Consider the following 922,746-nt stretch of genomic DNA (forward strand, 5'->3'; position numbering starts at 1 on the left):
CTGTGCGCGGGAGACCTTCGGGTCTGCCGGGTTCCAAGTTCCCGGTTCGCCAACCTGCGTACAGCTGCCACCCATTGTTTGGCGACAGTGCGTGGTGGTTCCAACCTAACTTGGAGTCTCATGCATGACCATCACACGTCTGTACAGGATCCTCGCATCCGCTCTCCGCCGCCCAACCCGTGCGGCCACCCCATCCCCAACCTTCTACCCGATCGACAGCCAGTCCCTTGCCGAGCGCGCCAATCGCGAGGTGCCCCATGACTGACCGTGACCGCATGTCTACCCTGCAAAGCTACGTCTGGACCCTCGAACTGCTAGGCGAGGCCCTGGTCCAGCATGACGAGGTGCTTGAGTGCGAGCACAACCCGCAACTGAGCTTCCGCAACACGGCGGGCATTCACCAGGCGATCCGGATCATCAGCCGCTTGGCCAGCGAGCAGTTCGGCAAGCTGGAGGTGATGAAAGAAGAGGGTGTTTCTACAGGCTGATGCTGCGCATCATCGGGGCCGCTTTGCGGCCCTATTGCGGGGTGTGTCCTGGGCGGACTCCACTTGAACCATCGCGTCTTGCAAGAGAGTGCCCTGTCAGCAACGCATCGTTCGCCCGGTGCTTCATCATCCCCGAATCAGCGAACTACCAGAACCACCCACCCCGAGCCAGTTCCTGCTCACAACTCCGATACTGCGCCCCAAACACCGACGCCCGCGCCTGCACCTTCTGCGACACGTTCTTCAGCCACGGCTTGGCGTCGTAGCTGCGGTTGCGGTAGCCGCCCCAGCCTTCGTGGTAATTCAGGTACTGGCCATAGGCGTCCCACTTGGACGTGCCATTCACCCGTTGGCTCTTCTGCATGTACCAGCCCATGAAGTCGAGGGCGTCGGCGAAGTCGTCGCGGGCGGCGCCCCAGCCGCCGGCTTCGCGCTTGTAGTCGGCCCAGGTCTCGTCCTTGGCCTGGGCATAGCCGTAGGCGGTGCTGACCCGGCCCCAGGGGATGAAGCCGAGGAAGTAATAGCGCGGCGGCAGGGCATCGTGCTTGAACGACGACTCCTGGTACATCATCGCCATCGGCACCTGCACCGGGGCGCCCCAGCGCGCCTGCATCTTCAACGCCGCCTCGTGCCACTTCGGCTTCTCGCGGAAGATCTCGCAGAGGTTCTCGGGGTTGGCGGGGGGCTTGGTGGCACAGCCGGCTACAGCCAGGAGCAGGGCCGGCAGGGTGAGCCGAAGCATGGAGGGGGGTTCCTTGTACGGACGTCGGGGTCGCAGGGCGCTGACGCTTTATACATTCTTTTGAGACGCAGATGAATCAGCGGGCGATCACTCGATGTCTGGAACATGGCTGGCATCAACCGTTAAACCCAGACGTCTACCCAATTTACGTCATCATCCATTTCAACAGTTTCTAAAGCCGCTGAATTGAGTGCCGAGCCTTGCCGCTCTACCTCAAGATCCGCCCAGAACCCATCAGTCGCGAAGACCAATCGTTTCCCCGCTTCGACCTTGAGAGAAACAAAGTCTGGGCGTGGAGCTTCGGCGCGGCCAAGTTACAGAAGATTGTCTTACTGTTGGGATGCGGGATGTATCTCGCGCCCTCATAGCACCCTCATCGTGCCCTTGAGAGCGCCAGGGCTTTCGCCTTTGAAAGGCTTGATTTACTCGGTCAATCGTTCGGCCGCTTTGCGGTAAACCTGATCTCGCTCACGTTTATCCACGGCGACCACAAACACCACGATTTGATGATCGATGACCTGATAGACCAATCGATATCCGCTGCTGCGCAGCTTGATCTTGTAGCAGTCCGGGAAACCGTGCAGACGGTTCGCTTCGATCCTCGGGTTGAGCAATACGGTTGCCAGCTTCTTCTTGAGCTGTTGGCGAATGGTATCGCCGAGCTTCTGCCATTCCTTGAGTGCGCGCGCATCGAAATCGAGGTTATAGGTCATCCAGCGTTACCCTCACCCTTTGCGGGGCGGCCAGACGCTCGCGTACCGTGGCGAGCAGTGCTTCGTCCTCTTCGGTCAGTAACACGGGTTTAAAAGGCAGTTGCCCTCGCTCAGCAACATATTGCAGCGCTTGGCGCATCAGCTCGGAGGGGGTTACACCCAGCTTTTCCAGCTCACGGTAGGCGCGCACCTTGAGGTCGTCGTCGATACGTACATTGATGGACGCCATGTTTGCAGTCTCTTTGTAATGACATTGGTCTGTACAATGAGGCAAAGCAGTTTGTTGGGCAAGGGTAGTAACGAGATTACCGACAAGCGTATTACTCGTTGAACTCCGCAGCGACGTCAGGCTGCCGGGAGGGCGATCTCGAGGTGGCCGCTTCGAACCACACCGGCCATGAACTGCGCTGCCGGTTCTCCACCTGCACACAGGGGATCAGCCGCTCACGCAACACCTCGGTCCTGCCCACGCTCACCGCCAGCCGATACTTGGCGCTGTGCACGCATTCCCGATCGCCAAACTCGCAACGGTCCAGGCGGGTGCCGCCGCACGGCCCGTTGGCCAGCCCCTTGGGGCAGGTCTCGGGGCAGATATACAGCGTGTCCTCCAGCCGGCAACTGCCACAGGTATCGCAGCCCACCATCGGCCGTTTGATACGCCGCTCCAGCTGATGCAGCCACTGCGCCGCCGTGGGGTTGGCCCACAGTGGCCGGGTCACGGCCCAGCCGAAGGCCTTGCTCAAGGCGGTGGTGCGGCTGAACAGCTGGTGGTGCATTGCCGACAGCAGGTGATAGCGAACCTTTTCCTTGTTGGAGGCGGTGATCTGCCGTTGCCCGAGGCGCCAGGCGTGCCCGGGTGGATGGAAGGTGACCGGCTCAAGGTCCGCTTCCTGCCAGGCCGCTTCCCAGGCCGGGGTCCAGTCTTCCAGTGAGGTGAACTGCGGTTGCAGTGCGCTGATGGCCTGCTCCAGCGCCTCGAACTGCGCCACCTCGTGGATACCGGACAAGTGCACCCCGGCATAACCCATCAACTTCAGGCCGATCACCTGCAAGGCCAGGCGCTGGTTGGCGCGCTCCTTGGCGTAGGTCTTGGAAACCGCTGCCTCGGCGGCCAGCAGTGCGCGCATCGATGGCGTGACGGTCACCCCGGCAACGTGATCGAGCATCCCGGCACGGCCCTCGGTGAGCGCCATGATGCAGGCCATCAACGGCTTGGGGCGGGGCTGGCGCTGCATCCAGTCGAAGGCTTCCTGATACTTATCGATATCGAAACCGAGCTGCAGGATGAACAGGTCGGCTCCGGCGGCGAGTTTCTTTTCGGCCTTGCTGTACTGCGCGCCGCCTTCGGCCTCCTGATACTTGAACGGATTCAGTGCGGCGGCCAGCAGCCAGTGCGGGCGGGCCTGGCGAACGATCTGCAGGGCGGCGACGGATTCCAGGTAGCGCACCGGGCGCTGGCCCGGGATGTGGCCGGGCAGGCGGTCGCCGGTGAGCAGCAGGAGCTGGTCGAGGCCGGCGGCGTCCATGCGTTGCAATTGCGCCAGCAGTTCGCGGCGCTCGCGGTCCTTGCCTGAGAAGTGCAGCAGGGCAGGGACGGGCTCGGCCAGGCTGTTGAAGGCGTCCAGCGGCGACATGTCCAGGGCGCTGCCGACGCGGTCGCCGATGGCCACGGTCAGCGGCCAGCCGCACAGCTGGGTGCGGGCCATGAGGGTGTCGAGGGTGGCAAAACGCTCGGCGCTGGGCTTGGGCACGAACTCCAGGATGCAGGCGAAGGCGTTGGCGTCCAGGGTTGTTTTCAGCAGGCTCATGGGGTGTGGGCTACCGGGTTGGGGCAGGGTGGCAGTGTGCGACAGGTGGGCGGCGTTGGCATGTCTGATTGCGCGGGTGAGTGTGTTGATTGAGACATTTGGGTCACCTGGGGCGACGTCATCGCGGGGCAAGCCCGCTCCCACGAAGCCTGCAACAACTTCGATGGCTGTAATGGCTCATCACAGGAATTTGCACTATGAACAAATCTTGAGTTCATCTCAAATTTAATGAGTTTGTCTCACATTAAACCGCAGCCCAGAATATCCCTCATTCATTTTAAAAAGATCGAGGGACCACGACATGGCACTGGCACACAACCTGGGTTTCCCACGTATCGGCCGCGACCGTGAGTTGAAGAAAGCCCAGGAAGCGTTCTGGAAGGGCGAGCTGAACGAAGCCGGCTTGCGCGCCGTGGGCCGTGAGCTGCGTGCCGCCCACTGGCAGGTGCAGAAGGATGCCGGCATCGACCTGCTGCCGGTCGGCGACTTCGCCTGGTACGACCAGGTGCTGACCCACTCGCTGACCTTTGGCGTGATCCCCGAACGCTTCCGTGCCAAGGACGCTGCCAAGCCGACCCTGCAGACCCTGTTCGCCATGGCCCGAGGCGCCGTGGCGCCGGACCGAAGCGATAGCTGCTGCGGTGGTGCCCACGCCCAGGAGATGACCAAGTGGTTCGACACCAACTACCACTACCTGGTCCCCGAGTTCAGCGCCGACCAGCAATTCGCCCTGAGCTGGGAGCAGCTGTTCGAGGAGGTCGAGGAGGCCAGGGCCTTGGGCCATGCGGTCAAGCCGGTGGTGATCGGCCCGCTGACCTACCTGTGGCTGGGCAAGGCCAAGGGCGCCGACTTCGACAAGCTCGACCTGCTCGACCGCCTGCTGCCGCTGTATGACCAGATCTTCAACCGCCTGGCGGTGCAGGGCGTGGAGTGGGTGCAGATCGACGAGCCGATCCTCGCCCTCGACCTGCCGCAGGACTGGAAGAACGCCTACGAGCGGGTCTACAACATCCTCCAGCGCGCCCCGCTGAAAAAACTGATCGCCACCTACTTCGGCGGCCTCGAAGACAACCTCGGCCTGGCCGCCAACCTGCCGGTCGATGGCCTGCACATCGACCTGGTGCGTGCCCCGGACCAGTACCCGACCATCCTCGACCGCCTGCCGGCCTACAAAGTTTTGTCGCTGGGTGTGGTCAACGGCCGCAACGTTTGGCGCTGCGACCTGGACAAGGCGCTGGAGGTGTTGCGCCATGCCCATGAGCGCTTGGGCGACCGCCTGTGGGTGGCGCCGTCGTGCTCGCTGCTGCACAGCCCGGTGGACCTGGACCGTGAAGACCAGCTCGATGACGAACTGAAAAGCTGGCTGGCCTTCGCCGTGCAGAAGTGCCGCGAAGTGACGTTGCTGGCCAAGGCACTGAACCAGCCCGAAGCCGACGAGGTACTGGCGGCGCTGGCGCAGAGCCGCGCCGTGCAGCGCAGCCGCGCCACCTCGCCACGGATTCACAAGCCGGCGGTGCAGGCCCGTGTCGCCGCGATCAAGCCAACCGACAGCCAGCGCGCCAGCGCTTTCGAGCAGCGCATCGCCAAGCAGCGCGCCGGGCTCAACCTGCCGGCGTTTCCGACCACCACCATCGGGTCGTTCCCGCAGACCGCGGCCATCCGCCTGGCGCGCCAGGCGTTCAAGCAGGGCACGCTGACCGAGGCCGACTACATCGAGGCCATGCACAGCGAGATCCGTCATGCGGTGCAGATCCAGGAGAACCTCGGCCTGGACGTGCTGGTGCACGGCGAGGCCGAGCGCAACGACATGGTCGAGTACTTCGCCGAACAGCTGGACGGCTACGCGTTCACCCGTTTCGGCTGGGTGCAGAGCTACGGTTCGCGCTGCGTGAAGCCAGCGGTTATCTTCGGTGACCTGAGCCGCCCGAAGGCGATGACCGTGGACTGGATCACGTACGCCCAGGGCCTGACCCGCAAGGTGATGAAGGGCATGCTGACGGGCCCGGTGACCATGCTGATGTGGTCGTTCCCACGCGAGGACGTGAGCCGCGAGGTGCAGGCACAGCAGCTGGCGCTGGCGCTGCGTGACGAGGTGTTGGACCTGGAGGCCGCCGGCATCAAGATCGTGCAGATCGACGAAGCCGCTTTCCGTGAGGGCCTGCCGCTGCGCCGCAGTGCCTGGCCGCGCTACCTGGAGTGGGCCACCGAGGCGTTCCGCCTGTGTGCCTCGGGTGTGCGGGACGAGACGCAGATCCACACCCACATGTGCTACAGCGAGTTCAACGATGTGATCGAGTCGATCGCGGCAATGGACGCGGATGTGATCACCATCGAGACCTCGCGCTCGGACATGGAGTTGCTGGAGGCGTTCGAGCGTTTCGCCTACCCGAACGAGATCGGACCGGGCGTGTACGACATCCACTCGCCGCGAGTGCCGAGCAAGGAGGAGATGGTCAAGCTGCTGCGCAAGGCCGCCCAGCGGATTCCGGCCGGGCGGCTGTGGGTGAACCCTGATTGCGGCTTGAAGACCCGTGGTTGGCCGGAAACCGAGGCGGCGTTGGTGAACATGGTCGCCGCTGCCCGCGAGTTGCGCGCTTCGGCCTGATCCCATCGCGGGGCATGTTCCCCGGACTTCGGCTAGAGTGCCCGGACATCCCTGCCGAAGCCCTGCCATGAAGCCCATCCACCTCACCCTGATCTGCCACGCCCGCACCGCGGCGCAAAGGGTGGGGCGCTTCGCCCTGGATGGCGAGTCATTACTGGATATGCCCTCGCTTGTGCCTGAACCGGCGGTGCGCTACCTCAGCGCACCGGAGCTGCGCGCCCGGCAGACGGCCGAGGGCCTGAGGGCGACGGTTGATGAGGGGCTGCGCGACTGCGACCTGGGCACCTGGAAAGGTCAGCCGCTCAAGCAACTGGATGAGGCCGCGTTGCAGGCGTGGCTGAGCGACCCCCATGCCACGCCTCACGGCGGCGAATCGCTGGCCGCCCTGTGCGAGCGTGTTGCCCGTTGGATGGACAGCGCCCTGGGCGAGGGTGAATGGATCGCCGTGACCCACCCCTTCGTCATCCGCGCCGCAATGCTGCATGCGCTGGGCGCGCCTGTGCAATCCTTCCACCGCATAGATGTGCAGCCCCTGGCCAATGTGCGTTTCAGCCATTACGGTCAGTGGCGGGTGCGACTGGGCTGAGCATTGTGGGGCCGCTCCGCGCCCCATTCGCCGGCAAGCCGGCTCCCACAGGGATGGCACTTGGCTTGAGAGCAGAGCGGTCGGGGTGGGAGCCGGCTTGCCGGCGAAAGGGGCGCGAAGCGGCCCCGACGACATCAGCTTGAATGATCGGCTCGTACCAAACTCGGCACAACACGAACGTAGACCAGTTCGCTGACCAGCTCCACCAGCGTCTGGGTAATCACCGCCGCTGCCGCCAACGCCCGGATCGACTCAGGCAGCGCCAACGCCAACGGCAGCACCACCAACGAATTACGCGTGGCGGCGCTGAAGGTCACCGCCCGGGCCTCGCCTGTGGACAACTTGAACAGCCGCGCCGCAAACCATCCGAGCAGCGGCGCCAGCAAAGCGAAGCCGACATACACCGGCACTACCGGCAGCAGGTCGTCCAGCCGGCTGGCGACCACGCCGATCTGCGAGCCGATCACCGCGATCAGCACCAGGGCCATGGCCGGCACCGGCAGCCAGGTCCAGGCATCGTTCCACTTCGAAACCAGCGCAGAGCGCCGGGCCCCGGCGCTGGTGGCGACGGCCAGCAGCAGGGGCAGCGCGATCAGCAGCACGAAGGCTTCGACGAATGGCGCCACGGAAATCTCCACATGGCCGGCGCCACCCAGCATCAACGCCAGGTACAGCGGCAGCAGCGCCAGTTGCACCAGCAACAGCACCGGCGTGGCGGCCAGGGTCAGGCGCGCGTCGCCCTTGCCGAGGTGGGTGAACACCACCACATAGTCGATGCACGGCGTCAGCAGCACCAGCAGGGCGCCGACCAGCACGGCGGGGTGTTCGACCAGCCCGCGGGTTCCAGCCCAGACCAGCAGCGGCACCAGCACGAAGTTGGCCAGCAGCAGCGCGCCCATGAAGCGCCGATTGCCAAGCCCCGCGCGCAGGTCGAGGAACGGGATCTGCAGGAACATCGCGTACATCAGCACGGCAATGGCCGGGGTCACCAGCGCTTCGAGCGCGCCGGCGGCGCCGGGTGCGAGCAGGCCGAGCACGGCGGCCAGCGCTACGGCGATGAAGTACAGGGGGATCTGGTTTTGCTCGAGTTGCGCTCTGTCCACGGGCGGCCTGGCATTTCCGACTGGATTACTGGGGCAGGCAGGGTACTATCCGGCGCAGTCCATAGGGAGTGATTCGATGAGAATTCTGGTGGTCGGTGCAAGCAAGGGATTGGGCCAGGCGCTGGTGCAGGGCCTGGGTGGGCATGGCGATACGCTGATCGGTGTGTCGCGCAGCAGGCCGGTGGCGTTGCCGGGCGCGGCGCAGTGGATCGAAGCCGACCTCGGCCAGCCGCGCCAGGCCGCGGCGATCATCCATGAGGCGGTGGCCGACGGTGGGCTGGACGTGCTGGTGTACAACGTCGGCATCTGGGAGGCGCGGGCCTTCGAGGAAGGCTACAGCTTCCTCGATGATGACGAGGCGCAGATCGAGCGCATGGTCGACACCAACATCACCGCGCCATTGCTGCTGATCAAGCGCCTGTTGCCGCTGCTGCTGCAGAGTGCCCGACCACGGATCATCCTCACCGGTTCCACCTCCGGCCTGCCGGGCAGTGGTCGTCCGGAGGTGACCTTTGGTGCCAGCAAGTTCGGCTTGCGCGGCATCGCCGAAAGCCTGCGCGAAGGTTTTCGCGAACAGGGCCTGGGGGTGAGTTGCCTGAACCTGGGCTACCTGAACACCGAGGATGGCCTGGACGTGCCGCTGGCCGAGGCCGAACGGCGGGGCGAGGGCGCGCTGATCCCGCTGCATGATGTGGTGCAGGTGTGCCGGATGATGTTGAATCTGTCCTCGGCCAGCTATGTGCGCGACATCACCTTGCCGGCGCTGCGCGACGAGCGCTTCTGAGCTGCGAGGGCGCGCACTGATGCTGAAAAGGCCCGACAGGAGAACCCGTCGGGCCTGGGCGAAGGTCTCAGCTGACCAGGCAGATCGCCCGCAGTTTTGAGCCTTCGCGCACTTGCGTGGTGGTATCGCCGAGCCATTGCTGGGTATCGGTCTTCTGCTGTTTGGAGAACACGTCTTTGACGTTGTTCCAGCTTTCCACCGACAGCTGGTAGATCGCCTGGGACAAGGTATAAGACGATTGGAAGGTGATGGTGCCCTTGTGACTGGACGCCTTGATGGTGAATTCGCTGGCGTACAGCATGAAGTTCACCGAGCCGCTGTCGCCGGTTTGCAGGATGTTCTGGTTGAAGTTCGACTGGCGCTCGGTCTGCTCGGAATAGGACAGTGCCGCATTCACCAGGCTGCTCAGGGACTGTTTGATCTGCTCGACATCCTGGTTCTTCAGGCCGATGAAGCCTTTGACGAATGAGTCGACCAGCGCGTTGGCGTCATGGCTTTTTTGCTGGATCTGCGTGACTTGCGCTGCCAGCAGGGAAAGGAACGGGATTTCCGCGATCTGCTGGGTGAAGGCGATGAAGTGCTCACGGTCACCGGCGGACTTCGGCTTCTGGTCGGTCGGCTGGTCCAGTGGGTTGTAGCCGGAGCGTCGGCGGGCAATGTCGATGGCCGTCTGCAGGCCTTCGTAGATGCTCACTGGTGCGCTGCCGGGGCTGACGTTGGCGTCCGCATCCTTGGCATAGCTGCCGGTCGCCGTGCCCTTGGCCGGGCTGAAGAAGGGGTTGATGGCATCCGCGCCGCTGCGCATGGATTGGCCAGTCGCCGTGAGCAGTTGGCGGTTGTAATCCTGCGCGAAAATGTTGCCGCGCAGCGCAGTGGATTTTGCATTCGCCTTGGTTTCCGTCAGCCAGGCGTGGGCACTTTCTTTTTCCGATGGAATTGCTCCTGGAGCGTGCATGTCAAATCCCTTTAGCAGATTTATTTATAGGGTCGATTGCGTTTGAACTTAAGCAGTTCAGGGAGTGCCTGTCACAGGTTAGAGGGCGCCTTGAAAGTGTCAAAGAGTTGTTTTGGTGGCAGTCGGAAAGTAGGGGGCGCTGGTGAGAGTATTCGAATTAATGGCGCAGCTGCTTATCGTGAGGGGTTAAGTTGATGAGACGTTAAGTGTTCATTTGAATATGTTTGTTTCTTTCATGAGCTCTTTAAAGCTGCACTATTAATTACAACTAGTGCTTCTGGATGGCGATTGTTCAGGGTGGGCAACAGGTCTTCGGGGCCGCTTCTGCGATCCATCGCCAGCGGGCCGGCTCCCACCGAAACAGCGCATGGCTATCGGGCAGTGCGAAAGGGGTGGGAGTCGGCTTGCCGACGATGGGCTGCAAAGCAGCCCCAAAAGCCGTCAGGTCAGCGCTCGATTGCCAGGGCCACGCCTTGGCCGCCGCCGATGCATAGCGTCGCCAACCCTTTCTTCGCATCGCGCTTGATCATCTCGTGCAGCAGGGTCACCAGCACCCGGCAGCCCGACGCGCCGATCGGGTGGCCCAGGGCAATGGCGCCGCCATTGACGTTGACCTTCGCCGCATCCCATTCCAGCTGCTTGCCCACCGCCAGCGCCTGGGCGGCGAAGGCCTCGTTGGCTTCGATCAGGTCCAGGTCGGCGAGTTGCCAGCCGGCCTTGTCCAGGCAGCGCTGGGTTGCCGACACCGGGCCGATGCCCATGATCGCCGGGTCCACGCCCGCGCTGGCGTAGGCCGCGATCTTCGCCAGCACCGGCAGGCCCAGGGCCTTGGCCTTGGCGGCGCTCATCAGCAGCACGGCGGCGGCGCCGTCGTTGAGGCTGGAGGCGTTGCCGGCGGTGACACTGCCGTCCTTCTTGAACGCGGCGCGCAGTTTGCCCAGGGACTCGGCGGTGGTGCCGGGGCGTGGCTGCTCGTCGGTGTCGAACACCAGCGGCTCGCCTTTTTTCTGCGGGATGTGGATCGGGGTGATCTCGTCCTTGAAGCGGCCGGCCTCGATGGCGGCCACGGCCTTGCGCTGCGACTCGGCGGCGAAGGCGTCCTGCTGCTCGCGGGTCAGGCCGTACTTGTCCACCAGGTTCTCGGCGGTGATGCCCATGTGGTAATCGTTGAAGGCATCCCACAGGCCGTCGCTGATCATGCTGTCGACCAACTGGCCGTGGCCCATGCGCTGGCCAGTGCGTGCCGAGGGCATCACATAGGGCGCCAGGCTCATGCTCTCCTGGCCACCGGCGATCACCACCTCGGTGTCGCCGCAGCGGATGGCCTGGGCGGCCAGGTGCAGGGCCTTGAGGCCCGAGCCGCAGACCTTGTTCAGGGTCAGGGCAGGTACTTCGTAAGGCAGGCCGGCCTTGACGGCGGCCTGGCGGGCGGGGTTCTGCCCGGCGCCGGCGGTGAGCACCTGGCCGAGGATCACTTCGTCGACCTGGGCCGGGTCCAGCTTGGTCTGGGCCAGCAGCTGGCGGATCACCGCGGCGCCCAGTTCCACGGCGGACACGTTGGCCAGGGCCCCCTGGAAGCTGCCGATGGCAGTGCGGGTGGCGGCGACGATGACGACTTCGTTCATTGTTGTTCTCCAGGATACGAGCGTGATCGTCACAGCATCCGCGCCCGGGGCTTATTTGAGAAGTTTGTTTTTCTTTGCCATTGATCCGAAATTCAAATGAATGATCTGGGTCGCGGCATGCCTTCATTCGGTCAGGGCCAGGTTTGGCCGCTCCCGTGAGCCTGGGGCCGCATGGCGGCCCTTTGCCGTTCAGCGCACGGTGCTGGCCTGGATCGCGGTCAAGGCGATGGTGTGCACGATGTCGTCCACCTGCGCCCCGCGCGGCAGGTCGTTGACCGGCTTGCGCAGCCCTTGCAGCATCGGCCCGAGGCTGACGCAGTCGGCGCTGCGCTGCACCGCCTTGTGCGTGGTGTTGCCGGTGTTCAGGTCGGGGAACACGAACACTGTGGCCCGCCCGGCCACCGGGCTGGCGGGCGCCAGCTGTCGGGCGATCTCGGGGTTGGCGGCGGCGTCGTACTGCAACGGGCCGTCGATCAGCAGGTCGTGCTCGGCCTGCTGCGCCAGGCGCGTGGCTTCGCGGACCTTCTCCACCTCCTCGTCGCTGGCCGCCGAGTCGCTGGAGTAGCTGAGCATCGCCACCCGTGGCGCGATGCCAAACGATTCGGCCGACTCTGCGCTCTGCCGGGCGATCTCGGCCAGCTCGGCGGCGCTGGGGTGCGGGTTCATCACGCAGTCGCCATAGACCAGCACCTGGTCGGGGAACAGCATGAAGAACACCGAGGACACCAGGCTGCTGCCCGGCGCGGTCTTGATCAGTTGCAAGGCCGGCCGGATGGTGTTGGCGGTGGAATGCACCAGGCCCGAGACCAGGCCGTCGACTTCACCGAGTGCCAGCATCATGGTGCCGATCACCACCGGGTCTTCCAGCTGCTGCTCGGCCATCGGCGCATTGAGGTTCTTGCTCTTGCGCAGGTTCACCATGGGTTCGACATAGCGGCCACGGATCACCTCGGGGTCGAGCACCTCCAGGTCCGGCGGCAGGCTGATGCCCTGGGCGCGGGCCACGGCCTGCACTTCCTCGGGCTTGGCCAGCAGCACGCAACGGGCGATGCCCCGGGCCTGGCACAAGGCCGCGGCCTGCACCAGCAAGGGCTCGGCGCCCTCGGGCAGGACGATGCGCTTGTTGGCCTGCTGGGCACGCTGGATCAACTGGTAGCGGAACACCGCCGGTGACAGGCGCAGCTCGCGTGGCGTGCCGCAGCGCTGGTGCAGCCAGGCGGCGTCCAGGTGGCTGGCGACGAAGTCGGTGATGAACTCGGCGCGCTCGCGGTCGTCCACCGGGATCTCGCGGTTCAGCGAGTTGAGCTGGTTGGCGGTGTCGTAGGAGCCGCTGCTCACCGACAGGATCGGCAGGCCGGCCTGCAGGGCGCCGCGGCACAACTCGAGGATGCGCGGGTCGGGCTTGCTGTCGCTGGTCAGCAGCAGGCCGGCCAGGGGCACGCCGTTGATCGCCGCCATGCACACGGCGAGGATGATGTCGTCGCGGTCGCCCGGTGTCACCACCAGGGTGCCGGAGGTCAGCAGCGGCACGGTGTTGGCCACGGTGCGCGCGCAGATGATGATCTTGCTCATGCGCCGCTGGTCATAGTCGCCGGGGTTGAGCACCTGGGCGCCGAGCAGCTCGGCCACGTCGCGGGTGCGCGGGGCGTTGAGCTCGGCCTGGTAGGGGATGCAGCCGAGCAGGCGGAAGTCGTTGCCGCGCAGCAGCGGCGAATGCTCGCGCAGGCGCATGGCGAAATCGGCCATGCTTTCGTCGGTGCGCACCTTGTTGAGGATCACCCCCAGCACCTTCGGGTCGCGCGGGCCGCCGAACAGCTGGGCCTGCAGCTCGACGCGGCCGGACAGCTCGCTGAGCACTTCGTTTTCCGGCGCCGACACCAGGATCACCTCGGCGTCCAGGCTCTTGGCCAGGTGCAGGTTGACCCGGGCGGCATAGCTGGCGTGACGGGTTGGCACCATGCCCTCGACCACCACCACGTCCTTGCCGACGCAGGCCTGCTGGTACAGGCGGATGATCTGTTCGAGCAGTTCGTCGAGCTGGCCGTCACCGAGCATGCGTTCGACATGGCCCAGGCTCAGGGGCGTCGGCGGCTTGATGCCATGGGTGCGGGCGACCAGTTCGCTGGAGCGCTCCGGGCCGGTGTCGCCGGGGTGCGGCTGGGCGATCGGCTTGAAGAAGCCGACTTTCAGCCCGGCGCGCTCCAGGGTGCGCACCAGGCCCAGGCTGATGGAGGTCAGGCCGACACCGAAGTCGGTCGGCGCGATGAAAAATGTCTGCATGCGTGCTTCTCGGAATAAGCGGTGCAAGGAGTTCAGCGGCCAAGGGTAGCGCTAACGGCACCTTGAGCGCACCAGCCGCAGGCGAATGCCTGGCCGATGCGCCGGGCGCGTTCGTTGGCATCGAGCACCCAGGGCCGGGCCTGCCACGGCGGCTGGTGGCGCAGATGCTGGGTGTGGCCGCAGGACAGCTCGACCACCCAGTGCCGCTCTTCGTCGAGGTGGAAGCCGGTGATCCGACTGATGGGCTGCTGTTGGTCCGCGCCGGGTTCGCAATCGGCCGATGCGTTGGTTACACTTGTTCGTTCTATATTCTTTTGCAAAAGGTCTTGCCCCATGCTGATCGCCGCCAACAAGGCTGTCTCCATCGACTATACCCTCACCAACGACGCAGGTGAGGTCATCGACAGCTCCGCCGGTGGTGCGCCGCTGGTCTACCTGCACGGTGCCGGCAACATCATCCCGGGCCTGGAAAAAGCCCTGGAAGGCAAGCAGGCTGGTGAGGAACTGACCGTTGCCATCGAACCCGAAGAAGCCTACGGCGAGTACTCCGCCGAGCTGGTCAGCACCCTGAGCAGCAAGATGTTCGAAGGCGTCGACCAACTGGAAGTCGGCATGCAGTTCCACGCCTCGGCGCCGGACGGCCAGATGCAGATCGTCACCATCCGCGACATCGACGGCGACGACGTGACCGTCGACGGCAACCACCCGCTGGCTGGCCAGCGCCTGAACTTCAAGGTCAAGGTTGTCGACGTGCGTGACGCCAGCGAAGAAGAAATCGCTCACCGTCACATCCACGGTGAAGGTGGCCATCACCACTGATTTTCTGCGCTAAGCTCAGAGAGTCGCCAGGCGCTCGGGCAAGCCGGACTTGCCCTCCTCGGGAGGGTGGACGGTTTGGCCGCGCGCCTTTTTCGTGGGCGGGATTCGCCCCTGCGGCAATCGGAACCTGAGAGGGGATTTCATCATGAGTGCATTTCACGACCTGACGTTGAAGGCGCTGAACGGCGAGGACCTGCCCCTTGCACCGTTCAAGGGCCAGGTGGTGCTGGTTGTCAATGTCGCCTCCAAGTGCGGCCTGACGCCGCAATACGCTTCGCTGGAAAAGCTGCACCAGCAGTACAAGGGCCAGGGTTTCAACGTGCTCGGCCTGCCGTGCAACCAGTTCGCGGGCCAGGAGCCTGGCAGCGAGAAGGAAATCCAGGACTTCTGCAGCCTCAACTACGGCGTGAGCTTCCCGCTGGGGGCCAAGCTCGAGGTCAACGGCGCGCAACGTCATTCGCTGTACCGCCTGCTGGCGGGCGAAGGCGCCGAGTTCCCCGGTGACATCACCTGGAACTTCGAGAAGTTCCTGGTCGGCAAGGATGGCCGGGTGCTGGCACGCTTCGCCCCGCGTACCGCGCCAGACGATCCGACCGTGTTGCAGGCGATCGAGAAAGCGCTGGCCTGATCACGGGTTGCCCAGCGCCGGCTCGCCGGCGCTGGGCAACACAGCCCCGGGCAACCTAGAACGCCACGGAAGTCTGCACGTACAGCGTGCGCGGTTCACCCACGTACTTGCCCTTGTTGTTGTCGTCGAACGAACGGGTGTAGTACTCGCGGTTGAACAGGTTCTTCACCCCCACCGCCACCTTCAGGTTCGAAAGCGCAGGGCCGAAGTCATAGCCGGCGCGGGTGCTGACCAGCATGTAGCCGGGGATCCGCCCGGTGCTGCCGTCGGCACTCTCGCTGGCGGTGTTGGCGTTGTCGGCGTACTGGCTGCTCTGGAAGCTGCTGTCCAGGTTCAACTGCCACGGGCCTTCGGTATAGCCGATGCCCAGCGTGCCCTTGTGGCGCGACGAGAACGGCACCTGGTTGCCCTTGTTCGGGCCGTCTTCACGGATGGTGGCGTCGACGAAGGCGTAGCCGGCATGCACATCGAAACCGGCCAGGGCCGGGCTCAGGCCGTCGAGGGCGTAGCGCACGCTGGTCTCGATGCCCTGGTGGCGGGTTTCGCCACGGGCGATCACCGAGTCGTTGGTCTGGTTGCTTTCGTACTGGTTGTCGAAATTGATCAGGAACGCGCCGATCTCTGCCTGCAGGTCGCCATTGTCGTAGCGGGTGCCGACTTCCCAGGTGCGCGCCTTCTCCGGTTTCACCTCGCCACTGCTGACCCGGTTGGGCATCTGGCTGTACTGCACGCTGCCGAACGAACCTTCTGTGTTGGCGTACAGGTTCCAGTCGTCGGTGAGGTGGTACATCACGTTCAGTGCGGGCAAGGCGGTGTTGTAGCTGCCCTGGTACTGCTGGCCGTTGAGCTTGTTGCTCTGCCGCGAGTCGATCATCTCGTAGCGGATGCCCGGGGTGATGGTCCAGCGGCCGATGTCGATGCGGTCGTCCAGGTAGATCGCGTGGGCTTCGGTACTGCCGCGGGTGTCGCGGTCATTGCGGCTGGCCGTGGTCGGCAGGGCGCCGTTGACCGGCTCGCGGTAACGCAGTTCATGGCCGGCTTCGTTGACGTAGCGGTAGCCGACGCCCAGCTCGTGCCAGCTGTCGCCCAGGGCCAGGCCCTGCGAGAAACGCGTTTCGATACCGCGCACCCAGTACTCGCGCGGCGACAGCGAGACGAAGCTGCCCTGGTCCAGGTAGCCGCTGCGCAGGGTCTTGGTGAAGAAGCTGTTGACGCTGAACTGACGGTCGTCCTGCTTGTAGTCGTAACCGAAGTTGAACAGGGTGCGACGGCCCCAGAACTTGTCCTTCAGGCGCGTCGACTGGTACGGATCGGCGTCGAAGTCCGCCGTGCTGAGGCCGCCGGGCATCTCGGCCTCGCCCTCGTAGTACTGGGCCATGGCGTGCAGGCTGTTGGCGTCGTCCAGTTGCAGCTTGCCCTTGAGCATCAGGTCGTCGATCTGCGTGTCACTGTGCTCGCGCCAGTCACTGCCACGGGTGCCGGAGTAGAGCAGGGCGCCGCCCAGGCCGTTGGCGTTGGTGCCGCCGATCAGCAGGTTGGCGCTGTTCTTCAGGCCATCCTGGCTGGACGACGGGCTGAGCTGGTTCTGCATCGCCGCCTTGAAGGTGGCCTCTTCGGGAATGGCGCGGGTGACGAAGTTGACGATGCCGCCGACGTTCTGCGGCCCGTAGCGTACCGCGCCGCCGCCGCGCACCACGTCCACGGCGTCCATGTTGCCCAGGCTGATCGGCGCCAGCGACAGCTGCGGCTGGCCGTAGGGGGCGAAGGGCACCGGGATGCCGTCCATCAGCACGGTGGAGCGCGAGGCCAGGCGCGGATTGAGGCCGCGGATGCCGAAGTTCAGCGCCAGGTCGTGGCTGCCGGTGCCGTTGTTTTCCGGGGCGTTGACGCCGGGGATGCGGTTGAGCACTTCGCGGGCACTGCTGGCGCCGCTGCGTTCGAATTCATCGCGACGCACCACGTCGCGGGCACCAGGGTGCTCGAAGACGTTGTCCTGGCGGGCCTCGGCCAGCCAATCGCCGACCACGGTCGAGGCGCCCAGCTCCACGGCCGCGCTGCCGGTGCTGGCTGGCTGCGGTTGCAGGCTGTAGGCGTTGTCGGTCTCCTGGCGAGCCTGCAGGCCACTGCCACGCAGCAGGGCGTCGAGGCCCTGGCCGACCTCGTACTGGCCATCCAGGCCGGGGCTGTTCAGACCTTGGGTGAGGCCGGGGTTGAACGAGATCAGCGCGCCGCTTTCGCGACCGAACTGGTTCAGGGCCTGTTCCAGTGTGCCGGGCGCGATGTGGTAGTCGCGGGGCTCGCCGGCCAGGGCGAACGGGGCGGCGAGGATCAGGGCGTAGGCGAGGGGACTGAGGCGCAGGGGCATGTGACGGAGGTCCTGTGACAAGGGGTTCTGCCTTCTCTGTCACGCGAGGTTCGGGAAATGGCTCAACGGATATGAAATAAATGTGCGCTGGAGCCGCTCTTCGTGGGAGCGGGCTTGCCCCGCGATGGCCATGTGTTGCCCTCGCTTGCCTCTCAGCCGGTTTTCGCAGCCTCCAGCGACACCCAGTACCGGGTGAACCGCCGCACCTTCACCGGGAGTGTCACCTCCAGCATTTCCAGAATCCGTTCACTGTCGGCCAGTGGATACGACCCGGAAATCCGCAGGTCGGCGACGCTTTCGCTGCAACCCAGCTGGCCGAGCCGATAACGCCCAAGCTCGGCGAGAAAGTCGCCCAGGCGCATCTGCGACACCACCAGCATGCCGTCTACCCAGGCCGCGCGGTTGGGGTCGAGCGGTGCGATCGCCTGCCAGCCGCCCACGGCAAACCGCGCCTGGTGGCCGGCCAGCAACGGTGTGCCGGCTACGCTGGCGCTGCCGCTGAACACCGAGACCAGGCTGAAACCATCGAACTGGCGCACATCGAAGCGCCCGCTTTCCAGACGCAGCTCGCCCTGGGCCGTGGCCAGGCGCAGTGGACGGGGATCGTTTTGCACCTCGAGCAACAACTCGCCCTCCTGCAATCGCACCCGGCGCTGCTGGCCGTCGAAACGCACATCGGCGGCGCTGCGGGTGTTCAGGTGCAACTGGCTGCCGTCGTCGAGGGTCAGGCGGCGGCGCTGGCCGACCGGGCTGCGGTAGTCGGCCATCAGCCCGGGCAGCGGATTGTGCTGCTGCAGGCCCAGCCCGGCGGCACTGGCCACGCCGGCCAGCAGCAAGACCTTGAGGGCGCGGCGCCGGGCGGGTGAGGGTGGTGCCTGCAGGGTGGCGTGGACCACTGGCGCGGTCACGACGCGCAGGCGCTGGTTGACCTGCTGGATATGCGCCCAGGCGCGCTGATGCTCGCTGTCTGCCTGCAGCCAATGCTGCAGGGCCTGGTGCTGGTCGAAATCGGCACTCTGCGACTCGATCAGCCAGTGCACCGCCTGTTCGGCGATCTGCGCCGAGAACGTGCCGTTCACAGGGCGAAGTAGCAGCGCAGGGCTGCCTTGTGCAGGTAGCGCTTGACCGTGGCCAGGGAGATGCCCAGCTCACGGGCGATCTCGCCCTGGCCCAGGCCATCGACCTGGGCCAGCAGGAAGGCGCGCTTGACCAGTGCCGGCAGGCCGTCCAGCAGGCGGTCGAGCTCCAGCAGGGTATCGAAGATAAGGGCTTTGTCTTCCTCGCTCGGTGCCACCTGTTCGGGCACCTGGGCCAGGGCCTCAAGGTAGGCGCGCTCCAGTTCCTGGCGGCGGAAATGGTTGCACAGCACACGCTTGGCCACGGTGGTGAGGAACGCACGAGGCTCGATCAGTTGCGGCGCTTCGCGGGCCTGGAGCAAGCGTACGTAGGTGTCCTGTGCCAGGTCGGCGGCACTCTGCGGGCAGCCCAGGCGCCGTCGCAGCCAACCGGTCAGCCAACTGTGGTGGGCGAGGTAGAGGCCTTCGACGGTGGAAGAGAGGGCGCTGGGCACCGATGCGACTCCGGCGCCGGATAGCGCAACTGGAAGTAAGAATTGTTCGCATTGTATTCATGCCGCTGGTGTTCGGCAATCGCTGCCGACGCAAGGCATGCGACCGCTCGCACCGCCATGTTTTGCTTATGAGAATTGAAATCATTAGTATTGCAGCCCCAATTCCCGGACCCTCGCCATGAAGAGTAAAGCCGCCGGCCTTCCCCTGAGCTACCGCCTGGCCGTGACCTCACGCAGCCTGGCCGCGCTGCTGGGTGGCTACCTGCTGGCGTCGATGGCCAGTGTCTGCATCACCCTGCTTGCGCCGATGACCCAGGCCGACGCGACGATGACCGGGATGATGCTGTCATTCGTCTTCTACCTGATCGCCTTCATCTGGTGCTTCGCCTGCCGCAGCGCCTGGCGCGCCTGGCTGGGCATGCTGCTGCCAAGCCTGGTGCTGGGGCTGATCAACGCACTGGCCTACTGGATGAACCTGCCATGAAAGAAGGCTTCCGCCAGGCCATGGCCTGGCTGCACACCTGGACCGGCCTGATCTTCGGTTGGCTGCTGTTCGCCATCTTCCTCACCGGGACGCTGTCGTACTTCAAGGACGAGATCAGCCACTGGACCCAGCCCGAGGTGCAGAGCCATCCGCTCGACCCGGTAACCAGTCTCGGCCTGGCCCAGCGTTACCTCGAAAGCAATGCCGGCCATGCCAGCACCTGGTTCATCCGTTTGCCCAGCGAGCGCGAGGCGGCGCTGAGCGTCAGCTGGCGCGACCCGAACGGTGGTGGGCGTCGTGGCTTCACCGACAAGGAGCTCGATGCGCGCACCGGCGAGGCGGTCGAGGCCCGCGACAGCCGTGGTGGCGAGTTCTTCTACCGCTTCCACTTCCAACTGCAGATGCCGCACCCCTGGGGGCGCTGGCTGTCGACCTTCTGCGCCTTCATCATGTTGCTGGGGTTGGTCACCGGGATCATCACCCACAAGAAGATCTTCAAGGAGTTCTTCACCTTCCGCCCGGGCAAGGGCCAGCGGTCCTGGCTCGACGGCCACAACGCCATCGGTGTGCTGGTGCTGCCGTTCCACCTGATGATCAGCTACAGCAGCCTGGTGATCTTCATGTACATGGTCATGCCGGCCAGCATCCTGGCCAGCTACGGCGACAGCAGCGGCTACTTCAACGATGTGTTCGGCCGCGACGAGGTGCCCGAGGCGGTTGCCCAGGCCGCGCCGCTGGCGCCGTTGACCGATCTGTATGCCAAGGTCCAGGAACAGGCGCCGGGGGCGCGCATGGGCTACATCCAGGTGCACAACCCCGGTGACCGCAACGCCCGGGTCACCTTTACCCGCGCCTCGGCCGACAGTGTCGCCTACCAGCGCAGCGCCATCTGGACCTTCGATGGCGTCAGTGGCGAGCTGCTGCGCCGCGGCGCGCCGGAAAGCGCGGCGATGACCACCTCGTTCACCTTCGTCGGCCTGCACATGGGCAACTTCGCCGGGCCTTGGCTGCGCTGGCTGTACTTCGCCTTCGGCGTGGCCGGCACCGCGGTGATCGGCACCGGGCTGGTGATGTGGCTGGGCAAGCGCCAGCTCAAGCATGCCAAGAGCGCACGCATGCCCGGCGAGCTGCGCCTGGTCGAAGTGCTGAACATCGCCAGCATGAGCGGCCTGTTGCTGGGCGTGGCGGCGTTCTTCTGGGCCAATCGCCTGCTGCCGGCAACGCTGGAAGGGCGGGCCGACTGGGAAATCAACGGTTTCTTCCTGGCCTGGGGCGCGTCATTGCTCCACGCCATGCTGAGGAGCGGGCGCCGCGCCTGGGGCGAGCAACTGACGCTGGGCGCGCTTGCGTTCGCCTTGCTGCCGTTGCTCAACGCGCTGACCTCCGACAAGGGGCTGGATCACTCCATCGCCGCCGGTGACTGGGCCATGGCCGGTTTCGACCTGACGGCCCTGGCCACCGGCCTGTTCCTGGCCTGGGCCGCCGGCAAGATGCTGCGCGCGCCCAAGCCGGCCGCCAAGCGTGCGCCCCGCGCCGCCAAGACCGTGGAGGCGAGCTGATGCTGGCAGTTGCGCTGATGGGCTTCGCCGGTTTTGCCGGCCTGTGCCTGGCCATGGACAAGCACTTCAACGAGCTGCTCGGGCGCAAGCCCACGGCCAGCCAGCAGCGTGCCATGCGCGTCGGGGGCTGGGCATTGCTGCTGTTGTCGTTGGCCCTCGCCGTGCAACTGCGCGGTTGGGCCTTGGGCCTGGTGGAGTGGATCGCCGTGCTGATGGCCGGCGTGACGCTGTGGGTATTCGGCTTGCCCTACGTGCCGCGCCTGCTGCTCGGCCTGGCCGCCGCCAGCCTGGTGCTCGGGCCACTGCTGGCCGTGCTGGCGGTCTAGGCCCTTGAGCGACTCCGAGGCCGGCGGCGGGCGGGCACGCTTCCTCCAGGTGTTCCTCGCCCAGCGTGCGCGCATGGAGGCGCTGGTCAGCCGCCGCGTCGGCTGCCGCGCCACGGCGTCGGACCTGGTGCAGGACTTGTTCCTGCGCTTCTGGCGGCGCCCCGAGGTGAAGGTCGAGGCGCTCGACACCTACCTGCTGCGCAGCGCCAGCAACCTGGCCATTGACTACCTGCGCAGCGAGGGCAGCCGCGACCGCGCTGCCGAGGGTTTGCACGACCCCGACGAAGCCCACTGCGCCCAGGCGCCCGAGCAGGCCCTGGAGGTCGACCACGACCTGCAACGCATCGAGGCTGCCCTGCGGGCATTGCCCGAACGCACCCGGCAGATCTTCCTGCTCAGCCGCATCCATGGCTGCACCTACGGCGAGATCGCCAAGGCCATGCAACTGTCCCAGAGCGCGGTGGAAAAGCATATGATGCGCGCCCTCGAAGCGTGCAAGGCGAGTGTTGCCGAACCCGCGTCCCCATTGCGCCGGCCAGGGAGCGCCCGTCGATGAGTGTTGAACAGCCGATCACTGCCGCCCAGTCCCAGGCCGCCCTGCGTTGGCTGGGGCGCATCCAGCAGCAGCCGGCGCAGGCCGAGGGCGCGGCGTTCAAGCGCTGGTTGCTGGAGAGCCCCGCCCACCGCCAGGCCTATGCCGAGGCCCAGGCGCTTTGGCGCCTGAGCGGGGCGCCGGCGGCGCGGCTGGCGGCCGAGGAACACCAAGGTCTGCAAGCGTACCTGGAGGCCATGCGCCGGCCCGAGCGCAAGCGACCGTGGCGCGGCCTGGCGGTGGCGGCGAGCCTGGTACTGGCGCTGGGATTCGCGGCAGGCTGGCAGCCACAGTTCTGGCTGCAGGACCTGCGTGCCGACTACACCAGCGGGGCGCAGGTGCGGCAGGTGACCCTGGCCGATCGTTCGCAACTGACCCTGGATGCCGGCACCGCCGTGGCGGTGGACTTCGCCCATGGGCAGCGGCGTGTGCGGTTGCTGCGCGGCGCCGCATTCTTCGAGGTGACCCATACCGGCGAACCGTTCCTGGTGGATGCGCAGGGCGGCGAAGTGCGGGTGCTGGGGACCCAGTTCGAGGTGCGCGGGCAGGGTGACGGCGCGCAGGTCACGGTGCGCAGCGGGCGGGTGGCGGTGACGGCGGCCGAAGGGCAACCGGCCCGCGAACTGACAGCCAACCAGCAGCTGGCCTATGCCGGTGGTGTGGCCGCTGGGGTCGAGGCGGTGGACAGCGACAGCCGCCTGGCTTGGCGCCAGGGTTGGCTGAACTACTACCAGGTGCCGTTGGCGCAGGTGATCGAGGACCTGGGGCGTTACTACCCGGGGCGGATCCTGCTGCTCGACGGTGAGCTGGCGCAGCGCAAGGTCAGTGGCAGTTTCCCGGTGGCGGAACCGCTGGCCGCGCTGGATTCGCTGGGCAAGGTGATGGGGTTCGAGCGGCAGACGCTGCTGGGCCGGTTGACCGTTTTGCGTTGACCTGAGCCGACGTCATCGCGGGGCAAGCCCGCTCCCACGAGTCCGTTCCCATGAGCCATTGCGTGGGAGCGGGCTTGCCCCGCGATAGCGTCGGAACAGCAAAATATTTCCATCAGGTGATGAGGTACCCCACGCCGGCATCCGTGTAGTGAGTGGAAGTGCGATTCATTCGCATACGATCATCCCGCCCACAGGTCCGCGTCCATGAAGTTCACCCCGCGTTGCGTCTCGCTCTGGTTCGGCCTCTGCAGCTTGTCCGCCGTGGCCGTCGCGCCCCCTGCCGTGGCCGCCCAGCAGAGCCAGGTCTATGCCTTCGCCCAGCCCAGCCAGCCGCTGGCCCAGGCACTCAACGCCTTCAGCCGTACCACCGGGCAGAGCGTGGTCTATACCCTGACGCTACCGGACCTGCGGGCCCCGGCGCTGAACGGCACCTTCGACGCCGACCAGGCGCTGCAGCAGTTGCTCGGCAACTCGGGCCTGGCCTGGCGCCGCCTCGACGCCCGCACCCTGACCCTGGAGCCGGTCGACACCTCCGGCGCGCTGAACCTGCAGGCCACCACCATCAACTCGCAACTGGACGACTACAGCTACCAGCCGCCGGCCAGCGCCTCGATCATGCGCGGCCAGGGCGCGACCCTGGATATCCCGCAGGCCGTGAACGTGGTTCCGGCCCAGGTGATCCGCGACCAGGCACCGCGCAACCTGGACGATGCGTTGTACAACGTCAGCGGCATCACCCAGGGCAACAACTTCGGCGGTACCGCCGACACCGTGATGAAGCGTGGCTTCGGCGACAACCGTGACGGCTCGATCATGCGCGACGGCATGCCGATCGTGCAGGGCCGCGCGCTCAATGCCAGTACCGAACGGGTCGAGGTGCTCAAGGGCCCGGCCTCGCTGTTGTACGGCATCCAGGACCCGGGCGGGGTGATCAACGTGGTCAGCAAGCGCCCGCAACTTGCGCAGTACAACACCCTGACCCTGCGCGGCTCGACCTACGGCAGCGGCAAGAACGGCAGCGGCGGCGGCCTGGACAGCACCGGTGCGCTGGGGGAGAGCAACCTGGCCTATCGCCTGATCGTCGATCACGAGGATGAGGACTACTGGCGCAACTTCGGCGTGCACCGCGAATCGCTGGTGGCGCCGTCGCTGGCCTGGTATGGCGAGGACACCCAGGTGGTGCTGGCCTATGAGCACCGCGAGTTTCGCTACCCGTTCGACCGCGGTACCGCCTTCGGCAGCGACGGCCATCCACTGAATATTCCTGCCACCCGCCGCCTGGACGAGCCGTTCAACGATATGGAAGGGCGCTCCGACCTGTACCGCCTGGAGGTCGATCATCAGTTGGACGATGCGTGGAAGCTGCACGTCGGCTACAGCTTCAACCGCGAGACCTACGACGCCAGCCAGGTGCGCGTGACCGGCGTGGATGAAAGCCAGGGCACGTTGTCGCGCAGCATCGACGGCACCCGGGGCGCCCTGAGCCGCGACCAGTTCGCCACCTTCAGCCTCAACGGCAGCGTCGAGCTGGCGGGCATGCGCCACGACCTGGTGGTCGGTGTCGATCACGAGGACCGCAAGGTCTACCGCGCCGACCTGATCCGCCAGAACAGCCGCTCGACCTTCAGCTACCTGAACCCGGTCTATGGCCGCGAAGTGGAAGGCACCAGCGTGCGCGCCAGCGACAGCGACCAGACCGACAAGCTGCGCACCGATTCGCTGTTCCTGCAGGACGCCTGGCACCTGGACGAGCACTGGATCCTGGTGGCCGGCGGGCGTTTCCAGCAGTACGACCAGTACGCCGGCCGTGGCCGGCCGTTCAATGTCAACACCGACACCCGCGACCAGACCTGGGTGCCCCATGCGGGCGTGGTGTACAAGGTCGATGACCAGCTGTCGTTCTATGGCAGCTACAGCGAGTCGTTCAAGCCCAACTCGACCATCGCACCGCTGAGCATCGGCGGTGGCCGCACCCTGACCCTGGACTCTGGGATCGCGCCGGAGAAGGGCAAGTCCTGGGAGCTGGGGGCCAAGCTCGACGTGCCGGGCGCGGTGAGCGGTACCCTGGCGCTGTTCGACATCACCAAGCGCAACGTGCTGGTGGCCGATGGCGACACCCAGCCGGGGACCATTCTCTACAGCAACGCAGGGGAAGTCCGCTCACGGGGTGTCGAGCTGGACCTGACCGGCCAACTCAGCGAGCGCTGGAGCCTGATCGGCGCCTATGCCTTCACCGACGCCGAGGTCACCAAGGACCCACAGCTCAAGGGCAACCGCCTGCAGAACGTCGCGCGTCACAGTGGCTCGCTTTCGGCGGTATACGACTACGGCAGCCTGTTCGGCGGTGATCGCCTGCGCCTGGGGGCAGGTGCGCGCTACGTGGGTGAGCGTGCGGGCAACGCGACAAACGACTTCGACATGCCGGCCTACACCGTGGCCGATGCCTTCGCCAGCTACGAAACCAAGCTGGACGAGCACAAGGTGCGCTTGCAGTTGAACGTGAAGAACCTGTTCGACAAGGTGTACTACAGCTCGGCGGTGAACCGTTACTTCGTCGCCGTGGGGGATGCGCGGCAAGTCAGCCTGTCGAGCACCTTCGAGTTCTGACGCCAACCGATGATGGGCGGCGTGGGAGCGGGCTGGCCCCGCGATAGCGCCCGGCAGTCAGGCGCAGAACGCCGCCCGATACTCCCCCGGCGTCGCTCCCAACGCCTGGCGAAACCGGTTGCTGAAGTGACTGGCACTGGCAAACCCGCACAGCAGCGCCACTTCGCCCAGGGGCAGCGTGCCCATGCGCAGCAGGTGACACGCCTTTTGCAGCCGTCGGGCCAGCAGGTACTGATGCGGCGGCAGACCGAAGCTTGCGCGGAACATCCGCGCGAAGTGGTATTCGGACAGGTTGCAGCGCAGCGCCAGCTCGCCCAGCGTCAGCGCCTGGTCCAGGTGGGCCTCGATAAAGTCCACCAGTTGTCGGCGCTGGTGCGGCGCCAAGCCGCCCTTGAGTTTGAGCCCTTGGCGCAGGCCGGCCTGATTGAGCACGGCGTGGTCGATGATGTCATGGGCCAGGCTGCTGGCCAGCAGGCGCTCGCCGGGTTCGGCCCAGTCCAGGCCGATCAGCTGGCGAAAGCGTGCGGCCTGTTGCGGGTCGTCGAGGAAGGTCGCCTCGTGCAGCTGCATTTCACGCGGCTCGCGGTCCAGCAGGCGGGTGCAGCCAAGGGCGAACTGCTGTTCGCTGATGTACAGGTGGGCCAGGCGGATCGTGCCGTTGACCACCCAGTTGGACTCATGGCCGGCCGGCATGATGCATAGCTTGCCCGGCGCGCCCTTGTCGGCCGGGCGCTGGCGGCGGAAGGTACCGGTGCCGTCGGCGATGTAGCACGACAACGTGTGGTGGCTGGGCGCCTGGTAGTCGCGGGCGTCGTCGCGGTTGCTCCACAACGCCGCCGCCAGCCCGTCGCCCAGGTGCGCGCTCAGCTCCAGCCGGGCGTGGGGCGAGGCATGCATGGCGTTGAAGACTTGCAGGTGGTCGAGTGCGGGCATGGGAGACTCCTCTGAAGGCCATCGTACTGCGGCGCGGGCGGGAAGGCAGCTGGCCGAAGAGGAAAAGCGCAAGTTTATGCAAGCGTGGGAATCAGGGCGCGGTAAACACTCGTAGTCCTGGCGAGGGCTGCGCCCTCGAATCGCTGGCAAGCCAGCTCCCACAAGGTAAAGGCATGTGCTGTTCCTGTGGGAGCTGGCTTGCCAGCGATGGGCCGCGAAGCGGCCCCAAGTCGACTGTCTGGAGGAATGCCCGTGAACCTGTCGCTCTACCTGCTCACCGTCCTGATCTGGGGCACCACCTGGATCGCCCTGAAATTGCAACTGGGGGTAGTCGCCATCCCGGTGTCGATTGTCTACCGCTTCGCCCTGGCCGGGTTGATCCTGTTCGTCTTGCTGCTGCTCACCCGCCGCCTGCAGCCGATGAACCGCCGGGGCCATCTGGTGTGCCTGGCCCAGGGCCTGTGCCTGTTCTGCGTCAACTTCATGTGTTTCCTCACCGCCAGCCAGTGGGTCGCCAGCGGCCTGATCGCCGTGGTGTTCTCCACCGCCACCCTGTGGAACGCGATCAATGCACGGATCTTCTTCGGCCAGAGGATCGCCGCCAATGTGCTTGGCGGCGGGGCCATGGGGCTGCTGGGCTTGGGGCTGCTGTTCTGGCCGGAGCTTTCCCATCATGCCGCCAGCCGCGAAACCCTTTATGGCCTGGGCTTGGCGCTGCTTGGCACGTTGTGTTTCTCCGCAGGCAACATGCTTTCCAGCGTGCAGCAGAAGGCCGGGCTCAAACCCATGACCACCAATGCCTGGGGCATGGTTTACGGCGCGTCAATGCTGGCGGGGTATTGCCTGCTCAGGGGGATCCCCTTCGATATGGAGTGGAACACGCGTTACATAGGCTCGCTGCTGTATCTGGTGATCCCGGGCTCGGTGATCGGTTTTACCGCCTACCTCACCCTGGTCGGGCGCATGGGGCCGGAGCGGGCCGCCTACTGCACTGTGCTGTTCCCGCTGGTGGCGCTGAACGTGTCGGCGTTTGCAGAAGGCTATGAGTGGACTGCACCAGCCCTGCTGGGACTGGTCGCGGTGATGGCGGGAAATGTGCTGGTGTTTCGCAAGCCGTCGCAACGTACGCAGAGTGCCCTGGCCAGAAGCTAGTCCGGCACAACTGATATTTTTAGCAGGTGCGGCCAGCCAGCGGGTGACTAGACTAGCCCAGGGGCGACAGACTGGGGAGCGCAATGGCCGTTTCGGCAATCTTGGATCATCGACTGTCTCGCAGGGACGTTTGGCTGTTGTGTCTCATGGCGATCGGGCTGCACGTCCTGCCCCTGGTGCTGGCAGACCTGGCCTACATCGACGATGTCTGGCGATCTCAATTGGCGGGGCAGTTGCAAGACCCGGGTGATTCCTGGACGGGTCAGGGCCGGGTGTTGGCTGACGTGCTGCATGGTGGGCTGGGGTTCGGCAATGCGACGCCGAACCTTTACCCACTGCCGTTGCTGCTGGCAATGGTGGTGGCCGCCAAGGCATTGTCGGATTTGGCATTCCACTACTTCGAGGCACCCACAGGTACGGCACTGCTAGTGGTCTTGCCCCTTTGGTACAACCCCTTCTTCCTGCAGAACCTGTCCTACCAGTACGACGGGGCCGTGATGGCGCTGGCCCTTGCCGCGAGTGTCATGGCCATCACGCAAGGGACACGGCACCGGTGGGGCGCAGGCCTGGCGATGGTGCTGATTGCGGCGGCGGCCAGCCTTTATCAGGTCAGTGTCAATGTCTTCGCGGGGTTGTGTTGCATCGAAGTCATTCGTCAGGTCGCCGCGCATGCACCCCTGAAGCAGGTGGTACGGCAGTTGGCGCAGCGTACGGTTCAGTTGCTGGGTGGCGTCCTGCTGTACTTGCTCACGGGATATCGACTCATTGATGTTCCTCGCTCGGCGCTGCTCCCCCTGGACCACGCATGGCCGGGAACCCTGGCGCGTCGCCTGCAGATGGCCTTCGAGCATGTGGGGTTGTTGGCAACGGCCGGCACGGCCTGGCTGTTCCTCATGCTCGGCGGCCTGGCTGGCGCGACGCTGGTGCTGTGCTCCTGTCAGGTGCTACGCAGTGCGCGCCCGGTGATGTCGAGGGTGGCGCTGTTGACGTTGATTTGGTTCTCTGTCGTGGCGCTTATGCTACTGGTGCCGGGCATGTCGCTGCTGTTCGACCATTACAACCAAGGCGCGCGATTGTTGATGGGGGTGGGGCCCGCCATGGTGCTGGTGATGTTGCTGGCACATGAGCGGCTTGCTGGCCTGCATGCACGACTGGCCTGGGTCACCGCCATGCCCCTGGTGTTCATGCTGTCTTTTTCTTATGCCTATGGGCGGCTGCTGGTGGCGCAAAAGGAAGTGGAGCGGGTGATGACCTTCAGTATCGCGCAAGCCATCCAGTCCAACCCCGCGTTGTATGGCGCCAAGCGTTTCTACATCCTTGGCCATGACAGCCGTCAAGTGTGGTTGCCCGCCGGCAGTGGTTCGTTCCAGGCCATGCCGGCCTTGAGGTATGTGTTCGCCATTGGTTACCAGGTGCTTCCCGAAATGATGCCGAGAGTGGGCATGACGACTTTCGGCAGCCACCCGCCCCTGCAAAGAGCGCAAGTATTGGTGTCCAGCCCTCAGCCCCAAGTGGATGGAAAGTTCTTTGCCATTCATCGGGTAGAGGACGTCGGCTACGTGTTGATGAAGCCGATTCTCGACGCAGAGGCCTTCCATAAATGAGCCTGGTACGTTTCAACCGTTACGCGCTGATTGGCGTCGGCAACACGCTGATCCATTGGCTGACCTTCCTGCTCCTCCACCTGCTTGTGGGCTTGTCGCAAGGGGCGAGCAACCTGCTGGCGTTTCTGTTGGCGGCGAGCGTGTCCTACTTCATGAATGCCCACTACACCTTTGCCGTCAGAGCTCGCACGAGACGCTACCTGATGTTCCTTTCTGGCATGAGCTGCCTGAGCCTGGCTCTGGGTGCGTTTTCTGACTTTGCCCGTCTGTCTCCATGGTTGACCTTGGTGACCTTTTCGATGGTCAGCCTTATTGTCGGGTATGCCTTTTCACACACCGTGGTGTTCAAGAGGAGGGACCTGTGAACATTACCTTGGTGGTGCCGTTGTTCAACGAACAGGAAACCCTGGAGCGCTTCTACCAGACGGTGCGGAGCGAACCTTCGTTGCAGGGTAAGACCGTGGAGATCGTCTTCGTCAACGACGGCAGCACCGACGACACCGAAGCCATCTGCGCCGAGCTGGCGGCTAGGGACGAGTGGGTCACGTCGATCACCTTCTCGCGCAACTTCGGCAAGGAGTCGGCGTTGTTCGCGGGGCTGGAGCATGCCGAAGGCGACGCGGTGGTGCCAATCGATGTCGACCTGCAAGACCCCATTGAGGTTGTCGCGCAGATGATCGAGCGCTGGCAGGGCGGCGCCGACGTGGTGCTGGCCAAGCGCCGCAGCCGGCTGGCCGATACGCGGTTCAAACGGTGGACGGCGGGGCTCTACTATCGTCTGCACAACGCCATCGCTGCGTTGCCGATCGAAGAGAACGTCGGCGATTTCCGCCTGCTCGACCGCAAGGTGGTCGCTGCCATCCGGCAGATGCCGGAGCAGCAGTTGTTCATGAAGGGCGTGCTGTCGTGGGTGGGGTTCCGTACCGAGATCATCGAGTACGACCGCCAGGAGCGGGCGGCGGGCAATAGCAAGTTTGGCTTCTGGCGCCTGTGGAACCTGGCACTGGACGGTATTACCTCGTTCAGCACGGTGCCGCTGCGGCTATGGACCTACATCGGTGGCGGTGTGTCGTTGTTCGCCCTGCTGTACGCGGCATTTCTGGTGCTGGACAAGTTGCTGTTCGGCAACGACTTGCCGGGGTACCCGTCACTGATGACGGCGATTCTGTTCCTTGGCGGGGTGCAGTTGATCGGGATTGGCATCCTGGGCGAGTACATCGGGCGGATCTACCAGGAAACCAAGCACCGGCCCCGCTATGTTGTACGCAAGGTACTGGGGCGGCGTAGCCAACCCCAGTAGGCTCTATCGCGGGGCAAACCCGCTTGCACAAACCTCGTGATTGGGCTTTCAGCTTTGCCACACCTGCGGATTCACCAGGTCCTGCGGTCGCTCGCCCAGCAAGGCCGAGCGCAGGTTGTCGATGGCCCGGTTGGCCATGGCTTCGCGAGTCTCGGCAGTGGCCGAGCCGATGTGCGGCAGGGTCAGGGCGTTGGGCAGCTTGAACAGCGGCGAATCGCCGAGCGGTTCTTTCTCGTACACGTCCAGGCCGGCGCCGCGAATGGTCCCTTCCTGCAGTGCCTCGACCAGTGCCGCTTCGTCCACCACCGGGCCACGGGCGATGTTGACCAGGAACGCGCTGGGTTTCATCAGCTTCAGCTCGCGGGCGCCGATCAGCTTGCGGGTGGCGTCGGACAGCGGCACCACCAGGCAGACGAAATCGGCTTCTGCCAACAGCTCATCCAGGCTGCGGAACTGCGCGCCCAACTCCTGTTCCAGCGCGGCCTTGCGGCTGTTGCCGGTGTACAGCACCTGCATGTTGAAACCGAAACGGCCACGCCGGGCGATGGCCGCGCCGATGTTGCCCAGGCCGACGATGCCCAGTTTCTTGCCGTGCACATCGCTGCCGAACTGCGCCGGGCCGACGGTGGCCTGCCAGTGGCCCGCCTTGGTCCAGGCGTCCAGCTCGGCGGTGCGCCGGGCACAACCCATGATCAGGGCGAAGCCCAGGTCGGCGGTGCTTTCGGTGAGCACGTCGGGGGTGTTGGTCAGGGCGATGCCGCGCTCGTTGAAGTAGTCCAGGTCGTAGTTGTCGTAGCCGACCGAGACGCTGGACACCACCTCCAGCTTGCCCGCGCCTTCGAGCTGCGCCCGGCCCAGCTTGCGGCCAACGCCGATCAGGCCGTGGGCCTCGGGCAGCGCTTCGTTGAACTGGGCGGCGATGTCGCCCAGCTTGGGGTTGGGCACGATCACGTTGAAGTCGTGTTGCAGGCGCTCGGCCATGGCCGGGGTGATGCGGCTGAAGGCCAGGACGGTCTTTTTCATCGGGCTGCTTCTCTGCAAGGTGCAAGGACGGGGTCTGCGCAGAGGGGGCCGCGTTGCGGCCCATCGCGGATAAATCCGCTCCTACAGGAAACTCATGACCCTGTAGGAGCGGATTTATCCGCGATAGAGGGCCAAGCCCTCTCATGAACCTCTCTGCCAGACGCTGAAATCAATGGTTAGCAACCTACCATTGTCCCCCGCCCGAATGCACCGGCTTTTTCAGTTGGCGATCAGCAGCTCGTGGGTTTTCAGGTCGGCCTCGTGGGCGGCGAGGATTTCCGGCAGCGAGTTGCGCAGGTACTCGACCCAGGTCTTGATCTTCGCATCGAGGTACTGGCGCGACGGGTAGATCGCATACAGGTTCAGCTCCTGCAGGCGGTACTGCGGCAGGATCCGCACCAGGCTGCCGTCACGCAGGCCATCGATGGCGGTGTAGATCGGCAGCACGCCCACGCCCATGCCGCTGCGGATCGCGGTCTTCATCGCATCGGCGGAGTTCACCTGGAACGGTGAGGTGGTGATATTGACCACCTCCTGTCCCTCGGGGCCGTCGAACAGCCATTTCTCCAGCGGGATCACCGGGCTGACCATGCGCAGGCAGGCATGCTTGAGCAGGTCGGCGGGCTTGTGCGCGAACCCGTGGCGCGCCACGTAGTCGGGCGATGCGCAGACGATGCTGTAGGTGATGCCCAGGCGCTGGGAGACGAACCCCGAGTCGGGCAGCTCGCTGGCCAGCACGATCGACACGTCGTAGCCCTCATCAAGCAGGTCGGGCACGCGGTTGGCCATGGTCAGGTCGAAGGTCACGTCCGGGTGCGACTCGCGGTAGCGGGCGATGGCGTCGACCACGAAATGCTGGCCGACACCGGTCATCGAATGCACCTTCAGCTGCCCGGCGGGACGGGCATGGGCATCGCTGGCCTCGGCCTCGGCTTCTTCCACGTAGGTAAGAATCTGTTCACAGCGCATCAGGTAGCGCTTGCCGGCCTCGGTCAGCGCGATGCGCCGGGTGGTGCGGTTGAGCAGGCGGGTTTGCAGATGGGCTTCCAGGTTGGAGACCGCCCGCGACACGTTCGCGGTGGTCGTGTCCAGTTGCGCCGCGGCAGCGGTGAAGCTGCCGAGCTGGGCCACGCAACTGAAAGCACGCATGTTTTGCAGGGTGTCCATGGGTCACTCTCGGTTTAGAGGACAAAATTGTGACATGAAGTAACGCTATTTCGCTTCCGACTAAAGCCGGATTATCGCTGTTTTGGTAACAAAGATTCGCAGGAATATACGCTTATCGCCAATGAAACCCGCCCCTAGAATTGCCCGGCCCCTCCACCTCTTCCTCGGGAAATCGCAGCTGTGCCGCGTCGCAACATCAGAGCGCTTAGCGCGCTCAGTGCCTGTGCCCTTTGTCTCACCTTGAGCGGCTGTATCGGAACCTGGGGCATCGCCCCGCAAAGCAAGACACTCCAAGCCAACCAACTGACCACTGACGACGCCATCCGTGAGGCTGCGCGTGACGCCCACTGGCCGGCCCAGCAATGGTGGCGCGCCTATGGCGACCCGCAACTCGACGCCTGGATCATCCAGGCCGTGGCCGGCAGCCCGAGCCTGGCGATGGCCGCTGCACGCGTGCGCCAAGCCAAGGCCATGGCGGGCGTGGTCGAGTCGGCGGAAAAGCTGCAGGTCAACGGCACTGCCACGCTCAAGCGCCATAACTGGCCGGAGGATCAGTTCTACGGCCCTGGCGCGTTGTCCGGCGCCAACACCTGGGACAACAACGCCGGCATCGGCTTGAGCTACGCGCTGGACCTGTGGGGCCGTGAACGCAATGCCAGCGAGCAGGCCGTGGACCAGGCGCACATGAGCGTCGCCGAGGCGCGCCAGGCCCAGCTGGAGCTGGAGAACAACGTGGTGCGCGCCTACATCCAGCTCAGCCTGCATTACGCCCGGCGCGATATCGTGCTGGCCGAGCTTGCGCAGCAGGAGCAGATCGTCGCCCTGGCCAAGCGCCGCCTGGACGGTGGCATCGGTACCCATTTCGAAGTCAGCCAGGCCGAGGCGCCGCTGCCGGAAACCCACCGCCAGATCGACAGCCTCAACGAAGAGATCGCCCTGACCCGCAACCAGCTGGCAGCCCTGGCCGGCAAGGGGCCGGGGGAGGGCGCGGCACTGCAACGCCCGACCCTGACCCTCGGCGCGCCGCTGAAACTGCCCTCGAACCTGCCCGCCGAGCTGGTCGGCCAGCGCCCCGACGTGGTCGCCAGCCGCTGGCAGGTGGCGGCCCAGGCCCGTGGCATCGACGTGGCCCACGCCGGGTTCTTCCCCAATGTCGACCTGGTCGGCGGCCTGGGCTTCATGGCCACCGGGGGCGGCCCGCTGGAATTTATCACCGGGCGTAAATTCAACTACAACGTCGGGCCGGCCATCAGCCTGCCGATCTTCGATGGTGGGCGCCTGCGCTCGCAGCTGGGCGTGGCCTCGGCGGGCTATGACGTGGCCGTGGCGCACTACAACCAGACGGTGATCGGCGCGTTGAAGAACATCTCCGACCAACTGATCCGACGTGAGTCGATGAAGGAGCAGGCGCATTTCGCCGCCGAATCCGTGGCCGCCGCGCAGAAGACCTACGACATCGCCACCGTCGCCTTCCAGCGCGGGCTCACCGACTACCTCAACGTGCTCAACGCCCAGACCTTGCTGTTCCGCCAGCAGCAGGTGCAGCAGCAGGTACAGGCCGCGCGTTTGGTGGCCCATGCCGAACTGGTCACGGCCCTGGGCGGCGGGCTGGAGGCGGGCAAGGACGTGCCGGACGAAGAGCGCCAGACCGCACCGAAAACGCCGGCCACCCTGGCCATCTTCGACACGCCGGATTACGCCGAATGAGCACATCGAGCTTGCCCTTGCGCTGGCTGCGGAGCCTGGAATGGCGCCGGGGTTTCTTTGCCTGGGCGCGGACCGACGGCGTCACCTGGGTCTACATCTTCAAAGTCCTGGCCGCCGCCTTCATCACCTTGTGGCTGGCCATGCGCCTGGAGCTGCCGCAGCCGCGCACGGCGATGATCACTGTGTTCATCGTCATGCAGCCGCAGAGCGGCCATGTGTTCGCCAAGAGTTTCTACCGGGTGCTCGGCACCCTGGCCGGCTCGGCGATGATGGTCGCGCTGATCGCGATCTTCCCGCAGAACACCGAGCTGTTCCTGCCCAGCCTGGCCCTGTGGGTCGGCCTGTGCTCGGCGGGCGCCATGCGCTATCGCACCTTCCGCGCCTATGGTTTCGTGCTGGCCGGCTACACCGCGGCGATGATCGGCCTGCCGGTGCTGCAGCACCCCGACCAGGCGTTCATGGCGGCGGTGTGGCGGGTGCTGGAGATTGCCCTGGGGATTCTGGTTTCGACTTTCGTCAGCGCTGCGATCCTGCCGCAATCGGCCAGTGCCGCCATGCGCAACGCCCTCTACCAGCGCTTCGGTGTATTCGCCGGGGTGGTGGTCGAGGCCCTGCGCGGCGACAGCCAGCGCGACCGCTTCGAGACCAGCAACGTGCGCTTTGTCGCCGAGGCGGTGGGCCTGGAGAGCCTGCGCAACGTCACCGCCTTCGAAGACCCGCACATGCGCCGGCGCTCAGGTCGGCTGGTACGCATGAACAGCGAGTTCATGGCCATCACCACGCGTTTCAACGCCCTGCACCGGTTGCTCGAGCGCCTGCGCGCCCGTGGCCCGTTGCAGATCGTCGGCGCCATCGAACCCGGGCTGGCCACCCTGGCCGAGCTGCTGCAGCCCTACGTCGGCCGGGCACTGACCGACGCCGACGCCTTGCGCCTGGCCCTGGAGCTGGGCACCTACAAGGAAGGCCTGCAGGCCCAGGTGCGTGGTCTGCGCGCCGAGTATCTGCAGACCCGTCCCAGCGAGGCCGACCTGCTCGACTTCCATACCGCCTTCGAGCTGCTGTACCGCTTCGTCGACGAGATGTACAGCTACGCCGAGACCCACGCCTCGCTGGCCGTGCACAAGCACGAACGCGAACAGTGGGACGAACCCTATGTGGCCCAGACCAGCTGGCTGGTATCGCTCGCCGCTGGGGTGCGCGCTTCGGCGGTGCTGTTGCTGCTGGGCAGCTACTGGCTGCTCAGCGATTGGCCCAGTGGCGGCATGATGACGCTGATCGCCACGGTCACGGTGGGCCTGTCGGCGGCTTCGCCGAATCCCAAGCGCATGGCGTTCCAGATGGCCTGCGGCACGGCGATCGGCGCCTTCGTCGGCTTCTTCGAAACCTTCTTCGTGTTTCCCTGGATCGACGGCTTCGCGCTGCTGTGCATGGTCCTGGCGCCGGTGTTCGTGTTCGGCGCGTTCCTTGCCTCGCGCCCGGCCTATGCCGGTTACGGCCTGGGCCTGCTGGTGTTCTTTGCCATCGGTTCGGTGCCCAACAACCTGACGATCTACAACCCCTACACCTTCATCAACGACTACATCGGCATGGTCATCGGCATGTTCGTCTGCGCCGCGGCCGGGGCGATCATCCTGCCGCCCAACAGCCGCTGGTTGTGGAGCCGCCTGGAGCAGGAGCTGCGCGAGCAGGTGCTGTTCGCCATCAGCGGGCGCCTGCGCGGGCTGGGCTCGGCTTTCGAGAGCCGTACCCGCGACCTGCTGCACCAGGCCTACGGCCTGGCCGCCGGCAAGCCGCAGGTGCAGAGCCAGCTGATGGGCTGGATGTTCACGGTGCTGGAGATCGGCCACGCCATTATCGAGCTGCGCAAGGAGCAGGCTCGCGCCCCGGTGCACCCGGCCTACGCCGACTCGCAGCCGTGGCGCCAGGCCATCCGCGTCATGGGCCGGGCCCTGGCGCGGTTGTTCCTGCAACCCAGCGCCAGCAACCACGAACGCGCCCTGGTGGCGGTGGACCATGCCATCAGCCGCGTGCAGGCCACCGATGAACCTTTCGCCCGGCACTTCGACACCTCGGTGCTGCGCCGGGCGCAGAGCTACCTGCATTTCATCCGTTCTTCCCTGCTCGACCCACAGTCGCCGCTGGCACCGGCGAAAGGACTGCACGATGCTCCGTGAAACCATGCCCCGCGAGATCGCCTTCCATGGCGTGTACATGCCCACCATGACCTTGATGTTCCTGTTCGCCCTGGGCCTGGCCTGGGGCCTGGACCGGTTCATCGCCAGCCATGATGGCTACCGCTTCTTCTGGCACCCGGCGCTGCTGCGCCTGAGCCTGTTCGTCTGCCTGTTCGGCGCCCTTGCGCTGTCGCTCTACTGGTGAGAATCCTGCAATGAAAAAGTTCTTCAGCCTGATCGCCACCCTGCTGGTGCTGACCGCTGCCGTGGTGATCGGCCGCCAGTTGTGGCTGCACTACATGACCACGCCGTGGACCCGCGACGGCCGGGTGCGCGCGGATATCATCAACGTTGCCGCCGACGTGCCGGGCTATGTGGTGGATGTGCCGGTCAAGGATAACCAGCGGGTGAAGAAGGGCGACGTGCTGATCCGCATCGATCCCGAGCACTATCAGTTGGCGCTGGACCAGGCCAAGGCGCTGGTGGCCTCGCGCAAGGCCACCTGGGAAATGCGCAAGGTCAACGCCAGGCGCCGCGCCGACATGGACAACCTGGTCATCTCGAAAGAGAACCGCGACGACGCCAGCAACATCGCCAGCTCCGCCCTGGCCGACTACCAGCACGCCCAGGCTCAGTTGGCCGCCGCCGAACTGAACCTCAAGCGCACGCAGATCGTTGCCACCGTCGATGGCTATGTGACCAACCTGAACATCCACAAGGGCGATTACGCCCGCACCGGCGAGGCAGTGATGGCGGTGGTGGATGAGCAGTCGTTCTGGGTGTACGGCTTCTTCGAGGAAACCAAGCTGCCCCACGTCAAGGTAGGAGATGTGGCCGAACTGCAGATGATGAGCGGCGAGCGCATCAAAGGGCATGTGGAGAGCATCGCCCGGGGGATCTACGACCGTGACAACCCACAAAGCCGCGAGCTGATCGCCGATGTGAACCCGACCTTCAACTGGGTGCGCCTGGCGCAGCGGGTGCCGGTGCGGATCCATATCGATGAAGTGCCGGAAGGGTTCCTGCTGGCGGCGGGGACCACGTGTACCGTGGTGGTCAAGCCGAACGAGGGCTGATCCCGTTCTCGCATTGACGCCATCGATGCATTGGCAGGCAGGTGTCAGCGCTTGAGGGTGGCGTTGAATCGGGCTGTTGCCGCAGCAGCTTCCTGCAACAGCTGATCCCAGTCGTCAGGCGGGTGTCCGTTACCCAGCATTCGGCGGAACACTCGATAGGCGTCGTCGCTGCTCTCGTAAGCGCGTTTGCTGTCGTCATCGTCCACCCACGCCAGCACGATGATCTTGCTGGATGCGTGATAACGGAAAAACAAGCGATATTGCTGGAAGAACTTGGCACGGAACCAGTGCTTGTGTTCCGCGCCCAGTGTGCCACCCATGCGATGGTCCGGGTTGCCGGGTGCCTGGGCAATGACGTCGAAGGCCAAGCCTCTGATGGCCTTCAATCGTTTCGCCGCATTTTTCTTCACGTACCCGACCGGGTCCTTCCTCTGAAGCACTTCGACTTTATCGATGAGCGCCTCGAGCTTGTCGAGAAAGAGGGGGTGGGCGAACACACTCCAGCCATGCACGCATAGAGGTTTGCGCCTCGTTTCAGTCATTCATCGTCCGCCGATAGAGGTTGATCGAGATCGATTTCAACGTCGCCAACCAGTGCATCCAGGCGAGCGAAAAACTCTGCATCGACAACCTTCAAACGTTGCGGGTTCGTGGCGATTTCCCGCTCCAGGAATTCGAGGAACTGCCCCACGGCAGGGTCTTCCTCGGCTGTCTCTGCGCGGGTGAGTATCACTGCTCCGTCAGGGCGGATCGAGTAGTGAATCTTGTCACGCTTTTTCAGGCCCAACGCGCGGCGAACGGTTTCGGGGACCGTTGTCTGGTAGCGCTCGGTCAGAGTCGATTCCGCTTCGAAGGTAGTAGCCATGGTCGTCAGTCCGCGAGGGGTAATATCGGCCACGGTAATGCGAGTGCATTACCTGGCCAATGCAGTTGCATTACCTCGTGTGTACTGGCTGATCAACGGTTTTCCTGGCTCAAGCTGCCCCGACCAGCACGGGCACCTTCACCCGGTCGATCACCTTGGCGCTGATCGACGGATCCAGCAGCCTGCCTAGCCGTGTCAGGTGGCGGTGGCCGATGATGACCAGTTCGCACTCCAGCTCCCGGGCTTTGGCGACGATCGCCTCCACCGGCTGGCCGGCGACCATGCAGCCCAGGCTGTCGAAGCCGGCTTCGCGCAGCATGCTTACGGCGCTGTTCACGGCGTGCTCGGCCAGTTGCTGTTCGTCGCAGGCGGCGGGGTATTCCTCCAGCTCCTGCTCGGTGTAGGCCGTGCGGTTGTCGTGCACGGCGAAGGTCGAGTCGATGGCCAGCAGCACATGCAGGGTGTGCTCGCCGGGGCGGCAGTAGCGCTGGGCGAGGGTGAGCAGGCTGGTGGCTGCCGGGGAGGCGTCGATGGCGATCAGAACCGGGTGGGGCATGGGCAATCCTTTGGAGAATGGATGGCAGTGCTGCGCTCATCGCCGGCAAGTGGCAACGGCGAACCGCGGCGCCCACAGGGAGATGCGCTGCCTGTAGGCGCTGCGGTTCGCTGCCGCGGCTTACCGGCGGTGAGGCCACACCATTGTCGATTCAATAACCTCTACGGATAAATGGTCCCCCACGCACGGCGCCATTGCGTCAGACGCAATCGGCCAACCTGTTACCATCGCGTTTCCCACAGCTGTCACGGAAAACGGCCATGCAACTCCCGGACATGAACCTGCTCGTCGCCCTCGATGTGCTGCTCGACGAAGGCAGTGTGGTGGGCGCCGCCCAGCGCATGAACCTGAGCCCGGCGGCGATGAGCCGGACCCTCGGGCGAATCCGCGAGGCCATGGGCGACCCGATCCTGGTGCGTGCCGGCCGTGGCCTGGTGCCGACCCCGCGAGCGTTGGCCCTGCGCGAACAGGTGCATGGCTTGGTGGAGCAGGCTGGCCTGGTGTTTCGCAGCCGCGATGCCGTCGACCTGGTCAACCTCGACCGCGCCTTCAACATCCGCACCAACGACTTGTTCATTGCCCTGTATGGCGCACAGTTGCTGCGCATGATGCTGGCCCAGGCGCCGCGCACGGTGCTGCGTTTCGTGCCCGAGGGCAGTGGCGATGACGATGCGGTGCTGCGCAACGGGCAGATCGACCTGATCATCAGCTCGGCCATCGAGCTGGGGCCGGAGATCAAGGTGCAGAGCCTGTTCAACACCTACTTTGTCGGTCTGGCCCGTGAGGATCACCCGATCTTCGATGCCGTGATCACTCCCGAGCGTTTTGCCGCCTACCCGCAGATCAGCGTGTCCCGGCGTGGTCGCGCCAACGGGCCGATCGACGTGTCGCTGGCCAACTGCAAGGTGGAGCGGCGAGTGGCGCTGATCACCACCAGCTTCCATTCGGCGATGTTTTCGCTGCCGGATTCGGACCTGATCCTGCCGATACCGGCCAATATCCTCAACAGCGTGCAGCGCTTGAAGCTGCCCTTGCGTTCGTTCGAGATCCCGGTGCCGCTGGAGAAGGTCAACGTGATGCAGGCCTGGCATCCGCGCTTCGACAATGACCCGGCGCACCGCTGGTTGCGGCAGACGTTGAAGGCCTGCGGCAGCATCGATCCTTGATGAGGACCGCTGCGCGGTCCATCGCCGGCAAGCCGGCTCCCACCCCGACCGCGCCGCCCTCAGGCCAAGCGCGATCCTTGTGGGAGCTGGCTTGCCAGCGATGAGGCCATTACAAGCAACACAAGACAGTTGCTCCCAAAGGAGGAGATGCTAGCTTGCAGCATTTAGCCTGGATTGCGTCTGGCGCAACATAAAGCTGCCGACAAGTCAGTTTTCGTCAGCATTCGACCTTCTTAGACTTCCCCCAGCCCTTAAAATGTTGCTGGAGATGTCTATCCATGAGTTCCCTGACCGCGCCTTCCGCCGCGCTGGCCGCCGCCCCTGCGCCGGCCGCCCCTGCGCAGACGGCGTTCGGCCTGCGGGTGGTGGTCGGGCTGTTCGGCGTGTTGCTGGCGGTGCTGTGCGCCGGGCTCAACGAGGCGGTGACCAAGATTTCCCTGAGCGACATCCGTGGCGCCATGGGCATCGGTGCCGACGAAGGCGCCTGGTTGCTGGCGGTGTACAGCGCCGCCTCGGTCTCGGCCATGGCCTTCGCGCCTTGGCTGGCGACCACCTTCTCGCTGCGCCGCTTCACCATGACCGCCGTCGGCCTGTTTGCCGTGCTCGGCCTGATCCAACCCTTCGCTCCCAACCTGCACAGCCTGATGTTGCTGCGTGTGCTGCAGGGCTTCGCCTCGGGCGCCTTGCCGCCGATGCTGATGAGCGTGGCGCTGCGCTTCCTGCCACCGGGCATCAAGATATATGGCCTGGCCTGCTATGCCCTGACCGCCACCTTCGGGCCCAACCTCGGCACGCCGCTGGCCGGGCTGTGGACCGAGTACGTCGGTTGGCAGTGGGCGTTCTGGCAGATCATCCTGCCGTCGCTGCTGGCAATCGCCTGTGTCGGCTGGGGCCTGCCCCAGGATCCGCTGCGCCTGGAGCGCTTCAGGCAATTGGACTGGCGCGGGGTGCTGCTTGGCCTGCCGGCGATCAGTTGCATCGTCCTTGGCCTGTCGCTGGGCGACCGCTGGGGCTGGTTCGACTCGCCGCTGATCTGCTGGCTGCTCGGTGGCGGCCTGCTGTTGCTGGTGCTGTTCATGTACAACGAGTGGTCCGAGCCATTGCCGTTCTTCCAGTTGCGCATGCTCTCGCGGCGCAACCTGAGCTTCGCCCTGGTGACCCTGGCCGGTGTGCTGGTGGTGTTGTCCGGGGTGGGCAGCATTCCTTCGGCGTACCTGGCGCAGATCCAGGGCTACCGCCCGGCGCAAACCAGCCCGCTGATGCTGCTGGTGGCCATGCCGCAGTTGCTCGCCCTGCCGCTCACCGCAGCGCTGTGCAACATCCGCGCGGTGGACTGCCGTTGGGTGCTGGCCGTGGGCCTGGCGATGCTGGCGGCGTCGTGTGTGGGTAGCAGCCTGCTGACCTCGCAGTGGATTCGCGGCGACTTCTACCCCTTCTACCTGCTGCAGGTGTTCGGCCAGCCGATGGCGGTGCTGCCCTTGCTGATGCTCTCCACCAATGGCATGACCCCGCAGGAAGGGCCGTTCGCTTCCGCCTGGTTCAACACGGTCAAAGGATTGTCCGCGGTGATCGCCGGCGGCCTGCTCGACGCCCTTGGCACCCTGCGCCGGCATTTTCATTCCAACCACCTGGTCGACAGCCTGGGCAACGCGCCGCTGATCGACGACAACGCCGCTGGCCTGGCCAAGCGCATCCATGAACAGGCCCTGGTGCTGACCTCGGCCGACCTGTACCTGGTGATGGCGGGTATCGCCGTCGCCATGATCTGCCTGATCCCCTTCGTGCCTACCCGGATCTTCCCGCCGCGTGCGGTGGCCTGAAGCCGGGGCTGAATTCGAGATAGAAAGATGACCAACAACCGCAAGACGCTCTTCATCGGCTCGGCACTCGCCGTGGCCGTGCTCGCCGCCCTGGTCGGCCCCTGGATGTTCGGCAGCGATCATCGCCAGCGCACCAACGACGCCTACGTGACCGCCGACTACACGGTAGTGGCGCCGAAGGTGGCGGGCTTCATCAAGGAGGTGCTGGTGGAGGACAACCAGCAGGTGAGTGCCGGCCAGTTGCTGGCGACCATCGACCCGCGCGACTACCAGGCCGCGCTCGACGCCGCGCAGGCCCAGCTGTTGGTGGCCAGGGCGCAGAGCCTGGATGCCCGCGCCACCCTCGAACGCCAGGCCTCGTTGATCGCCCAGGCCGAGGCGGCGGTGAAGGCGGCCCAGGCCGAGGCGGCCTTCGCCGACCACGAGGTGACCCGCTACAGCCGCTTGGCCGAGCAGGGCGCCGGCACCGTGCAGAATGCCCAGCAGGCGCGCAGCGGCGTCGACCAGGCCCGTGCGCGGTTGGCCAACAGCCAGGCGGCGCTGCTGGCCACGCGCAAGCAGGTGGACATCCTCAGCGCCCAGGTGGCCAGCGCCGATGGCCAGCTCAAGCGTGCCGAAGCCGGGCTGGAAAAAGCCCGGCTGGACCTGTCCTACACCCGCATCACCGCGCCGGTCGACGGCATGGTCGGTGAGCGCGCCCTGCGCATCGGGGCCTACGTCAATCCGGGGGCGCGGCTGCTGTCGGTGGTGCCGCTGGAGCGCGCCTATATTGTCGGCAACTTCCAGGAGACCCAACTGACCCATGTGCAACCGGGGCAACCGGTGAGTATCAGCGTCGATACCTTCTCCGGTGAACAACTCCACGGCCGTGTCGAGAGCATCGCCCCGGCCACCGGGGTGACCTTCGCTGCCGTGAAGCCGGACAACGCCACCGGCAACTTCACCAAGGTGGTGCAGCGCATTCCGGTGAAGATCGTCTTCGATGACGGCCAGCCGCTGTTGGCGCGCCTGCGCGTGGGCATGTCGGTGGAAGCGACCATCGATACCCACGGCGACACGCTGGCCGGCAAAGAGGTGACTGCGCGATGAGACGCCTGAGCCCTCTGCTGCTGGCCATGCTGCTGGCCGGCTGCACCCTCGGCCCGGACTTCCGGCGCCCGGACAGCGAGGCGCCCAAGGACTGGGCCCAGCTGCAAGGCGCTGCCGCGCCCAGCCAGCCGGTGGCCGAACCGCTGGAACTGCGCTGGTGGGACAGCTTCCATGACCCGCGCCTGAGCGCGCTGATCCAGAAGGTCACCGAACGCAACCTCGACCTGCGCATGGCCAGTGCCCGCCTGTTGCAAAGCCGCGCCTTGCGCAGCAGCGTGGCGGCGGACGAGCTGCCGGCGGTGGACGTGAACGCCGGGTACAGCCGTGCGCGCAACAGCGCCGAGGGGCTGAACGACCCGTCCGGCAAGTCCGGCAAGTCGGCGTACAACCTCTGGCAAGGCGACCTGGTGGCCGGCTGGGAGCTTGACTTGTGGGGGCGTGTGCGCCGCCAGGTCGAGGCCGCCGACGCGAGCGTGGCGGTGGCGGAGAACGACCGCCGGGGCGTGCTGCTGGCCTTGCTTGCGGAAACCGCCGGCAACTACATCCAGTTGCGTGCCGTGCAGCACACCCTGGACATCACCCAGGACAACCTCAAGGTTGCCCGCCACAGCCTGAAGTTGTCCGAAGGTCGTCAGGCTGAAGGGGTCGCTACCCGTCTCGACGTAGCCCAGGCCAGCGCCCTGGTTGCTTCGATCGAGGCGCGCCTGCCGACCCTGCAAGCCCGTCGCGACGACCTGATCAATGCCCTCGGCTTGCTCGCTGCCGAACCACCACGCAGCCTGCAGCGTGAGCTGCTGCAAGGTGGCGAGCTGCCCGCGCCGCAGCAGCGCTTCGCCATCGGCGTGCCTTCGGAGCTGGCCGAGCGCCGGCCGGACATTCGCCAGGCCGAGGCCCGCCTGCATGCCGCCACCGCCAGCATCGGCGTGGCCAAGGCGGACTTCTACCCGAGCATCCGCTTGTCCGGGAGTGTCGGTTTCCAGGCCATGCAACTGTCCGATTTCGGCGGCTGGGATTCGCGCCGGTTCGCCTTCGGCCCGCAGCTGTCGCTGCCGATCTTCGAGGGCGGGCGGCTCAAGGGCGCCCTGGAGCTGCGCGAGGCCCAGCAGCAGGAGGCGGCGCTGAACTACCGCAAGGTGGTGCTCGGTGCCTGGCACGAGATCGACGACGTGCTGCGCCTGTACAACGCCAGCCAGCTACGTCGTGATCACCTGGCCGAGGCGGTGCGGCAGAACCGCATCGCCCTGGAGACCGCGCAGCGCCAGTACGTGGAAGGGGCGGTGGACTTTCTCAACGTGCTGACGGTGCAGTCGGCGCTGCTGGCCAGCGAGGAACAGTGGATCGACAGCTCGGCGGCGGTGTCGCAGGCGCTGGTCGGGCTATACAAGGCGCTGGGCGGCGGCTGGCAGGCGTTCGATCAGGTTTGAAACGCATCGCGGGGCAAGCCCGCTCCCACGATGCCTTGTGTCGTCAGCGTGGGAGTGGGCTTGCCCCGCGATGACCTCAGAGCGGTCGCAACAGCCCGAAACGCTTGCGCAACACCCAATCCAACAGCCTCTGCGGCAGGACCCGGGCCATCAACGGCAACGCTGTGCTGCCATTGCCGATACGCACCAGCGCCGGCACTGGCGACTTGCGCGTGGCGGCCAGCAGGCGCTGGGCAAACACCGCCGCCGAAGTCGGTCGGTCCTGCGAGGCTCGCGCCCGGGCCTGTACCTGTTCGCGCAACGGCCACCATGGGGAATCGCTCGCCAGTACCTGCTCGGCCTGTTGCTGGGCATTGCTGGCGAACTGCGAGGCGATCGCCCCCGGCTGCACTTCCATCACCCGAATGCCGAACGGCGCCAGCTCCAGGCGCAAGGTATCGGTCAGCCCGTGCACGGCGGCCTTCGACGCGCAGTACGCACCGGCGAATGGGGTGACCAGCACGCCCGAGACACTGCCGATGTTCACCACCAGCCCACGCGAGCGGCGCAGCAGCGGGAACAGCGCGCGGGTCACGCCGACCAGGGCGAAGACATTGGTTTCGAACTGTTGGCGCATGGCCTCGACACCGCCGTCGAGCAGCGGGCCCATGGCGCCGTAGCCGGCGTTGTTGATGAGGATATCAAGGCCGCCGTGGCGGTCTTCCAGCTCGTCGGCCAGGCGGGTCAGTGCCTCGCCGTCATTTACATCCAGTTGGCGTGCGGCAAAGCCGGCGGCGAGCAGGGCGTCGACGTCGTCGGGCTTGCGGGCGGTGGCCCAGACTTCGTGGCCGGCATCGCGAAAGGCGTCGGCCAGGGCGCGGCCGATGCCGCTGGAACAACCGGTGATGAGGACGGTGGGCATGGGGTAGGCCTTAGGTGTGGGAGGGTCGTAATGCCTGCCCCGGCCCTATCGCTGGCAAGCCAGCTCCCACAGGGATCACCGAAGCCCCTGTGGGAGCTGGCTTGCCAGCGATAGGGCCGGTACAGGCAATGAATCAATTGGCGAATGTACCTTGCAGATGCTCGGCACGAAACTCCAGGGTCTGCGGCCGATACCCCGAGCGCAGCGGCGGCACCGGCAGGCAATCACTCCACTCGACGCCCGGCTGCAATTCGCCGGGACCGCGATAGCGGGGTGCTGCATAGGTATTCTCGGCAAGGTTCACGGTATCGCCGGGGGCATAGGCGGCCACGCGCCAGCGCAGTTCGGTCAGCGGCGCCTTGTTGCCGTTCTTCATGCGCACCTGCAGGGCGCGGTCGGCGGGGCACTGGTCGGGGGCGTAGGTCAGGCGAATGTCCAGGCGCGCCAGCTGCGAGGCCTCGCGGGTGTCCTGCCAGACCACCGCTAGCGCCACCAGGCCCAGGCCGCACACGGCGGCCAGGGAAATCGGCAGGGCCTTGGCCGGGTAACGCAGCAGCAGGACCAGCCAGGTGAGGATGAGCAGGGCGCCGATGATCATGGTGGGGCAGGCCTTGGTGGCGGGGGTTTGATCATCGTAGCGGGAAATGGGTATTGGCTCAAAAGCGGGAGGGCCTCGCCCTCCTTTCGCCGCTGCCCATCGCCGGCAAGCCGGCTCCCACAGGAATGTACAAAGCCTGTGGGAGCCGGCTTGCCGGCGATGGGCCGCAAAGCGGCCCCGGGGCTTACTGCGCGATGGTCTTCACCGAAACCCCACGCTCCACCGGCGTCGAGGTGCGCCCATACACATCCTCGAAGCGCTCGATGTCATCCTCGCCCAGGTAGCTGCCGGACTGCACCTCGATGATCTCCAGCGGGATCTTGCCTGGGTTGCGCAGGCGGTGCACCGAGGCGATGGGGATATAGGTGGACTGGTTCTCGGTCAGCAGGAACACGTTCTCGTCGCAGGTCACCTCAGCGGTGCCGGACACCACGATCCAGTGCTCGGCGCGGTGGTGGTGCATCTGCAGCGACAGGCTGGCGCCCGGCTTGACGGTGATGTGCTTGACCTGGAACCGCCCGCCCATGTCCACCGAGTCGTACGAGCCCCAGGGGCGGTAGACTTCCAGGTGGTTCTGGGTTTCGCTGCGGCCCTGGGCGTCCAGCGTGTTGACCAGTTGCTTGACCCCCTGAACCTTGTCCTTGTGGGCGATCATCATGGCGTCCTTGGTTTCGACCACCACGATGTTCTCCAGGCCAATCACCGACACCAGCTTGCCATTGCCGTGAATCATGCAGTTGTGGCTGTCCTGCACCACCACGTCGCCCTTCGTCACGTTGCCGTTGTCGTCCTTCTCGTGCACATCCCACAGCGACGACCAGCAGCCTACGTCGCTCCAGCCGGCCGACAGCGGCACCACGCAGGCGCGCTGGGTCTTCTCCATCACCGCGTAGTCGATGGAGTTGTCCGGGCAGCAGGCAAAGGTGGCTTCGTCGATGCTCAGCACATCGGCGTCTTCGTCGCTGCGCTCCAGCGCCAGCAGGCAGGTGTCGTAGATATCCGGATCGTGCTTTTTCAGCTCCTCGAGGAAGCGGCTGGCGCGGAACAGGAACATGCCGCTGTTCCAGAAGTAGCCGCCGGCGCGGACGAACTCGTTGGCGCGCTTCTCGTCGGGTTTCTCGACGAACTGCGCGACCCGTGCCACGCCCTCGGGCAGCAGCGCGTCCTGGCTGGAGCGGATATAGCCGTAGCCGGTCTCGGGCTTGGTCGCCGGCACGCCGAACAGCACCATCTCGCCGCGCTCGGCGGCCACGGTGGCCAGGGCCAGGGCCCGCTGCAGGGCCTTCTGGTCCTCGATCACGTGGTCGGCCGGGAGCACCAGCATCAGTTCGTCACGCCCTTCGTTGACCAGCTTCATCGCGGTCATGGCCACTGCCGGCGCGGTGTTGCGGCCGAACGGCTCCATGAGGATGGCCTGGGTTTCCAGCTTCAGCGCACCTAGCTGCTCCTGGACGATGAACTTGTGGTCCTTGTTGCAGACCACGATGGGGGTGTCCATGCCATCGAATACCAGGCGCTCGATGGTCTGCTGGAACAGCGTGTGTTCGCCGGTCAGGGCCAGGAACTGCTTGGGGAACTGCTTGCGCGACAGAGGCCACAGACGCGAACCGCTACCACCAGAAAGAATTACCGGGATCATCATGTTTCTCCAATAGTCGTTTAGAGGCAGGGGGATCAGTTGCTAGCCACGGGGCGAGTTACCCACACCGGCGACAGGCTGTTGCCGGAACCGGTGACATACAGCACGGCCGCTTCGCCGCGCTCCAGGGCGACGGGCTTGACGTCGCCGACTTTCTTGTCGCCTGCATACAGGGCAAGGTTGACCTTGACCGGATTGATTTCACGTTCGCCACGGCCCTTGGCCGCCACCGGCTTGACCACTTCGGTCTTGCCGTCGGCGGTCTTCAGGGTCAGTTGCTGGTCGCTGAGGTTCTGCACCCGCACCAGGGCTTTCTGCTTGTTCTTGAACGGTGGCTCCTCGATCAGCTGCGGGTTGCCGCCGCTGTTGTTGACCAGGGTGTAGTACTTGTCGGCGGCCAGCTTGACCGGCACGCTCTTGCCGCCGACCTGGGCGGTGTAGTCGCCGCCGGGCAGGAAGCTGAAGTCGCTGCTGGCCTGGGCGCCGACCTGCTTGATCTGGGTGTTGCCGACGCTGGCGGCGGTGGGGCTGCTGGCGGCGTTGTACAGGCGCACGAAGGTCGAGCCTTTCGGCGCGCTCGGGCCATAGAGGGCGGCGTCGGCGCCAGCGAAGGCCTGCATCGAGGCCAGGGTCAGGCCGGCGGCGAGGGTGAGGGCTTTGGCAATGGAAGTCTTGGTGGTCATGTGCGTGTTCCTCTCTATCTTCAGTGGTCCGTCCGGTTGGACGACAGGGCCAGGTTTTCTTCGGATTTGCGGGAGTTCTTCAGCTGCGCGATCCACTGCGGATCGAAAGCGCTGAGGTCGTTCTTCATTGGCAGATACCGTTCGGGGAATTCCCACACCACGACCTGTGGCGGGGCGTTTTTGAAAGCATCGCTTTGCAGGTACTTGAGCATTGGCAGCAACGGCCCGTGGCCGTCTTCGGCGTAGTTGGCGACGTCGCTGCGCAGGGCCTGTTGCAAGGCGCCGAGGAAGTTCCAGTGCGGGTTGGCGCTGTAGCTGGTGCCTACCAGCGCCACCGGGATACGACTGTCGTCGAACAGCGCGTCGCCACCTTCGACGCCCTCGGCCTGCACCGGGTGGGTCTTGCGTTGTTGCAGGGTGTCGGGAGTGGGCAGCAGGTTGCTGAACAGTGGGTCCAACGGCAGGAAGTTGGTCAGGTCACCCTTGTACGGCGCGCTGGCGCCGGCCTCGGTGATGTACGCCTGTGGCTCGCCGGTGAGCAACTGCTGGCGGTCGACGGCTTCAGCCAACGATTGCGCAACCACTTCGGCGCCCATCGGCGTCCAGTGGGTGTCGGTGCGCAGGAATACCTGGCCGCGGGCCTTGGCCTGCTCCAGCGGCGCCAGCAGGTCGGGGGCGAACACATTGGCCTGGCGCGCCTGGGCGTGGAACTGGTTGAACAGGTCGTCGTGCAGGCTGGCCGGCGTCTCCTTGCCGATGTATTCGGAATAGAGGCGGGCCTTGGCCGGGACGATCGCCAGTACCAGTTGCACGCCCTGGCGTTGCAGTGCGTCGCGCACCCCACGCACCAGGGCCAGGTTGTCCTGCATCTGTTGCTGCGCGCCGACGGTGGGGTTGAATTCCTCGTCGGTGAACAGCCACTGGTCGCGGCCCAGCACCACGCCGGGGCGGCCTTCGTTGAACAGCTTGAAGTCCAGCGCGGCCCACAGGTTGGTGCCGACGCGCTTGATCGGGAACTGCTCGTCGTAGTGGGTTTCGGCGGCCTTGGCCAGCTTGCCGTCGAGCAGGGTCATCTGCCCGGTGCGGTTGAAACTTTCCAGCCCGCCGACCGACCATGCGCCCAACCCGACCAGCAGGCCCATGAACGACAGCGAATAGGTGATACGAAGTGTCCGGTTCATGATCGGGGCCTCAGAACTGGAAGTAGAGGAAAGGCGAGTAGCTCTGCGCCGAGAGCTTGAGCACCGAGGCGACGAACAGCAGCAGGACCAGGGCGCGGGTCATGATCCGCGTCCAGTCCAGCCCCACCGACCCGTCGGCGTTGATTTGCACGGGCGTTGCCTTTGGCGTTGGCTTGGCGTTGCGGTAGAAATCACGCAGGCCGAAGAACGCCAGGCTGAGGTAGGCGACGACCAGCGTCGCGACCTGCAGGCCGGTGAGCTGGGCGCTGTTGATTTCCGACAGCTGCCAGTCGCCGAAGCTGAACATGGCGCCGTACATGCGGGCGGCCACGTGCAGGTTCTCGGCGCGGAAGATCACCCAGCCGACCACCACCAGCAGGAAGGTGAAGGCCCATTTCACCGGGTTGAAACGCTGTGGATTGGTGTCCAGACCCAGCGCGCGCTCGATGGCCAGCCACAGGCCGTGCCAGGCGCCCCAGATGATGTAGGTGAAGTTGGCGCCGTGCCACAGCCCGCCCAGCAGCATGGTCAGGAACAGGTTGCGGTAGGTGTTGAAGGTGCCTTTGCGGTTGCCGCCCAGGGTGATGTAAAGGTAGTCGCGCAGCCAGGTCGACAGGCTGATGTGCCAGCGCCGCCAGAATTCGGTGATCGACTGGCTGATGTAGGGCTGCTTGAAGTTTTCCATGAAGCGGAAGCCCATCATCAGGCCCAGGCCGATGGCCATGTCGCTGTAGCCGGAAAAGTCGAAGTACAGCTGCGCGGTGTAGGCCAGGGCGCCGAGCCAGGCATCACCGGTGGTGGGGTTCTGCAGGGCGAAGCAGTGGTCGGCGACCACCGCCAGGGTGTCGGCGATGAACACCTTCTTGATGAAACCCTGCATGAAGCGGGTGCAGCCTTCGGAGAACTTGTCCAGGGTGTGGGTGCGGTTGTTGAACTGGTCGACCAGGTCCTTGAAGCGCAGCACGGGGCCGGCGATCAGGTGCGGGAAGATCGCCACGAATGCCGCGAAGTCGATCAGGTTGCGCGTGGCCGGGGTGTCGCCGCGGTACACGTCGATGATGTAGCTGATCGACTCGAAGATGTAGAACGAGATGCCGATCGGCAGCAGCACGTGGGTGAGGATGAACGGCTCCAGCCCCATCGAGGTCATGATCGCGTTGAGGCTGTCGACCCCGAAATTGGCGTACTTGAAGTAGCCGAGGATGCACAGGTCGACGCCCACGCCGAGCAGCAGCCAGCGCTGCGCGGGCTTGGTGCGCACGCCGGCGGCGCCGACTTTCAGGCCGATCCAGTAGTTCCACAGGGTGACCCCGGCGAACAGGGCGAGGAAGTCCACCCGCCACCAGGCGTAGAAGATGTAGCTGGCAACCAGCAGCAGCAGGTTGCGATAGCGATTCCCGCTCACGTAGTACAAGCCGAGGAAAACCGGCAGGAACAGGAACAGGAACACGTTGGACGAGAAGACCATCCCGGTTCTCCTAGTTATGCACAGCACCTGGGGCACAGCGCCCCCCAAACCCCCCAACAAAAAGCTGGAAGGCAACCTAGTCCCCTGTGGGAGCCGGCTTGCCGGCGATGGGCCGCATGGCGGCCCCGGCCATCGCAGGGCAAGGCTTTGCCTTGCATCGCCGGCAAGCCGGCTCCCACAGGGATTGCGTTACTTTTTCTGTTCCGCGCTCGGGTCGTAGACCCGCGTCACATCGCCCCCCAGCCGGAAACTGTTGAACGGTTGCATGTCATGCTTGCGCTCGAGGGTGTCGCCGACGCACTGGTACAGCGCGCACCACGGTTCGAGCCAGGCGTACTTGCTGTCGATCTTCAGGTCCTTGAGGTCCTGTTTCACGCCGGCGCGAGTGTTGAAATGAACAGGGTCGCGGGCACCGGCCAGCACGCCTTCGCCGAGACGCTGCAGAGCGAAGTTGTTTTCCTTACGCAGGTCCACGCCGTTGGCCTGGGCGAAGCTGGCGATCATCGCCAGCGGCGGCAGGGCGTAGTTGTGGTAGGCCAGGGCGCGTTGCTTGCGCTTGACCTCGTTGGGCAGAAAGCCCTGCTCGTCGACCTGGTTGACGCCGACCTTGTATTCCTTCACCGCCCAGTCGAACAGCTCTTGCTGGTCGGTGGCGACGGCGGTGGCCATCACCGACCAGGCCGCCCAGTAGCTGTGGTTGTTGATCTTGTCCAGCGGCAGGTCGCTCCAGTCGCGCACGGTCTGGCGTGCCAGGCGCACAAACCATTTCTCGATCTGCTCGGCCTCGGCGCGGTGCGCCGCCAGTGGCTGCGAGTTGGAGAACTTCAGGCGCAGCCACGAGCCGCTCATGCTGCCCAAGGCCCATTTGCGCATGGACTTGCCGGTATGGTTGTAATCGGTGGACATCAACGCATCGGCCCGTGCCCAGGTGTCGAGCCAGGTCAGGGCGCAGTCCAGTTGCGCCGGGCGGCCATCGCGCATGTACTGGCCGACCATCTTGCTGACACCTTTCTCGAGGGTGGTGATGTCCTCGGTGGATTTGCGGAAGGCTTTTTCCGAGGCGACATTGAGCGTCGCCCGGGCCTTGTCCGAACCTTCGTACTTGCTGCGGAACTGCAGCGCGCCGGTATAGGGCTTGGGCGCCGCTTCGCAGCGGAAATTGCCGTCGCCGGTCTTGAGCTTCTCGATGCCCTCGTAGTAACCCTGGGGCGGCACCAGCGCGGCCTGCGCCCCGCCGCCGAACAGGGCGAGGGCGAGCAGGGCGGGTGCGGTCTTGCTGCTTATGGTGGTCATGGTCGCCTCACTGGCCAGCTTGCGCGGTGTGCTGCGCGGGGCTGGCGAAGTTGTTGCGTTTGCAGAGTTTGGCTTCGACTTTCTGCGTACCGCTTTCTGGCCCTTGTACCTCCAGGGCGAGCAGGTTCTGGCCTGCCCAGTCTTCGTCCTCGCGCATCTGGAAGACAAAGCGCCCGTCGGTGTCGGAGGTCTCGGGCTTCTCGATCTTGATGTCCTCGTGGCGGCCGTTGAGGTACCACAGGGTGGCCTGCAACACCTTCACCGAGGTGTCCTCGAACTTGATGTCGAGCTGGTGGTTGCGGTTGACCAGGTCCTTGATCACGCCGTTCTTGCCATTGACCATCAGCTCGTTCTTGCCGGGCTTGAGGGTGGCGCTGGCGCTCATCTGCGCGGGACGGTCGTCGCAGCCGTCGTCGAGCAGGCCGAGGATCTGCCGCCAGATGGTTTCCTGGTCGAGGCGGTAGAGCGGGGAGAACTCCCAGACCAGGATCTTCGGCGGGTTGTTCTGGAATTCCTCGCTGCCCAGGTACTGGATCATCGAGCCTTCCAGGCCGCCCCCGGGGAAGGCGACGTTGAGCACATCGGCGCCGATGTACTGCTCGAGGAAGCCCGAGAAGTTGTAGTTCTTGCCGCTGTGGCTGGTGCCCACCAGGGTGATCTGCGCGTTGCCCGAATCGCCGAACAGGTCGTCGCCGCCGGCGGCGCCCTTTGGTTCGGTGGCGAACTGGTCCATGTACTGCACCGCATAGCTGGTGCCGCACAGCTGGCCGGCGACGTTGTGCAGGGTGCCGGTCTTGCCCATGCGCCCGGACTTCCTGGTCTCGAACTCCTTGCGCGGGATGCCTTCGAAGGCCGGCATCTTGTGCACCGTGTCGGCCACGATCTTCGCCGCGCGCTCGGCGCCGTAGGGCGTCCAGTGCTGGTCGCCGCGGAAGTAGAAGTCCTTGCCCTGGTCGGCGGCGGCCAGTTGCTCGTTGGTCAGCGGCGACAGGTCGGGCACGTTGTAGCCCATCCTGGCGAAGCGCTGCAGCATGGCCTGGTAGTTGCGCAGCGCCTTCTGGTAATCGAAGGCGGCCTTTTCCTCGGGGTTGAGCATGTTGCGGTTCACCAGGCCGCGGGTCGGCTGGTACACCACCACCAGCTCGACACCACGCTTCTTGAAGGCGTCGTGCACCTGCTGCAGGCGCTTGTAGCCGCCTGGGGTGGTGTCGAACTCGGTGCGCAGGTCCTCACGGGTACGGAACAGCCAGTCGCCCTGGGCTTGCACCAGGGTGGTGAAGTTCTGCTGGTAGCGCGTGGTGTAGCGGCTGGCGTCGTGAGCCTCGGGGCATAGCTGGCAGCACGGTTCGGCGCTGAAGGTCGGTGCCTTGACGTCTTCGGCGCGCACGCCCTGGCTGATGGCCAGGAGGGCGGCGGACAGGCCCAGCAGTTTCATCAGGTGTGGAGTCATGGTCTGGGCTTCCTTAGTCGATCATTTCGGTCTGGCGTTCGACCGGGTCGATCAGCACGGCCTTCTGCTGGCGCACCAGCAGGTCGAGGATTTCGTCCTGGCGCTCGCCAAGCACGCCGTTGAAGCTGATGCCGTTGGCCTTGCGCGGCATCAGCATCGACACCTTGTACAGCTCCACCGACAGCGGCGAATCGATCGACAGCGGGCCCGAGCCGTTGGCCGCCAGCTCGCCGCCGACCACGATCAGCGACACCTTGGTGTCGAACGGGTCGAGGGCGATGTCGCGGTCGGTGTCGGACAGGTCCTTGATGTGGCCGTACACGCCCACCAGGCCGTTGGCCATGGCGACGTTCTCGTACAGGCGGATGTTCACGCTGTTGCGCACGCGGATGCCGTGGCGGCGGTTGTTGATCAGCTTGTTGCCCCAGATCAGGTTGTCACCGCTCTCGTACAGGGTGATGCCGTCGGTGTGGTTGCGGTAGATCTCGTTGTAGGCGATCAGGTTGTTGACGCTGTTACGGTCGATCACCACCCCCGAGAGCTTGTTGTCGTAGCTCTTGTTGTTGATGATCCAGCTGTCGTTGACCTCACGGGAGACGATGATCCCGTGCTTCTTCTTGGTGCCGTACACGGTGTTGCCGGCGATGATCAGGCGGTGCGAGCGGTCGTGGGGGTCGATGCCGTAGACGATGTTGTCGCGGTAGGTGCTGTCCTTGACCACGAAGTCGCTGGTCTCGTAGCAGTAGAAGCCGTACCACATGTCGCTGAACTCGGAACCGATGATCCAGCCGGTGGGTTCCGGGCGGCCCATCTGCTTGGCCATGTTCGGCGTGTACTGCGAGATGCTCACGCCATAGGACTTGGATTTGGCGTAGCCGAAGCTGGCCATCTTGCTGTTGACGATGTAGGTCTCGGTGCCGCCCCAGCTGAGCAGGAATGGGCGGAATTCGTCGGGCTTGCGGAAGGTCGCCGGGCCATTGGCCTGCTCGCGCCATCCAGTGACCTGGGTATCGCTGACGAACAGCTTGCCGTCGTTGACGATGAACGAACCGCCTTCTTCGGACAGGCGCAGTTCCTTGACCTTGCCGTCGATCTCCAGCACGCCCTTGCGCCCGACCACGATCGGCAGGCGCGCCAGGTATACGCCCGGCGCGGTTTCACGCAGGTACTGGCTGGGGACTTTCTTGCTCAGCTCCACCAGGTCGACGTGGCCGTCATCGACGAAGATCGCCTGGGGAATGCCGTGCTGGCGGCGGACCCATTCGGCGCCCTTGTTGTCGCCGCCGATGAACTCCTTGAGGGTGTCCTCCTGGAGCATGCGGCGCACGCTGACCTTGCCCTTGTGCCGGCGGTCGATCTTCTGCTGCACGGCCTGTGCGGTGTAGCCGGACAGGTCGGGCAGCTTGGGCGGGTCCATCTTCAGCGGCTCGATCGGCGCGCTGGAGACGGTATAGGTCTTGGCCTGTTGCAGCCCTTTGGCCATTTCGGGCTCGGCGGCCTGGGCAAGGCCGCCGGCCAGCAGCAGGGCGCTGGCGAGCAGGCTGTGGCGAAGGTTCGGGTGCAGGTTCATGGCTATCCTCTCCCGGCCTCAGTAGCGCCAGATCACGTCGACGAAGGCGCGGTGCATGTACGAGTCGGCTTCTTTGCCGTAGGCGTCGCCCGGCTTGAACACACCGGCGCGCAGGCGCACCAGGGCCGACGGTTCGTCGATCGACTGGCTGATCGAGGCCGGCAGCAGGCCCTGCTTGAAGTACTTGGTCACGACCACGTCCATTTCCTGGCCGAGGTCTTTTTCGCCCTGCACCAGCGGGCGGCTGATGCCACCGTCGTCGACCACCGCGTTGATGCCGCTGGAGCCGATGTTCTGCTTGCCGTCGACGCGCCAGAACTTGTGGTAGATGAAGCTGGCGTCGTAGTCGTCGCGCAGCTGCCAGGAGGCGAACAGGGTGGCCGCCTGCAGGTTGCCCAACTCGCCGCGGAACGCCTCGCCGAAGCGGTGCACGCGCGAGCGGGTGCCGGTGAAGTTGGAGCGGTTGCTCTCAAGGCCGGTCTGCTCGAAGTTGTTCGAGCCGTCGCTGCCACCGCCGCCGCTGCCCCGGGCGTAGGCCGCGCCGACCTGCCACTGCGGGTCGAGGCGCAGGCGGATGCCGAGGTCGGTGGCCCAGGCGTTGACGTCGCCGCTCTGCTTGCCGGTGGCGACCTGATCGTTGCCGACTGCCTGGCTGCTGAGGGTGTCGCGGTCGCCGGTCAGCCAGGTGACGCTGCCCCAGTAGTTGACGGTGTGGTCGTTGCGCCAGTTGTAGGCGTCGCTGTTGGCCTCCAGACCCAGCCAGGTGAGGTCGCCGGTGCGGGTCTTGTCGAGGGCGTCGACGGTTTCGCCGGGGCGCTTCAGGCTGCCGCCGTCATGGCTGTGGTGGGCACGCAGGCCAACCCAGTGGCCGGGTGTCCATTGCGTGGCAACGTTGCCGTAGACATGGGTGCGGTCCTTGTCTTCGGGGGCCAGCTCGGTGAGGTCGGTGCGGTATTCGCTGAAGCGCTGGGCAACGCCGAGGTCGGCCTTGAGCAGGGTGGTGTCGAAGGTCCAGTTCAGCGCCTCGATATTGGTGTCGCGCCACATGCCGTCGTCGCTGCGCAGGCGCTGGCGGCCGAAGCGCAGCTGCTCGCCGGGGTAGGGGGTCAGGCCGCTGTAGCCGATCCAGAATTCGCGCATGGCCAGGTAGCTCTTGTCCGGCTTGCGGCTGTCGTCGCCGTTGTCGCTGGTGGTGCCGTCGTCGTTCTGGCGCAGGGTGTCGGTCTCGATGATGTCGGTGGCGGCCACCGCCTGGCCCATGGCGAAGGCGCTCCAGTTGCCGCGCTCGCCGTACACCCAGGGACGCAGGTCAAGGCCGAGGCCGTTGACATCGCCGCCGGAGCGGGTGCCGAGGTCGCGGTCGTCCTCGGACTGGCCGGTGATCTTCACGTCGAGGCCGAAGTTCTTCTGCGCGGTCTCGGCGGCCAGGGTCGGCATCGACCACAGCAGGGCGAAGCCCAGGCCGATGCCGGCTTTCACGAAGGGGTTGAGCGTCATAGCGAGTCCTCGGCGTCTACTTCTTCTTTCTCGTCCTGCAGCGCTTCGATGGCCAGGGTGCTGTTGGCGCCCTGGGCCATGCTGCCGCGCGCCTGCTTTTCCTGCGCCAGCAGGGTTTGCGCCTGGCTGCGCTGGTCGGGCGTGAGCTGCTGGTCGAGCTGTTGCAGCAGTTCGGCCGACTGTGGGGTCGGGTTGGCCTGGGAGAGCTGCGCGAACACCCAGGCATTGGTCGGCGCCGGGCGGATACCGTGGCCTTCGCTGAACAGCTGGGCCAGGGCGTAGTCGGCGCTGTTCTGGCCACCACGGGCGGCGGCGAGCAGGTGGTCGACGGCCTTTTGTGGCTCGACCTGGCCCAGGTAGCCACGGCGGTACAGCTGGCCGAGGTAGTAGTCGGCGCTGACCTCGCCGGCGTCGGCGGCAGCCTGCAGGTGCTCCTGTGCCTTGGCCGCATCGGCCGGCACGGTCTTGCCTTCGTAGTACAGGCGGCCCAGCAGCAGTTCGGCGCGTGGCTGCTCGGCTTCGCGGCCCTTGTCGATGTAGGCCAGCAACTGGTCGGTGTCGCCCAGTTCGGGGAAGTCGTAGAGCAGCTGCGCCAGGCTCACCCAGGATGCCGGGTTGGCCGGTGCGACCTGCTCGAGCAGGTCCTTGGCGGTCTTCTCGTCGGTCTGGCCCAGGCTGCGGTCGGCCAGCACGCGGGCGACGCTGTCGACCCGGGTGGCCGGCACGGTGCCGCGGGCATGGGCGGCCTTGAGCTGCTCAAGCAGGGCGGCCTGCTGCTCGGGCTGGGCGCGTTTCTGGTAGACGGTGGCCAGTTCCACGTAGCAGATGTCGGTAGTCGACAGCGCGGCCTTGCAGATCTTCTCCACCTCGCCCAGGTGCTGGTCGTAGGTGCCCTGGGTGCGGTACAGCAGCACCTGGGCCAGGCCGGCTTCGGGATTGCCGGCGGCGCGCCACTGGTCGATCTGTTGCTGGGCGTTGACCTTGGGGAAGCTCTGCGGGTATTGCAGGTAGAGCATCGCCAGCGGGATCAGGGTGTTCGTCTCACCTTGTCGCGCCGCGAGCTTGAGCAGGGTCTCGGCCTCTTCGCGCTCGGCCTGGGTGCTGTCGGGCTTGGCCACCAGCAGGCGGCCGAGGCGCGCCTGGGCACGGGGCGAGGTGGCGGCGGCGGCGCGGTAGGTGGCCTCGGCTTGCTTGAGCATGGCCGGGTCGCGGGTGCCGACCTGGATATCGGCCAGGCCGACCTGGGCGTCGCTGTAGCCGAGGTCGGCGAGGGCCTTGTAGTTGCGTTCGGCGGTGGCGGTGTCGCCGCGCTTGAGCGCTTCGTTGGCCAGGCGCTGGTCGGGCAGGCCGGCGCAGCCGGCCAGGGTAATGGCGGCGGCCAGGGCGCATGCCCCCAGGCGCAAGCTGTCCCTGTGGGAGCCGGCTTGCCGGCGAGAGGCCAGTGCAGGCGCTGCATCCGCTGGGCGAGTGCTGCGCACTCGATCGCCGGCAAGCCGGTTCCCACAGATATCGGGGTGTCTGCTGGTCATTATCCGATCCTCTTACAGCCCGCGGGCCACGGCCTTGTCGATCAGCCAGTTCAGCGACGGGCCACGGTCGCTGTTGACCGAGGCCGGGCGGCCGGCGAGTTCGGCCGGCAGGCCGCCGTCGGGCTTGATCTGCACGCGGATATCGGAGGCCAGGTTGTCGGTGTCCAGGCTCGAGCTGCCGGTGATCCGGCCGCTGCGTACTTCATCCTCGCCGGCGATCTGGAAGTTGACCCGGGTGCCCGGCTTCACTTCATCGAACTGGCGATAGCTGAAGCGCGCCTCGATGGTCGGGGTGCTGGTACGCGGGATCAGCGCGAACACCGGCTGGCCCTTGCTGGCGTACTGGCCGTCATCCACCAGCTGGCGCGAGACCACACAGTCGCACGGGCTGGTAAGGGTTCCGGAGAGTTGCTTGCCGAACAGCTCCTCGACCTTGGCCGGCTCCAGTTGCGAGTCGTCCAGGTGGCCCTTGAGCAAATCGAGCATGCTGGTGTTGAAGGTTGCCAATGGCGCGCCCTTGGCCACGCTCGCGCCGTTTTCCACCAGGCTCTGCACGCTGCCATCGCGGGGCATGGTGACATTGGTGGTGGGCACCGCGACCACGCCGGCCTCGGCATGGCTGACGAAGTACAGGCCATACAGCGACTTGGCGACGAAGCCGAAGGCCACCAGGCCGACCACGAACACCCCGGCGGTGACGGTGACCGCGCGCAGGCGGCCGAAGGCGGACAAGCCCGAGCCCCCGTCCTTCTGCTTGCGCGCCTTGGTGAAATTGTCGCGCTGCAGGGTGCTGAGCACGTCGCCGACGCTGATCAGCTCGCCGGACAGGTGGCTGGTGATGATATGGCGCAGGGTGGCGATGTCGCGTGGCTCCAGGTTCTGGAACTCGGTGCCGGTGCGGCCGGTGTCGCGGCTGCTGGTGCGTACCAGCAGCTCGACGTCCATCGACAGGCCGAGGTTGTCGACCACGAACTGCAGGCGGCCGCGCAGCACTTCGCCTTCGGCCAGGGGCTTTGGCGCATGGAAGGACAGGCCCCCGGCGGACAGGTCGTCAACCTTCACCTCGTGCGGCTCGCGGTTGCCATCCAGGTAGCGCAGTTTGGCGGGAATGCGCACCCGGGCATGCTGGCGCTGCGCTTCGGATTCATGCACGACGTTGACGTTCACGGCGGTATTCATGGCGATATTCGTTCCTGTTATCCGATCCGGGGGCTCACACGACCATGAACAGCACGGCGACGAAGATGCTCGCGGCCGAGAAGGTCATGGTCCGCGAGGACCAGGTGTTGAACCATTGTTGAAAACTTGCGAGGTCGCGCTTGAGGGCAGTGGGCTGGCGGGTCCAGGACTGCTTGTCGAGGCGGAAGAACACGTAGATCTTCATCACCGCGCCGACGATCTGGTTGTAATAGAGAATCAGCGGGTAGGCGGGGCCTACGTTGTGCCCCGAGCACAGCAGCATGATGGTGAGGATCAGGCGGGTGATGCCGATCCACAGCAGGTACACCAGCAGGAACTGCAGGCCGAACTTGAAGCTGGCGATCACCGCCACGGTCAGGCCCAGCAGGCTGGTCCACATCGACACGCGCTGGTCGAGCAGGACGATGCTGGTGAACAGCCCCAGGCGCTTGAGGCCCAGGCCCAGGGCGCGGGAGTTCTGCCGCAGGTTGTTGCCGTACCAGCGGTACATCAGCTTGCGGCTGGCCTTGACGAAGCTTTTCTCCGGCGGGTGCTCCACCGTGTTGATCGCCGCGTCAGGCACGTAGAAGGTGTCGTAGCCCAGGCGCATCAGGCTGAACCAGCTGGACTTGTCGTCGCCGGTAAGGAACTTGAAGCGGCCCAGGCGCCAGTGCATCAGCGAGTCGCTTTCGACGTCGGCGATGAACTCGGGGTTGGTCACCACGCTGGCGCGGAACATCGACATGCGTCCGGTCATGGTCAGCACGCGCTTGCTCAGGGCCATGGAGCACATGTTGATGTGGCGCTGGGCGAAGCGCAGCTTGTGCCATTCGCTCATGATGTAGCCGCCGCGCACTTCGCAGAACTCGTTGGTGGTCAGGCCGCCGACGTTGGGGTAGAGCTTGAACCACGGCACGGTCTTGCGTACCACGCCTTCGGCCAGCACGGTGTCGCCGTCGATCACCGCCACCACGGCGTTGTCGTCCGGGAGCATCCGCGAGATGGCGCGAAAGCCATAGGCCAGGCCATCGCGCTTGCCAGTGCCGGCGATGCGCACGATGTCCAGGGTGACGTGTCCGGGCGGGTTGTACTTGGCCCACAGACTCTTGACCAGCAACTCGTCGGACTTCTCCACCAGCGAGCAGACCACCGTGGTGGGGAAGCCGCAGTCGATCGCCTCGCGGATCACTGAGCTGTACACCTGGGCAGTGGTCAGTGCATCGATGCGAAAGCTGGTGACCATCAGGTACACATGCGACGGGTCGGCGGCCTTGCCGAGCTTCTGCACCTTGCGGCGCAGGTATGGGTAGACCAGGTAGAGGAAGATCATGCCGCGGATGAAATGGGTGGCGCCCATGGAGTAGCGCCAGATGCCGACAGCGCCGACCAGGAAGATGAAGTGCTTCGACTGCGAATCGAAGATATCGCTGGGCAGGGCCAGGGCGATCAGCATGAGCAGGCTCATGTAGAGCAGCCAGCCGGCGCACTGCAACAGCACTGTCTGGAACCTTTGCATGTTCGGCATCCGTCGAGAATTCGGGGTGGGGAGGGCGGCGCGCTGGGGAGGGACGCGCCGCCCGACCGGGTTTACCAGCAGATGCCTTCGGTGCGGCTGGTGGTGCAGGTCGGCTTGCTCATGAAGCCGACCAGGTCGATCACTTGCTTGCCGGCCGGTGCCTGTTGGGCCAGGGCGCGGAACTTCTCATCACGGTTGCCCAGCACGATGATGTCGGCGTCGTTCACCACCTGCTCGAAGTTGGCGTTGAGCAAGGAGGACACATGCGGAATCTTCGATTCGATGTATTCCTTGTTGGCGCCGTGCACCCGGGCGTACTCGACGTTCTGGTCGTAGATGTCCAGCTGGTAGCCCTTGCCGATCAGGCGTTCGGCCAGCTCCACCAGTGGGCTTTCGCGCAGGTCGTCGGTACCGGCCTTGAACGACAGGCCGAGCAGGGCGACCTTGCGCTTGTCGTGGCTTTCGATGATGTCGAAGGCGTTCTGCACCTGGGACTCGTTGCTGCGCATCAGCGAGTCGAGCAGCGGCGCCTTCACGTCCAGGCTCGAGGCGCGGTAGGTGAGGGCGCGCACGTCCTTGGGCAGGCACGAGCCACCGAAGGCGAAGCCGGGGCGCATGTAGTACTGCGACAGGTTGAGCACCTTGTCCTGGCAGACCACGTCCATCACATCGCGACCATCGACGCCGACCGCCTTGGCGATGTTGCCGATCTCGTTGGCGAAGGTGACCTTGGTCGCGTGCCAGACGTTGCAGGTGTACTTGATCATCTCGGCCACTTCGATCGGCTTGCGGATCACCGGGGCATCGAGTTCTTCGTACAGGGCTTGCAGGACGTCGCCGCTGGCGCTGTCCAGTTCGCCGATGACGGTCATTGGTGGGTGGTCGTAGTCCTTGATCGCGGTGCTTTCGCGCAGGAACTCGGGGTTGACCGCCACGCCGAAATCGACACCGGCCTTCTTGCCCGAGCAGTCCTCGAGGATCGGGATCACCACGTTCTTGACGGTGCCCGGCAGCACGGTGCTGCGTACCACGATGGTGTGACGGCGGTCGGTGTCGCGCAGCACGTAGCCGATCTCGCGGCACACCGACTCGATATACTCCAGGCCCAGGTCGCCGTTCTTCTTGCTCGGCGTGCCGACGCAGATCATCGACACATCGCTGGCGCGGATGGCTTCGGCGAAGTCGGTGGTGCCACGCAGGCGGCCTTTGGCGATGCCTTGCTGCAGCAAAGCTTCCAGGCCCGGCTCGACAATGGGCGACTTGCCCTGGTTGATCAGGTCGATCTTGGTGCTGGACACGTCCACCCCAATCACGTCATGGCCTCGTGCCGACAGGCAACCGGCACAGACTGCACCCACATAACCCAAACCAAAGATGCTGATACGCATCGCATTCACCTCGTGTGTTTATCACGCCAGCCCTTCAGCGAAGAGCCGACCGGGTTGATTGACCAGCAGTATTCGGGCGTACGGATCCGTGGCGAATTGACACTTCACCGAACGCAGGCATGAATAAATCCGGAGCGCAAAAAGTTATGCACTCAAAGTTGGCAGTCAAAGGCCAATATTTAAAAGGCGTGCCCTGAAATGCAGCCGTCTTTATTGCAAATCGCCATTCGCGAATTGCTGTGCTTGTTCTTTCAAGTGGATAAATCCTTTGAAATCAACCACTAGGACGAATTTTAGGGGCGCTTCTCTCCTGCATGGATAATGGCTTCAGGCACTTCCTGTACCGCCGTTGAAGTTGTGGGGCCGATTGTGAATAGCGGCCCTTTGTCATCTGTAAGTCATTTCTCACGCTCAGCGCTTGAAACTCGTTACGGGTGCTATGAGCCATTGGGCGTAGCAGAAGTTCCTGGGGCGGTTCCGCCACGGTGAAAGATTTCTAAATATTTTTTCAGAGGGAAATACTTTCAATGTGATGGCACGCCACAGTTTCATCCCCGTATATAAAGGGCGAAATCGCAGGGGGATGGTTATATGCCAGCATGCGAAAATATTTTTCAAAAATCGTCAAAAAACTACGAACGGTCTTATGGCGTTTTGCGATAAGGATGTGGCTGATGATTTATTGACGCTGGAATTTTGGCTGATGGCGTTTTGCAGCGTGCCCTGTTGCAGGGCTGATGGGCTCATCGCGGGCTTGCCCCGCGATGAGCTGCAAAGCGGCGCTGAAAAAATCAGCCCTCAGCGTGATCGCGCAGGAATACCAGGTGGTCGGGTTTGGACTGCTCCGCGCTGTAGTAGTAGCCCTGCGCATCGAAGCGCTTGAGCTGCTCCGGGTCGTTGACCCGCTCCTGGATCACGAAGCGGCTCATCATCCCGCGGGCTTTCTTGGCATAGAAACTGATGATCTTGTACTGGCCGTTCTTCAGGTCCTTGAAGTCGACGTCGATCACCCGTGCCTTCAGGGCGCTTTTCTTCACCGCGCTGAAGTACTCGTTGCTGGCCAGGTTCAGCAGCACGTCGTCGCCCTGGTCGGCCAGCGCCTGGTTCAGCCACTCGCTGATGCGCGTGCCCCAGAAGGCATACAGGTCCTTGCCGCGGGCGTTGGCCAGCTTGGTACCCATTTCCAGGCGGTAGGGTTGCATCAGGTCCAGCGGGCGCAGCAGGCCGTACAGGCCCGAGAGCATGCGCAGGTGATCCTGGGCATAGCTGAAATCGTCCTCGCCCAGGCTTTCGGCATCGAGCCCGGTGTAGACGTCGCCCTTGAACGCCAGCAGCGCCTGCTTGGCGTTGGCCGGGGTGAAGTCGGGGGTCCAGCTGCCGAAACGCGCGGCGTTGAGGCCGGCGAGCTTGTCGGAGAGGTGCATCAGCTCGGCGATCTGCGCCGGCGACAGCTCGCGCAGTTGCACGATCAGTTCCTGGGAATCGTCCAGGTACTGGGGCAGGGTGTGGCGCTGGGTCACCGGCGGGGTGTCGTAGTCGAGGGTCTTGGCGGGGGAAATCACCGTCAGCATCGGGTCGGCTCCTGGAATCGTCGGGCGAATTCTACGGGGCTGCCGGCGCAACGCCAAACTATGGCGACGATAGTCAGCGAACATCGCCACAGGCAAGCGGCGGGCGTCGCGTTATAGTGCGCGGCATGCCTTCAAGGAGAATGCACATCGTGCGTATCGCGTTTGCCCTGTTCGCTGGGCTGCTGAGCCTGGGTGCGCAGGCGGCCCCGGCGAATTTCGTCAGTTTCGACCGTGACCTGTGGCCCGAGCAGCTGAACAGCCCGACGTTGTTCGATGTTGCGTCGCGGGCGGAAATCCTGTCGTTTGCCCGGGTGCTGCACGAAAGCGAGATGCTCGACGAGCCGGCGTTGAAGAGCCGCCTTGGCCTGCGCCAGGTCAACCTGAGCGTCGTGCGGGCCGTGCGCGCTCGTCTGTGGCAGCGCCTGTGGACCAGTTATCAACAGGCGCAGCAGAGCTGCGAGCAGGATGCCTCGTTCTGCTACCCGGTTGAGTCCATGGCGGATCTACGCACGCAGGCGGCCGTTTTCGCCGATGATGTCGGCTCGTTCTACACCGAGTGGGTAGAGCCCAGTCATCAGTTCCATACCCGTTACCTGGATGAGCAACTGCGCAAGGCCGCGCTGTTCCCGCAGACCACTAGTGAAGTGGCGAAGCTCTCCGATCGTGAGCGCAATGGCGAGGAACTCAATGACCGGATGTTCCTGCTGACCTTCGTCAGCGGCCCTGCCCCTCAGGGCGGTAGCACCGATGCGCTGGCTGACTACCTGCGTCGGCAGAAGCTCGACGGGATTTTCTTCGTGCTCGGCAATCGCCTGCAGCAACGCCGCGATGCCGGCCCGCTGGGCGATCTGTATGCCGGCCAGTGCGTGGGTATCCAGGGCTGGGAATACCGCTCTCATGCCCAGTGGCAGGATTGGCAGGACTCACTGCGACGCAGCCAGGCGCGGGTGCAGGCCGACTTGGCCGAACAGTATGTACCGTTGTTCCGTCCGCCCTATGGCCAGCGACGCGCCGATGGCGAAGCGTTCCTGGACAGCCAGCAACTGCGGGTTTCTCTGTGGGACATCGATGCCCAGGATGACGGGCCGCTGACCGCCGAGGCCTCGGCGCAGCGGGTGCTGACGCTGATGCTGTTGTGGCGCAAGGGGGTTATCCAGTTCCGTGACGGCTTGCCCAAGGCCCAGCCGGCGCTGGAGTGGTTGTTGCAGCACACGGCCCAGAGCGGGATCGGTTGGGAAGGGTGTCGGGAGTATGCACGGCGGGGGTAGGCAGGGGCCGGGCGCTCAAGGCACGCTGGCTGTACACTGCGCCTCACGCTGCATCGACTCCAGGTTGCGTTCGATGGTCTCGCAGATCGTGTCCATCGGGATCTGATGCTCGCTGATGCGGAACGGGCTCTGCAGGTCCGTGCCGATCCGTTCGATCGCCAGCAGCATGAAGCCGACCACGGTCGAGGCCAGCGGCGTGAACCAGCCCAGCGATTCCACCAGCCCCACCGGCACGATCAGGCAGAACAGCGTGATGAACAGCCGTGGGAAGTACACATAAGGGTAGGGCAGCGGCGTATTGGCGATCCGCTCCATCCCGCCCTGGGCGTTGGACAGGTCCACCAGCGTCGACTCCAGGCGCGCCAGACGAATGCTGTCCAGCCGCCCGGCCTGGTATTCCTGGGCCAGCAGTGCCGCCGAACCGCTGAGGATGTCGTTGGCAAAGTTGTTGGAGCGATTGCGCCGCTCGAACTCGCCGGGCGGTATGAAGGCCATCAGCTCGTCCGGGCATTTCTCGTTCTTGAGGTGGGCGGCCAGGCAGTTCACATAGGCGATGTGCCGGCGCAGCAAGGTCGCCTTCACCGGGTTCGGCCCGTCAGCCGGGTCGTCGACCAGGGTCAGCACCTGCCGGGCGAAACTGCGTGAACTGTTCACCAGCGCCCCCCACAAGGTGCGTGCCTCCCACCAGCGGTTGTAGGCACTGCTGTTGCGAAAGCTCACCAGCACCACCAGCGCCGAGCCCAGCAGGGTGAGCGGGATCAGCGGCAGGCTGAACTTGCTGTTGAAGAACAGCATGAAGTCGATGGTGACCAGCACGTCCCAGATCAGCAGCCAGAACAGCGACCAGCCGATGTAGCCGAAGGTCTTGACCACCAGGCGGTACTTGCGGGCGAGGAGGGCTTTCACGTTGGGGGAACCTCGAGACGGGGGATGCAGGTTCCGACGTCTCGGGAGGGGATAAGGTTCGCTGGGATTCGTGGGCAGGGTGTAACGTGGCTTTTCTGTTCAGCACTTAAGAAGAGGCCTACATCAAGTGGTAAGGCTTCTCTCGCGGCGATGGTTTAGGCTCATGACCCATTCACTTTGAGGAAGTCGAGCATGACCAGTGAACTGACGTCATTCAAGATTGCAGATCTACTGGATTCAGAGGCAGCGATTCAGGAATACCTGTCACAGGTACTGGCCGAAGGTGACGCAGATGAAATCATGCGAGCCCAGTCCCATGTCCAGGCTGCACGCTTGCGCAATACAGGTGGCTAGTCCAGCCAGACTCCCTGCACCCGGTCCTTTGTACTGCACTGTCGCACGGGTGCGCAGAGTTGCGAGCATCGTCAGCGTGGGAGCGGGCTTGCCCCGCGATGGCTGCAACGCAGCCTCAATCCAGGCCACTCCGCACACCCGTAAACCATATCAGTCTCAGCCCAACACCTGCTTCATCTGCACCAGCGCCACCCGGCCTCCATCCGGCGCCCGCCGCTCCTCGATCCCGAACGGTACAAAACCCAGCTGTGGATACAGCAGCAACCCTGCGGTGTTGTGATTGAAACACGACACCCAGACCTCCCGCGCGGCGAACTCTTCGCGGGCCAGGGCGATCATGTATTGCACAAGGTAGCGCGCCACCCCCTGACCCCGAGCAGCCGGCGCCACCACCACATTACCCAGCGCGCAGACACCGCCGTGATCAGCCTTGTAGAAATTGGCGAAGCCAACGATCCCCCCGTCAATTTCGACCACCGTCGAACCGCTGCGCTGGGCGATGGCTTCGCTCAACTGTGCGGGGGTAAGCGGGTAGCTGGCTTTGGGGAACATATAGAAAAGTTCGTCCGCGCTCTGAGGGAAGTTGCAGAGCGTGGCGATGTCGGCAGGGAGGACGGAGCGATGGCTCAGTGGCATAGATGATGTTCCGCTGTGTAGAGAGGTTAGCAACCCTGTGTGGCTCGGAAGTGCTGTGTCAATGTGGAACCGGCAATTCACTACCTTACATCAGGAACCTCTGATCGCCAGCGCCAGCATCCGTGGGGTCCAGGGATAAGCAAAGCTCACCGAACAACTGCTCGACGGCCTCCACCACATAGCTCCAGAATGCTGGGTTCTCGATAGTCTGCGACACCACTTGCAAGGGAAGAAAGCGGCGCATCTCCGCCTGGAAGTCGCGCTGCGTCTGCGCCTGCGTCAAACAGGCGACCCGTGCCGTGCCTTGCTGCAATAGCCAGTCGACAGTAATCGCGTGGTCCCCAAGCTTGCGCCTGGCCAGTGAGAAAGCCGGTATCACGGCGCGCTGCTTGAGCCAGGCCAGGTCCCAGAGGTCGCGATTCTTGATGCGTCCCCGGCGCAGGGCGAAAGCCAGCAGCTTGTCGATGAAGATCTCTTCGAGACTCTGTGCGTTGACGATCAACCCTTCGGTTCCCATATCGACCCCGTAGGGGTTCAGCAAGGTCATGGGTTTGCATTGATAGGACGGGACCGCGCAGATATCGATATGGATTCTCTGCGCGGGCAGGTTGCGAGCTTCGGGTCGGGTCTGCACGCACAGCTTCCAGGTGTCCACATTGCCAGGTGTGTGCAGCGGCTCGCTCACATCGACCTGCAATCCGTATTTTTCACTCAGCCTTGCGATCAGGCTTTCCTTAAGTGCCGAAAAGTCTTCCCGTTTGAAATCCGCGCCACCGGTGAAGTCGAGATCTTCACTCAGGTGCCTCGAACCGTAGCAGGTTCGCAGGCAGGTGCCGCCGATGAAGCAGAGCCTCTGCAGCAAGCCAGACTCGCTGAGTATCCGCATGATGTCATGATGCAGCAGCTCCTTCTCCACCACCACTTGCAGTGAAGCGAGCTCAGGTGTGTTGCCCAGGGCGTGCTGGACAAGTTGATCAAACAAGTTCATTGGCCGTTTTCCAGTCGATCAGCTCCAGATTGCGTCTGGTCCGCTTCATGTCGGCCAAGGCCAGCGAGGCTTTGGCGCGCCATAGGCGGCAGCGGTCGTCGTAGTCGAGTTGGCCGTTGAGTTCGAGAGCGGTTCGGGTGGTATGGACGAACTCGACCGTGCCGAAGGCTGCACAACTTATGGTCTGGCTTCGCCCTGACGACATGATAGTCAGCCAGTTCTGTGGTACTTGAGAGATCACTCCGATATCGCTGAGAGCGCACTCGAGGCTGATGTAGTTGAGGTTGTCAGCTCGCAGGCGGGCTGCAGTGTGATAGAGCACGAGCCCAGGGTTGGGCTTGGCCGGAGTGAAGAGATAAAGCCCCCTGCATACCCTTATCAGGATGCTGTCGCTGGACGCCCTGCTCAGCAGTGAGCGATAGGCACCGCCGGACAAGCCAGGCACCAGGGCACGCATATCCGCAGGCGTGAACAGATAGCGCTGGGGTGTGGCTAGGTGATGCAGGCCTCGGTAGAGGCGCTGGAGCGGCTGGGCAGGCATGGGATTGATCAACAGAAAGTCACGATTTGTGAAACTTAGTGTAGAACGGCGGCTGTGGCTATACAGTAAGTTGCACTATGTGTGATTTTCTGTGCAGTCACCAGCTTGGCTCGAAAGACATAAACGCAACTACTAACGGGCAGGCCCACTCTGAACTGGCCTAATGATTTTGGACACCTTCGTCGGGCGCTCGGTCGGTCAAAAAAAACGCGCCAAAAAGCCCCTGAAAGGGATGACCCTAAAGGCAGATTGAAGAAACCTGGCACGAGTTAACCGAAATTTCTGGATGAGGTGCTGGTTTACTTCAGCGCGGGGCAAGCCAGCTCCCATGCGTGTGACGGGCAGCAAAACGACAGACACAAAAAAACCGACCATAAGGTCGGTTTTTTCTGGATCTTGGTGCCCCGAGGGAGACTCGAACTCCCACTCCTTTCGAAAACGGATTTTGAATCCGCCGCGTCTACCAATTCCGCCATCAGGGCTTGTGGCGCCGCAGTATAGAGAGGTCGCCCAAGGCGGTCAATCGGCTTTCATGGTCAATTTTCACGCATTGGGCTAAACTTCCCGGCCCTGTCGAACCCGAACATCATCATGCGCGTCGCCGATTTTTCCTTCGAACTCCCCGATTCCCTGATTGCCCGCCATCCACTGGCCGAGCGTCATGGCAGCCGCCTGCTGGTGCTCGATGGCCCCAGCGGCGAGCTGGCCCACAAGCAGTTCACCGATCTGCTCGACTATCTGCGCCCCGGCGACCTGATGGTGTTCAACAACACCCGGGTGATCCCGGCGCGGCTGTTCGGCCAGAAAGCCTCCGGCGGCAAGCTGGAAGTGCTGGTCGAGCGCGTGCTCGACAGCCACCGCGTGCTGGCCCATGTGCGTGCCAGCAAGGCGCCTAAAGAAGGCGCGCAGATCCTCATCGACGGCGGTGGCGAGGCCGAGATGGTCGCCCGCCACGACACGCTGTTCGAGCTGCGTTTCAGCGAAGAGGTGCTGCCGCTGCTCGAGCGCGTCGGCCATATGCCGCTGCCGCCGTACATTGACCGCCCCGACGAGGGCGCCGACCGCGAGCGCTACCAGACCGTCTACGCTCAGCGCGCCGGCGCCGTGGCCGCGCCCACCGCCGGCCTGCACTTCGACGAGGCGCTGCTGGAAAAGATCGCCGCCAAAGGCGTTGAACGCGCCTTCGTCACCCTGCACGTAGGGGCGGGCACCTTCCAGCCGGTGCGGGTCGACAAGATCGAAGACCACACCATGCATAAAGAGTGGCTCGAAGTGGGCCAGGATGTGGTCGATGCCGTGCAGGCCTGCCGCGCCCGTGGCGGGCGGGTGATCGCCGTGGGCACCACCAGCGTGCGTTCGCTGGAGAGCGCGGCGCGCGATGGCGAGCTCAAGGCGTTCAGCGGCGACACCGACATCTTCATCTTCCCGGGCCGGCCGTTCCATGTCGTCGATTGCCTGGTCACCAACTTCCACCTGCCGGAGTCCACGCTGCTGATGCTGGTCTCGGCCTTCGCCGGTTACCCCGAGACCATGGCCGCCTACGCGGCGGCGGTCGCGAACGGTTACCGCTTCTTCAGTTACGGTGATGCCATGTTCATCACCCGCAATCCGGCGCCACGCGGCCCAGAGGATCAAGCATGAGTCGCACCTGTCGAATGTCGTTCGAACTGCTGGCCACCGACGGCAAGGCCCGTCGCGGCCGGCTCACCTTCCCCCGTGGCACGGTCGAAACCCCGGCCTTCATGCCGGTGGGCACCTATGGCACGGTCAAGGGCATGCTGCCGCGTGACATCGAGGCCATCGGCGCCGAGATCATCCTTGGCAACACCTTCCACCTGTGGCTGCGCCCGGGCACCGAGGTCATCAAGAAACACAACGGCCTGCACGATTTCATGCAATGGAAAGGCCCTATCCTCACTGATTCCGGTGGTTTCCAGGTGTTCAGCCTGGGCGCCATGCGCAAGATCAAGGAGGAAGGCGTGACCTTCGCATCGCCAGTGGACGGTTCCAAGGTGTTCATGGGGCCGGAAGAGTCCATGCAGGTCCAGCGCGACCTGGGCTCGGACATCGTGATGATCTTCGACGAGTGCACGCCGTACCCGGCCGAGCACGACGTGGCGCGCACCTCGATGGAGCTGTCGCTGCGCTGGGCCCAGCGCTCGAAGAACGCCCATGGCGACAACACCGCTGCGCTGTTCGGTATCGTCCAGGGTGGGATGTACCAGGACCTGCGCATGCGCTCGCTGGAAGCACTGGTCAACATCGACTTCGACGGCCTGGCCATCGGCGGCCTGTCGGTGGGCGAACCCAAGCACGAGATGATCAAGGTGCTGGACTACCTGCCCGCGCAGATGCCGGCTGACAAACCTCGTTACCTTATGGGGGTAGGCAAGCCGGAAGATCTTGTAGAGGGTGTGCGCCGCGGCGTCGACATGTTCGACTGCGTGATGCCCACGCGCAACGCGCGCAACGGCCATCTGTTCGTCGATACCGGGGTGATCAAGATCCGCAACGCGTTCCATCGCCACGATGAATCGCCGCTGGATCCGACCTGCGATTGCTACACCTGCACCAACTTCTCCCGCGCCTACCTGCACCACCTGGACAAGTGCGGCGAAATGTTGAGCAGCATGCTGAATACCATCCACAACTTGCGCCATTACCAGCGCTTGATGGCCGGTTTACGCGAGGCTATTCAACAGGGTAAATTGGCCGCCTTTGTCGACGCCTTCTACGCCAAGCGCGGGCTTCCCGTTCCGCCTTTGGACTGACTGTTTGCAATCATTATTAGAAAATTCCATTAGGAGAGCCCAATGAGCTTCTTTATCCCCGCCGCCTACGCGGACGCAGCAGCCCCCGCCGCCGGCCCAGCCGGTACCGGCTTCGAGTGGATCTTCCTGGTCGGTTTCCTGGTCATCTTCTACCTGATGATCTGGCGCCCGCAGGCCAAGCGTGCCAAAGAGCAGAAGAACCTGCTGAGCAACCTGCAAAAAGGTGACGAAGTTGTCACCAACGGCGGCATCGCCGGCAAGATCGTAAAGGTTGCCGATGACTTCGTGGTCCTGGAAGTGTCCGACAATGTCGAGCTGAAGTTCCAGAAGGGCGCCATTGCCGCGACCCTGCCAAAAGGTACGCTCAAGGCTATCTGAGTTACCGGTTTCATTTTTCCAGTCGGGGCGCGCAAAGCGCCCCGCGTCTTGAACGGGCGGCGTGATGCTGAACAAATACCCTTTGTGGAAATACCTGCTGATCGTGATGGTACTGGCGGTCGGCTTCATTTATTCCGCACCCAACCTCTACCCGGATGATCCGGCGGTGCAGATCAGCGGCGCCAGTTCCGCCCTGCATGTCAGCCAGGCCGACCTCGATCGCGTCACCAAGGCGCTGACCAATGCCGGCATCACCGTCAAAGGCGGCAGCCTGGGCGAGAAGGGCAGTGCCCTGGTGCGCCTGACCAACCAGGAAGACCAACTGCCGGCCAAGGATGTGGCGCGCAAGGCCCTCGGCGATGACTATGTCGTGGCCCTGAACCTGGCCCAGACCACTCCGCAGTGGCTGCGCAACCTGGGTGCCAGCCCGATGAAGCTCGGCCTGGACCTGTCCGGTGGTGTGCACTTCCTGCTGGAAGTGGACATGGACAAGGCCATGACCGCGCGCATGAAAGTCTACGAAGGCGAGGTCAAGACCTTGCTGCGCAAAGAGCGCGTCCGCTACCGCAGCCTGCCGCAGCAGGACGGCGGCATCATGCTGGGCTTCGCCGACGATGCCACCCGCGAACAGGCCCGCAGCCTGATCCGCAAGAATTTCAATGATTTCGACCTGACCACCACCGAGCGCAACGAACTCGCCGTGCTGCGCCTGGCACTGACCCAGGCCAAGGTCGCCGAGATCCGCGAATACTCCATCAAGCAGAACCTGACCACCGTCCGCAACCGTGTGAACGAGCTGGGCGTGGCCGAGCCGCTGGTGCAGCGCCAGGGCGCCAACCGCATCGTGGTCGAGCTGCCAGGCGTGCAGGACACTGCCGAAGCCAAGCGTATCCTCGGCAAGACCGCCAACCTGGAGTTCCGCTTCGGTGCCGAGCCGGGCGCCTCCAAGGCCACCACCGAGGTGTTCGAGTTCCGCGAAGGCGGCCGCTCCGCTCCGGTCGAGCGCGGCCTGATCATCACCGGTGACCAGGTCACCGACGCCCAGGCCAGCTTCGACGAGCACGGTCGCCCGCAGGTGAACATTCGCCTCGACGGCCACGGCGGCGAGCTGATGAGCCGCGCCACGCGCAGCAACGTCGGCCGCAGCATGGCGGTGATCTTCATCGAGCAGAAGCCGGTGACCCGCTACCAGAAGCAGGTGGTCGACGGCGTCGAGAAAGAAGTCGCGGTGCAGACCTTCCAGGAAGAGAAGAAGATCATCAGCCTGGCGACCATCCAGTCGCCGCTGGGCAGCCAGTTCCGCATCACCGGGCTGAACGGCCAGGGCGAGTCCTCCGAGCTGGCCCTGCTGCTGCGGGCCGGTGGTCTGGCCGCGCCGATGTACTTCGCCGAAGAACGCACCATCGGCCCGAGCCTGGGTGCCGACAACATCACCAAGGGTATCGATGCCTCGCTGTGGGGCATGCTGTTCGTCTCGCTGTTCATCATCGCCATCTACCGTGCCTTCGGCGTGCTGGCGACCATCGCTCTGGCGGGCAACATGGTCCTGCTGCTGGCGCTGATGTCGCTGCTGGGTGCCACGCTGACCCTGCCGGGCATCGCCGGTATCGTGTTGACCATGGGTATGGCGGTGGACGCCAACGTGCTGATCTTCTCGCGTATCCGTGAAGAGATCGCCGCCGGCATGTCGGTGCAGCGCGCCATCCACGAAGGCTTCAACCGGGCCTACTCGGCGATCGTCGACGCCAACCTGACCACCTTGCTGGTCGGCGGCATCCTGTTCGCCATGGGCACCGGCCCGGTCAAGGGCTTCGCGGTCACCATGTCCCTCGGGATTTTCACCTCGATGTTCACCGCCGTCATGGTGACCCGCGCACTGGTCAACCTGACCTGTGGCGGGCGTGACATCAAGAAGCTGTGGGTTTGAGGGAGCTGCGATGAAAACCATCAACTTCATGGGCGTGCGCAATGTCGCGTTCGCCATCACCGTCCTCCTTACCGTGCTGGCGCTGTTCAGCTGGTGGCAAAAGGGCCTGAACTTCGGCCTGGACTTCACCGGCGGCACGCTGATCGAGCTCACCTACGAGCGCCCGGCGGACCTGGAGAAGGTGCGTGCCGAGCTGGTTGGCTCCGGCTTCCACGATGCCGTGGTGCAGAGCTTCGGCGCCACCACCGACCTGCTGGTGCGCATGCCGGGCGATGACCCACAGTTGGGCAACCGTGTGGCCGAGGCGTTGCAGAAGATCGGTGGCGATAACCCGGCCACGGTCAAGCGCGTCGAGTTCGTCGGCCCTCAGGTGGGCGAAGAGCTGCGTGACCAGGGCGGCCTCGGCATGCTCCTGGCCCTGGGCGGCATCCTCATCTACCTGGCCTTCCGCTTCCAGTGGAAGTTCGCGGTCGGTGCGATCGTCTCGCTGATCCACGACGTGGTGGTGACCCTGGGTATCCTGTCGTTCTTCCAGATCACCTTCGACCTGACGGTGCTGGCGGCAGTGCTGGCGATCATCGGCTATTCGCTCAACGACACCATCGTCGTGTTCGACCGGGTGCGCGAGAACTTCCGCGTGATGCGCAAGGCCTCGCTGATCGAGAACATCAACATCTCGACTACCCAGACCCTGCTGCGGACCGTCGCCACCTCGGTATCGACCTTGCTGGCCATCGCCGCGCTGCTGTTCTTCGGCGGTGACAACCTGTTCGGCTTCTCCCTGGCGCTGTTCATCGGCGTCATGGCGGGTACCTACTCGTCGATCTACATCGCCAACGTGGTGCTGATCTGGCTGAACCTGAGCAGCGAAGACCTGATCCCGCCGGTCAAGGCCGAGGGTGTGGACGAGCGCCCGTAGGGCTTCGCCCCACGCCGTCTGGCGTAAAGAGAGGCGCGAGTGTTGAACTCGCGCCTTTTTTTTTGCTCCAAGGCTGGGAGAAGGCGGGCCCTATGCCCGCGGGTACGATCAGGAGGTTCACGTGAACAAATCAATGCTGGTGGGTGCGGTTCTGGGTGCTGTCGGTGTGACTGCCGGAGGTGCTGTGGCGACCTACAGCTTGGTGAACAAGGGGCCTGAGTACGCCCAGGTCACCGACGTGCAGCCGATCAAGCAGCAGGTGAAGACGCCGCGCGAGGTCTGCAAGGATGTCACCGTGACGCGCCAGGCGCCGGTCAAGGACCAGCACCAGATCGCCGGTACGGTGGTCGGCGCCATCGCTGGTGGCCTGTTGGGTAACCAGATCGGCGGCGGTACTGGCAAGAAGATTGCCACCGTGGCCGGTGCGGTCGGCGGCGGCTATGCCGGCAACAAGGTGCAGGAAGGCATGCAAGAGCGTGACACCTACACCACCACGCAAACCCGTTGCAACACGGTCAATGACATCAGCGACAAGGTCGTGGGCTACAACGTGACCTATTCCATCGGTGATCAGGTCGGCAAGGTGAAGATGGATCATGAGCCGGGCTCGACCATCCCGCTGGACAAGAACGGCAAGCTGATCCTGAGTCAGAACCAGCCGGGGCAGTGAGCCTTTTGCGGATTCATCTCATGGAACTGTTCGCACTGTGCTGATTTAGCAGGAACAGCGTGGGAGCGGGCTTGCCCCGCGATGCGGTGTATGGCACCGGCTTTGCCGGTGATCGCGGGTCAAGCCCGCTCCCACGCTGGTGATTTACTAAAAACGGCGGCACAAAAAAAGCACCTCGAGAGGTGCTTTTTTTGTGCTCGCAATCGGCGCTTAGCGCTTCATGTGTTCCGGCAGGTGCGGCTGGATGGCAGTCAGCACGGCCTTGAAGCACTTGATGTTGCCCGCGACGATGTGGCCTTTCTCGAGGAATTCGTGGCCACCGTTGAAGTCGCTGACCAGGCCGCCCGCTTCCTGGATCAGCAGCACGCCTGCGGCCATGTCCCACTCGGACAGGCCCGACTCCCAGAAGGCGTCGAAGCGGCCGGCGGCGACATAGGCCAGGTCCAGGCTGGCGGAACCGGCGCGGCGGATGCCGGCGGTCTGGCCAGTCAGGGCGCGGAACATGCCCAGGTAGTTGTCCAGGTCGGCCATCTGGCTGTCACGGAACGGGAAACCGGTACCCAGCAGGGCGCCTTCCAGGCTGGTGCGCGAGCTGACGCGCAGGCGACGGCCATTGATCTGGGCGCCACGGCCACGGCTGGCGGTGAATTCTTCCTGGCGAACCGGATCGACGATCACGGCGTGCTCGAGGCGGCCGCGGTATTTGCAGGCGATGCTGACAGCGAAGTGCGGCACGCCACGCAGGAAGTTGGTGGTGCCGTCCAGCGGATCGATGATCCACAGATAGTCCTTGCCTTCCTCGCCAGTGCCGGCGTGCAGGCCAGTTTCTTCGCCCTGGATGGAGTGGTTCGGGTAGGCCTTGCGCAGGGCTTCGACGATGACCTTCTCGGCGGCGCGATCAACCTCGGACACGTAGTCCTTGGCCTGCTTTTCGTCGACTTTGATGCTGTCCAGGCGTTCGATGGAGCGGAAAATCAGTTCACTGGCGCTGCGAGCGGCGCGCAGGGCGATATTCAGCATAGGCTGCATGGGAAGGTCACCTGGAGATGTTAAAGAGGAAAGCCGGCCATTCTAGCAGAAATCTTTGACGACAGAAGTGTCACATTTGCTTTCATGGCGTTACGCTGGTCGGTTCTGTAAGATCGAACCCTCCTTTTTCTGCATCCGAGAGCACGACACCTTGCTGCAAAATATTCGTGTTGTCCTGGTCAATACCAGCCACCCCGGCAACATCGGCGGCGCTGCGCGTGCCATGAAGAACATGGGCTTGTCGCGCCTGGTGCTGGTGCAGCCGAAAGAATTCCCGGCCGCCGATGCCTCGGCGCGCGCCTCGGGTGCCGACGACGTGCTGGCCGGCGCCCAGGTGGTCGACAGCCTCGAGCAGGCGCTGGTCGGCTGCAGCCTGGTCATGGGCACCAGCGCGCGCGAGCGCAGCATTCCCTGGCCGCTGATCGGTCCCCGTGAGTGCGGCACCAAGGCGGTGGAGCACGCCCTGGCCGGCGAAGAAATCGCCTTGGTGTTCGGTCGCGAACACGCCGGCCTGACCAACGAAGAACTGCAGCGATGTCACTTCCACGTGCACATTCCCTCCAATCCCGACTTCAGCTCGCTGAATCTGGCCGCCGCGGTCCAGGTGCTCGCCTACGAGGTGCGCATGGCCTCGTTGGCGGTGCCGGACGCGGCGCCCAAGGTCGAGAAGGCGGACGCCAATGAACTGGCGACCATGGACGAAATGGAGCTGTTTTATGACCACCTGGAAAAAACCCTGGTGGACATCGGCTTCCTCGACCCTGCCAAGCCCAAGCACCTGATGCCGCGCATGCGTCGGCTGTATGGGCGCAGCTCGGTCGAGCGTACGGAAATGAGCATTTTGCGCGGCATCCTCACCGAGACCCAGAAAGTTGTCCGGGGCGAGCCGCATAAACGGAAGGACTGAACGATGTTCGAGCGTCTGCGTGAAGATATTCAAAGTGTTTTCCATCGTGACCCCGCCGCGCGCAATGCCTTCGAGGTGTTGACCTGCTACCCGGGCATGCACGCCATCTGGCTGCACCGCCTGGGCAATGCCCTGTGGAAGCGCGATTTCAAGTGGCTGGCGCGCCTGGTGTCGAACTTCGGCCGCTGGCTGACCGGTATCGAAATCCACCCGGGCGCGACCATCGGCCGGCGCTTCTTCATCGACCATGGCATGGGCATCGTCATTGGCGAAACCGCCGAGATCGGCGACGACGTGACCCTCTACCAGGGTGTCACCCTCGGTGGCACCAGCTGGAACAAGGGCAAGCGTCACCCGACCCTGGAAAACGGCGTCGTGGTCGGTGCCGGGGCCAAGGTGCTGGGCCCGTTCACCGTGGGCGCCGGGGCCAAGATCGGCTCCAACGCGGTGGTTACCAAGGCGGTGCCGGCCGGCGCCACGGCGGTAGGCATCCCGGGGCGGATCATCGTCAAGACCGAGGATGACGCCGTCGAGGCCAAGCGCAAGGCCATGGCCGAGAAGATCGGCTTCGACGCCTATGGCGTCAGTGGCGACATGCCGGACCCGGTGGCGCGCGCCATCGGCCAGATGCTCGACCACCTGCAGGCCGTCGACGAGCGCCTGGAGGGCATGTGTGGCGCGCTGACCCGGATGGGCAGTGACTACTGCGCCAAGGAGCTGCCGGCACTGCCCGACGACGACTTCGCCGAGGCCTGCGTCGAGCTGAAGCAGGGCGACACTCGGTCGCATTGATTGCGCCGGCCCGATACAAGGGGCGTGTGCTCGCGCCCCTTGTCTGCTACACTCGCGGCCGCCTCCCGCATGCATACCCGACTAAAGCACTAGGTCTTATAGTTGACTTAAATGCTCGGGAATCGCATACTCGCACACATCCTGTAACTCCCGTGGTACCCATACGCCATGCGACTGACTACCAAAGGCCGATACGCCGTGACCGCCATGCTTGACCTGGCGTTGCACGCGCAGCAGGGGCCGGTGTCTTTGGCCGATATTTCCGAGCGCCAGGGCATTTCCCTCTCTTATCTGGAGCAGCTGTTCGCCAAGCTGCGCCGCAGCAGCCTGGTATCCAGCGTTCGCGGCCCAGGCGGCGGCTACCAGCTGTCACGAGGCATGGAAACCATCCAGGTGGCCCAGGTCATCGACGCGGTCAACGAATCGGTCGATGCCACCCGTTGCCAGGGCCTGGGGGACTGCCACGCCGGTGATACCTGCCTGACTCACCACCTGTGGTGTGACCTGAGCCAGCAGATCCATGAATTCCTCAGTGGCATCAGCCTGGCCGACCTCGTCATGCGCCGCGAGGTGCAGGAAGTCGCCCAGCGCCAGGACCTGCGCCGTGTCGCAGGCCGAACTGCCCAGCTGGACAAGATTGAGACGTCCGCCGTCGACTGAAATTGCAGCGACGAGCGACGCCACCGCCTGATAGGAGATACTCAATGAAGTTGCCGATCTACCTCGATTACTCCGCGACCACGCCGGTCGATCCCCGTGTCGCCCAGAAGATGGCCGAGTGCCTGCTGGTTGACGGGAACTTCGGTAACCCGGCCTCGCGCTCCCACGTGTTCGGCTGGAAAGCCGAGGAAGCAGTCGAGAACGGCCGCCGCCAGGTCGCCGAGCTGATCAACGCCGATCCGCGCGAGATCGTCTGGACCAGCGGTGCCACCGAGTCCGACAACCTCGCCCTCAAAGGCGTGGCGCACTTCTATCAGACCAAGGGCAAACACATCATCACCTCCAAGATCGAGCACAAGGCGGTCCTGGATACTGCTCGCCAGCTCGAGCGTGAAGGTTTCGAGGTCACCTACCTCGAGCCGGGTGAAGACGGCATCGTCACCCCGGCGATGGTCGAAGCCGTCCTGCGCGACGACACCATCCTGGTCTCGCTGATGCACGTGAACAACGAAGTCGGCTCGATCAACGACATCGCCGCCATCGGCGAACTGACCCGTTCGCGCGGTGTACTGTTCCATGTCGACGCCGCGCAGTCGGCCGGCAAGGTCGAGATCGACGTGCAAAAGCTCAAGGTCGACCTGATGTCGTTCTCCGCGCACAAGGTCTACGGCCCCAAAGGCATCGGCGCGCTGTACGTCAGCCGCAAGCCGCGTGTGCGCCTGGAAGCCATCATCCACGGCGGTGGCCATGAGCGCGGCATGCGTTCGGGCACCCTGCCGACCCACCAGATCGTCGGCATGGGCGAAGCCTTCGCCATCGCCAAGCAGGAAATGGCCGCTGAAAACGTGCGCATCAAGGCCCTGAGCGACCGCTTCTTCAAGCAGGTCTCGGACCTCGAAGAGCTGTACGTCAACGGCAGCCAGACCCAGCGCGTGCCGCACAACCTGAACCTGAGCTTCAACTACGTCGAAGGCGAGTCGCTGCTGATGTCGCTTAAGGACATCGCTGTTTCGTCCGGTTCGGCCTGCACCTCCGCTTCGCTCGAGCCGTCCTACGTCCTGCGCGCCCTGGGCCGCAACGACGAGCTGGCGCACAGCTCGATCCGCTTCTCCTTCGGTCGCTTCACCACCGAGGAAGAAGTCGACTACGCCGCGCAGAAAGTCTGCGAGGCCGTGAACAAGCTGCGCGAATTGTCGCCGCTGTGGGACATGTACAAAGACGGCGTCGACATCTCCAAGATCGAGTGGGCCGCCCACTAAGCAGTCGCCGGCAAGAGCGGCTCCCTGATGAGGAAGGAATTGCACCATGGCATACAGTGAAAAGGTCATCGACCACTACGAAAACCCGCGCAACGTCGGCAAGATGAACGCCGACGATCCGGATGTCGGTACCGGCATGGTCGGCGCCCCGGCCTGCGGTGACGTGATGCGCCTGCAGATCAAGGTCAACGAGCAGGGCGTCATCGAAGACGCCAAGTTCAAGACCTACGGTTGCGGTTCGGCCATCGCCTCCAGCTCCCTCGCCACCGAGTGGATGAAGGGCAAGACCCTGGACGAGGCCGAGACCATCAAGAACACCCAGCTGGCTGAAGAGCTGGCATTGCCGCCGGTCAAGATCCACTGCTCCGTGCTCGCCGAAGATGCCATCAAGGCCGCTGTTCGCGATTACAAGCAGAAGAAAGGCTTGGTCTAAGTCGACTGCGAGGTAAGGAGTTCCGATGGCTATCAGCATGACAGAAGCCGCCGCCAACCACATTCGCCGCTCCCTCGACGGGCGCGGCAAGGGTGAGGGCATTCGCCTGGGCGTGCGCACCACCGGCTGCTCGGGCCTGGCCTACGTGCTGGAGTTCGTCGACGAGCTCGCCGCCGAAGACCAGGTGTTCGAGAACCATGGCGTGAAGGTCATCATCGACCCGAAAAGCCTGGTGTACCTCGATGGCACCGAGCTGGACTTCGTCAAGGAAGGGTTGAACGAAGGTTTCAAGTTCAACAACCCCAACGTGCGCGGTGAGTGTGGCTGCGGCGAAAGCTTCAACGTTTGAGGCTGGCTGTGGGTACTCTTTGCCATTTCGCCCTGTTCGACCTGCAACCGGCTTTCTGCCTGGACCTCGACAAACTGGCCGTTCGCTATCGCGAGTTGGCCCGTGAGGTCCACCCTGACCGCTTCGCCGACGCTTCCGAGCGTGAGCAGCGTGTCGCCCTGGAAAAGTCCGCAGCATTGAACGACGCCTACCAGACCTTGCGCAGCGCGCCGCGTCGCGCCCGTTACCTGCTGGCCATCGGTGGCCACGAAGTGCCTCAGGAAGTCACGGTGCATGACCCGGACTTCCTGTTGCAGCAGATGCAGTGGCGCGAAGAGCTCGAAGAGTTGCAGGACGAAGCCGATCTTGACGGTGTTGGTGTGTTCAAGAAGCGCCTCAAGGGTGCCCAGGACGCACTGAATAATGACTTCGCCGACTGTTGGGACGATGCAGCCCAGCGCGACAAGGCCGAGCGCCTGATGCGCCGCATGCAGTTCCTCGACAAGCTCGCCCAAGAAGTGCGCCAACTCGAAGAGCGCCTCGACGATTAACCCCGGCGTCGCCCGTGATGACGCCTAAGGTACTCAGATAAGCATGGCCCTACTGCAGATCGCCGAACCCGGTCAGAGCCCTCAACCGCACCAGCGCCGCCTGGCGGTGGGCATTGACCTGGGCACCACCAATTCTCTCGTCGCCGCCGTGCGCAGCGGGCGCAGCGAGCCGCTGCCCGATGACCAGGGCCAGGTGATCCTGCCCTCGGCCGTGCGTTATCTCGAAGGCCGCAATGAAGTGGGCCAGGCTGCCCGCGATGCCGCCTCCAGCGACCCATTGAACACCATCCTGTCGGTCAAGCGCCTGATGGGGCGCGGCCTGGCCGACGTCAAGCAGCTGGGCGAGCAACTGCCGTACCGTTTCGTCGGTGGCGAGTCGCACATGCCATTCATCGACACCGTCCAGGGCCCGAAGAGCCCGGTGGAAGTGTCCGCCGATATCCTCAAGGTGTTGCGCCAGCGCGCCGAGGAAACCCTTGGCGGCGAGCTGGTGGGTGCGGTGATCACCGTGCCGGCATACTTCGACGATGCCCAGCGCCAGGCGACCAAGGATGCCGCCAAGCTGGCCGGCCTCAACGTCCTGCGCCTGCTCAACGAGCCCACTGCGGCGGCCGTGGCCTATGGCCTGGACCAGAATGCCGAAGGCCTGGTGGCGATCTACGACCTGGGCGGCGGTACCTTCGATATTTCCATCCTGCGCCTGACCGGCGGTGTCTTCGAGGTGCTGGCCACCGGTGGCGATACCGCCCTGGGCGGCGATGATTTCGACCACGCCATCGCCGGCTGGATCATCGAGCAGGCGGGACTCTCCTCCGACCTCGACCCGGCCACCCAGCGCCAGCTGCTGCAGGCTGCCTGCGCGGCCAAGGAAGCCCTGACCGACGCCGATGTGGTCGGTGTCAGCCACGGCGCCTGGCAGGGCGAGCTGAGCCGGGTGGCTTTCGACGCCATGATCGAGCCATTGGTCGCCCGCAGCCTCAAGGCCTGCCGTCGTGCCGTGCGTGACAGCGGCGTCGAGCTCGAAGAAGTCGGCGCGGTGGTCATGGTCGGCGGTTCGACCCGCGTGCCACGTGTGCGCGAGGCGGTCGGCGCACTGTTTGGCCGTACCCCGCTGACCTCGATCGACCCGGACCAGGTGGTGGCCATTGGTGCCGCGATCCAAGCTGATACCCTGGCTGGCAACCGTCGCGAAGGCGGCGAGCTGTTGCTGCTGGACGTCATTCCGCTGTCGCTCGGCCTCGAGACCATGGGCGGGCTGATGGAGAAGGTGATCCCGCGCAACACCACCATCCCGGTGGCCCGCGCCCAGGAGTTCACCACCTACAAGGATGGCCAGTCGGCCATGATGATCCACGTGCTGCAGGGTGAGCGCGAGCTGATCAGCGATTGCCGCTCGCTGGCACGCTTCGAGCTGCGCGGCATCCCGGCGATGGTGGCCGGTGCGGCGAAGATCCGTGTGACCTTCCAGGTCGACGCCGACGGCCTGCTCAGCGTCGCGGCCCGCGAGCTGGGTTCGGGCGTGGAATCGAGCATTCAGGTCAAGCCATCGTATGGCCTGACCGACGGCGAGATCGCCCGCATGCTCAAGGACTCGTTCGAGCATGCCGGCTCCGACAAGCACGCGCGCCAACTGCGCGAGCACCAGGTCGACGCCGAGCGCCTGCTCGAGGCGGTGCAGGGCGCCCTGGACGCCGATGGCGAACGCTTGCTCAGCAGCGACGAGCGCGAAGCGATCGAATTCCAGATGCAGGAACTACGTGATTTGCTGAGCGGCACCGATGGCGCTGCCATCGAGCAACAGACCAAGCGTCTGTCGCAGGTGACCGATGCATTTGCCGCCCGTCGCCTTGATTCGACGGTCAAAGCCGCACTGGCCGGGCGCAACCTGAATGAGATCGAGGAGTAATCGATGCCGCTGGTGACATTCCTGCCGCATGAGAAGTTCTGCCCCGAAGGGCTGACCGTGGAAGTGCCGTCCGGGACCAATATCCTGGAACTGGCCCACGACCATCACATCGAGATGGAAAGCGCCTGCGGCGGCGTCAAGGCCTGCACCACCTGCCATTGCATCATCCGCAAGGGCTTCGACTCCCTTGAGGAGGCCGATGAGCTGGAGGAAGACATGCTGGACAAGGCCTGGGGCCTGGAGGCGCAGTCGCGCCTGGGTTGCCAGGTGGTCGTCGGCGATGAGGACCTCGCCATCGAGATCCCCAAGTATTCGCTCAACCACGCCGCAGAAGCGCCGCACTGAGGTTTTGTACATGAGTCTGAAATGGGTTGATGTACTTGAGATCGCCATCCAGCTTGCGGAAAGCAAGCCCGAGGTCGATCCTCATTACGTGAATTTCGTCGATCTGCGTGCCTGGGTAATGGCGCTACCTGAATTCGATGACGATCCATCGCGTTGCGGTGAGAAGGTTCTCGAGGCCATCCAGGCGGCCTGGATCGAAGAAGCCGACTGAGCGCACGCTGCAGGTTAGGCAATCCCCTGGAACCCGCGTATAATTCGCGGGTTTAATTTTTCGCAACACTCAATATTCTGGAGTTTTCCATGGCTGTTCAACGTACTTTCTCCATCATCAAGCCTGACGCCGTTGCCAAGAACGTCATCGGCGAGATCACCACTCGCTTCGAGAAAGCCGGCCTGCGCGTCGTCGCTTCGAAAATGAAGCAGCTGTCCAAAGCCGAAGCCGAAGGCTTCTACGCTGAGCACAAAGAGCGCGGCTTCTTCGGTGACCTGGTTGCCTTCATGACTTCGGGCCCTGTTGTTGTGCAGGTTCTGGAAGGCGAAAACGCCATTCTGGCCAACCGTGAGCTGATGGGCGCCACCAACCCTAAAGAAGCTGCTGCCGGCACCATCCGTGCTGACTTCGCCGAGTCGATCGACGCCAACGCTGTTCACGGTTCGGACTCCGAAGCCGCTGCCGCTCGCGAAATCGCTTACTTCTTCGCTGCTACCGAGGTAACCACTCGCTAAGCGAAGGCTTACGAGTGAGGGTGAATCCATGACGACATCGACTGACAAGATCAACCTGCTGGGGCTTACCCTGGCGGAAATGGAACAGTTCTTCGACTCAATCGGGGAGAAGCGCTTCCGTGCCGGTCAGGTGATGAAATGGATTCACCACTTTGGCGTCGATGATTTCGCCGCCATGACGAACGTCGGCAAGGTCTTGCGCGAAAAGCTCGAGGCCGTTGCCGAAATTCGGGGCCCGGAAGTGGTCAGCGAAGACATTTCCGCCGACGGCACCCGCAAGTGGGTGATCCGCGTTGCCTCCGGCAGCTGCGTCGAGACCGTCTACATCCCCACCGACGATCGCGGCACGCTGTGCGTGTCGTCGCAAGCCGGCTGCGCCCTGGACTGCAGTTTCTGCTCCACCGGCAAGCAAGGCTTCAACAGCAACCTCACCGCCGCCGAAGTGATCGGCCAGGTGTGGCTTGCGAACAAATCCTTCGGGACCGTCCCGGCCAAGATCGACCGCGCGATTACCAACGTGGTCATGATGGGCATGGGCGAGCCCTTGCTGAATTTCGACAATGTCATCGCCGCCATGAAGATCATGATGGAAGATCTGGGCTATGGCATTTCCAAGCGGCGCGTCACCCTGTCCACCTCGGGCGTGGTGCCGATGATCGACGAGCTGGCCAAGCACATCGATGTGTCCCTGGCCCTGTCGCTGCACGCGCCGAATGATGAGCTGCGCAACAAGCTGGTGCCGATCAACAAGAAGTACCCGCTGAAGATGCTGCTGGAGTCGTGCATGGGCTATATGTCCACCCTCGGCGGCAAGCGCGTGCTCACCATCGAGTACACCCTGCTCAAGGACGTCAACGACCAGCCCGAGCACGCCGCGCAGATGATCGAACTGCTGCGCGATGTGCCGTGCAAGATCAACCTGATCCCGTTCAACCCGTTCCCGCATTCCGGCTATGAGCGGCCGAGCAACAATGCCATCCGCCGCTTCCAGGACCTGTTGCACCACGGCGGCTTCAACGTGACCACGCGCACTACCCGCGGTGACGACATCGACGCCGCGTGCGGTCAGCTGGTGGGCCAGGTCAACGACCGCACTCGCCGCAGCGAGCGCTACATCGCGGTGCGCCAGTTGGCCGCCGACGAGCCGCAAGACAGCGCCGCGCGCCCCTGACGAGCATCTGCCCCATGAGCCTGCGCATCGCGCTGTCGATCCTGACGCTTTCGCTGCTGGCCGGCTGCGTGTCCGGAGGCGCGGGCGACCCCCTGGCCAACCGCCAGGGGCGCGAGGCGGCGGGGCAGGCCTATGTACAGTTGGGCTTGGGTTATTTGCAACAAGGTTTGACCGAACGCGCCAAGGCCCCTCTGGCCAAGGCCCTGGCCCTCGACGCCCGCGACGCCGATGCCCATGCCGCGCTCGCCCTGGTGTTCCAGGCCGAGGATGAGCCCGCCCTGGCCGGCGAACATTTCGACAAAGCCCTGGCCATCCGCCCGGATGACTCGCGAATCCGTAACAACTACGGCAGTTTCCTATATGCTCAGGGCCGTTTCGACGAAGCCCACGCGATGTTCCTCCAGGCCGCCGCCGATACCCTGTATCCTGAGCGTTCGCGCGTCTACGAGAACCTCGGGCTCACCGCCTTGAAGCGGGGGCAGGGCGATCAGGCCCGCGAATACCTGGAAAAGGCCCTTCGGCTGAATCAGCGGCAACCGAAGGCTTTGCTCGAAATGGCTGAGTTGTCCTACGAAAACAGGCATTATGTGCCGGCCCGGAATTACTACGATCGATTCAGCCAGCTGAGCGACCAGAATGCCCGCAGCTTGCTGCTGGGCCATCGCCTGGCACTTGCCCTTGACGAGCAGGGCACCGCGGCCCGCTTGGGCCAGCAATTACAACGACTTTATCCCGGTACGCCGGAATATCAGCAATACCTGTCGGAGCAACGATGAAAGCCGCGCACACTGAAGTAGCAGCAGCGACTCGCCAGAACCCCGGTGACGTCTTGCGCCAGGCCCGCGAAAAACGCGAATGGAGCCAGGCCGAGGTCGCTCGCAAGCTCAACCTCACGGTATCTTCGCTGAACAACCTGGAAAACGGCGCCTTCGACAAGCTGCCCGGGCATACCTTCGCCCGTGGCTACATCCGCGCCTACGCCAAGCTGATGGACATGGACCAGGCGCCCCTGGTCGAGGCCTTCGACCAGATCACCGGGACCCATGCCAAAGGCAGTGAGGTGCACGCGCTCGGCCGTATCGAAGAGCCGGTGCGCCTGTCGCACAACATCCTGCGCGTGGTCAGCCTGTTGCTGCTGGTCGCCGTGGTCGGCGGCGGTTTCTTCTGGTGGCAGGACCAGAGCAACCTGCGCGGCAAGGACCTGGCCAAGATCGCCCTGGAGCACGTCGAGGTCGAGAGCGCCGACGGTACCACGCAGATTCACCCGCTGGACGAGCCGGAAGACCAGGCCGTGAGCGAGGGCCAGCAGGCCGAAGGCCAGGCCCTGCCGCTGGAACCGAACAGCGCCGAGCAGACACCGGTCGCCGAGGCCCAGGCGCCAGTCGCCTCCGTGGCACCTGCAACGCCAGCCACCAGCGCCGCGCCGACTGCCGCCGCGCCTGTGGCACCGGTTGTCGCGCCAGCCGCGCCTGCCGTGGTCATCCCCGCCGCGCCTGCCGCCGCCGCGCCAACCACAGCCGTCGCGGCCACCGCTGCGGTCGCACCGGCTGCGCCCGCTGAAGCCACGCCGGCCCCGGCCGGCAGCGCCAAGGTTCGTATCCAATTCACCGCCGATTGCTGGACCCAGGTCACCGACGGCAACGGCAAGGTGCTGTTCAGCGCCATCAAGCGCAAGGGCGACAGCCTGGAACTGACCGGCAAGCCACCGTTCGCGGTGCGCCTGGGCTTCGCCCGTGGCGCCCAGGTGAGCTACAACGGCCAGGCGGTCGATGTCGCCCCGTTCACCAGTGGCGAAACCGCTCGCCTGAAGTTGGGACAGTAAGTCATGCACGGCGAATCTCCGATCAAACGTCGCGAATCCCGCAAGATCTGGGTCGGCAATGTGCCGGTGGGTGGTGATGCGCCCATCGCGGTGCAGAGCATGACCAACACCGACACCAACGATGTCGCCGCCACCGTGGCGCAGATCCAGCGCCTGGTCGATGCCGGCGTGGACATCGTCCGTGTCTCGGTACCGGACATGGACGCCGCCGAGGCGTTCGGCAAAATCAAGAAACTGGTCAGCGTGCCATTGGTCGCCGACATCCATTTCGACTACAAGATCGCTCTGCGCGTGGCCGAACTGGGCGTCGACTGCCTGCGCATCAACCCGGGCAATATCGGCCGTGAAGACCGTGTGCGCGCCGTGGTCGATGCCGCCCGCGACCGTGGCATCCCGATCCGCATTGGCGTCAACGCAGGCTCCCTGGAAAAGGACCTGCAGAAGAAGTACGGCGAGCCGACCCCGGCGGCGCTGGTCGAGTCGGCCCTGCGCCATGTCGAGCACCTTGACCGCCTGGATTTCCAGGACTTCAAGGTCAGCGTCAAGGCCTCCGACGTGTTCATGGCCGTCGAAGCCTACCGCCTGCTGGCCAGGCAGATCATCCAGCCGCTGCACTTAGGCATCACCGAAGCCGGCGGCCTGCGCTCGGGGACGGTGAAATCCGCCGTCGGCCTAGGTATGCTGCTGGCCGAAGGCATCGGTGACACCATCCGCATTTCCCTGGCGGCCGATCCGGTCGAGGAAGTGAAGGTCGGCTACGACATCCTCAAGTCGCTGCACCTGCGTTCCCGTGGCATCAACTTCATCGCCTGCCCGAGCTGCTCGCGGCAGAACTTCGATGTGGTCAAGACCATGAACGAACTGGAAGGGCGCCTGGAGGACCTGCTGGTGCCGCTGGACGTGGCGGTGATCGGTTGCGTGGTCAACGGCCCGGGCGAGGCCAAGGAGTCGCACGTGGGCCTGACCGGCGGCACGCCGAACCTGGTGTATATCGACGGCAAGCCATCGCAGAAGCTGAACAACGACAACCTGGTCGACGAGCTGGAAAAGCTCATCCGCCAGAAAGCGGCCGAGAAGGCCGAGGCCGACGCGGCGCTGATCGCCCGCGGCTGATACACAGATTCGTAAGGACTATTCGTGAGCAAATCGCTGCAAGCCATCCGTGGCATGAACGACATCCTGCCCGACCAGTCGCCGCTGTGGCGCTACTTCGAGGGCACCGTGGCCGGCTTGCTGGACAGCTACGGCTACAGCCAGATCCGCACGCCGATCGTCGAGTTCACCGAGCTGTTCAAGCGCTCTATCGGTGAAGTCACCGATATCGTCGAGAAGGAGATGTACACCTTCGAGGACCGCAACGGCGACTCGCTCACCCTGCGCCCCGAAGGCACCGCCGCCTGCGTGCGTGCCGTGCTCGAGCACGGCATTACCGGCAACGGCCAGGTGCAGAAGCTCTGGTACATCGGCCAGATGTTCCGCCACGAGCGGCCGCAGAAGGGCCGCTACCGCCAGTTCCACCAGATCGGCGTGGAGGTGTTCAACCTCGACGGCCCGGACGTCGACGCCGAACTCATCATGCTGACGTGGCGCCTGTGGGGCTTGCTGGGTATCCAGGATGCGGTCGAACTGCAGCTCAACAGCCTGGGCACCAGCGCAGCCCGCGCGCGTTACCGCGATGCGCTGGTCGAGTACCTGTCGGCCCGCCTCGAACAACTGGACGAAGACAGCCAGCGCCGCCTGAAGAGCAACCCGCTGCGCATCCTCGACAGCAAGGACCAGAACACCCAGGCGGTACTGGTTGGCGCACCGAAGCTCGAAGACTACCTGGACGAAGAGTCCCGCGTGCACTTCGAGGGCCTGAAGGCCCGCCTGGACGCCGCCGGCATTCCGTTCGTGATCAACACCAAGCTGGTCCGCGGCTTGGACTACTACAGCAAGACCGTGTTCGAGTGGGTCACCGACAAGCTCGGCGCCCAGGGCACCGTCTGCGCCGGTGGCCGTTATGACGGCCTGGTCGAGCAGATGGGCGGCAAGCCCACCCCGGGCGTCGGTTTTGCCATGGGCATCGAGCGTCTGATCCTGCTGCTGGAGACCCTGGGCAAGGTGCCCGAGTCGATCAGCCGTACCATCGACGTCTACCTGTGCGCCTTTGGCGAACAGGCGGAGTTGGCCGGCCTGCGCCTGAGCGAAAGCCTGCGCGACCTCCAGCCGAACCTGCGCCTGGCGGTCAATGCCGGTGGCGGCAGCTTCAAGAGCCAGTTCAAGAAGGCCGACAAGAGCGGCGCGCTGTTCGCCCTGATCCTCGGCGACGACGAGCTGGCCAAGCAAGAGATTGGCGTGAAGCCCCTGCGCGGCCAGGGCGAACAACAGAACATTGCCTGGGATGCGCTTGCTGCGCACCTGGAAACCGCGATCGCCCAGGCGTGACGCGGTCCGACAACGAATAGGCGAATAGGAGTATTGGGGTGTCGAGTACCGATGATGAAGGCCTGGCAGCGGCCAAGGACTGGTGGAACCGCAACGGCAAGCCACTGCTGACCGGCGCCCTGCTGGCCGGTGTGGTGGTGATGGGCTGGCAGACCTGGCACAAGTACCAGGCCAACCAGTCGCAAGGCGCTTCGGCGCTGTATCAGGCCCTGCTGGAAACTTCGCTGACGCCAGATGGCAAGCCTGACGCGAGCAAGGTGGCGGAGCTTTCCGGCAAGCTCAAGAGCGAGTTCGGCGGCACCGCCTACGCCCAGTACGGCAGCCTGTTCGTCGCCAAGGTGGCGGTCGAGAGCGGCAAGCTGGACGACGCGGCGAGCGAACTCAAAAGCGTGATGGACAAGCCGGCCGACGCCACCCTGAGCGAGATTTCGCGCCAGCGCCTGGCCCGCGTGCTCGCGGCCCAGGACAAGGCCGAGGACGCCCTCAAGCTACTCGACGGCGACACCGACAAGGCCTTCCTGGCCAGCCGTGAAGAACTCAAGGGCGACCTGCTGGTGCAGCTGGGCCGCGCCGACGACGCGCACGGCGCCTACGAAAAAGCCAAGGCCGCGCTGTCCGACGACGCCGCGATCGGTGGCCTGCAACTGAAGCTGGATGACCTGGCCAAAGGGGACGCCTGAAGTGAAGGGTTGGAAACAAGCAGCAGTGCTCACCCTCGCCGTCCTGGCGGCGGGTTGCAGCAGCAACAGCAAGAAGGAACTGCCCCCGGCCGAGCTGACCAAGTTCACCGAGGAAGTGGTGCTGAAGAAGCAGTGGAGCCGTTCGATCGGTGACGGCCAGGGTGAGACCTACAACACCCTGGTGCCAGCCATCGAGAACGACCGCATCTACGCTTCCGATGTCAACGGCGAGGTCTTCGCGCTGAACCGCATCACCGGTGACGTGGTGTGGAAGAAGGACCTCGAGCTGCCGGTTTCCGGCGCCGTGGGCGTGGGCTATGGCCTGGTCATGCTGGGTACCCTCAAGGGCGAGGTCATTGCCCTGGACTCCAGCACCGGCGAGGAGCGCTGGCGCTCCCGCGTCTCCAGTGAAGTGCTGGCTCCGCCCGCCAACAATGGCGATGTGGTGGTGGTGCAGACCCAGGACGACCGCCTGGTCGGCTTCGACGCCGCCACGGGCGACCGTCGCTGGATCTACGAGAACAGCCCGGCCGTGCTGACCCTGCGCGGTACCGGCGCGCCGGTGGTGACCAACCGCCTGGCCGTTGCCGGCCTCTCAACCGGCAAGGTGGTGGCGGTCGACATCAGCAACGGCGTTCCAGTGTGGGAAAGCCGCGTGGCCGTTCCGCAGGGCCGTTCCGAGCTGGACCGCGTGGTGGACATCGACGGCGGCCTGCTGCTGTCCGGTGGCACCCTGTACGTCAGCACCTACCAGGGCCGCGTCGCCGGCCTGGACCTGGAAAGCGGCCGCGTGCTGTGGCAACGCGATGCTTCCAGCTACGTGGGTGTCGCCCAGGGCTTCGGCAACGTCTACGTGAGCGAAGCGTCGGGCACCGTGCAGAGCGTCGACGAGCGTTCCTCCAGCTCGCTGTGGAGCAACGACTCCATGGCCCGTCGTCAGTTGTCGGCGCCGGAAGTGTTCTCCAGCTATGTGGCTGTCGGTGACTTCGAAGGTTACCTGCACCTGCTCAGCCAGGTCGATGGCCGTTTCGTCGGCCGTGAGCGTATCGACAGCGATGGCCTGCGCGCCCGCCCACTCGTGGTCGGCGACACCATCTACGTCTTTGGCAACAGCGGCAAGCTCGAGGCACTGACCATCCGCTGAAGCTATGCTTGAGCCCGTTCGCGGGCTCAGGTTGCGGCGTAGGAAACGCCGCCCGAACTCCGGCCGCTGCCTTGCAGCGGCCTTTGCATTTTCAAGAATTCAAGAGTGGAGAGCCGCATGGTTCCCGTAATCGCCCTGGTGGGCCGCCCCAACGTCGGCAAATCCACCATGTTCAACCGCCTGACCAAGACCCGCGATGCCATCGTCGGTGACCTGTCGGGCCTGACCCGTGACCGCCAGTATGGTGATGCCAGCTGGCAGGGTCGCTCGTTCATCCTGATCGACACCGGTGGTATCACCGGCGACGAAGTAGGCATGGACGAGAAGATGGCCGAGCAGTCGCTGATGGCCATCGAGGAAGCCGACTACGTCTTGTTCCTGGTCGACGCCCGTGCCGGCATGACCGCCGCCGACCAGATGATTGCCGACCACCTGCGCAAGCGGAACAAGTCGGCTGTGCTGGTGGCGAACAAGATCGACAACATCGACCCCGACATCGCCCGCGCCGAGTTCTCGCCGCTGGGCATGGGCAACGCCATCCCGGTGGCCGGCTCCCAGGGCCGTGGTATCAACGCCCTGATGGAGTCGGTGCTCGGCCACATTCCGCGTGACGCCGAAGAAGAAGCCCTCGACCAGGACGTCGCCGAAGGCGAAGAGGCCGTGCGCATTCCCGGCCCGAGCGAAAAGGACGGTATCAAGATTGCCATCATCGGCCGCCCGAACGTGGGCAAGTCGACGCTGGTCAACCGCATGCTTGGTGAAGAGCGTGTGGTGGTGTACGACGAACCTGGCACCACCCGCGACAGTATCTACATCCCGTTCGAGCGCGATGGCGAGAAGTACACCTTCATCGACACCGCCGGCGTGCGCAAGCGCGGCAAGATCCACGAGGAAGTCGAAAAGTTCTCGGTGGTGAAGACCCTGCAGGCGATCAAGGACGCCAACGTGGTGATCTTCGTCATGGACGCTCGCGAAGGCGTGGTCGACCACGACCTCAACCTGCTGGGCTTTGCCCTCGACGCAGGCCGGGCAATCGTCATCGCACTGAACAAGTGGGACGGCATGGAGCCGGGCGAGCGCGACTATGTGAAAACCGAGCTTGAGCGCCGGCTGTTCTTCGTCGACTTCTGCGACATCCACTTCATCTCCGCCTTGCACGGCACCGGCGTTGGCCACCTGTACAAGTCGGTGCAGGCCGCGTTCAAGTCGGCGGTTACCCGCTGGCCGACCAGCCGCCTGACGCAGATCCTCGAAGACGCCATCAGCGAGCACCAACCGCCGCTGGTCAACGGCCGCCGCATCAAGCTGCGCTATGCCCACCTTGGTGGCGCCAACCCGCCGCTGATCGTGATCCACGGCAACCAGACCGAGAAGGTGCCCAAGTCCTACTCGCGTTACCTGGAGAACACCTACCGCCGCGTGCTCAAGCTGGTCGGCACGCCGATCCGCATCGAGTACAAGGGCGGTGAGAACCCGTACGAGGGCAACAAGAACACCCTCACCGATCGCCAGGTCAACAAGAAGCGCCGCCTGATGTCGCACCACAAGAAGGCCGAGAAGAAGCGCCGCGACAAGCGCTGATTCCGTGCTGGCTTCATCGCCGGCAGGCCGGCTCCCACAGCGTATGCACAAGCCACAATACCTGTGGGAGCCGGCTTGCCGGCGATAGGGCCCTTTGATCCATCGCAATCCCCCTATTGTTTCAACCTTTTTCCTGACCGCTCGTTCCGCTATGCTCGGATCCACCCCCGTGCCGGACAAACCCCAGGAAAGAGGGCTCCATGATCCGCAGCAAACTGCCGAACGTCGGCACGACCATCTTTACCACCATGTCGCAACTGGCCATGCAGACCGGTGCGCTCAACCTGTCCCAGGGCTTCCCTGACTTCAACGGCCCCCCGGCCTTGCTCGATGCCGTTGGCCGCCATGTGGCAGCCGGGCATAACCAGTATTCGCCGATGACCGGCCTGCCAGCCCTGCGCCAGCAGGTTGCAGCCAAGATCGCCCGGCTGTATGGCGTGGCAGTGGATGCCGACCAGGAAGTGACCATCACCCCGGGCGCCACAGAGGCGATCTTCTGCGCGATCCAGGCGGTGATCCATCCCGGTGACGAGGTGATCGTCTTCGACCCCAGCTACGACAGCTACGAGCCGTCGGTGGAGCTGGCCGGTGGCCGCTGCGTGCATGTGCCGCTGCGCGACGGCAGCTTCAGCATCGACTGGCAGAAGTTCAGCGACGCCCTGAGCCCGCGCACGCGCATGGTCATCCTCAATTCGCCGCACAACCCAAGCGGCGCCTTGATCAGCCGCGACGACCTGGACCAGTTGGCTGCGTTGATCGGCGACCGCGATATCTACCTGGTCAGCGACGAAGTCTACGAGCACCTGATTTACGACGGCGTGCGCCACGCCAGCGTGCTGGCCCACGCGCAGCTGTACAGCAAAGCCTTCGTCATCAGCTCGTTTGGCAAGACCTATCACGTCACCGGCTGGAAAACCGGCTACGTGGTCGCGCCACCGGCGCTCAGCGCCGAATTGCGCAAGGTGCACCAGTACGTCAACTTCTGTGGCGTCACGCCCTTGCAGTGCGCCCTGGCCGACTTCATGGCCGAGCACCCTGAGCATATCGACGAACTGCCGGGCTTCTACCAGGCCAAGCGCGACCTGTTCTGCGACCTGCTGCAAGGCTCGCGCTTCAGCTTCACCCGTACCCCAGGCACCTATTTCCAACTGGTGGACTACTCGCAGATCCGCCCCGACCTGAACGACGTCGACATGGCTCTGTGGCTGACCCAGGAGCATGGCGTGGCCAGCATTCCGGTGTCGGTGTTCTACCAGCAACCCATCCCCGAGCAACGCCTGGTACGCCTGTGCTTTGCCAAACGCGAGGAGACGCTGCGCCAGGCAGCGGAAAGACTATGCGCGATCTGAGCCAACTGCCGAACCTTAAAATCGCCTTGGTGCAGACCACCCTGGCCTGGCACGACCGCGAGGCGAACTACGCGCACTTCGAGGAGCTGATCACCCAGGCCGGCGAGGTGGACCTGGTGGTCCTGCCGGAAATGTTCACCACCGGCTTTTCGATGGAGTCCGAAAGCCTGGCCGAGCCGGAAAACGGTCCTACCTACAAATGGCTCAAGGCCCAGGCGAAGAAAGCCAACGCCGTGATCACTGGCAGCGTGATCATCCAGGCCGCCGACGGCAGCCATCGCAACCGGTTGCTGTGGGCGCGGCCCGATGGCGAGATCCTGCATTACGACAAGCGCCACCTGTTCCGCATGGCCGGCGAGCACAAGCACTACACCCCGGGCGAGCGCCAGGTGCAGTTCGAGCTCAAGGGCTGGCGGATTCGCCCGCTGATCTGCTACGACCTGCGTTTCCCGGTGTGGAGCCGCGATGCGCAGGACACCGACCTGCTGCTGTACACCGCCAACTGGCCAGCGGCGCGGCGCTTGCACTGGAACCGGCTGCTGCCGGCACGGGGCATCGAGAACCTGTGCTTCGTGGCAGCGGTGAACCGGATCGGCACCGATGGCAAGGGCTTCGCCTACTCCGGCGACAGCCAGGTGCTGGACTTCCAGGGTGAGAGCCTGCTCAGCGCGGGCGAGGCCGACGGTGTGTTCACCGTGGTGTTGCGGGCGGCGGAGCTGGCCGCGTATCGGGCGCGGTTCCCGGCCAATATGGATGCCGATACCTTCGAACTGCATTGATTGCTGCGCGGGCCTCATCGCTGGCAAGTCGCGGCGGCGAACCGCAGCTCCCACAGGGACGGCGCTTGGCTTGAGGGCGGCGCGGTCGGAGTGGGAGCCGGCTTGCCGGCGATGAGGCCGGCATTGCTGACCTGACTGTCTGATCAGTACACATCCCGGCGATAGCGCCCATCCTCGATCAGCCGCTGCACCCGCTCCTCGCCCAGGATTCCCTGCAACGCCGAATCCACCCCGGCTGCCATCCCTTGCAGGCTGCCGCAGACATACACGCAAGCGCCATCCTCGACCCAGCGCTTGAACTCGGCGGCCTGCTGCAACAGCACATCCTGCACGTAGATCTTCTGCGCCTGGTCCCGCGAGAAAGCCAGGTCCAGCCGTTGCAGGTCGCCGCTTGCCACCCAGCCTTGCAGTTCCTCACCGCACAGCAGATCGTGCGCCCGGTTGCGCTCACCGAACAGCAGCCAGTTGCGCTGCTCTCCCGCCGCGATGCGCGCCTTGAGCAGGCTGCGCAGGCCAGCCAGGCCGGTGCCGTTACCGATCAGCACCAGAGGGGCCGATCCGCCGGGCAGGTGGAAGCCGCTGTTGCGACGCAGGCGTGCGCTGACGCTGCCATCGAGTGGCAGATACTCGGTCAGCCAGCCGGAACCCAGGCCCAGGCTGCCATCGGCGTGGCGCTCCTGGCGCACGATCAGCTCCAGCACGCCGTCGCTGGCGATGGAGGCAATCGAGTATTCGCGAGCGGCCAGCGGGATCAGGGCATCGACCAGCGCCTGGGCATGCAGGCCGACCAGGTGTTCGCGGCCGACCGGCAGTTGGCGGCTGGCCAGGGCCTGCGCCAGGCTTTCCTGCAGGCCGTCGAGCTGCACCGGGCAGCCAGGGTCGAGGCCCAGGCCTGCCAGGAAGGCATCGACACGGGGCTGGCCATTGCGCGGCACGATCTCGATCAGGTCGCCTGCTTCCCAGGTTGCGGGCATTTGCGCCTGCAGTCCCAGCAGGTAGACCGGCGCGCCCTGGCTACCTGGGTTGAGCAGTTCACGGCGCAGCAGACGCCAGTTGCCGAAGCTCGGCGGCTGCCAGGCGGCGATCGGTCGGGCGCCGGTCAGTTGCGTCAGTTCCTGTTGCCACAGTTGAAGCGCGGTGGGGTCGGCATTGTCCACTTCCACCGGGCTGAAGGCGCAGGTGGCGCCACGCTCGCCAAGCCAGGCCTGGAGGCGGCGGGCGAAGCTGCAAAAGTGCGGATACTGGCGGTCACCCAGGGCCAGCAGGGCGTAGTCCAGATGCTCGAGTGCCCAAGGTTGGCCGAGCACCTTGCGCTCGAAGCCGCGGGCGCTGTCCGGGGCTTCGCCGTCGCCGAAGGTGCTGACCACGAACAGGGCACGGCTGGCCTGGCGCAATTGGGCTTCGCCCAGCTCGGCCAGCGGGCGTACCTGCACCGGCAAGCCGGCGGCTTGCAGCTGGCCGGCGCTCTGCCAGGCCAGTTGTTCGGCGAAACCGCTCTGGCTGGCGAAGCCGATCAGCCAGCTGTCGCCAGCGTTGCCCCGGTCGGCCACTGCGCCACGGGCAGCGCGTACCTGGCGTTTCTTGCGCCGACGGTCGAGGTACAGCAGCCAGCCGGTGACGAAGAACAGTGGCATGGTCAGGCTGGCGAGGGTGACGATGATGCGCCCCGGCAGACCGAAGTACTCGCCGACGTGCAGGGCATAGACGCTTTGCAGCAGTTGCGCCTTGAACGACTTGTCGGCATAGCGTTCGTGACGCTTGACCTGGCCGCTGGCCGGGTCGAGGGTCAGGGTGTTGAAGGCCCGCTCGTGCTCGGCGCCTTGCAGCAGGTAGAACAGCGTCGCGGGCTGGCCGCCGGCCGGCGGCAGGCGCAGGTTGTAGGTGGCCAGGTCCGGGCCTGCGGCTGTCTTGAGGTTGGCCCAGATGGCGTCATAGTCCACCACCCGTGGCGGGGCGTTCTTGTCCACTTTGGGCGGACCATGACGACCGCCACGGCCTTCGCCGCGTTTCTGCTCGCCCGCCGCGGGCTGGTCGGCCAGCAGGCGGTTGAGGCCTTCGCGGTACCACTCGTAGGACCAGAACAGCCCGGTCAGGGCGAACAGCAGGTAGAACAGCAGGCACCAGGTGCCGAACACCGCATGCAGGTCCCAGTTGAAGGCACGGCCTTTCCTGGCCCAGTCGAGGGTCAGCCAGGTCCGCCAGTTCAGGGCCTTGCGCGGCCAGCGCAGGTACAGCCCCGAGAGGCAGAAGAAGATCAGCATCAGGGTGCAGGCGCCGGTGATCTGCCGGCCAGTGTCGCCCATGGCCAGGAACCGGTGCAGGTTGAGCATGAGGTTGAAGAAGCCAAGGCCTGCGACTTCACCCTTGAGCTCGCCGGTGTACGGATCGGCGTAGCGCAGCGCGCCGCGCCGCTCGCCGGGGGCCGGGGTGAAGAAGATCCGCGCCGCGTTGCCGTCGCGGGTATCGACCCAGAGCATGGAGACCTGGTCGCCTTGCGCGGCCTCGACCCGGCGCACCAGCTCGGCCGGCGGCAACACGCCTTCCTGGCGTACCTCGACCTTGAGCACCTCGGCGTTGAACGCGCGCAGCAGTTCTTCCTGGAACGACCAGATTGCGCCGGTGATGCCCATCAGCGCCAGCACCAGGCCGGCGCTGATGCCAAAGAACCAGTGCAATTGGAACAGCGTCTTCTTCACCACATCGATCACCTTGTCTTGCCGCCAGCAACTGCGCGGCGTGCATTATGCCTTGATACGCAAAAGCCCCGTTCAATCGATTGAACGGGGCCTGGGGTGCGGCTTTTAGAAGTGGACGCTGGTGGTCAGCAATGCCGTGCGTCCCGCCGCCTGGTTGGCGAAGTGGGTGGAGTAGGCCTTGTCGTAGTAGACCTCGTTGGTGAGGTTCTGCACGTTCAACTGCAGGTCGATGTTCTTGGTCAGCTTGTAGGCCGCCATGGCGTCGTAGCGCACGTAGCTGTCGACCATGGTGGTGTTGGCCACGCTGCCGTACACGTCGTCTACATAGAAGGCGCCGCCACCGACCGTCAACTTCGGCGTCAGCTGGTAGGTGGTCCACAGGCTGGCGCTGTTGTTCGGCGTGTTGGGCAGCTGGTTGCCGTCGTTCGCCTTGCCCAGCGGGCCACCGTCGATCTGGCGGGCCTGCATGTAGGTGTAGCCGGCGAACACCTGCCACTTGTCGGTCAGCTTGCCGCTGGCCGACAGCTCGATGCCTTGCACACGGGTTTCACCGACGTTCTCGTAGGTGTTGGTGTTGACCTGCACCCGGGCGTTTTCCTTCTCGGTGCGGAACAGCGCCGCTGCCAGGGACAGGCGCTGGTCGAGCAGGTCCCACTTGGTGCCGATTTCGTAGTTGGTGGTTTCTTCCGGCTCCATGTCACTGTTGAGCAGGTTGCCGGAGCGGTCGGTGGTGTTGCCCAGCGGGTTGCCTTCGGTGCCCTCGCCGAGCATGGCGCCAGGCGGTGTGGCTGAGGTGGCGTAGGACACATAGATGCTGCCGTTGTCGGCCGGCTTCCACACCAGGCCCAGCTGGCCGGTGATGAATTCGCTGGTGTCCTGGCCCTTGGCGGGTACGCCTTTGGTGCTCACTGCGGTACTGCCGTCGGCATTGTAGCCACGGTAGTCGGTGTCGAAGTGGTCATAGCGCAGGCCCATGTTGAGCAGCCACTGCGGGGTCAGCTCCAGGGTGTCGAACACATAGAGTGCGCGGGTCTTGCTGCTGGTCTTGGTGCCGGCGTAGTTGCGCGCGACGGTGCCGACCCAGGCATCGTCCGGGTTCGGGTTGTCCAGCGAGGTGCAGCTGCCGCCGCTGCCCGGCCCGGTGCAGGTGAGCTTGCTGTTGGGGGTGACGGTGTAGCTCTGGCGGTCGGACTCTTCCTTGGTGAACTCGACGCCGGTGGAGAAGCTGTTCTTCAGGCCGCCCAGGTAGAATTCGCCGAACAGGTCGGTCTGGTTGGTGGTGGTGGCGGTGTTGCCCACACGGGTGTTGGCGCGACGCCAGACGCCGTTGTTGTTGACGTTGCCGGCACTGTCGTCGGGCTGGGTCAGCACGTAGTCCTGCATGCTGTTGCCGTGGCGCAGGGTGTTCTTGAGGGTCAGCGTGTCGGACAGGTCGTGCTCGATGGCGAAGGTCGCGATATCGACACGGGTCTTGCGGAAGTCGCGGCCGGTCAGGCCGTAGAAGTTGTCGCTGTCGCCGCCGTCCACCGGTTTGTCCGGATGGGCAGAGGTACGGGCTCCGCTGCCTGCCAATGGCACGCTGTAGGGGATGCCGGAGTCCGGCAGGTCGTCGCTTTCCAGGTGGTAGTAGTCGAGGTTGACGCGGGTCGGCGTGCCCAGGCCGAACGCCAGCGACGGGGCGATGCCCCAGCGGTCGTAGTTGACCTTGTCGCGGCCGGCGACGTTACTCTCGTGGGTCATCAGGTTCAGGCGCCCGGCGACGCTGTCGCTGAACTGGTAGTTGCCATCGAAGGTGTAACGCTGGGTCTGGTCGCTGCCCCAGGTCCAGGCGCCGTCCAGCGAGTTGCCCAGGTGCGCGCGCTTGCTCACCAGGTTGATGGTGCCGCCGGCCGCACCGCGACCACCAATGGCCGAGTTCGGTCCCTTGGCCACTTCGACAGACTCGATGGCGAAGATTTCGCGGGTCTGGGCGCCGGTGTCACGCACGCCGTCCAGGTAGGTGTCGCCCTGGGCGTCGAAGCCACGGATGAATGGGCGATCGCCTTGCGGGTTGCCGCCTTCGCCGGCACCGAAGGTGATCCCGGGTACCGTGCGCAGGGCGTCCTGCAGGGACATGGCGTTGGTGTCCTTGATCACCTGCTGGGGAATCACCGTGATCGAGCGCGGCGTGTCCACCAATGGCGCGGTGTACTTCTGCGACGAGGCCTTGTCGACCTTGTACTCGGTGCTTGCCTGTTCGGCCTTGCCATTGACGCTGGTGGCGTCGAGGGTGATGGCGTTGCTGGCGGCCGGGTCGGCGGCATAGGCCGAGGTGGCGGTGATCGCCATGCCGATGGCGGAGGCGAGCAGACGTGGTGAACTCACAGCAGATGGCACGTGACGCATTGTTGTAGACCTTCCCCAAGGTATGAAGGCCGCGGATGTTAATGTAAGCGAATGTAAGGAACAATTGAGAAGCGTTACCATTCGCCAGGAATTTACATTCTTTACAATTTTGCCTTACGGTTTTTACGGTCTCATCCGTCGCGCTCTGGAGAAAGGGGCTTGTGGTAGGTAAAAGGTAATCAATATCATTGACGCCCCTTTCGCTCTCGGTGCCGTCGCCATGCTGCTTCACATCCCAGGCCTGTTCGAGGCCGACGAAATCCTGCGCATTCGCGAAGCCCTGGAGCAGGCCGACTGGGCCGACGGCAAAATCACCGCCGGATACCAGTCGGCCAAGGCCAAGCACAACCTGCAGTTGCCCGAGGGGCATGCGCTGGCCAAGGAAATCGGCAGTGCGTTGATCGAGCGGCTGTGGCGCAACCCGTTGTTCATGTCCGCGGCGCTGCCGCACAAGGTGTTCCCGCCACTGATCAACTGCTATCGCGAGGGCGGCAGTTTCGATTTCCATATCGACAATGCCTTGCGCCAGCCCAAGGGCAGCCCGGAGCGCGTGCGTACCGACCTGTCCTCGACGCTGTTTCTCAGCGACCCGGACAGCTATGACGGCGGCGAGCTGGTGATCCAGGACACCTATGGCGTGCGGCAGGTCAAGCTGGCCGCCGGCGACCTGGTTCTGTACCCCGGCACCAGCCTGCACAAGGTCAACCCGGTCACCCGCGGGGCGCGCTATGCGGCGTTCTTCTGGACCCAGAGCCTGGTGCGCGAGGACAGCCAGCGCACCTTGCTGTTCGAGATGGACAATGCCATCCGTCAGCTCGGCGCCGATGTGCCGGAGCACCCGTCGCTGCTGCAACTGACGGGCACCTACCACAACCTGCTGCGCCGCTGGGCCGAGGTCTGAGCCGTGTCTTATCAATTGCGTCGTGAGGAAGTGGTGGATGTGGCCGGGCTGAAGGCGATGCTCAAGCACAGCCCGGGACAGGCCGCGCAGGCGATCCTGACGGCGGCGGGGCAAGGGGCGGTCGAGGCGCAGCTGTTGCTTGGGCAGATCCTGCTCGATGGGCGCGGTATCGAAGAGGATGCCAACGTGGCCCGGCGTTGGTTCGCCATTGCCGCCCAGGGTGGCAGTGCCATGGCCCACAACATGCTTGGCCGTTGCCTCGAGCACGGCTGGGGTGGCGAGGTGGATCTCGCCCAGGCGGCCATTCACTATGCCCGGGCGGCCGACGCCGGGCTGGACTGGGGGATGTACAACCTGGCCAATCTGCTGGCCACCGGTCGTGGGGTGGCGGCCAACCAGTCCCAGGCGTTGATGTGCTACGAGAAAGCCGCGCAGCTGGGGCATGCCAAGTCGATGAACCTGTATGGGCGGTATCTGGAGCAGGGCATTGCCACCGCTGCGAGCCCGGTGCGGGCCATGCGCTGGTATCGCCGTTCAGCCGAGGCGGGGGATTTCCGCGGGATGTTCAGCCTGGCGCTGGTGCTGGTCGAGCGGGGGCAGATAGCCGAGGCCGGGCCCTGGCTGGACCGGGCCAGGGTCGAAGGCAACCTGAATTTCCTGCGCAGTGCGCTGGTGACGTTGCAGGGGGCGGGGCCAGCATTGATGGCCTTTGCGGCGCGTTATGCCGAGGAGATCGAACGGCGGGAAGACTGAGCCTGATCGTGCGGGCCTCTGCGCGAGACCGCTGCCACGAGCAAGTAGGGGCCGCCTTGCGGCCCATCGCCGGCAAGCCGGCTCCCACAGGTTCAGCGCAGGTCTCAGAACTGCGCGATCCCTGTGGGAGCCGGCTTGCCGGCGATGGGCTGCGTAGCAGCCGCAAGTGACGCCTCGAGTTACAGGTAGTAAGCCTTCAGCGGCGGGAAGCCGTTGAACTCCACCGCGCTGTAGCTGGTGGTGTAGGCACCGGTCGACAGCCAGTACAGGCGGTCACCGATGGCCAGGTTCAGCGGCAGGCCGTACTTGTAGTTTTCGTACATGATGTCGGCGCTGTCGCAGGTCGGGCCGGCGATGACGACTTCTTCGGTTTCGCCTTTCTTTTCGGTCCAGATCGGGAACTTGATGGCTTCGTCCATGGTTTCGATCAGGCCGGAGAACTTGCCCACGTCGGTGTAGATCCAGCGCTCGACGGCAGTACGAGACTTGCGCGCCACCAGCACCACTTCACTGACCAGGATGCCGGCGTTGGCGATCAGCGAACGGCCAGGCTCGAGGATGATTTCCGGCAGGTCGTCACCGAAGTCTTCCTTGAGGAAGCGGATGATCTCTTCGGCGTAGGTCTCGAGGCTGTTGGTGCGGGTGATGTAGTTGGCCGGGAAGCCGCCGCCCATGTTGATCAGCTTCAGCTCGATGCCGTCTTCTTCCTTGAGGCGCTCGAAGATCACCTTGACCTTGGCGATGGCTGCGTCCCACACGCTGATGTCGCGCTGTTGCGAGCCGACGTGGAAGGAGATGCCGTAGGGCACCAGGCCCAGGTCGCGGGCGAGGATCAGCAGGTCCATGGCCATGTCGGTCTGGCAGCCGAACTTGCGCGACAGTGGCCAGTCGGCGGTGGTGGAGCCTTCGGTGAGAATACGCACATAGACTTTCGAGCCCGGCGCGGCCTTGGCGATGTTGCGCAGGTCGGCCTCGGAGTCGGTGGCGTACAGGCGCACGCCTTTCTCGTAGAAGTAGCGGATGTCCTTGGACTTCTTGATGGTGTTGCCGTAGCTGATACGGTCGGCGCTGACGCCGCGGCCGAGCACCTTGTCCAGTTCATAGATCGAGGCGATGTCGAAGCTCGAGCCCTTTTCCTTCAGCAGGTCGATGATCTCGACCGCCGGGTTGGCCTTGACCGCGTAGTAGACCTTGGCGAATTCGAACCCGGCGCGCAGGTCGTCATAGGCCTGGCTGATCATCTGGGTATCGATGAGAACGAACGGGGTTTCCTGCTTGTCGGCGAACGCCTTCATTTTCTGGAAGGTGTCACGCGCAAAGTAGTCTTCGACCTGGATCGACATGCTCAGGGGCTCCATGGGCAAACTGAAAAGATAAGTGGCAGCAACTGAACGTCCTCCGTATCCCCACTTTGGTTCGCCTACTTCCCAAGGCATGTCGCCGAAAGCAAAAAGGTCAGCCGTGCCGGGAAAAGGCGGGTGACCTTGCTGTCTCGTCGTCAGTACTTGAGCCGGATGGATCGTTTCCAGCATGGACGTTCGGCGCGCACTTTAGGGTGTGAAAACGCCAATATCAACAGGCAATCCGAGGGCATTCGTCGTGTGCCGGCGGCCTGCCGTTGCGATAACCGACCGATGTGAACCAGGTAGGTTCAGGAAATGACCATGAGCGTAAAAAATTGTGGAATAGGTGGCGATCTGGCTGCGATCGGTTGATAGCTTCATTCTTTGCATGATGGCTCTGGTTTCGCTGCGAAAGGGCGGAGGAACCTGTTGGTGACCGTTTGTCGGTGGCTGAGGCAGGAGGGCGAATGAACACAGGGTGTTCAAATTTATGGCCACATGCTCAGCCTGGTCTTTACCGCGAAATTGGCCATAAATTTTTTGTTACGCAGAGCCTATCTGGGCCATTGGTCGTGCAAGGGACATGTCGATTGCCGTCCTTGATGAGAAATATTACTATTCGCGACCTCATCTGCCTCCCTGACGACCCCGACCGTGTCCGGACCCAAAGGCTTCCTCGACCATTACCAAGAGCTGATCGGCACCTGGACGCGCAAACTGCGCAGTCGACAGCAGGCCGAGGACCTCACCCACGATGCCTTTGTGCGGGTGCTGGAAAACCCGCGCGAGCAGGTCGAACAGCCACGCGCCTATCTGCACCAGACCGCCCGCAACATCGCCGTCGACGGCTTTCGCCGCGAGGACCGGCGCCAGGCCCTGGAGCTTGAGGCCTTCACAGGTGATATGGCCGCAGGGGACGACCCGGAAGCGTATGTGCACGCCCTGGAACTGGCCGACAGCGTCGAGCGTGCGCTGGCCGAGCTGCCGCTGAATTGCCGCAGGGTGTTCATCTGGCAGAAGCTCGAAGGCCTGACCCAGGCCGAGATCGCCGAGCGCATGGGTTTGACCAAGAACATGGTCGAAAAGTATATGATCCGCACGCTCCGGCATCTGCGTGAGCACCTGGATGTGTCGGCCAGATGAGTCAGGAGACCCCTTCGATGAAACAGCACGCGCCCGATCCCGTGGGCGAGCAGGCGGCCAGCTGGTTCGCCCGGGCCCAGGACGCGCCGCACGACAATGCCGTGCAGTCGGCGTTGCAGGCGTGGCTGACGCAGCACCCGCGGCACCGGCAAGAGTACGAGCGCCTGGCGCAACTGTGGCGCGCCGCCGACTTCATCCCCCGGCAGCGCCTCGAGGCGCTTTGCCAGCCCGAGCCGGTACGTCAGTTGCCGCGCCGACGCCTGCTGCGCCAGGCATTGGCGGCCGGGGTGGCGATGGTGGCGCTCGGGCTTGGCTGGACGGGCTGGCAGTATCAACAGCTCAATCACCAGGACATGCTGGGCACGGGCTTGGGTGAGCGACGTCAGGTCGAGTTGCCGGACGGTTCACGGTTGGAGCTCAACAGTGCCACACAGGTCCAGGTGATGTTTTCCCCGGGGCAGCGCCATGTGCGCCTGGACGCGGGCGAGGCGATGTTCATCGTCGCCCACGACAGTGGCCGACCCTTTGTGGTCAGCACTGCCCAGGGCAATGTCACCGTCACCGGCACCCGCTTCGATGTACGCCAGGATCCGAACCGGACTCGCGTGGCGGTGGAGCAGGGGGCGGTGAAGGTACAGGGCGCAGCCGAGTCGCTGGCGCTGCTCACTGCCGGCCAGGGTTCGCATATCGATGCGCAGGGCAAGGTCGCCGCGCCCTATGCCATCGATGCCAAGGCGCTGACCGCCTGGCGCCAGGGCAAGCTGGTCTTCGACAACGCGCCGCTGAGCGACGTAGTGGCGGAGGTTTCGCGCTACCGCGCCCGACCTTTGCATGTGGCGTCCGGCAAGGCCGCTGCTCTGCGCCTGTCGAGCACCTTCAGCACCGACGACCCGGACGCCCTGTTGCGGGCCTTGCCGAGCATACTGCCGGTGCGCGTGAAGAACCTTGCAGACGGCTCCAGCGAAATTGTTCTGAAATAGATTCAGGTTTTTTTCCGTTCGTTCGTCTTCCCCGCCAGCTGCAACTGCCAAGCATTTCCATTTGCATGCGGTTGGCGTTTATCCCGACTCTCAGGACCCATCGAAGACGTGAACAACAATAATCCCCTTCTCCAGCTGCGCCGCCTGGCGCTGGCCCTGGCGGTCAGCGCCGCCGCCGGCAACAGCTACGCCGATACCATCCAGATCCAGGCCCAGCCATTGGCGGGCGCACTCAAGCAGTTGGGCCAGCAGACCAACCTGCAACTGTTCTTCAGCCCCGAGCTGGTGGACGGCAAGCAGGCCCCGGCGGTGTCCGGCAACCTGGCGCCGGAGCAGGCCCTGCAGCAACTGCTGCAAGGTAGCGGGCTGACCTTCGAGCAGTCCGCGGACACCGTGGTGGTCAAGCCGGCCCAGGCCGCCGGTACCCTGACCACCGGCAGCCTGGAGCTGGCGCCCACCGATATCAAGGTGGTCGGGGACTGGCTGGGTGACGCCGACCAGAGCGTGGTGCAGAACCACCCGGGCGCGCGCACCGTGGTACGCCGTGAAGCGATGGTGGAGAAGGGCACGATGAACGTGCGTGACGCCCTGCGCGGTATCCCGGGCGTGCAGGTGCAGGATTCCAACGGCACCGGTGGCAGCGACCTGTCGCTGAACGTCGGCGTGCGTGGCCTGACGTCGCGCCTGTCACCGCGCTCGACCGTGCTGATCGATGGCATCCCGGCGGCCTTCGCCCCCTACGGCCAGCCACAGCTGTCGATGGCGCCGATCTCCTCGGGCAACCTCGACAGCATCGATGTGGTCCGCGGTGCAGGCTCGGTCCGCTATGGCCCGCAGAACGTCGGTGGGGTAATCAACTTCGTCACCCGGGCGATACCCGAGAAGGCCAGCGGCGAGCTGTCCACCACCCTCGAGACCTCGCGCGATGGCGGCTGGAAGCACACCGAGTCGGCCTTCGTCGGCGGCACTGCCGACAACGGCATGGGCGTGGCGTTGCTGTATACCGGCGTGAATGGCGATGGCTATCGCGAAAGCAACAACGACAACGATATCGACGACGTGATGCTCAAGACCCACTGGGCACCGACCGATGTCGACGAGTTCTGGCTCAATTTCCACTACTACGACGGCCGCGCCGACATGCCGGGTGGCCTGACCCAGGCGCAGTACGATCACAACCCCTACCAGTCGGTGCGCGACTACGACTACTTCAGCGGCCGCCGCAAGGACGTCTCGTTCAAGTGGCAGCGGCAGATCGACGACGCCACCCAGTTCGAGGTGCTGACCTACTACACCGACAGCTTCCGTGGCAGCGCCATCGCCGCCCGCGACCAGAAGACCCTGTCGTCGTACCCGCGCAACTACCACACCTTCGCCATCGAGCCACGTCTGTCGCGGATCTTCTTCGTCGGCCCGACCACCCAGGAAGTCAGCGTCGGCTATCGCTATCTGAAGGAAGCGATGCGCGAGCAGTCCACCCGCCTGGCGCTGGTCGACAACGTGCCGACCGTGACCCCGACCTCCGACGGCCATGTGTTCCAGGACCGCAGCGGTGGCACCGAGGCCAGCGCCTACTACATCGACGACAAGATCGACGTCGGCAACTGGACCATCACCCCGGGCATCCGCTTCGAGCACATCAACACCGACTGGCGCGACCGCCCGGTTATGGACGCCAACTATCGCCCAGTGCCGGAGAAGAACCGCAGCATCACCAGCAACGAACCGCTGCCAGCGCTGAGCGTGATGTACCACCTGTCCGATGCGTGGAAGCTGTTCGCCAACTACGAGACCTCGTTCGGCAGCCTGCAGTACTTCCAGCTGGGCCAGGGCGGCGTCGGCGACAGCACGGCAAACGGCCTGGAGCCGGAGAAGGCCAAGACCTACGAAATTGGTACGCGCTATGACAACGGCAACTGGGCCGGTGAGCTGACAGCCTTCTACATCGACTTCGACGATGAGCTGCAGTACATCAGCAACGATGTCGGCTGGACCAACCTGGGGGCGACCAAGCACCAGGGCATCGAGGCCTCGGCGCGCTACGACCTGTCCGGCCTGGACCCACGCCTGCAGGGGCTGTCGGTGAATGCTGGCTACACCTACACCCGTGCCACCTACGAGGGCGAGATCCCTGGTTTCAAGGGGCGTGACCTGCCGTTCTATTCGCGCCAGGTGGCCACCGCCGGCGTGCGCTACGAGGTCAACCGCTGGACCTGGAACCTGGATGCCTACGCCCAGTCGAAGCAGCGCGCGCCGGGTACCGGGATGAACGCCGATGGCAGCTTCAACGGCAACTACATCACCCAGCCGAGCGCCGACGGGCAGTATGGCGACATTCCGGGCTACGTCACCTGGCATGCCCGGGGTGGCTATGCGTTCGGGCCGCAGCTGTCGAACCTGAAGCTGGCCGCCGGGGTGAAGAACCTGTTCGACAAGCAGTATTTCACCCGCTCCAGCGACAACAACGCGGGGATCTATGTGGGTGAGCCGCGCACGTTCTATGTGCAGGCCAGTGTAGGGTTCTGATCCAAGATTGCGGGGGCTGCTTTGCAGCCTTTTCGCCGCAGTTCGTCGCCACGACAAGCCGGCTCCCACAGTAGTAGCTGCGGCCAATACCTTGTGGGAGCCGGCTTGCCGGCGAAAAGGGGCGCAAAGCGCCCCCGGCTTTCTATCAGGAGGTCACTGCCTGCGCCGGCGACACGATCGAGGTCTTCGCCCCGCGCGAGCGCCCAGAACTCAGGTACGCCGCAATCGACTCCTGTGTCACCTCTCCCAGGAACACCTGTTCGGCATCCAGCACCGGCAACCACGCCCGATTGAACTCGTACATGCGCGACAGCAGGATGCGCAGGTGCTCATCGTGCGCCGCCGTGGCATTGAACGGACGCAGGAAATCCGCGCACGTCCCCTGCTGGCGGTGCATGTCGCGGCGGCGCACATAGCCCAGCGCGCGATTCTGCGCATCGGTCACCACCACGTAACGGCGGTCATGCTCGTCCAGCAGTTCCAGCGCATCGCTCACCGGTGTTTCCGGACTCACCGATGGTGCGTTGTCCGCGGCATCCTCGGCACGCACCAGCAGCAGGCGCTTGAGCGTGCTGTCCTGACCGACGAAGTTGCTGACGAAATCGTCCACCGGGTGTGCCAGCAGGGTGTCCGGGTGATCCAGCTGCAACAGCTTGCCGGCGCGGAAGATGGCGATCTTGTCGCCCAGCTTGATGGCCTCGTCGATGTCATGGCTGACCATGATCACCGTCTTGTTCAGGGCCCGCTGCATCTCGAAGAACTCGTTCTGGATCATCTCGCGGTTGATCGGGTCGACCGCGCCGAACGGCTCGTCCATCAGCAGCACCGGGGCCTCGGCGGCCAGGGCGCGGATCACGCCGATGCGTTGCTGCTGGCCACCGGACAGTTCACGCGGGTAGCGCTGCAGGTACTGCTTGGGCTCGAGCTTGATCATGCTCATCAGCTCGCGGGCGCGATCGTGGCAGCGCTGCTTGTCCCAGCCGAGCAAGCGCGGGACCACGGTGATGTTCTCCTCGATGGTCATGTTGGGGAACAGGCCGATCTGCTGGATCACGTAGCCGATGTGCCGGCGCAGGGTCACCTCGTCCAGGCCGGTGGTGTCCTCGCCATTGATGAACACTTGCCCTGAGGTCGGGGTGATCAGGCGGTTGATCATCTTCAGCGTGGTGCTCTTGCCGCAGCCGGAGGGGCCGAGGAACACGCAGATTTCGCCTTCGTTGACGGTGAGGCTTACCGCGTCTACGGCTTTGACGTCCTTGCCGTTGACGTTGAAGGTCTTGCTGAGGTTCTTCAGTTCGATCATGAGCGCAGTCCTTCTGGAGTCAGGGCACGTTGCAGGGCTTGCAGGATCAGGTCGGCGATGATCGCCAGCAGGCTGACCAGCACCGCGCCGACCAGCAGCATCGACATGTCGCTGCGGCTGATGGAGGTAAGAATGAGCACGCCCAGGCCGCCGGCGCCGATGGTCGCGGCGATGGTCATCACGCCGATGTTCATCACCACGGCGGTGCGCACGCCGGCGAGGATCACCGGCACGGCGATGGGCAACTCGACCATGCGCAGGCGCTGGCCGAAGGTCATGCCGATGCCGCGTGCGGCTTCACGGATACCGGGCTCGACGTTGGTCAGGGCCAGGTAGGTGTTGCGCAGGATCGGCAGCAGTGAATAAAGGAACACTGCAGTGATCGCCGGCAGTGGCCCCAGGCCCTGGCCGAACTTCGAGTAGAACGGCAGCAGCAAGCCGAACAGGGCGATCGAGGGGATGGTCAGCAGCACGGTGGCGCTGGCCTGCAGCGGGCCGGCGAACACCGGGAAGCGGGTCATCAGGATGCCCAGCGGCACGCCGACAAGGATCGCCAGGCCCACCGCGATGCCGACCAGCATGATGTGCTGCCAGGTCAGTTGCAGGACCTGTGCCCAGTCGAGGTGGACGAAGGTGTCGAGCAGGTTCATGGCTGTACCTCGCTGAGTGGGTGCTCACGCAGGAACGCGGCGGCCACCACCGTCGGGCTCTGGTGCTCGACATCGACCTTGGCGTTGAGCTGGCGCATGGTCTCGTCGTCCAGCTGTTCGGCCAGCGGCTTGAGCAGGGTGGCCAGCTGAGGATGTGCGTCGAGCACGGCCTGGCGCAGCACCGGGGCGGCGGTGTAGTCGGGGAAATAGTGCTTGTCGTCTTCCAGCAGCTTGAGGTCGAACGCGTTCAGGCGCCCGTCGGTGGTGTAGACCAGGCCGGCGAACACCTGGTTGTTGCGCATGGCGGTGTACACCAGGCCACCGTCCATCTGGCGGATGTTGCGCCGGTCCAGCGGCAGCTCGTACAGCTCGCGCAGGCCGACCAGGCCATCCGGGCGGTTGGCGAACTCGGTGTCCAGCGCCACCAGGTGGTTGCGGTCGGCTTCGTCATGCAGCACCTGGTTGAGGTCGCTGATCGAGTTGATCTGCGGGTAGGCCGCGGCGACTGCCTTTGGCAGGCCCAGGGCGTAGGTGTTGCTGAACTTCGACGGAGTCAGCCAGACCAGGCCCTTTTTCGCGTCGAGCTCTTTCACTCGCGCATAGGTGGTTGCGGCGTCGGGCATGCGCTCGTCGATATGGTTGTACGAGACCAGCGATACGCCGGTGTATTCCCACATCAGGTCGAGCTGGCCGGTTTCCTGGGCCTGGCGGGCGATGTTGCTGCCCAGGCCGGTGGTCACCCGCACCTCGAAGCCGTTGGCGCGCAGGTGCTGGGCGGTGATCTCGGCGAGCACGGTCTGTTCGGTGAACACCCGGGCGCCGATGCGGATCTGTGGTTTTTCCGCGGCCTGGGCAACGCCTGCGCAAAGCAGGGCCGCGCCCAGGAACAAGGCGATTGTCTTCTTCATGCTTTGCCTCTTCTTATTGGGCCAGGCCACGTTCCAGCCAGCGCTTGCTGGAGAAACTCACCAACGCATCGAGCGCCAGGGCCAGCAACGCCGTGCAGGCGGCGCCGAGCAGCAGCTGCGGCTGGTTGTTCAGGGCGATGCCGGGGAAGATCAGGCTGCCCAGGCTGTTGGCGCCGATCAGGAACGCCAGGGGCGCGGTGCCCACGTTCAGTGCCAGGGCCACGCGCACGCCGCCGACGATGATCGGCACGGCGTTTGGCAGCTCTACCTGCCAGAGTTGCTGGCGCGGGGTCATGCCGATACCGGTGGCGGCTTCCTTGAGCGAGGCGGGGACGTTTTTCAGGCCCTCGTAGGTGTTGCGCACGATGGGCAGGAGGGAGGCGAGGAACAGTGCGAAGATCGCAGGACCTGCGCCGATGCCCAGGATACTCAGGGCGATGGCCAGAACGGCCAGGGGAGGAATGGTGTTGCCAACGTTGAACAACTGCATGAAGCGCTCGGCCTTGTCGACCCGGTGCGGTCGACTCAAGGCAATGCCGGCGGGGATGCCCACGGCCAGCGCCGCCGCCATCGAAGCCAGCACCAGGACCAGGTGCGCTTGCAGGTAGAACCCAAGATCGTCGCGGTAGCGGGCGATCGTGTCGATGCCGATCCAGTGGATCAGCAGGGCCAGGATGACGAGCACGGCGGCCCATCCCAACAGCCCTTTTCCGTAGCGTGCAGCCACAGGCGGACTCCTTTTTTATAGTCGGCGATCACACCCCCGTGCGGCCGGCCATTCCTGGCGGCGGGCAGCGTGGTCGCGAGTAGCAGCCCGATGCGCGGCATCAGGCCATGAGCCGAACCCCGTCGGGCTCGTGAAGCAGGTGAAACCAGCCCTGAAGCGAAGCGGCTTGCAGGGGAGTGGACGTCTCCGTGGGCGTAAAGGTTCCCATCTGGGGCGGCATTTGGCCAGTGTTAATCACTGGGGTGTAGGAAATTTCGCGCGATAAAACAGCGTAAATATTACGTGGAGGCGTTGAAATTCCTGCTATCGAGGCGTTTGTCGGCACGATCAAGATCGCGCAGGGAAATTCGTTCAAAGAGGAGAAAATCGTGAAGACACTCGAAGAAGTCATGGCCAGTCTGTCGCCGGAACGCAGAGCGAAAGCGGAAGCGCGAGGCCGCGAGCTGATACAGGAGGAGATTTTGAGTAATCAAATCGTGATTTCAGCTTCGACACGCTCGCAAGTGTGTGATGGCCGCAAGGTGCATTTTTGATATTGAGTACGGACGGCCAGGTGTAGGGCGAGAAATTAGCGGTGTTCTCAAGATCGAGCGCCGCCCGCGCGGCGCATCGCTGGCAAGCCAGCTCCCACATCTGTTTCGGGCCAGTCGCTCCTGGCCTATCTCCACTGTCCGCCTTGTTGGCATGACGCGGTTTCGAGGTGGGCATTGCTGACCTCTCGCAAGACTTGAGGCATGCACCAAGGCGGGCAGCGGTACCTTCACAGGAATAATTGGCCCGAAACAGATGTGGGAGCTGGCTTGCCAGCGATGCGCCGCGCGGGCGGCGCTCGATCTCAAAGGCGCCACAAGATTTCCGCCATGCACCAGCAGATTTTGGCCCCTGCCCCGACTTCAGGTATGATATCGCCCCTTTTTGAATCCCCAGTCAGGCGATTTCCCATGACCAACCAGGCCGCCGAAGTCGCGAAGCGCCGCACTTTCGCAATCATTTCCCACCCCGACGCCGGTAAGACCACCATCACCGAGAAGCTCCTGCTGATGGGCAAGGCCATTGCCGTCGCCGGTACCGTGAAGTCGCGCAAGTCCGACCGCCACGCCACCTCCGACTGGATGGAAATGGAGAAGCAGCGCGGCATCTCCATCACTACCTCGGTGATGCAGTTCCCCTACCGCGAGCATATGATCAACCTGCTCGACACCCCCGGCCACGAAGACTTCTCGGAAGACACCTATCGCACCCTGACCGCGGTGGACTCGGCGCTGATGGTGCTCGACGGCGGTAAAGGCGTCGAGCCGCGCACCATTGCCCTGATGGACGTGTGCCGCCTGCGCGATACGCCGATCGTCAGCTTCATCAACAAACTCGACCGGGACATCCGCGACCCGATCGAACTGCTCGACGAAATCGAGGCGGTGCTGAAGATCAAGGCCGCGCCGATCACCTGGCCGATCGGTTGCTACCGTGATTTCAAGGGCGTGTATCACCTGGCCGGCGACTACATCATCGTCTACACGCCGGGGCATGGCCACGAGCGCACCGAAGCGAAGATCATCGAGAAGCTCGACTCCGATGAAGCCCGCGCCCACCTGGGTGATGAATACGACCGTTTCCTCGAACAACTCGAGTTGGTGCAGGGCGCCTGCCACGAGTTCGACCAGGACGCGTTCATCAATGGCCAGCTGACCCCGGTGTTCTTCGGTACCGCATTGGGCAACTTCGGTGTCGACCATGTGCTCGACGCGGTTGTCGACTGGGCGCCGCGCCCACTGGCCCGTGTCGCCCACGAGCGCACCGTGGAACCGGTGGAAGAGAAATTCACCGGCTTCGTGTTCAAGATCCAGGCGAACATGGACCCGAAACACCGTGACCGTATCGCCTTCATGCGTATCTGCTCGGGCAAGTACGAGAAGGGCATGAAGATGCGCCACGTGCGCACTGGCAAGGACGTGCGCATCGGTGATGCCCTGACCTTCTTCTCCTCCGAGCGCGAGCAACTGGAGGAGGCCTATGCCGGCGACATCATCGGCCTGCACAACCACGGCACCATCCAGATCGGCGACACCTTCACCGAAGGCGAGGCGCTGGGCTTCACCGGTATTCCGCACTTCGCCCCGGAGCTGTTCCGCCGCGTGCGTCTGAAGGACCCGCTGAAATCCAAGCAGCTGCGCCAGGGCCTGCAGCAGCTGGCCGAAGAGGGCGCGACCCAGGTGTTCTTCCCCGAGCGCAGCAACGACATCATCCTCGGCGCGGTCGGTGTGCTGCAGTTCGACGTGGTCGCCAGCCGCCTGAAGGAAGAGTACAAGGTCGAGTGCGCCTATGAGCCGATCACCGTCTGGTCGGCGCGCTGGATCAGCTGCGACGACAAGAAGAAGCTCGAGGAATTCCAGAACAAGGCGGTGGAGAACCTGGCCATCGACGGCGGTGGTCACCTGACCTACCTGGCCCCGACCCGGGTCAACCTGGCGCTGATGGAAGAGCGCTGGCCGGATGTGAAATTCCGCGCGACTCGCGAGCACCACTAAGAGCAGCTGCAAGCTGCGAGCTTCAAGAAGAGGCGGGCCTGGAAAGGCCCGCCTTTTTCTTGTCGCTTGCAGCTTCAAGCGTGTAACTGACGAATGTCAGTTGCCGGCTTTTATGCTGGTCCAGATCCGCGTTCTGATGCGGTCGATCTTCGCCGGCATCGCTTCCAGCGCGTACAACTTGCCCATCACGTCGTCACTCGGGTAGATCATCGTGTTGCCCTTCAGCGCCGGGTCCACCAGCGCATCCGCCTGCTGGTTGCCATTGGCGTACTGCACGAAGTTGCTGATGTTGGCCATCACCTCCGGCTGCAACAGGTAGTTCATGTACGCATATCCGGCTTTCTCGTCAGGCGCATCGGCCGGCATGGCCACCATGTCGAACCACATCGGCGCGCCTTCCTTCGGGATCGAGTAGCCCACCTTCACCCCGTTCTTCGCCTCCTCGGCACGGTTCTTCGCCTGCAGCACGTCGCCCGAGAAACCCACCACCAGGCACACGTCGCCATTGGCCAGGTCGCCGGTGTACTTCGAGGAGTGGAAGTAGCTGATGTACGGGCGCACCTTCATCAGCAACGCCTTGGCCTTGTCGTAGTCCGCCGTGTTCTGGCTATGGTGCGGCAGGCCCAGGTAGTGCAGGGCGATCGGCAGCAGCTCGGGGCCGTTGTCCAGCACCGCCACGCCGCAACTCTTGAGCTTGGCGAGGTATTCGGGCTTGAAGAACAGGTCCCACGAATCGATGGGCGCATTGTCGCCGAGCACCGCCTTGACCTTGTCGATGTTGTAGCCGATGCCGGTGCTGCCCCACAGGTACGGGAAGCCGTACTGGTTGCCCGGGTCGTTGACCTCCAGGGCCTTGAGCAACACCGGGTTGAGGTTCTTCCAGTTGGGCAACTGCGACTTGTCCAGCTGCTTCAGGGCTTTGCCCTGGATCTGCCGGGCCATGAAGTGGTTGGAGGGGAACACCACATCGTAGCCGGAGTTGCCGGTCATCAGCTTGCCGTCGAGGGTCTCGTTGCTGTCGAACACGTCGTAGGTGGGATTGATGCCGGTGGTCTGCTGGAAGTGCTTCAGCGTGTCCGGGGCGATGTAGCTCGACCAGTTGTAGATCTTCACCGAGTCGGCGGCACTGGCAACGCTGGTGGCCAGCATCAGAGGAGCGAGAAGGAGGGTGCGCATGTCGGGGTTACCTTGCTTTGTCTGTTGTTATCGAAGGCAGGCGATCAGCGGATCAGAAAATGAGGACGTAGGTCTTGCGCACGGTCTCCTGGATATCCCAGGTGCCGAGGCTGTTGGCCGGTAGCATCAGGGCGTCTCCGGCTTCTATGACCAGGGGCTCGCCGCCGTCGGGAGTGAAGGTGCAGCGGCCCTTGATGAAATGGCAGAACTCCTGCTGCACGATCTGCCGCCGCCAGCGCCCCGGGGTGCATTCCCAGATGCCGGTCTCGACGCCGTCGCTGCGCTCGACGCAGGTGACCGAGGTGACTGCGACCGGCTCGCCAAGGGGCACGGCGACCGGAGTGCTGATGTCCAGGATGACGCTGTCGGTGTGTTTGAACTGGGTGATGCTCATGACCGGTGGATCCTGTGTGGTGGTGAGGGGAAGTCAGTGCATGAAGCCTTCCATGAAATCGGCCAACCCACTGGCCAGGCGCCGCCGCCAGGGGGCGCTGGTCGGGTTGGCGAGGGTCCGGTCCTCGTGGACGAAACTCTGGATGATCGCGTTGTAGCCCAGCCAGCGGCACGGCTCGGGCGGCCAGCTGGCCAAGCTCGACAGCGGGCGGTTGTCGTGCACCCAGGGCTGCGCGGTCAGTTCGTTGTGCTGGCCGAGGATCAGCGCGGCCAGGGTACGTCCACCGAGGTTGGTGGCGCCGACGCCCTCGCCGCCATAACCGCCGGCCAGGGCGATACCGCGCTGGCGGTCGCAGAGCATGTGCGGGCGGAAGCGCCGGGCCATGCCGAGGTTGCCGCCCCAGGAGTGGGTGATGCGTACGTGCTTGAGCTGTGGGAACAGTTCGCCGAACAGGTAGCGGCGCAGCTCCACCTCGTCGGTGGTCAGGGTGAAGTCCTCGCGCAGGCGGCCACCGAAGCGGTAGCCGCCGCGGGCACCGAACACCAGGCGGTTGTCGGCGCTGCGCTGGCCATAGGTGACCTGGCGGCTGTTTTCGCTGAAGGCCTGGCCCTGGCTCAGGCCGATCTGCTCCCATGTCGACTCCGGCAGCGGCTCGGTGGCCACCAGCAGGCTCTGTACCGGCAGCTGGTGCCGCCCGAGCGGTGGCAGGCTGGCGGCGTAGCCTTCCACGGCCGGCACCACCCAGTGGCTGCGGATACGTGCCAACGGGGTGCGCACTTCGCCGGTCTGCCAGTCAATGGCTGGCGTGTTCTCGTAGATCGGCACGCCCATGGCCTCGACCGTCCGTGCCAGGCCACGCACCAGCCTGGCCGGTTGAATCGTGGCGACGTGCGGGCTGTAGAGGGCGCCGTAGGGGTTGCTTACCTTCAGCTGGGCATCCAGTTGTTCGGGGCGCAGCCAGCGGTAATCGTCTTCATTCATGCCCTGGCGGTAGAGGTCGTCGAGCCAGGCGCGCAGGCTGCGTTCCTGTTCCGGGTAGCGGGCGGCGCAGTAGAGCACTCCGCCTTTGCGGTAGTCGCAGGCGATGCCTTCGCGCAGGAGTACGTCGTGGACTTCGTCGGGGATGCCGTGCAGCAGGTCGATGCTTTCACGCCGTTGCTGCGGCGAGAGCGTGGCCAGCAGGCGGTCCTCGCCCAGCAGGTTGCCCATCAGCCAGCCGCCATTGCGTCCGGAGGCGCCGAAGCCGGCGATGTTGGCCTCGATCACCGCGATGTTCAGCTGCGGCGCCTGGCGCTTGAGGTAGTAGGCCGTCCACAGCCCGGTATAGCCGGCACCGATGATGCACACGTCGAGGTCCAGGTCCTGGCGCAGGGCCGGGCGCGCGCACAACGGCTCGTCGAGCTGGTCCATCCACAGGCTGATCGTGCGCAAAGGTTGCATCGGGTCGTGCTCCACATCCACTGAGGGTCTGTGGCGATCCTAGTGAAGCGTGGCGTGGGCTGTCTTACGTGCGTGCACGCAGGGAAATTTGCTTGAGGTAAGCCTTGGGCGACAGGCCGGTATGCTCGCGAAAGCACTTGTAGAACGCCGACAGCGAATTGAAGCCGGCGTTGAACGCCAGTTCATCGACGGGCGCCGCGACGCAGCTATTGTCCAGGCTGCTCATCAGGTGTTGCAGGCGTGCCTGGTTGACGTAGCGGTAGAAGCTTTGGCCAAGCACCTGGTTAAGCAGGTAGGAAATCTGGTTGCGGCTGTAGCCGCTTTCGTCGGCGACCCGTTGCAGGTCCAGCTCGGGGTCCAGGTACGGGCGCTGGGCCTGGAAATAATGCTCCAGGTCCTGGGCCATGGTCGATAGCTGGCGGGGAGACAGGCCGAGCCGACTGGTGGCTGGGCGCGGCCCGCTGGAGCGCAGGCCCTTTCCGTTGCCATGGACCAGCGTGGCGTACTCGTTGACCCGCCAGATCAGTCCGTCCAGCACGGTGATCGCCTCGCTGGACTGGAACGCCACCAGCCCGTCGCCACCCTGCACCGTGACCTGGTACTGGATGAACGCGGTGCAGCCATCGACGCGGATGCGGTCGCTGTGGACGATGTCCTCGCCGGCTTCATGGGGCAAGCTTGCGCGCACGTAGTCGCGCAGCTCGTCGAAACCGAGCACGCGGTTCTGGAAGAAGTCGTGGTACTGGATATCCGGGTGGTACAGGGCCATCACCCCGTCCAGGTCGCGATGCTTCCAGCACAGGTGGTAGCGCATGACGGTGGCGGCGGTGAGCGGGGTTTGCCCGGGGCCGTCGGGGACGGTGGCGATAGACATGCCGTGGATGGTGCCTCGTCATGTCCCGGTCTGACAAGAACCCGCCCGTGCGCACAGGCCGCATCCCGGGTTGCAGAAGGCCCTGCCGTTTCCGCACCGATCTGGCATTTTGCATGATGCTCAGACGTTGCCTACAAGCCAACCGCCTGATTTTTAAGGAAGTCATGTTTTGACACAAAGTGGCACAGCCCCTGCACGGCCTTACCTGAGAACGGACCTCCTCCTCAGATAAAGGCGTCGAATCATGATTACACCTGCCGACTACCCCACCAACGACCCCAATCGCTCCGGAGTTTCCTGGGCCGCGATCTTCGCAGGCGCAGCAGCGGCGGCGGCCTTGTCCCTGATCCTGGTGGTACTGGGGACAGGATTGGGCCTGGCCGCTACCTCGCCTTGGGCCGACGAAGGCGCCAGCGCCAAGGCGCTTGGGATTTCGACCATCATCTGGCTATTGATCACACAAATATTGGCCTCGGGCCTAGGTGGTTACATCGCCGGTCGCCTGCGGGTGAAATGGGCCAACCTGCACGGTGACGAAGTGTATTTCCGGGACACTGCCCATGGCTTCCTGGCCTGGGCGGTTGCCACGCTAGTGGCCGCCATGCTGGTGCTGGGTACCGCTGGCAACTTGCTGGGTGCCGGCGCTACCGCTGTGTCCGGGGTGGCTACAACTGCCGCTGCGGGCGTGGCTGGCAGCGACAGACAGGGCAAAGACCCGATGGGTTACTTCGTCGATAGCCTGTTCCGTGGTCAAGGCCCGGTGGCAGTAAGTGACGATGCGGCAAATGGTGTGGCAGCCCGCATTCTGACCCGCTCGCTGGCCCAGGGCGGCGCGCTCTCGCCGGAGGACCGGACCTACCTGGCCCAGGTAGTGGCCCAGCGCACTCGCCTGACACAGCCCGAGGCCGAAGCACGCGTTGATCAGGTCTATGCACAACTGCAGCAGGCCAAGGTCGAGGCCAAGCAAGCCGCGGACGCTGCGACCAAGGCCGCCGCCTGGACGGCGTTGTGGACTTTCGTCGCCCTGCTTTGCGGCGCCTTCTTCGCCAGCCTGGCGGCACTGTTCGGCGGCCGGCAGCGTGATCGGGTGCAGTGGCTCGAAGCCAGTCCGGCGGACTACAACCCGCGCCACGCCTCTGCACCGATCCGATAACCCGCACAGGAACAAGGAGAATTGTCATGCGCTCATTATTGCTGTGGATGCTCGGGGTCCCTATTCCGGTGATCATCCTGATTGCATTGTTCATGCACTGAGAAATGAAAACGCCGCCCGAAAGGGCGGCGTTTTCATTGGCGCATACAGCTACAGGAACTGCTCGGCGTAGTGGCACGCCACCTGCCGCGTACTCACTTGGCGCAACGCCGGTACTTCCTTGGCGCATCGCTCGGTCGCGTACGGGCAACGTTTGTGGAACGCGCAACCGTCCGGCGGATTCAACGGGTTGGGCAACTCACCGGCAATGCGGATCTTCGGCTTCAGCGGGTCCGGGTGGATCGCCGGGGTGGCCGATAGCAGCGCCTGGGTATACGGGTGCAGCGGCTTGTCGTAGATGTCCTGCTTGGGCCCCATTTCCGCCGGCCGGCCGAGGTACATCACCAGCACCTGGTCCGCCACATGGCGCACTACCGCCAGGTTGTGGGAGATGAACACGTAGGCGGTGTTGAATTCCTTCTGCAGGTCCATGAACAGGTTCAGCACCTGGGCCTGGATCGACACGTCCAGCGCAGAGGTGGGTTCGTCGGCCACCAGTACCTTGGGTTGCAGCATCATCGCCCGGGCCAGGGCGATACGCTGGCGCTGGCCGCCGGAGAACATGTGCGGATAACGCTGGTAGTGCTCGGGGCGCAGGCCCACCTGCTCCATCATCTTCTGCACTTTCTCGCGGCGTTCGGTCTTGCTCAGCGAGGTGTTGATCAACAGCGGTTCGGCGAGCTGGTCGCCGATCTTCTGCCGCGGGTTGAGCGAGGCGTAGGGGCTCTGGAACACCATCTGCACGTCACGGCGCAGCTGTTTGCGCTGGTCCTTGCTGGCGCCCTTGACCTCGTGGCCGGCGATTTGCAGCGAACCTGAGGACGGCTCCTCGATCAGGGTCAGGGCACGCGCCAGGGTCGACTTGCCGCAGCCGGATTCACCGACCACGGCCAGGGTCTTGCCGGCCTCCAGTTCGAACGACACGCCGTTGAGCGCCCGCACCAGCGCATGGCCCTTGAACAGGCCGCGGGAGACTTCGTAGTGGCGGGTCAGCTCACGAGCGGAAAGTACGACGGCCATCACGCCACCTCCTGGTTCAGCGGATAGAAGCAACGCACCAGGCTGTGGGCCTGGGGATCAAGGGCCGGGCGCTGCCGGCGGCAGTTTTCCTGCACATAGGGGCAGCGTGGCGACAGCAGGCAACCCTGCGGGCGGTCATAGCGCCCCGGGACGATGCCGGGCAGGGTGGCCAGGCGTTCGGCGCCGATGCTGTGCTCGGGAATGGCCGCCAGCAGCGCTTCGCTGTACGGGTGGGCGGGGATGTCGAACAGCTCCGGCACCTGGCCGACTTCGACTGCTTGCCCTGCGTACATCACGCACACGCGCTTGGCGGTTTCGGCGACCACGGCCAGGTCGTGGGTGATGAGAATGAGCGCCATGTTGCGCTCTTTTTGCAGGTTGACCAGCAGCTCCATGATCTGCGCCTGGATGGTCACGTCCAGCGCGGTGGTCGGTTCGTCGGCGATCAGCAGTTTTGGCTCGCCGGCGATGGCCATGGCGATGGCCACGCGCTGGCTCATGCCGCCGGACAGCTGGTGCGGGTAGGCGTCGAGGCGGCTTTCGGCGGCCGGGATCTCGACCTTCTTCAGCAGCTCCAGCGCACGCTGACGCGCTGCCTTGCCCTTGAGGCCCAGGTGCTGGCGCAGCACTTCCTCGATCTGGTAGCCCACGGTATAGCTGGGGTTGAGCGCGGTCATCGGGTCCTGGAAGACCATGGCGATGTCCTTGCCCACCACCTTGCGGCGCTGGCGGCCGCTGAGCTTGAGCATGTTGGTGCCGGCGAAGTCGAGCACGTCCGCGGTGATGCGCCCGGGGGCTTCGATCAGCCCCATCAGGGCCATCATGGTCACCGACTTGCCCGAGCCCGACTCGCCGACGATGGCGAGGATCTCGCCGGCATCCACGCTCAGGTCGAGGCCGTCCACCACGGGCACGGCATTGGCGTCGCCGAAGCGCACGTTCAGGTTGTTGATCTGCAACAGTGACATGGCGATCTCCTCAGGCGGCGTTCTTGAGTTTCGGGTCCAGCGCGTCGCGCAGGCCGTCGCCCATCAGGTTGATTGCCAGCACACTGAGCAAAATGGTCAGGCCGGGCAGGCTCACCACCCACCAGGCGCGTTCGATGTAGTCGCGGGCCGAGGCCAGCATGGTGCCCCACTCGGGGGTTGGCGGCTGCACGCCGAGGCCGAGGAAGCCCAGGGCCGCAGCGTCGAGGATTGCCGAGGAGAAGCTCAGGGTGGCCTGCACGATCAGCGGCGCCATGCAGTTGGGCAGCACGGTGACGAACATCAGCCGCGGCAGCCCGGCACCGGCCAGGCGCGCGGCGGTGACGTAGTCGCGGTTCAGTTCGCCCATCACCGCGGCGCGGGTCAGGCGCACGTAGGACGGCAGCGAGACGATGGCGATGGCGATCACGGTGTTGATCAGGCCTGGGCCGAGGATGGCGACGATGGCCACGGCCAGCAGCAGCGAGGGCAGCGCCAGCATCACGTCCATCAGGCGCATGATCGAGGGGCCGAGGATCTGCGGGAAGAATCCGGCCAGCAGGCCCAGCAGGATGCCTGGGATCAGCGACATCACCACCGACGACAGGCCGATCAACAGCGACAGTCGGGCGCCCTGGATCAGCCGCGAGAGCAGGTCGCGGCCCAGTTCGTCGGTACCGAGGATGAACTGCCAGGTACCGCCTTCGAGCCATACCGGCGGTGTGAGCAGGAAGTCGCGGTATTGCTCGCTGGGGTTGTGCGGCGCCACCCAGGGGGCGAACAGGGCGCAGAACACCACCAGGCACATGAACGCCAGGCCGGCCACCGCGCCCTTGTTGCGCGAGAAGGCCTGCCAGAATTCTTTGTACGGCGAGGGGTAGAGCAAGCTTTGGTCGACCACGCTGGGCGGGGTGACGGATTTTGGAATCGGGCTGGTCATGGCGTAGTCCTCAGCGCTGATGACGGATGCGTGGGTTGGCCAGGCCGTAGAGGATATCCACGACGAAGTTGACCAGAATCACCAGGCAGGCGATCAACAGGATGCCGTTCTGGACCACGGGGTAGTCACGGGCACCGATGGCCTCGATCAGCCATTTGCCGATGCCCGGCCAGGAAAAGATGGTTTCGGTGAGCACGGCGCCGGCCAGCAGTGTGCCGACCTGCAGGCCGAACACGGTGAGTACCGGGATCAGCGCGTTGCGCAGGCCGTGGATGAACACCACGCGCGACGGCGACAGGCCCTTGGCGCGGGCGGTACGGATGTAGTCCTCACGCAGCACCTCAAGCATCGACGAACGGGTCATGCGGGCGATTACCGCCAGCGGAATGGTGCCCAGCACGATGGCCGGCAGGATCAGGTGCATCACCGCGTCCTTGAACGCGCCTTCCTCGTCGCTGAGCAGGGTGTCGATGAGCATGAAGCCGGTCTTCGGCTCGATGTCGTAGAGCAGGTCGATGCGCCCGGAGACTGGCGTCCAGCCCAGGCTCACCGAGAAGAACATGATCAGGATCAGGCCCCACCAGAAGATCGGCATCGAGTAGCCGGCCAGGGAGATGCCCATCACCCCGTGGTCGAACAGCGAGCCGCGCTTGAGCGCGGCGATCACCCCGGCCAGCAGGCCGATGACCCCGGCGAACAGCAGGGCGGCCATGGCCAGCTCCAGGGTGGCCGGGAACAGGGTGAGGAATTCGTTCCATACGCTTTCACGGGTGCGCAGGGATTCGCCCAGATCGCCCTGGGCGAGCTTGCCGACATAGTCCAGGTACTGGGCCGGCAGCGGCTTGTTCAGGCCCAGGCGTTCCATGGCCTGGGCATGCATTTCGGGGTCGACCCGGCGTTCGCCCATCATCACTTCGACGGGGTCGCCGGGGATCAGGCGTATGAGCGCGAAGGTCAGCAGGGTGATACCGAAGAAGGTCGGAATCAGCAGACCCAGGCGTCGGGCAATAAAACTCAACATTGTCAGGGGTACCTCATCAGCCGGAAACGGCGCGCCGCCGGGGCCTCTTGCACAAGGTCCGGCGGCTGTTGTTGTTCTACTTCACCTTGGTGGTGGCGAAGTTGTTGTTGGTCAGTGGGTTGATCACATAGCCTTCGACGTTCTCGCGCATGGCGGTGAACATTTTCGGGTGGGCCATGCTGATCCACGGCTGGTCTTCATCGTACACCGCCAAGGCCTCGTTATAGAGCCTGGCGCGTTCATCGTTGTCGATCACTTCGCGGGCGCGGGTGATCAGGTCCTGGAACTTCTGGTTGCACCAGCGGGCATAGTTCTCGCCGCTTTTCACCGCGTCACAGCTGAGCATCGGCGTGAGGAAGTTGTCCGGGTCGCCGTTGTCGCCGGCCCAGCCCGCCGACACCAGGTCGGCCTCGCCCTTCTTGGCGCGCCGCAGCATCTCGGCCCACTCCATCACACGGATGTCGAGCTTGATGCCGATCTTGGCCAGGTCCGACTGCAGCATTTCGGCGGACAGGCGCGGGTTGGGGTTGGTCGGGCCGCCGCCGTTGCGGGTGAACAGGGTGATCACCGTGCCCTCCGGCACACCGGCTTCCTTGAGCAGGGCGCGGGCCTTGTCGAGGTCGTGGGGCGGGTTCTTGTTGTCGGTGTTGTAGCCGATCATGGTCGGCGGATACGGGTTGACCCCAACCAGGGCGTTGCCCTTGCCGAACAGCTGGTCGACGTGGGTCTGGCGGTCGAAGGCCATGTCGATCGCCTTGCGCACGCGCACATCGCTCAGGTACTTGTGCTGGGTGTTCATCGAGATGTAGCCGGTAACCAGCGCCTCGATCTCGGCGACCTTGAGTTTCGGGTCGGTCTTGATCCCCGGCACGTCGTCAGGCTTGGGATACAAGGCGATCTGGCATTCGTTGGCGCGCAGTTTCTGCAGGCGCACGTTGCTGTCGGTGGCGATGGCGAAGATCAGCGCGTCGGCGGGCGGCTTGCCACGGAAGTAGTCCGGGTTGGCCTTGTAGCGGACGTTGGCGTCCTTGTTGTAGCGCTGGAACACGAACGGGCCGGTGCCGACCGGCTTGCTGTTGAGGTCGCCGGTCTTGCCGGCCTTGAGCAGCTGGTCGCCGTACTCGGCGGAGTAGATCGAGGTGAAGGCCATGGCCAGGTCCCGCAGGAAAGGCGCTTCCGGGCGGGTCAGGGTGATCACCACGGTGTGATCGTCGGTCTTCTCGACCGACTTGAGCAGGTCCTTGAAGGCCATGCTCTCGAAGTAGGGGTAGCCGACGCTGGTCTTGTCGTGCCACGGATGGTCTTTCTTCAGCTGACGGTTCAGGCTCCACAGCACGTCATCGGCATTGAAGTCGCGGGTGGGCTTGAAGTAGTCGGTGGTGTGGAACTTGACGCCTTCGCGCAGGTGGAAGGTGTAGACCAGGCCGTCGGGGCTGACGTCCCAACTGGTGGCCAGGGCCGGCTGGATCTCGGTGGTGCCGGGCTTGAAGTCGACCAGGCGGTTGAAGATGGCCTCGGCCGTGGCGTCGGCGGTGACGGCGGTGGTGTACTGGACGATGTCGAAGCCTTCCGGGCTGGCTTCGGTGCACACCACCAGCGGCTTGGCCGCCAGATTCGATGCGGCGCCCAGGATGACGGCTGCCAGGGCAGCGCGTAGCGGTAGCGATTTCATGGAACCTCCCTGCAGTGCTAGTTCCAGCGTAGCCGCCACGGCCCGTGGGGAGGCGGGCCGTGGCGCCAACGGTCAGAGGATGTTGAACGGAATGGTGGTGACGACACGGAACTCGTCGAGACTGCCGTCGCTCTGCGCCTTGCTGGCACGGTGGGCGGTATAGGTGGCGCGGATGGTGGTGTCCTTCAGCATGCCGCTCTGCACCGCGTAGCTGGTGCCGATGCCCCACTCGTAGTGGTTCTCGCCGTCCTGGCCCCGGACGTCATAGGCGGTGCCCTTGTAGTGGGTACCGTCGATATCCCAGCCGCGGGCGTTGTAGACGTTGAACTTCAGGCCTGGCACGCCATAGGGCGCCATGTTCAGCACATAGCTGATCTGCAGCGATTTCTCGTTCGGGCCGTTGAAGTCCGACAGCAGGGAGTTGGCCAGGTAGATGCCGTTGGTCTCATGCAGGTAGTCGAAGTACTCGTTGCCGTTGACCTGCTGCCAGGAGGCGGTGAGGGTGTGGGCCTGGTGGGTCAGGCCGAACGACAGGCTGTAGGTGTCGTTGTCGATCTCGCCCATCTTCTTGCTGCCTTCGTCCACGGTCTTGTAGTAGTTCAGACCGGTGGTCAGGCTCAGCACCGCGCTGTCGCCCAGCACGTGGTTGGCGCCGAAGTAGTACTGGTTCCAGAAGTCGTCGACCTTGGTCGCGTAGAGGCTGGTGGTCAGGCTCTTGAGCGGCTGGTAGTTGATGCCGACGGTGCTGGCTCGGTCGGTCTCGACCCCGGCGGCGCCGTACTCGCTGCGGAACTTGCTCAGGCTCTGCTCGGTACGTGGCGAAACGCGGTCGAAGGTACCCACGTCGAACGACAGGTTCTCGAACTCGGCGCTGTGCAGGAACGCGCCCTGGAAGCTCGATGGCAAGGCACGGTTACCGATGTAGGCGATCATCGGCGTGTCGACCGACTGGCGACCGACGGTCAGCGTGGTGTTGGAGATGCGCGCCTTGACGTTGCCCAGGCCCATCTTGCTCCACTGGCCGATCGGGTCGCCGTCGCTGTGGGTCAGGGTACGGTTGTTCGGGCCGGCCACGGCGGCGCGGCCCTGCTCGAGGGCGATGGCATTGTAGGCGGCGGCCTCCACCGCAAAGCCGACGGTGCCTTCGGTGAAGCCCGAGCTGTAGTTGAGGATGGTGCCCTGCAGCCAGTTGTCGCGGCTGTGGGTGTCGTGGCGGGTGCCGTCGCCCTTGGTGTACTTCCACAGCGGCGCGCGGGTGGCGCGTTCGCGGGCATACCAGTTGCGGGTGCTGCCGGACAGGCTCTGGCCATCGATGAAGCCTTTGGCTTCGGCCTGTTCGCTGCTGGACTTGAGCGCGAACGGCACGAAGTCCTGGCTTGCGGGTTCGGCCTGGGCGAGGGCGCAGAAGGCGCCGACGGACAAGGCCAGTGCGGTGGTTGTGGTACGAATCAACATGAAAGCTCCCTGATATTTTTCTAGTTATCACCCGGCCTTGTGAGCCGGGCTTGTCACGGTGACGCGGTACTGCAGTGTCTGCCTGGGGGTTGCCAGGCAAATCCGGGCTGCACGCTGGCGCGGGAGTGGGTCGCACTCCCGTCCGGACGTTGCAGGGTCAATCGATGCTGACGCCGGAGAAAACGTTGCGTCCGAAGGGGCTGACCTTGAAGTCTTTCACGCTGATGCTCAGCGGCTGGTTGACCGTGGAGTGCGCGACCGGGGTGATCGGCACCTGTTGCTTGAGACGTTGCTGGGCTTGTTCGTAGAGGCTGGTGCGCTGGTCTCGGTCGGTGACCTGCTTGGCTTTTTTCACCAGCGCGTCGTATTGCGAATCGCACCACAAGGAGTAGTTGTTGCTGCCGATGGCGTCGCAGCTGAACAGGGTGCCGAGCCAGTTGTCCGGGTCACCGTTGTCGCCGGTCCAGCCGATCAGGGCGATGTCATGCTCGCCGCTCTTCATGCGCTTGAGGTATTCGCCCCATTCGTAGCTGACGATGCGCACCTTGAAACCGAGCTTGCTCCAGTCGGACTGGAGCATTTCGGCCATCAACTTGGCGTTGGGGTTGTAGGGGCGCTGTACCGGCATGGCCCACAGGGTGATCTCTGTGTCTTCCTTGACCCCGGCCTGCTTGAGCAGCTGCTTGGCTTTTTCCGGGTCGAAGGGGGCGTCCTTGATCGATTTGTCGTAGGACCACTGGGTTGGCGGCATGGCGTTGACGGCTGTCTGGCCGGCATCCTGGTAGACCGCCTGGATGATCGCCTGCTTGTTCACCGCCATGTCCATGGCCTGGCGCACTTCCAGCCGGTCGAAGGGGGGGTGCTGGGTGTTGTAGGCGATGTAGCCAAGGTTGAAACCGGGTTGCGTCATTACCTGCAGCTTGCCGTCTTCCTTGAGCGCGGGCAGGTCGGCCGGGCGTGGATGCAGGGTGATCTGGCACTCGTTGCGGCGCAGCTTCTGGATGCGCACCGACGGGTCGACGTTGATCGAGAACACCAGGTTGTCGATCTTCACCCGGTCAGGTGCCCAGTAGTCCTTGTTGCCCTTGAAGCGGATCTGCGAATCCTTCTGGTAGCGCTGGAACACGAAGGGGCCGGTGCCGATCGGCTTCTGGTTGATATCGCTGGCCTTGCCGCCGGCCAGCAGGTGGTCGGCGTACTCGGCGGAGAGAATCGAGGCGAAGGCCATGGCGATGTTCTGCAGGAACGCGGCGTCGACCTTGTTGAGGGTGAAGACCACGGTGAGCGGATCGGTCTTCTCGACCTTGGCGATGTTCTTGTCCAGCCCCATGCTGATGAAGTACGGGAATTCGGTGGGGTAGGCCTTGCGGAAGGGGTGGTCCTTGTCGAGCATGCGGTTGAAGGTGAACAGCACGTCGTCGGCGTTGAAGTCGCGGCTGGGCTTGAAGTCCTTGTTGCCATGGAACTTCACCCCGGGTCGCAGGTGGAAGGTGTACTTCAGGCCGTCCTCGGACACCTGCCAGTCGGTGGCCAGGCCCGGCTGCACGGCGGTGCCGCCACGCTCGAACTCGACCAGGCGGTTGTAGATCGGTTCGGCGGCGTCGTTGTCGGTGGCCGCGGTGTACTGGGCGGTGTCGAAGCCCGCCGGGCTGCCTTCGGAGCAGAACACCAGGTTGTTGGCGAGGCTCGCGGGAGCCTGGCTCAGCAGGCCGAGGGCAAGCAGGGTGGAGCTCAGTGTGGTCAGGCGCATGGCAGGTCCTTTGTCCGTGTTTTCAGGCAGCGGCAGGCAAAACGCGGCTGCTGCATCCCGGTCCTGACGATAGATGCGCCAGAATGCGGGAACCAGGGTTCGCTACTGATTTGGGTGCGGGAGCGTTCCGGCGAACACTAGGGAATTGCCCTGCGTATCGCCCGATCATGTCACCGCCCCGCCGCCAAACGCTGGCGGGGCGGTCACGACCGTTACTTGTCCACGCTGACCCCGTAGAAGGAGTTCAGGCCGAAGGGGCTGATCTTGAAGTCCTTCACTTTCGCGCTCATGGGCTGATACACGGTGGAGTGGGCGATCGGGGTGATCGGCACCTGCTCCTTGAGGATATGTTGCGCCTGCTTGTACAGCTCGGTGCGCTTGGCCTGGTCCGAGGTCGCCTTGGCTTGCTTGATCAGGTCGTCGTAGGGCTTGTAGCACCACTTGGAGAAGTTGTTGCCGTCCATGGCATCGCAGCCATAGAGCGTGCCCAGCCAGTTGTCCGGGTCACCATTGTCGCCGCTCCAGCCAATCAGCATGGCGCCCTGCTCGCCGCCCTTGGAACGCTTGATGTACTCGCCCCATTCGTAGCTGACGATCTTGGCCTTGATGCCGATCTTGGCCCAGTCGGACTGGAGCATCTCGGCCATCAGCTTGGCGTTGGGGTTGTAGGGGCGCTGCACCGGCATGGCCCACAGGGTGATCTCGGTACCCTCCTTGATGCCGGCTTCCTTGAGCAGTTGCTTGGCCTTCTCTGGGTCGTACGCGGCGTCCTTGATGGTGTCGTCATAGGACCATTGGGTCGGCGGCATGGCGTTGACCGCCAGCTGGCCGGCACCCTGATACACCGATTCGATGATCTGCTGCTTGTTGACCGCCATGTCCAGGGCTTGGCGGACCTTGAGTTGGGACAGGGGATTCGCTTCGTTGCTGCCCTTGATCTTGTCCATCACGTTGTAGGCGATATAGCCGAGGTTGAAGCCGGCCTGGTCGGGCATCTGCAGCTTCTTGTCTTCCTGCAGCGGCTTGATATCGGCCGGACGCGGGAACAGCGTCACCTGGCACTCGTTCTTCTTGAGTTTCTGCATGCGCACCGAGGCGTCGGTGCTGATGGCGAAGATCAGGTTGTCGATCTTCACTTCTTCAGGATTCCAGTAGCTCTTGTTGCCAGTGAAGCGAATGTTCGAGTCTTTCTGGTAGCTCTTGAACACGAACGGCCCGGTGCCGATGGGCTTCTGGTTGATGTCGGCGGGCTTGCCCTGCTTGAGCAACTGGTCGGCGTATTCGGCTGACTGGATCGAGGCGAAGTGCATGGCCATGTTCTGGATGAACGCGGCGTCGACCTGGGCGAGGGTGAACTTCACCGTGTGGTCGTCGAGTTTTTCCACCTTGGCGATGTTCTTGTCCATGCCCATGTCGGTGAAGTACGGGAACTCGGTGGGGTAGGCCTTGCGGAAGGGCTGGTCCTTGTCGAGCATGCGGTTGAAGGTGAACAGCACGTCGTCGGCGTTGAAGTCGCGGGTCGGCTTGAAGTAATCGGTGGTATGGAACTTGACGCCTTCACGCAGGTGGAAGGTGTAGGTCTTGCCGTCATCGGAGACGTCCCAGCTGGTGGCCAAGCCCGGAATGACCTTGGTGCCGCCGCGTTCGAATTGCGTCAGGCGGTTGAAGATGGTCTCGGCGGAGGCGTCAAAGTCGGTTCCGGTAGTGTATTGCCCCGGGTCGAACCCGGCCGGGCTGCCTTCGGAGCAGAACACCAGGTTGGATGCGGCGAGGGCGGAGGGAGCGCCGGCTAGCAAGCCTGCACCTACCAGGAACGGAATGACTGCGTGTTTGAGCATGGTGGCCTCATTGTTGTCATTTTTCGAATTGAGGCGGCCTCGTGAGCCGACCTGCGGATACTTATGCAGGGGGTATTCCCAATGCAACACTCAGCAGGATGGTTGACGGCAAAAACGTGGTACGGACGTACATGGATGTCGCATCCATATAACTTTGGCGAATGTTGATCGTTTGCGAGGGGGAAAAGGGCGAAAATTTCAGGATATTTCGCACTTTATGTGACAAGCAGACGCACCCGTTTGGTGCGTAGGAAAGGTCTGAAACTGCTGTCAGAGACGGTTTTGACCGCCTCTGACATCCGGTTGAGTGGGTCAGGGCACCTGGACTTCGATCAGGCCATCGGCACTCATGCTCACTTCGCTGGTTCCGGCTTCGATATCCGGCGCCGGCGCGGATTCATCGGCGGCGCCCTTGGCCATCATCGCCATTGGCGCGTTACGCAGGTAAGGGCGCGGGTAACCGCTGCTGTTGAGGTTCAGGCTGACCACCTTGTAGCCTTTGCCGCCCAGGGCATCGGTGGCCAGTTGGGCACGCGCCTTGAAGGCGGCGACGGCATCCTTGAGCAACTCGTCTTCATTGGACTTGCGTGTGGCCGGGGCAATGGAGAAGTCCATGCCGCCCATCTTCAGGTCTTGCAGCAGGTCACCGGTGAGCTTGGACAGGGCCGGGAAGTCGGCGCTTTCCAGGCGCAGTTCGGCGCGTTCGCGCCAGCCGGTGATCTTCTGGCCCTTGGTGTCGTAGATCGGGTAGCTGTTGCGGCTGCCCTGGCTGATCTTCACGTCCTTGACCTGGCGGGCCTGCTGCACGGCCTTGTTCATGGTTTCGGTGATCTCCTTGGCCAACTTGCCCGGGTCGGTGTTCTGCGCTTCGCTGTACAGCGTCACGACCATCAGGTCACGCGCCACTTCCTTGCTGACTTCGGCACGCAGCGACACCTGGTTGTAGCGTGGCTCGTCGGCCGCCAGGGTCGGCAGGCTGGCGAGCATGCCGCAGGACAGGGCAACGGCGGCGGCGCCGCGACGGGTAATGTGCATGTGGAACTCCTTGGCAGGGTAAGGCGTGGGTGAGCAGATCCGTTCCACGCATGGCCGATCAGACCGGTGACAGTGTAGAGGGTTCAAAAGTGCCATCATGAATCTATGACAAAGTGTGGCGCTTTGCCGCATCGCTGCAGTGGAGCGCCCGGCTTCGGTATACTCCAGCCGATTTTCCTGGAGCACTCAATTGGGAGAGCTCATGCTCGCCGTCGCACATCCGTTGTCCGCCACACGCCAGAACCTCTGGCGCCTGACCTTCATCCGCATTCTCGTCCTGGCGGCCCAGGCCGGCTCGGTAGGCGTGGCCTACTGGACCGAGCTGCTGCCGCTGCCGTGGTTCTCGCTGGCAGTCACGCTGGCCCTGTCGTCGCTCCTGTGCGCGTTCACCGCCCTGCGCCTGCGCCTGTCGCTGCCGGTCACCGAACTCGAGTACGCCCTGCAACTGGCCTGCGACCTGCTGATCCACAGTGCCCTGCTTTATTACTCGGGCGGTTCGACCAACCCCTTCGTCTCCTATTACCTGGTGCCGTTGGCCATCGCCGCGGTCACCCTGCCGTGGATCTACTCGTTGGTGCTCTCGGGTATCGCCCTGGTCGCCTACAGCCTGTTGCTGGTGCAGTACTACCCGCTGGAAACGCTGCCGCTGGCGCGCGATACCATGCAGGTCTACGGCATGTGGCTGAGCATCGCCCTGGCCGCCGGGGTGATCACCTTCTTCGCCGCGCGCATGGCCGAGGAGTTGCGCCAGCAAGAGAACCTGCGCGCCGAGCGTCGGGAAGAAAGCCTGCGCGACGAGCAGTTGCTGGCCGTGGCCACCCAGGCCGCCGGCGCCGCCCACGAACTGGGCACGCCGCTGGCGACCATGAGCGTGCTGCTCAACGAAATGCGCCAGGACCACGCCGACCCGCTGTTGCAGGAAGACCTGCAGATCCTTCAGGACCAGGTCAAGCTGTGCAAGGAAACCTTGCAGCAACTGGTGCGCGCTGCCGAGGCCAACCGGCGCCTGGCGATCGTTGAGCAGGATGTCACCGCCTGGCTCGACGAGGCGCTCAACCGCTGGCACCTGATGCGCCCGGAAGCCAGCTACCGCTTCCAGCGCCTGCGCGACGGCGTGGTGCCGCGGCTGACGCCGCCGCCGGACCTGACCCAAGCCCTGCTGAACCTGTTGAACAATGCCGCCGATGCCTGCCCGGACGACCTGGAGGTGCGCCTGGATTGGGACGCCCAGGACATCGTCATCAGCATCCGCGACCATGGCCCCGGCGTGCCGCCGGCCATCGCCGAAGCGATCGGCAAACCTTTCATTACCACCAAGGGCAAAGGCTTCGGCCTGGGCCTGTTCTTGAGCAAGGCCAGCGTGACGCGTGCGGGCGGTTCGGTGAAACTCTATAGTCATGAGCAGGGTGGCACCCTGACCGAATTGCGCCTGCCCCATGGCAAGCGAGGAGATGCATGATGAGCGAAGAAAACCAGGTCGAAGGCGAAGAGCTGCCGCACCTGCTGCTGGTGGATGACGACGCCACCTTCACCCGGGTGATGGCCCGGGCGATGTCGCGTCGTGGGTTCCGTGTGAGCACCGCGGGTTCCGCCGAGGAAGGCTTGAAACTGGCCGAGCAGGACCTGCCCGACTACGCCACGCTGGACCTGAAGATGGAGGGCGACTCGGGCCTGGTGCTGTTGCCCAAGCTGCTGGAGCTGGACCCGGAGATGCGCGTGGTGATCCTGACCGGTTACTCGAGCATCGCCACGGCGGTCGAGGCAGTCAAGCGCGGGGCCTGCAACTACCTGTGCAAACCGGCCGACGCCGACGATGTGCTGGCGGCGCTGCTCTCGGAGCATACCGACCTGGACACGCTGGTGCCGGAAAACCCGATGTCGGTGGACCGCCTGCAGTGGGAGCACATCCAGCGCGTGCTGGGCGAGCACGAGGGCAATATCTCCGCCACGGCGCGGGCGCTGGGCATGCACCGGCGCACCTTGCAGCGCAAGCTGCAGAAACGTCCGGTCCGACGCTGAAGTCCACTGGGGGCGCTGCGCGCCCATCGCCGGCAAGCCGGCTCCCACAAGGATCATCGATGCCCTGTGGGAGCCGGCTTGTCGTGGCGACGAACCGCGACGAAAGGGCCACGTAGTGGCCCCCTGCGTTTTGTCAGGCTTTTTCTCCCGAGCGGTCAACCCGTACCGCCAGCTGTCCTGCTCCCGATGGTGCCTCGAACGCCACCTGTCCGCCTGCCGGCACTTTCGCCCGGCCAATCACCTTGCCATCACGCAGCAATTCCAGCGGCATGCCTTCCATCGACTGGCCCGAAGCCAGTTCCAGTTTGACCTTGATATTCATCGGTGACCTCCTTGTCACGCGTTGCGATCGATATAGAGAGTGGTCTTGCCGTCCAGGCTGGCAATCAGCTCCGGTGAACCTCCGCGGAACTGGCGGAACAGGTTGCGCCCGCGTTGCTTGCCGTCCGCCGGCACCTGCACGCTCGGGTGGAACTGGTCGGTGAGCTCGGCATAGCCGCTCCAAGGGCCAATGTACGACTCGTTGAGGTGGTCGGTGATGCTGAAGGCATAGCGCACCGCATTGCCCCGTTGCCAGTTCAGGCCATCGGGTTCACGACGCTCCCAGCCGGTGATTACCGGCGAGGTGGCAGGGGCATCGATGAAGCCGGTGGGCTTGTTCGGCTTGTAGTCCTTGAGCAGCAGGTAGGTACTCCAGCCCCACCAGTCGCCGATGCGGTTGCGGTCGTTGAGGTCGTTGACGTCCTTGCGCCGCAGCACCGCCTTGCCGTCCTGGAAGTACAGCGGGGCGAAGTTGCCGGGCACCAGGTCCTGTTCGGCGGCGTGCAGGTCGGGCGCCAGGCGCAGGGCCGAAAAGTCCTTGGCCTGGGGTACGTGGCCCTCGGCGAAAGCCTGGAACACTTCATCGGCCGAGCGCTGCACGGCGCGCGCCACTTGACGACGGTTGGCCACATCGACGCTGTCGAAGTAGCGCTTGTCGCCGTAGGCGCGCCATTGCTCGCCCTCGGCATTGCGCACGGCCAGGCCGTACTTGCTGTCCTCGTCGTGCATGAAGCGCGAGATCAGCGAGCCGACGTCGCTCGGCGTGACGGTGTCGGCCAGGGCCTTGCGCGGTACCCGCAGGTGGCCGGCGGAGAACAGGTCGGTGAGGAAGTGGTCGGCGAAGGCGTTCATCGCATAGGCCAGTTGCAGGTCGCGTTCGGCGCCGCTGGCGCGGGCTTTCAGCGCCTGTTGCAAGGCCGCGGCGTGGCCGGCCTGGTAGGCCAGCAGCGCCCAGGGGCCGAAGTGGTCCCAGTTGCTGGCGGCCAGCTTCAGGTAGCGGCCCAAGGGGAACAGGTCGGAGGCGAAGCTGCCGCCGCCGGTGATGCGGTTCCAGCGTGCCGACAGGCTGTCGCCCAGTGCGTCATAGGCTTCATGGGGCTGACGGCCGTCCTTGATGGCCTGGTTGGCTGCGCGGATTTCTTCCTGCATGACCGCGAGGATCTGTTCGGCTTCCGCCTTGGCCGCCGGCAGGCGCGCCAGGGAGTCGAACGCCTGGATGAAGCGCTCGACTCGTTCGGCGTCGTTGCCGCCATCGGCAATCGGGCGCTCGGGCACCCCATAGAAGTCGCCGCCCAGGGCGATTACCTGGCCATAGGTCAGGTTCAGGCCGTTGGGCAGCGGCAATGGTGACTGATGGGCGGGGGTGCCTGGTTGGCCTGTCTCGTAACGCAACAGGGTGTTGTCGCCGATGGCGGTGTGTTCTGCGCCTTCGAAGAATAGCTCCGGGCCGCGCTGCGCAGCGTTGCCGCCAGCCGACGGTGGCGCAGGGCGGTGATACTTGAGGGTGTGGTGGCCGTGCATGACCAGCACCAGATGGCTGTCGGGGCCGGGCAGGGCGATGCCGTGCTCATCGAACAACTGGTCGAGGTCAGCGACCACCAGCGTGGCCTGGGCTTTCATGGCCGCAGGCGCTGTTTGCATTCCTGACATGATTTGCTCCTTGCAATGTCTGGATAATCCATTTTTATACTGTATGCATATACAGTAATATGCATCATATGCAGGAAATTTCCTACGTCAAGCCCCCTTTGTGCTGGCATCTGGCAGCTGTGGCGGGCGCAAGCCCCCGGCTCTCACGTATGATTGCCCTCCTAACCGCATTTCCCGGGACCACGTTGCATGCTCGCCCTTCTCATCCAGACACTGAACATCACGGCACCTGTATTCGCCATGCTGTTCATGGGCGTGCTGCTCAAGCGCATCCGCTTGATCGACGACAACTTCAACCGGGTCGCCTCCAAGCTGGTGTTCAACGTGTGCATGCCGGCGCTGCTGTTCCTCGGCATCTACCACGCCGACCTGGCGTCGGCGGTAAAACCAGGGGTGATGCTCTACTTCGTCGGCGCGACGCTGGCATGCTTCGGCCTGGCCTGGGGCCTGGCGATCTGGCGCTGCCCGCGGGCCGACCGCGGCGTCTACACGCAAGGCGCGTTTCGCGGCAACAACGGCGTGATCGGCCTGGCACTGGCGGCCAGCCTGTATGGCGACTACGGTATATCCCTCGGCGCGGTGCTGGCCGGGCTGGTGATCCTCATGTACAACTCGCTGTCGGCGGTGGTACTGGCGGTGTACAGCCCGGACCTGAAGTCCGACCCGTGGAGCATCTGCAAGAGCATCTTCAGCAACCCGTTGATCCTCAGCGTGCTGGTGGCAACACCCATGGCCTACGGCCAGGTGCCGCTGCCCAACTGGCTGCTGACCTCCGGTGACTACCTGGCCCAGATGACCCTGCCGCTGGCGCTGATCTGCATCGGCGGCACCCTGTCGCTGGCGGCCCTGCGCGACAGCGGCAGGCTGGCCGTCGATGTCAGCCTGGTGAAGATGGTCTGGCTGCCGCTGCTGGGCACCCTGGGTGCCTGGCTGTGCGGGTTCCGTGGTGCCGAACTGGGCATCCTGTTCCTCTACATCGCCAGCCCCACTGCGGCGGCCAGCTATGTGATGGCGCGGGAGGCCAACGGCAACCATGAACTGGCGGCGTCAATCATCGTGATCACTACACTGATGGCCGCCGTCACCACGAACATCGGGATTTTCTTCTTGCAATGGGGTGGATGGATCTAGTGTGGTGTTTCACAAATAACGACCATAACTCGAGGCTTTTTATTGGTCGTATTTGCAAAACACCACACCAGCTCAGTTGCAAGCAAAACCAATAACACTGCCTCACCTAAAGGACACTTCATGCAAGACCAGAGCACGCCCGAGCGCTTGCAGCGCGGGCTGAAGAATCGTCATATCCAGCTGATCGCGCTGGGCGGGGCCATCGGCACCGGGCTGTTCCTGGGCATCGCCCAGACCATCCAGCTGGCCGGCCCGTCGGTGCTGCTGGGCTACGCCATCGCCGGCCTGATGGCCTTCCTGATCATGCGCCAGCTGGGCGAGATGGTGGTCGAGGAGCCGGTTGCCGGTAGCTTCAGCCACTTCGCGCACCAGTACTGGAGCGAGTTCGCCGGTTTCGTCTCGGGCTGGAACTACTGGGTGGTGTATGTGCTGGTCGGCATGGCCGAGCTCACCGCCGTGGGGATCTATGTGCAGTACTGGTGGCCGGACTTCCCGACCTGGGCCACTGCGGCGATCTTCTTCGTGGTGATCAACGCCATCAACCTGACCCAGGTGAAGGTATATGGCGAAATGGAGTTCTGGTTCGCCCTGGTCAAGGTGGTGGCCATCGTCAGCATGATCGGCTTCGGCGCCTGGCTGCTGAGCAGCGGCCACGGCGGGCCGGATGCCAGCGTCGCCAACCTGTGGCAGTACGGCGGCTTCTTCCCCAATGGCGTCACCGGGCTGATCATGGCCCTGGCGGTGATCATGTTCTCCTTTGGTGGGCTGGAGCTGGTGGGTATCACCGCCGCCGAAGCGGCCAACCCGCGTGAGAGCATCCCGAAGGCGACCAACCAGGTGGTCTATCGCATCCTGATCTTCTACATCGGCGCGCTGGCCGTGCTGTTGTCGCTGTACCCCTGGCAGAAGGTGGTGCAGGGCGGCAGCCCGTTCGTGATGATCTTCCATGAACTGGACAGCGACCTGGTGGCGACCATCCTCAACATCGTGGTGCTGACCGCCGCGCTGTCGGTCTACAACAGCTGCGTGTACGCCAACAGCCGCATGCTGTTCGGCCTGGCCACGCAGGGTGACGCGCCGCGCCAGCTGCTCAAGGTCAGCCGCCGTGGCGTGCCGCTCACCGCGCTGGGTGTATCGGCGTTCGCCACCGGCCTGTGTGTGCTGATCAACTACCTGATGCCGGGCGAGGCCTTTGGCCTGCTGATGGCCCTGGCGGTGTCGGCGCTGGTGATCAACTGGGCGAGCATCAGCATCACCCACCTGAAGTTCCGCAAGGCCAAGCTGGCGGCCGGCATCACGCCATTCTACAAGAGCCTGTGGCACCCGCTGAGCAACTACCTGTGCCTGGCGTTCATCGTGCTGATCCTGGTGGTGATGTACCTCACCCCGCCAATCCGTATCTCGGTGATGCTGATCCCAGCGTGGATCGCCGTGCTGTGGGTGGCCTTCCGGATGAAGAAGGCACGTCAGGCCTGATTTGGCCTGTTGCGGTTTCAGGGGCATCTCTTTTACGGCCTTGGATGCGAGGATTGTTGACCGCATCAGGGCCACCAGGTGTCCGCCGCGAGCTTTGCAGTGCCTATGAGATCGAGCGCCGCCCGCGCGGCGCATCGCTGGCAAGCCAGCTCCCACATTTGTTTCGGGCCAGTTATGCCTGCGCCGCCGCGGCTGTACGCCTTGTGGGTACGACGCGGTTTCAGCGTGGGCACTATTGATGTCCCACCTGTCTCAAGGCACGCGTCAAGGCGGGCAGCGACGACTTCACAGGACAGACTGGCCCGAAACAGATGTGGGAGCTGGCTTGCCAGCGATGCGCCGCGCGGGCGGCGCTCGATCTCATAGGCGCTGCAAGAGTTACGGCGGGCACCTGGCGGCCGTGATGCGCTCAACAACCTTTGCGCCCGAAAGACCTTGGAAGGGATGGGCTTCAAGGTGCTGTCACAAGGCCCCCTGAAGCCAATAAGACAACAACCGCACCTTGCTCCCTGTTTACCAACCCGCTATCGTCAAGCAATTCATCCGATGACTGGACGTAAACCCCCCGTGACCCCGCTCATCAAACGCAGCCTGGTAGAACAAGCCGTAGACCAGCTCCGCGCGCGCATCGCCCAGGGCACCTGGTCAGTAGGCCAGCGCCTGCCCACCGAACCAGAGCTGGCCAGCGACCTGGGCATAAGCCGCAACACCGTGCGTGAGGCCATGCGCGTTCTGGCTTTCAGCGGCCTGGTGGAAATCCGCCAGGGCGACGGCAGCTACCTGCGCACCGCCGTGGACCCGCTGCAGGCCGTGCAGGTGATGTCGCGCTGCGCCGTCGAACACGCCCGCGAAACCCGCCATATCCTTGAAACACAAGCCATCGGCCTGGCCGCGTTGCGCCGCACCGAAGCCGACCTGCAGGCACTGCGCGAAGCCCTGCAACACAGTGCGCAGCACTACCACGGCGATGTGGATGCCTATGTCGAATGCGACCTGGTCTTCCACCAGCGCCTGGTGGATGCCGCCCACAACCCGGCCTTGAGCGAGCTGTACCGCTATTTCTCCGGCGTGGTCGGCGCGGCCCTGCAGCACAACATGACGACCGTCCCCCGTTGCCAGGCCGTGTTCGACCTGCACGGGCAGATCCTCGACGCCCTCGAACAACGCGATCCGGAGCGGGCCAAGCACCTGAGCCGGACCCTTATCGAATCCTGACCACGAGAAGGCCATGGCCGAACAACTGACCCGCAACACCGCACACCGCGAGGCGGACCTCGAAGAACTGCTGATCGACGCCGAGGCCGACGATGAGCAAGTCCAGCAACAGCCCGTGGTGCTGCGCCGGCCCTGGCTGTTGCTGCTGGGCCTGGTACTGGTGGCGCTGAACCTGCGCCCGGCGCTGTCGAGCATGTCGCCCGTACTCGGGCAGGTGTCCGAAGGGCTGGGGCTCAGCGCATCGCAGGCGGGGCTGCTGACCACCTTGCCGGTGCTGTGCCTGGGGCTTTTCGCGCCGCTGGCACCGATCCTGGCACGACGCTTCGGCAGCGAACGGGTCATCCTCGGCATCTTGCTGACCCTGGCGCTGGGCATCCTGGTGCGCAGTGCCCTGGGCGCCACCGGCGTGTTCCTCGGCAGCCTGATGGCGGGTGCGAGCATCGGCATCATCGGCGTGCTGTTGCCCGGCATCGTCAAACGCGATTTCCCACAACATGCAGGCACCCTGACCGGCGTCTACACCATGGCGCTGTGCCTGGGCGCGGCAATGGCCGCGGGTGCCACGGTGCCCTTGACCCGCCACTTCGATGACAGCTGGGCGCTGGGGCTGGGCTTCTGGGTGCTGCCGGCGTTGCTGGCGATGCTGGTGTGGCTACCCCAATCCCACCAGGGGCATGGCGTGCACAAGGTGGCCTACCGGGTGCAGGGCCTGTGGCGTGACCCGCTGGCATGGCAGGTGACCCTGTACATGGGCCTGCAGTCGTCGCTGGCCTACATCGTGTTCGGCTGGTTGCCGTCGATCCTGATCGGCCGTGGGCTGAGCCCGACCGAGGCGGGGCTGGTGCTGTCCGGCTCGGTGATCGTGCAACTGGTCAGTTCGCTGAGCGCGCCATGGCTGGCGACGCGCGGCAAGGATCAGCGCCTGGCCATCGTGGTGGTGATGCTGGTGACCCTGGGCGGGCTGTTCGGCTGCCTGTACGCGCCGCTGGAAGGGCTGTGGGGCTGGGCGATCCTGTTGGGGCTGGGCCAGGGCGGCACCTTTGCCCTGGCGTTGACCTTGATCGTGCTGCGCTCCAAGGACGCCCATGTGGCGGCCAACCTGTCGAGCATGGCCCAGGGCGTGGGCTACACCCTGGCCTCGATGGGGCCGTTCGCGGTGGGGCTGGTGCATGACCTGACCGGGGGCTGGGGCGCGGTGGGCTGGATCTTCGCGGTACTGGGGATCGGTGCCATTGTGTTCGGCTTGGGTGCCGGGCGTGCGTTGCATGTGGGGGTGGTCAGCGAGCGGGTCTGAGGTCTGCTGGCAGCTGGTTCGGGCTTCGGCACCATTCATGGCGCAAATGGCTGTGGCGCCAAAGCCGGGCCCGGACTATCTTGCGCTTCTCGAGCCCAAGCATGGATAACCGCCAATGAGCGATGCCAACAGCGCCCTGATCACCCGTTTCTACCAGGCCTTCCAGCGCCTGGACGCCGAGGCCATGGTGGCCTGCTACAGCGACGACATCGTTTTCAGCGATCCGGTCTTCGGCACCTTGCGCGGGCAGGATGCCGGGGACATGTGGCGCATGCTCACCCGCCGCGCCAAGGATTTCACCCTGACCTTCGACAACGTGCGCAGTGACGAACGCGGCGGCGGCGCGCATTGGGTGGCAACCTATCTGTTCAGCCAGACCGGGCGGGTGGTGGTCAACGATATCCAGGCGCGCTTCGTGATTCGTGACGGGCTGATCTGCCAGCACGACGACAGTTTCGACCTGTGGCGCTGGACGCGTCAGGCCCTGGGCATGCCGGGCGTGCTGCTGGGCTGGTCGCCGATGTTGCAGAACAAGGTGCGCCAGCAGGCGTTCAAGGGGCTTCGCGCATTCCAGCAGGCGCGCTGAGGCGTTAAGCTGGCGGCCTTCTTCCGTTGCACCGAACCGAGCCGTGAGCGAAACAGCGCCTTCCCCCGACTGCAAACCCTGGTACGTCTATCTGGTGCGTGCCGCCAATGGCTCGCTGTACTGCGGTATCAGCGACGATCCGCAGCGGCGCTTCATCAAGCACCAGAAAGGGCAGGGCGCGCGGTATTTCAAGACCAGCCCGGCGCAGGCGCTGGTGTATGTGGAGCAGTGGCCGGACAAAGGCGAGGCGCTGCGCCAGGAGCGTTTGGTGAAGAAGCTGCGCAAGGCGGCGAAGGAGGCGTTGGTGGCCTCCTATATTGGTGTCGCCACGGCCCCATGACACGTTGCGGGGCCTTGGCCATGCATCCCCTGGCGCCGCATAGCCCCGCGATCTTTCTAGTGCTTCATGCCGAGTTCGGCATCATCCATCAGCGCCTTGGCCAGGGCGCTCAGGTAATACGACGCCCAGAGCAGCTGGGGCTTTTCTTCCATGATCCCGGTGATGGTCAGGTCGCGTACGCAGCGCATCAGTTCCGAGGCCTGGTCGCGGGCGTGCTGGCAGGGGATGCCGGGCTCGATGCAGAACAGCGGGTCGGTCATGCCTTCGCCCTGGTAGAACTTGGTCTTGCCGGCGGTGGTCGGGGTGTTGTCTGTGGTCATGGTTGTTCTCCCTGAAATGGTCGGTGCCTGTGCGGGCGCCATCGCGGGGCAAGTCGCAGCGATTGGGCTTAATGCAACGTTGGCGCTTGCGCCGGCATCTGCACCTGGATCAACGCCGCTTCGAGCAACACACGCAGCGACTCCATCTCATGCATCGACGCCATCATCAGCACGGCAGCCGGCGACCTGGGTTTGAGCTGCACGGCATGATGGGCCACGGTCAAGGCGCACAGGGCGTACTCGGTGGCCTGGATGAGGGTGTCTTCAAGGGAATGAGGGTTGTGGGGTGGATCGGGGACAATCTTAAGCATTGGCTTGGCTCTCTCAGAAGGGCCACCACCAACTGCTGTCAAACAAGTGGGTGGCAGCTATGCGTGGGTTGACAGACCGGTGAGAGAACCTGACCCGGCGCACACGAAGTGCCCCACGCACAACCGCCATAGAGCGAGCCATGCGGAAGGTTCTCAGCGGCCTGTCAAAGCCGGTCGCTGAATGTGCAGCGACCGTCCGAGACTAGAGGCCAACCCAGGGCACCGCAATGGCTTGAAAGGGGTTGGAAGTATGTTTGGGAAATGGACTACAGGGAATGGGGAAAGTCTTATAAACAGGCGATCTGTTCCAGCTCGCCGGAGGGCGCAATACGCCCCCGACCCTGTCAGTCCTTGCGCCGTTTCAACTGATCGATCAGCTGGGTCGGCAGGCCTTTGATGACCAGCGTCCCGGCTTCTTCGTCATACTCGACCTTCGAGCCGAGCAGGTGCGCCTCGAAGCTGATCGACAACCCCTCGGCACGCCCGGTGAAGCGGCGGAACTGGTTGAGGGTGCGTTTGTCGGCCGGGATCTCCGGCGACAGCCCATAGTCGCTGTTGCGGATATGGTCAAAGAACGCCTCGGGGCGGTCTTCGTCGATCAGGCTGGAGAGCTCTTCCAGCGTTACCGGCTCGCCCAGCTTGGTCTGGGTGGTGGCGTAGTCGACCAGGGTCTGGGTCTTCTCGCGGGCGGATTCTTCCGGCAGGTCCTCTTTCTCGACAAAGTCGCTGAAGGCCTTGAGCAGGGTGCGGGTCTCGCCCGGGCCATCCACGCCTTCCTGGCAGCCGATGAAATCGCGGAAGTAATCCGAGACTTTCTTGCCGTTCTTGCCCTTGATGAACGAGATGTACTGCTTGGAGTTCTGGTTGTTCTTCCACTCGGACAGGTTGACCCGCGCCGCCAGGTGCAACTGCCCCAGGTCCAGGTGGCGCGAGGGCGTCACGTCGAGCTCGGCGTTGACCGCCACGCCTTCACTATGGTGCAGCAGGGCGATGGCCAGGTATTCGGTCATGCCTTGCTGGTAGTGGGCGAACAGCACGTGGCCGCCGGTGGACAGGTTGGACTCTTCCATCAGCTTCTGCAGGTGCTTGACGGCCACGCGGCTGAAGGTGGCGAAGTCTTTCTCCTCGTCCTGGTACTGCTTGAGCCAGCCGCTGAACGGATAGGCCCCGGACTCGCCGTGGAAGAAGCCCCAGGCTTTGCCTTGCTTGGCGTTGTAGCTGTCGTTGAGGTCGGCCAGCAGGTTCTCGATGGCGTCGGAGGCCGCCAGTTCGCTGTCGCGAGCATGGAGCACGGCGGGGCTGCCATCGGGCTTCTTGTCGATCAGGTGAACGATGCAATGACGGATTGGCATGGAATTCTCGGTGATAGGAGCGGTGAAAAGCCGCGCTGCAAAAGGCGTTCAGTTTAACCCAGGGCGAGGGTGGTGCAGTGGCCAGATGTTGGCGTATATGTCGGTTGTTCGTTTTTTGTTCAAATATTTGCGATTTTTCTGAAAACCCCCGAAAAACCTGAACAAAAACGCGGTCGGCAGCGGATATTTATCGATTCCTGTGGTAGCTTTGCGCGGTCTTGCGCCCCTTGGGTGGCGCATTGCTGGCAGATCGCTTGCGCGGTGTCGAACCAAACGCCGATTTACGTATCTACATACGCGATCGACGCGGCCTCTGGATTGTCCCGGGCTGGCCCGACCACCGACCAAGCACGCTGCACAACCACTGAATTTGATAGGGAAGGAACACCACCATGGCACTGACCAAAGACCAACTGATTGCCGATATCGCTGAAGCCATCGACGCGCCGAAAACCACCGCGCGTAACGCCCTGGAGCAACTGGGCCAGATCGTCGCCGACCAACTGGAAAACGGCGCCGAAATCACCCTGCCAGGCATCGGCAAACTGAAAGTCACCGAGCGTCCTGCCCGTACCGGCCGCAACCCTTCGACTGGCGCGGCCATCGAAATCGCTGCCAAGAAAGTCGTCAAGTTCGTTCCAGCCAAAGTGCTGACCGACTCGATCAACAAGTAATTGTTGATTTGACGAAACCGCGCCCGGCGTGCCCGGGCGCGGTTTTTTCATGCCCGTGATTTGCGCAGGGCGTGCCATTGCTGGCGTGTGCCATCGTCCTGAAAGCTCCAGGCGACCATGCGGCTCTGCTTCTGCCCCTGGCCCATCTCGACGATGCGCAGGGCCTTCACCCCGGCCTTTTTCAAGGCTGCCTCGATACCCGGCAGGTTGCTGGCCTTGGACACCAGGCTGGTGAACCACAGCACCTGGGCGGCGTACTGCGCGCTTTCGGCGACCAACTGGGAGACGAAGCGGATCTCGCCACCTTCGCACCACAGCTCATTGTTCTGCCCGCCGAAATTCAGCACCGGCAGCTTGCGCTTGGGGTCCTGCTTGCCGAGGTTCTTCCATTTGCGCTGGCTGCCGCGCGTGGCTTCCTCGCGCGAGGCGTGGAAGGGCGGGTTGCACAGGGTCAGGTCGAAGCGCTCGTCGGCCTGCAGCAGGCCGCTGAGGATGTGCTTGCGATCCGCTTGCAGGCGCAGGCCGATGGCCTTGTCGAGCTTGTTGGCCTGGACGATGGCCTTGGCCGAGGCCAGTGCCACGCTGTCGATGTCGGAGCCGGTGAAGCGCCAGCGGTAGTCGCTGTGCCCGAGCAGGGGGTAGATGCAGTTGGCGCCGACGCCGATATCCAGGGCGTGCACCTGGGCGCCGCGGGGGATTTCGCCGCCGTTGTCTTCGCCCAGCAGGTCGGCCAGCACATGGATGTAGTCGGCGCGGCCGGGAATCGGCGGGCACAGGTAGTCGGCGGGGATGTCCCAGTGCTGGATGCCGTACTGGGCCTTGAGCAGGGCGCGGTTGAACACCCGCACGGCTTCAGGGTTGGCGAAGTCGATGCTGGGTTTGCCGTAGGGATTGGTGATGGTGAAGCGGGCCAGGTCCGGATGCGCCTTGATCAGGGCGGGGAAGTCGTAGCGGCCCTGGTGGCGGTTGCGCGGGTGCAGGGTGGGTTTCTGGGTCATGGTGGGGTCCTGAAAAAGCATCGCCGGCAAGCCGGCTCCCACAGGATAGTGCAGTACCTGTGGGAGCCGGCTTGCCGGCGATGGGCTGCGAAGCAGCCCCCTATGGCTTCACGTTTGAATTACAGCGCAGCAATCCGCGCATGCTGTTCGGTGAAGTTGGCCAGGGCCTGCTCCGATTCGGCCAGCTTGGCGCGTTCCTTCTCGATCACCGCAGGCGGGGCCTTGTCGACGAAGGCGGCGTTGGACAGCTTGCCGCCGACGCGCTGGACTTCACCTTGCAAGCGCTGGATCTCCTTGCTCAGGCGCGCAAGCTCGGCGTCTTTGTCGATCAGGCCGGCCATCGGCACCAGCACTTGCAGGTCACCCACCAGGGCGGTGGCCGACAGCGGTGCTTCGTCCTGCTCGCCGAGCACGGTGAACGACTCGACCTTGGCCAGCTTCTTGAGCAGGGCTTCGTTTTCCTGCAGGCGACGCTGGTCGTCGGCGTTGGCGTTTTTCAGGAACAGCGGCAGCGGCTTGCCCGGGCCGATGTTCATCTCGGCGCGGATGTTGCGCAGGCCGACCATCAGTTCCTTGAGCCACTCGATGTCGCCTTCGGCGGCGGCGTCGATGCGGCTCTCGTTCGCTTCAGGCCATGGCTGCAGCATGATGGTCTTGCCGTCGATGCCGGCCAGCGGCGCGATGCGCTGCCAGATCTCTTCGGTGATGAACGGCATGAACGGGTGGGCCAGGCGCAGCGCCACTTCCAGCACGCGCACCAGGGTGCGGCGGGTGCCACGGGCGCGCTCGACCGGGGCGTTCTCGTCCCACAATACCGGCTTGGACAGCTCCAGGTACCAGTCGCAGTACTGGTTCCAGATGAACTCGTACAGGGCCTGGCTGGCCAGGTCGAAGCGGAACTGCTCGAGCTGGCGGGTGACCTCGGCTTCGGTACGCTGCAGCTGCGAGATGATCCAGCGGTCAGCCAGCGACAGCTCGTAGGCCTCGCCGTTCTGGCCGCAGTCCTCGCCCTTGTCCAGCACGTAGCGGGCGGCGTTCCAGATCTTGTTGCAGAAGTTGCGGTAGCCTTCGACGCGGCCCATGTCGAACTTGATGTCACGGCCGGTGGAGGCCAGCGAGCAGAAGGTGAAGCGCAGGGCGTCGGTGCCGTAGCTGGCGATGCCTTCGGGGAACTCGGCCTTGGTCTGCTTGGCGATCTTCTCGGCGAGCTTGGGCTGCATCATGCCGCTGGTGCGTTTTTCCAGCAGGGCGTCGAGGGTGATGCCGTCGACGATGTCCAGCGGGTCGAGGACGTTGCCCTTGGACTTGGACATCTTCTGGCCCTGGCCATCACGCACCAGGCCGTGCACATAGACGGTCTTGAACGGTACCTGCGGGGTGCCGTCCTCGTTCTTGATCAGGTGCATGGTCAGCATGATCATCCGGGCGACCCAGAAGAAGATGATGTCAAAGCCTGTGACCAGCACGTCGGTGGAGTGGAACTTCTTCAGGAACTCGGTCTGTTCCGGCCAGCCCAGGGTGGAGAAGGTCCACAGGCCCGAGCTGAACCAGGTGTCGAGCACGTCGTCGTCCTGGCGCAGCTTCACATCGCTGCCCAGGTTGTGCTTGGCGCGCACTTCGGCCTCGTCGCGGCCGACATAGACCTGGCCGGCCTCGTCGTACCAGGCTGGGATGCGGTGGCCCCACCACAGTTGGCGGCTGATGCACCAGTCCTGGATGTCGCGCATCCAGGAGAAGTACATGTTCTCGTACTGCTTGGGCACGAACTGGATGCGGCCGTCTTCGACGGCGGCGATGGCAGGCTCGGCCAGCGGCTTGGTAGAGACGTACCACTGGTCGGTCAGCCATGGCTCGATGACGGTGCCGGAGCGGTCGCCTTTCGGCACCTTCAGGGCGTGGTCGTCGATGCTGACCAGCAGGCCTTGGGCGTCCAGGTCGGCAACCATCTGCTTGCGCGCGACGAAGCGGTCGAGGCCGGCGTACTGGGCTGGCAGCGAGGTGTCGAGCTGCTCGTTGACGCTGCCGTCGAGGTTGAACGCCTGCACCGCGGCCAGCACGGTGGCGTTCTTGTCGAAGATGTTCAGCAGCGGCAGGTTGTGGCGCTTGCCGACTTCGTAGTCGTTGAAATCGTGGGCCGGGGTGATCTTCACACAGCCGGTGCCGAATTCGGGGTCGCAGTAGTCGTCGGCGACGATCGGGATCAGACGGCCGACCAGCGGCAGTTTGACGAACTTGCCGATCAGGGCCTTGTAGCGCTCGTCGGTCGGGTTGACGGCAACGGCGACGTCACCGAGCAGGGTTTCCGGACGGGTGGTGGCGACCACCAGGTGGTCCTTGCCGTCGGCGGTCTTGGCGCCGTCGGCCAGCGGATAGCGCAGGTTCCACAGGTGGCCCTTCTCGTCGTGGTTTTCCACTTCGAGGTCGGAGATCGCCGTGTGCAGCTTGGTGTCCCAGTTGACCAGGCGCTTGCCGCGGTAGATCAGGCCGTCTTCGTGCAGGCGCACGAAGGCTTCCTTGACCGCCTCGGACAGGCCGTCGTCCATGGTGAAGCGCTCGCGGCTCCAGTCCACCGACGAGCCCAGGCGGCGGATCTGGCGGCTGATGTTGCCGCCCGACTGGTCCTTCCACTCCCAGACTTTCTCCAGGAATTGCTCACGACCCAGGTCGTGGCGGTTCTGGCCCTTGGCCTCGAGCTGGCGCTCGACCAGCATCTGGGTGGCGATACCGGCGTGGTCGGTGCCCGGCTGCCACAGGGTGTCGCGCCCTTGCATGCGGCGGAAACGGATCAGGGCGTCCATGATCGCGTTGTTGAAGCCGTGGCCCATGTGCAGGCTGCCGGTCACGTTCGGCGGCGGGATCATGATGGTGTAGGACTCGCCTGCACCTTGTGGGGCGAAATAGTTCTCGGACTCCCAGGTGTTGTACCAGGAAGTTTCGATGGCGTGCGGCTGGTAGGTCTTATCCATGCGCGGCGGGACCCTTAGGCATTAATTCGGGAAAGCCGGGAAGTATAACCAAGCTGCGCGTTTCAAGACAGGTGTAGCGGGCAAGCCCGCTGGTGGGAGCGGGCTTGCCCCGCGATGCGGACGAAGGGTTACTCGGAACGCTTGAGCAACCGCTCCAGCCGCGCGTCGAGGCGGCGCTTGATCTCGGTCTCGATGTGCGGGGTGAAGTCGTTGATCACGTCTTGCATGATCGACTGCGCCGCGGCGCGCAGTTCGGCGTCCAGGTGCAGCAAGGTGTCCTGGCGGCGGGTCTGGGCATCCTCTTCAGGTGCCGGAGTCGGTGCCGGTGCCGGTGCTGCGGCAGGCGCTGCGGCGCTCGGCTCGTCGAGCAAAAGGGGAATCTGCTCCACGGTTTCGGTGAGCAGGGGCGGTTGCAGGTCGGCGTCGCCCAGCAGCTCGCGGATCGACTCGAGGTCGTCGAGCAGGTGGGCGGAATGGGTGAGGGAGTTCAGCTGCTTGTCCATCGTCGTCAGAGTCGCTGTAAGCGGTGGTCTTGCAGAGCATAGCCCTGTTCGCGGTAGAAACGGAATCGCTCGCGAGCGGCCAGGCGGATGGCCGGCTCCTCGACGACGATTTCGGCGACCCGTTCGAACTGGCCGACGAAGGCCGGAACCTCGCTTCCCAGGTTGATCAGCAGGTCGCGGTGTTGGCCAGCATCGTTGCCGACACCCAGCGCGACAACGGCGTCCGGGTGCTGTTCGGCATGGTCGTGGGGCAAGAAGGCCTCGCCCTTGAACTGCCACAGGCGCAGGTCGAGTTCGCTGCGCTGCGCCTCGTCCTGGCAGTGCAGATAGACCCGGTGGCCGAGGCGCCAGGCCTTTTCGCACAGCTTGCAGGCGAAATCCAGGCGCACCGACAGCGAGTCGCTGGGCAGGATGTAGAAGTCGACTTTGCTCATGGTTGTTCAGTGCCAGCCGGTGGCGCGTGGGCGCCACCGGCTGCGCGCCATCAGGCGCCGGCGCGGTCCAGCAGGTACTGGGTGAGCAGCGGTACCGGGCGGCCCGAGGCGCCCTTGTCCTTGCCGCCGCTGATCCAGGCGGTGCCGGCGATGTCCAGGTGCGCCCAATGGTAGGCCTTGGCGAAGCGCGACAGGAAGCAGCCGGCGGTGATGGTGCCGGCCTTCGGGCCACCGATGTTGGCGATGTCGGCGAACGGGCTGTCCAGCTGCTCCTGGTACTCATCGAACAGCGGCAGTTGCCAGGCGCGATCGTCGGCGCGCTTGCCTGCATCGAGCAGTTGGCCGACCAGCGCGTCGTCATTGCCCATCAGGCCGGAGGTGTGGCTGCCCAGGGCGACGATGCAGGCGCCGGTCAGGGTGGCGATGTCGATCACCGCCTGCGGCTTGAAGCGTTCGGCGTAGGTGAGGGTGTCGCACAGCACCAGACGGCCTTCGGCGTCGGTATTGAGGATCTCGACGGTCTGCCCGCTCATGGTGGTGACGATGTCGCCCGGGCGGGTGGCGCCGCCGCTCGGCATGTTCTCGGCGCAGGCCAGCAGGCACACCAGGTTGATCGGCAACTGCAGCTCGAGTACGGCGCGCAGGGTGCCGAACACGCTGGCGGCGCCGCACATGTCGTACTTCATCTCGTCCATGCCGGCACCGGGCTTGAGGCTGATGCCGCCGGTGTCGAAGGTGATGCCCTTGCCGACCAGCACGAACGGTTTTTCGCTCTTCTTGCCGCCCTGGTAGTTGAGCACGATCAGCCGCGGTGGCTGGTCGCTGCCCTGGCCCACGGCGTAGAACGCGCCCATGCCCAGGTCCTTGATCTTCTTCTCGTCCAGCACCTCGACCTTGAGGCCCTTGTGCGCCTTGCCCAGGTCCTTGGCCTGTTCGGCGAGGAAGCTCGGGTGGCAGACATTCGGTGGCAGGTTGCCCAGGTCGCGGGTGAAGGCCATGCCGGTGGCGATGGCGCTGGCATGCTTGACGGCGCGCTCGGCCTCGGGCTGGCCGGCCTTGGCGGTGAGCAGGGTGACTTTCTTCAGGGCGCGCGGTTCGGCCTTCTGGCTCTTGTAACGGTCGAACACGTAGTTGCCGTCGAGCAGGGTCTCGGCCAGCAGGCGGTATTTGCCGTAGTGGCCATCGCGGCCGGTAACGGCGATGTCGTCCAGGGCCAGCACGGCGTCGCCGCCACCCAGGCCTTTGAGCACGCCGGCGACGCTGGCCACCAGCTTGCGCCAGGCGCGGTCGCCGAGGGCTTCGTCCTTGCCGCTGCCGACCAGCAGCACGCGCTCGGCCTTCAGGCCCGGCAGGCTGTGCAGCAGCAGGGTCTGGCCCGGCTTGCCGGCCAGGTCGCCGCGCTTGAGCAGCGCGCTGATGGCGCCTTCGGTGGCCTGGTCGACGGCCTTGGCGGTGGCGCCGAGCTTGCGGCCTTCACCGACGGGTACGACCAACGTCGCGGTCTTGACGGATACAGCGGCTACGCTTTTTACAACCAATTCCATGTCTGGGGTCCCCGAATGATCTGTCTGTCAGTGGGCGCTGTCTTTCGCAGGCGCTCGGAATTCGCGGCTGACGGGCGCTGCCTGCCAGCGGAAAAGCTGCCAGTTTGAGCCCGCCGCGACCACGATGACAACCCCGATATGTGCCATGCTGCGCGGCCAAGTGACAGGCGCCGTCAATCACAGGATAATGCGCGCACTTTTACATGGAGGTTCGCCTTGGCGAACCGGCATTGGTCTTGGCTGTCCGAATCGTTCGTCTGGCTTTGAGCCCCTGACAACCCAGGAGTGTCTGGTTTGATCGTCTTTCGTTATCTGTCCCGCGAGGTCCTTGTGACCTTGAGCGCCGTCAGCGCTGTGCTGCTGGTGATCATCATGAGCGGGCGCTTCATCAAGTACCTGGCCCAGGCGGCCCAAGGCATGCTCGACCCGGGCGTGCTGTTCATGATCATGGGGTTCCGCCTGCCGGGCTTCCTGCAACTGATCCTGCCGCTGGGGCTGTTCCTCGGTATTCTGCTTGCCTATGGCCGGTTGTATCTCGAAAGCGAGATGACCGTGCTCTCGGCCACTGGCATGAGCCAGCAGCGCCTGCTGGCCGTGACCATGGTGCCGGCGGCACTGGTCGCCTTGCTGGTGGCCTGGCTGAGCCTGAGCCTGGCCCCCCTGGGGGTTGCCCAGGTGCAGAAGATCATCGCCCAGCAAGACACCCTGACCGAGTTCGACACCCTGGTGCCGGGCCGTTTCCAGACCCTGCGCGATGGCTCGCGGGTGACCTACACCGAGCAGCTGTCCGATGACCGTATCAACCTGGCGGGCGTGTTCATCTCCGAGAAGCGCTTCAACCAGGACAAGACCAAGGACCGCGCGCCTTCGGTCCTGGTCGCCGAGAAGGGCCACCAGGAAGTGCAGGCCGACGGCAACCGTTACCTGGTGCTGCAGAACGGTTACCGCTACGACGGCAATCCCGGCCAGGCCGACTACCGTGCGATCAAGTACGACACCTATGGCGTGCTGCTGCCAAAGCCGGAGGTCGCCGAGGAGGTGACCGAGCGCGAGGCCATCCCGACCTCCGACCTGTTCGGGCATCAGGGGCTGCGTGAGCGTGCCGAGCTGCAATGGCGCCTGTCGTTGCCGCTGCTGGTGTTCGTGGTCACCTTGCTGGCGGTGCCGCTGTCCCGCGTCAACCCGCGCCAGGGCCGCTTCCTCAAGCTGCTGCCGGCGATTCTCCTGTACATGGCCTATCTGACAATGCTGATTTCCGTGCGTGGCGCCCTGGAGAAGGGCAAGTTGCCTCTCTCGCTGGGTATCTGGTGGGTCCATGGCCTGTTCCTGCTCATCGGCCTGGCGCTGATGTACTGGGAGCCGCTGCGTCTCAAGCGCGCCGCTCGCCGTGCGGAGGTGGCCCGTGGTTAAACTCGATCGCTACATCGGCCAGAGCGTGCTGCTGGCCATTCTCGCCGTGCTGGGCATCATCCTCGGCCTGGCCTCGTTGTTCGCCTTCATCGATGAGATGGGCGACCTGAGCGACACCTACACGGTCATGGACGCCAGCAGCTTCGTGCTGCTCACCGCGCCGCGCCGGCTCTACGACATGCTGCCTATGGCGGCGCTGATCGGCTGCCTGATCGGCCTGGGCAGCCTGGCCAGCAGCAGCGAGCTGACCATCATGCGCGCCGCCGGCGTGTCCATCGGTCGCATCGTCTGGGCGGTGATGAAGCCGATGCTGGTGCTGATGCTGGTCGGCTTGCTGATCGGCGAATACGTGGCCCCGGTGACCGAGAACAAGGCCCAGGCTGACCGTTCGCTGGCCCAGGGCGGAGGCGAGGCGCAAAGCTCCAAGCGCGGCATGTGGCACCGCCAGGGCGAGGAATTCGTGCACATCAACTCGGTGCAGCCCAATGGCCTGCTGCTGGGTGTGACCCGCTACCGGTTCGACAGCGAGCGCAAGATCCAAACCTCCAGCTTCGCCCGCCGGGCGCAGTACGTCGATGGCAAATGGATGCTCAACGACGTGGCCACCACCTACTTCCGCGGTGACCATACCGAAGTGGTCAAGAGCCCCGAAGAGGTGTGGGACGTGTCGGTGACCCCTGAGCTGCTCAACACCGTGGTGCTGGCACCGGAGTCGCTGTCGATCACCGGGCTGTGGGACTACATCCACTACCTGTCCGATCAGGGGCTGAACAACGCGCGCTACTGGCTGGCGTTCTGGACCAAGGTCCTGCAGCCGGTGGTCACCGCGGCACTGGTGCTGATGGCGATTTCGTTCATCTTCGGTCCGCTGCGTTCGGTCACCCTGGGCCAGCGCGTGTTCACCGGTGTGCTGGTGGGCTTCGTGTTCCGCATTGCCGGGGAGCTGTTGGGCCCATCGAGCCAGGTGTTTGGCTTCCCGCCGCTGCTGGCGGTGGTGATCCCGGCCGGCATCTGTGCGCTGGCGGGCTTGTGGTTGATGCGCCGGGCGGGTTGATGGCCTGAGCTGCACAACGAAGCCGACCCTTGGGTCGGCTTTTTTGCGGGTGCTTTTCGCAGGCCTGATGCCCGCGCAGCTCATTTCTTGCGTTTGGGCAGGCGTACCAGCTGGGTCTCGGAATAGATGTCGTGCCAGCTGCGTTTACGTTTGTCGAACAACGACCAGATGAAACCCAGCCCCAGGCACAGCCATGAGGCGATCGACACCACGAAACGCAGCAACGCCTGCCAGAGACTGATGGCGCTGCCATCGGCGTTCTGCACGCGCATGCCCCACACCTGCATGCCGAGGGTCTGGCCGCCGTGGGTCCAGAACTTGGCGAAGAAGCCGAACAGGGCGAACAGCAGGATCGTCGACAGCAGCGGGTCGCCGTCCAGGGCACCGGCCTCGGTGAGCTCGCGCATGCGCGCCTCGCCGATGATCGCCATCTGGATCATCTTGTAGGCGCCGGCAGTCACGATCAGCAGGGCAGTGCACAGCAGGAAGTCGTAGAACATCGCGGCCAGGCGACGGCCCAGGCCGACCGGCGGGAAATCACCCTGGGGGTTGAGCAGTGGCTTGGACATGCATGACAGCTCCAGATGGCAAAGGCCCATTCTATGGAATTGCGCGCACAAAAAAGCCCCTGTGCGTCAACACAGGGGCTTTTTTCAGGAAGTCACGCTTCTGGAATGACTTCGTCAGCTTGCATGCCTTTCTGGCCTTGCACAGCGATGAAGGTCACTTTCTGGCCTTCCTTGAGGCTCTTGAAGCCGTTGCCTTGAATGGCACGGAAGTGAACAAACAGATCAGCACCGCTTTCTGGGGTGATGAAGCCGTAACCTTTTTCGTCATTGAACCACTTGACGGTACCGTTCTGACGCTCAGCCATTGTCTTATTTCCTATGAAGCTTAAATATTGATGACAGTTTCTTTCACACTTTTTGTAAGTGAAAGATTACTGGGCTGGGTTGCAGGAAAGTAAGAGACGTCGAACGGGTTGTAGCAGATTGCGGCTACTGGCCCAGGTCACGAACTGTTGCGACCCATGCAAACACAGTGCAGTGACTCTACGCCAACTGCCGAGCGAAAAACAAGCCCTCGCGACGAGCGAAAATCAGGCTTTTTCCGATCACCGAACGATTTGTCGGAAACGCCGTGGCGCCTGGCCTGGCGCTATGTTCAGAAGTTATTGGGCAGGTTCGAAAACGAATATGTCGAGCCTGCCCAAACCACTCATTCAGCCACGGTAGTAACGTTGTGTCACGAAAGGCATTTTGCTGACTTTCATGGCAACTTGCTTGCCGCGCACCATTGCAAACAGCGGGGTGTCCAGCGTGGCGTGTTCGTTATCGACATAACCCATTGTGACCGGCGCACCGAGCGTCGGGCCGAAGCCGCCGCTGCACACCTCACCGACCACTTCGCCTGCCGCGTCGACGATCTGCGCGCCTTCACGCACCGGGGTGCGCTCCTGGGGCAGCAGGCCGACACGCTTGCGTGCCACGCCTGCCTGTTGCTGGGCAAACACGGTCTCGGCGCCCGGGAAACCACCGGCACGCGCGCCGTCGGCCCGACGCACCTTGGAAATGGCCCACAGCAGGTTGGCCTCGATCGGCGTGGTGGTGGTGTCCATGTCGTGACCGTACAGGCACAGGCCGGCTTCCAGGCGCAGTGAGTCGCGTGCGCCAAGGCCGATTGGCTGTACCTCTGGCTCGGCCAGCAGACTGCGCGCCAGCGCTTCGGCCTTGTCGGCCGGCACAGAGATCTCGAATCCGTCCTCACCGGTGTAGCCCGAGCGGCTGATATAGCAGTCGGCGCCGAGCAGTTGAACAGGTTGGAACTGCATGAACGTCATCTTCGCCACCTCAGGTGCCAGGCGCTCCAGCACCTTGACCGCCGCCGGGCCTTGCAGGGCGAGCAGGGCGCGCTCCTCGAACAGCGGTTGAATCTCGCAACGGCCAGCGATGTGCTGGCGCAGGTGGGCCAGGTCTTGGTCCTTGCAGGCGGCGTTCACCACCAGGAACAGGGTGTCGTTGCCGAGGTTGGCGACCATCAGGTCGTCGAGAATGCCGCCCTCGGCATTGGTGAACATGGCATAGCGCTGCATGCCTACCGGCAGGTCGATGATGTCCACCGGCACCAGGGTTTCCAGGGCCTTGGCGGCGTCGTTGCCGCGCAGGATGATCTGGCCCATGTGCGAAACGTCGAACAGGCCGGCCTGCTCGCGGGTGTGCAGGTGCTCCTTGAGCACGCCCAAGGGGTATTGCACGGGCATGTCGTAGCCGGCGAACGGCACCATGCGCGCGCCCAGTTCCAGGTGCAGGGCGTGCAGCGGGGTCTTGTGCAGTGTTTCGGACATCGGTGACTCCTCGGTTTTTATTCGGGTCAACATTCGATGATGTTGACGGCCAGACCGCCGCGGGCGGTCTCTTTGTATTTGCTTTTCATGTCGGCGCCGGTCTGGCGCATGGTGCGGATGACCTTGTCGAGGGAAACGTAGTGCTGCCCGTCGCCGCGCAGGGCCATGCGCACCGCGTTGATCGCTTTCACCGAGCCCATGGCGTTGCGCTCGATGCAGGGCACCTGGACCAGCCCGCCAATGGGGTCGCAGGTCAGGCCCAGGTTGTGTTCCATGCCGATCTCGGCGGCGTTCTCCACTTGCTGCGGGGTACCGCCCATCACTTCGCACAAGGCGCCTGCGGCCATGGAGCAGGCCACGCCGACCTCGCCCTGGCAGCCTACCTCGGCCCCGGAGATCGACGCGTTCTCCTTGTAGAGAATGCCGATCGCCGCGGCAGTGAGCAGGAAGCGCACCACCCCGTCTTCGCTGGCGCCGGGCACGAAGCGCATGTAGTAGTGCAGCACCGCGGGGACAATGCCGGCCGCGCCATTGGTCGGTGCCGTGACCACGCGACCGCCGTAGGCGTTTTCCTCGTTCACCGCCAGGGCGTAGAGGTTGACCCAGTCGAGCACCGACAGCGCATCACGCAGGCTGGCTTCCGGATGCCGGCTGAGCTGGCGGTACAACGCCGGAGCCCGGCGCTTTACCTTCAGCCCGCCAGGCAGGATGCCTTCGTGCCGGCAACCGGCCTCGACACAGTCCTGCATCACCTGCCAGATGCGCAGCAAGCCGGCACGGGTCTCGGTTTCGGGGCGCCAGGCGGCCTCGTTGGCCAGCATCACCTGGCTGAACGGCAGGTGCTGCGCGGTGCAGTGGCCGAGCAGTTCCTTGCCGGTCTTGAAAGGGTAGGGCAGCACGGTGCTGTCCTCGACGATGCGGTCATGGCCCGCCGCATCCTCGTCGACCACGAAGCCACCGCCCACCGAGTAGTACTCGCGGCTGCGGATCTGCAGGCCGGCGGCATCGAAGGCGCGGAAGATCATGCCGTTGGGGTGGTAGGCCAGCGGTTTGCGGATCATCGCCAGGTGCTGCTTTTCGACGAAGGCGATATCGTGTTCACCGAGCAGGCTGAGCCGACCGCTTTCACGAATGGCTTGCAAACGGGCGGGGATGGCTTCGGTATCGACGGTGTCCGGATGCTCGCCTTCCAGGCCAAGCAGCACGGCCTTGTCGCTGCCATGGCCCTTGCCGGTGGCACCGAGCGAGCCGTACAGCTCGGCCTTGACCGTGGCTGTGCTGGCCAGCAGGCCATCACGGCGCAAGCCTTCAGCGAAACGCGCGGCGGCGCGCATCGGCCCGACCGTGTGCGAGCTGGAGGGGCCGATGCCGATCTTGAACAGGTCGAAGACGCTCAAAGACATGCTGCTTCCTCCTGATGATGGCCAGTAAGCCCATTGGCGGCTGCTACGCAGCCCATCGCCGGCAAGCCGGCTCCCACAGATTAGCGCTGGACCTGTGGGAGCCGGTTTGCTGGCGATGGGGCGCGCAGCGGCCCCACCCGATCAGACGTCCTGATAGCTCTCGATCGACGGGCAGGCGCAGACCAGGTTGCGGTCGCCGAACACGTTGTCGACCCGGCCGACCGGCGGCCAGTACTTGCCTTCCACCAGGCTCGGCAGTGGGTACACCGCCTGCTCGCGGCTGTAGCCGTGGACCCATTCGCCGGCCAGCTCCGCCGCGGTGTGCGGGGCGTTCTTCAGCGGGTTGTCGTCCTTGTCCAGGCTGCCGTTCTCGACCGCGCGAATCTCTTCACGGATCTGGATCATGGCGTTGCAGAAGCGATCCAGTTCCTCTTTCGACTCGCTTTCGGTCGGTTCGATCATCAGCGTGCCGGCCACCGGGAAGGACATGGTCGGGGCGTGGAAGCCGAAGTCGATCAGGCGCTTGGCGACGTCGTCGACACTGATGCCGCTGGTGTCCTTGAGCGGACGCAGGTCGAGGATGCACTCGTGCGCCACCAGGCCGTTGCCGCCGGTGTACAGCACAGGATAGTGCTCTTCCAGGCGACGGGCGATGTAGTTGGCGTTGAGAATCGCCATCTGCGAGGCGCGCTTGAGGCCTGCGCCACCCATCATGCGAATGTACATCCAGGTGATCGGCAGGATGCTGGCGCTGCCGAACGGTGCGGCGCATACCGCGCCCTGGGTGTTTTCCAGCTGGGCATGGCCCGGCAGGAACGGCGCCAGGTGCGCCTTGACGCCGATCGGGCCGACGCCCGGGCCGCCACCGCCGTGGGGGATGCAGAAGGTCTTGTGCAGGTTCAGGTGCGAGACGTCGCCGCCGAACTTGCCGGGGGCGCACAGGCCGACCATGGCGTTCATGTTGGCGCCGTCGATGTACACCTGGCCGCCGTTGTCGTGGATGATCGCGCAGATCTCGCCGATGGCTTCCTCGAACACGCCGTGGGTCGACGGGTAGGTGATCATGATCGCTGCCAGGCGTTCGCGGTGTTCGATGGCCTTGGCGCGCAGGTCGTCGATATCGACGTTGCCGCGTGCGTCGCAGGCGGTCACCACCACGCGCATGCCGGCCATGTGCGCGGTGGCCGGGTTGGTGCCGTGGGCCGAGGACGGGATCAGGCAGATGTCGCGGTGGCTGTCGCCACGGCTGCGGTGGTAGGCGCGGATCGCCAGGAGGCCTGCGTACTCGCCTTGGGAACCGGCGTTGGGCTGCAGCGACACGGCGTCATAGCCGGTGGCGGCGCAGAGCATGGCTTCCAGCTCGCTGGTCATCTGCAGGTAGCCCTGGCTTTGCGCGGCCGGGGCGAACGGGTGCAGGTTGCCGAACTCGGCCCAGGTCACCGGGATCATCTCGCTGGCGGCGTTGAGCTTCATGGTGCACGAGCCCAGCGGGATCATGCTGCGATCCAGGGCCAGGTCCTTGTCGGCCAGGCGGCGCAGGTAGCGCATCAGCTCGGTTTCGCTGTGGTAGCGGTTGAACACCGGGTGCTCGAGGATCGCCGACTGGCGCAGCAGGCCGGCCGGCAGGCGCACGGCGACCGTGTTGGCCAGGGCGGTGAAGTCAGGGCTGGCCTGGCCGTTGGCGAACAGCTGCCACAGGGCCTCGACATCGGCCTGGGTGCTGGTTTCGTCCAGCGACAGGCCCAGCTGGGCGGCGTCGACCTGGCGCAGGTTGATGCCCTGGGCGCGGGCCTTGTCGTGCAGCGCGCCGGTGCTGTCACCGGTGGCCAGGGTCAGGGTGTCGAAGAAATCACCGGTGACGACCTTGATGCCCAGCTTGATCAGGCCGGTAGCGAGGATCGCGGTCAGCGCATGGGTGCGCTCGGCAATGCGCTTGAGGCCGGCAGGGCCGTGGTACACGGCGTACATGCTGGCGATGTTGGCCAACAGCACCTGGGCGGTGCAGATGTTGCTGGTGGCCTTCTCGCGGCGGATGTGCTGCTCGCGGGTCTGCATGGCCAAGCGCAGGGCTGGCTTGCCGAAGCGGTCGATCGATACCCCGACCAGACGGCCCGGCATGTCGCGCTTGAAGGCGTCGCGGGTGGCGAAGTAGGCCGCGTGCGGGCCACCGAAGCCCAGGGGCACGCCGAAGCGCTGAGCGCTGCCGATGGCCACGTCGGCGTCGAACTCGCCCGGTGGGGTGAGCAGGGTCAGGGCCAGCAGGTCGGCGGCCACGGCCACCAGGGCGCCTGCGCCGTGCAAGCGCTGCACCACCTCGCGGTAGTCGAACACGTCACCGTTGCTGGCCGGGTACTGCAGCAGGGCGCCAAAGAAGGCGCTGACGTCGCCCAGTTCGCGCTCGTCGCCCACCACCACCTCGATGCCCAGGGGTTCTGCGCGGGTGCGCAGCACGTCGAGGGTCTGCGGGTGGCAGTGCACGGAGGCGAAGAAGGCATGGCTGGCCTTGTTCTTCGACAGGCGCTTGCAGAAGGTCATGGCTTCTGCGGCGGCGGTGGCCTCGTCGAGCAGGGAGGCGTTGGCGATCGGCAGGCCGGTGAGGTCGCTGATCAGGGTCTGGAAGTTCAGCAGCGCTTCCAGGCGGCCCTGGGAAATCTCCGGTTGGTACGGGGTGTAGGCGGTGTACCAGGCCGGGTTCTCCAGCAGGTTGCGCAGGATCGGTGCCGGGGTGTGGGTGTTGTAGTACCCCTGGCCGATGTAGCTCTTGAACAGCTGGTTCTTGCCGGCGATGGCTTTCAATGCGGCGAGGGCATCGGCCTCGCTCTGCCCGTCGTGGCTGCCGAGCACGCTGGTGCCCTTGATGCTGTCGGGGATGACCGCGGCGGTCATGGCTTCCAGCGAGTCGAAGCCCAGGGTCGTGAGCATGGCCTGCTCGTCAGCGGCGCGTGGGCCGATGTGGCGGGCGATGAATTCGTTGGCGGTGCCGAGGTTGATGGTCATGGTGATTCCTCAGGCGTCGTCGTTGGCTTTGAGCAGGCGGTCGTAGGCATTCTGGTCGAGCAGGGCTTCGACTTCAGCCATGTCGGCAGGCTTGAAGCGGAAGAACCAGCCTTCGCCCAGCGGGTCTTCGTTGACCAGTTCGGGGCTGTCGTTGAGATCTTCGTTGACCGCGACCACTTCACCGGTCAGTGGCATGTACACGCCGCTGGCGGCCTTGACCGACTCCACGGTGGAGGCTTCGGCGCCCTTGTCGTACTGCTGCAGCTCCGGCAGTTGCACATAGACCACATCACCCAAGGCGTTCTGGGCATAGGCGGTGATGCCCACGGTGACGCTGCCATCGGCTTCGACGCGCAGCCATTCGTGATCTTCGGTGAAACGCAACTCGCTCATGGGAATTCCTCGGGAAGCAGGGGCGTTGGGCGCGGTAGGCTCCGCGCTCTTAAGGTTGGAATTCCCTTAGCAATAATGCGGCCAGTCTTAAAAAGGCTTACAAATCAAATAGTTAGTTTATGAATGCAATCGATTTGTCATTTTTGTGGAATGAAATCGATACAGGAGGAGGGTGATTCAAAAGCATTGTGGGATCAAACCCTTGTGCACAGGCACCCAGATGGATGTGTAGCGAATTCGGTACGATGTAATGATTTCAATACGGCCTGCTTCCGGGGGCAAGACTGGTCCGGCGAAGCGGCATCAGGCCTTGTTTGGAATACCGTACTTGCGCAAGCGCTGGGCTATCGCGGTATGCGAGGTTTGCAAGCGCCCCGCCAACTGCCGCGTCGAGGGATAGCTGGCATACAGGCGTTGCAGCAACTCCCGCTCGAAATCCCCCACTGCCTGTTCCAGGCTCGCTACCTCGCCATCCTGCCCCCGCGCGACCGAGGTGCCGGCGATGTCCAGATCGCCGATATCCACCACATTGCTTTCACAGATGGCCGCGGCGCGGAAGATCACGTTCTGCAACTGGCGCACGTTGCCAGGCCAAGGGTTGGCCAGTAATGCCGGGTGTGTAGCGGGTGCGAGCCGGCAGGGCGGGCGCTGGATCTGGGTGCAGGCCTGCTGCATGAAAAATTGCGCCAGCGACAGGATGTCCTGGCCGCGCTCGCGCAGTGGCGGCACCTGCAGGTTGAGCACGTTGAGGCGGTAGAACAGGTCTTCACGGAAGGTGCCCTCGGCGACCATGCGCTCGAGGTCGCGGTGGGTGGCGCTGATGATGCGCACATCCACCTTCACCTCGCGGTCGCCGCCGACGCGGCGGAAGCTGCCGTCGCTGAGGAAACGCAGCAGTTTGGCCTGCAGGTACGGCGACATCTCGCCGATCTCGTCGAGGAACACCGTGCCCTGGTTGGCCAGCTCCATCAGCCCGGGCTTGCCGCCGCGCTGCGCGCCGGTGAAGGCGCCCGGGGCGTAGCCGAACAGCTCGCTCTCGGCCAGGCTCTCGGGCAGTGCCGCACAGTTGAGGGCGAGGAACGGCGCGGCATGGCGGCTGCTGATGGCGTGGCAGGCGCGCGCCACCAGCTCTTTGCCAGTGCCGGTTTCGCCATTGACCAGCAGCGGCGCGTCGAGGGCCGCCACGCGCAGGGCGCGGGCCTTGAGGGTGCGAATCGTCGGGGAGTCGCCGAGCATGGCGTCGAAGCCTTCGGCGTGGTCGTGGTGCAGGGCCGACAGGCGCTCGCCCATACGGTTGGGCGGGTACAGCGTCAGTAGGCCGCCGGCATGGGTGATTGGCGTGGCGTCGAGCAGCAGGCTCTGGCCGTTCAACTGCATTTCGCGCATGGGCAGGTGGAAATTGTTGTCCAGCAGGGCCTGGAGCAGGTCGGGGTCGCCGAACAGCTCGCCCACCGAACGCCCGGCGGACTCACGTCCGCACAGGGCGATCAGCGCCGGGTTGGCCAGCAGCACCTTGCCGGCACTGTCCACCGCCAGCACCGGGTCGCTCATGGCGGCGAGCAGGGCGTCGAGTTGCAGGTGCCGGCGTTGGCCGGGGAGGATGTCGACCACTTCCACCGATTGCACGCCGCGTACCTCGAACAGCGCGTCGTGCAGTTCTTCGAGCACGGCGGGGCTCAGGGTAGGGGCATCGATGTAGACGTTCGGCGGGACCATCTCCACGGCATCGAGGTTGAGGTTGCGGGCGCCGAGCAGGGCCAGGACTTCCTGGGTGATGCCGACGCGGTCGATGAAGCTGACGTGGATGCGCATGGGGAGATCGGGGCAGTGGCCAAGCGAGTGCGCCAGTATGCCTTGGGAAGGGCGCTAAACCCAATCGCGGGGCAAGCCCGCTGCCACGAAGCCCCGCGATTGGACTCAGCCCAGATGCTCAGGCTTGATCGAATCGCCTGATTTCACATCGAGCTTCTGGCGAATGTCTTCGAACATGTAGTCGTAGAGCTTGTGCGGCGAACCGAGACTCTCGAACTTCTTCGGCGCTGGCAGGTACGACTGGGCCTTGCGGCTCAACTGCATCAGAAAGCTCGGCAGCACCTGGTCCTTGGCCAGGAAGAACTTCTCATCGACGGCCTTGCCCTCGATGTGGCCATGCATGCGGAACTGGATGCCGCGGCCTTCGCTGGGATCCGACACGGCCTCGTAGTCGATGCACAGGTCGTAGCTGTGGTCGTTGGTGTTCAGCGCGGTGCGCTCGATATGCACGTGACCGGGTTGATACTGGGCCATGGCGAGGTCCTCCGGAAGGTTGAAAACGGCCGGTGCCAGGCACCGGCCAACTGCGTTCAACGGTAGCTGATTCCCGGCTTGGCGGTGGAAACGCGGGTACCGGCGGTGCCTTTGACGATGTCCTCGATGTTCTCCAGCGAGCTGATGACCGCGACCTTGCCGGTATGCCGGGCGAAATCGCAGGCGGCCTGCACCTTCGGCCCCATGGAGCCGGCGGCAAAGCCCAGCTTCTCGAGCTCGTCGGGGTGCGCCTGGGCGATGGCCTTCTGGGTCGGCTTGCCGAAATCGATGTACGCCGCATCGACGTCGGTGGCGATGATCAGCAGGTCGGCTTCCAGCTGTTCGGCCAGCAGCGCCGAGCACAGGTCCTTGTCTATCACCGCCTCGATGCCCTTGAGCTTGCGGTTTTCGTCGTACATGGTGGGGATGCCGCCGCCGCCGGCGCAAATCACGATGCTGCTTTTTTCCAGCAGCCACTTGATCGGGCGGATCTCGAAGATGCGCTTGGGTTTCGGACTGGCCACCACCCGGCGGTACTTGTCGCCGTCGGGCTTGACCACCCAGCCTTTGTCCTTGGCCAGGCGCTCGGCCTCGTCCTTGGCGTACACGGGGCCGATGAACTTGGTCGGGTCCTTGAATGCCGGGTCGTTGGCGTCCACTTCAACCTGGGTGAGCAGCGTGGCGAACGGCACCTCGAAGTCCAGCAGGTTGCCCAGTTCCTGTTCGATCATGTAGCCGATCATGCCTTCGGTCTCGGCACCGAGGACGTCCAGCGGGTAGGCTTCGTCTGGCTTGTACGACAGCCCTTGCAACGACAGCAGGCCGACCTGCGGCCCGTTGCCGTGGGCAATGACCAGTTCGTTGCCGGGATGGATCTTGGCGATCTGTTCGGTGGCGGTGCGGATATTGGCGCGCTGGTTGTCGGCGGTCATCGGTTCGCCGCGGCGCAGCAGGGCGTTGCCGCCCAATGCAACAACGATACGCATGGGGAATGTCCTTCAGAAAGACTATGGGGCGGACCCGTGGGAGCGGCGCACCGCCGCTCCCACAAAAGCCCTTGGTCGGGGGTTACAGATCAGCCAGGGTCGACACCAGGATCGCCTTGATCGTATGCATGCGGTTTTCCGCCTGCTCGAAGGCGATGCACGCCGGCGACTCGAACACGTCATCGGTCACTTCGATGCCGTTGGCCAGGTGCGGGTACTGTTCGGCGATCTGCTTGCCGACCTTGGTGTCGGAGTTGTGGAACGCCGGCAGGCAGTGCATGAACTTGGTGCGCGGGTTGCCGGTGGACTTCATCAGCTCCTTGTTCACCTGGTAGGGCAGCAGTTGCTGGATACGCTCGCCCCAGGCCTCGACCGGCTCACCCATCGATACCCACACGTCGGTGTGGACAAAGTCGACACCCTTGACCGCGGCTTTCGGGTCTTCAGTCAGGGTGATGCGCGCGCCGCTTTCTTCTGCGTACTTTTTGCAACGCTCGACCAGGTCGTCATGCGGCCACAGCGCCTTGGGCGCGGCGATGCGCACGTCCATGCCGAGCTTGGCGCCGATCAGCAGCAGCGAGTTGCCCATGTTGTTGCGGGCATCGCCCAGGTAGGCGTAGCTGATGTCGTGCAGTGGCTTGTCGCTGTTTTCGCGCATGGTCAGCACGTCGGCGATCATCTGGGTCGGGTGATACTCGTCGGTCAGGCCGTTGAATACCGGCACGCCGGCGAACTTGGCCAGTTCCTCGACGATCTCCTGCTTGAAGCCGCGATACTCGATGGCGTCGTACATGCGCCCGAGCACGCGGGCGGTGTCCTTCATGCTCTCCTTGTGGCCGATCTGCGAGGAGTTGGGGTCGATGTAGGTAACGTTGGCGCCCTGGTCGTAGGCGGCGACTTCGAAGGCGCAACGGGTGCGGGTCGAGGTCTTCTCGAAGATCAGGGCGATGTTGTTGCCCTTCAGGTGCTGCTGCTCGGTGCCGGTGTACTTGGCGCGCTTGAGGTCGCGGGACAGGTCCAGCAGGTAACGCAGCTCGCGGGTGGTGTGGTGTTCGAGGCTGAGCAGGTTACGGTTGTGGATGTTGAACGCCATGATGATTCTCCTTGAGTTCGGTAATCCCCCGGCCGCCGCTGGGTGAGCACGGCCGGGGTGATGGACGTTTAGTAGTCGATAGGGTCGCGCACGATCGGGCAGGTCATGCAGTGACCGCCGCCGCGGCCCCGGCCCAGTTCGCCGGCGCTGATGGTTATGACTTCGACCCCGGCCTTGCGCAGCAGGGTGTTGGTGTAGGTGTTGCGGTCATAGCCGATGACCACGCCGGGCTCCACGGCCACCACGTTGTTGCCGTCATCCCATTGTTCGCGCTCGGCGGCGAAGCTGTTGCCGCCGGTCTCGACCACGCGCAGTTTCTTGAGGTTGAGCGATTCGGCCACCACTTCGATGAACGATTTGTTCTCGCGGCGCACGTCCATGCCGTAAGGCTTGCTGCTATCCGGACGAATCACGAACGGCACGATTTCCTTGACCACTTCGGGGAAGACGGTGACCAGGTCGCGGTCGCAGAAGCTGAACACGGTGTCCAGGTGCATGGCGGCGCGGGATTTCGGCAGCCCGGCGACCACCACCTTCTCCACCGCGCCCTTGGCGAACAGCGATTGCGCCAGTTGGCCGATTGCCTGGCGCGAGCTGCGCTCACCCATGCCGATCAGCACGACACCGTTGCCGATCGGCATCACATCGCCACCTTCAAGGGTGGCCTTGCCATGGTCCTTGTCCGGGTCGCCGTACCAGACTTCGAAGTCGGCATGGGTGAACTCTGGGTGGAACTTGTAGATGGCGCTGGTCAGCAGCGTTTCCTGGCGTCGCGCCGGCCAGTACATCGGGTTGAGGGTGACGCCACCATAGATCCAGCAAGTGGTGTCACGCGTGAACTGGGTATTGGGCAGCGGATCGAGCAGGAAACTGGAGTGGCCGAGGTAGTCGCGGTACATCTTGATCACGCTCGCGCCTTCGCTGTCGGGCAGGTCTTCGCCTGCCACGCCGCCGATCAGATACTCGGCCAGCTTGCGTGGCTCAAGCCCTTCGAGCCAGCTGCGCACTTCGTTCTTCAGGCCGATGCCAACAGTGTCGTCGGTGATCTTGCGGTCGAGGATCCATTTCAGCGCTTCGGGGTTCTGCACGGTCTCGGTCAGCAGGTTGTGCATTTCCAGGACCTCGATGCCGCGTTCACGCATCTTGGTGACGAAGTCGAAATGGTCGCGCTTGGCCTGGTTGACCCAGATGACGTCGTCGAACAGCAGCTCGTCGCAATTGCTTGGGGTCAGCCGTTGGTGCGCCAGGCCCGGGCTGCAGACCATCACTTTGCGCAGCTTGCCGGCTTCGGAATGTACGCCGTATTTCTGTTTCTCAGTGGACATGGTGAATCCTCCTGTAATGCGAAGACATGGGTTCAGAGCGTCAGGAAACCGTCATACAAGCCGTAGGCAGCCACCAGGGCGCCCGCGACCACGGCGGCGAAGATCAGTTTTTCCACGCTGGTGAAGATTGGCTGGCCGACCTCGCGTTTGGCCTTGGCGAACAGGATCGCGCCAGGGGCATAGAGCAGCGCCGAGAGCAGCAGGTACTTGACGCCACCGGCGTACAGCAGCCAGATCGCGTAGAGCAGGGCGATGCCGCCGATGATCAGGTCTTTCTTGCGTTCGGCCAGGGCCTGTTCGTAGGTTTCGTTGCGCCAGGCGAGCAGGAAGGCATAGGCCGCCGACCACAGGTAAGGCACCAGGATCATCGAGGTGGCGAGGTAGATCAGCGACAGGTAGGTGCTGTTGGAGAACAGGGTGATGACCAGGAAGATCTGCACCATGGCGTTGGTCAGCCACAGGGCGTTGGCCGGTACATGGTTGGCGTTCTCGCGGCGCAGGAACTCCGGCATGGTGTGGTCCTTGGCGGCGGCGAACATGATCTCGGCGCACAGCAGCACCCACGACAGCAGGGCACCGAGCAGCGAGATGATCAGGCCGACGCTGATCAGCACCGCGCCCCAGTGGCCCACCACATGTTCAAGCACGGCGGCCATCGACGGGTTCTGCAGTTTGGCCAGCTCGGGTTGGGTCATCACGCCCAGCGACAGCACGTTGACCAGCACCAGGAACAGCAGCACGGTGACGAAGCCGATGACCGTGGCCTTGCCGACGTCGGAGCGTTTTTCCGCACGGGACGAGAAGATGCTCGCGCCCTCGATGCCGATGAACACCCACACGGTGACCAGCATCATGTTGCGCACCTGGTTCATCACGCTGCCCAGCTCCGGCGTGCCGACGGCCCAGATATCCGCGGTGAACACATCGAGCTTGAAGGCGAAAAGGCAGATCAGGGCGAACAGGGCCAGCGGCACGACCTTGGCCACGGTGGTGACCAGGTTGATGAACGCGGCTTCCTTGATGCCGCGCAGCACCAGGAAGTGCACGGCCCACAGCAGGACCGAGGCGCCGATCACTGCCGCCGGGGTGTTGCCCTCGCCGAAGATTGGGAAGAAATAGCCCAGGGTGCTGAACAGCAGCACGAAGTAGCCGACGTTGCCCAGCCAGGCGCTGATCCAGTAGCCCCAGGCCGAGGAAAAGCCCATGTAGTCACCGAAACCGGCCTTGGCGTAGGCGTACACACCGCCGTCGAGGTCGGGTTTGCGGTTGGCCAGGGTCTGGAACACGAAGGCGAGGGTGAGCATGCCCACCGCGGTGATGGCCCAGCCGATCAGCACGGCGCCGACACCGGCGCTGGCGGCCATGTTTTGCGGTAACGAGAAGATCCCGCCACCGATCATCGAACCCACTACTAGTGCAACAAGCGCACCCAGTTTTAGTTTTCCGGGAGAATCAGACATTTATCGACTCCGTACCAGGAGAAAGTTGACCTCAGAATAAATCTGACGCCTGGATCATTCGCTGACTTAGATCAGTTCATGCCAGCATGAAGGTAAGAAAATTCCCTCATGCGTCTCCTGGAGGATGCCGACAGCTTCGTTGCAGGCCTTGTGCGCTGGCACCTCCATGTCCTTCTGGAGCAAACGCCCCGTTCTGCCTGCGAACCATGAAGTTAGTCTCTTTTGGGGGTTTCGCAAATTTTTCACAGTAAATAGCGACGCATTTAGGTGAGGGTTGAGATAGTTCGTAACTGCCACTTTTATCGGTCGCGGGCTATAGACAGTCCGGTTATGAGTGCTATAGCTTTAATGGCTCGATTCAATAAGAAACTTGTAACATTCATGTTGCCAAATACGTTTACGCGCACGCGCGCACGAGGAGCCCCATGAGCGAACCGGGACAGAAGCTGCGCCTTGGCGCGCTGATCGCACTGGTGGTCGGTTCGATGATCGGCGGGGGGATCTTTTCGTTGCCGCAGAACATGGCGGCGCGCGCCGATGTCGGGGCGGTGCTGATCGGCTGGGGCATCACCGCAGTGGGCATGCTGGCGCTGGCCTTCGTGTTCCAGACCCTGGCCAACCGCAAGCCGGAGCTGGACTCGGGGGTGTATGCCTACGCCAAGGCTGGTTTCGGCGACTACATGGGCTTTTCCTCGGCCTGGGGCTACTGGATCAGTGCCTGGTTGGGCAATGTCGGCTACTTCGTGCTGCTGTTCAGTACCCTTGGCTTCTACTTCCCGGTGTTCGGCCAGGGCAACACGCCTGTGGCCATCGGCTGCGCCTCGTTGCTGCTGTGGGCGGTGCACTTCCTGGTGCTGCGCGGCATCAAGGAGGCGGCGTTCATCAACCAGGTGACCACCGTGGCCAAGGTGGTGCCGTTGCTGATGTTCATCGTCATCGCCGCGTTCGCCTTTCGCGCCGATATCTTCACCCGCGACATCTGGGGGCTGAGCAACCCGCAGTTTGGCAGCGTGCTGGAGCAGGTACGCAACATGATGCTGGTCACAGTGTTCGTGTTCATCGGCATCGAGGGGGCGAGTGTCTATTCGGGGCGAGCGCTGCACCGTTCGGACGTGGGCAAGGCCACGGTGATCGGTTTTCTCGGTGTGCTGGCGCTGCTGGTGCTGGTCAACGTGTTGTCGTTGGGGGTGATGACCCAGCCGGAGCTGGCCGGCTTGCAGAACCCCTCTTTGGCCTCGGTGCTGGAGCATATCGTCGGGCCCTGGGGCGCCTTGCTGATCAGCATCGGCCTGGCGGTGTCGCTGATCGGGGCGTTGCTGTCGTGGGCGCTGCTGTGTGCCGAGATCCTCTTCGCCACCGCCCGCGACAAGACCATGCCGCGGTTCCTGGCGCGGGAAAACGCCAACCATGTGCCGGCCAACGCACTGTGGCTGACCAATGTGATGATCCAGGGCTTCCTGCTGATCACCCTGTTCTCGGCCGGGACCTATACCAGCCTGATCTACCTGGCGTCGTCGATGATCCTGGTGCCTTACTTCTGGTCGGCAGCCTATGCGGTGTTGCTGACCGTGCGTGGCGAGAGCTACCAGGGGCAGGCGGGGCTGCGGCGCAAGGACATGCTGGTCGCAGTGATCGCGCTGTTGTATGCGGTGTGGTTGCTGTATGCCGGTGGGCTCAAGTACATCCTGCTGTCGGCGTTGCTCTACGCGCCTGGGGTGGTCCTGTTCGCCCGGGCCAAGCGTGAGCAGGGGCAGGTGCTGTTCACCACATGGGAGAAGCTGATTTTCGCGGCGGTGCTGGTGGGCGCCGGGCTGGCGGCGTATGCGCTGTATTCGGGGTTGCTTAGCCTCTGACGGCTCATGTCGGGCGCGATTGAATCAATTTTGCAGTTCGACGCTGCCTTGAGGAATAGGCCGTTCCGGGCGCGACCAGATCCACAGGTTGCCCAGCGCCATGCCGCCGATGGCGAGGAACACGGGCCAGTGGTGCTCCAGGACGATCAGCATGAGGCTCGCGCACAGCAGCATGCTGAGGGTGGCGCTGACCTTGGCGCGGCGCTGGATCACCTTGCCGTTGCGCCAGTTGAAAAGGATCGGGCCGAACAGCCGGTGGTTCTCCAGCCAGGCGGACAGGCGCGGCGAGCTGCGGGTGGCGGCCCAGGCGGCGAGGAGGACGAACTCGGTGGTGGGCAGCCCGGGAATGACGATGGCCACCAGGCCAATCCCCAGGCTGACGTAGGCCAGGATCGCGTAGAGCAGGCGGGATACTTTGGAGCGGGCGATTCGGGTCATGGTCTCACTGCAACGGTGCGGCCGCCCGCAGGCGGCCGGGTAAAGCGTGTCAGGCCAGCGCCGCGTCGGCGGCATAGGCATGCTTGAGCAGCTCGGTGAAGCGTTCGAAGGCGGCGACCGCGCCACGTTCGGCGGCGGCGTCTTCCTCGGGCGACAGGTCCAGGCTGTCGAGAATGCGGGTGAACTGTTTCCAGCCTTCGGCGCGACCACCCGCCGGTTCGCCCAGGTGACGGGCGCCGAAGGTTTCGGACAGTTCCAGGGCCACGGCGCGCTTGATCAGGAACGCGGCGCCCAGTTTGGAGCCTTCGGAGACGAAGATCCAGCCCAGGGCTTCGCCCAGGCTTGGCTTGCCCAGGGCGCCGGCGAAGGGCGCGGGCACTTCGGTGTCGAGGTCGGCCAGGTCCAGGCGGGCCTGCTCGGCGCGGCAGCGCTCGGCCAGATCCGGCACGATGGCGATCAGTTGCGGGTCGGTGTACAGCGCCTGCAGCTCGGACTGGAACAGGTACTGGGCGACCACGAAGCGGGCGAAGCTCTCGCGGCTGTCGAACGGCTTGTGCGACTTGACCAGGGCGTCCAGCTCGGTGTGCGGGGCGTGGGTGACCTGGTTCAGGCGCTGGGAGCGCAGGTTGACGCGTTCGGTGGAAGGGGCGGTCATGGGGGCATCCTTGGAAAATGGGGCTGTCTAGTGACAAGACGAAGGAGAAGACGCGGGACAGTAAAAAAACCTCACCTGCGAAGTGAAATCATTCGCACAGGGCTCGACACAGTGCCGGGCAAGTCCGTTCCCACAGACGACCTGGGGGAATGGGCTTGCCCGGCGATGGCGATCTCGCCCCGTCAGATGTCCCACACCAGGTTGATGGCGAAGTTGCGGCCCGGCATGGTCAGGCGGTCGAGATTGGCCGGCTGGGTCACTCCCGCTTCGCCAAGCGCGTCGTAGCCACGTACGTCATCCCACTGCCAGTACTTCTTGTCAGTCAGGTTGTAGAGGCCTGCGTTGACGGTGATGTCGTCCGTCACCTTGTAGTAGCCGGTCAGGTCCAGCACGCCGTAACCAGGGGTGCGGAACTGCTTGCTGGCGCCATCGGGGGCGAAGAAGGTGGAGTCGTCGACGCGGTCCTTGCGCTTGACCAGGGTCCAGCTCAGCAGGCCCCCATAGTTCTGTTGCTCGTAGCCCAGGCCGAGGACCGCAGTCAGCGGGTTGACGCTGTTCAGTGGCTGACCGTTGTCGTCGTTGCGACCGCGGGCATAGGCCAGCGAGCCTTGGGTGTACAGGCCCTGGGCAGCGCCGAAGAGGTCGAGGTTCAGGCGGCCCTTGAACTCCGCGCCCTTGATGGTGGCGTGCTTGATGTTGTTGGCCTGGAAGGTCGAACCCAGGTTGGCCGACTGCACGGCGTCTTCGTTGATGAAGTCGCGGTACTTGTTGTAGAACACCGCGACATCGAAGTTGCCGGCCTCGAAGTTGCCGCGCAGGCCGGTTTCGTAGCTTTTGCTCTTCTCTGGCTCGAGGTCCGGGTTGGGTTGGACGCTGTAGCCCAGGGTCGGGTTGTCGAAGCGGCCGAACATGGCCTTGGCGGTCGGGGTACGGAAGCCCTCGGCGTACTGACCGTACCAGGTGTAGTGGTCGTCGAAGGCATAGGTCACGCCGAACTTCGGCGATACGCGGTGCCACTTCTTGTCAGCGTCGTCGATGGCCCCCGGCGCCGCACCGTTGCCCTGGACCCCGCGCAGGAACTCGCTGGTCATCTTCGGTTCCATGCGGGTGTAGTCGTACCGCGCGCCCGGCAGGAAGGTCCAGTTGTTCCAGCGGATTTCGTCCTGGGCGAACAGGCTGTAGGTGTTGACCGTCGGGTCGGGGAAGTCGCTGACCCTTACCTGGCCGTCGCCGGGGCTGTTCTGGCCGATCGCCGTACAGCTGCCGCCGACGTTGAGGCAGGTGCCGGTACCGCTGCGTGAACCGGTGATCTTTTCATGCTTGAGCGTCGTGCCGTAGGTCAGCAGGTGGTCGGTGGCACCGAGGCTGAAAGCCTTGTCCAGCTGGGCGTCGAATACCCACTGGCGGTCCTTGTAGGTGGTCTGGCGATCGCGGAACACCTGGCGGCCACTGGCGAAATAAAGCTCATCGGTGCGTTGGTCGGTCTTGGCGATCTGGTAGTTCAGGCTCCATTTCACGTGGTCGGCGACCAGGCTTTCGAGGCCGAATTCATGGTTGATGCCGAAGCGCTCGCGGGTAACGGTGTCGTCGCCCTGGCGCATCCGATACATGTTCGAGGCGCCGCGGCCCGGAATGAAGGGGCCTCCGACAGCGCTCAGGATGTTCTGGTCGCGGTCGTCCTTGTAGTGCTCGTAGGTGAAGCCGAAGCGGGTATCGTCGGCGTAGTTCCAGCCAAGCTTGGCCAGGACGTTGGTGGTGCGTACGTCCTCCGGGTTGGCCTTGCTGCGGTTCAGGCCGGTGCCGCCGTGTTCGCCATACGATTCAGTTTCATGACCGTTGCGTTGGCTCAGGTGCAGCAGGCCATCGAAGTCGCCCTGGCGACCGGCGACGGTGGCCGAGGTCAGCCAGCTTTCGTCAGCAGAGCTGTAGCCGGTCTTCAGACGCGCGCCGACATCCTTGCCCGGCTTGATGATGTCCTCGGGATCGAGGGTGTAGTAACTCACCGCGCCACCGATGGCATTGCTGCCATACAGCACCGAGGCCGGGCCGCGGAGGATCTCGACGCGCTTGACGATTTCCGGGTCGACATAGTTGCGTTGGGTCTGGGCGTAGGGGCCATAGAAGAAACTGTCGGGGATCGACACGCCGTCGACCTGGGTCAAGATGCGTTCACCGTCGATGCCGCGAATGTTGTAGCCATTCAAGCCGCTGCGCTGGCCGACGCCACCGACGGAAACACCCGGCTCGTAACGTACTAGCTGCTTGATGTCGTTGACGTTCTGCCGGTCCAGTTGCTCGCGGGTCTGCACGCTGACGGTGCTCGGCACCTGGCTGACGTCCTGAGCGCTACGGGTGGCGCTGACGGTCACCTGCTGCAGGGCGATGGCGTTGCCAGCGGCCTGGCGTTCGAGCACCACGTTGCCGTTGCCGATCTTGCGGTAGCCCAGGCCGGTGCCGCGTAGCAGGCGCTGCAGCGCCGCTTCCGGGGCCAGCGAGCCCTGTACGCCCGGCGAGGCCACGCCGTCGGCCAGCTCGGCGCTGAAGCCGACCTGCCAGCCGGTGACCTGGCTGAAGGCATTGATGGCCTCGACCAGCGGTTGCTGGGCGATGGCGAAGCGGTAGTCGCCCATGCGCGGGCTGCTCGCCTGGGCCGGTTCCACGGCCAGCGCGGGCAGGCTGCAGGCGCCGCTGGCGAGCAGGGCCAAGGTCAACAGGGACAATTGCCCGCGGCGGCGGGAAGAAGAGGACGGGCGGGTTTGACCTGTGGGCATCGAAAGCGCTCCCTGTCGCGCGTAAGTCATAGACAGTGTTTGTTCTCGTTTTCGAACGAGAATCAATCGTATTAGCTATAACGAGACGGGCGAGGCAGGGGGATCGCGTAAAAAAAATACAAGGTCAGTTGAGGATTACCACGGCAGGGTACTCATGCAGTTGCGCCGAGGTGATATGGGCCAGGGCACGTAGCGTTTCCAGCGGCTGGTCGAGGCGGTAGTTGCCGGTGACCGCGACCTGCTCCAGGTGCGAGTTGCGGTTGATGATCCATCCCGGGTAGTAGCGGCGGACCTCGGCGAGCACCTGGCTCAGTGGGCAGTTCTCGAACACCAGGCGGCCTTCGATCCAGGCCAGGTCCTTGCTCATGTCGGGGCGCTGGCGCTGACCGAAGCCCGTGGGGCCGACGCTGATGCTGTCGCCGGCACTCAGGCGGATGCGCTGGTCGCTCGCGGCCTGCAGGTCGACGTCGCCGCGCTGCACCCGCACCTGGGCTTCGCCATCGAGGTAGCGCACGGCGAAATCGGTGTCGCGCACGCTGGCGCGCAGTGGGCCGGCCTGGACTTCAAGCGGCGGCTGGCTGGCGTTGGACACCTGGAAATACGCCTCGCCCTGCAACAGGCGGGCAACCTTGCGGCCATCGCGTTCGTCGCTGGCAAAGGCCGAATTGGTGTTGAGCAGCACCTTGGCGCCGTGGTCCAGCTCCAGGCGCTGGCGCTCGCCGACCACGGTCAGGTGGTCGGCCTGCAGGCGCACCGGCAGGTTGCCGAAAGTGAACAACCCGACCAGCAGCACCGCGGCGGTGGCCAACGGTTTCCAGTGGCTGCGCAGGCGCCCGGCAAGCGAGCGCTTGCGCCTGTGCTGCAACTGGCCGGCGGCCTGGCGCAGCGAGGCGCCGTTCCACAGCGCTTCGGCCTCGACATAGGCCTCGGCGTTTTCCGGCTCGGCGCCCAGCCAGTGCTCGAACGCGCGGGTGTCGTCTTCGCTGGCGCATTGCAGGCGGATCAACCAGTCCAGCGCCTCTTCGCGGGCACGGGCGCGGGCATCAGGCTCGGCGGGTGACGGGCGAGGGGTGGTGTGGTCGGTCACGGGGGATCCTTGCATCGGGCATTTTTTGCGCATGATCAGTGCAGACCTTGCCCATGGCAAGGGCTTTGCGCTGACCCGCGGCGAGCGGTCGCGTCACTGGTGACGATCGGCCACGCCCATGCAGATGGCCATGATCAGTTTCAGCTCCTTCTGCACGGTGCTGGCCGAGATGCTCAACTGCTCGGCGATTTCCAGGTAGCTGGCGCCGTGCAGGCGGCTGAGGATGAAGATGCGTTGCTGGCGTTCGCTCAACTGGCCGAGGCTGACGCTCAGGTGCTTGAGCAGTTGCTCGGCGTGGGCGGCGTCCTCGCTGCTCGCGGCAGGCGCCGCGACGTTATGCAGGACTTGCTCGGGCACGTCGTCCACCAGCGTGCGCGCCTGCACCCGGCGCGTGCGCAGGTGGTCCAGGGCAAGGTTGCGGGCGGTCTGGAACACGAAAGGTTCCAGGTGCTCGATCGGGCGCTCGCCCAGGGCGCGGGTGACCCGCAGGTAGGTTTCCTGCAGCAGGTCCTCGGCGGTGCTGGGGTTGCCCACCATGCGCTGCAGCGTGCGCAGTAGAGTGAGACGCTGAGTGAGGAACACTGAGTTGAACCGGGACTGACTCACGGGGGAACCTGGGCGCTTTGGGGTTAATGATAATGCTTATCATCACTGGCCAAGGTCAAGCATGGAAATGTCATGAAAGAGTAAAGCTTGTGGGAGCAGGGGGCCCGCTCCCACACAAGTCGAATGCCGCCTGGGCGTGTTCCCTGCCTCAGCGTGCGTTGAACAACGCCAGGCAGTTATCCAGCATGCGGTTGGAGAAACCCCACTCATTGTCGTACCAGGCCAGTACCTTGAGCATCCGCCCATTGGCACGGGTGTGGTTGGCGTCGAAGATCGACGACAGCGGGTTGTGGTTGAAGTCGCACGACACCAACGGCAGGGCGTTATAGCCCAGCACCCGGGAATGACGGCTGGCCTCGAGGAATAGCTGGTTGACTTCCTCGGCGCTGGTTTCGCGCTGCAGGTTGACGGTGAGGTCGACCAGCGACACGTTGATCACCGGCACTCGTACGGCCATGCCTGTGAGCTTGCCAGCCAGTTCCGGCAGTACCAGGCCGACGGCCTCGGCGGCGCCAGTCTTGCTCGGGATCATCGACTGGGTGGCCGAGCGGGCGCGGTACGGGTCGCTATGGTAGACGTCGGTGAGCACCTGGTCGTTGGTGTAGGCGTGGATGGTGGTCATCAGGCCTTGCTCGATGCCGAACTCGCGGTGCAGCACCTGGGCGATCGGTGCCAGGCAGTTGGTGGTGCACGAGGCGTTGGAGATGATCTGGTGCGAGGCGCGCAGCACATCGTGGTTGACCCCGTATACCACGGTGGCGTCGACACCCTTGGCCGGGGCGCTGACAATCACCTTGCCGGCCCCGGCGCTCAGGTGCGCGGCGGCCTTGGCACGTTCGGTGAACAGCCCGGTGCATTCGAACACCACATCGATGGCCAAGGTCTTCCAGGGCAGCTCGGCAGGGTTGCGGATGGCGCTGACGGCGATGCGGTCGCCATTGACGGTGAGGCTTTCGTGGTCGGCCTCGACAGTGGCGTCAAAGGTGCCGTGGACGCTGTCGTACTTGAGCAGGTGGGCGTTCATCGCGCTGTCGCCCAGGTCGTTGATGGCGACGACCTGCAGGTCCTGGCGGTAGCCCTGCGTGTACAGTGCGCGCAGGACGTTGCGTCCGATGCGGCCGAATCCGTTGATGGCGATGCGTAGGGTCATGGTATTACCTCTGGCAGTCGGGTGAAGCCTGTGGCACAAAGGACAGCTTCACTGAAACGGTTTTGTTGTTGGAATTACAAGATTATTCACCGAGAGATAGAAAACAAGCCTTTTTGCTGGCAGTATTTTGTTTAAACATACAACGAGTGGTTGGGTTATCCCCCTGTCGAGCGGTCCATGCGCCTTTTCCTAGAGACTAGGTCGCAATCGTTTGGAGGGAAAATGCCCCAGTAAAGCCGCCCCACAGTTAGCCTGGAGTCCAGTACATGCATTCGCGCATCCTTGAGGTCACCGAACGGCTGATCGCCCGCAGCCGCCGTACCCGTGAACGCTACCTTGAGCTGATCCGTGGGGCGGCCAGTGACGGACCCATGCGCGCCCAGTTGCAGTGCGCCAACTTCGCCCATGGCGTGGCCGGCTGCGGTGGGGACGACAAGCAGACCCTGCGGCTGATGAACGCGGCCAACGTGGCCATTGTCTCGGCCTACAACGACATGCTCTCGGCGCACCAGCCGTACCAGCACTTCCCCGAACAGATCAAACAGGCGCTGCGCGAAGTCGGTTCGGTCGGCCAGTTCGCCGGCGGCGTGCCGGCAATGTGCGACGGCGTCACCCAGGGTGAGCCGGGCATGGAGCTGGCCATCGCCAGCCGTGAAGTGATCGCCATGTCCACCGCCATCGCCCTGTCGCACAACATGTTCGATGCCGCGCTGATGCTGGGCATCTGCGACAAGATCGTCCCCGGGCTGATGATGGGCGCCTTGCGTTTCGGCCACCTGCCGACGATCTTCGTGCCGGGCGGGCCGATGGTCTCGGGCATTTCCAACAAGGAAAAGGCCGATGTGCGCCAGCGCTACGCCGAGGGCAAGGCCACCCGCGAGCAACTGCTCGAATCGGAAATGAAGAGCTACCACGGCCCCGGCACCTGCACTTTCTACGGCACCGCCAACACCAACCAGCTGGTGATGGAGGTCATGGGCCTGCACCTGCCGGGCGCTTCGTTCGTCAACCCCTACACGCCGCTACGCGATGCCCTCACAGCCGAGGCCGCGCGCCAGGTCACGCGCATGACCAAGGCCAGTGGCAGCTTCATGCCCATTGGCCAGATCGTCGACGAAAAGGCGCTGGTCAACTCGATCGTCGCCCTGCACGCCACCGGCGGCTCGACCAACCACACCCTGCATATCCCGGCCATCGCCCAGGCCGCCGGCATCCAGCTGACCTGGCAGGACATGGCCGATCTGTCCGATGTGGTGCCGACGCTGTCCCACGTCTATCCCAACGGCAAGGCCGACATCAACCACTTCCAGGCCTCCGGCGGCATGGCCTTCCTCATTCGCGAGCTGCTCGACGCGGGCCTGCTGCACGAGGACGTCAATACCGTGGCCGGGCATGGCCTGCGCCGCTACACCCAGGAGCCGTTCCTGGAGGATGGCCGCCTGGTCTGGCGCGAGGGGCCGAAGGACAGTCTCGACGAAAGCATCCTGCGCCCGGTGGCGCGGCCGTTCTCCGCCGAGGGCGGTTTGCGGGTGATGGAAGGCAACCTTGGCCGTGGCGTGATGAAGGTTTCCGCCGTGGCGCCCGAGCACCGGGTGGTCGAGGCGCCTGCCCGGGTGTTCCACGACCAGCAGTCTCTGGCCGATGCATTCAAGGCCGGCGAGCTGGAGCGGGACTTCGTCGCCGTGGTGCGCTTCCAGGGGCCGCGCTGCAACGGCATGCCCGAGTTGCACAAGCTGACGCCGTTCCTCGGCGTGCTGCAGGATCGCGGCTTCAAGGTGGCGCTGGTCACCGACGGGCGCATGTCCGGTGCCTCGGGCAAGATCCCGGCGGCCATCCACGTCTGCCCGGAGGCTTTTGATGGTGGCCCGCTGGCGCGGGTGCGCGATGGTGATATCGTGCGCGTCGATGGTGCCGAAGGCACGCTGCGGATCATGGTCTCGGCCGAGGAACTGGCCGACCGTGCACTGCCTGCGCCACCCAAGGGCAACGACCTGGGGTGCGGGCGTGAGCTGTTCGGCTTCATGCGTGTGGCGTTCAGTTCCGCCGAGCAAGGCGCGAGCGCCTTCACCTCGGCCCTGGAGAACCTCGAATGAAGGCCTTGCTGGTCGGCGACATCGGTGGCACCAACGCGCGTTTTGCCGTGTGGCGCGACAATGAACTGCAGGCGGTGCAGGTGCTGGCCACCGCCGACTACACCAGCCCTGAACAGGCCATCGAGGCCTATCTGGCCGACCAGAGCATCGCCCGTGGCGCCCTGGCGGCGGTGTGTCTGGCGGTGGCAGGCCCCGTGGACGGCGACGAATTCCGCTTTACCAACAACCACTGGCGCCTGAGCCGCAGCGCGTTCTGCCAGACGCTGCAGGTCGATCGCCTGTTGCTGATCAACGACTTTTCCGCGATGGCGCTGGGCATGACCCGCCTGCGCGCAGGCGAATTTCGTGAAGTCTGCGCAGGCCTCGCCGATCCATCGCGCCCGGCGCTGGTGATCGGCCCCGGCACAGGCCTGGGCGTGGGCAGCCTGCTGCGCCACGGTGAGCACTGGCTGGCACTGCCGGGGGAGGGCGGGCATGTCGACCTGCCGGTGGGCAATGCCCGCGAAGCGGCGATTCATCAGGAAATCCATCGGCAGATCGGCCATGTCAGTGCCGAGACCGTGCTCAGTGGCGGTGGGCTGGTGCGCCTGTACCAGGCCATCTGTGCGCTCGATGGTGCTGCGCCGACGCACAAGACCCCGGCGCAGATCACCGACGCGGCGCTGGCCAACGAGCCACGGGCGCTAGCGGTGGTCGAGCAGTTCTGCCGGTTCCTCGGCCGGGTGGCGGGCAACAATGTGCTCACCCTCGGGGCGCGCGGTGGCGTCTACATTGTCGGTGGCGTGATTCCCCGTTTCGCCGAATTGTTCCTGCGCAGCGGCTTTGCCGCGAGCTTCGCCGACAAGGGCTGCATGAGCGGCTACTTCGCCGGGGTGCCGGTATGGCTGGTGACGGCGGAGTTTTCCGGGTTGCTGGGGGCGGGGGTGGCGCTGCAGCAAGCGCTGGATCGGTGATCGTTGGGGCCGCAAAGCGGCCCCAAACAGCAGACACAAAGATCTGCGCATAACAAGAGGACTGACCATTGTGACCACTGCCGGCAAATCGATCCTGATGGTCGACGACGACCAGGACATCCGCGAACTGCTGCAGACCTACCTCGCCCGCTGCGGCCTGCAGGTGCACGCCGAACCTGACGGCCAGGGCTTTCGCCGCGCCCTGGACGCCAACCCCTACGACCTGGTGATCCTCGACGTGATGCTGCCCGACGAAGACGGCTTCAGCCTGTGTCGCTGGGTTCGCCAGCACCCGCGCCAGGCGCGGGTGCCGATCATCATGCTCACCGCCAGTTCCGATGAAGCCGATCGGGTCATCGGCCTGGAGCTGGGCGCCGACGACTACCTCGGCAAACCCTTCAGCCCGCGAGAGCTGCAGGCACGGATCAAGGCCTTGTTGCGCCGTGCCGATTTCGGCCAGGCGACGCTGGCCAGTGCGGTGCTGGCCTTCGATGACTGGCGCCTGGACACGATCAGCCACCGTCTGTTCCACCGCGACGGCGAAGAAGTGATCCTCTCCGGCGCCGACTTCGCCCTGCTCAAACTGTTTCTCGATCACCCGCAGCAGATCCTCGACCGCGACACCATCGGCAACGCCACCCGTGGTCGCGAACCGATGCCGCTGGACCGTATCGTCGACATGGCGGTCAGTCGCCTGCGCCAGCGCCTGCGCGACACGGAAAAACCACCCCGGCTGATCCGCACCGTGCGTGGCAGCGGCTACCTGCTGGCGGCCAATGTCTGCCCGGCCTGACGAGCGTCGCTGGCGCCTGCTGCCGCGCTCGCTGTTGGGGCGCATGCTGCTGCTTACCTTGCTGGTGGTATTGCTGGCTCAGGGCCTGTCCAGCGTGATCTGGGTTGCGCAATTGCGCGCCAGCCAGCTGCAGGGCTTGCGCGCCAGCGCCAGCAGCCTCGCGCACTCGATGAGTGCCAGTGTCAGCTACTTCCGCTCGCTGCCGGTGGCCTACCGGCCCATGGTATTGGATCAGTTGCGCAGCATGGGCGGCACGCGCTTCTTCGTCTCGCTCAACGTCAAGCCTCTGGAAATGCCGGTGTTGCCGATCACCCCGCGCAAGCAGGCGGTGATCGACGTGTTCCAGGAGGTACTGCACGAGCGTCTTGGCCAGCAGATGGAGATCTCCGTGGAGTTCGTCAGCCCCGACGATCTGCGCATTTTCAACAGCGGCCTGAAACTCGATGAGCTGCCCCGCTCGTGGGCGCACTATTCGTTGACCCTCGAGCCGCTCAATCCGCCGGTGCTGGTGACCCAGATCCGCCTCGGCGAAGGCGAATGGCTGTACATCGCCTCGCTGCTGCCCGAGCCCTACACCAGCCTTGAGGCCGAACGCTTGCCGCGTCAGCAGATCGGCTTCATTGCCCTGACCACCGTGCTGTTGCTGCTGTTCATCGGCCTGCTGGTGCACTGGCAGAGCCGGCCGCTCAAACGCCTGGCACGGGCAGCGCGGGAAATGTCGCTGGGGGCGGACGTGGCCCCGGTGGCCGAAGGCGGAGGCAGCGAAGTGGTCGAGGTGGGGCGGGCGTTCAACAACATGCGTGATCGGATAAGCCGTTACCTGACCGAGCGTTCCCAGCTGTTCAGCGCCATTTCCCATGACCTGCGCACACCGATCACGCGCCTGCGCCTGCGAGTGGAGCTGCTCGAGGACGAGAAGCTGCAGGCCAAGTTCAGCCGCGATCTCGATGAACTGGAGCTGCTGGTCAAGGGTGCGCTGCAATGTGTCAAGGACACCGATATCCACGAAAATATCGAGCCGATCGACCTCAATCAGGTGCTGGAGCTGCTGGCCGAGCCTTATCTCGGCGATGGGCGCATCACCGTGGAGGGGCAGGCGTTGGCACCGTACCCCGGCAAATCGCTGGCCTTGCGCCGCTGCATCGGCAACCTGATCGACAACGCCATCAAGTATGGCGAGCGGGCGCAGCTGCGCATCATCGATACCGCCGAGAGCTTCGTGCTGCAGGTGGACGACCAGGGCCCGGGGGTGCCGGAGCAACGTCTGGAGCAGGTGTTCGAGCCGCACTTCCGCCTGGCCGGGCAGCAGCAGGGGTATGGGCTGGGGCTGGGCATCGCGCGCAACATCGCCCATAGCCATGGCGGCGAGGTAAGCCTGGTGAACCTGCGCGAGGGTGGACTGCGGGTGACCTTGTACCTGCCGCGTACAGCCGAATGAGCCCTTGCCCCGCGATAAGCGCTTGGATGTAACGATGCGGTGACAATCGAGCCGGGCTTCGTGACATGCCAGCCAGGATGGCTGACTAGAATCGGCTGACAACAACAAGGAAGGTGCACCATGGCCATCAGCTGGCTCGACTCCCCGACACACCATGCCTGGCTCGACGCCGAGGCCCTGCGCCTGCTCTCCTTCGCCAGGGCTTCGCGCCTGCCCCAGGGGTTCGGCAACCTCGATGACGAAGGCCGCCTGCCCCGTTGCGCCCTGGCCGAGACCATGAATACCGCGCGCATGACCCACAGTTTCGCCTTGGCGCATATCCAGGGCGTTCCGGGTTGCCGCGAGCTGGTCGAGCATGGCGTCGGCGCCCTGCAAGGCCCGTTGCGCGACCAGGAACATGACGGCTGGTACGCGCAGCCCGAAGGTCATGGCGACACCGGCAAGGCCGCCTACCTGCACGCCTTCGTCGCCCTCGCCGCCAGCTCGGCGGTGGTGGCGGGCATCAGCCAGGCGTCGGCGTTGCTGGAGGCGGTAACCCAGGTCATCGCGCAGCGCTTCTGGTGCGAAGAGGAGGGCGCCCTGCGCGAGTCGTTCTCCCGCGACTGGCGGCAGGCGGAGGCCTACCGGGGCGCCAACAGCAACATGCACGGCGTCGAAGCCTTCCTCGCCGTGGCTGACGTGACCGGCGACACACAGTGGTTGCTGCGCGCCCAACGGATCGTCGAGCGCTTGATCCTGACCCACGCCGCCGCCGACGGTATGCGCGTCACGGAACATTTCGATGCGCAGTGGCAGGCGCTCCCCGACTACAACCGCGACAACCCCGCCGATGGCTTCCGTCCTTACGGGACCACGCCCGGCCACGCCTTCGAATGGGCGCGCCTGGTGCTGCACCTCGAGGCGGCCCTGCAAAGGGCGCAACTGCCTGCGCCCGAGTCCTTGCTGCCCGCCGCCCAGGGCCTGTTCGACAGCGCCTGTCGCCACGCCTGGCAGGCAGACGGCGCGCCGGGGCTGGTCTACACCCTGGACTGGCACGACCGCCCGGTGGTGCGCGAGCGCCTGCACTGGGTGCATGCCGAGGCCTGTGCCACTGCCGCGGCGCTGTTGCAACGTACCGGTGAAGCCCAGTACGAACACTGGTACCGCTGCTTCTGGGACTTCATCGCCAGCCACTTCATCGACCGCGCCCATGGCAGCTGGCACCACGAGCTCGACCCGGCACTGCTGCCCAGTGCGCGCATCTGGGGCGGCAAGCCTGACCTCTACCACGCCTACCAGGCCCTGCTGCTGCCACGCCTGCCGCTGGCGCCGAGCCTTGCCACGGCCCTGGCTTTGTAACCAGACGATGACATTCGCGCATCCGTTCGTTACCTGGCGCCGGGCGCGACCTCCCTACACTCCATGCCATGCAAGCGACAGTCTTGCCTCGCATAACAACAAGAAAGGTAATCCCATGCATCCGACGCTTCGTCTCGCCGCCGCGATCTCCTTCGCCTCCCTGTTCTCCCTCAGTGCCCAGGCCGCCGACTCCAAAGGCAGCGTGGAAGTCGTCCATTGGTGGACCTCCGGCGGCGAGAAGGCCGCGGTCGACGTGCTCAAGGCGCAGGTCGAGAAGGACGGCTTCACCTGGAAGGACGGCGCCGTGGCTGGCGGTGGTGGCGCCACCGCCATGACCGTGCTCAAGAGCCGCGCCGTGGCTGGCAACCCGCCCGGGGTCGCGCAGATCAAGGGCCCGGATATCCAGGAGTGGGCATCAACCGGTTTGCTGGATACCGATGTGCTCAAGGACGTGGCCAAGGAAGAGAAATGGGACGGCCTGCTCGACAAGAAGATCGCCGATACTGTGAAGTACAAGGACAAGGAATCCAAGGAACCACCTAGTTACGTTGCCGTCCCAGTAAACATCCACCGTATCAACTGGCTGTGGATCAACCCGGAAGTGTTCAAGAAGGCCGGTATCGACAAGGCCCCGACTACCCTCGATGAATTCTACGCCGCCGCCGACAAGCTCAAGGCCGCCGGTTTCATCCCGCTGGCCCACGGTGGCCAGCCGTGGCAGGACAGCACCGTGTTCGAGAGCGTGGTGCTCTCGGTGATGGGCGTCGAGGGTTACAAGAAGGCCCTGGTCGAGCTGGACGAAAAGGCCCTGACCGGCCCCGAGATGGTCAAGGCGCTCACCGAACTGAAGAAAGTCGCCACCTACATGGACCCTGACGGCAAGGGCCAGGACTGGAACCTGGAGGCGGCCAAGGTCATCAACGGCAAGGCCGGCATGCAGATCATGGGCGACTGGGCCAAGAGCGAATGGACCCTGGCGAAGAAAACCGCTGGCAAGGACTACCAGTGCGTGGCCTTCCCCGGCACCGACCAGGCGTTCCTCTACAACATCGACTCGCTGGTGGTGTTCAAGCAGAAGGACAAGGGTACCGCGGCAGGCCAGCAGGACATCGCCCGCAAGGTGCTGGGCGAAGACTTCCAGAAGGTCTTCAGCATCAACAAGGGCTCGATCCCGGTGCGTAACGACATGCTTGCCGACATGGGCAAGTACGGCTTCGACAGTTGCGCCCAGACGGCGGCCCAGGACTTCCTGGCCGATGCCAAAAACGGCGGCCTGCAACCGAGCATGGCGCACAACATGGCCACCACCCTGGCGGTACAGGGGGCGTTCTTCGATGTGGTGACCAACTACATCAACGATCCCAAGGCCGATCCGGCCGATGCGGCGAAGAAGCTGAACGCAGCTGTCAAAGCGGCCAAGTAAGGGGCTGACGGCCCTATCGCCGGCAAGTCGCGGCGGCGAACCGCGGCTCCCACAGGTACAGCGATCAGCCTGAGCACACCTGTACCTGTGGGAGCTGGCTTGCCAGCGATAAGGCCCGCGCAGGCAATCTCGTATCGGGAACCCAGATCATGACTACAGCAACCGCCCGCCTGCGGGCCTCCCCCCTGGACGCGCTGCAGCGCTGGCTGCCGAAACTGGTGCTGGCGCCGAGCATGCTCATCGTCCTGGTGGGCTTCTACGGCTACATCCTGTGGACCTTCGTCCTCTCGTTCACCACCTCTACTTTCCTGCCCACCTACAAGTGGGCGGGCCTGGCCCAGTACGCCCGGCTGTTCGACAACGACCGCTGGTGGGTGGCGAGCAAGAACCTGCTGCTGTTCGGCGGGCTGTTCATCGGCATCACCCTGGCCATCGGCGTGTTCCTTGCCGTGCTGCTCGACCAGCGCATCCGCCGCGAAGGCTTCATCCGCACCATCTACCTGTACCCCATGGCGCTGTCGATGATCGTCACCGGTACCGCCTGGAAGTGGCTGCTCAACCCAGGCATGGGCCTGGACAAGCTGCTGCGTGACTGGGGCTGGGAAGGCTTTCGCCTGGACTGGCTGATCGACCCCGACCGGGTGGTCTACTGCCTGGTGATCGCTGCCGTGTGGCAGGCCTCGGGCTTCATCATGGCGATGTTCCTCGCCGGCCTGCGCGGCGTCGACCAGTCGATCATCCGCGCCGCACAGCTCGATGGCGCCAGCCTGCCGCGCATCTACTGGACCGTGGTGCTGCCCAGTCTGCGCCCGGTGTTCTTCAGCTCGCTGATGATCCTCGCGCACATCGCGATCAAAAGCTTCGACCTGGTGGCGGCGATGACCGCGGGGGGGCCGGGCTACTCCTCGGACCTGCCGGCAATGTTCATGTACTCGTTCACCTTCAGCCGTGGGCAGATGGGCATGGGCTCGGCCAGCGCGATCCTCATGCTGGGCGCGATCCTGGCGATCATCGTCCCCTACCTGTACTCCGAACTGCGGGGCAAACGCCATGACTAGTCCTGTCGACAAACCCGCGCTGAACCTCAGCCGCATCGCCATCCACGCGGTGCTGCTGCTGGCGGTGTTGCTGTACCTGGTGCCACTGGTGGTCATGCTGCTGACCAGCTTCAAGACCCCCGAGGACATCAGCACCGGCAACCTGCTGAGCTGGCCTGCGGTGTTCACCGGCATTGGCTGGGCCAAGGCCTGGGCCACGGTCAATGGCTATTTTCTCAACTCGATCCTGATCACCGTGCCGGCGGTGCTGATCTCCACGGCCATTGGCGCGCTCAACGGCTACGTGCTGTCTATGTGGCGCTTCCGTGGCTCGCAGCTGTTCTTCGGCCTGCTGCTGTTCGGCTGCTTCCTGCCGTTCCAGACCGTGCTGCTGCCGGCCTCGTTCACCCTCGGCAAGCTGGGCCTGGCCAGCACCACCAGCGGCCTGGTGCTGGTGCATGTGGTGTACGGCCTGGCCTTCACCACATTGTTCTTCCGCAACTACTACGTGAGCATCCCCGAGGCGCTGGTCAAGGCCGCGCGTCTGGACGGCGCCGGGTTCTTCACCATCTTCGGGCGGATCATCCTGCCGATGTCGACGCCGATCATCATGGTCTGCCTGATCTGGCAGTTCACCCAGATCTGGAACGACTTCCTGTTCGGCGTGGTGTTCTCCAGCGGCGACTCGCAACCGATCACCGTGGCCCTGAACAACCTGGTCAACACCAGCACCGGGGCCAAGGAATACAACGTCGACATGGCCGCGGCGATGATCGCCGGGCTGCCGACGCTGCTGGTCTACGTGATTGCGGGCAAGTATTTCGTGCGCGGGCTGACCGCCGGCGCGGTCAAGGGGTAAGTCATGGCAACACTCGAACTTCGCAATGTGCACAAGACCTATGGCGCGGGCCTGCCGGATACGCTCAAGGACATCCAGCTGGCGATCAAGGACGGTGAGTTCCTGATCCTGGTCGGGCCCTCGGGCTGCGGCAAGTCGACGCTGATGAACTGCATCGCCGGCCTGGAAAGCATCAGCGGCGGGGCGATCCTCATCGACGACGAGGATGTCAGCGGCATGAGCCCCAAGGATCGCGACATCGCCATGGTGTTCCAGTCCTACGCGCTGTACCCGACCATGAACGTGCGCGACAACATCGCCTTTGGCCTGAAGATCCGCAAGATGTCCCAGGCCGCCATCGACGAGGAGGTGGCGCGGGTGGCCAAGCTGCTGCAGATCGAGCACCTGCTGGGGCGCAAGCCCGGCCAGCTGTCCGGCGGCCAGCAGCAGCGCGTGGCCATGGGCCGGGCGCTGGCGCGGCGGCCGAAGATCTACCTGTTCGACGAACCGCTGTCGAACCTCGACGCCAAGCTGCGGGTGGAGATGCGCACCGAGATCAAGCTGATGCACCAGCGCCTGAAGACCACCACGGTGTATGTCACCCATGACCAGATCGAGGCCATGACCCTGGGCGACAAGGTGGCGGTGATGAAGGACGGCATCATTCAGCAGTTCGGCACCCCGCAACAGATCTACAACGACCCGGCCAACCTGTTCGTCGCCAGTTTCATCGGCTCGCCGCCGATGAATTTCATTCCCGTGCGCCTGATGAAGCAGGACGGGCGGGTGCTGGCGCTGCTCGACAGCGGCCAGGCGCGCTGCGAGCTGCCGCTGGGCGTGGCGGCGGACGAGCTGGAAGGGCGCGAGATTATCCTCGGCGTGCGCCCTGAACAAATCTCGCTGGGGGCCGCCGAGGGTAACGGCATGCCCGCGATCCGCGCCGAAGTGCAGGTCACCGAGCCCACCGGCCCGGACCTGCTGGTGTTCGTCACCCTCAACCAGACCAAGGTCTGCTGCCGCCTGGCGCCGGATGTGCCGTGCCGGGTGGGCGACAGCCTCAACCTGCAGTTCGACCCGGCGCGGGTGCTGCTGTTCGACGCCGGCAGCGGCGAACGTCTCGACCTCGCCGCCAGCGGCACTGCCATCAAGGACAACGTGACTCGCTTCAAAGGCCGTTGAATCGTCTAGAACAATGCATAACAAGAAAAGAGGACGCAAAGGGATGGAACATCGCAATCGCATCAAGACCCTGGGATCGCTCGCCTTGCTGGCGCTGATCGGCAGCAGCGGGGCCCAGGCCGCCGAGGCTTTCTCGTCGGAATCGAAATGGATGACCGGCGACTGGGGCGGCACCCGTACCGAGCTGCTGGAGAAGGGCTACGACTTCACCCTCGACTACGTTGGCGAAGTGGCCGGCAACCTGCACGGTGGCTACAACGACGACAAGACCGCGCGCTACAGCGACCAGTTCGCCCTGGGCGCGCACCTGGACCTGGAGAAGATCTTCGGCTGGAAGGACACCGAGTTCAAGCTGGCGATCACCGAGCGTAGCGGCCGCAACCTGTCCAACGACCGCATCAGCGACCCGCGTGCCGGGCAGTTCAGCTCGGTGCAGGAGGTTTGGGGGCGCGGCCAGACCTGGCGCCTGACGCAGATGTGGGTCAAGCAGAAGTACTTCGACGGCGCGCTGGACGTGAAATTCGGCCGCTTCGGCGAGGGCGAGGACTTCAACAGCTTCCCCTGCGACTTCCAGAACCTGGCCTTCTGCGGCTCGCAAGTGGGCAACTGGGTCGGCGGCATCTGGTACAACTGGCCGGTCAGCCAGTGGGCGCTGCGGGTCAAGTACAACATCACCCCGGAATTCTTCGTCCAGGTCGGCGCCTACGAGCAGAACCCGTCGAACCTGGAGACCGGCAACGGCTTCAAACTCAGCGGCAGCGGCACCAAGGGTGCGATCCTGCCGGTGGAGGCGGTCTGGTCGCCGAAGGTCAACGGCCTGCCGGGCGAGTACCGCCTGGGCTACTACTACAGCACCGCCAAGGCCGACGACGTGTACGACGACATCAACGGCAACCCGCAGGCGCTGACCGGCGCGGCGTTCAAGTCGCACTCCAGCAAGCACGGCTGGTGGGTCGTGGCCCAGCAGCAGGTCACCGCCCATGCCGGCGACGTCAACCGCGGCCTGAGCCTGTTCGCCAACTTCACCGTGCACGACAAGGCCACCAACGTGGTCGACAACTACCAGCAGGTCGGCCTGGTCTACAAGGGCGCCTTCGATGCCCGGCCCAAGGACGACATCGGCTTCGGCATCGCCCGCATCCACGTCAATGACGATGTGAAGAAGCGTGCCGAGCTGCTCAATGCCCAGTCCGGCATCAACGACTATGACAACCCAGGCTTCGCGCCGCTGCAGCGCACCGAGTACAACGCCGAGCTCTACTACGGCTTCCACGTCACCAACTGGCTGACCGTGCGCCCGAACCTGCAGTACATCAAGAGCCCGGGCGGTGTGGATGAAGTGGACAACGCGCTGGTCGCGGGGTTGAAGATTCAGTCGTCATTCTGAGAAAAATTGTTGTAAATTTACGCCATCCATTTCGGCCTTCCCGCTAACCACTGGTCTGCAGTGGTTAGCGGGCACGGGCTGAGACAGCGCTATCTCGAACAACAAAAGAGCTTGGAACCATGCCCGAACATCCGCTACATCGCTTCTTCACCTCGCAACGGCCCAGGCCGACCTTCGAGTGGGAGCGTTACCAGCAGCGCGATGTGCTGATCATCGACCACCCTTGCTGCCAGGCAGTGTTCAGCCGCCAGGGCGGGCAGCTCCTGCACTTTCAACCCGCCGGTGAGAAACCCTGGTTGTGGTGCGCCGAGCAGTGGCCGCAGGTAGGGGCTATCCGCGGAGGCGTGCCGGTGTGCTGGCCCTGGTATGGCCGCCATCCCAGCGAGGACCTGTGGCCGGCCCATGGCTGGGCGCGCCTGCTGGACTGGAAGCTGGTGGACAGCCGCGAGGACGAGGAGGGGGTGACCCTGAAATGGCGCCTGGACCTGTGCGACTGGCAGGTCGACCTGCATGCCCGGCTTGGAGCGAGCATGGAACTGAGCCTGAGCACCGAGCACCAGGACAGTGAACCGTGCCAGCTGAGCCATGCGCTGCTGGCCTACTGGCGGATCAGCGACGTGTCGAAGATAGCGCTGTCTGGGCTGGAGGATATCGACGGCTACGACCGTCTCAATCGCCAGGCCTGCCGCGAAGACGGCGCGCTGACCCTCAAGGGCGGTTGCCAGCGGGTCTATCCCGGTACGCCGCGGGTGCAATTGCAGGACCCGGCCTGGCAGCGCGAACTGTGCATCGACACCGGCGACAGCGACGACACTGTGGTCTGGCACCCTGGCAACCGGCCGTTGATGGGCGTGAGCGGGCGCGAGTGCCAAGGCTTCGTCTGCGTCGAGGCGGCCAGCGGCAGTGGCGAGGGTCTGAGCCTGGCGCCGGGCGAGCGGGCGCACCTGCGTTTGCAGGCGCACCGGCTCAGTTGAGGTCGTCGTCCTCGATCGGGTAGCGACTGGCGTTGAGGCTTTCCTTGATCTTGCGCAGGTGCGGCTGGAAGTCCACGCCACGGCGCAGGGTCATGCCGGTGGCGAGCACATCGAGCACGGTGAGCTGGATTATCCGCGAGGTCATCGGCATGTAGATGTCGGTGTCTTCCGGCAGCGGGATATGCAGGCTCAGGCTGCAGGCCTGGGCCAGGGGCGAGCCGGCGGCGGTCAGGCCGAGCACCGAGGCGCCGTTTTCCCGCGCCAGGCGCGCCACCTCGACCAGTTCGCGGGTGCGCCCGGTGTAGGAAATGATCACGAACAGGTCGCCGGTGTGGGCCACCGAAGCCAGCATGCGCTGCATCAGCACATCGGCGTGGGCCGACACGGCGAGATTGAAGCGGAAGAACTTGTGCTGCGCATCGAGGGCCACCGGGGCCGAGGCGCCGAGGCCGAAGAAGTGGATCTGTCGGGCTTGGATCATCATGTCCACGGCGCGGCTGACCTGCTGCGGGTCGAGCGCCTGGCAGGCGCTGTCGAGCGAGGCAATGGCGCTGCCGAAGATCTTCTGGGTGTAGGCGGCCGGATCGTCGTCGGCCTCCACCGCGCGGCTGACATAGGCGGCGCCGCTGGCCAGGCTCTGCGCCAGTTGCAGCTTGAGCTCGGGGTAGCCGCTGACGCCGAACGAGCGGCAGAAGCGGTTGACCGTCGGTTCGCTGACACTGGCCGCCTGGGCCAGGGCGGCAATGCTGAAGCGGGTGGCTTGCTGCGGGTTGAGCATGATGACTTCGGCGACCTTGCGTTCGGCCTTGTTCAGCTCGTCGAGGCGGCCCTGGATCTGTTCCAGGAGGTTTCGCACGCGGTCCATGGTGTGTCCTTGGGTCGGGAAGCAGGCTTTTTGCGCTGGTGTGTATCCTACTGTCGGTAAGATTGTCACACCACTTGTCTGTAATAGCTGTATTGAATGTTGTGGTTTTTACTACATTACCCCTTGAAAAGCAGGGTTGAAACCGGTATTCCTAGTCCAACATTTATAAAAGAACCAACATTATGGCCGCGATCAGTGTCGAACCCTGCACCTTCGCCCTCTTTGGCGCCCTAGGCGACCTGGCATTGCGCAAGCTGTTCCCCGCGCTCTACCAGCTCGACCGCGCCGACCTCCTGCACCCCGACACCCGCCTGCTGGCCTTGGCCCGCGAGCCGGGCAGCGTGCAGGAACACCTGAACAACATCGAAGCCCATCTGCGCCGCCACGTGCCGGAGGCCGAGATCGATGCCGCTTCCCTGGGGCGTTTCCTCGGGCGCCTGAGCTACCTGCACCTGGACTTCGTCGAGCCCGAGGGCTACCAGGCCTTGGCCGAACAGGCACCGGGCGGGCAGCCGCTGATCGCCTACTTCGCCACGGCGGCAGCGGTGTACGGCGCGATCTGCGAGAACCTCGACAAGGCCGGCCTGGCGTCGCGTACCCGGGTGGTGCTGGAAAAGCCCATCGGCCACGACCTGGAGTCGTCGCGCCGGGTCAACGACGCCGTGGCGCGGTTCTTCCCCGAGAGCCGGGTCTACCGTATCGACCACTACCTGGGCAAGGAGACGGTGCAGAACCTGATCGCCCTGCGCTTCGCCAACAGCCTGTTCGAAACCCAGTGGAACCAGAACTCCATCTCCCATGTGGAGATCACCGTCGCGGAGAAAGTCGGCATCGAGGGCCGCTGGGGCTACTTCGACAAGGCCGGCCAGCTGCGCGACATGATCCAGAACCACCTGTTGCAGCTGCTCTGCCTGATCGCCATGGACCCGCCCAGCGACCTCTCGGCCGACAGCATCCGCGACGAGAAGGTCAAGGTGCTCAAGGCACTGGCGCCGATCACCGGCGAGGGCTTGAGCACCCATGTGGTGCGTGGCCAGTACATCGCTGGTTTCAGTGACGGCAAGCCGGTGCCGGGTTACCTCGAAGAGGACAACGCCAACGCCCAGAGCGACACCGAGACCTTCGTCGCCCTGCGTGCGGATATCCGCAACTGGCGCTGGTCGGGTGTGCCGTTCTACCTGCGCACCGGCAAGCGCATGCCGCAGAAGCTGTCGCAGATCGTCATCCATTTCAAGGAAACCCCGCACTACATCTTCGCCCCGGAACAGCGTTTGCAGATCGGCAACAAGCTGATCATTCGCCTGCAGCCGGACGAGGGCATTTCGCTGCGGGTGATGACCAAGGAGCAGGGCCTGGACAAGGGCATGCAACTGCGCAGCGGCCCGCTGCAGCTGAATTTCTCCGACACCTGGCGCAGCGCGCGGATCCCGGATGCCTATGAGCGGTTGTTGCTGGAAGTGATGCGCGGCAACCAGAACCTGTTCGTGCGCAAGGACGAGATCGAATACGCCTGGAAGTGGTGCGACCAGCTGATTGCAGGCTGGAAGACCAGCGGTGACGCGCCAAAGCCCTATGCGGCCGGATCCTGGGGGCCGATGAGCTCGATTGCATTGATTACACGTGATGGGAGGGCCTGGTATGGCGATATCTGAACTGCAACTGCCGGCGACCGTGAAGGTTCATCAGCTGGCCGATCCGAAAACCTTGGCGGCGACCCAGGCCCATGGTGTGGCCGAGCGCCTGCGCCAGGCGATCGCCAGCAAGGGGCAGGCTTGCCTGGTGCTGTCTGGCGGGCGTAGCCCGGTGCCCTTCCTCGAGAAGCTGGCTGGCGAGGCGCTGGACTGGTCCCGGGTCACCGTGAGCCTGGCCGATGAGCGCTGGGTGCCGGTGGCGCACGACGACAGCAACGCCGGCCTGCTGGCTCGTCACCTGTTCAAGGGGCCGGCGGCCAAGGCGCGCTTTATCGGGCTCTACCAACCCGCCGCTACCCTCGAAGCCGCTGCCGAGCAGGCCGACCAGGTGCTGGCCGACCTGCCACCGATCGATGTGCTGGTGCTGGGCATGGGCGACGATGGCCATACAGCCTCGCTGTTCCCGGCCAGCCCCAACCTGCGCCAGGGCCTGGCCAAGGTCGGTGAGCGCCGCTGCCTGCCGATGTTGGCGCCCAGCGTGCCGCACCAGCGCCTGAGCATGACCCGCGCGCTGCTGGCCACTGCCGGCCTGACCCTGTTGTCGGTGCAGGGCGCGGGCAAGCTTGCCACCCTGCGCACCGCGCTGGCGGCCGAAGACCCAACCGAAATGCCGATTCGCGCCTTTCTTCACGACCCCCTGGACATCTACTGGTGCCCATGAGCCAAGGATCCATTGTCATGACCACCCTCGAACGCCCACAGCCTTTGCTCTCGATGGCCGACAAAGCCGCGCGGATCGACGCGATCTGCAACAAGGCGCGCATCCTGCCGGTGATCACCATCGCCCGTGAGGAAGACATCCTGCCCCTGGCCGATGCCCTGGCCGCTGGCGGCATCCGCACCTTGGAGGTGACCCTGCGCTCGCAACACGGCCTGAAGGCCATCCAGGTGCTGCGCGAGCAGCGCCCTGAGCTGTGCGTCGGCGCCGGTACCGTGCTCGACCGCGGCATGTTCGCCGCCGTCGAGGCGGCGGGCGCGCAGTTCGTCGTTACCCCGGGCATCACCCAGGACATTCTCGAAGCGGGCGTGGACAGCGATATTCCGCTGTTGCCGGGCATCAGCACGCCGTCGGAGATCATGATGGGCTACGCCCTGGGCTACCGCCGCTTCAAGCTGTTCCCCGCCGAGATCAGTGGCGGCGTGGCGGCGATCAAGGCATTCGGCGGCCCGTTCGGCGACATTCGCTTCTGCCCTACCGGCGGGGTCAACCCGGCCAACGTGCGCAACTACATGGCCCTGCCCAATGTGATGTGCGTGGGCGGCACCTGGATGCTCGACAGCAGCTGGATCAAGAACGGTGACTGGGCGCGGATCGAAGCGTGCAGCGCCGAGGCGATGGCGCTGCTGGACTGACAGATTTCGTTGTGTGCTACACGGCTTGTGGGGCGCTTGGTCGGCGCCCCTTTTTTTGCCTGTGATATGGGTACAACCGGTTCTGGCCCTATCGCGGGGCAAGCCCGCTCCCACGAGCCCGCGATAGCGTCGGAAAACCAACAAAAAAGCCCGCATCGAGGATGCGGGCTTCGGTCATCAGCGATGGCTTACGCCGCCTTGGCCTGCTGCTGGCTCAGCGACCGGTTCAGTGCGCTGAACAGCGCCTTGAAGCTGGCGGTGGTGATGTTCTCGTCGATGCCCACGCCGTGCACCGGACGCCCGCCGGCCACGCGCAGCTCGATGTAGGCCGCGGCCTTGGCATTGGTGCCGGCGCCGATGGCGTGTTCGTTGTAGTCCATGATCTCCACGGCGATCGGCAGGCCGGCCACCAGTGCCTCGAGGGCGCCGTTGCCCTTGCCGTGCCAGTGCAGGGTGGTTTCGCCTTCACCGGAGACTTCCACTTGCACGTGGCTGCTGCCGTTTTCTTCCTGCAGGCGGTGGCTGACCAGGGCATATGGCGCGTTGGCCTGGAGGTATTCCTTCTGCAGCAGCTTGTAGATCTGCTCGGCGGTCATTTCCAGGCCGAGACGGTCGGTCTCGCCCTGTACCACTTGGCTGAACTCGATCTGCATGCGGCGCGGCAGGCTGATGCCATATTCCTGCTCGAGCAGGTAGGTGATGCCGCCCTTGCCCGACTGGCTGTTGACGCGGATCACCGCCTCGTAGCTACGGCCGATGTCGGCCGGGTCGATCGGCAGGTATGGCACTTCCCACAGCTCGCCGTCCTGCTGCTTGGCGAAGCCTTTGCGAATGGCGTCCTGGTGCGAGCCGGAGAAGGCGGTGTGTACCAGGTCGCCGACGTACGGGTGACGTGGGTGCACCGGCAGCTGGTTGCATTCCTCGACGACCTTGCGCACGCCGTCGATATCGGAGAAGTCGAGCTGCGGGTCGATGCCCTGGGTGTAGAGGTTCAGTGCCAGGGTCACCAGGTCGACGTTGCCGGTGCGCTCGCCGTTGCCGAACAGGCAGCCTTCGGCACGGTCGGCGCCAGCCATCAGGCCCAGCTCGGTGGCGGCGATGCCGGTGCCACGGTCGTTGTGGGTGTGCAGGCTGATGATCACGCTGTCGCGGCGGTTGACGTTACGGCAGAACCACTCGATCTGGTCGGCGTAGACGTTCGGCGTGGCGACTTCGACGGTGGCCGGCAGGTTGAGGATGATCTTGTGCTCGGGGGTCGGGTTCCACACCTCGATTACCGCGTCGCACACTTCCTTGGCGAATTCCAGCTCGGTGGCGCTGAAGGTCTCCGGCGAGTACTGGAAGGTCCACTGGGTTTGCGGCTGCTGCGCCGCGTACTTGACGAACAGCTTGGCGGCATTGACCGCGATGTCCTTGACGCCCTGCTTGTCCTGGTTGAAGACGATGCGGCGGAACGACGGGCAGGTGGCGTTGTACAGGTGAACGATGGCCTTCTTGGCGCCGCGCAGGGATTCGAAGGTACGCGCGATCAGGTCTTCACGGGCCTGGGTGAGCACCTGGATGGTGGTGTCGTCCGGGATGTGGCCGTCTTCGATCAGGGTGCGCACGAAGTCGAAGTCGGTCTGTGATGCCGACGGGAACGACGCTTCGATTTCCTTCACGCCCACCTGCACCAGGGTCTTCCAGAAACGCAGCTTCTTCTCGGCATCCATCGGCTCGATCAGCGACTGGTTGCCATCACGCAGGTCGGAGCTGCACCAGATCGGCGCCTGGGTGATGGTCTTCGACGGCCAGGTACGGTCAGGCAGGTCGATGGTCGGGAAGGCGCGGTACTTCTTCGATGGGTCTTTGAGCATGGTCATGGAAGCAATCCTTTTATGTGCGGCCGTGATCGGGCCTGCCGAACGTGTACGAGATGAAAAGGCGAGGCGACGCGATTCACCCTGGTAGTCGGGCGCTGACCAGGCAGAGGCTGCGGTGTTGTTGGAGGAGGGTGCTGAAGATGTTCATATGCTCAACCCTAACCAGTGGGTTGGGGGATGGCAAGCATTGCGGGAAAATTGAGAGGAATGCTTAAAAAAACGAGTTTACAGAGTTTTCATGGCCATTAATTTCGGTTTGTTGAGATTTTATTGCTTTAAGCTTTTTCATTGCGCAAATCGCGGGGCCAGCGTTGGCTGCGTGGGAGCGGGCTTGCCCCGCGATTGCGATTTCAGGGCTGGAACGCGCCGATGAAGATCGCCGGATCCACCCGCGCATCGTTCAGGCTGACGTTCCAGTGCATGTGCGGCCCGGTGGCCCGGCCAGTCGAACCTACGCGGCCCACCACCTCGCCACGGCGCAGCGCCTGGCCCGGCTTCACGTCGATCTTCGACATGTGGCAGAACATGCTGATGAAGCCTTGCCCATGGTCGACGAACACCGTGCGGCCATTGAAGAAGTAGTCGCCCACCAGGATCACCTTGCCATTGGCCGGGGTCTTGATCGGCGTGCCGGCGGGCACGGCGAAGTCCAGCCCGGCATGGGGGTTGCGCTCCTCGCCATTGAAGAAGCGGCGCACGCCGAACTTGCTCGACAGCGGGCCGTTGACCGGCTTGTCGAGGATCAGGTTGCTCGGAAGCGCAGGGCTGAAACTGCGGTAGGCCTTTATCTGCTCGGCCAGTTCGCGGTCGATGCGCTTGAGGTCCTGCGGCTCAGGGTTGACCTGGCGCTTGTTCTTCAAGGTGATGTGCTGCTCGGGGTACTTCTTGCTGCCGACACTGAAAGGAATGTTGCGCCCACCCTGGGTCAGCACGGCACTGCCAGGCTTTTGCGTAAGCGGAATGCCGACGATGGCCAGCCAGTTGTCCTGCTCCCTGACCACCAATACCGGTTTGCCATCGAAGCGCGCGGTCGGGGCGCTGGCGCCCGGGCCCAGGTCGACCACCGCCACGCCGCCGGGCACGGGCTTGTTGAGGGCGCGGGTAATGTAGCTGGCGTGGGCGGCCGTGACCGGCAGCAGCAGGGCGAGGGCAAGCAGGGGCGCGAACAGGCGTGGCATGTGTCAGTCCAGTAGCGAGAGGGTGACCGGGGTCTGGTGGTTGTCCTCGACCCGCACCTTGAGCTCGCCTTCGTTGAGGCGGGCGGTCAGGCGTTGGCCGTTGTGGGTTTGCGCGGCGCTGCGGATGGCCTGGCCGCGCTCATCCAGGAGGATGCTGTAGCCGCGGGCGAGGGTGGCCAGCGGGCTGACCACCTGCAGGGTCTGTAGTTGTGCCTGGAAGCGCTGGCGGCGGTCCTTGAGCACCTCGCGCATGGCCCGCGGCAGGCGCTCGGCGAGGCTGTCCAGGCGCTGTTTGAGCAGTTTCAGGCTGCGTCCCGGATGTTGCGCGGCCAGGCGCGTGTCGAGGCGGCCGAGGCGTTGCTGGCGCTGGTTCATGTCGAGCATGAAGGCGCGACGCAGGCGCATGTCCAGATCGTCCAGGCGCTGGGCCTGCTGGCGCAGGCGTTCGCCGGGGTGGCGCAGGCGTCGGGCCAGCCCGTCGAGGCGCAGGCGGTCGTGGGCCAGGCGGTTCTGCATGCGCAGCAGCAGGCGCCGTTGCAGGCTGTCGAGGCGCTGCTGCAGGCCGCTGCTGTCGGGGGCGAGCAGCTCGGCGGCGGCCGACGGCGTGGGTGCGCGTACATCGGCGACGAAGTCGCTGATCGACACGTCGGTCTCATGGCCCACGGCGCTGACAATAGGCGTGACGCAGGCGGCCACGGCGCGGGCCACGGCCTCTTCGTTGAAGCACCAGAGGTCTTCCAGCGAGCCGCCGCCACGGGCCAGGATCAGCGCGTCGAAGCCTTGCCGATCGGCCATCTGCAGGGCGCGGACGATCTGGTTGATCGCCTCGCGGCCCTGCACCGCGGTGGGGATCAGGTTCAACTCGACCTGCGGCGCACGGCGGCCGAACACACTGATGATGTCGCGAATCACCGCGCCGGTGGGCGAGGTGATGATGCCGATGCGTTGCGGGTGCGCTGGCAGCGGCTTCTTGCGTTCGGTGCTGAACAGCCCCTCGGCGCCGAGCTTTTCCTTCAGCGCCTCGAACGCCAGGCGCAGGGCACCGTCGCCGGCCGGCTCGACCGTATCGAGGATCAGCTGGTAGTCGCCACGCCCTTCGAACAGCGAGACCTTGCCGCGCACCCGTACCGCCAGGCCGTCACGCAGGGCCTGGCGCACCCGGGCGGCGTTCTGCCGGAACAGCGCACAGCGGATCTGCGCGCCGCTGTCCTTGAGGGTGAAGTACATATGGCCGGAGGCCGGGCGGGCGAGGTTGGAAATCTCGCCTTCCACCCAGACGCTGCGGAACACGTCCTCGAGCAGCACGCGGGCGCGGCCGTTGAGCTGGCTGACGGTGAGGACCTCGCGGTCCAGGCCGAGTCGTTCGAAAGGGTCTCTGATCATGGCGGCATCATAAAGGAGCCGTCGCGCGGATGCACTGTGCCGGCTGCTGGTACGCCCAACCTTGGGAGTATTTCCGGCTGCCGGCCCCGACACCCGGCGATGCAGTCTGGGCGCTTGATTCCATGAGGAGATTCGCCATGTATCCCATAGACGCCCACACTTACCGCTCCAAGGCTTTCAACCGACGGGTGCGATTCCTGGTGCTGCATTACACAGCCATCAATTTCAACGGCTCGATCAATGCGCTGGTCAACGGTACCCAGGTCAGCGCCCACTACCTGGTGCCCGACCCGTCCGATCCGAGCTTCGCGAGTGCAGGTTTTGATGCGATGCGCACCTTCAACCTCGTTGACGAGAACGAGCGCGCCTGGCATGCGGGGGTCAGCGGCTGGGCAGGACGCAGCAACCTGAACGATACGTCGATCGGCATCGAGATCGGCAACCAGGCGTCGGTGAGCAACGGCCAGTTCATGTTCCCGCCCTATCACCCCCAGCAGGTAGAAGCCTTGATCCAGCTGGGCCAGGCGATCCTGCAGCGCTATCCGGAGATCACGCCGACCCAGGTGGTCGGCCATAGCGACATCGCCATTGGCCGCAAGAGCGACCCGGGCGCCGCTTTTCCCTGGCAGGCCCTGCACCAGGCCGGTATCGGCGCCTGGTATGACGAGGCGCGCAAGGCGCACTACGAGCAGCGGTTCGCGGGTTGCCTGCCGCAGCTCAAGGTCGTCCTCGACAAGCTGCGTACCTACGGTTACAGCTTCCCGCCCCGCCCCGATCCGGCCCAGGTGCGCGCGTTGCTCAGGGCGTTCCAGCTGCATTTCAGGCCAGGCAACTATGACGGTGTGCTGGATGCCGAGACCGCGGCGATCGTCTTTGCGCTGGTGGAGCGCTACATGCCCTGATCGCCCTGTGGCGAGCGCAGGCTGTCCAGCAGCTTTCTCGACAGCGCTGCTGCGTCGCGTCGGCAGGCCAGGGCCACGGTGCTCTGGCAAGCCTCGGCCAGCGGCACGAAGGTGACAGAGGGCGGGGCGATCTCGCGCATGCTCAGGGGCAGCAACGCCACACCGAACCCGGCCTGGATCAGTTGCAGCTGGGTGGTCTTGCGCGACACCACCTGCGCCGCCCGGGGAAAGAACCCTTCGTTCATGCATAACGACGCCGACAGGTAGCTCAGCCCGCCGCGCTGGCGGTGGGGTATGGAAATGAAGCGCTCCTCGCGCAGGTGCCCCAACCGAACACTGGCTGCCGCGGCCAGTGGGTGGTTCGCCGCCACAGCCAGCAGCAGGGGCTCATCGAACAACGCATGCAGCTCAACGCCCTCATGCTGGCGCAGCACCGGCAGGCGCAGCAGGCCAATTTCCAGGCGGCCTTGTGCGATATCCTCCAGTTGTGCTTCCGACGATTGCTGGGCGATCTCCAGGGAAACGCCGGGGTTGTCCTCGAGGTAGCCGCCGAGGCGCTGCAGGAGCTGCCCGGTCAGTGGCACGGTGCTGGAGTGGTTCAGTCGCAGGCTGCCACGCAAGCCCTGGCCAATCTCGTGGGCCAGGCGCTCGGCTTTGTCCAGGTCAACCAGCAGGCATCGGGCGCGCTCGAGAAAGGCCTGACCGGCCACGGTCAGGCGTGGCAGGCGCGCAGTGCGTTCGAACAGGGCGGTGCCCAGCTGAAGCTCAAGCTCCTTGATCTGCCGGCTGAGGGCCGACTGGGCAATGTACAACCGCTCGGCGGCGGCGCTGAAGCTGCCGACCTCGGCGATTTCGACGAAGTAGCGCAGTTGGCGGATAGAAGTCATGTCATGCCTTTTCGAGATGTCTTACGGCGAAAAGACATATTAGTCGGCATGGCTTGTGGCTGGCTAATCTTCAGTGGACTTCCAAGGAACTGCCGCGATGCTCGCTCAATTGTCGTTTTCCACGTCCGACTGGCTGCCCATCCTGCTGGGAGTGGGGGTGGCTTACATCGTCTTCGGCATCGCCGGTTTCGGCACCGCGCTGGTCGCCGGCCCCGTGCTGATCCATTTCATGCCGTTGTCGCGGATCATCCCGCTGCTGGTGCTGCTGGACTTCGTCGCCGCCTTCGGCAACCTGCTGCCTTCGCGGCGCGATGTGGTGCGCGGCGAGTTGCTGCGCCTGCTGCCGTTCATGGCCGTGGGTTGCACCCTGGGCGTGGTGTTCCTGCTACGGCTCAAGTCCGATCTGCTGCTGTTGCTGATGGGCATCTTCGTGACCGCCTATGCGGTCTATGGCCTGGCGGTCAAGGTGCGCCCGGCTAGCCTGTCGGGCGCCTGGGCGGTGCCCATGGGCACGGTGGGCGGATTGTTCGGCGCCTTGTTCGGCAGTGGTGGTTTCCTCTACGCGATCTACCTCAGCGCCCGCCTGGAGGCCAAGGAACAGGTGCGTGCGACCCAGGTCGCCCTGATCAGTTGCAGCACGGTGGTGCGCCTGTCGCTGTTCCTGATCGCCGGGGTGTATGCCGATAGCAGCTTGCTGCTGCTCGCCGCCTGCCTGTTGCCGGTGATGTTCGTCGGCACCTGGCTGGGGCGGCGACTGACCTTGAAACTGTCCCGCGAGGCCTTCATCCGCCTGGTCACCTGGTTGGTCCTGGCTAGCGGCCTGGCGCTTATCGGCCGCTACCTGAGCGCCTGAGCAGGCGCTAGAATTGCGCCATTACCGCAGTCCCCAGGCCCGCCTCACGCATGAATACCCAGAGCATCATCGTCCCCAAACTGTCCACCGTGCCCGTCCATGAGGCCCGCGCCCGCGCCATCCTGCGCTGGCTGGTGCGCGAAAAAATCGTCGAGGAACAGTTGAGCACCTGTGGGCGCACCGGCAACCGCATGGGCCATGCCCTGGCGGAGGGGGCGCGCAAGGTGGCCCTGCATCCCGAGAGGTTGCCGTTCGGCGAGCAGGTCAACGGCCTGGAAGTGATGCTCAAACGCTGCATCTACACCCCCACCGACGGTTTTCTCGAAGAAGCCGGTTGCCCGGAGTGCCGGCGCGAGGTCGGCGAGCCGCTGTTCGAGAGCCTCGAGGAGTGGATGCCGGGGGTGAGCGACAACTTCACCTGCCCGTTGTGCGGCTTCGAAGACGACATCAATGGCTTTCTCTATTTGCAGCCGTGTGCCTTTTCCAACCTGGGGTTCATCTTCAATAACTGGGGCGAGGCCGGGTTTACCCAGGCCTTCCTCGACAGCTTCGCCGACTGGCTGGACCAGTCGGTGGCGGTGGTGCAGGTAAAACTGCCGCAAGGCTGACCGAAGGCCCTTATTTTGCATTGAGCGGCGCGCCATGGATGGGTATAATGGCGCGCTTCCATTTTTCCCTCCCGGGAGCCCCCGCGATGCTGCGTATCAGCCAAGAAGCCCTGACCTTCGACGATATCCTCCTTGTACCTGGCTACTCCGAGGTACTGCCCAATGAAGTCAGTCTCAAGACCCGTTTGACTCGTGGCATCGAGCTGAACATTCCCCTGGTCTCCGCCGCCATGGATACCGTGACCGAAGCGCGCCTGGCCATCGCCATGGCCCAGGAAGGCGGCATCGGCATCATCCACAAGAACATGACCATCGAGCAGCAGGCCGGCGAAGTACGCAAGGTCAAGAAGTTCGAGGCTGGCGTGGTCAAGGACCCGATCACCATCGACGCCGACGCCACCGTGCGCGACCTGTTCGACCTGACCCGTCTGAACAACATCTCCGGTGTTCCGGTGCTGGAAAACGGTGACCTGGTCGGCATCGTCACCTCCCGCGACGTGCGCTTCGAAACCCGCCTGGACGCCAAGGTCCGCGACGTGATGACCCCCAAAGAGCGTCTGGTCACCGTCCGCGAAGGCGCCGACAAGAACGAAGTCCGCGAGCTGCTGCACAAGCACCGCCTGGAAAAAGTCCTGATCGTCGACGACAAGTTCGCCCTCAAGGGCATGATGACCGTCAAGGACATCGAGAAGGCCAAGGCCTACCCGCTGGCCAGCAAGGACGACCAGGGTCGCCTGCGTGTCGGCGCCGCGGTCGGCACCGGCAAGGACACCGGCGAGCGCGTTGCCGCCCTGGTAGCCGCCGGCGTTGACGTGGTGGTGGTCGACACCGCCCACGGTCACTCCAAAGGCGTGATCGACCGCGTGCGTTGGGTGAAAGAAACCTACCCGCAAGTGCAGGTGATCGGCGGCAACATCGCCAGCGGCGCCGCCGCCAAGGCCCTGGCAGAAGCCGGCGCCGACGCGGTCAAGGTCGGTATCGGCCCAGGCTCGATCTGCACCACCCGTATCGTCGCCGGTGTCGGCGTGCCGCAGATCAGCGCCATCGCCAACGTCGCCGCCGCACTGGAAGGCACTGGCGTGCCACTGATCGCCGACGGCGGCATCCGTTTCTCGGGTGACCTGTCCAAGGCCATCGTCGCCGGTGCGTCCTGCGTGATGATGGGCTCGATGTTCGCCGGTACCGAAGAAGCGCCGGGTGAAGTCGAACTGTTCCAGGGCCGTTCCTACAAGGCCTACCGTGGCATGGGCTCGCTGGGCGCCATGGCACAGGCGCAAGGCTCGTCCGACCGTTACTTCCAGGACTCCTCGGCCGGCGCCGAGAAGCTGGTGCCGGAAGGTATCGAAGGCCGCGTGCCGTACAAGGGCGCCCTGGCCGCGATCATCCACCAGCTGATGGGCGGCCTGCGTTCGTCCATGGGCTACACCGGCAGCGCGACCATCGAAGAGATGCGTACCAAGCCGGAGTTCGTGCGCATCACCGGTGCCGGCATGGCCGAGTCCCACGTGCATGACGTTCAGATCACCAAGGAAGCCCCTAACTACCGCGTAGGCTAAGGCTTCCAGCAATTACCGAACGGGGCTGTCATACACAGCCCCGCGTCGTTTCCGATTTCCACTGACGAGATTGAGTCATGGCCCTCGACATTCACGCTCACCGCATCCTGATCCTCGATTTCGGTTCCCAGTACACCCAGCTGATCGCCCGCCGCGTGCGTGAGATCGGTGTGTATTGCGAGCTGCACCCGTTCGACATGGACGATGAAGCGATCCGCGAATTCAACCCGCGCGGCATCATCCTGGCCGGTGGCCCCGAGTCGGTCCACGAAGCCAACAGCCCACGCGCGCCGCAGGCCGTGTTCGACCTGAAAGTACCCGTGCTGGGCATCTGCTACGGCATGCAGACCATGGCCGAGCAGATGGGCGGCAAGGTCGAAGGTTCCGACCTGCGCGAGTTCGGTTACGCCCGCGTCGACGTGGTCGGCAAGAGCCGCCTGCTCGATGGCATCGAAGACCATGTCGACGATGACGGCGTGCTGGGCCTGGACGTGTGGATGAGCCATGGCGACAAGGTCACCCAGATGCCAGGCAACTTCAGCGTGCTGGCCAGCACTCCGAGCTGCCCGATCGCCGGCATGTACGACGATGCCCTGGGCTACTACGGCGTGCAGTTCCACCCGGAAGTGACCCACACCAAGCAAGGCGGTCGCATCCTGTCGCGCTTCGTCCAGGACATCTGCGGCTGTGAAGCGCTGTGGACTGCCTCGAACATCGTCGAGGACGCTATCGCCCAGGTCCGTGCACAGGTCGGTTCGGCCAACGTCCTGCTGGGCCTGTCCGGCGGCGTCGACAGCTCGGTTGTTGCCGCGCTGCTGCATCGCGCCATCGGCGACCAGCTGACCTGCGTGTTCGTCGACAACGGCCTGCTGCGCCTGCACGAAGGCGACCAGGTGATGGCCATGTTCAAGGAGAACATGGGCGTCAAGGTGATCCGCGCCGATGCCGAGAAGCAGTTCCTCGACAATCTGGAAGGCGAAGCCGACCCGGAGAAGAAGCGCAAGATCATCGGCCGCACCTTCATCGACGTGTTCGATGCCGAGGCCAGCAAGCTGGAGAACATCCAGTTCCTCGCCCAGGGCACCATCTACCCCGACGTGATCGAGTCGGCCGGCGCCAAGAGCGGCAAGGCCCACGTGATCAAGTCGCACCACAACGTCGGCGGCCTGCCGGAGGAAATGAACCTCAAGCTGGTCGAGCCCCTGCGTGAGCTGTTCAAGGACGAAGTGCGCAAGATCGGCCTGGAACTGGGCCTGCCGTACGACATGGTCTACCGCCACCCGTTCCCGGGCCCGGGCCTGGGTGTGCGCATCCTCGGTGAAGTGAAGAAGGAATATGCCGACATCCTGCGTCGCGCCGACCACATCTTCATCGAAGAGCTGCGCAAGGCCGACTGGTACCACAAGACCAGCCAGGCGTTCGTGGTGTTCCAGCCGGTCAAGTCGGTCGGCGTCGTCGGTGACGGCCGTCGCTACGCCTGGGTCGTGGCCCTGCGTGCCGTCGAGACCGTGGACTTCATGACCGCGCGCTGGGCGCACCTGCCGTACGAACTGCTGGAAACCGTCAGTGGTCGTATCATCAACGAAATCGACGGCATCTCCCGCGTCACCTACGACGTGTCGAGCAAGCCGCCGGCCACTATCGAGTGGGAATGATCTCGCGCCCGGCGTAGACCGGAAGCAAATGGCAAGAAACACCCCTAAAGCCCGCGTAACTGCGGGCTTTTGGCATTCAGTCGGGCAGGTGAAATAGCCAGACGCTTATGGGCTTCACCCTCAGCCCCAAACAACAAAACCCGCCAATGCGGGTTTTGTTGTTTGAAGCGCAGACGTTGGTCAGAAGTCGTAACGCACGTTGGCAGTGAAGGTGTCGGCGTTGAAACCACTGCTGGCCAGGTAGTTGTACATCCCTCCCACGCTCCAGGCGCCTACCCGGTAGTTGACACCCAGTCCCAGCTCGTAGCTGTCGCGCGCGGGGGTGGCGCCTTGGGTGGTGAAGGGGGTACCGCCGAGCACGAAGGTCGAGGTGGTGCTGGCCTTGTCGCCGATGAAATCGTGCCAGGCCATCAGCTTGGCTTCCGGCTCCAGGCTGCCCACGCCGACGTCAAAAGCGGCCGCCAGACGGGCGCCCAGGCCCATTTCGCCAATTTCATAGCGCTGGCTGCCAACGTTGAGGGCGGCTGAGCTGCCTTTCTCATGGTACGAATCAATCGAAACCTTGGCATAACGCGCACCGACCTGTGGCTCCAGCAGCCAATGCTTGTCTAGCCGGAACGTGTAGCCTGCAAGTGCTTTGACGCCGAAGATTGCACTGTCGTAATCGGCCTTGGCGCGGGTGCCGGCGATGTAGCGTCTGGACTCGTTGTCGTTCCAGCCATAGGTCAGCGAGGTGTCGACAAAGAAGTTGTCACGGGCCCAGTTGCCGTACAGCGTCAGTGCATGGCCGTTGACGTCGGTCTTGTTGCCAAGGTCCGACTTGACGTCGCTGGTCAGGTAGCTGTACGCCAGGCCCACGGTGGTATTGGGGTTGAGCTTGCCGTCGGCACCCAAGGCGATGCCTTGGGTGTTGGCGTCAAAGCCGCCGATACCGTGGCGGCTATCCTGGTTGGCATCGCTGGACAGCGCTTGCAGCCATACCCCTTGTTCTGCCAGGACGTCGCCCGACGACAGGCCGCTGCGTACTTTGCTGGCGCGGTGCTCGATGGCACCTGCGACCAGGTTTTGACTGTTGGTGGCGGCGTTGATGACTCCACGGCTGACGTCCGGGGCCAAGGTTTCGGCAAGTTTCGCCAGATCTTCGGAGGTGGCGGCGTTGGCAAAATGCTGGAATACCGGGTCGCTTTCGTCCATCTGGCCCAGGACTGTGTTCTTGAGCGGCTGGATGGCGTTCACCGCATTGCGCGAACCATGGGCGCCCAGCAGGTCTTGCGTTACTGCCTCATCACTGCGGGTCGCAACCGTTGCTTTTACATCCTGGCCTTCAATGCCAAAGCTTTTCACTTCAAGCAGCGCCGAGGACGAAACCACGGAGAGGTTCTGTGGATCTTCCCACGTGCCGGAATTGATGAGGGTGTAGCGGTTGCCCTGGGCCGAGGTGCGGAAATCGTCGGAGCGAGCCTGCAGTTCGACCTGGCTGCCTGGAGAGAAGTAGGTATCGCCGGTGACTGTCAGGATCGGCGTGTTGGGCAGTGTGTTGTTATCCAGCAGCAGGCGCAAGCGAGCAGTTTCGCTATCCAGGTCGAGGTTGCCGACAATCGTGGTCTGTGGGCGAAGCAGCGTCAGGCGGCCACCGTCGATATCGACGTAACCGGCACGGATGGTCGAGCCGTCGAATTGTGCATCCCCTTGCACCAGTACCCCACTCAGGCCCAGCAGGTCACCCTTGACCTGGCCACCCTCCCAGTAGAAATAAGAAGGGGAGGAATGGTCATCCGCCAGAATTGCCGCGGTGCCGCCTTCGATCAGGCCACCGGTCTGCCTGATGGAGAAGATGCTGAAGCCGGCGGAGGGGTCGAGGTTGACCAAGTGGATACCGACGCCCTCGGCGGAGATAGTCCCGCTGTTGTTGATATCACTCTTGAAAGGGTCGCCTGTGTTTTTACCGGTGAAGCTGGCGTTTTCTATCTCGATACCTGCAGAGCCGACGCCGCTGGCAGTGATGGTGCCCGAGTTATTGATGCGAGCCTGGGCCGAGGTGATCATCATGCCATTGGCATCTTCGCCTGTTACCCTGATGTTGCCGTTGTTGCTGACTTCACCGGCGATTTTCGCCAGATACAGGTCCAGCCCCATAGCAGTGGTGCCGCTCACCGTTATATCGCCCTGATTGACCAGACTGCCAGCGACGGTGGAGTTGAGGGTCATGGAGATGCCGGACGGGACGTCACTGGGTGTTGCGGCCGTCAGGTTGATCTTGCCCTGATTGATCAAGCTGCCCGCCAGCGTCACATTGGTCAGCGTCACACCTGCGTTTTGTGACGTTCCGGTAAAGGTGGCGTTATTGAAACCACCGCCGGAGCTGATGTATGCCCCTGTGCCCAGGTCGTGGTTGAGGTCGGGTGCGGCATGGACTGTGGCAGCCGTGACGGACAGCGCCAACAACGAGCGGCGCAGGTGGGAGATGTTCAAGACCGTATCCTTACAGGGTAGAAACTGACAGGGGCAACGCGCGCGTCAGCGTCTGTTTTCGGCATCCCTGTCAGCTTGTCAGTGAAGTGCTGTTTCAAGCGCGCCGAATCTACACGATGCGGGTGAGGATATTCATCATGAAAACAACTAATGGCGAAAAAAATAAATGCGCCGTTTCAGTTGTTTTCCCAAGCCGTGGCCGTCCTGGTTCAAGGATGTTCATGTGCCAATGGAGTCTTGGCCCATCGGCTCCATGCTGCTTCCCAGCCACTGTCGTGGCTCGCTTCAGGGACATGAATACACTGGGATAATGGTGAGCCAAGTGCCTGTTGATACCTGGCAGCCAAATCACTCGGAATGATCGAGTCAGCGTCTCCAATGAAATGACGCTGAGGTAACAAGGAGAGTCGATCTCGGTAGTCCAGCGGTTCCAAGGATCCGTGGAGTGGCGACAGTCCTTTCATCGTCGCCCACATACGCGGGCTAAGGTTGCCGGCCAGGGTTTGCACCTGGGTAATATCATTGCGCTGCGCCGCTAACAATAATGCCAGTGCGGCGCCACCCGAATATCCCACGAGTTCGAATTCACTGTTGCCATATCGTTGTTTCAGTTGGTCTAGCGCCTGGTTGAGGCGGTCGATCACTTCCTGGGCGTAGCGTCGATGGGTCCAGAGTGCGGTCTGACACGCTGCAGCCATGACGAACTGGCAGGGACGCGCGAGATACACGTTCGGCGTCGGATCGTTGACCGCCAGCCGTGGCACCAACAGATTGTGCGGGCTCGGATCCAGGCTGGGTTGAGTGGCCGTCGACCAGGAATGCCCATCGCCTTCCAGGTAGACACGCAGGCGAGTCATTTTTTCTGCGGTGCGCGGCGCAAGGATGATGAGAGGGAAGTCTTGTCCCGACAGGACCTCCCATTGTCGGCCGTGTTCTTGAGCCAGTTGTTGCAGTGCCTCGCGCGGCGATTGGCAGGCGATGAGAAGTGCGCTGATTATCAGCACACACGCCATAGGGAAGCTGGTCACTGTCCGACGACTGGGAAAATCTCTACTTATCATATGTGCAGTGTACGATCACGTCGCTTCGGCAACCTACAGCCCTGCGACAAGACTTCACTTAATCTTTCGCAAATGCAGGTGTATCGTATTCGCCCTTCATCGTCGGCCCTGCCGGCAGGCTGATCGCGCAGAAACGAGGTACCCGCACCGATGTCCTTTACCCGTCGACAAATGCTCAAGGGCCTGACCGGCCTTGTGGTGGTAGGCCTGGGCGCCGGTGGCGCGGCGCGTTACTGGCTGGGCAAGGTCGAGGACGACAACGCCGGGCACGACTACGAGCTGATCGCCGCACCGCTGGACGTCGAGCTGGTGCCGGGGTTCAAGACCGAGGCCTGGGCCTTCGGCCCGTCGGCGCCGGGGACCGAGCTGCGGGTGCGCCAGGGTACGTGGCTGCGGGTGCGCTTCATCAACCATCTACCCGTCGAGACCACCATCCACTGGCACGGCATCCGCCTGCCGCTGGAAATGGACGGCGTGCCGTACGTGTCGCAATTGCCGGTCAAGCCCGGCGAATATTTCGACTACAAGTTCCGTGTACCGGATGCCGGCAGCTACTGGTACCACCCCCACGTGAGCAGCTCCGAGGAACTGGGGCGCGGGCTGGTTGGCCCGCTGATCGTCGAAGAGCGCGAACCGACCGGTTTCAAGCACGAACGCACGCTGAGCCTGAAGAACTGGCACGTGGACGAGCAGGGCGCCTGGCTGCCGTTCAGCATCCCCCGCGAGGCGGCGCGCAACGGCACTGCCGGGCGGTTGATCACCATCAATGGCCAGGCCGAGTCGGTTACGGAGCTGCCGGCGGGGCAGGTGGTGCGGGTGCGCTTGCTGAACCTGGACAACACCTGGACCTACCGCCTGAACCTCAAAGGCAACTGCGAGGCGATGATCTACGCCCTCGATGGCAACCCGATCACCCCGCGCCCGCTGGACGAGGAGTACTGGCTTGGCCCCGGCATGCGCATCTGCCTGGCGATCCGCATTCCCGAGGCGGGCGAGGAGGTCTCGTTGCGTGACGGCTTCGTGCGCCTGGGGACCTTGCGCTCGGTGGCCAGCAGCGACGCTCCCGGTGACTGGCCCAAGGCGCTGCCGCCGAACCCCGTTGCCGAGCCGGACCTGGAGAATGCCGAGAAGCTCAACTTCAATTTCGAATGGGTCGGCAAGGTTTCGGTGAATACCGAGAACGGCAAGCCGCCGAGTCTGTGGCAGATCAACGGCCAGGCCTGGGACATCACCGACAAGACCTGTGCCGACCGGCCGATCGCCACGCTGCAGAAGGGCAAGAGCTATATCCTCGAGCTGAAGAACATGACCCAGTACCAGCACCCGATCCACCTGCACGGCATGAGTTTCAAGGTGATCGCCTCCAATCGGCGCAAGATCGTCGAGCCGTGGTTCACCGATACCTACCTGCTGGGCAAGAACGAGCGGGCGCAGGTGGCGCTGGTGGCGGATAACCCAGGCACCTGGATGTTCCATTGCCATGTCATCGACCACATGGAAACCGGCCTGATGGCCGCGATCGCGGTGGTTTGATGCGCCCGCAGATCATCGATCGCAGCCGCGATCAGGAATTCATGCGCCTGGCCCTGGAACTGGCGGCCCAGGGCGCGGCCCTGGGCGAGGTGCCGGTGGGCGCGGTGCTGGTGCAGCACGGCCAGGTGCTCGGCCAGGGCTTCAACCGGCCGATCCTCGACAGCGACCCCAGCGCCCATGCCGAGATGGTGGCGATCCGCGCTGCGGCCAAGTCCGCCAGCAACTACCGCCTGCCGGGCAGCACCCTGTACGTGACACTGGAACCGTGCAGCATGTGCGCGGGGCTGATCGTCCATTCGCGGGTGGCGCGGGTGGTCTACGGCGCGCTGGAGCCCAAGGCAGGGATCGTGCAGAGCCAGGGGCAGTTCTTCACCCAGGGTTTTCTCAACCATCGGGTGATGTACGAGGGGGGAGTGCTGGCCGAGGAATGCGGCGCGATCCTCAGCGAGTTTTTCAAGGCTCGGCGGGCCAAGGGCTAACCCGCGCCGGCCTCATCGCTGGCAAGCCAGCTCCCACAGGATGGCGCTCGGCTTTAGAAGGGCGATTGGGGGAGCTGGCTTGCCGGTGAAGTGGCCTTGAAGACTCACATCGGCGCCGCTTGCTCCGCTGGCTTGTCCTTGTTCACCGCCGGCACATGCAGGTTGCCCTCGGCCACCTGGCCTTCGAGCTGCGGCTGCGTGACCCAGGTGAGGATGTCGTAGTAACGACGGATGTTGGCGACGAAATGCACCGGCTCGCCGCCCCGGGCATAACCGTACTTGGTCTTGCTGTACCACTGCTTCTGCGACAGGCGCGGCAGCATCTTCTTCACGTCCAGCCACTTGTTCGGGTTCAGGCCTTCGCGCCTGGCCAGGGTGCGGGCGTCTTCGAGGTGGCCGCTGCCAACGTTGTAGGCCGCCAGGGCGAACCAGGTGCGGTCCGGCTCCTTGATGCTGTCGTCGAGCTGGTCCTTGACCAGCATGAAGTACTTGGCGCCGCCCTGGATGCTCTGCCGGGGGTCCAGGCGGTTGGACACGCCCATGGCCTGGGCGGTGCGCTGGGTCAGCATCATCAGGCCGCGCACACCGGTCTTGGAGGTGACTTCCGGCTGCCACATCGATTCCTGGTAGCCGATCGCGGCCAGCAGCCGCCAGTCCACCTGTTCGACCTTGGAGCTGGTCTTGAAGTGTTTCTCGTACTTGGGCAGGCGTTGCTGCAGGTGCTGGGCGAAGGTGTAGGCACCGACGTAGCCCAGCACATCGACATGGCCGTAGTAACGGTCCTTCAGGCGTTGAAGCGTGCCGTTCTTCTGCGACTTGTCGAGAAACTCGTTGATCTCGTTGAGCAGGCTGTTGTCTTCGCCGGCGGCCACCGCCCAGCGCTGGTCACGGGTGTCGCCCAGGTCGAAGGCCACGCGCACGTTGGGGAAGTAGACCTGGTTCATGGCCAGTTCGTTGGAGTCGACCAGGGTCAGGTCGATCTGGCCTTCGTCGACCATGCGCAGCAGGTCGACCACTTCGACGGCGTCGGATTCTTCGTATTCCAGCCCCGGATTCTGCTTTTTCAGCTCGGCCAGCTGGTCGGCGTGGCTGCTGCCCTTGAGCACCATGATCTTTTTGCCCACCAGGCCCTTGGCATTGGTGGGGCGCGAGCGGCCGTTGCGGTAGATGACCTGCGGGGTCACCTCGAGATACGGGTGGGAGAACTTCGCCTGGCTGGCGCGGCGCTCGCTGCTGACCAGGCCGGCGGCGGCCAGTACCGGGCCGGAGGGCTTGCCCAACTGGTCGAACAATTGGTCGAGGTTGTCGGCGGTCTCGATCTCGAGCTTCACCCCCAGGTCATCGGCGAAGCGCTTGACCAGTTCGTACTCGAAACCGGTTTCGCCGTTGCGGTCCTGGAAGTAGGTCGCCGGGCTGTTGCGGGTAATCACGCGCAATACGCCATCCTCCTTGACGCGCTCGAGGGTGCTGGGTTTTTCAACGCAGGCACCGAGCATCAGGAAGAGTCCGGTTGCGAAGAGCCATTTGGCGCAACGCTGGCGCAAAGCAGTGTGGGCGAACATAGGGTGCAGTATACGCAAAGGACTGCCGGCGCCATATCTCGACAATGGTTGGCAGGTCTGCTAGCACGTCACTGTGCCTGCGACAGGGCGGAGCAGGTCGTGGGAGCGGGCTTGCCCCGCGATTCGCCCGCTCAGGCAGTCTCTTTGCCGGTAGGTGTCATCGCGGGGCAAGCCCGCTCCCACGATGAAATACCCGCGATTTTTTTGACCCGCAAGTCCGGTTCCACCGCCCGGCAGCATTGGCTTAGAGCGGGTGCCGAAAGCCTGCGAATTAGGCTAGAATGCACGGCCTCTAAGCACACCCCTTCCTGAGGCTGTCCCGACGATGTTGATCCTGCGCGGCGCTCCTGCCCTTTCTGCCTTTCGCCACGGTAAATTACTCGAGCAACTGAGCCAGAAAGTCCCCGCTGTTACTGGTTTGTATGCCGAATTCGCCCACTTCGCCGACGTCGACGGCGAGCTGGCCGCCGACCAGCAGCAGGTGCTGGGCCTTCTGCTCAAGTACGGCCCGAGCGTGCCGGTACAGGAGCCGAGCGGCCGCCTGTTCCTGGTCGTGCCGCGCCTGGGCACCATCTCGCCCTGGGCATCCAAGGCCAGCGACATCGCCCACAACTGCGGCCTGCAGTCGATCCAGCGCCTGGAGCGCGGCATCGCCTACTACGTCGCCGGCAACATCAATGACGCCGACGCCCAGGCCATCGCCGCCGAGCTGCACGACCGCATGACCCAGCGCGTGCTGGGCAAGCTGGAAGACGCCGCCGACCTGTTCAGCCACGCCCAGCCCAAGCCGATGACCTCGGTCGACATCCTGGCCGGTGGCCGCGCCGCCCTGGCCCAGGCCAACATCGACCTGGGCCTGGCCCTGGCCGAAGACGAGATCGACTACCTGGTCGCCGCCTTCCAGGGCCTTGCGCGCAACCCGAACGACATCGAACTGATGATGTTCGCCCAGGCCAACTCCGAGCACTGCCGCCACAAGATCTTCAACGCCAGCTGGGACATCGACGGCCAGGCGCAAGAGAAGAGCCTGTTCGGCATGATCAAGAACACCTACCAGATGCACAACGAAGGCGTGCTGTCGGCCTACAAGGACAACGCCTCGGTGATCGTCGGTTCGGTGGCCGGGCGCTTCTTCCCGAACCCTGAGACCCGCCAGTACGGCGCGGTGCAGGAGCCGGTGCACATCCTGATGAAGGTCGAGACGCACAACCACCCGACCGCCATCGCCCCGTTCTCCGGCGCCTCCACCGGCTCCGGCGGCGAAATCCGCGACGAAGGCGCCACCGGCCGTGGTGCCAAGCCCAAGGCCGGCCTGACCGGTTTCACCGTCTCCAACCTGCGCATCCCCGGTTTCGAGCAGCCTTGGGAAAAGCCGTACGGCAAGCCCGAGCGCATCGTCGACGCCCTCGACATCATGATCGAAGGCCCGCTGGGCGGCGCCGCGTTCAACAACGAATTCGGTCGCCCGGCCCTGACCGGCTACTTCCGTACCTTCGAGCAGGGCATCAACACCCCGCACGGCGAGGAAGTCCGTGGCTACCACAAGCCGATCATGCTGGCCGGCGGCATGGGCAACATCCGTGAAGACCACGTGCAGAAGGGAGAGATCACCGTCGGCGCCAAGCTGATCGTGCTTGGCGGCCCGGCCATGCTGATCGGCCTGGGTGGCGGCGCCGCTTCGTCGGTTGCCACCGGCGCCAGCTCCGCCGACCTGGACTTCGCCTCGGTGCAGCGCGAGAACCCGGAAATGGAGCGTCGTTGCCAGGAGGTCATCGACCGCTGCTGGCAGCTGGGTGACAAGAACCCCATCGCCTTTATCCACGACGTCGGCGCTGGTGGCATTTCCAACGCCTTCCCCGAGCTGGTCAACGACGGTGGCCGTGGTGGTCGCTTCGAGCTGCGCAACGTGCCCAACGACGAGCCGGGCATGGCCCCGCACGAAATCTGGTCCAACGAATCGCAGGAGCGCTACGTGCTGGCGGTCAGCGCCGAGGACTTCGAGCGCTTCCAGGCCATCTGCGAGCGCGAGCGTTGCCCGTTCGCAGTGGTCGGCGAGGCCACCGAAGAGCAACACCTGACCGTTACCGACAGCCACTTCGACAACACCCCGGTGGACATGCCGCTGGACGTGCTGCTGGGCAAGCCGCCGCGCATGCACCGTTCGGTCACTCGCGAAGCGGAGCTGGGCGATGAGTTCGACCCGAGCACGCTGGACCTGACCGACTCGGTCGAGCGCGTGCTGCGTCACCCGGCCGTGGCCAGCAAGAGCTTCCTGATCACCATCGGCGACCGCACCATCACCGGCCTCGTGGCCCGCGACCAGATGGTCGGCCCGTGGCAGGTACCGGTGGCCGACTGCGCCGTCACCGCCACCAGCTTCGACGTCTACACCGGCGAAGCCATGGCCATGGGCGAGCGTACCCCGCTGGCCCTGCTCGATGCCCCGGCGTCCGGGCGCATGGCAATTGGCGAAACCCTGACCAACCTGGCTGCCTCGCGCATCGAGAAGCTGTCCGACATCAAACTGTCGGCCAACTGGATGTCCGCCGCCGGCCACCCGGGCGAAGACGCCCGCCTGTACGACACCGTCAAGGCCGTCGGCATGGAGCTGTGCCCGGAACTGGGCATCACCATCCCGGTCGGTAAAGACTCGATGTCGATGAAGACCCAGTGGAGCGAAGCGGGCGAGCAGAAGAGCGTTACCTCGCCGATGTCGCTGATCATCACCGGCTTCGCCCCGGTCACCGACATCCGCAAGACCCTGACCCCGCAGCTGCGCATGGACAAGGGCGAGACCGACCTGATCCTGATCGACCTGGGCCGCGGCAAGAACCGCATGGGCGCCTCGATCCTGGCGCAGACCCACGGCAAGCTGGCCGCCCAGGCGCCGGATGTCGACGACGCCGAGGACCTCAAGGCGTTCTTCGCGGTGATCCAGGGCCTCAACGAAGACGGCCACCTGCTGGCCTACCACGACCGTTCCGACGGCGGCCTGCTGACCACCGTGCTGGAGATGGCCTTCGCCGGCCACTGCGGCCTGGATGTGGAGCTGGGCACCCTGACCAGCAAGCGCGAGAAAGTTGCGGCCATCCTCTTCAACGAAGAGCTGGGCGCGGTGATCCAGGTCCGTCAGGACGCCACGCCGGATGTGCTGGCGCAGTTCAGCGCCGCAGGCCTGGGCGAGGATTGCGTCGCGGTGATCGGCCAGCCGATCAACAACGGTGAAGTGCTGATCAAGTTCGAAGGCGAAGAGCTGTTCAAGGGCGACCGTCGCCTGCTGCAGCGCCAGTGGGCCGAGACCAGCTACCAGGTCCAGCGCCTGCGCGACAACGCCGACTGCGCCGACCAGGAGTTCGACGCGCTGCTCGAGGAAGACAACCCAGGCCTGTCGGTCAAGCTCGGCTACGACGTCAACGAAGACATCGCCGCGCCGTACATCAAGAAAGGCGTGCGCCCGCAAGTGGCGATCCTGCGCGAGCAGGGCGTCAATGGCCAGGTCGAGATGGCCGCGGCCTTCGACCGCGCCGGCTTCGCCGCCGTCGACGTGCACATGAGCGACATCCTGTCTGGTCGTGTCGATTTCGAAGCGTTCAAGGGCTTGGTGGCCTGCGGCGGCTTCTCCTACGGCGACGTGCTCGGTGCCGGTGAGGGCTGGGCCAAGTCTGCACTGTTCAACGCCCGTGCCCGCGATGCCTTCCAGGCCTTCTTCGAGCGTACCGACAGCTTCGCCCTGGGCGTGTGCAACGGTTGCCAGATGATGTCCAACCTGCACGAGCTGATCCCGGGCACCGAGTACTGGCCGCACTTCGTGCGCAACCGCTCGGAGCAGTTCGAAGCCCGTGTGGCCATGGTCGAGGTGCAGAAGTCCAACTCGATCTTCCTGCAGGGCATGGCTGGTTCGCGCATGCCGATCGCCATCGCCCACGGTGAAGGCCATGCCGAGTTCGCCAGCGAAGAGGCACTGCTGGAAGCCGACCTGTCCGGTTGCGTGGCCCTGCGCTACGTCGACAACCACGGCAAGGTCACCGAAGCCTACCCGGCCAACCCGAACGGCTCGCCGCGCGGGATCACCGGCCTGACCAGCCGCGACGGCCGCGTGACCATCATGATGCCGCACCCGGAGCGTATGTTCCGTGCCGTGCAGAACTCCTGGCGCCCGGATGAGTGGCAGGAAGACGCGGCCCTGATGCGCATGTTCCGCAACGCGCGGGTGTGGGTGAACTAAGGCGTGTACAAGCTCGCCTTCTTCGTCCCCGACAGCCATGTCGAAGTGGTCAAGGCCGCCGTGTTCGCCGCTGGAGGCGGGCGCATTGGCGACTATGACCACTGCGCCTGGCAGACCCTCGGCCAGGGCCAGTTCCGCCCGTTGCACGGCAGCCAGCCGTACCTCGGGCAGACCGGTCAGGTCGAGGTGGTCGAGGAATGGAAGGTGGAGCTGGTGGTGGCTGATGCGCTGATCGCCCAGGTGGTCGCTGCGCTCAAGCAGAGCCACCCGTATGAAACACCTGCCTATGAGGTCTGGCCGCTGGCCGATTTCTAGGGCAGCGTCGAATCACATCGCGGGGCAAGTCGCATCGGCGCACCGCCGCTCTCACGAAGCAAATTCGTGGGAGCGGCGGTGCGCCGATGCGACTTGCCCCGCGATGCTTTTCAGCCTTGCAAGGCGGCGCCCAGCGCAGGCGCCTTGCCACCTACCAGCAGATGCCACACGCCGCCTGCCTGCGGACTCACTCCCAGGCATCCCAAGGCGGCCAGGTGATCCTGTTCCACCTTGCTCTCATCCCTGACTTGCACCCGCACCCGGCTCGAGGCCACGCACTGCGCTTCCAGCAGATTGTCGCGCCCGCCCAGGGCCTGCAGCCATTCATCCACGACGACCGCCTCGGTGACCACGGCGGTCTTCTCGGCCACCGGTGCCGTCACCCGCGCATGGGGTAGCTCACCACGGATCTCATCGGCCAGCGCATCAGCCATCGGCCCCACCACCACTTGGAGGCTGCCGCCGCTGCCAGGCCGTACCACCGCCATGGCGCCGAGGGCTTTCAAGGCCTGGTCCTGGGCCAGGCCGCGATCGGCCAGTACCAGACGCAGGCGCGTGGTGCAGGCATCAACGCCTTGCAGGTTGGCGGCGCCGCCCAGTGCGTCGATAAAGCGCCGCGCCCTGGGCGCATCCGCGCCGGCCGCCGCTTCGTTGCCGGGTTGCTCCTCGCGCCCTGGTGTCTTGAGGTCGAAGCGGCGGATACAGAAGTCGAACACGAAGTAGTAGACCACCGCATACAGCAGGCCTACAGGGAACACCAGCCAACCGTTGCTGGAGCGCCCCCAGCCCAGGGCCATGTCGATGGCGCCGCCGGAGAAGGTGAAGCCCAGGCGGATGCCCAGCAGGTCGCAGACCGCCATGGACACTCCGGTGAGCAGCGCGTGGATCAGGTACAGCAGCGGCGCGAGGAACATGAAGGCGAACTCGATCGGCTCGGTCACCCCGGTCAGCGCCGAGGTCAGTGCCATCGACAACAGCACGCCACCGATCAGCTTGCGCCGGGCCGGCAGGGTGTGGCGGTACATGGCCAGGCACGCGGCGGGCAGGCCGAAGATCATCACCGGGAACATGCCGGCCATGAACTGCCCGGCGTTCGGGTCACCGGCGAAGAAGCGCGCCAGGTCGCCGGTCACCACCTGGCCGCTGGCCGCCTGGAAGCTGCCGAAGACGAACCACACCAGGTTGTTGAGGATGTGGTGCAGGCCGGTGATGATCAGCAGGCGGTTGAGCACACCGAAGAAGAACGCGCCGATGCTGCCGCTCTCCAGCATCAGTTGGCCAAGGTCGTTGATGCCATGCTGGATCGGTGGCCAGATAAGTCCGAACAGCAGTCCGAGGAACACCGCCGACACCCCGGTGGCAATCGGCACGAAGCGCCGGCCGCCGAAGAACGCCAGGTAGTCCGGCAGCTGGATGTCCTTGAAGCGGTTGTACAGGCCACCGCCGAGCAGACCGCAGATGATCCCGGCGAGCATGCCCATGTCGATCTTCGCATCGATCACCTTCAGTGTCGCCACCAGCACCAGGTAGCCGATGGCCCCGGCCAGGCCGGCGGTGCCGTTGTTGTCGCGGGCGAAGCCCACGGCGATGCCGACGGCGAAGATCAGCGCCAGGTTGGCGAAGATCGCTTGCCCTGCGTCGTGCACCAGGGCGATGTCGAGCAGGTCGGTGTCGCCCAGGCGCAGCAGCAGGCCGGCGATGGGCAGGATGGCGATGGGCAGCATCAAGGCGCGGCCGAGCCGTTGCAGGCCCTGGATGAAGTGCTGGTACATGGTGCGCTCCGATTATTGTTGTAGGGCCGCGGCGGCGGCCGGTTGGGCGTGGGACTGGGCGGTGAAGTCGCGGCAGGCCTGGCGCACCGCGGCGGCGCTGGACAAGCCCAGCAGGCCTTGGCTGAAGCGGCGGCAGGCGGTGGCATCGAGCTGGCGCACCTGCGCCTTGATCTCGCCGATCTGCGGCGCGCTGACCGACAGCTCGGCCACCCCAAGCCCGACCAGCACCGGCGTGGCCAGCGGGTCGGAGGCCAGCGCGCCGCACACGCCGACCCAGCGCCCGTGCTTCGCCGCGCCCTGGCAGGTCAGCTCGATCAGGCGCAGCAGGGCGGGGTGCAAGGCATCCACCCGCGCAGCCAGGCCGGCGTGGTCGCGGTCCATGGCCAAGGTGTACTGGGACAGATCGTTGGTGCCGATGGAGAAGAAGTCCGCGTGTTCGGCGAGGCGCTCGGCGAGCAGCGCCGCGGCGGGGACTTCGATCATCACCCCCAGCTCGGCGCGTTGCGCGATGCCCAGCTCGCCGGCCAGCCGGTCCAGGCGCTGGCGGATGGCGATCAGCTCGTCGACTTCGGTCACCATCGGCAGCATGATCCGGCAACGCTGTTGCGGGCTGACTTGCAGCAGCGCGCGCAACTGCTGGTCAAGCAACTCCGGGCGCACCTGGCCCAGGCGGATGCCGCGCAGGCCCAGCACCGGGTTGGCCTCGGCCGGCAGGGGCAGGTAGTCGAGCTGCTTGTCGCCGCCTACATCAATGGTACGGATGATCACCGGACGCTCGCCCATGGCATCAAGCACGGCCTGGTAGGCGCTGCGCTGCTCCGTCTCGTCCGGCGCGGTGGGGCGGTCGATGAACAGGAACTCGCTGCGCAGCAGGCCGATGCCGTCGGCACCTTGGGCCAGGGCCTCGGCGGCTTCCTCGGCACTGGCGACATTGGCAGCGACCTCGATCAGTTGGCCATCACGGGTGCGGGCGCTTTGCTGGGCGGCGGCCTGCTGGCGCTGGCGGGTTTCGCTGCGCTGCTGCACATGTTGCCGCACCTCGGCCAGGCGCTGTGCATCAGCCTCGGTTTCCAGGCGGCCCAAGTCGGCGTCCAGCACCAGCGGCGTGCCGGTGGGCAGTTCCAGCAGCGCTTCGCCTACGGCCACCAGGCACGGCAGGCCGCGGGCGCGGGCAAGGATGGCGACGTGCGAGGTGGCGCCGCCGGCGGCCATGCACAGCCCGGCGACCTCATGGCGGGCCAGTAGCAGCAGGTCGGAGGGCGTCAGTTCATGGGCGACGACAATGGCCGAGGGCGGCAGGCGCAGTTGCCGGGTTTCACCAAGCAAGGCCCGCAGAACACGCTGCTGCAGGTCGTACAGGTCGTTGGCGCGCTCGGCCAGCAACGGGTTGCCCAGGCTACGCAGGATCTGGCATTGGGCATCGATGGCACGGCTCCAGGCATGGCTGGCGGCGACGCCGTCGGCGATATGCTGGCGGGCGTCGCCGAGCAGGGCCGGATCGTCGAGCAAGGCCAGGTGGGCCTCGAGGATCGCCGCCGCGTCCTCCTGGCCGCGCGGCAGGTGGCGCCAGTCGCGGTCGATGGCGTGGCGCACTTCGGCCAAGGCCGTGTTCAACGCCTGGTGCTGTGCGGCGGGGTCGTTGTCGCCGTTGTCGGGCGGCAGGCTGACCCCGTCCAGCCGGGCCAGTGGCCCTTGGGCCAGGCCGGGGGCGGCGCAGACACCGGTAAGCATGCCGGGCCCGGCAGCGGGCTTGGCCATGGTGGTGCTGGTTGGCGCATGCGCGGCATGGCGCTCACCGACCGAGGCCGTCTGCACGGCGGCGATCAACGCCTGCAGCGCGGCCTGGCTGTCCGGCCCGGTGCAGATCAGTTCGACTTCGGCACCTTCGCCAACACCCAGGCCCATGACCGCCACCAGGCTGTCGAGGTCGGCCTCGCGCTCGGCGAAGCGCAGCATGGCTCGGCTCTGGAAACCTTGCGCAGTCTGGCGCAGCAAGGCGGCGGGGCGGGCGTGCAGGCCACCGTGATGAGCGATCCGGGCATGACCGCGCGCGCTTTCATGGCTGACCGGCCGGGCATTCGCTTCACGACCCGTGGCGTCGACCTCCAGCAGCGCCGCGCCAAGTTGCGCATTGCCTGCCTCCAGTCGCTTCAGGCCAAAGCCTGGGCCATTGCTGATCAGCATCACCGTAACCAGGCTGACACAGTGCTGCGCCACTTGGTCCATGTCGAAGCGCACCAGCGGCTGGCCTTGGCTGACCTGGTCGCCCAGCGCCACCAACGGCGAGAAACCACAGCCCTGCAGTTGCACGGTGTCGACACCGATATGCAGGAGGATTTCCGCGCCGTTGGTTGCGCGCAGGGTCAGCGCGTGGCCGGTGCGGGCCAGTTGCACCACCTCGCCGGCACACGGGGCGTGCAGCACGTTGTTGAGTGGGTCAATGGCGACGCCGTCACCGAGGGTGGCGCTGCTGAACACCGGGTCCGGCACTTGCTCCAGCGGCACCAGCGGTCCGGCGAGTGGGGCATGGAGGATGATCTTGTTATTGTCGGGCATGCGTTGTTCCTCGCGGCTTCACTGCGTGCAGGTCACTTTGCTCAGGTGGCGCGGCTGGTCGGGGTCGAGGCCACGGGCCTCGGCCAGGGCCGCGGCCATGACGTAGAAGCTCTGGATCGCCAGCAGCGGGTCCAGGGCCGGGTGTTCGGCGCAGCTCAGGGTGAGGTCGCGCCCGGCGATATCGGCCGGCGCCGCCAGCAGCACATGAGCGCCGCGCTGGCGCATGTCGGCGGCCAGTTGCAGCAGGCCGGCCTGCTCGACGCCGCGCGGGGCGAACACCAGCAGCGGGTATTGGGCGTCGATCAGCGCCATGGGGCCGTGACGCACCTCGGCGCTGCTGAAGGCCTCGGCCTGGATCACCGAGGTTTCCTTGAGCTTGAGCGCCGCTTCCTGGGCGATGGCAAAGCCGGCGCCACGGCCGATCACCATCAGCCGTTCGGCATCGCGCAAGGTGGCGAGGGCCGGGCTCCAGTCCTGGGCGGCGGCTTCACGCAATTGCGCGGGCAGGGCAAGGCCGGCTGCCAGCAGGACGCGGTCCTGGCCCCAATGGGCGACCAGGCGGGCGCTGGCGCTCAGGGTGGCGACGAAGCTCTTGGTCGCCGCCACCGACAGCTCGGGGCCGGCGCCCAGCGGCAGGTGGTGCTGGCAGGCCTGCTCCAGCGGCGAGCCCTCGGCATTGACCAGCGACACGGTGGTCGCGCCGCACTGGTTCAGGCGACGCAGGCTGTCGACCAGGTCCGGGCTCTGCCCCGACTGCGAGAAGCCCAGCGCCACCTGGCCGCGCACCCGCAGCGGCGCCTGCTGCAAGGTCACCACCGACATCGGCAGCGAGGCCACTGGCAGGCCGAGTTGCTGCATGGCGACATAGGCGAAGTAACTGGCGGCGTGATCCGAACTGCCGCGGGCCACGGTCAGCGCCACCTGCGGGTCGAGCCGGCGCAGCTGTTCGCTCAGGGTTTCCAGGCGCGGGTCCAGCGCCTGGTTCTGTCGTTCGACGACATCGGCGCAGCTGCGGGCTTCTTCGAGCATCCTTGAGCTCATGCGGTTTCTCCTTCGACCATCACGGCGGTCAGGTTCAGTTGGCGATCGAGCAGCACCGCGTCGGCCCAGGCGCCCGGTTGCAGGCGGCCACGGTCGGCGATACCGAGGTAATCGGCGGGGTAGCGGGACAGGCGCGCGGAGGCCTCGGCCAGGGGCAGGCCGATCTTCACCAGGTTGCGCAGGGCCTGGTCCATGGTCAGGGTGCTGCCGGCCAGGGTGCCGTCGGGCAGGCGCACGCCGCCCAGGCACTTGGTCACGGTGTGGCTGCCCAGGCGGTATTCGCCGTCGGGCATGCCGGCGGCGGCAGTGGAGTCGGTGACGCAGTACAGGCACGGGATCGCGCGCAGGGCCACCTTGATCGCCCCGGGGTGCACGTGCAGCAGGTCGGGGATCAGCTCGGCGTAGCGGGCGTGGGCCAGGGCCGCGCCGACGATGCCCGGCTCGCGGTGGTGCAGCGGGCTCATGGCGTTGTACAGGTGGGTGAAGCTGCTGGCGCCGGCTTCCAGCGCCGCCACGCCTTCCTCGTAGCTGCCCAGGGTGTGGCCGATCTGCAGTCGGATGCCGCGCTGGCTCAAGGCCTGGATCAGCGGCAGGTGCCCGGCGATTTCCGGGGCGATGGTGATGACCTTGATCGGTGCCAGGGCCAGGTATTCCTCGACCTCGTCGAGTAGCGCCTGGTGGGCGAAGTTCGGCTGTGCGCCGAGCTTGCCGGGATTGATGTACGGGCCTTCCAGATGCACGCCGAGAATGCGCGCGCCCTGGCGCGGTTGCTTGAGGTGCGCGCCCAGTTCGCCCAGCACGCGGGCCAGTTCCTCGCGTGGTGCGGTCATGGTAGTGGCCAGCAGCGAGGTGGTGCCGAAGCGCCGATGGGTGCGGGCGATGGTGGCGAAGGCCTCACCGCCTTGCATGATGTCGCTGCCACCGCCGCCGTGCACATGCAGGTCGATGAAACCGGGCAACAGGTAGGGCAGGTTGTTGGTCAGCGGGTCGCACGGCGTGCCCTCGATGGCCTGTATGCGGCCGTTTTCGAGGTGCAGTTGTCCGCGCACCCAGCCGTCGGGGGTGAGGATGTTGGCGATGTCCATGGGGGCTCCGGTCAGCGTCGCAGTTCGGCGACGAAGTCGTAGTAGTCGTTGCGGCAGTAGGTGTCGGTCAGCTCGATGGCGGTGTTGTCGTCGAGGTAGCCGATGCGGGTCATCAGCAGCATGGCGGTGCCGGGGGCGATGCCCACCTGGGCGGCCAGTTCGTCGCTGGCGTTGATCGCGCGGATATGTTGCAGGGCGCGGACCACCGGGCGGCCGAGTTGGTCGAGGTGCTGGTACAGCGAATCGCCGATGGCCTGCGGGTCGCCGAGCAGGCGGGCGGGCAGGGTGCTGACCTCCACCGCCATGACGATGTCGTCGGCCTTGCGCAGGCGCTTGAGGTGGGCCACCTGGTCGGTGGGCGACAGGCCGAGGCGGATCAGTTCGTCGCTGCTCGGCGTGCCGATGCTGCGCTCCAGCCACTGCGAGCTGGGCACGAAGCCTTTCATGCGCAGCATTTCGCTGAAGCTCGACAGGCGTGACAGGGGTTGTTCGAGGCGTGGCGTGATGAAGGTACCGGAGCCCTGGATGCGCTGGATCAGGCCTTGTTCGAGCAGGACTTCCAGGGCCTTGCGCGCGGTGACCCGGGAGATGTCCAGGGTTTCGCTGAGGGTGCGCTCCGAGGGCAGGGCCTGGTCGGCGGTCCACTGGCCGGCGTGGATGGCCTGCTCCAGGTTGCGTGCCAGCTGCAGGTAGAGCGGGGTGGCGCTGGTGTCGTCGGGGCGCAGGGCGGTTAGAGGACGCATGGGCGGTGTCCGATATTGTTGTGGGATGAAAATTAATACCACTTTAATACCAGGTCAATACCACTGGTCTGGATTGGTGTGTCGATAGGGATGTATGTCGATAGATATTTGGCGCCTATGAGATCGAGCGCCGCCCGCGCGGCGCATCGCGGATGAATCCGCTCCTACATTTGTTGCAACGTGCCGAACCTGTCAGGCCATGGTTGCCAGCCTTGGCGCAAGGCTTGAGACAGGTGGGGCGGCAGCAATGCCCGCCGAAACATCGCGTCCAGCGCACAAGGCTTACAACCATGGCCTATCAGGCGTGGCCACGTTGCAACAAATGTAGGAGCGGATTCATCCGCGATGCGCCGCGCGGGCGGCGCTCGGTCTCACAGGCGTAGCCCTCCTATCGATGAACGCCCCGTCCCCCCAATCTCCTGTCGGACATTTCCGAACTTGAAACCAAATGCTTCAGCCAGAAATGCTTGGGAACTATCCTACGTGCTTGCCGGAAGCTGCTGCGTTGTCGGGGAAAGACCCCAGGGATAACTTCACCTGGTCGCCAGATATGGTGACCAGGATGTGAGAATCCTGGAGTACAGGTTTTTCGGCAGTCCCTTCATGGCAGCCGTGCACGGGCAGACTTCGGTCTGACCGGGTTTCTTGTGCCCCGGATTCTCACCCCGTTCATGGCTGCCACCTTAATCGGGCGTGAGAGTCCGTATAACGAAGATCGCTGCTCTGCCATGGCAGCCGTAGGCGGGCAGGCCTTGCCTGATCGGTTTTCTTCGTGACCGGTTCTCACTCCGTGTACGGCTGCCACCCGACCAAGTAATGGCTCCTGCCTTTTACTCCGCCCGGCGCACCAACCCACACGCCAGCAACCCCACCTCGAACAGCACCCACATCGGCACCGCCAGCATGGTCTGGGAAAACACATCCGGCGGCGTCAGGATCATCCCCACCACGAAGCAGCCGACGATCACATAAGGCCGGCTGCGCCGCAGCGTGGCCACGTCGGTCAGCCCCGCCCAGACCACGATGAAGGTCGCCACCGGGATCTCGAAGGCCAGGCCGAACGCCAAAAACAGCGCCAGGATGAAGTCCAGGTACAGGCCGATGTCGGTCATCATCGCCACCCCGTCCGGGGTCACGCTGGCGAAGAAACCGAACATCATCGGGAACACCAGGAAGAACGCGAACGCCATGCCGCCGTAGAACAGCACGATGCTCGACACCAGCAGGGGCAGGGCGATGCGCCGTTCGCGGCGGTACAGCCCCGGGGCGATGAAGCCCCAGGCCTGGTGCAGCAGCAGCGGCATGGCGACGAACAGCGCGCACATCGCCGTCAGCTTGAACGGCGCAAGAAACGGCGAGGTGACGCTGGTGGCGATCATGCTGGCGCCTTCGGGGAGGTAACGGCGCAGCGGTTCGGAAATGTGCGTGTACAGCGTCTGGGCAAAGGGGAACAGCCCGCAGAACACCAGCGCGATCACCAGCAGGCAGCGCACCAGGCGCTTGCGCAGGTCGCGCAGGTGATCGGTCAGTGGCATGCGCGTCGCCTGGTCGAGAGCGAGGGACATCAAGCGCTCTCCTTGGCATGGGCGACTGGTGTCGGGTCATTGGCCGGCGTCGCGTCGAGCTGGATGCCCTGGCGCAGCTCCTGCTCCAGGCGCTGCAACGGCGCGGCATCCAGGGCGGGCATGTCGATCTCCCGTTCCACCTGCGCCTTCAACGCATTCAGTGCCCGACGGGCCTGGCCCAGCCCACGGCCCAGGGTCCGCGCCGCCACCGGCAGGCGCTCGGGGCCGAGCACCAGCAGCGCGACGATGCCCACCAACAGCAGTTCGGTGAAGCCGATCTCGAACATCAGGCCTGACGATCCGTTTGCGTCTGCTGCAACGGCTGATTGTTCAGCACCTGCGGCTGTTGCTCGACAGTGTTGTCGGCAGTGCCGCCCATGGACTTGCGAAAGCCCTGGATCGCCTCGCCGACATCACCGCCCAGCCCCTTGAGACGCTTGGTGCCGAACAGCAGGAAGACGATCAACAGCACGATCACCAATTGCCAGATTCCAATGCCACCCATGTAAGACCACTCCTGTCAGGTCAAAGAAAAAGAAAGGCCAATCCTGCCCTGTGCAGATGACGGGCACATGACTGCCATCTGCCTGCAACAACTGGCGTGTTGACTGGCGCTTTTCAGCGGCCACGGGAAGACAGGGATGGGGCGCAGGCGACAACAGGGCGCGGCACTGCTGATGGTGCTGGTGGTACTGGCGATGCTCGCAGCGGGGCTGGCCTGGCTGGTGGAGGATGGCCGGCGCCAGGTGGACGCGGTGCGGCTGCTGCACCAGCGGGTGCAGGTGCGGGCCATGGAGCAGGCGGGGCTGGCCTACGCCTCCCAGGCCCTGCGTGATCCGGCCTGGCGCGCCAGCCCGCTGTTCTGGCAGGCCCTGCGTGGGCAGCCGCTGGCCTATGATTTTGGTGCCGGCAAGGCACAGTTGCGGGTGATCGACCAGCACAGCTGCTTCAACGTCAACGCCCTGCTGGGGGAGGATGGCCCACGGGCCGAGCGCCAGTTGCGCCAGCTGTTGGGCGATGACATGGCTGCAGAACGGCTGGTCGATGCCCTGGCCGACTGGCTGGATGCCGACAGCGATGCCCGCCTGCAGGGCGCCGAGAGCGCCCAGTACCTGCGCCAGCAACCACCGCGACTGGCGGCCAACCAGCCGATGCTCGACACCAGTGAGCTCAACCTGCTGCTGGAGCCGGACAGTGGTCGGCAAGGCCGCTATCGAATGCTCTGCGCGCTGCCGTCGACCAGCGGCTGGCGGCTCAATGCCAATGCCCTGGGGTTGGAGCATCTGCCGTTGCTGGAGGCGATGTACGAAGGACGGTTTTCCCGTTCGATGCTCAGCCGTGTGATCAGTGGCCGCCCGGCGGCCGGGTATGTCGATGCCGCGGCCTTGCGCCAGGCGCTGGGGGCGGTGGATGACGAGACCTTCGCCCGGCTAAGCGAAGGGTTGCTGCTCAACAGCGGCCATTTCGTCCTGCAGCTGTCGTTCGAGGAAGAGGGGCGCACGCTGCGCAGCCAGTTCCAGATCGAGGCGCTGGGCGTGGTGCAATGGCATGCGCGGGTGCCGGCGCAGCAGGTGCGGGTCAGGGGCAGGGAGGCGGTGGCCTGGTAGAAAAAATCGCGGGACAAGTCGCATCGGCGTACCGATGCGACTTGTCCCGCGATTGAGGTGAAAGCTGATCGATCAGACGGTGCCGATCTCCCCGCCATCATTACGCTGGATCACCACCGTCGAAGCCCGTGGCCGCACCGAGGTGCCGGCCGGCGTGACGTCGGTGGCCTTGTCGGTGCTTGGCCAGTTGTCCGGGTGCTGGATGTTGACGAACATGGTCTTGTTGTCCGGGGTGAAGGCAATCCCCGTCACCTCGCAGCCATTCGGCCCGACGAAGAAGCGGCGCAGGTCCACCTGGTTGGTGGCGTTGACCGGGACCTGCTTGCCGTTGGCGTCCACCAGGTCGGTGGGGATCACTGCCAGCACCTGGTCGTTGGTGTAGCTGGTCAGGGTGGCTTCGCCGTTGTCGGTCTCGAACCACAGTACGCCGCGGCTATCGAAGCTCATGCCGTCGGGGCTGGCGAACTGGTTCAGTTCGGTCAGGCCCGAGCGGTTGATGTCTGGCGCACCGGCGGCGTTGGCGCCGAACACGAAGATGTCCCAGGTGAAGGTCTTGTGGTCGTCGCTGTCGTGCCAGCGGATGATGTGGCCGTGGCGGTTCGGCCCGCGCGGGTTGGCCGCGTCGACCTTGGCCGCGGTGCGCGCGCTGTTGTTGGTCAGGGTCAGGTAGACATCGCCGTTGAGCGGGTTGACGGCGGTCCACTCGGGGCGGTCCATGGGCGTGGCGCCCACGGCGTCGGCAGCGCCACGGGTGTTGAGGATGATGCCCGGCAGGTCGCCGAACTGCGCGCCCAGGGTACTGCCGGCGGTGGTCGGGGTGGCCACGTCGAGCAGCAGCCAGGCGCCGGTGCCGTTGGCATCGAAGCGGGCGACATACAGCTTGCCCTTGTCCATGTACTTGGCGCCGGTGGCCAGGCGGTCGGCCGGGTTGGCGTCGGCCGGGTCCCACAGCGCGTCGGAGACGAACTTGTACAGGTACTCGTTGTTGGAGTCGTCGCCGGTGTACCAGACCAGCGGCTTGCCGGCCACCGGCAGGCCCGGGCAGCAGCCTTCGTGGCGGAAGCGACCCAGGGCGGTGCGCTTCACCGCCAGGGTGTTGTTGCTGTACGGGTCGATCTCGACGATGTAGCCATAGGTGCTGGCTTCGTTGCGGAAGTCGTCGGTGGCGCTGGCGCCGCTGGGGGTGATGTCGAAGCGGGCGAATTCGCCGGCCACTTCGCTGGCATCACCCGCCGCGGTTTCCCACTTGTACTGGCCGCTGCTCGAAGAGACGCCGATGCGCACCTGGTCGGCCGGGCGCACACCCTTGTTGACGAAGATGCCGGGCCAGTTCTCCTCGCAGGTCAGGTAGGTGCCCCACGGGGTGTAGCCGTTGCCGCAGTTGTTGTTGGTGCCGCGGCACTGGGTGCCGGTGGGCGAGAACTTGGTCTTGACGTGGTCGGTGCCGCGCATCGGGCCTGCGATATCCATCAGCGAGACGGTGGTGAAGCGGCGGTTGAGTGGGTCGTTGTCGACCACCTGCCAGCGCCCGGCGACCTTGCTGATGCGCACCACGCCGGCGCCGTGGGCGTTGATCTCCTTGCGCACCTCTTCGACCGGGCGCTTGCCGGCGACGGTGGTGGGGCCGGCCGGGTGCAGGGCGGCGGTGTCGATGTATTCGAAGTTGATCGCCAGCAGGCCATCGCTGGAGCTGCCGTTGATGGGGAAGAAGTGCATGCCGTCGTGGTGCATGCCCATGGCGTTGGCCTGGTCGGTGGAGGTGTTGCTGCCGTCGGCCTTCCATGGGTTGGCGGTGGCGTTCAGCGGCGTGCCCCAAGGGGCCAGCACGTAGGCGCTGTAGCCGGCGGCGACCACGCAGGCGTCGGTGCGCGAGCCGGCGATGGAGTTGAAGCCCAGCTTGAGTTTGGGTTTCTCCGGCTGCGGCGCTGGATCGTCGTGATCCGAGCCGCCGCCGCTGTCGAAGCAACCGGTCAGGCCGGCACCGGCGATCATGGCGATGGCCGCGCCGAGGCTGCCGCGCACCACGGAGCGACGGCTCAGGTAAGTGTCCATGACACTGGCCATCGGCAGGTTGCCGCTCTGGTTGCGGTCCAGGTTATCGCCGGTATCTCGACTCATCAGGGTGTCCTTTTTTGGCTGAGTTGAAGGAAACCGCGACTGTAGAGGGCAAGTATGATGATTGATTGTCAGATTTGTTAAAGAGCCTTTAAAACTCACCGCTATTACTAAAGCGTTAACCTGCGCTGTTTTGGAATTAACGTCGGTTTTCTGCCATCAAACTGTCACGCAAGCGCCGCAATATCCGGAGCCCTACGTGAACAGGGATGGCGGAGTCGATGGCGAGCAGGCGCGAAGTGATCAGCTGGATGGGTGTCGGTGCATTGGCACCGTTGCTCGGCGCCTGCTCGGCCTTTCCCCTTCCACGTGGCGGGGGCGACCGCGCGCTGGACCTGCTGTATGTCGCCGATACCCTGGACGCTCGCCAGCCGGGCCAGGCCGTGGTACCGGCCACGCGCCTCGGCCCGGTCAGCCACCTGGGGCGAGCCCCATGGATGAGCGGGCCGAATGCGAGTGCCGGGCAGCTTGAGCTAGCGCCGTTGCTCGATGCCGGCCGGGCCGGCCAGGCCCAGACTGGAGGCTATGCAGTATTGGCCGCGCTGCTCGAACAACTGCGGCGCGAGGCCGGCAGCGAACAATGCCTGACCCTGGAGAACGGCCAATGCTGGAACGGCAGCGGCCTGGCCTACCTCACCCAGGGCGAAAGTGGTGTGCAGGGCAGCCAACTGCTGGGCAGCGAGGTGCGGGTCAGCAGCGATGAGCGTGTGCTGTGGCCGCAGCGCAGTGCCGGGCTCTATCGCCAGTCATCTTCTATTACCCTTGGTGCCGGTCTGGCCGATGCCCAGGCCAAGGCGCTGGGCGTCAAGGGGCTGCAGGTGTTCCAGCGTGGTGGTGTGCGCATCGCCGTGGTCGGGGTCACCGACCCTTATGCACAGGATCAGAAAGCCTCCCTTAAACAGTGGTACCAATCCTTGCAACCGAGCTTCCAGCAAGCCCGGCGCGAGGCCGACCTGGTGGTGGCGCTGGCGGATGTCGGCACCGGCCCGGGCTTGTGGTTGGCCGAGCGCATACCCGAGGTGGATGTGCTGCTGTGTGCCCGTGGCCAGGACCTGTGGCCGGCGCCGGTGCTGGCCACCCAAGCCAGCGGCCGCCGGGTACCGGTGCTGTTCGCCGGTTGCCGGGCCAGTGGCGCGTTTCGCCTGCGCTGCCGCCAGGCAGGTGGCCAATGGCAGTTCGAGGCGCGGTTCTTCCCGGCCTTCGAGCACAGCCTCGCACCGCAGGCCCTGGCCCGTGCCAGCCAATTGCGCAGCGAACTGCAACGCCAGCGCAGCGGTCATGCCGCCTGGCTTGACCAGCCGCTGGCGCGTGCCCCTGAAGCATTGTGGCGCCGCGATACCCGTGGCGGCAGCTGGGACCGCCTGTTGCACCATGCCCTGGCCGATGATTCGAGCATGCCGGTGCTGCTGCCCGGCCTGCGCTACGACTACCCGCTGACAGCGGGCGAGTCGATCACCCGTGAGCACCTCATAAGCCTGACCGGTGGTTACGCCGCACCGGTGGTCGAGGCCCCGGCGCGCCAGGTCGAGCAGGTGCTGGAGAACGCCGCCGAGCAGCTGTTCGGCGACCCGTTGCTGCTGGACAACAGCCAGGACCTGCCGCGCTGGCAGAGCCAGGACTGGCAGGTCAGCTACAGCCCTAACGGCAAGCGCATCATCGGCCTGCAACCCGTCGAGGGCCTGTGCCGCACCTTTGGCCTGCACTTCGATGCCCAGGCCGGCGCGCCCTTGTGGCAGACCCTCGAAGCCTGGCTGACCCGCCAGGCGCCGGGCTGGGCCCTGGCTCCCTTGCAACTGCCGGCCGTGCGCTACGTGCAGGGCCACCCTGGCTGGCACCCGCACCAGGTGGCCGCGTGATCTCGCGTCTTTTCAGCTTCGCGTTGCTGACCCTCACCGGCTGGCTGGCGGCGCAGTGCGTGCTGCTGCTCAGCCGCCAGCCGCAACCGGCCAATGCGCCGGTGCCGGCGCCGGCACCGTTGCCAGGCTTGTTGGCCGAGCACTGGCAGACGCCTGTCGATGACGGGCGCATCCCGCTCACCCGCCTGCCCCTGGCCTACCTGGGCGGGCTCAAGGCCCAGCCGCTGTCGGCCAGCGTGGTGGTACTGCGCCATGGCCAACAAGTGCGCACCCTCGGCCGTGGCCAGCGCCTGGCGCCGGGCATCGTGCTGCAGGACATCGACGCCGATGGCCTGATCTTCGACAACAACGGGCGGCGCGAGCGCCTGCCCTGGCCACCACGCCCCGCCGTGACCGGCTTCAAGCGCCAAGGATGAATGATGATCGCAAGGTACTGTCTGGCCGGGCTGCTGATGCTCGGCATGTCCCTGGCCCGGGCCGAAGAGGCGGAAGTCTTCGCCGACGACGGCACGCCGCTGTACGAGGTGAACTTCGTCGATACCGAGCTCGGTGAGTTCATCGACAGCGTGTCGCGCATCACCGGCACCACCTTCATCGTCGACCCCCGGGTGCAGGGCAAGGTCACCGTGCGCACGGTCGATCGCCACGACGCCGACGCCATCTACGACATCTTCCTTGCCCAGCTGCGCGCCCAGGGCTTCGCGGCCGTGGACCTGCCCAACGGCAGCGTGAAGATCGTGCCCGACCAGGCCGCGCGCCTGGAGCCGGTGCCGGTGGAAACCTCGGGCAAGAAGGCCGAAGGCAGCGACGGCGTGGCCACCCGCGTGTTCAATGTGCGCAACGCCGCCAGTGAGCAGATGCTCGGCATTCTCAAGCCGCTGATCGACCCACGGGTCGGGGTGATCACCCCGTATCCGGCGGCCAACCTGCTGGTGGTCACCGACTGGCGCAGTAACCTGGAGCGCATCGACAGCCTGCTGCGCCAGCTCGACCAGGTCAGCGACGAGCCGTTGCAGGTGATGCCGCTCAAGCATGCCAGCGCTGCCGACACCGCTGGCCTGGTGACCCGCCTGCTGGCCCGCGAGCAGGGCGCCGACAGCGCCCAGGTGGTTGCCGACCCGCGCAGCAATGCGCTGCTGGTGCGTGGCAGCGCCGACAGCCGGGAGCGGGTGCGGGCGCTGCTGGTGCAGCTCGACCGGCCCAGCGACAGTCTGCGCAGCAGCAACACCCAGGTCATCTATCTGCGCCACGCCAATGCCGCCGAAGTGGTCAAGGTGCTGCGCGGCCTGAGCCAGGCTGGCACGGTGCCGGCGGCGGAAGGCGAGGGCAAGGATGCGCCGGTGCCGGCGGCCAGCGACTCGGGCATTCGCCTGGAGTACGAGGAGGGCACCAACGCCGTGGTGATGGTCGGCCCGGACAGCGAACTGGCCGCCTACCGCAGTATCGTCGAGAAGTTGGACATTCGCCGGGCGCAGGTGGTGGTCGAGGCGATCATCGCCGAGGTCTCCGACAGCAGCGCCCAGGAACTGGGCGTGCAGTGGCTGTTCGCCGACGAGAAGTTCGGCGCCGGCATCGTCAATTTCGGCGGCAACGGGGTGAACATCGCCAGCATCGCCGGGGCCGCCAGCAGCGGCGACAACGAGAAACTCGGCAAGCTGCTTTCGGCCACCACCGGCGCCACCGCCGGCATCGGCCATATCGGTGGTGGCTTCAACTTCGCCATGCTGGTCAACGCACTCAAGGGCAAGAGCGGTTTCAACCTGCTGTCCACGCCGACCCTGCTGACCCTGGACAATGCCGAGGCGTCGATCCTGGTGGGCCAGGAGGTGCCGTTCGTCACCGGCTCCGTCACCCAGAACAACGCCAACCCCTACCAGACCATCGAGCGCAAGGAAGTCGGGGTGAAGCTGCGCATCAAGCCGCAGATCAGCATCGACGACAGCGTGCGCCTGGACATCGTCCAGGAGGTGTCGTCGATCGCCGACTCCAGCGCCGCCAGTGACGTGATCACCAACAAGCGCGAGATCAAGACCAAGGTCATGGTCGAGGACAACGGCCTGGTGATCCTCGGCGGGCTGATCAGCGACGAAATGGCCACCAGCAATCAGCGCGTGCCGCTGCTCGGCGATATTCCCTACCTGGGCCGGTTGTTCCGTTCCGACGCCAGCAAGAACACCAAGCAGAACCTGATGGTGTTCATCCGCCCGCGCATCCTGCGTGACGGCGAGAGCCTGGCCGGACTGAGCCAGCAGAAGTACCAGAGCCTTCAGCAAAACACTCCGCTCAAGCTGCCGGCGCTGGCCGAGGGCCTGCCGTTGCTGCAAGTGTTCCCCGCCAGCCGGGCACGTCTGGAAGGCGGTGACTGGTGATGCTGCCCTATCGCCTGGCACGGCAGAGCGGGGTGGCAATGGCACCGGCTGAAAACGGCTGGCAGTTGTGGTTGCGCGGCGACGCCGACAGTGACCAATTGCAGGAACTGCTGCGCGTGCATGGCCAGCCGGTGGGCGTCGAGCAGCTCGACAGTGCGAGCTTCGACGAGCGCCTCGGCCAGCTTTACCAGGCTGGCGAGGCGGCGAACCAGGCCTTGATCGAAGGCATCGGCGAGCAAGTCGACCTGGACAGCCTGATGAGCGAGATGCCGCGCATCGAGGACCTGCTGGAAAGCGATGACGAAGCACCGGTGATCCGCCTGATCAACGGCCTGTTCGGCCAGGCCCTGCGTCTGCGCGCCTCTGACATCCATATCGAGACCTTCGAGCAGAGCCTGGTGGTGCGTCTGCGCATCGACGGCCACCTGCGCGAGGTGCTGCGCCCGCCACGGGCGTTGTCGGCGATGCTGGTGTCGCGGATCAAGGTCATGGCGCGGCTCGATATCGCCGAGAAGCGCCAGCCCCAGGATGGCCGCATCACCCTGCGCGCCGCCGGGCGCGAGGTGGATGTGCGGGTCTCGACCTTGCCCGGTATCCATGGTGAGCGGGTGGTGATGCGCGTGCTCGACAAGCAGGCCAGCCTGCTGGCGCTGGACAACCTGGGCATGCCTGCCGCCGTGCTGCGCGGCTTGCGTGGTTGCCTGGCACGGCCCAATGGCATTGTGCTGTCCACCGGCCCCACCGGCTCGGGCAAGACCACCACGCTGTACGCCAGCCTCAACAGCCTGAATGACGGCAGCCGCAATATCCTCACCGTCGAGGACCCGGTGGAATACGCCATCGCCGGCATCGGCCAGACCGCCATCAACCCGCGTGCCGGGCTGACCTTCGCCAGTGGCTTGCGCGCCATCCTGCGCCAGGACCCGGACGTGATCATGCTGGGCGAGATCCGCGACCAGGAGACTGCGCAGATCGCCGTGCAGGCCAGCCTCACCGGGCATCTGGTACTGTCGACCCTGCACACCAACAGTGCCGTCGGTGCGGTGACCCGCCTGCGCGACATGGGCATCGAGCCGTTCCTGATTGCCTCGTGCCTGCGTGGCGTGCTGGCCCAGCGCCTGGTGCGGCGCCTGTGCACCTGCGCGGTGGCGCAGCCGCTGCAAAGCGCCGAGCGTGAACTGTGGCCGGAGCTGGGCAGCCTGCGCGAAAGCTATCACCCGGTCGGCTGCGAGCACTGCCAGGGCAGCGGCTATGTCGGCCGGCAGGGGCTGTACGAGTTCATCGAGTTGGACGCCGGGCTGGTTGCCTTGCTCTACGACGGCGAGAGCGAACTGGCCATGCAGGCCTACCTGGATGGACGCCGGCAAAGCCTGGTGGCTGAGGCCCGCGATTGCCTGGCCCGGGGCGAGACCAGCCTGGCCGAAGTGCTGCGCGTGGTGCAGGGTTAGCCATGCCGACCTATCGCTACCAGGCCGTGGATCTTGCCGGCAAGGCGCACAAGGCCAGCGTGCAGGCCGACAGCGAGCGCCATGCGCGGCAATTGCTGCGCGAGCAGGGCCTGTTCGCCCGGCACTTGCAACGCCACGATAGCGCACAGCCCGGTCGTCAGCGCCTGACCCGTGGCCAACTGTGCGAGCTGACCCGCCAACTGGCGACCTTGGTTGGCGCTGGCATCCCCCTGGTCGATGCCCTTGCCACACTGGAGCGGCAGCTACGCCAGCCGGCCTTGCACGCGGTGCTGGTGGCCTTGCGCGGCTCCCTCGCCGAGGGCCTGGGGCTGGCGCGTAGCCTGGCGCGACAGGGCGCGCCGTTCACCGGTTTGTATTGCGCGCTGGTCGAGGCCGGCGAGCGCTCCGGACGCCTTGGCCAGGTGCTGAGCCGTCTGGCCGACCACCTCGAACAGGTCCAGCGCCAGCGCCACAAGGCGCGCACCGCGCTGATCTACCCGGCGGTGCTGATGGGCGTGTCGCTGGCCGTGGTGGTCGGCCTGATGACCTTCGTGGTGCCCAAGCTCACCGAGCAGTTCGCCCACTCCGGGCAGAGCCTGCCGTTCATCACGTCGCTACTGATCGGCTTGAGCCAGGGGCTGGTGCAGGCCGGCCCCTATCTGCTGGCACTGGCGATCCTGGCCGCGCTGTTGGGCGGCTGGCTGCTGCGCAAGCCGCACTGGTGCCTGCGCCGCGACGACCTGCTGCTGCGCCTGCCGCGTATCGGTGTGCTGCTGCAAGTGCTGGAGAGCGCGCGCCTGGCACGCAGCCTGGCGATCCTCTGCGGCAGCGGCGTGGCCCTGCTCGAAGCCCTGCAGGTGGCCACCGAGACAGTCGGCAACCGGCGAATCCGCGCAGCCATGGAGCAGGTACGCCAGCAGGTACAGGGCGGCACCAGCCTGCACCGGGCGCTGGACAACGCCGGGGAGTTTCCGCCGCTGCTGGTAAACATGGTCGGCAGCGGCGAGGCCAGCGGCACCCTGGCCGACATGCTCGAGCGGGTGGCCGACGACCAGGAGCGCGGCTTCGCCCGCCAGGTGGACACCGCCATGGCGCTGTTCGAACCGCTGATGATCCTGGTAATGGGCGCCGTGGTGCTGTTCATCGTGCTGGCGGTGCTGCTGCCGATCATGCAGCTCAACCAGGGATTGCAACTGTGACAAGGAGAACTTCGATGCCGCAACGACGTAACCGCCAGCGGGGCTTCACGCTGATGGAAATCATGGTGGTGATCTTCATCATCGGCCTGCTGATCGCCGTGGTCGCGCCCAGCGTGCTGGGCAACCAGGACAAGGCCATGAAGCAGAAAGTCATGGCCGACCTCGCGACCTTGGAGCAGGCGCTGGACATGTACCGCCTGGATAACCTGCGCTTCCCCAGCACCGAACAGGGCCTGGCGGCGCTGGCGAAGAAGCCGACCCAGGAACCGCTGCCGCGCAGCTGGCGCAGTGACGGCTATATCCGCCGCCTGCCGCAAGACCCGTGGGGCACCCCGTACCAGTACCGCATGCCCGGCGAGCATGGCCGGGTTGATGTCTATTCGCTGGGCGCCGATGGCGTGCCGGGCGGCGAAGGGCTGGATGCCGACCTGGGCAACTGGGCGCTTTGAGGTGATGGGTCGAGGGGAGCGCTCCCACGCTGTCCCGATCCAACAGCGTGGTTTCAGCCTGCTCGAACTGCTGGTGGTGCTTGCCATTGCCGCCTTGATGACCAGCCTGGCCGTGGCCTGGCTCGACAGCGGCAGAAGCAGCATCGACCAGGCGCTCGATCGCCTGGCCGCCGCCACCGTGGCCCAGGCCGACCTGGCGCGCCATGCCGGGCAGTTGCGCGGGCTGCGCTGGAACGGTCAACGCCCCGAGTTCGTCCGTCGGCAAGGCGAGCACTGGCAGGTGGAAACCGTGGCGCTCGGCGATTGGCCCAAAGGCCTGCGCCCGGACTGGCCAGCCAGCCAGGCGCCAGCGCTGCTGTTTACCCCCGATGGCTGGTCACGTCCGGGCACTGTGCGCTGGCGCTGGGCCGAGGGCGGTCAGCGCTGGGACTGGGACCGCGGCGGGCAATTGCGCGTGAGCGCGATGCCATGAAGCGCCGGCAACGCGGCTTCACCCTGTTGGAGGTGAGCGTGGCCCTGGGCATCGCCGCCGTCCTGGCGGTGATCACCAGCCAGGTCCTGCGCCAGCGCCTGGCGGTGCAGGACACCGTGCAGCAGCATCGCCTGGGCCTGCTGTGCGCCCGTGAGCTGCAGGCACGCTTCGTGGTCGAGCAGTATTGGCCGGTGACCAACCAGGACTACGGTGTGCTGGTGGAGGGCGGGCAGGCCTGTCATTGGCAGTTGCAACTGCGCCGCACCGGTGTGCGCGACCTGCGCCGTGGCGAACTGCTATTGCATGCCGATCGTGACCAGCGCCTGCCGCTGGGGCAGTTCACTGTGTTCCTGGAGCGGCCATGAAACGGCGCCAGGCGGGCATGACCCTGATCGAACTGCTGGTGGCCCTGGCCCTCACGGCCTTGCTCGGGGTGATGCTGTCGGCGCTGGTCAACGGCTGGCTGAAGGTGCGCGAGCGGCTCGATGAACAGGTGAGCGAAACCGGCGTAGTGGATTTTTGCCTGGCCCTGGAGCGGCGTTTCGACAGCCCGGTGCTGCGCCGCCTGTACGAGCAGCGTTTGCCGTTGGCGGCGCGCTGGCTCGACTGGCAGCCCGACCGTCAGCAACTGCTGTGGGTGGCCGCCGCCGCCTGGCCGCAGGCCGAAGGGGGATCGCGCCTGCAGCGCCAGCGCCTGCGCTTCGAGCCGCGTGAACAACGGCTGCTGCTGGAAACCTCGGCCGACCTGTACGCCGCCGCGGCCCCGGTTTGGGTGCTACGCGAACGGCTGGAGCGGGTCAGCGCGATGAATGTTCTCTACCACCAGACCGGCCGTTGGCTGGCCTGGCCTTCCGATCAACCGGCGCACCCCGGTAGGGGCGTGCGCGTGGAGCTAGTGCGTGATGGAGCACCTTATACCTGTACTTTCGTTCTGCCCTGGGGGCGCGCATGAAGCTTGAATGGCGCCGGCGGGCGCCGGCACAACCCTGGTTGCTGCTGCGCCCCGGCGAGGTCTGGGAGTGGCTGCTGGTCACCCAAGGCTGCCCGTTGCGCCAAGGCCGGGGCGAGCCACCGCCCGGGCTCGGGGCGCGGGTTGCCCTGATTGTCCCTGGTGAACATTGCAGTCATTTCCTGCTGCCCGCTCCGCCTGGGCTGAAACGCGAGGAATGGCCTTTGCTGCTCGAGGACCGCTTGCTGCAAGGCGACGATGACGTGCTGTGTGCCTGTATCGGGCGCCACGCAGGGCAGTTGCGTCTGCTGGTGGTGGCGCGGGGCAGGCTCAACGCGTGGCGGGGGCAGTGCGCCAGCTGGGGGCTGACCGTGGAACGTTGCTGGGCTGAGTTCCAGCTGCTGCCAGACTGTGCGGCAGAAGTGGCTTGGCACTGGCGACGAGGAGCGATGAGCCTGTACAAGGGCCAGGCCCACTGGCTGGCCTGGCCGCAGGGGCTTGGCACGCCGCCCGCGCTTGCCTGGCTGCCTGGCGAGGTCGAGTGCATCGACGGCGACTGGCCCGATGTGCTGGCCCCGCTCGATGGCTTGCCCGGCTTGTTCGAGGCCCGCCGGCCACGCCAAGTTCTGCGCCTGGCAAAGGGGCAGGCGCGCCTGGCACTTGCCTGCCTGGCGTTGATGTTGGCGTGGGGCGGGTTGTGGAGCGCGCAACATTGGCGCCAGGCCCAGCTCTATCGCGCCCAGGTGCAGGCCGTTACCGGCGTCCAGCCGACGCCTCGCCAGGCGGCGCGGGTGTTGACGCAACTGCAGGACGAGGCGCGTGAAAGCCAGGTGCGCCTGCGCCAGCTCGAGGCATTGCAGACGCAAGTCCATGGATGGTTGAACGATCATCCCGGCTGGCACCTGCGGGTAGTGCGCTTCGATGGCCAGCGTTGGCACCTTGAGTTGGTCGGTGAGGGCGTAGCTGCGCCCTGGCAGGAGATGGCCACGGCGGCCGGCGTGCAGGTCCAGGTGGAAGACGAAGCGCATCGCGTGGTGTTCGACCTGGGGAGCGCCGCATGAGCCGTGAATGGGTGCGACAGCATCGGCTATCGCTGGCCTGGGCCGTCGTCGCGCTGTTGCTGGGGTTGCTGGCGCTGCGCGAGGGCGTGGCCTTCTGGCAGGAACAGCGGCAATGGCAGGCATTGGCCGAATCGCTGGCGGCACAGCCACGCCAGCCCGCGCTGACCCTTGAAGCGCTGCACCAATCGGCCCAGGCCCGGCACATCGAATTGGCCGAGGTGCAGTCCGAGGACGAGGGCTGGCTGTTGCGCGGCAAGGTAGTCGATGCGCAAACCCTGCAGGGCTGGTTGCAGACCCTGCGCGATAACGGCGCGCAGCCGTTGCAATGGGGGCTGGAGCGAGATACCGAGGGGTTGCGTTTCACTGTGCGGCTTCGACCATGAGGCGGCTGGCGTACCTTTGGCTGGGCCTGGTGTTCTGCCTGACCCTGATGGCCGAACTGCCGGCGCGTTGGTTGGTGGCGGGGTTCGGGTTACCGGCGGAGGGGGTGGACGGCAGCCTGTGGCAAGGGCAGTTTGCCCGGCTGGGACCGGTGGGACCCGTGCAATGGACATGGCGTCCATGGCAGCGCGACCTGCAGGTGCGCCTGGGCTTCCAGGAGCAGGGCTGGCAAGGCCGCCTGAGTGGTTGGCCGTGGCGTTGGCAGGCGGACCTCCAGGCATTGGGCGCACAGCCAAGCGTCGGCGGTGACTATCGCCTGGCCGGGCAATGGCAGGGCAGCATCAAGCTGCAAGGCTCGGGGCAACATTGTCGGGCCGCCGCAGGCAGCATCACCGTCGCCGACCTGGCTTTGAGCGCGCCCTGGTCGCTGGTGCTGGGACAGGGCTCGCTGGCGATGGACTGCCGTCAGGGCTGGCGGTTGAGCGCTGGCCTGGTTCGCCAGGGCCAGCACCAGATGAGCCTGGAGGCCGACCTGGCGGCCCGGCAAGCGCAGGTCGATTTCGTGTTGCAGGCCGATGCCGGTTTGACGCCCGTGCTGCGCGGCGTGCAATGGCTGGGGCCCGAGGACACGGTCGGGCAGCGCCGGCTCAGGTGGTAGCCCACATGCCGGTCAGAGGGCGAGGGACCATTGCGCGACCCAGAAGCCTTGCTCCAGTGATTTGCGCGGGCGATCGCTGGCGTGCAGTGCGCGTTGGTAGTCCAGGCGCAACGTGCTGTGCGGCAGGTTCAGTTCGACCCCTGCCGAGGCACCGACCAGGCGCTGCGACGGGCTGGTGCGCGCATAGCGGGCCCAGCCCAGGTCCACGCCGAAGGACGGGCGTAATGGTACCGGCAGGGGTAGCGGCTGGCTGAGGGTGTTGCGCCATGCCCCGGCGCTGGCGCCTGCGACATTGTGCTTGCGGAATCCGCGCACGGCCGAGTGATCGCTCAATTGCAGTTGCTCGACGGCGGGCAGCACATGGGCGCTGTATTGCAGGGCCAGTTCGCTTTGCCAGCGCCAGGGCCATTGAGCCTGGCCCTGGCGCAGGTGCAGCAAGTTGGCGCGGTACTTGGTGAAGTCCGGACGTGGCGCCTGCTTGTGGGCGAACGGTCGGTCGGCGCCGAACCAGCGTACCCCTTGGCTTACGCCCAGATAAGCGTTCCACAGTCCACCTTCGAGCCACAGCAGGTTCAGGCCAGCTTCGAGGGTGGCCAGGGTCGGGCTCTGCAGCGCCAGTACGGCGGGGCCGAAGCGGTTGAGCAATTGCTTGCGGTCCAGCCGGGCGCTGGCGCTGAGCATGCCTTGCTGGTTGCGCCACAGCACGCGCTCGGCGCCGACGCCGTAGAACTCGCTGCGGCCACTGCTGGCGTAGCGGGTGTTTGGGATCGGCGCTCGGTAGCGCATCTGGCTGGCATTCAGGGTGAAGGTCCAGCGGCCATGGGGAATGCTGTAGTACAGGCTGACGCCTTCGCTTTGGCCAGGCGCGTCGAACACCACCGAACTTAGCGACAGGCGCAGGTCGTCGTTCAGGCCCAGCGGGCTGTCCAGGCCAAGCCCCAGGTTGAGACGGTGGCGGCCGGTCAGTTCCCCGCCGCGGTTGTCGAGCAGGGCGTCCAGGTGGGCGCGTGAAGCGACGCGCCGGGGTTCGAGCACGACGCGGGTTCCGCCTTGCATCTCGCCCGGCAGCAAGGCCATTTGCAGGTCATAGGCACGCAGCCGGTTGAGTTGGTCCAGGCCTTGCTCGAGATCCGGCAGGTGCAGGGGAAGGCCGAGCATGCCCGGAAATGCGCCTTGCAGCGACAGCGGCAGGTCGGCGCCAGCCAGTTCGATCGATTCGATGAAGCCTTCGACGATGACGATGTCCAGCGGGGCGCCGTGCTCAGGGGCGCGGGCCACATAGGGGCGGCTGGTGGGATATCCGGCTTGCACGTAGTGCCGGGTCAGTTGTTTGAGTAGCTGGTCAATTTCGGCGACCCCCATGCAAGTGGACGACAGCGCACGCACGATCGGCTGCAGTTGCCGGGTATCGAGCATGCGGTTGCCGGCCAGGCGTACCCCACTGATCGCCCAGCAGTGCTGGTCGGGGTCGAGCATTGCAGTATCGCTGTCTTCAGTGGCGTTGGCAGGTTGCCTGCGCTGCCAGCGTTCGAGCCGCTGCTGCTGCTCCAGTTGCCGCACGGCTTGTTGCTGATCCCGCAACTGCTGGCTGGCCGGGTCGACCGTGGCGATGGCGTTGGCCGATAGCGTCATGATGAGGCAAGCCAGCAGGACAGTGGCGATGTGGCGTATGCCTGCGCTTGATGGGCGGAAAGTATGGGAGGAAAAGATCGGTGCGTTCATGGGGTTCGGTCCGATGCCCCTGTGGGAACGGGTGTGCCCGCTCCCGCAGAATCCGTGTGGGAGGCGCAGCGACCCACAGGCCGCTGCCTGGCAAGCGTCAGCGCTGGCGGCTCTCCTTTATCTGCGAGACATACTCGCTAGTGCGGTCGTGACCGGTGTTGCTGTACGCCTTGTGGTCGTCAGCCTTGTCGGTGCTGCCGGTGATCAGGTTCGAGAGGTACGAATAGGCGGTACTGGCAAGGCCAGCCGTGGACAAATCGACGTCGACCTTCACATCCTTGGCGTAGTCCCGACCGCTCAGGTTGTCGCGGGAGACCGCGCCGCCACCGAGTTCGACCTGGCCATCGGCCGCCTGCAGCGTGGCGCCGACCAGGCGGGTGTCGCCAGCTACCTGCAGATCGATGCCCTGCGTGCCGGACAGGAGCGTCTGCTGGCTGACGGTGTCGTTGTCGCGCTTGGCGTATTCCATCTTGACCGACGGGGTAAATTTCGCGGTGACTTTGTTCCACAGCGCCCCGGCGATTTCCGTGATGTTGCCGCCCTCGAAAACGCTCGCCAGCGAGGCCGGGGTTTCAGTCTCGGATGCTGCCGGTTGCTTCTGGGCGAGACTGGCGTCGACCTCTAGCTTTACGCTGTCGACCTGGTCCTGACGGCTGGCCACCCGCAGGTTGCCGTCGATCTTGCCTTCGATTGCCTGCGCCTCAAGCTGTGCGCCTTCGATGCGGGTATCGCCCTGGCTGCGCAAGTCGATCAGGTCGGCGCGCAGCTTGCTGTCATGCCAGGTGGTGTTGTCGCGTTTATCCAGGCCGACCTTGACCTGGGCGTTGATGCCCCCAATGTCCATGGCATTGACCTTCAGGCCGCCACCAATGGTAACGTCGAGGTTGTCGTGGCGCTCGGTGTTGCTGGCTGCCTCGACCAGCAGGCCACCATTGCGGGCGTCCAGGCCTATCCGTTTGGCGTTGGCTTGCAGCCCTTGTACCTGCAGCGCGGTATCGTCATGGGCGAAGCTGGTAATCTGCACCGAGCCCTTGCTGTCGAACTGCGCACCAATGGCTGTGCTGGCCTGCTCATTGACCCAGCCGAAGGTGCCTTTGCCACCCAAGCCACCACCGGTAGTGCTGCCGTCGACATTCAGCTTGCCGCCCCAGGTCTTGCCCAGGCTCTGGCGGGTATCGCTGGCGGCTGTCACGCTCAGCCTGCCTTCGCTGTGCAGGGTAATGTCGCCGGTGCCCGCACGGCTGCCTATGCGCGTGCCTTCAAGGCGCATATCACCGCCACTGGTCAGTTCCACGGCACCTTTGCCATCGATTTGTGCGACCCGTGCCTGGCTGTGCTGCGTTTCCAGGCTGTGGCGCTTGAGATTACCGTCCAGGCCGCCGTTGGGGCCTAGCAGGCCGGTGCCGGCCTTGACCGCCAATCCGGCGTCCAGCGTGGTGGTGTGTTCAGTGTTGTGATCATGGGCTGCTGCGAGTGTCAGGTCGCCGCCACTGCGCAGGCTGACCGCGCCGTTGCCGCCGTCGAAGCGGGCACCCTCATAGTGACCACTACGTTCGAGTTCTGCCTGGACCCCCTGGCTGCCCTGCAAACTGCCGACGCGGGCTGTCGTGGTCTGTTTCAGCTGGCTCAGGGAGTCGCCATGACCTTCAAGCCTTGCGTTGACATCCGTTCCGGTGGTGGTGCTCACACGCAGGCTGCCGCCACCCGTGGTGTTGCGTATTTCGCTGCTGCTCTGATCCCGGGCGGCCAGCATCTGGTGTTCTCCAGCCTCGATGCGCAGGCTCCCAGCCCTGGCTTTGTAGGCGCTACCTTCATCCATGAGCTGATCGGCCCGAATGGAGATGTTGCCACCGTCGAAGTTCGTGACCTGCGCGGTGCTGTTGGTGTCCTTGTGCACGCGCGAGGTGTGCTGGAGCGAGAGTTGAGCGCCAGCGTTTGGTGAGGCCGCTTCGTCTTCGGCTTTCTTGCCAGTGAACAAGTGCTTGACGTGATCGCTGAGGTACTTGTAGTCGATGCCGACGCTCAGGCCGCCGTCCCATTTGGTGAGCGTGGTTTCACGGACCTTGGTGTCGGCTGCCGCACGGTTGTCGATGCGCTCGGCGTCCACTTTCAAGGTGCGTCCCGCATTCAGCTGAGCAGCGGTGGTGGTGAGTTGCGCGGTGTCGATGTGCAGATCGCCGCTTGCTGACAGATGGCTTCGTCGAGTCGTGGTTTCGCGTTCGAGCACGGCGGCCGGGCCATGATAGCCGTCGATGCCAAGGCCTACACGGTCGGAACCGCCGGTGACACTCAGCGCGGCAGCTGTACGGGTATCGAGGGTATGCCTGGCCTGGGTGTCGTGGGCTGCCGCCAATTCGACTTCGCTGGCGGCCAGCATGAGGTCTTTCCTTGCCTGCACGTTCGAAGCACTGAGCGTCAGTTTACGATCACTGCGCAGCGAGACGGAGCCCGCGCTGATGCTGCTGGCGACCTGGCGTGTCGCAGTGGTCTGCTCGTCGCTCTGCAGTTTTTCGTAGCCGAACTTGGCCGTGTACTGCTGCGAGTCCGGCGCGTCCTTGCCGGCGCTGGCCACGAACGCACGCTTGCCCGTGGTGAGCCGGGCATGGTCATTTTCCACGGCGCTTTCAATCTGCAGAGCGCCTTTGGCGTCGAGTTCGACCTGCTTGCGCGCCTCGAGGCGGGCGCCGGAGATCTGCATGTCGGCCCCGGCGCTGGCGATGAGAGTGCTGCCCTTGAGGGTGCTGGCCTTGACCTGCTCGGTGTGTGCCTGGCTGTCGATATCGGTGCGGTCCAGGTAGCGCCTGTGGGTGGACTGCTCGGCGATATCGAGCGTGTCCACGCCAGCGTCGATCGTCATCTTTCCACCGCTGCGCAGTTGCAGGGCGTTGTCCGCTTCCAGGTGCGCGGCCGTAAGGTGCAGGTCGCTGCCGGCCGACAGGTTCAGGCTGTCCTCGGCCACCAGGCGGCTACTCAGTTGCTGGCGACTGGTTTGCGTGGTCTTGCCGTTATGGCTTTCGGTGGGGATGAACAGCCATTGCTTCGACCAGTTGACCGGATCGTCCGTCACCTTTTCGCGGGTGGCGGTATCCAGGGTCAGTTTTTTACCGGCGTGTACCTCGATCTGCCTGGCCTTGCCATGAGCATGGGTAAGCTGCAGGTCGCCATCGGCTTTCAGGTCCAGCTTGCCGGTCTTGCTTACGAGGCTGGCCTGGCGTTTGTCATTGCCCTGTACTTTAAGGTCGCCCGCGGAGTGGATGATCAAGTCGCGATCTGCGCGCAGCTCCTTGTCGCCGACCTGCACACCGGCGCCTTCGGCGGTGCTGACGATGCGGATGCGCCCGGCCTGCATGGCGCCAAGCAGGTTGGCATCGATGGAGGTGGCGGCGGGGAGCTGTTCGAGCACCTCGCGACTGCTGGCGTTGACAAGGTTGTGGCCGATGGTCATGTTCAGCTGCCCTTTGGCGAACAGGTGCCCAGTGGTGTCGATACGCGGCGCGATGAGGTCCAGGGCGCCTGCGCCGTTGCTCTGGCCGCGGCCCAACACATTCAGCGTGCCGCTGGCGTCACGGCTGTCGAGGTGTCTGATCTGCCCGTCGTGAATGTCCGCCTTGCCGACCAGGAAGCCGGCGCGGGTGGTATTGATGAAGCTGCCGCCGTTGAGGGTGATGCCGTTGGGGTTGGCGAGCAGGTAATCGGCTTTCTGGCCGAAGATCTCCTGAGCCCCTTCGATCCGCGAGGCGTTCTGGCCGACTACCTCGTTGAGGATGGTCGAGGCGGCGTGGCCCTGGAATTGCGAGTTGGCGCCCAACTGGCCGGCCAGCTGCGACTGCCCGGCCTGCAGGGCATTGTTCAGCACCAGGCCTGGCTTGCCGACGTTGTAGTCGAGGAACTGGTTGTGTGACAGGCCGCTGGCATTGGGCGCGACGATGTCGATGACCGGGACGCCATGGCTGTTGTCGATGATCGGGGTGCCGCCAGGGCCCGGTGTCGGTGTCAGGGCGCCTTGCGCCTGAACCTGGGTGCTGCCCAGCAGGGCAAGGAAGACAGCCCAGCGCAGGGGGTCGGGTCTGGTCTTGGAGACAGGATTTTGCATGAAAACCTCGCAAGTGATGTACGAAATCGTGAAATCAGCTGCGGGAATTCTAAGAATGTCAGTGATGGCATTTATGTGGCTCAACGCCACTATGCCGCAGGGAATGAGCCGATCCTAACTGTAGGAAAAGGGAGCGGTGGTGTGGCGAAAGGGGTCGGGCACTAAAAAAGAAAGGCCTGTCACGCGTGAGCAGGACAGGCCTTTGGTGCCACCGGTGAGCGCTCAGGGGCGGATTTCGATCAGCGTGCCGTCCTTGACCATGCTCCATACTTCGCGCATGTCGTCATTGCGCATGGCGATGCAGCCCTCGGTCCAGTCGAGGGTATGGAAATACCACTCGGGGTACTCCTCGTTGATCGGCGTGCCGTGGATCATGATCATGCTGCCAGCGGCAACACCTTCGCTGCGCGCCTTGGCGGCATCGGTGATATTCGGGTAGGAGATGTGCATGGCCAGGTTGTAGCGGTCGCTGACCTTGCGCCAGTCGAGCCAGTACAGGCCTTCCGGGGTTTTCTTGTCGCCTTCGCGGGCCTTGGCCCCCTTGGGTTGCTTGCCCAGGGAGATGCGGTAGGTCTTGAGCGGCTCGCCACGGCTGATCAGTTGCAGGCGGCGCTCGGACTTGATCACCAGCACCTTGTCGATCAGCCGCTCTTGCTGGGTGCCAGTGGTGGCGGGTTGGACCGGCGACGGCGCGGCCGACGGCGTCTTGCGGATGATAGTCTCGGTGAAGGCGGCTTGCGACACCGAGGCGACACTGAGGCAGAAGAGGGCAAGCAGCCAGCGCATGAAACCGTATCCCTGAAAACTTAGGTGGTGGACGACGTGACGTTCATCGGCGGCAGGTATTCATGGCCAATCGGATAGTGCTGCCTGACGCGGTCGCGATAATAGCATTCTAGTGTGCGTGTGACGGTGCGGAAAGCCAGCTCGCGCCAGGGGATCTCGTGCTCTTCGAACAAGCGTACTTCAAGGCTCTCGATGCCCACTGCAAAGTCCAGATCGGCCAGTTCGGCGCGGAAAAAACACGTGCACCTGGTTGATGTGCGGCAGGTCGAACAACTGGTACAGGCAGGTTTCTCCGACCCGCGCGCACGCTTCCTCGACGGTTTCGCGACGGGCGGCGGCATCGAGGGTCTCGCCGTTTTCCATGAAGCCGGCGGGCAGCGTCCAGAACCCTCGGCGCGGTTCTATCGCCCGGCGGCACAGCAGTACCTGGGAGCCCCAGGTAGGCAAGACCCCTGCGACGATATTGGGGTTCTGGTAGTGGATCGTCTGGCAATGATCGCAGACATACCGCAGGCGGCTGTCGCCTTCGGGGATCCGCTGGGTGACCGGTTGGCCGCACGCGCTGCAGAATTTCATGCTTTCATTCATTCCAGTGGGGTCGGGCTATCTTGGCGCGCCCGGCCCGCTTATCGCAAGCGGCCTGCGGGCGGGGCTTGGGTGCCTCGCGGCTTTGGTGCATCATGCAGGGCAGGCCTTGGACACGAGAGTGCGTAATGCTGGACGAGCTTCTTCGCCGAATGAGCAACCATACCCCCGCATCACCGGAGACGGACCGCCGTTTCCCCGAAGCGGCGGTGTTGCTGCCCATTACCCGCAGCGAGGAGCCGGAGCTGGTGCTGACCCTGCGCGCCAAGGGCCTGTCCACCCATGGTGGTGAAGTCGCCTTCCCGGGCGGGCGGCGCGACCCTGAGGACCCAGACCTGGTGTTCACGGCCCTGCGCGAAGCCGAGGAGGAAATCGGCCTGCCGCCCGGGCTGGTCGAAGTCATCGGCCCGCTCAGCCCGCTGATCTCGCTGCACGGCCTGAAGGTGACGCCGTTCGTCGGTTTGATCCCGGACTATGTCGAGTACCGCGCCAACGACGCGGAAATCGCCGCCGTGTTCAGTGTGCCGCTGGCGTTTTTCCGCCAGGACCCCCGCGAGCACACCCACCGCATCGACTACCAGGGCCGCAGCTGGTACGTGCCCAGCTACCGCTACGGCGACTACAAGATCTGGGGGCTCTCGGCGATCATGATCGTCGAACTGGTCAACCTGCTGTTCGATGCGGGCATCAGCTTGCACCAGCCCCCCGAGCGTTTCATCGAGAACTGAGCGGGGCACACCCCGCCACTGGCGTTCAACCGTGAGGAGCGACACATGAAATACCGCCTGGGCGACCTGCGCGTCGAAGCGCATCCCGAGAGCTGGGCCGCGCCCACTGCCACGCTGATCGGCAAGGTGCGCCTGCAGGCCCGGGCCAGCGTGTGGTTCGGCGCGGTGCTGCGCGGCGACAACGAGTTGATCGACATCGGCGAGGACAGCAACGTCCAGGACGGCACGGTGATGCACACCGACATGGGCTCGCCGCTGACCCTCGGTCGCGGCGTGACCATCGGCCACAACGCCATGTTGCATGGCTGCTCGGTCGGCGACTACAGCCTGGTCGGCATCAATGCGGTGATCCTCAACGGGGCGCGTATCGGCAAGCACTGCATCATCGGCGCCAACGCCCTGATCCCCGAGGGCAAGGAGATTCCCGACGGCTCGCTGGTGATGGGGTCGCCGGGCAAGGTGGTGCGCGAGTTGACCGAGCAGCAGAAACGCATGCTCGAGGCCAGCGCCGCCCATTATGTGCACAATGCCCAGCGCTATGCCCGTGACCTGGTGAGCGACGATGAGTGACGAGCGGCCCGTGGCCTCGCCCTGTGTCAATGTCTGCGCGCTGGACGAGCAGGATATCTGCACCGGGTGCCAGCGTACGGTGAGCGAGATCACTCGTTGGGGGCGCATGGACAATGCCGAGCGGCGCGAGGTGTTGCAGCGCTGCCATGAGCGGGCGCTGGCGGCCGGGTTGATCATCGGTCTGTAGCACCTGTCGAACAGCCGTGGGAGCGGGCTTGCCCCGCGAAGGGGGCGACGCTAATCTGTCCGGCTTGCCCAATCCGAACACCCATCATGTTCTATCTCATCGCCTACATCAGCAGCGTGGTGCTGATCAACTTCGCCTTCTCCAGTGCGCCGCACCTGGACGTGATCTGGTCCGCCTGGGGCGGGTTGGTGTTCATCCTGCGCGACATGGTGCAGACCCGCTACGGCCATGGCGCGTTGTTGGCCATGCTGGTGGCGCTGGTGCTGTCCTATATCACCTCCGAGCCTGCCATCGCCCTGGCCAGCGCGACCGCGTTCTTCGTCTCCGAACTGATCGACTGGCTGGTGTTCAGCGTTACCCGGCGCCCCCTGCGCGACCGCCTGTGGCTGAGCTCGGCGCTGAGCATCCCGGTGGACACCTTCATCTTCTTCGGCATGATCGGTGCCTTGACGCCTGCAGTGATCGGCACGGCGATGGCCTCGAAGTTCGCCGGGGTCACCGCGGTGTGGTTGATCATGGCCTGGCGGGCACGGCGCGCGGTGGCCACATCCTGATGTAGAATACCGGTCCATTTTTCAGCGGGCGGCAGCCAGCGTGGCGCGGCCCCGGACGCCTTCGAGGACCTGAAATGACCCGTATCGGAACCCCACTGTCGCCCACCGCGACCCGTGTATTGCTGTGCGGCTGCGGCGAGCTGGGCAAGGAAGTGGTGATCGAGCTGCAGCGCCTGGGCGTCGAAGTGATCGCCGTGGACCGCTACGCCAATGCGCCGGCGATGCAGGTCGCGCACCGCAGCCATGTGATCAACATGCTCGATGGCGTGGCCCTGCGCGCAGTGATCGAGGCGGAAAAACCGCATTACATCGTCCCCGAGATCGAAGCCATTGCCACCGCCACGCTGGTCGAGCTCGAGAGCGAAGGCTTCAACGTCGTCCCCACCGCCCGCGCCACCCAGCTGACCATGAACCGCGAAGGCATTCGTCGCCTGGCTGCCGAAGAGCTGGACCTGCCGACCTCGCCGTACCATTTCGCCGACACCTTCGAGGATTACAGCAAGGCGGTGGCCGACCTGGGCTACCCGTGCGTGGTCAAGCCGGTGATGAGCTCGTCCGGCAAGGGCCAGAGCCTGCTGCGTAGCGCCGATGACCTGCAGAAAGCCTGGGACTATGCCCAGGAAGGCGGCCGTGCCGGCAAGGGGCGGGTGATCATCGAAGGCTTCATCGACTTCGAATACGAGATCACCCTGCTCACTGTGCGCCATGTCGATGGCACGACCTTCCTCGCGCCGGTCGGCCACCGACAGGAAAAGGGCGACTATCAGGAGTCCTGGCAGCCCCAGGCCATGAGCCCGAAGGCGTTGGCCGAGTCGCAGCGTGTAGCCCAGGCGGTCACCGACGCGCTGGGCGGCCGTGGCCTGTTCGGTGTGGAACTGTTCGTCAAGGGCGACCAGGTGTGGTTCAGCGAAGTGTCGCCACGCCCGCACGACACGGGCCTTGTGACCCTGATTTCCCAGGACTTGTCGCAGTTCGCCCTGCACGCGCGGGCCATCCTCGGCCTGCCCATCCCGGTGGTGCGCCAGTTCGGCCCGTCGGCGTCGGCGGTGATCCTGCCTGAAGGCCAGTCGCAGCAGACCAGCTTCGCCAACCTGGGCGCGGCGCTGAGCGAGCCGGATACCGCCATCCGCCTGTTCGGCAAGCCAGAGATCAATGGTACTCGGCGCATGGGCGTGTGCCTGGCGCGTGACGAATCGGTCGAGGCGGCGCGGGCCAAGGCGACCCGGGCTTCGCAGGCGGTCAAGGTCGAGTTCTGATCTGAAACGATCGCGGGGCGAGCGCGCTACCACGCCAGTATCAGTCTGGCGTGGTAGCGGGCTCGCCCCGCGATTGATTCAAAGCTCGGTATTGCGCGTCTCTTTCAGGCACAGCACGGCAATCAGACTGATCAGCGCCGCCGCCGACACATAGCCTCCCACCCAGCTCAATCCCCCCATGCTCACCAGCTTCTGGGCAAAGAACGGTGCCGCCGAGGCGCCGACGATGCCGCCCAGGTTGTAGGCCGCCGAAGCGCCGGTGTAGCGCACATGGGTCGGGAACAGCTCCGGCAGCAGCGCGCCCATCGGGGCGAAGGTCACACCCATCAGGAACAGTTCGATGGCCAGGAACAGCGCCACGCCTGCGGTCGAGCCCGAGGTCAGCAGCGGTTCCATGGCAAAGCCCGAGGCAATGGCCAGCAGCGCGCCGGCGATCAGCACCGGCTTGCGCCCATGACGGTCACTCAACCAGGCCGACAGGGGCGTGGCCAGGGCCATGAACACCACGGCGAAGCACAGCAGGCCGAGGAAGGTTTCACGGCTGTAGCCCAGTGTGGACACGCCATAGCTCAACGAGAACACCGTGGAGATGTAGAACAGCGCGTAGCACACCACCATCGCCGCAGCCCCCAGCAGGGTCGGCAGCCAGTACTGGGAAAACAGCTCGAGCACAGGCATCTTGACCCGCTCCTGGCGGGCCACGGCCTTGGCGAACACCGGGCTTTCCTCGAGTTTCAGGCGCACATAGAGACCGACCAGCACCAATGCGGCGCTGAGCAGGAACGGAATGCGCCAGCCCCATTCGCGGAACTGCTCGTCGCTGAGCACCAGGGCCAGGGTAAGGAACAGGCCGTTGGCGGCGAGGAAGCCGATCGACGGGCCCAACTGCGGGAACATGCCGAACCACGCGCGTTTGCCCTCAGGGGCGTTTTCAGTGGCCAGCAATGCCGCGCCGCCCCATTCGCCGCCCAGCCCCAGGCCTTGCCCGAAGCGCAGCACACAGAGCATGATCGGTGCCCATACGCCGATGCTGTCATACCCGGGCAGCACGCCGATCAGGGTAGTCGAGACGCCCATCAGCAGCAGCGAGGCGACCAGCGTCGACTTGCGCCCGATGCGGTCGCCGAAGTGGCCGAACAGCGCCGATCCCAGTGGCCGGGCGAGGAAGGCGATACCGAAGGTAAGGAAGGCCGCCAGCATTTGCGCGGTGCCGGAACCGGACGGGAAGAACACCGGCCCGATCACCAGTGCGGCGGCGGTGGCGTAGACGTAGAAATCGTAGAACTCGATGGCGGTGCCGATGAAGCTGGCAGTGGCCACCCGGGCAGGCGAGTTGACCGGGGCCGCCGAGGCAGGTTCGGCGTAGGTGGTGCTGGTAGTCATGCGAAGGTCCCTGACAGTCATGCTCCATGGGGCACGGCCCATGTGGCGGGCACACGGGAGCCGGAGCGTATTGTTGTTGGTCGCCGACTGACGATAGCCCAGGGGATAGGCGGTGAGCGGTGGCTGATCGGGGTGCTGAGCAGGACCGCGGGGCGTGTCAGTGGGGCGGACTGGCCGTCGGGCGCCGGGTGCGGGTAGCGGGCGGGACGGCAGGGCTGGGTAAGCGTGACCCGAGTATAGCTATCGAGCCAGTGTCCAGACCAGTACCTTGCTTGCGCAATTGTCCTCGGTTTCGAGGATTTCCAGCCGATATCTGCCAATTTTCAGGCAGACAGCGCTTTCTGGAATGCTTTCAAGTGCTTCGGTGACCAGGCCGTTCAGGGTTTTCGGCCCACCGTCGCAGGGCAGGTGCCAGCCCAGGGTACGGTTGATCTCGCGCAGCGAAGCCGTCCCTTCGATGACGAAGCGGCCATCAGGCTGAGGGTGGACATGCGGGTTGTCCAGGTTCTGCTCGTCCTCGAACTCGCCAACGATCTCTTCGAGGATGTCTTCCAAAGTGACGATACCCAGTACTTCGCCATACTCGTCCACCACCACGCCCATGCGCCGCTGCTGCTTGTGGAAGTTCAGCAACTGCATCTGCAGCGGTGTGCTCTCGGGCACGAAGTAGGGCTCGTAGCAGGCGGCCTGGAGCTTCTCCTGGGTGAGCTCTGCCCGCGGCAGCAGGTGGCTGATCAGCTTGGTGTTGAGGACGGCTTCTACCTGGTTGATGTCGTTGTGATAGACCGGCAGGCGCGTGTGGCGGCTGATGATCAGTTGCTCGATGATCTGCTCGATGGGATCGTCGAGGTTGATGCCGTCTACTTCGTTGCGCGGTACCAAGATGTCGTTGACGGTGATCTTGTCCAGCGCCTGCAGGCCCTCCAGCAGGCCGTGCTGGCTGGTCTCGGCAGGTTCGTCTTCGTCGAATGCGTCGCCCTGCTGCGGGTGCAGTGCCACCGCAGTGGGTTGCACGCGGAACGGGCGCAGGATCACTTTGGCGCAGCCATCGAGCAGGCAGCCCAGCGGCTGCAGCAACGTCAGCGGCAATTTCAGCAGGTTGCCGCCCAGGTCCAGGAAGGCTTGCGGGTTGCGGCGTGCCAGGCGGCGCGGCAGGTAGTCGGCGAGCACCAGCAGGGTGAAACTGGCGCCAAGGCCGGCCAGCCAGAAGCCGTGTTCACCGCTGTAGCGCTGGCCAATCAGGCAGGCCAGGCCCAGTACCAGCAACTTGCCGAGGCTGGCGCCGAGCACCAGGCCCTGGGCGGGCAGGGTGGGGGCGCCGTGGCCATTGAGCTGCTGGCGGGCGCAGTCTACCGCGGTGAACAGCGCCGACCACAGCAGGGCCAGTGTGATGATGCCGAGCAGCGGGGCGTACGGCAGAGTGTCCATGGGCGGCCGTCAGATGTGCAGGATGAATTCGCGGACCAGCTTGCTGCCGAAGTAGGCCAGCATCAGCAGGCAGAAACCGGCCAGGGTCCAGCGGATCGCCTTGTGACCGCGCCAGCCGAGGCGGGTGCGGCCCCACAGCAGCACGCTGAAGACGATCCAGGCGACACAGGCCAGCAGCGTCTTGTGCACCAGGTGCTGGGCGAACAGGTTGTCGAGGAACAGCCAGCCGGATATCAGCGACAGCGACAGCAGCCCCCAGCCGGCCCAGAGGAAGCCGAACAGCAGGCTTTCCATGGTCTGCAGCGGCGGGAAGTTGCGGATCAGTCCGGACGGGTGCTTGTGCTTGAGTTGGTGGTCCTGCAGCAACAGCAGCAGGGCCTGGAACACGGCGATGGTGAACAGGCCGTAGGCCAGGATCGACAGCAGGATATGGGCGAGGATGCCTGGCTCTTCGTTGATCAGCGGCACCGTGCCGGGGGGCGCGAACTGGGCCAGCAGCGCGGTCACCGCACCGAGCGGGAACAGCAGCACCAGCAGGTTCTCCACGGGAATGCTCAGGCAGGCTAGCAGGGTCAAGCCGATCACCGCCACGGCGATCAGGCTGGCGGCGCTGAAGAAGTCGAGGCTCAGGCCCAGGGGCGTGATCAGCTGGAAGAACAGGGCGCCGCCCTGGGCGATGACCGCCAGGGTGCCGAGCAGGCCAAGCAGCCGTTTGTCGGCACGGGCGCCACGGGCCAGGCCGGTGGCCTGGTAGACGGTCGCGGCCAGATAAAGGAAGGCGGCGAGCAGGTTGGGGATGAGGCTGGGTGAAGAGAACATAAGTCCTGGCGTGCAAGCCCTAAAGGGACGGAGTTTGGCATAGAACGCGGTAGGCAAGGAAGACTGCGTATCAATCGCGGGGCAAGCCCGATACCACGGGGCCATGGCCAGGGATAGCCAGCGCATCTGGCCGGTGGTCCCGAGCAAGGTGTGCGCGCAAGGCAGTCTCCGCTATAATCGCCGCCTTGTTGTGCCCAGCGCGTGTGCATTTCCACCTGGGCGCCTGAAAAACCTCGGCTTCACTGGGCCTGAAAGGATCACCATGTTCGAAAACCTGACCGACCGCCTGTCACAGACGCTGCGCCATGTCACCGGCAAGGCCAAGCTGACCGAAGACAACATCAAGGACACGCTGCGCGAAGTGCGCATGGCCCTGCTCGAAGCCGACGTCGCCCTGCCGGTGGTCAAGGATTTTGTCAACAGCATCAAGGAGCGTGCGGTCGGCACCGAAGTGTCGCGCAGCCTGACCCCGGGCCAGGCGTTCGTGAAGATCGTCCAGGCCGAGCTGGAAAGCCTCATGGGGGCGGCCAACGAAGAGCTGACCCTCAACGCCGCCCCGCCGGCCGTGGTGCTGATGGCCGGCCTGCAGGGCGCGGGCAAGACCACCACCGCCGGCAAGCTGGCGCGCCACCTGAAAGAACGCAAGAAGAAGAGCGTGATGGTGGTGTCCGCCGACGTCTACCGTCCGGCGGCGATCAAGCAGCTCGAGACGCTGGCCAATGATATCGGCGTGACCTTCTTCCCGTCCGACATCAGTCAGAAGCCGGTGGCCATCGCCGAAGCGGCGATCCGCGAGGCCAAGCTCAAGTTCATCGACGTGGTGATCGTCGATACTGCGGGTCGTCTGCACGTCGACGCCGACATGATGGACGAGATCAAGGCCCTGCACGCCGCGGTCAAGCCGATCGAAACCCTGTTCGTGGTCGACGCCATGACCGGCCAGGATGCCGCCAGCACGGCCAAGGCCTTTGGCGATGCGCTGCCGCTGACCGGCGTGGTGCTGACCAAGGTCGACGGTGACGCCCGTGGCGGTGCCGCCCTGTCGGTGCGCGCCATTACCGGCAAGCCGATCAAGTTCATCGGTATGGGCGAGAAGACCGAAGCCCTCGAGCCGTTCCACCCCGACCGGATCGCTTCGCGCATCCTTGGCATGGGTGACGTGCTTAGCCTGATCGAGCAGGCCGAGCAGAACATCGACAAGGAAAAGGCCGACAAACTGGCCAAGAAGTTGAAGAAGGGCAAGGGCTTCGACCTCGAAGACTTCCGCGATCAACTGCAACAGATGAAGAACATGGGCGGCCTTGGCGGCCTCATGGACAAACTGCCGAGCATCGGTGGCGTCAACCTGTCGCAGATGGGCAACGCCCAGGGCGCGGCCGAGAAGCAGTTCAAGCAGATGGAAGCGATCATCAATTCCATGACCCCTGCCGAACGCCGCGACCCTGACCTGATCAGCGGTTCGCGCAAGCGCCGCATTGCCCTCGGTTCCGGCACCCAGGTGCAGGACATCGGCCGGCTGATCAAGCAGCACAAGCAGATGCAGAAGATGATGAAGAAATTCTCCGCCAAGGGCGGCATGGCCAAGATGATGCGCGGCCTTGGTGGGATGCTGCCGGGTGGCGGCATGCCCAAGATGTAAGCGAATCCGGGCGGCGGTCTTTAATATGAAGACCGCCGCCCAGCCCCCGCTTCGGCGGGAACAGTGCCGCCAAATGGCGGCTTAACCGGCAGATCTGAACGGTGGGTCAAGCGCTCGCCGAAAAAGGCATTTGCAAATGTCCGTGTATTCCCCGAGAATATGCGGCCTTTTGGGCACCCGTGTGCCCATTGGGCATTCAGTTTTGCAGCACCGACTATAGGAACGATGTTCACATGGTAACCATTCGTCTGGCCCGTGGCGGCTCGAAAAAGCGCCCATTCTACCACCTGACCGTGACCAACTCGCGTAACGCCCGTGACGGCCGTTTCGTTGAGCGCGTTGGCTTCTTCAACCCGATCGCATCGGGCGCCGAAGTCAAGCTGTCGGTCAACCAAGAGCGCGTCACCTACTGGCTGAGCCAGGGCGCACAGCCGTCTGAGCGTGTTGCTCAGCTGCTGAAGGAAGCTGCCAAGGCTGCAGCCTGAGCAGTATGAACGCGACGCCAGAAAAGGCTGATGACCTCATCGTCGTTGGCAAGATTTTTTCGGTTCACGGCGTTCGCGGCGAGGTGAAGGTGTACTCCTTTACCGATCCGATTGAAAACCTGTTGGATTATCCGCGCTGGACGCTTAGGCACGAAGGCAAGGTAAAGCAGGTCGAGCTGGTCAGCGGTCGTGGCTCCCAAAAGGGCCTGGTCGTGAAATTGAAAGGCCTCGAGGATCGTGACGAAGCCCGTCTTCTGAGCGGTTACGAAATCTGCATCGCGCGGAGCCTTTTGCCCAACCTGGCAGCCGACGAGTACTACTGGTACCAGTTGGAAGGCCTGAAGGTCATCAATCAGGACGAACAGCTGTTCGGCACGATCGATCACCTGTTGGAGACCGGTGCGAACGATGTAATGGTGGTCAAGCCTTGCACAGGCAGCCTGGATGATCGCGAGCGTCTGTTGCCCTATACGGAGCAATGTGTGCTGGCAATCGACCTGCAGGCCGGTGTGATGCGAGTCGAATGGGACGCGGATTTCTAGACGATGGGCAGCCTTCGCGTAGAAGTCATCACGTTGTTCCCCGAGATGTTCTCGGCCATCACGGAGTACGGCATTACCAGCCGTGCGGTGAAACAGGGGTTGCTGCAAGTGACCTGCTGGAACCCGCGGGACTACACCACAGATCGCCACCACACCGTGGATGATCGGCCGTTTGGCGGTGGTCCGGGCATGGTGATGAAGATCAAGCCTCTGGAAGACGCCCTGGTTAGCGCCAGGCAGGCGACTGGAGCTGCGGCAAAGGTGATCTACCTTTCGCCACAAGGCCGCAAGCTGACCCAGCAGGCGGTCAAAGGCTTGGCCGAACAGGAATCGTTGATCCTGATCGCCGGCCGTTATGAAGGCATCGACGAGCGCTTTATCGAGGCTCATGTCGATGAGGAGTGGTCGATTGGCGACTATGTGCTTTCCGGTGGCGAGCTGCCGGCCATGGTGCTGATCGATGCGGTTACGCGGCTGCTGCCCGGAGCTTTAGGGCATGTGGACTCGGCGGAGGAAGACTCTTTCACCGACGGTCTGCTGGATTGCCCGCACTACACCCGACCCGAGGTGTATGCGGATCAGCGTGTACCCGACGTGTTGCTTAGTGGCAACCATGCACATATCCGGCGATGGCGGATGAAGCAGTCCCTTGGTAGGACCTTCGAACGACGCGCCGATCTTCTGGAAAGTCGCTCGCTTTCTGGAGAAGAGAAGAAGCTGCTCGAGGAATACCTCCGCGAGCGGGACGATAGTTAAACGTATCGATGGTGGATCGCGTTATCCATCTTAGGAGCACAGCATGACCAACAAGATCATCCAGCAGCTCGAAGCCGAGCAGATGAGCAAAGAGATCCCGACCTTCGCACCAGGCGACACCATTGTCGTCCAGGTCAAAGTGAAGGAAGGCGACCGCTCGCGTCTGCAGGCGTTCGAAGGCGTCGTTATCGCCAAGCGTAACCGCGGTCTGAACAGCGCCTTCACCGTGCGCAAGATCTCCAGCGGCGTTGGCGTAGAGCGTACCTTCCAGACCTACAGCCCGCAGATCGACAGCCTGGCCGTGAAACGTCGTGGTGACGTGCGTAAAGCCAAGCTGTACTACCTGCGTGACCTGTCCGGTAAAGCAGCTCGCATCAAGGAAAAACTGTCCTGAGTGCAGTTTGTCCGGTGGCCTAGGCCCCGTGCGAGAAAAAGCAGCCTTCGGGCTGCTTTTTTGCGTCTTGAATCTTGCCTTTGCGATGTGACTCCGAGATGACAACCCGAGACCAGGAAATCCAGCGCCGTACCGAACTGTCGGTGACCCGCGTGACCAAGGCGGTGTTCCCCAGCACCACCAACCACCACAACACCCTGTTCGGTGGCACGGCCCTGGCGTGGATGGACGAAGTTTCGTTCATCGCCGCCACCCGTTTCTGCCGGCTGCCGCTGGTGACCGTGTCCACCGACCGCATCGACTTCAAGCACCCGATCCCGGCAGGCTCGATCGTCGAGCTGGTGGGGACGGTGATCAAGGTTGGTAACACCAGTCTGCAGGTGCAGGTGGATGTGTTCGTCGAGAACATGTACCTCGATGGGCGCGAGCGGGCGATCCATGGCGTGTTCAGCTTCGTCGCCATCGACGAGGACAAGCGTCCGGTGCCGGTGCTGCCGTTGGCCTGATGCCATCGCGCTGATTTGACGCGTCCCTGTAGGAGCGGCTTCAGCCGCGATCACCCGCAACGCGGGTGCCAGGCACTGCGACGCATTCATCGCGGCTAAGGCCGCTCCTACAGGTCAATGTGCCACAGGCTGCTCGGTCAGCTCCGGCTCCACCAGTGCCACCAGTGTCCACCCAGGCTGCGGCTTGAGCGGATTATCCGGGCTGGCCACATGTACCCAGCCTTGCCCGTCCCGGGCGAACAGCAGTGTCGCCCGTGGGCCATGCAACTGCTGGTAGTCGCTCCAGCTGAATGCCTCGGTCAACGTGGTGCTGTACAGCTCGGCGCCCTGGTGCAGCAGTTTGGCCAGTTGCCCATAGGTCATCGGCCTCGCCCCCAGCAACTGCCCGCGGTGTTCCTCGCTGGCCCGGTGCTTGTCGCTGCGCTGTTTCTCCAGGCCGCTGGCCAGCACGAACAACCTCGCCTGGCCGAACTCATGGCGAAAGCGCGCGCAGGCCAGGGCATTGAGCTCGCCGGCCGGCGACAGCCCCAGCAAGTGGCCAAGCCCGACCAGGTCGAGGTGGGCGTCGGCGTGCTGTGACGCGGGGTTGCCAAAATAAGTCGGTAGGTTGTCCATGCGAGCAGCGCGGATGTTCTCCCAGCTTGAATCGGTCAGCAGCACCCGGCAGCCCAGTTGTTGCAGCGCCTTGGCGATGGCGCGCGCAGGTGGGTTGGCGCCGACCAGGAGAAACCCGCTCGGCGCCGGTTCTGCCACCTTCAGCAGGCGTGCCAAGGGCCTTGCGGTGGCGCTTTGCAGGACCACGGTACCGATGATCACGGCAAAGGTCAGTGGCACCAGCAGCAGCGCGCCCTCATGCCCGGCCTGGTCCAGGCGAATGGCGAAGATGGCCGATACCGCCGCGGCGACGATGCCCCGCGGCGCGATCCAGGCCAGCAGCGCCCGTTCCCGCCAACTCAGCGGCGACCCCAGGGTCGACAGCAACACGTTCAGCGGCCTGGCCAGCAACTGGATTACCAGCAGCAGTGCCAGCACCGCAGGGCCCAAGGCGAGCAGGGCGTGCAGGTCGAGCCGCGCCGCCAGAAGGATGAACAGGCCGGAGATCAGCAGCACGCTGAGGTTCTCCTTGAAGTGCAGGATCTGCCGCACATCCACGCCGGGCATGTTGGCCAGCCACATGCCCATGACCGTGACCGCCAACAGGCCCGATTCATGGACGATCTGGTTGGCGGCGATGAAGATGCCCAGCACCGCGGCCAGCGACGCCAGGTTGTGCAGATACTCCGGCAGCCATTGCTCGCGCATGATCTGCCCGAGCAGCCAGCCTCCAGCGGCGCCGAGCGCGCTGCCGCAGAAAATCACCCCGGCGAAGGTCGCCAGGCTGTGGCTTAGGCCTTCGCCGGCGGCGCTGGCGATGATGAAGCTGTAGACCACCACCGCCAGCAGTGCGCCGATCGGGTCGATGACAATGCCTTCCCAGCGCAGGATATTGGCGATCGCCGCCTTCGGCCGCACCACCCGCAGCATGGGTACGATGACCGTGGGGCCGGTGACCAGGGTCAAGGTACCGAACAGGATCGCCAGGGGCCAGTCGAAGCCCAGCAGCCAGTGGGTGGCCAGGGCGATCACCAGCCAGGTGCTCAGCGCGCCGACGGTGACCAGGCGATGCACCACACTGCCGATCTCGCGCCATTGCGACAAATGCAGTGTGAGGCTGCCTTCGAACAGGATCAGCGCCACCGCCAGCGATACCAGTGGCATCAGCAACGGGCCGAACAATGCCTGCGGTTGCAGCCAGCCCAGCACTGGCCCGGCGAGGATGCCGCACAGCAGCAGGAACAGGATCGCCGGCAGTTTCAGGCGCCAGGCCAGCCATTGGCAGAGCAGGGCCGCCGCGCCGATGCCGCCGACACTCAAAAGAATCTGCTGTTCGTTCATGCGGGCTCCCTCTGCATGCCATGTTGTGAAAGACTAAGCGTCATTTCGTCGTTTGCCACCGAGTTTTCATGCCAGCACTGGACCACCCGCTGATCGACCAGTTCCTCGATGCCTTGTGGCTGGAAAAGGGGCTTTCCGACAACACCCGCGCTTCCTACCGCAGTGACCTGGCCTTGTTCAACGGCTGGCTGCAGGAAAAGCACGTGCTGTTGCCCGATGCCGGCCGCGAACTGATCCTCGATCACCTGGCCTGGCGCTTCGACCAAGGCTACAAGCCTCGCTCCACCGCGCGCTTCCTGTCCGGGGTGCGCGGCTTTTTCCGTTACTTGCTGCGCGAGCGGTTGATCGCCGTCGATCCGACCTTGCAGGTGGACATGCCGCAACTGGGCCGGCCACTGCCCAAGTCGCTGTCGGAGGCCGATGTCGAAGCCTTGCTGCAGGCCCCGGATCGCGGTGAGGCGATCGGCCAGCGCGACCGCGCCATGCTCGAAGTGCTCTATGCCTGCGGTTTGCGAGTGACCGAACTGGTCAGCCTGACCTTGGACCAGGTCAACCTGCGCCAGGGCGTGCTGCGGGTCATGGGCAAGGGCAGCAAGGAGCGCCTGGTGCCGATGGGCGAGGAAGCGGTGGTGTGGATCGAGCGCTACCTGCGCGATGGCCGCGCCGAGTTGCTGGGCGGCCGCCCCAGCGACGTGCTGTTCCCCAGCCAGCGCGGCGAGCAGATGACCCGCCAGACCTTCTGGCACCGTATCAAGCATCACGCGCGGGTGGCCGGGATCGACAAGCCGCTGTCCCCGCACACGCTGCGCCACGCCTTTGCCACGCACCTGCTCAACCATGGCGCCGACCTGCGTGTGGTGCAGATGCTGCTGGGGCACAGCGACCTGTCCACCACGCAGATCTACACCCATGTCGCCAAGGCCCGCCTGCAACAGCTGCATGCCGAACACCACCCCCGTGGATGAATGATGTTCATGTTCCGCCGACTGGTGCCTGAGTACCCCTACTGCGCCAGTCTGTTGTGGTAGGCTTGGACGGTTTGTTGCAAGGGCCGACCGTTCGCCGCCCGCCAGGGCTGGGCGACGTCCCCACGGCCCCGTCCGCCTTCAGGAGTACCCCATGCGCGTGACCCAGATTTTCGCCGCCGCCGCCTTGGCGCTGGCCAGTACCTTTGCCGTTGCCGCGGCTACCGATGGCAATGCCGGTGCCGAGCAGGCGATCCGCAAATCGTTGCAGAACCTCCAGTTGGAGGTGCCGATCGAAAGCGTTGCCAGCAGTCCGCTCAACGGCCTGTACGAGGTCAAGCTGCAAGGCGGCCGCGTGCTGTACGCCAGCGCCGACGGCCAGTTCGTCATGCAGGGCTACCTGTTCCAGATCCAGGACGGCAAGCCGGTCAACCTTACCGAGAAGACCGAGCGCCAGGGCATCGCCAAATTGATCAACGGTATTCCGGCCGGCGAGATGGTGGTCTACCCGGCCAAGGGCGATACCAAGTCGCACATCACCGTGTTCACCGACACCACCTGCCCGTACTGCCACAAGCTGCACGCCGAGGTGCCGGAGCTCAACCGCCGCGGTATCGAAGTGCGTTACGTCGCCTTCCCGCGCCAGGGCCTGGGTTCGCCGGGCGACGAGCAGTTGCAGGCCGTCTGGTGCTCCAGCGACCGTCGCGCGGCGCTGGACAAGATGGTCGATGGCAAAGAGATCAAGGCTGCCAAGTGCGCCAACCCGGTCAGCAAGCAGTTCCAGCTGGGCCAGTCGATTGGTGTAAATGGCACGCCGGCGATCGTTCTACAGAATGGCCAGGTGATTCCGGGCTATCAGCCGGCACCGCAAGTGGCCAAGCTGGCCCTGGCCGAGAGCAAGTAATCAATTCAGTACGCCGTCGTCATGGGGTGACGGCATGTTTCACGGTCGGCGCAGATGCCGGCCGTTCTATGGGGAGTTCACAGTGAAACCGGTCAAAGTAGGCATCTGTGGGTTGGGGACCGTCGGTGGCGGAACCTTCAATGTACTTCAGCGCAACGCCGAGGAGATCGCCCGCCGTGCCGGGCGCGGTATTGAAGTGGCACAGATTGCCATGCGCTCGCAGAACCCGAACTGCCAGATTACCGGTACCCCCATTACCGCTGATGTGTTCGAAGTCGCGAGCAACCCCGAGATCGATATCGTCATCGAGCTGATCGGCGGCTACACCATAGCCCGCGACCTGGTGCTCAAGGCCATTGAAAACGGCAAGCACGTGGTCACCGCCAACAAGGCGCTGATCGCCGTGCACGGCAACGAGATCTTTGCCAAGGCCCGCGAGAAGGGCGTCATCGTCGCCTTCGAGGCTGCCGTGGCCGGTGGCATCCCGGTGATCAAGGCGATCCGCGAGGGCCTGTCGGCCAACCGCATCAACTGGCTGGCCGGGATCATCAACGGTACCGGCAACTTCATCCTCACCGAAATGCGCGACAAGGGCCGTGCCTTCCCCGATGTGCTGGCCGAAGCGCAGGCGCTGGGCTACGCCGAGGCCGACCCGACCTTCGACGTCGAAGGCATCGACGCCGCGCACAAGCTGACCATCCTGGCGTCCATCGCCTTCGGTATCCCGCTGCAGTTCGACAAGGCCTACACCGAAGGCATCACCCAGCTGACCACTGCTGACGTGAACTATGCCGAGGCCCTGGGCTATCGCATCAAGCACCTGGGCGTGGCCCGTCGCACCGCCGACGGCATCGAGCTGCGTGTGCACCCGACGCTGATCCCCAACGATCGCCTGATCGCCAACGTCAATGGCGTGATGAACGCGGTGATGGTCAATGGCGACGCCGCCGGCTCCACCTTGTACTACGGCGCCGGTGCCGGCATGGAGCCGACTGCCTCGTCGGTGGTCGCCGACCTGGTCGATGTGGTTCGCGCCATGACCTCCGACCCGGAGAACCGTGTACCGCACCTGGCCTTCCAGCCAGATGCGCTGTCGGCCCATCCGATCCTGCCGATCGAAGCCTGCGAAAGCGCCTACTACCTGCGTATCCAGGCCAAGGACCACCCGGGCGTGCTGGCGCAGGTCGCCAGTATCCTCTCGGAGCGCGGTATCAACATCGAGTCGATCATGCAGAAGGAAGCCGAGGAGCAGGATGGCCTGGTACCGATGATCCTGCTGACCCACCGTGTGGTCGAGCAGCGCATCGACGACGCCATCGTCGCCCTGGAAGCGCTCCAGGACGTGGTCGGCAAGGTCGTGCGTATCCGCGTCGAACAGCTCAACTAAGCGGCAAGCTTCAAGCTGCAAGCTGCAAGTAAAGGCAGTGCGGTGTTGGGGCTTGAATAGAATACATTCGCGGCAAGGTGAGACGCAGAGCACGAGTGCAACGCCAATCGGCTTTAACTTGTAGCTTGCAGCTCGAAGCTTGCCGCTCAAACCAAAGGTTTGCACCCATGCGCTATATCAGTACCCGCGGCCAGGCTCCGGCCCTGAACTTCGAAGACGTCCTGCTGGCTGGCCTGGCCAGCGACGGCGGGCTGTACGTTCCCGAGAACCTGCCACGCTTCACCCAGGAAGAGATTGCCTCCTGGGCTGGCCTGCCGTATCACGAGCTGGCCTTCCGGGTGATGCGCCCGTTCGTCGAAGGCAGCATCGCCGACGCCGATTTCAAGAAGATTCTCGAAGAGACCTACGGCAACTTCGCCCATGCTGCGGTCGCCCCGCTGCGCCAGCTCAACGGCAACGAGTGGGTGATGGAGCTGTTCCACGGCCCGACCCTGGCCTTCAAGGACTTCGCCCTGCAACTGCTCGGCCGCCTGCTCGACCACGTGCTGGTCAAGCGCGGCGAGCGCGTGGTGATCGTCGGTGCCACCAGCGGTGACACCGGCTCGGCCGCCATCGAAGGCTGCCGCCGTTGCGACAACGTCGACATCTTCATCCTGCACCCGCACCAGCGCGTGTCGGAAGTGCAGCGCCGGCAGATGACCACCATCCTTGGCGACAACATCCACAACATTGCCATCGAAGGCAACTTCGACGACTGCCAGGAGATGGTCAAGGCCAGCTTCGCCGATCAGTCCTTCCTCAAGGGCACACGTCTGGTGGCGGTCAACTCGATCAACTGGGCACGGATCATGGCCCAGATCGTCTACTATTTCCACGCCGCGCTGCAGCTCGGCGGCCCGGCGCGTTCGGTGGCGTTCTCGGTGCCGACCGGCAACTTCGGCGACATCTTCGCCGGTTACCTGGCGCGCAACATGGGCCTGCCAATCAGCCAACTGGTGGTGGCGACCAACCGCAACGACATCCTGCACCGTTTCATGAGCGGCAATCAGTATGTCAAGGACGCCCTGCACCCGACCCTGTCGCCGTCGATGGACATCATGGTCTCGTCCAACTTCGAGCGTCTGCTGTTCGACCTGCATGGGCGTAACGGCGCGGCCGTTGCCCAGCTGATGGACACCTTCAGGCAGGGTGGCGGCTTCAGCGTCGAGCAGGACCGCTGGACTGAGGCGCGCAAGCTGTTCGACTCGCTGGCAGTGACCGATGAACAGACCTGCGAGACCATCGCCGAGGTCTTCCAGAGCACCGGTGAAGTCCTCGACCCGCACACCGCGATCGGCGTCAAGGCTGCCCGTGAATGCCGCCGCAGCCTGGACACCCCGATGGTGGTGCTGGGTACCGCGCATCCGGTCAAGTTCCCCGAGGCGGTGGAGAAGGCCGGTGTCGACAAGGCCCTGGAGCTGCCGGCGCACCTGAGCGACCTGTTCGGCCGTGAGGAGCGTTGCACCGTGCTGGCCAACGACCTGAAGGTCGTGCAGGCCTTTGTCAGCCAGCATGGCAATCGCGGCAAGCCGCTGTAAGCTGACACCGTCCACAGGAAAGCCCGTCTTGCACGGGCTTTTTTGTGGGCGCAAGACGCACGGCAGCGGATTTCAGATTTTTCCCATGTAGTTCGATGGATACCCTTACTAGAGTGGCGCTCTGACCAAGCAGACACGGCTCCAGGGGGAGGCTCATGCATCAGCTCAATGTCCTTATCCACCAGGCTCGGCCCTACTATCAGATGCTCTTGCATCAGGCCTTCAATGCCCAGGGTGTGTACAACGTACGGCTCACCGATGACGTGCCGGCAGCCACGGCCAACATCACACAAGGGCAGCGGCCCGTTGATGTGCTGGTGCTCGACCAGGGGATGCCAAGCCGTCATGCCCGACGCCTGTTCAAGTACCTGGTGCAGGCTTCCTGCGCGGGTGGGTTGCTGTTTGTCGGCTATGGCGACGCGGGGGGCATCGACCTGGCGCTCGAGGCCCGCAAACAGGGCTTGAATGTCCTGGCCGAGCTGCCCTGGCCGATGTCAATGGTGGGCCTGGAGCAGGCGCTCGGGCGCCTGTAGCCTGACCTTCGGCAAGCAAAGGGTGGGCGGAGCATCGAAACTGTCATGTTGGTCGCGGATGCTCGTGATGACGGGCCTGGCGAACTTTCCGCCGGCCCCGATGGTCAGTTTTCTTACCCTAGCCAGCGAGTGATCCGGATGGAAAGAATCTGCAGACTGCTCAACGATGCCCTGACCCCTTACCAGGCCGAGCTTGGACCGACCGATAACCGTGGCCGCCGTCACCTGAGTGTTCACGATGAGCACGGTTTGCCGATTTTGCGGCGTACCGTTTGTGAGCGAGAGCTGATAGAACAGCAATTGCTGGTCGATCTGGTCGATGGCCTGCACCGTGACCTGCAGATTGCCGAAGGCCGTCTGCAACCCTGTGTGATCGCCGCCTTGCAGCATCAGAGGCAAATGCAGGGAACCTTTGCCTGACCGGCCCGTCAGACTCAGCAAGGGCAACCTGACGGTGCTTTGCTCCGGTGCCATCCAGGCTGTCACTGGAAGTCCCAGGGACTTTCGCTTGACCCCGGTCGTCTTCCCCAGCGGCCGGGGTTTCTTTTGCCTTGAATTCACCTGCACCCTGTCAGGTGCCACTGCTGATCTGTACGGGTCAGTTCAGCGCACCGGCGCTTCGCCCTGCTCGAAAAAATGCCGGGCCTGGCCCAGATAATCTTCCTGCAGCTCCGGATCCAGCCAGCGGGCATACAGGCCTGGCAACGTATCGCGGCGCAGCATCGGCAGCAGCTGGTCGATATTGGCGATCGCCTCGCGTCCCAAGGCGGTGTCCGAGCAGCCTACATGGAGGAACTGGTAGCGGTTGACGCCACGGATGGGATAGAAGCGGTAATCGTCCAGCGAGCCATTCTGCTGCTGGATCAGGTAGCGAACCTCTGGCCAGTAGCCGAGCACCAGTTGCAGGCGCCCCAATTGTTGCATCTCCAGCAGGCTGGCGGTGGCATCGTTGCCGTAGTGGCGGCTGAAGGCGCTGTCAGGCAACTGCTTCAGGACATCATCGACCTGCATGCTGTAGCTGCGCTCTGCGACGATGCCGAGCTTGAGCCGGGTCTGGGTCAGCAGCCGCTGAAGATCCACCTGTTGTCCGTCCAGATAAGGCTCCAGCAGCGCCTGGTCGTGCTTGCGAACCACCAGGCCACTGCTCAGTACGCCCAGCGATGGCTGGGAGAAATGCACGTACCTGGCACGTTCGGGCGTCCAGAGCAGGGTCGGGTCGCAAGTGAAACTGTGCTCCTGGAGCATCTGGATGCCGCGGGCGCGATTGACTCGGACTATCTGGTGGTCGTACTTGGGCATCTGCGCGATCAGCTTGGGCAACAATTGGTCGATCACGCCCTGGCCTTTGGCCGGCCCTTCGAAAATGGTGAACGGCGGCAGGTCACGGACCAGCCACAGCAGGCGCTCTCTGGCCTCGGCCGATTGTGCCGCGAGCGCGCTGAATACCAGGCAGAGCAGCAGGGGCAGGTGGCGGATGCGCATGGGCCGCGGATCAGACCGTACCGGCCGCGCGCAGGCGGGCAATGGCGGCTGCGTCGTAGCCCAGGCTGGCCAGTAGCGGCGTCGTATGTTCACCCAGGGCCGGTCCGACCCATTCGGCGCTGCCGGGGGTGTCGGACAGCTTGGGCACGATACCCGGCATCTTGAACGGCTTGCCGTCCGGCAGTCGGGCCTGGAGGAACATCTCGCGGGCGAGGAATTGCGGGTCGCCCAGCATGTCCTCGGCGGAGTAGATCCGGCTGGCCGGTACCTCGGCGTCGTTGAGCGCCTGCATCACTTTGTCTAGCGGCAGGCCGTTGGCCCAGCGGTCGATGACGCCGTACAGCTCGTCGCGGCGGGCATCGCGGCCATCGTTGGTGGCCAGGGCGGCATCGTTGGCCAGGTCGTCGCGGCCGATGGCCTGCATGAAGCGCTTGAAGATCGCATCGCCATTGGCGCCGATCTGTACGTGCCGGCCATCGGCGGTGGTATGGATGCAGGAAGGGGTGATACCCGGCATGATGTTGCCGGTGCGCTCGCGGATAAAGCCGAACACGTCGAACTCCGGCACCATGCTCTCCATCATGGCGAAGATGGCTTCGTACAGCGCCACATCCACGACTTGGCCGTCGCCACCGTTGACTTCGCGATGACGCAAGGCCATCAGCGCGCCGATTACGCCCCAAAGGGCGGCAATGGAGTCGCCGATGGAAATCCCCGTGCGCACCGGTGGGCGATCCTCGAAGCCGGTGATGTAGCGCAACCCGCCCATGGATTCGCCAACCGCGCCGAAGCCCGGCTGGTCCTTCATCGGGCCGGTCTGGCCAAACCCCGACAGGCGCACCATCACCAGGCGTGGGTTGAGGGCGTGCAGCACGTCCCAGCCCAGGCCGAGCTTTTCCAGCACACCGGGGCGGAAGTTCTCGATCAGGATGTCGGCCTCGGCCAGCAGGCGCTTGAGCACTTCGCGGCCTTCAGGATGCTTGAGGTTGAGGGTCAGTGATTGCTTGTTGCGCGCCTGGACGAACCACCACAGTGACGTGCCCTCGTACAGCTTGCGCCATTTGCGCAGCGGGTCGCCGCCATCGGGCGACTCGACCTTGATTACCTCTGCACCGAATTCGGCGCAGATCCGCGAGGCGAACGGGCCGGCGATCAAGGTGCCGAGCTCGATGACTTTCAGGCCGGCGAGAGGTTTGCTGGGCATTGTCATGGGGCATCCGTGGAGGCTGGGCGTGAGCGCAGGTTGTATCACAGCTCGGCGGCGGCAGGTATATCGGCGTTGTCTGATCCGGCGCTGGCGCCCGGGATCAGTTAGACTGTGCGACTTTCCCCCGCAAGAAGCCTATCGCCCATGGCCCAGCCGTCCACAACCTACAAGTTCGAACTGAATCTGACCGACCTCGACCGCGGCGTGTACGAGAACGTTCGCCAGACCATCGCCCGCCACCCTTCGGAAACCGAAGAGCGCATGGCCGTGCGCCTGCTGGGCTATGCCCTCTGGTACAACGAGCAGCTGTCCTTCGGTCGCGGCTTGTCGGACGTCGATGAGGCGGCCCTGTGGGAAAAAAGCCTGGACGATCGCATCCTGCACTGGATCGAAGTCGGCCAGCCCGACGCCGACCGCCTGACCTGGTGCTCGCGGCGTACCGAGCGCACCAGCCTGCTGGCCTACGGCAGCTTGCGGGTGTGGGAGACCAAGGTGCTCGGCGCGGTCAAGGGCCTGAAGAACCTGAGCATTGCCGCCGTCCCGCAAGAGGTGCTGGAAACCCTCGCCACCGACATGCCGCGTACCATCAAGTGGGACGTGATGATCAGCGAAGGCACGGTGTTCGTCACCGACGACCGTGGCCAGCACGAAGTGCAGTTGCAATGGTTGCTTGGCGAGCGCGGCTGACCTGAACCAAAGCGGAATTGCGAAGACCCCATGCGTATCGAACCACGTCCCCTGCCGTCGCCCCTGCCTTTGCTGGGCAACCTGCCACCCTTGTTGACCCGTCTCTATGCCGCCCGTGGCGTGCAGTCCGAAGCCGAACTGGACAAGGGCCTGGCCCGCCTGTTGCCGTACCAGCAACTCAAGGGCATCGAGGCGGCGGTGGAGCTGCTGGTCGAGGCGCTCGACCAGCGCCAGCGCATTCTCATTGTCGGCGATTTCGACGCCGACGGTGCCACCGCCAGCACGGTCGGTGTGCTGGGTTTGCGCTTGCTGGGCGCGGCCCATGTCGACTACCTGGTGCCCAACCGCTTCGAATATGGCTATGGCCTGACCCCGGAGATCGTAGCGGTCGCGCTCGAGCGCCAGCCGCAATTGCTGATCACTGTGGACAACGGTATTTCCAGCGTCGATGGCGTGGCCGCAGCCAAGGCCGCCGGGCTCAAGGTGCTGGTCACCGACCACCACCTGCCGGGCGAGCAGTTGCCGGCCGCCGATGCCATCGTCAATCCCAACCAGCCGGGTTGTGCGTTCCCCAGCAAGTCACTGGCCGGTGTCGGCGTGATCTTCTACGTGCTGATGGCCCTGCGTGCGCGGTTGCGCAGCCTGGGGCGCTACGAAACGCAGCCGCAGCCGAATATCGGCGAATTGCTCGACCTGGTGGCATTGGGCAGCGTCGCCGACGTGGTGCCGCTGGATGCCAATAACCGCATCCTGGTGCATCAGGGGCTGGAGCGTATTCGCGCCGGCCGCGCCCGCCCCGGGCTGAAGGCGATTCTCGAGGTGGCACGGCGTGACCACAAGCGCATCACTTCCACCGACCTTGGCTTCATCCTTGGCCCTCGGCTCAATGCTGCCGGGCGCCTGGACGACATGAGTCTGGGCATCGAATGCCTGTTGTGCGAAGACGCGACCCTGGCGCTGGACATGGCCCAACAGCTGGATGGCCTGAATCAGGATCGCAAGTCCATTGAGCAGGGCATGCAGCGCGAGGCCCTGGCCCAGCTCAAGGACCTGCCGGTCGAGTCCATGCCTTATGGCTTGTGCCTGTTCGACGCCGACTGGCACCAGGGGGTGATCGGCATCCTCGCCTCGCGCCTGAAAGAGCGTTACCACCGCCCGACCATCGCCTTTGCCGATGCGGGGGAAGGGGTGTTGAAGGGCTCGGCGCGTTCGGTGCCGGGGTTCCATATCCGTGACGCACTGGACGCCGTGGCGGCGCGGCATCCGAGCTTGATCAGCAAGTTCGGCGGGCATGCCATGGCGGCGGGGCTGTCCTTGCCGGCCGACAATTTCCCGGCGTTTGCCGAGGCGTTCGACGATGAGGTGCGGCGGCAGTTGCGTGAGGAAGACCTGACCGGGCGGTTGTTGTCGGATGGCACCCTGGCGGTGGAGGAGTTCCACCTGGATCTGGCGCGGGCATTGCGCAACGCCGGGCCCTGGGGGCAGCACTTTCCCGAGCCGTTGTTCCACGGGGTGTTCCAGCTGGTCGAGCAGCGGGTCGTCGGGGAGCGGCATCTGAAAGTGGTGCTCAAGAGCGAGTGTGGGGCGGTGCGGTTGGATGGGATTGCCTTTGGGATTGACCGGGACGTTTGGCCGAATCCTACTGTGCGGTGGGTGGAGTTGGCTTACAAGTTGGATGTGAATGAGTTTCGGGGGAATGAGAGTGTGCAGTTGATGATTGCGCATATGGAAGCGCGGTGATCTTTTGTTGGGGTTTTTGGGTTTTGGGTTTTGGTTGTTTTGACGTTGTATGCGTATTCATTTGCGATGTCGACGCACAGTCACCTTTCCGCCCTTACGGCGGCTTACTTTGGTCGTAACTCGCCGTCCGCGGCCAAAGTAAGCAAAGCCGTGGCGCTCCATTCATCCGGCCCTCCGCTTCGCTCCGGGTTCCCTCACTCCGGCCTTGCTCCCGGGAGGACCGCGCTGAACGCCCCATCCTGGGGCGCAGCGCTTGACGGGCATCCATGCCCGTCACCTCCCTCCGCAAGACCTCCGTTCGGCCTCCTGAAGTCGCGAAGTTACGGGCGGCGCCTGCACTAACGCAGCTAGTCGCTAGTTGCCATCGTGGGAACTCTAGATCAACATCGCGGGGCAAGCCCGCTCCCACGATAGTTTAAATACTTCATTCAACGTGGGAGCGGGCTTGCCCCGCGATAGCGTAATGAAGAACAACATAACAGCCACTAACAAAACCAACATTTTTGCTCTTGATCTGCTCTTGATCTGCTCTTGATCTGCTCTTGATCTTGCTTCTAAATGCGCGATAGTTCAGGCGCCGCCAATTGCGACTTCAGGAGGCCGAGTGGAGTTCTTGCGTAGTGGGGCGACGGCCATGGATGGCCGTCGAGCGCTGCGCCCCAGGATGGGGCGTACAGCGCGGTACCCACGGGAGCAAGAACGGAGCGAGGGAACCCCGGAGCGAAGCGTAGGGGCCGTATGAACGGAGCCGAACGGTTTTGCCGACTTTTGCCACGACAAAAGTCGGCCGCCGTAAAGGCGGAAAGGTGCCGAAATGTCGACATCGCCTACGAATGAGCATAAAAAATTCAAAAAAATGGCTTCCGAACCCGAACCCGAACCCGAACCCTTACACCCGAAACGCCCGAATAAAAACCCCCACCGCCTCCCGCACATGCGCCTCAGCCTCATCCCCCTCCAGCGCCGGCGAGCACCCCAGCAGCAACCGATAATCCGGCGCCCCCTTCACCAGGCAGAAGAAATGCTCCGCCGCCTGCCACGGGTTGTCGATCCGCAACAGCCCCCGCTGGTCGACACAACGCAGCAGCGCTTCCATCCCGCTCATCACCCGCTTGGGCCCCGCCGCGTAGAAGTACTGGCCAAACCCCGGGTCCTGGCTGCCCAAGGCAAAGATCAGGCGGCTCAGCTGGACGGCCTCGTCACTGCTGATCAACGCCTGGAAGCCTCGGGCAATGTTCAGCAGCACGTCTTCCACCGCCGCGCCTTCGGGGTATTCGAACATCAGGTCAGGCAACTGGTTCTGGCAGGTGGCCATGACCGCCGCGCCGAACAGGGTCTGCTTGTCGGTGAAATGGCTGTACACGGTGAGTTTTGAAACACCTGCCGCCGCAGCGACCGCATCCATGCTGGTGTTGGCATAGCCAAGGCTGAGAAACAGGCGCTTGGCGGCTTCGAGGATGGCCTCGCGCTTGGCAAGGTCCTTGGGCCGGCCGGGGCCGATGGGTGCGTCGTTGGACATGAGGGACCGCATTCTCTGTGAAAGGGGCACATCTTACCGGGTCCAGGGGCGGTCGGCTGCAGCGTACGTCGCACCACTAAATATCGATTTTCTCTGAAGCGCCTGCTTCCCCGGCTCGATTCGCTGACTTAATATACTCGCCAGTATAAATATTCGATGCGCCCTCTGCCAAAGGTCATTCATCATGTTGCGTCGTGCGTTGTCCCTCGCCCTGCCGGCCGTTGCCGTGCTGCTGCTCACCGCCTGCGGCCAGGAGGCCGCGCCACCTGCCGCACCGCGCCCGGCGCTGGTGGTCCAACCCCAGCCGGCCGGCGCATCCGCCGACAGTTACCCGGGCGAGGTGCGGGCGCGCTTCGAGCCTGAACTGGCGTTCCGCATCGGAGGCAAGGTCAGCAAACGCCTGGTGGAGGAGGGGCAGCGGGTCAAGGCCGAGCAGCCGCTGGCCGAACTAGACCCGCAGGACGTGCGCCTGCAACTGGAGGCTAACCGCGCCCAGCTGGCCGCGGCCGAAGCCAACCTGGCGCTGGTGCGCGCCGAGCGCGACCGCTACCAAAAACTGCTGGATCGGCAGATGGTCAGCCATTCCCAGTTCGATAATGCCGAGAACCTTTACCGCGCTGGCATGGCCCGCCTGAAGCAGGCCAAGGCCGAGTACGAAGTGGCCGGTAACCAGGCTGAGTACGCCGTGTTGCGCGCGCCCCAGGCCGGCGTGATCGCCAAGCGTCAGGTCGAGGTGGGCCAGGTGGTGGCAGCGGGGCAGACGGTGTTCACGCTGGCCGCCGATGGTGAGCGCGAAGTGGTCATAGGCCTGCCGGAGCAACAGTTCGCCCGCTTTGCTGTCGGGCATACAGTCAGCGTGGAACTGTGGTCGCACCCGAACCGGCTTTTCGAAGGCCGGATTCGCGAGCTTTCCCCTGCGGCGGACCCGCGTTCGCGCACATTTGCCGCGCGCATCGCCTTTATCTCCAACGCCACCCCTGCCGAGCTGGGCCAGAGCGCGCGGGTGTTCATCGATCATGCCGAACGTTCGCCGCTGGCAGTCCCGCTGTCGGCAGTGACCGCCGAGGCGGGGCAGGCCTATGTCTGGCGGGTTGGCAAGGACAACCGCCTGCAGCGCGCCGCTGTGCGTCTGGGTGCCTATGGCGCAGACAGCGTGCCGGTGCTCGAAGGCCTGGAGGCCGGCGACTGGGTGGTGGCTGCGGGCGGCCATGTGCTGCGCGAGGGGCAACAGGTGCGGCCTGTGGACCGCAGCAACCGTGAAGTGAACCTGGCGGCCAAGGAGTAAGTCCCTATGGGTTTCAACCTTTCCGCCTGGGCGCTGCGCAACCGCCAGATCGTACTGTTCCTGATGATCCTGTTGGCGGCCGTAGGCGCCATGTCCTACACCAAGCTGGGGCAGAGCGAGGATCCACCCTTCACCTTCAAGGCCATGGTCATCCGTACCCTGTGGCCAGGCGCGACCGCCGAGGAGGTGTCGCGCCAGGTCACCGAACGTATCGAGAAGAAACTGATGGAGACCGGCGAGTACGAGAAGATCGTCTCGTTCTCCCGGCCCGGTGAGTCCCAGGTCACGTTCATGGCCCGTGACGCGATGCATTCCAAGGATATCCCCGAGCTGTGGTACCAGATCCGCAAGAAGGTCGCGGACATCAAGCACACCCTGCCCCCCGAAGCGCAGGGGCCATTCTTCAACGACGAGTTCGGCACCACCTTCGGCAATATCTACGCCCTGACCGGCGCCGGCTTCGACTACGCGGTGCTCAAGGACTACGCCGACCGTATCCAGATCCAGCTGCAGCGGGTCAAGGACGTGGGCAAGGTGGAGCTCATCGGCCTGCAGGACGAGAAGATCTGGATCGAACTGTCCAACGTCAAGCTGGCCACCCTCGGGGTGCCGCTCGCCGCCGTGCAGCAGGCGCTGCGCGAACAGAACGCGGTGAGTACCGCGGGTTTCTTCGAAACCTCGAGCGAGCGCCTGCAACTGAGGGTCAGCGGGCGCTTTGACAGCGTCGAGCAGATTCGCCAGTTCCCTATCCGCATTGGTGATCGCACCTTCCGCATCGGTGACGTCGCCGAGGTGCAGCGCGGTTTTAACGACCCACCCGCGCCGCGCATGCGCTTCATGGGCGAGGACGCCATCGGGCTGGCGGTGTCGATGAAGGACGGCGGCGACATCCTGGTGCTTGGCAAGGCCCTGGAAGGTGAGTTCGCCCGCCTGGCGCAGAGCCTGCCGGCAGGCATGGAACTGCGCAAGGTGTCCGACCAGCCGGCAGCGGTGAAGGCCGGGGTCGGTGAGTTCGTGCAGGTGCTGGTCGAGGCCCTGGCCATCGTCCTGCTGGTGAGCTTCTTCTCGCTGGGCCTGCGCACCGGCCTGGTGGTGGCGCTGGCGATCCCGCTGGTGCTGGCCATGACCTTTGCCGCCATGCACTACTTCGGCATCGGCCTGCACAAGATCTCGCTGGGGGCGCTGGTGCTGGCCCTGGGCCTGCTGGTCGACGATGCGATCATCGCGGTGGAGATGATGGCAATCAAGATGGAACAGGGCTACGACCGGCTCAAGGCTGCGAGCTACGCCTGGACCAGCACGGCGTTCCCGATGCTCACCGGTACCCTGATCACCGCAGCGGGCTTCCTGCCGATCGCCACGGCGGCTTCGAGTACTGGGGAATACACCCGTTCGATCTTCCAGGTGGTGACCATTGCCTTGCTCACGTCCTGGGTGGCGGCGGTGGTGTTCGTGCCCTACCTGGGCGAGCGCCTGCTGCCGGACCTGGCCAAGCTTCACGCCGCTCGCCACGGCGCCGACGGGCACGCCCCCGACCCCTATGCAACACCGTTCTACCAACGAGTCCGGCGCGTGGTCGAGTGGTGCGTGCGGCGACGCAAGACAGTGATCGTGCTGACCATCGCCGCGTTCGTCGGCAGCATCCTGTTGTTCCGCTTCGTGCCGCAGCAGTTCTTCCCGGCTTCCGGGCGGCCGGAGCTGATGGTCGATCTGAAGCTGACCGAAGGCGCTTCGCTGAACAACACCGCCGAGCGGGTCAAGCAATTGGAGGCGCTGCTCAAGCAGCAGGACGGTATCGCCAACTACGTCGCCTATGTCGGCACCGGTTCGCCGCGTTTCTACCTGCCGCTGGACCAGCAACTGCCTGCGGCGAGCTTTGCCCAGTTCGTGGTGCTGGCCAAGTCGCTGGAGGACCGTGAACGCCTGCGCAGCTGGCTGATCGGCACCCTGGACCAGCAGTTCCCCGACCTGCGCTCGCGGGTGACGCGCCTGGAAAACGGCCCGCCCGTAGGTTATCCGGTGCAGTTCCGGGTCACCGGCGAGCACATCGAGAAGGTCCGCGCCCTGGCCCGCGAGGTGGCGGCCAAGGTGCGCGAGAACCCGCATGTGGTCAACGTGCACCTGGACTGGGAAGAACCGAGCAAGGCGGTGTACCTGGATATCGACCAGGACCGTGCCCGGGCGCTGGGCGTGAGCACCGCGCACCTGTCGAGCTTCCTGCAGAGTTCACTGACCGGCAGCAACGTCAGCCAGTACCGCGAAGACAACGAGCTGATCGAGATTCTCCTGCGCGGTACGCCAGAGGAGCGCCGTGAGCTGGGCAACCTGGGCAGCCTGGCGGTGCCCACCGACAACGGCCAGAGCGTGGCCCTGTCGCAGGTGGCGACCCTTGAGTACGGCTTCGAGGAAGGCATCATCTGGCACCGCAACCGCCTGCCCACGGTCACCGTGCGCGCCGATATCTACGACAAGGAACAGCCGGCGACCTTGATCAAGCAGATCCAGCCGACGCTGGCGCAGATCAAGGACGAGCTGCCTGATGGCTACCTGCTTGAAGTGGGCGGCACGGTGGAAGACTCCGAGCGTGGCCAGCGTTCGGTGAACGCCGGCATGCCGCTGTTCATCGTGGTGGTGCTGAGCCTGCTGATGATCCAGCTGCGCAGTTTCTCGCGGATGTTCATGGTGTTCCTCACCGCGCCCCTGGGGCTGATTGGTGTGACTCTGTTCCTGCTGGTGTTCCGCCAGCCGTTCGGTTTCGTCGCCATGCTCGGGACCATCGCCCTGGCGGGCATGATCATGCGCAATTCGGTGATCCTGGTGGACCAGATCGAACAGGATATCGCCGCAGGGATGGAGCGTTGGCAGGCGATCATCGAGGCCACGGTGCGGCGCTTCCGGCCGATCGTGCTGACCGCGCTGGCGGCGGTGCTGGCGATGATTCCGTTGTCGAGGAGTGTGTTCTACGGACCGATGGCGGTGGCGATCATGGGTGGGTTGATCGTCGCCACGGTGCTGACCCTGCTGTTCCTGCCGGCGCTGTATGCGGCGTGGTTCAGGGTCAAGAAAAACTGAGGAACGAGCGGGAGGGCTTTGCCCTCCTATCGCCGGCAAGCCGGCTCCCACACGAGTTGCGCAGTACCTGTGGGAGCTGGCTTGCCAGCGATAGGGCTGCACGGCAGCCCCACTGGTTTTCAGCTCGACATCACAGCGCGCCGAACACCTTCTTGGCCAGGCTGGTGGCCGCACCGGCCGGGTTCTGGCGAATGCTTTCTTCCTGCTTGCCGATCATCTCGAACAAGCCGTCCAGCGCCTTCTCGGTCACATAGTTCTCGATATTGGCGTCATCCTTGATCAGGCCAAGGCCCTTGGCCTGCCCGGCAAAGCTGTTGTACTGCTGGGCCAGGCCGACCTTGTCGGTGGCCTGCTTGACGATCGGCAGGAACTTGGCGCGGATCTGCTCACGGCTGCTCTTGTTCAGGTACTGGGTGGCCGAATCCTGGCCACCGCTGAGGATGCCCTTGGCATCGGTCACGGTCATCTTCTTCACCGCGTCCACCAGGATCGCCTGGGCTTGCGGCACGGCAGCCTCGGCGGCCTTGTTCATGCTGGTTTCCAGGGCATCGACCTGGTCGCCTTTGCCGAACATCTTCATGGCCTTGGCCGCTTTGCCGAGGTTGCCTGGCAGCTCGATACGCACATCCGGGTTGTTGCTGAAACCACCGGGGGTGCTCAGTTGCTTGACGGCGATCTGCGCGCCTTGGGTGAGGGCGTCCTTCAGGCCGCCGGAGGCGTCGCTCTGGGACAGGTCGCCAAGCGACAGGGCCAGGGCGCTGGCCGACAACAGCAGGCCGGCGCACAGGGTGGTGAAGCGCAGGGAGGAGCGGATCATGGGGCTTTCCTTATGGGCAGAATGGAACAGGTTCAGCGTATCGTTCAGGCCGTGATCGGGCCAGTCAGGCAAGCGCGGCAGGTTCCGGTGTTTCATCGCGGTGCAAGGCCACCTGGCGGATCGACAGGCGCAGCTCCGCCGACAGCACGCGCTTGGCCACGCCTTCGGCCAGTTCGGCGAGCTTGTCGTGGTAGCCCAGCTTGCCGGTGCTGTCGGGTCGCAAGACCCCTTCGCGTACCAGCGTCTGGATGAAGTGGCGGAACAGAGTCTTGTCGAAGAACTCGGGCGCATTCAAGCCATGCAGGATCGACAGGCGCTGGGCCATCATCACGCACAGCTCCTCCAGTTCCTCGGCGCTCAGCGTGTGCTGGCCGCTGTTGAGCAGCAGCGAAGTGGCCATGTAGAAGCGCTGCAGGGTCTGGGTGATGGTGCGCGCCAGCAGCGTCAGCAGCACGAACTGCCGCGAGCTGGGCGCGGGGCGCATGTAGATGTCTTGCTCCTTGCGCAGCAGCCCCTGTTCGACCAGCGCCGCCAGCCACTGGTCGATCACCTCGTCCAGTTGCTCGGGCGTCCAGCGCAGGAACAGTTCGGCCTGCAGGTACGGATACAGCGCTCGCACGTACTGGCCCAGCAGTTCGCGGCTCATGCGCGAGCTGCTGAGGAAGAAGCTCGCCAGCAGCCCCGGCAGGGCGAAGATGTGCAGTACGTTGTTGCGGTAGTAGGTCATCAGTACCGCGTTGGCTTCGTCCAGGTAGAGGATGCGACCCAGCGCATCCTTCTGCTCGGCCAGCAGGTCCATGCCCAGTACGTGCTCGATAAGTGCCTTGCCGTCACCCTCGGGCAGGGTGGTGTGCGGCGAGTAGGGCACCTGGCGCAGCAGGGCCAGGTACAGGTCGAGCACGCGGGTCAGGGCTCGTTCGTCCAGGGCCAGGCGGCTGGTCGACAACAGGGCCAGCGCCACCAGGTTGACCGGGTTGATTGCCGCAGCCTCGTTGAGGTGGCGGGCAACCGTTTCGCCCAGGCGGGTGGTGGTTTCGTTGAGCCAGTCCGGGCGGAACTGCGGGCCCAGCGCCTGTTCGCGCCAGCCGGGTTGCTGCTGGTCGAGGAAGCTGTTCAGGCGGATCGGCTCGCCGAAGTTGACGTATACCTGGCCGAAGCGCTGCTTGAGCGCGCCGATGACCTTGAAGATGTCGAAGATCGATTCCTTCTTCTTGCTGGCGCCGCGCAGCTCGCCCAGGTAGGTGCGGCCTTCGAGCACCCGCTCGTAGCCGATGTACACCGGCACGAAGACGATCGGCGTGCGCGAGGAGCGCAGGAAGCTGCGCAGGGTGATTGCCAGCATGCCGGTGCGCGGCTGCAGCATGCGCCCGGTGCGCGAACGCCCGCCTTCGACGAAGTACTCCACCGGGAAGCCCTTGGTGAACAGGGTGTGCAGGTATTCGTTGAACACGGCGGTGTACAGCGGGTTGCCCTTGAACGTGCGGCGCATGAAGAACGCCCCGCCGCGGCGCAGCAGGCCGCCGATCACCGGCATGTTGAGGTTGATGCCGGCAGCGATGTGCGGCGGCGTCAGGCCGTTGCGGAACAGCAGGTAGGACAGCAGCAGGTAGTCGATGTGGCTGCGGTGGCAGGGCACGTAGATCACTTCGTGGCCGGGGGCGATGCCCTGCACCTGCTCGATGTGGTTTACCTTGATGCCGTCGTAGATCTTGTTCCAGAACCAGCTCAGCACCACTTCAAGGAAGCGGATCGCGGTGTAGGTATAGTCCGAGGCGATCTCATTGCCATAGTGCAGCGCCTTGGCCTCGGCCTTGGCGTAGGGGATTTTCTCGCGGTCGGCCTCGTCGCTGATCGCCTGGCGCACCAACGGGTCGTGCACCAGCCCTTTGACCAGGTTGCGACGGTGCGAGATGTCCGGCCCGATGACCGCGGTCTTCAGGTTGCGAAAATGCACGCGCATCATGCGTTGGGCCATGCGCACGGTGCGCTCGTGGCCCTTGTTGTGCTGCACCAGCTCGCGCAGGTGGATTGGCGCGGAGAACTGCACCCGGGTCTTGCGCCCGAGGATCAGCACGCTGAGCAGCCGGCGCAGGCGGCCGGTGACCGCCCAGCTGTCGGCGAACAGCAGTTTCCACGGGCTCGACTCGCTGGCCGGGGTCTGGCCCCAGAACACGCTGACCGGAATGATCTGCGCGTCTTCCTCGGCGTGCTGGCTGATCGCCGCGACCAGGCGTTCGAGGGTGGGCGGCGCGCCACGCTTGTCCTGGCGGCCGAGCCAGTCGGGGTCGGGGGTCAGGTAGAAGAACGCCGCGGGCTCCTGCAAGGGGCCGACGGCCACCGGCAGCACCGGGCGTGGCAGCCCTGCCTTGGTGCATTCGTGGTCAACCACGGCCAGGTCGGTCAGCGAAGGCGAGGAGAGGGCGTAGAACACCGGTCGGCTGCGGTCGAGCTTGAGTGTCAGCGAGGACTGGTTGATGGTTTCGGAGCGCACCCACAGGTAGAGAACGCGACGCAGGGCGCCGAAGATGAGGCGGCGCAGGGGAGAACGGGTCATGGGGTGGGCCCTGGGTGGAAGTTGCAGTGTCTTTTCAGCACGTTAGTCTGCCGTATCTGCGTAAGTTCAGCAAAATTCCGCCAAAAATGACCCTGTCATGAATTTTTTTTGTTCCCTGTCATATACTCGGCCTGCCGCTTGCAGGATATTCGCGCAAGCTGCGTCGGCACGGGCGGTGAGCCCATGCCAGCAAGGCGATCTTCAAAATAAAAATCCGGAGTAGTTCAGATGTCGTCTCGTGAGACTGGGAATGTGAAGTGGTTCAACGATGCCAAGGGTTATGGCTTCATTCAGCGCGAAGGTGGTGCGGACGTGTTCGTCCACTATCGGGCTATCCGCGGTGAGGGGCATCGCACCCTGGTCGAGGGACAGCAGGTGGAGTACGCACTCGTGCAGGGCCAGAAAGGCCTGCAGGCAGAGGATGTAGTCGGGCTCTGAGTCTTCCGGCTGCACGCTCAAGCTGCAAGTTGTCCGTGGAACTTGCAGCCTGATGCGAACGGCCTCAGCTGGTACGCCAGGTGATTTCCTCTTCACCGTCGGCGCTGATGCGGATCCAGCGATCGGCATCTTCTTCCCCGTCTTCTTCCGCCCAGCTACCTGGCGCGCAACGCACTTCGACGTTCAGCGCGGCGAATGCCGCACGCGCGCAGGCGATGTCGTCGACCCAGGGGGTCTGGTCACTTTCCAGGTACAGGCTGTTCCATTTCCCCACAGCCTTTGGCAACCAGGTAACCGGGATGTTACCGGCTGTGCACTTGAAGGTCTGGCCTTTCTGCTTCCATTCGCTGCACGGGCCCAGGGCCTGGGTCAGCCAGTCGGCGATCTGCTTGTGATCGACCTCGGCGTCCTTGAGGTAGATCTCGATATCGGGTTGACGCATGGGTGGCTCCAGTGTGCTCAGTCTTGGCGCACGAAATAGTCATAACGCATGGAAACGGTGACCACGAAAGGTTCGGGTTGGTCGATCACTTGTGCGCGCTTCTCGGCGCTGGCCCGCCAGCCGTGCGGGGTCATCGCCAGCAGATCGGCGCGGGCCTTGGCCTCGACCAGGCTCAGGCGGAACTCGAGGACCTCGCTGTGGGCGTGGGTCATGCCTTCAGGGACCAGGGCAAGGTGCTTGTCGTCGGCGTAGGGACGCACTTCATCGTAGAGCACCTCGCGCAGCTCCATCAGGTGACCGCTGGTCGGGCCGACCCGCATCAGCCCGCCGCCCGGGGCGAGCAGGCGCCTGGCCTCCTGCCAGTCGAGCGGGCTGAACACGCTGGCGATGAAGCCACAACTGGCATCGGCCATGGGAACGCGGGCCATGCTGGCCACCATCCAGGTCACTCCAGGGGCTCGGCGGCAGGCGCGCTTCACCGCTTCGCGGGAGATGTCCAGGGCGTAGCCGTCGGCCGCAGGCAGCGCCTGGGCAATCTGCGCGGTGTAGTAGCCTTCGCCGCAGCCGATGTCCAGCCAGGCCTGCGGCTGGCGCTCGGCAGCCAGTTGCGCCAGGCGACTCGCCACCGGGGCGTAGTGCCCGGCGTCGAGGAAGTCACGACGGGCTTCGACCATGGCCTGGTTGTCACCCGGGTCGCGGCTGTTCTTGTGTTGCACCGGCAGCAGGTTCAGGTAGCCCTGGCGGGCGCGGTCGAAGCGGTGGCCGGCGGGGCAGGCCACGCCGTTGTCGAGCTGCGCCAGGGGCGCCTGGCAGAGAGGGCAGGCGAGCATCAGGCGAGCAACCGTACCAGGGTCTGATAGTAGATCTCGGTCAGCAGGTCGAGGTCGCTGGCCAGGATACGCTCGTCCACCTGGTGGATGGTGGCGTTGACCGGGCCGAGCTCGACCACCTGGGTACCCATGGTGGCGATGAAACGGCCATCGGAGGTACCGCCGCTGGTGGATGGGCGGGTCTCGCGACCAGTGACGGCCTTGATGCTCGACGACACCGCATCGAGCAGTTCGCCCGGCTCGGTGAGGAACGGCAGGCCCGACAGCGCCCAATCGATGCTCCATTCCAGCTGGTGCTTGTCGAGGATCGCCGCGACGCGTTGCTGCAGGCCCTCGACCGTCGATTCGGTGGAGAAACGGAAGTTGAACAGCGCGGTCAGCTCGCCCGGTACCACGTTGGTGGCGCCAGTGCCGGAGTTGAGGTTGGAAATCTGGAAGCTGGTCGGCGGGAAGAACGCATTGCCTTCGTCCCAGTGCTCGGCCGCAAGTTCCGCCAGGGCCGGCGCGGCCAGGTGGATAGGGTTGCGCGCCAAGTGCGGGTAGGCCACGTGGCCCTGCTTGCCGCGCACGGTCAGCTTGGCGCCGAGCGAGCCGCGACGGCCATTCTTGACCACGTCACCGAGCAGGGTGGTGCTGGACGGCTCGCCGACGATGCACCAGTCCAGGCGCTCGTTGCGCGCCTTCAGACGCTCGACCACGGCCTTGGTGCCATGGTGGGCCGGGCCTTCCTCGTCGCTGGTGATCAGGAACGCGACCTTGCCGCGGTGGTTCGGGTAGTCGTGCACGAAGCGTTCGCTGGCCACCACCATCGACGCCAGGCTGCCCTTCATGTCGGCGGCGCCACGGCCGCAGAGCATGCCGTCGGCATCGATCAGCGCTTCGAACGGCTCATGCTGCCACTGCTGCACCGGGCCGGTGGGCACCACGTCGGTGTGGCCGGCGAAGCACAGCACAGGTCCGTCCTGGGAGCCATGGCTGGCCCAGAAGTTGTCTACGTCTTCGATGCGCATCGGCTCGAGCTGGAAGCCGACGGCGCCCAGGCGGTTCATCATCTGGGTCTGGCAGTCGGCATCGACCGGGGTGACCGACGGGCGGCGGATCAGGTCGCAGGCCAGTTGCAGGGTAGGCGAAAGCTCGGCAGGGGCCGTCATTGCAAGACTCCGGGGGCAAGGCAGGGCAGGAAACTGGGCGTTATCTTATATCAAATGATGTTTGCGGACACGATGTGCTTGGCGGGAGCGGCGTACCGCCGCTCCCACGCCGCATCAAACGACTTGTGCTTCGCTGACCTTGTCCGCCGGCTTGGGCAGCGACGACAGCAGCGCCATCACCAACGCCGCCAGGTATGGCAACGACTGCACCAGCAGCATCGCCACCCAGAAGCGCATGTCCGAACTCGGCAGCCCCTGAACCAGATAGATCCCTAGCGCCGCGCCCCACAGCATCAGCATGATGAACAGCTCTTCGCGGGCCTCGGCAATCGCCACCAGCAGCCCATGGCTATCAGCATTCTTTGGCGTGCGGAAGAACGGCATGCTGCTGGTGAAGAAACCGTACAGCACCGCCTTGGCGATGGTATGCGACAGCGCCAGCCCTGCCAGGGCGGCGGCGAAGGCGTCCTTCAGGTCGACACCCACCGCGCGGCGATAGAGGAACAGGATCTTGCCGACCTTGAAGAAGAACAGCGCCAGCGGCGGGATGGCGAACATCATCAGCGGCGGATCGACCCGATGCGGCACGATGATCATCGCCGCCGACCACAGCAGCGCGCCGACGGTGAAGAAGATGTTCATGCCATCGGCGATCCATGGCAGCCAGCCGGCCAGGAAGTGGTAGCGCTGGCCGCGGGTCAGCTCGCTGCCCTTGCCGCGCAGCAGGGCGCCGGCGTGGTGCTTGATGATCTGGATGGCGCCGTAGGCCCAGCGGAAGCGCTGCTTCTTGAAGTCGATGAAGGTGTCGGGCATCAGGCCCTTGCCGTAGCTGTTGTGGGCGTAGGCCGCCGACAGGCCTTTTTCGAACACTCGCAAGCCCAGTTCGGCGTCTTCGCAGATGCACCATTCGGCCCAGCCGAGCTCCTCGAGCACGCTGCGCCTGGTCATGGTCATGGTGCCGTGCTGGATGATCGCGTCACGGTCGTTGCGGGTGACCATACCGATATGGAAGAAGCCCTTGTACTCGCTGTAGCACAGCTTCTTGAAGGCGCTCTCGTGCTGGTCGCGGTAGTCCTGCGGCGACTGCACCACGGCGATCTTCGGGTCGGAGAAGTGCGGCACCATGTGTTTTAGCCAATTACGGTCGACGCAGTAGTCCGAGTCGATCACCGCGATCACCTCGGCGTCCTTGGCGGTGTGCGGGATCAGGTAGTTCAGCGCCCCGCCCTTGAAGCCGGCCAGGGGCGCGACGTGGAAGAACTTGAAGCGCGTGCCGAGCTTCTCGCAGTGGGCCTTGAGCGGCTCCCACACGGCCGGGTCCTTGGTGTTGTTGTCGATCACCAGCACTTCGTAATCCGGGTAGTCCAGCGCGGCGAGGGCGTCTAGGGTCTGCTTGACCATCTCCGGCGGCTCGTTGTAGCACGGCACATGCACCGAGACTTTGGGGCGATAGGCGCTGCCGCCCTGCACGGGCAGGAATTCGCGTCGGCGTTTGTGGATCCACACCGCCTCGGCCAGTTCGTGGGCCTCGGTCAGCAGCACGATGAAAACGCCGAGGGCACCGAGCGCCAGCAGCACGCCCACGGTGAGGCTGAACCAGGTGCTGTACTGCTGGCTGTAGTCGTAGGCGATCCATACCAGCACCGACCCGCACAGGAAGGTGATGAAGGTGAGGAAGGTACGCCCGCGCTGGCGCAGGGCCGAGCCGTCGATCAGCAGGACGGCCAGGGCGATCATCGCCAGCACCACCGAGGCCACGGCCAAGGCGCGCCATTGCGGGATCGCCACGATCGGCCCCTCGAAGTTGAACTTCTGCTGGCGCTCGGCGTTGTACACACCCCAGTAGGCGCCAACCGAACCTTCGTCGCTGGCCTTCCACGGCTGGTCGTAGGCCTCGATGACGAAGTAGTTGTAGCCACGGCGGTTGAGGGTGTTGACCAGGGTACGCAGGTAGATGGCCTGGTCGGCCTGGGTGGCGTCGGCGCCGCCGCGCATACGGCCATTGCTGGGCCAGCCAACCTCCGAGAGCAGCAGGGGCTTGCGTGGGAACTGCTTGCGCAGCTCGCGGGCACGGTCGAGGACGAACTGCACCGAGTCCTTCATGGGCACGAATTCCCAATAGGGCAGGATGTGCGCGGCGATCAGGTCGACGTGTTTCGCCAGCTCCGGGTGTTCCTTCCAGATGTGCCACTGCTCGCTGGTGGTCACCGGCACCTTCACCGCGGCGCGCACCCGGTCGAGGTAACCGATCAACTGTTCGGCGGTGACTTCCTCGCGAAACAACGCTTCGTTGCCGACCACCACCCGCACCACGCTGCGCGAGGTATTGGCCAGGCCGATGGCCTTTTCGATCTCGCGCTCGTTGCGCTCCTGGTCGTTGCTGATCCAGATGCCCAGGGTCACGCGCAGGCCGAGCTCTTCGGCCAGGCGCGGTACCTCGGCCTGGGTGCCTTCAACGGTGTAGATGCGCACGTTGTCGGTCAGCTTGTTCAGTTGCTCGAGGTCCTGGCGGATCTCGTCCTCACTGGGGTACTGGCCTTTCTGCGGGCTTTGCCCCAGGCGGAAGGGCGAATAGGAAAACCCGGAGATCTGTTCCGGCCAGGCGGGGGCGGAAACCGGGCGGTTGATCAAGGCCCAGAACCCGGTGAACAGCGCGGCGATCGCCAGGACCACCACCAGGTTGAGACCGAATTTACGTGATGACATAGGTGTTCGAGGTTCCGAAGAGGGGAGCGAGGGTCGCTGTCGCAGGCCGTGGGTCCTACAAGTGCCGGAGAAGGTAATCTGTTGGATTATCGACAAGGAATGTAGTTCTGAGGCCGCTCGCTTGTCGTCCAGATATATTTGCTTGATAGGACATTAAAGCAGGCTCGGTAGGTTTTGTTCCAACCCCGGGCCGCTCTGCCACGCCCTTGCGGCGTGTTCACGCGCTGTGCTCCCCCTGGAGCGCATGCCTTGGCATATAATGCGCGCCGGTTTTTTCGAGGTACCCACATGAGCACAGAAGATCCACGCTTCGCCGGCGTCGCCCGGCTCTACGGCGACGACGGCCTGCAACGCCTGCGCCAGGCCCATGTGGCCATCGTCGGTATCGGCGGGGTCGGCTCGTGGGCAGCCGAGGCCCTGGCGCGCAGTGGCGTGGGCGAGATCAGCCTGTTCGACCTCGACGATGTCTGCGTGAGCAACACCAACCGCCAGGCCCACGCCCTCGAAGGGCAGGTGGGCCGCCTCAAGGTCGAGGTGATGGCCGAGCGTCTGCGGGCGATCAACCCGGCTTGCACGGTGCACGCGGTGGCCGATTTCGTCACCCGCGAGACCATGGCCGAGTACATCACCGAGCAGATGGACTGCGTGATCGACTGCATCGACAGCGTGATGGCCAAGGCCGCGCTGATCGCCTGGTGTCGCCGGCGCAAGATCGCCATCGTCACCACCGGTGGCGCCGGCGGGCAGATCGACCCGAGCCAGATCCAGATCGGCGACCTTAACAAGACCTTCAACGACCCGCTGGCTTCACGGGTGCGCTCGACCTTGCGCCGTGACTACAACTTCTCGCGCAACACCAGCCGCAACTATGGCGTGCCGTGCGTGTTCTCCAGCGAACAGCTGCGCTACCCCAAGGGAGACGGCAGTGTGTGCCTGCAGAAGAGCTTTGTCGGTGAAGGCGTACGCCTGGACTGCGCAGGTGGTTTCGGCGCGGTGATGATGGTGACCGCGACCTTCGGCATGGTGGCGGCGAGCAAGGCCGTTGAAAAACTGGTGGCCGGAGCGCGGCGACCTTCGGAGCGGGTCAAGGCTGAATAGGCTATCGCGGGGCAAGTCGGGTAGCCGCGATGGCCTTAGTCTCCTGAGGCCAGATCGGCCATGCGCTGCAACACGGCATGCAAGCCGTTGCTGCGCGACGGTGAAAGTTGCCTCTCCAACCCCAACTGGGCAAACCAGTCAGGGACATCCAGCCTGCCCAGCTGTGCACTGTCCATTCCTTGAACCCTTACCAGCAACAACGCCAGCAACCCCCGCAGCATCCGCGCATCGCTGCCTGCCTTGAACCGCCAGTGGCCGTCGTCCTGCACCGCAACCAGCCACACCAGGCTCTCGCAGCCATGCACCCGGTTGGCTTCGGTCTTGTCGCTGTCACCCAGCGGTTCCAGGCGGTCGCCCCACTGCATCAGCAACCGCGCCCGTTGTTCCCAGCCACGCGCCTGTTCGAAAGCTTCCAGCGCTTGGCTGGCCTCTGGCGAAAGGTTCATCGCAACAGCTCCAGGCCTTTGTCGAGCGCCGCGAAGAAGCGCTGCAGGTCGTCACTGTCGGAGTACAGCCCCAGCGAAACGCGGATCGCGCCATCGAGCCCCAGGTGCCTGAGCAGTGGCATGGCGCAATGGTGCCCGGCGCGCACGGCGATGCCCTGTTCGGTCAGCAGGTGGGCGATATCGGCGTTGTGCACGCCATCGATGACGAAACTGGCCAAAGCCGCCTCGGGTGAGCCGAGCAGGCGAACCCCCTCGCGATCGGCCAGGCCCCGTACCAGATACTGGTGCAGGCTGCTTTCATGCGCGGCCACGGCATTGGCGTCGAGGCTGGCCAGGTGGTCCAGGGTGGCCCCCAGGCCGATAACCCCGGCAATCGGCGGGGTGCCGGCTTCGAAACCCAGTGGCGCGTGGCGGAAGCTGGCGCTCTGGTAGTCCGCCATCTGCACCATTTCTCCGCCGTATTGCCAGTGATGCAGCAACGCCAGCGCATCCTGGCGGCCGTAAAGTACGCCCACTCCGTCCGGACCATAGAGTTTGTGGCTGGAGAACACATAGAAGTCGCACGCCAGTTGCTGCACGTCATGCCGGCCATGAACCACGCCTTGGGCGCCATCGACAACGCTCAGCGCGCCCTGGGCGCGGGCATGTGCCAGCAAAGGCGCCAGCGGTTGCCAGGTACCCAGCACGTTGGACAGTTGGCTGATCGCCAGCAGGCGAGTGCGCGGGCCGATCAGTTGCAGGGCCTGCTCCAGGTCGACATGCCCCTGGTCAGTGACCGGGAGGACCACCAGTCGCAGGTTGCGGCGGTGCGCCAGTTGTTGCCAGGGCAGCAGGTTGGCGTGGTGCTCCAGGCCGCTGACGGCGATTTCGTCGCCTGCCTCGAAGCGATGTTCCAGGCCATAGGCCAGCAGGTTCAATGCAGAGGTAGCGCCGTGGGTGAAGACGATCTGGCGCGCATCGGCTGCATTGAGCCAGGCGGCGACCTTGTCCCGTGTGCCCTCGAAGGCCTGTGTCGCCAAGGCGCCGGGCAGGTGCTGGGCGCGGTGCACATTGGCTGCACCATGCCCGTAGTAATGGCTCAGGGCATCAAGCAAGGCCTGGGGTTTCTGCGCGGTGGCGGCGCTGTCCAGATAGGTCTGGTGCTGCCGTTGCAGGGCGGCGATGGCCGGGAAGTCGGTACGCCAGGGGGAGGGCTGGAACATGTTCGCGGGGCCTGGAATGAAAAATCGGGTCTGCCCGTAGGAGCAGACCCGATCTTATCACCTCAAACCCAGGCAGAGCCTCAGTTGTGAGCGTGCAATGCCTCGTTCAGCTCGATGGCCGACTTGTGGGTCTTGCACTCCACGGCGCCATTGAGCGAGTTGCGGCGGAACAGCAAGTCGGTCTGTCCGGCCAGATCGCGTGCCTTGACCACCTTGACCAGCTGGTTGTTCTCGTCCAGCAGGTTCACCTTGGTACCGGCGGTGATGTACAGGCCGGCTTCGACGGTGTTGCGGTCGCCCAGCGGGATGCCGATACCGGCGTTGGCGCCGATCAGGCAGCCTTCGCCGACCTTGATGACGATGTTGCCACCGCCGGACAGGGTGCCCATGGTCGAGCAGCCGCCGCCCAGGTCGGAGCCCTTGCCGACGAACACGCCTGCGGAGACGCGGCCTTCGATCATGCCCGGGCCTTCGGTGCCGGCGTTAAAGTTGACGAAGCCTTCGTGCATGATGGTGGTGCCTTCGCCGATGTAGGCGCCCAGGCGCACACGGGCGGTGTCGGCGATGCGCACGCCGGCGGGCACCACGTAGTCGGTCATCTTCGGGAACTTGTCCACCGAGAATACTTCCAGCAGTTCGCCTTTCAGGCGCGCTTCCAGTTGCAGCTCGGCCAGCTCGGCCAGGTCGACCGCGCCCTGGTTGGTCCAGGCGACGTTGGGCAGCAGCGGGAAGATGCCGGCCAGCGACACACCGTGCGGCTTGACCAGGCGGTGCGACAGCAGGTGCAGCTTGAGGTAGGCCTCGGGGGTGGAGGTCAGGGCGCCGTCTTCGGCCAGCAGGGTGGCGACCAGCGGCTTGTGGCTTTCGGCCAGGCGGGTCAGCAGGGCGGCCTGGGCGGCGTCGATGCCCTTGAGCGCGTCGGCCAGCTGGGCGGCCTGGGCAGTGCTGAAGGCGATGGCCTGGTTGCCCCCTTCATAACCGAGGACCGGTGCGATGGCCGCGACCAGTTCGGCGGACGGCTTGAGCACAGGCTGTGCGTAGAAGACTTCCAGCCAGGCGCCCTGGCGGTTCTGGGTGCCGACGCCGAAGGCCAGGCTGAACAGCGATTGAGACATGCGATTACCTCATGCGAAAAGGGGATGGAGCGTAATGCGTGATCAGGCCAGCGCCGCCGCGTACAGGTCGGGCTTGAAGCCGACCAGCGTGCGTTCGCCGAGGTCGAGCAGCGGGCGCTTGATCATCGACGGTTGGGCGACCATCAGTTCGACGGCCTTGGCCTGGTCGAGGTCGGCCTTGCTGGCGTCGTCGAGCTTGCGGAAGGTGGTCCCGGCACGGTTCAGCACGACTTCCCAGCCATGCTCGTCGCACCAGCGGTTCAGGCTGTCGCGGTCGATGCCCTGGGTCTTGTAGTCGTGGAAGTCGTAGCCAATGGCCTTTTCTTCAAGCCAGGTACGGGCTTTTTTCATGGTGTCGCAGGCTTTGATGCCGTAGAGAGTGTAAGCCATTGAAATGCCTGGGGCTGCCGGCTGGGGGCTGGCGTCCCCGATACTCCTTGAAGATTGGGTGGGAGCGATTATGCGGTATCGATGGGGTTGGCGCCACGGCTGCGGGCCCGAAGGTACGGGGGGATGTATGTCACATCGTCTCAAGTAGCATTGTGTTACATATTCGGCGGTGGGTTGCGACTAACGTGCAGCGGTCCACAATAGAAGGTCCTCGCTAACATATTGTTTCAATGGCGATGTTTCGCTGTCGTTTCTCCGATCACACAGGAAGCTTGCCCATGCAGTCAGCCTATACCGTTCTTATCCTGCTGATGCTGGTGAGCGTGTCGAAACTGGTGGGGCGGGTGTTGCCGCTGCCGCTGCCGCTGGTGCAGATCTGTGCCGGTGCCTTGCTGGCCTGGCCAACCCTGGGCCTGCACGTGGCGCTGGACCCGGAGTTGTTCCTGTTCCTGTTCCTGCCGCCGTTGCTGTTCGCCGATGGCTGGCGTATGCCCAAGCGCGAGCTGTGGCGTATCCGCGGGCCGGTGGTGGCTCTGGCCGTGGGGCTGGTGCTGTTCACCGTGGTCGGTGCCGGGTACTTCATCCACTGGCTGCTGCCGAGCATTCCCCTGCCGGTGGCCTTCGCCCTGGCGGCGGTGCTGTCGCCCACCGATGCGGTGGCGGTCTCGGCCATCACCCAGGACCGCCTGCCCACGCCCCTGATGCACATGCTCCAGGGCGAGGCATTGATGAACGACGCCTCGGGCCTGGTAACCTTCAAGTTCGCCCTGGCCGCCGCCATCACCGGCGTGTTCTCGCTGACCGAGGCCAGCCTGACCTTCGTGCTCGTCGCCCTTGGCGGCCTGGCGGTGGGCGTGGCGCTGAGCTGGCTGGTGGGGCGCCTGCGCATGTGGATGATCACCCGCGGTTGGGACGATCCGGCCACCCACGTGGTGTTCATGCTGCTGCTGCCGTTCGCCGCCTACGTGCTGGCCGAGCGCCTGGGCGTGTCGGGCATCCTCTCGGCGGTGGCCGCGGGCATGATGCAGAGCTGGCTCGACCTGCTGCCGCGTCAGACCAGCACCCGCCTGCTCAACCGCAGTGTCTGGTCGTTGCTGGAGTTCGCTTTCAACGGCCTGATCTTCCTGCTGCTCGGCCTGCAGTTGCCGGACATCATCAAGGCGGTGGTCACCGACGAGGCGACGGTGTGGCCGACCCTGGCCTGGCGCTGCCTGGACGTGGTGGCGATCTTCGCCGCGCTGGTGCTGCTGCGTTTTGTCTGGGTGCAGAGCATCTGGCGGGCGATCGGCGTGGTGCGGCGCTGGCGCGGCAAGCCGGCGCTGGTGCTGATGCCGACCGCGCGCTCCTGCTGGCTGCTGACCTTTGGCGGCGTGCGCGGGGCGGTGACCCTGGCGGGCGTGATGTCGGTGCCGTTGCTGATGGGGGCGGGCAAAGCCTTCCCCGAGCGCGACCTGCTGATCTTCATTGCCGCCGGGGTGATCCTGCTGTCGCTGGTCAGCGCGGTGATTGCCCTGCCGATCCTGCTGCGTGGCGTGACCAAGAGCCCTGACGAACGCTTGCACCAGGAGGTGCAGGAGGCCTGGCGGCGCACCGCCGAAGCGGCTATCCATGCCCTGGAAGCCGAGGAGGTGATCGATGCCAATGCGCCCCAGGACGCCGCCCAGGCCACCCTGGCCACCGAGCTGAAAGCGCGGCTGATGGCCGAATACCGGGATGAACTGGACAGCTACAACGACACCGCCGAGGCCCGTGCGCTGGCCGAGCAGATGGACCAGTTGGAGCGCCGCCTGAGGCTCCGTGCGCTGCGGGCGCAGCGCTTGGAGCTATATGAGTTGCATCGCCAGCACCGGGTGGGCGATGAAGTGGTGCGCCAGGTGCTGGGCGAGTTGGACATGAGTGAGGCGAACCTGGGGCTGGTTCGTTAGCAGCGCAACTGACAGGGGTGGGGATAGACCAGGCGCATGAAGCGTTTGTCTTTTTCACTGATTACCTGGTTTCGCCTTGCCTTCCAGTTACCGACTGTGTGCGTCTGCCTGACCTGATAATGCATGATTGACTGCCTGTCGTAGGGCAGCAGCAATCGGGTGCCATCGTCAGGCACCGGAAGAAACTGGGTGGCGAGCTCGTCCTCGATCGCATCGTCGAGCGCCTCCTGGTCGTCCACTTCCTTGGCGAGGATTTCTCTCAACAGCGGACGCAGTGCCGCGAGGTCCCAGGGAATGTTGGCGTGGGGATGCTGATGCTCGTGATCCATGCCCAGCGCATGGCCGAACTCATGCAGGACGATTGCTTCGAAGCGCGGGTCTGACAGCTTGGCGCCAATGGCCATGCTCTCGTCCGCCTCATTCAGCGACTGGTTGCCCAGGACGCTGTAGTTGATGTCTTCGGCGACATCGGTACGAATGCGGATTTCGGCCTGGCTGTCACCATCGTTGACAAGCTTGAAATGCAGGTTGGCGTACCTGAGCCAATGGCACGCAGTGGCGACGATCGCCTGCTTGTGCCAGGGGCAGGTGCCGTTCAGGAACGAGATCCTGAGTGTCTGGCCGGCAGACCAGAATACCGAGGTTACGCCTACCGAGCGCTTACGGCGTGTGTGCTGCGCATGGGCTGAGTACAGCTTCTTGCGCAGGCGATAGGTGGATGAGGCAAGGAGGGAATCGACCATTTGTTGTCACCGTCTGGTTGGAGAGGGTGGCAAGTATCTGGGATGCGGGCAGGCCATGAGCTGTGCATATTGCTGGGGCGACGCCCCTCCGAAGAGGGGCGTTATGACATTAACGGCTCAGGAATGCGCGAATACGCTCTGCGGCTTCGATGCACTCGGCCAGCGGAGCAACCAGCGCCATGCGCACGCGGCCGGCGCCTGGGTTTACGCCGTTCACCTCGCGGGACAGGTACGACCCCGGCACCACAGTGACATGCTCTGCCTCGAACAAGTCGCGGGTGAATTCTGCGTCGCTGCCCGGTACCTTGGCCCACAGGTAGAAGCTGCCATCCGGGCGCTGTACATCCATTACCGGCTGCAGGATGTCGAGCACCGCGTCGTACTTGGCGCGGTACTGGTCGCGGTTCTCGCGCACGTGGGCCTCGTCCTGCCAGGCGGCGATGCTGGCCAGCTGGGTTTGCACCGGCATTGCGCAACCGTGGTAGGTCCGGTACAGCAGGAATGGTTTGATGATCTCGGCGTCGCCAGCCACGAAGCCCGAACGCAGGCCGGGCAGGTTGGAGCGCTTGGACAGGCTGTGGAACACCACGCAGCGCTTGAAGTCACTGCGACCAAGCGCAGCGCATGCGCTCAGCAGGCCCGGTGGCGGCACGTCCTCGTCGAAGTACAGCTCGCTGTAGCACTCGTCGGCGGCGATCACGAAGTCGTGCTTGTCGGCGAGGGCGATCAGCTTCTTCAGGGTATCCATCGGCACCAGGGCGCCGGTGGGGTTGCCCGGGGAGCACAGGAACAGGACCTGGCAGCGTTCCCAGGTCTCGTCCGGCACGGCGTCAAAGTCGGGGTTGAAGCCGTTGCTTTCCAGGCATGGCAGGTAGTGCGGGGTGGCGCCGGCCAGCAGGGCCGCACCTTCGTAGATTTGGTAGAACGGGTTGGGGCTGACCACCAGGCCGTCATCGGCGCGGTTGACCACGGCCTGGGTGAAGGCGAACAGTGCTTCGCGGGTGCCATTGACCGGCAGGATGTGACGGTCGGCGTCCAGCCAGCCCGTTGGCACGCCGAAGCGCCGTTCGCACCACTGGCCGATGGCCTGGCGCAGGGCCGGGAGGCCGATGGTGCTGGGGTATACCGCCAGCTTGTCGAGGTTGTCGGCCATGGCCCTGGCGACGAACGCCGGCGATTCATGTTTCGGCTCACCGATCGACAAGGCGATGGCGCGCTTGTCGGCTGCCGGTTTCACGGTGCCCAGCAGGGCGCGCAGTTTCTCGAACGGGTAGGGCTGGAGCTGGGTCAGGGCGTGGTTCATCGGCGCAAGGTCTCGTTAGCGTCAAAAGGTCATGCGGGTAGGGCTGGCGTCGCTGGCCTGGCCGGCCTGCAACTGCTGGACGATGGCTTCCTGCAGGCGGCTGCACAGCTGCGGGTCGGACAGCGGCTGGTTGTCGGCGTCGGTGATGAAGAACACGTCTTCCACGCGCTCGCCGAGAGTGGCGATCTTGGCGTTTTGCAGTGAGATGTCGAACTCGAGGAAGATCCGCCCGATCCTGGCCAGCAGGCCGGGGCGGTCGGGCGCGGTGATCTCGAGGATGGTCACCGGGCGCTGGGCGTCGTTGAGGATGGTCACCTGCGGCGGGAAATCGAAGTGCTTGAGCTGGCGTGGCACCCGGCGCTGGATGATCGCCGGGTAGTCCTCGGGATTGCGCAGCGCCTCGGTCAGGCCGTCGCGGATCTGCCTGACCCGCTGTGGATTGTCACCGATCGAGCCGCCGTCGTTGTCGAGCACGATATAGGTGTCGAGGGTGAACTGGCTGCTCGAGGTGATGATCCGGGCATCGTGGATGTTCAGGTTGAGCTGGGCCATGGCGGCCACGGTCACGGCGAAGAAATCGTGCTGGTCGGGGGCGTAGATGAAGATCTGCGTGCCGCCCTCGAATTCGCGCTGGGTGGTCTCCTTGATCAGCACCAGCGGGCCGCCATCGGCCGGTTGCTGGAGGATCGCATCACTGTGCCAGGCCACATCGGCGGCAGTGTGCTTGAGAAAGTAGTCGTCGCCCAGTTGCGACCAGAGCTGCTCGACGTCATCCGGGTCGGTGCCCTCGCGCACCAGGATGTCCAGCGCCGCGCTTTGCGTCTGGCGGATCTGCTCTTCGCGGTCCAGCGGGTTTTCCAGGCCACGGCGCAGGGCGCGCTTGGTTTCGGTATAGAGCTGGCGCAGCAGGCTCGCTCGCCAGGAGTTCCACAGGCTGGGGTTGGTGGCATTGATGTCGGCCACGGTCAGCACGTAGAGGTAATCCAGGCGCGTCTCGTCACCGACATGCAGCGCGAAATCGTTGATCACCTGTGGGTCGGAGAGGTCCTTGCGCTGGGCGGTGGTGGACATTACCAGGTGGTTCAGCACCAGCCAGACAATCAGGCGGCTGTCCCAGGCCGGCAACTGGTGGCGCTGGCAGAACGCTTGCGCGTCGACGGCGCCCAGTTCGGAGTGGTCACCCTGGCGACCCTTGCCTATGTCATGGTAAAGCCCTGCCAGGTAAATCAGCTCGGGCTTGGGCAGGCGGCCCATGAGCTTGCTGGCCAGCGGGAACTTCTCCGAGACCGGCGTGTATTGCAGTTTGCGCAGGTGCTTGATCAGGTTGAGGGTGTGGGCATCGACCGTGTAGATGTGGAACAGGTCGTGCTGCATCTGCCCGACGATCAGGCCGAACTCCGGCAGGTAGCGGCCGAGGATGCCGTAGCGGTTCATTCGCCGCAGGTTGCGGTGGATGCCGATCTCGCACTTGAACAGCTCGATGAACAGGCTGGTGTTGCGGATATCGTGGCGGAACTTGTCGTCGATCAGGTGGCGATGTTCGCGCAGCAAGCGCACGGTGTCGGCGCGCACGCCCTTGATTTCGGGGTGCTGGGCCATCAGCACGAAGATTTCCAGCATGGCGAACGGGGTGCGCCGGAAAACGTTCGGGTTGACCGCTTCTATATAGCCATCGTGCAGGCGGAACCGCGCATTGACCGGCTGCGTGGCGCCGCTGTCATCGGCCAGGATCACCTCTTCAAAATGCTGGATGATCAGGTCGCACAGCTGGCTGATGCTCATCACCACCCGGTAGTACTGCTGCATGAATTGTTCGATGGCGCGCTTGGGGTTCTCGTCGGTGTAGCCCAGCAGCGCGGCGATGCTGCGCTGGTGGTCGAACAGCAGGCGGTCTTCGGCGCGCCCGGCCAGCATGTGCAGGGCGTAACGCACACGCCAGAGGAAGGCCTGGGACGAGGCCAGCAGCTCGTTTTCGCTCTCCAGCAGGAAGTCTTCACCGGCCAGCGCGTGCAGGTTCAGCGTGCCGTACTGGCGCCTGGCTACCCAGAGCACGGTCTGGATGTCGCGCAGGCCGCCCGGGCCGCCCTTTACGTTGGGTTCGAGGTTGTACTCGGTATCGTTGTACTTGTGATGGCGGGCCTTGAGTTCGGCACGTTTGGCCAGGAAGAACTCCTTGCTGGGCCACATGTGCGCGGTGCTGGTGGCGTCGAGCATGCGCTGGCGCAGGGGCTCGGGGCCGGCGATGGTGCGGCTTTCCATCAGGTTGGTGATGACCGTGAGGTCGGCCCGGGCCTGCTCGGCGCACTCGTCGACGGTGCGCACGCTCTGGCCGACCTCCAGGCCAATGTCCCAGAGCAGGGTGAGGAAGCGCTCGATGGCATCGCGGTACTGCTCGTGCTCGGCGGCGTCGAGCAGGATCAGCAGATCGATGTCCGAATACGGATGCAGCTCGCCACGGCCGTAGCCGCCAACCGCCACCAGGGCGATGCCGTCTGGCGTGCCCCAGCTGAACTGGTGCCAGGCCTGTTGCAGGATGTTGTCGACGAACCAGGCGCGGTCCTCGATCAGCCGACGGATCTCGCGGCCTTCGCGAAAACGCTTGTCGAGCACCTCGCTGGCCATGCGGATGGCCTTCTTGAAAGCGGCGATGGGGCTTGCCTTGAGGGCCAGTTCCGCCTGGAACTGGCCGCGGTCGAACAGTTCGGGATCCACCTGGGGCATCGAGTCGCGTTCCTGTGGTTCAGTATCAGGCCGAGGTGCGCGGGATGGTGTCGTCCTTGCGCAGGGTGAAGATCTCGTAGCCGGTGGCGGTCACCACCAGGGTGTGTTCCCACTGGGCCGAGAGCTTGCGGTCCTTGGTGATGGCGGTCCAGCCGTCGCCCAGCACCTTGGTGTCGGCCTTGCCCTGGTTGATCATCGGTTCGATGGTGAAGGTCATGCCTTCCTTGAGCTCCATGCCGGTGCCGGCGCGGCCGTAGTGGACGATCTGTGGCTCTTCGTGGAACACCTTGCCGATGCCGTGGCCGCAGAACTCGCGGACCACCGAGAAACCGTTCTTTTCGGCATGCTTCTGGATCACCTCGCCGATGTCGCCCAGGCGGCAGCCGGGCTTGACCAGTTCGATGGCCTTGTACAGGCACTCCTGGGTGACCTTGGACAGGCGTTCGGCCCACGGCGCGACGGTGCCGACATGGAACATCCGGCTAGTGTCGCCGTGGTAGCCGTCCTTGATCACGGTCACATCGATGTTGATGGTGTCGCCATCCTTGAGTGCCTTGTCATTGGGGATGCCATGGCAGACCACGTGGTTGATCGAGGTGCAGATCGACTTGGGGAAGCCTTTGTAGTTCAGTGGCGCCGGGATGGCCTTCTGCTCGTTGACGATGTAGTCGTGGCAGAGGCGGTCGAGCTCCTCGGTGGTGATACCGGGCTTGACGTGTGGCTCGATCATTTCCAGCACTTCGGCGGCCAGGCGGCCGGCGATGCGCATCTTCTCGATGTCTTCTGCGGTCTTGATGGTGACGGTCATTACAGGCTCTCTACGGCGCCGCGGGCGGCGCGAACAAACGGGAAAGGCCGGATTCTACCAGAGCGCGGCGTCGATCTGTCGGGATAGTCCAGCAGATCCGGTGGTCTATTGAGGGCATTCTGGCCCCAAAAGGCGGGGGCTGCAAAAGCCGCTGACGGACGAAGCATCATCCGGGTTCCGTTCGCTCGCCGGCTGTGGTATAAAATGCGCCGCTTTCGGGGGATGTCCTCCGTCAGCTCAAACCCACACACGTGTCGACACGATGGCCTGGGTGCCCGGTTTCCCTGGAAACACGGGTTGGCCATTGGGATACGTGGAGGCCCAACCCGACTTATCAAGGAACTATCATGTCCCAAGTCAACATGCGCGATATGCTGAAGGCCGGTGTGCACTTCGGCCACCAGACCCGTTACTGGAACCCGAAAATGGGCAAGTACATTTTCGGCGCGCGCAACAAGATCCACATCATCAACCTGGAAAAAACCCTGCCGATGTTCAACGAGGCTCTGTCCTTCGTAGAACGCCTGGCCCAGGGCAAGAACAAGATCATGTTCGTCGGCACCAAGCGTTCCGCCGGCAAGATCGTCGCCGAGCAAGCTGCTCGTTGCGGTTCGCCATACGTTGATCACCGTTGGTTGGGCGGCATGCTGACCAACTACAAGACCATCCGCGCTTCGATCAAGCGTCTGCGTGACCTGGAAACCCAGGCCGAAGATGGTACTTTCACCAAGCTGACCAAGAAAGAAGCCCTGATGCGTTCGCGCGATCTGGAGAAACTGGACCGCAGCCTGGGTGGTATCAAGGACATGGGCGGCCTGCCTGATGCCCTGTTCGTGATCGACGTCGACCACGAGCGCATTGCCATCACCGAAGCCAACAAGCTGGGCATTCCGGTTATCGGCGTTGTCGATACCAACAGCAGCCCTGAAGGTGTTGACTACATCATCCCAGGTAACGATGACGCCATCCGCGCTATCGAGCTGTACATGACTTCGATGGCCGACGCCGTCATCCGCGGCCGCAACAACGTTGCCGGCGGCACTGAAGTCTATGTTGAAGAAGCGGCTGCACCTGCTGCCGAGTAATTGACGCTTAGCGTCTACTTGGCACGCAAAAAGGGGGCTTTGCCCCCTTTTTGCCACCTTGAAATCCTGCTGTCAGCGAAGGCCCCGCATCATGGGCCGGCTGAGGTAAAAACAGCGGATTTGCAGAATTTAACGCCCGTGACGAACGGGTGGAATGGTTGAAAAACTTTCCAAGAGGATTTTGAAATGGCAGCAATTACTGCAGCGCTGGTCAAAGAACTGCGCGAGCGTACCGGCGAAGGCATGATGGATTGCAAGAAGGCCCTGGAAAAGGCCGGCGGCGACATCGAGAAAGCCATTGACGACATGCGTGCCTCGGGCGCCATCAAGGCCGCCAAGAAGGCTGGCAACGTTGCCGCCGAAGGCGCCATCGCCGTCAAGACCGACGGTAAATCCGCCGTTCTGCTGGAAGTGAACTCGCAGACCGACTTCCTGGCCCTGCAAGACGACTTCAAGAACTTCGTCGCCGAAAGCATCGAGCAGGCCTTCGCCGAGAAGCTGACCGACGCCGCTCCGCTGATCGCTTCGCGTGAAGCCGCTCGTGAAGCCCTGGTCGCCAAGTGCGGTGAGAACGTCAACATCCGTCGCCTGGTGCGCGTTGAAGGTGACGTTGTCGGTGCCTACCTGCACGGTAACAAGATCGGTGCAGTTGTTGTCCTGAAAGGCGGTGACGTCGATCTGGCCAAGAACATTGCCATGCACGTTGCCGCTTCGAACCCAGAGTTCCTGGATGCGTCGGAAATCTCTGCCGAGGCCATCGAGCGTGAGAAGAACGTCTTCCTGCAGCTGAACGCTGACAAGATCGCCGGCAAGCCGGAAAACATCGTTGAAAACATGATCAACGGTCGTATCTCCAAGTTCAAAGCCGAAGCCTCGCTGAAAGAGCAAGCCTTCGTGATGGACCCGGAAGTCAAAGTCGGCGCGCTGGCCAAGAAAGCCGGTGCCGAAATCGTTTCCTTCACCTACTTCAAGGTTGGCGAAGGCATCGAGAAGCCGGTTGACGACTTCGCTGCCGAAGTTGCCGCACAGGTAGCTGCCGCCAAGCAGTAAGACGGACTCGTCTGTCGCCCCAAAGAGGCTGCCCGCTCACGCGCGCAGCCTCTTTGTCAAAGCGGGAGTGGTTTACGAGGCCGCTGCTCGCTGACGCAGTAGCTGCGTCACGCTAGAGTTACGCGCAGGCTGAAGCAGCCCGCCAGATTTTTACAAACGCCGCAGGAGAGATTCGCAATGGCTCAGCAGGGCAGTGGTCATCAGGCTCGCTATAAACGCATTCTACTCAAACTTAGCGGCGAGGCCCTGATGGGCTCGGAAGAGTTCGGGATCGACCCCAAGGTCCTGGATCGCATGGCGCTGGAAGTCGGCCAACTGGTCGGCATCGGCGTCCAGGTCGGCCTGGTGATCGGTGGTGGCAACCTGTTCCGTGGTGCGGCGCTCAGCGCGGCCGGCATGGATCGGGTCACTGGCGACCACATGGGCATGCTGGCCACCGTGATGAACGCACTGGCCATGCGCGACGCGCTGGAGCGGGCGAACATCACCGCGATCGTCATGTCGGCCATCTCCATGGTCGGCGTCACCGATCACTATGATCGCCGCAAGGCCATGCGCCACCTGAACTCGAAAGAAGTCGTGATCTTCGCTGCCGGTACCGGCAACCCGTTCTTCACCACCGACTCCGCCGCTTGCCTGCGCGCCATCGAAATCGATGCCGACGTGGTATTGAAGGCAACCAAGGTCGATGGTGTATACACTGCAGATCCATTCAAGGACCCGCATGCCGAGAAGTTCGATCATCTGTCCTACGATGAAGTGCTGGATCGCAAGCTGGGTGTAATGGACCTGACGGCAATCTGCCTGTGCCGCGATCACAAGATGCCGTTGCGCGTCTTCAACATGAACAAACCCGGCGCCCTGCTGAACATCGTGCATGGCGGCGCGGAAGGAACTCTGATCGAGGAAGTTCAAAAATGATCAACGAAATCAAGAAAGACGCCCAGGCGCGCATGCAAAAGTCGCTGGAGTCGCTGATCCACGCATTTGGCCAGATCCGCACTGGCAAGGCGCACCCGAGCGTCCTGGGTAGCGTGATGGTGCCTTACTATGGCACCGACACCCCGCTGACCAGCGTGGCCAACGTGACCGTGAAAGACAACCAGACCCTGCAAGTGGTGCCTTTCGAGCGCAACATGCTGGGCGCCATCGACAAGGCCATCGGCAGTGCCGGCTTGAACCTCAACCCGACCAACCTGGGTGAGTTGCTGCTGGTCAACATGCCCCCGCTGACCGAAGAAACCCGCAAGGGCTTCACCAAGCAGGCACGTGCCGCAGCCGAAGATGCCCGCGTTGCCGTGCGCAACATTCGTCGTGACGCCATGGGTGACCTGAAGAAGCTGTCCAAGGACAAGGAAATCAGTGAAGACGAAGAGCGTCGTGCCAGTGCCGACATCGACAAGCTGATCAAGGATTTCGAGGCGCAGATCGCCAAGGCCACCGAAGCAAAAGAAAAGGACCTGATGGCCATCTAAGGGTCAGGACGCCTTCATGGAAAAGACCAAGCAGACTGTGCCCTCCGTGGTGCCGCGTCACGTGGCGATCATCATGGATGGGAATAATCGCTGGGCGAAGAAGCGCTTCATGCCCGGCGTTGCCGGGCATAAAGCGGGTGTCGATGCGGTGCGCGCCGTAATTGAAGTGTGCGCCGAGGCCAAGGTCGAGGTGCTCACGCTTTTTGCGTTCTCCAGTGAGAACTGGCAGCGACCGGCGGACGAAGTCAGTGCCCTCATGGACCTGTTCTTCAAGGCGCTGCGCCGAGAGGCCAAGCGCCTGAACGACAATAACATCAGCCTGCGCATCATCGGCGACCGCTCACGCTTCCACCCTGAACTCCAGGCTGCTATGCGCGAGGCTGAGGCTGCGACCGCCGGCAGCAACCGCTTCATCCTGCAGATCGCCGCCAACTACGGTGGCCAGTGGGATATTGCCCAGGCTGCCCAGCGCCTGGCGCGTGAAGTGCAGGCCGGCCATCTGCGGCCGGAGGACATCACGCCGGATCTGTTGCAGACCTGCCTGGTGACGGGTGACCTGCCATTGCCTGACCTGTGCATCCGCACCGGTGGCGAGCACCGCATCAGCAATTTCCTCTTGTGGCAGCTGGCCTACGCCGAGCTGTACTTCTCCGACCTCTATTGGCCGGACTTCAAACACGAGGCCATGCGCAATGCGCTGGCCGATTTCGCTTCGCGCCAGCGCCGCTTCGGTAAGACCAGCGAGCAGGTCGAAGCCGGAGCCCGTGCTTAATGCTTAAACAACGCATCATTACCGCGCTGATCCTGCTGCCGATCGCGGTGGGTGGTTTCTTCCTGCTCAATGGTGGGGATTTCGCCCTCTTCATCGGTTTCGTGGTGACGCTCGGTGCCTGGGAGTGGGCGCGCCTGGCCGGCCTGGTGGCGCAACCGTTGCGCATCGCCTATGCCGCCGTGGTCGCGGGCGGGCTGATGCTGCTCTACCTGATGCCGGATCTCGCGCCCTGGGTGCTGGGCGCTTCGGTGATCTGGTGGGCGCTGGCCACGTGGCTGGTGCTGACCTATCCGCGCAGCGGCGAGCTGTGGAGCAGTGCCGCCTGCCGCCTGCTGATCGGCCTGCTGGTGTTGCTGCCCGCCTGGCAGGGTCTGGTGCTGCTCAAGCACTGGCCGCTGGGCAACTGGCTGATCCTGGCGGTCATGGTGCTGGTCTGGGCGGCCGACATCGGTGCCTATTTCTCCGGCCGTGCCTTCGGCAAGCGCAAGCTGGCGCCACAGGTCAGCCCGGGCAAGAGCTGGGAGGGCGTGTATGGCGGCCTCGCGGTCAGCCTGCTGATCACCCTGGGCGTGGGCATTGCCCGTGACTGGAGTGTCGGCCAGGTGCTGCTGGGCTTGCTGGGCGCCGTGGTGGTGGTGATGTCTTCGGTGGTCGGCGACCTGACCGAAAGCATGTTCAAGCGCCGTGAAGGCATCAAGGACAGCAGCAACCTGCTGCCGGGCCATGGCGGCGTGCTTGATCGCATCGACAGCCTGACCGCGGCGATTCCGATGTTTGCCGTATTGTTGTGGGCGGCTGAGTGGGGTGTGATGTGAGTCGCGTGCAACGCATTACCGTGCTGGGGGCCACCGGCTCCATTGGCTTGAGCACGTTGGACGTCATCGCTCGCCATCCTGACCGTTACCAGGTGTTCGCCTTGAGCGGCTATTCGCGCATCGACGAGCTGCTGGCCCTGTGCGAGCGCCATCTCCCGGCGTACGCCGTGGTGCCGAGTGCCGAGGCGGCCGGGCGGCTGCGCGCGGGGCTGGCCAGGAGCGGATGTGCCACCGAGGTGCTGGAAGGTGAGGCCGGGCTGTGCCAGGTCGCCTCCGCATCGGAGGTTGATACCGTGATGGCCGCCATCGTTGGTGCTGCCGGCCTGCGTCCAACCCTGGCCGCGGTCGAGGCGGGCAAGAAGGTACTGTTGGCCAACAAGGAAGCCCTGGTGATGTCCGGGGCCCTGTTCATGCAGGCGGTGCAGCGTAGCGGCGCGGTGCTGCTGCCGATCGACAGCGAGCACAACGCGATATTCCAGTGCATGCCCGGCGACTACGCCCGGGGCCTGGGCGCTGTCGGCGTGCGCCGCATCCTGCTGACGGCCTCCGGCGGCCCGTTCCGCGAAACCCCGGCTGAAGCCTTGCTGGATGTCACGCCGGAACAGGCCTGCGCTCACCCGAATTGGTCCATGGGGCGCAAGATCTCGGTCGACTCGGCGAGCATGCTGAACAAAGGCCTGGAGCTGATCGAGGCCTGCTGGCTGTTCGATGCCAAGCCTTCGCAGGTCGAAGTGGTGGTGCACCCGCAGAGTGTCATCCACTCGTTGGTGGACTATGTCGATGGCTCGGTGCTCGCCCAGTTGGGCAACCCCGACATGCGCACGCCGATCTCCAATGCCCTGGCCTGGCCGGAGCGCATCGATTCGGGCGTGGCGCCGCTGGACCTGTTCGCCATCGCCCGTCTGGATTTCCAGGCCCCCGACGAACAGCGCTTCCCATGCCTGCGCCTGGCGCGTCAGGCTGCCGAGGCGGGCAACAGTGCGCCGGCGGTGCTTAATGCCGCCAACGAAGTGGCTGTCGAAGCGTTTCTCCAGCGGCGTATCCGCTTCCCGGAGATCGCGGGTATGATCGAACAAGTGCTCGACCAGGAGCCTGTGGTGGCATTGCCCACGCTCGACGCGGTATTCGCCGCCGACCAGCGTGCCCGGGAGCTGTCCCGGGAATGGTTGCGACGCCACGGCCGCTGAAGCCTGCGGCCGGCTCCGCCGAATGTCATCCGGAGATAGGACATGACTGCGCTCTACATGATTGTCGGCACGCTGATTGCGCTCGGCGTGCTGGTCACCTTCCACGAGTTCGGCCACTTCTGGGTGGCGCGGCGCTGCGGGGTCAAGGTCCTGCGCTTCTCGGTGGGCTTCGGTACGCCGTTGCTGCGCTGGCACGATCGCCAGGGCACCGAGTTCGTCGTTGCCGCGATTCCCCTGGGCGGCTACGTCAAGATGCTCGACGAGCGCGAGGGCGAGGTGCCGCCGGCGCTGGTCGAACAATCGTTCAACCGTAAATCGGTGCGCCAGCGCATCGCTATCGTGGCGGCCGGTCCGGTCGCCAACTTCCTCCTCGCGATCCTGTTCTTCTGGGTGCTGGCCATGCTCGGCTCGCAGCAGGTGCGCCCGGTCATCGGCGCGGTCGAGGCGGGCAGCCTGGCGGCCAGCGCCGGTCTGGGCGTCGGCCAGGAAATCGTTTCCATCGATGGCAAACCGACCAACGGCTGGTCGGCGGTCAATCTGCAGCTGGTGCGTCGCCTCGGGGAGAGCGGCACGCTGCGAGTAGGTGTGCTCGATGAAGGGGCAACGGTCGAGCGCCAGCTCGACATTACCCTGAACAATTGGCTCAAGGGCGCCGATGAGCCTGATCCGATCCAGTCCCTGGGCCTGCGTCCCTGGCGACCGGCGATGGTTCCGGTGCTGGCGGAGATCGATCCGAAAGGGCCGGCCGCTGCCGCCGGGCTCAAGACCGGTGACAAGCTGCTGGCGCTCGACGGTATGGCGCTGGGCGACTGGCAGCAGGTGGTCGACGCGGTCCGCGCCCGCCCCGAGCGCACGGTGAACCTGCGTATCGAGCGCGACGGCGCAGCCCTTGAGGTACCGGTTACCCTGGCACGCAAGGGCGAAGGCCAGGCGTCTGGTGGATATCTGGGCGCCGGGGTCAAGGCGAGCGAATGGCCGGCGAAGATGCTTCGCGAGGTCAGTTACGGGCCGCTGGAGGCGGTGGGCGAGGGCTTGTCCCGCACTTGGAACATGAGTGTCCTGACCCTCGAATCGCTGAAGAAAATGCTGTTCGGAGAGCTCTCGGTAAAAAACTTGAGCGGACCGATAACCATTGCTAAAGTGGCGGGCGCTTCAGCCCAGTCGGGCGTTGGGGATTTCCTGAATTTCCTGGCCTACCTGAGCATAAGCCTGGGGGTTCTGAACCTGCTGCCCATCCCGGTACTGGATGGGGGGCATTTGCTGTTCTACCTGATCGAGTGGGCGCGCGGTCGTCCGCTCTCGGATCGGGTGCAAGGTTGGGGGGTCCAGATCGGTATCAGTTTGGTCGTCGGGGTGATGTTGCTCGCCCTGATCAACGATCTGGGTCGACTATAAAAGCTTCGCTCAATCGCGAAACCTGCCGCTTTCTCGCGGCGGGTTGTTTATTGCCAGTTGGAATAAAAGGACTTCATGAAACGTCTGCTGCTAACTGCGGTGCTCTCCGCACTGATGATCGCTGAAGTTCACGCCGAGTCCTTCACCATCTCCGATATTCGTGTCAACGGCCTGCAGCGGGTTTCCGCCGGCAGCGTGTTCGGCGCGTTGCCGCTGAACGTCGGTGACCAGGTCGACGACCGCCGTCTGGTCGAGTCCACCCGCTCGCTGTTCAAGACCGGCTTCTTCCAGGACATCCAGCTGAACCGCGACGGCAATGTCCTGATCATCAACGTGGTCGAGCGCCCTTCGGTGTCGAGCATCGAGATCGAAGGCAACAAGGCGATCAGCACCGAAGACCTGATGAAGGGCCTGAAGCAGTCGGGCCTGGCCGAAGGCGAGATCTTCCAGCGCGCGACGCTCGAAGGCGTGCGTAACGAGCTGCAGCGCCAGTACGTGGCCCAGGGCCGCTACTCCGCCGAAGTCGACGCCGAAGTCGTGCCGCAGCCGCGCAACCGCGTCGGCCTGAAGATCAAGATCAACGAAGGCACCGTGGCCGCGATCCAGCACATCAACGTGGTGGGTAACACGGTCTTCGACGACGAGACCCTAGGCCAGCTGTTCGAGCTCAAGACCACCAACTGGCTGTCGTTCTTCAAGAACGACGACAAGTACGCCCGCGAAAAACTGTCCGGTGACCTGGAGCGCCTGCGTTCCTACTACCTGGACCGCGGCTACATCAACATGGACATCGCGTCCACCCAGGTGTCGATCACCCCGGACAAGAAGCATGTCTACATCACCGTCAACATCAACGAGGGCGAGAAGTACACCGTCCGCGACGTGAAGTTGTCCGGTGACCTGAAAGTGCCGGAAGACCAGGTCAAGTCGCTGCTGCTGGTGCAGCCGGGCCAGGTGTTCTCGCGCAAGGTGATGACCACCACCTCTGACCTGATCACCCGTCGCCTGGGTAACGAAGGCTATACCTTCGCCAACGTCAACGGCGTGCCACAGCCGAACGACCAGGATCACACCGTCGACATCATGTTCGTCGTCGATCCGGGCAAGCGTGCCTACGTCAACCGCATCAACTACCGCGGCAACACCAAGACCGAAGACGAAGTGCTGCGCCGCGAAATGCGCCAGATGGAAGGCGGCTGGGCTTCGACCTACCTCATCGACCAATCCAAGACCCGCCTCGAGCGCCTGGGCTTCTTCAAGGAAGTCAACGTCGAGACGCCGCCGGTGCCGGGCACCGACGACCAGGTCGACGTCAACTACAGCGTCGAAGAGCAAGCCTCCGGCTCGATCACCGCCAGCGTCGGTTTCGCCCAGAGCGCGGGCCTGATCCTGGGTGGCTCGATCAGCCAGAACAACTTCCTGGGTACCGGTAACAAGGTCTCCATCGGCCTGACCCGTTCCGAATACCAGACCCGCTACAACTTCGGCTACGTTGATCCCTACTTCACCCCCGACGGTGTGAGCCTGGGTTACAACGCCTTCTACCGCAGCACCGACTACGACGACCTCGACGTCGACGTGGCCAGCTATGCGGTGGACAGCCTGGGTGCCGGCGTCAGCCTCGGCTACCCGATCAGCGAGACTTCGCGCCTGACCTACGGCCTGACCGTGCAGCAGGACAAGCTGAAGACCGGCCGCTACACCGTCGATGAGATCTTCAAGTTCATCCAGGACGAAGGCGACAACTTCCTCAACTTCAAGGCGTCGATCGGCTGGTCCGAGTCGACCCTTAACAAGGGCGTGCTGGCCACCCGTGGTCACTCGCAGAGCCTGACCCTCGAGACCACCGTGCCGGGCAGCGACCTGTCGTTCTACAAGCTCGACTACCGTGGCCAGCTGTTCAAGCCGATCAACAACGACTACACCCTGCGCCTGCACACCGAGCTGGGCTACGGTGACGGTTTTGGCGGCACTTCGGGGCTGCCGTTCTACGAGAACTACTACGCGGGCGGCTTCAACTCCGTGCGCGGCTTCAAGGACAGCACCCTGGGCCCACGCAGCACGCCTAGTAGCGGCAAGAACCCGGGCACCATCGCCGACCCGGACCAGGATCCGCTGCCGTTCGGTGGCAACGTCCTCGTCCAGGGCGGTGTGGAGCTGCTGTTCCCGCTGCCGTTCGTCAAGGACCAGCGTTCGCTGCGCACCTCCGTGTTCTGGGACGTGGGTAACGTGTTCGACACCAACTGCGGTTCCAAGCCGGACTGCACCAAGGTCGGTTTCTCGGACATGGCCAGTTCCGTCGGTCTGGGCGTAACCTGGATCACCGCGCTGGGCCCGCTGAGCTTCAGCCTGGCGATGCCGATCAAGAAGCCGGACGACGCCGACACGCAAGTGTTCCAATTCTCTCTGGGCCAGACCTTCTGAGGTCGGCCCTTGCATAACGACAACGGATTATCCAGGAGTGCATCGTGCGTAAGTTGACTCAACTGGCCCTTGTGGCCGCGGCGCTGGTCGCCACCCCGGCTTTCGCCGAAATGAAGGTTGCCGTGCTGAACTATCAGATGGCCCTGCTGGAATCCGACGCGGCCAAGAAATACGCCGTTGACGCCGAGAAGAAGTTCGGCCCGCAACTGACCAAGCTCAAGGGCCTGGAAAGCAGCGCCAAGGGCATCCAGGATCGCCTGATCAAGGGCGGCGACAAGATGCCTCAGCCAGAGCGCGAGCGCCTCGAGCTCGAGTTCAAGCAAAAGGCCCGCGACTTCCAGTTCCAGTCCAAGGAGCTCAACGAAGCCAAGGCCGTGGCGGATCGCGACATGCTCAAGCAGCTCAAGCCCAAGCTTGATGGCGCCGTCGAGGAAGTGATCAAGAAGGGCGGCTTCGACCTGGTGCTCGAGCGTGGCGCGGTCATCGATGTCAAGCCGCAGTACGACATCACCCGCCAGGTCATCGAGCGCATGAACCAAGCCCGTTGATATGACCGTAACCATGACACTCGGCCAGCTGGCCGAAGCCCTCGGCGCCGAGCTCAAAGGCCCCGAGGCGCTGGAAATCACCGGGTTGGCCACCTTGCAGGAGGCCGTTTCCGGGCAGCTGAGTTTCCTCGCCAACAAGCAGTACCGCAAGTTTCTGGACGATTCCACGGCCAGCGCGGTATTGCTCAAGGCCGAGGACGCCGAAGGTTTCGCCGGCAATGCCTTGATCGTGGCCGACCCGTATTTGGCTTACGCGCGCATCTCGCACCTGTTCGATCCGAAGCCCAAGGCTGTGGCGGGAATTCATCCCAGCGCCGTGGTTGCCGAGGATGCCCAGGTGGATGCCAGCGCCAGCATCGGTCCGTTCGCGGTGGTCGAAAGCGGCGCGCGAATCGACGCCAACGTGACGGTCGGCGCGCACTGTTTCATCGGTGCCCGTTGCGTCATCGGCGAGGGTGGCTGGTTGGCACCCCGTGTCACGCTGTATCACGACGTGACCATTGGCAAGCGCGTGGTCATCCAGTCCGGCGCGGTGATCGGTGGCGAGGGCTTTGGCTTTGCCAACGAGAAAGGCATCTGGCGCAAGATCGCGCAGATCGGCGGCGTCACCCTGGGCGACGATGTCGAGATTGGCGTGAACACCGCGGTGGACCGCGGCGCCCTGTCGGACACGCGCATCGGTGATGGCGTCAAGCTCGACAACCAGATCCAGATCGCCCATAACGTGCAGGTCGGTGACCACACGGCGATGGCGGCCTGCGTCGGTATCTCGGGCAGCACCCGTATCGGCAAGCACTGCATGATTGCCGGTGGTGTCGGGATGGTCGGTCACATCGACGTCTGCGACAATGTTTTCGTCTCCGGCATGACCATGGTGACCCGTTCGATTACCGAACCGGGTGGCTACTCTTCCGGAACTGCCATGCAACCTTTGGCCGAATGGCGCAAGAGCGCCGCTCGCATTCGCCAGCTGGACGAGATGTCCAAGCGTCTCCAGCAGCTGGAAAAGCGTGTCGACACCGTGACCTCAGGTGGCCAGCCGACATCAGAAGGCTGATACCATTTACTGAGCGAGCGTTACAGTCGCTAGCTGGCTCCTCTTTGGATCTGCAAAAGGAGCGTGTGGTCAGCACCTGCGCTCCCTATTCTTATACAGGCTTCCCCCCGAAATGATGGACATCAACGAGATTCGCGAATACCTGCCTCACCGTTACCCGTTCCTGCTGGTGGACCGGGTGACGGAGCTGGACTTCGAGGCCCAAAGCATTCGTGCCTACAAGAATGTCAGCATCAACGAGCCGTTCTTCAATGGCCACTTCCCGGCGCATCCGATCATGCCGGGCGTGCTGATCATCGAGGCGATGGCCCAGGCGGCCGGGATTCTCGGATTCAAGATGCTCGACGCCAAGCCGGCTGACGGCACGCTTTACTACTTTGTCGGCTCCGACAAGCTGCGTTTCCGCCAACCGGTACTGCCGGGCGACCAACTGGTCCTGGAAGCGAAGTTCCTCAGCCGCAAGAGCATGATCTGGAAGTTCGAATGCCGTGCCCTGGTGGACGGCAAGCCAGTCTGCTCGGCCGAGATCACCTGTGCGGAACGCTCCCTATGAGTTCGATTGATCCACGGGCGATCATCGATCCCTCGGCCAAGCTGGCCGAGGGCGTCGAGGTTGGCCCCTGGTCGATCGTAGGCCCCGATGTGGAAATCGGGGAGGGCACCGTCATTGGCCCGCACGTCGTGCTTAAAGGGCCGACTCGTATTGGCAAGCACAACCGCATCTACCAGTTCTCCTCGATCGGTGAAGACACCCCTGACCTGAAGTACAAGGGTGAGCCGACGCGCCTGGTGATCGGTGACCACAATGTGATCCGCGAGGGTGTCACCATCCATCGCGGCACCGTGCAGGACCGTTCGGAAACGACGCTGGGCGATCACAACCTGATCATGGCCTATGCCCACATCGGCCATGACAGCGTCATCGGCAACCACTGCATCCTGGTCAACAACACCGCGTTGGCCGGGCACGTGCACGTGGGCGACTGGGCGATCCTGTCGGGCTACACACTGGTGCACCAGTACTGCCATATCGGCGCGCATGCCTTTTCCGGCATGGGTACCGCGATCGGCAAGGACGTGCCGGCTTATGTGACGGTGTTCGGCAGCCCGGCCGAGGCGCGCAGCATGAACTTCGAAGGCCTGCGCCGTCGTGGTTTCAGCGATGAGGTGCTGCATGCACTGCGCCGCGCCTACAAGGTTGTCTATCGCCAGGGCCTGACCGTCGAAGAGGCGCTCAAGGAGCTGGACGAGCTGGTGAGCCAGTTCCCGGAAGTCGACCTGTTCCGTCAATCGATCGCCAACTCCGCCCGCGGCATCACGCGCTGACATGGCCCAACTTTGCGTGGCGCTGGTCGCGGGCGAGGCCAGCGGCGACATCCTCGGTTCCGGCTTGATGCGTGCCATCAAGGCGCGCCACCCCGATGTGCGATTCATCGGCGTCGGCGGGCCATTGATGGAGGCCGAAGGCATGACCTCCTACTTCCCGATGGAACGCCTGGCCGTCATGGGCCTGGTCGAGGTGCTTGGGCGTCTGCGCGAGCTGCTCAAGCGGCGCAAGCTGTTGATCGAGACACTGATCGGTGAAAAGCCTGACGTGTTCATCGGTATCGATGCACCTGATTTCACCCTGAATATCGAACTCAAGCTGCGCCAGGCCGGGATCAAGACAGTGCACTATGTCAGCCCGTCGGTCTGGGCCTGGCGGCAGAAACGTGTGTTGAAGATCCGCGAGGGGTGCGACCTGATGCTCACCCTGCTGCCGTTCGAGGCGCGCTTCTATGAAGAGCAGGGTGTGCCGGTGCGCTTCGTCGGCCACCCGTTGGCGGACACCATTCCCCTCGAGGCTGACCGTGGCGCGGCGCGTGCCGAGCTGGGCCTGGGTGATGGCCCGGTGATCGCCCTGATGCCCGGCAGCCGCGGCGGCGAAGTGGGGCGCCTGGGCGCCTTGTTCCTTGATGCGGCCCAGCGCCTGCGCGAGCTGGTGCCTGGTGCACGTTTCGTGCTGCCGTGCGCCAATGCCGCGCGCCGCGCCCAGGTCGAGCAGATGCTCGAAGGGCGCGAGCTGCCGCTGACCTTGCTCGACGGCCAGTCGCACAAGGCTCTGGCGGCGTGCGACGCGGTGCTGATCGCCTCGGGTACCGCCACCCTGGAAGCGATGCTGTACAAGCGGCCGATGGTGGTGGCCTATCGCCTGGCACCGTTGACATACTGGATCCTCAAACGCATGGTCAAGAGCCCCTACGTGTCGCTGCCCAACTTGCTTGCCCAGCGGCTGTTGGTACCCGAGCTGCTGCAGGACGCCGCCACCAGCGAGGCCTTGGCGCAAACCCTGGCACCGCTGGTCAAGGATGGCGCGCAGCAGACCGACAGCTTCGACCAGATTCACCGCACCCTGCGCCGCGACGCCTCCAACCAGGCGGCCGACGCGGTGCTTGCCCTGTTGAAGGACCGCTGACATGCAGATTGGACTGGATTTCAACCTGGTCGAGGAACTGGTGGCAGGTGTAGACGAAGTGGGGCGGGGTCCGCTGTGCGGCGCGGTGGTAACCGCAGCGGTTATTCTCGACCCGCGCCGGCCGATCCTCGGTCTGAACGACTCGAAGAAACTCACCGAGGCCAAGCGCGATGCGCTGTTCGACGAGATCTGCGAAAAGGCGCTGAGTTTCTGCATCGCTCGCGCCGAGGTCGAGGAAATCGACCGACTGAACATCCTCCATGCGACCATGCTGGCCATGCAGCGTGCGGTCGAAGGGCTGCACGTCACGCCGAAACTGGCGCTGATCGATGGCAACCGCTGTCCGAAGCTTTCGGTACCGGCGGCTCCGGTGGTCAAGGGTGATTCGCAGGTGCCGGCAATCGCCGCCGCCTCGATTCTGGCCAAGGTCACCCGTGACCGCGAGATGAGCGCGTTCGAGCTGATCTACCCGGGTTATGGGATCGGCGGGCACAAGGGGTATCCGACCCCAGTGCACCTTGAGGCCCTGGCCCGTCTAGGGCCGACGCCCATTCATCGGCGTTCGTTCGCGCCTGTTCGAGCTGCCTGGGAAGCTCGTGAGGGCGTTTCCACTTTTCTGATCTGATTATCGCCATGCATCGCGGGGCAAGCCCGCTCCCACGCAGCCGATTCCATTGCAGGCTTGGCGTGGGAGCGGGCTTGCCCCGCGATGCATTCTGCAATCAACCGCTGACCTGCAGGCGAGGCAAGCGCAGAGCAATACGCTACAATCCCGCCCTTGTCGTTCAGCACTGCTACAGGATCCTCCATGTCGGTCTCCTTCGTTCACCTTCGCGTGCACTCCGAATTCTCCCTGGTCGACGGCCTGGTGCGGATCAAGCCGCTGGCCAAGGCCCTGGCCGGGATGAACATGCCGGCGGTGGCGATCACCGACCAGAGCAACATGTGCTCGCTGGTGAAGTTCTACAAGACCGCCATGGGCGCCGGCATCAAGCCGATCTGCGGCGCCGACCTGTGGCTGGCTGGGGTTGACCCGGAGGCGCCACTGTCGCGCATCTGTTTCCTGGCCATGAACCCCAAGGGTTACCGCAATCTCACCGAGCTGATCTCGCGCGGTTGGACCGATGGCCAGCGCAATGGGCTGGTGATCATCCAGCGCGACTGGATCGCCCCGGCCAGCGAGGGGCTGATTGCCCTGTCCGCGGGCAAGGAAGGCGACATCGGCATGGCGCTGATGGCCAATCGTCAGGACGAAGCCCAGGTACTGCTCGCTGACTGGATGAGCATGTTCCCCGAGCGCTTCTACGTCGAGGTGCAGCGTACCAACCGCGCTGGTGACGAGGAATACGTGCACGCTGCCGTGGCCTTGGCCGACAAGCTCGGCGCGCCACTGGTGGCGACCAACGACGTGCGTTTCGTCAAGCAGTCGGACTTCGACGCCCACGAGACCCGCGTGTGCATCGGCGAGGGTTGGACCCTGGACGACCCGCGCCGCCCGCGTGGCTACAGCGACCAGCAGTACCTAAAGTCCGCCGAAGAGATGGCCGAGCTGTTCAGTGACCTGCCGGACGCCATTGCCAACACCGTTGAGATCGCCAAGCGCTGCAACATCACCGTGCAGCTGGGCAAGTACTTCCTCCCCGACTTCCCGACGCCCAACGGCATGGGCATCGACGACTACCTGCGGCATGTCTCCCACGAAGGCCTCGAAGAGCGCCTGGCGGTGCTTTGGCCGAAGGAGACCACGCCCAACTACGAAGAGAAGCGCCAGGTCTACCTGGACCGCCTGAAGTTCGAGCTGGATATCATTATCCAGATGGGCTTCCCCGGTTACTTCCTGATCGTTATGGACTTCATCAAGTGGGCGAAGAACAACGACGTGCCGGTCGGCCCGGGCCGGGGGTCGGGTGCCGGTTCCTTGGTGGCCTACGTGCTGAAGATCACCGACCTCGACCCGTTGGCCTACGACCTGCTGTTCGAGCGCTTCCTCAACCCTGAACGTATTTCCATGCCCGACTTCGACGTCGACTTCTGCATGGATGGCCGCGACCGGGTGATCGACTACGTGGCCGAAGCCTATGGGCGCAATGCGGTGAGCCAGATCATCACCTTCGGCACCATGGCCGCCAAGGCGGTGGTGCGTGACGTGGCGCGGGTGCAGGGCAAGTCCTACGGCCTGGCCGACCGCCTGTCGAAGATGATCCCGTTCGAAGTGGGCATGACCCTGGAGAAGGCCTACGAGCAGGAAGAGATCCTGCGCGACTTCCTCAAGGGCGACGAGGATGCCCGCGAAATCTGGGACATGGCCCTCAAGCTCGAAGGTGTCACCCGCGGTACCGGCAAGCACGCCGGTGGCGTGGTGATCGCCCCGACCAAGCTTACCGACTTTTCGCCGATCGCCTGTGATGAAGAAGGCGGCGGCCTGGTGACCCAGTTCGACAAGGACGACGTCGAGGCCGCGGGCCTGGTGAAGTTCGACTTCCTCGGCCTGCGTACGCTGACGATCATCAAGTGGGCGATGGAAATCATCAACCGCGAGCAGGCCAAGAAGAACCTGCCCGACGTCAACATCGACTTCATTCCGCTGGACGACCGCAAGACCTACGAGTTGCTGCAGAAGGCTGAAACCACCGCAGTGTTCCAGCTCGAATCGCGCGGCATGAAAGAGCTGATCAAGAAGCTCAAGCCTGACTGCCTGGAAGACCTTATCGCACTGGTGGCGCTGTTCCGCCCCGGTCCGCTGCAGTCGGGCATGGTGGACGACTTCATCAACCGCAAACACGGCCGCGCCGAGTTGGCCTACCCGCATGCGGACTACCAGTACGAAGGCCTCAAGCCCGTTCTTGCGCCGACCTACGGCATCATCCTGTACCAGGAACAGGTGATGCAGATCGCCCAGGTGATGGCCGGCTATACCCTCGGCGGCGCCGACATGCTGCGCCGGGCCATGGGTAAGAAAAAGCCCGAGGAAATGGCCAAGCAGCGTGGCGGTTTCATCGAAGGCTGCGTGGCCAACAACATTGATGCGGATCTGGCTGGTAACATCTTCGATCTGGTAGAGAAATTCGCCGGTTACGGGTTCAACAAATCTCACTCTGCGGCCTATGGCCTGGTCTCTTACCAGACAGCGTGGTTGAAGACCCACTACCCGGCGCCGTTCATGGCCGCGGTCCTGTCGGCGGATATGCACAACACCGACAAGGTAGTGGTGCTGGTCGAGGAAGTACGCAGCATGAAGCTGCGCCTCGACGCGCCGGACGTGAACTTCTCCGACTTCAAGTTCACCGTCAACAACGATGGCCGCATCGTCTATGGCCTGGGGGCGATCAAGGGGGTGGGCGAGGGGCCGGTGGAGGCGATCGTCGAGGCGCGTGCCCAGGGCGGCCCGTTCAAGGACCTGTTCGATTTCTGCGAGCGCATCGACCTCAAGCGCGTCAACAAACGTACCCTCGATGCGTTGATCCGCAGTGGCGCGCTGGATCGTCTCGGCCCGCACTTCCATGACGAGATCAAGGCCTACCAGGCCAACATCGACATCAACCGCGCGACCCTGCTCTCGGCGCTGGGTGAGGCCGTCAAGGCTGCCGAACAGGCGGCCCATACCGCCGACAGTGGCCATGTCGACCTGTTCGGCGGCATGTTCGACGAGGCGGATGTCGACGTCTACGCCAACCACCGCAAGGTGAGGGAGTTGACGCTCAAAGAGCGCCTGAAAGGCGAAAAGGACACGCTCGGCCTGTACCTCACCGGGCATCCGATTGATGAGTACGAGACCGAGATCCGCCGTTTCGCCCGCCAGCGTATTGTCGACTTGAAGCCCGCGCGGGATACCCAGACCATCGCCGGGATGATCATTGCCCTGCGCGTGATGAAGAACAAGAAGGGCGACAAGATGGGCTTCGTCACCCTCGACGACCGTTCCGGGCGCATCGAGGCCTCGTTGTTCGCCGATGCCTTCATGGGCGCCCAGGCCTTGCTGCAGACCGACGCCATGGTGGTGGTGGAGGGGGAGGTCAGTAACGACGATTTCTCCGGTGGCCTGCGCCTGCGGGTCAAGACGGTGATGACCATGGAGGATGCCCGTACCAAGCTGGCCGAAAGCCTGCGCCTGAAGGTCGCCCACGACGCGCTCAAGGGGGACCGCCTGAACTGGCTGGGCGAGCTGATCACCCGCCACCGTGGTGGCTGCCCGATCACCCTGGAGTACACCGGCAGCGACGCCAAGGCCATGCTGCAATTCGGCGACCAGTGGTCCATCGACCCGGCCGACGGCCTGATTCAGGCACTGCGTGACCAGTTCGGACGTGAGAACGTCTTCCTGCAATACCGTTGAAACGACGAATTTTAATCTCGACCTATATGCGCCTGATCCCTTAAGGTAGGGCGCCAAACGGATCAACCGGCCGGCCGCCTGGCCGTAGACCCAAGACGGAAGCCTATGAACCCGAATTTCCTCGATTTCGAACAGCCGATTGCCGACCTGCAAGCCAAGATCGAAGAGCTGCGCCTGGTGGGTAACGACAACTCGCTGAACATCAGCGATGAAATTGCCCGTCTGCAGGACAAGAGCAGCACCCTGACCGAGAGCATCTTCGGCAACCTGACCAGCTGGCAGATCGCCCGTCTGGCCCGTCACCCGCGCCGCCCCTACACCCTCGACTATATCGACCACCTCTTCACCGAGTTCGAAGAGCTGCACGGCGACCGTCACTTCTCCGACGACGCCGCCATCGTCGGTGGCACCGCGCGCCTGGACGACAAGCCGGTCATGGTCATCGGCCACCAGAAGGGCCGCGAGGTGCGTGAGAAGGTGCGCCGCAACTTCGGCATGCCGCGTCCCGAAGGCTATCGCAAGGCCTGTCGCCTGATGGAAATGGCCGAGCGTTTCAAGATGCCGATCCTGACCTTCATCGACACCCCGGGTGCCTATCCGGGCATCGACGCAGAAGAGCGCAACCAGAGCGAGGCCATTGCCTGGAACCTGCGCGTCATGGCGCGTCTGAAGACGCCGATCATCGCCACCGTGATTGGTGAGGGTGGTTCCGGCGGCGCACTGGCCATCGGCGTGTGCGACCAGCTGAACATGTTGCAGTACTCCACCTACTCGGTGATCTCGCCGGAAGGCTGCGCCTCGATCCTGTGGAAGACCGCCGACAAGGCCGCCGACGCCGCCGAGGCCATGGGCATCACCGCCGAGCGCCTGAAGAGCCTGAACATCGTCGACAAGGTCATCCAGGAGCCGCTGGGCGGCGCCCACCGTGATCCGGCCAAGATGTCCGCGAGCATCCGCGCCGACCTGATCGAACAGCTGGACATGCTCGGCAAGCTCGACAACGACGCGCTGCTCAAGCGCCGTTACGACCGCCTGATGAGCTACGGTCTCTGATGGATTCCAGGGGCCGCTTTGCGGCCCTTTCGCCGGCAAGCCGGCTCCCACAAGGGAATGCATATTTCTGTGGGAGCCGGCTTGCCGGCGAAAGGGGCGTGAAACGCCCCCCCCCCCCCCCCGCGATCTCCATCACGGTGAGGCCCAGATGATCAACCTCACCCGCCAGTTTGCCCGTTGGCTCGATGCCCCCGCCTGGCACGTCGCCTTCTCCGGCGGCCTCGACTCCACCGTTCTCCTGTACCTGCTGGCCGATTACGCCCGCAATCACCCCGTGCCCCCCTTGCGTGCCATCCATGTCCATCACGGCCTGCAAGCCGCCGCCGATGCCTGGCCCGATCACTGCCGAGCGGTGTGTGCCGCCCTGGGTGTCGAACTCGATGTGGTCCCTGTCCAGGTCGCCCCTGGCGCCAGCCTCGAACAGTCGGCCCGCAACGCCCGCTACGACGCCTTCGAAAAACGGCTGGGCGTAGGCGAAGTGCTGTTCACCGGCCAGCACCGTGACGATCAGGCCGAAACCTTGCTGTTTCGTCTGCTGCGCGGCGCCGGCTTGCGTGGTCTGTCGGCCATGCCCGAGGCGCGCTCGTTGGGGCAGGGCAGGCTCGTGCGCCCGCTGCTGAAGGTTTCGCGTGAGCGCTTGCACGCTTATGCCCAGAGCAGGGGGTTGGTGTGGGTTGACGATCCCTCAAATACCGACACCACCTTCGCCCGCAACTTCCTGCGCGCAGAGGTCTTCCCGCTGCTGCGCGGTCGCTGGCCCCAGGCTGAGGGCAACCTGGCGCGCAGCGCCGAGCACCTGGGCGAGGCCCTCGGCCTGCTTGACGAGCTGGCCGCCACTGACCTGGCTCCGGCGTGCGACAATGCGCCGCTGCCCTGGCTCGGTCTTGCCTCCCTCGACCTCGCCGTACTCGAGGCGCTGTCACCGGCGCGCCAGCGCAATGCCCTGCAATGCTGGCTCGGTCGCCGCACCCGCCTGCCTGACAGTCGCCACTGGGCCGGTTGGGATGACCTGCGTGGCGCGGCAGGCGATGCCTGCCCGATCTGGCGCCTGACCGACGGTCAGTTGCAGCGCAGCCACGGGCGCATCTGGTGGCTGGACGGGCAATGGCTCCAAGCTCCGACGGGTGAATGGGCGTGGCCGAACCCGTCCACGCCCCTGGCGCTGCCGGGCAACGGCCAGGTGTGGCTGGAAGGCTGCATGGACAACACAGGCCTGCGCATCGCCTACCGTCAAGGCAGCGAAATGCTGGAGGTCAGTGGCCGTGGCCGGCGTGACCTCAAGCGTCTTCTCAACGAGCTGCAGGTCCCGCACTTCGTGCGCTCGCGCCTGCCACTGCTGTACCGGGGCGAGCAATTGCTGGCGGTGGCCAATCTGCCCGGACTCGCTCAGGCCGAATGTCAACTGCACTGGCAACCGCCGACGAACGTGCAAGGTTTGAGCTGAAGGGTACATTCCGGTAGACTACCCTCCCTTCTTGATACAACTTCTGTGGGTTCCGCGAAAACACAGCAGTTGCCGATTACCAAGCAGTTTTTTGCTGGGCTGATTTCTTAAAATGACGAGCGAGCTCCATGCCGGGGACACCCCTGGTCTGTACAGACGCGGCAGTTTTTCGAGATGCACTGTGATTGACGCAGGTGATCGGGGGCTTCGGCCTTCCTTCGCTTTCTCCGGCGGCGCTGGCCGCCTTAACGCAGACTTCTAGGGTTTTTCATGACGCGCTACATATTCGTCACGGGCGGTGTTGTTTCTTCATTGGGGAAAGGCATTGCCTCGGCTTCCCTGGCGGCCATCCTGGAAGCGCGGGGGCTTAAAGTCACCATGCTCAAGCTGGACCCGTACATCAACGTCGACCCGGGCACCATGAGCCCGTTCCAGCACGGTGAAGTGTTCGTCACCCACGACGGCGCCGAGACCGACCTCGACCTGGGCCACTACGAGCGGTTCATCCGCACCACGATGACCCAGAACAACAACTTCACCACCGGCCGTATCTACGAGCACGTGCTGCGCAAGGAGCGCCGTGGTGATTATCTGGGCGCGACCATCCAGGTCATCCCGCACATCACCGACGAAATCAAGCGCCGCATCATCAAGGGTGCCGGCGATGCCGACGTCGCGCTGGTCGAGATCGGCGGCACCGTGGGCGACATCGAGTCGCAGCCGTTCCTCGAGGCCATCCGCCAGCTGCGCGTCGAAGTGGGCTCCAAGCGCGCCATGCTGATGCACCTGACCTTGGTCCCCTACATCGCCACCGCCGGCGAGACCAAGACCAAGCCGACCCAGCACTCGGTCAAGGAACTGCGCTCCATCGGTCTGCAGCCTGACGTGCTGATCTGCCGCTCCGACCACCCGGTCGACGCCTCGTCGCGCCGCAAGATCGCGCTGTTCACCAACGTCGAAGAGCGTGCGGTGATTTCGCTGGAAGACGTCGACACCATCTACAAGATCCCAGGCGTGCTGCATGCCCAGGGCCTGGACGACTTCGTCGTCGAGCGCTTCGGCCTGCAGTGCAACAGCGCCGACCTGTCCGAGTGGGACAAGGTCGTCGACGCCAAGCTCAACCCTGAGCAGGAAGTGACCATCGCCATGGTCGGCAAGTACATGGAGCTGCTGGACGCGTACAAGTCGCTGATCGAAGCGATGAGCCACGCCGGCATCACCAACCGCACCAAGGTCAACCTGCGCTACATCGACTCCGAAGACATCGAGAACCAGGGCACCAGCCTGCTCGAAGGCGCCGATGCCATCCTGGTCCCGGGCGGTTTCGGCCTGCGTGGTGTTGAAGGCAAGATCACCGCGGTGCAGTACGCCCGTGAGAACAAGGTCCCGTACCTGGGCATCTGCCTCGGCATGCAGGTTGCCGTGATCGAATTCGCCCGTAACGTGATGGGCTGGAAAGACGCCAACTCCACCGAGTTCGACCGCAACAGCGGCCACCCGGTCGTTGGTCTGATCACCGAGTGGGCCGATGCCACCGGCGCGGTCGAGACCCGTACCGAAGCGTCCGACCTGGGCGGCACCATGCGCCTGGGCGCTCAGGACTGCCAACTGGCTGCCGGTTCCAAGGTGCACGACTGCTACGGCAAGGACATCATCACCGAGCGTCACCGCCACCGCTACGAAGTCAACAACAACCTGCTGCCGCAGCTGGTCGAAGCTGGCCTGCAGGTGTCCGGTCGCTCCGAAGACGGCGCGCTGGTTGAAGTGGTCGAGTCCAAGGATCACCCATGGTTCGTCGCCTGCCAGTTCCACCCGGAGTTCACCTCGACGCCACGTGACGGTCATCCGCTGTTCAGCGGTTTCGTCAAGGCTGCCCTGGCACAGAAGAACAAGGCCTGATCCATGACTCAGAAGATCATTCGCGTCGGTAACATCGAGATCGCCAACGACAAGCCGTTCGTCCTTTTCGGCGGCATGAACGTCCTGGAGTCCCGTGACCTGGCCCTGAAGGTCTGCGAGGAGTACGTGCGGGTTACCGAGAAGCTCGGTATCCCGTATGTGTTCAAGGCCAGCTTCGACAAGGCCAACCGTTCGTCGGTCAACTCGTACCGCGGCCCGGGCATGGAAGAGGGCCTGAAGATCTTCGAGGAGATCAAGCAGACCTTCAACGTGCCGGTGATCACCGACGTGCACGAACCCTACCAGTGCGAACCGGTGGCCAAGGTGTGCGACATCATCCAGCTGCCGGCCTTCCTGTCGCGCCAGACCGACCTGGTCGTGGCGATGGCCAAGACCGGTGCGGTGATCAACATCAAGAAGGCGCAGTTCCTGGCGCCCCACGAGATGAAGCACATCCTCGCCAAGTGCGTCGAGGCCGGCAACGACCAGCTCATCCTCTGTGAGCGCGGCTCGAGCTTCGGCTACAACAACCTCGTTGTGGACATGCTCGGCTTCGGCATCATGAAGCAGTTCGAGTACCCGGTGTTCTTCGACGTGACCCACTCGTTGCAGACCCCGGGCGGTCGCGCCGACTCCGCCGGTGGCCGCCGCGCCCAGGTAACCGACCTGGCCAAGGCTGGCATGAGCCAGGGCCTGGCCGGCCTGTTCCTCGAAGCGCATCCGGACCCGGACAACGCCAAGTGCGATGGCCCGTGCGCCCTGCGCCTGGACAAGCTTGAGCCGTTCCTGGCACAGCTCAAGCAGCTGGACGACCTGGTGAAAAGTTTTCCGACGGTAGAAACCGCGTAAAGCTCATTTCTCGGGTAAAGTACCGCCCGTTCCACCCCTGACCTTTCGGTCAGGGGCTCCCTTCGCCAGGCCTGCCCGTGCCATGTCGCCTGGTGAACGGCAAGAATTCCCAAAAGCTGCGTTGTTTTCGTCAATTCTGGAGTGCTTACAACAATGGCAAAGATCGTCGACATCAAAGGTCGTGAAGTTCTCGATTCGCGTGGCAACCCCACCGTGGAAGCCGATGTACTGCTCGACAACGGCATCATCGGCAGCGCCTGCGCGCCGTCGGGTGCTTCCACTGGCTCGCGCGAAGCGCTGGAGCTGCGTGATGGCGACAAGAGCCGTTACCTGGGCAAGGGCGTGCTGAAGGCCGTCGCCAACATCAACGGCCCGATCCGTGACCTGCTGCTGGGCAAGGACCCATCGGACCAGAAAGCCCTGGACCGCGCGATGATCGAGCTGGACGGCACCGAGAACAAGGCCAAGCTGGGCGCCAACGCCATCCTCGCCGTGTCCCTGGCTGCCGCCAAGGCCGCCGCCCAGGACCAGGACCTGCCACTGTACGCGCACATCGCCAACCTCAACGGCACGCCGGGCCAGTACTCCATGCCGGTGCCGATGATGAACATCATCAACGGCGGCGAGCACGCCGACAACAACGTCGACATCCAGGAGTTCATGGTCCAGCCGGTTGGCGCCAAGACCTTCTCCGACGGTCTGCGCATGGGCACCGAGATCTTCCACCACCTCAAGGCCGTGCTCAAGGCCCGTGGCCTGAACACCGCCGTCGGTGACGAAGGTGGCTTCGCCCCGAACCTGGCTTCCAACGAAGACGCCCTGGCCGCCATCGCCGAAGCTGTCGAGAAAGCCGGCTACAAGCTGGGCACCGACGTGACCCTGGCCCTGGACTGCGCCGCTTCCGAGTTCTATGAAGACGGCAAGTACAACCTGTCTGGCGAAGGCAAGTCGTTCGACGCCGAAGGTTTCGCCGAGTACCTGAAGGGCCTGACCGAGCGTTTCCCGATCATCTCGATCGAAGACGGCCTGGACGAGTCCGACTGGGCTGGCTGGAAGATCCTCACCGACAAGATCGGCGAGAAAGTCCAGCTGGTTGGCGACGACCTGTTCGTGACCAACACCAAGATCCTGAAGGAAGGTATCGAGAAGGGCATCGGCAACTCGATCCTGATCAAGTTCAACCAGATCGGCTCGCTGACCGAAACCCTCGAAGCCATCCAGATGGCCAAGGCCGCTGGCTACACCGCGGTGATCTCGCACCGTTCCGGTGAAACCGAGGACTCGACCATCGCCGACCTGGCCGTGGGCACTGCTGCTGGCCAGATCAAGACCGGCTCGCTGTGCCGCTCCGACCGCGTCAGCAAGTACAACCAACTGCTGCGCATCGAAGAGCAACTGGGCGCCAAAGCCGTGTATCGCGGCCGTGCCGAGTTTCGCGGCTGAGCAAGAGATGGTAAAAAGGCAGCAGCCGGGGCCTGCTGAACGTTCGTACTGATCGTTCGGTTGCCTCCACGGGTTTCTGTCGACGAAGCCTGGCCTCGGCCAGGCTTCGTGCTATCGGAAGCTCGCTGCGGCGGCCTTTTTTACCCTGGATATCTTCATGCGCAGTCCCTATTGGTTGTTCCTCGTCCTGCTCCTGCTGCTCGGCGGCCTGCAATATCGCCTTTGGGTAGGTAATGGCAGCCTGGCGCAAGTGACCGAACTCAAGCAGCAGATCGCCGACCAGCATGCGGAAAACGAACGCCTGCTGGAACGCAATCGCGTGCTGGATGCCGAGGTCCTGGAGTTGAAGAAAGGTATGGAGACCGTGGAAGAACGGGCTCGTCATGAACTGGGGATGGTCAAGGAGGGCGAAACCCTCTACCAGCTGCCACAGAAATGACAAACAAACTGCCGGCCTTCTGGGCCGTGATTCCCGCCGCGGGCATTGGCGCCCGCATGGCTGCCGACCGTCCCAAGCAGTATCTGCAACTGGGCGGTCAGACCATTCTCGAGCATAGCCTCGACTGTTTCCTCGACCATTCCATGCTCAAGGGCGTGGTGGTCAGCATTGCCGAACACGACCCTTATTGGCCCGGCCTGCGCTGTGCCAGCGATCCGCGTATCCAGCGTGCCCCGGGTGGTGACGAGCGCGCTGACTCGGTGCTCAATGCGCTATTGCTGCTGCACGCCCAGGGCGCGTCGGATGACGACTGGGTGCTGGTGCACGACGCCGCGCGGCCGAATCTGGCGCGTGGCGATCTGGACAAGTTGCTGTCAGCCCTGGCTGAAGATCCCGTCGGTGGATTGCTCGCCGTACCCGCTCGGGACACGCTCAAGCGTGCCGACGGCGAGGGCAGGGTGGCGGCGACGGTCGATCGCAGCACCGTCTGGCAAGCCTACACCCCGCAGATGTTCCGCCTCGGCATGTTGCACCGGGCGCTGGCCGAGTGCCTGGTGTCCGATGTAGCAGTCACCGATGAGTCGTCCGCCATCGAGTGGGCCGGGTATGCGCCGCGCCTGGTCGAAGGGCGCAGCGACAATATCAAGGTGACCCGGCCAGAGGACTTGGAGTGGTTGCGCCAGCGCTGGGCTGGGCGTCGCTGAGCGATGGTCTGACGCCGTATCTGTAGGAGCGGCTTCAGCCGCGATCACTCGCGCAACGGGTGCCTGACTGCGTTGCCTGCATCGCGGCTAAGGCCGCTCCTGCAAAGGCGTGGTGCGATACTCCGGCAACTGCGCCAACCCTTCCTTGAGATAGTCCACCAACCGCCGCACCTTCGGCGACAGATGCCGTTGTTGCGGATACAACGCCCATACCGCTGTATTCGGCGGTTGGTGCCCCTCCAGCAACGACACCAGCGCCCCGCTATGCAGGTGCTCGAGCACGTAGTAATCCGGCAACTGGCAGAGGCCCATCCCCTGCAGCGCCGCATCCAGCACCGCCTGGCCGCTGTTGCAGCGCCAGTTGCCCTGTACCCGCTGGCTGATCTCGCGACCCTCCTGCTGCAGCGCCCACAGGTCGGAGCTGCCGACCAGGCAATTGTGCCGCGCCAACTCCGACACGCTGTGCGGCCGCCCATAGCGTGCCAGGTAGGCCGGTGATGCGCACAGGTACATGCGTCGCGGCGCCAGGCGCGTGGCCACCAGCCGGGAATCCTGCAGGCGGCCCAGGCGGATCGCCAGGTCCATGCCCTCATGCAGCAGGTCGAGGGTGCGGTTGCTCAACTCCACCTCCACCCGCAACTGCGGGTACAGCGCCATGAAGCGCGTCACCAGCGGCACGATGAAGCGCTCGCCATAGGCTACCGCGCAGGTCAGGCGCAGCAGGCCTTTGGGTTCGCTGGCCAGGTCGCCCATGGCGCGCAACGCTTCCTCGCGGCCATCCTGCAGGCGCTGGCAGTGCTGGAGGAAGGTCTGCCCGGCTTCGCTGAGGGTCACCCGCCGCGTGCTGCGGTACAGCAGGCGGGTCTGCAAGCGTTCCTCCAGGCGGGCGATCTGCCGACTGATGTGCGACGAAGACACTCCGAGGCGTTCGGCGGCGGCGGTGAACTGGCCCATTTCTGCCACGGCGACGAATTCGTCGATGCCTTCCCAGCGGCTGCTCAATGGATTATCCCTGTGTGGCAATAATGTTTTGTGAATGGCCGGATTATTCATCAAAAGGCAGTGAATTACACTGCTTGCCTGCAATCGACACTCTTGTCTGGAGACCTTTGATGATCAAGTCCCGCGCTGCTGTAGCCTTCGAGGCCAAGAAACCCCTGGAAATCGTCGAAGTGGACGTGGCCATGCCCAAGGCCGGCGAAGTGCTGCTGCGCGTCGTCGCCTCGGGTGTCTGCCATACCGACGCCTATACCCTGTCTGGCGCTGACCCGGAAGGCATCTTCCCGTCGATTCTCGGCCATGAGGGCGGGGCGATCGTCGAGGCGGTTGGCGAGGGCGTGACCTCGGTGGCGGTCGGCGACCACGTGATCCCGCTGTACACCCCGGAATGCGGCAAGTGCAAATTCTGCCTGTCGGGCAAGACCAACCTGTGCCAGGCCATCCGCGCCACGCAGGGCAAGGGCCTGATGCCCGACGGCACCACCCGCTTCAGCTACAAGGGCCAGCAGCTGTTCCACTACATGGGCACCTCGACCTTCTCCGAGTACACCGTGCTGCCGGAAATCTCCGTGGCCAAGATCCAGAAAGAGGCCCCGCTGGAAAAGGTCTGCCTGCTCGGCTGCGGCGTGACCACCGGTATCGGCGCGGTGCTCAACACCGCCAAGGTCAAGCCGGGTGACACTGTGGCCATCTTCGGCCTCGGCGGCATCGGTCTGTCGGCAGTGATCGGCGCGGTCAAGGCCAAGGCTTCGCGCATCATCGCCATCGACATCAACCCGGCCAAGTTCGAGATCGCCCGCCAGCTGGGCGCCACCGACTGCATCAACCCGAAAGACTACGACCGCCCGATCCAGGAAGTGATCGTCGATCTCACCGACGGCGGCGTGGACTTTTCCTTCGAGTGCATCGGCAATGTGCAACTGATGCGCGCGGCGCTGGAATGCTGCCACAAGGGCTGGGGCGAGTCGGTGATCATTGGCGTGGCCGGTGCCGGCCAGGAAATCGCCACCCGTCCGTTCCAGCTGGTCACCGGTCGCGTCTGGCGCGGTTCGGCCTTCGGCGGCGTGCGTGGCCGCAGTGAGCTGCCGAGCTACGTGGAAATGTCCGAGAAAGGCGAGATCCCGCTGGACACCTTCATTACCCATACCATGGGCCTGGAGGACATCAACAAAGCTTTCGACCTGATGCACGAAGGCAAGAGCATCCGCAGCGTAATCCACTTCTGAGGCCCTCGCCATGACGCTGGAAAACATCTCTTGCCAGAAAAGCTTTGGCGGCTGGCACAAGCGTTACCGGCACAGCTCCAAGGTGCTTGCCTGCGACATGGTGTTCGCGGTGTACCTGCCGCCCCAGGCCGAGCAGGGCGAAAAGCTGCCGGTGCTGTACTGGCTCAGCGGCCTGACCTGCACCGACGAGAACTTCATGCAGAAGGCCGGCGCCCAGCGCCTGGCCGCGGAGCTTGGGCTGATCATCGTCGCCCCGGACACCAGCCCGCGTGGCGAGCAGGTGCCGGGTGATCCGGACGGTGCCTGGGACTTCGGCCTCGGCGCGGGGTTCTACCTCAATGCCACCCAGCAGCCCTGGGCGCGCAACTACCAGATGCACGACTACGTGGTGCACGAGTTGCCGGAGTTGATCGAGGAGCATTTCCCGGCGTCAAGCCAGCGCAGTATCAGTGGCCACTCGATGGGCGGGCATGGCGCGTTGGTCTGCGCCTTGCGCAACCCGGGGCGCTACCGCTCGGTGTCGGCGTTCTCACCGATCAGCAATCCAATGGATTGCCCTTGGGGTGAGAAGGCCTTCAGCCGCTACCTGGGCGAAGACCGGGCGCAGTGGCGCGAGTGGGATGCCAGTGTGCTGCTGGCCGAGGCGGATGAATGCCCGCCGCTGCTGGTGGACCAGGGGGATCGCGATGACTTCCTTGAAAAGCAGCTCAAGCCAGAGGCGCTGGAGCAGGCGGCCCGTAAGGGCGGCCATGGGCTGACCCTGCGCCTGCAGCCAGGCTACGACCATAGCTACTACTTCATCGCCAGCTTCATCGATGAACACCTGCGCCATCATGCGGTGGCACTGGGCAGGGTCTGAGCCGCAGGGCCGTGAAGCAGCCCCAATACCGCAAAAGCAGGTAGAATCACGCCCTGACTCAATCAGGGCGTTCTTCTATGCGTATTGGCCACGGCTACGATGTCCATCGTTTCTGCGACGGTGATTTCATTACCTTGGGCGGGGTGCGTATCCCCCACAAGTTCGGCCTGCTGGCCCACTCCGACGGCGACGTGCTGCTGCACGCCCTGAGCGATGCCTTGCTGGGTGCCGCGGCGCTGGGCGACATCGGCAAGCATTTCCCCGACACCGACCCGCAGTTCAAGGGCGCCGACAGCCGGGTGCTGCTGCGCCACGTGGTCGCTGTCGTGCGTGACAAGGGCTGGAAGGTCGGCAATGTCGACGCCACCATCGTCGCCCAGGCACCAAAGATGGCCCCGCACATCGAGACCATGCGCCAGCACATCGCCGCAGACCTGCAGGTCGAGCTCGACCAGGTCAACGTCAAGGCCACCACTGAAGAAAAGCTGGGCTTCACCGGCCGCGAGGAGGGCATCGCCGTGCATGCGGTCGCCCTGCTGCTGCCAGCATGACCGAACTGGAACTGCTAGGCCCTCGGGCCTCGGGCGATGTCTTGGGCACCGCGGTGCTCAAGGCGGTGGCTGAAGACTTCCAGGTCGATGAAGTCCTCGATATCCCGCTGTCCGGCCAGGGCGAGCACCTGTGGCTGTGGGTCGAGAAGCGTGACCTCAACACCGAGGAGGCGGCTCGCCGCCTGGCCCGCGCCGCCGGCGTGCCGGTGCGTGCCATCAGCTATGCCGGCCTCAAGGACCGCCAGGCCCTGACCCGCCAGTGGTTCAGCCTGCACCTGCCGGGCAAGGCCGACCCAGACCTGTCCCGTGCCGAGGACGACACCCTGCGCGTGCTCAAGCAGGTGCGCCACCAGCGCAAGCTGCAGCGTGGCGCGCATTCGGCCAATGGCTTCACCTTGCGCCTGACCGCGCTGCAGGCCGACCACCAGGCCCTTGATGCCCGCCTGGAGCAACTCAAGCAGCAGGGCGTGCCCAACTACTTCGGCAGCCAGCGCTTCGGCCATGCCGGTGGCAACGTGCACGACGCACAGGGCTGGGCCGCTCGCCAGGCGCTGCCCGAGCAGCGCAACCTGCGTTCGCGGCTGCTGTCGGCCGGGCGCAGCTACCTGTTCAACCAGGTGCTGGCCGCCCGTGTCGCCGATGGCAGCTGGCAGCGCGCCCAGGTCGGCGACCTGCTGGCCTTCACCGACAAGCGCAGCTTCTTCATGGCCGGCGAGGTCGAGTGCAACGACCCGCGCCTGGCCATTCTCGACCTGCACCCGACGGGCCCGCTGTGGGGCGCCGGTGCGGCACCGAGCCAGGGCGCGACCCTCGACCTCGAGTCCACGGTCGCCGGACGTCATCCGGCGCTGTGCGATTGGCTGGCGCGAGCGGGCATGGATCACGAACGGCGCATCCTGCGGCTCCCTATTGGGCGGCTGACGTGGCATTATCCCGAGCCTGATATCCTGCAACTGGAATTCGTCCTTCCGGCCGGATGCTTCGCCACCGTGGTGGTGCGCGAACTCGTCGATCTGGTGCCGGCAGGGCAGACGGACAGCCCATGCGTATTCTGATTTCGAATGACGACGGTGTTACCGCACCCGGCCTCGCCGCGCTGCATGAAGCGTTGGTGGACTATGCCGAGTGCGTGGTGATTGCCCCGGATCAAGACAAGAGCGGTGCCGGCAGCTCGCTGACACTGGACCGGCCGCTGCATCCGCAGACGCTGGCCAACGGCTTCATCAGCCTCAACGGCACGCCGACCGACTGCGTGCACCTGGGGCTCAACGGCCTGTTGCCGGAAACCCCGGACATGGTGGTGTCCGGCATCAACCTGGGCGCCAACCTGGGGGATGACGTGCTCTATTCGGGCACGGTGGCTGCGGCGTTGGAGGGGCGCTTCCTCGGCGGCACCTCGCTGGCCTTCTCGCTGCTGTCGCGCCTGCCCGACAACTTGCCGACCGCCGCCTACATCGCCCGGCGCCTGGTCGAGGCGCAGTCGCGCCTGGAGCTGCCGCCGCGCACCGTGCTCAACGTCAATATCCCCAACCTGCCGCTGGAGCATATACGTGGCATCCAGCTTACCCGCCTGGGGCACCGCGCGCGTGCCGCGGCACCGACCAAGGTGGTCAACCCGCGGGGCAAGGAAGGCTACTGGATCGCCGTGGCCGGCGATGCCGAAGATGGCGGCCCGGGCACCGACTTCCATGCCGTGATGCAGGGTTACGTGTCGATCACCCCGCTGCAACTGGACCGCACCTTCAACGATGCCTTCGAGCGCCTCGACGGTTGGCTGGAGGGCCTGCTCTGATGCGCGAACAGGACGATCTGCAGCGCCGCGGCATCGGCATGACCTCCCAGCGTACCCGGGAGCGGCTGATCCAGCGGCTCTATGAAGAAGGCGTGTCGAACGCCAAGGTACTCGAGGCCATTCGTCGCACCCCGCGCCACCTGTTCGTCGATGAAGCCCTGGCCCATCGCGCCTATGAAGACACGGCGCTGCCGATCGGCCACAACCAGACGATCTCCCAGCCGTTCATGGTCGCGCACATGAGCGAGCTGTTGCTGGAGGCAGGCCCCCTGGACAAGGTGCTGGAGATCGGCACCGGCTCGGGCTACCAGACCGCGATCCTGGCCCAGCTGGTCGAGCGGGTGTTCTCGGTGGAGCGCATCAAGGTGCTGCAGGACCGGGCCAAGGAGCGCCTGGTCGAGCTCAACCTGCGCAACGTGGTGTTCCGTTGGGGCGACGGCTGCGAAGGTTGGCCGGCGTTGGCGCCTTACAACGGCATCATCGTCACCGCAGTCGCGCCTGAAGTGCCGCAGGCACTGCTCGATCAGCTGGCGCCGGGCGGACGCATGGTGATCCCGGTCGGGCCGGCGGGGGAGACCCAGCAACTGATGCTGATCGTGCGCGAAGAGCATGGCTTCTCGCGGCGGGTACTCGGCGCCGTGCGCTTCGTGCCGCTGCTCAATGGCCCACTGGCCTGAGCGGTGTAACGGAATATTTGCGGCGACGACGAATTCTTGCGCCTGGGCCCTGTCTATCTGGCGTGGCGCTTTTCGTACTGGATCAGGCCAACAGCGAGTCACCCCAAGCAGGGTGGCTCGGTTATAATTGAAACAATATTGCATTTTTGTATCGTCATTTTTTGACAGCATGAGGGGAGCGCGGGTGGGTCACACAGGCATGCGGCAGCGCAAGGATCGGTCGGTTTTGAAGCTTCTGGTGATCGCGCTGGCCATGGGGACCCTGCTGGCTGGCTGTTCCAGCACCAGCTCGAACGGCGCCCGCGTGGTCGACCGCAACAACGCCGCGCCCAAGCGCCCGACCGTCACCTCGGGGCAGTACATCGTCAAACCCGGCGACACGCTGTTCTCCATTGCCTTCCGCTACGGTTGGGACTACAAGGAGCTGGCGGCACGCAACAATATTCCCGCCCCCTACACCATCCGCCCGGGCCAGCCGATCCGTTTCAGCAGCGGCGCGGGGGGCAGCACGACGGTCGTCGGCAGCGCTTCTTCATCGAGCCGGACCACCGTGATCCGCCGGCCGGTTGCCACTACGGCGCCGGCAACCAGCAATGGCAAAAGTGCCACAACTGCCCCTTCCACCACCTCGCAAACGGTTGCCCAGGTGCCCGCCGCAGAGCGCGCGGTTGGCGGTTGGACGTGGCCGGCGAATGGCGTGCTGATTGGAAAATTCGCTTCAAACGGTAGTTTGAATAAAGGCATTGATATCGCCGGTGATTTGGGACAGCCTGTTTTTGCTGCGTCTGATGGAGCGGTGGTCTACGCCGGCAGTGGCTTGAGGGGCTATGGCGAGCTCATCATCATCAAACACAGCGATACCTACGTCAGTGCCTACGGTCACAACCGCAGGCTTTTGGTTCGGGAGGGGCAGCAGGTCAAGGCAGGGCAGACGATCGCAGAAATGGGGTCCACGGGCACTGATCGGGTGAAGCTGCATTTCGAGATTCGCCGCCAGGGCAAACCCGTCGATCCTCTCCAGTTCCTGCCACGCCGTTGATCATTGTCCCGGCCTGTTCCTTGGATGTAGAGGGGACAGGCTCCAGCGCTGCCATGGAAGGGTGACGCTCGAGTCTGAGTTCGAACTCAGCAAAGGACTATAACAATGGCTCTCAGTAAAGAAGTGCCGGAGTTTGACATCGACGATGACCTGCTTCTGATGGAGACGGGCATCGTTTTGGAAACGGATGTGGTGTCAGACGAACCTGCTGTACCTTCGGTTCGGACCAAGTCGAAACAGGGCGCGTCGCTCAAGCAGCACAAGTACATCGACTACAGTCGGGCACTTGACGCGACCCAACTGTATCTCAACGAAATCGGCTTCTCGCCTCTGCTTTCGCCAGAGGAAGAAGTGCATTTCGCGCGCCTGTCGCAAAAAGGCGACCCTGCCGGGCGCAAGCGCATGATCGAGAGCAACCTGCGCCTGGTGGTCAAGATTGCCCGCCGTTACGTCAATCGTGGCCTGTCGCTGCTCGACCTGATCGAGGAAGGCAACCTGGGCCTGATCCGTGCGGTGGAGAAGTTCGACCCCGAACGCGGTTTCCGCTTCTCGACCTACGCGACCTGGTGGATCCGCCAGACCATCGAGCGGGCGATCATGAACCAGACCCGCACCATCCGCCTGCCCATTCACGTGGTCAAGGAACTCAACGTCTACCTGCGCGCCGCCCGCGAGCTTACGCAAAAGCTCGACCACGAGCCGTCGCCTGAGGAGATCGCCAGCCTGCTGGAGAAGCCAGTGGCCGAGGTCAAGCGCATGCTCGGCCTGAACGAGCGGGTGTCCTCGGTGGATGTTTCGCTGGGGCCCGACTCTGACAAGACGCTGCTCGACACCCTCACCGATGACCGTCCCACCGACCCATGCGAACTGCTGCAGGATGATGACCTGTCGCAGAGCATCGACCAGTGGCTGGGCGAGTTGACCGACAAGCAGCGTGAGGTGGTGGTTCGGCGTTTCGGCCTGCGTGGGCATGAAAGCAGTACCCTGGAGGATGTCGGGCTGGAGATCGGCCTGACCCGTGAGCGGGTGCGGCAGATCCAGGTCGAAGGCCTGAAGCGCCTGCGCGAGATTCTCGAGAAGAATGGCTTGTCCAGCGAGTCGCTGTTCCAGTAGTCACTGACGTGCGCCAGGCAAACGCCCCGACATGTTCGGGGCGTTTGCTTGAGTGGCTTGCATGATCGACAGGAATGAAAAAGCCCCGCCATCAAGGCGGGGCTTTCCGTTCAGATGGCAAGCGTTACTGGATCTGGCTGACCGAGCGTGGTGCAACTGGCTGGTTGTCGTTGGAGATGGTCACTTCCACACGACGGTTCTGCGCACGGCCCGAGTTGCTGCCGTTGTCCGCTACCGGATACTCCTTGCCATAGCCCTGGGCGACGATGCGCGCAGGGTCCACGCCGGCACGCACCAGTGCCATGCGCACCGCGGCGGCGCGACGTTCGGAGAGGGTCTGGTTGTAGTTGGCCGAACCGACGCTGTCGGTGTAGCCCTCGACGATCACCTTGCGCTCAGGATTTTCCTGGAGGAACTGCGCCAGTTTGGTGACGTTCGGGTAGGCGCTGCTCTTGAGCTCGGCCTTGTTGAAGTCGAACAGCACATCGCCGAAGGTCACCAGGGTGCCACGGTCGGTCTGCTTGGCGTTGAGGCTGTCCTGCAGTTTCTTGATCTGCGCATCGCGGGCGTCAAGTTTGGCCTGGGCGCGTTGTGCCGCGGCGTTTTTCAGTTCACCTTCCGCGGTGCGCAGCGCGATGGTCTGCTTGGCCACTTCGACGCGTTGATTGGTGAGGTAGGCGAGCTGGTCGACCTTCTTCTCATCCTCGCGATCCATGTAGGCCTTGTCGGCCTTGTTCAGCCAGTCCTGGGCGTCCTTGGTCTCGAGCGCGGCCACCTTGCTCGACTGCGGATCGCTCTGCAGGGCGGAGAAATTGGTGCGGGCCGACTCGAGGTTGGCGTTCGGGTCGTGGGAGCAGGCGGCAAGGCCGACGCTCAGGGCCAGCAGGGCGGGAATCATGACGTAGTTGCGCATAGTGTTCATCCTTTGATCTTTAAACGAAGGCTATAGAGGCAGGGCAGGCTTACTCAGCGCTGCGCAGGCCTTCCTCACGTACGTCCCGGACGCCCTGGCGGGCATCCTGCACGGCCTTCTGGGCCTTGGCAGCCTGGGCTTTGCGCTCGGCAAGGCGGGCGTCCCATTCGGCCTGCTCGGCCAGCAGCTTGGCCTCGTCATACTTCTTGTCGTGCATGGCGATTTCGGCCTTCTTGAACTTGTCCTGGGCAGCCTTCATTTCCACTGCTGCGAACTCGGTGCCACCGGCGCTGACCGCCGAGTTGACCGCCGATTGGGTCACGGCGTACTGCTCGGTAGGCGGCTTGCCCGCGCAGCCGGCCAGCACCAGGCTGCTGCCCAGGGCCAGCGCGGCCAGCTTGAGCCCGCGCAGATGAGTGGAGGAAGGTTGTGCGATGCGGGTCTTCATGGTGGTCAACTCCATTGGGTCACTCCTGTTAAACGACGATGCCACGCAGTGACAATCGCTGTTCCCCTGTTGCCAGCGTCGGGCGCAAAGGCCCGTGTTTACAGGGTTTTGCCGTGATGGCTATTGGCTGTGACCGAAGCGGTTTTTGAATAGTTCAGAAAAATTTGCACGCTAAAGGTATTTTTTTCTGACTAATCAGTCAGCGGATTTCGCCTGGAACTTCCGCTGCAAATGACGGTATGCCGGGCGATGCCCGGCACCCGCAAGGGCTCAGTGCGAGGGGGCTTTCCGTACCCGGCCAAGGGCCTGCAGATGGCGCCTGGATAGGGCCAGGAAGCGCGGCGTAGGGCCGATGTCCTCGTACAACGGGTCGCCTTCCTCGTCGGTGGCGATCACCTGCTGGCCCTTGACGTAGGGGAAGCTGGCCTCGAGCTCTTCCAGTGCCGCCGCCACCAGCTCGCCCAGGAGTTCCTCGGGGCTGCGCTTGGGGTACATGTCGATCAGCGCGGCCAGGCGCGCTTCTGCTTCCATGTCCAGGTGCAGGACATGGCCGGTGGGGCTCAGGCGGCCGGCGGCGTTCTGTTCCCAGTGCTGGGCGAGTTGGCGAATTTTCATGATGACCTCTGTCAAAGCCTGGAGTGGCATTGCTTCGGATGACCTGTGTTTACTTTAGTTGCTTTGGCGGCTCGCGGCTTGCCAGGGGCGGGCGCGAGTGGGCACTCTTGGGCGCATGCGGTTTCCTGGAGTGGAGAAGGCTGATGAGTGATATCGATCTGCGCTTGCGCGAGGATGTGCACCTTTTGGGAGAACTGCTTGGCGAGACCATCCGCCAGCAGCATGGCGAGGCGTTCCTGCAGAAGATCGAGGACATCCGCCACAGTGCCAAGGCCGACCGGCGCGAGGCGGGCGAGCAACTGAGCTCGACCCTGGGCGATCTGGCCGAGGAGGACCTGCTGCCGGTGGCGCGGGCGTTCAACCAGTTCCTCAACCTGGCCAACATCGCCGAGCAGTACCAGCTGATCCGCCGCCGTGACGCCGGCCAGCCCGAACCGTTCGAGGCCCGCGTGCTCCCCGAATTGCTGGCGCGCCTGAAGGCGGCTGGCCATGGCAACGATGAGCTGGCCCGGCAACTGGGCAAGTTGCACATCGAGCTGGTGCTTACCGCGCACCCCACCGAGGTGGCCCGGCGTACGTTGATCCAGAAGTACGACGCCATTGCCGCGCAGCTGGCCGCGCAGGACCACCGCGACCTCATCCCCGCCGAGCGCCAGCAGGTGCGCGAGCGCCTGCGCCGGTTGATCGCCGAGTCCTGGCACACCGAGGAAATCCGCAGGACCCGGCCGACGCCGGTGGACGAGGCCAAGTGGGGCTTCGCGGTGATCGAGCATTCATTGTGGCAGGCGGTGCCCAACCACCTGCGCAAGGTCGACACGGCACTGTTCGAGGCGACCGGGCTGCACCTGCCACTGGAGGCGGCGCCGGTTCGCTTTGCTTCCTGGATGGGCGGTGATCGTGACGGCAACCCCAATGTCACGGCGGCGGTAACCCGCGAAGTGCTGCTGCTGGCGCGCTGGATGGCCGCCGACCTGTTCCTGCGTGATATCGACTACCTGGCCGCCGAGCTGTCCATGCAGCAGGCCAGCGCCGCACTCAAGGAAAAGGTCGGGGACAGCGCCGAACCTTACCGGGCGCTGCTCAAGCAGTTGCGCGACCGCCTGCGTGCCACCCGCGCCTGGGCCCACGCCTCGTTGGCCGCGACGCAGCCGGCCAGCGCGGCGGTGCTGGTGGACAATCGCGACCTTATCGCGCCGTTGGAGCTGTGCTACCAGTCGCTGCATGAGTGCGGCATGGGCGTGATTGCCGACGGTCCGTTGCTCGACTGCCTGCGCCGGGCGGTGACGTTTGGTCTGTTCCTGGTGCGCCTGGATGTGCGTCAGGACGCTGCCCGCCATCGCGATGCGCTGTCGGAAATCACCGACTACCTCGGGCTCGGCCGCTATGCCGAGTGGGACGAAGAGCGACGCATCACCTTCCTCCAGACCGAGCTGAAGAATCGCCGCCCGTTGCTGCCGGCGCACTTCCAGCCCCAGGCCGATACCGCCGAAGTACTCGCCACCTGCCGCGAAATCGCCGCGGCCCCGGCGGCGTCGCTGGGTTCGTACGTGATATCCATGGCCGGCGCGGCGTCCGACGTGCTGGCGGTGCAGCTGTTGCTCAAAGAGGCCGGGTTGACCCGGTCGATGCGCGTGGTACCCCTGTTCGAGACCCTGGCCGACCTGGACAACGCAGGCCCGGTCATGGAGCGCCTGCTCGGGCTGCCGGGCTATCGCGCCGGGCTGCAGGGCCCGCAAGAGGTGATGATCGGCTATTCCGACTCGGCCAAGGATGCCGGCACCACGGCGGCGGCCTGGGCCCAGTACCGTGCTCAGGAAAACCTGGTGCGCATCTGCCGTGAACACCAGGTCGAGCTGCTGCTGTTCCATGGCCGCGGTGGCACGGTGGGACGTGGCGGTGGCCCTGCTCACGCGGCGATCCTGTCGCAGCCGCCGGGCTCGGTGGGCGGGCGTTTTCGCACCACCGAACAGGGCGAGATGATCCGTTTCAAGTTCGGTCTGCCGGGCATCGCCGAACAGAACCTCAATCTCTACCTGGCCGCGGTGCTGGAGGCGACCCTGTTGCCACCGCCGCCGCCTGAGCCGGCCTGGCGCGCACTGATGGACCAGCTGGCCGCCGACGGCGTCAAGGCCTACCGCGCCGTGGTGCGCGAGAATCCGGACTTCGTCGAGTACTTCCGCCAGTCCACCCCCGAGCAGGAGCTTGGCCGGCTGCCGCTGGGCAGCCGCCCGGCCAAGCGCCGCGCCGGCGGCATCGAAAGCCTGAGGGCGATCCCTTGGATCTTCGGCTGGACCCAGACACGGCTGATGCTGCCGGCCTGGCTCGGCTGGGAGACCGCGCTGAACAATGCCCTGGCACGCGGGCAGGGGACGCTGCTGGCGCAGATGCGCGAACAATGGCCGTTCTTCCGTACCCGCATCGACATGCTGGAGATGGTCCTGGCCAAGGCCGATGCGCAGATCGCCGAGGCCTACGACGAACGTCTGGTGCAACCCGAACTGCTGCCGTTGGGCGCGCACCTGCGCGACCTATTGTCGCAGTCGTGCCAAGTGGTACTGGGTCTGACCGGGCAGTCGGTGCTACTGGCGCACAGCCCGGAAACCCTGGAATTCATCCGCCTGCGCAACACCTACCTGGACCCGTTGCACCGCCTGCAAGCCGAGTTGCTGGCACGCTCGCGCAGCCGTGAAGCCGCTCTGGACAGCCCGTTGGAACAGGCCTTGCTGGTGACGGTGGCCGGGATCGCGGCCGGCTTGCGCAACACCGGCTGAGTTAGGCCGAGGGTAGGCGCGGTGAGTGGCAGGGCTGGCCGTGGCCGCTCCTTCCATGGCCGGTTGCGCCCGGCGCAACCTGTCCCCCGGCAAGCTGCAAGTGGCGCATTCCTGCCACTTTGGGACGCTTGTCGGGGGGGCGGGCGCTGTGTATCTTGAGCAGCCTTTTGACCGATTTTGCGGTCTCGACCGATTTTTCCGGAGTTGGCCTTGTGCGCCGAATCCGTTGATTTGCATAAAAAATATGAGGAGCACAAGATGCGCGTAATTCTGCTGGGAGCTCCCGGGGCCGGTAAAGGTACTCAGGCAAAGTTCATCACCGAGAAGTTCGGTATTCCCCAGATCTCCACCGGTGACATGCTGCGTGCCGCCGTCAAGGCCGGTACCCCACTGGGCCTGGAGCTGAAAAAGGTCATGGATGCCGGCCAGCTGGTCTCCGACGAGCTGATCATCAGCCTGGTCAAGGAGCGCATCGCGCAGGCTGACTGCGCCAACGGCTGCCTGTTCGACGGCTTCCCGCGCACCATCCCGCAGGCTGAAGCCATGGTCGCTGCTGGCGTCGACATCGACGCCGTGGTCGAAATCGCCGTGGACGACGAAGAAATCGTCGGCCGCATGGCTGGCCGCCGCGTGCACCTGGCATCCGGCCGCACCTACCACATCCAGTACAACCCACCGAAGGTGGAAGGCAAGGACGACGTCACCGGCGAAGACCTGATCCAGCGCGATGACGACAAGGAAGAAACCGTGCGTCACCGCCTGTCGGTCTACCACAGCCAGACCAAGCCGCTGGTGGACTTCTACCAGAAGCTGTCGGCCGCCAACGCCGGCAAGCCGAAGTACAGCCACATCGAAGGCGTCGGTTCGGTCGAATCGATCACCGCCAAGGTACTGGCAGCCCTGAGCTGATCCGTCACCGTGCGTCACGACGGCCCGCTTGCGGGCCGTTGTCGTTTATACTGCCGCTCTTTTCCCCTGTCGCCTGGATACCTCGCTCGATGACCACCCTGCTGGCCCTGGATACCGCTACCGAAGCCTGTTCCGTCGCCCTGTTGCATGACGGCAAGGTGACCAGCCATTACGAGGTCATCCCGCGCATGCACGCGCAGAAACTGCTGCCGATGATCAAGCAGTTGCTGGCCGAATCGGGCGTGGCGCTGAGCGCGCTGGATGCCATCGCCTTTGGCCGTGGCCCGGGCGCTTTCACTGGCGTGCGTATCGCCATCGGCGTGGTCCAGGGCCTGGCTTTCGCCCTCGAACGCCCGGTACTGCCAACGTCCAACCTGGCGGCCCTGGCGCAGGGCGCCTTGCGTGAGCGTGGCGTGCAGCAGGTGGCCGCGGCCATCGACGCGCGCATGGACGAGGTGTACTGGGGTTGTTACCGCGCCGAACAGGGCGAGATGCGCCTGATCGGCCAGGAGGCGGTACTGCCGCCAGAGCGCGTGGCCCTGCCGCAAGGCCCGGGCGAGGCATGGTTCGGTGCCGGTACCGGCTGGGGCTACGCCGAGCGCCTGGCCGTGCAGGTTTCTGCCAGCGATGCGGCCGCGTTGCCTAGCGCCCTGGATATCCTCACCCTGGCCGGCTTCGCCTGGGCACGGGGCGAGGCGGTGGTCGCCGAACAGGCGCAACCGGTCTACCTGCGCGATAATGTGGCTACGCCCAAGGCGCGTTGAAGGCATTTCGTCGGCTATCGCCGTTCACGATAAAACCTTTTGCGCGAACTGTGGTCCAGTTATCAGTTCGGGCATTAGCGAAGGATTCCTGATGCTGCTAAATTGCCATCATTGATCCTGAGTGCCTTTGTCATGCGTATCGACGGCTTCTCCTCACAGAGCTACCCCATCAAGCGTGCGCCACGCAAGGCGCCAGCGCGTGACGAAGCCATCGACGAAGCCGATGCCGAGATCATCGAGGACATCGACGCGCAGATCAGCCGCGCCAGCCGTCGCGGCGAGAACCTGCCCGCCCGGCAGCAGGACCTGATCTTCCCCCGCGCCCGCAACCGCCGAACCTCCACCGCCCTGGCCAGCTACCTGACCACCGCCGGCTTCACCGACTGGGAGATGGAAGTGCTGGGGCTGGACCTGTACATTTGATGGATGACGCCATCACCCCTCCCTTATTTCCTCGGTTGCCCGTCCTGGGCTGAAAACGCCTGGCGCGAGTACCTCTATCCCGCCGACGCCCGTAGCGGCGAGTTCCTCGGGCTCTACAGCCAGGTATTCAACGCCGTTGAAGGCAATACCACCTTCTATGCCCGTCCCGCGCCGGCGACCGTCGAGCGTTGGGCGCAGATCATGCCGTCGGGGTTTCGCTTCACGGCCAAGTTTCCGGGCGATGTAAGCCATGCCGGCGATCTGCGCGAACAACTCGATGCGGCCGTTGATTTCACCCGGCTGATGGCGCCCCTGGGCGAGCGCGTTGCGCCGTACTGGCTGCAGTTGCCGGCAATGTTCGGCCCGTTGCGCCTGGGCGAGCTGGCGTATTTTCTTGATGAGATCGGCGTGCCCCTGGCGGTGGAGGTGCGCAACGATGCCTTCTTCGCCCGGGGCGAGGAGGAGCGTCAGCTCAATCGCCTGCTGCATGAACGTGGAGTCGAGCGTATCTGCCTGGATCCGCGTGCGTTGTTCAGTTGCACCTCTCGCGAGCCCGCGGTGCTCCATGCCCAGGCCAAGAAGCCCAAGGTGCCGCCGCGCCCAGCGGCCTTCAGCCAGTCTCCGCAGGTGCGTTTCATCGGTCACCCGCAGCTCGAGGCCAACGAGACCTTCCTCACTCCTTGGATCGACAAGGTCGCTGCATGGATCGAAGAGGGCCGCAGCCCCTACGTGTTCCTGCATACTTCCGACAATCGCCTGGCGGCGGCGCTGGCCCAGCGTTTTCACCAGCGGCTGATGGCTCGCCTGCCGGGCATTGCAGCGCTGCCTGAATTGCCCCGCGCCCCTGAGGTCGAACAACTGGGGTTACTTTGATCTGATTGCCGGGAGGTTGAACCATGGATGTGCAAACCCTGCGAGCCGAAGCCTTCAAGGCGCTGCATGAGCAAGATGGCGCGTTCGTCATCCCCAACCCGTGGGATGCCGGCTCCGCCCGGCTGTTGGCCAGCCTGGGATATGAAGCGCTGGCCACGACCAGCGCGGGGCTGGCGTTCAGCCTGGGGCGGCCGGATGCCGAGGGCGCGCTGACGCTCGAGGAAACCCTGGGCAACGCCCAGGCGATCGTCGATGCCACCCCATTGCCGGTGGCGGCGGACCTGGAAAACGGCTTCGGCGATTTGCCCGAGGACTGCGCACAGACCATTCTGCGCGCAGCCGAGGCGGGGCTGGTGGGTGGTTCGATCGAAGATGCCAGCGGCCGCGCCGAAGCGCCGATCTACGACTTCGACCTGTCCGTGGTGCGTGTACGCGCCGCCGTGCAGGCTGCCCGCAGCCTGCCGTTCCCCTTCACCCTTTGCGCGCGCGCCGAGAACCTGCTGCACGGGCGTCTCGACCTGGATGACACCATTCGCAGGCTGCAAGCCTATGCCGAGGCCGGCGCCGATGTGCTGTATGCCCCGGGGCTGCGCAGCGTCGATGAGATCCGTGCGGTGGTGCAGGCCGTGGCGCCAAGGCCGGTGAACGTGCTGATGGGCATGGCGGGCGTGCCCTTGAGCGTGAATCAGTTGCAAGACCTGGGCGTCAAGCGCATCAGTGTCGGCTCATCGCTGGCGCGTGCCGCCCTGGGCGCTTTGCAGCGGGCCGCGCTGGAGATCCATGAGCAGGGTACTTTCAGTTATGGCGAGCAGGCGTTGCCATTCGCTCAGCTCAATGACCTCTTCCGTCGCTGAGGCCGCATGGGCAAGACGTTGACCGTACTGGCCAGTCTGCTGCTGGCCGTGCTTGTTGCATGGTGGCTCGGTTGGCGCCCAGCGGATGCCTGGAACCCGTGGGCTGTGCTGGATGTGCGGCAGCCGCCGAACCTGCTGACACCCTACAAGCTATCGCGCCTGCGCGCCGACCCCGAGCTGTGCCGTCAGGCGTTGCAGACCTCGTCATTGCGCTATCGGCAGCAAAGCGACAGCCCGGTGACGGCCAACTGCCCGTTGCGCAACGTCTGGCGCGTCGAAGGCGGTCAGGCGCGGCTCAGCAGCAGCTTCCTCGCCAGTTGCCCGTTGGCCGTGGCCTATGCGCTGTTCGAGGTGCATGGGTTGCAACCGGCGGCGCAGCGGGTGTTTGGCCAGCCAGTGACCCAGGTTGATCACCTGGGCAGCTTTGCCTGCCGCAACGTCTACCATCGCAAGCAAGGGCGGCTCAGCCAGCATGCCAGCGCCAATGCCCTGGATATCAGTGGTTTTCGCCTGCAGGACGGCCAGCGCATCGTGTTGGCGCGGGACTGGCAGGGAGATGGGCGCAAGGCGGACTTCCTGCGCCAGGTGCAGGAGGCGGCGTGCGCAAGCTTCAGCACGGTGCTGGGGCCGGACTACAACGCCGCCCACCACAATCACTTCCATGCGGACATGGGCTTCTGGCAGATCTGCCGCTGAGGTTCAGGCGTGCAGGCGCACGTTGTTCAGCACCACCGGGCGGGCCCAGTGGATATCGAACTCCAGGTCGTTCTGCTGTTTGGCCAGCGTGCTGTCGTCGAAGGGCTCGGGCGCAGGGTCGAGCAGGCCGGTCTCGAACTCGGCGATGGGCAGGAACAGCGGGCGTGGCGTTGGGCCAGGGCCGGGCTCGGCGATGGGGTGGCCCTGGCTCATGACCACTGGACGCACCCAGCTGTTGTCGATGTCGAGCTGGCGTTGCTGCTCGATCAACTCGACGGTGTCGAAGGGCTCGGGGGCAGGGGGCAGCAGTTTGGCCTCGAGTTCCGCCTTGGGCAGGAACAGCGGCTCGGGTGGTGCCACCTCGGTGTCGTGAACCGGCAGGGCGCGCTGGGCATCGATCAGGGCCAGGGCACGGGCGCCGCCGATCGGTTCGCCGCTCTCCTGGTCGCACTGCATCAGCGCCTGGCTGAAACCGTCGACTTCGCCTTCCTGTTGCTCTGCCATGGCGCGGGCAAAGAAATCCTGCCACAGGTGGCTGACGCCACCCAGTGCCTGGGTATTCTGTCGACCGTAGTTGCCGACGGGCGACAAGTAGGTCAAGCCAATGGGAAGAGTGTCTGACATGGCAGTCGCGGGCGTTGTGCTCTGGCAGAATAGCGGGATATTGCCTGTATCGGCTCTGGCCGGGGTTACATTAATTTTTTTCGAGTGCGCGAATCGATGTTAGAGCAACAACAGGCGGCGGGTATCAGGGTCGAGGCGTTGGCCGCGCAATTCCAGGCGCAGGCCGAGGCATGGGCGCAGCGACTGGGCTTGCCGCTGGTTGACGAGGCGGCGGAGTTCGCCGTGCAACTGGGCGCCGAGGGCTTGCAGATCCAGCAACTGGGGCCGCAGGCGCCCGGGCCTGTGCGGGTGGATTTCGTCGAGGGGCAGGCAGCGCATCGACGGTTGTACGGCGGTGGCAACGGGCAGATGATCGCCAAGGCGGTCGGCATCGCCCAAGGCGTGCGGCCGCGGGTGCTCGATGCCACGGCGGGGCTGGGCAAGGACGCGTTCGTGCTGGCCAGCCTGGGCTGCGAGATGACCCTGATCGAGCGCCAGCCGTTGATTGCCGCGCTGCTGGAGGACGGTTTGGCGCGGGCGCGGGGGGATGCCGAAATCGGCCCGATCGTCGCGCGCATGCAACTGCTGACGGGCAATGCCATCGAGCGCATGCGTGCGTGGGAGGGGGAGGCGCCGCAGGTGATCTACCTCGATCCGATGTTCCCGCATCGCGACAAGAGCGCGCTGGTGAAGAAGGAGATGCGGGTGTTCCGGCCGCTGGTCGGCGATGACCTCGATGCGCCTGCCCTGCTCGAGGCTGCCCTGGCGCTGGCCACCCACCGGGTGGTGGTCAAGCGGCCGCGCAAGGCGCCGATCATAGAGGGGGGCAAGCCTTCTCACAGCCTTGAGGGCAAATCCAGCCGGTACGATATCTATCCGAAGAAGGCGCTGAAGGGGTGAATGTCGCTCGTTGATTCAATCTGTGGGGGTGGCGACCCCTGCGCCCGGCGATACCGCCCGGCGGGTCTGCCGCCGTGGCGCAGACTCGGTTATACTCGCGGGCTTTTCACCGAATTCGCACGAGAGCTGCCCGCCCATGGAAATCCAACCGATCCTGAACACCATCAAGGACCTCACCGAGCGTTCCCAGTCCATTCGGGGGTATCTTTGACTACGATCACAAACATGATCGTCTGGTCGAAGTAAACCGCGAGCTGGAAGACGCCGCCGTCTGGAACAAGCCCGAGTACGCCCAGGCCCTGGGCCGTGAGCGCGCGATGCTGGCGCAGGTGGTCGAGACGCTCGATAAGCTGGCCAACGGTCTGGCCGACTGCAAGGACCTGCTCGACATGGCTGTCGAGGAGGGCGATGAAAGCGCTGTCGGCGATGTCGAGACCGAGCTGCAAGGGCTGGAGGAATCCCTCGCCCAGCTCGAGTTCCGTCGCATGTTCAGCGGCGAGATGGACATGAACAACGCCTACCTGGATATCCAGGCCGGCTCCGGCGGCACCGAGGCTCAGGACTGGGCCAACATCCTGCTGCGCATGTACCTGCGCTGGGCCGACAAGCGCGGCTTCGACGCCACCATCATCGAACTGTCCGAAGGTGAGGTCGCCGGCATCAAGGGCGCCACCGTGCACATCAAGGGCGAGTACGCCTTCGGCTGGCTGCGCACCGAGATCGGCGTGCACCGCCTGGTGCGCAAGAGCCCGTTCGACTCCGGCGCCCGTCGCCACACCTCGTTCTCGGCGGTATTCGTCTCGCCCGAGATCGACGACAAGGTCGAGATCGAGATCAACCCGTCCGACCTGCGCATCGACACCTACCGCTCCTCGGGTGCCGGTGGTCAGCACGTCAACACCACCGACTCGGCGGTGCGTATCACCCACGTGCCGACCAACACCGTGGTGGCCTGCCAGAACGAACGTTCCCAGCACGCCAACAAGGACACCGCCATGAAAATGCTGCGGGCCAAGTTGTACGAGCTGGAGATGCAGAAGCGCAACGCCGCCTCGCAGGCGCTGGAAGACAGCAAGTCGGACATCGGTTGGGGTCACCAGATCCGTTCCTACGTGCTTGACGACTCGCGCATCAAGGACCTGCGTACCGGCGTCGAGCGCAGCGACTGCCAGAAGGTCCTGGACGGCGACCTCGACCAGTACCTGGAAGCGAGCCTCAAGCAGGGGCTGTAAGCATCACCGCCGTGGCGGGCCCGTGGGAGCGGGCTTGCCCCGCGATCCCTCACCCGCGAGGGCAACGAATACCTGATGGAAAGAATGACGACATGAGCGACCTCAAGACCGAAGCGCAAGACCTGCAACAGGAAGAAAACACCCTGATCGCGCTGCGCAAGGAAAAACTTGCCGCCGAGCGCGCCAAGGGCAACGCCTTCCCCAACGACTTCCGTCGCGACAGCTACTGCAACGACCTGCAGAAACAGTACGCGGACAAGACCAAGGAAGAGCTGGAAGCAGCCGCCATCCCGGTCAAGGTTGCTGGTCGCATCATGCTCAACCGTGGCTCGTTCATGGTCATCCAGGATATGACCGGCCGCATCCAGGTCTACGTCAACCGCAAGACCCTGCCGGAAGAGACCCTGGCCGCGGTCAAGACCTGGGACCTGGGCGACATCATCAGCGCCGAAGGCACCCTGGCCCGTTCCGGCAAGGGCGACCTGTACGTCGAGATGACCAACGTGCGCCTGCTGACCAAGTCGCTGCGCCCGCTGCCGGACAAGCACCACGGCCTGACCGACACCGAGCAGCGCTACCGCCAGCGCTACGTCGACCTGATGGTCAACGAGGAAACCCGCCACACCTTCCGTGTGCGTTCGCAGGTGATCTCGCACATCCGCAAGTTCCTCATCGAGCGCGACTTCCTCGAAGTGGAAACCCCGATGCTGCAGACCATCCCCGGCGGCGCCGCGGCCAAGCCGTTCGAAACCCACCACAACGCGCTGGACATGGCCATGTTCCTGCGCATCGCCCCGGAGCTGTACCTCAAGCGCCTGGTGGTCGGTGGTTTCGAGAAAGTGTTCGAGATCAACCGCAACTTCCGTAACGAAGGCGTTTCGACTCGTCACAACCCAGAATTCACCATGCTCGAGTTCTACCAGGCCTACGCCGACTACCGCGACAACATGGACCTCACCGAGGAACTGTTCCGCGAACTGGCGCAGCTGGTGCTGGGCAGCACCGACGTGCCGTACGGCGACAAGGTGTTCCATTTCGGCGAGCCATTCGTGCGCCTGTCGGTGTTCGACTCGATCCTCAAGTACAACCCGGAGCTCACCGCTGCCGATCTGCAGGACGTCGATCGTGCCCGTGAGATCGCCAAGAAGGCCGGCGCCAAGGTGCTGGGCCACGAAGGCCTGGGCAAGCTGCAGGTGATGATTTTCGAAGAGCTGGTCGAGCACAAGCTGGAGCAGCCGCACTTCATTACCGAGTACCCGTTCGAAGTCTCGCCGCTGGCGCGTCGCAACGACGACAATCCGGCCGTGACCGACCGCTTCGAGCTGTTCATCGGTGGCCGCGAGATCGCCAACGCCTACTCCGAGCTCAACGATGCCGAAGACCAGGCCGAGCGCTTCCTGGCCCAGGTGGCCGAAAAGGACGCCGGTGACGACGAAGCCATGCACTACGACGCCGATTTCGTCCGTGCCCTGGAGTACGGCATGCCGCCGACCGCCGGTGAAGGCATCGGCATCGACCGCCTGGTGATGCTGCTGACCAACTCGCCGTCGATCCGCGACGTGATCCTGTTCCCGCACATGCGTCCACAGGCCTGAGTGATCTGAACAAGCCGCCTTTCGAGGCGGCTTTTTCTTGCCTGAAGCTTTATGTTGTTTGTACCGGCCTCATCGCGGGGCAAGCCCGCTCCCACGCTACATCGCAAGTTTCAAGCTTTGTGGTGCAACCGTGGGAGCGGGCTTGCCCCGCGATGAGGCCGGTACAGGCAACCCACTGTTCGTGAGGTAAACCCGAGTGACCCCCGCCATGCCCCACCAGGGCGCCGCCGGCATCGCCACCGCCGTCGCCGAAAGCGTGCAGTACCAAGGTCGCAAGACCGCCCGACAGGGCAGCGAGCAACGCCGCCAGCAGATCCTCGACGCCGCCATGCGCATCGTCGTGCGCGATGGCGTGCGCGGCGTGCGCCACCGCGCCGTGGCCGCCGAGGCCGGCGTGCCGTTGTCGGCCACCACCTACTATTTCAAGGATATCCAGGACCTGCTGGCCGACACCTTCGCCCAGTACGTCGAGCGCAGCGCGGCCTACATGGCCAAGCTCTGGACCAACACCGAAGGCGTGCTGCGCCAGTTGCTGGCCCAGGGCGACGGCAGCCACGAGGCCCGGGCGCACCTGGCCGATGAAGTGGCGCGAATGCTGGCCGACTACGTGCTGCGCCAACTGAACAACCGCCGCGACTTCCTCATGGCCGAGCAGGCCTTCCGCCAGGAGGCGCTGCTGTGCCCGCGGCTGGCCGAACTGGTGCAGGCCCACGAGCAGATCCTGCTGCATGGCGCGCGCCAGATACTGCAGGTGGTCGGCTCGCGCCAACCGGAACAGGATGCCCAGATGTTGACGGCGATTATCGAGCAGATGGAATATCAGGGCCTGCTCAAGGATGCGAATGCGCAGTCCGATGGGCAGATGCTCGCTATCCTTGTCCGATACCTGCAGATGGTGCTGGCCTCGGCCTGAGTGGCGAACGATTTTTCAAGGAGAACCTGATGAAAGCCTGGCGTGTGGTGTTGTTGACCTTGTCATTCCTCCTGCTGGGCGGTTGTCTGGTGACCTTCGACGAACCGCTGCCGGCCAACCAGGCGGCGCCTAAAGCCTTGCTCGGCCAGTGGAGCAGCAAGGATGCCTGGGGCCAGCCACTCAAGCTGAGTATCAGCCGCGCCGGTGGCAATACCTACAAGGCAGTGGCCCGTGCCCAGGGCAAGGCGCCCGAGGAGTACGTCTTCACCGTGGCCCGGCACGGCAACCGCTGGTACCTGTCGGCTGGCGTGCCCAAGCGGCTGGGCGGCAACTTCCTGATTGGCGGCTTCGAGGTGATCGACGGCAAGCAGCTGGTGGTCTACAACCTCGATGTCGAGCAGGTCCAGCAGGCAGTTGACGAGAAGGAGCTGAGCGGGCGCGGCACCCAGGTGCCCGAGGACAATGGCCCCGGCGTGCTGATCGACAGCCCGACGGAGCGTGTGCTGGCCTATCTGGACGACCCGGCCAACTCCGACTTGTTCGTCGAAGTAGCGCGCTTCCAGCGTTCCGGTAAGTAGCGTGGACTGCGTTGGCTTCATCGCCGGCAAGCCGGCTCCCACATGTTGAGCAGCGTTTTCTGTGGGAGCCGGCTTGCCGGCGAAAGGGCCGCAAGGCGGCCCCGGCTACGTTAGTTGCAAGGCATTTCGATTCAAGGAGTCCCCGGTGGACGAATACCAGCAAACTATCCGCAGCCTGTCCGATCGCATTGTCGCCACGCAGACGCCGATTCGCGTGCTCGACGCGGTGAAATGGGACGACGGCATCCGCCAGGGCTTCCTCAAGGCCAAGGGCAAGGAGCCGCCTGCGGTAGATCGCGCCTATTACCAGAACCGGCCGTTGTCGTTCGACTCCAGTGCGGTGAAAGCCGAGTTCCAGAGCATCGAGCGCGACATCACCCGACAACTGGGCCAGTTCAACCCGGTCGGGCAGATCATGCGGCGCATGTGCAAGGAGTACCGCATGGTGGTGCGCATGCTTGAGGCGCGAGGCACCGAGGATTTCGGCCTGATTTCCCAAGAGCTCTACGGCGCCGCCTCCGATGCCTTCCACGCCGGTGACCCGACCCTGGCCGACCTGGGCCTGATGCTCTCGGACTACCTGAACAACATCGACGGCCGCGGCGACTTGAAGGACGAGCCGAAGAACCTCACCGCCAAGGAAGCGGTGGAGATTCTCCAGCGTCGCCTGAACAAGGTGTTCGGCGAAGCCGAGGAAACCATCCGCGTGTTCGAGTCCGACGGTATCGTCGCCGACGCCGCGGCCGGCGCCGACTACATCAAGGTGCGCGCCGACGCCATGTTCAACAGCCGCGACGTGCGGGCTCTGGAGGTCCACGAAGGGCTGGTGCATGTCGGCACCACCCTCAATGGCCTGAACCAGCCGATCTGCACCTTCCTGGCCAAAGGGCCGCCCTCGTCGACGGTGACCCAGGAGGGCCTGGCGATTCTCATGGAAGTGATCGCCTTCGCCTCCTACCCCAGCCGCCTGCGCAAGCTCACCAACCGCACCCGTGCCATCCACATGGTCGAGGAAGGGGCGGACTTCCTGCAGGTCTTCGAGTTCTTCCGTGGCCAGGGCTTCGAGATGGGCCAGAGCTACAGCAACGCCAGCCGGGTGTTCCGTGGTTCGGTGCCCAACGGCCTGCCGTTCACCAAGGACTTGTCCTACCTCAAGGGCTTCATCATGGTTTACAACTACATTCAGTTGGCCGTGAAGAAGGGCAAGCTCGAGCAGATCCCGCTGCTGTTCTGCGGCAAGACCACCCTGGAAGACATGCGCACGCTGCGTCAGCTGGTCGAGGAAGGGCTGGTGGAGCCGCCCAAGTACCTACCTGAACAGTTCCGCGACCTCAACGCGCTGTCGGCCTGGATGTGCTTCTCCAACTTCCTCAACCACCTGAGCCTGGACCGTATTGAAGCCGACTACGCGAACATTCTCTGACGCCTGCCGTCACCTCGTCTTCGGCCTCGGCTTGCTGCTGCTGGGGGGGTGCAGCAGCCTGCTGTTCTATCCCGAGCCCGGCCAGCCGTTCACCCCGGCACAGGCACATTTGCAGTATCAGGACGTGAGCCTCACCGCCGCCGACGGCACGCGCCTGCACGGCTGGTGGATTCCGGTCCCGCAGGGTGTCGAGGTCAAGGGCACCGTGCTGCACCTGCATGGCAACGGCGGCAACCTGGCCTGGCATCTGGGCGGCAGCTACTGGCTGCCGAAAGAGGGCTACCAGGTGCTGATGCTCGACTATCGCGGGTACGGCCTGTCCCAGGGCAAGCCGACCCTGCCCGAGGTGTATGGCGACATCGGCGCGGCGCTGGACTGGCTGCGCGCCGCTCCCCAGGTGCAAGGCAAGCCGCTGGTGCTGCTGGGCCAGAGCCTCGGCGGGGCGATGGCCATTCACTACCTCGCACAGTACCCTGAGCAGCGTCGCCGTTTCAGCGCTCTGGTGTTCGACGGTGTGCCGGCCAGCTACCGGGCCGTGGGACGTTACGCCCTGAGTACCTCGTGGATGACCTGGCCGTTGCAGGTACCGCTGTCGTGGCTGGTGCCCGACGGCGACAGCGCGATCCACTCGATCGAGCGCCTGGACAGTCCGCCAAAGCTGTTCTTCCACAGCATCGACGACAACCTGGTGCCGCTGGACAACGGCCTGCGCCTGTACCGGCATGCACCGCCGCCGCGGGTGCTGCAATTGACCCGTGGCGATCATGTGCAGACCTTCGCCGACCCGACCTGGCGCCAGGTGATGCTGCGCTTTTTGGACGATCCCGCGCACTTCAACGGCCTGCGCCGTCTGGCCGAAGTCCCCAACTACCCTGACGAGAAGAACAAGCAATGAGTGAAGAACGCAACGCCATCCCGCTGATCCTGACCGGTGTCGGCAGCATCATCGTGACGGTGGGAGCCCTTTGGTACTACGGCTACCTGCATTTCGCCAAGCCTGAGGACGCCCTGTTGCTGCAGGACTTCACCATGCTCAAGACCATTCCCGGCGAGGACTACAAGCTTTCGCTGACCCCGGCGCCGCAGGTGGCGCAATGCATCGACGGCGTGCTGGTGCTGTTCGATACCCAGCAGAAAGGGCTGACCGGCGTGCTGGTGGACAACCGCAAGCGCGCGGTGCGCTGCGCCGGACAGGAGACGCCGCAGCAGGAGCTGCAGTAACAGAAGGTACAGTAGCGGCACCCCTGGCAACGGGCTTGCCCGCTGCCACAGGCCCGGCCGGCGTCATTCGTCGTCGGCAGTGCCGTCGGCCCGCCAGTAGGCGGCAGCCTTGAGGGCGTCTTCCTGCACGCCCTTTTCCAGCAGCAGCGCCTTGGCCTGCCGGGTCAGTGCCTTCTCCAGCGCCACCCAGCCATACAGCCGGCCCTGGGGCAGCGCCAGGTGCTTGACCTGCTCCAGCAGGTCTTCTGCATGCCGGCGCACCCAGATCACCTCGACCTGCGCCTTGCTGGCCAGTGCCTGGCGCTCGTGCTCATCCTCGATCTGGATCACCGCCAGCACCTGGCGCCCCGCCGGCAATTCTTCAAGGCGCCGGGCGATGGCCGGGATTGCGGTTTCGTCACCGATCAGCAGGTAGCTGTCGAAGATGTCCGGTACTACCATCGAGGCGCGTGGGCCGGCGATGTCCAGGGTCTGCCCTGGCGCCGCCTGCGCGGCCCAGGTGGAGGCGGGGCCGTCGCCATGCAGGACGAAGTCGATATCCAGTTCAAGGTTCGCCAGGTCGATGCGCCGTGGCGTGTACTCGCGCATGGTCGGTCGGGCGCCGCCGCCGCGACCGAGGTTGCGGGCGTCGATGGCCTGCTGTTCTTCGGGCGTGCAGGCGAACAGCAGCTTGATGTGGTCGTCGCTGCCGACGCTGGCGAAGCCCGCCAGCTCCGCGCCCCCCAGGGTGATGCGGCGCATGCGCGGGGTCAGGTCGGTGACCCGCAGCACGTCGAGGCGGCGTTGGCGGATCTCGTGGTTGACGCGGTGGATGGTGTCGCTCATGGGGTGTTCTCCGTAACAGGGATGGCCGGCCCGGAGGCGATGGCCTTGGCGGTGTCGTTGAGCAGGTTGCGCACCCGCTCGATCTCTTCGGCGCTCCAGCGGCCGCTGTGCATGTGCAGGGCATGGCGCAGGTTGCCGACGGCTTCATGGATTTCTGCGGGGCGGTCATGGCCGCGCAAGGCACGCTTGCTCACCTCGATGCGCATGCGCACGCCGTCGAGGGCGACGGTCTGTTCTGCCAGGGCGCTGCGACCTGCGTCGGTGATGGCGTAAAGGCGCTTGCTGCCCTGGATGGCGCCGGTGACCAGCTCGGCTTCCTCGAGGTAGCTGAGGGTCGGGTAGATCACCCCGGGGCTGGGGCTGTAGCTGCCGTCGAAGAGGCTCTCGATCTGACGGATCAGGTCGTAGCCGTGCCCCGGTTGCTCGGCCAGCATCGACAGCATCAGCAGTTTCAGGTCGCCCGGGGCGAATACCCGTGGGCCACGTTCGCCGCGGCCGGGGCGGCGTTCGAAGGGATCATGGTCACGCATGGAGAGGGCTCCGTCTGTTTAGATATATCGCAAGATATTACTCAAGATATATCTTAAGGCAAGCCTTCAAATGCAGATGATTATCATCTAATTTTTTGATGATTCACGACTGGCCCGCCACCTGTGGCGCCTTGCAGGCGGTTGGGTTGCCTGGTTCCAGGTACGGCATGAGGATCGGCGCCATGCCCTTGAGCACCTGCACCGGCAGTGCCGAGGTGAAGGTGAAGGCCTCGGCCGTGCGCCCCGGAACGAACGCGGTGAGGGTGCCGAAGTGGTTGTCGCCGAGGAAGAACACGAAGGTGGCGGTGCGGTTCAGCGAGCGCGAGCCGATCAGCCGGCCACCGGCGCCGAAGCTTTCGATGCGGTTGTCGCCGGTGCCTGTCTTGCCACCCATCACCAGTGGCGTGCCGTCGTGCAGTTTGAAGCTGCCGGAGATACGACGCGCGGTGCCGGCATCGACCACTTGCGACATCGCGCCCTTGAGCGCCCGGGCGACCTCGACGGGCAAGATCCGCTGACCGCGGTCCGGGTCGCTGATCAGTTGCGTTTCGTACGGGGTGTTCTGGGCGAAGTGCAAGGTGTCGATGCGCAGGGTCGGCAGGCGCACGCCATCGTTCTGGATGATCCCGACCAGTTCGGAGAGGGCGGCCGGCCGGTCGCCGGAGCTGCCGATGGCAGTGGCCAGCGACGGTACCAGGTGGTCGAACGGATAACCCACGCGCTTCCAGCGCTGGTGGATGTCGGTGAACGCCTCGATCTCGACCATGGTGCGGATGCGGCTGTCGCGGGCGCCCTGGTGGCGGCTCTTGAACAGCCAGCTGTAGACCTCCTGGCGTTCGAAGCGGCTGGCGTTGAGGGCGTCCTTGAGCGAGGCGCCCGGGTTTTTCAGCAGGTAGCCGAGCAGCCACAGGTCCAACGGGTGGACCTTGGCGATGTAGCCCTGGTCGGGCAGGTCGTACTTGCCCGGGCCATAGGCCTCGTACATCTCCACCAGACGGCCATCGGTGAGCTTGGCCATGGCCTTCTTGTCGTCCTTGCTGTGGGCGCGGACGAAGGCGTTGAAGGTTTCCTGGCCGGCCTCGGGGAACAGGTAGCGGTGCACCGCGGCCAGGCGCTGCGGGGTCACGCGCATGCTGTCGAGGAAGGTGTCCAGGCGCTGCTGCGAGGTCTTGCGCTGGTATTTCTTCCAGAAGCGCATGGTGTAGTTGGAGCCTTCGCGGTCGGCGAAACGCGCCAGGTATTCCTGGCGGCGCGGGTCGCTGTCGTCCCTTAGCAGCGGTTCGCGGTTGAACGGCTGCTGGTAGGTGACGTAGCGCACGATGTCGCGCATCAGGCGGATGAACGGCAGGTTGATCGATTCGCGCAGGGCGTCCTTTAGGGTCGGGTTACGGTTGTTGTCTTCCTTGCGGAAGTTGTTGAACACATGCATGCCGCCACCGGTGAAGAAGGCTTCGCCGGTGTTGGCTGAGTACTTGCGCTCAAGGGCTGCGTCGAGCATGGCGTCCAGGCTCTGGTTCTTGCCGTTCTGCATCAGCCATTCCAGTGACCACTGGCTGATGCGGTCGAGTTCGGCCACCGGGACTTTCTTCAGTTCGGCGGCGGGTTTGCCGGCGTACTTGTCGTGCAGCTCGGCAACGATTTCCAGGTAGGTGGTAAGCACCCGCAGCTTGGCGGTGGAGCCCAGTTCGAGCTTGCTGCCTTCGTTGATGTCGAAGGGCTGGTTGGTGCTGTCGGTCTGCACCCGCACCCGCGAGCCGTCGGCGGTGCGTTCGAAAAGGGTGAAGCTGTAGCTGACCTGGTCGGTGGTCTTGCTGGTCAGCAGGCGTTCGCCGATCAGGCCGAGCTGTGCGGCGAACGCCGGGTCGGCGAGGTTCTTCAGGTACTGGCTGACCTGCACCTGCAGGTCGGCCTGCAGGGTGCTGGTGGCCGACAGGTCGAGGCGGTCGAGGTCGTACAGCGGCCGGTTGAGCATCGCCGCCAGGCGGTTGCGGGCCAGGCTGATGCCCTTGTTGGTGATGATCGGCACGATGGTCGGTTGGGCCACCCAGTCGCGGTACATCGCCTTGCTGGCCAGGGCGGCGTCGGCCAGTGGACGGTCGATGACAGCGTTGGCGGCGAGTACCCGGATGTGCGAATCGGTCAGTTCCGCCAGTTCGATGCGGCCCTTGGACAGGTAATGCGAAGGGCGGCGCTGGGCGATCATCAGCGATAGCACCTGGCGCAGGGCCAGGCCGCGCTCGGCCATGCTCTTGTCATCGGTGGCCGTGGAGGTGAGCGCCTGGTTGACCTGATCGAAGTCGGCGCCGTACCACACCCGCAAGCCTTCGGCCATGCCGTGCACCTCACCGTGGCCGGGGACCGCCGACAGCGGCACGCTGTTGAGGTAGTCGCGCACGATGCGTTCGCGGGCCTCGGTGGTGTCGGGGCCACCCTGGTAGGCGCGCACGCTGGCGGAGATCATCTGGCGGATCTTCTCGGCGCCGGAGACGGTCAGCCCGTCCGGCGAGTGGCGATACTTCTCAAGCTGGGTGGCCAGGGTGCTGCCACCGGCCGACTGGCCGGGCAGGGCCAGGTACTTGGCAATCTGGCTGTAGGCCGCCTTGGCGAAGCGTGGCCAGTCCACCGCCGGGTTGTTTTGCGGGTCCTTCGGGTCGAGCAGGTCGCGGTTCTCGATGAACAGCAGGCTGTTGACCATCACCGGCGGGATCGCTGCGAAGTTCGGGTACAGGTGCTGCGGGTAGTTGTACTGGTAGAGCATGTCGCCGCGGCAGTCGGTGATCGACAGGCCGGCCTGGATTTTTTCCACGTATGGCACGAACAGGCCGTGATCGACGTAGTTCATCAACGCCGGGGAAAAGCGCACCTGCTGGTTGATCAGGTAGTCGCGCTTGAGCAGCCGTGGCAGGAACTCGCCCAGGGCGCTGTAGCCCAGGCGTTTGTCGAACGGGCCGTCGCCCGGGTAGACGATGGCATCGCTCGGGCCGGGCTCCAGGGCATAGGTCAGGGTACCGGCCAGACGGCTGAATTCACGGGACTGCAGGCGCGAGGTCTGGAATTCGTCGTAGGCGGCCATACCTATCGCCACCAGTGCCACCAGCAGGATAAGCAGGATCAGGCGCCACCACAGACGGCGCTGACGTGGGGTCTTGGACAAGGGGGCTTCAGCCTGAGCTTCTTTGGGTGCTTCCGTTCTGGTTGGTTCCGATTGCCACAGTGCGCCCATAGTCTTGAGTCCGGCCAGGTGTTTTCGCGTTGCTTGTCTGAAGCTTAGACGGTGGCCGAGTTTGGTGAAAATTTTGTAAGAAGCTTCGGGGAATCACGCATGAACATGCGCCTTTGGTGCGGCTTCCATTCTTCGGCAATGTTGCTAAGGTAGCTGCCCCATTCCTGTGCATGGGCGGAGCGAGGCTAGGATGCCCCTCCGGTAAAGGCTATCTGGCCGAGAATTCTCGCCAAATTTCCTGCTGTATATAGTGAAAAGCCCTGCAAGCGGCTTCCTATACTGCTCGCCCCCTTCGACCCGTCGGCGCCCTTGGCCCCGGTGGACAGGCCGGTCCACAAGGCCGCCTGGCAAGACGACGCCCCGCCTATCGGCAGGGCCGGTGCTGCACGAAGGTCAAATCCAATAACAAAATGAGGTTGTATTGCTATGCCAGTCGGCAACCACCCTGCCCAAGGCGAGTCCGCCCAGGGCGGCCCGCTCAAGCGCGAGCTGGGCGAACGGCACATCCGTCTGATGGCCCTCGGCGCCTGTATCGGCGTCGGCCTGTTCCTCGGTTCGGCCAAGGCCATCGAAATGGCCGGCCCCGCCATCATGCTCTCCTACATCATCGGTGGCCTGGCCATCCTGGTGATCATGCGCGCCCTTGGCGAGATGGCCGTGCACAACCCGGTCGCCGGGTCGTTCAGCCGCTACGCCCAAGACTACCTCGGCCCGCTGGCGGGCTTTCTGACCGGCTGGAACTACTGGTTCCTGTGGCTGGTGACCTGCGTCGCCGAGATCACCGCGGTGGCCATCTACATGGGCATCTGGTTCCCCGATGTGCCACGTTGGATCTGGGCGTTGATGGCCCTGGGCAGCATGGGCGCGATCAACCTGATCGCGGTCAAGGCGTTTGGCGAGTTCGAGTTCTGGTTCGCCCTGATCAAGATCGTCACCATCATCGCCATGGTGCTCGGCGGCATCGGCATCATCGCCTTCGGCTTCGGCAACGACGGTGTGGCCATGGGCGTCTCCAACCTGTGGAGCAACGGCGGTTTCATGCCCAACGGCGTGACTGGCGTGCTGATGTCGCTGCAGATGGTGATGTTCGCCTACCTGGGCGTGGAGATGATCGGCCTGACCGCCGGCGAAGCGCGCAACCCGCAGAAGACCATCCCCCAGGCCATCGGCTCGGTGTTCTGGCGCATCCTGCTGTTCTACGTGGGCGCGCTGTTCGTGATCCTGTCGATCTACCCGTGGAACGAGATCGGCAGCCAGGGCAGCCCGTTCGTGATGACCTTCGAGCGCCTCGGCATCAAGACTGCCGCCGGCATCATCAACTTCGTGGTGATCACCGCCGCGCTGTCGTCGTGCAACGGCGGCATCTTCAGCACCGGGCGCATGCTCTACAGCCTGGCGCAGAACGGCCAGGCCCCGGCCACCTTCGCCCGCACGTCGAAGAACGGCGTGCCGCGCAATGCGCTCCTGCTGTCCATCGCCGCGCTGCTGCTGGGTGTCCTGGCCAACTACCTGGTGCCGGAGAAAGTGTTCGTCTGGGTGACCTCCATCGCCACCTTCGGCGCGATCTGGACCTGGGTGATGATCCTCTTGGCGCAGTTGAAGTTCCGCGCCGGGCTCACCACCGCCGAGCGTAATGCGCTGAAGTACCGCATGTGGCTGTGGCCGCTGAGCTCGTACCTGGCGCTGGCGTTCCTGGTGCTTGTGGTGGGCCTGATGGCGTACTTCCCGGACACCCGCGTGGCCCTGTACATCGGCCCGGCGTTCCTGGTGCTGCTGACGGCGCTGTACTACACCTTCCGCCTGGCGCCTAAAGAGGCGCAGGGTGCGGTGAGTACCGCCTCCTGATGAACGAAGCCCCGGCCAGTGCCGGGGCTTTGTTTTTGCGGTGGAGTCATCGTGGCGCAACCACGGATTCACTTGCATCGGCATTCATTCGGCCAAGATCCAACCGTCTACTGGCATTTTTGTCAGTAGCTGATCTTCCATGCCCGGCCTAAGGTAGCAGCAGGGCGATGCGAAAGAGCATGGTCGACTCGCAGCCGGACAGCTTTCCTCACGGACTATCGCTTTCTTTTTTTGCCAACTTCCGGTGTGCGTTCAATGCATGCATCGCGCTCGCCCTCGGGCGTTCGTCAAGTACCCGATAATGTTCAAGGAAGACGCATGACCGTTTCGCGACGCTGGCCTGATGCGGGAACAAGGACCTTGGTGGTCCTGGCAATTTTGCTGATCAGCACAGCGTTGCGGCTGCACCATGTCACGCTGCCCGTCATCTGGCTGGATGAAGCATTCAGTGCGTTAATCAGCCGCTTGCCACCTGAGCAGATCCTGTTTCACACCGCCCGGGATGTTCACCCGCCTCTGTATTACCTGATCCTGCATTACTGGATGCAAGGGTTCGGCGATGCTCCCCTGGCGCTGCGCAGTTTCAGCGTTTGCGCGGGAGTTGCCACCGTCGGTATTGGCATGTTGTTGGCGCGACAGTTGGCGTCATGGCGAGCCGCAGTGATAGCAGGGTTGTTACTGGCGTTTTTTCCCATCGGTATACGCTACAGCCAGGAAGTGCGGATGTATGCGTTACTGGGGCTGTTGCTCATGACGGCCCTGTACACACTTTGGCAATGGGTCAATAGGCAAAACATCATCTATTTGATGGCCTACTGTCTGTTGATGGTTGCCGCCATGTATACCCATTATTTATCGATCTTATGCGTGATGGCCAACTGGCTCTACCTGTCGTTGACCAAAGACACGCACGGCAGGCTGCATGTGCTGTCTCGCGCATGGTGGGTCGGGCACCTGGTCATGATCATTATCTACCTGCCTTGGCTGCCGATGCTGTATCAGCAGATGGGGCATCGCGAACTGGTCGGTTGGATTGCCAACTTCCCCACTTCCCTCATGAGTATTGCGCAATCGTTCTGGAGAGCTTTTACACTAAGTGTCGTCTCCCGCTATTCAGATGTTCTGAGCCTATTGCTGGCGCTTTTCATTGCGATGGCTTCATTGCGTGTACTACGACGTGTCGTGAAACCAAGCCAGCCGAGCGTCCTGCTGCTCAGCTACTGCTTTGTCCCCATACTCGTGCTTTGGCTAGCTTCGTACGGCATGCCGCTGTATATCAATCGTTATCTATATTTCGCGTTCTTGGGACTACCGCTTGTCCTGGCGATCGCCATGGACACTCTGCGAAAGCGGGCGTTGCTCCTATCGGTCGCCGCTTGCCTGTCCCTCGAACTGGTCGGCTTGGCTGTTTTTTACGATTATCAGGCCAAGCCAGGCGGTGATCTGGGCACCGTTATGGCGCACGTGAATGAACAGTGGCGACCGGGGGATGCACTGCTGGGTGATCGCAGGAGGTCATACTTGTCGATCGAGTACTACAATGCCACCGGCCGTCCGGCATTTTTCTACACGAAGATTCAACCCGATACGAGCGGCCAGGCAGCAAAGACCTACGGTACATTGACGCTGTTCTACCAACGGTCGAATGAACTCTACGTCGCCACGCCACAGGTGCTTGCCAAGCGCTACAAGCGGCTGTGGCGGGTGACCGAGCCATCCTCGGTGTACACACCCGACATGCCGACCGATGGCTGGGTAAAAGTAGATGAGTTCACCGAAGGCTCGTTCAAGGCAGTGCTTTATACGGTGCCTTGACCAGCCAGTCGGTGGTGTGGTGTTGCTGAAAGACCATTGAAAATCGGGTGGCCGGCTTCAGGCCGCTTGTGGCTCGAAACTGTCCGCTCGTGCCATCTGCCACATCCGCGAATAGAACTGCCCGTTCACCTCGCCGGTGAGCAACTCACCCGGCTTGAGGAACACATGCATCTGCGAGAACAGCTTGATCTCGGTAGCCGAGATGCGCCGCACCAGGTGCTTGGCCTCCAGTTGCGCGGGGTGTTCCAGCCCTGCGGCGGCGAGCATTTCGGCCAGGGCGCGCAGGGTGTTGTGATGGAAGTTGAACACCCGCTGGGCCTTGTCCGGCACCACCAATGCGCGCTGGCGCAGGGTGTCCTGGGTAGCCACGCCGGTCGGGCACTTGTTGGTGTGGCAGCTTTGCGACTGGATGCAGCCGATGGCGAACATGAAGCCGCGCGCCGAGTTGGCCCAGTCGGCACCGATGGCCAGCACGCTGGCGATGTCGAAGGCGCTGACGATCTTGCCGCTGGCGCCGAGCTTGATCTTGTCGCGCAGCTTCAGGCCCACCAGGGTGTTGTGCACGAACAGCAGGCCTTCGCGCAGCGGCACGCCGATATGGTCGGTGAACTCCACCGGGGCGGCGCCGGTGCCGCCTTCCTTGCCGTCGACGACGATGAAGTCGGGCAGGATGCCGGTTTCCAGCATGGCCTTGGCAATGCCCATGAACTCCCACGGGTGGCCGAGGCAGAACTTGAAGCCCACCGGCTTGCCACCGGACAGTTCACGCAACTGGGCGATGAACTGCATCATTTCGACCGGCGTGGAAAAGGCGCTGTGACGCGACGGCGAAATGCAGTCCTCGCCCATGAGGATGCCGCGGGTCTCGGCGATCTCCTGGGTCACCTTGTGCTTGGGCAGGATGCCGCCGTGGCCGGGCTTGGCGCCCTGGCTCATCTTGATCTCGATCATCCGTACCTGCGGGCTCTGCGCCTGGGCGGCGAAGCGCTCGGGGTCGAAACGGCCATCCGCGGTGCGGCAGCCGAAGTAGCCACTGCCCAGCTCCCAGACCAGGTCGCCGCCGTGTTCGCGGTGGTAGGGGCTGATGCTGCCTTCGCCGGTGTCGTGGTGGAAGTTGCCCAGCTTGGCGCCCTGGTTCAGGGCCCGGATGGCGTTGGCGCTGAGCGAGCCGAAGCTCATGGCCGAGATGTTGAAGATCGACGCGGAGTACGGCTGGGTGCATTGCGGGCCGCCGACCACGACGCGAAAGGCGGCCGGGTCGGCCAGCGGCGCGGGGCGCATGGAATGGCCGATGAACTCGAAGCCCGACTCGTACACATCGATCAAGGTACCGAAGGGTTTGTCCGAGGCCTCGTTCTTGGCCCGGGCATACACCAGCGAGCGCTGGGCCCGGGAGAAAGGCAGCGCATCGCTGTCGGACTCCAGCAGGTACTGGCGGATCTCCGGGCGGATGCCCTCGACCAGGTAGCGGATATTGCCGAGGATCGGATAGTTGCGGCGTACCGCGTGGCGTTGCTGCAGCAGGTCGAACACGCCGATCAGGCTCAGTGCGCCGGTGGTCAGGGCGAACGGCCACAGCCAGTCGTGGGCGAGGAAGGGCAGGCTGGCGAAGGTGAACAGCACGCAGGCGGCGAAGAAGGCGTAACGGCTGAGAAGTGACAGGCTCATACGGGGTCCTTGCGGATGGCTCGGTCAGGCTCAGGGGCCTGGGCAAAGGCCGACCATAGCCCGGTTGGGCGGCGTTTTGCCAGCGCACCGGGCTGCACAAAAATGAAAATTCAGGTATCGAAAATCATTCGCATTATGATATGTTATAAAGTATCCAATGTGCTTCGCAGGAGATTGCGTCATGAAAGCTGGCATTCATCCCGATTATCGCCCGGTGCTGTTCCACGACACGGCTGCCGATGTGTACTTCCTGATCGGCTCTACGGTGGATACCAACCGCACCCAGGTGCACAGCGATGGCCAGATCTACCCGTACGTCGCGCTGGATGTGTCCAGCGCTTCGCATCCGGTGTACACCGGGCAGCAGCGCAAGACCACGGTGGAAGGACGGGTGGCCGGGTTCAACAAGCGCTTCGCCGGTTTTCAGGCCAAGGGCTGAACCGGCGGGAGCGGCGGCACGCACACCGCCGCTCCCTAGGTTGCTGCATCGCGCAACAGAAGCTGGTGCCAATGGTCCTGTTCGCTGGCCGATGCTTCGACCGCAAACAGGTACTTCCCTGCCACGCGACTGGCGACTGGCACCCCATCGCGGTACAGCAGCCGATTGCCCGCCACTGCCGGCACTTTCGTTCCCGGCAGCAGTGTGCCGACCAGGTTAAGAGGGTCGCAGCCGCTGACCACCACCAGTTCCCCGCCCAGCGCGCGGTTGCGCACCTGGCGCAGCAACCCAACCGCTTCGGGCAAGGCGAACTGCTCGCCCGCCAACCCGGCAATGAAGCGCCCCCCGCGGATCTCGCCACGCGCCTCGAGACGCTGATAGCAGCGCAGCAGTGCGCGCCACGCGGGCAGCACATCGCTCTCGCGCTCCAGCAAGCGCCAGCACACCACGCCATAGCGGCGCAGCAGGCTGCGGGCCACGTGTTCCAGGCGCTGGTCGCTGTCGACCGTGGCGGCCGAGCGGCGCAGCAAGGCCCAGCGTCCGGCATGGGCCATGCTGCTCGACAGTGCTGGGTGCCCGCGCCGGCTGGTGCGGGGCCTGCGCCTGGCCGCCGGGCTGATGAGGCTGCGCAGGCCGCTGAAACCGTCGGCGCTGGCCAGGCCCGAGCCCACCAGTTCCTGCAGCGCCGACTCTAGCTCGCTGGGCAACAGGCGGGCTTCATGGACCAGTTCGTCGAAGAACAGCGCGCCTTGCTCCTGCAAGGCTTGCAGGACTCGCTGCGCGCGGGCGCCCAGCTGTTCGAGGTCGGGCGCCGGGGTGAGGCTGCGCCACAACCCCAGGTGCTCGCGCGGCAGCAGTACCAGGGGCGTGCTGGCCAGGGTGCTGGCCGCCAGCGTCGCCGCCAGCCGACTCCAGGCCCACTGGCCGCTGCGACAGGCGTCATCGAGCCAGTGGGGGCTGTAGTCCTTGATCCGCGCCGGCAGCAGGTCGCTTTCCCAGGCCCCGGCGGCGGCGGGAAAGCCTTGCAACTGGGCGAGCACCTCGGGCACCGCCTGCGGCCCACGCAGGCGGGCTTCGCCGCTCACGTGCTGCCAGTCGAACAGGAAGCGCAGGTAGTCCTGCAGGCTGACCGGTTCGATCTCCTGGCGCAGGCGTTTGACCGTGTAGCGATGAATGCGCGCCAGCAGGTGCCGTTCGCACCATTGCAGGCGCGTCTGGCCGGGGCTGAAATGGCCACGCATCACGAGGCCCTGGCCCTCCAGGCGGGCCAGGGCCTGTTCGCAGTCGCCAGCCTTCAGCGCCAGAGGTGTTGTGATCTGCTCCAGCGTCATCGGGCCAAAGCCATCGAGGCGACAGCGCAGCAGTTCCGTGAGGGCGGTATCGCTATCGACGAGGGCGTCATAGCCCGGCAATAGCGGCATGTCCGGTTCCAGGCGAGCATCCGGGTACAGCGTCAACAGGGCCTGCTGGCGCTCGCGGGCCAGCCACAGACGGTGTTCGCCCGTATCCAGCTGACAAGCCCGGCCCGCCTTGGCCAATTGCTGCAACAGGTCGCGCCAGGCGTCATTGGCATCTACTTCGTCCTCGGTCACGCCCCCCAGGCTCATCAGCGCCTCATGCATTTCGTCGGCGTTGCCGGCACGCGGCCAGGCTTCGGCCCGCACCGCGGCAATAGCGTCGGCGTCCAGCGCGCCCAGGTCGTCGGCGTTGCGTACGTCGCTCCAGCGTCGGTTGAGCACCGCCTGGGTGCGCCTTTCTTCCAGCGGCGCATCGTCGAGGAAGGTGTAGGGGCGGGCATTGAGAATCGCCGAGGCCAGCGGCGACGGGGCTGGCAGGTCGCGGCTGAGCAGGTCTACTTCTCCGCGCTCCATGCGCCGCAGCAGCGCCAGCCAGCCTTCGCTGTCCATGGCCTCGTGCAGGCAGTCGTCGAGGGTCTGCTCGACCAATGGATGATCGGGGATCTGCCGCTCGCCGACGATGTTCTCCAGGCAGGCGAGCTGGTCGGGGAACACCGAGGCCACCAGGTCCTCGCTTTTCATGCGCTGGATCTGCGGCGCCACCTTGCGACCGCCCACGTAACGCGGCAGGGCCATGGCCACGGCGGCATTCCAGCGCCAGCGCACGCCGAACAGCGGGGCGTCGAGCAATGCCTGGATCAGGATCGCTTCGGCACTGCGGCTGTTCAGGTAGCGCCACACCTCGTCCAGGTCGAAACTGTGGCTGGTGGACAGTGACAGCACTATGGCGTCCTCGCTGGCCGCCGCCTGCAGTTCGAAGTTGAAGGTGCGGCAGAAGCGCTTGCGCAGGGCCAGCCCCCAGGCGCGGTTGATACGGCTGCCAAAGGGTGAGTGGATGATCAGTTGGGTACCGCCGGACTCGTCGAAAAAGCGCTCCATCACCAGCGTCTGCTGCGAGGGCAGGGCGCCGAGCACCTGCCAGGTGCGGCCGAGGTAGTCCAGCAGTTGGCTGGCGCAGGCTTCGTCCAGTTCATATGTTGCCTGGAGCCAGGCCAGCACCTGTTGAGCGTCGCCGGCCTGCAATTGCTGGTCGATGCGCTGCTGCAGCCGGGCCACCGCGGCGGACAGCTCGTCGCTGCGCCCGGGCGCCTCGCCGAGCCAGAACGGGATGGTCGGCGGCAAGCCGTGGGCATCCTCGACCCGCACCCGCCCAGGCTCGACGCGCAGGATGCGGTACGACGCGTTGCCCAGCTGGAAGATATCGCCGGCAATGCTCTCGACGGCGAAATCCTCGTTAACGCTGCCGATGTTCAACGCCTGGGGTTCGAGCAGCACGGTGTAGTCGGCGGTTTCGGGGATGGTGCCGCCGCTGGTCAGCGCGGTCAGCTGGCTGCCGCGACGCCCACGCAGGGTGCCGTTCACCGCATCGCGGTGCAGGTAGGCGCTGCGCACCCCCTGGCGGCCGTTGTAGCCCTCGGCGAGCATGCGCAGCAAGGCCAGGTAATGGCTCTCGTCCAGCTCGGTATAAGGAGTGGCCTGGCGCAGCAGGTCGAACAAGGCGCGCTCGGCCCAAGGCTGGTTGCTGACTTCGGCGACGATCTGCTGGGCCAGCACGTCCAGTGGCGCGTGGGGAATGTGCAGGGCGTCCAGCTCGCCCTTGCGCACGCAGTCGAGCAACGCCACGCCTTCGATCAGGTCATCCCGCGAGGTGGGGAACAGGCGGCCTTTGGGGATGCCCTCGACCTGGTGGCCGGAGCGTCCGACCCGCTGCAGGAACGCGGCAATCGAGCCGGGCGAGGCGATCTGGCAGACCAGGTCGACATCGCCGATATCGATGCCCAGCTCCAACGACGCGGTGGCCACCAGCACCTGCAGTTCGCCGGCCTTGAGCCGCTGCTCGGCAGCCAGGCGATGCTCCTTGGCCAGGCTGCCGTGATGGGCGGCGACCGCGTCGTTGCCCAGGCGTTCACCCAGGTGGCGCGTCAGGCGCTCGGCCAGGCGTCGGGTGTTGACGAACACCAGCGTGGTGCGGTGCTCGCGGGCGAGGACCGCGAGGCGGTCGTGGACCAGGCTCCAGACATCGGTGGCCATCACCGCGCCCAGTGGCACGGGCGGCACTTCGAGAGCCAGGTCGCGTTTGCGGACATGGCCGATATCGACAATGGCGCAGGGCCGTTCGTGGCCAACTAGAAACTGCGCCACGCGCTCCACAGGCCGCTGGGTCGCCGACAGGCCGATACGTCTCAAAGGTCGGCCAGCGAGGGCTTGCAGGCGTTCCAGGGTCAGCGCCAGGTGGCAGCCACGCTTGTTGCCGGCCAGGGCGTGGATCTCGTCGACGATCACCGTGTGCACACTGGCCAGCCCCTGGCGGCCGGAGGCCGAGCCCATCAGCACATACAGTGATTCCGGCGTGGTCACCAGGATGTGCGGTGCCAGCTTGCGCATGGCGGCGCGGTCTTTCTGGGGCGTGTCACCGGTGCGCACGGCGGTGGTGATGCGCGGGGCCTCGAGACCGAGCTGTGCGAACTGGTGGCCAATGCCCGTGAGCGGGGCGTCGAGGTTGAGGCGAATGTCATTGGACAGCGCCTTGAGCGGCGACACATAGACCACCTGGGTTTGCGCGGGTAGCGCGCCGCCGTGTTCCAACCCTTGGCGGAACAACTCGTCGAGCACCGCGAGGAAGGCGCTGAGGGTCTTGCCCGAGCCGGTCGGCGCGGCCAGCAGCATCGACTGGCCGGCATGGATCAGCGGCCAGGCGCCGGCCTGGGCCTCGGTGACCGTGGCAAAGCGCTGGCGGAACCAGGTGGCGACGGCGGGGTGGAACAGGTCGAGCACCGGGTGGAGCTGTGCGGGCAGGTTCATGGGTTGGTTATGGCGGGTAAGCAGAGAAATGACAAGGGGCCGTTCGTCTGCCTGTTCTGGCCCTGTGGAGTACTCGTGGGAGCGGCGGTTCGCCGCTGCGACTTGCCCCGCGACAGGGCCCTGTCAGGTATCCTGCGCAACCTCAGTAAACCGAGTGTCCAGCATGCCCAAGACCATCCGAATCGCCGCCGCCCTGCTCATCGACCCCCAAGGGCGGACGCTGCTGGTACGCAAGCGCGACACCCTGGCCTTCATGCAGCCGGGTGGCAAGATCGACCCGGGCGAGTCGCCGGCGCAGGCGCTGGTGCGTGAGTTGCACGAGGAACTGGGGTTGCATGTCGATCCCGCCCAGGCCCTCCACCTGGGCCGCTTCAGCGCCCCGGCCGCCAACGAACCGGGATTTGAGGTCCAGGCCGAACTGTTCCGTGTCGAGTGCCGCGAGGCGGTGGCTCCGGCGGCGGAAATCGAAGAGGTCATCTGGCTGGCCCTAGACCAGGCGAACACGCTGAACCTGGCGCCGCTGACCCGCGACCTGATCCTGCCGCTGTGGCGCGCAGGGCTCAACGCACCGCGCTGACCCCGTCGAGGGTGGCGAACGAGGTGTCCTTGGCGGTCAGCAGGAAGTCACGCATGTACGGCGCATCGAGCATGTCGGTGCGCACCGCTGCATAAAGCGTGGCAAACAACCCTTTGTCGCCCAGTCGCTTGCCCTTCACATAACCCCGCGAGCTGTACTCGTGCAGGGCCCAGTGCGGCATGCCGCATACGCCACGACCGCTGGCCACCAGTTGCATCATCATCACCGTCAGCTCCGAGGTGCGCACCGCGGCCGGCTCGATGTCGGCCGGCTCCAGGAAGCGGGTGAAGATGTCCAGGCGGTCGCGTTCCACCGGGTAGGTGATCAGGGTCTGGTCGAGCAGGTCCTCGGGCACGATGTATGGCTTGCCGGCCAACGGGTGCTGGTTGGCCACGGCGAGCATGGCTTCGTAGGTGAACAATGGCACGTAGGTGATGCCGGCCAGGTCCACCGGATCGGACGTCACCACCAGGTCGAGGTCGCCACGGGCCAGGGCCGGCAACGGGGCGAAAGCAAAGCCCGAGGCCAGGTCCAGCTCCACTTCCGGCCAGGCGTCGCGGAACTGGTCGATGGTCGGCATCAGCCACTGGAAGCAGCTGTGGCACTCGATGGCCATGTGCAGGCGCCCGGCGGTGCCGCCGGCCAGGCGGGCGATATCACGCTCGGCGCCACGTAGCAGGGGCAGGGTGGCGTCGGCCAGTTGCAGCAGGCGCAGGCCGGCGCTGGTGAAGCGGATCGGCTTGGTCTTGCGCGCGAACAGGGGCAGGCCGAGGCGCTCCTCCAGTTCCTTGAACTGGTGGGAGAGCGCCGATTGCGTCAGGTGCAACCGTTCAGCGGCCTCCACCAGACTGTCAGCTTCGCGCAGGGCGTGAAGGGTTTTCAAGTGACGTATTTCCAGCACGGTGAAACTCCAACGATATTCGGGCGCAGACTGCTCAGAAATGTTGAGTTTCCCTCATGTTGATGGTGTCTGTCGATGTATGGCGCGAGGGGCCTGGGCCGGGCCCCTCGCGGTCGATCAGAACAATGCCGTGAAGTGCTTGCGAGCGATGACACGCGTCAGTTCACCGCGCCAGATCTGCTCGACGTGGCTGTCCTGCCATTCCCGCCCAAGGCGCCGTTGAGGGACGGTCTTCAAGTGCGCCTTGACGAAATCGTCGAAGGAGGGATTGGCCTTGTTGAAATGGAAGTGGGCATACCACAGTGGACGTGGCGGGGTTTCACGGGTATCGAGTACCACGAACTCCTGCAGGAAGTCCCTGCGGCCCTCGCTGGTCCTTCGCAGCTCTACCAGTGCGCCCTCCTTCTCGATCCGGACCAGGCCCGCTTCGTGCAAATAATCAAGCTGCCCGCCATTCGGTTGGTGAGTACCCATGATGTAGCTGACGCGCAGTGCCTTGCCATGCCGCGTCGACTCCCGTGCCATGTCGCGCAACCGTTGCACCAGGCTGTCGTCGCTCGCCTGGTCAGCGATTCGCGAGGCCAGGTTTTCCAGGTCGGTAGCCTTGAACTGCATGAGATCGTCAAGAGTCGCACCTTCCATGCCTTGATTGGCGTACTGCTGCACCTTGCCTCGATACGCTTGCAGTTCGTCCAGCTGACGCCTGGCCTCGGTACGCAGCTCCTTCAGGGATACGGTACGGCCAACGCTGGGAGCGGTGTCCGGGTTGGTCAGGGTGAATTTTCCCGAGCGATCCTGAAGATAGATTTCGGTCCGCCCGTTGACCCCGGTGATGCGGTACACGTTGGGGCTATGCTGGTCTGGCTCACCGACCAGCAGGCGGTTGTCGGTGGTCTCGAAGACGCGGGGCTGTTGGGTACCTTTCTTGCTGGACAGCGGCGCTGGCTTGGTTTTATTGAGCAGCAGCCCTTTGAAATGCGCTTCATAGGCCGTCAATGATGTCTCCAGGCGCTGCGCGGCAGCGGGTTCGATACACGGAGCATAGCTATCGAGCCAATATTTCAACTGATGACGAAAACGTTCGGAGTGCTGTAGCGACGTCGTCATGATGGCGACACGTTGTACGGCGGAGGCTTTTGTTTCACCCAGCTGATGCAGGGCATACAGTGCGCGGTCCAGTGTTGCTCGCGGTTCTTTCATCAACAATTGCAGATGGATGCCGGCGCCGCTCAAGGCCTGGCCCGGTTTGACCAACAACGCAGTCAGTTGGCCGACAGCCATGTAGTTCAGGACAGGATCGGTGAAAGCGCTCAGGGTGCCGTCGATGGTGTTCAGCATGTCCCGATGTTCGCCCACCTGTCGTACTTGCTTGCGCCAGGTTCGTAGATGGGTGACTTGCTCGCGGATATCGTCTACAGCTGCCAGTGCGTTTAGTCGGGCCTGGTTCATGTTGACCCTCAGCGAGGACAACTGCTGGGCGATGATCAGGAACTGCTCGTCGTCGAGGTCCGTCGCGAGTTTGTCGGATTTTTGCTGAAGACGTAGCTTGAGATTATCTACTTCATCCATCGCGAGGGTGAGTTGGGTACCGGCTTCTCTGCTGAGGCGTTGACGACCATTGCAAATGAGTATGGCCAGGTCGTTCGCCTGATCTTGCGCCCTTTTGCGAATCCGCCCGGCGGCAACCTGCTGGAATGCCTGGCAATCACGGTGAATGCGTTCTGCGTCGGCGAGGGTGCTTTTCAGCGAAGCCTTCAGTGGCGCGTCGAGCTTTCCTTGTTGTTCCAAGGCGCGCTTCATTTGCTGATTGAGCTCGTTGGCACGAGGTTGCAGTAACACTAGGTCACGGCTAATGCTGTCGCGCAAACGGTTGTGCTGGCGATAGGCGTGGTCTCGCCACCAGCGTGGCAAGCGTTCGCGTATCGCCGCGGGCCAGAGTGGTTCGAGCGTATCGGCGACACGCACTAGGGCTTGTCCGCCACCGCTGCCTGCCCCCTGGCGGTGTACACCATAGAGCGCGAAGTGCGTATCCCACTGGCCGTGCTCGTCTTGAGCAATGGCGCGTTTCCACTTGTGGCGGGTGTTGCCATCCAACTGCCAGGTGTGGGCGGTCGTGTCCCAGCTCACTTTGTAGGTTTGCTTGCCGACCAGGATGAAGTTGCCTTCGGTATGCCGATAGATGCCTCGGTATTTGCCATGGGTGGCCGGTTGCAGTCCCTCCAGTGACAGTGGCTGCTCATACTCCAGCCCGGTGAAGCGGTCGAGGCTGCGTTGGGGCGATGAATCCTGGCGCAGGTGTACGGTCCCTTCACCCTGTCCATGGATACGACGCATCCTGGCCGCTCGACGCAGGGATGCGGTATTGAGGCCAATACCGACACCGAGAGCGTCCATTGCGACATCGACCAGCGAGACGATCAAGTCGTTGATAGCTTGCAGGACGTCACTGGACGAGCCTTTGGAAAGTGCTTTCACCACCTCGGTGGCACTGACGAATGCGTCGTAGGCGCTGATCGGCAGCCCCAGGAACGGGATCGCCCCCAGGGCGATCTTGAACCCTATCAGCACGCCAGCGCTCTGCCCGGCCAAGTGCTCGAAGAACAGGTCCAGGTTGGAGCGCGACGTCGCGCGATGCTCCATCACCAGGCGCCCTCGATGGGCCTCGAGCAGGTGGGCGGCCAGTGAGGTGGTGGCGGGCCAGGCGGTACCTACACCTATCATGCGGTCGAAATGGCGAATGCGCGCTTCGCGCAGCCGTGTGCGATGGGCGCCAGGGTTTCCGCTCAGTGCCCGGCTGACGAGGTAGTCGTCGCGTTCATCGAACAGCGCCAGCCGCGCTTGTTCGAGACTGTCGTACTGGCGCAGCCCGTGGGTCGGGTGATCGGGACGATAGAGCAAGGTGACCTTGCTGGCGCGGTCCTCGATGAACGTCACCCCCGACAGTGTCGTGGATTGCTCGTCGGTATCCTTGCCGCCAGCCGTCAACTGGGCGGGCAACAATTGAATGTCATGGCCGTCGGCCTGGAAGGCTGATCGGCTGTCGGCATCGATTGCCACGCAAAGGATCGCGTGACCGACGCTATCCAAGTCCCCTCGCTGGTGATACAGCAGGTTTTGCAACTTCAGCATCAAACGGTGAGGGGCGATCAGGCACTCTCGGCGGTAGGCATGGGCATATTCCGACTCAGTGGGGTCGCTGAATGCGGCATGGAGCGCCGATTCGTAGCGCCCAGCGAGGTCCAGGCGGTGTGCCAGGCCTTGCAAGTATTTGCGATCGAGGCCTTTCTCGATGGACTGCCCTGGCGGCTGCCCATCGGCGCGCTTGGGTTTGACGAAATTCAGGCGTTCCAGCATGGTGCTGTCGATGTTTTGCAACAGCAGGCTTTCCAGCGTGACCTCCTCGGTCGCAAGGCTTGCGGTCAGCACTGGCCGGGTCGGTGTTCCTGGAGCGCCACTGCCGACGACCGGATGATTGCGCCAGCTTGTCGATAGCGGGAGTTGCAGAAGAATCCGGCCACCGTCGAAACCATCGAAATCCTGTATCAGGGTTTTCGACACCCATTTCTGGCAGAACGCCTCGCGCTCCGGCAGGTCGCGATCCATCAGCGCCTGGCTGTCGCGCAAGGCTGCCAAGTAGTCATTGGCCATGGTCTTGAAAGAGGTGCGCACCTCTTCGGTCATCTTGGCGAAGGCGGTGGGTGAGCTGCCTAACCTGCTTGTAAGCTGTTGCTCCTCTTTCAGGTGGGAGAGCGCCGCCTCCCGCGTGCCCTGCCAGGACACCTGCAGGTGTTGGCCCAGGGACTGTCTTGCCTGCGGTAGTTCAGCGGCCGCGGCGTCGAGCCCTTTCTCGTTCTGCAGTGTCTGCCAGGCTTGGCGCGCATGCGTCAGTTGCGTGTCGAGTGCGTAGGCAAGGCTGTCGCCGACGATAGGCTCGAAGCGAAGCGACAGCTCTGTGCCATGTTGGAACAGATAACGAGCGAGTACGCCCTGGTCGTTGCACTGCAACAGCCCTCCGTGCCCACCGAGCCAGTAAATGGCGAAGGGTTGGCGGGTATCGGGAGTGTCCAGGAGCGTGCGCCTGGCGATGACAACAACGTCGTGCAGCACCTGTTCGCGAGGGCTGCCTGACGGGGCTCTTGGGGCCGAGCGCAATACGGGTGAAGCCGTCAGCGCGCTGTCGTCCTGCGGGTTGAACAGTGATTCAACCAACGCGAGTACGTCAGGCGCCAGTTCGCCCAGCAACCGTTTCATTCGGGCATGGGCCAGCAGGGCTTGGCCGTGAGCCGCCAACAAAGCGGGTGGGGCTGTGACCGGGCGAGCGTCGGAGTGCCATTTCGCCGAGGCCAGGATGGCCTCTATCTGGGGCTGGGCGGCCTCACGCGCCTTGAGCAGAACACCTTGTTGGCGCTGGTATTCCTCAAGGTCTTGCTGGGAAAGCTCTGCCAACTTTTCCAGTTGTAGAGCGACCAACTGCACGCGCCTTGACCATTGTGCCTCAATGCCAAAGGGGGCCAGCTCGAACAGTGAGTGGTCGCAGGGATCGTCGTCCTCTGCGGATTCAAGGGCAAACGGCATGGCGAAAACCGTTGGATGGCGCCAGTCGCTATACAGTTGATCAGCCAGCGCCAATGCTGTGGCTGCGTTGCCAAGGCTTTCGCCGGGGTCGTGGTCGAGCGTTGCCAGCAGGCGGCTCTCCAGATTATCGAAGAGGGTATCGAAACCTTTGTCGATCGAGTCCAGTGCGTTGTAGGTGGTATGCCCGAGCTTGGACTCCAGAGCCTGGCGTGACACGTGGTAACTGAGGGTTTCGCTGCTACCGGGGGAGTAGACGGTCAGCGCCGCTTCGCCTTCGATGCTGAAGATCAGCGCTCCTGGCTCGCAGGCGGGTGTTTCGATAAACAGTTGGCGATGATCGATCCGCAGCCACTGCGGATTGTCCATGGCACCTAGCACTGGACGGAGCGCCGCCGCCGAGGGATCAATGGCGAACGCGATATCGACGGTGGACTCGAAATGGCGTCGGTACTGTGCGCGTGCCTGTTCCTTTCGACTCATGGGCGTTCCCGCAGCCCGTTCCCCCCAGTAGCGGCTCCAGCACTGCCGAACGAGGCTGGGGAGATTCAGAGTTGCCAGATGTGCCACTAATTTGCTGGGTGGCCGGGGCAGCGCTCCAAGGTTACCGGTGATGCGTGCGCAACGGTCAATCGTGGGATGTATGGCGTGATGTCGGGCCCAGGCAGTCAACGCAACGAGATTGATACTTTGTGGTTGCTGCGCACTTTCAAGCACCAGGTCGACTTGCCCGGGGGCGATGGACAGTGTTTCTTTCAACCAAGTGCCAATGATCTGGCGAACGCCGGGCGCCTGGCGCAGCAGTGTATCGAATGTCCGTCGCTGGTCTTCGCACGCTTTACGTGCTCGATGAACAACCGGGACGTCCGGCGGCACGGCGTCCAGTGGCAGGGGCTTAAGGGCAAAGGGAGGGAGGGGGCGTGTCAGCTCGTGCATCGGTCGATCCTTCTTGAGAGTTGCCGGATACGGCAACGCCATTGAAGGAAAGGGGGGCGCTTGCTGGGTCGTAGTTAATTATCGTATCTCGCCATTCGGCAGGATTCATCAAACTGTCACTGTTTTGTGGCAGCGCGCTGGCAAGAGATTTATCAGACTCGCGCTCAATTGGGGATCTGCATTCTGGTGTTTCTTTCATGCGGGCGTTTTTATTTTTCTTCTTTTTACTGGTCGTGCCGGCGAGCTTTGCCGAGAGCCGTTGTGACGTCCATGTGCCTGTGCAACGGGCCGAGCTGGGTGAGTTGAGCCTGGTCTACCAGAGTGTCGGTGCGCCCCGCGATCCTGTGCTTCTGTTGGTGATGGGCCTGGGCGGGCAATTGATCCACTGGCCGGATGATGTGGTCGAGGCCTTGTGTCGCCAGGGCTTTCGGGTGATCCGCTACGACAACCGCGATGTCGGCCTGTCGCGCTGGAACCAAATGCCGGCTTCGGCGAGCCTGACCCTCGAATTGCTGCGCTACAAGCTGGGGTTGCCGGTTTCTGCACCCTACAGCCTGTCGGACATGGCCAATGATGGCGTACGTCTCATGGATGCGCTCGAGGTTCGCCAGTTTCACGTGCTGGGGGTGAGCATGGGCGGCATGATCGCCCAGCATATAGCCGCGATGGCGCCGCAGCGGGTACGCAGCCTGACACTGGTTATGTCCAGTTCGGGCGCCGTTGGCCTGCCAGCCCCGGCCCCGGCACTGGTACAACTGCTGGCGCGGCGCAGTGCACCGAGTCGTGAGGTGGCCATCGAGCAGCAAGCCGACTTGCTGGCGGCGTTAGGCAGCCCCGAGGTCCATGATGACCGCGCTGCCCTGATCGAGCAGGCCGCCTTGGCCTATGACCGGGCGTTCAATCCGGAGGGTGTGAAACGCCAGATCATGGCGATCCTCGCCGAACCCAGCAGGGTCGAGTTGCTCAACCAACTGCGGGTGCCGACATTGGTGGTGCATGGAACGGCCGACCCGTTGTTGCCGGTGATGCATGGGGTGCATCTGGCGGCGCACATCCAGGGTAGCCAATTGCGGCTGATTCCGGGGCTGGCGCACCGGTTCCAGGAGCCGTTCAAGGCGCCGCTGCTGGGGGCGGTACTGCCTTACCTGCAGTCGAACCGGCAGGATACGCATATCGCCGGGCTTTAGAGCGAATCACGATGGCTTCAGTGCATCCGCACCCACAGGGTCACCAGCACGGTGGCCGCTACTAGCCAGGCCACCGTGGCCAAGGCCAGCGAGGCCTCCAGGCGCATGCGCTCGACCAGCAGGTACAGCGTGGCCAGGTACACGAAATAGGGAATGATCGACCACATCCCGAACAGGATGGTGGTCTTCAGGTCCGCCAGTGAGCGGCCCTTGCCGACGATGTAGTGGGCAATCAGGGCGAAGGTGGGGAACAGCGGCACCAGTCCGGCGATATAGTAGTTACGGGTTTTCGACAGAATCGCCAGGAGCACCACCACGCCGGCGCCAAGGCCCGCTTTGAATACCAAGTCCACGTTGTCTTTCCAGGTTCGGGTTGCAGGTCAGCCGAGGCCGTATTTCTTCACTTTGTCGAACAGCGTGGTCTTGGCCATGCCCAGCTCCTGGCTGGCCTGGCTGAGGTTGCCGCCTGTACGTTGCAGAGCATCGCTGAGCAGGTTGCGCTCGAATGCCTCCACCGCTTCGGCGAAGCCAAGCCCCTGGCTGGCGCCAGCACTGGTGCCCTTCTTGAACGCGGGCAGGCCCAGGGCATGGCGCTCGGCGACGTTGCGCAACTCGCGCACGTTGCCTGGCCAGTCATGGGCCATGAGCTGCGACAGGGTCTGGCTGTCGAGGGTCGGTGCTTCGCGGTCGAAGCGTAAGGCCGACTGCTGCAGGAAGTGTTCGAACAGCTGCAGGATGTCTTCGCGACGCTCGCGCAGCGGTGGCAGCTCGAGGGTGACGACGTTGAGGCGGTAGTACAGGTCGCTGCGGAACTGGCCGCTCTGGCCCAGAGTGGCGAGGTCGGCCTTGGTCGCGGCGATCACCCGGCAGTCCACCGGGATGCTCTGGTTCGAGCCCAGGCGCTCCAGGGTGCGCTCCTGCAGCACGCGCAGCAGCTTGATCTGCAGGTTGATCGGCATGCTCTCGACCTCGTCGAGGAACAGCGTCCCCCCGTTGGCGTGCTCGATCTTGCCGATGCGGCGCTTGCCCGCGCCAGTGAAGGCGTTGGCTTCGTGGCCGAAGATCTCGCTTTCAAACAGGTTCTCCGGCAGGCCGCCGCAGTTCAACGCCACGAAGGGTTGGCCCTGGCGTCGGCTGAAGTCGTGCAGGCAACGGGCGACCAGTTCCTTGCCGGTGCCGGTTTCACCTTCGATCAGCACGTTGGCCGAGGTATCGCCGACGTTGGCGATCAGCTCGCGCAGATGTTCCATGGCCGGCGAGCGGCCGATGATGCGACCTTCCAGGCTGCTCTGTTCGGCCAGCTGGCGGCGCAGCGCGAACACCTCGCGGGACAACCCGCGTTGCTCCAGGGCGCGGCGCACCACATCGACCAGGCGCTCCGGCGAGAAGGGCTTTTCCATGAAATCGTAGGCGCCGTTGCGCATGGCGCCGACCGCCATGTCGATATCGCCGTGGCCGGTGATCAGCACCACCGGCAGGCTGCGGTCGCGGGCCTTGAGGCGGTTTAGCAGCTCCAGGCCATCGATGCCCGGCAGGCGGATATCGCTGACGACGATGCCGGCGAAGTCGTCGCCGATGCGCTCGAGGGCCTGTTCGGCGCTGCCGACGCCTTCACAGGCGATATCTTCCAGGGCCAGCGCCTGCTGGCAGCCGAGCAGCACGTGCGGGTCGTCTTCGACGATCAGGACGGTGAGAGGTGCTTGATTCATAGAGGCTCAGCCAATTCGCTAGGGGGCGTGACCAGGGGCAGGGCAAGGACGAACGCGGTGCCGCCACCGCTGGGGTGTTCGACGCTCAGTGTACCCTTGGCCGCGGTGGCAAGGCTTGCCGACAAGGTCAGGCCCAGGCCCAGACCATGCTCGCCCGGTTTGGTGGTGAAGAAGGGTTCGAACAGGTGCTTGCGCGCCTCGGCGTCGATGCCGTGGCCATTGTCGAGCACCCGCAGGCGGTACTTGTCGCCCTGTGTTTCGCCTTCGAGCCACAGTTGCGGCAAGGGCTGGGTGGCCATGGCGTCGAGGGCGTTGCCGATCAGGTTGACCAGGATCTGTTCCAGGCGGGTCTGGTCGATGGCCAGCAGCGGGTCGTCGAACTGGCGGTGCAGTTGCAGGTGGCAGGCACTGATGCGGTTGGCCAGCACTTGCAACGTGGCTTCCACGGCCTTTTCCAGAGACGCCTGGCCGCTGTCGTCGCCGCGTCGGGCGAACGAGCGCAGGCTCGCGGTGATGCGGCCCATGCGATCGATCAGGTCGTTCATGGTGCGCAGGTTGGTGCTGGCGGTTTCCAGCGCGCCACGCTCGAGGAAGCGTACCGTGTTGCCGGACAGGGTGCGCAACGCCGCCAGCGGCTGGTTGAGTTCGTGGGCGATGCTGGTGGACATCTGGCCGATGGCCGCCAGCTTGCCGGCCTGGACCAGCTCGTCCTGGGCGTGGCGCAAGGTCTGTTCGGCATGGCGGCGCTCACGGATCTGGCCCTTGAGGCGTTCGTTGCTGGCGCGCAGGTCGGCAGTGCGCTCGGTGATCTTGCGCTCCAGCTGGCTGTTGGCCTCTTCCAGTGCCTCGCGGGCCGCCAGGCGGGTGGCGATCACCTTGCGTCGCTCATTCCAGGCGATGGCCAGGATCGCCAGCAGGGCGAAAGCCACCCCGACCAGGATGCCCTGCACCATCGACTCGCGGCGCAGGTCCTGCAGGGGGGTGAGCAGGGTGAAGTGCCAGGGCGTGTCGGCCAGGCGGCGGGTCTGGGCCAGGTAGGAGACGTCGCGCTGCTTGCCGTGCTCGGTCTCGCTGTTGGCCGGAAAGGTCAGCTTCTCCACGCCATCGGCGAGGGTTTCCCGGGCCAGCGGCTGCAGCTCGTTGAGCGGCCACCAGTAGTACTGCAGGCTGCGCGCCAGGCGCTCCTTGATCTGTGGGTTAAGCGGGCGCACCGATTTCAAGCGCCGGGACGGGTCGCTGGAAAGGATGATGATGCCGTTCTCGTCGCTGACAAAAGCCTCCAGGCGGGCACGCTGCCAGCGCTCCTCGAGGGTGTCGAGGCGCACCTTGATCACGGCCACGCCGATGATCTTGCCGTGTTCCTCCAGGCCGTGGGCCAGGTAGTAGCCGGCCTCGCCGGTGGTGCTGCCGATACCGTAGAACCGCCCGGGTTCGCCGCGCACGGCGACCTGGAAGTAGGCGCGGAATGCCAGGTCCTCGCCGAGGAAAGAGTCGGCGTCGCGCCAGTTGCTGGTGGCCTGGACCCGGCCATTGGTATCGAGGACGAAGATCGCCCGGCTGCGGCTGCGCCGGTTCAGACCTTCGAGGTATTCGTTGACGGCCTGGCGGTCACCGGCATCGGGGTCGGTGAGCAGGCGCGAGACACTGTCTTCCAGCTCGAGCAGGCTGGGCAGGTAGGTGTACTTGCTTATTTCGCTTTCGACGGTGCGCGCATGCAGCTCCAGCTGGCGCTCGCCGTTTTCACTGAGCGTGCGGATACCGTTGCTTTCGCTGATCAGGAAGCCAGCCATCCCTAAACCGACCATCAACAGGATGACCAGGGGGGGGACGAGCAATTGGCGAATCAGGCGGGTTTTCACGGTGGGCTGGGCGGGGCGAAGGAGCGAAGGGTCGCATTTCATCACAGTGGCCTTGTCACGACCAGCTTCCGCTGCCCGGCAGGTGGCCGGGCAGCGTCACTGTGGCCGACTTAGTGTTGCAGGATCTTGCTGAGGAAGTGCTGGGTACGCTCGTGGCGGCCTTCGGGGTTGCCGAAGAAGTCTTCCTTCTGGCAGTCCTCGATGATGTTGCCCTTGTCCATGAAGATCACCCGGTTGGCGACCTTGCGGGCGAAGCCCATCTCGTGGGTCACGCACATCATGGTCATGCCTTCGTGGGCCAGTTCGACCATCACGTCCAGCACTTCGTTGACCATTTCCGGGTCCAGTGCCGAGGTCGGTTCGTCGAACAGCATGACGATCGGGTCCATCGACAGGGCGCGGGCGATCGCCACGCGCTGCTGCTGGCCGCCGGACAGCTGGCCGGGGTGTTTCTTGGCGTGGGCGCCGAGGCCGACGCGGTCGAGCAGGGCAAGGCCCTTCTTGGTGGCTTCCGCCTCACTACGACCGAGCACCTTGCGCTGGGCGATGGTCAGGTTCTCGGTGATCGACAGGTGCGGGAACAGCTCGAAGTGCTGGAACACCATGCCCACCCGCGAGCGCAGCTTGGGCAGGTTGGTCTTCGGGTCTGCGATGGAGGTGCCGTCGACCACGATGTCGCCCTTCTGGAACGGTTCCAGTGCGTTGACGCACTTGATCAGCGTCGACTTGCCCGAGCCGGACGGGCCGCACACAACCACCACTTCACCTTTCTTGACCTCGGTGCTGCAGTCGGTCAGTACCTGGAAGTCCCCGTACCACTTGTTGACGTTCTTGATGGAAATCATACGGCGATCCTTTTTTGCAGGCGCTTGACCAGCCAGGAAGCGGAGAAGCTGATGAGGAAGTAGACGACACCGGCGAAGATCAGGAACTCGTGGGAGCGCCCGATGATGTCGCCGTTGGCGCGGGCCGAGTTGAGGAAGTCGATCAGGCCGACGGTGTAGACCAGCGAGGTGTCCTGGAACAGGATGATGCTCTGTTGCAGCAGCAGCGGGGTCATCTTGCGAAACGCCTGGGGCAGGATGATCAGGCGCATGCACTGGCCGTAGCTCATGCCCAGCGCTTGCGCGGCGCCCATCTGGCCCTTGGAGATCGACTGCACGCCGGCACGCACGATTTCGCAGAAGTACGCCGCCTCGAACATCATGAACGCCACCACGCAAGAGGTGAACGCGCCCACGGGGGTGTCTTCACCGGTAATCCAGCGCAGCACGAAAGGCACCGCCAGGTAGAACCAGGTGATCACCAGCAGCAGCGGGATGGAGCGGAAGTAGTTGACGTAGGCGCCGGCGACGTTGGCCAGCAGCTTGCTCGACGACAGCCGCATCAGGGCCAGGACGGTACCCAGGGCGATACCGCCAACCACGCCCATGACCATCAGTTGCAGGGTCAGCAGCATGCCGTCCCACAGAGCGGGCAGCGCGGGGATGATTTCGCTGAAATCCATTTCCATTTACTTGCCCCCCACGGAAATCAGGCCAGGCACGGCGACTTTTTTCTCGACCATGCGCATGAGCAGCATCAGGCCCATGTTCAGGGTGAAGTAGATCAGCGTAGCCAGGGTGAACGCCTCGAACAGGTTGGCGGAAAACTCGGCGGTCTGCTTGGTCTGCGCCAGCAGCTCCATCAGGCCGATCAGCGAGGCCACCGAGGAGTTCTTGAATACGTTCAGGAATTCCGAAGTGAGCGGTGGAATGATGATCCGGTAGGCCTGGGGCAGCAGCACGTTCATGTAGATTTGCGGCAGGCTGAAGCCCATCGCGCGCCCGGCCGACTCCTGGCCGCGGGGCAGCGCCTGGATGCCGGTACGCACCTGCTCGCAGACACGGGCGGCGGTGAACAGGCCCAGGCAGATGACCACGCTGATCAGCGCCGAGGTGGTCGGGTTGAGGTCCTGCTTGAACCACTCCTGCAAGCCTTCGGGCAGCAGGTCCGGCACCAGGAAGTACCAGATGAACAGCTGCACCAGCAGCGGCACATTGCGGAACAGCTCGACGTAGGCGGTGGCGATCCCTGACACCAGACGATTGGGTACGGTACGCATCACGCCGAGCAGCGAGCCCAGCAGCAAGGCGATGATCCAGGCGGTGATGGCGATGGTGATGGTCCAGCCCAGGCCGGTGATGTACCAGTCCAGATAGGTTTCGCTGCCCACGCCGGTGGACTTGAAGAACACGCCCCAGTCCCAGTTGTAATTCATCGGGATTTCCCCTCAGACGGTTGTTTCACGGGCACCTCGATACATCCGGGGGCGTTCGACGCCCTCGGATGTAAAGGTTAGACACTAACTAAGTGGCCTGTCGGATGGATTCGCGCGGATGCGCTTCAGGCCACTATTTGCCGGAGATCAGGACTTCTTCTCGTCCGCTGCCTTGTCGGTCGGCTCGGCGATCAGCTTCTTCAGCTCGTCGCTCATCGGGAACTGCAGGTTCAGGCCCTTTGGCGGAATTGGCTGCTGGAACCACTTGTCGTAGCTCTTGTTGACTTCACCCGACTTGAAGTAGGCGACGATGGCTTCGTCGACCGCTTTCTTGAACGCAGCATCCTCCTTGCGCACCATGCAGCCGTAGATTTCGTACGACTGTGGCGTGCCGGTGATGACCCAGTCGCCAGGTTTCTTGGCCTTGGCCATTTCACCGGCCAGCAGGGCGTCGTCCATCATGAAGGCCACGGCGCGGCCGCCTTCGAGCATGTTGAAGGCTTCGCCGTGGTCCTTGGCGGAGATCACGTTCATCTTCATCTGCTTGTCGGCGTTCATCGCCTTGAGGATGCGCTCGGAGGTGGTCCCGGCGGTGGTCACCACGTTCTTGCCGGCCAGGTCCGGGAAGTCTTTATAGGACGGTTGACCATCCTTGACCTTGGTCAGCAGGCGTGTGCCGACTTCGAAGATGCCTACCGAGAAGCCGACTTGCTGCTGGCGCTCGACGTTGTTGGTGGTGGAGCCGCACTCAAGGTCCACGGTGCCGTTCTGCACCAGCGGGATGCGGGTTTGCGAGGTTACCAGGTTGTACTTGACCTTGATGTCGGTGCCCAGTTGCTTTTTCAGGGCTTCGACGACGGCCAGCTGGATGTCGTGGGAGTAACCGACCGGTGTGGTGCTGCCGGCCAGGTAGGAGAACGGAATGGAAGAGTCACGGTGGCCCAGGGTGATGGTGCCCGAATCCTTGATCTTCTTCAGAGTACCGGTCAGCTCTTCAGCCATGACCGGCGATGCGATGACTGCAGCCGCGATGGCGGCGCCCAGCAATTGACGAACGATACGCATCAAATTTTCCTCGACGTGTTTGTTTTTTTTATGGAGCCGTTGGCGGACTCTTTCGTTCAACGAATACAGCATGAAGCGGTGTGCATTCGGCTTCCAAGTGTAGAGCATGACTCGTGCCAAGCCATGCTGTCGACCTTAAACCACGTGTATTGCTCGCGCTTGACAGTCTAGAGATCCCAGTAGCGTTCGTTTGGCCGAATGAATGCTGCTTTCCCGTTCGGTTGTCCGAACGCATTGCGCTACAACACCTTGCGTGTGTGCATGCGGTAACTAGGCAGTGCCCGGTACGTGCTTGGGCGTAGTGAGCTGTCCTCTTTGCCTGGAGAGCTCCGCAGATGTCACCGCACCAGCCGCCGAAAGGCTCCATCGATAGCCTGATTGCCCAGAACCTGCCCCGATGGCTAGTCGACCACGCGCAACCGGAAAGGCTCGATGCGTTACGTAACGCCCTGCGCCGACAGGCGAACTGCAATGCTCGGCTTGGCCCGATCCTCCAGGCCATCCCTTCTCTGCAGGCCTACACAGCAGCGTTGCTCACAACGAAACTGCGCAACAGCGGCATCAGCAACCCGGATGTGAACAGCTGCAAGGTGCGGATCTCGAAGCGGTTGTTGCTGCCCAGCGCTTCGCCTGTTCTGCTGCGGCCAACCTATGTTCGTCGCTCCGGGCGATCTTTGCTGGCGGCGGCGCTGCATAACTATCATCGCAAGGAAACGCGCCCCGGGCACATGCTCAAGGGTGAACTGGTCGATGGCGACGGCAAACGCCTGCCAATGAGCTTCCATGCGTTTGCCTCGGCGTGTCGTGAAATAGATGCCGGTGGCAAGTATCAGGCGTTGCTCACCCACCACCTGCAGCCTGAGGATGGCCCCCAGGATGAGCCGGGCCAGGCCATCGCTCGCTTGCACGGGCAGTTCGAGGGGAGTTTCAGGGCCAATTTCGAGGTGGCGATGCGGGTTGCTGCGTTCAAAGGCGAAATTGACGAGCGCACGTATTGGTTGCTGTTGCCGCTTATCGCCGAAAAAACGGTGGTGCCTGTGCTGGTTGGCGCTGTTGTACCCCGACAGTTGTACCTGCTGGGCCGCCCCATTCAAGGTGTACTGACGCTGGAAATGCGCCCTTCGGCGGATGGCGCAGTAGAGTCGGTGGTGCTTTGGATACCCGGTGACCCACTTGAGCCTGTCTCCCAACACGTCAGCTGGGACGCACTCGACACCTACCTCGGAAAACGTTTTCGCAAGCCGGCATATCGGCGCTTTTTCGCACGCTTCATTACCGAGCGAGAGCGGGTCAATTTCTATCGCGTATTGAACGAACGGGTCGCACAGGCGCATGCGGCCGGGGTTGAACTTGACGCTCGTTCTGCAACGATCACTGATGCGCCGTTCGCACACCTGCGCCGGCAATTCATCGCCAAGGTCAGGGACGACGCCAAAGTGCTCGCCGTGCCCACCGATGTCGAGGATGATGAAGACCGCGAAGCGCGCATGCGGGGCTACAAAGAACTGGGTATGGACTTGCTGAACGTGGCGGGGTTCTTCGTGCCAGTGCTGGGTGAAGTGTTGCTGGTAGCCAATGCGGTACAGCTGGCTGATGAAGTGTATGAAGGGTACCAAGATTGGCGCATCGGGGATCGCGAAGGGGCGTTGAACCACCTGTTCAACGTTGCCGAAAACGTTGTGGTAGGCGGGATGATCGCCGCCGGCAGCCACATCGCCCTGCGCGCCCTGGAGCGTGTGGCCTTCGTGGATGACCTGGCGCCGGTGCGCCACGCTGCTGGCAAGGTCAAGCTCATGGCCACGGATCTGTCAGGTTACGATGCCCAACCGTTGCGTGGCGTCGGCGCGCAGGAATGGCTCTGGCACCTTGATGAGGGGGGTTACAGGGTGATGGAGGATCCGCACGATGGCCGCTCCAGGATCCTGCACCCTCGCCGTCCCAGTGCCTACCGGCCGGTGATCGAACAGAACGGAGCCGGCGGCTGGCGTCATGAACTCGAAGCTCCCCAGGGCTGGGAAGGGCGGGCCAATCTGGTCCGCCGCTTGAGTACACCGCTGGCAGAGCTACCGGCGCAGGCTTGTGATTACCTGCTGCAGGTGACAGGGCTGAGTGAAGCACAGGTTCGCCGTTTGCATGTCGAACACACCGGCGCACCTGCACGGTTGCTCGATGCCCTGGAGCTTTATCAGGCACATGAGCGCCACCCGGACTACAGCGCACCACAACTGGCGCAACACGTTGCTGCCCGGCAAGTACGGCCCAACGGCATCGAGCGGCTGTTGCAGCGCACTTTCCCAGGCCTGTCGGCACGCTGTACGCATGAGCTGCTGCAGCACTGCAGCGGGGCGCAGCTCGATACTCTCAGCGCCATGCAGCGGATTCCTTTGGCGGTGGCCGAGCGTGCACGGTGGTCACTGCGCGAGAGCCGTCTGGACAGGGCATGCGCTGGCTTGCGTCTGCCGCGTTGCGTCAATCCCGACACTGAACGCCTGGCCTTGGGCTTACTGAAGCGTCAAGTGAATTGGCCGGACGACTTACGCATCGAAGTGCGCGACGCTAGCCCTGGTGGGCGATACTTGGCCGGCATGGGCGCCGAGGCTGCGCAGGACGTACGGTGTATCGTACGCCGCAGCGACGGCTACCACTATGCCGGCCAAAACACGACCGGTTCATATCTTGCGGCGTTGTTGGCTGCTCTGGATGAGACGCAGACAGCCGATCTTGGCGACGCAGCTGCCAGTCCTGACGCTTTGGGCACGTTGCTGATCGAGGCCGCTGCCAGCGACCGTACCCAGGCGGCCGAGCTCTGTGGCATGCCCCGACTGGGCGTTGGCCTGCGCCCCCCCAGCCGTTTGGGGGATGGGCGTATCGGTTATGTCTTGAGTGGGCGAGGTGAAAGCAGCCGACGTGCCATTGGCCGGGGTATTCACCAAGTGTTTCCGACAATGACTGACGGGGAACTGCAAGCCTACCTGCTCGACCTCATGGAACGGCGGGTCGGGTTGTGGGAGCACTATAGCCAGCTCATGGATCAGCTCACGCGCCTGCGTGAAGGCCTGCGTCAGTGGCGTAGGGACGCCAGTAACCCGCTGGACGCTCTACGCCGCCGCCGGGTCGCTACCGCCATAAGGCGCAGTTGGCGGCGCAAGATAACCGACGAGGCCGGGGACCACGCGCTGATCATCACCGGGGAGCGTATCGGTAGCCTGCCCCATTTACCGGAGGGGGTGAGCTTTGTTCATGTGCGACGGCTGATCCTCAGCGACCTGGGCCTTGGTGAAATCAATCAGGATTTTCTTCGGCGCTTTCCCAATCTGGTTGAGCTCGACCTGTCCGGCAATCGCTTGACTGGTGTTCCTCAGGGCATTGAACGGTTGTCCCATCTGCGCCATTTGAACCTGAGCCGCAACAGGCTGGTGATGGACGAGGCCGGTGAATTGCGTCTGGCCGGGAGTGCCGCCCTGCGGCACCTGGACCTGAGCCACAACCCGCTGGGAAGGGCGCCGGTCCTCACTCGCCTCGGCAATCTGCGTGAAGTCAACCTGCGCGCTGCGAGCCTGGAGGCGTTGCCTGAGCGGATTTCGTTTCGTGCCCATGTGGACTTGCGCAACAACAACATCCGCGCACTGCGCCAGGAGTTGCACCAGTTGCGCTTGCAGGTGAACCATTTGTCCTTGCATGACAATCCACTGAGCGAAGCTGACAGATTACTGCTGGATGAGGCGCGCGGTGTGACGCCGGGAAGTTGGGGGTCAGCGTCCGCGCGCCACCGTGCAATCGACAGCGATCTGTTCGACAACTGGGCCAACCGTGCAGGCGACAGAGAACGTGATCGCCAGCAGGCAATATGGACAGCGCTGCGCGGGGAACCGGAGTCGGGAGGGTTGTTCCAGTTTTTGGCGGACTTCGCCATTACCCAGGACTTCGAACAGCACCCTGGGCATTATCGCAGCCGGATCTGGCGGATTCTGGAAGCATGCGAACAGCACGAACGGTTGCGCCAACAGTTGTTTCTCGAGGCCTCTGGCCCACGCGGCTGTGTAGACCAGTTGCTGATGCTGCTGGAGCAGATGGAACTTGGGGTTTTGGTACTGCGTGCCGTCGAAGATGCCCATGGCAACCAGATAGAAGCCCGGTTGCTGAACTTGGGGCGTGACTTGTTCAGGCTGGACGAGGTCGACCGCCTCGCTACCCTGCACGTGCAACGCTTGCATGCCGAGCACGCCCCTATTATCGATGAAATTGAGACCAGGCTCTTCTACAGGCAGCGGCTTGCGCGTCCGTTGGGCTTGCCTGTCGAGATCGACGAAATGCATTTCCCGAGTTTTGCGAACGTAACCACCAGTGATCTGCTGCGGGCCCAGGACACGGTCTTGCAGCACGAGTCGGCGGATGCTCTGATTGCCTCGTTGGCACAGCGGCCTTTCTGGGAACGATACGCGCGGGACTTTCATGCCCAGCGATTTGAAGAGCTGGTTCAACCACTGCACCAGCGCATGGAGGCCCTACAGGCTCAGGTAGATGAGCAAGTGATCAACGAAAGCGAGTTTCTGCAACGCTGTGAAGCACTGAAGACTGATTACGATCGCAGCGAGCGGGCATTGCTGTTGCGGTTGGCGCGCGAAGCCCATGAGCGCTGGCCGGGTAAGCCCTCTTGACCCATCAAGAGGGCTTCATGGTCACTGTCAGGCTGCGCGGCTATTGGCGCGCAGCTTGCGGGCTTGCTGCAAGTACGCCTCCAGAGCCATCTGCTCCTGCGCGGTCAGCGACAGGCCCAGCTTGGTACGACGCCAGAGGATATCAGCGGCTTGCACGGCCCATTCTTCCTTCAGCAGGTAATCTACCTCGCGGGTGAACAGCCCGGCCCCGATAGCCTGTCCCAACCCCTCGGGCCCATCAATGCCATCGAGCAGCCGCCACACCCGGCTGCCGTAGGTGAGCACCCAGCGTTTGGCGATGTCGGCAGGCAGCCAGCCACAACGTGCCAGTACGGCATCGATCAGCGCCGGCACCGTGGTCATCCCCTCGGCGCCTGGCAGTGGCGCGTCGGCAGTCCAGCTGCCGCGCATCTGGGTAAAGAAGGGCTTCAGTTCAGCCATGGCCGATTCGGCCAGCTTGCGGTAGGTGGTGAGCTTGCCGCCGAACACTGACAGGAGCGGCGCCTGGCCTGTTTGTGCGGAGAGGGCGAGGGTGTAGTCGCGGGTCACTGCCGAAGGGTTGTCCGACTCATCGTTGCACAACGGCCGCACCCCGGAGTAGGTATGCAGGATGTCGGCTTGGCTCAGTTGATGGTTGAAGTGCTCGTTGACGACCTTCAGCAGGTAGTCGGTTTCCTGCTCGGTGATCGCTACCTTGGCAGGGTCGCCGCTGTACTCGCGGTCAGTGGTGCCTATCAGGGTGAAGCGGTCCAGGTAAGGGATGCAGAAGACGATGCGCTGGTCTTCGTTCTGCAGGATGTAGGCGTGGTCGCCTTCGTACAGGCGCGGCACGATGAGGTGGCTGCCCTGGATCAGGCGAATGCCGTACGGCGCGTCGAGCTTGAGGTCGTCCTTGATGAAGCTGGCGACCCATGGGCCGGCGGCGTTGACCAGGGCGCGCGCACGAATGGTCTGCAGGCTGCCATCGGCGTGTTGCAAGTCTACCTGCCAGATGCCATCGACACGTTCGGCCCGCAAGCAGCGGGTGCGGGTGAGAATGTCCGCACCCAGTTCGCGCGCGGCCATGGCGTTGAGCACGACCAGGCGGGCGTCATCGACGGCGCAGTCGGCATATTCGAAGCCGCGGGTAATGGTGGATTTTAGCGGGTAGCCAGGGCCGAAGCGCAGGCTGCGCGAAGCGCCCAGGCGCTTGCGCTTGCCGAGGTGATCGTAAAGGAACAAACCGGCGCGGATCATCCAGGCCGGGCGCAGGTGCGGGCGATGAGGCAGCACAAAACGCATGGGTTTGACGATGTGCGGTGCCTTGGCCAGCAGCACTTCGCGTTCGGCCAGCGCTTCGCGCACCAGGCGGAACTCGTAGTGCTCCAGATAGCGCAGGCCGCCGTGGATCAGTTTGCTGCTGGCCGAGGAGGTGTGCTGGGCCAAGTCGTCCTTTTCGCAAAGGAACACCTTGAGGCCGCGCCCGGCGGCATCGGCAGCAATGCCCACGCCATTGATGCCACCGCCGATAACGGCGAGGTCGTAGCAGTCTTGGAGGGGTGGCTGGGACGAAACGGGCTGGGACACGGGCAAGGCCTCCTGGGGCTGTTCACATCGAATGTGAACATCAATGTTCGTTTCCGAAAATAGTAGCGTAATGAACAGGCGGCTGCCAGTCAGTCTTCATAGAAAAAACTGATCGGATGACAGGGAAATGAACATTTGCGAAAAGGCAGGGTGTCGATTTGCAAGGCAGAGATCAAGTGCCGCCGGGACGGTACTCGACCCAGCGGTACACAAGGGGGCGGGGCGAGCCCTTGGACTCAAACCACGTCGAGGCGGATCTTGTACTGGTTGAGCAGCTGGGTCAGGGCCGGGGAAGGCGCCTGGTCGGTCACCAGGCAGTCGACCAGGCTGATCGAGCCCAGGCGAACCATGGCATTGCGGCCGAACTTGCTAGAGTCCGCGGCCAGTAGCACCTGGCGAGCATTGGCGATGATTGCCTGGGATACCCGTACTTCCTGGTAGTCGAAGTCCAGCAGGCTGCCGTCCTCATCGATGCCGCTGATGCCGACCACGGCGAAATCGACCTTGAACTGGTTGATGAAGTCGACGCTCGCCTGGCCGACCACGCCACCGTCGCGGCGTACCGTGCCGCCGGCCACCAGCACTTCGAAGTCGTCCTTGGCCGCCAGGATCGCCGCCACGTGCAGGTTGTTGGTGATGACTTTCAGGTGATTGTGGTTGAGCAGGGCGCGGGCGATGGATTCGGTGGTGGTGCCGATGTTGATGAACAGCGAGGCATGGTCGGGAATCTGCCGGGCCACGGCGTCGGCGATACGTTGCTTCTCGTCGCGCATCTGGTCGGCGCGCATGGCGTAGGCGGTGTTTTCGATGCTCGAGTCGTAGGCGGCGCCACCATGGTAGCGGCGTAACAGGTTGGCTTCGGCGAGCTGGTTGATATCGCGGCGGATGGTCTGTGGGGTGACGACGAACAGCTGCGCCATTTCCTCGATGCTGACATAGCCGCGTTCGCGGACCAGCTCGAGGATTTGTTGTTGGCGTGGAGGCAGATTCATGGGCGGTCCTTTGGGGCAGCCGGACAAATTCTGCAATGATGCCGTAGGTCGTGGTGTAGGACCAGTCTGGTTTATGCGTAAAGGCTTACCGCGGGGCAAGTCGCATCGGCGGTACGCCGCTGCGACTTGCCCCGCGATGCTTGCGGGATCAGTCGTCGTGATCTTCCCAGTCGCGGGTGCGATCGACAGCCTTGCGCCAGCCCTTGTACAGCTTCTCTTTGGCCGTTTCGTCCAGTTGCGGGCTGAACTCGCGCTCGATGATCGCCTTGTCGCGCAGCTCGTCCAGGCCGCTCCAGAAACCGCAGGCCAGGCCCGCCAGGTAGGCCGCGCCCAGCGCTGTGGTTTCGCGCATTTTCGGACGCTCGACGCAGGTGCCGAGAATGTCGGCCTGGAACTGCATGAGGAAGTTGTTGGCCACCGCGCCACCGTCCACACGCAGTTCGGACAGGCGCTGGCCGCAGTCCTGCTGCATGGCGTCGAGCACGTCGCGGGTCTGGTAGGCGATCGACTCCAGGGCGGCACGGATGATGTGATCGACCTTGACGCCACGGGTCAGGCCGAACAGCGCCCCTCGGGCATACGGGTCCCAGTAGGGCGCGCCCAGGCCGGTGAAGGCCGGCACCAGGTAAACGCCGTTGCTGTCCTTGACCTTGCTGGCGAAGTATTCGGTGTCGTAGGCGTCGTTGACGATCTTCAGTTCGTCGCGCAGCCACTGCACGGTGGAGCCACCGTTGAAGACCGCGCCTTCGAGGGCGTAGGCCACTTCGCCACGCGGGCCGCAGGCGATGGTGGTGAGCAGGCCATGGGACGACTGCACCGCCTTGTCGCCGGTGTTCATCAGCAGGAAGCACCCGGTACCGTAGGTGTTCTTGGCCTGGCCGGGCTCCACGCACATCTGGCCGAACAGGGCCGATTGCTGGTCGCCGGCGATACCGGCGATGGCGATGCCGCTCTTGGTATGGCCGTAGACTTCGGACGACGGACGAACCTGGGGCAGCATCTGGCTTGGGATGCCGAGGATATCGAGGAGCTTGTCGTCCCATTGCAGGCTGTGGATGTTGAACATCAGCGTGCGCGAGGCGTTGGTGTAGTCGGTGACATGCACCTTGCCGCCGGAGAACTTCCAGATCAGCCAGGTATCGATGGTGCCGAACAGCAGCTCGCCACGCTCGGCGCGTTCACGCACGCCCTCGACGTTATCGAGGATCCACTTGAGCTTGGTGCCGGAGAAGTACGGGTCGGTGACCAGGCCAGTGGCCTCGCGGATGTACTGCTCATGGCCGTCACGCTTGAGCTGGGCGCAGATCTCGGTGCTGCGCCGGCATTGCCAGACGATGGCGTTGTACACCGGGCGCCCGGTTTCCTTGTCCCAGACGACGGTGGTTTCGCGCTGGTTGGTGATGCCGATGGCTGCGACCTGGGCGTGGCTGATGCCGGCCTGGGCCAGGGCCTCGACCATGGTCGCGCTCTGGGTGGCGAAGATTTCCATCGGGTCGTGCTCGACCCAGCCCGCTTGTGGGTAGTGCTGGGCGAACTCACGCTGCGAGGTGCCCACCACGTTGGCGTCGCGATCGAAGATGATGGCGCGCGAACTGGTGGTGCCCTGGTCCAGGGCGATGATGTAGTTCTTGTCCAGGGTATCGGTCATGTCGGTGGCCTTGCACGAATATGGGAGTAGGTCAGGGCGTGGCGGGCGCCGGACTTGCGGTCCGGGCCCGGCGCTGGCATCAGGAAACCTGGGTGTCGCCCTGAGGATTATCGTCTGTCTGCTGGGTCACGGCTTGTGTCGTCGGCAAGTTGCGGGCGATCAGCCCGCGGTACAGGGCCGCGCCCAGGCTGGCACCGAGGATCGGCGCGAACACCGGTACCAGGAAATACGGAATATCGCGCCCGCCGGTGAAGGCGATTTCGCCCCAGCCGGCCAGGAAGGTCATGAGTTTAGGCCCGAAATCGCGCGCCGGGTTCATCGCAAAGCCGGTCAGCGGGCCCATCGCGCTACCGATCACGGCGATCAGCAGGCCGATCAGCAGGGGGGCGGTGGCGCCGCGGGGCAGGCCATTGTTGTCGTCGGTCAGGGCCATGATCACCGCCATCAGGATGGCGGTAATGATCACTTCGACCAGGAAGGCCTGCCCGGTGGACAGCGCCGGATGCGGGTAGGTGGAGAACACCGAGGCCAGCTCGAGACTGGCCTGGCTGCCACGCAGCATGGCGTGGCTTTGTTCGAAATCGAAGAACAGGTTGCTGTACAGGAAGTACACCAACGCGGCGCCGCAGAATGCGCCGCACACCTGGGCGAGCATGTAGAACGGCAGCTTGCGCTTGTCGAAGCCGGCGAACACGGCGAGCGCAATGCTGACCGCCGGGTTCAGGTGCGCGCCGGACACGCCTGCGGTGAGGTAGATCGCCATGCTCACCCCGACCCCCCAGATGATGCTTATCTCCCACAGGCCAAAGCTGGCACCGGCGACCTTGAGCGCGGCGACACAGCCGGTACCGAAGAAGATGAGCAGGGCAGTGCCGAGGAATTCGGCCAGGCACTGGGCAGATAGCGTGGGTTGTCGTAGAGCAGTCGTCATGTATGACCTCGGTTCTTGTTGTTGTGAGGCGCTGGGCGCTCGACAGCAAAAAGCCCGGAGTCGATCCCCATTGACGCCGGGCAGGTACAGGAAGCGCACCTTATAGGTGCACCATTTATTCATAAACGAAAAAATATAGACAAGAAACGCTGATGTCAAAGGTCGAAAATGAACGTATGGCCACATTCTGACTGCCATGCCGCGCCGTGAATCCCTGGCCGCTGCTCTAGCCTGGGTCGTGCACTGGCTGCCCCGGCGGATTTACCCTAAAGTACCGAGCGACTTATGATCGCATGGAGCCGTTGATGACCCCCGCCCTGGACCTGCTGAAAAAGGCGCGTGCCGAGCACCGCGTGCACAGCTACGAACATGATCCGAAATCTGCGTCGTACGGCCTGGAAGCGGCGGAAAAGCTCGGCCTTGACCCATTGCGGGTGTTCAAGACGCTGCTTGCCAGCAGCGAAAAAGGCGAGCTGCTGGTGGCGGTGGTGCCGGTGGGCGGGACGCTCGATCTGAAGGCGTTGGCCCATGCGGCTGGCGTGAAGAAGTGCGAGATGGCCGACCCGCAGGCTGCCCAGCGTGCCACGGGCTACCTGGTTGGCGGGATCAGCCCGCTGGGGCAGAAGAAGCGCCTGCGCACTTTTATCGACCAAACCGCGCAACAACATGAAACGATTCATGTGAGCGCTGGCCGCCGTGGCCTCGAAGTGGAGCTGGCGGCAACGGTGCTCGCTACCCACACCCAGGCACAGTTCGCCGAGATCGGCCGCGGTTAACATCTGTACTGATTGAAAATCCACGACGCTGTCACTGTCGGCCGCTGGCGGCATGTCGCATGCTCGGGCGATTGACAGCCCAATACAGGAGTCGTGGCATGCAGTTGCATTATCATCAGGTGGACGCCTTCAGCGATCGCCCTTTTGCCGGCAACCCGGCCATCGTCTACTGCCTGGAACAGTGGCTTGACGGCAGGCTGATGCAGCAGATCGCCGCCGAGCACAACCTCGCCGAAACCGCGTTCGTGGTAGCTGAAGGCGCGGGGTATCGGATCCGCTGGTTCACTCCTGGCACCGAGGTGCCCTTGTGCGGCCACGCCACCCTGGCCAGTGCCCACGTGCTGTTCGAGGTCTATGGCGTAGACGCATCGCACCTGGATTTTCACTGCCAATCCGGCCGGTTGGGCGTCAGCCGTGAGGGCGGGCGCCTGTGGCTGGACTTCCCACGCGTCGATCCGCAGCCGCTGGCCGAGCCGGTCGCGGTGGCCGAAGCGCTGGGCTGTGAGGTTCGGGAGGTTTACCAGGCCCGCGAGCTGCTGGTGGTGCTCGGCTCGGAGCAGGCGGTGCGCGCCTGCAGGCCGGACATGGCGGCGCTGGCCCGCTTGCCGGGGCCGGGGGTGATCGTGACGGCGCCGGGCGAAGAGCATGATTTCGTGTCGCGCTATTTTGCGCCGGGTATCGGTATCCCTGAGGATCCGGTCACCGGTTCAATCCACTGCTCGCTCATTCCTTACTGGGCGGCACGCCTGGGCAAACCGCAGTTGCACGCGTTCCAGCGCTCGACACGCGGTGGCGAGCTGTTCTGCCGGCTGGAAGGGGAGCGGGTGAAGATCGGTGGACAGGCCCGCCTGGTGGCCTCTGGTACTTTGAGGGTGTGATGCAAAGCGATCAGGGCAAGCGCGCCCACGCCTGCGACAGGGCGCGGGAGCGGGCTTGCCCCGCGAGCTGTCGAACCTCAGAGCGCCGAGCTGATGCGACGCACGCCGTTCTCCTGGCGCGGTAGCTGCGCAGCAACGCTACCGGGGACCGGGAACAGCACGAGATGATCGGCGGCCACGGCGATGCCGACGTCCTGGCCGAGCGAGTGGTCGTTGTGGCTGGGGAAGATCGCTTCTAGCTGGCTGCCGGTGGGAAGCTGCAGGCGATACAAGGTCGAAGCGCCGAGGAAGCTTTTGCCGATGACCTGTGCCCGTAGCGTGCTGTCGGGGGCATGGATGATATCGTCGGGGCGCAACAACACGTCCACCGAGCTTCCGGGCGCCATGGTATAGGCCCGGTTGCCGCGCAGCTCGCCGAGTTCGGTGGTCACTGCCTCGTGGCTGCTCATCTGGCCGCGAATGAAGTAACCCTGGCCGATGAAGCTGGCGACGAACGGCGTTTGCGGCTCGTGGTAGAGGTTGTAGGGCGTGTCCCACTGCTCCAGGCGCCCCTCCTTGAACACCCCCACGTGGTCGCTGACGGCAAAGGCTTCTTCCTGGTCGTGGGTGACCAGGATGGCGCTGGTGCCGCGGCTCTTGAGGATGTCGCGGACCTCATGGCTCAAGCGTCGGCGCAGCTCCACGTCGAGGTTGGAGAAGGGTTCGTCAAGCAACAGCAGCTGTGGCTTCGGTGCAAGCGCCCGGGCCAGGGCCACGCGTTGCTGCTGGCCGCCCGACAGCTCGTGCGGGTAACGGCCGCCGAGGCCAGCCAGCTTGACCAGTTCGAGCATCTCCTCGATCACCATGGCCTGGTGCGGGTGCTTGCCGATGCCGAAGGCGATGTTCTGCGCGACGGTCAGGTGGGGGAACAGCGCGTAGTCCTGGAACACCATGCCGATCCGGCGTTTCTCCGGCGCCAGGGTGAACCCGGCGCGGGAGATGACCTCGCCGCCCAGCTGGATCTCGCCTTCGTGCACCGGCTCGAACCCGGCGATGGCGCGCAGCGTGGTGGTCTTGCCGCAACCGGAGGACCCTAGCAGGCAACCGATGTCGCCCGCGTTGAGGTGCAGGTTGAGGTTCTGGACGATGCGCTGGTCGCCATAGCCGCAGGCCAGGTTGCGCAGGTTGAGCAGTAGCTGTTGACTCATGCGTGGTGGTAAGCCGGTTCTACAAGGAATTCCAGAAGGGCCTTCTGCGCATGCAGGCGGTTCTCAGCTTCGTCCCAGGCGACCGAACGGGGGTCGTCGAGCAGGTCCTGGCTGATCTCCTCGCCACGGTGGGCGGGCAGGCAATGCATGAACAGGGCGTCGGGTGCCGCCAGGTCGAGCAGTTCGCGGGTGACCTGGTAAGGCGCGAAATGCGCCAGGCGCCGTGCAGTTTCCTCTTCCTGGCCCATGGAAGTCCAGACATCCGTGGTCACCAGGTGGGCGCCGCGAACAGCTTCCTTCGGGTCGCGGACGATCTGCACGCGGTCGCCACCCAGTTGCAGGAAGCGCGGATCGGGCTCATAGCCTTCGGGGCAGGCGATGCGTAGCTGGAAATCGAACTGGATGGCCGCCTCGATATACGAGTTGCACATGTTGAAGCCATCGCCGACCCACGCCACGGTCTTGCCCTGGATTGTGCCGCGGTGTTCGAGGAAGGTCTGCATGTCGGCCAGCAACTGGCAGGGGTGTGATTCGTCGGACAGGCCATTGATCACAGGTACCTTCGAATGGGCGGCGAACTCGGTGAGGGTGCTGTGGGCGTGGGTACGGATCATCACCGCGTCGACCATGCTCGACAGTACGATGGCGCTGTCGGCGATCGGCTCGCCGCGGCCCAGTTGGGTGTCGCGCGGCGACAGGAAGATCGCCTGGCCGCCAAGCTGGATCATGCCCGCTTCGAAGGACACTCGGGTACGGGTCGAGGATTTCTCGAAGATCATCCCCAGCACGCGGTTCTTCAACGGCTCGAACAGCACGCCTCGTTTACGCAGGTCCTTCAGCTCGATGCCGCGACGGATCACGCCGAGCAATTCGTCAGCGGTGAAATCCAGCAGGGAGAGAAAGTGCCTAGCGCTCATGATTGACTACCTTATCTGCAACGTTTTGCAGGTCGACCGTATGGGTTTTGTTGACAACGGGAGTGACCTGCGGCGTAAGCCGCACGGGGCGGACGGAATAGGGAACGGCGCAATACTATAATTAAATGTCGCCTGAAACCAAGAGGGGAAACAGCGCCTCTGTGTCAAAGGGTGTCGTAAGCCTTTGGCGAGTAGCTGTTTTTTATTTGCTACAGAGGTTGTACACGGCTTACCTCGATTTTGGCAAATTCGTCGTCGCGAATCGTCGGCCTGATGTCTCCCGATTCATGCCGCGAAGCGCGCTGGCATGCCCGTTAGGTGCGGCGCATAGTCGAACCTTGCGAACAACAAGGCAGAGGCGGCCATGACCAAGACCCTGCATCACCGAGCCTGTCACCTGTGCGAGGCCATTTGTGGCCTGAACATCGAAGTTACCCATGGGGCGGAAGGGCCGCCGCGGATCAGCTCGATCAAGGGCGATCCGCAGGATCTGTTCAGCCGCGGCCATATCTGCCCGAAGGCGGTCGCCCTGCAGGACATCCAGGAAGACCCTGACCGCTTGCGCCAGCCTCATCGGCGCATCGGTGACCAGTGGCAGGCGATTGGCTGGGATGAGGCCTTCGCCTTCGCCGCAGAGCGGCTGTGGGCGGTGCAGCAGGCCCATGGGCGCAATGCTGTTGCGGTCTACCAGGGCAACCCCAGCGTGCACAACTATGGCTTGATGACCCACAGCAATTACTTCCTCGGCCTGCTCAAGACCCGCAACCGCTTCTCGGCCACGTCGGTGGACCAGCTGCCGCAGCACCTGACCAGCCACCTGATGTACGGCCATGGTCTGTTGCTGCCTATCCCGGACATCGACCACACGCAGTTCATGCTGATCCTTGGCGGCAACCCCCTGGCTTCCAATGGCAGCATCATGACCGTCCCCGACGTGGAAAAGCGCCTGAAGGCGCTCAAGGCCAGGGGCGGGCAGCTGGTGGTGGTGGATCCGCGGCGCAGCGAGACGGCGTTACTGGCCGACCGGCACCTGTTTATCCGCCCCGGCGGCGACGCAGCGTTGCTGTGTGGGCTGTTGCATACCCTGTTCGTCGAGGGCCTGGCCCGTGGCTCGCACTTGCCGATCAATGGCTTGGAGCAGGTGCGCGAGGCGATCCTGCCGTTCGATGCCGCCAGCATGAGCGCGTTGTGCGGCATCCCGGCCGAGGACATCCGCCGATTGGCGCGGGACTTCGGCGCTGCCGACAAGGCCGTGTGCTACGGCCGGATGGGGGTATCGACCCAGGCCTTCGGTTCGTTGTGCCACTGGTTGGTGCAATTGATCAACCTGGTCACCGGCAACCTTGATCGAGTGGGTGGTGCGTTGTGCACCGAGCCGGCTGTCGATCTGGTCGCCAGCACATCGGGTGGCCACTTCGACCAATGGCGCAGTCGTGTCTCGGGATTGCCCGAATATGCTGGCGAGCTGCCGGTCTCGGCCTTGGCCGAGGAGATCCTCGAGCCCGGTGACGGGCAAGTACGGGCGTTGGTGACCGTGGCCGGCAACCCGGTGTTGTCCACGCCCAACGGGCGGCGCCTGGACCAGGCGCTGGCCGGCCTGGAGTTCATGCTCAGCATCGACCTCTACATCAACGAGACCACGCGTCATGCCGACCTGATCCTGCCCTCCACCTCGGCGCTGGAGAATGATCACTACGATTCCACCTTCAACCTGCTGGCGGTGCGCAATGTCACCCGTTTCAACCGGGCGATCCTGCCCAAGCCGGAGGGGGCACTGCATGACTGGGAGATTTTCGTGGGCCTGGCCGAAGCCTTTGCCCAGCGTGCGCAGGCCGAGCTCAAGGCCACCCTGCCACCGGCACGGATGATCGACTTTGCCTTGCGCAGGGGCCCTTATGGTGACGAGTCGTCCTGGAAGCTTTCCCTGCAGAGGCTCGATGAACATCCCCACGGCCTGGATCTAGGACCACTGGCGGCCAACCTTGCGCCGCGCTTGCGCACGACCAGCCGCAAAGTCGAAGCCGCACCGGCGGTGCTGCTCGGTGATCTGCAACGCCTGGCCCGGCAGGCAGCGCCGACGGTGGGCCAGTTGTTGCTGATCGGCCGCCGCCATGTGCGCAGCAACAATTCGTGGATGCACAACTATCATCGGCTGGTCAAAGGCAAACCGCGGCATCATCTGTTGATGCATCCGGATGATCTGCGCCACCGTCAGCTGGTGGATGGGCAGATGGTGCGAATCCGCTCACGCACCGGCGTGATCGAAGTGCCTGTCCAAGCCAGCGAGGAGATGATGCCAGGAGTGGTCAGCCTGCCCCATGGCTACGGTCACGGGCGCCAGGGCGCGCGCTTGCAGGTAGCCAGTGCACAGCCAGGAGTGAGCGCCAATGACCTGACCGACGAGCACTTGCGTGATGGCGTATCCGGCAACGCCGCCCTCAATGGCGTACCTGTGCAAGTGGAGGCCGCCTGAGCATCGGCAAGGCCGAGCACGCCGCTCGGCTTTCCGATACAATGCGTCACCGTGCCGACGACCCAGTCGGAAAGTTCAGCCGAGGTGCTTCATGGATATCATCGATACAATCAAAGAGCAGATCGCCAACAACACCATTCTGCTTTACATGAAAGGTTCGCCGAATGCCCCGCAGTGCGGTTTCTCGGCCAAGGCTTCGCAGGCCGTGATGGGGTGTGGCGAGAAGTTCGCTTATGTCGACATCCTGCAGAACCCGGAAATCCGCGCCAACCTGCCCAAGTACGCCAACTGGCCTACCTTCCCGCAACTGTGGGTGGCGGGTGAGCTGGTCGGCGGCAGCGACATCATGATCGAGATGTTCGAAAAGGGTGAGCTGCAGGCGCTGATCAAGGATGCGGCCGCCAAGGCCAAGGCTTCCGAAGCCTGATTCCGGCGTTCTTCGCCAGCATGCAAAAGCCCCGCAATAGCGGGGCTTTTTGTTGTCGTCGATCGAGCAGTTACTCTTCGCCCATCTGCGACTGCAGGTAGTTCTCGATAGTGATCTTGTCGATCAGGCCCAGCTGAGTTTCCAGCCAGTCGATGTGCTCTTCCTGGTCTTCGAGGATGTCCTCGAGCACGTCACGCGAACCGAAATCGCCAGCGGTTTCGCAGTGGGCGATGGCGGCTTTCAGGTCGGCGTGGGCCTTTTTCTCAAGCTTCAGGTCGCAGTCGAGCATTTCCTTGGTGTGCTCGCCAATCATGAGCTTGCCCAGGTCCTGGACGTTGGGGATGCCTTCGAGGAAGAGGATGCGCTTGATCAGCTTGTCAGCATCCTTCATCGCCTGGATGGACTCTTTGTACTCGAGTTTGCCGATCTTGTTCAGGCCCCAATCTTCGTACATGCGCGCATGCAGGAAGTACTGGTTGATTGCGACCAGCTCGTTTCCGAGGACCTTGTTGAGATGCTGGATGACGCTTACGTCGCCTTTCATGATGGGGTCTGCCCTGTAGAAGTTGAGCCAATGCAAACAAGTTTGAGCCTCGCAACTATCTATGTCAAACCTAAGTTATTGAATAATAAATGAAAATTAATCGGAATAAGAATGTTTGTGAACTGCGTTCGAACGCTAACTTATTGAATTGCAGGCATAAAAAAACCGGACACTAGGTCCGGTTCTTCAAATTTGGGGACGTTACGCCGCGTTGAATTCAACGGGGTAGGGCAGGGCGGCCTGCTGGCTCAGTTGCAGCTCGGTGAGGGTTTCGCGCACCACCTGCTTGGCGAGGCAGGCGCACTTGCCGCACTGGCTGGCGACATTGGTGGCGGCTCGAACTTCCTTGTAGCTGCAGCATCCTTCGTAGATCGCATCGCGGATCTGTCCGTCGGTGACACCGACACAAAGACACACATACATAAAGGCTGACCATCGCGGGTTGATTCGATGGATTGGAGAGTAATGGTAATGAGAATGCTTGTCAAAACACATTGTGTAAGGTGCGTTCCAGAGCGACCGGCGGTTGAGATTCGGCCTGTCACGCAAAGCTGTGTATGATGGTCGGCCTTTGCTGGATCCGGGGGACGCGTTCCGCCCGGGCAAGGTTTTTCACCCCTCATCAGGAGAGATCGAATGAGCGTACTCGTTGGCAAAAAAGCCCCGGACTTCACCGTTCCAGCTGTGCTGGGCAACGGCGAGATCGTCGACAGCTTCAACCTGGCCTCGGCCATCAAGGGCAAGTACGGCCTGGTATTCTTCTACCCGCTGGACTTCACCTTCGTCTGCCCGTCCGAGCTGATTGCCCTGGACAACCGCATCCCTGACTTCCAGGCGCGCAACGTGGAAGTGATCGGCGTGTCGATCGACTCGCACTTCACTCACAACGCCTGGCGCAACACCCCGGTCAACAATGGCGGCATCGGCCAGGTCAAGTACACCCTGGCAGCCGACATGACCCACGAAATCTGCAAGGCCTACGACGTCGAGTCCGAAGGCGGCGTGGCCTTCCGTGGTGCCTTCCTGATCGACACCAACGGTGTTGTCCGCTCGCAGATCGTCAACGACCTGCCGCTGGGCCGCAACATGGACGAGCTGCTGCGCCTGGTCGACGCCCTGCAATTCCACGAAGAGCACGGCGAAGTCTGCCCGGCCAACTGGAAGAAAGGCGACAAGGGCATGAACGCTTCGCCGGAAGGTGTCGCGGCTTACCTGAGCGAGAACGCTGGCAAGCTGTAATTTGCCAAGCGCATGAAAAAACCGGCCCTGGTGGCCGGTTTTTTTATGCTTCAAGCTACAAGCGTGTGATCAGTCGTTGAAGTCGCGCCAGCCGCCCATCTCTTTCCAGCGATTGACGATGCCGCAGAACAGCTCGGCGGTCTTCTCGGTGTCGTAACGCGCCGAATGCGCCTCACGGCCGTCGAAGTCGATGTCTGCGCTCTGGCAGGCTCGGGCCAGCACGGTCTGGCCGTAGGCAAGGCCAGCGAGGGTGGCGGTATCGAAGCTGGAGAACGGGTGGAACGGGTTGCGCTTGATATCGTTGCGCGCCACCGCAGCATTGAGGAAACCCAGGTCGAAGCTGCTGTTATGCCCCACCAGGATCGCCCGCTTGCAGCCATTGGCCTTCAGCGCCTTGCGCACGCCGCGGAAAATATCGGTCAGCGCGCTTTCCTCGCTCACCGCCATGCGCAGCGGGTGATCGAGCTTGATGCCGGTGAACTCCAGCGCGGCGGCCTCGATATTGGCGCCCTCGAACGGTTCGACCCGATGGAAGTAGGTGTGCTCGGGGAACAGGAAGCCCTTTTCATCCATGCCGATGGTGACGGCGGCAATCTCCAGCAGCGCGTCGGTGGCGCTGTTGAAGCCACCAGTCTCGACATCCACCACCACGGGCAGGTAGCCGCGGAAACGCTCGGCCATCGGATGGCGCGAGCCGCTGCTGACCTGGCTGTCCTGGTCGTCTTCGTACAGATCTTCGCTCACGCGTTGTCCTCCTGCAGGCGCCAGCGCAGTGTTTCACCAGCGCGCAGGGGAATGACGGTGGTGTCACCGAAGGGCAGGCTGTCCGGCGCTGTCCATTGCTCTCGCACCAGGGTGATGGTGTCGGTATTGCGCGGCAGGCCGTAGAAGTCAGGGCCATGCTTGCTGGCGAAGCCTTCGAGCTTGTCCAGCGCGTTGCGCTGCTCGAACGCCTCGGCATACAACTCGATGGCGGCGTAGGCGGTGTAGCAGCCGGCGCAGCCGCAGGCGGCTTCCTTGGCATGCTTGGCGTGAGGCGCCGAGTCGGTACCGAGGAAGAACTTCGAGTTGCCGCTGGTCGCGGCATCCAGCAACGCAACCTGGTGGGTGTTGCGCTTGAGGATCGGCAGGCAATAGAAGTGCGGGCGGATACCGCCGACCAGCATGTGGTTGCGGTTGTACAGCAGGTGCTGGGCGGTGATGGTGGCACCGACGTTGGCCGGCGCCTCGGTGACGAACTGCGCGGCGTCGGCGGTGGTGATGTGCTCGAACACCACTTTCAGGGTCGGGAAGCGCTCGACCAGGCGGCGCATGTGCTCGTCGATGAAGCGCTTCTCGCGGTCGAACACGTCGATTTCACTGCGCGTGACCTCACCATGCACCAGCAGGGGCATGCCGGTTTCGGCCAGGGCCTCGATTGCCGGGAAAATGTTGTCGATGCTGGTCACGCCCGAATCGGAGTTGGTGGTGGCGCCGGCCGGGTAGAGCTTGGCGGCGAACACGATCCCACTGGCCTTGGCGGCGCGGATGTCTTCCGGGCTGGTGCGGTCGGTAAGATACAGCACCATCAGTGGCTCGAAACGGCTGCCGGCGGGGCGTGCGGCAAGGATGCGGGCGCGGTAGGCATCGGCCTCGACGGCGTTGCGCACCGGCGGAACCAGGTTGGGCATGATGATGGCGCGGGCGAAGGTACGCGCCACGTCACCGACGGTGTGAGGCAGGACGGCACCATCGCGCAGATGGATGTGCCAGTCGTCGGGGCGCAGGAGGGTCAGGCGATCGGACATTGGAGATTCCAGGCGGGTCGAACTCAGAAGCCAATGCTACCGGAAAACCCCTGTTCGAGCACGGCTATCAAGTTTTCCGACGGGCGTCCGATAGCATTCAGGTAAGCCGTCAGAATCAGTGGAGCCGACCGTGCGCCAGCGTTACCTAGCCCTGTTCACCCTTGTCGCCAGCCTGCCGGCCGGGGCCATGACCTTCCAGACCCGCGTGGAGAACGTCGCCTGGAAAGTCGAGGGTGATCAGTTCGAATGTCGCTTGATCCAGCCGATCGACGGTTTCGGCAGCGGCGAGTTCGTGCGCCGTGCCGGCGAACAACCGACGTTCCAGCTGCGTTCGGACAGCAACGTCCTCGGCGCCGGTTCCGCCACCTTGCTGGCCGCCGCAGCCCCCTGGCAGCCAGGGCGGGGCGATATCAACCTTGGTGCGGTGCACATGGCCCGCACTGGCGTGCTGTTCACCTCCAGCCAGGGGCAGGCCAGCCGCCTGATCAATGGCCTGCTCGATGGCCGTAGCACGGTGGTGCGCAACTACCGGGGCGAGGGTGGCCGGCCGATGCAAGTGCAGGTGATGCCAGTCAGCTTCGCCAAGGCCTACAGCGACTACCAACTGTGTGCTGCCAAGCTGCTGCCGATGAACTATGACCAGATCCGTCAGACCCAGGTCGGCTTCCCCGGTGGCGGTATCGAGCTGGACAGCTCGGCGCGCGCTCGCCTGGATGTGCTGCTCGATTATCTGAAGGCCGATCCGACGGTCAACCGCATCGAGCTCAACGGCCATTCCGACAACAGCGGCAACCGTCTGACCAACCGTGACACCTCGCGTCGACGGGCACTGGCGGTTGCCGACTACCTCAAGGCCCATGGCGTGCCGGAAGAGCAGATCACCGTGCGGTTCCACGGCGAGCGCTATCCACTGGCGAAGAACAACTCTGCCGCCAACCGGGCGCGAAACCGCCGGGTGAACATCCAGCTCGAGCGTGTGACACCGGTCGAGAAACCGCTGGAGAAGCCGGCGCCACCGGTTGCGCCGGCGGCTCCGGCACCCGCGGCTACCGCACCTGCGCCTGCGACGCCTGCGGCCGCTGCCACCCAGCCCGCGCCTGCGAAATCCTGAGTGCGACAGCGGGTCGCGCTCTCGACAATTCCTGTCGCTTTGTCGTCACAAGCTGTCGCCCCATTGTAAATTTTTCGGCAAGGCCGGTAGAATCATCGGCTTTCCGTACAACCCCGTGGAGTGATGGCATGGCGGACGTAAAAAAGGTCGTATTGGCGTATTCCGGCGGCCTTGATACTTCGGTGATTCTCAAGTGGCTGCAGGACACCTACAACTGTGAAGTGGTGACCTTCACCGCTGACCTCGGCCAGGGCGAGGAGGTCGAGCCGGCCCGCGCCAAGGCCCAGGCGATGGGCGTGAAAGAAATCTACATCGACGACCTGCGCGAAGAGTTCGTGCGTGATTTCGTCTTCCCGATGTTCCGCGCCAACACCGTCTACGAAGGCGAGTACCTGCTGGGTACTTCCATCGCCCGCCCGCTGATCGCCAAGCGCCTGATCGAAATCGCCAACGAAACCGGCGCCGACGCCATTTCCCACGGTGCCACCGGCAAGGGTAACGACCAGGTGCGTTTCGAGCTCGGTGCCTATGCGCTCAAGCCGGGCGTCAAGGTCATCGCGCCATGGCGTGAGTGGGACCTGCTGTCCCGCGAGAAGCTGATGGACTATGCCGAGAAGCACGGTATCCCGATCGAGCGCCACGGCAAGAAGAAGTCGCCGTACTCGATGGACGCCAACCTGTTGCACATTTCCTACGAAGGCGGTGTCCTGGAAGATACCTGGACCGAGCACGAGGAAGACATGTGGAAATGGAGCGTCTCTCCGGAAAGCGCCCCGGACCAGGCCACCTACATCGAGCTGACCTACCGCAACGGTGACATCGTCGCCATCGACGGTGTCGAGAAGACCCCGGCCACCGTGCTGGCCGAGCTCAACCGCATTGGTGGTGCCAACGGCATCGGCCGCCTGGACATCGTCGAGAACCGCTATGTCGGCATGAAGTCGCGCGGTTGCTACGAGACCCCAGGCGGCACCATCATGCTCAAGGCTCACCGCGCCATCGAGTCGATCACCCTGGACCGCGAAGTCGCTCACCTGAAGGATGAGCTGATGCCCAAGTACGCCAGCCTGATCTACACCGGCTACTGGTGGAGCCCGGAGCGTCTGATGCTGCAGCAGATGATCGACGCCTCGCAGCTCAACGTGAATGGCGTTGTTCGCCTGAAGCTGTACAAGGGCAATGTCACCGTCGTGGGGCGCAAGTCGGACGATTCTCTGTTCGATGCCAACATTGCGACCTTCGAGGAAGACGGCGGGGCTTACAACCAAGCCGATGCCGCGGGCTTCATCAAGCTCAATGCATTGCGTATGCGTATCGCGGCCAACAAAGGCCGTTCGCTGCTGTAAGCAGCCACGAGCCTACGAAAAACCCGGCCTTGGCCGGGTTTTTTCATGCCTGGGTTTCTGCTTCGGTGGCGGTCGCGGCCTCGTCATCCTGCATGGGCACGGCTGAGAGATGGATACAGGTGCGCGTATCCAGGTTGTACAGCACCCAGCGTCGTTGTCGCCCGTGGGGGCGATCGATCATTCGCAGTACATGGTTTTCGATGATCTTCTGACTGTCGGCTCCGGAAATGGCGATGATCATCGCGCCTTTGCTCCCTGAGACAGGTGTGCGTAAAGGCTTGCGGGCGCTGCGGGCATTGCTGTCAGGTGCAAACAGCGAGCGAGTGTTGAAGTTGAGGGTAAGAAAGAACAGTACCGTGAGGAAGAACGGGAAGCCCACCAGGAACCAGGTGTACAGGGTCTGGCTGTCTTCGCTGAGGAACGGGAGTGATGCCAGGGCAGACGCTTCGATCACGCCGGCAAAGACAGCGATAAGGGTCAACGGACTGATGGGGTCGCGGTTCATGATGAGGGCCTGGTGATGCTTTGCCCATCTGTAGCGTGTTTTCCCCACTGTAATTAAGCGTGCCTCGTTTCCCTCCCTGGCCAAGTCGCCGCGCTCGACGCCTACCTTTATCCAGTGTGTACAGTCGAATTTTCCCGCGTGAAGTGTGACTCAATGGCACTTGGATCCAATTCTTCCGGCTGTTACTTTCTGAATCGTTGCGACGAACCTGTATCTATTACATTTTGTGAAAGGGGTAGTGCGTAGGAAGAGTCTCTATTAATTGTAGGCCGCTTCTTTCGGTGAATTTACCAGGGAAACCGCTGCATAAATAATCGTTATGCTCGGGTGTGGTGGTCTATCGAACTAAAAATAACGTATCAATGGGAATCGCATGAATAAAGTGCTGATCGTGGATGATCACCCGGTCATTCGCCTGGCCGTACGCATGCTGATGGAACGGCATGGCTACGAAGTGGTGGCGGAGAGTGACAATGGTGTGGATGCCCTGCAACTGACGCGGGAGTATCTGCCGGATATTGTCATTCTGGATATCGGGATCCCCAAACTGGATGGGCTGGAAGTGATTGCGCGGATGACGCTGGCGAGCCCGGCGAGCAAGGTGTTGGTACTGACTTCCCAGGCCCCGGGGCACTTCTCGATGCGCTGCATGCAAGCGGGAGCGGCAGGTTATGTCTGCAAGCAACAGGAGTTGACCGAGCTGCTCAGTGCCATCAAGGCCGTGATGTCCGGCTACAGCTATTTCCCCAACCAGGCATTGCACAAGGGGCGCTCGGGCACGGGAGGCGCCACGGAAATGGAGATGGTCGAGCGGCTTTCCGGCCGGGAGATGATGGTGCTCCAGCAACTGGCCCGGGGCAAGAGCAACAAGGAGATCGCCGACAGCATGTTCCTCAGCAACAAGACAGTCAGTACCTACAAGACTCGCCTGCTGCTCAAGTTGAATGCCCGCTCGTTGGTGGACCTGATCGAACTCGCCCAGCGCCATGGGCTGGCCTGAGCCCTATTGAAAAGCCTCCGTTCAGGAGGCTTTTGCATGTCTGCGTTACAGATCGTAGTCGAAGTCGGCCAGCTGTTTCTGCAGGCGTCGCTCCTCGAGCATGTTGTCGATGGTGCGGCGCTTGCTGAGGTTGGTCTTGGCCGGTTCGGCCTGCGGCTCCACGTCGTCGTCCGTACTTTGGAAGTCGTCATCGTTTGCCAAGTCTTCTTTATCGGTGCTCATGCGTCACTCCAAGCCAAAGGGCCATTGGCCGTCCTTATAACGGGAATCGCAGAGCGGGTAAAAAAGATTTTTTCAATCGCCTTGTGCTGTTGTCAGCTATTGCTTCAATCGTCCGAGGTCTTGAACTTGTATTCGCACAGGTCCTCGATTCGGCAGCTGCCACAGCGCGGTTTCCGAGCCTGGCAGACATAACGGCCATGCAGGATCAGCCAATGGTGGGCGTCGAGCAGAAAGTCCTTGGGCACGAACTTGAGCAATTTCTTTTCGACGTCTAGAACGGTCTTGCCCGGCGCGATACCGGTGCGGTTGCTGACTCGGAAGATATGCGTATCGACGGCCATGGCCAGTTGGCGAAAGGCAGTGTTGAGCACTACGTTGGCGGTCTTGCGCCCAACGCCGGGCAGGGCTTCCAGCGCTTCGCGGCTCTGCGGGACTTCACCTGCGTGCAGTTCGACCAGCAGGCGACAGGTCTCGATGACATTCCTGGCCTTGCTGTTGTACAGCCCGATGGTCTTGATGTACTCGCTCAGGCCTTCGACACCCAGGGCGTGGATGGCCTGCGGCGTGTTGGCGACCGGGAACAGGCGCGCGGTAGCCTTGTTGACGCCGACGTCCGTCGCCTGGGCCGAAAGGATCACGGCGATCAGTAGTTCGAAGGGGGTGGAGTAGGCCAGTTCGGTCTTGGGTTCGGGATTGTCTTCATGCAGCCTGCGAAAGATCTCCAGGCGTTTGGCGGCATTCATGGGGTCAACGGCTTCCTTGACGGCTAGGGGAGGTGGTCGATGGGCGCAGGTGATTGTACAAGCCCAGCAGCAGGCCGAGCAGTATCAAGGCGCCTGGGGCTAGCGTGGCAATGTGCAGGCCGAGATCGTCGGCGAGCACTTGTCGACAGGCACCCAGGGCAAGGCCGGCCACCAGGAGCCCGCCCAGGCCGCGACACAGTTGGCGATAGCGGTACTGCTGTGGCAGCAACTGTTCGCAGGCCAGGCAGGGCAGGGCCAGTAACAGAGGGTAGGGGGCAAGCTCCTCGGCCAGGGGCAGGGTCCACGCCCGCAGCCCGAGGTGCAGACAGGTTACCAAGCTGGCCGTCATCACAGCGCTCGCCCACAGGCTGGCGCCCTGAGCAAGGTGGCGACGCAGTGGTGCCATCAGCGCCTGATGCAGGCCTGTCAGCAGGCAAGCGCAAAGGCTGATGGAGATCGCCTGGACAATGGTCCGGGTTGCGCCGAGCAGCGGTACCAGGCTGATCATCAGTAGCCAGAACCTGCTCATGGGCGCGCCTCGCCGAGCAGTGCGGGGCGGTGGTCGTCGAAATAGCGCAGCGCATCCTGGATCGCCGCGATGACTGCTCGAGAGGTTACCGTTGCCCCGGCCAGTTGATCGAACGCGCCCTGGTCACGTTTGATCGCCCAGGCCTGCTCGGGTGTATTTTCCTGTGCCCGGCCGATGAACTGGTCGAGCCATTGACGCGCCGGGTCTGCCAGTTGGTCGCCCAGGCCTGGGCTTTCCTGTTGCTCGAGTACACGCATGCCGACCAGGCGGCCCTGGGTGTTGATGGCGATGACCATTTCGATGGCGCCGCCATAGCCCTGGAACCTGTTGTGCAGCAGGATGGCGGTTGGGGCTCCCGCCAGCGTGGCGCGATAAGCGGCCAACAGGTGGCTATGGCGCAGGCTGGTATCTGCCAGGGCCAAGGCTGTTTGCAAGGGCTGGTTGTCATAGCTACCTGGCGGCAGCACTGTCAGCCACTGCTGTTCATGCCACTGGCGCTGGGCCTGCGCAATAGGTTTGGCAGTGAAGCGTTGCCAGGCCAAAGTCGTGACAACGGCCAGCACTGCCAGCAGTGACAGGCACGCGGCGCTGCGCCAGCGGGCACTCACGGGCAGGCCTGCTGGCGACGCTCCGCCCAGCGATCCAGGGACGGTGCGGCAAGGTTCATCAGCAGAATGGCGAATGCCGTGCCATCGACAAAGCTGCCCCACGTACGGATCAGGTAGATCAGCAGGCCGGCGCTGGCACCGAACAGCAGACGGGCCAGTGGCTGCCTGCAACCAGATACCGGTTCGGTGGCGATGAAGAACGCGGCCAGCATGGTCGAGCCTGACAGCAGGTGCAGCAATGGTGAGCCATTGGAGTCGGAGCCTGAGCCGTTCCAGCCCAGCAGGCTGAACAGAAACAAGGCGCCGAGCAAGCCGATGGGCGCGTGCCAGGTGAAGACCTTGCGTTGCATCAGAAATAGCCCGCCGAGCAGGAAGGCGAGGTTGACCCATTCGCTGGCGCTCCCACCGATATGGCCAAAGGCCGAATGGCTGGCAAACAGTTCGTCGATGGTCAGGCTGCGGTTATGGCGCAGCACGTCGAGTACCGTGGGGCTGGCCCAGGCATCGATGCGATCGCCGGTACCCAGGCTCAGGTTCAGGCTGTCCAGCAACCCGGCGGTCTGGCCAGGCCAGTGGTTCATCTGCAAGGGGAAGCTCAGCAGGACGAACGCATAGCCCACCATGGCCGGGTTGAACAGGTTGCGTCCCACTCCCCCGAAGGCTTGTTTGCCCAGACCAATGGCAACACAGGCTGCCATCAGCGGCAGCCACCAAGGGGCGTGGATGGGCAGGGCGGCGGCCAGCAGGACGGCGGTGACCAGCGCGCTGCCATCGCCCAGGGCCGAGACCACCGGCAGCTTGCGCCAGCTCAGCAGCAAGGCCTCGGTGGCCAGCGCCGCGCAACTGCTCAGCAGCAGGTTGATCAGCACGCCCCAGCCATGCAGCCAGAACAGCGCCAGCAGGCCAGGGGTGCAGGCCAGCAGCACCAGTTGCATGGCGCTGCGCAGGCGCGGATCAGGTGGCGGCATGGGCCTGCAGCTCCTCGAGGTATTGCCGGGCAATGTTTTGCAGGGCCGGCAGCAAGACGTCGATGTGTAGAGACAGATTCATTGGGTGAACAGTCCGTTGAGTCCCGAAAACGCCATGGCCATCACCCCGGCACCGATCAGTTGAATAGGCAGGCCGCGTAACGCTGCGGGTACCTCGGCTTGGCGGCTGCGCATATCTAGGTCCGCATACAGCACCAGCGCGAGCCAGAAGCCCAAAGCGGCAACGAGGGGCCACGCCAGCAGGCGCCAGCCGCGCATGTCGTCATGGGACAGTTGCACCAGCAAGCCTAGCACCACGGCATTTGCGCTCAGCAGGCCCGACAGGCCTTGTGTGGGCCAGTCCGGGCGCAGGCGCTGGAGCAGGTTCGGCAGCGCCCAGGCCAATGCCGCCAGCAACGGCAGGAAGACCAACAGCTGAAGGTCCTGCAACTGCAATGGCACGAGCAGTTGTTGGCACAGCCAGGCGCCGATTGGCAGTGCCATGAGGATCAGCAGGGCGGAGCACAGGCCCAGCGCATGCAGGCGCACACGCTCGACCGGCTCTGCCTGCAGGACCAGGTGATTGACCAGCGCGGCGCTGACCAGGACCAGAACGTAGTCACTCATGGAGGTGCCGACGGCGGGACGATGGCGCCATTATCCGGCAGCGGACGGCAGATGCAAATGCCCCGGCCAGGGGGCCGGGGCATATTGGTTGCCTGATTTGGTTACTTGATGCGCTGGCCTGGCTTGGCACCGCTGTCGGGGCTGAGCAGGTAGATCTCCTCGCCGCCCGGGCCGGCTGCCATGACCATGCCCTCGGAAACACCGAAGCGCATCTTCCGTGGCTTGAGGTTGGCCACCATCATGGTCAGGCGGCCTTCCAGCTGGGATGGATCCGGGTAGGCCGACTTGATGCCCGAGAACACATTGCGACGCTCATCACCGATGTCCAGGGTCAATTGCAGCAGCTTGTCGGCACCCGGCACGGCTTCGGCCTTGACGATCAATGCCACGCGCAGGTCGACTGCGGCGAAGGTGTCGAACTCGATCTCGGCCGACAGCGGGTCTTTGGCCAGCTCGCCATTGCCCGCCGGGGCGGTGTTGGCCTCGGCGGCCAGCAGGTCTTCCTTGCTGGCGGCAATCATTGCTTCGACCTTGGCCGGTTCGATGCGGCTCATCAGCGCCTTGAACGGCTTGAGCTGGTGATTTTCCAGGCGCGACTGGTGGTCGTTCCAGGTCAACGGCGCGACATTGAGGAAGGCCTCGGCGTCGCTGGCCAGCACCGGCAGGACCGGCTTGAGGTAGATCACCAGCTGGCGGAACAGGTTGACGCCCTGGGCGCAGATGGCCTGTACCTCGTCCTGCTTGCCTTCCTGCTTGGCCAGCGACCACGGGGCCTTGTCGGCGATCCAGGCGTTGGCGCGATCGGCCAGGGCCATGATCTCGCGCATCGCGCGCCCGAAATCGCGGGCTTCATAGGCCTCGGCAATCGACGGGGCGGCCGCGAGGAAGGCTTCGGTCAGCTCCGGCGCGGCATCACCGGCGACCATCACGCCGTCATTGCCCTTGTGGATGAAGCCGGCGCAGCGGCTGGCGATGTTGACCACCTTGCCGACCAGGTCGGAGTTGACCTTCTGCACGAAATCCTCGAGGTTCAGGTCGAGGTCGTCGACGCCGCGGCCCAGCTTGGCGGCGTAGTAGTAACGCAGGTATTCCGGCTGCAGATGATCGAGGTAGGTGCGCGCCTTGATGAAGGTGCCGCGCGACTTGGACATCTTCGCGCCATTGACGGTCAGGTAGCCGTGCACGTTGACCGCGGTCGGCTTGCGCAGGCCCGCGCCTTCGAGCATGGCCGGCCAGAACAGGGCGTGGAAGTTGACGATGTCCTTGCCAATGAAGTGGTAAAGCTCGGCCGTGGAGTCTTCTTTCCAGAAGGCGTCGAAGTCCAGTTCCGGCCGGCGCGCGCAAAGGTTCTTGAAGCTGGCCATGTAGCCGATCGGCGCGTCCAGCCAGACGTAGAAGTACTTGCCAGGCTCGCCCGGGATCTCGAAACCGAAGTACGGGGCGTCGCGGGAGATGTCCCATTCCTGCAGGCCAGAGTCCAGCCACTCGGCGAGCTTGTTGGCCACGGCGTCCTGCAGGGTGCCGCTGCGGGTCCACTGCTGCAGCATGGCCTGGAAGTCGGGCAGCTTGAAGAAGAAGTGCTGGGAGTCACGCAGCACCGGGGTGGCGCCGGAGATTGCCGACTTGGGGTTCTTCAGCTCGGTCGGGGCGTAGGTGGCGCCGCATTTCTCGCAGTTGTCACCATACTGGTCCTCGGCCGCGCACTTGGGGCAGGTGCCCTTGATGAAGCGGTCGGCGAGGAACATGCCCTTTTCAGGATCGAAGTACTGGGTGACCGAACGGGTGGCGATATGCCCGGCATCGCGCAGGCGCGTGTAGATCAGGCTCGACAGTTCGCGGTTCTCCTCGCTGTGCGTGGAGTGGTAGTTGTCGAAGTCGACCAGGAAGTCGGCAAAGTCGGCGCTGTGCTCGGCCTGGACGTTGGCGATCAACTGTTCGGGCGTGATGCCTTCCTTTTCAGCGCGCAGCATGATGGCCGAGCCGTGGGCGTCGTCGGCGCAGACATAGATGCACTGGTTACCGCGCAGTTTCTGGTAGCGCACCCACATGTCCGTCTGGATGTACTCGAGCATGTGACCAAGGTGGATCGATCCATTGGCATAGGGCAGGGCGCTGGTGACGAGAATCTGACGTGGCTCGGACATGGTGGCTCGGCTACTTATCTGGCTACGGGGTAAAAATGAGGGTGATCGGCCACTATAAAGGGCTGGCGAATATATTTCACCCCAACAACGCATCCGCTGACGATTGACGGGTTAGCATAGGCACCTGTTTCGTATTCAGTTTGCCAATGGGAGCCTCCATGAGTGCCGTTACCCGTGCCGCCGTCGAAGGCGTGCTTCGCCAGTACACCGACCCCTACCTGAACCAGGATCCGGTCAGCGCCGGTTGCGTGCGCGCCATCGATATCCAGGGCGGGCAGGTCAATGTGCAGTTGCAGTTGGGTTATGCCGCCGGGCTGTTCAAGGGGGGCTGGGCGCAGGTGCTGCAAACTGCCATCGAGAACCTCGACGGCGTGAGCTCGGCCTCGGTCGGCATTGACTGTGTGATCGCCACCCACAAGGCCCAGGCTCAGGTGCCGGCCATGGCCAGCGTCAAGAACATCGTCGCCGTGGCCTCGGGCAAGGGTGGGGTCGGCAAGTCGACTACTGCCGCCAACCTGGCCCTGGCCCTGGCCCGCGAGGGTGCCCGGGTGGGGATACTCGACGCCGACATCTATGGCCCCAGCCAGGGTGTGATGTTCGGCATCCCCGAGGGCACCCGCCCGCAGGTGCGCGAGCAGAAGTGGTTCGTGCCGATCAAGGCCCATGGCGTCGAGGTCATGTCCATGGCCTTCCTCACCGATGACAACACGCCCATGGTCTGGCGTGGCCCGATGGTCTCGGGCGCGTTGCTGCAGCTGGTGACCCAGACCGCCTGGGACGACCTCGACTACCTGGTGATCGACATGCCGCCAGGCACCGGCGATATCCAGCTGACCCTGGCGCAGAAGGTGCCGGTGGCGGGCTCTGTCATCGTCACCACCCCGCAGGATCTGGCGCTGCTGGATGCCAAGAAGGGCGTGGAGATGTTCCGCAAGGTCAACATCCCGGTGCTGGGTGTGGTGGAGAACATGGCGGTGCACATCTGCTCCAACTGCGGCCATGCCGAGCACCTGTTCGGCGAAGGTGGCGGCGAGAAGCTGGCGGCCCAGTACGGTGTCGAACTGCTGGCGTCGTTGCCGCTGTCGATGCTTATCCGCGAGCAGGCCGACAGTGGCAAGCCGACCGCGATTGCCGAGCCGGAGAGCCAGATCGCCATGGTCTACCAGGAGCTGGCGCGGCAGGTGGGGGCACGAATAGTGTTGCAGGAAGCGGCGGCGCCGGCGATTCCGAGCATCACCATCAGCGAGGACTGAGGTTCAGGCGATCATGTGGGGGCGGGCCAGCTCGCTTCCACGATGGGTACGGGCGATTGACTCAGGCACAAAAAAACCCGCCAATGGCGGGTTTTTTTTGAAAGCTAGGAAGCGAGATCGACTTAGGCGATCTGAACTTCTTCAGCCTGCATGCCTTTCTGGCCGCGGGTAGCGACGAAAGTAACAGCCTGGCCTTCTTTCAGGGTTTTGAAGCCGTCAGCTTGGATGGCTTTGAAGTGCACGAACAGGTCGTCACCCGACTGAGGGGTGATGAAGCCGTAGCCTTTCTCATCGTTGAACCACTTAACGGTACCGTTTTGACGGTTGGACATGTTTCTGTCTCCTTGGACAAAGTTGATTACGGTCAGGAAGTACCCTGCCCGGGACTGAGTGCAAAGAGAGCAGAAAATTCAGCGATGGGCCGATGATAATCGTGCATCAAACTAGAGATTCTCGGTGTCACGTGCAGCACAGTGGCGCCACCTTAACCCACTTTCCACGACCTGCCAATGGTCAAGGAGCGCTTTGATGAATTTCGGATCGGCGGCCGGTGCAGGCCCCGTCTGGCGCGGGATGGGCAAGGAAACTTTAACCCGCGCGCCGGGACCGGTAAGATGCGCATCTCGTTTTTCACCTTGCACTCTTCAGGACACCCCGCCATGAGCATCAAATCGGACAAGTGGATTCGCCGCATGGCGCAGGAACACGGCATGATCGAACCGTTCGTCGAGCGCCAGGTGCGCGGCGAGCACGACAGCCGGGTCATCTCCTTCGGCGTCTCCAGCTACGGCTACGACGTGCGTTGCGCCGACGAATTCAAGGTGTTCACCAACATCAACTCGGCCACCGTCGACCCGAAGAACTTCGATGCCGGCAGCTTCGTCGACATCAAGAGCGACGTGTGCATCATCCCGCCGAACTCCTTTGCCCTGGCCCGTACCGTCGAGTACTTCCGTATTCCGCGTGACGTGCTGACCATCTGCCTGGGCAAGAGCACCTACGCGCGCTGCGGCATCATCGTCAACGTCACTCCTCTCGAGCCCGAGTGGGAAGGCCATGTGACGCTGGAGTTTTCCAACACCACCACGCTGCCGGCGAAGATCTACGCCAACGAAGGCGTGGCGCAGATGCTGTTCCTGCAGTCCGACGAGGAGTGCGAAGTGTCGTACAAGGACCGCGGCGGCAAGTATCAGGGCCAGCGCGGCGTCACCTTGCCGCGCACCTGAGCCGACAAAGCGCGGGAATTGTTTCCGCGCCCGGCACTCCAACGAGTGAACAGTTCCGGCGCGCATGACGTGCGCCGGCTCTCGTCAGGAGCCCCCCCATGAAAATCGATCCCGCAATCAGTGCCAAGCTGGCCGTCCTGCAGCCGAACCAGATCGGATTGCTAGCCTGGTCGCTGCTGGCCCATCCGCCGACACACACGCCACTGCCCATGCGCGCAGGCGGAGTGCCTCACCAGCCTGATCCCGACACGCCCCAGCCGCCGCAGCCTGGCGAGCAGCCACCGATGGAGCCGGGCGAGCCGACCCTGCCCGATGAGCCGCCTCCCGCTCCTGTGGCCTGACGTCGCTCAGTTGCCCAGCAGGTAACCGCTGCGGCAAACCTGCTCGCCTGCCACATGGGCGACCACCATGCCCGCGGTGGCCATGCGCCTGATGCTGCGGGCATAGAGCAGCCCGGCCTGGCTATTGCGCAAGGGCGTTACCCGGTCGCTGAGCGGGTCGATGACCTCGGCGATCAGCGCTCCGGCTTGCAGGTACTGCCCGGGGCTGGCATGGAACACCAGCAACCCGCCAAGCGGTGCCATGACCGGTTCCACCGCCGCCAGCGGCGTGGCCGGATGGCGCAAAGCGGGCAAGGGCGCCGGTTGGCCTTCGATGACGCCGGCGTGGGTCAGGAAGTCGAGGATCGCCTGGCAGTCCTGGGTGGCCAGGGCGTGGCTGACATCGGCCTGGCCGCGCAACTCGATGGTCACCGAAAAACTGCCCAGGGGGATCGGGAAGCGTTTGCCGAAGCGCTGCTGCAACTGCCACCACACCAGGCTGAAACACTCATCGAACGATTGCCCGCCCGAGTCGGTGGCCAGCAGGCTGGCCTGGACGCCCAGGTAGCGGGCCAGCGGTTCGACCTCGGGCCAGGCCTCGGGCGTGGTGTACAGGTGCTCGACGGCTTCGAAGTCGCAATGCAGGTCGAGCACCATGTCGGCGTCGCAGGCCAGGCGCTGCAGGGTCAGGCGCTGGGACTGCAGCGGCGTGTGCGCGGGGTGGGCATCCAGGCCCCGGCGCAGGTATTCACGGATCAGCGCGAGGTTGTGGGCCGGGTCCTGGGAGAGGTGGCCTTCGATCTGGTCGCCGATGCTGTCCGACAGGTCGACGAACCTGCGGTTGAAGTTCTCGCCGCTTTGCAGCTCGAAGCGCCCCAGGGGCGCGTCCAGCAACACCTGCTCGAGGCCGACCGGGTTGGCCACCGGTACCAGGATGATCTCCTTGCGCAACCGGCCCTGCTGCTCCATGTCCCCAAGCCGCTGCTTGAGATGCCAGGCCACCAGCATGCCCGGCAGCTCGTCGGCATGCAGCGAGGCCTGGATGTACACCTTGCCGGCGCCACGTGGGCCGAAATGGAAGCTGTGCAACTGGCGGGCGATACCCGGGACAGGGGAGAGCAGGTCGTGGGTCGAGTGGTGCATGGTGGTCCTGATGTCAGCGTTGTAGGGCAAAGGCTGGGATCAAGGATAGAAGCATAACTTCGGGGGCGGCGCACTATTCACATAGGAGAGCGCAAGAGGATGGGGGCAGTGACCATGGGATCGAGCACCGCGCGCGGCGCTCGATTTTGCTGGCTCTGGTCTCTGAGACCTATTTGCCAGGCACCAGCGTCAACCGCTGGCTGCCGTAGGCCCGGGCAAAGTTCTGCGGTTGCAGCGGCAGGCTGGTGAAGCGGCCCTTGAACCAGGCATCGAGCCCATCGCTGTAATGGCGGCTGGCCGGATTGCCGGACTGGCCGTTGCTGGTCAGCAGCTGCAGCGGTTCGGTCTGCCCGAAATCAACGATCATCCGCGCCGAGGCCGGCAGTTGGGTGTCGAAGCTGCTCCCCCAGGCATAAGGCGTCAGGGCCAGGGTGCTGAAGTCGCCACCCGCCGCCAGGGGCGCGCGCTCGAGCTTGTCGCCCAGGCCGTGATAGGCCGGTGCCGGCCAGCGGTACTGATGCAGCTTGCCCCACTGCCAGGCGCGGCGGTCGGCGCCGAGTTGTGTGGTGCCGGCATCCACCGCCGCAGCCAGGCTGCGGGCGAGGATGGTGGGCTTGTCTTCTTTTTGCGGCGTGCCGCGATCGTCCCAGAACGGGCTGTCCTCGCGTCCCAGCAGGTGGTCGGCCTGGGCGGAGTAGGAAAGCTTGGCATTGCCGATGAACGCTTGCCATGTCGGGCTGGATTCCGGGCCCAGTTCATCGAGGAAAGTCTGGCGAGTGACCGCCTGGAGGAACAGTTCGTACAGCGCGGCATCGGCCGACACCGGGCTTAGCCGGCCATCGAAGGCCTTCAGCCGCGCCAGGGCGTCGCGAGCCTTGTCGCGCTGGGCGCCAGGCAGGGCGTCGATGGCCTGCTTGAGCGGCTGGGCCATGCCGGGGGCGTCGAACATCTGCTTGAGCTTGTCGGCTAGCAGGGTCACCTGATCGTTCTGCAGAGCCATCAGGCTGCGGCTGTCGTGGCGACCGTTGCCGGCCAGTTGGGCCATGCGCTCGGCGCGCTCGGGGTAATACCAGCTGCTCGACAGCTGCATGCCATAGCCCTTGGGCAGGCTGCGCTGGTTGGCGTGGCCGATGAAGCCGGCGGGCGGGTCCTGATCGTAGGGGTGCAGCATTGCATCGGCGTAACCATCCCAGTCATAGCGCCCGTCCCAGCCCGGCGAGGGCAGCAGGCCCTGGCCTTCACGGCGGTTGGGATAGCGTCCGCTGACCTGCCAACCGATATGCTGGGGCTCGGCGAACACGAAGTTCAGCGCTGCCGCACCGACCTCGCGGGTGCTGTCGAAGGCACGCTCGATGTTTTGCGCGCGGGTCAGGTCGAACAGCGCATCGAGGCTGCGATCATCCTTGAGCAGCGGTAGATGCAGGGTCAGGGCCAGGCTGCCATGCCCCGGCAACAGGGTGCCGTGGCGGGTGTCGTACATCACCTCGCGCTGGGGGCGCTGGCCGCGAACGAAGAAGGTCTCGTTGCGGGCACGCGCCGGTTGCCACTTGCCGTCGGCGAGGTAGGTCAGCTGGGTGCCCTGGCGGCGCACCTGCTCGAGGAACAGGTCCTGGTTGTCAGCCATCACCGCGCTGCTGCTCCAGGCCAGCTTGCCGTTGTAGCCGGCCAGCACGATCGGCAGCCCTGGCAGCGACAGGCCGGCGACCTGATACTTGCCGGTGTGGATCTGCACCGGGCTCAGTGCCCAGGCGGCGCGGCTGTCGCTGGCCAGCAGGCTCTTGCCGGCACGGCTGCGCTGGGGCGACAGCGCCAGGTTGCTCGAGCCGGGGGCACCCAGCAGGCCGAGGTCGGCCAATTGCTGGCCAGTGGCGGTGAGCGCGCCCAGGCCCGGCAGCTGGCTGGCCAGGTTCAGGCCCTTGAGTTTGTCGACTTCGCTGTCGGCCAGGGGTTCGTCCGGAGCGCCGGGCAGCAGCCAGACCAGCTTGTCGGCACCCACCTTCTGCGCCAGGGTCAATGCCGACAGTTCCTCCTGCAGGTTCACCGACTGGCTGAAGGCGTAGAGGCTGAAGATCAGCGCCGAATCCTCGGGTTTCCAGTATTCCGGGCGATAACCGCTGCGAGCGAGTTCGCCCGGCAACTTGTCGCGATAGCGGAACAGGTAGGCGTTGACCCCGCGGGCATAGACTTCGAAGAAGCGCTTCAGGCGCGGCGAGGCATCGGCATAGAGCTGACCGGCACTCTGCTTGAGATTGGCCGCGCGCATCAGCCGGTCGATCGCCAGGGCGTCGGCTCCAGCCAGTTCGGCCAGGCGCCCCTGGGCCAACAGGCGCATGGCGACCATCTGCTCGATGCGATCCCCGGCATGCAGGTAGCCCAGGCTGAACAGCGCATCATGGAAGTTGCCGCTTTCGATCAGCGGCGCGCCCATTGCGTTACGCCGTACCGAGACGTTCTGCGCCAGACCCCTGAGCGGTTGCACGCCGCTGTTGGGCAGGACGCTGTCCTGGTAGCCACCCATCTGGCAGCCGCCCAGCGCGAGCAGGCCAAGCAACGCGGCAGCACTGCCGAGGCGGAGAGGGAAGGGTGGAAGGGCGGGGGCGGCCATGGCTGGATTCCTGCAGGGCGTGGCGGGGTTCTGAAAGGCGCTAAGGTAGTGAGCGCGCAGTCGCCGTGCAAGGTGCCGGGGAGCTTTATTTACCAGTGGTCATGCTGGAGCGGGTTGATCATGGGCCAAGCCCGTTCCCGCGACGATTTGCCTGGGAGTGGGCTTGGCCCTGAACACGTGCGCTGACGTTGATCAGGCGCCGTGGCACTTCTTGAATTTCTTCTCGCTGCCGCACGGGCAAGGGTCGTTGCGGCCGACGTCCTTCAGGGCGTTGCGCACTGGCTCCTGATGGCCGTGGTTGCAGTGCGGGCCATGCACATGGCCGTGGTCGTGGTGATGGTCGTGACCGTGATCGTGATCGCAGTCGGGGCCATGGACATGGGGTTGTTGGGTCATTGCAGCGTTACTCCGGTTTAAGATCGCCGGGGATTATCTCACCCCTTTGCCTCAAGTGCAGGTCCCGATGCACGATCAGCCCGGTGGCCAGTTCGCCGCGTAGTTGATACTGCACGGGTTGTCCGCTTTTGAGCAGCTTTGCCAGAGGCTTGAGGTGCTGCCAGAGATTGGTCCGCACGGTGACCTTGAAGGTGCGCCGGGCATGGCCGCCAACGCTGCGCCACAGGCTGGCCTCGTCTTCGGCCAGCAACAGGTCGCCGAGGCGTACAGAATAGGCCAGGTGGCGGATGAACAGGCGGCTGTCGTTGGGGTTGTCGACGCGCAGGTGCAGAACGAACTCCTGCTGGTGCAGGCGCACCTTCACCGGTTCCACCTCGAGCAGGTGCAACTGTGGTTCGCGCCAGGTATCAGCGCCCCAGCTGGCGCAGCCCGCCAATCCGCCCAGCAGCAGGCTGAGCGAGAGCAGGCGAGCCAGGGTGCGCATGCTCAACTACCGAAGTAACTGGCGCAGCATTTCTTGAACTTCTGCCCGCTGGCGCAGGGGCAGGGGTCGTTGCGTCCGGCCTTGAGGGGCGCGGTCGGGTCGATGAAATACCAGCGTCCGGCATGCTGGACGAATGCCGAGCGCTCGCGGTGCTGGTGATCGCCCTCAAGGTCGTGCCAGCGCGCGGTGAACGTGACGAAGGCATGCTCGGGCTGTCCGCCCAGCACCTCGGCGCCCTCTACCTCCAGGCCCAGCCAGGTGCTCTGCGCGCTCCAGGCCGCCATGGCGGCGCGGTCCAGGCCTGGGCGCTGGGCCGGCAGGGTGGTAGCCACCAGGTAATCCACCAGGCCCAGCACATAGGCGCTGTAGCGTGAACGCATCAGCGTCTGGGCATCCGGCGCTGGTGTTCCACTGTGATAGTGCCCGCAGCAGGTATCGAGCAGGTTGCCACTGCCGCAGGGGCAGATCGAGACACTCATTCGGTCACCACCAGTACTTGCCGAAGTTTTCGGGGTTGGCCCAGAACTTGGCATTGAGCCAGTCCGGGACTTGTTTGTAGTCATGCAGATCATAGGTGAACAGGCTCAATACCTGTTCATCGCGCTGGAACTGCTCGCTGGCCGAGAGCGCCAGCGAGTAGAAATCGGTGGGCTGCCAGCCGCAGGCGGTCAGGTCGGCCAGCACTGCGACGCGGCTGGCGTTGAGGTTGCGGATGCCGCCCAGCAGCTCCAGGCCGGTGCGCTTGGGCAGGTGCTCCAGGCAATCGACCAGTACCGCCAGGTCGAAGCGCCGGGCTGCCTGTTCGGCAGGCAGCGGGCCGGGTGCGGCAACTTCGATGCGGGTATCGGGATGGGCGGCGGCGAAGGCTTCCAGGGCAGGGAAGCGGCTGCCCACCAGCAGCAAGTGGCGCGGGGTGAAGCGTTCCAGCAGGGCGGCCAGTGCCTGCTGGGGCGTGCGTTGGGAGAAAGCGTCGGTCATTGCCATTCCTCGTTCAGGTCGCTCAAGACTAACGGTCCCAGGCCAGCGGGCAAAGGGGCGCGCGGCTGCGGCGTGGCTTATTGCTGGCAGAGCGGGAAGCGCCGGTCTTTACTCCCAGAGCATCGGTTTTCTACCGATTCCCCCTAGGAGAAGCAACAAGATGAGCATAGTACGCACAGCGATACCCCTGGTTCTGCTCACCAGTGTGTTGACTGGTTGTGCAGGTTTGCAGAAAACCGACTGGCCGAAGTGTGCTGCCGTCGGGGGCGTGGGCGGCGCGGCCCTGGGCGCGATCGAGAGCTCCAGCTGGGCCGGCTGGGGCGCCTTGCTCGGTGGCGGCCTGGCGGCGGGTTACTGCTGGGCCCATGGCGACGGTGATGAAGACGGCGACGGCGTACCGGACAGCCGCGACAAGTGCCCGGGCACCCCGCGCGGCGTGCAGGTCGACGCCAATGGCTGCCCGCCGGAGCCGGCGCCGGTGGTCGAGGAAGTCGTGGTACAGAAGGAAGAAGTCATCGTCATCCGTGACGTGCATTTCGAGTTTGACTCGGCACGCCTGACGGCCACCGACAAGGAGCGCCTGAACACCATCGCCACGCGGCTCAAGCAGGAAGCCCCGAGCGCGCGCCTGAGCGTTTCCGGCCACACCGACAGCGTCGGTTCCGACAGCTACAACCAGAAGCTCTCCGAGCGCCGCGCCCAGTCGGTGACCAACTACCTGGTCGAAAGCGGTGTGCCACGTGCCAGCTTCGTCTCGGTGGTGGGGGCGGGTGAAACGCAGCCGGTCGCCGACAACGCCACAGCCGACGGGCGTGCCATGAACCGTCGAACCGAGATCAAGATCCAGCGTTGATGGCGACGTGCCCGCGCCTTGAGAAGTGGCGTGGGCACGTCTTTACTCCTGTGTGACCGGTAGCGGCCGGTGACACAGGAGCATTCACCATGCGTGTTTTGTCGAAAGCGGCACTGCCGTTGGTGGTGGCCACGAGCCTGCTGGCAGGTTGCGCCACCCACAGCGATGGCAGCGCGCCCCTCAATCAAAGGACCTGGCCCATCTGCAGCCTGCTTGGCGGCCTGGTCGGTGGCGGCCTGGGCGCCATCGAAAGTTCCAGCTGGGCGGCTGGTGCCGGCGTTGCCGGTGCGATTGCCGGTGGCCTGATCTGTTATGCCCAGGATGGCGACGAGGATGGCGATGGCGTTTTCGACCGCCGCGACCGCTGCCCGGATACTCCGGCCGGTACCCAGGTCAACCATATGGGCTGCCCATTGCCGCAGTATCCAGCCGCCGCACCGCAGCCGGAGCCTGCGGCGACCTCGGAGGTGATCACCCTCGATGATCAGGGCCAGGTGCTGTTCGCCTTCGATTCCGCCGAACTCACCCAAGGTGCACAGCAGCGCCTGCAGGGCTTGCTGCCCAAGCTCAACGACCCCAGTGTGGCCAGTGTCAAGGTGATCGGTTTCACTGACAGCGTGGGCTCCGACAGTTACAACCAGCGCCTGTCCGAGCGCCGTGCCAGCGGTGTTGCCGAGTACCTGATCAGCCAGGGCCTGGCGCCGAACAAGGTGACCAGCCAGGGCCGTGGCGAGAGTGAGCCGGTGGCCGACAATGACACCGATGAAGGCCGCTCACGCAACCGACGGGTGGAACTGCACCTGAACTGACTCCTCTGGCGCATGCCCCGGCAGTAGGGTTACTGTTGCCGGCGCGGTCCGCTCGAACGGACCGTGCCGGCATAACAAAAATCATGGGGGCGGGGTATGAAGTTCATCCTGGGCCTGGGCAAGGCTCTGACAGTGGCGTTCTGGGGTGTGGTGCTGTTCAACCTGTTCATGCCACAGCCATTGCCGCTCAATCTGCTGATCAATGCCGCAGGTATCGTCCTGCTGTCGCTGCATGTGCTCGAGGTGCTGTTCTTCAATGGCAGCTTGCGTGGGCGCAGTCACCGCTGGTTCGACCGCTTGCAGATTCTGTTGACCGGCATCTTCCATGTCATGTCCATCCCCCGGTCGCAGGAGGCGCCGAGCCATGCGTAAACTGATTTTGCTGGCCGTACTGGCCACACCCTTGGCCCAGGCCGAGAGCCTGGAGGTTGCTGCCCATTCGATGCTGCGCCTGCCGAACAAGGCGGCCAGCGTGCACCTGGAGCACCTGCGAGTGGCCGACTCGGCGACCTTGTTGCTACCGGCCAGCCTTACCGAGCTGAAGATCGACCGGCTCGAACTGGGGCGCGATGCGCGCATCGCCATCGCGCCGGCCGAGCGCGACCTGAGCATCGAGGCGTTGACGGCTCGGCTGGGCGAGGGTAGCGAATTCAGTGCGCCAGGGGCGCCCGGAAGCTACGAGCGGCCCGCGCGGCCGGGGCGTAACCTGGATCTGCGGTTGCAGGCGCTGGAAGCGGACCGGCTATCGATCGACGCCCGGGGCGGGGCTGGGGCGCCGGGGTATGTCGGGCTCGACGGCGCCAATGGCAAGCCGGGGGGCTGCACCTGGGGGCAGGCCAGTCGTGGGGCCAATGGTGATGATGGTGGCAACGGGCATGATGGGGCCCCCGGTGGGCGAGTTCGTCTGGCGGTGCCTGAAGGGTTTGCGCAGGAGCGGATTATGGTGCGACTTGATGGTGGTGCGCCTGGTAAGGCGGGGGCTGCCGGGAAGGCTGGGGCAGGTGGGGCTAGTAAGGGGTGTCTGGTTTATCGGACCGATGCTGGGGGGAATGGGCGGCCTGGGCAGGCCGGGCAGCCTGGGTTGGCTGGGGCCTCGGGGGAGTTGATTCTTCAGCGGCTTTGAGTTTTTTTGGTAGCGTTGTTTGGTTGTTTGGTTGTTTGGTTGTTTGGTTAGTTGGTGTTGAAAGTTGTATGCGCATTCATTTGCGATGTCGACGCTTATTCACCTTTCCGCCCTTACGGCGGGTCCCTTTTTGAAGGATCAAAAAGGAACCAAAAAATCCTCGCTCCATTCATCCGGCCCTCCGCTTCGCTCCGGGTTCCCTCACTCCGGCCTTGCTCCCGGGAGGACCGCGCTGAACGCCCCATCCTGGGGCGCAGCGCTTGACGGGCATCCATGCCCGTCACCTCCCTGCGCAAGACCTGCGTTCGGCCTCCTGAAGTCGCGAAGTTACGGGCGGCGCCTGGACTAACGCAGCTAGTCGCTAGTTGCCAGCGTGGGAACTCTAGATCAACATCGCGGGGCAAGCCCGCTCCCACCATAGTTTGACTACGTGATTCAACGTGGGAGCGGGCTTGCCCCGCGATAGCGTAATGAAGAACAACATAACAGCCACTAACAAAACCAACATATCTGCTCTTGATCTGCTCTTGATCTGCTCTTGATCTGCTCTTGATCTGCTCTTGATCTTGCTTCTAAGTGCGCGATAGTTCAGGCGACACAAATTGCGACTTCAGGAGGCCGAGTGGAGTTCTTGCGTAGTGGGGCGACGGCCATGGATGGCCGTCGAGCGCTGCGCCCCAGGATGGGGCGTACAGCGCGGTACCCACGGGAGCAAGAACGGAGCGAGGGAACCCCGGAGCGAAGCGTAGGGGCCGTATGAACGGAGCCGAACGGTTTTGCCTACTTTTGTCAAGAAAAAAGTAGGTCGCCGTAAAGGCGAAAGGGTGACTAAGTGTCGACATCTTCTACGAATGTGCTTACAACTACCAAAAAAATCTCTCAATCCGAACCCGAAGCTGAACCCGACCCCCTCAAACCAAAACCCGCGAACTCGCCACTCCCACCACCACAACGCCAATCAACAAATTAACCCCAACCAACCGCCGAATCCGCCCCAGCACCCCAGCCCCCGAAGCCCAATCCCCTGCCTCCACCGCCGCACGCAACTCAGGCAACAACAACCCCTGAACCCGCATGAACAACGCAAACATGACAATCCCCCCGCCAATCATCACCTGCACATAACGAGGCGCGGTCTCGAACCCGGCAAACCGCAGGTGAATCATCCCGACCCCGCTGACAGCCAACACCGCCACCGCCAGCCAGACCCATCTGAAGAACCGCTGGAAAACCTCCACCCACAAACGCAGCCGCGCAGGCCCTTCCAGCGCTGCAACCGTGGCCGGCCGCAGCACCAGCCAGGCGAAGAACATCCCGCCGACCCAGACGAGGGCGGCCAGGACATGCAAGGTGTAGGGCAAGGCAAAGGCAAGCATCGGGATCTCCATGCGGCACAAAGGGCAATAGCGGGGTATGATAGCCGGCCCATGCGAAACACTGAAAATATATCCAGCCCTCCGGGCGCCTGCAGACCATGATCAGCAACGAACTCAAAGCCACCATCCAGGGCGCCTACTCGCGTTTCCTCGAAGCCAAAAGCCTCAAGCCGCGTTACGGCCAGCGCCTGATGATCGCCGAAGTGGCCAAGGTGCTCGGCGACATCGCCTGCGACGATGAAGGCCGCCGTGCCGGCGAGCCTGCGGTGGTTGCCGTCGAGGCCGGTACCGGTACCGGCAAGACCGTCGCCTACAGCCTGGCCGCGATCCCCGCCGCCAAGGCCGCCGGCAAGCGCCTGGTGATCGCCACCGCGACCGTGGCGCTGCAGGAGCAGATCGTCTTCAAGGACCTGCCCGACCTGATGCGCAACAGCGGGCTGAACTTCAGCTTCGCCCTGGCCAAGGGCCGTGGCCGTTACCTGTGCCTGTCCAAACTGGACGTCCTGTTGCAGGAAGGCCACGCCCAGTCGGCCACCGCTCAGCTGTTCGAGGAGGAGGGCTTTCGCATCGAGGTCGACGAGCGCAGCCAGAAACTGTTCAACAGCATGATCGAAAAGCTCGCCGGCAACCGCTGGGACGGCGACCGCGACAGCTGGTCGGAGGCCGTCGAGGACCAGGACTGGGCGCGCCTGACCACCGATCACAGCCAATGCACCGGTCGGCACTGCCCCAACTTCCAGCAGTGCGTGTTCTACAAGGCCCGTGAAGGCATGGGCAAGGTCGACGTGATCGTCACCAACCACGACATGGTCCTGGCCGACCTGGCGCTCGGCGGTGGCGCCGTGCTCCCCGATCCACGCGACACAATGTACGTGTTCGACGAAGGCCACCACTTGCCGGACAAGGCCATTGGCCATTTTGCTCATTATTCGCGGCTGCGCTCCACGGCCGACTGGCTGGAGCAGACTGCCAAGAACCTGACCAAGCTGCTGGCCCAGCATCCGTTGCCGGGCGACCTTGGCAAGTACATCGAGCAGGTGCCGGAGCTGGCCCGCGAGGTGCGTACCCAGCAGCAGTTCATGTTCACCCTGTGCGAGCAGGTGGCGGACTTCCGCGCCGGCGAGGACATGGAAGGCCGCGACCGCCCGCGCTATCGCTTCGAGGGCGGCGTGGTGCCGGAGCAGATCCGCGAAGTAGGCATCGAGCTCAAGAAAGGCTTCGCTCGTCTCAACGACCTGTTCACCCGCCTGGCCGACCTGCTCAAGGAAGGCATGGACGGCGAAAACAACATCGGTATCGCCAGCCACCAGGCCGAGGAGTGGTACCCGCTGTTCGGCAGCCTGGTGACCAGGGCCCAGGGCAACTGGGAGCTGTGGACCGCCTTTACCGCGGAAGACCCCGAAGACAACCCGCCCATGGCCCGTTGGCTGACCCTTGCCGAAAGCGGCGCGCTGTTCGATATCGAGGTCAACGCCAGCCCCATCCTGGCTGCCGAGATGCTGCGCAAGAGCCTGTGGAACGTCGCCCATGGCGCCCTGGTGACTTCGGCGACGCTCACCGCGTTGGGCAAGTTCGACCGCTTTCGCATGCGTTCGGGCTTGCCACGCGACGCGGTGCAGTGCGTGGTGCCCAGCCCGTTCGTGCATGGTGACGCCGGACTGCTGCGCGTGCCCGACCTGGGCGCCGACCCCCGTGACGCCGCGGCGCATACCGCGGCTATCATCCGTGAACTGCCAGCCATCGTCGAGGACGCCCGCGGCGCGCTGGTGCTGTTCTCCTCGCGCAAACAGATGCAGGACGTGTTCGACGGCCTGGACCGCGACTGGCGCAAGCTGGTGCTGATCCAGGGCAATCTGTCCAAGCAGGAAACCCTGAACAAGCACAAGGCGCGGGTCGACGACGGCCAGCACAGCGTGCTGTTCGGCCTGGCCAGCTTCGCCGAGGGTGTCGACCTGCCGGGCGCCTATTGCGAGCATGTGGTGATCGCCAAGATCCCCTTCGCGGTGCCGGACGATCCGGTCGAGGCCGCGCTGGCCGAATGGATCGAAGCCCGTGGCGGCAATCCGTTCATGGAGATTGCCGTGCCCGACGCCTCGCTGCGCCTCATCCAGGCCTGCGGCCGGCTGCTGCGTACCGAGCAGGACCGTGGTGTGATTACCTTGCTTGACCGCCGTCTGGTCACGCAACGCTATGGCAAGGCTATTCTCAACGCGCTGCCACCTTTCCGACGGGAAATCGGCTGACTGCCGGAGCAACACGCACAACCCGTTGTCCATTACTCGATTGCGAGCCCATGACGGGCTCCGAAGGAGAGCCACCGCCCCATGATCCGCCGCGCCTTGCCTGTCGTGTTCTCCGTGTTGTTCAGTGCGCCTTTGCTGGCCGGGCAGCAGACTCTGTTCAGCTTCGTGCGCCCGGCCTCGGTGGTGAATGTCATCACCCAGGACACCAGCCTGCCGCAGTACAACGCGGAACAGACAGCCGAAGGCGAGGTGCTGCGGCGAGTGGTGTTCAACCCGGTGGCGCAGCCGACACTGCGGCTCGCGCCGCAGAGCGGGGCGTGGGACTGGTCTGCCGGCCAGGCGCTGACCCTGCGCCTGCAGAGCGGCATGGATTGGGCGCTGACCGTTGATGTGGTGGTGCAAAGCAGCGACGGACGCACGCTCACCAGCCGCATCGACCTGCCGGCCGGGCCTGCGCAGACCGTGATGATTCCGCTCAAGGCCAGTTCACCACTGAGTCAGGGCATGCGTGCCGGGCCGCCGATGCCTTGGACCTACGAAGGCCAGCGCCTGTTGCTGACTAGCAGCGAAGGAGGAGCTGACCTGGCGCAGGTCACTTCGGTCAGCTTGAGCATCCCCGGCCCCAAGGTGGCGCAGAGCCTGTTGATCGAGAAGGTCGGCCTGCAGGATGACGATCAGGCGTTCAAGGCCGCCTACGCCGAGCTGATCGATGGCTATGGGCAATCGACCCGTGGCCGCTGGCCGGAAAAAATCGTCAACGACGAGCAGCTCAAGGCTGCCGACAGCCGTGAACAGGCACAGCTCAAGGGCTGGCTGGCCGAGCGCGACAAGCTCAAACTGGACACCTATGGCGGCCTGCTGGAGGGGCCTGCGTTCGAAGCCAAGGGTTTCTTCCGTACCGAGAAACGCGACGGACGCTGGTACCTGGTGACGCCGGAAGGGCATCCGTTCTATTCGCTCGGCGTCAATGCCGTCGCCGCAGATGGCGGGCGCACCTATGTCGCCGGCCGTGAGGGCATGTTCAAAGCCTTGCCGGGAGAAGGCGACACCCTGAGTGCCTTCTATGGCGAAGGCAACAACGATGACGGCAATGCGTCGTCCCAAGGCCGTGGTTTCAAGCAGGGACGCTGGTTCGACTTCTACGCGGCCAATCTTCAGCGCACCTATGGCAAGCCTTGCCCGCAGGGAGAGGTGGCGTGCCCGGTGGCGGTGCTGGATGCCCAGCGCTGGCAGGCCCATACTCTGGATCGCCTGCAGGCCTGGGGCTTCAACACCCTAGGTAACTGGAGCGATGCGTCGCTCGGGCAAGCCAAGCGCTTGCCGTACACCTTGCCGCTGTCGATCGTCGGAGACTACGCCAGCATCAGCACCGGCATGGACTGGTGGGGGCGCATGCCCGACCCGTTCGACCCGCGTTTCGCCATGGCCACCGAGCGTGCCGTGGCCATTGCTGCCCGGGATCACCGTGATGATCCCTGGCTGATCGGTTACTTCGCCGACAACGAACTGGCCTGGGCCGCGCCGGGGGACGACCCCAAGGCGCGCTATGGCCTTGCCTATGGCACCTTGCGGCTGACCACTGATGTGCCGGCCAAGCGCGCTTTCCTCAAGCAACTGCGCGACAAGTACCGCAACCAGCAGGGGCTGTCGAAGGCCTGGGGTATTGAGCTGACCGCTTGGGAGCTGATGGAAGACCCGGGGTTCGAGGCGCCTTTGCCCAACCCGGAGCATCCGGAAATCGAGCGTGACTACCAGTACTTCCAGCAGGTGTTTGCCGAAACCTATTTCAAGACCATTTCCGATGCGCTGAAATGGCATGCGCCCAACCATCTGCTGCTCGGTGGCCGCTACGCGGTCAGCACTCCCGAGGCGGTGAAGGCCTGCGCCGAGTTCTGCGATGTGCTGAGCTTCAACCTCTATACCTTGAAGCCTGACGACGGCTACGACTTTGCCCGCCTGGCCGAGCTCGACAAGCCGGTGCTGGTCTCGGAGTTCCAGTTCGGCTCGCGCGACCGCGGCCCGTTTTGGCCCGGCCCGCTGGAAGTGCCCCGCGAGGAAGACCGTGGCCCGGCGTATGCCAACTTCCTCAAGGCCGCCATGAATCAGCCGATGATCGTCGGTGCGCACTGGTTCCAGTACCTCGATCAACCCGCCAGCGGGCGCCTGCTCGATGGTGAGAACGGCCATCTTGGCCTGGTCGCTGTCACCGATGTGCCCTATGCGGGGTTCATCGAGGCGGTGCGCCGCAGCAACCTTCAAGCTCTTGGGCATTTGCGCACAGCGTTGGACAAGCCGTAGTTCCTGATAACCACCCAGCCATCTTAAGTAGGCAAATCGCCCAACTACTGAAACAATGCACCCCTTTGCAAGCCAGGCAGTAAAGAGAGGTAGTCGGGTGCAGATCCAGGGTCACTATGAGCTGAAGTTCGAGGCGGTGCGCGACGCTTTCGCCGCGTTGTTCGAAGATCCCCAGGAACGTGGTGCCGCGTTGTGCATCCAGGTCGGCGGAGAAACCGTGGTCGATCTGTGGGCCGGCAGTGCCGACAAGGATGGCCGCGAGGCCTGGCACAGCGACACCATCGCCAACCTGTTCTCCTGCACCAAGACCTTTACCGCCGTCACCGCCTTGCAACTGGTGGGCGAGGGCAAGCTCGCACTCGACGCTCCGGTGGCGCGCTACTGGCCGGAGTTCGCCCAGGCCGGCAAGGACCAGGTCACCCTGCGCCAACTGCTCAGCCACCGTGCCGGCCTGCCGGCCATCCGCGAGCTGCTGCCGGCCGAAGCCCTGTATGACTGGCAGGCCATGGTCGATGCCCTCGCCGCTGAAACGCCCTGGTGGACGCCCGGCAGCGAGCACGGGTACGCGGCGATCACCTACGGCTGGCTGATTGGCGAATTGATCCGCCGTGCCGATGGCCGTGGTCCGGGCGACTCCATCGTCGCCCGCACCGCCAAGCCGCTGGGCCTGGACTTCCACGTCGGCCTGGCGGATGAAGAATTCCACCGCGTGGCGCATATCGCCCGCGGCAAGGGCAACCCTGGCGATGCCGCCGCCCAGCGCCTGCTGCAGGTGACGATGCGCGAGCCCGAGGCCTTGTCCACTCGGGCCTTCACCAACCCGCCGGCGATCCTCACCAGCACCAACAAGCCTGAATGGCGGCGCATGCAGCAGCCGGCGGCCAATGGCCATGGCAATGCCCGCAGCCTGGCGGGCTTCTATGCCGGCCTGCTCGATGGCAGCCTGCTTGAGTCCGAACTGCTCGACGAGCTGACCCGCGAGCACAGCCTCGGCCAGGACCGCACCCTGCTCACCCAGACCCGTTTCGGCCTGGGTTGCATGCTTGACCAGCCAGACGTGGCCAACGCCACCTTCGGCCTTGGCGCGCGTGCCTTCGGTCACCCCGGCGCCGGCGGCTCTGTCGGTTTCGCCGACCCCGAACATGACGTGGCCTTCGGCTTCGTCACCAATACCCTCGGCCCTTACGTGCTGATGGACCCCCGCGCACAGAATCTGGTGCGGGTGCTTGGCAGTTGCCTTTGATCGGGTAACGCGGGTATTGCCACGTCCCTTTGACTATCCTCAATGCCAACGCCTGAAGCGTATGGGCAAAATTTCTTTCTATTTCATGGTGTATCGCTGATGTCTTCACATAAAACCTTAGCACTCGCCCTGTGCCTGGCCATGACCGGTTGTGCCAGCCACTCCCCGGACGCCGCAAAGGACGGTGGCCTGAACTGGTGGCCATTTGGTTCGGACAAGGTCGCTGACAAGGAAGTGAAGGAGGCTGTCGTCGAGAACGTGGCCAAGGCCGACGCCAAGTCCGAAAGCGGCAGCCGCTGGTGGTGGCCGTTTGGCAGCGATGAGAAGAAGGACAAGGTCGCGGCGGTGCCGAAGATCGACCATAAGGCCACGCAGGCCTGGCTTGACCAGTACGAGCCGAAGGTCCGCGAAGCGATCAAGGGCAGCAAGTTCGAGCTGGAGCGCCGCGAGGATTTGCTGGCGGTGACCATCCCGGTCGACAGCTCCTACAACCCTGATCGCCCGAACATGCTGCTGCCCGCGACCCTTGGCCCGATCACCCAGGTTGCCAAGGTCATCGAGACCGATACCAAGACCGCTGTGCTGATCCTCGGCCACGCCGACACCAGCGGCGCCATGGCCGCCAACCAGAAACTCAGCCTCGAGCGCGCCGCTTCGGTGTCGGCGATCTTCCGTCTCAGCGGCCTGCAGCGCGACCGCCTGATGCTCAAGGGTATGGGCGCGGTGATGCCGCGTGCCGCCAACGACAGCGCTGAAGGCCGTGCCTTGAACCGCCGAGTCGAGCTGCTGCTGACCCCGCAGAACACCATGGTCGCGCTGCTGGCCAAGTACCAGCAGGCTGCCCCGTCGCCGGCTCCGGCGGCGATGGTTGCCACCCAGGACGCCAAGGCCCCGGCCGCCAAGCCTGTCGTCAAGGCCGCCGCCAAGCCGGCTGCGAAAAAGCCTGCCACCAAAGCCAAGGCGCCAGCCAAGGCCAGCACCGTCGCCAAGAAGAAAGCCGCTCCGGCCAAGCCAGCCGCGAAGAAGGCCGCCACCGACAAGAAAGTCGCCGCCAACAGCCCTGCGAAGACCAACTGATCGTCAAGGAAACGCAGCATGACCCAATCCCTGGCCGATATGCGCCGCGACTACACCCGTGATGGCCTGGCCGAAGCCCAGGCTCCCGGGGAGCCGTTCGCGCTGTTCCACCACTGGTTCGCCGATGCGGTGAAGACCGAGCAGCTACCGGTGGAAGCCAACGCCATGACCCTGGCCACTGTTGATGCCGAGGGGCGTCCGCATTGCCGGGTGTTGCTGCTCAAGGCGCTGGATGCACGCGGATTCACCTTTTTCACCAACTATGAAAGTGCCAAGGGCCAGCACATTGCGGCCAACCCTTATGCGGCGATGACCTTCTTCTGGCCGGCGCTGGAGCGCCAGGTGCGGATCGAGGGACGGGTGGAGAAGGTCACGGCCAAGGAGTCGGACGACTACTACCAGGTGCGCCCGCTGGGCAGCCGGCTAGGTGCCTGGGCGTCGCCGCAGAGCCGGGTAATTGCCGATCGAGAGGAGCTGGAAGGCCTGGTCAAGGCCACCGAGGCGCGCTTTTCCGACAGCCAGCCGCATTGCCCGGAGCATTGGGGCGGTTACCGCTTGCTGCCCGAGCGCATCGAGTTCTGGCAGGGGCGTGCGAGCCGCTTGCATGACCGCCTGAACTACCGCCTGGTCGATGGCCAGTGGGCGCGCGAGCGTCTGGCGCCCTGACAAGAATGGGGCCGCGACGCGGCCCCATCATCAACGAGACCCCGTCGCTTCCCGCTCCAGCCACGCCGCCAACTCCTTGCGCCGCACCTTCTCCACCCGCGCCCGCTCCAGCAACTTGAGCATTAAGACCTGCTTCGCCGGATCCTCCCCGGCCAGCGACAGCGCCAGGTCTCGGTCCATCCAACGGCGCATGCGCACATACAGCCACCCGTGAAAATACAGCCCGGCGACCGTCACGACGACGACGATGAAGTAATCCATGGCTATCCTTGGTCTCATCTGTAGGCCCGCATTTCAGCCAGCAACGGCTGTACCTGAGCTGAATGAAAACAATTTTATAACGTTTGCGCCGTGACACTTGTCAAGGCGCGGAGTCTAATGGACACCTGTCTTATGGAGATTGTCCCATGCGTAAATCCGCTTTGCTGCTGGCCAGCTTCACCACCGTGTCGCTGCTGCTGGGCGGCTGCCAATCGTCGCTGACCGGCGACAGCTACTCCCGTGATGAGGCCCGCCGCGTGCAGACCGTGCGCATGGGTACCATCGAATCCCTGCGTCCGGTGAAGATCGAAGGCACCAAGACGCCAATCGGTGGCGGCGCTGGCGCCATTGTCGGTGGTGTCGCCGGCAGTGCCGTCGGTGGTGGCCGTGGCAGCATCGTCGCGGCGGTGATCGGTGCCGTGGCCGGTGGCCTTGCGGGTTCCGCTGCCGAAGAAGGCCTGACCCGCACCCAGGGTGTCGAGATCACCGTGCGTGAAGACGACGGCAGCATGCGTGCCTACGTGCAACAAGTGCAGCAGAACGAGATCTTCCGTGTGGGTGAGCGTGTACGCATCATGACTGTCGACGGCACCAGCCGCGTCACTCACTGACAGCACGCTTGAAAAGAAAACCCCGACCGGCTTGGCCGTGTCGGGGTTTCTTTTTGTCTGCGAAAGACGATCGGGTTAGTCGTTCAACCCGAGGATATCCCGTGCCACCGCTTCGGCGATTCGAATCCCGTCGACGCCGGCGGACAGGATGCCGCCCGCGTAGCCTGCGCCTTCACCTGCCGGGAACAGGCCCTTGAGGTTGAGGCTCTGGAAGCTGGCGTCACGGGTGATGCGCAGCGGCGATGAGGTGCGGGTTTCGATGCCGGTCAGCACTGCGTCGTGCAGGTTGTAGCCCTTGATCTGGCGGTCGAAGGCCGGCAGCGCTTCACGGATCGCCTCGATGGCGAAGTCTGGCAGGCTCGGTGCCAGGTCGCCCAGGGTCACGCCCGGTTTGTAGGAGGGCTCGACGCTGCCCAGCGCGGTGGATGGGCGCCCGGCGACGAAGTCACCAACCAGCTGCGCCGGTGCCTGGTAGTTGCTGCCGCCCATCACGTAGGCATGGGCTTCCAGGCGCTCCTGCAGCTCGATACCGGCCAGCGGGCCACCTGGATAGTCGCGCTCGGGGTCGATACCGACGACGATGCCGGAGTTGGCGTTACGTTCATTGCGCGAGTATTGGCTCATGCCATTGGTGACCACGCGGCCAGGTTCGCTGGTGGCGGCGACCACGGTACCGCCCGGGCACATGCAGAAGCTGTATACCGAGCGGCCGTTCTTGGCGTGGTGCACCAGCTTGTAGTCGGCGGCGCCGAGTTTCGGGTGGCCGGCGTACTTGCCCAGGCGCGCCTTGTCGATCAGCGACTGCGGGTGCTCGATGCGGAAACCGACCGAGAACGGCTTGGCCTCCATGAACACACCCTTGGCGTGGAGCATGCGGAAGGTGTCGCGGGCGCTGTGCCCCAAGGCCAGCACCACATGGCGCGAGTGCAGCTGTTCACCGCTCTGCAGCACCACGCCCGTGAGCTGCTCGCCATCCACCAGCAGGTCGGTGACCTTCTGCTCGAAGCGCACCTCACCGCCCAGGGTGATGATTTCCTCGCGCATCTTCTCGACCATGCTGGTCAGGCGGAAGGTACCGATATGCGGCTTGTTGATGTAGAGGATCTCGTCGGGTGCACCGGCCTTGACGAACTCTTCCAGCACCTTGCGGCCGTGGTGGTTCGGGTCCTTGATCTGGCTGTACAGCTTGCCGTCGGAGAAGGTGCCGGCGCCGCCTTCGCCGAACTGTACGTTGGATTCGGGGTTGAGCACGCTCTTGCGCCACAGGCCCCAGGTGTCCTTGGTACGCTGGCGCACCTCTTTGCCGCGCTCGAGCACGATCGGCTTGAAGCCCATCTGCGCCAGCAGCAGCCCGGCGAAGATGCCGCAGGGGCCGAAGCCGACCACGACCGGGCGCGCAGGCAGCTCGGCCGGGGCCTGGCCGACGAACTTGTAGCTGACGTCCGGGGCCACGCCGATCTTGGCGTCGCCTTCGAAGCGGCGCAGCAGTTCGTCTTCGTTGCTGGTTTCAAGGTCGATGGTGTAGATGAACAGCAGCTCGCTGTTCTTCTTGCGCGCATCGTAGCTGCGCTTGAACAGGGTGAAGCCGAGCAGTTGCTCATCGCTGATGCCCAGGCGCTGGACGATGGCGGCGCGCAACTCGTCGTCGGAGTGGTCCAGGGGCAGCTTCAGTTCGGTGATTCGTAGCATGGCAGGGTCCAGTATCCCGGCCATGGGCGGCCGGCGGCTTTACACAAACCGCCAAGTATAAGCTGTTAGCCGCCCCGACTGGCAGGATAAAAGCACCCGGTGATCAGAGGTCGCGGGCGCCGCCGTAGTAGGCGCAGCCTTGCAGGGTCTTGCCGTCGATGCGCAGCTCGGCCTTGAGGTGGCGGATGGCGCCGGTGGCGCCGTCGACGCAGCGCTGTGGCGCGACCCACAGTTCGACACGCTGGCCGTTGGCCTCGCTGGACAGGCTCAGGCCGCCGCCGGGCAGCGCTTCTTCCAGGTAAGGCAGTGGCAACGGCTCCTGGCCGATGCGGTTGAGCACCATGCCCTTGCCGCTGGCCTTGATGTCCCAGTCCGGCTCGTGGCCGCCGGCGCGGAGGGTCAACTGCTTGAAGTTGGGGTCTTCGCAGCCACGGTATTCGGAGGTGTCGAGGCGGTACAGGCGGGTCACGTCGAGCTGGCCGTCGCTGCCTGCCTGCTTGCTGCCGGCCATGCGCGCACGGACATCGGCGAACAGCTTGTCACCGGCGTCGTCGGCCAGGGTGGCGGCTTCTTGCAGGATGCCGGTGCCAGCAGCGTCGTTGACGATGAAGCGGCGGCTTTCGTTACAGGGTTTGAACAGCAGATGGCCGCCGGCCGCGCTCAGTTCGCCTTGCAGGCGGGTAGTGCCCAGGTTCGGGTCGACCGGTTTTTCGGCCAGCATCTGGCAGCCTGCGAACAGCGGCAGCAGGGCAGTGAGCAGCAGGGAAGGGGTGAGGCGCATCAGGCGGGCTCCGGTATTCGGGCAAAAAGTGCCGGTCACGTTACCGAGCCTGCGGGGCCTCTACAAGAGGCACGGCCTCATCGCGGCGCAAGAAAAAAGGGCCCGAAGGCCCTTTGATCATTCAACCCCCGAGGTACGCATCGCGTACCTTCGGGTCGGTCAGCAATGCTTCACCGGTACCCTGCATCACCACCTTGCCGTTCTCCAGCACATACGCCCGATCGGCGACCTTCAGTGCCTGGTTGGCGTTCTGCTCCACCAGGAACACGGTCACGCCATCGCGGCGCAGCTGTTCGATGATGTCGAAGATCTGCTGGATGATGATCGGCGCAAGGCCCAGCGATGGTTCGTCCAGCAACAGCAGCTTGGGCTTGCTCATCAGTGCCCGGCCGATGGCCAGCATCTGCTGCTCGCCACCGGACATGGTGCCGCCACGTTGGATGTAACGCTCCTTCAGGCGCGGGAACAACTGCAGGACCTTGTCCAACTGCTCCTGGTAGTCGCCCTTGTTGGTGAAGAAGCCACCGATGGCCAGGTTTTCCTCGACGGTCAGGCGGGCGAACACACGGCGGCCTTCCGGCACCACCGCGATGCTCTTGCGCATGATGTGCGAGGACGGCTGGCCGACCAGTTCCTCACCCAGGTACTTGATGCTACCGCTGCTCGCCTGGGGCGAGCCGCACAGGGTCATCAGCAAGGTGGACTTGCCGGCGCCGTTGGCGCCGATCAGGGTGACGATCTCGCCCTGGTTGATCTCGACGTTGACGCTGTGCAGCGCCTGGATCTTGCCGTAGAAGGTGGAAACGTTCTCGAACTTCAGCATTTACGCCTCCCCCAGGTAGGCCTTGATCACATCAGGGTTGCCGCGGATCTCTTCCGGCGTACCGTCGGCCAGGGGCGTGCCCTGGTTGATCACCACGATGTGGTCGGAAATGCTCATCACCAGCTTCATGTCGTGCTCGATCAGCAGCACGGTCACGTTGTGCGATTCGCGTAGGTAGGCGATGAGGGCCTTGAGGTCCTCGGTCTCCTTGGGGTTCAGGCCGGCGGCCGGTTCGTCGAGCATGATGATCCGCGGTTGGGTCATCATGCAGCGGGCGATTTCCAGGCGCCGTTGCTGGCCGTAGGCCAGGGTGCCGGCGGTACGGTTGGCGAACTCGGTCAGGTTGACCTTCTCCAGCCAATACTGCGCGCGCTCCATGGCCTCTTTTTCGCTGCGGCGGAAGCTCGGGGTCTTGAACAGGCCGGCGAAGAAGTTGGTGTTCAGGTGACGGTGCTGGGCGATCAGCAGGTTTTCCAGCGCGGTCATTTCCTTGAACAGGCGCACGTTCTGGAAGGTCCGCACCACGCCCTTGCGGGCGATCTGATGGCCGGCCAGGCCCTGGATCGGCTGGCCGTCGAGCAGGATGGTGCCGCCGCTGGGCTTGTAGAAGCCGGTGAGGCAGTTGAACACGGTGGTCTTGCCGGCGCCGTTCGGGCCGATCAATGCCACCACCTGTTTTTCCTTGACGGTCAGGCCCACGCCGTTGACCGCCAACAAGCCGCCGAAGCGCATGCTCAGGCCGCTGACTTGCAGAATTTCGCGGCTCATCGCGGCAGCTCCATGTGCGGACGTTGCATGGGCAGCAGGCCCTGCGGACGCCAGATCATCATCAACACCATCAGCGCACCGAACATCAGCATCCGGTATTCGCTGAACTCACGCATCATCTCCGGCAGCAGGATCATCACGATGGCCGCGAGAATCACGCCCAGCTGCGAACCCATGCCCCCCAGCACGACGATGGCGAGGATGATCGCCGACTCGATGAAGGTGAACGACTCTGGTGTCACCAGGCCCTGGCGGGCGGCGAAGAAGCTGCCGGCGAAACCGGCGAAGCAGGCACCCAGGGTGAACGCCGAGAGCTTGATCACGGTGGGGTTCAGGCCCAGCGCGCGGCAGGCGATCTCGTCTTCACGCAGCGCTTCCCAGGCACGGCCGATCGGCATGCGCAGCAGGCGGTTGATCACGAACAGCGCCAGCAGGGCCAGCAGCAGGGCGACCAGGTAGAGGAAGATGACCTTGTTGATCGAGTTGTATTCCAGCCCGAAGAACTCGTGGAAGGTCTGCATCCCCTCAGCGGCGCGGCGTTCGAAGGTCAAGCCGAAGAACTCCGGCTTGGGGATGTTGCTGATGCCGTTGGGGCCGCCGGTCCAGTCGGTGAGGTTACGCAGGAACAGGCGGATGATCTCGCCAAAGCCCAAGGTCACGATCGCCAGGTAGTCACCGCGCAGGCGCAGCACCGGGAAGCCGAGCAGGAAGCCGAAGGTGGCGGCCATCAGGCCGGCGATCGGCAGGCAGACCCAGAAGCTCCAGCCCAGGTAGTGGGAGAGCATGGCGTAGCTGTAGGCGCCGACGGCATAGAAGCCGACGTAACCCAGGTCGAGCAGGCCCGCCAGGCCGACCACGATGTTCAGGCCCAGGCCCAGCAACACGTAGATCAGGATCAGCGTGGCGATGTCGACCGCGCCGCGGGAGCCGAAGAACGGCCAGATCAGGGCGACGACGATCAGGCCCATGATCACCCAGCGCTGGGTTTTCGGCAGGGTCAGGAAGTTACTCACCGACGACGGTACCAGTTTGCGGTCGGAGCGGCGGCCCATCACCGAGCTCCACTGCTTGTCGAACAGCACGCGCAGGAACATCAGCACCGAGCACGCGGCGATGATGCCGATGGTGAACGAACCCTGGCTATGCACCACCAGGCTGATGCCATCGATGCTGAGTTTCAGGCCCAGCACCGGGAAGGCCACGGCCCAGACCAGCAAGGCGCTGAAGAACGCCTGTTTGAGATTTCTGTTCATACTTTTTCAACCTCCGGGCGGCCCAGGATGCCGGTCGGCCGGAACAGCAGGACAAGAACCAAAAGACCGAATGCCACCACGTCCTTGTACTGGTCGCCGAAGATGTCGGCGCCGAACGCTTCGGCCACGCCCAGCACCAGCCCGCCGAGCATGGCGCCCGGGATGCTGCCGATGCCGCCCAGTACCGCTGCGGTGAAGGCCTTCAGGCCCACCAGGAAACCGGCGTTGGGGTTGATCACCCCGTACTGCATGCTCAGCAGCACGGCCGCCACCGCCGCCAGCGCGGCACCGATGACGAAGGTCAGGGCAATGATGTTGTTGGTGTTGATGCCCAGCAGGTTGGCCATCTTGATGTCCTCGGCGCAGGCGCGGCAGGCGCGCCCCAGGCGGGAACGGGAGATGAACAGGGTGAGGCAGGTCATGGCGACGAGAGTTACCACGAACACCAGGATCTGCATGTACGAGACCAGCACTTCCTCTGCGCCCCCCGGGCCGAACGAGAAGCTGCCGGGGATCAGGTTGGGGATGGACTTGTCTTTCGAGTCCTGCGAGAGCAGGACGGTGTTCTGCAGGAAGATCGACATGCCGATGGCGGAGATCAGCGGGATCAGCCGGTTGCTGTTGCGCAGCGGCCGGTAGGCGACCCGTTCGATGCTGTAGCCGTAGGCACTGGTGACGAAGATCGTGGCGACGAAGGCCACGGTCATCAGGATCGGCAACGAGTGGATACCCATCATGGCCAGCCCGGCGAGGGCGATGAAGGCCACGTAGGAACCGATCATGTACACCTCGCCGTGGGCGAAGTTGATCATGCCGATGATGCCGTACACCATCGTGTAACCGATGGCGATCAGCGCGTAGGTACTGCCGATGGTCAATCCGTTAACCAGTTGTTGTAGGAAATGGTAGATCTCAGGCATTACAGCGCTCCTAAAAACCTGATTTGCATTTCTCTGGCGGGGGATGACCCCGGCCCATGTTCTCGTGTTCTACGCCACGTGATCTTGTGCGGGCACAACCAGGAAACCGCGGGTGACGGTTTTAAGATTTTCAGGTGAACCGGCTCCCGGATCACGGGAATCAGGTTCATGAACCTCGTAAAACAAAGCCCACTGCTCGCACAGTGGGCTTCTCGGTCAGCTATTAGTCACGCAGTTACTGAGGGGAGACTTCGGTCTTCGGCTTGCCGAAGTGCCATTCGTAGACCACGAACTTGAAGTCTTTCAGGTCGCCTTTCTCGTCATAGGACAGTTCGCCGGTCGGGGTCTTGAACTTGCCAGCGTGGATGGCGGCGGCCACCTTGTCGGTGTCTTCGGACTTGGCAGCCTTGATGCCTTCGGCGATCAGCTGGACAGCCGAGTAGGCCGGGAACACGAACGGACCGCTCGGATCCTTGCCGTCGGCCTTGATGGCGTCGACGATGGCCTTGTTCGCAGGGTCGGCGTCGAACGACTTCGGCAGGGTGACCAGCAGGCCTTCGGAGGCGCCCTGGGCGATCTGCGAGATGGAGTCGTTACCCACGCCTTCCGGACCCATGAACTTGGCTTTCAGGCCTTTCTCTTGCGCCTGGCGCAGGATCAGGCCCAGCTCCGGGTGGTAGCCGCCGTAGTAGACGAAGTCGACGTTGTTCTGCTTGAGTTTCTGGATGATCGAGGAGAAGTCCTTGTCACCGGCGTTCAGGCCCTCGAAGACGGCAACCTTGGTGCCCTTGCCTTCCAGGGTGGTCTTGACCGCGGTGGCGATGCCTTCGCCGTACTGCTGCTTGTCGTGCAGGACCGCAACGACCTTCGGCTTGACGTGGTCGGCGATGTAGTTGCCGGCGGCCGGGCCCTGGGCGCTGTCCAGGCCGATGGTGCGGAAGATCAGCTTGTAGCCACGGCTGGTGATGTCCGGGGAAGTGGCGGCGGGGGTGATCATGATCACGCCTTCGTCTTCGTAGATGTCGGACGCAGGCTGGGTGGAGCTGGAGCACAGGTGGCCGATCACGTACTTGACGCCATCGTTGACCACTTTGTTGGCGACGGCCACGGCCTGTTTAGGGTCGCATGCGTCGTCGTATTCCTTGGCTTCGAGCATCTTGCCATCGACGCCGCCCTTGGCGTTGATGTCCTTGATGGCCTGTTTGGCGCCGACGAACTGCATGTCGCCGTACTGGGTCACCGGCCCGGTCTTGGGACCGGCGATGCCGATCTTGATGGTGTCGGCGGCAAACGAATGGCTGGCGACTCCGGCCAGAACCATCGCGGCAAACAGCTTGGAAATCTTGATCATAGTGCTCCACTCATTCTGTTGTAATTCTTATAGTCCTGAGGCCAGGGCTACAGACCGGGCGGGATTCGCGGCCTGGCTACGCCAATGCCGTAAGCCCACCTTCCCCCGGAACATGTCCCGGAACTGTACCGGTACAGTGTAGAGCGCTGTCCGAGCGCTTGAAAAGCGGGCGAAAAGCGTCTGTCTCAAGGGGTGTCGCGTGATCGACATAAAGATACAGAAAAGCGCCATCACTTTGCCTGTATTCCCGGCCCGCCCCCACAAGTTCGGGCCTGATCGACCAAATTACGTATTTGAAACCGGGTTTTTCTGCAAAAATGCCGGCCTTTTTGTTGGCCGATCTTTGCGCAGGTAAACCCATGACTGATCAAGTAAGCACCCTCTATGCCAAACTGCTCGGCGAGACTGCCGTCATCGAGTGGAAAGCTCTGGAGCGTTTCTGGGCCAAGGGTGACCTGATTTGGGTCGACCCCAGCCTCGACCTGATCGCTGTTGCCGAGGCGATGGCCGAGAATCGCGGCGAGATCTTCGCCAAGTGGCGCAATGATGGCACTGTCGGGCCGGTCTCTGCCGAGCAGGCGCTCGACCTGCAAACCCGCGATCCAGAGATCTGGGCGGTGGTGGTTTCGCCGTTCATCGTGATCCAGGCGAAGAAAGCGGAATAAGCGCGGGCTTTTTTAGTGCGTGAAAACGCGCAAACGCTCCGCAATGGTGCGCATTGACGCTCACGTAAGGTAGAAGTTGGTAACAGTGGCGGGGTGATTCGGCGGGGCGGTAACAGTTTACGGGATGCGTAAATGGGGCCGCTTTGCGGCCCCCACTGGATCAGTAATCCACGCGCCCGGTATGGCTGTTCAGCGAAATCACCCGGGTCTTGCCGATGCGGTGCCTGAAGATCTCGCGCAGGTACTTCACCGCCTTCTTCACGCACTCGCGCGACAGGCGGATGTCGTTGATCGAGACGAAACGGCTCTTGTCGTTGATCAGCTCGCGGTACTTCTTCTCGTACATCGGCTTGATCGCGTACCAGTTGGTGTCGAGGATCTTCGCCGGGTTCTCGAACTCGTTGAGCAGGTCGTCGATGCTGTCTTCATCGAAGTGCTCGCTGGTGATGAACTCGAGGATCGCATTGTCCATGGTGTCGTCGAAACGGTACGGGTTGCGCGCGAAGCAACGCTTGATGAACGCCACGATCAGCGTGAGGAAATCGTCCGACAGGCACGGGCTCTTGGCGATCAGGGTGGTCAGCGACAGGTTGGCCGAGGCGCCGATCACCAGCGCATAGCGCTTGAGCGTGGTGTTGGGGAACAGGCTGTTGAGGTGGGTCTTGAGCCGGTTCAGGTCCATGTACGACAGTTTGTAATCCTTGGGCAGCGACACGATCGACACCACCGACGAGCAGTTCTTGAAGAAATGCAGGTCGTGCAGCGCCGCGGCGTCGTAGCCCGAGGCCTGGTACTGCTCCAGCGCGGCGCGGTAGCGACGCGACTCGATCGGCAGCAGGCTGATGCCTTCGATGGCCTGGGTCTGCTTGTTGAAGTGCGGCAGGTCGATGGAGCGGAAGAACAGGTCGTCGATGTCCAGGCGCGGCTGCTCGCGCTCGAACACCTTGAACTTGTCCGAGCCAGCCGGCGGCACTTCCGGCACCACCGACTCGGCATAGGCGATGGCCACTGGGCCGGCCAGGCTCATGAACAGGTCGTTGGCGTCCAGGCGGATGGTCTCGCCAATGTCGATGCCGGCGCGGCGGAAGTAGTTCTGGTCGTAGTCGGTGGTCACCGCCTGGGCGGTGAGGATGTTGAAGATCTGCTGGGAGATGTACTGGTTGGCGTGCTTCTCCATGGCATTGACGTCGATGTTCTGGATCGTGCCGTCGTCGCTCTCCTCGGCGTAGCGCATGATGTCGTTGGAGATCAGCATCATCGCGTTCCACGGGCGGATGCGGCCCATGACGCTGGCTTCGCTGCTGTCTTCATTGTCGAAGTTGTACGAGAAGTCCCATTCCTCCGACAGGTATTTGCACAGCAGGCGCCCGGCGTTGATGTGCAGAGCCTCGGACATTTCACTGCGGTGATCGGACGCATTGGGCAGCACGCAGATGCCGCTGGTGAAGATCGGCTCGAACACGAACGAATGCCCGCTCTTGCCGTCGTTCTCGTCGGCCGGTTTGGTATCGAATGTCTTGTTCATGTACGAGTACTGCTGGGCCAGGCCGAATTCCGAGGCCATGCCCGAGCCGGTGCCGCCGCCGGCGCTGAAGATGTAGAAGTACAGGCGCGACTGGTTGGCCTTGATGCCGCAGGAGTCGATCAGGTACGAGTGGATCAGCTTCCAGTCGGCGCTGGAAAAGCGCTGGGTGTCCTTGTTGAGGATGATCTTGGCCAGGTACTGGCCGAGGATCGGCGCGTTGCCGGCGCCACCGGCATGCACCTCGGACAGGTCCATGATCTTCATCTTGCTGTAGTCGCGCAAAAAGCCGCCGCGCTCGCCCTTGCGCGAGAAGCGGATGCGCCCGGCGATGTCCTTGTCCAGGTCGCCGAGCATCACCAGCGGCTCGACCAGGAACACCGGCTTGGCCGCCTTGTTCTGTACCAGGCGCAGGTTCTGGCGGATCCAGCGCGCCGGGCTGTAGCCCGCTTCGCCTTTGAAACGGTCCTCGTTGTTGTACTCATTGAGGAAGAAGGTGCGGGCGTTGTACACCAGTTCCGCCACGTCCAGGGCGATGTTCGAGCCGCAGCGGCCCAGGCCGATCAGGCACACCGACGGGAACTGCTGCTCCAGACGCAACTGGTCCTCGTCCTCGACATGCAGGTTGGGCGGAAACACCAGGTCGCGCAGGCCGTCGAGGTTGTCGAGGATGCGTTGGATGTCCTGTTCGGTGAAGTACAGGTACTGTTGCGCCGGCATGCTGCGCGCCGCGGGCAGGTCTCGAGCACTGCCGGCAGTCAGCGAGGTGGTGCTGAGGGAGGGCTCGGGAGCCGCATTGGCAGAAGTGATCGTAGAGGTCATAGTGCGCCATTTGCCTGGAGTGGTTGGCTTCCCGGTGATGCATATCATCTAGCCATCACGGAGAAATTTCGCGACTTTATCAGTGCGTCTTTTTCTTATGCGATAGGGGGTTTCCTTAGTCGTTCTAAGGTTTTTCCCTTCTCACCCGCATTGCATCGTCCGTTTGTCACGCTTCTTTAATCTGGAGTTGCTCATGAGTACTGCATTGCCTTCGTTGGGGTTTGCCGGGATCGGCCTGATGGGCCTGCCGATGTGCCGTCGGCTGCTGGCCGCGGGGTATCCGCTGACCGTGTGGAACCGCAGCCCGGACAAATGCGCCGAACTGGTTGCCGCCGGCGCCCAGCTGGCCGGTAGCCCTGCCGAGCTGTGCCAGGCGGCGGACATGGTGCTGCTGTGCCTTGCCGACACGGCGGTGGTGCGCGAGGTGGTGTTCGGTGAGCAGGGCATCGCCCGTGGCGGGCGCAGCGGTCAGCTGCTGGTGGACTTCTCCAGCCTCGAGCCGACCGCCACCCGCGAGATGGCGGCGGAGCTGGCGGCCCTGTGCGGCATGGCCTGGCTCGATGCCCCGGTGTCCGGCGGCACGCCGGGGGCCGAGGCCGGCACCCTGGCGATCATGGTCGGGGGCGAGGCGAGCGATCTGCAGCGGGCGCGGCCAGTGCTGTTGACCCTGGGCCAAAGGGTGACGCACATGGGCGCGGTGGGGGCCGGCCAGGTGACCAAGGCGTGCAACCAGATGATCGTGGCCTGCAACGCGCTGGTGATTGCCGAGGTGGTGGCGCTGGCCGAGCAGTCAGGGGTCGATGCGCGGCTGATCGCCGAAGCGCTTGCCGGCGGGTTTGCCGACTCGAAACCCTTGCAGATCCTCGCCCCGCAAATGGCCGAAAGCCGCTTCGAGCCGGTCAAGTGGCACGTGCGCACCTTGCTCAAGGACCTCGATAGCGCGGTGAAATTCTCCCGCGAGCAGGGCTCGGCGACGCCGCTCAGTGGCCTCGCCGCGCAACTGATGCGCCTGCACGGCAGCCAGGGTTATCTGCAAAAAGATCCCGCGACCCTGGTAGCGCTGTATCGCAGCAAGGACTGAGCTCGCCCGGCTGGCGGTCGAGCCGTTCGAGGATCGGCCGCAACTCGGCCAGTGGCACCGGCCGGCTGAGCAGGTAGCCCTGGAGGTAGTCGCAGCCGTGGCTGGCGAGGAATTCGTGCTGCTCGACAGTCTCGACGCCCTCGGTGACCACTTTCAGGTGCAGGGTATGGGCCATGATGATGATCGCCTGGACGATCTCGCGGTCTTTCTGGCTGCCGGGCACGTCCTGGATGAACGAGCGGTCGATCTTCAGCACGTCCAGCGGCAGGCGCTTGAGGTAGGCCAGCGATGAATAGCCGGTGCCGAAATCATCGATCGACAACGCCACACCCAGGGCACGGATGCGCTTGAGCAGGCTGATGGTGTGGTGGATGTCACCCATCAGGGCGTTTTCGGTGACCTCCAGCTCCAGCTGGCGCGGCGCCAGGCCGGCCTGGAACAAGGCCATTTCCACCTCGGTGGCCAGCTCCTCGCGGCCAAGGGTGAGGGCCGAGCAGTTCACCGTGACCTTGAGATCGCCATAGCCATGACGATTGAGCTGGGCCAGGTCCTCACAGGCCCGGCGCAGCACCCACAGGTCCAGCTCGGCGATCAGGCCGTTGGCTTCGGCAATACAGATGAAACGGTCGGGGCTGAGCAGGCCATGCTGTGGGTGTTGCCAGCGCACCAGCGCCTCGAGCTTGGCCACCTGGCCGCTGCGCAGGTCGAAGATCGGTTGGTAGTGCACGCACAGGCCACGCTCTTCGAACAGCGCCACGCGCAGTTCTTCTTCCAGTTGCAGCTCCAGGGTGGCGCGGGTCTTCAGGCCGTTGTTGAAGAAGTTCAGGCTGTTGCGCCCGCAGCCTTTGGACTGGTAAAGCGCCAGGTCGGCGTTCTTCAGCAACTCCTCGGTGCTCTGGCCGTCGTCGGGGAAGATGCTGATGCCGATGCTGGTGGTCATCACCATGCGCCGGCCGGCCAGATCGATCGGCTCCTTCATGCGCTGCATGATGCGCTGGGCCAGGTGGCGTGCCTCGTCACGGCTGTTGAGGCTGGTGACGATGCAGAACTCGTCGCCGCCGAAGCGGGCCACCAGGTCCTGGCCACGGGTGGCGGCCTTGATGTGATCGGCGATCACCTTGAGCAACTCGTCGCCGGCGGCATGCCCGAGGCTGTCGTTGATCCGCTTGAAGTGGTCGATGTCGAGGAACATCACCGCCAGCATACCGTCATGGGCAGCCTGCTCGGCCAGGCGCTCGGCGAAGACCTGGTTGAAGCCGCGGCGGTTGACCAGGTTGGTCAGGGCGTCGTAGTGGGCGGCCTGCTGCAGCGAGGCGCGGGCCTGGTCGAGCTGGCTGAGCAGTACATTGACCCGGCGCAGGTCGTGCTCCTTGCTCTGCAGCTTCTTGTCGGCCAGCGCCGCGCTGATGCTGCCAGCGCTGATCAACAGGGTGATGACGGCAATGGTCAGCGCCAGTTGCAGGCTGTTGTCGGCCGAAGGCAGTCGCAGCGCGGTCTCGCTGGGGATCACCAGGGTCATCGCCGCCATGCCGGTAAAATGGGTCAGGACGATACCTGCGGCCATCAGCAGGCTGGCGCCGTACTTGAGCAGCAGGTGCAGGGTGCCGCTGCCCTTGTTGAAATAGCGCGCCATCAGCAGCGCCACCAGGCTGGCGAGCACGGCGATGCCGACGGAGGCAAACAGCAGGCCGGTCTGGTAGTACTGCAGGGCGCTGGTCTGCAGGGCGGCCATGCCGGTGTAGTGCATGACACTGATGCCCAGGCCGATGAACAGCGCGGTCTGCAGGTAGTGGCGCAGGCGCATCTGGCTGCGGTTGAGGCTGTTCATCGCCAGCCAGGCGGCCAATAGGGCCACCAGCAGCGACAGGCCGGTCAGTGGGGCATCGAAGTGGATTTCCAGGGGCGCCTGGAAGGCCAGCATGCTGATGAAATGCATGGCCCAGATGCCCCCGGCCAGGCAGCAGGCACCGAGCACGCGCCATTGCCGGCGGGCGAAGCGGTCTTCGCATTGGCTCTGGCGTTCGCTCATGTCCAGGGTGGCGAAACAGGCGGCGCTCGCCACGATGAAGGCAAGCAGCACCAGGAAGGGGTTGTGTCGGCAGTCGAGGATGATCTGTCCGGTCGCCGGCAGCTCAGCGAACAATTGCAGTCCCAGCCACTCCATTGCAGGCCTCTTCGTCGAGTCTTCACTCGTCCCCAAAAAGCACGGATGGAGACTGTTCCTGCTGGAGTATAGGAACCTGTACCTAAGCCTTCCTGATTAATGGCAATTTGATTTCTACCATTTGGATATGAAAGCAATAGCCAGACGGTCTAAATGGATGTCTTGCAGAACGAAACGAGCGCGGGGCAAGCCCGCTCCCACCAATCCCGAGCCGGAATTGTGGGAGCGAGCTTGCCCCGCGATGGCCTCTATGGTGATCAACCGGCGACGAGCACCCGGATCGCCTCGAGGCGCAGTGCCGCTTTTTCCAGCGCCGCCAAACCCTCTTCGCGCTGCTTGCGCAGGGCGTCGATCTCGCTGTCGCGCACGCTCGGGTTCACGGCTTTCAACGCGGTCAGGCGCGCCAGCTCCTCGTCGGCTTCGGCGGTGAGGCGCTGCCGGGCCTGGGCCACGCGCTCGTCGTGGGTTGGCAGGACCTTGGCCTCGCCTGCGGCGATGCGCTTGGCCAGCACGTCGCGCTGGGCCTGGACGAACTTGTTGGCGCTGGCCTTGGGCACGCTTTCGAGCTGGTCGTTGAGGGTTTCGAAGGCCACCCGCGGGCCAAGGTCGTTGCCGTTGGTATCGAGCAGGCAGCGCAGCGCGGCCGGTGGCAGGTAGCGCCCCAGCTGCAGGCTGCGCGGTGCCACCACTTCGCTGACGTAGAGCAGTTCGAGCAGCACGGTGCCGGGCTTGAGCGCCTTGTTCTTGATCAGCGCCACGGCGGTGTTGCCCATCGAGCCGGACAGCACCAGGTCCATGCCACCCTGGACCATCGGGTGCTCCCAGGTGAGGAACTGCATGTCTTCGCGCGACAGCGCCTGGCCACGGTCGTAGGTGATGGTCACGCCTTCGTCGTCACCCAGCGGGAAGCTGGCGTCGAGCATCTTCTCGCTCGGCTTGAGGATCAGGGCATTTTCCGAGTGGTCCTCGCTGTCGATACCGAAGGCGTCGAACAGGGTTTCCATGTAGATCGGCAGGGCGAACTGGTCGTCCTGCTCGAGGATTGCCTCGACCAGCGCCTGGCCTTCGCCGGCGCCACCGGAGTTGAGTTCCAGCAGGCGGTCGCGACCGGTGTGCAGCTCGGCCTCCAGGCGCTCGCGCTCGGCTCGGGCCTCGCCGACCAGCTGGGTCCAGCCCTTGTCGTCGCCACCGGCCAGCAGTTGCAGCAGGCGCGGGCCGAACTGATGCTGCAGGGCGTTGCCGGTCGGGCAGGTGTTGAGGAAGGCGTTGAGGCCTTCGTGGTACCACTGGAACAGGCGTTCCTGCGGGCTGTCCTGCAGGTACGGGATGTGCAGTTGGATCGTGTGCTTCTGGCCGATCCGGTCGAGGCGGCCAATGCGTTGCTCGAGCAGGTCCGGGTGTGCCGGCAGGTCGAACATCACCAGGTGATGGGCGAACTGGAAGTTGCGGCCTTCGCTGCCGATCTCGGAACACACCAGCACCTGGGCGCCGAACTCTTCGTCGGCGAAGTAGGCGGCGGCGCGGTCACGCTCGAGGATGCTCATGCCTTCGTGGAACACCGAGGCCGGGATGCCGGAACGCACGCGCAGGGCGTCTTCCAGGTCCATGGCGGTCTCGGCGTGGGCGCAGATCACCAGGACCTTGGTGCGCTTGAGCATCTTCAGGGTGTCGACCAGCCAATCGACCCGTGGGTCGAAACGCCACCAGCGCTCTTCGTCACTGTTATCGCCCAGGGCCTGGAAGGCCACTTCCGGGTACAGCTCGGCGCGCTCGCCCGAAGGCAGGTCGGCGTAGGCCTCGGGGTTGGCCAGCGGGTAGGGGTGCAGCTGGCGTTCGGGGAAGCCCTGGATTGCCGCCCGGGTGTTGCGGAACAGCACGCGGCCGGTGCCGTGGCGGTCGAGCAGTTCGCGGATCAGGCGCGCGCTGGCCTGGCTGTCGCCGTCGCTGACCGCGGCCAGCAGCGCTTCGCCTTCGGCGCCGAGGAAGCCCTGGATGGTGGCGTGGGCTTTCGGCGACAGGCGACCCTCGTCGAGCAGCTCCTGTACGGCTTCGGCCACCGGGCGATAGTGCTCGCTTTCGGCGCGGAAGGCAGCCAGGTCGTGGAAGCGGTTGGGGTCGAGCAGGCGCAGGCGGGCGAAGTGGCTGTCCTGGCCGAGCTGTTCAGGTGTGGCGGTGAGCAGCAGCACGCCGGGAATCACCTGGGCCAGCTGCTCGACCAGCGAGTATTCGGGGCTGGCCTGCTCTTCGTGCCAGACCAGGTGGTGGGCCTCGTCGACCACCATCAGGTCCCAGCCGGCGGCGAACAGCGCGTCCTGGGCCTTCTCGTCCTCGACCAGCCACTCCAGCGCGACCAGCGCCAGTTGGGCATCTTCGAACGGGTTGCTGGCGTCGCTTTCGATGAAGCGCTCGGCGTCGAACAGTGCAACCTGCAGGTTGAAGCGCCGGCGCATTTCCACCAGCCACTGGTGCTGGAGGTTTTCCGGCACCAGGATCAGTACACGGTTGGCACGCCCGGACAGCACTTGGCGGTGGATGACCAGGCCGGCCTCGATGGTCTTGCCCAGGCCAACTTCGTCGGCCAGCAATACGCGCGGGGCGATGCGATCGGCGACTTCACGGGCGATGTGCAACTGGTGGGCGATGGGTTGGGCGCGCACGCCACCCAGGCCCCAGAGCGTGGAGAGCATCTGCTTGCTGGTGTGCTGCAGGGTGTTGTAGCGCAGCGAGAACCACGACAGCGGGTCGATCTGTCCGGCGAACAGGCGGTCGCTGGCCAGGCGGAACTGGATGAAGTTGGACAGCTGCGTCTCGGGCAGCGTGCGTGGCTGGTTCTGCGGGTCGATGCCGTGATAGACCATCAGGCCGTCGATGTCCTCGACCTCCTGCACGGTCAGCTTCCAGCCTTCGAAATGGGTGATCAGATCGCCTGGCGAGAAGCGCACGCGGGTCAGCGGCGCATTGCGTAGCGAGTACTGGCGCGTGTCGCCCGTGGCCGGGTAGAGCACGGTCAGCAGGCGGCCATCCTGCGCCAGGATGGTCCCAAGACCGAGCTCGGCCTCGCTGTCGCTGATCCAGCGTTGCCCCGGTTGATACTGCTGCGCCATACTGCCAAAACTCCCGCGGTGAAAAAGCTGGCCATGTTACCGGATCGGCTGCGCCAGACCAAAGAATCTCAGTGAGTCTAGCGTGTTCATCGACGAACACCCGTCACGAGGGCCATGCGCCAACATGTTTGCCAAGCACCGCTGGTTGAACGTCACCTTGGGCCTGGGCAGCCTGGCGCTGCTGGCCGCCTGTGAACAGAAAAGCTTCGAGATCCTGCCGCCGATCCCGGTCGAGCAACTGGAAGTGCTCGGCGTGCAGACGCCGATCAAGAGCGTGCATTTCCATGACCGCGAGGGCGAGGGCCTGCTGGTGCTGAGCCGGGTCGACGGCCAGGCCACCGACCCTGATACCGAGGAGGAAGTCGACAAGGTGGTGCTCAAGGCCACCCTGTATGGCCGCGCCGCCAGTGCCGATGTCTTCAAGGCGCGCTGGCAGATCGAGCAGGAGACCACCTGCGCCGGCCTGGACCTGGACGTCGACTTCTACACCGATGTCAGTGATGTCGGCGACCTGAACAAGGACGGTGTCGCTGAAGTGACAGTGGCCAGCCATGCCTTCTGCGGTGGCGGTATCGACCCCCACGACATCGCCATCGAGATGCGTGAAGGCCAGGCGATCTACACCATCACCGGCCAGTCGCTGATCAGCCCGCCAGGTGAAGACCCGTTCGGCGGCGAGCGCGAAGACAGCGCCTCGTTGAAGAACGCCCCGCCAGGGGTGCGCGAACATATGGATGCGGTCTGGCAGCAGGTCTACAAGCGGCCATGGAGCGAGTCGAGCCCTTCACCCGACGATCCGGACGAAGACGCCGAGTAGGCCCGCGCTATACTCCAGCGCAATGCGGCGTTGTGACACGCCGCACACCTTCGACCGCAGGCATTCAAGGCGGCGCGCCATCAGCCGACAACAAGGCTACAGGAGACCTCCCATGCTGCCGCCGATCATCCCGCTCAGTGCCGCCCCCGTGACCTCGCAAAACGACCCGGTCAAACCGCCGCCGACCATTCCACCGGTGGTGCCCACGCAGCCGACCTCCAGCGATGGCACCATCGACCTGAAGAATCATCGTGATCCCGAAGAGCAGGCCTTGCTGTTGCGTGACGAGCAACGCCGCCAGCAAAAAAGGCGCAAGCAGGCTGAGGGCGATCGTTACGAGGCGGTTCCGGGCGAGGAACTCAATGCCGACAACACCGTGCCGGTGGCGCCGCTGGGCGAGCGCACGCGCCAGGGGCTGCTGGTGGATATCGAAGTCTGACTAGTCAGCGCCCAGGCAAGCCTTCATCATTAAGGCCTCTGCTGTCCGTCGAGCCCACCATGAGCCAAGACAAACTGATCGACTTCGGCGCCGAACGCGCCAAACGTATCCACGACCTCAATGACAAGCGTCTGGACGACATGCGCCAGGCCTTCGAGCAGGCCTTGCCGCTGGGGCAGGGCAAGAAGAAAAAGCCCAAGGGCAAATCGAAGAAGCGCTGAAACTTGATGCAGGTCAAACCTGCACCCGCCTCCCGCGCCCGGCCCCGGGCGCCATTGACTCCGGTCAATTTTCCCCCTCCTCGCATTGGTTACCTTGCACCCATCGGATGACGGCACATCAAGGGAGGAGCCGACATGTTCTTCGACAACGTGGTTATCGCCGGGGTGGTAACAGTCGGGTTGATGTTGGCCTTCTTCGCCGGTCTGGGCATTTTCATCTGGAAGGACTCGAAAAAGCGCAACCAGCGCTGATCCTTCCCGATACACGAGCACGCAAGGCATTTAGGGCGACTTCGGTCGCCCATTTTTTTGCCTGCGAAAATCTGCCTGCGATTACTTAGATGATTAGCTAGCTAATTAATCGTTTCCGCTTTATCCTTCCTCCCGTTGTCTATCTTTCTTCCTATTACCCCAGCGCGCCCAAGGTCCGTTTCGTGCCCATCACCTTCCAGGCCCTGTTTGCCCCCAGCAGCCTCGCCCTCAAGTTCGCCATCAAGACCTTGCTTGGTGGCGGCCTGGCTTTGTGGTTGGCGATGCGCTGGGGCCTGGAGCAACCGGCGTGGGCGCTGATGACTGCCTTCATCGTCGCCCAGCCGTTGTCGGGGATGGTGGTGCAGAAGGGCCTGGCGCGGTTGGCCGGCACCCTGGTCGGCACTTGCATGTCGGTGGTGTTCATCGGCCTGTTCGCCCAGACCCCATGGCTGTTCCTGCTGACCCTGGCCTTGTGGCTGGCCCTGTGCACCGCCGCCTCGACCCAGTTGCGCAGCGCCTGGGCCTACGCGTTCGTGCTGGCCGGCTACACCGTGGCGATCATCGCCCTGCCGGCGGTCGACCACCCGCTGCAGGTCTTCGACCAGGCCGTGGCGCGCTGCACCGAGATCTGCCTGGGCATCGTCTGCGCCACCGTCACCAGCGCGCTGCTCTGGCCCATGCGCGTGGAGCAGCAACTGGCCGACCAAGCCCGCCAGGCCTGGCAGAACGGCCTGCAGGCGGCCAACGCCATGCTTGGCGGCGAAGACGAGGCACGCGGCGGCCTGCTCGACAGCCTAGGGCGCATCGTCGCCATCGATGCCCAGCGCGAACATGCCTGGTTCGAAGGCAGTCGTGGCCGCCAGCGCGCCCGGGCGATCAGCGGCCTGAGCCAGACACTGATGGTGCTTTTGCGCATCTCACGCTCGGTGCGCAGGCAGTGGCGCCAGCTTGACGAGGGTGAAGCCAGGCATCTGGCGCCATGGCTGGACGAGGTTCGCGCTCACCTGGCCAGCCCCGAGCAGCCCAGCTTGCTGGTGTTGCGCCAGCGTGTCTGGGACGCTGCCCACGACGAGCGGATCAGCCCCGCCGAGCATTACTGTCTGGCGCGCCTGACCTTGCTGCTGGACTACACGATGGCTTGCGCCCAGGCCCTCGACGACGTCGAGCAGGGGCGGGCGCCGAGGCAGGCGACGCAGAGCCTGGCAACCCATCGCGACTTGTCCCTTGCCCTGCTGTTCGGTTCGCGCAGCGCCCTGGCCTTCCTGGCCATGAGCAGTTTCTGGCTGGCCACGGCCTGGCCATCGGCGCCAGGCGGCCTGGTGCTCACCTGTGTGGTCTGCAGCCTGTTCGCCAGCCGCGAGAATGGCGCGCAGATCGGCCTGAGTTTCCTGCGCGGCATCCTCCTGGCCATCCCGGTGGCGTTCCTGGTGGGGCAGATCCTGCTGCCGCAATGGAGCAGCTTCGCCATGCTCTGCCTGGGCATGGGTGTGCCGTTGTTCTTTGGCGCCCTGGGCATGGCCCACCCGCGTACCGGGGCGACCGCCACGTCCTATTGCCTGCACTTCATCGTCCTGGTCGCGCCGCTCAATGCCATGCATTTCGATGTGGCGACCATGCTCAACAGCGCCCAGGCCATGCTGCTGGGCGTGGGCGCCGCGGTAATGGCGTTCCGCTTGCTGGTGCTGCGTCACCCGGCCTGGCTTGGCCGGCGCCTGCGCGCCGCCACGCAAGGCGATCTGGTGCGCCTGACCCGGCGCGACCTGCGCGGCGCCGACAGCTGGTTTGGCGGGCGCATGGCCGACCGCCTGATGCAACTGGCGCGGCATGCCAGCGAATTGCCCGAGGCCGAGCGCAAGCGCTGGGACGACGGCCTGCACGGCCTGGATATCGGTGACGAACTGGTGCACCTGCGCATGTGCCTGGCCGTGGCCAAGGCGCCGCTGGGCAATGCCGAGCGCCAGTACCTGCAGCAGTTGCAGGCGGTCCTTGCCAGCGGCCCGGCGCCGGGGCGTGGCCAGCGCCTGGACGCTGCCAGTGAACAGTTCATCGAGGCCCTGCGCCGCCAGCCGCCCAGTGACCCGCTGCGCCTGGCCATCGGCGCGGTGCTGCAATTGCGCAAGAGCTGGGGCAAGTGGTGCCGCTGGCAGGAGGAAACCCATGGGGTTGCGTGAGTGGGCACTGGGCGGCGTGCTGCTCAGCCCGTTTCTGATCTATGTGCTGCTGGCGCTGGTGCTCACCGGGCTGTTGCGTTTCATCGTGCAGGCCACCCCCCTGGGGCGATGGATCTGGCACGAGGCTTTGTTCGACGCTGCGCTGTTCGTCTGTGTGCTGTATGGGGTGGTGCGCCTGTCAGGCCCTTTGTAAGGAGTAAGTCCATGCGTACAGTCGTACGTACCCTGGTCACCCTGTGTGTGGTGATCCTTGCTGTTTTTGCTGGCTATCAACTGTGGCAGTACTACATGCTCACGCCTTGGACCCGGGATGCCCGGGTGCGTGCCGACGTGGTGGTGATCGCCCCAGACGTGTCGGGCTGGGTCAGCGCGTTGAAGGTGCATGACAACCAGCAGGTGAAGGCCGGCGACCTGCTGATGAGCATCGACCGCGAACGCTTCCAGGCCGCCTTCGACCAGGCCACCGCCGTGGTCGAGACGCGTACCCAGCAGTTGCGCCTGCGCGAGCGCGAGGCCGCCCGGCGCACCGCGCTGGGGCCGGAGGCGATCAGTGCCGAACTGCGCGAGAACGCCCAGATCAACGCCGCTGTCGCCCGTGGCGAACTGCACGAGGCCGAGGCTCAGTTGCAAGTGGCGAAGATCAACCTGGCCCGCAGCGAAGTACGCGCCCCGCGGGGCGGGCATATCACCAATCTGCGGCTGGCCGAGGGCAATTTCGTCAACACCGGGCAGTCGGTGATGGCGCTGGTGGACGATGCCACTTTCTATATCCAGGCGTATTTCGAAGAAACCAAGCTGCCGCGGATTCGCGTCGGTGACCCGGTCAAGGTCTGGCTCATGGGCGCCGGCGACGCGATGCAAGGGCAGGTAGAAAGCATCAGCCGGGGGATCACCGACCGCAACTCGACGCCGGATGGGCAGTTGCTGCCAGAGGTGGAGCCGACGTTCAACTGGGTGCGGCTGGCGCAGCGCATACCCGTGCGCATCCGCCTGGACCAGGTGCCGGAGGGCGTGACCCTGAGCGCCGGTATGACGGCCAGCGTGCAGGTGCACGAAGCGCCTTGAAGGGGCAGGCCAGCTCCCCCTGGGATTGCACATGACTTGAAGCCGGCGCGGTCGGTGTGGGAGCCGCCTGGCCGGCGAAAGGGGCGTATGGCGCCCCCAGTACTCAGCCTCAAGGCTGCTGGGCGGTCGCTGCCAGCACGATCTCGCGAATGCATACCTGCTGCGGCTGCTGGTAGGCCCAGACGATTGCCCCGGCGACATCTTCCGCCGACAGCACCACGCCGCCCATGTCATTGGCCTTCCAGGCCTCGTAGTCGCGCTTGATGCCCGCGTCGGTGGTATGCCCGAGCAGCTCGGTCTCCACTGCGCCCGGCGCGATGGTCACCACTCGCACATTGTGTGGCGCCAGCTCCTCGCGCAGGTTCTCCGACAATCCGTGCACGGCGAACTTGCTGCCTACGTAGGCCACATGGTTGGGGAAGGTCTTGCGTCCGGCCACCGAGCTGACGTTGATCAGGGTGCCATGGCGCCGCTCGACCATCCCGCCGACCAACGCGTGCACGCCGTTGAGCAGGCCTTTGACGTTGATGTCGAACATGCGCTCCCATTGTTCCGGGTCCTGTTCGTGCATTTGCCCCAGCAGCATCACCCCGGCATTGTTCACCAAGGCATCGGCGGGCCCGTACACGGCTTCGGCCTCGGTCACGGCGGCGACCAGTGCTGCGCGGTCGCGGATATCCACGGCGCGGCACAGGCAATCGGGCAACGCCAGCGCCTCCAGGCGATCCAGGCGGCGGGCGACCAGCAACAGCGGATGGCCCGCGGCGGAAAAGCGTTGGGCGGTGGCGGCGCCTATGCCGGAGCTGGCGCCGGTGATGATGATCAGGGGTTTGTTCATGGTTGCCTCCCAGGCATAATCGCTTTCGATGGCCAGGATTCTAGATAGCCCTTTCGGCCATGAAAAACGGCTTATTTCTCTGGCTGGCATCGGTTCTATCTATGGATATCCGTCATCTCAAGGCATTTATCGCGGTCTTCGAAGCGCGCAACATCACTGTAGCCGCCCAGCGCCTGTGCGTGGCGCAACCGACCTTGTCGGTGACCATCCGCCAGCTGGAGGACGACCTGGGCGCCGAGCTGTTCCTGCGTCAGGCCCGTGGGGTCGAAGTCAGCGAGCAGGCGCGTGAGCTGTATCCCCAGGCCTGCCGCATGGTGGCCGAGGCCGACGCGCTGCGCCTGCGCTTTCGCCAGGGGCAGGAGCGGGTGCCTTTGGCCCTGGGCATCGAGGCGGACATCGCGCCGGCCCAGGTCGAGGCTTGCGTGCGCCTGGCCAGCCAGGCGGTTGCGGGCCTGCAATTGACCTTGCTGGCGGGGTGCGACGGGGATGCGCGGCTGGCCGACGAGGCCCAGCGCTGCGAGGACGAACTGTTCCTGCCGTTGTGGGAGGAGGCCTTCGTGCTGGTAATGGCGACCGGCAGCCAGCCGGACGGGCGCTGGATCACCTGTCCGCAGCATCCTTCACACCAGCGCCTGATGGGGTTGTACGGCGAAGGCGAGCAGGTTGGCCAGGCCGGTTCGTTGCAACTGGCGCTGGCCATGGTCGCCGCCGGGCTGGGCGCGGCATGGTTGCCGCAGTCCCTGGCCGAGCGCTGTCCCGGGGTCTACTGGCGGCCCGGCAGCGGCCTGGCACTGCGGCGCCGGGTCGGCCTGTGCATCACCTATGAGGCTTTGTCACTTCCTGCCGTCGCTGCGCTGCACCAGGCCTTGAACCGAGCTTGAGCGCATTGCGCAGCGTGCTCCTCAGAGGAACATGCCCCCCGACACCTCCAGCCGCTGCCCGTTGATCCAGCCATTGCCATCTTCCAGCAACAAGGCGATGGCCGCGCCGATATCGTCGGGCAGGCCGACCCGGCCCAGCGCGGTATTGCCGGCGATGTAGTCATTGACCTGCTGGTTGTCACGCACCACGCCCCCGCCGAAATCGGTCTCGATGGCGCCCGGCGCGAGAATGTTCACACGGATGCCGAGCGCGCCCAGCTCCTTGGCCTGGTAGCGGGTCAATACTTCCATGGCGCCCTTCATGGCTGCATAGGCGGCATAGCCGGGCAGGGCGAAGCGGGTCAGGCCGGTGGAGATGTTGACGATGCGCCCGCCATCGGCCAGCAGCGGCAGAAGGTGCTGGGTAAGGAAGAACGGGCCTTTGAGCTGGATGTTCAGCAACTGGTCGAACTGCGCCTCGCTGGTCTCGCTGAATGGCACGTTCAGGCCGATGCCGGCGTTGTTTACAAGGAAGTCCAGCTGACGGCGCCCGAACTGCTGTTCAAGCGTGTCGCCCAGGCGTTCGGCGAAGCCTGCGAAGCTGGCGCTGTCGCTGACATCCAATTGCAACATGGCGGCGCGCCCGCCGGCCTGCTCCAGCGTGGCCGCCACGGCGCGGGCTTCGTCGGCCTTGCTATGGTAGGTGCCGATGATGTCGATGCCACGGGCGGCCAGGTGTTCGGCGGTGTTCCTGCCCAGGCCGCGGCTGGCGCCGGTGATCAGTGCGATCTTGCGAGTCATGTCGGTTACCTTTGGTGGGTGGCTGTGGCTGACAGGTTATTGGTCGGACAGGTGCTGTTAAATCCAGGAGATCCGGAAATACTGTTCGCGCCAATTGGACAATTAGGGGCCGTATGAACAAGTTGGAGCTGCTGCGTACCTTTGTCAGGGTCAGCGAGCTGAGCAGTTTCACCCTGGCCGGCGAAAGCCTGGGCCTGCCGCGCTCGACCGTTTCCGAACAGGTGCGGGCGCTGGAAAACCTGCTCGGCACGCGCCTGCTCAACCGCACCACGCGCCGGGTGCGCACGACCCAGGACGGCGCCTTGCTGTACGAGCGCAGCAAGGACCTGTTGTCGGGCATGGACGAGATCGAGAGCCTGTTCAGCGCCGACGACGCCGAGCTGGCCGGGCGTCTGCGCATCGACCTGCCGACCATGATGGCGCGGCGGGTCATCGTGCCGGCGCTGCCGCGTTTTCTCGAGCGTTTCCCGCGCCTGGATGTAGAGATCAGCTGCACCGACCGCCAGGTCGACCTGTTGCGCGAAGGCTTCGATTGCGTGATGCGCATCGGCGCGCTCAGCGACCTTGACGTGGTGGCGCGCCCGGTCGGGCGCCTGAGCATGCGCAATTGCGCCAGCCCCGCCTATCTCGAACGCCACGGTGTGCCGCGCCGCCTGGAGGACCTGGATAGCCACCGGCTGGTCCACTACGTACGCAACCTCGGCGCGCGCAGTGCCGGGTTTGAATACGAGCAGGGCGGCGAACTGCGCTTCCAGGCCATGGCCGGCGTGGTCACGGTGAACAACGCCGAGGCCTATTCCGCCGCCTGCCTGGCTGGGCTAGGCCTGATCCAGGTGCCGGCGGTAGGTGTCGATGAACACCTGCGCGCGGGTGAACTGGTGTCGCTGCTCGAGCCCTGGCAGGCGCGGGCCATGCCGGTGTCGCTGTTGTATGCGCGGCAGCGCCATGTGCCGCGCCGGGTCCAGGCGTTCATGAACTGGCTGGCGGTGCTCCTGGAGTCCCAGGTCGATCCTTCGGTAGGCGAAAACTGAACAGGGTGCCGCCCTCGGCACTGGAGGTCACCTCCATGCGGCCGCCGTGGGCGAGGGCGATCTGCTTGGCAATGTACAGCCCCAGGCCCAGGCCGGGCTGGGGCGCGCCAGAGATCGGCCGGCTGAAAGGTTCGAACAGCAAGGGCAGGGTTTGCGGGGCGATCGGCGTGCCCTGGTTGTGCACGCTCAGGTCGAACGTACTGTCGCTGAGGCTGGCGCGCACGGTCACCGGGCCTTGTGGGTCGCCATGAAGGAGGGCATTGGCGATCAGGTTGGACAACAGTTGCATGATTCGCTCGCGGTCACACAGCAGGCCGCCGACCTGGCCAATGTCGAGGATGATGCGCCGCTGCGGGTGGACACGCTGCAGCTCGGAGGCCACATGGCCGAGGGCGTCCGGCAGATCGTGGCAGGGTTGCAGGTTCAAGGGGATCCCGGCACCAAGGCGGCCACGGGCGAAATCCAGCATGTCGCGCACCAGCTCGGTGGCCCGCTGGCCACAGGTGAGGATATGCAGGGCGATGGCCCGCTGCTTGTCGTGCGTCAGGCGCTGGCTGAGCAGTTCGGCACCGGCGGTGATGGCGAACAGCGGGTTGCGCAGGTCGTGGCCGAGCACGGCAATGAATTGCTCGCGGACCTCGGCCATGGCCCGCTCTTTGTGCAGGGCGAGCTCGGTGCGCTGGGCGTTTTCCTCGCTTTCGATCTGAATGGCCAGCAGGCGAGCGAACGATTCCATCATTGGCTGTATCGCCGTGCCCTTGAGCGGCGTTGGCTTGGCGTCCAGGGCGCAGATGGTACCGAAGAAGCTGCCGTCGGTACGTAGCACCGGAACTGAAATGTAGCTTTCGAAGCGGTACTGGCGCGGGGCGTGGTGACGGCAGTACTGCTCGTCCTCGCTGGCCTTGTCGATCACGATGGTACGGCGTGTGCTGCGGATTTCGTGGCACAGTGTGGTGGCGACCTCGAGTTCGCCGCCAACCTCGAGGCCGAATCCCAGGGTGTCGAGCACCGCGCAGGCCGTCCAGTTGCTCTCGGTCACCCGGGCCACGGCGGCAAAGCGCAGGCCAGTGGTCTCGCAGATGACCTGGAGGATGGCCGGCACGGCGTTGATGCGACCAATAATGGCAATGTCGGCGGTGACGGCCTGGGTCATGAGGGGCGGATCCGATAACAACGAAGGGGCTCGAAAATCCAGTCTAGCGGGCCTTGGCGCGAGGGGCGAAAAACCTTGGCGAACGGTCTGGCACTTGGGTTAGGCTGGCACTTGCGCGTTGCCCGCCAGAGGCGACCGCCCCCTCTGCGTGCGTCACTTCCGAATTCTTTGCGAGGTTACGCCATGGCCATCACATCCCAGGACATCTGCATCGCCGCCGACCAGCTCAAGGGCTTCGTCGGCTTTCACGGCAAGCGCGGCACCCATATCGTGCGGTTTTCAGAGGACGCGTTCGGCATGGACGTGGCCGACGACAGCATCACCCCCTGCAGCGAGTTCGTCTGGCGGCCCGAGGCCGATGCGCGCATGGCGCTGTGCCGGGAGCGCCTGGCGTTGCTGCTGGAGCAGCATGTGGACGATCGCTTGAACATCGGCGAGCCCTTGCGCATCTACCTCAACCGTACCGACCTGCCCGAAATCGTGGCTGAGCGCAGCCTGCGCTGAATCCCGTGGCAGCGCGTTCAGGACGCATCCTGGCGAACTTCCCGGTTCGCCAGCAGCGCCTCGAACCCTGCCCGGTCCACGGGCTTGCTCAGGTAGTAGCCCTGCACCTCGTGGCACTGCTCCTTGTCCAGCGCCTTCAATTGCTGCTCGGTCTCCACGCCCTCGGCGGTCACCGTCAGCCCCATGGCCTTGCCCAGGTTGATGATCGCCTGGACCACGGCCCGGTCGTTGCCGCTCTGGCTGCTCAACCCGGCGATGAAGCGCTTGTCGATCTTGATGCTGTCGAAGGGGTAGGTACGCAGGTAGCCCAGTGACGAGTAGCCGGTGCCGAAGTCATCCATGTTCAGGCGCACGCCCAGTTCCTTGAGCGCGAGCATGGTGCCCAGGGCGCCTTCGATGTCGTTGAGCATCACGTTCTCGGTGATTTCCAGCTCCAGGCGCTGGGCCGGGAAGCCGGTGTCCAGCAACACCTGGCGCACATCGGCGACCACATCGCTGCGGGAGAATTGCGCAGGCGACAGGTTGACCGAGACCAGCAACTCTTCGGGCCAGTCACGGGCATTGCGGCAGGCTTCTTCGAGTACCCAGCGACCCAGCGGGACGATCAGGTCGCTCTGTTCGGCCAGTGGGATGAAGGTGTCTGGCCCTATCAGCCCTTCTTGCGGATGCTCCCAGCGCAACAGGGCTTCCACCGAGACGATGCGCAGGTCGTCCAGGCGATAGCGTGGCTGGTAGTGCAGCACGAACTCGTGCTGCTTGATCGCCCGGCGCAGGTCGTTTTCCAGCTGGCGGCGGTACTGGATCTGCTGGTTCATTTCCGGCGAGAAGTAGCGCCAGGTGTTCTTGCCGTCGGCCTTGGCCTGGTACAGGGCGATGTCGGCGCAGCGGATCAGTTCGCCGGCATCGTAACCCTGGGCCCGGGTCTGGGCGATGCCGATGCTGGCGCCGATGTGCAACTGGTGTTCCTCGAAGCCAATGGGCTGCTGCAAAAGGTCGAGCAGGCGCGCGCAGAAACGGTCGATTTCACTGCGGTTGTCCAGGCCGTGCAAGACCAGGACGAACTCGTCGCCGCCCAGGCGAGCGACCAGGTCATTGTCGCGGGTGGTGTCGCGCAGACGGCCGGCCACCTCCTGTAGTACTGCGTCGCCGGCCGGATGGCCGAGGGAATCGTTGATCGGCTTGAAACTGTCCAGGTCCAGCAGCAGCAGGGTCAACGGTGGTGAATCGCTGCCGCGCAACAACGCCTGCTCGAGGTGGCGCGACAGTTTGTTGCGGTTGGCGAGGCCCGTCAGGGCATCGTGCATCGACAAGTGCTGGATGCGGGCATGGGCGGCGACCTCGTCGGTGATGTCGCTGGCGGTGCCGCGAAAGCCGGCGAGCTTGCCCTCGTAGACGATCGAGCGCGCCGAGACGCGGCAGTAGCGGTTCTGGCCGCTGGCGTCATCGTAGTTGCAGCGCAGGTTGGCCAGTTGCTGCGGGTTGTCGTCGGCCTGGCTGTCGAGCCACGGCAGCAGGGGCGTGGTGTCGCAGGCCAGCAACTGGTTGAGCGGCTGGCCGAGCCAGTCCTCGATGCGGTAGCCGGTGACGCTGACGAAGCGCTGCGACAGGTAGGTCAGACGGTGATGGCGGTCGGTTTCCCAGATCCAGTCGGAGGCGGCTTCGGCCACTGCGCGAAAGCGCTGCTCGCTGGCTTCCAGGGCGCGATTGCTCTGCTGCAATCGCAGCAGGCTTTCATCTATTGCCTGGGAACTGCGCAGGGCGTGGCGGAACAGGTAGAGCAGCACCAGGCCAAGTACCAGCAGTACTGCCAGCAGCGGCGGCAGAAAGGCATGAAGCAGTTGGCGGCCCGGCAACGGTGTGTTCCAGACCAGGTGATAACCGGTTTCGCCGAGGGCGATATGCGGTTGCCCGGCCTGGGCAACAGCGTTTTTTTCCAGGCGCATGCCAGTCAAACCCGCGCCTTTGCCCAGCACTGCGAGCTTGGCTTCGGTCAGCTGGTCGACGAACACCATCACCGGCGCCTGTTTTACATCAGCCTCGGTCACTTCCTTGTCCGGGCGTACTGCCGCGGCGCTGAGTACTGCGGGCCAGCCGTTGAAACGTACGAAATGGGTTACCTGCTCGCGGGCCGGGGCCGCCCTGCGCGCGGCGGCGATGATCGCTGCCAGGGGGCTGTCGATATGGGCGCTAGCCGGCGAATCGGTGGGTTTGCCCTTGAACAGGGCGTAGGTGGTGTGGCCATCCTCAACCACGAACACGCCTTCGTAGCCGCTGGCGCTGTACAGCGACTCACCGACGTTCTTCTCGTCATACGCCCACTGCCAGTCGACCTTGCCTACCAGATGTTCGTAGGCGACGTCCCAGACGGCGTAGCTGGAGAGGAACTGACGCGAGGCCACCAGCCGCTGCTCCAGCGCCTGGGTGGCCTGGAAGGTGCTTTGCTCCAGCGCCTGGCGGTCCAGCGTGGCGGCGATGTTGAACAGCGCCACCAGGGTGAACACGCAAGCGAGCCCGAACAGCGCGCAGAAACCGCCGACCAGTCGGCGCACCTGCAGGCGCGAGGTGGGGCTGGAGGGTGAAAGGTCGACGTTCCTGTCCATGTACGGGCGACTCCTTCAACTGCTGTCTTGCGCCCGAGGCCTGGGCGAAGGTTCAGTCAGGATAGGCCAGCCTGAGCGTGGCGGCCTCGCCGCGAGCGAAATTGACCTGGTCGCGACCCTGGCGCTTGGCGGCATACAGAGCCTTGTCGGCCTGTTCCAGCCAATGCTCGGGCGAGGCGAGGTCGGGTTGAAAGTCCGCCAGGCCGATGCTCAGGCTGATGCGCAAGCCCGGCAAGTGCGGGTTGCGGTAGGCGGCCACGCGTTCGCGCAGGCGCTCCATGGCCTGGCAGGCCTGGGCTTCGTGGGTGCCGGGGAGGATCACGCAGAACTCGTCGCCGCCATAGCGCCCGGCCAGGTCGTCCTCGCGCAGGGTGCGCTTGAGCTCCTGGCTGAGCTGGCGCAACACGCAGTCGCCGACCACATGGCCGTAGGTATCATTGATGGTCTTGAAGTGGTCGATGTCGATCAGCGCGATGACCGCTGGCAGCCGCTGCTGCTGGCAGATCTGGAACTTGAGCAGCAGCAGGTCTTTCCACGAGCCATGGTTGAGCAGTCCGGTGAGGCTGTCGGTACGGCTCAGGGCGCTGAGGCGGCGCTTGTGTTCGGTCAGCTTGATCGCCAACTGGTAGCACACCCAGCCCAGGGCCAGGGGGTAGAGGGTCAGCATCGGCAGGCAGGCGAGGACCTGCAACTGCGTGGCCTGTGTCTGTAGGCCGGTGCCGAGCAGCGTGGTGGCCAAGAGCATGCCGCACAGCTGCGCCAACAGGCCGCGCAGCAGCACGCGTTTGCCACCGGCGGCGACGTTGTTCATGGTCATCATCGACAGGATGGTGACGCTGGGTAGCGGGTTGAAGTGGATAGCTGCGGCCCAGAAACCGCCCATCAGCGAATCCAGCAGGATGTTGCGCTGCTCGGCCTGGTACGGGGAGGCCGAGCGCAGGGCCCACTGGTAGGCCACGTGTGGCCAGGCCAGGCCATTGAACAGCAGCAGGGCCCAGGCCCAGGGCGGTGGGGTCAGCGGGGCGATGGCAGCCATCACGCTGAACAGGCCGATTCCCAGGCCGATGATGCGCGGCAGGTAGATGCGCCTGACGAAAGAGAGCCCCTTGCCGCTGCGATTGTCGATCATGGTTGTCGTTCTTCTGTGGAGCGCCGTTTATCGCATAAGTAATGTGAATATTGTTGAACAATCGTTCATCGGCGAAAAATGACCTTACAAGCCATTTCACGGTTGATCCGACCCTGTGGAGTAATATGAAGGCTTTCCTCTTTTGCGGAGTGCTGTTGCTCATGGTCTCCATGGCTACCCCCGCCGGCGAGCCGGCTCCGTATCGGGACGGGCGCTTTCACAACCAGGTCGAACTGCCCAAGGACGGCGTGCTCAAGAAGTTGCGCATCGGCGTCAAGTACCTGCTGCTGCGCAAGCCACCAAAGACCCGGCCAGACGCAGCGCTCAGCCTGCAGCCGATGACGCGCCAGCAGGTGGCTGACGCACCGGATCACAGCTTGTGGCGCCTCGGCCATTCCACTGTGCTGCTCAAGTTGCGCGGGCGCTTCTTCATTACCGACCCGGTGTTCGCCGAGCGCGCCTCGCCGGTGCAGTGGGCCGGGCCGTTGCGCTTCCATGCGCCGCCGCTGGCGCTGAGCGACCTGCCGCCACTGACCGCGGTGATTCTCTCCCACGACCATTTCGACCATCTGGATGAGCAGGCCATCCGCCAGCTGGCACCGCGCACCGAGCATTTCCTCGCGCCGTTGGGCGTGGGGGACCTGCTCGTCGAGTGGGGCGTGCCGCCGGCCAAGGTGCGGCAACTGGACTGGTGGCAGGAAACCGAAGTCGAAGGCGTGCGCTTCGTCGCTACGCCTGCCCAGCACTTTTCCGGGCGCGGGCTGTTCGACAGCAACCGCAGGCTCTGGGCGTCCTGGGTGATGATCGACGAAGGGCTGCGGCTATTCTTCAGCGGCGATACTGGCTATTTCGACGGTTTCCGTGAAATCGGCGAGCAGTATGGGCCGTTCGACCTGACCCTGATGGAGACTGGCGCCTATAACGTTGCCTGGCCCAATGTGTACATGCAGCCGGAACAGACCCTGCAGGCGCATCTGGACTTGCAAGGCCGCTGGTTGTTGCCGATTCATAACGGCACCTTCGACCTGTCCATCCACGGTTGGCAGGAGCCCTTCGAGCGTATCCTGGCCCTGACCAACGCCGCCCAGGTGCAATTGAGCACGCCGCAGATGGGCGAGCGGGTCAGCCTCGACTCGCCGCACCCCGGGCAGAACTGGTGGCGGCCACGGCCATTGCCGCAGCGGGGCAGGGGAGTCGAGCGGGCGGTTGCGGCGCGCTAGTCCTTTTTCGGCTTTTCATCCTTGAGCAATTGCGAGGGGGGCTTGCCGCTGTCGCTGCGAACCTGGGCGTGGCTGATCAGGGCAAAAATGAAGCTGCCGCCGATGATGTTGCCCGCCAGGGTGGGTAGTGCGAAGTCCAGCCAGAACGCCTGCCAGGTTTCATCGCCGGCCCAGACAAGGTACGACACTTCCACCGAGCCCACGACAATGTGGGTGAAGTCGCCCAGGGCCATCAGGTAGGTGATCACCAGGATGATCCAGATCTTGGCGTGCTCCATGGAGGGGATCATCCAGACCATGGTGGCGATCATCCACCCGGAGACGATGCCTTTGGCGAACATCTGGCTGATGTCGTTGGTCATCACCTTGCGGCCCACCTCAAGGAAGGCGATGTCGGTCTTGCTGTCGAAGATTGGCAGTTCGAGCATCACCCAGGCCACCAGCAGCGTGCCGGCCAGGTTGCCGAGCAGCACGACGCTCCACAGGCGCAACAGCCGGCCGAGGTTGCTCAGGGTGGGCGCGGTCATAACTGGTAGCACGGCGGTCAGGGTGTTCTCGGTGAACAGTTGCTGGCGGGCCAGGATCACTGCCAGGAACCCCGCGCTGTAGCCCAGGCTGGCGATCACCTGGGCGCTGTCGCCTTCCGGCAGGCGGGCATAGAACAGCCCCATGGCCATCAATGACAGGCCCATGGTCAGGCCTGCCGCCAGTGCCGACCACCACAAGGCGGCGAGGGTGCGCTCCAGTTCCTGGTCACCCTGGTAGCGGATGATCTCGTGCAACACTGCCGCCCGCGGCGGCTGGTTGTGGCTGACTTCCTGCTCTTCGTCCGCCGACAGCCCCGGGGTCTTCTCATTCTGTGCATCGCTCATGGCAAAGCCGCTCCGCTTGCGTGTTTCTCTACAGAGCGGCAACCGTGGCGAATAGTTGCCGACGTGCCGCTGGATGGTGATCGAAAGTTTTTTCAGATCAAGGTGTTGACTCTGAAATCAAACCGCGTATTATTCGCCTCCTCGCAGCGTTGAACGCCACGAGGCAAGCGGTAAGTTGTTGAGGTAGAAGGTGTTTTGCAAAAAGCGACTTCTGAAAAACTTCAAAATAAACGCTTGACAGCAAATGAGGAAAGCGTAGAATGCGCGCCTCGGTTGAGATGAAAAGCTCTTGGCCAAACGCTCTTTAACAAATTGAATCAAGCAATTCGTGTGGGTGCTTGTGAGTACGGACTGATAGTCGCCAAGATTATCAGCATCACAAGTGGCCATGCGAGAAATCACATAGTCATTTGAGATTGCTGAGCCAAGTTTAGGGTTTCTTAAAAACCCAAGCAGTATTGAACTGAAGAGTTTGATCATGGCTCAGATTGAACGCTGGCGGCAGGCCTAACACATGCAAGTCGAGCGGATGACGGGAGCTTGCTCCTTGATTCAGCGGCGGACGGGTGAGTAATGCCTAGGAATCTGCCTGGTAGTGGGGGACAACGTTTCGAAAGGAACGCTAATACCGCATACGTCCTACGGGAGAAAGCAGGGGACCTTCGGGCCTTGCGCTATCAGATGAGCCTAGGTCGGATTAGCTAGTAGGTGAGGTAATGGCTCACCTAGGCGACGATCCGTAACTGGTCTGAGAGGATGATCAGTCACACTGGAACTGAGACACGGTCCAGACTCCTACGGGAGGCAGCAGTGGGGAATATTGGACAATGGGCGAAAGCCTGATCCAGCCATGCCGCGTGTGTGAAGAAGGTCTTCGGATTGTAAAGCACTTTAAGTTGGGAGGAAGGGCAGTAAGTTAATATCTTGCTGTTTTGACGTTACCGACAGAATAAGCACCGGCTAACTCTGTGCCAGCAGCCGCGGTAATACAGAGGGTGCAAGCGTTAATCGGAATTACTGGGCGTAAAGCGCGCGTAGGTGGTTCGTTAAGTTGGATGTGAAAGCCCCGGGCTCAACCTGGGAACTGCATCCAAAACTGGCGAGCTAGAGTATGGTAGAGGGTGGTGGAATTTCCTGTGTAGCGGTGAAATGCGTAGATATAGGAAGGAACACCAGTGGCGAAGGCGACCACCTGGACTGATACTGACACTGAGGTGCGAAAGCGTGGGGAGCAAACAGGATTAGATACCCTGGTAGTCCACGCCGTAAACGATGTCAACTAGCCGTTGGAATCCTTGAGATTTTAGTGGCGCAGCTAACGCATTAAGTTGACCGCCTGGGGAGTACGGCCGCAAGGTTAAAACTCAAATGAATTGACGGGGGCCCGCACAAGCGGTGGAGCATGTGGTTTAATTCGAAGCAACGCGAAGAACCTTACCAGGCCTTGACATGCAGAGAACTTTCCAGAGATGGATTGGTGCCTTCGGGAACTCTGACACAGGTGCTGCATGGCTGTCGTCAGCTCGTGTCGTGAGATGTTGGGTTAAGTCCCGTAACGAGCGCAACCCTTGTCCTTAGTTACCAGCACGTTATGGTGGGCACTCTAAGGAGACTGCCGGTGACAAACCGGAGGAAGGTGGGGATGACGTCAAGTCATCATGGCCCTTACGGCCTGGGCTACACACGTGCTACAATGGTCGGTACAGAGGGTTGCCAAGCCGCGAGGTGGAGCTAATCTCACAAAACCGATCGTAGTCCGGATCGCAGTCTGCAACTCGACTGCGTGAAGTCGGAATCGCTAGTAATCGCAAATCAGAATGTTGCGGTGAATACGTTCCCGGGCCTTGTACACACCGCCCGTCACACCATGGGAGTGGGTTGCACCAGAAGTAGCTAGTCTAACCTTCGGGAGGACGGTTACCACGGTGTGATTCATGACTGGGGTGAAGTCGTAACAAGGTAGCCGTAGGGGAACCTGCGGCTGGATCACCTCCTTAATCGAAGACATCAGCCTGCTGATGAGCTCCCACACGAATTGCTTGATTCATTGTGTAAAGACGATGCTGTAACGCGACCCTGTTATAGGTCTGTAGCTCAGTTGGTTAGAGCGCACCCCTGATAAGGGTGAGGTCGGCAGTTCAAATCTGCCCAGACCTACCAATTACTTGGTGCGGCTGGTCAAATGGGGCCATAGCTCAGCTGGGAGAGCGCCTGCCTTGCACGCAGGAGGTCAGCGGTTCGATCCCGCTTGGCTCCACCACTCTTTCAGGTTTCGCAGCACTGCTCAGAACTTAGAAATGAACATTCGGCGATGAATGTTGATTTCTGACTTTTGTCAGATCGTTCTTTAAAAATTCGGATATGTGATAGAAATAGACTGAACACCCGTTTCACTGCGGGTGGATCAGGCTAAGGTAAAATTTGTGAGTTCTGCTCGAAAGAGCGACGTGCGAATTTTCGGCGAATGTCGTCTTCACAGTATAACCAGATTGCTTGGGGTTATATGGTCAAGTGAAGAAGCGCATACGGTGGATGCCTTGGCAGTCAGAGGCGATGAAAGACGTGGTAGCCTGCGATAAGCTTTGGGGAGTCGGCAAACAGACTGTGATCCAGAGATCTCTGAATGGGGGAACCCAGCCAGCATAAGCTGGTTATCTTGTACTGAATACATAGGTGCAAGAGGCGAACCAGGGGAACTGAAACATCTAAGTACCCTGAGGAAAAGAAATCAACCGAGATTCCCTTAGTAGTGGCGAGCGAACGGGGACCAGCCCTTAAGCTGGTTTGAGATTAGTGGAACGCTCTGGAAAGTGCGGCCATAGTGGGTGATAGCCCCGTACACGAAAATCTCTTGCCAGTGAAATCGAGTAGGACGGAGCACGAGAAACTTTGTCTGAACATGGGGGGACCATCCTCCAAGGCTAAATACTACTGACTGACCGATAGTGAACCAGTACCGTGAGGGAAAGGCGAAAAGAACCCCGGAGAGGGGAGTGAAATAGAACCTGAAACCGTATGCGTACAAGCAGTGGGAGCCTACTTTGTTAGGTGACTGCGTACCTTTTGTATAATGGGTCAGCGACTTATATTCAGTGGCGAGCTTAACCGAATAGGGGAGGCGTAGCGAAAGCGAGTCTTAATAGGGCGCTTTAGTCGCTGGGTATAGACCCGAAACCGGGCGATCTATCCATGGGCAGGTTGAAGGTTAGGTAACACTGACTGGAGGACCGAACCGACTACCGTTGAAAAGTTAGCGGATGACCTGTGGATCGGAGTGAAAGGCTAATCAAGCTCGGAGATAGCTGGTTCTCCTCGAAAGCTATTTAGGTAGCGCCTCATGTATCACTGTAGGGGGTAGAGCACTGTTTCGGCTAGGGGGTCATCCCGACTTACCAAACCGATGCAAACTCCGAATACCTACAAGTGCCGAGCATGGGAGACACACGGCGGGTGCTAACGTCCGTCGTGAAAAGGGAAACAACCCAGACCGTCAGCTAAGGTCCCAAAGTCATGGTTAAGTGGGAAACGATGTGGGAAGGCTTAGACAGCTAGGAGGTTGGCTTAGAAGCAGCCACCCTTTAAAGAAAGCGTAATAGCTCACTAGTCGAGTCGGCCTGCGCGGAAGATGTAACGGGGCTCAAACCATGCACCGAAGCTACGGGTATCACCTTTTGGTGATGCGGTAGAGGAGCGTTCTGTAAGCCTGTGAAGGTGAGTTGAGAAGCTTGCTGGAGGTATCAGAAGTGCGAATGCTGACATGAGTAACGACAATGCGAGTGAAAAACTCGCACGCCGAAAGACCAAGGTTTCCTGCGCAACGTTAATCGACGCAGGGTTAGTCGGTCCCTAAGGCGAGGCTGAAAAGCGTAGTCGATGGAAAACAGGTTAATATTCCTGTACTTCCAGTTATTGCGATGGAGGGACGGAGAAGGCTAGGCCAGCTTGGCGTTGGTTGTCCAAGTTTAAGGTGGTAGGCTGAGATCTTAGGCAAATCCGGGATTTCAAGGCCGAGAGCTGATGACGAGTGCTCATTAGAGCGCGAAGTGGTTGATGCCATGCTTCCAAGAAAAGCTCCTAAGCTTCAGATAACTGGGAACCGTACCCCAAACCGACACAGGTGGTTAGGTAGAGAATACCAAGGCGCTTGAGAGAACTCGGGTGAAGGAACTAGGCAAAATGGCACCGTAACTTCGGGAGAAGGTGCGCCGGTGAGGGTGAAGCACTTGCTGCGTAAGCCCACGCCGGTCGAAGATACCAGGCCGCTGCGACTGTTTATTAAAAACACAGCACTCTGCAAACACGAAAGTGGACGTATAGGGTGTGACGCCTGCCCGGTGCCGGAAGGTTAATTGATGGGGTTAGCGCAAGCGAAGCTCTTGATCGAAGCCCCGGTAAACGGCGGCCGTAACTATAACGGTCCTAAGGTAGCGAAATTCCTTGTCGGGTAAGTTCCGACCTGCACGAATGGCGTAACGATGGCGGCGCTGTCTCCACCCGAGACTCAGTGAAATTGAAATCGCTGTGAAGATGCAGTGTATCCGCGGCTAGACGGAAAGACCCCGTGAACCTTTACTATAGCTTTGCACTGGACTTTGAGCTTGCTTGTGTAGGATAGGTGGGAGGCTTTGAAGTGGGGACGCCAGTTCTCATGGAGCCATCCTTGAAATACCACCCTGGCAACCTTGAGGTTCTAACTCAGGTCCGTTATCCGGATCGAGGACAGTGTATGGTGGGTAGTTTGACTGGGGCGGTCTCCTCCCAAAGAGTAACGGAGGAGTACGAAGGTGCGCTCAGACCGGTCGGAAATCGGTCGTAGAGTATAAAGGCAAAAGCGCGCTTGACTGCGAGACACACACGTCGAGCAGGTACGAAAGTAGGTCTTAGTGATCCGGTGGTTCTGTATGGAAGGGCCATCGCTCAACGGATAAAAGGTACTCCGGGGATAACAGGCTGATACCGCCCAAGAGTTCATATCGACGGCGGTGTTTGGCACCTCGATGTCGGCTCATCACATCCTGGGGCTGAAGCCGGTCCCAAGGGTATGGCTGTTCGCCATTTAAAGTGGTACGCGAGCTGGGTTTAGAACGTCGTGAGACAGTTCGGTCCCTATCTGCCGTGGACGTTTGAGATTTGAGAGGGGCTGCTCCTAGTACGAGAGGACCGGAGTGGACGAACCTCTGGTGTTCCGGTTGTCACGCCAGTGGCATTGCCGGGTAGCTATGTTCGGAAGAGATAACCGCTGAAAGCATCTAAGCGGGAAACTTGCCTCAAGATGAGATCTCACTGGAGCCTTGAGCTCCCTGAAGGGCCGTCGAAGACTACGACGTTGATAGGTTGGGTGTGTAAGCGCTGTGAGGCGTTGAGCTAACCAATACTAATTGCCCGTGAGGCTTGACCATATAACACCCAAGCAATTTGCTAACGCAGATTGCGGTGGTGAAGACGAAACGAACCGAAAGTTCGCGACGAACCACAAATATCGCATATCCGAATTGGCTGGCATGTCTGCAAAGACGTACTGGCAACCGAATTTCTTGACGACCATAGAGCATTGGAACCACCTGATCCCATCCCGAACTCAGTAGTGAAACGATGCATCGCCGATGGTAGTGTGGGGTTTCCCCATGTGAGAGTAGGTCATCGTCAAGATTCATTTCGCAAAACCCCTATCTGCGCGAGCAGGTAGGGGTTTTGTCTTTTGTGCGTTCCGACAAGCCCGCTCCCACGGTATTCTGTTCCTACACGGGATCCGTTTGCTGACAATCACGCAAAAATCCTTTGCTCGTCGGCTACCTCACATCGCCGCGTCACAGGTGCGACAATATTGCCGTCACATTAAGTGACTTCCCCGTACCTACCCTGCGTCAAGGCTTAGGTTCGGGGCAATCCTGGCACCCGGACCGAGCGATGCCAGCGTACCGTGCTGCGCATTTCTGGACTTTCACCGTCCTATTACTTGAGGTTAGAAGCAAGATGGCCAAGGCCGCCGATGTCGTTGTGCAATGCCTGGAAAACGAAGGTGTCGAGTATGTGTTCGGCATTCCCGGTGAGGAAAACCTCGACCTGCTCGAGTCCCTGCGCAAGTCGAAGATCAAGCTGGTACTGACCCGCCACGAGCAATCCGCGGGCTTCATGGCCGCCACCTACGGCCGCCTGACCGGCAAGACCGGCGTCAGCCTGTCGACCCTCGGCCCTGGTGCGACCAACCTGGTGACCGCCAGCGCCTACGCCTACCTGGGCGGCATGCCGATGATGATGATCACCGGCCAGAAACCGATCAAGAAGTCCAAGCAAGGCCGTTTCCAGATCATCGACGTGTGCGGCATGATGGACCCCATCACCAAGTACACTCACCAGTTCGCCTCGGCCGACAACATTCCTGCGCGCATGCGTGAAGCCTTCCGCCTGGCGGAAGAAGAGAAGCCGGGCGCCGTGCACCTGGAATTGCCGGAAGACATCGCCGCCGAGCAGACCGACGCCCTGCCGATTCCGCGCAGCCTGCACCGTCGCCCGCTGGCCGAGCACGTGGCCATCGAAGCCGCCGTGCAGAAACTGCAGAACGCCCGCAACCCGATCCTGGTGATCGGTGCCGGCGCCAACCGCAAGATGACCGCCAAGGTCCTCAAGCAACTGATCGACAAGACCGGCATCCCGTTCATCACCACCCAGATGGGTAAAGGTGTGGTCGACGAGCGTCACCCGCGCTTCCTGGGTAACGCTGCGCTGTCCTCCGGTGACTTCGTTCACCGCGCCGTCGAAGCTGCCGACCTGATTGTCAACATCGGCCACGACGTGATCGAGAAGCCACCGTTCTTCATGGTTCGTGGCGGCACCGAAGTGATCCACGTGAGCTTCCGCTCGGCTGAAGTCGATGCCGTGTACTTCCCGCAAGTAGAAGTGATCGGCGACATTGCCAACGCCGTATGGCAGATCAGCGAAGCGCTGACCGATACCAGCCACTGGGACTTCACCCGCCTGATGGCCATCCGCGAAGCGAACGAAGCACAGATCGCCGAAGGCGCCGACGACGACCGCTTCCCGGTCTATCCGCAGCGCATGGTTGCCGACATCCGTCGCGCCCTGCCGTCTGAAGGCATCGTCGCCCTGGACAACGGTATCTACAAGATCTGGTTCGCCCGCAACTACAAGGCCCACAAGCCCAACACCGTGCTGCTGGACAACGCCCTGGCGACCATGGGCGCCGGCCTGCCATCGGCCATGGCCTCGCACCTGGTGTACCCGGATCGCCCGGTCATCTCGGTCTGCGGCGACGGCGGCTTCATGATGAACAGCCAGGAGCTGGAAACGGCAGTTCGCTTAGGGATGCACATCACCGTGGTGATCCTGCGTGACGACGGCTACGGCATGATCCGCTGGAAGCAGGCCAACATGGGCTTCACCGATTTCGGCCTGGACTACGGCAACCCGGACTTCGTCAAATACGCCGAAGCCTACGGTGCCAATGGCCACCGTGTGGAAAGCGCCGAAGCCTTCCTGCCGCTGCTCGAGCACTGCATCAAGACCCCTGGCGTGCACGTGATCGACTGCCCGGTCGACTACAGCGAGAACGACCGCATCCTCAACAGCGAGCTTCGTGAGCGCGCGCTGGCGGTCTAAACCGTAGCACCCTCATCGCGGGGCAAGCCCGCTCCCACGCCATCCGCAACCACAGAGCTAATACAGGGCTTGTGGGAACGGGTAGCGTGGGAGCGGGCTTGCCCCGCGATTGCGTCTGTTCTGGCAACGACGCACTCAGCACCGCGATATCCATCTACCACTCACCATCTCCCTGCTCTCGGCATGCTCAGGCCCCCATCGACCTTGAGAACCCGAGACCATGACCATTGGTTCAACGTACAACCATCCCGCCGACCTGGCCGTCGAGCCGCACTCTCCAGTGCTGCCATGGGCCGCACGCTTCCCGAACCCGCCTGACCTGTGTTTCGACTACCGACGCCTCGTCGAACAACAGGACGGTATTGCCCAGGCTTCCCGTCCTGCACATCGCATCTGCATTGTCGGTGCTGGTGTCACCGGCCTTACCGTCGCACGTGAACTGCTGCGCTGTGGTTTTACCCATATCACCCTGGTCGAGCAGGCTCGGCGTATCGGGGGACGTCATCTCACCGTGTCGACCCCAGCTGGCAAGCCGCCGGGATGCACCGCTCCCTTCGAGATGGGCGCCATGCGCATGCCGTTCTTCAACCGAACCGGCGAGCCGCCCAAGGCAGGCCGTTCATTGATGGCTTACTACGCCAACCTGTTTGACCTGCGTCTTTCCGCTTTCCCTAACCCTGGCACGCAGTGGGTCAATGCAACGGGTATCTACCTGCGTGAAGGCCAGCTTGAAGGGGAGGGCGATCCGAAGCTGCTGATCTGGAAGAATCCCGAAGGTCACACTCCACCACCTACCGCGGTACTACAGAGGATTCATGGCAAGTGGCGGCGCTTTGCCGAGCGTTTCGCCGAACAGGTGGCCGCCATTTACGGCACAGAAGGCTGGCTGGCGATGTGGTCGGCAATCGTCGAGCGATATCACAGGCTGTCGTTCCGTGAACTGGTATTGCTGTCGAGCCAGGAGGTTTGGGACCCTGGCAACCCAGGTGATTTCGGCGGCGTTGGCATGGACCGTGACGAATCGGCGATCTTCTATGCAATCGGTATCGGTGATGGCAGTTGGGGCGCCTTCTACGACGTGTGTTGCCTCTATCCGTTGCGTACTGCCATTTTCGGTTTCAGCAGCCATCTGCAGCTTGTGCATGGGCGTGTAGATGAAAGGGGGCGAGTGCTTGCCGCGCCGTATCAGGGTATCGAGACCGTGCCCGACAGCAAAGGCCTGCATTTCCAGGCACCTGCCTATCTGGGGATCGCCGCGTTGGATGAGGCCCTGCTGTTCATGGATATTGCTGGCTTGGGCGAATCCTTGTACAGCCAATGCGTGACGCGTAAGGATGGCCTGCTGACGGACAGCTCTGTTCATGGCCTGGACAAATTGGCCGATGGCCGCATCCGCGTCGATTACCGTTGGCGGCACAGTGATGAAGCCAAGGCTCAGCCGATGAGTGAGGTGTTCGACAGCGTGGTGCTTACCACGCCGTCCTGGTTGATCGAAACAGGGATGCGCCTGGAGGGGTTCTCCCGGAACATGCTGCCACCGGACATTATCGAGGCCTGGAAGCACGCCCATTGGGAGACCAGCTGCAAGGTTTATGCGCCGCTGCGTAAAAGCTTTCTCGACCAGCATCCCCATCTGCCGCAGATCCTGGTCACCGACAGCTTCGTGCACGATGTCTATGCCTACCGTTACAACGATCAGCACAGCCGCGATTGCATCCTGCTCAGCTACACCTGGGAGGACGATGCCACCAAGCTGGCGGCGTATTCAGACGCCGAGTTGGTGGAAAAATGCGTAGCGGAACTCGATCGGATTCTGTTGCGTTGCGCCAACATCGGCGAGCCCATCTCGCCGCACATTGATCTTGGAAATACTCGCATACAAAGATGGATGACAGACAGGAATGCACTTGGCTGTGCGAAATTGTACCGGCCGGGTGCCTATTACGACGCGGTAAGCCTGATGAAGTACAACCGCGAACTGAGTGCCCATTCAGGGCTCTACCTCGCCGGAGAGTCTTTCTCTGTCGATGCAGGCTGGACCGAGCCGTGTCTGCGCACCGCCATCGACACCGTGATCAACCTCTGCAACAACACCGACGCACGTTTCAAGGATGGCTTCAACCTCGAGCACTATCCGCATTATCAGGTGCCTCTACAGGTGCTTTGAAACAACTTTGTAGGAGTGCTCCTCCCCGTATTTTCGCACTCTCCCGCAGTTCCAGAGGATCCTGCTGACTGTCGCTCCACCTGCCATGCCCGTTCTACTGGCGGCCTTCCATAACAACCAGAAAAGGAAGCCGCCATGCAGGAACACACCACCCCAGTCAGCCCCGTACGCATTGCCGTCATCCAGTACGACCCGCAGGTCGGCCTGGACCATTGTGATGGCAACCTGAGCCGTGGTTTGGCCCTGGCCCGCCGCGCCGTGCGTGAAGGGGCGAACCTGATCGTGCTGCCGGAGCTGGCCAACACTGGCTACACCTTCAACTCCCGCGCCGAGGCCTATGCCCACGCCGAGTCGCTGGAGGATGGACGATGCCTGCAGGCCTGGGCGGAGTTCGCCCGTGAGCAGCAGGTGTATCTGGCTGCAGGCTTCGCCGAGCGTGACGGCCTCAAGCTCTTCGACAGCGCCGTGCTGTTCGGCCCGCTGGGGCTGCTCGGGCATTACCGCAAGGCGCACTTGTGGAACCAGGAAAAGCTCTGGTTTACCCCCGGCGACCTGGGCTTCCCGGTTTTTGAAACGCCCATCGGCCGCATCGGCCTGCTGATCTGCTGGGACATCTGGTTCCCGGAGGTGCCACGGCTCATGGCAGCGCAGGGCGCCGACATCATCTGCAGCCTGAACAACTGGGTCTGGACACCGCCGCCGCTGTTCGACGAGGCCGGACGCTGCATGGCCTCGTATCTGACGATAACCGCAGCCCACGTCAACAATGTCTATATCGCCGCCGCCAATCGCATCGGTCGGGAACGGGGCGGGCGCTTCCTCGGTTGTTCGCTGATTGCCGGCACCAACGGCTGGCCCATCGGCGAGGTGGCCGGTGCCGAGGAGGAGTGCATCCTGTATGCCGACGTCGACCTCAGCGCCGCCCGCTCGGCGCCTATCTGGAACAGCCTCAATGACCTGCCGCGTGACCGCCGCACCGACCTCTACGACGCCACCTTGGGTTATCGGCTGCATGCGCCGATGCCACGTTGAGGAGGCGCCATGGAACAGCACCTTTCTTTACCGCGACAACGGTCGTCGTCGCTGATACTCCTGGGCCTCGCGCTGCTTTGCGTTGCCAGCCTGATGTTGGGTGGATGGCCCGATTATGCGCAACTCGTCGCAACCCTCGACCAGCCGCTGAGCAGGCTGCGCTGGATGGTCGGCGATATCAGTGAGGTCGCCTTCTACAAGCACGAGTTGCCGGCACTGGGGCTGCTGCTGGGGGCGAGCCTTGCGCATTGGGCCCAGCAGCGTGGGCATCGCTGGCAGGGCTTCGCCATCTGCTACGGCACTGGGCTGTGGCCCTGGCTGATTATCAGCTCGCTGCTCGGCCTACTGCTCAGCCATGCGTTGTGGGGCTGGACGCTGGACGGTGGTACCTGGCAGCCGACCTTCGTCGCCTTCGTCTCGCTGCCGGCGGCCATGGTCCTGCTGTTTGGCGGCGGTTGGCGCGTCGCGATCAATGGCGCGCTGCTCGGTGCCGTGCTGGTGACGCCGGCCAGCCTGCTGCTGGTCAACTACCTGTGCTACCCGCTGCAGTTGCCGGTGGTGATCGGCAATGTCAGTGGCATGGCCCTGGCCAGTGTGCTGGCGTTCCTGCTGTGCAAACGCTTCCCGGTGCTGGTTCGCGATGGACAGCGCCCTGCGCTCGTAGCGACAGCCAGCCAGCCGGACTATGGCGTGGCCTGGACCCTGCGTCGGGTACTGGCCGATTTCAGCGAAGCGCCGTTCTTTGGCAATGAACTGGCCAGCCTCGGCTTGCTGCTGGGCGTATTGCTGGCTTATGTATTGGCCCCGGCGGCACCGGCCTACGGATCGCAACTGGTGCTGCAGATGGTGGCCGGGCAGGGGTTGGCATCGCTGGTCGGTGTGCTGTTCTGGCGACGGCAATGGAAGGAGCGGGGCTGGTATCCGACCTATATTCCCATCGTGTCGATCGTGCCCGCCGCCGTGCTGACACTGGGTGGCAGCTGGCAGGTGATCATCGCCAGCGCAGTGCTCGGCGCGCTGATCGCGCCACCGCTTGCCGTGGCAATCAGCCAGCGCCTGCCAAGCTACATGCACGGTTATATCGGCAATGTCCTGTCCATGGCCATCAGCACCCTGGGTATCGTGCCCCTGGTTGGTCTGCTTGCGGGAGGTAACCCATGACAGCACCACGTGTTTCCATCGGCAGCCTGGGCGGTACGGTCAGCATGCAATCCGGGGCGCCGGGGCAGGGTGTGACACCCCGGCTCGACTGTGCCGCGCTGTTGAGTGCCCTGCCTCAGTTGCAGCAACTGGCGCAGATCAGCACCGCCACGTTGTGCCTGGTGCCGAGCGCCTCCCTGGCATTCACCGACATGCTGGATGCGCTGGCCTGGGCAAACGCACAAGTGCAAGCCGGGGCCCAGGCCGTGGTGCTTACCCAGGGCACCGATACGCTGGAGGAGACCGCATATTTCCTCGATCTGCTTTGGCCCCATGACATTCCGCTGATCATGACCGGCGCCATGCGCTCGGCCTGCCAGCCGGGCGCAGATGGTCCGGCGAACCTGCTGGCGGCAGTGCAGGTTGCGATAGCCGATGGCAGCCGGGGGCGTGGCGTGCTGGTGGTGATCAACGACCAGATTCACTCGGCCGCCCGGGTACGCAAGACTGCCAGCCTGGCAATGGCGGCCTTCGAATCGCCCGGCGCAGGGGCGTTAGGGGAAGTGGTGGAGGGCTGTCCCATCTATCGTCAGGCTGCCGCGCCACGCTGGGTGTTGCCCCTGCCGGCGCAGGTCGGTCACCAGGTCGTGCTGCTGGAAACCTGCCTCGATGCCGATACGCGGCTGCTGCGAGCCCTTGGTGGCATGGGCTATTCAGGGCTGGTGGTTGCCGGCTTTGGCGCAGGCCATGTCTGCGAAGCCTGGGCCGAGGCTTTGGAGGACGTCGCAGACACCATGCCAGTGATTATCGCCACCCGCACCGGCAATGGCCCGACAGCCCGGGGAACCTACGGGTTCGTCGGTGGCGAGATCGACCTGCAGGCCCGCGGCCTGCACATGGCCGGCTGGCTTTGCCCGCGCAAATGTCGGCTCTTGTTGTGGCTGCTGGCCGGTAGCGGGCGGCAGGCCGAGCTGGCGCAGTGGCTGCAGCAATAGCCCAATGCCCGTTCCCATGAAGGGAGCGGGCAGGCGTTGCCTATGCTAGGGTGCACGCACATTTACCCAGGACACCCACCCCATGCTCCCCGCGCTCAGCGAAAAAGAACTCGACCGCCTCGAAGACCTGCTGATTACCTACGGCAACGATTATTCGGTACTCAACCTCGCCGAGCTCAACGGTTTCTTCACTGCGCTGGCCAGCTCCCCCAACACGGTCAACCCTGAGCAATGGCTGCCCTCTGTCGCCGGTGGCAAGGTGCCCAAGTTCAAGAAGCCTGCCCATGAAGAAGCGTATACCGCGCTGATGCTGCGTTATGCCAGCCAGGTGGCCGAAGAGTTGGCCACGGACCTCGAGGACTTCGAGCCGATGTTCGAAGAGGGCGAGAGCGAAGAGGGCCCGACGATCATTCTCGAGGAGTGGTGCTTCGGCTACATGCGCGGCACGCAAGTGGCTGAGTGGAGCGAGCTGCCGCCGGAGCAGGATCGTCTGCTCAAGGCCATTTCGCTGCATGGTCTGGAGGACAACTTCGAGTTGCTCGACTCGATGAGCTTCGATGAGCGCCAGGCCTGTGTACCGCTGGTGGTCGAGGCGGCGCGGGGGTTGTACCAGTACCAGAAACAGCACCGGCATTGAGATCGCAACCGCGGGCGCGTGGGAGCGGCGATGCGGCGACCCGACTTGCCCCGCGATTGTAATTATTCCACTTGCCGAAATACTGGATTGCTTCCAGCACGGATTCTGCTGCCAGCCGATCCCGTGCAGCATGTCCTCCAGCAGCGCCACTCCCGGCGCTGACCTGGAGCCCCGCACATGCCAAGCCCGATCAAGCTCTACAACTTCCCCAAGTCCGGCCACGCCCACCGTATCGAGCTGATGCTGTCACTGCTCGAACTGCCTACCGAGCTGGTCTTCGTCGACCTGGCCAAGGGTGAGCACAAGCAACCCGGGTTCCTGGCCATCAACCCCTTCGGCCAGGTGCCGGTGATCGATGACAACGGTATCGTCATCGCCGACTCCAACGCCATCCTCGTCTATCTGGCCAAGGCCTATGGCGGCGAGCGTTGGTTGCCCGAAGATCCGGTCGGCGCCGCCCGTGTGCAGCGCTGGTTGTCGGTGGCGGCAGGCCCTTTGGCCTTCGGCCCGGCCGCGGCACGTCTGGTGACCGTATTCGGCGCCTCGTTCAACACCGACGAAGTGATTGGCCGCGCCCATACCTTGCTCAAGGTGATCGACGCCGAATTGGCCAAGGGCCCGTTCCTGGTAGGTGACCAAGCGACCATCGCTGATATTGCCAACTACTCGTACATCGCCCACGCCCCCGAGGGCAATGTGTCGCTGGAGCCGTACGCCAATGTGCGCGCCTGGCTGGCCCGGATCGAGGCGCTGCCGGGCTTCGTGCCGATGCCACGCACTGTCATCGGTTTGCAGACCACGCTCTGAACCCAGAGGAATGCCGCCATGCGATCGCCCTGGCATGCAGGTGAAAAACGGCTGCAGGAGCAAGTCGGTGTTGCAGAGCGCATGGAGGTATTCGGCCAGAAGGTCATCCGCGACTTCATGCCCGACCAGCATCGCGCGTTCTACCAGCAATTGCCGTTCCTGGTGGCCGGTGCCGTGGATGCTGCTGGCACCCCTTGGGCGACGCTGCTCGAAGGCCCGGAAGGCTTCGTCAGCTCGCCCGATCCCCGGCAACTGCTGATCGGCACCGCGCCTGCCGCTGATGACCCGGCCATGCCGGGCCTGGTGGATGGCGGTGCCATTGGCTTGCTGGGGATCGAGCTGCACACGCGGCGGCGCAATCGCCTCAATGGCCTGATCCGCCGGGCTGGCCCCGGCCAGCTGGAGGTGGTGGTCGAGCAATCGTTCGGCAACTGCCCGCAGTACATCCAGCTGCGCGAGTACACCCGCGTCGACGAGCCGCCGCAGGGGCGCCGGGACTCAGTGGCACTCGATACCGAGTCCCGCGTCATGATCGAACACGCCGATACCTTCTTCGTCGCCAGTTACGTTGAGCAGGAAAATGGCCAACGTGCCGTGGACGTGTCCCACCGCGGTGGCCGGCCCGGTTTCGTCAGGGTCGAAGGCAATCGCCTGACCATACCCGACTACGCCGGCAACCTGCATTTCAACACCCTCGGCAATCTGCTGGTGAACCCGGTCGCTGGCCTGTTGTTCGTCGACTTCACCACGGGGGATGTGCTGCAGGTTTCCGGGCATACCGAGGTCATTCTCGACAGCCCGCTGATCAGCGCTTTCGAGGGGGCCGAGCGGCTCTGGAACCTGGACATCGAGCAGGTGGTGGTCCGCCCGGCCGCCGTGTCATTGCGCTGGGCCTTTCAGGAGTACGCCCCCACCAGCCTGATGACCGGTACCTGGAGTGAAGCCCAAGAGCGCCTGCAACAGCGTGAGCGCCAGCGCCAATGGCTGACCTGGCGCGTGCTGCGTATCGAGCAGGAAAGCCGCGATATCCGTTCGTTCTACCTGCAACCCGAGGAGGGTACGGCGGTGCCCTTCGTGCCCGGCCAGCATATTCCGGTGCGCTTGCAGGTTGATGGAGAGGCACCGCTGATCCGCACCTACAGCCTGTCCAGTGCGCCGTCCGATGGCCACCTGCGCATCAGCGTCAAGGCGCAGGGGCCGGCGTCACGCTATCTGCACCAGCAACTGAAGGTGGGCGACCCTTTACAGGTGCGCCTGCCCATGGGCAGTTTCACCCTGGATCACACCAGCGACCGGCCCCTCGTGCTGGTCGGTGCTGGTGTCGGTATCACCCCGTTGATCGCCATGCTCCGCGAGCAACTGGCCTTGGGGCTGGGGCGGCGCATCTACCTGTTCCACGGTGGCCGTACGTTGGCCGACCTGCCGTTCCAGCACGAGCTTGCCGAACTCCAGCAACACGCCGGTGGCCTGCTGAGCATTCACCGCGCCCTGAGCCTGCCCGAACCCCAAGCCGTGCAGGGCCGCGACTATGTGTTCGCCAACCGCCTGGGCATCGAGCAGATCAAGGCCACGCTGCCGCTGGACGACTACGACTTCTATCTCTGTGGCCCGGCCAGTTTCACCCAGGACCTTTACGAAGGCCTGCGCACGGTGCATGTACCGGATACCCGCATCCATGCCGAAGCCTTCGGCCCTTCGATACTGCGCCGCCATACCGACGACAACCAGTCCACCCTGCAACAACCGCCGCCCGCCAGCGAACCGGTACCGGTGTACTTTGCCAGCTCAGCCAAGGAAGCGCGCTGGGCGCCTGGTGGCGGTACTTTGCTGGAACTGGCGGAGAGCCGCGGCCTGTCGCCGGACTTCAGTTGCCGCGGTGGCTCCTGCGGCACCTGCAAGACCAAGCTGGTCAGCGGCCAGGTCCACTACCCGAATCCGCCCGCCGAACTGCCCGAAGCCGGTAGCGTGCTGATCTGCTGCGCGATTCCGGCCCAGGCCGAGGAAGGCGTGCAGCCCCTGGTACTGGAGCTCTAGCGTGACCACGGCGATAATCGCTCGACGACAACGCGTGGGGCGCGGCATGGACCAGATCCACCTGATGAAAGTGTTCGTGGCCGTGGGCGAGCTGGAAAGTTTCGCCGCCGCCGCTCGCCGCCTGGCCATCTCGCCGGCGGCGGTGACCCGCGCCGTCAGCGCCCTGGAGGAACAGCTCGGGGTCAAGCTGCTGCTGCGCACCACCCGCAGCGTGCGCCTGACCGAGGCCGGCGGGCGCTATCTGGAAGACACCCGGCACATCCTCGCCAGCATTATCGAAGCCAACGAAGCCGCCGCCGGCATCAACGCCGCGCCCAAGGGCGACCTGGCGGTGACCGCGCCGATCCTGTTCGGCAAGAAGTTCGTCATGCCCTGCATCGTGCGCTACCTGCAGCAGTACCCCGAGGTGGACGTCTCGGCGTTCTTCCTCGACCGCGTGGTGAACCTGGTGGAGGAGGGCATGGACGTGGCCGTGCGCATCGGCCAGTTGCCCGACTCGGGCCTCAAGGCGCTGCGGGTGGGCAAGATGCGCCGGCTGCTGTGTGCCTCGCCCGAATACCTGGAACGCCATGGCACGCCGCGCCATCCCTCGGAGTTGCAGAAGCACGAGGTCATTGCCGCCGGGACGCTGTCACCTCGCACGGACTGGCGCTTCGGCGCCATCGACGACCCGACGCTGATTCGCATGAAGCCGCGCCTGACCGTGACCAGCAACGACGCCGCCATCGCCGCGGCCAGTGCCGGGCTGGGGATCGCCCGGCTGCTGTCGTACCAGGTGGCGGACGAAGTGGCGGCCGGGCGCTTGCAGGTGATTCTGGCCGAATACGAGGAGGCGCCGTGGCCGATCCATATCCTGCATCGCGAGAGCAAATATGGTTCGACCAAGGTGCGGACCTTTATCGATATGTTGGCTGAGCACTTGCGTAGCCAGGCGCATCTGGCGTGATTCCGGAACCTGGGGCTGCTGCGCAGCGGCCCCAAGTACCTCAAGCTCAATCAAGGCCTTGAAAGGCCAGCGCACTCCGCCAGCACCCTCAACCCGCCCATCACCTGCGGCGTAATCACCCGCCCCAGGCACACCCGCAACCCAGTGCCACATTCCCCATCGGCAAAGAACATCCCGCTGGCGCCCACATTGCAGCCACGCTCCGCGGCAAGCCGTTGCAGCGCCAGCATGTCTGTCCCTCCCGGTAATTCGACCCAGTGGATGAAGCCGCCCCGAGGCGCCACATAGCGCGTCCCCGCCGGAAATACCGAGCGCACCAGCGTCTCCACCACTCCGGCCTGCGCCGCCAGCCGCCCACGCAGTTTCGCGCAGTGCTCGTCCATGTACCCCCGCCCGATGAATTCATCCAGCACCCGCTGCGCCAGGCTCGATACCGCCAGGTTGCGCGAAAACATCTGGGCCAGGATCGCCTCCCGGTACCGTCCGGCCACGCACCAGCCCACCCGGTATCCCGGCGCCACGGTCTTGGAGAACGACGAGCAATAGATCGTCTGCCCGGTCACGTCGTAGTGCTTGATCGCCCTGGGGCGCTGCGCCTCGTCCACCAGGTCGAAGAAGATGTCGTCCTCGATGATCGGCACATCCGCCGCCTGCGCCAGCTGTGAGAGCCGTGCTCGCGCCGTGTCGGGCATGATGAAGCCCCGGGGGTTCTGCAGCGTCGGGTTGAGGAACACCACATCGACCTTCCCGCGCTTCAGGGCCCACTCCAGGTGCTCGAGGTCCATGCCGCTGTCGGCGTGGGTGCGAATGGGCAGGGCGCGCATCCCCAGGCGTTCGATGGTCTGCAGGATGCCGTAGTAGGTGGGTGTCTCGATGGCCACCGTGGCGCCCGGCCGGGCGACGGCTTCGAGGGCCAGTTCCAGCGCCACGGTGTCGCCTGAGGTCACCAGGATATCGTCCGGCCCGCAGGCCACGCCGCGTTGCAGCATCAGCCCGGCGATACGCCGGCGCAGCGAGGCCAGGCCGGGTGGCGCGATCAGCCCGGCCAGCGCCAGATCAGCCTTGCTCGCCAGTGATGCCAGGCATCTGCTCAGCAGCACCTGGGGGGCAAGTTCGTCATGCAGCACTGCCGAGCTCAGCGAAAGCGTGGTGTTGCTGGCCGCCTGGGCGAGCATGGCGACCACCGCGTGGTCGACGTTGACGGTGACGCTGGCCAGGTCGAACCCCTGCACCTGGGCCGTGCCCTTGGCGACGAAATAGCCTACCCGTGGCCTGGCCTGCACATAGGCATTGGCCTCCAGCTCCGCCAGGGCCCGTTGCACGGTGGCGATGCTGCTGTCGAACAGCCGCGCCAGCTCGCGCACCGAGGGCAATTGCATGCCGCTGGGCCATTCACCGCTGTCGATCTGGCGCAGCAGCCAGGCGTTGACGGTGTGCCAGCGCTTGTCGGGCTTGGGAATGCGGTCCATGGGGGCTCTTTGTGGCGTCAGGTTCAGGCCCCCGAAAGGTAGAGCAAAACCACGCCGGTTGCAGCCACGATGACAATGTTCAGCACGACCAGGGCAAAACCGAAGCGGATCAGCCCGTGCTCCTCGTCGCGGTTGGCACCGGCCAGCCCGATGATCAGCGCCAGGATCGACAACGAGCCCAGCGCGCCGTGCCCGGCGGCACTGTTGGCCATGGCGGCCAGCCACGCACCATGGCTGTCGGACAATGCCGCGATGGCGGGCATCACCAAGGTGGTACCGCCGACATTGGAACTGGTGACATAGCCGGCCAGCCCTGCCAGCAACGACACCGTCGCGGCCAGCGATACGCCGGACAGCGACTGCAAGGCCCGTTGCGCCTCGACCAGGAAGCCCGCCTTGACCATCACCTGGGAGAGCAGCAGGAACAGGAAGATCGTCGCCACCGGAAACCGTGCGCGGGTGAACAGTGCCCGCCACGGGAAGCCGCCGCCCTGGCGTGCGGCCATCGCCAGCACCACCAGCAGCAGCGCCAGCCCCGGCGAGGCCAGTGGCTTCCACGCCACATTGGCGCCGTGCACCACCCACCCGCCGTCCCAGCCCGAGACCAGGAACAGCCCACGCGAGGCGACGATCACCCCCAGCAACGCCAGGTACGGCCACGCTGCCCGTGGCCAGTGCACCAAGGTTCCTCGCCGCGCCCAGGACAGCGCCAGGCCCGTGCAGGCCACCGCCAGCCCGGCCAGCACCCCCGACGCCTCGGGCCCGATCCAGCGGTTGGCCGTATACAGCACTGTGCTGAACAGCAGCGAGATCGCCGCCAGCCCTAGCCATGCCTTGAGGCGGCGGATCCCCGCCAAGGCCAGTGCCACGGCGGCCAGGCAGAGAAACACCGGTGCGCTGACCAGCGCCGAATGGCTGCCCAGTTCCTGCGCCGGTACATGGGCCAGCAGCGCGCCGATCACCGTGGCCAGCCCAAGGGTGCCCCACGGCATCACCGCCATCCCCGCCAACGCCATCTTCATGCCCGTCTGGCGCGAAAACAGCCCCATCAGCAATGGCACGGTAGCGATCAGCGACACCCCGAACCCGGTCATCGCTTCCAGCAGCGGCGCCAGGCCCAGGACGATGAAGATCACCTGCATCGGTGGCGTCCAGCCCAGCTCCCGTACCCAGGCCCCGATAGCCTGCGGGGCGCCGGCGCGCTCGACCAGAATGGCAAAGGCCAGGCCCGGGACGATCACGCCGGCGGTGCTGAGAAACAGGATCAGCGTGTCTTGCAGGATCGCGCCGGACACCGCGGTCGACAGCGGCTGCGCGACGCCCAGGCCCCACAGCAGCAGGACACCGGCCACGCCGGCCAGCGCGGCCTGCACGGGGGGCGGCGCAGCAGCAGGATCAGGGTGATCACCAGGCCTATGGGGGACATTTGCAGCAGCAGGGCAGCCATGATGCGGGTTCCTTTAGCCATCCGGGGGAGTGTGGGAGGGATGGTGGAGGGAAGGGAGAGACGGCAATAGATACAGGGGGTGGGGGTTTTTCAATACAGACCCAGGGCTTGTGGCGTTGGAGCCACCTGTTTGCACCTCCTCTCACGCCAATGCCTGGATTTCTGGGCACTGACTGCGATATTGGCCGTTAATGCCTGTAATTCGAGGCATTGGGTGGATCGGGCATTCTGGTTACATTCCGCACGGGTTTTGACCGTACTGCTTATACGCAGCGTGGTTATCTGGCCAAACCTGCCAGCACCTTCTCCAGTTTCACCATCGCCTCCCTCATCTCTGCGGGCGTCAGTGCCGCAAACCCCATCAGCAAGCCGGCATCGTTCCTCGGCTGCGCATACAAGCTGCCCAGCCCCAGCAGATCGATCCCCGCCCCGCGTGCCGCCCTGACCACAGCGTCTTCCGCCAAGTCCTGAACGAAATGGCAGGGCATCTGCAGCCCACCCACCGGCACTTGCGGGCGCAGGAACGCCCCCAGGTGCCGCTGCACCAGGTCCGCCAGTACGTCGCGTCGCTCGGCATAGAGGCTGCGCATGGCCCGCACATGGGCGTTGAAGTGGCCGTCTTCCATGAACCGGGCCAGGGTCAGCTGGGCGACGGACGCGTTGTGGCCATCCTGCAGCGTTCGCGCGGCGGTCATCGGCGTGACGAGCTGGGGCGGCAGCAGCAGGTAGCCGATGCGCAGCCCGGCGCCCAGCGACTTGGTGAAGGTGCCGATGTACAGCGTGCGCGCGTGCGAATCCAGGCCCTGCACGCAGGCGGTGGGGCGGCCGGCGTAGTGGAATTCGCTGTCGTAGTCGTCCTCGATGATCCACGCCTGCTGCTGGCGCGCCCAGTCGATGGCCCGCAGGCGCCGGTCCAGCGACAGGGTGGCGCCGGTCGGGTATTGGTGCGAAGGCGTGAGGAACAGCGCCCGGGCATCCGGCGCTAGCTGGGCCATGCCATCCACCTGCAAGCCGTGCGCGTCCACCGGCACCGGCACGCCTTGCAGCCCGGCGGCGCTGATGGCCTTGCGGGTGCCCTGGTACAGCGGGTCCTCGACCAGTACCCGGTCGCCTGTGTCCATAAGTACCTGGGCGCACAGGCCCAGGGCCTGCTGCGAGCTGGTGAGGATCAGGATGCGGTCGGCGGATGCCTGCGCGCCGCGTTCGAGGTTGAGGTAGTCGGCGATTGCGCTGCGCAAGGCGAGCATGCCCTGTGGCTCGCTGTGTTCCAGGGCACGGGTGCCGTATTCCTTGTACACCTGCCGCTCCAGCTTCTCCCAGACGGCCAGGGGGAAATGCCGGGTTTCCGCCACGCCCGGGGCGAAGGGGCGGGGTGATTGGAAGTTGTGAACGCCACCGCTGTGCAATAGCGCTTCACCTCGGCGGCTCAACTGCACCGGGGCCTCGCTGTGTGCCGGTCGCTGGCGCTTGCGCGACGGCAGGCAGCGGGCCCGTTGCGACACGAAGCTGCCGCTGCCCACGCGCCGCTCGATAAAGCCCTCGGCGTGCAACTGGCTGTAGGCCGACTCCACGGTATCCCTTGAAACCCCCAGCGAACTGGCCAGCGACCGCGATGCCGGCAGCGGCTTGCCGACCGGCAGGGCACCCTCAAGGATCAATTGGCGGATGGCCCGCTGGATGCGCACGTGCCGCGCCAGTGCGCCATGGGCGGGATCCGTTAGCCAGGCTTTTACCGATTCCAGCTGGGCGTGTTTGAACATTGACCTGGGTCCTTGGCGGGTAGATTTGACAGATGCCAGCCAATCCTGGGGCCGGATCACGCCCCTAAAAATGGTCTGGTAACTACCGAATAATTGGCAGGTAAAAACCAGCCATTTATCCGCTATAAAACCCAGGTCCGCAAGCAATCACCAAGGAAGGCAAGCGCTGCGGACAGGCCGGCCCCCTCACTCATTCAGCTGTGTTGTCCAAAAGGGGTTTGAACAATGACCACCATCCAACTGCCCGTTTTCGTACGCCAAGTGAAGCAAGCCGACCTGCAGCCATGGTCCGAATACTGGGCGCAATACCAGGCTTTCTATCAAGTCGACCTGGGCCCAGCCATCACCGAGCGCACCTGGGCGCGCTTCTTCGACCCGGCCGAGCCCATGCACTGCGCCGTGGCCACGGACGGCGAGCAAATCTTCGGCTTCGTTCACTACGTGTTCCACCGCTCGACCTGGGGGCGCAATGATTTCTGCTACCTGGAAGACCTGTTCGTGTCGCCGAGTGCGCGGGGGAGGATGATCGGCAAGCGGCTGATCGAGTTCGTCCAGGACCAGGCCCGGCAGCAGCGGTGCGACCGGTTGTACTGGCATACCCAGGAGACCAACAAGACGGCGCAGCGGTTGTATGACTGGATTGCCGAGAAGCCGGGAGTGATTGAGTACCGGATGCCGTTGGAGGTTGCTCACTAAGTCCAATCTGAGCTGATTAGGGCGTGAGAGCAGGCTTGCCCCGCGAAGATGGCACCGGCTGCGGGGTGTAAGCCCCTGTAGCGCCGCTCCCACGCCCCAGTCATCAGAAATCTTCCTTCGAAATCTGCCCTGCGTCTTAAGGTACTGTCAGACTATTCAGGAAGAAGAACCCCTCCCTTGCAGAGGAATTCTTAAACCAATCTCGCACGACAGTCGGGATGGGTTGAAGGGGCAATTACTACGCTGGCTTCATGCTTCCAGTACTTTGCTCACATATGCATCCAGGAACCAATCCGGCATTTCATCCTGATGGAATTCGAGTGCCGTGCCATCGGTTATCTCAGCCAAAAAAATCGATTCGTCACCGGTGTTATCGAAAATGTAGGCTCGGTTGGTGGCCGCAATGGCTTCTGGCAGCAGTGCCAAGGTACGAGCGTAGCGCTGGACGATTTTGTCCTTAGGTACGTCGTGTCCGCCGTCTTCGACCCTGTTAGCCACCCTCAGGATATTGATCTGGGGTGAGTTGGTTGCGACGAAGTACAGGTAGGTTCGATAACCCAGTTGTCGGGCCTCATTCATGAACCTCACCTTTTCGGCCGACGACATGACGGTCTCGAAGGTGAAACTGGCTCTACGCTCGAGTAGTTCATGCCGGATGAAGTCCGCAATGACCGAGGCGTAGTAGGAGTTCATGGTGATAGCGCGAAGGTCTATGCACTGCCCACTAAGCTCTACTGTCGCTACGGTGTGCTGTAGCTGCGCCTTGATCAGCAAGGGGTGATTAGCCAGGAAGGTAGTCAGCTTCTGGAGGGGCGGGCTGATATCGAATTCGGCCAGATTGATGCAGCCGGTTGCACGCGCAGCTTTTTCCAAGTCATCTGCATTGATGTAGGTATTTATCAGGCCTGCCGGGATCTGATCCTTGATGGTGCTTTTGCCGGAGCCGTTGGGCCCGGCAAAAACCCGCAGTTTAGGCGCGCCCATCGATCTTGCGAACAGTAAGGACCTGGCCTTTCTGGACCTTGCGACGTGGCCTGGATTCGACCAACACCTCAACCTGCCCGTCAGCGTGGGTTGCTACGATTCGATCCTGTTCGACGGTGACCACGGTGTGCCCTGCTGCGACAGCGCGGAAGTAGGCAAGGCGCGTCGCAGCAGCTGCCATTTCTGGAATCTGGCTTTCCAAATTTTCGAGGGCTGCGTCGCTGAGCTGCTTTTTCTGAACGGTTGCCATGGGTTCTCCTGGGCCAGTCAGGTGCGAATACGCGATGCGTGCCATTGTAGCGCTGCCAAGCGTTACCAAACAGGGGCGCGAGGTGTCTTCTTGGCAAAAACTATGAGCGCATCGCTCTGCATCGGATCGTTGCGGTTGCGCATGCCTTCGATGTCGCAAGACTCATGATCCGCTCTAAACTCATCAATGGTCTTGCCCTCGACCACGTGACTGGCCTGTTCCAGTCCGGCACATCGATGCCCTTTGTGGCGAGGGCAAGCCCTTTCTTCTGCCATTACCGCTGTGTGTGGGAGCGGGTTTACCCGCGAAGGGCCGCAGAGCGGCCCCAGGGATCTTCAATCCCCCACCCCATGCAACCGCAACGCCCGCTGCGCACATTCCTTCCAGCTCAGCTTGCGCCGCTCGGGCACAACCACGGGCCTTTCTGCCGCCATCACCACCGGCATATCCCGCATCCTTACCCAAGGCTCACTCTGCCAATACAACAGACTCGCCGTATGCCCACCCGGCCAGCACATCCTGCCCAGGCGCGGCAGGTCTTCCAGCGCCGAGTCCTGCCCATCGCGCAACACCGCCACTACCTCATGGGTCAGCCAGTGCCGCAGGTGGCGGTTTTCCGGGATGTGATGATGGGCGAGCAGGGTGTAGGCCCCGGACTCGCTGACCATGGTGGTTTCGCCGTACTGGCCATAGCGCAGCAGCTGCACGGTGCGATGCTGGTCCGGGTCGAGCTTGCGAATGCAGTGTTCGTCGAAGAAGCGCCCGGTCATCCGGCCGATTTCTTGGGCGCAGAACCAGGCTTGGGATTCGAGCCAGAGGGTGTGGAGCGGGCGGTTGTGGCGGGTGAAGAGGGTGGAGTCGTGGAGGTCAGTCATGGCTGGCCTCCTTGGTCCTGAGGGAGTGGAACAGGCGGGACGCATGTGCGAAAGGCCTGCGAATGCTAGTCTCGATAGGCATTTCCTTTACCTCTGTCTGTGAACAGCTTTCTTAGGGCTGGGTGTCGGGAGCTAAGAAACCTTACACAGAAGGCCGGACGTATTCCCCTCGCAGGTCTTGTATTAGCCCACTCCCGACGTAACAGAGTGTTTCATGCGCGCAGTAGTAAACCACAGGCACAAAAATGCCGCATCTGTCGGGAGCGGGTGGACCGCTGTGTAAGGCGTTTCTTAGGCGCCCAGCTATTCAATATTGCTTGTATGTGCCAGTCAATCCTGAATTGCGTAAGAGATTTCCCAAAATTGAATGAAATTACAAACTAGGATAGCTGGACAGGATGGTGGCCAAAAGCTATTGTCAATTTTTGTCATGGATACAGAGGATGTATGCGCAAAAAATTACAGGTGTTTATCTCTAGTACTTATACCGACTTAATTGAAGAGCGACAGGCTGCAGTTAGTGCGGTTTTAAAAGCAGGTCATATACCGGCGGGTATGGAATTGTTTACTGCTGGTGATAAATCTCAGATGGATACTATTACTGCTTGGATTGACGAGTCAGATGTTTATATGCTTATTCTGGGTGGGCGATATGGCTCGGTAGAGGAGTCGACAAATTTAAGTTACACCGAGCTTGAATTTGATTATGCTGTTTCTCAAAATAAACCGATGTTTTCCGTCGTCATAAAAGAAACCGCACTTGACGCGAAAGTTATGGCGTGCGGTCCAGATTTTATGGAGCGTAAAAATCCTAAGGAGTTAGAATTATTTCGCGCAAAAGTTTTGTCTAAGGTTTCTTCTTTTTATGAAGATCCTAAGGATATCAAATTATCGGTATACGAGAGCATGTCAGATTTCTCCAATAAGCGTGAGCTTAAGGGGTGGATCTCTGGTGGGGAAGTTATCGATACACAGCCTTTGCTTAGTGAAATTACAAATATCTCCTCTGAAAACGAATCGCTGAGAGAACGTATCAAAGAGCTGGAGATGCAGCTAAGCAAGGAGCGTAGTATCGAAAAAGGAGGGTCGAGAAAATTTGATGATTTAAGGTCGGTTTTAAGTAAAATAAAAATTACAGTGCCGGCCAAAGTTTATCAGCAGAGCGAAGATGTAGAGACGGATTTGTTGAATATTTTTTACTATAATAAAGAGGCGTTGGTGCGTGGTGTTGTGAATTCTGCATCTGGCATTACAGATTATAGAAGATTCTTGTACTTTAATATTTGTCCTAAGTTGCAAATTCATGGTTTGGTAGACAATGAAAAGGTAGCGGGTGTTAAGTATAGAAGGTCGTATGTGACATCTCAGGGTATGGCATTCCTAGCTTATCTTGAGAAAGAGGAGTTGAGTGCCGTTTGATGTAAAAGGGCTGCCATTGGCAGCCCTTTTTTTATCAATCCCAGCTCAACGCTCCACCAGTCTGATACTCGATAACCCGAGTCTCAAAGAAGTTCTTCTCCTTCTTCAAGTCCATGATCTCGCTCATCCAAGGGAACGGGTTAGTCGTCCCCGGATACTCTTCCTTCAACCCAATCTGGGTCAGTCGACGGTTGGCAATGAACTTGAGGTAATCCTCCATCATCGCCGCGTTCATGCCCAGCACGCCGCGTGGCATGGTGTCACGGGCGTATTCGATCTCCAGCTGGGTACCCTGCAGGATCATCTGGGTAGCCTCTTCCTTCATCGCGGCATCCCACAGGTGCGGGTTTTCGATCTTGATCTGGTTGATCACGTCGATGCCGAAGTTCAGGTGCATGGATTCGTCACGCAGGATGTACTGGAACTGCTCGGCGACGCCGGTCATCTTGTTGCGGCGGCCCATGGACAGGATCTGGGTGAAGCCGCAGTAGAAGAAGATGCCTTCCAATACGCAGTAGTAGGCGATCAGGTTGCGCAGCAGCTCTTTGTCGGTTTCGACGGTGCCGGTGTTGAACTCCGGGTCCGAGATGGCGCGGGTGTACTTCAGGCCCCAGGCCGCCTTCTTAGCGACCGACGGGATCTCGTGGTACATGTTGAAGATCTCGCCTTCATCCATGCCCAGCGACTCGATGCAGTACTGGTAGGCGTGGGTGTGGATCGCCTCTTCGAAGGCCTGGCGCAGGATGTACTGGCGGCACTCGGGGTTGGTGATCAGGCGGTACACGGCCAGGGCCAGGTTGTTGGCAACCAGCGAGTCGGCGGTGGAGAAGAAGCCGAGGTTGCGCATCACGATGCGGCGCTCGTCTTCGGTCAGGCCGTCCATGCTCTTCCACAGGGCGATGTCGGCGGTCATGTTGACCTCTTGCGGCATCCAGTGGTTGGCGCAGCCGTCGAGGTACTTCTGCCAGGCCCAGTCGTACTTGAACGGGACCAGCTGGTTGAGGTCGGCGCGGCAGTTGATCATGCGCTTTTCGTCAACGGCGACGCGGGCCGAGGAACCTTCCAGCTCGGCCAGGCCTTCGGCGATGTCCAGGGCGTCCAGGGCTGCCTTGGCGCGCTTGACGGCGTCGGAGTCCGAGGCGGTGGCGGCGCGGGCTTCCAGGGCGGCGGCACCGCCGGCGCTGTCGAGCTTGTCGAGGGTGGTGGTGGCAGCGGCCTGTGCGGCGGTGTTGCCCTTGGCGGCGACTTCGCCGTCTTCTTTGTCGAATTCGTCCCAGCTCAGCATGGTGAGATCTCCTGCTTGAGGGCCATCAATGAGTATGGCCGGTGGATCTTGGTTGCGGTGCGGTGCACGCAAATCTGGAATGCCCGGGGGAGGGCTGACCGGGGCGTTGGGCCCCGGCTTGTTATGTCTGGCTGTGGGGAGGTGCTGGCAGTGCCGGCCTCATCGCTGGCAAGCCAGCTCCCACAGGGTTCTGCGCCGTGGCGCAGAAAAGAGGCTACCCGGGGGTAGCCTCTGCGCAGCCCTTATTGGCAGGCTTCGCAATCCGGCTCGTCGATGGCGCAGGCCTTCGGTACCGGGGCTGGGCCCGCGGCCTGGACCGGGGCGCTGTCGCCGCCGCTCGACACGGCGTTGAGCTTGCCGGTGTTGATGGTCGACTTCTCGGTGCTGGTCGCGGCCAGGGCACGGAGGTAGTAGGTGGTCTTCAGACCACGGTACCAGGCCATGCGGTAGGTCACGTCGAGCTTCTTGCCCGAAGCGCCGGCGATGTACAGGTTCAGCGACTGGGCCTGGTCGATCCACTTCTGGCGACGGGAGGCTGCATCGACGATCCACTTGGTCTCGACTTCGAACGCGGTGGCGTACAGGTCTTTCAGCTCTTGCGGGATACGCTCGATCTGCTGCACGGAACCATCGTAGTACTTCAGGTCGTTGATCATCACCGAGTCCCACAGGCCGCGGGCCTTCAGGTCGCGGACCAGGTACGGGTTGATCACGGTGAACTCGCCCGACAGGTTCGATTTCACGTACAGGTTCTGGTAGGTCGGCTCGATGGACTGCGACACGCCGGTGATGTTGGCGATGGTCGCGGTCGGCGCGATGGCCATGATGTTCGAGTTACGAATACCTTTTTGTACACGCTCGCGCACCGGTGCCCAGTCCAGGCTCTCGGTCAGGTCGACGTCGATGTACTTCTGGCCACGGGCCTCGATCAGGATCTGCTGGCTGTCCAGCGGCAGGATGCCCTTGGACCACAGCGAACCCTGGAAGGTCTCGTAGGCGCCGCGCTCGTCGGCCAGGTCGCAGGAAGCCTGGATCGCGTAGTAGCTGACCGCTTCCATCGACTTGTCGGCGAACTCGACGGCAGCATCGGAGCCGTACGGGATGTGCTGCAGGTACAGCGCGTCCTGGAAGCCCATGATGCCCAGGCCGACAGGGCGGTGCTTGAAGTTCGAGTTACGCGCTTGCGGCACCGAGTAGTAGTTGATGTCGATCACGTTGTCGAGCATGCGCACGGCGGTGTTCACGGTGCGTTGCAGCTTGGCGGTATCCAGCTTGCCATCGACGATGTGGTTCGGCAGGTTGATCGAGCCCAGGTTGCAGACCGCGATCTCATCCTTGTTGGTGTTCAGGGTGATCTCGGTGCACAGGTTCGAGCTGTGGACCACGCCCACGTGCTGCTGCGGGCTGCGCAGGTTGCACGGGTCCTTGAAGGTCAGCCACGGGTGGCCGGTCTCGAACAGCATCGACAGCATCTTGCGCCACAGGTCTTTGGCCTGGATGGTCTTGAACACCTTGATCTTGTTGTACTCGGTCAGGGCTTCGTAGTACTCGTAGCGCTCTTCGAAGGCCTTGCCGGTCAGGTCGTGCAGATCAGGCACTTCCGATGGCGAGAACAGGGTCCACTTGCCGTCATCGAAGACGCGCTTCATGAACAGGTCAGGGATCCAGTTGGCGGTGTTCATGTCGTGGGTACGACGACGGTCATCACCGGTGTTCTTGCGCAGCTCGATGAATTCTTCGATGTCGAGGTGCCAGGTTTCCAGGTAGGCACACACGGCGCCCTTGCGCTTGCCACCCTGGTTCACGGCGACGGCGGTGTCGTTGACCACTTTCAGGAACGGCACGACGCCTTGCGACTTGCCGTTGGTGCCCTTGATGTACGAGCCCAGTGCACGCACCGGAGTCCAGTCGTTGCCCAGGCCACCGGCGAATTTCGACAGCATGGCGTTGTCGTGGATCGCGTGGTAGATGCCCGACAGGTCGTCCGGCACGGTGGTCAGGTAGCAGCTCGACAGCTGCGGGCGCAGGGTGCCGGCATTGAACAGGGTCGGGGTCGAGGCCATGTAGTCGAAGGACGACAACAGGTTGTAGAACTCGATCGCACGGGCTTCTTTGTCTTTCTCTTCCAGCGCCAGGCCCATGGCCACGCGCATGAAGAACACCTGCGGCAGCTCGAAGCGCACGCCATCCTTGTGGATGAAGTAGCGGTCGTACAGGGTCTGCAGGCCCAGGTAGGTGAACTGCTGGTCGCGCTCGTGGTTGATCGCCTTGCCCATGCGCTCCAGGTCGTAGCCTTTCAGGGCTGGGTCGAGCAGTTCGAACTCGACGCCTTTCTCGACGTAGGCCGGCAGGGCCTTGGCGTACAGGTCGGCCATCTCGTGGTGGGTGGCGCTGTCGGCGACGTTCAGGAAGCCCAGGCCTTCGGCGCGCAGGGTGTCCATCAGCAGGCGGGCGGTGACGAACGAGTAGTTCGGCTCACGCTCGACCAGGGTACGGGCGGTCATCACCAGGGCGGTGTTGACGTCTTTCAGGGCGACGCCGTCGTACAGGTTCTTCAGGGTTTCGCGCTGGATCAGCTCGCCATCGACTTCGGCCAGGCCTTCGCAGGCTTCGCTGATGATGGTGTTCAGGCGCGCCATGTCCAGCGGCGCCAGGCTGCCGTCGGCCAGGGTGATGCGGATGCTTGGGTGCGGCTCGACCACGGCGTCGGCGTTGCTGCGGGTGGCGCGCTCTTTTGCACGCTGGTCGCGGTAGATCACGTAGTCGCGGGCGACTTTCTGCTCGCCGGCGCGCATCAGGGCCAGTTCGACCTGGTCCTGGATTTCTTCGATGTGGATGGTGCCACCCGATGGCATGCGACGCTTGAACGTGGCGGTGACCTGCTCGGTCAGGCGCGCGACGGTGTCGTGGATGCGCGACGAGGCGGCGGCGGTGCCGCCTTCAACTGCGAGGAACGCCTTGGTGATGGCAACGGTGATCTTGTCGTCGGTGTAGGGGACGACAGTGCCGTTACGCTTGATCACGCGCAGTTGGCCAGGGGCGGTGGCGGCCAGATCCTGGTTCGAATCGGCGGCCTGAGGCGCCTTGGCCTGCGGGTTCTCGCGAGTTGTGTCGGTTTGCATGGGTGGGTGTCTCCACAGTTTCTAGTTTGTTCAGGCGCCGTTGTCGGGCGCCACCGTTCCGTCCACTTGCTCGATGGCCCGGGCGGGGATGCGCGTGAAGCACACGCATCCGCCCGCTCGGGCTTACCGACTTCGGGACAGACTCAGGAATTAGGGGCAGTAACCTGCCGCTCCCTGGCCGAAGTCAAAGGTTCTGGGCGTACCCAAAATCTGTTGCTGATGAGTGCGGGCCTTGCCTGCAACACTCATACCCGAACAAGGCCGTCTGCGGCTTGCCTCGGTCGCCCTCCGCAGGAGCGGTTTGGCTGTTGAAATCACCTTAAGTTCAGCCAGAAAATTCGCTTGAATTTGCCTGTTGACTTGTGTTTGTGATTTTGCGCAAAACCCAATATCTAGTGGTTCGTTGCGATAGGGATACAAGATAATGCGGTCCAGGGGGCTTTGCAAGGTCGGCGCCTGTGGATAACTTGTGGGTACTTTGTGAGTCATCCGTGGGTATTCGCTGTAGGCCTTGCCCCAAGAGGTTTGCACTATTTTTTCTGGCTGCTACGCCCCGACGCATAATTTTGCGGGCGCGCACCCTATCACAAAAAACGGTTCAGTCGAGGGCTGTTTGCGGTAGTTGGCAGGGGTGGGGGCGGGACGTAGTATCCGGGGCTGATGTTGCGCTTTGGTGAAAGGGAATACCCGTAGGATCAGGCATTTACATTGCCTGCACCGGCCTCATCGCCGGCAAGCCGGCTCCCACAGCTACGGCGCGGCTTTTGTGGGAGCCGGCTTGCCGGCGATGAGGCCGCTGCGGACAACGCAAAACAACAATAAAAGACCAGCACACAAGGGGGAGGCCATGGACCAGCCAATCAACCGCATCCTGATCGTCGAGGACGACCAGCGCCTGGCCGAACTGACTGCCGAATACCTCCAGGCCAACGGCTTCGAAGTGGCGGTGGAGGGCGACGGTGGCCGCGCCGCGCGGCGTATCATCGACAGCCAGCCGGACCTGGTGATCCTCGACCTGATGCTGCCCGGCGAAGACGGCCTGAGCATCTGCCGCCGCGTGCGCGGCCAGTACGCCGGCCCCATCCTCATGCTCACCGCCCGCAGCGACGAGCTCGACCAGGTCCAGGGCCTGGACCTGGGCGCCGACGACTACGTATGCAAACCGGTGCGCCCGCGCGTGCTGCTGGCGCGTATCAACGCCCTGCTGCGCCGCAGCGACGCCCCGGAGCGCCGCCAGGACCTGACCTTCGGCCCCCTGCATATAGACAGCCGCCAGCGCGAGGCGCGCCTGCATGGCCAGTTGGTCGAGCTGACCGGCGCCGAATTCGACCTGCTCTGGCTGCTGGCAAGCAACGCCGGGCGCGTGCTGTCCCGCGAGGAGATCTTCACCTCGCTGCGCGGCGTCGGCTACGACGGCCAGGACCGCTCCATCGATGTGCGCATCTCCAAGATCCGCCCCAAGATCGGCGACGACCCGATCACCCCGCGGCTGATCAAGACCCTGCGCAGCAAGGGCTACCTGTTCGTCGGCGAGGCGCCATGAACTCGATCTTCCTGCGTATCTACGGCGGTATGCTCGCGGTGCTGGTGCTGGTGGCCGTGCTCGGTGTGCTGAGCCTGCACCTGCTCAACGAGATCCGCGCCGGCCAGCACCGCGAGCGCCTGGCCCAGGGCACCTTCAGCCTGATGGCCGACAACCTGGCGCAGCAGAACGCGGTGGAGCGCACCCGTTCGCTGGTGATCTGGGAGCGCCTGCTTGGCGTGCCGCTGGACCTGCAGCCGCTGTCGGCGTTCACCCTCGACGGTGGGCAGCGGGCGCGCCTGTACCGCGACCTGGTGGTGGTGGAGAAAACCGGCCCGCATGCTGCCCGGGTGCTGCGCCGGGTCGGCCACGAGGATCTGCTGCTGGTGGCCGAGGTCAAGCAGATCAGCGAGCAGCTGGCCCGCGCCACCCTTTACCTGTTGGCCGACGAGCTGGTGCGCTACCCGGTGACCGAGCAGCAGGCGCGCCTGGCGCAGCTGCGCCAGAGCAAGGGCTTCGGTTTCGACATCGCCCTGCAGCGCATCGAGCGCGCCGCCCTGGACGACGACCAGCGTCGCCGGGTGGAGGAGGGCGACACGGTGATGGCCCTGGGCAGGGATGGCGATTCGATCCGCGTGTTCTCGGGGCTGTCCGGCTCGCCCTGGGTGCTGGAGATCGGCCCTCTGTATCAGCTCAACCCCTATCCGCCGCAGTTGCTGATCCTGATCGCCTTTCTCGGCTTGTGCCTGATCGGCCTGGTGGTCTACCTGCTGGTGCGCCAGCTGGAGCGGCGTGTGTCGGGCCTGGAGGTGGCGGCCACGCGCATCGCCCAGGGCAGCCTCGATACCCGGGTGCCGGCCGGCGATGCCGACTCGGTGGGGCGCCTGGCCGAGGCCTTCAATGGCATGGCCGAGCATCTGCAACGTTCATTGACCATGCAGCGCGAGCTGGTGCGGGCGGTGTCCCACGAGTTGCGCACGCCGGTGGCGCGGCTGCGCTTCGGCCTGGAGATGATCGAGAGCGCCAGCACCGACGCTGCCCGGGCCAAGCACCTGGCGGGGATGGACGGCGATATCCAGGACCTGGACAAGCTGGTCGACGAAATGCTGACCTACGCCCGCCTGGAGCAGGGCGCGCCGGCCCTGCATTTCCAGGTGGTGGACCTGGACGAGCTGCTGGCGCGAGTGATCGAGGAACTGGCGCCTCTGCGCGCCGAGGTGCGGGTAGTGCGCGGCGAATGCCACGGGCTCGACGGCGGCGACGCCCGGGTCGAGGCCGAGCCGCGCTACCTGCACCGGGCCCTGCAGAACCTGGTGCGCAATGCCATGCGCCATGCGGAATCCGAAGTGCGCGTGAGCTATCACCTGGGACAGCAGCGTTGCCGCATCGATGTGGAGGACGACGGCCCCGGGATTCCCGAGGGCGTGTGGCACCGCATCTTCACCCCCTTCACCCGCCTCGACGACAGCCGCACCCGGGCCTCGGGCGGGCATGGCCTGGGGCTGTCGATCGTGCGGCGGATCATCTACTGGCATGGCGGCCGCGCCCTGGTCGGGCACAGCGAGCAGCTGGGCGGGGCGTGTTTCAGCCTGAGCTGGCCGCGGGAGCAGCCACGCGATTAAACGCTGATCAGGCTGAGCAGGTGGCCGTCCTGCAGGCAGAACTGGCCATCGAGTTCGACACCGTGGCGCCACTCGGCCGACAGGTCGGTGAGCAAGCGCAGGCGGGCGTGGCCGTCGCTGGACCATTCCAGCAGTTCGGCATGCTCGAAATAGAAGCGCTTTTTCGTCAGCGGGTAGAGCGTCTTGAACAGGCTTTCCTTGAGCGAGAAGGTCAGGGTCACGGCCAGGGCCTGTTGGCTGCGGTCCAGGCGTTCCAGCTCCGCGGGGGTGAGGATCTCCCCGGCCAGGCGTTCGGCGCGGTCTTCGCCGAGCAGGGTTTCCTGGTCCAGCCCCAGGCCGCGGCATTGGCCGTCGGTAGCCACCACGGCGGCGGCCCAGCCCTGGCCGTGGGTAATCGAGCCGTGGATGCCGGCGGGCCAGACTGGCGAGCGGTCTTCGTGGGCAGCGGGCGCGTAGTCGCGGCCATCCAGGTGTTGCAGGGCAGCACGGGCGCAGACTCGGCCGGCCAGGTACTCGGCCTGGCGCTTGGCCACCGAGCGTTGCAGGCTGGCGGTCTGTTCGATGCCGGCGCGTTGGTAGTCATCGGGCGCGAGCTTGGCCGGGTCGAAGGCACAACTGACCAGCACCGCGCCGGGGACCGGGCGCGGCAGGGGCCAATGGTGCTGGAGCGGGGCGCAGCAGGTGGGGAGTCTGTTCATGGCGGGTATTGTGCCAGCCTGGTGGCTGGTGGTGGAGCACAGATTTTGGGGCTGCTGCGCAGCCCTTTCGCCGGCGAGCCGGCTCCTACAGGGGGCGTCGCCATCTTTTGTGGGAGCCGGCTTGCCGGCGAAAGGGCCGCAAAGCGGCCCCGGCGATCATCAGTCGAGCGCATCCTTCAGGAACGCCTGCATATCCTTCCACGAGCTCTCGTCAGCCGCCTTGGCATAGCCGATATCCGGCCCGCCATGCCCGCCATGGCTCAACCGGTCGGCATCCGGGTTGGTGAAGCCATGCTTGGCCCCCGGGATCCCGACGAACTTGTAGTCCGCCTTGGCCGCATCCATCTCCGCCTTGAACGCCGCCACCTGCTCCGGGGTGACCATGCTGTCGGCCTCGCCATGCTCTACCAGGATCCTGGCCCGGACCACCCCCGGCTTGGCCGGCGTCTGGGTCACCAGCGCGCCATGGAAGCTCACCACGCCGTCGAGCTTCTCACCGCGGCGCGCCGCGTCCAGCACCACCTTGCCGCCAAAGCAGTAGCCGATGGCCGCCAGCTGGTGCTTGTTGGTGTTGGGCTGGATCTTCAGCAGCTCCAGCCCGGCATCGAAGCGCCGGGCGGCGGCCGCTGGGTCCTTCATTGCCGCGGCCATGAACGCCTGCGCATCGGCGGGGTGCTCGGTGTTCTTGCCATCGCCGTACATGTCGATGGCCAGGGCGTTGTAGCCCAGCGCCGCGAGGTCGCGGGCGCGGCGCTTGGCGTAGTCGTTCAGCCCCCACCATTCATGCACCACCACCACGCCCGGGCGTTTGCCCTCGACGGCGTCGTCGTAGGCGTAATAGCCGATCAGACGATTGCCGTCAGTATCCTGGTAGGGGATCTCGCGGGTCTGCACCGCCGCCTGGGCGAGGGTGGCGCCGCACAACAGGGCCAGTGCAAGCAGGGTACGCATGGTCGAGCTCCTTGTTCGGTTCGTTCAGCCCAGGTTCAGGCCGGGTTCAGCAGGGGTTCAGGGCGCCCTCCCTACTCTAGTCCCCAGACAGAAACAACGCATCCAACCCGGAGTACCTGAACCATGAAAACGCTCAATACCCTGATCGCCGCCATGGCGGTTTGCGCCGCCGGCCTCACCACCGCCGCCCAGGCCGATGACAACTTCGCCAGCCTGACCTACGGCCAGACCAGCGACAAAGTGCGCAAGTCCGGCCTGCTGCAACGCAACACCGACAACCTGAACGCCGACGGCATCATCGGCAAGGACAGCACCTGGGGCGTGCGCCTGGGCAAGATCAACGACCAGGGCCGCTACTACATGACCTACGACAACGTCTCGGGTGACCACAGCGGCGTCAAGCTACGCCAGGAAAACCTGCTCGGTAGCTACGACCTGTTCCTGCCGGTGGGCGATACCACCAAGCTGTTCGGCGGCGGCACCCTGGGCATGACCAAGCTGACCCAGGACTCGCCGGGCGCCAGCCGCGACACCGACTACGGCTATGCCGTGGGCCTGCAGGCCGGCGTGATCCAGGAAATCACCGACAAGGCCTCGGTGGAGATGGGCTACCGTTACCTGCGCAGCAACGCCGCCACCGAGATCGGCGCCCACGGCGGGCCGAAGGACGGCACCCTGCGCCTGACCAGCAGCGCGCAGACCTACCTGGCGGCGAGCTACAAGTTCTGAGGTCGCTGTTATCCTGTACCGGCCTCATCGCGAGGAGTGCATGACCCGTGGGAGCGGGCTTGCCCCGCGATGAGGCCGGTACAGGCATTCGCTATTCAAAGGAGAACTGCATGAAATTGCTGGTGGTCGAGGACGAGGCGCTGCTGCGTCATCACCTGTTCACCCGCCTCGGCGAAGGCGGCCATGTGGTGCAGGCAGTGGCCAACGCCGAGGAAGCCTTGTACCAGGCCGAGCAGTACAACCACGACCTGGCAGTGATCGACCTGGGCCTGCCGGGCATGAGCGGACTGGACCTGATCCGCCAGCTGCGCAACCTTGGCCAGACCTTCCCGATCCTGATCCTCACCGCCCGCGGCAACTGGCAGGACAAGGTCGAAGGCCTGGCCGCCGGCGCCGACGACTATGTGGTCAAGCCGTTCCAGTTCGAAGAGCTGGAGGCGCGCCTCAACGCCTTGCTGCGCCGCTCCAGCGGCTTCACCCAGTCGACCATCGCCGCCGGCCCGCTGGTGCTCGACCTCAACCGCAAGCAGGCGACCCTGGACGAGCAACCGCTGGCGCTGACCGCCTACGAATACCGCATCCTCGAGTACCTCATGCGCCATCACCAGCAGGTGGTGGCCAAGGACCGGTTGATGGAACAGCTGTACCCGGACGACGAGGAGCGCGACCCGAATGTCATCGAGGTGCTGGTCGGCCGCCTGCGTCGCAAGCTCGAGGGCGACAACGGCTTCAAGCCGATCGATACCGTGCGTGGCCTGGGCTACCTGTTCACCGAGCGCTGCCGATGATCCGTTCGCTGCGGGTGCGCCTGATGCTGGCGGCGGCGTTGCTGGCGCTGCTGTTCATGCTGGCGTTGCTGCCGGCGCTGCAGAAGGCCTTCAGCCTGGCGTTGCAGGAGTCCATCGAGCAGCGCCTGGCCTCGGACGTGACCACGCTGATTTCCGCCGCGCGCATCGAGCATGGCCAGTTGCAGATGCCGGCGCTGCTGCCGGACGAGCGTTTCAACCTGCCGTATACAGGCTTGCTCGGCTACATCTTCGACCGCCAGGGCAAGCTGGTGTGGCAGTCGCGGGCCACGCGCAACCGCAACATCAACTACCACCCGCGCTATGACGGGCGTGGCAACGAATTCGCCCGTATTCACCAGGACGACGGCGAGGAGTTCTTCGTCTATGACGTCGAGGTCAGGCTGCTTGGCGGCAAGAGCGCGGCGTTCAGCATCGTCGCCCTGCAACCGGTCCGCGAATACCAGGACACCCTCAATGGCCTGCGCGAGAAACTCTACTTCGGCTTCGGCGCGGCGCTGCTGGCGCTGATGGTGCTGCTCTGGGCCGGCCTGACCTGGGGCCTGCGCTCGCTGCGTCGGCTCAGCTCCGAGCTGGACGACGTGGAGAGCGGCGCCAGGGATGGACTGAGTCGCGAGCACCCACGCGAACTGCTGCGCCTGACCGGCTCGCTCAACCGCCTGCTGCGCAGCGAGCGCGAGCAGCGCCAGCGCTACCGCGACTCGCTCGACGACCTGGCCCACAGCCTGAAGACCCCGCTGGCAGTGCTGCAGGGCGTGGGCGAGAGCATGGAGCAGGGCGACCGCGAGCAGGCGCGGGTGCTGCAGAGCCAGATCGAGCGCATGAGCCAACAGATCGACTACCAATTGCAGCGCGCCAGCCTGCGCAAGAGTGGCCTGGTAAAGCACCAGGTCGAGCTCAAGCCGTTGCTCGACAGCCTGTGCAGCACCTTGGCCAAGGTCTATCGCGACAAACGCGTCGAGGTCGGTTTCGATCTCCCGGCCGATGCCCGGGTGCCGATGGAACAGGGGGCCTTGCTTGAACTGCTCGGCAACCTGCTGGAGAACGCCTACCGGTTGTGCCTGGGGCAGGTGCGGGTCAGCCTGCGCGAAGCGCCGGGGCAACTGGAACTGTGGATCGAGGACGACGGCCCGGGCGTGCCGCCCGACCAGCGTGAGCGTATTCTCGAACGCGGCGAGCGCCTGGACCGCCAGCACCCCGGGCAGGGGATCGGCCTGGCGGTGGTCAAGGACATCATCGACAGCTATGACGCCGAGTTGAGCCTGGGCGATTCGCCGTTGGGCGGGGCTGCGTTCCGTATCGCTTTCCGACTCGATTGATTCTGCCTTTCCAGTGCAGGGGGCGGTGCGTGGGAGCGGGCTAGCCCCGCGATACCGGCGAAGCCGGTGCCATCCGGAGCGGTCCTCATCGCGGGGCAAGCCCGCTCCCACCGGGAAGTCCCACTGAATACCTCTGAGGCGGATTCCCGCCAACCCGCCCTGTACGATTTCCGCCATCGGGCGGAAATCCGCCATTTCCTACCGGCTACTGCGCCCCGTCCCGGGGCATTCACACCCTGTAATCATTGGCTGTGCACCTCAAGCGGGCACTTTGGCATCGCCCTTGCTATTCACCTGGCAGAGGCCTGCCCAGGCGCTCGAACACAACGACAAATCCCTCCGGGTACAGGAGGGTTCGCGATTCAGGTGCCCCGACATCCTGGGAAGGATGCGCCGGCCCACTTGAGGAAAAATTAGCCATGACGACTCGTCAGCCGCTGTACAAATCGCTGTATGTCCAGGTGATCGTCGCGATCACCATCGGTATCCTGCTCGGCCACTACTACCCGGAGACCGGCGTAGCCCTCAAACCCCTGGGTGACGGCTTCGTCAAGCTGATCAAGATGGTCATCGCGCCGATCATCTTCTGTACCGTGGTCAGCGGCATCGCGGGCATGCAAAGCATGAAGTCGGTCGGCAAGACCGGCGGTTACGCGCTGCTGTACTTCGAGATCGTCTCCACCATCGCCCTGATCATCGGCCTGGTGGTAGTCAACGTGGTGCAGCCGGGCGCCGGCATGCACGTCGACGTCAGCACCCTCAACGCCAGCAGCGTGGCTGCCTATGCCGCCGCCGGCGCGCAGCAGACCACCGTCGGCTTCCTGCTCAATGTCATCCCCAACACCGTGGTCGGCGCCTTCGCCAACGGCGACATCCTGCAAGTGCTGATGTTCTCGGTGCTGTTCGGTTTCGCCTTGCACCGCCTGGGCAGCTACGGCAAGCCGGTGCTGGACCTGATCGATCGCTTCGCCCATGTCATGTTCAACATCATCAACATGATCATGAAGCTGGCCCCGATCGGCGCCTTCGGCGCCATGGCCTTCACCATCGGCCAATACGGCGTGGGTTCGCTGGTGCAGCTGGGCTACCTGATGGCCTGCTTCTACATCACTTGCCTGCTGTTCATCCTGGTGGTACTGGGCGGTATCTGCCGCGCCCATGGCTTCAGCGTCATCAAGCTGATCCGCTACATCCGTGAAGAGCTGCTGATCGTGCTGGGCACCTCGTCCTCCGAGTCGGCCCTGCCGCGCATGCTGGCCAAGATGGAGCGCCTGGGCGCGAAGAAATCCGTGGTTGGCCTGGTGATCCCGACCGGTTACTCGTTCAACCTGGACGGTACCTCGATCTACCTGACCATGGCCGCGGTGTTCATCGCCCAGGCCACCGACACCACCATGGACATCACCCACCAGATCACCCTGCTGCTGGTGCTGCTGGTGGCCTCCAAGGGGGCCGCAGGCGTCACAGGTTCGGGCTTCATCGTCCTGGCCGCCACCCTGTCGGCCGTCGGCCACCTGCCGGTTGCCGGCCTGGCGCTGATCCTGGGTATCGACCGTTTCATGTCCGAAGCCCGCGCCCTGACCAACCTGATCGGCAACGCCGTGGCCACCGTGGTCGTGGCCAAGTGGGTCAAGGAGCTGGATACCGATACCCTGCAGGCTGAGCTGGCGTCCGGCGGTTCGCCGCTGGTCGACACCCGGCCGACCGACGACCTGGGCGTGGCCGAAGGCCCGGCGCGTTGACCACCTCGCGGTAAGTGCAAAAGCCCATCTTCGGATGGGTTTTTTTATTTCTGGTGTCGCTGCGGCCTGGGTGAACGTTCATGGAGGAGGTGGTAGATGGTTATCTACGGTTGTGATCCTGCGGCGGGTAGATTGGATTTCGCTGGGGGGCGCACGGCTTGGCCTGACAGGCACCCCAGGTATGCGTATTCCAACCGAAGAAGGAAATCATCCGATGGGCAAACCCAATGATATGCAACCCACTCCCACGATCACCTTGCGAGGAGGCTGCGGTGATGACGTATTGGATGGAGGAAATGGAAATGATGTGATTGCCGGGGGCAAGGGGCGCGATGTGCTTGAGGGTGGCAAGGGCGACGACTGCCTGATCGGTGGCAAAGGCGACGATGTGCTGGATGGTGGCATGGGCGCCGACCGTCTGTATGGCGGCAGGGGTCATGATGTGCTGATTGGTGACAGCGGCAGGGATGTGCTCAGGGGCGGCAAGGGTAACGATTTTCTCGAAGGGGGCCTGGGCACCGATATCCTGGGCGGTGGCCAGGGTGCGGATGTGTTCGTGTTCTCGAAGCTCGCTGACATGGGCGTGGGCAAGCGGCGAGATATCGTCACCGATTTCAATGGTGCTGCCGGCGATCGTATTGACTTGCGTGGCCTGGCGAAATCCGAGGGACTGGACAGTCTGGTCTTTGTCGGGGATGCCGCCTTCACCGGTACCGGACAACTGCGTTTTGAGCGTGAGATCCTGTCTGGCAACGTACGCGGTACCCTCAAGCCGGACTTCGAGATCAAGTTGGCTGGCGTGACGACTTTCAAGGCTGAATATCTGATGCTTTGAACCCCGCGCTTGCGTGTTTGTCCATCAGCTGCCACGCCACGCCACGCGCGCGGGGTACATCATTCGACCCGGGTCTCGCCGCTATACACCAGGATCTCCCGGCAGCGCCGGCACAGGTAGCGCCGCCCCTGGCGCACCAGCTTGTGGCGCTGGGCGGTGAACGGGAAATCGCTCTCCGGGCACGGACAACGGTAGATGTAGCGTGTCGCCACGCGCCGCTGCACCTCGTAGTTGTGGCAGCGGTTCGGTGGCAGCTCGTACACCCCGCGCATGATCAACTGCCATTCCTCGCCATGGGCCTGGATGCGCTCGCCGAATAGTTGGTGGGCGATCAGGTGGGCGACTTCGTGGGCCACGGTCTGGCGCAGGAAGTCTTCGGCGTTCTCGCGGTACAGCTGCAGGTTGAAGCGCAGCAGGTTTTCGTGCAGGTGGGCGACGCCGGCCTTCTGTCCGCGCAGCTTGAAGCTGACCTGCGGGCGCGGGAAGGGGCGTTTGAAGAAGGTTTCGGCTTGCTGGTAACAGGTTTCGACGCGTTGTCTGAGCAGCTCGGGCATGGCGGGGTAGTTCTCCTGACCGGGCATTATGCCGCAGGCAATGGGCGGCTGCCGAGCCGTCGGTCAGGCACACGAAGCGAGGCCGCCTTGCGGCGGCCTCGGTGATGCCCCAGTGTTGGTTGGATCTGGTTGGTATGCGTTCAGTTGGTGTAGACGGGCCCCACGCCCAGTCCCCAGATGATCACGGTCGCGGCCATGATCGCCACCAGAACCACGAGGCCCACCGCCAGCACGGAGCTGGAGAACAGGAAGCCTTCATCCGACGGTATGTTCATGAAGGTCGGCAAGCCGACATACAGCAGGTACACGGTGTAGCAGATCGCCGCCGTGCCGATCAGCATGCCCAGCCACAGGTGCGGGTACAGCGCCGCGAGGCCGCCGATGAACAGCGGGGTGGCGGTGTAGGTGGCAAAGGCGATGCACTGCGCCATGCTCGGGTTGGCGTCGTAGGTGCGCGCCATCCAGTGGATGAAGGCGCCCATCACCGCGACCCCGGCGAGCATCGCCAGGTAGGACATGATGCTCATCCACAACGCGCTTTCCATGGTCAGCATCACGGCTGGCCGCTCGCCGATCACCCAGCCGACCTGGGTGGTGCCGATGAACGCCGACACGGCGGGAATCGCCGCCAGGATCAGCGTGTGTGTCAGGTACATGTGGCTGATGCTTTCGTCCTCGCCACGAATCTCCCGCCACTCCTGGTCGGGGTGGGTGAACAGCCCAACAACGTGATGAATCATACGGGTCACTCCTATCGTCGTTGCCAAACGCCCCCCGGATGGAGCGCCTATGGCCCGAGGCCAGGACACCAGGTGCTGCGCCAATGTGGCCTTATGTCGCAGTATAGGAAGCCGTTCCCCACAGAAAACCGGCTTTTTAGAGCAAATCGCGCTGTCAGGACCGGTGCTGATTCCCTTGAAGTCTTTATCGGATTCACCTACTGCGCCGCCCGGTTTGTGCGTAAAATAGCCGGCTTTTGTCACACCTCGCGGATTCAAGCGCTATGGGCACCCTCTCGGTCAACCAGAACAAACTGCAAAAACGCCTGCGTCGCCTCGCCGGCGAAGCCATCACCGACTTCAACATGATCGAGGATGGCGACAAGGTCATGGTCTGCCTGTCCGGCGGCAAGGACAGCTACACCATGCTCGACGTTCTGTTGCACCTGCAGAAGGTGGCGCCGATCAAGTTCGAGATCGTCGCGGTGAACATGGACCAGAAGCAGCCGGGCTTCCCCGAGCACGTGCTGCCGGCCTACCTCAAGGAACTGGGCGTCGAGTACCACATCGTCGAGAAGGATACCTACTCGGTGGTCAAGGAACTGGTGCCCGAGGGCAAGACTACCTGCTCGCTGTGCTCGCGCCTGCGTCGCGGCACCTTGTACACCTTCGCCGACGAGATCGGCGCGACCAAGATGGCCCTGGGGCACCACCGCGACGACATCGTCGAGACCTTCTTCCTCAACATGTTCTTCAACGGCGCGCTCAAGGGCATGCCGCCGAAGCTGCGCGCCGACGACGGCCGCAACGTGGTGATCCGCCCGCTGGCCTACTGCAGCGAGAAGGACATCCAGGCCTACTCGGACATGAAGGAATTCCCGATCATCCCGTGCAACTTGTGCGGCTCGCAGGAAAACCTGCAGCGCCAGGTGGTCAAGGACATGCTGGTGGAGTGGGAGCGCAAGCACCCGGGCCGTACCGAGAGCATCTTCCGCGCCCTGCAGAACGTCGCGCCGTCGCAGCTGGCCGACCGCAACCTGTTCGACTTCACCAGCCTGAAGATCGACGAGAGCGCCACCCCGCGCTTCCTCGACGTGCTGAACATCTGACCTTATGCGCGATTACCAGTGGTTGCATGAGTACTGCCTGAACCGCTTCGGTTCGGCCCAGGCGCTGGAAGCCTTCCTGCCGCAGCCGCGCACACCCGCGCAGCTGCGCGACATCACCGACGACCGCTACCTGTCGACCCTGGCCCTGCGCGTGTTCCGCGCCGGGCTCAAGCACAGCCTGGTGGATGCCAAGTGGCCGGCGTTCGAGCAGGTGTTCTTTGGCTTCGACCCGGAGAAAGTGGTGCTGATGGGCGCCGAGCACCTGGAGCGGCTGATGCAGGACGAGCGCATCATCCGCCACCTGGGCAAGCTCAAGAGCGTGCCGCGCAATGCGCAGATGATCCTCGACGTGGCGAAGGAGAAGGGCAGTTTCGGCGCGTTCATCGCCGACTGGCCCGAGGCCGATATCGTCGGGCTGTGGAAGTACCTGGCCAAGCATGGCAACCAGCTGGGCGGACTATCGGCTCCGCGTTTCCTGCGCATGGTCGGCAAGGACACCTTCATCCCCACCGACGACATGGCCGCCGCGTTGATCGCCCAGAAGATCATCGACAAGCCGCCGACCAGCCTGCGTGACCTGGCACTGGTGCAGCAGGCGTTCAATCAGTGGCATGCCGAAAGCGGGCGGCCACTATGCCAGTTGTCGGTGATGCTGGCGCATACCGTCAACCATTGAGATCGCCGGGGCCGCGTTGCAGCCCCAATGCATTCAGGCGCCTTCGCCCGCCATGCGCCGCTCGATCTGAAACTTCCAGCGCACATACAGCAGCCCGGCCACGAACAACCCCAGGCTCACCAGCACCTCGATCCAGCCAAATACCGCCCGCGCCGGGTCGAACGCGGCCAGCACGCCCTTGATGAAGTAGATATTGACCACGAAGCAGGTCCAGGCATGCGCCCGGGCGCTGCCTATCAGCATGCCCGGCAGCAGCAGCAGCAGGGGGATCAGCTCGATGGCCAGGATCACTTCGACCCGCGCCCCGTGCAGGTTGGCGAACCACAGGTTGTTCACCACCAGCAGGGCGATCAGGCCGAAGAAGCAAGCCAGGCTCAGGGCGCGGGTCAGCCGTACGCGTGGGGCGAGCCACTCCAGCGGCGGCAGCACCTTGGGTTTTCTAGCCACGCTGGCCACCCAGGGCCTTGGCCGTATTGGCCAGGCGTTGGCCGAGGGCTCGGCACAGGGTGATCTCGTGCTGGTCCAGCTCGCGCTTGCCGTCGGCGCCGGCATGGTGGCTGGCCCCATACGGGGTGCCGCCGCCGCGGGTATCGAGCAGCGCCGACTCGCTGTAGGGCAGGCCGGTGACCAGCATGCCGTGGTGCATCAGCGGCAGCAGCATCGACAGCAGGGTGGTTTCCTGGCCGCCGTGCAGGCTGGCGGTGGAAGTGAACACCGCCGCTGGCTTGCCCACCAGCTCGCCGCCCAGCCACAGGCTGCTGGTGCCGTCGAGGAAGTACTTGAGCGGTGCGGCCATGTTGCCGAAGCGGGTCGGGCTGCCCATGGCCAGGCCCGCGCAGTGGCGCAGGTCGTCGAGCGTGGCGTACAGCGCGCCGCTGGCCGGGATGTCCGGGGCCACGGCTTCGCACTCGGTGGAGATAGCCGGCACCGTGCGCAGGCGCGCCTCCAGGCCGGCCATCTCGACGCCGCGGGCAATGTGCCGGGCCATCTCGCTGGTCGAGCCGTGGCGGCTGTAGTACAGCACCAGGATGTAGGGTTCGCTCACGGCAGGATCTCCAGGACCTTCTCGGGTGGGCGTCCGATCACGGCCTTGTCGCCTGCGACCAGGATCGGGCGTTCGATCAGCTTGGGATGTTGCGCCATGGCGTCGATCAGCTGGGCGTCGGTCAGGGCCGGGTTGCCCAGGTCGAGCGCCTTGTATTCGTCTTCGCCGGTGCGCAGCAGTTGCCGCGCGCCGATCCCCAGCTTGGCCAGCAGTTGCTTGAGCGCGGTGGCGTCCGGCGGGGTCTCGAGGTAGCGCACGATGGTCGGCGCCAGGCCGCGTGTCTCGAGCAGTTCCAGGGCGCCGCGGGATTTCGAGCAGCGCGGGTTATGATAGAGGGTCAGATCGGTCATGACGGGTCGCATCCAGCTGGGTGTGGCGGCTATTCTAACCGCAGCGACCGACTTCAATGCTTGAAAACTTCGAGAAGGATTGACCCATGGCAAGGCGTTTGGCAGCTGCACTGGCCATCACCGCGAGCCTGCTGCTCGGCGGCTGCGGTGCGGACTACGGCGTGGACCAGCACGGCAATACGGTGAAGGCCGAACAGGTCGACGGGCACTGGTTGGTGCTCAATTACTGGGCCGAATGGTGCGGCCCGTGCCGTACCGAAATACCTGAACTCAATGCTGCTGCCAAGCAGTGGGAAAGCCAGGGTATCCGGGTGCTGGGGGTGAACTTCGATGGTTTGCAGGGTGCCGACCTCAAGGCCGCCGCCGAGACCCTCGGCATCGGCTTCACCGTGCTCGCGCAAGACCCGGCCGAGCGTTACGAACTGCCGCGCAGCGAGGCGCTGCCGGTGACCTACATCATCGACGATAAGGGCAAGGTGCGTGAGCAGCTGATGGGCGAGCAGACGCTTGAAGGGCTGCAGGCGAAGATAAGGGCACTCCAGGGCGGCGCCTGAGTTCCAGCATCGCGGAGCAAGCCCGCCCCCACGTGCGGGCTTGCTCCGCGATGGTTTCAGCCTTCCTCAGGCCAGAACCGCAGCGGCTTGCCCTCGGCCGGCCAGAAGCGGATCTGCTCGATTGGCGACACGTCCCAGCGCTGCACCGTCTCCAGCGCCTGCAGGAAGCGTTTCTCCTGCTCCATCAGCGCTGGCGCGCACAGCTTGCGGGTCTTGCCGACCTTGCCGAAGCTCAAGTGCTCGCCGTCCAGCGTGTAGGGCGCGAACCAGTGGTTACAGCCGGCATTGCCATAGGCACGGCCATCGCTGGCCAGGGTCAGGGTCAGGTGGCTGTAGTCGATCAGCGGGCGTTCACCAATCCACTCCAGCAGGTAGCTTTGCTCCTGGTGCAGCTTCGAAGGTTGCGACGCGCAGCCCATCAGGCCGGTGGCGATCAGCACGCCGGTCAGCAGCTGTTTCACTCAGGCGCGCTCCTGGCACTGCGGGCACAGGTGCTTGTCGCCCTGGCTGGCCCAGCCCAGCTCCTGGACACGGGCGGTGGCTGCCGGGGCGTGGCCTTTCTTGCCGAGCTTGGCTTCGGCGGCGAACTCGAAGTCCAGCACCGCGTCGCAGCCGTCGCACTTGACTTGCCACTCGTGGATTTCCAGTTCGTTGAATACTGGCCCCTGGGCCACGGCCACCCACTGCCCGGTGGGGTTGATCAGGTGGCGCACGCTGTCCACGGTCAGGCGCATGGACAGGGTTTTGCTGCCTTTGAGCGAAACCAGCAGTGCGTCGCCTTTCTGGATCGAGCCGCCGTTGCCGGTGACCTGGTAGCGGCCCGGCACCAGCGCGCGGCACTCGATCAGGGTGTGTTGCGGGTTGAAAAGGGTGTAGCGGAAATCGTGTTCGACCATGGGTCCTCCAAAAGTGCCGCGTATCTTAGTGTGGTGCTTCACAAATAACGACCCTAATTCGCGGCGCTTTTTGCGCTCATGCTGCGTTGTCGCTCCTCGCCGTAGCCGGGCTACGACTCGTCGCGACGCCTTGCTTGAGCACAAAAATCACGCGCGACTTATGGGGCGTATTTGCAAAGCACCACACTAGCATCCACCGTTTACAAGATTCTGCGGATTGCCTGCCGCCCAGCGGGAGATGTTGTCCAGGGTGGTGGCCGCGATGGCATCCAGGGCCTCGCGGGTAAGGAACGCCTGGTGGGCGGTGACGATCACGTTGGGGAAGGTCAGCAGCCGTGCCAGCACGTCGTCCTGCAGCGGCAAGTCGGAGCGGTCCTCGAAGAACAGCTGCGCTTCCTCTTCATAGACATCCAGCCCCAGGTAGCCAAGCTGGCCACTCTTGAGCGCATCGATCAGTGCCGGGGTGTCGACCAGGGCGCCGCGGCCGGTGTTGATCAGCATGGCGCCGGGCTGCAGTTGGGCCAGGCTCTGGGCGTTGATCAGGTGGCGGGTGTGCTCGGTGAGCGGGCAGTGCAGGCTGATGATGCGTGCCTGGCGCAGCAGCTCGGGCAGTTCCAGGTAGCGGGCGCCGAGGGCGACCAGCTCAGGGTTGGGGTAGGGGTCGTAGGCCAGCAGCTGGCAGCCGAAGCCGGCCATGATGCGGGCGAAGGCCGCGCCGATCTGGCCGGTGCCGACCACGCCGACGGTCTTGCCGTGCAGGTCGAAGCCGGTCAGCCCGTGCAGGGTGAAATCGCCTTCGCGGGTGCGGTTGTAGGCCCGGTGCAGGCGGCGGTTGAGGGCCAGGATCAGGGCCACGGCATGTTCGGCGACGGCGTGCGGTGAATAAGCCGGGACGCGCACCACGCTGACCCCGAGACTCTGCGCGGCGGCCAGGTCGACGTGGTTGTAGCCGGCCGAGCGCAGGGCGATCAGGCGTGTGCCGCCGGCGGCCAGGCGCTGCAGGACCTGGGCGTCGAGTTCATCGTTGATGAAGGCGCAGACCACCTCGAAGCCCTGGGCGAGGGCTGCGGTGTCCAGGGTCAGGCGGGCGGGCTGGTAGTGCAGCTCCAGGGCGCCCGCGCTGGCGGCGCGAGTGAAGCTTTCCTGGTCGTAGTGCTGGCTGCTGAACAACAGGGCGCGCATGGGGGGCTTCCTTCTGTGAGTCGGCAACAGTCTAGGCCGTCAGAGAGATCGGGTATTGATCTGTGACGGCCCTGTCGCGGGGCAAGATGCACCGCCGCTCCCACGACTCTTGCAAAGCCTATTCAGGCGCTTTCGCGCGCCTGCTCGGCCAGTCGGCTGATGGCTTGGTCCAGTTCGTCCAGGGCCTGCAACGCCTGGGGGCTGTCCTGCTTGAGCAAGGTCTCGCTGCGCTGACAGGCCGCCCGCAACTGCGGTACGCCGCAATAACGCGAGGCGCCGTTGAGTCGGTGTACCCGTTCGATCATGGCATTGCGATCGGCCGCGTCGCGAGCGGCCTGGATGGCCTCGCGGTCAGAATCCAGCGATGCCAGGAGCATGGCCAGCATATCCGCCGCCAGGTCCGGCTTGCCGGCAGCCAGACGCAGGCCTTCCTCCGGGTCGAGCACCTTCAGCTCGCTGCTGTCGGGCAGGCGTTCGCTGGTGCGCTCCTGTTGCGGTGCGCCCAGGTTCAGGCCGGTCCACTTCATCACGACCTGGGCCAGCTGGCGCTCGCTGATCGGTTTGGTCAGGTAGTCGTCCATGCCGCTGTGCAGCAGGGCGCGCTTTTCGTTGGCCATGGCGTGGGCGGTGAGGGCCACGATGGGTAGGGGCGGGCCGCTCTGGCTGGCTTCCCATTGGCGGATCTGTTCGGTGCAGGCACGGCCATCCATGCCGGGCATCTGCACATCCATCAGCACCAGGTCGAAGGGCTCGTCCTGCACGGCCTGCATCGCCGCATAGCCGTTGTTGACCGCCAGCACCTCCGCGCCCATCCCTTCGAGCAGGGTCTGTACCAGCAACAGGTTGGCCGGGTTGTCGTCGACGCAGAGGAGCTTGGGCATGCGCTGGCCGTCGTTGCTGCGCTGCTCGCATACTGGGCGGCGGGGTTGTACCAGTTCCAGCAGCAGGCGGCGCAACTTGCGCGTGCAGGTGGGCTTGGCCAGCAATTGGCCGTGGGCGTTGGGCAGGTAAGGATGGTAGAGCGGTTGCTCGGTGGTGGGGCACAGCACCACGCACTGGCAACCCAGGCGCTCGAGCTGTTGGTGGTACTGCCCCAATTGTTCCGGCGCCAGGCTGCCGAGGTTGACCCCGAGCACGGCGAACTCGAACGGCTGCCCGGCCTGGCTTGCCGCCTGCACGCCGTGCAGCAGCTGGTCGCAGGAGGCGAACACGCTGACCGCCAGGCCGCAGTCCTCCAGCTGGTGCTCCAACGCCTGGCGGGCCAGGTCGTGCCCGTCGACGATGGCCACGCTACGGCCGACCAGGGCCTGGGCGGGTTGCTCCTCGGTGTCGTCGTGGGCCTTGGGCAGGTTGAGGCTGATCCAGAACTGCGAGCCTTCACCCGGCGTGCTGTCGACGCCGATTTCGCCACCCATCTGTTCGATCAGGCGCTTGGAGATCACCAGGCCCAGGCCGGTACCGCCGGGCTGGCGCGACAGCGAGTTGTCGGCCTGGCTGAAGGCCTGGAACAGGGTGCGCACATCCTGCGGCGACAGGCCGATGCCGGTGTCTTGGACGCTGATGCGCAGTTGCACGCTGTCTTCCTGCTCGTCCTCGAGCATGGCGCGCACGACGATGGTGCCTTCGCGGGTGAACTTGATGGCATTGCTCACCAGGTTGGTGAGGATCTGCTTGAGCCGCAACGGGTCGCCTACCAGCGACAACGGGGTGTCGCGGTAGACCAGGCTGAGCAGCTCCAGCTGTTTGGCGTGGGCGGCCGGGGCAAGGATGGTCAGGGTGTCCTGGATCAGGTCGCGCAGGTTGAGCGGGATGCTGTCGAGCACCAGCTTGCCGGCCTCGATCTTGGAGAAGTCGAGGATCTCGTTGATGATCCCCAGCAGGTTGTCGGCGGATTTCTCGATGGTGCCGAGGTAGTCGAGCTGGCGTGGGCTCAGCTCGCTCTTTTGCAACAGGTGGGTGAAGCCGAGGATGCCGTTGAGCGGGGTGCGGATCTCATGGCTCATGTTGGCGAGGAACTCGGACTTGATGCGGCTGGCCTCCAGGGCCTCCTTGCGCGCCATGTCCAGCTCGATGTTCTGGATCTCGATGGTTTCGAGGTTCTGGCGCACGTCCTCGGTGGCCTGGTCGATGCTGTGCTGCAGCTCTTCGTGGGCGCTGTGCAGGGTCTCGGCCATGCGGTTGATGCCGGCGGCCAGTTCGTCGAGCTCGTGGCTGCCCATGGCCGGCAGGCGTTCGTCGAGGTGGCCGTCCTTGAGCTGGTTGACCGCGTGCTTGATGCGGTTGATCGGGTCGTTGATGGTGCGGCTCATGCGCAGGGCGAGCAGCGCGGTCAGGCTCAGGCAGGCGAGGATCAGCAGCAGGCTGGTGAACAGGTTGCGGTAGCCGCGCAGCAGTGTGCCGTCGTGGGACAGCTCGATTTCTACCCAACCGAGCAGGCGCTCGGCCTCGGCGGGCACGGCGTCGGTGGCCAGGTCGCGGTGATGGCCGAACACCGGCATCAGGTAGCGGGTGGCATCATTGCCGGTGCGCTGCAGCAGTTGCGTGCCGGTACCGCCGCTGGGCGGCTGGTTGAGCATGCTGGGGCCGGCGTGGGCCAGGCGCGTGCGGTCGGCGGCGAGGAACGCCACGGCGCGCACGTCGACCTGCTCCAGGGCCTGGGCCGCGATGCGCTCCAGTTGCGCCGGGGACTGGCGGGCCAGGGCCGGCGCCGCCAGGGGCGCCAACTGCTCGGCGATCATCTTGCCGCGTTGCAGCAGCTGCGTGCGCAGGTCGCTCTGTTGCAGCCAGGTGAAGTAACTGCCCAGCACCAGGGCCATCAGGCTGGCGGGGAGCAAGGCCAGCAGCAGGACGCGGCTGCGGATTCCCAAACGGTCGAGCACACCTGTCTCCTGTCATGTGCCTTTAAAAGCGCTGTTCGCGCATCAGCGGGAACGTTACTCCGCACCGGGGGCATTTGTAAGGCTTTTTGTTTGCCAAGTGAGGCTGGTCCCTCGATGGTGCGTCAGTCGGGCAATGGTTGCCTTGCCAGGAGCGCTTGCCCAATAATCACGCAACTGAGAATCGATGGCAGTTGCCAATGCATCCTGAAGCTATTCGCGCGACCAATATCCTGGCCATCGAGGACGACCCCGTGCTGGGTGCCTACCTGCACGAAGAACTGCGCCGCGGTGGTTTCCGAGTGACCTGGTGTCGCAGTGGCCTGGAAGGCCTCGAGGCGGCGGGGCGACAGGTCTTCGACTTGGTTCTGCTGGATATCCTGCTGCCTGGCCTCAATGGCCTGGATGCCCTGGCCAGCCTGCGCCGACGCAGCGCCACGCCTGTCATCCTGATGTCCGCGCTGGGGGCCGAGGCCGACCGTATCAGCGGTTTCGAGCGGGGAGCGGACGACTACCTGCCGAAGCCTTTCAGTTTCGCCGAGCTGCGGGTGCGCATCGAGGCGATCCTGCGCCGGGTGGCCTTCGAGCGGCGTGCGCTGGTGCCAGGCGAGGCGGCGGCGGGGCAGTTGCGCTTCGATGAGCAGGCGGCCGATGTCTGCCTCGCTGGCGCCTGGGCCGGCCTGACCCCTAGTGAGTACCGCCTGCTCGACACCCTGCATCGCAGCCAGGATGAGGTGCTGAGCAAGCCGTTCCTTTATCAGCAGGTGCTGCAGCGTGGCTATTCGCGGCATGACCGCAGTCTGGACATGCATGTCAGCCAGATCCGCCGCAAGCTCAAGGCCATCGGCTATCACGAGCGGCAGGTCCGCACCGTCTGGGGCAAGGGCTATGTGTTCGGCGTGGGCGAGGCCGACTGAACCGTGCTCGATCGCCATTCGCTGTTCTGGAAACTGACCGTCCTGCTGGTGGGCTTCTGTCTGCTCATGATCGGCCTCAGCTACAGCTGGGGTCGCCATATGGAGACCCAGGACGCCTTCCTTTCCGAACCTGCGCGTCAAGTGCTGCGGGGTTACGCGGCCGAGGCGGAGCAGGCCTGGCGCAGCGGCGGCGCTGACGGTGTCGACGCCTGGCTGGCCGGGATGCGTGGGCGCGAGCAAGGCTGGGTGGGGGTACTCGATGGCGACCTGCAGCCGTTGGGCAGTGCCGACCTGACCGCCGGGCAGGCCCAGCGCCTGACCCGTCTGCGCGGCGTCGATTGGCCGATGAGCCGGCGCAGTATCGGCCAGCCCTGGTTGCGCCTGCCGTTCCCCGGCGCGCCGGAGCAGGGCATGCTGGTGATCGAGCTGCCGGAACGCTTCAACCCGGGCCAGTACCGGTTGTTCTGGCGCATCGTCACCAACGGCATCATCCCTGGACTGTTTACCTTGCTGTTGTGTGTGGGCCTGTACCGCATGCTGATCGTGCCGCTCAATCAATTGCGGGAACAGGCCAGCGCGTGGCGCGCCGACCAGCTGGCGGCGCGCCTGGATTCGCGAACCACCCGGCGCAAGGACGAGTTGGGCGAACTGGCCCGTGCCTTTGATCAGATGGCCGAGCGCCTGCAGGGTACCGTGGCCTTGCAGCAGCAGTTGCTGCGCGACCTGTCCCACGAGCTGCGCACGCCGCTCAGCCGCCTGCGCGTGGCCTGCGACGGCGAGACCGACCTGCAGCGCCTGCGCGAACGCCTGCACCGCGAGGTGGACGGCATGCAGCAGCTGGTCGAAGACACCTTGCAGCTGGCCTGGCAGGACGCCGAGCGCACCCCGCTGAACCTGGAGCCGATCCAGGTGCCGGCGCTGTGGGACGTGCTCAGCGAAAATGCCTGTTACGAAAGCGGCTGGGCACCTGGGCGGTTGCGCTGTGCGTTGCCGGCGGACTGCTGGGTGCGGGGCAGCCTCAACGACCTTGCCCAGGCGCTGGAGAACATGCTGCGCAACGCCATTCGGCACTCGCCCGAGGCGGGGGTGGTGCGTCTGGGCGGCTGGCGTGAAGGCGGGTATTGGCGTATCGACCTGGAGGACGACGGCGGTGGCGTGGCCGAGGAAGACCTCGAGCGGATCTTCGCGCCGTTTTCCAGGTTGGATGGGGCACGGCCCGGGGACGGTGGCTTCGGCTTGGGCTTGAGCATTGCCCGCAATGCGATCCGCCGCCAGGGTGGGCTGGTGTGGGCGGTCAATGGCGAGCGTGGCCTGCGCCTGTGCATGCGCCTGCCTGCCCATGAAGCGGGGCCATCGGTTGGTCCGGCGCGGGCAAGCCCGCTGCCAGGAAGCCACTCCTTATAGCTAGCCGCTATAACCACCGACAATTGCGTGATATGGCCGCGCCGGGTTTGCCGGTATGATAGGCGCCCCTGCCGTCCGGATTGCGAAAACGCCCATGACCCTGCAGTACCCAACCATCGCCGACTGCGTCGGCCATACGCCGCTGGTTCGCCTGCAGCGCATCGCCGGGAACACCAGCAATACCTTGCTGCTCAAGCTCGAAGGCAACAACCCGGCAGGTTCGGTCAAGGACCGCCCGGCGTTGTCGATGATCACCCGTGCCGAACTGCGTGGCCAGATCAAGCCTGGCGACACCCTCATCGAAGCCACCTCCGGCAATACCGGCATCGCCCTGGCCATGGCAGCGGCGATCAAGGGCTACAAGATGATCCTGATCATGCCGGACAACTCCACCGCCGAACGCAAGGCGGCCATGACCGCCTATGGCGCCGAGCTGATCCTGGTGACCAAGGAAGAGGGCATGGAAGGGGCTCGCGATCTCGCGGAAAAACTGCAGGCCGAAGGCCGTGGGCTGGTGCTTGACCAGTTCGCCAACGGCGACAACCCGATCGCGCACTACAACAGCACGGGCCCGGAGATCTGGCAGCAGACCCAGGGCACGATCACCCACTTCGTCAGCTCCATGGGCACGACCGGCACCATCATGGGCTGTTCGCAGTACCTCAAGGAGCAGAACCCGGCGGTGCAGATCATTGGCCTGCAGCCGATGGAAGGCTCGGCCATTCCGGGCATTCGCCGTTGGCCCCACGAGTACCTGCCGAAGATCTTCGACGCCACCCGGGTCGACCGCGTGGTCGACATGTCCCAGCAGGAGGCCGAGGAAACCACCCGTCGCCTGGCCCGCGAAGAGGGCATTTTCTGTGGCGTATCCTCCGGCGGGGCGGTGGCGGCGATGCTGCGCCTGTCCCGTGAAGTCGAGAACGCGGTGATGGTCGCCATCATCTGCGACCGCGGCGACCGTTACCTTTCCACCGGCCTGTTCGATCCGACCTGATGTCCAGAAAGAAAAGCAACACCGGCCTGCGCTTCCAGCCGGCCGGCGGCAACCGCGCCGCACAAGTGCCGGTGGGCAAGAAGCAGCGCCTGCTGATCGAGCGCGTGGCCGGTGACGGCCGCGGCATCGCCTTCAGCGAGGGGCGCACCTGGTTCGTCAGCGGCGCGCTGGGTGGCGAGGACGTCGAGGCGCGGGTACTTGCCGCGCGCGGCAAGGTGGTCGAGGCGCGCCTGGAGCGGGTGTTCCAGGCCAGCCCCGAGCGCCGTGAAGCGCCTTGCCGGCATTACGCCCGCTGTGGTGGCTGCAACCTCCAGCACCTGCCCCATGACAGCCAGCTGGCGCTCAAGCAGCGCCTGCTCGCCGAGCAGTTGCAGCGGGTGGCCGGCGTGCAGCCCGAAGAGTGGGCTGTTCCCTTGTGCGGACCGGAATTCGGCTACCGCCGCCGGGCGCGAGTAGCGGTACGCTGGGATACCAAGGCGCGTCAGCTGGAGGTCGGTTTCCGCGCCGAGGCCAGCCAGGACATCGTTGCCATCGACGACTGCGCGGTGCTGGTACAGCCCTTGCAGGCGATCATGCGCCACCTGCCGACCGTGTTGCGCAGCTTGAGCAAGCCGCAGGCGCTGGGGCATGTGGAGCTGTTCAGCGGTACCGCCGAGGCGGTGTTGGTACGGCATGTGGCGCCATTGCCAAGTGAAGACCTGGCGCGGCTCGAGGCATTCTGCCGCGAAGCCGGCGCCCAGTTGTGGCTACAAGGCGAGGGCGAGCCGGCACCGGTGGAGGCCACGGCGCAACTGGGCTTTGCCCTGGAGCCCTGGGGCTTGGAGCTGGCCTGGCGACCGGGCGACTTCGTCCAGGTCAATGCCCAGGTCAATACCTTGATGATCCAGCAGGCTTTGGCCTGGCTGGCGCCCCAGGCGCATGAGCGGGTGCTGGACCTGTTCTGCGGCCTGGGCAACTTTGCCTTGCCCCTGGCGCGTCAGGCGCGCGAGGTGGTGGCGGTGGAAGGCGTGCAGGCGATGGTCAGCCGTGCCGAGGCCAACGCCCACGCCAACAATGTGCATAACGCACGGTTTTTTCAGACCGATTTATCGCAGCCTTTGGCGGGCGCCGGATGGGCTGCCGAGGGCTTTTCTGCGGTACTCTTGGATCCACCGCGCGACGGGGCTTTCGAGGTGGTGCAGGGCATCGCCCGGCTGGGTGCGAAACGGCTGGTCTACGTATCGTGCAATCCGGCCACGCTGGCGCGTGACGCGCAAGTGCTGGTCGGGCAGGGGTACCGGTTAAAAAGGGCCGGGATTCTCGACATGTTTCCTCAGACGGCGCATGTCGAGGCCATGGCGTTATTCGAAGTGGGCTAGCCGGGCTGGCCCTCTTGGTGCGGCCTTCAGGGAGTGAGGGGCGCACAGGTGATAGCCAGTGCACCCGCGTGGTGCGCTGTATGGAAAGGTAAAGCAAAGATGGTACAGGTGAGAGTGCACCAGCCGGTCAACAACGACGGCAGTATCAATCTCGAAGCATGGCTCGATCATGTGGTGAGCGTCGATTCGCAACTCGATCGCCCGGGGTTGAAAGAGGCCTGCGAGTTTGCCCACGAGGTCGAGAAGAAAGGCAACCCGGCCAAGCATTCCTGGGCCGATGGCACGTCCAGTTTCCAGGCGGGGCTCGAGATCGCCGAAATCCTCGCCGACCTCAAGCTCGACCAGGATTCCCTGGTGGCGGCGGTCATCTACCGTTCGGTGCGCGAAGGCAAGGTGACCTTGGCCGAGGTCGGCCAGCGCTTCGGGCCGGTGGTGTCCAAGCTGATCGACGGCGTGCTGCGCATGGCGGCCATCAGTGCCAGCCTCAGCCCGCGCCAGTCGCTGGTGCTCGGCTCCCAGGCGCAGGTCGAGAACCTGCGCAAGATGCTCGTGGCGATGGTCGACGACGTGCGCGTGGCGCTGATCAAGCTGGCCGAACGCACCTGCGCCATCCGGGCGGTGAAGTCCGCCGATGACGAGAAACGCCTGCGCGTGGCCCGCGAGGTGTTCGACATCTATGCGCCGCTGGCGCACCGCCTGGGTATCGGCCATATCAAGTGGGAACTCGAGGACCTGTCGTTCCGCTACCTCGAGCCCGACCAGTACAAGCAGATCGCCAAGTTGCTGCACGAGCGCCGGCTGGACCGCGAGCGTTTCATCAGCGATGTGATGAACCAGTTGCAGAACGAGCTGCTGGCCACCGGTGTCAACGCCGATATCAGTGGCCGGGCGAAACACATCTATTCGATCTGGCGCAAGATGCAGCGCAAGGGCCTGGAGTTCAGCCAGATCTACGACGTGCGTGCGGTACGCGTGCTGGTGCCGGAAGTGCGCGACTGCTACACCGCGCTGGGCATCGTCCACACCCTGTGGCGGCACATTCCGAAAGAGTTCGACGATTACATCGCCAACCCCAAGGAAAACGGCTATCGCTCCCTGCACACCGCGGTGATCGGCCCCGAGGGCAAGGTGCTCGAGGTACAGATCCGCACCCATGGCATGCACGAGGAAGCCGAGCTGGGCGTCTGCGCCCACTGGCGCTACAAGGGTACCGACGTCAAGCCCAGCTCGAACCACTACGAAGAGAAGATCTCCTGGTTGCGCCAGGTGCTGGAGTGGCATGAGGAACTGGGCGATATCGGCGGCCTGGCCGAACAGCTACGCGTCGATATCGAGCCGGACCGCGTCTACGTGTTCACCCCCGACGGCCACGCGATCGACCTGCCCAAGGGTTCCACGCCGCTGGACTTCGCCTACCGGGTGCACACCGAGATCGGCCACAACTGCCGTGGCGCCAAGATCAACGGGCGCATCGTGCCGCTGAACTACAGCCTGCAGACCGGCGAGCAGGTGGAGATCATCACCAGCAAGCACGGCAGCCCGAGCCGCGACTGGCTGAACTCCAACCTGGGCTACGTGACCACCTCACGGGCCCGGGCCAAGATCGTCCATTGGTTCAAGCTGCAGGCCCGCGACCAGAACGTCGCCGCCGGCAAGACCCTGCTCGAGCGTGAGCTGTCGCGTCTGGGCCTGCCGCAGGTGGACTTCGAGCGCCTGGCCGAGAAGGCCAACGTCAAGACCGCCGAGGACATGTTCGCCGCCCTCGGTGCCGGCGACCTGCGCCTGGCGCATATGGTCAACGCCGCCCAGCAGTTGCTCGAACCCGAGCGCCTGGAGCCGGTCGAGCTGATCCCGCGCCAGGCGCGGGGCATCCGTTCGGGCAAGCGCAACGACATCCAGATCCAGGGCGTCGGCAACCTGCTCACGCAGATGGCCGGCTGCTGCCAGCCGCTGCCGGGCGATGCCATCGTCGGCTACATCACCCAGGGTCGTGGCGTGAGCATTCACCGCCAGGACTGCGCTTCGGTGCTGCAGTTGGCGGGCAAGGAGCCGGAGCGCATGATCCAGGTCAGCTGGGGGCCGATCCCGGTGCAGACCTACCCGGTCGACATCATCATCCGTGCCTACGACCGCCCGGGTTTGCTGCGCGACGTGTCGCAGGTGCTGCTCAACGAGAAGATCAACGTGCTGGCGGTCAACACCCGCTCGAACAAGGAAGACAACACCGCCTTGATGTCGCTGACCATCGAGATCCCTGGGCTGGACGCCCTCGGGCGCCTGCTTGGCAGGATCTCGCAGTTGCCCAACATCATCGAGACGCGGCGTAACCGTACCCCTTGAGACAGAACGGGGCCGCTGTGCGGCCCATCGCTGGCAAGCCAGCTCCCACAGGTACGGCATAACCCTGTGGGAGCCGGCTTGTCGGCGATCGAGGGCAAGGCCCTCGCTGAGGAAAAGATATTCATGACCTACACCCTCGACGACCTGCTGCACCTGATGGCCCGCCTGCGCGACCCGCAATACGGTTGCCCCTGGGACCTCAAGCAGGACTACGCCAGCATCGTCCCGCACACGATCGAAGAGGCCTATGAAGTGGCCGACACCATCGAGCGCGGCGACTTCGAGCACCTGCAGGGCGAGCTGGGCGACCTGCTGTTCCAGGTGGTCTACTACAGCCAGCTGGCACGGGAAGAAGGGCGTTTCGAGTTCGACGGCGTGGTCGATGCGATCACCCGCAAGCTGATCCGCCGCCACCCCCATGTATTCCCCACCGGCGAGCTCTATGCGCCGCTGGACACCCCCATGCTGGACGAGGCCCAGGTCAAGTCGCGCTGGGAAGAGATCAAGGCCGAGGAGCGCGCCGAGAAGAGCGAGCCTGAACAGCTCTCGCTGCTCGACGATGTGCCGGCGGCCTTGCCTGCGCTGTCACGGGCGGCCAAGCTGCAGAAGCGCGCCGCCACGGTCGGCTTCGACTGGCCGGACGCGCTGCCGGTGCTGGACAAGGTGCGCGAGGAGCTCGACGAAGTGCTGCAGGCCATGGCCGATGGCGACAGCGATGCGCTTGAAGATGAGCTGGGCGACCTGCTGTTCGCCACCGTCAACCTGGCCCGCCATCTGCGCCACGACCCGGAAAACGCCTTGCGCCGCGCCAATCGCAAATTCGAGCGGCGCTTCCGATTCATCGAACAGGCATTGCGCGAGCAGGGCCTGAACATCCAAGATCGTACCCTCGACGAGCTGGACGCCCTGTGGGGCGAGGCCAAGCGTCAGGAAAAGAACCTGCCCAGCTGCGGCTGAGCTGATGCATAAGTGAGTGAACTTCCATGAGCCTTTCCCTTCGCGACCAATTGCTCAAAGCCGGTCTGGTCAACCAGAAACAGGTTTCTCAGACCAACAAGGCCGAGAAAAAACAGAAACGCCTGGAGCACAAGGGCCAGGCCGAGGTGGACGACAGCCAGCAGCGCCTGGCCAAGGAAGCCCTGGCCGAGAAAGCCCGAAAAGACCAGGAGCTGAACCGCCAGGTCCAGGAAAAAGCCGAGCAGAAGGCCCGTGCCGCGCAGATCAAGCAATTGATCGAGGCGACCCGCCTGCCCAAGCTGAATACCGAGGACTACTACAACTTCGTCGATGACAAGAAGGTCAAGCGCATCGCCGTCAACGCGCTGATGCGCAGCAAACTGAGCAACGGCGCACTGGCCGTCGTCGCCCATGGCGGTGGCTACGAAGTGATTCCACGCGAGGCGGCGGTGAAGATCCAGGAGCGCGACCCCAATCGCATCCTGCTGCTCAACACCCATGTCGAGGAGGCGGACGAGGACGACCCGTACGCAGCCTACAAGATCCCTGACGATCTGATGTGGTAAGCATGAAAAACCCCGCCTAGGCGGGGTTTTTCGTTTGAAGGGGGTGTTATTGCGACGGTCGCTGGTTCTCTAGGTATTCCAGCTCCATGCGGTACTGCTGGGCTTGCTGCTCATCATGGAACATACCGACCAGTTGGCCCTGTTGATGCACATCCCAGATCCGCACACCAGCGGCCAGGCCTTCGTGGGACATTTTCGATTCGTCGCGTTCGGTTACTTGGACTGTCATCGTTAAACTCCACTGCTTCAGTTGGCTGCGACAGCGTGTCGCACACCCTCTTTATAGAGTTTGTTAGCAGGCTAAGTAAATAAAACAGCGATGAAACAAGTTTCATGAATGGGCCAATCGCGGGGCAAGCCCGCTCCCACGAATCGAGCACAAATACGTGGGAGCGGGCTTGCCCCGCGATTGGGCGATACAGGCACTCACCAAAAAAGAAGCCCCGCACAAGGCGGGGCTTCGGGTATTGCAGGCAGCGCTATCAGTTGCCTTTGACCGCCTTGCCGTCCACCGTGCCATCCTGCAGCACGATCACGTATTCCTTGCCATCGGTCTCGACCTGGCGCAGTTGCACCAGCAGGTAGTCCCAGTCCTTGGCGAACCACAGCTCGGTGATGCGCTTGCTCTGGCTAGGGTCGCGCACGCGCTCGACCTTGACCGCGTCGACCTGGCCAGTCTTGGTGGCCACTTTCTCGGTGCCCAGCACGCGGAAGTCGTAGGTGTCGATCTCATCACCGTCGACCACCTGGTAGGTCATGCTCTTCTTGCCGGCGGCCACGTCATGCTGCAGTGCCAGTTGATAGGACGACTTGTCCAGCACGCCACGGTTGAGCGGCAGGCTGATCGCGTCGCCACGGTCGCTGCCAGTCACCTTCTTGCCGGTCCAGTCGAAGGTGAGGTCGACTTTCTTCGCCTTGCCCAGGCCGCCGCGTTCGAAGTGGTACTTCTGCGGCAGCAAGGTGTCGTTGTCGAGCTTGAGGGTGCTTTGCTCGGTCAGGCTGGCGATCATCATGGAGGCCTTGAAATTAAGGTCCCAAGTACCGTTGGCGTTCTTCACCAGGCTGCGCTCGGCAGTGCCGCTCATGGGCAGCTGCTTCCAGTCAGCCGTATAGCTGGCTGCGAAAGGCTTCAGATCAGCTGCCTGGAGGGGCAGGGCGAGCACGGCGAGAGCCAAGAGCAGGGCGCGACGCATAAATTCTCCTAGGATCGAATCAAGTGACCGCTGGCCGCCAGCGGCTGGCCATCCAGTAATGCACCGTGCTCGCCCAGACGCAAGCGTCCTTCGGCGAACCAGCGCACCGCCAGCGGGTAGATCTGGTGTTCCTGCAGGTGCACGCGCTGGGCAAGCGTCTGCGCGCTGTCATCCGCTGCCACAGGCACCACAGCCTGTACGACCAGAGGCCCGCCATCGAGTTCCTCGGTGACGAAGTGCACGCTGCAGCCGTGCTCCGCATCACCGGCTTCCAGGGCGCGCTGGTGAGTGTGCAAGCCTTTGTACTTGGGCAACAGTGACGGATGTATGTTGAGCAGCCGGCCTTGATAGTGGCGCACGAAGCCGCCACTCAAGATGCGCATGAAGCCAGCCAGCACCACAAGGTCAGGCGCGAAGCCGTCGATCAGCGCCATCAGCGCCGCATCGAAGGCTTCGCGGCCGTCGAAGCCCTGGTGCTCCAGCAGCGCGGTGTCGATGCCGGCTGCCTTGGCGCGTTCCAGGCCGTAGGCATCGGCACGGTTGGAAATCACCGCGCGGATGCGTACTGGGCCGTTGCTGGCGCTGTTGCTGTCGATCAGCGCTTGCAGGTTGCTGCCGGAGCCCGACAGCAGTACCACGACGTTGCAGGTCTTGCCCGGCATCAGTGTGCCTTGAGGTTCTTGAGCTCGACCTGGGCGGCGCCTTCGGCGGCCTCGGCGATCTGGCCGATGACCCACGGCTGCTCGCCGGCGGCGCGCAGCACGTTCAGGGCGTTGTCGACCTGGTCCTGGGCGACGCAGATGACCATGCCCACGCCGCAGTTCAGCACGCGGTGCATTTCATGTTCGTCGACGTTGCCTTTTTCCTGCAGGAAGTCGAACACCACCGGGCGCTGCCAGCTGGCCACGTCGACCACGGCCTGGGCGCCTTTTGGCAGCACGCGCGGGATGTTGTCCAGCAGGCCGCCGCCGGTGATGTGAGCCATGGCCTTGACCGCGCCGGTCTGTTTGATCAGCTGCAGCAGGGGCTTGACGTAGATGCGGGTCGGCGCCATCAGCAGGTCGGCCAGCGGCTTGCCGTCGAGCTGGGTGTTGTCGATGTCGGTGCCGGACACTTCGAGGATCTTGCGGATCAGCGAGTAGCCGTTGGAGTGCGGGCCGGAGGACGGCAGGGCGATCAGGGCGTCACCGGTGACCACTTTCGAGCCGTCGATGATCTCGGCCTTTTCCACCACGCCGACGCAGAAACCGGCCAGGTCGTAGTCTTCACCTTCGTACATGCCTGGCATCTCGGCGGTTTCACCACCGACCAGCGAGCAGCCGGCCAGTTCGCAACCGGCGCCGATGCCGGTGACCACGGTGGCGGCCACGTCGACGTTGAGCTTGCCGGTGGCGTAGTAGTCGAGGAAGAACAGCGGCTCGGCGCCGCACACCACCAGGTCGTTGACGCACATGGCGACCAGGTCCTGGCCGATGCTGTCGTGCTTGTTCAGGTTCAGCGCCAGGCGCAGCTTGGTGCCGACGCCGTCGGTGCCGGAGACCAGCACCGGCTGCTTGTAGCCGGCCGGGATCTCGCAGAGGGCGCCGAAGCCGCCCAGGCCACCCATGACTTCAGGGCGTGCGGTGCGCTTGGCGACGCCCTTGATGCGTTCGACCAGTGCTTCGCCGGCGTCGATGTCTACACCGGCGTCTTTGTAGCTCAGGGAGGGTTGCTTGCTCATTGATCCAGGCCTTTAGGAGGGAGGGATTCAGAAAAACGACCGGGACGGCCAAGGCCACTTTCAGAAACGGTGGCTGCCTGTACGTCACTGGTCTGCGAAGGCGCGCGATTTTATCAGGGTTGCCCCAAGGCGGCCATCCTCAGGCCGACGGGCAGGCGGGAAATCTGGGCAAAAAACGCTGTTTCACCCTGTGCGACTGGTTGCCGCGTCGGCGCCTGTATAAGGTATAGGCATGGCGACGTGCGCAAAGGCGCGGCACGGCGGAGCATTTTCCGGCGTGGCGCGGTCTCAGCCCACAGGCAAGGGCGCGTCGCCCCAAGGTCATCTGGACAGGAATCCTCAATGCGTCTTCTCAATTTCCTTGCTGGCGCCTGCCTCGCTGTGGCCGGCACCCTCGCGCAGGCCGAAACCGTCTCGGGCCTGTATCAGGTTCGCGAGCCCGTCGAAGGGCAGGGCAGCGAGGCCCGCGCCCAGGCGACCGGCAAGGCGCTCGATACCCTGGTGCTGCGCCTGACCGGCGACCCCAAGGCCGCGCAGAATCCGGCGCTGGCCGCGCTGCGCAAGGACCCGCAACAGATCATCAACCAGGTCGGCACCGAGGCAGGCCCACCGGAGTCGGTGCTGGTCGAGTTCGACCCCGGCAGCACCGAGCGCGCCCTGCGCCAGGCCGGGCTGGCATTGTGGGGCAGCAACCGACCGTCGGTCCTGGGCTGGTGGCTGAACGACAGTGTCGAGGGCAGCAGCTTGGTCGGCGATGGCCAGGGCGCCGCCGAGCCATTGCGTCGGGCAGCCCAGCATCGCGGCCTGCCCCTGCGCCTGCCATTGGCCGATCTGCAGGAGCAACTGGTGGCCAATGCCAAGCTGCTCGAGGGTAACGACCCCGCGCCCCTGCGCGAGGCGTCCGAGCGCTATGGCGCCGATGCCTTGCTGGCGGTGCACGCCCATGAGGCCGACGGCAAGTGGCAGGGCAAGTGGCAGTTGTGGCTGGGCGACCAGCGTGAACAGGGCAATGCCGAGGGCAGCGATCAGGCGGCCCTGGCCGATGCGGTGCTGCTGGCGGTGAGCAACCGCCTGGCGCCGCGTTATGTCACGCGGCCAGGCGCCAGCAGCGACCTGCAGGTACAGGTGCAGGGGATGAACCTGCAGCGGTACGCCGAACTGAGCCGGGTACTGGAGCCTTATGGCGCCCGCTTGCAGATGGCAGAAGGCGGCACCTTGACCTACCGGGTCAGCGGCAATCGCGAGCAATTGCGCGCCCAGCTGGGCCTGGCCAAGCTGCAGGAGCTGCCTGCCGAACCTGCAGCCGCCACGCCTGCGCCGAGCGCGCAGGGCGATACCGGCACAACACCGCCCACCACTGCCGCAACGCCGTTCGACGGCCTGCGCTTTCGCTGGTAAGGAGTGGCGCGAATGACTGACATGCGTCGTTGGGTCTGGGTGGGCGCGGCCTTGGTGATCGCCGTGCTGCTGTACTTCCTGCACAACATCCTCTCACCGTTCCTGGTGGGCATCCTGCTGGCCTACCTCGCCGACCCGCTGGTCGATCGCCTGGAGCGGCTCGGGCTGTCGCGCACTTGGGGCGTGGTGGTGGTGTTCAGCCTGTTCACCCTGATCTTCCTGGCCTTGTTGCTGGTGCTGGTGCCGATGCTGGCCAAGCAGTTGCTGCGCCTGTACGAGCTGGCGCCGCAGATGCTCGACTGGCTGCAGCACGTGGCGCTGCCGTGGGTGCAGAGCCGCCTGGGCTTGGCCGACGGCTTCTGGAAGTTCGACAAGATCAAGGCCGCGATCGGCGAGCACATGGGCCAGACCACCGACATCGTCGGCGTGCTGCTGTCCCAGGCCACCGCCTCGAGCCTGGCGCTGATCGGCTGGCTGGCCAACCTGGTGCTGATCCCGGTGGTGGGCTTCTACCTGCTGCGTGACTGGGACCTGATGATGGCCAAGCTGCGCAGCCTGCTGCCGCGCCAGCGCGAGCCGCAGGTGGTGGGGCTGGCCGGCGAGTGCCACGAGGTGCTGGGGGCGTTCGTGCGCGGGCAACTGCTGGTGATGCTGGCGTTGGGCGTCATCTATTCCTCGGGGCTGATGCTGGTGGGCCTGGAGCTGGGCCTGCTGATCGGCATGCTGGCGGGGCTGGCGGCGATCGTGCCATACATGGGCTTCATCATCGGCATCGGCGCGGCGCTGGTCGCCGGGTTGTTCCAGTTCGGCGGCGACCTCTATCCCATGCTCGGTATCGTCGCGGTGTTCATGGTCGGGCAGGCGCTGGAGGGCATGGTGCTGACGCCGCTGCTGGTGGGCGACCGCATCGGCCTGCATCCGGTGGCGGTGATCTTCGCGATCCTGGCTGGCGGCGAGTTGTTCGGCTTTACCGGGGTGCTGCTGGCGCTGCCGGTGGCGGCGGTGATCATGGTGTTGCTGCGCCATGTCCATGACCTGTACAAGGAATCGGACATGTACGCCGGGGAAGTAGACCCGGATCTGTGAGCGATCGCGGGGCAAGCCCGCTCCCATGCCCGGAGTCTTGAGCACCCGGCGGGGGGCGGGCTTGCCCCGCGATGTGCTTACATTAAACGCAACTGCTTGATTTTACTTGTGCTATTCCCCTGCCGGATTGTGCCGTCCGCGTTGCGGGTATAGACTTTGCACACTGTTCATCAAAGGCCCCCTGTGGTCCCCGCGACCGCCCGCGAGCATGAAACCGATCCAGTTGCCCTTGGGTGTGCGTCTGCGCGACGACGCCACCTTCATCAACTACTACCCCGGCGCCAATGCCGCGGCACTGGGCTATGTCGAGCGGCTCTGCGAAGCCGACGCCGGCTGGACCGAAAGCCTCATCTACCTGTGGGGCAAGCAGGGCGTGGGCCGTACCCATCTGTTGCAGGCCGCCACCCACCGTTTCCAGCAACTGGGCGAGCCCGCCGTGTACCTGCCCCTGGCGCAATTGCTCGAGCGTGGCGTCGAACTGCTCGACCATCTCGAGCAATACGAGCTGGTATGCATCGATGACCTGCACGTGATCGCGGGCAAGGCCGACTGGGAAGAGGCCATGTTCCACCTGTTCAACCGCTTGCGCGACAGTGGCCGGCGCCTGCTGCTGGCAGCCTCCAGCTCGCCGCGGGAGCTGCCAATCAAGCTGGCCGACCTCAAGTCGCGGCTGACCCTGGCGCTGATCTTCCAGATGCGCGGGATGTCCGACGAGGACAAGCTGCGCGCCCTGCAACTGCGCGCTTCGCGCCGCGGCCTGCACCTGACCGACGAAGTCGGCCACTTCATCCTCACCCGTGGCACGCGCAGCATGAGCGCGCTGTTCGACCTGCTCGAACGTCTCGACCAGGCTTCCTTGCAGGCCCAGCGCAAGCTGACCATTCCCTTCCTCAAGGAAACCCTCGGCTGGTAGCGCTGAAAACACGGTGCCAGAGCGTCGAATCGGAAAAGTCACATGTTTTTCGATAAAATTTGCAAATGGGTCCGATAGAAGGCATAGTTTCCCCCTTCTAAAGGACTACAGACACGGTCGTGCCCATGCTGAAGCGCTTCGCACCCCTCGTGCCACTTGCACTTGTCACCCTTCTTTACGGCTGTGCCTCCACCGGCCCGGTCGCGCCTTCGCAGGATCAACGCATGGCCAACGAGCAATCGGTCAAGGCCAAGGCTTCCGCTTCTTCCGTATTCACCGAGGAAGAGCTGGCCAGCGAAGATGACCTCGAGGCATTTTCCAGCAACAGCAAGCCGTACCAGTTGCCCGTGCTGGCCGACAGTATTCTCGAACGCGGCATGGCGCTGATCGGTACCCGCTACCGCTTCGGTGGCACCTCCGAGAAGTCCGGCTTCGACTGCAGCGGTTTCATCGGCTACCTGTTCCGCGAAGAGGCCGGCATGAACCTGCCGCGTTCGACCCGCGAGATGATCAACGTCGACGCGCCGAAAGTTGCGCGCAACAAGCTCAAGCCCGGCGACCTGCTGTTCTTCAGCACCAACGGTCGTGGTCGCGTCAGCCACGCCGGCATCTACCTGGGTGACAACCAGTTCATCCATTCCAGCAGCCGCCGCAGCGGTGGCGTGCGCATCGACAGCCTCGGCGATCGCTACTGGAGCAAGACCTTCATCGAGGCCAAACGCGCGCTCGCCATGGCGCCGACCACGATCTCGCGCAATTGAATTGATATCAAAATGCTGTACCCTGCCACGGCGGCGTAGCTGAAAAGCTCGCCGCCGTGCGCATTTACAGAAAGCGTCTAATCTAATTTCTCAACTCTTTTTACCTTCGGCCATGGCCGGGGGCTTCCCGACAGGACGTTTACATCATGGCGATGTTGGCGCGCTTCGCATTCTTCTCCCTCGTGGCCCTGCTCGCGGCCTGCTCCAGCCGTGCACCCGCTCCGGCACCGATGGCCAAGGCCCCAATGGTGTTCAACCCATCGCCCTCGTCGCCCGCGGCGGACGATGTGCTGTTCCGCGCCATCGGCCTGGTGGGCACGCCCTATCGCTGGGGTGGCAATACCCCGGACTCGGGCTTTGATTGCAGCGGCCTGATTGGCTACGTGTACCGTGACGCCGCCGGCATCAGCCTGCCGCGCACCACCCGCGACATGATCGTCATGCGTGCGCCGAACGTGGACCTCGATGCGCTGCAGTCCGGCGACCTGGTGTTCTTCGCCACCAGTGGCGGCTCGCAGGTCAGCCATGCCGGGATCTATGTGGGTGAGGGGCGCTTCGTGCATGCACCGTCCACCGGTGGCACCGTGCGCCTCGACTACTTGTCGAACAGCTACTGGGCCAAGGCCTACCTCCAGGCCAAGCGAGTACTGCCGCCGGGGCATCTGGCGCAAAATCCCTGACGCCATGGTCGCCGCCGGGCCAGGCTAGACCTATCTAACGCCCGCTTTTTGCGGTGCCGATGACCTCGTCCGATTCCAATGATCCAGGAATCGGTTGCTGGTTGGTGATGTGCTGGTCAATTCGGATATGGCTTCGAGGACTGAAGCGCGCCTCAGGCCTGCTTGAGCAGCAAGGCCACCCCCGGAAAGTACTGCCCCAGCTCGTTGTGCAGCTTGCGATAGGCATAAGGAAAGTACCAGGCGATTGCACAGGCGGTGTGTTTCTGCAGGTCATCGACCAGGTCTTGCAGCTCCTCGGGGCTGGCGTGCTGGCCGGCCTTCCACGGGGTGACGAACAACGCCCCGGCCTTGAGCTGGCTGGCATAGGCGATCGCCTTGGCCTGGATGGCGCTTTCCTGCAGCGCCGGCGCCAGGTCGAGGCGGGCGAGGCGCGGCCAGCGCTGGCTGCAGTGCAAGTGGATCGATTCCTCGGCGCTGCTGATGGCCAGGTCGCCACGGGCTTCGCGTTCGCCTTCGTCGCGCTGTTTCTTGCTCGTGTACTGCTGCAGCGCCACCAGCTCGGCCTGCCAGGCCGCAGCCGCGAGCAGCCCGGCATTGGCGGCTGCACCGTGCCAGTAAGGGGCTTCGTTGTCGCCCTGGAACTGGTTGAAGCGGTCGATGCAGTCGACCCAGCGTTCCAGGGCCGGGCGCAGGAATTCCAGGCGCGGGTTATTGATGATCAGGCCTTGCATGCTGCGCTCCTTGTATTTGTGATCGAGGTCAGTCGAAATGGTGGCTATGTGATATCACTGCTTTGAGTGTGGCACAAGCTGGCGAATCGGCCATTGATCCAGGCCGGATCGGTCCTCGTTCGATTGACGCTCCCGGTGCAACCCTCTAACCTTCGCGGCGTGTTTCAGGTGCCCGGCGAACCGAGGTTCGGCAGGGTGAAACTGGGAAGCCGGTGGGCGCCAGCAGGCGCGAATCCGGCGCTGCCCCCGCAACGGTAGGTGAGTCGAAGACGGCGCATGGCCACTGGGTACAGGTATCCGGGAAGGCGCGTCGTCCGGGCATGGCCCGCTCACGAGCCCGGAGACCGGCCTGTCACTGCCAACGGCATCACGGAGGGTGATGTGCGGTGCGATGTGGCCTGGGGCCACGGCCCCTGCGCGTTCTCCGTCTGCCCGCCTTTTCCCTGTCGCCAACCGGCGACAGCCTGCGGAGACCCCTGATGAGCGAATCCACCGAACGCGACGAACGTCACCTGGCGCGCATGCTGCGCAAGAAGGCGATCATCGACGAGCGCATCGCCAATTCCCCCAACGAATGCGGCCTGCTGCTGGTACTGACCGGCAATGGCAAGGGCAAGAGCAGCTCGGCTTTCGGCATGCTCGCCCGGGCCCTGGGCCATGGCATGCAGTGCGGCGTGGTGCAGTTCATCAAGGGCCGCAACAGCACCGGTGAAGAGCTGTTCTTCCGCCGCTTCCCCGAGCAGGTGCGCTATCACGTGATGGGCGAGGGCTTCACCTGGGAGACCCAGGACCGCCAGCGCGACATCGCCGCTGCCGAAGCGGCCTGGGCGGTATCGCGCCAGTTGCTGCAGGATCCGTCGATCCAGTTCGTGGTGCTCGATGAGCTGAACATCGCCCTCAAGCATGGCTACCTCGACCTCGACCAGGTGCTATCGGACATCCAGGCCCGCCCACCGATGCAGCATGTGATCGTCACCGGCCGTGCGGCCAAGCCCGAAATGATCGAACTGGCCGACACCGTCACCGAGATGGGCATGCTCAAGCACGCCTTCCAGGCCGGTATCCGCGCACAGAAGGGCGTCGAGCTGTGAGTGACTCACGCCAATGCCCCGCCGTGCTGATCGCTGCCCCGGCCTCGGGCCAGGGCAAGACCACGGTGACCGCCGCTCTGGCCCGCCTGCACCGCAACCTCGGGCGCAAGGTGCGGGTGTTCAAGTGTGGGCCTGACTTTCTCGACCCGATGATCCTCGAGCGCGCCAGCGGTGCGCCGGTCTACCAGCTGGACTTGTGGATGATCGGTGCCGAGGAGAGTCGTCGCCTGCTGTGGGAAGCGGCGGGCGAGGCCGACCTGATCCTGATCGAAGGCGTGATGGGGCTGTTCGACGGCACGCCGTCGAGCGCCGACCTGGCCCGCCATTTCGGCGTGCCGGTGCTGGCGGTGATCGATGGCACGGCCATGGCCCAGACCTTCGGCGCCCTGGCACTGGGCCTGGCGCGCTACCAGCCCGACCTGCCGTTCGCCGGAGTGCTGGCCAACCGGGTTGGCAGCCTGCGCCATGCGCAGTTGCTCGAAGGCAGTCTCACCGAAGGCCTGCGCTGGTACGGCGGGTTGTCCCGCGAGCGTGGCATCGAGCTGCCCAGCCGCCACCTGGGCCTGGTCCAGGCCAGTGAACTCAACGACCTGGACGCGCGCCTGGATGCCGCCGCCGAAGCGCTCGGTGCCAGCTGCGATGCCGCATTGCCGCCACCGGTCGGTTTTGCCCGGCCTGAGCCGCTGGGCGTAACCACGCCGCTTGCCGGGGTGCGCATCGGGGTGGCCCACGACGAAGCCTTCGCCTTCACCTATGGCGCTAACCTGGACCTGCTGCGCAGCCTCGGCGCGCAGCTCGAATTCTTCTCGCCGTTGCATGATCGGGAGTTGCCTGATGTAGACAGCCTGTACCTGCCAGGCGGCTACCCGGAGTTGCACCATCAGGCCCTGGCCGCCAACGCTCCCATGCTGGGGGCGATCCGTGGCCACCACGCCGAGGGCAAGCCGCTGCTGGCCGAATGTGGCGGCATGCTCTACCTGCTCGACGCACTGACCGATGTGGCCGGTGTGCGTGCATCGCTGGCAGGCCTGCTGCCGGGCGAGGCAACCATGCAGAAGCGCCTGGCGGCCCTGGCCCTGCAGGCCGTCGAGTTGCCCGAAGGCACCCTGCGCGGCCACACCTATCACCATTCGCTGACCAGCACCGAGCTGGAACCGATTGCCCGTGGCCTGAGCCCCAATGGCGGACGCGGCAACGAGGCGGTCTACCGCCTTGGGCGGCTGACCGCTTCCTACGTACACTTCTATTTTCCGTCCAACCCCGACGCGGCGGCGGCGCTGTTGCGACCATGAGCGAACACGCGTACAGCGCCGTTGAGCGCGCGGCGATCTACCGGGCCATCGGCGAGCGCCGCGACATGCGCCATTTTGCCGGCGGCGAGGTGGCGCCCGAGTTGCTGGGGCGTCTGCTGGCCGCCGCTCACCAGGCCCCCAGCGTGGGCCTGATGCAGCCCTGGCGCTTCATTCGTATCAGCCAGCGTGATTTGCGCGAACGTATCCAGGCTTTGGTGGAGGAGGAGCGGGTGCGCACCGCCGAAGCCCTGGGCGAACGCTCCGATGAGTTCATGAAGCTCAAGGTCGATGGCATCAACGACTGCGCCGAGGTGCTGGTGGCTGCGCTGATGGACAAGCGCGAGGCGCATGTTTTCGGCCGCCGCACCCTGCCGGAGATGGACCTGGCTTCGCTGGCCTGCGCCATCCAGAACCTGTGGCTGGCGGCGCGGGCCGAAGGGCTCGGCATGGGCTGGGTGTCGTTGTTCGAGCCGCAGGCCCTGGCCGATCTGCTGGGCATGCCCGCAGGCGCCAAGCCCGTGGCGGTGCTGTGCCTGGGGCCGGTGACCGAATTCTATCCGGCGCCGATGCTGGTGCTGGAAGACTGGGCCGAGCAACGGCCGTTGAGTGACATGCTGTACGAGAACCAATGGGGGGAATGCCCATGAGCGTGGCCTTGCTGACCGTGGCCGGCGTGGCCCTGGATGCACTGCTGGGCGAACCGCGGCGGCGCCATCCCTTGGTCGGTTTCGGCAACCTTGCCGCGCGCCTTGAGCAGCGCTTCAACGCCGGTGGCCGGGGCTGGCGCAGCCACGGTGTCACGGCCTGGTTCCTGGCGGTGGTGCCGCTGACCTTGCTGGCGCTGATCCTTTCCTGGCTGCCCGCTATCGGCTGGCTGGTGGACGTGCTGGCGCTGTACTGCGCCCTGGGCCTGCGCAGCCTCGGCGAGCATGTGCTGCCGGTGGCCCAGGCACTGCGTCAGGGCGACCTGGAGGAGGCGCGGCGGCGCGTCGGTTACCTGGTCAGTCGCGAGACCCGCGAACTGGACGAACCTGCCGTGGCCCGGGCGGCTACCGAGTCGGTGCTGGAGAACGGCAGCGATGCGGTATTCGCCGCGCTGTTCTGGTTCGTCGTGGCCGGGGCGCCTGGGGTGGTGCTGTATCGCCTGAGCAATACCCTGGATGCCATGTGGGGCTATCGCAACGACCGTTTCGAGCGCTTCGGCTGGTGCGCGGCGCGCATCGACGATGGGCTGAATTATATTCCCGCCAGGCTGGTGGCGCTGACCTATGCGCTGCTGGGCAAGACTCGGTTGGCCCTGGCCTGCTGGCGCAAGCAGGCGCCGCTGTGGGACAGCCCCAACGCCGGCCCGGTGATGGCGGCGGGGGCCGGAGCCCTGGGGGTGGAGCTGGGTGGCCCGGCGGTGTATCACGGCGAGCTGCACGAACGCCCGCGCCTGGGCGAGGGGCCGATGGCCGACGCCGACGCCATCGAGCGTGGCTGGAGCCTGGTGCAGCGCGGCGTGTGGCTGTGGGTGCTATTGATCTGCGTGGGAGCCTACCTGAATGCTTGAGCACGGTGGCCGCCTGCTACGGGCGGTGAAACAGTATGCGATCCCTCGGCAACAGTGGCTCGACCTGTCCAGTGGTATCGCCCCCTGGCCTTACCCGATACCGCCGATTCCCATGGACGCCTGGGCTCGACTGCCCGAGACCGAGGACGGCCTGGAAGCGGCGGCGCGGCGTTACTATGGCGCGCAGCCGCTGCTGGCGGTAGCTGGCTCCCAGGCGGCGATCCAGGCCTTGCCGTACCTGCGCCCGACCGGTCGGGTCGGGGTGCTGACGCCATGCTATGCCGAACATCCGCATGCCTGGGAGCGGGCGGGGCATGCGCTGGTCGAACTGGATGAGGCCCAGGTCGAGGACGCACTCGACAGCCTGGATGTCCTGGTACTGGTCAACCCCAACAACCCCACCGGTCGCCGTGTGCCCCGCGAACGCCTGCTGGCCTGGCATGCGCGTCTGGCTGCGCGGGGTGGCTGGTTGTTGGTGGACGAAGCCTTCATGGACAACACGCCCGCACACAGTGTGGTCGATCAGGCCGGACAACCCGGGCTGATCGTGCTGCGCTCGTTCGGCAAGTTCTTCGGCTTGGCCGGCGTGCGGCTGGGCTTCGTCGTCGCCGAGGCGGATGTGTTGCGGCAACTGGCCGAGGCGCTCGGGCCCTGGACCGTCAGTGGCCCGACCCGCGTACTGGGGCAGGCGTGCTTCGCCGACGAGGCGACGCACCTGGCGCAGATTGCCCGGTGCGCCCTGGCCAGCCAGCGCCTGGCCAGGTTGCTCGAAGGCGCAGGCTTGCCACCCAGCGGCGGTTGCGACCTGTTCCAGTACGTGCGTGACGAACGCGCCACGCACCTGCACGACTACCTCGCCCGCCGGGGCATCCTGGTGCGGCTGTTCGAGCGACCGTGCGCGCTGCGCTTCGGCCTGCCCGCCACGGCGGCTGACGAACAACGCCTGGCCCAGGCCCTGGCGGACTACCACAAGGAATCGGCATGACCACCCTCATGGTGCAAGGCACCACCTCCGATGCCGGCAAGAGCACGCTGGTCACCGCCCTGTGCCGCTGGCTGCTGCGCCAGGGCATCGCCGTGGTGCCGTTCAAGCCACAGAACATGGCGCTCAACAGCGCCGTGACCGCCGACGGCGGCGAGATCGGTCGCGCCCAGGCGGTGCAGGCCCAGGCCTGCCGGCTGGCGCCGCACACCGACATGAACCCGGTGCTGCTCAAGCCCAACAGCGACACCGGCGCCCAGGTGATCGTCCATGGCCGGGCGGTGACCAGCATGAACGCCGTGGCCTATCACGACTACAAGACCATCGCCATGCAGGCGGTGTTGGCCTCCCACGAGCGCCTGAGCGAAGCCTATCCGGTGGTGATGGTCGAAGGTGCTGGTTCCCCGGCGGAGATCAACCTGCGGGCCGGCGATATCGCCAACATGGGCTTCGCCGAGGCGGTCGACTGCCCGGTGATCCTGGTGGCCGATATCAACCGGGGCGGCGTGTTCGCCCACCTGGTCGGCACCCTGGAGTTGCTGTCGGCGAGCGAGCAGGCGCGGGTCAAGGGCTTCGTCATCAACCGTTTCCGTGGTGACATCGCCTTGTTGCAACCTGGCCTGGACTGGCTGGAGCAGCGCACCGGCAAGCCGGTGCTGGGCGTGCTGCCCTACGTCACCGACCTGCACCTGGAGGCCGAGGATGGTATCGATACGCGCCAGGGCGAAAAGGGTGAGCGCCTGCTGAAGGTGATCGTCCCGGTGTTGCCGCGCATCAGCAACCACACCGACTTCGACCCGCTGCGCCTGCACCCTCAGGTGGATCTGCAGTTCATCGGCCCGGGCCAGCCGATTCCGCCTGCCGACCTGATCATCCTGCCCGGCTCCAAGAGCGTACGCGGCGACCTGGCGCAATTGCGCGAGCGCGGCTGGGACACGGCCATCGCTCGGCACCTGCGTTATGGCGGTAAGCTCATCGGCATCTGCGGTGGCCTGCAGATGCTCGGCGAGCAGGTGCATGATCCCCTGGGTCTTGAGGGGCCGGCCGGCTCCAGTGATGGCCTGGGCCTGCTGGCGTACAGCACCGTGCTGGAATCCGAGAAGCAGTTGCGTAATGTGGCGGGCACGCTCGATCTCGAGCAGGCCCCGGTGGCGGGGTATGAGATCCATGCCGGCGTCACCAGCGGGTTGGCGCTGGAGCGCCCCGCAGTGCAACTGGCCGATGGCCGTGCCGATGGCGCCATCAGCGCCGACGGGCAGATCCTCGCCACCTACCTGCATGGCCTGTTCGAGGGTAGCCAGTCGTGCGCCGCGCTGCTGCGCTGGGCCGGGCTGGCCGATGCGCAGACCATCGACTACGAGGCCCTGCGCGAGCGCGATATCGAGCGCCTGGCCGATCTGGTCGAGCAGCACCTGGACACCGCGCGTCTGCGCGAACTGTGTGGAGTCACCTGAAATGCACAGCCTGATCCTCGGCGGCGCCCGTTCGGGCAAGAGCCGCCTGGCCGAGCAACTGGCCGAAGCCAGCGGCCTGCCGGTGACCTATATCGCCACCAGCCAGCCGCTGGACGGCGAGATGAATGAACGCGTGCGCTTGCACCGCGAACGGCGTCCGTCCCATTGGGGGCTGGTGGAGGAGCCCGTGGCGCTGGCCGCCGTGCTGCACGCCGAAGCCGCCCAAGGGCGCTGCCTGCTGGTGGACTGCCTGACGCTGTGGCTGACCAACCTGCTGATGCTCGAAGATGATCAGCGCCTGGCGCAGGAGCGCGACGCGCTGCTCGCCAGCCTGGCGCAACTGCCGGGTACGATCATCCTGGTCAGCAACGAAACCGGCCTGGGCGTGGTGCCCATGGGCGAACTGACCCGCCGTTATGTCGACCTGGCAGGCACGTTGCACCAGGCCGTGGCCGAACGCTGCCAGCGCGTGGTGCTGACTGTCGCCGGCCTTCCTCTCATGCTCAAAGGACCAGCCTTATGACCCCGATGTGGTGGCGTGACGCCTGCCAACCCCTCGACAGCGCCGCCATGGACCAGGCCCGCGCCCGTCAGCAACAGCTGACCAAGCCGGCCGGCTCCCTCGGCCAGCTCGAAGGCCTGGCGGTACGCCTGGCCGGCCTGCAAGGGCGCGAGCGTCCCAGCCTGGAGCGGGTCGCCATCACGATCTTCGCCGGCGACCATGGCGTGGTGGAGGAGGGCATCTCCGCCTATCCGCAGGCGGTGACCGGGCAAATGCTGCGCAACTTCGTCGGCGGTGGCGCGGCGATCAGCGTACTGGCGCGCGAGCTGGACGCCGAGCTGCAGGTGGTCGACCTCGGCACTATCGACGCGGACCTGCACCTGCCAGGCGTGCACCACCTGCGCCTGGGCGCCGGTACCGCCAACTTCGCCCGCCAGCCGGCGATGACCGACGCGCAGCTGGCGGAGGCGTTGCAGGCCGGCCGCGACAGTGCCTTGCGCGCGCTCGACAACGGCGCCCAGCTGTTCATCGGCGGTGAAATGGGCATTGGCAACACCACTGCCGCGGCCGCCCTGGCCAGTACCTTGCTGGGCTGCCCGGCGCGTGAGCTGAGCGGCCCGGGCACCGGCCTGGACAGCGCCGGCGTGCGCCACAAGGCCGAGGTGATCGAGCGCGCCCTGGTGCTGCACGGCCTGCGTGCTGACCAACCGCTGCGGGCATTGGCCTGTGTCGGCGGCTTTGAAATCGCCGCGCTGGCAGGTGCCTACATGGCTTGCGCCCAGCATGGCGTGGCGGTGCTGGTCGACGGCTTCATCTGCAGTGTCGCCGCCTTGGTGGCGGTGCGCCTCAACCCGCAATGCCGCCCGTGGCTGCTGTTTGCCCACCAGGGCGCCGAGCCAGGCCACAAGGCCCTGCTGGCTGCGCTGGAGGCCGAGCCGCTGCTGGCCCTGGGCCTGCGCCTGGGCGAGGGCAGCGGCGCGGCGCTGGCGGTGCCGCTGATTCGCCTGGCTTGCGCCCTGCATGGGCAGATGGCGACCTTTGCCGAGGCCGCGGTGGCGGATCGCCCGGTATGATTCTCGAGCTGCTGCGTCATGGCGAGACCGAGCTCGGCGGCGGCCTGCGCGGCAGCCTCGACGATGCCCTGACCGAAAGTGGTTGGGCACAGATGCGTCATGCTGTCGCCGATGCCGGCCCCTGGGACGTGCTGGTCAGCTCACCGTTGCAGCGTTGCGCGTCGTTTGCCGAAGAGCTGGGGGCACGGGTCAACTTGCCGGTGCAGCGTGAGACCGGTGTGCGTGAGCTGCATTTCGGCGGCTGGGAAGGGCAGAGCGCCGCCCAGATCATGCAGGCCGATGCTGATGCCCTGGGGCTGTTCTGGAGTGATCCGTATGCGTTCACTCCGCCTGCGGGCGAGCCGGTGCTGGCCTTTGCCGAACGGGTGCTGGCTGCGGTCGAGCGGCTGCATCGCGAGCATGCCGGCAAACGGGTGTTGGTGGTGACCCATGGCGGGGTGATGCGCTTGCTACTGGCGCGTGCGCGCGGGCTGCCGCGCGAGCAACTGTTGCAGGTCGAGGTCGGACATGGCGCGCTGGTGCGCCTGGCCGTGGCTGAGGACGGCCAGTTGCACGAGGTGCGCTGAGATGCTGCCGTTCTGGATTGCCCTGCAGTTTCTCAGCAGCCTGCCGGTGCGCCTGCCGGGCATGCCGGCGCCACAGGAAATGGGGCGTTCGCTGCTGTTCTATCCCGTGGTGGGGCTGCTGTTCGGTGTGCTGCTGTGGCTGGCCAGCCATCTGCTGCATGGCGTGGCGGCCCCTCTGCACGCGGCCTTGCTGCTGGCGTTGTGGGTGTTGCTCAGTGGCGCGCTGCACCTGGACGGCCTGGCCGACAGCGCCGATGCCTGGCTGGGTGGGTTCGGCGACCGCGAGCGCACCTTGCAGATCATGAAGGACCCGCGCAGCGGGCCGATCGCCGTGGTCACCCTGGTACTGGTGTTGTTGCTCAAGTTCTGTGCCCTGTGGGTACTGGTCGAGCGGGGGGGTGGTGGCCTGCTGGTGCTGGCGCCGGTGGTGGGGCGTGCGGCGCTGCTGGGTTTGTTCCTCGGTACGCCCTATGTGCGCCCCGGTGGGCTCGGGTCGGCACTGGCCGAGCATCTGCCGCGGCGCGGCGCCGCGTGGGTGTTGCTGGGCAGCGCGGCACTCTGCGTCACCTTGGGCGGCTGGCCGGTGCTATGGGTGTTGCTGCTGACGGCAGTGGCGTTCGCCTGGTTGCGACGGGTGATGTGCAAGCGCCTGGGAGGGACCACCGGGGATACCGCCGGGGCACTGCTCGAGTTGCTGGAACTGGTGGTGGTGCTTGGCCTGGCGTTGCAGTAGGTCGCGTCTGAAAAATCCTGCGGGGAAAACGGAAAACCATACCAAGCACTTGTTCTATCCTCGTTCGCTCGCCAACCACCAGGAATGCCTCGCATGCACCACTGGATCCTCGCCGGCCTGCTTGTGCTTGCCGGCATGCCCGCCAACGCCGCCGACCTGATCGACTTCTGGGATACACCTCGTCATGGCGGCAACAGCTTCAATCGCCTGCCCCCGGACCAGGCCTACTTCGATGCCTTGAAAAGCTACGGTGCCAGCTGGGTACGCCTGTCGTACGACAAATGGCAGCCGGCCAAGCGCGATTTCCTGTTGGGCAATGCCGACGATTACCAAGGCTTGGCTGCCTGCGATCTGCGGCAGCTGGTCGAAGTGCTAGATCGCGCCCACGCCGCTGGGCTCAAGGTGGTCATTACGCCACTGTCGCTGCCTGGCATGCGCTGGGCGCAGAACAACCAGGGCCGTTTCGACGACCGGCTGTGGCACGACAAGCGTTTCTGGACCCAGTCCGCGCGTTTCTGGCGTGATGTTGCCCTGGCGCTCAAGGATCACCCGGCCATCGCCGCCTACAACCTTGTCAACGAGCCTGCGCCTGAGAAACAGGGTGACCTGGCCGAGCATGCCGATCTTGCCCGGATGAAGCAGTGGTACGCCCGCGAGCAGGGCGGGCCGCGTGACCTGCCTGCGCTCTATCGGCAACTGTTGGCGGCGATCCGCGAGGTCGACGGCAAGACGCCGGTGATGGTCGATGCCGGCTGGTACGCTGCTGCCGACGCCTTCGGCTACTGGCCCGCGGCGCTGGAGGGCGAGCGCGTGCTGTACAGCGTGCATATGTACGAGCCCTATGCCGCCACCAGTGCGCCGAACCTGGCGCGGCGCGAGCCATACGCCTACCCGGGGCCGGTACCGTTCGCCGGGAAGACGCAGCAGTGGGCCGCCGGGCAAGTCGCGCGCTACCTGCAACAACCGGTCGATTGGGCCGATGCCATCAAGCTGCCGCGTTCGCGCCTGGTGGTTGGCGAGTTCGGTTGCATGCGCCGCCTGCCCGGTTGTCGGCAGTACCTGGAGGACGTCCTCACGGTGCTTGACCGCCAGCAGTTGCATTGGGCGTTCTATAGCTTTCGCGAAGACAGCTGGGACGGCATGGACTACGAACTTGGTTCGGCCAAGGTGCCGTGGCGGTACTGGCAGGCGATCGACACGGGAGCGCCTGATCCACTGGTGCGCAAGGCCGCGGCGGAGTTCGAGCCGATCCGTCGGCGGCTGCAGCCCGGAATCACCCCTTGAAATGTCTTGCAACGTCGTTGATGCGGGTATATACACGTATCCATGCTGACCAGTGAATGCATCTGTACCCATCTACGTCGTGCCGCCCGTGGGGTGAGCCGGCATTACGACGAGGCCCTTGTCGGCTTCGGCATCAATGTCGCCCAGTTTTCCCTGCTGCGTCATGTCCAGCGCCTCGACCGCCCCAGTATCACCTGCCTGGCCGAGGCCATGGGCCTGGAGCGCAGCACCTTGGGTCGCAACCTCAAGGTGCTCGAGGCCGAGGGCTTGGTGCGGCTGGCCGACGGAGAAGACCAGCGCAACCGTGTGGTGCTGTTGAGTGAGGCGGGCAGGGCATGCCTGGATGCCGCCTACCCGGCCTGGCAGCAGGCCCAGGCGCAACTGGTGAAGCGGCTGGGTGAGGGGCAGCGCGACGAGTTGGTGCGCTTGCTGGAGCAACTCGCCTGATACACGACGATTAAAAGCGGGTATATACCCGCATAAACCTTGCGATGGGCTGGAGACAACGACAATGACTTCCCTTTGGCGGAGCAGCGGTTGGGTACTTCTGGGGGCGGCGCTGATTCTCGCGCTGTCGCTGGGGGTGCGGCATGGTTTCGGCCTGTTCCTGGCGCCGATGAGCGCCGATTTCGGCTGGGGCCGCGAGGTATTTGCCTTCGCCATTGCCCTGCAGAACCTGATCTGGGGCCTGGCCCAGCCGTTCACGGGTGCCCTGGCCGACCGCCTGGGCGCGGCCAAGGTGGTGGTCATCGGCGGCATTCTCTACGCAGTCGGGCTGGCGATGATGGCCTTTGCCGATTCGGCCTGGTCGCTGTCGCTCAGTGCCGGCCTGCTGATCGGCATCGGCCTGTCCGGTACTTCGTTCTCGGTGATCCTCGGCGTGGTCGGTCGCGCCGTGCCGGCGGAGAAGCGCAGCATGGCCATGGGCATCGCCAGCGCCGCCGGCTCTTTCGGTCAGTTCGCCATGCTTCCCGGCACCCTGGGCCTGATCCAGTGGCTGGGCTGGTCGACAGCCTTGCTGGTGCTGGGCCTGCTGGTGGCCTTGATCGTGCCATTCGTGGGCATGCTGCGCGACCGCCCGCTGCCCAGCCATGGCGCCGAGCAGACCCTCGGCCAGGCATTGCGTGAAGCGTGCGCGCATTCCGGTTTCTGGTTGCTGGCGCTGGGCTTCTTCGTCTGTGGTTTCCAGGTGGTGTTCATCGGCGTGCACCTGCCGGCCTACCTGGTCGACCAGCACCTGCCGGCGACTACCGGCACCACCGTGCTGGCGCTGGTAGGCCTGTTCAACATCGTCGGCACCTACACCGCGGGCTGGTTGGGTGGGCGCATGTCCAAGCCGCGCCTGCTGACCGGCCTGTACCTGCTGCGCGCCGTGGTCATCGTGCTCTTCCTCTGGGCGCCGGTGACCCAGTACAGCGCCTACCTGTTCGGCATCGCCATGGGCCTGCTGTGGCTGTCCACGGTACCGCTGACCAATGGCACCGTGGCCACGCTGTTCGGCGTGCGCAACCTGTCGATGCTCGGCGGCATCGTGTTCCTGTTCCACCAGCTGGGTGCGTTCCTTGGCGGCTGGTTGGGCGGCGTGGTGTATGACCAGACCGGCAGCTATGACCTGGTGTGGCAGATCTCGATCCTGCTCAGCCTGCTGGCCGCGGCGCTCAACTGGCCGGTGCGCGAACGCCCGGTCGCCCGCTTGCAGGCCCAGGCGGCATGAACCGCCTGCTCGGCCGCGGCCTGCTGCTGGTTGTCGCAGTGCTGGTATTGGCGCTGGTGTGGTGGGGCTGGCACAAGGGTGGCCTGGCACTGATGCAGTTGGGCATGAGCCTGTGTTAAGCGCTACCCTGCACAGTCAAGGAATCATGTGCAGGAGACCGATATCATGCATGCCCGCTGGCTGACCCTACCCCTGCTGGCCCTGGCCGCCGCCACTTCGAGCTGGGCGGCGGACTGCCCGGCGCTGCTCCAGGGCAGCCTGCCCGAGCTGCGCGGCAAGGAGCAGATCGACCTGTGCCAGCGCTTCGCCGGCAAGCCGCTGGTGGTGATCAACACCGCCAGCTATTGCGGCTTCGCCCCGCAGTTTGAAGGCCTGGAGGCGACCTACAAGGATTACCGCGAGCAGGGCCTGGAAATGCTCGGCGTGCCGTCCAACGACTTCAAGCAGGAAGACGCCGACAGCGAGAAGACCGCCAAGGTCTGCTATGCCAACTACGGCGTGACCTTCACCATGACCAAGACCCAGGCTGTTCGTGGCAAGGATGCTATCCCGATGTTTGTCGAACTGGCCCGGCAGAGCAGTGCGCCGAAGTGGAACTTCTACAAGTATGTGGTGGATCGCAAGGGCAAGGTGATCGGTAACTTCTCCAGTCTGACCAAGCCGGATGATCCGGCGTTCAGAGCGGCGATCGACAAGGCGATTGCTTCGCAGCCTTGAAGGCGCTCAGGAATAGGCGCGGGGTGTCTGGCCTAGCGTTATTCAGGGTGTACAGTCAGTGACACCAGCCGGAGGACTATTGGCCGAACCATCAGCACACAGAAAAACGCCACTGGCATCGCCAGTTGGTAAGCCTTCAGCACATTGTGCAAGTAATCGACATCAATCCCGCCGTTGGCTGCGGTAATCACAAAGCACATCAGCAGTGCCATGATGGCCGACATGTAAAAAGCAAAAACATAGGGCGTTGTGCCTCGGTGCAGCTTGCGTCGGCGGCGCGGGGTAGCGAGTTCAGTCATGGTACTTCCTGAATGATGGGGTGGAGGCGCAGGTTAGCAACGGCTGTGCGAGGTGCTGTAGACGTTGATCGGTAAGTTTTTTATAAAGAGAAACTTACGAATCAGCCAGGCATCTCATGGACCTACTCAATGCCATCCGCAGCTTCATCAAGGTCGTCGAGGCTGGCAGCATCGCCGGTGGAGCCCGCAGCCTGGGACTTACTCCAGCGGCCGTGAGCCAGAACCTGGCGCGGCTCGAGACACACCTGCAGGTACGGCTGTTGACCCGTACTACCCGCAACATGGCCCTGACACCGCCTGGCAGCCTGTACTACGAGCGTGTGCGGCATATCGAGCGCGACCTTGCCCAGGCCGAGCAGGCGGTTGCCACGCCGGATAGCGAGCCCCAGGGGCGATTGTGCATCGCCTCGACCTCAGCCTTCGGCCGGCATGTGCTGGCGCCGTTGATCCCGGCATTCAGCGCCCGCTACCCGCTGCTTTCGATAGAGTTGGTGATGGCTGATCGCAAGGTCAATCACGCCCTCGAAGATGTGGATGTCAGCCTGCGCATCACCCTGCAGTTGGAAGACCACCTGCTGGCCCGGCATATCGCCCGTATTCCATTTGTCTGCTGCGCGTCACCTGGCTACCTGGCCAGCGCTGGTCGGCCCGCCACGCCGGAAAGCTTGCAAGACCACAGTTGCCTGGTGTTTCGCTACCCGGTGGACGGGCGTTTGCTGCCCTGGGGCTTCATGCGCGATGGGCTGCGTTTCGAAGCCCGGTTCGGCAGGGTGTTGATCAGTGACGACATCGATGCGCTGACCCAGATGGCCCTGAATGACGGCGGTATTACCCGCCTGGCGGAATTCGTTGTGCGCCCGCACCTGGATGCCGGCCGGCTGGTGCCGTTGTTCGAAAACAGTGGTGGCGGCCACGCCTACGCCCGAACCGAACCGATGGATGTCTACTTGTGCCTGGCTGATCGCTTTGCGTTGACGACCAAGGTGCGTGTGTTCATGGAATACCTGCAACAGTGCCTGGGCGAGCAATGGCCCGTGCAGGCATGAAAAAACCGCCACGAGGGCGGTTATTTCATGCAGCGGGTAATACTCAGAAGCGGTAGGTCAGCGAAGCACCAATGCCGTGGGCGCTGTTTTCGTACTTGGCCTGGTAGCTGCCTTTGAGGCCAGCTTCGGTCAGGCTGTGCGGCTGGTTGTTGACCTTGGTGTCCTCTTCCCACAGGTAGGAGTAGGCCACGTCGATGGTCATGTCGTCGGACGGGCTCCAACCGGCACCGATGCTGAAGATCTTGCGATCGCCAGTGGGGATGCGCGGCGAACGGTTGGTGTTGTTGGTCGGCGACTGGTCAACCGAGAAGCCGGTACGCAGGACCCATTCCTTGTTCACCTTGTAGGATGCGCCAATGGCGTGGGCCCAGGTGTCGTGCCAGTTCTGCTCTTCAGTAATGGTCGCGAACTGCCCGGCAGGGCCTGCCGGCACTTCGTTGTTGACCGTGATGTTCTCCAGGCGGCTCCAACGGGTCCAGGTGCTGCCTGCGTACAGGGTCCACTGGTCGTCCAGCTCGTGGGTGACCGAGAAGTCCACCGACTCGGGGGTCTTGATCTTCAAGGTGGCATCGAACTTGTTGCCGTCCAGGCCCAGCAGCGGGTAGCTGACCTTGGTCTTGCCTTCGAGCTTGTAGTCGACCATCGAGTGGTAGGTCAGGCCGACGCGGGTGCGGTCGGTGGCTTGCACCAGGATACCGATGTTGTAGCCAACCGCGGTGTCGTCGCCCTTGATCTTAACTTCGCCATCGGCCGGACGCAGCGGCGAGATACTGGCCAGGTTCGAGCCCAGTTCACCCTCGATGCGGTTGATGGTCGGGCCGAAACCGATCGAGACCTTGTCGTTGAACGCATAGCTCACGGTCGGCTGGAAGGTCACGACCTGAACATGGCTTTTCTTGCCCCAGTAGCGCGCGGCATCGTCGCTGCCGTAGTCGGTGACCAGGCCGAATGGCACGTAGACGCCGAAACCGACGCTCCAATGGTCATCGATGGACTTGACGTAGTAACCCATCGGCACGCCGACCAAAGGCACCATGTCGCCGTCCATTTCCCCCCCTTTGTTGCTGCCGCGTCCGGAAATATCGGACTTGGCGATGACCGCGGCACCGCCAACGGTCATTTGATCGCGCTTCAGGCGGGACATGCCCGCCGGGTTGCCATACACGGTGCTGGCATCTTCGGCAGAAGAAGAACGACCCGCAAAACCTGTCCCCATGCCGCTGATGCTCTGTTCGTTCAGCGCAAAGCCGCTGGCGAGCAATTGGCTGGAAGCGAGGGCAACGGCAACGCCGAGAGAGGTTTTGAGCATAACTTTTTTCATTATTAGAAACTCCTTGGGATCTCCGGGGCGAAACGCTACCAACAAATGCCGCACTGCGCTATAGGCTAGAACGCAGGAGATAGAGCGGTTTTGTAGGACAATCCGACCAAAATTCCGTTTATTCCGGTTGTAGGACGTGGCTGTTCAGGAGGCGTGGGTAAGCATCGGCTCGATGCACTGGTGCCAGGCGTGGGTGAAATCCCGCAGGCGCCCCTGGGGGTGGAAGGTCTGCCGCCAAATCCGCGCCAGGCCCAATAGATCGTCGGCGGCCGGCAGCGGCGTGGCCTGCTCTTCTATCAGCATCCAGGCGATGGCAGTGGCATAGCGCAGGTTGACGGTGAGTTCGAGGTGCGGGCCACCGAGGAAGGCGTGCTGGCTGGCCAGGCCACGGACCAGGCTGGCCAGTTCGGGGTCGCGTGCGAGGTATTCGTCCCATAAACAACGGTGACGATTCTCACCGATCCGGTAAAGCCCATGGCCGCGTCGGTCATGCAGGGCAGCCCCCAGCCCCGACTGGCTTGCAGCAACGCCCAGTAACAAAGCTTCTGCGCTGTCGCAGTGGCGTCCCAGGTAGATCAGGGTCGGTCGGATCACGTATCGACTCAACTCGTTCGCAGCGATGCCCATGATGGCCTCTTACGAAAAGGGCCGACGGGCGCTGGAGCTTGGCAGCTGGTGAGTGGTCAGGCCCGCCGGAAGCGGCAGGTGCCGCTCGAGTTGAAGTGTAGTGTGATAACTGTGGTGTAAAGGGCTGTTTTTAAATCGATTGCAGCCAGAAGGCGCGGAGCATATGCCCGCTGGCGATTAAGCCAATTACCTTCAGGCTGGCGCGTGCAGGGTGTATTCATGACGTGAATTGCCCGTCATTCATTCATGCCGTCAACGACTGGCGCGCACGCTCGATCACGGCCTGCAGCGGCTCGGCCCGGTTGTATTGTTCCGGGTAGAGGCGCTCGCTGTGGCAAGCCACACCGTATTGGTCGACCAGGGTGAAGCTGAAGCTGCCCTTGCGTGGGGCAACGATAAGGCACTTGAGTGGAGCGAAGGCCTGGGAAAGGGTGCCAAAGGCAGCCTGGATTTGTTGATGGTTACTCATATTGTTGGATGTTCCTGCGTAAGACACGGTGTTTGATCCGTGCACAATAGAAACGTTCCAGTGACGTCTTTATTAAGGAGACGCAGAACCTGACTGGAACAGGGCAGCCAGAGGGGCGCATGCAATAAGTGGCGCTGGGCTGACTGGTAGGTACGACAGAAGGCAGGCAGCACACCGACACCAGGGTTCTGGGCATCGGGGAAGATCCTGATCAATCTGAAAACGTGATTCGTGCTGGGCAGGGTTTGCCGAGTGAATCATCGAATGGGCCGGTCCCGATGGGGCAGCGCCTGCTCGTCTTGAGCGTCGGGCTGTAGGGACTAAGTGGCCAGAATGACTTCAGCTGGGTACTAACAGGGCGCAACCCTACGCGAACATTCAAGGGTTGGCAAGTTTTTATTTCTTGCGGTAAGCCGACCATTATGTCGCCTAATGCACCTGCTGTGAAGAGGGGGAAATACCCCGGCAATTGTCTGGATGTACCCTTTTCGGGCGCAGTCGTGCCGTTTGTTGGTGCACTTGTACACACTCGCCCGGAGACTTGTAACGCTCTAGCAACATCCTGTGGAAGGCTCGCCAATGACTTGACTAAGGGCTTAAGTCAATGAAAAAAAACACTAATTTTTGCTGGTGAAAAAATCGACAGTTTGACTGAAAGCCCCATTTCACAGGGGTTTGCGGGCTGCCTTCAGGGGTTGTCCACCGACTTATCCACAGGTTCTGTGGATTGTCCCGGGCGCTTGCTCTAGGACGGGCGTGCCAGCTGTTTTGTCGATTGTCCGACAATGGGTGGCGCGGTCTGGCATGGGCATTTTCACCGCGAAAACGTCAAGAAAAAATCATCGAAAAAAAATGTCGATCAGCCGAAGGTCGCCCGGGCCAGCTTGCAAAAAATCGAGTAGAGTGGCGCGCCTCTCGAGTCACCCTTGCTGTTGGTCATGAAGCTTCGCGGTAAACACTTCGCCAGTCCTGATGCCTCTGCATCGCTGCCGTCCCCCAAGCGCTTTTCCCTGAAAGTGGCCCTGTGGCTACTCGACAGCCCGCACCTGGGCGACAAGCCCAGTGTCAAGCACCTGGCCGGGCGCATGCTCAAGCAACCGGCGCGCCAGGGCGTGGTGGTGGCGCAAAGCCGCCTGGGGCAGATGCTCTGCCGGGACTGCGGCAATGCCCGCGACCGGCGTATCGGTCATGAACTGTTGCGTCAGGCGGCGCGTGCCGGCGACCGTCGGGCACAGCTGGAATTTGGCCGATTGTGCCAGGCCCAGGAGCCTGAACTGGCCCGTTACTGGTTGGAGCTGGCGGCGGGGCAGGGTTCGCAGGAGGCACGGCGGCTGTTGCGTCAGTGGTTCCCCGCTTGAGCAGGCGCGGGCTTGCCCGCGACAGGGCTGCACAGGCAACCGCGCCAGCAGCCTGATAAGCTGCGCAGCATCAATCAGTGTTCGATCGGGGTAGGCATGACAGTGGATCTGACCAGCATTCTGCTGGGCTTGGTGGCAGGTGCCGTGCCTTGCCTGGGCTGGGTCATGCAGGTACAGCGCAACCAGGGGGCGCGCAAGGCCGAGCAAGCTCTGCTTGCAGAGCGCCTTGCCGCCGCGCAGTTGGCCCAGGCCGGCCTGCAGGCGCAGCTGGAGGCCAGCCGTGACGAGGTCAGCGACCTCAGCGAGGCCAACACCGTCAAGCAGACCCAGCTCGCCGCCCAGGGGCGTGAGCTGGAGTTGCTGCAGATCGACCGTGACAACAGCCGCGATGCCGCCCACGCCTGGCACCTCGAGCGCGCCAACCGTGAGGCCGAGCTGCGCCGCCTGGAGGCGCAGGCCGCCCGGCTGGAGGCCGAGTTGCGCGAGCAGCAGGAAAGCCACCAGCAACGCCTGGAAGACCTGCAGGAAGCCCGTGACACCCTGCGCGCCCAGTTCGCCGACCTGGCCACCAAGATCTTCGACGAGCGCGAACAACGCTTCGCCCAGACCAGCCAGCAGCACCTGGGCCAATTGCTTGACCCGCTCAAGGAGCGTATCCAGGCCTTCGAGAAGCGTGTCGAGGAAAGCTACCAGCAGGAAGCCCGTGAGCGGTTCTCGCTGGGCAAGGAGCTCGAGCGCCTGCAACAGCTCAACCTGCGCCTGTCCGACGAAGCCACCAACCTCACCCAGGCACTCAAGGGCCAGAAGACCCAGGGCAACTGGGGCGAACTGATCCTGGAGCGGGTGCTGGAGCACGCCGGCCTGGAGAAGGGGCGCGAGTACCAGACCCAGGTCAGCCTCAAGAGCGCCGATGGCGAGCGGTTCCAGCCTGACGTGCTGATCATGCTGCCGGGCGACAAGCAGGTGGTGGTCGATGCCAAGGTCAGCCTCACCGCCTATCAGCAGTTCGTCGGCAACAACGACGAGGCCGCGCTCAAGCAGCATGTGCAGTCGCTGCGCAATCACGTCAAGGGTTTGTCGAGCAAGGACTACAACCGCCTGGAGGGCCTGCACAGCCTCGACTTCGTGCTGTTGTTCGTGCCCATCGAGGCGGCCTTCTCGGCGGCGCTGCAGGCTGAGCCCAACCTGTTCCAGGAGGCTTTCGACCGGCAGATCGTGATCGTCAGCCCGACCACCTTGCTGGCCACCCTGCGGGTGATCGACAGCCTGTGGAAACAGGAACGCCAGGGGCAGAACGCCCGCGAGATCGCCGAGCGCGCCGGCTGGCTGTACGACAAGTTCGTGCTGTTCATCCAGGACCTGGACGAGCTCGGCGCCCGCCTGGCCCAGGTCGACAAGGCCTATGCCGCGGCACGCAACAAGCTGTGCGAGGGGCGCGGCAACCTGGTCAGCCGCAGCGAGCAGCTCAAGCTGCTCGGCGCACGGGCCAGCAAGAGCCTGCCGGCCGAGCTGGTCGAGCGCGCCCTGAGCGACGAGGTCCTTACTGAACCAGGCTCAGATGCCGATTGAGCAGGGCGCGCAGGGCTGCCGGCTTGACCGGCTTGGCCAGGTAGTCCAGGCCCGCGGCATGGACCAGGGCGATGGTCTCGTTGCGCCCGTCGGCGCTGATCACCACGCCGGGCACCGGCTCGCCCAGACGCGCCCGTAGCCAGCCCATCAGCCCGGTGCCGGTCTCGCCGTCATCCAGGTGGTAGTCCACCAACGCCAGGTGCGGGCGCAGGCCTTTGGCCAGCAACGCCTCGCATTCGGCCTGGTTGCGCGCGGTCCACACCTGGCAGCCCCAGCGGCTGAGCAGGCTGTTCATGCCGATGAGGATGCTGTCCTCGTTGTCCACGCACAGCACCTGCAGACCGGCCAGCGGCTGGCCGGCCTGTTCCACGGGGGCGGGCGTCGCGGGCGCGGGGCTTCGGGCGATGGGCACGTTGACGCGGAACACGCTGCCCTTGCCCGGCCAGGAACGCACCTCCAGTGGGTGCGCGAGTACCCGGCACAGGCCGTCGGCGATCGCCAGGCCCAGGCCCAGGCCTTTTTCGGCGCGGGTCTGGTGGCTGTCCAGGCGTTTGAACTCCTGGAAGATCACCGCCAGCTTGTCGTCGGCGATGCCAGGGCCGCGGTCCCATACTTCCAGCCACAGGCTTTCACCTTTGCGTCGGGCGCCGAGCAGGATCGGGCCTTTGCCGTAGCGCAGGGCGTTGGTGAGGAAGTTCTGCAGCACCCGGCGCAGCAGCTTCATGTCGCTGTCGACCCGCAGGCGGCTGCCGCGCAGGCGGAACTCCAGGCCTTTTTCGGCGGCCAGTACCTTGAACTCGGTACCGAGGGTATCGAACAGTTCGTTGAGGGCAAAGGGTTTGATGTCGGGGGTGACCTTGCCGTTCTCCAGGCGCGAGATGTCGAGCAGGTCGCTGATCAGCTCTTCGGCCGAGCGCAGCGAACTGTCCATGTGCCGCACCAGTTGCCGGGCTTCGTCGTTCATGCCCTCGGCTTGTTGCGACAGGGCGGCGGAGAACAGCCGGGCGGCGTTGAGCGGTTGCATCAGGTCGTGGCTGACGGCGGCAAGGAAGCGAGTCTTGGACTGGCTGACCGCCTCGGCGCGGCTCTTGGCCTCGGTCAACGCCTGGTTCAGCTGCGACAGTTCGTGGGTACGCTCGGCGACCCGTTGCTCCAGCCCCTCGTTGGAGTCGCGCAGGGCCTGCTCGGCTTCGCGGAACGGGGTGATGTCGGTGAAACTCATGACGAAGCCGCCCCCGGGCATCGGGTTGCCGATCAGTTCGATCACCCGGCCATTGGGGAACAGCCGTTCGGAAGAGTGGGCGCGGCCCTGGCGCATCCAGTGCAGGCGCCGCGCCACATGCACCTGGGCCTCGCCCGGGCCGCACAGGCCGCGTTCGGCGTTGTAGCGGATGATGTCGGCGATCGGCCGGCCGACGCTGATCAGCCCGTCGGGGTAGTTGAACAGTTCGAGGTAGCGGCGGTTCCAGGCCACCAGGTGCAGGTTCTGGTCGACCACGCTGATGCCCTGGTTGATGTTCTCGATGGCCCCCTGCAGCAGCGCACGGTTGAACTGCAGCACTTCGCTGGCTTCGTCGGCGATGCGCACCACGTCCTCGAGCTGCATGTCGCGGCCTTCGATGGCGGCCTTGACCACCGCCCGGGTCGAAGAGGTGCCGAGCACACCGGCCAGCAGCCGTTCGGTGTGTTCGATCCAGTCGCCATCGGCGTTCTGGTTGGGGTTGAAGCCCTTGCCCTGGCGGTAGGCGAAGCGGATGAAGCTCTGCCGGGCACGTTCCTCGCCGACAAAACGTGCGGCGAGCTTGAGCAGGTCGTCGATCTGTACCGCCAGCAAAGGTTTGCTGGAGGGGCGGGCGCTGGTCTGCTGGCCGATGAAGCGCCCGGCCTGCCAGTGCTCGGAAACCCGCGTGCGCGACAAGATCGAGACCCAGGCGAACAGGGTGAAGTTGCCCGCCAGCGACAGCACCACGCCCTGGGTCAGCGGGGTGATTGGCAAGTTGAGCGGGTTGCCGTGCAGCCAGGCCAGGCCCGGGAACAGTTGCAGCGACCAGCCCAGGCTGTGGGCGGCGATCGGCAACACCAAGGTGTAGAACCACAGGAAGATGCCGGCGGCCAGGCCCGCGAACACGCCGCGGCGGTTGGCCTGCTTCCAGTACAGCGCGCCGAGCATGGCCGGGGTCAGCTGGGTGACCGCGGCGAAGGCGATCTGGCCGATGGTCGCCAGGCTGGCAGTGGAGCCGAGCAGGCGGTAGCTGACATAGGCCAGCAGCAGGATCACCACGATGGTCACCCGGCGCACCGAGAGCATCCAGTGGCGGAACACCTCGAACGGCCGCTCGGCGTTGTTGCGGCGCAGCAGCCAGGGCAACAGCATGTCGTTGGAGACCATGGTCGACAGCGCCACGGCCTCGACGATGACCATGCCGGTGGCCGCCGAGGCGCCGCCGATGAACGCCAGCAGGGCCAGGCTCGGGTGGGCCTCGGCCAGCGGCAGGCTGATCACGAAGGAGTCGGAGATCACCGTGCCCGGCAGCAGCATCTGCCCAGCCAGGGCGATGGGCACCACGAACAGCGCGGCCAGGGCCAGGTACAGCGGGAACACCCAGCGCGCCAGGCGCATGTCCTGGGGCTCGATGTTCTCCACCACGGTGACGTGGAACTGCCGGGGCAGGCAGATGATCGCCATCATCGCCACGGCGGTCTGCACCACCATCGACGGCCAGTTGATGGTTTCTTCCCAGTAGTCGTTCAGGTGCACGGACTGCCGGGCCTGGGTGAACAGGTCGTCGAAGCCGTCGTACAGGTTGAACACCACGAAGGCGCCCACGGCGAGAAAGGCCAGCAGCTTGACCAGTGATTCGAAGGCGATCGCCAGGACCATGCCGCGGTGGTGCTCGGTGACGTCCAGGCTGCGGGTGCCAAAGACGATGGCGAACAGCGCCAGCACCAGCGACACCACCAGCGCGGTGTCCTGCACCCGGCTGCCGGTGGCGTCGGCATTGGCGCCGATCAGCAGGTTCACCCCCAGCACGATGCCCTTGAGCTGCAGGGCGATGTACGGCAGCACGCCGACCAGGCAAATCAGTGCCACTACCACTGCGAGGGACTGCGACTTGCCGTAGCGGGCGGCGATGAAGTCGGCGATCGAGGTGATGTTCTGCTGTTTGCTGATCAGCACCATCTTCTGCAGCACCCAGGGCGCGAAGATGAGCAGCAGCACCGGGCCCAGGTAGATGGGCAGGAACGCCCAGAGCTGCTCGGCGGCCTGGCCGACCGCGCCGAAGAAGGTCCAGCTGGTGCAGTACACCGCCAGCGACAGGCTGTACACCCAGGCGCGCAGGCGCGGCGGCAACGGCGTGCTGCGGCGGTCGCCGTAGAAGGCGATGGCGAACATGATGGCCATATAGGCCAGGGCAACCACGGCGATCAGCCCGCTGGACAACGACATGCAAACTCCGGAGCAAAAAAGAAAACGCGGTCCCGATCAATCAGTCTGGCACGCAGGGCGCGGTTCGTCAGCGCCGACGATGGTCGCAGTGGCAGGACGTCGCAGGCCCCGTGACGGGCGGGTATTGCCAACTAAGCCTGTCGGGCCATGTGTGTCCCCAGCCAGTAGAACACCGCCGCCAGCATCACCGACCCGATCAACAGATAGAACACCGTCACCGGCACCACATGCCCCAGCGCCAGGCCCACCAGTATCGGGCCGAGCCCCGCGCCCAGGTTGGAGAGGTTCTGCGCGCCATAGTAAACCCCGCGCAGGTGCTCCGGCGCGATCAGGTCGATGAACATGAATTCGGCCGGAATCACGATGATCTCGCCCAGGGTGAACACCAGCATGGCCAGACACCAGACCAGCGCCGAAGCGGCCACGGAGAATCCCAGCAACCCGGCAACGAACATGGCCATGCCAGCCATCAGCCAAGGCATCAGGCGCTGACGGGTGATGCGTCGGCCAATCAGGTACTGCAGGCCGATCACTGCGAGGGCGTTGGTGGTGACCAGGTAGCTGGCCAGGCGCGCCACCTCGGCGGGATCGTGCTGAGTCACCACCAAGTACTGCGACAGGTAGGCGGTGAACTGGCCGAACACCACAGCACTGAGCACGCCGCCTAGGGTGAAGCAGACCAGCCGCCGGTCGCGCAGCATGCCCAGGCCGACCTGGGCGAAGCTCGCCGCCTGCCCGGCCTCGCGCAGGCCCAGCAAGCTGCGTTCGCCCAGGCGGTAGTAAGCCAGGCTCAGGCCGAGGCCGATCAAGGCCGACACCACGAACGGCAGGTGGTCGTCCGCCTCTATCAGCATCACCCCGAGCATCGGCCCTGCGGCCCAGGCGATGTTGTTGAACGTGTACTTGATGGCGAATACTTCGCCGCGTCGGTTCTCTGGCAGCAGGGCGCAGAACCCGGCCTTGGCGGCAATGTCGACCACCGTCTGGGCCAGGTAGGCCACCACCAGGAAACAGAAGAACGGCGCAGCCGAGGTACTGGCCACGATGCCGACGAAGGCCAGGGCGAACACCAGGGTGCAGGCGACGATCAGCGTATGGCTGCGCAGGGTGTCGACCAGGTGTCCGCCGTAGAGGCTGAGCAGGGATGCCAGGAGCATCGCGCCGCCGACCAGCAGGCCGGTCTGGCCGACCGACAGGCCCAGGTGTGTTGACAGGTACACCACCAGATAGGGCAGTGTGATCGCCCGCGCCATGGTCAAGGTGAAGGTGGTGAACAACAGCAGGCGAACCGCGGTGGGATAGCCTTTCAGGGCGCGGAGCATCGACTGATCCTTGTCATTGTCAGCGGTCAAGCATATGCCAGGTGCCGGACTGGCTGCTATATCTTTAAAATCGATAACAGATAGAGAAATTACCCGTTATATGGATATTCTATGCAGGCATAAGATATCTCTACCTTACACAAGGGCAGGAGACACCTTATGCCATGCACCCAGACCCGTACGCCTTCCTGGCGCCCGTTCAGCCAGTTGGCCCATCCCCGCGAAGTGATTCGCCAGTTCACCCCCAACTGGTTCGCCGCGACCATGGGCACCGGCGTGCTGGCCCTGGCCTTTCATCAGGTCCAGGTGCCGGGATTGGACAGCGTGGCCGAGGGACTGTGGTGGCTGACCATCGGCCTGTTTACCCTGTTCTGCGTCCTGTATGGCGCCCGCTGGATAATGTTCTTCAATGAGGCGCGGCGGATTTTCGCGCATTCCACCGTGTCGATGTTCTTCGGCACCATCCCCATGGGCCTGGCCACCCTCCTCAACGGCGCCCTGGTGTTCGGCTTGGCGCGCTGGGGTGAGGCCGTGGTGCCGTGGGTTGAAATGCTTTGGTGGCTGGACGTGGGCCTGGCGCTGCTATGCGGCGTGGCAATTCCCTACCTGATGTTTACCCGCCAGGAGCACAGCATCGACCAGATGACTGCGGTGTGGCTGCTGCCAGTGGTGGCGGCGGAGGTTGCCGCCGCCAGTGGCGGGTTGCTGGCGCCGCACCTGGCGGACGTTCACGCACAGTTCCTGGTGGTCATCACCAGCTATGTGATGTGGGCGGTTTCGCTGCCGGTGGCGTTCAGCATCCTCACCATCCTCATGCTGCGCATGGCCTTGCACAAACTGCCGCCGGCCAACATGGCCGCCTCCAGCTGGCTGGCGCTGGGCCCGATCGGTACCGGTGCGCTGGGCATGCTGGTGCTCGGTGGCGATGCGCCGGCGGTGTTCGCCGCCAATGGCCTGGGCGGCCTCGGCGAGGTGGCCCGTGGGCTGGGGCTGGTGGCCGGTATCGTGCTGTGGGGCGCCGGGTTGTGGTGGTTGCTGACGGCGGTGCTGATCACCCTGCGCTACATGCGCCAGGGCATGCCGTTCAACCTGGGTTGGTGGGGGTTCACCTTCCCCTTGGGCGTGTACTGCCTGGCCACGTTGAAACTGGCCGCCTGGCTGGGCCTGGGCTTCTTCACGGTGTTCGGCCAGGTGCTGGTGGTGGCGCTGGCGCTGCTCTGGCTGCTGGTGGCCAGCCGGACCCTGCGCGGGGCGTGGCGCGGCGAGCTGTTCGTGTCACCGTGCATTGCCCAGCGCTGATCGGCCTTACAGGTTGGGTGTGTAGTCGAAGGCGCTGGCGGCTTGGATATCGGTGAACGGGGTGACGGCTGCATGCTTGTTCATCACGCCGTTGACCAGAGAGCCTGGGAACATCTGGATGCCGTTGTTGAAGCGTTCCACTTCGCCGTTGAAAATCACGATGGCCGCGCCGACGTTCTGTTGCTGCTCGGCGATTTCGCGCATGAGGTTGTTCATCAGTTCCGAGGCCTTGAGATCGGGGTAGGCCTCGAAGGCCACGCGCAGCCCGCCGAGCAGCGAACGGGTTGCGTCCTCGGCCTTGGCCAGGGTCTTGCCGTCCGCCTCGACAGGCAGCTCGGCAATGGCGCTGCGCAGGCGGGTGATTCCGGCCAGCACGCCTTGTTCATGGTCGCGGTACAGGCCGGCCTGCTCTTGCAGCGCATCGAGCACCTTGGTCTTCTGCCGCTCATAGGTCAGCACATCGGCCCAGGCGCGTTTGACCCGGTTATGGTTGCCGACGATGCCGTTGTGCAGGCTGATGACGATCAGCGGTACGCCGATCAGCACGGCGAGCAGGATAAGGGCGAAAAGGTCCATGTCAGTGTTCCGTCTGTAGCTGTGCCGGGGTAGGCACGGTGAAATTGTCGTCGTGCTGCTCGGCCAGGATGTGCACGGCGTCGAGCAGAGCGCTGAGCTGTGGCAGGTGCACGCCGTGGTCGATCAGCAAGCGGAAATCGCTCGCGCGGGTCAGCTCGCAAGTCAGCTTGAAAGCGAGCGGGTTGTCGTTGCTGCTCAGGCACAGTTGCCCGTGCTGCGAGAACTCCAGGTTGGGCGTATCAAGCTGGCGATGCAGGTCGATCAGGTGCAGCACCGTCACCGGCTTGGCGAAGCGGGCGCAGGCCATGGCCGAGCTGCCAGTGAGGCTGAAGGCGCGGTCGAAGTCGCTTGAGGCGGTCTTGAAGTGGTGCTCCATGTCGACCATGGATGAGCGGCCGCCGCTGCCGCCACCCAGGGCGATTCCCTGCACCCAAGGGAAGTCGATCACCAGGCTGTAGCGATCGTATTCCTGGTAGGAGGTCACGGTTTTCGAGGTCGTGCCGCCCTTGCCATCGGACTCGGTTTCCTGGTGGGTCTGTTTGTCCACGTAATGCAGGTGGTACCAGCGGTAGTTGAAGCTGTGCAGCCGACCCTGATAGTGGCCCTGCACGGCGCGGCGCAGGAAACGCTTGTGGTTGCCGCGCACATAGTCGCGAAACTCGATTTGCAGGCCCTTGAGCAACTGGCTGTCGGTCACCGGGATTTCCTGCAGGCCGGCGGTGATCAGGCTGGAGCGCTCGGCCAGGTCGTAGGCAAGCTTGGGGATGAGCTTCCTGCGCTGATAAAGGACGATCAGGCTGAACGCAGCGCCACCGAGCAGGCCGAGCGTGAGGTTGGACGCAAGCTGCGGCACGCTCTGGCCCAGCAGCTTGGCCAGCGGCGCCAGCAGCGGCTCGTACGCCTGCAAGTAGCCTGCGATGCTGGCAATGGCCAGTGGTCCACAGAGCAGGGCCATCAGCCAGGGCACCCGGTTGTCGAACTGCATGTTGCCGTAAAAGTCGGCCATGGCGTCCACGGCGGCCAGCAGTTCCTGCTTGGTCGTCGCCGTGCGTGCGGTATGGCTGGCCGCCCGCACTGTGCGTTTGAGCCGGGCGTTGTGGGTATTCAATTGAATCAATGGCTGGCCTTCATCCCTGTCCAGTTCGACCCCAAGTGGCGCACCTTTGCGCGTTGGTGAGGGGCGGCAGTCTGCCAGCTTCGCGGTTGCCGTTCCATCGTGTCGAGCGACAGGCGCTGAACTGACAGCCGCTGCTTCTGCCACAGGCGTGGCGCAGCCGAAACCTATGGAAGGAGCAACGGGCTTGCCTTCATCGTCCATTCCCGTGCAGATTTGTGGCTTTATGCGCTGAACGTGCCTCCAATGACAAAGCCCAACCAGGTACACGGACGATGAGTCACCCCTCGCAATTCACCCTGCTCGGCAAGCGGCGCTTCCTGCCGTTCTTCATCACCCAGTCGCTGGGTGCCTTCAACGACAACCTGTTCAAGCAGTCATTGATCCTGGCGATCCTCTACAAGCTGAGCCTGGAGGGCGACCGCTCGATCTGGGTCAACCTCTGCGCCTTGCTGTTCATCCTTCCGTTCTTCCTGTTCTCGGCACTGGCCGGGCAGTTCGGCGAGAAGTTTGCCAAGGACCGCCTGATCCGCGCGATCAAGCTGGCCGAGATCGTCATCATGGCCATTGGCGCGACTGGTTTCGTCACGCACCACCTCGAGCTGATGCTGGTGGCGCTGTTCGCCATGGGCACCCACTCGGCGCTGTTCGGTCCGGTGAAGTACTCGATCCTGCCCCAGGCCCTGCGCGAAGAGGAACTGGTGGGTGGCAACGGCCTGGTGGAGATGGGCACCTTCCTGGCGATCCTGGCGGGTACCATCGGTGCCGGCGTGCTGATGTCTTCCAGCCAGTACGCAACGTTGGCCGCTGCGGGCGTGGTGGGCACCGCGGTGCTGGGCTACCTGGCCAGCCGCTGGATCCCGCGGGCGGCCGCCGCCGCGCCGCAGATGAAGCTGGACTGGAACATCTTCAAGCAGTCATGGCTGACTCTGCGCCTGGGCCTGGGCCAGACCCCGGCGGTATCGCGCTCGATCGTCGGCAACTCGTGGTTCTGGTTCGTCGGCGCGATCTATCTCACGCAGATCCCGGCCTACGCCAAGGACTGGCTGCACGGCGACGAGACCGTGGTCACCCTGGTGCTGACCCTGTTTTCGGTAGGCATCGCCGTCGGTTCGCTGCTGTGCGAGCGCCTCAGCGGGCGCAAGGTGGAAATCGGCCTGGTGCCGTTTGGCTCGTTCGGCCTGACCCTGTTCGGCCTGCTCTGGTGGTGGCATTCGGGGGATGTCCCGGTCGGTGCCGCGCCCCATGACTGGCTGACCTTGCTGGGCATGAGCCAAGCCTGGTGGATCATGCTGTCGATCGTCGGCCTGGGCATCTTCGGCGGCTTCTACATCGTGCCGCTGTATGCGCTGATCCAGGCGCGCACCCCGGAAGGCGAGCGGGCCCGGGTGATTGCCGCCAACAACATCCTCAACGCACTGTTCATGGTGGTGTCGGCGATCATCACCATCGTCCTGCTGAGCCTGGCCAAGCTGAGCATCCCGCAGCTATTCCTGGTGGTGTCGCTGCTCAACATCGCGGTCAATGCCTACATCTTCCGCATCGTGCCCGAATTCACCATGCGCTTCCTGATCTGGCTGCTCAGCCACTCGATGTACCGGGTCGAGCACCGCGAGCTGCAGCGCATTCCCGACGAAGGCGCGGCGCTGCTGGTGTGCAACCACGTGTCGTTCGTCGATGCACTGCTGATCGGCGGCGCCATCCGCCGGCCGATCCGGTTTGTCATGTACTACAAGATCTACAACCTGCCGGTGCTCAACTTCGTGTTCCGCACCGCCGGTGCCATCCCCATCGCCGGGCGTGGCGAGGACGAGGCCACCTACGAGCGTGCCTTTGCCCGTATCGCCCAGTACCTGGCCGACGGCGAGCTGGTGTGCATCTTCCCCGAAGGCAAGCTGAGTTCGGACGGTGAGATCGATGTGTTCAAGGGTGGAGTGAACCGCATCCTGCAGGAGACGCCAGTGCCGGTGATCCCGTTGGCGTTGCAGGGGTTGTGGGGTAGCTTCTTCAGCCGTGACCCGAACAAGGGCTTCTTCAAGCGCCTGTGGTCACGGGTGACCCTGGTGGCCGGCGCCGCCATCCCGGTGGAGGCGGCGCAGCCTGAAGTGCTGCGCGAGCAGGTGAGCCTGCTGCGCGGCGACATGCGCTAAGGGAAAAGGAGGGAGGTCAGCTGGCGCTGACCTTCAGGCCGACCAGGCCGGTGATGATCAGGGCGACACTGGCCAGGCGGATCAGCGCCATGGATTCACCGAACAGGATGATCCCGGCGATCACCGTGCCGACCGCGCCGACGCCGGTCCAGATGGCATAGGCGGTGCCCAGCGGCAGCTCCTTCATGGCAAGGCCCAGCAGGCCGAGGCTGATGACCATGGCGCCGACCGTCAGAACGGTGGGCAGGGGGCGGGTGAAGCCGTCGGTGTACTTGAGGCCGACAGCCCAGCCAACTTCGAACAGGCCGGCGAAGAACAGGATGATCCAGGACATGGTGATTCTCCATCGTTATCAAAGATGGGGCCGTCCCCGGTATGTTCACGCACAGCGTCGTGAGGCCGTCCTCACAGTGCGCACTATAGTGCCCATTTGCCGAGGCTGGAGCAAGTTTCAAGGATCGGTGGTTGCCTCATCGCCGGCAAGCCGGCTCCCACAGGGTTAGCGCATGGCTGGCTTCATGCGGTCGGTGTGGGAGCCGGCTTGCCGGCGATGAGTCCGGGGCAGGCAACATCAATTTCTGGCAGATACGATGTTCTCTACCTCTGGCTCAGGCTCCTCCATTCGCCTGAACCACGTCGACAGCAAAGCCCCGGAGATGTTGTGCCACACGCTGAACAGCGCACTGGGCACCGCGGCCAGGGGCGAAAAGTGCGCCGACGCCAGGGCCGCGCCCAACCCGGAATTCTGCATGCCCACCTCCAGCGCCAGCGCCTTGCGCTGGGCCAGCGGCAGCTTGCACAGCTTGCCGGTCAGGTAGCCCAGCAGGAAGCCGAAGCTGTTGTGCAGCACTACCACCGCCATGATCAGCAGCCCCGATTCGGCGATCTTCGCCTGGCTGACCGCCACCACCGCGCAGACGATCATCACGATGCTTACCACCGACACCAGCGGCAGCACCTGCACCGCCAGCTGCACGCGGGCGCCGAGCAGGCGCTGGGCGAGCACGCCGAGCACGATCGGCAGCATCACCAACTGCAGGATCGACCAGAACATGTCCATGAACGAGACCGGCAGCCACGCCGAGGCGAGGAACCAGATCAGCGCCGGGGTAAGCAGCGGGGCGAGCAGGGTGGTCACCGCGGCGATCGCCACTGCCAGTGCCAGGTCGCCCCTGGACAGCCACACCATGACGTTCGACGCCGTGCCGCTCGGGCAGCAGCCTACCAGGATCACGCCCACGGCGATTTCCGGCGGCAGCTGGAACAGCTGGCACAGCAGCCAGGCCACCCCGGGCATGATCACGAAATGCGCCACTACCCCCAACGCCACCCGCCATGGCTGGCGGGCAACGGCGGCGAAGTCGTCGAGCTTGAGGGTCAGGCCCATGCCGAACATCACCAGGCCCAGCAGCGGCACGATGGCGACCTTGAGGGCGATGAACCACTGCGGCTGAAGGAAGGCCAGGCAGGCGAACACCAGCACCCACAGGGCGAAGGTGTTGCCGACGAAGCGGCTGAGGGCGGCGAGGGCACGCATGGGGCAATCCTTGTTGTTCTGTTCAGGTGCCCCCGATCATACTCAAGACCAGCTCAGAATGGGCCAGCCGTTGGTTTGCGCGTGCTCGCGCAGCACCGGGTCCGGGTTCACCACGTAGGGGTGATCCACCTTCAGCAGCAGCGGCAGGTCGTTGCGCGAGTCGGAATAGAAGCTCGCGCCTTCGAGGTTTTCCTGTTCCTGGTCGAGCCACTCCAGCAGGCGGACGATCTTGCCCTCGCGGTAGGTGAGCACGCCGTGGGTCTTGCCGGTGAATACGCCGTTGACCGCTTCCAGCTCGATGGCGAGGTATTCGTCCACCCCCAGGCGCGCCGCGATCGGGCCGACGAGGTGGGTGCCGCTGGCCGAAATGATCAGAATCCGGTCGCCACGCTGGCGGTGCTCGGCGATGCAGCGGCAGGCGTCGCCGTAGATGATCGGCTCGATCACATCCTCTACCCAGGGCTCGACCAGGTGCTCCACTTCTTCCAGGGTGCGCCCGGCGATCGGCTCCAGGCTGAAGGCCATGTAGTCCTCCATCTGCAGGTGGCCTTTGCCGTAGGCTTCCATCAGTTCATGGTCGCGCTTGAGGAAACTCTTGCCATCGACCCAGCCCAGCCGGGCCATCTGCTCGCTCCACAACGACGCGCAGTCGCCGTGGATGAGGGTTTCGTCCAGATCGAAAATTGCCAGTGCCATGCGTTGAATCTCCTTAGGCCACTTCCCGTAGCGCCGTGGGGTCGATCGACAAGGATACCCGTTGTCCGTCCGCGTGCAGATCGCTGGCGCAACGATTGAGTACGTCCACCACCAGTTCTACGCCGCGCACCTGGACGCGGTAGCGGATCACGTTGCCCAGCAGGCTGTGGCTGCGGATCTCGCCATCCAGCTCGCCGTTCAGGCTCAGGGTGATCGACTCTGGGCGGATCGCCAGGCGCGCGGCCACCGGGCGTTGCAGCAGGCGGCTGGCGCTGTCGGCGTCGAGCAGGTTGTAGTTGCCGATAAAGCCGGCGGCGAACAGGTCCACGGGCGCGGTGTAGAGGGTTTCGGCATCGCCGCTCTGGACGATGCGTCCCTGGTTCATCAGGACGATGCGGTCCGACATGGTCAGGGCTTCTTCCTGGTCGTGGGTGACGAAGATGGTGGTAAGCCCCAGCTCGCGCTGGATGGCGCGGATCTGTTCGCGCAAGTGCTTGCGGATACGCGCGTCCAGCGCCGACAGTGGCTCGTCGAGCAGCAGCAGGCGCGGGCGGGTGACCAGCGAGCGGGCCAGGGCCACGCGCTGGCACTGGCCGCCGGACAGCTGGTGCGGGTAGCGCGTGGCGAAGCTGCCGAGCTCGACCAGGTCGAGTACCTCGCGTACCCGTGCCTGGCTTTCGTCGGCCTTGACCTTCTGCATGCGCAAGCCAAAGGCGATGTTCTGTTCCACGGTCATGTTGGGAAACAGCGCGTAGCTCTGGAACACCATGCCGATGCCGCGCTTCTGCGGGCTCAACGGCACGATGTCCTGGCCGTCGAGCAGGATCCGCCCGCTATCCACCGGGGTCAGCCCGGCGATGCAGCGCAGCAGGGTGGACTTGCCGCAGCCGGAGGGGCCGAGCAGGGTGACGAACTCGCCGCGTTCGATCTGGCAGTCGATGTTTTCGAACACCGGGCTGCCGGCGTAGCTCTTTTGCAGTTTCTGTACGCTGACGAAGCTCATGTCAGGTCTTGTCCTTGTTCAGGCGGTTGGCGACCCAGGTCAGCACCAGCACGAAGGCGAAGTAGGAGATTACCAGGGCGCTGTTGAAGTGGCCGCTGCTGTTGCGCATGTTGTTCAGGTACACCTGCAGGGTCTCGTAGCGGGTGCCTACCAGCAGGTTGGCGAACACGAACTCGCCGAACAGGAACGAGAACGACAGCAGCAGCGCCACCATCAGGCCTTTGCGCAGGTTCGGCAGTACCACCAGGAACGCCGCCTGCCAGGTACTGGCGCCGAGCAGTTGGGCGGCGTCCATCAGGTCGCGCAGGTTGATGGCCTGCAGGTTGTTGGTGATGGCTCGATACATGAACGGCAGGGCGATGGTGAAGTAGCAGCCGATCAGGATCCACGGCGTGCCGACCATGGCCATCGGTCCGCTGCCGTAGAGTTGCAGCAAGCCCACCGCAGACACCACGGGCGGCACCGCGAACGGCAGCAGGATCAGTACGTTCATCAAGGCGTCGAGCTTGGGGAAGTGGTAGTGCACCACGAACAATAGCGGCAGGATCAGCACTACCGACAGCACCAGCGCGCCCACGCACACCAGCAGCGACTGGCCGAAGGCTGCGAGAAAGCGCGGTTCGCTCCACAGCGCCACATACCACTTGAAGGTCAGCCCGCTGGGCAGCAGGGTGGCCGACCAACTGGTGGCCAGCGAATAAAGCAGGGTGCCGGCCAGTGGCAGCAGCAGGATGAGGAACAGCAGGTAGACCACCACGCGGTGGTAGAGCCCGCCGGCTTTGTTTTCAGCGCGCATGGTAGCTCCTCTTGAGCAGCCATTGATGGGCCACCGTGACCACGGTCATCAGCCCCACCAGCACCATCGCCAGGGCGCTGGCCAGGTTCGGGTCGAGGCTGATGTCGCCGGCCACAAGGCCGGCGATACGGATCGGCAGCACGTTGAAGTTGCCGGTGGTCAGGGCGTAGACGGTGGCGTAGGCGCCCAGGGCGTTGGCCAGCAGGATGACGAAGGTGCCGAGCAGCGCCGGGGTAAGCACGGGCAGGCCGATGTGCCGCCAGAACTGCCAGTGGCTGGCGCCCAGCAGCGCGGCGGACTCACGCCAGTCTTCGCGCAGGGCGTCGAAGGCGGGGTAGAGCAGCAACACGCCCAAGGGGATCTGGAAGTAGGTGTAGACCAGGATCAGGCCGGTCTTGGAGTAGATGCTGAAGTCGCCGAGCAGCCCCATCTGCTTGAGCAGCAGGGTGAGCGCGCCATTGAAACCGAGCAGGATGATGAAGGCGAACGCCAGGGGCACGCCGGCGAAGTTGCTGGTCATGTTGGCAAAGGCGCTGACGAAGTCGCGCAGTTTCGAGTCGACCTGGCGCAGCGAATAGGCGCCCAACGTGGCGATGACGATGCCGAACAGGCTCGACCAGAAGCTGATCTCCAGGCTGCGTTGCAACGCCTGCAGGTAGAACTTCGAGGCGAAGATCTTGCTGAAGTTGGCCAGGCCCCAGCCACTCTCGCTTTGCAGGCTGTTGATGGCGACCCAGGCCAGCGGTGCGATCTGGAAAATGATGAAGAACACGGCGAACGGCAGCAGGCAGAGCAGGGCCAGGTAGCGGCCGCGATGGCTTGCATTCACTTGAGCAGCTCCCGGCAGACCGGTTTGTCGTGGGCGGCGCCGAGCAGTTCGCAGATCGTGCCGCAGAGCTCGGTCTGCAGCGGCTTGGCCGCAGGGTCGAGGCTGAAGGCTTCGCCGAACACGAACAGCGGCACTTCACGCTCCTCGGCGAGCAGGCCGTTGTGCGAGCGGTCGTTGTTCATGCCGTGGTCGGCGGTGACCAGCACCTGGTGGCCCTCCTCGAGCCAGCGCGGCAGGTAGTCGGCCAGCAGGATGTCGGCGCTGCGCGCGGCGTTGCGGTACTGGCTGCTGTCCAGGCCGTGGCGGTGGCCGGCGTCGTCGATGTTCATCGGGTGTACCAGGAGGAAATTCGGCGCATGGCGGCGGCGCAGGTATTCGGCGTCGGCCAGCAGGTGCGAATCGGGGTAGTGGTCGGCGTAGTAGAACAGGCCGTGCTGGATCGGCAGCTTGGGGGCATGGGTGTGGCGGTCGCGCAGCGGGTCGAACGGCGAGCGGTTGTACAGCTCGCTCATCCAGTGGTAGGCCGCCGCCGCAGTGCCCAGGCCGGCCTCGCGGGCGTAGTGGAACACGCTGCGCTGGTTGGACAGACGGTTGATGTTGTTATGCACGATGCCGCTGTCGATCGGCGGCACACCGGTGAGAATGCATTCGTACAGTGGTCGCGACAGCGACGGCAGCTCGCACTCCACGCGGTACAGCGCGGCGCGGTCGGCCTCGACATAGGCGTGCAGGTGGCCCATGGCGTGGTGGGCGACCTGGTGGTTGAGGCCGTCGAGCAGGACCAGGATGACGTTGTGTTGCATGGTGGCTCCGCAGGGGTATCAGTCGGTAGCGCGTCGCCCTCATCGCTGTCAAGCCAGCTCCCACAGGTCTTGCGCTGACCCTGTGGGAGCTGGCTTGCCGGCGACAGGGCCGATTCAGGCAGAAGGGAATCTGCCCCTTATTCCATCTCGATGATCACCTGCTCCTGCCACTTCTGTGGCAGGGCCTTGGAGGTCGCTTCCCAGGCCGCAGCATCTTTGATTGGCTGGGCGGCCTTGTACTGCTCGTTGGGCAGCAGCTTGGCCTGTACGTCCGCCGGCAGCTTCAGGTGTTCGGCACGGATCGGCCGGGCGTGGCCGATGGCCAGGTTGGTCTGGCCGGCATCGCTGAAGATGTATTCACGGGTCAACTTGGCCGCGTTCGGGTGCTTGGCGTACTTGTTGATGATGGTGGTGTAGCCGGAGATGACCGAGCCATCGGAGGGGATCAGCACCTCGAAGCGTTTCGGGTCGATCTGTTCGCGGTAGCTCAGGCCGTTGAAGTCCCACACCACGCCCACTTCCACTTCGCCTTTCTCCAGGGTCTGGATGGTCGGGTTGGCCAGCGACAGGCGCTTCTGCTGGGCCAGCTTGGTGAACAGCTGCAGGCCCGGCTCGATGTTGCTTTCGCTGCCCTTGTAGGCGATGGCGGCGGCAAGCACGCCGTTGGCGGCCTGGGCGGCGGTGCCGACGTCACCGATGGCGACCTTGTACTTGCCCTTTTCCAGGTCGTGCCAGGTGCTTGGGCGGTCCTCTTCCTTCACCAGATCCTTGTTGATGATGAAGGCGATGGTGCCGGTGTAGGCCAGCGCCCAGTGGCCGTCCTGGTCCTTGGCCCACGCCGGGACCTGGTCCCAGGTGCTTGGCTTGTAGGGCTGGGTCACGCCCTTGGTGACCGCGATCGGGCCGAAGGCCGCGCCGACGTCGCCGATATCGGCGCTGGCGTTGTCCTTCTCGGCATCGAACTTGGCGACTTCCTGGGCCGAACTCATGTCGGTGTCGCTGTGCTTGAGGCCGTACTTTTTCGCCAGGTCTTCCCAGGTGCCTTTCCAGTTGGCCCAGGCATCGGGCATGCCCACGCTGTTGACCGTGCCTTCCTTGCGGGCGGCGTCTTCAAGGGCCTTGAGGTCCTGGGCCATGGCCGAGGTGCAAAAAGCGATGGCCGAACCGAGCAGTGACGCCATGAACAACTTTTTCATCCGAAGCTCCTTTGGTGGGTGCCTTGCATTCGTTGTTATGAACGGAAGCGGTGCTTGCGACCCCTTGGTCTAGGTCAGCAAACCTTGCGCCAAGGTAGGCCTGTTGCGTGACAGTTTGATGTAAGGGGCGGGGCGGGTGGCAGGCCCAAGGCCCTGGAACTACAGCGTAGACCAGATCGAAAGCCTTGATTCGCGTGGGCTGGCGCGGATCTGGCATATCTGGCAAGTGCCCTGCGGCGCCTGTGTCACAGGATGTTCATCAGCCGTGCCTAGGCTTGCACTACGCTCCAACTGCCCCGTTTCGGGGCTGGACTAGTCCAGATAGGTAACCTTTGATGCAAGCGACGCCACCGCGCGCGGTAACAGCCATCTGCCACGCGCTGCAGGAGCAGATCGAACACGGCTTGCTGGCGCCCGGCGGCAAGCTGCCGGCCGAGCGCAGGCTCAGCGAGGTGTTCGACACCACGCGTATCACGCTGCGCGAGGCCCTGGTGCAGCTCGAGGCCATGGGCCTGATCTACCGCGAAGAGCGGCGCGGCTGGTTCGTCGCGCCCGAGCGTCTGACCTACGACCTGATCGAGCGCAGCCACTTCCATGCGATGGTGCGAGACCAGGGGCGCGAGCCGCGTACGCAGCTGCTGTCGGCGCGGCTGCAGCCGGCTTCGGCGGCGATCTGCGCGCGCCTGCGGCTGCCGGCGCTGTCCAGCGTGGTGAGGATCTGCCGGTTGCGGCGTATCGACGGGCGGGCGGTGCTGTATGCCGAGCACTATCTCAACCCGCGCTACTTCCCAGGAATCCTTGAGCTGGACCTGGCCCGGTCACTGACCGAGATCTATGCGCGGGAATACGCCATTCACTATGGGCAGGTGTGCTTCGAGATCCTGCCGACGGCGTTGCCGGTGGAGGCGGCGGCTGCCCTGAAGGTGTCGGCTGGCAGCCCCGGGCTGCATATCACCCGGGTCAACAGCGACCAGCATGGGCACCTGATCGACTGTGACCTGGAGTACTGGCGCCATGATGCGATTCGCATCCGCGCGCAGGCGGGGTAAGGGGGCTGCTGTGCAGCCCATCGCCGGCAAGCCGGCTCCCACAGGTTTGGCGTTAGTCTTGAAGGTCATGTGATCCCTGTGGGAGCCGGCTTGCCGGCGATGGGGCGCGAAGCGGCCCTAGCTGGCGGCTCCGCCGGCTTCAGGGATGGCACCACCCCCAGCCGTCACCACTTGCACCGACAGCCGTGGCGTCGCCAGATCCAACCCCGCTTCATCGAGCTGGCGCTTCAACGCCAGGTTGAACGCCCGCGACACCTCCCACTGCTTGATCGGCGCAGTCTTGAACCGCGCCCGCAGGATCGCCGATCCCGACTCGAAGCTTTCCACCCCCTGCAACTCCAGCGGCGACCAGATGTTGCGGCGCATCAGCGGGTCATTGCGCAGTTTCTGCCCGACCTCGCGAATCAGGGTGATGGCCTGGTCGATGTTCATGCTGTGCGGGATGGCCACGCGGAAGATCGCGTAGCCGAATTCGCGCGAGTAGTTCTTGATGCTCTTGATTTCGCTGAACGGGATGGTGTGCACGATGCCGTCGATGTCGCGCAGGCGCACGGTGCGGATGGTCAGGCCCTCGACCGTGCCCAGGTGGCCGCCGACATCCACGTAGTCGTCGATGGCCAGCGAGTCCTCGATGATGATGAACAGGCCGGTGATCAGGTCGGCTACCAGCGACTGGGCGCCGAAACCGATGGCCAGGCCGATGACACCGGCACCGGCCAGCAGCGGGGTGACGTTCATGCCCATGTTGGCCAGGGCGACGATCACCGCAATGATGACGATCACCACGAACATCACGTTGCGGATCAGCGGCATCATGGTCTGCGCACGGGCGTTGGCCAGCCCGCGCCGCGAATGCACCAGGGCATGATGCACGGCGGTGTCGGCGAGGATCCACACCAGCCAGGCGACGATCAGCGTGCCGGCCAGGCCCAGCAGGCGCAGGCTGACTTCATGGCCGTCACCCTCGGCGAAGCTGATCATCGAGTGGCCCCAGACGCGCAGGCCCAGTTCGATGAACAGCAGCCAGATGAACAGGTGCACCAGGACATAGCCGAAGTTGCGCAGGCGTTCGGTATAGACCGCCTGGCGCTTGTTGGCGCGCCTGGGCTTGGCGGCATGGCGACGGACCAGGCCATTGAGCACCATGCACACCACCACCAGCACCGTGCACATCAGCGACTGGCGCAGGGCGGTGCTGGTGTCGCCGGCGGAGACGAAGGTGGCGAACAGCGAAATTGCCACCAGGATCAGCGCCGGGATGTACCAGAAGCTGCCGAGCAGTTCGATGGTGTCGCTCAGGGTGCGCCGGGTCAGGCGCCGGGACAGGGGCTGGTTGCGGATCAGGTGGGCGATCGGGCGGCGGAAGCGCAGGATGAACAGCCCGGTGCATAGCGCGGCGATCACATTGGCCAGGGTGGCCAGGGCGTGGGCCAGGTGGCTGCCCAGCGCGGTGGTCAGGCGTGGGTCGCTCATCGCCTCGCCGAACGCGGCGAAGCTGCCGATCAGCCACAGCGGACGGAACGCCTGGTGCCGCAGAATGTGAAGGGCGCGGTGGCGATGCGGGCCATCGAGCAGCGAGAAGGCAATCACGCAGATCGCCGAGAACAGGGTGCCGACCACCAGCGCGTAAGCCAGCACCATGGCCATCGACTTGCCCAGCGAGGAGGGCAGGGCGAAGCTCAGGTACACGGTGAACACCAGCGCCACCAGCCATGGGCCCAGCTTGCGCAGGGCAAAGCGCACCAGGTCCCAGGTCCGCGGGTGCTGCGGCAGGTCTTCGGTCAGGCCGAAACGCAGGCGCACACGGTGGCCGATCCAGTTGAAGGCATAGGCCAGCAGGCCCCAGACCAGGATGACCCCGGCGAAGCCGAACAGGATCGCCGGCCATTGATGCACCGGCACCACCAGTGCGGCCAATTCGTCCTGGGCCTGGTCGATTTCCAGCGACCAGCGCTTGAACGGGCTGGCATCGCCGCTGAACTGTTTCTCGAAATCATGCAGGGCGCCGCCGATCAGGCCGAGCACGCCCTGTTCGACAGTGGGTTGCGATTGCCGGGTGGCATCGCGCAGCTTTTTCAGGTCGGCCAGCAGCTTGGCGCGTTGCTGGTCGTTTTCCAGGTTCTTGATCACCTCGTCCAGGGACTTGCCCAAGGGCTCGCTGGCTTCGGGCTGGGCGGGCGTGCTGGAGCCGAGCAGGCCTGGCAGGCCGGCGGCGTGCGCTGGCGTGACGAACAGCAGGAACAGCAGCGTGATGCAACGCAGGAGGGCTGGCACCGGGAAATCTACCTCAGGTCAAACGTTTGCCCGAGTGTAGAGGTTTACGACGGCAGTTTCTCGAGGATCTTCCAGCAGGTGAGGCCGAAAATGCCGAGGGTGCCGATCCACATCATCAGCACGCCGACATTGCGCTCGCGCAGGCTGAAACCGATGGTCAGCAGCATCAGGAACAGGAACACCGGCACGAACAGGGACAGGAACGGCGATGACATGGACAGCATCCTTCTGTTTTGGGGGCCATGTATCAAGCATAGCGCTTTGCAAGCGAGGCGGATTGATCGGGGGCAGGCGGTGACCCGATCGCGCGGCAAGTCGCATCGGCGCACTGCCGCTCCCACGGGGTCGCGTGGGAGCGGGTTGGCCGTCAGGGCAGTTCGCGGCTGCGGTAGAAGGCGCCGAGCACCTTCACCAGGTGGGCCAGGTCATGGCTGCCGCACAGCTCGCGAATCGAGTGCATGGCAAAGGTCGGCAGGCCGATATCGACCGTGCGCACGCCCAGGTGGCTGGCGGTGATCGGGCCGATGGTCGAGCCGCAGCCCATGTCGCTGCGCACCACGAAGCTCTGCACCGGTACTTCCTCGGCCATGCACAGGTGGCGGAAGAACCCGGCGGTTTCGCTGTTGGTGGCGTAGCGCTGGTTGTTGTTGACCTTGATCACCGGGCCTGCGTTGAGCTTGGGGCCGTGGTTGCCGTCGTGCTTGTCGGCGTAGTTGGGGTGCACGCCGTGGGCATTGTCGGCCGAGACCATCAGCGAGCGCTGGATGGTGCGCACATAGTCGTCGCCATCGGGCAGCAGGCGTTGCAGGGTCTGTTCGAGCATCGGGCCGTCGGCGCCGCAGGCCGAGCAGGAGCCGACTTCCTCGTGGTCGTTGCACACCAGTACGCAGGTCTCGTCGCCTTCGGCGTTCAGCAGCGCCTGCAGGCCGGCGTAGCACGACAGCAGGTTGTCCAGGCGGGCGGCGGCGATGAAGTCGCCGTTCAGGCCGATCAACGCGGCGTCCTGGGTGTCGTAGAAGCTCAGCTCGTAATCCAGCACCACGTCGGCGTTGAGGTCATGCTCGCGGGCCAGCTGCTCGGTGAGCAGGGCGCGGAAGTCGATGCGCTCGTCGCCGGCGACCTGTGCCAGGATCGGTGGCAGCTCGGTCTGCGGGTTGATCTGCCAGCCTTCGTTGGCGGTGCGGTTGAGATGGATCGCCAGGTTGGGGATCACCGCGATCGGCAGCTTGAAATCGATCAGCTGGCTTTCCACCTTGCCGTCACGGCGGAAGGTGACCCGGCCGGCCAGCGACAGGTCGCGGTCGAACCAAGGGGCGAGCAGGGCGCCGCCATAGACTTCGACGCCCAGTTGCAGGAAGCCCTGGCGTTGCAGTTCGGGCTGCGGCTTGACCCGCAGGCATGGGCTGTCGGTGTGGGCGCCGACCATGCGGATACCGCCGATTAGCGGCGAATGCTTGCCGAGCTTGATGGCGATGATCGAGGAATCATTACGGGTCACGTAGTAGCGACCACCAGGCGTAGTGGCCCAGCTGTCGCGCTCGTCCAGGCGCTGGTAGCCGGCGGCCTCGAGGCGCTGCGCGAGGCTGGCGGTGGCGTGGAAGGGCGTCGGGGAGGCCTTGAGGAATTCGATCAGGCCGGCGTTCAGGGCATCGCGCATAAGTCACTCCAGACAGCAGTGGCGCGAGTTTAGCGTAAATGCTCGAAAAATTGTGTCAGCCCTATCGCGAAGCGTGGGAGCGGGCTTGCCCCGCGATCGGGTCTGTATCTCAGAACGGTGCCGGACACTCGAATTTCAGGCGTTCGCCAGACACCGGATGGGTAAAGCTCAGCATCGAGGCATGCAGGCACAGCCGCTCATGGGCCGCCAGCGCCTCGGGGTTGGCGTACAGCCGGTCGCCGAGCAGCGGGTGGCCGATCGACAGCATGTGCACGCGCAGCTGGTGCGAGCGCCCGGTGATCGGCGTCAGTTCGACCCGGCAGTGATCGCCGCAGCGCTCGACGATGCGCCAGAAGGTCAGGGCATGCTTGCCCTGCTCATGGTCGACCACGTGGCGCGGCTTGGTCGGTGGGTCGTAACGCAGGGGCAGGTCGATGCTGCCGCTGTCGAGCGCGGGCTGGCCCCAGCACAGCGCGGTATAGGCCTTTTCGGTCTCGCGGTCGTGGAACTGGCGTGACAGTTCGCGGTGGCTGTCGGCGTCGCGGGCGAGCAGGATGATCCCCGAGGTTTCCCAGTCCAGGCGGTGGACGATCAGGGCTTCCGGGTAGCCGTTTTCCTGCAGGCGGGTGATCAGGCAGTCCTTGTTGTCCTCGGCGCGGCCCGGCACCGACAGCAGCAGGGTCGGCTTGTTGATCACCAGGACGGCGGCGTCTTCGTGAAGGATCTGGATGTTCGACAGCGGCATTGCTAGGTCTCGGTGAAATGGCGGAAAGCACTGGGGCCGCCTTGCGGCCCATCGCCGGCAAGCCGGCTACCACAGGATCCCGCGTTGTCTGTGGGAGCCGGCTTGCCGGCGATGGGCTGCAAAGCAGCCCCAATGATTACACCCAGCTGCGCGATCAGCGATCAGGCAGGGTGATGTTCAGTTCCAGAATCGAGCAGCTGCCCTGGTTTTCCAGTTCGATCTGTACGTCGTCGTTGCCGATATTGACGTACTTGCGGATCACCTCGACCAGCTCCTTCTGCAAGGCAGGCAGGTAGTCCGGGGTGCTGCGCTGGCCACGCTCGTGCGCCACGATGATCTGTAGACGCTCTTTCGCTACCGACGCGCTGCTCTGTTTCTGTCTGCCACGAAAGAAGTCAAAAAGGTTCATGGTTTATTTGCCTCCAAACAGGCGCGCGAAGAATCCTTGCTTCGGCACTTCGATGAACCGCAGTGGCTTGGGCTTGCCCAGCAGGCGGTCGACGGTGTCGCTGTACGCCTGGCCGGCATCGCTCTGGTCATCGAGGATGACCGGGATACCCTGGTTGGAGGCCTTCAGCACGGCTTGGGATTCGGGGATGACACCCAGCAGTTCGACCGAAAGGATTTCCTTGACGTCCTCGACGCCAAGCATTTCGCCCTTTTCGACGCGCTCGGGGTGATAGCGGGTGATCAGCAGGTGTTCCTTGATCGGGTCTTCGCCCTGTTCCGCACGGCGCGACTTGCTCGACAGCAGGCCGATCATGCGGTCGGAGTCACGTACCGACGAAACCTCGGGGTTGGTCACGACGATGGCTTCGTCGGCGAAGTACATCGCCAGGTGCGCACCTTTCTCGATACCGGCCGGCGAGTCGCAGACCACGAAGTCGAACTGGTCCTTGAGCTCCATCAATACCTTTTCAACGCCTTCCTTGGTCAGCGCGTCCTTGTCGCGGGTCTGGCTGGCGGCCAGCACGAACAGGTTTTCCAGGCGCTTGTCCTTGATCAGGGCCTGCTGCAGGTTGGCCTCGCCGTTGACCACGTTGACGAAGTCGTACACCACGCGGCGTTCGCAGCCCATGATCAGGTCGAGGTTACGCAGGCCGACGTCGAAGTCGACGATGACCGTCTTGTGCCCGCGCAGTGCGAGGCCGGTACCGATGGCGGCGCTGGTGGTGGTCTTGCCCACACCCCCCTTGCCGGAAGTAACGACGAGAATCTTGGCCAAGGTGTTTCACCCCTAAATAATTCGGGACAGACGTCCCTGCAAATACAAAAAACGGCAACGGGAAAAAAGTTGCGCTAAAAATGCCGGCAAGTATCCGTTAAAGACGGGTTATGTTCAACACGTCGCCGGACAGGCTGACTTGTACGCCCGAACCCCATAGCGGGTCGCGGCGCAGGTCTTCGCACACTTTGTACTGGCCGGCGATGGAGACCATTTCCGCGGTCATCTGCAGGCAGAAGATGCGCGCCTTGGTATTGCCCTTGATGCCGGCCAGGGCACGGCCACGCATGGCGCCGTACACATGGATGTTGCCATCGGCGAGAAGTTCCGCGCCGGGGCTGACCGAGCCGGTCACCACCAGGTCGCCGCCCTGGGCGTAGATCTGCTGGCCGCCGCGCACCGTCGAGGTGATGATCCGCGTCGGGCGAACTTCCGGTTCGGCCGGCGCAGCTGGCGGCGCTGGCGCGGGCTCGGGCTTCTTCACCTCGGGCTCCGGCTCGAGCGGCCGTTCGCGGGCGCCGGACGGCGGCAGCACCGGCAGGTCGATGGCGATCGCGGCGGCGATGTCTTCGATGCGGCTGGCGCGGATCGCCAGGGTGCGCAGGCCATGGTGGCGGCACACGCGCATCAGCCCGGGCAGGTCAATGGCGCCTTCGTCATGGGGCAGCTTGTCCAGGGCCAGCACCAACGGCGTGTTGCTGAAGAAATTCGGCGCCTGCGCGACCTTCGCCGCCAGCTGGCGGTCGAGGGATTCGAGGTCGTTGCGCGCCAGTTCCAGCACGGTGATGGCAAGCATGCTGCCCTTGAGCTGGAACACGGGGGCGTTGTCGGGTGTCGGGTTGGGGCTCATGGTCTGCATAGACGGCTTGTTGCGAAAAAAGTGCCCTGACTTATAGCGATAAGACCGTTTGCCCGCAACCGATGTAGAATGCCGGGCTCATGTCTTGCCGGAAGCTTCAATGGAACGCCCGCGTTTTCGATCCTCTTTCCTTCACCCGCGATTCTGGGGGCTGTGGCTGGGCCTGGGCTTGCTGTGGCTGGTCGCCCAGCTGCCGTACCGGGCTTTGCTGGGGCTGGGGCGCGCCCTGGGCGCGGTGATGTACAGGCTGGCGGGTGAGCGCCGGCGTATTGCCGCGCGCAACCTGGAGCTGTGCTTCCCGGCGCTGTCCGGCGACGAACGGCAGCGCCTGCTCAAGGAAAACTTTGCCTCCACCGGCATCGCCTTCTTCGAGATGGCCATGAGCTGGTGGTGGCCAAAGGCCCGACTGGCGCGGCTGGCGCACATCGAAGGCATCGAGCACCTGCAGGCCGCCCAGCGTGAAGGAGAGGGGGCCATTCTCATGGCCGTGCACTTCACCACCCTGGAGATCGGCGCTGCCTTGCTTGGCCAGGTGCACACCATCGACGGCATGTACCGCGAACATGGCAACCCGGTGTTCGACTTCATCCAGCGCCGCGGCCGCGAGCGCCACAACGCCGACTCGCTGGCGGTGGAGCGCGACGACGTGCGCGGCATGCTCAAGCTGCTGCGCAAGGGGCGGGCGATCTGGTACGCGCCGGATCAGGACTACGGCCTCAAGCAAAGCATCTTCGTGCCGCTGTTCGGTATTCCTGCTGCCACCGTCACTGCCACCACCAAGTTCGCCCGGCTGGGCAAGGCGCGGGTGATTCCGTTCACCCAGAAGCGCCTGGAAGATGGCAGCGGCTATCGCCTGGTGGTGCATCCGCCGCTCGCGGACTTCCCCGGCGAAACCGAGGAGGCCGACTGCCTGCGCATCAACCAGTGGGTCGAGGGTGTGCTGCGCGAGTGCCCGGAGCAGTACCTGTGGGCGCATCGGCGCTTCAAATCGCGGCCTGAAGGCGAACCACGGCTGTACGACAAGAAAAAACGTTAGGGAGCGGGCTTGCCCCGCGACAGGGCCGGTACTGGCAACCACTGACTCCAGGAAGGATGCATGACCTCAACCACCGGCCTGATCCTCTCCGGTGGCGGTGCCCGCGCCGCCTACCAGGTCGGCGTGCTGGCCGGCATTGCCGAACTGCTGCCACCGGGCGCCGCCAATCCTTTTCCGGTGATCGTCGGCACCTCGGCCGGCGCGATCAACGCGGTCAAGCTGGCCAGCGGCGCCACCCGCTTCGCCGAGTCGGTGGAGCAACTCACGGCATTCTGGCAGAACTTTCGCAGCCACCTGGTGCTGCGCAGCGACTGGCCAGGCGTGATCCGCCAGGCCAGCCGCTTCGTTGGCCACAGCCTGCTGGGGCTCGGCGGCCAGGTGCCGGTGGCACTGCTCGACAGCCGCCCATTGCGCCGCCTGTTGCACGAGCATCTGGACCTGGGCGGCATCGCTCACTCACTGGCGGCCAATCAGTTGCGCGCCATCGCCGTGACCGCGTTCGGCTACGAGTCCGGCCAGGCGGTGACCTTCTACCAGGGCCGCGACACCATCGAACCCTGGTTGCGCCACCGCCGCATCGGCATGCCCACGCCGCTGACCATCGACCACCTGCTGGCCAGCTCGGCGATTCCTTTGCTGTTCGCACCGGTGCGCCTGGGCGAGGAGTACTACGGTGACGGCGCGGTGCGCCAGCCGGCGCCGATCAGCCCGGCGCTGCACCTGGGGGCCAGTCGCGTGCTGGTGGTCGGGGTCAGCGGCAACCCTCAGCGACCCTCGCCGCCCTTGCCGACCCAGCGCGTGTTCAGCGGCCAGCAACCGAGCCTGGCGCAGATCGGCGGACATATGCTCAACAGCACCTTCATCGACAGCCTCGAGGACGATATCGAGTTGCTGCAGCGGCTCAATCACCTCAGCCACCTGCTGCCGGCGCACCTGGACGCCCGGCGCCTGGGGCTGGCGCCGATCGAGGTACTGGTGGTGGCGCCCAGCCAGCCGCTGGACGAGATTGCCGCCCGTCATCGCCGCGAGCTGCCGGCGGCGCTTAGGCTGTTCCTGCGCGGCCCTGGGGCGACCAAGACCAGTGGGGCAGGGGTGTTGAGCTACCTGCTGTTCGAGGCGAGCTATTGCAGCGAACTGATCGAGTTGGGGCGCAATGACGCCTTGGCCAAGAAGCGGGAGCTGTGCCAGTTCCTGGGGATTTGAGGTTTCCTATACCGGCGCTCACAGCCACTGCATTGACCTCAAGGGATGCATTGTCTCTGTGGGAGCCGGCTTGTCGTGGCGACGAACCGCGGCGAAAGGGCCGCGCAGCGGCCCCTGTTCACTCGGCGATCTGCAACTTGCGCGCCTGGGTATACACGTATCTTAGCTTCTCGTACTCGAACGGCGAGTTGGTCTGCCCGTAACGGAAGTTTGTGGTGTAGCGCTTGTCCACTGCCCGCAGCACGGTGAGTTCCGGGTGGTCGCTGGCGGTGTCGGGCACGTTCAGGTAGTTGATTTCCTTCTCCCCTACATAGTCCACCACCAGCCCGGTGGTGTCGCGCAGGTTCGACGGCCCGAGGATCGGCAGCATCAGGTATGGTCCGTCCGGCACCCCGTAGAAGCCCAGTGTCTGGCCGAAGTCCTCGCTCTGCCGAGGCAGGCCCATCTTGGTCGCCGGGTCCCATAGGCCACCGACACCGATGATGGTGTTGAACATCAGCCGCGCGGTGATTTCCGCTGAACGCTTGGGCTTGAGCTGCAGCACGCTGTTGAACAGATTGGGCACGTCGCCCAGGTTGTTGAAGAAGTTGCTCACCCCGGTGCGCACGAGGCCGGGTGTGACGTAGCGATAGCCGTCGACCACCGGCAGGAACACCCACTGGTCGAAGCGGTAGTTGAAGTGGTAGATGCGCCGGTTCAGCGACTCCAGCGGGTCGTAGATGTTCAGCGCGGCCAGGGTCGAGCGTTCAAACTCGCGCTGGTCCAGGCCGGGGTTGAACTTGAGCTCGCGCAGTGGATCGACGAAGCCGTCGGCCTCCACGGTGAGGGTTTCGGTCTTGTCGGCCTCCACCACGCTGGCACGCGGCGCGACTTCCTCGGCCAGGGCGCAGCCGCTGGCGAGCAGGGCGGTGACGAGCAGCAGTCTGTTAACCACGGAAGAACTCCAGCATGGCGTCGCTGTTGACGCGGTAGTTGAGGTTGCCGCAATGGCCGCCATGGGGGTAGAGCGTCAGGCGTTCGCCGAACACCCGGCGCAGGAAGCCGATGTCGCCGGGGCCGAGGATCACGTCGTCGGCGTTGTGCATCACGGCGATCTTCGGGTTGTCGCGCAGATAGTCCTCCAGCGCGTACAGGCTCACCTGGTCGACCAGTTGCAGCAGGCTGTTGCCGTCGGTGCGCGCACGCCACATGGGGATCACCTGCTCGGTCAGGTAGCAGTCGAAGTCGCATTGCAGGGCGCGTTTGAAGAAGGGCTCCAGGCTGCTGCCCTCGGTGATCGGAAACTTCGGCGGAATGATCAGCCCACGACGGTTGATCAGGTCGGAGGTGAAGGCGATGTCGGCGGCCGAGAAGCGGAACGAGGTGCCGATGAGCATGGCCATCTGCTCGTTGGACAGGTGCTGGCGCGACTTCTGGAAGTCGTAGAGCAACGCATCGTTGAGGTCGATGTAGCCTTTGTCCTGGAAGTAGCGGGTGAGCTTTTCCAGCATCAGTTCATAGAAGGTGGTGCTGCGGTCGATGCCCTTGACCCGGGTCTGTACCAGCTTGTCCAGGTTGGTGATCGAGGTGTACAGGTTGACTGGCGGGTTGAGCAGCAGCACACGCTTGAACTTGAAGCTCTGGCGGGTTTCGTCGAGCTTGCTGACGAACGCCGCGTCCAGCGCACCCAGGCTGTAGCCTGTCAGGTAATACTCGCTCACCGGCAGGCGTGCCTGTTGGGCGCGTACCGCCTGCATGACCCGGTACAAGTCCTTGGCGTCCTCGCTCGACACCCCGGGGGTGGCGAAGCGCGAGGCGGCGCTCATGAAGTCCCAGCTGGTGGGCGAGGACAGTTGCACGACGTGGTACCCAGCCTGGTAGAACAGCTTCTTCAGGTATTCGTTGATGCTGCTGGAGTACGGCGCGCCGGTGCCGGCGATCAGGAAGATCAGCGGCGCTTCGTGGTCTTGCTTGGCCAGGCGGTAACGCAGTTTCTTCACCGACCAGAAGTTGTCGGGCAGGGTGAACTCGCGTTCCGGGCGCAGGGTGAGGCTGTAGTCGGCCTGGTCGATGTCATCGTCGCTGGGCAGCGTCGGGCGCTGTTCCGGCGGCGTGGTGGCGATGGTCGCCTCGAACGGGTTGGTCAACGGGTAACCGTAGCTCGCGGCATCAATATCCCGCGCCGAGGCGGCCGCCGCCATGAGCAGGCCACCTAGCAGGGCGGCGAGACGCAAAGATCGAAGCATGAAGTCCCCCAGGGAAAACGCAAGGTCGTGCATTACGCAGGCTAGGACCACGACAGGCTGGACAAAGTTGCCCGTCGCCCTGTCGTTCGTCGCACCAGATGTTGCCGCGCCAGCCAACGTTTGTCTTGTGCAACATAGCTGCGGGGCCATGATTTTGCCTTTCAGCGCCCCTGTGAGGGATCATGCAGCGTTTCCATTACCGCTGTTGGAGAACCGGATGTCTCGTACCTGGCCACTCTTTGTCCTGCTGGTGGGCCTGCTCCTGTGGCTGGCGGCCAGCTATGGCGTGCGTTATGGGTTGATGGAGGATGCCCGTTGGGTCGGGTTGTGCAGTGCGCCAGGGGACATCTGGCAATGCCAGGCGCGATCGTTGCTCGGGCTGGGAATTCATTTCCAGGTCATGGCCTGGGGGGCATTGGGCCTGGCGCTGGTCTGTCAGTTGTTGCCGGGGCGGGGCGGCTGGTGGCTGGCGGTGCTGGCGTTGGCGCTCGGGGTTCCGGCGCTGGTGCTGTATACCGCGAGCATCGCGGTGTTTGCGTTGGTCCTGGCGGGGTTGCGGCTGGTACGGTAAATGCGCAGCCGTTGGGCGGCCCATCGCCGGCAAGCCGGCTCCCACAAGGTCTGATGCGCTTTTCTGTGGGAGTCGGCTTGCCGGCGAATCGAGGACGAAGTCCTCGCGCTCGGTCTCACGCCGGGCGCAACCTCAGGCTGCGCCACAACGCCCCGACCATCAATACGCTGACCACCGCCCAGCCCCACGCCTGCGGGTTCTGCAGCCCTTCGCGGAACAACTGCGGCGCCACCCCGACACCCACGATGAAGGCCAGCAACGCCACCTCCGCTCGCCGCGCCGGTACCGGTCGCAACAGATAGACCACTGCCGGCAGCAGCAGCGCAGCGCTGGGGAAGCTGCGATAGCGCGGGTCGAACACCATCGCCAGCATGCTCACCGCTGCCGCGAACCCTGCCGCCAGCAACCCTGTGCCCGCGTGCTTCTCGAACCAGGCGAACAGCCGCTGACGCCAGCCGTCACGGCGGGCCAGCGCCAGCGCGCCGTGGGCCAGCACCAGTAGGTTCAGGCCGACCAGGGCAAACGTCCACAGCCATTCGCCGGCAAAGCGGGCATTGGTGCGCATCAGCTCACCCCACAGCCCCAGGCAGCCAGCGCCCAGGGCCGCGAGCAACGGCAACAGCAGAGCGGCGCGCTGGTCGGCCGGGCGCCCGGCCAGGGCCAGGGCCGCCAGCATCAGGATCACGCTGGCCAGCAACCATTGTGGCCAGAGTGCCAGGTTGCTCACCGGACCTTCGAGCACACCCTTGTCCTGACGGTCGGCGTCGTACAGTCCCCAGTAGCCGCCCACGGCGCCTTCGCTGGCGCGCTTCCACGGCTGGTCGAAGGCTTCGATCAGGTTGTAGCGCCAGCCGTTGGCTTCAGCCAGGGCAACGAAGCCGCGGATGAAGCGTGCTTCGTTGACCCGGCTCGGCTCGGCGGTTTCGCGCTGGCGGCCCTCGCTGGGCCAGCCGGTTTCGCCGATCAGGATGTCCTTGGGCGCAAAGCGGTTGCCGAACACCTGGCGCACCTCGGCGACATGGGCCAGCGCCGCATCGATGCCGCGAGGGTCGTCTTCCCAGTAGGGCAGCAGGTGGATGGTCAGGAAATCCACCGCCGGTGCAATCTGCGGATGCTGCAGCCAGAACTCCCAGACATCGGCGTAGGTCACTGGCACGCTGACCTGGCTTTTGACCTTGGCGATCAGGCCGGCCAGGCGCTCGCCGGTGACTTCCTTGCGCAGCAACGCCTCGTTGCCGACGATCACCGCGCTGACCACGTCGGGGTTGGCGTTGGCCGCGGCGATCAGCAGCTCGACTTCCTTGTCGGTGTCCACAGGGTTGGCGTTGACCCAGGCGCCGAGCATCACCTTCAGCCCGTGCTTGCGCGCCAGCGCCGGGATCGCCTCGAGACCCGTCATCGAATAGGTGCGGATGCACTGGAAACGCTCGCTGAGCAACGCCAGGTCGGCGTCCATGCGCGCCGGGCGCAGCCGGAACGGCTGGTCGAAGGGAGACTGGTCCTTGTCGAACGGGGTGTACGAGGCGCACTGCAGCTTGTGCGCAGGGCTGGCGGCGTCGGGCAGGTGCACCGCCTTGCCCAGCCCATACCAGAGGGCTGTCAGACATAGGAAGGCGAGCAGGCTGGCGAGCAGGTAGATCGTGCGCAACATCGGGCGGTCCATCGTCGTATTCGGGAACTGGGGCCGCACAGCAGCCCCGAAGGCCAGTGATAGTAGCCCGGCGCCAAGCGTTTGGCATGCAAGGATCGCGCAGACCGCCATGCTCGCATGGCGCTAATGGCACAGTGCTGTCGCTGATCGCTCGCTGAAGGTCGCTGACAGAGCAGGTCGCAGGTGCCGGCAAGTCGATGATGCAATCTCCAAGACCTGACGAGGGATGCTTTGATGGCGACTATTACAAGAATGCGACGTTTCCTGGGCGTGGGCACCGCCCTGGTTTTGGCCATGAGTACTGCGCAGGCGATGGCCAAGGAAGTCAGCATCGGTTACGTGGATGGCTGGTCCGACAGCGTCGCCACCACCAACGTGGCCGCCGAAGTGATCAGGCAGAAACTCGGCTATGACGTGAAGCTGCAGGCCGTGGCCACCGGCATCATGTGGCAGGGCGTGGCCACCGGCAAGCTCGACGCCATGCTCTCGGCCTGGCTGCCGGTGACCCATGGCGAGTACTGGACCAAGAACAAGGACAACGTGGTCGACTACGGCCCCAACTTCAAGGACGCCAAGATCGGCCTGATCGTCCCTGAATACGTCAAGGCCAACAGTATCGAAGATCTCAAGACCGATCAGAGCTTCAAGCAGAAGATCGTCGGTATCGATGCCGGCTCCGGGGTCATGCTCAAGACCGATCAGGCGATCAAGGACTATGGCTTGACCGGTTACAAGCTGACCGCCAGTTCCGGCGCGGCGATGACCGCGGAACTGGGCCGCTCCTACGCCAAGCAACAGTCGATCGCCGTGACCGGCTGGGTGCCGCACTGGATGTTCGCCAAATGGAAGCTGAAGTTCCTCGAGGATCCGAAAGGCGTGTATGGCGCTGCCGAGACCGTCAACAGCATCGGCAGCAAGGAACTGGCGAGCAAGGCCCCGGAAGTGGCCGAGTTCCTCAAGAAGTTCCAGTGGCAGTCCAAGGATGAGATCGGCGAGGTGATGCTGGCGATCCAGGAAGGCGCCAAGCCGGAGGCTGCGGCCAAGGACTGGGTGGCCAAGCATCCGGAGCGGGTCAAGGAGTGGACGGGCAAGTGATGGCCTGAAATTGGGCTGCTGTGCAGCCCTTTCGCCGCGGTTCGTCGCCACGACAAGCCGGCTCCCACAGGTGCGGCGCAGATCCTTTGTGGGAGCTGGCTTGTCGTGGCGACGAGCCGCAGCGATTGGACCGCGCAGTGGCCCCAAGGGTTGTTACCAAATCTGCAAAACACCGTTGCATCTAAGACTAAGGTCGTCTGGTTGGCGTCCAGCGGCAGCATAAAGTGGAGTCGGGTTCTCCCTAATCTGTGCTGCTAGGACAAAAACAATGAACGACAGCATTTACCAATCGATACAGAACAGTCCGCGCTTCAAGGAACTGGTCACCAAGCGCGAGCGTTTCGCCTGGATCCTCTCGGCGATCATGCTCGGCCTCTACTGCGCCTTCATCCTCCTCATCGCCTATGGCCCGCACCTGCTCGGCGCCAAGCTCAGCGCCGGCTCGTCGATCACCTGGGGCATCCCCCTGGGAGTCGGCCTGATTCTCTCGGCATTCGTGCTCACCGCGCTCTATGTGCGCCGCGCCAACGGCGAATTCGACGAGTTGAACAAGGCGATCCTCGAGGAGGCCAAGCAATGATCCGACACGCCAAAACCCTGGCCGTCCTGGCCTGCGGTGCCTTCGCACCCGCCGTGTGGGCCGCCGATGCCCTGACCGGCGAGGTGCAGAAACAACCGCTGAACGTTGCTGCCATCGCCATGTTCGTGGCCTTTGTCGCCTTCACCCTGGGTATCACCTACTGGGCCTCCAAGCGCAACAAGTCGGCGGCCGACTACTATGCCGCCGGCGGCAAGATCACCGGTTTCCAGAACGGCCTGGCGATCGCCGGTGACTACATGTCGGCAGCCTCGTTCCTGGGAATTTCCGCGCTGGTGTTCACCTCCGGCTACGATGGCCTGATCTACTCCATCGGTTTCCTGGTCGGCTGGCCGATCATTCTCTTCCTGATTGCCGAACGCCTGCGCAACCTGGGCAAGTACACTTTCGCCGACGTGGCCTCGTATCGCCTTGGGCAGAAGGAAATCCGCACCCTGTCGGCTTCCGGTTCGCTGGTGGTGGTGGCGTTCTACCTGATCGCGCAGATGGTCGGGGCCGGCAAGCTCATCGAGCTGCTGTTCGGCCTGGACTACCATGTGGCGGTGATCCTTGTCGGCATCCTGATGTGCCTGTACGTACTGTTCGGCGGCATGCTCGCCACCACCTGGGTACAGATCATCAAGGCGGTGCTGCTGCTGTCCGGTGCCAGCTTCATGGCACTGATGGTGATGAAGCATGTCGGCTTCGACTTCAACACCCTGTTCTCCGAGGCGATCAAGGTGCACGCCAAGGGCGAGGCGATCATGAGCCCGGGCGGCCTGGTCAAGGACCCGATCTCGGCCTTCTCGCTGGGCCTGGCGCTGATGTTCGGCACCGCCGGCTTGCCGCACATCCTGATGCGCTTCTTCACCGTCAGCGACGCCAAGGAAGCCCGCAAGTCGGTGCTCTACGCCACCGGTTTCATCGGTTACTTCTACATCCTTACCTTCATCATCGGCTTCGGCGCGATCCTGCTGGTCAGCACCAACCCCGACTTCAAGGATGCCGCTGGCGCCCTGATCGGCGGCAACAACATGGCGGCAGTACACCTGGCCGACGCGGTGGGTGGCAGCGTGTTCCTCGGCTTCATCTCGGCAGTGGCCTTCGCCACCATCCTCGCGGTGGTCGCGGGCCTGACCCTGGCCGGTGCCTCGGCGGTGTCCCATGACCTGTACGCCAGCGTCTGGCGCAAGGGCAAGGCCAACGACAAGGACGAGATCCGCGTGTCGAAGATCACCACCATCGCCCTGGGCGTGCTGGCGATCGGCCTGGGGATCCTGTTTGAGAAGCAGAACATCGCCTTCATGGTTGGCCTGGCCTTCTCCATCGCCGCCAGCTGCAACTTCCCGGTGCTGCTGCTTTCGATGTACTGGAAGAAACTGACCACCCGCGGCGCCATGATCGGTGGCTGGATGGGCCTGGTCAGTGCGGTGGGCCTGATGATCCTCGGCCCGACCATCTGGGTGCAGATCCTCGGTCATGAGAAAGCCATCTACCCGTACGAGTACCCGGCACTGTTCTCGATGATCATCGCCTTCGCCGGCATCTGGTTCTTCTCGGTCACCGACAAGTCCAAGGCCGCCGAGAACGAACGTGCGCTGTTCTTCCCGCAGTTCGTCCGCTCGCAGACGGGCCTTGGGGCCAGTGGCGCGGTATCGCACTGATACCTTGAGCTGAACACACAATGCCCCGGCCCATGCCGGGGCATTGTGCTTCCAGAGTTGTCGCATTATTTGCCGCTAGGAAATTTCTTAGGCTCGCTCGGAACGGTCTTAGTCATCGCCGCGACGTGTTCACCAATACTTCTCCTCACCCGCTGGCCATGCGCCGGCAGGCATTGACCACTTCAAGGAGATCAGATTCGTGAAACGTACGTTACTTGCCCTTCCCCTGGCCATGTTCTTCGCGGGCTCCGCTTTTGCATTGGACCCGATCGAGAAGCAGGTCCAGGTGACCGCCCAGGTGCCGACCGACGCTTTCTTCGTCGAACCGGTGGGCGGCAACTGGATGAACGACCCGCAGGAAATGGCCTGGAACTCGTATCAGGCCAAGCTCGATCCGATCCGCAAGGAATTGCAGGTCAAGAGCACTGTGGGCCCGATCACCGCCTATCTGGTTTCGCCGGCGGTCATCGCCAGTGGCAGCGAAAACATCGGCCTCGACGTCAAGGTCGGCGACACCGTGTTGCAGACCACGCCAGCCGAAGTCGTCAGTGCCACCCAGGCGGCACCGGGCGCGATCATCGGCTTCGAGGTGGCGGCCCAGCCCGCGCCGGCCACCGGTTATGTGCCTGGCAACTACCAGGGTCTGGTGAGCATGATCTTCGAAACCGCCGCACCCTGAGCCCTCCCTCTTCGTTCATCCGTTGTTGCCTGCCCTGACCCTCGGCTGCCGAGGGGTGGGTGGGTATTGCCTGCAAGCGACGCCTCATGACCAATCATTCCACCTTGGCGGCCATGGGCCGCTGGTTGCCGCTGCTGGCCTGGCTGGCCGTTCATTCGCCCGCCGGCCAGGCAGCCGGTACTGCCCTGAGCGCCGTCGAGGGCCTGCCGCGTGAGTTCGAAGCGCATTTTTTCGATGTGCCGCTGGCGGTCCGGGTCGACCTCGATGGGCGCTACCTCGGTGATGCCATGGTGGTGCTCAGCCGCGATCAACGCGTGCAACTGCTGGAGTTCACCGATACCCTCGACAGCCGTGAACCGGAAAGCCTGCGCCGCCGCTGGCGCGAGCGCCTGATTGACGGCCGCCCTTTGGGTGACTGCCGCGCCGATTGCCCCGACGGCCTGCGCGCGATGCACTACAGCCTGGTGAACTCGCAGCTGTCGCTCTTGACCGACCAGGCCGAGATCGCCGAGGTCAATGAGCGTTTTCATCGTCAGCCGGAGCAGGGCAGCTATGGGCTGTTGCTGCGCAACCAGCTCAACCTGGTCAATGACGGCGATGCCACCAGTGGTCGTTATGCCTTGCAGGGCCAGGGCAGCGTGGGCAACTGGACGACCTTGGCCGACGGCCAGCTCGACCGGGGCAGCGACAGTCGCCCGGGCACGCGCCACCGGGTCGACCAGTTGTATGCCGAGCGCCTGGTGGAAAACCAGTTCTATCGGTTGGGCTACTTCACCCCCAGCGCCCAGGGGTTGACCCGCCAGCCCCGGCTGATGGGCAGCACGGCCGATACCACCCTCGGCTTGATGCTGGGCAGCAGCGACAGCCTGGCCATCGACACTGGCGCTCCTAGTGCCACGCCGATCTACGTTACTCCCAATCGTCCCGCCGTCGCCGAGGTCTACCGCAACGGCGTGCTGATCAACAGCCAACCGGTGCAGCCTGGATTGCAGCCCCTCGATACCAAGGTCCTGCCCGGGGGCATCTACGAAGTCGAGGTACGCCTGATCGAAGACGGCCAGGAGACCTCGCGCAGTCAGGAGTTCATCTACAAACCCAGCAACTGGCGCAGCACCGACGCGCCCTGGCGCTACAACCTTTACCTGGGGCGCCAGAGCACGTTGCTGAGCAACTGGGAGCATGACACCGACGACAGCCTCGCCGCTGGCGTGCTGGCCAACTACATGCTGCATCCACGGGCAATCCTGGGTTTGTCGGCGCAGCGTGTCGATGACGCCATGCAGTACGGCACCTCGCTGGACTGGGACCTGCGTGAACGTTTCAAGCTGTACGCCAACCTGTTCCAGACCCAAGGCCAGGGCAACGGCTACGACTTCCAGCTTATCCATGCCTACGACAGTGGCTCGCTGGTTGCCAGCCACAGCCGAACCTGGCTGGCGCGTCCCGACTGGAGCCGCTTTGACGATGAACCGTCGCGATCATTCCAGGCGCGCCAGACACAATCGTCGCTGTCGTTGAGCCACCGTCTCGACCCACGCAACACCGCCAGCGTGCGGCTTGCGCATGCTGAAGGCGCCAATGCTGGCACTGGCCTCGACCTGGGTTGGTCGTACTACGGTCGTCTGTTGGGCTCGGACGCCAACTGGCGACTGTCGCTGTTCGATCGTCCAGGTACGGCGGCCACGGGCGACTCCCGCAGCCGAGGGGTCAACCTGAGCCTGAGCATGAGCCTGGGGAGCGGCAGCGGCCGGCGTGTATCCGCCAGTGTCGGCAGCCGGACCTCGCGAGATGGTGGGCGCGACCTCAACGCCTCGCTGGCCTACCAGCAGGATGTCGACATCGGCCCGCTGCGCAGTGTGGGCGCCACGGTCAGCGCGGATCGCTATGGCGCAGGGCTGGGCGGTAACACGCAGTTCGAGAACCCGTTGCTGCACGGTGATGCCTATGTCCAGCGCTCGTCGTACAACGGCGACTTCAGTGGTGGCATCAACCTGGAAAGCCTGATCGCCGTGGGCGCGGGCAGGGCAGCGGTGAGTGGCCAGTACCTGCCTCACCAGGCGGGACTCATCGTCGATGTGGACACTGACATCGACGGCCTCAAGCTACGCGCCGACGACCGTCACGGCAGTACCGCCAGCTTGCACCCAGGGCGCAATGTGATCCCGGTGGCAGCCTATAAGGCAGGGCATGTGCAGTTCGACTTCGAGGGTAGCGCGGCCACCGCCGCGGTGATCCAGCCTTCGAGTCTGGACTATCACCTCAACCGCGGCGGCATCGAATACCGGCAACTCCGGGTGTTGCGCACGGTGACGGTGCTGGGGCGGCTGCTTGATGAACAGGGGCGGCCGCTGCGCGGTGCCCAGGTGATCAACCATGCCAGTCGCAGTGTCAGCGAGGCCGATGGTTTCTTCGCGGTCGAAATGAGCGAATCGACCCCTACACTGGAGATCCGTCAGAAGGGGCAGCCGGTGTGCCTGCTCAGCCTGGACATCAACACCCTGGAGCGCGAGGACGACGTGCTGCTGGCCGGCGACCAGCGCTGTGCACCTGGCGTGGCGCAGGCCGCAGCGGTTGCACGCAACGGGCAGGGTTAACCCGGCCGGCAAGGCACCGTTCGGTCGATAGCGCTGCTCAGAGCAAAGGCCTACTGCGGTTTAGGACGTTTCTGGGTGCTATGCGGGAAGGATCCCGCTGGTTCCGCCATGACCACAGAGCCACTCCCCATCAATACTTTCCCGCCAACGACGCACGGAGCTTCGCATCATGAATATTTTCCGCCTGCTGGCCCCGACACTGCTGGCGCTGCCCCTGGTCGCCAGTGCCGCCCCCGAGCTCAATGTCGGCGCACTTTACGACTACCTTGACGGGGACAAGAGCACCTTGCTCAAGCGGGTACGCAACAGCGGCGACACCACTGCTTTCGTCAAGGTCAGCGTCGCCGAACTGGTGTATGACGCAACTGGCGTTGCCCGTGAAATCGACACCGATGGGCTGCCACTGGAGCAGCGTGGCCTGGTCGCCAGCCCGGCGCGGCTGATCGTGCCGGCCCAGGGCATGCAGGCGGTACGCCTGCTTTACCGTGGCTCACGAGAGCAGGAGCGGTACTTCCGACTGCGCTTCGTGCCGGTGCTGCCGGAACTGGGCGATGGTTTCGCGCTGGATGAGCAGGAGGCGGAAAAGTACCGTGACAGCCTCAAGGCCGGGGTCAATCTGCTGGCCGGATATGGCTCGCTGTTGTTCGTCCGGCCTGCCGAGACACGTTACCAGACCCAGGTACGGCGCGCAGGCGGGCAACTGACTGTCGTGAACCAGGGCAATGCCACGGTCGTGCTCGATCATTTCCGCCTGTGCCAGGCCGCAGGGCAGGGCTGTGCTCCCGCCACCAAGCACCACCTCCTGCCGGGTCGCACCCGGCAGTTCAACGGGGAGGCAGGCAAAGTGCACCAGTTCGAGTTAATCGAGGGCGGTAATACCAAGGCAATGGTGGTGGAGGGATGATCATGCTTTTTTCTTCCACAAGTCAGCGAAGGTGGGCGCGCTGGGCCTGCGCGATAGTTCTGTGCGGGGTCATGCCAGTGGCCAGCGCATTGGAAGTGACCATAAGCGCTCAGTATCGGGGTGGCGGATCAGGTCGGTTCGAAAATACAACTCCGCCGGGTGGGGTGTGCAGGTACTGGCACTGTAACGTGCCGAGGGGCCACGACGGTCGACCTGCCGATTACCTTCACGAAAAAAGCGGTACAGGAAGCGGCGGATCCGCGCGACGAGTTCTTCCTGCAGCTTCCTGGGCGGGGTGAGGTGGATGTCTACCACGATGAAACAGGTGAGCCGCGGCGAATGAGCTTCGAGTGGACGTTGTTCAGCGTGACGGCCTAAAGCGCAAGGCTCGATCTCAACCCGACCTATAGCCGGATACTTGGAGGATGCGTTTTCGGTGGTGGGGCGTCCGGCAGTTGGGGGGATGGGAGGGCGAAAGTGCTGTGGCGCCTGAGCGATCCAGCCAGTCCCCAGCCATGCTGGTCATGTAGCATCTATGCCCCTGCAGGTACCGTGATGCAGGCTGACGTGGAAGAGCTCAGCATCGGCTTCGACATGAACATACCTCCCCCTTATCGGCTAAAGGCCGGCACTTACCGAGGCAGCATCACCTACCGCATCGGCCCAGGCGGTGATTTCGATTTCGGCAACGATGTCAGCAACCTGAGTGGTGACAGCCTCACCGTCAATTTCGAACTCGATGTACAGCATGCCTTCATGTTCGAGTTCCCGCCTGGCTCTGAGCGGGCGGTGCTGGAACCCAGAAATGGCTGGCAGGTGGCAAGGCGCCGCAACGCCTTTATCGCGACTTGCCGTTCAGGGTGTGGTCCACAGGCCCGTTCAAGGTCTACAAGCTCTGCCAGTACGACACGGGCGCGAAGTGTGCCATCAAAAACGATGGCGGGGAGCAGGTACCTGTTGATGTCGCCATGAGCCTGCCTGCGGGTGTTCAGCATCTTGGCCAGTCGGTGGAGCGATTGGCGTTGCCGACGGGACGGCCTGCAGCGCTGCAGTTCGAGGCCGCGATGCCGACACTCAACCGTCCCGGACAACTGCACTTTGAAGTGGGGCGCAATGATGTACAGGACATGCTCAAGCATCCTGGGAGCACTTATACCGGCCAGGTTACCGTGGTCTTTGATGCCGAACTTTAGTGGTTGTCATGGTTCGCGAGGTAAACACTATGCACACCGCGCTGGTGGTCGACGACCACCCCTTCATCCGCAGTACCGTCTGCATGCTGCTGCGCCAGCAACGCCTGGAGATCATCGGCCAGGCCGACAATGGCATCGACGCGGTGCGCCTGGCCCGTGAGCAGGCGCCAGACCTGGTGATTCTCGATATCGCCATGCCGGGCCTGGACGGGCTGGAAGTGATCGCCCGGATCAAGGCGCTGGGGACGCGCACGCGTATCGTGGTACTGACCTCGCAATTGGCCGAGTCCTACTCGTTGCGTTGCATGCAGGCCGGGGCCGTTGGGTATGTGTCCAAAACCGATGACCTCGATGAACTCGGCAAAGCAGTGCGCGCCGTGCTGTCTGGCTACAGCTACTTTCCCGAAGTTGCGCTCAGCTCGGTCAACCGCCAGGACCTGCAGGCAACCGAGGCACCGTGCATCGCCAGTTTGACCGATCGCGAGCTGATGGTCCTGCAGCACCTGGCGCGAGGTTATAGCAACAAGGCCATCGGCGAGGCCATGTTGCTGAGCAACAAGACCATCAGCACCTACAAGATCCGCCTGCTGGAAAAGCTGCGGCTCAGCTCGTTGATCGACCTGGCGGATTTCGCCCGTCGTAACGCGCTCATCTGAGCGCTGTAGGCCCGTGTTCCTGCGTGCCTTGCTGATAGGGATACTGGGGTGTCTGAGCTACCTGCCAGCCTGCGCCGCCGTGCAACTGCATGCGCGTCCCGCCACGCAGACGCCGCCGCCGGCCCTGGATAACGCGCAGCTGCGCTGGCTGTGGGAGCACCGCGAATTACGCCTGGGTGTGATTGCCCGTGACAACCCACCGTTCGACATGCTCACCACGGGGCAGGCCTACGAGGGCATCACCGCCGACTACGTCGGGCTGCTGGCGAGCCAACTGCGCCTTGACGTGCAGCTGCAGGTGTTTGCATCGTTCGCCGAAGCGGCGGCTGCCTTGCGCCAAGGCAGTATCGACCTGCTCGGGTCCGTCAGTACGCAGCAGGCGCTCGAGGCAGGTTTGCATCTGTCAGCTCCCTATGCCCAGGATCGCCCCTTGCTGATCGCCCCGCAGCAGCATGCGCGGGAACGGATCCGCAGCGGCGCCCGCTTCAGGTTGGCGATGGTCGACGGGTACCGGCCGCGTCAACAGGTTCAAGCGTTGTATCCCTTGGCCGAAATCCAGCTTCATCCCTCGCCCTTCAGTGCCTTGGCGGCGCTCGCGCTGGGTGATGCCGACCTTTATCTGGGCAGCACGCTGGGAAGCCGTTATCTCCTGGGCCGCAACCAATGGAACGGTGCCGAGGAAGTTGGCCATGCGGCCCTGGCGCGCCAAGCTGTCGGTTTTGCCATGGCCCGTGACAACAAGGCGTTGATCGGCCTGGTTGATCGAGTACTGGAAAGCCTCGGCGATCAGCATGCGGATGTTCACGAGCGTTGGCATGCACGACCTGCTGTCGTGCACAGGTCGCCAGGTATCCCGCTGAGCGATGCCGAGCGGCACTGGCTGGCCGAAAACCCACGCATCAAAGTGCTGGTGAATGAACAGGCGATGCCCTTGAGCTATCGCGATGGTAGAGGGCAATTGCAAGGGCTGAGCCTTGATCTGTTGCAATTGCTTGGCCGGCGAACGGGCCTGGAGTTTCAGGCCGAGGCAGGCGGCACCGCGGCACAGATGGTCGAGCAGGTACGCATGGGAAAGGCACAATTGATTGCCGGCCTGCCCTACAGCCCGGCGCGTGGAGAGCGCCTGCGATTCAGTCGTGGCTATCTGAGCTCTGCGTATGTGCTGGTGATGCAGGGGCACGCCGACCGGCCAGATGATCTGGCCCAACTGGACGGGCGCCGGCTGGCACTGGAGGAAGGCAGCGTGGCCCAGGAGCTGCTGGCCAAGGCGTACCCGAGGGTCCTGCAGTCACCGGTCAGTGGTGCGCTGGAGGCGGTGCACGCGGTGGCCGCCGGCAGGGTCGCGGCAGCCGTGCTTCCCCTCGACCAGGCCCGGTTGCTGGTTGCGCGATGGTACCCGGGGCGGCTGCGAATCAGCAGCCTGGCCTTGCCAGCGGCGCATTTCGCGTTTGCCAGCAGCCCGGGGGCGGTCCATCTCCAGAGCATCCTCGACAAGGCGTTGCTCGACCTGGCCCCGCGCGAAATCGATGCGCTGGTCCGGCGTTGGCGCAGCCCGCTGATCGTTGCCGCCAGTGCCTGGCAGCGGTACCGGACCCACCTGCTGCTGGGATTTCTCGGCGCTTTTGCTGCACTGGTCGTGGCGCTGCTGTGGATCCGCTACCTGCGCCGTCTGCAGGTGCAACTGCGGCGGGCCAAGAGAGGGGCCGAGGCGGCAAACCACGCCAAGACCCATTTCCTGGCCGCCATGAGCCATGAAATCCGCACGCCGCTGCATGCCCTGCTGGGCATGCTGGAGCTTGCCCAGCGCAAGGCGGGCCAGGGCATGCTCGATCATTTGGCCATCGAGGTGGCCGCCGACGCTGCCCGGGGACTGCAGGAACTGATCGGCGATATCCTCGATGTAACCCGTATCGAGGCGGGCGAGTTGCAGTTGACGCCGACCGTGGCATGCCTGCGCGAACAAGTGACGCAGGTTATCCAGTTGTTCGACCATCAGGCCCGTGGCAAGGGATTGCGGCTTGACCTCACTGTTGAGGGCGAGGTTGACCGCCCGGTGCTGCTTGACCCTGTGCGCTTCCGGCAGGTGTTGGCCAATCTGTTGAGCAATGCGATCAAGTTCACCCCGCAGGGGCGGGTACAGGTGAGCATTTGTGCTCAGGCCCGCGGCGATTGCCTGGTGGCGCGGCTGATCGTCGATGACACCGGTATCGGCATTGCCAAGGCCGAATTGGCCCAGCTGGGCCAGCCCTTTCGCCAGGCCAGCAACCAGTGCCAGTCGCCGCGCAGCAGCACGGGGCTTGGCTTGGGCATCTGCCGCAGCTTGTGCCAGTTGATGGGCGGCCACTTGCAGTTGAACAGCGAGCTGGGCAGGGGCACCCAGGCGCAAGTCCACCTTGAGCTGCCGATCCACCCGCTGGATCTGTCAGAGCCTGTGGTAGCACCACCCAGCGATGTTCCGGCGGACGAACTACCGCTGCGCGTGCTGGTGGTGGACGACTACCCGGCCAATCGAGTGCTGTTGGCTCAGCAGCTCGACTACCTGGGGCATCAGGCCCGGGTTGCCGAAGATGGGGCGCAGGCCCTACGGCTGTGGTTGGACGAGCACTTCGATGTCGTCATCAGCGATTGCAGCATGCCGCGACTCGACGGCTATGGCCTGGCCAGGGCGATTCGCCTGCATGAGCGGCGCAGGGGCCGGACAGCGTGTCGGCTAGTCGGGCTTACCGCCAGCGCGTTGGCGGACGAACGGCGGCGCTGCCGTGCTGCAGGCATGGATGACTGCCTGTTCAAACCCCTCGGATTGCAGGCGCTGATTGGCGCACTGGGCGGCAGTGTTGCCCGGCAGGGCAAGCGTCTGCCGGATGGGGAGGCGCGCAAGGCGGTATTCGATTTCGAGCATCTGCGACAGTTGGCGGACAATGACCAGGGCGCGTTGGAGGCAGTGCTGGCCGATCTGCGTCGCAGCAATCGTGATGATCTGACCCGCTTGGCGGAGTCAGGCGAGGACCCGAAGGCTCTGGCTGCCTTGGCACATCGGGTCAAGGGCGGGGCACGCATCTTGCGCGCGGGCGACCTGATCAGCGCCTGCGAGCGGCTGGAGGCCAGTTGTGCCAGCGACCCCTTGCATCTTGAGCGACTGCACCGTGATGTCCAGGTCTTGCATGCGATTATGCAAGACCTGGAGCACTATCTGGGCAGCCGCGCTCAGGCCTGAGCGTCATGCCAAGGCAGGTTCATATCCTGCCCAGCAACAAGAGAATCAGCAGGACCACCAGCACCACGCCGATGATGCCGGACGGGCCGTAACCCCATGAGCGGGAGTGAGGGAAGACCGGTAAGCCACCGATCAGCAGCAGGATCAGGATGATGATGAGGATCGTGGTCATGGCAGAGTCCTTGCGTGATGGAAGGGCTGGAGCGCAGCGGTAGCCGCTTAATGGTTCCGACCGGTGCCCTTGGCTAAAAATTCCATCCGCCTGCCTGGCGATTGAAATACCTGCCGCCCGATACTGGCGTATTCAGCAATTTGATGCCGTACCGGCAGCCAGGGTGTTGTGGCTAGACTCCAGCCATTCCCACTGTTCAAGGCGCTCCACCATGCACAACCGAATGATGATCACTGGTGCCGGCTCCGGCCTTGGCCGCGAGATTGCCCTGCGCTGGGCCCGCGAGGGCTGGCAGCTGGCCCTGGCAGACGTCAATGAGGCGGGCCTGCGCGAAACCCTGGCTTTGGTGCGCCAGGCCGGAGGCGACGGCTTCACCCAGCGCTGCGATGTGCGCGACTACAGCCAGCTCACAGCCCTGGCCCAGGCCTGCGAGGAAAAGTTCGGCGGCATCGATGTGATCGTCAACAACGCCGGGGTGGCCTCGGGCGGCTTCTTCGCCGAATTGTCCCTGGAAGACTGGGACTGGCAGATCGCGGTCAACCTGATGGGCGTGGTCAAGGGCTGCAAGGCGTTCCTGCCACAGCTCGAACGCAGCCGCGGGCGGATCATCAACATCGCCTCGATGGCGGCGTTGATGCAGGGGCCGGGCATGAGCAACTACAACGTGGCCAAGGCCGGCGTGCTGGCGCTGTCCGAAAGCCTGCTGGTGGAGCTGCGCCAGGTGGAGGTGGCGGTGCATGTGGTGTGCCCGTCGTTCTTCCAGACCAACCTGCTCGACTCGTTCCGTGGGCCAGACCCGGCGATGAAGGCGCAGGTGGGCAAGTTGCTGGAAGGCTCGCCGATCAATGCGGCCGACATCGCCGAGTATATTCATGAGCGGGTGGCTGCCGACGAGTTCCTGATCCTTCCCCATGAAGCCGGGCGTCAGGCCTGGAAACTCAAGTGCCAGGCACCCGAGCGGCTATACGACGAAATGGCGGACATGGCGGTCAAGATGCGGGCAAAGTCACGTAAAGCTAACTAATCAGAGAATTTCTGTAGGCTTTCTTTACCTTCACAAGTAGGAAATGTCTATTTCTGCGGCGAAGGATTGAGTAGGCGAAAGCTGGCGAGGCAGTTTCCGATTTTCCCTTGAGCGAGAGGCAACGGAGATGCTGGTTATCGGACGCGAAGTGGGCGAGGTCATCGTCATTGACGGGGGCATCAGGATTCAGGTGATGTCGGTGGAGAACGGCCAGGTGCGCTTCGGCATCTGCGCACCTCGAGAGGTGGAGGTGCACCGGGTAGAAGTCTACAAACGTATCAAGGCCCTGGAACTGGAGAAGCAGCGAGCCTGATGAGCCGTTACTCCAGCAGTTCCCGTGGTACTTCATGCCGGGCCAGCAACTGGCATTGCTGGCTTTCCAGGTCGAACAGGATGAACGCCTGCCCCTTGGCCAGCGCCTGGCGTACCCGCAGCACTCGGGTTTCCAGCGGCGTGTCGTCGCCATTGTCGGTGCCGTCGCGGGTGACGAAGTCCTCGATCAGGCGGGTGAGGGTTTCGCTTTCGAGTTGGTCGTGGGGGATCAGCATGGGTTTGGGCAGTGGTGATGGGGATGTGCGCATGCTACGTGAAATCCTCTGTCATGCGCAGTCGATTGGCGTAGGAAGCCTGTGCAGGAGCGGCGCAGCGCCGCTCCTGCAGATTGCTCTCAGCCCTTGTTGCCCACCAGGCTGTCCACCGCCGGCACCCGGGTGTCGCTTTCCATCTGCGCATCGTGCTCCAGCTGGTGGCTGAAGCGCTCCAGAGACGCACTGGCCGGCTGCGAGTCGCTGGCGAACACCGGGGGGCTGAGCAGGTAGGCGCCGAGCAGCCGGCTGAGCGCCGCCAGGCTGTCGATATGGGTGCGCTCATAGCCGTGGGTGGCATCGCAGCCGAAGGCCACCAGGGCGGTGCGGATATCATGCCCTGCGGTCACCGCCGAGTGGGCGTCGCTGAAGTAATAGCGGAACAGGTCGCGGCGCACCGGCAGGTCGCGGTCGCCGGCCAGTTTCAGCAGGTGGCGCGACAGGTGATAGTCGTAGGGCCCGGACGAGTCCTGCATGGCCACACTCACCGCGTGCTCGCTGGATGCCTGTCCCGGTGCCACCGGTGCGATGTCGATGCCGACGAATTCGCTGACATCCCAGGGCAGGGCGGCCGCGGCACCCGAGCCGGTCTCCTCGGTGATGGTGAACAGCGGGTGGCAGTCGATCAGCGGCTGCCGGCCACTTTCGACCACGGCCTTGAGCGCCGCCAGCAACGCAGCGACACCGGCCTTGTCGTCCAGGTGGCGTGCGCTGATATGGCCGCTTTCGGTGAACTCCGGCAAGGGGTCGAAGGCGACGAAGTCGCCGATGGCGATACCCAGTGCTTCGGCGTCGGCGCGGGTGGTGCAGTAGGCGTCCAGGCGCACCTCCACATGCTCCCAGCTGATCGGCATCTGGTCGATGGCGGTGTTGAAGGCGTGCCCGCTGGCCATCAGCGGCAGTACGCTGCCGCGGTACACGCCGGTGTCGGTGAACACGCTGACCCGGCTGCCCTCGGCGAAGCGGCTCGACCAGCAGCCCACCGGCGCCAGGGCCAGGCGGCCATTGTCCTGCAACTGGCGAACGCTGGCGCCGATGGTGTCCAGGTGCGCCGAAACGGCACGGTCAGGCGAGCTCTGGCGGCCCTTGAGGGTGGCGCGGATGGTGCCGCGACGGGTCAGCTCGAAGGGGATGCCCAGTTCATCCAGGCGCTCGGCAACGTAGCGCACGATGGTGTCGGTGAAGCCGGTGGGGCTGGGGATGGCGAGCATTTCCAGCAGGACGCGTTTGAGGTAGTCGAGATCGGGTTCGGGGTGTTTCTCAGGCATCAGGATCACTCCTTCGTTTCGAGGGCCTCATCGCGGGGCAAGCCCGTTCCCACGTGATTGCGTAGGAGCGGGCTTGCCCCGCGATGGATTTCAGGCCAAAGCCCGGCTATGCGGGAACAACAAGTCGACGAAGCGCTCGGCCGTCGGTTGCGGTTCATGATTGGCCAGCCCGGCTCGCTCATTGGCTTCGATGATCACGTAGTCCGGGTGCTCGGCATCGCGGACCATGAAGTCCAGGCCGACCACCGGGATCTCCAGGGCGCGGGCGGCGCGCACGGCGGCGTCGGCCAGCACCGGGTGCAGGCGTTCGGTGACATCCTCCAGGGTGCCGCCGGTATGCAGGTTGGCGGTGCGGCGCACGGCCAGGCGTTGCCCGGCGGGGAGGATGTCGTCGTAACCCAGGCCCGCGCCTTTGAGCGTACGTTCGGTTTCGTCATCCAGCGGAATGCGGCTCTCGCCGCCCGTGGCGGCCTGGCGCCGACGGCTCTGCGCTTCGATCAGCGCACGGATGCTGTGCTTGCCGTCGCCGACCACCTGCGCCGGGTGACGGATCGCTGCCGCCACCACTTCGAAGCCGATCACCAGGATGCGCAGGTCGCAGCCGGCATGGAAGCTCTCCAGCAGCACACGGCTGTCGTAACGCCTGGCCTGCTCCACGGCATGGCTGACTTCATCGATCGTCGTGAGGTTGACCGCCACCCCTTGGCCCTGCTCGCCATCGACCGGCTTGATCACCACCGCGCCATGCTCGTCGAGAAACGCCAGGTTGTCGTCGGCATTGCCCGCCAGCTGTTGCGCCGGCACCTGCAGCCCGGCATTGTGCAGGGCGTGGCGGGTCAGGCGCTTGTCCTGGCACAGGGTCATGGTCACGGCGCTGGTCAGGTCGCTCAACGATTCGCGACAGCGGATCCGCCGCCCGCCCAGGCTGAGGGTGAACAAGCCGCTGGCGGCATCGTCGACCTGCACCTCGATGCCGCGCCGCAGCGCTTCGTCGACGATGATCCGCGCATAGGGGTTGAGCGTCGCCTCGGGGCCAGGGCCGAGGAACAGTTGCTGGTTGATGCCGTTCTTGCGCTTGATGGCGAAGGTCGGCAGGTTGCGAAAGCCGAGCTTCTTGTACAGCCGTTTGGCCTGGCGGTTGTCGTGCAACACCGACAGGTCGAGGCAGGCCAGGCCGCGGCTCATGAAGTGCTCTATGAGGTGGCGTACCAGCACTTCGCCGACGCCGGGCCGCGTGCACTGCGGGTCCACCGCCAGGCACCACAGGCTGCAGCCGTGTTCGGGATCGTCGAAGGCCTTGCTGTGGTCCAGGCCCATGACGCTGCCGATCACCGCCTGGCTGTCCTCGTCCTCGGCCAGCCAGTACACCGGCCCGCCGAGCTCGCGCGGGGTGAGCAGCTCAGGGTCGACCGGCAGCATGCCACGGGCCTGGTACAACGTGTTGATTGCCTGCCAGTCCGCCGGGCTCTGCGCCCGGCGGATGCGGAAGCCGCGGAATACCCGTTGCGCGGGGCGGTAGTCGGTGAACCACAGGCGCAAGGTGTCGGAGGGGTCGAGGAAAAGTTGCTGCGGGGCCTGGGCCAGCACCTGCTGGGGGGCCGCGACATACAGGGCGATGTCGCGCTCGCCCGCCTGCTCCTGCAGCAGGTCTTCGGCCAGGCTGAGCGGATCGGGGTAGGTATGCCCGATCAGCAGCCGCCCCCAGCCACAGTGCAGCGCCCGTGGCCGGTCGTGAGGCTCGCTGCCATCTCCGGCCAGGCGCGCCTGCAGGCGCTCGTAGGACGGCGCCTGGCCGCGCAGTAAGCGCTGGCCGTAGGCGATCTCTTGGGCTTTCATCGGTCAGATTCCTTGTTCGCTGAGCCACAGGTTCAGGGCCGCCAGCTGCCACAGCTTGGAGCCGCGCAGCGGCGTGAGCTGGCCGTGGGGATTGCTCAGCAGGCGGTCGAGCATGGCCGGGTCGAACAGGCCGCGATCCTGGCTTGGGTCGGTCAGCAGCTCGCGTACCCAGCCCAGGGTTGCGCCTTCCAGGTGCTTGAGGCCGGGTACCGGGAAGTAGCCCTTCTTGCGGTCGATCACCTCGTGGGGGATGACCCGCCGCGCCGCCTGCTTGAGCACTTGCTTGCCGCCATCGGGCAGCTTGAAGCGCGACGGGATGCGCGCCGACAGCTCCACCAGGCGGTAGTCGAGGAACGGCGTGCGGGCCTCCAGGCCCCAGGCCATGGTCATGTTGTCGACCCGCTTGACCGGGTCGTCCACCAGCATCACCGTGCTGTCCAGGCGCAGCGCCTTGTCCACCGCGTCCGGCGCGCCGGGGCGGGCGAAGTGTTCGCGCACGAAATCACCTGCCGCGTCGGTATCCAGCCGCCAGGGCGCCTGCACGGTGGCGCGGTACTCGGCGTGGCTGCGGTCGAAGAAAGCCTCGCGATAGGCCGCGAAGGCATCCTCGGCGCCATCGACCTGCGGGTACCAGTGGTAGCCGGCGAACAGTTCGTCGGCGCCCTGGCCGCTCTGCACACCCTTGCAATGCTTGGCCACTTCCCGGGACAGCAGGTAGAAGGCAATGCAGTCGTGGCTGACCATCGGTTCGCTCATGGCGCGAAATGCCGCCGGCAGTTGTTCGATGATCTCGTGCTCGGCGATGCGCAACTGGTGGTGACGGGTGCCGTAGTGCCGGGCGATCAGGTCGGAGTACTGGAACTCGTCGCCGCGTTCGCCGCCGGCGTCCTCGAAGCCGATGGAAAAGGTCGACAGGTCGTCTACCCCGGCCTCGCGCAACAGGCCGACCAGCAGGCTGGAATCGACACCGCCGGAGAGCAGCACGCCGACATCAACCGCCGCGCGCTGACGGATGGCCACGGCATCGCGGGTGGCGTCGAGCACGCGGGTGGTCCAACCCTCCAGGTCGAGTTCGCGTTCGTCAGGGTTCGGGCCGTAGTGCAGCTGCCACCAGGTCTGGCGCTCGACTTCGCCATGGCGGTCGATGCGCATCCAGGAGCCGGGCTCGAGCTTCTGCACATTGGCCAGCAGGGTGCGCGGCGCGGGCACCACGGCGTGGAAGTTCAGGTAGTGGTTGAGCGCGACCGGGTCGATCACCGGATCGATATCGCCGCCCTTGAGCAGCGCCGGCAAAGTCGAGGCGAAGCGCAGGCGCTCGCCGTTGCGCGACAGGTACAAGGGTTTGACGCCCAGGCGGTCGCGGGCCAGGAACAGGCGCTGGTTGTCGCGCTCCCAGATGGCCAGGGCGAACATGCCGTTGAGCTTGGGCAGCAGTGCCGCGCCCCAGGCGTGATAGCCCTTGAGCAGCACCTCGGTGTCGCCGTCCGACCAGAAGCGGTAGCCCAGGTCCTGCAGCTCCTGGCGCAGTTCGGGGAAGTTGTAGATGGCGCCATTAAAGGCCAGGGCCAGACCCAGGTCATTGTCGACCATGGGCTGCGCCGAGCCGTCGGACAGGTCCATGATCTTCAGGCGGCGATGGCCGAGGGCGATCGGGCCCTGGCTATGGAAGCCCCAGGCGTCGGGGCCGCGGGGCGCCAGGTGGTGGGTGATGCGCTCCACCGCGGCGAGGTCCGCCGGGCGAGGGGCTTGGTCGATGGGGGTGAAACGTAACTCTCCTGCTAATCCGCACATAAGTCCTTACCGGTTTTGCCGTTGGGGAGGGTGTGCCGCGAAAGTGGGCACTTAGGTAGTGACCGGGGCAGGAAGTGAGAGTTTTAGATCAATCCGTTATATAGGGCGAGTGGTCGCCTACAGGCTTTTCGCTGGCAAGGCGGCCCCTTTCGTTAGGGGCCGCCTTGCCAGCGATGCGGTTTCAGGTATCAGGCCAGGTTCACCGTTGCCACTGGCTTGCGTGACGCCAGGCTGACCAGCACGAAGCTCGCCAGGCCGATGGCCAGGCTGTAGTAGATCGGCGAGTTGGCGTCCAGGCCGTCCTTGAACATGAAGAACAAGGCGGTGGCGAAGCCCAGCGTCATGCTGGCGATGGCGCCGGCGGTGGTCGCGCGCTTCCAGAAGATCGCACCCATCAGCGGGATCAGCATGCCGCCCACCAGCAGGTTGTAGGCCAGGGTCAGGGCGCTGATCACATCGTTCACCGCCAGGGCGATCCCCAGCACCACCAGGCCGGTCAACAGGGTGAACAGGCGGTTGATACCCAGGCTCGACTGCTTGCCGCCGCGCAGTTTCGGCAGCAGGTCTTCGGTCAGGGTGGTCGAGGCGGCCAGCAGGCCCGCGCTGGCGGTGGACATCATCGCGGCCAGGGCGGCGGCCATCAGCAGGCCACGGATGCCCTCGGGCAGCTGGCCCTTGATCATCTCGGCGAAGGCGTTGTTCGGGTTGGCCAGGTCCGGCATCAGCACGTGGGCGGCCATGCCGATCAGCGCGCAGGCCAGGCCGTACAGCACGCAGTAGACACCGGCGGTGGTGCCGGCGCGCTGGCAGACCTTCTCGTCACGGGCGGTGAATACCCGCTGCCAGATGTCCTGGCCGATCAGGATGCCGAAGAAGTAGATCAGGAAGTAGGTGATGATGGTGTCCCAGCCGATGGTGGTCCAGCTGAAGCTGGCCGCCGGCAGCTTGGCCACCAGGGCGTCCCAGCCGCCGGCCTTGTACAGGCACACCGGCAGCAGGATGAACATCAGGCCCACGGTCTTGATCACGAACTGCACGATGTCGGTCAGGGTCAGCGACCACATGCCGCCGATGGTCGAGTACACCACCACCACACCGCCGCCGAACAGCAGGGCCATCCAGAAGGGAACGTCGAGCAGTACCTGCAGCACGGTGCCCATGGCCAGGGTCGAGGTCACCGCGATCATCAGCGCGTAGGCGAGCATGATCGCCGCGCTGGCCTGGCGGGCCATCGGGTTGTAGCGGCGCTCCAGCACCTGGGTCACGGTGAAGATCTTCAGGCGCAGCAGCGGCTTGGCCAGGAACAGGTTGAGCGCGATGATCCCCAGGCCCAGGGCGGCGCACAGCCAGAAGCCGGAGATGCCGTGCACATAGCCCAGGCGCACGGTGCCGACGGTGGAGGCGCCGCCGAGCACGGTGGTGGCCATGGTGCCCATGTACAGGGTCGGGCCGAGGTTGCGCCCGGCCACCAGGTAGTCTTCGTGGGTCTTCGCGCGCCGCATGCCGTACCAGCCAAGCGCGAGCATGCCGGCGGCATAGATCAGTACAACGATGATGTCCAAGGCCATTGGGGGGCTCCCGATTATCTTTATTATGGCGAGATCGGCCGTCCGGACGGTGCAAGGCGCCCGGCGGTTCTGTCTTGTGTTGGCGGGCCTCTATGGCCCTCCCGAATGGCTCCTGCCGGGGTCAAACTTTCAGGACGTCTATCACTACCCTGTAGGAGCGGCTTCAGCCGCGAAGCAGGCGCCGTCATATCCGGGCACCCGCTTCGCGGGTGATCGCGGCTGAAGCCGCTCCTACAGGGAAGAGGTCCGCCTTAGCGGCGCACCACGCCCGGCAGCACGCAGAGCATTTCGAACAGCAGGTTGGCGCCCAGCAACGAGGTGTTGCCGGTGGTGTCATAGGGTGGGGAAACCTCGACCAGGTCGCAGCCGATCAGGTCCAGGCCGTGGCAGCCGCGGATGATCTCCATCGCCTGGATGGTGGTCAAGCCGCCGATCTCCGGGGTGCCGGTGCCGGGCGCCCAGGCCGGGTCGATGCCGTCGATGTCGAACGACAGGTACACCGGGCCGCCACCGACTTTCTCGCGTACTTCGGCCATCAGCGGCGCCAGCGACTTGTGCCAGCACTCCTCGGCCTGCACCACGCGAAAGCCCTGGCGGCGGCTCCAGTTGAAATCGTCGGCGGTGTAGCCCTGGGCGCGCAGGCCGATCTGCACCACGCGGTCGCAATCGAGCAGCCCCTCTTCCACGGCGCGGCGGAAGGTGGTGCCGTGGGCGATCTTCTCGCCGAACATGTGGTCGTTGACGTCGGCGTGGGCATCGATGTGGACCAGGCCGATCTTGCCGTGCTTCTTGTGCAGGGCACGCAGGATCGGCAGGGTGATGGTGTGGTCGCCGCCCAGGGTCAGCGGGATGACATTGTGCTCGACGATCTCGTCGTAGGCCTCTTCGATGATGCGCACGGCGTCGAGCAGGTTGAAGGTGTTGATCGCCACGTCACCGATGTCGGCCACCGACAGCGAGTCGAACGGGGCGGCGCCAGTGGCCATGTTGTAGGGGCGGATCATCACCGACTCGGCGCGGATCTGCCGCGGGCCGAAGCGGGTGCCGGAACGCAGCGAGGTGCCGATGTCCAGCGGTACGCCGATGAACGCGGCGTCCAGGCCTTCGGCGCTTTGCAGGTGGGGCAGGCGAAGCATGGTGGCGATGCCGCCGAAACGCGGCATTTCGTTGCCGCCCAGTGGTTGGTGGAGAATCTTGTCCACGGTGGGCCTCATCAGTCGGTCGATTGTTCTGTTTGTTCGAACCTGTGCCGCCGCGCGCCTGGATCATCTGGTCATGCTGGCGGGCAGGGACATTTCGCCGCAGTCTGCGCAAGGTAGTGGCCGGGAAGAATCGCTACCGACAAATACTTACTTCAGGATTCTCTGAACTATCGGCCGGCAACCGGGTTAGACTCTGGCGATTTCCACCCTGCGGAGCCTGCGCCATGGCCTCATCGCTGCCCGACCTGAAACTGCTGCGCATCTTCGCCAGCGTGGTGCGCCACCAGGGGTTCGCCAACGCCCAGCGTGACCTCAACCTGTCGACCTCGGCGATCAGTACCTACATGAGCCAGCTTGAAGGCGCCCTCGGGATCGTGCTCTGTCACCGTGGCCGGGGCGGCTTCAGCCTGACCAGCAAGGGCGAGTTGTTCCATCAGGAGACCCTGCGCCTGCTGGGCGAGCTGGACGGCTTCGAGCAGTACGCCGCCGCGCTCAAGGGCGAACTGCGCGGCACCCTGAACCTGGGGGTGATCGATTCCACCGTTGGCGACAGCGCCCTGCCGCTGGCCGAGGCCATCGGCGCCTACAGCCAGGAACACCCGGCGGTGCACCTGCACCTGTCGGTGTCCAGTCCCTATGAATTGCAGCTCGGCGTGCAGGACAATCGTCTGGACCTGGCCATCGGCGCGTTTTCCTCGCGTATGAGCGGGCTGCTCTACCAGCCGTTGTACCGCGAGCAGCACTGGCTGTATTGCAGCAGCCGCCACCCGCTGTTCGCCGAACGACGCATCCCCGAACCGGTGGTCACCCAGCAGCGCATGGTCGGGCGTGGCTACTGGAGCCAGGCCGAGCTGGCCCGGCATGGCTTCAAGCACAGCGCCGCTACCGTGGAGAGCATGGAGGCACAACTGATTCTGATTCTCTCCGGCGCCTACATCGGCTACCTGCCCGAGCACTATGCCCAGGCCTGGGTCGACAAGGGCGACCTGCGGGTCTTGTCGCCGGCCACCTTCGGTTACCAGGCGCCGTTTTCCCTGATCATTCGTCGTGGCCGCAGCCGGGAACCGTTGATCCAGACGTTCCGCGACCTGCTCAAAAGCCAGCTCAACGTGGGCTGAAGCAGACGTTGTTCAATCCGCTCGGTCAGGTCTAGCGAATTTCCTACAAAACTTGACCGCTGGCGTGCTGGCCTTCTGCTAAATATCTACTTGCTTTGATGATTTTCCCACTCATTTGGATAAGCAAGGGATCGCCAACGATGCGCATGAATTTGCCCGTCACCGAGCACGAAAGAACCTTTCCCCAAGACCAGCGGCTGATCTCCACCACCGACCTGAACAGTCGCATTACCTATTGCAACGACGCATTCGTGGCCATCAGCGGCTTCACCTACGACGAACTGGTCGGCCAGCCGCACAACCTGGTGCGTCATCCCGACATGCCGCCAGCGGTCTTCGGGCATATGTGGGACACCATCAAGCAAGGCAAGCCCTGGATGGGCGTGGTCAAGAACCGCGCCAAGAACGGCGATTTCTACTGGGTCAGCGCCTACGTCACGGCGGTGTACGAGAACGGCCGCATCAGTGGCTACGAATCGGTGCGCTCAGTGCCGAGTCGAGAGCAGATCCGCCGGGCGGAGCAGCTGTATGCCCGTCTGCGCGCGGGGCGTTCGCCGGTACCCCTGGCGGCGCGCCTGGGACACGGGATCGGCCACGGCTGGCCATTGATCGGCGCGGGCCTGCTCTCGGCCGCCGCCTACCTGTGGTTGCCGCCCTACGCGGCGCTGGGGGTGCTGATGGCCAGCCTGCTGGCGGCCTGGTACGTGGTCGAGCACCGGCAGAACCAGTCGATCCGTCGCACCCTCGAAGAGCACCCCAAGGCCTTCACCAGCCCGCTGGTGGCCCTGACCTACAGTGACAACCCCGGCCTGCAGGGCCAGCTCGATCTGGCCATCATCAGCGAAGAGGCGCGCTTGCAGACCGCGCTGACCCGCCTGGTGGATGCCGGTGTCGGGGTCAAGTCACGGGCCGCGCAGTCCGCCGGGCTGTCCGATGCCCAGGCGCAGATGCTCGACCGCCAGCGCAGCGAGACCGATCAGTCGGCCACCGCCATCGCGCAGATGGCGGCGACCATCCAGCAGGTGACCCATAACGTGCAGACCACCGCCCACGCCGCCAGCGACGCCGACCAACTGGCCCAGCAGGGCAGCGACCTGGCGCAGCAGAGCCTGCGCGCCATGGGCAGCATGAACGAGGCGGTCAGCGACATCGGCCAGGCGGTCAACGCCCTGGCCGAGCAGACCCAGTCCATTGGCAGCGTGGTGGACGTGATCACCTCGATTGCCGAGCAGACCAACCTGCTGGCGCTCAATGCTGCCATCGAGGCGGCGCGGGCCGGCGAGCAGGGCCGGGGCTTCGCCGTGGTGGCCGACGAGGTGCGGTCGCTGGCGCAGCGCACCCGCGCCTCGACCGAGGAGATCCACCACATCATCTCCACCCTGCGTTCCGGTGCCGACCGCGCGGTGGCCAGCGCCAGCCGCGGGCAGCAGATCTCCAGCGACAGTGTGCACAGCGTCGAGGCGGTGCAGGAGGCGTTGTCGGGTATCGCCCAGGCGATCAGCCGCATCACCGGCATGAGCCAGCAGATGGCCACGGCATCCGAGCAGCAGAGCCATGTGGCCGAGGACATCAACCAGCAGATCGTACGCATCGCTCATTTGTGCGACGAGAGCGCGGGGCAGGCCAAGCAGGGCGCCGAGATCAGCCAGGACCTGGAGCGCATGGCGGAGTACCTGCACAGCCTGGCGGAGCGGTTCAACCGCTGATGCCCGTTGCCTTCATCGCCGGCAAGCCGGCTCCCACAGGGACAGTGCAAGGCTTGAGGTTTGCGCGGTCGGTGTGGGAGCCGGCTTGCCGGCGAAAGGCCCGCAAAGCGGGCCCAAATTTCCAGCCTGTGGCAAAATCCCTCCGCCAACGGAGACCCCCATGCCCAGACCCCGCTGCGAGCGCTGCCTGCGCCCGCTCGCCCATTGCCTTTGCGCACTGATCCCGCACCTGGACAGCCGTACCCGCGTGGTCGTGCTGCAACACCCCAGTGAAACCGCCCACGCCCTGAACACGGCGCGCCTGGCGGCCCTTGCGCTGGTCAATGCCGAGCTGCGGATCGGCGAGGTGTTCGATGACCTGGAGACCTTGCTGGCGACACCGGGTTATCGCCCGGTCCTGTTGTTCCCAGGTGATGAGGCAGAGGTCTTGCATGCATACGGGCAGGGTGATGATCTGCCGTTGCTGCTGATCGTACCTGACGGTACCTGGCGCAAGGCACGCAAGATGCTCTACCTGAACCCGCAGCTGGAAGCGTTGCCACGGGTGACGCTGGGCGCGGTCCTGCCTTCGCGCTACCGGTTGCGCAAGGCACCTGAGCCGGGCGCCGTATCCACCCTCGAGGCGATCGTGCAGGCGCTGAACGTACTGGAAGCGCCTGCAGGCTTCGATGCGTTGTTGCGGCCGTTCGAGGCGTTGATCGACGGGCAGATCGCAGCCATGGGCGCCGAAACCTTCGAGCGTAATCACGGCCAGGGGTGATCAACTGGTTGGCTGTGCCGGCCTTATTGCGGGGCAAGCCCGCGCCCACTGATATCCAGATCGCGGTCAGCGCTCGCGCAAGGCCTCGGTCCGGGCCTTCATCACCGGCTTCAACAGATAGTCCAGCACGCTCTTCTGCCCGGTGATGATGTCCACCGTGGCGACCATCCCCGGGATGATCAGCAGCGGCTTGTTGTCGCCACCCAGATGGTTCTTGTCGGTGCGCACCTGGATCAGGTAGAACGCATTGCCCTTGTCGTCGGTGACGGTGTCCGCGCCGATCAGTTCCAGCTTGGCCTTGAGCCCGCCATAGATGGTGTAGTCGTAGGCGCTGAACTTGACCATCGCGGTCTGTCCAGGATGCAGGAACGCCACATCTTGCGGCCGTACCTTGGCCTCGATCAGCAGGTTGTCCTCGATCGGCACGATCTCCACCAGGTCGCTGCCGGGCTGCACCACGCCGCCGATGGTGTTGACCTTGAGCAGCTTGACGATGCCGCGCACCGGCGACACCACGGTGGTGCGGTTGACCCGGTCGTCGATGGCGATGCTGGTGGCGGTGATCTTCGACAGTTCGGTGCGCTTGTCGTTGAGTTCCTTGGCGGCGTCGGAGCGAAAGCTTGCGTCCGATTCCTGGATCTTGCTGCGGATCTCGGCGATCGCCGCTTCGGCGCGGGGTATGGCCAGGTTGGTCGCATTCAGCTGGCCGCGCGCCTCGACGCTGCGCTGCTTGAGGCGCAGGATCTCCACCGGGGAGATGGCGCCCTTGCTCACCAGCGGCGAGGACATGTCCAGCTCTTGCTGCAACAAGCCCACCGCCGAGCGGTACTGGTCGACCTTGGAACGGAACTCGGCCAGCTCCTGAGTCTTCTGCCGCAGCTGTTCATTGAGGGTCTGCTTCTCGCTGGTCAGGCGGCGCTGGCGTGATTCGTACAGCGCGGCCTCGTCCTCGGCCACCTGCGGGGCCTTGGCGCGGACTTCGCTCGACAGCACGAAGGGGCGGCCTTCGGACTCGGCCGACAGGCGTTCCACCTGCGCGCTGAGTGCGTAACGGTCGGCCTCGCTTTCACCTTTGTTCGACTTGAAGCGCGTGTCGTCCAGGCGCAGGAGGGTGGCGCCCTTGTCGACCATCTGCCCCTCTCGCACGAAGATCTCGGTGACGATGCCGCCTTCGAGGTTCTGCACCACCTGCACCTTGCTCGACGGGATGGCCTTGCCTTCGCCGACGGTGACTTCGTCGAGCACCGCGAAGTTGGCCCAGACCAGTGCCACCAGCAGCAGGATCGCCGCCAGCCACACGGTCAGCCGTGACAGGCTGGGGGATTCCTGCAGGGTGGCGCCGGCCAGCTCTGGCATATAGTCGCGTTCGGCGCGGCTGTCGCCGCCCTGGAGGTAGCTGCGCACGCTGTGGCTGATGGGCATGTTCTACCTCCGATGCAGGCCGGGGCCCGCTCCCACAGGGATTCAAGAGTGTTGGTTCACAGCGCCGCGCCGATACGGCCCTTGCGCAGCGCGTCGATGACCGCATCCTTCGGCCCGTCGGCAACGATCTTGCCGTTGTCCAGCACCAGCAGCCGGTCCACCAGGCTGAGCATCGAGGTGCGGTGGGTGACCAGCAGCAGGGTCTTGCCGGGCACCCAGTTCAGCAGGCGCTGGCGCAGTTGCTCCTCGCTGCTGTTGTCCATGTGGCTGGTGGGCTCGTCGAGTATCAGGATCGGCGGCTCCAGCAGCAGGGCCCGGGCCAGCAGCACGGCCTGGCGCTGGCCGCCGGAGAGCAGCTGGCCGCGCTCGCCCACCGGGCGGTCGAAGCCTTGCGGGTGTTGGCGGGCCAGCTCGCTGACGCCGGTCAGTTCGGCCACCTCGAGCATGCGCGCGTCGCTGACGTGCCGTGCGCCGAGGGTGAGGTTGTCGCGCAGGCTGCCGGCCAGCAGCGGCAGGTCGTGTGCCACGTAGCCGAGCTGGCTGCGCAGGTCGCTGATATCCAGTTGGCGCAGGTCGAGGTTGTCCAGCAGCACCTGGCCTTCGTCGGGGTGATGGAAGCCCATCAACAGCCGGGCGAGGGTGCTCTTGCCCGAGCCGCTGCGGCCGATGATACCGATGCGTTCGCCCGGCTTGAGGGTGGCGCTCACGTCGTTGAGGGCTGGCGCCGTTTGCCCGGCATAGCGGAAGGTGGCGTGGTTGATGGTGATGCCACCTTGCAGCGCGGTGTGTTCCAGCGCCTGGTGCTCGGCCTCGCGCTCCTGGGGCAGGCTCATCAGGGCATCGGTGCTGCGCATGGTCAGCTGGGCCTGCTGGTAGCGGGTGATCAGCCCGGCGATCTGGCCGAGCGGGGCGAGCACCCGGCTGCCGAGCATGTAGCTGGCCACCAGCGCGCCGACACTGAGGTTGCCGGCGATGATGCTGTACACCCCGGCGACGATCGTCGCCATGCCGCAGAACTGCTGGATGAACAGGGTGCCGTTGCTGGCCAGCGACGACAGGTTGCGGGCATGGGCGTCGAGACGGGCGATGGCGCCGTTGGTGTGTTCCCACTGGTACTGGCGTTCGCTTTCAGCGCCGCAGGCCTTGAGGGTTTCCAGGCCGCCGAGGGTCTCGATCAGCAGCGCCTGGCGCACTGCGCCGAGGCTCAGGCTTTTTTGCACGGTGTCGCGCAGGCGCACCTGGATGAACAGCGCCAGGCCTACCGCCAGCGGGAAGGCGATCAGCGGGATCACCACCAGCCAGCCCCCGAGCAGGCCGATCACCAGCAGCATCAGGGCCACGAACGGCAGGTCGATGATGCTGGTCAGGGTCACTGCGGTGAGGAATTCGCGTAGCCCCTGGAAGTCATGGATGCTCTGGGCGAAGCCACCGATGGTGGCCGGGCGCGCCTTCATGCTCATGCCGGTGATGCGTTCGAACAAGGTGGCGGAGAGAATCAGGTCGGTCTTCTTGCCGGCCTGGTCCAGCAGGTGGGCACGGACCATGCGCAGCACCAGTTCGAAGGCGGTACCGATGAACAGGCCGGCGACCAGCACCCAAAGGGTGGACAGCGCCTGGTTGGGGACCACGCGGTCGTAGGTCTGCATGACGAACAGCGGCACCATCAGGCCCAGCAGGTTGATCAGCAGGCTGGCCAGCAGGGCATCACTGTACAGCCAGCGGGAGTGGCGCAGGGTGTCGCGGAACCAGGCGTTGACCCGCGGGATGAGCGGCGCGCGCACGTCCTCCAGGGTATGCCGTGGGCGGGCGAACAGGGCCTGGCCGCTGTAGGCCTCGGCCAGGGCTTCGCGCTCGACCCACTGCTCACCGCCTTCGGCCTCGCATGGCAGCAGCAATGCCCGGCCGTTTTCACCCCACCGTTGCAGCACGGCGCTGCGGCCGTCATTGAGGATCAGCAGCACCGGCAGGTTGAGCGGGGAGATGGCGTCCAGGGCACGCTGCAGTACACGAGCCTGAAGCCCGGCGCGCGCGGCGGCGCGGGGCAGCAGGCCCAGCCCCAGGCGCTGCTCTGCCAGTGGCAGGCCGCTGCACAGGCTGGCACGGCTGGCCATGCAGCCATGCAGCTTGCACAGGATCAGCAGGCCATCGAGCAACGGATCATCAACATCCAGGCGCGGTTGCGCGCTTTGCATACTGGTCACGATGGCCTACTCCTGCCGCGGTGGACGGGAAATGGGCGCTGGCGAAAAATCCCTTGTCTCGTCAGAACCTAACGCATGTCAGGCAATTTCGCCTCGTTGCGCACTTCGGTCTTGGCGATGGCTTCCGGCGGCAGCGAGATACGCTGCTTGCTCAGCAGCTCGCCCATGGTCGCCAGTACCCGGTACATGGAGAACTCTTCGGTATAGCGCACCTCGGTGTAGCGACGGTTGGCGTTGTACAACTCGTTCTCGCTGTCGAGCACGTCGAGCAGGGTGCGCTGGCCCAGGCCGAACTGGTCCTGGTAGGCGGCGCGCACGCGCTGGGTGGTCTCGGCGTACTCGCGGGCGCTCGGGGTCTGCTTGCGGGCATTGTTCATCGCGTTCCAGGCCAGGCTGAGGTTTTCGTTCAGCTCGCGCAGGGCATTGTTGCGGATGTCCATCGCCTGGTTGATCTTGTGCGCGTCCGACTGCAGGCGGGCCTTGTCGCTGCCACCGCGGAACAGGTTGTAGCTGAGCTCGACGCCGGCCTGCCAGTCATTGTTGTCATGCCCTTTCTGGCCGCCGAGGTTGTTGTTGGCACCGGTGGCCAGCACCGCGTCCAGGCGTGGGTAGAAGGGCGACTTGGCCACTTCGTACTGCTGCTCGGCGGAGCGCACATCAGCCTGCGCCGACTTGAGGTAGGGGTTGTTCTCCAGCATGCCCTGGCGGGCATTGAGCAGGTCGCCCGGCACTTCGCCCTTGATCGTGACGGGTGTTTCCAGTTCATCGGGCAGGCGCCCGACTACGCTGTAGAAGTTGGCCTCGGCGTCGGCCAGGTCGACCTCGGCGGTGTCCAGGTTGTTTTCGGCCAGGGCGCGACGTGCGCGGGACTGGTCGAGGTCGGCGGTGCTGCCCACGCCGCGTTCGCTGCGCAGGCCGATCTGGTCGTTGACCCGCAGGTGGGCCTGCAGGTTGTTCTTGGCCAGGGTTACCAGTTCACGGCGCTTGAGTACCTCGAGGTAGACCTCGATGGCACGCAGGGCGATGCTCTCGGCGGTGGCCTGGGTGTAGTAGGCACGCGAGGTGGCCACCGCTTCGGTGCGGGCGACCTCGTTGGAGGTATTGAAGCCGTCGAACAGCATCTGCCGCAGACGCAGCTCGGATTGGGTGTAGTTGAGCGTTTCCTTGTTGTGGTTACGCGTGCCGTCCGGGTTGAAGCCGCGGGTGTTGGTGTTGTCCGAACGTTGCCGGCCGTAGCCTGCGACCAGATCGACGGTTGGGTAGTACCCCCCGCGGGCGAACTTCACATCCTCGTCGGCCGACAGCCTGCTGTTGCGGCTGGCGCTGATCTCGGGATGCTGGTCCACGGCGTTCTGGACAGCCTCGGTAATCGACATCGCCTGACTGTTGGCACACGCCATGGCCAACAAAATCGCACTGGTGATGGGGGTTAAAGCGCGCATGGGGTACATCTCCCTGGTCTTGAATAATGTCCTGCTATTCGCCAAAAAAATGACGAAAAATTAGAATCAAACCGTTTCAGGTTTGTAACAACAGAGCTAAGAACATTTGTCGGGCGAGCTAAGAAGATTTTTTCATAAGATATATGCGAAAAAAAACTTATGCGGTCTAAGGAATCCGGGACATTGTTTCATTCAGGTGGTTACGGGAATTGGCTGGGACAGGCGATTTTCGGGCCTTGGTGAAAGTTCCAGATTTTTTGCAGCTAAGGAGACAGGGGAGGAAGGCGAAAGCGGAATTTGGCGACAAAAAAATGGCACTGAATAATGGCCATTCGCCCTGTTCACTATCGCGGCAGTCGTCACAGGGAGCGTGGTTTCTCACGAACGTGACAGCAGTGGTTCCAACAACCATGGCACTTGGACCGTTGCGCACATTACCCGGCACGCCTTGATCTGCGAAAAGCCCATCGGCAGGGGAGGCGTACGCTCATGGCTAAATTAGTCGGTGTGGTCGGCAAGGTAGTCGGCCAGGTATTCGCGGTGGGCGATGACGGTCATCGCCGTCTTTTGGTGGAAGGGGATCGCCTGTTCGCCGGCGAGCAACTGGAGACCGGGAGCGAGGGCGCGGTGGCGGTGCGCTTGCAAAACGGTGCCGAACTGACCCTGGGCCGTGGCAGCAGCCTGGAGATGACCCCCGACCTGCTGGCCGATCGCGCTCCTCATGTACAGGCGCCGGACGCGCAGCCCAGCAACGCCCAGCTCAGTGACGTCGAGCAACTGCAAAAAGCCATTGCCGCAGGCGCCGACCCCACGCAGGAAGCCGAAGCGACCGCGGCGGGTGGCAACCCTGGTGGCGTGTCGGGTGCGCTCGGTGGCGGCCACAGTTTCGTGATACTGACCGAGGTGGCTGGTCGGGTGGATCCCACCATTGGTTTCCCTACGGCGGGCTTCAACGGCTTCCCTTTGCTGGCCAATCTCGAGCTTGGTGGGCTCGATGGCAATGACGCGGCGCCCCTGCCGGCCGGCGCGCCACCCGCCGACAATCCGGTCAGCCTCACCGGCCTGGATGTCAGCCCGGCCGAGTTGATCCTGGACGAGGCGAACCTGCCCCAGGGCTCGGCCAGCAATCCTGCGGCCTTGACCCAGTCGGGCAGCTTCACGGTGATTGCCGCCGATGGCGTGTTCAACCTCAGTGTCGGTGGCATCAATGTGGTCACCGCAGGCGTGGTGACCGGCGTCGGCCAGTCCATCGTCACCGGGCTCGGCAATGTGCTGACCATCACGGGCTACAACCCGGCCACGGGCGTGGTGAGCTACAGCTACACCTTGACCGGCGCGGAACATCATCCGGACGGTGCCGGGACCAATACGTTGGGCGAGCAGTTCCCGGTGCTGGTCAGCGATACCGATGGCGATGTGGCCAGCGGCACGCTGGACGTTATCGTCCGTGACGACGTGCCACGCGCCGTGAACGACAGCAATGCCAGCACCGCTACCGAGCAGCATCTGGAACTCAGCGGCAATGTGCTGACCAACGATATCCAGGGCGCGGACCGCATTCCCAGCGGCCCGGTGGTGGCCGGTACCTTCGTCGGAACCTACGGCACCTTGGTGCTGGCCGCGGATGGTTCCTACACCTACACCCTCAATACCAACGATCCGGATTTCAAGAACCTGCACGGTGGCGGCAGTGGGGTGGAGAACTTTACCTACACCCTGAAAGACGCCGACGGCGACACCAGCACCGCGACCCTGACCCTCAACGTCAGCAACCTCAATGACCCGGTGACCCTCGGCGGGCTGGACGTCAATGGCGGCGAGCTGACCGTCTACGAGAAGAACCTGGCCGACGGCAGTGCGCCCAATCCCGGTGCGCTGACGCAGAGCGGCACCTTCACGGTGGCGGCGCCCGATGGCCTGCAGACCTTGAGCGTCGGCGGCATCACCGTGGTCAGTGGCGGCGTGGCGGCAAGTTTCCCGCAGTCGATCACCACTGCGCTGGGCAACACCCTGATCATCACCGGTTTCAACCCGGCCACGGGTGTGATCAGCTACAGCTACACCTTGCTGGACAACGAGAACCACGCCAGCGGCGACGGCGCCAACAGCCTGTCCGAGCACTTCACCGTCACCGCCACGGACACCGATGGCAGCACGGCCACTGGCTCGCTGGACGTGAACATCATCGACGACCTGCCCAAGGCCAATCCCGATGCGGCCAGTGTCGTCGAAGGCGGCACGGTCAGCGGCAATGTGCTCGACAACGATACGTCCGGCGCGGACGTGCGGGCCGATGGTCGTTATGTGGTGGGTGTGCGAGCCGGCTCCGATACCTCGACATCGGCCAGTGGCCAATTGGGCGATCCGGTCCAGGGCCAGTACGGTTACCTGACCCTCGATGCCCAAGGCAACGCCACCTATCACGCCAACCCCAACGCCGTCGCTCCGGCGGGCGCCACGGATGTCTTCGTCTATACCGTGCGTGACAGTGACGGCGACGAAAGCACCACCACCATTACCATCGACGTGCGCGATTGCTCGCTGATCGCCGGGCCTGACAGCGAGGTCACGGTCTACGAGAAAGCGCTTGACCTGAACAAGGATGGCAACGACCTGGCCGGTGGCAATGTTACCGGCAGTGAACCGGGCTCCACCGGCGAGACGGCCAGCGGTTCGTTGGCCAGTTCCGTCAGCGGTGGCGTGGGCGGGCTGACCTTCACCCTGGTCGGCAACGCCACCGGCCAGTATGGCCAGATCCAACTGAATTCGGACGGCACCTACACCTACACCTTGACCTCCGCGCCGAACTCGCCGAATCACGTCAACGACGGCCCGAATGTGTTGACGGAATCCTTCACCTACCAGGTCAAGGATTCGCTCGGCAACACCACCACCAGCACCATCGTGATCAACATCGTCGACGACGTGCCCAAGGCTCACAGCGACTTTGCCAATGTCTACGAAGGCGGCACTGTCAGCGGCAATGTGCTGGTCAACGATGTGACCGGCGCCGATGTGCGGGCCGACGGGCAGTATGTGGTTGGCGTGCGCGCAGGCAGCGACACCTCGACATCGGCCACCGGCCAGCTGGGCAGCAACGTGGCGGGGCAATATGGCTACCTGACGCTCGACGCCCAGGGCAATGCCACCTATCACGCCAATCCCAATTCGGTGGCGCCGGCCGGTGCCACGGACGTGTTCGTCTACACCATCCGCGATGCCGATGGCGACGAAAGCACCACCACGATCACCATCAACGTGCACGACAACTCCCTGGTCGCCTGCCCGGATGACACGGCCAAGGTCTACGAGAAAGCCCTGGACCTGACCAAGGACGGCAACGACCTGGCAGCGGGCAATGTCACCGGCAGCGATCCGCAGTCCAGTGCGGAAACCACCAGTGGTTCGCTGGCAGGCTCGGTCAGCGGCGGTATCGGTGGGTTGACCTTCACCCTGGTCGGCAATGCCACCGGCCAGTATGGCCAGATCCAGTTGAACAGTGATGGCAGCTACACCTACACCCTGACCTCGGCGGCGAACTCGCCCAATCACGTCAACGATGGCCCGAACGTGGTCACCGAGAGCTTCACCTACCAGGTCAAGGATTCGCTCGGCAACACCACCACCAGCACCATTGTGGTCAGCATCGTCGACGACGTGCCCAAGGCCCATAGCGATTTCGTCAACGTCTACGAAGGCGGCACGGTCAGCGGCAATGTGCTGGTCAACGACGTGGTTGGTGCCGATGTGCGTGTCGATGGGCAGTATGTGGTCGGCGTGCGTGCCGGCAGCGACACCTCGACCTCGGCCATTGGTCAGCTGGGCAGCAACGTGGCGGGGCAATATGGCTATCTGACGCTCGACGCCCAGGGCAATGCCACCTACCACGCCAACCCCAATGCGGTGGCGCCAGCCGGTGCCACGGACGTGTTCGTCTACACCATCCGCGATGCCGATGGCGATGAAAGCACCACCACCCTCACCATCGATGTGCACGACATTTCGCTGGTGGCCTGCCCGGACGAGACGGCCAAGGTCTACGAGAAAGCCCTGGACCTGACCAAGGATGGCAACGACCTGGCTGCGGGCAACGTCACCGGCAGCGACCCGCACGCCACCACGGAAACCACCAGCGGTTCACTGGCAGGCTCGGTCAGCGGCGGTATCGGCGCCTTGACCTTCACCCTGGTCGGCAATGCCACCGGCCAGTATGGCCAGATCCAGCTGAACGCGGATGGTTCCTACACCTACACCTTGACCTCGGCGCCGAACTCGCCCAACCACGTCAACGATGGCCCGAACGTGGTCACCGAGAGCTTCACCTATCAGGTCAAGGATTCGCTCGGCAACACCACCACCAGTACCATCGTGGTCAGCATCGTCGATGACGTGCCCAAGGCCCATTGCGACGTGGCCTCGGTCAAGGAGGGCGCCAGCGTCAGCGGCAACGTGCTGGACAACGATGTGGTCGGCGCCGATGTGCGTGCCGACGGGCAGTACGTGGTCGGTGTGCGCGCCGGCTCCGACACCTCGACCTCGGCCATCGGCCATGTCGGCGACACCATCGTCGGCCAGTATGGCTACCTGACCTTGGACAGCCAGGGCAACGCCACCTACCACGCCAACCCCGACAGCGTGCCGGCCGCCGGCGCGACCGACAGCTTCGTCTACACCATCCGTGACGCCGACGGCGACGAGAGCACCACGACCATTCGCATCAATGTGCAGGACAGCAAACTGGTGGCGTGCGAGGACAACGACGTCACCGTGTACGAAAAAGCGCTGGACCTGCACAAGGACGGCAATGACCTGGCCGCCGGCACCGCCACCGGCAGCGAGCCGGGTTCTACTGGCGAGACAGCCTCTGGCAGCCTGGTGGGGTCGGTCCAGGGCGGCGTCGGCGCACTGACCTACAGCCTGGTCGGAAATGCCGTGGGCCAGTACGGGCAGATCCAGCTCAATGCCGACGGTTCCTACACCTATACCCTGACCTCGGCGCCGAAGACCCCGGGTGGTGCCAACGACGGCGCCAACACCGTCAACGAGTACTTCACCTACAAGGCTACCGACGCCTTGGGCAACAGCGTCACCAGCACCATTGCCATCAACATTGTCGACGATGTGCCGACGGTCCAGTGCGCGGTGCGCAGCATCACGCCCGGCCAGGTGGACTCCAACATCCTGCTGGTGGTGGATGTGTCCAGCAGTATGGCGGCAAGCTCCGGCGTGCCGGGGCTGACCCGTCTGGAACTGGCCAAGCAGGCGATCAATGCCTTGCTCGACAAGTACGACGAGATGGGCGACATCAAGGTGCAGATCGTCACCTTCGGCACCGGTGCGCAGGTGCAGACCCCGGTGTGGGTCACGATCAGCGAGGCCAAGAACCTGATCGCCGGGCTCAGCCCAGGCGGCTCGACCTACTACGATTCGGCAGCCACCAAGGCCCAGGAAGCCTTCGCCACCACGGGCAAGCTGGTGGGCGCGCAGAACATCAGCTACTTCTTCTCCGACGGTGAGCCCACCAATGGTCACGCCATGACCGCGCCACGGGAAGCCGCCTGGGAATCCTTCCTCGACAGCAACGGCATCAAGTCCTACGCCATCGGCATGGGCAGCGGCGTCAACGAGAGCAACCTCGACCCACTGGCCTACGACGGCAGCAGCCATACCGACACCAACTCGGTGGTGGTCACCGACCTCAGCCAGCTAGGCGCGGTGCTCTCCGGCACGGTGCAGGGCGCACCGATTACCGGCAGCCTCATGAGTGGCGGTGATTTCGGGGCTGATGGCGGCTTCATCAAGGCGCTCCTGGTCGATGGCACCACCTACACCTACGATCCGAAGGCCAATGCTGGGCAGGGCGGTTACGCGGCCAGCGGCGGCGTGGACAAAGCCACCTTCGACACCGTGAGCAACAGCCTGAACATCAAGACCGGCCTGGGCGGCACCCTGGTGGTGAACATGGACAGCGGCGAGTTCACCTACACGCCAGCGAAGGACAACGGCAGCGGCCAGGTGGAGAAGTTCGGCTTCACCGCCAGCGACAACGATGGCGATACCCGCAGTGCCAGCCTGACGATCAACATCAACAGCAATGGCGCGCCGGTCGCTGGTGCCGACCACATCATCACCAATATCAAGGGCGCCACCCTGACGGTGCCGGCAGAGGCGCTGCTGGCCAATGACCGCGACCCGGACCACGACACCCTGAGTGCCGCGCCGACCACCTTCAATACCAACTTCGCCGACAAGGGCGCGGGCTTCACGGCGGGCACCCAGGCACAGACCATCAAGTTCGATGCCACCGCCAACAAGGCCGAGAACCAGCTGCGCGACCTGGCCCGCAGCGAGTTCACCAGCCTCAACGGCAGCATGACCGCTGCCCTGGTGGTGGCTGGTTACCTGGGCTCGATCAGCACCGCCAATGCCAACGACGAGGACACCCTGACGGTGACCCTGCGTAAGGGCGAAACCCTCACTCTCGACCATGACCGGCCCGCGGGCAACCTGCTGATGGAGTGGAAGGATGCCGGCGGCAGCTACCAGTCCATCGTCGACGGCGGCAGCTTCACGGCCACCCATGACGGGGTGTACAGCATCCATGTGATCAATACCGAGAACGCCGCTGGCAACAGCAAGGCTGCCGAGAACTACAAGCTGAGCCTGGTGGTGGACTACAGCAATGCCAGCAACGAGGACTATCACGGCAGCTACACCGTCAGCGACAACCATGGCGGCTACGGCAGCGGAGCGGTGGATATCACTTACCAGGCCGGCAACACCCTTGCCGGCACCGGCGGTGACGATGTACTGCTGGCCGGGGCCGGCGATACCACCCTCAACGGTGGCGCCGGCAATGATGTGCTGGTGGCGGGGGCGGGCAACAACAGCCTGCACGGTGGTGATGGCGACGACCTGCTGATCGGTGGTCCTGGCAACGACCTGCTCGACGGCGGAGCCGGCAATGACACTGCCAGCTACGCCAAGGCCACCGCCGGCGTGGCCGTGGACCTTGGCCATGTCGGGCAGCAGAACACCGTCGGTGCCGGGCTGGACACCCTCAGCGGTATCGAGAATCTGATCGGCTCGGACTACAACGACACCCTGACCGGCAATGACGGTGACAACCTGCTCAACGGCGGCGTGGGCAACGATGTGCTCAAGGGCGGTGTCGGCAACGACATCCTGATTGGCGGGCCGGGCAACGACACGCTCACCGGCGGCAGTGGCAATGACAGCTTTGTCTGGCAGAAGGGCGAAACCGGGCATGACACCGTGACCGACTTCACCCCGGGCAGCGATCGTCTGGATCTGTCGCAACTGCTACAGGGCGAGAACGCCACCAGTGCGTCGCTGGACGACTACCTGCACTTCAAGATCAGTGGCACCGGCACCAATGTGGTGTCGACCATCGAGGTCAGCAGCGTCGCCGGCGCGGCGCCGACCCAGACCATCGACCTGGCTGGGGTGGACCTGGCGCAGCATTATGGCGTTTCGGCCGGGGCAGGGGGGCTGATCGCGGCCGGGCATGACACCGCGACCATCATCAACGGCATGCTCAATGACCACTCGTTGAAGGTGGATACGGTGTAAGCCAGCAGCGCATCGCGGGGCAAGTCCGCCCCGCGATGGCGTCACTGTGGCCGGTGCAAGGTCTTCTGCTTGAGGATCCAGGCACTGACCAGTACCGCGCTGGTCAGCATGAACGCCCGCGCCCAGAACAACGGCACCAGGTAGCAGGACAGCCCGATGCTCGCCCACATCAGGCCGATCGCATACACCTTGCCCTTGAGCGGGATCCCCTCACCGCTGAGGTAGTCGCGTATCCACGGTCCGAGTTTCGGGTGGTTCACCAGCCAGTGGTGAAAACGCGGCGAGCTGCGGGCGAAGCAGGCCGCCGCCAGCAGCAGGAACGGGGTGGTGGGCAATACCGGCAGGAAGATCCCCGCCACCCCCAGCGCGACGCTGAGCCAGCCGACGGCCAGCAGCAGGTAGCGCACCACCTTGGTCAGTGGTGGCGTGGCTTGAGCAGGGCGGGCTTCTCTTCGGGGGCGTGCAGCAGCAGGAACAACGCGCTCAGTGCCTCGGGGATCTGCACGATCATGTCGTCCTGCAAGTTGGCGTTGCCGGCAATGTCGGCAAACTCGGGTTGTTCGTCGAACAGGCCCGAGCCGACCATGATCGGCAGCAGCATTTCGCTGACTTCTTCCTCGGCGTTCTCGAACCAGGCCTCTTCACGCAGGAACACGCCCTCCATGAAGCCGATGCACCAGCCGCGCAGGTCGGAGTCGTCCGGCTCTTCGGTCAGGTCAAGCTCACAAGGCAGGTCGAATTCCTCGTCGCTGGCCAACTGGCGGGCGATGTGCCCCTTGAGCGCGACCAGGGTGGCCTCGATCTCGGTGCGTTGGGCATCGCTGGCGTAATGGGGTTCTTCGGCGAACAGCGCATCGATCCATTCGCGTTCTGGAACTTCTTCAGAGCAGATCGACAGCGCGGTCAGGTAGCCGTGGGCGGCGACGTAGTCCAGCGCTTCTTCGTGCAGCTCATCGGCGTCGAGGAAGGCTTGCAGGCGGGTCAGTTGCTCGGCGAAGGACATTACAGGGCTACCTTGGGGAATAAACGATGCTGAATTCTAGCACCTTGCGGCGCTCGCGGGGCAAAGGGAACGTCCGTCACCGGGGCATGCCGGGGGGCGCGGCAGTCGGGTATACTCCGCGGTTTTTCGTGCCAGATGGCGTTTTGCGGCCATCCGGCAAAAACCGCTTACGCATTCGGTGTGTGCGCGGCGGATTTATCGTCCAGCCTGAGTCCAGGATGGTACGGCGATTTTGGAGTGGCAAATGCTCGAACAGGCTCAGCGCGTCCTCAAGGATGTCTTCGGTTACGACAGTTTCCGCGGGCGCCAGGCAGCGATCATCGAATGTGTGGCGGGCGGCGGCGACGCACTGGTACTGATGCCCACCGGTGGCGGCAAGTCCCTGTGTTTCCAGGTGCCCGGCTTGCTGCGCCCCGGCTTGACGGTGGTGGTGTCGCCGCTGATCGCGCTGATGGACGACCAGGTCGCCACCCTCGACGAGCTGGGCGTGGCCGCCGCTGCGCTGAACTCCACGCTCAGCGCCGAGCAGCAGCGCGACCTGGCCGGGCGCCTGCGTCGCGGTGAGGTGAAAATGCTGTACCTGGCCCCCGAGCGCCTGGTGCAGCCGCGCATGCTGGACTTCCTGCGTGGCCTGGACATTTCCCTGTTCGCCATCGACGAGGCCCACTGCGTCTCGCAATGGGGCCACGACTTCCGCCCGGAATACCTGCAACTGGGCCAGCTTGCCGAGCTGTTCCCCCATGTGCCGCGCATCGCCCTGACCGCCACCGCCGACATGCGTACCCGCGAGGAGATCGTCCAGCGCCTGCACCTGCAGGGCGCCGAGCGTTTCCTGTCGAGCTTCGACCGACCGAACATCTTCTACCGCATCGTGCCCAAGGAGGCGCCGCGCAAGCAGTTGATGGCGTTCCTCGGCGAGCGGCGCGGCAACGCCGGTATCGTCTATTGCCTGTCGCGCAAGAAGGTCGACGAGACCGCGGCCTTCCTCTGCGAGCAGGGCTTCCCGGCGTTGCCGTACCACGCCGGCCTGGCTGCGGAGACCCGCGCCGCCAACCAGCACCGCTTCCTCAACGAGGAAGGGCTGATCATGGTCGCGACCATCGCCTTCGGCATGGGTATCGACAAGCCCAACGTGCGTTTCGTTGCCCACCTCGACCTGCCCAAGTCGCTCGAGGCCTATTACCAGGAGACCGGCCGTGCCGGCCGTGACGGCCTGCCGTCGGACGCCTGGATGGCCTACGGCCTGCAGGACATGGTGATGCTCAAGCAGATGCTGCAGAACTCCGAGGGCGACGAGCGCCACAAGCGCATCGAGCAGCACAAGCTCGACGCCATGCTGGCCCTGTGCGAGGAAACCCGTTGCCGCCGCCAGTCGTTGCTGGCCTATTTCGACGAGGTGCTGGAACAGCCCTGCGGGCACTGCGACAACTGCGTCGACAATGTGCAGACCTGGGACGCCACCGAGCCTGCGCGCCAGGCCTTGTCGGCGGTGTTCCGCACCGGCCAGCGCTATGGTGTCGGCCATCTGGTCGATGTGCTGTTGGGCAAGGACACTGAGAAAGTGCGCAGTTTCGGCCACGAGAAGCTGTCGGTGTTCGGCGTCGGCAAGGCGCTGGCCGAGGCCGAATGGCGCTCGCTGTTCCGCCAGTTGGTGGCGCGTGGCCTGGTGGACATCGACCTGGAAGGCTACGGCGGCCTGCGCCTGTCCGACAGCTGCCGACCGCTGTTGCGCGGTGAGGTGAACCTGCAACTGCGCCGCGACCTCAAGCCGCAGACCGCGGCCAAGGCGTCCGGCGGCAGTGGCGGCAGCCCGGCCAGCCAGCTGGTGCGCGCCGAGGAACGCGAATTGTGGGAGGCGTTGCGCACCTTGCGGCGCAAGCTGGCCGAAGAGCACAGCGTGCCGCCTTATGTCATCTTCCCCGACTCCACCTTGCTGGAGATGCTGCGCAGCATGCCTACCAGCCTCGGCGACATGGCCCAGGTCAGTGGTGTCGGTGCGCGCAAGCTGGAGCGCTACGGCCAGGCCTTCCTTGAGGTGCTCAATGGCGCCGGTGGCACCGATGAAGCGCCGAAGGTGGTGCTCGACCTACGCCACGAACTGGTCAGCCTGGCCCGCGCCGGCATGACACCGGCACAGATCGCCGGGCAACTCAACTGCACTGAGAAGAACGTCTACAGCTTGCTGGCCGAGGCCATCGGCCGCCAGGAGCTGAGCCTGGAGCAGGCACTGGACCTGCCCGAAGAGCTGATGATGGAAGTGCAGGACGCCTTCCTCGACGGCGAGGGCGAGCTGCCTGCGGTGTCCGCTGTGGCACCGCTGTTCGGCCAGCGGGTGCCGGAAGGTGTGCTGCACTGCGTGCGGGCGGCGCTTGCCGTGGAGTTCGGTGTGTGATTGCCGGCATTTGTGCCATTTGCTGACCTTTGTCATACCCTTACATGATTATCAGTCATTTCCGTGGCGTCGAACCTTGCCTGATCGGTCGGGCCATGGTTAGCTGGCTAATAATTAGTTCTATTCATTGAGTTACTTATGCCCCTGACCGACAACCAACACCGCTTCGGCATGCAGCTGGCCCAGATGTCCCGAGGCTGGCGCGCCGAGCTGGATCGCCGCCTGGCCGGCCTCAACCTGTCGCAAGCCCGTTGGCTGGTGCTGCTGCACTTGGCCAGGTTCGAGGAGGCGCCGACCCAGCGCGAGCTGGCCCAGAGCGTCGGCGTCGAGGGCCCGACCCTGGCGCGCCTGCTCGACAGCCTGGAAAGCCAGGGATTGGTGCGCCGCCAGGCGGTGATGGAAGACCGTCGGGCCAAGAAGATCCTGCTGTGCCCGCCGGCCAAGCCGCTGATCGACCAGATCGAGACCATCGCCAATGCGTTGCGGCTCGAGTTGTTCACCGGGGTCGATGAGGCCGACCTGGAAGTGTGCATGCGCGTGCATGCGAAGATTCTCGATAATCTCGAAAAGTCCTGAGCTTGACGTAGATCGCGGGGCAAGCCCGCTCCCACAAGATTCTGCTTGGCTTGTGGGTGCGGCTTGCCCCGCGATCATTTCTAGAAGGTATGCCCCAGGTTCAGGTACACCGCCTTCTCATGCGCATCGTTGGCGCCATAGCTCAGGTTCAACGGCCCCAGCGGCGTTTCCAGCCCCAGGAAGATACTCGCTGCATTGATGTAGCCGCTGTCGAACTCGTTGTCGTTGTTCCACGCCCGCCCGCGCTCCAGCGACCCGCCCAGGTACAGCGGGAAGTCCAGGGGCAGGTAGGCCCGTGGCGTCAGGCGGCGGTAGTAGACCATGCGCAGCAGGCTCATGTTCTGCCCGGAGATCGAGTCCTGGCGAAAGCCCGATAGCTGGCGTGCCCCGCCGAACACGAAGCTTGAGGTGACCACCTCGGCATCGTCCAGGGTGCGCCCGTAGCGCCCGCCCAGCACCAGGGTGTTCGGCCCGCTGCTGATGGCCTTGTCCAGGTTGAACAGCCACTGCCGGTAGTTCTGGTCCGAATCCAGCGACTTGTCGTACTTGCGCACGGTCAGGCCGATGTCTTCGCCGCTGTGCGGGAAGTAGACGTTGTCGAAGGTGTCGAAGGAGTACTTGAGCTCGTAGAAACCCTCGTTGAAGCTGACCTTGGGCAAGTCCTGGTCGCCAATGCGCACCTCGGCGTTGCCCCAGGCCTTGCCCGCGCCCAGGCGCACCTCGCCGTAGGTACCGATCTGCCGCCCGACATTGAGCCCGAAGCCGTAGCGTTCTAGGCGATATTCGGCCACCGGGTCGTTGTCCAGGATGGCCTCCACATTCTGCGAGCCCAGGGCCAGATAGGGGGCGATGAAGTAACGCGAGCCCACGTCCAGCGGCTGGTAGAACTCGCTGTACAGCTCCTGGTCGTCGCCGATCTGGGCCCGGGTCAGCCATTCGCCGCCGAGCCGGTTGATGCCGTTGACCCGGTAGCTGGCACCAAGGTTGAAGGCGCTGTCGCCGCGCAGGTCGTCCGACAGGTTCAGGCCCAGGCGCAGGTAATCGGTACCGCCACGCCGGCCGCGGGCGCTGATCACCAGGGTATGTTCATCGCCCTTGTGCGCGACGCGGTATTGCACCTGGTCGAAGTAGTCCAGCCCGTAGAGGGTGCCCATGTCGGTCTGCAGGCGGCCGAGGTCCAGCGGCTCGCCGATGGGTTGGCGGATGTAGTAGCGGATCACGTCGTCGCTGACCTTGGAGTCGTTCTCCACCTTGATGGCAGTGATGATCGGCGTGCGCTGTTTCGGCGAACGCGCCACCGCCAGGTTGTTGTCACCCTCGGGCCGGCGCAACGCCGCCAGGCGCGGATCGAGGGCGCGGGTAGCGCGGTAGCCGGCATCTATCATGTCCTGGGCGCGGCCGAAGTCGGTGACGCCGAACGCGGACAGCGGCGGCTGGACGAGGATGTCCTCGCGGCGCAGGCTGGCCAACTGTTCCTCGGAGTTGCGCCGGGTCATCAGGGTGATCGACTGGTTGAGCACGTCGACCACCGTGGCCAGTTGCTTGCGGTTGCGCAGTGGGGTGCCGATGTCGACGACGATGGCCAGGTCCACGCCCATCTCGCGCACCACGTCCACCGGGATGTTGTCGGTCATGCCGCCGTCCACCAGCAGCCGGCCGTCCAGTTCCACCGGGGCGAACACTGCCGGGATCGACATGCTGGCGCGGATCACCTGCGGCAGGTGGCCGCGGCGGAAGATCACCTTCTCGCCACTGGTGATGTCGGTGGCCACGGCGCGAAACGGGATCGGCAGCTTGTCGAAGTCGCGCACGTCGGCGGCATGGGCCAGCTTGCTTTCCAGCAGCAGGGCGAGGTTCTGACCCTGGATTACGCCCAGCGGCAGGCCCAGGCTGCCGTCGTCGCGAAAGCTCAGCTTCTGCTTGACCAGGAAGTCACGGTCGTCCTGCTTGCGTCGGAACGGCACGTCCTTGCGCGGCGGGGCGTCGGACAATGCCTGTTGCCAGTCCAGGGTGGTGGCCAGTTTTTCCAGTTCGGCGATGCTGTAGCCCGAGGCGTACAGCCCGCCGACCACCGCGCCCATGCTGGTGCCGGCGATGGCGTCGATGCGCACGCCCTGTTCTTCCAGGGCCTTGAGTACGCCGATATGGGCCAGGCCGCGGGCGGCGCCGCCCGACAGCACCAGGCCGATTTTCGGCCGCGTCGTTTCGGCGGCATGCAAGGTGATGGAAGTGAGCATCAGCAGGAGGCAGAACAGCAGGCGGCGCATCGTGAGTCTCAAACCAGAGGGTAAAGACCGCTAGTATAAGCGGCCCTTCCTACGGAGTTCCCCGACATGGCAGACAGCAAGCCACAAATTGTCATTACCTATTGCACCCAGTGCCAGTGGCTGCTGCGCGCCGCCTGGCTGGCGCAGGAGTTGCTCAGCACCTTCGCTGACGACCTCGGCCAGGTCGCCCTGGAGCCTGGTACCGGCGGGGTGTTCCGCATCACCTGCGACGGCGTGCAGATCTGGGAGCGCAAGGCCGACGGCGGCTTCCCCGAGGCCAAGGCGCTCAAGCAGCGGGTGCGTGACCAGATCGATCCGCAGCGCGACCTGGGTCACAACGATCGCTGATCAGGCGCTTTCGGCCACGGTCTGCCGGGTGGGTTGCTCGGCGGCCAGGCGGCTGGACAGGACGATGGCGAAGATGATCAAGGCACCACCGGCGAGCATGCGCAGGGTCGGCTGTTCGGCGAACACCACCCAGGCCACGGCGATGCCATAGACCGGCTCCATGCCGAACACCACCGCGGCGGTGCGCGCCTTGATCACCGCGAGGCTAGCGACGAACAGGCTGTGGGCGACACCGGTGCAGAAGATGCCGAGCAGGGCGATCCACAGCCAGTCCATGGGCGCCACGGCAGTCAGGCCCGGCGCGGCGAACGGCAGCAGGCACAGGCTCACCACCAGGTTCTGCCACAGCGCCGCCTGCACGGCGGGCAGGCGCCCGGAACCGGCACGGTTGGTCAGCGACAGCAGCGAGAACAGCAGGCCTGAGAGCAACGCCCAGAGCAGCCCGCCGGTGGCCTCGCTGGCCAGGTCGAAGGCGGGGGTGACCAGCACCAGGCCGATGCTCACCAACAGCACCAGCACAGCCTCGTTGCGGCGGATGCGTTCACGGAACAACAAGCCTTCGAGGATCACCGTGAAGGCTGGGAAGCTGGCGAAGCCGAGGGTGGCGATGGCCACGCCGCCGACCTTGACCGCGATGAAGAAGCTCACCCAATGCCCGGCCAGCAGCACACCCCCCAGCAGCAGGCGGCGCAGGTCCTGGCCGCGCAGTGGTTGCCAGGCCTGGCGCGCCAGGCCGGCGAACAGGCCCAGGGCCAGGACGGCGAACATGGCCCGGCCGAAGACGATGATCGTAGGACTGGCACTGGCGGCCAGTTTGCCGAAGACGCCGGTCAGGCCGAAGAACAGCGCGCCGATATGCAGGGCGCCGAGGGCGGTGCGGTGGTTCATGGTGGTCCCTAGAGTGTGAGGTTTCCTTTACCGGCCCTTCGCCGGCAAGCCGGCTCCCACAGAGGTGCGCTCGATCCTGTGGGAGCCGGCTTGCCGGCGAAGGGCCGGTACAAGCGCCAGAAATAGTGGCAGCAGTGTAAAAAAAACTGCAGGCGCTTTCTGTCGCCCAGCTAGCGTTCCTTGTCGCCAGACTCGCGCCGCAACGCCAGCGGCGTGCAGCCGAACGCCCGCAGCACCGCCGCGCTGAATGCGCTCTGCGAGCCATACCCCACGCGCGCGGCGATCTCGCCCACCGGCAACACCGTCTCACGCAACAGCCGGCGCGCCATCGTCAGCCGCCGTTGGCGGATGTAGTCCATCGGCGTCATGCCGCACTCGCTGGCAAACCGCGCATGCAGCCGCGCACTGGACAGCCCGGCCAGCCGCGCCAGGTCGGCGACCTGCAGTGGGTAGGCGGCGTGCTGCTCGATATGGCGGTCGAAGGCGGCATAGGGCAGGCGCCTGCTGGCCAGTACCGGGGCGCAGGCCTGTGGATTGAGGCTCGCCAATAGCAACACCGCGCCCTGGCGGGCAATCAGCGGGTCGTCCACGGGGCTGGTTGCCAGCCAGTCCACCAGTTGCTGCTGTCGGCTGTCCAGGCTCAGGGGGCCGGGGCGGTCGAGCAGGCGGCGGCTGTCGTCGGCGTGCTCGCCGAGATGATCGCCGAGCCAGTGTCCGCCCGGTACGTCCAGCACCAGGCAATCGCTGCCCTCGCGGCTCCCGCAAGTGTGGTGGGCACCGGCGGGAACCACCATCAGGTCCTGGCGAGCGACCCGGCCGCCGCGTCCATCCACCTCGAAATCCAGGCGCCCGCCGAGGCCGAACACCAACTGTGGATGGTCGTGGCTGTGGGCGATCAAGTCGTGGCGGTAATGGCGCAACGAGAGCAAGGGGCCGGCGGTCATGGTGAGTCCTCACGAGGCAGGCGAAGATTGTACACCGGCAGGCGAGGGCAGGATGGTCATGTACCTGCCACCAATCTGTCACCTGCGCCTGCCAGTCTCCAGCAAACAGCGCCGGAGCCTGCCCATGAGCCACGCCGAACCCCTTCGCCCGTCACGCAAGCAGCGTGTGCGCACCCTATGGATTTCCGATGTACACCTGGGTACCCGCGACTGCCAGGCCGAACACCTCGCGCACTTCCTCAAGGGCTACCAGGCCGAGCGCATCTACTTGGTCGGCGATATCATCGATGGCTGGAAACTGCGCAGCGGCATCTACTGGCCCCAGGCCCACACCAATGTCATCCGCCGCCTGCTGACCCTGAGCAAGCGCGGCACCGAGGTGATCTACGTTACCGGCAACCATGACGAATTCCTGCGGCGTTACTCGAAACTGATCCTGGGCAACATCCAGCTGGTGGACGAGGCCGAACACCTTACCGTCGACGGTCGGCGCCTGCTGGTGATCCACGGCGACCAGTTCGACGTGATCACCCGCTACCACCGCTGGCTGGCTTTTCTGGGCGACCGGGCCTACGAGTTCACCCTGGTGCTCAACCGTTGGCTCAACCACTGGCGCGCCCGTTACGGCTATGGCTACTGGTCGCTGTCGGCGTACCTCAAGCACAAGGTCAAGGGCGCGGTGAACTTCATCAGCGACTTCGAGGACGCCATCGCCCACGAGTGCACCCGGCGTGGCTTCCACGGTGTAGTATGCGGGCATATCCACCATGCCGAAATCCGCCAGGTGGGCGAGGTGGATTACCTCAACTGCGGCGACTGGGTGGAGTCGTGCACGGCGCTGATCGAACACTGGGACGGGCGGATCGAGCTGTACCGGTTTGCCGAGGCGCAGGCGCGGGAGGCGGCGCTGCGCTTGGCGGAACTGGGCGAGCCGGCCTAGCTTCTCGTCGGCCTCGCCTGTGATCGCGGAGCAAGCCCGCACCTGCAAGTAATCGGTAGTGGCGGATCAGGCGGTGGCTTGCAGGGCGGCCTTGTAGATCGACTGCCTGGGCTGGGCGAACAAGCGCTCCAGCATCGGCTCGAAGAACGCCAGCGGCAGGCTTTCATAGTCCGGATCGAACGCTGCCGCGTCATAGCGGGCGCAGAACTCGAGGGTCCGCTGGTAATGCGGGTGATCGCGGTATTGCTCGCGCAGGTGACGGTCCATGCCCAGGTGGTGGAAGAAGTAGTAGCCCTGAAAGATCCCGTGTTTCTCGATCATCCACAGGTTCTCGTCGCTGACGAACGGCTTGAGGATCGCTGCGGCGATATCCGGGTGGTTGTAGCTGCCCAGGGTGTCGCCGATGTCGTGCAGCAGTGCACAGACGACGTACTCTTCATCGCGGCCGTCGCGGTGGGCGCGGCTGGCGGTCTGAAGGGAATGGCTCAGGCGGTCGATGGGGAAGCCGCCGAAGTCGCCGTCGAGCAGGCGCAGGTGGGCGAGAATGCGTTGGGGCAACTGATGGGCGTAGGCGCGAAAGTCGTCGGCGATGATCGCCCAGTCCTGGGCGGTGCCATCGCGCATGTGGCTGAAATTGGCTTGCTTGCTCATCACCGCGTGCCGCTCGTGTCGGGGAACATACCGCAGTGTTGGCCAGGATCCGGGCTTTGGCAGTGGCCCGCCGGGACGCGAACCTGGCCTTGCGGGCCGATTCAGAGGCTCAGGCGGCCCAGCAGGATGTCGCGGAACATGGCGAAGTCGCCGACCAGGCTGTACCAGGGGTGGCTGAAGGTGGCGGGGCGGTTCTTCTCGAAGAAGAAATGCCCGGCCCAGGCGAAGCCGTAGCCGGCCAGTGGCACGGCCAGCAGCAACAGCCATTTGCCGCTGCCGATGCTGTAGGCGAGCAGGGCGATCACCAGGCTGGTGCCGACGAAATGCAGGCGGCGGCAGGTGGGGTTGCTGTGCTCGCCCAGGTAATAGGGGTAGAACTCGGCAAAACTGCGGAACTGCGCTGTGCGGGTCATGGCGGGCTTCCGGATCTGCGGGTCTTGCTGACAGGATACACGGCGTGGAGCCTGAATCGAGTCTAGAGTCACTGGGTGCCGTGGCCAGTGACAATAGGCGCCAATTGAGTATCCTTTCGATTCACCGCAGGAGCGGTCCGCACAAGAGCCTGTCATGAGTGAGAGAACCACGTCAGCCAGCTGGGCATCAGGGATCGTCAAGGCACTCGAGCTGGAAGGGCTCGATTGTCCGGCCATGTTCAAGCAGCTCGGGCTCGACTTCGCCGCACTGGACGACCCCGACGCGCGCTTCACCCAGGATTCGATGACCCGCCTGTGGCAGCTGGCGGTCGAGCTGTCGGGCAACGAGGCCATTGGCCTTAACATGGCCAGGGTGGTGCGGCCGGCCTCGTTCCATGTGGTGGGTTACGCGCTGATGTCCAGCCGCACCCTGGCCGAGGGCTTCGAGCGCCTGGTGCGCTACCAGCGCATCATCGCGGAGAGTTCGGACCTGAGCTTTCGCCTCGAGCCCGACGGCTATGCCCTGGTGCTGACCGTGCACGGCGACCACCTGCCGCCGACCCGGCACAGCGCCGAAGCCTCGCTGGCCTGCGCCCTGGCGTTGTGCACCTGGCTCAGCGGGCGGCCGATCCAGCCGCGGCGGGTTCTGATTCAGGGCGCACTGCCGAAAAATGTCGAGCCGTACAAGGTGGCTTTCCACGCACCGCTGCAATTTGGCGCGCCCCATGATGCGCTGGTGTTCGCCCGCGCCGACATGGAGGCGCCGTTGCCGACCGCCAACGAGGCGATGGCGGTGCTGCACGACCGTTTCGCCGGTGAGTATCTGGCGCGTTTCTCGGAAAGCCGGGTGACCCACCGCGTGCGCCAGGTACTGTGCCGCATCCTGCCCCAGGGCGAGCCCAAGCGCGAAACCGTGGCCCAGGCCCTGCACCTTTCGCAACGCACCTTGCAGCGGCGCCTGCAGGACGAGGGCACCAGCTTCCAGACCCTGCTCGAGGACACCCGCCGCGAACTGGCCGAGCAGTACCTGGCGCAGCCAGGCACCACGTTGCTGGAAACCGCCTACCTGCTGGGTTTCGCTGACCCGAGCAACTTCTACCGGGCGTTCCGCCGCTGGTTCGACAGCACGCCGAGCGAGTACCGCACGCGCCTGTCGGTCAGTGACGCCAGAACGCCGGCATGCACAACACCAGCACCGTGATGATCTCCAGGCGACCGAGCAGCATGCCGCCGGCAAGGATCCATTTCGCGGCATCTGGCAGCGTCGCGTAGTTGCCGGCCGGGCCGATCACTTCGCCCAGCCCCGGGCCGACACCTGACACGGTACCGGCGGCGCCGGTCAGCGCGGTCATCCAGTCCACGCCCAGCAGCGACAGCAGCAGGGCGATGATGCAGATGGTGATGGCGAAGAAGAACGAGAAGGTCAGGATCGAGCGCACGATCTCTTCGTCGAGGCGGTGGCCGTTGTATTTCTGCTTGATCACCGCGCGCGGATGGATCAGCTGGTTGAGGTTGGCCTTGAGCAGGATGTAGGCGACCTGGAAGCGGAAGATCTTGATACCGCCGGCCGTCGAGCCGGAGCAGCCGCCGACGAAGCCCAGGTAGAAGAACAGCATCAGCGAGAAGTTGCCCCACAGGCTGTAGTCGCCCAGGGCAAAGCCGGTGGTGGTGACCACCGAGGTGACGTTCAGCGCCACGTGGCGCAGGGCATCGAGCCAGTGCAACTCGGTGGTCGCCCAGTACCAGGTGCCAAGCACCAGCCAGGTGGTCACCAGCATGGCCAGCAGGCCCTGCACCTGCTGGTCCTTGATCAGTGCCCGGCGGTGGCCGCGCAGGGTGGCCACGTACAGTGTGAAGGGCACGCTGCCCATGATCATGACCACCACCGCGACCCAGTGCACCGCAGGGATGTCCCACTTGGCCAGGGACTGGTCGGAGGTCGAGAACCCGCCGGTGGAGATCGCCGACATGGCGTGGTTGATCGCATCGAACAGGCCCATCCCCGCCCACCAGAAGGCCAGGCTGCCGAGCACGGTGATGCCGACGTAGACCGCCACGATCGACTTGGCGACCATGTGCGAGCGTGGCATGACCTTCTCCGAACGGTCGGAGGACTCGGTCTGGAACAGGCGCATGCCGCCGATGCGCAGCAACGGCAGGATCGCCACGGCCATGCCGATGAAGCCGATGCCGCCCAGCCAGTGCAGCATCGAGCGCCACATCAGGATGCCCGGCGACATGCTGTCCAGGCCGCTGAGCACGGTGGCGCCGGTGGCGGTGATGCCGGACATGCTTTCGAAGAAGGCGTCGGTGTAGCTGATGTGCTGGGTCAGCAGGAAGGGCAGGGCGGCGAACACGCAGACCACCAGCCAGCTGCTGACGGTCAGCAGGTACATGTCGCGGGGGCGCAGGTGCACGTGCTCGGGGCGGCCGGGGATGACCAGGCCCAGGCCCGCGAGGAAGGTGATCAGGCTCGACCAGAGAAACGACGGCATGTCGCCGGTGCGCTCGAAGACCACCAGGGTCGCCATGGGCACCACCATGCTCACCGCCAGGGTGATCAGGAAGATGCCGATGATGAAACCAATGATCCTTAAGGTCGGCAACGCCATGTGATCTGCTCTGACTCGCTACGGAAAGGGCGCCATTCTACCTGTGGGCCGGGTCTTGTAAACGCCGATTGGTGGCCTCCACGGAGCGGGCCTGCCCCGCGATGGCCGGATCGCGGGGCAAGCCCGCTCCCACTATCCCCCTCGATGGTGCAGAATGGCCGCACTTTCAATCTGCCAGGAGGGTAGCCGATGGAGGCTCTCGACGCATTGCTCAACCGTGTTTCCGTGCCACGCCTGACTGACCCGGCGCCCAATGCCGCCCAGCGCGAGGCGCTGTTCCAGGCCGCATTGCGTGCGCCAGATCATGGCCAACTGCGACCCTGGCGTTTCCTGACCATCGAAGGCCAGGGCCGGGAAAAGCTCGGCGAGCTGTTCGCCGAAGCCGTGCAAGCCAAGGGTGAAGCCACCCAGGCGGCGCTGGACAAGGCCCGGGCGATGGCGCTGCGCGCGCCGTTGCTGATCGTGGTGATCGCCCGGCTGCAGGACCACTTCAAGGTGCCAAAGATCGAGCAGCGCCTGGCCGCCGGCTGCGCCGCCCATGGCATCCTGATCGCCGCTCATGCCCAGGGTATCGGCGCGGTATGGCGCACCGGCGACATGGCCTTCGACGCCCATGTGCACAAGGGGCTGGGGCTTGCCGAGAACGAAGAGCTGATCGGTTACCTGTATGTCGGCACGCCAATGGCCGAGCCACGCACTGCGCCGATCCTGAAAACTGCCGAGTACGTCAGCGCCTGGGGCGAGTGATTGAGTGGGGCCGCTTTGCGGCCCCAGGATCTGTCAGCCAGCGCTGACCTCACGCGGCAGCTCCAGCGTAGCCACGAACCCACCCTGCGGATGGTTCGCAAGCTTCAGGCTGCCACCATGGCGCTCCGCCGCCTTGCGTGCAATCGCCAGCCCCAGCCCATGTCCCGGCGCTTCTTGCCCCGGTGCCCGGAAGAATGGCTCCCCCAACTGCTCCAGATGTTCCGTCGCCACCCCCGGGCCGTGGTCGCGCACGCTCAACACGATGCGGTCCTGTTCGCGGCTGGCGCGCAGCTCGATTGGCTTCCCGGCCGGATTGAAGCGCAGCGCATTGCGCAGCAGGTTGTCCACCGCCCGTTCGATCAGCGTCGGCCAGCCATGCAGGGTCAGGCCCGGCTGCATCTCCAGGCGTACCTCCTGGTCCGGCGCTGACAGCTGGGCGTCCTTGCGCACGCCGCCCAGCAAGGCATTGAGGTCCACCGGCTCTGCATGCGCCTGCTCGGCATCGACTCGGGCCAGCACGAGGATTTCGCTGATCAGGGCTTCCAGGCGGTCGCATTCGCGGGTCAGGCGTGGCCACAAGGCCTGCCGCTGTTCGGGTTCGGCGCGCTCGGCCAGCGCCAGGGCGATGCGCAGCCGCGCCAGTGGCGAACGCAGTTCGTGGGACACATCGCGCAGCAACTGGCGCTGGCTGCCGATCAGGCTCTGCAGGCGTGCGCCCATCTTGTTGAAGTCGTTGGCCAGCACGCCGAACTCGTCGCGGCGCACGGCCAGCCGCGCCAGGCTGTTCTGCTGGTAGCTGGTTTGCCCCAGGTCGTGCACGGCGCCGCGCAGGCGGCTGAGCGGGCGGGTAATCGACAGGGTTACCAGCAGGCTGAACAGGGTCAGCACCACCAAGGCTATGCCCAAGGCGCTGAGCGGCCAGATCAGGCTTTCGCGGTGCCAGGCGGCCAGCTCCGGGTGGGGGATACGGTAGATCAGCAGGTAGGTCTCACCGCTGCCGGGGCTGGTGTATTCCTCGGTCAGGCGGCGCCACGGCAGACGACGTTCGTCGTTGTGCTGGCGTGCCTCGAAGGCGGCGGCGCGGCGCGGGAAGGTGCCGGGGACCACGGCATCGCCGCTGTCGTCGAGCACCTGCACGTCGATCTTGTAGCGCTGCTTGCGCCGTTCCAGGAAGCGTTGCGACGACTCCAGGCCTTCCTGTTCGTAGTGCTGGGCCCAGTGACTGGCCAGGTTGTTCAGGCCCGGGTGGCGACTGAGGATCCAGGTGTCCTGGTTGAGCATGTGCCCGAGCAGGATCGACAGCCCGGCGACCAGGGCGATGGCCAGCCAGAAGCTGGCCAGGATGCGCCAGAACAGTGAACGCAAGACAAGCACCTCCAGGAAATGGCGAAAGCCCGGCCCGCTGGGAAGCGGGCCGGGCATCGGGCTGACAGCTTACTGGGCCTTGCCGGTTTTTTCAGCCTTCCAGGCCTGGAACTCCTGCCACTCGGCCTTGCGCGCGGCGCGCTCCTTCTGCAGGTCGTCGAATTTCTTCTGCTGGTCAGGCTTGAGCAAGGCGCGGATCTGGCCTTCGGTCTTGTCGTGGCTGGCCTTGAGCTCGTCCTTCAGGGCTTTCTGCTCGGCCGCCGGTAGCTTGGCGATGTAGCGTTCGTTGATGTCGCGGCGCTGCTTCATCTGCTCGCCCATCAGCTTGCCGATCTGCTGGCGCTGGTCGCGGCTCAGGTCCAGCTGGGCGAAAGGCGCGTCACCGCGATGATGCGGGCCATCGTGGCGCGGGCCGCCTTCGGGCATGGCCATGGCCACGGTCGGCAGGGCGGCGGCGAACATCAGGGCGATAAGGGACTTGCGCATGGTGTCTCTCCTTTCAGGGGCCGGTGGTTACCGGATGAGCCCAGTCTAGGGAGATCAAGGTCAAGGGCGGTCAGGCGAGGGTAAAGGCTGGGTAAAGATGACAGGGCCGCGAAGCGGCCCCGGTTTTCCTACAGACTGTAGTAATAGCCGCGGCTGCGCAGGGCGACGATGCGCGGACGGCCATCCGGGTGCGGCCCGATCTTCTTGCGCAGGTTGCTGACATGCATGTCCAGGCTGCGGTCATAAAGCGTGAGCTTGCGGCCCAGGCCGATCTGCGCCAGTTCCTGCTTGTCCAGCGGCTCGCCGGGTTGGCGCAGCAAGGCTTCGAGGATGCGGCTTTCCGATAGCGTGAGGGTCATCTCGCGCTGGTCGATGCTGACCACGCCGCGTACCGGACTGAAGATCAGGTCGCCGATCTCCACCTGGCTGCTGGGCGCGCTGGGGTGGCTGCGGCGCAACACTGCGCGCAGGCGGGCGGTGAGCTCGCGGGGGTCGCAGGGCTTGGCCAGGTAGTCGTCGGCGCCCAGTTCCAGGCCAAGGATGCGGTCCAGCGGCTCGCCGCGGGCCGAAAGCATCAGCACCGGCAGGTCGGTGTGTTCGCTGCGCAGCTGTTTGAGCAGTTCCAGGCCGCTGCCATCGGGCAGCATGACATCCAGCACCACCGCCGCCGGGGCGTGGGTTGCCAAGGCCTGGCGCGCACTCTGGCCATCGTGGCAGGCGCGCACCGCAAACCCTTCCTGGGTCAGCCAGCTGCCGAGCAGCTCGCACAGTTCCTGGTCATCATCAATCAGTAACAGCTCGCTCATTTCTCACTCAATTCAACCATTGCCGGCGTCTTCTGTGTCCGCCGCTGGCTAAGATACCGCAGACTGCGGACAACAGTGCAACGGCCGAGCCGATCAGGAACCATTGCTGCTGGTCGGTCAGCGGGCTTTGCGGGGCGCTGGCGCCTGCCTGCAGTTCCTTGATCGTCAGCTTCAGTCGCTGGTTGTCCTGGCGCAGGCGGGCGAGCTGGGCGCTTTCACGCTCGCTGTCCTGGTTCTGCAGTTGCTGGGTCAGCGCCGTGCGCTGTTTCTCGCTCTCTTCCAGGCGCTGCTGCAAGTCGGTGATCCGCGCCCCGGCTTCCAGCGACAGCGGCTGTTCGGCCGCGGCGAAAGGGGACAGCAGCAACAGGCAAAGCAGCAGGGACATCGGACCTTGACGCATTGGAACTCCTGATTCGTATCGATTCAGGAGGTTGTCGGCCAGTCGTCGGATTTTATGAATAGTGCCGCGCGGGGTGTAGCTGGGAGCGGCTTCGTGGGCGCGGGCTTGCCCCTGCGAAGCCCGTCCCGGTAAAGCCTGTTACGGCAGGACTTGCTTGAACGGCTTGACCACGACCTTGGCGTACACGCCCGCGGCGATGTACGGATCGGCGTCGGCCCAGGCCTGGGCGGCGGCCAGCGAGTCGAACTCGGCGACGATCAGGCTGCCACTGAAGCCGGCGGCGCCCGGGTCGTTGCTGTCGATGGCCGGGTGCGGGCCGGCGAGCACCACACGGCCTTCGGCCTTGAGCTGCTGCAGGCGCTCGATATGCGCGGGGCGGGCGGCCAGGCGGTTTTCCAGGGAGTTTTCGACGTCGCTGGCGATAATGGCGTAAAGCATGTCAGTCCTTGGTTTTGGAGGTGGAGGGGTCGGCATCGTGCAGGTGGCGCGACAGGTAGACACCCTGGGCCACCAGGAACAGCACGGTCATGCCCAGGCTGCCGAATACCTTGAAGTCGACCCAGATGTCCTGGAAGGTGAAGGCGACGAACAGGTTGGCGGCGCCGCATACGAGGAAGAAGGCGATCCATGCCACGTTCAGGCGGTTCCACACTGTTTCTGGAAGTGTCAGGGCATGGCCCATGATGCGTTTGATCAGCACCCGGTCACCGATGAAGTGGCTGCCGGCGAACGCCAGGGCGAACAGCCAGTTGACCACGGGCGCCTTCCATTTGAGGAAGGTCTCGCTGTGGAAGGCCAGGGTCAGGCCACCGAACACCAGGCAGGCGACCAGGGTCAGCAACTGCCCCTTCTCCAGCTTGCCGTGGCGCAGGAACAGCGCGCCGTAGACCACCACGGAGCTGACGATCAGCATGGCGGTGGCGCTGTAGATCCCGCCGAACTCGAAGCCGTGGCCGGCGAATTCGACCGGGCGCGGGTCAAGCTTGTAGACGATGAAGAACAGCAGCAGCGGGATGAAATCGATGAATTGTTTCACAGTGGCAGCCAGAAGCGGGATGTGACGGCATAATAACAAACATCGATTCCTGCGAAAGCGCTCCTCCATGAATGTTGATCTGCACTGTCACAGCACGGCCTCCGACGGCGCCCTGTCGCCCACGGCACTGGTCGCCCGGGCCCATGAGCACGGGGTGCGCACGCTCTCGCTCACCGACCATGACACCCTTGAAGGCCTGCCGGAGGCGCGCCAGGCCTGCCTGGACAACGGCATGCAGTGGGTCAGCGGCGTGGAGCTGTCGTGCACCTGGGGCGGAGCCACCATTCATGTGCTGGGCTACGACTTCCCCCTCGACGCGCCGCCTTTGCTCGATGCCATTGCCAACCTGCACCGTGGTCGTTGGCTGCGCGCCGAGGAAATCGACCGCAAGCTGGCGGCCAAGGGCATGCCCGGCGCGCTGGACGGCGCGCGGGCAGTGCAGCAGGAACTGGGCGACAGCGGCAACGCCCCGGCGCGTCCGCATTTCGCCGAGTTCATGGTCCGCGCCGGCTTCGTCAAGGACCGCGGCGAGGCGTTCCGCAAGTGGCTGGGCGCCGGCAAGCTGGGTGACGTCAAGTTGCACTGGCCGACGCTTGCGGAAACTGTTGCGACGCTGCGTGAGTCGAATGCGTGGGTGAGCCTGGCCCATCCCATGCACTACGAACTGACCCGCAGCAAGCGCAGACGGCTGATTGCCGACTATATTCAGGCTGGAGGGCAGGCACTGGAAGTGGTCAACGGGATGATGCCGCCCGAGCAGGTGGGGACGATGTCGATCCTCACCCGTGAGTTCGGCCTGCTGGCAAGCGCCGGCAGCGACTTCCACGGCCCTGGCACCTGGGGCGAGATCGGTGCCTACCGGCCATTGCCTGAGGACCTGCCACCCCTGTGGCGCCGATTCCGACATGAACAACCTATGGCGGTATGAACAGGACGACTACGTGAGCCAATTTTTCCAGATTCATCCGGAGAACCCGCAGCCGCGCCTGATCAAGCAGGCCGTCGAGATCATCCGCAAGGGTGGGGTGGTGGTCTACCCGACCGACTCGGCCTATGCGCTGGGATGCCAGATTGGCAACAAGGCCGCGATCGAGCGGGTGCGCAAGTTGCGTGGTCTGGACAAGACCCACAACTTCACCCTGATGTGCTGCGACATGTCGCAGTTGGGGCTTTACGCCAAGGTCGATACGGGTACGTTTCGCCTGCTCAAGGCCCACGTGCCCGGGCCCTATACCTTCATCCTCAACGGCACCCGCGAGGTGCCGCGCCTGCTGCTGCACGAGAAACGCCGGACCATCGGCCTGCGCGTGCCCAGGCATGAAATAACCTTGGCCTTGCTCGCAGAGCTTGGCGAGCCTTTGATGAGCGTCAGCCTGATCCTGCCCGGCGACGACGAGCCGATGGTCGATCCCTACGAGATCCGCGAGCGACTGGAGCATCACGTCGACTTGGTGATAGACGGCGGTTTCGGCGACCTCAAGGCCTCTACCATCATCGACTTGTCCGGCGACGAGCCGGAGCTGATTCGCGAAGGGTGCGGGGATCCGACGCCGTTCCTGGTCAACGCGTGAGCCAGGTGCAGGCACCTGAGGCGCCGGCCACGGAGGCGCAGACGCCGTTCCAGCTGCAACTTGCCCTGGTCTATGGCGAAGCCCTGACCGAGATGCCGGTCGACCTGTACATCCCGCCGGACGCCCTGGAAGTCTTCCTCGAAGCCTTCGAAGGCCCTCTCGATCTGTTGCTGTACCTGATCCGCAAGCAGAACGTGGACATTCTCGACATCCCCGTGGCGGAGATCACCCGCCAGTACATGAGTTATGTCGAGCTGATGAAGAGCGTGCGCCTGGAGCTGGCGGCCGAGTACCTGGTGATGGCCGCCATGCTCGCCGAGATCAAGTCGCGCATGCTCCTGCCGCGCTCCGGCGAAGTCGAGGAGGAGGAGGGCGATCCGCGCGCCGAACTGATTCGCCGGCTGCAGGAGTACGAGCGATTCAAGGCCGCCGCCGAAGGTATCGACGAGTTGCCCAGGGTCGGGCGCGAAATCGTCGTGCCGCGCCTGGAGGCTCCGCAGGCCAAGGTGCGCAAGTTGTTGCCGGAGGTGGCGCTGGAAGAGATCCTGTTGTCCATGGCCGAGGTCATGCGCCGCAACGACCTGTTCGAGAGCCACCAGATAACCCGCGAGGTGCTGTCGACCCGCGAACGCATGAGCGAAGTGCTCGAGCGCCTCAAGGGCGGCGCCTTCGTGCCCTTCGTCGAGCTGTTCACCCGCGAGGAGGGCAAGCTCGGCGTGGTGGTGACCTTCATGGCGATTCTCGAGCTGGTGAAGGAATCCTTGATCGAACTGGTGCAGAATGAGCCCTTCGCCCCGATCCATGTCCGTGCCCGGGCAGAATGACCTGACAACTACCGATGAACCTGAACGAACCCCGTGAACTGGCGTCGCTGATCGAGGCCTTCCTGCTCGCCTCGGGCAAGCCGCAATCCCTCGAACGCCTGTACGAGCTGTTCGAGGAGGCCGAGCGCCCGACCCCCACCGTTTTCAAGAAGGCCCTGGAGGTGCTGGGCAAGTCCTGCAACGGCCGCGCCTTCGAGCTCAAGGAAGTAGCGACCGGCTACCGCCTGCAGATCCGCGAGGACTACGCGCCCTGGGTCGGTCGCCTCTGGGAGGAGCGTCCGCAGCGCTATTCCCGCGCGCTGCTGGAAACCATGGCGCTGATCGCCTACCGTCAGCCCATCACCCGTGGCGAGATCGAGGACGTGCGGGGCGTGGCGGTCAACAGCAACATCATCAAGACACTCATGGAGCGTGAGTGGATCCGTATCGTCGGCTACCGCGAGGTACCCGGGCGACCGGCGATGTTCGCCACCACCAAGGCGTTCCTCGATCATTTCAACCTCAAGAGCCTCGATGAGCTGCCGGCGTTGGCCGAGCTGCGCGAGCTGGAGGTGGAGCCCGCGGTCGATCCGGACGAGGCGCCGGTGCCCGCTCACCTGCAAGCCCTGGCCGATGCCAGCCTGGGCGAGGAGGGCGAGGAAATCGAGCCGAAGGAGGAAACCAGCTTCCGCTCGCTGCTGGTGGAGCTGGATGCGATGGAAGAAGGGCTCAAGATCGATTTCGATGATTTGCGCGATGAGGCTTCCATCGAGCCCGAGGACGAACCAAAGGCCTGACAGCCCGACTCTGTGGACGCCGGCTTGCCCGGCGATGAGGCCGGCACCGTCAATATGTGCCTTTGGGCAGAATCTGCTGGGCGATCGGCAAAAACCTTCTACCCTCCAGTGCGTTCCCTTGCTGAACCGCGTATGATGCGCGCCCGCTTTCACTACTACACCGGGAGGTGCCCAGATGAGTGACAAAGACCTGCAAGACCAACAACCCACCCCGCCGTCTGGCGAAAAACTGCAGAAAGTGCTGGCGCGCATCGGCGTCGGCTCGCGCCGTGACGTCGAGGCCTGGATCGGCCAGGGTCGTATCAAGGTCAATGGCGTCGAGGCCACCCTGGGCCTGCGCGTCGACCTGCACGACGCCATCACCGTCGACGGCAAGCTGATCAAGCGCGTCGAGGCCGCCGAGGCGACCCGCCGCGTGATCATGTACAACAAGCCCGACGGCGAGATCTGCACCCGTGACGACCCGGAAGGCCGCCCGACCGTGTTCGACCGCCTGCCGCGGCCGAAAGAGGGCCGCTGGATCAACATCGGTCGCCTGGACATCAACACCACCGGCCTGCTGCTGTTCACCACCGACGGTGAGCTGGCCAACCGCCTGATGCACCCGTCCTATGAAATGGACCGCGAGTACGCAGTGCGTGTGCGCGGCGAAGTCGACGACGACATGGTCGACCGGCTCAAGGCCGGCGTGGTGCTCGAAGATGGCCCGGCCAAGTTCACCGATATCCAGAAGGCGCCAGGTGGCGAAGGCTTCAACCACTGGTATCACTGCGTGGTGATGGAAGGCCGCAACCGTGAGGTGCGTCGCCTGTGGGAGTCCCAGGGCGTGGTGGTCAGCCGCCTGAAGCGCGTGCGTTTCGGCCCGGTGTTCCTGAACTCCGACCTGCCGATGGGCCGCTGGCGCGAAATGAGCCAGGGCGAGATCGACATACTCGCCGCGGAAGTCGGCCTGCAGCCGGTGGCACTGCCGGAAATGAAGCTCAAGGCCAAGGACAAGCTCGAGCGCCTGCAGCGCAAGTCGACCCGTCCGCTGGGGCGTGGCGAGCGCGTGCGTACCCTGCGCCCGGCCGCCGAAGGCCAAGCCGAGCGTCCGGCACGTGCGCCGCGTGAAGACGCAGCGCCGCGCAAGGGCAACCGCGGCAGCACGGTGGCCGAGCGTCCGAGCGAGATGCGCAAGCGTCCGTCCCGTCCTGAAGGCGACAAGCCGGCAGGCCGTGGTCGCGGCAAGCCGCGCGGCTGATTCGGTCCGGTAGCGAGAGAGCCAGCCTTCGGGCTGGCTTTTTTGTGCCTGCGGTAAATGGCCCATCGCGGGGCAAGCCCGCTCCCACGAATAGTGTGCGCATCGTGGGAGCGGGCTTGCCCCGCGATGGGGCGCAAAGCGGCCCCAAGTACCTGAATGGACAGAAAATTTCCCGTCCAGTGGCAAATTTTCAAACCGCTTTGTAAAAAAAACTATACGGTTTTGGGCGTTTTCCCCGGCTTACCTGTGCTTTTCCGTTCTTCGTCACAAAATCTTTCCAAAGCCTACGCGCCAGAGCCTCACCGGCCCTCTCCACCCCCTTCCCAAACCCCCGCCCAAGCGCTGAGATAGCGCCATTGCCGTGTGCAGAGCCAGGCAGGATCGCCAGGCACTTAAAACAACAAAATGGAGGCGCCATGCACGCCGATCATTCCGCCTTTTCAGGCCTTCACCCCAGGAACGCTGCGTTTTTTCCACAGGAAACGATGCAACGCGTTGACGCCTGCGCGTTTGCAGGGGTATACAATGCGCCGCGTTTTACCTGTGACTCCCTTGCGTACCGCGCACGCTTGCTGACACCCGGTTGATCCGCCCCTGGCCACCAAGGCCACGAGCGACTTCCCGTCACAAGTATCCAAGGTAACCACCTTGACCATTCCGCTGCGCCACGAGTGCGGTGGGTCCGATTCCGTCACAGATAAAAACAAGCAGGTGACTTCGTTCATGAGTGGACATAACTCACAGTCCGGCGAACTCAAGCGTGGCTTGAAGAACCGCCATATCCAATTGATCGCCCTGGGCGGCGCCATCGGCACCGGGTTGTTCCTGGGCTCGGCCGGCGTGATGAAGTCCGCCGGTCCGTCGATGATCCTCGGCTATGCGATCTGCGGCTTCATCGCCTTCATGATCATGCGCCAGCTCGGCGAGATGATCGTCGAAGAGCCGGTGGCCGGCTCCTTCAGCCACTTCGCGCACAAGTACTGGGGCGGTTTCGCCGGCTTCCTGTCGGGCTGGAACTGCTGGGTGCTGTATATCCTGGTGGGCATGTCGGAACTGTCGGCGGTGGGCAAGTACGTCCACTACTGGTGGCCGGAGATTCCGACCTGGGTAACCGCGGCGGCGTTCTTCCTGCTGATCAATGCGATCAACCTGATGAACGTGAAGTTCTTCGGCGAAGCCGAGTTCTGGTTCGCCATCATCAAGGTGGTGGCCATCGTCAGCATGATCGGCCTGGGTGCCTACCTGCTGACCAGCGGCAGCGGCGGTCCTGAAGCCTCGGTGACCAACCTGTGGGCCCATGGTGGTTTCTTCCCGCACGGTGTCAGCGGACTGGTGATGGCGCTGGCGTTCATCATGTTCTCCTTTGGTGGCCTGGAGATGCTCGGCTTCACCGCCGCCGAGGCCGACAAGCCGAAGACCGTGATCCCCAAGGCGATCAACCAGGTCATCTATCGCATCCTGATCTTCTATGTCGGCGCCCTGGTGGTGCTGCTGTCGCTGACCCCATGGGACAACCTGGTGGCGAGCATTGACGCCTCCGGCGGCAGCTATGGCAGCAGCCCGTTCGTCCAGGTGTTCTCGTTGCTGGGCAGCGACGTGGCGGCCCACCTGCTGAACTTCGTGGTCCTGACCGCGGCGCTGTCGGTGTACAACAGCGGCACCTACTGCAACGCCCGCATGCTGCTAGGCATGGCTGAGCAAGGTGATGCGCCAGCGGCGCTGGCCAAGGTTGACCGCCGTGGCGTGCCGGTACGTTCGATCCTGGTCTCGGCAGCCGTGACCCTGATTGCGGTGCTGCTCAACTACCTGATGCCGCAGAATGCCCTGGAGCTGCTGATGTCGCTGGTGGTGGCGACCTTGGTAATCAACTGGGCGATGATCAGCTACTCGCACCTGAAGTTCCGCCAGCATCTCGACCGCACCGGTCAGAAGCCGCTGTTCAAAGCGCTGTGGTACCCGTACGGCAACTACCTGGTGCTGGCGTTCGTGGTGCTGATCCTGGGCATCATGCTGCAGATTCCGGGTATCCAGGTGTCGGTGTACGCGATGCCGGTGTGGCTGGTGGTGATGTATGTGGCCTACCAGCTGAAGAGCAAGCGTGGCTCCCAGGCCAATGGCGCTGCTGGCAGCATCGCCAAGTAAGCGCTGAGGCGCACCAACAAAAAACCCGATGCCGAGTAACCGGCATCGGGTTTTTTGTTGCCTGTGCCGGCCTCAGATCTGTTCGAGCAACCAGCCACGAAACGCTCGCAGCGATGGCAGTGCCTCGTTCCTGGGCGGATAGATCAGGTAGTAGCTGCGCTGGCTGGCGAAGGGCTCACCCGGGCTGAACAGCTCGCCACTGGCCAGTTCGTCCGCCACCAGTATGCGCGGCACCAGGCCGATGCCGATCCCGGCGCGCACGGCCTGGATCAGGTGCGAGGTCAGCTCGAAGCTTGGCCCCAGGCGCATGGCGCGGTGGGGCAGGGCATGGTGGGAAAACCACTCGCCCCAGGCATGGGGGTTGTTGGCGACGTTGAGCAGTACTTCCTCGCTGATCCTTTGCGGGTTCCATTGATCGTCCGCCATGGCTTGCGGCGGCAGGATCACCACCAGTTCCTCGGCATGCAGGCGATGGCAGATCAGCCCGGGCAAGTCATGGCTGGCAACGCCGATGGCCGCGTCGATCTCGCTGGTGTCGAAGTTGATGGCTTCGATACGTGAATGAATGTGCACCAGCATGCCGGGGTGGGCGCTGTAGAAGGCATGCAGGCGCGGCAGCAGCCATTTCGAGCCGAAGGTCGGCAGCGTCGCCAGGCGCAGGGTGCCGACGCCGGACTGATAGGCCAGTGCCTGCAGGGTGGCGCTGCGGATGCGGCCGAGGGCCTCGCTGAGTTCGCGCTGGTAGAGGCGGCCGACGTCAGTCAAATTCACCTGGCGGCCCTCGCGACGGAACAGTGTCAGCCCCAGTTGTTGCTCCAGTGCCTGCACCTGGCGGCTCACCGCGCTCTGGGTCAGCGACAGTTCGGCGGCGGCGCGGGTATAGCTTTCATGCCGCGCGGCGGCCTCGAAGGCCAGCAAGAGCGACATCGAAGGGGTGAGGTGGCGGTAATTCATTCATAAAGCTCATCGATAGCGGCAGGAATATCCGTTTGCCCCTGGCGTGAAACTACAGGAACATTGACGTATTCGAAATCCTCCCATGATCCATTCATGCCGGAGCGACAAGATTTCCGTGAATTAGCCGATATCAAAGAGGCATCCTTCGATGATCGCCCAGCTGCCGCCCCGCGCGCCCGCCGCCCAATACCCCGAATTCCTAGAAGCCCTGAGAAGCAGCGGCTTCCGTGGCCAGATCAGCGCCGACTACGGCACCCGCACCGTGCTGGCCACCGACAACTCGATCTACCAGCGCCTGCCCCAGGCGGCGGTGTTCCCGCTGGACGCCGACGACGTGGCGCGGGTCGCCACGCTGATGGCCGAGCCGCGATTTCGTGACATCAAGCTGACCCCGCGTGGCGGTGGTACCGGCACCAACGGCCAGTCGCTGACCGACGGCATCGTCGTCGACCTGTCGCGGCATATGAACACCATTCTCGAAATCAACGTCGAGCAGCGCTGGGTGCGGGTGCAGGCGGGCGTGGTCAAGGACCAGCTCAATGCCGCGCTCAAGCCCCACGGGCTGTTCTTCGCGCCAGAACTGTCCACCTCCAACCGCGCCACCGTCGGCGGCATGATCAACACCGACGCCAGTGGCCAGGGCAGCTGCACCTACGGCAAGACCCGCGACCACGTGCTCGAATTGCACAGCGTGCTGCTCGGCGGTGAGCGCCTGCACAGCCTGCCGATCGACGACGCGACGCTGGAACAGGCCTGCGCCGCGCCCGGCCGGGTCGGTGCGGTGTACCGCATGGCCCGCGAGATCCAGGAAACCCAGGGCGAGCTGATCGAGAGCACCTTCCCCAAGCTCAATCGCTGCCTGACCGGCTACGACCTGGCGCACCTGCGCGACGATCAGGGCCGCTTCAACCTCAACAGCGTGCTGTGCGGGGCCGAGGGCTCGCTGGGCTATGTGGTCGAGGCCAAGCTCAATGTGTTGCCGATCCCCAAGTACGCGGTGCTGGTCAACGTGCGCTACACCAGTTTCATGGACGCCCTGCGCGACGCCAATGCGCTGATGGCGCACAAGCCACTGTCGATCGAGACCGTCGACTCCAAGGTGCTGATGCTGGCGATGAAGGACATCGTCTGGCACAGCGTCGCCGAATACTTCCCGGCCGACCCCGAGCGCCCCACCCTGGGCATCAACCTGGTGGAGTTCTGCGGTGACGAACCGGACGAGGTCAATGCCCGGGTCCAGGCCTTCGTCGCGCACCTGCAGGCCGACAAGGGTGTCGAGCGCCTGGGCCACACCCTGGCTGAAGGCGCCGAAGCGGTGACCCGCGTCTATGTGATGCGCAAGCGCTCGGTGGGGCTGCTGGGCAACGTCGAGGGCGAAGTGCGCCCGCAGCCGTTCGTCGAGGACACCGCGGTTCCGCCGGAGCAACTGGCCGATTACATTGCCGACTTCCGTGCATTGCTCGATGGCTATGGCCTGGCCTACGGCATGTTCGGCCATGTCGATGCCGGTGTGCTGCACGTGCGCCCGGCGCTGGACATGAAAGACCCGGCCCAGGCCGCGTTGGTCAAGCCGATATCCGATGCCGTGGCGGCGCTGACCAAGCGCTATGGCGGCCTGCTATGGGGCGAGCACGGCAAGGGCCTGCGCTCTGAGTATGTGCCGGAGTACTTCGGCGAGCTGTACCCGGCGCTGCAGCGCCTCAAGGGCGCGTTCGACCCGCATAACCAGCTCAACCCCGGCAAGATCTGCACCCCCCCGGACAGCGCCGAAGGCCTGACCCCGGTGGATGGCGTGACCCTGCGCGGCGACCTCGACCGCAGCATCGATGAGCGCGTGTGGCAGAGCTTCGGCAGCGCCGTGCACTGCAACGGCAACGGCGCCTGCTACAACTACGACCCCAACGACGCGATGTGCCCGTCGTGGAAGGCCACCCGCGAACGCCAGCACTCGCCCAAGGGCCGTGCCTCGCTGATCCGTGAGTGGCTGCGCCTGCAGGGCGAGGCGAACATCGATGTGCTCGCCGCCGCCCAGCGCAAGGCCTCCTGGCTCAAGGGGCTGCCGGCGCGGCTGCGCAACAGCCGTACGCGCCGCCAGGGCCAGGAAGACTTCTCCCACGAGGTGTACGACGCCATGGCTGGCTGCCTGGCGTGCAAGTCCTGCGCGGGGCAGTGCCCGATCAAGGTCAATGTGCCGGACTTCCGTTCGCGCTTCCTCGAGCTGTACCACGGCCGCTACCAGCGTCCGTTGCGCGACTACCTGATCGGTTCACTGGAGTTCACCATTCCCTACCTGGCCCATGCGCCGGGCTTGTACAACGCAGTGATGGGCTCGAAGTGGGTGAGCCGCTTGCTCGCGGACAAAGTCGGCATGGTCGACAGCCCGCTGATCAGCCGCTTCAACTTGCAGTCCACCCTCACGCGCTGCCGTGTCCAGATGGCCAGCGTGCCGGCCCTGCGGGAGCTGACCCCGGCCCAGCGCGAGCGCAGCATCGTGCTGGTGCAGGACGCCTTCACCCGCTACTTCGAGACGCCGCTGCTGGCCTCGTTCATCGAGCTGGCCCATCGCCTGGGGCACAAGGTGTTCCTCGCGCCCTACAGCGCCAACGGCAAGCCGCTGCATGTGCAGGGCTTCCTCGGTACCTTCGCCAAGGCGGCGATCCGCAACGCCACCCAGCTCAAGGCCCTGGCCGACTGCGGGGTGCCGCTGGTGGGGCTGGACCCGGCGATGACCCTGGTCTATCGCCAGGAGTACCAGAAGGTCGACGGAGTGCAGTGCCCTACGGTGCTGCTGCCTCAGGAATGGTTGGTGAATGTGCTACCCGAGCGGGCGCCGGCCAAGGCCGACAGCTTCCGCCTGCTGGCTCACTGCACCGAGAAGACCAACGTGCCGGCCAGCACCAGGCAGTGGGAGCAGGTGTTTGCCCGTCTGGGTCTGAAGCTGGTGACCGAGGCCACTGGCTGCTGTGGCATGTCCGGCACCTACGGGCATGAGGCGCGCAACCAGGCCACCTCGAAGACCATTTTCGAGCAGTCCTGGGCGACCAAGCTGGACAAGGCGGGGGAGGCACTGGCGACCGGCTATTCGTGCCGTAGCCAGGTCAAGCGGATGACCGAGAAGCAGCTGCGCCACCCGCTGGAAGTGGTGCTGCAGTTCGCGCAGCGCTAGTGATATTGTCGGGGCCGCTATGCGGCCCAATCGCCGGCAAGCCGGCTCCCACTCTGATCGCATAAGCCCGAGCCATGCGCTAACCCTGTGGGAGCCGGCTTGCCGGCGATGAGGCCGGTGAAGCTACAGCCGAATCAGGATTAATGTGCACTTTGGCGCATCCGCCGCGCCTGGCGATACAGGTACAAGCTCAACACCAGCCCGCATCCCGCTGCCGCTGCCGCGAACAGGAAAATCGAGGCAAAGCCGAAGCCTGCTGCCACGGCCCCCACCAAGGGTCCAGTGATGCCCAGCGACAGGTCGATGAACAGCGAGTAGGCCCCCACCGCCGCGCCACGGTTGGCCGCCGATACCTGATTGACCGCCTCCACCCCCAGTGCCGGGAACACCAGCGAGAAACCGAAGCCGCTCAACGCGGCGCCGGCCAGGGCCAGTCCGGGCGTCGGCGCCAGCCAGAGCATCAGCAAGCCCAGGGTTTCTACCGACAGGCAGGCGATAGCCACGCGAAAGCCGCCGATGCGGTTGATCAGGTTGCCGAACAGCAGCCGCGCACAGATGAAGCTGGCACCGAACAGGCTCAGGGTCAGCGCGGCGTCGGGCCAGCCGCGGCTGGCGTAGTACAGGGTGATGAAGGTGGCGATGGTGCCGAAACCGATCGAGCCCAAGGCCAGCCCCGAGCCATGCGGGAAAACCTTGCCCAGCACGCGCAGGAATGGCAGCCGCACCCCTGCCACCACCGGCGCGGCGCGCTTGGGCCAGGCCAGTAGTAGGCCAAGGATGCCGAGCAGGATGATGCTCGCGCCCATGCTCCACAGCCCCAGGTGCTTGACCATCACCACGCCCAGCGGCGCGCCGATGGCCAATGCGCCATAGCTGGCGATGCCGTTCCAGGAAATCACCTTGGCGGTGTTCTGCGAGCCGACCCGGCCAATCCCCCAGCCAATCGAACCCGAGCCCACCAGGCTTTCGGCGCTGCCCAGCACCAGGCGACCAATCAGCAGGCAGGCCAGGCTCAGCCAGGGCAGGTGGGTGAGGAAGCTGCAGGCCAGCATGAACACGCCGCTCAGGCCACAGCCGAACAGGCCGTACATGACCGCTTTCTTGCTGCCCAGGTTGTCGATGATGCGGCTGGCAGTAGGGCGGCTGAGCAGGGTGGCCAGGTACTGCACGCTGATCACCAAGCCGGCGACCACGGCGCTGAAACCCAGGTCGTTGTGCACGTAGCCAGGCAGCACGGCCAGGGGAATGCCGATGTTCAGGTAGCCGATGAAGGTGAACAGGACGATGGCCACCACCTGGGCGGTGGTCCTTGGTGAAGAAAGGTGAAGCTGGGGCATGTGGGGTTCCAATCGTGGTGAAGCTGAGGCTTCGCCATGATAGCCATCTCGACCCAGGCTGGGTATGAAGCTTGGATCGAGAGGGGGATGAGGCGGCCGCGGTCGTCAAGACCGAGCCACGGTTATCACCTGAGTCTGAGCGGGGTCAGATTGGATACTGGTCCAGGTAGGTCACCCAGAAGTCGGCGTCGGCGTAGTTGAGACTCAGTTGAGGGAGCACCACCCCCCCGCAGGATCTGCAGGTATTCATTCGAGTAAACATATGGATTGAGTAGATGCTGTTCGAGGGGTGTTTTTCCTTGAGGATGGTTGCAATCAGGCGTTCCGAATCCAGATAGCGGTCATACGTTCGAACCGACACCCTACCCGAATGTCGCACAACGGGGAGGCTGACGATGTCTGGATCAGGTGCGCGGTTATGCATCAGCGCACCGGCATCGATGTAGGTGGTATCGCCTACGTTGTGGCTGTTTACGTCGGGCGTATAGGGTTTGAGATGTAATCCTTCCGCTCGTTTGCCGCCAGCTAATGCGTAATAGACGAATTTTTTTCCATCCTTGGTGACAATCGAAGCAAACGCCAGGTTGCTGTTGTTCATCTGCTGGCCAATCATTACAGCGACATCGCGCTGGGCGATATTATTGACCGTCAATGGCACCCAAAGCTCCTCCCTCCCTTGAATCGGCAGCAGCTCATTCAGGGTTTCGACGATGCTGTTTTTTTCGGCGATATTGCGTTGAGTGATGGGCTTCCAGTCTGAAATCAGACTTCTTGTTTCGTTTATAAGACCTTGTTGGGCGTGCTCCCCCGAGAGGATGTTTTCTGCATAGTGAAGCATTTCATTGCGTTCATTGTTGTCGAGGCACCATCGCGCATATGCTTGGTAGTCCTTGTTGGCGGGGGAGGCCGCAAGCCACGCCTGCAGCCCTGGCTCACGTTTCGCCACGAGGGCGCAGTACAGCAGCTTGGCAATATTGTCTCGATCGGTTGAACTGCCGGGTCGCTCGGCGACGAATCGGTACTGATTGGACAGGCGCAAGTACTCGTCGATTTCACTGGCGTCGGTCACTGGGGTAAATGTGAGTGCTCCCGGGCCTTGAGGGGTTTTATAAAACTTACCGTTGTCTACTTCCACGTAGATGCTTTTTTGCGCGTTCCATTCCATATCGAGCCCGCGTAAGCGTCGTTTATCCACGATCTGTTCTGATACTTGTTCCAGTTCTACGACTGGAACGTGGGGGTTGATTGCCTTGGCCTGCGTGCCACTGATCGCGGGTGATAGGCCGAAGTTACGCTCTCTGGACATGCGGCCGTTGATCTGGGGTAGGTAAGTCGGTGTGTTGGGTAGCCCCAGGCTGCTGCATTGCTCCGTGCTCAGTGCAAGCAGTTTCTTTTCCCTTGTGAACTGGACAGGCCGTGTTCCCTTGATGGGCGCATGGTCCCATTTGCAAAACTTTCCTTCGTGAACCAGCAGATCCAGCGAGGTGGCCGAACTCAGGTCCGTGGCCGCGATGTTTCGGCGCTCAAGATGAAACTCCCTCGCCTCGAATGCCTGGCTGATTTCCTGCCCGCGTGTCAGTGGGGGCTGATTGGGAAGCGTGCGTTCGACGGGAAGGCTGATCAACTTGGTGAATGGTGTGCAAGAGACCTCCTCCAGGTCGCGCCTGAGACGACAGGTCACCTCCGAGGCTGATATGGCCTCCAGGTCGCTGACTGGTGTATTGGATAGTTGCGTCAGGCAAGGTTCGGGCAGGTTGGCATCGAGGTGGTAGTCGTGACCATCAATCTGGATGTCGTAGTGCGCTGCACCCTTGTAACGAACCCGCAGACGACATGCTTCAGCAATAGCCAGGCTTATCTTGTCGTCTTCGGACATGACGCCTGCGATACGTGTCGGATAATGCCCTGGACTAATCGAGCCCAGGCTTTTCAAGGGTGTCAATGAAGGTGCTTGTGCCGTTCCTTCGACGATAAGCCTAGGTCCGTAGGGCAGGTTGTCGTGTGGATCAAGCAGTTTGTAACTTGTTTTTTCTGGGGTGCCTAGATCCTGCACGAGGCAGTTTTCGGTATTTCCCACCTGCATCAGGACGTTCTCTGAGTAGGGATGCGCCCTCTCACTCAAGACTTTCAGGGCAATGCTGTATGCACCCTCTTGCGTCATGTGCACCAGTGGAGGGGTTCCTCGCAGGTCGTGCAACCAACGCAGCGCAGGCTGCGCGAGCTTTTCCCAGGACTTTACGGATAGCCAGCGTGCAAGTCGGCCCATATCTCTATATACGAGAACCGGGCTTTGCTGGGCCAAATGGCTGACCAGCTCCACGATAGCGCTGCTCATTGCTTCGCAAGTGGCTCGCAAGCTGAGGCGACCGGCTGTACGTATGATTGTCGCGCTCGAGGCAATGAACTTGCCTGCCGGTATCAGGACGCCTATCGAATCCATTACGCACCCTGCGATCACACCTGCCGAGTGATCACCTTCCGCCAGATCGGAAATGCAGCCATAGAAAGGCAGGATCGCACGCGCGAGGAATTCAGCGATCTTCTTCTCCAGTGCGATCATCTCTTCCCATGGGGTGGTGTGAGTGTGATCTGCCTTGAACTGCGCCAGCGTGGATGCGTAGAGGTGCGCTGTCGCAGTAGTGGCCAATGCCTGGAAAAAGTCGGCCTCACTGGCCTGGTGCGCATAGACCCGTCTCGATGCTGCAATCAGTTTGCCCTTGCGTGGCGTCTGGAGCTGATTCGCCAGGCGCGAGGGGGTTCCGTTGAGATAGGCATCACTGTCCAGGGGTTGCAACGGGGTCGCGCGGGCCTGGAGTTCGCGGTCGTGGTTCCCCCAGTGCTTGTCCATCGTCTCGACAATATTGCCGCTAAAACCGGTGTTCGGCTCAACCCTGTAACTGAATTGCTGGTTGCAAGGACGAAGTGCACCGGCACTGGGTGTGAGTTCGAAGAAATACTCTTTACTGGCGTCGTGACTATCGAAATCTTCTCGGTGGTCGCCAGGTTGGCAACGGATGAACAGGCCTTGGATTCCTGTTTGCTCCTCGCTGTCCGACGGTGTGTTGAACGCTACCCGGCTCACTTCACAGGTGGAGGTATAAAGCTGTGTGCGCAAAGCTTGCGGCAGTTCCATGAACAGGCGCTTGATCAGGCGTGCATGAGCTTGCTGCCAGTCGGCCTTGAACGTTTCGAAGGCCTGCTCATACAGCGTTGGAACTGTGCTTTTCCCGGCCCGATAGATATCGCCGGACATGACTAACTGGGTCAGGTTTTCGATGATTGGCCGCTGGCTTGGTGCGCCGACATCGTCCGCGAACCCGGGAGTGGTGATGGTGTGGTGCCAGGTGTAAAAAGTCGCTTTGACCAAGCCCTGGGCACTCAGGTAGCGCCATGTTCCATCGGTTTCGATCGGTTTGTCCCAATATTGCCTGTCAACACCGGCCTGGCTTAATTGTTCTTCGGCCAGCGTTTTGCGGTCCGGTGGCGTCATGGCGAGCTGGCTTGCATCTTCAGCAAAGGACTTTTGTGCGTCTGCGGTGAACTCCAGCGCACGCTGAATCTGATGTGCCGTTGCTTGCCCGATGTCCTCAACCGTCAAGTCTGCAAGCGCGCCATGGGCCTTCGCATAGCGCAATGCCGGCAGGGCCAGGGCGTTGCTCCAGTGCCGCTGTACCTGTTCATCATCAGAGGCGCTCAAGTCGCTGGCCAATGTGACAACTTTGTCAAATGAGGCTCTGCAACTGGCGCCGGGCATCATCGCTTCAAGCAGCCTGGCACCGTGAATCAGCGCAACGCTTTGCAGAGAACGGCCATAGTAGAGCCAGTCGGGTGTGCCGGTAACAAGCAGTTCGGGAGCGATTTCGCGAAGCAGCAGGTATTCGAGCAGCTCCAGTGCGGCCGGGGAAATGCCAGGATTGCGCTCAGTGATAGCGTTGCAGATTTTATTACGCAATTGCAGGTGGTTGTACTCGGATACCCAGTGGCCCTGAAAGTCTTCGGCCACCGAGCGATTCGACTGCGTCCGCGGCCCTAAAAAGTGATCGATGATTGCTCGGCTTGCCAGTGCTTGTGTCGCACGCGGGGATGCGGACTCTCCAACAGAGGCACCATACCAACCTGCAAGTCCGAGTAGGGGGCGGAAAACGTCTGCAAACTGCAGTGACCGCATCATCAGTTGCCAGGCTTGCGGGGCAGGCATCAGCAAATGTCGCTTGTCTTGCTTGCGCTCGCAGAGCAGTTCAAAGCCTGCGTTCGTGAACAATTCGTCGATGGAGCAGTCGTCAGACCAGTCGTTGAAGGCGAGTGGCGTACTCGTCAGGGCTCGACTGTCAGGCAAAGGTTCGAGCGGGGAGGGGGCAAGCGTTGTTGGTGTAAGGGGCAACAGCAAGGAGGCTAATCGAAGGCAGCCTGTGCTACTTAGTGACGGGTGCACCTGCTTCAGTTTGTTTGCAAAGGAAAACGCCTGCATGCCCCGGGCGCGTTGAGCATTTTGAAGGGTGAGCTTCACCCAGGCTTCAGTATTTCCGTGTACTGCATGGAGTGCCACTTTCCTGAGAAGTCGGACGCCCAGGTCCTGAGTATGGGCCTTGCTCCATTCAACCGGTGGGCTGTTATCGTGAGAACGATCTTCATCCACCCAGGTCGGTATCTGTGAGGCGGCAGCAAGCGCCTTGATACGAAGCTTCATCATGGGCTGGGTGAGGTGCATGTTTCGGGAAAGTATCAGTGCTTTATCTTCGTACTCTGCTGTGGTGGGCAGTAATTCTTCAAGCGTCGTGACCAGGGATGCCAAGGCTGACAGGGCCGGGCTCAATTCGTATGCCGTAAGGCCCTGCAACAGGTTTTCAGCAGGGCATTGCGCAAGCCAATCGCTAGCAAGGTCTCGGCGCTGACCACGCTTGAACTGCAGCATCCACATCTGCAATGAGCTGGGCACGCCGGCCAGCAGTTCGCCCAGTTCGAAAAATGCCTCCTTGCCCAGCCGGGCAGCCTCTGTACTCGGCATGTTTTCACCAAACAACAAGTTATCCAGCTGCTTTCTCGCGGTATCCGTTTTAATCGAGGCTTCATTAAGCCATGCGAGGCGGGCAAAAAAATGGTGGATGTGGCGGGGTGTCAGGGTTTCCGGTGCAACGCTCAATACTGCGGCAACCAGCGCGTAGGTCTTCGTGTTGCCGTACAGATCCATAAGATTGGTAAAGAAGAAGCGTGGGTCTTCAGGGAACTGCGTGTTGTTGTCCAGCAGGAATCTGAGAGTGAGGTGAACTGCCCTGATCGGATCGTGCGCCTCACGTGGCGCGCTCAGGGGAATGTCCAAGTTGTCGGCGACCAGTACAGGAGCAGATGCCTGGATGTTGTTATCCATGTTTTCATCAGTCGAGTGCCAGCTTGTTACATGTGTTCGGATTCTTTCCAGCAGTTGCGATGGGGTAATCTGCGTGGCGTCGTGACCAGGTGCTGGTTCATTGCCAGGGGGCGGTATCCGGTTCTGGGATATTGAGTGGCTGGGTGTGGCGCCAGTACGCTGAGCGGTAGGAGATGCGTCACAGAGGGGGTGGGGAGTGGGTTGGGAATCAATTGACATGTGGCCTCCTGTAGGGAGGGCAACAGTCTGTGGATTCAATCAAGGACAGGGTGGTACAGGGTTATCGCATTCTGAGGGGAATCTGGACGGTGTGAAAACGTGATGACGGGGATAGCCCGCAGGTCAGCCGTTTTCACACAGTCGGAGGGGGATGCGCGGCTATTCCTGGTCGGCGCTGGATTGATCGTCACTGTCCTCGACGACGGGCGTCGGTTCGGCGTGGGCGGCAACGGATTGCTCTTCGGGGTTCAGGCTTGGGAAGGGAAGATTCGGGATTTCATGCATCTCGTCGTTCCTCGCAAGTGTGAGTGAAAAGGCAGCGCTTGGCGCATGTGAGGCTTCGAAAAGCTGGGGCAGGATACAGCAGTCTGGATGACAGTTTGGGATTTTTCCCGGACGCTGGTCGGTTTTAGCGGGCGGCTATCGGACAGGGGGAAGCAGGAGGGGCGCGGGAGCGGTTTGTCCCGCGATAGTGCTATCGCGGAGCAAACCGCTCCCACGCCCCCTGCGGCCAGGTTTCAGCGACAGACGTCGGCGATGGCCGCTGCCAGCTGCTCCAGGCGCTTGGCATCTGCACCGGCGATGTTCGCCCGGCCGGTACCGACCATGTACACGCTGTGCCGCTCACGCAGCAGGCGCACTTGCTCGGGGTTCAGGCCGGTGTAGGAGAACATCCCGCGTTGCGCGGCGACGTGCGCGAAGCGCTCGGCCAGGCCATGGGGCTCCAGCGCTTTCACCAGGCCGACGCGAAGCTCGGCGATGCGCTGGCGCATGGCGTTCACTTCCTCGATCCACAACGCCTTGAGTGCCGGGTCCCCGAGGATCTCGGCGACCACCGCCGCGCCATGGTCTGGCGGTGTCGACCACAGGTTGCGCGCAATGAAGGCCAGCTGGCTGCGCACATCCTGCAGTTTCTCGGCGTCGTGGCTGCACACCAGCAGGGCGCCGGTGCGCTCACGGTACAGACCAAAGTTTTTCGAGCAGGAGCTGGTGATCAGCAGTTCCGGCAGTTCGGCGGCGAACAGGCGCACTGCCCAGGCGTCCTCCTCCAGGCCGTCACCGAAGCCTTGGTAGGCAAAGTCGATCAATGGCAGCAGGTTGCGCCGCTTGACGATGTCGAGCACCGCGCGCCAGTCGTCCTGGCCCAGGTCGAAGCCGGTGGGGTTGTGGCAGCAGGCGTGCAGTAACACCACGTCGCCTTGCGGTGCCCGCTCCAGTGCGGCGAGCATGCCGTCGACGTTCAGCTGGTTGTCCGCGCCCACGTAGGGGTAGTGCGACACCTTGAGCCCGGCGCCGGCGAAGATCGTCTCGTGGATCGGCCAGGTCGGGTCGCTCAGCCAGATACTGCGGCCCGGCAGACAATGGGCGATGAACTCCGCCGCCAGGCGCAGGGCACCCGTGCCGCCAGGGGTCTGGGTGGCACCAGCGCGTTGGCTTTTGAGCAGTGTGCAATTGCTGCCCAGCACCAGCTCGCTGACCAGGCGCGTGAACGCTGCATCACCATGGCCGCCGACATAGCTCTTGGTGGCCTGCCGCTCGACCAGGCGCTGCTCGGCCTGCTTGACCGCAGCCGGAATCGGCGTGAGCCCTTGGGCGTCCTTGAATACGCCGACCCCCAGGTCGAACTTGGCCGGATTGCTGTCGCGGGCGTAGGCCTCCATCAGCCCCAGGATCGGGTCGCCAGGGACCCGACCGATGGCTGAGAAGTGCATCACTTGCGCCCTTCAGCAGTTTTGGCGACCTCGTCGGTGCGCGCGCACATGATGAAGTCATTGCGGTGCAGGCCTTTGATCGAGTGGCTCCACCAGGTCACGGTGACCTTGCCCCACTCGGTCAGCAGGCCAGGGTGGTGGCCTTCGGCTTCGGCGATTTCGCCGATGGCGTTGGTGAAGGCCAAGGCGTGCTTGAAGTTCTTGAACAGGAATACGCGCTCGAGCTCCATGTGGCCGTCGCGGGTTTCGATGTTCCAGTCCGGGATCAGTCGGATCAGTTCCGCCAGTTCCTCGTCGGTGACTTTCGGCGCATCGGCGCGGCAGGCTTCGCAGTGGGCTTGGTTCAAGGCATTCATGGGTGCTTTCCGGTTTGAGTTGTTATCGACAAGGGCGCTCAGGCAGCGACCTTGGGTGGAAACTTCGGTGCGTGCAGGCCCAGCTGCATGGCCTGGTGGACCATGGCCATGATGTCTTCGTGGGCCAGGTCGAACAGACGCTTCATGTTCGGCAGGACGAAGTACAGGGGCTGCAGGATATCGATGCGATAGGGCGTGCGCATGGCTTCGATCGGGTCGAAGGCCTGGTGCTCCGGTTCGCTGGACAGGCTATAGACTGTTTCTTTCGGCGAGGAGAGGATGCCGCCGCCGTAGATCTTGCGGCCTTGCGCGGTCTCCATCAGGCCGAATTCGATGGTCATCCAGTACAGGCGTGCCAGGTAGACGCGCTGTTCCTTGGTCGCTGCCAGGCCGAGCTTGCCATAGGTGTGGGTGAATTCGGCGAAGAACGGGTTGGTCAGCAGTGGGCAGTGGCCGAAGATCTCGTGGAAGATGTCGGGCTCCTGCAGGTAGTCCAGCTCTTCCGGGGTGCGGATGAAGGTGGCGACCGGGAAGCGTTTGCTGGCCAGCAGTTCGAAGAAGGTCTGGAAGGGGATCAGCGCGGGGACGCGGGCGACCTGCCAGCCGGTGGTGGCGCCAAGCACCTTGTTGACTTCGCCCAGCTGCGGGATGCGGTCATGGGGCAGCTTGAGCTGGTCGATGCCGTCCAGGTATTCCTGGCATGCCCGGCCTTCGATCACTTTCAACTGACGAGTGATCAGGGTGTTCCACACCGCATGCTCTTGCTGCGGGTAGTCGATAAAGCCATGCGCATCGGGCTCGCGTGCCACGTATTGCGTCTGTTTCATGTGGCTCTCCTGGTGAGGGCGTTCTTGTTATGTACAGGACATACCTTAGGAATATCCCTACAAACGAGGTTTTGCACCGGGGTGAGGACAGATCCTGCGTATCCGTTTGTCTTCTGTGCGTAACGATAATTTTACAAAATCAGCGTCATCCCGGAAAATCACGGACATCGAGCTGGGCAGATGGCTATTTTTGTCAGCTTATCTTTACGACTTTTCCGTGGCGCGAGCAAAAACTCGGCCGCTTAGAGAACCTTTATGCGCATCAAAGTGCACTGCCAGAACCGCATCGGTATATTGCGGGACATCCTCAACCTGCTGGTGGAGTACGGGATCAACGTGTTGCGCGGCGAAGTGGGAGGTGACCATGGCAACGCCATCTACCTGCACTGCCCGAACCTGATCAACCTGCAGTTCCAGGCCCTGCGGCCCAAATTCGAGTCGATCGCCGGGGTGTTCGGGGTCAAGCGTGTCGGCCTGATGCCCAGCGAGCGCCGGCACATGGAGCTCAATGCGCTGCTGGGGGCGCTGGACTTCCCGGTGCTGTCGATCGACATGGGCGGCAGCATCGTCGCCGCCAATCGCGGCGCGGCGCAGCTGCTCGGTGTCAGGGTCGACGAAGTACCGGGCATTCCGCTGTCGCGCTATGTCGAGGACTTCGACCTGCCGGAGCTGATACGGGCCAACAAATCGCGGATCAACGGCCTGCGGATCAAGGTCAAGGGCGATGTGTTCCTGGCCGATATCGCACCGCTGCAGTCCGAGCATGACGACAGTGAAGCCCTGGCCGGCGCGGTAATCACCCTGCACCGCGCGGACCGTATCGGTGAGCGCATCTACAACGTGCGCAAGCAGGAGTTACGTGGGTTCGACAGCATCTTCCAGAGCTCACGGGTAATGGCCGCCGTGGTACGCGAGGCGCGGCGCATGGCACCGTTGGATGCACCGCTGCTGATCGAGGGCGAGACCGGTACCGGCAAGGAACTGCTGGCGCGGGCCTGTCACCTGGCCAGTCCGCGTGGCCAGGCGCCGCTGATGGCGCTCAACTGCGCCGGCCTGCCCGAGTCGATGGCCGAAACCGAGCTGTTCGGCTACGGGCCAGGGGCGTTCGAAGGCGCGCGGGCCGAGGGCAAGCTGGGGCTGCTGGAGCTGACGGCTGGCGGCACATTGTTCCTCGACGGCGTGGGGGAGATGAGCCCGCGCTTGCAGGTCAAGTTGCTGCGCTTCTTGCAGGATGGCTGTTTCCGCCGGGTCGGCAGCGATGAAGAGGTGTACCTGGATGTACGGGTGATCTGCGCGACCCAGGTCGACCTTTCCGAACTGTGCGCCCGGGGCGAGTTCCGCCAGGACCTCTACCACCGTCTCAACGTGCTGTCGTTGCACATCCCGCCGCTGCGCGAATGCATGGACGGCCTGGAAGGGCTGGTGCAGCACTTCCTCGACCAGGCCAGCCGGCAGATCGGCTGCCCGCTGCCGCGCCTGGCGCCGACGGCAATGGAGAAGCTCGGCCAGTATCATTGGCCGGGCAATGTGCGCCAGTTGGAGAACGTGTTGTTCCAGGCGGTGTCGCTGTGCGAAGGCGGGGTGGTGAAGAGCGAACATATCCGCTTGCCGGATTATGGCGCGCGCCAACCGTTGGGCGAGTTTTCCCTGGATGGCGATCTTTCGCAGATTGTCGGGCGGTTTGAAAGGGCGGTATTGGAAAGTTTGATGAGTGAATTTCCAAGTAGCCGGGCGCTGGGGAAAAGATTGGGCGTTTCCCATACGACCATTGCCAACAAGTTGCGGGATTATTCGTTGAACAAGTCGGTGGAGTAATCTGGAAGTTTATCGAGGCTGAAATTGATCGCAGGGCAAGCCCGCTCCCACGAATGCAAAAGTGGTGGGAGGGGCTTGCCTCGCGATAAGCCTATGGCCTCAGCCGTTGGAGCAACCGTTGCCCATCACGCGGTATTCGAGAATGTGCTTCTGGCCCTGGGAGTCCTCATAGGTCATGCGCGCAGGCACCACTTCGCAGACGTTCGGCACTTCGCTCATGGAGATGACGCGGGCGATGTCCAGGTGCTGCGAATAACTGTACTGTTCAACCGGAATCTGCTCGACATCTTTTGCTTCGCCGGCCAGTGCCGCGCCGCAAAGACCGCCAAGTACCAATACCAGTAAAGCTTTCATTTTCAATTTACCTGTCTAAGGTCGTGAGGGGGCGCGCGGCGCTTGTGGCGCCGCGAGTGCAACTAAGTTTCAACTATCAGGATGAGGTGCGGATTAACGTTGCCTTCGTGGGGGCTGTTTCCAAGTTAATCGCTTTGCCGTTGCTGGCGAGGTGAATTCTAGGAGGGTGGCCAGGGCTGAAACAGAGCGGGTTTTGATAAAGTCTTTTGACAGAATCTGTAACAATCCCTGGCAAAGCGCTGCCGTTTCCCGTCTGCGATGGCTGGATGCCATGTACTAGAGCGGTCGCTGCACATTCGTGGATTGACGGTCCGTCGCGTTACTACCAACGTCGAATGGTCTTTGTCGCTCTGGTACAGTTACAAACGCTTCCATACAAAAACAACTATTACACCGAGGTAACACAGATGAGTGCGGCTCCACTGTATCCCGTTCGTCCCGAGGTTGCGGCCAGTACCCTGACCGACGAGGCCACCTACAAGGCCATGTACCAGCAATCGGTGATCAACCCGGACGGCTTCTGGCGTGAGCAGGCCCAGCGTCTGGACTGGATCAAGCCCTTCACCAAGGTCAAGCAGACCTCGTTCGACGACCACCATGTCGATATCAAATGGTTTGCCGACGGCACTCTGAACGTCTCCTACAACTGCCTGGACCGCCACCTCGAAGAGCGCGGCGACCAACTGGCGATCATCTGGGAAGGCGACGACCCTTCCGAGCATCGCAACATCACCTACCGTGAGCTCCACGAGCAGGTCTGCAAATTCGCCAACGCCCTGCGTGGCCAGGACGTGCACCGCGGTGACGTGGTCACCATCTACATGCCGATGATCCCCGAGGCCGTGGTCGCCATGCTGGCCTGCGCGCGCATTGGCGCGATCCATTCGGTGGTGTTCGGCGGCTTCTCGCCCGAGGCACTGGCCGGTCGGATCATCGACTGCAAGTCCAAGGTGGTGATCACCGCCGACGAAGGCCTGCGTGGTGGCCGCCGTACCCCGCTCAAGGCCAACGTCGACCTGGCCTTGACCAACCCTGAAACCAGCAGCGTGCAAAAGATCATCGTGTGCAAGCGCACCGGTGGCGACATCGCCTGGCACCAGCACCGCGACATCTGGTACGAAGACCTGATGAAGGTCGCCTCCAGCCACTGTGCGCCGAAAGAAATGGGTGCCGAGGAGGCGTTGTTCATCCTCTATACCTCTGGATCCACCGGCAAGCCCAAGGGTGTGCTGCACACTACCGGTGGCTACCTGGTGTATGCCGCGCTGACCCACGAGCGCGTGTTCGACTACCGTCCGGGCGAAGTGTACTGGTGCACCGCCGACGTGGGCTGGGTCACCGGCCACAGCTACATCGTCTATGGCCCGCTGGCCAATGGTGCGACCACGCTGCTGTTCGAAGGCGTGCCGAACTACCCGGACATCACCCGCGTGTCGAAGATCGTCGACAAGCACAAGGTCAACATCCTCTACACCGCGCCGACCGCCATCCGCGCCATGATGGCCGAGGGCGAGGCGGCGGTCGCCGGCGCCGATGGCTCCAGCCTGCGCCTGCTGGGTTCGGTGGGCGAGCCGATCAACCCTGAAGCCTGGAACTGGTACTACAAGACTGTCGGCAAGGAGCGTTGCCCGATCGTCGACACCTGGTGGCAGACCGAGACCGGCGGTATCCTCATCAGCCCGCTGCCGGGCGCCACGGGGCTCAAACCGGGTTCGGCAACCCGTCCGTTCTTCGGCGTGGTACCGGCGCTGGTTGACAACCTGGGCAACCTGATCGACGGCGCCGCCGAGGGCAACCTGGTGATCCTCGATTCCTGGCCGGGCCAGTCGCGTTCGCTGTACGGTGACCACGACCGCTTCGTCGACACCTACTTCAAGACCTTCCGTGGCATGTACTTCACCGGTGACGGTGCCCGTCGCGACGAGGATGGCTACTACTGGATCACCGGTCGCGTGGACGACGTGCTCAACGTTTCTGGCCACCGCATGGGCACCGCCGAGATCGAAAGCGCGATGGTGGCGCATCCGAAGGTCGCCGAGGCTGCAGTGGTGGGCGTGCCGCACGACATCAAGGGGCAGGGCATCTATGTCTATGTCACCCTCAATGCCGGCGAGGAGTCGAGCGAGCAGCTGCGCCTCGAGCTGAAGAACTGGGTGCGCAAGGAGATCGGCCCGATCGCTTCGCCGGATGTGATCCAGTGGGCGCCGGGGCTGCCCAAGACTCGCTCGGGCAAGATCATGCGCCGCATCCTGCGCAAGATTGCCACTGGCGAGTACGGCGCGCTGGGTGATATCTCCACCCTGGCTGATCCAGGGGTGGTGCAGCACCTGATCGACACCCACAAGGCGATGAGCCTGGCCACCGCCTGAGTAGAGCCATCGCGGCAAGCTCGCCCCTGAATGTCGTGGGAGCGGGCCCCGCAATGAGGCCGCCAGCAAAACCCCGCCCGACACCCGGCGGGGTTTTTGCTTTACTGATGCAAACTGTTACTCCGACATTCATCGGTAACCGTCGCTGTCACCGATTTCGCCCAAATGCGGGGCTTGTGGAAACATCTGTGTGCCAAATGAGTGCATTCTGCGAGCATTTCATGCGGGGGCGCACGCTGCACTTGCCGGAATACAAGGCTTTGCCAATAATGGGCCCGCTTATTGCTTTGGGTATAGGTTATTTCTCTTTTGCTCTTGCATATCTCGCAGGAGCTGTCAATATCGCCCGCCGCGGTTCCTGGCGCTTCTGTAATTAGTTGTCGCTTTGAAGAAATATCGACCTCCGGGCTGTCGCTAGAATGCCACTCACTCGCTCGTGGTCTGCGACCTTGGTCGAAACCTGCGCGGCTCGCGCTGTACCCATTCGCATATCGGGCAGCTGTTACAACTGCCTTGTATTGCCCCGTACCGATGGAGTTACCTGATGAAGAAGCTCGCACTGCTTGGCGCCTTGGCGCTTTCCGTGTTTTCCCTGGTATCGCAGGCCGATGAGAAGCCGTTGAAGATCGGTATCGAGGCGGCCTACCCACCCTTCGCCTTCAAGCAGCCCGATGGCAATCTCGCTGGTTTCGACTACGACATCGGCAACGCCCTGTGCGAACAGATGAAAGCCAAGTGCACCTGGGTCGAGCAGGAATTCGACGGCCTGATCCCGGCACTGAAGGTGCGCAAGATCGACGCCATCCTGTCATCCATGTCGATCACCGACGACCGCAAGAAATCGGTCGACTTCACCAAGCGCTACTACCTGACCCCGGCTCGCCTGGTGATGAAGCAAGGCACTACTGTCAGCGACAGCCTGGCTGAGCTGAAGGGCAAGAAGATCGGTGTGCAGCGTGGCTCGATCCACGACCGTTTCGCCAAGGAAGTCCTGGCCCCGCAAGGCGCCACCGTGGTGCCCTACGGCACCCAGAACGAAATCTACCTGGACGTCGCCGCCGGTCGCCTGGACGGCACCGTGGCCGACGCCACCCTGCTCGAGGACGGCTTCCTGAAGACCGACGCCGGCAAGGGCTTCGCCTTCGTGGGGCCGGCTTTCACCGACACCAAGTACTTCGGTGATGGCGTAGGTATTGCCGTGCGCAAGGGCGACACCGCCAACGCCGAGCGCATCAACGCCGCCATCGACGCGATTCGCGCCAACGGCAAATACAAAGAGATCGAGAAGAAGTACTTCAACTTCGACATCTACGGTCCAGACTCGAAGTAAGCCATCGAGTTTCACCTGTGCAATGGTGCAAACAGCAGAATCTCTGAGGTTTGCACCATTTTTCATTCCCAAGCCCTGAGGAATACGAATCATGTTGAAAGGCTATGGGGCAGTCATCCTCGACGGGGCGTGGCTGACGCTGCAGCTCGCCTTGTCGTCGATGGCCCTGGCCATTGTCCTCGGCCTGATTGGCGTGGCGCTGCGTTTGTCGCCGGTACGCTGGTTGGCCTGGCTGGGGGATCTGTACTCCACGGTGATCCGTGGCATCCCTGACCTGGTCCTGATCCTGCTGATCTTCTATGGCGGCCAGGACATCATCAACCGGGTGGCGCCGCTGCTCGGCTATGACGACTATATTGACCTCAATCCCCTGGTCGCCGGCATCGGCACGCTGGGCTTCATCTTTGGCGCGTACCTGTCGGAAACCTTCCGCGGTGCCTTCCTCGGCATCCCCAAGGGCCAGGCAGAGGCGGGCGCGGCCTATGGCATGAGCGGGGTCCAGGTGTTCTTCCGCATCATGGTGCCGCAGATGATCCGTCTGGCGATCCCGGGCTTCACCAACAACTGGCTGGTGCTGACCAAGGCGACCGCGCTGATTTCGGTGGTCGGCCTGCAGGACATGATGTTCAAGGCCAAGCAGGCGGCGGACGCCACCCGCGAACCCTTCACCTTCTTCCTTGCGGTGGCGGCGTTGTACCTGGTGCTGACCAGTGTCTCGCTGCTGGCGCTGAAGTATCTCGAGAAGCGCTACTCGGTGGGCGTCAAGGCGGTTGAGCTATGATCTTCGACTACAACGTCATCTGGGAAGCCATGCCGCTGTATCTGGGCGGTCTGCTGACCACCCTTAAGCTGCTGGCGTTGTCGCTGCTGTTCGGCTTGCTGGCGGCCATCCCGCTGGGCTTGATGCGCGTCTCGAAACAGCCGCTGGTGAACATGAGCGCCTGGCTTTACACCTACGTGATCCGCGGCACGCCGATGCTGGTACAGCTGTTCCTGATCTACTACGGCCTGGCCCAGTTCGAGGCGGTGCGCGAGAGCTTCCTGTGGCCGTGGCTGTCCAGCGCGACCTTCTGCGCCTGTCTGGCCTTCGCCGTCAATACCAGCGCCTACACCGCCGAGATCATTGCCGGTAGCCTCAAGGCCACGCCCCACGGCGAGATCGAGGCGGCCAAGGCTATCGGCATGTCGCGCATGAAGATGTACCGCCGCATCCTGCTGCCGTCCGCGCTGCGCCGGGCGCTGCCGCAGTACAGCAACGAAGTGATCATGATGCTGCAGACCACCAGCCTGGCGTCGATCGTCACCCTGATCGACATCACCGGTGCCGCGCGCACGGTCAACGCCCAGTACTACCTGCCTTTCGAGGCCTACATCACGGCGGGCGTGTTCTACCTGTGCCTGACCTTCATCCTCGTGCGCCTGTTCAAGATGGCCGAACGCCGCTGGCTCGGTTACCTGGCGCCGCGCAAGCACTGACCGCTCTGTGAGATCCGACAGTATGTACAAACTCCAAATCCAAGACCTGCACAAGCGCTACGGCAGCCATGAGGTGCTCAAGGGCGTCTCCCTCGAAGCCAAGGCAGGCGACGTGATCAGCATCATCGGCTCCAGCGGTTCGGGCAAATCGACCTTCCTGCGTTGCATCAACCTGCTCGAGCAGCCGCACGCGGGCAAGATCCTGCTCAACAACGAAGAGCTCAAGCTGGTTGCCGGCAAGGACGGCGCGCTCAAGGCCGCCGATCCGAAGCAGCTGCAACGCATGCGTTCGCGCCTGTCGATGGTGTTCCAGCACTTCAACCTGTGGTCGCACATGACTGCGCTGGAAAACGTCATCGAGGCACCGGTGCACGTGCTGGGCGTCAACAAGAAGGAAGCGCTGGAGAAGGCCGAGCACTACCTGGCCAAGGTCGGTGTGTCCCACCGCAAGGACGCTTTCCCCGGGCACATGTCCGGTGGCGAGCAGCAGCGTGTGGCCATTGCCCGCGCCCTGGCCATGGAGCCGGAGGTGATGCTGTTCGACGAGCCGACTTCGGCGCTGGATCCGGAGCTGGTGGGCGATGTGCTCAAGGTCATGCAATCGCTGGCCCAGGAAGGCCGTACCATGGTCGTGGTCACCCATGAGATGGGCTTTGCCCGCGAGGTTTCCAACCAGCTGGTGTTCCTGCACAAGGGCCTGGTGGAAGAGCGGGGCTGCCCGCGTGAAGTGCTGGTCAATCCGCAGTCGGAGCGCCTCAAGCAGTTCCTTTCCGGCAGCCTGAAGTAAAGGCTGCACTTTGCACCATGATGGGGCATGCTGCGCAACGCACGCAGCATGCCACGGCGCCACAAGCGCGACCCTCCTTTTCAGGTTTCGGACCACGCCCTATGACCACCCAGCGAATCGGATTTCTCATCTGGCCCAGCACCAAGCCGCTGACCCTGGCGCTGGCCGAAGAGGTGTTGCAGGTGGCCCAGCGGGTGCATCCGGACGTGGTCTATACAATGTCCTTCTTGCAGGCCGAGGCCGGGCAGGAGGGCGCTTGGCGCCTGCCGGGCGAAGCGTGGGCCGGCCGCCTGGAGGGCTATCACAAGCTGTTCCTGCTGGCTGATGAACCGCCGGCGGCGATCGGTTCGGCATTGTCCGCCGCGCTCAAGCAGTTGGCGCGCAGCGGTTGCATGATCGGCGGCTTGTCTGCCGGGGTGTACCCGCTGGCCGCCTTGGGCCTGCTTGACGGCTACCGCGCTGCGGTGCACTGGCGCTGGCAGGATGATTTCGCCGAACGTTTCCCCAAGGTGATCGCCACCAGTCACCTGTTCGACTGGGATCGCGATCGCCTGACCGCCTGCGGCGGCATGGCGGTGACCGACCTGCTGCTGGCGGTGCTCGCTCGGGACCACGGGGCGGAACTGGCCGGTGCGGTGTCGGAAGAACTGGTGGTCGAGCGCATTCGCGAAGGTGGCGAGCGCCAGCGTATTCCACTGCAGAACCGCCTGGGCTCCAGCCACCCCAAGCTCACCCAGGCGGTGCTGCTGATGGAGGCCAACATCGAAGAGCCGCTGACCACCGACGAAATCGCCCAGCACGTATGCGTTTCCCGCCGCCAGCTGGAGCGTATCTTCAAGCAGTACCTTAATCGCGTGCCCAGCCAGTACTACTTGGAGCTGCGCCTGAACAAGGCGCGGCAGATGCTGATGCAGACCAGCAAGTCGATCATCCAGATCGGCCTGTCCTGCGGGTTCTCCTCCGGGCCGCATTTCTCCAGCGCGTATCGCAATTTCTTTGGTGCCACGCCGCGCGAAGACCGTAACCAGCGACGTAACAGCAGCCCGTTCGAGCTGAGTTCGGCACCGGCCGAGCGCGGCTGAGATTTCATTGGGGCTGCTCCGCAGCCCATCGCCGGCAAGCCGGCTCCCACCGGTGCGTGTAGGTCTTGGGGGTGATGTGTTCGGGTGTGACCTTATCGCTGGTAACCCAGCACTCATACGGATGGCACCTGGCTTAAGGGTGGCGCGGTCGGGGTGGGAGCCGGCTTGCCGGCGATGGGCGCGCAGCGGCCCTTTCTTCTGAAGTGAACAACCGTTCTCCCAATTTGCGCTGCCATCTCCCCGCGACCTTGTCCTGCCGTTACACTGCGCGATTGCGACACTGTTTGTCGCATTGCCGAAAACCGCGTGAAAACTCGGTTTGGCGCTGTAACAAGTTGTCGCCTGGCAGCAAGGACAGGCGCCGATCAGTCCTTACAATCCCTTCATCGCTCGCCACTTCCAGGCCAGCGTTCCTCTTCAGGAGACTCAGATGTCCGTTGAGCAAGCCCCGGTGCAACGTGCCGATTTCGACCAGGTCATGGTCCCCAACTACTCCCCGGCGGCCTTCATTCCTGTGCGAGGCGAGGGTTCCCGAGTATGGGACCAGTCCGGGCGCGAGCTGATCGATTTTGCTGGCGGCATCGCGGTCAACGCTCTGGGTCACTGCCATCCGGCGCTGGTCAAGGCGCTGACCGAGCAGGCCAATACCCTCTGGCATGTCTCCAACGTGTTCACCAACGAGCCGGCTTTGCGCCTGGCGCACAAGCTGGTGGATGCGACCTTTGCCGAGCGCGCGTTCTTCTGCAACTCCGGCGCCGAAGCCAACGAGGCCGCCTTCAAGCTGGCCCGCCGTGTCGCCCATGATCGCTTCGGTCCCGAGAAGCACGAAATCATCGCCACTGTGAACAGCTTCCACGGTCGCACCCTGTTCACCGTCAGCGTCGGTGGACAGCCCAAGTATTCCGACGGCTTCGGCCCGAAGATCACCGGCATCAGCCATGTGCCGTACAACGACCTGGAAGCGTTGAAGGCGCAGATCTCCGACAAGACCTGCGCCGTGGTCATCGAGCCGATCCAGGGCGAGAGCGGTGTGGTGCCGGCCGACAAGGCCTACCTGGAAGGCGCGCGCAAGCTGTGCGACGAACACAACGCGCTGCTGATCTTCGATGAAGTGCAGACCGGCGTCGGTCGCACCGGCTCGCTGTATGCCTATCAGCACTACGGCGTCACCCCGGATATTCTGACCAGTGCCAAGAGTCTGGGCGGCGGCTTCCCGATCGGTGCCATGCTGACCACCAGCGACCTGGCCAAGCATCTGGCCGTCGGCACCCACGGCACCACCTACGGCGGCAACCCGCTGGGCTGTGCCGTGGCCTGCGCCGTGCTGGATGTGGTCAATACCCCGCAGACGCTGGCCGGCATCAAGGCCAAGCACGAACGCTTCAAGACCCGCCTGGAGAAGATCGGCCAGGAAACCGGCCTGTTCACCCTGGTGCGCGGTGTCGGCCTGCTGATCGGCTGTGTGCTCAGTGACGCCTGGAAGGGCAAGGCCAAGGACATCCTCAACGCCGCCGAGAAGGAAGGCGTGATGGTCCTGCAGGCAGGTCCCGATGTCGTGCGCTTCGCCCCGAGCCTGGTGGTCGAGGACCGCGATATCGATGAAGGCCTGGAGCGCTTCGAGCGCGCTGTGCGCAAACTGACCCAGGGCTGATCCTGCGGTGCTGTTGCCGGCCTCGAGCGAGGCCGGTGATACCTGATTCCAGTGCGGGCACCTGCTTGCAGGTAGTGGCGCGTGCCCGCCGTTTTTTCGTGCCGAGGTGATCGGCCCGCTTTCCCGAAAGGAGTGACACCATGCTGGTGATGCGCCCCGCGCAAATGGCTGATCTGAACGAAGTGCAGCGCATGGCTGCCGACAGCCCCATTGGTGTCACCTCGCTGCCGGACGACGCTGGGCGTCTGGGCGACAAGATCGCCGCGTCGGAAACCTCTTTTGCCGCCGAGGTCAGCTTCAACGGCGAGGAGAGCTACTTCTTCGTGCTCGAGGACAGCGCCACCGGCAAGCTGGTCGGCTGCTCGGCCATCGTCGCCTCGGCCGGCTACTCCGAGCCGTTCTACAGCTTCCGCAACGAGACCTTCGTGCACGCCTCCCGCGAGCTGAAGATCCACAACAAGATCCACGTCCTGTCGCTGTGCCACGACCTTACCGGCAACAGCCTGCTGACCAGCTTCTACGTGGTGCCAGAGCTGGTGACCAGCGCCTTCGCCGAGCTCAACTCGCGTGGTCGCCTGCTGTTCATGGCCTCGCACCCGGAGCGCTTCGCCGAGTCGGTGGTGACCGAGATCGTCGGTTACAGCGACGAGCAGGGCGAGTCACCGTTCTGGGACGCCATCGGCCGCAACTTCTTCGACCTCAATTACGCCGATGCCGAGCGCCTGTGTGGCCTGAAGAGCCGCACTTTCCTCGCCGAACTGATGCCGCACTACCCGATCTATGTGCCGCTGTTGCCGGACGCCGCGCAGGAAGCCATGGGCCAGGTGCACCCGCGGGCGCAGATCACCTTCGACATCCTCATGCGCGAAGGCTTCGAGACCGAGCACTACATCGACATCTTTGACGGCGGCCCGACCCTGCATGCCCGTGCCTCGGGCATACGCTCCATCGCCCAGAGCCGGGTGGTGCCGGTCAAGCTCGACGAGTCGCCGGTCAAGGGCGGCCGTCCGTACCTGGTGTGCAACGGCCAGTTGCAGGATTACCGCGCCGTGCTGCTGGAACTGGACTGGGTTCCGGGTAAGCCGGTCAACCTCAGCGGCGAAGCCGCCGAGGCCCTGGGTGTCGGCGAAGGCGCCAGCGTGCGCCTGGTCGCGGTCTGAAACGCCGCAACAGAGAGTTTCGCGGCAGGCACAGACCGCCGCACAAGGAGATAGCATGATCGTTCGTCCTGTACGCAGCAGCGATTTACCCGCGCTGATCGAGTTGGCCCGCAGTACCGGCACCACCGGGCTGACCACCCTGCCTGCCAACGAGGATCGCCTCGGCCAGCGGGTCGGTTGGGCGGAAAAGAGCTTCCGCGGCGAAGCCGAGCGCGGCGACACCGACTACTTGTTCGTGCTGGAGAACGACGAGGGCCTGGTGGTCGGCATCAGCGCCATCGCCGGCGCCGTCGGCCTGCGCGAGCCCTGGTACAACTACCGGGTCGGCCTGACCGTCAGTGCCTCCCAGGAATTGAACATCTACCGCGAGATTCCCACGCTGTTCCTGGCCAACGACCTGACCGGCAACTCCGAGTTGTGTTCGCTGTTCCTGCGCAGTGATTACCGCAGCGGGCTCAATGGCCGTCTACTGTCCAAGGCGCGCATGCTGTTCATCGCCGAGTTCCCGCAGCTGTTCGGCAACAAGATCATCGCCGAGATGCGCGGTATGTCCGATGAGGTAGGCCGTTCGCCATTCTGGGAAAGCCTGGGCCGGCACTTCTTCAAGATGGAGTTCAGCCAGGCCGATTACCTCACCGGCGTGGGCAACAAGTCGTTCATCGCCGAGCTGATGCCCAAGTTCCCGCTGTACACCTGCTTCCTCTCGGAAGCGGCGCGCAACGTCATCGGCCGCGTGCACACCGACACCGAGCCGGCGCTGGCCATGCTCAAGCGCGAAGGCTTCAACTACCAGGGCTACGTCGACATCTTCGACGCAGGCCCCGCCATCGAGTGCGAGACCTCGAAGATCCGCGCCGTGCGTGACAGCGAGACCCTGGTGCTGGCCGTTGGTACACCAGGCGACGACGCCACCCCTTTCATCATCCACAACCGCAAGCGCGAAGACTGCCGCATCACGGCCGCGCCGGCGCGCCTGGCCGCAGGCACCCTGGTGGTCGATCCGCAGACCGCCAAACGCCTGCGCCTGGGCGCCGGTGACAACGTGCGCGCCGTGCCACTGTCCGCCGGTCGGGAGGCCCAGTAAATGAAGACGCACTACATTGCCGGCCAATGGCTGGCTGGCCAGGGCGAAGCCCTGCAGTCGCTCAACCCCGTCACCCAGGCGGTGATCTGGCAAGGGCAGGGCGCCGATGCTGCACAGGTAGACAATGCCGTGCAGGCTGCCCGTCAGGCGTTCCCCGGCTGGGCGTCGCTGAGCCTGGATGCGCGTATTGGCGTGCTGGAGGCCTTCGCCGAGAAGCTCAAGGCCAATGCCGAGGCGCTGTCGCGCTGCATTGGCGAAGAAACCGGCAAGCCGCTATGGGAATCGGCCACCGAAGTGACCAGCATGGTCAACAAAGTCGCCATTTCGGTGCAGAGCTACCGTGAGCGTACCGGCGAGAAGAGCGGCCCGCTGGCCGACGCCACTGCCGTGCTGCGCCACAAGCCCCATGGCGTGGTGGCGGTGTTTGGCCCGTACAACTTCCCCGGTCATTTGCCCAACGGCCATATCGTTCCGGCGCTGCTGGCCGGCAACTGCGTGGTGTTCAAACCCAGCGAGCTGACCCCCAAGGTTGCCGAGCTGACGGTCAAGTGCTGGATTGAGGCTGGGTTGCCGGCTGGCGTGCTCAACCTGATCCAGGGCGCCCGTGAAACTGGCGCGGCGCTGGCCGGAAATCCTGGTATCGACGGTCTGTTCTTCACCGGCTCCAGCCGTACCGGCAACCTGCTGCACCAGCAGTTCGCCGGCCGCCCGGACAAGATCCTGGCCCTGGAGATGGGCGGCAACAACCCGCTGCTGGTCGACGAGGTCAAGGACTTGGACGCGGCGGTGTACACCATCATCCAGTCGGCCTTCATCTCCGCCGGCCAGCGTTGCACCTGTGCCCGCCGCCTGTTGGTGCCGCAGGGCGCCTGGGGCGACGCGCTGATCCAGCGCCTGGTCGAGGTGAGCCGCAGCATCAGTGTCGGCGCATTCGACCAGCAGCCCGCGCCGTTCATGGGTTCGGTGATTTCGCTGCAGGCGGCTCGCGCCCTGCTGGCGGCCCAGGCCGAACTGCTCGGCAAGGGCGCAGTGGCGCTGCTGGAGATGACCCAGCCGCAGGCTGACGCCGCCTTGCTTACCCCCGGCATCATCGATGTCACTGCGGTGGCCGGGCGCCCGGACGAGGAGTTCTTCGGCCCATTGCTGCAGGTGATCCGTTACACCGATTTCGATGCGGCAATCGAGGAAGCCAACAATACCCAGTACGGCCTGGCTGCTGGCCTGTTATCGGATTCCAACGCCCGCTACCAGCACTTCTGGCTGCGCAGTCGCGCCGGCATCGTCAACTGGAACAAGCAACTGACCGGCGCCGCCAGCAGCGCGCCGTTCGGTGGCGTCGGTGCCAGTGGCAACCACCGCGCCAGCGCCTACTACGCGGCGGACTACTGCGCCTACCCCGTGGCTTCGCTGGAGACCGCGAATCTCGTACTGCCGGCGACCCTGACGCCGGGCGTCACCCTATAACAACAGGTCTCGGAGCCTTGCCGATGAAATCCTTTGAAGTGAATTTTGATGGCCTGGTGGGGCCAACCCACAACTACGGCGGCCTGTCTTACGGCAACGTGGCCTCGCAGAGCAACAGCCAGCAGGGTTCCAACCCGCGCGAGGCGGCGCGCCAGGGCCTGGCGAAGATGAAAGCGCTGATGGAAATGGGCTTCAAGCAGGGCGTGCTGGCCCCGCAGGAGCGCCCGGACGTGGCCGCATTGCGTCGCCTCGGCTTCACCGGCAACGACGCCGAAGTGATCCAGCGTGCCGCCAAGGAGGCCATGCCGCTGCTGGTTGCCAGCTGTTCGGCGTCGAGCATGTGGGTGGCCAACGCCGCCACTGTCAGCCCTAGTGCCGACACTGCGGACGGTCGTGTGCACTTCACCGCCGCCAACCTGAACTGCAAGTACCATCGCAGCATCGAGCACCCGACTACCAGCCGGGTGCTGGACGCCATGTTCAACGATGACAAGCACTTCGCTCACCACCCGGCCTTGCCGGCCGTGGCGCAGTTCGGTGACGAAGGCGCAGCGAACCATACGCGTTTCTGCCGTGCCTATGGCGAAGCGGGTGTCGAGTTCTTCGTCTACGGCCGTAGCGCCTTCGACAGCCGCTACCCAGCGCCGCAGAAGTACCCGGCGCGCCAGACTCTGGAGGCTTCCCAGGCTGTCGCCCGCCTGCATGGGTTGAGCGCTGACGGCGTGGTCTACGCTCAACAGAACCCGGCAGTGATCGACCAGGGCGTGTTCCACAACGACGTGATCTCGGTAGGCAACGGCGAGGTGCTGTTCTACCACGAGGACGCCTTCCTCGAGACCGATGCGGTGCTTGGCCAACTGCAGGCTAAACTGGCCAGCAAGGGTGGCCGCTTCCAGGGTATCTGCGTGCCGCGCGCGGCGGTGACGGTGGAGGACGCGGTGCGTTCCTATCTGTTCAACAGTCAGTTGCTCAGCCGCGAAGACGGCTCGATGCTGTTGGTGGTGCCGGAAGAGTGCCGCAACAACGAGCGCGTCTGGGCGTATCTGGGGCAACTGACCAGCCAGGGCGGCCCGGTGACGGAGGTCAAGGTGTTCGACCTCAAGCAGAGCATGCAGAACGGCGGTGGCCCGGCTTGCCTGCGCTTGCGCGTGGCGTTGAAGGAAAACGAACTAGCAGCGGTCAACCAAGGCGTTATCATGACCGCCCCGCTGTACGACACCCTGGTGCAATGGGTCGACAAGAACTACCGCGATCGCCTCGGCGAGACCGACCTGGCCGACCCGCAGTTGCTGGTGGAATGCCGCACGGCACTGGATGAACTGACCCAGATCCTCAAGCTGGGTTCGGTCTATCCGTTCCAACGCCAACCTTGAAGAGAGAAATTGCAATGTCCGACGCCCTGCGCCTGATCCTGGAAGATGAAGACGGCACCCAGCTGGAAACCTCGTGCACCCGTTTTGCCGTGGTCTGGCAAGGCAAGGAAGTGTGGATCCAGCAGGACGGCCGCGGCCAGCTGCTGATCGGCGTCGATGTCGAGGAAGACGACACCGAGTACGCCAACCTGCTGCTGCGCCCGATGGCCACCAACCTGGTCAGCCTGCAACTGGAAATGGAGCCGGCCGATGTCGCCGGTGACGACGACCACGTCCATGGCCCGGACTGCGGCCACCACCACTAAGGAAGCGCCTATGCTCGCCCTTGGCAAACTGCTTGAGCTGACCCTGACCGATCACGAACCGGCCGAGAAGACCCAAGTGACCACCCGGGGCGTGCGTTTGCGCTGGCTGGGGGAGGGTGCGCTGGAAGTGCGCCCGCCCGAAGGTGAGGATTGCGGGCTCGACCTGCTGCTGTCGGCCGGTATCCATGGCAACGAGACAGCGCCGATCGAGTTGCTCGAAAGGCTGCTGCACGGCGTGGCCAACGGCAAGATCAAGCCGCGTGCGCGGGTGCTGTTCCTGTTCGGCAACCCGGCGGCGATCCGCAAGGGTGAGCGCTTCATCGAGCAGGACATCAACCGCCTGTTCAATGGCCGCCACGAACTCTCCAGTGGCTTCGAGGCATTGCGGGCCGCGGAGCTGGAGCAGTTTGCCCGGGTGTTCTTCAGCAAGCCCGAACGCACCCGCCTGCACTACGACCTGCATACCGCCATTCGTGGGTCCAAGATCGAGCAGTTCGCGCTGTACCCCTACAAGGAGGGGCGCCTGCACTCTCGTCGAGAGCTGGCGCGTCTGGCAGCGGCCGGCATGCAGGCGGTACTGCTGCAGAGCAAGTCGTCGATCACCTTCAGCGCCTTCACCTATGAGCAGCTCGATGCCGAAGCCTTTACCCTGGAGCTCGGCAAGGCACGGCCGTTCGGGCAGAACGAGGAGGTCAATCTCGACAGGCTCGAAGCGCGTCTGATCCAGCTCATCGAAGATACCGAACCGGTAACCGAGCAGTCCCTGGATGGCCTCAAGCTGTTCAGTGTCGCCCGCGAGATCATCAAGCACAGCGACAGTTTCCGCCTGCACCTGCCGGCGGACATCGAGAACTTCTCCGAGCTGAAAAAGGGCGATCTGCTGGCCGAGGATCTAGCCGAGACGCGTTGGGTGGTGGAGGAGGAGGGCGCACGAATCATCTTCCCCAACCCCAAGGTGAAGAACGGGCTGCGCGCCGGCATTCTGATCGTCCCGGATTCGGGGCAACGCCTGGCCTGATTCCCTTAGGCGCGGGGCAAGCCCGCGCCTGCGATTTTGGATCCCTTCGGTGATGAAATTCTTTTAATTCACCAACCTGTTAATTTTCCCTGTCCCGGGACCGTAATTGGCTTGCCAGTAGCGAAACGCTGGCGATAGCATCGCGGTCATGCCGTTTTCAATTGCTTTAGCCCTGCAAGCCGTCCAATCGACGGTTTCTATCGCATAAACACACTGCACCGAGACTGCAGGACCGATATAATGCGGCCCTTTGCCGTCGTTTCGTCGATTCGACGTGTGGCCGCCGTTTCCGTGGAAGAACCTATGAAAAGCGCAGAAATCCGTGAAGCCTTCCTCCGCTTCTTCGAAGAGCAGGGACATACTCGCGTTGCCTCCAGCTCCCTGATCCCGGGCAATGACCCGACCCTGCTGTTCACCAACGCCGGCATGAACCAGTTCAAGGACTGCTTCCTCGGCCAGGAAAAGCGCGCCTACACCCGCGCCGTGAGCAGCCAGAAGTGCGTGCGCGCCGGTGGCAAGCACAACGACCTGGAAAACGTCGGCTACACCGCCCGCCACCATACGTTCTTCGAGATGCTGGGCAACTTCAGCTTCGGCGACTATTTCAAGCGCGATGCCATCACCTTCGCCTGGACCTTCCTGACCTCGGACAAGTGGCTGAACCTGCCCAAGGAAAAGCTGTGGGTCACCGTCTACGCCAGCGACGACGAAGCCTACGACATCTGGACCAAGGAAGTCGGCGTCCCCGCCGAGCGCATGGTGCGCATCGGCGACAACAAGGGCGCCCCATACGCTTCCGACAATTTCTGGACCATGGGCGATACCGGCCCGTGCGGCCCGTGCACCGAGATCTTCTACGACCACGGCGCTGATATCTGGGGCGGCCCACCCGGCTCGCCGGAAGAAGACGGCGATCGCTACATCGAGATCTGGAACAACGTCTTCATGCAGTTCAACCGCACCGCCGATGGTGTGCTGCACCCGCTGCCCGCCCCGTCGGTAGATACTGGCATGGGCCTGGAGCGCATCAGTGCGGTGATGCAGCATGTGCACTCGAACTACGAGATCGACCTGTTCCAGAGCCTGCTGGCCGCCGCCGCCGAAGCCATCGGCTGCAGCAACGACGACCAACCGTCGCTGAAGGTGGTCGCCGACCATATCCGCTCCTGCGGCTTCCTGATTGCCGACGGTGTGTTGCCGTCCAACGAAGGCCGTGGCTACGTGCTGCGCCGCATCATTCGCCGCGCCTGCCGCCACGGCAACAAGCTAGGCGCCAAGGGCAGCTTCTTCCACAAGATCGTCGCCGCCCTGGTCGCCGAGATGGGCGAAGCCTTCGCTGAGCTGAAGAGCCAGCAGGCACACATCGAGCGCGTGCTCAAGACCGAGGAAGAGCAGTTCGCCAAGACCCTCGAGCAGGGCCTGCGTATCCTCGAGCAGGACCTGGCCCAACTGCAGGGCAAGGTCGTCCCGGGCGACGTGGTGTTCAAGCTGTACGACACCTACGGCTTCCCCATGGACCTCACCGCCGACATCGCCCGCGAGCGCGAGCTGACCATCGACGAAGCCGGCTTCGAGCGTGAAATGGAAGCCCAGCGCGAGCGTGCCCGTTCCGCCAGCGCCTTCGGCATGGACTACAACAGCCTGGTCAAGGTCGACACCGCCACCGACTTCCTCGGCTACGACACCACCGAAGGGCAGGGCAAGATCGTCGCCCTGTACAAGGATGGCCAGTCGGTCGACCAGTTGGGCGAAGGTGAGGAGGGTGTGGTCGTGCTCGACCGCACGCCGTTCTATGCCGAGTCCGGTGGCCAGGTCGGCGACAGCGGCTACCTGCAGGCCGGCGCCGCGCGCTTCGACGTGCGCGATACCACCAAGACCGGTGGTGCTTTCCTGCACCACGGCGTGGTCGCCAGCGGTGCTTTGGTCATCGGCTCGCCGGTCGAGGCCAAGGTCGATGCCGAGGTGCAGCACGCCACCTCGCTGAACCACTCGGCCACTCACCTGTTGCACGAAGCGTTGCGCCAGGTGCTGGGCGATCACGTGCAGCAGAAGGGCTCGCTGGTCGACAGCCAGCGCCTGCGTTTCGACTTCAGCCACTTCGAGGCGGTCAAGCCAGAGCAGATCAAGGCCCTGGAAGACATCGTCAACCGCGAAGTGCGCAGGAACACCCCGGTCGAGACCGAGCTGACCGATATCGAAACTGCCAAGGCCAAGGGCGCCATGGCGCTGTTCGGTGAGAAATATGGCGACACCGTGCGCGTGCTGAGCATGGGCGGTGATTTCTCCGTCGAGCTGTGCGGCGGCATCCATGCCAAGCGCACTGGCGATATCAGTCTGTTCAAGATTGTCAGCGAAGGCGGCGTGGCCTCTGGCGTGCGCCGTATCGAAGCGGTCACCGGCGCCGCGGCGCTGGCCTACCTGAACGCTGCCGAAGAGCAGGTCAAGGAAGCCGCGCAGCTGGTCAAGGGCAACCGCGACAACCTGATCGACAAGCTGTCGGCTGTGCTCGAGCGCAACCGCCAGCTGGAAAAGCAGCTCGAGCAGCTGCAGGCCAAGGCCGCCAGCGCCGCCGGGGACGATCTCTCCAACGCGGCCGTTGAGGTCAAGGGTGCCAAGGTCCTCGCCGCCCGCCTGGATGGGCAGGATGGCAAGGCCCTGCTGGCGCTCGTCGATCAGCTGAAGAACAAGCTCGGCCATGCAGTGATCCTGCTGGGCAGTGAGCATGAGGGCAAGGTCGTGCTGGTGGCTGGCGTGACCAAGGACCTCTCCAGCCAACTCAAGGCTGGCGATCTGATGAAACAAGCCGCTGCGGCGGTCGGTGGCAAGGGCGGTGGTCGCCCTGACATGGCCCAGGGTGGTGGCGTCGACGTCGCCGCGCTGGACAAGGCCCTGGCCCTGGCAGTGCCGTTCGCCGAGCAGGGACTTTGAGATGAGGCGGCCGGCGGTCTATTCGCCGGCCGTTTCATGTTGGATTGTTTTTTGGGGCCCTTTAGGGCTGAGGCACCTTTGAAATGGCGTTGATCGTACAGAAATTTGGCGGTACCTCTGTCGGTTCCATCGAGCGGATCGAGCAGGTTGCCGACAAGGTCAAGAAATTCCGCGAGCAAGGCACCGACCTGGTGGTCGTGCTGTCGGCGATGAGCGGGGAAACCAATCGCCTGATCGACCTGGCGAAGCAGATCACCGACAAGCCCGAACCCCGCGAGCTGGACGTGATCGTCTCGACCGGCGAGCAGGTCACCATCGCCCTGCTGTCCATGGCCCTGATGAAGCGCGGCGTGCCGGCGGTGTCCTACACCGGCAACCAGGTGCGCATCCTCACCGACAGCGCCCACAACAAGGCGCGCATCCTGCAGATCGACGACCAGAAGATCCGCGCCGACCTCAAGGCCGGCCGTGTCGTGGTGGTCGCCGGCTTCCAGGGTGTCGATGAGCACGGCAACATCACCACCCTCGGTCGTGGCGGTTCCGACACCACCGGCGTGGCCCTGGCGGCGGCCCTGAAGGCCGACGAGTGCCAGATCTATACCGATGTCGACGGCGTCTACACCACCGACCCGCGTGTCGTGCCCCAGGCCCAGCGCCTGGAGAAGATCACCTTCGAGGAGATGCTGGAAATGGCCAGCCTCGGCTCCAAGGTGCTGCAGATCCGCTCGGTGGAGTTCGCCGGCAAGTACAACGTCCCGCTGCGCGTGCTGCACAGCTTCAAGGAGGGTCCGGGTACCCTCATTACCATCGATGAAGAGGAATCCATGGAACAGCCGATCATTTCCGGTATCGCCTTCAACCGTGATGAGGCCAAGCTGACCATTCGTGGCGTCCCGGACACCCCAGGCGTTGCCTTCAAGATCCTCGGCCCGATCAGCGCCGCGAACATCGAAGTCGATATGATCGTGCAGAACGTCTCGCACGATAACACCACCGACTTCACCTTCACCGTGCACCGCAACGAGTACGAGAAGGCGCTGAGCGTGCTGGAGAACACCGCCCGCGAAATCGGCGCGCGTGAAGTGATCGGCGACACCAAGATCGCCAAGGTGTCCATCGTCGGCGTCGGCATGCGCTCCCACGCGGGTGTCGCCAGCCGCATGTTCGAAGCCCTGGCCAAGGAGAGCATCAACATCCAGATGATCTCCACCTCCGAGATCAAGGTCTCGGTGGTGATCGAAGAGAAGTACCTGGAGCTGGCTGTACGCGCGCTGCATACCGCGTTCGAGCTTGATGCTCCCGCCCGACAGGGTGAGTAAGACGCTGCCTGGAGGGGCGCGGCTTGCCGCGCCCTTCGCGTTTCTGGCCGCTGCTGGTGTCCCTGTCCAGGCGCCTGTGGTGGTCGATTCGGGTCTGCGCCGTCGTCCCCGGCCAGGCCCTGCTTATCAAAGACTGTTGTCCCTGAAGATTCATGTGAGGAGAAAACTATGCTGATTCTGACTCGTCGGTGCGCCGAGAGCCTGATCATTGGTGACGGTGAGATCACCGTGACGGTCCTGGGTGTCAAAGGCAACCAGGTGCGTATCGGCGTGAGCGCGCCGAAAGAAGTGGCCGTTCACCGCGAGGAAATCTACCTGCGGATCAAGAAAGAGAAGGACGAGGAGCCAAGCCTTTAATTCTTTTGAAGTTTTTTTCAAAAAAAGGGTTGCAAACGAGGAAGGGTGTGTTTAATATTCGCCTCGTGTTGCGGTGAGGTGGCCGAGTGGCCGAAGGCGCTCCCCTGCTAAGGGAGTATACCTCATAAGGGTATCGGGGGTTCGAATCCCCCCTTCACCGCCATTATTTGCCTGGAGCGCTTCAAGCGATCCGAATGGCACAGCAAGACACGGACTCATAGCTCAGCTGGATAGAGTACTCGGCTACGAACCGAGCGGTCGGAGGTTCGAATCCTCCTGAGTCCGCCACTTTTGAAGTGGCTTTGCCTGCAAGGCTGCTTCAATCAACCAGTGGTAACCTGGTCTAAAACTACCCCACGGACTCATAGCTCAGCTGGATAGAGTACTCGGCTACGAACCGAGCGGTCGCAGGTTCGAATCCTGCTGAGTCCGCCACTTTTGAAGTGGTTTTGCTTGCAAAGGCACTTCAATAAGCCAGTGGTAACCTGGCCTAAAACTACCAACCACGGACTCATAGCTCAGCTGGATAGAGTACTCGGCTACGAACCGAGCGGTCGCAGGTTCGAATCCTGCTGAGTCCGCCACTTTTTGAAGTGGCTCTGCTTGCAAAGACGCTTCAACAAGCCAGTGGTAACCTGGCCTAAAACTACCACCACGGACTCATAGCTCAGCTGGATAGAGTACTCGGCTACGAACCGAGCGGTCGCAGGTTCGAATCCTGCTGAGTCCGCCATACATCAAGAAGCCCGCTCATTTGAGCGGGCTTTTTGTTTTTCCATATGCGCTGAATTGTCGCAGATGTCCATCTAAGCTACTGCTGTAGGCCTTCCTTGCAAGGGTCTGCAGCTGAAGATCGAGTCGACACAAAACGAATGTGCTTTTAACGCCAGACCAACCGTCGCACTGATGGCTTCGAGCGTTGTCACAGCTTTAGCGCGCAAACGATTGTTCTAGCCAAAAATTTAAGCGATCCGACAGCTTGCACAGTGTATGATTGCGCCCGTCAGCCCCGCCGGGGCTTGTGGAATACCACCATGGACTTACCCAGTAGTTACTCGCTAACACGCTTCATACAGACAGATCTGACCGATTGATTCTCCCGGCGTGCTCCGCTGCTGGGAGTGGAGTTCGCCTATGACCGAAATCGAAGTAAAGAAAACCCAAGACAGCCTGCAGGATCGCCTGGCCCAGGTGATCGAACTGTTGCAGCGCCAGCGGGTGGTCGAGGACCTGACGCACCGTCAGGAAGGTCATCACCATGACCTGGTGGAAAACCTGGTCCACCGCCAGAACCTGGTCGAGCTGCAGCGCAAGCTCGACGACCTGCACCCCGCCGACATCGCCTACATCCTCGAAGCCCTGCCACTGGACGATCGCCTGACGGTCTGGCAGCTGGTGCGCTCCGACCGTGACGGCGACATCCTGCTTGAAGTCTCCGATGCCGTGCGTCAGACCCTGATCGCCGACATGGACGATCACGAGTTGCTGGCGGCCGCCAAGGAGATGGACGCCGACGAACTCGCCGACCTGGCTCCGGAATTGCCCCGTGACGTCGTCCATGAACTCATGGAGAGTCTCGATGCCCAGCAGCGCGAGCGTGTGCGCTCGGCCCTGAGCTACGACGAGGAGCAGGTCGGTGCATTGATGGACTTCGAGATGGTCACCATTCGCGAAGATGTCAGCCTCGAAGTGGTACTGCGCTACCTGCGCCGGCTCAAGGAGCTGCCAGGGCACACCGACAAGCTGTTCGTGGTCGATTACGACGGTATTCTCAAGGGCGTGCTGCCTATCAAGCGGTTGTTGGTCAACGACCCGGACAAGAAAGTCGCGGAGGTCATGGCCAATGACCCGGTGACCTTCCACCCCGAGGAAGATGCCTACGACGCGGCTCAGGCCTTTGAGCGATACGACTTGGTATCCGCTCCGGTGGTGGACAAGAAAGAGCGCTTGATCGGCCGCCTGACCATCGATGAAATGGTCGATCTGATCCGTGAGGAAAGTGAGAGCGAAGTGCTCAACATGGCCGGTCTGCGCGAAGAGGAAGACATCTTCGCCTCGGTCTGGCGCTCGCTGCGCAACCGTTGGGCGTGGCTTGCCATCAACCTGATCACCGCGTTTGTCGCGTCGCGGGTGATCGGCCTGTTCGAAGGCTCCATCGAGAAGCTGGTGGCCCTGGCGGCATTGATGCCGATCGTTGCCGGTATCGGCGGTAACTCCGGCAACCAGACCATCACCATGATCGTTCGCGCCATGGCGCTGGACCAGGTGTCACCAGGCAACACCAGCCGCCTGATGCGCAAGGAGTTGGCGGTATCGTTGATCAATGGCCTGGTCTGGGGCGGTGTGATCGGGGTGGTGGCGTTCTGGCTGTATGGCAGCTGGTCGCTGGGGCTGGTCATGACCGCCGCGATGACCTTGAACCTGCTGCTGGCAGCGCTGATGGGTGTACTGATCCCGATGACGCTGACGCGCCTGGGCCGAGATCCGGCAATGGGGTCGAGCGTGATGATCACTGCCGTGACCGACAGTGGTGGATTCTTCATCTTCCTCGGCCTGGCAACGCTGTTCCTGATGTAGGTCGACGGAACGCCAGAAACAAGAAAGCCAGCTTACGCTGGCTTTTTTGTGTGCGCTTGGCAGGATCAGGACGCGTCGGCGGCCATTTCCACATCGTGGGCGATGAGGGCGACCAGCGCATTCTGCTGGCGGTGGGACAACTGGCGGAAGCGTTGCAGCAGTTCGCGTTCGTGAAGGCTGAGCTCTGGGCTGTCCAGGCGCATGCTCAGCTCGTCACCCAGAGCACCTTCCTGGATAAGGCTCTGCTCCAGGCGGGCGATGATCTCGGAGTTCATGCTGCGGTGATGGTTGCGCGCTACCTCGGCAATGCGCTCACGCATCCCGTCTGGCAGGCGGACGACAAACTTGTCAGCGGTGCGGCTGGAGTAGATAGCCTGTTTCATTGGGCGCATATAAATTGACCGGTTGTTCTGGTTCAGGGGAGCGGTTCTCAAATTGGCCGCACGGTGGAAGTACGACCGCGGCGACGACAAAATGTTCAACCGTGATGTGATTTTGGTTCTTCATCTTGCCTCATGATCGCCGTTTCCTTGGCGTCAATTCTGTGACAAATAGTGATCTCGATAAAGGCTTTTTGCCAGTACCAATTATCAGAAATGAGCACTGGTTTGAAAAGTTTCACATTCATCGAATTGCACAGGTGTCAGACAAATGCCGTCAAAATCTGGTAAAAGACAGCAAAGGGTCAGGGAAAATCATCAAATGCGCTGGTTTCCCATACATTGAGCATAGTGGCTATGCAATATGACGCAAGCGGTGGGGCGGCCTCAAGGGGGCGCCTGATATTCCTCATGGGACCGTCTGGTTCAGGAAAAGATTCCCTGCTCGAGGCGGCCCGTGAGCGATTGTTCACCCAGGGGGTCGAAATCGCTCGGCGGGTCATCACGCGTTCGGCCGAGGCCAAGGGTGAAGCCGCGCATGGCGTGAGCGCCGAACGTTTCGAGGCAATGCGCGAAGCGGGGGCCTTTGCGTTGGACTGGCAGGCCAATGGCCTGCGCTATGGCATCCCTGCGCAACTGGATACATGGCTCGCTGCGGGGCGCTCGGTACTGGTCAACGGCTCGCGTGCGTACCTGCCGATCGCCCGGCAGCGCTACCCTGATCTCGTAGCCGTCGGGCTGGTTGTTTCCCCGCAGGTGCTTCGCCAGCGCTTGCTGGCCCGCGGAAGAGAAAGCACCGAGCAGATCGAGCAACGCCTGGCCCGTAATTTCCGACTGCAGGCCTACGATCCCGGTGTGCATGTCGTGGACAATTCCGGGCCGTTGGCCGGTGCGGTGGAAGCCTTGATCGCGCTGTTGCGCGCCGAAGGCGTGATCGCTGACACGCAGGGAAAAAGGCCGACGTGCATAATGCCCGATTGATACATGACAAATGCGCACATGCTGGTTAACATGCTCGCCGTCCCCGCCGCGCAGCGTCTGTTGTCGGCCTCTGTGTCTCAGTAGCTCAATTGGATAGAGCATCCCCCTCCTAAGGGGAAGGTTGCAGGTTCAAATCCTGCCTGGGACGCCATCTCTTTCCAATTCTCCTTCGTTTACCTTGCCTGGATGCCTTCCCGGGGCTGTCGAGCCGTTTGTCTGTGGCTCAGGGCGAGGTGTGCAGCCAGCCCGAAGATCAGCCCCCAGAATGCGGCGCCAAGGCCGAGCAAGCTCATCCCAGAGGCGGTGACCAGGAAGGTGATCAGCGCCGGTTCCCGTTGTTTTTCGTCACTCATGGCGCCCACCAGGCCGTTGGCGATCGCGCCGAATAGTGCCAGGCCGGCGAGGGCGGCTATCAGTTCCTTCGGCAGGGCGGCGAACACCGAGGCCAAGGTGGCGCCGAAGCTGCCCATCAGCAGATAGAAGGCACCGCAGGCCATGCCGGCGATATAGCGCTTGTCCGGGTTCTCGTGGGCTTCGCGACCGGTGCAGATGGCCGCTGTGATCGCCGCCAGGTTGACGCCGTGGCAGCCGAATGGCGCCAGCAGCAGCGAACCCAGGGCGGTGACCGAGACGATCGGGCGTGCCGGTACCTGGTAGCCGGAGGTGCGTAGCACGGCGATACCGGGCACCGACTGGCCGGTGAGCGACACCAGCGCCAAGGGCAGGCCGATATTGACAATGGCCTGCCAGCTCCACTGCGGGCTGGTCCAGGTGGGGGCGGTCATTTCCAGCACCAGCGCCTGGGTGTCCAACTGCCCCAGGCCGGCGGCGAGGCCGCAGCCGACGATCAGCACCGAAAGAATCGCGTAGCGCGGCGACAGGCGCTTGAACAGCAGGTAACTCGCCAGCATCGACAGCACCAGCACGGGCTGCAGGCGGATCGAGCTGAACAGCTCGGCGCCGAAGCGGAACAGGATGCCGGCCAGCATCGCCGCGGCGATGGCCTTTGGCAGGCGATTCATCAACTTGTCGAAGGCGCCGCTCAGGGCGATCACCGCGATCAGCAGCGAGGCGACGATATAGGCGCCCACCGCTTGAGCCAGTGACACGCTCGGCAGCATCGATACCAGCAGCGCCGCGCCGGGCGTGGACCAGGCGGTGATCACCGGTACCCGCAGTTTCCAGCTCAGCAGCAGGCCGGTCAGGCCGCTGCCGATGGAAATGGCCCAGATCCACGATGCGGTCGCTTCGTTGCCCAGGCCGGCTTGGTCGGCGGCCTGGAACACGATGATCAAGGGGCCGGCGTAGGAGATGATCACGGCGATCAGGCCGGCGACCAGGGCGGAGAGGGAAAAATCCTTTCTGAGATTATCCATGGCGAGTCCAGATGAGTTGATTGATTCGATTGATTCGATTCAAATTGAATCTATACGGTAACGTGGCCTGAATTCAAGAGGGGCTGCTCTCACGCGGCTGCTGTTCACAACTTGAATCGCTCGGAGGATCGACTCAAGTCGGTCTGTGTGTTCAAATTTCAATCATTTAAGCCCGGTGGCCGTCTCATGTGGGTTCCACGGATCAGCGAAAGCAATCAGCCTGTCTACCTGTCCATCGCCGATGCGCTGGCGCACGATATCGCCAGTGGCGCCCTGCGACGTGGCGAGCGCTTGCCGACGCTACGCGAACTGGCGCAGGCACTGGACGTTACGCCAGGCACCATCAGCCGCGCCTACACCGAGGCGTCGCGTCGCGGCCTGACCCAGGGCGAGGTGGGCCGCGGCACCTACGTTCTTGACCGGATCGCCGACACGGGCGAGGCCCCTGCCGTTACCCGCGCGACCTCCGCCGCAGCGCCCGTTGCCCGCAGCGAAGTGCTCGACCTGTCGATCATCAAGCCCTACGGCGAAACCCTGCAGTACTGGTTGCGCAACGCGCTGACCGAACTGGCCAATACCGCGCGGCTGGAGCAGGTGCTGGACTACGCCCCCGACGGCGGCCATCCGGCGCATCGCGAGGCGGGCGCGCAATGGTTACGGCAGTGGTTGCCGGGTGCGCAGTGGCAGCAGGTGGTCATCACCAGCGGCGCCCAGCACGGGCTGATGGTGGCGATCAGCGCCTTGACCGCGGCGGGCGATCTGGTGCTGTGCGAGTCGCTGTGCTACCCGGGTATCATCTCCGTGGCTCACGGCCTGGGCCGCCGCCTGCGTGGTGTGCCGATGGACGAGCAGGGCATCATCCCCGAGGCGTTGCGCGAGATCTGCCAGCGCGAGCGGCCAGCCATGCTGGTGTGTGTGGCAACCTGTCAGAACCCGACCACGGCAATCATGTCCAACGAGCGTCGCGCCCAGATCGCGGCGCTGGCGGAGGAGTTCGACTTCCTGTTGCTGGACGACGACATCTACGGCTTCCTCGCCACCGATCCACAGGCCCGGCCGCTGGCGACTTTTGCACCGGAGCGTTCGATCTACCTCACCAGCCTGTCCAAGTCCGTCATGCCGGCGTTGCGCATCGGCTACCTGTACAGCCCGCCGAAACTGCTGTCGCGGCTGACTGCCATGGTACGCAGCACGGTGTGGATGCCTTCGCCGTTGACCGCGCAACTGGCCAGCCATGTGATCGGCGAAGGGCTGGACAGCCAGCTGATCCGCATGCACCGCGCCGAGGCTGTGGCACGCCAAGCCATCGCCCGTGAAGTCTTCACCGATGCGTCGTTGCAAAGCCAGCCGCACAGCTACCACCTTTGGCTCAACTTGCCCGAGCCATGGCGCAGCGACGAGTTCGCGATGCTGGCGAGAGCCAATGGCGTGGCGGTCATGAGCGCCAGCCAGTTCCAGGTGGAGCGCACGGGCGATCCGCGTGGCGTGCGGGTCGTACTGATGTCGCCGACCAGCCGGGAGGAGTTGCGCTTCGCCCTGACCCAGTTGGCCAGCCTGCTCGAGTCAGGGGATCCGAAACGCTTCTACTGAACCGGGGACAAAGCCCGGCTCAAAGCTTGGCGGTGTAGCGTCGCTCGGTATCATCGTCATTTGTCGAGTTCAGGACGCTTTGCGGCTGAGTGGTGGCCTGTTCTCGCTGCGCCTGCTGTTCGAGCCTGGCCTGGGTTTTGCGTTCGACCTCGTCCTGCAAGCGTTGGGCGATCAGCTGGTCGACCCTCATTTTCTGCTCGGGCGGCAACGCGTCGTACTCCTCCGGACTCAAGCCCAGCTCCTGAAACATCTTTTCCTTGATCTTCTCTGCCGGCGACTTGGCCATGTAATCGCGAAACTCCTGGAGGGCGCTGGATCCTTCCTGTTTGCCCACGCTGGCCTGTTCACGCTTGGCCGCGTCCGGATTTTGCAGCATGACCATCAGCTTGGCGAAGGCCTCCTTGCGATTGTCTTCGGCGTGCTGCTGCGAGGTGCTGCCCTGATTGTTCTGCTGCGCCGAGGTTTTCGCGCTGGCCATCAGCGGCTGGAGCGCGGGCAACTGTGCTGCAGGCTGTTCGAGAACGCTGCGTTGCTGTTGCTGCACGGTCTGCCACCCCAGGCCGTTCGCTGTGATAAGCATGTTTCCTCCGTGAACGACTGTTAGAGAGGCGACTAAAGTGGCAAAAGCTGTGCCAGCGATGGTGGAGCGGCAAAATAGGCCGTAAGGGCTATTCCGGCGACCTCTCGCTCGGAATATGCTTGCCCGGCAGAGGAACGGTATTGCCGCTAGCGGCAAAAAAATAGCGAGTGTCGGCAGCACCGGTTACGGGGCGCAGTTGCTGGGCAGCAGGGAGAGTGTCCATGAGTCAGGCAGCAAAGCCGATACCGGCCGGCTTCACCGAGCAGCAATTGCACACCTTGTTCGAGCTGATCAGCGACGGCATCTGGGACTGGGATGCCAACAGTGGCTACGTCTACCGCAACTCAGGCTGGTACGCGATGCTGGGTTACGCCAGCCACTCGCTGGACAACTCCGTGCTGACCTGGGAAAGCGTGATACACCCGCAGGACTATCCGCGGGTGATGGCGCATTTCGAGGCCTACATCACCCAGCGCAACGAGCACTACCGCATCGAGTACCGGTGCCGTTGCCACGATGGCAGTTACCTGTGGGTCGAGGACAGCGGCCATATCATCGCCCGCAACGCCGATGGCTCGGTGGCGCGCATGCTCGGGGCTCATCGCAATATCGACGCAGGCAAGCGCCTGGTGGAGGAGCTCGAACAGCGCAACCTATCGCTGGAGAGCCAGGTGGCCGAGCGTACCTGCGAGCTGTCCTGGGTCAACCAGCAGTTGCAGCGGCAACTGGATGAGAACCGCGAACTGGTCGAGCGGGATGCGTTGACCCGCACCGCCAATCGCTATCGCCTGGAGAAAACGCTACAGCAGGAGTGCGAGCGCGCACGGCGCTTCCGTGAGCCACTGGCATTGATCGCCATGGACCTGGATGACTTCAAGCCGATCAACGACCTGCACGGTCATGCCCGTGGCGACGCGGCGCTGATCGAGGTCACCGAGCGTATCCGTCAGTGTCTGGGCGGTCGGGGGCTGCTGGCACGTTGGGGAGGTGATGAGTTTGCCGTGGTGTTGCCGCACACGTCGCTGCAGCAAGCCTGTGCAGTGGCCTCGTCGATCCGCGTGGCGATGGCGGCGATCGAGCCTATCGGCACGTGCCGGCTGACCATGAGCTATGGCGTGGTGCAGTGGCGCGAGGGGGACGATGCCGGCGGGTTGCTGGCGCGGGCGGACCAGGCGCTGTATCGGGCCAAGGCGCAAGGCAAAAACACCATTGCCGAGTGATGGTAAAAAAAAGGACCCGCGGCGCCTGGGGCGCAGCGGGCAAAATCGGCTATTGCCGCTTCAGTGTCTTCAATCAGATGTGCAGTGCGTGCCCCAGCGCGCGCAGCGCCGCTTCCTGCACCGCCTCGCCCAGCGTCGGGTGGGCATGAATGGTCCCGGCGATGTCTTCCAGGCGCGCGCCCATCTCCAGGGACTGGGCGAAGGCGCTGGACAGTTCGGAAACCGCCACGCCCACGGCTTGCCAGCCGAGGATCAGATGGTTGTCGCGGCGAGCCACCACGCGCACGAAACCGCTCTTCGACTCCAGGCTCATGGCCCGGCCGTTGGCGGCGAAGGGGAACTGCGCGACGATGCAATCCACACCTTGCTGGCCGGCTTGCTCCGGGGTCTTGCCGACCACCACCACTTCCGGGTCGGTGAAGCACACCGCGGCGATTGCGGTCGGCTCGAAGCGCCGCGTCTTGCCGGCGATGATCTCGGCGACCATCTCACCCTGTGCCATGGCCCGGTGCGCGAGCATCGGCTCGCCGGCCACGTCGCCGATGGCCCAGACGTTGCGCATGCTGGTCTGGCAGCGCTCGTCAATGGCGATGGCGGCGCCGTTCATCTTCAAGTCCAGGCTTTCCAGGCCGAAGCCTTTGGTGCGTGGGCGGCGACCCACGGCCACCAGCACCTGGTCAGCCTCCAGGCGCAGCAGGCCACCTTGGCCGTCGCTGGCCAGCAGGCAGCCGTCGGCATAGCCTTCGACACTGTGGCCCAGGTACAGCGCGATGCCGAGTTTCTTGATCGAGTCAGCCACCGGCGCGGTGAGCTCCGCGTCGTAGGTCGGCAGGATGCGGTCGCGGGCTTCCACCACGCTGACCTTGGCGCCGAGCTTGCGGTAGGCGATGCCCAGCTCCAGGCCGATGTAGCCGCCGCCGACCACCACCAGGTGCTCGGGCATGGTCTTGGGCGCCAGGGCCTCGGTGGAGGAAATGATCGGCCCGCCAATCGGCAGCATCGGCAGTTCGACACTGCTGGAGCCGGTGGCCAGCAGCAGGTGTTCGCACTGGATGCGCTGGCCGTCGACTTCGATGCTCTTGCCGTCGAGGATCTTCGCCCAGCCATGGATCACCTTCACACCGTGCTTTTTCAGCAGCGCGGCGACGCCGCTGGTGAGGCGGTCGACGATACCGTCCTTCCACTCGACGCTGCGGCTGATGTCCAGGCGTGGCGAGGACACGCTGATGCCCAGCGGTGAGGGTTCGGTGTAGCGGCTGGCCTGGTGGAACTGCTCGGCCACATGGATCAGCGCCTTGGACGGAATGCAGCCGATGTTCAGGCAGGTGCCGCCCAGGGCCTGGCCTTCGACCAGCACGGTGGGGATGCCCAGTTGCCCGGCGCGGATGGCAGCCACATAGCCGCCGGGGCCGCCACCGATGATCAGCAGGGTGGTGTTGATGAGCTCTTGCATGATCACTCCACGAACAGGCAGGCGGGCTGTTCCAGCAGGCCGCGCACGGCCTGGATGAACAGTGCGGCATCCATGCCATCGACCACGCGGTGGTCGAACGAGCTGGACAGGTTCATCATCTTGCGCACGACGATCTGGCCGTCGATCACCACCGGCCGTTCGACCATGCGGTTGACGCCGACGATCGCGACTTCCGGGGTGTTGACCACCGGTGTGCTGACGATGCCGCCAAGGGCGCCGAGGCTGGTCAGGGTGATTGTCGAGCCGGACAGCTCTTCACGGCTGGCCTTGTTGTTGCGCGCCGCGTGAGCGACACGAGCGATCTCGCTGGCGTTGCTCCACAGGCTGCCGGCTTCGGCGTGGCGCAGCACGGGCACCATCAGGCCGTTGTCACCCTGGGTGGCGATGCCGACGTGCACCGCGCCGTGGCGGGTGATGACCTGGGCTTCGTCGTCGTAGGTGGCATTGATCTGCGGGAAGTCGCGCAGGGCGACGACCATGGCGCGCACCAGGAACGGCAGCAGGGTCAGCTTGCCGCGGCTGTCGCCATGCTTGGCGTTGAGCTGCTGGCGCAGGGCCTCGAGGGCGGTGACGTCGATTTCCTCGACGTAGCTGAAGTGGGCGACGCGACGCTTGGCGTCCTGCATGCGCTGGGCGATCTTGCGGCGCAGGCCGATCACCGGTACCTGCTCGCTGTCGGTGCGCTTGCCATAGCCCCCTGGCGCCTGGCCAGTGCTGCTCTGCGGCTTGCTGATGAAGGCGTCGAGGTCTTCATGCAGGATGCGCCCGGCCGGGCCGCTACCGTGCACGTAGCGCAGCTCGATACCGGCATCCAGGGCGCGCTTGCGCACCGCCGGGGAGGCCAGTGGCTTGTCGTGGGCCTCGCGCGGCACGATGGGCGCGGTTGCGTGGGTTGCGGCAACCTGCGGCTGGGACTCGACGCGTGGCTCGGGGCGGGCCGCGGCCTGTACCGCTGCCGGTGCCGGCTCGGCCGGCTTGGCCTGGGGCGTGTCGACATGGTTGCCGCTGCCTTCGACCTCGATGCGGATCAGCTCGCTGCCGACCGCCATCACCTCACCGGGCTGGCCGCCCAGGGCCAGCACCTTGCCGCTGACTGGCGAAGGGATTTCCACGGTGGCCTTGTCGGTCATGACATCGGCCACCACTTGATCTTCGGCGATCACATCGCCGACCTTGACGAACCATTCCACCAACTCGACTTGCGCGATGCCTTCGCCAATGTCCGGCATCTTGATGACGTGCGTGCCCATTCAGACCTCCATGACCCGTTTCAGTGCCGCGCCTACCCGCGAAGGGCCGGGGAAGTAGGCCCATTCCTGTGCGTGGGGGTAGGGGGTATCCCAGCCGGTGACGCGCTCGATCGGCGCTTCGAGGTGATGGAAGCAGTGCTCCTGAACCAGCGATACCAGCTCCGCGCCGAAGCCGCAGGTGCGGGTGGCTTCGTGCACGACCACGCAGCGGCCGGTTTTCTTCACCGACTCGACGATGGTCTCCAGGTCCAGCGGCCACAGGCTGCGCAGGTCGATGACCTCGGCGTCGACGCCGCTCTCATCGGCGGCCACTTGCGACACATATACGGTGGTGCCATAGGTCAGCACGGTGACGTCGTTGCCTGGGCGGGTAATCACCGCCTTGTCCAGCGGCACGCTGTAGTAGCCATCCGGCACGGCGCTGTGCGGGTGTTTGGACCACGGCGTCACCGGACGGTCGTGGTGGCCGTCGAACGGGCCGTTGTACAGGCGCTTGGGCTCAAGGAAGATCACCGGATCGTCGCATTCGATCGAGGCGATGAGCAGGCCCTTGGCGTCGTAGGGGTTCGATGGCATGACGGTGCGCAGGCCGCAGACCTGGGTGAACATCGCCTCGGGGCTCTGGCTGTGGGTCTGGCCGCCGTAGATGCCGCCACCGCAAGGCATGCGCAGGGTCAGCGGGGAGATGAACTCACCGGCCGAGCGATAGCGCAGGCGGGCCATCTCCGAGACGATCTGGTCGGAGGCGGGGTAGAAGTAATCGGCGAACTGGATCTCGACCACCGGGCGCAGGCCATAGGCGCCCATGCCCACGGCGGTGCCGACGATACCGCTTTCAGAGATCGGTGCGTCGAACACGCGGGACTTGCCGTACTTGCTCTGCAGGCCCTCAGTGCAGCGGAACACGCCGCCGAAGTAGCCAACGTCCTGGCCATAGACCACCACGTTGTCATCGCGCTCGAGCATGACATCCATGGCCGAGCGCAGGGCCTGGATCATGGTCATGGTGGTGGTGGACATGGCGTTTTCCAGATGGATGCTGTTGTTGTGATCGTTCATCTCAGACCCCCAGTTCCTGGCGCTGACGGCGCAAGTGGTCGGGCATTTCCTTGTACACATCCTCGAACATCGACGCGGCACTGGGGATATGGCCGTTGCTCAGGGTGCCGAACTGCTCGGCGTCCTTCTGCGCCTTGATCACCTCGGCCTCGAGCTCGGCGGTGACCGCCTGGTGCTCTTCCTCGGACCAGTGGCCAAGCTTGATCAGGTGCTGCTTGAGGCGGGCGATCGGGTCGCCCAGCGGGAAGTGGCTCCAGTCGTCGGCCGGGCGGTACTTGGACGGGTCGTCCGAAGTCGAGTGCGGGCCGGCGCGGTAGGTGACCCACTCGATCAGCGTCGGGCCCAGCCCGCGGCGGGCGCGCTCGGCGGCCCAGCGCGAGGCGGCGTAGACGGCGATGAAGTCGTTGCCGTCCACTCGCAGCGAAGCGATGCCGCAACCCACGCCACGGCCGGCGAAAGTGGTCGACTCGCCACCGGCGATGGCCTGAAAGGTCGAGATCGCCCACTGGTTGTTGACCACGTTGAGGATTACCGGGGCGCGGTAGACGTGGGCGAAGGTCAGCGCGGTGTGGAAGTCGGACTCGGCGGTGGCGCCGTCACCGATCCATGCCGAGGCGATCTTGGTATCGCCCTTGATCGCCGAGGCCATGGCCCAGCCGACCGCCTGGACGAACTGGGTGGCCAGGTTGCCGCTGATGGTGAAGAAGCCGGCCTCGCGCACCGAATACATGATCGGCAACTGGCGGCCTTTGAGCGGGTCACGGGTGTTGGACAGCAGCTGGCAGATCATGTCGACCAGCGACACATCGCGGGCCATCAGGATGCTCTGCTGGCGATAGGTGGGGAAGCACATGTCGGTGCGGTTCAGGGCCAGGGCCTGGCCGCTGCCGATGGCTTCCTCGCCCAGGCTCTGCATGTAGAAGGACATCTTCTTCTGACGCTGGGCAACCACCATGCGGCTGTCGAAGATGCGCGTCTTGAGCATGGCGTGCATGCCCTGGCGCAGCACCTGCGGCTCGATGCCCTCGGCCCACGGGCCAACGGCGTCGCCATGCTCGTTGAGCACGCGCACGAGGCTGTAGGAAAGGTCCGCAGTGTCGGCGGCTTCCACATCGATAGGGGGTTTACGGACTTGACCCGCGTCGTTCAGGCGCAGGTAGGAGAAATCGGTCTGGCAGCCTGGCCGGCCTGTAGGCTCGGGCACATGCAGACGCAGGGGGGCGTACTCGTTCATGCTTTTTACGCTCGCTCGAATGTTGTTTTTGTGAGCTTTGAAGCGGCCGCCGCTGACTGCCGGCTCGTGACTGGCAGGTCAGCGTCTTTTTACATCATAGGGGGACGGCAGGAGAATTTTTCTCTCAAGTTCGTTGCCTTTCTCCCGTGGCGCAGATAAACATTCCGTACAAACACAAAAACCAGGTCAATTTCTCTCATGCGTAAACTGGATCGAACGGATATCGGCATCCTCAACAGCCTGCAGGAAAACGCCCGCATCACCAACGCGGAGCTGGCGCGTTCGGTCAACCTGTCGCCCACGCCGTGCTTCAACCGGGTCAAGGCCATGGAGGAGCTGGGGGTGATTCGCCAGCAGGTGACGTTGTTGTCACCCGAGGCGCTGGGGCTGGATGTGAATGTGTTCATCCATGTCAGCCTGGAAAAGCAGGTGGAGCAGTCGCTGCACCGCTTCGAGGAAGAAATTGCCGAGCGCCCTGAGGTGATGGAGTGTTACCTGATGACCGGCGACCCCGACTACCTGCTGCGGGTCCTGCTGCCAAGCATCCAGGCACTGGAGCGCTTTCTCGATTACCTGACACGCTTGCCCGGGGTGGCGAACATTCGCTCCAGCTTTGCCTTGAAGCAGGTGCGCTACAAGACCGCGTTGCCGCTGCCGGCCAATGGCATGACGTTGCGCGAGCAATGATCCGGGCGCGGTGCCTGGGGCGCTTGATATTTTAAACACCCCCGGCCTATGTTGTGGGCGTCGCCATTCCCGGCATGCGAACACAACAAGAAGGACAGCGTCATGACGACCGAAGGCCCGCGCAACCAGGCAGTGCTCCTGGAGGGCATCGATGAAATCGAGTGCGTCACCCCCGACCTCAACGGCGTGCCCCGCGGCAAGGTGATGACCGCCGAGGGCTTCCTCGAGGGGCGCCGCCTGCAGATGGCCCGTGGCGTGCTGCTGCAGTGCATCATGGGCGGTTACCCGGCGGCAAAATACTATGGCAGCGACGATGGCGACCTCGCGCTGGTGGCCGAACCCTCGCAGATCCATCGCCTGCCCTGGAGCGACGAACCTCGGGCGTTGACGATCTGCGATGCGGTGGAACTCGATGGTAGCCCTTCAGGGTTGTCCAGCCGTGGCCAGCTCAAGGCGGTGATCGCCCGATATGCGCAGCGCGGGCTGGCCCCGGTGGTGGCGACGGAGCTGGAATTCTTTGTCTTTGCCGCCAACGCCGATCCGGCCCAGCCGTTCCAGCCGCCGCTGGGCAAGGACGGACGCCGGGAAATGGGCCACTCGGCCTTCAGTGTCAGCTCCAACAACGGTCTGCGCCCGTTCTTCAACGAGGTATACCGCTGCATGGCGGCGCTGGGCCTGCCACGCGACACCTTCATGCACGAGATGGGTGTCAGCCAGTTCGAGATCAACCTGCTGCACGGCGATCCTTTGCTGCTGGCCGACCAGACCTTCCTGTTCAAGCACCTGCTCAAGGAGGTCGCGCTCAAGCATGGCCTGACCGTGGTGTGCATGGCCAAGCCACTGGCACACACACCCGGCAGTTCGATGCACATTCACCAGAGCCTGGTGGAGGTCGGCAGTGGGCGCAACGTGTTCAGCGACGAGCAGGGCAGGGCGACCGACACCTTCCACCATTTCATCGGTGGCCTGCAGGCCTGCCTGGCCGACTTCACCGCGCTGTTCGCGCCGAACGTCAATTCCTACCAGCGCCTGTGCCACCCCTATGCGTCACCGAACAACGCCTGCTGGTCCGAGGACAACCGTGCCGCGGGCCTGCGCATTCCGGCCAGCTCGCCTGTGGCGCGGCGGGTGGAAAACCGCCTGCCGGGCGCCGATGCCAACCCCTACCTGGCCATTGCCGCGAGCCTTGCCGCTGGCCTGCACGGCATTGAGCGGCAGATCGCGCCGACGCCGGCCATCCAGGGCGAGTTCGAGGTGCCGGAACACCTCAGCCTGCCTTGCACCCTGCATGCTGCGCTTGAGCGGCTCAAGCGCAGCGACCTGGCGCGGGAACTGTTCGGCAAGGAGCTCATCGAAGGCTACATCGCCACCAAGACCCTGGAGCTGAGCGATTTCTTCGATGAAATCACCCCCTGGGAGCGTCGCGTGCTGGCCGCGCAGGCCTGAGCGCGACACGACTGCTACTGGATGCGCCCCCATGGCTCTTTTTGCTGCCTGGGGGCCTGTGCCAAGATGGATTTGCTTTTATGCTTGCCTGCAACCCAACGCCACCTGGTCAAGGAGCTTGACGGGACGTATGCGAAATATCTGGAAGCCGTTTCAGTCGCTGTACTTCGCCGCCTTGATGATGCTGATCGGCTCGGGCCTGCTGAGTACCTACCTGGCCTTGCGCCTGGCCGCCGATCATGTCGACAGCCTTTGGATCGGTGCGCTGATGGCGGCCAACTACTTCGGCCTGGCGGTGGGGGGCAAGGTAGGGCACCGCTTGATCGGCCGGGTCGGGCATATCCGTGCCTATGCCACTTGTGCCGGCATTGTCGGCGCCGCGGTGCTCGGGCATGGGCTGACCAACTGGCTGCCAGCCTGGGTCGGGCTGCGTATGATCGTCGGCCTGGGCATGATGTGCCAGTACATGGTTATCGAGAGCTGGCTCAACGAACAGGCCGACGCCAAGCACCGTGGCGCGGTGTTCAGCGGCTACATGATTGCCTCCTACCTGGGGCTGGTGCTCGGCCAGTTGATCCTGGTGGTGCACCCGCAACTGGGGCCGGAACTGCTGATGCTGGTGGCGATGTGTTTTGCCTTGTGCCTGGTGCCGGTGGCGATGACCCGGCGCATTCACCCCGCACCGTTGCGCCCGGCGCCGATGGAGCCGAAGTTCTTCATCAAGCGCGTGCCGCAATCGCTGTCAACTGTGCTTGGTTCGGGCCTGATCGTCGGCTCCTTCTATGGCCTGGCGCCGCTGTATGCGTCCAGCCAGGGTCTGAGCACCGAGCAGATCGGCCTGTTCATGGGCTGCTGCATCTTTGCCGGGCTGCTGGTGCAGTGGCCGCTGGGCTGGCTTTCCGATCGCTATGATCGCGCCGTGCTGATCCGCAGCGTGGCCATCGGCCTGGCCCTGGCCGCCGCGCCGCTGGCGATCCTGCCGGGGGTTCCGCTCGAGCTGCTGTTCGCCATGGGCTTTGTCATTTCGCTGTTGCAGTTCTGCCTGTATCCCTTGGCGGTGGCGTTCTCCAATGACCACGTGGAGAGTGAGCGGCGGGTCTCGCTGACCGCGATGCTGCTGGTCACTTATGGTGTGGGCGCCTGTATCGGACCGTTGGCGGCCGGGGTGCTGATGAAGCTGCTGGGCGCGCAGATGCTCTACGCCTTCTTCGTGTTCTTCGCGTTGGTGCTGGTGTGGCGCATTCGGCCCAAGGCAGTCACTGGGCTGCACCAGGTCCAGGATGCGCCGCTGGGGCACGTGGCGATGCCAGCGGCGGGCTCGCCCTTGTCGGCGGCCCTCGACCCGCGGGTGGATGAGCAGACGGTGCAGGATGTGATGCAGGCGCCGGTGGCGGCGGAAGATACCGAGGAGGATGCCGGTGCGCAGGCGCAAGGCGAGGTGGGCAAATCGATGTCCTAGGCGGCCTGCCCGGGCACCAATGAAAACGCCACCCGAGGGGTGGCGTTTTTCATGGGCTGGCGACGATCAATAGTCGTCCTTGTCGAACCGCCGCGCTTCACGCTGCAACTGATAGACGAAGCTCTCGATCTTGCGCTGGGCCTGGCCGTTGAGGTTGTGGAAGCGCACCCCGGCGAAGGTGGTGTTGATGCGCTCTTCGAAGTGCAGGTGGCGCAGTTCGACCAGGGTGTCGGTCAACCCCAGTGGGGTGCCGGCCTTGAAGCGCTCATAGACCTGGCCTAGTTGCAGGCGGTCCTCGACGTTGCCGTCGAAGCGCAGTTTGCAGCCGGTGGCCGAGATATCCAGCAGTTTGCCGCGCAACGCGCCATTGCCCTTGAGGTGGGTGCCGTCAAGGGTCACGTCGACCAGTTGCGACAGCTTCAGCGCGGCGCGGAAGGCATTGCGGCGTTGGTGATAGGTCACTTCCTCGGGCAGCGGGCCACGGTAGCAACGGTGGCCGTCGATCTCGGTGATGGTCAGCGGTATGTTGCTTTCCCAGGCGATGCGCACGCCGTCGTGGAAGCCTTCGACGCGGAAGGGTTCGCCGCTCTCGATGTACTTCTCGCCGTCGCGAGGGATCATCTCATCCAGTGCCAGGACACCGCTTTCCCGGTCGACATGCACCACATAGCTCTGGAACCGCTGGCTGCGCTCATGGAAGCTGATGATCAGTGGGTCGTGGCTATCCAGCAGCTGGCGCAAGTTGGCCGCGATCTCCAAAGGGGTGGTCAGCACCTTTGGGGGCTGGGGAGCATCGGATTCATTGAACACGGGTTATCAATCTCCAGGCAAAACGGCACACGCAAGTTACGGCATTTTGCCAGTATGTTCCGTGCCTTGAAACAAATAATCAAACCTGGCTGATTGCCCGGGGCTTGTCCATGGGCGATGTGGCGCCACGGCTGTCATAGAGCGACGGGGAGTCGCCGCCCATGAGGATTCTGATCTGATTGGTCGTGGCGTGTTGCTGCGCCTGGATGATCCGCCCATTGGTCTCGTTGACCTGCTGGCAGTTGTCCATCAGTTGGGTCAGCACATCGAGCTGCTGCATGATGATCTCGCCATTGGGCGACAGCTCGGCGACGGCTTTCACGCCTGCACGGTCGGCGCTGAGGCCGAGCCCAGTGAGCAGGTTGTTGCGCCGCAGCCCCTGCTGCTCAAGCAGGACGATCAGGGATTGCTTGCGGGCAAGGATCTGCTCCAGCTTGGCCATATCCCGACCGTGCAGGGCCACTGCCTCCTTTTGTAGAAGGTCGAGCAGTTCCTGCGTCGGTGCTAAATCGTCTTCGATCAGTTGCAGCAGAGTGATGTCGTGCATGGCTAACTCTTGGCGTGGTGCGTCCTTGAAGTCAGCGCGCCTGGTGGTTAGCGCTGAGCTTCGAAATCAAGCAGTTTGCTAGCGACCCGGTCGGCATCGACCTTGTAGCTGCCGTCTGCGATGGCCTGTTTCAACTCGGCCACACGGGCACTGTTGACGGTGGGCTGATCGCGCAGCTTGTCGCTGATCTTCTGCAATTGCTGGGCCTCTGGGCTCAGATGTACTGTTTCTCCGCTGGCACCGGTGTGCTTGGGCGCTTCGTTGGCCTCGCCGGCTTTAGCGGCGTTGCCGGACGCGGTGTTGCCGCGAACGCCGCCCGTGACGGACGGAGAGTTATTCAAACGACTGAAGTCGATGACCATGATCAAAACCCCTGGGAATTAGGACGCATGCCTTGTTTTCGACCAAACCGAAAAAAACTTTAGGCACGAATGCAACACGGCCTGAAGCTGGCTTGCGTATCCCGATATCTGACAGAGTTTAGGGGCCGAGGTTGCACACCGCCACCCCTCTGTCGAAATCCTGACGCAGGGTAGGTTACATGGCGACCTCGACTTGCCCGGCACCGGTTACCCGGGCCTTGATCACCCGTTTGGAATTGAGGTTGCGCACGCGGATCTGCGCTTGCATCCCGCCCTTGTCGAGGGCTTCGCCCGGCATGCGCACACTCAGGTTGCCACTGCGGGCGATGATCACTACGTGGTCGCCTTTGCGCACCACTTCGGCCTGTTCCAGGTGCTGTTGGGTCAAAACCTGGTCAAGTACCGTGGGGCGCAGCAGTTTCATGCCCACGGCCTGCTCCAGCAGGGTCAGGTAGCCGGGGCCCAGGGTGCCTACATCGCGCTCGCGCAGGGCCACATCGCTTTCATCGATGATGCTTTCGCGTTTCAGTGGCCGGGTCATTACCACGACATCGCGCAGCAGGCGCACCTGGGCGGGGACGAATACGGTCCAGGGCGCGGCACCGTCGCAACGCACCCTCACTGTTACCCGGCCCAGCGGGGTCGAGCCTTCCAGTGAGGCATCCAACTGTTGGCTGCAAAGCGGCATGCGCAGGCGCGGGTCAAGCTTGTTGACTTCGATCTCGTAGCGGCCCTGAGTCTGGGTGGTTGCCAGATAATCTTCGACGGTGAATTCAAGAAAGCCTTGAGTGACACCGATAAGCTGTTCAGGCAAGGTAAAAGAGTCCGCCAGCGTACGCGCGCCGGGTGCTACCAGGCACAGCACAGCCAGGGGGCCGGTCAGCAGGCGCGTCAGTCGTCGGAAAAATGTCGTTTTCGTATACATGACGCTCAAAAAAGCAAAGCCCGTGCCGACTTGCTGCACAGGGTAATCGTTGAAGGAGTCCGGCATGGCTGGAGTGATGGATTCGGTCAACCAGCGTACGCAGCTGGTGGGGCAGAATCGCCTGGAGCTACTGTTGTTTCGCCTCAATGGCGACCAGCTCTACGGCATCAATGTTTTCAAGGTCCGGGAAGTGCTGCAGTGCCCCGACCTGACGCTGCTGCCTAAATCCCATCCGGTGGTGCGCGGCGTGGCCAACATACGCGGGGCGACGATCCCGATCCTCGACCTGTCGATGGCGACCGGTCTGCCAGGGCTGAAGGAAGAAACACGCAAGAGTTTCGTCATCATCACCGAGTACAACACCAAGACCCAGGGCTTCCTGGTGCACTCGGTCGAGCGCATCGTCAACATGAACTGGGAAGAGATCCATCCGCCACCCAAGGGTACCGGGCGCGATCACTACCTGACTGCCGTGACCCGCGTCGACAACCGCATGGTCGAGATCATCGATGTGGAGAAGGTGCTGGCCGAGGTGGCGCCATCTTCCGAGTCGGTGTCGGAAGGTGTGATCGATGCCGAGGTACAGGACAAGGCGGTGATGCTGCGGGTATTGACCGTCGATGATTCGTCGGTGGCGCGCAAGCAGGTGAGTCGATGCCTGCAGACCGTGGGGGTCGAGGTGGTGGCGCTCAACGATGGTCGCCAGGCCCTGGATTACCTGCGCAAGCTGGTGGAAGAGGGCAAGCGTCCGGAGGAGGAGTTCCTCATGATGATCTCGGATATTGAAATGCCGGAAATGGACGGCTATACCCTCACGGCGGAGATCCGCAGCGATCCGCGCATGCAAAAACTGCACATCTGCCTGCATACTTCGTTGTCCGGGGTATTCAACCAGGCGATGGTCAAGAAGGTCGGTGCCGATGACTTCCTGGCCAAGTTCAGGCCGGATGACCTCGCCCAGCGCGTGGTCGATCGGATCAAGGCGAGTCATTGAAACGGCCGGGGTTCGCCCCCGGCGCTAGCGATTTAAGAAGAGGCGGCAGCATTGTCTACGGGTAATTTGGATTTCGAACAGTTCCGGGTATTCCTGGAGAAAGCCTGTGGCATCCTGCTGGGCGAGAATAAGCAGTACCTGGTCTCCAGCCGTCTCAACAAGCTGATGGAGCAACAGGGCATCAAGTCGCTGGGCGAGCTGGTGCAGCGCATCCAGACCCAGCCACGCGGTGGCTTGCGCGAGCAGGTGGTCGATGCCATGACCACCAACGAAACGCTGTGGTTTCGCGATACCTACCCGTTCGAGGTGCTCAAGAACAAGGTGATTCCGGAGTTCATCAAGAACAACCCGGGCCAGCGCCTGCGCATCTGGTCGGCGGCCTGTTCATCGGGGCAGGAGCCGTACTCGCTGTCGATGGCCATCGACGAGTTCGAGCGGACCAACCTGGGTCAGTTGAAGATGGGCGCGCAGATCGTTGCCACCGACCTGTCCGGTGCCATGCTCAACAACTGCAAGACCGGTGAGTACGACAGCCTGGCTATTGCCCGTGGCCTGTCGCAGGAGCGCCTGCAGCGCTACTTCGACACCAAGGGGCCGGGGCGCTGGGCGATCAAGCCGCCGATCCGCAGTCGCGTCGAGTTCCGTTCCTACAACCTGCTCGACAGCTATGCGCCGCTGGGCAAGTTCGACATCGTGTTCTGCCGCAACGTGCTGATCTACTTCTCGGCCCAGGTCAAGAAGGACATCCTCATGCGTATTCACGCCACGCTCAAGCCCGGGGGGTACCTGTTCCTCGGGGCGTCCGAGGCGCTCAACGGGCTGCCGGACCACTACCAGATGGTGCAGTGCAGCCCGGGGATCATCTACCAGGCCAAATGAGGCTCGACAAAAAGGCCGGTATCGCGAGATGCCGGCCTTTTTTCGTGCGTTCTGGCCGAATTCGGCGATACCGCTGACCTTGAGCACAGCGGTGGACGGGTCGGTGCTGGCTGCCAGCCACATGCCCAATGCCGAGTTGTCGGCTACCCGCAGGTTGCCGTCGAGGGTGGCGTGGAGGCTCTGCAGGCTGAATGTGGTCGGCGGCTCGCTGCGGTCGCCGACGTCGAGCCAGCCGTTGTTCGCCAGGCGGATGCTGTTGCTGCCGCGCCCGCCATAGGCAACCCCGTAGGCGCTGTCACCTTCGACTTCGATGTTGGCCAGGCCAAGGAGGTCGCCTGGGATCAGGCTGCCTTTGCGCATGATCAACTCGACAGGGTGATTGCTGCCGGTGGCATTGATGGCGACGTTGCCCAGATCTCGCCGCTGTTGAAGATGTTCAGGTCGCCGTTGGCCTTCTGCCAGGGCGGCACGCCAGGGCCATCATGGGTGGTGTTGCCAATGCGGATGGCAGTGTCGGCCGCTACGAACCTGCCACTGTTGTCGATGTGGCGCCCCAGGCTGTCGAAGATGCTCGCGCCATCCAGCACGATGCCTTGCGCGCCTTGGTTGCCGGCGAAGATCTGTCCCTGGTTGTCGATGCCGGCCAGCACCGCCGGTCGGTTGCTGGCGTCCGTGATGGCGTGGATGGCGATGGCGCGCGGGACGCGGATGCTACCCGATTGGTGGCCAATTGACATGTTTGTTTTGACGTCAATTTTTTGGTTTGCCGCTTTTGCCGCCTGCCGATTGCCGCCTGGGTAGCTCAAGGCGGAAGCACATTGCCGCTTTTCTGGCATAAGGCGCGGCATGAGACAGGCAAAACCCCCGTACTCATGGGGTTCAAGATGGTTGGCACAGGGCTTGCTAAAGCCATAGCAAACGAACTCTGGTCACCTTCAAAGGTCCCCGACATGAGCATCAGCTTCGACAAGGCGCTTGGCATTCACGAAAAGGCACTGGGCTTTCGCGCTCAGCGTGCCGAAGTGCTGGCCAACAACATCGCCAACGCCGACACGCCCAACTACAAGGCGCGTGACATGGACTTCTCGTCCGTGCTCGCTGCCGAGTCCGACAAGCAGCAGAAGGGACGCATCGCCCTGGAGCGTACCGACAGCCGTCATATCGAGGCCGAAGGCCTGGCCATGATGGACGATACGCTGAAGTACCGCACGCCGATGCAGCCGTCGATCGACCAGAACACCGTGGACGCGCACCTGGAACAATCGAACTACGCGGAAAACGCCGTTGGCTTCCAGGCCAGCTTCACCCTGCTCAACAGTAAATTCAAAGGGCTGGTATCGGCCCTGCGTGGAGAGTGACCATGTCTCTTGCCAGTGTCTTCAATATTGCCGGTAGCGGCATGAGCGCGCAGAACACGCGCCTGAACACCGTTGCGTCGAACATCGCCAACGCCGAGACCGTGTCGTCGAGCATCGACCAGACCTACCGTGCGCGCCACCCGGTATTCGCCACCACCTTCCAGCAGGCCCAGGCCGGCGCCGGCCAATCGCTGTTCGAAGATCAGGGCCAGGCCGGGCAGGGGGTCGAGGTCAAGGGCATCATCGAGGATCAGAGCAATCTCGAAGCCCGCTACGAGCCAAGCCACCCGGCGGCGAACAAGGATGGCTATGTCTACTACCCGAACGTCAACGTGGTTGAGGAGATGGCTGACATGATCTCTGCCAGCCGCGCGTTCCAGACCAACGCCGAGCTGATGAATACCGCCAAGACCATGATGCAGAAAGTACTGACCCTGGGTCAGTGATAAGGAATCCGGACCATGGCAGTGACCAACACCAACAATGGCGTGAACCTGAACGACGTACTCAACGCGTCCGGGGTCAGCACTGGTACCAAGAAAACCACCACCGAGCCCGTCGACAAGAACGCGCTGGGCAAGGATGCGTTCCTCAAGCTGCTGGTTACCCAGATGCAGCACCAGAACCCGCTGGATCCGCAGGATAACGGCGAATTCATTGCGCAGCTGGCCCAGTTCAGCAGCCTGGAAGGTATCCAGACCCTGAACGGCTCGGTCAACAATATCATTGGCGGCATAGCGTCGAGTCAGGCGCTGCAGGCCACCACGCTGGTGGGGCGCTCGGTGATCCTGGACACCGACAAGGCGATGGTCGACACCACCGCCAGCTTCACCGGTCAAGTTGTCGTGCCGCAGAACATCACCGACGGCAAGGTCGAGATCAAGGACAAGGACGGCAAGGTGGTCAAGACCATCAGCCTGGGCGAGCAGGCCAAAGGCACCGCCGACTTCATCTGGGACGGCACCAACGAGAAGGGTGAGAAGGTCGACCCTGGCCAGTACACCTTCACCGCCACCACGACGGTCGATGGCAAGGCGCAGACCATGTACACCCTGCTGCCGGCCAAGATCACCAGCGTCAGCTTCCAGGGCGGTAGCGAGATGATGCTCACCGTGGCAGGCGGCCAGAAGATCGGCGTCTCGAAAGTACAATCTATTGGAATCTAAGGCCGCTAGATCGGCAGAAGGAGTGAATGCATGTCTTTCAATATCGGCCTTAGCGGTCTTTACGCAGCCAACAAGCAACTGGACGTTACCGGCAACAACATTGCCAACGTCAACACCGTCGGCTTCAAGTCGTCGCGTGCCGAGTTCGCCGACGTTTATGCAGGCTCCAACCGCCTGGGCGTGGGCAAGAACCAGATCGGCAACGGCGTGCGCCTGGCCTCGGTTTCCCAGCAGTTTGGCCAGGGTGATGTCAACAACACCGGCAACGTCCTGGACATGGGTATCCAGGGGCAGGGTTACTTCGTGCTGTCCGACAACGGCTCGATGACCTACACCCGGGCAGGTGCGTTCCAGACCAACAAGGATGGCTATGTGGTCACCTCCGATGGCCTGAACCTGCGCGGTTACAGCACCGATGAGAACGGCAAGATCGTCAAGGGTGTGCTGACCGACCTGCGGATCGACACTTCGGCACTGGCGCCGAAGGCCACCACGCTGATCGAGCAGGGCATCAACCTGAACTCCTCGGCCCCCGATATTCCGCTGGAAATCGATGATGGTTCCGGCACGATGATCCCGAACAAGCCGTTCAACCCGACCGATCAGAGCACCTACACCAAATCGTTCCCTACCAAGGTCTATGACAGCCAGGGTAACGAGCACGTCATGGAGCAGTTCTACCGCAAGACAGGTCAGAACGAATGGACCATGTACACCCTGGTCCAGGGCCGAAACCCGCTCGATCCGTCCAGCACCCAGCCGTTGACCGCCACCATGTCGTTCAATCCCGATGGTTCGGTGAAGTCCATGGCGGCCCAGAACGATGGGAGCACGCCTCCAGTACCTGGCGTGCCGGCGGGCGATTGGAGCGTGGTCAACAACACCTTCACCCTGAAGAACTGGATTCCTGCCGCCAAGGATGCGGCGGGCAACTGGGCGCCCAATGGTTCCCAGGGTAATGCTGACGGCATGCAGCTTTCGATGAAGAGCACCACGTCCTATAACACTGAAACTGCTCGTATGTCGCAGTCCCAGGACGGCTACGCCACCGGTATCCTGTCGAGCCTGTCGATCGACTCCTCCGGCGTGATGTTTGCCAGCTTCAGTAACCAGCAGTCCCGCGCCATTGGCCAGGTGGCAATCGCCAGCTTCGCCAACGAGCAGGGCCTGCAGCAGACGGGCGGCACCCGCTGGAAGGAAACCTTCTCCTCGGGCATTCCGGGTATCGACGCGCCGAAAACCGGTACGCTGGGCGAGATCGAGTCCAACTCGCTGGAAGCCTCCAACGTCAACCTGACCCAGGAACTGGTCGAGCTGATCAAGGCCCAGAGCTACTACCAGGCCAACGCCAAGACCATCTCCACCGAAAGCACCATCATGCAGACCATCATCCAGATGACCTGATGGTCGCTGGCTGATCGCTTGTCAACGAACCCCTTTGCAAGAAGGGGTTCGTCGTTTTCAAGGAGAGTCCCCATGAAAAAGCTGCTGGCTGCTGCTGTCGCGGCGTTCTGCCTGCTACAGGCACAGGCCGCGATGGCCCCTTGGTGGCGTTGGGAAAGTCAGGCCGACGGGCGTCTGGTGTGTTCGCAATGGTCACCCGGTGATGGTTGGAAGCGCTTTGCCGGACCGTTCGACAATGCCGCTTGCAGATCCCTTTGATGCAGGGCAAAAAATGATGGTTTGAGGCCATCAATTGGCGGATTTCCTTCAGGTATTATCCGTGCCACCTCACTCGTTCGAGTGTCTGGCAAGCGTCTTGTTCCAAGGATCGGAGCTCGTGAAAAGCACTAAGGATACTGGTGCCAACGTGCTGCCGGCAGCGCTTGGCGTGGCCTTGAAAAAAGGCCTGATCGGCGTGGCCCTGTTTTCGGGCTCAGTGTCATCGGTAGTAGCCAGGACGACACCGTCATCATGCAGGCGACAGGTTTGAGCAAGAGCTTTGCCGGTGGTGCCGGTAACGACGTCTACTACCTGTACAACACCGCTGGCGTGTTCGAGCAGGCTGGCGGTGGCATCGACGAAGTGCGCACGACCCTGGCCAACTACACGCTGACCAGCGAGGTGGAGAACCTGACCTTCATCGGTACCGGCAACTTCACCGGCTATGGCAATGCCAGTACCAATGTGATTGTCGGTGGTGCTGGCGATGACACCTTGTTTGGTGGCGCTGGTGCCGACCGATTCGTCGGTGGGGTGGGTATCGACACCGTTTCGTATGGCGACAGCAGTTAAGGCATCCTCCTGAATCTCAAGACCGGCCAGCACGGTGGCATCGCCGAAGGCGATACCTTCGAGGGCATCGAGAAGTTCGTCGGATCATCCTTGGGTGATGTCTTCGTGGCCAACGACCAGGCTAATGACTTCAATGGCGCTGGCAGCGTCGATCTGTTGACGTTCGCGGGTGGGGGGTGGCATCACGCTCGATCTGAACGCAACCGGCAATGACCTGTTCACCAGTATCGAGAGCTTCGAGGGCTCTGCCTTCAATGACGCGTTCATCGGGACTGCCGCGAGCGAGAACTTCATCGGCGGCGCTGGGGCGGATGTGATCAATGGCGGTGCCGGGCGGGATTCGGCCTGGTACATCTCGAGCAATGCCGGTGTGATCCAGACCGCCAATGGCAAGGCGTACGGTGATGACGGCAACGATCGCCTCGTTGGCAATGGCTACGCCTATGAGCTGCATGGTGGTGCCGGTGCCGACCGCCTTGACATGATGAGCGCCGGTATCGATGTGGTCGTGCTGAAGAGCATCCAGACATTCCAGGATGTCGTGGTACAGAACGATGGCGTCAATGCCTGCATCTTCTCCAGGGCGGACTGGAATGCCGGCAACCTGGATTCCGGTGTGATGCTCAGTAACTGGGGCGCCGGCTCGAACACTATCGAGTCGTTCCGGACCAACAACGGAGATACCTTCACCATCACCTGACAGCCAAGTGTCGCCCGTAGCGTCGAGGGCGGCCAGCCCTTGCCGCTGCCGGCCGCCCGCCGCCGAGATTTTGTCTCGCGCGCGCCGGGCTTTTCAGCAAAGGCCCCGTAAACCGGGGTCTTTGCCGTTTTTATGGTAGTTGGCGCGAAACTTGCTCAACGCTTGCCACAGCCACGGCGACCGGCAATCGATCGCCAGTGCAGCGGAGGATGACTGTGGACAAGATGCTTTACGTGGCCATGACCGGCGCCAGCCAGAACGCACTGGCGCAGAAGGCCCATGCCAACAACCTGGCGAACGTTTCCACAAACGGTTTCCAGCGCGACCTGGAGCAGGCGCGCTCGATGCCGGTATTCGGTGACAGCTTTCCGGCGCGTGCTTTCGCCATGAGCGAGCGCCCGGCCACCGATTTCAGTGCCGGCCCGTTGGTTGAAACCGGTCGTGAACTGGATGTGGCGGTTACCGGTGATGGTTTCATCGCCGTGCAGGCACCCGACGGCAGCGAAGCGTATGTGCGTACCGGCAGCCTGAACATTGACGCGCTCGGCGTGCTGCGGGCCGGCAATGGCATGGCGGTCATCGGTAACGGCGGCCCTATCGCCATTCCACCAGAGCAGAAGGTCGAGGTCGGTGACGACGGCACCATCAGCATCCGCGCCATGGGCGAAGACCCGCGGGTAATGGCCGAAGTGGACCGTATCAAGCTGGTCAACCCGGACACCAAGGGCATGACCAAGGGGCTGGATGGTCTGATCCATACCGCCAGCGGCCAACCCGCAGACGCCGATGTGAATGTGCGTGTGGTGTCGGGTTTCCTCGAGGGCAGCAACGTCAATGCCGTCGGCGAGATGACTTCGATGCTGGCGCTGTCCCGTCAATTCGAACTGCACGTCAAGATGATGAGCGCGGCCAAGGAAGGCGACGAAGCCATGGCGCGTGTTTTGCAAATCGGCTAATCACATTTGAACGAGTGCCGTAAAACAGGCGCACGAGGAGAACACTAAATGCTTCCGGCTCTTTGGGTCGCTAAAACCGGCCTGTCCGCCCAGGACACCAACCTGACGGTCATCTCCAACAACCTGGCCAACGTTTCGACCACCGGCTTCAAGCGTGATCGCGCCGAGTTCCAGGATCTGCTGTACCAGATCAAGCGCCAGCCTGGCGCGCAGTCCACCCAGGACAGCGAGCTGCCTTCGGGCCTGCAGGTCGGTACCGGTGTGCGTGTGGTCGGCACTCAGAAGAACTTCCAGACTGGCGGGTTGCAGAACACCGAGAACCCGCTGGACATGGCAATCAATGGCCGCGGTTTCTTCCAGGTGCTCCAGCCTGATGGCACCGTGTCGTACACCCGTGACGGCACCTTCCACCTGAACTCCGATGGCCAGGTGGTCACCGCCAACGGTTTCGCGCTGGAACCTGCCATTGTCGTGCCGCCGGATGCCCAGACCTTCACCGTGGGCCAGGACGGCACCGTGTCGATCACCACCCAGGGCAACCCGGCTGCGCAGATCATCGGCAACATCCAGACCGCCGACTTCATCAACCCGGCCGGCCTGCAGGCCATGGGCAACAACCTGTTCCTCGAAACCGCCGCCAGCGGTGCGCCACAGGTCGGTACCCCGGGGCTGAACGGCTTCGGTCTCACGTTGCAGCAGACCCTGGAAAACTCCAACGTCAGCACGGTCGAGGAGATGGTGAACATGATCACCACCCAGCGCGCCTACGAGATGAACTCCAAGGTCATCTCCGCCGCAGACAAGATGCTGTCGTTCGTCACTCAGCAACTGTAAGTCCTGGCGGCCCAGCCACTTCGGGCCGCCGATAAACCGCACGCTGCTACAGCGCCTGCCAGAGGTAAGAGTCATGTATCGTCTGTTGTCCGTTTTCGCCCTGGGGGGGGCGGTGTTGCTGGCTGGTTGCGTCGCGCCGACGCCCAAGCCCAACGACCCGTACTACGCGCCGGTTCTGCCGCGCACCCCGCTGCCGGCAGCGGCCAATAACGGCTCGATCTACCAGGCCGGTTTCGAACAAGGCTTGTATACCGACCGCAAGGCGTTCCGGGTGGGTGACATCATCACCATCACCCTCAACGAGCGTACTTCGGCGAGCAAGAACGCAGGTTCCCAGATCCAGAAGAACAGCAAGGCCAATATTGGCCTCACCTCGCTGTTCGGTACCGTGCCCAACACCAACAACCCGCTGGGCAGCGGGGACCTCAGCCTTGACGCAGGCTACAGCGGCGATCGCAGCACCAAGGGCGACAGCAAGGCCACCCAGGGCAACACGCTCACCGGTTCGATCACCGTTACCGTGGCCGAAGTGCTGCCCAACGGCATCATTGCCGTGCGTGGCGAAAAATGGATGACCCTGAACACCGGCGAAGAGCTGGTGCGCATTGCAGGCCTGGTACGTGCCGATGACATCGCCACCGACAAACACCGTGCCGTCCACCCGTGTGGCCGATGCGCGCATCACCTATTCGGGCACCGGCTCCTTCGCCGATGCCAGCCAGCCCGGTTGGCTGGACCGTTTCTTCATCAGCCCGCTCTGGCCCTTTTGAGTACGGATGACCATGTTCAACGCTAGGCGGTTGATTGCCGCGACACTTCTTTTGTCCTGCGCGTTCGGCGCTCACGCCGAGCGCCTGAAAGACATCGCCAGCATTTCCGGCGTGCGTGCCAACCAGTTGATTGGCTACGGCCTGGTGGTCGGCTTGAATGGCACCGGTGACCAGACGACGCAAACGCCGTTCACCCTGCAGACGTTCAACAACATGCTGTCGCAGTTCGGCATCAAGGTGCCGCCTGGGTCTGGCAACGTGCAGCTGAAAAACGTGGCGGCGGTATCGGTGCATGCCGACCTGCCGGCCTTCGCCAAACCTGGCCAGGTGGTCGACATTACCGTGTCGTCGATCGGTAACTCCAAGAGTCTGCGTGGCGGTAGCCTGTTGATGACCCCGTTGAAGGGGATTGATGGCAATGTCTACGCCATCGCCCAGGGCAACCTGGTTGTAGGTGGTTTCGATGCTGAGGGCCGTGACGGCTCGAAGATCACCGTCAATGTTCCGTCGGCGGGCCGCATCCCGGGTGGTGCGTCCGTCGAACGTGCCGTACCCAGCGGTTTCAACCAGGGCAACAGCCTTACCCTCAACCTCAACCGCCCAGACTTCACCACGGCCAAGCGGATCGTCGACAAGGTCAATGAGCTGCTCGGCCCTGGCGTGGCCCAGGCCCTTGATGGCGGTTCGGTACGGGTGACAGCGCCCATGGATCCAAGCCAGCGCGTCGACTACCTGTCGATCCTGGAGAACCTCGAAATCGATCCGGGCCAGGCAGTGGCCAAGGTCATCATCAATTCGCGTACCGGTACCATCGTCATCGGCCAGAATGTCAAGGTTTCGCCGGCGGCCGTCACCCACGGCAGCCTGACCGTGACCATCACCGAAGACCCTATCGTCAGCCAGCCCGGGCCATTCTCCAATGGCCAGACTGCGGTCGTGCCGCGTTCGCGGGTCAATGCCCAGCAGGAAGCCAAGCCGATGTTCAAGTTCGGCCCCGGTACCACGCTGGATGAAATCGTCCGTGCAGTGAACCAGGTGGGTGCGGCGCCAGGCGACCTGATGGCGATCCTCGAAGCCTTGAAGCAGGCCGGCGCATTGCAAGCCGACCTGATCGTGATCTAAGGGGGCGTCTGATGAATCCAAAAACTCAGGTGTCCAGCCAGATCGACAGCGGCGCCTACACCGACCTCAATCGCCTGAGTGCGCTCAAGCATGGTGATCGGGATAGCGAGGGCAATGTTCGCAAGGTAGCCCAGGAATTCGAGTCGATGTTCATCAGCGAGCTGCTCAAGGCATCGCGCAAGGCCACCGATGTCATGGCCGATGAAGACAGCCCGATGAACAGCGACACGGTCAAGCAGTACCGAGACATGTACGACCAGCAGCTGGCTGTGAGCATGTCCCGCGAGGGTGGCGGTATTGGCCTGCAGGACGTGCTGGTGCGCCAGTTGTCGAAGAACAAGGCCGCTTCTGTGAACACCAGCCCGTTCCCACGTATCGAAGGGCATGCCCCGGCGTTGTGGGCGTCGAAAGTCGCCGCGCCAGTGCATGCCGAGGCAGGCGCGGGTGTGCGCAATGACGTGGCGGCGCTCAATTCGCGGCGCCTGGCGCTGCCGGGCAAGCTCACCGATCGCCTGCTGGCCGGCATCGTGCCGTCTGCCGGCAGCCCGGCCGCAGCGACCAACACGGCGGCGTTGCCGCGCCGTGGCGACATCCCGGTCGGTGGCGTTGCAACTGGCGACTGGGAGCCGGCCAGGGCGTTCGCGGCTCCGAGCGGCAACCTGCAGATTCTCGGGCGCGCTGTGGCTCAGCCCCCGCTGGCACCGAAAAAGGCTTTCGCCGACAGCGACGCCTTCGTCGAGACCATGCTGCCGATGGCCGAACAGGCTGCCAAGCGCATTGGCATCGACCCGCGCTACCTGGTGGCGCAGGCAGCGCTGGAAACCGGCTGGGGCAAATCGGTCATGCGTAATGCCGATGGCAGCAGCAGCCACAACCTGTTTGGCATCAAGGCTACTGGCAGTTGGCAGGGTGGTGAGGCGCGTGCGATCACCAGCGAGTTCCGCAATGGTGCGTTCGTCAAGGAGACGGCTGCGTTCCGTTCCTACGACAGCTATCAGGAAAGTTTTCACGACCTGGTAACTTTGCTGCAGAGCAATTCACGCTATCAAGATGCTGTGAGCGCCGCCGATAAACCAGAACAGTTTGTGCGAGAGCTGCAAAAGGCCGGTTACGCCACCGACCCCAATTACGCCAGCAAGATCTCGCAGATCGCGAAGCAGATGAAGTCGCAGCAGAGCTACGCAATGCTCGGTACCAGTACACAACTTTAAGGGCAGGGAACCATGGCGAGTTTGATCAATATCGGTATGTCGGGGCTGGGTGCCGCCCAGTCCGGGATGTACGTCCTGGGTAACAACATCGCCAACGCCGATGTTGAAAGTTACTCTCGCCAACAAATGGTGCAAAAGACCAAGGGTGCCCAGCAGGTTGGCCAGGTATTCATGGGGACCGGCACCACCCTGGCCGATGTGCGACGGGTGTACAACGCCTTCATCGAGAACCAGTTGCGTACCACCACGTCGCTCTCCAGTGACGCCAACACTTATCTTAATCAGATCGGCCCGCTCAACACTGCCCTGTCGGGCGCCGACACCGGTATCACTGCCGCACTCAAGAGCTTCTTCAGCGCCATGCAGGATGCTTCGGCCAAGCCCACCGAAGATGCCTCGCGCCAGTTGCTGCTGACCAGCGCACAATCACTTGCCAAGCGCTTCAATACGCTGTCGGCGCAGTTCACCCAGCAGAACGCCAACATCAACGGCAGTCTGGGGTCGATGGCCGAACAGGTGAACAACATCACCAAGACCATCGCCGACCTCAACCAGCAGATCGCCAAGCTCGGTGTTGTCAATGGTCAGCCCAATGACTTGCTTGACCAGCGTGATGGCGCGGTGCGCGAGCTGAACAAGCTTGTCGGCGTGGACGTGGTGGAGCGCGAAGGCAGCTACGACATCTATCTGAAAAATGGCCAGTCCCTGGTGCTGGGCAACTCCACCCAGACGCTGGGTGTGGAACCCGCCCCGACCGACCCGACGCGCATGAACCTGGTGCTCAACCGCGGTTCGACCAAAATGGACATCACCGACAACACTACCGGTGGCGAAATCGGTGGCTTGTTGCGCTACCGCAAGGACACCCTCGACCCTGCGCTCAACGAACTGGGTCGTGTGGCACTGGTGGTCGCCGATGCGATCAACAGCCAGCTGGCCCAGGGTATCGACAAGAATGGCCAGTTCGGTGCGACCCTCTTTGGCGATATCAACAGTGCAGCGGCCGTTGCCGGGCGCAGCATCCCCAAGCTGGGCAACAGTGCCGGTTCCGGCAACCTCGATGTGCACATCAAGGACAGCGGCAAGCTCACTACCAACGACTATCAAGTCGTCTTCACCAGCGCCACCGAGTATTCCGTGCGCCGGCTGCCCGATAATTCCGAGATGGGTACCTTCGATATTACGGCCGACCCACCTCCTGTGATCGACGGTTTCACCCTGAACCTCAATGGTGGCACCCCGGTTGCCGGCGACAGCTTCAAGATCACCCCGACCCGCAACGCGGCGGCCAGCATGGAAACCGTGCTGACCGACCCGAGCCGCCTGGCCATGGCCAGCCCGCTGACCGCCACCAGTGGTTCGGGCAACAAGGGGACCGGGCAGATCACCCAGCCCACGTTGACGTCCAAGCTGGATATCTACGACGCCAAGCAACGCTCGGACATGCAGACGGGACTGAAGTATTCGACCCCGGTCAAGCTGGTGTTTGGCGACGATTCCGTATCGCCTCAGGCGTACACCATGTACGACTCCAAAGGTAACCCGCTTGGCAGCGGTACGGTCATCCCTGGCCAGGAAAACAAGCTGCAGCTGTCTGTGCCAATGGTCGATGGCAGCGGCAACCCGATCAATGACGCCAGTGGCGCTCAAATGAACTTCTCGTTCGAGATGAGCATCTCCGGTGCGCCCAAGAATGGTGACAACTACACCGTATCGCTGACCAAGGCCGGTTCTGCAGACAACCGCAATGCACAGTCGGTGATCGACCTGCAAACCAAACCCACGGTCAATACCGGCGATGGCAGCAAGGGCATCAGCTTCACCGATGCCTACGCCAAGCTGGTATCCAATGTCGGCGGCAAGACCAACCAGGCATCAATGGACAGCGACGCCACCATGGCGCTGCATGGTTCCGCGCTGACCAGCCGCAACTCCAGCTCGGGGGTGTCGGTGGATGAAGAGGTCGGCAACCTGGTCAAGTTCCAGCAGTACTACACCGCGTCGTCGCAGATCATCAAGGCGGCCCAGGAAACCTTCGCAACCTTGATCAACAGCCTTTAAGGAGCCGTAGACCATGCGCATCTCCACTCCGCAGTTCTACTCCAGCAGCAGCGCCAACTACGAGCGTACTTTTGGCAATGTAAACAAGACCCAGCAAGAAGCCAGCGACTTCATCCGCGTGCGCACCGCCGCCGATGATCCGGTTGGCTATGCGCGTCTGTTGCAGCTCGAACAGCAGCAGAACATGCTCGACCAGTTCAAGGGCAACATCACCAACGTGCGCAATGCGCTGGGCTCCAGCGAAAGCACGCTCAATGCCATTGGCGCGGTGCTGCAGCGGGTCAACGAGCTGGCCATGGGCTCCGGCAATGCCGGCTTCACCGATGCCGACCGCAAGGCCAACGCCTCTGAGCTTGCCTCCCTGGAAGACCAACTGTTCTCGCTGATGAACAGTCGGGACGAGAATGGCAAGTACCTGTTCTCGGGCTCCAAGGGCGACACTCCGCCTTACGTGCGCAACTCCGACGGCACCTACAGCTATCAGGGCGACCAGAGCCAACTCATGCTGCAGGTGGGCGACATGCTCAGCCTGGCCGCCAACGAGACGGGCTACAGCGCGTTCGAGCAGGCGCTCAATACCAGCCGCAGCGAGACCAAGCAGACGGCCCCGCTGCCTGATGACGGGCGTGTCAGCCTGTCCAATGGCCAGGTCTCCGGCAGTGCCACCTACAACGACCGTTTCCGCAGCGGCGAGCCCTACAGCATCGAGTTCACCAGCAGCACCGAATACAAGATCCTCGATGCCGGGGGCAACGATGTCACTCTCGAAGCCAGCCAGGGCGGCAAGTTCGACCCCAAAGGCGATAACATCAGCATCAATTTCCGCGGTGTAGACCTGCGCCTGAAGATCGATTTCAAGCCAGGTGACGAAGGCAACCCGGACGCGGCCATCGCCGGCCATGCGTTCAGCCTGAGTTCCAAGGCCGACTCGATTGCCGGTACCCGCAGTCCAGGCAACACATCGTCGGAGCAGATCACCGACGCCAAGATTACCGACCCGACCGCCTACAAGGCCGCATTCCCGGGTGGTGGTGCTGTACTCAAGTTCACCAGTGCCACCGACTTCGAACTGTATGCAGCACCAATGACCGCCGACAGCCGCCCGATTTCCTCGGGAACCCTCAGCGGCAACACGGCCACCGCCGCAGGTGTGAGCTTCGAATTGTCCGGCCCGCCAAGCGCCGGGGATTCGTTCGGCGTCAAGGTCGATACTCATCAGAACCAGAATATTCTCAACACCATCGGCCAGTTGCGCGGCGCGCTGAACACCCCGCAGGACCATGACCCGGCTGCTCGCCAGGCCTTCCTTGCTTCGCTGGACTCGGCGATCGGCAACATTGCCAGTGCCACCAACCAGGTGTCGTCTTCCATCTCTGCAATTGGCGGTCGCGGTCAGGCCCTCGATGTACAGGCTGAAACCAACGAGGCCCTGGGTATCGAGAATACCAAGACCCAGGGTTCGATCCGCGACAGTGATATCGGCGAAGTGATGATGCGCCTGGAGATGCAGAAGAACCAACTGACAGCCTCGATGCAATCATTCGCAAAGATTTCCAGCCTGTCGCTGGTCAACTACATCTGAGCCATGTTCCTGCGCGCAGTGGGTCAACTACGCGCAGCCCTGCCTCACCCTTTCCGGGGTGAGGCCACTGTGCGACGGTGCCAGAGGCCTTCGGGTGCTGAGCGGGGCAGGGTGTCGTCCTGTAGCGAATTTCTGTTTTGAGTGAGTACCTGTGAACGCACAACCCCTTGTCACCATCGCCATCCCTGCGTTCAACCCTGAGTTCTTCCGTGCCACACTGGCCAGCGCAATCGCCCAGGATTACCCGAATCTGGAGATTGTCGTGTGTGACGACAGCCCCGGGGGCGAGATCGAGGCGATCTGTGATGAGCTGCGTGTCACTTCGCCCGCTCCCTTGCGCTATGTGCGCAACCCGGTGCGCCTTGGTTTCGCCCGCAACCTGCTGGCTTGCCTGACGCACACCTCGGGCGAGCTGATCAAGTTCCTCTGTGACGACGACACGCTGTTTGCCGGCTGTATCAGCCAGCAGTCCAGTGTGCTCGGCGAGTCGCAGCAGATCAGCATGGTCATTTGCCAGCGCCTGTTGTGCGCCGCCGATGACGTGCTGTTGCCTTCACGCGCGCTGAACTTCGTTATTTCCATGCACAGTGCAGTGCTGCATGGCACCGACCTGCTGGAAAGCGTCGCCGATGATGCACCCAACCTGTTCGGTGGCTTGAGCCATGCCTTGCTGCGCCGTGCCCAGGTCGAAGCGTATCTGCCCACCCTGGTGCAGGATGGGCAGGGTTTTTCCGCTCGCCTGGACCTGGCGCTCTACGCTTGCGTTCTGCGCCGGGGACAGCTGGCCAGCCTGGAGCAGGTGCTGAGCATGGAGCGGGTGCATCCGGGGCGTCTTAGCCATCAAGGCACCATGGTCGAGGCCTACAAGAGCGAAACCCAGTGGCTGCTGCAAATGCTTGCTGAACGCAATGCCGAGCCGGCGCCTGCCCACGGTTGGGTGCGCTACATGCCGTTGGCGGACTACCTGGAAAACCCGCAGCAGAAGTGGGACGAGCTCGACTTGCGGCGCTTCTTCGGGGCGCAGATGGCCAACTTCAACCAGCAGATCGGTACCCACAGCCTGAGTTTTGCCGAGCTGTACGCTGAATGGCTCGAGTATCGCCGGCTGTCCGCCGGGCAGGAGCGGCTCTTGCCCAAGCGTGTGGAGCAATGGCCAAGCCAGCCGGGAATCGCGGTGGTGGTGTTCTGTGAGGCAGGCGACGAAAAGGTGCTGCGTGCGACGCTGGACAGTCTCTGGAAGCAATCCTACCCGGCCCGACAAGTTCTGGTAGTGACGCCTGAGGGTTTCGAGCGGCCGGTGGAAGAGCGTGTTCGTTACCTGGTGCGCGGCGATGCCGAGTTCATCTCGCTCAACCATTGGCTGGCGGACGGTCCGGCACTTGACTGGTTGTTCCTGCTGCGTGCTGGCGACTGCCTGCATACCCATGCGCTGGTGATCATGGCCGAGCGCATGGCGCTGCGTGGTGACAGCCTGTGCCTGTACATCGATGAGGGGGCCAACGACAGCCTCGCCGCGTCGGCACCAATCTTCAAGCCGGACTTCAACCTCGACCTGATGCGCAGCCTGCCCTACGTCGGGCGCCTGTTGGCATTCGATACTGCGGCGGTGCGTGAGCTTGGGGGATTTGACGCCAGATTCGAAGGCCTGGCGCCTCACGACCTGCTGTGGCGAATGATCGAGGCCCATGGCCTGCAGGTGGTAGAGCATATCCCTGAAGTGCTGGTGCAGTGCCGACACGGCTATGCCGAATGGCTGGCTGATCGTGCGGGCCATGTCCAGGCGCCGCGGGTTCTGGAGGCGCACCTGCGGCGCCTGGGTGTGGAGGCGCAGGTGCAGGGTATTGCTGGCAGCCTGATGACTCGGGTCACCTACCTGCACCCCCAGGTTGCGAGCGTTTCGATCATCATTCCTGCCGTTGGCGACCTGGCGGTACTGGTGCGTTGCGTCGAGTCTGTGCTGGCCAGTACCGAGCATCCCGATTTCGAGGTGGTGCTGGTCGCCAGCGCCGGGACGTCGGACGATGTACTTACCTGGCTCGACAGTTTGCGGAATCTGGGGAGCGAGCAATTGCGGGTGCTCGAGAGTGCCGCCCATGGCCGAGCGCAGAGCTTCAACGAAGGCAGTGTGCACGCTCGGGGCGACTATCTGCTACTGCTGGATGCCGGCTGCGTGCTGTTCGAGCCGCAGTGGTTGTCCGAGCTCTTGCAGCTTGGCCAGCGTCCCGAAGTCGGGATGGTCGGGCCCAAGTTGTTCGACAACAGTGGGACCGTGGTCTCGGCAGGCCTGGTCCTGGGGATGCAGGCCACGGCGGCCAGTCCATTCCTGGGCTGCCCGGTGAACGAAGGCGGCTACATGAATAGGCTGAGCCTGGTACAGAACTGGAGCGCGCTGAGTCTGGACTGCCTGTTGGTGCGGCGTGAGCTGTTCGCCGAGCTGGGAGGGCTGGATACGGCCGCGCTGCAGGTATCGCTGCACGACGCCGACCTGTGCCTGCGGGCACGGGCCGCGGGTTATCTGTCGGTGTGGACGCCGTTCGCGCGGGTGGCCAAGCTGGGCGCCCAGGCGGTCGAGGAAAGCTCGCCACGAAGCTGGCAGGATGATCGCGATGCCTTGTATGCGCGCTGGCTGGCCTGGGTGGCGAATGATCCGGCCTACAACCGCAACCTCAGCCTCAAGTTGCCGAACTTCAACTTCGACCCCGGATTGCGGGGTGGGTGGGATCCGTTCATCGCGCGGGCCATGCCGTCTGTCCTGGCGCTGCCGAGCAGTACCTCGGCGATCGGACACTATCGGGTGGTCCAACCGTTCAATGAGCTGGAGCAGTCTGGCTGGATCCAGGGACGTATCGACTACAGCGCGCCGGGGCTGATCGACCTCGAGCGGGAAAAGCCCGATGTGGTGATCCTGCAGTGCCGCTACCTGCCGGCGAATGTCCGGGATATCGAACAGTACAAGCGCTTTTCCAGTGCGCGGCGGATCTACGAGCTGGACGACTACATCATTGATCCACCGAAGAAGAACGACCATGCGCGCAACATGCCGAGCAACATGCGCGAGCTGGTCAGCAAGGCGATTTCCCTGTGCGACCGGGTGGTGGTCTCCACCGAACCATTGGCCGATGCGCTGTCCAGCATGCACCAGGACATCCGTGTCGTCCCCAACATGCTCGCCGCATCGCTGTGGAGCGAGCTGACCAGTCAGCGCCAGACCAGCGTGCGGCCGCGTGTGGGGTGGGCAGGGGGTACCAGTCACCGCGGTGATCTGGAATTGATGCTGGATGTAATCAAGACCTTGGCCAGCGAAGTCGACTGGGTGTTCTTCGGCATGTGTCCAGAGGCGCTGCTGCCCTACGTCAAGGAGTTTCACCCGGGGATCTCTTTCGCGGACTATCCGCGCAAGCTGGCCAGTCTCAACCTGGACCTGGCGGTGGCGCCGTTGGAGCAGAACCTGTTCAACGACTGCAAGAGCAACCTGCGCCTGTTGGAGTATGGCGCGTGCGGTTTTCCGGTCATCTGCACCGATACCAAGGCATACGCAGGCTACCTTCCCTGCACGAGGGTCCGCGAGAACACCACCGAGCAGTGGCTGGACGCGATCCGCATGCACCTTGCCGACCCGATGGCCAGCTACCGCCAGGGCGATGCGTTGCGCGAGGCGGTCCTGCGAGACTACGTACTGAACGAACACCATCTGCAGCACTGGGCCAACGCCTGGCTGGCTGACTGAATCCTGGCGCCTGGCCAAGCCAGGTGCCGAACCCCTTGAACAGGTGCCCTATGAACGAAACAACACTCGGATCGCGTGATGAAGTGACCGTCGTCCTGCTCGGGCATGAGCAGGCGGATCACCGTGCTCGTGCGGCGCACTACTATCAGCGGGCTGGCGTGCCGTGCCAGGGCCTGACGCCGGCAGCGGTGGTCGATGCTGCCGCCCTGGGAGAATTGCTGGCACAGGTGGCGACGCCGTTCGTTTGCCTGGCGCTGGATGCCGATTTCGTCCTGGGTGCCGCGCTGGACAATGCGGTGCGGTACCTACGTGCCCAGCCGGAGGTAATGGCCGTGCAAGGCCACGCCCTGGCCTATGCGCCTGGTAATAGCCAGCTGACCTACCACAAGGTGGGGGAAGCTTTCGCTGCACATCCCGGGGAGAGTGTGCTGGATCGCTTGCGACACTACGCGGACGCCGAACAGCAAGCCTGGCGTGCGGTAATTCGTACGCAGGCGCTACGGGCCGCACTGGTGTCGCTGCCGGAAGGGCTCGATGCTGCAGGCTGGCGGGTGGCTTTGTCCTGCGCAATCCTGCTGCTCGGGGCAGTCGCGCATCTGGAGCAGACCGATGTGATCTGCGAATCGCAGCCTGAGAAACTGTCCTCTGCCGTGCGCGAGGAGCGTATGGTCCAGACTGTGCGGGCTTTGCGTCAGTGGGGCGGCGGGCATGATGCGAGCGTCCTGTCCGCTGATGACGGCTTCGAGGCGCTCAATCGTTTCGTGCGCAAAACCTGGTGCCAGGGCGAGCAGCCGCTTCTCTTCACCTCGCGCTGGACCAGCGTGATCGATGACCCGGCGCGTTCGTTCGAGCCCGAGCAGCATGTGGAACTGCCTTATTACAATCGCCCGTTGTTCGATCGGTTGACCGAGGTGGAGTTCCTCTGTCATGCCTGGCCGACCGGCAAGCGTCATCGGCATGCCCTCGAGGGGGCCTGGGTCCGTCAGCGCGACCTGCTGGTGACGCACCCCAATGACACCCGTGAGAGCCTTCAGGAGCGTTACTGGAAGGCGCTGGGCCTGGGCCTTTTCAATGTCCAGGTGTGCCGCTCCCTCAACCAGGTGCTGACCGGTGAGGACAACACGCACCATGCCCGTGAGATGGGGGACTGGATGGCGCGGCTGCTCGGGGTGCCGGACAGCGAGACACGCCATTCCCTGCTCGACACGCCATCGGGGCAGGTGCTCGCGGCGATCGATGCGGCCACCCCGGATGAAGCTGCGCGCAAGCGGGTGCTGGCCCACCTGGCAAAACACCCGGCGCCGCAGATCGCCTTCGTCGTGCTTGACCTGAACAACGATGATCTGGCCTTGCAGGCAACCTTCGACAGCCTGTTGGCCAGCGGCGTGCGCAATTTCAAGCTGGTGGTGCTCAAGGCCGGCAAGCCGCCAGCGATTACTACCGCGCGGGACACCTTGCACTTCATCCAGGTCGCAGAGGGCAACTGGGTCTCGCATCTGAACCAATTGGTGCGCCAGTTGCCCAGCGAGTGGCTGCTGTTGCTCGAGGCCGGCGATGTGCTTCTTGCTGGCGGGCTCATGCGCCTGGCGGTAGAGCTTGCCCAGGCCCCGGCTTGCCATGCCATCGCCGCCGACGAAGTCCAGCGTGACAGTGATGGGCGCCTGTTCGCCGTGCGCCGGCCTGGCAGCGATCTGGACCTATTGCGTAGCCAACCGGGGCTCATGGCGCGGCACTGGCTGGTTCGTCGTCAGGCCGTGCTCGACCTGGACGGCTACAACGGTACCGACCCGCAGACCCTGGATTATGACTTGCTGTTGCGCCTGGTCGAGCATCACGGTGCAGCCAGCCTGGCGCACATGGATGACTACCTGGTGGTCAGCCAGCAACCTTCCTCGGCATCCACCGAGGAGGCACGCAAGATCCTCAATCGCCACCTCACCCAGCTGGGCTATCGCCCGCAGATCAGTGAGCAAGGGGCAGGAGGGTTGGCGATCGAGTTCCGCCATAGCGCCACACCGCTGGTCAGCATCGTGCTGGCGGGCGAGGTCGAGCCTGCGTGGCTGGCCGGCATTTTCCAGCGAACCCGCTACCCGCGCTACGAAGTGGTGCTGGCGCTTCCCGGGCAACCTTCAGCGGCCCAGGTCGAAGCGTTCCAGGCATTGGGTGGCCGACTGCGGGTCGTAACCGGCGAAGTCGGGGCAACGCATCGGCAACTGCTCGGCCTGGCGGCCGGCGAGGCTCGTGGCGATTACCTGGTGTTGCTGTCGCCGCATTGCCAGGTCATTACCCCGGCCTGGATCGAATCGCTGTTGAACGAGGCGCAGAGGCCTGAAGTAGGGGTTGTCGGTGCGAGCTTGTGGGCGGCTGACGGTACGTTGGCGCACGCAGGCTATCAGCTGCTGGCCGGCCCCAGAGTGCATGCCCCCTGGCGGCAACTGTCGCTCGAGGGTGCCGCAAAGGCCCGCTGGCCGCTGTCGGTGCGCAGTTGTTCCGCGGTCTCGGATGGTTGCCTGATGGTGGACCGTGAAGCCTTCGTGCACTGCGGTGGCCTGCCGCTCGCAGGGGATATCGGTGTCGGCTTGAGCCTGATGGTCGCCCAGGCTGGGTTGATGGTGGTCTGGACGCCTCGCGCGCAGTTGCTTGCCACGGCCCTGCCGGTCCTGGGTGATGAGGCGTCTTCGCAATTGGCGGCGCATTGGCCTGAGGCTTTCCAGGGGGATGGTCAACTGGACTCCCTTGGCGCGGGTGAAGCGTCACCGTCCAGCAACTGGATCGCTCAGTTGGGATAATTCAACGCTATTGCGTCTAGTGGTAGATGCATGGTTGTGGACTGTTTCTGACAACCGACTCTTCAAGCATGGCCGTCTACGGGGAATCCGGGTCTCCGGGGCGGCCATTTGTCGTTGCGTGGGGTGGCGGAGCGTCTTGAGTCCGTGCCCATTGCACAAATTACAGATAACAGGAGTTGGGGGGGGGCATACCCAAGAAATAGTGCGCTGGAATAAAATTGCATAAACGCATTGTTTGTTAATGCGCAAATGCATGTGGTTTCCTGGTTGGCGCCTACTGGTGTCGAGGCGCGATCAATCATCTGTGATTGGCACGGAGCTCGCGCAGAAAACTTAAGGAAATTAAACGATGAAAAAAATGTTGAGCCGGATTTCGATCTTGGCCATTGCTTTTGGTGCGGCCCTCACCGTGCAGGCAGGCGAAGCTCCATTGGGATACTGGAAGCTGACCACATATCATGTGTCCAGCGGTGCTGTTGCCACTATTCAAATGGTCTGTTTCAAGCCCGACAAGACCTGGTATTCCACTACTGAAGCCAAATGGAATGGTGCATGGTTTGCAAACGGCAGTGATATCCAGTGGTATGGCAATGTGCCGCTCGCTCATTACGGCAATGTTGCGACTATTGGTATCGGTGAGATGTCGACGCCAACCAGCATGTCGGGGAAGTATGCCGAGTGGTCGGCACCGGGGGCGACACCGTACAGTTTTGACAGGCATTACACCTATGCGCTGATTTATCAGCAGGCTGACTGCCCGCCGCCAAAACTGTAAATCGAAATCCGCCAAGGCCAGGTGCTATCAAGAAAGCGCGCCAACCAGTATCGCGGGTTTCAGTGCTTGGCGCATTGGGTGCGTCTGGTCATGCCTGGCATCCCGGGGCTGGCCGGCGGGGGCTTCGCTATCCGTCCAAAACCGCTTTGATAGCTGTCGGGCAAGGCCGGGAGGGCTGCGGCCCCTGTCGAAATCCATTCCGCGACTGTCTCCATGAACGCCATCAAGGGAACAAGGGGCTACGTGTTATTAGCCGGGCGCGAGCTGGCGCGGGATTTGCAAAAGCCGGGTTACAAGCCCGGCTTTTTCTTGCCTGGTGGCGGTTTATTGACAGGCAGAATGCAGTGCCTGTGCTGTGCCTATGAGGTTCGGGATGCAAAAGAAAGTGGCGGTGGTGCAATCGAACTACATCCCGTGGAAGGGGTATTTCGACCTGATTCGCAGTGTCGATGCGTTCGTTTTATATGACGATGTCCAGTACACGCGTCGCGACTGGCGTAATCGCAATAAGATCAAGACCGCCCAAGGTGAGCACTGGCTTAGTGTTCCGGTAAAAAACCGCGGTCGATACGAGCAACTGATCAATGAAGTCGAGGTCAGCGAGGCGGATTGGGCGGCCAAGCACTGGAAGACAATCGAGATGAACTATCGGCGAGCCGCCTGCTTCAATCAGATGGAGCTCCCCGTTCGCACGCTTTACGAGCAAGCCTCCGAGGTCGCTCGTCTTTCCTCCATCAACCAGCTTTTCATCACCGGCCTGTGTGCTCTGCTCGGTATCGATACACCGCTGTATCGCTCCGAGGAACTCGGGCGTAGCAGTGAAGGTAAAAACCAACGGTTGATACATCTTTGTCAGGCCCTTGGGGCGACCGAATACCTATCGGGACCGGCAGCCAGCAGCTATCTGGACGAGGCTGCGTTCGCCGCTGGCGGCCTTGAAGTCTCGTACATGAGCTATGCCGGCTATCCGGAGTATCCGCAGTTGTTCGGTGGGTTTGAGCATGCGGTCAGTGTCCTCGACCTGCTGTTCAATACCGGTAGTGAAGCATCGAACTTTCTGGAGCGTCATCCATGAGCAAAGATATCTTGCAGGGTGTGGCGGATTACTATTCGTCGCGTATTCGTACGCACGGCGCAACTCCAGAGGGGGTCGACTGGAATGGCAGCGCTTCCCAGCAACAGCGTTTTGCCCAGTTGCTTAAACTGGTGCCCGTCGAAGAGCAACGTGCGGGCTTCAGTCTTATCGATGTCGGGTGCGGTTACGGCGCGTTGCTGACCTGGATGCGTGAGCAGGGACTGCCTGTGGACTATCACGGTTATGACCTGTCCGAGCAGATGATTGCCGCAGCCAGGCAGCAGCATCCGGCTGATGACGCAGTGCGCTTCGAAGTGGCCGAAAGTGCGTCGCGACAGGCGGATTATGCGGTGGCCAGTGGCATCTTCAACGTTTGTCAGAACACCGCTCGCGACACGTGGGAGAGGTACATCGCCGACGTATTGCGTGCGATGGATGCCTGCAGCCGCAAAGGCTTTGCCTTCAATTGCCTTACCTCGTACTCGGACCCGCCCTTCATGCGTGATTATCTGTATTACGGGGATCCTTGTTTCTATTTTGATCTGTGCAAAAGAACCTACTCCAGAGAGGTGGCACTCTTGCATGACTACGGCTTGTACGAGTTTACCTTGCTTGTGCGCAAGTCTTCCTGACGCGCCGTCCTTATCCCTCTTTGCCTGGAGAACATCATGCTCAAAAGCGGTTCCACTTCTGTCACCCAATCCAGCGATAGCCAGCTCGACGCGCGCGAGCAACTTTGGCAGGCGTTCGCGAACGCACCTCTTGATGATGCTGAGAAAGAGCGAAATCTTGGTTTGTTCATTCGTTCTGCGTCCTTGGCGCGAATGCTGGCAATTTCCGATCTGTACCGGGACATCGTTCGCTTGCCTGGCTCGGTGCTCGACTTCGGCACCTGGCGTGGGCAGAACGCCGTACTCTGCGAAAACCTGCGCGCCATCTTCGAGCCCTTCAACAAGCAGCGACGTATTGCCGCGTTCGACACTTTTGCGGGTTACCAATCCCATGCCGGCGATGGCAAGGTCGCCAACGTCAATTTCCAGGATGGGTGCTATGCCACCGGCAATGGATACGCCGACTATCTGCGGCACTTGCTGAGCCTGCATGAAGGCATTAACGCGCTGCCGCAGGTACCAGGCGGTCATCAGGTCGTAGAGGGTGATATCAAGGATACCTTGCCGCAGTTCATCGAAGAACAGCGGAACTTGCTGGTGGCGCTGGCCTTCTTCGATATGAACCTTGAAGGGCCGACGCGCTTTGCCCTCGAGCAGATCCTGCCGCGTTGCCTGCCGGGCTCGCTGCTGGTGTTCTTCCAGTTGCAGCGCGATTTCCTGCCGGGTGAAGGCTATGCCTATGTAGCCGAAGTACTGGGGAAAGTGCGTCACGAGATCAAGCGATCGGAAACCTATCCGTCGCTGTGCATCGTCAAGCTTCTGTAAGGGGGTCACCATGTTTCTGATTGTTGGTAATGGCATGGTCGCCCTGGCTATCGCCGCAGGTTTGTCGCGTAGTGTTCCGGGCGAGTGCATTCAGGTTGTGGGCCCGGCAGCACGCCCTTACAGCGCCTCCATGGCGGCTGCGGCAATGCTCAACTCTTTCGCCGAGCTCGAGCCTGGCGCACTCGATCAGCCGCGTGATCGTCTGAAGTTCGAGTTAAGCCAGGCATCTGCTCGTCTGTGGGGAGATTTCGTAAAAGAATTCGATATTCCTGCTGAACACTACCGTCTGGGCACCGTGCTGATAAACAACAACGCATCCAACCGTTTCGAGGATGCCGCATTCGATGCCATCGCCGGTTATCTTGACGAGTTCGACGAGCCTTATGAACGCGTCGATCCGCAGCTGGAACCCGCCTATGTGCCGGGTGAGAGCTATCGTACGCGCCAGGCTTTGTTCCTGCCGCGCGAGGGCGTACTCAATCCGGATGGTGTGATCCATGCGCTGCAGGCCACGCTGGAAAGGCGTGGTGTGCGCTTTGTCGATGGCGTGGTGAAGTCGCTCGACAAGGTCAGCGGTCGTACCCGTGGCGTAACCCTCGAAGACGGGCGCGTGCTCAGCGCCGAGCGGATTGTGTTGGCCAACGGCAGCATGGCCACGCGCCTCTGGGAGGAGGAAGGCTGCATTCGGGTGATCAATGGCGTCGGCGCCACGGTGGTGTTGAAGAACCCAGGAATACAGGGGCGCTATGTCCTGCGCACGCCAAATCGTGGCGGTGCTTGCGGAATCTACCACGCGCCCTACCAGGGTGATCAGTTCGTCGTCGGTGCCACCAATCTGGTGACCACCGCCGACGAGCACTTCCCTCGCGCAGAGTCGGTGGCCGCGCTGATAAACGGTGCGATCAACCAGGTCAACCATCTGCACCGTACCAGTGGTTTCATTCGTTACAACTTTGGCTATCGTCCGCTGAGTCTCGATGGCTACCCGGTCATCGGCCAGCTTAACGACAACACCTTCATTGCTTCCGGCACTCGCCGTGATGGTTACCATTTTGCGCCATGGTTGGCCGACAATCTGGTGGCCTTGCTGCTGGACAAGTCGATTTCCTCGCAGGCCGGCAGCTACTTCGAATTCACCCGGCCGCAGCGTAGCGCATGGCTCGACCAGTCGGTGGAGGCATGCTGTCGCAAGTACGCGGCAGTCAAGTGCTCGGCACTGTCGCAGCACGGTTTGGATGCGGGGCATACCGACGCCGATCAGGTGCTGGAGCAGTATTACTACCAGCGGGCGCGCGCCTTCTTCGATAAGCATGAGCTCGAGCGAACAGTTCAGGTCGACTTCCTGGATGCCCTGCTGGGTGGCTACCTTTCCCTGTCGGACTTTGCCTGAAGCGTGAATACCGGAGACATGAACGTGAACAAGCAGATCATTCCTTTCAATAAGCCATTTGTGGTTGGCAAAGAGCTGTTCTATATCGCCCAGGCGGTGATGAATGGTGGTATCGCCGGCGATGGACAGTTCACGCGCTTATGCCAGGAATGGCTCGAGGTCAGCCTGGGGTGTCCCAGGGCGCTGCTGACGCATTCGTGCACGGCGGCCCTCGAGATGGCGGCGATCCTGGCGGATATCGGGCCGGGAGATGAAGTCATCATGCCGTCGTTCACTTTCGTGTCCACTGCCAACGCTTTCGTTCTTCGCGGCGCGGTGCCGGTTTTCGTGGATGTGCGCGAGGATACCCTCAACCTGGACGAGCGCCTTATCGAGGCCGCCATCACCGAGAAGACCAAGGCGATTGTCGCGGTGCATTATGCGGGGCAGCCTTGCGATATGGCTGCCTTGCTGCACCTGTGCGACAAGCACGGTCTGATTCTCATTGAAGATGCCGCCCAGGCGATCCTCGCCCGGGAAAAGGATCGCGCACTGGGGACCTTTGGGCATCTGGGATGCCTGAGTTTTCATGAAACGAAGAATGTGATCAGCGGTGAAGGAGGGGCGCTACTCATCAACGATCCCAAGTTGATTGAGCGGGCTGAAATCATCTGGCAGAAAGGTACCAATCGCAAAGCGTTTTCCCGAGGCGAGGTGAGCAAGTACACCTGGGTGGATGTGGGGTCGTCTTTTCTTCCCAGCGAGCTGACGGCTGCTTTCCTCTATGCCCAACTAGAGCAGGGGGAGAGCATCAATGTACATCGTCGCGCTTTGTACAAGTCCTATTACCACCAACTAGAGCCTCTCGAAGCGGACGGTTGCTTGACCTTGCCTTGCGCGCCGGGTGGCAAGCCGGCCAACGCACATATCTTCTATATATTGATGCGTAGCAACGAGGCGCGTGGAGAGTTGATCGCGTTTCTTCGTGAGCGGGGTATCTATGCTGTGTTCCACTACGTGCCCTTGCATGATTCCCCGGCAGGCCTGCGTTACGCGCGCAGTGTCGGTCAGTTGCCTGTCACTCAGGAAGTTTCTGCAAGCTTGCTGCGCCTGCCGCTTTATTCTGACATGACCATCGAGCAGGTCACCGAGGTGTGCGAGGCGATCTTCCAATTCTTCGCAGGTACGCAGAAGGCGTAACGGCCTTGGTTCGGCGATTGTTCAGCTGATTTCTGGAGTTTTTCCCATGTCGAATTCCGTGCAGGTGGGCGCGGGCCTTGAGCAGGCCATGAAGCGTCTTCGGTTGATGTATGCCCGGCCGGAGCACCCGTACTACATCATGGCGCCGGACTACCGGGAAACCTCATCGGGGATTGCCTCGCTTCATTACCTCTGTCACCTGCTCAACCTCAACGGGCGAGAGGCCTACATCCTGGGCGGCAAAGTGGTGAACCCCGAGCTTAAGACGCCGTTGCTCGATGATGAGGCCAGCGAGCGTCACAGGCTTGCTGGTCGGGTGCCAATCGCAGTCTACCCCGAGGTCACGGTGGGCAACCCCTTCCATTGTTCGGTCGTGGCACGCTTTCTGTTGAACTTCGAAGGTTTCATCAGTGGGCGAGGAATGGAGGCGGCTCCCAGTGACCTGTGTTTTTACTCAGGCAAGCTGATCGCGCAAGACCACGGTCGTCCGGATGGTGACCTGTTGTGCCTGCCTACCATCGATGTGGACCTGTTCTGTGCCGGAGAGCCAGTTGATCGGCGTGAAGGCCGGTATCTGTATCAGAATCGCCATCCGCTCGATGCCATTGACTATTCGATACTGCCAGAGGATATCCGCCTACTGAGCATGGCGAACGCTCTGACGTTGTCGGAGCTGGCGCAGCTGCTTCGCCGGGCGGAGGTGATGTATACCCATGAATGGTCGATGACCTGCGTAATCGCGGTGCTTTGCGGGTGTCCGGTCATTTTCATACCTGGGCATGGCATCGACCAGGCCTTCCTCGATGCCAGCTTTGTCGGCAGTGCCGGCTTCGCCATGCTGGATCGCGAAGATGCGTTGGCACATGCCCGTGGAGGTCTGGATGGCGCTTTGCAGCGTTATGTCGAGCGAACGGCGCCGTTCTGGAATCAGCTTGAAGTGTTCATCGCCAAGACGCAGGCGGCCGCCCGTCGTGAAGCCGTGGGTGATCGGCTAGGAGGGCGTGGCTGGTTGCGTCAGCGTTATCCCCGGCCGCGGCAGATGCAGGTGATTGATGAGCATCTGGCCAGTGCTACTGCTGTGCGCTTTGTCGTGCTGGTAAAGGACCATGGTGACGATGCAGCGCTGGCGGTTACCTTGGATAGCCTGGCTCGCGGCCTGTATCGGGGGGTGCAGACCTGTGTGCTTGATAGGGATGGTTCCCGGGTGGGGGCGGTCACGGCAATTGATGCCTGCCTGCAGGGGGGCTCCGATGAATGGTTCATGCTGGTCGATGCGGGCACCGAGTTTACCGCCAGTGGTCTGCTGATGACGGCGCTCGAGCTGGTTCGGGCCTCGTCGGACTGCTTGGCTGTCTACGCTGACGAGGCCTTGTGTCAGGCGCAGGGCGTAGTCGAGACCGCATTACGGCCTGATCTGAATCTGGATATGTTGCTGGCTTTCCCGGAGAGCCTGTCGCGACATTGGCTGTACCGATGCGATGCTTGGCGTCAGCTAGGCGCTTTCAGCGAGGCTGCTGGTCGTGCGCTCGAGCTGGATTATCAGTTGCGTTTGATCAGTGAGCGCGGGTTGGGATGCGTTGGTCATGTCAGTGAGCCGTTGCTGATTGGCAATGCGTTGCTGCTACAGCCGTGTGAAGACGTTTGCGCGGTCATCGAGGCGCACCTGCAGGGGCGAGGATATCTCGGCGCTCGGGCGTTGCCATTGCCCACTGCTCCTGGTCGCTATCGAATCGAGTACGCGCATCAACAGTCGGCCTCGGTCAGCATCATCATTTTCCTTGAAGGGCAGTTGGTGAACTTCCAGCGTTGTCTGGAGGGCTTGCTGGCGCAGACGGCTCATGTCGGGTACGAAGTATTGCTGGTTGAGCCGGGCAGCGACGATGAGGTGCTACTGGACTGGTTGGCGATGGTCGGGCAAATGGGGGAGGGGCGCTTCAAGGTCCTTCGCTTCGAGCCCGGCCATGCACGCGCGGCCATGTGCAATGCGGCAGCCGAGCAGGCTCGTGGCGATTATCTGCTATGGCTGGATGCTGATAGCGTGGTGCTTGATGATGATTGGCTGCCCACGTTGCTCAATCATGCCCAGCGTCCGGAGGTGGGGGCGGTTGGTTGCAAGCTGTTGTCCCGCGATGGTGCTATCCATCAGGCAGCCCTGGTGCTGGGGCTGGGGGGCGGGGTTGGGCGTGCCTTCGAGGGGCGGTCGGTGCAGGATCCGGGTTACATGGGGCGCCTTGGGCTGGAGCAGGATTGTTCGGCTGTCGGTGGTGAGTGTCTCATGGTGCGCCGCTCGCTGTTTGTCGAGCTTGGTGGCTTCGATACCGATCCGTTGTATTCCCGCTGGGCGGCTGTGGACCTGTGCCTGCGGTTGGCTCAGGCGGGTTATCTGAATGTCTGGACGCCTCACGCCAGGGTGTTGCTGGATGCTCCGCCGCCTGCGCCGGCCAGTGCCGAGCAGGAGGAAGCGCTATATGCGCGCTGGTTGCCGCAGTTGGCGCATGATGCGGCGTACAACGTCAACTTTTCGCTGAGTACCGGCGAGGAGTTCGCCGTTCAGGGCTATGAAATGAGTTGGCGACCGTTGCAGGGGGTGGTGCCAAGCGTGCTGGCCTTTGTGGTCGATCAGGAGCAGGCAGTACCCTCGCGGCTGCTGGAACCCATGGAGTCCTTGCGTGAGGCAGGTCGTCTGGAGGGTGCGGTGGTCGCCGGGACATTGTCAGCCGTGGAAATAGAACGCTTCAATCCCTCAAGTGTTGTCCTGCAGGGGGCGCTGGATGAGGCTGGGTTATTGACCTTGCGTAGGCTGCGAGCTTTCTCGCAGGCGTTCAAGGTCTACGATCTGGATCGTTATCCGCAGGACCTGGGCGGTGCGCAGTTGCTTCATGCCGAAGATCTGGAGCGGCGTATCCGGCCCGCAGTGATGCAGGCTGACAGGGTGCTGGTTGCAACAGCTGCCGCAGCCGAGAGGCTGCAGGGTTGGCATGACGATGTCCAGGTGCTCGAAAATGTGCTGCCAGCTTCGTGGGGACGCTTGCAAGGGGGGCGGCGCGCAGGAGAGAAACCCCGCGTGGGATGGCTCGGGTGTCGTGATGCGTACCTGCTCGCCGAAGTAGTGCCGGTGCTGGTGGGCGAGGTCGACTGGGTTGTGCTGGGGGATTGTCCTGCCAGCTTGTTGCCCTATCTCAAAGAGCATCATCATGCTGTGGATGCGCAATCCCTTGGTGTCACCCTGGCTGCCTTGGACCTGGACATCGCCCTTGTGCCGATGGGCGAGTCTGAGGTGAACGCATTTTCCGGTGACGTGCGTGTGCTCCAGCATGCGGCGTGCGGTCAGTCGGTAATCTGTAGTCGGGTGGCTGGCTTCGCAGGTGGCGATACCTTGCCATTGTCGAGGGTGAGCAATCAGGCCTGTGACTGGATTCGGGCGATACGTCTGCATCTTGATGATCGTGATGCATCTGCGGCCCTTGGCAGCGCCCAGCAGGCGATGGTGCGCAGTGATTGGTTGCTTGAGGGACAGAGGCTGGACGCCTGGCGACGCGCCGTGCTCGCGGGTTGATCAGTAGGTGAATTGACAACAAGGGCGCCAGGAGTGGCGCCCTTATTGTTTGCATTGGCTTGCATGGGGTGGAGTGACCCATGCGGGGCAGTATCAGCAGAAGCTGATATTGTGCTGCTGGCTTCCGTAGACCACACGCGCTGCGGTGATCAGCTGGTAGGGGATTTCGACGTAGGGGACGTCCGAGTTGGTCAGGGCCATGTCCATCAACTGAACGAGCATGGAGTTCTTCCTGACCAGGATTACATCCGACCAGTCGGTATTGGTCATGGCGACCGGGATGAAATCAGAGCGTTTGATGAAGCTGCCCAGTGCTTCGAGCACGCCCAGGTTCTGTTTGGTGCCATTCGGGCTGTGGCAGCAGTCATTGAGCATGATGAAGCCGTCTTCGGCGACCAGGTCCTGGTAGTACATCAGGTCGCGCAGGATATATTCGTACTGGTGGTTGGCATCGATGTACACCAGGTCGAACTTGCTGATGTCGGTTTCCTGTCGGATTTTTTCGATGGCGCCGATGGTCTCGGAACGGATAATTGTCACTTCCGGCAGGTGGGTGAAGCGTTCCCGGCATTCTTCGTACAGTTTGTCCCAGGTCTGCTGGTCGTGAAGCGAGCCCCCGTAGTAATAGGCGTAGGTATCGACGGGAGCGACCCAGGGCGGCAGTTGATCGAAAGGGCTGTACGCATCGTTGGCCGCCTTGCTCCAGCTGTCGATGAGCACCATCTTTTCCGGCGACAGCGCCGAGTGAATTTTCAGTGCGTTTTCTCCGCGCAGAACCCCAAGCTCGGCGACGATCGGACGCTTTTCCATTATTTGGAAAAGTGCGCCCAGCAGCGTGTACAGATTTTCCCGATGGGTGTGGCAGACCTTCATTGCGCTGTCCTTTATCGTTGGGTGGTCTTGCTTGCAGAGGCCGAATCCGCACAGGTTCAATTCGCTTCGGTTCGGCCCGGTATTCTGGATCTGGGTTAGCTAACGCAAGATATGTGCCGCTGGCGTGCCTTGCATGTGGCTGTATAGGTGGGAGAAATGCATCATTGCGTGACTTGGCAGTCGAAACGTGCATCTTTAATCTATTGAGTCAGCGGGCAGCCTCGTCGATGCGGTAGGCAGGGTGCATGATCTTGGTCGCGAAGCCCGCGAATTTTCGCCATTTCCATCGGGAAGCCACAATGATTGGCATCAAAAGCATCGCCAGTTACGTACCTGCAGAGGGTGTCGACAATTACGCCCAGGGTGCGAAATTCGGCAAGGATCAGGATTTTATCTTCGGCAAGATCGGTTCGACCTTCCTGCCGCGCAAGGGTGTCGATCAGGAAACCTCCGACCTGTGCGTCGAGGCCGCTCGGGCACTGTTTGCTGGCAACCCGGAGCTAGATCCGGCGTCCATCGATGTGGTGATCGTCGTTACCCAGAACGGCGATGCCGAAGGCCTGCCGCATACCGCGGCGATCGTCCAGAACAAGCTGGGCTTGTCTACCGCCATCGCTGCCTTCGATATCTCGCTGGGCTGCTCCGGCTATGTCTATGGCCTGTATGCCATGAAGGGGTTCATGGATGCCGCGGGGCTGAAGAATGGCTTGTTGATCACCGCAGATCCCTATTCGAAGATTGTCGACCCTGAGGACCGCAACACCACCATGCTGTTCGGCGATGCTGCAACGGCCACCTGGATGGGAGAGGGCGCTGCCTGGCGGCTGGGCAAGTCGCTGTTTGGCAGTGATGGGGCGGGTGCCGAGCACTTGCGCACCACCGAAGGCACGTTCTTCATGAATGGTCGTCAGGTCTATAATTTTGCCCTGGTCAAGGTGCCGGCGCACCTGCAGCAGTTGCTCGAGACCAGTCACTTGAAGGCCGAGGATATTGACCTTTACTGCCTGCATCAGGGGAGCGCGGCGATCGTCGATGCGGTCTCGCAGCGTTTCGACGAGGGGCGTCAGCGCGAGAAGTTCGTCAAGGACATGGTCGAGACTGGCAATACCGTGTCTTCGAGCATTCCGCTGCTATTGGAAAAGCATGTGATCGGCTCGCAGTGCAGGCGTGTCGCGCTCAGTGGTTTCGGCGTCGGTCTGTCGTGGGGCTCGGCAATCATCGAGCGCAATGGCTAAGCTCCGCGTGTCTATATAGAAGAGGCGCTGCCCGTTATAGGTCAGCGCTTTTTTGTTTTTTGGCTGTTGGTAATTTGGCGTCAAACCCCTGATTTCATTGGAGTGGCAGGATGCCAGTAAAAAAAATGGGAAATCGCCCTAAAGCAAACTGCACTGGCGACGATAAACATTACGAAGGTTCTCTAGGCCACCTACCCGGCGAATTGCCAAGGCCGGAAGCCGTAGTACCCAATCCAACGAGGAATTCGTCATGGCTTTGACTGTAAACACTAACACCACCTCTCTGGGCGTTCAGAAGAACCTGAACCGTGCTTCCGACGCACTGAGCACTTCGATGACCCGTCTGTCCTCCGGCCTGAAAATCAACAGCGCCAAAGACGACGCCGCCGGCCTGCAGATCGCTACCCGCATGACCTCGCAGATCCGTGGTCAGACCATGGCCATCAAAAACGCCAACGACGGTATCTCCATCGCCCAGACCGCTGAAGGCGCGATGCAAGAGCAGACCAACATCCTGCAGCGTATGCGCGAACTGGCACTGCAATCGCGTAACGACTCGAACAGCTCGCAAGACCGTGACGCACTGGACAAAGAGTTCCAGTCGATGCTGCAAGAGATCGACCGTATCGCTGACTCCACCCAGCTGAACGGCAAGAACCTGCTGGACGGTACTGGCGGCCAGATGGTCTTCCAGGTTGGTTCGAACGTTGGTGCTGCCAACCAGATCACCATCAGCCTGAGCGCTGCGATGAAAACTACTGGTGCTGGCGCAGCCCTGACTGCTCTGGCCGGCAAGAGCATCACTGGTGCCGATAGCACCGCCGCCCAGGCCACCTTCAGCGCCGCTGTCAGCGCTATCGACTCCGCCCTGCAGGCAATCAACACCTCGCGTGCCGACCTGGGTGCTTCGCAGAACCGTCTGACCAGCACCATCAACAACCTGCAGAACATCAACGAGAACGCCGAAGCCGCCCGTGGCCGTGTACAGGACACCGACTTCGCTGCTGAAACTGCCCAGCTGACCAAGCAGCAGACCCTGCAGCAGGCTTCGACCTCGGTTCTGGCTCAGGCCAACCAGCTGCCATCGGCAGTCCTGAAGCTGCTGGGCTAATCTGCCTGATAGCTGATGGCGGGGGAGTGCTCTCCAGGCGCTTCCCCGCCTTTTCATTGTGAGGTGCTGGACATGGACATGAGCGTCAAGCTGAACCTGTCTTACCCGGCTGCGCGCACGGCCGAGCAGGTTGCTGAAAAACCGGTTGCGCGGTCGACAGGCACTTCCGGTGACGGCGAGAAGCAGCAGGATCCGGGCAAGGTGCAGAGCGCCGACAAGGTACAGGCTGCAAATGATGTCAAAGGTGCTGTCTCGGAGATCGAGAAGTTCCTGAAGGAAACGCGACGCAATCTGGAGTTCGTCACAGACGAAGAGTCCGGTAAGATCGTGGTCAAGGTCATTGCCAGTGAAACTGGTGAGTTGATTCGTCAGTTGCCCTCGGAAGAGGCCCTGCGGATCGCTCATAGCCTGAGCGATGTCAAAAGTATTCTGTTCGACGCCAAGGTCTGATTGGCGGCGAGCGCAAATATGTGATTCAAGTCAGTCTTGCAGGAGCGGGGCTGGCCCATCGAAGAGAGGAGCGACAGCATGGCAAGCCCGATTACTACCAACACGGGTGCGGGCTACGGGCTCGATATCAAGAACATCGTCAGCGTGTTGGTGAATGCCGACACCTCGGCCAAGGCCAACCAGATTGCTCGGCAGACGAGCAACAACTCCGCGATGATCTCCGGTATCGGTTCCCTGCGCAGCGCCTTGACGGCGTTCCAGGACGCCATGAAGAAGCTCAACGACAAGAACGCGCCTTCGTTCAATGCCTTCGCAGGCACTTCCGCTGACGAGAAAGTGGTCAAGATCAAGTCGAGCAACTCGGCGGTCGCAGGGACCTACGATATCAAGGTCGACAAGTTGGCTACCGCCTCCAAGGTTGCCAGCAAGCAGTTCGCAGGTGGTGCCAGCACGGCGATCGGCGCCGGTGAGCTGACCATCAGTCAGAACGGCAAGGACTACAAGGTCAATGTCGCCAGCGGTGCCACGCTGCAGAGCGTGCGCGACCAGATCAACAAGGAAATGAGCGCCAACGGCATCACCGCCAACATCATCAACGAGGCGGGCGGTTCGCGCCTGGTATTCAGCTCCACCACGACCGGCCAAGGCAGCGACATCTCTGTCGGTGGTATTCCGGAGTTGGCCATCAACGGTACTCAGCCCATCAGCGGAAGTGGTGCGGGTTACATCAGCGGGCTGGCCCAGGACGCGGAATTCTCCATCGACGGGCTGGCGCTGAAAAGCCCGAAGAATACCGTCGACCAGGCTATCAGTGGCCTGACGCTCGAGCTCACCGGTGTCTCCACGGGCGGTAATCCCACGAAGGCGACTGTTGCGCTGGACAACGAAGGCCTGAAGAAGTCCGTGCAGTCGTTCGTCGATGCCTATAACACCCTGCAGAAGGCTGTTACTGCGCTGGTCACGCCTGAGAAAGATGCCAACGGAAACGTCAAGAGCCTTGGTCCGCTGACCAACGACCCGACTACCCGGTCGTTGCTGGGCGATGTGCGCAAGGTGCTGACGGAAGTGGGGGCAGGGGACAAGCTGACCACGCTCAGTCAGTTGGGTATCAACACCCAGAAAGATGGCACCCTGGAGTTCAATAGCACCAAGTTCACCTCTGCATTGAACGACAAGAAGCTGGGTTCTGAGATCCAGGAACTGTTCACGGGGACCAATGGTCTGTTCGAGCGGATGAACAAGGCCATCGAACCATACAACTCGACCGGTGGCATGCTCGATTCCCGCAAGACGAACCTCGACAAGGCGGCCAAGAATCTGGAAAACCAGCAGGCGGCGCTGGATCGTCGTACCGAGTTGCTGACCGCGTCGCTGACCAAGAAATTCTCCGCGCTCGACACCGCCCTGGCCAAGATGAAGAAGCAGGGCGAGCAGATCACCTCGATCTTCGAGGCCATGAACGCCCAGGCCAAGAAGTCCTGATCGATCGAGCATGACAAAAGCCCGGCGGCGCCACACAGGCGTGCCGGGCTTTGTCTTTCCTGGCTAAAGTTTTTTGACGTGGCGGCGATACAAGAGGTATATGCACCTTTTCGCTGCAACGAGGTAGATCCATGAACCCGATGTTGGCCCTTCGGCAATACCAGAAAGTCAATGGCGCGGCACAGACTTCCGAGGCCAGTCCGCACCGTCTGGTGCAAATGCTCATGCAGGGCGGTCTAGATCGCCTGGCCCAGGCCAAGGGCGCCATTGCCCGCAAGGATATCGCCCAAAAGGGCATCCTGATCGGCAAGGCCATCGATATTATCGGTGGCCTGCGCGAGGGTCTCGACCTGGAAAACCATGCCGACAGCCTGGCCGACCTGGACAACCTGTACACCTACATGAGCCGTCGCTTGGTCGAGGCGAACGTCAAGAACGACCCCGAGATCATCGATGAAGTCGCGCGGCTGCTGATCACGGTCAAGGAAGGCTGGGATGCGATCGGCGAGCAGCTGCCGACGCCCTGAACCAGGAGGTTGTCATGAGTGAGGTAATCGATCGTATCGACCAGACCCGCGAGTTGCTGCTGGCCGCCTTGGCCAGCCGGGACTGGGATGCGGTGGGCGAACTAGATCTTGAATGCCGTCTGTGTGTTGAAGACGTGCTGGCCGAGGCCTTGTCTAACGAGGATGAGGTTCGCGCAAGCCTGGAGCAGCTGCAGGGTGTCTATCGGCAGCTAATTGAAGTTGCAAGTGGCGAGCGTCAATCGGTAGTCGACGAGATGGCGAAGATCCGTCAGGCAGAAAACGCGACAAAGGTATACCATTTGTTCACCTGACCACAGGTGACACAAAAATCAGCGCGCCATAAATTTGACTGTGTGCCGTTTTTTGACTTTACTAGTGGCTGTTTTCGAAATTCAGACGTCCGAACACTGACCATTCAGTCGGAATGATGTCGTGCACGCCTTCGGGCGCCGATATGACTAGGGAAGTTGCTATTGCATGTGGCGTGAAACCAAGATTCTCCTGATCGATGACGACAGCGAACGCCGCCGCGATCTGGCGGTGGTCCTGAATTTTCTCGGCGAAGAAAACCTGTCCTGCTCCAGCGATGACTGGCAGCAGGTGGTCGAGGGTTTGTCTTCCAGCCGTGAAGTGCTGTGTGTCCTCATCGGTACCGTAAATGCCCCGGCCAGCGTACTGGGGCTCCTTAAGACAGTGGCCGGGTGGGATGAGTTCCTTCCGGTTCTGCTTCTGGGGGAAATTTCTTCTGCGGACTTCCCCGAGGACCTGCGTCGTCGTGTGCTGTCCAACCTCGAGATGCCGCCGAGCTACAGCCAGTTGCTCGATTCCCTGCACCGTGCCCAGGTCTATCGCGAGATGTACGACCAGGCCCGCGAGCGCGGTCGTCAGCGCGAGCCCAACCTGTTCCGCAGCCTGGTGGGTACCAGTCGTGCCATCCAGCATGTGCGGCAGATGATGCAGCAGGTCGCCGACACCGATGCCAGCGTGCTGATCCTCGGCGAGTCCGGCACCGGCAAGGAAGTGGTGGCGCGCAACCTGCACTACCACTCCAAGCGCCGCGAGGCACCGTTCGTGCCGGTCAACTGCGGGGCGATCCCGGCGGAGCTGCTCGAAAGCGAATTGTTCGGTCACGAGAAGGGCGCCTTCACCGGGGCCATCACCAGCCGTGCCGGGCGCTTCGAGCTGGCCAATGGTGGCACGTTGTTCCTCGACGAGATCGGCGACATGCCGCTGCCGATGCAGGTCAAGCTGCTGCGCGTACTGCAGGAGCGCACCTTCGAGCGGGTCGGCAGCAACAAGACCCAGAGCATCGACGTGCGCATCATCGCTGCGACGCACAAGAACCTCGAGACCATGATCGAGGATGGGACCTTCCGCGAAGATTTGTATTACCGGCTGAACGTGTTCCCTATCGAGATGGCGCCGTTGCGTGAGCGGGTGGAAGATATCCCGCTGCTGATGAACGAGCTGATCTCGCGCATGGAGCACGAGAAGCGTGGGTCGATCCGCTTCAACTCCGCTTCGATCATGTCGTTGTGCCGCCATGGTTGGCCGGGCAACGTCCGCGAGCTGGCCAACCTGGTGGAGCGCATGGCAATCATGCATCCGTATGGGGTGATCGGCGTTGCGGAGCTGCCGAAGAAGTTCCGCTACGTCGATGATGAAGACGAGCAGTTGGTGGACAGCCTGCGCTCCGACCTGGAAGAGCGCGTGGCGATCAACGGCCATGCGCCGAATTTCGCCAACCACGCCATGCTGCCGCCGGAAGGCTTGGACCTTAAGGACTACCTCGGCAGCCTGGAGCAGGGCCTGATCCAGCAGGCACTGGATGATGCCAATGGCATCGTTGCGCGTGCTGCCGAGCGTCTGCGTATCCGTCGGACCACGCTGGTCGAGAAGATGCGCAAGTACGGCATGAGCCGGCAAGGTGGCGAAGACCAGGCCGACGAGTGACGTTTGCTCGCCCGGGGTCGCGATGCGGCCCCGGGCGTTGACGTCGATCAGCGTGCAATGCTGCCTGGTGTCATTGTCCCCATCTTCGGCACGGCTATTGCTACACCGCAGGCAACATACCGTTTTTATGACGGTCAGCCATGCGAGAGAGCACGATGCCCCAGGCCGCCCACCGTTCCCCAGCCCCCGATTCGCGAGGGCACACCCCGCTTGAGCAGGAGAGCCGGCAGGGTCTTGAGCAGGCGTTCGCCCTGTTCGATCAGGTTTCCAGCCAGTTGAGCCACTCGTACAGCATGCTTGAGTCGCGGGTCAGCGAGCTCAAGGGCGAGTTGGCTGTGGTCAGTGCGCAGCGCATGGCCGAGCTGGACGAGAAAGAACGCCTGGCCAACCGTCTGCAGAATTTGCTCGATCTGCTGCCTGGCGGGGTGATCGTCATCGATGGTGAGGGCTGTGTGCGCGAGGCGAATCCGGCGGCTTGCGAGCTGCTGGGTGAACCTTTGACCGGGCTGCTGTGGCGCCAGGTGATTGCGCGCAGTTTCGCGCCGCGCGAGGACGACGGTCATGAGGTTTCCTTGCGTGACGGGCGTCGTTTGTCCATTGCCACCCGCTCTCTGGATGCCGAACCTGGGCAGTTGGTGCTGCTCAATGACCTGACCGAAACGCGTCGCCTTCAAAGCCAGTTGGCGCGACACGAGCGTCTGTCTTCGTTGGGGCGCATGGTTGCCTCCCTTGCGCATCAGATTCGCACGCCCTTGTCGGCCGCGATGCTCTATGCCAGCCACCTGGCGGACCCGGAGCAGGCGTTGGCCTGCGACACGCGCCTGCGTTTTGCCGGCAATCTCAAGGAGCGCCTGCACGAACTGGAGCATCAGGTTCGCGACATGCTGGTGTTCGCCCGTGGCGAGCTGCCACTCAATGATCGAGTCAGCCCCAAGGGGTTGTTCCAGGCCTTGCAGCAAGCCGCTCACTCCCATGTGCAGGGGCATGCGGTGCGCTGGCAATGCGATACCCATCTGGGAGAACTGCTGTGCAACCGCGATACGCTGGTGGGTGCATTGCTCAACCTGATCGAAAATGCCGTGCAGGCCGGTGGCGAGTCGGCGCGTTTGAAGATTCATCTGCTGCGCCGCGAAAACGCTGTGCACCTGTGTGTCAGCGATGCAGGCAGTGGTATCGATAGCCAGTTGTTGACTCGCTTGGGGGAGCCGTTTTTGACCACCAAGTCCACGGGTACCGGGCTGGGGGTGGCCGTGGTCCAGGCAGTGGTGCGAGCGCACCGCGGTACGCTGCGCCTGCGTTCCCGGGTGGGGCGCGGTACATGCGCCACCGTGGAGCTGCCATTGATCGGTATTCAGGAGGAGGCGGGGCAATGACGATGAAGGTGCTGCTGGTCGAGGATGACCGAGTCCTGCGCCAGGCGCTGGCCGACACCCTGGAGATCGGCGGCCTCGCTCACCGTGCAGTTGGTAGTGCTGAGGAAGCGTTGCGGGCGGTCTTAGAGGAATCCTTTGCGCTGGTAGTCAGTGATGTGAACATGCCGGGCATGGATGGCCACGAGCTGCTGGCACAGTTACGCCGTCACCACCCGCATTTGCCGGTGCTGCTGATGACGGCTCACGCGGCTGTGGAGCGTGCGGTGGAGGCCATGCGCCAGGGAGCGGTCGACTATCTGGTAAAACCATTCGAACCCAAGGCCTTGCTCGACCTGGTGGCACGCCATGCCGTGGGTGGCGGTGCCGTGGGTGACGAGGCGGGACCTGTTGCCTGTGAGCCTGCCAGTCGGCAACTGCTGGAGCTGGCTGTAAGGGTTGCGCAAAGCGACTCGACGGTGTTGATTTCCGGTGAGTCCGGCACAGGCAAGGAAGTGCTGGCGCGTTTCATTCACCAACAGTCGCGCCGGGCCGGGCAGGCGTTCGTGGCGATCAACTGCGCCGCGATCCCTGACAACATGCTCGAAGCCACGCTTTTCGGCCATGAGAAGGGTGCCTTTACCGGGGCTATCGCCGCGCAGGCTGGCAAGTTCGAGCAGGCGGACGGCGGTACCTTGCTGCTCGATGAGATCTCTGAAATGCCGTTGGGGCTGCAGGCCAAGTTGCTGCGTGTGCTGCAGGAGCGTGAAGTGGAGCGGGTGGGCGGGCGCAAGCCGGTGGTGCTGGATATTCGCGTGCTCGCTACCACCAACCGCGATCTGGCGGAGGAGGTTGCTGCCGGGCGCTTCCGGGAAGACCTGTACTACCGCCTATCGGTATTCCCCATGGCTTGGCGTGCATTGCGTGATCGGCCGGCCGACATCGTGCCGCTCGCTGAGCGTTTGTTGGCACGTCATGTCAGCAAGATGCGCCACGCTCAGGTCAAGCTATCCGCTGAGGCGCGGGCCTGCCTGCAGGCTTATGCCTGGCCTGGCAACGTTCGCGAGCTGGATAATGCGCTGCAGCGGGCGTTGATCCTGCAGCAGGGCGGAGTGATCGAGGCGGCGGATTTTTGTCTGGCTGGCGCCATTCCATTGTCGGCATCCAAAGTGGCCACTATTGAGCCAGTATTTGCGGATTCTGCGGTTGAGCCCGGTGGCCTGGGTGATGACATGCGTCGCCACGAATACCAGATGATCATCGACACCTTGCGTGCCGAGCGCGGTCGTCGCAAGGAGGCGGCCGATCGTCTGGGGATCAGCCCTAGAACCTTGCGTTACAAGCTTGCGCAGATGCGTGACGCTGGGTTCGATGTCGAGGCCAGTCTGTTCGGCTGATACGTCCTTTTGAATGTTTTCTGAATGGCTGGCACTTCTCTTGCTAGCTCCATCACTATTCGCTGCATGAGTGTCAAAAAAAGTGCGGCCGCCGGAGAGAGAAGTCCATGACCCAAGGTGTTGAATTCAATCGTCTGATGTTGGACATGCGCGCCATGCAGGCCGATGCCATGTCCCTGCCCAAGGTTGGCGCCGCGCCTGAGCTCGCGCCCGGGCAGAGCAGCTTTGCCGATATGCTCGGCCAGGCCATTGGCAAGGTGAATGAGGTTCAGCAGGCATCCAGCCAATTGTCCAGCGCCTTCGAAATTGGCAAGAGCGGTGTTGACCTGACTGACGTGATGATCGCCTCGCAAAAGGCTTCCGTGTCGTTCCAGGCACTTACCCAGGTTCGTAACAAGCTGGTGCAAGCGTACCAGGACATCATGCAGATGCCGGTATAAGGGCGAGAGTGAGTCATGGCCGAAGCAGTCGTCGATAACGCCCCCGCCAAGAGTGGCCCCCCAGTAGCCAAGCCGCCGCTGTTCGGCATGTCGTTCCTGGAAAACATTTCGCAGATGCCCATGCTGCGTCAGGTCGGCCTGCTGGTCGGGCTGGCGGCAAGCGTGGCCATCGGCTTCGCCGTGGTGCTCTGGTCGCAGCAACCGGACTACCGCCCGCTCTATGGCAGCCTGGCGGGCATGGACACCAAGCAGGTGATCGATACCCTGGCCACCTCCGACATCCCGTATCGCGTGGAGCCCAACTCCGGCGCGCTGCTGGTCAAGGCCGACGATCTCTCCCGTGCGCGTCTGAAACTCGCTGCGGCCGGCGTGGCGCCGAGCGATGGCAATGTCGGCTTCGAATTGCTCGATAAAGAGCAAGGGCTGGGTACCAGCCAGTTCATGGAAGCTACCCGTTACCGTCGCAGCCTTGAAGGCGAGCTGGCGCGTACGGTATCGAGCTTGAACAACGTCAAGGCTGCCCGTGTGCACCTGGCGATCCCGAAAAGTTCGGTGTTCGTGCGCGACGAGCGCAAGCCCAGCGCCTCGGTACTGGTCGAGCTGTATCCGGGGCGCGCTCTGGAAGCTGGCCAGGTGATGGCGATTGTCAATCTGGTGGCGACCAGTGTGCCGGAGCTGGACAAGTCCCAGGTGACCGTAGTCGACCAGAAGGGCAACCTGCTCTCCGACCAGTTGCAAGACACGGCCCTGACCATGGCCGGCAAGCAATTCGACTACAGCCGTCGCATGGAAAGCATGCTCACTCAGCGTGTGCACAATATTCTGCAGCCAGTGCTGGGTAACGACCGCTACAAGGCAGAGGTGTCTACTGACGTCGACTTCAGTGCTGTCGAGTCCACCTCCGAACAGTTCAACCCCGACCAACCGGCGCTGCGCAGCGAGCAATCGGTCAATGAGCAGCGTGCCAGCAGCCAAGGGCCGCAGGGTGTGCCGGGGGCGTTGAGCAACCAGCCGCCGGCTGGCGCCTCTGCCCCCGAAAACGCTACCGCTGGCGCGACACCTGCCGGCGCGATCCAGCCGGGCCAGCCGCTGGTGGATGCCAATGGCCAACAGATCATGGACCCGGCGACTGGCCAGCCGATGCTGGCGCCATACCCGAGCGACAAGCGCCAGCAAAGCACCAAGAACTTCGAACTGGACCGTTCCATCAGCCACACCCGCCAGCAGCAAGGTCGCCTGACCCGCCTGTCGGTAGCCGTGGTGGTGGACGACCAGGTCAAGCTCGATGCCGCTACCGGCGAAGCCACCCGCACCCCGTGGGGCGCCGAGGACCTGGCGCGCTTCACCCGCCTGGTACAGGACGCGGTGGGCTTCGATGCCAGCCGTGGTGACAGTGTCACCGTGATCAACGTGCCGTTCGCCGCCGACCGTGGCGACGAGCTGGTCGATATTCCGTTCTACTCGCAGCCCTGGTTCTGGGACATCGTCAAGCAGGTGCTGGGTGTGTTGTTCATCCTGGTGCTGGTGTTCGGTGTGCTGCGTCCGGTGCTCAACAACATCACAGGTGGCGGCAAGCAGGCGGCCACGGACAGCGACATGGAGCTGGGCGGCATGATCGGTCTGGATGGCGAACTGGCCAACGACCGCGTCAGCCTGGGTGGCCCGACAAGCATTCTGTTGCCGAGCCCGAGCGAGGGTTACGAGGCACAGCTCAACGCAATCAAGGGCCTGGTGGCCGAAGACCCGGGCCGCGTGGCCCAGGTCGTGAAAGAGTGGATCAACGCCGATGAGTGACAATCGAGCCATTACCGCCAAGCTGAGCCGCGTCGACAAGGCGGCCATCCTCCTGCTCTCGCTTGGCGAGACCGATGCCGCGCAGGTCCTGCGCCACATGGGGCCCAAGGAAGTTCAGCGGGTCGGTGTGGCCATGGCGCAGATGGGCAACGTCCATCGCGAGCAGGTCGAGCAGGTGATGAGCGAGTTCGTCGAAATCGTCGGCGACCAGACCAGCCTGGGTGTCGGCTCCGACGGCTATATCCGCAAGATGCTCAACCAGGCCCTCGGCGAGGACAAGGCCAACGGCCTGATCGACCGCATCCTGCTCGGTGGCAACACCAGCGGCTTGGACAGCCTCAAGTGGATGGAGCCGCGTGCCGTGGCCGATGTCATCCGCTACGAGCACCCGCAGATCCAGGCCATTGTGGTCGCCTACCTCGACCCCGACCAGGCCGGCGAGGTGCTGAGCAACTTCGACCACAAGGTGCGCCTGGACATCGTCCTGCGCGTATCGTCGCTCAACACCGTGCAGCCGGCGGCACTCAAGGAGCTCAACCAGATCCTCGAGAAGCAGTTCTCCGGCAACTCCAATGCCGCGCGTACCACCCTGGGTGGCATCAAGCGCGCCGCCGATATCATGAACTTCCTCGACAGCTCTGTGGAAGGTGCGCTGATGGACTCGATCCGCGAGATCGACAGTGACCTGTCGGAGCAGATCGAAGACTTGATGTTCGTCTTCAACAACCTGGCCGACGTCGACGATCGCGGCATCCAGGCGCTGTTGCGCGAAGTGTCGTCGGACGTGCTGGTGGTGTCGCTCAAGGGCGCCGACGAGCGGGTCAAGGACAAGATCTTCAAGAACATGTCCAAGCGTGCGTCCGAGCTGCTGCGCGACGACCTGGAGGCCAAGGGGCCGGTACGGGTCAGCGACGTGGAAACGGCGCAGAAGGAAATCCTCACCATCGCCCGCCGCATGGCCGAGGCCGGCGAGATCGTGCTTGGCGGCAAGGGCGCCGAGGAAATGATTTAAGCGGCAGGTTTCAAGCTGCAAGCGACAAGAAACAGCGGGTCAAGCAAGGGCTGCCGTTTCTTGCTGCTTGAAGCGTGATGCTTGCAGCTAAAGAGGTTTTTGAGCATGTCCACCACCGAACACCCCAGCGATCTGATCCGTGCCCGCGACCTTGAGGGCGTGGATGTATGGTCGTTGCCTAGCTTCGATCCGGAGCCTGAACCACAGCCTGAGCCTGAGCCGACCGTCGTCGAGGAAGAAGTCGAAGAGGTGCCGCTGGAGGAAGTCCAGCCCCTTACCCTCGAAGAGCTTGAGGCCATTCGCCAGGAGGCCTACAACGAAGGTTTCGCCACGGGCGAGCGGGAAGGCTTCCACAGTACCCAGCTCAAGGTTCGTCAGGAGGCCGAAGTGGCGCTGGCCGCCAAACTTGCGAACCTGGAGCAGGTCATGAATCACCTGCTGGAGCCGATCGCCGAGCAAGATACGCAGATCGAAAAGGCGCTGGTGCTGCTGGTAGCGAACATGGCCCGCCAGGTCATCGGCCGCGAGCTGCGCGCAGATTCCAGCCAGATCACCCATGTGCTTCGCGAGGCACTGAAGCTGCTGCCAATGGGCGCTGACAACATCCGTATCCATCTCAACCCCCAGGACTTCGAGCTGGCCAAGACCCTGCGCGAGCGCCATGAGGAAGATTGGAAGCTGCTTGAGGACGAAGCCCTGCTGCCTGGCGGTTGCCGGATCGAAACCGCCCACAGCCGCATCGACGCGACCATGGAAACCCGTATCGAGAAGGCCGTGGCGCAGCTGTTCGACCAATCCCATGACCAGGCATTGCACCCCGCGGCGCCAGATATTCAGGTCGAACTCGATGAGCCTGCAGGTGAAGCCGATGCGCCTTGAACGCACCAGTTTCGGCAAGCGCCTTGAAGGCTACGCCGATGCGGTGAGGCTGCCTGAGCAGCCAATCGTCGAGGGCCGCCTGCTGCGTATGGTCGGCCTCACGCTTGAGGCCGAAGGCCTGCGGGCAGCGGTGGGTAGCCGCTGCCTGGTGATCAACGACGACAGCTATCACCCTGTGCAGGTCGAGGCCGAAGTCATGGGCTTTGCCGGTGGCAAGGTGTTCCTGATGCCGGTCGGCAGCATTGTCGGGCTGGCGCCCGGTGCCCGCGTGGTGCCGCTGGATGACAGCGGCCGCTTGCCGATGGGCATGAGCATGCTCGGGCGGGTGCTCGATGGCGCCGGCCGTGCGCTGGATGGCAAGGGCGGCATGAAGGCCGAGGATTGGGTGCCGATGGATGGCCCGGTCATCAACCCTCTGAACCGTGACCCGATCAGCCAGCCATTGGACGTGGGCATTCGCAGCATCAATGGCCTGCTTACCGTGGGTCGCGGCCAGCGTCTGGGGCTGTTCGCCGGTACTGGTGTGGGCAAGTCGGTGCTGCTGGGCATGATGACGCGCTTTACCGAGGCCGAAATCATCGTGGTGGGGCTGATCGGCGAACGGGGCCGCGAGGTGAAGGAGTTCATCGAGCACATTCTTGGTGAAGAGGGGCTCAAGCGTTCGGTGGTGGTGGCCTCGCCTGCGGATGATGCCCCGCTGATGCGCCTGCGGGCAGCCATGTATTGCACGCGAATCGCCGAATATTTCCGTGACAAGGGCAAGAACGTCCTGCTGTTGATGGACTCGTTGACCCGTTTCGCTCAGGCCCAGCGTGAGATCGCCCTGGCAATCGGCGAGCCGCCGGCCACGCGTGGGTATCCGCCGTCGGTATTCGCCAAGTTGCCCAAGCTGGTGGAGCGTGCCGGTAATGGCGAGCCGGGCGGTGGCTCGATCACCGCGTTCTATACCGTGCTCTCCGAGGGCGACGATCAGCAGGACCCGATCGCAGACTCGGCGCGGGGCGTGCTCGACGGACACTTTGTGTTGTCCCGGCGCCTGGCCGAAGAGGGGCACTACCCGGCCATCGATATCGAGGCCTCGATCAGCCGGGTGATGCCTCAGGTGGTAGACCCTGATCACTTGCGCCAGGCGCAGAAATTCAAGCAGTTGTGGTCGCGCCTTTCGCAAAGCCGCGACCTGATCAGCGTCGGTGCGTATGTGGCTGGCGGTGATCCGGAAACCGACCTGGCCATTGCCTTGCAGCCCAAACTGGTGGACTTCCTGCGCCAGGGCCTGGATGAAAACGTTGGCATGGCCCAGGGCCGCGAGCAGTTGGGCGCAATCTTTGCGCCGCCGGGGAACTGATAGGCCATGGCCCAGCCCAGCCGTGCCGCACGCCTGGCTCCCGTGGTGACCATGGCCGAGGAGGCCGAGCGCAAGGCCGCTCAGCGGGTTGGGCACTTTCAGCGAATGTTGACCGATGCGCAGGCCAAGCAGGCCGAGCTTGAAAGTTTCCGCGAGGCCTACCAGCAGCAGTGGATCAGTCGTGGCTCCAAGGGAGTCGACGGCAACTGGTTGGTCAATTACCAGCGTTTCCTCGGTCAGTTGGAAACGGCCATGACCCAGCAGCGCCAGAGCATGGCCTGGCACCAGAACAACCTCAACAACGCACGCAACGCCTGGCAGCAGACCTACGCACGGGTGGAGGGGTTGCGCAAGCTGGTGCAGCGCTACCTCGACGAGGCACGCAGGGCTGAAGACAAGCGCGAGCAGCGCCTGCTCGACGAGTTGTCCCAGCGCTTGCCGCGGCAGGGGCATCTGTAGGAAAGGGCTTGCCCGCCCGGCGTCAGCGCCTTGCACCAGCCCATGACGCCTGCTAAACCTTCAGGAGTTGCATTCGCCATCACCGAAGGAATCGCTCGTATGGCAGTCGAAACTGATTTTTCACAGGACGGGAAAAAGCTGACGATCAAGGTCAAGGGTCGTTTCGATTTCGGCAAGCATCAGGAATTCCGGGATGCCTACGAGCGCCAGCGCCCGCGCCCGGATTCCGTGGTGGTCGACCTGAAGGAGGCCACTTATCTCGACAGCTCGGCGCTGGGCATGCTGTTGTTGCTGCGCGACCATGTCGGCGGTGAGGAGTCGGATATCCGCGTGGTCCATGCCAGCCCGGACGTGCGCAAGATCCTCGCCATCTCCAATTTCGAAAAACTGTTCGACATCAGTTGAGTGCCGTCATGCCCGCCGAGCAGGCGTTGACCGTGCTGGTGGCCGAAGACGGCGCCGCAGATCGCCTCTTGCTGGCGCAGATTGTCCGCCGCCAAGGGCATGAGGTGTTCACCGCCGAGAACGGTGAACAGGCCGTGGCGATGTTCACCGAGCGACAGCCGCAACTGGTTCTGCTCGACGCCTTGATGCCGGTGATGGACGGTTTTGAAGCTGCGCGGCGAATCAAGGCGTTGGCCGGCGAAGCCCTTGTGCCGATCATCTTCCTGACCTCACTCAACGAAGAGGAGGGCCTGGTACGCTGCCTCGAGGCCGGGGGCGACGACTTCATGGCCAAACCTTACAGCGCCGTCATTCTTGCAGCGAAAATCCGCGCCATGGACCGTTTGCGCCGATTGCACGCCACGGTGCTTGAACAGCGTGACCAGATCACCCGTCACCATCACCACTTGCTCAACGAGCAGCGCGTGGCCAAGGCGGTGTTCGACAAGATCGCCCATTCCGGCTGCCTGAAGGCGGCAAATATCCGTTACCTGCAATCGCCCTATGCACTGTTCAATGGCGACCTGCTGTTGGCAGCATTCACGCCGTCTGGCGACATGCATGTACTGCTGGGGGATTTTACCGGCCACGGTTTGCCGGCTGCAGTGGGGGCCATGCCGCTGGCGGAGGTGTTCTATGGCATGACCGCCAAGGGCTATGGCCTGGCCGAGACGCTGCGGGAAATGAACGCCAAGCTCAAGCGTATTCTGCCGGTGGACATGTTCTGCTGCGCGCTGTTGCTCAGCCTGAGTTTTCAGCGCGGTACGGTTGAGGTCTGGAATGGCGGGATGCCGGATGGCTATCATCTTTCTGCCGAAGGTGAGGTGCTGGGCATGCTGTGTTCCCATCATCTGCCATTGGGGGTGCTGGCACCGGAGCAGTTCGACGACGCCACGCAGGTGTTGCCACTGGCGGTCGGCGAGCGGCTGTTCCTGCTGTCCGATGGTGTGGTGGATACCGGAGATGCCCAGGAATGCTTGTTCGGGGTCGATCGCTTGCGCGATGTGCTCGCCGGCAACCGTGACCCCGGTCTGTTGTTCGATGAGGTGATGCAGGCGCTGGCAGGTTTCGGCGGGCAGTCGCGTGATGACATCAGTTTGTGCGATATCCGCATGTCTGCCCCCGATGAGTTGGTGGCACAACCAGTGGTGTACTCCGACAGTGGTAGTTCGAGCCCTCTGGACTGGTCGCTGCGGTTCGAATTGCGGGGGCAGAGCCTGCGCCGCTTCAACCCCGTGCCTTACCTGGTGCAACTGTTGCAGGAAATTCACGGACTCAGGCCTAGCAGCGGGCGCCTGCACAGCGTACTGAGCGAGTTGTATTCCAATGCGCTGGAGCACGGTGTGCTGGCGATGGACTCCCGGCTCAAGCGGGACGCCCAGGGCTTTGCGCAGTATTATCGGCAGCGTGCCGAGCGCTTGATGCACGAGGTGGACGGGGTCGTGAGCATCGGACTGCAGGTTGAACCGCGGGGTGCTGGCGGGCGTCTGATGATCGAGGTGCGAGACAGTGGCGCAGGCTTCGACGTGGCGCGTGAGCTTGCCAGGACGCCTGAGCAGCAGGCTTTCAGTGGACGAGGCATGGGTCTGGTACAGCGCCTGGCAGGTCAGGCCCGCTGGCTGGAGGGTGGTCGCCTTGCCCAGGTGGATTTTGAATGGTGAGCCTGCGGGATGCCCGCGGGGTCTGGCTAAGCGAGGCTTGATCAGGGAGTGAGCAAGTGGACGTTCACATCAATCAACAGGTGTTGAGTGACTTGCAGGAGGTCATGGAAGATGGCTACCTGCAGTTGCTGGAGACCTTTCTGGAAGACTCCGAGCGACGCCTGAACCAGTTGCACAAGGCCAGGGATGCCGATGAGCTGGGCATGGCAGCGCACAGCTTCAAGGGCAGTAGCAGCAATATGGGTGCCGTTGGCCTGGCCGCCTTGTGCCAGCAGCTTGAAGAACGTGTGCGCCAGCAGCCTTTGTATGGTATCGAGGACCTGATCAATCGCATCGATCAGGAATACCTGGTCGTCCAGCGTTACTATCGCAGTGAACGGCAACGAGTTTCCGCGCAATAGCCGAACCTGGCGCGAGTTTTGCTTTTCCAGCCCCAGACGTATTTTTCCAGGTTCTGGAGCGGAGATTGTTCAATGCCTGTCGCCCCCAATCAATTGTTGCAAGCCGGCCTCGCCAATCAGGCGCAACGCCAAGCTGCCAGTGCGGCGGAAAAGCCGCTGCAGGCCGCGAAGCAAGGCGCCGGCTTTGATCAGGTGATGGCCCGACAAGAGCGTGACGGCACCCCGGTCAAGAGTGCCCCGGCAAGGGATGAAAAGCCCGTCAGCCAAGTGCCGTCGGCGAAGAACAAGGCGCAGCCTGACCCAGCCGCGGGCGGCAAGCAGGCCGCGGGTAAGGCGCCGGCCGTTGCCGATGACGGCAAGAGCTTGCCATCGACTGCATCTTCGCAGTCCGCCGACGACACTGATGAGGTCGCCGATGGCAGTGCAGTGCCCCCGCTCGATGCCAGCCTGGTCGCCGGCCAGGTGACCGTTGCCCAGGCCGGGGCGCAACTGCTCCAGGCTCAGGCGGAAGCGGTGGCGCCCGTGTTGCAGGCGGCGGTTCAAGCGCCGCTGCAGCCTGCACCAGCGCCGGTGCAGGTAGCGCAAGAGGCTGAGCAAACCACGGCGTTCGACCCCGAGGCCGATGCGCTTGCCGATATGCCGGCCTTGCGCCTGGCGCTTGAACAGGATGCGCAGTCCAAGGGCAAGACGTCGGCCCATGCCGTTGTCGATAACAACGGTCAGCAAACTGCCAGTCCTGCTGCTGCAGCCGTCAATACCTTGGCGACTTTGGCCGAGAAAGGGGAGTCGGAGCCGGGGCAGGGTGAGCGTGGTGACAAGGCCTTTGCCGGCCTGCTCGATGACGGCCTCAAGGATATCAAGGGTGCCAGCAGTGATACCCGCGTCGACGATTTTGCCAACCGCCTGGCCAGCCTTACCCAGGCGGTGACGCCCAAGACCGCCAACACCATGCCCGTCACGCCTGGCCCGCTGCAGCAACCGTTGGCGATGAACCAGGGCGGCTGGACCGAGGGGTTGGTCAACCGGGTCATGTACCTTTCCAGCCAGAACCTCAAGTCTGCGGACATCCAGCTTGAACCGCGGGAGTTGGGACGCCTGGATATTCGCGTCAATGTGGCGACAGACCAGTCGACCCAGATCCACTTCGTCAGCGGCCATGCCGGTGTGCGCGACGCGCTCGACAGCCAGGTGCATCGCCTGCGAGAGCTGTTCGCCCAGCAGGGCTTGGCCCAGCCCGACGTCAGCGTGGCTGATCAGTCCCGTGGCCAGCAGCACCAGCAAGAGGCGCAGCAGGGTGGGTCGGGCCTGTCCGGGGTGGCGGCGCGGCGTGGCAACGCAGCGGACGGGGACGATGCCGATCCCGCTGAAGTCGCGCGCCCTGTCGAGCAGCAGGTGGTGGTAGGCGACAGTGTGGTCGATTATTACGCTTGATTGTTTGGGCTTGCCTGGCGTTGCCTGTGTGCAGCGACGCCAGGCGAAATTTTACAGATGCCGCATCTCGTAAAGTGGTTGCACCCCCAGAAGCTCGCAAAGGCAAATCTGGCATAACACTTGCTCAGCCACGTCATCCTTCTTTGAAACCCCGATGGACGACGGATTATTGGCATGGCGAAGAGCGACGCAGTGAAAGACCCCGCCACTAAAGGCAAACTCAAGCTGATCCTGCTGTTGGTGCTGGCGCTGCTTCTCGCAGTCGGCCTGTCGGTGGGTGCGACCTGGTTCTTCATGCACAAGAGCGAGTCGGCTCCGGCGCCTGAAGCAGCTCAGAGCAACATCAAGCCAGCGGCGATCTATGAGCCCCTGGCACCGGCCTTTGTCGTCAACTTCAACCAGAATGGCCGCCAGCGCTACATGCAGGTGAGTATCACCATGCAGGGCCGCAGCCAAGCGGACCTGGAGGCGCTGAAAGTACACATGCCGGTGATCCGCAACAACCTGGTGATGATGTTCTCCGGGCAGGGTTTCGACACCCTCGCCGCGAGCCCGGTCGGCCAGGAAATGCTGCGCCAGAAGGCTACCGCGGTGGTCCAGGAAGTGGCGCAGAAGGAAGTCGGCAGGCCGGTCGTCGACCAGCTGCTGTTCACCAATTTCGTATTGCAGTAGGAGCACATAGATGGCCGTGCAGGACCTGCTGTCCCAGGATGAGATCGACGCCCTGCTGCATGGGGTGGACGATGGGCTGGTACAAACCGAGAGCACCGGCGAGCCCGGCAGCATCAAGAGCTACGACCTGACCAGTCAGGATCGTATCGTCCGGGGGCGCATGCCGACCCTGGAAATGATCAACGAGCGTTTCGCCCGTTACACCCGCATCAGCATGTTCAACCTGCTGCGCCGCTCCGCCGACGTGGCGGTGGGCGGCGTGCAGGTGATGAAATTCGGCGAGTACGTGCACTCGCTGTATGTGCCGACCAGCCTGAACCTGGTCAAGATCAAGCCGTTGCGCGGCACCGCGCTGTTCATCCTCGACGCCAAGCTGGTGTTCAAGCTGGTGGACAACTTCTTCGGTGGCGACGGCCGTCATGCCAAGATCGAGGGGCGTGAATTCACCCCGACCGAGCTGCGTGTAGTGCGCATGGTCCTGGACCAGTGCTTCGTCGACCTCAAGGAAGCCTGGCAGGCGATCATGCCGGTCAACTTCGAGTACATCAACTCCGAGGTCAACCCGGCCATGGCCAACATCGTTGGCCCCAGCGAGGCCGTGGTGGTTTCGACCTTCCACATCGAACTCGATGGCGGTGGCGGCGACCTGCACGTGACCATGCCGTACTCGATGATCGAGCCGGTGCGTGAAATGCTCGATGCCGGCTTCCAGTCCGACCTGGACGACCAGGACGAGCGCTGGGTCAAGGCGCTGCGTGAGGATGTTCTGGACGTCAATGTGCCGCTGTCGGCCACTGTTGCCCGCCGCCAGCTCAAACTGCGCGACATCCTGCACATGCAGCCAGGCGACGTGATCCCGGTGGAACTGCCGGAGCACCTGGTATTGCGCGCCAATGGCGTGCCGTCGTTCAAGGCGCGGCTGGGATCGCACAAGGGCACCCTGTCGCTGCAGATCATCGACCCGATCGAGCGCCGCTGACGGCGTGCCGGTCGCTTAAACGTATTGAATGCCTGTCGAGGAAATCATGGCTAACGAAAACGAGATCAACTCTCCAGAGGAACAGGCCCTGGCCGATGAGTGGGCCGCGGCCCTGGAAGAGACCGGCGATGCCGGCCAGTCCGACATCGATGCGCTGTTGGCTGCAGACTCCGGCGCCGGCCGCCTGCCGATGGAAGAGTTCGCAAGCTCCCCCAAGCCCAACGAGAATGTCAGCCTCGAAGGTCCCAACCTGGATGTGATCCTGGATATTCCGGTGAGCATCTCGATGGAAGTGGGCAGCACCGAAATCAACATCCGCAACCTGCTGCAACTCAACCAGGGTTCGGTGATCGAGCTTGATCGCCTCGCCGGCGAGCCGCTGGATGTGCTGGTCAACGGCACGCTGATCGCCCATGGCGAGGTCGTGGTGGTCAACGAGAAGTTCGGCATTCGCCTGACCGACGTGATCAGCCCCAGCGAACGTATCAAGAAGTTGCGCTGAGTGAAGCGCATGGTGCGGGCCATGCTGGCCCTTGGCACGTTGCTGGCCAGTGAGGTGGTGATCGCCGCTGCCGAGCCGGTAACCGTGCCGGCTGCGGCGCCTGCCCCTGGCGGCTTCGGCGCGCAGCTGGCGCAGACCGTATTCGGCCTGCTGGTGGTCGTCGGCCTGATCTTTTTCCTGGCCTGGTTGCTGCGGCGCATGCAGGGCTCGGTGCAGCGGGGCGCTCCGGTCATCGAGATCGTCGGCACCCGTGCCATTGGCCCGCGCGACCGGTTGCTGCTGATCCAGGTGGGCAAGGAGCAGATTCTCATTGGCCATACCCCTGGCAGCATCGAGGCGTTGCATGTGCTGGCCGAGCCTGTCGACGTGCCCGCCGATGCGCGCCAGGCCACGCCGGAATTCGCCCAGCGGCTGCTTGAGCTGATGGGCAAGGATCAGAAGGACAAGAAGTGATGACCGGCGCACTGCGCTTACTGTTGACGCTGGCGCTGCTGCTGGCTGCACCGCTGGCCCTGGCTGCCGACCCGTTGTCCATCCCGGCCATCACCCTGTCCAATGGGGCGGACGGGCAGCAGGAGTATTCGGTCAGCCTGCAGATTCTGCTGATCATGACTGCGCTGAGCTTCATTCCGGCGTTTGTCATCCTGATGACCAGCTTTACCCGCATCATCATCGTCTTCTCGATCCTGCGACAGGCTCTGGGCCTGCAACAGACACCCTCGAACCAGATCCTCACCGGCATGGCGCTGTTCTTGACCATGTTCATCATGGCGCCCGTGTTCGAGCGAGTGAACAAGGATGCCATCCAACCTTATCTGGCCGAGCAGATGACGGCCCAGCAGGCCATCGACAAGGCCCAGGGCCCGTTGAAGGACTTCATGCTGGCGCAAACCCGGCAGAGCGACCTGGACCTGTTCATGCGCCTATCCAAGCGCACCGATATCGCAGGCCCGGATCAGGTGCCGCTGACGATCCTGGTGCCGGCGTTCGTGACCTCCGAGCTCAAGACGGCGTTTCAGATCGGCTTCATGATCTTCATCCCGTTCCTGATCATCGACATGGTGGTCGCCAGTGTGCTGATGGCCATGGGCATGATGATGCTGTCGCCGCTGATCATTTCGTTGCCGTTCAAGATCATGCTGTTCGTGCTGGTCGATGGATGGGCGCTGATCATGGGTACCCTGGCCGGCAGTTTCGGCGGTGTCTGATGCCACCAAGGAGAGTCTTGCATGACACCTGAAGTCGCAGTCGACCTGTTCCGTGAAGCCTTGTGGATGACCTCCATGATGGTGGCTATCCTGGTGGTGCCGAGCCTGCTGGTCGGCCTGGTGGTGGCAATGTTCCAGGCGGCCACGCAGATCAACGAGCAGACCCTGAGCTTCCTGCCGCGCCTGTTGGTGATGCTGGTCACGCTGATCATCGCCGGCCCTTGGCTTGTGCAGAAGTTCATGGAGTACTTCATTGGCCTGTACACCAGCATCCCGCAGTTGATCGGTTGACGCGGCCATGCTGGAGCTGACCGATACTCAGATCGGTACCTGGGTGGCCACCTTCATCCTGCCGTTGTTTCGGGTGACGGCGCTGCTGATGACCATGCCGATCTTTGGCACCAAGATGCTGCCGGCCCGGGTGCGGCTGTATGCGGCATTGGCCATTACCGTGGTGATAGTGCCGGCGCTACCGCCGTTGCCGCCGATAGACCCCTTGAGCCTGCGCGGCGTGCTGTTGTGCGGCGAACAGGTGATCGTTGGGGCGTTGTTCGGGTTCTCCCTGCAGCTGCTGTTTCAGGCGTTTGTGATTGCGGGGCAGATCATTGCGATCCAGATGGGTATGGCGTTCGCCTCCATGATGGACCCGACCAACGGCGTCAACGTCGCGGTGGTCAGCCAGTTCATGACGATGCTGGTGAGCGTTTTGTTCCTGCTGATGAATGGCCATTTGGTGGCGTTCGAGATCCTCACCGAGAGCTTTACCACGCTACCGGTTGGCAGTGCCCTGGTGGTCAACCATTTCTGGGAGATGGCGGGGCGTTTGAGCTGGGTGCTGGGGGCTGGGTTGCTGCTTGTCTTGCCAGCCATTGCGTCGCTGCTGGTGGTCAACATTGCCTTCGGTGTAATGACCCGCGCAGCGCCACAGTTGAATATTTTCTCCATCGGCTTCCCGCTGACACTGGTGTTGGGCCTGATCATTTTCTGGATCGGCCTGGCCGATATTCTTTCCCATTACCAGGCACTGGCCAGCGAAGCGCTGCAGTGGCTGCGTGAGCTGGCACGGGCGCGCTGAGCATGGCAGAGAGCGAGAGCGGTCAGGACAAGACAGAGGAACCCACCGACAAGCGCAAGAAGGACTCGCGCGAAAAGGGGGAGATTGCCCGTTCCAAGGAGCTGAACACCGTCGCGGTAACCTTGGCCGGCGCGGGTGCGCTGATGGCGTTCGGTGGCTACCTGGCCGAGACGTTGATGGCCTTGATGCGCATGAACTTCAGCCTTACGCGGGAGGTGGTGGTCGACGAGCGCTACATGGCGGCATTCCTGTTGGCCTCGGGCAAGATGGCCATCTGGGCTGTGCAGCCGGTAATGCTGCTGCTGTTCGTGATTTCATTCGTAGCGCCCATTGCGCTGGGAGGGTTCTTGTTCTCGGGCAGCTTGCTGCAGCCGAAGTTCAGCCGCATGAACCCGCTGTCGGGGATCAAGCGCATGTTCTCGCTGAATGCGCTGACCGAACTGGTCAAGGCCATGGCCAAGTTCTTCATGATCTTGATCGTTGCCCTGGTCGTGCTGTCGGCGGACCGTCAGGCGTTGCTGGCCATTGCCAATGAGCCGCTCGAGCAGGCGATCATCCACTCGGTGCAGGTGGTGGGGTGGAGTGCGCTGTGGATGGCGGCGGGGCTGCTGTTGATTGCGGCTGCGGATGTGCCGTTCCAGCTTTGGCAGACGCACAAGAAAATGAAGATGACCAAGCAGGAAGTGAAGGACGAGTACAAGGACAGTGAGGGCAAGCCTGAGGTCAAGCAGCGTATCCGGCAGTTGCAGCGTGAGGCGTCGCAGCGGCGGATGATGGCGGCAGTGCCTGAGGCGGATGTGATCATCACCAACCCGACCCATTTCGCGGTGGCGTTGCAATATGACCCCGAGAAGGGTGGCTCGGCGCCGTTGCTGCTGGCCAAAGGGACAGACTTCCTGGCCTTGAAGATTCGAGAGATCGGGGTGGAGCACAAGGTGCAGATACTCGAGTCGCCGGCCTTGGCGCGGGCCATCTACTACTCTACCGAGATCGAGCAGGAGATTCCGGCGGGGTTGTACCTGGCGGTCGCACAGGTGTTGGCCTATGTGTTCCAGATCCGCCAGTACCGCGCCGGCAGGGGCAAGCGGCCAGAGCCATTGAAAGAAGACCTGCCGATTCCGCCAGATCTTCGCCGCGATAACTGAAATCCGTGAGGCCTACCCAGGCTTTCTGACTGGCCCAAGTGCCGATAGCGCAAAATAATCGTGCGCACGCTTGACCGGTTGAAACGGGGCTGCGAGAGCAGTCCAAAGCGTTTCAGTGTCAGTCCCCATCCCTTTGTTATTTAATGCTGGGAAATATACCTAGTATTTTTGTCAGTTGTGGAGAGCTCCGGGTAAGGCTTAAATGGCTGAGTATTATTATTTATCTTAACTTGGAAGTGAGGGTCTGATAATGAACTTTAGCAGAAAGCCGCGCCAGTCAGAGCTTGATCATTTTTATGAATTGCTGCCACCAATTGCAAACTCTGGCTATAAGTATATTTTTCCTGATGCCTTTGTTCATGATTTGCCGAGTGGGGATGCACCGGTGGGTATTAATGCCAGTGCGTTGAATGCTGATGATGAACTGGTTTGGTGGCTGGAAGCGCCGACTAGTGTCGAAGGCTATCCTATCCAATTGACGCTGGAGGGCGCTGACGCTACTTCTGTTCCAATCGTTTACGCCGGTACGATTCCTTTCGATACACAAGGGTTGCTCGAGTTCAAAGTTTCCAAGGCCGATGTGGTAGAAGGGATTGTTGAGGTCTACGCGAGTATCACTAACCCCGATACTGACGTAAGTGAACTAACACCGAAATTGAAAGTGAAAATCGATCTGCAGGCGCCCGGCGGCCCGGTCGATCCCTCCGGTGTTCAGCAAAACCTGGCTCTGGTCACTGCAGCGTTGCTTATTCCCGGGGAAATCAGTGGGGTGGAGCTGCAGCAAGGCATTACCTTTACAGTCGCTCCCTACCCTGGGATGAAACAATGGGACACGGTGGAGCTGAAAATGCCGGGGGCAACGCTGAGCAAGCGTCTGGATACAGCGGCGGAGGTCAATCAGCCCGTGGTATTTACCGTCCCCCCCCCAAGAGCTTCTCTGTTTTGCTGGGCGCACATCGGTAGGCATCCACTATAGAATCGTGGATGAGGTGGGCAATGTGAGTCAGCCTTCACCCAGTGCTGAGTTCATCATCGACAACATTCAAAACCCGCAAGCTGCCCCGCAGTTCTTGGATGTCAATCCTTCGTCTGACACGGTGGCGCTCGCTGCTTTGCCTGGGCCCAATACGGCGGTACGTGTAGCGACCTCTGGGTTGTTTGTGGGGGAGGTCGTGACGTTGAAGTGGTCTTTGGTGACGACCAACGGAACGACGCTTTCTGGAACGCGGGTTGAAACGGTAGCGTCGTCGTCCACCGACCTGACGTTCGACGTCCCCGGCAATTCCGGGTTGGCCCTGGAGGCAGGGCAGCTGACTGCCTATTACGAGGTGCCCGGCAGGAGTCGCTCAAGTAAAACCGTTGCCACGCTTACCGGCGCTTTGGTCAGCCACCCTTTGACATTTGGCGCCGACATCAGCATCACGGCAAGCCTCAGGTACATCATCCTGAAGGGGCGAGCACCTCTGCATCCAACAGCCGATTCCAAGGGCTCTTATCAGCGGCAAGGCAGTGGCGGCCAGCCGCCCTACACTTACTCGTCAAGTAACGAGGCGGTTGCCAAGGTTAATGGTCAGGGCGTGGTAGTTGCGCAGGACAACGGTGTGGCGGAAATCAGCGTGACCGATGCCAATCAGCAAGTCGCAAAGTACAAAATTACATTCAGTGGCGTCAGGCTGGTTGAGGTGCGCCCGAATCAGTGGTGGACCGGGCATGTATTCCACGGAAGCCGCCCGGAGTTTCACTCACTCTCGGTCTTGCAGATGCAGTCGTTCTGGGAGCAGTACAGAAACGATGACGTTACTAAGAGCGTGGCTACTATTCTTGGGTGGACTCAACCCTTGCTGTGGTCCGGCGATAACTACTACCCCGCTGGTACAGCCTATGTTCTGGACTTTAGTGTGTTGAATCCTGATTTCCGTGGTGAAGAAAAAAGAAGTGGAGGTACTCAGCTGCCATCGTTGGCACGGGTGGGCTGGTCATGAGCGCTTATCAATAATCTGCTGTTGAATGAATGTAACAGTTTTCTGATCTTGATATGGGGTCTACACCTTCTCAGGTAGGTCGCCACCTCTCAATATGCCCGATGCAGTGCATCGGGCTTCTTTGCAGTGGCATGTGAGGGCGCGCTGTGGGCCGCTTTGCGTGGAGGCTCGTGATGAAGAGCTTTCAGTTGGGAAGCCGCACAGCTGCGGCTTGCGTGATCAGCTCCGTCATGGCCTGGCAACAGCGAGCAGCAGGGAGCCGCTGAAGAAATCTTGCCTCTTCCGCTGGGTCTGCCCGCGAAGAGGTCGGTACATGTAACAAAAGCTCCAGGCGAGCAAAGTTGGAAAGCTTCTTGCAGAGCCACGCCCGAGCGCCCCTTGGGCGTCAAAGTTTTGCTTGAAGAGGAATCGCGGTGGATCGCACTCAGTTAATCAGCAGCGCCCGTAACAACCTGGCCGGCCTCGGTCGGGGCAATCTCGGCGTGCCGCTGCTGCTGCTGGTGATGTTGGCAATGATGATGTTGCCGATACCGCCGTTCCTGCTCGATGTGTTCTTCACCTTCAACATCGCCCTGTCGATCGTGGTGCTTCTCGTCTGCGTCTATGCGCTGCGTCCCCTGGACTTCGCAGCCTTCCCGACGATCTTGCTGGTGGCGACCCTGTTGCGTCTGGCGCTGAACGTCGCGTCCACCCGTGTGGTCATGCTGCACGGCCAGGAAGGCCATGGCGCCGCGGGCAAGGTGATCCAGGCCTTCGGTGAAGTGGTGATCGGCGGCAACTATGTCGTCGGTGCCGTGGTCTTCGCCATCCTCATGATCATCAACTTCGTGGTGGTGACCAAGGGTGCTGGGCGTATCTCCGAAGTGAGCGCCCGGTTCACTCTCGACGCTATGCCCGGCAAGCAGATGGCCATCGACGCCGACCTCAACGCCGGCCTCATCGACCAGGCCCAGGCCAAGGCGCGGCGTAGCGAAGTTGCCCAGGAAGCCGAGTTCTACGGTTCCATGGACGGTGCCAGCAAGTTCGTGCGCGGTGACGCCATCGCCGGCCTGCTGATCCTCTTCATCAACCTCATCGGCGGCATGCTCATCGGCATGCTCCAGCACGGCATGAGCTTCGGCGACGCCGGCAAGGTCTATGCCTTGCTGACCATCGGTGACGGTTTGGTGGCGCAACTGCCCTCGCTGCTGCTGTCCACCGCCGCCGCGATCATGGTCACCCGCGCCTCGGGCTCCGAGGACATGGGCAAGTTGATCAACCGTCAGATGTTCGATTCGCCCAAGGCGCTGGCGGTGTCTGGCGGGTTGATGATTGTCATGGGACTGGTGCCGGGCATGCCGCACATGGCCTTCCTGGGCCTGGGCGGGGTGGCCTGCGGTGGCGCCTATCTGCTCTGGAAAAAGCAGCAAAAGGCCAAGGTCGCGGCCCAGCAGGAGGCCGAGCGCCAGCAGGACCTGCTGCCTTCGCCGCAGCGTGCCATGGAAACCAAGGAACTGGGCTGGGACGATGTCACCCCAATCGACATGATCGGCCTTGAGGTTGGCTACCGCCTGATTCCGTTGGTCGACCGCAATCAAGGGGGGCAGTTGCTTGCGCGCATCAAGGGCGTGCGCAAGAAGCTCTCCCAGGACCTGGGCTTCCTCATGCCCACCGTGCATATCCGCGACAACCTCGACCTGCAGCCCAGCGCCTACCGCCTGACGCTGATGGGTGTGATTCTGGCCGAGGCCGAGATCTACCCGGATCGGGAGCTTGCGATCAATCCGGGCCAGGTGTTCGGTGCCCTCAACGGCATCGCCTCACGAGATCCGGCATTTGGCCTGGAGGCAGTATGGATCGATGTCGGTCAGCGTGCCCAGGCGCAATCGCTGGGCTATACGGTGGTGGACGCCAGCACCGTGGTCGCCACCCACCTCAACCAGATCCTGCAGAAGCACTGTCACGAGCTGATCGGGCACGAGGAGGTGGTGCAACTGCTGCAGGTGCTGGCCAAGGTCTCGCCGAAACTGGCCGAAGAGGTGGTGCCGGGTGTCATTTCCTTGTCGGGCCTGCTCAAGGTCCTGCAGGCACTGCTCGCCGAACAGGTGCCGGTGCGTGACATCCGCAGCATTGCCGAAGCCATCGCCAACAACGCGGCGAAGAGTCAAGATACCGCCGCGCTGGTGGCGGTGGTGCGCGTCGGGTTGTCCCGCGCCATCGTGCAAAGCATTGTCGGCGTTGAGTCCGAGCTGCCTGTGATCACCTTGGAGCCAAGGTTGGAACAGATCTTGCTCAATAGTCTGCAAAGGGCCGGGCAGGGTCAGGAAGATGGTGTTCTTCTTGAGCCGAGCATGGCCGAAAAGCTTCAGCGTTCGTTGATCGAGGCAGCCCAGCGCCAGGAAATGCAGGGCCAGCCGGCCATCCTTCTGGTAGCCGGCCCGATCCGCGCCATGCTGTCGCGCTTCGGCCGCCTGGCTGTACCGAATTTGCATGTTTTGGCGTATCAGGAAATACCTGACAACAAGCAAGTCACCATCGTTGCCACCGTGGGCCCGAACGGCTGAGGTAGTGGGTTATGCAAGTTAAGCGTTTTTTTGCCGCCGATATGCGTCAGGCCATGAAGCTGGTCCGGGATGAGCTCGGCTCCGACGCCGCCATCATCGGCAACCGGCGCATTGCCGGCGGTGTCGAGCTGACGGCTGCGCTGGACTACAAGCTGTCCGCCCTGGCCCCGCGCGTGCCCAACGCAGAGCTCGAAGACGAGCTGCGCAAGACCCAGTCGCGCATCGTTACCGCCCAGGCCGAACTGACCGGGCGTGGCGATGCCGTCGAAGGCGGCAACCGGCAATTGTTCGCCGGGCAGCCGCTGACCGCCTCGGAGCCGCTGATCGAGCCTCATGTCGACGAGCCCGCGCCGGTTGCCGCGCCAGCCTCGGCACCCGTTGATCCACGTCTGTTCGATGCCATGCGTTTCGAACTGACCGGCTTGCGCGAGCTGCTTGAAGTCCAGCTCGGTTCGCTCGCCTGGAGCCAGCTGCAAGGCAGCAAGCCGCAGCAGGCCAACCTCTGGCGCCGGCTTCAGCGCCTCGGCCTTTCCGGTGGCCTGGCCCGCGAACTGCTCGACCTCACTGCCGGGATCGAAGAACCACGCCATGCCTGGCGCATGGTCCTGGCGCACCTGGCGCGGATGATCGACGTGCCCGAGATCGAACCGATCGAGGAGGGCGGAGTGATCGCCATGGTCGGCCCGGCTGGCATGGGCAAGACCACCACGCTGGCCAAGCTGGCCGCCCGCTATGTGCTCAAGTACGGCGCGAACAACCTGGCGCTGGTGAGCATGGACAGCTTCCGCATTGGCGCCCAGGAACAACTCAAGACGCTGGGCCGCATCCTCAATGTGCCGGTCACCTACGTCGACCCGGGCGAGTCGCTGGCCCAGGCCCTGGAGCCGCTGCTGCGCAAACGTGTGGTGCTGATCGACACCGCCGGCCTGCAGGCCAGCGACCCGGCGCTGCGCATGCAGCTCGAGACCCTGGCCGGGCGCGGCATCGCCGCAAAGAATTACCTGGTGCTGGCGACCACCAGCCAGAAGCAGGTGCTCACCGCCGCCTACCATAGCTACAAGCGCTGCGGCCTGGCCGGGTGCATCCTGACCAAACTCGACGAAACGGCCTGCCTCGGCGAAGTGCTGAGCCTGGCAATCAGTCATGAATTGCCGGTGGCCTATCTGACCGATGGGCCGCGCATTCCCGACGACCTGCAGCTACCGCGCAAGCACCAGTTGGTAAGCCGCGCAGTCAGTGTGCAATTGCAGGAAGAGCCCAGCGACGAGGCCATGGCCGACATGTTCGCTGATCTGTACCACAACCCTGGCAAGCGCGCGGGTTGAGGGTGAATACTGTGCAAAGTACCTACATCATGGGGTTGCCCGGCCGGACCGTGGCCTTGAATGTTCAGCCCCTCATGTGGCCTGGGTCCAAGCGAGACAAGGTAAAGAACAGACATGGGTAGCATGCATCCCGTACAGGTGATCGCCGTGACCGGTGGCAAAGGTGGCGTCGGCAAGACTAACGTTTCAGTGAACCTGTCCCTGGCGCTGGCCGAACTCGGCCGCCGGGTGATGTTGCTGGATGCCGACCTGGGCCTGGCCAATGTCGACGTTCTGTTGGGGCTCACGCCCAAGCGCACCCTCGCCGACGTGATCGAAGGCCGTTGCGAGCTGCGTGATGTGCTGTTGCAGGGGCCGGGTGGTGTGCGCATCGTCCCGGCGGCCTCCGGCACGCAGAGCATGGTGCACCTGGCGCCCGCGCAACACGCCGGCCTGATCCAGGCCTTCAGCGACATCGGCGACAACCTCGATGTGCTGGTGATCGACACGGCTGCGGGTATCGGTGACTCGGTGGTCAGTTTCGTTCGCGCCGCCCAGGAAGTGCTGCTGGTGGTGTGCGACGAGCCGACCTCGATCACCGACGCCTATGCGCTGATCAAGCTGCTCAACCGCGATTACGGGATGAATCGATTCCGTGTGCTGGCCAACATGGCCCAGAGCCCGCAGGAAGGCCGCAACCTTTTCGCCAAGTTGACCAAGGTCACGGACCGCTTCCTCGACGTCGCCCTACAATACGTCGGTGCCGTGCCTTACGACGAATGCGTGCGCAAGGCCGTGCAGAAGCAGCGGGCGGTCTATGAGGCCTTCCCTCGGTCCAAGTGCGCGCTGGCGTTCAAGGCCATCGCGCAGAAGGTCGACAGCTGGCCGCTGCCTGCCAACCCGCGTGGGCACCTGGAATTCTTTGTCGAGCGCCTGGTGCAGCCCACCAGTGCAGGGCCGGTGCTATGAACGCGAGCGGTTTCAAGATGTACAGCAAGGCCGCCAAGGATGCGCAGTACGAGCTGATCGAACGCTATGCGCCGTTGGTCAAGCGTATCGCCTATCACCTGCTGGCGCGCTTGCCGGCCAACGTCCAGGTCGAGGATCTGATCCAGGCCGGGATGATCGGCTTGCTGGAAGTGGCCAACAAATACGATGCCAGCAAGGGTGCCAGTTTCGAAACCTACGCCGGTATCCGTATTCGCGGCGCCATGCTCGACGAGGTGCGCAAGGGCGATTGGGCGCCACGTTCGGTACACCGCAATACGCGCATGGTCAGTGACGCGATCCGCTGTGTCGAAGCAAAGACTGGCCGCGACGCTAAAGATCACGAGGTTGCTGCCGAACTCCAATTGAGTCTCGATGATTACTACGGGATTTTGAATGACACCTTGGGCAGCCGCCTGTTCAGTTTCGACGACCTGCTGCAGGACGGCGAACATGAAGGGCTGCACGAGGACGGAGCCAGCGGCCAGCTGGAGCCGGCGCGTGACCTGGAAGACGAGCGCTTCCAGGCTGCGCTGGCCGATGCGATCGCCAACCTGCCGGAGCGCGAACGCCTGGTCCTGGCGCTGTACTACGACGAAGAGCTGAACCTCAAGGAAATCGGTGAGGTGCTGGGGGTCAGCGAATCGCGTGTCAGCCAGTTGCACAGCCAGTGCGCCGCGCGTTTGCGCAGCCGCCTTGGGGAGTGGCGGGCACGTTGAACCCGGGTTCAGTGCAGTCGTTTTTTTTGTAGTGCCGAATTGATTGAGCGCGCGCTCGGCGCCGAGCGCGTTTAAGACTGCTTGGAGGTCTAATTGAACAAAGACATGAAAATCCTCATCGTTGACGACTTTTCGACGATGCGGCGGATCATCAAGAACCTGTTGCGTGACCTGGGGTTCACCAACGTCAAGGAAGCTGATGACGGCAACACGGCACTGCCGATGCTCACCAGCGAGCATTTTGACTTTCTGGTGACCGACTGGAACATGCCGGGCATGACTGGTATCGACCTGCTGCGCGCCGTTCGCGCCGACGAGCGCCTCAAGCACCTGCCGGTGCTGATGGTCACCGCGGAAGCCAAGCGCGAGCAGATCATCGAAGCTGCCCAGGCCGGCGTGAACGGCTATGTGGTCAAGCCTTTCACCGCCCTGGCGCTGAAAGAAAAGATCGAAAAGATCTTCGAACGCGTCAACGGCTGAGTCACGTCTGGGGGGCGCAATGGAGTCAACCAACAACTCTTTGGGTGAGTTCGAATCAACCCTGAAGAAGCATGCGCAGGAGCTGGTCGAGAGCCTGGAGCGCGGCCGCTTCGGTGAGGCGGTGCAGCTGATCCACCAACTGAACCAGACCCGCGACCGCGGGCTGTACCAGGAAGTCGGCAAGCTCACCCGCGAACTGCACAGTGCAATCGTCAACTTCCAGATCGACCCGGCCATGCCGCAGGCCGAGGAAGTGTCGCAGATTACCGATGCCGCCGAGCGCCTCTCCTACGTGGTCCGTCTCACCGAAGGTGCGGCCAACCGCACCATGGACCTGGCGGAGGCGTGCACCCCGGTGCTCAACGACCTCGCCGCCGAGGCCCAGAGCCTGTCCGCCGACTGGCAGCGCTTCATGCGTCGCGAAGTGGCGGCGCCGGAGTTCCGTGAGCTGGTCAAGCGTGTGGACAGTTTCCTGACGCACAGCGCCGAAGGTAATCAGAAGGTCGCCGGCCATATCAACGATATTGTCCTGGCCCAGGATTATCAGGATCTCACCGGCCAGGTGATCAAACGGGTGACCACCCTGGTCACCGAAGTCGAAAGCAATCTGCTCAAGCTCGTGCTGATGGCAAGCCAGGTCGACCGCTTTGCCGGTATCGAACATGACCACCAGCAGCTGCGTGCTGAAAAAGATCAAGAAAAACATCCGACTCGGGGTGAAGGTCCGCAGATTCATGCCGATAAGCGTGAAGACGTCGTGTCCAGCCAGGACGATGTCGACGATCTGTTGTCCAGCCTGGGTTTTTAAGGAGCACGTTTAATGAGCTTCGGCGCCGATGAAGAAATCCTTCAGGATTTCCTGGTAGAAGCCGGCGAAATCCTCGAGCAACTGTCCGAGCAATTGGTCGAGCTGGAAAGCCGGCCCGATGATGCGGACCTGCTCAACGCGATTTTCCGCGGTTTCCACACTGTAAAAGGGGGCGCCGGCTTCCTTCAGCTCAATGAGTTGGTGGAGTGCTGCCACATTGCCGAGAACGTGTTCGACATCCTGCGCAAAGGTGAGCGCCGGGTCGACGCGGAACTGATGGACGTGGTGCTCGAAGCACTCGACACGGTCAACAGCATGTTCGGCCAGGTGCGCGAGCGCACCGACGTCACGCCGGCCACCCGTGAGCTGCTGGCGGCGCTGTCGCGCCTGGCCGAGCCCGCTGGCGCCGAAGAACCGGCCCCGGTCGAGGTGGCTGTTGTCGCCGAAGCGCCGGCTGCCGAGCCCGACATCACCGACACCGAGTTCGAGCAACTGCTCGATTCGCTTGATGCAGTCAAGGCTGAAGCCCAGGTTCACGAGCAATTGCAGGGTGAGCAGGTCAGCGCGGGTGGTGACGAGATTACCGACGCCGAATTCGAGTCGTTGCTCGACCAGCTGCACGGCAAAGGCCAGTTCTCGCCCGATGCCGCTGCCAGTGAGCCAGCGGCCGTTGCCCCTGCCAGTGATGAGATCACCGACGACGAGTTCGAGTCGCTGCTCGATCAGTTGCACGGCAAGGGCACCTTCGCCGTCGATGCATTGCCTGGCGTCGCTGCGCCTGCAGCCACCGCGGCACCAGCGGCGGCTGACGAGAGCATCACCGAACACGAATTCGAGGCGTTGCTCGACCAGTTGCACGGCAAGGGCAAGTTCTCTGGCGAGGCGGTTGTGGCCGAGGCGCCAGCCGCCGCCGTCGCCGCGCCTGTCGCGGCCAAGGCCGAAGCCAAGCCGGTTGCCAAACCTGCGCCGACGCCTGCTTCCGCGCCAGCCGCCGCCAAGCCTGCCGCCCCGGCCCGGGCGCCGGCGCCGGCCGCCGACAAGCATGGCGCCAGCGAGGCGGAGACTACCGTGCGGGTCGACACCGCGCGTCTGGACGAGATCATGAACATGGTCGGTGAGCTGGTGCTGGTGCGTAACCGCCTGGTGCGCCTGGGGCTCAACAGCGGTGACGAGGCCATGTCCAAGGCCGTGTCCAACCTCGATGTGGTCACCGCCGACCTGCAGACCGCAGTCATGAAGACGCGCATGCAGCCGATCAAGAAGGTTTTCGGGCGTTTCCCACGCCTGGTTCGCGACCTGGCCCGCCAACTCAAAAAAGAGATCAACCTGGAACTGGTCGGCGAAGAAACCGACCTGGACAAGAACCTGGTCGAGGCCCTGGCCGACCCGTTGGTGCACTTGGTGCGCAACGCCGTCGACCATGGCGTCGAGATGCCCGACGAACGCGAGGCTTCCGGCAAGTCGCGCATGGGTCGGGTGGTGCTGTCCGCCGAACAGGAAGGTGACCACATCCTGCTGTCGATTTCCGATGACGGCAAGGGCATGGACCCGAGCATCCTGCGCGCCAAGGCCGTGGAAAAGGGCCTGATGGACAAGGACGCGGCCGACCGCCTGAGCGAGTCGGACTGCTACAACCTGATCTTCGCCCCGGGGTTCTCGACCAAGACCGAGATTTCCGACGTGTCCGGCCGCGGCGTCGGCATGGACGTGGTGAAGACCAAGATTTCCCAGCTCAACGGCTCGATCAACATCTTCTCGGCCAAGGGCCAGGGCTCGAAGATCGTCATCAAGGTGCCGCTGACCCTGGCGATCATGCCGACGCTGATGGTGATGCTGGCCAACCAGGCGTTCGCCTTCCCGCTGGTCAACGTCAACGAGATCTTCCACCTCGACCTGTCGCGCACCAACGTGGTCGACGGCCAGGAAGTGGTGATCGTACGCGACAAGGCGCTGCCGCTGTTCTACCTCAAGCGCTGGCTGGTCCAGGACCACGAGCACGAGGAGCAGCACGAAGGTCATGTGGTGATCCTGTCGGTTGGCACCCAGCGCATTGGCTTCGTGGTCGACCAGTTGGTCGGCCAGGAAGAAGTGGTGATCAAGCCGCTGGGCAAGATGCTGCAGGGAACCCCGGGCATGTCCGGCGCGACCATCACCGGTGACGGCCGTATCGCGCTGATCCTCGACGTCCCGAGCATGCTCAAGCGTTACGCCGCCCGGCGTATTTGATTTCGGTGGCGCGCCCAGGCGGGTGCGCCGCCTAACGGAGTGTTTATGGCAGTCAAGGTCCTGGTGGTGGATGATTCCGGTTTCTTCCGCCGCCGTGTCTCGGAAATTCTCGCGTCCGACCCGACGATCCAGGTGGTGGGTACGGCGACCAACGGCAAGGAAGCGATCGACCAGGCGCTGGCGCTCAAGCCCGATGTCATCACCATGGACTATGAAATGCCCATGATGGACGGCATCACCGCGGTGCGTCACATCATGCAGCGCTGCCCGACGCCGGTATTGATGTTCTCCTCGCTGACCCATGAAGGCGCCCGCGTCACCCTCGACGCCCTGGATGCCGGTGCGGTCGACTACCTGCCGAAGAACTTCGAAGACATCTCGCGCAATCCGGAGAAGGTCAAGCAGATGCTCTGCGAGAAGGTCCACACCATCTCGCGCAGCAACCGCCGTTTCAGCGCCTATTCCAGCCCGGCCCCGGCCGCGGCGCCGGCCAGCAGCCAGGCCCCGGCCAGCAGCTTTGCCGGCACCGCGCCTGCGCGCACTGCCGCCCCGGCCCGCGCCGCGGCGCCGGCTGCCACGCATTCGCCGGCGCCCAAGCGCAAGCCGTACAAGCTGGTTGCCATCGGCACCTCCACGGGCGGCCCGGTGGCGCTGCAGCGGGTGCTGACCCAACTGCCCGCCGGTTTCCCGGCACCGATCGTGCTGATCCAGCACATGCCGGCTGCCTTCACCAAGGCCTTCGCCGAGCGTTTGGACAAACTGTGCAAGATCAGCGTCAAGGAGGCCGAGGACGGTGACGTGCTGCGCCCGGGCCTGGCCCTGCTGGCCCCGGGTGGCAAGCAGATGATGGTCGATGGCCGTGGCACGGTGAAGATCCTGCCGGGCGACGAGCGCCTGAACTACAAGCCTTGCGTGGATATCACCTTCGGTTCCGCCGCCAAGTCCTACGGCGACAAGGTGCTCTCGGTGGTACTCACCGGCATGGGCGCCGATGGCCGCGAGGGCGCGCGCCTGCTCAAGCAGGGTGGCAGCACCGTGTGGGCGCAGGATGAAGCCAGCTGCGTGATCTATGGCATGCCCATGGCCATCGTCAAGGCCAACCTTGCCGACGCCGTCTACAGCCTGGACGAGATCGGCAAGCACCTGGTCGAGGCGTGCGTCTGATGGATGTGTTGAGCCTGATCGGCCTGATCCTCGCGTTTGTCGCCATTGTCGGCGGCAACTTCATGGAGGGTGGCCACGTCGGTGCGCTGATCAACGGCCCGGCGGCGCTGATCGTGCTGGGCGGTACCCTGGCAGCGGCATTGCTGCAGTCGCCGCTGTCGTCGTTCAAGCGTGCCCTGCAGATCATTCGCTGGATCTTCTTCCCGCCACGGGTCGACCTGGCCGGAGGCATCGATCGGGTGGTGAACTGGAGCCTGACGGCGCGCAAGGAAGGCTTGCTGGGCCTGGAGGGCGTGGCCGACGCCGAGCCCGACCCTTATGCGCGCAAAGGCCTGCAGTTGCTGGTCGACGGTGCCGAGCCGGAAGCCATTCGCAGCATCCTCGAAGTCGACTTTCTGACCCAGGAGTCCCGTGACATCCAGGCCGCCAAGGTGTTCGAGAGCATGGGCGGCTACGCGCCAACCATCGGCATCATCGGTGCGGTAATGGGCCTGATCCATGTGATGGGCAACCTGGCCGATCCTTCGCAGCTGGGCAACGGCATTGCCGTGGCCTTCGTCGCCACCATCTATGGCGTGGCCAGTGCCAACCTGATCCTGCTGCCGGTTGCCAACAAGCTCAAGGCCATCACCCTGCGCCAGTCGCGTTACCGGGAGATGCTGCTCGAAGGCCTGCTGTCGATCGCCGAAGGCGAGAACCCACGCTCGATCGAGCTGAAGCTGCAAGGCTTCATGGAGTAAGCCATGGCCCGCCGTCGCAAAGTCGAAGAGCACGAGAACCACGAACGCTGGCTGGTCTCGTATGCCGACTTCATTACCCTGCTGTTCGCCTTCTTCGTGGTCATGTACTCGATTTCGTCGATCAACGAAGGCAAGTACAAGCAGATTTCCCAGGCGCTGATCGGGGTGTTCAACGACCCCGAACGCAGCATGAAGCCGATCCCGATCGGCGATGAGCGCCCGCTGAGCGTCAAGCCGGCCGAGCCGCTGATCAAGGACAGCGAGCAGACCGATGCGGGCCTGGCCCAGACCAGCGCCGACCCGCTCAAGACCATTACCGACGATGTGCGTGATGCCTTTGGCGACCTGATCAAGTCCGACCAGATGACCGTGCGCGGTAACGAGTTGTGGGTGGAGATCGAACTCAATTCCTCGTTGCTGTTCGCCAGTGCCGACGCCATGCCCAGCGATGTCGCCTTCGAGATCATCGAGAAGGTGGCCAGGATCCTCAAGCCGTTCGCCAACCCAGTGCATGTGGAAGGGTTCACCGACAACCTGCCGATCCGCACCGCGCAGTACCCAACCAACTGGGAGCTTTCGTCGGCGCGGGCGGCAAGCATCGTGCGCCTGCTGGCCATGGAGGGGATCAACCCGGCCCGCATGGCCTCGGTGGGGTACGGCGAGTACCAGCCGGTGACCGGCAACGACACTGCCGAAGGCCGTGCGCGCAACCGCCGCGTGGTCTTGGTGATTTCGCGCAACCTCGAGGTGCGTCGCAGCCTGACCGGCAGCGGCAGCGCCAATGCCACCCCGGATGCGGCGATGCGCCGGGCTGGCACACAAAGTGCACCAGCCTCGCCAGCACCGAGGACCGGGGGCTGATTTCGTCAAATCCCCGTCACTGAACTTCACACCGTTCCCGGCAGGGCAGGCGGCCATACCGGGAGGAAGCAACGCACGATGAGAGTCTGGGCAGTAGCCAATCAAAAAGGTGGCGTCGGCAAGACCACCACCACCATCGCCCTGGCCGGCCTGCTGGCCGAGGCGGGCAAGCGCGTGGTCGTGGTCGACCTTGACCCGCACGGCTCGATGACCAGCTATTTTGGGCACAACCCGGATGCGCTGGAGCACAGCTGCTACGACCTGTTCCTGCACAAAGGCACGGTGCCCGACGGGCTGCCGGGTCAGCTGCTGCTACCCACCAGTGACGAGCGTATCTCGCTGCTGCCGTCGAGCACCGCGTTGGCAGTGCTCGAGCGTCAGTCGCCGGGCCAGAGTGGCCTGGGCCTGGTGATCGCCAAGAGTCTGGCGCAGCTGTGGCAGGATTTCGACTTCGCCCTGATCGACAGCCCCCCCTTGCTGGGCGTGCTGATGGTCAATGCCCTGGCCGCCAGCCAGCAGTTGGTGATCCCGGTGCAGACCGAGTTTCTCGCGGTCAAGGGCCTGGAGCGCATGGTCGGCACGCTGGGCATGATCAACCGTTCGCGCAAGCAGGCGTTGCCGTACCAGATCGTGCCGACCCTGTTCGACCGCCGCACCCAAGCTTCGCTGGGTACCTTGAAAGTGCTGCGCGACACCTATGGCGATCAAGTCTGGCAGGGCTACATCCCGGTGGATACGCGCCTGCGCGATGCCAGCCGCAACGGTGTCACGCCCTCGCAGTTCGATGGCAAAAGCCGTGGCGTGGTGGCCTACCGGGCGCTGCTCAAGCACCTGCTGACTTATCGCTCCGCGCTGCAGGTGGCCTGATGAACCAGGCACCGCACATCACCAGCAAGCCGCAGATGGCCTTGCAGTCCTACCTTGATGGATTGCTGCAGGAAGCCACCGAGCCGTTCGAGTTGCCGCCCGCGCAGGATGCGCCTGTCGCGCAGCCCGCGGAGCAGGCTCCCGGCGATGAGTTCGAAGCGGCGGTCCGCGAGGAACAGGCGCGCGATGCCCAGCGCCAGGTCACGCCAGCGGCGCCTGCGCCCCGCCCATTCGCCGAGCCGCAGGCCAAGGTCCTGCCGACCGTGCTGCCGCCCGCCACGCCTGTCATGGAACCGGTGGTGGCGGTCGTAGAGCGCGAGGTGGTGGCCGAGGCCAGCATTCCGCTGTTGATCGAGCCCCCGGCCATCGAGCCGGCGGCGCCACTGGTGGAACTGCACGTGCCGGCGGCGCCTGCCGCGCCGACACCACCGGCCACGGTCGACGGGCGCCCGGAGTGGGCCGCCGAGCCATTCGAATGCCTGCTGTTCGATGTCGCCGGGCTGACCCTGGCGGTACCGCTGGTGTGCCTGGGGTCGATCTATACCCTGGCCGGTCAGGAGCTGACGCCACTGTTCGGCCAGCCGGACTGGTTCCTCGGCATCCTTACCTGCCAGGCGGGCAACCTCAAGGTACTGGATACCGCCCGCTGGGTCATGCCCGACCGCTACCGGGACGATTTTCGCCAGGGCTTGCAATACGTCATTTCGGTCCAGGGCTACGAATGGGGGCTGGCGGTACACCAGGTCAGCCGCTCGCTGCGCCTGGATCCGAGCGAGATCAAGTGGCGCAGCCAGCGCGGCCAGCGCCCCTGGTTGGCCGGCACGGTAATCGAACACATGTGCGCGCTGCTCGATGTTGCCGAGCTGGCCGAGCTGATCGCCAGTGGCGCGGTCAAGCAGATGAACACCAAACACAACTGAATCAACGCCGCTACTGCCGCGGCAACACAGAGCACACCGCCAATGGCGGATTTTGAGGGCTAGGGGAATGAAAAAGTCGTCTGCACAAGGTTCCGAAGATCCGATCCTGCAGTGGGTAACCTTCCGTCTGGACAACGAGTCCTACGGCATCAATGTCATGCAAGTGCAGGAAGTCCTGCGCTACACCGAGATCGCCCCGGTACCGGGTGCCCCCAGCTATGTGCTGGGCATCATCAACCTGCGCGGCAATGTGGTGACGGTGATCGACACCCGCCAGCGCTTCGGCCTGATGTCGAGCGAAGTCACCGACAACACCCGTATCGTCATCATCGAGGCGGACAAGCAGGTGGTCGGCATCCTCGTCGACAGCGTCGCTGAAGTGGTGTACCTGCGCCAGTCGGAGATCGAGACTGCGCCGAACGTCGGCAACGAAGAATCGGCCAAGTTCATCCAGGGCGTGTGCAACAAGAATGGCGAGCTGCTGATCCTGGTCGAGCTGGACAAGATGATGACCGAGGAAGAGTGGTCCGAGCTGGAGAACATCTGAGTTGATCTTCGAGGTTGCTGTCATCTTCCTGGCGCTGCTGTGGGCACTGAGCCTGTGGTTCTTCCTCAACTACAGCAAGCGCCAGCGCGAGCTGGCCGCCCAGCAGGCGCAGGGCGATGCGCTGCGTGACCAGCGCATCAAGGACCTCGCCAAACGCCTGGACGACTACCAGAACGGCACCGTGCGCATGGGCGAGGCGATCCATGAACTGCGTGCGGTGGTGGCGCCGCTGCCCGAGAAGCTCCAGCAACTCGAGCAGCGCGACCCCAACAGCGTCACTTTCGCCCAGGCCGCCAAGCTGGTGGGGATGGGCGCCAGCGTCGAGGAGCTGACCCAGACCTGCGGGTTGACCCAGGCCGAGGCGCAGTTGATGAGCAAGCTGCACCGCGGCGAGTGATGAACGGGGCGATGAAAGTCGCCCTGTTTTTTTGGGCTTTCAAATCACGACGACTGGCAATCATTGTTGCGCACCCTGCTCGCGATACAGGGCCATTCAATAACTGTTTGCGGTAGTCCCCCGCACTGTACGACTGATTATTTGCTCCAGGAATGATTGCCGCCGACCTGGGCGAAACGATTCAGCGGCAGCAGCGTGCGTATGGCCTCCTTGCCACGTTGCAGGTCGATGAACTGGTAGGCGTTGATCCGCGGCATGGCGTACAGATTGATGATCTGGCGCAAGGTGCGCAGCGCCGGCAAGTGGCGGTCGACCACATCGCTGAGCAAGGCTGGGCCGGTCATGCGGCTGAGGCGGTTGGCATAGCGATAGAAGTTGGCCGGGTCATCGGCCAGGCTGGGCTTGCTGTCGTAGAAGTCCGGGTTGGTCTGGAAGCGGGCATGCATTTCTTCGGAAATCGCCTCGAGGGTGGGGTTGCCAGGGTGGCTGCCGATCAGGCTGGTGTTGTAAAGGCAGTTCATGCCCATCTTTTCGTTGGACATCGGGGGCGCCAGTAGCAAGCCATCGGGTGTAGTGCTCAATTCAACCTGGTCGATGGCTTCGTTGGGGCTCTCCGCCGGTTGCCCATTGATTAGCTGCGGACGGTCCCCTTGGCTCAGCAGGGTATCGTCCACATCCATGTACAAGCCCCCTTCGTGGTGCAGCATAGGGTAGCGCAACACGTCGGATGCCGAGGCGTAGTTGCTGGCGATACCGCCATTGCCATCCAGCGCTGCATCATATTGGGCGAAGTACTTGCTCTGGCGAAATACTCTGAAGAAGGCTTGCTCTTCCAGCGGCAGAACCTGCAGCCCTGGTGCTTGCGCAGCGAGCAGCCACTGGTTTTCGGCATAGACGTCGGGGTTGGCGCGCGAAAGGAACAGGCGCAGAGAATAGTCACTGTCCTTGAGCCGTGCGGCATTCTTGCCAAGGTTGGTCAGCAGTTCAGGGTTGATGACTTTGTCGCCCACCCAGAGGCAATTGATCCTCTTCGGGATGGGGTGGCTGTCCGCGGCTTGCATCGGTACTTCCACCGGCAATGGAAGATCGATCCCCAGCGCGCGCAGGCTACGGGTGCGCATGGTGTTGGTGACTGAACGGGTGGAGGGTGCCGGCACCAGGTCCTTGCTGCCTGCCTGGGCAATGTAACCGACTGGATCGATCTCGTTGAGCTCATCCTCTTGAATGAAGACATCGCGCTCGATGTCGTAGACCACACGATTGTTGTAGCCATGGATACTCACATCGAGGTTGTCGGGATCGCCGTTGTAGAGCGGCGTTCGTACAACGGAGTCGGTGATGGCCTGATCGCCGTCCGGCAGCGGCAGGATCGAGTCTGGTGTGTGGAAATAGCGGGCACCCTCAGGGGCTGGAAAGCGGGGTGGGGTGCTCGGGCTCAATGGGTAACCGATCTGTTCGTTCAGGCGCGTTGGCGGGACGAAGCCCTCGCTTTTGAATGCGAACAGCGCCTTGGCTCCACGGGCGCCAGCGATTGCCAATGGCACGGCATTGAACAGGCCCCAGGTGATGTTCCCGACACCGGCTTCCTTCTCTTGCAGTGTCCGGCCGTTGATCGCCTGGTCGAGCCCCAGGCCCAACTGTACGACGCCGCCCAGGGCCAGCAGCGGGGCAAGGCCCGGCACCACGAGACACAACGGTGCCAGCAGGTTGAGTGTGGTGGCCAGGTAGCCGATCCAGCGGGCTTTGCTGACTTGGCTGTCGCGGGTGATGAGAAAGTCGGCATCGTCGTAACTGCGTTGGCGCTGACGCTCGGCCAGTGCCTGGAAAAGGTCGCCTTCAAGCCTTGGGTTGTATTTGCCGGGCCGATAGTCGACATAGGTCCGTGGCGGCCAGGTGCCGTCATCATTGAAGTAGCCGTGTTCGGGGGGTAATGGGTGACGGGCCGGGTAGTCGGCCAGGCCATCGAGGGCGGTTTCCAGGCCGCTGAAGTCGACGCCTTGCGGGCGGTCGGCCATTCGGAAGTACTGTTTAAAGGCGTGGCGCTTTGCCGGATCCTGGCACTGGCGGCCAACCCAGTCCTTCATAAGCGTCTTGCTGTTGAACTCCAGCAATGGCGAGCTGTTACCGGGCATGTAGAGTACGGTCAGGTCGCTGGCAGGGTCGTTCAGATACAACAGGTCGGTAGCGGCGTAGCCGTAGATGTTCAGCGTACTCCTGTGCAGCTGCCTGCTGCAGGGTAGCAACCCGGCGGCTTGCCAGATGAGCTTCCTGGCCGCCTCGCTGAGGCTGCCTTCGCCGACCTGCTTGTTACAGGCCGCTATGAAATTGAGCTTGCAGGCAAGCCTGTGGTCTTGCAGATGTTCGTTCCAGTATCGGTCTAGCTGGGTCTTGAAGGGCGTATGGAAGTCCAGGTCTTCTATGAACCTTTGGAAAGCTTCTGCGGCTATCGGCAGGTGAGTCGAGGTGTCATAGCGTTGTGGCGTGGTACGGCGGAACAAACCGTTGAACACCTCGAAGGCGGCACCGTTGTGATTGAAGGCGGGGGCTGGCAGTGTTTCCACCAGGTGTAGCGGACGATCGGGCATGGTGCCGGCCCACGGGTTGCCAAACAGGCTGCCGAACAGGTTGTTGTTGGATTCACCTTGCCAGTTGCTCAGTACCGCCTGGGGCAAACTCATGCGTTGGGTAACCGCGGCAAGGTAGCGATTCGGTCCATCGGGGCGGTAGTGCAGGGTGACGACGTCGATCTGCGCAGCGGCCAGGTCATGGCCCTGTTGTGCCAGCCATTGCTGAATTGCCCGGCTGGCTTCGAGATCCGGGCGCGGCACATGGCTCAGGTGGTCGACAACGTACTGAACGCCGGCGGCGTTGATGCGGCTTGTGGGCATTTTGTTCACCTTGCTCATTTATGGGAATGGCAAGGCTGAATGGCTTATGCACGCAGGGGGCGGTAGCTAATTATCAGTGCCGCCCGGTGGCAGTAGCGCGGCTACCGGAGTCACGTCCCGTGGTGCGCTGGGCTCATCGCTGAAGCCAGGGGGTACCTTGCCACGCAGCTGCCAGGCAAAGGCGATGATCTCGGCGATGGTCAGGTACAGCGCCTCGGGGATCTGTTCGCCCAGCTCCAGGCGCGTCAGCAGCCGTACCAGCTCGGCGTTCTCGTAGATCGGCACTTCATGCTCGCGGGCCAGGGCGAGGATGGCTTCGGCCAATTCGTCGTCGCCCTTGGCGCTCAGGGTCGGGGCCTGCTGGCCGTCGTAGCTCAGGGCGATGGCCTGGCGCGGTTGCTTGTGCTTCATGCGGTCTCATCCACCCAGCGTTGTTCGAGGCGTGTGCGTGGCCCCTGAGGCGGAGTACCCGGGTGGCATTCCAGGTCGCCCACATCCAGACCGCGGGCCAGCAGGCGATCACGCAGGGCGCCAAGCTGGCTGTCGATCAGGCGCGCGGTGCGTTCCTGTTGCGCCCAGAGCTGGCCCGACAGCCGGCCCTGGAGCAGTTGCGCCTGTACCTGCAATGGGCCCAGTGGCGCGAGGTCGAAGGCCAGCTCGACACGCCACAGGGCTTCCAGCGGTTCAGACTGTTCTCGTTCCCGCTCGGCTTGCTGTTCCGGGGTTTCCTCGCGCTGTAGCTTGACCTGCAGGGGCACGAATTCCTGGCCATGGCGTACCGGTACTTCGGTTTGCCAGGTGGTCTGCTGATTGCCGTTCTCGAGCGTGCCGCTCTGTTGCAGGCTGGACAGCGAGTGGCTTTGCAATCGGGAGATGGCGGCGGCGGCCAGGCGCAGCAATTGTTGCAGATCGCCTTCGCTTTCCAGCTTCTGCAGCAGGCGTGAGGGCAGGGGGAATGCACTGGGCAGTGGTCGCGGGCTGACCTGGCCAAGCATGCCCAGGGCGCTGCGGGCCAGGCCTGGCAGGGCCTGGGCAATGGTCGCGGTGGCCAGCGGCGGGTGTCCGGAGGTACCGGGCAGTGCCTGGGCCACCAGCTTGACCAGTTGAGCCTTGAGATCGGGCGCGATACTGCTCGCCTGCCCGCCGAGAAGCTTGGACTCGAAGAACGTTCCGCTGTTGTTGAGCGCCTGCGCCAGGCCTTTGGCGTCTCCCATCTGTCGGGCATCCGGCAGGTTGGTGAGCAGGCGCTCGGCGCTGGCGCGCAACTCGGGGGGCGCATCGGGACTGCTGGCGATTCGTTGCAGGCTGGCGAGCACGCCCGGCAGCGAAGCCTGGAGAGCCTGCTGGGTCGACAGGTGCTGGGTAACGGCCAACTGGTCCTGTCGGCCACTCAGGGGCACGAAACGCAGCGCCTGCTCCCCCTGCACCAGCGCGCTCAGCAGGCTGCCCACGGGGAGCTGTCGAGGGCTGTCAATGGCCAGGGTGGCACCTGCCTGACTGCTGTTGAGCAGGCTCACCAGTGAACGGAAGGTCGCGGGCAGGCCAGGGCCCTGCGACAAGGCCTGGCTGGTCAGAACCTTGGCCTGGAGCAAGGTGCCGACCGGCATCTGCCGGGTGTCGAGCTGGGTCAGGGTGGCGATGTTGCTGGCAGTGGCCTGTTGCACCATTACCGCCAGGCGGTTGGCCTCGGGCTGGCTGACCAGGATCTGGCTGCCGGGCGGCATGGGCTGGCTGGCAGTGGTCAGTACTTGTGTCTGGTAGCCGTTGGCCTGGGCAAGCCGCAGCAGCATCTGGAATTCCTGGCCGACCTGGCGCAGGGTGATGACCTCGGCCTTGGCGGTTTCTCCAGGCGGCAGCAGGCCGGGTTGGGCCTGCAGCAGGCGCAGCATCTCGCCGGTCATCGCAACCCGTGTCGCTTGGGCGCTTACCGCGGTTTGTGTGCTGAGACTATTGATTTCAGTCATGATTGTATACAACCTGTCGAACCAGCCCTCTTGGCAGTGCGGTGACGCGTGCAATAATGCCGCTCGCTCGCCATTGCCAGTATAACGGCAAGGGTTGATGCGACTTGAGACACAGACTGCATAAGGCGATACCGTGACCCTTCACCTCCAAGCCGCGGGCCTGGCCTGCGAGCGCGACTGGCGGCTGCTGTTCGAGCACCTGCACTTCGAACTGCACCCTGGCGACATGCTGCAGGTAGCCGGCCCCAATGGCAGCGGCAAGACCAGCCTGTTGCGCCTGCTGGCCGGGCTCATGCAACCCACCGCCGGGCAGATCCTGCTGGGGGGCCAGCCGTTGGCCGAACAACGCCATGCCCTGGCCAGCATCCTGCTGTGGATCGGCCATGCCGCCGGGATCAAGGACCTGCTCAGCGCCGAAGAGAACCTTGCCTGGCTCTGCGCGTTGCACCGCCCGGCCAGCCGCGAGGCGATCTGGAAGGCGCTGGAGGCCGTCGGCCTGCGCGGTTTCGAGGACGTGCCCTGTCATACCTTGTCTGCCGGCCAGCAGCGCCGTGTGGCCCTGGCCCGGCTGTACCTGGACAGCCCGCCGCTGTGGATCCTCGACGAACCGTTCACTGCCCTCGACAAGCAGGGCGTGGCGCAACTGGAAGCGCACCTTGCAGCACACTGCGAGCAGGGTGGTACCGTGGTGCTGACCACCCACCACACGCTCGAACGCAAGCCATCCGGTTATCGCGAGCTGAACCTGGGGCAATGGGCGGCATGAGCGTATTCCTTCTGCTGTTGCGCCGTGAGGCGCGGCTATTGTTCCGCCGCCCGGCGGAGCTGGCCAACCCGCTGGTGTTCTTCGCCATCGTTGTCGCCCTGTTCCCGCTGGCGGTAGGGCCCGAGACACAATTGTTGCAAACCTTGTCGCCGGGGCTAGTCTGGGTCGCGGCCTTGCTGGCGGTATTGTTGTCGCTGGACGGGTTGTTTCGCAGTGATTTCGAGGACGGCTCGCTCGAGCAGTGGGTGCTTTCGCCGCATCCACTGGCCATGTTGGTGCTGGCCAAGGTGCTGGCGCACTGGATCTTTTCCGGATTGGCGCTGGTATTGTTGGCACCATTGCTGGCGCTGATGCTGGGCCTGCCGCCCAGTTGCCTGCCGGTGCTGCTCGCCTCCTTGCTGCTGGGCACCCCGGTGCTGAGCCTTCTGGGCGCGGTGGGCGCGGCGCTGACGGTCGGTCTCAAGCGCGGTGGCCTGCTGCTGGCGTTGCTGATTCTGCCGTTGTATATCCCTGTATTGATCCTGGGCAGTGGTGCGTTGCAGGCGGCATTGCAGAATATGCCCGCCACCGGCCATCTGCTCTGGCTCGCCAGCCTGACGGCCCTGGCGGTGACACTGGCACCCTTTGCGATCGCGGCCGGTCTGAAAATCAGCGTCGGCGAATAACGAGTGCCGGGCATTGCAGCCCGGCCAATACCCTGGATGTACCCTGATGAAAATAAGCTGGACGTGGTTCCACAAGCTGGGTTCCCCCAAATGGTTCTATGCCATCAGCGGCCGCATGCTGCCATGGCTGACCGTTTGCGCCATCGTGCTAATGCTGGTCGGCATCACCTGGGGCCTGGCCTTCGCCCCCCAGGACTACCAGCAGGGCAACAGTTTCCGCATCATCTATATCCACGTGCCGACGGCCATGCTTGCCCAGTCGTGCTACGTGATGCTTGCGGTGGCGGGCGTGGTGGGGCTGGTGTGGAAGATGAAACTGGCCGACGTCGCGCTGCAGTGCGCGGCGCCCATCGGCGCCTGGATGACCGCAGTGGCGCTGGTCACCGGGGCGATCTGGGGCAAGCCCACCTGGGGCAGTTGGTGGGTCTGGGACGCGCGCCTGACATCCATGCTTATCCTGCTGTTCCTGTACTTCGGCATCATCGCCCTGGGCCAGGCCATCAGCAACCGCGACAGCGCGGCCAAGGCCTGTGCGGTACTGGCGATCGTCGGTGTGATCAACATCCCGATCATCAAGTACTCGGTGGAGTGGTGGAATACCCTGCACCAGGGCGCCACCTTCACCCTCACCGAAAAGCCGGCAATGCCGGTGGAAATGTGGGCGCCGCTGCTGATCACCGCGTTGGGCTTCTATTGCTTCTTCGGCGCCGTGCTGTTGCTGCGCATGCGTCTGGAAGTGCTCAAGCGCGAAGCGCGGGCCAGTTGGGTCAAGGATGAAGTGCTGAGCCAGCTTGGACGGGAGGCGGCACGATGAGCTTTGCCTCCTTCAGTGATTTCCTCGCCATGGGCCACCATGGCCTGTACGTATGGTCGGCCTACGGGATCTGCCTGGCGGTGCTGGCGCTGAATGTCGCCGCGCCTCTGCTGGCCCGTCGCCGCTACCTGCAAGAAGAGGCGCGTCGTCTGCGCCGGGAGAACAAACCGTGAATCCGCAGCGCAAGAAACGCCTGTTCATCATCCTCGGCCTGCTGGCCGGTGTCGGCGTCGCCGTGGGCTTTGCCCTGAGTGCGCTGCAGCAGAACATCAACCTGTTCTACACCCCGACGCAGATCGCCAACGGCGAGGCGCCCCTGGACACCCGCATCCGCGCTGGTGGCATGGTCGAGAAAGGCTCGGTGCAGCGCTCGGCCGATTCGCTCGACGTACGCTTCGTGGTCACCGACTACAGCAAGTCGGTACCGATCACCTACCGCGGCATCCTCCCTGACCTGTTCCGCGAAGGGCAGGGCATCGTCGCCCTCGGCAAGCTCAATGCCGACGGCGTGGTGGTAGCCGATGAGGTACTGGCCAAGCACGACGAGAAATACATGCCGCCGGAAGTCACCAAGGCCCTGAAGGAAAGCGGCCAGGCTGCCAGCGATGCGGGAGCCAAGCCATGAACGCGGCCCTGGTGATCCCCGAACTGGGCCAGCTGGCGATGATCCTGGCCATCTGCTTCGCCGCCGTGCAGGCCAGCGTGCCGCTGCTCGGCGCCTGGCGCGGCGACAGCCTGTGGATGGGCCTGGCGCGGCCGGCGGCCTGGGGGCAGTTCGCCTTCCTGGCTTTCGCCTTCGCCTGCCTTACCCACGCCTTCATGACCGACAACTTCTCGGTCGCCTATGTGGCCAGCAACTCCAACAGCGCCTTGCCCTGGTACTACAAGTTCAGTGCCGTGTGGGGCGCGCACGAAGGCTCGCTGCTGCTATGGGCGCTGATCCTCGGCGGCTGGACCTTCGCCGTGTCGATCTTCTCGCGCCAGCTGCCCCAGGTGATGCTGGCCCGGGTGCTGGCGGTCATGGGCATGATCAGCGTGGGCTTCCTGAGTTTCCTGATCATCACTTCCAATCCGTTCCAGCGCCTGCTGCCGCAGGTACCGGGCGACGGTCGCGACCTCAACCCGCTGCTGCAGGACTTCGGCCTGATCGTCCACCCACCGATGCTGTACATGGGTTATGTGGGCTTTTCGGTGGCCTTCGCCTTCGCCATCGCCGCCTTGCTCGGCGGGCGCCTGGACGCGGCCTGGGCGCGCTGGTCGCGGCCCTGGACTATCGTCGCCTGGGCTTTCCTGGGCGTCGGCATCACCCTCGGCTCGTGGTGGGCCTACTACGAACTGGGCTGGGGCGGCTGGTGGTTCTGGGACCCGGTCGAAAACGCCTCGTTCATGCCTTGGCTGGTGGGCACGGCGCTGATCCACTCGCTGGCGGTCACCGAGAAGCGCGGGGTGTTCAAGAGCTGGACCGTGCTGCTGGCCATCGCCGCGTTCTCCCTGAGTCTGCTGGGTACATTCCTGGTGCGCTCCGGTGTACTGACCTCGGTGCACGCGTTCGCCGCCGACCCTTCGCGCGGCATCTTCATCCTGTTCTTCCTGTTGTTCGTGGTCGGCGGCTCGCTGACCCTGTTCGCCCTGCGCGCCCCGGTAGTCAAGAGCCAGGTGGGTTTTGCGCTGTGGTCCCGTGAAACCTTGCTGCTGGCCAACAACCTGGTGCTGGTGGTGGCGGCGTCGATGATCCTGCTCGGCACGCTGTACCCGCTGGTGCTCGATGCCCTGACCGGGGCCAAGCTGTCGGTCGGCCCGCCGTACTTCGACGCCTTGTTCCTGCCGCTGATGGCGCTGCTGATGGTGGTGCTGGGTATCGGTGTGGTGGTGCGCTGGAAGGATACCCCCGGCAAGTGGCTGGCCGGCATGTTGACCCCGGTGCTGGTTGGCAGCGTGGTGCTGGCGCCGGTCGCCGGGCTGATCGTCGATGATTTCGACTGGCCGGCCCTCAGCGTGTTCGCCCTGGCCGCCTGGGTAGTCCTGAGCGGCGTGCGCGACATTCTCGACAAGACCCGTCACAAGGGCCTGGTCAAAGGCCTTGGTGCGCTCAACCGCAGCTACTGGGGCATGCACCTGGCGCACCTGGGGCTGGTGGTCTGTGCCCTGGGCGTGGTGTTGTCGAGCAATAACAGCGCCGAGCGCGACCTGCGCATGGCGCCGGGCGAGACCGTCGAGCTGGGCGGTTACCACTTCCTGTTCGAGGGCGCCAAACACTTTGAAGGCCCGAACTTCATTTCTGACAAGGGCACTATCCGCGTCTCGCGCAATGGCCGCGAGGTGTCCGTGCTGCACCCGGAAAAACGCCTGTACACCGTGCAGCAGTCGATGATGACCGAGGCCGGCATCGACGCCGGTTTCACCCGCGACCTGTATGTCGCCTTGGGCGAACCGCTGGAAAACGGCGCCTGGGCAGTGCGGGTGCATATCAAACCCTATGTCCGCTGGATCTGGCTGGGCGGTCTTCTGACCGGCCTGGGCGGCTTGCTGGCGGCCCTCGACCGGCGCTACCGCGTCAAGGTCAAGACCCGGGTGCGTGAGGCCCTGGGCGTGTCTGGAGCAACTGCATGAAGCGTTGGATCATGGTCGTGCCACTGGCGGTGTTCCTGCTGGTGGCGGTCTTTCTCTACAAGGGGTTGTTCCTCAAGCCCGACGAACTGCCTTCGGCAATGATCGGCAAGCCATTCCCGGCATTCTCCCTGGCGTCGGTGCAGGATGACCGCACCCTGACCCAGGCCGACCTGCTCGGGCGTCCGGCGCTGGTCAACGTGTGGGGTACCTGGTGCCCGTCCTGCAAGGTCGAGCACCCCTACCTGAACCAGCTGGCCGAGCAGGGCGTGGTAATCCACGGGGTCAACTACAAGGACGACAACGCCGCCGCGCTGAAGTGGCTGGCCGAGTTCCACAACCCTTACCAGCTGAACATCGCCGACCAGCAAGGCACACTGGGCCTGGACCTGGGTGTGTATGGCGCGCCGGAAACCTTCCTGATCGACGCCAAGGGCATCATCCGCTACAAGCATGTCGGTGTGGTCGATGCCACGGTATGGCGCGAGCAGTTGGCGCCGCTGTACCAGGGCCTGGTCGACGAGGGCAGGCCATGAGGCGCTGGCTTGCGGCGGCCGTGCTCGGCCTGAGCCTGGCCGGGGTGGCCAAGGCCGCCATCGACACCTATCAGTTCCGCGACGAAGCCGAGCGCGAGCGCTACCAGCAACTGACCAAGGAACTGCGCTGCCCCAAGTGCCAGAACCAGGACATCGCCGACTCCAACGCACCGATCGCCGCCGACCTGCGCCGCGAGATCTTCCGCATGCTGGGCGAAGGCAAGAACAACCAGCAGATTGTCGATTTCATGGTCGATCGCTACGGCGACTTCGTGCGCTACAAGCCGGCGCTCAGCGGGCGCACCTGGTTGCTGTGGTTCGGCCCGGGTATCCTCCTGGCCAGTGGTTTCGTGGTGTTGGCGGTGATCGTCCGCCGTCGCCGCGGGCAGGCTGTGGCCGGCAACACCGAACTGTCCGCCGACGAACGCGAACGTCTGGCCAAACTGCTGGATAAAGAACGTACCCATGACTGAATTCTGGCTTAGCGCGGGCCTGCTGCTGCTCGCCGCCCTGGCTTTCCTGCTGTTGCCGATCCTGCGTGGCCACCGCCGCCAGCAGGCCGAACAAGACCGTACCGCACTCAATGTGGCGCTCTACGAGGAGCGGGTCGCCGAGCTGGCTGCCCAGCAGGCGGCCGGGGTGCTCGATGATCGACAGCTGGCCACGGGACGTGACGAAGCCGCCCGCGAGCTGCTGGCCGACACCGAACGCGACGAGGCCGTGCGCCAGGGCCGCCTGGGCAAGGCCATCCCGCTGCTGGCGGCGGTGCTGGTGCCGGCGATGGCCCTGGGGCTCTACCTGCACTTCGGCGCAGCCGACAAGGTCGAGCTGACCCAGGAGTTCGCCAGTGCGCCGCAGTCGATGACTGAAATGACCACGCGCCTGGAGCGCGCAGTGCAGGCCCAGCCGGACTCGGCCGAGGGCCTGTACTTCCTTGGTCGAGCGTACATGGCCGAGCAGCGGCCGGCTGATGCGGCCAAGGCCTTCGAGCGTGCCGTGGCCCTTGCCGGGCGCCAACCCGAACTGCTCGGGCAATGGGCCCAGGCGCTGTACTTTGCCGCCGACAAACAGTGGTCGGCGCAACTGCAGGCGCTCACCGATGAAGCGCTGCAAGCCGACCCGCGGGAAGTTACCAGCCTTGGCCTGCGTGGCATCGCTGCATTCGAGGGCGAACGCTTCCAGGAAGCCATCGACTACTGGCAGCGCCTGTTGGCGCAATTGCCGGAGGGCGATGCCTCTCGTGCCGCGCTGCAGGGTGGCATCGATCGTGCCGCCGACAGGCTCAAGGCCGGCGGTGGCAAGGTCGCCGAGGCTGCGCGCCTGAAAGTACGGGTCGAGCTGGGCGCGGCGCTCAAGGACAAGGTGCGCCCGGATGACACCGTGTTCATCTTCGCCCGCGCCAGCAATGGCCCGCCCATGCCGCTGGCGGCCAAGCGGGTGACGGTGGCGCAGTTGCCGATCGAAGTGGAGCTGTCGGATGCCGACGCGATGATGCCGCAGATGAAACTGTCGGACTTCACCGAAGTCCAACTGGTTGCCCGAGTCTCGCGCGCAGGCGTGCCGACCCGCGGCGAGTGGAAGGGCCAGAGTGCGCCACTGGCCACCACCACCCAGGCCACCCAGCACCTGACCATCGACAGCCCCGATCCGTAAGAGAGCAACCGTCATGAACAGCACCGTCCGCCTGACCCTGATCACCCTGGCCCTGGGTCTTTCCGCGTGTACGGTGCACCAGCCGGGGGAGCGTGAACCGCTGCCGCCTATCGAGACCACGCCGCCACCGCACCAGGGGCCGGTGGTCAAGCCACTGCCAGGTGGCCAGCCGGGTACCCAGCCGAGCAAGCCGGCGGCGATTCCCAAGCCCATGCCACGCACTTCTGCCAGCTTCGCGCCGCCGCCCGGTGGCGCCAGCCATTGGGACCCGAAGCTGGGGGTCTATGTGCTGGAGAAACAACCCAACACCTTCTACCGTCAGCGCACCTATTATCGCTGGAACAATGGCTGGAGCTGGTCGCTCAGCCCTAGCGGGCCTTGGCAGGAAACCGACAGCAGTGGCGTGCCGGGCGGCCTGGGCAGGGCGTTTGCGCAATAATTGCCGGTGGCCTGATCGCGGGGCAAGCTCGCTCCCACGGGAGGCCATCGTTTCGGGCTGGCGTGGGAGCGGGCTTGCCCCGCGACAGGGCCGGCGGCGCCAACAGCTGGCATAATCCCCCTTCGCATACAACCGGAGGGTGGCATGAGCAAGACAGTCCTGGTGCTGGTGGAAACCGTCGATGACTACCTGCCGCTATTGGAACAGGCCGGCTACCGGCTGATTCGCGCATCGTCACCGCAGATGCGCGCCGACGCCATCGCCCGCCATGCCGGCGAGATCGACGCCGTGCTCACCCGCGGTCCGCTGGGCCTCACGGCCGACGAAATTGCCACGTTGACCCAACTCAAGATCATCTGCGTGATCGGTGCCGGCTACGAGCAGGTCGACCTCGAGGCCGCCGCAGCGCGCGGTATTACCGTTACCAATGGCGCTGGGGCAAACGCCGGTCCCGTCGCCGACCACGCCATGGCGCTGCTGCTGGCGCTGTTGCGCGATATCCCGCGTGCCGATGCCAGTACCCGGCGCGGCGAATGGAACCGGGTGATCAGCCCCTCGGTCAGCGGCAAGCGCCTGGGCATCATCGGCCTGGGCGCGGTCGGCCAGGCCATCGCCCGCCGTGCGAGCCAGGGCTTCGACATGAATGTCAGCTACCACAGCCGCGCACCCCGCCAGGACCAACCGTACACCTGGTACGACAGCCCGTTGCACCTGGCCGATGCCGTGGACATCCTGGTGGTCGCCACGCCCGGCGGCGCTGCTACTCGGCATCTGGTCGATGCCCCGGTGCTGGCGGCCCTGGGCGCCGAGGGCTACCTGGTCAATATCGCCCGGGCCAGCGTCGTGGATACCACGGCGTTGGTCACGGCCCTTGAACAGGGCGTGATCGCGGGGGCCGCGCTGGATGTGTTCGACGACGAGCCGGCAGTGCCCGCTGTGCTGAAGGCGCTGGGCAACACGGTGCTGACCCCGCATGTGGCCGGGCAGTCGCCGGAAGCGGCGCGCGACACCGTGACCCTGGTGCTGCGCAACCTGCAGGCGTTCTTTGCCGGCGAGCCGGTGCTGACCCCGGTTCGCGGTTGAATCCTTTTCGAGTCCGCCCGGCACTGCGCCGGGCTTGAGGAGCCCTTGCATGCAACTAGAGATCTTCCAGGTCGATGCCTTTTCGTCCACGCCTTTCGGCGGCAACCCTGCGGCGGTGATTCCCCTGCAGCAGTGGTTGGCCGACGACGTTCTGCAGCGCATCGCCGAAGAGAACAACCTGTCCGAAACGGCTTACTTCGTGCGAAATGGCGAAGCGTTCGACCTGCGCTGGTTCACCCCGGCGGTGGAAGTCGATCTGTGCGGTCATGCGACATTGGCCGCGGCCTGGGTGCTGTTCGAGCAACTGGGGGAGCAGGCCGAGGTGCTGCGCTTCAATACCCGCAGCGGGGAGTTGCGGGTGAGCCGCAATGCCGATGGTCTGCTGGCGATGGATTTCCCGGCCAAGCAGCCGGTTGCCGTCGAGATTGCGCCGGGGTTGCTCGAGGCGTTGGGGTTGAGCGAGGCCCGGGCGTTGTATCGGACGGACGATTATGTGTTGGTGATTGACGATGCTTCGCTGATCGAAGGGCTCAAGCCGGATTTCGTGGCGTTGTCGTCATTCGATGTGCGGGGGATTGCAGTGACGGCGGCGGGGCGTGGGTTCGATTTCGTCACGCGGTGGTTCGGGCCGAGGGTGGGCGTCAATGAAGATCCGGTAACCGGGTCGGCCCACACTTCCCTGGCGCCTTATTGGGCTGAGCGGCTGGGCAAAAACAGCTTGCGCTGTGAGCAGGGTGGGGTGCGCAAGGGGCAGTTGCAGTGTGATGTGCCGGGCAATGGGCGAGTGATCATCAGTGGGCGGGGGGCGCTGTATCTGCGGGGTGTGATTTTTATTTGAGTGCCGCTGGCGGGCGGCCAATCGGCCTCCCGCTTTTTCCGTGAATTGGCCGTTTGCCCATGGTGACGCCGGGCTTAACCTGCAGGCAGATCCCTACAGGAGAAGCCCCATGCGATCTGTCCATTTCCCCGCGGCCCTGCTGACGCTCGGCCTGCTCGCCCCACTATCGCTGGCCTGGGCCCATGGCGAAAAGCCTGATCAGGTCAGAATCCTCCAGGAGCAGCTCCCCACCAATGCCCCCGGCAACAAAGCCGTGATGCTCACGGTGAGCTATGCCCCTGGCGAGGCATCGTCCGGCCACTGGCATCCGGGTGCGGTCATGGCCTATGTGCTGGAAGGGGCGGTGACATCCAAGCTCAATGACGAACCGGAGAAGACCTACAAGGCCGGCGAATTCTGGTACGAGGCCCCGGGGACGGTGCACAGCGTCTCACGCAATGCCAGTAAAAGCGCGCCAGCCAAGCTGCTTGTGTGGAGCCTGGTGGAGGAGGGCAAGCCGGTGACCGAGCCGTTGCCAAAGCGCTGAATCGCAGGCAATAAAAAACCTCCAGTGCTTGCGCATCTGGAGGTTTTCAGTGTTTGGCTCCGCGACCTGGACTCGAACCAGGGACCCAATGATTAACAGTCATTTGCTCTACCGACTGAGCTATCGCGGAATCTGCGCGTATCTTACTGCGTGTCTTGGGGAAGTCAAGCTTCCCCTAGACAATCAAGCAGTTACAGCACTTCCACGATGGCCTTGGTGACCACGTGGATGTTGCTCTGGTTCAGCGCGGCGACCGCGATGCGGCCAGTGTCCAGCGCGTAGATGCCGAACTCGTTCTTCAGGCGTGCCACTTGTTCAACGGTCAGGCCCGAGTAGGAGAACATGCCGCACTGGCGGCCGACAAAGCTGAAGTCACGCTTGGCGCCGTACTCGGCCAGCAGCTCGACCATCTGCTTGCGCATGCCGTGGATACGCTCGCGCATCTCGGCCAGCTCGGTTTCCCACATCTGGCGCAACTCGGGGCTGTTGAGCACCGCGGCGACGATGCTGGCGCCGTGGGTGGGCGGGTTGGAGTAGGTGGTGCGGATAACCCGCTTGACCTGCGACAGCACGCGGGTGCTCTCGTCCTTCGAGGCGGTGACGATCGACAGTGCACCAACACGCTCGCCGTACAGCGAGAACGACTTGGAGAACGAGCTGGAGACGAAGAACTCCAGGCCCGATTCGGCGAACAGGCGCACGGCGAAGGCGTCTTCGTCGATGCCGGCACCGAAGCCTTGGTAGGCCATGTCGAGGAACGGGATGTGGCCTTTGGCCTTGACCACTTCCAGCACGTTCTTCCAGTCGTCCAGCGACAGGTCGACGCCGGTCGGGTTGTGGCAGCAGGCGTGCAGCACGATGACCGAGCCCGATGGCAGGCTGTTCAGGTCTTCGAGCATGCCGGCGCGGTTGACGTCCTGGCTGGCGGCATCGTAGTAGCGGTAGGTCTGTACCGGGAAACCGGCGCTCTCGAACAGGGCGCGGTGGTTTTCCCAGCTCGGGTCGCTGATGGCGACCACGGCACCCGGCTGCAGGCGCTTGAGGAAATCGGCGCCGATCTTCAGCGCGCCGGTACCGCCGACAGCCTGCACGGTGACCACGCGGCCTGCGGCCAGCAACGGCGATTCGGCGCCGAAGATCAGCTTCTGCACGGCCTGGTCGTACTGGGCGATGCCGTCGATCGGCAGATAGCCGCGGGAGGCGTGCTGGGCGGCACGGGCGGTCTCGGCTGCGATCACCGCGCGCAGCAGCGGGATGCGGCCTTCCTCATTGCAGTAGACGCCCACGCCCAGGTTCACCTTGTCGGTGCGTGGATCGGCGTTGAATGCTTCGTTGAGGCCCAGGATAGGGTCGCGGGGTGCCAGCTCGACAGCGGAAAACAGGCTCATTGTTACCTTGGCTCTGATAGGAGAGTGATAGGGTCGCCACGCTCCAGCCGAAGGCACTGAAGCGGTGCACAAACGGGGAGTCAGTATAGTGATACCCACCGGTCACTGCGACAGTCTGGCGCAGCTTTTCCGGCTGTTTGCGCAAATATTTTTCGACCATTGGTCGAATTGCCCGGTCCATTGCCTTGAAGGGGCGAGGGTCGCACTTGAATCTGGCGCCCCGGGGGCGCATTTGGGTATAGACTACTGGCTAAATTTACAGTTGCCGCGACATCCACGAGGTCCGTCATGTCCGAGTTCCAGCTCGTCACCCGCTTCCAGCCGGCCGGCGATCAGCCCGAGGCCATCCGCCAGATGGTCGAGGGCATCGACGCCGGCCTTTCGCACCAGACCCTGCTCGGGGTGACCGGCTCGGGCAAGACCTTCAGTATCGCCAACGTCATCCAGCAGGTGCAGCGCCCAACCATGGTGCTGGCGCCGAACAAGACCCTGGCCGCCCAGCTCTACGGCGAGTTCAAGGCATTCTTCCCGAACAACGCCGTCGAATACTTCGTCTCCTATTACGACTACTACCAGCCGGAAGCCTATGTGCCGTCGTCGGACACCTTCATCGAGAAGGACGCCTCGATCAACGACCATATCGAACAGATGCGCCTGTCGGCGACCAAGGCGCTGCTGGAGCGGCGCGACGCGATCATCGTCACCACCGTATCGTGCATCTACGGCCTGGGCAGCCCCGAGACGTACCTGAAGATGGTCCTGCACGTCGACCGTGGCGACAAGCTCGACCAGCGCGCTCTGCTGCGGCGCCTGGCCGATCTGCAATACACCCGCAACGAGATGGATTTCGCCCGCGCCACCTTCCGCGTGCGCGGCGACGTGATCGACATCTTCCCGGCCGAATCGGACCTGGAGGCTATCCGTATCGAGTTGTTCGATGACGAAGTGGAGAACATCGCCGCCTTCGACCCGCTCACCGGCGAGGTCATCCGCAAGCTGCCGCGGTTCACCTTCTACCCCAAGAGCCACTACGTGACCCCACGGGAAACCCTGGTCGAGGCGGTGGACGGCATCAAGGAAGAACTCAAGCAGCGCCTTGAGTACTTGAACTCGAGCAACAAGCTGGTCGAGGCGCAGCGCCTGGAGCAGCGCACCCGTTTCGATCTGGAGATGATCCTCGAGCTGGGCTACTGCAACGGCATCGAGAACTACTCGCGCTACCTCTCCGGCCGCCCGGCCGGCGCGCCGCCGCCCACGCTCTACGACTACCTGCCGGATGACGCGCTGCTGGTGATCGACGAATCCCACGTCAGCGTTCCGCAGGTCGGCGCCATGTACAAGGGCGACCGTTCGCGCAAGGAAACCCTGGTGGAGTACGGCTTCCGCCTGCCGTCGGCACTGGACAACCGGCCCATGCGTTTCGATGAGTGGGAGGCGGTCAGCCCGCAGACCATCTTCGTCTCGGCTACCCCCGGACCCTACGAGGCCGAGCACGCCGGGCGGGTGGTGGAGCAGGTGGTGCGGCCGACCGGCCTGGTCGACCCGCAGGTCGAGGTGCGCCCGGCCCTGACCCAGGTCGACGACCTGCTGTCGGAGATCGGCAAGCGCGTCGCCCTGGGCGAGCGGGTGCTGGCCACCACGCTGACCAAGCGCATGGCCGAGGACCTCACCGACTACCTGGCCGACCACGATGTGCGGGTGCGCTACCTGCACTCGGACATCGACACCGTCGAACGGGTCGAGATCATCCGCGACCTGCGCCTGGGGGCTTTCGACGTGCTGGTGGGGATCAACCTGCTGCGCGAGGGCCTGGACATGCCCGAGGTGTCGCTGGTGGCGATCCTCGACGCCGACAAGGAAGGTTTCCTGCGCTCGGAGCGCTCGCTGATCCAGACCATCGGCCGCGCTGCGCGTAACCTCAACGGCAGGGCGATTCTCTACGCCGACAACATCACCGGCTCCATGCAGCGCGCCATCGACGAGACCGAGCGACGCCGCGAGAAGCAGGTCGCCTTCAACCAGGCCAACGGCATCGTGCCCAAGGGCGTGGTCAAGGACATCACCGACATCCTTGAAGGCGCCACCGTGCCCGGAGCCCGCAGCAAGAAGCGCAAGGGCATGGCCAAGGCGGCGGAAGAGGCCGGGCGCTACGAGGTCGAGCTGCAGACCCCGGCACAGATCACCAAGCGCATCAAGCAACTGGAAGAGAAGATGTTCCAGTTTGCCCGCGACCTGGAGTTCGAGGCGGCGGCGCAATTGCGCGACGAGATCGGACAGTTGCGCGAACGCTTGCTGGCCAGTTGATGGATCAGGGTGTTATCTCTGTGGGAGACAGGGGCCGCTTCGCAGCCCATTCGCCGGCAAGCCGGCTCCCACAGGGTTTGCGCAAGTTTGGGTAAATACCTTGAAATCGACGCGGTCGGTGTGGGAGCCGGCTTGCCGGCGATGGGGCGGGTAGCGCCCCCTCAATGTGCTTCCCCGGCCTTCAACCCCTGTGGCAGCTTGCGCGTCAACAGCACTGCCAGCATGCTCACCACCAGGCCGACGCCGACAAAGTGGAAGGCATCGTTGTAGGCCATGATCAAGGCCTGCTGGTGGGTGATCTCGGACAGTTTGCCCAGTGCCGCATTGTCGCTGCCCAGGCGTTCGGCCAGTTGCGCCAGGCGTTCGGCGACCTGCGGATTGTTCGGCACCACCGCCTCGCGCAAATAGTCGAAGTACACCTTGGTCCGCGCATCCAGTAGCGTCGCCAGCAGGGCGATGCCGATGGCGCCTCCCAGGTTGCGCAGGATATTGAACAGGCTCGAAGCCGACCCTGCGTCCTGCGGCTGGATGTAGGCGGTGGCGATCAGCGAGATGGTCACCATGATCATCGGCTGGCCGAGGGCGCGGATCACCTGGATCTGGTTGAACTGCGGGCCGGCAAAATCCGGGTTGAGCACGCCGGAGCCGAAACTGGCCGCGCCGAACAGGCAGAAGCCCAGGGCGCACAGCACCTTCGGCGGGATCACCTTCATCAGTTGCGGTACCAGCGGGATCAGGAACAGCTGCGGTACGCCCATCCACATGATCACCTTGCCGATCTGCAGGGCGTTATAGCCCTGCACCTGCGCCAGGTAGAGCGGCAGCAGGTAGATCGAGCCATATAGGCCGACACCCATGCCCAGGCTGGCGATGCTCGACAGGCCGAAGTTGCGGTTGCCGAGGATGCGCAGGTTGATCAACGGGTGCGGCCGGGAGAACTGCAGGATCACGAACAGGATCAGGGCGAGCAGGGCGACGGTGCCCAGGCTGACGATCAGGCCCGACTCCAGCCAGTCCTTGCGATGGCCTTCCTCGAGAAACACCTGCAGGCAACCCAGGCCCAGGCCGAGGGTGACGATGCCGGCGTAGTCGGTGCTCTTGAGCAGCTCCCAGTGGGCTTCCTTCTTCTCCAGCCCGTAGAGCAGCCCGGCGATCATCAGCAGCCCCGGCGGGATGTTGATGTAGAAGATGTATTCCCAGCCCCAGTTCTCGGTCAGCCAGCCGCCCAGGGCCGGGCCGATGGACGGGGCGAAGGTGGCGGTCATGGCGAACATGGCCATGCCCTTGGCGCGGTGGTGCTCGGGCAGTTTGATGAGCGTCAGGGTGAAGGCCAGCGGGATCAGCGCGCCGCCGGTGAAGCCCTGCAGGGCGCGGAACACGATCATGCTCTCTAGGTTCCAGGCCATCGAGCACAGCAGTGACGACAGCAGAAAGCCCAGCGACACCCACACCGCCAGGCGTCGGGCCGAGAGCAGCTGCACCAACCAGGCGGTCAGCGGGATCATGATGATCTCGGCCACCAAGTAGGAGGTGGAGATCCACGAGCCTTCCTCCAGGGTCGCCGACAGCGCGCCCTGGATGTCCTTGAGCGAGGAGTTGGTGATCTGGATGTCCAGCACCGCCATGAAGGCGCCGAGCATCACGCTCATCACCGCGATCCAGTCGCGCCGGGTCGGCTCGGCGGTGGGGCGCAGCAGCGCGTCACCGGCCATGCTGGTCGTCGTCTTCGCCACGCAGGTCGACGGTGACGGTAACCGACATGCCTGGACGGATGCGACCGTGCAGGGGGTTGTCCGCGGCGAAGGTCAGCTTGACCGGAAGGCGCTGTACGACCTTGGTGAAGTTGCCGGTGGCGTTGTCCGGCGGCAGCAGGCTGAACTGCGCGCCGGAGGCGGCGAACAGGCTGTCGATACGGCCTTCGACCGGTGTATCGGGGTAGCTGTCGAACACCAGCTCGGCGCGTTGCCCGGGGTGCATCCTGCCGATCTGGGTTTCCTTGAAGTTGGCCTGTACCCAGATGTCTTCGTCGGGGACGATAGACAGCAGGTAGGCGCCGGCCTGCACCACCTGGCCGTTGCGTGCGTTGCGCTGGCCGATGGTGCCGCTGATCGGCGCGTGGATCGCGCAGCGGGTCAGGTTCAGCTCGGCCTGGGCCAGGTCGGCGTGGGCATTGGCGATCTGCGCGTCGAGGCGCTTGAGTTCGGCGGCCAGGGCGTCGACCTGTTGGCGCTGGCCCTTGAGGTCGGCCTGGGCCTTGTCCACCTGGGAGCGGGCGACATGGCTTTCGGCCGACAGGGTTGTCACTCGCTCTTCGGAGACGAACCCAGGTTTGCGCAGGGCCTGGGCGCGGTTGAGGTCCAGTTGCGAGCGGTCGAGGGTGGCCTGGTTGGCGGCAACCTGGGCCTGGCCCGCCGCGATCAGGCTGCCTTGCTGGGTCAGGCGGCTGCGCGCCTGGGCGAGTTCGGCTTCCCGGCTGGCCAGGGCGGCGCGAGCACGCTCGACGGCCAGCTCGAAGTCGGCGGCCTCCAGGCGCACCAGCACGTCGCCTTTGCTCACGTGCTGGTTGTCCTCGACGCGCACCTCGTCGATACGCGCCCCCAGCTGGCTGGAGATACGCGTGATCTCGCCCTGCACATAGGCGTTGTCGGTGCTCTCGTAGAAGCGTCCCTTGAAGTACCAGTGGGCCAGGAAGGCGAGGCCGACCAGCAGCACCAGGGTGATGAAGACCAGCAAGCGACGTTTCAGTGGGCTAGGCATGGGGGCATTCATTGCAAAAGTGTAAGTAAATTTAACAGCGGCCGATGGCAAGGTCACAAGTGACGATAGCGCCATTGCTGGAGCCCGATGCCCGCTCCCTGCTAACATCGCGCCTTTGTTTCTCTTCGTTCGAGACTCTCAATGACCACCGTTCGCACGCGTATTGCGCCATCGCCCACCGGCGACCCCCATGTCGGCACCGCCTACATCGCCCTGTTCAACTACTGCTTCGCCAAGCAGCATGGCGGTGAGTTCATCCTGCGTATCGAAGACACCGACCAGTTGCGCTCCACCCGTGAGTCGGAGCAGCAGATCTTCGACGCACTGCGCTGGCTCGGCATCGAATGGAACGAAGGCCCGGACGTCGGCGGCCCGCATGGCCCGTACCGGCAGAGCGAGCGCGGCGAGATCTACGCCAGATATGCCAAGGAGCTGGTCGATGCAGGCCATGCCTTCTACTGCTTCTGCACCGCCGAAGAGCTGGAGCAGATGCGTGCCGAGCAGATGGCTCGCGGCGAAACCCCGCGCTATGACGGCCGCGCGCTGCTGCTGAGCGACGAGGAAGTGCAGCGCCGTCTGGCCGCTGGCGAGCCCCACGTGATTCGCATGAAGGTGCCGAGCGAAGGCATCTGCGTGGTCCCGGACATGCTGCGTGGCGATGTCGAGATTCCATGGGATCGCATGGACATGCAGGTGCTGATGAAGAACGACGGCCTGCCGACGTACTTCCTGGCCAATGTGGTCGACGACCACCTGATGGGCATCACCCATGTGCTGCGTGGTGAAGAGTGGCTGCCATCGGCGCCCAAGCTGATCAAGCTGTACGAGTACTTCGGCTGGGAGCAGCCCAAGCTGTGCTACATGCCGCTGCTGCGCAACCCGGACAAGAGCAAGCTGTCCAAGCGCAAGAACCCGACCTCGGTGACCTTCTACGAGCGCATGGGCTTCATGCCCGAAGCCATGCTCAACTACTTGGGGCGCATGGGCTGGTCGATGCCGGACGAGCGCGAGAAGTTCTCGCTGGCCGAGATGGTCGAGCACTTCGACCTGTCGCGCATCTCTCTGGGCGGGCCGATTTTCGATATCGAGAAACTGTCGTGGCTCAACGGCCAATGGCTGCGTGAACTGCCGGTGGAAGAGTTCGCCGCGCGCGTGCAGAAGTGGGCGTTCAACAGCGACTACATGATGAAGATCGCCCCGCATGTTCAGGGGCGGGTCGAAACCTTCAGCCAGGTTGCCCCGCTGGGTGGCTTCTTCTTTGAAGGCGCACTGAAGCTCGATGCCAAGCTGTTCGAGAGCAAGAAACTGTCGGCCGACCAGGTACGCCAGGTGATGCAGCTGATCCTGTGGAAGCTGGAAAGCCTGCGCCAGTGGGAAAAGGACCGCATCACCGCCTGCATCCAGGCCGTGGTCGAGTCGCTGGAGCTCAAGTTGCGCGACGCCATGCCGCTGATGTTCGCCGCCATCACCGGCCAGGCCAGCTCGGTGTCGGTGCTCGACGCCATGGAAATCCTCGGCCCCGACCTGACCCGCTACCGTCTGCGCCAGGCCATCGACCTGCTCGGCGGCGTGTCGAAGAAGGAAAACAAGGAGTGGGAAAAGCTGCTGGCGAACATCGCCTGATTGCTTTCCAGCCACGTGGGAGCGGCGATGCGGCGACCCGATTTGCCCCGCGATTGCGATGTCGGATTCATGACCGCCATCGCGGGGCAAGCCCGCTCCCACGGGCCGCACTCCTCGCAGAGGGGCAGGGCAGGGCGGTAAGTGATTGTTATCTGTGAAAAAATTTTTGAATATTTTCGAAAATTCGTTTGACAGCCTTGCAATCCGATCTTAATATGCGCCCCGTCCACAGCGATGAACGAAAACGAAACGCCAGGCACCCAGCCAGCGCTTCGGTTCAAAGCGACATTGTGGGGCTATAGCTCAGCTGGGAGAGCGCCTGCATGGCATGCAGGAGGTCAGCGGTTCGATCCCGCTTAGCTCCACCAAATTCCGCTTGATGGCCAAGGCCGTCAGGCAAGACCGGTTCCAGCGAACGGGTCTTGAAGGTAAGAAGGTTCGTCCCCTTCGTCTAGTGGCCTAGGACACCGCCCTTTCACGGCGGTAACAGGGGTTCGAGTCCCCTAGGGGACGCCAGTTTTGCACAAGCGATGTTGCATGATGTCGCTGGGCCGAGAGGCTAGAAATCCGGGGCTATAGCTCAGCTGGGAGAGCGCCTGCATGGCATGCAGGAGGTCAGCGGTTCGATCCCGCTTAGCTCCACCAATTTTGCCGCGATTCGCGAGAGCGGATCGGCACGAAGGTTACGTCCCCTTCGTCTAGTGGCCTAGGACACCGCCCTTTCACGGCGGTAACAGGGGTTCGAGTCCCCTAGGGGACGCCACTTTTACCCGCGTTTTGCGGGAGTTGAAAGGCTCATCATCCAGATCGATGAGTCTTTTGTTTTACTCGGGGCTATAGCTCAGCTGGGAGAGCGCCTGCATGGCATGCAGGAGGTCAGCGGTTCGATCCCGCTTAGCTCCACCAATTCGCCACGATTCGCAACAGCGGGTCGGCACGAAGGTTAAAGTCCCCTTCGTCTAGTGGCCTAGGACACCGCCCTTTCACGGCGGTAACAGGGGTTCGAGTCCCCTAGGGGACGCCAATTTTTTACCTGCGTTTTGCAGGACTTATAAGGCTCATTCGCTTATTGAATGGGCCTTTTGTTTTTTCCGCTCTCCGAAAAAGTCCAGCTGTGCCGATCAATGGCCACAGATTCCGCTTGCCAGAAAATATTATGAGCATAATATGTTAATCATAATATTTAGAGGTGAGCCATGAGCGACAAGAAGAGCAAGACCCGCCAACGCATCCTCGATGCGGCGCGCAGCGCACTGGTCCAGCAGGGACCGGCCGATCCGAGCGTCAGCCAGGTCATGGGCGCCGCGGGGCTGACGGTCGGCGGCTTCTATGCCCACTTCGACAGCAAGGACGAGCTCATGCTCGAAGCCTTCAGCCAGCTGCTAGCCGAACGCCGTGCCTTGCTCGCCCAGCTTGATCCAGCCCTTGACGGTACTGAGCGGCGTGCCTTGGTCGCGGCCTTCTACCTGTCGCGCAAGCACCGCGATGCCGAGGTGCAGGCCTGCCCGATTCCCAATGCGCTGAGCGAAATGCAGCGCCTGCCGGACGCCTTCCGTGACGTGCTGGCCGAACACATCGAGCTGATGACCGCGCAAATGGTCGACCGCCCCGAGGACATCGACAAGGCTCTCGCCGATTTCGCCCTGATGGTTGGCGGCCTCGCCGTGGCCCGCGCCCTGGGCGATGGCGAGCTGTCCGACCGGATACTGCGTGCCGCCAAGTCGGCGGTGATCTGAGCAACCTGACCCTGGAGCAAGGCGATGACTACCCTGAGCTGGATTCGTGGCGTCAATGGCACCCTCGGCCACCTGGCCCCTGAACATGTTGCCGGCAAGATGCGCCGCGCCTTCATGACCCCGCGCAACCTGCCGCCCAAGCCATGGGAACTGCCGCTGCTGGCCAGGGCCGAGCGCATCACCTTGCGCTTCGGGTTGTCGGCATTGCGCTGGGGGCAGGGGCCGACGGTATTGCTGATGCATGGCTGGGAAGGTCGCCCCACCCAGTTCGCGGCACTGATCGAGCGGCTGGTGGACAGCGGCCATACCGTGGTGTCGCTGGAAGGGCCGGCACACGGGCGCTCGCCGGGCGAGCAAGCGCATGTGGTGGCGTTTGCCCGCGCGTTGCTCGAGGCCGCCGCCGAACTGCCGCCACTGCGCGCGGTGATCGGACACTCGATGGGGGGCGCAAGCCTGTTGCTGGCGCTGCAGTGGGGGCTGCGCACCGATGCGGCGGTGAGTATTGCCGCCCCGGCCCGCTTGCTCGGCGTGCTGCGGGGCTTTGCCCGGCGGCTTGGGTTGCCGGCCCGTGCCCGAGCGGCGTTTATCCGCCAGGTGGAGCGCGATGTCGGCGTCCAGGTGGCGCGCCTGGATGTCAGTGCCTATCAACTGGATGTGCCGGGCCTGGTGGTGCATGCCGAGGACGATCCCGTAGTGCTCGCCAGCGAGGCACCGCTGATTCACCAGGCTTGGTTCGATAGCCGCCTGCTGCTGCTCGAGGAGGGCGGCCATCAGCGGGTGCTAGCCGATCCGCGCCTGGGCCAGGCGGTGATCGAGCTGCTCGCACGCTCCACCGAGCGGGCGCGGCAAAGCGCCTGAGCATCCGGTACACTCTGCCCGTTCACTGAAAATCAGGAGCAGGCATGAGCTGGGATCTGGCGGCACCATTCATCATCGACCTTCGCGTTGGCAACGAGGATATCGACGGCCTCGGCCACGCCAACAACGCCGTCTACGTCACCTGGCTGGAGCGCTGCGCCTGGCGCCACTCCCAGCGCCTGGGGCTGGACCTGGCCGAGTATCGCCGGCTGGACCGGGCGATGGCGGTGGTCCGCCATGAGATCGACTACCTCGCCGCCGCCTATGAGGACGACGAGCTGCAACTGGCCACCTGGATCATCGACTGGGACCAGCGCCTGCGCATGACCCGGCGCTTCCAGCTCAAGCGCCCGAGCGACGGCGTGACCTTGCTGCGGGCGCAGACGACCTTTGCCTGCATCGAGCTGTCCAGCGGCAAGCCCAGGCGCATGCCGGCGGAATTCATCGACGGCTACGGCCCGGCGCTGACCGGCAGCTGACGGCTGGCGGAAGTTTGCTAGACTGCCGCCTTTTTCATGGCGAGACCCTGAAATGCAAATTGCCCTGGCCCCCATGGAGGGGCTGGTCGACAACATCCTGCGCGACGTCCTGACCCGTGTGGGTGGTATCGATTGGTGCGTCACCGAATTCATTCGTGTCTGCGACCGCCTGCTGCCGGCCTCTTCGTTCGAAAAGCTGGCGCCGGAGCTGCGCCAGGGCGCCCGCACCGCCGCCGGGGTGCCGATGCGTGTGCAATTGCTCGGCTCCGACCCGGTATGTCTGGCCGAGAACGCGGCGCTGGCCTGCGAGCTTGGCGCGCCGGTGATCGACCTGAACTTCGGCTGCCCGGCCAAGACCGTCAACAAGTCGCGGGGCGGGGCGGTGCTGCTCAAGGAGCCGGAGCTGTTGCATGCCATCGTCCGCGAAGTACGCCGAGCGGTGCCGGCGCATATCCCGGTGACCTCGAAGATGCGCCTGGGCTACGACAGCCCCGACGGCGCGCTGGACTGCGCCACGGCACTGGCCGAGGGCGGCTCGGCACACCTGGTGGTGCATGCGCGGACCAAGGTAGAGGGCTACAAGCCGCCGGCCCACTGGGAATGGGTGGCGCGGGTGCAGGATGTGGTCAAGGTGCCAGTGTTCGCCAATGGCGAGATCTGGACCGTCGATGACTGGCGGCGTTGTCGCGAGGTCAGCGGTGCGAAAGACATCATGCTGGGGCGTGGGCTGGTGTCGCGCCCGGACCTGGCCCTGCAGATCGCTGCGGCCCGCGATGGCGTCGAGTACCAGCCGATGAGCTGGGAAGAACTGCTGCCGCTGCTGCGCGAGTTCTGGCGCCAGGCCCAGGACAAGCTGTCGCCACGCTACGCCCCGGGGCGGATGAAACAGTGGCTGGCGATGCTGACCCGCGGCTACCCCGAAGCGGTGACGCTGTTTGCCGAGCTACGTCGTGAGGATGACTGTCAGCGGATCAGCCGGTTGCTGGGGATGGAAATCCACGCTGTCGAGGCTTGTGTTGCCTGAGCCGGCTTGGTCGCAAATTTTTTCATGCCAGCCCTTGAAAGCTCTTCGCCAGGACATATCTCTTGAGTACGCGATGCCGAAGTCGGGTCGCGTAGTGACTTAACTTGCTGAATCTCAGGAGTTCATGACCATGACTACCGCTTTCTCTCTCGCACCACTTTTCCGCAACTCCGTCGGTTTCGACCGCTTCAACGACCTGTTCGAAGCCGCCGCCCGTAACGAGGCGGGTAGCAGCTACCCACCCTACAACGTGGAAAAGCATGGCGATGACCACTACCGCATCGTGGTCGCCGCCGCCGGCTTCCAAGAGCAGGACCTCGACCTGCAGGTCGAAAAAGGCGTTCTCACCGTGACCGGCGGCAAGCGCGACGGCAGCAGCGAAGGCGTCACCTTCCTGCACCAGGGCATCGCCCAGCGCGCCTTCAAGCTGTCGTTCCGCCTGGCCGACCACATCGAGGTCAAGGGCGCGGGCCTGGCCAATGGCCTGCTCAGCATCGAACTGCTGCGCATCGTGCCGGAAGAAGCCAAGGCCAAGCGTATCCCGATCAACGGCGACAAACCGGCGTTGAACTGATTTCAGCGCAGTGAAGAAAGGGCACCTTCGGGTGCCCTTTTTGCATTCTGCGGCGCCTCCAGCCGGGTTTGCGCCTCAGTAATCCGCCGGTGCCTCCAGCAGTATCTGGCGAAACTCCGGTAACGGCAGTGGTCGGCTGTGCAGATAGCCCTGGTACAGATGGCAACCCAGCCGCTCGAGGAACTCCAGTTGCTCGGTCAGTTCCACGCCCTCGGCAATCACCGCCAGCTCCAGGCTGCGGGCCATGGCGACAATGGCGCGGACGATCTCGGCGTCGTTGGGGTCGACCGGTGCGTCGCGTACGAAGGTCTGGTCGATCTTCAACGCATCCACCGGCAGACGCTTTAGGTAGGTGAGCGACGAATAGCCCGTGCCGAAGTCGTCCATGGCGAAGCTGACGCCGTGGTGCTTGAGTTCGCGCATCTTGCTGATGGTGTCCTCGAGGTTCTGGATGACGATGCCTTCGGTGATCTCCAGTGTGAGCATGCGCCGGGGCAGGCGGTAGTCGTCGAGGCTGCGCAGCACCCGCTCGACGAAGTCGTTCTGGCGGAACTGCCGTGGGCTGATGTTGACGCACAGGCTGAAGTCGTCGGCGTCGATCAGCCCGTCTGCGAGCATGCGCGCGCAGGCGTCGCAGGCTTCGTCGAGGATCCAGCTGCCGACCTCGAGGATCAGGCCACTTTCTTCCAGAACCTGGATGAACTGCGCCGGAGGCTGCTGGCCCAGTTGCGGGTGATGCCAGCGCAGCAGGACTTCGGCGCCGACGATACGGTTGTCGCGGGCGTCGACCTGGGGTTGGAAGTGCAGGGCCAGTTCACCGCGGGCCAGGGCCAGGCGCAGGTCGCTCTCCATGCGCAGGCGCTCGCTGGCGGCCTTCTGCATGGTGGTGTGGAACAACTGCGTAGTGTTGCGCCCGGAGTCCTTGGCTCGGTACAGGGCGATGTCGGCACGCTTGAGCAGGTCGGCGGGTGTGGCGCCATGGTCGGGTATCAACGCCACGCCGATGCTCGGCGTGACCTGCAGGCGCTGGCCGTCCAGCGACATCGGTTCGGCCAGCAGCTCGCGCAGGGTGTCGGCCAGTTCGCGAACCTTGTTTTCCACCTGCTCGCGGCTGCCTTCCAGGCCGCTGAGCAGCACCACGAACTCGTCGCCGCCCAACCGCGCCACAGTGTCCTCCAGCCGCACGCTGGCCTCGAGACGGGCAGTAATGATCTTCAGTACCGTGTCGCCCACCGGGTGGCCGAGCGAGTCGTTGATGTGCTTGAAGTGGTCCAGGTCGAGGAACAGCAGGGCGCCGCGCAGGTTGTGGCGCTTGAGCAGGGCGATCTGCTGGCTCAGGCGGTCCATCAGCAGGGCGCGGTTGGGCAGGTTGGTCAGCGGATCGTGGTACGCCAGGTGGCGGATCTGCGCCTGGGCGTTCTTCAGCAGGCTGACATCGCGGGCGGTAAGCAGCAGGCAGTCGGTTTCGTTGAGGCTGATCGGCTCCACCGACACTTCCACGGTAAGGATGTCGCCGCGCTTGTTGCGGCCCAGCATCTCCCGGTGATGCACCCGGCCGCGCTCGTGCAGCTCGTTGAGCAGGGCGGCGCGCTGCTTCTCGTCGGCCCAGATGCCGATTTCGTAGACTGTGCGGCCGACCACCTCTTCGGGGCTGTAGCCGGTCAACCGGCTGAAACCGTCGTTGACCTCCACATAGCGCCCGCTGTGGCGCTCGGTGATGGTGATGGCGTCGGGGCTGGAATGGAACGCCTTGGCGAATTTCTCCTCGCTGGCCTTGAGCGCCGCCTCGGCGCGCTGCTGCTGGGTGATGTCGCGCAGGGTGGTGACGCTGCATGGCTGGCTGTCGACGCTGATCAGGCGGCTGGAGATCACGCAGGTCAGCGGCGTGCCGTTGCGGTGGTTGACCACCACCGCCACATTGCTCAAGGCCTGGTCGCGGATCACCCGTTCGATGCGTTGGGCGCGTTCGGCCGACTCGGCCCACAGGCCGATTTCCTCGGCGGTGTGGCCGAGGATCTGCTCCGGGGCCCAGCCGAAGGTCTGGCTGAACGCCGGGTTGATCTCGATGAACTGGCCACTGTCCTGCCGGGTCACGCAGATCGGGTCGGGGCTGACCTGGAACAGGCTGGCGAACTTTTCCTCCGAGGCCGTCAGGCGCTGCTCGCGCTCCACCTGGTCGGTGATGTCGAGCAGGGTGCCGGCCATACGCAGCGGGTTGCCCTGGTCGTCGCGGTACAGGCGGGCGCGGCTTTCGATGTAGCGCGAGGCGCCGTTGTCGAGTTGCACCCGGTAGGTGATCTGGTAGTTGCCGGCCGGCCCTTCGCGCAGGCTGCGGTAGGCCTGGCGCATGACGCTGCGCTCATGCTCGGGCACACCTTCGAAAAAGGCCTCGAACGATTCGTGGAAGGGCACCGGGTCCAGCCCGTGCAGTTGCGCGGCGCGGGCCGAGCCGTAGAGCATGCCGCTGGGGATGTGCCAGTCCCAGGTACCCAGCTGGGCCGAGTCCAGGGCCAGGTCGAGGCGCTCCTGACTGTCCTTGAGCGCCTGTTCGGCGCGTTTGCGCTCGGTGGTGTCGACGAAGGTGCTGATCAGGTAGGTGACGCCTTCGAGCTCGATGCCCTGGGTGCAGAGAATGCCATCGTGGATCTTGCCGTTGGTAGCGCGGAACTGCACCTCGAGGGTCAACGGGCCGCTACCTGTGCGGGTGGCGTCCAGCACCTGGTGACGTTGCTCGGGGTTGACCCACAGGCCCAGTTCCACGCTGGTCTTGCCAACCACTTGAGCGCCTGGCCAGCCAAACATGTGCTCGAAATGCTGGTTGACTTCGATGATCAGGCCGTCGTGGCGGCGGGTCAGGAGAATGGCATTGGGGCTGAGATGGAACAGGGTGGCGAAGCGCTTCTCCGAATTGATCAGTGCGGTTTCCCGCTCGCGCTGGCGGGTGATCTCGCGGATCACCCCGATCATCTGCGGCCGGCCATGGGGGTCGTGGGTCAGGCTGCCGTTGATCTCCAGCCAGTGCACGCTGCCATCGGGCCAGCGGATGCGATGGCGCATGGCCTGCTCGACCGGTTCGCCGTTGACCACGGCCTGGAACGCCTGGCGTGCGCGCGCGCGGTCCTCCTCGGGCAGCAGGTCGAGGTAGTCGACGTCGTTGGGCAGCGGGCGTTGCGGGTCGAAGCCGAACAGTGCCTGGGTGCCCCGCGACCAGCTCACCCGGCCACTCTCGATGTCCCACAGCCAGGCGCCCAGGCGTGCGGCGTTGAGCGCGGCCAGCAACTGGGGAGCGTTCTGCCAGGCCTGTTCCGACTCCTGGGGGTCGGCCGCGGGAATACGGGGCAGGCGCGGAAAGCGGTTTGCTGATTTGGGCATCGATACCAGACCTTTGGCGGAAAACGCGTCCTTGTGGAGAGAAATGCCGTGCCTGCGACCGGTCAGGCAGCCCCGGCGTGGCTGTCGAGCAGCGCCATGAAGGCCCTGGCCGCATTCGATAGCGTGCGCTCCGTGTGCAATATGTAGCCTAGCTGGCGTGACAGCTGTATGCCGGGCAGGGCGATGGGCGCAACCTGCTCATCGAGCATAGTACGTGGCAGCACGCTCCAGGCCAGGCCGATCGACACCATCATCTTGATGGTTTCCAGGTAGTTGGTGCTCATGGCGATGTTCGGCACCAGGCCCTGGCTTTCGAACAGGCGCTGGACGATGTGGTGGGTGAAGGTATTGCCGCCGGGAAACACCGCTGGGTGGCGCGCAACGTCGGCCAGGCTGACCCGCTGGTTGCTGGCCAGCGGGTGTTCGGGGGCGGCGACGAAATCCAGGGCGTCGTCCCACACCGCCACGGCCTTGACCAGGTGATGGGGCTCGGGCGCGAGGGTGATGACGGCAATTTCGGCGCGGCCATGGAGGATTTCATCGTAGGCTGCTTCCGAATCGAGGAACTGAATATCCAACGCCACCGAGGGGTACTGTCGAGTAAAAGCCCGTAATAGTGGGGGCAGGCGGTGCAAACCGATGTGATGGCTGGTGGCCAGCGTCAGGCGCCCCGTCACCTCTCCGGTCAAATTGGTCAATGCGCGACGAGTATCATCGAGGACGTTGAGGATCTGATAGGCGCGCGGCAACAGGGCCCGGCCAGCTTCGGTAAGGGTCACTTCACGGCCCAGGCGATCGAACAGGCGTACATCCAGTTGCTGCTCCAGCCCGGCGATGCGTTTGCTGATGGCGGGCTGGGTCAGGAACAGACGTTCGCCGGCTCCGGAAAAGCTCCCGGTTTCGGCAATGGCGATAAAGGCGCTGAGGTTGGCCAGGTCCACGGTTCGAATTCCTGTTGGTTATCCAAAGCATGAAAATTATGAATTTGAGTTATTCAATCTATCGCCCTAGCATCGTCCGTACAAGCCAAGGGGTCTTTGGCATAGAAAGACGCTGATGAGGAACAGTCTGATGGCTGGCAAAACGCTCTACGACAAACTCTGGGAAGCTCATGAGGTCAAGCGCCGCGATGACGGCTCGTCCTTGATCTACATCGATCGCCACATCATCCACGAAGTGACTTCGCCCCAGGCTTTCGAAGGCCTGCGCCTGGCCAGCCGCAAGCCCTGGCGTATCGATGCCAACATCGCCACTCCTGACCACAACGTACCGACCACGCCGGAGCGCAAGGGCGGTATCGAGGCCATCGCCGACCAGGTGTCGCGCCTGCAGGTGCAGACCCTCGATGAGAACTGTGACGAATATGGCATCGTCGAATTCAAGATGAATGACGAGCGTCAGGGTATCGTGCACGTCATCAGTCCGGAGCAGGGCGCGACCCTGCCCGGCATGACCGTGGTCTGCGGCGACTCGCACACTTCCACCCATGGCGCGTTTGGCGCCCTGGCCCATGGCATCGGCACTTCCGAGGTCGAGCATGTGCTCGCCACCCAGTGCCTGGTGGCCAAGAAAATGAAAAACATGCTGGTGCGCGTCGAGGGTCAATTGCCCGCTGGCGTCACCGCCAAGGACATCGTCCTGGCCGTGATCGGCAAGATCGGCACCGCCGGCGGCAATGGCCATGCCATGGAGTTCGCCGGCAGCGCGATCCGCGATTTGTCGATGGAAGGCCGCATGACCATCTGCAACATGTCCATCGAGGCCGGTGCTCGTGTGGGATTGGTCGCGGTCGACGAGACGACCATCAACTACGTCGAGGGTCGTCCCTATGCGCCGAAGGGCGAGCAGTGGACGCAGGCCATCGAGGCCTGGAAAGGATTGGTCTCCGATGGCGACGCCGTGTTCGACACCGTGGTCGAGCTCGACGCAGCACAGATCAAGCCACAAGTCAGCTGGGGCACTTCGCCGGAGATGGTCCTGGCCGTCGACCAGCGCGTGCCGGACCCGGCCGCCGAGCCCGACCTGATCAAGCGCGGCTCGATCGAGCGCGCCCTCAAGTATATGGGCCTGGCCGCCAACCAGGCGATCACCGACATCCAGCTCGACCGCGTGTTCATCGGCTCGTGCACCAACTCGCGCATCGAAGACCTGCGCGCCGCCGCTGAGATCGCCAAGGGCCGCAAGGTCGCCGCCAACGTCAAGCAGGCGCTGGTGGTGCCGGGTTCGGGTCTGGTCAAGGCCCAGGCCGAGCGCGAAGGGCTGGACAAGATTTTCCTCGAGGCCGGCTTCGAGTGGCGTGAACCGGGCTGCTCGATGTGCCTGGCGATGAACCCGGACCGCCTGGAAAGCGGCGAGCACTGCGCGTCCACCTCCAACCGCAACTTCGAAGGCCGCCAGGGCGCCGGTGGCCGTACCCACCTGGTCAGCCCGGCCATGGCCGCCGCCGCCGCGGTGACCGGCCACTTCATCGATGTCCGCGAGTTGATCCAAGGGAGCGCAGCATGAAAGCCTTTACCCAGCACACTGGCCTCGTCGCGCCTTTGGACCGTGCCAACGTCGACACCGACCAGATCATCCCCAAGCAGTTCCTCAAGTCGATCAAGCGCACCGGCTTTGGCCCCAACCTGTTCGACGAGTGGCGCTACCTGGACGTCGGCCAGCCCTACCAGGACAACAGCAAGCGCCCGCTGAACCAGGAGTTCGTGCTCAACCACGCGCGCTACCAGGGGGCCAGCGTGCTGCTGGCGCGGGAGAACTTCGGTTGCGGCTCGAGCCGCGAGCACGCCCCATGGGCGCTCGATGAGTACGGCTTCCGCAGCGTGATCGCGCCGAGCTTCGCCGATATTTTCTTCAACAACAGCTTCAAGAATGGCCTGTTGCCGATCATTCTCGACGCCGCCGAAGTCGACGAGCTGTTCAGGCAAGTCGAGGCCAACCCGGGCTACCAGTTGACCATCGACCTCGACGCCCAGGCCGTGACTCGCCCGGACGGCAAAGTGCTGAAGTTCGAAATCGACGCTTTCCGCAAGCACTGCCTGCTCAATGGCCTGGACGACATCGGCCTGACCCTGCAGGACCGCGACGCGATCAAGGCGTTCGAGGGCAAGCACCGCGCCAGCCAGCCGTGGTTGTTCCGCGATTGATGTGGCAGCGGGCTTGCTCCGCGATCAGCGCCACCGGACACTGAGTTTTATCCGGCGCGCCCGCAAGGCGCGCCGCTCGATTGGATAGAGGAAAGCATGAGCAAGCAGATTCTGATTCTCCCAGGTGATGGTATTGGTCCGGAAATCATGGCCGAAGCGGTCAAGGTGCTGGAGCTGGCCAACGACAAGTTCCAGCTCGGCTTCAGCCTCACCCACGACGTGATCGGTGGCGCGGCCATCGACAAGCACGGCGTGCCGCTGGCCGACGAGACCCTGGCGCGCGCGCGCCAGGCGGACGCCGTGCTGCTGGGCGCCGTGGGCGGCCCGAAGTGGGACAAGATCGAGCGTGACATCCGCCCGGAGCGCGGCTTGCTGAAGATCCGCTCGCAACTGGGCCTGTTCGCCAACCTGCGCCCGGCCATCCTCTATCCGCAACTGGCCGACGCCTCGTCGCTCAAGCCCGAGATCGTCGCCGGCCTGGACATCCTCATCGTCCGCGAGTTGACCGGTGGCATCTACTTCGGTGCACCACGCGGCCAGCGCGAGCTGCAGGGCGGCGAGCGCCAGGCGTACGACACCCTGCCATACAGCGAAAGCGAAGTGCGCCGTATTGCCCGCGTCGGCTTCGACATGGCCCGCGTGCGCGGCAAGAAGCTGTGCTCGGTGGACAAGGCCAACGTCCTGGCTTCCAGTCAGCTGTGGCGTGAAGTGGTCGAGGATGTGGCCAAGGACTACCCGGACGTCGAGTTGAGCCACATGTACGTCGACAACGCCGCCATGCAGTTGGTGCGCGCGCCCAAGCAGTTCGACGTGGTGGTGACCGACAACATGTTCGGCGACATCCTGTCGGATGAGGCTTCCATGCTCACCGGTTCCATCGGCATGCTGCCTTCGGCGTCGCTGGATGCCGACAACAAGGGCATGTACGAGCCGTGCCACGGCTCGGCGCCGGACATCGCCGGGCAGGGCATCGCCAACCCATTGGCAACCATTCTTTCGGTATCGATGATGCTGCGCTACAGCTTCAACCAGTCGGCCGCCGCCGAGGCGATCGAGCAGGCGGTGAGCCTGGTGCTGGACCAGGGCCTGCGCACCGGTGACATCTTCTCCGAAGGTTGCCGCAAGGTCGGTACGCAGGAAATGGGCGACGCAGTAGTCGCAGCGCTGCGGAATCTGTAATCTCTCTGGCCCGCCACCCAAAACTCCCGGTGGCGGCCCACTTTTAGCAAAGGTGTAGTTGCGATGAAACGTGTAGGTCTGATCGGTTGGCGTGGAATGGTCGGTTCCGTGCTCATGCAGCGGATGCTCGAAGAGCAGGACTTCGACCTGATCGAGCCGGTGTTCTTCACCACCTCCAATGTGGGTGGCCAGGGCCCGGCCGTGGGCAAGGACATTGCGCCGCTCAAGGATGCCTACAACATCGAAGAGCTCAAGACCCTCGACGTCATCCTGACCTGCCAGGGCGGCGACTACACCAACGAAGTGTTCCCCAAGCTGCGTGAAGCTGGCTGGCAGGGCTACTGGATCGACGCGGCCTCGTCCCTGCGCATGCAGGATGACGCGGTGATCATCCTCGACCCGGTCAACCGCAAGGTCATCGACCAGCAGCTGGATGCGGGCACCAAGAACTACATCGGCGGCAACTGCACCGTCAGCCTGATGCTGATGGGCCTGGGCGGCCTGTTCGAAGCCGGCCTGGTCGAGTGGATGAGCGCCATGACCTATCAGGCGGCCTCCGGCGCCGGCGCGCAGAACATGCGTGAGTTGATCAAGCAGATGGGCGGTATTCACGCGGCGGTCGCCGATGACTTGGCTAACCCGGCCAGCGCCATCCTCGACATCGACCGCAAGGTGGCCGAGGCCATGCGCGGCGAGGGCTTCCCGACTGACAACTTCGGCGTGCCGCTGGCCGGCAGCCTGATCCCGTGGATCGACAAGGAGCTGCCAAACGGCCAGAGCCGCGAAGAGTGGAAGGCCCAGGCCGAGACCAACAAGATTCTCGGCCGCTTCAAGAGCCCGATTCCGGTCGATGGCATCTGCGTGCGGATTGGCGCCATGCGTTGCCACAGCCAGGCGCTGACCATCAAGCTGAACAAGGACGTGCCGCTGGCGGATATCGAAGGCATGATCAGCCAGCACAACCCTTGGGTGAAGCTGGTGCCTAACCAGCGTGAGATCAGCATGCAGGAGTTGAGCCCTACCCAGGTGACAGGGACCCTGAACGTGCCTGTCGGGCGTTTGCGCAAGCTGAACATGGGGTCGCAGTACCTCGGGGCCTTCACTGTTGGCGACCAGCTGCTGTGGGGGGCTGCGGAGCCGCTGCGGCGGATGTTGCGGATTCTGCTGGAGCGGTGATCTGGGTGGTTTGAGCTTGGGTTTTGAAGAACCCGTGTTGCGAGAGTGATGCGGGTTTTTTTATTGGTGCTAGATTGGTTGTTGGTTGTTGGTTGTTGGTTGTTGGTTGTTGGTTGTTTTGATTTTTTATGCGCATTCATTTGCGATGTCGACGCTTATTCACCTTTCCGCCCTTACGGCGGGTCCCTTTTTGAAGGATCAAAAAGGAACCAAAAAATCCTCGCTCCATTCATCCGGCCCCTACGCTTCGCTCCGGGGTCCCCTCACTCCGGCCTTGCTCCCGGGAGGACCGCGCTGAACGCCCCATCGTGGGGCGCAGCGCTTGACGGGCATCCATGCCCGTCACCTCCCTCCGCAAGGCCTGCGTTCGGCCTCCTGAAGTCGCGAAGTTACGGGCGGCGCCTGCACTAACGCAGCTAGTCGCTAGTTGCCATCGTGGGAACTCTAGATCAACATCGCGGGGCAAGCCCGCTCCCACGATAGTTTAAATACTTCATTCAACGTGGGAGCGGGCTTGCCCCGCGATAGCGTAATGAAGAACAACATAACAGCCACTAAAAAACCAACATATCTGCTCTTGATCTGCTCTTGATCTGCTCTTGATCTGCTCTTGATCTGCTCTTGATCTTGCTTCTAAGCGCGCGATAGTTCAGGCGCCACCAATTGCGACTTCAGGAGGCCGAGTGGAGTTCTTGCGTAGTGGGGCGACGGCCATGGATGGCCGTCGAGCGCTGCGCCCCAGGATGGGGCGTACAGCGCGGTACCCACGGGAGCAAGAACGGAGCGAGGGAACCCCGGAGCGAAGCGTAGGGGCCGTATGAACGGAGCCGAACGGTTTTGCCTACTTTTCCCACGAGAAAAGTAGGCCGCCGTAATGGCGGAAGGGTGATAATGCGTCGACATCGCCAATGAATGCGCATAAATAAATCAAAACCCACACTCTTGAACCCGAACCCGAACCCGAACCCGAACCCGAACCCGAACCCGAACCCGAACCCGAACCCACCCCCTACCTCCCACCCCACAATCCAAGTAAAGTGCCGCTCCCCCGCCGTACCCCCTGGAAAAGGAACCGATCTCATGACCCCCAACGCCCTGGACATAGCCGTAATCGGCGCCACCGGCACAGTAGGTGAATCCCTCGTCCAGATCCTCGAGGAAGTGGCCTTCCCGGTCTCCACCCTGCACCTGCTGGCCAGCATGGAATCCGCCGGCAGCAGCGTCATGTTCGCGGGCAAGAAACTGAAGGTCCGCGAAGTGGACAGCTTCGATTTCTCCCAGGTCAGGCTGGTCTTCTTCGCCGCCAGCCCCGCCGTCAGCCGCAGCTTCGCGCCCAAGGCCATCGCCGCCGGTTGCGCGGTGATCGACCTGTCTGGCGCCCTGGAAGGCGCTACCGCGCTGGTTCCGGAAGCTAACAGCGAGCGCGTCACCGAACTCGCGCAGCCCGCGTTGATCACCAGCCCGAGCGCCGGCGCGGTGGCCCTGGCGGTGGCGCTGGCGCCGCTCAAGGGGTTGCTGGACATCGAGCGCGTGCAGGTCAATGCCTGCCTGGCCGTTTCGGAACAGGGCAGGGAGGCAGTCAGCGAGCTCGCCCGCCAGACCGCCGAACTGCTCAACGCACGTCCTCTGGAGCCGCGCTTCTTCGACCGACAGATGGCCTTCAACCTGTTGGCCCAGGTTGGCGCGGCCGACGAGCAGGGGCATACCGCGGTGGAGCGCCGTCTGGTGAGCGAGCTGCGCCAGGTGCTGGACTTGCCGCAATTGAAGATTTCCGTGACCTGCATTCAAGTCCCGGTGTTTTTCGGCGATAGCTTCAGTGTGGCGTTGCAGAGCCGTCGACCGGTCGATCTGGCGGCAGTCAACGCCGCATTGGAGGCCGCCGAGGGCATCGAGCTGGTCGAGCCGGGTGATTATCCGACGCCTGTGGGTGACGCGGTGGGCCAGGACGTGGTCTATGTTGGACGTGTACGCCACGGTGTCGATGAAGACCAGCAGCTCAATCTCTGGCTGACCACCGACAATGTGCGCAAGGGCGCGGCGCTGAACGCCGTGCAGGCGGCACAATTGTTGATAAAACACATGGCGTAAAAGATACTGCGAGCTATTTTGTCCTGCACCGCACAAGGGTTTTCGGGACGTTTCATACAAGGGAAGAGTTCATGCTTCGAATTCGCAAACTGGTTCTGGCCATCGCGGCAGCCTCGGCGCTGTCGTCCGGGGTGGCGAACGCTCTGGGGTTGGGCGAGCTGACTCTCAAGTCGGCGCAGAACCAGCCGCTGGATGCCGAGATCGAACTGCTCGACGTGCGCGACCTCTCCGCGGCGGAAATGGCGCCAAGCCTGGCGTCGCCGGAAGAGTTCGCCAAGGCCGGGGTGGCCTTCCCGCCTTACCTCGAAGACCTCACCTTCACGCCAGTGATCAACCCCAACGGCAAGAGCGTGCTGCGGGTTACCTCCAGCAAGGCGCTGCCGGAGCCGGTGGTCAAGTTCCTGGTCCAGGTCATGTGGCCCCAGGGTCGCCTGCTGCGCGACTACAGTGTGCTGCTCGACCAGGCCCAGGCCCAGGGCAGCCAGCCGGCCCCGGCGGGCATCAACCCGGCTGTCAGTGCGGGCAGTTATACCACCAAGCGCCGTGACACCCTCTGGCAGATCGCCGCGCGCAACACCAACGGCGGCTCGATCCAGCAGACCATGCTGGCTATCCAGGCGCTTAACCCGGATGCCTTCATCGGCAACAACATCAACCAGCTCAAGACCGGCCAGGTACTGCGCCTGCCTGATCAGCAGCAGGTGCAGAGCATTCCACAGGCCCAGGCCAACCGCGAAGTCGCAGAGCAGTACGCCGCCTGGCGCGAAGGCCGCCGCCTCGGCCCGCGTGCGCGGCAACTGGACGCCACCCGCCGTGGCGAAGCTGGCGCGGCGCCCGCGCGCATTGCCCAGGGCGACAACCTGCGCCTGGTGGCGCCGGGCGGCAAGGGCGCGGCCGGCGAGGCCAAGGCGCTGGGCGACAAGCTGGCCATGGCCCAGGAAAGTCTCGACACCAGCCGCCGTGACAACGATGAACTCAAGAGCCGCATGGTCGACCTGCAGAGCCAGCTGGACAAGCTGCAGCGCCTGATCGAGCTGAAGAACGACCAGCTGGCGCGTCTGGAGGCCCAGGGCGCCGCGGCGCCACAGCCACCGGCAGCGGCGCTGCCGGGCGAGCCGGCTCCGGCGCAACCTGCGGTGAACGCGCAACTGACCCCTGCCGAACCGGTGGTCGCCCCGGCGCCTGCCGCGGCCGACACCGCACCACAGGATGCGGCAGCCGAGGCGCCGGCCAGCGAAGAGCCCGGCATGCTCGACCAACTGCTGGGCAATCCGCTGTTGCTGGGCTTGATTGCCGGGTCCGCATTCCTGGTGCTGCTGTTGTTGTTGCTGCTTCTGGCCCGCAAGCGCAAGGCCCAGCAGGAAGCTGAGAAACACCTGCGCATGGCGCGTGCCCTGGCCGAGGACGGCGAGCGTGGCCCGGACCTGGACTTGCCTCCGAGCAGTTTTGAAGGCCTGGATGTGTCGGCGCCAAGCGTTACTCTGTCGCCTGCGGTAGTGGCTGCCTCGGCCGCTGCAGCCGTTGCGGCGGAAAAGCCTGCGGCGCCTGCCGACGTCGTCGCCCCGGCGGCTGATCCGCGCGCGGCGTTGCTGGCCGAGGTGGATGAAAGCCTGGCCCGTGGTCGCCTCAACCATGCCGCCGACCTGCTGGAAGCCGCGGTGGCCTCCGAGCCACAGCGCAGCGATCTGCGCCTCAAATTGATGGAAGTCTACGCACGTCAGGGCGACCAGGACGCGTTCGCTGGCCAGGAGCGCAAGCTGGTGGTCAACGACGCGAACCAGGCCGAGGTCGCCGCGCTCAAGGAGCGCTTCCCGGCCATGCTGGGTGTCGCGGCGGTTGCGGCAGGCGCTGCCGGGGCCGCGGCCCTGGCCGCCGAGCTGGATGAGCAGTATGTCCAGGACCTGCTGCAGGACAAGGAGCTGGAGCTGGGTGAAAGCGCGCCGGAAGTCGTCGTGGAGCCGGTCGTGGCGGCCGAACCAGAGCCAGAGCCAGAGCCTGTGGTCGAAGAGGCTGACCTGGACAGCGCCTTCGACCTGAGTCTGGGGGATGACCTGCCGGCAGATGACCACCTCGACATGGCCGGTCTCGAGGACCTGGTCGTCGAGACGCCCGAGGCCGAGGCTGCACCCGCCGTTGCCGAAACCGATGCCGACGACGATTTCGAGGCATTGCTCGCCCAGGCGCAGGCGACACCGCAAAATGTCGACGACTTGGCCGAATTCGACCTGGATGTCGCCGAAGAGCCGGTGGCTCTGACCGGCAGCGAGGAGGCCCCGGTGGACGTGGCGGCCGAGCTGGCGGCCTTCGAGGCGATTCCGGAGTTCGATCCGATCTCCGAGCTGGAGCTGCCCGAGGACTTCGACCTGTCGCTGTCGCTGGACGACGACTCGCCGGCGGCGAAGAACTTCGCCTCGGAGCTGGACGACGTCAATGCCGAGCTCGACAAGCTGTCGCAGAACCTCGAGACCCCATCGGTTGCACAGCCATCGTTCACCGCCGAGGACGCGGCGCTGGAGCCCGAGCCGCTGGACGACCTGGACTTCGACTTCTTCTCCGGCGCCGACGAGGTAGCCACCAAGCTCGACCTGGCCCGCGCCTACATCGACATGGGCGACCATCAGGGCGCCCGTGACATCCTCGACGAAGTGGTCAAGGACGGCGACGACAGCCAACGCGAGGAAGCCAACGAGATGCTCTCGCGCCTGGTCTGACGCAAAGCTGTACATCGCGGGGCAAGCCTGCTTTCACGCAAGACGTGGGGCGGGCTTGCCCCGCGATCATTTCGGCCCCTGCACGGTTTGCCGGTATACTTCCGCCTTTCGTTTCATCATCAGGTTTGCCGCTCTTGGACATCATCGACACCGCCGCCGCCGAATCGGCTGCCGAAGGCTACACCCGCATCGCTTTGGGCGTGGAATACAAAGGTTCGCGCTATCGCGGCTGGCAACGCCAGGCCAGCGGCGTGCCGAGTGTCCAGCAGGCCCTGGAACAGGCGCTGTCGACGGTGGCCAACGAACCTATCTCGGTGATCTGCGCCGGGCGCACCGATGCCGGCGTCCATGGCTGCGGGCAGATCGTGCATTTCGACACCCGCGCCGTGCGCGACGAGCGCGCCTGGACCCTGGGCACCAACTTCAACCTGCCCCACGACATCAGCGTGGTCTGGTCGGCGCCCATGCCTGCACACTTCCATGCCCGCTTCAAGGCCACCGCGCGGCGCTACCGCTACGTGATCTACAACGACCCGATCCGCCCGGCGCACCTGGCCGAGGAAGTCACCTGGAACCACCGCCCGCTGGACGTCGAGCGCATGGCCGAGGCCGCGCAGTACCTGCTGGGTACCCATGACTTCAGTGCCTTTCGCGCCAGCCAGTGCCAGGCCAAGTCACCGATCAAGCACATCCACCACCTGCGTGTGACCCGGCATGGGCGGATGATCGTGCTGGATGTGCGTGCCACCGCGTTCCTGCACCACATGGTGCGCAACATCGCCGGCGTGCTGATGACCATCGGCGCCGGTGAGCGTCCGGTGGAGTGGGCCCGCGAGGTGCTGGAGGGGCGCAACCGCCGTGACGGCGGGGTAACCGCGCACCCTTACGGTCTTTACCTGGTGCAGGTGGAGTACCCGGAAGAATACGCGCTGCCGCAGCGTTACATCGGCCCACACTTTCTTACTGGCTACGAGGCGCTGGCGGACTGACGGAGCACAGGTCATTTGCTACCATCGGCGCTTCCCCGATCACTCAAGGTTCGCTGTCCATGAGCAATGTTCGCAGCAAGATCTGCGGGATTACCCGCATCGAGGATGCCCTGGCTGCGGTCGAGGCCGGCGCCGACGCCCTCGGTTTCGTCTTCTATGCGAAAAGCCCGCGGGCGGTGGAGGTGCGTCAGGCGCGGACGATCATCGACGCGCTGCCGCCGTTCGTGACCACCGTGGGGCTGTTCGTCAACGCCTCGCGCTGCGAGCTCAACGAGATCCTCGAAGTGGTTTCCCTGGACCTGCTACAGTTCCACGGCGATGAGACCCCGGCCGATTGCGAGGGCTACCACCGCCCCTGGATCAAGGCCCTGCGGGTGCGCCCGGGGGATGACCTGGAGGCCGCCTGCCGGCACTACGCTGGCGCTCGCGGCATCCTGCTGGATGCCTATGTACCAGGCGTGCCGGGAGGAACCGGCGAGGCGTTCGACTGGTCACTGATTCCGCAACACCTGAGCAAGCCGATCATCCTTGCCGGTGGCCTGTCGGCCGACAACGTCGCCGAGGCCATTCGCCAGGTGCGCCCGTACGCGGTGGACGTCAGCGGCGGCGTGGAGCAGGCCAAAGGCATCAAGGATGCGGCAAGGATCGAAGCCTTCATGCAGGCGGTCAAGCACGCGTGAACGCGGATGTGACGGCTGGCCGCGCGCCATCGTCCATAGCTTTCGCAGCCCGGTGCTGCCAGGCCGCGCCAGAGCGCGGGGCATGCCGGGGAAGAATTGGAGGTGGGGCGGCCCAAGGTCGGCCCATCGTCGCTTTACAGAAGAATTTGAGCTCAAGGGCAGGGCGGGGCCGCAAAGGTCTCCCCGGCCAATACTGGAGAAAGCAAGCATGAGCAACTGGTTGGTAGACAAACTGATCCCTTCGATCATGCGTTCCGAGGTGAAGAAGAGCTCGGTGCCGGAAGGGCTGTGGCACAAGTGCCCGTCCTGCGAAGCCGTGCTGTATCGCCCGGAGCTGGAAAAGACCCTCGACGTCTGCCCTAAGTGCAACCACCACATGCGTATCGGCGCGCGCGCGCGCATCGATATCTTCCTCGATCCAGAAGGTCGCGCAGAACTGGGCGCCGACCTGGAGCCGGTCGATCGCCTGAAGTTCCGTGACGGCAAGAAGTACAAGGACCGCCTGACCGCCGCGCAGAAGCAGACCGGTGAGAAGGACGCGCTGATCTCCATGAGCGGCACCCTGATGGGCATGCCGATCGTGGTCAGCGCCTTCGAGTTCTCCTTCATGGGCGGCTCGATGGGCGCCATCGTCGGCGAGCGTTTCGTGCGTGCTGCCAACTACGCCCTGGAAAATCGCTGCCCGATGGTCTGCTTCTCCGCTTCCGGCGGTGCGCGCATGCAGGAAGCACTGATCTCGCTTATGCAGATGGCCAAGACTTCCGCCGTGCTGGCGCGCCTGCGCGAAGAAGGCATTCCGTTCATCTCGGTGCTGACCGACCCGGTCTATGGCGGCGTTTCCGCCAGCCTGGCGATGCTTGGCGACGTGATCGTCGGCGAGCCGAAGGCGCTGATCGGCTTTGCCGGCCCGCGGGTAATCGAGCAGACCGTGCGCGAGAAGCTGCCGGAAGGCTTCCAGCGCAGCGAGTTCCTGCTGGAGCACGGTGCCATCGACCTGATCATTTCCCGTGACGAGCTGCGCCCGCGCCTGGCTCGCCTGCTGGCGCAGATGACCGGCCAGCCGACGCCGGAAGCGGCCAAAGAGGTCGCCGCCGTCGCGTGATGAACCAGCGCAGCCTGGGCGACTGGCTCGCCTATCTCGAACAGTTGCACCCCTCGGCCATCGACATGGGCCTGGAGCGCTCGCAACAGGTGCTTGCGCGCCTGGGCCTGGGCGCGCTGGCGCCCCGTGTGGTCACGGTGACTGGCACCAACGGCAAGGGCTCGACCTGCGCCTTCATGGCCGCGTTGCTGCGCTCGCAGGGGCTAAGGGTCGGGGTGTACAGTTCGCCGCATCTGCTGCGTTACAACGAACGGGTGCTGATCGACGGCCAGGAGGCCAGCGATGAGCGCCTGTGCGAAGCGTTCGCCGCCGTGGAAGCGGCGCGGGGCGAGATCTCGCTGACCTATTTCGAAATGGGCACCCTGGCGGCGTTCTGGTTGTTCAAGCAAGCCGCACTGGATGCCGTGGTGCTCGAGGTCGGTTTGGGTGGCCGGCTGGATGCGGTCAACCTGGTGGATGCCGACATCGCGCTGGTCACCAGCATTGGCGTCGACCACGTCGATTACCTGGGCGATAGCCGCGAGTCGGTAGCCTACGAGAAGGCGGGAATCTTCCGCCAGGGCAAGCCTGCGCTGTGCGGTGACCTTGATCCGCCGCAGCCTTTGTTGGACAAGGTGCGCGAGCTGGATTGCCCGTTCTTCCTGCGTGGACGTGATTTCGACCTGGATAGCAGCGTTGACCACTGGCATTGGCGTGGTCGCCAGCTCGACGGTTCGCCCGTTGAGCTGCATGACCTGCCGTTGCTCGACCTGCCCATGGAGAATGCCGCCCTGGCCTTGCAGGCCTTCCTGCTGATGGGGCTGCCGTGGGATGCCTACAAGGTTCGTCAGGCTTTGCTGGATACCCGTATCACCGGTCGCCTTGACCGGCGTGGTCTGTCATTCCAGGGTAAGTGTGTCGAGCTGTTGCTGGATGTCGGTCACAATCCGCACGCCGCCGAGTATCTGGCCCGCCGCCTGGCGGCACGCCCGGTGAGGGGGCGACGCCTGGCGGTCTTCGGCCTGTTGGCAGACAAGGACCTGCCCGGCGTGCTTGCGCCGCTGCGCGGTCAGGTCTCCGACTGGGCGGTGGCGCCGCTGGACACGCCGCGCAGCCGCCCGGCCGCGGAACTGGCGGATGCCTTGACGAACCTCGGTGCGACGGTGAAGTCTTACGCCAGTGTTGCGGCTGCCCTCGAAGGGCAGTGCGCCCGGGCGACGGCGGATGACCAGATCCTGCTGTTCGGTTCGTTTTTCTGCGTCGGCGAGGCCCTGGCCTGGCTTGAGCGGCAGGTTTCCGAGGATGGAGTAGATGGCAGTGCTGGATAAAGGGATGAAGCAGCGCATGGTCGGTGCGCTGGTGCTGGTGGCGCTGGCGGTGATCTTCCTGCCGATGTTGTTCACCCGCGAGGACGAGATGCGCCAGGTGCGTGTCGAGGCGCCGGAAGCGCCGGCCATGCCCAATCTGCCCCAGGTGCAGGTGGAGCCTGTGCAGGTGCCGGAGCCACAACCGCTGCCGGAGCAGAGCGAGCAGCCTGTAGTGGTGGTCGACGAGTCCACGGCGCCGGTGGCTACGCCGAGCCAGCCGATCACTCCGGCACCGACTGCGACGCAACCTCAGCCCAAACCGCAGACCCCGGTGCCCGCTCCGCCGGTAGCCAAGGTCGAGCCCCGTCCGGCGCCTGCACCGAGCGCGGCGCCTACCGCGCCCGCGGCCAAGCCCGCTACGCCGTCGAAGATCGACGTCAACGGCCTGCCGGTGAGCTGGTCGATCCAGTTGGCCAGCCTGTCCAATCGGGCCGGTGCCGACAATCTGCAGAAGACCCTGCGCAGCCAGGGCTACAACGCCTATATTCGTTCGGCGGACGGCATGAACCGGGTATTCGTCGGACCGTTGATCGAGCGAGCGGAAGCCGAGCGTCTGCGTGATGTGATTAATCGCCAGCAGAACCTAAAGGGCATCGTGGTACGTTTCCAGCCGGAACGTGGTTAGCATCTATCGCGGGGCAAGTCGCATCGGCGCACCGAAGCGACTTGCCCCGCGATGGTTTTCAAACCTGTAAAGCTGTCCCCGGAGTCAGCCTGCAGCCCTTCAAACTCCTGACATTCCGCTTACCCCCAGCCCCTCGCTCTGGTAAAATGCGCCGCCTCAAACGTCGGCAGGCAACACCGTGGCATTTACCTGGGTTGATTGGGCGATCATCGCGATCATCGCCATTTCCTCACTGATCAGTCTCAAGCGCGGCTTCGTCAAGGAAGCCTTGTCCCTGCTCATCTGGATTGTCGCCGGCGCGGTGGCCTGGATGTTCGGCGGCTCGCTTGCGCAGTATCTTGAAAGCTATATCCAGATGCCGTCCGCACGAGTCATTGCCGGCTGCGCCATTCTTTTCGTCGCCACGCTGCTGGTCGGGGCGATGCTCAATTTCCTCATCGGCGAGCTGATCCGCGTGACCGGGCTGTCCGGCACCGATCGCTTCCTCGGCATGGCCTTCGGCGCCGCGCGCGGGGGCCTGCTGGTGGTGGTGGCGGTCGGGCTGCTGAGCCTGGGGCCGGTGCAACAGGATCCGTGGTGGCAGGAATCGCGCCTGATACCACAATTTCTATTGGTAGCCGACTGGTCGAAGAACCTCATACTCGGGTTCAGCGGCCAGTGGATGTCCAGTGGGGTCAGCGCACCCGTTGACCTTCCGTTCAAGGAGCAGTTGCTCGGGCCGACCAAGCCCTGAGCGCGCTTCACTCAAGTTTCATCAAAGTAGGGGTTGCGTCGCATGTGTGGCATCGTCGGTATCGTCGGTAAGTCGAACGTCAATCAGGCGCTGTATGACGCGCTAACCGTGCTTCAGCACCGCGGCCAGGACGCTGCCGGTATCGTGACCAGCCACGACGGCCGGTTGTTCCTGCGCAAGGATAACGGCCTGGTGCGCGACGTCTTCCAGCAGCGCCACATGCAGCGCCTGGTGGGCAGCATCGGCATCGGTCATGTGCGCTACCCGACCGCCGGCAGCTCCACCTCGGCCGAGGCCCAGCCGTTCTACGTCAACTCGCCGTACGGCATCACCCTGGCGCACAACGGCAACCTGACCAACGTCGAGCAGTTGGCCAAGGAGATCTACGAGTCCGACCTGCGCCACGTCAACACCAACTCCGACTCCGAAGTGCTGCTGAACGTGTTCGCTCACGAGCTGGCCGTGCGCGGCAAGCTGCAGCCGACCGAAGAAGACGTGTTCGCCGCCGTGTCCCACGTGCATAGCCGCTGCGTCGGTGGCTACGCGGTGGTGGCGATGATCACCGGCTACGGCATCGTCGGCTTCCGTGACCCCAACGGCATCCGTCCGGTGGTGTTTGGGCAGCGTCACACCGACGAAGGCGTCGAGTACATGATCGCCTCGGAAAGTGTCGCCCTGGACGTGCTCGGCTTCACCCTGATTCGCGACCTGGCACCGGGCGAGGCGGTGTACATCACCGAAGGCGGCCAGCTGTTCACCAAACAGTGCGCCAAGAGCCCGAAACTGCAGCCGTGCATCTTCGAGCACGTGTACCTTGCCCGTCCGGATTCGATCATGGACGGCGTCTCGGTATACAAGGCGCGCCTGCGCATGGGCGAAAAGCTGGCCGAGAAGATCCAGCGCGAACGCCCCGAGCACGACATCGACGTGGTCATCCCGATCCCGGACACCAGCCGCACCGCGGCGTTGGAACTGGCCAACCACCTGGGCGTCAAGTTCCGCGAAGGCTTCGTCAAGAACCGTTACATCGGTCGTACCTTCATCATGCCCGGCCAGGCCGCGCGCAAGAAGTCGGTGCGCCAGAAGCTCAACGCCATCGAGCTGGAGTTCCGCGGCAAGAACGTGATGCTGGTGGACGACTCGATCGTGCGCGGCACCACCTGCAAGCAGATCATCCAGATGGCCCGCGAAGCCGGCGCCAAGAACGTCTACTTCTGCTCTGCGGCCCCAGCGGTACGCTACCCCAACGTCTACGGCATCGACATGCCGAGCGCTCACGAACTGATCGCCCACAACCGTACCACCGAACAGGTGGCCGAGTTGATCGGCGCCGATTGGCTGATCTACCAGGACCTGCCGGACCTGATCGAATCGGTCGGTGGCGGCAAGATCAAGATCGAGCATTTCGATTGCGCGGTGTTCAACGGTGAGTATGTCACCGGCGATATCGACGAAGCCTACCTCGACCGCATCGAGCAGGCCCGTAATGACCTGGCCAAGGTGAAGAACCAGGCGGTCAGCGCGATCATCGACCTGTACAACAACTGATTTGGGAGCGACGGCATGACCGAACAATGGGATGCCGGTCGACTGGACAGTGACCTCGAGGGTGTCGGTTTCGACACCCTTGCGGTGCGCGCCGGTCAGAACCGTACACCGGAGGCCGAGCACAGCGAAGCGCTGTTCCTGACCTCCAGCTATGTCTTCCGCACGGCTGCCGACGCTGCCGCGCGCTTTGCCGGCGAAACGCCGGGCAATGTCTATTCGCGCTACACCAACCCCACCGTGCGCGCCTTCGAGGAGCGCCTGGCGGCCATGGAAGGCGCCGAGCAGGCCGTGGCTACCTCCACCGGCATGGCGGCGATTCTCGCCGTGGTCATGTCGCTGTGCAGCGCCGGCGACCATGTGCTGGTGTCGCAGAGTGTGTTCGGCTCGACCATCAGCCTGTTCGAGAAGTACTTCAAGCGTTTCGGCGTGCAGGTGGACTACGTGCCGCTGGTCGACCTGAACGGCTGGGAAAAGGCCATCAAGGCCAACACCAAGCTGCTGGTCGTCGAGTCGCCGTCCAACCCGCTGGCCGAGCTGGTCGATATCAGCGCCCTGGCCGAAATCGCCCACGCCCGTGGCGCGCTGCTGGTGGTGGACAACTGCTTTAGCACCCCGGCCTTGCAGCAGCCGCTCAAGCTCGGTGCCGATATCGTGTTCCACTCGGCGACCAAGTTCATCGACGGCCAGGGCCGTTGCATGGGCGGCGTGGTGGCCGGGCGCAGCGAGCAGATGAAGGAAGTCGTGGGCTTCCTGCGTACCGCCGGCCCGACCCTCAGCCCGTTCAACGCCTGGGTCTTCACCAAGGGCCTGGAGACCCTCAAGCTGCGCATGCGCGCCCACTGTGAGAGCGCCCAGGCGCTGGCCGAGTGGCTCGAGCAGCAGGACGGTATCGAGAAGGTCCACTACGCCGGCCTGCCGAGCCATCCTCAGCATGAACTGGCCAAGCGCCAGATGAGCGGCTTCGGCGCGGTGGTCAGCTTCGAGGTGAAGGGTGGCAAGGAAGGTGCCTGGCGCTTCATCGACGCCACCCGGGTGATCTCCATCACCACCAACCTCGGTGACAGCAAGACCACTATCGCCCACCCGGCCACCACCTCCCACGGGCGTCTGACGCCGCAGGAGCGTGAAGCGGCGGGTATCCGTGACAGCCTGGTGCGCGTGGCGGTTGGTCTGGAAGACGTGGCCGACCTGCAAGCCGATCTGGCTCGTGGCCTGGCGGCGCTGTGATCGACTGGAAGGGTGGCGAGCCCGGCCATAATGGTCGGGTGGCTTTGGTGACCGGTGCCGCCCGCGGCATCGGCCTGGGCATCGCCGCCTGGTTGATCTGCGAGGGCTGGCAGGTGGTGCTCAGCGACCTGGACCGCCCGCGTGGCGCCAAGGTCGCCAAGGCGCTGGGCGACAACGCCTGGTTCATCACCATGGATGTGGCCGACGAGGCCCAGGTTAGTGCCGGGGTGTCCGAGGTACTCGGGCAGTTTGGCCGACTGGACGCGCTGGTGTGCAACGCGGCGATCGCCAACCCGCACAACCAGACCTTGGAGAGCCTGTCCCTGGCCCAATGGAACCGGGTGCTGGCGGTCAACCTCAATGGCCCGATGCTGCTGGCCAAGCATTGCGCACCTTACCTGCGCGCCCATGGTGGTGCGATCGTCAACCTGGCTTCCACCCGTGCCCGGCAATCCGAGCCGGACACCGAGGCCTATGCCGCCAGCAAGGGCGGGCTGGTTGCCTTGACCCACGCCCTGGCCATGAGCCTGGCGCCGGAGATCCGCGTCAATGCCGTGAGCCCGGGCTGGATCGATGCCCGTGACCCTTCGCAGCGGCGCGCCGAGCCTCTGAGCGACGCCGACCATGCCCAGCATCCGGCTGGCCGGGTGGGGACGGTGGAGGACGTCGCGGCGCTGGTGGCGTGGCTGCTGTCGCGCCAGGCGGGGTTCGTCACCGGCCAGGAGTTCGTGGTCGATGGCGGGATGACCCGCAAGATGATCTATACCTGAGCGGCAAGCTATAAGCTTCAAGCTGCAAGAGGGGACCGTAAGGTCCCCTTTGTCTTTCTCCGGGTCGAATACGGTAGTGAGGGAGACGAGAGCTTTTTCTTGTCGCTTGCAGCTTCAAGCTTGCAGCTGTTTTTGCCCTTTTTGAAAAAAACTTCAATGGGGGTATTGACTTAGCATCGGTACCTGCGTAAATTTCGCGGCCTCAGCGAAGCAAACGCAACAAGCAACATCGCGGGGGTGATTAGCTCAGCCGGGAGAGCATCTGCCTTACAAGCAGAGGGTCGGCGGTTCGATCCCGTCATCACCCACCACTTCCTGAGGAGGTTTCTGGTCCAAGGTGCTTTGCAAGAAGCACTCTGGCAGAGAGAAACAGGACGCAAGTCCAACACTGCGCGGCGGTAGTTCAGTCGGTTAGAATACCGGCCTGTCACGCCGGGGGTCGCGGGTTCGAGTCCCGTCCGCCGCGCCATTTTATCCCAGATGGGTGCTTGCACCGGTCTGAGGCCGCAAGGCCAGGTCCCAGTTTCAATCAGGCGCAAGCCTGAACGATACGCAGCGGTAGTTCAGTCGGTTAGAATACCGGCCTGTCACGCCGGGGGTCGCGGGTTCGAGTCCCGTCCGCTGCGCCATCTTTCGCCGAGAGCCCCATGAACGCTCAAAGCAAGCAGAAAAGGCGATGATAGGTCGCCTTTTTTGTTCCTGGCTTTCGCGCTGTAGCGCTTGAAAGCTCAGATCCCAGTTTCAATCGGGTGCAAACCTGAACGATACGCAGCGGTAGTTCAGTCGGTTAGAATACCGGCCTGTCACGCCGGGGGTCGCGGGTTCGAGTCCCGTCCGCTGCGCCATCTTCGCCTCGAGGCCCTTTGAACACCTCGAAGCAACGGAAAAGCGACCTTAGGGTCGCTTTTTTCGTTTCAGCAGCTTGCCCGGCCATGGGCAAGGATTTCCAATAATGCTGACAGACTCTTCACCGATCAAAGGTTTCAGCCGCTGATCGATGTGATGCACAATACGCCCCATTCGTTTCTTCCCGGAATTGGCAATGTCTAGATCAACCGTCTATGGCGCGCTCGGGCTGGCCCTCGTGCTGGCGGGCGTGTCCGGCTGTTCCTCGAAAAAGGCCGCCGTCTACGAGCACGAGAACTTCGATGACTCGGGCACCTTTTCCCGCACCTTCGCCAGCAGCGAGGCCGGCTCCTGCGAGGCGGCGCGGCGTGCGCTGCTCAGCCAGGGCTACATCATCACCAGCAGCGATGCCAACCAGGTCGCCGGCAACAAGAGCTTCCAGCAGAACGCCGAGAATCACCTGCAGATCAGCTTCAACATCACCTGCGTGCCGGACATGAGCGACAAGCAGCGCTCGACCATGTTCGCCAACGCCCTGCAGGATCGCTACGCCCTGAAGAAGTCCAACACTTCCGCCAGCCTTGGCGTTGGCGTGCTGGGTTCGGTGTCGATGCCGATCGGCTCCACCGACGACTCCATGGTCAAGGTGGCCAGCGAGACGGTCACCGCCGCGCAGTTCTACGATCGTTACTTCGCCCTGGTGGAAAGCTACCTGCCGAAACCGAAGAAGCCGGAGAAGTCCGAACCCGCCGCCGAGCCGAAGGTGGAGAAACCTGCCGCCGACCTGGGCCTGCCGGAGCCTGCGCCCGCTGCCCTGGCGCCCGTACCGCAGCCCGTCACCCCGGTAGCCGAAAGCGTGGCAGAGACACCGGCCCCGGTATCGACACCGGTTGCTGCCCCCCCTGCCGCAGCGCCTGCGCCCGTTGCCACTCCAGCGCCTCCCGTGCCGTCCAGCGAGGCCCCGGCCGCGCCGGTGGTGGATGACAGCAAGGGTTCGCAACCCATCGCGCCGCCTGTCGAGCCAGCGCCGATCCAGGTTCAGCAGGAAGCTCCGGCGGCAGAGCAGGCGCCGGCGCCACTCTGACTCGTCGATAACTTCCTGGGTGCCTGCTACGTTTATCGTTCATAGGGCTGTAATCATTCTGTCATTACGCTGGCTTAGGTTGGCGCAATGACAGAAGAACGACGAATGAGGGGCGTGAAGATGGACGATTACCAGGAAGAACTGCTCGAGTTCCAGGCCTATGAGCTGGACCTGCCGGAGCCGGCCGACGACGCCACCGAGCTCTAACCGACTTGCCGCTGATGGCGGCGAAACTCCCCCGGGGTCAGCCCCGTCCAGCGCTTGAACGCGCGCTGGAACGCCTCTGCCGAGGCGAATCCCAGCAGATAGGCGATCTCGCCGAAGGCCAGTTCCGTATCGCGAATATAGGTCTCGGCCAGGTCACGCCGTGTGTCGTTGAGCAGGTTGCGAAAGCGCGTGCCTTCCTCGGCCAGCTTGCGGCGCAACGTCCAGGTTGGCAGCTGCAGGTGCCGCGCCACTTCCTCCAGGTCCGGTTCGTGCCCGCCATTGAGCAGTGGGCCCAGCAGATGGGTGATGCGCTCGCCCAGGCTGCGCACACGGGTGCGCTGGGCCAGTTCCGTTTCGCACAGCTGCAGCAAGTGCTGCCAGGTACTGGGGCAGTGCTGCAGGTTCGGCAGGTCCAGGGTGGCCCGGCTCAGGCGCAGTTGGTTGGCGGTGCCACCGAAATGCACGGTGCCCGTACACAGGCCTTGGTATTGCGCGGCGTAGGCGGGAGTGTCGAATTCGATCTCAAGACGTTCGGCTTGCACCGGCCTGGCGGTGAGGGCGCCGAGCTGCGCCAGCCAGCCCGCGAGCATCGAGTCGACCACGAAGTGGTTGTAGCTGTTGTAGGGGCTGATGGAATAGAACCTCAACCAAGCGCCCTGGGTGTCTTCGTGGAAACTCGAACGGCCCCGGTAGTTGGCGGCATACAACGGTTCGAAGCGCAGCAGGGTGCGGGCGGCTTCGCCGAGGGTGGGTGCCTGCGCGGCAGTCACCCCGGCCAGCCCTGCCTGGGCCAGGCGGCTCAGGCGCCCCATGTGCAGGCCCAGGGCCGGTTCGGCGGACAAGGCGATCGCCGCATGGCCCAGGTGCATGTAGCGCGGAATCGATAGGCGCGCGCCTGGCTCGGCCAGGCGCCTGGCGTCGAGGCCGTAGCGCAGCAGCAGCGGCTGCGGGTCGTGGCCGAGCATGGCCAGTGCTTCGGCCAGGGGCTGGACGAAACCTACTGACAGATCACCCAGGCGCACGCGGGGGCGGGGCATGGCGTCACAGCCACAGGTTGAGCAGGCGCGCACCGTGGCTGTCGTTGCCGACCCACAGTGTGCCGCTTTGGCTGGCAAAGCCCTGGCCGTCGCTACCCAGCTCCCAGAACTGGCCACGCATGAACACGCTCATGCTCGGGGTGCTGTCATTGGCGGCCAGCGGTAGTTGCTGCCAGGCGCGTTGCTCACTGACCTCGCCGCGTCGCAGCGGCAGGTCGGCGGCCTGCGCCTGGTGGCGATTGCCACGCCAGGGCGCCTGCCAGCTGTGCTTGCCGCTCAGGAAAACCGGGTTGGCGATCACTTGCACCGATTGCGCGGCCAGTTGCTGATGGTTGGCCGGGTACCAGCTGTCGCTGCCGATCAGCACGCCCAGACGCCCGGCGGGGGTCTCCAGCACTTGCAGGGGGTGTTGCTGGCCACCTTGGATGTAGCGCCGGCTTTCGCTGTCGGGGTACTGCTGGTGCTGAGGCTGGCCGAGCACCGAACCGTCGCTGGCGAACACCAGGCTGCTGTTGTAAAGCGGGCCGTTGCCGGTGCGCAGCACGCCGTTCTCGACGTAGGGCGCGGGCAGGACGATGGAGCCGGCCACCAGGGTGACGCCGAACTCGCGGGCCAGGTTGCCGAACAGCTGCTGGTAGTCGGCAGCCATCTGCGCGGCCTTCATGCGCAGGTGGGCGTCCGAGCGGCGGTCGTCGCCGCTGGCGGCGAGCATCGCCAGGCCGTAGCGCAGCGGGTTGCTCAACTCCAGCCACTGCCAGGCCTCGCTGCGCTGGGTCACCTGGTACAGCTCGCGCTTTTCGCCACGAGCCCACAGCCAGGTGCCGATATGCTCGGGCAGTACCACCACGGTGCGCGGGTTGACCAGCCCTTGGGCACGGGCCTGCTCCAGGTAGGCCGAGAGCTTGCGGTGCAGGCGCGTCAGGTTCTGGTAGTCGCCCGGATACAACAGCGGCTCGACCCCCAGCAGGTTGCCGTGCTCGCCTGGCACGCCCTGGTTGAGGGCCAGCTCGATGCGCAGGTCGGACAGGTAATGGCCTTCTGGACGCTGCAGGGTCCAGAAGCCGTAGCCACAGAGGGCGGCGAGGGTGACCAGCGCCAGGGCGCCGGCTAGCAGTTTGCGCATGGAACGGTCCAGCGTTGTGCGGTAGAGGTGCCTTAGGGTAGACCTGCTGTGCAGCAGGATCAATAAGTTGTCAGTTTCGATCATTGAGCGTGTTCAAACGCCTGTTTAATGTCGGCCTCAGACAACCGACGGGCCCCGCGAGCTGGTGTAGCCAGCGGCAGAGGCGCCCGCATTCCGTGATCATGCCACCTGTGGAGTCCATCCATGGCTACCGACCGTTACCCGCACCTGCTGGCCCCCCTCGACCTGGGCTTCACCACCTTGCGCAACCGCACCCTGATGGGGTCGATGCACACAGGCCTTGAAGAGCGCCCCGGCGGCTTCGAACGCATGGCCGCGTACTTCGCCGAGCGTGCCCGTGGTGGTGTCGGCCTGATGGTCACCGGCGGCATCGCGCCCAACGATGAAGGCGGCGTGTACTCCGGCGCGGCCAAGCTCAGCACCGAGGAAGAGGCTGCCAAGCACCAGGTCGTCACCGAGGCCGTGCATGCCGCCGGTGGCAAGATCTGCCTGCAGATCCTCCACGCCGGGCGCTATGCCTACAGTCCGAAACAGGTGGCGCCCAGCGCCATCCAGGCACCGATCAACCCGTTCAAGCCCAAGGAGCTGGACGAGGAGGGCATCGAGAAGCAGATCCGCGATTTCGTCACTTGCGCAAGCCTGGCCCAGCGCGCCGGCTACGACGGCGTCGAGATCATGGGTTCGGAAGGCTACTTCATCAACCAGTTCCTCGCCGCCCACACCAACCACCGCACCGACCGCTGGGGCGGCAGCTATGAGAACCGCATGCGCCTGGCCGTGGAAATCGTGCAGCGGGTGCGCGAGGCGGTGGGGCCGAACTTCATCATCATCTTCCGCTTGTCGATGCTCGACCTGGTCGAGGGCGGTAGCACCTGGGACGAGATCGAACTGCTGGCCAAGGCCATCGAGCAGGCCGGCGCCACGCTGATCAACACAGGTATCGGCTGGCACGAGGCGCGCATCCCGACCATCGCCACCAAGGTGCCACGCGCGGCGTTCAGCAAGGTCACCGCCAAGCTGCGCGGCGCGGTGAAGATACCGCTGATCACCACCAACCGCATCAATACCCCGGAAGTGGCCGAGGCCGTTCTGGCCGAGGGCGATGCCGACATGGTCTCCATGGCCCGGCCGTTCCTGGCCGACCCCGATTTCGTCAACAAGGCCGCCGAAGGCCGTGGCGACGAGATCAACACCTGCATCGGCTGCAACCAGGCGTGCCTGGACCACACTTTCGGCGGCAAGCTGACCAGCTGCCTGGTCAACCCGCGTGCCTGCCATGAGACGGAGCTCAACTACCTGCCGGTACGGGCGGTGAAGCGCATTGCTGTGGTCGGCGCAGGTCCTGCGGGCCTGGCAGCGGCCACCGTGGCCGCCGAGCGCGGTCATGCCGTAACGCTGTTCGATGCTGCCGGCGAGATCGGTGGGCAATTCAACGTGGCCAAACGCGTGCCGGGCAAGGAGGAGTTCTACGAGACCTTGCGTTACTTCCGCAACAAGGTGAAGTCCACTGGTGTCGAGCTGCGCCTGAACACTCGTGTTGATGTAGCTGCGCTGGTGGCCGGCGAGTTCGACGAGGTCATTCTGGCCACCGGCATCGCCCCGCGCACGCCGGCCATTCCCGGCATCGACAATGCCAAGGTGCTGAACTACCTGGACGTGCTGCTCGAGCGCAAGCCGGTGGGCGAGCGGGTGGCGGTGATCGGTGCTGGTGGTATCGGTTTCGATGTGTCCGAGTACCTGGTGCACAAGGGCGTGGCCACCAGCCAGGACCGTGAGGCGTTCTGGAAGGAATGGGGCATTGATACGCAGCTGGAGGCCCGTGGTGGTGTGGCCGGGGTGAAGGCAGAGCCTCATGCGCCGGCGCGCCAGGTCTATCTGCTGCAACGCAAGAAGACCAAGGTTGGCGACGGCCTGGGCAAGACCACCGGCTGGATCCACCGCACGGGGCTGAAGAACAAGCAGGTGCAGATGCTCAACAGCGTCGAGTACCTGGGCGTCGACGATGCCGGCCTGCATGTGCGCATCGGCGAGGGCGAGCCGCAGGTGCTGGCGGTGGACAACATCGTTGTCTGCGCGGGGCAGGAGCCGCTGCGCGAGTTGCATGATGGCCTTGTGGCGGCCGGGCAATCGGTGCACTTGATCGGTGGCGCTGATGTGGCGGCTGAGCTTGATGCCAAGCGGGCGATTAACCAAGGGTCGAGATTGGCGGCCGAGTTGTAATTGTTTGAACAGGTGATGAGCCAACTTTCACAGGTGAGGTGGTGATACACCTTTCCTTTGGGAGTTGGCTTGTCAGCGAGTAGTTGTAACTGAAGAAGCACTGCGAGTAGTCTTCATATACTCCATGTATCTTGCTCTTGCTCTTGCTCTTGCTCTTGCTCTTGCTCTTGCTCTTGCTCTTGCTCTTGCTCTTGCTCTTGCTCTTGCTCTTGCTCTGCTTTTGCTTCTAAGTGCGCGATAGTTCAGGCGACACAAATTGCGACTTCAGGAGGCCGAACGGAGGGCTTGCGCAGGGAGGTGACGGGCATGGATGCCCGTCAAGCGCCGATCAGGCCATGGATGGCCCGTCGGCGCGTCCTCCCGGAGCGAGCCCGGAGTGAGGGGACCCCGGAGCGAAGCGTAGGGGCCGTATGAACGGAGCCGAACGGTTTTGCCTCCTTTTCCCAAGAGAAAAGGAGGTCGCCGTAAAGGCGAAAAGGTGAGTGTGCGTCGACATGGCGAATGAATGCGCATATAACTTTTAAAACACACGCTGTGTAAGTCAAAGTCAAAGTCAAAATCAATCGGCATCGGTTTTGATAGATATAAGTTCATTCATTTGCGATGTCGACGCACAGTCACCTTTCCGCCCTTACGGCGGCTTACTTTGGTCGTAACTCGCCGTCCGCGGCCAAAGTAAGCAAAGCCGTGGCGCTCCATTCATCCGGCCCTCCGCTTCGCTCCGGGTCCCCTCACTCCGGCCTTGCTCCCGGGAGGACCGCGCTGAACGCCCCATCCTGGGGCGCAGCGCTTGACGGGCATCCATGCCCGTCACCTCCCTCCGCAAGACCTGCGTTCGGCCTCCTGAAGTCGCGAAGTTACGGGCGGCGCCTGGGCTGACGCAGCTGTCGCTAGCGGGGTATGGCGCTAGACTCCTGATCGGCAACGGCAACGGCAACGGCAACGGCAACGGCAACGGCAACGGCAACGGCAACGGCAACGGCAACGGCAACGGCAACGGCAACGGCAACGAGCAGCACATTTGTATCTGGGCAATCAGATAAACTGCCTCCATGTCTGATTTTTCTCTCCCCCAAGCCCCCCTGCAACGCCTCGACCTATCTTGGTTACGCCACGCGGGAATCGAAGCTGCGGTCCTGCGCCTGGACCTGATCGACCCGCTGATCAGCGGCAACAAATGGTTCAAGCTGCGTCATCACCTGCTCCAGGCTCGCAAGGCCGATGCACCGGGCCTGATCAGCCTGGGGGGTAACCATTCCAACCATCTTCATGCCCTGGCGGCGGCTGGCAAGCGCTTCGGCTTCGCCACTGTCGGGCTATTGCGTGGCCCCCCCCAGGACACACCGACGGTGCGAGACCTGCGAGCCCTGGGCATGGAGCTGTTTTGGCTCGGTTTCGGCGGCTACCGCAGTCGCCATGAACCCGGTTTCTGGGAGCCCTGGCAGGCCCGCTACCCGGATTGGCACTGCATCCCTGAAGGCGGTGGCGGCCAAGCTGGCGCGCAGGGCTGCGGCTTGATCGTCGCGCAATGCCGGGCGCAGTTGGCAACGCTCGGCTGGACGGACTACGACGCCTGGTGGCTGGCGGCAGGCACCGGCACGACCTTGGCCGGAATGGTGCTGGAGGAGGCGGGCAGACATGTGGTCCATGGCGCCCTGGCCGTGCCCCTTGACCACGGTGTACCGGAAACCGTCGCAGCGCTGGCGGGCGTGCACGGCTACCAATTGCACGACGCCAGCCGTGGCGGCTTTGCCCGTATCGACGACGCACTGCTGGCGTTCATCGCCGACACCGAACGGCAAACCGGCATGCCGCTGGAGGCGCTCTACACCGGCAAGGCCCTGCTGGCCCTGCGCGACCGGGTCGAGGCCGGGCATTTCGCTCCCGGCACCCGCCTGGTATTCCTGCATACCGGAGGCCTGCAGGGACGACGCGGTTACTTGTAGGGCAGCATGCGCAGCAGGGTGTTGTCACGCCGCACGTAGTGATGATAAAGCCCGGCCAGTGCGTGCAGGCCGATCAGCCAGTACCCCCAGCTGCCGATGCGTTCATGCCAGCCCTTGATGAACTTGCTCAGGTCCGGATCCGGGGCGACGATGGCCGGCAGATCCAGGCCATAGAACGGGATCGGCTTGTCGGCGGCGCTGAGGATTGCCCAGCCGGCCAGCGGCAGGCCGATCATCATCAGGTACAGCAGCAGGTGCACCAGGTGCGACAGGCCGGTCTGCCAGGCTGGTGGCTTGGGCACGATCGGCGGCGTGGGGCGCGACAGGCGCAGGGCCAGGCGCAGCCAGACCAGCACGAACACCGTCAGCCCGAGCATGAAGTGCAGGTCTTTCATCAGGTCGCGTTCGGCGCTGCCCTTGGGGAACAGGCCGCGCAGCTCGATGCAGGCGTAGACGGCGGCCAGCAGCACCAGCATCAGCCAGTGCAGGGCGATCGACAGGCGCGCGTAGTGGGCCGCAGGAGTGGATGAAACCATGGTGGGTCCTCGTCATCAGGTCGGAAGGGGCGCTCTTGATGGCGCCTGCCCCTAACTCTAATCGCTGGCGTGGAAATGTGTTTGCTTCAGATCTATCAAACACGGCCGACACAACGGGCCTGGGTAATGGCTTTGGGCCTGCACCCGATCTCCATCGCACAAGGATCCTGTGTCAATGAAACGCCTCATCTCCACCCCTCGGGTAGCGCTGTTTGGCGCCCTGTCCCTGCTGCTCGCCGGCTGCGAGCAAGCCCCGGCGGTCAAGACTCCACCGATTGCCGCCCTGACCATTCCGCTGTGCGTGAACGACGAGTGCGCGGTGCTGGACCAGAACGGCGCATTTCGAGTCGCCCCAGGCAGCGAGTTCACCCAGATCTACACCCAAGCCTTCACCAACGCCTTCATCTTCGGGCGTGGCGACTACTGGCACCTGGCAAGTGGTGACGGCAAGCAGGTGATTCGCGCCGACCTCACAGATGAGCTCTACACCTTGACCCCTGGCCTGTTCGGCTACGTCCGCAATGGCAAGGTCGGAGTGATGGATGAGCAGGGCAAGGAAGTCCAGCCGGCCATCTTCGACACTGTCTATGTCGGAGGTGACAACGACTTCATCGTCTATGAGATCGACGAACTGCGCGGCATCCTCACGCCTCAGGGCGAGAAGGTCAGCGAAGCGGTGTTCGACTCGCTGTACGTGCGCGAGGATTTCGCAAAGCGTGGCAACTGGGTGCTGGCCGAGCGGCAAGGCGAGAGCTGGGGATACAACCTCCAGACCAAGGTGTTGCGCAAGCTGGACTTCGACACCATAGTCAGCGCGGCTGACGGATATCTGGTGGTCACCCGCGAAGGCGGCGCGGGCAAGGGGCTGGCTGATGCCTCCGGCAACCTGGTGATTGCGCTCGACAAGGGTTGGCTGGGCACGCCAGGCGGTGGTCTGGTGGCCTTCAGGGATGGTTACGACAAACCTTGTGGCTACCTGGATTATCAAGGCAAGGTCGTCATCGAGGCGCAATACCAGAACTGCGAGACGTTCGGCAAGGTTGGCGGCATGGTGCAGTTGCAGCGCACCGGCGAAGACCGCGGCAAGGCCGGGATGATCGGGCATGACGGCAAATGGCTGATCGAGCCCGAGTACGACTCGATCGGCGATGCGGGTATCGGCCTGCTCGGCATGAGTGGCCATCGCCCGGGTTTCAACCATATCGGCAAGCTGCAGAACATGTTCCTGGCAACCTACGGAACCATCGACCTGGACCAGGGGAAGGTCGTGTTCCAGCCCATATACAAGCAGATCGGCGTGGTAGCGCCCAAGCGCTATGCCTTCACCGAGCTGAAATCGCCGAAGAAGACGGTGATGCTCCTCGGTATGCCGAGTGAAACCGATACCGTGGGCCTGATGGACGAGCAGGGCAAAGTGCTGGTCAAGCCGGAACAGTTCGTGTCGTTCAAGCTGTTGGCCGATGGCCGCCACCTGCTGGCTGCCGAGGGCAGCAATTCCGATACCCTGCGCGCGCTGTACGACATCGATGGCAAGCTGCTGGTGCCCGCCAAATGGCAGGACCTGGAAGTCGACGAGGCGCGTGGTGCGATCTTCGCCTATCGAGTCGAGGGCAATGGCGATGACGCCGTGCGCACGCTGCGCGCCCTGTATCGTCTGGATGGCAGTGTGGTGTTCGACACCAACCGTTTGCCCTGTGGCGCGGAACAGGTGGTCGATGGCAAGGGCCAGGTGCTGTGGCCGAAGGATGCCCAGGCCCACTGCCCGGCGCCTGAGCCGGTGGCCGAGGCGTCCTGACGCTTGAGCACCCGTCGCCGGTGAATCGGCAGCGGGTGCTGCTTCAGCGTGGGGGGAGGTGCGGCCAGTTGTCGGCCACCAGGAACATCCGTTCGACCTCTTCCCACGTTCCGTCCGCCTGTTCCTCCACTCTGCACAGCAAGTGTGCGTGGGCATCGGGCTCCAGCCCTTGCCGCCAGGCGGTGAAGCGCGTTGCGTTCCAGCAGGCCTGTGCTTCAAAGCGCGCTGGCGCCAGCCATGCCTGGCGTGGCAGGGGCTGCCAGCATCCGTTATCGGCTTCGCTCCATTCAGATTGGCGCAGCCAGCCACCGCGCAAGTGCCGGGGGTTGGCCCCGTCAGGTGGACGGGTGTGCCCCGACCGTGGGTAGAACAGGTAGCCGCCAAGCCACAGGTGGGCTTGCACCCGGTCCAGACCCAATCCGGCCAGCACAGTGTGACTCTGCGGTCCGCTCGACATGGGCAGCTGGTGCTGCACCAGGTGTGCCAGCTTGCGTCCCAGCCGATCATGGCAACCGGGGCCGAGCCAGAGGCCTGGGTCGCCACCGTCGCCGCTAGGCGGTCCCAGGTAGAGCTTGATGGCCAGCTCCAGATGATGATCGCCTTCGCGGTCACGCAGCAGAATGTCCAGCTCGCCCAGGGTGTGCCCGCCGTCGCGGATCGCCAGGTTGGCCGCCAGCAGCTCGATACCCGGTGCCTGCTGCAGGGCGAACTGCCACAGGCTTTCGTAGTACAGGCCCAGCCGCCGGCTGTTCAGGCGTGCCAGCCAGTCCAGCAGCGGCGCAGGCTCCTGGTCGAGCGTCACGAGCCATTGGCCCAGGCGCTGGGGATCATCGGCCCAGGCGCTGCCCTGCAGCGGGTGGCGCTGGGGGCAGCCGGCCTGCGCCAGCAGCGGGGGCGACAGCAGCGCCCAGGCCAGGTCGCGCACGGCAGGGTGGCGCAGCTGGCGGGGCAGGGGCTCGAGATCGGCGAAGGGCGTCATCCTGCGAGCATAGCCGGTTTGCCGCTGGCCGGTCCTTTCGCCCATAATCCCGGCATTGTCACCCCGCCGCAGAGCCTTGCAGGAGCACCATGGAGCAATTTCGCAATATCGGTATCATCGGACGCCTTGGCAGCTCCCAGGTGCTCGACACCATTCGCCGACTGAAAAAATTCCTCCTCGAGCGCCACCTGCACGTGATTCTCGAGGACACCATTGCCGAAGTCCTGCCCGGCCACGGCCTGCAGACCTCCACGCGCAAGCTGCTGGGCGAGGTCTGCGACCTGGTCATCGTGGTTGGCGGCGACGGCAGCCTGCTCGGCGCCGCCCGTGCCCTGGCCCGTCACAATATCCCGGTGCTGGGGATCAACCGCGGCAACCTGGGTTTCCTCACCGATATCCGCCCCGACGAGCTGGAGGAGAAGGTCGCCGAGGTGCTCGACGGCCATTACCTGGTGGAGAACCGTTTCCTGCTGCAGGCCGAGGTGCGTCGTCACAACGAGGCCATCGGCCAGGGCGACGCGCTCAACGACGTGGTGCTGCACCCGGGCAAGTCGACGCGGATGATCGAGTTCGAGATCTACATCGACGGCCAGTTCGTCTGCAGCCAGAAAGCCGACGGCCTGATCGTCGCCACCCCGACCGGCTCCACCGCCTACGCGCTGTCCGCCGGCGGCCCGATCATGCACCCCAAGCTGGATGCCATCGTCATCGTGCCGATGTACCCGCATACGTTGTCCGGCCGGCCGATCGTGGTCGACGGCAACAGCGAGCTGAAGATCGTCGTGTCCAAGGACCTGCAGATCTACCCGCAGGTTTCCTGCGATGGCCAGAATCATTTCACCTGCGCCCCGGGCGACACCATCACCGTGAGCAAGAAACCGCAGAAGCTGCGCCTGATCCACCCGCTGGACCACAACTACTACGAGGTCTGCCGCACCAAGCTCGGCTGGGGCAGCCGCCTGGGCGGCAGGGACGACTGATGCTCGATCCGGCGCGCAGTTTCGACATCATCGGTGACGTGCACGGTTGCGCGCTCACCCTCGAACGCTTGCTCGACGCCCTCGGCTACAAGCGCATCGGCGGGGTCTGGCGGCATCCGCGGCGCCAGGCGTTGTTCCTGGGCGACATCGTCGACCGTGGGCCACGCATCCGCGAGGCGCTGCACATTGTTCATGACATGGTCGAGGCCGGCCAGGCGTTCTGCATCATGGGCAACCATGAGTACAACGCCCTGGGCTGGGTCACCCCGGCGTTGCCGGGCAGTGGCAAGGCCTTCGTGCGCGACCATACCCCGCGCCATGCCCGGCTGATCGACGAGACCCTTACCCAGTTCGCCCAGCATCCCGGCGACTGGCACGATTTCATCCAGTGGTTCTATGAGCTGCCGTTGTTCGTCGACGCAGGCCGCTTCCGCCTTGTGCATGCCTGCTGGGACCCACGGCTGATCGAGCCGTTGCGTCAGCAGTACCCCACGGGCTGCATCGACGAGCACTTCGTGCAGGCCTCGGCAGTGTCCGGCAGCTTCGCCTCGACAGTGTGCAACCGCCTGCTGCGCGGCACCGACATGCGCCTGCCGGACGGCCTGACCCTGACCGGCGGCGACGGCCTGACCCGCGCCTTCTTCCGCACCAAGTTCTGGGAAGAGGACCCGCAGACCTACGGCGACATCGTCTTCCAGCCCGATGCGCTACCCGACGAGGTGGCCCGCACGCCGCTCAGCCACAGCCAGAAGAACGCCCTGCTGCGCTATGCCGAGGACGAACCGTTGCTGTTCGTCGGCCATTACTGGCGCAGTGGCCGGCCCGCGCCGATCCGCGACAACCTGGCCTGCCTGGACTACAGCGCCGTGCTCTACGGCAAGCTCGCGGCCTACCGCCTGGACGACGAGACCCGCATCGACCCGCACAAGTTTGTCTGGGTCGATGTCGACCGCCCGCAGGCCAGCCAATGAACGTGGTCGAAGTGCTGCGCCTGCCGCTGGCGGTCGATCTCAGCGGTTTCGTCGCCCTGCTGCGTCGTCTGCAGGTGCCGCACCGGGTGGTGGAGGAGGGCGAGGAACAGGTGCTCTGGGCGCCGCCGGCCATGGCCCACGAAGTACTGGAACTCTATCGACGCTTCCCTGAGGGCAATGCCGACCTTGAAGCCATGCCCGAACCTGTGGACGCCGGCATGCCCACCGCCCCGGCGGCGCCTTCGCTGAAGGAGCAGGCCCTGGCCTGCAAGGTCACCGCCGCGGTACTGATCCTGAGCCTGGTGGTCGCCGGGGTGACCGGCCTGGGTGACAACCTCTCGACCATCGGCTGGTTCACCTTCCTGTCGTTCAAGGTGCAGGGCGACTACCTGTACTTCACCCCCTTGCTCCAGGGCCTCGCCGAAGGCCAGTGGTGGCGCCTGGTGTCGCCGATGCTGCTGCACTTCGGCGTGCTGCACCTGGCCATGAACGGCCTGTGGTACTGGGAGCTGGGCAAGCGCATTGAGCTGCGCCAGGGGCCGTGGATGTTGCTGGGGCTGACACTGTTGTTCAGTCTGGTGTCCAACCTGGCTCAGCATTTCACCAGCGGGCCAAGCCTGTTCGGCGGGCTGTCTGGCGTGCTCTACGGCTTGCTCGGGCATGTCTGGCTGTACCAGTGGCTGGCGCCGAACCCGCAGTTCAACCTGCCCAAGGGCGTGCTGGTGATGATGCTGATCTGGCTGGTGATCTGCCTGAGCGGCGTGGTCGGCCAGCTCGGCTTCGGCCAGATCGCCAACGCCGCCCATGTCGGCGGGTTGCTCATCGGATGCCTGACGGGGCTCTTGGGTGGCGCGCTGGCGAGGCGTAAACTGACCGCCTGACTGAGGAGACAGCATGTCCACGTTCGCGCAAATGATCGAAAACATCACCCCCGAGATCTACGAGAGCCTGAAGACGGCCGTGGAGATCGGCAAATGGTCCGACGGCCGCAAGCTGACCGCTGAGCAGAAGGAGCTGTCGCTGCAGGCGGTGATCGCCTGGGAAATGAAGAACCTCCCCGAAGAGCAGCGCACCGGCTACATGGGCCCGCAGGAATGCGCCTCGAAGTCGGCGCCGATCGCCAACATCCTCTTCAAGTCGGACTCGGTACATTGATCGAACTCGCTCGTGGCTCTCTGAGCAAGATGGCGGTGCGCCTGGACGCACCGGTCGTTCAATACAGTTTCCGCCTGGATGACACCGAGGTGCCGGTCAACCCGCTGATCGGCCAGTCGATACGCCTGGAGTACCTCGGCGCGATCCACTGCAGCCATTGCGGCAAACGCACCAAGACCAGCTTCAGCCAGGGCTACTGCTATCCGTGCATGACCAAGCTGGCCCAGTGCGATGTGTGCATCATGGCCCCGGAACGCTGCCACTACGATGCCGGCACCTGCCGCGAGCCGTCGTGGGGCGAGCAGTTCTGCATGACCGACCACGTGGTGTACCTGGCCAACTCGTCGGGCATCAAGGTCGGCATCACCCGAGCCACCCAGCTGCCCACCCGCTGGCTCGACCAGGGCGCCAGCCAGGCGCTGCCGATCATGCGCGTGGCCACCCGCCAGCAATCCGGGCTGGTCGAGGATGTGCTGCGCAGCCAGGTGCCGGACCGCACCAACTGGCGCGCGCTGCTCAAAGACGACGCCGAGGTGCTCGACCTGCCGGCCATCCGCGAGCAGATCTTCGACGCCTGCGCAGACGGTATCCGTGGGCTGCAGGAGCGCTTCGGCCTGCAGGCCATCCAGCCGCTGCCCGACGCCGAGGTGGTGCAGATGCGCTACCCGGTCGAGGCCTACCCGAAAAAGATCGTCAGCTTCAACCTCGACAAGGATCCCGTCGTGGAAGGCACGCTGCTGGGCATCAAGGGCCAGTACCTGATTTTCGACACCGGCGTGATCAACATTCGCAAGTACACGGCCTACCAGCTGGCCGTGCTCCAGTAAAAGGATCGTCACCATGCGTACCGAACAACCGCAAGTGATCTACCTCAAGGACTATCAGGCCCCCGAGTACCTGATCGACGAGACCCACCTGACCTTCGAACTGTTCGAGGACCACAGCCTGGTCCATGCGCAGCTGGTCATGCGCCGCAACCCCGAGCGCGGCGCCGGCCTGCCGCCGCTGGTGCTCGATGGGCAGCACCTGGAGCTGCTGAGTGTGCAGCTGGACGACCAGGCGCTGGGCGCCAACGACTACCAGCTCGATGACGACAGCCTCACCGTGCATCCCAAGGCCGAACGCTTCACCCTGGATACCAGCGTGAAGATCCACCCGGAAAGCAACACCGCGCTGGAAGGCCTGTACAAGTCCGGCAAGATGTTCTGCACCCAGTGCGAGGCCGAGGGCTTCCGCAAGATCACCTACTACCTCGACCGCCCGGACGTGATGAGCACCTTCACCACCACGGTGATCGCCGAGCAGCATCGCTATCCGGTGCTGCTGTCCAACGGCAACCCGGTCGGCAGCGGGCCGGCTGAAAACGGCCGCCACTGGGCCACCTGGGAAGACCCGTTCAAGAAGCCAGCCTACCTGTTTGCCCTGGTGGCGGGTGACCTGTGGTGCGTCGAGAGCGAATTCAAGCGCCAATCCGGCCGCGACGTGACCCTGCGTATCTATGTCGAGGAAGAAAACCTCGACAAGTGCGACCACGCCATGGTCAGCCTGAAGAAGTCCATGCGCTGGGACGAGGAAGTCTACGGCCGTGAATATGACCTGGACATCTTCATGATCGTCGCGGTCAACGACTTCAACATGGGCGCCATGGAAAACAAGGGCCTGAACATCTTCAACTCGAGCTGCGTGCTGGCCCGCGCCGAGACCGCAACCGACGCCGCCCACCAGCGGGTCGAGGGTGTGGTGGCCCACGAGTACTTCCATAACTGGTCGGGCAACCGCGTGACCTGCCGCGACTGGTTCCAGCTGTCGCTCAAGGAAGGCTTCACGGTGTTCCGCGATGCCGAGTTCAGCGCCGACATGAATTCGCGCACGGTCAAGCGCATCGAGGATGTCGCCTACCTGCGTACCCATCAGTTCGCCGAAGACGCCGGCCCCATGGCCCACCCGATCCGCCCGGACAGCTTCATCGAGATCTCCAACTTCTACACCCTGACGGTGTACGAGAAGGGCGCCGAGGTGGTCGGCATGGTCCACACCCTGCTGGGGGCCGAGGGCTTCCGCAAGGGTAGCGACCTGTACTTCGAGCGCCATGATGGCCAGGCGGTTACCACCGACGACTTCATCAAGGCCATGGAAGACGCCAACGGTGTCGACCTGACCCAGTTCAAGCGCTGGTACACCCAGGCCGGCACCCCGCGCCTGGAGGTCAGCGAGGCCTATGACGCTGCCGCGCAGCGCTACAGCCTGACCTTCCGCCAGAGCTGCCCGCCGACACCGGGGCAGGTTGAGAAACTGCCGTTCGTGATCCCAGTGGCGCTGGGCCTGCTGGATGCCCAAGGTAACGACCTGCCATTGCGCCTGGCCGGCGAAAGCGCCGCCACTGGCACCAGCCGCGTGCTGTCGGTAACCGAAGCCGAGCAGACCTTCACCTTCGAAGGTATTGCCAGCCAGCCGCTGCCGTCGCTGCTGCGCGGCTTCAGCGCACCGGTCAAGCTGAGCTTCCCCTACGACCGCGACCAGTTGATGTTCCTCATGCAACACGACAGCGACGGCTTCAACCGCTGGGAAGCGGGGCAGCAGTTGGCCGTGCAGGTGCTACAGGAGCTGATCGGCCAGCACCAGCGTGGCGAAGCACTGTGTCTCGACCAGCGCCTGATCACTGCCCTGGGCACTGTGATTGGCAACGAGTCGCTGGACCCTGCCATGGTCGCCGAGATGCTCTCGCTGCCGGGCGAGGCCTACCTCACCGAGATCAGCCAGGTGGCCGACGTGGATGCCATCCACGCCGCCCGTGAGTTCGCCCGCCGGCAGATCGCCGAGCAGCTGTTCGATGCGCTGTGGGCGCGCTACCAGGCCAACCGCGAGGTCTCGCGCAAGACCGCCTACGTGGCCTCGGCCGAGCACTTCGCCCGCCGCAGCCTGCAGAACATCGCGCTGTCGTACCTGATGCTCAGCGGCAAGCCGCAGGTGCTCGAGGCGACCCTGGAGCAGTACGAGCACTGCGACAACATGACCGAGCGTCTCACCGCCCTGGCGGTGCTGGTCAACTCGCCGTTCGAGGCCGAGCGCGCCAAGGCCCTGGACGCCTTCGCCGCGCACTTCAAGGACAACCCGCTGGTCATGGACCAGTGGTTCAGCGTGCAGGCGGCCAGCACCCTGCCGGGCGGCCTGGCGCGGGTCAAGGCATTGATGCAGCACCCGGCCTTCACCCTGAAGAACCCGAACAAGGTGCGCGCGCTGATCGGTGGTTTCGCCGGGCAGAACCTGGTCAACTTCCACGCCGCTGACGGTTCGGGGTATCGCTTCCTGGCGGACCTGGTGATCGAGCTCAATGCGCTCAACCCGCAGATTGCTTCGCGTCAATTGGCGCCGCTGACCCGCTGGCGCAAGTATGACGACCAGCGTCAGGCGCTGATGAAGGGCGAGCTGGAGCGGATCCTCGCGTCCGGTGCGCTGTCCAGCGATGTGTACGAGGTGGTGAGCAAGAGCTTGGCGTAAGCCTGGTCCAACGCTATCGCGGGGCAAGTCGGGTCGCCGCATCGCCGCTCCCACGCCATACCTCGTGCGGCGTGGGAGCGGCGATGCGGCGACCCGACTTGCCCCGCGATGCGTTTGATGGTTAACAAAACATAACGTCCCGCTCGTTGTTTTCTGTCGGACAAGCCCGATACGATGGCCAGAAGCTATTCCAGGCCTCTGGACCAGGGGTTTCGGCAGTGCCTGGCAATAGATTGACCCACCACAAGAACACAACAGGGGGCAGTCATGAGAGAGCGGACAACGCCACGCCGCAGGCTGGCGGCAGGCGCGATGCTGGCACTGGTACTGGGCATCGGCGCCGGCAATGCCGAGGCGGCGGTGGCCGCCGAGGAATACTCGGTGGAGTCGGCCAAGGCCAGCCAGAGCCTGTTGATCGGCGCCACCCATGCCGGCCAGCGCCTGGTGGTGGTCGGCGATCGCGGCCATATCCTGTTCTCCGACGACCAGGGCAAGACCTGGACCCAGGCCCGGGTGCCCACCCGGCAACTGCTTACCGCGGTGTTCTTCCTCGACGACAAGCGCGGCTGGGCAGTCGGCCATGACGCCCAGATCCTCGCCAGCAACGACGGCGGTGCGACCTGGAGCAAGCAGTTCGAAGACCTGTCCCGCGAAGCGCCCTTGCTCGACGTGCGCTTCATCGACGCGCAGCATGGCATTGCCGTGGGCGCCTATGGCGCGCTGCTGGAGACCACCGATGGCGGCCAGCACTGGCAGGACGTCGCCGAGCGCCTGGACAACCCCGACCAGCTTCACCTCAACGCCATTACCCAGGTGAAGGACGCCGGCCTGTTCATCGTCGGCGAGCAGGGCAGCATGTTCCGTTCCAGCGATGCCGGCCAGAGCTGGACAACGGTGCAGGGCCCCTACGAGGGCTCGCTGTTCGGTGTGATCGGTACCACCCAGTCCAACACGCTGCTGGCCTACGGCCTGCGCGGCAACCTGTTCCGCTCCACCGATTTCGGCGACAGCTGGCAGCCAGTCGAGCTCAAGGCCGAACGCGGTCCGCTCGAATTCGGCCTGGCAAGCGCTACGCTTCTCGAGGACGGCAGCCTGGTGCTGGTTGGCAATGGCGGCAGCGTGCTGCGCAGCCATGACGACGGGCAGACCTTCAGTGTGCGCAACCGCGCCGACCGCATCGCCCTGTCGGGTGTGAGTGGCCTGGGCGGTGGCGGCCTGTTGCTGGTCGGGCAAGGGGGCGTGCACCTGGCCTCGGCCGACGGGACCCAGGAGGTGCGTCCATGACCAGCCGGGAGAGCTTCGACATGCAGCACAAGGACAAGGCCACCCTGCTGGAACGCCTGATTTTCAACAACCGCCCCGTGGTCATCGCCATCTGCCTGCTGGTGAGCGTGTTCCTGTTCTGGCAGGCCACACAGATCCGCCCGTCCACCAGTTTCGAGAAGATGATCCCGCTGCAGCATCCGTTCATCGAGCAGATGATGGAGCACCGCAACGACCTGGCCAACCTCGGCAACACCGTGCGCGTCTCGGTGGAGGCGGTCAACGGCGACATCTTCGACAAGGACTACATGGAGACCCTGCGCCAGATCCATGACGAGGTGTTCTACATCCCCGGCGTCGACCGCGCCGGGCTGAAGTCGCTGTGGAGCCCGAGCGTGCGCTGGAGCGAGGTGACCGAAGAGGGCTTCTCCGGCGGCGAGGTGATCCCCAACACCTATAACGGCTCCCAGGACAGCCTCGACACCCTGCGCGACAACGTGCTCAAGTCGGGCCAGGTGGGGCGCCTGGTGGCCAACAATTTCAAATCCAGCATCATCGACATCCCGCTGCTGGAGAACCATCCCGACCCGCAGGATCCGGGGCGCCAGGTCAAGCTCGACTACCAGCAGTTCTCCCACCAGCTGGAAGAGAAGATCCGCGACAAGTTCCAGGCGCAGAACCCCAACGTGAAGATTCACATCGTCGGTTTCGCGAAGAAGGTCGGTGACCTGATCGACGGGCTGGTGATGGTGGCGATGTTCTTCGGTGTCGCCCTGGTCATCACCTGGGCGCTGTTGTACTGGTTCACCTGGTGCATCCGCAGCACCATCGCCGTGCTCATCACCACCCTGGTGGCGGTGGTCTGGCAGCTGGGGCTGATGCATGCGGTGGGCTTCGGCCTGGACCCGTATTCGATGCTGGTGCCGTTCCTGATCTTCGCCATCGGCATCTCTCACGGCGTGCAGAAGATCAACGGCATCGCCCTGCAGTCCAGCGACGCCGACAACGCCCTGACCGCAGCGCGGCGCACGTTCCGCCAGTTGTTCCTGCCGGGGATGATCGCCATCCTCGCCGACGCCGTGGGCTTCATCACCCTGCTGATCATCGACATCGGGGTGATCCGCGAGTTGGCCATCGGCGCCTCGATCGGCGTGGCGGTGATCGTGTTCACCAACCTGATCCTGCTGCCGGTGGCGATCAGCTACGTCGGCATCAGCCAGAAGGCCATCGCCCGCAGCAAGAAGGATGCGACCCGCGAGCATCCGTTCTGGCGCCTGCTGTCCAACTTCGCCAGCCCCAAGGTGGCGCCGGTATCGGTGGTGCTGGCGCTGCTGGCCTTCGGCGGCGGCCTCTGGTACAGCCAGAACCTGAAGATCGGCGACCTCGACCAGGGCGCGCCGGAGCTGCGCCCGGACTCGCGCTACAACCAGGACAACAGCTTCATCATCAGCAATTACTCGACCAGTTCCGATGTGCTGGTGATCATGGTCAAGACCCCGGCCGAGAGCTGTTCGATCCACTCGACCATGGCGCCGATCGACGAGTTGATGTGGACCATGGACAACACCCCCGGGGTGCAGTCGACCATCTCCCTGGTGACCGTGTCCAAGCAGGTCATCAAGGGCATGAACGAGGGCAGCCTGAAATGGGAAACCCTGTCGCGCAACCCGGATATCCTCAACAACTCCATCGCCCGTGCCGACGGCCTGTACAACGCCGACTGTTCGCTGGCGCCAGTGCTGGTGTTCCTCAACGACCACAAGGCCGAGACGCTGGAGCGGGTCACCGCCGCGGCCAAGGCCTTCGCCGACAGCCACAGCAAGGAGGGCCTGCAGTTCCTCCTGGCGGCGGGTAATGCCGGCATCGAGGCCGCCACCAACGAGGTGATCAAGTCGGCCGAGCTGACCATCCTGATCCTCGTGTACATCTGCGTGGCGGTAATGTGCATGATCACCTTCCGCTCGTTCGCCGCGACCTTGTGCATCGTCCTGCCGCTGGTGCTGACTTCGGTACTGGGCAACGCGCTGATGGCCTTCATGGGCATTGGCGTGAAGGTCGCCACGCTGCCGGTGGTGGCGCTGGGTGTGGGCATCGGCGTGGACTACGGCATCTACATCTACAGCCGCCTGGAAAGCTTCCTGCGCGCCGGCCTGCCGTTGCAGGAGGCCTACTACGAGACCCTGCGCTCCACCGGCAAGGCGGTGCTGTTCACCGGCCTGTGCCTGGCCATCGGCGTGTGCACCTGGATCTTCTCGGCGATCAAGTTCCAGGCCGACATGGGCCTGATGCTGACCTTCATGCTGCTGTGGAACATGTTCGGCGCCCTGTGGCTGCTGCCGGCGCTGGCACGCTTCCTGATCAAGCCAGAGAAACTGGCGGGAAAGGAGGGCGGGTCGATCTTCGCCCATTGATCCTCAGCAAGGGGCCGCTGCGCGGCCCAATCGCCGGCAAGTCGCAGCGGCGAACCGCGGCTCCCACAGGTATGCGCTGGCCTTGAAGATGGCGCGATCTCTGTGGGAGCCGGCTTGCCGGCGATTGGGCTGCGGAGCAGCCCCATGGCTATAATGACTGCCCAATTTCCCGGATGTCCCCATGACCCTCGCCACCGCCCTCGCAGCCTGCGACATGCTCCTGATCGACGGCCTACACGCCTTCGACTTCACCCTCGACGAATCCGGCCTCACCATCGAATGCATGGACGGCCGCCAACTGCGCCGCTGGACCTTCACCCCCGAGCAGATCGCCGCCGCCACCGGCGCGGGCGACGACTGGAGCCTGGCCACTGATGAAGGCGAGCATCGTCTAGTCTGTATGAGTGCTTTTCGTGCCCCGGATGAAGAAGACGATGAACAGGAAATGGACACGCCTGCTGACCGCTAGCCTCATGGCTTTGTCAGTCAACGCCCAGGCCGCCACGTTGCTGGTGGGCAGCTACACCGACAACGGCAGCGAAGGGATCTACCGCTACGACTTCAACGCTCGCACTGGCCAGATCGACGCCAAGCCTCGGCAGGTGGTCAAGAGCGTCAGCCCCTCGTGGCTGGTGCTGTCTGCAGACCAGCGCCAGCTGTTCGCCGTCAATGAAACGCCCAAGGGCAATGTCAGCAGCTTCTCGCTGGACGGCAAGGGCGAGATCAAGCTGCTGAACCAGGTGCCCAGCCAGGGCGAGGAGCCGACTCACGCCAGCCTGAGCCATGACCAGCGCTACCTGTTCGTCGCCAACTACGCCGTCGCTCCCGACCCCGGTGGCAGCCTGGTGGTGATCCCGGTGGGCAGGGACGGCAAGCTCAAGCCGGTGGTACAGCAGGCCCGGCACACGCCAAGCAAGGTCGACCCCGAGCGCCAGGCCGGTGCCCATGTGCATTCGCTGGTGCTGTCACCCGATGGCCGCCACCTGTATGCCTGCGACCTGGGCGCGGACAAGGTGTTCATCTACCGCTACGACGGCGCCAGCCCCGAGCATCCACTGAGCCCGGCGATTCCGCCGTCGGTGGCGTTGCCACCGGGCAGTGGCCCGCGCCATCTGCTGTTCGACGCCAAGGGCCGGCATGCCTACCTGACACTGGAGATGAGCGCCGAGGTGGTGGTATTCGATGTGCAGGACGGTGCTCTGACCGAGCGCCAGCGCGTGCCGCTGACCGACAGCAAGGATGCAGCGGCCAGGGCCGCGGGCGGGCTGCACCTGTCGGCCGATGGCCGCTTCCTCTATGTCAGCAATCGCGGCACCGCCAACGAGATCGTGGCGTATGCGGTAGGCAAGGACGACGGCCAACTGAGACTGGTGCAGCGTCGGTCGGTGGAGGGCGACCATCCCCGCGAATTCGCGCTCGACCCCAGTGGCAACTACCTGCTGGTGGCGAACCAGAAGAGCAACCAGATCGTGGTCATGCGCCGCGATCCGCGCAGCGGCAAGCTGGGGGACACCGTGCAGAAGTTGGCGCAGCAGGCGCCTTCGGACCTCAAGTTCCTCGAATAATGGCAGGGGCTGAAAACCTCCGGCGTGGGAGCGGGCTTGCCCCGCGATGAGGCCGGCCCTGCGATCGCGGGGCAAGCCCGCTCCCACGTTGTTGCCCTCACGCCTTGATTATCAATGGCCATGATAATCGCTACTGCCGCAATGAATTTTTACAGGCGGACCTATCGGCGTAAGTTTTGACCCAAGGCCCACGACGGGCCAACGTCAACCACCGAAGTCGAGGTCTGCCAGCATGAACTTCAATCTCTTCCCACTCATCGCCGCCTCCGCCATCTCCGCCTCCGTCGTTCTGCCAGCCCATGCCCAGGCGGAGCAGCACGCGAAGGCGTCGAGCACCAACAGCTACACCCAGAAGTACCTGCAACAAAGCGCGCATTTCCATGCCGCCTTGAGCAAGCACTCCAATTGAGTGTGTAAAGGCATTGGTAATAGCACAAAGCCATGTGATTTAATTTGACGCTAAATTTTTGACTCGCCAAAGGGGCAGAGCATGATGTGGCGTATCACGGCGGTTGTGCTGTTGTTGATGTCCGCGCCGATTCTGGCGCTCTGAGCGACACGCTGTCTCACTTGGCCATCACGGCCTTGAACAGCGCCGATTCCAGCCAGCCCTGCAACCAGCTCCGCAGCCGCGGATAAGCCGCCTCGGCGAACCATTGCGGTTCGACCCCGGCAAACTGGCGCATCAAGGGCAGCAAGGCGGCGTCGGCCAGGCACGGGTGGTCGGCCAACAGCCAAGGCCGGTTTTCGAGCAGGCTTTCCAGCTCGGCCAGCCAGGGTTCGGACTGTGCCCGGTAGTGGGCCCGGGAATGCTCGGGATAGCGCTCGGCATATTTGTACAGGTTCACCTGCGCCTTGAACGTGCTGTCGTTGCGGGCGATCAGCGCTTCGGCCTGGCGCGCCGCCGCCGGGTCGGCCAGCAGGCGCCAGTCATCGGGGTCGTGCCGGTCGAGCGCCCAGCGCATGATGTCGATGCTTTCCTCCAGTACGCCATTCCCGCTATCGAGCACCGGCACCGTGCCCTTGGGCGAGAGTGCCAGCAGTGCGGCGGGCTTTTCCTTCATCTTTACCTCGATCACCTGCACCTCGCACCCGGCGTAGCGCAGCGCCAGGCGTGCGCGCATGGCCCAGGGGCAGCGGCGGAACGAGTAGAGGATCACCCGCACACCTCGACATCGCTCAGGCCGTTGCCCTGGCGGCGCACCTTGATCTGCACCGGAATGCGCTCGTGCATCTCCTGCACGTGGGAGATTACCGCCACCTTGCGGCCCTGGGCCTGCAGGCCATCAAGGGCGTCCATGGCCAGTTGCAGCGACTCGGGGTCGAGGCTGCCGAAACCTTCGTCGATGAACAGCGATTCGATGCGCAGGGTGCTCGAGGCCATCGACGCCAGGCCCAGAGCCAGGGCCAGTGAGACCAGGAAGGTTTCGCCACCCGACAGCGAGTGCACCGAGCGCAGCTCGTCGCCCATCTCGGTGTCCAGCACCAGCAGGCCCAGGGCGCTGCCGCCACGCTTGAGGCGGTAGCGTTTGGCCAACTGGCGCAGCTGGCTGTTGGCGTGGTGCAGCAGCAGGTCGAGGTTGTAGCCCTGGGCGATCTTGCGGAACACATCGCCGGAGGCTGAGCCGATCAGCGCATTCAGCCGCGCCCAGCGCTGCCATTGCTGGTAAGCCTGCTCGATCTGCTCGGCCAGGGCCTGGCTGGCGTGCTGGCGGCGCTGGTCGTCGGCCTGGCGCGCGCGTAGCTCGGCGCAGCATTGTTCTTGAACAGCCAGCTGCTGCTGGAGCTCGCTTAGCGCTTGCTCCAGCTCTTCCACCGGCAACTCGCCGTGGGCCTGGCTGGCATGCTGCTGCAGGCGTTGTTCACGCTCCTGAAGCAGCACGCGGCCCTGCTCGATGGACTTCTCCGCGGTTTGCAGGTGCTGACGCAGTTCACCGAGCTGGGCATCGTCGATGGCCAGCAGGCGGTCAAGGCCGGCATCGTCCAGCTCAGGATGAGCGCTGCGCCAATGAGCGATCTCGCCCTGTAACTGCTGATGCTCCTGCTCCAGTGCCTGTTGGCGTTGCTGGTTGGCCTTGAGGTCGGCGGCCAGCTGCACGCTTTGGGTGTGCAGCGCTTGCAGATGCTGGACGCTGTCGGCCTCGGCGGTCCGTGCCTGTTCCAGCAGGGAGTCCATGTGCTGTTGCCAGGCTTCGGCGCTGGGCTGTTCACCGAGCAGCTCGCTCAGGGTGGCTCGGGCCTGCTGGTGTTGCTCGTCCAGCACGGCGAGTTTCTGTTGCAGTTGCTGCTGCCCTTGCAGGCGTGTTTGTTGCTGGTCGCGCAGTTTGTCGAGCTGGACTTGACGGGCCTGTAGCTCTTCCTGCTCGTCCTTGCGCAGGTCGAGCTGCTGACGGCGCTGGGCGATCTGCTGGTCGAGGCTGATGAAAGCGTTGGCCGGGTCGTCGCGCAGGGCCTGGAGAATATCCTGGGGCAGCACGCTGCCCAAGCCGTCGAGGCTTTGTTCCAATTGCTGGGCGTCGGCGGCCAGGGCCTGGTGTTGCTGGTCGAGGTGACGCTGCGCCTGTTGCTGGGCTTCGCCTGCGGTCTGCAATTGCTGGGTGAGGCGCGCGGCATCCTTTTGCAAGGTGAGCAGGGCGCCCTGGCGTTTCTCGTCGCGCTCGATTTCCTCGCCGAGTCGACGTAACTGGCCATCGAGCCACTTGCCGCGGGCAGCGTCGTCCTGCGGGGCAAGTGCCGGCCACAGGGCGTGGGCCTGGACCTGTTCGATCACAGGTTGCAACTGCTCGCCGAGCTGCTGCTGCTGTTGCTGGTAATCCTTGAGCTGGGCATTGACCACGCCCAGTTCGGTGCGCAGTTCCACCAGCTTGCCATTGAGCTGCTCGACTTGCTTGTGCGCCGCCTCTTCCTCGGCCTGGTCGTGCCGACCAAGGCTGTGCAACAGCGCTTCGGGCTGGTGGAACGGGTGTTCGGCGCTACCGCAGACCGGGCAAGGCTCGCCGTCGCGCAGTTGTGCGCGCAGCTCCTCGACGCTGGTGTTGCGCGCCAGGCGCTGGCGTTCGAGCAATTGACGGGTGAGGGTCAGCGCTTGCTCTGCGCTTTCCAGCTCGGCCTTGGCCGCGGTGCCTTCGCCGATCAGTTGCTGGCGCCGCTGCATGGCTTGCTGCTGGCGTTCACGCAGGGCGGCGAGGGCCTGGCGCAGTTCCTGCTCGCGGCCATGCAGGCGGCTCAGCTCTTCGACGGCGCGCTGTTGCTTGCGGTTGTCCTGAAGCATGGCGCCGAGCAGATCGACCTGCTCGGCCAACGCATGGGGTTCGGCACCGGCTTCGCGGAACAGCAGTTCGAAATGCTCGCGTTGCGCTTGCAGTTGGGCGTTGGCCTGGCTGGCCTGGGCCTGCAGCCCGGGCAGCTCTTCGCGGCCCTTGGCCAGGCGGCCGCCGATCAGCATGACCTGCTTGAGTTGCGGCAGATAGGCCTGCCAGGCGTCGGCGAGGCCGCCCAGGTGCTGGCTTTCGGCCAGGGCGGCATCGATCTGCGACAACTGCTGCTGGCTGCGCTGCTGATGGTCTTCCAGCTGTTGCAGTTGCTGCTGTCCTGCGCTGGCCTCCTGCTCGGCCTGGTTACAGGCTTCGCGCTGCGCGGCGAGGTCTTTGTCCAGACGTGCGATGTCACCTTGAGCGGCGAAGGCCTGGCGCAGGCGCGGTGCATTGTCGCCTTGCAGGGCTTGCTGCCGGGCCAGGTGCTGGCGGGCTGCCTCGAGGGCCTGCTGCTGTGTGTCGATATTTTGCTGCAGATCGCTTTGCTGGCGTTGTTGCTGGTCGATATCCGCCTGCACCGGGGCCAGTTGCGCGGCCAGGTGCTGTTGGCGATGGAATTGGTGGCGCTGGGGCGCCAGGCGCTCCAGGCGTTGCAGGTCGACGCGCTGCTCGGCCAGTTGCTGCCACGCCTGCTCGGCGGCTTGCAGGGCAGTGCCGGCCTCATGGTGCTGGACTTGCAGGCGCTGCTGTTCTTCGAACCAGGTGCGCTGTTGCTCGAGCAGGCGCTGGCGCGCCTGCTCGGCCTTGAACTGTTGCTGGGCCTGTTCCAGTTCCTGGTCGAGGGTGGCGCGGGCTTCGGCGTCCATCGGTAGCAGGTGCTCGGCCTGTCTCTTCAGGTCGTTGTGAACCTCGCCGGTTTCCCGAGCCTTGCTGAACGCGCGCTGGCCGAGGCGGGTGTAGATCGCCGTATTGGTGAGCTTTTCCAGCAACTCGCTGCGCTCACGGTCGTCGGCCTTGAGGAACGCGCCGAACTCGCTCTGGGCGAGCATCACTGCACGTGTGAACTGCTCGAAGTTCAGGCCCAGGCGAGCCTCGACCAGTTGCTTGTATTCGTTCTTGCCACTACCCAGCAACTGCTCGCTGTCCAGGTCGTAGAGGCTCTGGCGGCTGTTCTGTAGCTTGCCGGTGGCTTTCTCGCGGGCGCGGTTGGCTTCCCAGCGGGCACGGTAGCGGCAGCCGTCGATGCCGATGAAATCCACTTCGGCAAAGCCGCTGCCGGTACCTCGGCGTAGCAGGTTGCGTGGATCGGAGGTGGGGATCTCGCCGTCGGCATCCGGCACCTTGGCTTCCCGGGCGATATCGTTCAGCCGTGGCACGTTGCCGAACAGGGCCAGGCACAGGGCGTCGAGCAACGTGCTCTTGCCGGCTCCGGTCGGCCCGGTGATGGCGAACAATCCGGCGCTGGCCAGGGGCTCGGCGGTGAAGTCTATGTCGAGGGGGCCGGCAAGGGAGGCCAGGTTCTTCAGGCGGATGGCGAGAATCTTCATGGTCGTTCCTCTTCTTGCAGCACGTCCTGCAACAGCTCGGCAAAGTCGGCCAGGGCCTGTTCGTCGACGGGGTTGCCGTACTGTTGCTGCCAGGCACGGCTGAACAGGTCCTGCGGGGTCAGCTGGGCCAGTTCGACAAAGGCTTGTTCATCCTCCTCCTGGCGCCCGGCGCCGGCATACTCGGCGCTGATGCGCACCAGGCGCACAGCCTTGCCCTGCAGGGCTGTCTCGATCTGCTGGCGCAGGTCGGGCTGCGGCTCGTCCAGGCTTACCCGCACCTCCAGCCAGGGTTGGCGGTTGGGGTCCTCGAGCAGGTCGATCACCGGCAACTGCCCCAGTTGTTCGAGCAACTCGCCCAGTGGTGCCGGGCCGACCCGCTGCAGGGCCACGGCACGCGGCACCGGGCGCGGCTCGACGCTGACCAGGTCGGTGCCCTCCAGCTCCACTTCTAGCACCTGGTGCGGGTAGTTGATCTCGGCGAACGACAGCGGGATCGGCGCGCCGCTGTAGCGGATGCGATCCTCGCGGTTGACCTTCTGCGGCTTGTGCAGATGACCCAGGGCGACATAGCTGATGGCCTTGTCGAACAGCCGCGCTGGCAGCGCCTCGGCATTGCCGATGATCAGGCTGCGTTCGGAGTCTTCCGAGATGCTGCCGCCGGCCATGTGCGCATGGCTGATGGCGACCAGCGCCTGGCCCTTCTTGCGTTTCTTCTGCGCCGCCGCGATCAACTGCTCGTGGACCTGGGTGATGCCCTGCAGGTAGTCGTCACCCAGCGCCGGCCCGGTGACTTCGGCGGGACGCAGGAAGGGCAGGGCCAGGCACCAGGCGCCGACCTTGCCGCGGGCGTTGGTCAGCGGGATCAGCAGGCGCTCGGCATCCAGCTGGCCTTCGTCGAGCCAGTGCACGCGGCCCAGGGCGTGGGTGCGCAGGCGGCGCATCAGTGGCGCCGGCAGCTCGATGCGCGAGCCGGAGTCGTGGTTGCCAGCGATCATCACGATATCCAGCTTGGGCTGTTGCTCGTGGGCCTGGACGATGAAGTCGTAGAGGCGCTCCTGGGCTTTGACCGGCGGATTGACGGTGTCGAAGATGTCGCCTGCGATCAGCAGCGCGTCGGGCTGGCGCAAGCGCAACTGGCCGAGCAGCCAGTCGAGGAAGCAGGCGTGTTCGAAGTCGCGTTCCTGGCCGTGCAGGCTCTGGCCCAGGTGCCAGTCGGAGGTGTGAAACAGACGCATGGAAGATCCGTAGGGTAAGCGGCAGGGGGCGTTTGGATTCGGGCGGTATGGTAACCCATCGCGGACTTGTGGGAGCGGGCTTGGCCCGCGATGAGGCTACTTGGGATACAGCGGTGGCAGGCTACTGGCCTCACCCGTTGGCGCCAGCACCTGCTCGGCCGGCGGTATGGCACCGATCGCCCGCCACAGCTCGTCGCCATGCCAATACTGGCCGCTCTCGCTGTACAACGCACCGTTCAACCCATCCAGCGCATCGGACAACGGCACGAAACGCGCCGCCATCTCGGCCAGGGTTTCCGGCTGCTGCCGCGCCCAGGCGTCCAGCGCCTGGCGGGTGGCCTGCGGGTCGTTGGCCTGGCAGGCGCGCTTGAGGTCGTCGAGCAGCGTGCGTGGGCTCGGGCCAGTCTGCGCCGCCCGCAGTACCGCCGGTTGCGAACGGGCGCGCCACCACAGGGTGAAACCGAGCAGGGTAGTCAGCGCCAGCACCAACGTCGCCAGTTGCCAGGGCCAGAGCAGGCCTGGGGCCATGTTGCTGTCGCCGGCCGGGGTGTCGGCGCTGAGCGCCGGATTGTCCTGCACGTTCAGGGTGCGTGCCGGCAGGCTGCTGTGCTCCAGGTGGTCCTCGCGGGTGTTCCACCAGGTCACCTCCAGCGCCGGCAGGGCCAGCTCGCCAGCGTGGGTCGGCACCAGCGCCTCGCGCTCTTCACGGTTGGCGACCATGCCGCGTTCGCCGATCTCGTTGCGCAGCAACGGCTGGTCGGGGTAGCGGCGCAGGCCGATTGCCTCGGTGGCCGGCAACGGCGGCAGCTGGGTGCTTGAAAGGCCTTCGGCGCGCACGCTGATGTTGCGGGTCAACGAGTCGCCGATCTGCGTCGGCTGGTTGTTCGGGTCGGGGTTCCAGTGTTCTTCAAGGGTCAGGCTGCGTGCCGGCAGCCAGGGGCGGTCGGCCGGGTAGCCGGCCGGGATGGGCTTGACCGTCAGGCGCAACGGCAGCGAACTGACCTGCACCTGGCGACCGACCCTTGGCGTGCCGGCGGGTTGCTCGCCATTGTCGGCTGCGGTGGCGGTGAAGCGCAGCGGCGGCACGTCAAGGTTGCCGCTTTGCTGGGGGTAGATGGCGTAGCGGGTCTCGATCACCCCATGGCGCACGCCGTTGATCTCTTTCTCGTAGGTGCGCGACTCGCCCAGCGGGTCGACCTTGGCGTTCTCCAGTTGCAGCGGGCTGAGGTTGCTGTCGTCGTACAGCGCCACCGAATGGTAGATGCGCAGGGTCAGCACGGCCTGGGCCTGGACATAGACCGCGCTGCTGTCCAGGGTGGCCTCGACGAACACTTGCGAGGCTGCGTCCGGGCGCTGGCTGTCGGCCTGCTGCACCTGCAGCTCGATGGCCTGGCTGCGTGACTGGCCCAGTTGCAGCTCGGGGATGCGCAGGCTGCCGCTGCGCCGGGGCAGCAGGGTGATGATCCAGCGGGTGCTGGCGCGGGTCTCGCCGTCGAGGGTGTGCAGGCTGTTGAGCTGGCGCGTGCCACGGACCTCGAAGTCGGGCTCAAGGGTGCGCAGGTCGGGCTTGCCGAACTGGGTCACGTCCTGGCTCTCGAGGGTGAGCTCCAGGGTTTCGCCGGCCTCGAGGCGCGTGCGGTCGACACTGGCCTGCAGGGTCGGTTCGGCCTGGGCCGCGAGGCTCCACAACAGGCCTAGGAGAAAGACGCCGAAGCGACTCATCGTGGGGTTTCCTGATGCAATTGCTGTTCATACCAGAATTTGCGCCGCAGCAGTTCCGCCGGATTATCGGGGATCTCCCGCAACCATTGTTCCAGGGCCTGGCGCTGTTCGGCGTCGAGGCTGGTGGAGAGCGGCCGCTGGGGCGGCTGGGTGATGCTGTCTTCATCGCCGCCGGCAGTGCCGGACGGAGCCTGGGAGTTGCCCTGGCTGTCACCGTTCTGCTGGCCTTGTGCCGGGTTGTCGCTGTCCGGCGAGCCCTGGGCTTGGCTGCTGGTCGAGCTGCTGTTGCCTTCGGTCTCGTTGCCGGGCGTGTCCCGGGCATCGGCATTGTTCGGCTGTTCCTCGGCCTTGGCCTGGCGCTGTTGCAACAATTGCTGGACCAGCGCCTGGTTGTCCAGCGCCGCTTTCAGGTCGGGTTGACGCTCCAGTGCCTGTTCGTAAGCGTCCAGCGCCGCTTCCAGTTCGCCGGCGCGGGCCAGGGCGTTACCTCGATTGTAGTGGGCGGCTGCCGTGCCGGCCTGGGCGAACGCGGCGGCGGCGCCTTCGAAGTCGCCGGCCTGGTACAGGGCCATGCCGCGCCACTGGCTGTCGGCGAAGTGCCGGGCGGCCTCGGCGGGGCGTTGCCGTTCCAGCAGGCGCTGGCCTTGCTGGTCGGGGCGCAGCCACAGGTCGTTGAACTCGAAGGCCTGGCTTGGCTGCGGCAGGGCCAGCAGCAACGGCAGGCAGAACAGCCAGCCACGTCGACCGGCGCAGGCGGCGAGCAGCAGCAAGGGCAGCAATAGCCAGTAGCCCTGGTCGGCCCAGCTGTCCAGTTGCAGGGTCTGGCCATCGTTGTGCAGCAAGCGTGGGTTGTCGAACAGGCCGAGGCCGCGCAGGTCGAGGTCGTCGATGCGGGCATGGCGATAGCGCCCGCCGGTCGAGCCGATGAAGGACTTCAGCGAGGCGCTGTCCAGGCGCGGCAAAAGGATGCCGCCCTGGTCGTCCTTGAGGTACTCGCCATTGGCCTGGCGCACTGGCGCGCCCTCGGCGCTGCCGACGCCCAGCATCAGCAGGCTCGGGCCCTGGCGGCCAAGGGCCTGGCGTATGCCTTCGCGCTCAAGCTCGCTCAGCGACGCGCCGATCAGCAGCAGGCGGCCTTGGCCCAGGCCGCTCTGGGCCAGCAGGGCCAGGCCCTTGCGCACGGCCAGGTCGGCGCGCTGGCCGGGCTGCGGCATGATTGTCGGGTCGACGGCCTCGAGCAGGTTGCGCGTGGTGCCGAGGTCATCGGACAACGGCACCAGGGTGTGGGCGCTGCCGGCATAGACGATCAACGCGGTCTGGCTGTCGCGACGGTGATCGAGCAGGTCGAGGACCTTGCGTCTGGCCTGCTCCAGGCGGTTCGGCGCGCTGTCCTCGGCGAGCATCTGCGGCGTCAGTTCGAGCAGGATCACCAGCGGGTCGGCCGGGCGCTGGCGCGTTTCCTCGAGGCGTTGCCAGCTGGGGCCGAGCAGGGCCAGGACGATCAGCAGCCAGGCCACGCCCAGGGCGATCCACGGCAGCTTGCTGGTGCTGCCGCTGCCGCCGCCGAGCAGTACCGCGTGAAACGGCTGCGGCAGGATCAACTGCCAGCGTCCGGCGCGTTTGCGCCGGTGCCAGAGCTTGAACAGCAGCCAGCCAAGCAGTGGCAGTACCAGCAGCCAGAGCGGGCGCAGCCATTGCGGCCAGAGTTCGATCATCGCCGCCTCCTCAGGCGCAGGCGTTTGAGGCGCTGTCGCCATTCCGGGTGGGGCTGCAGGAAGCGCGGTTTGCGCAGCAGGCGTTGCAGCAGGTTGTCCGGCCACTGCACGGCCACCACCAGCAGCACGCTGAGCAGCAGCGCCAGGGCCAGTGGCCAGGCGTACAGCTCATGGGCGGTGCGGGCCTGGGTCGGCTGCTGGGCCACTGGCTCGAGCTGGTCCAGGGTGTCGCCGATGGCACCCAGTTCGGCGCCGTCGTGGGCGCGGAAGTAGCTGCCGTGCGTGATTTCGGCGATCTCCCTGAGCGCGGCTTCGTCCAGGTCCAGGCTTGGGTTCAGCCCCAGCAGCCCCGGCGTGCCGCTGGCCTCGGGGTTGGCGCCGATGCCAACGGTGTAGATGCGCACGCCTTCCTGGGCCGCCAGGCGGGCGGCAGTCAGCGGGTGGATCTGCCCGCCGTTGTTGGCGCCGTCGGTGATCAGGATCAGCACCCGGCTCTGCGCCGGGCGCTGGCGCAGGCGTTTGACGGCCAGGCCAATGGCGTCGCCGATGGCGGTGTTCTTGCCGGCGATGCCGATCTGCGCTTCGTCGAGGAAGGTGCGCACGGTGCGTCGGTCGAAGGTCAGCGGGGCCTGCAGGTAGGCCTGGCTGCCGAACAGGATCAGGCCGACGCGGTCGCCCTGGCGGTCTTGCAGGAAGTCGCCCATCAGCGCCTTGACCAGGTCCAGGCGGCTGATTTCGTCGTGTTGCCACTGCATGTCGGGGTAGTCCATGGAGCCCGACACGTCCACCGCCACCAGCAGGTCGCGGCCGCTGGCCGAGACCGGTACCGGGTCGCCCAGCCATTGCGGGCGCGCCGCGGCCAGCAACAGCAGCAACCAGATCAGGATGAACGGCGCCTGCTGGCGCCAGGTTGGCAGGTTCAGGCGGGCACGGCGCCCGGCCAGGCCCTCGAGCTCGTCAAGGAAGCCGACCTTGAGCACCGGTTCGCCGCTGTCGGCTGCCGGCAGCAGCAGGCGCGCCAGCCAGGGCAGCGGCAACAGCAGGAAGATCCACGGCCAGGCCAGTTCAAACATGCTTGCGGATCCAGGTTTCGACCGCCTGGGCGAGCCCGGCGATGGCCTTGTCGTCGAGCTTGCACTCGGGCTTGTAGGCGCCTTCGACCAGCACCATCCAGCGGGTCAGGCCGGCGGCCGGGCAGCGGTTGTCGAGAAACGCCAGCCATTGCCGGCCATTGAGGGTGTGGCTGTTGGCCCCCGGGTAGTGATTACGGCACAGACGTTTGAGCAGGGCGTTGATCTGCTGCAGCCAGGCCCCGGCGGGCGCCCCGTCATAGGGACGCGGCAGGCGCGCCAGTTCGGCCAGGGCCTCGACGCGGATTGGGTCCAGCGGCAGTTCGGCGCGCACTACCTTGCGCTTGCCCGGGCGCCAGTGGCGCAGGCGCCAGGCGCCCCAGCCGAGCAAGGGCAGCATGGCCAGCAGCAGCCACCAGCCGGGCGCGGGCGGCCACAGGCCGATGGCGGGTGGCGCGATCAGCGGCTGCAGCTGGTCCAGCGGGTTCATTTCGCGCCTCCCAGGCGCTGTGCATTCAGGTACTCACGCAACTGCTCGATCATCTCGCTCTGGGTGCTCAGCGGCATCAGCACCACGCGCAGTTTCTGCGCCAGCAGCTCCCAGCGCTCGATGCGCGCCTCGGCCTGCTGGCGGTAGGCCTGGCGCAGGTTGGCGTCGAGGGTATCGAGCTCCAGCTGCGCGCCGCGCTGGGCGAAGCGCAGCAGGCCGGCGGCGGGCAGGGCGTGATCGAGCGGGTCACTGACCGGCATCAATAATACGTCGCAGTGGCGCGAGAGCATGGCCAGGTGCTGCTCGACGCTGGCGCTGAGGGCGCGTTCGTCGCAGATGACGATGGCCAGGCTGCCTGGGCGCAATACCTCCCGTGCCCGGCGCAGGGCCAGGCCCAGGCTGTCGGCCTGGGGCTGGGCCTCGGTATGCAGGGCCTGGTTGATCTTGGCCAGGCGGTTGAGCAGTTGCAGCAGGCTCTGCTTGCTGCGCCTGGGCTTGACCTCATGGTGCTCGTTGTCGCCGAACACCAGCCCGCCGATACGGTCGTTGTGGCCCAGTGCGGCCCAGCCGAACAGGGCGGCGGCCTGGGCCGCCAGCACCGACTTGAACATCAGCCCGGAGCCGAAGAACAGCCGCTGGCTCTGCTCGACCATGATGAAGATCGGCCGCTCGCGCTCTTCGTGGAAGAGCTTGGTGTGCGGCTCCTGGGTGCGCGCGGTGACGCGCCAGTCGATGTTGCGCACATCGTCGCCGGCCTGGTAGACCCGCACCTGGTCGAAGTCCACCCCGCGGCCACGCAGTTTCGAGTGGTGCAGGCCCACCAGCGGGCTGCGTTGGCCGGGCCGGGAGAACAGCTGGATCTCGCGCACGCGGTGGCGCATGTCGATCAGGTCGGCCAGGCCGATGCGGATGCCGGGTTCGGCCAGCTGCGTGGTGGGCATGGGGTCAGGCGACGGCGACGACGTCGAGGATGCGCTGGACCACGCGGTCCTGGTCGACCCCCGCCGCCTCGGCCTCGAACGACAGGATGATGCGGTGGCGCAGCACGTCGAACAGCACCGCCTGGATATCCTCGGGGCTGACGAAGTCGCGCCCGGCCAGCCAGGCGTGGGCGCGGGCACAGCGGTCGAGGGCGATCGAGCCACGGGGGCTGGCGCCGTAGGCTATCCAGTCGGCCAGTTCGCTGTCGAACTTGGCCGGTGTGCGGGTGGCCATGACCAGTTGCACCAGGTATTCCTCTACCGCGTCGGCCATGTACAGGCCGAGGATTTCCTTGCGTGCGGCGAAGATCGCCTGCTGGCTGACCCGCCGCTCGGGCTTCACCTCGCCGCCCAGGGCCTCGCCCCGCGCTTGCAGGAGGATGCGCCGCTCGACGGCGGCATCGGGGAAGCCGATCTTCACGTGCATCAGGAAACGGTCGAGCTGGGCTTCGGGCAGCGGGTAGGTGCCTTCCTGCTCGATCGGGTTCTGCGTGGCCATCACCAGGAACAGCGGCGACAGCTCGTAGGTACTGCGCCCGACGCTGACCTGGCGCTCGGCCATGGCCTCGAGCAGGGCCGACTGCACCTTGGCGGGTGCGCGGTTGATTTCGTCGGCCAGCACCAGGTTGTGGAAGATCGGGCCTTGCTGGAACACGAAGCTGCCGGTTTCCGGGCGGTAGATCTCGGTGCCGGTGATGTCGGCCGGGAGCAGGTCGGGGGTGAACTGAATGCGATGGAACTGGGCCTCGATACCCTCGGCGAGCTCCTTGATGGCCTTGGTCTTGGCCAGGCCCGGGGCCCCCTCGACCAGCATGTGGCCGTCGGCCAGGAGCACGATCAGCAAGCGCTCGACCAGTTTTTCCTGGCCGAGGATCTGGGAAGAGAGAAAGGTGCGCAGCGCGATCAGCGCCTCACGGTGTTCCATCGTTGACGGTTCCTGGGGATGGGCCCTGGCGCGCTGGGAGCGGATGCCGGGCGAGGGGTGATACTTTAATCCATCCGGGGGGCCGGGGACCAATGGGGGTTTGCAAAAAACGTGTAAAGGATGGGTTGGGGGAGCAAGACTGTCCCGATCCCGATCCCGATCCCGATCCCGATCCCGATCTTGCCGTTGCTCTTGCTTCTAAGCGCGCAATAGTTCAGGCGACACAAATTGCGACTTCAGGAGGCCGAACGGAGGGCTTGCGCAGGGAGGTGACGGGCATGGATGCCCGTCAAGCGCCGATCAGGCCATGGATGGCCCGTCGGCGCGTCCTCCCGGAGCGAGCCCGGAGTGAGGGGACCCCGGAGCGAAGCGTAGGGGCCGGATGATGGAGCGAGCGGTTTTTGCCTTCTTTTGCCCGCGTGCAAAAGAAGGTCGCCGTAAAGGCGAAAAGGTGACTGTGCGTCGACATGGCTAATGAATGCGCCTATAACTTTCAAAACACACGCTGTCAAAGTCAAAGTCAAAGTCAAAGTCAAAGTCAAAGTCAAAGTCAAAGTCAAAGTCAAAGTCAATCGGCGTCGGTTTTTATAGTTGTAAGTGCATTCATTTACGATGTCGACGCACAGTCACCTTTCCGCCCTTACGGCGGCTTACTTTGGTCGTAACTCGCCGTCCGCGGCCAAAGTAAGCAAAGCCGTGGCGCTCCATTCATCCGGCCCTCCGCTTCGCTCCGGGTTCCCTCACTCCGGCCTTGCTCCCGGGAGGACCGCGCTGAACGCCCCATCCTGGGGCGCAGCGCTTGACGGGCATCCATGCCCGTCACCTCCCTCCGCAAGACCTGCGTTCGGCCTCCTGAAGTCGCGAAGTTACGGGCGGCGCCTGAACTAACGCAGCTGTCGCTAGTGACTACGCAGTTAATCTTGCGATCAAGATCAAGATCGGATCGGATCGTGGCTTTGTTTAGTTCTTCGCCTTCGAATGCCGCCACCCTTGGTCAAAGAACGCAAACACCACCACCAGCACCCCGGCCACCGCCAATATCATCGCCACGCCATCGGTGGAATGAGTCGCGGAACCTGCCACCAGCGCCAGCCCACCCAACGGCGCCAGGCCACCGGCCACCGCGGTACCGACCTCTCGCCCGGTGCCGAACCCGGACGAGCGCGTCTGCGTGGGGAATTGCCGGCTGAGGAACGACCCCTGCGGGGCGAACATCATCGGCGCCAGGATCCCGGTGCCCACGGCGATAGCCAAGTAGATCATCATCGGCTCGCCAGTCGACAGCAGTTGCAGGAACGGGAAGGCGAACAGCGCCGACAGCAGCCCGCCGAGCATCAGCACGGTCTTGCTGCTCCACTTGTCGCACAGCCAGCCGAAGAACGGCACGGCGAAGATCGCCACCAGGCTGGCCAGGGTCACCGACAGCGAGGTGACATGGGCCTCGACGCCCTTGAACTGGGTGAGGTAGGCCAGCGAGAAGGTCTTGAAGATGTAGCTGAGGGCGTTGTAGCCCACCGCCACGAAGAACACCACGGCCAGGCCCTTGAGGTCGTTCCTGAACAGCAGCTTCAGCGGCGACACCTGCGGTTTGTCGTCGGACTTGTCCAGTTCCTTGAAGTCCGGGGTCTCGGGGATGCTCTTGCGCACCCACAGGCCCACCGCCACCAGCGCGATACTGGCGATGAACGGGATGCGCCAACCGCCGGCCAGCAGGAATTCGTTGCCGTTCATGGTCAGCAGGTACACGGTCAGCGACGATAGCAGCAAGCCCAGGTTCAGCCCCAGCGCCGGCCAGGCGCCCTGGCTGCCGCGCTTGCCTTCGCTGGCGTGTTCGTAGGAGGTTACTGCTGCGCCGGACAACTCGGCACCGGCGCCCAGGCCCTGGATGATGCGGATGATCACCAGCAGGATCGGCGCCCAGATGCCAATGGTTGCGTAGCCGGGGATCAGGCCGATCAGCATGGTGCACAGACCCATCATGCAGAAGGTGATCACCAGCACATGCTTGCGCCCGAAACGGTCGCCCAGGTAGCCGAACAGCACGCCGCCGAACGGGCGGGCGATGAAGCCGATGGCGAAGGTGGAGAACGCCAGCAGCGAGGCCACCGCCGGGTTGCTCGGGTCGAAGAAGATCTTCGAGAAGACGATCGCCGCCATGGTCGCGTAGAGGTAGAAGTCATACCACTCCAGCATCGAACCGAAGATGGTCGCCGCCGCCACCTTGCGCAGGCGCTTGCGTTGTTGCTCTGGGGTTTCGGGCGCGGCCGGGGCCGTCTCGTATACCGACATCTGAGGTTTCCTTGTTGTCTTTGTAGTTGTGGATGCAGCAGGTGCTTCAGCGGGCCTCGAGGATCTTTTCGGCGATCATCTGGCCGATGGGGATGGCCGAGGTGGCGGCCGGCGACGGTGCGTTGCATACGTGCACCATGCGCGGCGTCTCGGCGAACAGGAAGTCGTGGACCAAGGTGCCGTCGCGCATTACCGCCTGGGCGCGGATGCCGGCCTCATAGGGCAGCAGATCCTCGACTTCGAGGGATGGGCAGTACTTGCGGCACTGTTCCAGGTAACCACGCTTGAACAGCGAGTTCTTCATCTCGGTGGTGCCGGAACCCAGGTTGTTCCAGATGGTTTTCCAGAAGCCGGGGAAGCCTGCGTACTCGGCGACATCGCGCCAGTTCACCGAGAACTTGCGGTAGTTCTCCCGGCCAAAGCCGAGCACCGCGTTGGGGCCGACGGTGACACTGCCGTCAATCATTCGTGTCAGGTGCACGCCAAGGAACGGCAGCTCCGGATCGGGAATCGGGTAGATGAGGTGGTTGACGATCTGGTTCTTGCTTGGCGGCAGGCGGTAGTACTCGCCGCGGAAGGGGATGATCTGGTGGTCGATCTGCACCCCGGCCAAGCGCGCCAGGCGGTCGGATTGCAGGCCGGCGCAGGCCACCAGTTGGCGGGCGCGCCAGGTGTTGCCGTCGGTGCTGACCGCGACATGATCGGCATGCTCCTGGATGGCGCGCACGGCGGTGGACAGGTGCACTTCGCCCCCGGCCTGGCGAATCACCTTGGCCATGGCGTCGCATACCTGCTGGTAGTCGACGATACCGGTGGCGTCGAGGAACAGCGCGCCCTTGCCGACGATGTTCGGCTCGCGTTCACGCAGGGCGCCGGCGTCCAGGCGCTCGACCTTCAGGCCGTTCTGTTGCGAACGCTCGTACAGCGCCTGCATGCGCTGTACTTCCAGGTCGTTGGAGGCCACCAGCAGCTTGCCGCAGACCTCGAAGGCGATGCCGTGCTCGGCGCAGAAGTCCTTGGTGGCCTGGGCGCCACGCTTGCACAGGTCGGCCTTGAGGCTGCCGGGGGCGTAGTAGATGCCGGCATGGATCACGCCGCTGTTGTGGCCGGTCTGGTGGCGGCCGAGGCTGGCTTCCTTTTCCAGGATCAGCAGCGAGGCGCCGGGGCGACGGGTGAGCAGGGCCATCGCGGTGGCGAGGCCGACGATGCCGCCGCCGATGATGCAATAGTCGTAAGTCATGCAGGGTACCTTGGAATTCTTGTCGGTGAATCTGCTTATCAGGTTGTCAGACTAAGTAGTGCGCGTAAAACCTCGCCAGGCTGCGATAGGGGTCTCCAGAATCAGTCGAGGTCGGGAAGATCGAGTTTCAGGCGCTTGGCCGAAGCGCGCAGATGGGCCTCGGCGCAGGCGGCGGCCGCCTGCCGATCACCGTCGGCAATGGCCTGGTACAGCGCCCGGTGCTCACGGAGGGCGTCGGCCGAACCGCCCACGGCCGGGGTGGCGGAGTTTTCCCAGGCGGTGTGGCGCGCTGCGGCCAGCTGGCCACCGAGGAAATCGTGGAAGGCGACGAAGTAGTCGTTCTTGCCGGCATCGGCGATGGCCCGGTGAAAGGCCACGTCGGCGGCCGCGGCGGTGGCGAAGTCGCTGCGCGGGTCTTCCATGGTGCCCAGGGCCGCGGCCATGCGCTGCAGGTCGTCGGCGTCGCGGCGGCGAGCGGCGATGGCGGCGGCCTGGGTCTCGATCCACAGGCGCATCTCGAACATCTGCACCAGGTCCGGCTTGCGCCCGTTGCTGCCGGGAAAGCGGAACACCGTGCCGTTGGGAGTCTGCGAGATGTACGAACCGAGCCCGCGGCGAGCGATCAGCACGCCATCGGCCTTGAGCTGCGCCACGGCCTCGCGCACGACCGAGCGGCTGACATTGAGCTGTTCGGCCAACTGCTGTTCGGTGGGCAGACGCGACTCGGCGGCCAGGCGGCCGGCATCGATCTCGGCGCGAATGGCGCTGACGACGCGTTCAACGAGGGTGTCGGGGCGCTGTAGCTCTAGCATGGACGTGCGGGTGCCTATTGGTCAGGTTGTCAGACAATGCCCGTCCGCGCCTGCGGCTGTCAATGGTCTTGTGCCTTCATCGCGCAAGACTCAAGCCCCGCGACGAGGCCCGGATGACCTGCCTAGATCTCGGACACGAACGTCCCGGTCCCGTCGAGGATGTTGCGCAAGGTCAGCGCGACTTCCTCCAGGTCGCTGCCCGAGGTGGTCAGGATGATCTCCAGTTCCTCGTCGCCCTTCAGCGCGTCGCGATCCCCGGCCGCCACCTCGATCAGCAGGCGGGTGGCACTCAAGGTCACCTTCAGCCCGTCCAGCGTCGACGGCTCGTCGTCCAGGGTCAGGTCGACGGTGTCCTCGTCCGGGTAGCGGGTCAGCAGGAACATCTGGCCCTTGTCGCTGTGGCAGCACAGGGTCGCCATGTTGTCTTCCTCGTCGTCGCAGGGGGTGGCGAAGAGCAGGGCGGTTTTCAATTGCATGGCGCACTCGGATCAATGGAAATGAAAAGGAATTCTGACAGCCTTGCGCACACTGATAAACGTAAAGTTACCGCGCATTGACCGAAATTGTCGCAGCGCTGCAAGCCCAAGTGACCGTTCAGTCGTTAAGCTGCCCTGTCGATGGGTTCCCGTAAAGGCACAGCCACCTGGCAGTCGCTTTTGCAGGTACCCAACGCTTCTGTCTTGCCACGGGTTGGCTATGGTTGATCCGTACAAGGCGCATGTACGCGACGCTTCACCTATAACAAAGCCCAAGCGGAGTACCACAGATGGCGTTCTTCACCGCAGCCAGCAAAGCCGACTTCCAGCATCAACTGCAAGCGGCCCTGGCGCAGCACATCAACGAACAGTCCCTGCCACAAGTGGCACTGTTCGCTGAACAGTTCTTCGGCATCATCTCTCTGGACGAACTCACTCAGCGCAGGCTGTCGGACCTGGCCGGCTGCACGCTGTCCGCCTGGCGCATCATCGAGCGCTTCGACGCCGCGCACCCGCAGGTGCGGGTCTACAACCCCGATTACGAACGCCACGGCTGGCAGTCCACGCACACCGTGGTCGAGGTACTGCACCACGACCTGCCATTCCTGGTCGACTCGGTGCGCACCGAGCTCAACCGCCGCGGCTACAGCATCCACACCCTGCAGACCACCGTGCTCAGCGTGCGCCGCGGCGCCAAGGGCGAGCTGGTCGAGCTGCTGCCCAAGGGCACCCTGGGCGAGGGCGTCAACCATGAATCGCTGATGTACCTGGAGATCGACCGCTGCTCCAATACCGCCGAGCTCAACACCCTGACCATGGAGCTGGAGCAGGTGTTGGCCGAGGTGCGCGGCGTGGTCACCGACTTCGAGCCGATGAAAGCCAAGATCCGCGAGCTGCTGGAACTGGTGGAGCAGAACGCCTTCGGCCCCGCGCAGAACGACAAGGCTGAGGTGAAAAGCTTCCTGTCGTGGCTGCTGGACAACCATTTCACCTTCCTCGGCTATGAGGAGTTCACCGTCGAGTCCGACGCCGACGGCGGCCACCTGGTCTACGACGACGCTTCGTTCCTGGGCCTGGCCCGCCTGCTGCGCGCCGGTCTTGGCGCCGACGACCTGCGCATCGAGGACTACGCCGTCGCCTACCTGCGCGAACCGCGCCTGCTGTCGTTCGCCAAAGCCTCGCAGCCGAGCCGCGTGCATCGTCCGGCCTACCCGGATTACGTGTCGATCCGCCAGATCGACCAGGACGGCAAGGTCGTCAAGGAATGCCGCTTCATGGGCCTGTACACCTCGTCGGTGTACGGCGAGAGCGTGCACACCATTCCCTACATCCGCGGCAAGGTCGCTGAAGTCGAGCGCCGTTCGCACTTCGATCCGAAAGCGCACCTGGGCAAGGAACTGGCCCAGGTCCTCGAAGTGCTGCCCCGCGACGACCTGTTCCAGACCCCGGTGGACGAGCTGTTCAGCACCGCCATGTCGATCGTGCAGATCCAGGAACGCAACAAGATCCGCGTGTTCCTGCGCAAGGATCCGTACGGCCGCTTCTGCTACTGCCTGGCCTACGTACCGCGCGAGATCTACTCCACCGAGGTGCGGCAGAAGATCCAGCAGGTGCTGATGGAGCGCCTGAAAGCCACCGACTGCGAGTTCTGGACCTTCTTCTCCGAGTCTGTGCTGGCCCGCGTCCAGTTGATCCTGCGGGTCGACCCGAAGAACCGCATCGAGATCGACCCGCAGCAACTGGAGAACGAAGTGATCCAGGCCTGCCGTTCGTGGCAGGACGACTTCTCGGCGCTGGTGGTGGAAAACTTTGGCGAAGCCCACGGCACCAACATCCTCGCCGATTTCCCGAAAGGCTTCCCGGCCGGCTATCGCGAGCGCTTCGCCGCGCACTCGGCAGTGGTCGACATGCAACATGTGCTCAACCTGTCCGAGGCCAAGCCGCTGGCCATGAGCTTCTACCAGCCGCTGACCCAGCTCGGTGAGCGCACGCTGCACTGCAAGCTCTACCACGCCGATACGCCACTGGCACTGTCGGACGTACTGCCGATCCTGGAAAACCTCGGCCTGCGCGTGCTCGGCGAGTTCCCCTACCGCCTGCGCCACGCCAGTGGCCGCGAGTTCTGGATCCACGACTTCGCCTTCACCTACAGCGAAGGCCTCAACCTTGACATCCAGCAGCTCAACGACACCTTCCAGGACGCCTTCGTCCATATCGTCAAGGGTGATGCCGAGAACGACGCGTTCAACCGCCTGGTGCTGACCGCTGGCCTGCCGTGGCGCGACGTCGCGCTGCTGCGGGCCTACGCCCGTTACCTCAAGCAGATTCGCCTGGGCTTCGACCTGGGCTACATCGCCAGCACCCTGAACAACCACACCGATATCGCCCGCGAGCTGACCCGGTTGTTCAAGACCCGCTTCTACCTGGCGCGCAAGCTCACCAACGAAGATCTCGACGACAAGCAGCAGCGCCTGGAACAGGCCATCCTCACCGCCCTGGATGACGTGCAGGTGCTCAACGAGGACCGCATCCTGCGTCGCTACCTGGACCTGATCAAGGCCACCCTGCGCACCAACTTCTACCAACCGGACGCCAACGGCCACAACAAGTCGTACTTCAGCTTCAAGTTCAACCCCAAGCTGATCCCCGAGCTACCCAAGCCGGTGCCGAAGTTCGAGATCTTCGTCTATTCGCCACGGGTCGAGGGCGTGCACCTGCGCTTCGGCAACGTCGCCCGTGGCGGCCTGCGCTGGTCGGACCGCGAGGAAGACTTCCGCACCGAGGTGCTCGGCCTGGTCAAGGCCCAGCAGGTGAAGAACTCGGTGATCGTACCGGTCGGCGCCAAGGGTGGCTTCCTGCCGCGTCGCCTGCCGCTGGGCGGCAGCCGTGACGAGATCGCCGCCGAAGGCGTGGCGTGCTACCGCATCTTCATCTCGGGCCTGCTCGACATCACCGATAACCTCAAGGACGGTGGCGTGGTGCCGCCGGCCAACGTGGTGCGCCACGATGACGACGATCCGTACCTGGTGGTGGCGGCGGACAAGGGCACCGCGACCTTCTCCGACATCGCCAACGGCATCGCCATCGACTACGGCTTCTGGCTGGGTGATGCGTTCGCCTCGGGCGGCTCGGCCGGCTATGACCACAAGAAGATGGGTATCACCGCCCGTGGCGCGTGGGTGGGCGTGCAGCGCCACTTCCGCGAGCGCGGCATCAACGTGCAGGAAGACCCGATTACCGTGGTCGGTGTCGGCGACATGGCCGGCGACGTGTTCGGCAACGGCCTGCTGATGTCCGACAAGCTGCAACTGGTGGCGGCGTTCAACCACCTGCACATCTTCATCGACCCGAACCCGGACCCGGCCACCAGCTTCGCCGAGCGCAAGCGCCTGTTCGACCTGCCGCGCTCGGCCTGGAGCGACTACGACACCGGCATCATGTCCGAAGGCGGCGGGATCTTCCCGCGTAGCGCCAAGAGCATCGCCATCAGCCCGCAGATGAAGGAACGCTTCGCCATCGAGGCCGACCGTCTGACCCCGACCGAACTGCTGCATGCACTGCTGCAGGCGCCGGTGGACCTACTGTGGAACGGTGGTATCGGCACCTACGTCAAGGCCAGCAGCGAAAGCCACGCCGATGTCGGCGACAAGGCCAACGACGCCCTGCGCGTCAACGGCAACGAGCTGCGCTGCAAGGTGGTGGGCGAGGGCGGCAACCTGGGCATGACCCAGCTCGGCCGTGTCGAGTTCGGTCTCAATGGCGGCGCCACCAACACCGACTTCATCGACAACGCCGGTGGCGTCGACTGCTCCGACCACGAGGTCAACATCAAGATCCTGCTCAACGAAGTGGTGCAGGGTGGCGACATGACCGAGAAGCAGCGCAACCAGCTGCTGGGCAGCATGACCGACGAAGTCGCCGGGCTGGTGCTGGGCAACAACTACAAGCAGACGCAAGCGCTGTCGCTGGCGGCACGCCGTGCCCGCGAGCGCATCGCCGAGTACAAGCGCCTGATGGCTGACCTGGAAGCACGTGGCAAGCTGGACCGCGCCATCGAGTTCCTGCCCAGCGAGGAGCAGTTGGCCGAACGCCTGGCGGCCGGGCAGGGCCTGACCCGCGCCGAGCTGTCGGTGCTGATCTCGTACAGCAAGATCGACCTCAAGGAGCAACTGCTCAAGTCGCTGGTGCCGGACGACGACTACCTGACCCGCGACATGGAGACCGCGTTCCCGCCGTCGCTGGTCAGCAAGTTCGCCGACTCCATGCGTCGCCACCGCCTCAAGCGCGAGATCGTCAGCACCCAGATCGCCAACGACCTGGTCAACAACATGGGCATCACCTTCGTGCAGCGCCTGAAGGAGTCCACCGGCATGAGCCCGGCCAACGTGGCGGGCGCCTACGTGATCGTGCGCGACATCTTCCACCTGCCGCACTGGTTCCGCCAGATCGAGGCCCTGGACTACCAAGTCCCGGCCGAGATTCAGCTGACCCTGATGGACGAACTGATGCGTCTGGGCCGTCGGGCCACCCGCTGGTTCCTGCGCAGCCGCCGCAACGAGCAGGATGCCGGGCGTGATGTGGCTCACTTCGGGCCGAAGATCGCCCAGTTGGGGCTGAAACTCGACGAACTGCTGGAGGGGCCGACCCGCGAGCGCTGGATGAACCGCTACCAGGGCTTCGTCGACGCCGGGGTACCGGAGTTGTTGGCGCGCATGGTCGCTGGCACCACGCACCTGTACACCCTGCTGCCGATCATCGAGGCCTCGGATGTCACCGGGCACGATCCGGCGCAGGTGGCCAAGGCGTTCTTCGCGGTGGGCAGCTCGCTGGACCTGACCTGGTACCTGCAGGAGATCAGCAACCTGCCGGTGGAGAACAACTGGCAGGCCCTGGCCCGCGAGGCGTTCCGCGACGACATCGACCTGCAGCAGCGGGCGATCACCATCTCCGTGCTGCAGATGGCCGACGCGCCGGAAGACATGGACGCCCGCGTGGCCCTGTGGTGCGAGCAGCACCGGGTGATGGTCGAGCGCTGGCGCGCCATGCTCGACGACCTGCGCAACGCCACTGGCACCGACTATGCGATGTACGCGGTGGCCAACCGCGAGCTGGTCGACCTGGCGCTGAGCGGTCAGGCGGCGGTGATTCCGTCCTGAGCCTTGCGCTGAAGTGAAAAAAGCCCCGGCAGCGATGCCGGGGCTTTTTCATGGGGCGTGCGCGGAGTTTGTGGTGGTGCGCGAATCGAGCGCCGCCCGCGCGGTCTCACTGGCGATAAAAATCTTGTGACGAGCCCCTCGCGTTACTTGAACCGCCGCTCCACCCCTTTCTCCACCAGGATCTTCGCCGAAATCTCCTCCACCGAAAAATGCGTGGAATTGATGTTGGGAATGTTCTCCCGACGGAACAGGTTCTCCACTTCGCGCACCTCGAACTCGCACTGGGCGAAGCTTGCGTAGCGGCTGTTGGGCTTGCGTTCGTGGCGGATCGCGGTCAGGCGGTCGGGGTCGATGGTCAGGCCGAACAGCTTGTTGTGGTGCTTCTTGAGCACCGCCGGCAACTGCAGGCGCTCCATGTCGTCCTCGGTCAGCGGGTAGTTGGCGGCGCGAATGCCGAACTGCATGGCCATGTACAGGCAGGTCGGGGTCTTGCCGCAGCGCGACACGCCCACCAGGATCAGGTCGGCCTTGTCGTAGTAGTGGGTGCGTGCGCCGTCGTCATTGTCCAGGGCGAAGTTGACCGCCTCGATGCGCTCCATGTAGTTGGAATTGCCGCCGATCGAGTGGGACTTGCCCACGGAATACGACGAATGGGCGGTCAATTCCTGCTCGAGCGGGGATAAAAACGTCGAGAAGATGTCGATCATGAAGCCATTGGAGGTGGCCATGACCTCACGGATGTCCTGGTTGACGATGGTGTCGAAAATGATCGGACGCACCCCGTCGCGCTCGGCCGCGGCGTTGATTTGCTGGACCATGGCCCGCGCCTTTTCCAGCGTGTCGATGTAGGGGCGCGTGAATTTATTGAACGGAATGCTCTCGAATTGTGCGAGCAGGCTCTGGCCCAGCGTTTCTGCAGTGATGCCGGTACCGTCGGAGATGAAGAACGCGGTTCGTTTCATTTGCACCTGGGGGCCTTAAGCTGCCGAAGATTTCTGGATATGATAGGTTCGGTTTGCCGAACGCGGTTGCACGGCATTCTCACTTATTTTCCAGGTCCAGGCCACAAGCGTCCGGCCCAGTCATTCAGGCAGGCGGGCGCCCTTGAGCTTTTCCAATACAGTTAGTGGAGAGATCACCTTGGTAGAGTACGTAGTTTCCCTCGATAAGCTCGGCGTCCATGATGTGGAGCATGTGGGGGGCAAGAACGCATCCCTGGGCGAGATGATCAGTAACCTCGCAGGTGCCGGTGTCTCGGTGCCGGGCGGCTTTGCCACTACGGCTCAGGCGTACCGCGATTTTCTCGAGCAAAGTGGCCTCAACGACCGCATTCATGCGGCGCTCGACGCGCTGGATGTCGACGATGTCAACGCCCTGGCCAAGACCGGCGCGCAGATCCGCCAGTGGGTGATGGAAGCCGATTTCCCGGCGCGTCTCGATTCGGAAATCCGAACCGCCTTCGCCGAAATGTCCCAGGGCAATGACAACATGGCCGTGGCCGTGCGTTCCTCGGCCACCGCCGAAGACCTGCCGGACGCCTCCTTCGCCGGCCAGCAGGAGACCTTCCTCAACATCCGTGGCGTCGATAACGTGATCCGCGCGGCCAAGGAAGTGTTCGCCTCGCTGTTCAACGACCGGGCCATTTCCTACCGCGTGCACCAGGGCTTCGACCACAAGCTGGTCGCCCTGTCCGCTGGCGTGCAACGCATGGTCCGCTCCGAGACTGGCACCGCGGGCGTGATGTTCACCCTGGACACCGAGTCGGGCTTCCGCGACGTGGTGTTCATCACCGGTGCCTATGGCCTGGGTGAAACCGTGGTTCAGGGAGCGGTCAACCCGGACGAGTTCTACGTGCACAAGAACACCTTGCAGGCCGGTCGCCCGGCGATCCTGCGCCGCAACCTGGGCAGCAAGGCGATCAAGATGGTCTATGGCGACGAAGCCAAGGCCGGTCGTTCGGTCAAGACCGTCGAGGTCGACCGCGCCGAGCGTGCGCGCTTCTGCCTGAGCGACGACGAAGTCAATGAACTGGCCAAGCAGGCCATGATCATCGAACAGCACTACCAGCGCCCGATGGACATCGAGTGGGCCAAGGACGGTGACGACGGCAAGCTGTACATCGTCCAGGCCCGTCCCGAGACCGTGAAGAGCCGCGCCAGCGCGAATGTCATGGAGCGCTACCTGCTGAAAGAGAAGGGCACCGTGCTGGTCGAGGGCCGCGCCATCGGCCAGCGCATCGGCGCCGGCAAGGTCCGCGTGATCAACGACGTGTCCGAGATGGACAAGGTCCAGCCAGGCGATGTGCTGGTCTCGGACATGACCGACCCTGACTGGGAACCAGTGATGAAGCGCGCCAGCGCCATCGTGACCAACCGTGGCGGGCGTACCTGCCATGCGGCGATCATCGCCCGTGAGCTGGGCATCCCGGCGGTGGTCGGCTGCGGTAACGCCACCCAGGTCCTGAAGGACGGCCAGGGCGTCACCGTTTCCTGCGCCGAAGGCGACACCGGCTTCATCTTCGAAGGTGAGCTGGGCTTCGACATCAAGCAGAACTCGGTCGATGCCATGCCGGAGCTGCCGTTCAAGATCATGATGAACGTCGGCAACCCGGACCGCGCCTTCGACTTCGCCCAGTTGCCCAATGCCGGTGTCGGCCTGGCGCGCCTGGAGTTCATCATCAACCGTATGATCGGCGTGCACCCCAAGGCGCTGCTCAACTACGCCGGCCTGCCGCCGGAGCTGAAAGAGAGCGTCGACAAGCGCATTGCCGGCTACAACGACCCGGTCGGCTTCTATGTCGAGAAGCTGGTCGAGGGCATCAGCACCCTGGCAGCGGCCTTCTACCCGAAAAAGGTCATCGTGCGCCTTTCGGACTTCAAGTCCAACGAATACGCCAACCTGATCGGCGGCAAGCTCTACGAGCCGGAAGAAGAAAATCCGATGCTGGGCTTCCGCGGTGCGTCGCGCTACATCAGCGAGTCGTTCCGTGACTGCTTCGAGCTCGAGTGCCGTGCGCTCAAGCGCGTGCGCAACGAGATGGGCCTGACCAACGTCGAGATCATGGTGCCGTTCGTGCGCACCCTGGGCGAGGCCAGCCAGGTCGTCGACCTGCTCGCCGAAAACGGCCTGGCCCGCGGCGACAACGGCCTGCGCGTGATCATGATGTGCGAGCTGCCGTCCAACGCCATCCTGGCCGAAGAGTTCCTCGAGTACTTCGACGGCTTCTCCATCGGCTCCAATGACCTGACCCAGCTCACCCTGGGCCTGGACCGCGATTCCGGCATCATCGCCCACCTGTTCGATGAGCGAAATCCTGCCGTGAAGAAGCTGCTGGCCAACGCCATCGCCGCGTGCAACAAGGCCGGCAAGTACATCGGCATCTGCGGCCAGGGCCCGTCGGACCACCCCGACCTGGCCAAGTGGTTGATGGAGCAGGGCATCGAAAGCGTGTCGCTGAACCCGGACTCGGTGCTCGAGACCTGGTTCTTCCTGGCCGAAGGCCAGGGCGCGGCCTGATGCGGTAACAGGGCGCCTGTTGCGCCCTGGTGTTAGTGCGTGGGAGCGGCAGTGCGCCGATGCGACTTGCCCCGCGATAGCGTCAGTGAAGACACCTCTGTAGTCTGCTCTGACGCCATCGTGGGCAAGTCGCATCGGCGCACCGCCGCTCCCACGTTTCATGTCCAATGAATTTGTGAAGCCATGCAAAGCAGCAGCACCCAATTTCCCGTCGCGTTGCTCAGTGCCGAGCGCCGCGGCGACCTCAGCGAAGACGTCTACCGGATCAAGGCCGGCAACAGCCCGGATGCGAGCGTAGAGCTGGCCGTCACCCGCCTGGGCCTGGCCGATCAGGACCGCGTCCAGGGCATGCCGGTCATTCTCCTGCACGGAAGCTTCTCCAACCGGCGCTTCTGGTATTCGCCCAAGGGTATCGGCCTGGGCGCCTACCTGGCACGCGCCGGTTTCGATGTGTGGATCCCGGAGATGCGCGGCCACGGCCTGTCGCCGCGCAACCGCGACTGGCGGCAGAATCGCGTGGCCGACTATGCGCGCTACGACCTGCCGGTGATCGGCGCCTTCGTACATGAAAAAGCCGGGCAGGTTCCGCGCTGGATCGGCCACTCGCTGGGCGGCACCACGTTGGCGGCGGCGCTGGGCAGCGGCTATCTCGACACCGGCCTGGTGGCCAGTGCGGCGTTGTTTGGTACCCAGGTCAGCCGGGTTTATTGGCCGTTAAAAGTGCCACCGATGGAGTGGGGCGCGCGCATGCTGCTCAAGCGCTTTGCGCAGATTTCCGGTTCGCGCCTCAAGCGGGGCCCGGAAGACGAACCCATCGGCCTGGCCCTGGAGAGCCTGCGCTGGAATGGCCTGTTCGGCCGCTTCGGCGACAAGGAGAAGGACTGGTGGGCGGGGCTGGCCGAAGTCGAGGTGCCGCTGCTGGCGGTGGCCGGGGCCGGCGACTTCCAGGATCCGGTGTGGGCCTGCCGCAAGCTGTTCGAGCAGTTTGGCGGTGATGCCAGGCAGTTCCTGCGCCTGGGTCGGGAGGAGGGCTTCGAGGCCTTCGGGCATGTCGACATGCTGGTCAGCAAGGCGGCGCAGACGCAGGTGTGGCCGTTGATGGAGCGCTGGCTGCGCGACCCCCTGGTGCCGGTGCATGCCTCGACGGTGGTGATGGAGCCTGTGGCTGCCAGTTGAACATCGGCCGGCGCGGCGACGGTTCAACTGACTGCTCGGTCCCGGATGACTGCCGGCCCTCCCAAGGTGTAGCCTTGGCCGACACCCGCTTTCGTTGTGACTGACAGGAGTTTCCCATGCAGCATTACGTAACGCCCGACCTGTGCGACGCCTACCCGGACCTGGTCCAGGTGCTCGAACCCATGTTCAGCAACTTCGGCGGCCACGACTCATTCGGCGGCCAAATCGTCACCATCAAGTGCTTCGAAGACAATTCCCTGGTCAAGGAACAGGTCGAGCTCGACGGCAAGGGCAAGGTCCTGGTGGTCGACGGCGGCGGTTCGCTGCGCCGTGCGCTACTGGGCGACATGCTCGCGGAGAAGGCCGCGAAGAATGGCTGGGAAGGCCTGCTGATCTACGGCTGCGTGCGTGACGTGGACGTGCTGGCGCAGACCGATGTCGGTATCCAGGCCCTGGCCAGCCACCCGATGAAGACTGACAAGCGCGGCATTGGCGACCTCAACGTCGCGGTGACCTTTGCCGGCGTGACCTTCCGCCCGGGCGAATACGTGTACGCCGACAACAACGGCGTGCTGGTCTCGCCAAGCCCGCTGAAGATGCCCGAGTGATTCGCCGCACACCCATGGAGCTTTGATGTTCGAGGAAGACAACGCGCAATGGGGCCTGGTGCATGCCCTGGTGCTCGATGGCAAGGGTGGCGCGCGTTCGATCGCCCGCACCGAGCTGGACGACCTGCAGTTGCAGCCCCAGGAGAGCCTGTGGCTGCACTGGGACCGCAGCCATCCGCAGACCCGCACCTGGCTGCTGCACGACAGCGGTCTGAGCGAGTTCGCCTGCGAACTGTTGCTTGAGGAGAACACCCGCCCGCGCCTGTTGCAGATGGCCGGCGAGCAGATGCTGCTGTTCCTGCGCGGGGTCAATCTCAACCCGGGTGCCGAACCCGAGGACATGGTCTCGGTGCGTATCTTCGCCGAGGCGCGGCGAGTCATCTCGCTGCGTTTGCGGCCGCTGCGCGCCAGCGACGAGGTGCTCCAGCAACTGGATGAGGGCCGGGGCCCGAAAACAGCCTCCGAACTGTTGCTGCTGATGGGCGAACTGTTGACCGAAAAGGTCCAGGCGCTGGTCAGCGACCTGTCCGAAGCGGTCGATCTGGAAGAGGAGAAGGCAGAATCCGACGAACGGTATTCGCCGGCACAGGGCAGCCTGCAGCAGATCCGCCGTCGTGCCGCCGGCCTGCGCCGTTTCCTTGCCCCTCAGCGCGATATCTATGCCCAGCTATCGCGCAATAAATGCAGTTGGTTCGCCGATGCTGACGCGGACTACTGGAACGAGCTGAACAACAGCCTGATCCGCTACCTCGAAGAACTCGAACTGGCTCGCGAGCGAGCCGCCCTGGTGCTGGAAAGCGAGGATCGGCGCCGCAGCGAGCGAATGAACCGGACCATGTACCGGTTTGGCATCATTACCTGCATTTTCCTGCCCATGAGCTTTGTCACGGGCCTGCTGGGCATCAATGTCGGCGGTATTCCCGGGGCGGAAAACCCCTACGGCTTCGCGCTCGCCTGCACCGTGGTGCTGGGGCTGGCGGCGGGGCAGTGGTGGTTGTTCCGTCGGCTGCGCTGGGTCTGAAATGAGGTATTTTGAAACATTCGTCCCAGTGGCAGGTGTGACCCATCGCTTGGTACCCACGTCTTTGACTGACATTGCGCGAGGTGCCCATGCACGATCCGTTTGAAGAATCCCTGCGTGACCTGCTCAAGGCGTCGCCGTCCGGCCAGGACCGTGACGACGCCGCGTGCCTGGGTCGTGTGCTCAAGACCGCCAACCGCCAGGTTGGCGCGGGCGATCTGTTCAGCCTGCTTGGCCGCTGGAGCCAGGCGCTGCTGATCGCCGTGAACAATGGCTCGGCGCATGTGGCGCCGGTGCGCCGCAACTCTACCCGCAACCCTGCCGCAGGCAGCCCTGCAGATAAGGCCGATTGAATATGGAACTCGATCTCTGGACCCAGAGCCTGGTCACCGCCATGACTGCCCTTTGGACCAAGGTGGCGAACTTCATCCCCAACCTGTTCGGCGCGCTGGTCGTGGTGCTGCTCGGTTTCGTCGTGGCCAAGCTGCTCGACACCTTGCTGTCGAAGGTGCTGGCCAAGTTCGGCCTGGACCGCCTGATGAGTGGTACCGGCCTGACCAAGATGCTCGCCCGGATTGGTATCCAGGTACCGATTTCGACGCTGATCGGCAAGATCGTCTATTGGTTCGTGCTGTTGATCTTCCTGGTTTCGGCGGCTGAATCGCTGGGCCTGGAGCGGGTCTCGGCGACCCTGGACATGCTGGCGCTGTACCTGCCCAAGGTATTCGGCGCGGCGCTGGTGATGCTGGCCGGCGTGCTGTTGGCGCAACTGGCCAACGGCCTTGTGCGCGGCGCCGCCGAGGGCATCGGCCTGGAGTACGCTGCTGGCGTTGGGCGTATCGTCCAGGGCCTCGTGATCATCATCAGTATTTCGGTGGCCATCAGCCAGCTGGAGGTCAAGACCGACCTGCTCAACCACGTGATCGTCATCGGGCTGATTACCGTTGGTCTGGCAATTGCCCTGGCGATGGGCCTGGGCAGCCGTGAAATTGCCGGACAGATCCTGGCCGGCATCTATGTGCGTGAGCTCTATCAGGTCGGCCAGCACGTGCGCATTGGCGAGGTCGAAGGGCACATCGAGGAGATCGGCACGGTCAAGACGACCCTGCTGACCGATGATGGCGAACTGGTGTCGTTGTCTAATCGCGAGCTGCTCGAGCAGCGCGTGAATAGCCGCTAACCGAACAAAAGCTGTTAATGTATGCCGCCGCAAAAATCGGCCCACGGGGCCGAGCGGCGACATTGACCTGACTGTCGGCCAGATCCGTTTTGAATAAAGTTCATTCGCCGCCCATGCGCTATGACCCCCGCGAGCTCACCGACGAGGAGTTGGTGGCGCGTTCGCATGAGGAGCTGTTTCATGTCACCCGCGCCTATGAGGAACTCATGCGGCGCTACCAGCGCACGCTGTTCAACGTCTGTGCGCGCTACCTGGGGAACGATCGGGATGCCGACGATGTCTGTCAGGAGGTGATGCTCAAGGTGCTCTACGGGTTGAAGAACTTCGAGGGCAAGTCCAAGTTCAAGACCTGGCTCTACAGCATCACCTACAACGAATGCATCACCCAGTACCGCAAGGAGCGTCGCAAGCGCCGGCTGATGGATGCGCTGAGCCTGGACCCTGTCGAAGAGGCGTCCGAGGACAAGGCACCGAAGCCGGAAGAAAAAGGCGGGCTGGATAAATGGCTGGTACATGTGAACCCGATCGACCGGGAAATCCTGGTGCTGCGCTTTGTCGCGGAGCTGGAATTCCAGGAGATCGCGGACATCATGCACATGGGCCTGAGCGCCACGAAAATGCGCTACAAGCGTGCGCTCGACAAGCTTAGAGAGAAATTTGCAGGCGTGGCTGAAACTTAGTGGCCTGCAAATACCTCTAACCAACCGGCAAGTTCTGCTAGACTTGCCGTCGAGTTGTCCCCCGGATGTTGGTGGGACTGCTTAACTATCACCAGATGGGGATTTAACGGATGAAATTGAAAAACACCTTGGGCTTGGCCATTGGCTCGCTCGTGGCCGTGACTTCGCTCGGCGCTCTGGCTCAAGGCCAAGGCGCAGTCGAAATCGAAGGTAACGTTACCAAGCAGTTCTACGACAGCGAACGTAACTTCAAGAACACCGGCACCAATCCAGGTGTTCGCCTCGGTTACTTCCTGACCGACGACGTCTCCCTGGACCTGGGCTACAACGAGACCCACAACGCTCGTGGTGAAGTCTTCAACAAAGACATCAAAGGCTCCAAGACCAAGCTCGACGCTACCTACCACTTCGGTACCGTAGGCGATGCACTGCGTCCGTACGTTTCCGCCGGTTTCGCTCACGAGAGCCTGGGCCAGGCCACTCGTAGCGGCCGTGACCACTCCACCTTCGCCAACGTTGGCGCTGGCGCCAAGTGGTACATCACCGACATGTTCTTCGCCCGTGCCGGCGTCGAAGCCATGTACAACATCGACAACGGCAACACCGAGTGGGGCCCGACCGTTGGTCTGGGTCTGAACTTCGGTGGCAGCGGTGGCCAGAAAGCCGCTCCTGCGCCTGCTCCAGTTGCCGAAGTCTGCTCCGACAGCGACAACGATGGCGTCTGCGACAACGTCGACAAGTGCCCTGACACCCCAGCCAACGTTACCGTTGACGCTGATGGCTGCCCGGCTGTTGCCGAAGTCGTTCGCGTTGAGCTGGACGTCAAGTTCGACTTCGACAAGTCGGTCGTCAAGCCAAACAGCTACGGCGACATCAAGAACCTGGCTGACTTCATGAAGCAGTACCCACAGACCACCACCACCGTGGAAGGTCACACTGACTCCGTCGGCCCAGACGCTTACAACCAGAAGCTGTCCGAGCGTCGTGCCAGCGCTGTCAAGCAGGTCCTGACCCAGCAGTACGGTGTTGAATCGAGCCGTGTTGACTCGGTTGGCTACGGTGAGACCCGTCCGGTCGCCGACAACGCCACCGAAGCTGGCCGCGCCGTCAACCGTCGCGTAGAAGCTCAGGTAGAAGCCCAGGCCAAGTAATTGGTTTGACGCTTCACGAAAAACCCGGCCTCGGCCGGGTTTTTCTTTGTCCGCGATTTTTTAGGGGCGATGGGGCGTGGATGGTCGCGTGCTCAGTGCTTGAGCAGAACCAGCAACAGCACCATGTTCAACAGCAGCGACAGCAACCCAATCGTGCGCCATACCTTCAGTGGCTCACGCTCAAGCAGCGGCCGTGGTCGCTCGTCCAGTTCCTGGCGATCCCCCCGCTCCAGCAACAGCAACCACTGTTCGGCGGTCTCGAAGCGCTGCGCTGGATCTGCCGCCACCGCCTGCAACAGGTTGTGCTGCAACCACTCCGGCACATCCGGCCGGTAGCGCGCCGGGTTTACTGGCGTACCGAAGCGTGGCCGTTGGAACGCCTCGACTTCGCCGTAGGGGTAGTGGCCGGTAAGCAGCTGGTAAAGCGTCACGCCCGCGGCATAGAGGTCCTGACGCGGCGCAGGGGGCAGGCCGTCGTAGGCTTCCGGGGCAAGGAACGAAGGCGTGCCTGGCAAGGCGTGGGGCGGGTCTTCGGAAAGCCCCGGGCAGTACGCCAGCCCGAAGTCGAGCAGGCGCAACTGGCCATCTTCGCCCAAGTGAAGGTTTTCCGGCTTGATGTCACGGTGCAGCAGGTTGCGCCGGTGCAGTGCGCCGACAGCCTGCAGCAGCTGGCGCGCCATTTCCAGCCATTGCGCCAGGGGCAGCGGGCCGCTCGCCACGAGCAGGCTGGCGAGGGTCGTGCCCGGGTATTCGCGCATCAGGTAGTACAGGTGCTGGCGCTGGCTGGCCGGGTGCACTTCGGGGAAGTGGCGGCCGGCGACCCGGCGCAGGAACCACTCTTCCATGAGCAAGGTCTGGGCGGCCCCGGGCTCGTTGTCGCGGGCCGGGGGCAGGGTCTTGAGCAACCAGGGCCGACCTTGCGGGTCACGGGTGCGGTAGAGCAGCGCTTGCCTGCTCTGGGCCAGCAAACCGTCGACCTGCCAGCCATCGATCATCTGGCCTTCACGCAAAGCGGCTGGCAGCGGCCACTGCTTGAGCTGCGCCAGGGTGTCGCCCAGGTTGCTCGCGCCCAGCTGGTCGACTCGTACCAGCAAGGCGCTGGCATTGTCCTGGCTGCCGCAGTGATGGGCGCTGGCCACGAGGGTATCGGCGGCTTCCTGCAGGTCGGGGTGTTCGCGCAGGATCGACTGGATATGCACATCGCCCAGGCTGGCCCACACGCCGTCGCTGAGCAGCACGAAGCACTCGCCTTCGTGCAGATCGCCTTCCAGATAGTCCACCAGCAACTGCTGGTCCAGCCCCAGCGCGCGCTTGAGCACGTGCTGCATGCCGGGCTGGTCCCACACATGGTCTTCACTCAGGCATTGCAGCTGGTCGTCCTGCCAGCGGTACACCCGGCAGTCGCCGACGTGGGCGAGGGTGAAGCGTCGCCCGCGCAGCACCAGGGCGCTGAGGGTGGTGAGCAGCGGCTGGCCATTGCCTTGGGCGCGCAGCCAGCGGTTCTGCGCCACCAGCAGACGGTCCAGGGCCTGGGCCACGCTCCAGGTGGCGGGCGTGGCGTAGTAGTCGAGGGCCAGGGCCTGCAAGCTGGCGCGTGCTGCCAGGCCGCCGTCGGCGCACTGGCTGACGCCGTCGGCCAGCGCGCACAAGTAGCCTTTGCTGGCTGCCAGTTCGGCTGCCGGGGTGATCAGGCGCATGGCATCCTGGTTTTCCGTGCGCGGGCCTGTGGCGCTGGCCTGGGCGAAGCTCAGTAGCAGGCTCATGGGGGCGCCTCAGACCCGCGCCGCGGTGATCGCCGCCGAGCCCCAGGTGGTGCGCCAGCGCTGCTTGACGCCATGCAGGCCAAACCAGGCGAGCAGGCCCAGGCTGGCGAACAGCCACAGGCCGAGCTGGTAGTCGCCGGTGTGCTGCTTGATGGTGCCAAGGCCCGCGGCGAGCAGGAAGCCACCGATGCCGCCGGCCATGCCGATCAGCCCGGTCATCACGCCGATCTCCTGGCGGAAGCGCTGCGGCACCAGCTGGAACACCGCGCCATTTCCGGCCCCCAGCCCGAGCATGGCGCTGACGAACAGCGCCAGGGCTGCCGCCGCGTTGGGCAGGTTGAAGCCCACCGCCGCGATGCACACGGCGGCCACGCCGTACATCGCCAGCAGGGTGCGGATACCACCGAAGCGATCGGCCAGGGCGCCGCCGAGCGGACGCATGAGGCTGCCGGAGAACACACAGGCGGCGGTGTAGTAGCCGGCGGTCACCGGGCTCAGGCCGTACTGATCGCTGAAATAGCCAGGCAGGGCGCTGGCCAGGCCGATGAAGCCGCCGAAGGTGACACTGTAGAAGAACATGAACCACCAGCTGTCGCGGTCGCCGAGGGCCTTGAGGTAGTCGGCCATGGCCTTGGGCTTGGGCCGTTGCGGGGCATTGCGGGCCAGCCAGGCGAATAGCACCAGGGTCAGCAGCAGCGGCAGCAGGGCAAAGCCGAACACATTGTTCCAGCCGAAGGCGGCGGCCAACGCCGGCGCCAGCAGGGCGGCGAACACCGTGCCGGAGTTGCCGGCACCGGCGATGCCCATGGCCTTGCCCTGATGCTGCGGCGGGTACCACTGCGAAGCCAGCGGCAGGGACACGGCGAACGAGGCCCCGGCAAAGCCAAGGAACACACCCAGCAGCAAGGCTTGTTCGTAGCTGCGCACGCCCAACTGCCAGGCGCAGGCCAGGGCGACGATCACCACCGCCTGGCCGATCAGCCCGGCGGTCTTGGGCGACAGGCGATCGACCAGCAGACCCATGGCAAAGCGCAGCAGCGCGCCGGCCAGGATCGGCGTGGCCACCATCAGGCCCCGTTGCTGTGCGGTCAGTTGCAGGTCGGCGGCAATCTGCACCGCCATCGGGCCGAGCAGGTACCAGACCATGAAGCTCAAGTCGAAATACAGGAAGGCGGCGAACAGGGTGGGCACATGCCCGGATTTCCAGAAGCTCGTATTCATCGGACACCTCGTGGGGCGCGCAACACAGGGGCGGAAACGAAAAGACGCCGCTGCCCGGTCCACGGATAAGTGGCGGGGAAGCGACGTCTTTGTCGGGGTCTGGGGGGCAGCCGCCGTTGGCTACCTGGTGTTCCATGAGCAAGAGACGGGCCAAGGTCTGCGGGTCATTGCAACTAGCCCAGCATCTCCGACATGGCGATAATCTGCTCCGCCACCTGGATCAGCTTCTGCTGGCGGCTCATGGCCTGGCGGCGCATCAGGGTGTAGGCCGCCTCCTCGTTGCAGTCCTTCATTTTCATCAGCAGGCCCTTGGCTTGTTCGATGCGCTTGCGCTCGGCCAGTTGCTGGTCGCGGGCCAGCAATTGCGCCTTCAATGCCTGGTCGCTTTCGAAACGGGCCATGGCCACGTCGAGGATCGGCTGCAGGCGCGTGGCCTGGATACCCTCGACGATATAGGCGCTGACTCCAGCCTGGATCGCCTGGCGCATCACGTCGGGGTCATGCTCGTCGGTGAACAGCACGATCGGGCGGGGGCGATCGCGGCTGACCAGCACCACCTGTTCCATCACATCCCGGCCAGGTGACTCGGTATCGATCAGCACCACGTCCGGGTGCACCGTTTCGACACAGGCGGGCAGATCGATGCTCAGGTTGACGGCCTCGATCACTTCGAAGCCGGCCTCGATCAGGGCGGTCTTGAGACGACCGACTTTCTTTTCGGTGTCGTCGATCAGCAGGATACGCAGCATGTTCGCCCCCTCAGTGACTGGCGCGGGCATCAGGCGCCGCGTCCAGGGCGTGCAGGGGGAAGCTGCGCGCATAGCCATGGGGGTCGCTGCCGTCCCAGCGGCGGCCGTCGAGCAGCAGGCTGCTGCGCATGGGTAGGTCGGCGCAGGGCACGCCCAGTGCCGAGGCAGCCTCGCGGTAAAGGGCCAGCTGTTGCACCTGGCGGGCGACCCCGAGGTAGTCCGGGTCGTCACGCAGCAGGCCCCAGCGGCGGAACTGGGTCATGAACCACATGCCGTCGGACAGGTAGGGCAGGTTGGCCCGGCCCTGGTCGAACAGGCGCAGGGCATGGGGGTCGTGCCAGCGATGACCGAGGCCATCCTGATAGTCGCCGAGCAGGCGCGGCTCGATGCTGTCGACGGGGGTGTCAAGGTAGGCGCTGCCGCTGAGCAGTTGCGCGGTGCTGCGGCGGTTCTCCTGGCTCTGCTCGATGAAGCGCGCGGCGGCGAGTACCGACTGGATCAGTGCCCGGGCGCTGTTGGGGTACTGTTCGACGAAACCCCGGGCGCAGGCCAGGACCTTTTCCGGGTGATCGGGCCAGATCGACTGGCTAGTGGCCAGGGTGAAGCCCTGGCCCTTGGCAAGCGCGTCCGCCGACCAGGGTTCGCCGACGCAGAAGCCGTCGATACGCCCGGCCTGCAGGTGGGCGGTCATCTGCGCCGGGGGCACCACCACGCTGCTGACGTCACGTAATGGGTGAATCCCCTGGCTGGCCAGCCAGTAGTACAGCCACAGGGCATGGGTGCCGGTGGGAAAGGTCTGGGCGAAGGTGAGTGCGCCTTGCTGGTGCACCAGCCGCGCCAGTGCCTCGGGGTTGGTCACGCCCTTGCGCTGCAGTGCGGGGGAGAGGTTGATGGCCTGGGCGTTCTGGTTCAGGCCCATAAGCACGGCCAGGGGGCTGGCGGGCACGCCGCCGATACCGAGGTGCACGGCGTATACCAGCCCATACAGGCAGTGGGCGGCGTCGAGCTCGCCGCTGACCAGCTTGTCGCGCAGCCCGGCCCAGGAGGCCTGGCGGCGCAGGTTTAAGGTCAGGCCGAATGGCTGGGCGAAGCCCTGGGTGGCGGCGACCACCACCGAGGCGCAGTCGGTCAAGGCCATGAAGCCGATGTCCAGGCTGGGTTTTTCCGGCGCGTCGCTGCCGTTGACCCAGGCCAGGGGCGTTGTCGGGAGGGGTGTGTTCACGGAGTTCCTCGAGCGTTCGCAATAGAGCGGCATGCAACAGACATAGCAACCCATGTGCCATGGCCCTGTCGCCCCGGCGGCGCGCTGGCTATAATCGCCCCCTCACACACCGCGAGTCCGCCCGCCCATGTATACCCTGGCCCGCCAGCTGCTGTTCAAGCTCTCCCCGGAAACCTCCCACGACCTCTCGCTGGACCTGATCGGCGCCGGTGGCCGCCTGGGGCTCAATGGTCTGCTGTGCAAGCAGCCAGCGGCGTTGCCGGTGACGGTGATGGGCTTGAACTTCGCCAACCCGGTCGGCCTGGCCGCAGGCCTGGACAAGAACGGCGCGGCCATCGACGGTTTCGCCCAGCTGGGTTTCGGCTTCGTCGAGATCGGCACCGTGACGCCGCGCCCGCAGCCGGGCAACCCCAAGCCGCGGCTGTTCCGCCTGCCTGAAGCCACGGCCATCATCAACCGCATGGGCTTCAACAACCTCGGTGTCGACCACCTGCTGGCACGTGTGCGCGCCTCGAAGTACACCGGGGTACTGGGCATCAACATCGGCAAGAACTTCGACACCCCGGTCGAGCGGGCCCAGGACGACTACCTGATCTGTCTGGAAAAGGTCTACAACGACGCCAGCTACATCACCGTCAACGTCAGCTCGCCGAATACCCCGGGCCTGCGTTCGCTGCAGTTCGGCGACTCGCTCAAGCAACTGCTCGATGCCCTGGCCGAGCGCCGTGAACAGCTGGCCACGGCCAACGGCAAGCGCGTGCCATTGGCGATCAAGATTGCACCGGACATGAGCGACGAAGAGACCGCGCTGGTGGCCGCGGCGCTGCGCGAGTCGGGCATGGACGCGGTGATCGCCACCAATACCACCCTGGGCCGCGAAGGTGTCGAAGGCCTGCCGTTCGGTGGCGAGGCGGGCGGCCTGTCGGGTGCGCCGGTACTGCAAAAGAGCACGCACACGGTGAAGGTGCTGGCGGGCGAGCTGGGCGGCAAGCTGCCGATCATCGCCGCTGGCGGCATTACCGAGGGGCGCCACGCGGCTGAGAAGATCGCCGCTGGGGCTAGCCTGGTGCAGATCTATTCGGGCTTCATCTACAAAGGCCCGGCGTTGATTCGTGAAGCGGTGGATGCGATTGCGGCGATGCCGAAACCATGAAATGAGCCGCTCCCACGCTGTATAGAAGATGTGGCGAAAAAATAAGGTGCATAAAAAAGGGCCCCTTCAAAGGGGCCCCTGGGCCGCAGCCCGCCGCCCGGATAGGGCGCGCATGGTGACTCGAATTCAGTGTCCTCGTTCAGCCAACGGCGTGATTTTCGTTGAGTCTATGAATGCCAGCGGTGCCGGTCATGCCATCCCAGTTATCGCCGCGACCTTCGCGCCAGCCGTTGATCCAGGCTTGGCGTACAGAGGGTAGATTGAAGGGGCAAAGTTCGCGGGATTTGCCGGTGACTCCATACTGGTAGCCACGTGAATATGCTCTTTCCAACGGATCACGCTTAAGTCTTCTCATAGGGTGTTGCCCTCACTTGTTGACTGTAATGTCCCGTCGGCCTCTCCGAGGCCGGGCAGAATCGTTCTGCCGGTTTGCGCCCGCTGCCGGCGTCGCGGGCTGAAAGTGCCGCCCCGTTGCGGTGCGGCCTGAGATCAGTTCTAACGAATGCGAGTCACAGTGTGAATGATCGATTTGTCATAAGGACGTAACCTTTCCGAGGGTGAGGGGATAAGTAAATAAATGCGACTCAACCTTGTTTGCCGTTGGGCCCGCTATGATCAGGGTTTAGTCAACGTTGACGTCAATTGGCCAGCGTTGCTCGATGATGACAGTAATAATTGGTAATGCGACGAAGGGTCACATCTGAACCCTGGGTCCACGAAATTTTCACACTGCCCGACGATCAAAGCCTCTTTCGCTTCTGCGTGAGGCATTGGTCTGCCGAGCGGCCAGGTCTTGCGATCGCTTCGCAAGGCCACCCGGGCGCCTGCTGGAAAGGTGCGCGGGCAAACAGCGGCAGCCGATGCGTCGGCTTGCCATTTACCTAGCCAAAGGCTCTGGATTACACATGTCGGACCGTTTCGAACTTTATCTCACCTGCCCCAAGGGCCTCGAAGGCCTGCTCGCCGAAGAGGCCAGCCAATTGGGCCTGACCGAGGTGCGTGAACACACCTCGGCCATTCGCGGCTCGGCCGACATGGAAACCGCCTACCGCCTGTGCCTGTGGTCGCGCCTGGCCAACCGGGTGCTACTGGTGCTCAAGCGTTTCTCGATGAAGAACGCCGACGACCTCTATGACGGCGTGCATGCGCTCGACTGGGCTGACCACCTGGCGGCCGACGGCACGCTGGCAGTGGAGTTCAGCGGCCATGGCTCGGGTATCGACAACACTCACTTCGGCGCCCTGAAAGTGAAGGACGCCATTGTCGACAAACTGCGCAACCGCGAAGGCCTGCGCCCGTCGGTGGACAAGCTCGACCCGGACCTGCGGGTGCACCTGCGCCTGGACCGTGGCGAGGCGATTCTGTCCCTCGACCTGTCCGGCCACAGCCTGCACCAGCGCGGCTATCGCCTGCAGCAGGGCGCGGCGCCATTGAAGGAAAACCTGGCAGCGGCGGTGCTGATCCGCTCGGGCTGGCCACGCATTGCGGCCGAGGGCGGCGCCCTGGCTGACCCGATGTGCGGTGTGGGCACCTTCCTGGTCGAGGCGGCGATGATCGCCGCCGACATCGCCCCCAACCTCAAGCGCGAGCGCTGGGGCTTCACGGCCTGGCTCGGGCACGTACCGGCGCTGTGGCGCAAGCTGCACGACGAGGCCCAGGCCCGTGCCCAAGTGGGCCTGGCCAAGCCACCGTTGTGGATTCGTGGCTACGAGGCCGACCCGCGGCTGATCCAGCCGGGGCGCAACAACGTCGAGCGCGCAGGCCTGGGCGACTGGGTGAAGATCTATCAGGGAGAGGTGGCCAGCTTCGAGCCGCGCCCAGACCAGAACCAGAAGGGCCTGGTGATCAGCAACCCACCCTATGGCGAGCGCCTGGGCGATGAGGCCAGCCTGCTGTACCTCTACCAGAACCTCGGCGAGCGCCTGCGCCAGGCATGCATGGGCTGGGACGCGGCGGTGTTCACCGGCGCGCCGGAGCTGGGCAAGCGCATGGGTATCCGCAGCCACAAGCAATACGCTTTCTGGAACGGCGCATTGCCGTGCAAGCTGTTGCTGTTCAAGGTCCAGCCCGACCAGTTCGTCACTGGCGATCGTCGTCAGGCCCAGGCCGACGCGGGTGAGGGCGAGCCGCGCCGCCAGGCGCCGGTGGCCAGCGAGCCGGCGCGCCTGTCGGAAGGCGCGCAGATGTTCGCCAACCGCCTGCAGAAGAACTTCAAGCAGCTGGGCAAGTGGGCCCGCCGCGAGCAGGTCGATTGCTACCGCGTGTACGATGCCGACATGCCCGAGTACGCCTTGGCTGTCGACCTGTACCACGACTGGGTGCACGTGCAGGAGTATGCCGCGCCGCGCTCGATCGACCCGGACAAGGCCCAGGCACGCCTGCTCGACGCGTTGACCGCGATTCCGCAGGCCCTTGGCGTCGATCCGCAGCGCGTGGTGCTCAAGCGCCGGGAGCGTCAGACCGGCACCCGCCAGTACGAACGCCAGGCCACCGAAGGACGCTTCCAGGAAGTCAGCGAGGGCGGCGTCAAGCTGCTGGTCAACCTCACCGACTACCTCGACACCGGCCTGTTCCTCGACCACCGCCCGATGCGCCTGCGTATCCAGCGCGAGGCGGCGGGCAAGCGCTTCCTCAACCTGTTCTGCTACACCGCCACGGCCAGCGTGCACGCAGCCAAGGGCGGCGCGCGCAGCACCACCAGCGTCGACCTGTCGAAGACCTACCTGGACTGGGCACGACGCAACCTGTCGCTCAACGGTTTCTCCGAGCGCAACCGCCTGGAGCAGGGCGACGTCATGGCCTGGCTGGAGAACGCCCAGGACAGCTACGACCTGATCTTCATCGACCCGCCGACCTTCTCCAACTCCAAGCGCATGGAAGGGGTGTTCGACGTGCAGCGCGACCATGTGCAACTGCTCGACCTGGCCATGGCGCGCCTGGCGCCGGGTGGTGTGCTGTACTTCTCCAACAACTTCCGCAAGTTCCAGCTCGACGAGCACCTGGCGACGCGGTATGCGGTGGAGGAAATCAGCGCCCAGACCCTGGACCCTGACTTCGCTCGCAACAACCGCATCCATCGCGCCTGGCAGCTGCGTTTGCGCTGAGCCGACGAGGTACATGGCGTGGCCACTGGCCAGCGGCTATAAAGCAGGACAGGGCGGGACAATACGCAGGACGCTGACGTTGCTGAGAGTCCTCTATGTCGAACCCAGGCGTACCTGCGAAGCCGCTTGGCCTGTTCGGTGACGAGCTGTCGGCCTGGGGCGTGGCCCTGGCGGCGCTGGTCGCCGGGGCGCTGCTCACGGCCGCGCTGGCCATTGCCACGCAGACCTTCTTCAAGCAGCAACTGCGCCAGCGTTTCGAACTGCTGGCCAGTGAACGCTACAGCCGCATCGCCGAACGTTTCGAGGAGCAGGAGCAGCGCCTGGACGGCCTGCGCCGCTTTTTCGCCTACTCCAGTGAAATCACGCCCTACGAGTTCGATGGCTATGCCCGCCCGTTGCTGCATCGCACCCAGGCCTACTCCTGGGCGCCGCGGGTAGCGTCCGGGCAGCGCGCGGCGTTCGAACAGCAGGCCAGCGCCTTGCTGGGGCAGCCTTACCAGATCCGCGACCTGGACGCCCAGGGGCGTTGGCAGGCGGCAGCGATGCGCGATCACTACTACCCGGTCCTGTACACCCAGGCGGCGAGCCGGCAGGCCCAGCCCTATGGCTTCGACCTGGGCGGGCAGGCGCTGCGCGCCGCGACCCTGGCCCGGGCCTCGGGCCCTGGCAGCATGGCGGTGTCCGCGCCGCTGGACATGATCAATGTCGAGCCGGCCTACACCCGCGGCCTGCTGATGGTCGCTCCGGTGTTCGCCGATGATGCGCCGGCGAGCGAGTTGCCCCGAGGTTATGTGATGGCGTTGCTCAGCCTGCACCAGTTGATAGCCGAGAGCCTGCCGACCGTGGCCGATGACAACCTGGTGGTGCGCATCCTCGATCTGTCCACCGAGGGTGGTCACGAGGTGCTGTTCGACTCGGGCATGCCGCCGGCGCGCATGGGCCTTGCCAGCAGTCACCTGCTGCACCTGGCCGACCATCACTACCAGCTCGATATTCGACCCAGCCAGGGCTTTCTGTTGGCTAACCGGTCGTCTGCGGTGCCAGTCGTGGCATTGCTGGGTGGCCTGCTGAGCGTACTGCTGGCGCTGCTGCTTTACAGCCTGTTCAGCCAGCGCCAGCGTGCCCTGGGTCTGGTGGCCCGGCGCACCGCCGAGTTACGTGTCAGCGAGCAGTCGTTGCGCGAGACTCACAACCAGTTGCGCAGCGTGCTCGATGCCGCGACCCAGGTCGCGATCATCGCCACCAGCCTGCGCGGAGTGATCGGCACGTTCAATGCCGGCGCCGAACGCATGCTGGGCTACTCGGCCGGCGAAGCGCTGGGCCAGCTGCGGTTGGAGGACCTGGTGTTGCCCGAAGAGCTGCACCAGCGTGCCCATGCCTTGAGCGTGCGCTTTGGCCGCGAGGTCGGCGCCGGCCAGGCGATGTTCGCCGAAACGGTGCAGGAGGGTGGCGCGCAGCCGGCGGACTGGACGCTGGTACGCAAGGACGGCAGCCATCTGCTGGCCAACATGCTGGTGACGGCGGTGCTGGACGAGCAGGGCTTGTGGGTGGGTTACCTGGCGATCTGCATCGATGTCACCGAGAGGCGCCGGGTGCACGAAGCCCTGGCGGCCCGCGATCGGTTGCTGGAGAAACTCAGCGCCGAGGTGCCGGGCGGGATCTACCAGTACCGCCTGGATGCCGATGGCCACTCCTGTTTTCCCTATGCCAGCCAAGGTCTGCACGACATCTACGAGGTTGACCTGGCGGTGCTGCGCGAGGATGCCACGGCGGTGTTCGAGCGTATTCACCCTGACGACCTGGAGCGGGTGCGACGCTCGGTGCGGTATTCCGCCGAGCACCTTGCGCCGTGGCGTGAGGAGTACCGGGTGTGCCTGCCGCAAGCGGGGCTGCGCTGGGTGCGTGGGGAGGCTACGCCGGAAATTGGCGAGCATGGCAGCACGTTGTGGCATGGCTACCTGACCGATATCTCGGATCTCAAGCGGGTCGAGGAAGAGTTGCGGGCATTGTCGGTGACCGACGCCCTGACCGGTATCTACAACCGGCGCTATTTCCAGGAGCGGCTGCGCAACGAACTGGATCGGGCCCAGCGCGAGGGTTTGGACCTGGCGGTAATCATGCTGGATATCGACCATTTCAAGCGTATCAACGATCAGTTCGGGCATGCGGTCGGGGATCATGTGCTGCGCAATCTGTGCCAGCGGATCGCGCATCGGCTGCGGCGCACCGATGTGTTCTGCCGCTTGGGAGGGGAGGAGTTCATGGTGCTGTGCCCCGGGAGCAATGCCGAGCAGGCGCGGATGCTGGCGCAGGAGTTGTGGCAGGGGGTGCGCAGTGTGCCGGTGGAGGGCGTTGGGCGGGTCACGGCGAGTTTCGGGGTGGCGGGGTGGCGGGCGGGGGAGGGGGCGGATGCGTTGTTGTTGCGGGCGGATGCTGGGGTATATGTGGCCAAGCAGGGGGGGAGGGATCGGGTTGAGGGGGAGTTGTTGTCTTGACTTGGGTTTGATGTTCTTGTTGGTTGGTGAATAGTATTTGGTGTTGGTTTGAAGTTGTATGCGAATTCAGGTTGTATTTCGGTGCGTCGGTGTATTGTGTTATTTTCAATCGATAAATTTCCAGGTTTTGCTCTTGCTCTTGCTCTGCTTTTGCTTCTAAGTGCGCGATAGTTCAGGCGACACAAATTGCGACTTCAGGAGGCCGAACGTAGGACTTGCGGAGGGAGGTGACGGGCATGGATGCCCGTCAAGCGCTGCGCCCCAGGATGGGGCGTTCAGCGCGGTCCTCCCGGGAGCAAGGCCGGAGTGAGGGGACCCCGGAGCGAAGCGTAGGGGCCGGATGAATGGAGCGAGCATTTTTTGGTTCCTTTTTGATGCTTCAAAAAGGGACCCGCCGTAAGGGCGGAAAGGTGATTAAGCGTCACCATCGTAAATGAATGCGTATATAGCTTTTAAAACATACGCTGTGTAAGTCAAAGTCAAAGTCAAAGTCAAAGTCAAAGTCAAATGCGATTGGCGTGGGTTTTTACAGTTGTAAGCGCATTCATTTGCTATAATGACGCATATTCACCCTTTCGCCACCCGGCGAGTCACTTTTTGTCAAACGCGACAAAAAGTAACCAAAAAACGCTGCGCTCCATTCATCCGGCCCTACGCTTCGCTCCGGGTCCCCTCACTCCGGCCTTGCTCCCGGGAGGACCGCGCTGAACGCCCCATCCTGGGGCGCAGCGCTTGACGGGCATCCATGCCCGTCACCTCCCTCCGCAAGACCTCCGTTCGGCCTCCTGAAGTCGCGAAGTTACGGGCGGCGCCTGGTCTGACGCAGCTGTCGCTAGCTCGGTATGGCGCTAGACTCCTGATCGGCAACGGCAACGGCAACGGCAACGGCAACGGCAACGGCAACGGCAGAATCAAAGGTGATTTGAGCGTTCGTCGGCGCGCCGACGTGGTCGGCTATCACTTCTCTGTCACGTAACTGTATTGTTGGCTATTCTCCGATCTGTCCCAGTACACTTCGTAACTGTTACGGTATTCTGGCCCCGCAGTGAGCCACACAAGAACAATGACCCGTCAGCGCTTCGAGAACACGCCATGACCAACCTGCTGCTGTACCAGCGCATTGCCCAGCAACTGGCCGATGACATCCGCCGGGGTGTCTACCAGCCGGGGGAGCGGGTGCCGTCGGTGCGCAAGATGAGCGCGCAGCTCAATGTCAGCCATGCCACCGTGCTGCAGGCGTACGCCAATCTCGAGGACCAGGGCCTGATCCGTGCCCGGCCGCAGTCCGGCTACTACGTCCACCAGACCCCGGCGTTGACGGCGCAGACCCCGGATATCGCGCGGGTCGAGCGCCCGGGCCTGGTCACCCGGGCAAGCATCATCCAGCAAGTGCTGGTCGAGGCGCGGCGCGATGGGGTTTTCCCATTCGGCGCCGCGGTGCCGCATGTGGACTACCTGCCCGTGCGTGCCCTGCACCAGCAATTGGCCAAGGTGACGCGCTTCCACAGCCCGCGTGCCTTCAGCTACATGTTCAGCCCGGGTTTCGAACCGCTGCGCCGGCAGATCGCCATTCGCATGCGTGATGCCGGCGTGCTGGTCGATCCGCGTGAGGTGGTGGTGACCCACGGCTGCGTCGATGCCCTGCAGATGGCGCTGCGGGTGCTGACCCGACCGGGCGACCTGATCGCGGCCGAGTCGCCCACCTACTATGGCCTGCTGCAGCTGGCCGACCTGCTGGGGCTCAAGGTCATCGAGATTCCCAGCGACCCGTCTACCGGTATCAGCCTGGAAGCCCTGCAACTGGCAGCCAACCAGTGGTCGATCAAGGCGCTGGTACTGACGGCGCGCTTGAGCAATCCCCTGGGCGGCACCATCCCCGAGGAGCGGCAGAAGCAGTTGCTGCGCCTGGCCTCGGACTTCGACATACAGATCGTCGAGGATGATATCTACGGTGAGCTGATGTTCGAGCAGGGGCGCACCAAGGCGCTCAAGGCGTTCGATCGCCTCGACCGGGTGATCTACTGCTCGAGCTTCTCCAAGACCCTGTCGCCAGGGGTGCGGGTCGGCTGGATGATCGCCGGGCGCTACCAGGACGAGATCCAGCGCCTGCAGACCTTCACCACCCACTCGGCCTGCAGTGTCACGCAGATGGCGGTGGCTGCCTACCTGGAGAACGGCGGCTACGATCGCCACCTGCGCTACATTCGCCAGGAGTATCGCAAGAACCTCAGTGCCTACCAGCTGGCGGTGCAGCAGCACTTCCCCGAAGGCACGCAGATGACCCGGCCCACCGGCGGCTTCATTCTTTGGGTCAGCCTGCCAGGGCGAGTCAATACCCAGGAGCTGCATGTGCGGGCGCTGGAACAGGGGATCAGCATCGCGCCGGGGCTGATCTTCAGTAATACGGAGCAGTTCAACCACTGTATCCGGCTCAATTGCGGTATTCCCTGGAACCGCGAGGCGGAGCGCGCAGTGATGACCCTGGGGCTGCTGGCCCAACAATTGTGCCGCGAGCCGACAGGTTCACTTTTGTAGGCTTGTCAGATGAGCGGGGAACAGGGAGCATACGCGTTTTGCAGCTTACGCTCCCGGTACCCATGAACCTGTTTCGTCCTCTTGTCATTGCCCTGTGTTGCGCGTTGCCCTGGCTGCCGGCCGGAGCCGTGCAGGCTGCCGAGCCTGCAACCAAGGCGCAGGGGGTGCACAAGTCGCCGGCCAAGGCTGCAGCCAAGCCGACAGCCAAGCCCAAGCCCAAGGCCAAACCAAAGGCCAAGCCCAAGGTGAAGGCCAAACCTGTCAGCAAGGCTGTCGCCAAATCGCTACCCAAGTCGAAGATCGACCTGAGCCTGCCGAGTGAAATGGTCAGGCACCTCGAGCCGGACCTGGGTGACGGGCCGGTGGTGCGCAAACCTCTGCTGCCGTCGATGTTCCCCACCAAGCCGGAATCCGACAGCAGCCCGTTCCAGCTCAACGGCCGGCTGATCAGCAACGAAATGCAGCTGCAGTTGCGCAACGACAGCCGGCGCGACGTCGACGGCGCGGCGATCGATTTCGAATTCCGCAACTGACTGCCGGGTCACCGTCTTTTTCATTCGCTCGGCAATTTCAAACATATGTTTGAGCGGTTAGTATCCAGGGACGTTCGTCCCGTTTTGCTCCTGGGAGTCCTGTTGTCATGAAATGCCGCGAGGGCTGCGGTGCCTGCTGCATCGCCCCGTCCATCAGTTCGCCTATCCCCGGCATGCCGCAGGGCAAGCCGGCCGGCGAACGCTGTCTGCACCTGAATGTCGAAAACCTTTGTGCGCTGTTCGGCAAGCCCGAGCGACCGCAGGTGTGTGGCGGCTTCAAGGCGGAAGCGGACATCTGTGGCAACGATCGTGACGAGGCCATCCGCATCATCGGGTGGCTGGAGCAGATGACGGCGGCGTGACAGGTTGGATCCTCGACAACAAGGAACAAGATGATGAGATCGATCAAGCGTATTGCACTGCTGTGTGGCATGGGTGTCGTGCTGGCACCGACGGCTTGGGCCGAGAACTGGCAGGTGGCCAAGGACGAGGAGGGGATCAAGGTGTCCCTCAGCGAGGTGGCCGGTTCCAAGTACAAGGCCTACCGTGGCGTGACCGTGATCAAAGCGCCGCTGGCCAAGGTCAAGGCGCTGCAGGAGGACGTGGCGGGGGCCTGCGCCTGGATCCACGAGTGCAAGTCGCAGAAACTGCTCAAGAGCGAGGGCGACCAGAGCTGGACCTACACCCAGTTCAATACACCATGGCCTGTGACGCCGCGCGATTCTGTCCTGCATGTGACCACTGTCCAGGAGGCTGATGGCAGCCTGACCCGCAAGCTTGAGGAGCAGCCGAAGTATCTGCCGGAGGAAAAGGGCTTCGTGCGTGTCGCCCAGGTGGAGGGCTACTGGAAGCTGGTGCCCAAGGGTGACAGCACCGAGGTGACCTACCAGGTGCACACCGAGCCAGGTGGCAGTGTGCCGTCCTGGTTGGCCAACAAGTTCGTGGTGGATGCGCCGTTCAATACCCTGAAGGGGTTGAAGGAGCGTGCCGAGAAGCAGTGATCGGCGCCGGTAACGCAGAAACAAGAAAGGCTGCCCGAGGGCAGCCTTTTTAGCGTTCGGCCGACAGGGCTTACTTGCGGTCTTTCAGCTCGACGATGTCACGCTGCTCGTAGCCGGTGTACAGCTGGCGTGGGCGGCCGATCTTGTATGGGCTGGAGAGCATTTCCTTCCAGTGCGAGATCCAGCCGACGGTACGTGCCAGGGCGAAGATCACGGTGAACATGCTGGTCGGAATACCGATGGCCTTGAGGATGATGCCCGAGTAGAAGTCGACGTTCGGGTACAGCGAGCGCTCGACGAAGTACGGATCGGTCAGGGCGATCTCTTCCAGGCGCATGGCCAGTTCCAGCTGCGGGTCGTTCTTGATGCCCAGCTCGCTGAGCACTTCGTCGCAGGTCTTCTTCATCACGGTGGCGCGCGGGTCGCGGTTCTTGTACACGCGGTGACCGAAGCCCATGAGCTTGAACGGATCGTTCTTGTCCTTGGCCTTGGCGATGAACTTGTCGATGTTCGAGACATCGCCGATTTCATCGAGCATGGTCAGTACGGCTTCGTTCGCACCGCCGTGGGCCGGGCCCCACAGTGCGGCGATGCCGGCGGCGATACAGGCGAACGGGTTGGCGCCCGAGGAGCCCGCCAGGCGTACGGTGGAGGTGGAGGCGTTCTGCTCGTGGTCGGCGTGGAGGATGAAGATCCGGTCCATCGCCTTGGCCAGCACCGGGCTGATCGGTTTGATCTCGCACGGGGTGTTGAACATCATGTGCAGGAAGTTTTCCGCGTACGACAGGTCATTGCGCGGGTACATCATGGGTTGGCCCATGGAGTACTTGTAGACCATCGCGGCAAGGGTCGGCATTTTCGCGACCAGGCGTACCGCGGAGATTTCGCGGTGCTGCGGGTTATTGATGTCCAGCGAGTCGTGATAGAACGCCGACAGGGCGCCGACCACGCCGCACATCACTGCCATGGGGTGGGCGTCGCGGCGGAATCCGTTGAAGAACGACTTCAGCTGCTCGTGAACCATGGTGTGGTTCTTCACGGTGCTGACGAACTGGGCCTTCTGCTCGGCATTCGGCAGTTCGCCGTTGAGCAGCAGGTAGCAGGTCTCGAGGTAGTCCGACTGTTCGGCGAGCTGTTCGATCGGGTAGCCGCGGTGCAGCAGCACGCCCTTGTCGCCATCGATGTAGGTGATCTTCGACTCGCACGAGGCGGTCGCCATGAAACCAGGGTCGAAGGTGAAGTGGCCTGATGCCCCCAACCCGCGGACGTCGATAACATCGGGACCAACGGTGCCGGTTAAAATGGGCAGCTCGACGGGGGCAGCGCCCTCGATGATCAACTGCGCTTTTTTGTCAGCCATGTGGCCTCCTATTAATGCTTGAAATCATCAGACAGACCCCCCACGCAGGGCCCGCACCACTATAGAGGGATAAATTCGAATGTCAATTTGCCTAAAGGCTGGTTGAAACGCCCTCTGAGGCCTGATTTTTCACGAAATTCTCGCCCGTTTACGCCTTTTGTTCCTCAAAGGCAATGCGCTATTTGGGCTAGCCCCTCACGTTGTCATAAGCAGCCTAACTGTCTATACTCGGCAGCCGACTCCCAGGGGCTTTCAAGCCCGCCCTGCTGGGTGTCGTCGCTCTCCTGGGTGGTGGGTACCTGACCAGTACACTTACCAACAACTTTGCCCTGTTAGCTAGGGGCTCTTCAGTGTGAAAAAAGCCGTGAAAAGCCAACGACCTGTAAACCTAGACCTAAGGACCATCAAACTCCCGATCACCGCGTACACGTCCATTCTTCACCGTATTTCCGGCGTCATCCTCTTCCTCGGCCTTGCCATCATGCTGTACGCACTGGGCAAGTCGCTGGGTTCGGAGGAAGGCTTTGCCGAGGTGAAGGCGTGTCTGACCAGTCCGCTGGCCAAACTGGTGACCTGGGGCCTGCTGTCCGGCCTGCTGTACCACCTCGTGGCAGGTGTGCGCCACCTGATCATGGACATGGGTGTCGGTGAGACGCTGGAAGGCGGCAAGCTGGGCTCGAAAATCGTGATCGTCATCTCCGTGGTGCTGATCGTTCTGGCAGGAGTTTGGGTATGGTAACTAACGTCACGAACCTGTCGCGTTCGGGCCTCTACGACTGGATGGCGCAGCGCGTCTCGGCGGTCGTTCTCGCGGCTTACTTCATTTTCCTGATCGGCTACCTCGCCGCCCACCCGGGCATCGACTACGCCCAGTGGCACGCTCTGTTCACCAACAACGCGATGCGCATCTTCAGTCTGCTGGCCCTCGTTGCCCTGGGCGCCCACGCCTGGGTCGGCATGTGGACCATTGCCACCGACTACCTGACGCCGATGGCGTTCGGCAAGTCGGCGACTGCGATTCGTTTCCTGTTCCAGGCGGTATGCGGCGTTGCGATGTTCGCTTACTTCGTCTGGGGTGTGCAGATTCTCTGGGGTATCTGATTCATGGCTAACATTCCAACCATTTCCTTCGACGCCATCATCATCGGTGGCGGCGGCGCGGGCATGCGCGCAGCGCTGCAACTGGCTCAAGGCGGCCACAAGACCGCTGTAGTCACCAAGGTGTTCCCGACTCGTTCGCATACCGTTTCCGCCCAGGGCGGCATCACCTGCGCCATCGCTTCGGCCGACCCGAACGACGACTGGCGCTGGCACATGTACGATACCGTCAAGGGTTCCGACTACATCGGTGACCAGGACGCTATCGAATACATGTGTCAGGAAGGCCCGGCCGCGGTCTTCGAGCTGGACCACATGGGCCTGCCGTTCTCGCGTACCGAAACCGGTCGTATCTACCAGCGTCCGTTCGGTGGCCAGTCCAAGGACTTCGGCAAGGGCGGCCAGGCTGCCCGTACCTGCGCAGCCTCCGACCGTACCGGTCACGCGCTGCTGCACACCCTGTACCAGGGCAACCTGAAGGCAGGCACCACCTTCCTCAACGAGTACTACGCCGTTGACCTGGTGAAGAACCAGGACGGCGCGTTCGTCGGTGTGATCGCGATCTGCATCGAAACCGGCGAAACCATGTACATCAAGTCCAAGGCCACCGTGCTGGCGACTGGCGGTGCTGGCCGTATCTACGCCTCCACCACCAACGCCCTGATCAATACCGGTGACGGTATCGGCATGGCCCTGCGTGCCGGCGTGCCGGTGCAGGACATCGAGATGTGGCAGTTCCACCCGACCGGCATCGCCGGCGCCGGTGTACTGGTCACCGAAGGTTGCCGCGGTGAAGGTGGCTACCTGATCAACGCCCACGGCGAGCGCTTCATGGAGCGTTACGCGCCGAACGCGAAAGACCTGGCCGGCCGCGACGTGGTCGCCCGTTCCATGGTCAAGGAAATCATCGCCGGCAACGGCGTGGGCCCGAACAAGGACCACGTGCTGCTGAAGCTGGATCACCTGGGCGAGGAAGTGCTGCACAGCCGCCTGCCAGGTATCTGCGAGCTGTCCAAGACCTTCGCCCACGTCGACCCGGTGGTCGCCCCGGTTCCGGTCGTGCCGACCTGCCATTACATGATGGGCGGCGTTGCCACCAACATTCATGGCCAGGCCATCACCATGGACGCCGAAGGCAAGGACCACATCATCCCGGGTCTGTTCGCCGTGGGTGAAGTGGCCTGTGTGTCGGTCCATGGCGCCAACCGCCTGGGCGGCAACTCGCTGCTCGACCTGGTTGTATTCGGCCGTGCCGCCGGCCTGCACCTGGAAAAGGCGCTGACCGAAGGCGTCGAGTACCGCGATGCCAGCGACACCGACGTCGATGTTGCCCTGAACCGCCTGAACAAGCTCAACGAGCGTACCAGTGGCGAAGACGTGGCAAGCCTGAAGCGCGAGCTGCAGAGCTGCATGCAGAACTACTTCGGTGTATTCCGTACCGGCGAATACATGCAGAAGGGTATCGAGCAGCTGGCTGGCCTGCGTGACCGCATCGCCAACGTCAAGATCAACGACAAGTCCCAGGCCTTCAACACCGCGCGTATCGAAGCGCTGGAGCTGCAGAACCTGCTGGAAGTCGCCGAAGCTACCGCCATCGCGGCCGAAGCCCGTAAAGAGTCCCGCGGCGCGCACGCCCGTGAAGACTTCGAAGACCGTGACGACGAGAACTGGCTGTGCCACACCCTGTACTACCCGGGTGAGAAGCGCGTTGCCAAGCGCGGCGTCAACTTTGCGCCGAAGACAGTTCCTGCCTTCGAACCAAAAGTCCGGACTTACTAAGGGTGGCTGCTATGTTGAAAGTCGAAGTTTATCGCTACAACCCCGACACCGACTCGGCGCCCAAGATGGAGTCGTTCGACGTCGATACCGGCGGCAAGGACCTGATGGTTCTGGACGTGCTGGCACTGATCAAGGAAAAGGACGAGGGCTTCTCGTACCGTCGCTCCTGCCGTGAAGGCGTGTGCGGTTCCGATGGCATGAACATGAACGGCAAGAACGGCCTGGCCTGCATCACCCCGCTGTCGGGCGTGGTCAAGGGCAACAAGCTGGTGCTGCGCCCGCTGCCTGGCCTGCCGGTCATTCGTGACCTGGTGGTCGATATGAGCATCTTCTACAAGCAGTACGAGAAGGTGAAGCCGTTCCTGCAGAACGACACGCCGGCTCCGGCCATCGAACGTCTGCAGTCGCCGGAAGACCGCGACAAGCTGGACGGTCTGTACGAGTGCATCCTGTGCGCTTGCTGCTCGACCTCCTGCCCATCGTTCTGGTGGAACCCGGACAAGTTCCTGGGCCCCGCCGCACTGCTGCAGGCCTATCGCTTCCTGGCCGACAGCCGTGACACCAAGACTCAGGAGCGCCTGGCGTCCCTGGATGACCCGTTCAGCGTATTCCGCTGCCGCGGGATCATGAACTGCGTGAACGTTTGCCCGAAGGGTCTGAACCCGACCAAGGCTATCGGCCACGTACGTAACATGCTGCTGCAGAGCGGCACCTGATTCAAAACGTTGTACCTGCAGTAAGCCGAGGTGCGGGTGGTGAGCCCGCACTGAGGTAAAACCCGAGCAAGGGCCCACAAAGCCCGCGCTCATTACCTATGAAGATATGAGACCAGCAGGGGCTTCCGGGCTGGTACCCGGAAAATCAGCAGGATCCAGGTGGCGTGGTTCAGTCGCTGTGTTCGGACTTTTCCAGGTTTGCTGTGGCTCTCGCCGATCAGTCCCCTAACCGAGGGTGACCAAGCATGCAAGAAAGCGTGATGCAGCGCATGTGGGAAAGCGCCCACCTTTCAGGTGGTAACGCTGCATATGTGGAAGAGCTTTATGAGCTCTACCTGCACGACCCTAACGCTGTGCCAGAAGAGTGGCGCACCTACTTCCAGAAGTTGCCCGCCGACGGCAGCACCGCTACCGATGTATCGCACTCGACGATCCGCGACCATTTCGTATTGCTGGCAAAGAACCAGCGCCGCGCCCAACCGGTTTCCGCCGGGAGCGTGAGCACAGAGCACGAGAAGAAGCAGGTTGAAGTGCTGCGACTGATCCAGGCCTATCGTATGCGCGGCCATCAGGCTGCCAAGCTCGACCCGTTGGGGTTGTGGCAGCGTCCTGCGCCCGTAGACCTGTCGATCAATCATTACGGCTTGACCAATGCCGATCTTGATACGACCTTCCGTGCCGGCGACCTGTTCATCGGCAAAGAGGAAGCGAGCCTACGCGAAATCTTCGAGGCGCTCGAGAAGACATATTGTCGCACCATTGGTGCCGAATTCACCCACATCGTCGATTCCGAGCAGCGCAGCTGGTTCCAGCAGCGCCTGGAAAGCGTGCGTGGCCGTCCGGAGTTCTCCGCCGATGTGCAGGCGCACCTGCTCGAGCGCGTCACGGCCGGTGAGGGCCTGGAGAAGTACCTGGGCACCAAGTACCCGGGCACCAAGCGCTTCGGCCTGGAAGGCGGCGAGAGCCTGATCCCGATGCTGGACGAAATGATCCAGCGCTCCGGTTCCTACGGTACCAAGGAAGTCGTGATCGGCATGGCCCACCGTGGCCGCCTGAACGTGCTCGTCAACACCTTCGGCAAGAACCCGCGCGAGCTGTTCGACGAGTTCGAAGGCAAGAAGATGAACGAGCTGGGCTCCGGTGACGTGAAGTATCACCAGGGCTTCTCCTCCAACGTGATGACCCCCGGTGGCGAAGTTCACCTGGCCATGGCGTTCAACCCCTCCCACCTGGAAATCGTCTCGCCAGTGGTTGAAGGTTCGGTTCGCGCCCGCCAGGATCGCCGCAACGACAGCGTTGGCGACAAGGTCCTGCCGATCTCGATCCACGGCGACGCGGCGTTCGCCGGCCAGGGCGTGGTCATGGAAACCTTCCAGATGTCGCAGACCCGCGGTTTCAAGACCGGCGGCACCGTGCACATCGTGATCAACAACCAGGTCGGCTTCACCATCAGCAACCCGCTGGACGCGCGCTCCACCGAGTACGCCACCGACGTTGCCAAGATGATCCAGGCACCGATCCTGCACGTGAACGGCGACGATCCGGAAGCGGTGATGTTCGTCACCCAGCTGGCCATCGATTACCGCATGCAGTTCAAGCGTGACGTGGTCATCGACCTGGTCTGCTACCGCCGCCGTGGCCACAACGAGGCCGACGAGCCGAACGGCACCCAGCCGCTGATGTACCAGCAGATCAGCAAGCAGCGCACCACACGTGAGCTGTACGCTGAGCAACTGATCAGTGCCGGCCGCATCGATGCCGAACGCGCCCAGGCCAAGATCGACGAGTACCGCAACGCCCTGGACAACGGCCTGCACGTCGTCAAGAGCCTGGTCAAGGAGCCGAACCGCGAGCTGTTCGTCGACTGGCGCCCCTACCTGGGCCATGCCTGGACCGCGCGTCACGACACCCGCTTCGACCTCAAGACCCTGCAGGAACTGTCGGCCAAGCTGCTGGAACTGCCAGAGGGCTTCGTCGTCCAGCGTCAGGTCGCGAAGATCTACGAAGACCGCCAGAAGATGCAAGCCGGCGGCTTGCCGATCAACTGGGGTTACGCCGAGACCATGGCCTACGCCACCCTGCAGTTCGAGGGTCACCCGATCCGCATGACTGGCCAGGACATCGGCCGTGGCACCTTCTCGCACCGTCACGCGGTGCTGCACAACCAGAAGGACGCCAGCACCTACGTCCCGCTGAAGAACCTGTTCCCGGGCCAGCCGCGCTTCGACCTGTACGACTCCTTCCTTTCGGAAGAAGCGGTACTGGCTTTCGAATACGGCTACTCGACCACCACGCCGAACGCGCTGGTGATCTGGGAAGCCCAGTTCGGCGACTTCGCCAACGGCGCGCAAGTGGTGATCGACCAGTTCATCACCAGCGGCGAGCACAAGTGGGGCCGTCTGTGCGGTCTGACCATGCTGCTGCCACACGGTTATGAAGGGCAGGGCCCGGAGCACTCCTCCGCGCGTCTGGAGCGTTACCTGCAGCTGTGCGCCGAGCACAACATCCAGGTGTGCGTGCCGACCACTCCAGCACAGATCTACCACCTGCTGCGTCGCCAGGTCATCCGCCCGCTGCGCAAGCCGTTGGTCGTGCTGACGCCGAAGTCGCTGCTGCGCCACAAGCTGGCCATCTCGACCCTGGAAGACCTGGCCGAAGGCTCGTTCCAGACCGTGATCCCGGAAATCGATACCCTCGATCCGGCCAAGGTCGAACGCCTGGTCCTGTGCGGCGGCAAGGTCTACTACGACCTGCTGGAAAAACGCCGTGCCGAAGGCCGTGAAGACATCGCCATCGTGCGTATCGAACAGCTGTATCCGTTCCCTGAGGACGACCTGGTCGAAATCCTGGCGCCTTACACCAACCTCAAGCATGCAGTGTGGTGTCAGGAAGAGCCGATGAACCAGGGCGCCTGGTACAGCAGCCAGCACCACATGCGCCGTATCCTGGGCCGCCACAACAAGGCACTGGTCCTGGAATACGCCGGCCGCGACGCGTCCGCCGCGCCAGCCTGTGGTTACGCATCGAAGCACGCCGAACAGCAGGAAAAACTGCTGCAAGACGCGTTCACTGTCTAACGCCTTCGCGCACCTGAAACCGAATTTAAGGAAACACAGATAATGGCTATCGAGATCAAAGCCCCAACCTTCCCGGAATCGGTTGCCGATGGCACCGTTGCCACCTGGCACAAGCAGCCGGGCGACGCCGTCAAGCGTGACGAGCTGATCGTCGACATCGAAACCGACAAAGTCGTGCTGGAAGTCCTGGCCACCGCCGACGGCGTGCTGGGCGCCATCGTCAAGGGCGAGGGCGATACCGTCCTGTCCGACGAAGTGCTGGGCTCGATCGTGGAAGGCGGCGCTGCCGCCGCTGCTCCAGCTGCCGCCCCGGCCGCTGCCGCTCCAGCCGCTGCTGTCGCCGCCGACGCTGGCGAAGACGACCCGGTTGCCGCACCTGCCGCGCGCAAGCTGGCTGAAGAGAACGGTATCGACCTGGCTACCGTTGCCGGCACCGGCAAGGGCGGTCGCATCACCAAGGAAGACGTCGTCGCCGCCGTCGCCAACAAAAAGTCGGCTCCGGCTCCAGCTGCCAAGCCGGCCGCTGCCGCCGCCGCTGCTCCGGTCGTCGTCGCCGCTGGCGACCGTACCGAGAAGCGTGTGCCGATGACCCGCCTGCGCGCCAAGATCGCCGAGCGTCTGGTCGAAGCCCAGTCGAACATGGCGATGCTGACCACCTTCAACGAAGTCGACATGACCGAAGTCATGGCCCTGCGTTCGAAGTACAAGGACCTGTTCGAGAAGACCCACAACGGCGTGCGCCTGGGCTTCATGTCGTTCTTCGTCAAGGCCGCCACCGAGGCGCTGAAGCGCTTCCCGGCGGTCAACGCCTCGATCGACGGCAACGACATCGTCTACCACGGTTATGCAGACGTTGGCGTCGCTGTTTCCAGCGACCGTGGCCTGGTGGTGCCGGTACTGCGCAACGCCGAGTCGATGAGCCTGGCGGAAATCGAGAACGGCATCGCTACCTTCGGCAAGAAGGCCCGTGACGGCAAGCTGGCCATCGAAGAAATGACTGGCGGTACCTTCACCATCACCAACGGTGGTACCTTCGGCTCGATGATGTCGACTCCGATCGTCAACCCGCCGCAGGCCGCGATCCTGGGCATGCACAACATCATCCAGCGCCCGATGGCCATCAATGGCCAAGTGGTGATCCGCCCAATGATGTACCTGGCGCTGTCCTACGACCACCGCCTGATCGACGGCAAGGAAGCGGTAACCTTCCTGGTGACCATCAAGAACCTGCTGGAAGATCCGTCTCGCCTGCTGCTGGACATCTAATCAACTAGCTGCGCGCCGCCGGCCCCGTTCTTCAAGAGACGGGGCTGTGCGGTACGCGGCTTGTAGCTTGTAGCTGATAAGGAATCTTTTATGACCCAGAAATTCGACGTAGTGGTGATTGGTGCAGGTCCTGGCGGCTATGTTGCCGCCATCAAGGCTGCCCAACTCGGTCTGAAGACTGCCTGTATCGAGAAGTACACCGACGCCGAGGGCAAGCTGGCCCTGGGCGGCACCTGCCTGAACGTAGGTTGCATTCCTTCCAAGGCGCTGCTGGACAGCTCCTGGAAGTACAAGGAAGCCAAAGAGAGCTTCAACGTCCACGGTATCTCCACGGGTGAAGTGAAGATGGACGTCGCCGCGATGGTTGGCCGCAAGGCCGGCATCGTCAAGAACCTGACCGGCGGTGTTGCCACCCTGTTCAAGGCCAACGGCGTCACTTCGATCCAGGGCCATGGCAAGCTGCTGGCTGGCAAGAAAGTCGAAGTCACCAAGGCTGACGGCACCACTGAAGTCATCGAAGCCGAGAACGTGATCCTGGCTTCCGGCTCGCGTCCGATCGACATTCCACCGGCTCCGGTCGACCAGAACGTCATCGTCGATTCCACCGGCGCCCTGGAATTCCAGGCTGTACCGAAGCGCCTGGGCGTCATCGGTGCCGGCGTGATCGGCCTGGAACTGGGCTCGGTCTGGGCTCGCCTGGGTGCCGAAGTCACCGTCCTGGAAGCCCTGGACACCTTCCTGATGGCTGCCGACACTGCCGTGTCGAAAGAAGCCCAGAAGACCCTGACCAAGCAAGGCCTGGACATCAAGCTGGGCGCTCGCGTCACCGGCTCGAAAGTCAACGGCAACGAAGTCGAAGTCACCTACACCAACGCCGAAGGCGAGCAGAAGATCACCTTCGACAAGCTGATCGTCGCGGTCGGCCGTCGTCCGGTGACCACTGACCTGCTGGCTGCCGACAGCGGTGTGACCATCGACGAGCGTGGCTACATCTTCGTCGATGACCACTGCGCTACCAGCGTTCCGGGCGTATTCGCCATCGGTGACGTGGTGCGTGGCATGATGCTGGCGCACAAGGCCTCGGAAGAGGGCATCATGGTCGTCGAGCGCATCAAGGGCCACAAAGCCCAGATGAACTACGACCTGATCCCGTCGGTCATCTACACCCACCCGGAAATCGCGTGGGTCGGCAAGACCGAACAAGCCTTGAAGGCCGAGGGTGTTGAGGTTAACGTAGGCACCTTCCCGTTCGCGGCCAGCGGCCGTGCGATGGCAGCCAACGATACCGGTGGTTTCGTCAAGGTCATCGCCGACGCCAAGACCGACCGCGTCCTGGGTGTTCACGTGATTGGCCCATCGGCTGCCGAACTGGTACAGCAGGGCGCGATCGCAATGGAATTCGGCACCAGTGCCGAGGATCTGGGCATGATGGTCTTCAGCCATCCGACCCTGTCCGAAGCGTTGCATGAAGCAGCGCTGGCGGTGAATGGCGGTGCCATTCACGTCGCCAACCGTAAGAAGCGTTAATTATAAGAAACCACGGCGGTCTGCCCGTCGTGGGTCTTGCGTGCAAGACTCACCGCGGAACGTCCGCCGGACCGGATCACATGGGAAAACCCGGGGTCAACGGTCACAGGTGGTGCGGCGCCAGTAATGGCGCAGCGCCGAAGCGCAGTACCTAACGAAGACGGTAAAAAGCATGAATCTTCACGAGTATCAGGGTAAGCAGCTGTTCGCTGAATACGGCCTGCCAGTTTCCAAGGGTTTCGCAGTCGACACCCCTGAAGCTGCAGCAGAAGCCTGCGACAAGATCGGCGGTTCCGAGTGGGTTGTAAAAGCCCAGGTTCACGCTGGTGGTCGCGGTAAAGCGGGCGGCGTCAAGCTGGTTCGCAGCAAGGAAGACGCCAAGGCGTTCGCTGCCCAGTGGCTTGGCAAGAACCTGGTTACCTACCAGACCGACGCCAATGGTCAGCCAGTTTCCAAGATCCTGGTCGAATCCTGCACTGACATCGCCAAAGAGCTGTACCTGGGCGCTGTAGTCGATCGTTCGAGCCGCCGCATCGTGTTCATGGCTTCCACCGAAGGTGGCGTGGACATCGAGAAAGTCGCTCACGACACTCCTGAGAAGATCCTCAAGGCCACCATCGATCCACTGGTCGGCGCTCAGCCGTTCCAGGGTCGCGAGCTGGCGTTCCAGCTGGGCCTGGAAGGCAAGCAAGTTCAGCAGTTCGCCAAGATCTTCGTAGGCCTGGCCAAGCTGTTCAAGGATCACGATCTGGCCCTGCTGGAAGTGAACCCGCTGGTGATCAAGGCCGATGGCGACCTGCACTGCCTCGATGCCAAGATCAACATCGACGCCAACGCCATGTACCGTCAGCCTAAGCTGAAGACCTTCCACGACCCGTCGCAGGACGATGCCCGTGAAGCCCACGCCGCCAAGTTCGAACTGAACTACGTTGCCCTCGAAGGCAACATCGGCTGCATGGTCAACGGTGCCGGCCTGGCCATGGGTACCATGGACATCGTCAACCTGCACGGCGGCAAGCCTGCCAACTTCCTCGACGTTGGCGGCGGTGCCACCAAAGAGCGCGTTACCGAAGCGTTCAAGATCATCCTGTCCGACAGCAATGTCGCGGCCGTACTGGTCAACATCTTCGGCGGCATCGTTCGCTGCGACATGATTGCCGAAGGCATCATCGGTGCAGTGAAAGAAGTCGGCGTCAAGGTTCCGGTCGTCGTTCGCCTCGAAGGCAACAACGCCGAACTGGGCGCTAAAGTACTGGCAGAAAGCGGTTTGAACATCATTGCGGCAACCAGCCTGACCGACGCTGCTCAACAAGTTGTCAAAGCTGCGGAGGGCAAGTAATGAGCGTCCTGATCAATAAAGACACCAAAGTCATCTGCCAGGGCTTCACCGGCTCGCAGGGTACTTTCCACTCCGAACAAGCCATCGCCTACGGCACCAAGATGGTCGGCGGCGTCACCCCGGGCAAGGGTGGCACCACCCACCTGGGCCTGCCGGTGTTCAACACCGTGAAAGAAGCCGTAGAAGCTACCGGCGCTGACGCGTCGGTGATCTACGTACCGGCTCCTTTCTGCAAGGACTCGATCCTGGAAGCCGCCTTCGGTGGCATCAAGCTGATCGTCTGCATCACCGAGGGTATCCCTACCCTCGACATGCTGGACGCCAAGGTCAAGTGCGACGAGCTGGGTGTGACCCTGATCGGCCCGAACTGCCCAGGCGTGATCACTCCGGGCGAGTGCAAGATCGGCATCATGCCGGGTCACATCCACCTGCCAGGCAAGGTCGGTATCGTTTCGCGTTCCGGCACCCTGACCTACGAAGCTGTCAAGCAGACCACCGACGCCGGTTTCGGCCAGTCGACCTGCGTCGGCATCGGCGGTGACCCGATCCCGGGCTCCAACTTCATCGACATCCTGAAGCTGTTCCAGGAAGATCCGAAGACAGAAGCGATCGTCATGATCGGTGAGATCGGCGGTTCCGCTGAAGAAGAAGCCGCGGCCTACATCAAGGCCAACGTGACCAAGCCTGTCGTTTCCTACATCGCCGGTGTTACCGCACCTGCGGGCAAGCGCATGGGCCACGCTGGCGCCATCATCTCCGGTGGCAAGGGTACCGCGGACGAGAAGTTCGCCGCCCTGCAGGACGCCGGTGTGAAAACCGTGCGTTCCCTGGCTGACATCGGCAAGGCCCTGGCCGAGCTGACTGGCTGGGAAGTCAAGAAGTAAGTAACACGTAGTACCCCCCACGCGCACAAAGGCCACCTTCGGGTGGCCTTTGTCGTTTTGCGTCTCTTGGGTGGCGAGCGCGGCTGAAGCAGGAGGTCGGTAGGCATTAGGAAAATCCGTTGGGCACAATCAGGATTTTCAACCAGACATTCGTTTGAATACGCAATAAATGGTCGCCTAACACGTTCAACAAGACGACAAACACATACGCACATCGGACAAGCAGCACTGTGCCAGTGCGTTTGCCGGGCAAAACAGGTAGGCTACGCGTTCACTCTGTGCCCGTACCCCAAAAGGGAACGACACGCTAAACGGGTCTGGCTCACCAAGCCGGGCAGCATTTCCCTTCATCCTATGGGAAATCCCCTCCGACTCCCGATTTCAGCAGTGTGGTATTTCCTTAAATGAAAGTGTTAAAAGGCCAGGATATCCTGGCGCTTGGCTTTATGACGTTTGCGCTTTTCGTAGGCGCTGGCAACATCATCTTCCCGCCTATCGTCGGCCTGCAGTCTGGCCCGAACGTATGGATGGCCGCACTCGGCTTCCTGGTCACCGCCGTGGGCCTGCCGGTCATCACCGTGATCGCCCTGGCCAAGGTCGGTGGCGGCATGGACGCCCTGAGCAGCCCGATCGGCAAGTTCTTCGGCGGCCTGCTGGCGGCGGTGTGCTACCTCTCGGTCGGCCCGCTGTTCGCAACCCCACGTACCGCGACCGTGTCGTTCGAAGTAGGCGTGGCGCCGCTGACCGGTGAAAGCCCGCTGGCACTGCTCATCTACAGCGTGGTGTACTTCGCCGTGGTCCTGGCCGTGTCCATGTACCCGGGCAAGTTGCTCGACACCGTGGGGCGTTTCCTCGCGCCCTTGAAGATCATCGCCCTGGCTGTGCTGGGCATCGCGGCGTTCGCTTTGCCGGCCGGCACGATCGGCGAGGCCCAGCCTGCCTACGCCGCCGCCGCGTTCTCCAAAGGTTTCTCCGATGGTTACCTGACCATGGACACGCTGGGGGCACTGGTCTTCGGTATCGTCATCGTCAATGCCATCCGTTCGCGTGGCGTCGAGTCGCCGAAGCTGATCACTCGCTATGCCATCATTGCGGGCCTGATTGCCGGCCTGGGTCTGGTCCTGGTGTATGTCAGCCTGTTCCGCCTCGGTGCGGGCAGCCATGACATCGCAGCCGATGCCACCAACGGTGCGATGGTATTGCATGCCTATGTGCAGCACACCTTCGGTTCGCTGGGCAGTGGTTTCCTGGCCGTACTGATCGCACTGGCCTGCCTGGTCACCGCCGTTGGTCTGACCTGCGCCTGTGCCGAATACTTCAGCCAGATCCTGCCGCTGTCGTACCGTGCCCTGGTGGTGATCCTGGCTGGTTTCTCGCTGGTGATCTCCAACCTGGGCCTGACCAAGCTGATCATGTTCTCGATCCCGGTGCTGACGGCGATCTACCCGCCGTGCATCGTGGTCGTGGGCCTGAGCTTCGTGAAGGACCTGTGGAACTCCCCAACCCGCATCCTGGCCCCGGTCATGCTGGTGTCGCTGGTGTTCGGCGTTGTCGACGCCATCAAGGGCAGCAGCTTCGCCCACGTACTGCCTGACGCCCTGGCTCACCTGCCGTTCAGCAACGAAGGCATGGCCTGGCTGGTGCCATCGGTGGTCACCCTGGCTGTCGCCGTGGTCTGCGACCGCATGCTGGGCAAGCCGCGCGAGGCGCTGGCCTAACGTAACGGATTGAACCCGATGTTGGTGCCGGCCACAAGCCGAAGGGCGCCAGCCAAGGGTGGCAAACCGAACCCCGCATCTGAACAGGTGCGGGGTTTTTTATTACCGTCTTTCTGTCCTGGCCTCATCGCCGGCAAGCCGGCTCCCACAGAGGGGGCAGTGATCCCTTGTGGGAGCCGGCTTGCCGGCGATGAGGTCAGTGCAGGCAAAAACTGAACGCCAGACACGTGTCTTTTAACGAATCCGGGCGTCGAAAACCGGTCTGTTTCTCTTTAAAGGGATTCCTGCATGACCTTCATCCAAAGCAACCTGGGCAACCTCCTGGCCGTCTGCTGGTTCGCCATCTGCTGGGGCGGCTACACCCGCTATGCCACCTGGAAGGGGCGCGATACTGCGTGCCTGGCCAGCGTGTTGCACCTTTACCGCGAGGATTGGATGCGCCGCATGCTGCTGCGCGACAACCGCATCGCTGATGCCAGCGTGATAGGCAACCTGGAGCGCAACGCATCGTTCTTCGCCTCCAGCACCCTGATCATTCTTGCCGGCATCCTCACCGTGCTCGGTGCGTCCGACCGCGCATTGTCGCTGTTGGCCGACCTGCCGCTGGTGCAGCAGGCGTCCCAAGGCATGTCGGAAATCAAGCTGCTGTGCCTGGCGACGGTGTTCGTCTATGCGTTCTTCACTTTCAGCTGGTGCATGCGTCAATACAACTTCGCCGCAGTGTTGGTGGGCTCGGCGCCGATGATAGGCGAACGTCAGGTCAACGAACTCGAGCGCAAGGCTTTCGCCTCCCGGGCGGCGCGGGTACTGTCGCTGGCCGCCAACCAGTTCAACCTGGGGTTGCGCTCGTATTACTTCGGCATGGCCATGTTGAGCTGGTTCATCAGCCCCTGGCTGTTCATGGCCATGAGCGTGGGCGTGGTGTTCATCCTGTATCGCCGTGAGTTCCACTCCCATGTACTGGAAGTGATGGTGTTCACGCCCACCGAAAGTGCACCGGTAGAGGCGAGTAGGGACACTTCCGAGAGTGCAGGCTGAAGCCTTTCAGCTTTAAATGACAGGCATAAAAAAACCCGACAGTGTCGGGTTTTTTTATGTCGCGAGATTACTGCTTGGCAGGCTCGGCAGGTGCAGTGGCCGGCGCTGGAGTGGAAGGCGCGGCTTCCTCGGCGGCCTTCTGCTGCGCTTCGGCCTGATCTTTGGCGGCTTCGGCGTTTTCCTTGGCGGCGTCGTTCATCTTATCCTGAGCTTCGCCCATCTTCTCTTGGGCTTGCTCGGCATGTTGCTGTGCGTCCTGGGCTTTGTCTTCGCTCGCTTTATCGCAAGCAGCCAGGCCCATGGCAGCGGCCAGCATCAGAGCAAAAGCAAAAGGTTTACGCATGGGGTGTTTCTCCTGGGTGGAATAACTTTGTATGTTCCTTCGAGTACGCCCCTGGCGAATAAGTTCAACGCAGGTTACAGATATATAACTGCCCAGCCTATATAGACTTTTTACCCATTTTATGCGGCGGCGGACAATGAACGAGACTCCATTGATGGCGATGGCCGAGCGCTTTCTGTCGGCATTGAAACATTGCCAGGTATTACTGATGCGGGTGCAGCATGCCGACGCCGATGGCATGACCCTGGTGCTGCCCTGGTCGCCGGCCATTGTCGGCAATCCGCAGAATGGCGCGGTGCATGGGGGTGTGCTGACCACGCTGATGGACACCACCTGCGGCATGGCCACGCTCTGCGCGCTGCCCAGCTTCGAAGTGTGCCCGACTCTGGACCTGCGCATCGACTACATGCACCCGGCCGAGGCGGGCAAGGACATTTATGGCCATGCCCAGTGCTACCGGGTGACCCGCGATGTCATCTTCACCCGGGGGACGGCCTACCAGGATGACCCTTCGCAACCGATCTGCCAGGTGGTCGGCACCTTCATGCGCCTGGGGCAGGACGTCAAGGGCGGCATCCGCTTCGGTAACAGCCTCAAGGAGCGCCGCACGTGATCCCCACCGATATCCGCCAACAGCTGAACCAGGCCCACGCCCGGGGTGATTACCAGCCCTTGCTGGCGTTGATCCCCTATGCCGGATTGATCGGTATCGAATGCGAGCGCCAGGGCGAAGACCTGCTGTTCCGTCTGCCGGCCAATCCGGACAATATCGGCAACCCGTTGCTGCCGGCGATTCATGGCGGCGTGATCGCCGGGTTCATGGAGCTGTCCGCGGCGCTCTACCTGCTGATCTACAGCGAAAGCGCGAGCATTCCGAAGATCATCGATTTCTCCATCGATTATCTGCGTGCCGGCCTTTACCGCGATACCTACGCCCAGTGCCAGCTGTGGCGCCAGGGGCGGCGGGTGACCAACGTCGCCATTACCGCCTGGCAGGGCGATCGCGACACCCCGATCGCCACGGCGCGCGCGCATTTCAAGATTGAACCCGAAAAGCCCTTGAAATAGTCAGGGCTGCCCCCATCTGCTGGACATCCGCCATCAAAAACGGCCCGCTGGCCGCCAGGCGTCACCAACCAACAGATTGGAGTTTTGAAGACCATGAGTGTGGAGACTCAAAAAGAAACCCTGGGCTTTCAGACCGAGGTAAAGCAACTGCTGCACCTCATGATCCATTCCCTGTATTCGAACAAGGAGATCTTCCTGCGCGAGCTGATCTCCAACGCCTCCGACGCCGCCGACAAGCTGCGCTTCGAGGCCCTGGCCAAGCCTGAGCTGCTCGAAGGCGACGCCGACCTGAAGATCCGCGTCAGCTTCGACAAGGCCGCCAACACCGTGACCCTCGAGGACAACGGCATCGGCATGAGCCGCGAAGAGGTGATCGCGCACCTGGGTACCATCGCCAAGTCCGGCACTGCCGACTTCATGAAGAACCTCACTGGCGACCAGAAAAAGGACTCGCACCTGATCGGTCAGTTCGGCGTGGGCTTCTACTCCGCGTTCATCGTCGCCGACAAGGTCGACGTGTTCAGCCGTCGCGCCGGGCTGCCGGCCGCCGAGGGCGTGCACTGGTCGTCGAAAGGCGAGGGCGAGTTCGAAGTCGCCACCGTCGACAAGCCGCAGCGCGGTACCCGCATCGTCCTGCACCTGAAGAAGGGCGAGGATGAATTCGCCGATGGCTGGCGCCTGCGCAACGTGGTCAAGAAGTACTCCGACCACATCGCCCTGCCGATCGAGCTGCCCAAGGAGCAGGCCGAGGCCGCCGAAGGCGAGGAAAAACCGGCGCAGGAATGGGAAACCGTCAACCGCGCCAGCGCCCTGTGGACCCGTTCGCGCACCGAGGTGAAGGACGAGGAGTACCAGGAGTTCTACAAGCACATCGGCCATGACTTCGAGAACCCGCTGGCCTGGAGCCACAACAAGGTCGAAGGCAAGCTGGAGTACAACTCGCTGCTGTACGTGCCGGCCCGCGCGCCGTTCGACCTGTACCAGCGCGAAGCGCCACGCGGCCTGAAGCTGTACGTGCAGCGCGTGTTCATCATGGATCAGGCAGAGTCGTTCCTGCCGCTGTACCTGCGCTTCATCAAGGGCGTCGTCGACTCCAACGACCTGTCGCTGAACGTTTCCCGCGAGATCCTGCAGAAAGACCCGATCATCGACTCGATGAAGACCGCGCTGACCAAGCGCGTGCTGGACATGCTGGAGAAACTGGCGAAGAACGAGCCCGAGCAGTACAAGGGCTTCTGGAAGAACTTCGGCCAGGTGTTGAAGGAAGGCCCGGCCGAAGACTTCGCCAACAAGGAGAAGATCGCCAGCCTGCTGCGCTTCGCCTCCACCCATGACGACAGCGGCGAGCAGAGCGTCGCCCTGGCCGACTACCTGGCCCGCGCCAAGGAAGGCCAGGACAAGATCTACTTCCTGACCGGCGAATCCTACGCCCAGGTCAAGAACAGCCCGCACCTGGAAGTCTTCCGCAAGAAAGGCATCGAAGTGCTGCTGCTGACCGACCGCATCGACGAGTGGCTGATGAGCTACCTCAACGAGTTCGACGGCAAGGCCTTCGTCGACGTCGCCCGCGGCGACCTGGACCTGGGCAAGCTGGACTCCGAAGAGGACAAGAAGGCCCAGGAAGAAGTCGCCAAGGACAAGGAAGGCCTGGTCGAGCGTCTCAAGGGCGCGCTGGGTGACAGCGTTGCCGAGGTGCGTGTCTCGCACCGCCTGACCGACTCGCCGGCGATCCTCGCCATCGGCGAACAGGACCTGGGCCTGCAGATGCGCCAGATCCTCGAGGCCAGCGGGCAGAAGGTGCCGGAGTCCAAGCCGATCTTCGAGTTCAACCCGAGCCACCCACTGATCGAGAAGCTCGATGGCGAGCAGAGCGAAGACCGCTTCGCCGAGCTTTCGCACATCCTGTTCGACCAGGCGGCCCTGGCGGCCGGTGACAGCTTGAAGGATCCGGCGGCCTACGTGCGTCGCCTGAACAAGCTGCTGGTCGAGCTGTCGGCTTGACCTGAGGCAAGAAAAGCCCGCTTCGGCGGGCTTTTTCATGTCTGCTGCTCCCACGAATACATCTATCCTGTCCTGACCCGTGAACGCCCAAGGAGAGCTGAATGAGCAAGGTCATCGTCGAGTCGTTGGTCTATCACCTGTCAGGCAAGGCTTACGAAAGCCGCCTGGTCTACGCCCCGGGCGCGCTGCCGCAGCCGGGCCTGGTGATGGCGCCGAACTGGATGGGTATCGGCGAGGGCGCCGAACGTATCGCCAAGGAAGTGGCCGAACAAGGTTATGTGGTGCTAATTGCCGACTTGTATGGCCAGTCGGTGCGGCCGTCCAATGCTGACGAAGCCGGTACGGCGATGATGCCGCTGAAGAACGACCGCGCCGAACTGCGCAAGCGCATGCAGGAAGCGCTGGCGCAGTTGGTGGGGCAATCGAAGGCCTTGTTGGAGCCTGGCAAGGTGGCCACCTTCGGCTTCTGCTTCGGCGGCTGCTGTGCCCTGGAGCTTGCCCGCACCGGCGCCGATCTGAGGGCGGCGGTGTCGTTCCACGGCACGCTGGATACTCCGAACCCCGAGGATGCCAAGCGCATCAAGGGTTCGGTGCTGGTGCTGCATGGTGCCTCCGATCCATTGGTGCCAAGGGAACAGTTGCCAGCCTTCGAAGAAGAGATGAATGCTGCCAAGGTTGACTGGCAGTTGCTCAGCTATGGCGGGGCAGTGCACTCGTTCACCGATCCGAACGCCAATGTTCCGGGCAAGATGCAGTATGACCGGCGCACCTCGGAGCGGGCATTCCGCTCGATGCATAACTTGCTCAAGGAAGTGTTCGCAGGCTGAGCGCTCAAGGACCTGCTGCGCAGGTCCATCGCCGGCAAGCCGGCTCCCACAGAAGCAATGCAAATCCCTGTGGGAGCCGGCTTGCCGGCGATGGGTCGCGAAGCGGCCCCCGTTAACGCGGCAATTCGATCCGTTCGCTTTCTCCCGGCACCACTGGCCAATCCCCGGCCGCCCAGCGCGCCCGGGCTTGTTCTATCAATCCCGGGTCACTGGCCACGAAGTTCCAGTTCATCCGCCGCGGCCCATCCAGCGGCGCGCCGCCGATCAGCACCAGCTGGCTCGTTTCTTCGGCATGCAACACCACCTCTTCGCCCTCGGGCAGCACGATCAGGCTGCATGGCTCGACCTCCTCGTCATCCAGCATCAACTCGCCTTCGAGCAGATACAGCGCGCGCTGTGCGTGTTCCGTCGGCACGATCAGGGTGGTGGCCGCCTGCATGTGCACATGAGCGTAGAGCGTGGGGGAGAGCACCGGTACCGGTGAGGCCAGGCAGAAACCTGTGCCGGCGATCATGCGGATCCGTACGCCGAGGCTGTCACTGGCCGGCAGGCTGTCGGCCGGATGATGGCTGTAGCTTGCCGGGCCCTGCTCATCGGACTTCGGCGAGGCCAGCCAGACCTGCAGCCCATGCAGTCGCGAGCCGCGCTCGAACACCTCGGCCGGCGTGCGCTCGACATGCGCCACGCCCGCTCCGGCGGTCATCCAGCTGACGTCTCCCGGGCGCACGCGCTGGTCCGAGCCGAGGCTGTCCTTGTGCTGGATTTCACCCTCGAACAGGTAGGTGAGGGTGGAAAGGCCAATATGCGGGTGCTGGCGAATGTCCATGCCATGACCCGGTGCATAGTCGGTTTCCAGCATATGGTCGAAGAACACGAAAGGCCCTACGCTGCGGCACTGCGCCGAGGGCAGCGGACGCAGGATCGGCTGGCCCTCGACCGATTCGGCGCGTGGGCGGATGACCAGGGGGCTGCTCATGGCGACACTCCTTGAGGGATGCCTGCAAGCATAGCGTTTTGCCGTCCGTGGCTGAACCGTCGCGCGCGCTGCCCGGTCTACTCTTGCGGTACCGGCAAAGGAGCCTGAGATGATTGCCCGCACATTGGCCTGCCTGCTGTTGAGCGCAAGCCTGTTCGACACTGCGCAAGCCCGCGACTACCGCTACAGCGACGCCCATCTGCACTACGTGGATTTCTTCCAGGAAACCGAGGGCATGCCGGCTTTGCTCAAGGCCATGGACGAGGCCGGGGTGGAACAGTCGATGATCTCCGGCATTCCGGTGGCGAAGAAATGGCACGAGGACGAGCCCAAGCGTCCGCGCTACTACGCAGGCGACGATGCCGATGCCTACTGGTACAGCGCCACCGACCTGTACGTCGCCGCCGCGCTGGAGAAACTGCCTGCCGAGCAGCGCAGGCGCTTTCATCCGTTCCTTACCGGCTTCAACCCGGTGGACAAGAATGCGGTCAACCATATCGAGCGCATGCTCGAGCTTTATCCGGGGCTGTGGCAGGGCATCGGCGAGGTGTTCACCCGTCATGACGATCTCACCGCCCTGACCAGCGGCGATACGCCGCGGGCCAACAACGAGGCCATGACCCGTATCTACCACCTCGCGGCCGAGCGCGACCTGCCGGTGCTGCTGCATTCGAACATCACCTCCAAGCGCGAGCGCAACCCGCTGTACCTGGCGGAAATCGAAGAACCGTTGCGCAACCATCCGCATACCCGCTTCATCTGGGCTCATGCTGGCAGCAGCATGGAGATCCACCGACACCAGGAACGCATGGACTTTCTCCTGCCGGTGCTCACACGATTGCTAGAGGATTATCCCAACCTATACGTGGACCTGTCCTGGAGCGTGCTCGAGCCCTACCTGCTGGATGAGAAGGGCGTGCCACGCAAGGTCTGGGTCGAGTTGGTCCAACGCTTTCCCCAGCGCTTCATGCTTGGTTCCGATGTGGTGGGGCGCTTCGGCAGCATCGGCGAACAGATGCACGCTTTCGATCCATTCCTCGATGCGTTGCCAGAAGCGGTGGCAGAGCGGGTGAGCCGCAGGAATTTTGTCGATTTGCTGCCAAAAAGCGCGAAATAACGAGTTTCATGCGCAGATAGCGATTTGATATCGCCTTTTCGTCTTACGCAATTTCCAGGCGGCCCGATACCTTTTTTAAGCAACGGAATATCACGCTTGGGAGGGATCCTGGAAATGAGCCTGAGACGCTTGAATATCGCGCCGCGCGCCGGCCTTGGCTTTGGCATCATGGCGCTGCTGGTAGTGGCGCTGGGCGGCTTCGCGCTGCAACAGATGACCAACATGCGCCAGCAGTCCGAGCAGGTGGACAACAACTGGTTGCCGAGCGTGATCTCGGTGGGCCGCATGACTCAGGACATGCTACGCATCCGCGCCTTGACCTTGCGCCTGCTGGTCAACACTGACCCGGTCGCCCAGCAGCAGAACCGTGCCCGCATCGACGAGGTCAAAGGCGGCCTGAGCAAGGCTCAGAGTCACTACGATGCCTTGATCGTGCTTCCTGAGGAGCGCACGTTGTTCGACCGCTACCAGGGCCTTGAGCGTCAATACATGACCTTGCAGGGGCAGGTGGTGCAACTGGCCACCGATGGGCATGTCCAGGCAGCGGCGGCGCTGGTCAACGGCGAGATGAACCAGTTGGCCGACCAGATGACGACGACCCTCAACGAGCTGATCGAGCTGAACAACCATCAGGCCAACTCAGCCACCGACCTGGCCGAGGCCGTGTACAACGGTGCGAAGGTATGGGTCGGCGTGTTGCTGGTGATCGCCCTGAGCCTCACCGTGGTGCTCGCCCTGGCCTTGACCCGTAGCATCGTGCGACCGCTCGGCCAGTCGCTGAAGGTCGCCGAGACGGTCGCCACGGGCGACCTGACCCCGCAGATCACCGTACAGGGCGACGATGAGCCAGCGCGCCTGCTGGCGGCCCTCAAGAGCATGCAGCAGAGCCTGCGCGAGACCATCGGGCGGATTTCCGACTCGGCCAGCCAGCTGGCCTCGGCCTCCGAAGAGCTGAGTGCGGTCACCGAAGACGCCACCCGTGGCCTGCAGCAACAGAGCATGGAAATCGAGCAGGCCGCCACGGCGGTCAATCAGATGACGGCGGCGGTGGAGGAGGTGGCGAGCAACGCGGTGGCTACCTCCGAGGCTTCGCGTGAGTCAGACCAGATCGCCCGCCGTGGGCGCGAGCAGGTGCAGGCCACGGTCACCGCCATCGAGGCATTGGCCAGTGGCGTGGCGGGCAACGCCGAGGAGGTCGGGCAACTGGCCCAGCAGGTGCACGACATCAGCAAGGTGCTGGATGTGATCGGTTCGATCGCCGAGCAAACCAACCTGCTGGCGCTCAACGCGGCCATCGAGGCGGCGCGGGCCGGCGAAGCCGGACGCGGGTTCGCCGTGGTCGCCGACGAGGTGCGGGCGCTGGCTCACCGTACGCAGAGTTCGACCCAGGAGATCGAACAGATGATCGTGGCCATCCGCAGCGGCGCCGAACGGGCCGTGCAGGGCATGCAGCACAGCGACGCCCAGGCCCGTTCGACCCTGGACGGCGCCCATGCTGCCGGTCAGGCGTTGGAGGCGATCGCCGCAGCCATCGGCCAGATCAACGAACGCAACCTGGTGATCGCCAGTGCGTCGGAGCAGCAGGCCCAGGTGGCGCGCGAGGTGGACCGCAACCTCACCACCATCCGCGACTTGGCGCACCAGTCCTCGGCCGGGGCCGAGGAGACGTCGGCCGCGAGCCAGGCGCTGTCGCGGCTGGCGGTGGACCTCAATACCCTGGTGCAGCGGTTTTCGGTGTAAGGACCATCACGGGGGCACAAACAAAAACGCCCGGACCAAGGTCCGGGCGTTCTCGTTCAGCGGATCAGCCGATCACTTGCCAGTCCAGCGCTTGAGCACCAGGGTGGCGTTGGTGCCACCGAAGCCGAAGCTGTTGCTCATGACCGTGTCGATCTTGGCGTTCTCTTCGGTCTTGCGCAGTACCGGCAGGTCGGTGACCTCCGGGTCCAACTCGTCGATGTTGGCCGAGCCGGCGATGAAGTTGTTCTCCATCATCAGCAGGCAGTAGATCGCCTCGTGCACGCCCGCGGCGCCCAGCGAGTGACCCGACAGGCTCTTGGTCGAGCTGATTTTCGGTGCCTTGTCGCCGAACACTTCACGCACGCCTTTCATCTCGGCGACGTCGCCGACCGGGGTGGAGGTGCCGTGGGTGTTCAGGTAGTCGATCGGGGTGTCGACGGTGGACAGCGCCTGCTGCATGCAGCGGATCGCGCCTTCGCCGCTTGGGGCGACCATGTCGTAGCCGTCCGAAGTTGCGCCGTAGCCGACGATTTCGGCGTAGATCTTGGCGCCACGGGCCAGGGCGTGCTCGAGTTCTTCGACCACGACCATGCCGCCGCCGCCGGCGATGACGAAACCGTCACGGTCAGCGTCGTAGGCGCGCGAGGCCAGCTCGGGGGTTTCGTTACGCTTGGTCGACAGGGCGCCCATGGCGTCGAACAGGAACGACTGGCTCCAGTGCTCTTCTTCACCGCCGCCGGCGAAGACGATGTCCTGCTTGCCCCACTGGATCTGCTCCATGGCGGTGCCGATGCAGTGTGCGGAGGTGGCGCAGGCCGATGAGATCGAGTAGTTGATGCCCTTGATCTTGAACGGGGTGGCCAGGCACGCCGACACGGTGCTGCCCATGGTGCGGGTGACACGGTAGGGGCCGACGCGCTTGACGCCTTTTTCGCGCAGGGTGTCCAGGGCTTCCATCTGGTTCAGGGTGGAGGCGCCGCCGGAACCGGCAACCAGGCCGGTGCGAGGGCTGGAAACCTGCTCTTCGGTCAGGCCGGCGTCCTTGATCGCGTCCTGCATGGCGAGGTACGCATAGGCGGCGGCGTGGCCGACGAAGCGATAGACCTTGCGGTCGATCAGCTCTTCGAGGTTCAGGTCGATGGAACCGGAAACCTGGCTACGCAGCCCCATTTCCTTGTATTCCGGGTTGTAACGGATACCCGGACGGCTGTTGCGCAGGTTTTCGGTGACGGTCTCTTTGTCATTGCCCAGGCACGATACGATGCCCAGACCAGTGATAACGACGCGGCGCATGCGAATAACCCTTAGAAATTGTCAGTGGAGGTGAACACGCCGACCCGCAGGCCTTCGGCGGTGTAGATCTCGCGCCCGTCGACGCTGACCGAGCCATCGGCGATGGCCATGTTCAGCTTGCCCTTGAGGACGCGCTTGATGTGAATGTTGTAGGTGACTTTCTTGGCGGTGGGTAGTACCTGGCCGAAGAATTTCACTTCGCCCGAACCCAGCGCACGGCCACGGCCCGGCAGGCCCTGCCAACCGAGGAAGAAGCCGACCAGTTGCCACATGGCATCGAGGCCCAGGCAGCCTGGCATCACCGGGTCGCCTTCGAAGTGGCAGGCGAAGAACCACAGGTCCGGATTGATATCCAGCTCGGCGACCAATTCACCTTTGCCGAACTTGCCGCCTTCCTCGCTGATATGAGTGATGCGATCGACCATCAGCATGTTCGGGGCGGGCAGTTGCGCATTACCGGGGCCGAACAGCTCACCGCGACTGCAGCGCAGCAGGTCTTCCCGAGTAAAGGCGTGTTGTTTGGTCATGCGAGCTCCTCAATAACCCCCTGCGGCAGGGGACGAATCTTCCCGGCCGGCCCGAAGCGCGTTGCATTCGAGGCGGCAGCCTACAGGTAGACTATTGCGTTGTGGTGAAAGTCACAGCGCACCTGGCAAAAGAAGTACAGGTGTGCACTGAAATGTTATTTTCCGGCCCTGGGGCGGTCCTGTCCAGTCTTTAAGACTGCCGCACTTTAGCATTTATCGCCAGTCGCAACTGCCTGACCGGGCAACCAGCGGCGCAGGATGCGCTGCAGATCGGTACGTTTGAACGGCTTGCTCAGGTAATCGTTCATTCCGGCGGCCAGGCAGCGTTCGCGGTCGCCCTGCAGCGCGCTGGCGGTCAGGGCGATGATTGGCAGTCCTTCGCCGTGGGGCAGCAGGCGGATGCGACGGGTAGCCTCGTATCCGTCCACCTGAGGCAGGCGGCAATCCATCAGCACCGCGGCGAAGCGTTGCTGGTCGACCAGATCGATCGCCTGGGCGCCGTCCATGGCCAGGCTGACCTCGAAGCCCAGGCTGCGCAGCATGGCCTCGATGACGCTCTGGTTGACCGGATTGTCCTCCACCAGCAGGATCCGCCCGCCGCCCTCAGCCGTCGCCTGGTCTTGTGTGGCGACACCGGGCAGGACGCTGGGTGTGCTGGCCAGTGCCAGTGGCATTTCCAGGGTGAAGGTCGAGCCCAGGCCTTCGCGGCTCTCGCCGCGCAGCTGGCCACCCATGCGTTCCGCCAGGGTGCGGGCGATCGACAGGCCCAGGCCGGTACCGCCGTAGCGGCGGGAGATGGTGTTGTCGGCTTGCTGGAAGGCCACGAACATCATCTCCAGGCGGTTGCTGTCGATGCCGATGCCGGTGTCGCGCACGGTGCAGGTCAGCCAGATCAGCTGGCGGTCGAGCACTTGCCAGCGCGCCTCGATCGCCACTTCGCCACGCTCGGTGAATTTCAGCGCGTTGCCCACCAGGTTGAGCAGGATCTGGCGGATCCGCGTCGGGTCGCCCACCACCTGCAGTTGGTGCATGCCGGGGGCAGTTGCAGGCGCAGGTCGAGGTTGCGCTGCTGGGCGGTGTGCTGGAACGACTGCACGCTGCTGGTGATGAGCTCACCGAGGTTGAAATCGATGAGCTCCAGTTCGAGGGTGGTGCGCTCGATCCGCGAGAAATCGAGGATGTCGTTGATCACCTTGAGCAGGTGCCCGGTGGATTCGCTGGCCACCGCGGTGTATTCGGCCTGCTCGCCGGTCAGTTCGGTGGTCTCGAGCAACTGCAGCATGCCCAGCACACCGTTCATGGGTGTGCGCAGCTCGTGGCTCATCATCGCCAGGAAGTCCGACTTGGCGCGGTTGGCCTGCTCGGCCTCTTCGCGAGCCTGGATCAGTTGGCCCATGGCCTGTTGTTGTTCATGAGCGGCCTGGTCCAGGGCGCTGGCCAGGTTGTTGATGTGCCGGGCCAGGTGGCCCAGTTCGCTGTCGTCGACTACCGGCAGGGGCGCGTTGAAGTCGCCTTGCTGGATGGCGCGGACCGCATGGCCCATTTCGCTGATCGGCCTGGACAGGCTGGTGGCCAGGCGCCGGGCGAGCAGGAAAGTGAACAGCAGGGCGAACAGTGCGAGGATTGCGGCCTTGATCACGATCTCCTGTTGGCGCTGGCTGAAGGCATCGTCGGACATGCCGACGATCACCCGCCCCAGGTAGTCGTCGCCGATGTTTGGCGGCGGGCTCTTGCCTTGCAGGAAGTCGTTGTCCAGGCGGATCTGCTGCAGGCGGATCGGCGCCTGGAACACCTCGACCCGCTGGGCGCGGCTGAGGCTTTCATCG

General features: G+C 64.0%; 800 protein-coding genes, 20 tRNA genes, 3 rRNA genes, 7 pseudogenes and 1 riboswitch (1 of these 831 only partly in view). Of the genes and pseudogenes, 506 read left to right on the plus strand and 324 right to left on the minus strand.

Annotated features, from left to right (window positions below; genetic code table 11):
* The first annotated feature begins 124 nt into the window (after positions 1-124).
* Together LOY42_RS04345 and LOY42_RS04350 are read left to right on the plus strand one after the other, a co-directional pair.
* Positions 125-265 (plus strand): hypothetical protein, encoded by a 141-nt coding sequence (locus LOY42_RS04345; RefSeq protein ID WP_258599885.1) that lies wholly within the window; start codon positions 125-127, stop codon positions 263-265.
* The gene (locus LOY42_RS04350; RefSeq protein ID WP_102682137.1) at positions 258-488 is read left to right on the plus strand and encodes a hypothetical protein; all 231 of its coding nucleotides are present in this window, start codon (positions 258-260) and stop codon (positions 486-488) included. The genes LOY42_RS04345 and LOY42_RS04350 overlap by 8 nt, the downstream gene beginning before the upstream one ends.
* 145 nt (positions 489-633) lie before the next feature.
* On the opposite strand, the gene LOY42_RS04355 is transcribed toward LOY42_RS04350, so the two are convergent.
* The 4 genes from LOY42_RS04355 to LOY42_RS04370 form a co-directional block, all read right to left on the minus strand.
* Entirely contained in the window at positions 634-1,230 is a 597-nt protein-coding gene (locus LOY42_RS04355) for a hypothetical protein (RefSeq protein ID WP_309475177.1), read from the minus strand.
* 422 nt (positions 1,231-1,652) lie between these two features.
* A complete protein-coding gene (locus tag LOY42_RS04360; protein WP_258599887.1) occupies positions 1,653-1,943 on the minus strand; it encodes a type II toxin-antitoxin system RelE/ParE family toxin in 291 nt (96 codons plus the stop codon).
* Entirely contained in the window at positions 1,933-2,172 is a 240-nt protein-coding gene (locus LOY42_RS04365) for a type II toxin-antitoxin system RelB/DinJ family antitoxin (protein ID WP_203648016.1), read from the minus strand. Before LOY42_RS04365 ends, LOY42_RS04360 begins: the two co-directional genes overlap by 11 nt.
* Positions 2,173-2,263: 91 nt before the next feature.
* Positions 2,264-3,751 carry a methylenetetrahydrofolate reductase C-terminal domain-containing protein gene (locus tag LOY42_RS04370; RefSeq protein WP_258599889.1) on the minus strand — a complete coding sequence of 496 codons (1,488 nt, stop codon included), beginning with the start codon at positions 3,749-3,751 and terminating at the stop codon, positions 2,264-2,266.
* Between the two features lie 301 nt (positions 3,752-4,052).
* On the opposite strand from LOY42_RS04370, the gene metE reads away from it, so the two are divergent.
* Both metE and LOY42_RS04380 read left to right on the plus strand, forming a co-directional pair.
* A complete protein-coding gene (metE, locus tag LOY42_RS04375; RefSeq protein ID WP_258599891.1) occupies positions 4,053-6,356 on the plus strand; it encodes a 5-methyltetrahydropteroyltriglutamate--homocysteine S-methyltransferase in 2,304 nt (767 codons plus the stop codon).
* Positions 6,357-6,423: 67 nt separating this feature from the next.
* Positions 6,424-6,942, plus strand: coding sequence for a histidine phosphatase family protein (locus LOY42_RS04380; RefSeq protein ID WP_258599893.1), 519 nt, complete (start codon positions 6,424-6,426; stop codon positions 6,940-6,942).
* Positions 6,943-7,076: 134 nt separating this feature from the next.
* On the opposite strand, the gene LOY42_RS04385 is transcribed toward LOY42_RS04380, so the two are convergent.
* A complete protein-coding gene (locus LOY42_RS04385; RefSeq protein WP_258599894.1) occupies positions 7,077-8,045 on the minus strand; it encodes a bile acid:sodium symporter in 969 nt (322 codons plus the stop codon).
* A gap of 76 nt (positions 8,046-8,121) precedes the next feature.
* On the opposite strand from LOY42_RS04385, the gene LOY42_RS04390 reads away from it, so the two are divergent.
* Positions 8,122-8,829, plus strand: a complete 708-nt coding sequence (locus LOY42_RS04390; RefSeq protein ID WP_258599896.1) for an SDR family oxidoreductase — start codon at positions 8,122-8,124, stop codon at positions 8,827-8,829.
* 67 nt (positions 8,830-8,896) lie between these two features.
* On the opposite strand, the gene LOY42_RS04395 is transcribed toward LOY42_RS04390, so the two are convergent.
* The 4 genes from LOY42_RS04395 to LOY42_RS04410 form a co-directional block, all read right to left on the minus strand.
* Positions 8,897-9,784 carry a hypothetical protein gene (locus LOY42_RS04395; protein WP_023631032.1) on the minus strand — a complete coding sequence of 296 codons (888 nt, stop codon included), beginning with the start codon at positions 9,782-9,784 and terminating at the stop codon, positions 8,897-8,899.
* A 446-nt stretch (positions 9,785-10,230) separates the two neighbouring features.
* On the minus strand, positions 10,231-11,409 hold the full coding sequence (locus LOY42_RS04400) for an acetyl-CoA C-acetyltransferase (RefSeq protein ID WP_258599898.1): 1,179 nt from the start codon (positions 11,407-11,409) through the stop codon (positions 10,231-10,233).
* A gap of 189 nt (positions 11,410-11,598) precedes the next feature.
* Entirely contained in the window at positions 11,599-13,689 is a 2,091-nt protein-coding gene (pta, locus tag LOY42_RS04405; RefSeq protein ID WP_102682127.1) for a phosphate acetyltransferase, read from the minus strand.
* A 32-nt stretch (positions 13,690-13,721) separates the two neighbouring features.
* Entirely contained in the window at positions 13,722-14,024 is a 303-nt protein-coding gene (locus LOY42_RS04410; protein ID WP_110700089.1) for a DUF3565 domain-containing protein, read from the minus strand.
* Between LOY42_RS04410 and LOY42_RS04415 the strand changes: the two genes are divergently transcribed.
* Positions 14,023-14,508: a peptidylprolyl isomerase gene (locus LOY42_RS04415; RefSeq protein ID WP_046854201.1), complete on the plus strand. Its 486-nt coding sequence runs from the start codon at positions 14,023-14,025 to the stop codon at positions 14,506-14,508. The two genes, LOY42_RS04410 and LOY42_RS04415, sit on opposite strands and share 2 nt — an antisense overlap.
* Positions 14,509-14,653: 145 nt before the next feature.
* Positions 14,654-15,136 carry a glutathione peroxidase gene (locus LOY42_RS04420; RefSeq protein ID WP_258599901.1) on the plus strand — a complete coding sequence of 161 codons (483 nt, stop codon included), beginning with the start codon at positions 14,654-14,656 and terminating at the stop codon, positions 15,134-15,136.
* A 55-nt stretch (positions 15,137-15,191) separates the two neighbouring features.
* On the opposite strand, the gene fecA is transcribed toward LOY42_RS04420, so the two are convergent.
* The 3 genes from fecA to LOY42_RS04435 all read right to left on the minus strand — a co-directional run bounded on the left by fecA (position 15,192) and on the right by LOY42_RS04435 (position 19,071).
* Positions 15,192-17,501 carry a TonB-dependent Fe(3+) dicitrate receptor FecA gene (gene fecA, locus LOY42_RS04425; protein ID WP_139668920.1) on the minus strand — a complete coding sequence of 770 codons (2,310 nt, stop codon included), beginning with the start codon at positions 17,499-17,501 and terminating at the stop codon, positions 15,192-15,194.
* A 152-nt stretch (positions 17,502-17,653) separates the two neighbouring features.
* The gene (locus LOY42_RS04430; RefSeq protein ID WP_139668922.1) at positions 17,654-18,580 is read right to left on the minus strand and encodes a FecR domain-containing protein; all 927 of its coding nucleotides are present in this window, start codon (positions 18,578-18,580) and stop codon (positions 17,654-17,656) included.
* Positions 18,577-19,071: a sigma-70 family RNA polymerase sigma factor gene (locus tag LOY42_RS04435; protein ID WP_139668925.1), complete on the minus strand. Its 495-nt coding sequence runs from the start codon at positions 19,069-19,071 to the stop codon at positions 18,577-18,579. The genes LOY42_RS04430 and LOY42_RS04435 overlap by 4 nt, the downstream gene beginning before the upstream one ends.
* A gap of 178 nt (positions 19,072-19,249) precedes the next feature.
* Here LOY42_RS04435 and LOY42_RS04440 point away from each other — a divergent pair, with 178 nt between their 5' ends.
* The 6 genes from LOY42_RS04440 (at position 19,250) to LOY42_RS04465 (ending at position 25,571) form a co-directional block, all read left to right on the plus strand.
* Positions 19,250-19,555: a DUF3649 domain-containing protein gene (locus LOY42_RS04440; RefSeq protein WP_094011745.1), complete on the plus strand. Its 306-nt coding sequence runs from the start codon at positions 19,250-19,252 to the stop codon at positions 19,553-19,555.
* Positions 19,552-21,114: a PepSY domain-containing protein gene (locus LOY42_RS04445; protein ID WP_139668927.1), complete on the plus strand. Its 1,563-nt coding sequence runs from the start codon at positions 19,552-19,554 to the stop codon at positions 21,112-21,114. The genes LOY42_RS04440 and LOY42_RS04445 overlap by 4 nt, the downstream gene beginning before the upstream one ends.
* Entirely contained in the window at positions 21,114-21,440 is a 327-nt protein-coding gene (locus LOY42_RS04450; RefSeq protein ID WP_139668929.1) for a DUF3325 domain-containing protein, read from the plus strand. The genes LOY42_RS04445 and LOY42_RS04450 overlap by 1 nt, the downstream gene beginning before the upstream one ends.
* Positions 21,441-21,444: 4 nt before the next feature.
* The gene (locus LOY42_RS04455; protein WP_250888375.1) at positions 21,445-21,996 is read left to right on the plus strand and encodes an RNA polymerase sigma factor; all 552 of its coding nucleotides are present in this window, start codon (positions 21,445-21,447) and stop codon (positions 21,994-21,996) included.
* Positions 21,993-22,964, plus strand: coding sequence for a FecR family protein (locus LOY42_RS04460; RefSeq protein ID WP_139668930.1), 972 nt, complete (start codon positions 21,993-21,995; stop codon positions 22,962-22,964). Before LOY42_RS04455 ends, LOY42_RS04460 begins: the two co-directional genes overlap by 4 nt.
* Before the next feature lie 204 nt (positions 22,965-23,168).
* Positions 23,169-25,571 (plus strand): TonB-dependent receptor, encoded by a 2,403-nt coding sequence (locus tag LOY42_RS04465; protein ID WP_258599904.1) that lies wholly within the window; start codon positions 23,169-23,171, stop codon positions 25,569-25,571.
* A 57-nt stretch (positions 25,572-25,628) separates the two neighbouring features.
* Here LOY42_RS04465 and LOY42_RS04470 read toward each other — a convergent pair whose 3' ends face one another.
* Positions 25,629-26,504, minus strand: a complete 876-nt coding sequence (locus tag LOY42_RS04470) for a helix-turn-helix domain-containing protein (RefSeq protein WP_110700001.1) — start codon at positions 26,502-26,504, stop codon at positions 25,629-25,631.
* Between the two features lie 252 nt (positions 26,505-26,756).
* Between LOY42_RS04470 and LOY42_RS04475 the strand changes: the two genes are divergently transcribed.
* The 4 genes from LOY42_RS04475 (at position 26,757) to LOY42_RS04490 (ending at position 30,560) form a co-directional block, all read left to right on the plus strand.
* The gene (locus LOY42_RS04475) at positions 26,757-27,656 is read left to right on the plus strand and encodes a DMT family transporter (protein ID WP_258599906.1); all 900 of its coding nucleotides are present in this window, start codon (positions 26,757-26,759) and stop codon (positions 27,654-27,656) included.
* A gap of 146 nt (positions 27,657-27,802) precedes the next feature.
* On the plus strand, positions 27,803-29,260 hold the full coding sequence (locus LOY42_RS04480) for a glucosyltransferase domain-containing protein (RefSeq protein WP_177485993.1): 1,458 nt from the start codon (positions 27,803-27,805) through the stop codon (positions 29,258-29,260).
* Complete coding sequence (locus LOY42_RS04485) at positions 29,257-29,625, plus strand: GtrA family protein (protein WP_102682115.1); 369 nt, start codon at positions 29,257-29,259, stop codon at positions 29,623-29,625. Before LOY42_RS04480 ends, LOY42_RS04485 begins: the two co-directional genes overlap by 4 nt.
* Positions 29,622-30,560 (plus strand): glycosyltransferase family 2 protein, encoded by a 939-nt coding sequence (locus tag LOY42_RS04490; protein ID WP_139668938.1) that lies wholly within the window; start codon positions 29,622-29,624, stop codon positions 30,558-30,560. The genes LOY42_RS04485 and LOY42_RS04490 overlap by 4 nt, the downstream gene beginning before the upstream one ends.
* A gap of 48 nt (positions 30,561-30,608) precedes the next feature.
* Here LOY42_RS04490 and LOY42_RS04495 read toward each other — a convergent pair whose 3' ends face one another.
* Together LOY42_RS04495 and LOY42_RS04500 are read right to left on the minus strand one after the other, a co-directional pair.
* Positions 30,609-31,583: a D-glycerate dehydrogenase gene (locus LOY42_RS04495; RefSeq protein WP_102682113.1), complete on the minus strand. Its 975-nt coding sequence runs from the start codon at positions 31,581-31,583 to the stop codon at positions 30,609-30,611.
* Positions 31,584-31,802: 219 nt separating this feature from the next.
* Positions 31,803-32,750 (minus strand): LysR family transcriptional regulator, encoded by a 948-nt coding sequence (locus LOY42_RS04500; protein WP_110699994.1) that lies wholly within the window; start codon positions 32,748-32,750, stop codon positions 31,803-31,805.
* Positions 32,751-32,930: 180 nt separating this feature from the next.
* Here LOY42_RS04500 and LOY42_RS04505 point away from each other — a divergent pair, with 180 nt between their 5' ends.
* Genes LOY42_RS04505 through LOY42_RS04520 form a run of 4 tightly spaced genes read left to right on the plus strand, consistent with a single transcriptional unit; the run spans position 32,931 to position 37,707 of the window.
* Positions 32,931-34,457 carry an efflux transporter outer membrane subunit gene (locus LOY42_RS04505; RefSeq protein WP_139668940.1) on the plus strand — a complete coding sequence of 509 codons (1,527 nt, stop codon included), beginning with the start codon at positions 32,931-32,933 and terminating at the stop codon, positions 34,455-34,457.
* On the plus strand, positions 34,454-36,631 hold the full coding sequence (locus LOY42_RS04510; protein WP_258599909.1) for an FUSC family protein: 2,178 nt from the start codon (positions 34,454-34,456) through the stop codon (positions 36,629-36,631). Before LOY42_RS04505 ends, LOY42_RS04510 begins: the two co-directional genes overlap by 4 nt.
* A gap of 4 nt (positions 36,632-36,635) precedes the next feature.
* Positions 36,636-36,836: a DUF1656 domain-containing protein gene (locus tag LOY42_RS04515; RefSeq protein ID WP_008097766.1), complete on the plus strand. Its 201-nt coding sequence runs from the start codon at positions 36,636-36,638 to the stop codon at positions 36,834-36,836.
* A 10-nt stretch (positions 36,837-36,846) separates the two neighbouring features.
* The gene (locus tag LOY42_RS04520) at positions 36,847-37,707 is read left to right on the plus strand and encodes an HlyD family secretion protein (protein ID WP_139668944.1); all 861 of its coding nucleotides are present in this window, start codon (positions 36,847-36,849) and stop codon (positions 37,705-37,707) included.
* Positions 37,708-37,751: 44 nt separating this feature from the next.
* On the opposite strand, the gene LOY42_RS04525 is transcribed toward LOY42_RS04520, so the two are convergent.
* The 3 genes from LOY42_RS04525 to LOY42_RS04535 form a co-directional block, all read right to left on the minus strand.
* Entirely contained in the window at positions 37,752-38,249 is a 498-nt protein-coding gene (locus LOY42_RS04525; RefSeq protein WP_258599911.1) for a type II toxin-antitoxin system YhaV family toxin, read from the minus strand.
* Positions 38,246-38,572 (minus strand): type II toxin-antitoxin system PrlF family antitoxin, encoded by a 327-nt coding sequence (locus LOY42_RS04530; protein WP_258599913.1) that lies wholly within the window; start codon positions 38,570-38,572, stop codon positions 38,246-38,248. The genes LOY42_RS04525 and LOY42_RS04530 overlap by 4 nt, the downstream gene beginning before the upstream one ends.
* Positions 38,573-38,681: 109 nt before the next feature.
* A complete protein-coding gene (locus LOY42_RS04535; protein ID WP_139668950.1) occupies positions 38,682-39,128 on the minus strand; it encodes a universal stress protein in 447 nt (148 codons plus the stop codon).
* Between the two features lie 260 nt (positions 39,129-39,388).
* On the opposite strand from LOY42_RS04535, the gene LOY42_RS04540 reads away from it, so the two are divergent.
* The 4 genes from LOY42_RS04540 (at position 39,389) to LOY42_RS04555 (ending at position 44,627) form a co-directional block, all read left to right on the plus strand.
* On the plus strand, positions 39,389-40,294 hold the full coding sequence (locus LOY42_RS04540; RefSeq protein WP_102682106.1) for a LysR family transcriptional regulator: 906 nt from the start codon (positions 39,389-39,391) through the stop codon (positions 40,292-40,294).
* A gap of 278 nt (positions 40,295-40,572) precedes the next feature.
* A complete protein-coding gene (locus LOY42_RS04545; protein WP_102682105.1) occupies positions 40,573-42,114 on the plus strand; it encodes an MFS transporter in 1,542 nt (513 codons plus the stop codon).
* Positions 42,115-42,141: 27 nt separating this feature from the next.
* Positions 42,142-43,203: an HlyD family secretion protein gene (locus LOY42_RS04550; protein WP_102682104.1), complete on the plus strand. Its 1,062-nt coding sequence runs from the start codon at positions 42,142-42,144 to the stop codon at positions 43,201-43,203.
* Complete coding sequence (locus LOY42_RS04555; protein WP_258599915.1) at positions 43,200-44,627, plus strand: efflux transporter outer membrane subunit; 1,428 nt, start codon at positions 43,200-43,202, stop codon at positions 44,625-44,627. Before LOY42_RS04550 ends, LOY42_RS04555 begins: the two co-directional genes overlap by 4 nt.
* A 76-nt stretch (positions 44,628-44,703) precedes the next feature.
* Here LOY42_RS04555 and LOY42_RS04560 read toward each other — a convergent pair whose 3' ends face one another.
* The 15 genes from LOY42_RS04560 to yaaA all read right to left on the minus strand — a co-directional run bounded on the left by LOY42_RS04560 (position 44,704) and on the right by yaaA (position 64,090).
* A complete protein-coding gene (locus tag LOY42_RS04560; RefSeq protein ID WP_258599916.1) occupies positions 44,704-45,528 on the minus strand; it encodes an SDR family oxidoreductase in 825 nt (274 codons plus the stop codon).
* A gap of 133 nt (positions 45,529-45,661) precedes the next feature.
* Positions 45,662-46,126 (minus strand): multidrug transporter, encoded by a 465-nt coding sequence (locus tag LOY42_RS04565; RefSeq protein WP_139668954.1) that lies wholly within the window; start codon positions 46,124-46,126, stop codon positions 45,662-45,664.
* Between the two features lie 184 nt (positions 46,127-46,310).
* Positions 46,311-47,765, minus strand: coding sequence for a mannose-1-phosphate guanylyltransferase/mannose-6-phosphate isomerase (locus LOY42_RS04570; RefSeq protein WP_139669305.1), 1,455 nt, complete (start codon positions 47,763-47,765; stop codon positions 46,311-46,313).
* Positions 47,766-47,800: 35 nt separating this feature from the next.
* The gene (locus tag LOY42_RS04575; RefSeq protein ID WP_102682101.1) at positions 47,801-48,448 is read right to left on the minus strand and encodes an alginate O-acetyltransferase AlgF; all 648 of its coding nucleotides are present in this window, start codon (positions 48,446-48,448) and stop codon (positions 47,801-47,803) included.
* A 20-nt stretch (positions 48,449-48,468) separates the two neighbouring features.
* Positions 48,469-49,629, minus strand: a complete 1,161-nt coding sequence (locus LOY42_RS04580) for an alginate O-acetyltransferase (RefSeq protein WP_139668956.1) — start codon at positions 49,627-49,629, stop codon at positions 48,469-48,471.
* A 10-nt stretch (positions 49,630-49,639) separates the two neighbouring features.
* Positions 49,640-51,097 carry an MBOAT family protein gene (locus LOY42_RS04585; RefSeq protein ID WP_102682099.1) on the minus strand — a complete coding sequence of 486 codons (1,458 nt, stop codon included), beginning with the start codon at positions 51,095-51,097 and terminating at the stop codon, positions 49,640-49,642.
* A gap of 189 nt (positions 51,098-51,286) precedes the next feature.
* Complete coding sequence (locus tag LOY42_RS04590) at positions 51,287-52,390, minus strand: mannuronate-specific alginate lyase (protein WP_258599917.1); 1,104 nt, start codon at positions 52,388-52,390, stop codon at positions 51,287-51,289.
* Positions 52,391-52,397: 7 nt separating this feature from the next.
* Positions 52,398-53,840: an alginate O-acetyltransferase gene (locus LOY42_RS04595; RefSeq protein WP_102682097.1), complete on the minus strand. Its 1,443-nt coding sequence runs from the start codon at positions 53,838-53,840 to the stop codon at positions 52,398-52,400.
* 13 nt (positions 53,841-53,853) lie between these two features.
* Entirely contained in the window at positions 53,854-55,410 is a 1,557-nt protein-coding gene (gene algG / locus LOY42_RS04600) for a mannuronan 5-epimerase AlgG (protein ID WP_258599919.1), read from the minus strand.
* 18 nt (positions 55,411-55,428) lie between these two features.
* The gene (locus tag LOY42_RS04605) at positions 55,429-56,907 is read right to left on the minus strand and encodes an alginate export family protein (protein ID WP_102682095.1); all 1,479 of its coding nucleotides are present in this window, start codon (positions 56,905-56,907) and stop codon (positions 55,429-55,431) included.
* A complete protein-coding gene (gene algK, locus LOY42_RS04610; RefSeq protein ID WP_256659246.1) occupies positions 56,904-58,436 on the minus strand; it encodes an alginate biosynthesis TPR repeat lipoprotein AlgK in 1,533 nt (510 codons plus the stop codon). Before algK ends, LOY42_RS04605 begins: the two co-directional genes overlap by 4 nt.
* A gap of 12 nt (positions 58,437-58,448) precedes the next feature.
* Positions 58,449-59,615: an alginate biosynthesis protein Alg44 gene (locus LOY42_RS04615; RefSeq protein ID WP_110699968.1), complete on the minus strand. Its 1,167-nt coding sequence runs from the start codon at positions 59,613-59,615 to the stop codon at positions 58,449-58,451.
* 34 nt (positions 59,616-59,649) lie between these two features.
* The gene (locus tag LOY42_RS04620) at positions 59,650-61,131 is read right to left on the minus strand and encodes a glycosyltransferase family 2 protein (RefSeq protein ID WP_173862416.1); all 1,482 of its coding nucleotides are present in this window, start codon (positions 61,129-61,131) and stop codon (positions 59,650-59,652) included.
* Between the two features lie 71 nt (positions 61,132-61,202).
* Complete coding sequence (locus LOY42_RS04625) at positions 61,203-62,519, minus strand: nucleotide sugar dehydrogenase (RefSeq protein ID WP_102682091.1); 1,317 nt, start codon at positions 62,517-62,519, stop codon at positions 61,203-61,205.
* Between the two features lie 791 nt (positions 62,520-63,310).
* Positions 63,311-64,090 carry a peroxide stress protein YaaA gene (gene yaaA / locus LOY42_RS04630; protein WP_046854239.1) on the minus strand — a complete coding sequence of 260 codons (780 nt, stop codon included), beginning with the start codon at positions 64,088-64,090 and terminating at the stop codon, positions 63,311-63,313.
* A 149-nt stretch (positions 64,091-64,239) separates the two neighbouring features.
* Here yaaA and LOY42_RS04635 point away from each other — a divergent pair, with 149 nt between their 5' ends.
* Positions 64,240-65,358 (plus strand): polysaccharide deacetylase family protein, encoded by a 1,119-nt coding sequence (locus tag LOY42_RS04635; RefSeq protein WP_139668964.1) that lies wholly within the window; start codon positions 64,240-64,242, stop codon positions 65,356-65,358.
* A 15-nt stretch (positions 65,359-65,373) separates the two neighbouring features.
* Here LOY42_RS04635 and LOY42_RS04640 read toward each other — a convergent pair whose 3' ends face one another.
* Positions 65,374-66,264: a bestrophin family protein gene (locus tag LOY42_RS04640; protein WP_111532086.1), complete on the minus strand. Its 891-nt coding sequence runs from the start codon at positions 66,262-66,264 to the stop codon at positions 65,374-65,376.
* Between the two features lie 192 nt (positions 66,265-66,456).
* Here LOY42_RS04640 and LOY42_RS04645 point away from each other — a divergent pair, with 192 nt between their 5' ends.
* Complete coding sequence (locus LOY42_RS04645) at positions 66,457-66,618, plus strand: DNA-binding protein (RefSeq protein WP_139668966.1); 162 nt, start codon at positions 66,457-66,459, stop codon at positions 66,616-66,618.
* Positions 66,619-66,774: 156 nt separating this feature from the next.
* On the opposite strand, the gene LOY42_RS04650 is transcribed toward LOY42_RS04645, so the two are convergent.
* From LOY42_RS04650 to LOY42_RS04665, 4 genes are all read right to left on the minus strand, one after another.
* Positions 66,775-67,254, minus strand: coding sequence for an N-acetyltransferase (locus LOY42_RS04650; protein WP_139668968.1), 480 nt, complete (start codon positions 67,252-67,254; stop codon positions 66,775-66,777).
* Between the two features lie 85 nt (positions 67,255-67,339).
* Positions 67,340-68,242 carry a nucleotidyl transferase AbiEii/AbiGii toxin family protein gene (locus LOY42_RS04655; protein WP_258599925.1) on the minus strand — a complete coding sequence of 301 codons (903 nt, stop codon included), beginning with the start codon at positions 68,240-68,242 and terminating at the stop codon, positions 67,340-67,342.
* On the minus strand, positions 68,229-68,795 hold the full coding sequence (abiEi, locus tag LOY42_RS04660; protein WP_256659247.1) for a type IV toxin-antitoxin system AbiEi family antitoxin: 567 nt from the start codon (positions 68,793-68,795) through the stop codon (positions 68,229-68,231). Before abiEi ends, LOY42_RS04655 begins: the two co-directional genes overlap by 14 nt.
* Before the next feature lie 385 nt (positions 68,796-69,180).
* Positions 69,181-69,265, minus strand: a tRNA-Leu gene (locus LOY42_RS04665).
* Between the two features lie 109 nt (positions 69,266-69,374).
* On the opposite strand from LOY42_RS04665, the gene queA reads away from it, so the two are divergent.
* The 6 genes from queA (at position 69,375) to LOY42_RS04695 (ending at position 75,448) form a co-directional block, all read left to right on the plus strand.
* Positions 69,375-70,424: a tRNA preQ1(34) S-adenosylmethionine ribosyltransferase-isomerase QueA gene (gene queA / locus LOY42_RS04670; RefSeq protein ID WP_102682086.1), complete on the plus strand. Its 1,050-nt coding sequence runs from the start codon at positions 69,375-69,377 to the stop codon at positions 70,422-70,424.
* Positions 70,425-70,438: 14 nt separating this feature from the next.
* The gene (tgt, locus tag LOY42_RS04675) at positions 70,439-71,554 is read left to right on the plus strand and encodes a tRNA guanosine(34) transglycosylase Tgt (protein ID WP_023629281.1); all 1,116 of its coding nucleotides are present in this window, start codon (positions 70,439-70,441) and stop codon (positions 71,552-71,554) included.
* A 42-nt stretch (positions 71,555-71,596) separates the two neighbouring features.
* On the plus strand, positions 71,597-71,932 hold the full coding sequence (yajC, locus tag LOY42_RS04680) for a preprotein translocase subunit YajC (RefSeq protein ID WP_023629280.1): 336 nt from the start codon (positions 71,597-71,599) through the stop codon (positions 71,930-71,932).
* A 64-nt stretch (positions 71,933-71,996) separates the two neighbouring features.
* Entirely contained in the window at positions 71,997-73,859 is a 1,863-nt protein-coding gene (secD, locus tag LOY42_RS04685) for a protein translocase subunit SecD (protein WP_139668972.1), read from the plus strand.
* A gap of 10 nt (positions 73,860-73,869) precedes the next feature.
* Complete coding sequence (secF, locus tag LOY42_RS04690) at positions 73,870-74,778, plus strand: protein translocase subunit SecF (RefSeq protein WP_258599929.1); 909 nt, start codon at positions 73,870-73,872, stop codon at positions 74,776-74,778.
* Positions 74,779-74,899: 121 nt separating this feature from the next.
* Positions 74,900-75,448, plus strand: coding sequence for a glycine zipper 2TM domain-containing protein (locus LOY42_RS04695; RefSeq protein WP_102682081.1), 549 nt, complete (start codon positions 74,900-74,902; stop codon positions 75,446-75,448).
* A 210-nt stretch (positions 75,449-75,658) separates the two neighbouring features.
* Here LOY42_RS04695 and suhB read toward each other — a convergent pair whose 3' ends face one another.
* Positions 75,659-76,477 (minus strand): inositol-phosphate phosphatase, encoded by an 819-nt coding sequence (suhB, locus tag LOY42_RS04700; RefSeq protein WP_046854248.1) that lies wholly within the window; start codon positions 76,475-76,477, stop codon positions 75,659-75,661.
* A 151-nt stretch (positions 76,478-76,628) separates the two neighbouring features.
* On the opposite strand from suhB, the gene trmJ reads away from it, so the two are divergent.
* The 21 genes from trmJ to LOY42_RS04805 all read left to right on the plus strand — a co-directional run bounded on the left by trmJ (position 76,629) and on the right by LOY42_RS04805 (position 95,337).
* Positions 76,629-77,384, plus strand: coding sequence for a tRNA (cytosine(32)/uridine(32)-2'-O)-methyltransferase TrmJ (gene trmJ / locus LOY42_RS04705; protein WP_102682080.1), 756 nt, complete (start codon positions 76,629-76,631; stop codon positions 77,382-77,384).
* Positions 77,385-77,387: 3 nt separating this feature from the next.
* On the plus strand, positions 77,388-78,176 hold the full coding sequence (cysE, locus tag LOY42_RS04710) for a serine O-acetyltransferase (RefSeq protein ID WP_023630640.1): 789 nt from the start codon (positions 77,388-77,390) through the stop codon (positions 78,174-78,176).
* Between the two features lie 168 nt (positions 78,177-78,344).
* A complete protein-coding gene (gene iscR, locus LOY42_RS04715; protein WP_023630639.1) occupies positions 78,345-78,836 on the plus strand; it encodes a Fe-S cluster assembly transcriptional regulator IscR in 492 nt (163 codons plus the stop codon).
* 44 nt (positions 78,837-78,880) lie between these two features.
* Complete coding sequence (locus LOY42_RS04720; protein ID WP_023630638.1) at positions 78,881-80,095, plus strand: IscS subfamily cysteine desulfurase; 1,215 nt, start codon at positions 78,881-78,883, stop codon at positions 80,093-80,095.
* 46 nt (positions 80,096-80,141) lie between these two features.
* A complete protein-coding gene (iscU, locus tag LOY42_RS04725; RefSeq protein ID WP_023630637.1) occupies positions 80,142-80,528 on the plus strand; it encodes a Fe-S cluster assembly scaffold IscU in 387 nt (128 codons plus the stop codon).
* 25 nt (positions 80,529-80,553) lie between these two features.
* Entirely contained in the window at positions 80,554-80,877 is a 324-nt protein-coding gene (gene iscA, locus LOY42_RS04730; protein ID WP_023630636.1) for an iron-sulfur cluster assembly protein IscA, read from the plus strand.
* Between the two features lie 8 nt (positions 80,878-80,885).
* Positions 80,886-81,407: a co-chaperone HscB gene (gene hscB, locus LOY42_RS04735; RefSeq protein ID WP_139668978.1), complete on the plus strand. Its 522-nt coding sequence runs from the start codon at positions 80,886-80,888 to the stop codon at positions 81,405-81,407.
* Positions 81,408-81,450: 43 nt separating this feature from the next.
* Complete coding sequence (gene hscA, locus LOY42_RS04740; protein ID WP_102682077.1) at positions 81,451-83,313, plus strand: Fe-S protein assembly chaperone HscA; 1,863 nt, start codon at positions 81,451-81,453, stop codon at positions 83,311-83,313.
* A gap of 3 nt (positions 83,314-83,316) precedes the next feature.
* Complete coding sequence (gene fdx, locus LOY42_RS04745; RefSeq protein WP_139668980.1) at positions 83,317-83,658, plus strand: ISC system 2Fe-2S type ferredoxin; 342 nt, start codon at positions 83,317-83,319, stop codon at positions 83,656-83,658.
* A gap of 10 nt (positions 83,659-83,668) precedes the next feature.
* Positions 83,669-83,869 carry a Fe-S cluster assembly protein IscX gene (gene iscX / locus LOY42_RS04750; protein WP_102682076.1) on the plus strand — a complete coding sequence of 67 codons (201 nt, stop codon included), beginning with the start codon at positions 83,669-83,671 and terminating at the stop codon, positions 83,867-83,869.
* 89 nt (positions 83,870-83,958) lie between these two features.
* Positions 83,959-84,384: a nucleoside-diphosphate kinase gene (ndk, locus tag LOY42_RS04755; protein WP_023630072.1), complete on the plus strand. Its 426-nt coding sequence runs from the start codon at positions 83,959-83,961 to the stop codon at positions 84,382-84,384.
* 28 nt (positions 84,385-84,412) lie between these two features.
* A complete protein-coding gene (rlmN, locus tag LOY42_RS04760) occupies positions 84,413-85,555 on the plus strand; it encodes a 23S rRNA (adenine(2503)-C(2))-methyltransferase RlmN (protein ID WP_102682075.1) in 1,143 nt (380 codons plus the stop codon).
* A gap of 14 nt (positions 85,556-85,569) precedes the next feature.
* Positions 85,570-86,331 carry a type IV pilus biogenesis/stability protein PilW gene (gene pilW, locus LOY42_RS04765; protein WP_198754929.1) on the plus strand — a complete coding sequence of 254 codons (762 nt, stop codon included), beginning with the start codon at positions 85,570-85,572 and terminating at the stop codon, positions 86,329-86,331.
* Positions 86,328-87,377: a RodZ domain-containing protein gene (locus LOY42_RS04770; RefSeq protein WP_258599930.1), complete on the plus strand. Its 1,050-nt coding sequence runs from the start codon at positions 86,328-86,330 to the stop codon at positions 87,375-87,377. The genes pilW and LOY42_RS04770 overlap by 4 nt, the downstream gene beginning before the upstream one ends.
* Before the next feature lie 3 nt (positions 87,378-87,380).
* Positions 87,381-88,490 carry a flavodoxin-dependent (E)-4-hydroxy-3-methylbut-2-enyl-diphosphate synthase gene (ispG, locus tag LOY42_RS04775; protein ID WP_023630055.1) on the plus strand — a complete coding sequence of 370 codons (1,110 nt, stop codon included), beginning with the start codon at positions 87,381-87,383 and terminating at the stop codon, positions 88,488-88,490.
* Positions 88,491-88,514: 24 nt separating this feature from the next.
* Positions 88,515-89,804 (plus strand): histidine--tRNA ligase, encoded by a 1,290-nt coding sequence (gene hisS / locus LOY42_RS04780; RefSeq protein WP_102682072.1) that lies wholly within the window; start codon positions 88,515-88,517, stop codon positions 89,802-89,804.
* A gap of 38 nt (positions 89,805-89,842) precedes the next feature.
* The gene (locus tag LOY42_RS04785; protein ID WP_038706767.1) at positions 89,843-90,484 is read left to right on the plus strand and encodes a tetratricopeptide repeat protein; all 642 of its coding nucleotides are present in this window, start codon (positions 89,843-89,845) and stop codon (positions 90,482-90,484) included.
* Positions 90,459-91,628 (plus strand): outer membrane protein assembly factor BamB, encoded by a 1,170-nt coding sequence (bamB, locus tag LOY42_RS04790; RefSeq protein ID WP_094011722.1) that lies wholly within the window; start codon positions 90,459-90,461, stop codon positions 91,626-91,628. Before LOY42_RS04785 ends, bamB begins: the two co-directional genes overlap by 26 nt.
* A 117-nt stretch (positions 91,629-91,745) precedes the next feature.
* Positions 91,746-93,209, plus strand: a complete 1,464-nt coding sequence (gene der, locus LOY42_RS04795; RefSeq protein ID WP_102682071.1) for a ribosome biogenesis GTPase Der — start codon at positions 91,746-91,748, stop codon at positions 93,207-93,209.
* 200 nt (positions 93,210-93,409) lie between these two features.
* Positions 93,410-94,558: a pyridoxal phosphate-dependent aminotransferase gene (locus LOY42_RS04800; protein ID WP_102682070.1), complete on the plus strand. Its 1,149-nt coding sequence runs from the start codon at positions 93,410-93,412 to the stop codon at positions 94,556-94,558.
* Positions 94,546-95,337, plus strand: a complete 792-nt coding sequence (locus LOY42_RS04805; RefSeq protein WP_102682069.1) for an amidohydrolase — start codon at positions 94,546-94,548, stop codon at positions 95,335-95,337. Before LOY42_RS04800 ends, LOY42_RS04805 begins: the two co-directional genes overlap by 13 nt.
* Positions 95,338-95,480: 143 nt before the next feature.
* On the opposite strand, the gene LOY42_RS04810 is transcribed toward LOY42_RS04805, so the two are convergent.
* Together LOY42_RS04810 and LOY42_RS04815 are read right to left on the minus strand one after the other, a co-directional pair.
* Positions 95,481-98,036 (minus strand): sulfite reductase flavoprotein subunit alpha, encoded by a 2,556-nt coding sequence (locus LOY42_RS04810; protein WP_258599933.1) that lies wholly within the window; start codon positions 98,034-98,036, stop codon positions 95,481-95,483.
* 102 nt (positions 98,037-98,138) lie between these two features.
* Positions 98,139-100,418: a TonB-dependent siderophore receptor gene (locus LOY42_RS04815; RefSeq protein WP_139668992.1), complete on the minus strand. Its 2,280-nt coding sequence runs from the start codon at positions 100,416-100,418 to the stop codon at positions 98,139-98,141.
* Between the two features lie 220 nt (positions 100,419-100,638).
* On the opposite strand from LOY42_RS04815, the gene LOY42_RS04820 reads away from it, so the two are divergent.
* Both LOY42_RS04820 and LOY42_RS04825 read left to right on the plus strand, forming a co-directional pair.
* Entirely contained in the window at positions 100,639-101,319 is a 681-nt protein-coding gene (locus LOY42_RS04820) for a Fe2+-dependent dioxygenase (RefSeq protein ID WP_046854262.1), read from the plus strand.
* A gap of 3 nt (positions 101,320-101,322) precedes the next feature.
* On the plus strand, positions 101,323-102,072 hold the full coding sequence (locus LOY42_RS04825) for a tetratricopeptide repeat protein (RefSeq protein WP_139668994.1): 750 nt from the start codon (positions 101,323-101,325) through the stop codon (positions 102,070-102,072).
* A 179-nt stretch (positions 102,073-102,251) separates the two neighbouring features.
* Here the strand turns inward: LOY42_RS04825 and LOY42_RS04830 are convergent, their stop codons facing one another.
* Positions 102,252-103,415: a type III PLP-dependent enzyme gene (locus LOY42_RS04830; protein WP_102684931.1), complete on the minus strand. Its 1,164-nt coding sequence runs from the start codon at positions 103,413-103,415 to the stop codon at positions 102,252-102,254.
* A 654-nt stretch (positions 103,416-104,069) separates the two neighbouring features.
* Between LOY42_RS04830 and LOY42_RS04835 the strand changes: the two genes are divergently transcribed.
* The 3 genes from LOY42_RS04835 to LOY42_RS04845 all read left to right on the plus strand — a co-directional run bounded on the left by LOY42_RS04835 (position 104,070) and on the right by LOY42_RS04845 (position 108,064).
* Positions 104,070-104,558 carry a sigma-70 family RNA polymerase sigma factor gene (locus LOY42_RS04835; protein ID WP_102684930.1) on the plus strand — a complete coding sequence of 163 codons (489 nt, stop codon included), beginning with the start codon at positions 104,070-104,072 and terminating at the stop codon, positions 104,556-104,558.
* Positions 104,559-104,575: 17 nt separating this feature from the next.
* A complete protein-coding gene (locus LOY42_RS04840) occupies positions 104,576-105,538 on the plus strand; it encodes a FecR family protein (protein WP_258599936.1) in 963 nt (320 codons plus the stop codon).
* A 108-nt stretch (positions 105,539-105,646) separates the two neighbouring features.
* Positions 105,647-108,064, plus strand: coding sequence for a TonB-dependent siderophore receptor (locus tag LOY42_RS04845; RefSeq protein WP_110699929.1), 2,418 nt, complete (start codon positions 105,647-105,649; stop codon positions 108,062-108,064).
* A gap of 145 nt (positions 108,065-108,209) precedes the next feature.
* Here LOY42_RS04845 and LOY42_RS04850 read toward each other — a convergent pair whose 3' ends face one another.
* Genes LOY42_RS04850 through LOY42_RS04865 form a run of 4 tightly spaced genes read right to left on the minus strand, consistent with a single transcriptional unit; the run spans position 108,210 to position 111,652 of the window.
* The gene (locus tag LOY42_RS04850; protein ID WP_139669000.1) at positions 108,210-109,367 is read right to left on the minus strand and encodes a betaine/proline/choline family ABC transporter ATP-binding protein; all 1,158 of its coding nucleotides are present in this window, start codon (positions 109,365-109,367) and stop codon (positions 108,210-108,212) included.
* Entirely contained in the window at positions 109,364-110,017 is a 654-nt protein-coding gene (locus LOY42_RS04855; RefSeq protein WP_110699925.1) for an ABC transporter permease, read from the minus strand. The genes LOY42_RS04850 and LOY42_RS04855 overlap by 4 nt, the downstream gene beginning before the upstream one ends.
* Positions 110,014-110,925 (minus strand): glycine betaine ABC transporter substrate-binding protein, encoded by a 912-nt coding sequence (locus LOY42_RS04860; RefSeq protein ID WP_110699923.1) that lies wholly within the window; start codon positions 110,923-110,925, stop codon positions 110,014-110,016. The genes LOY42_RS04855 and LOY42_RS04860 overlap by 4 nt, the downstream gene beginning before the upstream one ends.
* A 13-nt stretch (positions 110,926-110,938) precedes the next feature.
* On the minus strand, positions 110,939-111,652 hold the full coding sequence (locus LOY42_RS04865; protein WP_111532099.1) for an ABC transporter permease: 714 nt from the start codon (positions 111,650-111,652) through the stop codon (positions 110,939-110,941).
* Between the two features lie 368 nt (positions 111,653-112,020).
* Here LOY42_RS04865 and LOY42_RS04870 point away from each other — a divergent pair, with 368 nt between their 5' ends.
* On the plus strand, positions 112,021-112,185 hold the full coding sequence (locus LOY42_RS04870) for a hypothetical protein (protein WP_232968153.1): 165 nt from the start codon (positions 112,021-112,023) through the stop codon (positions 112,183-112,185).
* A gap of 408 nt (positions 112,186-112,593) precedes the next feature.
* Positions 112,594-114,177, plus strand: a complete 1,584-nt coding sequence (locus tag LOY42_RS04875; RefSeq protein WP_023629783.1) for a peptide chain release factor 3 — start codon at positions 112,594-112,596, stop codon at positions 114,175-114,177.
* 96 nt (positions 114,178-114,273) lie between these two features.
* Here the strand turns inward: LOY42_RS04875 and LOY42_RS04880 are convergent, their stop codons facing one another.
* The 4 genes from LOY42_RS04880 to LOY42_RS04895 all read right to left on the minus strand — a co-directional run bounded on the left by LOY42_RS04880 (position 114,274) and on the right by LOY42_RS04895 (position 118,061).
* Positions 114,274-115,353 (minus strand): polyamine ABC transporter substrate-binding protein, encoded by a 1,080-nt coding sequence (locus tag LOY42_RS04880; RefSeq protein ID WP_198755464.1) that lies wholly within the window; start codon positions 115,351-115,353, stop codon positions 114,274-114,276.
* Between the two features lie 52 nt (positions 115,354-115,405).
* Positions 115,406-115,747, minus strand: a complete 342-nt coding sequence (locus LOY42_RS04885; RefSeq protein WP_139669008.1) for a cupin domain-containing protein — start codon at positions 115,745-115,747, stop codon at positions 115,406-115,408.
* 33 nt (positions 115,748-115,780) lie between these two features.
* Positions 115,781-117,187 carry an FAD-binding oxidoreductase gene (locus tag LOY42_RS04890; RefSeq protein WP_258599939.1) on the minus strand — a complete coding sequence of 469 codons (1,407 nt, stop codon included), beginning with the start codon at positions 117,185-117,187 and terminating at the stop codon, positions 115,781-115,783.
* A gap of 64 nt (positions 117,188-117,251) precedes the next feature.
* Complete coding sequence (locus tag LOY42_RS04895) at positions 117,252-118,061, minus strand: AraC family transcriptional regulator (RefSeq protein ID WP_139669012.1); 810 nt, start codon at positions 118,059-118,061, stop codon at positions 117,252-117,254.
* Between the two features lie 244 nt (positions 118,062-118,305).
* On the opposite strand from LOY42_RS04895, the gene LOY42_RS04900 reads away from it, so the two are divergent.
* Positions 118,306-119,214 carry a hypothetical protein gene (locus LOY42_RS04900; RefSeq protein WP_258599941.1) on the plus strand — a complete coding sequence of 303 codons (909 nt, stop codon included), beginning with the start codon at positions 118,306-118,308 and terminating at the stop codon, positions 119,212-119,214.
* A 150-nt stretch (positions 119,215-119,364) separates the two neighbouring features.
* Here the strand turns inward: LOY42_RS04900 and LOY42_RS04905 are convergent, their stop codons facing one another.
* The 9 genes from LOY42_RS04905 to LOY42_RS04945 form a co-directional block, all read right to left on the minus strand.
* Complete coding sequence (locus LOY42_RS04905; RefSeq protein ID WP_102684915.1) at positions 119,365-120,333, minus strand: peptide ABC transporter ATP-binding protein; 969 nt, start codon at positions 120,331-120,333, stop codon at positions 119,365-119,367.
* Positions 120,333-121,301 (minus strand): ABC transporter ATP-binding protein, encoded by a 969-nt coding sequence (locus tag LOY42_RS04910; protein WP_046854275.1) that lies wholly within the window; start codon positions 121,299-121,301, stop codon positions 120,333-120,335. Before LOY42_RS04910 ends, LOY42_RS04905 begins: the two co-directional genes overlap by 1 nt.
* Before the next feature lie 10 nt (positions 121,302-121,311).
* Positions 121,312-122,238, minus strand: a complete 927-nt coding sequence (locus tag LOY42_RS04915) for an ABC transporter permease subunit (protein WP_046854276.1) — start codon at positions 122,236-122,238, stop codon at positions 121,312-121,314.
* 10 nt (positions 122,239-122,248) lie between these two features.
* Entirely contained in the window at positions 122,249-123,259 is a 1,011-nt protein-coding gene (locus LOY42_RS04920; protein ID WP_028689623.1) for an ABC transporter permease subunit, read from the minus strand.
* A 76-nt stretch (positions 123,260-123,335) separates the two neighbouring features.
* Complete coding sequence (locus LOY42_RS04925; RefSeq protein WP_139669017.1) at positions 123,336-124,931, minus strand: ABC transporter substrate-binding protein; 1,596 nt, start codon at positions 124,929-124,931, stop codon at positions 123,336-123,338.
* A 72-nt stretch (positions 124,932-125,003) separates the two neighbouring features.
* Positions 125,004-126,386, minus strand: coding sequence for an OprD family porin (locus LOY42_RS04930; RefSeq protein ID WP_372241206.1), 1,383 nt, complete (start codon positions 126,384-126,386; stop codon positions 125,004-125,006).
* A 157-nt stretch (positions 126,387-126,543) separates the two neighbouring features.
* The gene (locus LOY42_RS04935) at positions 126,544-128,136 is read right to left on the minus strand and encodes an ABC transporter substrate-binding protein (protein ID WP_198755469.1); all 1,593 of its coding nucleotides are present in this window, start codon (positions 128,134-128,136) and stop codon (positions 126,544-126,546) included.
* Between the two features lie 212 nt (positions 128,137-128,348).
* Entirely contained in the window at positions 128,349-129,974 is a 1,626-nt protein-coding gene (locus LOY42_RS04940; protein ID WP_102684912.1) for an ABC transporter substrate-binding protein, read from the minus strand.
* 312 nt (positions 129,975-130,286) lie between these two features.
* Positions 130,287-131,009 carry an SIMPL domain-containing protein gene (locus LOY42_RS04945; protein WP_139669021.1) on the minus strand — a complete coding sequence of 241 codons (723 nt, stop codon included), beginning with the start codon at positions 131,007-131,009 and terminating at the stop codon, positions 130,287-130,289.
* A gap of 202 nt (positions 131,010-131,211) precedes the next feature.
* Here LOY42_RS04945 and LOY42_RS04950 point away from each other — a divergent pair, with 202 nt between their 5' ends.
* Both LOY42_RS04950 and LOY42_RS04955 read left to right on the plus strand, forming a co-directional pair.
* The gene (locus LOY42_RS04950) at positions 131,212-132,468 is read left to right on the plus strand and encodes an ATP-binding protein (RefSeq protein WP_102684910.1); all 1,257 of its coding nucleotides are present in this window, start codon (positions 131,212-131,214) and stop codon (positions 132,466-132,468) included.
* Entirely contained in the window at positions 132,468-133,028 is a 561-nt protein-coding gene (locus LOY42_RS04955; protein WP_023632665.1) for a response regulator transcription factor, read from the plus strand. Before LOY42_RS04950 ends, LOY42_RS04955 begins: the two co-directional genes overlap by 1 nt.
* Before the next feature lie 133 nt (positions 133,029-133,161).
* Here the strand turns inward: LOY42_RS04955 and LOY42_RS04960 are convergent, their stop codons facing one another.
* Complete coding sequence (locus LOY42_RS04960) at positions 133,162-133,350, minus strand: hypothetical protein (protein WP_102684909.1); 189 nt, start codon at positions 133,348-133,350, stop codon at positions 133,162-133,164.
* A 14-nt stretch (positions 133,351-133,364) separates the two neighbouring features.
* A complete protein-coding gene (locus LOY42_RS04965) occupies positions 133,365-134,999 on the minus strand; it encodes a phospholipase (protein ID WP_139669023.1) in 1,635 nt (544 codons plus the stop codon).
* A gap of 189 nt (positions 135,000-135,188) precedes the next feature.
* Between LOY42_RS04965 and LOY42_RS04970 the strand changes: the two genes are divergently transcribed.
* The 6 genes from LOY42_RS04970 (at position 135,189) to LOY42_RS04995 (ending at position 141,041) form a co-directional block, all read left to right on the plus strand.
* Positions 135,189-136,130 carry an AEC family transporter gene (locus LOY42_RS04970; protein WP_139669025.1) on the plus strand — a complete coding sequence of 314 codons (942 nt, stop codon included), beginning with the start codon at positions 135,189-135,191 and terminating at the stop codon, positions 136,128-136,130.
* Positions 136,131-136,250: 120 nt separating this feature from the next.
* The gene (locus tag LOY42_RS04975) at positions 136,251-137,606 is read left to right on the plus strand and encodes an amino acid permease (RefSeq protein WP_046854285.1); all 1,356 of its coding nucleotides are present in this window, start codon (positions 136,251-136,253) and stop codon (positions 137,604-137,606) included.
* Between the two features lie 546 nt (positions 137,607-138,152).
* Complete coding sequence (locus tag LOY42_RS04980) at positions 138,153-138,821, plus strand: FadR/GntR family transcriptional regulator (RefSeq protein ID WP_110699894.1); 669 nt, start codon at positions 138,153-138,155, stop codon at positions 138,819-138,821.
* A gap of 13 nt (positions 138,822-138,834) precedes the next feature.
* Positions 138,835-140,115, plus strand: coding sequence for an MFS transporter (locus LOY42_RS04985; RefSeq protein WP_139669027.1), 1,281 nt, complete (start codon positions 138,835-138,837; stop codon positions 140,113-140,115).
* Positions 140,116-140,230: 115 nt separating this feature from the next.
* Positions 140,231-140,701 carry a nuclear transport factor 2 family protein gene (locus LOY42_RS04990; RefSeq protein ID WP_139669029.1) on the plus strand — a complete coding sequence of 157 codons (471 nt, stop codon included), beginning with the start codon at positions 140,231-140,233 and terminating at the stop codon, positions 140,699-140,701.
* Positions 140,702-140,744: 43 nt separating this feature from the next.
* Complete coding sequence (locus LOY42_RS04995; RefSeq protein WP_102685471.1) at positions 140,745-141,041, plus strand: GIY-YIG nuclease family protein; 297 nt, start codon at positions 140,745-140,747, stop codon at positions 141,039-141,041.
* Between the two features lie 56 nt (positions 141,042-141,097).
* Here the strand turns inward: LOY42_RS04995 and LOY42_RS05000 are convergent, their stop codons facing one another.
* The 3 genes from LOY42_RS05000 to yejK all read right to left on the minus strand — a co-directional run bounded on the left by LOY42_RS05000 (position 141,098) and on the right by yejK (position 143,024).
* On the minus strand, positions 141,098-141,361 hold the full coding sequence (locus tag LOY42_RS05000) for a DUF3077 domain-containing protein (RefSeq protein WP_139669030.1): 264 nt from the start codon (positions 141,359-141,361) through the stop codon (positions 141,098-141,100).
* A 68-nt stretch (positions 141,362-141,429) separates the two neighbouring features.
* On the minus strand, positions 141,430-141,672 hold the full coding sequence (locus tag LOY42_RS05005; RefSeq protein ID WP_046854291.1) for a hypothetical protein: 243 nt from the start codon (positions 141,670-141,672) through the stop codon (positions 141,430-141,432).
* A 344-nt stretch (positions 141,673-142,016) separates the two neighbouring features.
* Entirely contained in the window at positions 142,017-143,024 is a 1,008-nt protein-coding gene (gene yejK / locus LOY42_RS05010; RefSeq protein WP_258599943.1) for a nucleoid-associated protein YejK, read from the minus strand.
* A gap of 392 nt (positions 143,025-143,416) precedes the next feature.
* Between yejK and LOY42_RS05015 the strand changes: the two genes are divergently transcribed.
* Positions 143,417-143,698 carry an HU family DNA-binding protein gene (locus tag LOY42_RS05015; protein WP_004882926.1) on the plus strand — a complete coding sequence of 94 codons (282 nt, stop codon included), beginning with the start codon at positions 143,417-143,419 and terminating at the stop codon, positions 143,696-143,698.
* A 47-nt stretch (positions 143,699-143,745) separates the two neighbouring features.
* Here the strand turns inward: LOY42_RS05015 and rlmF are convergent, their stop codons facing one another.
* From rlmF to LOY42_RS05040, 5 genes are all read right to left on the minus strand, one after another.
* Complete coding sequence (rlmF, locus tag LOY42_RS05020) at positions 143,746-144,696, minus strand: 23S rRNA (adenine(1618)-N(6))-methyltransferase RlmF (RefSeq protein ID WP_139669033.1); 951 nt, start codon at positions 144,694-144,696, stop codon at positions 143,746-143,748.
* Positions 144,697-144,815: 119 nt separating this feature from the next.
* On the minus strand, positions 144,816-147,662 hold the full coding sequence (locus LOY42_RS05025; RefSeq protein WP_139669035.1) for a valine--tRNA ligase: 2,847 nt from the start codon (positions 147,660-147,662) through the stop codon (positions 144,816-144,818).
* Between the two features lie 128 nt (positions 147,663-147,790).
* The gene (locus LOY42_RS05030) at positions 147,791-148,165 is read right to left on the minus strand and encodes a DNA polymerase III subunit chi (protein WP_198754427.1); all 375 of its coding nucleotides are present in this window, start codon (positions 148,163-148,165) and stop codon (positions 147,791-147,793) included.
* Between the two features lie 5 nt (positions 148,166-148,170).
* Entirely contained in the window at positions 148,171-148,599 is a 429-nt protein-coding gene (locus tag LOY42_RS05035; RefSeq protein ID WP_258599944.1) for a DNA polymerase III subunit chi, read from the minus strand.
* A 50-nt stretch (positions 148,600-148,649) separates the two neighbouring features.
* A complete protein-coding gene (locus tag LOY42_RS05040) occupies positions 148,650-150,143 on the minus strand; it encodes a leucyl aminopeptidase (protein WP_110699880.1) in 1,494 nt (497 codons plus the stop codon).
* 294 nt (positions 150,144-150,437) lie between these two features.
* Here LOY42_RS05040 and lptF point away from each other — a divergent pair, with 294 nt between their 5' ends.
* Positions 150,438-151,553, plus strand: coding sequence for an LPS export ABC transporter permease LptF (gene lptF / locus LOY42_RS05045; RefSeq protein WP_102682966.1), 1,116 nt, complete (start codon positions 150,438-150,440; stop codon positions 151,551-151,553).
* Positions 151,546-152,607 carry an LPS export ABC transporter permease LptG gene (lptG, locus tag LOY42_RS05050; RefSeq protein WP_023632477.1) on the plus strand — a complete coding sequence of 354 codons (1,062 nt, stop codon included), beginning with the start codon at positions 151,546-151,548 and terminating at the stop codon, positions 152,605-152,607. The genes lptF and lptG overlap by 8 nt, the downstream gene beginning before the upstream one ends.
* An 80-nt stretch (positions 152,608-152,687) precedes the next feature.
* Here lptG and LOY42_RS05055 read toward each other — a convergent pair whose 3' ends face one another.
* The 12 genes from LOY42_RS05055 to arcD (LOY42_RS05110) form a co-directional block, all read right to left on the minus strand.
* Positions 152,688-153,176: an RDD family protein gene (locus LOY42_RS05055; protein ID WP_046854298.1), complete on the minus strand. Its 489-nt coding sequence runs from the start codon at positions 153,174-153,176 to the stop codon at positions 152,688-152,690.
* A gap of 92 nt (positions 153,177-153,268) precedes the next feature.
* The gene (locus LOY42_RS05060) at positions 153,269-153,481 is read right to left on the minus strand and encodes a cold-shock protein (RefSeq protein WP_139669039.1); all 213 of its coding nucleotides are present in this window, start codon (positions 153,479-153,481) and stop codon (positions 153,269-153,271) included.
* 348 nt (positions 153,482-153,829) lie between these two features.
* Positions 153,830-154,951 carry a glycine cleavage system aminomethyltransferase GcvT gene (gcvT, locus tag LOY42_RS05065; protein ID WP_139669041.1) on the minus strand — a complete coding sequence of 374 codons (1,122 nt, stop codon included), beginning with the start codon at positions 154,949-154,951 and terminating at the stop codon, positions 153,830-153,832.
* Between the two features lie 26 nt (positions 154,952-154,977).
* The gene (locus LOY42_RS05070; RefSeq protein WP_139669043.1) at positions 154,978-156,354 is read right to left on the minus strand and encodes an L-serine ammonia-lyase; all 1,377 of its coding nucleotides are present in this window, start codon (positions 156,352-156,354) and stop codon (positions 154,978-154,980) included.
* A 141-nt stretch (positions 156,355-156,495) separates the two neighbouring features.
* Positions 156,496-159,351 (minus strand): aminomethyl-transferring glycine dehydrogenase, encoded by a 2,856-nt coding sequence (gene gcvP / locus LOY42_RS05075; RefSeq protein WP_102682963.1) that lies wholly within the window; start codon positions 159,349-159,351, stop codon positions 156,496-156,498.
* A 9-nt stretch (positions 159,352-159,360) separates the two neighbouring features.
* Entirely contained in the window at positions 159,361-159,744 is a 384-nt protein-coding gene (gene gcvH, locus LOY42_RS05080) for a glycine cleavage system protein GcvH (RefSeq protein ID WP_258599946.1), read from the minus strand.
* 303 nt (positions 159,745-160,047) lie between these two features.
* Positions 160,048-161,556 carry a sigma-54-dependent transcriptional regulator gene (locus tag LOY42_RS05085; RefSeq protein WP_258599948.1) on the minus strand — a complete coding sequence of 503 codons (1,509 nt, stop codon included), beginning with the start codon at positions 161,554-161,556 and terminating at the stop codon, positions 160,048-160,050.
* A gap of 105 nt (positions 161,557-161,661) precedes the next feature.
* Positions 161,662-162,030, minus strand: coding sequence for a DUF5064 family protein (locus LOY42_RS05090; RefSeq protein WP_031315061.1), 369 nt, complete (start codon positions 162,028-162,030; stop codon positions 161,662-161,664).
* A 56-nt stretch (positions 162,031-162,086) separates the two neighbouring features.
* Entirely contained in the window at positions 162,087-163,016 is a 930-nt protein-coding gene (gene arcC / locus LOY42_RS05095) for a carbamate kinase (protein WP_102682959.1), read from the minus strand.
* A gap of 82 nt (positions 163,017-163,098) precedes the next feature.
* The gene (locus tag LOY42_RS05100; protein WP_046854307.1) at positions 163,099-164,109 is read right to left on the minus strand and encodes an ornithine carbamoyltransferase; all 1,011 of its coding nucleotides are present in this window, start codon (positions 164,107-164,109) and stop codon (positions 163,099-163,101) included.
* Positions 164,110-164,177: 68 nt separating this feature from the next.
* A complete protein-coding gene (arcA, locus tag LOY42_RS05105; RefSeq protein WP_139669056.1) occupies positions 164,178-165,434 on the minus strand; it encodes an arginine deiminase in 1,257 nt (418 codons plus the stop codon).
* A 32-nt stretch (positions 165,435-165,466) separates the two neighbouring features.
* Positions 165,467-166,894 (minus strand): arginine-ornithine antiporter, encoded by a 1,428-nt coding sequence (gene arcD / locus LOY42_RS05110; protein ID WP_102682957.1) that lies wholly within the window; start codon positions 166,892-166,894, stop codon positions 165,467-165,469.
* Positions 166,895-167,319: 425 nt separating this feature from the next.
* On the opposite strand from arcD (LOY42_RS05110), the gene arcD (LOY42_RS05115) reads away from it, so the two are divergent.
* Positions 167,320-168,747, plus strand: a complete 1,428-nt coding sequence (gene arcD / locus LOY42_RS05115) for an arginine-ornithine antiporter (RefSeq protein WP_139669058.1) — start codon at positions 167,320-167,322, stop codon at positions 168,745-168,747.
* A 24-nt stretch (positions 168,748-168,771) separates the two neighbouring features.
* On the opposite strand, the gene LOY42_RS05120 is transcribed toward arcD (LOY42_RS05115), so the two are convergent.
* From LOY42_RS05120 to gap, 6 genes are all read right to left on the minus strand, one after another.
* Positions 168,772-169,185 carry a YbaN family protein gene (locus LOY42_RS05120; RefSeq protein WP_139669060.1) on the minus strand — a complete coding sequence of 138 codons (414 nt, stop codon included), beginning with the start codon at positions 169,183-169,185 and terminating at the stop codon, positions 168,772-168,774.
* Positions 169,186-169,234: 49 nt separating this feature from the next.
* Positions 169,235-169,840, minus strand: a complete 606-nt coding sequence (locus LOY42_RS05125; RefSeq protein WP_139669062.1) for a biliverdin-producing heme oxygenase — start codon at positions 169,838-169,840, stop codon at positions 169,235-169,237.
* Between the two features lie 182 nt (positions 169,841-170,022).
* Complete coding sequence (locus LOY42_RS05130) at positions 170,023-172,611, minus strand: TonB-dependent receptor (RefSeq protein WP_258599951.1); 2,589 nt, start codon at positions 172,609-172,611, stop codon at positions 170,023-170,025.
* 124 nt (positions 172,612-172,735) lie between these two features.
* Positions 172,736-173,698 (minus strand): FecR domain-containing protein, encoded by a 963-nt coding sequence (locus tag LOY42_RS05135; RefSeq protein WP_258599952.1) that lies wholly within the window; start codon positions 173,696-173,698, stop codon positions 172,736-172,738.
* A gap of 93 nt (positions 173,699-173,791) precedes the next feature.
* Positions 173,792-174,304, minus strand: a complete 513-nt coding sequence (locus LOY42_RS05140; RefSeq protein WP_139669068.1) for an RNA polymerase sigma factor — start codon at positions 174,302-174,304, stop codon at positions 173,792-173,794.
* Positions 174,305-174,452: 148 nt separating this feature from the next.
* Positions 174,453-175,454 carry a type I glyceraldehyde-3-phosphate dehydrogenase gene (gene gap / locus LOY42_RS05145; RefSeq protein ID WP_038706743.1) on the minus strand — a complete coding sequence of 334 codons (1,002 nt, stop codon included), beginning with the start codon at positions 175,452-175,454 and terminating at the stop codon, positions 174,453-174,455.
* Between the two features lie 266 nt (positions 175,455-175,720).
* On the opposite strand from gap, the gene edd reads away from it, so the two are divergent.
* The 11 genes from edd to LOY42_RS05200 all read left to right on the plus strand — a co-directional run bounded on the left by edd (position 175,721) and on the right by LOY42_RS05200 (position 188,907).
* Complete coding sequence (gene edd, locus LOY42_RS05150; RefSeq protein WP_258599953.1) at positions 175,721-177,547, plus strand: phosphogluconate dehydratase; 1,827 nt, start codon at positions 175,721-175,723, stop codon at positions 177,545-177,547.
* Positions 177,544-178,500 carry a glucokinase gene (locus LOY42_RS05155; RefSeq protein WP_198754434.1) on the plus strand — a complete coding sequence of 319 codons (957 nt, stop codon included), beginning with the start codon at positions 177,544-177,546 and terminating at the stop codon, positions 178,498-178,500. The genes edd and LOY42_RS05155 overlap by 4 nt, the downstream gene beginning before the upstream one ends.
* A 97-nt stretch (positions 178,501-178,597) precedes the next feature.
* Positions 178,598-179,293, plus strand: coding sequence for a response regulator transcription factor (locus tag LOY42_RS05160; protein WP_219730381.1), 696 nt, complete (start codon positions 178,598-178,600; stop codon positions 179,291-179,293).
* Positions 179,277-180,731 carry an ATP-binding protein gene (locus LOY42_RS05165; protein WP_139669074.1) on the plus strand — a complete coding sequence of 485 codons (1,455 nt, stop codon included), beginning with the start codon at positions 179,277-179,279 and terminating at the stop codon, positions 180,729-180,731. Before LOY42_RS05160 ends, LOY42_RS05165 begins: the two co-directional genes overlap by 17 nt.
* 120 nt (positions 180,732-180,851) lie before the next feature.
* A complete protein-coding gene (locus tag LOY42_RS05170; RefSeq protein ID WP_258599954.1) occupies positions 180,852-182,069 on the plus strand; it encodes an AGE family epimerase/isomerase in 1,218 nt (405 codons plus the stop codon).
* Between the two features lie 115 nt (positions 182,070-182,184).
* On the plus strand, positions 182,185-183,492 hold the full coding sequence (locus LOY42_RS05175; RefSeq protein ID WP_139669078.1) for an ABC transporter substrate-binding protein: 1,308 nt from the start codon (positions 182,185-182,187) through the stop codon (positions 183,490-183,492).
* A gap of 149 nt (positions 183,493-183,641) precedes the next feature.
* Complete coding sequence (locus tag LOY42_RS05180) at positions 183,642-184,550, plus strand: carbohydrate ABC transporter permease (protein ID WP_102682947.1); 909 nt, start codon at positions 183,642-183,644, stop codon at positions 184,548-184,550.
* Positions 184,543-185,388, plus strand: coding sequence for a carbohydrate ABC transporter permease (locus LOY42_RS05185; RefSeq protein WP_110699842.1), 846 nt, complete (start codon positions 184,543-184,545; stop codon positions 185,386-185,388). Before LOY42_RS05180 ends, LOY42_RS05185 begins: the two co-directional genes overlap by 8 nt.
* Before the next feature lie 3 nt (positions 185,389-185,391).
* Entirely contained in the window at positions 185,392-186,546 is a 1,155-nt protein-coding gene (locus LOY42_RS05190) for an ABC transporter ATP-binding protein (protein ID WP_139669080.1), read from the plus strand.
* A 13-nt stretch (positions 186,547-186,559) separates the two neighbouring features.
* A complete protein-coding gene (locus tag LOY42_RS05195) occupies positions 186,560-187,933 on the plus strand; it encodes a carbohydrate porin (protein WP_372241207.1) in 1,374 nt (457 codons plus the stop codon).
* Positions 187,934-188,052: 119 nt separating this feature from the next.
* Positions 188,053-188,907: a D-hexose-6-phosphate mutarotase gene (locus LOY42_RS05200; protein ID WP_258599955.1), complete on the plus strand. Its 855-nt coding sequence runs from the start codon at positions 188,053-188,055 to the stop codon at positions 188,905-188,907.
* Here the strand turns inward: LOY42_RS05200 and hexR are convergent.
* Positions 188,900-189,763 carry a DNA-binding transcriptional regulator HexR gene (gene hexR, locus LOY42_RS05205; protein ID WP_177485995.1) on the minus strand — a complete coding sequence of 288 codons (864 nt, stop codon included), beginning with the start codon at positions 189,761-189,763 and terminating at the stop codon, positions 188,900-188,902. The two genes, LOY42_RS05200 and hexR, sit on opposite strands and share 8 nt — an antisense overlap.
* Before the next feature lie 191 nt (positions 189,764-189,954).
* Here hexR and zwf point away from each other — a divergent pair, with 191 nt between their 5' ends.
* The 3 genes from zwf to LOY42_RS05220 are packed head-to-tail and all read left to right on the plus strand — an operon-like array spanning position 189,955 to position 192,816.
* Entirely contained in the window at positions 189,955-191,424 is a 1,470-nt protein-coding gene (gene zwf / locus LOY42_RS05210; RefSeq protein WP_139669086.1) for a glucose-6-phosphate dehydrogenase, read from the plus strand.
* The gene (pgl, locus tag LOY42_RS05215; RefSeq protein WP_139669088.1) at positions 191,411-192,124 is read left to right on the plus strand and encodes a 6-phosphogluconolactonase; all 714 of its coding nucleotides are present in this window, start codon (positions 191,411-191,413) and stop codon (positions 192,122-192,124) included. Before zwf ends, pgl begins: the two co-directional genes overlap by 14 nt.
* 17 nt (positions 192,125-192,141) lie before the next feature.
* Positions 192,142-192,816, plus strand: a complete 675-nt coding sequence (locus LOY42_RS05220; protein WP_046854326.1) for a bifunctional 4-hydroxy-2-oxoglutarate aldolase/2-dehydro-3-deoxy-phosphogluconate aldolase — start codon at positions 192,142-192,144, stop codon at positions 192,814-192,816.
* Between the two features lie 188 nt (positions 192,817-193,004).
* Here the strand turns inward: LOY42_RS05220 and leuA are convergent, their stop codons facing one another.
* The 3 genes from leuA to xseA all read right to left on the minus strand — a co-directional run bounded on the left by leuA (position 193,005) and on the right by xseA (position 197,239).
* Positions 193,005-194,678, minus strand: a complete 1,674-nt coding sequence (gene leuA, locus LOY42_RS05225) for a 2-isopropylmalate synthase (RefSeq protein ID WP_139669090.1) — start codon at positions 194,676-194,678, stop codon at positions 193,005-193,007.
* A gap of 350 nt (positions 194,679-195,028) precedes the next feature.
* Entirely contained in the window at positions 195,029-195,856 is an 828-nt protein-coding gene (locus LOY42_RS05230) for a M23 family metallopeptidase (protein WP_139669092.1), read from the minus strand.
* A gap of 3 nt (positions 195,857-195,859) precedes the next feature.
* Positions 195,860-197,239: an exodeoxyribonuclease VII large subunit gene (gene xseA, locus LOY42_RS05235; protein WP_102682974.1), complete on the minus strand. Its 1,380-nt coding sequence runs from the start codon at positions 197,237-197,239 to the stop codon at positions 195,860-195,862.
* Positions 197,240-197,376: 137 nt separating this feature from the next.
* On the opposite strand from xseA, the gene LOY42_RS05240 reads away from it, so the two are divergent.
* The gene (locus LOY42_RS05240; protein ID WP_139669094.1) at positions 197,377-198,141 is read left to right on the plus strand and encodes an N-acetylmuramoyl-L-alanine amidase; all 765 of its coding nucleotides are present in this window, start codon (positions 197,377-197,379) and stop codon (positions 198,139-198,141) included.
* Here the strand turns inward: LOY42_RS05240 and LOY42_RS05245 are convergent.
* Complete coding sequence (locus LOY42_RS05245) at positions 198,129-199,028, minus strand: LysR family transcriptional regulator (RefSeq protein WP_139669095.1); 900 nt, start codon at positions 199,026-199,028, stop codon at positions 198,129-198,131. The two genes, LOY42_RS05240 and LOY42_RS05245, sit on opposite strands and share 13 nt — an antisense overlap.
* 97 nt (positions 199,029-199,125) lie before the next feature.
* Between LOY42_RS05245 and LOY42_RS05250 the strand changes: the two genes are divergently transcribed.
* The 4 genes from LOY42_RS05250 to guaA all read left to right on the plus strand — a co-directional run bounded on the left by LOY42_RS05250 (position 199,126) and on the right by guaA (position 203,700).
* Positions 199,126-199,881: a sulfite exporter TauE/SafE family protein gene (locus LOY42_RS05250; protein WP_139669097.1), complete on the plus strand. Its 756-nt coding sequence runs from the start codon at positions 199,126-199,128 to the stop codon at positions 199,879-199,881.
* A 50-nt stretch (positions 199,882-199,931) separates the two neighbouring features.
* Positions 199,932-200,489 carry a sugar ABC transporter ATPase gene (locus LOY42_RS05255; RefSeq protein ID WP_198754443.1) on the plus strand — a complete coding sequence of 186 codons (558 nt, stop codon included), beginning with the start codon at positions 199,932-199,934 and terminating at the stop codon, positions 200,487-200,489.
* 86 nt (positions 200,490-200,575) lie between these two features.
* Positions 200,576-202,045 (plus strand): IMP dehydrogenase, encoded by a 1,470-nt coding sequence (gene guaB, locus LOY42_RS05260; RefSeq protein ID WP_258599957.1) that lies wholly within the window; start codon positions 200,576-200,578, stop codon positions 202,043-202,045.
* Positions 202,046-202,122: 77 nt separating this feature from the next.
* Positions 202,123-203,700 carry a glutamine-hydrolyzing GMP synthase gene (guaA, locus tag LOY42_RS05265; RefSeq protein WP_011535447.1) on the plus strand — a complete coding sequence of 526 codons (1,578 nt, stop codon included), beginning with the start codon at positions 202,123-202,125 and terminating at the stop codon, positions 203,698-203,700.
* A 180-nt stretch (positions 203,701-203,880) separates the two neighbouring features.
* Here guaA and LOY42_RS05270 read toward each other — a convergent pair whose 3' ends face one another.
* Both LOY42_RS05270 and LOY42_RS05275 read right to left on the minus strand, forming a co-directional pair.
* Positions 203,881-206,172: an autotransporter outer membrane beta-barrel domain-containing protein gene (locus tag LOY42_RS05270; RefSeq protein WP_258599959.1), complete on the minus strand. Its 2,292-nt coding sequence runs from the start codon at positions 206,170-206,172 to the stop codon at positions 203,881-203,883.
* A gap of 209 nt (positions 206,173-206,381) precedes the next feature.
* On the minus strand, positions 206,382-207,185 hold the full coding sequence (locus LOY42_RS05275; RefSeq protein ID WP_258599960.1) for an alpha/beta hydrolase: 804 nt from the start codon (positions 207,183-207,185) through the stop codon (positions 206,382-206,384).
* Positions 207,186-207,383: 198 nt separating this feature from the next.
* On the opposite strand from LOY42_RS05275, the gene LOY42_RS05280 reads away from it, so the two are divergent.
* Together LOY42_RS05280 and tadA are read left to right on the plus strand one after the other, a co-directional pair.
* On the plus strand, positions 207,384-208,766 hold the full coding sequence (locus LOY42_RS05280; RefSeq protein WP_046854334.1) for a multicopper oxidase family protein: 1,383 nt from the start codon (positions 207,384-207,386) through the stop codon (positions 208,764-208,766).
* Complete coding sequence (tadA, locus tag LOY42_RS05285; protein WP_046854335.1) at positions 208,766-209,245, plus strand: tRNA adenosine(34) deaminase TadA; 480 nt, start codon at positions 208,766-208,768, stop codon at positions 209,243-209,245. Before LOY42_RS05280 ends, tadA begins: the two co-directional genes overlap by 1 nt.
* 104 nt (positions 209,246-209,349) lie before the next feature.
* Here the strand turns inward: tadA and mltF are convergent, their stop codons facing one another.
* Positions 209,350-210,807, minus strand: a complete 1,458-nt coding sequence (mltF, locus tag LOY42_RS05290; RefSeq protein WP_110699821.1) for a membrane-bound lytic murein transglycosylase MltF — start codon at positions 210,805-210,807, stop codon at positions 209,350-209,352.
* A 325-nt stretch (positions 210,808-211,132) separates the two neighbouring features.
* On the opposite strand from mltF, the gene purL reads away from it, so the two are divergent.
* Together purL and LOY42_RS05300 are read left to right on the plus strand one after the other, a co-directional pair.
* Positions 211,133-215,032 (plus strand): phosphoribosylformylglycinamidine synthase, encoded by a 3,900-nt coding sequence (gene purL / locus LOY42_RS05295; protein WP_258599963.1) that lies wholly within the window; start codon positions 211,133-211,135, stop codon positions 215,030-215,032.
* A gap of 3 nt (positions 215,033-215,035) precedes the next feature.
* The gene (locus LOY42_RS05300) at positions 215,036-215,347 is read left to right on the plus strand and encodes an NIF3 1 (protein ID WP_023632229.1); all 312 of its coding nucleotides are present in this window, start codon (positions 215,036-215,038) and stop codon (positions 215,345-215,347) included.
* 110 nt (positions 215,348-215,457) lie between these two features.
* On the opposite strand, the gene nagE is transcribed toward LOY42_RS05300, so the two are convergent.
* From nagE to tatA, 8 genes are all read right to left on the minus strand, one after another.
* Positions 215,458-217,119 (minus strand): N-acetylglucosamine-specific PTS transporter subunit IIBC, encoded by a 1,662-nt coding sequence (nagE, locus tag LOY42_RS05305; RefSeq protein ID WP_258599965.1) that lies wholly within the window; start codon positions 217,117-217,119, stop codon positions 215,458-215,460.
* Between the two features lie 12 nt (positions 217,120-217,131).
* A complete protein-coding gene (ptsP, locus tag LOY42_RS05310) occupies positions 217,132-219,675 on the minus strand; it encodes a phosphoenolpyruvate--protein phosphotransferase (protein ID WP_258599967.1) in 2,544 nt (847 codons plus the stop codon).
* An 18-nt stretch (positions 219,676-219,693) separates the two neighbouring features.
* Positions 219,694-220,716, minus strand: coding sequence for an SIS domain-containing protein (locus LOY42_RS05315; RefSeq protein ID WP_139669109.1), 1,023 nt, complete (start codon positions 220,714-220,716; stop codon positions 219,694-219,696).
* Entirely contained in the window at positions 220,713-221,801 is a 1,089-nt protein-coding gene (gene nagA, locus LOY42_RS05320) for an N-acetylglucosamine-6-phosphate deacetylase (RefSeq protein ID WP_258599969.1), read from the minus strand. Before nagA ends, LOY42_RS05315 begins: the two co-directional genes overlap by 4 nt.
* A gap of 11 nt (positions 221,802-221,812) precedes the next feature.
* Complete coding sequence (locus tag LOY42_RS05325) at positions 221,813-222,544, minus strand: GntR family transcriptional regulator (protein WP_038706720.1); 732 nt, start codon at positions 222,542-222,544, stop codon at positions 221,813-221,815.
* Positions 222,545-223,374: 830 nt separating this feature from the next.
* Positions 223,375-224,109 carry a twin-arginine translocase subunit TatC gene (gene tatC, locus LOY42_RS05330; protein ID WP_110699809.1) on the minus strand — a complete coding sequence of 245 codons (735 nt, stop codon included), beginning with the start codon at positions 224,107-224,109 and terminating at the stop codon, positions 223,375-223,377.
* Positions 224,109-224,396 carry a Sec-independent protein translocase protein TatB gene (gene tatB, locus LOY42_RS05335; RefSeq protein ID WP_046854344.1) on the minus strand — a complete coding sequence of 96 codons (288 nt, stop codon included), beginning with the start codon at positions 224,394-224,396 and terminating at the stop codon, positions 224,109-224,111. Before tatB ends, tatC begins: the two co-directional genes overlap by 1 nt.
* Positions 224,396-224,614, minus strand: a complete 219-nt coding sequence (gene tatA, locus LOY42_RS05340; RefSeq protein WP_139669115.1) for a twin-arginine translocase TatA/TatE family subunit — start codon at positions 224,612-224,614, stop codon at positions 224,396-224,398. The genes tatB and tatA overlap by 1 nt, the downstream gene beginning before the upstream one ends.
* 136 nt (positions 224,615-224,750) lie before the next feature.
* On the opposite strand from tatA, the gene gspK reads away from it, so the two are divergent.
* Entirely contained in the window at positions 224,751-225,716 is a 966-nt protein-coding gene (gene gspK, locus LOY42_RS05345; protein WP_110699807.1) for a type II secretion system minor pseudopilin GspK, read from the plus strand.
* 72 nt (positions 225,717-225,788) lie between these two features.
* On the opposite strand, the gene LOY42_RS05350 is transcribed toward gspK, so the two are convergent.
* Positions 225,789-227,834, minus strand: a complete 2,046-nt coding sequence (locus LOY42_RS05350; protein WP_139669119.1) for a PhoX family phosphatase — start codon at positions 227,832-227,834, stop codon at positions 225,789-225,791.
* Between the two features lie 206 nt (positions 227,835-228,040).
* Here LOY42_RS05350 and LOY42_RS05355 point away from each other — a divergent pair, with 206 nt between their 5' ends.
* From LOY42_RS05355 to LOY42_RS05410, 12 genes are read left to right on the plus strand one after another with little or no spacing between them, the layout of a single operon-like run.
* Positions 228,041-229,687 (plus strand): lipoprotein UxpA, encoded by a 1,647-nt coding sequence (locus tag LOY42_RS05355; protein ID WP_139669121.1) that lies wholly within the window; start codon positions 228,041-228,043, stop codon positions 229,685-229,687.
* Positions 229,684-230,103: a pilus assembly protein PilZ gene (locus LOY42_RS05360; protein WP_139669123.1), complete on the plus strand. Its 420-nt coding sequence runs from the start codon at positions 229,684-229,686 to the stop codon at positions 230,101-230,103. Before LOY42_RS05355 ends, LOY42_RS05360 begins: the two co-directional genes overlap by 4 nt.
* A 3-nt stretch (positions 230,104-230,106) precedes the next feature.
* A complete protein-coding gene (gspD, locus tag LOY42_RS05365) occupies positions 230,107-232,056 on the plus strand; it encodes a type II secretion system secretin GspD (protein ID WP_139669125.1) in 1,950 nt (649 codons plus the stop codon).
* Positions 232,056-233,504: a GspE/PulE family protein gene (locus tag LOY42_RS05370; protein WP_258601117.1), complete on the plus strand. Its 1,449-nt coding sequence runs from the start codon at positions 232,056-232,058 to the stop codon at positions 233,502-233,504. The genes gspD and LOY42_RS05370 overlap by 1 nt, the downstream gene beginning before the upstream one ends.
* Positions 233,505-233,506: 2 nt before the next feature.
* On the plus strand, positions 233,507-234,703 hold the full coding sequence (gene gspF / locus LOY42_RS05375) for a type II secretion system inner membrane protein GspF (RefSeq protein ID WP_139669127.1): 1,197 nt from the start codon (positions 233,507-233,509) through the stop codon (positions 234,701-234,703).
* Between the two features lie 14 nt (positions 234,704-234,717).
* On the plus strand, positions 234,718-235,152 hold the full coding sequence (gspG, locus tag LOY42_RS05380) for a type II secretion system major pseudopilin GspG (RefSeq protein WP_139669130.1): 435 nt from the start codon (positions 234,718-234,720) through the stop codon (positions 235,150-235,152).
* 4 nt (positions 235,153-235,156) lie between these two features.
* On the plus strand, positions 235,157-235,624 hold the full coding sequence (gene gspH, locus LOY42_RS05385) for a type II secretion system minor pseudopilin GspH (protein WP_258601119.1): 468 nt from the start codon (positions 235,157-235,159) through the stop codon (positions 235,622-235,624).
* Entirely contained in the window at positions 235,621-235,989 is a 369-nt protein-coding gene (locus LOY42_RS05390; RefSeq protein ID WP_110699791.1) for a type II secretion system protein, read from the plus strand. Before gspH ends, LOY42_RS05390 begins: the two co-directional genes overlap by 4 nt.
* Positions 235,986-236,576: a prepilin-type N-terminal cleavage/methylation domain-containing protein gene (locus LOY42_RS05395; RefSeq protein ID WP_102682921.1), complete on the plus strand. Its 591-nt coding sequence runs from the start codon at positions 235,986-235,988 to the stop codon at positions 236,574-236,576. The genes LOY42_RS05390 and LOY42_RS05395 overlap by 4 nt, the downstream gene beginning before the upstream one ends.
* Entirely contained in the window at positions 236,573-237,634 is a 1,062-nt protein-coding gene (locus tag LOY42_RS05400; protein WP_258599976.1) for a GspL/Epsl periplasmic domain-containing protein, read from the plus strand. Before LOY42_RS05395 ends, LOY42_RS05400 begins: the two co-directional genes overlap by 4 nt.
* On the plus strand, positions 237,631-238,017 hold the full coding sequence (gene gspM, locus LOY42_RS05405) for a type II secretion system protein GspM (protein WP_258599978.1): 387 nt from the start codon (positions 237,631-237,633) through the stop codon (positions 238,015-238,017). Before LOY42_RS05400 ends, gspM begins: the two co-directional genes overlap by 4 nt.
* Complete coding sequence (locus LOY42_RS05410) at positions 238,014-238,673, plus strand: type II secretion system protein N (protein ID WP_258599980.1); 660 nt, start codon at positions 238,014-238,016, stop codon at positions 238,671-238,673. Before gspM ends, LOY42_RS05410 begins: the two co-directional genes overlap by 4 nt.
* 12 nt (positions 238,674-238,685) lie before the next feature.
* On the opposite strand, the gene LOY42_RS05415 is transcribed toward LOY42_RS05410, so the two are convergent.
* From LOY42_RS05415 to LOY42_RS05430, 4 genes and pseudogenes are all read right to left on the minus strand, one after another.
* On the minus strand, positions 238,686-240,305 hold the full coding sequence (locus LOY42_RS05415) for a ShlB/FhaC/HecB family hemolysin secretion/activation protein (protein ID WP_139669138.1): 1,620 nt from the start codon (positions 240,303-240,305) through the stop codon (positions 238,686-238,688).
* A gap of 187 nt (positions 240,306-240,492) precedes the next feature.
* The gene (locus LOY42_RS05420) at positions 240,493-244,488 is read right to left on the minus strand and encodes a hemagglutinin repeat-containing protein (RefSeq protein WP_258599982.1); all 3,996 of its coding nucleotides are present in this window, start codon (positions 244,486-244,488) and stop codon (positions 240,493-240,495) included.
* 222 nt (positions 244,489-244,710) lie between these two features.
* The gene (locus LOY42_RS05425; protein ID WP_102682915.1) at positions 244,711-245,274 is read right to left on the minus strand and encodes a murein L,D-transpeptidase family protein; all 564 of its coding nucleotides are present in this window, start codon (positions 245,272-245,274) and stop codon (positions 244,711-244,713) included.
* A gap of 20 nt (positions 245,275-245,294) precedes the next feature.
* Positions 245,295-245,850: pseudogene (locus LOY42_RS05430) on the minus strand (NUDIX hydrolase).
* 137 nt (positions 245,851-245,987) lie between these two features.
* On the opposite strand from LOY42_RS05430, the gene LOY42_RS05435 reads away from it, so the two are divergent.
* From LOY42_RS05435 to purT, 5 genes are all read left to right on the plus strand, one after another.
* The gene (locus LOY42_RS05435) at positions 245,988-246,587 is read left to right on the plus strand and encodes a CoA pyrophosphatase (protein WP_046854363.1); all 600 of its coding nucleotides are present in this window, start codon (positions 245,988-245,990) and stop codon (positions 246,585-246,587) included.
* Positions 246,588-246,632: 45 nt separating this feature from the next.
* Positions 246,633-247,157 carry a gamma carbonic anhydrase family protein gene (locus LOY42_RS05440; protein ID WP_102682912.1) on the plus strand — a complete coding sequence of 175 codons (525 nt, stop codon included), beginning with the start codon at positions 246,633-246,635 and terminating at the stop codon, positions 247,155-247,157.
* Positions 247,150-247,344 (plus strand): DUF1289 domain-containing protein, encoded by a 195-nt coding sequence (locus LOY42_RS05445; protein WP_139669144.1) that lies wholly within the window; start codon positions 247,150-247,152, stop codon positions 247,342-247,344. Before LOY42_RS05440 ends, LOY42_RS05445 begins: the two co-directional genes overlap by 8 nt.
* Before the next feature lie 86 nt (positions 247,345-247,430).
* Positions 247,431-247,898, plus strand: coding sequence for a VUT family protein (locus LOY42_RS05450; RefSeq protein WP_023629807.1), 468 nt, complete (start codon positions 247,431-247,433; stop codon positions 247,896-247,898).
* 74 nt (positions 247,899-247,972) lie between these two features.
* Entirely contained in the window at positions 247,973-249,154 is a 1,182-nt protein-coding gene (gene purT / locus LOY42_RS05455; protein ID WP_198754460.1) for a formate-dependent phosphoribosylglycinamide formyltransferase, read from the plus strand.
* A gap of 78 nt (positions 249,155-249,232) precedes the next feature.
* On the opposite strand, the gene LOY42_RS05460 is transcribed toward purT, so the two are convergent.
* From LOY42_RS05460 to LOY42_RS05470, 3 genes are all read right to left on the minus strand, one after another.
* Positions 249,233-250,537 (minus strand): MFS transporter, encoded by a 1,305-nt coding sequence (locus tag LOY42_RS05460; RefSeq protein ID WP_102682909.1) that lies wholly within the window; start codon positions 250,535-250,537, stop codon positions 249,233-249,235.
* A gap of 240 nt (positions 250,538-250,777) precedes the next feature.
* Positions 250,778-251,965 (minus strand): transporter associated domain-containing protein, encoded by a 1,188-nt coding sequence (locus LOY42_RS05465; protein ID WP_258599983.1) that lies wholly within the window; start codon positions 251,963-251,965, stop codon positions 250,778-250,780.
* A gap of 9 nt (positions 251,966-251,974) precedes the next feature.
* Entirely contained in the window at positions 251,975-252,784 is an 810-nt protein-coding gene (locus LOY42_RS05470) for an inner membrane protein YpjD (protein WP_102685316.1), read from the minus strand.
* A gap of 262 nt (positions 252,785-253,046) precedes the next feature.
* Between LOY42_RS05470 and ffh the strand changes: the two genes are divergently transcribed.
* From ffh to LOY42_RS05500, 6 genes are all read left to right on the plus strand, one after another.
* A complete protein-coding gene (gene ffh / locus LOY42_RS05475) occupies positions 253,047-254,423 on the plus strand; it encodes a signal recognition particle protein (protein ID WP_258599984.1) in 1,377 nt (458 codons plus the stop codon).
* Between the two features lie 233 nt (positions 254,424-254,656).
* Positions 254,657-254,908 carry a 30S ribosomal protein S16 gene (gene rpsP, locus LOY42_RS05480; RefSeq protein ID WP_011535318.1) on the plus strand — a complete coding sequence of 84 codons (252 nt, stop codon included), beginning with the start codon at positions 254,657-254,659 and terminating at the stop codon, positions 254,906-254,908.
* A gap of 5 nt (positions 254,909-254,913) precedes the next feature.
* Positions 254,914-255,450, plus strand: a complete 537-nt coding sequence (rimM, locus tag LOY42_RS05485; RefSeq protein ID WP_023629810.1) for a ribosome maturation factor RimM — start codon at positions 254,914-254,916, stop codon at positions 255,448-255,450.
* 3 nt (positions 255,451-255,453) lie between these two features.
* A complete protein-coding gene (gene trmD, locus LOY42_RS05490; RefSeq protein WP_023629811.1) occupies positions 255,454-256,206 on the plus strand; it encodes a tRNA (guanosine(37)-N1)-methyltransferase TrmD in 753 nt (250 codons plus the stop codon).
* A 43-nt stretch (positions 256,207-256,249) separates the two neighbouring features.
* A complete protein-coding gene (rplS, locus tag LOY42_RS05495; protein ID WP_023629812.1) occupies positions 256,250-256,600 on the plus strand; it encodes a 50S ribosomal protein L19 in 351 nt (116 codons plus the stop codon).
* A 98-nt stretch (positions 256,601-256,698) separates the two neighbouring features.
* Positions 256,699-257,106, plus strand: coding sequence for an acyl-CoA thioesterase (locus LOY42_RS05500; RefSeq protein ID WP_258599985.1), 408 nt, complete (start codon positions 256,699-256,701; stop codon positions 257,104-257,106).
* Between the two features lie 114 nt (positions 257,107-257,220).
* On the opposite strand, the gene LOY42_RS05505 is transcribed toward LOY42_RS05500, so the two are convergent.
* The gene (locus LOY42_RS05505) at positions 257,221-259,041 is read right to left on the minus strand and encodes a sodium:proton antiporter (protein ID WP_139669152.1); all 1,821 of its coding nucleotides are present in this window, start codon (positions 259,039-259,041) and stop codon (positions 257,221-257,223) included.
* 68 nt (positions 259,042-259,109) lie between these two features.
* On the opposite strand from LOY42_RS05505, the gene xerD reads away from it, so the two are divergent.
* From xerD to LOY42_RS05535, 6 genes are all read left to right on the plus strand, one after another.
* Positions 259,110-260,006, plus strand: coding sequence for a site-specific tyrosine recombinase XerD (gene xerD / locus LOY42_RS05510; protein ID WP_139669154.1), 897 nt, complete (start codon positions 259,110-259,112; stop codon positions 260,004-260,006).
* A 154-nt stretch (positions 260,007-260,160) separates the two neighbouring features.
* Positions 260,161-260,910, plus strand: coding sequence for a thioredoxin fold domain-containing protein (locus LOY42_RS05515; RefSeq protein WP_258599987.1), 750 nt, complete (start codon positions 260,161-260,163; stop codon positions 260,908-260,910).
* An 82-nt stretch (positions 260,911-260,992) separates the two neighbouring features.
* Complete coding sequence (locus LOY42_RS05520; RefSeq protein WP_023630110.1) at positions 260,993-262,297, plus strand: homoserine dehydrogenase; 1,305 nt, start codon at positions 260,993-260,995, stop codon at positions 262,295-262,297.
* Positions 262,298-262,464: 167 nt separating this feature from the next.
* Complete coding sequence (gene thrC, locus LOY42_RS05525) at positions 262,465-263,874, plus strand: threonine synthase (RefSeq protein WP_139669156.1); 1,410 nt, start codon at positions 262,465-262,467, stop codon at positions 263,872-263,874.
* Positions 263,875-264,029: 155 nt separating this feature from the next.
* Complete coding sequence (locus LOY42_RS05530) at positions 264,030-264,407, plus strand: response regulator (RefSeq protein ID WP_102685321.1); 378 nt, start codon at positions 264,030-264,032, stop codon at positions 264,405-264,407.
* 138 nt (positions 264,408-264,545) lie between these two features.
* Positions 264,546-264,827, plus strand: a complete 282-nt coding sequence (locus LOY42_RS05535) for a DUF3509 domain-containing protein (RefSeq protein WP_139669315.1) — start codon at positions 264,546-264,548, stop codon at positions 264,825-264,827.
* A 183-nt stretch (positions 264,828-265,010) separates the two neighbouring features.
* Here the strand turns inward: LOY42_RS05535 and LOY42_RS05540 are convergent, their stop codons facing one another.
* Both LOY42_RS05540 and LOY42_RS05545 read right to left on the minus strand, forming a co-directional pair.
* On the minus strand, positions 265,011-265,889 hold the full coding sequence (locus LOY42_RS05540; protein ID WP_110699754.1) for a TIGR02285 family protein: 879 nt from the start codon (positions 265,887-265,889) through the stop codon (positions 265,011-265,013).
* A 10-nt stretch (positions 265,890-265,899) separates the two neighbouring features.
* A complete protein-coding gene (locus LOY42_RS05545; protein WP_258599991.1) occupies positions 265,900-267,099 on the minus strand; it encodes a CaiB/BaiF CoA-transferase family protein in 1,200 nt (399 codons plus the stop codon).
* A 141-nt stretch (positions 267,100-267,240) separates the two neighbouring features.
* On the opposite strand from LOY42_RS05545, the gene LOY42_RS05550 reads away from it, so the two are divergent.
* Both LOY42_RS05550 and recJ read left to right on the plus strand, forming a co-directional pair.
* Positions 267,241-267,783 carry a YaeQ family protein gene (locus LOY42_RS05550; protein WP_046854377.1) on the plus strand — a complete coding sequence of 181 codons (543 nt, stop codon included), beginning with the start codon at positions 267,241-267,243 and terminating at the stop codon, positions 267,781-267,783.
* A 30-nt stretch (positions 267,784-267,813) separates the two neighbouring features.
* A complete protein-coding gene (recJ, locus tag LOY42_RS05555) occupies positions 267,814-269,523 on the plus strand; it encodes a single-stranded-DNA-specific exonuclease RecJ (protein WP_139669162.1) in 1,710 nt (569 codons plus the stop codon).
* 889 nt (positions 269,524-270,412) lie between these two features.
* On the opposite strand, the gene LOY42_RS05560 is transcribed toward recJ, so the two are convergent.
* Positions 270,413-271,054: a TetR/AcrR family transcriptional regulator gene (locus LOY42_RS05560; protein WP_258599993.1), complete on the minus strand. Its 642-nt coding sequence runs from the start codon at positions 271,052-271,054 to the stop codon at positions 270,413-270,415.
* A gap of 172 nt (positions 271,055-271,226) precedes the next feature.
* Here LOY42_RS05560 and LOY42_RS05565 point away from each other — a divergent pair, with 172 nt between their 5' ends.
* Both LOY42_RS05565 and LOY42_RS05570 read left to right on the plus strand, forming a co-directional pair.
* Positions 271,227-272,327, plus strand: a complete 1,101-nt coding sequence (locus LOY42_RS05565; protein WP_139669165.1) for an efflux RND transporter periplasmic adaptor subunit — start codon at positions 271,227-271,229, stop codon at positions 272,325-272,327.
* 6 nt (positions 272,328-272,333) lie between these two features.
* Positions 272,334-275,399, plus strand: a complete 3,066-nt coding sequence (locus tag LOY42_RS05570) for an efflux RND transporter permease subunit (RefSeq protein WP_258599995.1) — start codon at positions 272,334-272,336, stop codon at positions 275,397-275,399.
* Positions 275,400-275,529: 130 nt separating this feature from the next.
* On the opposite strand, the gene LOY42_RS05575 is transcribed toward LOY42_RS05570, so the two are convergent.
* The gene (locus LOY42_RS05575) at positions 275,530-276,216 is read right to left on the minus strand and encodes a DUF4197 domain-containing protein (RefSeq protein ID WP_023631317.1); all 687 of its coding nucleotides are present in this window, start codon (positions 276,214-276,216) and stop codon (positions 275,530-275,532) included.
* A gap of 64 nt (positions 276,217-276,280) precedes the next feature.
* Positions 276,281-278,770: a glycerol-3-phosphate 1-O-acyltransferase PlsB gene (gene plsB, locus LOY42_RS05580; RefSeq protein WP_139669169.1), complete on the minus strand. Its 2,490-nt coding sequence runs from the start codon at positions 278,768-278,770 to the stop codon at positions 276,281-276,283.
* 228 nt (positions 278,771-278,998) lie between these two features.
* On the opposite strand from plsB, the gene LOY42_RS05585 reads away from it, so the two are divergent.
* Complete coding sequence (locus tag LOY42_RS05585; RefSeq protein WP_011535295.1) at positions 278,999-279,208, plus strand: cold-shock protein; 210 nt, start codon at positions 278,999-279,001, stop codon at positions 279,206-279,208.
* Positions 279,209-279,272: 64 nt separating this feature from the next.
* Here the strand turns inward: LOY42_RS05585 and LOY42_RS05590 are convergent, their stop codons facing one another.
* The 4 genes from LOY42_RS05590 to LOY42_RS05605 form a co-directional block, all read right to left on the minus strand.
* Positions 279,273-279,650 (minus strand): hypothetical protein, encoded by a 378-nt coding sequence (locus LOY42_RS05590; RefSeq protein ID WP_102684040.1) that lies wholly within the window; start codon positions 279,648-279,650, stop codon positions 279,273-279,275.
* 17 nt (positions 279,651-279,667) lie between these two features.
* Entirely contained in the window at positions 279,668-280,480 is an 813-nt protein-coding gene (locus LOY42_RS05595; protein ID WP_139669171.1) for a putative RNA methyltransferase, read from the minus strand.
* Positions 280,480-281,631, minus strand: a complete 1,152-nt coding sequence (dapE, locus tag LOY42_RS05600) for a succinyl-diaminopimelate desuccinylase (RefSeq protein WP_139669173.1) — start codon at positions 281,629-281,631, stop codon at positions 280,480-280,482. Before dapE ends, LOY42_RS05595 begins: the two co-directional genes overlap by 1 nt.
* 114 nt (positions 281,632-281,745) lie before the next feature.
* Positions 281,746-284,337: a glycosyltransferase gene (locus tag LOY42_RS05605; RefSeq protein ID WP_139669175.1), complete on the minus strand. Its 2,592-nt coding sequence runs from the start codon at positions 284,335-284,337 to the stop codon at positions 281,746-281,748.
* A gap of 288 nt (positions 284,338-284,625) precedes the next feature.
* On the opposite strand from LOY42_RS05605, the gene tcdA reads away from it, so the two are divergent.
* Positions 284,626-285,435, plus strand: coding sequence for a tRNA cyclic N6-threonylcarbamoyladenosine(37) synthase TcdA (gene tcdA, locus LOY42_RS05610; RefSeq protein WP_139669177.1), 810 nt, complete (start codon positions 284,626-284,628; stop codon positions 285,433-285,435).
* Between the two features lie 35 nt (positions 285,436-285,470).
* On the opposite strand, the gene LOY42_RS05615 is transcribed toward tcdA, so the two are convergent.
* From LOY42_RS05615 to LOY42_RS05630, 4 genes are all read right to left on the minus strand, one after another.
* Entirely contained in the window at positions 285,471-285,881 is a 411-nt protein-coding gene (locus LOY42_RS05615; protein WP_139669180.1) for a SufE family protein, read from the minus strand.
* Entirely contained in the window at positions 285,878-287,083 is a 1,206-nt protein-coding gene (locus LOY42_RS05620) for a cysteine desulfurase (protein ID WP_139669182.1), read from the minus strand. The genes LOY42_RS05615 and LOY42_RS05620 overlap by 4 nt, the downstream gene beginning before the upstream one ends.
* 80 nt (positions 287,084-287,163) lie before the next feature.
* Positions 287,164-288,198 carry a 2,3,4,5-tetrahydropyridine-2,6-dicarboxylate N-succinyltransferase gene (dapD, locus tag LOY42_RS05625; protein ID WP_139669184.1) on the minus strand — a complete coding sequence of 345 codons (1,035 nt, stop codon included), beginning with the start codon at positions 288,196-288,198 and terminating at the stop codon, positions 287,164-287,166.
* A gap of 42 nt (positions 288,199-288,240) precedes the next feature.
* Positions 288,241-288,588 carry an ArsC family reductase gene (locus tag LOY42_RS05630; protein ID WP_139669187.1) on the minus strand — a complete coding sequence of 116 codons (348 nt, stop codon included), beginning with the start codon at positions 288,586-288,588 and terminating at the stop codon, positions 288,241-288,243.
* A 278-nt stretch (positions 288,589-288,866) separates the two neighbouring features.
* Between LOY42_RS05630 and LOY42_RS05635 the strand changes: the two genes are divergently transcribed.
* Positions 288,867-290,513, plus strand: a complete 1,647-nt coding sequence (locus LOY42_RS05635; protein ID WP_139669189.1) for a Na+/H+ antiporter — start codon at positions 288,867-288,869, stop codon at positions 290,511-290,513.
* Here LOY42_RS05635 and LOY42_RS05640 read toward each other — a convergent pair.
* The 4 genes from LOY42_RS05640 to map all read right to left on the minus strand — a co-directional run bounded on the left by LOY42_RS05640 (position 290,510) and on the right by map (position 296,088).
* Positions 290,510-291,256 carry a peptidase M12 gene (locus LOY42_RS05640; protein WP_258599999.1) on the minus strand — a complete coding sequence of 249 codons (747 nt, stop codon included), beginning with the start codon at positions 291,254-291,256 and terminating at the stop codon, positions 290,510-290,512. The two genes, LOY42_RS05635 and LOY42_RS05640, sit on opposite strands and share 4 nt — an antisense overlap.
* Positions 291,257-291,365: 109 nt before the next feature.
* On the minus strand, positions 291,366-292,559 hold the full coding sequence (gene dapC / locus LOY42_RS05645; RefSeq protein WP_139669193.1) for a succinyldiaminopimelate transaminase: 1,194 nt from the start codon (positions 292,557-292,559) through the stop codon (positions 291,366-291,368).
* 21 nt (positions 292,560-292,580) lie between these two features.
* Positions 292,581-295,280, minus strand: coding sequence for a [protein-PII] uridylyltransferase (locus tag LOY42_RS05650; RefSeq protein ID WP_139669194.1), 2,700 nt, complete (start codon positions 295,278-295,280; stop codon positions 292,581-292,583).
* 25 nt (positions 295,281-295,305) lie between these two features.
* On the minus strand, positions 295,306-296,088 hold the full coding sequence (map, locus tag LOY42_RS05655) for a type I methionyl aminopeptidase (protein WP_094011637.1): 783 nt from the start codon (positions 296,086-296,088) through the stop codon (positions 295,306-295,308).
* Between the two features lie 347 nt (positions 296,089-296,435).
* Here map and rpsB point away from each other — a divergent pair, with 347 nt between their 5' ends.
* From rpsB to ispD, 23 genes are all read left to right on the plus strand, one after another.
* Positions 296,436-297,173 carry a 30S ribosomal protein S2 gene (gene rpsB, locus LOY42_RS05660; protein ID WP_023629884.1) on the plus strand — a complete coding sequence of 246 codons (738 nt, stop codon included), beginning with the start codon at positions 296,436-296,438 and terminating at the stop codon, positions 297,171-297,173.
* A gap of 186 nt (positions 297,174-297,359) precedes the next feature.
* Positions 297,360-298,223 carry a translation elongation factor Ts gene (gene tsf, locus LOY42_RS05665; protein WP_023629890.1) on the plus strand — a complete coding sequence of 288 codons (864 nt, stop codon included), beginning with the start codon at positions 297,360-297,362 and terminating at the stop codon, positions 298,221-298,223.
* A 177-nt stretch (positions 298,224-298,400) separates the two neighbouring features.
* A complete protein-coding gene (pyrH, locus tag LOY42_RS05670) occupies positions 298,401-299,144 on the plus strand; it encodes a UMP kinase (RefSeq protein WP_023629889.1) in 744 nt (247 codons plus the stop codon).
* A complete protein-coding gene (frr, locus tag LOY42_RS05675; RefSeq protein WP_046854394.1) occupies positions 299,141-299,698 on the plus strand; it encodes a ribosome recycling factor in 558 nt (185 codons plus the stop codon). Before pyrH ends, frr begins: the two co-directional genes overlap by 4 nt.
* 16 nt (positions 299,699-299,714) lie before the next feature.
* The gene (uppS, locus tag LOY42_RS05680) at positions 299,715-300,470 is read left to right on the plus strand and encodes a polyprenyl diphosphate synthase (protein WP_102684051.1); all 756 of its coding nucleotides are present in this window, start codon (positions 299,715-299,717) and stop codon (positions 300,468-300,470) included.
* Entirely contained in the window at positions 300,470-301,285 is an 816-nt protein-coding gene (locus tag LOY42_RS05685) for a phosphatidate cytidylyltransferase (RefSeq protein ID WP_038706689.1), read from the plus strand. Before uppS ends, LOY42_RS05685 begins: the two co-directional genes overlap by 1 nt.
* The gene (gene ispC, locus LOY42_RS05690; protein ID WP_139669195.1) at positions 301,282-302,472 is read left to right on the plus strand and encodes a 1-deoxy-D-xylulose-5-phosphate reductoisomerase; all 1,191 of its coding nucleotides are present in this window, start codon (positions 301,282-301,284) and stop codon (positions 302,470-302,472) included. The genes LOY42_RS05685 and ispC overlap by 4 nt, the downstream gene beginning before the upstream one ends.
* Positions 302,473-302,514: 42 nt before the next feature.
* On the plus strand, positions 302,515-303,867 hold the full coding sequence (gene rseP / locus LOY42_RS05695) for an RIP metalloprotease RseP (protein WP_139669198.1): 1,353 nt from the start codon (positions 302,515-302,517) through the stop codon (positions 303,865-303,867).
* A gap of 75 nt (positions 303,868-303,942) precedes the next feature.
* Complete coding sequence (bamA, locus tag LOY42_RS05700; protein ID WP_102684054.1) at positions 303,943-306,291, plus strand: outer membrane protein assembly factor BamA; 2,349 nt, start codon at positions 303,943-303,945, stop codon at positions 306,289-306,291.
* Positions 306,292-306,335: 44 nt separating this feature from the next.
* Positions 306,336-306,839 (plus strand): OmpH family outer membrane protein, encoded by a 504-nt coding sequence (locus LOY42_RS05705; protein WP_023629834.1) that lies wholly within the window; start codon positions 306,336-306,338, stop codon positions 306,837-306,839.
* A gap of 1 nt (position 306,840) precedes the next feature.
* Positions 306,841-307,896: a UDP-3-O-(3-hydroxymyristoyl)glucosamine N-acyltransferase gene (gene lpxD, locus LOY42_RS05710; protein ID WP_046854399.1), complete on the plus strand. Its 1,056-nt coding sequence runs from the start codon at positions 306,841-306,843 to the stop codon at positions 307,894-307,896.
* A 112-nt stretch (positions 307,897-308,008) separates the two neighbouring features.
* Entirely contained in the window at positions 308,009-308,449 is a 441-nt protein-coding gene (gene fabZ / locus LOY42_RS05715) for a 3-hydroxyacyl-ACP dehydratase FabZ (RefSeq protein ID WP_011535269.1), read from the plus strand.
* On the plus strand, positions 308,446-309,222 hold the full coding sequence (gene lpxA, locus LOY42_RS05720) for an acyl-ACP--UDP-N-acetylglucosamine O-acyltransferase (protein ID WP_102684056.1): 777 nt from the start codon (positions 308,446-308,448) through the stop codon (positions 309,220-309,222). The genes fabZ and lpxA overlap by 4 nt, the downstream gene beginning before the upstream one ends.
* A 1-nt stretch (position 309,223) precedes the next feature.
* On the plus strand, positions 309,224-310,351 hold the full coding sequence (lpxB, locus tag LOY42_RS05725; RefSeq protein ID WP_046854401.1) for a lipid-A-disaccharide synthase: 1,128 nt from the start codon (positions 309,224-309,226) through the stop codon (positions 310,349-310,351).
* 1 nt (position 310,352) lies between these two features.
* On the plus strand, positions 310,353-310,976 hold the full coding sequence (gene rnhB, locus LOY42_RS05730; protein WP_139669201.1) for a ribonuclease HII: 624 nt from the start codon (positions 310,353-310,355) through the stop codon (positions 310,974-310,976).
* Between the two features lie 183 nt (positions 310,977-311,159).
* Positions 311,160-314,684: a DNA polymerase III subunit alpha gene (dnaE, locus tag LOY42_RS05735; RefSeq protein ID WP_102684058.1), complete on the plus strand. Its 3,525-nt coding sequence runs from the start codon at positions 311,160-311,162 to the stop codon at positions 314,682-314,684.
* Between the two features lie 105 nt (positions 314,685-314,789).
* Entirely contained in the window at positions 314,790-315,737 is a 948-nt protein-coding gene (locus tag LOY42_RS05740; RefSeq protein WP_023628729.1) for an acetyl-CoA carboxylase carboxyltransferase subunit alpha, read from the plus strand.
* 148 nt (positions 315,738-315,885) lie between these two features.
* Entirely contained in the window at positions 315,886-317,181 is a 1,296-nt protein-coding gene (gene tilS, locus LOY42_RS05745; protein ID WP_139669203.1) for a tRNA lysidine(34) synthetase TilS, read from the plus strand.
* A gap of 270 nt (positions 317,182-317,451) precedes the next feature.
* Complete coding sequence (locus LOY42_RS05750) at positions 317,452-319,080, plus strand: CTP synthase (RefSeq protein ID WP_046854404.1); 1,629 nt, start codon at positions 317,452-317,454, stop codon at positions 319,078-319,080.
* 3 nt (positions 319,081-319,083) lie between these two features.
* The gene (gene kdsA, locus LOY42_RS05755; protein WP_028690660.1) at positions 319,084-319,929 is read left to right on the plus strand and encodes a 3-deoxy-8-phosphooctulonate synthase; all 846 of its coding nucleotides are present in this window, start codon (positions 319,084-319,086) and stop codon (positions 319,927-319,929) included.
* Between the two features lie 153 nt (positions 319,930-320,082).
* Positions 320,083-321,372, plus strand: coding sequence for a phosphopyruvate hydratase (eno, locus tag LOY42_RS05760; protein WP_008099635.1), 1,290 nt, complete (start codon positions 320,083-320,085; stop codon positions 321,370-321,372).
* 157 nt (positions 321,373-321,529) lie between these two features.
* On the plus strand, positions 321,530-321,811 hold the full coding sequence (gene ftsB / locus LOY42_RS05765) for a cell division protein FtsB (protein ID WP_011535259.1): 282 nt from the start codon (positions 321,530-321,532) through the stop codon (positions 321,809-321,811).
* Complete coding sequence (gene ispD / locus LOY42_RS05770) at positions 321,808-322,515, plus strand: 2-C-methyl-D-erythritol 4-phosphate cytidylyltransferase (protein ID WP_139669207.1); 708 nt, start codon at positions 321,808-321,810, stop codon at positions 322,513-322,515. Before ftsB ends, ispD begins: the two co-directional genes overlap by 4 nt.
* Positions 322,516-322,602: 87 nt before the next feature.
* Here the strand turns inward: ispD and LOY42_RS05775 are convergent, their stop codons facing one another.
* Positions 322,603-323,469, minus strand: coding sequence for a LysR substrate-binding domain-containing protein (locus LOY42_RS05775; protein WP_232968107.1), 867 nt, complete (start codon positions 323,467-323,469; stop codon positions 322,603-322,605).
* Positions 323,470-323,627: 158 nt separating this feature from the next.
* Between LOY42_RS05775 and LOY42_RS05780 the strand changes: the two genes are divergently transcribed.
* The 8 genes from LOY42_RS05780 to rpoS all read left to right on the plus strand — a co-directional run bounded on the left by LOY42_RS05780 (position 323,628) and on the right by rpoS (position 330,771).
* Positions 323,628-324,740, plus strand: a complete 1,113-nt coding sequence (locus LOY42_RS05780; RefSeq protein WP_016712915.1) for an S-(hydroxymethyl)glutathione dehydrogenase/class III alcohol dehydrogenase — start codon at positions 323,628-323,630, stop codon at positions 324,738-324,740.
* Positions 324,741-324,750: 10 nt separating this feature from the next.
* Positions 324,751-325,599, plus strand: coding sequence for an S-formylglutathione hydrolase (fghA, locus tag LOY42_RS05785; protein ID WP_110701900.1), 849 nt, complete (start codon positions 324,751-324,753; stop codon positions 325,597-325,599).
* Positions 325,600-325,676: 77 nt separating this feature from the next.
* Positions 325,677-326,150, plus strand: a complete 474-nt coding sequence (gene ispF / locus LOY42_RS05790) for a 2-C-methyl-D-erythritol 2,4-cyclodiphosphate synthase (protein ID WP_102684063.1) — start codon at positions 325,677-325,679, stop codon at positions 326,148-326,150.
* On the plus strand, positions 326,147-327,205 hold the full coding sequence (gene truD / locus LOY42_RS05795) for a tRNA pseudouridine(13) synthase TruD (protein WP_139669213.1): 1,059 nt from the start codon (positions 326,147-326,149) through the stop codon (positions 327,203-327,205). Before ispF ends, truD begins: the two co-directional genes overlap by 4 nt.
* Positions 327,193-327,942, plus strand: coding sequence for a 5'/3'-nucleotidase SurE (gene surE, locus LOY42_RS05800; protein WP_046854410.1), 750 nt, complete (start codon positions 327,193-327,195; stop codon positions 327,940-327,942). Before truD ends, surE begins: the two co-directional genes overlap by 13 nt.
* Before the next feature lie 38 nt (positions 327,943-327,980).
* Positions 327,981-328,619, plus strand: a complete 639-nt coding sequence (locus LOY42_RS05805; protein ID WP_162175259.1) for a protein-L-isoaspartate(D-aspartate) O-methyltransferase — start codon at positions 327,981-327,983, stop codon at positions 328,617-328,619.
* A 184-nt stretch (positions 328,620-328,803) separates the two neighbouring features.
* Complete coding sequence (locus tag LOY42_RS05810) at positions 328,804-329,658, plus strand: peptidoglycan DD-metalloendopeptidase family protein (RefSeq protein WP_102684066.1); 855 nt, start codon at positions 328,804-328,806, stop codon at positions 329,656-329,658.
* A 105-nt stretch (positions 329,659-329,763) separates the two neighbouring features.
* Complete coding sequence (rpoS, locus tag LOY42_RS05815) at positions 329,764-330,771, plus strand: RNA polymerase sigma factor RpoS (RefSeq protein ID WP_011535249.1); 1,008 nt, start codon at positions 329,764-329,766, stop codon at positions 330,769-330,771.
* A 124-nt stretch (positions 330,772-330,895) separates the two neighbouring features.
* On the opposite strand, the gene LOY42_RS05820 is transcribed toward rpoS, so the two are convergent.
* The 3 genes from LOY42_RS05820 to LOY42_RS05830 form a co-directional block, all read right to left on the minus strand.
* Positions 330,896-331,684 (minus strand): OmpA family protein, encoded by a 789-nt coding sequence (locus LOY42_RS05820; RefSeq protein WP_139669215.1) that lies wholly within the window; start codon positions 331,682-331,684, stop codon positions 330,896-330,898.
* A 49-nt stretch (positions 331,685-331,733) separates the two neighbouring features.
* Positions 331,734-332,147 carry a DUF4398 domain-containing protein gene (locus LOY42_RS05825; protein ID WP_139669217.1) on the minus strand — a complete coding sequence of 138 codons (414 nt, stop codon included), beginning with the start codon at positions 332,145-332,147 and terminating at the stop codon, positions 331,734-331,736.
* Positions 332,148-332,402: 255 nt separating this feature from the next.
* Positions 332,403-332,747: a pilin assembly protein gene (locus LOY42_RS05830; RefSeq protein WP_198755151.1), complete on the minus strand. Its 345-nt coding sequence runs from the start codon at positions 332,745-332,747 to the stop codon at positions 332,403-332,405.
* 143 nt (positions 332,748-332,890) lie between these two features.
* On the opposite strand from LOY42_RS05830, the gene ppc reads away from it, so the two are divergent.
* The 7 genes from ppc (at position 332,891) to LOY42_RS05865 (ending at position 340,037) form a co-directional block, all read left to right on the plus strand.
* Complete coding sequence (gene ppc / locus LOY42_RS05835) at positions 332,891-335,518, plus strand: phosphoenolpyruvate carboxylase (protein WP_139669221.1); 2,628 nt, start codon at positions 332,891-332,893, stop codon at positions 335,516-335,518.
* Between the two features lie 258 nt (positions 335,519-335,776).
* On the plus strand, positions 335,777-336,427 hold the full coding sequence (gene adk, locus LOY42_RS05840; protein ID WP_023632584.1) for an adenylate kinase: 651 nt from the start codon (positions 335,777-335,779) through the stop codon (positions 336,425-336,427).
* An 89-nt stretch (positions 336,428-336,516) separates the two neighbouring features.
* Complete coding sequence (tsaB, locus tag LOY42_RS05845) at positions 336,517-337,191, plus strand: tRNA (adenosine(37)-N6)-threonylcarbamoyltransferase complex dimerization subunit type 1 TsaB (RefSeq protein ID WP_102684073.1); 675 nt, start codon at positions 336,517-336,519, stop codon at positions 337,189-337,191.
* 132 nt (positions 337,192-337,323) lie between these two features.
* Positions 337,324-337,614, plus strand: coding sequence for a hypothetical protein (locus LOY42_RS05850; RefSeq protein ID WP_038707592.1), 291 nt, complete (start codon positions 337,324-337,326; stop codon positions 337,612-337,614).
* 3 nt (positions 337,615-337,617) lie between these two features.
* On the plus strand, positions 337,618-338,487 hold the full coding sequence (locus LOY42_RS05855) for a DUF72 domain-containing protein (protein ID WP_258600002.1): 870 nt from the start codon (positions 337,618-337,620) through the stop codon (positions 338,485-338,487).
* 23 nt (positions 338,488-338,510) lie between these two features.
* Positions 338,511-339,341, plus strand: a complete 831-nt coding sequence (locus LOY42_RS05860; RefSeq protein WP_198755148.1) for an oxaloacetate decarboxylase — start codon at positions 338,511-338,513, stop codon at positions 339,339-339,341.
* Positions 339,342-339,347: 6 nt separating this feature from the next.
* Positions 339,348-340,037 (plus strand): extensin family protein, encoded by a 690-nt coding sequence (locus LOY42_RS05865; protein ID WP_102684076.1) that lies wholly within the window; start codon positions 339,348-339,350, stop codon positions 340,035-340,037.
* A gap of 3 nt (positions 340,038-340,040) precedes the next feature.
* On the opposite strand, the gene LOY42_RS05870 is transcribed toward LOY42_RS05865, so the two are convergent.
* Positions 340,041-340,661, minus strand: coding sequence for a hypothetical protein (locus LOY42_RS05870; protein WP_046854420.1), 621 nt, complete (start codon positions 340,659-340,661; stop codon positions 340,041-340,043).
* A gap of 96 nt (positions 340,662-340,757) precedes the next feature.
* Between LOY42_RS05870 and LOY42_RS05875 the strand changes: the two genes are divergently transcribed.
* From LOY42_RS05875 to LOY42_RS05910, 8 genes are all read left to right on the plus strand, one after another.
* Positions 340,758-341,540, plus strand: a complete 783-nt coding sequence (locus LOY42_RS05875; RefSeq protein WP_038706674.1) for a class I SAM-dependent methyltransferase — start codon at positions 340,758-340,760, stop codon at positions 341,538-341,540.
* Positions 341,541-341,676: 136 nt separating this feature from the next.
* A protein-coding gene (gene prfB / locus LOY42_RS05880; RefSeq protein ID WP_139669227.1) for a peptide chain release factor 2 occupies positions 341,677-342,772 on the plus strand; the annotation gives its coding sequence in 2 pieces (ribosomal slippage) (positions 341,677-341,748 and positions 341,750-342,772; 1,095 coding nt in all).
* A 92-nt stretch (positions 342,773-342,864) separates the two neighbouring features.
* Positions 342,865-344,367, plus strand: a complete 1,503-nt coding sequence (lysS, locus tag LOY42_RS05885) for a lysine--tRNA ligase (RefSeq protein WP_023630948.1) — start codon at positions 342,865-342,867, stop codon at positions 344,365-344,367.
* Between the two features lie 208 nt (positions 344,368-344,575).
* Entirely contained in the window at positions 344,576-345,280 is a 705-nt protein-coding gene (locus LOY42_RS05890; RefSeq protein ID WP_110701916.1) for a TetR/AcrR family transcriptional regulator, read from the plus strand.
* A gap of 29 nt (positions 345,281-345,309) precedes the next feature.
* Positions 345,310-345,858 carry a hypothetical protein gene (locus LOY42_RS05895; protein ID WP_139669228.1) on the plus strand — a complete coding sequence of 183 codons (549 nt, stop codon included), beginning with the start codon at positions 345,310-345,312 and terminating at the stop codon, positions 345,856-345,858.
* Between the two features lie 145 nt (positions 345,859-346,003).
* On the plus strand, positions 346,004-347,281 hold the full coding sequence (locus LOY42_RS05900; RefSeq protein ID WP_023632436.1) for a flavohemoglobin expression-modulating QEGLA motif protein: 1,278 nt from the start codon (positions 346,004-346,006) through the stop codon (positions 347,279-347,281).
* Positions 347,253-348,176: an alpha/beta hydrolase gene (locus LOY42_RS05905; RefSeq protein WP_139669230.1), complete on the plus strand. Its 924-nt coding sequence runs from the start codon at positions 347,253-347,255 to the stop codon at positions 348,174-348,176. The genes LOY42_RS05900 and LOY42_RS05905 overlap by 29 nt, the downstream gene beginning before the upstream one ends.
* Complete coding sequence (locus LOY42_RS05910) at positions 348,173-348,502, plus strand: hypothetical protein (protein ID WP_023632434.1); 330 nt, start codon at positions 348,173-348,175, stop codon at positions 348,500-348,502. Before LOY42_RS05905 ends, LOY42_RS05910 begins: the two co-directional genes overlap by 4 nt.
* Positions 348,503-348,565: 63 nt before the next feature.
* Here the strand turns inward: LOY42_RS05910 and LOY42_RS05915 are convergent, their stop codons facing one another.
* The 3 genes from LOY42_RS05915 to LOY42_RS05925 form a co-directional block, all read right to left on the minus strand.
* On the minus strand, positions 348,566-349,327 hold the full coding sequence (locus LOY42_RS05915; protein ID WP_139669234.1) for a siderophore-interacting protein: 762 nt from the start codon (positions 349,325-349,327) through the stop codon (positions 348,566-348,568).
* Positions 349,324-349,857, minus strand: a complete 534-nt coding sequence (locus tag LOY42_RS05920; protein WP_258600006.1) for a PadR family transcriptional regulator — start codon at positions 349,855-349,857, stop codon at positions 349,324-349,326. The genes LOY42_RS05915 and LOY42_RS05920 overlap by 4 nt, the downstream gene beginning before the upstream one ends.
* 103 nt (positions 349,858-349,960) lie before the next feature.
* Positions 349,961-353,080: a biosynthetic peptidoglycan transglycosylase gene (locus tag LOY42_RS05925; RefSeq protein WP_258600008.1), complete on the minus strand. Its 3,120-nt coding sequence runs from the start codon at positions 353,078-353,080 to the stop codon at positions 349,961-349,963.
* Between the two features lie 426 nt (positions 353,081-353,506).
* Here LOY42_RS05925 and LOY42_RS05930 point away from each other — a divergent pair, with 426 nt between their 5' ends.
* Positions 353,507-354,925 carry an amino acid permease gene (locus LOY42_RS05930; protein WP_110701926.1) on the plus strand — a complete coding sequence of 473 codons (1,419 nt, stop codon included), beginning with the start codon at positions 353,507-353,509 and terminating at the stop codon, positions 354,923-354,925.
* A gap of 318 nt (positions 354,926-355,243) precedes the next feature.
* A complete protein-coding gene (locus LOY42_RS05935) occupies positions 355,244-356,740 on the plus strand; it encodes a glycosyltransferase family 39 protein (protein ID WP_198755493.1) in 1,497 nt (498 codons plus the stop codon).
* Positions 356,741-356,797: 57 nt separating this feature from the next.
* Here LOY42_RS05935 and LOY42_RS05940 read toward each other — a convergent pair whose 3' ends face one another.
* The gene (locus tag LOY42_RS05940) at positions 356,798-358,408 is read right to left on the minus strand and encodes an FMN-binding glutamate synthase family protein (RefSeq protein ID WP_258600009.1); all 1,611 of its coding nucleotides are present in this window, start codon (positions 358,406-358,408) and stop codon (positions 356,798-356,800) included.
* 181 nt (positions 358,409-358,589) lie between these two features.
* On the opposite strand from LOY42_RS05940, the gene LOY42_RS05945 reads away from it, so the two are divergent.
* Complete coding sequence (locus LOY42_RS05945) at positions 358,590-358,847, plus strand: type B 50S ribosomal protein L31 (RefSeq protein ID WP_258600010.1); 258 nt, start codon at positions 358,590-358,592, stop codon at positions 358,845-358,847.
* A 35-nt stretch (positions 358,848-358,882) separates the two neighbouring features.
* Here the strand turns inward: LOY42_RS05945 and LOY42_RS05950 are convergent, their stop codons facing one another.
* Entirely contained in the window at positions 358,883-363,166 is a 4,284-nt protein-coding gene (locus LOY42_RS05950) for a DEAD/DEAH box helicase (RefSeq protein ID WP_258600011.1), read from the minus strand.
* A gap of 163 nt (positions 363,167-363,329) precedes the next feature.
* On the opposite strand from LOY42_RS05950, the gene LOY42_RS05955 reads away from it, so the two are divergent.
* Positions 363,330-363,743, plus strand: a complete 414-nt coding sequence (locus LOY42_RS05955) for an NUDIX domain-containing protein (RefSeq protein WP_139669247.1) — start codon at positions 363,330-363,332, stop codon at positions 363,741-363,743.
* Here LOY42_RS05955 and metR read toward each other — a convergent pair.
* On the minus strand, positions 363,727-364,644 hold the full coding sequence (gene metR / locus LOY42_RS05960) for a transcriptional regulator MetR (protein WP_110701935.1): 918 nt from the start codon (positions 364,642-364,644) through the stop codon (positions 363,727-363,729). The two genes, LOY42_RS05955 and metR, sit on opposite strands and share 17 nt — an antisense overlap.
* A gap of 117 nt (positions 364,645-364,761) precedes the next feature.
* A complete protein-coding gene (locus LOY42_RS05965) occupies positions 364,762-370,152 on the minus strand; it encodes an apolipoprotein A1/A4/E family protein (RefSeq protein ID WP_258600012.1) in 5,391 nt (1,796 codons plus the stop codon).
* Positions 370,153-370,349: 197 nt separating this feature from the next.
* On the opposite strand from LOY42_RS05965, the gene LOY42_RS05970 reads away from it, so the two are divergent.
* Positions 370,350-371,339, plus strand: a complete 990-nt coding sequence (locus tag LOY42_RS05970) for an alpha/beta fold hydrolase (protein WP_102685428.1) — start codon at positions 370,350-370,352, stop codon at positions 371,337-371,339.
* 17 nt (positions 371,340-371,356) lie between these two features.
* On the opposite strand, the gene LOY42_RS05975 is transcribed toward LOY42_RS05970, so the two are convergent.
* From LOY42_RS05975 to LOY42_RS06005, 7 genes are all read right to left on the minus strand, one after another.
* On the minus strand, positions 371,357-371,692 hold the full coding sequence (locus LOY42_RS05975) for a GlpM family protein (RefSeq protein WP_102685429.1): 336 nt from the start codon (positions 371,690-371,692) through the stop codon (positions 371,357-371,359).
* A 27-nt stretch (positions 371,693-371,719) separates the two neighbouring features.
* On the minus strand, positions 371,720-372,997 hold the full coding sequence (locus LOY42_RS05980) for a sigma-54 dependent transcriptional regulator (protein ID WP_232968160.1): 1,278 nt from the start codon (positions 372,995-372,997) through the stop codon (positions 371,720-371,722).
* Between the two features lie 47 nt (positions 372,998-373,044).
* The gene (locus LOY42_RS05985; RefSeq protein WP_102685431.1) at positions 373,045-374,949 is read right to left on the minus strand and encodes an ATP-binding protein; all 1,905 of its coding nucleotides are present in this window, start codon (positions 374,947-374,949) and stop codon (positions 373,045-373,047) included.
* Positions 374,950-375,017: 68 nt separating this feature from the next.
* Positions 375,018-375,752: an amino acid ABC transporter ATP-binding protein gene (locus LOY42_RS05990; RefSeq protein WP_038706667.1), complete on the minus strand. Its 735-nt coding sequence runs from the start codon at positions 375,750-375,752 to the stop codon at positions 375,018-375,020.
* Positions 375,749-376,420 carry an amino acid ABC transporter permease gene (locus LOY42_RS05995; RefSeq protein ID WP_023629013.1) on the minus strand — a complete coding sequence of 224 codons (672 nt, stop codon included), beginning with the start codon at positions 376,418-376,420 and terminating at the stop codon, positions 375,749-375,751. The genes LOY42_RS05990 and LOY42_RS05995 overlap by 4 nt, the downstream gene beginning before the upstream one ends.
* Positions 376,421-377,167, minus strand: a complete 747-nt coding sequence (locus tag LOY42_RS06000) for an amino acid ABC transporter permease (RefSeq protein ID WP_110701949.1) — start codon at positions 377,165-377,167, stop codon at positions 376,421-376,423.
* 147 nt (positions 377,168-377,314) lie between these two features.
* Positions 377,315-378,232, minus strand: coding sequence for a glutamate/aspartate ABC transporter substrate-binding protein (locus LOY42_RS06005; protein WP_139669254.1), 918 nt, complete (start codon positions 378,230-378,232; stop codon positions 377,315-377,317).
* Positions 378,233-378,567: 335 nt separating this feature from the next.
* Between LOY42_RS06005 and LOY42_RS06010 the strand changes: the two genes are divergently transcribed.
* Positions 378,568-382,890, plus strand: a complete 4,323-nt coding sequence (locus LOY42_RS06010) for an NEL-type E3 ubiquitin ligase domain-containing protein (protein ID WP_258600016.1) — start codon at positions 378,568-378,570, stop codon at positions 382,888-382,890.
* 27 nt (positions 382,891-382,917) lie between these two features.
* Here LOY42_RS06010 and glpD read toward each other — a convergent pair whose 3' ends face one another.
* From glpD to LOY42_RS06030, 4 genes are all read right to left on the minus strand, one after another.
* Positions 382,918-384,456: a glycerol-3-phosphate dehydrogenase gene (gene glpD, locus LOY42_RS06015; RefSeq protein ID WP_139669257.1), complete on the minus strand. Its 1,539-nt coding sequence runs from the start codon at positions 384,454-384,456 to the stop codon at positions 382,918-382,920.
* 236 nt (positions 384,457-384,692) lie between these two features.
* Positions 384,693-385,448, minus strand: coding sequence for a DNA-binding transcriptional repressor GlpR (gene glpR / locus LOY42_RS06020; RefSeq protein ID WP_023629017.1), 756 nt, complete (start codon positions 385,446-385,448; stop codon positions 384,693-384,695).
* A 148-nt stretch (positions 385,449-385,596) separates the two neighbouring features.
* Positions 385,597-387,096, minus strand: coding sequence for a glycerol kinase GlpK (gene glpK, locus LOY42_RS06025; RefSeq protein ID WP_139669259.1), 1,500 nt, complete (start codon positions 387,094-387,096; stop codon positions 385,597-385,599).
* A gap of 79 nt (positions 387,097-387,175) precedes the next feature.
* Complete coding sequence (locus LOY42_RS06030) at positions 387,176-388,027, minus strand: MIP/aquaporin family protein (RefSeq protein WP_102684758.1); 852 nt, start codon at positions 388,025-388,027, stop codon at positions 387,176-387,178.
* Positions 388,028-388,332: 305 nt separating this feature from the next.
* Between LOY42_RS06030 and ybaK the strand changes: the two genes are divergently transcribed.
* Together ybaK and LOY42_RS06040 are read left to right on the plus strand one after the other, a co-directional pair.
* Positions 388,333-388,803 (plus strand): Cys-tRNA(Pro) deacylase, encoded by a 471-nt coding sequence (gene ybaK, locus LOY42_RS06035; RefSeq protein ID WP_139669261.1) that lies wholly within the window; start codon positions 388,333-388,335, stop codon positions 388,801-388,803.
* A gap of 98 nt (positions 388,804-388,901) precedes the next feature.
* On the plus strand, positions 388,902-389,681 hold the full coding sequence (locus LOY42_RS06040; RefSeq protein WP_139669263.1) for a PhzF family phenazine biosynthesis protein: 780 nt from the start codon (positions 388,902-388,904) through the stop codon (positions 389,679-389,681).
* Positions 389,682-389,758: 77 nt separating this feature from the next.
* On the opposite strand, the gene LOY42_RS06045 is transcribed toward LOY42_RS06040, so the two are convergent.
* A complete protein-coding gene (locus LOY42_RS06045; protein WP_139669265.1) occupies positions 389,759-390,868 on the minus strand; it encodes an ABC transporter ATP-binding protein in 1,110 nt (369 codons plus the stop codon).
* Complete coding sequence (argF, locus tag LOY42_RS06050; RefSeq protein ID WP_139669267.1) at positions 390,865-391,785, minus strand: ornithine carbamoyltransferase; 921 nt, start codon at positions 391,783-391,785, stop codon at positions 390,865-390,867. Before argF ends, LOY42_RS06045 begins: the two co-directional genes overlap by 4 nt.
* A gap of 364 nt (positions 391,786-392,149) precedes the next feature.
* Between argF and LOY42_RS06055 the strand changes: the two genes are divergently transcribed.
* Positions 392,150-394,258, plus strand: coding sequence for a molybdopterin oxidoreductase family protein (locus LOY42_RS06055; protein WP_258600019.1), 2,109 nt, complete (start codon positions 392,150-392,152; stop codon positions 394,256-394,258).
* A gap of 91 nt (positions 394,259-394,349) precedes the next feature.
* The gene (grxD, locus tag LOY42_RS06060) at positions 394,350-394,685 is read left to right on the plus strand and encodes a Grx4 family monothiol glutaredoxin (protein ID WP_139669271.1); all 336 of its coding nucleotides are present in this window, start codon (positions 394,350-394,352) and stop codon (positions 394,683-394,685) included.
* 70 nt (positions 394,686-394,755) lie between these two features.
* On the opposite strand, the gene bfr is transcribed toward grxD, so the two are convergent.
* Both bfr and LOY42_RS06070 read right to left on the minus strand, forming a co-directional pair.
* On the minus strand, positions 394,756-395,229 hold the full coding sequence (gene bfr / locus LOY42_RS06065; protein WP_046854451.1) for a bacterioferritin: 474 nt from the start codon (positions 395,227-395,229) through the stop codon (positions 394,756-394,758).
* Between the two features lie 201 nt (positions 395,230-395,430).
* Positions 395,431-395,652: a bacterioferritin-associated ferredoxin gene (locus tag LOY42_RS06070; protein ID WP_046854452.1), complete on the minus strand. Its 222-nt coding sequence runs from the start codon at positions 395,650-395,652 to the stop codon at positions 395,431-395,433.
* 213 nt (positions 395,653-395,865) lie between these two features.
* Between LOY42_RS06070 and LOY42_RS06075 the strand changes: the two genes are divergently transcribed.
* Positions 395,866-396,468: a peroxiredoxin gene (locus tag LOY42_RS06075; protein WP_003254945.1), complete on the plus strand. Its 603-nt coding sequence runs from the start codon at positions 395,866-395,868 to the stop codon at positions 396,466-396,468.
* 69 nt (positions 396,469-396,537) lie between these two features.
* Here LOY42_RS06075 and rnt read toward each other — a convergent pair whose 3' ends face one another.
* Entirely contained in the window at positions 396,538-397,149 is a 612-nt protein-coding gene (gene rnt / locus LOY42_RS06080) for a ribonuclease T (protein ID WP_225933324.1), read from the minus strand.
* Positions 397,150-397,208: 59 nt separating this feature from the next.
* The gene (gene pyrC / locus LOY42_RS06085) at positions 397,209-398,255 is read right to left on the minus strand and encodes a dihydroorotase (protein WP_258600022.1); all 1,047 of its coding nucleotides are present in this window, start codon (positions 398,253-398,255) and stop codon (positions 397,209-397,211) included.
* Positions 398,256-398,385: 130 nt separating this feature from the next.
* Between pyrC and LOY42_RS06090 the strand changes: the two genes are divergently transcribed.
* Both LOY42_RS06090 and LOY42_RS06095 read left to right on the plus strand, forming a co-directional pair.
* Complete coding sequence (locus LOY42_RS06090; protein WP_102684765.1) at positions 398,386-399,366, plus strand: OmpA family protein; 981 nt, start codon at positions 398,386-398,388, stop codon at positions 399,364-399,366.
* Between the two features lie 128 nt (positions 399,367-399,494).
* Positions 399,495-400,712 (plus strand): argininosuccinate synthase, encoded by a 1,218-nt coding sequence (locus tag LOY42_RS06095; RefSeq protein WP_139669275.1) that lies wholly within the window; start codon positions 399,495-399,497, stop codon positions 400,710-400,712.
* Between the two features lie 43 nt (positions 400,713-400,755).
* Here the strand turns inward: LOY42_RS06095 and LOY42_RS06100 are convergent, their stop codons facing one another.
* Positions 400,756-401,217: a hypothetical protein gene (locus LOY42_RS06100; protein WP_139669278.1), complete on the minus strand. Its 462-nt coding sequence runs from the start codon at positions 401,215-401,217 to the stop codon at positions 400,756-400,758.
* 373 nt (positions 401,218-401,590) lie between these two features.
* On the opposite strand from LOY42_RS06100, the gene LOY42_RS06105 reads away from it, so the two are divergent.
* The gene (locus LOY42_RS06105) at positions 401,591-402,217 is read left to right on the plus strand and encodes a response regulator transcription factor (RefSeq protein WP_102684768.1); all 627 of its coding nucleotides are present in this window, start codon (positions 401,591-401,593) and stop codon (positions 402,215-402,217) included.
* A gap of 45 nt (positions 402,218-402,262) precedes the next feature.
* On the opposite strand, the gene LOY42_RS06110 is transcribed toward LOY42_RS06105, so the two are convergent.
* The 7 genes from LOY42_RS06110 to metG form a co-directional block, all read right to left on the minus strand.
* Positions 402,263-402,439: a PA3496 family putative envelope integrity protein gene (locus LOY42_RS06110; protein ID WP_023630757.1), complete on the minus strand. Its 177-nt coding sequence runs from the start codon at positions 402,437-402,439 to the stop codon at positions 402,263-402,265.
* Between the two features lie 104 nt (positions 402,440-402,543).
* A complete protein-coding gene (gene nth, locus LOY42_RS06115) occupies positions 402,544-403,182 on the minus strand; it encodes an endonuclease III (RefSeq protein WP_139669280.1) in 639 nt (212 codons plus the stop codon).
* Positions 403,183-403,186: 4 nt separating this feature from the next.
* On the minus strand, positions 403,187-403,711 hold the full coding sequence (locus tag LOY42_RS06120) for an Rnf-Nqr domain containing protein (RefSeq protein ID WP_102684770.1): 525 nt from the start codon (positions 403,709-403,711) through the stop codon (positions 403,187-403,189).
* Positions 403,708-404,319 (minus strand): RnfABCDGE type electron transport complex subunit G, encoded by a 612-nt coding sequence (locus tag LOY42_RS06125; RefSeq protein WP_198755603.1) that lies wholly within the window; start codon positions 404,317-404,319, stop codon positions 403,708-403,710. Before LOY42_RS06125 ends, LOY42_RS06120 begins: the two co-directional genes overlap by 4 nt.
* Entirely contained in the window at positions 404,316-405,287 is a 972-nt protein-coding gene (locus LOY42_RS06130) for an RnfABCDGE type electron transport complex subunit D (protein WP_139669284.1), read from the minus strand. Before LOY42_RS06130 ends, LOY42_RS06125 begins: the two co-directional genes overlap by 4 nt.
* A gap of 78 nt (positions 405,288-405,365) precedes the next feature.
* A complete protein-coding gene (locus tag LOY42_RS06135; RefSeq protein WP_139669286.1) occupies positions 405,366-405,914 on the minus strand; it encodes an Rnf-Nqr domain containing protein in 549 nt (182 codons plus the stop codon).
* Positions 405,915-406,015: 101 nt separating this feature from the next.
* The gene (gene metG / locus LOY42_RS06140; RefSeq protein WP_139669288.1) at positions 406,016-408,058 is read right to left on the minus strand and encodes a methionine--tRNA ligase; all 2,043 of its coding nucleotides are present in this window, start codon (positions 408,056-408,058) and stop codon (positions 406,016-406,018) included.
* A gap of 158 nt (positions 408,059-408,216) precedes the next feature.
* Between metG and apbC the strand changes: the two genes are divergently transcribed.
* Positions 408,217-409,311: an iron-sulfur cluster carrier protein ApbC gene (gene apbC / locus LOY42_RS06145; RefSeq protein WP_139669289.1), complete on the plus strand. Its 1,095-nt coding sequence runs from the start codon at positions 408,217-408,219 to the stop codon at positions 409,309-409,311.
* A gap of 122 nt (positions 409,312-409,433) precedes the next feature.
* Here the strand turns inward: apbC and LOY42_RS06150 are convergent, their stop codons facing one another.
* A complete protein-coding gene (locus LOY42_RS06150; RefSeq protein ID WP_012273869.1) occupies positions 409,434-409,643 on the minus strand; it encodes a cold-shock protein in 210 nt (69 codons plus the stop codon).
* Positions 409,644-409,970: 327 nt separating this feature from the next.
* Between LOY42_RS06150 and dcd the strand changes: the two genes are divergently transcribed.
* On the plus strand, positions 409,971-410,537 hold the full coding sequence (gene dcd / locus LOY42_RS06155) for a dCTP deaminase (protein ID WP_023630764.1): 567 nt from the start codon (positions 409,971-409,973) through the stop codon (positions 410,535-410,537).
* 98 nt (positions 410,538-410,635) lie between these two features.
* Positions 410,636-410,878, plus strand: a complete 243-nt coding sequence (locus tag LOY42_RS06160; RefSeq protein ID WP_102684776.1) for a hypothetical protein — start codon at positions 410,636-410,638, stop codon at positions 410,876-410,878.
* Positions 410,879-410,884: 6 nt separating this feature from the next.
* Here the strand turns inward: LOY42_RS06160 and LOY42_RS06165 are convergent, their stop codons facing one another.
* The 6 genes from LOY42_RS06165 to LOY42_RS06190 all read right to left on the minus strand — a co-directional run bounded on the left by LOY42_RS06165 (position 410,885) and on the right by LOY42_RS06190 (position 416,463).
* Positions 410,885-412,000 carry a succinylglutamate desuccinylase/aspartoacylase family protein gene (locus LOY42_RS06165; protein ID WP_139669291.1) on the minus strand — a complete coding sequence of 372 codons (1,116 nt, stop codon included), beginning with the start codon at positions 411,998-412,000 and terminating at the stop codon, positions 410,885-410,887.
* Positions 412,001-412,169: 169 nt separating this feature from the next.
* Complete coding sequence (locus LOY42_RS06170; protein ID WP_258600029.1) at positions 412,170-414,605, minus strand: penicillin acylase family protein; 2,436 nt, start codon at positions 414,603-414,605, stop codon at positions 412,170-412,172.
* 192 nt (positions 414,606-414,797) lie between these two features.
* Positions 414,798-415,001: an SEC-C metal-binding domain-containing protein gene (locus LOY42_RS06175; RefSeq protein ID WP_023632501.1), complete on the minus strand. Its 204-nt coding sequence runs from the start codon at positions 414,999-415,001 to the stop codon at positions 414,798-414,800.
* Between the two features lie 7 nt (positions 415,002-415,008).
* Positions 415,009-415,485, minus strand: coding sequence for an LEA type 2 family protein (locus LOY42_RS06180; RefSeq protein ID WP_102684779.1), 477 nt, complete (start codon positions 415,483-415,485; stop codon positions 415,009-415,011).
* Positions 415,486-415,487: 2 nt separating this feature from the next.
* The gene (locus LOY42_RS06185) at positions 415,488-415,964 is read right to left on the minus strand and encodes a YchJ family protein (RefSeq protein ID WP_102684780.1); all 477 of its coding nucleotides are present in this window, start codon (positions 415,962-415,964) and stop codon (positions 415,488-415,490) included.
* Positions 415,965-415,968: 4 nt separating this feature from the next.
* Entirely contained in the window at positions 415,969-416,463 is a 495-nt protein-coding gene (locus tag LOY42_RS06190) for a DUF6231 family protein (protein ID WP_258600031.1), read from the minus strand.
* Between the two features lie 160 nt (positions 416,464-416,623).
* Here LOY42_RS06190 and LOY42_RS06195 point away from each other — a divergent pair, with 160 nt between their 5' ends.
* The 4 genes from LOY42_RS06195 to LOY42_RS06210 all read left to right on the plus strand — a co-directional run bounded on the left by LOY42_RS06195 (position 416,624) and on the right by LOY42_RS06210 (position 419,248).
* On the plus strand, positions 416,624-417,316 hold the full coding sequence (locus LOY42_RS06195; protein WP_038706655.1) for an OmpA family protein: 693 nt from the start codon (positions 416,624-416,626) through the stop codon (positions 417,314-417,316).
* A gap of 89 nt (positions 417,317-417,405) precedes the next feature.
* Positions 417,406-418,125, plus strand: a complete 720-nt coding sequence (locus LOY42_RS06200) for an OmpA family protein (RefSeq protein WP_102684783.1) — start codon at positions 417,406-417,408, stop codon at positions 418,123-418,125.
* A 96-nt stretch (positions 418,126-418,221) separates the two neighbouring features.
* A complete protein-coding gene (locus tag LOY42_RS06205; RefSeq protein ID WP_139669297.1) occupies positions 418,222-418,497 on the plus strand; it encodes a DUF1145 domain-containing protein in 276 nt (91 codons plus the stop codon).
* Positions 418,490-419,248 carry a collagen-like protein gene (locus tag LOY42_RS06210; RefSeq protein ID WP_139669299.1) on the plus strand — a complete coding sequence of 253 codons (759 nt, stop codon included), beginning with the start codon at positions 418,490-418,492 and terminating at the stop codon, positions 419,246-419,248. Before LOY42_RS06205 ends, LOY42_RS06210 begins: the two co-directional genes overlap by 8 nt.
* A gap of 911 nt (positions 419,249-420,159) precedes the next feature.
* On the opposite strand, the gene LOY42_RS06215 is transcribed toward LOY42_RS06210, so the two are convergent.
* Positions 420,160-420,624 carry a CopD family protein gene (locus LOY42_RS06215; RefSeq protein ID WP_139669320.1) on the minus strand — a complete coding sequence of 155 codons (465 nt, stop codon included), beginning with the start codon at positions 420,622-420,624 and terminating at the stop codon, positions 420,160-420,162.
* A gap of 98 nt (positions 420,625-420,722) precedes the next feature.
* Between LOY42_RS06215 and dinG the strand changes: the two genes are divergently transcribed.
* The 5 genes from dinG to pdxH all read left to right on the plus strand — a co-directional run bounded on the left by dinG (position 420,723) and on the right by pdxH (position 428,151).
* Positions 420,723-422,867, plus strand: coding sequence for an ATP-dependent DNA helicase DinG (gene dinG, locus LOY42_RS06220; RefSeq protein ID WP_258600032.1), 2,145 nt, complete (start codon positions 420,723-420,725; stop codon positions 422,865-422,867).
* Positions 422,868-422,948: 81 nt separating this feature from the next.
* On the plus strand, positions 422,949-425,165 hold the full coding sequence (locus LOY42_RS06225; RefSeq protein ID WP_258600034.1) for a beta-galactosidase: 2,217 nt from the start codon (positions 422,949-422,951) through the stop codon (positions 425,163-425,165).
* 97 nt (positions 425,166-425,262) lie between these two features.
* Entirely contained in the window at positions 425,263-426,408 is a 1,146-nt protein-coding gene (locus LOY42_RS06230; RefSeq protein ID WP_139669326.1) for a serine hydrolase domain-containing protein, read from the plus strand.
* Between the two features lie 99 nt (positions 426,409-426,507).
* The gene (locus tag LOY42_RS06235; RefSeq protein WP_139669328.1) at positions 426,508-427,485 is read left to right on the plus strand and encodes an OmpA family protein; all 978 of its coding nucleotides are present in this window, start codon (positions 426,508-426,510) and stop codon (positions 427,483-427,485) included.
* 18 nt (positions 427,486-427,503) lie between these two features.
* Positions 427,504-428,151 (plus strand): pyridoxamine 5'-phosphate oxidase, encoded by a 648-nt coding sequence (gene pdxH / locus LOY42_RS06240; RefSeq protein WP_110704384.1) that lies wholly within the window; start codon positions 427,504-427,506, stop codon positions 428,149-428,151.
* Positions 428,152-428,181: 30 nt separating this feature from the next.
* Here the strand turns inward: pdxH and LOY42_RS06245 are convergent, their stop codons facing one another.
* Entirely contained in the window at positions 428,182-428,412 is a 231-nt protein-coding gene (locus LOY42_RS06245) for a hypothetical protein (RefSeq protein ID WP_139669330.1), read from the minus strand.
* Positions 428,413-428,558: 146 nt separating this feature from the next.
* Between LOY42_RS06245 and LOY42_RS06250 the strand changes: the two genes are divergently transcribed.
* Positions 428,559-429,023 carry a glycine zipper 2TM domain-containing protein gene (locus tag LOY42_RS06250; protein WP_023632818.1) on the plus strand — a complete coding sequence of 155 codons (465 nt, stop codon included), beginning with the start codon at positions 428,559-428,561 and terminating at the stop codon, positions 429,021-429,023.
* Between the two features lie 75 nt (positions 429,024-429,098).
* Here LOY42_RS06250 and LOY42_RS06255 read toward each other — a convergent pair whose 3' ends face one another.
* From LOY42_RS06255 to LOY42_RS06285, 7 genes are all read right to left on the minus strand, one after another.
* The gene (locus LOY42_RS06255; RefSeq protein WP_139669332.1) at positions 429,099-430,712 is read right to left on the minus strand and encodes an NAD(P)/FAD-dependent oxidoreductase; all 1,614 of its coding nucleotides are present in this window, start codon (positions 430,710-430,712) and stop codon (positions 429,099-429,101) included.
* A 103-nt stretch (positions 430,713-430,815) separates the two neighbouring features.
* Entirely contained in the window at positions 430,816-431,493 is a 678-nt protein-coding gene (locus LOY42_RS06260) for a COG3650 family protein (RefSeq protein WP_046854484.1), read from the minus strand.
* A gap of 121 nt (positions 431,494-431,614) precedes the next feature.
* The gene (locus LOY42_RS06265; RefSeq protein WP_258600039.1) at positions 431,615-432,316 is read right to left on the minus strand and encodes an ABC transporter ATP-binding protein; all 702 of its coding nucleotides are present in this window, start codon (positions 432,314-432,316) and stop codon (positions 431,615-431,617) included.
* The gene (livG, locus tag LOY42_RS06270; RefSeq protein WP_084856089.1) at positions 432,317-433,084 is read right to left on the minus strand and encodes a high-affinity branched-chain amino acid ABC transporter ATP-binding protein LivG; all 768 of its coding nucleotides are present in this window, start codon (positions 433,082-433,084) and stop codon (positions 432,317-432,319) included. It abuts the gene before it with no gap.
* On the minus strand, positions 433,081-434,337 hold the full coding sequence (locus LOY42_RS06275; RefSeq protein ID WP_102684683.1) for a high-affinity branched-chain amino acid ABC transporter permease LivM: 1,257 nt from the start codon (positions 434,335-434,337) through the stop codon (positions 433,081-433,083). The genes livG and LOY42_RS06275 overlap by 4 nt, the downstream gene beginning before the upstream one ends.
* Entirely contained in the window at positions 434,334-435,257 is a 924-nt protein-coding gene (gene livH, locus LOY42_RS06280; protein ID WP_028692119.1) for a high-affinity branched-chain amino acid ABC transporter permease LivH, read from the minus strand. The genes LOY42_RS06275 and livH overlap by 4 nt, the downstream gene beginning before the upstream one ends.
* 235 nt (positions 435,258-435,492) lie before the next feature.
* A complete protein-coding gene (locus LOY42_RS06285) occupies positions 435,493-436,608 on the minus strand; it encodes a branched-chain amino acid ABC transporter substrate-binding protein (RefSeq protein WP_139669334.1) in 1,116 nt (371 codons plus the stop codon).
* Positions 436,609-436,967: 359 nt separating this feature from the next.
* Between LOY42_RS06285 and LOY42_RS06290 the strand changes: the two genes are divergently transcribed.
* On the plus strand, positions 436,968-437,273 hold the full coding sequence (locus tag LOY42_RS06290; protein ID WP_046854488.1) for a DUF2288 domain-containing protein: 306 nt from the start codon (positions 436,968-436,970) through the stop codon (positions 437,271-437,273).
* Between the two features lie 160 nt (positions 437,274-437,433).
* On the opposite strand, the gene LOY42_RS06295 is transcribed toward LOY42_RS06290, so the two are convergent.
* The gene (locus LOY42_RS06295; RefSeq protein WP_371918144.1) at positions 437,434-439,515 is read right to left on the minus strand and encodes a hypothetical protein; all 2,082 of its coding nucleotides are present in this window, start codon (positions 439,513-439,515) and stop codon (positions 437,434-437,436) included.
* A gap of 295 nt (positions 439,516-439,810) precedes the next feature.
* Between LOY42_RS06295 and LOY42_RS06300 the strand changes: the two genes are divergently transcribed.
* A complete protein-coding gene (locus LOY42_RS06300; RefSeq protein WP_102684686.1) occupies positions 439,811-440,698 on the plus strand; it encodes an NAD(P)-dependent oxidoreductase in 888 nt (295 codons plus the stop codon).
* Here the strand turns inward: LOY42_RS06300 and LOY42_RS06305 are convergent.
* Complete coding sequence (locus LOY42_RS06305; RefSeq protein WP_139669338.1) at positions 440,598-442,862, minus strand: bifunctional diguanylate cyclase/phosphodiesterase; 2,265 nt, start codon at positions 442,860-442,862, stop codon at positions 440,598-440,600. The genes LOY42_RS06300 and LOY42_RS06305 overlap by 101 nt on opposite strands.
* Positions 442,863-443,119: 257 nt before the next feature.
* Entirely contained in the window at positions 443,120-445,966 is a 2,847-nt protein-coding gene (gene rapA, locus LOY42_RS06310; protein ID WP_139669340.1) for an RNA polymerase-associated protein RapA, read from the minus strand.
* 124 nt (positions 445,967-446,090) lie between these two features.
* Here rapA and LOY42_RS06315 point away from each other — a divergent pair, with 124 nt between their 5' ends.
* The 7 genes from LOY42_RS06315 (at position 446,091) to LOY42_RS06340 (ending at position 450,931) form a co-directional block, all read left to right on the plus strand.
* Positions 446,091-446,783 carry a M949_RS01915 family surface polysaccharide biosynthesis protein gene (locus tag LOY42_RS06315; protein ID WP_139669342.1) on the plus strand — a complete coding sequence of 231 codons (693 nt, stop codon included), beginning with the start codon at positions 446,091-446,093 and terminating at the stop codon, positions 446,781-446,783.
* A 112-nt stretch (positions 446,784-446,895) separates the two neighbouring features.
* Positions 446,896-447,222, plus strand: coding sequence for an aspartate-semialdehyde dehydrogenase (locus LOY42_RS06320; RefSeq protein ID WP_139669343.1), 327 nt, complete (start codon positions 446,896-446,898; stop codon positions 447,220-447,222).
* A gap of 59 nt (positions 447,223-447,281) precedes the next feature.
* The gene (locus LOY42_RS06325; protein WP_173862462.1) at positions 447,282-447,443 is read left to right on the plus strand and encodes a hypothetical protein; all 162 of its coding nucleotides are present in this window, start codon (positions 447,282-447,284) and stop codon (positions 447,441-447,443) included.
* Between the two features lie 135 nt (positions 447,444-447,578).
* Entirely contained in the window at positions 447,579-447,695 is a 117-nt protein-coding gene (ccoM, locus tag LOY42_RS26445; protein WP_023629476.1) for a cytochrome c oxidase subunit CcoM, read from the plus strand.
* 182 nt (positions 447,696-447,877) lie between these two features.
* On the plus strand, positions 447,878-449,866 hold the full coding sequence (locus tag LOY42_RS06330; protein WP_102684691.1) for an FUSC family protein: 1,989 nt from the start codon (positions 447,878-447,880) through the stop codon (positions 449,864-449,866).
* Positions 449,853-450,059, plus strand: a complete 207-nt coding sequence (locus LOY42_RS06335; RefSeq protein ID WP_102684692.1) for a DUF1656 domain-containing protein — start codon at positions 449,853-449,855, stop codon at positions 450,057-450,059. Before LOY42_RS06330 ends, LOY42_RS06335 begins: the two co-directional genes overlap by 14 nt.
* A gap of 11 nt (positions 450,060-450,070) precedes the next feature.
* Positions 450,071-450,931 (plus strand): HlyD family secretion protein, encoded by an 861-nt coding sequence (locus LOY42_RS06340; RefSeq protein WP_046854497.1) that lies wholly within the window; start codon positions 450,071-450,073, stop codon positions 450,929-450,931.
* Between the two features lie 109 nt (positions 450,932-451,040).
* Here the strand turns inward: LOY42_RS06340 and LOY42_RS06345 are convergent, their stop codons facing one another.
* Positions 451,041-451,769, minus strand: coding sequence for an SDR family oxidoreductase (locus LOY42_RS06345; RefSeq protein WP_198755482.1), 729 nt, complete (start codon positions 451,767-451,769; stop codon positions 451,041-451,043).
* Between the two features lie 101 nt (positions 451,770-451,870).
* Here LOY42_RS06345 and LOY42_RS06350 point away from each other — a divergent pair, with 101 nt between their 5' ends.
* Entirely contained in the window at positions 451,871-452,650 is a 780-nt protein-coding gene (locus LOY42_RS06350; RefSeq protein ID WP_258600041.1) for a LysR family transcriptional regulator, read from the plus strand.
* A 21-nt stretch (positions 452,651-452,671) separates the two neighbouring features.
* Here the strand turns inward: LOY42_RS06350 and LOY42_RS06355 are convergent, their stop codons facing one another.
* Positions 452,672-453,430 (minus strand): SDR family NAD(P)-dependent oxidoreductase, encoded by a 759-nt coding sequence (locus LOY42_RS06355; RefSeq protein WP_258600043.1) that lies wholly within the window; start codon positions 453,428-453,430, stop codon positions 452,672-452,674.
* A gap of 113 nt (positions 453,431-453,543) precedes the next feature.
* Here LOY42_RS06355 and LOY42_RS06360 point away from each other — a divergent pair, with 113 nt between their 5' ends.
* The gene (locus LOY42_RS06360) at positions 453,544-454,461 is read left to right on the plus strand and encodes a LysR family transcriptional regulator (protein ID WP_102684696.1); all 918 of its coding nucleotides are present in this window, start codon (positions 453,544-453,546) and stop codon (positions 454,459-454,461) included.
* Here the strand turns inward: LOY42_RS06360 and LOY42_RS06365 are convergent.
* Positions 454,400-455,614 carry a GAF domain-containing sensor histidine kinase gene (locus LOY42_RS06365; RefSeq protein WP_139669349.1) on the minus strand — a complete coding sequence of 405 codons (1,215 nt, stop codon included), beginning with the start codon at positions 455,612-455,614 and terminating at the stop codon, positions 454,400-454,402. The genes LOY42_RS06360 and LOY42_RS06365 overlap by 62 nt on opposite strands.
* Positions 455,615-455,797: 183 nt before the next feature.
* On the opposite strand from LOY42_RS06365, the gene LOY42_RS06370 reads away from it, so the two are divergent.
* Positions 455,798-456,118: a DUF2025 family protein gene (locus LOY42_RS06370; protein ID WP_102684698.1), complete on the plus strand. Its 321-nt coding sequence runs from the start codon at positions 455,798-455,800 to the stop codon at positions 456,116-456,118.
* A gap of 17 nt (positions 456,119-456,135) precedes the next feature.
* On the opposite strand, the gene LOY42_RS06375 is transcribed toward LOY42_RS06370, so the two are convergent.
* Entirely contained in the window at positions 456,136-458,718 is a 2,583-nt protein-coding gene (locus LOY42_RS06375; protein ID WP_139669351.1) for an EAL domain-containing protein, read from the minus strand.
* Between the two features lie 52 nt (positions 458,719-458,770).
* Positions 458,771-459,847 carry a diguanylate cyclase gene (locus LOY42_RS06380; protein ID WP_139669353.1) on the minus strand — a complete coding sequence of 359 codons (1,077 nt, stop codon included), beginning with the start codon at positions 459,845-459,847 and terminating at the stop codon, positions 458,771-458,773.
* Positions 459,848-459,972: 125 nt separating this feature from the next.
* Here LOY42_RS06380 and LOY42_RS06385 point away from each other — a divergent pair, with 125 nt between their 5' ends.
* On the plus strand, positions 459,973-461,067 hold the full coding sequence (locus tag LOY42_RS06385) for an MBL fold metallo-hydrolase (RefSeq protein ID WP_258600047.1): 1,095 nt from the start codon (positions 459,973-459,975) through the stop codon (positions 461,065-461,067).
* Here the strand turns inward: LOY42_RS06385 and LOY42_RS06390 are convergent.
* On the minus strand, positions 461,064-461,939 hold the full coding sequence (locus LOY42_RS06390) for a formate/nitrite transporter family protein (RefSeq protein WP_102684702.1): 876 nt from the start codon (positions 461,937-461,939) through the stop codon (positions 461,064-461,066). The genes LOY42_RS06385 and LOY42_RS06390 overlap by 4 nt on opposite strands.
* Positions 461,940-462,399: 460 nt before the next feature.
* Here LOY42_RS06390 and LOY42_RS06395 point away from each other — a divergent pair.
* The 14 genes from LOY42_RS06395 (at position 462,400) to LOY42_RS06460 (ending at position 479,314) form a co-directional block, all read left to right on the plus strand.
* Positions 462,400-463,936, plus strand: a 16S ribosomal RNA gene (locus LOY42_RS06395).
* Positions 463,937-464,022: 86 nt separating this feature from the next.
* Positions 464,023-464,099 (plus strand) — tRNA-Ile (locus LOY42_RS06400).
* A gap of 24 nt (positions 464,100-464,123) precedes the next feature.
* Positions 464,124-464,199 (plus strand) — tRNA-Ala (locus tag LOY42_RS06405).
* A gap of 245 nt (positions 464,200-464,444) precedes the next feature.
* Positions 464,445-467,338, plus strand: a 23S ribosomal RNA gene (locus tag LOY42_RS06410).
* Positions 467,339-467,472: 134 nt separating this feature from the next.
* Positions 467,473-467,588, plus strand: a 5S ribosomal RNA gene (rrf, locus tag LOY42_RS06415).
* Together the 16S, 23S and 5S rRNA genes with 2 tRNA genes alongside form the textbook arrangement of a ribosomal RNA operon.
* A 324-nt stretch (positions 467,589-467,912) precedes the next feature.
* A complete protein-coding gene (locus LOY42_RS06420; protein WP_102685196.1) occupies positions 467,913-469,556 on the plus strand; it encodes an acetolactate synthase large subunit in 1,644 nt (547 codons plus the stop codon).
* 220 nt (positions 469,557-469,776) lie between these two features.
* Complete coding sequence (locus tag LOY42_RS06425) at positions 469,777-471,723, plus strand: FAD-dependent oxidoreductase (protein ID WP_139673644.1); 1,947 nt, start codon at positions 469,777-469,779, stop codon at positions 471,721-471,723.
* A 135-nt stretch (positions 471,724-471,858) separates the two neighbouring features.
* Positions 471,859-472,755 (plus strand): nitrilase family protein, encoded by an 897-nt coding sequence (locus tag LOY42_RS06430; protein WP_102685195.1) that lies wholly within the window; start codon positions 471,859-471,861, stop codon positions 472,753-472,755.
* Between the two features lie 93 nt (positions 472,756-472,848).
* Positions 472,849-473,916, plus strand: a complete 1,068-nt coding sequence (locus tag LOY42_RS06435) for a hypothetical protein (protein WP_232968190.1) — start codon at positions 472,849-472,851, stop codon at positions 473,914-473,916.
* Positions 473,913-474,890: an asparaginase gene (locus LOY42_RS06440; protein ID WP_139673642.1), complete on the plus strand. Its 978-nt coding sequence runs from the start codon at positions 473,913-473,915 to the stop codon at positions 474,888-474,890. Before LOY42_RS06435 ends, LOY42_RS06440 begins: the two co-directional genes overlap by 4 nt.
* A gap of 82 nt (positions 474,891-474,972) precedes the next feature.
* A complete protein-coding gene (locus LOY42_RS06445) occupies positions 474,973-475,527 on the plus strand; it encodes a UPF0149 family protein (RefSeq protein ID WP_139673639.1) in 555 nt (184 codons plus the stop codon).
* Between the two features lie 177 nt (positions 475,528-475,704).
* Positions 475,705-476,334: a glutathione S-transferase family protein gene (locus LOY42_RS06450; RefSeq protein ID WP_139673636.1), complete on the plus strand. Its 630-nt coding sequence runs from the start codon at positions 475,705-475,707 to the stop codon at positions 476,332-476,334.
* Between the two features lie 18 nt (positions 476,335-476,352).
* A complete protein-coding gene (locus LOY42_RS06455) occupies positions 476,353-478,368 on the plus strand; it encodes a pyridoxamine 5'-phosphate oxidase family protein (protein WP_258600050.1) in 2,016 nt (671 codons plus the stop codon).
* Positions 478,369-478,414: 46 nt separating this feature from the next.
* Positions 478,415-479,314 (plus strand): LysR family transcriptional regulator, encoded by a 900-nt coding sequence (locus LOY42_RS06460; protein WP_111532573.1) that lies wholly within the window; start codon positions 478,415-478,417, stop codon positions 479,312-479,314.
* A gap of 50 nt (positions 479,315-479,364) precedes the next feature.
* On the opposite strand, the gene LOY42_RS06465 is transcribed toward LOY42_RS06460, so the two are convergent.
* From LOY42_RS06465 to LOY42_RS06475, 3 genes and pseudogenes are all read right to left on the minus strand, one after another.
* The gene (locus LOY42_RS06465) at positions 479,365-480,783 is read right to left on the minus strand and encodes a PLP-dependent aminotransferase family protein (RefSeq protein ID WP_258600052.1); all 1,419 of its coding nucleotides are present in this window, start codon (positions 480,781-480,783) and stop codon (positions 479,365-479,367) included.
* 23 nt (positions 480,784-480,806) lie between these two features.
* Positions 480,807-482,230, minus strand: a pseudogene (locus tag LOY42_RS06470) (transporter).
* 278 nt (positions 482,231-482,508) lie between these two features.
* Positions 482,509-483,990, minus strand: a complete 1,482-nt coding sequence (locus LOY42_RS06475; protein ID WP_258600054.1) for a PLP-dependent aminotransferase family protein — start codon at positions 483,988-483,990, stop codon at positions 482,509-482,511.
* A 225-nt stretch (positions 483,991-484,215) separates the two neighbouring features.
* Between LOY42_RS06475 and LOY42_RS06480 the strand changes: the two genes are divergently transcribed.
* Complete coding sequence (locus tag LOY42_RS06480) at positions 484,216-484,686, plus strand: GNAT family N-acetyltransferase (protein ID WP_258600057.1); 471 nt, start codon at positions 484,216-484,218, stop codon at positions 484,684-484,686.
* Positions 484,687-484,935: 249 nt separating this feature from the next.
* Here the strand turns inward: LOY42_RS06480 and LOY42_RS06485 are convergent, their stop codons facing one another.
* The 3 genes from LOY42_RS06485 to LOY42_RS06495 all read right to left on the minus strand — a co-directional run bounded on the left by LOY42_RS06485 (position 484,936) and on the right by LOY42_RS06495 (position 486,795).
* Positions 484,936-485,670, minus strand: a complete 735-nt coding sequence (locus LOY42_RS06485; RefSeq protein WP_198755687.1) for a zeta toxin family protein — start codon at positions 485,668-485,670, stop codon at positions 484,936-484,938.
* Positions 485,657-485,920, minus strand: a complete 264-nt coding sequence (locus LOY42_RS06490; RefSeq protein WP_110701203.1) for a hypothetical protein — start codon at positions 485,918-485,920, stop codon at positions 485,657-485,659. The genes LOY42_RS06485 and LOY42_RS06490 overlap by 14 nt, the downstream gene beginning before the upstream one ends.
* A 335-nt stretch (positions 485,921-486,255) precedes the next feature.
* Positions 486,256-486,795: a Bro-N domain-containing protein gene (locus LOY42_RS06495; RefSeq protein ID WP_258600059.1), complete on the minus strand. Its 540-nt coding sequence runs from the start codon at positions 486,793-486,795 to the stop codon at positions 486,256-486,258.
* 447 nt (positions 486,796-487,242) lie between these two features.
* Here LOY42_RS06495 and LOY42_RS06500 point away from each other — a divergent pair, with 447 nt between their 5' ends.
* Positions 487,243-488,214, plus strand: a complete 972-nt coding sequence (locus LOY42_RS06500) for a DUF4062 domain-containing protein (protein WP_258600061.1) — start codon at positions 487,243-487,245, stop codon at positions 488,212-488,214.
* Between the two features lie 34 nt (positions 488,215-488,248).
* Here LOY42_RS06500 and LOY42_RS06505 read toward each other — a convergent pair whose 3' ends face one another.
* Together LOY42_RS06505 and LOY42_RS06510 are read right to left on the minus strand one after the other, a co-directional pair.
* On the minus strand, positions 488,249-489,499 hold the full coding sequence (locus LOY42_RS06505; RefSeq protein WP_084941718.1) for a ribonucleotide-diphosphate reductase subunit beta: 1,251 nt from the start codon (positions 489,497-489,499) through the stop codon (positions 488,249-488,251).
* Between the two features lie 242 nt (positions 489,500-489,741).
* Positions 489,742-492,621 carry a ribonucleoside-diphosphate reductase subunit alpha gene (locus LOY42_RS06510; RefSeq protein ID WP_139673606.1) on the minus strand — a complete coding sequence of 960 codons (2,880 nt, stop codon included), beginning with the start codon at positions 492,619-492,621 and terminating at the stop codon, positions 489,742-489,744.
* 847 nt (positions 492,622-493,468) lie between these two features.
* On the opposite strand from LOY42_RS06510, the gene LOY42_RS06515 reads away from it, so the two are divergent.
* Together LOY42_RS06515 and LOY42_RS06520 are read left to right on the plus strand one after the other, a co-directional pair.
* Complete coding sequence (locus LOY42_RS06515) at positions 493,469-494,164, plus strand: response regulator transcription factor (RefSeq protein ID WP_102683604.1); 696 nt, start codon at positions 493,469-493,471, stop codon at positions 494,162-494,164.
* Positions 494,161-495,765 (plus strand): ATP-binding protein, encoded by a 1,605-nt coding sequence (locus tag LOY42_RS06520; protein ID WP_102683605.1) that lies wholly within the window; start codon positions 494,161-494,163, stop codon positions 495,763-495,765. Before LOY42_RS06515 ends, LOY42_RS06520 begins: the two co-directional genes overlap by 4 nt.
* On the opposite strand, the gene LOY42_RS06525 is transcribed toward LOY42_RS06520, so the two are convergent.
* On the minus strand, positions 495,762-496,463 hold the full coding sequence (locus LOY42_RS06525; RefSeq protein WP_258600062.1) for a 4'-phosphopantetheinyl transferase: 702 nt from the start codon (positions 496,461-496,463) through the stop codon (positions 495,762-495,764). The two genes, LOY42_RS06520 and LOY42_RS06525, sit on opposite strands and share 4 nt — an antisense overlap.
* A 159-nt stretch (positions 496,464-496,622) precedes the next feature.
* Complete coding sequence (locus LOY42_RS06530) at positions 496,623-497,414, minus strand: dienelactone hydrolase family protein (protein ID WP_258600063.1); 792 nt, start codon at positions 497,412-497,414, stop codon at positions 496,623-496,625.
* A gap of 123 nt (positions 497,415-497,537) precedes the next feature.
* Here LOY42_RS06530 and LOY42_RS06535 point away from each other — a divergent pair, with 123 nt between their 5' ends.
* The 5 genes from LOY42_RS06535 to LOY42_RS06555 all read left to right on the plus strand — a co-directional run bounded on the left by LOY42_RS06535 (position 497,538) and on the right by LOY42_RS06555 (position 502,845).
* Complete coding sequence (locus LOY42_RS06535) at positions 497,538-498,143, plus strand: outer membrane beta-barrel protein (protein WP_102683608.1); 606 nt, start codon at positions 497,538-497,540, stop codon at positions 498,141-498,143.
* Between the two features lie 110 nt (positions 498,144-498,253).
* On the plus strand, positions 498,254-498,931 hold the full coding sequence (locus LOY42_RS06540; protein WP_023632177.1) for a response regulator: 678 nt from the start codon (positions 498,254-498,256) through the stop codon (positions 498,929-498,931).
* Positions 498,928-500,268 (plus strand): ATP-binding protein, encoded by a 1,341-nt coding sequence (locus LOY42_RS06545; protein WP_139673597.1) that lies wholly within the window; start codon positions 498,928-498,930, stop codon positions 500,266-500,268. The genes LOY42_RS06540 and LOY42_RS06545 overlap by 4 nt, the downstream gene beginning before the upstream one ends.
* Before the next feature lie 419 nt (positions 500,269-500,687).
* Positions 500,688-502,010: a dicarboxylate/amino acid:cation symporter gene (locus LOY42_RS06550; protein WP_139673594.1), complete on the plus strand. Its 1,323-nt coding sequence runs from the start codon at positions 500,688-500,690 to the stop codon at positions 502,008-502,010.
* 181 nt (positions 502,011-502,191) lie between these two features.
* Entirely contained in the window at positions 502,192-502,845 is a 654-nt protein-coding gene (locus tag LOY42_RS06555; RefSeq protein WP_218571131.1) for a calcium-binding protein, read from the plus strand.
* Between the two features lie 59 nt (positions 502,846-502,904).
* Here LOY42_RS06555 and LOY42_RS06560 read toward each other — a convergent pair whose 3' ends face one another.
* Positions 502,905-503,399: a SprT family zinc-dependent metalloprotease gene (locus LOY42_RS06560; protein WP_046854519.1), complete on the minus strand. Its 495-nt coding sequence runs from the start codon at positions 503,397-503,399 to the stop codon at positions 502,905-502,907.
* A gap of 140 nt (positions 503,400-503,539) precedes the next feature.
* Complete coding sequence (locus tag LOY42_RS06565; RefSeq protein WP_023630778.1) at positions 503,540-504,139, minus strand: Yip1 family protein; 600 nt, start codon at positions 504,137-504,139, stop codon at positions 503,540-503,542.
* Positions 504,140-504,402: 263 nt separating this feature from the next.
* On the opposite strand from LOY42_RS06565, the gene ttcA reads away from it, so the two are divergent.
* Together ttcA and LOY42_RS06575 are read left to right on the plus strand one after the other, a co-directional pair.
* Positions 504,403-505,227: a tRNA 2-thiocytidine(32) synthetase TtcA gene (gene ttcA, locus LOY42_RS06570; protein WP_023630777.1), complete on the plus strand. Its 825-nt coding sequence runs from the start codon at positions 504,403-504,405 to the stop codon at positions 505,225-505,227.
* 4 nt (positions 505,228-505,231) lie between these two features.
* On the plus strand, positions 505,232-505,903 hold the full coding sequence (locus tag LOY42_RS06575; RefSeq protein WP_139673588.1) for a DNA-3-methyladenine glycosylase I: 672 nt from the start codon (positions 505,232-505,234) through the stop codon (positions 505,901-505,903).
* A gap of 33 nt (positions 505,904-505,936) precedes the next feature.
* Here the strand turns inward: LOY42_RS06575 and LOY42_RS06580 are convergent, their stop codons facing one another.
* The 3 genes from LOY42_RS06580 to arsC are packed head-to-tail and all read right to left on the minus strand — an operon-like array spanning position 505,937 to position 507,298.
* Positions 505,937-506,350 carry a DUF2069 domain-containing protein gene (locus tag LOY42_RS06580; RefSeq protein ID WP_139673585.1) on the minus strand — a complete coding sequence of 138 codons (414 nt, stop codon included), beginning with the start codon at positions 506,348-506,350 and terminating at the stop codon, positions 505,937-505,939.
* Positions 506,343-506,948, minus strand: coding sequence for an NAD(P)H:quinone oxidoreductase (gene wrbA / locus LOY42_RS06585; protein ID WP_046854520.1), 606 nt, complete (start codon positions 506,946-506,948; stop codon positions 506,343-506,345). Before wrbA ends, LOY42_RS06580 begins: the two co-directional genes overlap by 8 nt.
* Complete coding sequence (gene arsC / locus LOY42_RS06590) at positions 506,945-507,298, minus strand: arsenate reductase (glutaredoxin) (protein WP_139673582.1); 354 nt, start codon at positions 507,296-507,298, stop codon at positions 506,945-506,947. The genes wrbA and arsC overlap by 4 nt, the downstream gene beginning before the upstream one ends.
* Positions 507,299-507,384: 86 nt before the next feature.
* Between arsC and LOY42_RS06595 the strand changes: the two genes are divergently transcribed.
* Positions 507,385-507,852 carry a TlpA disulfide reductase family protein gene (locus LOY42_RS06595; RefSeq protein ID WP_258600070.1) on the plus strand — a complete coding sequence of 156 codons (468 nt, stop codon included), beginning with the start codon at positions 507,385-507,387 and terminating at the stop codon, positions 507,850-507,852.
* A gap of 56 nt (positions 507,853-507,908) precedes the next feature.
* On the opposite strand, the gene LOY42_RS06600 is transcribed toward LOY42_RS06595, so the two are convergent.
* From LOY42_RS06600 to LOY42_RS06615, 4 genes are all read right to left on the minus strand, one after another.
* The gene (locus LOY42_RS06600) at positions 507,909-508,313 is read right to left on the minus strand and encodes an META domain-containing protein (protein ID WP_139673576.1); all 405 of its coding nucleotides are present in this window, start codon (positions 508,311-508,313) and stop codon (positions 507,909-507,911) included.
* Positions 508,314-508,748, minus strand: a complete 435-nt coding sequence (locus LOY42_RS06605) for a hypothetical protein (RefSeq protein ID WP_094011801.1) — start codon at positions 508,746-508,748, stop codon at positions 508,314-508,316.
* Between the two features lie 186 nt (positions 508,749-508,934).
* Complete coding sequence (locus LOY42_RS06610; protein ID WP_139673573.1) at positions 508,935-509,930, minus strand: 2-hydroxyacid dehydrogenase; 996 nt, start codon at positions 509,928-509,930, stop codon at positions 508,935-508,937.
* Positions 509,931-510,052: 122 nt separating this feature from the next.
* Entirely contained in the window at positions 510,053-512,809 is a 2,757-nt protein-coding gene (locus LOY42_RS06615) for a response regulator (RefSeq protein ID WP_139673570.1), read from the minus strand.
* 197 nt (positions 512,810-513,006) lie between these two features.
* On the opposite strand from LOY42_RS06615, the gene LOY42_RS06620 reads away from it, so the two are divergent.
* The 7 genes from LOY42_RS06620 to LOY42_RS06650 all read left to right on the plus strand — a co-directional run bounded on the left by LOY42_RS06620 (position 513,007) and on the right by LOY42_RS06650 (position 521,342).
* Entirely contained in the window at positions 513,007-513,723 is a 717-nt protein-coding gene (locus LOY42_RS06620) for a response regulator transcription factor (RefSeq protein WP_258600072.1), read from the plus strand.
* Between the two features lie 3 nt (positions 513,724-513,726).
* The gene (locus LOY42_RS06625) at positions 513,727-515,127 is read left to right on the plus strand and encodes a sensor histidine kinase (protein WP_139673565.1); all 1,401 of its coding nucleotides are present in this window, start codon (positions 513,727-513,729) and stop codon (positions 515,125-515,127) included.
* Positions 515,128-515,221: 94 nt separating this feature from the next.
* Positions 515,222-516,121 carry a cysteine synthase CysM gene (gene cysM / locus LOY42_RS06630; protein ID WP_046854528.1) on the plus strand — a complete coding sequence of 300 codons (900 nt, stop codon included), beginning with the start codon at positions 515,222-515,224 and terminating at the stop codon, positions 516,119-516,121.
* Positions 516,121-517,479, plus strand: a complete 1,359-nt coding sequence (rlmD, locus tag LOY42_RS06635; RefSeq protein WP_139673559.1) for a 23S rRNA (uracil(1939)-C(5))-methyltransferase RlmD — start codon at positions 516,121-516,123, stop codon at positions 517,477-517,479. The genes cysM and rlmD overlap by 1 nt, the downstream gene beginning before the upstream one ends.
* Positions 517,480-517,578: 99 nt before the next feature.
* Complete coding sequence (relA, locus tag LOY42_RS06640) at positions 517,579-519,819, plus strand: GTP diphosphokinase (protein WP_046854530.1); 2,241 nt, start codon at positions 517,579-517,581, stop codon at positions 519,817-519,819.
* A 123-nt stretch (positions 519,820-519,942) separates the two neighbouring features.
* Positions 519,943-520,776 (plus strand): nucleoside triphosphate pyrophosphohydrolase, encoded by an 834-nt coding sequence (gene mazG / locus LOY42_RS06645; protein ID WP_023630168.1) that lies wholly within the window; start codon positions 519,943-519,945, stop codon positions 520,774-520,776.
* A gap of 26 nt (positions 520,777-520,802) precedes the next feature.
* Positions 520,803-521,342 (plus strand): DUF2058 domain-containing protein, encoded by a 540-nt coding sequence (locus LOY42_RS06650; protein WP_110701163.1) that lies wholly within the window; start codon positions 520,803-520,805, stop codon positions 521,340-521,342.
* Between the two features lie 46 nt (positions 521,343-521,388).
* Here LOY42_RS06650 and LOY42_RS06655 read toward each other — a convergent pair whose 3' ends face one another.
* The 4 genes from LOY42_RS06655 to purM all read right to left on the minus strand — a co-directional run bounded on the left by LOY42_RS06655 (position 521,389) and on the right by purM (position 524,255).
* On the minus strand, positions 521,389-521,571 hold the full coding sequence (locus LOY42_RS06655; RefSeq protein ID WP_258600076.1) for a hypothetical protein: 183 nt from the start codon (positions 521,569-521,571) through the stop codon (positions 521,389-521,391).
* A 253-nt stretch (positions 521,572-521,824) separates the two neighbouring features.
* On the minus strand, positions 521,825-522,535 hold the full coding sequence (locus LOY42_RS06660; protein ID WP_023630171.1) for a DUF3108 domain-containing protein: 711 nt from the start codon (positions 522,533-522,535) through the stop codon (positions 521,825-521,827).
* An 8-nt stretch (positions 522,536-522,543) separates the two neighbouring features.
* Complete coding sequence (gene purN / locus LOY42_RS06665; protein ID WP_139673556.1) at positions 522,544-523,197, minus strand: phosphoribosylglycinamide formyltransferase; 654 nt, start codon at positions 523,195-523,197, stop codon at positions 522,544-522,546.
* A complete protein-coding gene (gene purM / locus LOY42_RS06670; RefSeq protein ID WP_038706623.1) occupies positions 523,197-524,255 on the minus strand; it encodes a phosphoribosylformylglycinamidine cyclo-ligase in 1,059 nt (352 codons plus the stop codon). The genes purN and purM overlap by 1 nt, the downstream gene beginning before the upstream one ends.
* 342 nt (positions 524,256-524,597) lie before the next feature.
* On the opposite strand from purM, the gene LOY42_RS06675 reads away from it, so the two are divergent.
* The 5 genes from LOY42_RS06675 to LOY42_RS06695 all read left to right on the plus strand — a co-directional run bounded on the left by LOY42_RS06675 (position 524,598) and on the right by LOY42_RS06695 (position 529,093).
* Complete coding sequence (locus LOY42_RS06675; RefSeq protein WP_110701159.1) at positions 524,598-525,653, plus strand: DUF2066 domain-containing protein; 1,056 nt, start codon at positions 524,598-524,600, stop codon at positions 525,651-525,653.
* A 12-nt stretch (positions 525,654-525,665) separates the two neighbouring features.
* Positions 525,666-526,739 carry an AI-2E family transporter gene (locus LOY42_RS06680; RefSeq protein WP_102683627.1) on the plus strand — a complete coding sequence of 358 codons (1,074 nt, stop codon included), beginning with the start codon at positions 525,666-525,668 and terminating at the stop codon, positions 526,737-526,739.
* A 208-nt stretch (positions 526,740-526,947) separates the two neighbouring features.
* Positions 526,948-527,652, plus strand: coding sequence for a DnaA regulatory inactivator Hda (gene hda / locus LOY42_RS06685; protein ID WP_031314897.1), 705 nt, complete (start codon positions 526,948-526,950; stop codon positions 527,650-527,652).
* Between the two features lie 125 nt (positions 527,653-527,777).
* Positions 527,778-528,413, plus strand: a complete 636-nt coding sequence (locus LOY42_RS06690) for a C40 family peptidase (protein WP_139673549.1) — start codon at positions 527,778-527,780, stop codon at positions 528,411-528,413.
* A gap of 146 nt (positions 528,414-528,559) precedes the next feature.
* Positions 528,560-529,093 (plus strand): C40 family peptidase, encoded by a 534-nt coding sequence (locus tag LOY42_RS06695; protein WP_102683628.1) that lies wholly within the window; start codon positions 528,560-528,562, stop codon positions 529,091-529,093.
* 152 nt (positions 529,094-529,245) lie between these two features.
* On the opposite strand, the gene LOY42_RS06700 is transcribed toward LOY42_RS06695, so the two are convergent.
* Complete coding sequence (locus tag LOY42_RS06700) at positions 529,246-529,824, minus strand: hypothetical protein (RefSeq protein WP_139673546.1); 579 nt, start codon at positions 529,822-529,824, stop codon at positions 529,246-529,248.
* Between the two features lie 149 nt (positions 529,825-529,973).
* Positions 529,974-530,192: riboswitch (cobalamin riboswitch) on the plus strand.
* Between the two features lie 111 nt (positions 530,193-530,303).
* Here LOY42_RS06700 and cobO point away from each other — a divergent pair.
* The 15 genes from cobO to LOY42_RS06775 all read left to right on the plus strand — a co-directional run bounded on the left by cobO (position 530,304) and on the right by LOY42_RS06775 (position 542,784).
* Positions 530,304-530,915 carry a cob(I)yrinic acid a,c-diamide adenosyltransferase gene (cobO, locus tag LOY42_RS06705; protein WP_046854540.1) on the plus strand — a complete coding sequence of 204 codons (612 nt, stop codon included), beginning with the start codon at positions 530,304-530,306 and terminating at the stop codon, positions 530,913-530,915.
* Entirely contained in the window at positions 530,912-532,207 is a 1,296-nt protein-coding gene (locus tag LOY42_RS06710) for a cobyrinate a,c-diamide synthase (protein WP_102683631.1), read from the plus strand. Before cobO ends, LOY42_RS06710 begins: the two co-directional genes overlap by 4 nt.
* Positions 532,204-532,854 carry a 5,6-dimethylbenzimidazole synthase gene (gene bluB, locus LOY42_RS06715; protein ID WP_258600083.1) on the plus strand — a complete coding sequence of 217 codons (651 nt, stop codon included), beginning with the start codon at positions 532,204-532,206 and terminating at the stop codon, positions 532,852-532,854. The genes LOY42_RS06710 and bluB overlap by 4 nt, the downstream gene beginning before the upstream one ends.
* Positions 532,851-533,759 (plus strand): adenosylcobinamide-phosphate synthase CbiB, encoded by a 909-nt coding sequence (gene cbiB, locus LOY42_RS06720; protein ID WP_102683633.1) that lies wholly within the window; start codon positions 532,851-532,853, stop codon positions 533,757-533,759. Before bluB ends, cbiB begins: the two co-directional genes overlap by 4 nt.
* Complete coding sequence (gene cobD / locus LOY42_RS06725) at positions 533,752-534,744, plus strand: threonine-phosphate decarboxylase CobD (RefSeq protein ID WP_258600085.1); 993 nt, start codon at positions 533,752-533,754, stop codon at positions 534,742-534,744. The genes cbiB and cobD overlap by 8 nt, the downstream gene beginning before the upstream one ends.
* Positions 534,741-536,195 carry a cobyric acid synthase gene (locus LOY42_RS06730; protein ID WP_258600086.1) on the plus strand — a complete coding sequence of 485 codons (1,455 nt, stop codon included), beginning with the start codon at positions 534,741-534,743 and terminating at the stop codon, positions 536,193-536,195. The genes cobD and LOY42_RS06730 overlap by 4 nt, the downstream gene beginning before the upstream one ends.
* Position 536,196: 1 nt before the next feature.
* Entirely contained in the window at positions 536,197-536,718 is a 522-nt protein-coding gene (gene cobU / locus LOY42_RS06735) for a bifunctional adenosylcobinamide kinase/adenosylcobinamide-phosphate guanylyltransferase (RefSeq protein WP_198754002.1), read from the plus strand.
* Positions 536,715-537,770, plus strand: a complete 1,056-nt coding sequence (cobT, locus tag LOY42_RS06740) for a nicotinate-nucleotide--dimethylbenzimidazole phosphoribosyltransferase (protein ID WP_258600087.1) — start codon at positions 536,715-536,717, stop codon at positions 537,768-537,770. Before cobU ends, cobT begins: the two co-directional genes overlap by 4 nt.
* Positions 537,767-538,336, plus strand: coding sequence for an alpha-ribazole phosphatase family protein (gene cobC / locus LOY42_RS06745; RefSeq protein WP_258600088.1), 570 nt, complete (start codon positions 537,767-537,769; stop codon positions 538,334-538,336). Before cobT ends, cobC begins: the two co-directional genes overlap by 4 nt.
* A 1-nt stretch (position 538,337) precedes the next feature.
* Positions 538,338-539,069, plus strand: a complete 732-nt coding sequence (locus tag LOY42_RS06750) for an adenosylcobinamide-GDP ribazoletransferase (RefSeq protein WP_258600089.1) — start codon at positions 538,338-538,340, stop codon at positions 539,067-539,069.
* Positions 539,070-539,162: 93 nt separating this feature from the next.
* Positions 539,163-540,353, plus strand: coding sequence for a cellulase family glycosylhydrolase (locus tag LOY42_RS06755; protein ID WP_198754006.1), 1,191 nt, complete (start codon positions 539,163-539,165; stop codon positions 540,351-540,353).
* A gap of 42 nt (positions 540,354-540,395) precedes the next feature.
* Positions 540,396-540,800: a MarR family winged helix-turn-helix transcriptional regulator gene (locus LOY42_RS06760; RefSeq protein ID WP_102683641.1), complete on the plus strand. Its 405-nt coding sequence runs from the start codon at positions 540,396-540,398 to the stop codon at positions 540,798-540,800.
* A gap of 64 nt (positions 540,801-540,864) precedes the next feature.
* The gene (locus LOY42_RS06765; protein ID WP_139673526.1) at positions 540,865-542,067 is read left to right on the plus strand and encodes an MFS transporter; all 1,203 of its coding nucleotides are present in this window, start codon (positions 540,865-540,867) and stop codon (positions 542,065-542,067) included.
* Positions 542,064-542,186: a hypothetical protein gene (locus tag LOY42_RS06770; protein WP_256659337.1), complete on the plus strand. Its 123-nt coding sequence runs from the start codon at positions 542,064-542,066 to the stop codon at positions 542,184-542,186. Before LOY42_RS06765 ends, LOY42_RS06770 begins: the two co-directional genes overlap by 4 nt.
* 46 nt (positions 542,187-542,232) lie before the next feature.
* Positions 542,233-542,784, plus strand: a complete 552-nt coding sequence (locus LOY42_RS06775) for a glutathione peroxidase (protein WP_023632422.1) — start codon at positions 542,233-542,235, stop codon at positions 542,782-542,784.
* A gap of 38 nt (positions 542,785-542,822) precedes the next feature.
* Here LOY42_RS06775 and LOY42_RS06780 read toward each other — a convergent pair whose 3' ends face one another.
* Positions 542,823-543,083, minus strand: coding sequence for a DUF2798 domain-containing protein (locus LOY42_RS06780; RefSeq protein ID WP_023632423.1), 261 nt, complete (start codon positions 543,081-543,083; stop codon positions 542,823-542,825).
* Positions 543,084-543,199: 116 nt separating this feature from the next.
* On the opposite strand from LOY42_RS06780, the gene LOY42_RS06785 reads away from it, so the two are divergent.
* Positions 543,200-544,129 carry a LysR family transcriptional regulator gene (locus LOY42_RS06785; protein WP_258600090.1) on the plus strand — a complete coding sequence of 310 codons (930 nt, stop codon included), beginning with the start codon at positions 543,200-543,202 and terminating at the stop codon, positions 544,127-544,129.
* Positions 544,130-544,172: 43 nt separating this feature from the next.
* On the opposite strand, the gene LOY42_RS06790 is transcribed toward LOY42_RS06785, so the two are convergent.
* From LOY42_RS06790 to LOY42_RS06800, 3 genes are all read right to left on the minus strand, one after another.
* The gene (locus tag LOY42_RS06790) at positions 544,173-545,450 is read right to left on the minus strand and encodes an OmpP1/FadL family transporter (protein WP_102683646.1); all 1,278 of its coding nucleotides are present in this window, start codon (positions 545,448-545,450) and stop codon (positions 544,173-544,175) included.
* A 144-nt stretch (positions 545,451-545,594) separates the two neighbouring features.
* Positions 545,595-546,077 (minus strand): hypothetical protein, encoded by a 483-nt coding sequence (locus LOY42_RS06795; RefSeq protein ID WP_102683647.1) that lies wholly within the window; start codon positions 546,075-546,077, stop codon positions 545,595-545,597.
* 244 nt (positions 546,078-546,321) lie between these two features.
* The gene (locus LOY42_RS06800; protein ID WP_102683648.1) at positions 546,322-546,546 is read right to left on the minus strand and encodes a hypothetical protein; all 225 of its coding nucleotides are present in this window, start codon (positions 546,544-546,546) and stop codon (positions 546,322-546,324) included.
* Between the two features lie 938 nt (positions 546,547-547,484).
* Here LOY42_RS06800 and LOY42_RS06805 point away from each other — a divergent pair.
* Both LOY42_RS06805 and rmuC read left to right on the plus strand, forming a co-directional pair.
* Positions 547,485-547,904, plus strand: a complete 420-nt coding sequence (locus LOY42_RS06805) for a tetratricopeptide repeat protein (RefSeq protein WP_102683666.1) — start codon at positions 547,485-547,487, stop codon at positions 547,902-547,904.
* A 210-nt stretch (positions 547,905-548,114) separates the two neighbouring features.
* Positions 548,115-549,473 (plus strand): DNA recombination protein RmuC, encoded by a 1,359-nt coding sequence (rmuC, locus tag LOY42_RS06810; protein WP_173862442.1) that lies wholly within the window; start codon positions 548,115-548,117, stop codon positions 549,471-549,473.
* Here the strand turns inward: rmuC and LOY42_RS06815 are convergent.
* Positions 549,445-552,921: a PAS domain-containing hybrid sensor histidine kinase/response regulator gene (locus LOY42_RS06815; RefSeq protein WP_139673519.1), complete on the minus strand. Its 3,477-nt coding sequence runs from the start codon at positions 552,919-552,921 to the stop codon at positions 549,445-549,447. The genes rmuC and LOY42_RS06815 overlap by 29 nt on opposite strands.
* 131 nt (positions 552,922-553,052) lie before the next feature.
* A complete protein-coding gene (locus LOY42_RS06820; RefSeq protein ID WP_258600092.1) occupies positions 553,053-554,243 on the minus strand; it encodes an MFS transporter in 1,191 nt (396 codons plus the stop codon).
* A gap of 159 nt (positions 554,244-554,402) precedes the next feature.
* Here LOY42_RS06820 and LOY42_RS06825 point away from each other — a divergent pair, with 159 nt between their 5' ends.
* Positions 554,403-555,542, plus strand: coding sequence for a TDT family transporter (locus LOY42_RS06825; RefSeq protein ID WP_102683651.1), 1,140 nt, complete (start codon positions 554,403-554,405; stop codon positions 555,540-555,542).
* 6 nt (positions 555,543-555,548) lie between these two features.
* Here the strand turns inward: LOY42_RS06825 and LOY42_RS06830 are convergent, their stop codons facing one another.
* On the minus strand, positions 555,549-556,118 hold the full coding sequence (locus LOY42_RS06830) for a LemA family protein (protein ID WP_139673513.1): 570 nt from the start codon (positions 556,116-556,118) through the stop codon (positions 555,549-555,551).
* A 1-nt stretch (position 556,119) separates the two neighbouring features.
* Positions 556,120-557,235: a hypothetical protein gene (locus tag LOY42_RS06835; RefSeq protein WP_258600094.1), complete on the minus strand. Its 1,116-nt coding sequence runs from the start codon at positions 557,233-557,235 to the stop codon at positions 556,120-556,122.
* Positions 557,236-557,507: 272 nt separating this feature from the next.
* On the opposite strand from LOY42_RS06835, the gene LOY42_RS06840 reads away from it, so the two are divergent.
* Complete coding sequence (locus LOY42_RS06840; protein ID WP_102683654.1) at positions 557,508-559,382, plus strand: MFS transporter; 1,875 nt, start codon at positions 557,508-557,510, stop codon at positions 559,380-559,382.
* 16 nt (positions 559,383-559,398) lie between these two features.
* Here LOY42_RS06840 and sugE read toward each other — a convergent pair whose 3' ends face one another.
* From sugE to LOY42_RS06880, 8 genes are all read right to left on the minus strand, one after another.
* Entirely contained in the window at positions 559,399-559,716 is a 318-nt protein-coding gene (gene sugE / locus LOY42_RS06845) for a quaternary ammonium compound efflux SMR transporter SugE (RefSeq protein WP_023631604.1), read from the minus strand.
* 237 nt (positions 559,717-559,953) lie between these two features.
* Positions 559,954-560,919, minus strand: coding sequence for a bile acid:sodium symporter family protein (locus LOY42_RS06850; protein WP_102683655.1), 966 nt, complete (start codon positions 560,917-560,919; stop codon positions 559,954-559,956).
* Between the two features lie 42 nt (positions 560,920-560,961).
* Positions 560,962-561,615 (minus strand): HAD family phosphatase, encoded by a 654-nt coding sequence (locus LOY42_RS06855; RefSeq protein ID WP_139673503.1) that lies wholly within the window; start codon positions 561,613-561,615, stop codon positions 560,962-560,964.
* 13 nt (positions 561,616-561,628) lie between these two features.
* On the minus strand, positions 561,629-562,618 hold the full coding sequence (locus LOY42_RS06860) for an ABC transporter ATP-binding protein (protein WP_139673499.1): 990 nt from the start codon (positions 562,616-562,618) through the stop codon (positions 561,629-561,631).
* 1 nt (position 562,619) lies between these two features.
* Complete coding sequence (locus LOY42_RS06865) at positions 562,620-563,414, minus strand: ABC transporter permease (protein ID WP_102683658.1); 795 nt, start codon at positions 563,412-563,414, stop codon at positions 562,620-562,622.
* Positions 563,404-564,243, minus strand: a complete 840-nt coding sequence (locus tag LOY42_RS06870; protein WP_094011831.1) for an ABC transporter permease subunit — start codon at positions 564,241-564,243, stop codon at positions 563,404-563,406. The genes LOY42_RS06865 and LOY42_RS06870 overlap by 11 nt, the downstream gene beginning before the upstream one ends.
* A complete protein-coding gene (locus LOY42_RS06875) occupies positions 564,240-565,046 on the minus strand; it encodes an alkaline phosphatase family protein (protein ID WP_139673496.1) in 807 nt (268 codons plus the stop codon). The genes LOY42_RS06870 and LOY42_RS06875 overlap by 4 nt, the downstream gene beginning before the upstream one ends.
* A 137-nt stretch (positions 565,047-565,183) precedes the next feature.
* Positions 565,184-566,242: an ABC transporter substrate-binding protein gene (locus LOY42_RS06880; protein ID WP_102683660.1), complete on the minus strand. Its 1,059-nt coding sequence runs from the start codon at positions 566,240-566,242 to the stop codon at positions 565,184-565,186.
* A gap of 335 nt (positions 566,243-566,577) precedes the next feature.
* On the opposite strand from LOY42_RS06880, the gene LOY42_RS06885 reads away from it, so the two are divergent.
* A complete protein-coding gene (locus tag LOY42_RS06885) occupies positions 566,578-567,291 on the plus strand; it encodes a UTRA domain-containing protein (protein WP_102683661.1) in 714 nt (237 codons plus the stop codon).
* 117 nt (positions 567,292-567,408) lie between these two features.
* Here the strand turns inward: LOY42_RS06885 and LOY42_RS06890 are convergent, their stop codons facing one another.
* The 7 genes from LOY42_RS06890 to minC form a co-directional block, all read right to left on the minus strand.
* Positions 567,409-569,565 carry a mechanosensitive ion channel family protein gene (locus LOY42_RS06890; RefSeq protein WP_139673491.1) on the minus strand — a complete coding sequence of 719 codons (2,157 nt, stop codon included), beginning with the start codon at positions 569,563-569,565 and terminating at the stop codon, positions 567,409-567,411.
* A gap of 44 nt (positions 569,566-569,609) precedes the next feature.
* Positions 569,610-569,780 (minus strand): hypothetical protein, encoded by a 171-nt coding sequence (locus LOY42_RS06895; RefSeq protein ID WP_167388396.1) that lies wholly within the window; start codon positions 569,778-569,780, stop codon positions 569,610-569,612.
* Between the two features lie 152 nt (positions 569,781-569,932).
* Complete coding sequence (locus tag LOY42_RS06900; protein WP_110701091.1) at positions 569,933-571,222, minus strand: M18 family aminopeptidase; 1,290 nt, start codon at positions 571,220-571,222, stop codon at positions 569,933-569,935.
* Between the two features lie 109 nt (positions 571,223-571,331).
* Positions 571,332-571,967, minus strand: coding sequence for an RluA family pseudouridine synthase (locus LOY42_RS06905; protein ID WP_046854572.1), 636 nt, complete (start codon positions 571,965-571,967; stop codon positions 571,332-571,334).
* Positions 571,968-572,121: 154 nt separating this feature from the next.
* A complete protein-coding gene (minE, locus tag LOY42_RS06910; protein ID WP_023631120.1) occupies positions 572,122-572,376 on the minus strand; it encodes a cell division topological specificity factor MinE in 255 nt (84 codons plus the stop codon).
* A gap of 3 nt (positions 572,377-572,379) precedes the next feature.
* Positions 572,380-573,192: a septum site-determining protein MinD gene (gene minD, locus LOY42_RS06915; RefSeq protein WP_023631119.1), complete on the minus strand. Its 813-nt coding sequence runs from the start codon at positions 573,190-573,192 to the stop codon at positions 572,380-572,382.
* A gap of 97 nt (positions 573,193-573,289) precedes the next feature.
* A complete protein-coding gene (gene minC / locus LOY42_RS06920; RefSeq protein ID WP_102685445.1) occupies positions 573,290-574,051 on the minus strand; it encodes a septum site-determining protein MinC in 762 nt (253 codons plus the stop codon).
* A gap of 100 nt (positions 574,052-574,151) precedes the next feature.
* Here minC and LOY42_RS06925 point away from each other — a divergent pair, with 100 nt between their 5' ends.
* Both LOY42_RS06925 and LOY42_RS06930 read left to right on the plus strand, forming a co-directional pair.
* Entirely contained in the window at positions 574,152-575,087 is a 936-nt protein-coding gene (locus LOY42_RS06925; RefSeq protein WP_139673488.1) for a lipid A biosynthesis lauroyl acyltransferase, read from the plus strand.
* A gap of 60 nt (positions 575,088-575,147) precedes the next feature.
* On the plus strand, positions 575,148-576,290 hold the full coding sequence (locus LOY42_RS06930; protein ID WP_139673485.1) for a patatin-like phospholipase family protein: 1,143 nt from the start codon (positions 575,148-575,150) through the stop codon (positions 576,288-576,290).
* Between the two features lie 118 nt (positions 576,291-576,408).
* Here the strand turns inward: LOY42_RS06930 and LOY42_RS06935 are convergent, their stop codons facing one another.
* Together LOY42_RS06935 and LOY42_RS06940 are read right to left on the minus strand one after the other, a co-directional pair.
* Positions 576,409-577,224 carry a VacJ family lipoprotein gene (locus LOY42_RS06935; RefSeq protein WP_102685448.1) on the minus strand — a complete coding sequence of 272 codons (816 nt, stop codon included), beginning with the start codon at positions 577,222-577,224 and terminating at the stop codon, positions 576,409-576,411.
* Positions 577,217-578,515, minus strand: coding sequence for a serine/threonine protein kinase (locus tag LOY42_RS06940; RefSeq protein ID WP_102685449.1), 1,299 nt, complete (start codon positions 578,513-578,515; stop codon positions 577,217-577,219). The genes LOY42_RS06935 and LOY42_RS06940 overlap by 8 nt, the downstream gene beginning before the upstream one ends.
* Positions 578,516-578,732: 217 nt before the next feature.
* On the opposite strand from LOY42_RS06940, the gene LOY42_RS06945 reads away from it, so the two are divergent.
* Positions 578,733-579,086, plus strand: a complete 354-nt coding sequence (locus tag LOY42_RS06945) for a hypothetical protein (protein WP_102685450.1) — start codon at positions 578,733-578,735, stop codon at positions 579,084-579,086.
* A 115-nt stretch (positions 579,087-579,201) separates the two neighbouring features.
* Here the strand turns inward: LOY42_RS06945 and LOY42_RS06950 are convergent, their stop codons facing one another.
* On the minus strand, positions 579,202-580,749 hold the full coding sequence (locus LOY42_RS06950) for a beta (1-6) glucans synthase (RefSeq protein ID WP_258600102.1): 1,548 nt from the start codon (positions 580,747-580,749) through the stop codon (positions 579,202-579,204).
* Positions 580,750-580,971: 222 nt separating this feature from the next.
* Here LOY42_RS06950 and LOY42_RS06955 point away from each other — a divergent pair, with 222 nt between their 5' ends.
* The 10 genes from LOY42_RS06955 (at position 580,972) to LOY42_RS07000 (ending at position 593,313) form a co-directional block, all read left to right on the plus strand.
* The gene (locus tag LOY42_RS06955; RefSeq protein ID WP_031314875.1) at positions 580,972-581,832 is read left to right on the plus strand and encodes a glycine betaine ABC transporter substrate-binding protein; all 861 of its coding nucleotides are present in this window, start codon (positions 580,972-580,974) and stop codon (positions 581,830-581,832) included.
* A 268-nt stretch (positions 581,833-582,100) separates the two neighbouring features.
* Positions 582,101-582,412, plus strand: a complete 312-nt coding sequence (locus tag LOY42_RS06960; RefSeq protein ID WP_102684287.1) for a DUF485 domain-containing protein — start codon at positions 582,101-582,103, stop codon at positions 582,410-582,412.
* Positions 582,409-584,073: a cation acetate symporter gene (locus LOY42_RS06965; protein ID WP_102684288.1), complete on the plus strand. Its 1,665-nt coding sequence runs from the start codon at positions 582,409-582,411 to the stop codon at positions 584,071-584,073. Before LOY42_RS06960 ends, LOY42_RS06965 begins: the two co-directional genes overlap by 4 nt.
* 199 nt (positions 584,074-584,272) lie before the next feature.
* Positions 584,273-584,752 carry a CS1 type fimbrial major subunit gene (locus tag LOY42_RS06970; protein ID WP_139673479.1) on the plus strand — a complete coding sequence of 160 codons (480 nt, stop codon included), beginning with the start codon at positions 584,273-584,275 and terminating at the stop codon, positions 584,750-584,752.
* An 86-nt stretch (positions 584,753-584,838) separates the two neighbouring features.
* Positions 584,839-587,346 (plus strand): CS1-pili formation C-terminal domain-containing protein, encoded by a 2,508-nt coding sequence (locus LOY42_RS06975; RefSeq protein ID WP_258600104.1) that lies wholly within the window; start codon positions 584,839-584,841, stop codon positions 587,344-587,346.
* Positions 587,347-587,515: 169 nt separating this feature from the next.
* Entirely contained in the window at positions 587,516-588,250 is a 735-nt protein-coding gene (locus tag LOY42_RS06980) for a molecular chaperone (protein WP_139673473.1), read from the plus strand.
* Between the two features lie 555 nt (positions 588,251-588,805).
* The gene (locus LOY42_RS06985) at positions 588,806-589,222 is read left to right on the plus strand and encodes a hypothetical protein (protein ID WP_258600107.1); all 417 of its coding nucleotides are present in this window, start codon (positions 588,806-588,808) and stop codon (positions 589,220-589,222) included.
* On the plus strand, positions 589,219-589,443 hold the full coding sequence (locus tag LOY42_RS06990; protein WP_258600109.1) for a hypothetical protein: 225 nt from the start codon (positions 589,219-589,221) through the stop codon (positions 589,441-589,443). The genes LOY42_RS06985 and LOY42_RS06990 overlap by 4 nt, the downstream gene beginning before the upstream one ends.
* 29 nt (positions 589,444-589,472) lie before the next feature.
* Complete coding sequence (locus tag LOY42_RS06995) at positions 589,473-590,099, plus strand: response regulator transcription factor (protein ID WP_258600111.1); 627 nt, start codon at positions 589,473-589,475, stop codon at positions 590,097-590,099.
* A 13-nt stretch (positions 590,100-590,112) separates the two neighbouring features.
* Positions 590,113-593,313, plus strand: coding sequence for a transporter substrate-binding domain-containing protein (locus LOY42_RS07000; protein WP_258600113.1), 3,201 nt, complete (start codon positions 590,113-590,115; stop codon positions 593,311-593,313).
* Positions 593,314-593,332: 19 nt separating this feature from the next.
* Here the strand turns inward: LOY42_RS07000 and LOY42_RS07005 are convergent, their stop codons facing one another.
* A complete protein-coding gene (locus LOY42_RS07005) occupies positions 593,333-593,485 on the minus strand; it encodes a DUF3309 family protein (RefSeq protein ID WP_046854586.1) in 153 nt (50 codons plus the stop codon).
* 211 nt (positions 593,486-593,696) lie between these two features.
* Between LOY42_RS07005 and LOY42_RS07010 the strand changes: the two genes are divergently transcribed.
* On the plus strand, positions 593,697-594,509 hold the full coding sequence (locus tag LOY42_RS07010; RefSeq protein WP_139673464.1) for an SDR family oxidoreductase: 813 nt from the start codon (positions 593,697-593,699) through the stop codon (positions 594,507-594,509).
* Positions 594,510-594,636: 127 nt separating this feature from the next.
* A complete protein-coding gene (locus LOY42_RS07015) occupies positions 594,637-594,822 on the plus strand; it encodes a carbon storage regulator (RefSeq protein WP_102684290.1) in 186 nt (61 codons plus the stop codon).
* 7 nt (positions 594,823-594,829) lie between these two features.
* Here LOY42_RS07015 and LOY42_RS07020 read toward each other — a convergent pair whose 3' ends face one another.
* The 6 genes from LOY42_RS07020 to speB form a co-directional block, all read right to left on the minus strand.
* Positions 594,830-595,057, minus strand: a complete 228-nt coding sequence (locus LOY42_RS07020) for a YheU family protein (protein WP_023630058.1) — start codon at positions 595,055-595,057, stop codon at positions 594,830-594,832.
* 119 nt (positions 595,058-595,176) lie between these two features.
* Positions 595,177-596,361, minus strand: coding sequence for an osmoprotectant NAGGN system M42 family peptidase (locus LOY42_RS07025; RefSeq protein ID WP_110701073.1), 1,185 nt, complete (start codon positions 596,359-596,361; stop codon positions 595,177-595,179).
* A 90-nt stretch (positions 596,362-596,451) separates the two neighbouring features.
* A complete protein-coding gene (gene ngg / locus LOY42_RS07030; protein WP_139673461.1) occupies positions 596,452-598,197 on the minus strand; it encodes an N-acetylglutaminylglutamine synthetase in 1,746 nt (581 codons plus the stop codon).
* Between the two features lie 3 nt (positions 598,198-598,200).
* The gene (locus LOY42_RS07035) at positions 598,201-599,988 is read right to left on the minus strand and encodes an N-acetylglutaminylglutamine amidotransferase (protein ID WP_258600117.1); all 1,788 of its coding nucleotides are present in this window, start codon (positions 599,986-599,988) and stop codon (positions 598,201-598,203) included.
* Positions 599,989-600,176: 188 nt separating this feature from the next.
* Positions 600,177-601,556 carry a sodium:solute symporter gene (locus LOY42_RS07040; RefSeq protein WP_046854592.1) on the minus strand — a complete coding sequence of 460 codons (1,380 nt, stop codon included), beginning with the start codon at positions 601,554-601,556 and terminating at the stop codon, positions 600,177-600,179.
* Between the two features lie 251 nt (positions 601,557-601,807).
* Positions 601,808-602,758: an agmatinase gene (speB, locus tag LOY42_RS07045; RefSeq protein ID WP_046854594.1), complete on the minus strand. Its 951-nt coding sequence runs from the start codon at positions 602,756-602,758 to the stop codon at positions 601,808-601,810.
* A 224-nt stretch (positions 602,759-602,982) separates the two neighbouring features.
* Between speB and LOY42_RS07050 the strand changes: the two genes are divergently transcribed.
* The 4 genes and pseudogenes from LOY42_RS07050 (at position 602,983) to LOY42_RS07060 (ending at position 606,342) form a co-directional block, all read left to right on the plus strand.
* The gene (locus tag LOY42_RS07050; protein ID WP_102684298.1) at positions 602,983-603,876 is read left to right on the plus strand and encodes a LysR family transcriptional regulator; all 894 of its coding nucleotides are present in this window, start codon (positions 602,983-602,985) and stop codon (positions 603,874-603,876) included.
* A gap of 146 nt (positions 603,877-604,022) precedes the next feature.
* Positions 604,023-604,325, plus strand: a pseudogene (locus LOY42_RS26560) (PAS domain-containing protein); the annotation flags it as partial.
* 228 nt (positions 604,326-604,553) lie between these two features.
* Positions 604,554-605,582: a methyl-accepting chemotaxis protein gene (locus tag LOY42_RS07055; RefSeq protein ID WP_371041529.1), complete on the plus strand. Its 1,029-nt coding sequence runs from the start codon at positions 604,554-604,556 to the stop codon at positions 605,580-605,582.
* Positions 605,583-605,742: 160 nt separating this feature from the next.
* Complete coding sequence (locus LOY42_RS07060; protein ID WP_258600120.1) at positions 605,743-606,342, plus strand: tRNA-uridine aminocarboxypropyltransferase; 600 nt, start codon at positions 605,743-605,745, stop codon at positions 606,340-606,342.
* Positions 606,343-606,408: 66 nt separating this feature from the next.
* Here LOY42_RS07060 and LOY42_RS07065 read toward each other — a convergent pair whose 3' ends face one another.
* The 3 genes from LOY42_RS07065 to LOY42_RS07075 form a co-directional block, all read right to left on the minus strand.
* Positions 606,409-607,764: an HlyD family type I secretion periplasmic adaptor subunit gene (locus LOY42_RS07065; protein ID WP_046854598.1), complete on the minus strand. Its 1,356-nt coding sequence runs from the start codon at positions 607,762-607,764 to the stop codon at positions 606,409-606,411.
* 56 nt (positions 607,765-607,820) lie between these two features.
* Positions 607,821-609,956: a type I secretion system permease/ATPase gene (locus LOY42_RS07070; protein ID WP_110701039.1), complete on the minus strand. Its 2,136-nt coding sequence runs from the start codon at positions 609,954-609,956 to the stop codon at positions 607,821-607,823.
* Between the two features lie 77 nt (positions 609,957-610,033).
* Positions 610,034-611,407, minus strand: coding sequence for a TolC family outer membrane protein (locus LOY42_RS07075; RefSeq protein WP_102684321.1), 1,374 nt, complete (start codon positions 611,405-611,407; stop codon positions 610,034-610,036).
* Between the two features lie 489 nt (positions 611,408-611,896).
* Here LOY42_RS07075 and LOY42_RS07080 point away from each other — a divergent pair, with 489 nt between their 5' ends.
* Positions 611,897-619,000 (plus strand): retention module-containing protein, encoded by a 7,104-nt coding sequence (locus tag LOY42_RS07080; protein ID WP_258600122.1) that lies wholly within the window; start codon positions 611,897-611,899, stop codon positions 618,998-619,000.
* A 41-nt stretch (positions 619,001-619,041) separates the two neighbouring features.
* On the opposite strand, the gene LOY42_RS07085 is transcribed toward LOY42_RS07080, so the two are convergent.
* Together LOY42_RS07085 and LOY42_RS07090 are read right to left on the minus strand one after the other, a co-directional pair.
* Positions 619,042-619,407: a YbaN family protein gene (locus tag LOY42_RS07085; RefSeq protein ID WP_110701035.1), complete on the minus strand. Its 366-nt coding sequence runs from the start codon at positions 619,405-619,407 to the stop codon at positions 619,042-619,044.
* A gap of 8 nt (positions 619,408-619,415) precedes the next feature.
* Positions 619,416-620,003: a YecA family protein gene (locus LOY42_RS07090; RefSeq protein ID WP_023630694.1), complete on the minus strand. Its 588-nt coding sequence runs from the start codon at positions 620,001-620,003 to the stop codon at positions 619,416-619,418.
* A gap of 244 nt (positions 620,004-620,247) precedes the next feature.
* Here LOY42_RS07090 and recQ point away from each other — a divergent pair, with 244 nt between their 5' ends.
* A complete protein-coding gene (recQ, locus tag LOY42_RS07095) occupies positions 620,248-622,395 on the plus strand; it encodes a DNA helicase RecQ (RefSeq protein WP_111532640.1) in 2,148 nt (715 codons plus the stop codon).
* Positions 622,396-622,533: 138 nt separating this feature from the next.
* A complete protein-coding gene (locus LOY42_RS07100; RefSeq protein WP_102684306.1) occupies positions 622,534-622,971 on the plus strand; it encodes a MarR family transcriptional regulator in 438 nt (145 codons plus the stop codon).
* Between the two features lie 80 nt (positions 622,972-623,051).
* Here the strand turns inward: LOY42_RS07100 and LOY42_RS07105 are convergent, their stop codons facing one another.
* Positions 623,052-625,238: a patatin-like phospholipase family protein gene (locus tag LOY42_RS07105; RefSeq protein WP_258600125.1), complete on the minus strand. Its 2,187-nt coding sequence runs from the start codon at positions 625,236-625,238 to the stop codon at positions 623,052-623,054.
* Positions 625,239-625,304: 66 nt separating this feature from the next.
* Between LOY42_RS07105 and LOY42_RS07110 the strand changes: the two genes are divergently transcribed.
* Positions 625,305-625,586, plus strand: a complete 282-nt coding sequence (locus LOY42_RS07110) for a SelT/SelW/SelH family protein (protein WP_023633166.1) — start codon at positions 625,305-625,307, stop codon at positions 625,584-625,586.
* Here LOY42_RS07110 and LOY42_RS07115 read toward each other — a convergent pair whose 3' ends face one another.
* The gene (locus LOY42_RS07115; RefSeq protein WP_102684308.1) at positions 625,587-626,474 is read right to left on the minus strand and encodes a DMT family transporter; all 888 of its coding nucleotides are present in this window, start codon (positions 626,472-626,474) and stop codon (positions 625,587-625,589) included.
* A 170-nt stretch (positions 626,475-626,644) separates the two neighbouring features.
* Entirely contained in the window at positions 626,645-627,418 is a 774-nt protein-coding gene (locus LOY42_RS07120) for an AraC family transcriptional regulator (protein WP_139673441.1), read from the minus strand.
* Positions 627,419-627,542: 124 nt separating this feature from the next.
* Between LOY42_RS07120 and LOY42_RS07125 the strand changes: the two genes are divergently transcribed.
* Positions 627,543-628,358, plus strand: coding sequence for a UDP-2,3-diacylglucosamine diphosphatase (locus tag LOY42_RS07125; RefSeq protein ID WP_110701223.1), 816 nt, complete (start codon positions 627,543-627,545; stop codon positions 628,356-628,358).
* Between the two features lie 66 nt (positions 628,359-628,424).
* On the opposite strand, the gene LOY42_RS07130 is transcribed toward LOY42_RS07125, so the two are convergent.
* Positions 628,425-629,009: an HD domain-containing protein gene (locus tag LOY42_RS07130; protein WP_110701027.1), complete on the minus strand. Its 585-nt coding sequence runs from the start codon at positions 629,007-629,009 to the stop codon at positions 628,425-628,427.
* A gap of 101 nt (positions 629,010-629,110) precedes the next feature.
* Complete coding sequence (locus LOY42_RS07135) at positions 629,111-629,422, minus strand: DUF962 domain-containing protein (protein ID WP_023631733.1); 312 nt, start codon at positions 629,420-629,422, stop codon at positions 629,111-629,113.
* 154 nt (positions 629,423-629,576) lie between these two features.
* Between LOY42_RS07135 and LOY42_RS07140 the strand changes: the two genes are divergently transcribed.
* The gene (locus LOY42_RS07140) at positions 629,577-630,623 is read left to right on the plus strand and encodes an AraC family transcriptional regulator (protein ID WP_139673439.1); all 1,047 of its coding nucleotides are present in this window, start codon (positions 629,577-629,579) and stop codon (positions 630,621-630,623) included.
* Here the strand turns inward: LOY42_RS07140 and LOY42_RS07145 are convergent.
* Positions 630,580-632,034 (minus strand): TrkH family potassium uptake protein, encoded by a 1,455-nt coding sequence (locus LOY42_RS07145; RefSeq protein WP_102684313.1) that lies wholly within the window; start codon positions 632,032-632,034, stop codon positions 630,580-630,582. The two genes, LOY42_RS07140 and LOY42_RS07145, sit on opposite strands and share 44 nt — an antisense overlap.
* A gap of 189 nt (positions 632,035-632,223) precedes the next feature.
* Between LOY42_RS07145 and LOY42_RS07150 the strand changes: the two genes are divergently transcribed.
* Entirely contained in the window at positions 632,224-632,781 is a 558-nt protein-coding gene (locus LOY42_RS07150; protein WP_139673435.1) for a nitroreductase family protein, read from the plus strand.
* A 33-nt stretch (positions 632,782-632,814) separates the two neighbouring features.
* Here the strand turns inward: LOY42_RS07150 and LOY42_RS07155 are convergent, their stop codons facing one another.
* The 6 genes from LOY42_RS07155 to LOY42_RS07180 form a co-directional block, all read right to left on the minus strand.
* Positions 632,815-634,203 carry a HAMP domain-containing sensor histidine kinase gene (locus LOY42_RS07155; RefSeq protein ID WP_139673434.1) on the minus strand — a complete coding sequence of 463 codons (1,389 nt, stop codon included), beginning with the start codon at positions 634,201-634,203 and terminating at the stop codon, positions 632,815-632,817.
* A gap of 12 nt (positions 634,204-634,215) precedes the next feature.
* On the minus strand, positions 634,216-634,632 hold the full coding sequence (locus tag LOY42_RS07160) for a Spy/CpxP family protein refolding chaperone (RefSeq protein ID WP_139673432.1): 417 nt from the start codon (positions 634,630-634,632) through the stop codon (positions 634,216-634,218).
* Between the two features lie 128 nt (positions 634,633-634,760).
* Positions 634,761-635,438, minus strand: a complete 678-nt coding sequence (locus LOY42_RS07165; RefSeq protein WP_038706585.1) for a response regulator transcription factor — start codon at positions 635,436-635,438, stop codon at positions 634,761-634,763.
* A 7-nt stretch (positions 635,439-635,445) separates the two neighbouring features.
* Positions 635,446-635,838, minus strand: a complete 393-nt coding sequence (locus tag LOY42_RS07170; RefSeq protein ID WP_102684315.1) for a translation initiation factor 2 — start codon at positions 635,836-635,838, stop codon at positions 635,446-635,448.
* Positions 635,839-635,976: 138 nt separating this feature from the next.
* Positions 635,977-636,276 (minus strand): YciI family protein, encoded by a 300-nt coding sequence (locus LOY42_RS07175; protein ID WP_038706584.1) that lies wholly within the window; start codon positions 636,274-636,276, stop codon positions 635,977-635,979.
* 1 nt (position 636,277) lies between these two features.
* Entirely contained in the window at positions 636,278-636,874 is a 597-nt protein-coding gene (locus LOY42_RS07180) for a septation protein A (protein ID WP_139673430.1), read from the minus strand.
* Positions 636,875-636,941: 67 nt separating this feature from the next.
* Here LOY42_RS07180 and LOY42_RS07185 point away from each other — a divergent pair, with 67 nt between their 5' ends.
* The 6 genes from LOY42_RS07185 to LOY42_RS07210 all read left to right on the plus strand — a co-directional run bounded on the left by LOY42_RS07185 (position 636,942) and on the right by LOY42_RS07210 (position 643,427).
* Positions 636,942-637,802 carry a PHP domain-containing protein gene (locus tag LOY42_RS07185; RefSeq protein WP_110701017.1) on the plus strand — a complete coding sequence of 287 codons (861 nt, stop codon included), beginning with the start codon at positions 636,942-636,944 and terminating at the stop codon, positions 637,800-637,802.
* Positions 637,803-637,815: 13 nt separating this feature from the next.
* Complete coding sequence (locus LOY42_RS07190; RefSeq protein WP_102684322.1) at positions 637,816-638,445, plus strand: L-threonylcarbamoyladenylate synthase; 630 nt, start codon at positions 637,816-637,818, stop codon at positions 638,443-638,445.
* A gap of 125 nt (positions 638,446-638,570) precedes the next feature.
* Positions 638,571-639,269, plus strand: coding sequence for a ScpA family protein (locus tag LOY42_RS07195; protein WP_167659462.1), 699 nt, complete (start codon positions 638,571-638,573; stop codon positions 639,267-639,269).
* A 14-nt stretch (positions 639,270-639,283) separates the two neighbouring features.
* Positions 639,284-640,045 (plus strand): SMC-Scp complex subunit ScpB, encoded by a 762-nt coding sequence (scpB, locus tag LOY42_RS07200; protein WP_139673428.1) that lies wholly within the window; start codon positions 639,284-639,286, stop codon positions 640,043-640,045.
* Between the two features lie 175 nt (positions 640,046-640,220).
* Complete coding sequence (gene rluB / locus LOY42_RS07205) at positions 640,221-641,285, plus strand: 23S rRNA pseudouridine(2605) synthase RluB (RefSeq protein WP_038706581.1); 1,065 nt, start codon at positions 640,221-640,223, stop codon at positions 641,283-641,285.
* Positions 641,286-642,008: 723 nt separating this feature from the next.
* Complete coding sequence (locus LOY42_RS07210) at positions 642,009-643,427, plus strand: amino acid permease (RefSeq protein WP_023632492.1); 1,419 nt, start codon at positions 642,009-642,011, stop codon at positions 643,425-643,427.
* Positions 643,428-643,499: 72 nt separating this feature from the next.
* On the opposite strand, the gene LOY42_RS07215 is transcribed toward LOY42_RS07210, so the two are convergent.
* On the minus strand, positions 643,500-644,381 hold the full coding sequence (locus LOY42_RS07215) for a LysR substrate-binding domain-containing protein (protein ID WP_139673426.1): 882 nt from the start codon (positions 644,379-644,381) through the stop codon (positions 643,500-643,502).
* Between the two features lie 151 nt (positions 644,382-644,532).
* Here LOY42_RS07215 and LOY42_RS07220 point away from each other — a divergent pair, with 151 nt between their 5' ends.
* Positions 644,533-647,550: an FAD-binding and (Fe-S)-binding domain-containing protein gene (locus LOY42_RS07220; RefSeq protein WP_258600132.1), complete on the plus strand. Its 3,018-nt coding sequence runs from the start codon at positions 644,533-644,535 to the stop codon at positions 647,548-647,550.
* A gap of 140 nt (positions 647,551-647,690) precedes the next feature.
* On the opposite strand, the gene LOY42_RS07225 is transcribed toward LOY42_RS07220, so the two are convergent.
* The 6 genes from LOY42_RS07225 to phhA form a co-directional block, all read right to left on the minus strand.
* Entirely contained in the window at positions 647,691-648,887 is a 1,197-nt protein-coding gene (locus LOY42_RS07225) for an MFS transporter (RefSeq protein WP_258600134.1), read from the minus strand.
* Positions 648,888-649,032: 145 nt separating this feature from the next.
* A complete protein-coding gene (locus LOY42_RS07230) occupies positions 649,033-654,252 on the minus strand; it encodes a deaminase domain-containing protein (protein ID WP_258600136.1) in 5,220 nt (1,739 codons plus the stop codon).
* Positions 654,253-654,630: 378 nt separating this feature from the next.
* The gene (locus LOY42_RS07235; protein WP_256582632.1) at positions 654,631-654,756 is read right to left on the minus strand and encodes a hypothetical protein; all 126 of its coding nucleotides are present in this window, start codon (positions 654,754-654,756) and stop codon (positions 654,631-654,633) included.
* A gap of 233 nt (positions 654,757-654,989) precedes the next feature.
* Complete coding sequence (locus tag LOY42_RS07240) at positions 654,990-656,186, minus strand: amino acid aminotransferase (RefSeq protein ID WP_177486060.1); 1,197 nt, start codon at positions 656,184-656,186, stop codon at positions 654,990-654,992.
* Positions 656,183-656,539 carry a 4a-hydroxytetrahydrobiopterin dehydratase gene (locus LOY42_RS07245; protein ID WP_023628481.1) on the minus strand — a complete coding sequence of 119 codons (357 nt, stop codon included), beginning with the start codon at positions 656,537-656,539 and terminating at the stop codon, positions 656,183-656,185. Before LOY42_RS07245 ends, LOY42_RS07240 begins: the two co-directional genes overlap by 4 nt.
* Positions 656,540-656,577: 38 nt before the next feature.
* Positions 656,578-657,366, minus strand: a complete 789-nt coding sequence (gene phhA / locus LOY42_RS07250) for a phenylalanine 4-monooxygenase (RefSeq protein WP_023628482.1) — start codon at positions 657,364-657,366, stop codon at positions 656,578-656,580.
* A gap of 255 nt (positions 657,367-657,621) precedes the next feature.
* Here phhA and LOY42_RS07255 point away from each other — a divergent pair, with 255 nt between their 5' ends.
* Entirely contained in the window at positions 657,622-659,181 is a 1,560-nt protein-coding gene (locus LOY42_RS07255; RefSeq protein ID WP_102683096.1) for a sigma-54-dependent transcriptional regulator, read from the plus strand.
* Positions 659,182-659,280: 99 nt separating this feature from the next.
* Here the strand turns inward: LOY42_RS07255 and LOY42_RS07260 are convergent, their stop codons facing one another.
* Positions 659,281-659,535, minus strand: coding sequence for a DUF2790 domain-containing protein (locus tag LOY42_RS07260; protein WP_139673414.1), 255 nt, complete (start codon positions 659,533-659,535; stop codon positions 659,281-659,283).
* Positions 659,536-659,942: 407 nt separating this feature from the next.
* Between LOY42_RS07260 and acs the strand changes: the two genes are divergently transcribed.
* The 22 genes from acs (at position 659,943) to mgtE (ending at position 681,815) form a co-directional block, all read left to right on the plus strand.
* The gene (acs, locus tag LOY42_RS07265) at positions 659,943-661,904 is read left to right on the plus strand and encodes an acetate--CoA ligase (protein WP_139673411.1); all 1,962 of its coding nucleotides are present in this window, start codon (positions 659,943-659,945) and stop codon (positions 661,902-661,904) included.
* 544 nt (positions 661,905-662,448) lie between these two features.
* Positions 662,449-663,234: an ABC transporter substrate-binding protein gene (locus LOY42_RS07270; protein WP_139673408.1), complete on the plus strand. Its 786-nt coding sequence runs from the start codon at positions 662,449-662,451 to the stop codon at positions 663,232-663,234.
* Positions 663,235-663,325: 91 nt separating this feature from the next.
* Positions 663,326-664,015, plus strand: coding sequence for an ABC transporter permease (locus tag LOY42_RS07275; protein ID WP_102683094.1), 690 nt, complete (start codon positions 663,326-663,328; stop codon positions 664,013-664,015).
* The gene (locus tag LOY42_RS07280) at positions 664,012-664,710 is read left to right on the plus strand and encodes an ABC transporter permease (protein ID WP_102683093.1); all 699 of its coding nucleotides are present in this window, start codon (positions 664,012-664,014) and stop codon (positions 664,708-664,710) included. Before LOY42_RS07275 ends, LOY42_RS07280 begins: the two co-directional genes overlap by 4 nt.
* Before the next feature lie 22 nt (positions 664,711-664,732).
* Positions 664,733-665,497 carry an ABC transporter ATP-binding protein gene (locus tag LOY42_RS07285; protein WP_023630946.1) on the plus strand — a complete coding sequence of 255 codons (765 nt, stop codon included), beginning with the start codon at positions 664,733-664,735 and terminating at the stop codon, positions 665,495-665,497.
* 101 nt (positions 665,498-665,598) lie between these two features.
* Entirely contained in the window at positions 665,599-666,579 is a 981-nt protein-coding gene (gene argR / locus LOY42_RS07290; protein WP_038706575.1) for a transcriptional regulator ArgR, read from the plus strand.
* Between the two features lie 430 nt (positions 666,580-667,009).
* A complete protein-coding gene (locus LOY42_RS07295; RefSeq protein ID WP_139673406.1) occupies positions 667,010-668,230 on the plus strand; it encodes an aspartate aminotransferase family protein in 1,221 nt (406 codons plus the stop codon).
* A 140-nt stretch (positions 668,231-668,370) separates the two neighbouring features.
* Positions 668,371-669,390: an arginine/ornithine succinyltransferase subunit alpha gene (aruF, locus tag LOY42_RS07300; protein ID WP_139673403.1), complete on the plus strand. Its 1,020-nt coding sequence runs from the start codon at positions 668,371-668,373 to the stop codon at positions 669,388-669,390.
* A 55-nt stretch (positions 669,391-669,445) separates the two neighbouring features.
* Positions 669,446-670,474: an arginine N-succinyltransferase gene (gene astA / locus LOY42_RS07305; protein WP_102683090.1), complete on the plus strand. Its 1,029-nt coding sequence runs from the start codon at positions 669,446-669,448 to the stop codon at positions 670,472-670,474.
* Complete coding sequence (gene astD, locus LOY42_RS07310; protein WP_139673400.1) at positions 670,475-671,938, plus strand: succinylglutamate-semialdehyde dehydrogenase; 1,464 nt, start codon at positions 670,475-670,477, stop codon at positions 671,936-671,938. It begins immediately after the preceding gene.
* 23 nt (positions 671,939-671,961) lie between these two features.
* Positions 671,962-673,311 carry an N-succinylarginine dihydrolase gene (gene astB / locus LOY42_RS07315; RefSeq protein ID WP_258600142.1) on the plus strand — a complete coding sequence of 450 codons (1,350 nt, stop codon included), beginning with the start codon at positions 671,962-671,964 and terminating at the stop codon, positions 673,309-673,311.
* A gap of 14 nt (positions 673,312-673,325) precedes the next feature.
* The gene (locus LOY42_RS07320) at positions 673,326-673,616 is read left to right on the plus strand and encodes a hypothetical protein (protein WP_011534960.1); all 291 of its coding nucleotides are present in this window, start codon (positions 673,326-673,328) and stop codon (positions 673,614-673,616) included.
* A gap of 10 nt (positions 673,617-673,626) precedes the next feature.
* Positions 673,627-674,634: a succinylglutamate desuccinylase gene (gene astE, locus LOY42_RS07325; RefSeq protein ID WP_139673394.1), complete on the plus strand. Its 1,008-nt coding sequence runs from the start codon at positions 673,627-673,629 to the stop codon at positions 674,632-674,634.
* A 303-nt stretch (positions 674,635-674,937) separates the two neighbouring features.
* The gene (alaS, locus tag LOY42_RS07330; protein ID WP_177486059.1) at positions 674,938-677,562 is read left to right on the plus strand and encodes an alanine--tRNA ligase; all 2,625 of its coding nucleotides are present in this window, start codon (positions 674,938-674,940) and stop codon (positions 677,560-677,562) included.
* Positions 677,563-677,645: 83 nt separating this feature from the next.
* Positions 677,646-678,881, plus strand: a complete 1,236-nt coding sequence (locus tag LOY42_RS07335; protein ID WP_028691060.1) for an aspartate kinase — start codon at positions 677,646-677,648, stop codon at positions 678,879-678,881.
* A 168-nt stretch (positions 678,882-679,049) separates the two neighbouring features.
* Positions 679,050-679,238, plus strand: coding sequence for a carbon storage regulator CsrA (gene csrA / locus LOY42_RS07340; RefSeq protein ID WP_003254503.1), 189 nt, complete (start codon positions 679,050-679,052; stop codon positions 679,236-679,238).
* Positions 679,239-679,310: 72 nt separating this feature from the next.
* Positions 679,311-679,401, plus strand: a tRNA-Ser gene (locus tag LOY42_RS07345).
* Between the two features lie 48 nt (positions 679,402-679,449).
* Positions 679,450-679,526: transfer RNA gene (locus LOY42_RS07350), tRNA-Arg, on the plus strand.
* Positions 679,527-679,596: 70 nt separating this feature from the next.
* Positions 679,597-679,673 (plus strand) — tRNA-Arg (locus tag LOY42_RS07355).
* Positions 679,674-679,745: 72 nt separating this feature from the next.
* A tRNA-Arg gene (locus tag LOY42_RS07360) sits at positions 679,746-679,822 on the plus strand.
* 72 nt (positions 679,823-679,894) lie between these two features.
* Positions 679,895-679,971, plus strand: a tRNA-Arg gene (locus LOY42_RS07365).
* Positions 679,972-680,372: 401 nt separating this feature from the next.
* Positions 680,373-681,815 carry a magnesium transporter gene (gene mgtE / locus LOY42_RS07370; RefSeq protein ID WP_023629439.1) on the plus strand — a complete coding sequence of 481 codons (1,443 nt, stop codon included), beginning with the start codon at positions 680,373-680,375 and terminating at the stop codon, positions 681,813-681,815.
* A 65-nt stretch (positions 681,816-681,880) separates the two neighbouring features.
* On the opposite strand, the gene LOY42_RS07375 is transcribed toward mgtE, so the two are convergent.
* Positions 681,881-682,207: an Arc family DNA-binding protein gene (locus LOY42_RS07375; protein ID WP_003254499.1), complete on the minus strand. Its 327-nt coding sequence runs from the start codon at positions 682,205-682,207 to the stop codon at positions 681,881-681,883.
* Positions 682,208-682,552: 345 nt separating this feature from the next.
* Between LOY42_RS07375 and phnN the strand changes: the two genes are divergently transcribed.
* Positions 682,553-683,176, plus strand: coding sequence for a phosphonate metabolism protein/1,5-bisphosphokinase (PRPP-forming) PhnN (gene phnN / locus LOY42_RS07380; RefSeq protein ID WP_139673386.1), 624 nt, complete (start codon positions 682,553-682,555; stop codon positions 683,174-683,176).
* Positions 683,177-683,250: 74 nt separating this feature from the next.
* Positions 683,251-683,327: transfer RNA gene (locus tag LOY42_RS07385), tRNA-Arg, on the plus strand.
* 22 nt (positions 683,328-683,349) lie between these two features.
* Here LOY42_RS07385 and LOY42_RS07390 read toward each other — a convergent pair.
* The gene (locus tag LOY42_RS07390) at positions 683,350-684,552 is read right to left on the minus strand and encodes a benzoate/H(+) symporter BenE family transporter (RefSeq protein WP_258600145.1); all 1,203 of its coding nucleotides are present in this window, start codon (positions 684,550-684,552) and stop codon (positions 683,350-683,352) included.
* 186 nt (positions 684,553-684,738) lie between these two features.
* On the opposite strand from LOY42_RS07390, the gene LOY42_RS07395 reads away from it, so the two are divergent.
* Positions 684,739-686,142, plus strand: a complete 1,404-nt coding sequence (locus LOY42_RS07395) for a PLP-dependent aminotransferase family protein (RefSeq protein ID WP_258600146.1) — start codon at positions 684,739-684,741, stop codon at positions 686,140-686,142.
* Positions 686,143-686,161: 19 nt separating this feature from the next.
* Here LOY42_RS07395 and LOY42_RS07400 read toward each other — a convergent pair whose 3' ends face one another.
* Positions 686,162-686,686 carry a hypothetical protein gene (locus LOY42_RS07400; protein WP_177486058.1) on the minus strand — a complete coding sequence of 175 codons (525 nt, stop codon included), beginning with the start codon at positions 686,684-686,686 and terminating at the stop codon, positions 686,162-686,164.
* A gap of 257 nt (positions 686,687-686,943) precedes the next feature.
* On the opposite strand from LOY42_RS07400, the gene LOY42_RS07405 reads away from it, so the two are divergent.
* Positions 686,944-687,942, plus strand: a complete 999-nt coding sequence (locus LOY42_RS07405) for a sensor domain-containing diguanylate cyclase (RefSeq protein ID WP_258600148.1) — start codon at positions 686,944-686,946, stop codon at positions 687,940-687,942.
* 73 nt (positions 687,943-688,015) lie between these two features.
* On the opposite strand, the gene lpdA (LOY42_RS07410) is transcribed toward LOY42_RS07405, so the two are convergent.
* Genes lpdA (LOY42_RS07410) through LOY42_RS07425 form a run of 4 tightly spaced genes read right to left on the minus strand, consistent with a single transcriptional unit; the run spans position 688,016 to position 692,959 of the window.
* Entirely contained in the window at positions 688,016-689,395 is a 1,380-nt protein-coding gene (gene lpdA / locus LOY42_RS07410) for a dihydrolipoyl dehydrogenase (RefSeq protein ID WP_258600150.1), read from the minus strand.
* 2 nt (positions 689,396-689,397) lie between these two features.
* Entirely contained in the window at positions 689,398-690,666 is a 1,269-nt protein-coding gene (locus tag LOY42_RS07415; RefSeq protein WP_139673372.1) for a dihydrolipoamide acetyltransferase family protein, read from the minus strand.
* Entirely contained in the window at positions 690,667-691,725 is a 1,059-nt protein-coding gene (locus LOY42_RS07420; protein ID WP_258600152.1) for an alpha-ketoacid dehydrogenase subunit beta, read from the minus strand.
* Position 691,726: 1 nt separating this feature from the next.
* On the minus strand, positions 691,727-692,959 hold the full coding sequence (locus LOY42_RS07425) for a 3-methyl-2-oxobutanoate dehydrogenase (2-methylpropanoyl-transferring) subunit alpha (RefSeq protein WP_094011875.1): 1,233 nt from the start codon (positions 692,957-692,959) through the stop codon (positions 691,727-691,729).
* A gap of 198 nt (positions 692,960-693,157) precedes the next feature.
* Between LOY42_RS07425 and bkdR the strand changes: the two genes are divergently transcribed.
* From bkdR to LOY42_RS07440, 3 genes are all read left to right on the plus strand, one after another.
* The gene (bkdR, locus tag LOY42_RS07430) at positions 693,158-693,646 is read left to right on the plus strand and encodes a Bkd operon transcriptional regulator BkdR (RefSeq protein ID WP_028691050.1); all 489 of its coding nucleotides are present in this window, start codon (positions 693,158-693,160) and stop codon (positions 693,644-693,646) included.
* Positions 693,647-693,850: 204 nt separating this feature from the next.
* Positions 693,851-695,092 (plus strand): glutamine synthetase family protein, encoded by a 1,242-nt coding sequence (locus LOY42_RS07435; RefSeq protein WP_258601131.1) that lies wholly within the window; start codon positions 693,851-693,853, stop codon positions 695,090-695,092.
* Positions 695,093-695,222: 130 nt separating this feature from the next.
* Complete coding sequence (locus tag LOY42_RS07440) at positions 695,223-696,551, plus strand: MFS transporter (protein WP_110702383.1); 1,329 nt, start codon at positions 695,223-695,225, stop codon at positions 696,549-696,551.
* Positions 696,552-696,617: 66 nt separating this feature from the next.
* On the opposite strand, the gene LOY42_RS07445 is transcribed toward LOY42_RS07440, so the two are convergent.
* The 4 genes from LOY42_RS07445 to flgA form a co-directional block, all read right to left on the minus strand.
* Positions 696,618-697,361, minus strand: a complete 744-nt coding sequence (locus LOY42_RS07445) for a flagellar brake protein (RefSeq protein ID WP_102683074.1) — start codon at positions 697,359-697,361, stop codon at positions 696,618-696,620.
* Positions 697,362-697,440: 79 nt separating this feature from the next.
* Positions 697,441-697,908, minus strand: a complete 468-nt coding sequence (locus LOY42_RS07450) for a flagella synthesis protein FlgN (protein ID WP_102683073.1) — start codon at positions 697,906-697,908, stop codon at positions 697,441-697,443.
* A 47-nt stretch (positions 697,909-697,955) separates the two neighbouring features.
* A complete protein-coding gene (gene flgM / locus LOY42_RS07455) occupies positions 697,956-698,270 on the minus strand; it encodes a flagellar biosynthesis anti-sigma factor FlgM (RefSeq protein ID WP_046854639.1) in 315 nt (104 codons plus the stop codon).
* 175 nt (positions 698,271-698,445) lie between these two features.
* The gene (gene flgA, locus LOY42_RS07460; protein ID WP_258600154.1) at positions 698,446-699,195 is read right to left on the minus strand and encodes a flagellar basal body P-ring formation chaperone FlgA; all 750 of its coding nucleotides are present in this window, start codon (positions 699,193-699,195) and stop codon (positions 698,446-698,448) included.
* Between the two features lie 64 nt (positions 699,196-699,259).
* Between flgA and LOY42_RS07465 the strand changes: the two genes are divergently transcribed.
* Together LOY42_RS07465 and cheR are read left to right on the plus strand one after the other, a co-directional pair.
* Positions 699,260-700,189, plus strand: a complete 930-nt coding sequence (locus LOY42_RS07465) for a chemotaxis protein CheV (RefSeq protein WP_139673365.1) — start codon at positions 699,260-699,262, stop codon at positions 700,187-700,189.
* 51 nt (positions 700,190-700,240) lie between these two features.
* Positions 700,241-701,068, plus strand: a complete 828-nt coding sequence (gene cheR / locus LOY42_RS07470; protein WP_046854641.1) for a protein-glutamate O-methyltransferase CheR — start codon at positions 700,241-700,243, stop codon at positions 701,066-701,068.
* Between the two features lie 362 nt (positions 701,069-701,430).
* Here cheR and LOY42_RS07475 read toward each other — a convergent pair whose 3' ends face one another.
* Positions 701,431-701,805: a hypothetical protein gene (locus tag LOY42_RS07475; RefSeq protein WP_258600156.1), complete on the minus strand. Its 375-nt coding sequence runs from the start codon at positions 701,803-701,805 to the stop codon at positions 701,431-701,433.
* Between the two features lie 213 nt (positions 701,806-702,018).
* Here LOY42_RS07475 and flgB point away from each other — a divergent pair, with 213 nt between their 5' ends.
* The 23 genes and pseudogenes from flgB to LOY42_RS07590 all read left to right on the plus strand — a co-directional run bounded on the left by flgB (position 702,019) and on the right by LOY42_RS07590 (position 730,990).
* Positions 702,019-702,426: a flagellar basal body rod protein FlgB gene (gene flgB, locus LOY42_RS07480; protein ID WP_046854642.1), complete on the plus strand. Its 408-nt coding sequence runs from the start codon at positions 702,019-702,021 to the stop codon at positions 702,424-702,426.
* A 2-nt stretch (positions 702,427-702,428) separates the two neighbouring features.
* A complete protein-coding gene (gene flgC, locus LOY42_RS07485) occupies positions 702,429-702,872 on the plus strand; it encodes a flagellar basal body rod protein FlgC (RefSeq protein WP_046854643.1) in 444 nt (147 codons plus the stop codon).
* 15 nt (positions 702,873-702,887) lie between these two features.
* Positions 702,888-703,592, plus strand: coding sequence for a flagellar hook assembly protein FlgD (locus LOY42_RS07490; protein WP_139673359.1), 705 nt, complete (start codon positions 702,888-702,890; stop codon positions 703,590-703,592).
* Positions 703,593-703,622: 30 nt separating this feature from the next.
* A complete protein-coding gene (flgE, locus tag LOY42_RS07495) occupies positions 703,623-704,996 on the plus strand; it encodes a flagellar hook protein FlgE (protein WP_102683070.1) in 1,374 nt (457 codons plus the stop codon).
* A 72-nt stretch (positions 704,997-705,068) separates the two neighbouring features.
* Positions 705,069-705,254, plus strand: coding sequence for a hypothetical protein (locus tag LOY42_RS07500; RefSeq protein WP_102683069.1), 186 nt, complete (start codon positions 705,069-705,071; stop codon positions 705,252-705,254).
* Between the two features lie 252 nt (positions 705,255-705,506).
* Complete coding sequence (locus LOY42_RS07505) at positions 705,507-705,827, plus strand: calcium-binding protein (protein WP_177486057.1); 321 nt, start codon at positions 705,507-705,509, stop codon at positions 705,825-705,827.
* Positions 705,828-705,996: 169 nt separating this feature from the next.
* A complete protein-coding gene (locus LOY42_RS07510) occupies positions 705,997-706,527 on the plus strand; it encodes a hypothetical protein (RefSeq protein ID WP_258600159.1) in 531 nt (176 codons plus the stop codon).
* Between the two features lie 215 nt (positions 706,528-706,742).
* Entirely contained in the window at positions 706,743-707,483 is a 741-nt protein-coding gene (gene flgF, locus LOY42_RS07515) for a flagellar basal-body rod protein FlgF (RefSeq protein WP_046854648.1), read from the plus strand.
* A gap of 48 nt (positions 707,484-707,531) precedes the next feature.
* On the plus strand, positions 707,532-708,317 hold the full coding sequence (flgG, locus tag LOY42_RS07520; protein WP_046854649.1) for a flagellar basal-body rod protein FlgG: 786 nt from the start codon (positions 707,532-707,534) through the stop codon (positions 708,315-708,317).
* 73 nt (positions 708,318-708,390) lie between these two features.
* Positions 708,391-709,087 (plus strand): annotated as a pseudogene (gene flgH / locus LOY42_RS07525) (flagellar basal body L-ring protein FlgH).
* Between the two features lie 12 nt (positions 709,088-709,099).
* Positions 709,100-710,209, plus strand: a complete 1,110-nt coding sequence (locus tag LOY42_RS07530) for a flagellar basal body P-ring protein FlgI (RefSeq protein ID WP_046857711.1) — start codon at positions 709,100-709,102, stop codon at positions 710,207-710,209.
* 11 nt (positions 710,210-710,220) lie between these two features.
* Positions 710,221-711,420: a flagellar assembly peptidoglycan hydrolase FlgJ gene (gene flgJ, locus LOY42_RS07535; protein ID WP_102683068.1), complete on the plus strand. Its 1,200-nt coding sequence runs from the start codon at positions 710,221-710,223 to the stop codon at positions 711,418-711,420.
* Between the two features lie 12 nt (positions 711,421-711,432).
* Positions 711,433-713,481, plus strand: a complete 2,049-nt coding sequence (gene flgK / locus LOY42_RS07540; protein WP_139673354.1) for a flagellar hook-associated protein FlgK — start codon at positions 711,433-711,435, stop codon at positions 713,479-713,481.
* A 13-nt stretch (positions 713,482-713,494) separates the two neighbouring features.
* On the plus strand, positions 713,495-715,063 hold the full coding sequence (locus LOY42_RS07545) for a flagellar hook-associated protein 3 (RefSeq protein ID WP_139673351.1): 1,569 nt from the start codon (positions 713,495-713,497) through the stop codon (positions 715,061-715,063).
* 151 nt (positions 715,064-715,214) lie between these two features.
* Complete coding sequence (locus LOY42_RS07550) at positions 715,215-718,790, plus strand: glycosyltransferase (protein ID WP_139673347.1); 3,576 nt, start codon at positions 715,215-715,217, stop codon at positions 718,788-718,790.
* Positions 718,791-718,840: 50 nt separating this feature from the next.
* Positions 718,841-721,579, plus strand: coding sequence for a glycosyltransferase (locus LOY42_RS07555; protein ID WP_258600160.1), 2,739 nt, complete (start codon positions 718,841-718,843; stop codon positions 721,577-721,579).
* A gap of 349 nt (positions 721,580-721,928) precedes the next feature.
* Complete coding sequence (locus LOY42_RS07560) at positions 721,929-722,354, plus strand: hypothetical protein (protein ID WP_139673341.1); 426 nt, start codon at positions 721,929-721,931, stop codon at positions 722,352-722,354.
* Positions 722,355-722,727: 373 nt separating this feature from the next.
* On the plus strand, positions 722,728-723,429 hold the full coding sequence (locus LOY42_RS07565; protein WP_139673338.1) for a WbqC family protein: 702 nt from the start codon (positions 722,728-722,730) through the stop codon (positions 723,427-723,429).
* Positions 723,426-724,061 carry a class I SAM-dependent methyltransferase gene (locus LOY42_RS07570; protein ID WP_094012435.1) on the plus strand — a complete coding sequence of 212 codons (636 nt, stop codon included), beginning with the start codon at positions 723,426-723,428 and terminating at the stop codon, positions 724,059-724,061. Before LOY42_RS07565 ends, LOY42_RS07570 begins: the two co-directional genes overlap by 4 nt.
* Positions 724,062-724,097: 36 nt before the next feature.
* Positions 724,098-724,865 (plus strand): hypothetical protein, encoded by a 768-nt coding sequence (locus LOY42_RS07575; RefSeq protein WP_139673335.1) that lies wholly within the window; start codon positions 724,098-724,100, stop codon positions 724,863-724,865.
* 10 nt (positions 724,866-724,875) lie between these two features.
* Positions 724,876-726,255 carry an FAD-binding oxidoreductase gene (locus LOY42_RS07580; RefSeq protein ID WP_258600161.1) on the plus strand — a complete coding sequence of 460 codons (1,380 nt, stop codon included), beginning with the start codon at positions 724,876-724,878 and terminating at the stop codon, positions 726,253-726,255.
* A 24-nt stretch (positions 726,256-726,279) separates the two neighbouring features.
* Positions 726,280-727,434, plus strand: a complete 1,155-nt coding sequence (gene rffA / locus LOY42_RS07585; RefSeq protein WP_218571130.1) for a dTDP-4-amino-4,6-dideoxygalactose transaminase — start codon at positions 726,280-726,282, stop codon at positions 727,432-727,434.
* 46 nt (positions 727,435-727,480) lie between these two features.
* Positions 727,481-730,990, plus strand: coding sequence for a glycosyltransferase (locus tag LOY42_RS07590; RefSeq protein WP_258600162.1), 3,510 nt, complete (start codon positions 727,481-727,483; stop codon positions 730,988-730,990).
* 93 nt (positions 730,991-731,083) lie between these two features.
* Here LOY42_RS07590 and LOY42_RS07595 read toward each other — a convergent pair whose 3' ends face one another.
* Positions 731,084-731,863 carry a class I SAM-dependent methyltransferase gene (locus LOY42_RS07595; protein ID WP_094012439.1) on the minus strand — a complete coding sequence of 260 codons (780 nt, stop codon included), beginning with the start codon at positions 731,861-731,863 and terminating at the stop codon, positions 731,084-731,086.
* A gap of 299 nt (positions 731,864-732,162) precedes the next feature.
* On the opposite strand from LOY42_RS07595, the gene LOY42_RS07600 reads away from it, so the two are divergent.
* The 43 genes from LOY42_RS07600 (at position 732,163) to LOY42_RS07810 (ending at position 773,359) form a co-directional block, all read left to right on the plus strand.
* Positions 732,163-733,098, plus strand: a complete 936-nt coding sequence (locus tag LOY42_RS07600) for a ketoacyl-ACP synthase III (RefSeq protein WP_139673323.1) — start codon at positions 732,163-732,165, stop codon at positions 733,096-733,098.
* A gap of 250 nt (positions 733,099-733,348) precedes the next feature.
* Positions 733,349-734,209, plus strand: a complete 861-nt coding sequence (locus LOY42_RS07605; protein WP_139673320.1) for a flagellin domain-containing protein — start codon at positions 733,349-733,351, stop codon at positions 734,207-734,209.
* A 72-nt stretch (positions 734,210-734,281) separates the two neighbouring features.
* Entirely contained in the window at positions 734,282-734,659 is a 378-nt protein-coding gene (locus LOY42_RS07610; RefSeq protein WP_139673317.1) for a flagellar protein FlaG, read from the plus strand.
* 78 nt (positions 734,660-734,737) lie between these two features.
* Complete coding sequence (gene fliD, locus LOY42_RS07615) at positions 734,738-736,141, plus strand: flagellar filament capping protein FliD (RefSeq protein ID WP_139673314.1); 1,404 nt, start codon at positions 734,738-734,740, stop codon at positions 736,139-736,141.
* Positions 736,142-736,272: 131 nt separating this feature from the next.
* The gene (gene fliS / locus LOY42_RS07620) at positions 736,273-736,668 is read left to right on the plus strand and encodes a flagellar export chaperone FliS (RefSeq protein WP_094012444.1); all 396 of its coding nucleotides are present in this window, start codon (positions 736,273-736,275) and stop codon (positions 736,666-736,668) included.
* A 14-nt stretch (positions 736,669-736,682) separates the two neighbouring features.
* Positions 736,683-736,979: a flagellar protein FliT gene (gene fliT / locus LOY42_RS07625; RefSeq protein WP_094012445.1), complete on the plus strand. Its 297-nt coding sequence runs from the start codon at positions 736,683-736,685 to the stop codon at positions 736,977-736,979.
* Between the two features lie 166 nt (positions 736,980-737,145).
* Positions 737,146-738,621 carry a transcriptional regulator FleQ gene (fleQ, locus tag LOY42_RS07630; RefSeq protein WP_046854671.1) on the plus strand — a complete coding sequence of 492 codons (1,476 nt, stop codon included), beginning with the start codon at positions 737,146-737,148 and terminating at the stop codon, positions 738,619-738,621.
* A 155-nt stretch (positions 738,622-738,776) separates the two neighbouring features.
* Positions 738,777-739,994, plus strand: a complete 1,218-nt coding sequence (locus LOY42_RS07635; RefSeq protein ID WP_102685153.1) for a PAS domain-containing sensor histidine kinase — start codon at positions 738,777-738,779, stop codon at positions 739,992-739,994.
* Entirely contained in the window at positions 739,991-741,367 is a 1,377-nt protein-coding gene (locus LOY42_RS07640) for a sigma-54 dependent transcriptional regulator (RefSeq protein ID WP_139673311.1), read from the plus strand. The genes LOY42_RS07635 and LOY42_RS07640 overlap by 4 nt, the downstream gene beginning before the upstream one ends.
* 107 nt (positions 741,368-741,474) lie before the next feature.
* Positions 741,475-741,807: a flagellar hook-basal body complex protein FliE gene (gene fliE, locus LOY42_RS07645; RefSeq protein ID WP_046854674.1), complete on the plus strand. Its 333-nt coding sequence runs from the start codon at positions 741,475-741,477 to the stop codon at positions 741,805-741,807.
* Positions 741,808-741,822: 15 nt separating this feature from the next.
* Positions 741,823-743,601 carry a flagellar basal-body MS-ring/collar protein FliF gene (fliF, locus tag LOY42_RS07650; protein ID WP_102685151.1) on the plus strand — a complete coding sequence of 593 codons (1,779 nt, stop codon included), beginning with the start codon at positions 741,823-741,825 and terminating at the stop codon, positions 743,599-743,601.
* Positions 743,594-744,613 (plus strand): flagellar motor switch protein FliG, encoded by a 1,020-nt coding sequence (gene fliG, locus LOY42_RS07655; RefSeq protein ID WP_023631000.1) that lies wholly within the window; start codon positions 743,594-743,596, stop codon positions 744,611-744,613. Before fliF ends, fliG begins: the two co-directional genes overlap by 8 nt.
* A 105-nt stretch (positions 744,614-744,718) precedes the next feature.
* Positions 744,719-745,492 carry a flagellar assembly protein FliH gene (gene fliH, locus LOY42_RS07660; protein WP_139673308.1) on the plus strand — a complete coding sequence of 258 codons (774 nt, stop codon included), beginning with the start codon at positions 744,719-744,721 and terminating at the stop codon, positions 745,490-745,492.
* Complete coding sequence (gene fliI, locus LOY42_RS07665) at positions 745,482-746,837, plus strand: flagellar protein export ATPase FliI (RefSeq protein WP_046857712.1); 1,356 nt, start codon at positions 745,482-745,484, stop codon at positions 746,835-746,837. The genes fliH and fliI overlap by 11 nt, the downstream gene beginning before the upstream one ends.
* A gap of 6 nt (positions 746,838-746,843) precedes the next feature.
* Positions 746,844-747,296, plus strand: a complete 453-nt coding sequence (gene fliJ, locus LOY42_RS07670; RefSeq protein ID WP_046854677.1) for a flagellar export protein FliJ — start codon at positions 746,844-746,846, stop codon at positions 747,294-747,296.
* A gap of 99 nt (positions 747,297-747,395) precedes the next feature.
* Positions 747,396-747,701 carry an STAS domain-containing protein gene (locus tag LOY42_RS07675; RefSeq protein WP_104445088.1) on the plus strand — a complete coding sequence of 102 codons (306 nt, stop codon included), beginning with the start codon at positions 747,396-747,398 and terminating at the stop codon, positions 747,699-747,701.
* A gap of 8 nt (positions 747,702-747,709) precedes the next feature.
* The gene (locus LOY42_RS07680; RefSeq protein WP_258600189.1) at positions 747,710-749,401 is read left to right on the plus strand and encodes a fused response regulator/phosphatase; all 1,692 of its coding nucleotides are present in this window, start codon (positions 747,710-747,712) and stop codon (positions 749,399-749,401) included.
* 104 nt (positions 749,402-749,505) lie between these two features.
* A complete protein-coding gene (locus LOY42_RS07685; RefSeq protein WP_046857713.1) occupies positions 749,506-749,802 on the plus strand; it encodes an Hpt domain-containing protein in 297 nt (98 codons plus the stop codon).
* 72 nt (positions 749,803-749,874) lie between these two features.
* Positions 749,875-751,233, plus strand: a complete 1,359-nt coding sequence (locus tag LOY42_RS07690) for a flagellar hook-length control protein FliK (RefSeq protein ID WP_258600191.1) — start codon at positions 749,875-749,877, stop codon at positions 751,231-751,233.
* A gap of 174 nt (positions 751,234-751,407) precedes the next feature.
* Complete coding sequence (gene fliL / locus LOY42_RS07695) at positions 751,408-751,905, plus strand: flagellar basal body-associated protein FliL (protein WP_046854681.1); 498 nt, start codon at positions 751,408-751,410, stop codon at positions 751,903-751,905.
* 10 nt (positions 751,906-751,915) lie between these two features.
* Positions 751,916-752,884, plus strand: a complete 969-nt coding sequence (fliM, locus tag LOY42_RS07700) for a flagellar motor switch protein FliM (protein WP_046854682.1) — start codon at positions 751,916-751,918, stop codon at positions 752,882-752,884.
* A gap of 46 nt (positions 752,885-752,930) precedes the next feature.
* A complete protein-coding gene (gene fliN / locus LOY42_RS07705; protein WP_046854683.1) occupies positions 752,931-753,386 on the plus strand; it encodes a flagellar motor switch protein FliN in 456 nt (151 codons plus the stop codon).
* Entirely contained in the window at positions 753,387-753,839 is a 453-nt protein-coding gene (gene fliO / locus LOY42_RS07710) for a flagellar biosynthetic protein FliO (RefSeq protein ID WP_139673300.1), read from the plus strand. It abuts the gene before it with no gap.
* Positions 753,839-754,594 (plus strand): flagellar type III secretion system pore protein FliP, encoded by a 756-nt coding sequence (gene fliP, locus LOY42_RS07715; RefSeq protein ID WP_046854685.1) that lies wholly within the window; start codon positions 753,839-753,841, stop codon positions 754,592-754,594. Before fliO ends, fliP begins: the two co-directional genes overlap by 1 nt.
* Before the next feature lie 21 nt (positions 754,595-754,615).
* Positions 754,616-754,885 (plus strand): flagellar biosynthesis protein FliQ, encoded by a 270-nt coding sequence (fliQ, locus tag LOY42_RS07720; protein ID WP_046854686.1) that lies wholly within the window; start codon positions 754,616-754,618, stop codon positions 754,883-754,885.
* Positions 754,886-754,892: 7 nt separating this feature from the next.
* Positions 754,893-755,669: a flagellar biosynthetic protein FliR gene (gene fliR / locus LOY42_RS07725; RefSeq protein WP_102685144.1), complete on the plus strand. Its 777-nt coding sequence runs from the start codon at positions 754,893-754,895 to the stop codon at positions 755,667-755,669.
* A 2-nt stretch (positions 755,670-755,671) separates the two neighbouring features.
* On the plus strand, positions 755,672-756,814 hold the full coding sequence (flhB, locus tag LOY42_RS07730; RefSeq protein ID WP_139673297.1) for a flagellar biosynthesis protein FlhB: 1,143 nt from the start codon (positions 755,672-755,674) through the stop codon (positions 756,812-756,814).
* A gap of 250 nt (positions 756,815-757,064) precedes the next feature.
* On the plus strand, positions 757,065-757,790 hold the full coding sequence (locus LOY42_RS07735) for a hypothetical protein (protein ID WP_258600192.1): 726 nt from the start codon (positions 757,065-757,067) through the stop codon (positions 757,788-757,790).
* A gap of 22 nt (positions 757,791-757,812) precedes the next feature.
* A complete protein-coding gene (locus LOY42_RS07740; protein WP_258600194.1) occupies positions 757,813-758,796 on the plus strand; it encodes a hypothetical protein in 984 nt (327 codons plus the stop codon).
* A gap of 413 nt (positions 758,797-759,209) precedes the next feature.
* The gene (gene flhA / locus LOY42_RS07745; protein ID WP_139673291.1) at positions 759,210-761,339 is read left to right on the plus strand and encodes a flagellar biosynthesis protein FlhA; all 2,130 of its coding nucleotides are present in this window, start codon (positions 759,210-759,212) and stop codon (positions 761,337-761,339) included.
* 11 nt (positions 761,340-761,350) lie between these two features.
* Positions 761,351-762,664, plus strand: a complete 1,314-nt coding sequence (gene flhF, locus LOY42_RS07750; RefSeq protein ID WP_139673288.1) for a flagellar biosynthesis protein FlhF — start codon at positions 761,351-761,353, stop codon at positions 762,662-762,664.
* A gap of 114 nt (positions 762,665-762,778) precedes the next feature.
* Positions 762,779-763,612: a flagellar synthesis regulator FleN gene (fleN, locus tag LOY42_RS07755; RefSeq protein WP_023630864.1), complete on the plus strand. Its 834-nt coding sequence runs from the start codon at positions 762,779-762,781 to the stop codon at positions 763,610-763,612.
* Positions 763,609-764,349, plus strand: a complete 741-nt coding sequence (gene fliA, locus LOY42_RS07760) for an RNA polymerase sigma factor FliA (protein WP_038706555.1) — start codon at positions 763,609-763,611, stop codon at positions 764,347-764,349. Before fleN ends, fliA begins: the two co-directional genes overlap by 4 nt.
* A 105-nt stretch (positions 764,350-764,454) precedes the next feature.
* On the plus strand, positions 764,455-764,829 hold the full coding sequence (locus LOY42_RS07765; RefSeq protein ID WP_023630863.1) for a chemotaxis response regulator CheY: 375 nt from the start codon (positions 764,455-764,457) through the stop codon (positions 764,827-764,829).
* Between the two features lie 19 nt (positions 764,830-764,848).
* On the plus strand, positions 764,849-765,637 hold the full coding sequence (locus tag LOY42_RS07770; protein ID WP_102685099.1) for a protein phosphatase CheZ: 789 nt from the start codon (positions 764,849-764,851) through the stop codon (positions 765,635-765,637).
* A 12-nt stretch (positions 765,638-765,649) separates the two neighbouring features.
* Complete coding sequence (locus LOY42_RS07775) at positions 765,650-767,863, plus strand: chemotaxis protein CheA (RefSeq protein ID WP_139673286.1); 2,214 nt, start codon at positions 765,650-765,652, stop codon at positions 767,861-767,863.
* Positions 767,864-767,908: 45 nt separating this feature from the next.
* Positions 767,909-769,027, plus strand: a complete 1,119-nt coding sequence (locus LOY42_RS07780; protein WP_102685097.1) for a chemotaxis response regulator protein-glutamate methylesterase — start codon at positions 767,909-767,911, stop codon at positions 769,025-769,027.
* Positions 769,027-769,767: a flagellar motor protein gene (locus LOY42_RS07785; protein WP_023631606.1), complete on the plus strand. Its 741-nt coding sequence runs from the start codon at positions 769,027-769,029 to the stop codon at positions 769,765-769,767. The genes LOY42_RS07780 and LOY42_RS07785 overlap by 1 nt, the downstream gene beginning before the upstream one ends.
* 3 nt (positions 769,768-769,770) lie before the next feature.
* Positions 769,771-770,628, plus strand: coding sequence for a flagellar motor protein MotD (motD, locus tag LOY42_RS07790; protein ID WP_139673281.1), 858 nt, complete (start codon positions 769,771-769,773; stop codon positions 770,626-770,628).
* Positions 770,629-770,706: 78 nt separating this feature from the next.
* Positions 770,707-771,495, plus strand: coding sequence for a ParA family protein (locus LOY42_RS07795; RefSeq protein WP_023631839.1), 789 nt, complete (start codon positions 770,707-770,709; stop codon positions 771,493-771,495).
* Positions 771,495-772,415 (plus strand): CheW domain-containing protein, encoded by a 921-nt coding sequence (locus LOY42_RS07800; protein ID WP_139673278.1) that lies wholly within the window; start codon positions 771,495-771,497, stop codon positions 772,413-772,415. The genes LOY42_RS07795 and LOY42_RS07800 overlap by 1 nt, the downstream gene beginning before the upstream one ends.
* 67 nt (positions 772,416-772,482) lie before the next feature.
* Positions 772,483-772,962, plus strand: coding sequence for a chemotaxis protein CheW (locus LOY42_RS07805; protein ID WP_023630607.1), 480 nt, complete (start codon positions 772,483-772,485; stop codon positions 772,960-772,962).
* Between the two features lies 1 nt (position 772,963).
* Positions 772,964-773,359 carry a DUF2802 domain-containing protein gene (locus LOY42_RS07810; RefSeq protein WP_023630608.1) on the plus strand — a complete coding sequence of 132 codons (396 nt, stop codon included), beginning with the start codon at positions 772,964-772,966 and terminating at the stop codon, positions 773,357-773,359.
* A gap of 137 nt (positions 773,360-773,496) precedes the next feature.
* Here LOY42_RS07810 and LOY42_RS07815 read toward each other — a convergent pair whose 3' ends face one another.
* From LOY42_RS07815 to LOY42_RS07825, 3 genes are all read right to left on the minus strand, one after another.
* Positions 773,497-776,247: a dermonecrotic toxin domain-containing protein gene (locus LOY42_RS07815; RefSeq protein WP_258600201.1), complete on the minus strand. Its 2,751-nt coding sequence runs from the start codon at positions 776,245-776,247 to the stop codon at positions 773,497-773,499.
* 66 nt (positions 776,248-776,313) lie between these two features.
* Complete coding sequence (locus LOY42_RS07820) at positions 776,314-776,658, minus strand: EscU/YscU/HrcU family type III secretion system export apparatus switch protein (RefSeq protein WP_102685093.1); 345 nt, start codon at positions 776,656-776,658, stop codon at positions 776,314-776,316.
* A complete protein-coding gene (locus LOY42_RS07825) occupies positions 776,655-778,211 on the minus strand; it encodes a flagellar hook-length control protein FliK (RefSeq protein ID WP_258600202.1) in 1,557 nt (518 codons plus the stop codon). The genes LOY42_RS07820 and LOY42_RS07825 overlap by 4 nt, the downstream gene beginning before the upstream one ends.
* 133 nt (positions 778,212-778,344) lie before the next feature.
* Here LOY42_RS07825 and ccmA point away from each other — a divergent pair, with 133 nt between their 5' ends.
* The 13 genes from ccmA to LOY42_RS07890 all read left to right on the plus strand — a co-directional run bounded on the left by ccmA (position 778,345) and on the right by LOY42_RS07890 (position 788,138).
* Positions 778,345-778,977 carry a cytochrome c biogenesis heme-transporting ATPase CcmA gene (gene ccmA / locus LOY42_RS07830; protein ID WP_139673269.1) on the plus strand — a complete coding sequence of 211 codons (633 nt, stop codon included), beginning with the start codon at positions 778,345-778,347 and terminating at the stop codon, positions 778,975-778,977.
* Positions 778,974-779,642, plus strand: a complete 669-nt coding sequence (gene ccmB / locus LOY42_RS07835; protein ID WP_031315999.1) for a heme exporter protein CcmB — start codon at positions 778,974-778,976, stop codon at positions 779,640-779,642. Before ccmA ends, ccmB begins: the two co-directional genes overlap by 4 nt.
* Before the next feature lie 46 nt (positions 779,643-779,688).
* Positions 779,689-780,456, plus strand: a complete 768-nt coding sequence (locus LOY42_RS07840) for a heme ABC transporter permease (protein WP_102685090.1) — start codon at positions 779,689-779,691, stop codon at positions 780,454-780,456.
* Positions 780,453-780,629: a heme exporter protein CcmD gene (ccmD, locus tag LOY42_RS07845; RefSeq protein ID WP_046854700.1), complete on the plus strand. Its 177-nt coding sequence runs from the start codon at positions 780,453-780,455 to the stop codon at positions 780,627-780,629. The genes LOY42_RS07840 and ccmD overlap by 4 nt, the downstream gene beginning before the upstream one ends.
* Positions 780,626-781,081: a cytochrome c maturation protein CcmE gene (gene ccmE, locus LOY42_RS07850; RefSeq protein ID WP_023632021.1), complete on the plus strand. Its 456-nt coding sequence runs from the start codon at positions 780,626-780,628 to the stop codon at positions 781,079-781,081. Before ccmD ends, ccmE begins: the two co-directional genes overlap by 4 nt.
* Positions 781,082-781,092: 11 nt before the next feature.
* On the plus strand, positions 781,093-783,066 hold the full coding sequence (locus LOY42_RS07855) for a heme lyase CcmF/NrfE family subunit (protein ID WP_177486063.1): 1,974 nt from the start codon (positions 781,093-781,095) through the stop codon (positions 783,064-783,066).
* Positions 783,063-783,599, plus strand: coding sequence for a DsbE family thiol:disulfide interchange protein (locus tag LOY42_RS07860; protein WP_139673262.1), 537 nt, complete (start codon positions 783,063-783,065; stop codon positions 783,597-783,599). Before LOY42_RS07855 ends, LOY42_RS07860 begins: the two co-directional genes overlap by 4 nt.
* Positions 783,596-784,072, plus strand: a complete 477-nt coding sequence (locus LOY42_RS07865; protein ID WP_139673259.1) for a cytochrome c-type biogenesis protein — start codon at positions 783,596-783,598, stop codon at positions 784,070-784,072. Before LOY42_RS07860 ends, LOY42_RS07865 begins: the two co-directional genes overlap by 4 nt.
* On the plus strand, positions 784,065-785,252 hold the full coding sequence (gene ccmI, locus LOY42_RS07870; protein ID WP_139673256.1) for a c-type cytochrome biogenesis protein CcmI: 1,188 nt from the start codon (positions 784,065-784,067) through the stop codon (positions 785,250-785,252). Before LOY42_RS07865 ends, ccmI begins: the two co-directional genes overlap by 8 nt.
* A 13-nt stretch (positions 785,253-785,265) precedes the next feature.
* Positions 785,266-785,691: a hypothetical protein gene (locus tag LOY42_RS07875; RefSeq protein ID WP_038706546.1), complete on the plus strand. Its 426-nt coding sequence runs from the start codon at positions 785,266-785,268 to the stop codon at positions 785,689-785,691.
* 144 nt (positions 785,692-785,835) lie between these two features.
* Positions 785,836-786,774 (plus strand): 2-hydroxyacid dehydrogenase, encoded by a 939-nt coding sequence (locus tag LOY42_RS07880; protein ID WP_139673253.1) that lies wholly within the window; start codon positions 785,836-785,838, stop codon positions 786,772-786,774.
* A gap of 49 nt (positions 786,775-786,823) precedes the next feature.
* The gene (locus LOY42_RS07885; protein ID WP_198755364.1) at positions 786,824-787,612 is read left to right on the plus strand and encodes a PhzF family phenazine biosynthesis protein; all 789 of its coding nucleotides are present in this window, start codon (positions 786,824-786,826) and stop codon (positions 787,610-787,612) included.
* Between the two features lie 109 nt (positions 787,613-787,721).
* Positions 787,722-788,138, plus strand: coding sequence for a cupin domain-containing protein (locus LOY42_RS07890; protein ID WP_139673247.1), 417 nt, complete (start codon positions 787,722-787,724; stop codon positions 788,136-788,138).
* Between the two features lie 54 nt (positions 788,139-788,192).
* Here the strand turns inward: LOY42_RS07890 and LOY42_RS07895 are convergent.
* Positions 788,193-788,268 (minus strand) — tRNA-Asn (locus tag LOY42_RS07895).
* A 61-nt stretch (positions 788,269-788,329) separates the two neighbouring features.
* Entirely contained in the window at positions 788,330-789,526 is a 1,197-nt protein-coding gene (locus LOY42_RS07900) for an amino acid aminotransferase (RefSeq protein WP_094012465.1), read from the minus strand.
* Positions 789,527-789,814: 288 nt separating this feature from the next.
* Between LOY42_RS07900 and uvrB the strand changes: the two genes are divergently transcribed.
* Positions 789,815-791,830, plus strand: a complete 2,016-nt coding sequence (gene uvrB, locus LOY42_RS07905; protein WP_258600203.1) for an excinuclease ABC subunit UvrB — start codon at positions 789,815-789,817, stop codon at positions 791,828-791,830.
* Positions 791,831-791,991: 161 nt separating this feature from the next.
* Here uvrB and LOY42_RS07910 read toward each other — a convergent pair whose 3' ends face one another.
* Positions 791,992-793,482, minus strand: coding sequence for an MDR family MFS transporter (locus LOY42_RS07910; protein WP_173862485.1), 1,491 nt, complete (start codon positions 793,480-793,482; stop codon positions 791,992-791,994).
* Positions 793,483-793,531: 49 nt separating this feature from the next.
* Positions 793,532-794,587: an HlyD family secretion protein gene (locus LOY42_RS07915; RefSeq protein WP_139673245.1), complete on the minus strand. Its 1,056-nt coding sequence runs from the start codon at positions 794,585-794,587 to the stop codon at positions 793,532-793,534.
* 141 nt (positions 794,588-794,728) lie between these two features.
* Here LOY42_RS07915 and gltX point away from each other — a divergent pair, with 141 nt between their 5' ends.
* From gltX to LOY42_RS07975, 12 genes are all read left to right on the plus strand, one after another.
* On the plus strand, positions 794,729-796,210 hold the full coding sequence (gene gltX / locus LOY42_RS07920) for a glutamate--tRNA ligase (RefSeq protein WP_046854712.1): 1,482 nt from the start codon (positions 794,729-794,731) through the stop codon (positions 796,208-796,210).
* A gap of 292 nt (positions 796,211-796,502) precedes the next feature.
* Positions 796,503-796,578 (plus strand) — tRNA-Ala (locus LOY42_RS07925).
* Positions 796,579-796,650: 72 nt separating this feature from the next.
* Positions 796,651-796,726 (plus strand) — tRNA-Glu (locus LOY42_RS07930).
* Between the two features lie 53 nt (positions 796,727-796,779).
* Positions 796,780-796,855 (plus strand) — tRNA-Ala (locus LOY42_RS07935).
* Positions 796,856-796,897: 42 nt separating this feature from the next.
* Positions 796,898-796,973 (plus strand) — tRNA-Glu (locus LOY42_RS07940).
* A 67-nt stretch (positions 796,974-797,040) separates the two neighbouring features.
* Positions 797,041-797,116, plus strand: a tRNA-Ala gene (locus tag LOY42_RS07945).
* 42 nt (positions 797,117-797,158) lie between these two features.
* Positions 797,159-797,234: transfer RNA gene (locus tag LOY42_RS07950), tRNA-Glu, on the plus strand.
* 172 nt (positions 797,235-797,406) lie between these two features.
* Positions 797,407-797,946 (plus strand): TetR/AcrR family transcriptional regulator, encoded by a 540-nt coding sequence (locus LOY42_RS07955; protein ID WP_102685389.1) that lies wholly within the window; start codon positions 797,407-797,409, stop codon positions 797,944-797,946.
* Between the two features lie 24 nt (positions 797,947-797,970).
* Positions 797,971-798,804, plus strand: a complete 834-nt coding sequence (locus LOY42_RS07960) for an alpha/beta fold hydrolase (RefSeq protein ID WP_102685390.1) — start codon at positions 797,971-797,973, stop codon at positions 798,802-798,804.
* A gap of 44 nt (positions 798,805-798,848) precedes the next feature.
* Complete coding sequence (locus LOY42_RS07965; protein WP_102685391.1) at positions 798,849-799,283, plus strand: thioesterase family protein; 435 nt, start codon at positions 798,849-798,851, stop codon at positions 799,281-799,283.
* A gap of 52 nt (positions 799,284-799,335) precedes the next feature.
* A complete protein-coding gene (locus tag LOY42_RS07970) occupies positions 799,336-800,307 on the plus strand; it encodes a tRNA-dihydrouridine synthase (RefSeq protein ID WP_139669637.1) in 972 nt (323 codons plus the stop codon).
* A 130-nt stretch (positions 800,308-800,437) separates the two neighbouring features.
* A complete protein-coding gene (locus LOY42_RS07975; protein ID WP_031315058.1) occupies positions 800,438-800,881 on the plus strand; it encodes an Hsp20 family protein in 444 nt (147 codons plus the stop codon).
* A 75-nt stretch (positions 800,882-800,956) separates the two neighbouring features.
* On the opposite strand, the gene LOY42_RS07980 is transcribed toward LOY42_RS07975, so the two are convergent.
* Entirely contained in the window at positions 800,957-804,253 is a 3,297-nt protein-coding gene (locus LOY42_RS07980; protein ID WP_258600209.1) for a PAS domain S-box protein, read from the minus strand.
* Positions 804,254-804,315: 62 nt separating this feature from the next.
* The gene (locus LOY42_RS07985; RefSeq protein ID WP_139669641.1) at positions 804,316-805,194 is read right to left on the minus strand and encodes a LysR family transcriptional regulator; all 879 of its coding nucleotides are present in this window, start codon (positions 805,192-805,194) and stop codon (positions 804,316-804,318) included.
* 130 nt (positions 805,195-805,324) lie between these two features.
* Between LOY42_RS07985 and leuC the strand changes: the two genes are divergently transcribed.
* From leuC to LOY42_RS08085, 20 genes are all read left to right on the plus strand, one after another.
* Complete coding sequence (leuC, locus tag LOY42_RS07990) at positions 805,325-806,758, plus strand: 3-isopropylmalate dehydratase large subunit (RefSeq protein ID WP_139669643.1); 1,434 nt, start codon at positions 805,325-805,327, stop codon at positions 806,756-806,758.
* A complete protein-coding gene (gene leuD / locus LOY42_RS07995; protein ID WP_110704150.1) occupies positions 806,755-807,396 on the plus strand; it encodes a 3-isopropylmalate dehydratase small subunit in 642 nt (213 codons plus the stop codon). Before leuC ends, leuD begins: the two co-directional genes overlap by 4 nt.
* A gap of 96 nt (positions 807,397-807,492) precedes the next feature.
* A complete protein-coding gene (gene leuB / locus LOY42_RS08000; RefSeq protein WP_139669645.1) occupies positions 807,493-808,575 on the plus strand; it encodes a 3-isopropylmalate dehydrogenase in 1,083 nt (360 codons plus the stop codon).
* A gap of 63 nt (positions 808,576-808,638) precedes the next feature.
* Positions 808,639-809,751: an aspartate-semialdehyde dehydrogenase gene (asd, locus tag LOY42_RS08005; protein WP_023630514.1), complete on the plus strand. Its 1,113-nt coding sequence runs from the start codon at positions 808,639-808,641 to the stop codon at positions 809,749-809,751.
* A 1,080-nt stretch (positions 809,752-810,831) separates the two neighbouring features.
* Positions 810,832-811,839 (plus strand): aspartate-semialdehyde dehydrogenase, encoded by a 1,008-nt coding sequence (locus LOY42_RS08010; protein WP_139669647.1) that lies wholly within the window; start codon positions 810,832-810,834, stop codon positions 811,837-811,839.
* Positions 811,840-811,910: 71 nt separating this feature from the next.
* Positions 811,911-814,550, plus strand: a complete 2,640-nt coding sequence (locus LOY42_RS08015) for a FimV/HubP family polar landmark protein (protein ID WP_139669649.1) — start codon at positions 811,911-811,913, stop codon at positions 814,548-814,550.
* 134 nt (positions 814,551-814,684) lie between these two features.
* Entirely contained in the window at positions 814,685-815,539 is an 855-nt protein-coding gene (truA, locus tag LOY42_RS08020; RefSeq protein WP_023632367.1) for a tRNA pseudouridine(38-40) synthase TruA, read from the plus strand.
* Between the two features lie 59 nt (positions 815,540-815,598).
* The gene (locus tag LOY42_RS08025; RefSeq protein ID WP_139669651.1) at positions 815,599-816,219 is read left to right on the plus strand and encodes a phosphoribosylanthranilate isomerase; all 621 of its coding nucleotides are present in this window, start codon (positions 815,599-815,601) and stop codon (positions 816,217-816,219) included.
* A 208-nt stretch (positions 816,220-816,427) separates the two neighbouring features.
* Positions 816,428-817,321, plus strand: coding sequence for an acetyl-CoA carboxylase, carboxyltransferase subunit beta (gene accD / locus LOY42_RS08030; protein WP_028690439.1), 894 nt, complete (start codon positions 816,428-816,430; stop codon positions 817,319-817,321).
* A complete protein-coding gene (gene folC, locus LOY42_RS08035) occupies positions 817,321-818,628 on the plus strand; it encodes a bifunctional tetrahydrofolate synthase/dihydrofolate synthase (protein WP_139669653.1) in 1,308 nt (435 codons plus the stop codon). The genes accD and folC overlap by 1 nt, the downstream gene beginning before the upstream one ends.
* Complete coding sequence (locus LOY42_RS08040; protein ID WP_139669654.1) at positions 818,612-819,292, plus strand: SPOR domain-containing protein; 681 nt, start codon at positions 818,612-818,614, stop codon at positions 819,290-819,292. The genes folC and LOY42_RS08040 overlap by 17 nt, the downstream gene beginning before the upstream one ends.
* Before the next feature lie 178 nt (positions 819,293-819,470).
* Positions 819,471-820,025, plus strand: coding sequence for a CvpA family protein (locus LOY42_RS08045; protein WP_038706536.1), 555 nt, complete (start codon positions 819,471-819,473; stop codon positions 820,023-820,025).
* Positions 820,026-820,067: 42 nt separating this feature from the next.
* Entirely contained in the window at positions 820,068-821,573 is a 1,506-nt protein-coding gene (gene purF / locus LOY42_RS08050) for an amidophosphoribosyltransferase (RefSeq protein WP_102685386.1), read from the plus strand.
* Positions 821,574-821,588: 15 nt separating this feature from the next.
* Positions 821,589-822,800, plus strand: coding sequence for an O-succinylhomoserine sulfhydrylase (locus LOY42_RS08055; RefSeq protein WP_139669656.1), 1,212 nt, complete (start codon positions 821,589-821,591; stop codon positions 822,798-822,800).
* Positions 822,797-823,570, plus strand: a complete 774-nt coding sequence (locus LOY42_RS08060) for an SDR family oxidoreductase (protein WP_111532668.1) — start codon at positions 822,797-822,799, stop codon at positions 823,568-823,570. Before LOY42_RS08055 ends, LOY42_RS08060 begins: the two co-directional genes overlap by 4 nt.
* A gap of 235 nt (positions 823,571-823,805) precedes the next feature.
* Positions 823,806-823,881 (plus strand) — tRNA-Val (locus LOY42_RS08065).
* Positions 823,882-823,962: 81 nt separating this feature from the next.
* Positions 823,963-824,039: transfer RNA gene (locus LOY42_RS08070), tRNA-Asp, on the plus strand.
* Between the two features lie 83 nt (positions 824,040-824,122).
* A tRNA-Asp gene (locus LOY42_RS08075) sits at positions 824,123-824,199 on the plus strand.
* Positions 824,200-824,338: 139 nt separating this feature from the next.
* Positions 824,339-824,415 (plus strand) — tRNA-Asp (locus tag LOY42_RS08080).
* A gap of 197 nt (positions 824,416-824,612) precedes the next feature.
* Positions 824,613-825,500, plus strand: a complete 888-nt coding sequence (locus LOY42_RS08085; protein ID WP_139669658.1) for a DUF2242 domain-containing protein — start codon at positions 824,613-824,615, stop codon at positions 825,498-825,500.
* A 203-nt stretch (positions 825,501-825,703) separates the two neighbouring features.
* Here the strand turns inward: LOY42_RS08085 and LOY42_RS08090 are convergent, their stop codons facing one another.
* A complete protein-coding gene (locus tag LOY42_RS08090) occupies positions 825,704-826,744 on the minus strand; it encodes an AraC family transcriptional regulator (protein ID WP_139669660.1) in 1,041 nt (346 codons plus the stop codon).
* Positions 826,745-826,748: 4 nt separating this feature from the next.
* Positions 826,749-827,867 carry a carbon-nitrogen hydrolase family protein gene (locus tag LOY42_RS08095; RefSeq protein ID WP_110704572.1) on the minus strand — a complete coding sequence of 373 codons (1,119 nt, stop codon included), beginning with the start codon at positions 827,865-827,867 and terminating at the stop codon, positions 826,749-826,751.
* A 204-nt stretch (positions 827,868-828,071) separates the two neighbouring features.
* On the opposite strand from LOY42_RS08095, the gene LOY42_RS08100 reads away from it, so the two are divergent.
* The 3 genes from LOY42_RS08100 to LOY42_RS08110 all read left to right on the plus strand — a co-directional run bounded on the left by LOY42_RS08100 (position 828,072) and on the right by LOY42_RS08110 (position 832,054).
* Positions 828,072-830,108, plus strand: a complete 2,037-nt coding sequence (locus LOY42_RS08100) for an NADPH-dependent 2,4-dienoyl-CoA reductase (RefSeq protein ID WP_258600213.1) — start codon at positions 828,072-828,074, stop codon at positions 830,106-830,108.
* 803 nt (positions 830,109-830,911) lie between these two features.
* The gene (locus tag LOY42_RS08105) at positions 830,912-831,151 is read left to right on the plus strand and encodes a hypothetical protein (RefSeq protein ID WP_258600215.1); all 240 of its coding nucleotides are present in this window, start codon (positions 830,912-830,914) and stop codon (positions 831,149-831,151) included.
* A 9-nt stretch (positions 831,152-831,160) separates the two neighbouring features.
* Positions 831,161-832,054, plus strand: a complete 894-nt coding sequence (locus LOY42_RS08110; RefSeq protein WP_258600217.1) for a 1-aminocyclopropane-1-carboxylate deaminase/D-cysteine desulfhydrase — start codon at positions 831,161-831,163, stop codon at positions 832,052-832,054.
* Here the strand turns inward: LOY42_RS08110 and LOY42_RS08115 are convergent.
* On the minus strand, positions 832,045-832,590 hold the full coding sequence (locus LOY42_RS08115) for a cytochrome b (RefSeq protein ID WP_110704469.1): 546 nt from the start codon (positions 832,588-832,590) through the stop codon (positions 832,045-832,047). The two genes, LOY42_RS08110 and LOY42_RS08115, sit on opposite strands and share 10 nt — an antisense overlap.
* Before the next feature lie 175 nt (positions 832,591-832,765).
* Here LOY42_RS08115 and LOY42_RS08120 point away from each other — a divergent pair, with 175 nt between their 5' ends.
* The gene (locus LOY42_RS08120; protein WP_139669666.1) at positions 832,766-834,385 is read left to right on the plus strand and encodes a WG repeat-containing protein; all 1,620 of its coding nucleotides are present in this window, start codon (positions 832,766-832,768) and stop codon (positions 834,383-834,385) included.
* A 43-nt stretch (positions 834,386-834,428) separates the two neighbouring features.
* On the opposite strand, the gene LOY42_RS08125 is transcribed toward LOY42_RS08120, so the two are convergent.
* Entirely contained in the window at positions 834,429-835,409 is a 981-nt protein-coding gene (locus LOY42_RS08125; RefSeq protein WP_139669668.1) for a DUF1853 family protein, read from the minus strand.
* Positions 835,410-835,453: 44 nt separating this feature from the next.
* On the opposite strand from LOY42_RS08125, the gene LOY42_RS08130 reads away from it, so the two are divergent.
* From LOY42_RS08130 to LOY42_RS08180, 11 genes are all read left to right on the plus strand, one after another.
* On the plus strand, positions 835,454-836,344 hold the full coding sequence (locus tag LOY42_RS08130; RefSeq protein ID WP_011532967.1) for an NAD(+) kinase: 891 nt from the start codon (positions 835,454-835,456) through the stop codon (positions 836,342-836,344).
* The gene (locus LOY42_RS08135) at positions 836,344-837,315 is read left to right on the plus strand and encodes a metallophosphoesterase (protein WP_102685346.1); all 972 of its coding nucleotides are present in this window, start codon (positions 836,344-836,346) and stop codon (positions 837,313-837,315) included. Before LOY42_RS08130 ends, LOY42_RS08135 begins: the two co-directional genes overlap by 1 nt.
* Positions 837,312-838,196: a rhomboid family intramembrane serine protease gene (locus LOY42_RS08140; RefSeq protein ID WP_102685347.1), complete on the plus strand. Its 885-nt coding sequence runs from the start codon at positions 837,312-837,314 to the stop codon at positions 838,194-838,196. Before LOY42_RS08135 ends, LOY42_RS08140 begins: the two co-directional genes overlap by 4 nt.
* A 13-nt stretch (positions 838,197-838,209) precedes the next feature.
* Positions 838,210-838,470 carry a YeaC family protein gene (locus tag LOY42_RS08145; RefSeq protein WP_011532970.1) on the plus strand — a complete coding sequence of 87 codons (261 nt, stop codon included), beginning with the start codon at positions 838,210-838,212 and terminating at the stop codon, positions 838,468-838,470.
* The gene (locus LOY42_RS08150) at positions 838,467-839,297 is read left to right on the plus strand and encodes a DUF2797 domain-containing protein (RefSeq protein ID WP_258600221.1); all 831 of its coding nucleotides are present in this window, start codon (positions 838,467-838,469) and stop codon (positions 839,295-839,297) included. Before LOY42_RS08145 ends, LOY42_RS08150 begins: the two co-directional genes overlap by 4 nt.
* 13 nt (positions 839,298-839,310) lie before the next feature.
* Positions 839,311-841,968: an aminopeptidase N gene (gene pepN / locus LOY42_RS08155; protein WP_258600223.1), complete on the plus strand. Its 2,658-nt coding sequence runs from the start codon at positions 839,311-839,313 to the stop codon at positions 841,966-841,968.
* A gap of 267 nt (positions 841,969-842,235) precedes the next feature.
* Positions 842,236-843,252 carry a YCF48-related protein gene (locus LOY42_RS08160; protein WP_258600229.1) on the plus strand — a complete coding sequence of 339 codons (1,017 nt, stop codon included), beginning with the start codon at positions 842,236-842,238 and terminating at the stop codon, positions 843,250-843,252.
* The gene (locus LOY42_RS08165; protein WP_139669676.1) at positions 843,249-845,642 is read left to right on the plus strand and encodes an RND family transporter; all 2,394 of its coding nucleotides are present in this window, start codon (positions 843,249-843,251) and stop codon (positions 845,640-845,642) included. The genes LOY42_RS08160 and LOY42_RS08165 overlap by 4 nt, the downstream gene beginning before the upstream one ends.
* Before the next feature lie 181 nt (positions 845,643-845,823).
* Positions 845,824-846,111, plus strand: coding sequence for a DUF5629 family protein (locus LOY42_RS08170; RefSeq protein WP_258600231.1), 288 nt, complete (start codon positions 845,824-845,826; stop codon positions 846,109-846,111).
* On the plus strand, positions 846,077-847,207 hold the full coding sequence (locus LOY42_RS08175) for a lactonase family protein (RefSeq protein WP_258600233.1): 1,131 nt from the start codon (positions 846,077-846,079) through the stop codon (positions 847,205-847,207). Before LOY42_RS08170 ends, LOY42_RS08175 begins: the two co-directional genes overlap by 35 nt.
* Before the next feature lie 232 nt (positions 847,208-847,439).
* Positions 847,440-847,616, plus strand: a complete 177-nt coding sequence (locus tag LOY42_RS08180) for a hypothetical protein (protein WP_177486000.1) — start codon at positions 847,440-847,442, stop codon at positions 847,614-847,616.
* Positions 847,617-847,773: 157 nt separating this feature from the next.
* Here the strand turns inward: LOY42_RS08180 and LOY42_RS08185 are convergent, their stop codons facing one another.
* The 13 genes from LOY42_RS08185 to LOY42_RS08245 form a co-directional block, all read right to left on the minus strand.
* Positions 847,774-848,367, minus strand: a complete 594-nt coding sequence (locus tag LOY42_RS08185; RefSeq protein ID WP_139669694.1) for a glutathione S-transferase — start codon at positions 848,365-848,367, stop codon at positions 847,774-847,776.
* Entirely contained in the window at positions 848,364-852,008 is a 3,645-nt protein-coding gene (locus tag LOY42_RS08190; RefSeq protein WP_139669682.1) for an AAA family ATPase, read from the minus strand. Before LOY42_RS08190 ends, LOY42_RS08185 begins: the two co-directional genes overlap by 4 nt.
* Entirely contained in the window at positions 852,005-853,243 is a 1,239-nt protein-coding gene (locus LOY42_RS08195) for an exonuclease SbcCD subunit D C-terminal domain-containing protein (RefSeq protein WP_139669684.1), read from the minus strand. Before LOY42_RS08195 ends, LOY42_RS08190 begins: the two co-directional genes overlap by 4 nt.
* Before the next feature lie 96 nt (positions 853,244-853,339).
* Positions 853,340-854,965, minus strand: a complete 1,626-nt coding sequence (locus LOY42_RS08200; RefSeq protein ID WP_258600236.1) for a BatD family protein — start codon at positions 854,963-854,965, stop codon at positions 853,340-853,342.
* Entirely contained in the window at positions 854,962-856,680 is a 1,719-nt protein-coding gene (locus tag LOY42_RS08205; protein WP_198755835.1) for a tetratricopeptide repeat protein, read from the minus strand. The genes LOY42_RS08200 and LOY42_RS08205 overlap by 4 nt, the downstream gene beginning before the upstream one ends.
* The gene (locus LOY42_RS08210) at positions 856,677-857,753 is read right to left on the minus strand and encodes a VWA domain-containing protein (protein WP_258600238.1); all 1,077 of its coding nucleotides are present in this window, start codon (positions 857,751-857,753) and stop codon (positions 856,677-856,679) included. The genes LOY42_RS08205 and LOY42_RS08210 overlap by 4 nt, the downstream gene beginning before the upstream one ends.
* Positions 857,746-858,240 (minus strand): DUF4381 domain-containing protein, encoded by a 495-nt coding sequence (locus tag LOY42_RS08215; protein ID WP_046854739.1) that lies wholly within the window; start codon positions 858,238-858,240, stop codon positions 857,746-857,748. The genes LOY42_RS08210 and LOY42_RS08215 overlap by 8 nt, the downstream gene beginning before the upstream one ends.
* Positions 858,237-859,181, minus strand: coding sequence for a DUF58 domain-containing protein (locus LOY42_RS08220; RefSeq protein ID WP_102685379.1), 945 nt, complete (start codon positions 859,179-859,181; stop codon positions 858,237-858,239). The genes LOY42_RS08215 and LOY42_RS08220 overlap by 4 nt, the downstream gene beginning before the upstream one ends.
* A gap of 4 nt (positions 859,182-859,185) precedes the next feature.
* Complete coding sequence (locus tag LOY42_RS08225) at positions 859,186-860,145, minus strand: MoxR family ATPase (protein ID WP_011532987.1); 960 nt, start codon at positions 860,143-860,145, stop codon at positions 859,186-859,188.
* 960 nt (positions 860,146-861,105) lie between these two features.
* A complete protein-coding gene (locus LOY42_RS08230; protein WP_139669696.1) occupies positions 861,106-862,434 on the minus strand; it encodes an MFS transporter in 1,329 nt (442 codons plus the stop codon).
* Between the two features lie 46 nt (positions 862,435-862,480).
* Entirely contained in the window at positions 862,481-863,674 is a 1,194-nt protein-coding gene (lhgO, locus tag LOY42_RS08235) for an L-2-hydroxyglutarate oxidase (RefSeq protein ID WP_139669698.1), read from the minus strand.
* A 101-nt stretch (positions 863,675-863,775) separates the two neighbouring features.
* Entirely contained in the window at positions 863,776-864,486 is a 711-nt protein-coding gene (locus tag LOY42_RS08240; protein WP_258600241.1) for a FadR/GntR family transcriptional regulator, read from the minus strand.
* A gap of 122 nt (positions 864,487-864,608) precedes the next feature.
* On the minus strand, positions 864,609-864,962 hold the full coding sequence (locus LOY42_RS08245) for a hypothetical protein (protein ID WP_110704523.1): 354 nt from the start codon (positions 864,960-864,962) through the stop codon (positions 864,609-864,611).
* Between the two features lie 290 nt (positions 864,963-865,252).
* On the opposite strand from LOY42_RS08245, the gene LOY42_RS08250 reads away from it, so the two are divergent.
* Positions 865,253-870,118, plus strand: coding sequence for an NAD-glutamate dehydrogenase (locus LOY42_RS08250; protein ID WP_258600244.1), 4,866 nt, complete (start codon positions 865,253-865,255; stop codon positions 870,116-870,118).
* 143 nt (positions 870,119-870,261) lie between these two features.
* On the opposite strand, the gene LOY42_RS08255 is transcribed toward LOY42_RS08250, so the two are convergent.
* Positions 870,262-871,080: a pyruvate, water dikinase regulatory protein gene (locus tag LOY42_RS08255; RefSeq protein ID WP_046854746.1), complete on the minus strand. Its 819-nt coding sequence runs from the start codon at positions 871,078-871,080 to the stop codon at positions 870,262-870,264.
* A 178-nt stretch (positions 871,081-871,258) separates the two neighbouring features.
* Here LOY42_RS08255 and ppsA point away from each other — a divergent pair, with 178 nt between their 5' ends.
* The 8 genes from ppsA to LOY42_RS08295 all read left to right on the plus strand — a co-directional run bounded on the left by ppsA (position 871,259) and on the right by LOY42_RS08295 (position 879,450).
* Entirely contained in the window at positions 871,259-873,634 is a 2,376-nt protein-coding gene (gene ppsA, locus LOY42_RS08260; RefSeq protein ID WP_102682729.1) for a phosphoenolpyruvate synthase, read from the plus strand.
* 183 nt (positions 873,635-873,817) lie between these two features.
* Positions 873,818-874,810 (plus strand): alpha/beta hydrolase, encoded by a 993-nt coding sequence (locus LOY42_RS08265; RefSeq protein WP_258600246.1) that lies wholly within the window; start codon positions 873,818-873,820, stop codon positions 874,808-874,810.
* Positions 874,811-874,926: 116 nt separating this feature from the next.
* Positions 874,927-875,418: a ribonuclease E activity regulator RraA gene (rraA, locus tag LOY42_RS08270; RefSeq protein WP_023630330.1), complete on the plus strand. Its 492-nt coding sequence runs from the start codon at positions 874,927-874,929 to the stop codon at positions 875,416-875,418.
* 25 nt (positions 875,419-875,443) lie between these two features.
* A complete protein-coding gene (locus tag LOY42_RS08275) occupies positions 875,444-876,439 on the plus strand; it encodes a zinc transporter ZntB (protein WP_110704517.1) in 996 nt (331 codons plus the stop codon).
* Between the two features lie 89 nt (positions 876,440-876,528).
* Positions 876,529-876,792 carry a hypothetical protein gene (locus LOY42_RS08280; protein ID WP_038706516.1) on the plus strand — a complete coding sequence of 88 codons (264 nt, stop codon included), beginning with the start codon at positions 876,529-876,531 and terminating at the stop codon, positions 876,790-876,792.
* A gap of 2 nt (positions 876,793-876,794) precedes the next feature.
* Positions 876,795-877,619, plus strand: a complete 825-nt coding sequence (locus LOY42_RS08285) for a mechanosensitive ion channel family protein (protein ID WP_023632140.1) — start codon at positions 876,795-876,797, stop codon at positions 877,617-877,619.
* A gap of 113 nt (positions 877,620-877,732) precedes the next feature.
* Positions 877,733-878,299 (plus strand): RNA polymerase sigma factor SigX, encoded by a 567-nt coding sequence (sigX, locus tag LOY42_RS08290; RefSeq protein ID WP_046854750.1) that lies wholly within the window; start codon positions 877,733-877,735, stop codon positions 878,297-878,299.
* Positions 878,300-878,409: 110 nt separating this feature from the next.
* A complete protein-coding gene (locus tag LOY42_RS08295) occupies positions 878,410-879,450 on the plus strand; it encodes an OmpA family protein (RefSeq protein ID WP_046854751.1) in 1,041 nt (346 codons plus the stop codon).
* A 92-nt stretch (positions 879,451-879,542) separates the two neighbouring features.
* Here LOY42_RS08295 and LOY42_RS08300 read toward each other — a convergent pair whose 3' ends face one another.
* From LOY42_RS08300 to LOY42_RS08315, 4 genes are all read right to left on the minus strand, one after another.
* Complete coding sequence (locus LOY42_RS08300; RefSeq protein WP_258600249.1) at positions 879,543-881,213, minus strand: bifunctional protein-serine/threonine kinase/phosphatase; 1,671 nt, start codon at positions 881,211-881,213, stop codon at positions 879,543-879,545.
* Between the two features lie 9 nt (positions 881,214-881,222).
* Entirely contained in the window at positions 881,223-882,434 is a 1,212-nt protein-coding gene (locus tag LOY42_RS08305; RefSeq protein WP_139669709.1) for a NarK/NasA family nitrate transporter, read from the minus strand.
* Between the two features lie 173 nt (positions 882,435-882,607).
* Positions 882,608-883,183 carry an ANTAR domain-containing response regulator gene (locus tag LOY42_RS08310; RefSeq protein WP_139669711.1) on the minus strand — a complete coding sequence of 192 codons (576 nt, stop codon included), beginning with the start codon at positions 883,181-883,183 and terminating at the stop codon, positions 882,608-882,610.
* A gap of 10 nt (positions 883,184-883,193) precedes the next feature.
* The gene (locus LOY42_RS08315) at positions 883,194-884,438 is read right to left on the minus strand and encodes a CmpA/NrtA family ABC transporter substrate-binding protein (RefSeq protein WP_139669713.1); all 1,245 of its coding nucleotides are present in this window, start codon (positions 884,436-884,438) and stop codon (positions 883,194-883,196) included.
* 94 nt (positions 884,439-884,532) lie between these two features.
* Between LOY42_RS08315 and LOY42_RS08320 the strand changes: the two genes are divergently transcribed.
* On the plus strand, positions 884,533-885,558 hold the full coding sequence (locus tag LOY42_RS08320) for a quinone-dependent dihydroorotate dehydrogenase (protein WP_102682737.1): 1,026 nt from the start codon (positions 884,533-884,535) through the stop codon (positions 885,556-885,558).
* Positions 885,559-885,697: 139 nt separating this feature from the next.
* On the opposite strand, the gene rmf is transcribed toward LOY42_RS08320, so the two are convergent.
* Positions 885,698-885,913 (minus strand): ribosome modulation factor, encoded by a 216-nt coding sequence (gene rmf / locus LOY42_RS08325; RefSeq protein WP_003248687.1) that lies wholly within the window; start codon positions 885,911-885,913, stop codon positions 885,698-885,700.
* 550 nt (positions 885,914-886,463) lie between these two features.
* Here rmf and rlmKL point away from each other — a divergent pair.
* From rlmKL to LOY42_RS08360, 7 genes are all read left to right on the plus strand, one after another.
* Positions 886,464-888,662, plus strand: a complete 2,199-nt coding sequence (rlmKL, locus tag LOY42_RS08330; protein WP_139669714.1) for a bifunctional 23S rRNA (guanine(2069)-N(7))-methyltransferase RlmK/23S rRNA (guanine(2445)-N(2))-methyltransferase RlmL — start codon at positions 886,464-886,466, stop codon at positions 888,660-888,662.
* A 95-nt stretch (positions 888,663-888,757) separates the two neighbouring features.
* A complete protein-coding gene (locus LOY42_RS08335) occupies positions 888,758-891,157 on the plus strand; it encodes a diguanylate cyclase (RefSeq protein ID WP_258600252.1) in 2,400 nt (799 codons plus the stop codon).
* A gap of 745 nt (positions 891,158-891,902) precedes the next feature.
* Positions 891,903-892,133 carry a hypothetical protein gene (locus tag LOY42_RS08340; RefSeq protein WP_258600256.1) on the plus strand — a complete coding sequence of 77 codons (231 nt, stop codon included), beginning with the start codon at positions 891,903-891,905 and terminating at the stop codon, positions 892,131-892,133.
* 116 nt (positions 892,134-892,249) lie between these two features.
* Positions 892,250-893,692: a PLP-dependent aminotransferase family protein gene (locus LOY42_RS08345; protein ID WP_038706507.1), complete on the plus strand. Its 1,443-nt coding sequence runs from the start codon at positions 892,250-892,252 to the stop codon at positions 893,690-893,692.
* 62 nt (positions 893,693-893,754) lie between these two features.
* Positions 893,755-894,225: a hypothetical protein gene (locus LOY42_RS08350; RefSeq protein ID WP_139669719.1), complete on the plus strand. Its 471-nt coding sequence runs from the start codon at positions 893,755-893,757 to the stop codon at positions 894,223-894,225.
* 107 nt (positions 894,226-894,332) lie between these two features.
* Complete coding sequence (locus tag LOY42_RS08355; protein ID WP_023628900.1) at positions 894,333-894,587, plus strand: YkgJ family cysteine cluster protein; 255 nt, start codon at positions 894,333-894,335, stop codon at positions 894,585-894,587.
* Positions 894,588-894,620: 33 nt separating this feature from the next.
* Positions 894,621-895,226 carry an START domain-containing protein gene (locus LOY42_RS08360; RefSeq protein WP_110704459.1) on the plus strand — a complete coding sequence of 202 codons (606 nt, stop codon included), beginning with the start codon at positions 894,621-894,623 and terminating at the stop codon, positions 895,224-895,226.
* Between the two features lie 70 nt (positions 895,227-895,296).
* Here the strand turns inward: LOY42_RS08360 and gltA are convergent, their stop codons facing one another.
* Positions 895,297-896,586, minus strand: coding sequence for a citrate synthase (gltA, locus tag LOY42_RS08365; protein WP_046854764.1), 1,290 nt, complete (start codon positions 896,584-896,586; stop codon positions 895,297-895,299).
* A 352-nt stretch (positions 896,587-896,938) separates the two neighbouring features.
* Between gltA and sdhC the strand changes: the two genes are divergently transcribed.
* The 11 genes from sdhC (at position 896,939) to LOY42_RS08420 (ending at position 911,028) form a co-directional block, all read left to right on the plus strand.
* Positions 896,939-897,325 carry a succinate dehydrogenase, cytochrome b556 subunit gene (sdhC, locus tag LOY42_RS08370; RefSeq protein ID WP_023628897.1) on the plus strand — a complete coding sequence of 129 codons (387 nt, stop codon included), beginning with the start codon at positions 896,939-896,941 and terminating at the stop codon, positions 897,323-897,325.
* The gene (gene sdhD, locus LOY42_RS08375; RefSeq protein WP_023628896.1) at positions 897,319-897,687 is read left to right on the plus strand and encodes a succinate dehydrogenase, hydrophobic membrane anchor protein; all 369 of its coding nucleotides are present in this window, start codon (positions 897,319-897,321) and stop codon (positions 897,685-897,687) included. Before sdhC ends, sdhD begins: the two co-directional genes overlap by 7 nt.
* Before the next feature lie 3 nt (positions 897,688-897,690).
* Positions 897,691-899,463, plus strand: coding sequence for a succinate dehydrogenase flavoprotein subunit (gene sdhA, locus LOY42_RS08380; RefSeq protein ID WP_023628895.1), 1,773 nt, complete (start codon positions 897,691-897,693; stop codon positions 899,461-899,463).
* A gap of 11 nt (positions 899,464-899,474) precedes the next feature.
* Entirely contained in the window at positions 899,475-900,179 is a 705-nt protein-coding gene (locus LOY42_RS08385; protein WP_012315348.1) for a succinate dehydrogenase iron-sulfur subunit, read from the plus strand.
* Positions 900,180-900,424: 245 nt separating this feature from the next.
* On the plus strand, positions 900,425-903,256 hold the full coding sequence (locus tag LOY42_RS08390; protein ID WP_102684706.1) for a 2-oxoglutarate dehydrogenase E1 component: 2,832 nt from the start codon (positions 900,425-900,427) through the stop codon (positions 903,254-903,256).
* Between the two features lie 42 nt (positions 903,257-903,298).
* Positions 903,299-904,522 (plus strand): 2-oxoglutarate dehydrogenase complex dihydrolipoyllysine-residue succinyltransferase, encoded by a 1,224-nt coding sequence (odhB, locus tag LOY42_RS08395; protein ID WP_110704457.1) that lies wholly within the window; start codon positions 903,299-903,301, stop codon positions 904,520-904,522.
* A gap of 90 nt (positions 904,523-904,612) precedes the next feature.
* Positions 904,613-906,049: a dihydrolipoyl dehydrogenase gene (gene lpdA, locus LOY42_RS08400; protein ID WP_102684708.1), complete on the plus strand. Its 1,437-nt coding sequence runs from the start codon at positions 904,613-904,615 to the stop codon at positions 906,047-906,049.
* A gap of 172 nt (positions 906,050-906,221) precedes the next feature.
* Complete coding sequence (sucC, locus tag LOY42_RS08405; protein WP_023629628.1) at positions 906,222-907,388, plus strand: ADP-forming succinate--CoA ligase subunit beta; 1,167 nt, start codon at positions 906,222-906,224, stop codon at positions 907,386-907,388.
* Positions 907,388-908,272, plus strand: a complete 885-nt coding sequence (gene sucD, locus LOY42_RS08410; RefSeq protein ID WP_004376004.1) for a succinate--CoA ligase subunit alpha — start codon at positions 907,388-907,390, stop codon at positions 908,270-908,272. Before sucC ends, sucD begins: the two co-directional genes overlap by 1 nt.
* A gap of 404 nt (positions 908,273-908,676) precedes the next feature.
* The gene (brnQ, locus tag LOY42_RS08415; RefSeq protein WP_046854768.1) at positions 908,677-909,990 is read left to right on the plus strand and encodes a branched-chain amino acid transport system II carrier protein; all 1,314 of its coding nucleotides are present in this window, start codon (positions 908,677-908,679) and stop codon (positions 909,988-909,990) included.
* A 288-nt stretch (positions 909,991-910,278) separates the two neighbouring features.
* Complete coding sequence (locus tag LOY42_RS08420; RefSeq protein WP_139669725.1) at positions 910,279-911,028, plus strand: DUF599 domain-containing protein; 750 nt, start codon at positions 910,279-910,281, stop codon at positions 911,026-911,028.
* A 67-nt stretch (positions 911,029-911,095) separates the two neighbouring features.
* On the opposite strand, the gene LOY42_RS08425 is transcribed toward LOY42_RS08420, so the two are convergent.
* Positions 911,096-911,371: a hypothetical protein gene (locus LOY42_RS08425; protein ID WP_046854770.1), complete on the minus strand. Its 276-nt coding sequence runs from the start codon at positions 911,369-911,371 to the stop codon at positions 911,096-911,098.
* Positions 911,372-911,507: 136 nt separating this feature from the next.
* Between LOY42_RS08425 and LOY42_RS08430 the strand changes: the two genes are divergently transcribed.
* The 4 genes from LOY42_RS08430 (at position 911,508) to LOY42_RS08445 (ending at position 915,267) form a co-directional block, all read left to right on the plus strand.
* Positions 911,508-911,984 (plus strand): PaaI family thioesterase, encoded by a 477-nt coding sequence (locus LOY42_RS08430; protein WP_139669727.1) that lies wholly within the window; start codon positions 911,508-911,510, stop codon positions 911,982-911,984.
* On the plus strand, positions 911,981-912,439 hold the full coding sequence (locus LOY42_RS08435; RefSeq protein WP_110704451.1) for a PaaI family thioesterase: 459 nt from the start codon (positions 911,981-911,983) through the stop codon (positions 912,437-912,439). Before LOY42_RS08430 ends, LOY42_RS08435 begins: the two co-directional genes overlap by 4 nt.
* Before the next feature lie 93 nt (positions 912,440-912,532).
* The gene (gene htpG / locus LOY42_RS08440; protein ID WP_139669729.1) at positions 912,533-914,440 is read left to right on the plus strand and encodes a molecular chaperone HtpG; all 1,908 of its coding nucleotides are present in this window, start codon (positions 912,533-912,535) and stop codon (positions 914,438-914,440) included.
* 101 nt (positions 914,441-914,541) lie between these two features.
* The gene (locus LOY42_RS08445; RefSeq protein ID WP_139669731.1) at positions 914,542-915,267 is read left to right on the plus strand and encodes a dienelactone hydrolase family protein; all 726 of its coding nucleotides are present in this window, start codon (positions 914,542-914,544) and stop codon (positions 915,265-915,267) included.
* Between the two features lie 112 nt (positions 915,268-915,379).
* Here LOY42_RS08445 and LOY42_RS08450 read toward each other — a convergent pair whose 3' ends face one another.
* A complete protein-coding gene (locus tag LOY42_RS08450; protein ID WP_102684714.1) occupies positions 915,380-916,243 on the minus strand; it encodes a pirin family protein in 864 nt (287 codons plus the stop codon).
* Positions 916,244-916,352: 109 nt separating this feature from the next.
* Here LOY42_RS08450 and LOY42_RS08455 point away from each other — a divergent pair, with 109 nt between their 5' ends.
* The 3 genes and pseudogenes from LOY42_RS08455 to LOY42_RS26570 all read left to right on the plus strand — a co-directional run.
* A complete protein-coding gene (locus tag LOY42_RS08455) occupies positions 916,353-917,360 on the plus strand; it encodes an amidohydrolase family protein (protein ID WP_139669733.1) in 1,008 nt (335 codons plus the stop codon).
* 168 nt (positions 917,361-917,528) lie between these two features.
* A pseudogene (locus LOY42_RS26565) lies at positions 917,529-918,197 on the plus strand (MCP four helix bundle domain-containing protein); the annotation flags it as partial.
* A gap of 306 nt (positions 918,198-918,503) precedes the next feature.
* Positions 918,504-919,100, plus strand: a pseudogene (locus tag LOY42_RS26570) (methyl-accepting chemotaxis protein); the annotation flags it as partial.
* A gap of 72 nt (positions 919,101-919,172) precedes the next feature.
* Here LOY42_RS26570 and fabB read toward each other — a convergent pair.
* The 3 genes and pseudogenes from fabB to LOY42_RS08475 all read right to left on the minus strand — a co-directional run.
* Positions 919,173-920,393, minus strand: a complete 1,221-nt coding sequence (gene fabB, locus LOY42_RS08465) for a beta-ketoacyl-ACP synthase I (protein WP_258600257.1) — start codon at positions 920,391-920,393, stop codon at positions 919,173-919,175.
* A gap of 11 nt (positions 920,394-920,404) precedes the next feature.
* Positions 920,405-920,920, minus strand: coding sequence for a 3-hydroxyacyl-[acyl-carrier-protein] dehydratase FabA (gene fabA, locus LOY42_RS08470; protein ID WP_102684717.1), 516 nt, complete (start codon positions 920,918-920,920; stop codon positions 920,405-920,407).
* Between the two features lie 206 nt (positions 920,921-921,126).
* Positions 921,127-922,746 (minus strand): annotated as a pseudogene (locus LOY42_RS08475) (response regulator); it runs 308 nt beyond the window's last position.

It is taken from the genome of Pseudomonas sp. B21-023 (assembly GCF_024749165.1).
Taxonomy (GTDB): domain Bacteria; phylum Pseudomonadota; class Gammaproteobacteria; order Pseudomonadales; family Pseudomonadaceae; genus Aquipseudomonas.

Coding starts and splice junctions, on each gene's coding strand:
- LOY42_RS08100 (WP_258600213.1), top strand. CDS start 828,072: ATGGCTACCGACCGTTACCCGCACCTGCTGGCCCCCCTCGACCTGGGC.
- LOY42_RS06575 (WP_139673588.1), top strand. CDS start 505,232: ATGCGCGATTACCAGTGGTTGCATGAGTACTGCCTGAACCGCTTCGGT.
- ccmD (WP_046854700.1), top strand. CDS start 780,453: ATGAGCTTTGCCTCCTTCAGTGATTTCCTCGCCATGGGCCACCATGGC.
- fliM (WP_046854682.1), top strand. CDS start 751,916: ATGGCCGTGCAGGACCTGCTGTCCCAGGATGAGATCGACGCCCTGCTG.
- LOY42_RS06525 (WP_258600062.1), bottom strand. CDS start 496,463: ATGAACAGACTCCCCACCTGCTGCGCCCCGCTCCAGCACCATTGGCCC.
- LOY42_RS05640 (WP_258599999.1), bottom strand. CDS start 291,256: ATGGTCGATTCCCTCCTTGCCTCATCCACCTATCGCCTGCGCAAGAAG.
- LOY42_RS04360 (WP_258599887.1), bottom strand. CDS start 1,943: ATGACCTATAACCTCGATTTCGATGCGCGCGCACTCAAGGAATGGCAG.
- LOY42_RS06465 (WP_258600052.1), bottom strand. CDS start 480,783: ATGGACCGCATTCCCAAGCCCGACAAGCGCTGGCACACCGTCAACGCC.
- ccoM (WP_023629476.1), top strand. CDS start 447,579: ATGTTCTTCGACAACGTGGTTATCGCCGGGGTGGTAACAGTCGGGTTG.
- LOY42_RS07610 (WP_139673317.1), top strand. CDS start 734,282: ATGGACATGAGCGTCAAGCTGAACCTGTCTTACCCGGCTGCGCGCACG.
- LOY42_RS05395 (WP_102682921.1), top strand. CDS start 235,986: ATGAAACGGCGCCAGGCGGGCATGACCCTGATCGAACTGCTGGTGGCC.
- LOY42_RS07145 (WP_102684313.1), bottom strand. CDS start 632,034: ATGGCGTTGCCGACCTTAAGGATCATTGGTTTCATCATCGGCATCTTC.
- zwf (WP_139669086.1), top strand. CDS start 189,955: ATGGCCGCGATCAGTGTCGAACCCTGCACCTTCGCCCTCTTTGGCGCC.
- LOY42_RS08430 (WP_139669727.1), top strand. CDS start 911,508: ATGAACGAGACTCCATTGATGGCGATGGCCGAGCGCTTTCTGTCGGCA.
- LOY42_RS08245 (WP_110704523.1), bottom strand. CDS start 864,962: ATGCAATTGAAAACCGCCCTGCTCTTCGCCACCCCCTGCGACGACGAG.
- LOY42_RS06225 (WP_258600034.1), top strand. CDS start 422,949: ATGATCCGCCGCGCCTTGCCTGTCGTGTTCTCCGTGTTGTTCAGTGCG.
- LOY42_RS04395 (WP_023631032.1), bottom strand. CDS start 9,784: ATGCACGCTCCAGGAGCAATTCCATCGGAAAAAGAAAGTGCCCACGCC.
- LOY42_RS04570 (WP_139669305.1), bottom strand. CDS start 47,765: ATGATCCCGGTAATTCTTTCTGGTGGTAGCGGTTCGCGTCTGTGGCCT.
- LOY42_RS06755 (WP_198754006.1), top strand. CDS start 539,163: ATGCACCACTGGATCCTCGCCGGCCTGCTTGTGCTTGCCGGCATGCCC.
- LOY42_RS07595 (WP_094012439.1), bottom strand. CDS start 731,863: ATGAAGGTCTGCCACACCCATCGGGAAAATCTGTACACGCTGCTGGGC.
- LOY42_RS04515 (WP_008097766.1), top strand. CDS start 36,636: ATGCCCCGCGAGATCGCCTTCCATGGCGTGTACATGCCCACCATGACC.
- LOY42_RS05560 (WP_258599993.1), bottom strand. CDS start 271,054: ATGCGGTCCCTCATGTCCAACGACGCACCCATCGGCCCCGGCCGGCCC.
- gcvP (WP_102682963.1), bottom strand. CDS start 159,351: ATGACCATCAACCTCGGCACCGCCAACGAATTCATCGCCCGCCACATC.
- LOY42_RS04905 (WP_102684915.1), bottom strand. CDS start 120,333: ATGGCCGTCGTACTTTCCGCTCGTGAGCTGACCCGCCACTACGAAGTC.
- LOY42_RS06070 (WP_046854452.1), bottom strand. CDS start 395,652: ATGTATGTGTGTCTTTGTGTCGGTGTCACCGACGGACAGATCCGCGAT.
- pepN (WP_258600223.1), top strand. CDS start 839,311: ATGCGTACCGAACAACCGCAAGTGATCTACCTCAAGGACTATCAGGCC.
- LOY42_RS06425 (WP_139673644.1), top strand. CDS start 469,777: ATGACCATTGGTTCAACGTACAACCATCCCGCCGACCTGGCCGTCGAG.
- LOY42_RS07960 (WP_102685390.1), top strand. CDS start 797,971: ATGACTACCCTGAGCTGGATTCGTGGCGTCAATGGCACCCTCGGCCAC.
- yaaA (WP_046854239.1), bottom strand. CDS start 64,090: ATGCTGACGGTGATTTCCCCCGCCAAGACCCTCGACTACGACACCCCG.
- algK (WP_256659246.1), bottom strand. CDS start 58,436: ATGACCAGCAGACACCCCGATATCTGTGGGAACCGGCTTGCCGGCGAT.
- LOY42_RS07110 (WP_023633166.1), top strand. CDS start 625,305: ATGGCAGACAGCAAGCCACAAATTGTCATTACCTATTGCACCCAGTGC.
- LOY42_RS05590 (WP_102684040.1), bottom strand. CDS start 279,650: ATGCGTCAACCCGATATCGAGATCTACCTCAAGGACGCCGAGGTCGAT.
- bfr (WP_046854451.1), bottom strand. CDS start 395,229: ATGAAAGGCGACGTAAGCGTCATCCAGCATCTCAACAAGGTCCTCGGA.
- LOY42_RS06375 (WP_139669351.1), bottom strand. CDS start 458,718: ATGGACAGGAACGTCGACCTTTCACCCTCCAGCCCCACCTCGCGCCTG.
- LOY42_RS08420 (WP_139669725.1), top strand. CDS start 910,279: ATGACCTTCATCCAAAGCAACCTGGGCAACCTCCTGGCCGTCTGCTGG.
- odhB (WP_110704457.1), top strand. CDS start 903,299: ATGGCTATCGAGATCAAAGCCCCAACCTTCCCGGAATCGGTTGCCGAT.
- LOY42_RS07090 (WP_023630694.1), bottom strand. CDS start 620,003: ATGTCCTTCGCCGAGCAACTGACCCGCCTGCAAGCCTTCCTCGACGCC.
- LOY42_RS08240 (WP_258600241.1), bottom strand. CDS start 864,486: ATGCTAGAGCTACAGCGCCCCGACACCCTCGTTGAACGCGTCGTCAGC.
- rlmN (WP_102682075.1), top strand. CDS start 84,413: ATGACGACATCGACTGACAAGATCAACCTGCTGGGGCTTACCCTGGCG.
- LOY42_RS04965 (WP_139669023.1), bottom strand. CDS start 134,999: ATGTCAGGAATGCAAACAGCGCCTGCGGCCATGAAAGCCCAGGCCACG.
- LOY42_RS04540 (WP_102682106.1), top strand. CDS start 39,389: ATGCAACTCCCGGACATGAACCTGCTCGTCGCCCTCGATGTGCTGCTC.
- alaS (WP_177486059.1), top strand. CDS start 674,938: ATGAAAAGCGCAGAAATCCGTGAAGCCTTCCTCCGCTTCTTCGAAGAG.
- astA (WP_102683090.1), top strand. CDS start 669,446: ATGATCGTTCGTCCTGTACGCAGCAGCGATTTACCCGCGCTGATCGAG.
- hscA (WP_102682077.1), top strand. CDS start 81,451: ATGGCCCTACTGCAGATCGCCGAACCCGGTCAGAGCCCTCAACCGCAC.
- LOY42_RS04935 (WP_198755469.1), bottom strand. CDS start 128,136: ATGCGCCTGACCACACTGAGCTCCACCCTGCTTGCCCTCGGCCTGCTG.
- LOY42_RS08360 (WP_110704459.1), top strand. CDS start 894,621: ATGAGATCGATCAAGCGTATTGCACTGCTGTGTGGCATGGGTGTCGTG.
- LOY42_RS06650 (WP_110701163.1), top strand. CDS start 520,803: ATGAGCCTTTCCCTTCGCGACCAATTGCTCAAAGCCGGTCTGGTCAAC.
- LOY42_RS04770 (WP_258599930.1), top strand. CDS start 86,328: ATGAAAGCCGCGCACACTGAAGTAGCAGCAGCGACTCGCCAGAACCCC.
- LOY42_RS06510 (WP_139673606.1), bottom strand. CDS start 492,621: ATGCAAACCGACACAACTCGCGAGAACCCGCAGGCCAAGGCGCCTCAG.
- nth (WP_139669280.1), bottom strand. CDS start 403,182: ATGAATGCCGCCAAACGCCTGGAGATCTTTCGCAGGCTGCATGAAGAC.
- LOY42_RS07475 (WP_258600156.1), bottom strand. CDS start 701,805: ATGTCAATTGGCCACCAATCGGGTAGCATCCGCGTCCCGCGCGCCATC.
- LOY42_RS06005 (WP_139669254.1), bottom strand. CDS start 378,232: ATGCGTATCGTTCGTCAATTGCTGGGCGCCGCCATCGCGGCTGCAGTC.
- astD (WP_139673400.1), top strand. CDS start 670,475: ATGAAGACGCACTACATTGCCGGCCAATGGCTGGCTGGCCAGGGCGAA.
- LOY42_RS08425 (WP_046854770.1), bottom strand. CDS start 911,371: ATGCGTAAACCTTTTGCTTTTGCTCTGATGCTGGCCGCTGCCATGGGC.
- LOY42_RS08390 (WP_102684706.1), top strand. CDS start 900,425: ATGCAAGAAAGCGTGATGCAGCGCATGTGGGAAAGCGCCCACCTTTCA.
- LOY42_RS05750 (WP_046854404.1), top strand. CDS start 317,452: ATGACGCGCTACATATTCGTCACGGGCGGTGTTGTTTCTTCATTGGGG.
- LOY42_RS06200 (WP_102684783.1), top strand. CDS start 417,406: ATGCGTGTTTTGTCGAAAGCGGCACTGCCGTTGGTGGTGGCCACGAGC.
- LOY42_RS06255 (WP_139669332.1), bottom strand. CDS start 430,712: ATGCTACGAATCACCGAACTGAAGCTGCCCCTGGACCACTCCGACGAC.
- gspG (WP_139669130.1), top strand. CDS start 234,718: ATGCCGCAACGACGTAACCGCCAGCGGGGCTTCACGCTGATGGAAATC.
- LOY42_RS04900 (WP_258599941.1), top strand. CDS start 118,306: ATGATTACACCTGCCGACTACCCCACCAACGACCCCAATCGCTCCGGA.
- LOY42_RS06880 (WP_102683660.1), bottom strand. CDS start 566,242: ATGAAAAAGTTGTTCATGGCGTCACTGCTCGGTTCGGCCATCGCTTTT.
- LOY42_RS04805 (WP_102682069.1), top strand. CDS start 94,546: ATGCGCGATCTGAGCCAACTGCCGAACCTTAAAATCGCCTTGGTGCAG.
- LOY42_RS05005 (WP_046854291.1), bottom strand. CDS start 141,672: ATGCTTAAGATTGTCCCCGATCCACCCCACAACCCTCATTCCCTTGAA.
- LOY42_RS06765 (WP_139673526.1), top strand. CDS start 540,865: ATGACTTCCCTTTGGCGGAGCAGCGGTTGGGTACTTCTGGGGGCGGCG.
- LOY42_RS06355 (WP_258600043.1), bottom strand. CDS start 453,430: ATGACTCGCAAGATCGCACTGATCACCGGCGCCAGCCGCGGCCTGGGC.
- LOY42_RS07860 (WP_139673262.1), top strand. CDS start 783,063: ATGAAGCGTTGGATCATGGTCGTGCCACTGGCGGTGTTCCTGCTGGTG.
- LOY42_RS04420 (WP_258599901.1), top strand. CDS start 14,654: ATGAGTGCATTTCACGACCTGACGTTGAAGGCGCTGAACGGCGAGGAC.
- LOY42_RS06860 (WP_139673499.1), bottom strand. CDS start 562,618: ATGAGCTTCGTCAGCGTACAGAAACTGCAAAAGAGCTACGCCGGCAGC.
- LOY42_RS05570 (WP_258599995.1), top strand. CDS start 272,334: ATGGGTTTCAACCTTTCCGCCTGGGCGCTGCGCAACCGCCAGATCGTA.
- LOY42_RS06150 (WP_012273869.1), bottom strand. CDS start 409,643: ATGTCCAACCGTCAAAACGGTACCGTTAAGTGGTTCAACGATGAGAAA.
- LOY42_RS07435 (WP_258601131.1), top strand. CDS start 693,851: ATGACCGCCGAGGGCTTCCTCGAGGGGCGCCGCCTGCAGATGGCCCGT.
- LOY42_RS04980 (WP_110699894.1), top strand. CDS start 138,153: ATGACTGGACGTAAACCCCCCGTGACCCCGCTCATCAAACGCAGCCTG.
- LOY42_RS08145 (WP_011532970.1), top strand. CDS start 838,210: ATGTCCACGTTCGCGCAAATGATCGAAAACATCACCCCCGAGATCTAC.
- tsaB (WP_102684073.1), top strand. CDS start 336,517: ATGACCACCCTGCTGGCCCTGGATACCGCTACCGAAGCCTGTTCCGTC.
- LOY42_RS06825 (WP_102683651.1), top strand. CDS start 554,403: ATGCCATGCACCCAGACCCGTACGCCTTCCTGGCGCCCGTTCAGCCAG.
- LOY42_RS06540 (WP_023632177.1), top strand. CDS start 498,254: ATGAAATTGCTGGTGGTCGAGGACGAGGCGCTGCTGCGTCATCACCTG.
- LOY42_RS08210 (WP_258600238.1), bottom strand. CDS start 857,753: ATGTTTGAACTGGCCTGGCCGTGGATCTTCCTGCTGTTGCCGCTGCCC.
- LOY42_RS06840 (WP_102683654.1), top strand. CDS start 557,508: ATGAGTCACCCCTCGCAATTCACCCTGCTCGGCAAGCGGCGCTTCCTG.
- LOY42_RS08250 (WP_258600244.1), top strand. CDS start 865,253: ATGGCGTTCTTCACCGCAGCCAGCAAAGCCGACTTCCAGCATCAACTG.
- LOY42_RS07490 (WP_139673359.1), top strand. CDS start 702,888: ATGGCAGTGACCAACACCAACAATGGCGTGAACCTGAACGACGTACTC.
- LOY42_RS07785 (WP_023631606.1), top strand. CDS start 769,027: ATGGATGTGTTGAGCCTGATCGGCCTGATCCTCGCGTTTGTCGCCATT.
- gap (WP_038706743.1), bottom strand. CDS start 175,454: ATGACCCTACGCATCGCCATCAACGGATTCGGCCGCATCGGACGCAAC.
- LOY42_RS08310 (WP_139669711.1), bottom strand. CDS start 883,183: ATGCTGCGTATCCTGCTGATCGACGACACCGAAAAGAAAGTCGGTCGT.
- LOY42_RS07415 (WP_139673372.1), bottom strand. CDS start 690,666: ATGGGCACGCACGTCATCAAGATGCCGGACATTGGCGAAGGCATCGCG.
- LOY42_RS07285 (WP_023630946.1), top strand. CDS start 664,733: ATGTACAAACTCCAAATCCAAGACCTGCACAAGCGCTACGGCAGCCAT.
- gspF (WP_139669127.1), top strand. CDS start 233,507: ATGCCGACCTATCGCTACCAGGCCGTGGATCTTGCCGGCAAGGCGCAC.
- LOY42_RS05530 (WP_102685321.1), top strand. CDS start 264,030: ATGCATCAGCTCAATGTCCTTATCCACCAGGCTCGGCCCTACTATCAG.
- LOY42_RS05100 (WP_046854307.1), bottom strand. CDS start 164,109: ATGGCGTTCAACATCCACAACCGTAACCTGCTCAGCCTCGAACACCAC.
- LOY42_RS08225 (WP_011532987.1), bottom strand. CDS start 860,145: ATGGAACACCGTGAGGCGCTGATCGCGCTGCGCACCTTTCTCTCTTCC.
- LOY42_RS06940 (WP_102685449.1), bottom strand. CDS start 578,515: ATGCTTCGATCTTTGCGTCTCGCCGCCCTGCTAGGTGGCCTGCTCATG.
- LOY42_RS08335 (WP_258600252.1), top strand. CDS start 888,758: ATGTCGAACCCAGGCGTACCTGCGAAGCCGCTTGGCCTGTTCGGTGAC.
- LOY42_RS07375 (WP_003254499.1), bottom strand. CDS start 682,207: ATGCGCCCAATGAAACAGGCTATCTACTCCAGCCGCACCGCTGACAAG.
- LOY42_RS06795 (WP_102683647.1), bottom strand. CDS start 546,077: ATGGGCATCGCTGCGAACGAGTTGAGTCGATACGTGATCCGACCGACC.
- LOY42_RS06475 (WP_258600054.1), bottom strand. CDS start 483,990: ATGTTCAAACACGCCCAGCTGGAATCGGTAAAAGCCTGGCTAACGGAT.
- LOY42_RS04550 (WP_102682104.1), top strand. CDS start 42,142: ATGACCAACAACCGCAAGACGCTCTTCATCGGCTCGGCACTCGCCGTG.
- LOY42_RS07900 (WP_094012465.1), bottom strand. CDS start 789,526: ATGAGCCTGTTTTCCGCTGTCGAGCTGGCACCCCGCGACCCTATCCTG.
- lpxB (WP_046854401.1), top strand. CDS start 309,224: ATGGCCCAACTTTGCGTGGCGCTGGTCGCGGGCGAGGCCAGCGGCGAC.
- LOY42_RS04445 (WP_139668927.1), top strand. CDS start 19,552: ATGAAAGAAGGCTTCCGCCAGGCCATGGCCTGGCTGCACACCTGGACC.
- fliF (WP_102685151.1), top strand. CDS start 741,823: ATGGCCGAAGCAGTCGTCGATAACGCCCCCGCCAAGAGTGGCCCCCCA.
- LOY42_RS05535 (WP_139669315.1), top strand. CDS start 264,546: ATGGAAAGAATCTGCAGACTGCTCAACGATGCCCTGACCCCTTACCAG.
- LOY42_RS07100 (WP_102684306.1), top strand. CDS start 622,534: ATGCCCCTGACCGACAACCAACACCGCTTCGGCATGCAGCTGGCCCAG.
- LOY42_RS06320 (WP_139669343.1), top strand. CDS start 446,896: ATGCTGCCGCCGATCATCCCGCTCAGTGCCGCCCCCGTGACCTCGCAA.
- LOY42_RS08255 (WP_046854746.1), bottom strand. CDS start 871,080: ATGAAACGAACCGCGTTCTTCATCTCCGACGGTACCGGCATCACTGCA.
- bkdR (WP_028691050.1), top strand. CDS start 693,158: ATGCGTAAACTGGATCGAACGGATATCGGCATCCTCAACAGCCTGCAG.
- LOY42_RS04495 (WP_102682113.1), bottom strand. CDS start 31,583: ATGAAAAAGACCGTCCTGGCCTTCAGCCGCATCACCCCGGCCATGGCC.
- cbiB (WP_102683633.1), top strand. CDS start 532,851: ATGAGCGTGGCCTTGCTGACCGTGGCCGGCGTGGCCCTGGATGCACTG.
- LOY42_RS05820 (WP_139669215.1), bottom strand. CDS start 331,684: ATGCGCAACTACGTCATGATTCCCGCCCTGCTGGCCCTGAGCGTCGGC.
- tadA (WP_046854335.1), top strand. CDS start 208,766: ATGCGCCCGCAGATCATCGATCGCAGCCGCGATCAGGAATTCATGCGC.
- LOY42_RS06490 (WP_110701203.1), bottom strand. CDS start 485,920: ATGGCAACCGTTCAGAAAAAGCAGCTCAGCGACGCAGCCCTCGAAAAT.
- fecA (WP_139668920.1), bottom strand. CDS start 17,501: ATGCCCCTGCGCCTCAGTCCCCTCGCCTACGCCCTGATCCTCGCCGCC.
- LOY42_RS06785 (WP_258600090.1), top strand. CDS start 543,200: ATGGACCTACTCAATGCCATCCGCAGCTTCATCAAGGTCGTCGAGGCT.
- LOY42_RS05740 (WP_023628729.1), top strand. CDS start 314,790: ATGAACCCGAATTTCCTCGATTTCGAACAGCCGATTGCCGACCTGCAA.
- LOY42_RS07245 (WP_023628481.1), bottom strand. CDS start 656,539: ATGAATGCCTTGAACCAAGCCCACTGCGAAGCCTGCCGCGCCGATGCG.
- LOY42_RS04880 (WP_198755464.1), bottom strand. CDS start 115,353: ATGCGCACCCTCCTTCTCGCTCCTCTGATGCTGGCCACCAGCGTTGCC.
- LOY42_RS07335 (WP_028691060.1), top strand. CDS start 677,646: ATGGCGTTGATCGTACAGAAATTTGGCGGTACCTCTGTCGGTTCCATC.
- LOY42_RS06675 (WP_110701159.1), top strand. CDS start 524,598: ATGCGTCTTCTCAATTTCCTTGCTGGCGCCTGCCTCGCTGTGGCCGGC.
- LOY42_RS05910 (WP_023632434.1), top strand. CDS start 348,173: ATGAGTGAAGAACGCAACGCCATCCCGCTGATCCTGACCGGTGTCGGC.
- sdhD (WP_023628896.1), top strand. CDS start 897,319: ATGGTAACTAACGTCACGAACCTGTCGCGTTCGGGCCTCTACGACTGG.
- tatB (WP_046854344.1), bottom strand. CDS start 224,396: ATGTTCGAGATCGGCTTCACCGAACTGCTGTTGGTGGGCATCGTCGCG.
- gspH (WP_258601119.1), top strand. CDS start 235,157: ATGGGTCGAGGGGAGCGCTCCCACGCTGTCCCGATCCAACAGCGTGGT.
- LOY42_RS07270 (WP_139673408.1), top strand. CDS start 662,449: ATGAAGAAGCTCGCACTGCTTGGCGCCTTGGCGCTTTCCGTGTTTTCC.
- LOY42_RS07640 (WP_139673311.1), top strand. CDS start 739,991: ATGACGATGAAGGTGCTGCTGGTCGAGGATGACCGAGTCCTGCGCCAG.
- LOY42_RS05775 (WP_232968107.1), bottom strand. CDS start 323,469: ATGGGCCAGTTCACCGCCGCCGCCGAACGCCTCGGAGTGTCTTCGTCG.
- LOY42_RS06775 (WP_023632422.1), top strand. CDS start 542,233: ATGCATGCCCGCTGGCTGACCCTACCCCTGCTGGCCCTGGCCGCCGCC.
- ccmB (WP_031315999.1), top strand. CDS start 778,974: ATGAGCGTATTCCTTCTGCTGTTGCGCCGTGAGGCGCGGCTATTGTTC.
- LOY42_RS06325 (WP_173862462.1), top strand. CDS start 447,282: ATGAGCCAAGACAAACTGATCGACTTCGGCGCCGAACGCGCCAAACGT.
- LOY42_RS07580 (WP_258600161.1), top strand. CDS start 724,876: ATGTTTCTGATTGTTGGTAATGGCATGGTCGCCCTGGCTATCGCCGCA.
- LOY42_RS07735 (WP_258600192.1), top strand. CDS start 757,065: ATGAACTTTAGCAGAAAGCCGCGCCAGTCAGAGCTTGATCATTTTTAT.
- LOY42_RS06335 (WP_102684692.1), top strand. CDS start 449,853: ATGGGGTTGCGTGAGTGGGCACTGGGCGGCGTGCTGCTCAGCCCGTTT.
- LOY42_RS04410 (WP_110700089.1), bottom strand. CDS start 14,024: ATGGGGCAAGACCTTTTGCAAAAGAATATAGAACGAACAAGTGTAACC.
- LOY42_RS07980 (WP_258600209.1), bottom strand. CDS start 804,253: ATGCCCAAATCAGCAAACCGCTTTCCGCGCCTGCCCCGTATTCCCGCG.
- LOY42_RS06800 (WP_102683648.1), bottom strand. CDS start 546,546: ATGAGTAACCATCAACAAATCCAGGCTGCCTTTGGCACCCTTTCCCAG.
- LOY42_RS06805 (WP_102683666.1), top strand. CDS start 547,485: ATGAAGCTTCGCGGTAAACACTTCGCCAGTCCTGATGCCTCTGCATCG.
- LOY42_RS04460 (WP_139668930.1), top strand. CDS start 21,993: ATGAGTGTTGAACAGCCGATCACTGCCGCCCAGTCCCAGGCCGCCCTG.
- fabZ (WP_011535269.1), top strand. CDS start 308,009: ATGATGGACATCAACGAGATTCGCGAATACCTGCCTCACCGTTACCCG.
- LOY42_RS07565 (WP_139673338.1), top strand. CDS start 722,728: ATGCAAAAGAAAGTGGCGGTGGTGCAATCGAACTACATCCCGTGGAAG.
- lpdA (WP_258600150.1), bottom strand. CDS start 689,395: ATGCAAGAGCTCATCAACACCACCCTGCTGATCATCGGTGGCGGCCCC.
- nagA (WP_258599969.1), bottom strand. CDS start 221,801: ATGGACATCGCCAACATCCTCACCCCCGACGGCTGGGTGCGCGGACAA.
- thrC (WP_139669156.1), top strand. CDS start 262,465: ATGCGCTATATCAGTACCCGCGGCCAGGCTCCGGCCCTGAACTTCGAA.
- LOY42_RS05620 (WP_139669182.1), bottom strand. CDS start 287,083: ATGTTCCAGCCCTCCCCCTGGCGTACCGACTTCCCGGCCATCGCCGCC.
- LOY42_RS05540 (WP_110699754.1), bottom strand. CDS start 265,889: ATGCGCATCCGCCACCTGCCCCTGCTGCTCTGCCTGGTATTCAGCGCG.
- LOY42_RS04620 (WP_173862416.1), bottom strand. CDS start 61,131: ATGCAAAGGTTCCAGACAGTGCTGTTGCAGTGCGCCGGCTGGCTGCTC.
- minC (WP_102685445.1), bottom strand. CDS start 574,051: ATGCAGACCATGAGCCCCAACCCGACACCCGACAACGCCCCCGTGTTC.
- LOY42_RS05425 (WP_102682915.1), bottom strand. CDS start 245,274: ATGCGCTGGCTGCTTGCCCTCTTCTGCCTCAGTGTCGCCTCGGTGTCG.
- pyrC (WP_258600022.1), bottom strand. CDS start 398,255: ATGTCCGATCGCCTGACCCTCCTGCGCCCCGACGACTGGCACATCCAT.
- LOY42_RS06955 (WP_031314875.1), top strand. CDS start 580,972: ATGGCGACTATTACAAGAATGCGACGTTTCCTGGGCGTGGGCACCGCC.
- frr (WP_046854394.1), top strand. CDS start 299,141: ATGATCAACGAAATCAAGAAAGACGCCCAGGCGCGCATGCAAAAGTCG.
- LOY42_RS04815 (WP_139668992.1), bottom strand. CDS start 100,418: ATGCGTCACGTGCCATCTGCTGTGAGTTCACCACGTCTGCTCGCCTCC.
- LOY42_RS08215 (WP_046854739.1), bottom strand. CDS start 858,240: ATGAACCCGCTGGACCAGCTGCAGCCGCTGATCGCGCCACCCGCCATC.
- cobC (WP_258600088.1), top strand. CDS start 537,767: ATGATTCTCGAGCTGCTGCGTCATGGCGAGACCGAGCTCGGCGGCGGC.
- dapD (WP_139669184.1), bottom strand. CDS start 288,198: ATGTCTCAATCGCTGTTCAGCCTGGCCTTCGGCGTCGGCACCCAGAAC.
- lpxA (WP_102684056.1), top strand. CDS start 308,446: ATGAGTTCGATTGATCCACGGGCGATCATCGATCCCTCGGCCAAGCTG.
- LOY42_RS07235 (WP_256582632.1), bottom strand. CDS start 654,756: ATGCATGAAATCCCGAATCTTCCCTTCCCAAGCCTGAACCCCGAAGAG.
- mltF (WP_110699821.1), bottom strand. CDS start 210,807: ATGTTCGCCCACACTGCTTTGCGCCAGCGTTGCGCCAAATGGCTCTTC.
- purM (WP_038706623.1), bottom strand. CDS start 524,255: ATGAGCAAGCAACCCTCCCTGAGCTACAAAGACGCCGGTGTAGACATC.
- LOY42_RS05920 (WP_258600006.1), bottom strand. CDS start 349,857: ATGCGTGACCATGATCCCTTCGAACGCCGCCCCGGCCGCGGCGAACGT.
- glpK (WP_139669259.1), bottom strand. CDS start 387,096: ATGACCGATACCCTGGACAAGAACTACATCATCGCCCTGGACCAGGGC.
- LOY42_RS07010 (WP_139673464.1), top strand. CDS start 593,697: ATGCACAACCGAATGATGATCACTGGTGCCGGCTCCGGCCTTGGCCGC.
- LOY42_RS04580 (WP_139668956.1), bottom strand. CDS start 49,629: ATGAACCGGACACTTCGTATCACCTATTCGCTGTCGTTCATGGGCCTG.
- LOY42_RS07130 (WP_110701027.1), bottom strand. CDS start 629,009: ATGAGCAAGCAAGCCAATTTCAGCCACATGCGCGATGGCACCGCCCAG.
- LOY42_RS07170 (WP_102684315.1), bottom strand. CDS start 635,838: ATGCGTCAAGGTCCGATGTCCCTGCTGCTTTGCCTGTTGCTGCTGTCC.
- LOY42_RS07690 (WP_258600191.1), top strand. CDS start 749,875: ATGCCTGTCGCCCCCAATCAATTGTTGCAAGCCGGCCTCGCCAATCAG.
- LOY42_RS05630 (WP_139669187.1), bottom strand. CDS start 288,588: ATGGCTTACACTCTCTACGGCATCAAAGCCTGCGACACCATGAAAAAA.
- LOY42_RS06995 (WP_258600111.1), top strand. CDS start 589,473: ATGCACACCGCGCTGGTGGTCGACGACCACCCCTTCATCCGCAGTACC.
- htpG (WP_139669729.1), top strand. CDS start 912,533: ATGAGTGTGGAGACTCAAAAAGAAACCCTGGGCTTTCAGACCGAGGTA.
- LOY42_RS08010 (WP_139669647.1), top strand. CDS start 810,832: ATGACCCCCAACGCCCTGGACATAGCCGTAATCGGCGCCACCGGCACA.
- LOY42_RS07970 (WP_139669637.1), top strand. CDS start 799,336: ATGCAAATTGCCCTGGCCCCCATGGAGGGGCTGGTCGACAACATCCTG.
- pyrH (WP_023629889.1), top strand. CDS start 298,401: ATGGCTCAGCAGGGCAGTGGTCATCAGGCTCGCTATAAACGCATTCTA.
- LOY42_RS07020 (WP_023630058.1), bottom strand. CDS start 595,057: ATGCTGATCCCCCACGACCAACTCGAAAGCGAAACCCTCACCCGCCTG.
- LOY42_RS05325 (WP_038706720.1), bottom strand. CDS start 222,544: ATGCGTCCTCTAACCGCCCTGCGCCCCGACGACACCAGCGCCACCCCG.
- LOY42_RS06460 (WP_111532573.1), top strand. CDS start 478,415: ATGGACCAGATCCACCTGATGAAAGTGTTCGTGGCCGTGGGCGAGCTG.
- LOY42_RS07440 (WP_110702383.1), top strand. CDS start 695,223: ATGCGAAATATCTGGAAGCCGTTTCAGTCGCTGTACTTCGCCGCCTTG.
- LOY42_RS07685 (WP_046857713.1), top strand. CDS start 749,506: ATGGAAGATGGCTACCTGCAGTTGCTGGAGACCTTTCTGGAAGACTCC.
- LOY42_RS06610 (WP_139673573.1), bottom strand. CDS start 509,930: ATGCGCGCCCTGTTGTTCAGCAGCCAGCACTACGACCAGGAAAGCTTC.
- LOY42_RS06295 (WP_371918144.1), bottom strand. CDS start 439,515: ATGCCGGCGCAACAGTACCTGTACTTCACCGAACAGGACATCCAACGC.
- LOY42_RS04510 (WP_258599909.1), top strand. CDS start 34,454: ATGAGCACATCGAGCTTGCCCTTGCGCTGGCTGCGGAGCCTGGAATGG.
- bamA (WP_102684054.1), top strand. CDS start 303,943: ATGAAACGTCTGCTGCTAACTGCGGTGCTCTCCGCACTGATGATCGCT.
- LOY42_RS07570 (WP_094012435.1), top strand. CDS start 723,426: ATGAGCAAAGATATCTTGCAGGGTGTGGCGGATTACTATTCGTCGCGT.
- uppS (WP_102684051.1), top strand. CDS start 299,715: ATGGAAAAGACCAAGCAGACTGTGCCCTCCGTGGTGCCGCGTCACGTG.
- LOY42_RS07530 (WP_046857711.1), top strand. CDS start 709,100: ATGTTCAACGCTAGGCGGTTGATTGCCGCGACACTTCTTTTGTCCTGC.
- motD (WP_139673281.1), top strand. CDS start 769,771: ATGGCCCGCCGTCGCAAAGTCGAAGAGCACGAGAACCACGAACGCTGG.
- LOY42_RS06655 (WP_258600076.1), bottom strand. CDS start 521,571: ATGACAGTCCAAGTAACCGAACGCGACGAATCGAAAATGTCCCACGAA.
- xseA (WP_102682974.1), bottom strand. CDS start 197,239: ATGATCAGAGACCCTTTCGAACGACTCGGCCTGGACCGCGAGGTCCTC.
- suhB (WP_046854248.1), bottom strand. CDS start 76,477: ATGCAGCCTATGCTGAATATCGCCCTGCGCGCCGCTCGCAGCGCCAGT.
- flgC (WP_046854643.1), top strand. CDS start 702,429: ATGTCTCTTGCCAGTGTCTTCAATATTGCCGGTAGCGGCATGAGCGCG.
- LOY42_RS04840 (WP_258599936.1), top strand. CDS start 104,576: ATGAAACAGCACGCGCCCGATCCCGTGGGCGAGCAGGCGGCCAGCTGG.
- LOY42_RS07390 (WP_258600145.1), bottom strand. CDS start 684,552: ATGGATAATCTCAGAAAGGATTTTTCCCTCTCCGCCCTGGTCGCCGGC.
- rlmKL (WP_139669714.1), top strand. CDS start 886,464: ATGTCGGACCGTTTCGAACTTTATCTCACCTGCCCCAAGGGCCTCGAA.
- fliR (WP_102685144.1), top strand. CDS start 754,893: ATGCTGGAGCTGACCGATACTCAGATCGGTACCTGGGTGGCCACCTTC.
- LOY42_RS07500 (WP_102683069.1), top strand. CDS start 705,069: ATGAAAAAGCTGCTGGCTGCTGCTGTCGCGGCGTTCTGCCTGCTACAG.
- rnhB (WP_139669201.1), top strand. CDS start 310,353: ATGCAGATTGGACTGGATTTCAACCTGGTCGAGGAACTGGTGGCAGGT.
- tgt (WP_023629281.1), top strand. CDS start 70,439: ATGTCGTTCGAACTGCTGGCCACCGACGGCAAGGCCCGTCGCGGCCGG.
- LOY42_RS06560 (WP_046854519.1), bottom strand. CDS start 503,399: ATGCCCGAGCTGCTCAGACAACGCGTCGAAACCTGTTACCAGCAAGCC.
- apbC (WP_139669289.1), top strand. CDS start 408,217: ATGAGTGCCGTTACCCGTGCCGCCGTCGAAGGCGTGCTTCGCCAGTAC.
- LOY42_RS06185 (WP_102684780.1), bottom strand. CDS start 415,964: ATGAGTGTCTCGATCTGCCCCTGCGGCAGTGGCAACCTGCTCGATACC.
- LOY42_RS06820 (WP_258600092.1), bottom strand. CDS start 554,243: ATGCTCCGCGCCCTGAAAGGCTATCCCACCGCGGTTCGCCTGCTGTTG.
- LOY42_RS07770 (WP_102685099.1), top strand. CDS start 764,849: ATGGAGTCAACCAACAACTCTTTGGGTGAGTTCGAATCAACCCTGAAG.
- LOY42_RS06950 (WP_258600102.1), bottom strand. CDS start 580,749: ATGGACCGCCCGATGTTGCGCACGATCTACCTGCTCGCCAGCCTGCTC.
- LOY42_RS07680 (WP_258600189.1), top strand. CDS start 747,710: ATGCCCGCCGAGCAGGCGTTGACCGTGCTGGTGGCCGAAGACGGCGCC.
- LOY42_RS06865 (WP_102683658.1), bottom strand. CDS start 563,414: ATGCGCGCTGAAAACAAAGCCGGCGGGCTCTACCACCGCGTGGTGGTC.
- LOY42_RS04960 (WP_102684909.1), bottom strand. CDS start 133,350: ATGAATATCAAGGTCAAACTGGAACTGGCTTCGGGCCAGTCGATGGAA.
- LOY42_RS06690 (WP_139673549.1), top strand. CDS start 527,778: ATGCTGAAGCGCTTCGCACCCCTCGTGCCACTTGCACTTGTCACCCTT.
- tcdA (WP_139669177.1), top strand. CDS start 284,626: ATGAGCACAGAAGATCCACGCTTCGCCGGCGTCGCCCGGCTCTACGGC.
- LOY42_RS06515 (WP_102683604.1), top strand. CDS start 493,469: ATGGACCAGCCAATCAACCGCATCCTGATCGTCGAGGACGACCAGCGC.
- LOY42_RS04440 (WP_094011745.1), top strand. CDS start 19,250: ATGAAGAGTAAAGCCGCCGGCCTTCCCCTGAGCTACCGCCTGGCCGTG.
- secF (WP_258599929.1), top strand. CDS start 73,870: ATGAAAACCATCAACTTCATGGGCGTGCGCAATGTCGCGTTCGCCATC.
- LOY42_RS06750 (WP_258600089.1), top strand. CDS start 538,338: ATGCTGCCGTTCTGGATTGCCCTGCAGTTTCTCAGCAGCCTGCCGGTG.
- purN (WP_139673556.1), bottom strand. CDS start 523,197: ATGCCGGGCAAGACCTGCAACGTCGTGGTACTGCTGTCGGGCTCCGGC.
- leuC (WP_139669643.1), top strand. CDS start 805,325: ATGGCTGGCAAAACGCTCTACGACAAACTCTGGGAAGCTCATGAGGTC.
- LOY42_RS06885 (WP_102683661.1), top strand. CDS start 566,578: ATGCAAGCGACGCCACCGCGCGCGGTAACAGCCATCTGCCACGCGCTG.
- LOY42_RS06245 (WP_139669330.1), bottom strand. CDS start 428,412: ATGGATTACTTCATCGTCGTCGTCGTGACGGTCGCCGGGCTGTATTTT.
- LOY42_RS08315 (WP_139669713.1), bottom strand. CDS start 884,438: ATGCCGCTCTATTGCGAACGCTCGAGGAACTCCGTGAACACACCCCTC.
- LOY42_RS07115 (WP_102684308.1), bottom strand. CDS start 626,474: ATGAACCACCGCACCGCCCTCGGCGCCCTGCATATCGGCGCGCTGTTC.
- LOY42_RS07780 (WP_102685097.1), top strand. CDS start 767,909: ATGGCAGTCAAGGTCCTGGTGGTGGATGATTCCGGTTTCTTCCGCCGC.
- LOY42_RS06440 (WP_139673642.1), top strand. CDS start 473,913: ATGACAGCACCACGTGTTTCCATCGGCAGCCTGGGCGGTACGGTCAGC.
- LOY42_RS07820 (WP_102685093.1), bottom strand. CDS start 776,658: ATGAAGCACAAGCAACCGCGCCAGGCCATCGCCCTGAGCTACGACGGC.
- fleN (WP_023630864.1), top strand. CDS start 762,779: ATGGGTAGCATGCATCCCGTACAGGTGATCGCCGTGACCGGTGGCAAA.
- LOY42_RS05595 (WP_139669171.1), bottom strand. CDS start 280,480: ATGCTCGCCTGCCCTCTCTGCCAGGCGCCCCTGGCGCAGCTCGACAAC.
- LOY42_RS05250 (WP_139669097.1), top strand. CDS start 199,126: ATGCTCGCTCAATTGTCGTTTTCCACGTCCGACTGGCTGCCCATCCTG.
- LOY42_RS04940 (WP_102684912.1), bottom strand. CDS start 129,974: ATGCTCAAACACGCAGTCATTCCGTTCCTGGTAGGTGCAGGCTTGCTA.
- LOY42_RS04535 (WP_139668950.1), bottom strand. CDS start 39,128: ATGCCCCACCCGGTTCTGATCGCCATCGACGCCTCCCCGGCAGCCACC.
- tatC (WP_110699809.1), bottom strand. CDS start 224,109: ATGTCCCTCGCTCTCGACCAGGCGACGCGCATGCCACTGACCGATCAC.
- LOY42_RS05255 (WP_198754443.1), top strand. CDS start 199,932: ATGAATACCCAGAGCATCATCGTCCCCAAACTGTCCACCGTGCCCGTC.
- LOY42_RS07545 (WP_139673351.1), top strand. CDS start 713,495: ATGCGCATCTCCACTCCGCAGTTCTACTCCAGCAGCAGCGCCAACTAC.
- LOY42_RS06500 (WP_258600061.1), top strand. CDS start 487,243: ATGCGCAAAAAATTACAGGTGTTTATCTCTAGTACTTATACCGACTTA.
- LOY42_RS08160 (WP_258600229.1), top strand. CDS start 842,236: ATGAGAGAGCGGACAACGCCACGCCGCAGGCTGGCGGCAGGCGCGATG.
- tilS (WP_139669203.1), top strand. CDS start 315,886: ATGATCAACCTCACCCGCCAGTTTGCCCGTTGGCTCGATGCCCCCGCC.
- LOY42_RS04415 (WP_046854201.1), top strand. CDS start 14,023: ATGCTGATCGCCGCCAACAAGGCTGTCTCCATCGACTATACCCTCACC.
- ispG (WP_023630055.1), top strand. CDS start 87,381: ATGCACGGCGAATCTCCGATCAAACGTCGCGAATCCCGCAAGATCTGG.
- ppc (WP_139669221.1), top strand. CDS start 332,891: ATGAGTGATATCGATCTGCGCTTGCGCGAGGATGTGCACCTTTTGGGA.
- purF (WP_102685386.1), top strand. CDS start 820,068: ATGTGTGGCATCGTCGGTATCGTCGGTAAGTCGAACGTCAATCAGGCG.
- sdhA (WP_023628895.1), top strand. CDS start 897,691: ATGGCTAACATTCCAACCATTTCCTTCGACGCCATCATCATCGGTGGC.
- gltA (WP_046854764.1), bottom strand. CDS start 896,586: ATGGCTGACAAAAAAGCGCAGTTGATCATCGAGGGCGCTGCCCCCGTC.
- pgl (WP_139669088.1), top strand. CDS start 191,411: ATGGCGATATCTGAACTGCAACTGCCGGCGACCGTGAAGGTTCATCAG.
- astB (WP_258600142.1), top strand. CDS start 671,962: ATGAAATCCTTTGAAGTGAATTTTGATGGCCTGGTGGGGCCAACCCAC.
- ccmI (WP_139673256.1), top strand. CDS start 784,065: ATGACTGAATTCTGGCTTAGCGCGGGCCTGCTGCTGCTCGCCGCCCTG.
- LOY42_RS04565 (WP_139668954.1), bottom strand. CDS start 46,126: ATGATCATCGGCGCCCTGCTCATCCTCACCTGGCTGGTCCTGCTGCTG.
- LOY42_RS04850 (WP_139669000.1), bottom strand. CDS start 109,367: ATGATCGAACTGAAGAACCTCAGCAAGACCTTCAACGTCAACGGCAAG.
- LOY42_RS04350 (WP_102682137.1), top strand. CDS start 258: ATGACTGACCGTGACCGCATGTCTACCCTGCAAAGCTACGTCTGGACC.
- ybaK (WP_139669261.1), top strand. CDS start 388,333: ATGACCCCCGCCCTGGACCTGCTGAAAAAGGCGCGTGCCGAGCACCGC.
- LOY42_RS06905 (WP_046854572.1), bottom strand. CDS start 571,967: ATGCCGCTGTCGAACATCCAGATCCTTCACGAAGACGCCGCCGTCCTG.
- LOY42_RS04925 (WP_139669017.1), bottom strand. CDS start 124,931: ATGAAATCGCTACCGCTACGCGCTGCCCTGGCAGCCGTCATCCTGGGC.
- LOY42_RS06110 (WP_023630757.1), bottom strand. CDS start 402,439: ATGAGCACCGATAAAGAAGACTTGGCAAACGATGACGACTTCCAAAGT.
- LOY42_RS08180 (WP_177486000.1), top strand. CDS start 847,440: ATGAACTTCAATCTCTTCCCACTCATCGCCGCCTCCGCCATCTCCGCC.
- surE (WP_046854410.1), top strand. CDS start 327,193: ATGCGTATTCTGATTTCGAATGACGACGGTGTTACCGCACCCGGCCTC.
- LOY42_RS08450 (WP_102684714.1), bottom strand. CDS start 916,243: ATGAGCAGCCCCCTGGTCATCCGCCCACGCGCCGAATCGGTCGAGGGC.
- LOY42_RS04485 (WP_102682115.1), top strand. CDS start 29,257: ATGAGCCTGGTACGTTTCAACCGTTACGCGCTGATTGGCGTCGGCAAC.
- scpB (WP_139673428.1), top strand. CDS start 639,284: ATGAACCTGAACGAACCCCGTGAACTGGCGTCGCTGATCGAGGCCTTC.
- LOY42_RS06385 (WP_258600047.1), top strand. CDS start 459,973: ATGAAGGCTTTCCTCTTTTGCGGAGTGCTGTTGCTCATGGTCTCCATG.
- LOY42_RS07825 (WP_258600202.1), bottom strand. CDS start 778,211: ATGACTGAAATCAATAGTCTCAGCACACAAACCGCGGTAAGCGCCCAA.
- LOY42_RS06275 (WP_102684683.1), bottom strand. CDS start 434,337: ATGAACAGAAATCTCAAACAGGCGTTCTTCAGCGCCTTGCTGGTCTGG.
- LOY42_RS08345 (WP_038706507.1), top strand. CDS start 892,250: ATGACCAACCTGCTGCTGTACCAGCGCATTGCCCAGCAACTGGCCGAT.
- queA (WP_102682086.1), top strand. CDS start 69,375: ATGCGCGTCGCCGATTTTTCCTTCGAACTCCCCGATTCCCTGATTGCC.
- LOY42_RS08170 (WP_258600231.1), top strand. CDS start 845,824: ATGACCCTCGCCACCGCCCTCGCAGCCTGCGACATGCTCCTGATCGAC.
- arcC (WP_102682959.1), bottom strand. CDS start 163,016: ATGCGTATCGTTGTTGCATTGGGCGGCAACGCCCTGCTGCGCCGCGGC.
- LOY42_RS05370 (WP_258601117.1), top strand. CDS start 232,056: ATGCTGCCCTATCGCCTGGCACGGCAGAGCGGGGTGGCAATGGCACCG.
- sugE (WP_023631604.1), bottom strand. CDS start 559,716: ATGTCCTGGATCATCCTGTTCTTCGCCGGCCTGTTCGAAGTTGGCTGG.
- xerD (WP_139669154.1), top strand. CDS start 259,110: ATGCCAGCACTGGACCACCCGCTGATCGACCAGTTCCTCGATGCCTTG.
- fliN (WP_046854683.1), top strand. CDS start 752,931: ATGGCTAACGAAAACGAGATCAACTCTCCAGAGGAACAGGCCCTGGCC.
- LOY42_RS04560 (WP_258599916.1), bottom strand. CDS start 45,528: ATGCCCACCGTCCTCATCACCGGTTGTTCCAGCGGCATCGGCCGCGCC.
- LOY42_RS05935 (WP_198755493.1), top strand. CDS start 355,244: ATGACCGTTTCGCGACGCTGGCCTGATGCGGGAACAAGGACCTTGGTG.
- LOY42_RS04370 (WP_258599889.1), bottom strand. CDS start 3,751: ATGAGCCTGCTGAAAACAACCCTGGACGCCAACGCCTTCGCCTGCATC.
- LOY42_RS05410 (WP_258599980.1), top strand. CDS start 238,014: ATGAGGCGGCTGGCGTACCTTTGGCTGGGCCTGGTGTTCTGCCTGACC.
- folC (WP_139669653.1), top strand. CDS start 817,321: ATGAACCAGCGCAGCCTGGGCGACTGGCTCGCCTATCTCGAACAGTTG.
- LOY42_RS04950 (WP_102684910.1), top strand. CDS start 131,212: ATGCTCGCCGTCGCACATCCGTTGTCCGCCACACGCCAGAACCTCTGG.
- LOY42_RS04855 (WP_110699925.1), bottom strand. CDS start 110,017: ATGAACCTGCTCGACACCTTCGTCCACCTCGACTGGGCACAGGTCCTG.
- leuA (WP_139669090.1), bottom strand. CDS start 194,678: ATGACCATGCTCAAAGACCCATCGAAGAAGTACCGCGCCTTCCCGACC.
- LOY42_RS05000 (WP_139669030.1), bottom strand. CDS start 141,361: ATGACCACAGACAACACCCCGACCACCGCCGGCAAGACCAAGTTCTAC.
- LOY42_RS04470 (WP_110700001.1), bottom strand. CDS start 26,504: ATGCCCGCACTCGACCACCTGCAAGTCTTCAACGCCATGCATGCCTCG.
- LOY42_RS07140 (WP_139673439.1), top strand. CDS start 629,577: ATGAGTGAGAGAACCACGTCAGCCAGCTGGGCATCAGGGATCGTCAAG.
- LOY42_RS04990 (WP_139669029.1), top strand. CDS start 140,231: ATGAGCGATGCCAACAGCGCCCTGATCACCCGTTTCTACCAGGCCTTC.
- LOY42_RS06700 (WP_139673546.1), bottom strand. CDS start 529,824: ATGCAAGGCCTGATCATCAATAACCCGCGCCTGGAATTCCTGCGCCCG.
- LOY42_RS07890 (WP_139673247.1), top strand. CDS start 787,722: ATGCGATCTGTCCATTTCCCCGCGGCCCTGCTGACGCTCGGCCTGCTC.
- LOY42_RS06285 (WP_139669334.1), bottom strand. CDS start 436,608: ATGATCAAGATTTCCAAGCTGTTTGCCGCGATGGTTCTGGCCGGAGTC.
- LOY42_RS06790 (WP_102683646.1), bottom strand. CDS start 545,450: ATGAAAAAAGTTATGCTCAAAACCTCTCTCGGCGTTGCCGTTGCCCTC.
- arcD (WP_102682957.1), bottom strand. CDS start 166,894: ATGTCTGATTCTCCCGGAAAACTAAAACTGGGTGCGCTTGTTGCACTA.
- LOY42_RS08165 (WP_139669676.1), top strand. CDS start 843,249: ATGACCAGCCGGGAGAGCTTCGACATGCAGCACAAGGACAAGGCCACC.
- LOY42_RS04800 (WP_102682070.1), top strand. CDS start 93,410: ATGATCCGCAGCAAACTGCCGAACGTCGGCACGACCATCTTTACCACC.
- flgB (WP_046854642.1), top strand. CDS start 702,019: ATGAGCATCAGCTTCGACAAGGCGCTTGGCATTCACGAAAAGGCACTG.
- LOY42_RS06680 (WP_102683627.1), top strand. CDS start 525,666: ATGACTGACATGCGTCGTTGGGTCTGGGTGGGCGCGGCCTTGGTGATC.
- LOY42_RS06895 (WP_167388396.1), bottom strand. CDS start 569,780: ATGTCATCGCCGTTCCTGTCCCTGTTCGTGCCGGTGTTCCTGTTCCTG.
- LOY42_RS06605 (WP_094011801.1), bottom strand. CDS start 508,748: ATGGTCGAACACGATTTCCGCTACACCCTTTTCAACCCGCAACACACC.
- acs (WP_139673411.1), top strand. CDS start 659,943: ATGAGTGCGGCTCCACTGTATCCCGTTCGTCCCGAGGTTGCGGCCAGT.
- ffh (WP_258599984.1), top strand. CDS start 253,047: ATGTTCGAAAACCTGACCGACCGCCTGTCACAGACGCTGCGCCATGTC.
- LOY42_RS06545 (WP_139673597.1), top strand. CDS start 498,928: ATGATCCGTTCGCTGCGGGTGCGCCTGATGCTGGCGGCGGCGTTGCTG.
- LOY42_RS04720 (WP_023630638.1), top strand. CDS start 78,881: ATGAAGTTGCCGATCTACCTCGATTACTCCGCGACCACGCCGGTCGAT.
- LOY42_RS07035 (WP_258600117.1), bottom strand. CDS start 599,988: ATGTGCGGATTAGCAGGAGAGTTACGTTTCACCCCCATCGACCAAGCC.
- LOY42_RS05575 (WP_023631317.1), bottom strand. CDS start 276,216: ATGATCCGCTCCTCCCTGCGCTTCACCACCCTGTGCGCCGGCCTGCTG.
- fabB (WP_258600257.1), bottom strand. CDS start 920,393: ATGCGCCGCGTCGTTATCACTGGTCTGGGCATCGTATCGTGCCTGGGC.
- LOY42_RS04655 (WP_258599925.1), bottom strand. CDS start 68,242: ATGAACTTGTTTGATCAACTTGTCCAGCACGCCCTGGGCAACACACCT.
- LOY42_RS06420 (WP_102685196.1), top strand. CDS start 467,913: ATGGCCAAGGCCGCCGATGTCGTTGTGCAATGCCTGGAAAACGAAGGT.
- LOY42_RS06235 (WP_139669328.1), top strand. CDS start 426,508: ATGTCTTCACATAAAACCTTAGCACTCGCCCTGTGCCTGGCCATGACC.
- gspD (WP_139669125.1), top strand. CDS start 230,107: ATGATCGCAAGGTACTGTCTGGCCGGGCTGCTGATGCTCGGCATGTCC.
- LOY42_RS05170 (WP_258599954.1), top strand. CDS start 180,852: ATGGCCATCAGCTGGCTCGACTCCCCGACACACCATGCCTGGCTCGAC.
- LOY42_RS06520 (WP_102683605.1), top strand. CDS start 494,161: ATGAACTCGATCTTCCTGCGTATCTACGGCGGTATGCTCGCGGTGCTG.
- LOY42_RS07465 (WP_139673365.1), top strand. CDS start 699,260: ATGGCTGGAGTGATGGATTCGGTCAACCAGCGTACGCAGCTGGTGGGG.
- LOY42_RS05605 (WP_139669175.1), bottom strand. CDS start 284,337: ATGTCATCACGTAAATTCGGTCTCAACCTGGTGGTGGTCCTGGCGATC.
- LOY42_RS04590 (WP_258599917.1), bottom strand. CDS start 52,390: ATGACCACCATAAGCAGCAAGACCGCACCCGCCCTGCTCGCCCTCGCC.
- metE (WP_258599891.1), top strand. CDS start 4,053: ATGGCACTGGCACACAACCTGGGTTTCCCACGTATCGGCCGCGACCGT.
- rpsP (WP_011535318.1), top strand. CDS start 254,657: ATGGTAACCATTCGTCTGGCCCGTGGCGGCTCGAAAAAGCGCCCATTC.
- LOY42_RS05400 (WP_258599976.1), top strand. CDS start 236,573: ATGAAGCTTGAATGGCGCCGGCGGGCGCCGGCACAACCCTGGTTGCTG.
- LOY42_RS08280 (WP_038706516.1), top strand. CDS start 876,529: ATGCACGATCCGTTTGAAGAATCCCTGCGTGACCTGCTCAAGGCGTCG.
- LOY42_RS05120 (WP_139669060.1), bottom strand. CDS start 169,185: ATGACCCGAATCGCCCGCTCCAAAGTATCCCGCCTGCTCTACGCGATC.
- gcvT (WP_139669041.1), bottom strand. CDS start 154,951: ATGTCCGAAACACTGCACAAGACCCCGCTGCACGCCCTGCACCTGGAA.
- LOY42_RS05420 (WP_258599982.1), bottom strand. CDS start 244,488: ATGCAAAATCCTGTCTCCAAGACCAGACCCGACCCCCTGCGCTGGGCT.
- LOY42_RS04820 (WP_046854262.1), top strand. CDS start 100,639: ATGCTGCTTCACATCCCAGGCCTGTTCGAGGCCGACGAAATCCTGCGC.
- LOY42_RS08205 (WP_198755835.1), bottom strand. CDS start 856,680: ATGATCGAACTCTGGCCGCAATGGCTGCGCCCGCTCTGGCTGCTGGTA.
- LOY42_RS05350 (WP_139669119.1), bottom strand. CDS start 227,834: ATGAGTCGAGATACCGGCGATAACCTGGACCGCAACCAGAGCGGCAAC.
- fliQ (WP_046854686.1), top strand. CDS start 754,616: ATGACACCTGAAGTCGCAGTCGACCTGTTCCGTGAAGCCTTGTGGATG.
- LOY42_RS07775 (WP_139673286.1), top strand. CDS start 765,650: ATGAGCTTCGGCGCCGATGAAGAAATCCTTCAGGATTTCCTGGTAGAA.
- LOY42_RS07800 (WP_139673278.1), top strand. CDS start 771,495: ATGAACCAGGCACCGCACATCACCAGCAAGCCGCAGATGGCCTTGCAG.
- LOY42_RS06210 (WP_139669299.1), top strand. CDS start 418,490: ATGCGTAAACTGATTTTGCTGGCCGTACTGGCCACACCCTTGGCCCAG.
- LOY42_RS04530 (WP_258599913.1), bottom strand. CDS start 38,572: ATGGCTACTACCTTCGAAGCGGAATCGACTCTGACCGAGCGCTACCAG.
- LOY42_RS07880 (WP_139673253.1), top strand. CDS start 785,836: ATGAGCAAGACAGTCCTGGTGCTGGTGGAAACCGTCGATGACTACCTG.
- ispF (WP_102684063.1), top strand. CDS start 325,677: ATGCGTATTGGCCACGGCTACGATGTCCATCGTTTCTGCGACGGTGAT.
- LOY42_RS05995 (WP_023629013.1), bottom strand. CDS start 376,420: ATGGAAATGGATTTCAGCGAAATCATCCCCGCGCTGCCCGCTCTGTGG.
- fliP (WP_046854685.1), top strand. CDS start 753,839: ATGACCGGCGCACTGCGCTTACTGTTGACGCTGGCGCTGCTGCTGGCT.
- flgK (WP_139673354.1), top strand. CDS start 711,433: ATGGCGAGTTTGATCAATATCGGTATGTCGGGGCTGGGTGCCGCCCAG.
- LOY42_RS08320 (WP_102682737.1), top strand. CDS start 884,533: ATGTATACCCTGGCCCGCCAGCTGCTGTTCAAGCTCTCCCCGGAAACC.
- pta (WP_102682127.1), bottom strand. CDS start 13,689: ATGCAGACATTTTTCATCGCGCCGACCGACTTCGGTGTCGGCCTGACC.
- aruF (WP_139673403.1), top strand. CDS start 668,371: ATGCTGGTGATGCGCCCCGCGCAAATGGCTGATCTGAACGAAGTGCAG.
- astE (WP_139673394.1), top strand. CDS start 673,627: ATGCTCGCCCTTGGCAAACTGCTTGAGCTGACCCTGACCGATCACGAA.
- fliA (WP_038706555.1), top strand. CDS start 763,609: ATGAACGCGAGCGGTTTCAAGATGTACAGCAAGGCCGCCAAGGATGCG.
- LOY42_RS07575 (WP_139673335.1), top strand. CDS start 724,098: ATGCTCAAAAGCGGTTCCACTTCTGTCACCCAATCCAGCGATAGCCAG.
- LOY42_RS06350 (WP_258600041.1), top strand. CDS start 451,871: ATGGATATCCGTCATCTCAAGGCATTTATCGCGGTCTTCGAAGCGCGC.
- LOY42_RS05465 (WP_258599983.1), bottom strand. CDS start 251,965: ATGGACACTCTGCCGTACGCCCCGCTGCTCGGCATCATCACACTGGCC.
- LOY42_RS07560 (WP_139673341.1), top strand. CDS start 721,929: ATGAAAAAAATGTTGAGCCGGATTTCGATCTTGGCCATTGCTTTTGGT.
- LOY42_RS07075 (WP_102684321.1), bottom strand. CDS start 611,407: ATGCGCGCTTTAACCCCCATCACCAGTGCGATTTTGTTGGCCATGGCG.
- LOY42_RS04885 (WP_139669008.1), bottom strand. CDS start 115,747: ATGAGCATCACCCAGTTCAAACACACCGACAGCGTCATCCTGGACATC.
- ndk (WP_023630072.1), top strand. CDS start 83,959: ATGGCTGTTCAACGTACTTTCTCCATCATCAAGCCTGACGCCGTTGCC.
- recJ (WP_139669162.1), top strand. CDS start 267,814: ATGCGTATCGAACCACGTCCCCTGCCGTCGCCCCTGCCTTTGCTGGGC.
- LOY42_RS05875 (WP_038706674.1), top strand. CDS start 340,758: ATGTTAGAGCAACAACAGGCGGCGGGTATCAGGGTCGAGGCGTTGGCC.
- LOY42_RS08340 (WP_258600256.1), top strand. CDS start 891,903: ATGCCCGTCACCTCCCTCCGCAAGACCTCCGTTCGGCCTCCTGAAGTC.
- LOY42_RS06990 (WP_258600109.1), top strand. CDS start 589,219: ATGAGCCTGCCTGCGGGTGTTCAGCATCTTGGCCAGTCGGTGGAGCGA.
- LOY42_RS08120 (WP_139669666.1), top strand. CDS start 832,766: ATGAAACGCCTCATCTCCACCCCTCGGGTAGCGCTGTTTGGCGCCCTG.
- LOY42_RS05500 (WP_258599985.1), top strand. CDS start 256,699: ATGACAACCCGAGACCAGGAAATCCAGCGCCGTACCGAACTGTCGGTG.
- LOY42_RS08175 (WP_258600233.1), top strand. CDS start 846,077: ATGAACAGGAAATGGACACGCCTGCTGACCGCTAGCCTCATGGCTTTG.
- LOY42_RS04985 (WP_139669027.1), top strand. CDS start 138,835: ATGGCCGAACAACTGACCCGCAACACCGCACACCGCGAGGCGGACCTC.
- LOY42_RS06855 (WP_139673503.1), bottom strand. CDS start 561,615: ATGGCACTGGCAATTTTCGATCTGGACGAAACCCTCATCCACGGCGAC.
- lpxD (WP_046854399.1), top strand. CDS start 306,841: ATGACCGTAACCATGACACTCGGCCAGCTGGCCGAAGCCCTCGGCGCC.
- LOY42_RS05040 (WP_110699880.1), bottom strand. CDS start 150,143: ATGGAATTGGTTGTAAAAAGCGTAGCCGCTGTATCCGTCAAGACCGCG.
- LOY42_RS07125 (WP_110701223.1), top strand. CDS start 627,543: ATGAGCCACGCCGAACCCCTTCGCCCGTCACGCAAGCAGCGTGTGCGC.
- argF (WP_139669267.1), bottom strand. CDS start 391,785: ATGAGCGCTAGGCACTTTCTCTCCCTGCTGGATTTCACCGCTGACGAA.
- arcA (WP_139669056.1), bottom strand. CDS start 165,434: ATGTCCACTGAGAAACAGAAATACGGCGTACATTCCGAAGCCGGCAAG.
- LOY42_RS07555 (WP_258600160.1), top strand. CDS start 718,841: ATGAACGAAACAACACTCGGATCGCGTGATGAAGTGACCGTCGTCCTG.
- LOY42_RS04920 (WP_028689623.1), bottom strand. CDS start 123,259: ATGTTGAGTTTTATTGCCCGACGCCTGGGTCTGCTGATTCCGACCTTC.
- rmf (WP_003248687.1), bottom strand. CDS start 885,913: ATGAGAAGACTTAAGCGTGATCCGTTGGAAAGAGCATATTCACGTGGC.
- LOY42_RS05545 (WP_258599991.1), bottom strand. CDS start 267,099: ATGACAATGCCCAGCAAACCTCTCGCCGGCCTGAAAGTCATCGAGCTC.
- flgM (WP_046854639.1), bottom strand. CDS start 698,270: ATGGTCATCGACTTCAGTCGTTTGAATAACTCTCCGTCCGTCACGGGC.
- LOY42_RS05435 (WP_046854363.1), top strand. CDS start 245,988: ATGCTGGACGAGCTTCTTCGCCGAATGAGCAACCATACCCCCGCATCA.
- rraA (WP_023630330.1), top strand. CDS start 874,927: ATGCAGCATTACGTAACGCCCGACCTGTGCGACGCCTACCCGGACCTG.
- LOY42_RS06960 (WP_102684287.1), top strand. CDS start 582,101: ATGAACGACAGCATTTACCAATCGATACAGAACAGTCCGCGCTTCAAG.
- LOY42_RS06340 (WP_046854497.1), top strand. CDS start 450,071: ATGCGTACAGTCGTACGTACCCTGGTCACCCTGTGTGTGGTGATCCTT.
- LOY42_RS05890 (WP_110701916.1), top strand. CDS start 344,576: ATGCCCCACCAGGGCGCCGCCGGCATCGCCACCGCCGTCGCCGAAAGC.
- LOY42_RS07160 (WP_139673432.1), bottom strand. CDS start 634,632: ATGCGCAAGTCCCTTATCGCCCTGATGTTCGCCGCCGCCCTGCCGACC.
- rnt (WP_225933324.1), bottom strand. CDS start 397,149: ATGGCCGAGCGTTTCCGCGGCTACCTGCCCGTGGTGGTGGATGTCGAG.
- LOY42_RS05585 (WP_011535295.1), top strand. CDS start 278,999: ATGTCGTCTCGTGAGACTGGGAATGTGAAGTGGTTCAACGATGCCAAG.
- LOY42_RS05445 (WP_139669144.1), top strand. CDS start 247,150: ATGAGTGACGAGCGGCCCGTGGCCTCGCCCTGTGTCAATGTCTGCGCG.
- LOY42_RS06480 (WP_258600057.1), top strand. CDS start 484,216: ATGACCACCATCCAACTGCCCGTTTTCGTACGCCAAGTGAAGCAAGCC.
- LOY42_RS07275 (WP_102683094.1), top strand. CDS start 663,326: ATGTTGAAAGGCTATGGGGCAGTCATCCTCGACGGGGCGTGGCTGACG.
- LOY42_RS05950 (WP_258600011.1), bottom strand. CDS start 363,166: ATGAACCTGCCCGCACAGCTCCACCCGGTGCTCGACCTGTTCCACCCC.
- LOY42_RS05415 (WP_139669138.1), bottom strand. CDS start 240,305: ATGACGCTATCGGCCAACGCCATCGCCACGGTCGACCCGGCCAGCCAG.
- LOY42_RS06160 (WP_102684776.1), top strand. CDS start 410,636: ATGAAAATCGATCCCGCAATCAGTGCCAAGCTGGCCGTCCTGCAGCCG.
- LOY42_RS07805 (WP_023630607.1), top strand. CDS start 772,483: ATGAAAAAGTCGTCTGCACAAGGTTCCGAAGATCCGATCCTGCAGTGG.
- LOY42_RS05280 (WP_046854334.1), top strand. CDS start 207,384: ATGTCCTTTACCCGTCGACAAATGCTCAAGGGCCTGACCGGCCTTGTG.
- LOY42_RS08230 (WP_139669696.1), bottom strand. CDS start 862,434: ATGTCGGTATACGAGACGGCCCCGGCCGCGCCCGAAACCCCAGAGCAA.
- LOY42_RS04380 (WP_258599893.1), top strand. CDS start 6,424: ATGAAGCCCATCCACCTCACCCTGATCTGCCACGCCCGCACCGCGGCG.
- flgE (WP_102683070.1), top strand. CDS start 703,623: ATGTCTTTCAATATCGGCCTTAGCGGTCTTTACGCAGCCAACAAGCAA.
- LOY42_RS05780 (WP_016712915.1), top strand. CDS start 323,628: ATGATCAAGTCCCGCGCTGCTGTAGCCTTCGAGGCCAAGAAACCCCTG.
- LOY42_RS07150 (WP_139673435.1), top strand. CDS start 632,224: ATGGAGGCTCTCGACGCATTGCTCAACCGTGTTTCCGTGCCACGCCTG.
- pdxH (WP_110704384.1), top strand. CDS start 427,504: ATGACCCAATCCCTGGCCGATATGCGCCGCGACTACACCCGTGATGGC.
- LOY42_RS05025 (WP_139669035.1), bottom strand. CDS start 147,662: ATGGATAAGACCTACCAGCCGCACGCCATCGAAACTTCCTGGTACAAC.
- LOY42_RS05850 (WP_038707592.1), top strand. CDS start 337,324: ATGCGTATCGACGGCTTCTCCTCACAGAGCTACCCCATCAAGCGTGCG.
- LOY42_RS05565 (WP_139669165.1), top strand. CDS start 271,227: ATGTTGCGTCGTGCGTTGTCCCTCGCCCTGCCGGCCGTTGCCGTGCTG.
- LOY42_RS05915 (WP_139669234.1), bottom strand. CDS start 349,327: ATGAGCGACACCATCCACCGCGTCAACCACGAGATCCGCCAACGCCGC.
- LOY42_RS07225 (WP_258600134.1), bottom strand. CDS start 648,887: ATGCCCCAGCTTCACCTTTCTTCACCAAGGACCACCGCCCAGGTGGTG.
- LOY42_RS07105 (WP_258600125.1), bottom strand. CDS start 625,238: ATGCGCCGCCTGCTGTTCTGCCTCCTGCTGATGCTCACTTCCATCACC.
- arsC (WP_139673582.1), bottom strand. CDS start 507,298: ATGACCGATCTGACCCTCTATCATAACCCGCGCTGCTCGAAATCCCGC.
- rlmF (WP_139669033.1), bottom strand. CDS start 144,696: ATGACCCAGAAACCCACCCTGCACCCGCGCAACCGCCACCAGGGCCGC.
- dapE (WP_139669173.1), bottom strand. CDS start 281,631: ATGACGGCCCCTGCCGAGCTTTCGCCTACCCTGCAACTGGCCTGCGAC.
- der (WP_102682071.1), top strand. CDS start 91,746: ATGGTTCCCGTAATCGCCCTGGTGGGCCGCCCCAACGTCGGCAAATCC.
- LOY42_RS04525 (WP_258599911.1), bottom strand. CDS start 38,249: ATGACTGAAACGAGGCGCAAACCTCTATGCGTGCATGGCTGGAGTGTG.
- LOY42_RS08295 (WP_046854751.1), top strand. CDS start 878,410: ATGAAATTGAAAAACACCTTGGGCTTGGCCATTGGCTCGCTCGTGGCC.
- argR (WP_038706575.1), top strand. CDS start 665,599: ATGACCACCCAGCGAATCGGATTTCTCATCTGGCCCAGCACCAAGCCG.
- sucC (WP_023629628.1), top strand. CDS start 906,222: ATGAATCTTCACGAGTATCAGGGTAAGCAGCTGTTCGCTGAATACGGC.
- LOY42_RS06975 (WP_258600104.1), top strand. CDS start 584,839: ATGACCAATCATTCCACCTTGGCGGCCATGGGCCGCTGGTTGCCGCTG.
- LOY42_RS08015 (WP_139669649.1), top strand. CDS start 811,911: ATGCTTCGAATTCGCAAACTGGTTCTGGCCATCGCGGCAGCCTCGGCG.
- LOY42_RS07025 (WP_110701073.1), bottom strand. CDS start 596,361: ATGCCTGAGAAACACCCCGAACCCGATCTCGACTACCTCAAACGCGTC.
- LOY42_RS05275 (WP_258599960.1), bottom strand. CDS start 207,185: ATGGCGTGTGTGCTGATAATCAGCGCACTTCTCATCGCCTGCCAATCG.
- edd (WP_258599953.1), top strand. CDS start 175,721: ATGCATTCGCGCATCCTTGAGGTCACCGAACGGCTGATCGCCCGCAGC.
- LOY42_RS06365 (WP_139669349.1), bottom strand. CDS start 455,614: ATGACCCAGGCCGTCACCGCCGACATTGCCATTATTGGTCGCATCAAC.
- LOY42_RS08445 (WP_139669731.1), top strand. CDS start 914,542: ATGAGCAAGGTCATCGTCGAGTCGTTGGTCTATCACCTGTCAGGCAAG.
- LOY42_RS04970 (WP_139669025.1), top strand. CDS start 135,189: ATGCTCGCCCTTCTCATCCAGACACTGAACATCACGGCACCTGTATTC.
- cobD (WP_258600085.1), top strand. CDS start 533,752: ATGCTTGAGCACGGTGGCCGCCTGCTACGGGCGGTGAAACAGTATGCG.
- LOY42_RS05825 (WP_139669217.1), bottom strand. CDS start 332,147: ATGGAGTTGACCACCATGAAGACCCGCATCGCACAACCTTCCTCCACT.
- LOY42_RS07055 (WP_371041529.1), top strand. CDS start 604,554: ATGGCCAGCCTGCTGGCGGCCTGGTACGTGGTCGAGCACCGGCAGAAC.
- fliE (WP_046854674.1), top strand. CDS start 741,475: ATGACCCAAGGTGTTGAATTCAATCGTCTGATGTTGGACATGCGCGCC.
- LOY42_RS06485 (WP_198755687.1), bottom strand. CDS start 485,670: ATGGGCGCGCCTAAACTGCGGGTTTTTGCCGGGCCCAACGGCTCCGGC.
- LOY42_RS05315 (WP_139669109.1), bottom strand. CDS start 220,716: ATGAGCTCAAGGATGCTCGAAGAAGCCCGCAGCTGCGCCGATGTCGTC.
- LOY42_RS06120 (WP_102684770.1), bottom strand. CDS start 403,711: ATGAGCAGGTTCTGGCTACTGATGATCAGCCTGGTACCGCTGCTCGGC.
- LOY42_RS04355 (WP_309475177.1), bottom strand. CDS start 1,230: ATGCTTCGGCTCACCCTGCCGGCCCTGCTCCTGGCTGTAGCCGGCTGT.
- tsf (WP_023629890.1), top strand. CDS start 297,360: ATGGCAGCAATTACTGCAGCGCTGGTCAAAGAACTGCGCGAGCGTACC.
- LOY42_RS06925 (WP_139673488.1), top strand. CDS start 574,152: ATGGAACGCCCGCGTTTTCGATCCTCTTTCCTTCACCCGCGATTCTGG.
- LOY42_RS06195 (WP_038706655.1), top strand. CDS start 416,624: ATGAGCATAGTACGCACAGCGATACCCCTGGTTCTGCTCACCAGTGTG.
- LOY42_RS06040 (WP_139669263.1), top strand. CDS start 388,902: ATGCAGTTGCATTATCATCAGGTGGACGCCTTCAGCGATCGCCCTTTT.
- fliJ (WP_046854677.1), top strand. CDS start 746,844: ATGGCCCAGCCCAGCCGTGCCGCACGCCTGGCTCCCGTGGTGACCATG.
- LOY42_RS07505 (WP_177486057.1), top strand. CDS start 705,507: ATGCAGGCGACAGGTTTGAGCAAGAGCTTTGCCGGTGGTGCCGGTAAC.
- LOY42_RS05055 (WP_046854298.1), bottom strand. CDS start 153,176: ATGTCCAAGCCACTGCTCAACCCCCAGGGTGATTTCCCGCCGGTCGGC.
- LOY42_RS06875 (WP_139673496.1), bottom strand. CDS start 565,046: ATGCAACACAACGTCATCCTGGTCCTGCTCGACGGCCTCAACCACCAG.
- LOY42_RS07915 (WP_139673245.1), bottom strand. CDS start 794,587: ATGCCTAGCCCACTGAAACGTCGCTTGCTGGTCTTCATCACCCTGGTG.
- bluB (WP_258600083.1), top strand. CDS start 532,204: ATGAGCGAACACGCGTACAGCGCCGTTGAGCGCGCGGCGATCTACCGG.
- LOY42_RS07215 (WP_139673426.1), bottom strand. CDS start 644,381: ATGAATTACCGCCACCTCACCCCTTCGATGTCGCTCTTGCTGGCCTTC.
- LOY42_RS07070 (WP_110701039.1), bottom strand. CDS start 609,956: ATGCAAAGCGCGCAACCGCGCCTGGATGTTGATGATCCGTTGCTCGAT.
- LOY42_RS04605 (WP_102682095.1), bottom strand. CDS start 56,907: ATGACGCTCAACCCCTTCGTGAAAGCCGGCATCGGCCTGGGCTTCGCC.
- LOY42_RS05870 (WP_046854420.1), bottom strand. CDS start 340,661: ATGTCAGACACTCTTCCCATTGGCTTGACCTACTTGTCGCCCGTCGGC.
- cysM (WP_046854528.1), top strand. CDS start 515,222: ATGACCCTGCAGTACCCAACCATCGCCGACTGCGTCGGCCATACGCCG.
- trmD (WP_023629811.1), top strand. CDS start 255,454: ATGGGCAGCCTTCGCGTAGAAGTCATCACGTTGTTCCCCGAGATGTTC.
- map (WP_094011637.1), bottom strand. CDS start 296,088: ATGACCGTCACCATCAAGACCGCAGAAGACATCGAGAAGATGCGCATC.
- LOY42_RS04585 (WP_102682099.1), bottom strand. CDS start 51,097: ATGGTCTTCTCGTCCAACGTGTTCCTGTTCCTGTTCCTGCCGGTTTTC.
- LOY42_RS05895 (WP_139669228.1), top strand. CDS start 345,310: ATGAAAGCCTGGCGTGTGGTGTTGTTGACCTTGTCATTCCTCCTGCTG.
- metG (WP_139669288.1), bottom strand. CDS start 408,058: ATGTCCGAGCCACGTCAGATTCTCGTCACCAGCGCCCTGCCCTATGCC.
- LOY42_RS06550 (WP_139673594.1), top strand. CDS start 500,688: ATGACGACTCGTCAGCCGCTGTACAAATCGCTGTATGTCCAGGTGATC.
- LOY42_RS06100 (WP_139669278.1), bottom strand. CDS start 401,217: ATGAACCGCGACCCCATCAGTCCGTTGACCCTTATCGCTGTCTTTGCC.
- LOY42_RS05195 (WP_372241207.1), top strand. CDS start 186,560: ATGCATAACAAGAAAAGAGGACGCAAAGGGATGGAACATCGCAATCGC.
- fliS (WP_094012444.1), top strand. CDS start 736,273: ATGAACCCGATGTTGGCCCTTCGGCAATACCAGAAAGTCAATGGCGCG.
- LOY42_RS08385 (WP_012315348.1), top strand. CDS start 899,475: ATGTTGAAAGTCGAAGTTTATCGCTACAACCCCGACACCGACTCGGCG.
- fliG (WP_023631000.1), top strand. CDS start 743,594: ATGAGTGACAATCGAGCCATTACCGCCAAGCTGAGCCGCGTCGACAAG.
- LOY42_RS06505 (WP_084941718.1), bottom strand. CDS start 489,499: ATGCTGAGCTGGGACGAATTCGACAAAGAAGACGGCGAAGTCGCCGCC.
- LOY42_RS07120 (WP_139673441.1), bottom strand. CDS start 627,418: ATGACCGCCGGCCCCTTGCTCTCGTTGCGCCATTACCGCCACGACTTG.
- plsB (WP_139669169.1), bottom strand. CDS start 278,770: ATGACCCGTTCTCCCCTGCGCCGCCTCATCTTCGGCGCCCTGCGTCGC.
- LOY42_RS05240 (WP_139669094.1), top strand. CDS start 197,377: ATGTATCCCATAGACGCCCACACTTACCGCTCCAAGGCTTTCAACCGA.
- LOY42_RS08200 (WP_258600236.1), bottom strand. CDS start 854,965: ATGAGTCGCTTCGGCGTCTTTCTCCTAGGCCTGTTGTGGAGCCTCGCG.
- LOY42_RS05970 (WP_102685428.1), top strand. CDS start 370,350: ATGCGGGCGTTTTTATTTTTCTTCTTTTTACTGGTCGTGCCGGCGAGC.
- flgA (WP_258600154.1), bottom strand. CDS start 699,195: ATGTATACGAAAACGACATTTTTCCGACGACTGACGCGCCTGCTGACC.
- cobO (WP_046854540.1), top strand. CDS start 530,304: ATGAGCGAATCCACCGAACGCGACGAACGTCACCTGGCGCGCATGCTG.
- LOY42_RS07395 (WP_258600146.1), top strand. CDS start 684,739: ATGTGGGTTCCACGGATCAGCGAAAGCAATCAGCCTGTCTACCTGTCC.
- phnN (WP_139673386.1), top strand. CDS start 682,553: ATGCAATATGACGCAAGCGGTGGGGCGGCCTCAAGGGGGCGCCTGATA.
- LOY42_RS06530 (WP_258600063.1), bottom strand. CDS start 497,414: ATGCGTACCCTGCTTGCACTGGCCCTGTTGTGCGGCGCCACCCTCGCC.
- cobT (WP_258600087.1), top strand. CDS start 536,715: ATGACCCCGATGTGGTGGCGTGACGCCTGCCAACCCCTCGACAGCGCC.
- LOY42_RS06205 (WP_139669297.1), top strand. CDS start 418,222: ATGAAGTTCATCCTGGGCCTGGGCAAGGCTCTGACAGTGGCGTTCTGG.
- LOY42_RS04450 (WP_139668929.1), top strand. CDS start 21,114: ATGCTGGCAGTTGCGCTGATGGGCTTCGCCGGTTTTGCCGGCCTGTGC.
- LOY42_RS07765 (WP_023630863.1), top strand. CDS start 764,455: ATGAAAATCCTCATCGTTGACGACTTTTCGACGATGCGGCGGATCATC.
- ttcA (WP_023630777.1), top strand. CDS start 504,403: ATGGGCACCCTCTCGGTCAACCAGAACAAACTGCAAAAACGCCTGCGT.
- yejK (WP_258599943.1), bottom strand. CDS start 143,024: ATGCCAATCCGTCATTGCATCGTTCACCTGATCGACAAGAAGCCCGAT.
- LOY42_RS06300 (WP_102684686.1), top strand. CDS start 439,811: ATGAGTACTGCATTGCCTTCGTTGGGGTTTGCCGGGATCGGCCTGATG.
- LOY42_RS06135 (WP_139669286.1), bottom strand. CDS start 405,914: ATGAGTGACTACGTTCTGGTCCTGGTCAGCGCCGCGCTGGTCAATCAC.
- asd (WP_023630514.1), top strand. CDS start 808,639: ATGAAACGTGTAGGTCTGATCGGTTGGCGTGGAATGGTCGGTTCCGTG.
- LOY42_RS06030 (WP_102684758.1), bottom strand. CDS start 388,027: ATGACGACTGCTCTACGACAACCCACGCTATCTGCCCAGTGCCTGGCC.
- LOY42_RS06315 (WP_139669342.1), top strand. CDS start 446,091: ATGTTTGCCAAGCACCGCTGGTTGAACGTCACCTTGGGCCTGGGCAGC.
- LOY42_RS05060 (WP_139669039.1), bottom strand. CDS start 153,481: ATGGCTGAGCGTCAGAACGGTACCGTCAAGTGGTTCAATGACGAAAAA.
- LOY42_RS05945 (WP_258600010.1), top strand. CDS start 358,590: ATGAAAGCTGGCATTCATCCCGATTATCGCCCGGTGCTGTTCCACGAC.
- ftsB (WP_011535259.1), top strand. CDS start 321,530: ATGCGCAGTCCCTATTGGTTGTTCCTCGTCCTGCTCCTGCTGCTCGGC.
- LOY42_RS04555 (WP_258599915.1), top strand. CDS start 43,200: ATGAGACGCCTGAGCCCTCTGCTGCTGGCCATGCTGCTGGCCGGCTGC.
- LOY42_RS04890 (WP_258599939.1), bottom strand. CDS start 117,187: ATGCAACCTTTGCGCACGATCAGCCTGTGGATGGACCAGCTCGACGAG.
- LOY42_RS04895 (WP_139669012.1), bottom strand. CDS start 118,061: ATGTCTATCGCCACCGTCCCCGACGGCCCCGGGCAAACCCCGCTCACC.
- fabA (WP_102684717.1), bottom strand. CDS start 920,920: ATGACCAAACAACACGCCTTTACTCGGGAAGACCTGCTGCGCTGCAGT.
- gspK (WP_110699807.1), top strand. CDS start 224,751: ATGGGGCGCAGGCGACAACAGGGCGCGGCACTGCTGATGGTGCTGGTG.
- bamB (WP_094011722.1), top strand. CDS start 90,459: ATGACCTGGCCAAAGGGGACGCCTGAAGTGAAGGGTTGGAAACAAGCA.
- LOY42_RS05940 (WP_258600009.1), bottom strand. CDS start 358,408: ATGAGCCTGTCACTTCTCAGCCGTTACGCCTTCTTCGCCGCCTGCGTG.
- LOY42_RS06075 (WP_003254945.1), top strand. CDS start 395,866: ATGAGCGTACTCGTTGGCAAAAAAGCCCCGGACTTCACCGTTCCAGCT.
- livH (WP_028692119.1), bottom strand. CDS start 435,257: ATGCCTGAGATCTACCATTTCCTACAACAACTGGTTAACGGATTGACC.
- LOY42_RS05650 (WP_139669194.1), bottom strand. CDS start 295,280: ATGCCCCAGGTGGATCCCGAACTGTTCGACCGCGGCCAGTTCCAGGCG.
- LOY42_RS07815 (WP_258600201.1), bottom strand. CDS start 776,247: ATGCCCACAAGCCGCATCAACGCCGCCGGCGTTCAGTACGTTGTCGAC.
- iscX (WP_102682076.1), top strand. CDS start 83,669: ATGAGTCTGAAATGGGTTGATGTACTTGAGATCGCCATCCAGCTTGCG.
- LOY42_RS05460 (WP_102682909.1), bottom strand. CDS start 250,537: ATGACTACCAGCACCACCTACGCCGAACCTGCCTCGGCGGCCCCGGTC.
- LOY42_RS06555 (WP_218571131.1), top strand. CDS start 502,192: ATGCGTATTCCAACCGAAGAAGGAAATCATCCGATGGGCAAACCCAAT.
- LOY42_RS06930 (WP_139673485.1), top strand. CDS start 575,148: ATGACCTCAACCACCGGCCTGATCCTCTCCGGTGGCGGTGCCCGCGCC.
- LOY42_RS05930 (WP_110701926.1), top strand. CDS start 353,507: ATGCCAGTCGGCAACCACCCTGCCCAAGGCGAGTCCGCCCAGGGCGGC.
- tatA (WP_139669115.1), bottom strand. CDS start 224,614: ATGGGTGGCATTGGAATCTGGCAATTGGTGATCGTGCTGTTGATCGTC.
- LOY42_RS07065 (WP_046854598.1), bottom strand. CDS start 607,764: ATGCCCATCAGCCACAGCGTGCGCAGCTACCTCCAGGGCGGCGACAGC.
- LOY42_RS08195 (WP_139669684.1), bottom strand. CDS start 853,243: ATGCGTCTGTTTCACACCTCCGACTGGCACCTGGGCCAGAGCCTGCAC.
- LOY42_RS06565 (WP_023630778.1), bottom strand. CDS start 504,139: ATGATTCATCACGTTGTTGGGCTGTTCACCCACCCCGACCAGGAGTGG.
- LOY42_RS06130 (WP_139669284.1), bottom strand. CDS start 405,287: ATGCCGCCACCTGATCCGCGCCTGCGCAGCGCCATGCAACTGGTGCTG.
- flgG (WP_046854649.1), top strand. CDS start 707,532: ATGCTTCCGGCTCTTTGGGTCGCTAAAACCGGCCTGTCCGCCCAGGAC.
- minE (WP_023631120.1), bottom strand. CDS start 572,376: ATGAACCTTTTTGACTTCTTTCGTGGCAGACAGAAACAGAGCAGCGCG.
- LOY42_RS06345 (WP_198755482.1), bottom strand. CDS start 451,769: ATGAACAAACCCCTGATCATCATCACCGGCGCCAGCTCCGGCATAGGC.
- iscU (WP_023630637.1), top strand. CDS start 80,142: ATGGCATACAGTGAAAAGGTCATCGACCACTACGAAAACCCGCGCAAC.
- LOY42_RS08085 (WP_139669658.1), top strand. CDS start 824,613: ATGTCTAGATCAACCGTCTATGGCGCGCTCGGGCTGGCCCTCGTGCTG.
- rplS (WP_023629812.1), top strand. CDS start 256,250: ATGACCAACAAGATCATCCAGCAGCTCGAAGCCGAGCAGATGAGCAAA.
- LOY42_RS06265 (WP_258600039.1), bottom strand. CDS start 432,316: ATGCTGAAGTTCGAGAACGTTTCCACCTTCTACGGCAAGATCCAGGCG.
- LOY42_RS08275 (WP_110704517.1), top strand. CDS start 875,444: ATGTTCGAGGAAGACAACGCGCAATGGGGCCTGGTGCATGCCCTGGTG.
- purL (WP_258599963.1), top strand. CDS start 211,133: ATGTTGATCCTGCGCGGCGCTCCTGCCCTTTCTGCCTTTCGCCACGGT.
- LOY42_RS07975 (WP_031315058.1), top strand. CDS start 800,438: ATGACTACCGCTTTCTCTCTCGCACCACTTTTCCGCAACTCCGTCGGT.
- LOY42_RS06780 (WP_023632423.1), bottom strand. CDS start 543,083: ATGACTGAACTCGCTACCCCGCGCCGCCGACGCAAGCTGCACCGAGGC.
- LOY42_RS07795 (WP_023631839.1), top strand. CDS start 770,707: ATGAGAGTCTGGGCAGTAGCCAATCAAAAAGGTGGCGTCGGCAAGACC.
- LOY42_RS07635 (WP_102685153.1), top strand. CDS start 738,777: ATGCCCCAGGCCGCCCACCGTTCCCCAGCCCCCGATTCGCGAGGGCAC.
- LOY42_RS07005 (WP_046854586.1), bottom strand. CDS start 593,485: ATGACCACGATCCTCATCATCATCCTGATCCTGCTGCTGATCGGTGGC.
- LOY42_RS08300 (WP_258600249.1), bottom strand. CDS start 881,213: ATGAGCCTGCTACTGAGCTTCGCCCAGGCCAGCGCCACAGGCCCGCGC.
- fleQ (WP_046854671.1), top strand. CDS start 737,146: ATGTGGCGTGAAACCAAGATTCTCCTGATCGATGACGACAGCGAACGC.
- eno (WP_008099635.1), top strand. CDS start 320,083: ATGGCAAAGATCGTCGACATCAAAGGTCGTGAAGTTCTCGATTCGCGT.
- LOY42_RS08040 (WP_139669654.1), top strand. CDS start 818,612: ATGGCAGTGCTGGATAAAGGGATGAAGCAGCGCATGGTCGGTGCGCTG.
- sigX (WP_046854750.1), top strand. CDS start 877,733: ATGCGCTATGACCCCCGCGAGCTCACCGACGAGGAGTTGGTGGCGCGT.
- LOY42_RS08105 (WP_258600215.1), top strand. CDS start 830,912: ATGCCCGTCACCTCCCTCCGCAAGACCTGCGTTCGGCCTCCTGAAGTC.
- LOY42_RS06380 (WP_139669353.1), bottom strand. CDS start 459,847: ATGATCGACAATCGCAGCGGCAAGGGGCTCTCTTTCGTCAGGCGCATC.
- cobU (WP_198754002.1), top strand. CDS start 536,197: ATGCACAGCCTGATCCTCGGCGGCGCCCGTTCGGGCAAGAGCCGCCTG.
- LOY42_RS04860 (WP_110699923.1), bottom strand. CDS start 110,925: ATGAAGAAGACAATCGCCTTGTTCCTGGGCGCGGCCCTGCTTTGCGCA.
- LOY42_RS04390 (WP_258599896.1), top strand. CDS start 8,122: ATGAGAATTCTGGTGGTCGGTGCAAGCAAGGGATTGGGCCAGGCGCTG.
- LOY42_RS06595 (WP_258600070.1), top strand. CDS start 507,385: ATGGCAAGGCGTTTGGCAGCTGCACTGGCCATCACCGCGAGCCTGCTG.
- mazG (WP_023630168.1), top strand. CDS start 519,943: ATGACCTACACCCTCGACGACCTGCTGCACCTGATGGCCCGCCTGCGC.
- LOY42_RS05125 (WP_139669062.1), bottom strand. CDS start 169,840: ATGACCGCCCCTTCCACCGAACGCGTCAACCTGCGCTCCCAGCGCCTG.
- fdx (WP_139668980.1), top strand. CDS start 83,317: ATGCCGCTGGTGACATTCCTGCCGCATGAGAAGTTCTGCCCCGAAGGG.
- LOY42_RS04575 (WP_102682101.1), bottom strand. CDS start 48,448: ATGACCACCAAGACTTCCATTGCCAAAGCCCTCACCCTCGCCGCCGGC.
- LOY42_RS05185 (WP_110699842.1), top strand. CDS start 184,543: ATGACTAGTCCTGTCGACAAACCCGCGCTGAACCTCAGCCGCATCGCC.
- LOY42_RS05015 (WP_004882926.1), top strand. CDS start 143,417: ATGGCACTGACCAAAGACCAACTGATTGCCGATATCGCTGAAGCCATC.
- LOY42_RS05160 (WP_219730381.1), top strand. CDS start 178,598: ATGGTCGACGACGACCAGGACATCCGCGAACTGCTGCAGACCTACCTC.
- LOY42_RS06260 (WP_046854484.1), bottom strand. CDS start 431,493: ATGCGCCTCACCCCTTCCCTGCTGCTCACTGCCCTGCTGCCGCTGTTC.
- LOY42_RS05230 (WP_139669092.1), bottom strand. CDS start 195,856: ATGCCACGCCTGTTCGCGCCCCTGCTTGCCCTCGCCCTGCTGCTGCCG.
- LOY42_RS06770 (WP_256659337.1), top strand. CDS start 542,064: ATGAACCGCCTGCTCGGCCGCGGCCTGCTGCTGGTTGTCGCAGTGCTG.
- LOY42_RS07255 (WP_102683096.1), top strand. CDS start 657,622: ATGCGCATCAAAGTGCACTGCCAGAACCGCATCGGTATATTGCGGGAC.
- LOY42_RS06175 (WP_023632501.1), bottom strand. CDS start 415,001: ATGACCCAACAACCCCATGTCCATGGCCCCGACTGCGATCACGATCAC.
- LOY42_RS06190 (WP_258600031.1), bottom strand. CDS start 416,463: ATGACCGACGCTTTCTCCCAACGCACGCCCCAGCAGGCACTGGCCGCC.
- LOY42_RS05130 (WP_258599951.1), bottom strand. CDS start 172,611: ATGCCCACAGGTCAAACCCGCCCGTCCTCTTCTTCCCGCCGCCGCGGG.
- LOY42_RS06165 (WP_139669291.1), bottom strand. CDS start 412,000: ATGCACCACTCGACCCACGACCTGCTCTCCCCTGTCCCGGGTATCGCC.
- LOY42_RS08285 (WP_023632140.1), top strand. CDS start 876,795: ATGGAACTCGATCTCTGGACCCAGAGCCTGGTCACCGCCATGACTGCC.
- LOY42_RS06620 (WP_258600072.1), top strand. CDS start 513,007: ATGCATCCTGAAGCTATTCGCGCGACCAATATCCTGGCCATCGAGGAC.
- LOY42_RS05515 (WP_258599987.1), top strand. CDS start 260,161: ATGCGCGTGACCCAGATTTTCGCCGCCGCCGCCTTGGCGCTGGCCAGT.
- LOY42_RS04520 (WP_139668944.1), top strand. CDS start 36,847: ATGAAAAAGTTCTTCAGCCTGATCGCCACCCTGCTGGTGCTGACCGCT.
- LOY42_RS07185 (WP_110701017.1), top strand. CDS start 636,942: ATGAATGTTGATCTGCACTGTCACAGCACGGCCTCCGACGGCGCCCTG.
- LOY42_RS08220 (WP_102685379.1), bottom strand. CDS start 859,181: ATGCCCACCACGCAGCTGGCCGAACCCGGCATCCGCATCGGCCTGGCC.
- leuD (WP_110704150.1), top strand. CDS start 806,755: ATGAAAGCCTTTACCCAGCACACTGGCCTCGTCGCGCCTTTGGACCGT.
- LOY42_RS05830 (WP_198755151.1), bottom strand. CDS start 332,747: ATGAAAATTCGCCAACTCGCCCAGCACTGGGAACAGAACGCCGCCGGC.
- guaA (WP_011535447.1), top strand. CDS start 202,123: ATGGCCCTCGACATTCACGCTCACCGCATCCTGATCCTCGATTTCGGT.
- LOY42_RS06850 (WP_102683655.1), bottom strand. CDS start 560,919: ATGCGTGCCCTCGCCGCCCTCAGCCGCTTCGTCGGCAACACCTTCGCC.
- LOY42_RS05440 (WP_102682912.1), top strand. CDS start 246,633: ATGAAATACCGCCTGGGCGACCTGCGCGTCGAAGCGCATCCCGAGAGC.
- LOY42_RS05200 (WP_258599955.1), top strand. CDS start 188,053: ATGCCCGAACATCCGCTACATCGCTTCTTCACCTCGCAACGGCCCAGG.
- LOY42_RS05180 (WP_102682947.1), top strand. CDS start 183,642: ATGACTACAGCAACCGCCCGCCTGCGGGCCTCCCCCCTGGACGCGCTG.
- iscA (WP_023630636.1), top strand. CDS start 80,554: ATGGCTATCAGCATGACAGAAGCCGCCGCCAACCACATTCGCCGCTCC.
- LOY42_RS08130 (WP_011532967.1), top strand. CDS start 835,454: ATGGAGCAATTTCGCAATATCGGTATCATCGGACGCCTTGGCAGCTCC.
- LOY42_RS07320 (WP_011534960.1), top strand. CDS start 673,326: ATGTCCGACGCCCTGCGCCTGATCCTGGAAGATGAAGACGGCACCCAG.
- LOY42_RS05865 (WP_102684076.1), top strand. CDS start 339,348: ATGGGCAAGACGTTGACCGTACTGGCCAGTCTGCTGCTGGCCGTGCTT.
- LOY42_RS05860 (WP_198755148.1), top strand. CDS start 338,511: ATGGATGTGCAAACCCTGCGAGCCGAAGCCTTCAAGGCGCTGCATGAG.
- LOY42_RS06055 (WP_258600019.1), top strand. CDS start 392,150: ATGACCAAGACCCTGCATCACCGAGCCTGTCACCTGTGCGAGGCCATT.
- LOY42_RS06215 (WP_139669320.1), bottom strand. CDS start 420,624: ATGCTTGCCTTTGCCTTGCCCTACACCTTGCATGTCCTGGCCGCCCTC.
- LOY42_RS06830 (WP_139673513.1), bottom strand. CDS start 556,118: ATGGACCTTTTCGCCCTTATCCTGCTCGCCGTGCTGATCGGCGTACCG.
- LOY42_RS06450 (WP_139673636.1), top strand. CDS start 475,705: ATGCCAAGCCCGATCAAGCTCTACAACTTCCCCAAGTCCGGCCACGCC.
- LOY42_RS08190 (WP_139669682.1), bottom strand. CDS start 852,008: ATGAAGATTCTCGCCATCCGCCTGAAGAACCTGGCCTCCCTTGCCGGC.
- LOY42_RS06430 (WP_102685195.1), top strand. CDS start 471,859: ATGCAGGAACACACCACCCCAGTCAGCCCCGTACGCATTGCCGTCATC.
- LOY42_RS08350 (WP_139669719.1), top strand. CDS start 893,755: ATGAACCTGTTTCGTCCTCTTGTCATTGCCCTGTGTTGCGCGTTGCCC.
- LOY42_RS06095 (WP_139669275.1), top strand. CDS start 399,495: ATGGCGGACGTAAAAAAGGTCGTATTGGCGTATTCCGGCGGCCTTGAT.
- LOY42_RS07165 (WP_038706585.1), bottom strand. CDS start 635,438: ATGAGCGAGCTGTTACTGATTGATGATGACCAGGAACTGTGCGAGCTG.
- LOY42_RS04545 (WP_102682105.1), top strand. CDS start 40,573: ATGAGTTCCCTGACCGCGCCTTCCGCCGCGCTGGCCGCCGCCCCTGCG.
- LOY42_RS07015 (WP_102684290.1), top strand. CDS start 594,637: ATGCTGGTTATCGGACGCGAAGTGGGCGAGGTCATCGTCATTGACGGG.
- gspM (WP_258599978.1), top strand. CDS start 237,631: ATGAGCCGTGAATGGGTGCGACAGCATCGGCTATCGCTGGCCTGGGCC.
- LOY42_RS06000 (WP_110701949.1), bottom strand. CDS start 377,167: ATGAATTACAACTGGGACTGGGGCGTGTTCTTCAAGTCCACCGGCGTG.
- LOY42_RS05855 (WP_258600002.1), top strand. CDS start 337,618: ATGACGCCATCACCCCTCCCTTATTTCCTCGGTTGCCCGTCCTGGGCT.
- LOY42_RS05165 (WP_139669074.1), top strand. CDS start 179,277: ATGTCTGCCCGGCCTGACGAGCGTCGCTGGCGCCTGCTGCCGCGCTCG.
- LOY42_RS05965 (WP_258600012.1), bottom strand. CDS start 370,152: ATGCACGAGCTGACACGCCCCCTCCCTCCCTTTGCCCTTAAGCCCCTG.
- LOY42_RS07210 (WP_023632492.1), top strand. CDS start 642,009: ATGAGTGGACATAACTCACAGTCCGGCGAACTCAAGCGTGGCTTGAAG.
- leuB (WP_139669645.1), top strand. CDS start 807,493: ATGAGCAAGCAGATTCTGATTCTCCCAGGTGATGGTATTGGTCCGGAA.
- rseP (WP_139669198.1), top strand. CDS start 302,515: ATGACTGCGCTCTACATGATTGTCGGCACGCTGATTGCGCTCGGCGTG.
- livG (WP_084856089.1), bottom strand. CDS start 433,084: ATGAGCCGCGAAATTCTGCAAGTCAGCGGCCTGAGCATGCGCTTCGGC.
- pilW (WP_198754929.1), top strand. CDS start 85,570: ATGAGCCTGCGCATCGCGCTGTCGATCCTGACGCTTTCGCTGCTGGCC.
- LOY42_RS05155 (WP_198754434.1), top strand. CDS start 177,544: ATGAAGGCCTTGCTGGTCGGCGACATCGGTGGCACCAACGCGCGTTTT.
- LOY42_RS05805 (WP_162175259.1), top strand. CDS start 327,981: ATGACCTCCCAGCGTACCCGGGAGCGGCTGATCCAGCGGCTCTATGAA.
- dinG (WP_258600032.1), top strand. CDS start 420,723: ATGATCAGCAACGAACTCAAAGCCACCATCCAGGGCGCCTACTCGCGT.
- ngg (WP_139673461.1), bottom strand. CDS start 598,197: ATGAAAGCCCAAGAGATCGCCTACGGCCAGCGCTTACTGCGCGGCCAG.
- LOY42_RS07450 (WP_102683073.1), bottom strand. CDS start 697,908: ATGCACGACATCACTCTGCTGCAACTGATCGAAGACGATTTAGCACCG.
- LOY42_RS08110 (WP_258600217.1), top strand. CDS start 831,161: ATGTCTGATTTTTCTCTCCCCCAAGCCCCCCTGCAACGCCTCGACCTA.
- fliI (WP_046857712.1), top strand. CDS start 745,482: ATGCGCCTTGAACGCACCAGTTTCGGCAAGCGCCTTGAAGGCTACGCC.
- LOY42_RS06370 (WP_102684698.1), top strand. CDS start 455,798: ATGGCCATCACATCCCAGGACATCTGCATCGCCGCCGACCAGCTCAAG.
- purT (WP_198754460.1), top strand. CDS start 247,973: ATGACCCGTATCGGAACCCCACTGTCGCCCACCGCGACCCGTGTATTG.
- LOY42_RS04615 (WP_110699968.1), bottom strand. CDS start 59,615: ATGAATACCGCCGTGAACGTCAACGTCGTGCATGAATCCGAAGCGCAG.
- LOY42_RS05505 (WP_139669152.1), bottom strand. CDS start 259,041: ATGAACGAACAGCAGATTCTTTTGAGTGTCGGCGGCATCGGCGCGGCG.
- LOY42_RS05085 (WP_258599948.1), bottom strand. CDS start 161,556: ATGCGCATCCACGTCAGCTTCATCGACCGCGTCGGCATCACCCAGGAA.
- LOY42_RS04365 (WP_203648016.1), bottom strand. CDS start 2,172: ATGGCGTCCATCAATGTACGTATCGACGACGACCTCAAGGTGCGCGCC.
- rapA (WP_139669340.1), bottom strand. CDS start 445,966: ATGGCGCAGCAGTATCAACCGGGGCAACGCTGGATCAGCGACAGCGAG.
- rimM (WP_023629810.1), top strand. CDS start 254,914: ATGAACGCGACGCCAGAAAAGGCTGATGACCTCATCGTCGTTGGCAAG.
- LOY42_RS04830 (WP_102684931.1), bottom strand. CDS start 103,415: ATGTCGATCCAGGTCGAAGACTACTTTGCGCGTGACACCTTCCAGAAA.
- LOY42_RS07605 (WP_139673320.1), top strand. CDS start 733,349: ATGGCTTTGACTGTAAACACTAACACCACCTCTCTGGGCGTTCAGAAG.
- accD (WP_028690439.1), top strand. CDS start 816,428: ATGAGCAACTGGTTGGTAGACAAACTGATCCCTTCGATCATGCGTTCC.
- LOY42_RS05450 (WP_023629807.1), top strand. CDS start 247,431: ATGTTCTATCTCATCGCCTACATCAGCAGCGTGGTGCTGATCAACTTC.
- LOY42_RS06105 (WP_102684768.1), top strand. CDS start 401,591: ATGAATAAAGTGCTGATCGTGGATGATCACCCGGTCATTCGCCTGGCC.
- kdsA (WP_028690660.1), top strand. CDS start 319,084: ATGACTCAGAAGATCATTCGCGTCGGTAACATCGAGATCGCCAACGAC.
- mgtE (WP_023629439.1), top strand. CDS start 680,373: ATGACCGAAATCGAAGTAAAGAAAACCCAAGACAGCCTGCAGGATCGC.
- LOY42_RS04975 (WP_046854285.1), top strand. CDS start 136,251: ATGCAAGACCAGAGCACGCCCGAGCGCTTGCAGCGCGGGCTGAAGAAT.
- csrA (WP_003254503.1), top strand. CDS start 679,050: ATGCTGATTCTGACTCGTCGGTGCGCCGAGAGCCTGATCATTGGTGAC.
- LOY42_RS07425 (WP_094011875.1), bottom strand. CDS start 692,959: ATGAACGAGTACGCCCCCCTGCGTCTGCATGTGCCCGAGCCTACAGGC.
- LOY42_RS06760 (WP_102683641.1), top strand. CDS start 540,396: ATGCTGACCAGTGAATGCATCTGTACCCATCTACGTCGTGCCGCCCGT.
- LOY42_RS07955 (WP_102685389.1), top strand. CDS start 797,407: ATGAGCGACAAGAAGAGCAAGACCCGCCAACGCATCCTCGATGCGGCG.
- uvrB (WP_258600203.1), top strand. CDS start 789,815: ATGTCCGAGTTCCAGCTCGTCACCCGCTTCCAGCCGGCCGGCGATCAG.
- LOY42_RS07675 (WP_104445088.1), top strand. CDS start 747,396: ATGGCAGTCGAAACTGATTTTTCACAGGACGGGAAAAAGCTGACGATC.
- LOY42_RS08055 (WP_139669656.1), top strand. CDS start 821,589: ATGACCGAACAATGGGATGCCGGTCGACTGGACAGTGACCTCGAGGGT.
- LOY42_RS05925 (WP_258600008.1), bottom strand. CDS start 353,080: ATGGGCGCACTGTGGCAATCGGAACCAACCAGAACGGAAGCACCCAAA.
- LOY42_RS05355 (WP_139669121.1), top strand. CDS start 228,041: ATGGCGGAGTCGATGGCGAGCAGGCGCGAAGTGATCAGCTGGATGGGT.
- LOY42_RS06695 (WP_102683628.1), top strand. CDS start 528,560: ATGGCGATGTTGGCGCGCTTCGCATTCTTCTCCCTCGTGGCCCTGCTC.
- LOY42_RS04875 (WP_023629783.1), top strand. CDS start 112,594: ATGACCAACCAGGCCGCCGAAGTCGCGAAGCGCCGCACTTTCGCAATC.
- flhB (WP_139673297.1), top strand. CDS start 755,672: ATGGCAGAGAGCGAGAGCGGTCAGGACAAGACAGAGGAACCCACCGAC.
- LOY42_RS06985 (WP_258600107.1), top strand. CDS start 588,806: ATGCAGGCTGACGTGGAAGAGCTCAGCATCGGCTTCGACATGAACATA.
- LOY42_RS04345 (WP_258599885.1), top strand. CDS start 125: ATGACCATCACACGTCTGTACAGGATCCTCGCATCCGCTCTCCGCCGC.
- LOY42_RS04930 (WP_372241206.1), bottom strand. CDS start 126,386: ATGTTGATTCGTACCACAACCACCGCACTGGCCTTGTCCGTCGGCGCC.
- LOY42_RS04910 (WP_046854275.1), bottom strand. CDS start 121,301: ATGTCACTGTTGCAGATCAACAACCTGAACGTGCGCTTCGGCGACGCC.
- LOY42_RS07600 (WP_139673323.1), top strand. CDS start 732,163: ATGATTGGCATCAAAAGCATCGCCAGTTACGTACCTGCAGAGGGTGTC.
- recQ (WP_111532640.1), top strand. CDS start 620,248: ATGCTCGAACAGGCTCAGCGCGTCCTCAAGGATGTCTTCGGTTACGAC.
- LOY42_RS04955 (WP_023632665.1), top strand. CDS start 132,468: ATGAGCGAAGAAAACCAGGTCGAAGGCGAAGAGCTGCCGCACCTGCTG.
- LOY42_RS08355 (WP_023628900.1), top strand. CDS start 894,333: ATGAAATGCCGCGAGGGCTGCGGTGCCTGCTGCATCGCCCCGTCCATC.
- iscR (WP_023630639.1), top strand. CDS start 78,345: ATGCGACTGACTACCAAAGGCCGATACGCCGTGACCGCCATGCTTGAC.
- dapC (WP_139669193.1), bottom strand. CDS start 292,559: ATGAACCACGCCCTGACCCAGCTCCAGCCCTACCCGTTCGAGAAACTG.
- LOY42_RS07135 (WP_023631733.1), bottom strand. CDS start 629,422: ATGACCCGCACAGCGCAGTTCCGCAGTTTTGCCGAGTTCTACCCCTAT.
- LOY42_RS06900 (WP_110701091.1), bottom strand. CDS start 571,222: ATGCGCGATGCCCTGAACGCCGGCCTGATCGAATTCCTCAAGGCCTCC.
- LOY42_RS06435 (WP_232968190.1), top strand. CDS start 472,849: ATGTTGGGTGGATGGCCCGATTATGCGCAACTCGTCGCAACCCTCGAC.
- rlmD (WP_139673559.1), top strand. CDS start 516,121: ATGTCCAGAAAGAAAAGCAACACCGGCCTGCGCTTCCAGCCGGCCGGC.
- LOY42_RS06660 (WP_023630171.1), bottom strand. CDS start 522,535: ATGCGTCGCGCCCTGCTCTTGGCTCTCGCCGTGCTCGCCCTGCCCCTC.
- LOY42_RS07840 (WP_102685090.1), top strand. CDS start 779,689: ATGAAAATAAGCTGGACGTGGTTCCACAAGCTGGGTTCCCCCAAATGG.
- LOY42_RS08305 (WP_139669709.1), bottom strand. CDS start 882,434: ATGAATACGAGCTTCTGGAAATCCGGGCATGTGCCCACCCTGTTCGCC.
- LOY42_RS05635 (WP_139669189.1), top strand. CDS start 288,867: ATGCAGTCAGCCTATACCGTTCTTATCCTGCTGATGCTGGTGAGCGTG.
- LOY42_RS07295 (WP_139673406.1), top strand. CDS start 667,010: ATGTCCGTTGAGCAAGCCCCGGTGCAACGTGCCGATTTCGACCAGGTC.
- algG (WP_258599919.1), bottom strand. CDS start 55,410: ATGAACCTGCACCCGAACCTTCGCCACAGCCTGCTCGCCAGCGCCCTG.
- LOY42_RS05985 (WP_102685431.1), bottom strand. CDS start 374,949: ATGAAATGCGACCCTTCGCTCCTTCGCCCCGCCCAGCCCACCGTGAAA.
- LOY42_RS04945 (WP_139669021.1), bottom strand. CDS start 131,009: ATGCACATTACCCGTCGCGGCGCCGCCGCCGTTGCCCTGTCCTGCGGC.
- sucD (WP_004376004.1), top strand. CDS start 907,388: ATGAGCGTCCTGATCAATAAAGACACCAAAGTCATCTGCCAGGGCTTC.
- LOY42_RS05030 (WP_198754427.1), bottom strand. CDS start 148,165: ATGGACAAGCAGCTGAACTCCCTCACCCATTCCGCCCACCTGCTCGAC.
- LOY42_RS04465 (WP_258599904.1), top strand. CDS start 23,169: ATGAAGTTCACCCCGCGTTGCGTCTCGCTCTGGTTCGGCCTCTGCAGC.
- ispD (WP_139669207.1), top strand. CDS start 321,808: ATGACAAACAAACTGCCGGCCTTCTGGGCCGTGATTCCCGCCGCGGGC.
- lhgO (WP_139669698.1), bottom strand. CDS start 863,674: ATGACTTACGACTATTGCATCATCGGCGGCGGCATCGTCGGCCTCGCC.
- yajC (WP_023629280.1), top strand. CDS start 71,597: ATGAGCTTCTTTATCCCCGCCGCCTACGCGGACGCAGCAGCCCCCGCC.
- lysS (WP_023630948.1), top strand. CDS start 342,865: ATGAGCGACCTCAAGACCGAAGCGCAAGACCTGCAACAGGAAGAAAAC.
- LOY42_RS05550 (WP_046854377.1), top strand. CDS start 267,241: ATGGCCCAGCCGTCCACAACCTACAAGTTCGAACTGAATCTGACCGAC.
- truD (WP_139669213.1), top strand. CDS start 326,147: ATGACCGAACTGGAACTGCTAGGCCCTCGGGCCTCGGGCGATGTCTTG.
- LOY42_RS07050 (WP_102684298.1), top strand. CDS start 602,983: ATGGCCTCATCGCTGCCCGACCTGAAACTGCTGCGCATCTTCGCCAGC.
- fliH (WP_139673308.1), top strand. CDS start 744,719: ATGTCCACCACCGAACACCCCAGCGATCTGATCCGTGCCCGCGACCTT.
- LOY42_RS05090 (WP_031315061.1), bottom strand. CDS start 162,030: ATGGCCCAGTATCAACCCGGTCACGTGCATATCGAGCGCACCGCGCTG.
- flgJ (WP_102683068.1), top strand. CDS start 710,221: ATGAATCCAAAAACTCAGGTGTCCAGCCAGATCGACAGCGGCGCCTAC.
- LOY42_RS07155 (WP_139673434.1), bottom strand. CDS start 634,203: ATGCCCGGCCCGCTTCCCAGCGGGCCGGGCTTTCGCCATTTCCTGGAG.
- LOY42_RS06250 (WP_023632818.1), top strand. CDS start 428,559: ATGCGTAAATCCGCTTTGCTGCTGGCCAGCTTCACCACCGTGTCGCTG.
- LOY42_RS07230 (WP_258600136.1), bottom strand. CDS start 654,252: ATGGATAACAACATCCAGGCATCTGCTCCTGTACTGGTCGCCGACAAC.
- LOY42_RS08115 (WP_110704469.1), bottom strand. CDS start 832,590: ATGGTTTCATCCACTCCTGCGGCCCACTACGCGCGCCTGTCGATCGCC.
- LOY42_RS08140 (WP_102685347.1), top strand. CDS start 837,312: ATGAACGTGGTCGAAGTGCTGCGCCTGCCGCTGGCGGTCGATCTCAGC.
- LOY42_RS06965 (WP_102684288.1), top strand. CDS start 582,409: ATGATCCGACACGCCAAAACCCTGGCCGTCCTGGCCTGCGGTGCCTTC.
- LOY42_RS06730 (WP_258600086.1), top strand. CDS start 534,741: ATGACCACCCTCATGGTGCAAGGCACCACCTCCGATGCCGGCAAGAGC.
- LOY42_RS04400 (WP_258599898.1), bottom strand. CDS start 11,409: ATGAACGAAGTCGTCATCGTCGCCGCCACCCGCACTGCCATCGGCAGC.
- LOY42_RS07590 (WP_258600162.1), top strand. CDS start 727,481: ATGTCGAATTCCGTGCAGGTGGGCGCGGGCCTTGAGCAGGCCATGAAG.
- LOY42_RS05070 (WP_139669043.1), bottom strand. CDS start 156,354: ATGTCTTTGAGCGTCTTCGACCTGTTCAAGATCGGCATCGGCCCCTCC.
- LOY42_RS07865 (WP_139673259.1), top strand. CDS start 783,596: ATGAGGCGCTGGCTTGCGGCGGCCGTGCTCGGCCTGAGCCTGGCCGGG.
- LOY42_RS07220 (WP_258600132.1), top strand. CDS start 644,533: ATGATCGCCCAGCTGCCGCCCCGCGCGCCCGCCGCCCAATACCCCGAA.
- LOY42_RS08025 (WP_139669651.1), top strand. CDS start 815,599: ATGAGCAATGTTCGCAGCAAGATCTGCGGGATTACCCGCATCGAGGAT.
- LOY42_RS06360 (WP_102684696.1), top strand. CDS start 453,544: ATGAACAAGTTGGAGCTGCTGCGTACCTTTGTCAGGGTCAGCGAGCTG.
- LOY42_RS08455 (WP_139669733.1), top strand. CDS start 916,353: ATGATTGCCCGCACATTGGCCTGCCTGCTGTTGAGCGCAAGCCTGTTC.
- fghA (WP_110701900.1), top strand. CDS start 324,751: ATGACGCTGGAAAACATCTCTTGCCAGAAAAGCTTTGGCGGCTGGCAC.
- LOY42_RS06495 (WP_258600059.1), bottom strand. CDS start 486,795: ATGACTGACCTCCACGACTCCACCCTCTTCACCCGCCACAACCGCCCG.
- LOY42_RS04595 (WP_102682097.1), bottom strand. CDS start 53,840: ATGACTCCACACCTGATGAAACTGCTGGGCCTGTCCGCCGCCCTCCTG.
- LOY42_RS07260 (WP_139673414.1), bottom strand. CDS start 659,535: ATGAAAGCTTTACTGGTATTGGTACTTGGCGGTCTTTGCGGCGCGGCA.
- LOY42_RS05955 (WP_139669247.1), top strand. CDS start 363,330: ATGCCCAAGACCATCCGAATCGCCGCCGCCCTGCTCATCGACCCCCAA.
- LOY42_RS04480 (WP_177485993.1), top strand. CDS start 27,803: ATGGCGATCGGGCTGCACGTCCTGCCCCTGGTGCTGGCAGACCTGGCC.
- LOY42_RS06010 (WP_258600016.1), top strand. CDS start 378,568: ATGTCACCGCACCAGCCGCCGAAAGGCTCCATCGATAGCCTGATTGCC.
- LOY42_RS06980 (WP_139673473.1), top strand. CDS start 587,516: ATGAATATTTTCCGCCTGCTGGCCCCGACACTGCTGGCGCTGCCCCTG.
- adk (WP_023632584.1), top strand. CDS start 335,777: ATGCGCGTAATTCTGCTGGGAGCTCCCGGGGCCGGTAAAGGTACTCAG.
- LOY42_RS06045 (WP_139669265.1), bottom strand. CDS start 390,868: ATGAGTCAACAGCTACTGCTCAACCTGCGCAACCTGGCCTGCGGCTAT.
- phhA (WP_023628482.1), bottom strand. CDS start 657,366: ATGAAACAGACGCAATACGTGGCACGCGAGCCCGATGCGCATGGCTTT.
- LOY42_RS08090 (WP_139669660.1), bottom strand. CDS start 826,744: ATGCCCCGCCCCCGCGTGCGCCTGGGTGATCTGTCAGTAGGTTTCGTC.
- glpR (WP_023629017.1), bottom strand. CDS start 385,448: ATGAATCTGCCTCCACGCCAACAACAAATCCTCGAGCTGGTCCGCGAA.
- LOY42_RS04650 (WP_139668968.1), bottom strand. CDS start 67,254: ATGCCACTGAGCCATCGCTCCGTCCTCCCTGCCGACATCGCCACGCTC.
- LOY42_RS05685 (WP_038706689.1), top strand. CDS start 300,470: ATGCTTAAACAACGCATCATTACCGCGCTGATCCTGCTGCCGATCGCG.
- LOY42_RS04625 (WP_102682091.1), bottom strand. CDS start 62,519: ATGCGTATCAGCATCTTTGGTTTGGGTTATGTGGGTGCAGTCTGTGCC.
- LOY42_RS06170 (WP_258600029.1), bottom strand. CDS start 414,605: ATGGCCGCCCCCGCCCTTCCACCCTTCCCTCTCCGCCTCGGCAGTGCT.
- LOY42_RS06445 (WP_139673639.1), top strand. CDS start 474,973: ATGCTCCCCGCGCTCAGCGAAAAAGAACTCGACCGCCTCGAAGACCTG.
- LOY42_RS07420 (WP_258600152.1), bottom strand. CDS start 691,725: ATGAACGATCACAACAACAGCATCCATCTGGAAAACGCCATGTCCACC.
- LOY42_RS06815 (WP_139673519.1), bottom strand. CDS start 552,921: ATGTCGTTGTCCAGCGGGCTGATCGCCGTGGTTGCCCTGGCCTATATG.
- cysE (WP_023630640.1), top strand. CDS start 77,388: ATGTTCGAGCGTCTGCGTGAAGATATTCAAAGTGTTTTCCATCGTGAC.
- ptsP (WP_258599967.1), bottom strand. CDS start 219,675: ATGCCCGACAATAACAAGATCATCCTCCATGCCCCACTCGCCGGACCG.
- LOY42_RS07885 (WP_198755364.1), top strand. CDS start 786,824: ATGCAACTAGAGATCTTCCAGGTCGATGCCTTTTCGTCCACGCCTTTC.
- hda (WP_031314897.1), top strand. CDS start 526,948: ATGAAACCGATCCAGTTGCCCTTGGGTGTGCGTCTGCGCGACGACGCC.
- nagE (WP_258599965.1), bottom strand. CDS start 217,119: ATGTACCAGCACTTCATCCAGGGCCTGCAACGGCTCGGCCGCGCCTTG.
- fliL (WP_046854681.1), top strand. CDS start 751,408: ATGGCGAAGAGCGACGCAGTGAAAGACCCCGCCACTAAAGGCAAACTC.
- gcvH (WP_258599946.1), bottom strand. CDS start 159,744: ATGAGCGAGTTGCGTTTCACCGAAGATCACGAATGGCTGCGCGTCGAA.
- LOY42_RS06305 (WP_139669338.1), bottom strand. CDS start 442,862: ATGGAGTGGCTGGGACTGCAATTGTTCGCTGAGCTGCCGGCGACCGGA.
- LOY42_RS07060 (WP_258600120.1), top strand. CDS start 605,743: ATGCCCAGACCCCGCTGCGAGCGCTGCCTGCGCCCGCTCGCCCATTGC.
- LOY42_RS06290 (WP_046854488.1), top strand. CDS start 436,968: ATGACTGATCAAGTAAGCACCCTCTATGCCAAACTGCTCGGCGAGACT.
- dcd (WP_023630764.1), top strand. CDS start 409,971: ATGAGCATCAAATCGGACAAGTGGATTCGCCGCATGGCGCAGGAACAC.
- rpsB (WP_023629884.1), top strand. CDS start 296,436: ATGTCCCAAGTCAACATGCGCGATATGCTGAAGGCCGGTGTGCACTTC.
- LOY42_RS06945 (WP_102685450.1), top strand. CDS start 578,733: ATGTCTCGTACCTGGCCACTCTTTGTCCTGCTGGTGGGCCTGCTCCTG.
- lpdA (WP_102684708.1), top strand. CDS start 904,613: ATGACCCAGAAATTCGACGTAGTGGTGATTGGTGCAGGTCCTGGCGGC.
- LOY42_RS04500 (WP_110699994.1), bottom strand. CDS start 32,750: ATGGACACCCTGCAAAACATGCGTGCTTTCAGTTGCGTGGCCCAGCTC.
- LOY42_RS08135 (WP_102685346.1), top strand. CDS start 836,344: ATGCTCGATCCGGCGCGCAGTTTCGACATCATCGGTGACGTGCACGGT.
- LOY42_RS07080 (WP_258600122.1), top strand. CDS start 611,897: ATGGCTAAATTAGTCGGTGTGGTCGGCAAGGTAGTCGGCCAGGTATTC.
- guaB (WP_258599957.1), top strand. CDS start 200,576: ATGCTGCGTATCAGCCAAGAAGCCCTGACCTTCGACGATATCCTCCTT.
- rpoS (WP_011535249.1), top strand. CDS start 329,764: ATGGCTCTCAGTAAAGAAGTGCCGGAGTTTGACATCGACGATGACCTG.
- LOY42_RS08095 (WP_110704572.1), bottom strand. CDS start 827,867: ATGCGCAAACTGCTAGCCGGCGCCCTGGCGCTGGTCACCCTCGCCGCC.
- LOY42_RS05990 (WP_038706667.1), bottom strand. CDS start 375,752: ATGATTTCCATCAAGAACGTCAACAAGTGGTACGGGGACTTCCAGGTA.
- LOY42_RS05390 (WP_110699791.1), top strand. CDS start 235,621: ATGAAGCGCCGGCAACGCGGCTTCACCCTGTTGGAGGTGAGCGTGGCC.
- LOY42_RS05190 (WP_139669080.1), top strand. CDS start 185,392: ATGGCAACACTCGAACTTCGCAATGTGCACAAGACCTATGGCGCGGGC.
- LOY42_RS05615 (WP_139669180.1), bottom strand. CDS start 285,881: ATGAACCTTTCGCCAGAGGCCAGCCAAGCGCTGGAAGCTTTCGAACAG.
- secD (WP_139668972.1), top strand. CDS start 71,997: ATGCTGAACAAATACCCTTTGTGGAAATACCTGCTGATCGTGATGGTA.
- rluB (WP_038706581.1), top strand. CDS start 640,221: ATGAGTGACAAAGACCTGCAAGACCAACAACCCACCCCGCCGTCTGGC.
- LOY42_RS07175 (WP_038706584.1), bottom strand. CDS start 636,276: ATGCTTTACGCCATTATCGCCAGCGACGTCGAAAACTCCCTGGAAAAC.
- arcD (WP_139669058.1), top strand. CDS start 167,320: ATGAGCGAACCGGGACAGAAGCTGCGCCTTGGCGCGCTGATCGCACTG.
- LOY42_RS08265 (WP_258600246.1), top strand. CDS start 873,818: ATGCAAAGCAGCAGCACCCAATTTCCCGTCGCGTTGCTCAGTGCCGAG.
- LOY42_RS06390 (WP_102684702.1), bottom strand. CDS start 461,939: ATGAGCGATGCACAGAATGAGAAGACCCCGGGGCTGTCGGCGGACGAA.
- LOY42_RS04915 (WP_046854276.1), bottom strand. CDS start 122,238: ATGACCAGCCCGATTCCAAAATCCGTCACCCCGCCCAGCGTGGTCGAC.
- LOY42_RS04645 (WP_139668966.1), top strand. CDS start 66,457: ATGACCAGTGAACTGACGTCATTCAAGATTGCAGATCTACTGGATTCA.
- LOY42_RS07405 (WP_258600148.1), top strand. CDS start 686,944: ATGAGTCAGGCAGCAAAGCCGATACCGGCCGGCTTCACCGAGCAGCAA.
- LOY42_RS05245 (WP_139669095.1), bottom strand. CDS start 199,028: ATGACTTCTATCCGCCAACTGCGCTACTTCGTCGAAATCGCCGAGGTC.
- LOY42_RS08125 (WP_139669668.1), bottom strand. CDS start 835,409: ATGGGCGAAAGGACCGGCCAGCGGCAAACCGGCTATGCTCGCAGGATG.
- LOY42_RS06535 (WP_102683608.1), top strand. CDS start 497,538: ATGAAAACGCTCAATACCCTGATCGCCGCCATGGCGGTTTGCGCCGCC.
- LOY42_RS07875 (WP_038706546.1), top strand. CDS start 785,266: ATGAACAGCACCGTCCGCCTGACCCTGATCACCCTGGCCCTGGGTCTT.
- LOY42_RS05470 (WP_102685316.1), bottom strand. CDS start 252,784: ATGTTCTCTTCACCCAGCCTCATCCCCAACCTGCTCGCCGCCTTCCTT.
- LOY42_RS07040 (WP_046854592.1), bottom strand. CDS start 601,556: ATGGCCTTGGACATCATCGTTGTACTGATCTATGCCGCCGGCATGCTC.
- gltX (WP_046854712.1), top strand. CDS start 794,729: ATGACCACCGTTCGCACGCGTATTGCGCCATCGCCCACCGGCGACCCC.
- dnaE (WP_102684058.1), top strand. CDS start 311,160: ATGTCGGTCTCCTTCGTTCACCTTCGCGTGCACTCCGAATTCTCCCTG.
- grxD (WP_139669271.1), top strand. CDS start 394,350: ATGGATATCATCGATACAATCAAAGAGCAGATCGCCAACAACACCATT.
- fliT (WP_094012445.1), top strand. CDS start 736,683: ATGAGTGAGGTAATCGATCGTATCGACCAGACCCGCGAGTTGCTGCTG.
- LOY42_RS07280 (WP_102683093.1), top strand. CDS start 664,012: ATGATCTTCGACTACAACGTCATCTGGGAAGCCATGCCGCTGTATCTG.
- brnQ (WP_046854768.1), top strand. CDS start 908,677: ATGAAAGTGTTAAAAGGCCAGGATATCCTGGCGCTTGGCTTTATGACG.
- LOY42_RS05035 (WP_258599944.1), bottom strand. CDS start 148,599: ATGAGCAAAGTCGACTTCTACATCCTGCCCAGCGACTCGCTGTCGGTG.
- LOY42_RS05175 (WP_139669078.1), top strand. CDS start 182,185: ATGCATCCGACGCTTCGTCTCGCCGCCGCGATCTCCTTCGCCTCCCTG.
- fliD (WP_139673314.1), top strand. CDS start 734,738: ATGGCAAGCCCGATTACTACCAACACGGGTGCGGGCTACGGGCTCGAT.
- LOY42_RS07965 (WP_102685391.1), top strand. CDS start 798,849: ATGAGCTGGGATCTGGCGGCACCATTCATCATCGACCTTCGCGTTGGC.
- flhF (WP_139673288.1), top strand. CDS start 761,351: ATGCAAGTTAAGCGTTTTTTTGCCGCCGATATGCGTCAGGCCATGAAG.
- LOY42_RS06180 (WP_102684779.1), bottom strand. CDS start 415,485: ATGCGCACCCTGGCTCGCCTGCTCTCGCTCAGCCTGCTGCTGGGCGGA.
- relA (WP_046854530.1), top strand. CDS start 517,579: ATGGTACAGGTGAGAGTGCACCAGCCGGTCAACAACGACGGCAGTATC.
- LOY42_RS06455 (WP_258600050.1), top strand. CDS start 476,353: ATGCGATCGCCCTGGCATGCAGGTGAAAAACGGCTGCAGGAGCAAGTC.
- LOY42_RS05220 (WP_046854326.1), top strand. CDS start 192,142: ATGACCACCCTCGAACGCCCACAGCCTTTGCTCTCGATGGCCGACAAA.